We start from the raw sequence: 876,678 nt of genomic DNA, 5'->3' as shown, positions 1-876,678 counted from the left end.
GCCTTGCCGTGTCCCTCAAGAAGCTGCGTATTCTAGTGCGATCACTCATCGCGGTCAAGCTCTTTTTTGAAGTTTTTTTGATGTTTCTGTGTCAGCCTGGTGTCTCTTTAAAACACTCAATCCAACTCAGATCATCGCTTCAATCAAAAAGCCGCTCTCCTTCCGGAAACGCCGCGTCAGCAACGCTGAACAGGGGGCGTATTCTAGCGACTCTCGTTTAAAACGCAAGGGGTTTTTGCAGAAATTGGAAGGATATTTTTCAGAAGACCGATCGCATTTCTTTCACAGCATCGCTGCGTCCGATCAAATTGCCGCCCAGTTCCATGTTTTCTGTGAATTTTCCATTTAGCATCGGTGTACTATGTAAACAATGGATTTATTCGTTCAATGGACTGGAGCGTAACATGACACATCAATATTCCGGCCGTCGCGCACTGATCAAAAAACTGGTCGCCTTGGGTCTGGCTGCAAGCCCTCTTTCTAAGGTTGCCCTCGCAGCTGAGTCGGTACGGTCAAGCCAATTTAAAACGGGCGTAGTGTTGGACCCGCTCTTTCTGAAACACGACATGCCTGATCACCCGGAAGGCGCGGATCGTTTGAGAGCCATTGATCACGAACTGGAGAAACAAGGTCTATGGGATCAGTTAATTCCGGTGCAATCACGCTTTGCCACCGAAAATGAGCTGCTCTGGGCGCATGAACAAAGTTACATTGATGAAATTCGCGCCATGAGCAACAATGCCGGTGACTCTGTCGATTACTATGATCCCTACGCAGGTGATACCTACATCAATGCTCATAGTTTCAATGCCGCGCGCATGGCAGCGGGCAGCCATATCAATATGAACCTTGCCGTCTATGACCGGGAAATTGACCATGGCTTTTCCCTTCTGCGCCCCCCAGGGCATCATGCATTGAAAGACAAAGCCATGGGATTTTGTATCTTCAACTCCGACATCATTGCCGCGAAAGCCTTACAGACATACCGCGGGGTGAAGAAGGTTGCGATCATTGATTTGGATGTTCATCATGGAAATGGAACGCAAGATTTATCCGATGCTGATGAAAACATCATGAGCATCTCCATCCATCAACACCCTTTCTGGCCAATGACAGGCGGTGCAGACTTCACAGGCAAAGGACTCGCAAAAGGGACTGTTGTCAATCTGCCTTTTAATGCCGGGGCGGGTGACCGAACTTACCTGGAAGCTTATGATCAAATCATCCACCCAAAACTTGTCGCGTTTCAACCCGAGCACATCATCGTATTTGCTGGCTATGACGCACACTGGCTCGACCCTTTGGCGGAGCATCGCTTATCCGTGCATGGATTCAACCAACTGACACAAAAATGCCTGGCATCAGCCCAAGAGCTCTGTGCCGGGCGTATCAGCTTCACATTGGGCGGTGGGTATAACCTGGAACCCTTGGCTAAGTGCACAGCCGGAACACTGCATACCCTGCTCGGCAACCCAGAACAAAATGATAACCCGCTTGGGCCGCCTTCTCTGGGTGAAGAAGATTTCAGCGAACAGATCGTACAACTTAAGAAACATCACTTAGGATAACGTGTGCTCAGTCAGCAGCAAAAACAACCGTTGTTGGCTCTGTTAATCTGGGCTTTGCTCAGTAGCGGACCAACTTGGGCGGAAACAAGCCATCAACCCCCTTTGTTCGACAGTCATTCACATTATTCAAAGGCCGATGCTCAACGGTTTTCGCCTGAAGACATTGCCAGAAAATACGACCGACTGAACATCATCGGCGCCATGATTTCGAGCACACCCACAGAAAAAACAGAAATGCTGTTTAATGCCATGCCCAATCGCATAGTGCCATTTCTTAGCCTGTACCCTAGCAAAGCCCACAAGCCAGTCTGGATGCGCAGAACCTCAACTTTCAAACGTATCGAACCACACCTTGACGCCTTTCCTTATCAGGGAATTGGTGAGTTTCATATTTTTCGACCGGATGCTTACAGCCCCGTTCTGGAAAAAGTGGTCAAGATCGCTCAGGAGAGGAAGCTTCCGCTACAAATTCATGGGGATGCGACGATCATCCATCGCGTGTATCAGCTCGCACCGGATTTAACCGTCATTTGGGCACATCTGGGCACCGTCCCCGTCCCGGAATACTTAAAGCAAGTGTTGGCTCGTCACCCCAACTTATACATTGACACCTCTGTGCGCGATGCGTTGTTTGTGGATGACCAAGGCAATCTTAAGCCTAAGTGGCGTCGTTTTTTCATCCAGCACCAGGACCGTTTGCTCGCCGCCATCGACACCTACAGCACACAACGCTGGGAAAAATTAGGGGAAACAGTCGCCGTCATTCGCGGATGGCTCAATCAATTACCGGAGCCGACACGTAGCAAGCTGGCGTGGAAAAATGGGCTTGATGTATACAAAATGACGCATTTGCAATAAATCTATCATGATTGCTGGACAAAAAGGCAAGAGTTATTCCGTTATAATCACGAATTAATTTATAGATACCCAGGTATAGAATCTTATGCAGATCGCTGTTGCTGGAACAGGCTATGTTGGCCTTTCGTTAGCTGTTTTACTGGCTCAACATCACAAAGTCGTCGCTTTGGACATCGATGAAAAAAAAGTAAATTTTATTAACCAAAAAACATCGCCTATTCTGGACCAAGAAATCGAAGAGTTTTTAACTGACAAACCCCTGAACCTGACGGCCACCACCGACGCACAAACCGCTTATGCCGATGCCGACTTTGTCATCATTGCCACCCCCACAGACTATGACACCGTCACCAACACCTTCAACACCAAAACGGTGGAAAGCGTGATTGAGCAAGTGCAAGCCATCAACTCGAACGCCGTCATGGTGATTAAGTCCACAATTCCGGTTGGCTACACCCTCGACATCAAGGCCAAATTTAAAAACGAAAACATCTTGTTTTCCCCGGAATTTCTTCGTGAAGGCAAGGCATTGTGGGATAATCTTTACCCTTCTCGCATTGTCATCGGTGAGCAGTCCGAACGCGCACGGACGTTTGCAGACCTGCTGATTGAAGGCGCAGAAAAACCAGCAGAGGAAATTCCCGTTCTCTTCACCGACTCCACCGAAGCCGAGGCAATCAAACTCTTTGCCAACACCTATCTTGCGCTGCGCGTGGCCTACTTCAACGAACTTGACACCTACTGCGAAACCCATGGTTTAAGCACCAAACAAGTGATTGAAGGTGTCGGCCTTGACCCGCGCATTGGCGACCATTACAACAACCCGAGCTTTGGTTATGGCGGCTACTGCCTGCCCAAAGACACCAAGCAGCTTCTGGCCAACTATCAGGAAGTGCCACAAAACCTGATTCAGGCGATTGTGGAGGCCAACACCACCCGCAAAGATTTCATTGCCGACCAGATCATCAAACGTGCACCCAAAATCGTGGGCGTCCATCGGTTGATCATGAAGCAAGGGTCTGACAATTTCCGCGCCAGTGCCATTCAGGGCGTGATGAAGCGCATCAAAGCCAAAGGGATCGAAGTCATTGTGTACGAGCCAGTGCTTGAAGAAGACGAATTCTTTCACTCCAAGGTTTACCATGACCTGGAAGCCTTTAAAGCAGACGCCGACGTCATCCTCGCCAACCGCCTGACCGACGACATTTTTGATGTCAAAGAGAAGGTGTACACCAGGGATTTATTTGGAAAGGACTAACGAACACATGAACTCAGGGCAAAGCATCCTCGTCACAGGTAGCGCCGGTTTTATCGGCTTTTATCTGACCAAAGCACTTTTGCAACAGGGGCACCAGGTCATTGGCATTGACAACCTCAATGACTATTATGACCCGCAACTGAAAACCGACCGTCTCAACGATCTGGATCAACTGGTTGCCAGCGACACACTGCCAGCCTCGGCCAGTTATCGTTTTATCGAACTCGATCTGGCAAACCGATCTGGCATCCAACAACTGTTTGAGGCCCATTGTTTCGACATCGTGGTCAACCTGGGCGCTCAGGCAGGCGTACGCTATTCGATTGAAAACCCGCATGCCTATGTGGATGCCAATCTGGTTGGGTTTGTGAATATTCTGGAAGGCTGTCGCCATAATCAAGTCAAGCACTTGGTCTACGCCAGTTCCAGCTCGGTGTATGGCATGAATTGCAAACAGCCCTTCAGCACCGATGATCGGGTGGATTACCCCATCAGCCTCTACGCCGCGACCAAAAAATCCAATGAGTTAATGGCGCATACCTACAGCCATCTTTACAACCTGCCAACCACCGGATTACGTTTTTTCACTGTGTATGGCCCCTTTGGGCGGCCTGACATGGCTTATTTCAAATTCACCAAGGCCATTTTGGAAGGCAAACAAATCGATGTGTACAACAATGGCGAAATGAAACGCGACTTTACCTACATCGACGACATCATCGAGGGGGTCATGCGGGTGATGAGCACCCAGCCTAAACCCGTCGACTCTGACATTACCTCCGCGCAAGCACCGTATAAGATTTACAACATCGGCAATAACCAGCCGGTCACTCTGCGCCGTTTCATCACCGCGATTGAGACCGCCTGCGGACAAAAAGCCAACGAAAATTTACTGCCGATGCAGCCCGGAGACGTGCCCATCACTTACGCAGATGTGGACGACCTAATGGCCGACACTGGCTTTAAACCTTCGACCAGCATTGAAGACGGCATTGCAAAGTTTGTGAAGTGGTACAAAGATTACTACGAAAAATAACAAAAAAAGTTACTCTAAACTCATTCTAACAATGCTTGCCATTTTTGATAGGCATAAGCTCCCCAAACTAATAACGCCAAACCAAAAGCAATGAAAACAGCGGCTGACCCCTGATCTTTTGCCCTGCCAGACAATTTATGATACTCATAGCCGATTCGGTCAACCACCGTTTCAATGGCTGTATTTAAGAGTTCAACCACCAGAACAAACAGCCAGACCCCCATTAAAACCGCCACATCAATGGCATTTTCCCCGAGCCAAAAAGCGACCGGAGCCAACAAAACTAGAATCAATATTTCCTGGCGAAATGCGGCTTCGTGCCTCCAGGTGGAACAAACTCCCTTCCATGAAAATTTGGCGGCGTGCAAAATCCTGTTAAAGCCAGTATGAGAGGACTTCATTTAATTTCCTATTGGATCAAATCACTATAGCAACATTATACTCGGATACCCAACACCGATGGAATTCCCTAACCTACCCTGTAGATAAAACGAACCAACTCATAAACCAGCACTCAGCAAGTTTTTTTAATGCTTGTTGGTGTAAAATGGATCGATCAACTTAATCATTCCATCGTTAATGCATAAGCACCTCATCAAGCAAAAAATCGCACCTTGGCTCGAACACCACAGCAGTCTTGCTGTATGGGTTCTAGGGTTTCCATTAATCATCTTACTGCTGATGGCTCAGGACTTCAGGGAGTCAGAGCTATATTCCCGAATCGGATGGTTTCTGGTCTTGGTGAGCTTTGCTTACCTCGTCCGCAGCAAAAGAATTTATTTCGTTCTATTATTGCCCTTTTTGCTAACGGGATTATTCGGAATGGTGTACACGTTGACATTCGAGCGGACATTCACTTCCGGTTTATTTACCGTTGTAGCCGAAACGAACCCAGAAGAAAGCATCGAGTTTTTAAAAAGCTACTATAGCTTGACAACATTGCTGCTTGTTGTGCTTTATGGATTAGGTATTTTATGGCTGTACCGAAAAATTACATTTTTTCCTCCAACCAGTTTTCGTGCAAAAACCACCGTTTTCATCGGGGCGACAATGCTTGTTGTCGCGGCACAACAACTAACTTATCACGAACGCTACAGAGATGTTTTACCCGGAACAATGGGGCAACTCGCCGACGGCTGGAGCAAATATTTGCAGGTACAAAACGAGTTGGCCAACCGTCCTAAAAAATTAAAAGAATGGAAAGGTTCAGTAACAAAAGAGAACTTCCCCGAGCCTCAAACCTATGTGGTTGTGATTGGCGAGTCAGCCGTTCGTGGGCACCATTCTATTTATGGCTATCAGCGACAAACCAATCCCGAGCTTGAAAAAATCAAAGATGAACTGATCATTTTTAACAACATGACATCACCTTATGCCGTCACATATCTTGCATTGGCAGAAGCTCTCACCAATTCAACCCTGCAGAACCCTATCCCTTTCACTGAAACCGTGGACGTGGTCGGCCTTTCAACACTAGCAGCTTTTGATACTTGGTGGCTTTCCACCCAGCCCAAAAATGAAGGGACAACACTATCCGCGTCTTCATTCGCCAACCATCGAATATACAAAACAGGTTTTGATGAAGTGCTCTTGTCCGAATTCGATAAGGCTTTAGCGAAGGGCAAAAAAGACAAAGTGATCTTTATTCATATCCGTGGTAGTCATCTTAGCTACCATAAACGCTATCCCAATGATTTTAATTACTTCACAACAAGAAAAAATATTCGTATCCATACCAAAGAACCCTCTCAAGACCAAATAAATGTGGTGAATGCCTATGACAACTCTATACGTTATACAGACTGGTTTCTAACACAATTGATTGAAAAACTAAGAAGCGTTGAGGGAATCAACGGTTTAATGTATTTCTCAGATCACGGAGAAGAAGTCTATGATTATGAAGATTTTGTTGGGCATGAACTCAAACGCACCACGCCCGTTATGTTTGAAGTGCCTTTTTTCATCTGGGTGAATGACCGCTATCAACAAAAAAAGTCAAACATCTATCAACAACTGAAAAGAGCAAGCCTCGAACAAAATAGTACTGATCAATTTTTTAACCTTTTCAAACAACTCACTTTAATGTCATCACAGCAGCCTCAAAACTCGAGATAAACAGTATGCAGCCTAAAAATTCAATGGACTTCATTCGTTCAGCCAGAAACACTGTTTTATAATAAGCCGCTAAACTTTTAAAGAAGCACGTCCAAACCTCAAAATCAAAGAAGCAAATAATGATTCACGTGGTCTGCCTCAAATGGGGCAATAAATACAGCCAAGAGGATGTCCATCGATTACATCATATGGTCAATGCAAATATGTCTTTGCCTCATGCTTTTTATTGCATTACCGATGACCCCGATGGGCTTGATGAAGCCATCCACCCTCTCCCCATCTTTGATACCGATCTTGAGGGCTGGTGGCACAAGCTCTCCTTATTTCGAAAAGATTTTTACGGCTTGCAAGGCACTGTGCTATTCCTTGACCTTGATGTTGTCATTACTGGCAGCCTTGACGGCATCATCAATTATCAGCCGGAAAAAGTAATAGCCTGTCAGGATTACGGAAAGTGCAAATGGAGCCAACTCAATAGTTCGGTATTACGCTTTGAGGTTGGGCAAATTGATTTTGTCTGGCAGAGTTTTTTATTCAATAAGCGCTGGATTCTTGAATACATGCACGGCGACCAAGACTGGCTGGGGCATGTGGCACCTCAGATTGAAACTTTTCCTCGTGAGTGGGTGGTTTCTTTTAAACGTCACTGTGATGCTGAAGCTAAAAACACCCTTGGCATGGGACATCGCTGGATTGAAAGGGGCTGGATCAAGCCCAAAGGCGAAGCCAAACTACCCAAGGAAACAAAAATCGTGCTTTTCCATGGCAAACCCGACCCAATCGATGTTGTAAATGGCCCCTACAAACGTTGGCGAAAAGCCCCTTGGATTTTAAATTACTGGCCATAAGCTCTGTGCGCACATCAGTAAAGGCCCCCAACATTGACAAGTTCAGACAATAAAAACATGATCCCAACTACCATTCAACAACTTGCGTCTATCCCCAAGCCTGAGCTGCTCGCACATGGGTTAATTTTTCTGGCCTTCTACACTCTGTTTTTCAACGATCTTTTCGGGTTTGAAGGCGCTCTGGCTGGCTTATTACTTTATGCAATCACCCTCAAATTCACCCACTATAAACACTCTCGCATTGAGTTTAGGCCACATGAAAAAGCCGTAATGGGTGCGATTGGCTTTTACCTTGTTATGTTGATTGCTTCAAATCTGATTAATGCAAATGATCCAGAGCGTATTTATGAGCTTGCAAACAAATATTCCAAAGTCCTGTACTTCATAGGCCTTGTATTCATATTAAAGCTAATTCGCTTTGATTTGCCAAAGTTTGAAGCTTTCATCCAAGTGATGGCCTATGCAATTTTAATCACACTCGCCATCGAAGTTGCTTTACACGGCTTGAGCTCTCATTTAGGAAGCATTTTTTCTAACAAAGGAACGGGGGCTTGGTTTTTTAGTTCTGTCATGTTTGCAACCATCTTTTTGGGGATAGAGAAACACACCCAAAATAGTTCACACGCATTACATTATGCAGTGCTGAGTCTTCTCTTGTTACTGGTGATTATTTTAACTTCAACGCGCAGCATCTGGCTTTCCTCGTTTATAACTTTGATTATTTTGATGCCACTCGCGATCAAGCATTACTCACTTCTCAATTTTTTGACCCCAAAAAAATTGTTCTTTGTTTTTACAATGGTAATTATTGTTCTAACTCTAACCCACAATAAGCTGTGGCCCCGCTTTGAGCAAGCTGCTTCGGATATTGAAAAAATGGCAGAAGGCGAATACTACTCCAGTCTTGGTTTAAGGGTAGTTATGTACAAAATTTCATTAGAAGGATTTACTCAAAACTCTATTTCTGGCATTGGTGAAGCGAATTATCCACAAGCCATGCAAAATATTTATCAATCTAAAAGAGAAGAGCCCAATGCGCATGTTTATCGAAAAATTGCACAATTCAAACAACCCCACAATCAATTTTTAATGGAAGCCTGGACCAAAGGTATTTTAGGCCTGCTGGCCATTGTCTTAATGTTTTTGGTGCCGCTAAAACTCTTTGCGCATATGCTCAAGGACCCCAGAATAAAAGTTATTGCATTGACAGGCATCGCATTTTTGATCAACAGCTTTGTCTTTTTCCTGTTTGGTGCCGTCCTGACATACTCTCACGGTATTGTCTTCTTCATGCTCTGGCTGATCCTGCTCATTTTTACAGCCAATAATACTCAGCCAGCAAGCAAGCATTAATCCCAAGGACAAAAACCTTTTTAAGCATTTATGAGCGGTAATGCCGGGCGAAGAAAGCGCGCCCATTGTTTATCAAAATTGGATGGATTGAGACGCAAACACACAGCTAGGACATAGCAGACGGCCAACCATCTTCTCTCTTGCTGAGACCAGTTCAGCGCCTGAGCCATAGGCTCCATAAAATGGCCCAGGGGCTTTTTCTGCTTGGACAGGAAAAATGCCAAATCCCATAAGCGCAGACCATATTCAAAGTACTGACAATCGATCAATTTAGGCTGGTACTGAGCATCAAACAATATATTGGCGGGCTTGAAATCGCCGTGGATCAGGCCAAACGCCGATGCATCCAAAGGCGGCGCAGACTGCAAAAAGGCCAACAGCTTTGCCTGCACTTCATCAATCGAAGCAATGTTTTCAGGACATCGCTGCTTGAGCCGCTCAAAAAATCCTTGCAAAAAAACTCGCCCCGGCCCTGACTGGGGTTGTTTCACCCAATGTACAATCATATCCCGAATCGGCGTACCGCCCTTCAAAGGCGGGTAATCGCCTTGAGATAATATGCCGTCCTGATTAAAAACGCCGCCTCCAAGATCGCCCATTTTCTGATATAGCCGCATGGCATCGTCCAGCGTCACCTTTGCAGGCAGCAGTCGTTCGGTCGTTAACTGGGCCAGAACTCCCTCTACCAATGCGCCATCACTAACCAACTTCGGCACCCAATCGGAACCAGCTACTTGCTGGCCCAGCCGATCAAGAAAAAATCGCTCGCGATTCAGCGCCTCAGGTGGCGCTAACTTGGTCAACCAATCCAGTTGTCCATTCAAACCAGCATGATGCCATACAAACCCGGCATTGTTGGCACCACCCAGCTCACAGTAAACGGACGTCATCGTTTCCATTTCAGGCGAAGATTGCTGGATTTGTGAACGCAAAGACGATAAGACAGCCGACAAAGGCTTTTCGGTGTAGCCAGTTCTGGCAAAGCGACACGCCGCCTTGTCCCTCTGAGACGGACGACTCAGCCAAGCGACGCGCAATGAATCGAGCCACCTGCGCATGACAGAACTCACAAAGTCCCCATGGCCTTTGTCTTGGCCAGCAATGTTTCAACCATGGCGGCGTTCTCATCACGGGCCTGGTTTAGAAACCGATCCATTGCCATTGCCTCCTCCTCGGAGAAAGTGGACCAGTCGCGAGGATCAAGCGTCAACAAGGATTCGGCTGGCATCACTCGATCCGTATGACCAAACACCTCGGTCAGCAAAAAAGAGATTTTGGGGGTATTCGATTCCAACGCCACAAAAGGTATTTTGTTTTTCAGACACATGGTCACCGTGTGGTAACGACCTGTAACCACCAGTTCACAGCCCGATAAAAACGCTTCAAATTCTGTTGGATTCAAAGTTTTATTTCGGTCCCGAAAAAACCACTTACACGTTTCCACAATGGTTTTTCGAGGGCGCTTCCAGAAGTTGTAATTATCAGGTCGTGCGACCACCATGGATCGGTATGGACACTGCCAGTGTTTTTTGAATTTCTTCAGCCACGGCACATCCGTCTGCATGACCGAATCAACCACACAAATGCGGCCTGACTCAGGCTGATAAGGCACAGACGGTTCAAAGGCAAAGGTCAAATCCATGACCAAGCGCGCCGCAATACCTTGCTGAGTCAGTGTTTCAAAACTTGCCCTGTCACGCACATAAATCTCATCAAAATCGTTCAAATGCGCAACACAGCTGTCTTCATTGGCATAAAGCGTCGCATTGATCAAATAACAGGGGCGTTTTAACGTCTGATGCGAAAAGGCGGCAAATTCCAACAGGGCCTGTGCTTGCCACCGGCGTGGGGCATGATGAATCGTCCCTTCCCCGTTGACCAGAATCATGTCCACCTCAGGCATGGCTTCGATTTTGTCTTTGTGTTTGCGCCAATCCTGGCTGACAGGCCAGGTCCAGATCACTTCGGCCCCGTGCTTCTGAAGCAGTCTTTCCAAATTGCTCATCACCATCAGGCAGCCATAGTGGCGCGTGGGGCGAGTGTCGTTAATAATGGCGACCTTCATGATGCCTCGCTCTGCCGGGTCGGCACAATAGTGAGCTGCTCTCTGGGCAACGCCGCCTTGATAAACGCCGCCTCCTGATCACCATCATGCGGATGCGGCTTTTGCAGTCCCAACCAAAGCCGCAATCGTTCTAACAACGAATAGCGTTTGTGCCAACTGTCACTCTGAAAAAAATCGAACCCATAAAGCGTCAAATGCCCTTCTCCGATGACGCGACGAACCATATCCACCGCCATACAACCGGTGGACGGACGTGCGCCAAGTGTTTCATACAATGACTGCCACCACTCAGTCGGGTAAAAATACAACTTTTGGCGGGTTGCGTCCGTAAGCAGATCACGGCTTTTAGGCGACATATACATCACTCTGGGAAGGGTTGCGACCATGTCATTGATTTCTTTTTTCGCACCCGACACACAGAGCAAATCGGTTCGAGTCCCCACCGCCTCCTGCATCGCTTGCGGCAGTTGCCAGGCAAAATTCATGCGAATCACAACATCATGGTCATCCACGGGGAATGACTGCCCCAATACCTTTCGGGAATTCCCAACCAGGGCGATGTTTTTATTGGCCAAAAATTCAGCCATCTGATCAAAGGGTTGGGGCATGTTTATCCTCTTCGGGTTCTTTGATTTCAATACCGACGGCTTGGCACAGACGCTTCATCCGTTCTGCGTTGTCGTCAAAGCTTGATGCCATCCAGCGTACAGGCTTGTTGGTCAGGTACTGGGCCAGCAAAATGGTCGTGGAAAAGTCCCCCACCACCTCACACTCGCCTAAAAACGGCAGCAGCACTTCAAAACTTAAGTTCGAGGGCACCACCTCAAACCCGGCCTTTTTCAAGCCAAGTAAATCCTGATTTCCGGCCGCTGGGTGGTATTTTACCGCGATCCGTTTGCCCTGTTGCACTTGGCGGTTCAACTCGGCCAGCAAATTCGTCCGATACCCCTCAATGTGCTTAAAAATCCGGTGATTGGGCAACGTGAACAAACCATCCAGGCGCTCAAGTCTGGCCGCCTCCCAGTCATGCTCGGCCAAAACCGCCTCTGCCATCGGCTCAAATGCACGCAACCCAGCCTCTTTTTGAAGCTGATCTGTCATTAATGGCAAACAGCGCTTGGATGACAAATTGCCCTGCCCCTCCTTCGGAAACATCAACCAGGCTTCATCCACCCAGCGGCTGGCGCCCACCGTTTGCGGCGTGTCATACCAGCGACCAAACATCAGTTTTTTGATCGCATTGTCAACCCACCTTTCCGACCAACTCTTTGAAGCGGCTCGCCCCAGATAACTGAAAACCCCATCGTCAAGAAACACACCTGTGCAGCGGGTGCCCTGTTGTTCAGCCATCTGCTTGGCCGTTTTCAGCACAAACTGGCCCAAAACACTGCGATCATTGCCAATCAGCACGCTCGCTGGCCGGTGTTCAGCGCACCAAGCCTCTGTCATGGCAAAACGTTCTTTGCGTTGTCGCCACTTGACCCAGCCTTTTGCTTCACGACCGGCCAACAACTGCCATTGGACAAACGGCATGCTGACCCGATCAAGCAAAGTCGTGAACGCCATAGGTTTATCAGTGTATTGGTCAATCAACCAAAGGTGTGCGTCCCGTGCCTCTTTGTGCCGGTCGGCCAGCAGCCAGGCCCAGAAAAAGTGCAGTGGTGACGAGACCAAATACAGATCAATCGGCTTGTTTGAACGATTTTGCATTATAAATCCTGAATGCTGCCAACGGTGGTGATGCCCATGGCTTGCATCAACGGGATAAACCGACGCGAGAACGCATCGGCTTCGTTCAGCAACGCATACGAACGCAAATCCGGTCTTAGCCATTTGGCGGTCAAAAGCGCTGTCCCCACATCCCCGATGATGCGAGCCGTCTCAGGCAGGGCAGGCAAAAGCATCTCAAACGCCAGATCCGAGGGCAGCACACTCACCTTGGCATCCATCGCCAGCTCCAGCGCATCGTATGCCTGCTCTCGCGGATGATACTTCACCGCAACATGCTGTCCTTGGTCGAGCAGACGCTTAACCAGCGCCTGAACTTGCCGGGCATAACCATGAATTTTGGTCTGGTTATTGGGGTGCGGAATCAACACCAGCGTCTGCACCGACTCGATGGCACTGGGCACCACACCCTGTTTTTCCATCAAAGTCCCACAAAACGCCTGTACAGGTGAGGCCCGAAACCAGTCCTCGCTCAATGCATGCACAGTTTTTTGCTGCAATGGCTTGACTGCCGCCTTCGGGCGAAACAACCAGGCCTGGTCAATCCAGCTGGAGGCTCCCACCGTTTGTGGTTCCTGCCACCAAAACCCGTACACCAGCTTTTTCAGCAGAGCGTTCACTCCGTCTTTGAGCCAGTGATGGGGCCGACCGGCATACGAATAAAGTCCATCATCCAGATACCAGCCTGTTGGACGAGCGCCCAGCTGACTGAGGCGATGCATCACATACTGAAACTCCACCCGTCGATCACTGCCCGTGGCCACAACATTCGGCAGCCCATTTTGGGCCTGAAACTGTGACAGCCATTGATCAATCTGTTGAAAGTTCCGTCGTCGCTCAGCAAGCTTGCCACGTCCAATCCCGTTTTTCACCAGGCCTGGTAAGATTTGCACCGAATCAAAAGGGGAATCCTCCCAGACAAGCACGCTTTCGTAATAAAGATTGGCGCGAGTATTGGACTGATCAATCAGCCAAAGCACCGAACGCGCCTCGGGCATGGATTGGCGCTGATGCACCGCCAGCGCCACACTGACCAGCACATTCAAAGGGGTGGAGGGAAGATACAGCGTCATGATTTCAGCCCCTGAGACAGGGAATCGGATGAAGATGCTGACATCATGGCCAGTGATTTCAAGACGGAGTCCACATCAAGCCCTTCCAAGGATCGCTCAGCCTGACCGGGTGAAAACTGTTTGAGATATTGCGGCCCCAATGGCGACACCAATCGCGTGACGTTTGGCCCCAACGCTCCGACCAGTTTCGGATCGGTCACGCGATAAAGAACCACCATCGGCACATCGAGTGCGGCGGCCACATGCGAAAGCCCGGTGTCGACGGACACCACAAACTCGGAAAACTTGAGCAATCGGGCCATGTCGGTCAACGCCAAACGCTCTTGCGGCACCCAGGCCTGGTCAAAAACCAGGTTGGCTTTTTCCAACAATCGTTGGGCGCGGGCCTTCTCTTCTTCATTGCCCCAGGGCAACACCACTTTCAAACCCTTATCGGCCTGATGACGGATCAATTCAACCCAGTAACGCTCTGGCCAAAGTTTGGTGTCCCAAGTGGTGCCGTGCAACCCGACCCAGTAAGGAGCATCGTCCAGTTCGGTGTGCAAAAAGTCCGGTTTTGACCAGGCCTGGTGATCCAGACCATATTCAATATGGTTTTCATTCATATCAGGCAGGTCATAGCCGCACGCTCCGGCCATCAGTTGACGCAAACGAGTAATGGCATGTTGCTCTTTAGCCACCGCCACTTTGCGGTCATAAAACCAGCTGACCAAAGGTTCACGCGCAGAGTGCCAATCGAACCCGACCTTTTCGCCCTCTACTTTTCGCACAACCCAAGCACTTTTCAGCAAGCCTTGCGCGTCCACAACCAGGTCATAATGCTTGTGTTTAAGCTGACTGAAAAAGGTTTTGCGTTCATGACGGTTTGCAGGCTCAAACCAACCTTTGCGCCAGCGCCGCAACCCGATCCGGTACACATTTTGAACCGCCGGATGCCAGGCAGGGATTTCAGCAAAGCCCTCTTCCACCACCCAGTCAAACTGCAAATCCGGGATGGCGCATTTCGCATCGGTCAAAGCCGGAAATAAATGAAACACATCGCCCATGGACGACATCTTGACGACCAAGACTTTCACGATTATTCCACCGTCACCGATTTAGCAAGGTTTCGGGGTTGGTCCACATCCGTCCCCTTGATCAAGGCAACGTGATAACTTAATAATTGCAAAGGAATATTGAACGTAATCGGCGCCGTAATGCGACCGACGTTAGTCGTGGCTTTGACCACTTCAAACTCACCATGTGCGTCCACACCTGATTTTTCATCTTCAAACACAATCATGTGACCGCCACGCGCTTTTACTTCCTGAAGATTGCTCTTAAGCTTTTCCAGCAGATCGTCATTCGGTGCAATCGCCACGACCGGTATCTGTTCATCCACCAAAGCTAAAGGTCCGTGCTTTAATTCACCAGCTGGATAGGCTTCAGCGTGTATGTAACTGATCTCTTTGAGTTTTAAAGCTCCCTCAAGCGCGATCGGAAACATGGTCCCACGCCCCAAAAACAGAGCGGAGGTTTTGTCTGCAAAGCCGTTGGCGATTTTCGCAATCAACCCCTCATTCTCTAAGGTGTTTTTAACCAGGCCTGGTAATTTTTGCAACCCTTGAACAATCTTTTGTTCTTGCTCAGCCGACATACGCTGTTGCGTTTTGCCTACTGCCATGATCAATAACGCCAGCGCCACCAACTGAGTCGTAAACGCTTTGGTCGAAGCCACCCCAATTTCGGGTCCCGCATGGGTCAGAAAGGTCAAATCGGATTCACGCGTCAGGCTCGATTCCGGGACATTACAAATCGTCAGGGTTGGCAGGTTTTTTGCCGGTTTCAGCTGTTTGATTTGTTGCAAAGCCGCTAAGGTATCAGCGGTTTCGCCCGACTGACTCAACGTGATAACTAGGGTGTTATCACGCACCACTGGGTTTCGATACCGGTACTCACTGGCCACCTCGACCCGACAGGGCAAATCAATAATATCTTCAAACCAATACTGAGCCACCAGTCCAGCATGGTAGCTGGTCCCACAAGCGATGATTTGAACCTGCTCAATGGTTTTGAACAGCGACTCCGCTTCGTTGCCAAACGCATTAACCAATACTGATTCCTTAGTAATACGTCCTTCGAGAGTATCGGTCACCGCCTGAGGCTGTTCAAAAATTTCTTTGCGCATGTAATGGCGATGCTCACCCAGTTCAACAGAGCTGGCACTGAGCGAGGACTGTTTGACTGCACGTTCAACCGGGTTGCCCTGTGCATCAAATATGGTCACGGACTCACGGGTAATCTCAGCGATATCGCCTTCTTCCAGAAAAATAAACTGTTGTGTCACCGGCAACAAGGCCGACACATCGGAAGCAATAAAATGCTCACCAATCCCCACACCAATCACTAATGGGCTGCCTTTTCGCGCTGCAATCAGTGTACCCGGGTCTTCCACAGAAACCACGCCCAGAGCATAGGCGCCTTCAAATGATTGCACCGAGGCTTGAACAGCTTCCAACAATGATGCGGTATTTTGACGATTACGATGAATGCAATGCGCCACCACTTCGGTATCCGTCTGAGACGTAAACCGATAACCCAACTCAGTCTGACGCGTTTTCAGAGTTTGGTAATTCTCAATAATGCCGTTATGCACAACGGCAATGGTTTGGTTGCAAACATGCGGGTGCGCATTGTTTTCGGCCGGAGCGCCATGTGTGGCCCACCGTGTATGGGCAATGCCAACTTGCCCTTTTAATTCGCCTCCATCAGAGCCTCTGATTTTTGTTTCCAACGATGCGACCTTGCCCATTGATCGAACACGGCGAATCGAGACAGAATGATTTTCCTGTTTGGCACTCAAGACCGCCATACCAGAAGAATCATAACCACGATACTCCAATCGCTTCAGCCCTTCTAAAAGAATCGGTACAAGATTCCGTTCAGCGACCCCGCCAACAATGCCACACATAGACCAACCCAGAACTTATCCTTAAAAGGAAGATTTTAACAAAAACGGCCTTCTCTAAGTCACGAAAGTCCAAGATCAAGGTTGGTCAATCTGATGGATACACGGGTTTAAACGTCAGGCTTGGCTTTAAACAAAGTAAGCAAGTCAGGTGGAATATCTTTGAGCAAGTCAGCACTCGGGCGCGCCAATAGGAAGCCTTGCGCATAATCAATTCCCAGTTCCTGTACAAGTTTGAGCGTTTCCTCGTTTTCGATGAACTCGGCAATGGTCTGAATGCCCAGTGTTTTGGCCATGGACACTGCGCTCTCGACAAACGCCAGATCGATTTTGTTTTTGGTCATGTTATTGATGAATTCGCCTTCAATTTTGATGAAGTCGACCGGGAACCGCTTCAAGTACTGGAAAGACGAAAACCCGGAACCAAAATCATCAATGGCAAAACGGAAACCTTCCGCACGAAGCTCGCCCACAAATTTTTCAAGCAAGGCCAAATTGTGCACGGTCTCACGCTCGGTAATCTCAAACACAATTCGGTCATGCTCAAGTTGATACTTTTCGGTAAGCGCCAAAATTTTTTGAATGAACTCACCGGCCACAATCGCTTTGGGTGACAGATTGATAAACAGACATCCGTCATAGCCTTTGGCATTCATTTCAGCCAAAGCTTTGTCAATCAGAATCAAGTCCATCTGATTGACCAATCCCATGTGCTCAGCGGTTTCGATAAAGCGACCGGCGCTGACAAGCTCGGATTTCTGACGCAATCGCATCAGTAATTCGTGCACAGCCACCGATCCATCTTGCATGTTCACAATTGGCTGATAATGGGCCTCGATCGGCTCCCCCGTCTCGATCGCATCCATGATAAACAGACTCTGATCATTCGATTCCTTATAGACCTCCACCAGGTCATCATCTTCCGGAAACGACAGAGCATTCTTGCCATTGTCTTTGACACGGTAGAGCATGTTGTCAGCCACCATAAACAGGTCTTCTTTGTTGTCAGCGTGGTGTGGATAGATCCCAACCCCGATCGAACAAGTAATCGCCACAGCTCTGCCTTGCGGCGACATCAAGCGAACCTCCGCTGCATGCTCCAATACGGAACGGGCCACTCGAATCGCCTCTTCCTGGCCAGTTTCAGGCAAAATCACACAGAATTCGTCCCCCCCGTAACGGGCAAAGATGTCCCCTTCCCGCAGGGCTTTGCCAACGGTTTTGGCAAAGGCGATCAACATTTCATCGCCAAAACTGTGACCATACTGATCATTGATCAACTTGAAATTATCAAAATCGATCACCAGCAGCGCAAACTCATACGCATGGTTATGTGCACGCGCCACTTCATAGCCAAGCATTTCGTGAAATACACGCTGATTGAACAAATGCGTCAGAGGGTCACGCGTGGCATAATATTCCAATTCCTTCGTAAATTTATTAATGGCTTTGATCGACCCGATGACATTCACCAGGGTGGTCAAGATACTTTCCACCACCACCGAACGAGAGGAATCTTTGGGCGGTAGCGTTTCCACGCCCAACCCGACAACGCCGCCAATTTTAGGCTGATCGAGCACCAGACTTTTGCTCTGGGTTTTGATCGCGTGTTTCACTTTCAGGGGCTGGCGATCCGCATAAGTATGATTGACCTTGAACACCGAACTGGCATCAAAGATGGAGATCTGAGCCAGCGTGTCTTTGGCGTTTTGTTCAACCTCTGCCTTGACCGTTTCCGAGGGGTGCCCCAACCAGAAAATTTCAATCACGTATTGCTCGGAATCATCGGTACGAAACACCACAAAAAGCGTGTACAAAGGCAGAATCTTGTTGATCTCTTCCATCAGCACACAGATATGATGCTTCCAGTCCTTAATGATCTCGGAAGACAAAACCAGTCGATCCAACAACTGAATTTCAAAGTCCAGGATGTCACGATCGATGGCAATGTTTTTGATTTTGTCACCAAGCTGGTTCAGGCTCAGGTTCATCTGATTGAACTCTGCGTACTCAAACACGGCTTTGCCATGGGAAAGATTCTGCAGATCATCGACCTGCTGTATCGACACCACCCGGTCATTGAGCTCTTCCATGCTTCGAATCACGCTATTAGAAAAACGGCGCCCCACCCACCAGGCCAACAGGATTGGAATCGGCAACAGCAACAGCATCCAGACCACAAATTCGACCCGAGCCGGATGCAAAACTGCACCAATGTCTTGCTCGATCGCCATCACACCCAACACATCACCCACTTCGGCATTGGCATGACACTGCAGACAGTCCTGTTCTGCCTGCAAAGGATGGAGAATTCGAATCCAGTCCTCCTCCTCAATGACTGTCTTCTGGGGGTTAGCAAGCACCTGATCCATATAAGGCTGGATGGTTGGGGACAACATGGAGTCAAGCTTACCGAACTGTTCATTCACCAGTTCGGTTCGATAAATCGAATAGGACAGGCCTTGCTGATCATAGGTTTCCCAGATTTCCTGGCGAAAGTCCAGAAGCTGCGAACGGCTCCACCCCTGGCTCATGATCTGATACATATTATCGAATGAAAGACGACTTAAGGCCTGGGCATTATCAGCGCTTTGGTTATAGAACGTTTTAGAGACGATTTGAGAGGCGGCCAGCAAGGTCAGGCCAAAAATGGTGATTGCCGTGACCATCGCGCCCACTAACAGCGTCCGACTAAGTTTCTTTTTAGGCTTGATAAAGGAAAGGGGCGTTGGCATTAAGGCTCCGAGCTGAGATCGCATCACGTTTTGAAACAAAACAGCAACATTCTAACGACCCCACGCCAATATTGCATTGGCCCGTACTTTGAAAACCTTTTATTTTGATTTAGATCAATCCAAGTCACACACTTTGCAATGAATGAAGCCAACTTGGCCACAACGCATGCAACTGACACTGCAAACGACCGGGGGTCTGGCTCATAGCCTCCTGCAGTGACTCATTTTGGGGGGCATTCGCATTGATGGTATGTACCCCCTTAAAATACTGCCCCAGGATTTCAGCGTCTTCCAGGCGGCCACACAGAGCAAACGTCGGCACATTTTGCTGAGCCGCAAGCTTTGCCATCGCCACTGGCAATTTTCCCTTCAAACTCTGAGCGTCCAACTGCCCTTCCCCGGTAATCACCCCCTTAATCGGGTGCGACATCAAACTGTCGGCCAATCCCAAACGATCCGCCAGCAAGTCAAACCCTGGAATCAATCGCGCAGACAAAACCCCGACCAATCCGGCCGCCATTCCCCCTGCAGCGCCCCCTCCAGCCAGACTTTCAACCTCAACGCCCCATTGAAGGGTCAACACTTGTGCCAGTCGTGCCAGCCCGCTTTCAAGCACAGGATGCGACTGCGCTGTTACACCTTTCTGGGGGCCAAAAACGACCGTTGCCCCCTCTGCCCCCAACAATCGATTTTCCACATCACACGCCACCAACCAGTCCAATGACTGCAAACGTTCAACCGATGACACCAGGCCTGGTAAAAACGTCACCTTCTCCAGCTCGAACAGTCCGTCTGGGGTCTTTATGGCCTCATCTGACCCGTTTTGGAATTCAAACCCCAGTGCCCTTAACGCGCCCATCCCCCCATCATTGGTCGCACTCCCACCCAGACCGAGCACAATCGATTGAGCCCCCTGATGGATGGCATGGGCCAACACCTGCCCCGTCCCATAGCTGGTGGCTTGCAGCGGGTTGCGCTCTGCCTGCGTCAACCGAGGCAATCCACTGGCCTGAGCCATTTCAACAAAGGCGGTTTTCGTCGCGGGCTGCCAGCCATAAGCCACATCCACCCAGCGTCCCAACGGATCATGGGCTTTAAGCGTGACCTTTTCTGCCAGGCCTGCATGCACAAACGCTTCGACAAACCCTTCCCCGCCGTCGGACATGGGGCGTTCGATCAAATCAACTGGCAACTTCAACCGATCACGCACCGCGCGAACCTGCCGGCAGAACTCGACTGCGCTGAGCGACCCCTTGAACGAATCAGGCGCTATGAGCCAGGTTTGTCTGGGTTCAGGACCGCTCATTCAATCTGTCTCCGGTGCCCACAAAGCGGACACGTCATCCACCGTTTCCGGCATCAGCCAGACCGACTGATACGGCTGCATGACATATTTCGTCTCTGTGGCCGCGACACCGCCGTTATCCAGCAAATTAACCCAGTAATTGGCCTGATCCATGTCTTCGATCTGAGACAGGTCCAGAAATTTGATGTCCGACGTCAGGTTGTGAATGGCCAACAGCGGAAACCGCAGTGCCTGATCACCTTCGCCATTCCGCCAGAGCGCAAAGAAATCCGACCCCAGGTCCAAAACGGTTTGCGGGGTATCCGGGTGAAACGCCTTGTGTTTTTTTCGTCGCTGCAGAATATTGGTCAAACGCTTGAGCACCTCGGCGTTGGACGTCCGCCCACTTTCGATCAGCGCTTCAAGCGTATCCAGTGGCCAGCGCCGGCGGTTGATTGAGCGGGTGCGCCCGGTGCGTTCCACCCCTTCTTTGTCATTGGGGGTCGCCACCATGGAGTGGATGTAAAACGCTGGAATGCCCTGCAACGTCATCATAATATTCTGCGAACAGATGAAACGATCCACCTGCCACTGATCCGGCCCATCGGAATGCGCCGTTTCCCGAAACGCGGAAAACAAAGCAATATTGATTTCATAAGGACTCTGAGAGCCATCTGGGTTGGATTTATTGGTCACAAAGCCACCCAGTCGCTTCATATTGGTAATCAGGTCGTCCACTTCCCGTTGCGGCAGAATCCCCTCCACCGGGCGCAACCCAATGCCATCATGCGAAGCGGTAAAATTCAAAAAAGTACAGCCTTCCGGCGGCGGCGCCAGGTTTTGCGCCCAGTCAGTGAGGTATTGCCCATCCCCGCGGTGCAAGGCATGCAACACCAACGGTGCCAAGGCAAACTGATACACCATGTGCGCTTCATCCTGCTCACCAAAATAAGACAGATTTTCGGCATGCGGCACATTGGTTTCGGTGAGCAACAGGCTGTGCGGCGCCACCAATGTCATGACATCCCGAATCAGCTTGACGGCCTCATGCGTTTGCGGCAGATGAATGCAGTGGGTGCCTAGCTCTTTCCACAAAAACGCGATCGCATCCAGCCGAATGGTCCGCGCCCCCTTGTCGATGTACAACAAGAGCACTTCCAGCATGCGGACCAGCACTTCGGGGTTTTGAAAATTCAGATCAATCTGATCCTGACTGAAGGTGGCCCAAACCATCTTGCGACCTCGATGCGTATAGGCCGGCACCAACAGTGGCGTATTGCGAGGTCTGGTCACCATCGATACATCTTCATCCCCCTGCATCTCAATAAAAAACCGATCATAAGGCGCACGATTGGCTTTGTAATCGGTAAACCAAAGGCTTTCGCGCGAAATGTGATTAATGACCAAATCAAACATCAGGTCATAGGCCTTTTCCAGTTGCTCAATGTGGTGCCAGTCACCCAGGTCAGGATTCACCTGCGTATAGTCAATGACAGAGAAACCATCGTCCGAACTGTAGGGAAAGAAAGGCAGAATATGGACTTGGCTGATGCTCTGACGAATGTGCTTTTGAAGGAAATCCTGCAGTGTTTGCAGAGGCGCTTCGGCCAGAGCGCCAGATTCGTCTTCACGATAGAAGGTGTCGCCATACGTAATCAGAAACACATCTTTGTGCGACCATTTTGGGTGGTGTGCCTCATACGTTTCCTTCGCCGAGTGCACTCGTTTTTCCAACAACGGCTTAAGTTGCTCAAACGCGGCCTGCCCCCCTTTTTCAAGATAAAGCCGTTTCAGACGCGCCTTAATTTGCGCCATCAATGTGGACACAATGGTGTCGCCTTGATGTTTTTCTGTTGACTCATTCATGATTTGAATCCTTCAACCGATCAGTCAGCATTATCGGCCTCCACAGCCGCATGAATTTCAGCCAGAATACCGGGTTCGGCACTGATGACCCGATTCCAGTTAGGCATAAAAGGAATTTCACCGGGAGACGCCATAAAATCCTTGCCCGCCGACAGGATGTTCTCGGCAAAGAGTTCAATTACCTTTTCTTCCGAGTGCAGATCCACGCGCAATCCATTCATTTCGGCATCAAACGCATACGACTCCAACTGATCCAGAGCCGTGCGATAATATTTGGCACGCAGGGTCCGCAAGGTCGCCTGAGAAAACGTATGCCCCCGAACCGCCAGTTTGCGAAACAACGACTTGGCAATGTCCTGACTCATACGAGACAAGCCTGCCTGTTTGTCTTCAAACGACACCGTCTGGTGTTTGTGGTCGTACACATCCGCGATATCGACCTGGCACACCCGTCGGGTTGAATAGTTTTGACGCACTTCCGACAATACGCCGATTTCCAGCCCCCAATCGGAAGGGATTCGCAACTCTTTCAGGCACTGAAAATCCATGGCAAACTCACCTGCGAGGGGATAACGAAAGCTGTCCAGATAGGTGAGCAGTTCGTCCTGACCCACCACCCCTTTCAACGCCCGCAACAGAGGGGTGACCAGCAAACGTGACACACGCCCGTTCAATTTACCCTCGGCGTATCGAGGGTAATAGCCTTTTGAAAACACAAAGTTAAAGGTTGGGTGGGCCACCGGATACAGCAGACGAGCCAACAGACGACGGTCATAAGTCAGCACATCGCAGTCATGCAGCGCCACCACCTGTGCTTTTTTTGATGCCAACAGATAGCCAAAGCAATTCCAGACATTGCTGCCCTTTCCTCGTTCTTTGGGCGCCAGTTCTTCATGTTTCAAACGCTGTGTGATCGCCTGCATCCGGGGCCCGTCGTTCCAGACAATACGCGCTTTATCGCCCAAGTCGGCAAAATAGCGTTTGGCATGCTCAAACTGGGTTTCATTCGCCTGGTCAAGGCCGATCACGATTTGATTCAGATAAGGCACTTTCGTCAATTCTGCCACGATGTGCTTCAGTGCCGGTCCCTCCAGTTCACTGTATAGAGAAGGCAGAATCAATCCCAGTGGTTTCTGCTCACCAAAGCGGCACAGATCCGATTCCAGCGCCTCGACTGGACGATCGGTAATATTGTGGAAGGTGGTCACCGTTCCATTCTGAAAAAAATCACTCATACCCTTCTCCTTTGAAGTTCGCCATAACGGTGTTCACCCCTTCCACCCAGCCCTGAGGGGCCGGCTGTGTGGTAATCATTGCCTTTTCGACGTCCACAAGCGGCTGGGATCGGCTGGGATTGGCCACCACGACCGGGTAATCTGCATAGCGCAACATCGACAGATCATTTTCGCCATCCCCAAGCGCCACCACCTGGCAGGATTGCCCATTGGAATAATACGCCCGATTCAACCAGAAGTGCATGGCATCTGCTTTGTCGTGGCGTCCCATCACGTGATAAAAACGTCCGCCTTTTTGAAGCTGCAACCCTTCTCGGTTCAGGGCCGCTTCAAACGCCTCAAGCGCCGCTGGCGAATCCTGCCAGAGGATGGGTTCACTCACAGCGCGCTCCATGGACAACACCGCTTCCCCTTCTGATAGGTGGGTATGATTCATCACCTCGGACACCGACCAATCACCGAACCCCTCAAACTGCCAACCGTGTTTGCTACGCCAAAATTCCAACAGGCTGCGAATGGCGGCATAAGGCTCTCCAATCAAAAGCGGCTGACTCATGTCCGGCGGCAGGATGACCCCACCATTTTCACCAATGACAGGGCCTTCAAGCTTCAGTCGTTGTTGCCATTGCTTCAATTCAGCCAGGGTTTTACTGGAATTGAGCACCACAGGAATCTGTGCTTGCCGCAACCGCTCCAACATAGGCAGAATGGGTTCATAAGCATAATCGTCATGCCCTAACAGCGTACCGTCCAAATCGGTAAAGATGATCCACTTTGACACATCTTTCTCCTTTATTACTTAAACGCCCGTCATTCTGTTTTTTTATGGGCAACCGGCTGCGCTGTATTCCATTTGGCATAAAACGCCAGGGCCAGAATAATCAAAGCGATCCCGATGATTAAATACAAGGCGTACAGCATCTGGGCCGGGTCATTCAGCGCAATCTTGAACACCACCATCAATGCCTCAATGGACAATGCAATAATGATGGCAATCAAAAATTTAGACAACAGACGGGACTCATCCTTTTTATCGGCATACGCTTTAAAAAAGACTTCCCGTTCCATCAGTGTCTTGGCCAAATCAAAAATCGCCAGCCCCATGGTCAACGCCACAATGGGTTTGAACACGCTCTCCAAATCATAACTGCCTTCAATCAGCCACTGCCAGAAATAGTCATAAAAGGCATAACCGATTGACATCAAAGAGAAAAACATCAATGACAAGCCGATCCCAAAATAAAAGCTTTTGGTGATCTTGTTAAACAATGGATGCAATTCCACCAATCCCAACCGACGCAGTACCTCAACCACTGAAAAATCAAAAAAGTAGGTGGTCTCACCTTCCGAAATCATCATGGTTACACAGGATTTCCCTGTGGCTGAGCTGATATAAGGGGCGGTCAGCGACACCTCCTGGTCCTTGGTGTGAACGCGGGTCATCAAATACTGACGGTTTTTGCCCATTGCGTCCTGACCGATGGAATTGGCATAAATATTAGGCGAATTCTGAATATACTGCTCATCCGTGGTATAAACCAACTCCAGTGAGGGAAAGACACTGTAAAATTGTTTGAGTGTGTCAATGCCCGGGCTCATCAGGTGGCAGTTGTTTCGCAGGGTTTCAATCAGAAACTTCTCAATTTCAGATTGGTGGGCGTTGTAAAGACGGATAAACTCTTGCATTCAATTTGCTCCTTTATGAAACATGAAGCAATAAAAAAACCATCTTTTTATTTTATCGATTAAACAGTAAGTTAACGCAAATCCCTTACCGACAGCTCTTTAAATAAACAAAAACCTGCACCATAATAGACATTGACGCTCAAAATTGGCCAGATGAGTTGTTTAGCAGCTTTTGCGCAAACACGACCAGCTTCTGCCCTTCGTTCATCGCTTGACGGCGCATCCAGTGATAGGCCTCATTCTCACTCAAATTTTTCATCTGCATCAGGCGCCCTTTGGCCTGTTCGATCAGAGCACGTTGCTGAAGTTTTTCCCGAAGCTGGGTGTTTTCCTGCACCAGTCGCTTCAACTTTTTGTGAACCGTTTCTGCCTCCAGTAAGACACCTTCCACATCTTCCACATCGGAACAGAAGAAGACCCCTTTGTCCCGCAACGTTTCTTTCAGCGTCACCAGACCATGCGAGCGTTTTTCAGTCGCATACAGACAGACCACCGGCATGGCCAAGTGATCGCTCAATGATTCGTGTGCGGTGTCAAGACACGGCCAGGTACGAATGGTATTTTCCAGGCGCACGGCCTCATCCAGGTCCAGCAGCGATAGCGTCCACAAAACCGGATGGTCCGATTGCATCGTTTCAGGGGGGATGGATTGCGGTTGCCAGCCTTGGCGCTTGAGCATCGGGTACCAGGCCTGGTCAATTTGATCCTTGTCAGCGTAACACCAGAGAGGTTTCACTGTTTGCTCCTTTGCCTTGATCACACCTCAGCAAAACAGAATGCATACCAGCTGGCTCAAAAAATGTGAAAACAACCACTTACCGCAATCATGGATCAGACAAGACCGATCGAATGCACCAAAGATAACCAGTTCTCACCAAATTGAGCAAAACCAAACGGAAATCAAGCGCTTGCCCGAAGGCCATCGCAGGAGAAAAGAGTGGAACACCTGTGGCTCAGTGCGCTTCCAGCGCCTGGCGGAGTTGTTTCAAGGCCTGATCGAGCGTTTCGGTCGGCACGGCAAGATTCATCCGGGCAAATCCTCTGCCAGGCTCGCCGAAACTGAGTCCGTCGTTAAGACCCAGTCGTGCTTTGTCCACCAAAAAACGTTGAATGGCCTCGTGCGAGGCGAAGACTTGGGAGAAATCCAGCCAGACCAGGAATGAGGCCTGGGGGCGCATGACCCGAACCCGAGGCCAATACAGCCCAAAAAACGCTTCCAGACGATCCAGATTGACCGTCAGATGCGCCTGCAAGCGCGCCATATAATCACGTCCGGCTTGAGAATAAGCCGCTTCCAAAGCCACCAGGGCAAACAGATTGAGATCATGAATGGCGTTGCGCTTCAGAACCCGCTTGAAAACTTGGCGCAAACGAGGGTTGGCCACCAGGGCATAACCAATTTGCAGACCGCCCAGATTAAATGTCTTCCCTGGGGAGCTGAGGGTCACGGTTTGTTGTGCCACTTCGTTCGACAAACTGGCCATGGGCAGGTGTTGATGCGGTTCGAACACCAGATCGGAATGAATTTCGTCACTGATGATCCAAACCCGATGACGCAAACAGATGTCTGCCAAGGTCTCCAGTTCAGGGCGCGTCCAGACCCGACCGGATGGGTTTTGTGGATGGCAGAATAAAAAGGCTGCCACTTTGTGCTCCACCACCAGCTGCTCAAACCGTTCAAAGTCAATGTAATAACGCCCCTTGTCCAGTGTAAGCGGCGCCTCCACCAGACGACGGTCATTCAACTCGGGCGCCTGACGAAAAGGCGGGTACACGGGTGTCTGAACCAAGACCGCCTCACCCGGCTCGGTCAAAGCCTGCACAGCCAGCATAAAACCATTGGCCACATTATGCGTCCAAAGAATCTCGTCGGCTTCAATCTCAAGGCCTTTTTGCCTGTGCCAGTCGATCACCGCCTGATAAGCCGTTTTCGGTGTTTCCACATAACCTAGAATCGGATGTTGCAAACGCTTTTGCATCGCTTCGATCACGAAGTCGGGGGTGGGCAGATCCTGATCCGCCACCCACATTGGCAACACATCCAAGCGCCCAAACAAGCGTTCGCGCAGGTCGTATTTCTCCGAAGCCGTGCCTTCGCGATCAAGCCGATGTGTAAATTCTGGCGCGCTCATATCACTCGCCTCTAGCGCTTTTTCCAGAAGGTGATTTCTGACAAGGTATGCTGAAAGCGACGACCCGTTTCACGGATCACAAACGGCAGATCCCGAGGCGTGCCAACTGGCTCAAACTCAGACGCCAACAAGGCATGCAAGCCTTCCAGCGTGGTGACATTTTCGCCGGATTCAGGGTCTTTGTACCCGCCCAGCCAGTGCATTTTTTCGGTAAAGGTTTCCTGCCAGGTGTACGGGGAGCCGATCATCAAAAGACCGCCAGCATTCATACGTGAGCCGATCTCGGTCAGGAACTTGGCCGGTTCGTACATCCGATCAATCAGATTCATCGCCACCACCAGATCGTAACCGGTAAAAATCGGCTTCAAATTGGCCGCGTCCTGTTGCAGAAACTCACAGCGCTTTGCCGTGGACTCAAGCCCGAAGTCTTCCAACACCTGCTCTTTGAACTCGACAATCTCACCTTCCTTGGGAAGCGTGTAAAGCAAATGCCCACGCGTCTGCATTTCAATGGCTTTCTGGATAAACCGCGCGGAAAAATCCAGTCCGGTCACGTCTGCAAAGACCTGAGCCAGCTCAAAGCTGCCCCGTCCAACCGAACAGCCGACCTCCAGCACTTTCAGATCCGTGCGCCCACCGAAATCGGGGTCACGACGCACCGCATCAATCGCCATCGCAGCATAGGCTTTGGGGAAGTTTTCCACATCAAAATAACGATCGCCATAATGGAATTCACAATATTGCGACACCTGTGCATCGGTCTCATAGGTGGAAAACTCGGTTTGCACCGGCGCATCGGATTCAATGTAGCGGAACCCGGCATGCTGGAAAAAATGACGGCGAAACGCGTAACGCGAGTGGCCGTTGATTTCATTGCCCGTGGAAATCCAGCAGCCGCCTTTAAACAGGTTGTGCTCGTTATCAAACGTTGGCGTGGTGAAGTCATCATACAATGGATGCACATCAAACCCTTCGTACGGATACATCGGGGTTACGGTCCACTGCCAGACATTACCGACCACGTCATAGAACCCGCCACACTCAAACCGGTCCACCGGCGTGGAGGAGGCATACTGTTGCAAATTGATATTGGCCTGGTCTTGGCGTGCCAGAGCCTGAGTCTGATCACGCAAGCGCAGATACTCATCCTCACTGGGCAGACGGATCGAGCGCCCGGTTTCAGCCGCTTTCCAGTTACAAAACGCTTCGGCTTCATGAAAATTCACTTCCACCGGCCAGTTCCACGGCATGGGGATTTCAGTGGTCATGCAACGCAAATGCCAGCCATCGGCCTTGTTCACCCAAAAAGTCGGGTGTTTGTCCGGCGTAAAGTCACGCCAGCGGTTCCCCTCTTGCGACCAATGATCACTGTTTTCATAGCCCCCGGCCTCTACAAACGCCAGAAATTCCTGATTGGAAACCAGAAAGCGACTGGCCTCAAACCCTTCCACATTGGCTTCGTGAAATCCGTATTCATTATCCCAGCCATAGGTTTCAGCGGGATCGTGATGATCCACTTTCACCAGGCCTGGTGAAACCGGTAACAGCGTGTTCTCTGGCGCGGGGCCGGCATCGGGACAGACCGGGAACAAGGGGTGATCTTTCACTGACGACAACGGCAACTGACGAATCAGCACCGAGGAAGTTTCCAAATGGATGCGTTCGTGCTCAATGCCCATCATCACCGGCCACATCGGGCTTTCCCAATCAATCGGCAATGAAAAATCCACCCGGTCGATCAGATCATTCACCGCGCGTTTGACTTGGTCCCGGTAGGCACGCACCGCGTCCACCGACGGCCAGTCATAGTGAGAATCGTCCAGGTCGTCCCAGGACATTTCGTCCACACCGATGGCACACATGGATTCAATTTTCGCATTGATGCGCTTTGGCAACAGACCGGCCAGCACCAGCTTATTGGTAAAGAACGTGGCTGTGTGACCGAAATAAAAAATAAGCGGATGACGCAGTGAACAGGGTCGCTCGTAAAACACCTCATCAGACACGAGGGTTTCAAACAGGGTCTCATAGGCGTCCCAGGTTTCATTGAAATAGGTTTTGATTTCACGCCGCTTGGCCTCAACCGAGCCTTCTGTCAGAATCACAGGTTTGGAGATTAACTGTTCTGGCGATAACATGCTTGGCACTCCTCATTCTTTTGCGCCAATTGTACAATAAATGTATAGATATTATAAAAGAGTTTCATCCCAGCGACTTTAAAGCCCCAGCAGAACCCCCGGCTTGTCCAGATCGCGTTCCTTTGGCTGACAAAGCGTTAGCTGACTCGCAGCCAGCCCCCCTTCCTGCATCAAAAACATTTCAACTTTTTGCTGCCGTGTCTGCGCCAATTGCAGAAGTTTTTGTGACAAGACCTCTCCGGTCAATTTTTTATGTTGCCAATACTGCCGATCAGAGGGCGTAAAGTAACCACAAAGGTTTAATAATAATTCCGGCTGTTTTTGGACGACCTTTGCCACTTTGAGCAGATACTGCTGCATCGGCTGAGTCAGATCGGGTTTTCCGGGCGCAAATACCACTGGCTCAAAGGTCATGGCCGTAGCCTTGTTGAACGCATATTCAGCCGCGAGATAAATGGCGCCATAGGGCTGCAAGGCCAAGGCCAACATGGTTTTGGTGCCGCCACGGATGGCCTTGAACAAGGCCGTTTGAATCACATCATCCAGTTGAAATTCGGGGCTGTCAATACGCCCCTGAATGGGAACGTCCAGTTCAATTCGATCATTCTTGTCGCGCAATAAGTTCAAACCGACCTGAATGCCACTCAGACCGGCTTCACCCTGCCCATCAACCAATTGAAACCCATTTAAAAACAGCCGGTTATTGGACTGAAGTTCACCTTCCTCAATCTGTCCGTCTGTGTTCAAAGACAAACGACCGCGCTCTACCGCCAAATCAAGAGCCGTTTCAATCAAAGAGGAATAAGGGTAAAGATCAAGATGGCTCAGGGTCACGTCAAACGTTGTGTTTTGATAGGGTTGCAACCAGGTGCCCTGCAACGAGGCATCAAGCTCGGCTCGCTCATTGATTTGTGCTTTCAGTTCAATCGGCGTGGTTTGATCCGGTTGAGTTGAATCCAGGCGTCCCATTTCCAATGACGACAGCGTGAAAAGCGTCTGGATAAAACGCGCCTGGGCTGCCAGCTCAAGATGAAGCGCCAGATCATTGACTTGCAAACCAGCCAGACCCCAGCTCACAGACTCTGATGCTGGCTCAGCAGGCGCATCGGTTTCGGTCCGAGGCTTCTGTGCGGCAGCGTCCGTCCCCATAAGCGGGCGCAACCTTTCCCACTGGCGTAATCGCTGATTGGCATCAAGCGTGGCGTGAATGTCGCCTCCCTCAATCGTCACCAAACCGGCCGACAGGCGAGGCGTCTCACCTTCCTGAAACGTCACGTCCGGTACGGTCAGGGTTTCCAGCGACACCCAGTTCTCGATGGTTTCCGCACCGGTTTTTTGGTTGGCCTCGCCCAAAGCGCCGACGCTCAATGCGTTCACCGCCACCTGATTCAAGGAGACCGTCAGCCCTGTATGGTTTGCTTGCGGCTGACGCGTGACTTGGTAATCACTGTGCAAACGCTTAATGTGAGCCCATTCTTTGGGCGCATCGCTGGAAGCCAGAAGCGTTGCCATGCTCATTTGAGTCAGCGTAAGCTGACCATGCGAGCGCAATGACATGGCGTTGGGTTGCACGCCCTGACCGGACACGCTTCCTTGCCACGCCAGACGTTCCAACTCAGGGCGGTAATGGGCAACCTGCCCTGCAACCCCCGTCATCGACAACGTGCCTTGCGTCTGCCAGGCCAGTGGAAGGCTTGCATGATCTTGACTGGGAATGGCGGCCTCGGCTGTTCCTTGCCATTGCAGCCCTCGCCATGTCAGCGCCTGCGCATCGGTGCGGAGCCTGCCCCCCTTCAAATCAAGGCGTCCGTCTGCACTCAGCTGGTTGGTTTTGGCATCAAGACGTGCGTTGACTTGCCCGGACCAGTCAAAGCCATCGGCCTGAATGAGGGACTGAGGCGCCACGGAAACCGAGGGGTCAACCAGTGCCAAAGCCCCATCCCATTGAAAACGACGTTTCCCATGGTGCCACTCAAAGTCGCCATTCATGGCGAACTGCCCGCTTATCTGGCTGTCTGATGCCGGTAACAGTGTTTGCCAGTCAGACAATGCCAGCGCATTCAGTCCTAGGGTACCAGCATAGACCGGCGCTTGAGCAAAAGGCGTGGCCGCCAGTTTCAGATTCAATCGAGCATCGGCGCGAGAAGGCTGCACCAAAAGCGCCTCCATGACCAGTTCGGCCGAGCGCTCCGGTTGCCAGCTTTGTAAACCGTTAAGCTGCACTTGTTTTAATTGAAATGTATGCTGGGTATGGGGGCGTTGCACAATCACCTGAAGCTGATCGATGCGCAGCGCATCAATGCCGATTCCCCAGCGTTGTGCTTTGCCCGCTTCCACATCCGAAGGTGAGGGAGCTGCGCCATCCGGCAGACGCCATCCGGCAATGCGAAGCGGTCGGGCCGAATCATCCAGTTCCACCGTGACCTGTGCCTGACTCAGGTGTAATTGCTGTACCAACCAGTTGCGTTGCCACAGAGCGCCCCAACTAAGATCCAAAAGTAAGCGATCGAATGCCAGTGCCGAGGTTTGTTTGGCTTCAATGCGTAACCCGGAAACGGTGACCCGACCGGCCCACCATCCCAACGTCACCTGGTCAACTTTGACCTGCGCCTGAGTTTGCTTTTCCAGTCCCCAGATCAAAAGATGTTTGGCAGCACTGGGGGCCAGGGCCCACAAGGCCACAAAAACCCCCAATGCAAGCCATGTGCGACGGTACTTTGTCAAACGACGCCAAAATCGGTTCATCTTAATCACCAGGCCTGGTAAAAACTAAAGGACCACGAATCAAGCCAGAGCGGTTGTCGGGCTCGCTGATCACCCCTCCCGTCAGGGCGTGTAGTAAAACGGGTAATCTGCCGCTTGCTCGGACTCATCCGGCCAGGATTTAAGCAATGTGCGTGCCTTCAAGGGTTGAACCGGGCGCGCATTGTTGCCCAGATATTCTTGCAGACGAGTGAGCTGACTCACCGAAGCCTCAAGCGGCTGATCAAACACCATCCAGTAAACGCTTTCGGTGCAAGGCGGGTGCGCCAGCGACCCATGGTATTTGTAAAATTTGCGCGAAGGCGGAATAAAATCCGTTGCCGGCAATTTAACGCCCTCGTTCACCCGCTCCTGGTTCATTTCACCGGGCAAATTCGACAGCACCGTCTCGAGCGCTTCATTGGCCTGACCTTCTCGAAACAGCACGGCCACATTCACATAATTGCCCTCTCCGTCTTTGTGCACCCATTGCAGTTCTGCCGGATAGGCAAACCCATCTTTCTGATGTTCCGAAGGGGTGTGAAACTCGTAGTGGATCAGTTCATAGCGTCGATTCTGCAATCGCACGTAACTGCCGACCGGCACATTGACCTTGAGCCGCTTGCCATCAAATTCGGTTTTAAGCACCGTTTCGCGGTAATGCACATCAAAACCGGGCAAACCGGTGGTGCCAACCGCGCCTTGACGCTTGAGATTGATAGGGGATTGAGACTGTCCCTCCCCGCACAGAGCATAACGTGGTGAAAGCTCTGCCCAGTGACGCGGGGCCAGCTCATCATGATAGCCCCATTCCGGCGGTTTCTGCTTGTCCGCCTGATCCTCAGCATTCGCCTGCTTTTCTTTTTGTGTCATCCCGCCCTTATCCACCTCCGGCTCATCCGATGGCAGGTTACTTTCCCGGTTGGGTTGCATCGGCGCACTCCCTTGCGCTTCGGCGCCCAGATTCAACAACGGCTCCTCGGCGTGAACCGGCCATGCCAGACCCAACGTCACGGCAATGACAAAAGGTCGCCATGGCACAACACGGAAAGAGAAAGACAGGTGGTCATCCATCATAGACACGTCCTTTTATGATGAGGAGGGTAATTCAGGGTAAATTCCCGGTGCTTTTCGGGCCTGCAAAACCGCATCAAACGCCTCCAGTTCCGACTTTTGCAGGGCAAACACTCCTTCGCCTCCCTGCTCAAACTCAAACCAATAAAACGGCAATTCCGGATACGCCTGCACCAAATAGTGCTGGCTGACTCCGACTTCCACAATCAGCGTGCCGTCTTCGGTCAGATGATCGCTGGCCTCAGCTAGGATACGCCGGACCAGGTCCAGTCCGTCATCCCCCGCCGCCAGGCCCAAAGCCGGTTCGCGTTGAAATTCCGGCGGCAGATGCGCCATTTCAATGGCATCCACATAAGGCGGGTTGGAGACAATCAAGTCGTATTGCTGCCCGGACAGAGCCGAGAACAAATCCGATTTCACCACCGACACGGCCTCCTCCAGCTGATAGCGGGCAACATTGCGCTTTGCCACCGCCAGTGCTTTCGGCGAAATGTCTGCCAGATCAACCTGCGCATTGGGGCAGGCCTGCAAACTGGCAATCCCGATGCAACCACTGCCGGTACACAGATCCAGAATGCGCGTGACCGCATCCGGATCGACCCAGGGCTGGTAGCGTTCGGCGATCAACTCAGCAATGGGAGAGCGCGGTACCAACACCGAGGCGTTCACGTAAAAACGCAACCCCGCAAACTGTGCCTCGCCCACCAGATAGGCCGCCGGTTCCCGACTTTCGATGCGGTGACGGAATAAGTCTGTGATCTGTTGTTTTTCCTGCTGAGTCAGGCGACAGCGGTAGATGTCTTCCGGCACATCCCAGGGCAATGCCAGAGGGTGAAAAACCAACAGCTTGGCTTCGGCAAAGGCATTGTCCGTGCCATGACCGAAACACAAATCCGCGCGACTGAACAGAGTAGCACCCCAGCGAATGAAATCGTTGATGGTTTCCAGCGTGTCCGATTGATATAAAAAATTGGTCATGGCCGGATCAGTCACCCCTGAGCCGGTTTCTTGGCGTGTTTGGGACGAAAGGCTTTGCAAACCGACTCATCGGTTTCCAGGTAGGCACCTTCTATCAGGTCAATGCAATAAGGCACCGCCGGAAAAACCGCTTCCAGACACTCTGCAATCGCACTGGGCTTGCCGGGCAGGTTGATAATCAACGAATGCCCACGTGTCCCGGCAATCTGTCGTGACAGAATTGCCGTGGGCACATACTGGAGCGACACCGCGCGCATTTGTTCAGCAAAGCCGTCCAGAATTTTGTCACACACCGCTGAGGTGGCTTCCGGCGTCACATCACGTTTGGCAGGGCCCGTGCCACCGGTGGTCAGAATCAAGTCACAGCCGATTTTGTCCGACAGTTTTTTTAACGTCGTTTCAATCAAGGCCTGATCATCGGCAATCACATGCGAATACGCCTCCCAGGGTGACGTCAATGCGGACTGAATCCATTCTTTCATCGCCGGACCGCCCAAATCTTCGTACTCACCCTGACTGGCACGATCTGAAACGGTCACAAACCCTATTTTTGCGGCGCGGGCTTCACTCATATTACCTCCATCTTTTTACTCATCATTGTAACGAGCACGCGCCCTGTTTGCTCGGTTTTTTGCGCTGTCTCAGCGACCGGGGTTGAAAGCCGGAAAATGCGCCCCATAAAATGCACATCGAAAACCAAACCAATACAAAATGGAACTATGGCGGATCACGACTCCAACCAACCAAACCCAGACGATGAACCAACCTTTGATCGTTCGGATGAACGCAACGGGGCAAGCGAAACCAGTCAGGAATCGGACCCCGTCGACATCGAATTCACCGAATTCTATGACGGCATCTCTGAGGCCATCCCCGAACTGGCGAACGAAGACGAGGCATCGCTTGAGAATGAGGCCGATGCAGAACCCCCACTGCAGGGAGAACACATCGTCCATGATTCGGACGCCGATGACGCCGACACCTCCGACGAGCCAGCCTATGATCAGGGCTCGCTGCAGGAAGCCGCCAAAGCCATCACCAGCCTGGTGGCAGCCAACCGTTCCCGTCCGGGACGATTGTTTCTGCTGCCCATTAAAGACCGCCCCTTTTTTCCGGGCCAGACCCTGCCCATCGTCCTTGATCGAGAGGCGTGGGAAGAAACCTTAAACCAGGTAATGGACGCAGGCCAGCACTACATCGGTGTGATCTATGTCGACACCGACGACCATCATCGTGCTTTGGCAGACGATTTTGCCCAGACCGGCACACTGGTTCGAATCCATGATCCCAAAATGCGGGACGATTACATCCAGCTGGTCGCCGAAGGCATCTGCCGTTTTCAGGTTGATGAATGGATTCAGGACAAAGCACCTTATCAGGCCTACGTTACCTATCCCAAAGACGTTCGCAGCGGCAGCAACAAAGAATACAAAGCCTATGGCCTCGCCATTATGAATGCTTTCAAGGAGCTGTTGCCGCTGAATCCCCTTTACAGCGAAGAATTGAAGTATTTTCTCAACCGCTACAGCGCTTCCGATTCGGAACACCTGGCCGACTTTGCCGCCAGCCTGACCGCGGCCAGCAATGATAAGCTCCAAAACCTGTTGGATACGCTCGACCTGAGCGAACGGCTTGACAAGGTACTGGCCCTATTCAAACACGAAATCGAAGTCACCAAGCTGCAGTTCAACATTCGTGAGCGTGTGGAAGAAAAACTGACGCAACAGCAACGTGAATTCTTTCTGCATCAGCAACTCAAAGAAATTCAGAACGAGCTGGGCATGGTCAAAGACGACCGGACTGCGGACGCCGACCTGTTTCAGGATCGCATGAAAAAACTGGTCCTGAGTGATGAGGCAAAAACCAAGGCGGATGAAGAACTCGACAAAATCCGCCTCCTTGATCCGCAATCACCCGAATACGGCGTGGCACGAAACTGGCTCGATTGGGTCACACAACTGCCCTGGGGTCAATACAGCAAGGACAAACTCAACCTCAAACGTGCCCAGAAAATCCTGGACCGAGGCCATGACGGTCTGGACGATGTCAAAGATCGGATTCTGGAATTTCTGGCTGTGGGCGCCCTGAAAGGAGAGATTTCCGGTTCCATTATCTGTCTTGTGGGCCCGCCAGGGGTGGGCAAGACCTCCATCGGCAAATCGATCGCCGAAACCCTGGGGCGGACCTTTTACCGATTCTCGGTCGGTGGCATGCGTGACGAGGCGGAAATCAAAGGACACCGACGCACCTACATCGGTGCCATGCCAGGCAAATTCGTTCAGGCCCTCAAAGACACTGGCAGCGCCAACCCGGTGATCATGTTGGATGAAATCGACAAAATCGGCGCGTCCTTTCAGGGGGATCCGGCCTCGGCATTATTGGAAGTTCTGGACCCGGAACAGAACCATGATTTCATGGATCACTTTCTGGACGTGCGCTTTGACTTGTCCAAAGCCCTGTTTGTCTGTACTGCCAACACGCTGGACACCATTCCCGGTCCCTTGCTGGATCGCATGGAAGTGATTCGCCTATCCGGCTACATCACCGAAGAAAAAATTCAAATCGCCAAACATCACCTCTGGCCCCAGCTGCTGGACGAAGCGGGCTTAAGCAAAAAAGAATTGTCAATCACCCCGGCCACTTTGCGACACGTGGTGGAGGGTTATGCGCGTGAAGCGGGTGTGCGTAATTTGAAAAAACAACTGGCTAAGCTGATTCGAAAGCTGGCGATTCGTTTTGTCAAAAAAGAACTGACACAGTACACCATTCACGTGAATGATCTGGAAGCGCTTTTAGGACAACCCCGGTTCACTCCGGAAAAAACGCAACAGAGCATCGGCACCGTGACCGGACTGGCATGGACCTCAATGGGCGGTGCAACACTGACCATTGAAGCGTCGCGTGTCCACACCCAAAATCGTGGATTCAAACTGTCGGGACAATTGGGCGATGTGATGCAAGAATCAGCCGGCATCGCATTCAGTTACGTTGCCTCCAACCTGGAAACCTTCAAAGCCGATCCGGAATTTTTTGACAAAGCATTCGTGCACCTGCATGTGCCCGATGGCGCAACGCCAAAAGATGGTCCCAGTGCGGGGGTCACCATGGCCACGGCGTTGCTTTCTCTGGCACGCAATGAACCCATCAAAACACCTCTGGCCATGACAGGCGAACTCAGCCTGACCGGACAGGTCCTACCGGTGGGTGGCATTCGTGAAAAAGTGATCGCTGCACGGCGCATTGGCATCAAAACCGTGATTCTTCCGGATGAAAACCAGAAGGATTATCACGAACTGCCGGATTACTTAAAAGAAGGCATGACGGTTCACTTTGCCAAGCAATTCGAAGACGTCGCGCGTCTGACGTTTGCCATCCGCAGCAAATCCAATGCCCTCAAACAGTATGAACAAAGACTGCTGGACCAGGCCGAACATCACAACGACACAACCCCCTGACCTTTTAACCAGGCCTGGTCATTATCACAACTGACACGGGGCTGACCGGTTAAAACTCAGGGATGTGCCCATAAAAAAAGCCGCTAAAAAGCGGCTTTTTTCATATCAGGGTCAGCGAACGTGACCCTTTGCGATGGACCGGCTTAGGCCAGTTCACCATCGTAGTCAGCCAGACCTGGGTTGTCTTTAACACCCACCAGCTTCGGATGGTTCACTTTGGTCAACTTGGCCTTGCCTTCATTGCGGCGCAGATAGTCCGCCACGATGTCCCAAATTGGGCGGCCCGGACCGGTGGTATCCACCTGAGCCCAACCAGCAACGGTGTAGCTCTCTTCCGGCTTCACCGGCGTGCCATCATCCAAACGAATATCTGAAATACGGTTACCAAACTCAGCATTTGGTGTACAGGTGTAATCCATACCACCGATACGAACCATGTCACCACCGGATTGCAGGTAAGGGTCTTTCTGGAAGATGTTTTCACACACGCCTTCCATCATGTCCTTTATTTGCGCCCCAGTCATTTCGGTGCTGTAGGTTTCACCGTAAGTCATGGAGGTTTCGTCCATCACACGTGCCATGGTAATGGTTTCACCCGCCAGGATGGATGTGCCCCAGCGAACCCCGGCAGACAGAGCAATTTGAGTACCATACTCTTCACGCAAAGCGTTCACGATGATCTGGTCCCAAGTCCCCATGAAGTTACCGCGGCGGTACAGAACGTCTTCAGCCGTGCCAAGCTCTTCGCTCAGGATTTCGCCATAGGTTTTACCCAAACGGTCTTTGTTGACCGCAAACTCAGGGTTGCGTGATTCAACAATGTTTTCGTCGTAAACAGTGTTGTCCAGATCATCAATAAATTTCTGCATTTCTGGATCAGCTGGCAGAGCGTTGGAGAAGATCGGCAGCAGGTTGTAGTTCACACCTTGCAGTTTGCCGTTTTGAATATCCAGATCCATTACCCCGATGAACTTGGCATTGGAACCGGCATTGGTCACATAACAAACACCGCCGTCAGGGCGCTTCACGTCAACGGTTGAAGGCATGCCGTCATGCGTGTGGCCGCCGAAGATCGCATCAATACCAGCCACCTGACCGGCCATTTTGATGTCTACGTCCATACCGTTGTGAGACAGCATCACGATGGCCGCCACATTTTCATTGTCCTGGATATTCTTGACCGTTTCCTGCAGATCCTTCACACGCAGACCAAATGACCAGTCCGGGAAGTTTTCCTGAGGGTTGGCGTTGGCGGTACGCGGGAACGCCTGACCAACGATGGCCACGCGCTCACCGTTGATTTCTTTGACGGTATAAGGCTTGAACGGACGCAACTCGTCTTCGTTGTACATGCCCAGCCCATTGTGCTTGTCAACCAGGTTGTAGTAATCATCCGAGAACAAAGACATGTCTTTGATGCGGACGTTCTGTCCCAGGAATTCGCCATTGAAACGACCGACGTTGGTCAAAACTTCGTCTTGATTGTATGTGAACTCCCAGTGACCGACCATGACGTCAACGCCCATGATGTTTGACGCGTCAACCATGCTCTTGCCACGGGTCCACAGAGCCGTCGCGGAACCATGCCACAAGTCGCCACCGTCCATCATCACAGTGTTCTGACGACCACCGGCGGCTTCACGCAAACGCTCGACCGCAGTTTTCAGGTGCGCAAACCCACCTACTTTACCGTATTGCTCGGCCGCTTCCTGGAAGTTCAGGTAAGTGAAGGCATGTGCTTCAGGCGTATTAGGTTTGATGTCGAGCTTTTCCAGCAGGTTCTCGCCCACAACGTGAGGCAGTTTGCCGAAAGCAGGACCGATGCCCAAGTTTACGTTTGGCTCACGGAAGTAAATTGGCTTCAACTGCGCATGGCTGTCAGTCATGTGCAACAGGCGAACATTGCCTTTCATCGGCAGTTTGTACATATCATCCGACAATTCGCTGCCGGGCTTACCGGACATGGCTTTGGCCGCGCCTGGCAGCATTCCTGCTGCAGCCGCCATCGACATTACATGAAGAAATTCACGACGATTTAGAGACATAGTGTCCTGCTCCGTTCAAGTTTAATAAAGAGATTTAATTTCGATTCGGTGTCACCGGTGGCAATGCGCCGCCGACAAAGTTGATATACATTAAGTTTCGCGGCGCCAAAAGTCAAATAAAGCACAGTTATCTTGCACCAAGTTTCCTTTATTAGCTTCGGCCCCGGCGATCAAAAATTTTAATCCTCTGACTGAGCTGCCACCCAGAGGCGCGCATTGCGGAACAATTGCATCCAAGGGCCATCTTCTCCCCATTCATCCGGACACCAGGAGTGCTGCACACTGCGGAAAACTCGCTCCGGGTGCGGCATCATAATGGTGACCCGCCCATCTTTCGTGGTCAGGCCGGTCAACCCGGCACTGGAACCGTTTGGATTGTATGGATAGGCCTCGGTTGGCTGCCCCAATGGATCAATGTAGCGCACACTGCCGATTGCCAAATCGGCGTGCCCGGCCTCAAAAGCCATGCGACCCTCGCCATGCGCCACGGCCACCGGCATTTTCGAACCGGCCATGCCCTTAAGAAGAATCGAAGGCGATTCCATGATTTCAACCTGGGAGAGTCGGGCTTCAAACTGCTCCGAACGATTTCGAACGAAACGCGGCCAGTGCTCGGCCCCCGGAATGATTTCCTTTAGGTTGGACAACATCTGACAGCCATTACAGACCCCCAGAGTAAAGGTGTCGGAGCGTGCAAAGAAATGCTCAAACGCGGCCCGTGCCACCGGGTTGAACAAAATCGAATTCGCCCAGCCACGACCGGCCCCGAGAACATCCCCATAAGAGAAACCGCCACAGGCCACCAACCCGCTGAACTCACCAAGGTCGACCCGCCCCTCAAGGACATCGGTCATGTGCACGTCCATGGCATCGAATCCGGCGCGATCAAACGCGGCCGCCATTTCCTGCTGACCGTTCACACCCTGCTCACGCAGGATGGCCACTTTGGGACGGCCCGTTAGCGAAACGGTCGCATCCTCTTGCGGATCAAAGGTCAAATCGGCGGACACCGTCGGCGCCACCTGTGCCAAAGTGTTTTCATATTCCTCGCGGGCGCAGTCGGCATTGTCGCGCAATGCCTGCATGCGATAACTGGTCTCCGCCCACCAGGCCTGGTAAGTTTTACGTTCACCCGACAGACAGACCTGACCATGCGAAAGGATTTCAATTCGATCGTCTTCGTTAGGCACCCCAATCCAATGGGCCAGATCCGTCAGTCCGAGTGCATTCAACAGCGCATCCACGGCAGAGACGTCGCTCTCCCTAATCTGTAAAACGACACCCGGCTCTTCAGCACACAGTGCCGACACAGGCTCATCACCCAGGGCACTGATGTCCACCGACAACCCACAATGGCCGGCAAACGCCATTTCCATCAGGGTCACCAGCAAACCGCCATCGGAACGGTCATGGTAAGCCACCAATTGATCCCGATTCTGCAAGGTTTGCACCAGCTCAAACAGACCGACCAGGTCTTTGGCGTCGTCCAGATCGGCGGGCGTCTCTCCAACCTGATTGTATACCTGAGCCAGACAGCTGGCGCCAATCCGGTTCTGTCCCCGCCCCAGATCAAGCAGCAACAGGCGTGATGCCCCGACATCGGTGCGAATTTGCGGGGTCACGGTCTTGCGCACATCCGCCACCGGCGCAAACGCCGTGATATTCAGTGACACCGGAGAGGTGACGGATTTGTCTTCGCCCTCATCCTGCCAGACGGTTTTCATCGACATGGAATCCTTGCCCACCGGCACCGCAATGCCCAATGCCGGACAAAGCTCCATGCCCACGGCTTCCACGGCGTCATAGAGCGCTGCGTCTTCACCCGGGTGACCGGCTGCCGCCATCCAGTTAGCCGAGAGCTTGATGTCAGAAATGGCTTGAATGTTGGCGCTGGCAATATTGGTAATGGCTTCACAAATCGCCAGACGCGCTGAGGCTTTCGAATTGACCAGTGCCACGGGCGGGCGCTCTCCCGATGCCATCGCTTCCCCGGTCACGCCCTGATAATCCGAGCAGGTCACCGCTGCGTCCGCGACGGGTACCTGCCAGGGACCGACCATCTGATCGCGCGTGACCATACCGGTGATGGTACGATCACCAATGGTGATCAAAAACTGCTTGCTCGCAATGGTCGGCAATTTCAACAACCGTTCTGTCACGTCTTCCAGCGGCAGAACAGACGGATCAAACCCGGGTTGAGGCATGCTGCGCGACACCACATCCCGGTGCATTTTAGGCGGCTTGCCCAGCAAGACATTCAATGGCATGTCCACCGGGTTCGCTTCAAATTCCGTGTCGTTGACTTTCAGCGTCTGTGCCTCAGTCGCTTCCCCTACCACGGCATACAAACAGCGTTCCCGCTGACAAATGGCTTCAAATTCATGTAATTTTTCAGCATGGATCGCAATGACATAACGTTCCTGCGACTCGTTGCACCAGATTTCCATGGGCGACATTCCCGGTTCATCATTGGGAATGTCACGCAACTGGAAGGCGCCGCCTCGACCGGCATCATTCACCAGCTCGGGGAAAGCATTGGACAACCCGCCGGCGCCCACATCGTGAATCGAGGCAATGGGCGTGTCTGCCCCGAGGTAAGTACAGCGGTCAATCACCTCCTGCGCACGGCGCTCCATCTCCGGGTTTTCACGCTGCACTGAGGCAAAATCCAGATCTTCGGAACCTGTGCCGCTGTCAACAGACGATGCCGCGCCACCACCGAGGCCGATCAACATCGCCGGGCCGCCCAGTACGACCAACTTGGCACCCACCGGAATATCGCCTTTCTCTATGTGCTGCTCACGAATGTTTCCAAGGCCGCCCGCCAGCATGATGGGCTTGTGATAACCCCGCAGCTCGGTGCCCTCGTGTGTAATCAACGGGGTTTCATAGGTGCGAAAATAACCATTGATCGCCGGTCGACCGAACTCGTTATTGAATCCGGCGGCGCCAAGCGGCCCATCCAGCATAATCGACAAAGGTGAGGCCATGCGATTGGGGCGACCATAAGGCGTCTCCCAAGGCTGCTCGAACCCGGGGATCTGCAAATCGGAAACCGTAAACCCGGTCAACCCTGCTTTGGGCTTGGAGCCTCGGCCGGTCGCCCCTTCGTCTCGAATCTCGCCCCCCGCACCGGTGGCGGCACCGGGCCAGGGAGAAATGGCGGTCGGGTGATTATGAGTTTCCACCTTGATCTGAAACGGCACCGATTCTTCGACGGTCTGGTAGCGACCGCTTTGAGGCTCCGGAAAGAAGCGGCTGGCCTGAGCCCCCGCCAGAACCGCGGCGTTATCGCTGTAGGCCGATAAAACGCCTTGCGGGTTTTTCTGATAGGTATTGCGAATCATGCCAAAGAGCGATTTGTCTTTGATCTTGCCGTCAATGGTCCAATCGGCATTGAAAATTTTGTGGCGGCAATGCTCCGAATTGGCTTGCGCAAACATCATTAGTTCGGCATCAGACGGATTGCGCGACAAGGTTTCAAACGCGTCAACCAGATAATCAATTTCATCATCCGACAGGGCCAGCCCCATTGACTGATTGGCCTCAACCAGTGCCTTGCGACCTGCCCCGAGCACATCGATGGACACAAACGGCTTGGGCGTCTGATGCGAAAACAGCCCGCTCATCTGTTCTGGTTCCGGCAAAACCTGCTCAATCATCCGGTCATGAAGCAACGGCGCCATGGCAGCGCGCGTGGCCGCTTCCGTGCCCACCAGTCGATACACGATGCCTCGTTCAATGCGTGACACTTGCGTCAGCCCACAGGTATGCGTAATGTCTGTGGCCTTGGAAGACCAGGGCGAAATCGTACCCAGACGCGGGGTGACCAGAACGGATTCCTCCGACCAGACCGAGGCAGGCACCTGGTCGGTATCGTTCAACAATTGGCTCAGGCGCTTGCGCTGATCTTCATTCAGTGCGGCCTGATCGTCCTGAAGTTCGTAAGCATACACAAAACAGGCTTCAACAGCGTCAATCTCACCGGCTGACTTCAACGTTTCCAACAGCTGATCCAAACGATACGCGGACAGCGCGGCTTTGCCCCACATTAACTGCATAATTTCTTCCTTCAAAACGAAAAAAGCCCTGTTTGAAACAGGCCTGGTCAAAAACCAGGTCGTGTTTCAAAAAAGGGCGTGTTCATAGCGTCACACATTCGAGCGCGGGTGATTATTCTGTCACCAGCCCCAAACTCTTAAAAATATACTCACGATTATCAGCGTTCAATGGCGTCGCATCTTCCAGTGCTTCCACACTGACTTGGCTGAGGGTCTGGTCGTCTTCATTGGCCATCACCCGGAAACGCACCTGCTTGGGAATGATCTTTTCATTGCTTGATTTCCAGAACGCCAGACTTTCAAAGAAGCCCTGATCTTCTCGCGCTTTTTCCGGCACCTGAACGGTGACAATGCGTAAGGCATCGGAAATTTCTTCGGTAAACCAGCCTGCCCGGTAGAGCATGGCTTTAAGATGATTCCAGGTCTCGTCGGGTCCGGCCTTGAACGCCAGTCCGTCAAACTCTTCCCCCCCGACGATTTCCACCGTGGTTTCGGTCGCTTCGATCTGGGTCAACGCCTGGGCCTGATTGGCGCCAAAGAACACCATGGCCTGGTAAAGTGCTTCGGCTTCAAACAACGGATCATAGGGCTGAATCTGCCAACCGGAACTGACCACACCACCATCGTCTGTCGCCAATGAGGGATCATAAACCTGGAAATGGCGGAAGTACACACGGGTCAGATTCTGCTCCGGATCATACTCTACCTGGGCGACCATACGATCGTACGCCCCTTCGGCGATCTCCGGACGCCAGCTGTTCAGCAAGCGTGTGAGCGGCCCCTGATCATCCAGCGGCACCACTTCCTGTCGCGGCACGAATTCGGTTTTGATCACACCGATGTCTTTGCGTGCCTCTTTAACCGGCATGCCCAACGTCTGCAAAAACGCTTCCACGCCCGCAAACACTTTTTGGCTGTCCATGTCTTTGACTGCCATCCAGCGCTGAGAGAGATTGCGTTCAATCGAGAGGTTTTTAGCCTCATACGTCGGCACCGTGGATTTGGCCTGGGTTGCCCCTTCTGTTTCAGCCAACACCTTTTTCAGGTCACGCTGCTGACGCCCTGCCATCAATAAGTTAGGGGGCATTTCCAGACGCTCGGCCAGCTTGTCGTCATTGTCCCGATAGCTGGTATCGGCGTCATAATCAAGAACGCTGCTGACGTTTTCCTGGGTTGAGGTACAGCCGGTAATCCCGACTGCCAGAGCAATCAGGCCAATACGTGGCAAGGTCATCATCGCTTGTTTCATGAATCAGAGTACTCCAGCAGATTCCAGGGCCTGACGGACCGTGGCGTGGTATTTTTCGGAAAGCGGCGTCATGGGCAGGCGAATGGCACCATCCATCATGCCCATTTCGGCCATGGCCCACTTGACCGGAATGGGGTTGGTTTCCAGAAACAAAGCCTGATGCAGCGGCATCAGGTACTGGTCTTTCAGGCGAGCTTCGTCGCCCTGACCGGCCAGCGCCAAATCATAGACTTCGGACACCAGCTGAGGCGCGACGTTGGCTGTGACGGAAATGCCACCGTGGCCGCCGGCCAGCAAAAACTCCACGGCATTGGCGTCTTCACCCGTGTAGAGAGCAAAATTTTCATCGGTCAGGGATTGGATCTGTGCCACCCGAGACACATCCCCGGTGGCCTCTTTGATGCCAACAATGTTATTGATCGAAGCAAGGCGCCCCACCGTTTCCGGCAGCAGGTCGCACGCCGTGCGTCCGGGGACATTGTATAAAATCTGGTCGATCTCAACGGTTTCGGCGATTTTTTTATAATGCTGATAAAGGCCTTCCTGAGTCGGCTTATTATAATAAGGGGTAACCAGCAAGCACGCATCCGCCCCTGCCTTGTGGGCGTACTCGGTCAGCATAATCGCCTCAGAGGTTGAGTTACCGCCCGTCCCGGCGATCACCGGGATCCGGCCGGCCGCTTTTTCAATAATGAACTTGAGAACCTGCTCATGCTCATCAAAGTCCAGCGTGGCCGACTCACCGGTTGTCCCGGTCGCGACAATGGCTTTGGTATTCGCTTGGATATGAAATTCAACCAGACGCCCCAGCGCGTCAAAATCCAGCGATTCATCCGCCTTCATCGGCGTGACCAAAGCAACCATACTTCCTTTCAACACTCTGACACCTCGTTGCTTGCGTTGCCTGACGCCCGGTTGTGGTTGATTCACAAGGCAAATTTGCCCCGCTACCAAACCGTCAAACGGGCCTCTGAGATCCATGCAGGCCAGTCGCCTACAATAAAGGGCTAATATTAACGGCTAACCCGCTATTGTTCAAGCGATTATTCCGCCGCGCAAGCAAGCCAATCACGGATCTGAAATGGCTGACTGTGTTCACGGAAAACCCGATCCTTTTGCGCTTTTTTTCAATTGCAACCCACCCCGAAAAACGTCATACTCAACCTAAAAAGGAGGTCAAATGGATCAAAACGTTTCGTCACTCACCGAACAAATCCCAGCGGAACATGGCATCGAATGGACACGCTCATCCGCCTTTCACTTGGATACGCTTTTCAACCACTGGACCGTTCTCTACTTCTACCCTCGCGACAACACCCCCGGATGCACCACCGAAGGCCTGGATTTTGCGCAGCGCCACGAACAATTCAAATCGCTCGACGCGCAGATTCTGGGCGTTTCCAAAGACTCTTTGCGCAAACACCGAAACTTTATCGAAAAACAGGGGTTTCCGTTTGATCTGATCTCTGACCCGGAAGAACACCTTTGCCGGGCGTTTGATGTGATCAAGCTCAAAAAGAACTACGGCCGAGAATATTATGGCATTGAGCGCAGCACCTTTCTGATTGATCCCCAAGGGTGCATCCGCCAGGCCTGGCGAAAAGTTAAGGTCAAGGAACATGCTGAAACCGTATTGCAGGCTCTCAAACACGAGCAATCCGCCTAGCCCCAGACACTCTCAAAACAATAGCACAAAGGACTCAGACCTATGAGCGACCCAACCAAGCGCCTGTTCATTCTCGACACCAACGTTCTCATGCACGACCCCATGGCGCTGTTCAATTTTGAAGAGCACGACATCTTCATTTCCATGACCGTCCTTGAAGAACTGGACGCTGGCAAAAAAGGCATGTCAGAAGTGTCCCGCAACGTGCGCGAAACCAACCGACTGATTGACCAGATCATCAGCAACGCCACGTTTGATCAGATTCGCGCCGGCCTGGATCTGGAGCGCATCCATCCCAGCCGGGAAGAAAAATCACTGCGCCTTGGCAAACTGTTCTTTGAAACCGAGCCGATGAAAGCCGAACTGCCAGCACTGCTGCCCAGCCACAAAGCGGACAATCACATCCTGCAAACCGGCCTGGCTCTGCAAAACCTCTACCCAGAGCGCGGCATCACTCTGGTCACCAAAGACATCAACATGCGGATCAAATCCTCTGCAGTGGGGCTGCATTCCGAAGATTACTACAACGACCGGGTGCTCGAAGACGCCGACTTACTCTACACTGGCTGGGAAAAACTGCCCGAACATTTCTTTGAAGAAAATTTCAGCCAGATGAAATCCTGGCAGGAAGAAGACAAAACGTTTTATCAGATTCAGATCCCCGAAGGGGTTCACTGGTACCCCAACCAATGCCTGGTCAGTATGAACGAATCCGGCTTTAGCGCCATTGTCAGAAAAATCGAACACGGCATGGCGACGCTGGAATACATGCACGACTTTGAGCAAAGCCGCCACAGCGTGTGGGGCATCACCGCGCGCAATCATGAACAGAACATGGCCATGAACTTCCTTATGGACCCGGAGATTGACTTTGTCAGCCTGCTCGGGGCCGCCGGGACCGGCAAGACACTTCTGGCTCTGGCCTCGGCCCTCGAACAGACACTTGACCACAATCTTTACAATGAAATCATCATGACTCGGGCCACCATCCCCATCGGCGATGACATCGGCTTTCTTCCCGGCACCGAGGAAGAAAAGATGACCCCCTGGATGGGTGCCCTGATGGACAACCTAGAAGTTCTGACCGAATCCGACGGCCACACTTCCGAATGGGAAAAACAAAGCACCCAGGAACTGCTCAACAAGCGCATCAAGATCAAGTCGCTGAACTTTATGCGCGGGCGCACCTTCCAGAAAAAATTCATCATCCTGGACGAGGCGCAAAACCTGACGCCGAAACAGATGAAAACCCTCATCACCCGATCTGGCGAAGGCACCAAAATTGTCTGCCTGGGCAACATCGGCCAGATCGATTCACCCTATCTCACCGAAACCACAACCGGGCTGACCTACATTGTTGACCGGTTTAAAAGCTGGGAACACAGTGCGCACATCACCCTCAGTCAGGGCGAACGCTCACGCTTGGCCGAATACGCCTCGGATAATTTATAACCCCAAACTCACCAGGCCTGGTGGTTTTGGGAATATCTTGACACAAAAAAGCCGCACCCAAGAAAGGGCGCGGCTTTTTTGTTGGCACTTCATTAATGCTAGCGAATACGACCGTCGTTAATCGTTTGAGGCCGTGCTTTTGCGAGAGGTATACTTTTTCATATCTTCTTCAGAAGGCAACTGAAACCCTTGTTCCACCGCTTTTTCCTTGCAGTAATCCACCGCAAACTCCAGCAACTCGCCCACAGCACGATGACGGAATTTATGCTTCTGGCGCACATGCGAGAAAGGACGCTGCAATGGCGGATCAAGCGTAATCGCTTTAATGGAGCCAAGCTTGAGCTCTTTGACCGTTGTGGTACGCGACACGATCGCAATGCCCACATCGGCCTCAACAGCCATTTTCACCGCTTCAGGACTGCCCATTTCCATGACCACATTCAGGTCGGAATAACTCAATCCCTGCTCGCGGATGTAATGATCAATCACCGAACGAGAACCAGAGCCCTCCTCACGGGAAATGTATGGGTACTTGCGAATCTCTTCCACACTGACCTTGTCGCGGTTGGCCAGCGGATGTTTTTCCGGGACGATCAACACCATTTCATCGAGTCGACAGACTTCCACTTCCAGGTTTTTGTTGTAGACCGGCGCTTCCACCACCCCAAGGTCAATCATGTTGTTTTCAACCATGGCCACGATGGCATCGGTATTACCGACCTGCAAACGAATATTAACGTCTTCAAACTGTTTTTTGAACGCCCCAAGCAGACTCGGCAGCATGTACTCGGCGATGGTGGTACTGGCGCCAATCAACAGACTGCCTGTGACCTCCCCGGTCAACTCACGCACCTCACTGTTCATTTTTTCATAATGATCCAGGATTTTTTCAGCGTAGGCGTACACCACTTTTCCGGCATCGGTTAAGGTGATTTTGTTGTGGGTCCGGTCAAACAGTCGCGTATTAAAAAACTCTTCCAGTTGTTTGACCTGAAACGTGACCGCAGGCTGGGTCATGTGGAGGGTTTCAGCCGCTTTGGTAAAGCTGAGCACTTTGGCAACGGTATAAAATACTTGAAGGCGTCTATCAGCCATAGTTCGAAAGCCTTTGTCATCCGTTAAGTCATGCCCATGTCCCGGCCTTCCGGCCTGCGTTGATGCATGGCATAACCTTTCATATTTTTGTCATCATTGACCACGGATGACTATAGTGACATCGTCAAAAAATGTCAAAATTTAATTTATGCAGACCAACAATTTTACTTATGCTATGAATGGCCTGCCTGGCATGCCTTCGGCAGCCGCCCACGGCCATGTAGCGCTTGCTGCATCAACCATTGTTTGACGAAATCCAAACGATCGGCTTGAGGCAACACCTGCGTACGCAGCGGTTTCGCCAGACCGCCTTGTTGCGTGTATAGCCAGTCAACCCCCTCCATTGCACGCTGAACCAACTGATTATCGCCACGACGCCAGCGTTCATATCGGCGCAACACATGACGACGACACCAGGTTTCCGGCTCTGCCTGTCTGGCTTCCACTAGCACCTCCGCCAGCGCTGCCGCATCCAACAAACCAAGATTTACTCCTTGACCGGCCTGAGGATGAATGGTGTGTGCCGCATCGCCCACCAACACCAAATGCGGTCTCACATACGTCTGCGCATGGCGTCTGACCAGTGGAAAAGCGGCACGCTCTCCCACCTCCATCACGTCACCCAAAAAGCCGTTGGAGGCCTGACTGACTGCCTGAGCAAAATCGCGATCGTTCAGGGACAGAGCCCAGTCCTTTTGTTCGAGCGGCAGATACCAGGCAATGGAACTCAAATACGATCCCAGCGTCAGAAACGCAAACGGCCCGGTATGCTGATAGCGCTGCCAGCAAGCATCCTGATTCGGTTTCTCGGTTTTCACACAGCCGACCACTGCGGCCTGAGCATAATCATGCGTATCCAACCCGATACCGGCTAACTGACGCACTGAGGAAAAGGCACCATCTGCGCCAACAACCAGGGAGGCGTGCAGGCGCTTGCCCGAACTCAACCGGACCTCCCTGCCCGTCTTCGTCGCCTCCATTGCCGATACACTATCGGACAAAACGCGCACTGGCGACGCCATCAACGGCTCCCACAGAGCCGCCTGCACCACCGAGTTTTCAACCACATGCCCTAGGTTGGCCTCACCCAGCGCATCCGCCGTCAAATCAATACGATTGGGCGCGTCTTCCGCCCAGACATGCATGGCAGTAAAAGCCTGTGAGCGCCGCTTTTCAATCCCCTGCCAGGCTCCCAGCGACTTGAGAAAATACTCCGATGCCCGTGTGAGCGCACTGACACGTGGCTGATAGGCACGCTCTGCAGACCAACTCAAATCCGGCGGCTGCTTCTCCAAAAGCGTCACCTCAAACCCTGCCTGGCTCAGCGCCAAGGCGGTGGCGGCACCCACCATACCCCCACCGACAACCAGCACTTCTGTTCGCATCATATCCGCCTTCCCATTGCCAACGAGGCCAGTCGCCGGCGCAATGGACCCACCGCCTCCATCGCCATCAGCCCCAGGCCTCTTGCATGCCCCAATACGGACGAGGGGCGTTGAAACCAGTCAATCAGACTGTCTGTCAGCCCCATAATACGCTGATAACGCTGTTTTCGACCGCTTGCATAAAGCGCCAGTGCCTCACCTTGCCCCCAGTCAGAACTCGATAACGTTTGAACGATGTCCCGCCAGGCCTGAACGTCATCAATGCCAAGATTCAACCCCTGCGCCGCCACCGGGTGTTGCGTGTGCGCGGCGTTGCCCATCAACACCATACGCTGAGCCGTCAACGCCGGGCAGAGGGTTTCGGCCAAGGGGTAGGCCAAGCGCTGAGACGTCGCTGTGTAACGGCCAAACCGCTCGCCCATTCTCTCTGCAAACGCCGTCAGATAAACCGCATCGGAGGCCTTCTGCATGCGCGCCCACTGCTCGGGCGGCATGACCCAGACGGCTTTGGCACTGTGCCCCTGATCCCCCTCCATGGGCAAAAGCGCCATGGGACCGGTGGACGTAAAACGCTCATAGGCCCAGCCTTGATGCGGCTGATCAAAATACAATTGCGTGATCACCGCCATGGCGTCATACGTCTTGCGCTCAATCGGCAAGTCGTACAAGCGACGGACTTTGGATTCGGTGCCATCGGCACCAATCAACAACCGGGTTTTCAGTGACATTCCGTCTTTCAACTCACAGACGACTTCATGCTCGCCTGGCTGGACCGCTTGTAATTCGTTAGGGCAACACACCTCAATCGATGCCGACTGCGTGACCGCTTCCCAAAGAACCTGACCAAGATCGCGCCCTTGAATGCTGTATCCCAGTGCAGGCACCCTCATTTCCTCTGCCGTCATACGGGTCAGTCCCAGATATCCCTTTTGCGAGACATGCACCCCTTTGATCGCCGTCAGATAAGGCTCCAGAGATTCCTTTAAGCCCACTGTGGCCAAAAACTCAACACTGGCATGGGTCAATGCCAGAACCCGTCCATCAAACCCATTACCTTTCGCCTCTTTGATCGGCGTGCGCTCCACCAGCGCCACCCGTCCTAAGTCGGCCAGTGCCAAAGCCACAATCAAACCAACCGGACCGCCGCCGATGATCACGGCATCGTAGATGTTTGCATCAGTTTTCGCCATGGGCCTGCATCCATTGTTCAATTTCCGCCACCGTACGCGGTAAACCAAGCGTCAAAACCTCATGCCCGGTGTCCGTCACCGCGACGTCATCTTCAATGCGTATGCCCAGGCCTCGAAAATCTGAGGGCGCTTTTTCATCTTCGCTGGAAATGTAGAGTCCGGGTTCCACCGTCATTACCATACCGGGTTCGAGCAAACGCCATTGTCCGTCTTGTTTGTAAGCGCCCACATCATGCACATCCATGCCCAGCCAATGTCCGGTGCCATGCATGAAATATGGCTTATAGGCCTCCGCTTCGATCAGCGCGTCCACCTCACCATGCAAAATGCCGCAATCAACCAGGCCCTCGACCAAAACACGTCGCGCTGTCTCGTGCACCTGAAAGTACGATACCCCCGGCGCAATCACATCCACCGCCGCTCGCTGAGCTTTGAGCACCCAGTTGTAAAGCTGTGCCTGCGCTTGATTAAAACGACCACTGGCGGGAAATGTGGTGGTAATGTCACCGGCATAGCCTTCGAATTCAGCCCCCGCATCCACCAAGACCAAATCGTTGGCGCCGATCGGTGCACGGTTTTCCGTGTAATGCAACACGCAGGCATTTTCACCAGCGGCCACAATGGTGGCAAACGCTTCACGCTTGGCGCCATGACGCTTAAAAGTGGCCTCCAGATCCGCCTGCAACTGATACTCAAAACGCTGAGCCACCACCGACTGCATCGCTGCCAGATGCCCCTGCACACTGACCTGAGCCGCTTTGCGCAGCTTGGCCAGCTCCGCCTCGCTTTTAATCAGACGGTGCTCGTGCAGCAGATGATCCAAGTCTTCCAGACGTGAAGGCGCAGTCACGCCTTTTCGCCCCTGGGCTTTGAGAGATTCAATCATCGGTTGCAATCGAGGCAACCAGTGACCAAGCTGATCAAAACTGAACCAGAGCGTTTCCATACCCGCCATGTGCGTCGGCATGACCGACTCAAATTGATCATTTGACCAGGCCTGGTCAATTTTCAACCGGTTTGGCGCCATGTCCACGCCCAGGCGCTTGCCTTCCCAGGTTTCTTTTTCCGGATCTTTAGAACGCAGAAACAAACCGGTCATCGTCTTGGTCTGACCTGCCTCATCGCATCGCTTGGTCATCACCAGACACGCCTCCGGCTCTTCAAACCCAGTCAGATAAAAGAAATCCGACTGGGGGCGAAAATGATATTCCACATCACGGTTTCGGATCACCTCCGCTCCGGAAGTCACCACAACCATGCCATTTTCCGGCATGGCTTCAAAAAGACGCTGACGGTGCTGTCGGGCCAACTCAATCACAAACGATCCTTTGTCTTATCAATCCAGAATTCAAGCTTAATGCAGTGTATCAGTGGGCGGCTGATCCATGGGGATCGGCTTACGCTCTGCGGGATTGAGTGTTTCATGAATGGTCAACACGCCGACTTTGACAAACTCAACCAGCTCTGTGAAATCCGCTTCGTCTTCGTCCGAGGCTTCAGCCAGGCCAGACGTATCCATCTGAGCGATCTGAGAGAAATCTTCCAATAGTTCCGCCGGGTCGCCTTTCAACGGGTTCGACGCCTGGGACGTCAAGCCCATCCCATACAAAAACCCCTCACAAAAGTGCGAAAGCATGCGTGCGCGCCAATCCAGGCCGACCTGGTCGTCGGGCAAACACAGGTTGAAATCGAAATCAGCACCCTGCAACCCTTCCTGCGTTGCCCCGTGCAAGGCGTGCAAGGCGACCAGAAAGCTTTCTTTGACTGATTTGGTATCGGCTTCCTCCAGAAGTTGTTTGATCCAGTCCGTCTCGGAAGTATCGCCATTGCCGCAGACCATTCCGGCCAACAGCCCTTGAATAAACGCAGGCGATTCCAGTTCCGGATGGGCTTTTAGCATGGAATCCAACGTTTCGAAATTTACCACCACAAATCGTTTCCTTTGTTCCTCAAGTTTCAGTGCTGTTTATGATACCACGCAGACGCACCGCCCCCAATCATGACGACGAAGAGTGACAAGCAAAGCGACTTCTCTTAAGATACTTCTCAAAACACTTGTCAATGCAACGACCGGGACCGATCATGAACACACATCTCAAACTGACCCTGATGAACCATAGCTTTGAAGTACCTTGCAAGCCGGAAGACAAAGACCAGCTGATTGAGGCGGCAACGTTACTGGAAGACAAGCTTGACCAGGTCACCCGCCTCAAAGGCGAAAGCAAGGTACTGATGGTGGCCTTGAATCTGTGCTACGACTATCTGAGCCTAAAACAGGACACCGAACAGTACTGTCTGCGACTGGAAGACCAGGTAGACGAAACCCTGCAACACCTCAACAAAAGTGAGCCCAGTGATCCAAACGGACCCAATCAAAAATGACAAGATAAAGGGTTTGACTGACCTGCAATGGTTGATACAATTGATTCATACGGGCCAGGCTTCATGTCCCCTGCCGATACGATCTACCTAGGGGCCAGAAGCGTTAGTGGTGAGGATCCCGCTTTTGTCCGGGAACCCTAAGCTTTCGTGGAGGCTGCCACCTGAACTAAACGGTTCAGGGATAACAGTCTGGCTCGTATCATTCTTTCCAAGACAACCATGACACAAGACACACAAACTCTTCGTCAAATCTGCCGTCAACGTCGACGCGCCTTGACGCTGCAACAGCAATCTGAGCATGCCCAGTCCGCAAGCCGTCTCGCGCTTCGCAGTCGCTGGTTGCAACGCCCCAAACGCATCGGCTTCTTCCTATCGCAGGATGGCGAGCTTGACACTTTGCCTTTAATCAAAGCACTGCTTCAACGCCAACACCAGTTGTATTTACCTGTTCTGAAAACCTTGCGTGGTCGCCCAATGGCGTTTGCCCCTTATTCAGAAGAGAGTTGCCTGCACCCCAACCGATTTAACATTCATGAACCGGTCACACCGCACGACGATCACATCAACGCACATCAATTGGATGTGCTGTTTGCACCGTTAACCTGTTTTGACGCTCAGGGACATCGACTGGGAATGGGGGGTGGGTTTTATGATCGAAGCTTGGCGTTCAAACGCTGGTTTCCGCATGCCCGCCCCATCGTGATTGGCTGGGCGCACGAATGTCAGCGCCAGCCGGAGATCCCGGCGGAACCCTGGGATCAGCCGCTGGACGCTCTGATTACAGAACAACAACTCTACCGCTTCAAATAAACCTTTTCCTTTTCAGGTCAAAGTGGCTTGAGAAACAATTCATAACCAATGTTGTTCTGCTCTGATTCAAACGGGTAACCCAGTTGGTTAAGGTACGCTTCAAACTGAGACTGTTGGTCCGAAGGCACCTGAATCCCCACCAGCACCCGGCCGTAAGCGGCACCATGGTTGCGATAGTGAAACAGACTGATATTCCATTCTTCACTCATCTGCGACAAAAATTGCAACAGCGCGCCAGGGCGCTCGGGAAACTGAAAACGATAGAGGCACTCATTGGTCACCCCTTTGGCATGCCCTCCGACCAGGTGGCGCAAATGTAATTTGGCCATCTCATTGTCGGACATATCATGAACGGTGTAGTCTTCGGCCTTCAACTGGGCGATCAACTGATCTTTTTCCGTCACCCCCGCTTCCGTGCGCACACCGACAAACACCACAGCTTTCTGGTCATCGGCGTAGCGGTAATTAAATTCGGTAATGGCGCGCTTGGCGCCCAGCAACTCACAAAACCGTTTGAAACTGCCGGGGCGCTCATCAATCACGACCGCAAAAATGCCTTCACGTCGCTCGCCAATTTCCGTGCGCTCGGAGATGTAGCGCAAACTGTCGAAATTGATATTGGCACCACTGACAATCACCCCCATGGACTGGCCGGTCACAGCGTTTTTTTCTATGTACTTTTTCATCCCCGCCAAGCCCAGGGCACCTGCCGGTTCGGACACGGCCCGCGTGTCTTCAAAGATGTCCTTGACCGCGGCACAGATTTCATCGGTGGTCACGGTGATCATTTCATCGATGCACTGGCGGGCAATCCGAAAAGGGGATTCGCCGACCTGCGCCACCGCGACACCATCGGCAAAGATGCCAACGGAATCAAGCTTCACCCGCTCACCGGCTTCCAGTGCGGCGGTCATACTCGCCGCATCTTCCGGCTCAACCCCCACAATACGGGTTTCCGGAGACACTTGTTTCATCACCGCCGATACGCCGGCAATCAGCCCACCGCCGCCCACACAGACAAACATCACATCCAGCGGTTTGTGCTGACGCAGGATCTCCAGGGCAATGGTGCCCTGCCCCGCAATCACCGCTTCATCATCATAAGGGGGAATAAAGGTGTAACCGTCCTGTTCGCACAGGGCGCGTGCGTGCTCAGCGGCCTGATCAAAGGCATCGCCATGCAAGACCACCTCCCCCCCAAGGTTGCGCACTGCATTCACCTTGATCAGCGGCGTGGTCCGAGGCATCACAATCAATGCCTTAATGCCCATCTTACTGGCTGAAAGCGCCACACCCTGAGCGTGATTACCCGCCGAGGCCGCCACCACACCTTTGGCTTTTTCTGCTTCAGAAAGCTGGACCATGCGGTTATAGGCTCCCCGCAGTTTGAACGAAAACACCGGCTGCAAGTCTTCACGCTTTAGCCAGACATCGTTATCAACCCGCTTGGAAATCAAAGGGGCCCGTTCAAAAGGGGTTTGAATGGCCACGTCATAAACCGGCGCTCTGAGAACCTGACGCAAAATCTGGTGGGGCATGAAATGTCCTTGATCATTCAAAAATCGCATTATAACAAAGCACAGACTTGACTGTCGGACCGCGAAACAACCCTGCCAGAAACAGGGTCATGAACCTGCAATCCTCTCTCAAGAGTCTGTTAGGAGTCCTGCCATACAGGCAGACTCTTTCAAACCTTGCGGACGAAAAGCGCTCTACAATACGCAGCATTCAGCAACTTAAATAAGGAAAAACCATGCAACCCAAGCCTTTGACCCTTGCTATATTGACCGCCCTATTACCTGCCAGCCAGGGCTGGGCAGAAGACAGCACATCACTCCCTGGCCTCACCGTTGAAGCCGAAGCCCCACGAGCGGTTCAGACCTCAACCCAACCCACAGAGGCGCTATTACAAAATGGCAACAGCGAATCGGGTGATGTGCTGCGTCAACTGAATGGCGTTTCTGCGGCGCGAAAAGGCGGCCATGGTCTGGACCCTCAAATTCGCGGCCAACAGTACTCACAACTAAATGTACTGATGGACGGCGCTAAAATCGCGGGTGGCTGCCCCAACCGCATGGATCCGCCAACCTCTTATTCAGAGATCGCCTCTTATGACGAGATTGAGGTGATTCGCGGCGTAAAAAGCCTGGCCCATGCCTCCGGTGGCACGGGCGGTACGCTGCTGCTAAAACGGTCCCGCCCCGAGTTCGACCCCAAAGCCCCGGTTCAGGGCGAATTGAGTCTGGGCAAATCCCACCTGATGAACTATGACGCCCATGGTGAACTGAGCGCCGTGGGCGAACAAGGGTACGTTGTGATTCAGGGCGCGCAAAAAGAGGCCAATAATTATCAGGATGGCAATGGCGACACAGTGGGTGCCAGTTACCGCACACGCCAAGGGCATATTGATCTGGGATGGACGCCCAACCGCCACCACCACCTGAAACTTTCCGCCGAACAGAGCCATACCGAAGACGCCCTCTATCCCGGCGCCATGATGGACGCGCCGGAAACCGAGGGCAAAACCCTGCGCCTGCAATACGAAGGGCGTGAGTTAAGCGATGCCGTGCAAGACATTGATGTCTCCATCTATCGATCTACGGTCGATCACACCATGAACAATTTTGATTTGCGCACCCCTCCTAATTACACCATGGGCCCCAATGCAGGGAACCCAATGCTGCGGGAAACGCCGACTGACACCGACACAAAAGGAGCAAAGTTTCAGCTTACCTCGACCCTAAGGGATACCGAGATTGTTTACGGCCTTCAATTTGAAAGCGTCAACAAAGACGCGACGTTATGGAATCGAGATGCCACACCGGATTCCAGTTTGAACTTCATGTGGCCCGATGTCACGAACACCACCAAAAGCGTGTTTGCCGAAACCACAACCCGCTTAAATGACCGCAGCCAGCTGATCGTCGGCTTGCGGTTCGATGATGTCTATGCCGAAGCAGACAAGGTGAATGACGCCCCCGATAGCGCCGGCAACGAGCCATCACTGGTTTACAGCAAGGCGCACACAAATTACGACGGCGAGACCCGCGCCAGTGAGTCCAACTGGAACGGTTTGCTGCGTTTCGAACAATCCTTTGCCGAGACCTATCAATGGTATCTTGGCGCCAGCCGTACCCTGCGCACCGCGGATGCCAGCGAGCGCTTTATGTCTAAATGGGGCATGAATATGGCAACCATGGAACAAGCGGCATGGGTCGGCAACCCCAACCTCAAACCCGAAGAACACAACCAGTTTGATTTGGGCATTGGCAAATCCACTCGCGATTACCAGTGGAACCTAGGGCTCTGGTATGACAAGGTCAACAACTATATTCTTAGAGACCTGGCCGTCAATCAATACGATAATGGCGTTGCCACAACCCTGAAAGAAAAGAGTGAAACCTATGTAAATGTGGACGCCAAACTTTACGGCCTGGACCTGGACGGCACCATGACATTAAATCCGAACCTAGACGTCGGCGGCCAGTTCAGCCTGACCAAAGGACGCAACACCACGGATGGCCGTGACATTGCGATGATTTCAGCGCCCACAGGCAACCTCTTTGCCAAATGGTCTCAGAATAACTGGCACCTGGGTGGTCGTTTCAATTTTGCTCTGGAACAGACTGACGTGGATGAAGATTACACCACCGCCGCCGGATTTGATGAGACGCCTGCCTGGAGCACGTTGGATGTTTATGGCGGCTATCAGATCAATCGCACCGTCAGCCTGCAAGCGGGGGTCGACAATGTGTTTGATCACGCTTATTATGACCACTTAAGCTATGACCCAGTCGCCGCGGACGTTTACAAAAACAACGAACCCGGCCGCAACGTCTGGGTAAGGGTTAATGCCACCTTTTAGACACAAATGAGAGTGCGATGAACTTACCCTTCAAACATGCCAAGTGGCTGCTGATTTTGCTCCTGATCGTGGCGGGCGCGATGGTCACCTTCTGGCCATCTCAGCCCATGCAGGTGACCACCGAGTCAGAACGTGCCGCAGCCACTTCGCTGGTCAGCGAAAAGCCACCCGGTGGGGACTTTACCTTGCAATCGACGGATGGCCCGCGCGCTTTGAGTGACTATCGGGGCAAGCTGGTACTGCTGTATTTCGGCTACACCTTCTGCCCCGACATTTGCCCGACCAATCTGAGCAGCCTGTCACAGGCCTGGCAGAACTTGACACCTGATCAACAGGAAAAGGTCAAAATTCTGTTTGTCTCAGTTGATCCGGAACGCGACACACTCAAACGTCTGCAGGATTACAGTGACTACTTCCACAGCAACATTACCGGGCTGACAGGTACGCCTGAAACACTGGCTGACATTGCAAGCCAATATGGCGTGGTGTATCAATCTCACCAGACGGGACCGGACGATCAATATTACGCCGTGGATCACTCGGCGTTTACTTACGTCATCGACCCAACAGGTGAACTGGTCACCCAGCTGCCGCATGCCACCTCGCCCCAAACCATCGTCCAAACCATTCAACAACAACTGGACGATACGACCCCATAAACTTAAGGAAACTGCCATGAGATTGAATGCCTTACACAAACTGACACTTGCCGCTGCCGTCGCTCTAAGCGCAACCACCTTGCCCGTTCAAGCCAATGATGCGGATCAGATCACCGTCGACGCGCCCTATGTCCGTGAAGTACCTCCCGGTGCCATGGCCACAGGCAGCTTTATGGTGTTTCACAACCGGAGTGACCAGACCATTTCACTGGTAAAAGCCGGCTCAGAAGTCGCCAATCGCGTGGAACTGCACACGCACATCCATGACAACGGCATCATGAAAATGCGAGAAATTGAAAAAATCGACATTCCCGCCCATGGCACCACGGAACTCAAGCCCGGCGGGCTGCATATCATGCTGATTGACATGCCCCGTATTATGCAGGCCGGGGAAGACGTGACCCTGACATTGCAATTCAGCGATGGCAGTAAAAAAACCGTGACCGCTCCGGTTCAATCCATGCGCGGCGGCCATTCCGGTCACAAAAACATGAAGCATTCCATGCACTGATCCAGTTTAACAGCCCGTTCATCCGTAACGGGCTTCACACTTTATCCACGCTTAACGCTTGAATCCTTCCTTTCAATCCTTATAGTTATGCCAAACGCATACCATCAATCACTGCGACTTGATGACGGTTCTCCATTCAGATTAAACAACTCAGGTGTATTGCATGATGCCAACATTTGCCAAATTTCGTCCCCTTTTGCTTGCCGCAAGTCTGACAGGCCTTACCATCTCAAACGCCTATGCCGTTGACGCTGACCTGAGCAAAGAGCAAACCCTCAAACTTTGCCTTGAGTACAACGGCTTGACCGACGCAAACGAAAAGAAACGTTACCTGACAGAGCTTGATCGCCGGGCGCAATTGAGTGTCACCGATCATGACAATCTCGACACCATCAACGTGGAACCGGGAGCGACCGCCTGCGGCATGTACATGGCGCTGGGAAAACCTTTGCAGGAAGAAGGTCGACAGCTGCGCCCCATGGTCTATAAAGTCGTGCACGTCTACCCGGATCACTATTATGTGACCCAATCGGGTCTGGTCATGGAAAAATTTGAACGGATCGAAGGCAAAATGCCGCCAAAACTGACGGCCGACAAGCCGCGTCGTGAAGGGCCGCCCGTTATTTTCAATGCGCCCGGCGGCACCCATCAGACACCGCACTGAATGCCCCCCAAAAACGACCAGGCCTGGTCGTTTTTGATCCCGCCTATACATTTTGCAGCCAAAAAACTAAAATAACGGCATTCTTGAGCGCATGGCAGGCCAAAACCGCCTGACCGGCACAAAGGTTTCGTCATGCGCCCCATCCAAAAACAACACTAAGAAAAGAGCTGACTATGACACAGGACGAATTAAAACAAGCCGTGGCCAAAGCCGCCGTCGAATACGTTGAAGCAGACACCTATATCGGGGTAGGCACCGGCTCGACCGCCAATTTCTTCATTGATGAACTGGCCAAGATCAAAGGCCAGATCAAGGGCGCGGTCGCCAGCTCCGAAGCCACGGCGGAACGTTTGCAGGGGCATGGCATTCCGGTTCTGGACCTCAACAGTGTCGACGAAATGTCGGTCTACATTGATGGCGCCGATGAAGCCAACCCGCATCTGCACCTGATCAAAGGCGGCGGCGGCGCCCTGACACGGGAAAAAATCGTACTGGCGGTGGCGAAAAAATTTGTCTGCATTGCCGACGACAGCAAAAAAGTCGATATTCTGGGCAAGTTCCCCTTACCGGTCGAAGTCATTCCCATGGCGCGCAGCTACGTCGCGCGTGAAATCGTCAAACGCTTTGGCGGGGAACCCGTCCTACGCGAGGGTTTCACCACCGACAACGGCAATGTGATTCTGGACATTCACGGCCTGCAGATCACCGATCCGGTTGCCATGGAAAACGAACTCAATTCGATTGTGGGTGTGGTCACCAATGGCCTTTTTGCCGCCCGTCCGGCCGATGTGTTTTTGTGCGGCACCGCCAATGGCGTGGAAACACTGACGGCACAATAACTCTTTCACTCACAACGGCAGGAAAAACGCATGCAACAGCTTGGACGCAAACTCTTTGTGATCGTGGTCTTGGCCCTGCTGGGCACGCTGATTTATTTAACGCTGTTTTCACAAGGGCTGGGCAAAGCGCCGGCGATCACGGTCAAAACCAATTCCGGTGAAGAGCTGGCACTCAACCAGCCCAAAAAACCGGTGCTGGTCAATTTCTGGGCCACCACCTGTCCGGGCTGCATTGCCGAAATGCCGCACCTCGCTGAGATCAAGCGCGATTTTGGCGATGACTTCGAGCTGATCGCCATTTCCATGGATTACGACCCAGCCGAACAAGTCCAGAAATTCATCGAAAACAACCCTTATCCCTTTTCCTATGTTATGGACTCTCAGGGTGAACTGGCCAAAGCCTTCGGCGAAATACAGCTGACGCCCACCAGTTTTCTGATTGCCCCCAATGGCAACATTGTTTACCAGAAAATTGGCGAAGTGGATTTTGATCTGGTTCGTGACAAAATCGATCGCATGACGCCCGATTTATAATTTTTGAACGTTTGCCCCCACAGAGGGCGCTACCAAACCAACAGGAAGGTCTATGAAACGCTCCCACAGTCTTTTTGAAAAAGCACAGATTCACATTCCCGGCGGGGTCAACTCTCCGGTTCGCGCCTTCAAAGGCGTCGGCGGGGATCCGGTCTTCTTCAAAAAGGCCACCGGCCCGTACTTAATTGATGAAGACGACCGTCAATACATTGATTACGTCGGTTCCTGGGGTCCGGCCATTGTCGGTCATGCCCACCCGGAAGTGATCAAAGCGGTTCAAGACCAGGCCGAAAACGGCCTGTCTTTTGGCGCTCCAACCGAAATCGAGACCACCATGGCGGACAAAATGTGCGAACTGGTGCCTTCGATGGACATGGTTCGCATGGTCAACTCCGGCACCGAGGCCACCATGACCGCCATCCGCCTGGCACGCGGCGCCACAGGACGGGACAAGATCATCAAATTCGAGGGCGATTATCATGGTCACTCTGACTCTCTGCTGGTCAAAGCGGGGTCTGGCGCGCTGACGCTGGGCGAGCCCTCTTCTCCCGGTGTGCCAGAAGCTTTGGCCAGCCAAACCATCACTCTAACCCACAACGACAGTGAGCAGGTCCGTCAGGTTTTTGCCGACATCGGTCATGAAATCGCCTGCATCATCGTCGAGCCGGTCGCCGGTAACATGAACTGCGTCCCGCCCGAAGAAGGCTTTCTGGAAACCCTGCGTGAGGTATGTGATCAATCCGGCGCGGTCTTGATTTTTGATGAAGTCATGTGCGGATTTCGGGTCGCACTGGGTGGGGCACAGGAACGCTATGGCATCACGCCGGATTTGACCACCTTCGGAAAAGTCATTGGCGGCGGCATGCCGGTTGGGGCCTTTGGTGGCAAAAAATCGGTGATGGAGCACATTTCCCCGCTGGGCCCGGTTTATCAGGCCGGAACCCTGTCGGGCAATCCGATTGCCATGGCCGCCGGACTCAAAACCCTCGAGCTGATTGCCAAACCCGGTTTCTTTGAGGATCTGGAAGCCAAATCCAACAAACTGATGAACGGGTTTGCCGCCGCGGCTCAAGAGAACGGCGTGCCACTGGCTACAAACACGGTCGGAGGCATGTTCGGTTATTTCTTTACCGAAGACGCCAACCCAATTCGCCGTTTTGCTCAAGTCAGCCAGTGTGACCTGGAGCGCTTCAAGCAGTTTTATCATGGGATGCTGGATGAAGGGGTCTATCTTGCCCCTTCCGCATTTGAAACCGGCTTTGTCTCCGCAGCGCACAGCGATGAAGATATTGAAGCCACCATTGTGGCGGCCCGTAAAGTCATGGCAAACCTGTAAATCTGTCCTGCCGGCTCGTGTTTCGAGTCGGTCCTACCTCTCTCTCTTATCTATGCCTCAGCCCATACATCGGTCCGATGATCTGATCACCCTGTTCAACCAAACCTTTTCTCAGAGCGAAAACACGCGCCTGGTTTGCTGTGAACCCGAGCCAATCTATCGACCCGCCGATGACCGTCACCCCTACCACCGCATCGTGTTTGCTCATGGTTTTTTTGCCAGCGCATTGCATGAAATTGCACACTGGTGCGTGGCAGGCAAAGCGCGTCGCCTGAAAGAAGATTTTGGTTATTGGTACCAGCCGGATGGCCGCAGCCCCGAACAACAGGCCTTGTTTGAACAGGTTGAGGTCAGACCTCAGGCATTTGAATGGATTTTTTCCCAGGCGGCCGGATTTCGCTTTCATTTCAGCGCCGATAACCTGGAAGGCGGTACCGGCCCCTCCTCCGCCTTTAAACAAAATGTCTGGGAATGCGTGCAGACACTGCTAAGCGAAGGCTTACCCTCTCGTGCCCATCGCTGGACACAGGTATTAGCCGATCATTACCGTCAGGGGTGCTTCCCGTCACGGGACCAGTTCACGTTGCCCAGAGACTCAGGCGCGGAATAAACACAACGGCAACCGACGTTTTAACCAGGCCTGGTGATTTTTGCCCAAGCGAAAGAGGCTATTTGGGAGGTTTTTTTCTGGAAGGCCGAATGGCCCAGACAATCACACCGACGATCAGAAGCAACAGACCGATTTCAATCAGCGCGAACATGCGGCTTTTTACCCTTCCGGTGAATCAATCTGCACCAGGTGCAGGTCATCGTCTTCTTTGAGCTTTTGCAGCCCGAGGTGAATTTTCTGTGCGATGGTGCGCGTCTCATCATAGACAAACACCTGAACAATCACCGCGTTCAATTCGATGTTCTTAATGGCTTCGTCTGTGCCTTTGACCAGCACTTTTTTCTTTTTGAGTGCGTCCATGATCGATTCAATGTAATCAGGCAGCTGATGGCCCGGCACACTGGCGGGTGGCAAAACGGCAATCGCGTCTTCTTCGTAGCGCATCATCTGCCAGTCTTTCAGTGTCTGCGCCTGAATCATTTTCACGACCAGGCGAATAATGCTGTCCCCAAGCAACCAGGAGTATTTGTTGTTGTAGTAACTCAACTGTTTGATGTCAAAGACCACCAGGTGACGCTTGCTCACCACGCCCGACATGGACTGATCGATCACATCCAGCATGGTTTTCTCGAAGTAATCCTTGTCCGGCAGGCCTGTCAGAAAGTCGCGCGTCAGGCTTTGCTCAATTTCAATCACTTCCTGACGGATGGTTTCCAGCTCATCCAGGTTCTGCTGCATCCAGAGCGTGGTTTCCACTGAATTATTTTCCACCGATTTCAGTTCGGCCACCGCTTCGGACAGAATGATTTCCACCGACTCGCGCGTACTGGCCAACGACAGGCTATCTCGCATGTCTCCCAGATTGATCTGATGCTGCTGAACCAGTCCGACAAAATCATGAATTTTGCTTTTTAAATCATTGGCCCGGTCGATGATGGAGGTGGTCTGGTGATCGATCCCCAGACTCTGGTTGAAATGAGCCTTGAGAACAAAGTTTTCGTAAAGTTTTTCATACGCCGATTCCGAGATCGGCTGTCCCGTTGACATCAGGGACTTCAACCGCGCATTCAGCGGATCGTTTGTGCCCGCATAATACAGATACCAGATGGTCAACGTCACGTGCGACAAGGGAATGCCTTCCTGTTCAATGGTTTCCATTGCCTTATGCACGGCTGCTGCATTATTCATTTCCGACACCGTCATTCATCCTATCGTTCTAATTCGGTTAGCAGTTTCTGGGGCAGACCACCAAATCCCCCATTACTCATTAACACCACTTGATCACCCGGCTGCAACTGGGCTTTCAAGGCAGCCAGCAACGCATCATAACTTTCGTTCACACTAACCGTAGGCCTGAATGCTTCCACGGGCAACTGCCAGCCCCAATCCGGATCAATAAAGGCAAACACTTGATCGGCCGCATCAAAGGCCTGGGGCAGCCGTTGACGATGCATGCCCAGGCGCATCGTGTTTGAACGCGGTTCAAACACGGCGATCAAGCGCCCCGATTGTTGCTCACGCTGCATGCGTGCGCGCAGGCCTTCAAGCGTGCTCTTAATCGCCGTCGGATGATGAGCAAAATCATCGTACACCCGAATGCCATTGACCTCACCCAAATTGGTCAAACGACGCTTTACGCCTTCAAAGTGGTTTAATGCTGTAACGGCCAGTTTGGCCGATACGCCACAATTTTGTGCCGCAATCACCGCGGCCACCGCATTTTGCATATTGTGGTGCCCAGTCAGCGGCCATGCCACCTCTCCCAGCCGCTCGCCGTCCAGGCTGATAGCAAAATGCCCGCCATCTTCGCGCAATGGCTGATAGGTCCACCCTGCTTCGTGGCCTGAATTCGCAACGCCCTCACCTTGAGAAAAACGCTTTAACTCGGACCAGCACCCCTGCGCCAAGACCCCATCCAGTGCGGCGTCCGCTTGAGGAGCAATCACCAGACCATTGCCGGGAACGGTTCGTACCAGGTGGTGAAACTGGGTTTGAATGGCGGCCAGGTCGGCAAAAATATCACCGTGATCAAACTCCAGATTATTCAAAACGCAGGTTCTGGGGCGATAGTGCACAAATTTGGAGCGTTTATCGAAAAACGCGGTGTCATATTCATCGGCTTCCATCACAAAAAAAGGCGAAGCACCCAGACGAGCTGAAACCCCGAAATTTTCCGGCACACCGCCGATCAGAAACCCGGGGTTCAGGCCAGCATACTCAAGAATCCAGGCAACCATGGCCGAGGTCGTGGTTTTACCGTGTGTGCCGGCAACGGCCACCACCCAACGATCCTGCAAAAGATGATCCGACAACCACTGCGGGCCCGACGTATAGCGCTGTTGCGCGTTCAACACCGTCTCGACGGCGGGATGGCCCCGGCTTAATGCATTGCCGATCACGATCTGATCCGGCGCATTTGCCAAAGGATCCTGACCATAATCGGTAACATCAATGCCCGCCTGAGCCAGTTGTGTACTCATCGGCGGATAAAGTGCCTGATCGGAACCGGTCACCACATACCCCATGGCTTTGGCCAATTGAGCCAAACCACCCATAAAGGTGCCTCCGATGCCTAAAATATGCAGATGAGAGGGATTGTCCATGGTTTTTGGCGGTCCTTCGATTCAGCTTTTTGCCCTTTTTACCAGGCCTGGTCAAGGCAGATGCCCGAAAACCGCCCAATATAAACGAAAAAACGCCCTGGCGCCAATAATATCCCTCTATAGGGTAGGGTAGAGAACCGTCAGTGCAAACGATCACATGTCTCTGCCCGTCCCAGCCGGCTCTCACTTGCCAAGCTCGCGCGGGTCGAATAAACTGCCTGCATGACCCAGCCTCTGATCACCACCCAAGCCGCGCTAACGGATTTCTGCTCAGCCCTGACCTCCTTGTCATGGATTGCCGTAGACACCGAATTTTTGCGCGTGAACACCTATTACCCTAAATTATGCTTGATCCAGATTGCCACCCCACAGGGCGAGGTTGCACTGATTGACCCCCTGACCCTGCACGACCTTTCGCCCCTTTGGCGCATTTTCACAGACCCGAGCATCGTGAAAGTCTTCCACAGCGCCCGCCAGGACATGGAAGTATTGGTGCAGCAAGGCTGCCTGCCGAGCCCGATTTTTGACACCCAGGTGGCCGCTGTGTTTCTGGGTTACGGTCACTTGGCCGGACTGGCCCGGTTGATGCAGGAAGAACTTGATTGGACATTAAGCAAGGACCAGACACGAACCGACTGGTCTCAGCGCCCCTTGCAGGCGGACCAGTTGCGCTACGCTCAGGAGGACGTCACCAGCCTCACCCAACTGTATCCGCATGTTTTAGCCAAGCTCAGCACCGCGCAGCAACAGGCCCTCAATGAAGATTTCGAACAGTTGCAGGATCCCAGCCTCTATCAGGTCACCCCGGATGAGGCCGGGCACCGCCTGAAAGCGCTCAACCGACTCAGCCCGAAAAGCCAGGCCATCGCGCTGTCACTGGCGGCCTGGCGGGAAACCTATGCCATCGAACACGACCGTCCGAGACGCTGGGTTTTGAGCGATGACACGCTGGTTGCCATTGCCAAACGCCCACCCAAAACCGTCAAAGCACTGTATAAAGTGCCCAATATCAAAGCTTCCAGCGTTCGTGAATTTGGCGAAACATGGATTGAACTGATTGACCGGGTCTTTCAATCCCCTAAGACCTGGCCCGAAAAAGCCCCGAAACCGCCCCCGGTCACTGACCGCGAGCAAATTGCCCTGAACCTGATGCTGGCCTTTCGGGACCAGGTCACCCAAACTTACGGCATTAATACAGGCAACTGGGTCGGGAAAACCGAACTGCTCGCCATCCTGCGCCATGAAGAGTCCGCCACGCTTAAAGGTTGGCGCCGCCTATTGTTGGAGGCACCGCTGCGCGATTTTTTTGCGCAAAAGGCTGACTTGCGCTGGTGCGAGGACGAGCTTGTGCTGGTTAAGCGTTCAACTTAAAAAATTTGTCATGCATCCAATGGCCAAGCTTTTTACAATACAACGCATTGTTTTTCTAGAATCATCGAGCAAAAAAGGGTTTGCATGAGTCATTCTCCTCGTAATGTGATCTATGCCCAGGCAGGCGGCGTCTCCGCCGTCATCAATGCCAGTGCGGCGGGCGTCATCGAAATGGTCCGCCGTCACCCGGAAACATTTGGCACCATCTACGCCGCCGTCAACGGTGTGGTCGGCGTCCTGGAAGAGTCATTAATCAATGTCTCCGCTCTGTCCGAAGACGTACTGGATCGTCTCAAAACCCAACCCGGCGCGGCCTTTCAGGCGTGCCGGTTTGATCTGGATGGGCTGGAAGAAAATCCTGGGCAGTATGAACGCGTGCTCGAAGTCTTCAAACACTACGACATCGGGTATTTTTTCTATAACGGTGGCAACGGGTCCATGGTCACGGCACAAAAAGTCGCTGACTATTGCTCGGCCAAGGGACACCCTGTGACCTGCATTGGTGTGGCCAAAACCATTGACAACGACCTGGCGCTGTCTCATTGCAGCCCCGGTTTCGGCAGTGCGGCAAAGTATCTGGCCACCAGTTTGCTGGAAGCGACCCTGGACTTGTTTTCCATGCATAACACCTCCACGCGCTTTTTTTGTCTGGAAGCCATGGGACGCAATGTCGGCTGGCTGGCGCTTTCCGGCGGGCTGATCAAAACCATCATCCCCGATGTGCCGCTTCTGATCCTGCCCGCTGAACGCACGTTTGACCGCGATGCCTTCCTCAAGCGCGTGCAATCCCTCATCGAAGACAAAGGGTACTGCGTCTGCGTGGCCTCGGAAGGTTTGACCGATGAAAACGGCCAATACCTTTCGATCGAAAACGTCGAACACACGCACAACCGGGACTACACACAACTGGGTGGCGTGGCAAGCACCCTGTCACATCTGGTGGCCGAACAATTACAGTGCAAAACCCACTTTGCCGTGCCCGATTATTTGCAACGCTCCGCCAGTCACATGGTCTCCCAGACCGATTGGGAGATGGCGTACCGCGCTGGAAAAGCGGCCGTACAGGCTGCTTTGGACGGTCACCACGGCGTGTTGCCGGTGATTGAAGTGATCGGTCACAACCCGCTGGTCTGGCGCTATCGCAATGTCAACCTGATGGAGGTGGCCGATCTTGAAAAAACCGTTCCCGATCACTACCTCACCGAAAATGGCATGGACATCACCCAGGAAGCCATCGATTACCTTCAGCCACTGATCAAGGGCGAGCGCCCCATTCCTTACCACCAGGGCCTGCCCGCCATCCGCCCCCTAAACTTTGAACACGAACCCAAAGCGCTCTCTGCCTACAAGGTGGTTAAATAAAACTGATAAAGGTCTGTCACGGCCGTTCCATGCAAAAACATTGCAATACGGCCTCTAAGTTACCGCCTCATAACAAAATCGTTTGCATGCCTTTTGCCGGCTCTGCTATGATTTTGGCACTTTATTCGCACTCTCCCTAACGCAAGGACCTCACCATGAACTGGAACATTGATCAACTGAACGCCGAGTCGCTCTGGAACACCGTGATACTGCCATGGGGCACCAACATTGTGTTCGCGCTGTTGATCTTTGTGGTGGGTCGCTGGGTGGTCAAAGGTCTGAGCCGTCTGCTCAACCGCGCGCTTGAGCGTAGCAAAATGGACGAAATGCTGACCCGATTCGTGGTGTCGATTGCTCGCACGGTCATGACCCTGTTTGTCATCATCGCCGCTTTGACTCAGCTGGGCATCGATACCACATCACTGGTGGCTCTGCTCGGTGCCGCCGGCCTGGCAGTCGGGCTGGCGCTGAAGGATTCACTGCAAAACTTTGCCGCCGGGGTCATGTTGCTGATCAACAAACCGTTCAAGGTGGGCGATTTTGTTGAAGCGGCGGGCACCGCTGGCATCGTCGAGCACATCAGCATTTTCAATACGGTGTTTCGTGCCACCGACAACAAAGAAATTCTGATTCCCAACGGCAACATCTATCAGGACAACATCATCAATCACTCCACCCGACCAACACGCCGGGCAGACATGGTGTTCGGCATTGCCTACGACGACGATGTGCGTGTGGCCAAACAGGTACTGGAAAAACTGGTGGCCGAAGACGAACGGATTCTCAAGGACCCTGCGCCCACGGTATTCATCACGGAACTGGGCGACTCCAGCATCAACTTTGCCGTACGCCCCTGGGTCAACACAGACGATCTCTGGCCGGTCAAATGGGACATGAACGAAAAGGTCAAACTGGCCTTTGACGAGGCGGGGCTGTCCATTCCCTTCCCACAGATGGACCTGCACGTCCACCACCTTTCCAACCCGAAAGACTGAATTCCCCATTTCTGCAAACGTCTCGGGGCGCTTTGTGACCGGGGATGTCTGCGTGCTTTCAATATTTTCAACGTTATCGACGAGAGGTTTTATGAAAAAGACATTGCTTGCTAGCAGCCTGCTCCTGGCCAACAGCTTGACAGCCGCTATGGCCGAAGAACAAGAACTTGGCCTGAGCGGTTCAGGCGAAGCCGGTTACTCTCAAACCACCGGCAACACCGAAACCGAATCCATTTATGGTGCTTTGAAGCTGAATTATCTGCAAAAAGCCTATGAACTGAAGGGGCTGGTTGAAGGTTCCAACAAATCAGAAGATGGCAACAAAACTCAGGAGCGCTATCTGGGCGATCTTCAAGCCAACCTGTTCATCTCCAGCCACCCTAAAGCCTATGGGTTTGGGCAGTTCCGTGCCGAGCAAGATCGGTTTGCGTCCATTGACCTGTCCACTTACTACCTGGCCGGTCTGGGTTACAATTTTTACAAACAAAAAAACCTGGTCTTGCAAGCCGAACTGGGTGCCGGTTATCAGAACATTGAATACACTTCTGAATCCGGTGAAGACGACACCAGTCAGATCATCGGCAAATTCTATGGCAACTTTGAATACGGACTCAACGAGCGCGTGCGCTTTCTGCAGGACCTGTCCATTTTTTCAGGGGGCGAACAAACGATTTATGAAACCCATACCGGTTTAAAAGTAAACCTCAATGGCAGTCTGAATTTGCGTCTGGCGTATAAATATCGCTACAACGATACACCCGCCGAGGGCAAGAAAAAAGAAGACACCGAAACCGTATTGACCCTGTTATACGATTTTTAAACTGTCTTCGGCCTCTTTTGGCCAACCGACTCAATCATTCTGACCCGATTTTTACCAGGCCTGGTGAAAATCGGGTTTTTTTATGCCCGCACCCTTCATAATTAAATATTTTTATCTAATGATAAGCAGCATTGAGTCCAAGCGAAAAACCTGCATAATGAATTGAACAACCAAGGAGAAGGACGTTTATGCAAATCCGTCAACTGTTTGATGCCGACACCTGGACCTATACCTATCTGATTTGGGATGAACAGACCCGCGAGGCCGCTGTGATCGATTCCGTACTGGAAAAAGTCGATCGGGATGAAACGCACATCCGTGAGTTGGGCCTGAACGTGAAATATTTACTGGAAACCCATATCCATGCCGACCACATCACCGGCGCCGGTCCTTTGCGCAAGCGTATCGGTGGCCAGCTGGTGGTGCATAAGAATTCCGAATCCGAATGCGCAGACATTCTGGCCGTTGACGGCGATGAATTCTTTCTGGGCACGCAGCGGGTTGGCGTGCTGCACACCCCCGGGCACACCAACAATGACATCACCTACCAGATCGACGGGGCCGTTTTCACTGGCGATACGTTAATGGTTCGGGACTGCGGTCGCACCGACTTTCAACTGGGATCCAACGAGGCCATGTACCATTCACTGACCGAAATCCTGTTCCAGTTACCGGAAGACACCATGGTTTTCCCTGCCCATGATTACCGCGGGTTTACCCAGTCAACCATCGGTGAAGAAAAACAATTCAACCAGCGGGCTGGTAACCAGAAATCCTATCAGGATTTTTCAACCATCATGGATGCGATGAACCTGCCTAATCCCAAGCGCATCGACATCGCCGTGCCCGGCAACCTCAAATGCGGCGACCTCGACGACTGAGCATTACACTACGAAGGGCAGCTCTGCCCTTCTGCTCAAATCAGGCCACTTCCATGATCTCGACTTTGTATTGCAACGTCTGATCCGCCAGAGGATGGTTGCCATCCAGATACACTTTATCTTCGTCAATTTCGACAATTTTGAACTGAACCACTTGCCCTTCTGGGTCCTGGGTTTCCACCACTTCGCCGATTTCCAGCGTGACGTTGTCATCAAAATTTTCCGGTGAAGCATAGACCACCAACTCTTCCTGGCGAACCCCGTAGGCTTCTTCCGGTGTTAGGGTGACTTTGGCTTCAAACCCCGGCTCTTCCCCTTCGAAGAGTTTCTCTAGGCCGGTGACAATCTCTCCTTCTCCATGCACATAGTGCACCGGGTCGCCCCCAAAGGTGCTATCGAGCAATTGGCCCTTCTCATCTCGGAGCTCGTAATGAAATGTCACTTGACTGCCTGGTTTGATTCGCATGCGTTTTCCTTCATGATTGGTTTAAAATGGTGGCATTATTTTACGCGCCCGTGAAAAGAAAGGACAGCCCATGCGACAGATTATGCTCGATACCGAGACCACCGGTTTCAACCCGGAACAAGGGGACAAGATCATTGAAATCGGGGCGGTCGAGCTGGTCAAACGCCAACTCACCCACAACAACTACCATCAGTATGTGCACCCGGAAAGAAGCGTGCCCGCCGATGCCATTGCCATCCACGGGATTACCGACGAATTTCTGAAAGACAAGCCCGTCTTTGCCGACATCGTCGACGCCTTTATGCATTTCGTCCAGGGCGCCGAACTGATTATCCACAATGCCCCCTTTGACGTCGGCTTCATCAACCATGAACTGTCTCAACTGCCCAACAACCCCTGGGGCAAAATCGAAGACCACTGCCAGATCACAGACAGCTTGAAGCTGGCGAAAAAACATTACCCGGGCCAGCGCGCCTCGCTGGATGCTTTGTGCAAACGGCTTGAGATCGACAATTCCAACCGAACGCTTCACGGCGCCTTGCTGGATTCGGAAATCCTGGCCGATGTTTATTTAAGAATGACCGGCGGACAAACCGCACTGGGACTGAGTCAGGACGACGAGGCCAGCCAGGGCACGGCTCAAACCGTACGCGTGCAACGCAAAAAACCACTCAGAGTGATTCAGGCCAGCGAAGAGGAATTGAGCGCTCACCAGTCAAAACTGAGCGAAATTGGCGAGAGCAGCGGCCAGTCCATCCAGTGGTAAAGCCTCTTAATCGGCGTGCAACAGCGCGTCCATCGCTTCATTCGCCAGCGCATCCGCCAGCTCATTCTGAGGATGGCCGGCATGCCCTTTGACCCAGTGCCAGGACACATTATGCCGCCCGACTGCTTCATCCAGGGCCTGCCATAAAGCTTTATTTTTCACTGGCTTTTTTGCCGCGGTGCGCCACTGATTGCGCTTCCAATTCGCCATCCACTGGGTAATGCCGTTTTTTACATATTGCGAATCGGTGGTCAGCACCACATCACAGGGGCGCGTCAACGCCTCCAGCCCTCTGATCGCGGCGGTCAACTCCATCTGATTGTTGGTCGTCTCCGGCGCACTGCCTTTCAAGCATTTCTGGTGACCGTCATACTCCAGGACCGCGCCCCAGCCGCCCGGACCCGGGTTGCCACGGCAACCACCATCGGTATAGAGATAAACTTTCTTCATAGGATTCTCTTGTGTTGTTGTTTTCTAACTGGCGTGAGCGGCCAGGCAAGCTCAACTCATTTCCTTCCTGGCTGGACGTCGCTCTGGCGAATCCCCCAGATCATAACGTCCGGCACCGCTCGAGTTCGCCGTTACGGTCCCTGGCCGTTTGAGACCCAACCAATCGGTCAATCGCCAGTTCAGACCAACCGGCGTTGGGGCGGATACCCGTTTTTTTGCGTGCAGGCAATAAAGATTGCCAAAACTCTGCCCCCATTGGCGTTCTCCCTGATCCAGAGAGCGCTCCCACTCGGCCAGGGATTTGGGCCGTTTGAAGCAAGTGATGGGTGAATAATTGAGCCATTCAATGTCATAGCCCAGCAGACTTAACCAATCCACCAATCGATGCGCCCGAATCATATTAGCCTGCGCAAAAACAGAGCGATGCTCGCCCAGACGATGACGCATAGTCAGACACCCCCAGGGATTGAAGCCGGTCACAATCAAGTGCCCCTCCGGGATCAGCACCTGATCAATCTGGCGCAACAGATGGTAAGGGTCTCGCACCGACTCCAGCGTGTGGGGCAGGACCATGGCATCAACCGTGTCGGCTTTGAGCGGCAAATAGTCAATATCGGCTTCGATGCCCTCTAACCCTTGAGAATGAAAAGGCTTCAACGACTGATCCATCAGAATATGATGCCGCGCACGATTACCCTTCAGCACCGAATCGGGACAGACCCGCCCAAGCTGAAGCAGATAGAGCCCAAAAACATGCGACAAAGCATGGGAAAGTAAAGCCTGTTCCTGTTGCAGGAGCGTGCGATTGTTTTTTTGCTGAAACCAGCGCAGCAAAAAGCTCTGAAAGGCCGTATTCGTCATACCCAAACGCAATTGTTTTGTTAGAATAGATTCATTATAACAACCTCATTTTTTCACGCATGCACATCCACCGACTGCCAACACTGTCCGACAACTACAGCTGGGTCATCATGCAAGCCGACCCAACCGTGTCAGCGCAAAGCCAATGTTATGTGGTTGATCCCGGGGAGGCAGCGCCCATTCTGGCTTATTGCGAAACCCATCAGCTCAACATTGCTGGCATTCTAATCACGCACCACCATTACGATCACGTCGATGGGGTACGCACCTTGAAGGGGCAGTTTCCACAAGCCGAGGTGATTGGCTTCAAACAGGGACCGTTTGGCGAACACATCACACATCCGGTCTCAGAAGGGGATGCGCTGAACGTATTAGGCGAGCGATTTGACGTCCTGGAAACCCCCGGCCATTGCGATGACCACATCTGCTTCCATCACCCGCAGGCACTGTTCAGCGGCGATCTGCTCTTTGCCGGCGGTTGCGGCAAAATCTGGGACCATGACCCGGAAAAAATGCATCGTTCTCTGATGAAAATCAAAGCCTTGCCCGGCGATTGCCTGGTCTATTGCGGTCATGAATACACGTATCCCAACCTGATGTTTGCACACATCGCCGAACCGGATAATCAGGCGATCACGGAACGTCTGGAACGCGTTCGCACTTTGCGTCGTCAAGCGCAATGCACCGTACCTTCATTGCTGTGTGAAGAAAAGGTCACCAATCCGTTTCTGCGATATCTGGATGCGCCCTTATCCCAAACACTCCAAGCCCGTTCACCTGAACTGGCACAGGCGGCACCAGCCACCTACTTTGCCCGGCTTCGGGCCTGGAAAGATGACCTGGACGCCACCGACGAATTAGACAAAGGACTGAACGATTAAATGACACGGCGCACAACTCGCTTAACAAGCTGGCTTCCCCGGTCTTTGGCCGGCGCTGGGCTGACCCTCACCCTTTCATTTATGACCGGGTGTGCTCAATTATCCACGAACTTCGCCAACCCAACCGCATCGACCTCTGAAACGACTGTGGACAGCACCACAGGCAAGCTTCCAGTGAGTGCAGCGCCCCTGTCGGCGACCTATCAGACACTGTCAATCGAAACACTGGAAACCCTCACCCTGCAAGGGCTTTACCGATTGCAGCCTCTGACCACCCAAACTGCCCAAACCACGGCACTGGACCAGTTTTATGTGTTTTCAGAACCCAAACCCATTTATGACAACCTTTGGGACACCATTGGAGACCACTTATTCCTGACGCCCGCCAACACACATAATTACCAGGACTATATTCAGTCCTACCTGAAAAAGAAATCCTACCTGCAGCGTGTCTCAAAGCGTGCCAAACCTTATCTTTACTTCATTCTGCAGGAAATTCAAAAACGGCAGATGCCCTTTGAAATGGCCCTGCTTCCCATCGTAGAAAGTGGTTTTTACCCCTATGCACGCTCTTACATGAGTGCCGCTGGCCTTTGGCAATTCATGCCCGCGACGGGCTATATGTATGGGCTCAAACGCAGCTGGTGGTACGATGGCCGTCACGACGTCTACCGCAGTACTCTGGCCGCCCTGGACTACCTGCAATCGCTCTACAAACAAAACAACTACGACTGGCTCCTGGCGCTTGCCTCTTATAACGCCGGCTATGGCAATGTTCGCAAAGCCACTCGCCGACTAAAACGAGCCCGCCCGGACGCCCCTGCTACCTTCTGGAACCTTCAGCCTTATCTGCCCCGCGAAACCCGCCATTACGTGCCGCAATTGCTGGCGATTTCGCACATCATCAGCCATAAAGACCGTTATCATATTCCGCTGGAGCCGGTGGCAAACAAACCATTCATCACCACCGTCGAAATTCAGGGACAGATTTCTCTGCAGAAAGTGGCACAAAAAACCGATATGCCATCGTCTCTGCTAAAGAACCTTAATCCGGGGTTCCTGCGCCAGGCAACCCCGCCAAACGGCCACCACAAACTGGTCTTGCCTTTGGACGTGGCCGAACACTTCAAAGTGGATTATGAGCAGGCGCCCAATCAATATGCGGTTAACTGGCGTCGGCACCAGATTCGCTCCGGAGAAAACCTGGGACTCATCGCTCAGCGATACGGTACGCGGGTCGGCCTGATCAAACAGCTCAACAACATGCGCTCTGACTTCATCCGCGCTGGCAAAACCCTGCTGATTCCCGTACCAGGCAGCCAGGCAACCAGCCAAGTGGCTTCGCGTAGCGATCGCGCGGACACTTATCGCCACACTGTTCGCCGGGGTGAAAGCCTGTGGTCGATTGCGCGCCTCTATGACACCAGCATCAATCAACTGGCGCGCTGGAACGGGCTTTCACGCAACAGCACCTTACGTCCCGGACAGACTCTGCGCGTCCAAACCAGCAGCGCCTCCCGAAAAATTTCCTACACCCTCAAAAAAGGCGAAAGCCTGTGGGTCGTGGCAAGAAAATATCAGGTCAGTACCGATGACTTGTGCAAGTGGAATGGTTTGAGCGCCAACGATGTTCTGCAACCCGGCACCGAGCTGCAAGTGTGGATCAACAGTTAAGCCGCATGACCCGAAAAATGGCTTTTTTACCAGGCCTGGTCTTTAAACGTCTGACATCGGCTTTTACCCTCTCACTGGGTCTCGTGCTGGTTGTGACATCCTCTCTCTCTCACGCTGCGGTCGACCGAAGTCAGCTCACAGAAGAGCAACGGTCATTTCTTGAAGCCTACGAGGCCATCAAGGCCAATGACCGGCCCTTAATCGCCCGATACAAGCAGACTCTCAAAGACTATTCACTCTACCCCTATCTGGTATACCTGGACTACAAACACCACCTCTCTGTGACCCCGGACCGGCTTGTGGCTTATTTTCTGGAACGCTACTCTCCCGACAGCCCCCTACCCAGGCGCCTGAAGGATCGCTGGCTGAGAAAACTGGGCAAACAGCAAAAATGGGACACCTTCCTGACGCACTATCGTCCGGGCGAATACCGCGCCAAAGATCTAAGCTGCTACTATTATCGGGCTCGACTGGACGTTTCGACTCAAGACAGCGCGTTAAACGAAGACATGCTGGCCTTCTGGCAAACCAACCTCACCTTGCCACGTCAGTGCAACCCCGTCACAGCGCATTTAAAAAAACACAACTTGATCACCGGTGCCCGCGTCTGGCAAAAAGTGATCCGGGCCATGCACAAAGGCCATACCCGTACCGCCAAGCGCCTGGCTCGCGACCTGTCAGCAACCGATCAGAAACAACTGCGTTTCTGGATTAAGGTCTATCGTCACCCCGAACGCATCGAACAGGCCTTGCCTGGATTTGTCACCCCAGTCATTCGAAAAGAGATTTTTAAGCAGGCCCTGCAACGCTTGAGCTATCAGGACCCTGAAAACGCCCTCTCCGAACTCGCAAAACGTCGCGAGCAATACGGCCTCAATCAGAAAGAACACGATGCCCTTCATACACGCCTGTCCTTACGCCTGGCTTATCGCCACCACCCCAAAGCCAAAGATTTTTTAAAGCAGGTTGACGTTGAAAACAAAGACGTGGATGCCATGCACTGGGAAATGCGCTCCACTATTCGTGAGGGCGACTGGGAGCATTACCTGTCTCTTTACGAGCGTTTACCTCAAACCGAACAACAGGATGAACGCTGGCAGTACTGGCTTGCCCGGGCGCTGGACGAACTCAACAAAGATCCGGCCGCCGTTCGTATCTGGCAGTCACTGGCCAAAACACGCAGTTACTATGGTTTTCTGTCTGCCGATCGACTGAACCTTCCCTATCGGTTCAATCCAGCCACCACCAACCCGACGCCACTCCCCGAGCTGAAACAGAAATACCCCCAGATTAACATCCTGGAAGAGCTCAAGGCGATTGGCTGGCGTTACAGTTTCAAGCGGGAGTGGTATCATCTGCTGGACCGCCTGGATGAGGCAGATTTCGAAGGCGTCGCCCAACTCATGTCCAACTGGAATCAGCATGCTCTGGCCATCCAGACCGTGTCCCGCGTCAAGAAATGGGACGATCTCTCACTGCGTTTTCCCACCCCTTACAAAGAACCCGTGCTTCAGGCCGCCGATGACAATCAGATTGATCCGGCCTGGGTCTATGGCGTCATTCGAAGAGAAAGTGCTTTTTCCGCTGACATCAGTTCCCCCGCCGGCGCCATTGGCTTGATGCAACTACTGCCCCGGACCGCCCGTTACATCGGTCGGCAAAATGGCTTTAAAAAACGCGACTATACCCGTCTGACACGGCCGGAATCCAACATCGCACTGGGCAGCGCTTACCTGCGATATCTAATCGATAAGTATCAGGGAAACCGTGTCATGGCGACCGCCGCGTACAATGCAGGCCCCAAACGAGTTGACGCCTGGCGCCCTGAACGTCGTGCCCTACCAGCGGATCGTTGGGTGGAAACCATCCCCTTTAATGAGACTCGCAAATACGTGAAAGCGGTCCTGGAATACACGACGATCTTTCAGTCCAACCTCAAAGGCCGTTATGACCGACTGCAGAATGTCATGCCGGTCATCCCACCCAAGCAACTCGACGCTGACAGACATCAAAAAAAGCAGGCAAAAAAAAGCCCCGCTCAAAGACGGGGCTGAACATTACTTCAAATTTGAAATAATCAGAGGAGGATACTCATGAAGAAACATGAATATCTTCTATCTTATTAGGAAAGCCTTATATTGTCAAACCATAATATAAATAAAATCATTGAGACAGTCTGCGCCATTGATTTTATTTATCATAGATGCGCATTTAAACACGTCGCCAGGTCGTGCCTTGCGGCCCGTCCAACAGCTCAATGCCAGCAGCCAACAACTCATCGCGAACCGCATCGGCCCGAGCAAAGTCTTTGTTCTGTCTTGCCTGAGCACGCTCCTCGATCAACGTCTCAATCCGGGCGTCATCCAGGGCACCTTCCGCGTCAGCGGACTGGGACGGCTGCCATTTGAAAAATGCCTCGGGTGACACTTGCAGCAAGCCCAAACGCCCACCCAGAGACTGCAAGCATTCATGCAACGCATGGCTCGGCGTTTTGTTGAGGGCTTTGGACAGATCAAACAACACTGCCAGCGCTTGTGGCGTATTGAAATCATCATTCATGGCGTCATCAAACGCCTGACGCCACGCATCGGTCGGTTCCGATTCACTGGTCTCGGAAGCAGGTGCCGACTCCAAAGCGGTATAAAGTCGATGCAGACTCGCTTTGGCCGCCTCCAGCGTCTCTTCGGAATAGTTCACCGGGCTTCGATAATGACTCGCCAACAGGAAGTATCGCACCACCTCAGGGTGATAGGCTTTGAGCACCTCTCGGATGGTAAAAAAATTGCCCAGCGACTTAGACATCTTCTCATCGTCAATGCGCACGAAACCACAGTGCATCCAGGTGTTGACGTACTGTTCGCCGGTCGCACATTCCGATTGCGCGATTTCATTTTCATGGTGTGGAAAACTCAGATCCAACCCGCCGCCATGAATGTCGATGTGCTGCCCCAGACACTGGGTGGCCATGGCCGAACATTCAATGTGCCATCCCGGACGCCCTTCTCCCCAGGGTGAGGACCAGGCCGGCTCTTCCGGCTTGGACGCTTTCCACAACACGAAATCCAGTGGATCTTTCTTCGCCGAATTGACTTCAACACGTGATCCGGACACCAATTCATCCAGCGTCTTGCCAGACAGACGACCATAATCCGGGTCCGACTTCACATGAAAGTACACGTCTCCATTGTCAGCGGCGTAGGCATGCCCTTTGTCAATCAGTGTCTGAATCATTTGCTCAATCTGTCCCATGAAAGCGGTGGCACGCGGTTCCTGATCCGGTCGCAGCACATTCAAAGCCGCTTCGTCTTCGTGCATGGCGTCAATAAAACGCTCGGTCAGTGCCTGCACCGGCTCCTGATTCTCAAGCGCTCGCTGAATGATTTTATCGTCAATGTCGGTGATGTTGCGCACATAGGTCACTTCATACCCCAGTGCCCGCAAATGACGCACCACCGTATCAAACACCACCATCACCCTGGCATGGCCGACATGACAATAGTCATAAACGGTGACCCCGCATACATACAGACCCACTTTGCCCGGCTCAATCGGTTGAAAGGTCGTTTTCTGCTTGGTTTCGGTGTTATAGATTTTCAATGTCATGCTTTCTGGCTCCAGGTATCGCGCAATCCGACGGTTTTGTTAAAGACGAGCGCACTCGAATCTTCGGCATTGTCACGACAGAAATAACCTTCCCGTTCGAACTGATAAGACTGCTCCGGTTGCGCCTGCGCCATCCCCGGCTCCACAAAACCATGCTTAACACTCAAGGATTGCGGATTCAAAACCGACTTGAAATCGTCCTCTCGAGCCGGTTCCGGCACCTGAAACAGACGATCGTATTCACGAAATTCCGCTGCCACCGCAGTCGAAGCCTCCACAAAATGAATCACGCCTTTGACCTTTCGTCCATCAGGCGGGTTCTGCCCCAGTGTTTCCGGGTCATAAGTGGCATACACCGTGGTCACCTCACCGTTTTCGTCGGTTTCCATGCGCTCGGCCTTGACCACATAGGCATTACGCAGGCGAACTTCTTTGCCCAGCGCCAGACGTTTCCATTTCTTGTTCGGAGCCTGCTCAATGAAATCGGCCCGATCAATATAGACCTCACGTCCGAACTGGATTGTCCGTGTTCCCATTGTTTCATTCTGGGGATGAATCGGCGCCTCCAGTGTTTCCAGCTGATCGGCTGGGTAATTTTCGATCACCAGCTTGATCGGGTCCAACACCCCCATGGTGCGCGGCGCCACCACATTGAGGTCATCACGAATCGCCGCTTCCAGAATGGCCATCTCCGTCAGCGAATCGACTTTGGAAATACCGATGCGCTCGGCAAAATCGCGAATGGCGGCCGGGGTCACACCCCGACGACGCAACCCAGACAGAGTCGGCATACGCGGATCATCCCAGCCAGACACCACGCCCTCTGTAACCAGTTGTTGCAGACGACGCTTGGACATCATGGTATAAGCCAGATTCAAGCGTGAGAACTCATATTGATGCGGACGATCCGGACGGTTGAACGCATCCAGGTGTTCCAGGATCCAATCATAAAGGCGGCGGTTATCCTGAAATTCCAACGTACAGAGGGAATGCGTCACCCCTTCAATGGCATCGGAGATACAATGCGCAAAGTCATACATCGGGTAGATACACCACTGATCCCCGGTTTGGTGGTGGTGAGCAAAGCGCACGCGGTACAGGGTGGGATCGCGCATACAGATAAAGCTGGATGCCATATCAATTTTGGCGCGCAGAACACATTCCCCTTCCGCAAAGTCACCTTTTCGCATGCGCTCAAACAAAGTGCGATTTTCTTGGGGCGAAGTATCACGATAAGGACTGTCTGTCCCCGCTTCGGTCAAGGTACCACGATAGGCGCGGGTTTGTTCGGCATCGAGAAAACAGACATAGGCCAGACCTTTGTCGATCAGTTCACAGGCACTGTCATAAAAGGTCTGAAAATAATCGGAAGAAAAACGCGGATTCCCGGCCCACTCAAAACCAAGCCAGGCCACGTCTTTTTTGATGGCGTCAATGTAATGCGCCTCTTCTTTGATTGGGTTGGTGTCGTCAAAACGCAAATGGCAATCGCCCTGATAATCTTCCGCCAGCCCAAAATTCAGACAGATCGATTTGGCGTGCCCGATGTGCAAGTAACCGTTCGGCTCTGGCGGAAAACGCGTCACCACCCGGTCATGTTTGCCTTTCGCCAAATCCTCATCAATGATATTGCGAATGAAGTTGGTGGGTTTGACCGTTTCGGTCGCGGTGTCATCCGTCACGTTCGTCATGAATGGGTCCTGTCTTTGAGCTAGTCTAGTGTCGTGCCATGAAAAGGGCGAATTATAGCATAAAGCACCGATGGCAGAAGCCACCCATGCGAATCCCGGACAGACAAATGCCACTGCCCGATCGGCTCGGATCATGCTAAAATGTCGTTCGTTTTAAAACCACCGGGAGAATCGCATGCGCCAAAGCCTTACTGCTTTTATTCTGTTTCTGTCCAGCCTGCTTGTCTGGCCAGCCCAGGCGGCTGACAAGCCGCAGGTACTGATCGAGACCAATCAGGGTAATATTGTCCTGGAACTGTACCCGGAAAAGGCGCCCAAGTCGGTGGAGAACTTTCTGCGTTATGTGAATGAAGGGTTTTACAACGGCACCATTTTTCACCGCGTGATCCCGGACTTTATGGTGCAGGGTGGCGGTTTCACCCCGGATCTGCAGAAAAAACTGACCCACGGCCCCATTCACAACGAAGCCGACAACGGCTTGCGCAACCGTGTGGGGACGGTGGCCATGGCACGCACCAACGACCCGCATTCGGCCACTTCCCAGTTTTTCATCAATGTGGCTAAAAACACCTTTCTTGATTTTCGTGAAAAAACGCCACGCGCTTATGGATATGCCGTTTTTGGGCGTGTGATCAAAGGCATGCGCACCGTTAACAAAATCCGCACCGCCCGAACCGGCTTTAAAAACGGCATGGGCGATGTGCCTCTGGAACCGATCATTATGGAAAAAGTGGTCCAGATCAAATAACCCCTTCTTTTTTACCAGGCCTGGTGTCTGTGCCGGGCACATCTGAACTTTTACAAAAACGGATATCATGATTATGTCGAGCGTTACGTTTGAAACCACTCTGGGAAACATCACCGTCGAACTGGACCATGAAAACGCGCCCATCGGGGCTGCCAACTTTCTGAAATACGCTGAGGACGGCTTTTTCAATGGCACCATTTTTCACCGCATCATTCCGGGCTTTATGGTTCAGGGCGGTGGCATGTTGCCGGGCATGGAGCAAAAACCCACAGGTGAGCCCATTCAGAATGAAGCCGACAACGGCTTGAAAAACGTACGCGGCAGTCTGTCTTATGCCCGCACCATGGATCCCCATTCGGCTACGACCCAATTCTTTATGAATCTGGTGGACAATGATTTTCTCGACCACACCGGCAAAGACATGCAAGGTTGGGGCTATGCGGTCTTTGGTCGCATTACTGACGGCCTGGACGTCATTGATGAGATGGCCAAAGTGGACACCACCAGTCGACGCGGGCATCAGGACGTGCCGGTGGATGACATCGTGATCGAAAACACGCGCGTTGAGTCCACGCAGAGCTCGTGAACGACCGCCCCCGCACTCGATTTGTCGCCGATGTGCATCTTTTGCCGGAAGTCGAGGCTGTGCCCGAGGTCAACGCCACGTTTCATCATTTCCTGGACGATTGCCTGACCCAGTCGGTGGACCAGCTTTACATTCTGGGAGACCTGTTTGAAATGTGGGTCGGCGACGACATCGGTCTTCAGGACTACGCCCAAAGCATCGCCAAATTCCGAGCCTTAACCCAAAGCGGCATTGAGGTCAACTTGATTGAAGGCAATCGTGACTTTCTGATGCGCCACGACTTTTATCACGCCACGGGCATCACCCGCCTGACCCCACCCTACCGACTCAACCTAAACGGCGAACAATGGCTTCTGTTGCATGGGGATGAACTCTGCACGTCGGACCATGGCTATCAACGCATGCGACGCATTTTGCGTCACCCTTGGGTCATGGGCGCATTCCTGCGACTGCCGGCCCAGACTCGTCAACGAATCGGACGTAAGATGCGAGACCAGTCGCAGAAATTCGGGGGCCGCAAGGCCCAAAACATCACAGATGTGAATGACTCAGCGCTGCAGGCACTGATGCAGGCCTATCCGGATACCCAGCGAATCCTTCACGGACATACGCACCGTCCCGGGGTCTATGGAAAACGTTGGGTGCTGGGTGACTGGCGCCCACAAGCCTGGTGGGTTGAAGTCACTCCAATGGGTGCCCAGTGGCATTATTGGCGTGGCAATCATTGACACGACCGAGTTGTCGGTTGGGGGAACGCTCAATCCAGCTTGAGCGGTAGCAATTCCAGATGATCTCGATCCAGACGGAAACGCATGGATTCGGTCACCGTCCCCGAACCGGTTTCGCCCGCACAATTCCAGTTTAAGGCCCATTCATACTGGTAACGCAGCTTGAATCGATCCTTGGCCAAAGCCTCTACTGATAACACTGTCATGCCGCCATCAAATTGGGCAAAGTGACTGATGTGAGACAGGTCTTGAATCAAGGATGGCGTTAATTCATCCAGGTGGGTCTGCATCACCGACAAAAGTGCCTGAGCCAGCGATGCTTCACTGTCCGACTTCTGAATCAGACCGGAAAGTTCCGGCCATTGGAAACGCGTCTGCATGGATTAAAACGCCTTGGTCGTGAGCACGTCTTTTTCCCCTTCGGAGCGGGCAATCACGACGGCACCGACCGAGTCACTGAACACATTCACCGTGGTACGCATCATGTCGAGCAGCCGATCCACCACCAGCAACAGACCAATCGCCTCCGCCGGCAACCCCACTGCCACCAGAATGATGCTGATCGCCACAAGACTTGCGGAGGGAATGCCAGCCACCCCGATTGAGGTGGTCAGCGCAATCACCACAATCAGCAACTGGGTGCTCCAATCCAACGGCACACCAAACAACTGCGCAATGAAAATGGCGGCCACACACTCATACAAGGCGGTGCCATCCATGTTAACAGTCGCCCCCAACGGCAGAACAAAACTGGACACCCGGTTGGACACCCCGGCACGCTTTTCCAGCGATGTCAACGTCACCGGCAAAGTGGAGGACGATGAACTGGTAGAAAAGGCGGTCAGCAACGCAGGCGCCATGGCCTGATAATGCAGCCACGGATTTTTGCCCCCCCCCAGAAAATACAGAATCAGAGGCATCACAATCAGTGCATGCACCAGCAGCGCTAACACCACCGTCATAAAAAACAACGCCAGATTACCAAACTGGTCAAACCCGGTGTTGGCAATGGAAGCCGCCACCAAACCAAACACCCCAATGGGGGAGAACTTCATCACCAGTTGAGTGATCAGCAGCATGACTTCGAACACACCTTCCCAGAAGCGGGTCAACGTATCGCGTAGCTCCCCTTTGAGGCGCGTCATAAAAAAGCCGAACAACAGACTGAAAAAGATCAGCCCCAGCATTTGTCCTTGGGCCGCGGCATCCACCACATTCACCGGGATCATGCGCAGAAAGACTTCCACCACATCCCCTGCCCCTTTGCCTTCCACGGCGGCCATCATTTCATGATCGGTTTCCAGCACGGGTGCCGGACCGTCTGTTACCCCCGGCTGCAATGTGTTGACAAAAAAGAGCCCAATCAACACGGCGATAAAACTGGTCAGCAAGTAATACCCCAGCGTCTTACCGCCCAAGCGTTCAAACCCGCCAGCAGAACCGACCTTGCTGATTCCGGTGATAATGGCCGATACCACCAGCGGCACCACAATCATTTTCAGGGCATTTAAAAACAGCGTTCCGATAAAGGTAAACACCGCCACCACGGAAAGGCCAAGCAGCGTGGTGTCGGTATCCACAGCCGCGCCGGCGATGGCGGCCAGAACCAGAGCAATCAGAATTTGCCAATGCAATGCCAGTTTCATAAGGTAGCCTGCTGTTGAGTCAATCAGAAAACGAAGGAATCAATCCTCACATTGATACCAGGCCTGGTAAGGCCCCATGTTGTACACCGCTTCATAGCCCATCTGATTGAGCATTTGCATGGCCATTTGCGAACGCGAGCCGGAACGACAGAACACCACCACCGGACGGTCTTTTTCCAATGCTTGTTCGGCCGTCTGCTGCAATGTCTGCAAAGGCAGGTTGATGGCACCGGGCAAGCGCTGAGCTTCAAACTCCGGCGGGGTTCGCACATCCACCAGATACGCGTTTTGATTTTTGATCAGGGCTTTACACTCGTCACAAGGTGTAAACATTTTGTAACCTCTCATTTATCCAATAATAGCAACCGCCAGCCAGATGACAATGACCGTCATCACGGCTGCCAGCACATCGTCCAGCATAATCCCTACACCACCATGAACATGGCGATCGACCCAGCGAATGGGCCAGGGTTTAACGATATCAAAAAAACGAAAGCCGACGAACGCTGCCAGCCACCAGGTCCAACTTTGTTCAGGCAATGCCATCAGCGCCAGCCAGACGCCCACGAACTCATCCCAGACAATGCCGCCATGATCGTGAACCCCTGCCCAGTCGGCGGCACGCTGACACAACCAGCTGCCCACAGCCATGCCCAGCAAAAGCACCATCAGTGCAAGTATCGGCGAAACCAGTAACAGCGGAATGAAGATCAGGGTCCCCACGAGGGTGCCCCAGGTTCCCGGCGCTTTGGGTGCCAGCCCACTGCCCAGACCAAAGGCAAGCCAGAGATCCAGACGTCGAAAAACATCTCTGGGAGCAGGCAGAACGTCAGACATGGACGTTAAAGACGCTTTTTCGCCGCAGTACGCAAACGAAGCGCATTCAGTTTGATAAAGCCTTCCGCGTCTTTGTGATCATAGGCGCCACCGTCCTCTTCGAAGGTCGCGATGGCCTCATCAAACAGGCTTTTTTCCGACCAGCGACCGACCACGGTCACATTGCCTTTGTAGAGTTTGACGCGCACGGTGCCACTGACGTCTTTCTGAGACTGATCGATCAATGCCTGAAGCATTTCACGCTCAGGACTGAACCAGAAACCGTTGTAGATCATCTCGGCGTATTTAGGCATCAGTTCGTCTTTTAAGTGGGCCGCATTGCGATCAAGCGTGATGGACTCGATGGCGCGGTGCGCCTTAAGCATAATGGTCCCACCCGGGGTTTCATAACAGCCGCGCGCTTTCATGCCCACAAAACGGTTTTCAACCAAATCATCACGCCCGATGCCATTGGCCCCGCCAACTTTGTTCAAACGCTCCATCACCGTTGCCGGCGACAGGGACTCGCCATCAATGGCGACAATGTCCCCATGGTCATAAGTCAATTCCAAATAAGTCGGCGTATCAGGGGCTGCTTCCGGGGCCACGCTCCACAACCACATGGCTTCCTCTGGTTCATTGGCCGGATCTTCAATGATGCCGCCTTCGTATGAGATATGCAGCAAATTGGCGTCCATGGAATAAGGCGATTTTTTGCCTTTTTTGTTTTCAATTGGGATGTCGTGTTTTTCGGCATACGCCATCAGCTTTTCACGCGACAGCAAATCCCATTCGCGCCAGGGCGCAATCACTTTCACATCCGGCATCAGAGCATAAGCGTTCAATTCAAAACGTACCTGATCATTGCCCTTACCGGTCGCACCATGCGCGACCGCATCCGCCCCTGTTTCTTTGGCGATTTCAACCAGACGCTTGGAAATCAATGGTCGGGCAATCGAAGACCCCAAACGGTACTCGCCCTCATAGATGGCATTGGCCCGCATCATCGGGAAGACAAAGTCGCGGGCAAACTCTTCACGCAAATCCTCAATATAGATTTCCTTGATACCCATTGCCTGGGCTTTGGCACGGGCCGGTTCCACCTCTTCGCCCTGACCGATGTCAGCGGTAAAGGTGACCACTTCGCACTCGTAAGCGTCCTGCAACCATTTTGCGATGATCGAAGTATCGAGTCCGCCGGAATACGCCAGCACCACTTTCTTGATTTGCGACATTATTCTTCCTTTGCATTCAAAGCTGTAAATTTGCGCGATTATACCTTAAAATCAACCCAATTTAGAACTACTCTGAGCACTGAGACACCGAACCATGCCCCAAAACCTGAGCGATCTGATCAAAGTTCTGCCGCAGTATCTGATCCCCAAACATTGGCTTTCAAAGGGCATGCATGCGTTTATGCGCATACGTGTGCGTTGGATCAAACTGGCGACTATGAAGACGATGATCCGGCTCTATCGTATTGACCTGAGTGAAGCCGAAGAAACTGTGCTCGACAACTACCCTCATTTTAATGCCTTGTTTACCCGTGCGCTCAAACCCGAAGCCCGCCCAGTAGACAGCACACCCGATGGCTGGTGCAGCCCGGTCGATGGCGTGGTCAGCCAGTCAGCCCGCATTCAAGGCGATACGCTGATTCAAGCTAAATGCCATGACTATCGCCTGCCTGCGCTGCTGGGCGGTGACATCGAGTACGCAAAACAATTCAAAAACGGCGATTATGCCGTGATTTACCTGGCGCCGCATGACTACCACCGCATCCACATGCCCAAAGCCGGACGCTTGGTTTCAATGACGTATGTACCGGGCGATCTGTTTTCGGTCAATCCGGCGACGGTTCGCCAGATCGAAGGCTTGTTCGCCCGAAACGAACGTGTGATTTGCCGGTTTGAAACACCAGACGGGCCTTTTTGCATGATCTGGGTCGGAGCCATTTTTGTCGGCAGCATGGAAACCGTCTGGCAAGGCAAAGTCACCCCGCCTTATGGCACAATGATCCAGCACTGGGATTACAGTGACCGGAGTCTGAACTTTGAAAAAGGGGAAGAACTTGGTCGGTTCAACATGGGCTCCACAGTGATTTTGCTTTCACCGGAAGGCCAATGCCCGGACTTGGGTCAACAAACACCGCAGCGACGGGTAAACATGGGCGAAGCCCTGACACAGGCGTCCAGCCCGACCGAAACCATGCCTCGGCCGAGCGTTGATGCGTCGGACGAGGGTGAAACCGACCACAGTCCCAAAATCACCTTGTGACACCAACGAAAACGAACACAGAACGAATCAACCATTAAAAAGGATCGACACTATGAAAATGATCACGGCAATCATCAAGCCCTTTAAGCTGGACGACGTTCGAGAAGCCTTGCACGACATTGGCGTACACGGCATGACCGTGATCGACGTGAAAGGTTATGGCCGCCAGAAAGGGCACACCGAAATGTACCGCGGCGCCGAGTACGTTGTAGACTTCCTACCGAAGCTTAAGCTTGAAATTGCTGTCAGCGAAGAGCAGGTAGACCAGGTGGTTGAAGCGGTGGTCGATGCCTCACAAACCGGTAAGATCGGCGATGGCAAAATCTTTGTGACCAACATCGAACAAACCATCCGCATCCGCACCGGCGAAACAGGCCCGGAAGCACTCTAACAGACTTTCAAGAGGGGCAGTGCCCCCTCTCCTGCAAACGTCACACCTTTCAGACTCGGGCACCTACCAGATCGAACGCCCAACTTTGTGGGTTCGTTCATGACCGGGAGCCTGGGTCGACTCTCCTCTGGGAATGACCTGCCATAGCCAAGTGGTGTCAGGTGCTGGGAGCCTGACACCCCAGGCGGGGTCCAGTTCATCAATGCATTGGCCTTGCGCATCGTATTCAGCGACCCAACGATCGCATATCAGGCACCGCACCGCGTCAAATTTGGACAGGTATTCAAGATGCGCCTGAATCAGCGCTTGCCCCATTTTTTCGAGTTCGGCTTCTTCAAGATTGCGGTGCAATCCCGGTCTAATGGCTGTTAAGGGAAGCTGGGTGAGCACGTTCAAAGACACCACACAATCGATCGGTTCATCCAGAAAGCGTTGCGGCGAAACGATGTCTGTCCTGCCTGAAAAAAGACCCGTCAATGATTCGGTCAGGTCACATTCAATCAGGCGCACATTGGGCAGATCCCGAACAAGGCGACGGGCCGAGCGCAAAAAAACCATGTCCACCAACCACACCTGCTCAAACGCTTCACTGGCCTGGTGCAACGGAATGTCTTGCAACAATCCAGCGCCCATGACCATAAGAATGCGCTTTCGCTTTGATTGTGCCATGGCTTCTCGAATGGCTTGCTGGCAGCGCTGATAATGGGGTTGCCAGGCCGCTTCACAACGTTTGCAACGAGCCTGCATGGCAATGGCTTCTTTGAGCAATCCAGAACGTCGCGCCAAGGGTGTCGCTGGTGTGGTGAGCCATTGCCAGGCCTCCAGAATCATGGTGCGTCTTTGTCCAGCCCCAATGCCTGGGTTTTACGGGTCAGGGTGTTTCGTCCCCAGCCCAGCAACGCGGCCGCCTTCTGACGATGATTAAGGCTGTAACGCAACGCTTCTTCAATCAGCACTTTTTCAAACAGCGGCTCTGCCTGCGTATGCAACCCTTTTTGCCCGGATTGTAGAAATTCAGCGGCCCACTGACGCAACGGCGCTTGCCACCCCCCTCCTTGCGCAGAGAGCTCATCGGACTGACCGGTCTGCACCATCGCCTCCAGCATCATAGAGTTTTCCTTGCCCTGTTGCAGTTCCAATGGCAAATCATCCATTTGCACCGTCTTGTCAGGCGCCATAATGGTCAGCCAGGTGCACAGACTTCGAATCTGGCGCACATTCCCCGGCCAGGGCTGATGAACCAGGTATTTTTCCACTTCTCGGCTCAGGCGCTTTTCTTCCAGATCATACTGTTTGGCTTCCTCACTCAGATAGTAACGAACGATCGGCAAAATATCTTCCCGGCGCTCTCTCAGTGGCGGTACCTTGATACGAATTACATTCAGTCGATACAACAAATCTTCACGGAAACGTCCCTGGCGCACCAGTTCTGCCATATTCTGGTGGGTCGCGGCCACTATCCGAACATTGGTTTTGATCGGGGTTTTGCCGCCCACCCGGTAAAAGGTGCCATCATTCAGAACGCGTAACAGGCGGGTTTGCAGATCAACCGGCATATCACCGATTTCATCCAGAAACAAGGTTCCCCCATCGGCTTCTTCAAACCGACCGATTCGCTGGGTGTGCGCCCCGGTAAACGCGCCTTTTTCGTGGCCGAATAATTCCGACTCCAGCAAATCTCTGGGAATGGCCGCCGTATTGATCGCCACAAACGGACCGCTGGCACGCGTACTGAGTTCATATAGGGCGCGCGCAACCAATTCCTTCCCCGTCCCGGTTTCGCCCGTAATTAGAACAGTGACGTCCAGCTGTGAGACTCGGCCCAGGATACGAAACACCTCCTGCATCGCAGGAGCAGAACCAATGATGTTCAACGGTTGTTTACTCTGACGGGGTTTTCGGCTGCGTTTGCCCCCGGACAAGTGACGCTTCACCGCCCGATCGATCAACGACAGAGCGTCGTCAATTTCAAACGGCTTAGGCAGGTACTCAAATGCCCGACTCTGAAAGGATTTGACCGCGGTATCCAAATCCGCATGGGCCGTCATAATAATCACGGGGATCTGCGGATCGACCTCATGAATCGCCTCCATGAACTCCAATCCATCCATTTCCGGCATGCGCACATCAGAAATCACCACAGAGGGCTTGACCGTTTTGAGCTCACGCAAGGCTTCCAGCGGGGAACCAAAGTCTTCAACGTCATAGGGGCGCTCATCCAGAGACTCACGGATGACCCAGCGTATGGACGCGTCATCGTCCACGATCCAGATTAAAGGCACATCCTGTGCATTGCTATGTTCACTCATTATGTTCGTTCCTATCGTTTGTAGCGTTTGCGCTGAGACGTCTGTCGGTTGTGGTCAAACGGCAAATAAATATTAAAAACGGTGTTGCCAGGCTCACTTTCGGCCACGATCAGCCCACCGTGCTGGCGCACAATGTTTTGCGAAACGGGTAACCCAAGCCCGGTTCCGGATTCTTTGCTGGTCACCATCGGATAAAAAATAGAGTCAAACACATCGGGGGGAATGCCCTCACCTTCATCGATCACACTGATCACCGCGACCAGTGGGTATGTTTTGGTGCCAAGGGTAAACTTGGATTCCACGCGGGTTTTGATGGTGAGCAGACCGCCATGCTGAGCCATCGCTTCCATGGCATTTTTAACCAGGTTCAGCAACGCCTGCACCATGGCTTCAAAATCCATGGAAATTTCCGGAATACTGGGGTCATAATCCAACTTGATAAACACATGATCGGGCTTTTCACCGCGAACAATGTCCAAGACATAAGCGATCAAGGCATGAATATTAAAAGGCGATTTCTCCTCGCCGCCTTTGGGCCCCAGCATTCGATCCACCAGGTTTTGCAGCCGCTTGACCTCTTTTGAAATGACAGACAGATAACGCCCAGCTTTATCATTGTCCTGATAGCGTTTCTGTAGAAGCTGGGTCGAGCCATAAATCCCCGCCAACGGGTTTTTGATCTCATGGGCCAACGTGCGCACCAGCAAATTGCCGGCTTCGTACTGATGCCAGCGTTCGTCCTCTTCCACAATCCGGTGGTGACGCTCAGTGTCATACAGTTCGATCAGCCAGCCATCTGCCTCATCCAACTCATAGTAGGAAATGGTGCAGGTAACATGCAGCCGTTGCGTATCCGGCAGACGAATGCTGTATTCGTGAATGGTCAGACGTCCGGTGCCACAGGCCCGGATATCATCCAGCAACCGCGGCAATATGTACCGCCAATTGACACCAATGACTCTCTGGGCGCTCAACTGCAACAACTCCGCGGCCGACAGATTGATGTAACCGATGTTTTCGTTACAGTCAATCCAGACCACCGCTGTCGTCAACCCATCCAGAATTTCTTTCTCGCTGACCGCCACGGGCGGCCCGACTTTACGACTCATTGCCTTGCCTCGTTTCATTCACCGCTCAGGTGTTCATCATTGACCGAACCACTTCGGGATCGGGAAACGCAAACACATAAAGAATGGCAAACGCCAATAAAAATGCCCCGCGTGTCAGCCCTTTAAACGGCAACACCGGATGACAGAGAATCGCAAACGCAAACCCACTGACCATCGCTCCCCAGGCTGACAGGGTCGCCGCCATCAGTCCCAGCAGGACGCCCAGGGCCATCGCGTAATAATGCCAGCTCATTTTGGTTCGTTTTTCGGCCATAATGATTCATCCATCCTTTTTGAGGGAGCTATACGGTGACTTCTTGCACTATTTTAATGCATTGTTGGCCGTTTGTTGCAGTCTTCTGCCTGCGAGCTTTGATACAATAAACCAACGATAAAAAACCAAAGGAAAGGCTATGCAAAACCCAATCATTGTGATCGGCATGGGCGAACTCGGCAGCGTGTTTGCACGAGGTTGCTTGAAACTGGGCTATCCGGTTCAGGGCGTTCGCCGCGAGGACTCTCTCCAACAGATGGCACAAGCCATCCCCAACCCGCAAGCGGTGATTGTGGCCGTCGGCGAAGCCGACATTCACAGCGTCATGCAAAACTTTCCTGCAGCCTGGGCCCATGACGTCGTATTGATTCAGAACGAACTCTTGCCCCGAGACTGGCAGGCCTCACAAATACCACGTCCGACTGTCATCAGTGTCTGGTTTGAAAAAAAGCCGGGTATGGACACCAAGGTTGTGGTGCCCTCCCCGGTTTACGGCAAACACAGCAAGCTTATTTTTGATGCCATGGCCACACTCGACATCCCCGTGGTTCAATTGGGCTCATCCGAAGAGTTGTTGTATGAACTGGTGAGAAAAAATCTGTATATTCTTACCACCAACATCGCAGGCCTGGAAGTTGGCGGAGACGTCCAAACCCTGGCCCAATCCCACCCGGCACTGATGAAAAGCGTGGCCAGTGATGTTTTAGACATTCAGGATTGGTTGACCGACCACACCAACGATCGAGATCAGCTTATGGAAGGCATGCTGACTGCCTTTGACGGCGACCCGGCGCACAAATGCATGGGGCGCTCAGCGCCAGCCCGTCTCAAACGGGCGCTTAGTTTTGCCGACGAGGCGGGCCTGATGGTGCCTCAATTGCGAAAGATCGCTCAGGCGCATCTGTAGACGCCTGGCCAAGCCAGTCTAATCAGGCTGGCAACCGCCTTTTTTACCAGGCCTGGTAAAAATCGTGGGGCACAGACACAGACACAGACACAGACACAGACACAGACACAATGATATTGTGCGTTAAGACGGGGTGAAAAAACAGAAAGAAACTTGGAAAAATGGTGGGTCGTGCGCGATTCGAACGCGCGACCAATTGGTTAAAAGCCAACTGCTCTACCAGCTGAGCTAACGACCCATAATCGAGTTGTAACAGGAAAGACATCCAAAATGGTGGGTCGTGCGCGATTCGAACGCGCGACCAATTGGTTAAAAGCCAACTGCTCTACCAGCTGAGCTAACGACCCCGTTTGGAATGGGGCGTATTATACAAGTTGTAGCCGTTTACGCAAGTCGTTTTTGGTTTTGTTTTTGGATTTTTAGGCAGGGGGAGATTGATAGACAGTCGGGTCGCTGACCCCGGCCTGTTTAAACCCAGCTTTGCGCAAACGGCAGGCATCGCACTCACCGCAGGCCTCTCCTTGCGGACCTGCCTGGTAGCAGGAAACCGTTTTCGAATAATCGACCCCCAGTTGATGCCCTGTCCGGATAATTTGGGCCTTACTCATTGTCAGCAGCGGCGTTTGAATGCGCATCGATTGCCCTTCCACGGCGCGCTTGGTCGCCAGATTAGCCATCGCTTCATACGCCTTGATGTATTCAGGGCGGCAATCCGGGTAGCCGGAGTAATCCACCGCATTCACACCGATAAAAATATCATCGGCTTCAACCACTTCCGCCAGCGCCAGCGCATACGACAAAAATACCGTATTGCGAGCCGGTACATACGTGACTGGAATTTCACCTTCCTCACCGGCCTGAGTGGGCACGTCGATGGCCGCATCGGTCAAAGCCGAACCGCCAATGGCCTGCATGTTCATCTGCATCACTCGATGACTGCTAACATGGCGCGCCTGCGCCAACCGTTGGGCGGCCTGCAGTTCGGCCTTGTGGCGCTGACCGTAATCAAAGCTAATGGTATGACACTCAAATCCTTTGGATTGGGCAATGGCCAGCACTGTGGCCGAATCCAAGCCACCAGAGAGCAGCACCACCGCTTTGTGCTGAGAAGATCCTGCCATTACGATGCCTGCTGCAGAGCTTGAAGGCGCCCTCTGGCTTTTTCCGCCGCGCGGGTTTCGGGATGCGCATCAATCAGCGCCTGATAACGGGCTTTGGCGGCTTGGCCCTGCCCCAAATTATCCAAGGTATCGCCCGAACGCAGCATCGCATCCGGCGCTTTGCTTGCATTCGGAAAGGTTTCAAAACTGTGTTCAAACGCGGCCAGCGCTTTTTCTTTCTGCCCCAGAACCGAATGCGCCTCACCTTGCCAGTACGCCGCGTTGGCGGCCAGAGGATGGGACGCGTAATCCTGCACAAACGCCCGCAATGCTTCCACGGCGGCCTCATACTTCGAAGCCTTCAGCAGAGCAAAAGCGGCATCGTAGGCCTTCTTCGCCTCGGCATCGGGTTGCTCGGAAGAAGACGTCTCAACTGATTCAGACGGTTTGTTGTCTGCGGCGGTATTCGATGTGTCCCCAGCGGTTTCCCGGGGTTCTTCCGACAACGTCGATGAGGCCGAATCCAAATCCGCTGTATCGGTGAGTGATTGCGCTTGCGACGTCAGGCGTTTAATCTGCGCTTCCAGCTGACTGATGCGCTCTTCATTACCCTGATAACGCTGGGTCTGAGTCTGGTTCAACTCCTCGACCCGATGCTTGATCAAGTCCAATTGATTGAGGATTTCCTGGATCTGCTGCTGTTGCTGACCCAGCTTGCGGCTCATCTGCACCAGAATTGGGTTGTCGGCTTTGCGTTCCAATCGCTCGACCCGCTCTTCAAGTGATTGCGCACCGCTCGCAACCATCGGCAGCGCTAACGCGATTGCCAGCAGCCCCTTAGCACAGACAGTGCGATGGGCCGATTTAAAACCTGACATATTAATCATTGCTCGATTCATTGTTCGATTCAATCTCAACGCGTCGATTGAGGGCCCAGGCTTTTTCAGTCTGACCTTCCGCAGCGGGTTCGGTTTCCCCCATGGAAATGATCTCCATTCGCTCATCACTGACCCCATACAGCATAAAAGCTTCTGCGACGGCTTGCGCCCGACGTTCGCCTAGGGCCAGATTGTATTCCTGCGAACCACGCTCATCGGTGTGGCCAATCAGCTTGATGCGCTCATTGGGATTGTCCACCAGGATATTGGCAAAATGCTGAACGGTTGCCAGAGAAGCTTCATCCAGTTGCGACTGGTCATAACCAAAATAAATCACTGGATCATAGGTTTCGCCCATCGCTTGTTCAAACGGTGTCAACTCCCCCTTATTGAGCGACTCGCCCTGGGTCAAATCCTCTTCTGCCAGCTCGGTGGCTGATTCTTCAGCCACCACTTCCACCGACTCGTCCTCCGCCTGAGACGCTCTGACCAGGTCGTCCACATCACGATAGTCGCCCTCTCCCTGAGGAATCCGCTGATCTTCCGGCACCGTCGGCGGACTGCTGCAACCGCCCAAGACTCCGATCATCAGCGCCAATCCAATCCAATTCTGCTTTATCACAATTTCGCTCCTGTGTGGCAATAGGGTTGATTCAATCCAGATAAGGGCCCCAGGAAGGCGAGCGCACTTCGCCTTCTTTGACACTCAGCACCTGGGTCACATTGTTATCCACCGACACCACGGCCAGCTTACCGCGCCCCCCCTGATTCATGGCATAGAGAATCATTTCACCGTTCGGAGAAAAGGTGGGGGACTCATCCAACCGAGTTTTGGTTTTGATGCTCAGCTCATCTTTGTACATATCTTTGATGGCGATGTGAAAGCCCCGTTTGACATGGACCATCGCCAGATAACGCCCGTCCGGTGAAATCGCCGGATTGGAGTTATAGCGTCCTTCAAAGGATATCCGACGGGTTTCCCCTGTGTCCAGAAAGAGTTGAAAAATCTGTGGCTGCCCACGGCGGTCGGAGTTGAAATACAGTGACCGACCATTGGGCGCCCAAACTGCCTCGGTCTCGATCGCCCAATGGCGGGTCAGACGTTCGACTTTTCCAGTGGCCATGTGCATCCGGTACAAATCCGCCGACCCTTCTCTGGAGTTGGTAAACACCAGAGACTGCCCGTCCGGCGACCAGGCTGGCGCCCCGTTGATCCCTTTGAAACTGGCAATGATGTCACGGCGCGAACCGTCCAGGTATTGCAGAGCGATTTCTGACCGACCATTTTCAAAGGTCACATACGCCAGCTTTTTCCCATCCGGCGACCAGGCCGGGGACATAATCGGATCGGTGGATTTTAGAATCGATTGGGCACCATACCCATCCGAATCAGACACCTCAAGGCTGAACAGCCTTTTTCCACCCTGGCGCCGTTCCGTGACATAGGCAATGCGCGTGTTAAAAGCCCCCTTTTTGCCCGTCAGTTCCTGATAAATCAAGTCACTCATTTTATGGGCCACTCGCCGCAGAGCCGTCTCACTGACTTTGCGCCAGCGCTTGCCAATGACCTGTTCCTGACGGAGCAAATCCACAAATCGCATTTCCACGGTATAGGTGCCGTCTTCTTCCTGATCAATGCGCCCCATCATCAGGTTATCGACGCCTTCGGCCAGCCACTGACCATAGTCGATCTCTTCAATCGATTGCGGACGTGCCGGGAGTTGGCGCTCAGGCAGCGCTTGGAACTTCCCGCTTCGAAACAGATTCGCGGCAATGATCTCAGACGGTCGGTGCGATGGCACAACCCCTTCATCATGCGCCAATGGCAAAATCGCCACCGGAATCGCCATGTCCGAACTCTGATCGATCTCAATGGTCAGATCTGCCGAGGCAGGCGTGATGATGGCAGACAACATCAACGCAAACCAGAAAGATAAAAGGGACGGGCAGTACCTGAATGTTGGTTTCATGAAAATCCTTCTCATTGATGCTTACGGCTTGAAGATGAATTCAATGTTGCGTTCAAACAACTCTTCCACGGGCGGTTGCGGCAAAGGTTGCGCACGAAGAACGGCCCGTTCGGCATCTTTTTTGAATTGTTCATCCGCCGCACTGTTACACCCTTTGACCGTGACTTTGGAAACCATGCCTTTGGGTGTCTGAGTGATCGCAATCACACACTGCGCTTCATCAGAAACTCGGGCCGCCGTGCGCCAATTGTCTTTGACCGCCGCGGTGATGGAAGAAATGTAAGTCTCTCGTAAATTCTGCATTTCACGGGCTTTGGCGGCGGCTCTTTTCTGGGATTCGGCCTCGGCCAACTGCTTGGCCAGTTCCGCTTCGGCCTGTTCCTGCTCACGCTGCAAGCGGGCTTGCAACGCTTCTGCCTCAATACGGCGTTTTTCCGCCTCGCGCTGCTGAATTTCTGCCTGCAACGCCAGACGTTCGGCCTCTTCTTCTTCTTTTGCCTGTTTCGCCTGTTCCAGAAGTTGCTGGGCCTGGGCCTGTTGCGCTCTGGCTTGTTCGGCGGCTTGCTTGGCTTCTTGAGCGGCCTGACGGGCCTGCTCGATTTTTTGACGTTCGGCTTCGGCTTTTTCAGACGCAACCTGAGCCAGCTGACGGGCTTCTTCGGCTTTTTTACGCTGCGCCGCCGCCTGACGTTTTGCCTGCTCGGTCAGAACCAGCGCCTCTTTCTGTTCGGCCTTAAGCTGCTGCAGCCGCTGCTTTTCTGCCTCAGCCTGTTGCTTGAGACGTTCGGCTTCGCGCTTTTTCTGCGCTTCTTCTTGTTTTATTTTTTCCAGCTGAGCTCGCACAGCGGACGCATCCACCGCAAACGTGCGCATGGGAGGTGACTGGGCTGGCACCACCGAAGGCGATGGTTCACTTTCGGTCTGGCTTGTCGGCTCGGCCACATTGACCGGCGTCAGACGCTCAAAATCACTGAATCGATTGGTGGCCATCCACCACAAAAGAATGATATGCAACGCCAAAGCAATCAAGAAGGCCACAGGATGTCGTGCAATAAAGCGAATCATGCCGCCTCCCCTGAAAAGCCGCCACGGGCTTCCGGTTCGGTCATCAGCGACACGCGGGAGACACCGTTATTCTTAAACAGGGTAAACAGGTGCACCACTTTGCCATAAGCCGCCTGACGATCGCCTTGAATGTAAAATTCCTGATTCGGGTGAAGCTGTGAGCGGGCCACCACTTCGGCCACCAACGTGGCCAGATCCTTCTGCGACAAAACCCGGTCAGGGGCAGCAGAGGTTTTATAAAAGCCGTCCCGGGTCACGGTCACCACAAACGGCGGCGGTCCATCGGCAATGGTCTGGTCCGCCTCTTCCACCACCTCAGGGGTTTGAGGCAGATCAACGGTCACCGCCTGCTGAACAATGGGGGCCGTAATCATAAAAATGATCAACAGAATCAAGGTCACATCGATGTAAGGCACCACATTGATTTCGGCCATTAATTTTTTACGGCCCTGAGGGCGAAAGTTACTTTGCATCATATCAGAGCACTCTCAGTGCGACAGCTGCGACTCTTCCACCGAATGCGCCTGACGCTGGATGATCGACAGAAAGCCTTCGGCAAAATTTTCATACTCAATGGTGACCTGCTCCAGCTTGACCGTCAAACGGTTGTAGGCAATCACCGCCGGAATCGCGGCAAAAAGACCGATTGCGGTCGCAATCAATGCTTCGGAAATCCCAGGCGCCACCGCTGCCAGTGTCGCATTTTTCACATCACCCAGCGATGTAAAGGCATGCATCACCCCCCAGACGGTGCCAAACAGGCCGATGTAAGGCGCAGAGGATCCCACTGTGGCCAATAAAGCGACGTGATTCTCCAGACGACCGACTTGACGCGTAAATGCCACTTTCATCGCGCGTTGCGTACCGGCAATCAGATCGGAGGCCGCATCAACGCCTTGCTTTTTCAACCGCACAAACTCACTGAAACCGGCATCGAAGATCGCCTGGTTACCATGGATGGGCTGAGGCTGTTGGCTGACTTCGTGATAAAGCGACGTCAACTCACTGGATTGCCAGAATTTCTGGTCAAACGCCTGCGCTGCCTGTTTGGCACGACGAATTTGAACGCTTTTGGCAATGGTCACCGTCCACGCCATCACCGACATAATCAGCAAAAGGATCATCACTGCCTGCACGACCGCACTGGCCGAGAGCACCAATTGCATTAATGATTCGTTTTCCATTCGTCTTCCTTCTCGTTAATCGTCTGTCATCGGCTCTGTCTGATCAGTGCCGGTTTGATTCATTATCTGTTTTGACCAGGCCTGGTAACCCCAGGTGCTGGTAAGCCATGTCGGTGACAACCCGCCCCCTGGGCGTGCGCACCAAAAACCCTTCCTGCACCAGAAACGGCTCGATCACATCCTCGATCGTGCCGCGTTCTTCGCCCAGGGCCGTGGCAATGCTGTCGATGCCCACGGGACGATTCTCAAATTTATGAATCAGCAATTCCAGCAGGCGGCGATCCATTTTATCCAGCCCGGAAGGATCCACTTCCAGCATATTCAGCGCTGCATCGGCGATGTCAGGGGAAATAATACCATCGCCACGTACCTGCGCATAGTCGCGCACTCGACGCAACAATCGATTGGCAATACGCGGCGTCCCACGAGAGCGCCGCGCAATTTCCCGCGCACCACTGGGTTCAGCCGACAGCCCCAGGATCTGTGCGGAGCGAATCACAATCTCTGTCAGTTCATCAATGGAATAAAATTCCAGGCGCTGCACAATGCCAAAACGATCTCGCAGCGGAGAGGTCAATAAGCCGGCCCGCGTGGTGGCCCCGACCAAAGTAAAGGGAGGAATATCGATTTTAACCGTCTGAGCCGCTGGCCCCTCTCCAATGACAATATCAATCTGAAAATCCTCCATTGCCGGATAAAGCACCTCTTCGACCACCGGACTCAACCGATGGATCTCATCCACAAACAGCACATCATGGGGTTCCAACCGCGACAGAATCGCGGCGAGATCCCCGGGCTTTTCAATGACCGGCCCCGACGTCTGACGCAGGGTGACGCCCATTTCCTGAGCAATGATATTGGAAAGCGTGGTTTTCCCCAGCCCCGGCGGACCATAGAGGAGAACATGGTCCAGGTGCTCCTGACGCTGGCGGGCAGCATGAATGGACAGTTCCAACTGTTCACGCACCGCCTGCTGACCGATGTAATCCCGCATCATCCCGGGACGGACCGAGGGCATGACCGTCATATCCTCCTCGGTCTCAATGCCTCCAACAATGCGGTCGGTTTCGATCATGGGGTCCGGCTTCTCCTGACAAACAGCATTACGAACTGATTATGTGATTATAGTGGTCTGAAAACGGGGTGCAAGCGCAAAAGCTGAACAGAAACTGACCCCGTCGTAACCCCTTAGAGTTTGACTGATTTCAAGGCGGTTCGGATCATTTCTTCCAGCGTCAGATCCGCGGCCACGGGGGCAAGCATCTTTTCAGCCTGAGCCGGTTTATAGCCCAGTGATTCCAATGCGGCCCGCGCCTGACCCTTATTCGACATCGAAGCGGTCGCCAGCGGTTCAGACACGTTCGGTGACGCGGCGCCCTCGCTGTCCCAGCTTTTTAGGCGGTCGCGCATTTCAATCATCAAACGCTCGGCGGTTTTCTTACCCACACCCGGTATGCGGGTCAGTGAGGTCGCGTCCTCCTGCTCAACGCAACGGACAAACTCTTGTGCCGACATGCTCGACAAAATGCCGATGGCCATGCGCGCGCCGATGCCATTGACCTTGATCAAGGTCCGAAACAAATCCTTTTCCACCTGGGTGGCAAAGCCAAACAGCAGCATGGCGTCTTCGCGGACGTGCAAATAAGTCAACAGGGTCACCGTTTCCCCCGGCCCGCCCAGTTTGTAAAAGGTGGACATCGGCGCTTCCAGTTCGTAGCCCACCCCCTGAACATCCAACTGAATCATGGGGGGCTGCTTGGCATGCAAACGCCCGGTCAGAAAACCGATCATAGCGATTCCTTTTCGTTAACATCCCCAGAGGGAATCATTAAAAACGCGTGCCCTTGGCCATGGCTTCTGGGTCCAAACCCAGGGAGCTGTAGCGGTCATGACACAAGGCCGCCGCCAACGCATCCGCAGCATCCTCCTGAGGGGACTCCGTCAGCTTCAAAAGATTCTGAACCATGTATTGAATCTGGTCTTTGTTGGCATGCCCCTGTCCGACAATCGTGCTTTTGATCTGGGTGGGGGTATATTCCATCACAGGAATATCGCGCAAGGCAGCGGCACAAATAATGACCCCTCGAGCCTGCCCCAGTTTGATCGCTGAATTCGGGTTTTTGTAGACAAACACCTTCTCAATCGCCATGATCGAGGGCTGATACTGGTCCAATAGCTGACACACCGATTCAAAAATGGTTTTCAGTCGCTGGGAACCACTCAGCTTCTCCACCCGAATCACACCACTGGCCACGTAGGCGGGGTGATAACGGCCTGATTCGATCAGGCCGAATCCTGCTTTGCGCGAGCCTGGATCAATCCCGAGAATACGCTGTTTACTGACCATAATGAAGGGGTTCCGTCTGCATGGGACAGGCAAGCTGTCTTTTTAACCAGGCCTGGTTAAAAAGACACCGGCTCAAGCCTGCGCTGACTTGATCAATCCCTGCTGGCGTGAAAAATCAAGCATGCGCTGCACGGACGCCAGCGCCTTGGTTCGAGTCGACTCATCCAGCTTAATTTCACCACTGAGATCACGCAGACACTGCGCCAGATTCTCGAGGCCATTCATCGCCATCCAGGGACAGTGCGCACAGCTAATACAGCCCTGCTGACCCGCACGACTGGAGGTCGGCGCCACAATCAATTCCTTATTAGGCGCCGCTTGCTGCATTTTGTAAAAAATCCCGTAATCGGTGGCCACAATAAACTGCTGATCCGGTAGCGTCTGAACCGCATCGATCATGACCCGGGTGGACCCCACCACATCGGCCAACGCCACCACCTCCGCCGGAGATTCAGGGTGCACCAGCACTTTGGCTTCAGGGTGCTCGTCAATCAACTGTTTCAGGCCGTAGCTCTGAAACTCATCGTGCACAATGCAGTGACCCTGCCAGCGCAACATCTCAATGCCGGTTTCCTGTTCAATCCAGTGTCCCAGATGCCGATCCGGGGCCCAAATGATTTTTTCGCCCTGTGCTTTCAGATGACGCACGATTTCCAACGCATTGCCCGAGGTCACAACCCAGTCAGCAATGGCTTTCACTTCGGCTGAGGTGTTGGCATACACCACCACCGTGTGATCCGGGTGTTGCGCGCAAAACTCAGCGAATTCCTTGGGTGGACAACTTTCATCCAGTGAACAGGTCGCCCCAAGATCCGGCATCACAACCGTCTTCTCCGGGCTGAGCATTTTGGCGGTTTCGCCCATAAACCGGACGCCGCACACCACCAGCACATCGGCTTCACTCTGCGCACCGAAATTGGCCATTTCCAGTGAATCAGCGACCTTGCCACCCGTCTCTTCGGCCAAAGCCTGGATATCAGCATCCACGTAATAATGGGCGATGATCTGCGCATTACGCTGCTTGAGCAAGGCTTTGATTTCATTGATCAAAGCTTGTTTTTGCTCCGGATTCAGAGACCGTGCCGGTGGCGCGTTCTCTGCCAGGCGATCAATACGCCCCATCAGCTCAACTGGAATCGTCTGCTCCAAGGTCTGACTCATACAAAATCCTTCTGTTGACCGGGAATCAGACCGACTCGTCAGAGGCGTTGCCTAGCGGCTTGCGGAAACGCAGATCCAACTCTTTCAGCTGTGCGTTATCCACATCTCCGGGCGCATCGGTCAGCATACAGGCAGCCGACTGAGTTTTGGGGAAGGCAATCACATCGCGGATCGAATCACGTTCAGCCATCAGCATCACCAGGCGATCCAGACCGAACGCCATACCGGCATGCGGCGGGCAGCCATACTTCAATGCGTTCAACAGGAAGCCGAATTTTTCTTCGGCCTCTTCCTGACCGATGCCCAGCAATTTGAGCACTGCCGATTGCATCTCGGTGTCGTGAATCCGCACCGAACCGCCGCCCACTTCAATCCCGTTGATCACCAGGTCGTAGGCGCAAGACAACATCTGATGCGGCGCGTCATGATTGAGAATTTCTTCGGTGGTCGCTTTGGGCTGGGTAAAGGGATGGTGTATCGCGGTCATGCGCGCGGTTTCTTCATCCATTTCAAACATGGGGAAGTCCACCACCCAGACGGGCGCCCAGTCTTTTTCAATCATGCCCAGGTCTTCGCCCAGCTTGCAGCGCAAGGCGCCAAGCGCCTCATTGACCACTTTGGCTTTGTCAGCACCGAAAAACACAATGTCACCGTCTTCGGCACCCACCCGCTGCATAATCTCCATGGCCTGATCCGGGAAAAACTTCACAATCGGTGACTGCAAACCGTCCAGCCCGGCGGACAGGTCATTGACTTTGATGTAAGCCAAGCCTTTGGCGCCATAAATGCCCACAAACTTGGTGTATTCATCAATTTCCTTACGGGTGAGCTTGCCGCCGCCCGGTACCCGCAGCGCGGCAACGCGCCCCATCGGGTCTTTGGCTGGCCCGGCGAACACTTTAAAATCAATCGACTGCAGCAGATCCGCAACATCCACCAATTCCAATGGAATTCGTAGATCGGGGCGATCAATGCCGTATTTTTCGATCGCCTCGGCATACGTCATACGCGGAAAATCGCCATCAAAATGCACATCCACACCTTCTCGGAAGATGGTTTTGGTCAGCCCTTCCATGGTTTGCATGACTTCCTCTTCCTCCATAAAAGAGGTCTCGATGTCCAGCTGGGTGAACTCCGGCTGACGGTCGGCACGCAGATCCTCGTCACGGAAGCAGCGAGTGATCTGATAATAACGGTCAAACCCGGACATCATCAGCAATTGCTTGAACAGCTGAGGCGACTGAGGCAACGCAAAAAAACGATTCGGATGGGTGCGGCTGGGCACCAGATAATCCCGCGCGCCCTCGGGCGTGGACTTGGTCAAAATGGGGGTCTCAATGTCCATAAAGCCATTGTCATCCAGAAAACGACGCATGGAGCGCGTCACCTTGTAACGCGTGCGCATGGCCTGCTGCATCGGCTCACGGCGCAAATCAAGATAACGGTAGGTCAGGCGCACCTCTTCAGACACATGTGGATCATCCAACTGAAATGGAATCGGCTCACAGCGGCTCAGAACCTCCAGCTGTGTGGCCACCACCTCAATCTTGCCAGTGGTCATTTTGGGGTTGATGGTTTCCGCTGTCCGCAAAGTCACACGCCCGGTGATTTTGAGCACAAACTCAGCCCGCACACGTTCGGCCACTTCAAACATGGCCGCGTCGGTGGGGTTGACCACCACTTGCACCAAGCCTTCACGGTCGCGCAAATCAATAAAAATGACTCCACCATGGTCTCGACGGCGGTGAACCCAGCCGGATACGGTCACGGTTTGCGCTTCCAGCGCCTCGGTTACTTCTCCGCAATAATGTGTGCGCATCATCGATCGCTTTCCTTTTTTGTTTCGTTGTCCGGTTCAGTCCCGGGCGCATCGGAACGGCCTGATGGCCCCATATGTTCCTGACTCAGGGACTGACCGATTTGTTCAAACTGCTGTTGCATGTGTTCACGTGTTTCGTTTTCCGGGTGGATAGGCTGCTGCAGACCACCTTCCGGCCAGGGAGGTACCACCACCCCGCCTGAAATCACCATTTTTAAGGCTTCATCAATGGTCATGTCCAGCTCGTGCACTTCCTGGCGATCCACAATCAAAAAAAAGCCGGAAGTCGGGTTGGGCGTGGTGGGCACAAACACGTTCACCACCTCACCAAATCCGGTTTTAATCTGGGCTTCGCCCACGGTTTTACTGGTTTGAAACCCAATGGTCCAGAGCCCCTTGCGGGGGTACTCAATCAAGTACGCTTTCTGAAAGGTTTGCGCCCCTTCCCCAAACAGCGCCTCGGAAATCTGCTTGACCGCGGTATAAATGGACCGGACCAGTGGGATTCGCGAGAGCAATTTTTCCCACCAGCCAAACAAGTACCGGCCAAAAAAATTCGCCACCAGCATGCCGGTAAAGAAAATCAGAACCAGCGACAGGATAATCCCCAAACCGGGGATGTCCACGCCTAACCATTGTTCCGGACGCAGTGAGGCCGGCAGCAACAGCAAACTGCGATCAAACAGGTTAATCAGAAAGATCAGGGCGGCGACGGTTACCCCAAGAGGCAACCAAACCAGCAACCCGGCGATCATATAGCGTTTGACAAACCCCATTTCGCCCCTTTGGCTCATTCTTACCACAGACCAGGCTCACCCGTCTGGTTCAAACGCGACATTATATCGAATTACGCCCGATTTGTGGCGGCTTTGTTGCTTCCTCAAGGACGGCTTTTTCTGCTCGAACCAGGCCTTCTTCCTTATGAACTATCGGCCACACACGAGCTTGATTTTGCTAAAATTGCATGCACTTTGTGACCGCATTGATTTAACAGAGCCAAACCTTTCAACGCAAGGACGCGCATGAACGCCCGCACTCAAACGATTTTAATCACCGGCTGCTCGAGCGGCATCGGTTATCACGCCGCAACCTCGCTTGCCCAAAAAGGACACAAAGTGATTGCCGTTTGCCGTCGCTACCAGGATGTCCAACACCTGGAAGCACAGGGCCTTCGCAGCGTACTGATGGACCTCTCCTCAACGGTTTCCATTCATAACGGCTTTGCCAAAATCCGCGCCATCAGCCAGGGCCGCATTGACGTTTTGTTTAACAATGCCGCGTTTGCCATTCCCGGCGCGGTGGAAGACCTGAGCCGTGATGCTCTGGGCTTTCAGTTTGATACCAATGTGTTTGGCACCCAGGAACTGACGAACCTGGTGATCCCGCTGATGCGTCAACAGGGCGGCGGAAAGATTGTTTACAACAGCTCAGTCCTCGGCTTTGCCGCCATGGCCTATCGCGGGGCATACAATGCCAGCAAATTTGCGATTGAGGGATTGGCTGATACGTTACGTCTGGAACTCAAGCCGGCCAATATCCACGTCAGCCTGATTGAACCGGGCCCGATCCGTTCGCGCTTTCGTGCCAATGCCTATGAGCAGTACCAGCGCTGGATCAAGGACCGCCCCAGCGCACACCGACAAAACTACCAGGCCATGGAAGCGCGCCTGGAAAAAGAAGGCGATGCGGCGCCCTTTACACTGGGCCCGGAGGCCGTCACCGATGCCCTGGTCAAAATAATCGATCACCGTCAGCCCAGGGCCCGCTACCGAGTCACTTTCCCCACCAAGTTGTTTGCCGTGCTCAAACGTTTACTGCCAACTTTCTGGCTCGACCGCATTCTACTCAAGGCCGGTGGCAATGGTCGCCGTTGATCGACGGATCTGGCTGGCTGGGCTCGCCTGGTTCCTTGCCTCGCCGACCTGGGCAGCATCCGGCGCCTGGGATCTGGACTGTCTGATTCAGCAACTCGACCAAAGCAAACCGGGCACCACGGTTGAAACCCTACGCCAGCGCTGTCACACACAACCCCCCCAGGCCACGTCTTCGCCCACAGAGACCGATCACTCTCGAAAGCAGCCGCCAAGCACCGACACCAAGCTGGCAAAGCGACTCGCCGAAGAAGAGCAACAAAAACAGGATCGTTTTTCCCTGCAATCCCACCACCCCAACTACTTGATGGTCGCCGGCTACAACCATGCGGGCACCTCCAACACAGCGGGACTGACCGAAGGGTCTGAATCGCTGGACGATGTGGAAGTGGAAATCCAGTTAAGCGTGAAAATTCCTTTAGGCGACAACCTGTTGGGACTCAACGACCACCTCTATGTCGGCTACACCAACCGCTCCTTCTGGCAAGCCTACAACCAAAGCTTGTCGTCTCCGTTTCGCGAAACCAACCACGAACCGGAGATCTGGATCGGTTTTGAAAACCGATGGGACCTGCTGGGCTGGCGCAATCGCATGATTGACCTGGGGTTATCCCACCAATCCAACGGCCGTTCCGAACCCTATTCCCGCTCCTGGAATCGCGTTTATCTGCGCGCGGTGTTTGAAAAAGGCAACTCCGCCATGACGATTAAGCCCTGGCTTCGTCTGCCCGACAGCCGCAATCAGGACGACAACCCTGACATCACCACCTATATGGGGCATGGCGAGGTTCGCTTCATGACCAACCAGGACAATCACCAGCTCAGCTTGATGGGGCGCAACAATCTGCGACTGAGTGGCGAAAACAAAGGGGCGATTGAACTGGGCTACAGCTACCCAATCCATCGCAATCTAAACGGCTATGTAAAGTGGTTTTACGGGTACGGGGAGAGTTTGATCGACTACAACGTCAAAAGCAATCGATTGAGTTTTGGCGTGCAACTGGGCGGCTGGTTATAGGCAGCCCAACTACCTCAATCAAAGAAAAGCCCGTAGGGACGCTCAATCGCGGCAAGCACCTCCCCCACACTGAATGTTCGCACCGCCTCAAACGTCTTTTGCCCTTCAAAATAGACCGCCACCACAGGCAGGCTCATCACGCCCGACTGCGCGCACAGAGCGGTATGGACCTCACAATCAACATAAAGCTGCGCCAGCTTAGGAAAGTGCTCACTCAAAGATTGCGACAACTTAGGTTTGAGTACCTGACAGACCTGACAGTGCGCCCCACCATACAAAACCACCAGGCCTGGTGAATTTTCCAGCTGCTGCGACCACTGATCCGCTGATTTCAGTGCTTCCATCCTCATTCCTCCACTACAACCATGCCGCCCCGCGTACACCGCTGGCATCACCCCATTTCGGTGGACGCAATCGCGTTACCACCTGATCCGAAAACACATATCGGTCCCATAACTCAGGGACCCGCTGATACAAAAACGCCATCTGTGACAAGCCGCCACCCAGCACAATTGAGTCCGGGTCCAACACATTGATCACGCAAGCCAGCGCGCGAGCCAAACGATCCGCATAAAGTTCCAGGCAAAACGCGGCCTGTTCATCGCCCCCGTCTGCCAGCTCGACCAGCAACGGCGGCGTCACTGATTGGTTCATGCGAGCCGATGCCCAGCGTGAAAAGCCGGGGCCGCTTAAATAAGTTTCAATGCAGTGGGCCTGAGCGCAATAACAGGGGCCTGCATCCACCTGGTCGGCCTGTGTCAGCCAGGGCATCGGATTATGACCCCACTCTCCGGCGATGGCATTGGCGCCTGTGACCACCTGACCGTTGATCACCAGGCCGCCGCCACATCCCGTGCCAAGAATCACGCCAAAAACCGATGCGGCATTCGCCGCCGTCCCATCCGAGGCCTCCGACAAAGCAAAGCAGTTCGCATCATTGGCAAGCCGAACCGGCATGCCGATTTGAGCTTCAACGTCGGCAGCAAGATCCTGACCGATCAAACAGGTGGAATTGGCATTTTTGATTCGTCCAGTCATGGCTGAAACCGCACCGGGAATGCCAATACCCACGTGCGAAATCGACCCTCTGGCATGGCCGACGCCTTCTTTCACCAGCGCAGCCATGGTCGCCACCGTTGCACCATATTGGCCTTGAGGCGTGGAAACACGTCTCTGCCAGATCACTTCGCCGGTGTGCGAAAGCAAAATCGCTTCAATTTTGGTCCCGCCCAGATCAATGCCCAGCTGCCAAGGTTCCATCATATCTCAGGCACCATTCGGCACTCGCTGTGCCGCGGCCTGCTCATCCACTTGACGTAACCAGGCAATTTCTTCATCACTGAAGCCGGCTTCTTTGCGTGCATCAAAATTAAACGGGCCGCGCAAATCCCCATGAAAATATTCCCCAATCAGGTCGGTAAACGTGGTGAACGGATTCAACCCTCGTTGCTCGCACAGATAACGGTACCAGCGAGTGCCGACCTCGACATGGCCGATTTCATCCCGCAACAGAATCTTCAGGATCTCCACCCCGCGCTTATCGCCCATGGAGCGTAATTTACGCATCATTGGCGGCGTGACATCGAGCCCCCGAGCTTCCAGCGTGCGAGGCACCATCGCCATGCGCACCAGTGGATCATGGTCGGTCTCGAAAGTGGTCACCCAAAGACCATTATGGGCCGGAAAATCCCCGTACTCATAGCCCAGATGGGCCAGGTGCTCGCGCACGATCTGAAAATGATAGGCTTCTTCACCGGCCACGCCCAGCCAGTCCTGATAATAGGCATAAGGCATGTCCTGAAAGCGATAAACAGCATCCAACGCCAGATTAACGGCATTGAATTCAATGTGGGCAATCGAGTGCATCAACGCGGCATGCCCCTCGCGTGAACCCAATCGGCGCTTGGGCAGCGATTTGGGCGGCACCAACTCAGGGCGGGCGGGGCGCCCGGCATCCGGCACTTTTTCAATCGTCGCCGTAGGCTCAAACGTAAAGCGTTTTTCGCTCCAGTCTACCTGCAATTGCGCTAATTGTGACACCTTTTCTGAAAGGTCCGGTTCCATCAGGCACTGATAAGCGGCGTCAAACAAATTCATACAAATCCCTGGGTAGCGGGCCAGCACACGCATAGCATGCAAGGCCTTTCTCATAAACAATCATGAACCATCGCTCACGAATTTCAGACACAAAAAAACCGGCCTGAGCCGGTTTTCTTGCAAATCAAACGCGCATCGGCTTATTTGCTTTTGTCACCGAAATAGTAACTTGCCATCAAATAAGGCGTACCACGATACTGCTTGGCATCGATCGCATCAAACAGGGTGGCCCATTTTTTACGATCCGCCGCATCCATGACAGAATAAGGGTTGACACCTTTGGTTGCGTCCCCATATTTGGCTTCGATGCTTTTTAGCTCAGCATAACAATCTTTCAAAGACGTCTTTTGCTCATAATCACGGCCAGCTGTTGTGCCTTTTTCCTTGGTCAACTCAACGATGGTGTTGCCATCGGCCACACACTGATCATAAACCGAATCAGCGGCCTGAACATTCAGTGCCAGCGTCATTGCGGCACCGGCAAAAAGAGTTTTTAGTGTTAACTGCTTCATTCCATCTACTCCAAATATTAGGACTTGATTATTTACCCGAGTTATTCTCTTTCTTTTCCCCCAAAAATGCAACCCAAAAAACCGGTTGCCGGGGCTAGAAATCATTGCGGCACAATAAATTTTATTTATCGACTAAACGCTTGTTGTTGTCGGACGGCTCTGCCGACTTAAACGCATCAATGAGAGGCCCCACCAGGCAACCGCCCCCCAACTGACCAGATACAGAAATTGCGAGACGCCATGCCAGAAAGAAAAATTCATGCCCCAGTAAAGCATGGTTTCGGGCTGCTTCAGTGTGGTCATCAGAGGCGACACCCACATGGCATTCAACGTCAAGGCAACAAAGGCCACCAGCAACCAGAAAGGCGAACGATGGCGCCGAATCTCACGGGCACGCCAACCCAGCGCCCATAACGCGATCAAGCCCACAAAGGCACCAAAATAGGCTGCTTGCAATAAATGCGCCATGAGCTGGCCCGCCACACCTGATGGCAAAAGACCAAACAGTACACCGCCCGTCACGTATCCCAGGGCCCAGTGCCAGACCACGTAAGCGCTGACCAGCCACTGACCCCAGATTAAAGCGGCGGAGGGTGAAGCGGTTGAATGAGTGACGCTGCCAGTCATTTAAATGTACTGAATTTCGACAATTTCATAATCGATGTTACCACTTGGCGCCTTCACAATGATTTCATCACCGTCTTCCTTGCCAATCAGGGCCCGCGCAATGGGCGAGTTCACCGAAATTTTATTTTTTTCAATATCGGCTTCCTCTTCGCCAACGATTTTGTAAGTCACTTCTTCATCGTTGTCCACATTCAAGACCGTCACCGTTGAACCAAACACCACCTTGCCATTGGGCGTTAACTTGGTCACATCGATGATCTGCACACTGCCCAGAATGGATTCAATCTGCTTGATGCGCGCTTCAATCAATCCTTGCTGCTCACGCGCGGCATGGTATTCCGCATTTTCCTTCAGATCCCCATGCTCTCGTGCCTCTGCAATCGCATTGGTCACGGCAGGGCGATCTTCTTTTTTCAGCTTCTCCAGCTCTTTTTTCAGCTGATCGGCGCCATCTTTGGTCATCGGATGTCTTTGCATAGATTCCCCTTATTTCTGTTAAACCGCAAAGGCCGGCCCGGTCTCAGACCGATGCCGCGTGCGTGGTCTGCAGACAGGTCACTTTTGTATTGTCCTGATAGGCCATCGCCGACACCATCGCCAGCGCACCCGCCATGGTCGTGGTGTAACACACCTTGTGCATCAGGGCTTCGCGGCGAATACTGGATGAGTCCTTGATGCTCACCGAACCGTCGGAGGTGTTCACAATGAGGTCCACCTCTTCATTGACAATGGCGTCCACAATGTTCGGGCGCCCTTCGGTCACTTTATTGACCACTTCACACTCGATGTCATGTTCTTCCAGGGTTTTGGCCGTGCCTCGCGTCGCAAGGATGGTAAACCCTTTCTCAACCAGATCTCTGGCCAGTCCCACCACTTTTTCACGATCCGCCTGACGCACACTGAGGAACGCTTTGCCGGAAGTAGGCAGAATCGTACCCGAGCCCAGTTGTGACTTGTGGTAGGCTTCAGCAAACGTATCGCCGACACCCATGACTTCACCGGTCGACTTCATCTCAGGCCCGAGAATCGGATCCACACCCAGGAATTTAATGAATGGGAACACCGCTTCCTTCACCGAATAATGCTTGGGCCGAACTTCGGTGGTAAAACGCTGGTCCGCCAACTTCTGCCCCACCATGCATCGCGCAGCAATCTTGGCCAGCGGGTGGCCGATGGCCTTGGACACAAACGGCACGGTCCGTGAAGCGCGTGGGTTCACTTCCAGCACATAGATTTCTTCGCCTTTCACCGCAAACTGGGTGTTCATTAAGCCGACCACACCCAGCGCTTTGGCCATTTTTTCGACCTGCAGGCGAATCTCATCTTGAATATGCATGGCAATGCTGTAAGGCGGCAGAGAACAGGCTGAGTCACCGGAGTGAATCCCCGCCTGCTCTATGTGCTCCATGACCCCGCCGATGACCACGGTTTCGCCGTCACTGACCGCATCCACATCCAACTCCACCGCGTCGTCCAAGAAGCGATCCAACAGGACCGGTGAATCATTGGACACTTTGACCGCCTCGGTCATATAACGATGCAGGTCCGTGTCATTATAGACAATCTCCATGGCGCGCCCGCCCAACACATACGAAGGACGCACCACCAGCGGATAACCGATCTCATTGGCCAGTGCCAAGGCCTGATCTTCACTGCGCGCGGTTCGATTCGGCGGCTGCTTCAGCCCCAGGTCGGCCAGCATTTTCTGGAAGTGCTCACGGTCTTCGGCCAGATCAATGGATTCCGGCGACGTACCGATAATCGGCACACCGGCTTCTTCCAGATCACGTGCCAATTTCAAGGGTGTCTGCCCGCCATACTGAACAATCACCCCACTGGGTTTTTCCAGTTCAACGATTTCGAGCACATCTTCGAGCGTCAGGGGTTCAAAGTAAAGACGATCCGAGGTATCGTAATCCGTGGACACGGTTTCGGGATTACAGTTCACCATGATGGTTTCATAGCCATCATCGCTCAATGCCAGCGCCGCATGCACACAACAGTAATCAAACTCAATGCCCTGGCCGATCCGGTTGGGGCCGCCGCCCAGCACCATGATTTTTTCCTTGTCCGTGGGCTCGGCTTCACACACTTCTTCGTAAGTGGAATACATGTAAGCGGTGGATGTTTCAAATTCAGCCGCACAGGTGTCCACGCGCTTGTAGACCGGGCGCACATTCAACGTATGGCGGAACTTACGGATGAACGCCGCATCCGTATCCAGAAGCTTGGCCAGCCGATTGTCAGAAAACCCTTTGCGCTTTAACTGACGCAACATCCTCTCATCCAGCGCATCCAATCCTCGCTGTTTCAAATCGTCTTCACAGTCGACCAATTCTTGAATTTGAGACAAAAACCACGGATCGATCCGTGAAATGTCATGCACCGTCTCCAAGTCCCAGCCAGCACGGAATGCATCGGCCACATACCACAAACGCTCAGGCCCGGGGGCACGCAGCTCATGACGCAAGGTGTCTTTGACTTCTTTGTCATCCATCTGCGCCAACGGCATGATTTCATCCAGACCGTCCTTGTCCGTTTCCAAGCCACGCAAGGCTTTTTGCAGGGACTCCTGGAAATTTCGACCCATGGCCATGACTTCGCCCACCGACTTCATTTGAGTGGACAAACGCGTGTCCGCCTGCGCAAATTTTTCAAAAGTAAAACGCGGCAACTTGGTGACCACATAGTCGATGGTCGGTTCAAACGACGCCGGCGTTGCTCCATCCGTGATGTCATTGTTCAACTCGTCCAAGGTGTAGCCCACCGCCAGCTTGGCTGCGATTTTGGCGATCGGAAACCCAGTCGCCTTGGAAGCCAGTGCTGACGAACGCGACACCCGCGGGTTCATCTCGATGATGATCATGCGCCCGGTTTCGGGGTTGATCGAAAACTGCACATTGGAGCCGCCGGTTTCCACACCGATTTCACGCAACACCGCCAGTGAGGCGTTACGCATGATCTGATATTCCTTATCCGTCAGCGTCTGCGCCGGGGCCACGGTAATCGAATCCCCCGTATGCACGCCCATCGGATCCAGGTTCTCAATCGAACAAATAATGATGCTGTTGTCGTTTTTGTCGCGCACCACCTCCATCTCGTATTCTTTCCAACCGAGAATGGATTCTTCAATCAACAGTTCATTGGTCGGCGACAATTCCAGACCGAATTTGCAAATCTGCTCGAACTCTTCCTTGTTGTAGGCAATGCCCCCACCGGAGCCGCCCAGCGTAAACGAGGGCCGAATAATGGTGGGAAAACCGACGCGCTGCTGAATCTCCCAGGCCTCGTCCATATTGTGTGCCACGGCGGACACAGGCATGTCCAGGCCGATTTTCTCCATCGCGGCACGAAAACGTTCCCGGTTTTCCGCCTTATCGATGGCGTCGGCATTGGCTCCGATCAATTCTACACCCAACTCATCCAGCACACCGTGGTTATACAGGTCCAACGCGCAGTTCAGCGCGGTCTGACCGCCCATGGTCGGCAGAATGGCATCCGGCTTTTCTTTTTCCAGAATGCTTTTGACACTGCCCCACTCGATCGGCTCGATGTAGGTCGCATCTGCCATCTCAGGGTCGGTCATAATCGTGGCCGGGTTGGAGTTGACCAGCACCACGCGATACCCTTCCTCCTTCAAGGCCTTACACGCTTGCACGCCGGAGTAGTCAAACTCGCAGGCCTGACCGATGATAATGGGACCGGCGCCAATAATCAGTATGCTTTGAATGTCCGTTCGTTTTGGCATCTTGCGTTTCGTCCTTTTAAGCGTTTTGGTGCTGGGTCATGTCGTTGATAAAAGCATCGAACAGGGGGGCCACGTCATGTGGGCCGGGGCTGGCTTCCGGGTGCCCCTGAAAGCTGAAAGCCGGCTGATCTTTGAAGCGGATGCCCTGAAGCGACCCGTCAAACAAGGAAACATGGGTGGCCGTGACATGATCCGGGAGGGAATCGGCCTCTACGGCAAACCCATGGTTTTGCGAGGTGATCATGACTTTCTTATCGGCCAGGTTTTGAACCGGATGGTTGGCGCCATGGTGACCGAATTTCATTTTGACACTCTTTGCGCCCCCGGCCAGTGCCAACAACTGGTGTCCCAGACAAATGCCAAACAGCGGGATACGTTTTTCCAGCAACACCTGAATCGCTTCAATGGCGTAATCGCAAGGTTCCGGATCACCGGGTCCGTTAGACAGAAAAACCCCATCCGGGTTCAAGGCCAAGACATCTTCCACCCGCGTTTTGGCCGGTACGACCGTCAGCTTGCAGCCACGGTCGGCCAGCATACGCAGAATATTGTGCTTGATACCATAGTCATAGGCGACCACGTGAAAGCGCTGCTGATCCGAGCGATCGGCGTGCCCGCCTCCCAAAGACCAGGTGCCCTGAGTCCATTCGTAGACACGGTCGGTGGTCACGGCCTGGGCCAAATCCAGCCCTTTTAAACCGCTGAACTCCTGTGCCAGTGCCACCGCACGCTGCTCATCGTCTTCGGTCAGGTCTTTCCCAGCCAGAATCGCCCCCGACTGCGCGCCCTTGTCCCGAAGAATCCGTGTCAACGCCCGGGTATCAATGTCCGCGATCGCCACCACCTTCTGCTCGGCCAGGTAATCAGGCAGCGACTGCTGCGCCCGAAAATTGCTCATCCGGGCGGGGCAGTCTTTCACAATCAGGCCCTGTGCCATGATCGACTCGGACTCTCGATCCTCGTCATTGACCCCCACATTCCCGATATGCGGATAGGTCAGTGTCACAATTTGCTTGTAATAAGAAGGATCGGTCAGAATTTCCTGGTACCCGGTCAGAGAGGTATTAAATACCACCTCTCCCACGGTTTCCCCCGACACGCCCAGTGACGTGCCCCGAAAAACGGTGCCGTCTGCCAATGCGAGTATTGCTGTGTCTGTCATGTATGTGCCCTGCTTGCCCAATGTCGCCCAGTCAGATTGGGGTGCCGTGTTACCGATTTGTGCCGTCCGCATATAAAAAAACGGAGCCAATTCCCTCTCAGGAACTCACTCCGTTTCTTTACAAATCTTCAGCACTCTTACAGGCATTTCATCGAACCCCAATCAGCGAAAAGCCATAATCGAATTATTGCGCGGATTGTAATGCATCCACCCGGATAAGTCCACCGAAAAAGTCCGAGAAAGCACTGGCTTGCAGGCAACTTGCTCCAACCCGACAAAAACGTTACTATTTAGTAACATTTACAGCACGAATCGAGGCCCCTTTCATGTTTTCAAAAAGGCTCCATCGACCGGTCCAGTCATTTCTGATGTCGTTATTTATGACAATTTTGATGACGTTTATCATCACCTGGGTCAACACCGGCATGAATGACGGCTTCACTGGACGCTGGTGGCACGCATTTCTGATTGCCTGGCCCATTGCTTTCGTCGTGATTCTGTTGATTGCCAAACCCGTCATGAAATTAACCACCCAACTTTGCAGCCGCGAACCCTAAACATTGGCTTTTTAACCAGGCCTGGTCAAATGTGATCCGTTTTAATGGGCTGATACCCTTTGGCCCAAAATAGAAACGCCAGGCCACTTAGCAATATCATCGCCCAAAGCCCAACAAAGGTGGTCGTCAGCTGACCGTCATGCAAACGCCCCATCAACAAGCCAAGACTGCCGCCAAAGGCAAACATGGTGGTGCCCATCAATGCACTGGCACTGCCGGACACGTCGGGGAAAAAGCGCATAAAGCTGGCCTGCATATTTGGCGTGACCGCCCCCAGCACCCCAATGACAAAAAACAAAAACACAAGAATCACCAACAGTTCAGGCGTACCAAGTGCCACATACCCCCAAAGCGTTCCGGCCAGCGCCGCTTGTACAGCTAATACCCGTATCAGGATCTGACGAGGCGAATAAAATCGCAGAAAAAACAAATTGGCCCGGTTAAACAGCATCACGCCCAGCACCACCAGACCGAAATAAAGCGGGAATCGCTGAGCCGATAACCCATAGACCTCCATCAGCACAAACGGGGATTGAGTGATGTACACAAACAATGAGCCACTGGCAAACCCCTGAGCCACCAAAAAGCCCACTGCCCGGCGATGCGTCAGAATCCGACCGTAACTTTTCAGTGCTTGGCCTACCAGCCAGTCACCGTTGGCTTTTGCCTTGTTTCGAACCTCCACCGGTCGGGTTTCAGGCAGCTTCTGCCACAGCATCCAGACCAAAAACAAGGCATACGCCGACAGAAAGCCAAAAATCAAGGGCCACTGCCCGACCATCAGCCACAGCGCGCCCACACCGGGCGCAATCAGAGGTGCGACCAACATCACCAAGGCAATCATGGAAAACACCCGGGCGCTTTCGCGCCCACTGAAGAGATCTCGCACCATCGCCGCCGACACCACCGTGGCAAACCCGCCCCCCAATGCCTGAACCAGGCGCCAGGCATAAAACACCTCCAGCGTCTGTGTCTGTGCCAACATCAAAGAGGCGAGCATAAACGTCCCCAACCCCACAAAAGCCACCGGTTTGCGCCCGAACTGATCCGACAAGGGGCCGCCGAGCAACTGGCCCAGACCAAACCCGAGCAGAAAAAGCGGCACCGTGAGGCTGATCTGGTTGACGCTCGCCGACAGTGATTCGGCGATGGCAGGCACAGACGGCAAATAGGTGTCTACCGCAAACGGCGTCAAGGCAATCAACGCCCCCAGCCAGATTGCAAGCTCTCGCGGTGAAAGACGCGGCTGTCGAGACAAAGATGCGCTCAAAAGACCTCCGAACATTGTGATAAAACCGTCAAACTGATACAAAACAGACGATTAAAATGAATGACCCGCCCCGATGACACATAACAGTCGTCAAAAGCGGCGGATGAAAACAAAAACACCATCCCGGATCAACGGTTGAGCGCCTTACGACAAACAGGCGACCATGCCCGGGGCACGACAGTCATTAACATAGCACACTTGGCTTTCATCCAAAGGACACATTACATGCCGATCGACAACCTGATGCTTCTGGCCCTGATCATTGGACTGGTCAGTGCCGTTTCATTACCACTCGGTGCCTTGACCACTCTCATCTGGACACCCCAGGACCGTGCCATCGCCTGGCTGATGGCATTCGGTGCTGGCGCCCTGCTTTCGGCCGTGACCATTGATTTGTTCGCCCCGAGCCTGAGCAATGGCCTGTTCCTCGAAACCGCAACCGGCGCGTTTCTGGGCAGTGCTTTTTATCTGTCTTTGAATACACTGCTCAACCAGCAAGGCGGCTTTTTGCGCAAAACCGCCACCACCATTCAGTATTTACGAGGCAAGCAGACCGAACAGCGCATGCAGTTTCAGGCCTCACTCAATCGCCTTCCTTTTTTCAACCGCCTGCCGGACGACGACAAAGAACTGTTTCTTCAGCAGGCCGTTCGCCGGCGTGTCAAACAAGGGGAGATGGTTTTCCACCACAGTGACGCGCAAAACCGGTTTTTCATCATTCAGCAGGGCACAATCAAGTTACGGGACCCGTCGCTGGAACTGAAAACCTTCATGGAGCTCAATGCCGGAGATACCTTTGGTCGCATGGCGTTTTTCACCAACCGCAACAACGCCACCCTGGCCCAGGCCGCCACCGATGCAGTGCTTTGGGAAATCAACAAAGACCAACTCAACCGGCTGCTGAAAAGCCGACCCGCCCTGCGCGAAAGCCTGTGTCGCTATTATGACGAAGACACTGAGTTGCGCCACTATCTGCAAACCCGCCACCAAATGACCGAAGCCGAAAGCCGGGCGCATCTGGCAGAACTACGCTCGACGCTTCAGAGCCAACAGACTCTGCCACTGCATCCGCCCCCCCCCAAAGACCTGGCCCGCTCTCAGCGATGCCTGCAAAAGGCAAGACGCTTTTCCGTACTCGCCAATCTGCCCGAGGAAATTCAGGGGCTGGTCGCCTCACGCATGACCGAACACACCTTGCCCGCGGGTCAGGCCATTTTCAAAAACAAAAGTCCGGCCGAACGTCTCTATTTACTCGAAGCCGGTGAAGTGGAACTGGTGGACCCAAAGAAAAAGCGCCAGGACTTTGAACGGCTGAAGCCGGGCGATTTCTTTGGGGTCATGGCCTTTGTGGTGGGCGGGGAACATGCCACCACAGCGATCACACGCACCGACTGCCGCTTCTGGGTCATCGAAAAAGACACCTTCATTCAATTGCTGAACCAGATCGACCTGCTCAACGCCCGGGTGCGTGACTTTCTAAGAACCGATGACCTCAGCCAATATCTGACGCAGGAGCAGCAACTGAAACAACTCCAGGCCCAAAAATGGGTCAACCATTCCATCAAACACCTGCTCCCGGGGCAACTGCCGACGCTGGCCGAGGCCTTTCCTTCGGCTCGTCACACCATGCCAAAGGCCGCCTATTTCGCCATCTGGCTGGGGATTTTACTGGATGGCATCCCCGAATCCATGATGATTGGTGCCCACCTGAGCCAGGGCGAGATGATTTCCATGAGCCTGATTGCTGGGCTGTTTCTTTCCAACTACCCCGAAGCCCTGTCCAGTTCCGCCAGCATGCGTGATCAGGGCATAGCGTTTCACCGTGTGTTGGCGGCCTGGACATTGCTCATGCTGCTGACCGGGTTGGGCGCAGCCTTGGGCCAGGTCTTACTGACCGGCACCGCCCCTGCTGTCGCCGCATTGATCAGTGGCATTGCCGCGGGGGCCATGCTGACGGTCATCGCCGAAACCATGCTGCCCGAAGCCTATAGCAAAGGCGGCTCGATCATTGGCATGGTCACGCTCTTGGGGTTTATTGCCGCCATGAGCTTCAAACTGTTTGATTAACCGCCTGCCCCAAACAAAAACGCCCGATGAAGCATCGGGCGCTGACTAAAAGGCGACAGGGACGCTTACGACGAATGACCGTTGTTGCCCGCCATCTCATCCTCCATCTGGTTCAGAGTGTCCACCACACTGTTACTGAGTCGTTCCAGCTCATCCAATTGCGCTTCCGCACCTTTGGTGTCTCCCAGGTTTTTCAACTCAATGATTTTGCCCACATGCGCGTGCATGGCCGCATGGGTCTGTTCCAATTTCTGGAATTTCGGGTTGCTCTGATACTGCTGGCCACTGCCATAAATCCAGGCGCCCAGTTCACAGGCTTTGGGATCCACCGCTTTTTCCGGCACCACGCCCACATCAAACCCGTGAATGAACGCACGGGCTTTGGCTCGCCACTGACGGTGCGCCATACGAATGCGCACGAAGTTGACGTCGGAATCCAATGCAGACGAATGATTGCGCGGCAGGATTTTGAAACTGTCGGCGTTTTTGGTCATGGCCGCGGTCAGCATTTCCAGTTGTTCAGCCGACTGATTCGTGTCCTCGGCCATGGCGGCATTTTTTTGCACGCCCTCATCGATCGAGGCTACGGCTTCGTTAATCTGCGCCAACCCCTTGCTTTGCTCCTGACTGGAACGCGAAATCTCTTCGATCACCGACAGCGTCTCTTCGATCGCCGTCTGAATTTCGTTCAATGCCTCGCCGGAATCATTCACATAAGTAGTGCCCTGCCCGACTTTTTCGATGGTGTCTTCAATCAAAGCGCGAATCTCTTTGGAGGCATCCGATGACTTACCGGCCAAAGAGCGCACCTCACCAGCGACCACCGCAAATCCACGCCCATGCTCACCGGCCCGTGCGGCTTCCACCGCGGCATTGAGCGCCAACAGATTGGTCTGAAAGGCAATGGAATCGATCAGACTGATGATGTCGCCGATTTTCTGACTGGCGGTATTGATCGAATCCATGGATTCAATCGCCTGTTGCATCACGGTCACTCCCCGCTTTGCTCGGTCCACAGCGGATTGGGCTTTTTGCGAGGCCTGTACGGCATTGTCCGAGCTACTTTCGACCGCGCTGGTAATCTGCTCCATCGACGCCGAGGTTTCCTCCAGCGAGGCAGCCTGATTCTGAGCGCTTTCACTCAGGTTCGAACTGGCTGTATGAACCCGACGCGAGTCCTGATCAATAAACCCGGAGACTTCCTGCACGCCCGCCAGAATATCGGAAATGTTTTCCATACTGACCGTCAGCGCCTCTTTGACCACGCCAAAATACCCCGGCGCGTGGGCATCGATCTTCTGGTTGAACTGACCCACTGACATATTAATCGCCACGTTTGCGGCCATATCAATTGATTTCACAATCGCATCCAGCGTCATATTCAACGCTTCCGCCACCGGGCGAATCGTGTCCGAGGCCAACTCCAGGTTCACCCGATAATCAAGATTCCCCTCAACAATGCCTTCATGGATGTGTCTCACCTCTTTGAGCAGTTCCTGCTCCGAAGTTTTATCCGCCCATTCCACCACAGTGCCGATGCGCATGCCCATGCGGTTAGTCACCGGCACAAACTTTAATTTAAAATACAGACCGCCAAGCTCAATGTCACTGAAGTGCGTTTGGTCTTCGGGTTCGAAAAACGGAGCATTGCCTTCGTGATCAAACATTTCAATGTTCTGCCCGACCACATGATTGGGCTGAAAATGGGGCAGAACTTGTTTGAACTGTGGCTCACGTGCTTTAAAAAAGCGCTCCAGCTGCTGATTTACATAAACAATGGTGTGGTCCTTGTCCATCATCATCATATTGGTCCAGGCTTGATCCACGGCAAAATGCAAGCGATTGCCCCGGTCGCGTTCGCTTTCAGTGTCTTCTCTGTAAGCGCCAATGGCCAGCGCCGCGGATTGAATCGCTGCGCGCAAACGCCCCATATAGGTTATGCGAATGCTCATGTCCAGCTTGGGCTTGCCCCCCGAAAGCTGGCGCAAATAACGGATGGCCTGAGAAATCCGATTCTGTAGAAAGGAACCAATCCAAAACGCCACGCCCAACATCAGCGCAGACAAGGCCAGCAATCCCCACAGCGGCATCTCGTCGACCAGGGTGTGAGTCAGAATCAGCGGCAACACCCCCACCAGAAAGGCCAGACCTACCATCTGACTTTGGGGGCCCATTTTGGAGGTGACAAAATTCCGACGCAGACCGGAATAAACCTCCCCATGATAAATTTTTAACTTGCCCTGTTTGATCTGTTCATAGGCACGCGTCGCTTCCTGCTTGGCAGAATTTGACACCGCTTCACGCACAGAAAGATAGCCGGTGATCTGGCCTTGATCGTCATACACGGGTGTGGCATTGGCCTGCACCCAATAGTATCCCCCGTCTTTGCGGCGGTTTTTCACCACCTGCGTCCAGGGCAACCCTTCTTTCAAAGTGGCCCACATGTCGGCAAACACCGCCTCAGGCACATCCGGGTGACGGACAATATTGTGATTGGCGCCCAGTAACTCGTTGCGAGAAAACCCACTGATCGCTTCAAACGCATCGTTGCATTGCGTGATGGTGCCCTTCAGATCGGTGGAGGAAACCAGTCGTAACCCTTCTGGAACGGGGGTTTCTACCTGTGTTACCGGCTGGTTATTTCTCATAATCGTGCCTCGCTTGTCATGATTGTGTCGGTTTCAGAGTGTTTCAGTATTTTTAAGTGCATAAGCAGAAATAATGCCATCATTACCAGGCCTGGTTAAAAAGCAACCCGCACACCTCATCTTTGAACATTGTTTGCATATTACGGGCAATAAAAAAGGCGCCGAAGCGCCTTTAAAATGGGTTTATGGGGAGTTCACAACCCCAAAACATCCTGCATGTCGTACAAGCCGGGTGGTCGATCCAGCAGCCAGCGGCAGGCGCGTGCCGCCCCCTTGGCAAAGGTCATGCGACTGGATGCCTTGTGCGTGATTTCAACACGCTCACCTTCGGTGGCAAACATCACCGTATGCTCACCGACGATGTCTCCGGCGCGCACGGTGGCAAACCCAATGGTATCGCGCTCACGCTCGCCAGTAATGCCTTCCCGACCATAAACCGCGCATTGACTCAAATCACGCCCCAATGAATCGGCCACCACTTCGCCCATGCGCAAAGCGGTGCCGGAGGGCGCATCCACTTTATGACGGTGATGTCCTTCAATGATTTCGACGTCGTAGTCATCGCCGAGCACATCGGCGGTTTGCTGCAACAGTCGCAAAGCCAGATTGACGCCCACACTGTAGTTGGCGGCAAATACCACCGGAATGCGCTGTGCCGCCTCATCAATCAGTTTCTGCTGTTCAGAAGTAAAACCGGTGGTCCCGATCACAATCGACTTGCCATGCGCCAGACACACTTTCAGGTTATGCAAAGTGGTGTCGGGCGTCGTAAAATCGATCAACACATCAAAATCGCTGACCACTTGGTCCACCTGGTCCACCACGGCCACGTCGCGGGCACCGATGCCCGCCATTTCACCCGCATCCACACCGATCATCGACGAGCCGGGACGATCAATCGCCGCACTCAAGGTCAGGTTTTCCGCCTCGTCCACGGCTTTAATCAGGTTTTTACCCATACGCCCACAGGCGCCAATAATGCCGACTTTCATTGTTTCATCCTGTTTGTTGCTGCGTTCGCGCTTATCCCCGACTACTTCCAGGGCTCGTCTTGGCTGTTGCCTTCGGCGTCGTCATCGCCTTTGAAAAAGGCTTTGACGGCATCCAGAAAACTCTGAGACTTTGGGCTGTGCTTGTGATGCTTGCCGGCAAAGCTCTCCTCGAGTTGTTCCAGCAGCGCCTTCTGGTCGGAATTAAGCTTCACCGGCGTCTCAATGTGAACCTGCACAATCATATCACCGATGCGGTTGGAGCGCACCGACTTAACCCCTTTGCCCGCCAGCTTGAAGCGCTGACCGGACTGAGTGCCGGCTGGAATTTTCAAATTGGCTTTGCCTTCCAGTGTCGGCACCTCAATCGTGCCGCCCAGTGCGGCGGTGGTAAACGCTAACGGCAACTCGCATAACAAGTTATTACCATCTCGAGTGAATATCTTGTGGGGTTTCACATGAATGCGCACATACAAATCCCCGTGCGGCGCGCCGGGCTCTCCGGCTTCGCCCTCACCCTGCAGGCGAATGCGATCGCCATTGTCAACACCGGCCGGGATTTTAACGGACAGCGTCTTGTGACTGCGCTTATAGCCTTCGCCCCGGCACGCTTTACAAGGCGTCTTCACAATCTTGCCGGTGCCATGACAGGTTGGACAGGTACGCTCCACCGCAAAGAAGCCCTGTTGCATGCGCACTTTGCCCATGCCTTCACAGGTCGGACAGGTTTGCACATCGGAGCCGGGTTCTGCCCCGGAGCCGTCACACTTGTCACAGACTTCTTTGGTTGGGATACGAATATCCACTTCCGTGCCACTGACCGCGTCTTCGAGTGAGACGTCCAGTTCATACTGCAGGTCATTGCCCGGTTGCGGGCCTCGACGACCGCCAAAGCCACCGCCGAAAATGTCGCCAAAGATATCACCGAAGTCGAAACCGCCACCGCCGAAGCCGCCGCCCTGAGCCTGGCCGTCGACGCCCGCGTGACCGAACTGGTCATAGGCCTGACGCTTTTGCGGGTCAGAGAGCACCTCATAGGCCTCAGAAGCCTCTTTGAATTTGACCTCGGCATCCGGGTTGTCTGGATTGCGGTCAGGGTGGTAGCGCATCGCCATTTTGCGATACGCTTTTTTGATCTCGCCTTCGGTTGCGGTTTTAGAAACGTCTAAAACCTCATAATAATCTCGTTTGCTCATAGTTGACCACTTAACAGTTTCGGACAAACCCAAACATTCTTGGCAATACACAAAACATTTGGGTTTGCCCGGTATTCAAAGACCGGACAAAAGAAAAGCACGAGAGCGCTTTCGCGCTTCGTGCTCAAAAGAGACGCCGACACGTTTATTTCTTGTCTTTGTCGTCATTGACCTCTTCAAACTCGGCGTCGACCACATCGTCGTCCGCGTTGTTGTCAGAGCCTTGCTGCTGGCCACCTTCGGCGCCCGCATCACCTGGCTGCTGCTGGCTGTAGGCCTTCTCCGCCAGTTTCTGGCTAGCTGTGGCAAGTGCCTGCGATTTTTCATCAATCGCTTCCTTGCTGTCGCCTTTGATGGCTTCTTCCAGCTCAGTGATGGCTTTTTCAATCGCTTCTTTTTCAGACGCTTCCACTAAATCGGCTTGCTCATCCAGCATTTTACGCGTGCCGTGTACCATGGCATCGGCCTGGTTGCGCGCTTCCACCAGCTCTTTGAGCTTGGCGTCTTCTTCGGCATGCGCTTCAGCATCCTTGACCATCTTCTCGATTTCGTCTTCGCTCAAGCCGGAAGAGGCCTGGATGGTGATGTGCTGTTCCTTGTTTGTCGCCTTGTCTTTGGCAGACACATTCAGAATACCATTGGCGTCAATGTCAAACGTCACCTCAATCTGAGGTGTGCCGCGTGGCGCCGGTGGAATTTCGTCCAGGTTGAACTGACCCAGCGACTTGTTGCCCGACACCATCTCGCGCTCACCTTGGAGAACGTGGATGGTCACGGCCGCCTGATTGTCTTCCGCGGTTGAGAACACCTGCGACTTACGCGTCGGGATGGTGGTGTTTTTCTCAATCAACTTGGTCATCACGCCACCCATGGTTTCGATCCCAAGCGACAGAGGCGTGACATCCAGCAACAAGACGTCGTTGACGTCACCGGCCAGAACACCGCCTTGGATCGCCGCACCCATGGCCACCGCTTCATCCGGGTTCACATCCTTACGCGGCTCTTTACCAAAGAACTCTTTCACTTTGGCCTGAACCATCGGCACACGCGTCGAGCCACCCACCAGAATGACGTCATCAATTTCAGACGCGCTCACGCCAGCGTCTTTCAAAGCCGTTTTACACGGTTCAATTGAACGGGTTACCAGGTCTTCAATCAATGATTCAAACTTGGCGCGCGTGATTTTCATGTTCAGGTGCTTCGGCCCGGAGGCATCCGCCGTGACGTACGGCAAGTTGATGTCTGTCTGTTCACGCGAAGACAGCTCAATCTTGGCTTTTTCAGCGGCCTCACGCACACGCTGCAGTGCCAGCTTGTCCGCTTTCAGGTCCACGCCCTGCTCTTTATTGAACTCTGCGGTGATGTAATCAACGATGACATTATCAAAGTCTTCACCCCCCAGGAAGGTGTCCCCATTGGTGGCCAGTACTTCCACCTGTTTTTCACCGTCCAGATCAGCCACTTCAATGATGGAAATATCAAAGGTCCCACCGCCCAGGTCATAGACCGCGACTTTTTTGTCGTTCTGGACCTTGTCCATACCATACGCCAGCGCGGCTGCCGTCGGCTCGTTGATGATACGCTTGACTTCGAGGCCCGCGATTTTACCGGCATCCTTGGTGGCCTGACGCTGAGAGTCATTGAAGTAAGCCGGAACCGTGATCACCGCTTCGGTCACTTCGTGACCCAGATACTCTTCGGCGGTTTTCTTCATCTTCATCAGCGTGCGGGCAGACACTTCCTGAGGCGACAGTTTCTTACCGTCCACTTCCACCCAAGCGTCACCGTTTTCAGCCGGGATGATTTTGTAGGACACCATGTCCTGATCTTTGGTCACAACCGGATCGTCGGCACGACGACCAATCAGACGCTTGATCGCAAACAACGTGTTTTCCGGGTTAGTGACTGCCTGGCGCTTGGCCGAGTCCCCGACCAGCACTTCACCGTCGTTGGCATAGGCCACAATCGATGGCGTGGTGCGTGCGCCTTCGGCGTTTGGAATGACTTTGACTTCTTTGCCTTCGTTAATGGCCACACATGAGTTGGTGGTCCCAAGGTCAATCCCGATAATTTTTCCCATAACTCTTTCTCCAAATAGGTTGCGTCGTTTTAATCGACTGTTCAGCAAGTAAATAAAAACGTTTCAATCGTTAGGTGTTAACTGGGGGGAAGCCTCATACTTTTCAACCCCCCTCAACCTGATTTTTTACCAGGCCTGGTCATTTTTATTGCGCGACCACCACACGCGCTGCCCGAACCAAGCGGTCATTCAGACGATAGCCTTTTTGAACGACCTCGACCACGGTATTGGAATCATGCGCCTCGGAAGGCATCATGGTCATGGCTTCGTGCAACTGCGGGTCAAAGACCTCCCCTTTCGGGTCCACGCGCTCGACGTTGAATTTATCAAGCACATCCAGCATTTGCTTAAAGGTCATCTCCATGCCTTCAACCAATGGACTGACCCCCTCTCCTTGTTCCTGCTCTGCTTTCTTTGCAGCCTCAAGCCCCATTTCCATAGAATCGAGAACACTTAATAGCTCGGTGACAAATTTTTCCAGCCCGAACTTGTGAGCGTCTTCTACATCTTTGCGCGTGCGCCGCTTGAGGTTTTCCATGTCGGCAAGCGTGCGAACGGCCAGATCTTTTTGCGATTCGGCTTCTTTGCGAGCCTCATCCAGCATTTCTTGAAGATCTCTATTAACGGCGTCTTCGGCCTGGTGGGTTTCCTCCGACATTTCATCATCGCCAAGCTGGGCGACTTCAGGCTCTGCGGCCTCGTTCGCCGCTTCCGCGGCTTTTTTTGCGGTTTGTGCGTGCTCGGCGGCTTCCTGCGCTTGCTTTTCTACGTCCTGTTTCGACATGCGTCACTCCATTGATTTGAATGCAAACACTCACTCAATAATGTCGCTGCAATTTATTTCAAGAGGTTGTTCAAAAAAATCTGATCGCTCGCAACACTGGCTACTAATTTTTTTGGTGCACAAATCAATCCAATTTGGTGCATACGGTTTAAAAAAAATGAAATAAAAAAACCAAAAAAACTGTAACCTGCTGTTTCTTAATACATTTAGTTTTTTTGGCACGCATCATTCTATGTACCCGACGAACTTGATTCAAACCATAACGACACGGAGCGTAAAATGAAAAAGACCTTTCCTTTAAAATCACTATTGGTTTCTATGGCTGTTGCCTCCTCTGCAGCATTTTCTGTTGCCCCTGCGACAGCGCAAGCCGAAGTGACCGGTAACATCAGCGCAACATCGAACTACATGTGGCGTGGTCTTACACAGTCTGACAACCAAGCAGCCATCCAAGGCGGAATTGATTACGCAAATGATTCAGGCTTTTACCTGGGAACTTGGTCATCCACGGTCACCTTCGGCGGTACTTCAACTTATGAGCTGGATGGCTACCTTGGTTTTAGCGGTGAAACAAGTGGAGTCGAATATGACCTGGGATACGTTTATTACGCCTACCCACTTGACGACAACGCCAACTTCTCAGAAGTATATGGCAGCATCGGCATGTCAGGATTCACATTAGGCGGTGCCGTTTCAGCTTCAGAAGACTGGGACGACAGCGAAACTGGTGATGTCTACGCATACGGGTCTTACGGATTCGATATTTCTGAAAACGCAAGTATGAGCATTCTTGTTGGCAATCAGTCTTATGCAGAAGATGGTGCAGACTCGTTTACACATGGTCAAATCAGCCTCTCAATGGAAGACTTTACTTTTGCAGTAGATCAAATCTTTGATGATGAAATCGATCAAAACGAGGGCGACCCGGTTGTTTCGGTAATGTATTCAAAGTCTTTCGGATTGTAACCCTCTAAAACAGTCGTTTCCTCAAATCGTTAGTTGTGATTGCCGACCCAGGCTCCTTGGGTCGGCTTTTTTATTTTTAGCACGCCAGCACCACACCGCCTTACATCCGATCACTTAACACCCAACCAGATTCGGCTAAACCATCCAAACTGGTTCATAAACTGATTCACTCTGGTGCACAAACGCATATCTTCCGCTAAAAAATAATCATAAATTAACAATATTCCTTATATTTCAATAATTTATGTTTTTGGCTTTTATATTGCTTTATTGTTATTACCTTTTTACTTTTTTGTAATACCAAGGAGAAGAGCATGAACTTAAAGCAACTCTGGAAAACGGTCTCACTGACCGCTTGTTTATCCCTCTGGGCTTTGCCCTGGACCGCTCATGCGGATCAGCCGCTCAAAATCGGCTACAGCGACTGGCCTGGCTGGGTGGCATGGGAAGTCGCATTGGAAAAAGACTGGTTTGAAGAAGAAGGCGTCAGTGTCCAGTTTGAATGGTTTGACTACGTGGCCTCAATGGATGCGTATGCTGCCGGGCAGCTCGATGCCGTGCACATGACCAACGGCGATGCGCTGGTTACTGGCTCGACTGGTGCGCCGAGTGTCATGATTCTGGTGAACGATTACTCCAATGGTAACGACATGGTGGTGGCAAAACCAGGCATTGAATCGGTAAAGGACCTGAAAGGAAAGAAAATCGGTGTGGAGGTCGGTTTCGTCGCCCACCTGATGTTACTGACTGCCTTGGAAGAAAACGGCATGTCCGAGTCTGATGTGGAATTGGTGAATGTTCCTACCAATGAAACCCCTCAGGTACTGGCCTCTGGTAACGTTGATGCCATCGTCGCCTGGCAGCCCAGCTCCGGTCAAGCCTTGAAAATGGTGCCCGGTGCAAACGCCGTCTACACCTCTGCTGACAAACCGGGCATTATCTATGATGGTTTGTCCGTCAATCCTGCCAGTCTGGCTCAGCGCCGTGATGACTGGGAAAAGGTATTGAAAGTCTGGTACAAAACCGTGGCCTTCATTAACGATCCGGCCACGCATGACGAAGCGCTTGAAATCATGGCCTCTCGCGCCGGCCTCTCAGCCGAAGAGTACGCACCTTTCTTGAAAGGCACTAAGCTTCTGACACTGGAAGAGGCAAAAAAAGTCTATGAAAAAGGCGATGGCCTGACGTCCATTTACGGGTCATCCAAAGTCTCCGATGACTTTAACGTTGCCAATAAAGTATATGACACCCCTCAAGACATTGATGCTTATTTCGATCCCAGCCTGACTCAAGGCCTATAACATCAAACCCAGCGGCCTCTTATGGAGGTCGCGCACCCCGTTTGAGTGAGGAAAGCAAAATGCCCCAAAATCATTCACTGTTCAGACACAACGATGCCCCGCTTCCAACCTTTCTGGCTTCAAGCTATGTGCTGATTGGCTATCTAACCGGTGGTTATTGGATGCTGACACAGCATCCGCTGTTGAATGTGATCGGGGTTTTTTGGTTTGCCCATTCCATGGTCATTGCGGCCTATCTGCTCCATGAGGCGGCGCACTTGAGCATCTTCAAAAACAAACGCCACAACCGCTGGTTTGGCGAATGGCTGCTCTGGATCACCGGTTGCAGTTACTCGCATTTTGACGATGTTTCCCACAAACATGCCCGCCACCACTCCGATCGCGCTGACATTGTCAGTTTTGATTTTCGCCCGATCTTGGCCCAACATCCCATTGTTTTAAAAATCATTCATGCGCTCGAATGGGCCTATATTCCAGCACTGGAAATTCTGATGCATCTTCTGGTCATCATTCTCCCATTTGTTAAACCCAACCGTCGTAAACGTCGTGCGAGGGTTTTAACCACACTCCTGGTTCGCACCGCCTTATTTGTCTACCTTGCATCGATCTCGGTCCACTTTCTCTGGTTGTACGCCCTGTCTTACCTTCTGTTTTTGACGTTCATGCGCTTTATGGATGTGCACCAACACACCTACGAAGTGTTTGAAACGCTGGACCAGAAACGCGGCCCGGAAGCCCGCCTGCGTGACAGAACCTTTGAAGAGCACAACACCTACTCCAACCTGTTTTCGGTCAAACATCCCTGGGTCAACCTGATTGCGCTGAACTTTTCGTATCACAATGTGCACCACCGCCAACAGATGCAACCCTGGTATCGACTGCCCAAGCTGCACCAGGAAATTTATGGCGACCAGGACCAGCAGGTGCTCACCTTTGGCCACCTGATCAAAAGTTTTCACAAATACCGCATTCCAAGGGTCCTCAACGGCGACCCGGTCAATTTACCGGTCAAAAAGGATGAAGGCGAAACCTTCATTGGCGTGGATGGCGTTTCCTTTCTAACCGCGCATTAAAACGGAGAAATGACAGTGTCTCAGGTCAATAAGTTTTGGTGCATCCTGACAGGCGAACACGCCTATGAAAAAACGCTGTCCACCCATAACCGGGGACACGGCGAAATCATTAAAGCGCCTATCCTGGCTTATCTGATTGAGACCTCGCATGGGCGCATCCTGTTTGATGTCGGTTGTGACTATGCCAAGATCAACACGCCTGAACTCAAACAACAATACTACGAGAACGAAGCCTTCCCGTTTGGTCCCCCTACCATGCAGCCCGAGCAGCGGCTGCCCAACCGTCTTAAACAAATCGGGCTTGAGCCCGAAGACATTGACGTGGTGTTTTGCAGCCACCTGCATTTTGATCATGCAGGTGGGCTGTGTGAATTTTGCGGGGCGGAGGTGCATGTCCACGAGCGGGAACTGAATGCGGCCCAGTCTCGGGCGGATGACGCCTATTTTCAGTCGGATTTCGACCTCTCTTTAAACTGGCGGATCCAAAGCGGTGAATACGAGCTGACGCCCGGCGTACAAGCGATCGAAACCCCAGGCCACACCGCCGGGCACATGTCCATGCTGATTGAGCTTCCCAAAGGGCCGCCGATTTTATTAGCCGGGGATGCCGCTGACCTGCAGGAAAACATTGATCAGGAAATTGCGCCAGGCCTGTGCTGGCAAGACAACCGACAGATGGCCATCGACAGCATTCGAAAACTCAAAACATTGCAGAAAAACGAACAGGCCAACCTCTGGCCCAATCACGACTGGGCGTTTTATCAACGGCACAACCGCTTTCCAAAACCCTTTGAATAAGCCACACAAGCCGAGCCAAATCCAATGAAACTCAAAACCTTTAAACCCCTCTGGGGGAATACGGATCCGATTGAGATGGCCTGCCAACAGGCACAGGAAGCTAGTTTCAATGGGATTGAAGGGCGCCCCCCGGCAGCATCGGACCAAGCGAGGTGGCAGGACGCGCTGGATCAGCACCAGTGCGCCTACATCGCAGAAATTGTCTCAGGCGGCGATTATGTACCCAAGCGCCATTGGTCGGTCACTCAGCATTTGGATGACATTCGGCGACAAGTTGATCGAGCATTGCCATTAACGCCCCTGTTTGCCACCTGCATTGTCGGCTGCGATGCCTGGCCAGAAAAAGACACGCTGCGTTTTTTTGAAAAAGCCATGGCGCTGCAAGACGAGCTGGGACTGACTTTGAGCTTTGAAACCCACCGCAGTCGCTGCCTGTTTACGCCCTGGGTCACCGACCAAGTGGTCAAACAGCTGCCGGAAATCAAACTGACGCTCGACATCAGCCACTGGTGTGTCGTCGCTGAACGTCAGATGGACACGGAAATGACATTAATCCAACGCATCGCGCCCAATGTGTTTCACATCCACGGACGGGTGGGCTATGACCAGGGGCCGCAGGTGCCTCATCCCGCAGCCCCTGAGTATGAGTATGCATTGATGGCGCATGAACAAATCTGGCAATGGATCTGGCGGACGCAAAAAGAGGCGGGCTGGCAGGCTTCGACTTTCACCCCCGAATTTGGGCCAGACGGCTATTGTCACTTGCTGCCATTTACCGAAGCACCCGTGGCCGACATCTGGGCAATCAACCAATGGATGAACGAACGCGAACGCCACGCTTTTGAACAATTCTTCAAACCTTACCAACCAAGAGACTGACACAGTGACACTCACTCAGGTTCGACAACATCCCGGCTTTCCAGCGTTTATTCTGATTTTTGCGTCCATTTTCTGGGGCATGAGCTGGCTGCCACTCAAAACCCTTAACCAAATGGGGTTTGATGGACCGTTTTTGATCATGGCCGCCTATGCCCTTCTGGCCCTGGCGTTTTTACCCTCTCTAGTACGGCAGCGCCATTTTTTAACCTCACATCTGAAAGCCTGGCTGGTCATATTTGCGTTAGGCGGCGGGGCAAATCTGGCGTTTAACTATGCCTTGATCTATGGCGATGTCATTCGAGTGATGGTGTTGTTTTATCTGTTGCCTTTGTGGGGCGTTCTGGGTGGAAAGCTGATTTTAGGGGAACACATCGATCTTAAAGGATGGCTTGCAGCAGGCCTGGCAGTTTTTGGTGCCTTTTTGATTGTCGGGGGCTACCAGATCTTTGACCAGCCGCCCGCTCTGATTGATTTGGTCGCCCTGCTTTCCGGCTTTCTATTTGCCATGAATAACATTGCCTTTCGTGCCTACCAGACCTTACCGGTCAACATCAAACTCAGTGCCCTGTTTATGGGCACAGCGGTATTGGCCGGGATATTATTTCTGGTCCAGGCCGACCCCATACCACCCGTGGACGCGGCGAGTGCCTGGTGGTTTCTGGCTTTTTATGGTCTGGTCTGGCTGCTAATCGCCAATTACGGCTCCCAGTGGGCCGTCACTCACATGCCTGCCAATCGCGCAGCCATTCTCATGATCACAGAGTTATTGGCTGCGGTCCTCTCGGCAGTATTGATTGCCAACGAAACCCTGACATTACTCGAAGCCATGGGCGGGTTATTGATCGTCACTGCAGCCATCTTGGAAGCCCTCAGAACGCATGAGCCGGAAGTGCTCTACGCAGCAACCCATCACCAAAGTCAGTGATGACGCAAAAAAAGGCCGGTGAGCGTTACCACTCACCGGCCTTGATGGCTTATTGGCCTGACAATCAATTTCTTTTTAGCATTAGGACGTTTCGTCTTTACTCGCTCTTTGCGCCATCCAATTGCGCCAACCACCGGTTTCGGTGATGTCGAGGGCGCCTTCAATGCCGTAAGGCTCGCAGACAAACCCGACCACTTCACGCCCGTCAATGAGCTCGACTTTTCCCAGGCCCAGCGGTGAGGGAATCAGAGCTAAAAAAGAGCCCAAATGCTCTCTGGGCATGGCCCAGATTTCCAGTTCAATCGAGGCCCCACCTTCAGATTGCTTGACCAGACCGGGTTTTAGAAGAGGACGTTCATTGAGTTCATAAAATCGATATTTGGCGGCGGTTTGCATGGTTTCAATCCTCTTTGCACCGCGCTCAATCAACTGCTGATTGAGCGGAAAACCGGACAGATGCGCCCCCACCACCGCCAGAGAAATCCAACGATCCTGTACAAACCGGGACGGGGCCATAGGCGGCACCGGGACTTTCATCGCTCCAGCCGTCGAGGTAAACGCCCCCTGCAATCGATCGGTCAGTTGCAACAAGGGGGTATCGGCGCCAGCTGGCGCAAAGAAGGTCACGCCGGCTGGCAAACCATCGTCTCGAAAACCGGACGGCATCGCCACCGCCGCGTAATCAAGCAGATTCATAAAATTGGTATAGGTGCCCAGTCGACTGTTCAGCTCAATCGGCTGCGCCTCAACCGCTTCGATCGAATAGATGGTGGGGGTGGTCGGCGTCATCATGCAATCGATCCCGGCTTTCTGCCAGAGTTCGCGGGTCACACGCTGCGCTTTCTGCAACTGATAACCACCCCGATAGGCATCCGCGGCGCTCAGATCCCTGGCACCGCGGACAATCGCTGCCACACTCGGGTCCATTTTCGTCTCATTGGCGTCAAAAAAAGCCTCAATCGCCACGTAACGTTCTGCCACCCAGGCACCACCGTATAACAATTTAGCGGTATCCAGCCAAGGCTTGAATGGCACCTCCACCACCTCATAGCCCAACCGCTCAAGCCGTTCGATGGCGGCAAGAAAATTGGCTTTTGCCTGCGCATCGTCATCGAAATAAAGACTTTCGGCATCCGGAATGCCAATAACCGGCTTTGCGTTCCAGACTGGCGGCAAAAGCGCCTCCGCCGAGCGGCTGTACTCATCCGCGGGATCATACTGCCCCGCGACCTCAAGCACAGCCTGAGCATCCTGAGCATTGAACGCAAACACACTGACCACATCCTGGGATCGCACCGCAGGCACTACGCCTTGCATGCTGAGCCGACCTTTGGAAGGTTTCAGACCGACCAGATTGTTAAACGCCGCCGGCACCCGGCCGGAACCGGCCGTATCGGTGCCCAATGAAAAGGTGCACAAGCTCTTGGCCACCGCCACGGCAGACCCTGAACTGGAACCGCCGGAAATCATGTCGAAATCAAACGCATTGTGACAGGCGCCATACGGTGAGCGTGTGCCAACCAAGCCGGTTGCAAACTGGTCCATATTGGTTTTACCGATTGGAATCGCACCTGCGTCAATCAACAAGGACACCACCGTTGCCGACTGTTCCGGCACGTAAGCATAGTCCGGACAACCTGCGGTGGTCGCAACACCGGCCAGGTCAATGTTGTCCTTAATCACAAACGGAATGCCCCACAAAGGGCGACTGTCAAAATCCACGTCGCCCAGTCGGGTCAGATACGGTTCAATTTGATCCATCTCAAGCAGCGTAATGAACACGTTATGATCATCAAAGCAGCGTGCCTTTTCCAGCAACTCAGGCACCAATGTATGCGGGGTAAGCTGGCCGGATTCATACGCGTTTCTCAACGCACCGATGCTTAAATCTGTCATCGCGCTCATGCCTCTACCTCCATCACCATTAATGCCTGGCCGGTTTGAATCAAATCGCCTTCATTCACCAGAATTTCAGCCACGGTACCCGAAAAATCGGCATTCACCGGAATTTCAATCTTCATGGTTTCAAGAATCGCAATGGTCTGATCCTCTTCTACCTTCTCCCCCGGTTTGACCTGAAGTTTCCACACACTGCCCGTAATCGGAGAAACAGCCGCTTCAAACCCTTCCGGCACTTCCAGCGGCGCATCCGACTGCAACGACTCCTGTGCCGTATCGGCTTCAAAATTTGCCAGGCCTGATTCTTCCCAATACAAACGCTCTGCCTCAAACGCTTCGGATTGCGTCTTTTTAAACGCATCGATGCTGTCCTGGTTTTCGGCAATAAACGTCTGATAGGCATTGAGGGAGAGTTCGGTTTCTTCAATCTCCACGTCAAAGCGCCCTAATGGAAAATCCTGACGCGCCTGTTTCAGTTCATCTTCCGAAACCGGATAAAACTGAATCTGGTCAAAGAAATCAAGCAGCCACGGCTTGGCTTCGGTAAAAACGTCGGTACGGTGATAGGCGTTCCACATTTGCACTGTGCGCCCGACGAACTGATAACCACCGGGGCCTTCCATGCCATACACACACATGTAAGCCCCGCCGATGCCCACGGCATTTTCCGGGGTCCAGGTCCGCGCTGGATTGTACTTGGTGGTCACCAGACGATGACGCGGGTCCATGGGCGTGGCCACTGGCGCACTCAGATACACATCGCCCAACCCCATCACCAGATAACTGGCATCAAACACAATGCGTTTCACCTCTTCTTCGCTCTCCAGGCCATTGATTCGACGTATGAATTCAATATTGCTCGGACACCAGGGGGCATTGGGGCGCACCGTGGTCTGATATTTTTCAATGGCCAGACGGGTGCTGGGGTCATCCCAGGACAGCGGCAACTTCACAATCCGGCTTTTCACGGTCAGGTCCTGGCCGGAAGACAGTTCATCTTCCAGAGCGACCAACCGATCGATCAGATCGTTCTGATGAATGGCTTTGGGGTCATAATGAATTTGAAGCGAGCGAATACCCGGCGTCAGCTCCCGAATGAACGACCATTGTCCGGTTTCCTGGTATTCTTTCAGGCGCTCGAGCAACACTTGAATACGAAAACGAAGGGCCAGATCCAGCTCCATTTGTCCGTATTCGACCAGGACACGGCAATCCCCGGAGCGACGATACTTCACACCAAATTCGTGCTCAGCACTGCTAATTTCATGCGCCAGGCAGGGCTGCGCGATGGGTGATAAAAGCTCCGGAAAACGCATCACGGGCGAAGCCGACAAAGAGGCAATGGCTTGCTCCTGCTCAACCAGCGCCGCTTCGGCGTCTTCTATAGCCACGGCCTGAAAGCGTACGGTGTCGCCCGGGCGTAACTGGCCCATCTTCCATTGTTCGGACTCGATAATGGTGGCCGGGCACACAAATCCGCCCAGACTTGGGCCATCCTGAGCCAGAATCACCGGCATATCGCCGGTAAAGTCAATGGCCCCAATGCCATAGGCATTGTCATGAATGTTTGAGGGGTGCAACCCAGCCTCACCCCCATCCTGACGAGCCCATTCGGGCTTGGGGCCGACCAGGCGGATGCCGGTGCGACTTGAGTTGTAATGCACCTCCCAGTCAACACCAAAGAAACGCTCAATGTCCTCTGGGGTGAAAAAGTCAGGCGCCCCTTGCGGCCCATAAATCACAGCAATCTCATAATGATTGCTTAAGGTCGGAATGGACTGCTCTGGCAAAGCCGGCAGCGGTTCTGGACGTTTGTCGGTGGTCAGGCGAAGCACATCCCCGGCACGCAGCAAGCGTCCACCATGACCGCCGAATCCGCCCAGTGAAAACGTGGTCTTACTGCCCATGTAGTCGGGCACATCAAACCCACCCAACACCGCAAGGTAGGACCGCTGGCCAATGTCCTTGATCACTTTGGATTTAAACTGTTGCCCTGCTTTCACTTTCACCGCCTGCCACATGGGAATCGGCGATTTATCCAACGTAGGTTGAATGTCCGCCCCCGTCACACAAATCACGGTGTCCACATCAAAGGTCAAACCAATGCCGGAGACCGTCATTTCAATGGTTGCGGCATCAACGTCATTATTCAGGCAGCGATTGGCCAAACGGTGCGACAGCGCATCCATTGGCCCGGAAGGTGGCACGCCAATGTCCCAGTAGCCGACTCGCCCGGGATAACTGACGATCATTGAGTGCGTCCCCGGTTGGGTCACTTCCACCGTATTCGGCGTGTGAATAAAGCCATTTAGAAAGTGCGTATAAAGCCCTTTCGCCTGCGTAAACGCGCGATCGCGGCTTAAGGCACCTAAGTACGCCGCATTGGTTTCAAACCCATCGATTCGGGTTTCCGCCAATCCCGCTTGCAATGCGCTCACCGCGGCCTCACGATCCTCCCCCGTCACGATGACTTTGGCCAGCATCGGGTCATAAAACGAACTGACTTCAATGCCGCGCTCACACCAGGTATCGACACGGGCATGGGTCGGCATCTGCCAACCGGTGATTTTGCCGGTGCTGGGCTGAAAATTCTTAAAGGGGTCCTCGGCATAGATGCGCACTTCGATCGCATGGCCTTGGGGCGCCGGCACCGTTGATGGATCCACGGGCAGCGTCTGGTCATAAGCGACACGCAACATCCACTCAACCAAATCGACGCCGCGTACGGCTTCCGTGATGCCGTGTTCCACCTGTAAACGCGTGTTCACTTCCAGAAAATAATAAGCGTGAGCGTCTGCATCATAGACATATTCCACCGTGCCAGCTGACTCATAATCAACCACCTCGCCCAGCCTCACCGCATGCGCTTCCATTTGGGCAACCTGCTCACGCGAGATGCCCACCGCCGGGGTTTCTTCCACCACTTTCTGATTTCGCCGCTGCAACGAACAGTCGCGCTCGCCAAGAGAGACCACTGTGCCTCGGCCGTCGCCAAAGATCTGAATCTCTATGTGACGCGCATTGACCACAAATTTTTCCAAAAACAGACCGGCTTGCCCGAAGGCATTCTGGCTAACCCGTGCCACCTGCTCAAACGCCGCTGACAGATCATCGGGACCGTCGCACTTTTGCATGCCAATCCCCCCGCCACCGGCGGTACTTTTTAACATCACCGGGTAGCCGATGCGCTCAGCCTCTATCAGAGCCTGATCCAGGCTTTCCAAGAGCCCGGATCCGGGCAAAAGCGGCACCCCTGCCTGGGTCGCCAGATCTCTGGCGGTATGCTTCAGGCCAAAATCACGGATATGCTCATTGCGCGGGCCGATAAACCGTATGCCCGCGGCTTCGCAATCGTCGGCAAAGGCGGTGTTTTCACTCAAAAACCCATACCCTGGGTGGACCGCGTCCACACCTCGCTTGACCGCCTCAGCCAGCAGCAGCGGTACATTCAGGTAAGTCTCACTGGCGGCATTGCCGGGCAGAAAAATCACTTCATCGGCTTGCTGCACATGCAAGGAAGCTCGGTCGGCGTCGGAGGCCAGGACCACCGATGCAATATTCATCTGCTTAAGCGTGCGAATGATCCGGGTCGCGATCGCACCCCGGTTGGCGATCAATACTTTTTTAAACATGATTATTCCTTTAGTCGAGTCCTGTACACAAGTTCAGATGACGGTTAAAAATGGCCAAAATTCCGCAGTTCTGCGTTGAAAAACTTGACCATGGCCTGCGTTCTCCGCCTTGAACCGCAAAATTTTTTCTCATTTTTACCTCGCCCCTGCCTCGTGCAAAGGACTCTATTCAGGTCGTTCTGAACCCTTGTATTCGTGGGGTCGTTTTCAGACCCAAAACGTTCCAATGAACCAGGCCTGGTCAAACTTGTACCTGCGCGGATCAGAGCTAAGCCACCCGAGCCATTTGGCCATCTTTAAGCGGCACGGCCCTACTCCCACACAATCATTTCAACCGGCGTCGGGTTGTAACCGTTACAGGGGTTATTGAGTTGAGGGCAGTTGGACACCAGCACCAACACATCCATGTCGGCTTTCATCTCCACATAGCGCCCCGGGGCGGAAATGCCATCATCAAAGTCCAGATGCCCATCCGGGGACACCGGCACATTCATAAAAAAGTTGATGTTGCTCGACAGGTCTTCCTTGGTCATGGTTTTGCCGTGATTGCATTCACACTGGCCCAACGCCATCAGAAACGAATCCCGACAGGAATGCATGTGGCGCTTTTCAATCGCATAGCGCACCGTATTACTCTCGGCGGAACAAGCGCCCCCGATGGTGTCATGGCGCCCACAGGTATCGTCCACGATGGTCAGCATTTTATTGCCATGATTGGAAAGCAGCTCGCTGCCCGTGGTCAGGTAAATGTTGCCCTGTTCGCGAATGGTGTCGGTCGCCGAATAACGTTCGCTTTGATCCTGCGCGCTGTAAAAAAGCGTGTCCACGGCTTCATTGCCTTCGAGGTCGACAATGCGAAAATACTGCCCAGCTTTGACCTCATGCATCCAAGGATCACCGGCTTTGACGACTTCACGATACACAATGCGGCTTTCATCGAATTCACTCATTGGGGTTTTCTCCATAAAAAACTTTGGTGTTGTAATAGGCGCGTTCGTTTTCACCACGGTGGCGGCGCGAAGGGTCGTCCTGGGCGACGGGCAACGCTTTAAACACACTCATCTCGATCGGTTTGGGTGCATAGACAGGGTTAGGGTCCATCGGGTGTTGAGCCGTGGACAGGCTCACAATGCAATCCATCTCAAAACGCAAATCAACGTAATCACCTGCTTGGGCATTGTTTTCAACAAAGGTCATACAACCATCGTCTTCAACCCGAACCTTACTGAACCAGTTCAGGTTAGGCACGATGTGGCTTTCGTTCAGCCCCCACTTTTCCAACTCATTAAGCAGGCTGTCATACGCATTTTTGTAATAATCATTGTGCGCTTCCTGATAACCCTTCTCGCCGTATTTACGCTTGACCATCGCCGCATTGGACAGCCCGCCAATGGTGTCGTGCCAGCCGCATGAATCGGCAATCACCGAACACATCACACGCCCCATGTCGCTGAAACACATATTGGGCACGGTCAGAAACGCCGTCTTTTGCGCTTTTAACGTATCGGGCATGTTGTAGCGTTCGTTTTTCACTTCCAGATTATTGATCAGCATGGACACATTGGTCCCGCCTTCCAGATCCGTCAGCCTAAGCACCGTGCCTCGACGAATCACGCCAGACCAGTGGCCACCGCCTGGAAGCGTTTCTTTCCATATAAAACCATTGTATGAAGACGCGTCAGCCATGCGTTTGCTCCTGTTCGAGTTGATTGTTCTGTGTGGTAAAAATAGGCGGCAGTGCCGAGTGGGTGAGATACAGATTGCTGTTTTTGATGCCGCGATTGGCCTGCATTTCATCACTGATGCGTTTGAGTTCCTGCGCCGGCCCCTGCATCAGATTCACTTCGAGTGTGTGTTGGTCCATGAGCTGAATTTGTGTGCTAGAAATAATCTCCGCCACATGCCGGTGTTTGAGCTGATTGAGCTTTTGCTGCAATCCAGGCACCGAGTGGTCGTAGACCAGCGTAAAGGTCCCCGCCATAATCTCATTGGTAAAGTCCTGATAGAACGCCGCCGCTTCCTTGTGAATCAAGTCGGCGAGTATGGCCGAGCGATTGTTAAAGCCGCGCTTTTTGGTCAGCCATTCCAGCTCCTCCACCACCTTGGCGGGCAAGGACGCACTGGTGCGAATCAACGATTGTGTGTTCTTTTCAGTTTGCATCATTAAAAAATATCCGGAACTTCCGAATCGACCGGAACCATACGGACCATGCTCAGTTTGTCTTCCATGTCGATTTGTTTTTCTTCTACGGGGTGAACCAGGCTTTCCAAATACGCTTTGGTTGCTAGAAACGGTTCGCTCAACAGGGTGTCGTCGGCTCTGGGTCGAGGCAACGGCACTGAGACCACTTCCTTCACCCGACCGGGGTTGGCCTCCAGCACTAAAATTCGGTCCGATAGATAAATCGCCTCTTCCAGGTCATGGGTAATAAAGAAAATAGTAATGTCGATGTTTTGCCAGATTTCGAGCAGGTATTGCTGCATCTTCAAACGGTTTTTGGGGTCGAGTGCGGCAAACGGCTCATCCATGAGCAGGACTTTGGGCTGATTGGCCAAAGCCCGGATGATGGCGACCCGTTGCTTCATGCCGCCTGAGAGCTGATGCGGATAAGATTCGGCGAACTTATCCAGCCCCACCAGATCGATCCACTGCAAGGCTTCAATTTCAGCCTGGTTTTTTGACATACCGCCTTCGACCAGCCCGAACATCACGTTCTTTTTCACCGTCATCCAGGGAAAGAGTGAATAACTCTGAAACACCATGCCGCGATCCGGCCCCGGTCCTTTGGTCTCAGCCCCATCCATCAGAATCGCGCCACCATCAATGGTTTCCAGTCCGGCAATCAAGCGAGCCAGGGTAGACTTACCGCATCCCGAGGGCCCCACCACACAGACAAATTCTCGCTTATAGGCGGTAAAGTCGATGTCTTCCAACACTTTGACCGCCCGTCCTTTGTGATAAAACGACTTATCCAGGCCTTGAATGTTCAATGCTTTCGGCCGCTTGAGAATGCGCTCGTTTCGGTCCTGAATCTCAGGCGTTGTCCATTTTTTGAGAGAAGAAGGGGTTGCCATAAAAAACCTTTAAAGTGTTTTATTTACCGGTGTGCCAGGGAAACAGACGCTTGCCAAGGCGTGCCAGAATCATGTCAGTGATCAGACCAATCAAACCGATGATTAAAATCGCAGCAAACACGTTATCGAAATTCTTGTACCGGGCCTGCTGGGTAATGAACCAGGTGATGCCGGAACTGGTACCGATCAACTCGGCCACAATCAAATACGTCCAGGCCCAGCCCAGCAGGATGCGCATGTCCCGATACAAGTCGGGGAGAATGCCTGGCAAAATCACACGGCGAATCATGCGCGCGCCCTTGCACCCCAGGGTCAGAGAGGCCTCCACCAGCGCAATGTTGAGCTTTCGCGTCGTGGCCGCCACAATCAACACCATCTGAAAAAACGTACCGATGAAAATAATCGCAATTTTGGGCGCGTCATAAATACCCAGAATGGCCACTGCCAAGGCCCCAAACGCAGGCGCGGGCAGGTATCGGAAAAACTCGGTAAACGGTTCGATCAATTGAGAAGCCGCGGCATAGGTCCCTGCCATCACCCCCAGCGGAATGCCGAAGAACATGGCCCAGAAAAACCCCCAGGCGATGATTTGAATCGAGTGCCAGAGACTTTCATGCAACCAGGGCTCGTTACTGCGTTTTGGAGGCGTGGTGAAAGCGGTGTAAAACGCGGTGACCACCTCATGCGGTGCGGGCAGATAGACAGGGTTGGCAGGTACCCCTTGAGGCAACGTCTCCGCTGGCGCGTCCGGATCGGCTTTAAGTTTCTTTTCAAGCTCAATTTCAAACACGGCCCGATCGACCAGCGTTCCTTCCCGAAAATAACTCACCCCACCCGGATCGGTAATTTCCACCTTGGGATGCCAAATGTGAGGCACATAACTGACCAGGCACCAAACCAGGATGGGCAGTGCGAAACTGGCAAACGTCAGTAAGCGGACGGATGTTTTATCGAGCGCAACGCGGGGTGTGGTCCAGCGTTGTAGCATGCCTTGAGCCATGAGAAACCTGCTTCGTATTACTTTTTCTTAAAATCGTAATAAGCAACAGACATGCCACAATCTAAGTAGTTGTTTTATATAGACTTTATATTTAGTTACTCACGCAAAAGAGATTTAAAAGAGAATTTTGCACTTTAGATGTGCATCATTGAACCAGAAAAAGACAATCAATGTTTTCGCAAACGATGTACCCCAGAAGACAGAGTCAAACGCTGACCATTGACGTCTAATTGCGCCTGTCCCAAATCATTGACGCCCAAGTAGATGGCTTCTTTGAGACCGGACGGCTCCACGAGCCGCACGGTTTCATGGCGCTCAAACCAATCATTCGAAGCCCAATACTGCTGTTCCGACCACTCCCAAGGCGCGGTCAGCGAAAAACCGCTCAATTCGGCGACTAAGGCCTCGATCAAAAGCGGTACGGAAAAGTTCGGCAAGGCACTGGCTTCATACATCGCTTCCTGGTCATGGACGGAAACCTCGACTCGATTAATGCCGACCCCCAGTATCAGGCAGCGACCGTCCGGCGTTTTGGCCTGCTCAATCAACAAACCGGCGACCTTACCCTGCGCATCGTACAGATCATTGGGCCATTTCAAATACAAAGGTCCATCCACCTGTTCAAGCAGGCATTGATGAAGCACACTGGCCAAACGCAAACTGACATGCCCGGGCAAAATGGGACGATGCCCCAGAGGCCATGCAATCGAGAACGTGGCCGATTGGGCATTGCTCTGCCAGCGTCGGTTTTGCTGCCCATAGCCCGCGGTCTGCTCATGCGCCCAACAGACCAATGGCCGAGCTGTATCCTTGTCAGCCAGCCACCGTTTTAAATATTGGCTGGTAGAGTCCACGGTTTCCAGCTCAATCAAGTCATGGTTTTTATAATGTGTCAGCATGGTTGAATGGTCTTTATGAAAGATAATTTGATTGAATAATCATTTTGTATGAGCAGTTTTTGAGGGCAAAACATACAAGCGATGAAATCAAACAATACATTTTTGCGTACTTATACTATTTTTGGTAGCCTAGAGCAAAACACAACTGCGTAGGTTTTTTTATTAGCTTTCAATCCCAGAAACCCAATCAGAATCTTTCCATACAAGGCCAAAGAGGATATGGACTCCTCATTTTGGTTGCCCTTATTTTCTTAGTCGGGCTCAGCACTATCGGCTTTACAACTCTCACTCCAAGCGCCAACTCACTCAAATTAAGAGCAACACTCAAAAACCAGCAAGCACTGAAAGAAGCAAGTCGTCAACTGGAGGTGTTTACACGTAGCATCCCTGAGATTTATGCAACCGACTCAAACGAAAATTTTTATGCACCTGACCGTATTCCCGGCCCTGGCTATTTGCCCTGCCCTGATACCAACCAAAACCAGCGATCCAATGCTCCCTGCGGACAGGGACGTACCTTTGTCTGGGGGCGCTTACCCGTCCGCATCGCTTCCAGGCATATCCAGTTCATTCCCAGGCCTGCTTCCACACCGGTTATCTGGTATGCCGTCGACAGTCGTTACGTCATTCAAAACGCTGACTTTAACAACCCTCCTACCAAACGCTTCAGTCCGTTAAACACCGATCACCCTGGCGATGCTCGGCTCGAACTGGAAAGTCAGACAGATATCGTTGCATTGCTGTTTATCACACACAAAGCCATGCCTATCAACGCCACTGATCTGACTCAGCATACAAACTCCCACCTAGCCAGCAACTCATCGCCAATCTTTCAAAAAAACCAAGGGCAATTCTGGGTCCTCACACATCAACGCTGGCAGGAATTGATCAAAAGCCGCGCAGAACAAGCTACAGAACTTTGTACTCAATCTCAAGAAGAACCCGGATGGTTTAACCCTTGCACGAACTCACAAGACCCAACCTCAAACTGTCCAGCCCCATCGGGCACTCAGCCGACATCAAACCCAGTCGGCAGTAATTGGCGAGCATTGTTATGCTAAATCAAACAAACAAGGGATTTACCCTATTAGAACTGATGATCGTTTTAACTTTGGTGTCCATTATTATGATGCCTGTCGTTGGCATCAAACAGGGCTTTTTTTACCACGAAAAATCAGTTGAAAACCGGGAACGACTGGTCAACATCCAACAATCCATGAAAACATTTATTCAAATAAACGGCTATTTACCCTGCCCAGATACAAATGGCGATGGCCAACAAGACCGCATCAGCAACCTTCGCTGCCGGGATGATCAGGGTCAGTTGCCCTATCTGGATTTACAGGTAAAGGCAAATGACGTTTATGGCAACCCAATCTTATATGCCGTGAACACAAATGCTGACAACACAGATATTTTAGAGGCCTGCACCTCGGCCAGCCTTTTTGGGCACAGTGGTCAGGTCACGAACACATGGCAAAAGTGTGATACAACAGACAAACGTTTTTGCAAACTCACTCAGTGTCAAAATGCTTGCGATGGTACATGCAAACATAATGAGGTCGTTCGCCAACAGCCGCCATACCTGCACACATTGACGCCCCCTCGAGGTATGACCTCGGCCTTAAACGGTGCTCTCAGAGTATGCGGCCACCAAGCTGATACGTGCAAAAACAAAACCCCTCTCAGCAAAGTTGACGCAAACGTCGTCCCTGTTGTGATCGTGAGTTTCGGCCCAAACGGACAGAGTACATGGCAAGACTGTGACAATGCTTACCCAGAAGAGCAACTCAACTGCAACGGCAAACGTTATTTTAATCAGAAACCGTTGAGCGACCACTTCCGTCATCAGTTAACCTGGCTGAGCACACCAGAGATCAAAACGCTCATCAATAGCCATTGGTAAATCACCAGGCTTGGTCAAACCACTTCTTCGTGCTTATAAAATGATTAATTCAACCGCTCAATATCAAACTCGTAAAAATAACTGTCCGGGGTGGACCAGGTACGAAAACCGGTAAACAACTTTCGATCACTGTCGAATTCATCTTTCGGATCCAATGTATGTGTCTGGGTAAAATCAAACCGCGGGCGCCAATTACCATAATAATCGACCATATCATACACCGTGACCGTCACCTGACGCTGTAGCATGGACTCGGCGTCACTATCATCCTCCGTTGGCGTCACGCCTGTTACCTTAATTGTCATTTTGTGAATGTCCTGCCACCAGGCATCGTCCGTTTGATTTGAAGGGCAACCATTCGTTTGAGCCGCTTTGCAAGGAATGCCTTCATCCGATGACCTGCCCTCACTATTAGGACGATCGTTATAACGGAAATAAGCACCGTCATAAGGCCCATCATCGCTTTCCTGGTTTTCACCCTCTTGCCAGTCCCGCAAAAGCATCGAGCTCTCATTCTCAGCGGCACCGCTGTAGCCCCGGTTAAACTGAACCACATAGCCCCGATCAACCACAGCTTGCGAAGCCGTGTCATTTTGAAGCAAGGTATCAAAGAAAATACCGTAACCGCCCTCATCACCGCTACCCAATTCAACAATGCTGTGCAAAATGTATTCGTCTGTTCCTTCCGGTATTTCGATAAACAGCGCTCGCTCTTCGTCCTGTGTCTGAGTGAGGACGGTCACCTCTTCGGTGTCGCCGTCACCGTTGACGGTAATGGTTCGAGGATCAGACGCTTCCTCCCAACCACTTTGGCCACCTGTCCTATCTAAGCCCCCTGTAGACGTTGAATTCAAAAATTCTTCGATACCTTCAGAGGTCTGAAAATTATTTTCCGAGACCATATTGGGTGCTTGCGTCCGTTTGCCCATGCCCAGAAGCTTTTTCACTTCATAGGCCGAAATCCAGATCAGAGCATCATCAAACCCGTCTTTGGTTTGCTGGGCATTGTGCAAGAGCTGATGATCAGCGCCATTAATGGAATAGGTTGCATTGTCACAATTGAGCTGTTCTGCACCTGTCAATTCCGCAGGACAATTCGGAACACCGCCAGACGGATAACTGGACCCGGTTCCTTTCCAGGTTTTATCACTGTTGGCACCAAACGACACCACCGCAGAGATCGTGGACGAAACTTCAAACTGTGAACTGCCACTACAGTTGCCTTCAGCGACCCCCTTACCGCAAACAAAGATCAAACCTTCTCCACCGTCTTGGGCAGAGGGAGGCGTTTTCAGCTGAAAATAAGGCGCGGCATCGTCCATATCCGCCGGGGTTGTGGGAGTGTGACCATAGTAGCTGGCGGATGAATCACTATTGCGAACCGCATCCTGACTGGCACTGGCATCAACCGTCGTCACATAATAAAAAGGCTCCCCAAAAGCATTGCGCGCATGGGTTTTTAGGGTTTGATGAGGCAAAAAACCTTCATTCGCATCACAATGCTGTTCCGACACATCTTCCGTGCCATCATTATCCGCATCTGGACATGGCAAAGTACGGTTGCGTGCGACATAAGCCATAATCGACGCTTTTACATCAGCAAGCTTCTGCTGGTCTTCCACATATTTTGCGCTAGATCGAGGGCCGTCAAACATGCGAAGCAGTCCAGTTGTCACAAAGCCGATAATGACCAGAACCAGGGCGATTTCGACCAAGGTAAAACCGCTATGGTTCCTTTTAAAGGGCATAGCATTAACCATCAGGGCAGTCCATATCTGGATCACTACAATAAACAACCTGATCAAAGCCACTAATTTTAGAAGTTGGTATTGGATTTTTATTTATATAAAGAACTCCACCACTACCTGAAATACTTCCATTATTATGAAAGTTTCCATTTATATATACCGTATTATTTCCCGAACCAAATGAAATACTTCCAGCCAAAGTTTCTTCAATATAAATCAGATTATTTCCATCCTGCAAAGTAATAGTACCATTATTATGTAAATCTTCTTCAATCCTAATTGAATTATTTCCCCCGCCATTTTCACAAAGGCTGGATTCATATATCTGCCCTGCTAAAGTCTCATCAATTTGTATAGCGTTGTCACCACAATTTAATTCAATCTCTCCATTGTTATGTAACTCTTCCGTCCTAACAATATTATTTCCCGATAAAAAAAGACCACCCGCTATTCGGCCAATATTAACATTACCATCTGTTAGTGACTCGTTATCATTATTATGAATTCCATCACCTTGCTCGAGATTCTCATCCTGCAACCCAGCATCAATTAAATTTTGATTAGGAACATAGCCACTACCGCCACCGGCAGGATCATCAGGAGGGTCATCATTCCCTCCACCACCTGAACCATCAGGCAAAACATTGGGAGTAAAGCGCTTAATTTCTAAAGCTGTCAACCAAATCAGTGTATCATCAAAAAAATCATTATCTTGGCGGCTTTGTTGACCTTTATATAGGGTTTGGCTGGTTCCGTTTTTCGCATCACAATTATTCTGCTCTTCGTCTGCCACACCAGGACAACCGTTCGAACCGAGTGATAGAACGACGAGCGGGGTATCAGAAACAAGGTTATCTGCATCACCATTCATGACTTTAACATCATAGTTTCCAACCCCTTCCAAAGCATCTGAAGAAGTGTCGTTGGCACTTCTTGAAGCCACAGGATAAGTACCTAACTCAAAACAAGGTGGCGTAGTTTTGCCAGCATCACTGACTGTACAGTTTGGATCGCTATAAAAATAAGAAGCACTGGCAAACGAGGATGCGGGAACTGAATCGGCTCCCTGATTAACAAGGTAATAATAGGGATTTCCCCAAGGATTCTTTGAATGCGTCCCCAAGTCTGCAAAAGGAAGCTCATCATTTGATGACGTACAAGTATTGTCACCCTCTCGATTTTCCTTACCATCACCATCCGTATCAGGACAAGGCAAATACCCATTCACCGCCACAAAACTCAGCAATGCCTCTTTAATATCCTTCAGTTGCCGCTCGTCCTGCTTAAAATCGGCACTGTCTCGAAACGCGCCTATCCCGCCAACAATGCTTGCGCTTAAAAACCCTAGAATCGCCAAGACGATGGCGATTTCTACCAGCGTAAAGCCGTTTTGGTTCTTTTTTGCTAACAATCGAATCATTGTTTTCATGGCGCGACATTCCTTTTAACCAGGCCTGGTGGTTTTAACAACCAAGCTCGTCTCGATAGAGATAAACGACCGGGGTCGAAGCATTGATAACAGGCAGACCAGCTGAATCACCCTGCCAGCTGATTTCTAAAAGCAGATTTTGATCGGTCGCAACGTCACAGGCTTTCTCAACGCCCGGCGAAGGAGTGGTCACATCACTACAACTACCCACCACATAATTATTGGCGTTAGCGGGATCGTTGTCATTGTCAATAAGAGGCTGAATGTGTATTTGATTTTCGTACGGTTTAAAAGCTTGAAACTCTACCTCAGTATAGCCAGCCGCATCCGGCACCATCAAATAACCGGCATCCGATTCATTATCAGCCCCCGCACAAAAAAGTTCTGGGTATTTTGAAAAAAGAATGATCAGATCCTTCAGGTCTTCAAGACGCTGCTGGATTTTTTGGTCTTGATCACGCTGCATTTCATTGGCCGTCTGCATCGCTGCCTGATAAAAAAAAGGGGTTACCACCAAAATCAACAACATCATGGCCATCAGCAGAACATAACCCTTTTGGCTGGCATGGTTTTGGGGTCTAATTTTCCGGATTATCGGTTCTGTCATCACAGTTGCCTATCACATTAACCACAATGGCCTTCAATTATCCTACTCCGAACCGCTGATGCTGTCATCCGCCCTAACCAATCCGCCCAGCTTTATTTGCCCCAAGACAATGTCAAATCATAAGATTTTTGAGGGTTTTTGATTAAAACCGATTGCGTTCAGGCCAATTCTTAATAGAATGTAATGAAAAACTAGCAACGGCTAGGTTTTGCAAAAAACAAGGAGACAGTATGCACTCAAACACATCAACAAAAAAACAAAATCAAAAAGGCTTCACCCTCGTCGAAATTGCGATTGTACTCGTTATTATCGGCTTATTGCTTGGTGGCGTTTTAAAAGGGCAAGAACTTATTGAGAACGCTAAACTTCGGAATACTACTAGCAACTTACAAAACTTCCAAGCAGCTTATTACTCATACCAAGACAGAATTGGAACCGTGCCAGGCCTAAATGGCGGCACTACTGGCCAGATTGATGGCTCACTGGCAAACACGGACTCTGGTTCTTTTTTTGACGACATTTTCACTCAAGGCTTTACTAAAACCAATGACCCACAAACAGACTTTGGCACGTATTCAGCAGGTTACGAAACAGGAATAACTGGTCGAACAGACAGTGGTCCAACTGCTGGGAACTTTGTTTGCATTGACGGCATAACAGATGATGGCATTCCTCAAGGAATTGATACTAAACTTGATGATGGAAACGGACAAACAGGCATAGTTTTATATTTAGACAACTCTGGAACTAATCCAGCAGCTAGTGCCTATGCTAATGATGGGACAAACTCTTATGATCTTTGCCTAGATTTATAGCCTCAAACTGATGTTAAAGCCAGCTAAAGGGTTCACCCTGATCGAAATCTCACTGGTCCTGGTCATCATCGGCTTGTTATTAGGCGGTGTTCTTAAGGGCAGTGAGATGATTGAGAATGCCAAAATTAATCGGGTGATGTCAGACCAGGAAGAAATTCGGGCGATTCTGTATGCATTTCAGGATCGGCACAATGCGCTACCCGGTGACTTTGCCAATGCCGATGAAGTGTTGGAGCTCAATGGCGCCAATGGCAATGGTGACAACGTGATAGATGGTGCCTGGAACAGCACCGACAATGGCGTTGAAAGCCGCCAAATGTGGTTGCATTTGCGCGCCTCCGGTTTCATTTCCGGCAACACCACCACATCCACCCAGCCGCAAAACAGCTTTGATGGCATCATGGGTGTCGAAACCGATGGGTTTGGCATGCTAGGCCATGTGATATGCATGTCTAACATCCCCCGCGACGTGGCCATTGGCCTGGACAGCAAGCACGACAATGGCCGGACGCAGGATGGTCGCATCCGCGCCGGAAACGTCGATACCGGTAGCAACGCAATCACCGCACTTGACAGCGAACGTGTGTTTGTCTGTTTCGCCGAATAACTACGCATTTCTATTTAAATATTCGTCATTTTCTGTACACTAAGGGTCCGCTCATCAAATTTGAGAGGGCCTATGCACTCTGCGCTAAATCCTCGTCATCCTCGAGGCTTTACACTGGTTGAAATCGCCATCACCTTAGTGATCATCTCACTGCTTCTAGGCGGCACATTAAAAGCTCAGGAGTTGATCACATCAACGCAGATCAACCAAACCATACAGGAATTTCGAAACTTTCAGGCGGCCTACTACAGTTATCAAGACCGGATGGGCCACCTTCCCGGCGAATCAGCCACGGCGGGTGAATTATTGATTGCCCACACCAATAACACCGCGCATGACGAGGAAGACCGTTTCTTTTATGATTTGGCCGATCAGGGGTTCATCAAACAATCACAACCCTCACCGCCCTCTGCCATCGCTGATTTTTACACCGCCGGTTTTGGCAGCAGCCAAAACGTCAACACGCACGAGACTGTGACCATCGAAGATGCCAACCAACTTTGTGCTCGATCTTTGAATGACAATGCGTTTGCTCGCGCGCTGGACAACAAACTAGACGACGGCAAACCAAAAGACGGTGATGTCCGGGCGGATGAAGAAGATTACTCATCTGAAGACTTGTCCGTGGTCTGCATGCGGCTGGACTAGTGAACGCGGCGCTTTGACAAGAAGTTGTCACAAAAGACGGCTTTACCTTAATCTTGCATTTGTTACGATAAATTCGTCCGGTTAACACAAGACTGAGGTCAAAGATGAAAGTCGCCTGCTTTAGCACCACCAAAACTGACAAGCGCCAGTTTGAAAAAATGCTCACGCCTGAGATGGGCATCGACATGGACTATTTTGATGTGCACCTGTCACTCAAAACCGTGCCGCTGGCACATGGCTTTGATGCGATCTGTGCGTTTGTCAACGACCACGCCGATGCCGACGTAATGGCCAAACTCTCGGAATACGGGGTCAACGCCATCGTTCTGCGTTGTGCCGGGTTCAACAATGTGGACGCTAAGGCCGCGGAAAAATACAACATTCAAATTCTACGCGTGCCCGCCTACTCGCCACAAGCCGTGGCCGAACACGCTCTGGCATTAATCATGACGCTCAACCGCAAAACCCACAAATCCTTCAACCGGGTGCGTGATGGCAATTTCACGCTGGAAGGCTTGCTGGGCTTTGATCTGTTTGAAAAAACCGCGGGCGTGATCGGCACTGGGCGCATCGGCCAGGAAGCAGTGCGAATTCTGCGAGGACTGGGGCTGAACGTTCTGGCTTACGATCCCTATCCGAATGACCGTGTCACGGAACTGGGCGCCAAATACGTTGGTTTGGATGAAATTTATGCGCAAAGTGACATCATCACGCTGCATGTGCCTTTGTTGCCTCAAACCGAGCACATGATCAATCGCGAGGCGATTGCCAAAATGAAACCCGGCGTGATGCTGATCAACACCAGTCGTGGTGGCCTGATGGAAGCCAAAGACTTGATCCATGGCCTAAAAAGCGGACAAATCGGCTACCTGGGAATCGACGTCTACGAACAGGAAGACAACCTGTTTTTTGAGGACCACTCCGAAGAGATCATCCATGATGATGTGTTTGAACGCCTTATCACCTTCCCGAATGTGTTGATTACCGCTCATCAGGCCTTTTTCACTCAGGAAGCGCTCGACAACATCACCGCCACCACCCTCGACAACCTAAAGGATGTCAAAGGCGGCTCACTAAAACCCGAACGTTGCGTGCGTTGTGAGGGCTAAACCTCAGACACACCCACCCTTCAAGTCGCATTGCTGAGTCATGACGCGGTCCCAGATTTGTGCGACCGCTTCGCGCTCTTGGGCATAGTCGTCGGCAGGCACGCGCGCCTTTTTGTTTTGCAGTGCCAGACGGTGATAACGCGCCCGGTAATGCCGATAGGCGTCGATCAACGCCTGCGATTCCGACTCGGGGAGCAGTTGCTTTTGTGCAATGGTTTCAAGCAGGCGAATGTTGTCCGACCACTGCATCAGCGCATCGATTTCACCGGCATAGCCGAGCACAAAATACTGCACCATAAACTCGATGTCGACAATCCCGCCACGGCCTTGCTTCAGGTCAAAGACCTCGGCGTTGGTTTTGTCCAGTGAGCGGCGCATTTTGTCACGCATCTCCACCACCGCCTGTTTGAGTTCGGCCTTGTCACGTGGCTTGGCCAGCATTTGTTTGCGAAAGGCGTCAAAATGCTCAATCACACTCGTGGCACCGGCCAGAGCACGCGTGCGCACCAGCGCCTGATGCTCCCAGGTCCAAGCTTTGTTTTGCTGATAGGCCTCAAACGCGGCCATGTCGGTGACAATCATCCCGCTCTCGCCATTGGGGCGCAATCGTGTATCGACTTCATACAGGGTGCCGGTGGGCATAAAGGTGGTGAGCATGGAAATGATTTTTTGCGCCAAGCGCATGAAGTATAAGTGGTTTTCCAACGGCTTGTCGCCTTGGCTTTTCAAAGACGAATCGGCGTCGTACACAAACACGATGTCGAGATCCGAGCCATACCCCAACTCGATGCCACCCAGCTTGCCGTAGCCGATCACGGTCAGAGGGCAGGCATCCGGGTCGTCACAACCGCCCGGCAGACCGGAACGCGACTGCATAAAATACCAGGCGTAGTCGGTCGCCACTTTTACCACGGCTTCGGCGATCCAGGTCAGGTAGTCGCTGACCTTCATGATCGGCAGGTGCCCGGTGATGTCGGCGGCGGCCACACGAAACACCTGGGCGTGTTTCCATTGGCGCAACTCATTCATAAAGGCTTCGTCATCGCCCTGATGACGCTGGCGAATTTCCACTGCTTCGGCCAGCAGCTCATCGGCCAACAGCGGCTCATATAAAATGCGCTCATCCAGTAGCTGGTCCAGCAAAGACGGGTATTTGACCAACATGTCAGCCATCCAGCTGCTGAGCTCACACAATTGCAGCAAATGCTTGACCGCTTGCGCGTTTTCTTTGAGCAACACCAGATAGACACTGCGCCCCATAATGGTGGTCAAGACTTTCAATACGCGCTCCAGCGCCAGTGCCGGGTGTTCGGTGTGCTTCAGCTGACGCAACAACAACGGCATCACCCCATCAAAGCGGTTCAATGCCTCGGAACTGGCATGCGTATAGGGTCGCTGCGCATAAAAATGATTCAGCAACCGGCTCAACGCCTCGGCATCCGGCAACCCCAGCGCTTCCAGCGACGCCGTTTCCACCTGGTCAGTCATACAGGCCTGGTCAAAGCCATCGTCGACCGGACCTTCATCCTCTTTTTGTGCAAACACGGCGTCAAACTCCTGCTGCACATAGGCCCGCTTGGCCTCCAACGCTTCATGAAACGCCACGTAATCGGCATAGCCCATGGATTCCGCCAGCGCCTGACGCGGTTCGGCCTCAGTCGGCAAATCGTGGGTTTGCTGGTCATTCCAGATCTGAAGGCGGTTTTCCGCGCGACGCAGAAACACATAAGCGGCCCTAAGGTTGTCCGCGGTCTCGGCATCAATAAACTGGCGTTCGACCAACGTGTCCAGCATCGGCATCAATGCACGCCCCTGCAGAGCCGGTTCGCGCCCGCCATGCACCAGCTGAAACGCCTGCACGATGAATTCAATCTCACGAATGCCGCCGGGCCCGAGCTTGATATTGTGGAAACGATCTTTTTTCTGCACCTCGACATTGATCATCTGTTTGAGTTCGCGCAGCGATTCAATCGCGGTAAAATCCACGTACTTGCGATACACAAATGGCCGCAGAATCTCAAACAGCTCTTTGCCCTGTGCCTCATCGCCTGCCATGATGCGCCCTTTAACCAGCGCATAGCGCTCCCAGGCCCGTCCGTGCACCTGGTAATAATTTTCCATCTCGGAAAAACTGACCGCCAGCGGCCCGCTCTGTCCGAAGGGACGTAACCGCATATCCACACGGTACACCGTCCCCTGTGGCGTGAATTCGGTGAGGGATTTGTTCAATGCCTGCCCCAGGCGGATAAAGAACTGATCGTTGGGCAAAGGCCGTTTGCCTCCCTCGGTCTGCCCCTTTTCCGGATAGACAAAAATCAAATCGATGTCTGAGGAAAAGTTCAGTTCCTGCCCACCGAGCTTGCCCATACCGATGACCAGCATTTTCTGAACCTCGCCCGAGTGCTCACCAATCGGCGTGCCGTGGCGCTCGGTCAAAGCGTTGGTATGCCAATCCAACGCGCCTCCGACCAACGCATCCGCCAGGTCAGAGAGGTCACGCATGGACTCATTCAAATCCGCCAGCCCGCTCAAATCGCGCAAGGCAATGCGCATCATCTCGACCCGGCGGTAATGGCGCAGGGCCTGATTCAAGGCCGCCACCGTTTCACAATTGGCCAACGTCTCTTTGATGGTACGAATCATCTGACCGTCCGGATAAGGATCGGCCCAGACCGATGGCTCAAGCGCCTCGGGTGCCCGTCGGCCTTCATTCACCAGAAAACGACTCCAGCGCTGGAGCTGCTCAACATCGGTCACAAGGAACGGGATGGCGTTTGACATGGACACTCTTCCTTACGTTTTAAGCGGTTTTCACCAGGCCTGGTGAAAAACCTCATTCATCCGACCGATGTCGGTCGGGGTAATACACAAACAACTGGGTCTGGCGTCGGTCACTTAAGGTCAGCACTTCATCCGGCGCCACATCCGGCACCGCAAAACTGTTGGACACAAACACACTCTGCTCGGGCATCTCCTGCACCACCTTAAGCCACAAGCCGGGCATAGGCTCGGGAGACAGGAACGCATAGACCACATTGTAGCGGCTCAAATCCAGGTGCCACAGATTGCGGGCAAATACCTGCCCGCCCTGAATGCGGCTGCGCGCCCATGACACCGCAAACGGAATCGGGGCCGTTTCCACGCCCTGCGACTCGATCACATTGTGCTCGCGGCTCATGGCCACCACATTCGCGCCAAACCCACAGCCCAAATCCATAAAACGCACCGACGGGATCGGACGCACCAAATCGACCAGTGCCCGGCGCGTCAGGGAATTGGTTAAATATAGCGGCACTCGCTCGGTCAGGGCGTTGGCAAAAAACAGATAAATCAAGGCAAAGGCGCCCAGTGCCCACCATGGGCTCAATGACCAATTTGCACCAAAATAAAGCCCCACTGGCAAAAGCAGCTGAATGGGGCCCCACCACCTGGGCAAACCGAAAAGACGGGTCACGCCCCAGGCCAGAGCACCCTGAATCCAAATCAACACCGACCATTCATAAGGCGGGTCAATCAAGGCGGGCGCGAACCAGACGCCTCCGGCCAACAGCAAAAGGGCAAGCAGCTGGGCAATCAGCGCATGCAGCAGACGGCGCCAGGGCAGCCATTGTCGGGACACCGCGGAGTCAGCCATGCACCAAAACTAAAACTTTGTCACCAAAATAAAACATATGCCGCAAACTACTGACCCAAAATTAAGGTTAAATGGTTGTTTTTTCGTTGTTTTATAAATCTGGCACATTCCAGGCTTGAAGGCGGGTGAAATCTTTTTTTCACTCACCAAAACAGGGGTTAGTATGAAACTAGTCGTCGCAATTATCAAACCTTTTAAGCTTGATGATGTGCGCGAATCTCTGCATGAAATCGACGTGCATGGGATGACCGTCACGGAAGCCAAAGGGTTCGGTCGCCAGAAAGGCCACACCGAAATCTATCGAGGGGCGGAATACGCCATCGAGTTTCTGCCTAAAGTTCGCATCGAAATCGCCGTGGCCGATGAAAAGGTCGAAAGCGTGATCGAAGCCATCGGACAAGCCGCTCGCACCGGCAAAATCGGGGATGGCAAAATCTTTGTCAGCTCGATCGAACAAGCAGTGCGCATTCGAACCGAAGAACAAGGAGACGTTGCTCTGTAACCGGAACCAAACACTTTTCGGATTAAGGCTAAAGGATTGATATTATGGAACAAATACTTGAACTCAGTTACGCGTTAGATACGTTTTACTTTTTAATGTCCGGGGCGCTGGTCATGTGGATGGCTGCGGGCTTTACCATGCTCGAAGCTGGCCTGGTGCGCACCAAAAACACCACCGAGATTCTGGCCAAGAACGTCGGCCTTTTCTCGATTGCCTGTTTGATGTACATGTTGGTGGGTTACAACATCATGTATGGTGATTCAGTCAACTCCGTGATTCCAGGTATCAGCTTCCTGCTGGGCGGCGATAACGCGACTGCGGCGGTTGTTGCAGGCGGTGACGATGCACCTTACTACTCAACTATGTCTGACTTCTTCTTCCAGGTGGTCTTTGTGGCAACGGCCATGTCAGTGGTCTCCGGTGCGGTGGCCGAGCGCATGAAGCTGATGTCATTCCTGGTGTTTGCGGTCGTTCTGACTGGTTTCATCTACCCGGTACAAGGTTTTTGGACCTGGGGCGGCGGTTTCGTCAGCCAGCTTGGCTTCTCTGACTTTGCCGGTTCCGGTATCGTTCACATGACCGGTGCGGCAGCAGCCCTGGCAGGTGTCCTGGTTCTGGGCGCTCGTAAAGGCAAATACGGTCCAAACGGTGAATCCCGTGCGATTCCCGGTGCGAACCTTCCTTTGGCAACCCTGGGTACCTTCATCCTGTGGTTGGGCTGGTTCGGTTTCAACGGCGGTTCTGAGCTGAAAATCTCAAACGTTGAAGAAGCCAATGCGGTGGCCATGATCTTTGTGAACACACTGCTTGCGGCAGCTGCTGGTGTGGTGGGTGCGCTGATTGTGTCAAAAATCAAGTTTGGTAAAGCGGATTTGACCATGATGCTGAACGGTGCTCTGGCCGGTCTGGTTGCGATTACTGCAGAACCTCTGGCGCCAAGCCCACTGCTGGCTTCATTCATCGGTCTGCTGGGTGGTGTGATTGTGGTCTTCTCAATCCTGATCCTGGATACCAAGTTCAAGATTGACGATCCAGTGGGTGCGATCTCTGTCCACGGTGTGGTCGGTGTCTTCGGTCTGATTGCGGTGACTTTCTCCAACGGCGATGCTACTTTGGGTGCTCAGCTGCTGGGCGCACTGGCGATCTTTGCCTGGGTCTTCCTGGCCAGCTTGATTGTCTGGTTGATCCTAAAAGCCATCATGGGTGTGCGCATCTCGGAAGAAGATGAGTTCGCCGGCGCAGACCAATCAGAATGTGGCATGGAAGCTTATCCGGAATTTACCAAGTAAGCGCATCCAACCCCATTCACTCTGAAACAAAACCCGGCTTAGGCCGGGTTTTTTCGTTTGAGCGGGCTATAAATTGCGCAGCCAGTACAAAAACCCAAGCCAGCGCATTTTCAGGCTGGGTTTGGGGGTAATCGGGTGATTGAACACCAGAATCACCGGCTGTGTGTCCGGGTTGTGCAACGGGTGTTGTGGCCAGTTGCGCAATTCGTCTTCTTCCATTCCGGTATCCATCGCCACCAATTGCCAGGGCACCGATGCCCCCTCTTTTTGTCCGTCATCGGTCAGAACCAATTGCCCATTGCGCTCATTCAGAGGCCACTTGTGCTCCAACACCACACTTTTGGTTTTACCGGCCTCGGTCCAGATGCGTACAACCTCCCCCTCAGCGAGCAAGGTGCCATAAGGCAGAAACAGGTAACGGGCCTCCAGACTGGCCACGGGCGCATCGGTCAGGGGCGGGCCTGGCGGAAATTCAAACTGGCAATACTGCTTGCCGCAACAACTCATACTCTCCTCCGACCGAATGGCTGAATACAGCCTCTGTGCATCTCAATGCTTTCACGGTTTTGTTTTTGTGAAAAACCCGTAAAATAAGAGATAAGTCACTCAAAAGCAATGCTTTTTATCTGCCGAGCAGGGAGGTTCCCATGGCCATTGATTCCATCAACACTAACCCCACCTACACCGGATACAACCGTCAAGTCGATTCGGCCACCGAGTCTTTAACGTCCGGCAAACGCATCAACAACAGCGCTGATGATGCAGCGGGGCAGGCGATTGTCACCGCCATGACCTCCCAGATTAATGCGCAGGATCAAGGGGTACGCAATGCCAACGATGGCATCAACCTGATGCAGACCGCAGGCGGAGCCACGCAAAATATTCAGTCTCAGCTGCAAACGCTGAGCACTCTGTCGATTCAGGCCATGAACGGCACCTACACCGATGCCCAGCGCCAGATGATGAACGAGCAGTTCAACCAGACCTTGCAGGGCATTGACCAGATTGCTCAAAACACCCAGTTTAATGGCATGAATCTGCTCAATGGCGACACCAACAATGTCAATATTGCGCTGGGTGAAAGCAGTTCCGAACTGACCATGGCGAATCTGACCAATGCCAACACCGGCCTGAACGGCCTGAACATCAACACCGCCGCCGATGCCGAAGCGGCTTATGATCAGATCTCACAGACCATGGGCACGTTGGAAGACACCCTGGCCAGTTTCGGCGCGCAGCAAAACGCCTTGACCAGTGCGGCGGACAACCTGATGAATCAAAACGTCAACACTCAGGCCAGCCGCAGCCAGATCAACGACACCGATTTTGCCCGAGCCGTGACCGAACAGTCACGTCAGCAGATCCTGCAGCAAACCCAAATTGCCATGCAGGCACAGGGCAACCGCACCCAAAGTGATGTGCTGGCTCTGCTGGCGTAAATTTCAGCGCCACTCATCCCCCTGTTTTTTGCCCGGCACTGGCTCAAACCGCCGGGCTTTGGTTTCTTGACCGCCTTGGCGAAAGCCCTCTGACCGCGGCCCAGTTTCTGCTATAATTGTTGCAATTTCTTCTGGGTCTTCAGCGCCGGGCACCCTTTTGAGACACGCAACCGATTTTTCTGTCCCTGACAGACATGGTTTCGTCGTGCCAAACGTGGAATCGAATGCCTTGCCCGTTGGCTGACCCGCAACCCCAATCACAACGTAAGACGCATACATGGACAAACATTTCGACCCGCAATCGATCGAGAAAAAGTGGTATCAGACCTGGGAAAACGCAGGCTACTTCAAACCCGCCCCCAGCCGCACGGGGGATCATTTCAGCATTATGATCCCGCCGCCGAATGTGACCGGCAGCCTGCACATGGGCCACGCGTTCCAGGACACCATCATGGATGCGCTGACCCGTTACCACCGCATGCGCGGCGACGAAACCCTGTGGCAGCCCGGCACCGACCACGCGGGCATCGCCACCCAAATGGTGGTGGAACGTCAGCTCGCGGCCAAGGGTTTGAGCAAACACGATCTGGGGCGTGAAACCTTCATCGACAAAGTCTGGGAATGGAAGCAGACCTCAGGCGGGCAAATCACCCAACAATTGCGCCGTCTGGGCATGTCACCCGACTGGAGCCGCGAACGCTTCACCATGGACGACGGGCTCTCCAACGCGGTGCGCGAAGTGTTTGTACAGCTGTATGAAGAAGGACTGATTTACCGCGGCAAGCGTTTGGTGAATTGGGACCCGGTGCTGCACACCGCCGTGTCCGACCTGGAAGTGGAATCCCAGGAAGAAATGGGCAGTCTCTGGCACATGCGCTACCCGCTCACCGATGGCAGCGGTCATCTGGTGGTCGCCACCACGCGCCCAGAAACCCTGTTTGGTGACCAGGCCGTTGCGGTGCACCCGGATGACGAACGCTACCAGTCACTGATTGGCAAAACCGTCACCTTGCCACTGGTTGGGCGTGAAATCCCCATCATCGCGGATGACTATGTGGAAAAAGACTTCGGCAGCGGCTGCGTCAAAATCACCCCGGCGCATGACTTTAATGACTATGAAATGGGCAAACGCCATGACCTGCCGATGCTCAATGTCATGACCATTGATGCGGCCATGAACGACGAGGTACCGGAAAAATACCGTGGCATGGATCGTTTCCAAGCACGCGAAACCGCAGTCAAGGACCTGGACGCGCAGGGGCTTCTGGAAAAAATCGAGCCGCACAAACTGATGGTTCCGCGCGGCGACCGTTCGCATGCCGTCATCGAGCCCTTTTTGACCGACCAGTGGTATGTGGCGGTCGAAAAACTGGCCAAACCAGCGATTGACGCGGTCAAAAACGGTGACATTGAGTTCGTACCCAAAAACTGGGAAAACACCTATTTCGAATGGATGAACAACCTGCAGGACTGGTGTATTTCGCGCCAGATCTGGTGGGGGCATCGCATCCCGGCCTGGTATGACGACGCCGGCAACGTCTATGTCGGGCGCAGTGAAGACGCGGTGCGAAGTGCACACCATTTGGCGGCGGACACTGCACTGCATCAGGACGAAGACGTGCTGGATACCTGGTTCAGCTCCGCGCTTTGGACCTTCTCCACCCTGGGCTGGCCCGAAAAAACACCGGAACTGGAAAAATTCCATCCCAGCTCGGTGCTGGTGACCGGTTTTGACATCATCTTTTTCTGGGTCGCGCGCATGATTATGATGACCTTGAAGTTCACGGGCGAAGTGCCCTTCAAACAGGTCTATGTCCACGGCCTGGTGCGTGATGCCGAAGGCCAGAAGATGTCCAAATCCAAAGGCAATGTGCTTGACCCGATTGACCTGATTGATGGCATCGATCTGGAAAGCCTGGTCGACAAACGCACCACCGGCATGATGCAGCCGGAAAAGGCCGCTAAAATCGAGAAGGCCACGCGCAAACAGTTTCCCGATGGTATTGAACCCTATGGCACCGATGCCCTGCGTTTTACATTCGCCTCTCTGGCCTCCACCGGGCGCGACATTCAGTTTGATCTGAACCGTTGCGAAGGCTATCGCAATTTCTGTAACAAACTGTGGAATGCCACCCGCTATGTGTTGATGAACACCGAAGGCGAAGACACGGGGCGCGATGACACACTGCCGACCACCCTGTCATTGGCCGACACCTGGATCACGTCTCGCTTGCAGAGTGTCACCGCACAGGTACACAAACACTTTGAGCACTACCGTTTTGATCTGGCGGCCAACGCCCTGTACGAGTTCACCTGGAACGAATATTGTGACTGGTACCTGGAGCTCTCCAAGCCGATTCTGCAGTCGGACACGGCAACCGAGGCCGAAAAACGCGGCACACGTCGCACCCTGGTCCGTGTACTGGAAAGTCTATTACGCTTGCTGCACCCCATCACCCCGTTTATCACCGAAGAAGCCTGGCAGTCGGTCGCCCCGCTCACGGGTGTGAACTTATCAGACACCCCGACCATCATGACCCAGCCTTATCCCGAGGCAAATCAGGCGCTGATGGATGAACAGGCCGAAGCCGAGCTGGAATGGGTCAAGCAGGTGATTATGGGCATCCGCCGCATCCGCTCTGAAATGAACATCGCGCCAAGCAAGCCTTTGCCGGTGCTGATGACACAAATGAGCGACAACGACCAGGCCTGGTTAAAAAACAATGACGTGTTTCTAAAAAAACTGGCGCGACTGGAACGCATTGAAACCATCGCGTCCGACGAACAGGCACCTGAGTCCGCCGTGGCACTGGTGGGCGAGATGAAAGTCCTGATCCCCATGGCAGGTTTGATTGACAAAGACGCCGAGCTTTCGCGCCTGGACAAAGGCATTCAAAAACTGAGCAAAGAGCTTGACCGCTTAAACGGCAAGCTCAACAATGAAAACTTTGTCAGCAAAGCGCCTGCCGCGGTGGTGGACAAAGAAAAGCTGAAACGTGATGACGCTGAATCCGCTTTGAAAAATTTAAAGGATCAATATGCCAAAATTGAGCAAATGTAAACCGTTTTCCCTGGCTTTGAGCCTGACCTTCATATTAGGCTGGATGCCGTCGGCCAACGCCGAGCCGTCGGATGGCTACACCCATTATGTCACCGATTCGATCGACATCCCATTTCGGACCAACCCCGGCTATAAATACAAAATTAAACGCATGCTGCCTTCGGGGACTCGTGTCAAAGTCCTGGAAATCCAGGACGATGGTTGGGCACGCTTGCTTTATAACCACAAAGGCACGGAAATCGAGGGCTGGATGCCATCGAGCGTGATCCAGAGTCAGCCCATCGCCGCGATTCGTCTGAAAAACCAGGAAAAACGCCTGTCCAACCTGGAAAAAGAACTTAACCAGCTCAAGGTGGAAAAAGACACCTTAAACGAGCGCCTGGAAGCCAGTCAGTCTGAACTGAAAGCGGTCAAAAAAGAAAACTTCCAGCTCAACAAGCAACTCGAAGAGATCAAAAGCATCTCAGGCGATGCGATCAAACTCAACGAAGAAAACCAGCAACTGGCTCAGGAAGTGGAAGCATTGCGCAATGACAACGCCATCATGAAAGAACAGATTGACCAGTCCGATGACGTGATTCAGCGCCAGTGGTTCCTGACAGGCGCCGGCGTTCTGCTGCTGGGTCTGCTGTTGGGTCGCTTCTTCCGTCTGCCCAGTCGCAAAAACCGTTGGGACACGTTAAACTAAACGTAACCGAATCTGACTCAGCGACGACACAGGAGGGCTTCATGGACACAGGTGAGCACACACTGAAGGCTTTGTTTGCCCAGCTTGGACTGGACAATGATGAGGCGGCTATGGACCGTTTTCTGGAAGCGCACAGCCCGTTGCCAGCGGGTTGCTTACTACAGGATGCCGATTTCTGGTCGGAGGGTCAGCGACAGTTTCTGATTGAAGCGATTGATGACGACGCGCAATGGGTCGATGCTGTCAACCACTTGGATACGTTGCTGCGCAAACCCTAACACGCCGTGATCTGTCTTTGAAACGACTCAGTGTGCTGGGGTTTTAATTCGATCGTCAACGACTGGGAATGGGATACCAAGGGGATTGCCGGGCTTTTTCCATCAAGGTTCGAAAGTCCGCCTTGAATCGAGCTTCCATCCCATCGGCTCGGGCTTTCTGACAGCCACCCAGCTCAAAGATACGCTGATTGATGCGCGCCTGAATCTCTGATTCCAGCTGGCGTGCATCCATCGGCATCATTTCCCGAACAAAATTGTTCAGGGTCATGCGGTATTTTTCCACGAACAGGCGATTGACCTGTGATTCCTGAGTCGACGCCGACACCCCGCGACAGCGCTGATTAAACACATCAAACGCCATCGCCGTTCGCACCAGTTGCTCGTGCAAAGGCTGCCCTTCCAAGGTTGTCAGATCTGTCTCCGCAGCCATGACCGTCGCCTGCAGACTCACGATCAACAACAGCCCTCGCAATACACCGCGAACAATCAAGCGCCCATCAACCATAGTGGTTCCTTTTATCGGTTTCAAGGTTTCATTCTAGCACGCCAAACCAACGGTTCTGCCCGGGTTGGTCAAAACAGCCGATTACACTTCGGTGAACAATTCGGTCTCAGACAGACGGGATTTGGGAAGCTTGGCATTAAAATCATCCGGGTGACGATAACCGAAGGCGATCAACGCCACGGCCGTATAACCTTGTTCAATCAGCCCGAACTCCTGATTCAAGGCGTTTGGATCAATCCCCTCGATCGGCACCGCATCGATGCCCAAAGCACCGGCGCCCAACAGCACATTGCCCATGTTCAGATAGAGCTGTTTTTCCATCCAGTGCGGTGTGTCTTTGAGTTGGGTACGATGAATGTTCAGATAAAATGCCCGAACCTGGTTAGCCATGTCTTTGCCCGCCGGATCCGGAAAACGGCCATCCTGTGCCTCGACGTCTGTAATACTCTCAAGATACGCCTCATCCATATCGAGTTTTGCACAGAATAGCACCACATGCGAGGCATCAAGAACTTTGGGTTCATTGGCGCTGAAAGGTCCCTGCGTGCCCTTGGCGATGCGCTTGCGCCCGTCTTCCGTGCTGGCAATCACGAAATGCCAGGGCTGGGAGTTGACGCTGGAAGGACTCCAGCGCAACAAATCCTTGATGGAATCAAAGTCACGCTCATTGATTGAACGTTCAGGATCGAATTTTTTGGTGGCATAGCGCCATTGAGCCGCCTCAACAATATCCATGTAAACACTCCTTTGAGTCCTTTGAATCAGATCTCAGAGCATACACGTTTTGCATCAACCGCTCAATGCAGGCGTTGAAACCGATTTAATCCGGCCAGACGCGCTGTCCCGTTGTGGTGGATGATGGGGTTTGTGCCGCCTTTTGTGATGAAGCCGCTTTGGTGGTCGGCAGTTTTTCGGCATTGGCCTTCACTGGGTTGTCAGACGACCCAACTGGCGCGGTTTTTTTCACGGGCGCCTTTTTAGGCGTCGCAGTTTTTGTCGCGGTTTTTGCAGTCGTGGCCGCGGTTTTTTTCTCCGCTTGGGTGGTTTTGGCCCGACGCACACTGCTGGCCAGTTTGTTGCGGGTGTTATTGCTTTTGTTTTCCGTTGTCATAGGACCTCCTCGATGACGGCTTGAATTTCTTCCACGGCGGGTTGGCCGCGTTTGCCCATTTCAAAAACACTGCGCCCTTCCATGGCGGCATTGCGATAGATTGCCCGGCGTCTGAGTCCGGCCTGCAAAGCCGGGATATCAAATTCTTCCAGCGCTTCCTGCATCGCACTCGACAAAGCACTGCGCGGCTCAAGCTGATTGATCACAATTCGGGCGTTGAGTTGACGGTTACGCAGCTTTGCATGATCAATGGCCTCGGCAATCCGGATGCTGGCCCACAGATCAACCGGGGACGGCAAAACAGGAATCAACACCGTGTCCGTCACCTGCATCGCCGACTGCATCACCCCGGTTTCCAGGGTCGGCGGACAGTCAATCACCACGTAATCAAAATCACGCCCGAACGTTTCCACCTCACGAGCCAGATGGCCGCCCACACTGATGACCGACACCGGAAAAGGCTTGTCCGCCGGTGCCAGCCGACTCCATTGCGTGGCCGATCCCTGTGGATCGGCATCAATCAGCAAGGTGCGCCCTTTCTGGGCCAGCCCCGCCGCAAAATTCATACTCAGGGTGGTTTTTCCGGTCCCCCCTTTTTGGTTACTGATCGCAAACACCTTCGCCGACATAGCTCTCCCAACTACCTTCACCAAGGATGGCATAAGCCAAAAACACTGTTTCCACCAGGCCTGGTAAAAACGTCTGATTCATGACAGACAGTATTACAGATTCTCAAACCGGTTCGAAAGAAAAAACAAGGCAATATTCTATTTATAAACAGGTTTCCATTCGTTAGAGCCTATTAATAAAACCAACATCCTGCGGAACCCTGCCACCTTTATTCGACCAGAAATTCGTCAATCAAATGGATAACGAATGCGGCATCGAATTCATCGTGATTGACGTCAGCCAGATGCACCGGCTGCAACTTACTCAGTTCATCCGGTTCATACAGCGCATACCCCACTTTGTATTCCTCCCCGAATCGGGCCAGGATAAACACCGCTTTTTTTCGATTGTCGCTATTTGCCAGCGCACAGGCGCCTTCCGGCATGTCATCCGGAACATCAAAGGCAATCGATGCCTCGGTGTGTTCCTTGCTGTATTCGGACTGGGCCTGCTGCACGATGGCGTGCAGGTCTTGATAACTTCGCACCATGTTATTTTCCTTTTAAACTTGGGACCATACAATGCCCCTAATCTTTGCCCCATCAAAAAACCCGCGATGGGTCGCGGGTTCAAAAATTAGAAGAACTAACCAGTCGGTTCATTTCTTCTTTTTCGGTGGAATCAGGTCGGTGATGGTGCCTTCGGCCATTTCCGCCGCAAAACAGAGCGTCTCTGACAGGGTCGGATGCGGATGAATGGTCAGGCCAATGTCCTGCATGTCCGCCCCCATTTCAATGGCAAGCATCGCCTCGGCGACCAACTCACCGGCATTGGGCCCGACAATGCCACAGCCAAGCAAGCGATGGGTTTTGGCACAGAACAGAGCCTTGGTCAGGCCATCATCGCGCCCCAGACTCAGGCTACGACCGGAGGCCGCCCAGGGGAAGGCGCCTTTTTCATAGTCCACGCCTTCGGCTTTGAGCTCCTCTTCGGTTTTACCGGCCCAGGCCACTTCCGGGTCGGTGTACGCCACCGACGGAATGCCCATTGGGGTAAAGGCGGAAGGCAGGCCTGCAATCACTTCGGCGGCCACTTTGCCTTCGTGCACGGCTTTGTGCGCCAGCATAGGCTGCCCCACAATGTCGCCGATGGCATAAATGTGATCGACATTGGTTTTCTGACGTTCATCCACGTCGATAAAGCCACGCTCGTCCACGGCCACACCGGCGTTTTCGGCACCGATCATCAGGCCATTGGGCTGGCGACCCACGGCGACCAGAATGCGATCGAAAGTGTCTTTTTCCGGGCAGTTTTTGCCCTCAAAGGTCACTTCCAAACCGTCGTCTTTGGCTTCAACGTTGGTCACTTTGCTGGACAGATAAATGTTTTCGTAGCGTTTTTTGATGCGCTTGAGCAATGGCTTGCTGATGTCTTTGTCCGCACCGGGGATGATGGTGTCGCCCAGTTCCACCACCGTGATATTGGCCCCGAGTGAATCATACACCTGCGCCATTTCCAAGCCGATGATGCCGCCACCAATGATCAACATGCGTTTTGGAATCTCTTCCAGTTCCAGCGCATCGGTCGAATCCATCACGCGGGGATCGTCATGAGGGATAAACGGCAAACGCACCACGCGTGAGCCGGCGGCGATAATGGCTTGGTCGAATGACACGGTTTTTGTGCCGCCATCACTCAGATCCACAGTGACCGTGTTGGCTCCGCTGAATTTGCCATAGCCCTGAACCACGTCAACGCCACGCGCCTTGGCCAGACCCGACAACCCGCCAGTGAGTTTGTTGATGACGTTGTTTTTGTGGTCGCGCATCTTGCCGATGTCGATTTTGGGCTCACCGAAGGAAATCCCGTGGTCAGCCATTTCCTTGGTCTCATTGAGAATTTCAGACATATGCAACAAGGCTTTCGAGGGGATGCACCCCACATTCAGACAGACGCCACCGATGCGCTCATAGCGCTCGATCATCACCACTTTTTTGCCCAGGTCAGCGGCACGGAATGCAGCCGTATAGCCGCCGGGGCCGGAGCCCAGCACCAGTACATCACAGTGTGAATCAGCGCTGGGATCAGCGGCTGCCTGAGGAGCCGTGCTGGTTGCGTCGGCTTTGGCGTCGGTCGCGGACACGGACGTTTCCACATTGGACGACACGCTCTGTTCGTCGGCAATTTCAATTTTGCCAACGTATGAGCCTTCCTGAACCTTGTCACCAACCGACAGATTGATCTCGGTGATACGCCCGGCATAGGGGGCAGGGATTTCCATGGTGGCCTTGTCCGACTCCAGTGTCAGCAGGGAATCGTCCTGAATGACTTCGTCACCGGGCCCGACCAGCACCTCGATCACATCGACTTCTGCAAAGTCACCAATGTCCGGAATGCGGATCTCTACTTCTTTACTCATGGCGCCTCCTTACAGAATCAGTTGTCTCAGATCAGACAGGTACTGACCCACGGTGGTGGTAAATCGAACGCCTTCGGCGCCATCAATGGCTCGATGGTCGTAGGAGACGCTGAACGGCATCATCAGACGCGGCTCGAATTCAGACCCGTTCCAAACCGGCTGCATCTTGGCTTTCGACAAGCCCATGATCGCAACTTCAGGCGCATTGACGATCGGGGTAAACTGCGTGCCGCCGATGCCGCCCAGGCTGGAAATGCTGAAACAACCGCCGGACATATCTTTGGGCGAGAGCTTACCGTCACGTGCTTTTGCGGACAGGGTCATCAACTCTTCAGACAACTCAAAAATGCCTTTTTGATCGACATCGCGGACCACGGGGACCACCAGACCATTGGGTGTGTCCACCGCAACGCCGATGTGGTAGTAATGCTTCTTGATAATGGACTGACCATCCGGCGACAGCGAAGCATTGAAGTTTGGAAAATCCTGCAGGGCTTTGACCACCGCTTTCATCACAAACACCAGCGGCGTGAGTTTAACGCCGGCTTTTTCCGCCTGGGGTTTCATATCCTTGCGGAACGCATCCATATCAGTGATGTCGGTTTCGTCAAACTGCGTCACATGCGGCACGTTCAACCAGCTTGTCTGCAGGAACTTGCCGGAAATCTTTTTGATGCGTCCAAGCTCTTCGGTGGTGGTTTCCCCAAACTGAGAGAAATCGACTTCTGGAACCGAAGGAATGCCGGCACCCGTGGCACCCGCACCCTGCCCTTGCATGGCTGATTTGATAAAGCCTTCCACATCGGTCTGCTGTACACGCCCTTTGGGGCCTGTGCCTGTGACCTGTCCCAGATCCACGCCCAGTTTGCGAGCAAACGCACGCACAGAGGGAGAGGCATGCGATTTGGCGCCCATCGACTGTGCATTCACAGGTTTTCGTGCGACTTGTGCAGCCTGATCAACCGAGGTGGTCGGCGGCGTGGCGGGTGGCTCTGAGGCCTGAGAGGCCGGTGCAGACGCACGCGTCTCAGCTGCCTCTTCTGCTGGCTTCGAGCTTGACGCAGCGCTCTGTGGCGCATCATCTGATGCAGAGGCACTGGCCTCGGTCGATGGCGCCGAGTCGTCAGCCGTCATCTGACCGATCACATCGCCTTCGGCGACTTTGTCACCGACTTTGACCGTCACTGATTCAATTTTTCCCGCGGACGGGGCGGGGATTTCCATGGTGGCCTTGTCCGATTCCAGCGTAATCAGCGAATCGTCAACCGCCACCTCATCGCCCTCACTGATGAGGACTTCAATGACTTCAACCGAGTCAAAGTCACCAATATCCGGAATGGTAATATCCTGCGTTGCCATAATCCTTATCCTTAATGTCTGTCAGTGATCGCAATCACTGAAAGGTGAATTCTGTCATGTCACCGGTCGGAACCATTGCTAGCTCCGGACCCGTGAGGTCGTTATGCATGGGTGGGATACACCGCACCGGCATCAATCTTGTAAGTTTCAATTGCTTTTTGGACCACTTCCGGCTTGATATCGCCTTGGTCCGCCAGCGCTTTAAGCGCCGCTACCACAACGTGATAACGGTCAACTTCAAAGAACTTACGCAGTTGTTCACGTGTGTCAGAGCGACCAAACCCGTCGGTGCCCAGCACATAGAATTCACCCGGCACAAACGCCCGGATTTTATTGGGGTATTCCCGAATGTAATCCGTCGCGGCCACAAACGGCCCTTTGGCCTTGGACAAGGTGGTTTCACAGTAGGATTTTTTCGGTTTTTCAGTCGGGTGCAGACGATTGTAACGCTCGGTTTCATCGCCATCACGCGCCAAAAGGTTAAAGCTTGGCGCCGCCCAGATGTCGGCGGCCACATCCCATTCCTGTTCCAGCATCTCGGCCGCCGCAATCACCTCGCGGAAGATGGTGCCGGAGCCCATCAGCTGAACGCGTTTTTTGTGCTTGGCTTTGGAAGTATGGAAACTGTACAGGCCTTTGAGGATGCCTTCTTCACAGCCTTCCGGCATGGCCGGGTGGCTGTAATTTTCATTCATACAAGTGATGTAGTAGTACACATCTTCCTTGTCATGCATCATGCGTTTGATGCCGTCACGAATGATGACCGCCATTTCATAGGCAAAGGTCGGATCATAGCTCAAGCAGTTAGGCACATGACTGAACTGAATCAGGTTGTGACCGTCGCTGTGCTGCAGGCCTTCGCCTTCGAGCGTGGTACGCCCGGCGGTGCCGCCCATCAGGAAGCCTCGGGCACGGGAATCCCCCGCTGCCCAGGCCAGGTCGCCAATGCGCTGATAACCGAACATGGAATAATAAATATAGAACGGAATCATGCTGGTGCCGTAGTTGGCATACGCCGTGGCCGCCGCAATCCAGTTGGCCATGGCCCCGGCCTCGTTGATGCCTTCCTGGAACACCTGCCCGTTGGCCGATTCCTTGTACCACATCAACTGATCGCTATCCATCGGTTCGTAAAGTTGTCCGGCCGGGTCATAAATGCCCACCTGACGGAACAGACCTTCCATGCCGAAGGTGCGCGCTTCATCCGGGATGATCGGGACGCAGCGTGGCCCCAGTTTTTTGTCACGCAACAGAATCGAAATAATGCGCACAAACGCCATGGTGGTGGACATTTCGCGATCGCCCGTGCCGTCGGTCAGCATTTTAAACGCTGAAAGCTCAGGCACCGGCAAAGGCTCGGCTTTGTCCTGACGAACCGGCAGCGAACCACCCAGCGCGTCACGACGCTCTTTGAGGTATTTGATGATGTCAGAATCTTCGGCAGGACGGTAGAACGGAATGTCTTTGTTCAGCTCTTCATCCGAAATCGGCACCGAGAAGCGATCACGGAAATACTTCAACCCTTCGATGTCGAGTTTTTTCTGCTGGTGGGCGGTGTTGGCTGCTTCACCGTATTGGCCCATGCCATAACCCTTGACGGTTTTGGCCAGGATCACCGTAGGTTGACCTTTGGTTTCACTGGCACGTTTGTAGGCATTGTAAATTTTGCGCGGCGAGTGACCGCCTCGAGTCAGGCGGAAGATTTCATCATCGGTCATGTCTTTGACCAGTTCCGCCGTCTCCGGGTATTTACCGAAGAAGTGCTCACGCACAAACGCGCCATCTTTGGCTTTATAGCCCTGGTATTCACCATCGACCACTTCGCCCATGCGTTCAATCAGTTTACCGGTGGTGTCTTTGGCCAGCAATTCGTCCCAGCCAGAGCCCCACAACACTTTGATCACGTTCCAGCCAGCGCCTCGGAACACGCCTTCGAGTTCATTAATGATTTTGTCATTGCCTCGAACCGGGCCATCCAGACGCTGCAGGTTACAGTTGATCACATAAATCAGGTTATCCAGTTTCTCACGGCGCGCCAGTTGAATGGCCCCCCGGGATTCCGGCTCATCCATTTCGCCGTCACCCAAAAACGCCCAGACTTTACGCCCTTCGGTTTCGGCCAGACCACGCGACTGCATGTATTTCATAAAGCGGGCCTGATACAGCGCCATCAAGGGACCCAAGCCCATGGACACGGTTGGGAACTGCCAGAAATCGGGCATCAACCAGGGGTGCGGGTAGGAAGACAGGCCATTGCCATCGACTTCCTGACGATAATTTTTCAGTTGTTCGGGTTCCATGCGGCCTTCAAGAAAGGCACGGGAGTACATGCCGGGTGCCGTGTGCCCCTGAAAGAACACCATGTCGGCACCCTGTTCGTGATCAGGTCCTTTGAAAAAGTGGTTCAAGCCCACTTCATAAAGCGTACAGCTCGAGGCATAGGAAGCAATGTGACCGCCCACACCGGAATGCTTGTTAGCACGAGCCACCATGGCCATCGCGTTCCAGCGTAACAACGCGCGCAATTTGCGCTCCAGCGACATGTCACCCGGATAACGTTCCTGCTCTTCCGGTGCAATGGTGTTGATGTATGGGGTATTGGCTGAGTAGGGAATATCAATCCCGTGCAGGCGCGCTTTTTCAATCAAACTTGCGATGATGTGCTGCGCCTTGTCGGAGCCTTCGAATGAAACGACGGCTTCCAGTGCATCGATCCATTCTTGTGTTTCTTGTGGATCCTGATCAACGAACTTATCGTTCATAGATTAACCTCTTTGGTTGGTGTTGCAGGGCGTATCCCTGTGTTTCGGAGGCTGGGTTTTCCGAAAACCATTCAGCGACAGATAGGTCGTATCGTCACCGCCAACGTGAACCACACCGGATTCCAGCTACTTTGTGTGTCCGGGGTGTATTTCGGTCCTGTCACAGGCCAAAATCAAATCAGAGCCCTGCCGACCGGCGTTGATCAAATTTTAACCAGGCCTGTCTCAGGGAAAATGTTAAGCGGGGATGATAACACTTTTTAATTGGCAATGCCTAACCGCCGAGCCTCTGAGTGCCCCCAAACAATTAAGGCATTGTGGAATCAGTATAAAGGGAAAACTCAATCCGTTGGATGACAGGTTTTTAACCAAAACTGATGCAGACAATTTTCGAGTTCCGTCAGCGCCTGGTGATACACCGCTTGCTTGAACGACACGACATTTTGAACCGGCAACCAGTAGTCCACCCACTCCCAGCCTTCAAACTCCGGCTCCTCGTGGGCCGTCACATCAATGTTGGCCTCATCCCCGACCATACCAAGCATAAACCAGATCTGTTTCTGGCCGATGCACACGGGCTGACTGTTTTGACGAATCAAGTGTTTGGGCAGGTCATAATGCAACCAGTCCTGAGTACGCCCTAACACACGCACATCACTGGGTTCGAGCCCAACTTCTTCCTTGAGCTCGCGAAACACGGCCTGCTGAGGCGTTTCGTGCTCGCGCATGCCACCTTGGGGAAACTGCCAGGCGTCCTGATTGACGCGTTTGCCCCAAAACAACTGGCCCTGCTTGTTTACAATAATGATCCCGACATTGGGCCGGTATCCCGATTCATCAATCACGAAATGTCCTTTGGTCTGTGCGAAAAAACGACCCCTGCTTTTGATCCGGGTCGCCTAACGCGCGTCATTTTGCGTTCAATTATGACAACAAAAGCGGTTTTATTTCAATTTTTTATTCCTTAAAATAGCCCTTTCAAGCGCGACTTCGGGCGGTCAGGCCGCAACTTTTTCCAACCTCTGCAAGCAAAGAAAGGGGCTTTATGGCACTGGCCATTTTTGATCTCGACAACACACTCATCCACGGCGACAGCGATTTTCTCTGGGGCCAGTTTCTCATTCACAAAAATGCGGTGGACCCGGCGTTTTATGAACAGGCCAACCACCAGTTTCACCAGGATTATCTCAACGGTACCCTCGACATCATGCAGTATCAGCGTTTTTCGCTGGCGCCGTTGACCCATTATGATTTGTCCACTCTCAACGCCTGGCGGGAAGAGTTTGTACAAGACTGGATTCGCCCTATCTACCAGCGAAACGCTCAGGACGTCGTCGATGCCCACCGACAAAACGGCGACACCCTTCTTATCATTACCGCTACCAACAGCTTCATCACCGCACCCATCGGCGCGTTGTACGGCATTAATAACCTGATCGGCACCGACCCGGAAGTGGTCGATGGCCGCTTCACCGGCGAAGTCGCGGGCACGCCCTCATTCCAGGACGGCAAAATCACCCGACTGCATCAATGGCTGGCAAATCGGCCGGACCTGTCGCTGGAAGGCAGCTACTTTTACTCCGACTCTCACAATGACCTGCCTCTGCTGGCGCAGGTCAGCCACCCTTATGTGGTGGATGGAGACGAGACACTCGTAAACGAAGCAAAGAAGCGGAACTGGCCTTGCTTGAGCTTCCATGCCGAAGCCTAGCCAAAGGCAGAGCAAACGCTAAGCACGCTTAAACCCGCTTTTTAACCAGGCCTGATCAAAAACTGAGCGTTCACTCCTTAACGAGCGGTGATCAGCGCATGCCCGGCGGCATCATCCCGCCGCCGCCCATGCCGGGTGGGAGTTTGCCTCCGCCCATACCACCCATGGCGCGCATCATGTTTTTCATGCCGCCACCTTTCATTTTCTTCATCATTTTTTGCATCTGCGTAAACTGCTTCATCAGCTTGTTCACCTCCTGCACCGAGGTGCCGGAACCGCGAGCGATGCGTTTTTTGCGCGACCCTTTGATGATGGCCGGGTGGGAGCGTTCCTGCGGGGTCATGGAATAAATAATGGCTTCCAGTCGCTTGAAGTCTTTTGCCACCACGTTTTCATCCACCTTGTCCTTGAGCTGGCCCATGCCGGGCAATTTGCCCATCAGGCCGCCTACCCCGCCCATCTGGTTGATCTGCTGCAGTTGCTCCAGAAAATCCACCAGGTCGAACTGACCGGATTTTTTGATCTTCTTGGCAAATTTCTGCGCTTTTTTCTGATCGATTTTGCTTTCCGCTTCCTCGATCATGCTCAGCATGTCGCCCATGCCCAGAATGCGCCCGGCCATACGATCCGGGTGGAAGGTTTCCAGCGCGTCGGTTTTCTCGCCCGAACCAATGAATTTGATCGGTTTGCCAGTAATCTGGCGGATTGACAGGGCCGCACCACCACGTGCGTCACCATCGGTTTTGGTCAGAATCACCCCACTCAACGGCAGGGCTTCGTCAAACGCCTTGGCGGTATTGGCCGCATCCTGACCGGTCATGGCATCGACCACAAACAGGGTTTCGGCCGGTTTCACGGCCGTATTGAGACGCTTGACCTCCTCCATCATGGTCTCATCCACATGCAGACGCCCGGCGGTATCAAGAATCAGCACATCAACAAATTCACGACGCGCTTGTGCATGGGCGGCCTTGGCTATCTCCACCGGATCCTGATCGGCACTGGACGGGAAGAATGATACCTCGATCTGTTCGGCCAGCGTCTCCAGCTGTTTAATGGCCGCAGGTCGATACACATCGGCGGAGACCACCATGACTTTTTTCTTTTCTTTTTCCTGCAGCCATTTGGCCAGTTTGCCCACCGAGGTGGTTTTACCGGCCCCTTGCAGACCCGCCACCATGAAGATCGCTGGTGGCTCGACATTAAAATTAAGCGGAACCGCCGCCTCACCCATGACCTCAGTAAGCTGGTCGCGCACAATTTTGATAAACGCCTGCCCCGGGTTGAGGCTGGTCGACACTTCCTGGCCGATGGCACGATCTTTAACCTGGTCGATGAATGTTTTGACCACCGGCAGCGCCACATCCGCTTCCAGCAGTGCCCGGCGCACATCACGCAATGCATCTTTGATGTTGGACTCGGTCAGCTTCCCCTGACCGGTCAGGGTTTTGAGTGTTTTATTAAGTCGGTCGGATAAATGATCGAACATGTGGACCCCGTGTTTTGATCGATTGAATGACCGCTAAAGCGTGCCGGAAAAACCTACCTCGCTCTCCGGTCATTTCAATTGCTGAATTTTTTCGCTATTATACGGGTTTCACCGCCAAAGTGCGATGCGCATCCGGGCCGACGCCCCGGAATTCGATGGAGATTTTGCATGATGCTGACCAGTGTGCTGGCCCTGATGGCAAGCCTACTTTATCTGTATGCCACCTTGACCATCTGGCGGCGTTTTCGCGCCGACCAGAAATGCGAAGACCACTGCGAATGCCGCAACCGCTTTTTCTGGCTGGTCTGTCTGGGCCTGGTGTTTCATTTTCTCTCCTTTGCGCCGGCCCTGACCGATGGCAACTGGCTCTATTTCAATTTGAGCATCGGCCTGTCATTGATCAGCTGGGTGGCTCTGGCGATTTTGCTGGTGACCAACATCAACAAGCCTACCGAAAATCTTGGCATTTTCATTCTGCCGATAGGCGCGGTCACGGCCCTTTTGCCACTGGTTCAAACGGATACCATTCCCTTGCCGATTGAACTGGGCAGCCATGTGCTGATCTCAATCATCGCTTACAGCATTATGGGCCTGGCCACCGCTCAGGCTGTGCTCTACGCCCTGCAGGAGAAACGCTTTCAAAAACGCCAACTCAACACACTGTTTAAAAGCCTGCCCCCTCTGCAGGTGATGGAAAAAGTGTTGATGCAATTGGTATTAATCGGGTTTGTGTTTGTCAGTTTTGCCTTGCTCAGCGGCGTTTTTTTTCTTGAAGACATTTTTGCTCAGCATCTGGTTCACAAAACCTTCTTCGCATTGCTGGCCTGGGCGGCGTATCTGTTGTTGCTGATTGGTCATCACCGCATGGGCTGGCGCGGCCAAAAAGCGGCCACCTACACCATTTGGGCGTATGTGCTGCTCGTGGTCAGCTACATCGGGACCCAACTGATCCTGCAGTCCCTGGGGCTGCTGCCGGCCAGCTGAGAAGGCCAATTTCATCTCGTGCCATCGCCGCTCAATGAAATGCAAATTTCATTGGATCAGTGGCTGACACTTTCCCATGGAATCACTTATAATGCTTTTTACATTCACAACCCCGTTGCACCATTTTGAATAGTCTCCCACTGTCCGTTTTATTTGCCATCCTCGCTTTGATGCTGGTGCTCTCTGCCATGTTCTCCAGTTCTGAAACCGGCATGATGGCGCTGAACAAATACCGCCTGCGCCACAAGGCCAAACAAGGCCACAAAGGAGCGCTTAAGGCCCAGAAACTCCTGGAAACCCCGGACAAACTGCTGGGCGTCATCCTTCTGGGCAATAATTTCGTCAACATTTTTGCTTCATCCATTGCCACCATCATCGCCATGCGCCTGATTGGCGAGGCGGGCATCGCTTTGGCCGCAGGGATATTGACACTGCTGGTTCTGGTTTTTTCAGAAGTTGCGCCCAAAACCCTGGCCGCGCTTTATCCCGAAAAAATTGCCTATCCGGCCGCGTTTATACTCTCTCCGTTGCTAAAACTGTTCTCCCCCTTGGTGTGGATGGTCAACTTTTTTGCCAATGGGTTTCTGCGTCTTTTCGGGGTCAATGTCAAAAGAGAAAACAGTGATCATCATGCACTCAGCCATGAAGAATTGCAGACGCTGATTAACGAAGCCACGGGGCGCCTGCCCAAGCAGTATCGCACCATGCTGACCGGCATCATGCAGCTGGAAGACATCACGGTCGAAGACGTCATGATCCCCAAACAGGACATTTATGGCGTGGACGTCAACGAACCGATTGACGCGGTCATCAAACGCATCATCAAGTCGCCTTTCTCCCGCCTGCCGGTCTATCGCGACAACATTGATCAGGAATTGCTCGGCGTGGTCAACCTACGCAAACTGACCCCGCTTTTGCCCAAAAAAGAACTGACTCTGAAAGACATCATCAAAGCGACCCGTCCGGCGTATTTCATTCCTGAAACCACCACACTGAATGTGCAGCTGTCCAACTTCAATCAACACAAGCGTCACATGGCGATGATTGTGGATGAATATGGCAACTTGCAGGGTCTGCTGACCTTGAGCGATCTGCTTGAAGAGATTGTGGGCAAATTCAGCACCGACGTGCAAAACAAAACCTTTACTCAGGTGCACCTCAATCATGACGGGTCCATGACGCTGGATGCGTCGGAATTCATTCGCGACCTCAACAAAACTTATCATTTTACCCTGCCCACAGACGGCCCCAAAACCCTCAACGGTTTGATTCAAGAAGAACTGGAAACCATCCCTCCGGTCGGCACCTGCATCAAACTGGATCAGTATGTTCTGGAAGTGACCGATATCTCCAGCCATGCCATTGAGAAAGTGCGTCTGACGCAATACCAGCCGGAGGATTAATATGTTCCACCCGTTTGCCCTGACTCAAAACTGGAAAGCACTGAAAGACGGGGTGCGTCAGATTGCACAGGAAGAAGTCCTGACCCGTTTTAAGCAGGTGGATTTCACACGAAAGGAAGACGGCTCATTGCTGACCGAAGCCGACACCGCCATGCAAAACGCCTGCCAGGCCTTTTTGCATGACAACTGGCCAGAGTTTCGTTTTCTGGGTGAGGAATCCACCGAAGCCGAACAGATTGAAGCCCTGGGTGACAAAAGAGGCTGCTGGATTCTGGATCCGGTCGATGGTACCAGTAATTTTGCCAGCCACCTGCCGGTCTATAGCATCTCCCTGGCACTGGTGGTCAATGGCGACATTGTGCTGGGAATGGTGTATGACCCGGATCGCGACGAATTATTCGCCGCACGCAAAGAATTGGGCGCGGAACTCAATGACCGCCCACTGAACGCCCTGAGCCCGCATGATCAGCTTAATCGCTGCATCAGCCTGGTGGATTTCAAACGCCTACCGGCTCAAATGGCCACCTCGCTGGCATTAAACGCACCCTATGCCTCGCAACGCAGCATCGGCTCGGTCGCGCTGGACTGGTGCTGGATCGCCGCCGGGCGGGCGCAAGTGTATGTGCATGGCGCCCAGAACATCTGGGATTACGCCGCCGGCTGGCTGATTCTCAACGAAGCAGGCGGTCAGAGTGCGACCCTCGACCAAGAGGCGGTGATGCAGCCTCGGGTGGTCAAGCGCTCCGCCGTGGCCGCCACAACCGCTTCTCTGTTCACGCAATGGCAGGACTGGCTTCAGCGCAACGTTTAAGATTTGACCAGGCCTGGCAAAAAAACACCTTAAAGTTTGCTTAGTGCCTCCTGCAGGCTGGTCACACCTTCGATTTTCATCCCGGCAATGCCGCCTTTGGGCACATTGGCCTGAGGCACAATGGCTTGGGTAAACCCATGTTTGGCCGCTTCCAGCAATCGTTCCTGCCCACTGTTGACCGGTCGAATTTCACCCGAGAGCCCCACTTCACCAAACACAATCAACGACTGTGGCAGCACTTGGTTTTTCAGACTCGACACAATCGCCACAAGCAACGCGAGATCGGCGCTGGTTTCAGCCACCTTGACCCCACCGACCACATTGGCGTACACGTCCTGATCACTGGCCTGCACTCCAGCATGACGATGCAACACAGCCAGCAACATGGCCAACCGATTGCCATCCAGCCCCACAGTCACCCGTCGGGGCGCACCAAATGGCGATTCGTCCACCAGGGCCTGCAGCTCGACCAACAGAGGGCGAGATCCCTCCCAGATCACCATCACCACTGACCCGGCGGCCACGTCATCTCCGCGGGACAGAAAAATCGCCGACGGGTTTTTGATCTGTTTCATCCCTTTGTCGGTCATGGCAAACACGCCCAGCTCGTTAACCGCGCCGAAGCGGTTTTTCATGGCCCGCAGCGTGCGAAATCGGCTGTCTGACTGCCCTTCCAGAAACAAAACAGCATCGACAATGTGCTCCAGCACGCGTGGGCCGGCCACTTCACCCGACTTGGTGACATGCCCGACCAGAAAAATCATAATGTTGTTCTGCTTGGCAAAGCGGGTTAAAAACGCAGCGCTTTCACGCACCTGTGACACACCGCCGGCGGCGGCACTGATGTCGGCCAACTGCATGGTCTGAATCGAGTCGATCACCATCATTGCCGGCTTTTCATCGCTGGCAGACTGTGTGATCGCTTCCACATCGGTTTCAGTCAGCAATCGAAGTTTGTCATTGGGCAACTGCATGCGTTTCGCGCGCATCGCAACCTGCTGCAAAGATTCTTCCCCGGTCACATACAACACTTTCTCCCGGGCGCTGAAACCACAGGAAACCTGCAGCAAAAGCGACGATTTACCCACACCGGGATCCCCACCGACCAGCACCACCGAGCCCGGAACCATGCCACCGCCCAACACCCGGTTAAGCTCGTTAATCCCGGTGTCCATTCGGGGCACTTCACTCAGGTCCACCTGATCCATGGTCTGTACGGTCTGACTGGTCAGCCCGGTATAACCACCCGGTTTGGCGGGCGTTTTGTTGGCACCGGCTCCAAGCCTCACTTCTTTGAGCGTGTTCCACTGGCCACAGGCCGTGCACTGACCTTGCCACTGCGCAAAGTCGGCGCCGCAGTCCGTGCACACATAAGCGGTTTTCACTTTTTTCGCCATGGACGGTCTCCCAAAAACAAAAAACCCGCCGAAGCGGGTCGATAAAGACGATGGTCAGTGTTTGATATCGCGCCAATACTCTTTTTTGAGCAAATAGGTTACGACAATCAACAGCAGCAGGAACAGCATCACCTTCCAGCCCAGATCGAGGCGTTGCAACTTGGCAGGCTCGCCGGTGTACTCGAGGAAATTACTGATGTCGCGTGCGGCCTGAGCAAAGGCTTCTTCGCTGCCATGGCGCTCCATGCTTTCGAGCACATGGGGCATGGCCGTCCCTTCCAACAACCGATTATCCCAGCTCTTGGTTTCCGGGTCATATTCATACCCGCGCAGGAAGCTGTAAATGTAATCGGTGCCTTTCAAGCGAGCCATCAGAGACAAGTCCGGCACTTTGGTACCGAACACGTTCATGGCCACGCCATCGGGCATGCGAGTCATGACATGATCCACTGGACGGTCCTGCCCGTAACTCATCACCTCGACCACTTCTTCATTGGTCCAGCCCAGATCGGCCGCGATGCGGTTGTAGCGCATGTACTTGACCGAGTGGCAGGCCATACAGTGGTCGGTAAACAAGGCGGCACCCCGCTTAAGCGAGTCAAGGTCCTGAATGTCATTATTGGCCGATTCCAGTGGCAGGGACGGCCCGGCCGCCCGCAAGGACAAAGGCATCAGCAAGACGCAGATCGTCAACCATTGCAATACTTTCATCTATGTCACCCTCTCTGGAACCGGCTTGGTTTTCTCTGTCGCCGATGTAAACGGCAGTATGATAAAGAACAGGAAGTAGGTTGCGGTAAAGATACGCGCCAGTTTGGTCAACTCCGGTGACGCCGGCTGCGTGCCCAACCATCCCAGCACCACAAAGCTGATCAGGAAGATGGTCAGCAACACTTTGTACGACAGACCGCGATAACGGATTGAGCGCACTTTACAGCGGTCCAGCCATGGCATGGCAAACAGCACCGCTATGGCCGCGCCCATCGCCAGAACCCCCAGGAACTTGTCCGGAATCGCCCGCAATACCGCATAGAACGGTGTGAAATACCACACCGGTGCGATGTGATCCGGCGTTTTCAACGGGTTGGCCGGTTCAAAGTTGGGCGGCTCAATGAAGAAGCCCCCTCCCGTTGGCATGTAAAACACCACAAAAGCGAAAAAGAGCATGAACACGGCCGCACCAAAGGAATCTTTCACCGTGTAATACGGATGGAACGGAATCCCGTCTTTGGGCAGCCCCTGCGCGTCTTTCAGTTTCTTGATTTCAACGCCATCCGGGTTGTTGGAGCCGACTTTGTGCAAAGCCACAATGTGCATGAACACCAGGATCAGCAACACCAACGGCAACGCAATCACATGCAGCGCAAAAAAGCGGTTCAAGGTCGCATCGGAGATAATGAAGTCACCTCGGATCCAGGTCGCCAGATCCGGCCCCACCACAGGGATGGCACCGAACAGGGAAATGATGACCTGCGCGCCCCAGTATGACATCTGCCCCCAGGGCAGCATGTACCCCATGAAGGCTTCGGCCATCAGCACCACAAAGATCAGCATGCCCAGCAACCAGACCAGTTCACGCGGTTCTTTGTAGGACCCATACAACAAGGCCCGGGTCATGTGCAGGTAAATCACGATGAAAAAGGCCGAGGCCCCGGTCGAATGCATATAGCGGATCAACCAACCCCATTCCACATCACGCATGATGTATTCAACAGAACTGAAGGCTTCGGCCGCGCTGGGCTTGTAACTCATGGTCAGCCAGATCCCGGTGACAAACTGGTTGACCAGCACCAGCAGCGCCAAAGAACCGAAGAAATACCAGAAGTTAAAGTTTTTGGGCGCATAGTATTGCGCCACATGCTCATTCCAGGTACTGACCAGTGGATAACGGGCATCCAGCCAGGCGAGCAAGGAATTCTGTTTCGTTTGCTGCGTTGATGCCATCAGGCCACTCCTCCTTCTTCCGGGTCTTCACCAATGCGAATGACCTGCGCACTTTTGTAATGATAAGGCGGAATTTCAAGGTTGGTCGGTGCCGGCACACCCTGATACACGCGACCGGCCAAATCAAAGCTTGAGCCATGGCAAGGACAGAAGAATCCACCCTGCCAGTTTTCGGCCATGTCAGGGGAATCCACGGCGGGGCGATAAAGCGGTGCACACCCCAGATGGGTACACACCCCGACCACCACCAGGAATTCCTGTTTGATCGAACGAGTCGGGTTCTGACAATATTCGGGCTGTTCCGACACCAGTGAGTTCGGGTCGCGTAACCGATCGTCCAGATCGCCCAGACGCTCAATCATTTCAGGCGTTCGTCGCACCACCCAGACCGGCTTGCCACGCCAGGAAACCGTCACCATCTGGCCGGGTTGAATTTTACTGATGTTAAGCTCTACAGGAGCCCCTGCTGCACGGGCTTTTTCACTGGGCTGCCAGGAACTGACAAACGGCACCGCGGCAAAGGTCGCCCCTGTGGCCCCAATCACACCGGTCGCTGCAGTCAGCACCTTGCGGCGTGTCATCGAAGTCTTTGGTTGATCTTGGTTTGACGACATCGAGCTTTCCTCTTTAACCGAATCGCATCCGCAGTCGCTTGATGCATACGTTGCTATGCCACCTGAAGTCAAAAAGACACTCAGATGGCGCGAATCAAGATTTTTGATTTTAGCAGAGGCCATCAGCCCCTACATAAATATCTATTTATGCCCTAAAAAAATTTATTTATAAACAAAATTAATGTCTTTCATAAATAAAACTTAAAGCCTTAATAATGGATTGACACAGAGAGCACCGTTAGACCGGATTCGGTACATCCACAAAGGATACGTCCAATCCGAATTTATCCGCCAAATGCCGACCCAGCGCCTGAACCCCCAGGGTCTCGGTCGCATGGTGACCGGCGGCCAGATAATGAATGCCGCTTTCACGCGCCTGATGCGTGGTCTGCTCCGACACCTCGCCACTGATGTAGACATCCGCCCCCCAGTCAATCGCTTGCTGCATCATCCCCTGCGCGCCACCACTGCACCAGGCAACGGTTTCTACCTGCGCTGGCCCTCCGGGAAGATGCAAAGGCGAGCGGTTCAAACTGGTGCCCACCTGTTCGACCCACTGTTCGATCGACACCGCTTCCGGCAATCGACCCAGGCGAACCAATCCCGGTTCGGGCGTAATATCTTTTAACCCCCACAGGGTACCGAGACACGCATTATTCCCAACCTCCGGGTGCGCATCCAGCGGCAGATGATAGCCCAACAGGTTGATGTCATGTTGCAACAAACTGGCGATGCGTTGGCGTTTCATGCCGACAATCGCCTGCGGCTCGTTCTTCCAGAAATAGCCATGGTGCACCAGAATGGCATCGGCCTTGCGCTCAATCGCCGCATCCACCAATGCCTGGCAGGCGGTGACGCCTGTGACCAGCGTCTGAACCGTTTTGCGCCCTTCCACCTGAAGCCCGTTGGGGGCATAATCCTTAAACTCAGAAACAGACAGGTAATTATTTAGATAGGTTTCCAGCGCTTGAATGTCCATGGCTCCCCCTTGCGGTTGGTTCCAAATTAACCAGGCCTGGTCAAATCCAGGCCCGATGAATGCATTTATTTCAAGCGATACCGGGCCGAGCGAGCATGGGCCTGCAAGCCTTCCCCATCGGCCAGCTCAGCGGCGTACTCACCCAGTGTCTGGCTGCCTTCCGGCGAGCACATAATCAGACTGGATCGTTTCTGAAAGTCATAGACACCCAAAGGCGAGGAGAAACGCGCGGTGCGCGAGGTCGGCAAAACATGGTTGGGACCGGCACAATAGTCACCCAGTGCTTCGGCCGTGTAGCGACCCATAAAAATCGCCCCCGCATGACGAATGCTTGGCAGCATCGCCTGCGGATCGGCCACCGACAACTCCAGATGTTCCGGGGCCACATAATTGATCACCTCACAGCCTTGCGCTTCGTTCTCCACCACGATAATCGCCCCGCGCGTCTCAAGTGCTTTTCGGATAATCGCTTCTCGCGGCATCTCACCGACCAGCTTTTGAATGCTTTGCTCGACTTTCTGGGCAAAATCGGCATCCGGGGTCACCAGAATCGATTGCGCATCCTCATCGTGTTCGGCCTGAGAGAACAGATCCATGGCGATCCAGTCGGCATCCGTCTGCCCATCGCAATACACCAGAATCTCAGACGGCCCGGCAATCATATCAATGCCCACCGTGCCGAATACTTCACGCTTGGCAGTCGCCACGAAAATATTACCCGGCCCCACAATCTTATCCACCTGAGGCACAGTTTCCGTTCCATAAGCCAGAGCCGCCACGGCCTGAGCCCCACCAAGCGTGAACACCCGGTCGACCTCGCAGATCGCCGCCGCTGCCAACACCATGTCGTTGACTTCCCCATCCGGGGTCGGAACCACCATGATCAATTGCTCGACCCCGGCGACTTTCGCCGGCACGGCGTTCATCACCACCGAAGACGGGTAGGCTGCCTTGCCGCCTGGCACGTAAAGCCCGACTTTATCAAGCGGCGTGACCTGTTGGCCCAGCAAGGTGCCATTGTCTTCGGTATAAGACCAGGAGGTCCCGACCTGCCGTTCATGATACTGGCGCACGCGCTGGGCTGAAAACTCCAACGCCTCACGCTGCTTGGCCGGAATACGTGCCAGAGCGGCTTTCAGTTCACTCGCTGGGATTTCAAGCTCCGCGGCGTCCTGCAGCGACAACCGATCAAACTTTTCGGTGTATTGCAGCAGCGCCTGATCGCCTTGCTGACGAACGGCTTTGAGCACATCACGCACCACCTCATTGACCGACGCATCCGAGACGCCCTCCCAGTCCAGCAACTGGTCCAGTCTTTGATAAAAATCCGGGGCATTGGCAGAAAGGGTTTCAATCTTCAACATAATCAACTCACTAATAGGTTGTCAGGAAGCGGCCGCATCCACGGCTGACTTAAACTGTTTCACAATGGCATCAATCTGGGCAAACTTGGTCTTATAAGCATGCTCATTCACAATCAACCGGGAACTGATGTCGGCAATGTGCTCTTCCGGCTTCAGGTGATTGGCCCGCAACGTATTCCCGGTGTCGACCAGATCAACGATTTTATCTGCCAGATCAATCAGCGGCGCAATCTCCATGGAGCCATAGAGCTTGATCAGATCCACCTGCTCACCTTTCTGAGCGTAATAAGCCGTGGCCGACTGAATGTACTTGGTGGCAATTTTCAGACGGTGGCCGGTCGGTTTCGGCGTTTCCGGCCCGGCAACCATCAGCTTACAGGTCGCAATCTGAAGATCCAGCAATTCATTGATGTTGTCTGTGGGCGCCTCCATCAACACGTCCTTACCGGCCACGCCCAGATCGGCCGCCCCATGCGCCACATAGGTCGGCGCATCGGTGGCTCTGACGATCAGCAAACGAATGTGATCGTGATTGGTGGGGATAATCAGTTTTCGCGATTTGGACGGATCCTCTGCTGGCTCAATGCCTGCGGCTTTGAGTAAGGGCAAGGTATCCTTGTAGATGCGTCCTTTGGACAAAGCAATGGTTAACGGGTCTGCCATAGATCGACCTTTGTACTTGGTGTTCGTGTTTAACTGGCGCGGTAAATGTGAGCGCCCAGTTTATGAAATTTCTCTTCAATGAGTTCGTAACCGCGATCAATGTGGTAAATCCGGCTGACTTCGGTCCGGCCCTGGGCGACCAGACCGGCCAGAATCAAACTCGCCGACGCACGCAAATCGGTCGCCATGACCGGCGCCCCAACCAGTGCTTCCACGCCTTTGATGTGCGCACTGTTGCCTTCGACCGTAATGTCAGCGCCCATACGAATCAGTTCGGACACATGCATAAAGCGGTTTTCAAAGATGGTTTCTTCCACTTTGGACGATCCTTCGGCCAACGCATTCATCACCACAAACTGTGCCTGCATGTCCGTTGGAAACGCCGGATAGGGGTGGGTCACAATGTCCACCGGCAACAGTTTACGCCCACGCATGTCCAGGCGAATCCAGTCATCTCCGACGACCAACTCAGCCCCGGCAGCCCGGAATCGCTCGAGCACGGCCTCGAGATGTTCGGGCACCACATGGGTCACGGTCAGGCAACTTTGCGTCACGGCCGCCGCGGCCAGGTACGTACCCGCTTCAATTCGATCCGGAATCACACTGTAGTCCACCCCTTGCAGACGCTCGACCCCTTCTATGATCAGTGTATCCGTATCAATGCCTCGAATGCGTGCGCCCATCTTGTTAAGAAAGTGGGCCAGATCCGACACTTCCGGTTCTTTGGCCGCATTGCGCAACACGGTGGTGCCTTCGGCCAGCACCGCCGCCATCATCAGGTTTTCCGTCCCGGTCACGGTCACCGGGTCCATATGAATGTCCGCACCCTGTAAACGTCCGGCACGTGCCACAATGTAACCTTGGGTGACATCAATCTCCGCGCCCATTTTGCGCATGCCGTCGAGATGGATATTGACCGGCCGCGACCCGATGGCACAGCCGCCCGGCAAGGACACCCGCGCCTCACCATAGCGCGCCAGCAAAGGCCCCATGGCCAGAATCGAAGCGCGCATGGTTTTCACCAGCTCATAGGGCGCTTCTTTGGTCTCAATACTCGAGGCATCGATTTCAATGTCCAATGTTTCATCAAATGTAACCCCAACGCCCATGGTGGCCAGCAACTGAATGGTGGTGGTCACATCTTTCAAGTGTGGCACATTCGACAGCGTCACCGGCGACTCTGCCAGCAAACACCCCATTAGTATGGGCAGCGCCGCGTTTTTGGCGCCGGAAATTCGAACCGACCCCGACAAGCTGCAGGGGCCATCAATCAATAATTTATCCATGCGCACTCATTAGCCGGGGGTCTTGGTTTTGATCGACAGCGCATGCAGACGTCCATCGGCCAGTTCGTCTTTAAAAATATCATTCACCATGCGGTGACATTGAAGCGGTTTTTTGCCTTCAAACTGTCCGCTGGTGACCTCCACCGCAAAATTACAGTCCTCACCGCTGGTAACCACTTGCGCGTCCGGCAAAACCGCCTGAATCCGCTCACGAATTTTTTCTGGTGACATAAGGCCCCCTTGGTTGGCAAAATCAGTCGCGTATTTTAACGCCTTTGTACAATAAAATCAGATTAATCACCGTGACAATCAAAAAGAAGACCAGCGTCACAAGCAAACTCAAACCGGGGGAGACGTCCGAGGCATTAAAAAACCCATAGCGAAAACCGTCCACCATGTAGAAAAACGGATTGAAATGAGACGCAGCTTCCCAGAAACCGGGCAAGGCCTGAATCGAATAAAACACACCGCTGAGAAACGTCAGCGGAATAATGATGAAATTCTGAAACGCGGCCAGATGGTCAAACTTGTCCGACACAATCCCGGCAATCATCCCCACAGCCCCCATCACGGCGGCACTCAACACGGCAAACAGCAACACCCAGGCCGGCGACTGCCAGGTCAGATCAAACCCGATCCAGCCCACCAGCAGCACGCCAATGCCAACGGCCAAGCCGCGAATGATCGAGGCGCCCACAAACGCCAGATAAAACCCAAGTGGCGAGACCGGGCTGAGCAGCACAAACGTCAGATTGCCATGCATCTTCGATTGAATCAGGCTGGATGAGGTATTGGCAAAGGCGTTTTGCAGAATGGTCATCATCACCAGTCCCGGGATCAGAAACTGACTGTAATCCAGACCGGAAAACACCTCCATTCGCGTGTCGATCACCTGACCGAAAATCAACAGATACAGCAATGACGCCACCACGGGCGCAAACACTGTCTGCACCGCCACGGAATAAAAACGGCGAACCTCTTTCACAAACAGCGACCAGCCGCCTAACCAAGACAACGGAATCATTGCGCCTCCCCCGTCAAATCCAAAAACACCTCTTCGAGCGTGGCATCCCGACTGTTAATATCCTGCACCGATACCTGACTCTGACCCAACCAATCCAACACCTCATTGATGGCAATGTCTTTTTCCAGGCGCAACAGAAAGCCGTTGGCGTCCTGCTCTTCCAATCGCGACTGCAAGGGCGCGACCAAGGCGTCCGACGCCACCGGCGCCATGGTTTTGACGCGCAGATAGCGGTATTGATGGCGACACAACAGAGCGTCCGTGGTTTCAAGCGCTTTGAGTTCGCCGCCTTTCATAATCGCCACATCCTCACACAACGCTTCGGCCTCTTCCAGATAATGCGTCGTCAGGATAATGGTATGCCCCTGCCGATGCAGCGACTTGGTAAAATCCCAGAGCGTTTTGCGCAAATCCACATCCACGCCCGCTGTGGGCTCATCCAGCACCACAACCTGAGGCTTGTGCACCAGCGCCATGGCAATCAGAACGCGCCGCTTCATCCCCCCGGACAGCTCGTGGGTCAGGGCATCTGATTTGTCCTTGAGCGCCAGACGCTCTAACAGATAGTCAATCCAGCGATTCTGAGCGGCCCCGCGCAGGGCAAAATAGCCGCTTTGAATATCGAGCAACTCACGAATGGAGAAAAACGGATCGGCGATCAGCTCCTGCGGCACCACCCCGACCAGGCGCCGGGCTTCGCGGTAATTCTTGATCACATCCTGTCCCTGAATCGACACCTGGCCGTCGGTCGGGCGCACCAATCCTGACATGCAATTAATCAGGGTGGATTTGCCGGCCCCGTTTGGGCCCAGCAAACCAAAAAAACATCCCGGGCGCACATCAAAACTGACGCCCTTTAAGGCCGACAAGTCGCCATAGCTTTTTTGAACATTTTGAAATGACACAGCGGGAAACGGTGTGCTCATAAATCTTTTATCATCCTTGTGTTTTACTCAAACCACCAGGCCTGGCGGTTTTTGCATGCGTTTTTACGAGGCGCCCCTCAAGCGGGAGGCGCCCAGTTTAAGACGTCCTGCAGATCATACAGACTCACCAGATCCTGAGCTTGCTCAGGCAGGCCCACCACGGTCACCGGGGATGTTTGCTGCGATTGAAGATAGAGCAGTAATGACAAACAACTCGAATCCAGCGAGGTGACCTGAGACAAATCCACCTGATCAATGGGTTCCAAAGGGGTTTTGAGCATCTGTTGATAGATCTGAGTCACGGCCTCAGCTTCAATCTGACCGGACAGACGCAAACACGACTGCTCGAACACTGCCGCAGTTTCATGTGACAGATTCACCGTCTTCACGCGGCCGCCTCGCTTTGTTCCGCCAGCGCTTCCTGATTTTTTGACTCCAACTCGTTGATCACACGCGCCACCCCTTTGCTGGCAAACTCGGAGCCATAGGTTTTGCGGTAATTGAGCAGTAAACTCACGCCTTCCACCGTCATATCGTACAGCAGCCAACGCTGCTTGGTGTCACTGTAATACGCCCGGTAATCCACGCGGGAAGCATTGCCATCGGCCTGCAACACCTCACTCTGAATTGATGCACGCCCCGGGCGCTCTTCAGTGATGCGTGTCACTTTAACCGAATCAATTTCCAGCTTGAGGAGGCTCTTGGAATAGGAACGCAACAACATGGTTTTAAACGCCTCGGCAAACGCTTCCTGCTGTGTTTCGGACGCCAGTTTCCAATAGCGCCCCATCACATAGCGTGCCATGCGGAACGTATCCACATAAGGCAGAACGTATTCCTCAGCAAAGGCTTTGACGGCCTGAGGATTGCCCTCATACCGGGTGCGATTCTGGTTCAGTTCCGCCACCACTTTTTCCGACACCGACTGCACCATTGCACCCGCCTCATCCGCTTGCGTGGACGCCATGGCCTGAGACAGGCACAGCGTCCAACCAAACAAAGCAGTCGTCAAACCGGTTACCCATTTATTCATCGCCTACTCCCCACTGTCTGCAAATTTGGTCAGAAACTGGCCGATCAGATCTTCAAGCACAATCGCCGACTGCACCAGCTCAATGCGATCCCCCTCTTTCAGAAACAGATCATCGGCCCCCACGTTCAATCCGATGTACTGATCCCCCAGCAACCCCGAGGTCAGGATGGAAGCCGACGTATCAATCGGCAACTGATCAAAATCGTCGTAAATCGACATCGAGACCTTGGCAAAGTAGGTGTCCGGGTCGACTTTAATCTCATTCACCCGACCAATCACCACGCCACTGAGTTTCACCGGGGCCCGCTCTTTTAAGCCACCGATGTTATCAAACAGGGCATGGACCTGATAACTGCTGCGCTCCTGAAGCCCTTGAAAATTGCTGACTTTGAACGCCACCACGGCTAGCGCAATGATTCCCATCAGCACAAACATCCCCACCCAGATTTCAATCCATTGTTTACGCGTCATGATCCGCTTTCCTTTTGATCCAAACTCGTTCATTGTTATCGCTCACGCCATGCCAAGCGTGCCACACCAAGCGTTTGACTAAAACATCACCGCCGTCAACACAAAGTCCAGCGCCAAAATACCCAAGGACGACTGAACCACCGTCCGGGTCGTCGCCCCACTGACGCCTTCCGAGGTCGGCACCGCATCTTCCCCCTGAAACAGGGCAATCACCGCAATCAACACGCCAAACGCCACCGACTTGATGATGCCGTTGACGGCGTCTTCACGCCAATCCACCGACGCATGCATCTGCGACCAGAAAGCGCCTTCGTCCACGCCGAGCCATCCAACGGCAACCATGTAACCGCCCAGAATCCCCATGGCAATGAACATTAGTGAAAGCAATGGCATCACAATCAGCGTCGCGCTAAAGCGCGGGGCAAACACAAACTTACGCGGATCAACCGCCATCATCTCCAGTGCTGAAAGCTGTTCGGTCGACTTCATCAGGCCGATCTCAGCGGTCATGGCAGACCCTGCCCGACCGGCAAACAGCAGGGCCGCGACCACCGGCCCCAGTTCACGTAGCAACGACAAGGCCGTCATGGTTCCCACCGCCTCCTCAGAGTTGAAATCAACCAGCACGTTATAGCCCTGCAGGCTCAACACCATGCCCACAAACAAACCGGCCGTCAAAATAATGGGCAGGGACAACACACCGGTGAAGTACACCTGTTTGATCAGCAATTCCAAACGATAAACCGAATACGGCAATGCCGGCAAAAGGTGCAAAAGGAACAAGCCTGCTCGCCCCCATTGCGCCAGAATACCCAGCGTCTGGCGACCAATATGCCCCAATGCATTCAATACAGGCTGTTTCATGAGGCCTCCGTTTTCAGGTCATCACCAAATGCCGCGACCGGGTAATGATACGGCACCGGTCCATCGGGCAGGCCTTTTAAAAATTGCTGAACCTGGGGGGATTCACTTTGATACAACGACTCCGAATCCCCTTCGGCCACCACCTGACCATTGGCAATCACACAGGCAAAATCGGCAATGGAAAGGACTTCCGCCACATCGTGCGACACCACGACACTCGACAGCTTCAGACTGTCGTTGAGCTTTTTGATCAGAGAAATAAGCACGCCCATGGTAATCGGGTCCTGACCGACAAAAGGCTCATCATAGAAAATCATACTCGGGTCCATGGCAATGGCCCGGGCCAGTGCCACACGTCGCGCCATCCCGCCGGACAATTCCGAAGCCTTCAAATTTCGGGCGCCGCGCAAGCCGACCGCCTGGAGCTTCATCAACACCAAAGGGCGAATCAACACTTCAGGCAGATCGGTGTGTTCACGCAGAGGAAACGCCACATTGTCGAACACATTCAAATCGGTCAGCAAAGCACCACTTTGAAACAGCATGCCCATTTGCGAACGCAAGTCATACAGCTTGCGCCGACTCATCCGGTGCACCAATTCGCCATTGACCTTGATGGTGCCCGAGTCGGGTGAGAGCTGCCCGGCAATTAACTTGAGCAAGGTGGTCTTCCCCGTCCCGCTTGGCCCCATAATCGCGGTAATCTTGCCCGCCGGCACGTCCAGACTCAGACCGTCAAAGATCTTGCGCCCGGCGCGTGAAAAGGTCAAATCCCGAATTTCAATCAATGCCGACATGCTTTATCCTCTCGAGTATTCATGGCGTGGCGTGATGGGCATTATCTTAACCTCAACACATCCGCCATGACTTTCAACGCCCTGAGCGTCTGCGCCGAGACCTGCGCTCCGGTCACGCAAGGAACGGGAGACGCCTGCCAGCCCTCGGGCAGACTGGCGGCAAACGTCTGCAGCCAACCGGCCTGTTGTTTTGGATCATCGGGCAAGTTGGGCCAATACCCCAGCGGCGCGCCAATCAAGTGCATGCCGCTCACCGTCCAATCCCAGTCGGAACCGGCCAAAAACGCCTGCCAATGCTGCTTGGCCGTTTCAACATTTTCAGACTCGGGCACCGCCAACGTGATCGAAACCGATTTCGGCAATTGAGACAACCACTGCGCCTGCGGCGCTCGACACAACAAATGCAGCGACGAAAACCCCGGCTGCTTGGCAAGAAGCTGGATCGCCGCCATGGCCTCATCACTTGGGGTTTCAACCTCAAGCACCCAAACAAAGGCCTCATCTGCCAGACTTTCTTCAACCATGGCCAGCCAGTCCGAATCACAAGGTTCCCACGTTGACTGACTCACCAACAGACAATCAAAAAACGAACTGTAAAAATCCAGACGCCAGTCTTCAGGCATGTCCGAAGGGTAAAAATCCACCCAGCCCGAACCGGGTGATTTGCCCATGACTTGATGCCAGCCCTGTGTGCCAAATGTCAACATTTTTGGGACGTCCTCATAAACATCGTTTATTTCAATTGCGAAAAATTATATAATCGGGGTCTTTGGTGGCGGCACGATGGCAAAACGTCACGTCAACCGCCTCTTCAATCGCCAAAATCGGCAACCGAATGTAAGGCACGCCCATCCGGCTTGCACATACACTTTACAACATTGTAACAGTCTGAACGTGGCTTGGCACCCGACAGGGTTTCCAAGTACGTAAAACGCAGATTTTAACCGAGTTGCTTTATGACCACAGCACTTATTTTACCGTCCCTCCTTCTGCTCATCGGCCTGATCCTTCTGGTCTGGAGCTCGGATCAATTCATCGAAGGCGCTGCGAGCACAGCCATTCATTTGAACATTTCCCCCCTGGTGATCGGGATTGTGGTTTTGGGCTTTGGCACATCGGCCCCGGAAATTTTTGTATCGATACTCGCCTCGCTTGATGACAGTCCCGGACTGGCCATCGGCAACGTAGTCGGCTCCAACATTGCCAACATCGGCCTGGTGCTGGGTGTCACCGCGCTGGTCGCACCCATTGCCATCAAGTCTTCCTTGTTGCGCCGTGAATTTCCGATTTTGCTGATCATTTCATTGCTCGGCATCGTACTCATGCTCGATCGCGATCTGGACATGACCGATGGCATTATTCTGCTTGGGCTTTTGTTTGTTGTGCTGTTCTGGATGATCCGCGCCAACAAACAGGTCTCACCGGACGACCCACTGACGGAAGAAACTCAGCATGAACTCGACGACATCCCCAAAATGTCTTTAAAGAAGGCATTGCTGGTTTTACTGCTGGGCCTGATTGTGCTCATGACCAGCGCTAAAATGATGGTCTGGGGCGCGGTCGAGATCGCAGAGATTTTTCAGGTGCCCGACGTCGTCATCGGCCTGACCATTATCGCCATCGGCACCAGCTTGCCTGAACTCGCCGCCGCCATTTCTGCGGCTCTCAAAGGCGAGTCCGATCTGATGATCGGCAACATTCTCGGCTCCAACCTGTTCAATTTGCTGGCGGTCATGTCCATGCCGGCCTTGCTCGCGCCTTCACTGATCGAAAACAACACGCTTCTTCACGACTATCCTATTATGCTCGCCTTAACCCTGGCCATGTTGATGGTTGCCCTCCCAAGGAAAGGCAAGGCCGAGATCACCAAAATTGAAGGCGGGTTATTGCTGGCCAGTTTCATAGGCTATATGATATTTCTTTATTTCCGGACGGTTTCCGGATAAACGGGGAAACGCATGGCCAACGACATCGCAAAAAAAGCGCAATCCATTCGCCTGTTGATTCTGGACGTTGACGGTGTCCTGTCAGACAACAAACTGATTTACGGCGACGACGGACAGGAATACAAAGCCTTTTTCACGCGCGACGGGCATGGCATGGTCATGTTGCAGAAAAGCGGCATAGACATCGCCATCATTACCGGACGGCGCTCACCGCTGACCGAAAAGCGCATGCAGGACCTCAAAGTCAAACACCTCTATCAGGGCGTTCCCGACAAGCTGCCCACCTTTCTCAAACTGGTGGAAGAACTGGGCCTGACGCTGGAACAGATTGCCTACGTCGGCGATGATATTCTGGATCTACCCTTGCTTACCCGCGTCGGCCTGGCCGTCTCACCCGCCGACGCCGACCCGGAAGTGCGCTCGCGCGTGGATTACATCTCTCGTTACAACGGCGGCCAAGGGTGCGTGCGTGAAGTGTGTGAATTGCTGATGAAAGCCCAGGGGCTGTGGCAGGCGCAAATGGACTTCTACCTTCGCTGAAAACTTTGTTACCATTTAAGCCACACTCTCAATCCGCCCGATTCACCACTAACCGGAACCTGTGAATGCTGCGTCGTCTGTCTTTGACATTGTTGTTGGCTCTGCCTTTTCTGGCCTGGGTATTGTGGCAAGTGCCGGACACAGACGCACCCAGCCAAAGCGCGCCTTCGGTGGATGCCACCTATCAATGGCAAGCCTATGGCACACGCCTCTGGTACAACCAACACGACGCAAATACAACCACCCGAACCGCGCTTTACGCTCAACGCGTGACTTACCTTGATCGAGCGCAACAAAGCGACCTGACCCAACCGATTCTGCTTCGCCAGTCGGGTGAGCGCTTACTGATCAGCCAAAGCCTTTTCGGCCAAACCCAGGGCGAAGACCAACTGACCCTGACGCAGGACGTTCGCATTGCTCAGTTCCGTCCTTCAGACAATCCATCAAACCAGGCCTGGTCAAAATGGCGTCAACTCGAAACGCAAGTGTTGCACTACACCCCCGCTGACGACCACGCTCAGAGTCCGGTAACGACCCGAATGTATACGCCTCAATCTTTCACCCGGTCCCAACGATTTGAACTTGACCTGACAACCCAGCAATTGCATTTGCGTGATCAGGTACTGACCCGGCACTGGCCAAAGCTGGACCAGGTCCCTGCCTTGCACCGCCAGCGCTTTGACTCATTACCCCCGAGAGCCCCCCAATCATGACACACCGATTATTGACTGCCATCCTGCTATTCTGGTTCAGCGGGCCCTTTCTCGCCCAGGCGGAAACCGCCTTGCCGGACGAATCGCAACCGATCACAGTGGAAGCGGACGAACTGATCAGCCAGGACCAGACGGGCGAGAGCGTCTATACCGGCCATGTCACCATGGTTCAGGGCAGCACCCGGGTCAGCGGAGACCAGGCCACCGTTTTCCACCCCGAACGCGAGCTGGAAAAGACCATCGTCACCGGCCAGCCCGCGCATTTTCGACGCTTTCTGCCTGAACAGCAGGCCTGGATGGAAGGCCATGCTGACAAGATCACCTACAGTGCACGCGAACGCACGGTTTTGCTTGAGGGCAACGCTTACGTCAAGCAGGCAGAAAAAAACAGCATTGAAGGTCAGAAAATCTTTTACGATCTGAAGGCCCAGACCGTAAAAGCCTATCGATCCGAGACCGAACAGGTTCAGGTGATTTTTGATCCGGCCACAGAAGACGAATCCCCTGCGGCCGAAAAACCCACCCCCCCAACCGAGACCACACCCTGACATGGCTCACTTTTACGCCCGAAATCTCGCCAAAAGCTATAAAAAGCGTCCGGTGGTCACCTCTGTCGACCTGGATGTTCACAGCGCGGAAGTGGTCGGATTGCTCGGCCCCAATGGGGCCGGCAAGACGACCACCTTTTACATGATGACCGGATTGGTCCGCAACGACGCCGGCGAGATTTGGCTGGATGAGCGCGAACTCAGCCCTCTAAGCATTGACCAGCGTGCCCGGCTGGGCATCGGGTATTTGCCGCAGGAAGCCTCGGTCTTTCGACGCCTGAGTGTCCGCGACAACATTCTGGCCATTCTGGAAATGCGCCCCGAACTGACCAAGCAGACACGCGAATCCCTTTATCAGACACTGGTGGACGACTTGCAGATCGGTCACATCACAAGCCAGCTGGGGCAATCCCTGTCTGGCGGAGAACGTCGCCGAGTTGAAATCGCCCGTGCCCTGGCCATGGAACCGGCATTCATTCTTCTGGATGAACCCTTTGCCGGGGTGGATCCCATTTCAGTCAAAGACATCCAGGGCATCATCCGCCAACTCAAAGCACGCGACATCGGCGTGCTGATCACGGATCACAATGTGCGCGAAACACTGGGGGTTTGTGACCGCGCCTACATTCTCCACGACGGCCACATACTGGCGCATGGCAATGCCGAAGAAGTTCTGTCCAACCCCGAGGTGCGTGACGTTTATTTGGGCCATGATTTCCAGTAAACCGCCCCGCGAATAAGCGCGCGACGGATTGAATCGGCCGCCGACCGCTATGCTATAATGAAATCAAAAACGCCGGACCACGGCGTGCAACCACGACGAAAAGGAGTCATGTATGCAAATCAATCTGACCGGCCACCACGTTGAGATCACCGACGCTCTGCGCGACTATGTCACCGAAAAAATGCAGAAACTCACCCGCCATTTTGACCATGTGACCAATACGCATGTGATTTTGACGGTTGAAAAACAAAACCAGAAGGCCGAAGCCACGGTGCATGTTTCAGGCAAAGACCTGTTTGCCGAACACACCACCGATGACATGTATGCTTCCATTGATGCTTTGGTTGACAAACTGGACCGCCAGATCATCAAACACAAAGAAAAAATCAGCAGCCACCACAAAAAGACCGGTGGCGCCCGTCAGATGTCGGCCGACCAGGCGGAAGAAGCTTGATTCGATGCTGACTGCCCCCGAAAAAGCGCCGCTTGGCGCTTTTTTTATGCCCGAATAGCGGCTTGTCATGGCCTCGTCATGCCATTGAGGTAAAATAACCAAATACGTTTTCAACCGGTCCGCATCATGAGCAAAGTGCATTACCATCACGACAAGCTGGCCATCGCCGAACAACTGCAACAGGCGGTTTCGGAACAGAACCACGACTACATCGAACAGCTGTTACTGAGTCTGGTCCCCGAAGAAATCGCCGAAACGCTGGAAGCCACACCGCCCAAAGAACGCCCCGGGCTATGGCATTACCTCCCGGCTGAGATTCGCGGTCCCGTCCTGGGGCACACCAATGATGAAGTCCGTGCCAGCCTGCTCAAGCTGCTCACACGCGACGAAATCATCGCGCTGACCGAATCGCTGGAAACCGATGACATCGCTGACATCCTGCAGAGCCTGCCGGAGTCGGACAAACATGATCTGATCGATGCGCTGCCGGGACCAGCCAGAGACGCCGTCATCACTGCCCTGTCGTATCCGGAAAACACCGCGGGCGGCCTGATGTCAACCGACTACATATCGGTGCGCTCGGACGTCACGCTGGAAGTGGTTTTGCGCCTGTTGCGAAAAATTGGCACGCTACCCAACGACATGGTGGACCTGATTGTGCGCGACCGTCATGGCAAATACGAAGGCACGCTGCGACTGAACGATCTGCTGACACACGACGAGGACACTTTGGTCGCAGACCTGGTGGACAAAAGCCGGTTTGCAATCAATGCCCTCATGCCAGACAAGGAAGTCGCCAGTATTTTTGAAAAAAACGACTTGATTTCCATTGCTGTGATCGATGAACGGGATTATGTGCTCGGGCGCATTACCATCGATGACGTGGTCGACATCATTCGGGAAGAAGCCGACCGCACCACCATGGCCAGCGCCGGCCTGGACGAGGAAGAAGACCTCTTTGCCCCGCCTTTGATTTCCGCAAGACGCCGCTCTTTCTGGCTGGGCATCAATCTGCTCACCGCCATTTTTGCGTCCATTGTGATCGGTGTGTTTGAAGCCACGATTGAAGAAATTGTCGCGCTGGCCATCCTGATGCCCATTGTCGCCAGTATGGGCGGCATCGCTGGCACTCAGACGGCTACCATCGTTATCCGCGCCTTGGCAACCGGAAAATTAGGCAGTCGGAATCGACGCAGTCTGATATGGAAGGAAACATCCGTGGGTGGGTTCAATGGTTTGTTTTGGGCAACCCTGACCGGCTTGACCGCCGGGATCTGGTTTCAGGACCCGGTGCTTGGGTTGATTTTTGCCGCCGCAATGCTCATCAACCTCACTGCAGCGTCCCTGGCAGGCGCACTGATTCCACTGATTTTACAGAAAATGAAAATTGATCCAGCCCTCGCCTCCGGGCTGATGTTGACCACGGTCACGGATTCATTGGGGTTTTTCGTGTTTCTGGGACTGGCCACGGTGATCTTGATCTAACCGTCTGTCTAAAGACGGTCTAAGGAAGGGACGGTCTAAGGCGACAAAAAAGCAGGCTCGCGGGAGAGCAAGACCTGACAAGGCTCAAAGAAAAGCGGCCAGGACTGACTTAATCTGACCAAAAAAATAAAACCCCACCGCCGCAACGATCAGCAGGAGCAGAAAGAACGACTTTCCGTGCGACTTTTTCTGTGTTCGAAAAATATTGTCTCGACGTTTCAACTTCATTGGCGGCCACCCATCATTTTTACCAGGCCTGGTCAACCCAAACCTCACAAATTAATGAAGCAACCTTAACACATTAAAAAAACATTGCAAATGAGTCACTTATGATCAATGTTCACGCGTGGCCACAAAGCGCAGGTTTGGCCATCGCTCCTCGGTCAGGTTCAGGTTGACCCGCGTCGGCGCAATGTAAGCCAGTTGTCCGGCGGCATCATAGGCCACATTTTCTTTGACTTTGGCCAGGAATTGATCAATGTCTGCCTTGTCGCCCTCAATCCAGCGTGCCGTTTGCACATTGACCGGCTCAAAAAAGCAATTCACATTGTATTCATCCACCAGACGCTGAGCGACCACCTCAAACTGCAAGACCCCAACGGCCCCCAGAATAAGGTCGTTGTTTGCCACCGGCCGAAACAGCTGTGTCGCCCCTTCTTCGGACAGCTGGGTCAACCCTTTTTGTAGCGCCTTCATTTTCATCGGATCTTTGAGCTGGGCACGTCGGAAAAGCTCCGGCGCGAAATTGGGAATGCCGGTGAATTTTAAATCTTCGCCCTGGGTAAAGGTGTCCCCGATTTTAATGGTGCCATGATTGTGCAGGCCGATGATATCGCCGGGATAGGCCACTTCCGCCTGATCGCGTCGATTGGCCAAAAAGGTGATGGCTTTGGCAATTTTGACAGACTTGCCCAGACGAACATGTTTGAGGCTCATGCCCTTTTCATAACACCCGGAGACCACGCGCATAAACGCGACCCGATCTCGGTGCTTGGGGTCCATATTAGCCTGGATCTTAAAGATAAAGCCAGTGAGCTTGTCCTCGGAAGACGCCACTTGACGGGTCGCCGTTTCTCGACCTTGAGGGGCGGGCGCGTGATCATGAAAGCCGTCCAGCAACTCTTGCAATCCGAAGTTATTCACCGCCGACCCAAAATAAACCGGCGTGAGCTTGCCGCTCAAAAATGCATCCAGATCAAATTCATGGCTCGCCCCTCGGACCAGGTCCACCTCATCCCGCAACTCCTGGGCCTGGTCGCCGATGCACTCGTCCAAACGCGGGTTATCCAAACCTTCGATCAACTCACCTTCCGAGGCATTCAATCCATCGGCCACCTCAAACAGGCGGACCGTGTCATTGTAAAGATGATAAATGCCCTTAAAGCGCTTACCCATACCAATGGGCCAGGTCACGGGGGCACAGTCGATTTTCAGAACGTCTTCCACCTCGTCCAGCAACTCAATCGGCTCTTTGCCTTCGCGGTCGAGCTTGTTGATAAACGTCAGGATCGGGGTATCACGCAGACGACACACGTCCATCAGTTTAATGGTCCGATCCTCCACCCCTTTGGCCACATCGATCACCATCAACGCCGAATCCACAGCGGTTAAGGTGCGGTAAGTGTCCTCAGAAAAGTCTTCGTGCCCGGGCGTATCCAGGAGGTTGATCATCACATCCCGATAGGGAAACTGCATCACCGATGAGGCCACGGAAATGCCCCGCTCCTGCTCCATTTTCATCCAGTCAGAGGTCGCGGCACGGTCGGTTTTTCGGCTTTTGACCGACCCGGCCAGCTGAATGGCTCCCCCATAAAGCAGCAACTTTTCGGTCACGGTGGTTTTCCCCGCATCCGGGTGCGAGATAATGGCAAACGTTCGGCGCTTAGCCGTTTCCAGGGACTGAGACATAATTTATTTACACTGTGGTGAAACAGGCAAGGTCTTCTCACAACAACGTGAAAACTTGCCATAAACGAAAAGATGGGGCATTATAACTCATTGGAAGAGTCTGCCAAAACCAAGAGTTCAATCAGAAAATTCAAAAAACAGGTCGGCAGAAAAAAAGAGAGGGCCGGGCGGCCCTCCAAATTCCCCCAAGTGTGGTACCCCTGTCAAACAGGGAAGGGGGGTTTTCAGTTGCACTCTGAAACACGGTCAAAAACAGAAAATGGCTTTCCTAAATCTTACAGCAACACTCTTAGCTGTCTCGGTACGGTACTGAGTACGCCAACCTGGACGTAAGCCAAACCAAACAATGCTGTTGTAAGACTGAAAAAACTAAATGAATATGGGGAGAGGCATCACACGAGAACTTGTGATGAACCGGAGAGAGCATCAAGAACGATGTAACTTTCCAGAAAGGCAACCCGGCCATCTGCGTGAGATCCGTGGTTTTCCGCCTCCGCCTCGCGACGAATTTAGCTTTTTCTTTCCAACTTTTGATCTAAGTATATTGCGAATGCCTGAGCATTTCAACCCATTGTTACGATTTTTCTGAGATTTGTTGCACATCGCTTTCTGTCAGGCCCTCGGGCAGTTCAAACTTATACCCCACGCCATACACAGAGTGAATGATGTCGTCCTCCGTCAACGCCTCAAATAACTTATGGCGCAACTTTTTAATGTGACTGTCCACGGTGCGATCGGACACCACCCGATTGTCCGGGTAGATGGAACTGATCAACTGGGCGCGTGAAAAAATTCGCCCCGGACTCTGACTGAGCTGCTTGAGAATGGCAAATTCGACCACAGACAGATTGACATGTTGCCCCTGGTAATGCACTTGATACCGTTCTTCGTCCATTTGCCAGTCGGCCACATGGGTTTGCAGATCATACTCATAACGACGCCTTAACAAGGCTTTGACCCGAGCCACGACCTCTTTCGGGCTGAAAGGCTTGCAAAGGTAATCATCGGCCCCGGTTTCCAGCCCGATCACCCGGTCGACCTCTTCCACCTTGGCCGTCAACATCATAATCGGAATCCGTGAAAACGCACGCACGGCTTTGCACACGGCTATGCCATCTTTGCCCGGCAACATCAGATCCAATATCATCAAATCGGCCGAATTAGCTTCCAACCAGGGTTCCACCTCATCTCCACGGTTCAACTGATGTGTTTTGAACCCCTCGTTTTCGAGATAAGCCTGAACAATGTCCGCGATTTTGGCTTCGTCTTCGACAATCAGGATGCAGGGCGCATGATGGCGTTCGGTCATAAATTTTCCTTTCAATGGTCTGCCCGTCCAACCTTACAAAGGCAGGCAAACGGTCATTTTAATGCCTCCGAGCGCAGATTGCTCGGCTTCTATCTTACCACCATGAGCACTGGCAATCTGCTGGGCAATGGCCAATCCCAACCCGGCGCCGCCATGACGGCGACTGCGCGAAACATCGGTGCGATACAACCGCTCAAACAGGTGGGTCAACTCCTGATCCGTCACCCCGGGCGCGGAATCCTCAATGATGAGGCAGACCTCTGAAGGCTGCCGGGTCAAACGCACACGGATCTCCCCGCCTTTTTGCGCGTCCACATCGGTATAGGTCAGGCTGTTGACCAGTAAATTCACAAACAATTGCTGTAGACGATCCTCATCCCCCTGCAAACGGATTTTTTCCTGCGGCAAGGTCTTGTTCAATGTCAGTCCTTTCTGACGAATCGGCTCCGCCACCAAGCCAATGGCACGCTCCACCAGCGCGGCCAGATCAACCTGATTCATTTTATAATTGAGACCACCAATATCATTGAGCGTGACCTGATACAGATCCTCGACCAAGCGGTTCAGCACCATCACCTCTTCGTAGAGTTCATTGATGCGCTCACCATCCGCCTGGTGAATGCCATCGCGGATCGCCTCCAGGCGCCCTCTGAGCACCGTCAAAGGTGTTCGCAACTCATGGGAAATGTCTGCAATCCACTGATTACGGCTCTGCTGACTTTTTTCCAGACTGGCGGCCAGGTGGTTGAAGTCCTGCTGCAGCTGACCCAGTTCGTCATTACGGTTTTTAGGCAGCCGCGTGGTAAATTTGCCTTGAGACAAGCGCCGCATCCCTTGAGTAATGGTGGTGATGGGTTTGAGAAAATGATCGGCAAACGGCCAAAGCAGAATCACCGCCATCACGGAAATCACCAGTGCCCAGGCCGTAAAGACAATGGACTGGTTGGCCGCAAACTCAATGTCGTTTTTATCGGTGAGAACCTGGCGATGACTGTAGGCCAGATGCCCAGCCTCATCCCGGTCCACCCAGACACACTCCATCAGCCCACCCTGCGTCGGCTTGGGGCCGTAAATCACGTCGCCATCCCGACTGACCAAGCTGACCCGCCGTTCAAACACATCCGGGTGAATTTTCAGCAACTTGGGGTATTGGCGTTCAAGCAGAATATCCAACGGAATGTAGGTATGAGTCAAATCCACCCGATGGGAAGCAGTCAGCAAACGTTGCCAGACGTCCTGAGAAATTTCAGCGGTATCAAAAATTGCCTTTTCGTCCATGTAGACTTCCAGGTTATTTTTAAGCCGCTCCAGACGCAACTGATCCCGTTTGTCCACATATTTGATCATGGTCGAATGCAAGAGGTAATGATGGTTCCAGGTCATCACCCCCAGCATCAGTGCGCCAAACGCCACCAGAAGCAGAATGAATTTAACCCGTAGCGTCATGCCACCTAACAACTTTGCCAACACAGCCGTTCACCTGATTGATTGAATACCATTATTCTAGCCAATTCATCCCAAGACGTTTGTGAAAGGACTATGCAGTTGCCCCCTCGCATTCCAATGTCAAAGCCGATAAAATAAAGGTTTAACGATGCACCCACCGAGTTTGCCATGTTTTACACCCAGGAACGCGATAAATTACGCCAATTCTACGCTGACACTTGGCAAAAGGCCCGGTTGAATCAACCGCTGGATGCCATGGAAACGCTCATCGCCAGGGTGATCGAAAAACATCCTGAATACCACGCCATGTTGGAGAATCAGGCTCACCTGGGCAACGATTACGCGCCGGAAGACGGCGAAACCAATCCTTTCCTGCACATGGGGATGCATCTGGCACTGGAAGAGCAGGTTTCTCTTGACCGGCCCGCCGGCATCCAAACGCTTTATGAAAAGCTGACCGAAAAAACCCGTGACTTCCACACCACCGAGCACGAAATGATGGAATGTCTGGGGGAAGCACTTTGGCAGGCACAGCAGACCCAAGGCGAGCCGGATGAAACCGCCTATCTGCAATGCCTGCAACAGCGATTACTACAACTCTCTCCTAAAAGGAATCAGGCATGAGCGAACGTCCTGCCCCCCTTCGACGTGCCCTGCGCAATGCTGCCATCATCGCACTGGTAGTGGCCGTGGTCACTCAGTTCCAGGGCGAAACGATCCTGACCACCGCACTCAACAGCCTCTTCACCTTTGTCGTCATTGCCCCGGCATTGTGGCTGTCTTATCGGTTCACCCAAAGACTGGTTAAACCGTCCAAGCCCTCAGACCCGCCGCCATCCCCGCCGGAGTCGTAATGCCAACCGACGCTCCCCAGGCAGACGTCAGTCTGATTCAATCCAAAGGCACGCTGGACTGGGCCTATCCGCCCATGATCCTCGCCAGTACCGCTGCGGCCATGGACAAAGAGGTGGAAATTTTTTTCACCTTTTATGGCATTGAGTGTTTGCGCAAAGACACCACAAAACTCAAAGTCTCCCCCGTCGGCAATCCGGCCATGCCATTAAAACTGCCCTACGGCCCCAAGGCATTGCAATCGATCAACTGGCGATTTCTGCCGGATGCCATCTGGTCGCTTCCCGGCATGACATCGCTGGCCACCCGGATGTTCCACCAGACCCTTGCCCACCATAACCAGCTGCCGTTTGACCAGCTTCGTACCCTCTGCCTGGATATGGGGGTTCGTTTCACCGTCTGCCAAATGAGCATGGATCTCCTGGGCTATCAAACCGATGACCTCATTGACGGTCTGGATTTTGCCGGAGCGGCCACCTATTTTGCCCGTTCGCCGCAAGAGCAATCCTTGTTTATTTAATGCTCTGGCCTGCCAGCCCAGCCGCCTTAAACATGAATTTTTTTCATGCAGACGTGAGCCAAACTCAACCAAAACACATTTCGAACCACTAAAATAACACTCGTTTCAGGTGCCAGGTGCGGTCAAACGCCGCACCCGGTTAAACGGGAAATGGGTGAAACCCCCATGCTGCCCCCGCAACGGTGATAGAGAAGACTCAACCGGACTCCGCGTCCAGCCATTGAGCCACCCGGCTCGAGAAGGCGTTGAGAAATGGCTCTTCAGCCCGGATACCGGCCTGAAAACAACCAGGCCTGGTCATAAACCGGGTTTGACCGATTGCGGAGGGCAATGCGGCACACTTGTAAAACAAAGCTCCTGCCTCAGGCGGGTTAAGTCACCCCGTTTTGCCTTCATTTGAATTCAAATGAAGGAACTCACATGAAATCCAAGCGTTATCATCTCGCCACAGCGTTGTGTTTGTCTGCAACGCCGTGTCTGGTAGCAGCCCAGGCGCCGACCGCTTTGAACAACCTGGTGGTCACAGCCACCGACACAGATCAACAGTCGGACCAGATCACCGACACCGTCATCGTGATTGACCGACAAGAGATCGAGCGAAAACAATACCAAACGCTGAACGACGCCCTGCAGCATCAACCCGGCTTCAGTGTCAAACGTTCCGGTGGAGCAGGCCAACAAAGCAGCACCTATCTGCGTGGATTCTCTCAGGACAATCTGCTGATCCTGATCAATGGGATTGAACAAACAGACCCATCCGGTTTAAGCGGCGCCAATCTCCATCTATTGCAACTGGCAAATGTCGAGCGCATCGAAATTCTCAAAGGAGCCCAGTCCAGCGTTTGGGGCCCAAACGCCGCCGTTGGTGTCATTAACATCATTACCCGCTCCTCACCCGGCGCTCAAATTGGTCTTGAAATCGGCAGCCATGGACACAAACGGCTTCAAGCTGCTCTCAACCAAGGCAATGAACAGGTTGATTTTGGGGCCAGCCTGTCAACACTGAATGTCGATGGTTTTTCGGCGGTTCATCCATACAACGACACATCCGAAGGCTATGAGGACGATGCCCATCACCAGACTGACGTCGCTTTTAAACTCGGCGTCAACCTGACCTCAAACCATCGTCTGGAAGCACAGCTTCAATCTTCCACCGCCACCACCGACTATGATGGCAGCAGTGATCCGGACGCAGACAATCAAATTGATTATGATCAGGTCGCCCAATCGCTGCGCTACCGCTATCACCGCGGCCCGTGGCTTGCTCGATTGCAGCTGCATCACAACCGCATTGAACGCGCCTACCATACCGGCTTCGGCACCTCTACCTATGAGGGCACGCTGTCTGAGAAAAAGGGCACCTTGAAGCGCACCTATCGTAGCCATGATTTTTTTCAGATCGGCGCCAATCAGAAAACCTATGACAGTCAAAGCAGCTTTGACAATCATCAAAGCTATACCCAGAACGGGCTCAACCTGACCAATCACAACCAGTTTGGCAAAGGCTGGTCATTGACCGAATCAGTGCGTCACGACCGTTTTGATGCCTTCGAAAATGCTCTGACCGGAAAAGTCGGCCTGAGAAAACAGTGGGCCTCCGCTTACGCAATCAGCATCCACGGCGGCACCGGGTACAAAGCCCCTCTTTTGTCTCAACTCAAGGCGGATAACCCCGCGCCGCTGGACCCGGAACAGTCGCGCTCTCTGGACGTCCGTGTCGAGCTGGGCGATCTGACCGCCACCTGGTTCAAAGCCGACATTCGGGACAAAATTGAAGCCGAAGGCACCTATCCCAACTATGTTTACGTCAATGCCGACCAGGAAACCCGCTCACAAGGGATCGAACTGAACTATCAGGCTGACCTGACCGCTCTCAATCTGTCCCTGGCCGCTTCAATGACCTGGCAGCAGGTCGAAAATGAGGACGGCGAGGCAAAAGCCTACGTGCCGGAACGAACGGCACAACTGTCGCTGGACTATCGAGCGTTTGTCGATGCACTGATCGGTCTGGACGCGCATTATACCGGCACGCAATACCCGGCGGATGATCGTCAGGGCAAACAAATCGGGGAATACACCGTCCTAGACTTGCGCGCACAATACCAGCTCACACCCTCCCTTGAACTTTACGGGCGCATTGAAAACTTGACCAATGCCGATTACATTAACGCCATTGCCGATTACCCGGCGACCAATACCCCACCGCAATACATTTATGGCAATGGGGAGCGTCGAGTGTATTTGGGCGTGCGCACTCAACTGTGAGGAACACCGGATGACTGAAAGCGACGCAACTCAAAATGACCGCCATCGCGTGCGCATGCAACGCAAAAAAGCACAGGTGGACGCGGCCATTGCCCGAGCCGACCAGAAAAAGGGGCTTTTGCTGGTGTTAACCGGGCATGGCAAAGGCAAATCCACCTCTGCCTTCGGGTCTGTGGCGCGTGCGCTGGGGCATGGTCTCAACGTCGGCGTGTGTCAGTTCATCAAAGCCCGAACCGATACCGGTGAAGAAGCCTTTTTCAGTCAACACCCACACTGCGAATGGCATGTGCTGGGCGATGGGTTTACCTGGGACACCCAGGATCGACAGGCGGACATCGACACCTCGAAACGTGGCTGGGCGGTTGCCGAACGCATGCTTTCCGATCCGGGTTACGATCTGGTGGTTTTGGATGAGCTGACTTATTTACTCAGCCTTAATTATCTGGATGCCGATCGTGTTCTTGACGCCTTGAGCCAGCGCCCGAGGGATCAGCACGCGATTGTCACCGGTCGCTCGGCCATTGCCCCCTTGCGGGCGCTGGCCGACACCGTCTCAGAGATCAAAGAGGTAAAGCATGCCTTTCATGCCGGGATTCAGGCACAAATGGGACTGGACTACTAGCGTGTTGCGTCTGCGCGCTCACCCCGGTTTTTTACCAGGCCTGGTCAAAAACACCCTGCTCACCCTGAGTTTGTTCGGGTCTGGCGCAGCCTTTTCCGGTGCCGAGCGCATCATCACCCTGGCGCCGCATCTGACTGAACTGGTCTATGACGCCGGCGCTGACGAAGCGTTGGTGGCAACCGTTGCGCACAGCGACTACCCGCCTCTGGCCAAAACCCTGCACCGCATCGGCGATTATCAGGGCATTCAGGTTGAAGCCATCCTGCAACAGCGCCCTGACTTGGTACTGGCCTGGCGCAGCGGCAATCGTCCTCAACTGATCCAACGTCTGAAGCAGCTCGGGCTCAAGGTTGTCACCACCGAACCGGAATCCTTATCAGACATTCCTCAGCAGATTGAATTAATCGGTCGTCTGGCCGGCACCCTGGCCGTGGCCGAGCGTCGTGCCGACGAATTGCGCCAGCGTTTAGCTGAGTTGACACACCGTCACCGTCCATCCAGCCCGGTGACGGTTTTTTATCAACTCTGGGACAGCCCTATGATGACGCTGAACGGCCAGCATTTTATCAGTCAGGGCATTGAAAAATGTGGGGGGAAAAACGTGTTTGCACACCTGGCCCCTTTGGTGCCGCAAATCAATGTGGAAGCGGTGCTTGAAGCCAACCCGGATGTCATTCTATTGGGAGAGCGACCGCAGATCGCAGCCGAATGGCAGCAGGCATGGCAAGCTTACCCATCGCTGCAGGCAGTGAAAACGCAACGTGTCCACCCAATTTCAGCGGACGTCTATCAACGCCCCACCGCCCGATTTATTGAACACCTGCCGCAACTGTGTGACGTGATTCAAAACGGCCAGAAGAAATAAAGCATGTAAGCGCCATACATCACCACCATGACCAGGCTCAAAATGGTAATCGGGCGAATGCCTTGTTGCTTGGGAACTTCATAGCCCTGCGCCGCCATCTTTCGATGCCGGAAATGGCGACGCACCACCCAGAAGACAAAGTACAAAACAGCCAGAATGGTCAGCAGGTTCAAAAGCTTGCTCATGAATCACTCGGGCCATTTGACTCTGCGCTGCGCAAGGATTCATCCAGCAGTTTTTCCCGAACCTTCTGCAGATCGGTTTCCGTGTCCACGCCCACACCGGCTTCTTCCAGCGCATCCAGCACCAGAATCGGCTCGTTGTGCCAGAGCACGCGCAACTGCTCCAGGCATTCGACCTGTTCCAGCGCGCATTGCGGCCAGTCGACGTAGCGCTGCACAAATCCGGCGCGGTAGGCGTACAAACCAATGTGACGGCGATACGGCCAGTGGTCCGGCAGCCAGCGATGCTCGACAAACGTGTCGCGTGACCACGGAATGGGCGCACGGGAAAAACTCATCGCCAGATTCTCACCATTGCGCACCACCTTGACCGCGTGCGGGTCAAACACCGTGTCCACCTCTTCAATCGGCTCACACAGCGTGGCCATGGGAATGTGCGGATGTTCGGCCAATCCCTGCGCCACCTGATGAATCAGGCTCGGCGGCAGCATCGGTTCATCGCCCTGGACATTGACCACAATGGTCTCCGATGGCCAGTTCATGGTTTCAATCACTTCGGCAATGCGCTCCGTGCCAGACTGATGACGAGGCGAGGTCATACACACATCTGCCCCAAAGGCCTCACAGGCATTGCGCACGGCCTCGGACTCGGTGGCCACCACAACCTGATCGGCTCCGGCGGCCACCGCCCGCTGCCAGGTCCATTGCACCATGGGCTGCCCATTGATGTCCATCAGCGGTTTGCCCGGCAGACGGCTGGATTCAAATCGGGCGGGAATCACGACCACAAAACGCATCAAATCAGGCCTGACGCTTTTTTTTGAGCCATGCGTCTTTCTCTTGCGCACTCAATTCACGAGCTTCGTCTTCCAGCATCACAGGAATGCCGTCACGAATCGGATAGGCCAGATTCGCGGCGGTCGAAATCAGTTCCTGATTGGCTTTGTCATACTGCAACTCGGCTTTGGTCACAGGGCAGACGAGAATGTCCAATAATTCGGGGTTCATGCCTTCTCTCTTTCTGACGATGATGAATGTCTGATTTGAACCAGTCGTTGTTCGATCTGGTCCAGAAAAGACGTCGGGCAATGGGGTTTTACCGCCAAGGCCCACCAGTTGTCCTGGGCAAACGCCTCACATTTTACCGCATCTTTGGCGGTCATAATCAATGGTTTTTGCGGGTCCATCGCCTGAAAATCGGTCGGACGATACGCCTGATGGTCGGCAAAGGGATGTGCGTCCATTTCGCCCACCAGCGGGCGCAGGGTTTCAAAAAAACGCGCCGGGTGACCAATGCCTGCCAGCGCCGTGACCGACTCATTTGCAAAGGCATCCAACGCGCGACGCACCTCCGGTTGATTGACTCGGTAAAAATAAGCCGGCGACAAGGTCAGCTGCGCCGCACTGCCCGCCGGATGATGCGCGGTCACACCGTCTTGCGTGACCGTCCGAAAGGGCCCGTTATTCACCACCCAATCGACCGTGCGCAGACGGGATAAGGGTTCGCGTAACGGCCCGGCCGGAAGACAGCGTTGATTGCCAAAGCCTCGAACGCCATCCACGATCACCACTTCCAGATCTCGGGCCATGGCAAAATGCTGCAACCCATCGTCACTGATAATGAGGTCCAACTCGGCTCGTTCTTGCAGGCAGCGCACGGCCTCAACCCGTTTGGGTGCCACCGCCACCGGACACTGAAGTGTCTGCGCCAGCAAGAGCGGCTCGTCCCCCACCGTTTTGGGATCCGAATCGGGTGTGACCCATTGCGGCCACTGTTTGGCCTCGCCGCCATAGCCACGGCTGACCACACCGATACGCCAGCCCCGCTGTTGCAGCCCCTGCCCCAACCACTGAATAAAAGGGGTTTTGCCACTGCCCCCGACGGTGACATTGCCCACCACCAGAACCGGGCAGCTTGCCTGAGAAGCAGGCATGGACTGGCGGTAACGCTCAAAACGACGCCGCGCAATCCGACAGACCACCGCCCCCAACGGGCGAAGCAGCCAACCTAACCATGAAAAACACGACGTCTGCCAGAAGCGAGGCCAACTCATACCAACCCCATCACACAGAATGCCGGGCGCTCTGACGGCCAAATCAAGCAGAGGTTAAGGTGGGTCATAAGGCTCCATTGAGGGGTAATCGTCGCAGGCATTATGATACCACCGCTTTGACTGCTCGCGCCAACCCGGCTCCGCCCGCATCCCCTCCGGTCGCAGATGAAAACGCAGCGCGCCCTCACAGGCGGTGTTGCGCCAGTTTGCACCCGAGTCAATCACCCTTTGGCGCACCGCCTGAGCGGGAAAATGGTAACGGTTGGCAAAGCCACTGCTGAACACCACGGTCTGAGGGGACACCGCCTGCAAAAAGGCCTTGCTGGTGGACGTATCACTGCCGTGATGCCCGGCGATCAGCAATTCGCTGTCCAGCTTTTTGGGGGATTGTCGAATCAGAGCGGCTTCCATTTGTTTGCCCACGTCCCCGGTCACCAGCACCGATTGCGAGGCAGTCGCCACACGCAACACACAAGAGGCATCATTATCATTGACCGGAGCAGGCAAATCCGGTCCGGGCGCCAACACCTCAAAATGCACCCCGGAAAACCACCAGGCCTGGTCAGAATCACAGGCACTGAACGCCCCCGGCTGTTTCATACGCCGATTCAAGCGATCCGGTTGACCGGAAAACGCTCGGGCAACCGGCCACGCCTGCAACAGACGCGCCGTACCCCCCATGTGATCTTGATCGGCATGACTGACCAGGAGCAGATCAACGTTTTCCCGTTCCCGCCAACGTAAATAAGGCGCAATCGCCAGTTTGGTGCCGTCCAGACTGGGACCCCATTGTGCCCCGGTATCATACACCACCACCTCATTCGCGGTTTCAAACACCAATGCCTGCGCCTGCCCCACATCCAACACCGTCAGAGTCACCTCACCCCATGCCGGGCGCTCGAGCGACTGCGGCCAGCCAATGATTGCAACCAACCCCAGCACACTGAGACCACTCGCCCAGCGTCGTTCGCTCGCTCGCCAACGCTGATAAAACACCCAGACCGCATACACCAGCGCATACATCGCCAACGCCTGCCATAAAGACCAGCTTGCAGTTGGCAGCGTGCTCTCGCCCTGGGCCAGCCACTGCAAAAACTGCCAGAGCCGTTGCCAAAGCCCATCGCTTAGCTGCAGCAAAAGCCCGGCACCCGTTTCCCAAACCCCACTCAGCACTGTGACCAGTGCCAGCAGTGGCAGGCCCACGAGGGTCACAAACGGCACCGCGACCAGATTGGCCACAAAACTCACCGGCATCCATTGCTGGTAAAACACCGCCAGCAACGGCATCAGACCAATCGTCAACACCGCCTGAACCAGCAACAACTGTTGCCATCTGGGCGCGTCCTTTACCCCTGGGTGACGCAACAGGGCAAAAATCAGCCCGACCGCAGCAAACGAGAGCCAAAAGCCTTGCGACAGAATCGAACTGGGGGCGACCGCCACCACCAGAAACGCGGCCAGAAACAAGACCGACACCGGCTGAAATCGTCGGCGCAGAAATAAAAACAGCAATCCGGCGCCCAGCATCAGCCAGGCCCGCTGAGTCGGCAAGGCCCAACCCGCAAGCATGGCATAAAGCGCCGCCAGAATCAGCGCGCCCCAGGCCGAAAACAACGGACGGGGGACATACGCCCAAACGGCATAGGGTCGCACACGCACCATAACCGACCAAAGCCACCCCATCAGCGCATAGCCAATCGCCGCAATCAAGCCGATGTGCAACCCGGAAATCGCCATCAGGTGCACCGTACCCGTTTCACGCAGCAATGCCCAGTCAGCTTCAGTCAGACCGCTGCGATCGCCATAAATCAAACCGCGATAAATGGGTTCAAAGGCTGTCTGACTTAACACCGGGGTCAGAAACTCGGCCAGCTGGGCCCGCCAGGTCACGGTGTCATTCAGACGCTGTGGTGTCCCTTCCTTGCGCACATAGCCACGGGCTGACAAGCCCTGCTGCAACAGCCAGGCCTCGTAGTCAAACGCGCCGGGATTGCGGCTGCCCCAGGCCGGTTTCAGCTTAACCCACATCGACCAGGTTTCCCCGGATCGAGGCACCTGCTTGGGTCCATACCAGTGCACCTCCACCTCAGGCGGTGAATGCCACCAGGCCTGGTCAAAATGCACACCTGACTGATCTGGACGTTGCGCCCGGTGAATCGCCATTCGAAACGTGGCCCGCTTGAACCCGCTGTCAGCATCCAGCACACGCACCTCAGTCAGCCCGGTGATTTCTCCGGTCACCTCAATCGGTGCAAACAGCAGCTCAGACGGCAGCGGGGAGCGCACTTCGGTCAGTAAAAAAGGCCAGAAAAGCCCCAAAATAAGCCCTATAATAAGGGCATTGAGGCGCTGAACGCCCTGGTGACAGGGACGGTTATGCCGGGCTTTGCGCCGGCAGAACGCCGCACCAGCCAAGGCAGCCACCAGAAACGCGCCCAACCACTCGAACATGGTTTGCGGCAGCCATGGCAGTTGGTAGAATCCATAGACACTCGCCAGAAACCCGACGACAATTAATCGAAACATATGCCCAGAAAGTTTTTCAAAAAATACACCCCGCACCCTGAGCGAATTCGTCGGATCAAAGGCCTGGGAGTGATCGCACACCTGCTGGCCAACCCCAGCCTCTGGCACCTGCATCGACACAGTGTGGCCAAAGCCTTTGCCAATGGGCTTTTCTGGATGGCCATCCCCATCCCCTCACAAATGCTGGCGGCGGCCGTGGTCTCGATTTTCACACGAGCCAACCTGCCCTTAAGCATTGTGCTGGTCTGGATCAGCAACCCCTTTACCATGGCTCCGATTTTTTATTTCAACTACCGGATCGGCAGCTTGCTGGTCAGTCATCCACCGCGTGACGACTTGAAGTTTGAGTTGAGCTGGCACTGGATCAGTACCACTCTGGGTGACTTGTGGCTGCCCCTGTATCTGGGCAGCTTGATTGTCGGTGGCGCACTGGCGATCAGTAGCTATGTCGTGATCCACCTGTTCTGGCGCTGGCACGTCAGCCGTACATGGGAAAAGCGCATTCACATGCGCCGCCAAAGCCGGTCAGAAAACGATTAATCGTCCTCTTTTCGGTTCATCTCCGTCAACGCCTTGACCACACGCTCATTGACGCTGCCTTCACAGAACACACCCGGGGTATGCTCTTTTCCGACCGGCAAATCGGTCAGTACATCCAGCGCCTCATCAATGTGCGCCATGGTATAAAGATGGAATCGGCCATCGGCCACGGCTTCACGCACCGGTGCCGCCAGCATCAGATGCTTGGCATTGGCTTTGGGGATCAAGACCCCTTGCTGGCCCGTCAGACCGCGCGCCTGACAGATCTTGAAAAACCCTTCGACTTTTTCGTTGATGCCGCCGACCGGCTGAATGTCGCCAAACTGATTCACCGAGCCGGTCACTGCAATGTCCTGACGCAATGGAACCTGCGCCAGCGATGACAACAACGCCAGCAACTCCGGGGATGAGGCACTGTCGCCTTCAATCCCATCATAGGTCTGCTCCATCACAATCGAGGCACTGAAACCCCAGGATTTGTGGCGCATGTAGCGACCGCGTACATAACCCGATAAAATCAGCATCCCTTTGGAATGGATCGGCCCGGCCATTTCAATCTCGCGTTCAATGTCCACCACACCCTCGTCCCCGGCCGAGGCCTGAGCGGTGATGCGCACCGGCTGTCCGAACGACTGGCGACCCACGGTCAACACGGTCAGGCCATTGACCATCCCGGTATGACGCCCGGTGACATGAATCAACACCTGCTCTTCACTGATGGCCCGGTGGTAATATTCTTCCACCATGCCAGTATGAAAATCGCGTTGTGCGATGGTCTGGTCAATGATCTCACGCGTGACTTCGGTTTGGTCGTGCGCACGCGCATACGCATTGGCTTCGGCCAGCAAATCACGCAGCACGGCTTTGTTGGTGACCATGCGGTATTGCGATTCCGCCAGACGTGCGGCGTATTCCACTAGACGCGCCATGGCACAGGGTGCCACCGGCAAATCTTCCCAGTCAGCAACCTCCTCGTTCAATTGTTTGGCCAACGCTAGTTCATGCTCATCGGTGCGATCCAGTTCGGTTTCAAACTCCACCTGCACTTTAAACAACAGATCAAATTGCGAATCAATCTCCTGCAAGGCATAAAAATGCTTGGCCTCGCCGATCAGCACCAACGTCACATCCAGCGGAAAGTCCGGCAAATGATACGGCACCACACTGCTGGACGAAGGAATCTCAAACGTCAGTCGTTTGCTCATCAACGCTGCTTTCAGGTGCGACCAGATTTCCGGGTCTTTCAGCACCGAGGCAATGTTGAGCATCAAAAACCCACCGTGGGCTTTTTGCAGCAACCCGGCCTGGTGATTCATCGCCAGCGTCAAGGTGTCGATGGCATTGGCCGTGGCCGAATTGATGGTGTAGCCAAACAGTTTGGGCAAGGTCGCATTCTGCTCATAAATCACCGGGGCATGGGTCAAACCACTGTGATCCACCAGCAGGTTCACCTCAAACACAGACATGGTCGACTGTTCGGCCAACAGCTCTTCCATCGACGACTGCGCATTGTTCGTCACCTGGTCAGACGACTGATCCCAAAACAGGTGCAGCTTGGACACCACGGTTTTTTGCAGCGCATCCAGATAATCGCGAATCGCCTGGTTTTCGCCAAACTCCAGCTTAATGGTGTCAATCAAAGGCGTCAGGTGTTCATTGGCCACCTCGGTGTTGAGTTTGCGCCCGGCTTCCATGTATTCATGCTGCAAATACGGAAAGTGCGTCAACCCCTGATTGAGGGCCTCTTCTACCTGATCCAACGCCTGCATGAAATGATCGCGCAACGGCTTATCCAGCTTTTTCAGGTCCGCCATGCGCAAGCGCTCACCCTCGACCAGCGCATAGAGCACAAAATTGTTTTCGTTCTGTTGCACTTCAATGTCGAGCGAATCGGCCAGATCCAGTGCCGGGGTCAGCGCCTCTTCCTGTTTTTGTGCCAGATCGTTTTCCAGTTGCTGATTGCGCAACTGATAGGCATGGCCATCAAACACCACGGGCAGCTGACTCTTGAGCTGAGTGACCAACTCTTCGACCGCCTGCTTGAATCCCAGCCCATTGCCCGCCCGAAACGACAGGTACTGGGTTTTTTTCGATTCACTGAAATCCGACACCAACACCACATCTTCGGGCAATGGCTTGCGGTGCGCCGCTTCACGCAGCATGGCTTTGGTCATGCCGATGCGACCCACGCCAGGCTCGCCCATAATAAAAATGTGATTCTGGTTGCGTTTCAGGTGTAACCCGAAATTGAGCGATTGATACGCACGGGGATGAAAACGCTGCATAAAGCTGCGTGAATCCGACGACTCGCTCGCAAACGCTTGCTCGTCCAGCCGGGTGAAACGGTATAAATCCTCGTGGGTTAACTTTTCCATATATACTCTTAACTGCTCGCTCTTATTATGTAACCAACCGGACGCGTAAGATTAAAACTCATCGCGCGGCGGATTGGCATGGATTTTATGAATGGACAGATCCGCCCCTTCGAATTGTTCTTCGTCGCTCATGCGAATCGGCGCGAACCGGTTGATCAGCCAATACACCAGGTAGCCACCGACAAACGCCACCAGCACACCCAGGATCACACCTGCCACTTGCGACATCAGGGAAACGCCGCCCAAACCGCCCAGCGCCGTACTGCCAAAGACGCCCACGGCCAGCGCGCCCCAAACACCGCACAACCCGTGCAACGGCCAGACCCCCAGCACGTCATCGATTTTCAGGGTCTTTTGGGTCCAGGTAAACGCCTTAACAAACAGCGCCCCGGCAACCAGACCAATCACCAACGCTCCCAAGGGGCTGACCACATCCGATCCAGCACAGATCGCGACCAAGCCGGCCAAGGGACCGTTATGAATAAAGCCGGGGTCCTTGTCGCCGATGACGGTGGCTGCCAGAATGCCGCCCACCATCGCCATCAGCGAATTCATCGCCACCAGCCCTTGAATGCCCTCAATCGCCTGAGCTGACATCACATTAAACCCAAACCAGCCAACGGTCAGGATCCAGGCGCCCAACGCCAGAAACGGAATGCTGGAAGGCGGATACACATGACGCATCTTGCCGTCTTTGCCATAGCGGTTATGCCGTGCGCCCAGCACCATAATCGCCGCCAGCGCTATCCAGCCGCCGACACCATGCACCACGATCGAACCGGCAAAGTCATGAAACGGCGCGCCGAACATTTGTTCCAATCCGGCCTGAATCGCAAAATTGCCATTCCAGACAATGCCTTCAAACAATGGGTAAACCAGCGCCACGGTAAAGAACGTCGCCACCAGCACCGGATAAAAGCGGGCTCTTTCCGCAATGCCACCGGAGACAATCGCCGGGATGGCCGCGGCAAACGTCATCAGGAAAAAGAACTTAACCAGTTCATAGCCCGACTTGTCGAGCATGGCCGCGGTCAGCTCGCCCTCAAGGTTGAACCCGAGAAACACGCCATAAGCCACGCCATAACCCACAAAAAAATACGCCACGGTCGAAACGCCGAGGTCGGTCATGATTTTCACCAGCGCATTGACCTGATTTTTATGTTGCACCGTTCCCACTTCCAAAAAAGCAAATCCGGCGTGCATAAACAGCACCAGAATCGCCCCCATCAGCACGAACATGACATCCAAACTTTGTGTGAGTTGCTCCATTTTAGCCACCTTTCTCGACGTTTCCATTCCGTTCAAAGTGTTTGCGCACCTTGCCAAAGGTCCGTATTATACCGGGGTATGCAAGGCCGCGCCCAAACTCTTTTTTCTACCCCCATAACCCCGCTTCAACGACTGAGTCACCCGCTTTTTGAGGAAAAAGGCATCGACGTCTGGGTCAAGCGCGACGACCTGAACCATTCCCAGATTCAAGGCAACAAATGGCACAAACTGCGGGCCACGATTCAACAACTGCAACACCACTCACGCCCCGCTGTGCTCACGTTTGGCGGCGCCTACTCCAATCATCTCGCCGCCACGGCCGCCGCGGGGCAAGCGTATGGCTTTACCACCATCGGCGTGGTGCGCGGTGACGAACTGGCCAACGCCCCGGACAAATGGAGCCACACCTTAAAAACCGCGCAACGCCAAGGCATGCACCTGCACTTCATCAGCCGAGCTGACTACCGGCGAAAAACCGATCCGGCTTTTTTGGCAAAACTGACAGCACCGTATCGACAGGCACACCCTCAACTCACCCTCTTGCCGGAAGGCGGCACCACCTCACAAGCCCTTCAAGGCTTTGCCGCCCCCATGACACAGCTTGAAAAACAGTGCCCAAACTGGACACATCTTTACACCGCCGTGGGCACGGGCGGCACTCTGGCAGGACTGGTCCGCTGTGCGGCCAGGCAAGCGAGCGCCGCACACCCGAAACGACTGATCGGCGTCAGTCCCTTCAAACACCACCCACAACAACACCGACAAATCCAGGCGCTATGCCCCTATCCTTATCAGGCCAGTCCAGGCGCGCCTCTTTCCTGGCACCTGCATCACGGCGTCGTCTATCGAGGTTATGGACGCACGCACCCACACCTCACTTTTGACCAGGCCTGGTGGGAAAATACCTTTTCTTTGACTCTCGACCCGATATACACCAGTCGCACCTTCGCAGCCTTTCGGCAAGACTTGCAGGCAGATCGCCTGCCTCGAGGCGCCAACGTCATTCTTTATCACTCCGGGGGCCTGCAAGGTCGATCGGATGATTTTGTAACGTAAACGACAGGCAAAAAAAAGCCCCAAATCAATGGGGCTAGGCGTGACAAGCAACGACGTGCTTAGAACGTTGTAATGTATTGCGCCACCGCTTCGATTTCCGCTTGCGACAACTGCTGTGCCTGCGGGATCATCATCGCACTCATCGGACCGACTTCTTCACCCGCTTTGTATTGCTTCATTTTGGACACCAAATCTGCCTTGGCCTGACCGGCAAGTTTCGGCCCCACACCGCCTTCACCATTGGCACCGTGACACCCGACACAGGTGGAATACAACTGACCACCCGAGGCCACATCTTCCACCACAGCCTGCTCGGCTTGCTCAGTGACTTCAGCCACCTTTTCCTCAGCGGCCTGAGTGACTTCTTCGGTTTTTTCGGTCACGGTCTCCGTGGCGGTTTCCACTTCCTTGGCAGCGGTGTCAGCCACTTCCTTCGTGGTTTCCACGACTTTCTCTGCGGTTTCCTCCGCCGTTTCTTTTGCCGACTCCGTGGCTTCGCCCACCGCCTGCTTCACATCCGCCGTGCTCACTTCGCTGCCATCCGGCGCAGTCATGGACGGATCAGCCTGCGAGGACTGCTTTGCCTCTTCACCCTGATCGCCACAACCGACCAGCATGACCGACGCCAACGTCAAACTCATGCCAGCTAAAAGGGGTTTCAAACGTAAACGCATCATGCACAACTCCTTCATTCAAAACTCATTTCCCATTAAACCAGTTTTCCCTGACAAGGCAAATAGAAAACCTAAAAAAACCAATTAAATAACTTTTCTTCTGAAAAACCGACTTTAAATCGATTCCCCCCTTGCAATAAATCTGTAACGCACTATAATACGCCCCATCAAGACGCACGGCGGACTTGATAACATTTACATTGATGCGGGGTGGAGCAGTCTGGTAGCTCGTCGGGCTCATAACCCGAAGGTCGTTGGTTCAAATCCAGCCCCCGCTACCACATTCAAAAGCCAGACTTTTCAACACCTTACGAGGTTTTGAAGTCTGGCTTTTTTATTGGCTAACGGAAGCCAATGTAGCGATATTTGTAGCAGAGCCGCTCTGGGAGCGGTTTACAAAGCGTTTTAGGTGCTTATGGCTAAAATGAGCGTATCGCTTGACCATCTTATAATCCGACCAGCCACCTAATTCTTGAAGCACTGCCAAAGGCGTTCCATTCTGGACATGCCAAGTCGCCCAAGTATGCCGAAAATCATGCCAGCGAAAGTTTTCGATCCCAGCACGTTCGCACGCATTCTTGAATGACTTGGTGTTTGCCCGCCTGACAGGTCTCCCTTTATAAGTGAACACCCGCTCAGGATGATTGCCCACCTGTCGTTTGATCACGTCAATGACCACATCCGACAATGGCACCACAAACGCGGTATCCCCTTTTAGAATGTCATCCCCTTCCACATAGATGATCCGTTCTGACAAATCGACCTGATCCCAGCGTAACAAGGTCACATTCGATTCCCTCAGCCCGGTTTCCAGTGAGAAGGTCGCCATATCCGCAATATGCGATGGTAGAGCCATGATCAAGCGTTGGGCTTCCCCTTCGCTCAACCATCGGACACGCTTTTTCGGTTCCTTCAAGAGCTTAATGTAGGGAGGGTCGCATTTGACCTCCCATTCTTTGTGTGCAATGTTGAGCACCGCCCGCAGTTTCTGAAGCAATCGGTTGATGGTTGTATTGCTGACGCCTTCTTTCAGTCGTTGCTGAATGATGTCGTCAACATGCATCCGCCGAATCTCATCGACATAAAGATGGCCAAAGTAAGCATCCAAGTATTTAAAGATGCTCACTTCATTGGCCGTGTCTTTATTTTGCTTTTCGCGTATGAACCGAACCACGGCTTCTTTCCATAACATGCGCGGTTTTTCCTGTAGTGGTCAAGTAAATTTGGCAAAGTCCACACAGTTATAACGATGGCGTTGCGCCTGTTGTAGTAGGCGAGAAACTTAATTTATCGTCCGAGATTTGTTAACCACTTCAAGTTGTTTTTCTGGCCAAATCCCAGAAACATAATATCTTGCTAGATTGCTAATTGTTTGAGCAAGCCTGTGATTTGATTTTGCATTAGCTTGTTTGCTAATTCGATCATGATATTGCCTCGCTAAGACTTTTGCTTCATCTTTGTAACCCAAATGTTCCATAACTTTCACATGACCTTCAGATAAAGTAATAATAGGGTATCGATCTGAAAAGCCTCTAAGATTAGCTGTGTTGAGTCGATTTAATACATCCTCTGCTTCGTTGAAGTGTGCTAAAGCTATAGTTTCATCAGACTCAGAACAAGCTAAAATAATTCGTTGTTGAGCTAACGCATGCTCGATATGCGGAGATTCTGGGAATGCTTGATGCGCTATCCTTAACTTTTCATAAGCTTGAGTGTTTTCATCAAAAGAACGGAGAGCTAATCCATATTGCATCAAAAAGAGTCCTTCGTTTTCAAATGTCTTTTCAAACCGTTCATAAACAGACAAGACACTTTCCTTATTGTTTTTAAGTAACTTTTTTAGGGATTTTGCATTAACTAAATGCTTATAAATTGAGCCTTCATTACGAGAGATATTTTGGACAATTGGAAACTTGTATACTGAAAATGCTTGAATATACGCCTCAATTACTTGTAGCAACTCTTTATGAGGAACATAATTATTAAATAGACGTTCAACATAGACCCTATGTCGAGTTAAAACACTCCCATTGTTATATGTAACAATTCCTTCCATCTTATCTGTCAGTTGATGTACATTACAATTCAAACCAAGGTGTGATAACGCCCTAGTCAAAGTTGCCTCATTTGCAGGAACTCTTTGTGTTGTCGCCAAACCAGCAAGTAGAAGTAAAGATCTTTCTGATTCACATTCAATCGCAGAATAATCTTTTTTAATTATTTGATTGTACCCCTCACCAGAAGTCGCTTCTATTAAACCAATTAGAAGTTGATGTTTAGATTTTTTATAAAGTTCAATCTTTCTTTTTTTAGCGGACATCTGACCTAGTCTAGTCCAATTTCCATGAATTTTTAATTTCTCTAATATTTGTTCTGCGTCATTTTCTGTTATTTGAGAAATATCTATTGATGATGTTAGATATTCTCTTAGATATTCCTCAACTCTTGTTCTCCATATTTTAGGATTTTCAGAACTTATAAAAATAGCTTTTGTTGATTTTGACGATTTAATTATTTCAAGAACTTGTTGTGCTGTATCACCAATTCTTTCTATAAAAATATAATAGGGTTTTTTGTGCCTTCGATCTAACTCAAAAATAAGTTCTTGAAAGTTGTTTTTGTATTCTTCAATAAAGTAGACAGACCTAATACTTTCATCCGAGATGTTTAAGGCCATCTGCTTTAATGCAGTGCTTTTTCCGGAACCAGCCGAACCAAAAATCAGGTGTAATTCGAGAGGTTTTGCATTATCATCTTTTAATACTCGATTATAGAATTGATCTGGTTTTTCTAGTTTAGCTGGAACTCCCTCAAGCAAATCAAACCAAGTCGGTTTAAATCCTTTGTAAAAGTTTTTTATAGATGAATTGTACGTATCCTTTTTTATTAGGTATAAAGATGATCTGTTTACGGGAATTACACCTGAAAACAAACTTAAATTTTCATCACTTTCTAAAGCTAACTCAGGACGAGTCTTTAAAACTATGTCTTTTCCCGTTGGATGAGTTGAAAACTCAGCTTCTAACCATTCAACTAAATCACTTAGTTTGCCTTCTAAGTGTTCAATATTTGATGCTTCTAAACTACGTTTTTGGATAGGAGTTAAATTCGGCACCAGAATATAGCTTTTTTGTTGACTACCTCCGGTTCTTTTTTTATATTTTTCAACATGATGTAGAAATAATGGTTCTTTTAGTCGAGTACCAATAAAAAGGAAGGTATATTTCTGAAAATCACTGCCTAACTCATCATACCATTGGTGTTCACTCACTGACCCCATAGCATATTCTTGAGGCGAAAAAATAAACCCTTTCTTAGGTAAATTAACATCACCGTTTAGCTTAATATAATCTAATGTCCTATAAAATTGATCTACTTCAGAGATATTGTCATCTCTATTTTTAACATTGAATTTCTGGAGACCGGATTGATGCGCCGCTTTCTCAAAGCCGTCATCGATATTCAAGGTATAGATTCTGAAAAAGGGGTACTGTACAAGTTTTTTGTATTCATTGGACGGCTGACAGTGCTTGTAATACTTTTCAAAAAATAGGTGGATTTGGTTTCCCATGCTTTCTTTTGCGGCAGTGTAAACCTCGGATAAATCCTCATTAGAATATTCTTCCCCAATTTCCTTTGCTAGTAATTTAGCTAGCGCGTCAGCTAAAGGAGGATCTTCACCTAGAGAGTTTTTACAACCAATAGATGCTCCTGCACCTAGCATTAAGACAAGTCTTCCATTTAAAAATGCATTTTTAATGCGAGGATTCAAAACAACTCCTTCATTGATTTTTCATAAAACCGTATGTAGTTATAACACCTTAACTATAAAAAATACAGTAATGTGTTAGGCTCTCTGACAATTTAGTTATTCATTTGTGGTAGGAAAGACTATAAAATCGTTGCCAATCATGGCATAACTTTGTAATCCCCCCATTTCTAACCGGATTTAAAAGTAGAGATTTAAGCCGCATCTATTAAGTATCTTGGCGGCGCTCGACCAATGACCGAATTCGGTCTTTCTTTATTGTAGGTCCACAACCACTGTGTGGCTAAATATTGCGCTGTTCCGGTCAACAAAAATCGGACACTTTTTCCGTTAAATTATCTTCAGCGACACCGCCGATGAGTTCATACTTCACCGGGCTCATATCACCCAAGGTGGAATGCAGTCGTCGATGGTTGTAATAACGGACATATCCATCAACGTCTGACTTCATGTTTTGGTGCTCAATGTGAATCATAATGTTCAACCATTCATGCTTGAGGCTGCCGAAGAAGCGCTCGACAACGGCATTATCCCTGCGGGGGTTCTAACCCGTTATCAGGACGGTTTAACTCGAGCCTGTAAATAATTCTTTAGCGTGCGACAGTTAGTTAGTTAAGTTTTTGACATTCTGCTTGGCTACTCTATGGCCCTCATCACGCCATGCTCTTTGCACTGATACGTTTACCAGATCAGATCGTCCGGAATTTTAAACTTGGCGTAATAGGCTGCGTCTTCTTCAGAAAGATTCTCATTTTTGTCGCTTGGCACTGCCACCAAACACGATGCATCGCGCTGGGCAATTTTGTTGGCGGTCTCTTTTGAAACCAGGGCATAGCCCTGTTTGAAACGCACAATCCTTAATGATTCTTTGCCGAGCTGCTGTTGAGTTTTGGCATTGACCTGCAGGGTTTGCACTTGGCCATCGTCCACGAAGTGATAGCGAATGTCGCCTGCATAGCCTTTGATCTGACTGTTTTCAATGATTTGTTTCAACTCGGCCTGCAGGGCTTTTTGGGCTTGCTGCTGTGCTCTCTGCTGATTAAGACGCTGAGCCTGCTCGGCTTGTTTTTGCGCCGCTTCCTGAGCCAATTGTGCTGACTGACTGGTTTGCTTCTGGCCTTTTTTGGCCTTGTTGGCTTTGCTTTTTTTGTTTTGTTGGTGCTTTTCTCGTTGCACTTGTTTGGCTTTCTTTTCGTCCACCAAGCCCGAGCTTTTCAACTGATCAAACAACGATCCGGCCATAATACATCCATTTAAGTCTTGATTTTAGTGCGCTCATTCTAGACGAAGCGCCCGCCCGGTTCGAGTCTCAATTGGATGAACCACCCATTTCAGCCCTCCTTACTCAAAACATTTCCTACTCCGCACGCTACTTCAGTATTATAGAAATGGTGGGAGGGAAAACATGATGCTTAGCGTCACGGTCAATGGAAAATCGGTGGAAGTTGAAAACGGTGCCACGCTGCTGGATGCGACCAAAGCCGCCGGGGTGCATGTTCCAACGCTTTGTTATTATCCGCTTTTGCCCTGTCATGGTGTCTGCCGGATGTGCCTGGTGGACGTCAGCAGTGAAAACCGATCTCAACCTGCCTGCATTGCGCCAGCCAAGGATGGCGATCAGGTCACCACCGACACGCCTGAACTGACCGAATTTCGCAAAGCCAATCTGGAATGGTTACTGGCACGCCATCCGAACGACTGCATCCGTTGCGAAGCCAATGGCGATTGTCAGTTTCAAAATCTCGTGAGCGAATACCAACTGGAAGATGTCTGGCCCAAACTGGCACGCGGGTCACAAGTGCATCCTGAGCATCGCCTGACCGACCACACCTCGCCCAGTATCTGGCGCGATTTGTCCAAGTGCATTGAATGCGGCCTTTGTGCCGAAGCCTGTGGCGACCCGGGTCAGCAACTGCACATTATCGGTTTTGCCGAGCCGGGTTCCGGGCGCATTCCAGTCACGGTATTTGATCGGTCTCTGGCCGAAACCAACTGCATTTCCTGCGGCCAATGCACGCTGGTGTGCCCGGTTGGCGCCTTGATTGAAACACCCAACTGGCATGATGTGATCCACACACTGGACCATCACCGTCGGGTTTCAGCGGTGCAGGTCGCCCCGGCCACACGCGTGGCCATCAGTGAAGAATTTGGCATGAAACCCGGCACCATCAGCACCGGGCGGATGATCAATGCCTTGCGCCAACTGGGGTTCGATCACGTCTTCGACACTAACTTTGCTGCCGATCTGACCATTATGGAAGAAGGCACCGAACTGTTAAATCGGCTGAAAGCGCAGAAAAACCTGCCTCTGTTCACCTCATGCTGTCCCGGCTGGATCAATTGGGTGGAACTCAATCGGCCCGACCTTTTGCCCCATTTGAGCACCACCAAATCGCCTCAGCAAATGCACGGTGCACTCAGCAAGCGCGGCGCCTTTGCCCGCTCACTGGGCGATGACTTCGCCCAAGGTCAGGCCGAACCCTATGTGGTCAGCATCATGCCCTGCACCGCGAAAAAAGATGAGTCGAAACGCCCCGGTGTCTCCGGTGATGTGGATCAGGTGCTGACCACACGCGAACTGGCGCGCATGATCAAAACCCGCGGCATTGCTTTTAACGCCCTGCCCGAAGACGGTCGTTTTGACAATCCGCTGGGAGAAAGCACCGGCGCAGCGCAAATTTTCGGTGCTTCGGGCGGCGTGATGGAAGCCGTGGTGCGCACCGCCGCGCACTTGATCGGTCAGGAAGATCAAATGCCGCTGGAGTGGCACCAACTGCGCGGGGTGGCGAAAGGGATCAAAACCGCCGAGATTCCTGGCGTGGGCAAGGTGGCGATCTGCAATGGCATTGCGGCAGCACAAGAGTTACTGACCACCGACCTGTGGCGTGACGAATTTGTCGCCATCGAAGTCATGGCCTGTGTCGGAGGCTGCCTGGGCGGTGGTGGGGAACCCAAATCCATGGACCCGCAGGTTTTGGAAAAACGCATGCAGGCCATTTACAGCATTGATCAAAATGCGCCCCGTCGTCGTTCTTATGAAAACCCAGACATTCAAACACTCTATCAAACCGAGCTGACGCAGCCCGGATCGGATCAGGCCCACGCGTTACTGCACACCCACTATGCGCCCCGTCATTCCAAGCGACTGATGTTGATGCGTTTTCTTGATTGCGTCGATCGTCGTGACGGCCAGGCCGCCGCCGAACTGTTTCATCCTGATGGGCGTTGGAACACCGCCTCGCCTTTTGGTGAAGTAACGGGTCACGCACAGATTGCCGCCCTGATCGAACAGCGTTTGCCACCGCGCCAATTTGGTCCAGGGTTTCAACGCCACAAAATGGCGTCTCGTGCCGATCGCGAAGATTTGAGCGTGATCACGCCTAACGGCGAGTATTGTCACTTTGAATTGATATTGACCGAACAGAACACGAGCACTGAATCAAAGCCACTGATTCTCTCTCTGAAAAGGGTTACTTCTTGACCCATTCCCCATTTTGCTTGTGGTACACGTTTTTCACCGCGCTCCAGGCTACCTTGTGTGCCACTTCTTCCTGTGACGCATCATCGCGACGTTCTTTAGGGTCGGCGTACTCTTTCCAGGCACTGTTAAATGCCTCTTTATAGATGGTTTGCGCCTCTTTGGGCAGGTTGTCTTTGACCGAATCCGGCAGTTGTTGAATGGTTTTGTAAGGCATTTATCTCCTTTGACAAGAGATCATTTGATAGACATAGGCCTTCGTAAAGAATAACGCTCGAGCCTATAAAAATTTGAATTCAGTGTAGCAACTCAAGTCAGACGATCTAAAACTTTTTCCATTATCAAATAAACACGCGTTGCTAGCGTATTCGGCCACCTGTCTCCAGGATTTACATCGAGACTTCTTGCTCTATCTATCGCTAAGTTTGTTTTTTCCCAAAAATCATCAATTCTTAGGTTTGCTGGATTAAATCCATCCATAACATTAACAAGACGTGATTTTATAAACCTACAGTTACAGTTGTTCTCTAAAAATTGTCTCTTAAGTTCTTCAGGGACATTGTCAACATCTTCATGGTGCAATAGTAGCCAGAGTTCAAAGCATGGGTTGCTTAAGGCCAAAAGATAATCTTTTTGAAAACATTGCTGAGCAACGTCAGCAATAGCAGATGTCTCCCATGCTTGTTCATCTCGGTCAATTACTAAACAAAGTTCATCACCTCTATCTTTACCATATTGTTTCTTATAAGAGTCCATTTGATCAAGAACGTATTTTGGAGCACTATGGCTATTTTCTCGGGCAGGTAAAGGTTTAATTTTTAGTTTTGATCCAGCTTCATCAAGCTTTTCTCGTACCCCCTCAAAATATGCCAATTCGGTGACCTCACCCTCACAGGCAATAACAATCAAAGAAGGATCTTTAACTCCTGATATACGATTGAACGAGCGCCGCTGCCTAGGCATTGGTCAAATCCTTTAATAAATCTTTTATCACAGGCACTCCGCCAAACCGGCCTACCAAATAGTCTTTTCGAATGTCTTTATCAAAACGCGCTTTGAACTCTTCTAAAGAATAAAGCTTTGACTGCCCATATTTATTCTTTTGAGTAAACCAAATTTCATCTCTTCTAAGTAGATCAAGGTTTAATAAATTAGATTCATGTGTAGTAACGATTAATTGACTATCACGGTTAGCTGTAATATGTAAAAAAGTATTAACTAAAGTTGTTGTAATTTCAGTATGAAGACTACGGTCAAGTTCATCAATCACATAGACTTTGTCTTGTGACACTTCATCTTGAGAAAGTAGATCTAGAAGACCAGGTGCAATATCTAATAATCGCTGCGTTCCATCAGATTCTTGATTTAGCTCGAACTGAACCTCATCACCATCAGAATCAAGATGACTGGTCATCAACTTATGTGCAAAAGCCTGACCATCTGAATCCAAGAAAACATGATAACGAATACCTCTTGGTCCAGAAACCAAGGCAGCCTCTTTTTCTTCAAGCCTTTTATAAACCTCTTCTTTTACTTCCTCAGGTATTTCTGGGGCATCATTCTTTAAGTCAATTTTCTTTAGGCTTAAATTAGAAATACCTGTATCAAAATGATTTAATACTGTAGAAAGCAAACCGACATTAAGGTCATCAGAATGAAGATCCATTTCGAGACCAGCGTACTTGGAACTAGGGAACAAAATTGTCAACCTATCATCAAACCAAGCATATACAGTTTTTAACGAAGAAAGGTAAGAGAGGTCCTTAAAAACATTCCTCTCAAAGCACTCTCGGAGGAACAGTCTATTTTCAGGTGTCCCCCTGCCAATAAACTCAAGAAACTGCCTATCCGAATCTGTTTTTGTTTTCAACCCGTCAAATTTAAAGATAGTTTTTTGATCAATATACTCTCGCTCAAAAATCAACCTCTCTTTTTTACGATGAATTTCATATAGCCACTCCTCAACATAGCGTTTGCTATTCATTGAAAATCCATAAGCATAGTATATTTCACCGCACTTTATTTCAAACTCAAATCGCGTCGGCTTCTTAAGTGCAGTTTTGTCCAGTTTAAAAGGTGAAAAAGGAAGGTTTTTACCAGCCACCTCCCCTGCCGTCACCAATTTTTGGGCTAAATTCATCCCCTTAATTAGGTTTGATTTTCCTGAAGCATTCGCACCGTATATCACTGAAGACTTTAATAGTCGTAACCCTGTTCGTCTTTTAGGGCGAACAACATGATCAGGATGAAGTTGAACCCTACTTGCCACCATTGACAGTTCAGCAGATTCACGAAAAGACATAAAATTCTCAACGGCAAAACGAACAAGCACTTTAATCACTCCCGTGTGATATTTTCACTAGAAAAAACATATTAACCTATAGAGCTGTACAAAAACAATTCATACGTACATTATTTCGAAAATGTATTGAAAGTGTGCTTCCATTGTAGATAAGCGATGTCATAATCAATTCTTCAGGCATTGAGATTCTGTATTAGCTCTAAATTTGGGCAATAGACAGTAAGGTCAATGGCTTAATAAATGGTGCCTCCTCACAGACTTGAACTGTGGACCTACCGATTATGAGTCGGGTGCTCTAACCAACTGAGCTAAGGAGGCAGATTTCACCAGGCCTGGTGAAAAGAGAGGTTTTGGGTGCGTATTATAAAGAACCCGGTCGTTTTTGCGGGATTTTTTGATCCCACGACCGGGTGAGTGATTGGAGCCTTACTGGTCCAAAAAGCTTTTCAGGCGCTCGGCACGGCTTGGGTGACGCAGTTTGCGCAACGCTTTGGCCTCAATCTGACGAATTCGCTCGCGAGTGACATCAAACTGCTTGCCCACTTCTTCCAGCGTGTGGTCGGTGTTCATGTCCAGACCAAAACGCATGCGCAGCACTTTGGCCTCACGTGGGGTCAGCGTGCTCAGCATTTCGCGTACGGTTTCGCCCATGCCTTCCAGATCGGCCGAATCCTGTGGTGATAGGATGTTGCCGTCTTCGATGAAATCACCCAGTGATGAGTCTTCGTCGTCGCCCACCGGGGTTTCCATGGAAATCGGTTCCTTGGCGATTTTCATCACCTTGCGCACCTTGTCTTCCGGCATTTCCATTTCTTCGGCCAGCTCTTCCGGCGTGGGTTCACGCCCCATTTTTTGCAAAAGCTGACGCTGAATGCGATTGAGCTTGTTGATGGTCTCAATCATGTGCACCGGAATACGGATGGTGCGCGCCTGGTCGGCAATCGAGCGGGTAATCGCCTGACGAATCCACCAGGTGGCGTAGGTCGAGAACTTGTAGCCTCGACGGTATTCGAATTTTTCCACCGCTTTCATCAGACCGATGTTGCCTTCCTGAATCAGATCCAGGAACTGCAGACCGCGGTTGGTGTATTTTTTGGCAATGGAAATCACCAGACGCAGGTTGGCTTCGATCATTTCACGCTTGGCCAAACGCGCCGTGGTTTCGGATTTGCTCAACTGTTTGTAGGTTTCTTTGTAAACCGAAATCGGCATGCGCTCGGCTTTTTCGATCATCGCCAGACGTTTCTGAGCGCGTTTGACATCGGCGCGTCGGGCTTCCAGCTTATCGGCTTTGTCCGGATGCGCTTCCATCAATCGGTCCAGCATGCTGTAGTCGGTCTCAGAGCCGACAAACGTTTTCAGGAAACTAGGACGCGGCACTTTGATCTTGCGCATCACCACATCCACAATGCTGCGTTCCTGCTCGCGGATCGCGGCCACGCGCAATTTGATGTTTTTGATCGAACGATTGACGAACACCGGCGCCAGTTTGACCGAGGCCAGCAGTTCGACCACTTTGTCGCGTTTTTTGATCGCTTTGGGGTCGTCGTAGCCGTGTTTTTCTTCGGCGGCCAGCGCTGCATCATTGGCTTTTTGCAGGTTTTTGAGGAATTCGCTGAGTTCGTCCGGGTTAATGCCGTCTTCTTTGGGCTCGGTGTTGTCGTTATCCGGCGAGAGCTCTTCCACGGGAATGTCCACCAGATCGGACGGGCGAACAAACCCCTGAATCAGGTCGGCGATCTTGCCTTCGCCTTCTTCGATCTTGCGAAAGGATTCGAGCAGATCAATCGCCACTTTGGGATAACGCGCCATCTGGCCCAGCATATCGCGAATGCCGTATTCAATTCGCTTGGCAATCTCGACTTCGCCTTGGCGTGTCAGCAGCTCCACCGACCCCATCTCGCGCATGTACATGCGCACCGGATCGGTGGTGCGACCAAATTCGGCGTCCACTTCCGCCAAGGCCAGGATCGCCGCTTCCGCCGCGGCATCATCAAAGGTTTCCCCTTCCTGTGTGATCAGCTCTTCGGCATCGGGCGCAGACTCAAACAGCTGAATCCCAAAGTCGCGCAGAATGGTCAGGACTTGACCCAACTGATCTTCTTCGATGTCATCGGGCAGAACGTCATTGACATCGGAAAAGGTCAGATAGCCAAGGTCCTTGGCGCGTTCAATCAAGTCGATTAATTGCTGCTTTCTTTCTACTCTGGTCATGCTCGCCTCGAATATGATTTGGGGATGAAGACGGTCCTTCAAAAAACGAACCGTATATTATACGCTTATCGGCCAAAAATTTGAATGGTTAATTATTCTGTCCGGTGTTTTAAGCCATTGAGCGCCTTATAATTTCTGGGCTTTTTGCTGGGCCTGCCACGCCGCGATGTCCTCCAGGGACCAGTCATCCGCTCTTTTTGCCAGGCCTGGTTGGGTTAATTCCTGGTGCAGCTGCTGGGTCAGAAACTGAAAATCGTCCACCACCCCTTCCTTGGTGGCGGGCAGCTCAAGCTGATCCAACAGGGCTACCGCTCTCTGACGCCTGGTGTCCTGCAACCAGTCGGCAAGCGCCTGTGACAGACAATTGTGCGCCAACAGAGTTTGCATCGCCTCCACCAGAAAGCGGTGTTCCGGTTGATCGCTCTGTTGCAAGCGCTCAAACAATTCCGGCGGCACACCCTTCGTTAACATGGGGTAGGCAGAGAGGATTTTCAACAGCCGAAGCACTTTGGAGTGCACTTTTAATTTTGGCAGCGGCTCAGAGACGCCTTCGTTTTTCGGTCGATTTCGTCCGGCCACACGAATGCCCATGATCTGCCCCAGCCGCCAAACTGGCACCTGCACTTTATCCGACAATTGCTGGGTCAGCACATCCGGCAAGGCTTCGGGCGCCTGGGTAATATAAGGCTTGGCCAGCGCAATCAGTTGTTGCTGCCCCTCCGGCGTCGACAACGGCAATGTCAATCTGGCTTCCAACCCCTTAAACAGAAACGCCGACAAGGTCAGCGCCTGATCGACACGGCGGGTAAACCCTTCCACACCCTCTTCACGCACACACGAATCCGGGTCGGCGCCTTCGGGCAAAAACAGGAATTTGACCGAGCGTGTGGCCTGCATCTGAGGCAAAGCCAGTTCCAGCGCTTTCCAGGCCGCTTTCTGACCCGCCTGGTCGCCGTCAAAGCAAAACACCACTTCGTTCAATTCGCGAAACAACGTCTGCAGATGCTCAGCGGTCACCGCCGTGCCCAGGGTGGCCACGGCATTGCGAATGCCGAACTGAGCCAGTGCCACCACATCCATATAGCCCTCGACCACCAGCACCCGATCAAAGCGCTGACGCGACTGTCGCATTTCATACACGCCGTACAAGGTCTGGGTCTTGTGAAACAGCGTGGTTTCCGGCGAATTCAGATACTTGGGCTGGTCGTCATCTGAAACCACACGACCACCAAAGGCCACCACACGCCCCCGTCCGTCACGAATGGGAAACATAATGCGATGTCGAAAGCGATCATAGCGCCGGCCGCCTTCTTTTTCGATGAGCATGCCGGTGTCCACCAGCTGAGAGGGTAGCTCGGTGGATTCCCCCCAGGTCGGCGCAAAGTCGGTCAGAAGGGTTTCCCAGCCTGGTGGCGCATAGCCAATGGCGAAGGTCTTGGCAATTTCAGGCGTCAACCCCCGCTGGCGCAGGTACTGCTTGGCCTCTTCGGAGCGGGCATGCAGTTTAAGCTGCTGACGGTAAAACTTCGCCACCTGAAACATCAGGTCATAGAGGTCACGGGTTTTTTGCTGCTGCGCCTGCATCGCCGGGCTGATTTTTTCGCGCGGGACTTCCATCCCATTAAAGGAAGCCAGCGCTTCCACCGCTTCCACAAAGGTCAGGCCATCATAGTCCTGCAAAAAACGAATCGCATCGCCACTGGCCCCACATCCAAAGCAGTGATAAAACTGCTTGACGCCATTAACGTTGAAAGACGGGGTTTTTTCGTCGTGAAAGGGGCAACAGGCTTTGTAGTTGGTACCGGCTTTTTTGAGGGGCACGCGCGCATTGATCAGCTGCACCAGGTCTGTGCGGTTGAGCAGATCGTCAATAAAGGCACGGGGAATGCTGCCGCTTTGCTGAGTTTGGTTTGAGCCCACCATCCTGTCACCCTGTTTGCTGTGGCATCAAGCGTCTTGTTACGCGGGATCACTCACAGCTTATGCACACATTTATACACAGCGCCTAAAACGCAAAAACCCGCCATGGCTTTGCCATTGGCGGGTTTCGAGCTTACGCTAGCCTTCAGTACAAAAGCCAAGTCAGACGCGATCAACCATTGAGTTTGGCCTTGATCTTTTTGCTGACTTCGCCCATGTCGGCACGCCCTTGCATCTTGGGCTTCAACTGCCCCATGACTTTGCCCATGTCCTGCATGGAAGCGGCTCCGGTTTCTGCCACCGCTGCGTCAATCAACTGCGTCACTTCTTCGTCGGTCAAAGGCTGTGGCAAAAAGGATTGAATCACTTCCATTTCATACGCTTCGGTTTCCGCCAGCTCGGGACGATCGGCGTCCATATACTGCTGGTGCGAATCACGGCGCTGTTTAAGCATTTTATCTAACACTGGCAACACCTCGGCATCCGAGTCCAGTGTGACCTGCTTGTCAATTTCTACCTGCTTAATCGCGGCTTGAATCGAGCGAATCACGCCCAAACGAGGCTTATCCTTCGCTTTCATCGCCGCTTTCATTTCGTCAGACAGACGGGCTTTCAGTTCGCTTGCCATGGGATCAGAGCGCCTCAGTACTTACGGTTAACGCGACGGTTTTCGCGAGACAAACGCTTGGCCAAACGTTTTACCGCCGCCGCTTTCTGACGCTTACGAGCCCAGGTTGGCTTCTCGTAAAACTCACGCTTGCGCGACTCGGTCAAGACACCTGCTTTTTCACAGGCACGCTTGAAACGACGCAATGCGACGTCAAAGGGTTCGGTATCTCTTACTTTTACACTTGGCATAAATTACTCACCTTCTAAATTCTTTGAAAGATTTCGGTATCTCGTTGATTGAAAAGACCGTTTTTTGCTTATTCACATCTGAATAGCAGGACGCAAAACGATACAAAAATCGTAAAACGGGCATTATAAAGAGAGCAGAAACACTTTGCAATCAAAACTTTGCCGTTTTGCCTCTGGCAGGCATCCGCGCCATGACCCCGCATCCCGGATCAAAGTCTGGTAAAATCCCTTTCCATTCATTTTCAACGCAGCCGGTCGGAAAATGACCGCGATTCAACGCCATGCATGCAACCCAACCCCCTCACACCGCCGATTTTTTAACACTGGGCATCGAGAGCTCCTGTGACGAAACCGGGGTCGCGCTCTACCATGCTCAACACGGGCTGCTGGCCCATCGGCTGTACAGCCAGGTGGCGCAACATGCGCAGTTCGGTGGCGTGGTGCCGGAATTGGCTTCACGCGATCATATTCGACGCCTGATCCCATTGATCGATGAAACCCTGAGCGCGGCCGATTGTGCCGCCGAAGCGGTCAATGGCATCGCTTACACTGCCGGACCGGGGTTAATGGGCGCTTTGCTGACCGGAGCCTCCGTGGCGCGCAGTCTGGCCTTTGCCTGGCAGATCCCGGCACTGGGGATTCACCACATGGAAGGCCATCTGCTGGCGCCCATGCTCGAACCCGACCCGCCAGCCTTCCCATTTATCTGTCTGTTGATCTCCGGCGGACACACTCAAATCATTCGTGTGGATGGCATCGGCCGTTATCGGCTGCTGGGCGACACACTGGATGATGCGGTGGGCGAGGCGTTTGATAAAACCGCCAAAATGCTGGGGCTGGGCTACCCAGGCGGTCCCGAAGTCTCTCGCCTGGCGCTCAAAGGTGACAGCGAACGCTATCGGTTCCCGCGCCCCATGATTGACCGCCCCGGTCTCGACATGAGTTTCAGCGGTTTGAAAACCTTCAGCCTGAATACTTGGCAGAAAGCCAAAAATGCTGGGGACGATAACGATCAGACCCGCGCCGACATCTGTCGAGCGTTTGAGCTGGCGGTGGCCGACACCCTGCGCATCAAATGCCGCCGTGCGTTGGAACAGGAAGGGCTGAACCGCCTGGTGGTCTCAGGCGGCGTCAGCGCCAATCAGGCCATTCGCGAGCAACTAACGCAACTGATGGTCAAACAAGGGGGCCAGGCACATTATCCCCGCTTGGACTTTTGCACCGACAACGGAGCCATGATCGCCTACGCCGGTGCCCAACGCCTGATGGCAGGCCAGCACAGCGACCTCAATTTTGCCTGCCGCCCCCGCTGGGATCTGGAAAGCCTATCTCCGATTTAACCATTTTTAACCAGGCCTGGTTAAAAACGCTCTCAGCGTTTCGAGCCGATTCTCAACGCTGAATGCGGTCTTCCTCCCCGGAAATCAAACGCTGAATATTGCTGCGATGACGCCAGAACAACACCAGCGACATCACAGCGGTCATCGCGGCCAGAAGCCAGGCTTGCTCGGCACGGCCCAACCAGGTCAAACTGGCGTATACCACGAACGGCGCCAGCAACGCCGCCACCAGCGCCGACACCGATGAGACTTTGAGCACTTTGGCCACAAACAACCAAATGCCGGCGACGATCGCGCCGATCAAGCCATGCAGACCGAACATCACCCCCAAAAAGGTCGCCACGCCTTTGCCGCCGCGAAACTGAAAAAACACCGGATACAAATGCCCAAAGAAAGCCGCCAGCCCGATCACTGCCACGGCTTCGGCTGACACACCGTACCAGACCGCCACAGCGACCGGCACCAACCCTTTCAGCAGATCTCCAGCCAGGGTCAATGCCGCCGGTCGATTGCCATAAAGGCGCTTAACGTTGGTGGCACCCGGGTTGCCCGAACCGTCTTCACGCGGATCGCCCAAACCCATCAGACGACACACCACTATGGCCGAAGAAACCGACCCCAACAGATAGGCACCCAGCCCCCAAACCATTAACCACCCATTTACATCCATGAAACGCTTCCCAGATTCATACAAAAGCGTGTATTCTAACCCCATGCATAAACCGAACCCAAATGGATCCGCGCCTCTGACTGAACAGAAGAGCATTTTGCACCGGATTCAAATTCTGAAGAAAAACGGGCATCCATATTTTGGGATTGATCTAAGGTTTTTTCATGTTTAGGGGCGTGCGTTTTAAAAAAGGCGGGTTGTTCGGCGTTGTACTCGTGCTGGCTTTGAGTTGGTTGTGGCTTCTGCCGGCATTGATGTCCTGGCTTAATCCAGCCTATGGCATTCGTCTGGATAAACCGGCTCCGGCATTTACCTTGCTTTCCACACAGGGGCAACCGCACAGTCTGTCTCAGCATGAAGGCCGCTTTGTATTGCTGTATTTCGGTTACATTCATTGTGATGAGGTGTGTCATAATCAAGTCGGGGTCATGTTTAATCTCAATCATCAAAAACCAGACAATCTGCCAATCGACTTTTTGTTTGTGACCATGGACCCCAAGCGAGATACAGCGGAAACTCTGCGCCGTTATTTTGAGCAGTTCGGCGATAATTTTCATGCTTTGACCGCGCGAAGTGTCAAAGCGACCCAGGCGCTGGCCAACCGTTACCATGCGCCCTTCAGCCATGAACCGAAAGCCAGCGTCGACAACAAGGAAGATTATGAGGTGACGCACCCGGGGTTTTTGTATGTAATTGACCCGCAGGGAAAGCTGCGCTATCTCTACCCCAATCAACATTTACGTTACGACAAAATATTGCAGGACATAGCGCGTTTGCAGAGCGCGAAAGGATAACAGGATGAACCACAACGCCCAGAAAAAACGTCTGAAAACCGATAAAACCGTGCTGTATTTGCTTTTGGCCCATGTTCCATTTGTGGGCATACTCGCGCCAATGGGGTACGGCACAGAAACGTTCGCACTGATTGCCGCTCTGGGAGTGGGGGCACTGAGTTTGATCGCCTATGGCCTGTTACGCGGCACACGCTGGTTTGGGGTGGCCACGGGTGTATTGGTGATGCTCTACTCCGCTACGTTGATTCAAAGCCAGCTCGGACGGATTGAAATGCACTTCCATATCTTTGTGGGCCTGGCATTTTTGTTGATTTTTAAAGACTGGTTAGCGATTTTGGTTGCGGCCTTGGTCGGGGCGGTGCATCACATTGCTTTAACATTTTTGCAGCTAAACGAAGTCAATCTCTGGCAAATGCCGGTGATGCTGTTCAATTATGACTGCAATTGGAATATTACGTTTTTGCATGCGTTTTTTGTGGTGATCGAAGCAGCGGTATTGATTTATTACAGCTTCGAAATGAAAAAGGATGAACAGATTCTGCAGGCCACCATTGATTCGGTGGACCAGGTGATCCAGAAAGGGGATTTTGGCGCACGCATCACACAGCACGAACAAGAACCCAGTGTCCAGGCGTTCAATCAAATGTTGAAAACAGTGGGCAAGGCCATTGATGAAATTTCAGCGGTGATGTCGGATGTGTCGCAAGGCACCTTTAATCGTCGGATTCAGGGTGAATATAGGGGCGACTTGGATGAATTAAAAATGGATGTCAACCGAACGGCCGAAGCACTGGAATCGGTCATGGGGCAATTGAACCATTCGTTGGAAGCTTTTAAAGATGGCGATTTTTCACAATCCGTGCCACAAATGGCGTCCATGCAGGGTGGTTTCAAACAGGCTTTGAGCAGTGCCGAGCAAGCACGTTCCGCACTGGATTCGGCATTGACCGAGCTGGATGAAGTCGCCAACCGGATGCGCGCATCGGATTTCTCAAAACCGGTTCAGGCACAGCTATCCGGGCAGCTAGGAGCGTTGAAGACCAATTTGAATGGCGCTCTGTCGGACCTCGACAGTGGGTTTGAATCCTTTAATGAGAGTTTAAATGCCCTGATCCAGGGCGATTTGACGGTTCAGGTTCGAGGCCAGTTCGAAGGACAGCTAGCCCGATTGCAGTCCACCATCAACCAGTCAATGACCAATCTGTCGGAACAGTTTGAGGCCATCAAGCTGGCGGCAACCGAAACCCTGCAAAATGTGCAACAGGTCGCCGCCGGCAACAATGAGCTGAATGAACGGACGCAGAATCAGGCGGCGTCGATTGAGCAGACCGCAGCGTCTATGGAACAGATGACGGCCAGTGTTCAGCAGGCGCTCGAAAGTGCCAAGCAGGTCGAGCAACAGGCGAGCGAGACACAAACCGCTGCCAAAGAGGGGGCTCAAGTCATGGGACAAACACGCGAGGCGATCAGTTCCATTCATGAGTCCAGTGAAAAGATGGCTGACATCGTCGGCATGATTGATTCGATTGCATTCCAGACCAATCTTCTGGCTCTCAATGCGGCGGTGGAAGCAGCCCGAGCCGGTGAGCACGGACGTGGTTTTGCCGTTGTGGCGCAAGAAGTTCGGGCGCTGGCGCAAAAATCATCCGATGCCGCCAAAGACATCGCTCAATTAATTCATCAGACCACGGACTTAATTCAAAACGGCGCCGATCTGTCAGAAAAATCCAGTCAGCAGCTTAATGCGATTGTGCAAAGTGTCGAAGAAGTGGCTCAACGTATGTCGGAGATTCGCAACCACTCGTCGGAGCAATCCAATGGCATTGCACAAATTAATCAGGCGATTGGCTCAATGGATCAGACAACCCAACAGAATGCTGCTCTGGTCGAGCAGATGAATGCCGCCAATCTGGATATGGAAGAAAAAATGACACAGCTTGTCGAGAAGACGGGTAATCTCAAGACGAAAAAATAGCATTTCGCCTGTTTTGTTTCGAGCAGGCGTGCAAAGATCAAGACATGAGGTTATCTGACAAACAACCGGAGATAAAAATGGATTGGATTCACATTGAGGGCATTCGCGCTCAGTGCGTGATTGGCGTGCACGACTGGGAAAAACAGTCCCCACAGCCGATTGAGATTGATTTGAACTTAGGTTGCGACCTGAGCGCTGCGGGGCAAAGCGATGATCTGACCCAAACGCTGGATTACAAAGCCATCACCGATGATGTACTGGCGTGGGCCCAAGCCAGCCGATTTGAATTGATTGAAACGCTGGCAGAAACGTTGTGCCAACAATTGCTGGACCGTTATCCGCTGGCGCAATCGGTAAAAATGAAACTTATGAAACCCCACGCGGTGCCTTATGTGGGCAATGTGGGCCTGAGCATTGAGCGCCACCGAGGGGAATAGCCCCGTCGTCAGTTCAGCTCCGCCTGGCGTTTTTTCTGTTCCTGCGCCGCGCGCTTGATCAGGGGCATGATCTGTTCCATATAAAGAATGGCCTGATGCACGGTGATTTTATTCAGATCGTGGTGGTCTTCTTCATACTGCTGTGCGTTCTGGCGCGACAAGTTACGCATTACTTTCTGATACATTTCCTCACCGGCCAGACGCACCATGGTCACTGTCTGTTCGGGTGTCAATTGCGGTAACAGATTCTGCAGAATTCGATCGTCCACGCTCACCAGCTTGCGACACAAGGTCCGATAGGCTGTGAGTTTTTTGTTCAGCGCTTCAGCTTCCTGTTTGCCGCTCCGGTGCAGACGTTCATGAATCACGTCATACAACCGCTCCAGTACTGGCTCTTCCAGAGTCAGCGACACCGGCCCCATGTCGAGATTGTACTCACCGCTTTCCAGACGTTTGGCGTTGACTTCCATATCGATTCCGTTTCTCGCTAAATATACTGAGTCGTGTCGTTGTAAAATTCAATGATGCCTTGGGTTTCAAGCGCAAACATGGTTTCAATCACCCGTTTGACCGCCTCTTTCCCGGCCCGCTCGCTGACACTGTCGGCTTTGATCAGGTCCGAGCGCAACTGCTTGGCCACCATGCTCCCCAGATTTTTCAGGATGCGTTCGTTCATGTCTGTGTCCTGGGCCAGCACCATCAGCTCGAGCAGATCCTGACTTTCGACCTCACGAGTCAGTCGTTGCAGGCCTTTGTCATCCAGTTCCTTGATGCGCAGCGCCAATTGCACATAACTGTTCAGAATCGAATGGGTTTCGCCATGTTCAAGGGCTCGTACATGCTCAAGCGTGATCGCCAAGAGCTCGACCGAAAACCGATCCAGATGCATGTTGGCAAACCCGATGTGCACCAGCCACTCGTTTTCCTGAACCTTTCTAATCCCGACTTTCATGCCTTATCCATTTAATTTATCCACCATACACCCACAAGCAAGAACATGACCAGTCTGCAATGGGGCCAGGTTTTCAAGCCATTTTACTCACGTTTTGACCAATTCCCGTCACAGAGACAGGCAGACATTTTATAATATTGCCCAAATTCGATGGGCACACTCTGTTCCCACCGGCTCGACAGCTTGAGGTATTTTACCCGGTTTTCAGCCGCGTGGCCGACCGCCCTCGCAAACGCCACCTGACAGCAAGAGGCCGCATGACCCTGCAACTCAAACACACCAGCCGCCAACGGGCCCGTTTGCCTGAACCACCGGACGAGCTCAAGCAAAAGAGCGCCGATCTGGTCAAAAAAATCCGCCAGCGTTTGAAGCGACATGGCCAGTTGCCGTTCAGCGACTACATGCAAATGGCGCTTTACACGCCGGGACTGGGCTACTACACCAGCGGCTTGCCCAAAATCGGGCGCGGCGGCGACTTTGTCACCGCGCCCGAAATCAGCCCCTTATTCTCGCAATGCCTGGCCCGCCAGGTTGCGCAGGGCTTAAGCCTGCTGACCACCCCGAATGTGATCGAATTCGGCGCCGGGCGCGGCACCATGGCCAGAGACCTGTTGCTGGCGCTGGACGAAGCCGGTCAGGCCGAGCGCCTGCAACGCTATTACATCCTTGAACTGAGCGCCGACCTCAGAGACCGACAGCAAACCCTGCTCAACAGCCTCCCGGCTCACCTGGCCAACAAGGTCGAATGGCTCTCTGAGCTGCCTAAAACACCACTGGAAGCCGTGGTACTGGCCAACGAGGTGCTGGATGCCATGCCATTTGAGCGCCTGCGCCTGGAGCCCGAGCAGACCTTGCGGGCGTACGTTTATTATAACGAGGCGCATGAGGCTCTGGAATGGACCTACGAACCCATTGTCGAACCCGAGTTGCAACGCATCAGCAATCAGCTACTGCAAAGCCTGGGCTCAGTCAGCGAGCGTGGCTACGACACCGAGGTCAATCTCAATCTTTATCCATGGTTGCAGAGTTTGAGCGAGAGTCTGACACGCGGGCTGGTGCTGTTGGTCGATTACGGCTATCCGCGCCAGGAATACTATCAGCCCGCTCGTCACATGGGCACACTGCGCTGCCATTACCAGCATCTGGCGCACAGTGATCCGTTCTTTTACCCTGGCCTGCAGGACATCACCGCCCACGTTGACTTTACCGCCGTGGCCGAGAACGCCTTCAGCGCCGGTTTTAAAATCGCCGGCTACACCACGCAGGCCCACTTTTTGATGAGCAGCGGCCTGATGGACCTCGCGCATCAGCCCGACGCCGAAGTCACCGAACAGCTGAAACTGGCCCAGCAGATCAAAACCCTGACTCTGCCCGATGAAATGGGCGAAACCTTTAAAGTCATGGCACTGAGCAAAGACCTGGACCAACCGCTGGTCGGCTTTGAATTTCGCGATTTGCGCCACCAACTCTAAACCGGCTTTCTTACCAGGCCTGGTTAAAAAGGACATTGATCATGGACCCGACGCTCGACTGGCTGCAAATCACTTTTCTGGCCTTCATCCAGGGACTGACCGAATTTCTTCCCATTTCCAGTTCCGGCCACCTGATCCTGCTGCCACAATTACTGGGCTGGCCCGATCAGGGACTGGCGTTTGATGTGGCGGTGCATCTGGGCACTCTGCTGGCGGTGCTGACCTACTTTCGTCGCGACGTCGCCCTCATGACACGAGACTGGACCTGCTCCCTCATCACCCGCCAAGCCACCACCAACAGCCGCCTGGCCTGGGCCGTGATTTGGGCCACCCTTCCTGCGGTAGCACTGGGTCTGCTGATCAATCAGGGCTGGGAGGCCGCGCTGCGCAACCCCATTTTGATTGCCACCACCACCATCGGTTTCGGCGCTCTGCTTTGGTGGGCAGACGTCCGCGGACGCCAGAACCGGGATGAGCACACCCTTTCGTATCGGGACATCGCCATTCTGGGCTTTGCTCAAGCACTGGCCCTGATTCCCGGCACGTCCCGTTCCGGCATCACCATGACCGCAGGCCTGCTGATCGGCCTCACGCGAGAAGCGGCGGCACGCTTTTCCTTTTTGCTGTCGATTCCAATCATCGCCGGGGCAGGCTTGCTCAAACTGCTGGATTTGCTCGCTTATGAGGGCGCCATCCAATGGAACGCCCTGCTGGGCGGACTGGTGATTTCCGCGGTCACCGCCTGGGTGGTAATCGCCCTGTTCCTGAAATGGATTCAGCGTCTGGGTATGGCGCCTTTTGCCTGGTATCGTTTTGCACTGGGCGCCGTGCTACTATGGGTATTCTTGTAAAGATCGTTTGCGGGAGGGAACCATGGCGAAGGCTTATTATTCGGCAGAACAAAGCCGCACACTGGACCGACACCTGATCGAGCAAGGTGGGTACCCCGGCATCACCCTGATGAAACGTGCCGGCATGGCCGCCACCGAATACCTCAAACAACGCTGGCCCGCACCGCGCCGCCTGCTGATATTGTGCGGCGGCGGCAACAATGGCGGAGATGGTTTCATTCTGGCGCAATACGCCGCTCTGCAGGGCTATGACGTGCGTGTGGCGCTGTTTGCGCAAGCGGATCGCTATCAGAATGAAGCAGCCACAGCACTGCAGGAACTGACCGAACTCGGCATCGCCCCGGAACCGTTTCACCCGGATTTGCTGAATGAGGCCGATGTACTAATCGACGCGATTCTCGGCACAGGCCTCACCCAAACGGTCAAACCGGCATTGAGCGCCCTGTTTGAGCCCATCAACCAATCGAACAAACCAGTACTGGCTCTGGATTTACCCAGCGGTCTGCACGCCGACACGGGGGCCGTACTCGGCCAGGCCATCCAGGCCGATGCCACCATCACCTTCATTACCCGCAAACTGGGCCTGACCCAAAACCAGGGACCCGACACCGCCGGCGACGTCGTCTATGCTGACTTACACCTGCCTGCAGACAGCTGGGACAGTGCCACCCCTCTGGCCCACTCCCACAGCCTGGCTTACTGGTGGCAGCGCCGCCCTGAGCGCCCGCTTGCCAGTCACAAAGGCAGCGCCGGCACCGCCTGGCTGCTCGGTGGCAACACCGCCATGACCGGCGCTTTGCACATGGCGGCCACCGCCTGTCTCCACAGCGGGGCAGGCCTGGTCAAATTAATCACCCGCTCTGAACACGCGCAAACCCTGGGCGCATCGCAGCCCGAATGGATGGTGTATGACGAAAGCGCCTTGCCCCAATTAACCGCGTCGGCGAACGCACTGGGCATGGGACCGGGACTGGGCCAGGACGATTGGGGCCAACGTCTGGTTGACCAGGCCGGGTCAGTGAATGTGCCCAAAGTATTGGATGCCGATGCGCTGAACTGGCTGGCGAAGGCCCCCCGCCACCGCAACGATTGGGTGCTGACCCCGCATCCGGGCGAAGCGGCCCGATTGCTGGGCACCGACGCCGCACACATCCAGCAAGACCGACTGACGGCGGTCAAGGCGCTTCAACAGCAATACGGTGGCGTGATTGTACTCAAAGGCCCTGGAACCTTGATTTACGACGGTCATCAGTGTGAGGTCTGTACCGCGGGCAATCCGGGCATGGCCCGAGGCGGGATGGGGGATGTCCTGACTGGCTTGATCACCGGTTGGCTGGCACAAGGCATGCCAGCGTTTGAAGCGGCTTGTCTCAGTGTGTGGCTGCACGCAGCGGCAGGGGATCTGCTCTGTCAGCAACACGGCCTGCGCGGCGTACTGCCCTCCGAATTGCCCGCGCGCATCCGCACGCTTATGGCAAAAATGGCTTGAGTTCGTTCAGTGTTTGATACAGGCCGTCTTCGTCATCGGCCCAGAGATTAATGTGACCAAGCTTGCGCCCGGGGCGCTCTGACTTGTTGTAGAGGTGCAGTTTGGCATGGTCCAGCGCCAGCACTCGATCAACGGGCCCGGTCTCACCAATGATATTCACCATGGCACAGAGGGGCGCACGCGGCGTGGTCACCCCCAACGGCAATCCGGTGATGGCACGCACGTGATTCTCAAACTGGCTGGTCACCGCACCGTCCTGACTCCAGTGCCCGGAATTGTGCACGCGCGGGGCCATTTCATTGGCGACCAGCCCCTCAGCGGTTTCAAACAGCTCCAGCGTCAAAACCCCGACGTGATCCAGTTCATCCAGCAAAGCGGTCAAATACTGCTCGGCCTGCGCCTGAACCGATTGGGATACGTTGCGAGCCGGGGCAATGGTGTAACGCAGAATGCCCTCGTGATGCACGTTTTGCACCAGTGGGTAGTACACATGCTGGTTATCGCCATTGCGTACCGCCACCAATGACAACTCTCGCTGAAAATCCACAAAACCTTCCAGAATCAACGGCTGGTGCCCGAGTTCTGACCAGGCCTGGTCAATTTGGTCTTCGGTTTTCAGACGTTTTTGACCTTTGCCGTCATAACCTTCCTGCGTGGTTTTTAAAATGGCGGGCAATCCCAGCTCGGCCACGGCCTGTTTCAGATCCGCCAAACTGTTGACCAGACGATAAGGCGCGCACGGAATGCCCAGCTGTTCAAACAGGGCTTTTTCGCGCCCCCGATCCTGACTGGCATACAAGGAACGCTCGCTTGGATACACCGGCGTGGTTCGGGCGATCTCGCGCACCCATTCCACCGAGGTGTTTTCACTTTCATAGGTGATCACATCGCATTCGGTCGCAAGCGCCTGCCAGGCGTCGGGGTTTTCCTGAGCGTTATAAAACGCGCCCAACGGCGCTGACGGCTCGACCTCGGACTGACCCAAAAACGCAAACCGCTGGCCCAGCGGGTAACCCGCCAGTGCCATCATTCGCCCCAGTTGCCCGGCGCCGAGCACGCCAATGGTTTTGGATTCAAACGCGGAAGTGTCGTCAGATGCGGTCATGAAAAAAGCCTTGCTGCTGAGAATTTAGTCGGCGTCGCGCGGGTCAGGGCAGTCCAGAACGGTCTGAGTCTGGTCATCTCGAAAACGATGCAATGCCTCTCGCACCGCCGGATCGTGATTGGCAACAATCTGCGCCGCCAGCAGGCCCGCGTTTTTGGCCCCGGCCTCACCAATGGCCAGCGTGCCCACCGGAATGCCGCCAGGCATCTGGGCAATGGACAGCAGCGAATCCTGACCGCTCAGAGCGCGGGACTGAACCGGTACGCCCAACACCGGGATCAGGGTTTTGGCAGCGACCATGCCGGGCAGATGAGCCGCGCCGCCGGCACCGGCAATGATGACTTTCAGCCCGCGCACTTCGGCCTGCTCGGCGTACTCAAACATCAAGTCAGGCGTGCGGTGTGCGGACACCACTTTCACCTCATAGGGCACACCCAGATTCTCCAGCATTTCAGCCGCCTGGGTCATGGTGGGCCAATCCGATTTGGACCCCATGATCACGCCCACTTTGACCGCCGTTGAGGCAGAAGTCGTCGCTGTCATAACACGGACCTTTTCGTTAAAAAACCGTGTATTTTAACGTGCAACCCCATAAATGCAAGCAAAATCAAAACACAAGCTCGGACGACCGCTTAATCACGCCCCATTCAAGGCGTCACCGGACTCGCCTGCAGCAAACGCGAATCGGCAACAAAATACGTGTTGCCACCTTGGGCCTTGGCCCCTTTTTTGGCACGCGTGGCGCACGACGACAGTTTTTGAGTGTGGTCAAACTGACCGGGGGCCACCAGCAACACCCCGATCGACAGACTCATCATCGGGAAAAACCGCTCCTCGCCTTCCCGGCTCTGAGCGACGATACCGCCTCGCTGACGATCGGTTTCGGTGTAAAACTGTGCCACCGCTTCGGAAAAACCACTGAGAATGTTGTCACAAATGACCTGGTAATCATCGTCCTGCGTGACCACCACAAAATCGTCGCCCCCGACATGGCCGATAAACGCTTGCTTCAGCCCGACAGCGGAGTGAAGCACTTTGGCCACTTCACTGATCACCTGATCGCCCTGTTCAAAACTGTAATAGTCGTTGTAAGGTTTGAAATTATCCACGTCCACATACATGACGGTAAACGGCCGATCCTGATCCAGGTGGTCCTGAATGCAATTCTGAATCGGGACATTGCCCGGCAGGCCGGAAAGCGGGTTGGCATAACGGGCACTGGCCACCTTCAGGTCCGTCATCACCCGAAGTACCTCCATAAACGAACCACAGCCCTGATAAAACCCTTCTTCGGTGATGATAAAGTGGCCACGCTCGTTATTGCCCTGCTCGGTGATGGTGCGACTGACCTCTACCAGAGGCGTATTGGCATCAAACACCAACGGATCCGGATCCATAAACCGGGTGATTTTTTTGCGCGTGTGCAGATCATGGCCGAACGGACGGGCCATGACATCCATCAGCTCGCGTCGCCAGACGATGCCGCGCACAATGCCTTGGTCCACGATGGGCACAAACTCCAGTTGCTGATCTTTGAGCATGCGTTCGGTCATGGCCTGCACCGAAAGGGTCGGCGGCATGGGGTCGGCCTGTTTGCACACCAGCTTGACCGCCTCAGTCGGGCCGCTCTGCCCGGCAACCTGTGGGGTCAGCTCATAGTCCAGCACCATCGACGCCGAAGGCGCCGGGCGTTTGAGCAAATACCCCTGAATCAGGTCCACCCCCAGCTTCTCCAGCATGCGCAACTCTGATTCCCGTTCCACGCCCTCAGCGATGACCTTGGTGCCCAAGCTCTTGGCCAGCGTCAGGATGGTTTCCATAAAACGGTACTTGTCGGCCTGGCGATCAATGCCGGCAATAAAATGCTTGTCGACCTTCACAAAGTCCGGTTTCACCTCCGACCAGAGTTTGAGGCCGTTATAGCCCGAACCCAAATCATCAATCGCCACTTTAAAGCCCATGCGTCGATAATGACTGATGGCCTCCTGAAACAGAGACATGTCTTCCACCGGCTGAAGTTCCGTGATTTCAATCACGACCTGGCTGACGTCCAGATCAAAGGCCTGAAGGTACTGCAGGGTCAAACCGGTCTGGTGGTTGTGATTGAGCAGCGTGCTGACAGAGATGTTAAGAAACAGGTGTGGCAGATTCTGATGCAGATGCGCCTGACGGTGAAAGGTTTCTATCGCGGTGCGCCGGGCAAGCAGGTCCATTTCCAGCAGCAAATCATGCTTGATCGCGGCACTGAACAGATTGGCCGGCGAAAACAACGCGGAGTTTTCCGGTCCGCGCGTTAGGGCCTCAAACCCGATGATTCGGCTTTTACGCAGAGAGACAATCGGCTGGAAAAACGTCGTCAGGCGCGCCTGTTCCAGCACTTCCTGCAGTTCTCGCCCAAGCTGTGAACTGCGCAAGGATTCCGGCAGGGTTTCATTGATTGGTTCGATGGCGGCGGTTGGCTGGTGCATCACACCCTCCCTAAGACAACGGACTCACCATCTTACCCACCCAAGATTGCACGCAGATGACAGTCCCAGCACGCTGTCAGCATCACACCGAACAAAAGACCTTGCAATTCAGTCAGTTTTTTTTCAAAATAGGCGATGTCTTTTGCGCGGATCGGATTCGAGCAAAAGGTGAATGCGCCGATTTGAACATCAGCTTGCGGGCGCAGGACCCATTCATTGATTTGACGGGTCAACCAAATACGGCTAAAGCGAGGACTGCCGCAGCCCCGCCTTATGTACCGTATTCTCAATTTTGATTTTTCACGCATCCGCTGAGTGCACCCAAAATACATTGAGGACACAGTATGACACACGTTTTTACTTCCGAATCGGTCTCCGAGGGCCATCCGGACAAAATCGCCGACCAGATTTCCGATGCCATGTTGGACGCCATCCTGGCTCAGGACCCCAAAGCCCGCGTGGCATGTGAAACCTTTATCAAGACCGGTATGGTCATGCTCGGAGGGGAAATCACCACCACTGCCTGGGTCGATCAGGAAGAACTGGTGCGCAAGGTGGTCAATGAGATTGGCTACCACCATGCCGACCTGGGCTTTGATGGCGATACCTGTGCGGTGTTGAGCTCCATCGGCAAACAGTCACCTGAAATCGCTCAGGGCGTGGACGAATCCGATGACCACGAACAGGGCGCAGGGGACCAGGGCCTGATGTTTGGTTACGCCACCAATGAAACCGATGTGTTGATGCCCGCGCCGATCTTTTATGCGCACCGCCTGATGGAACGCCAGGCCGAATGCCGCAAAAACGGCACGCTTGACTGGTTGCGCCCGGATGCGAAAAGCCAGATTTCCCTGCGCTACGAAAACGGTCAGCCAGTCGGTATCGAAGCGGTGGTGCTGTCCACCCAACACGACCCGGACGTCAGCAACGAGACCCTGCACGAAGCGGTGATGGAAGAAATCATCCGCCCGGTTTTGCCCGCACAATGGCTGGATGACCAGACCCACTACCACATCAACCCCACCGGGCGCTTTGTCATCGGCGGCCCGGTTGGCGACGCCGGGCTCACGGGGCGTAAGATCATTGTCGACACCTATGGTGGCATGGCCCGTCATGGCGGGGGCGCTTTCTCCGGCAAAGACCCCTCCAAAGTCGATCGCTCAGCGGCCTATGCCGGGCGATATGTAGCGAAAAACATTGTTGCCGCGGGCCTGGCCGACAAATGCGAAATTCAAATTTCTTATGCCATCGGCGTGGCCGAACCGACTTCCATTAGCCTTGACACTTTCGGCACCCACAAAATTGCCCCCGAGCGCATTGTCGCGCTGGTGCGTGAGCATTTTGACCTGCGTCCCAAAGGCTTGATCGCCATGCTTGATCTTTACCGTCCCATCTACCGAAAAACGGCCAGCTATGGGCATTTCGGACGTGAGCTGCCTGAATTCACCTGGGAGCGGACGGACAAAGCCGACGCCCTCAAAGCCGACGCTGGCCTGTAAAGGAAACAACCAATGCAATCACAACGCCAATACCCGCAAAAAATCAGTCTGGAGTTTTTTCCCCCCCGCACCGACCGGGGCGTGGAAAAGCTGCAAAGCACCATCGAACAACTGGACGTGATTCACCCGGAATACATGTCAGTGACCTATGGGGCCGGCGGCACCACCCAGGCCCGCACCATGGAAACGGTCGAACACATTCAGACCCGGACCAATCATGCCGCCGCCCCGCACATTACCTGTATCGGCGCCAGTCGCGAGAGCGTCAGTGAATTACTGGCCCAGTACAAAGCCATGGGCATCAAGCGCCTGGTAGCACTGCGCGGCGATCTGCCCTCAGGCATGATGGACCCGGGCGAGTTCAAATACGCCAGCGACCTGGTGGCCTTCATTCGTGAGACCACCGGCGACGATTTCACCATTGAAGTGGCCGCCTACCCGGAAACCCACCCGCAGGCACGCAACTGCGACATCGGCATCAAATGGTTCAAGTACAAGGTCGAGCAAGGGGCCGATGCGGCCATCACCCAGTATTTTTACAACGTTGACAGCTACCGTTATTTCATCGACAACTGTGAAAAAGCCGGCATTGACCTGCCCATCGTGCCTGGGGTGATGCCCATCACCAACTACGAAAACCTGGTGCGCTTTTCACAGGGCTGCGGGGCGGAAATTCCGCGCTGGCTGAAATGCCGACTGGAAAGCTACGAAGACGACCCGGACAGCCTCAAGGCATTCGGCAAGGAGGTGGTTCAGGAACTGTCTCAGCGCCTGCTCGACATCGGCGCGCCCGGACTGCACTTCTACAGCATGAACCAGCCCCAGCCCACCATCGACATTGTGCAAAGCCTCACACTGCGTCAGGACTGATCATGCGCATTCCTCGTCTGTATGTCCCGGGCGACTACCAGCCCGATCAAACCCTGGCATTGAGCACGGAACAGGCACACTATCTGATGCGCGTGCTGCGCCTGAAGGCCGATCACCCGCTGGAAGTCTTCGACGGCCAGGGACATCAGGCCCGTGCCACGCTGGTGCCCGAATCCAAGAAACAGGCCAAGGTGGCGCTTGAGGAAATTTTTGAATTGAACCGCGAATCCCCCCTTCACACGACCCTGGTGCAATCGGTGTCCAAAGGCGACCGGATGGATTACAGTCTGCAAAAAGCGGTGGAGCTGGGGGTGTCGGAGATCCAGCCGGTCCTGACTGAACATTCCATGGTGCGCCTGACACCGGAAAAAGCGCAAAAACGTCAGCAACAGTGGCAGGCCATCGTGATTCATGCGTGCGAACAGTGTGGCCGCACAGTCGTACCACCGGTTCGCCCCTTGAAAACTTACCAGGCCTGGTTAAAAGACCAGCCGGATGAGGCCATCAACGGGCTGGTCCTGGACCCACGCGCCCAGCATGCGCTCTCGGATCTGTCACCGCCACAAAGCCCTATGGCTTTTCTGGTCGGCCCCGAAGGCGGGTTGAGTGACGCCGAAATCGATCAGGCCACGGAAAAGGGCTTGAAAGCCATTGCCCTTGGCCCTAGAGTATTAAGGACCGAAACCGCCGGCGTCACGTTACTGGCTGCCATGCAAACCCTCTGGGGTGACTTCTGAGACAAGATCCCCCTCAACCCCCGGTCATTTGTTAACAATGGAACACAACACTATGCCATCAACCAATCAGGTGCCGCATCTGGAAACCGCCTTAACCGGTCCACTGCTCGAACTCGAAGAACATTTGCTTAACCAGCAGCCCCAAATCGAAGCCTGGTTTCGCAAACAGTTTAAGCAGACCCCTGCGCCCTTCTATGCCTCGGTGGATCTGCGTAATGCGGGCTACAAGCTGGCGCCGGTGGACACCAACCTGTTCCCGGCCGGGTTCAACAATCTGCACACAGACTTGCGCCCCCTGGCCATTCAAGCGGCGCAAAATGCGGTCACCGCCGCCTGCCCCATCGCCGATGGGGTTTTGATCATCCCGGAAAACCACACACGCAACCAGTTTTATCTGGAAAACCTGGCGGTTTTGCAGGAGATCCTACTGGCAGCGGGCTATGAAGCCCGCATCGGTTCCATCAACCCGGAAATCACCGAGCCCACCGAACTGTCTCTGCCTTCGGGCAAAACTCTGACGCTGGAACCGCTGACACGCCAGGAAGACCGAGTGGGCGTGGCCGACTTTTTCCCTTGCGCCGTGCTATTAAACAATGACCTGTCCGGTGGCCGCCCGGAGATTCTGGAAAACATTGACCAGACGCTGTTGCCGCCACTGGATCTGGGCTGGGCCAATCGCTACAAAACCGAACATTTCGGACACTATCAGGACATCACACAGGAATTTGCTCAACTGATTGACATTGATCCCTGGCTGATCACCCCCTTGTCGCTGCCTTGCGGCCCGGTCAACTTTAAAGAACGCACCGGCCTGGAAACCCTGGCCGACTCGGTCAATGAAGTGCTGAAAAAGACCCAAACCTATTACGACAACCACGACATTGACTGTCAGCCGTTTGCGATCATCAAATCCGACAGCGGTACCTACGGCATGGCCATCATGTCGGTCAACAACCCCGAAGACGTTTTGAGCCTCAACCGCAAGCAGCGCAACAAAATGAGTTCGGCCAAAGAAGGCCGGGTGGCCGAGCAAATGCTGGTGCAGGAAGGCGTCTACACCTTTGAAAACATCGATGACGCCGTGGCCGAGCCGGTGGTCTATATGATTCACAACCAGGTTGTGGGCGGGTTCTACCGGGTTCACACCGGCAAAAGCGCCACCGACAACCTGAACTCACCCGGCATGCACTTTCAGTCGCTGTCGTTTCAGACCGCCTGCGCCACACCCGATCAGAACCAGGCACCGGATGCGAGCCCCAACCGCTTTTATGCCTACGGCGTGGTCGCGCGTCTGGCACTGCTGGCGGCGGCCCGTGAAATCGATCAGGCCAAACGGGGCCTGTTGTCGGAGCCATCAGCATGAGTGAGGTCGCCGCAGCACTGGACATGGCCGTGATTATGGACCCGATCGAGCAGATCAAACCCTGGAAGGACACCTCGTTTGCGATGTTGCTCGAAGGTCAGCGCCGTGGCCACACCCTCTGGTACCTGACGCCACAGGATATTTTTCTCGACGGGGGCCGCCCCTTCGCCCAGCTCACGCAACTGAAAGTTTGGGACCGACCTCAGTCGGACACCGAGTCACAATACTTTGGCTACGGCCAAACCGTCATTCGTCCTTTAGGTGAGCTGGATCTGATTTTTATCCGCCAAGACCCGCCGTTTGACAACGACTACCTCTACTGCACACAAATGCTGGAACTGGCCGAGGCCGAAGGCGCACGGGTGGTCAACCGACCTCAGGCGATCCGTGACGCCAATGAAAAACTGTTTGCCAGCTGGTTTCCTCAAGCCCTGGCCCCGTCACTGGTTGCCGCTCAGCCCGGGCTCATTCGCCAATTCATTCAAACCCACCGGGACGTTATTTTAAAGCCCCTGGATGCCATGGGCGGCAGCTCGATTTTTCGGGTCACGGACACAGACCCCAACATTTCCGTGATACTGGAAACCCTGACCGGGCACGGACAGCACCATATCATGGCGCAGGTCTATCTGCCTGAAATCAAGGACGGGGACAAACGCATTCTAATGATTGATGGCGAGCCGATTGACTATGCGCTGGCACGCATCCCGGCCGAGGGCGAAACCCGAGGCAACCTGGCCGCTGGCGGTCGAGGCGTGGGCCAACCGCTCAGTGATCGGGACCGCTGGCTGTGCCAGCAGGTCGGCCCCACTCTGAAAGCCAAAGGCCTGTATTTTGTGGGATTGGATGTGATCGGCGATTACATCACGGAAATCAATGTCACCAGCCCGACCTGCGTGAGAGAGCTGGATGCGGCGTTTGACCTCAACATCGCTGGCGACTTGCTGGATGCGCTGGCCGCCCTGCCCCCGCTGAAATCAACTTAACCCGGCTCGGGGGAGGGTTTTCCAAAGTAGAATCCCTGAAGTTCGTCAATGGCAAAACCGTTCAGACAGTCCACAATCGCCTGACTGGAAACAAACTCGGCAATGGTTTTAACGCCCAGTTTGTGGGCGAAGGCCAAAATGGTTTCGGTCATTACCTTCGAGGCCGGATTGTCGCAAATGCCCTGAATAATGGACCCGTCGATTTTCAGATAGTCCACATCCAGCTGTACCATGTAGGCAAAATTGGAATAGCCCGCACCGAAATCATCCAGGGCCACCCGCACCCCCTGAGCCTTGACCGCGCGAATGAACTCACGCACCGTGTCATAATTCTGAATGCCTTCCGACTCGACAATTTCCAGCACCAGACGCCCCGGATCCGGGCAGGTCTCCACACGCTGAATCAGCCATAGGCGCATGGTTTCATCGGCGATGTCTTCAATCGACAGATTCACCGAAAAGTGATGCGAGCTGGTTTGCATGCGCGCAAAGACCTGATCGATCATGGTCTGAGTCAAGCGATGATAAAGCCGCAGACGCTTGGCGATGCCCAAAAAGGCACCAGGCGACACATATTCATCCCCTTCCTTCAGGCGCAACAGGCACTCATACTTGACCACTTCATGCGTTTTTGCATCCACAATGGGCTGATAAAACGGCACAAAACGCTGTTCTTCCAGCCCGCGATTCAGTCGTTCGATCCAATTCAAATTCTGCTGATAGGTTTTTTCAATCTTAAGTGTGGGGTCGAATGACAAAAACGTCTTATGCTGAGCTTTGGCGCGCTTGAGAGCCATATCCGCTCCGGACAACACCTGACGCCCCTTTGAACCGGCCGTGTGCGTCGTGGCCCAACCTGCCGTTACCGACACATTGACCTGCTGACCGTCCAACTGAAAACGCTGATGGGGGAGATGTTGTAAAAAATCCTGCAACCGCCCTTCAAAATCCGGGGCGATCCGTTGGAGATCCACCAATAACGCAAATTCGTCCACGGGCAGCTTATAAAGCTGGCACACCCCGGAAATGGATCCCACGCCATCATTCAGTGCCAGCGCCAGCGAGCGTAACACTTCGTCACCGGCCTCGTGACCGAAACAGGCATTGAGTTCACTGAATCGGTCCACATTAAACAACACCAGACCCATCTGCTCCGGCGTGTCTGCGGCAATGGCCTCAAGCAGGCTCAAACGATTGGGCAGCTGAGTCAGGGGATCATTGTGCAAGCGGAATGACATGGCCTGGGTGGATTCAATCAGCGCGCTGACGTCATACCCAATGCACACATACTCATTGACCTGGTGGTGTTCGTCATAAATCGCGGCCAGCGTCGTGTCCAGATAAAACGTCTGTCCCGCCCTGGATTGGTAGCGAACCACCCCTTTCCAGCTGGGGCTTTCGGCCAGAGTGGCCGTCACTTTCGGTCGCAAGCCATGGGATTCGGCGGACCAGAGTTGGAATAACGACTGGCCGAGCAGATCGCGCAGGTCCCAGCCACAGCGCGTGAGCATCATGCCATTGGCATCGGTAATGGTCAGATCCGTGTCCAGCATCAAGGTCATGGCACTGGTGTCCATGGCCGTTTTGTACGCCTGCAAATACGCCATCTGGCGACGTAAACGTTGCGTGCGCTCGGCCACTTTCTGCGTCAGACTGTCGTTGTAAACGCGCAACTTCGCCGCATGGTCTTCCAGAGCCTGATTCAGCCGATGAATGTCGGTCAGATCACGCACACAGACCACAAACATGCTTTGCCCGTCCTCACCCTCAACCAACTGGACGTTTTTGGCAATGTGCACGCGCTGACCATTGCGATGCAAGAATTCGGTTTTCTGTTCGTTGCAGAACCCTTTTTCGACCACCTCAGTATGGCAGGCTTCGAGAATGGCGTGATCACCCAGGTAAGCATCAATCGAAGTCCCAAGCAACTCATCCGGCCCATACCCCAACAGTTCGGCGAAGGCATCATTGGCATAGGTGATCGCCAACTCCTGATTGAGGGTAAAAACCCCTTCAGGAAAGTGCGCCAGAATCTGTTCAAGATGGTCGGATTGAATGCTCATGTCAATGAAAGTTAACTGTTAAAATGAGTCTGTGCCGTCTCAATAAGGCTTGATCTGGCATCTTAGCACACTCCTTTTCAAATGGACTTGCGATGCGCATAACTTTGCATTCATCTTTTTTATCATTCCCTAAATTTTGCTTGGCAGTGCTCACCGCTTTCAGCCTGAACGCCTGCCAAGCCCCCACTCAAACCGTGCAAAGCCGCTTCCCGGTTTTTGGCACCTTTGTCACCCTGAGCGCCAGTCACGTCACACCGGATCAGGCCCGCCCGGTGTTTGCCCGGATTGAACGCACCTTTCACAGCATGCACACCCAATGGCATGCCTGGCAGCCGGAGGGCACCCTCTACCGAATCAATCAGGCCATTGCTCGGGGCGAACCGATTGAGGTGCCCCTGAGTTTCAAACGCCAGATCGAAAAAACCCAGGCCCTCACCCGCGCCAGCGATGGTCTCTTTGACCCCGCGATAGGCAGTTTGATTGCCCTCTGGGGATTTCACAGCGAGCACTGGCAAGGCCCGCCGCCCTCTCAGGCTCAACGCGAGGCCTGGCTCAAGCACCGACCCAGTATTCTTGACCTCTGGTTTGACGGGTTGACCCTGCACAGTCACAACCGGCGTGTGCAGCTGGACTTTGGGGGCAACGCCAAAGGTCTGGCACTGGACCGCGCCGCCGAACAACTGCAGGCCGCCGGCATTGACAATGCCATCATCAACATTGGCGGTGATATGCGTGTTTTGGGGGAGCGCAACCCCCAAAAACACCAGGCCTGGTCAATTGGGATTCAACACCCGGACCATCCCGGCACGACCTTGGCCGCTATCGCCGTACACGGAAACGAAAGCCTGGTGACCTCCGGGACCTATCAACGCTCATTTGAATGGCAAGGCCAGACATTCAGCCACATCCTCAATCCCAATACCGCCGCGCCCACCGATTTTTTTGTGTCGGTGACCGTCGCCCACCCCGATGCCGTGACAGCCGACACCGCCGCCACGGCCCTGATGGTCGCCGGACCCAGCGGCTGGCAGCGCATCGCTGGCCGGATGGGGATTGACCAGGCCTTTCTGGTCGCCCCCGGCGGTCAATGCTTTGCCACCACCGCCATGGCCAAGCGACTGCAAAACGTCGACTGTGATCTGCAAATCATCGACCCACCCAAATCCAGCGCCGAATCGGTATAATAAGGACCATGCAAACTCTCCAGTCACTCGAGCATCATTTTCTGATTGCCATGCCCAACCTGGCCAACAGCTGGTTTGACAAGGCACTGATCTATATCGTCGAAGACAACGAATACGGCACCATGGGGCTCGTGGTCAACTACCCGCATCAATTGGATGTCTCGCAACTGTTGGAACACTTCGACCTGCCCATACCGCCCGAGGCGGATTATCTGCATGATGTCGTAATGATGGGCGGTCCTGTGGACATGGAACATGGTTTCATCCTGCACCAACCCGAAGGCGATTGGGAAAAATCACTGCCCCTGCCCGACAACCTGGGCATGACCGTTTCCGAAGATTTTCTCAAAGCCCTGTCCGAGCAGCAGGCCCCCGATGCGTTTCTGGTGTGCCTGGGTTTTGCTGGCTGGGAGAAAGGCCAGTTGAATGACGAAATTCAGGCCAATAACTGGCTGACCATTCCCTATAACGCCAGCTTGCTGTTTGACGTCCCCGCAGAGAAAAAATGGGAAACCGCCATTCACACACTGGGCATATCACCGGAATTTCTAAGCATGGATGCCGGGCATGACTGACCCCGCTGGCATGCAGGGGCGCGTCATCGGTTTTGACTTCGGGTTGCGCCGCATTGGTGTGGCCATCGGTAACACCCTGACCGCCACCGCCAGCGCCGAATCGATTGTGCAAAGCCGAGACGGCCGCCCCGACTGGGACGCCATCAGCGCGTTATTTGACCAATGGCAACCAGTGGCCATTGTGGTGGGGTTGCCCTTGCGTCTGGACGGCACCGACCAGCCCCTGACACAACCGGCACGCAAATTCGGACAACGCCTGGGCGGACGTTATCACCGCCCGGTGTTTTACATGGAAGAACAACTCAGTTCGATTGAAGCCGAGAAACGTGCCCCCGAGGCAGAGCATCACGATGACCTGGCCGCCGAAATCATTTTATCTAACTGGCTGGAAACGCTAAAATAACGCACATTGAGTCAACCCAAGCAAAGAGAACACGCATGCGACTGTCCACTCCCAATCTGCAGCTGAACGACCAGGGCGAACTGCGACACTTTCTGACACTGGAAGGACTCAAGCCTCGCCATCTCAACCAGATTCTGGACGTCGCCGATGGGTTCATCGATGAACAGGGCCAAATCCGCAAAGTGCCCAATCTGCATGGCAAGACCATCATGAACCTGTTTTTCGAGCCGAGCACCCGCACCCTGACCACATTTGAGATCGCCGAAAAACGCCTTTCCGCCGACGTGGTCAACTTAAACATCGCCACCTCCTCCACCAAAAAAGGCGAAACCCTGCTCGACACCCTGTGGAATCTGCAAGCCATGCTGGCCGACATTTTCGTGGTGCGACACAGTGAAAGCGGTGCCGCCCATTTCATTGCCCGCCATGTGGCCCCGCATGTCCATGTGATCAACGCCGGCGACGGCCAGCACTCGCACCCGACTCAGGCGATGCTCGACATGCTGACCATCCGTCGTCACAAAGGCGATATTTACGACCTCAAGGTCGCCATCATCGGTGACATTCAGCATTCCCGCGTGGTGCGCTCACAGATTCAGGCACTGAGTCTGCTCGAAGCTCGGGAAATCCGGGTGATCGGCCCAAAAACGCTGATGCCACCTGACCCCGCGGCACTGGGCGTTCACGTTTATGACAACATCGAAGACGGACTGGACGATGTGGATGTCATCATCAACGTCCGATTGCAGAGCGAACGCATGAAAAGCGCCCTGCTGCCCAGCGAGAAAGAATTTTTCAATCTCTATGGCCTGACCAGAGACCGTTTGAGCTACGCCAAACCCGATGCCATCGTCATGCACCCGGGGCCAGTCAACCGTGGCGTGGAAATCGATTCCGAAGTGGTTGACGGCGACCAGTCAGTCATTCTGGACCAGGTGACCTATGGCATCGCCGTGCGCATGGCAGTCATGTCCATCATTACCGAAAACGCGGCGGTTCTGAAACAATCCGCCTCAGTCCAGCAGGAGGCGGACGCATGAGACTGTTGATTGAAAACGCCCGCATCATCGATCCCAGCCAGGACCTGGACAAGGTAAGCAATCTTTACATCGCACGCGGACGCATTCAGGCGATTGACGACACCGCGCCCGAAGGCTTCACTCCCGATCAGACGATCGATGCCACCGGCAAGTGGTTGTTACCAGGCCTGGTGGATTTACAAGCGCGATTGGGTGAACCCGGCAGTCATTATGAAGGCACCATCGCCTCAGAGACCAAAGCGGCGGTGGCCAGCGGCATCACCACCATCTGCTGCCCGCCCGACACCAACCCGGTCAATGACACCCAGGCGGTCACCGAATTGATTCAGCGCCGGGCCCGTCAGGCGGCCACCGCGTTTGTACTGCCGATTGGCGCGATGACGCAGAAGCTCGAAGGGGAAATGCTCAGCAACATGGCCGCGCTTAAAAACGCGGGGTGCATCGCCCTGAGTCAGGCCAATCGCCCCATCCAAAACCCGCTCACCTTACGCAACGCCATGAGCTACGCAGCCAGCAACGACATTCTGCTGATGCTGCGGTGCGAAGATCAGACCATGAAAAACGGTGGCGTGGCACACAGTGGCGCCGTCAGCAGTCGCCTGGGCCTCAACGGCATTCCTTACAGTGCCGAAACCGCGGCCCTGGCGCAAACATTGATCCTGGCCGAAGAGGCCGGAGTTCGGGTTCACATCTCTCAGATCTCCTGCGCCAAGTCGGTGGAAATGATTGCACGCGCCAAAAAAGAAGGCCTGCCGGTGACGTGTGATGTGGCCATTCATCAACTGCACCTGACCGATTACGATTTGCTCGAATTCAACAGCCTGTTTCACGTCACACCGCCCTTACGCACGCACGATGATCAGGCGGCTCTGCGCATGGGCGTCAAGACCGGTATCATTGACGCCATCGTCAGTGACCACACCCCGCTGGACCGTGACGTCAAATTACTGCCTTTTGGCGAAAGTGCCCCGGGCATCAGCGGGTTGGAGACCCTTTTGCCGCTGACCCTGCGCCTGGTGGAAGACAACACTCTGACACTGAATCAAGCCGTTGCAGCGCTCAGCCAGCGTCCCGCCGAGATCATCGGCATCCAAAACGGCAGCTTGAGTGAAGGCCTGTCCGCCGACTTTTGCCTGCTCAACCCGGAGGCCCACTGGGAATTGGACCGCTTTGATTTGATCAGTCGCGGTGACAACAGCCCGTTCCACGGCTGGGAGTTCCAAGGGCAAGTGGAAGCGACCTATTTTCAGGGGCGACCGGTGTATCGCAACAATGCGGTCTGACGCCCCCGACCGGCCATTGCCCGAGCTGATCTGGCAGCAGAGCCTGCCACAAATCGGCGCTTACTGGGTACACGAATATCGCAGTGGTACCCCCCTGCCAACCGAGCTTTGGCCAGTCAACCTGACACTGAACGACCAAACCTTTCTGCTCAGCGTCAAAGATCAGGGTCAGCGGGTGCAATTTCTCAGCCTTCAGGAAAACGCACCGGATGCCGGACACATCTCCCAACCCAAAAACCACCAGGCCTGGTGGTTTTTGCAGGACATCGTGCCCGCTCCGGCGCCGCGTAATGACTCGCAGAGCGAACCGGACCAGCCCCTTTGTCTGCTGGCAGACGGATTGCATCTGGCCACAGCCCTGCATATATGCGAACAACTCAAAGCGCATTGCGCCTTAACCGTCATTGCTCACAGTGATCAAGGGTTTCCGTTTCCGGTCAAACCGGCGCGCTTTCTGCTGCCGGGCTTTCCGCCCGAAGCCATGGGCGCGGCCACACTGCTCGAAGACTGGGGCATTCCCAATCGTCTCTGTGCCCGACAGGGGCAGCCGGGCTGCTTCGAAGGCGATTTAAGCACACTGAAAGCGCATTGGACACCGCCCGAACACTGGCGGTTATTCGACGTGACCCGCTTCTTTGCGTAACTCATGCGCCAGCGCTTCCAATGACTTGGCGGCTTTGTGCGCCATATTGGAATGCACCACTTCCACGGAAGCCAGCACCAGCGTCTCCAGCTCCGAAAACTGCTCATCCGTGATCTCGTTGAGCGCCTTGTGCGACAGAATGCTTTTAAACTCTTTGACCACTTCTTTGGCGTGCTTATCAAACTGAATAATCATAATCGGTTCCTCATCGTTATTCGGGTTGGTTAGTCTTCCTTGAATACTTCGTCGCCGGTGCTGATGATTAAAGGGTCATTTTCCAGCAGATCCGGGTCTTTGTCGTCATACGGAAAACTGTTGAGCACATAGCGCATCGCTTCCAGCCGCGCCCGTTTTTTGTCATCGGATTTGATCACCGTCCAGGGACATTCCGACGTATTGGTGTAAAAAAACATGTCTTCTTTCGCTCGGGTGTACTCGTCCCACAAATCCAATGAAGCCATGTCCATCGGACTGAGTTTCCATTGTTTGAGCGGATCGTTTTTGCGGGCATTAAACCGGCGCAACTGCTCATTGCGGCTCACCGAAAACCAGAACTTCATCAGATGAATCCCGCTGGCCGTCAGCATGCGCTCAAACTCCGGTGCCTGATGCACAAACTGATTGTATTCCTGCGGGGTACAGAACCCCATCACGCGCTCCACCCCGGCACGGTTGTACCAGGAGCGGTCAAACAGCACCATCTCCCCCTGCGTGGGCAAATGCTGCACATAGCGCTGAAAGTACCACTGCCCCTTTTCCGTTTCCGTGGGTTTGTCCAGGGCCACCACGCGCGCACCCCGCGGATTGAGATGCTCCATCATCCGCTTGATGGTGCCGCCCTTACCGGCCGCATCGCGCCCTTCAAACAGAATCACCAGACGCTCGCCATTGTCCTTGATCCAACGCTGCAATTTGAGCAACTCGATTTGCAATTGCTCTTTGGTTTTTTCATACTCTTTGCGTTTCAATTTCGTATCATACGGATAAGCGATGTTACTGGACTTGATTTTCTTCATGGCGTCTCCCGATTGTTAAAATTCCTTATCCTAATCAATTCATTCTACGCCCCGAACCCAACAAAATAAACAAGAGGCCGTACATGACTGCTCACACACTGCCCGATGCCGACACCCAGGCTACCCTGAAACAAAATCTGGCCAACGTTCAACAACGTTTGCAGGACGCCGCCTCAAGCGCCAAGCGCTCTGCAGACACCATTCAACTGCTGGCCGTGAGTAAAACCAAACCCATTGAATACGTCAATGCCATCGCCGAGCAGGGCCAGACCTGTTTTGGCGAAAACTATCTGCAGGAAGCGTTGGAGAAAATCGCTCAGCGCCCGGACCTGACCTGGCATTTTATCGGGCCGATCCAGTCCAACAAAACCAAACCCATTGCCGAACAGTTTGACTGGGTGGAAAGTGTGGACCGCCTGAAAATCGCCCGCCGCCTGTCCAGTCAACGCCCACCGGAAAAAGGCCCCTTGAACATCCTGCTGGAAGTCAACATCAGCGGTCAGGCAAGCAAAGCGGGCTTTGCACCCGAACAGATCATGCAGGTGGCCGAAGAGGTCCTTGCACTGCCCAACCTGACCCTGCGCGGCCTCATGACCATCCCTGCGCCCAGCGACACACTGGAAGCGCAAAGACAACCGCTGGCACAAATGCGCCAACTGCTTGAACAGCTGCAGACACAACACCCCGAAGCACAACTGGACACGTTATCCATGGGCATGAGTGGCGACTTGGAAGCGGCGGTGCTCGAAGGCAGCACCGAAGTACGCATCGGCACTGACCTCTTTGGTGCGCGAAACTGACCAGGCCTGGTCAAAAACACCTTTATCTGGCTTTTGCCAGGCATAAAAAAACCGGAGGCGGTCTGTGACCACATCCGGTTTTGGTTCTCTCCTTTTTGCCCTGTCCAGCGTCTTGATGCGCTCGATCAGGTTGGGCCTTTTTTGGCCTCTGTTATGAATGTTTATCGGCGGATTCGGAGGCTTCTTGAGTCGAAGTTTCTGCATTTTCACCTGTATCACCCTCTGCATCGACAGGGGTGTCAGCGTCTGTCTGGGCGTCGGCCTGTGGACGCATCAGGTCACGCAAACCGAATGCCTCGGCCAGCCGGTCATGAAACGATTGAATGCGATCCAGCCAGTTGGTGGCGTTTTCGGTCTCGCTTGTGTCTTTCGAGGAGGCCGATTCGTCGCTTGAAGCAATCTGCTCTTTCTGGCCCATGACGGCGGCCATCAACTGATCCACACGTTCACGCGCCTGGGCAAACTGCTCGTCCATGCGTTCAATCACGCTCTGCCATTCCTGTACATAGGCAGGCACCTGACTAAGGTCTCCGCCTTGTGGTTTCTCAGCGGATTCAGGAACGTCTCCTTGTTGATAGCCCTGAGTCTGCTGGTAACGCTGCGCCATGGTTTGCGTTTTTTCCAGATTCAGATCCATGCTTTTAAGCTGTCCGAAATCCACATTCAGATTCTGTGCCTGCTCAAACGCTTTTTCCACATCGCCGTTGAAAAATTCATCTGCCAGCTTGCCCACCTGATCAAACACATCAAAAATCGCATTGAGCTCTTCATCGTTCAAATCGCCCTGAACGCTGAAGCCAAAACGCTCTTCAAACGCGGTGGCCTCCATGGCTTCACGACTTTCAAAATAGCGCGCGCCTTGCGGTCCCATTTCCGCCGACTGCTCCTGCTTATAGGATTGGTACTGAGCGTAAAGCTGGCGAAAATCCACCTGAACGCTGTCCCCTTCGCGTGTCTGCAAATTCAATGTCATGGTGTGGCTGTAGGCCAGAGACTGTTCAAACGAACTGCTTTTGGCCATGGCCTGAAGACCTTGCGCGCTGGGAGAGAAACCCGCGGCCTCCCCTCTTGCGGCCTGGATGGCTTGAGCCACAGGGGAGCGGACGTCTTCGGCACGGGCCTGACCCGTGTTTTTGTCATCCTGATCGGCCCGTTTGTTTGGGGTCAATAAATTTTGCAGCGTGGACGCATTGGATTGGATGGGAGAGGCCATAATCGTTCCTTTTTCTGGTCAGGGTGCAGTGTGAGCGCTCTGTCCGCGCCCGATTGTTATTCTAATCTGGGTTATCGGCCACACAAGGCAAAACTTGACTGGTCAATCCATTTTTGAGTGGGCATAATGGGCCTTATCGCGTAAAAAACACTCTAAAACCGTTCAGGAGAACGCCATGTTCGAGATCGCAAAGCAGCGCCTCAGCGAAGTGTTCAAACACATTGAGGTCGACGAAGAGGTCATTACCCGGCTATCCGTACCCAAGCGCTCCATCAAAGCCAGCATTCCAGTTCGCATGGACGATGGGACCTTGCAGATGTTTACCGGCTACCGCGTTCAGTATGACGACACACGAGGCCCCACCAAGGGCGGGATTCGTTACCATCCCCGGGTCAATATGGACGAAGTCACCTCGCTCAGCTTCTGGATGACGGTCAAGTGTGCGGTCACCGGCCTGCCCTTCGGCGGGGCCAAAGGCGGCATTACGGTTCACCCCAAAGACCTGTCTCAACTCGAACTGGAGCGTCTGTCTCGTGGCTACATCCGCGCGTTTGCCGATGTCATTGGTGAAACGCGCGACATTCCGGCCCCCGACATGTACACCAACGCCACCATTATGGGCTGGATGGCCGACGAATATTCGGTCCTGTCACGACGCCAGACACCCGGCATCATCACCGGTAAGCCCATCCACCTCAACGGTTCTCAGGGGCGCACTCAGGCGACGGGTCAGGGCGCGCTGTTCTGCCTGGATGAATACGCACGCCGCCATGGCTGGGAACGTGGCGAAACCACACTCGCGGTGCAAGGGTTCGGCAACGCTGGCTATCATTTTGCCCGACTGGCTCAGGCAGAAGGCTATAAGGTGGTCGCGGTGTCGGATTCCGTGGGCGGCATTTACGACCCCAATGGATTACAGGTCGATCATGTCAAATACTACAAAGAAGAGACCAACACCCTGCATTCGGTTTATTGCGATGGCACCGTCTGCAACGAAGTCGCGCACGATGTACTGACCAACCAGGAACTCTTATCTTTGGATGTGGACGTGCTGGTGCTGGCGGCGATGGAAAACCAGATCACACAGGAAAACGCCGAAGAAATTCGGGCCAATACCGTGCTGGAAATCGCCAACGGTCCCATCTCCCCACAGGCGGATGAAATTCTGCAACACAACCAGTGTGCGGTGATTCCCGATGTGTTGGCCAATGCAGGCGGGGTAACGGTCAGTTATTTTGAATGGGTCCAGAATCGCGCCGGTTTTTACTGGGAAGAGGTCGAAGTTCAGCAGCGCTTGTCCAAGATCATGCGCCGCGAAGCGAACCACGTTTATGACCTGGCCGAGAAATTCGGCTGTAGCCTGCGCACCAGTGCTTACATTCACGGCATTGATCGACTGGCTGGTGCCATCGGACAGCGTGGCAACTACAAACTTTTCAGTAAATAATGCGACCAGAGGGTGCGGGGTGGTTGGGAATCGCCGATGATCGGTTTATAATGCGATTTTGAATCATTGAACCAACAGGAGCGCCCATGAGTACGACACTGGCCTTTATCGGTGCGGGCAACATGAGCCTCAGTTTGATTGGCGGCCTGATTGCCAGCGGTTACCAAGCTTCGCAACTGATTGCGACCGACCGTGATCCGGAGCGCGGCCGTCACTTATCGCAGTTGTATGGCATTGAGTGTCTGACCGACAACGCCCAGGCCGTTGAGCGCGCCGACGTCGTGGTGCTGGCGGTTAAGCCGCAGCAACTCGCAGAACTCTGTCAGTCGTTGCAATCAGCGGTTCAGGCCAAAAAGCCATTGATTGTGTCCATCGCCGCAGGCGTCCGCACCCGCGATATTGATCGCTGGCTGGGGGGCGAAACCGCCATTGTGCGCACCATGCCCAACACGCCGTCCCTGATTCAGAGCGGTGCAGCCGGACTTTATGCCAATGAACGCGTCACGGCAGACCAAAAAGACAACGCCGAACACCTGATGCGTGCCGCCGGGGTGACCGTCTGGGTTGAACATGAAAGCGAGCTTGACGTAATCACCGCCGTTTCCGGCAGTGGGCCAGCTTATTATTTCCTGATGATGGAGATCATGCAAAAGGTGGGACAGCAGATGGGGCTGTCACCCAAAACCGCGCAACTTCTGACGGTCCAGACCGCCTTTGGCGCGGCCAAGATGGCGCTGGAAAGTCACGATGATTGCCAGACCCTGCGCGAAAAAGTGACTTCGCCCAACGGCACCACAGAAAAAGCACTGAACGTATTTGCCCAGCATGACCTGGAAGCCATCGTGACCGAGGCCATGGAAGCCTCACGCGACCGGGCCAAATCCCTGGCGGATGAACTGGGCCGACAAACATAACCTGATAAGATGAACCCAAACGCCTTGTGTCATTGGAAAACGCCGCAACCACGGAGCGGTTCTCCGACCTGACCCAAGCCATTTAATAGAAAGGACGCATCATGCATTCGCCAATCGGACAAGGGGGTCTGTTTCTGATCCAGTTTATCGCAGGCCTGGTTATTTTTGCCCTGATGTTGCGCTTTTTGATGCGCGCCACCCGCGTTGACTGGCACAACCCGGTCGTGCACTTCATCGCCAAAGTCACCAACCCGCTTTGCGCCCCGGCCAACAAACTTCTGCCCCGCCCCAATCGCTGGGACTGGCCGGCCATTGTCACCGCCCTGATCATCCAGGCGCTCACAGTGGTGTTGATTGGCTATCTGGCTGGCAAAAATTTTGGCCTAAGCGTGATTGTGATCTCTTCGATCACCGAAGTGATGAACCAGTTGCTGGACATGATGTTCTGGCTGATCATCATTCAAGTCATTCTCAGTTGGGTGTCACAGGGCTACAACCCCAATACCGCCATTTTCGAGCAATTGACCCAGCCTATTCTGGCGCCCTTTCAGCGATTTGTACCGCCAATGGGCGGCTTGGACTTGTCACCGATTGTCGCCATTCTGGTGATCAAGCTTACACAAATTGTCGTGGTGGGCAGCATCGCCCAGATCGGCACGCAGTTGGCACTCTCGGCATGATTTGTTGGCCCGTATCCGTTAAGATAATCGCATGTCACAATCCATAGGTCTCGTCACGCCCCAAACCCTGTCAGTCACCACGCCACTGGAAATGGTGTGTGGTGCACGCTTGTCCCAGTATGACCTCACCTATGAAACCTATGGTCAACTCAACGCCGATGCCAGCAACGCAGTCTTGATCTGTCATGCGCTCAGCGGCAACCATCACGTCGCCGGTCATTACGAAGAAGAAAAATCCCAGGGCTGGTGGGATCAATACATTGGCCCAGGCAAACCCATCGACACCAATCAGTTTTTTGTGGTCTGTTCCAACAATCTGGGCGGTTGCCACGGCTCCACTGGCCCGACCAGCACCAACCCGGAAACCGGCCAGGTGTTTGGCCCCGATTTTCCGATCGTCACCTGCAAAGACTGGGTCAACAGTCAAAACGTGTTGCGCGAGCACCTGGGCATTGATGTGTGGGCTGCCGTGATTGGCGGGTCCATGGGCGGCATGCAGGTCATGCAGTGGGCCATGGACTATCCCGAGCGACTGCGCCACGCTGTCGTGATTGCCGCCGCACCCAAGTTATCGGCTCAAAACATTGCCTTCAATGAAGTCGCTCGTCGGGCCATCATGACGGATCCCGATTTTCATCATGGGCGTTTCATCGAAGCGGGCACCACGCCGAAACGGGGACTGGCGCTGGCACGCATGCTCGGCCACCTGACCTATTTATCCGATGACATGATGGGATCTAAATTCGGTCGGGAACTGCGAGAAGGCAAACTGAAATACAATTTCGATGTTGAGTTTCAGGTGGAAAGCTACCTGCGCTATCAGGGTGAAAAATTTGCCACCAAGCAAAATTTCGATGCCAATACCTATTTGTTAATGACCAAGGCACTGGACTACTTTGATCCGGCCGCCGATTACGACAACAGTCTGGCCAAAGCATTGGCGCAAGCCACCGCAAAATTTCTGGTGATTGCCTTCACTTCCGACTGGCGCTTTTCTCCCAAACGCTCGCAGGAAATCGTCAAAGCGCTGTTGGACAACGATGCCGATGTAACCTATGCTGAAATTGAGTCAAAGCATGGGCACGATGCCTTTCTCTTGCCCAATGAGCATTACGAAGGGGTGTTTCGTGCCTACATGCAGCGTATCGCCGCCGAACACGAAGGGGCAGCCTCATGAGCGAACTCAGCCCTGAATTTCAACTGATTGCCAACTGGATTAACCCCGGTGCCCGCGTCCTTGATCTGGGCTGTGGTGATGGCCGCTTACTGACCCATCTACAACAAACCCGTCAGACCACCGGCTATGGCATGGAGCTGGACCCCGCCAAAGTCATCGCCGCCGTTGAGCGGGGCATTAATGTGATCCAGAGCAACCTCAACAGCCATGACATCTGTCACTATTTTGACCAGGACTCGTTTGATTTTGTGATCATGACCCAGGCCCTGCAAGTGGTCAGCCGCCCGGATCGGATGCTGGACGAGATGCTCAGCGTGGGCAAACAAGGCATCATCACCTTTCCCAACTTTGCCCACTGGCGCAACCGCGCACAGTTGTTTTTCGGCGGCAAAATGCCCCAGAACACCAGCCTGCCCAACCCCTGGTACAACACGCCCAACATCCATCTTTGTACCTTCTCGGATTTTGAAAACCTCTGTGAGGAAAAAGACATTGAAGTGGTGGCCCGTACTGTCGTCAACAGCAAGCACCAACCCACGTTCGCCATGCGGTTCGCCCCCAACTGGCTGGGAGAAATTGCACTGTATCAGGTCCAACGCAAACCCGGATAATTCAAGGAGCACCTCGTGAACCGCTGGTTTCAGAAAGGCAATGCCCGACGTTTTTTTCGCATTGACATGCCCGTCAAGGTCTTTGTACAACCGGCCTCCCCCGTGAAAGACCCGGAAATCTATGCCAATGGCAGTCACTATTACCCTCCCGCCTTGCGCCAACAGCTGGACCAGGAAAAAAACGCTCTGCTCAAATGGGTTGAACACATTCAGGACAAAAAAGAACCGCTGAAAGCTATTTTTCATGAAATCATTGACGAGGTTGAGTTTTTGGGTGAAGTGGCCGACCTCATGGCCCAGGGCATCAACCCCAAACAGCACTCCAAATATTGGTTAAGACTGCAAAAACAGTGGCATGGCTTTGAGAGCCTGAATCGCCTGTTACCCGATGCGCCCAAAACCCACGCCTACTTTCAAAAAATTGAACAGAGCTTCAGCGTTTTTTATCAATCCATGCTCAACACACTTCAGCATTCCGACGCCAAACATTTTGAAGCCAATGCCCATCTGCCAGACCCGCTGCCCATGGCACGGATGCTCGAACTGTTCGCCGATGAAAAATACAGTAAAATCCCCCTGGTTCAGGCCATTTATCACCTGGGGCAGTATATGCGCTTGCATCTGGAAGCCTATCGGCAACTCAATGACGACCACATCCGTCTCAACGCCCCCGAACACTGGCCCGAAAAAACCGTAAATCTCAGTGCCAGCGGCATTGCCGTGCCCTTGCAACAAAGCTTCAAACCATTTGAAAAGGTTGACGTTTTATTGTATTTTGAGCAAAAAAGACAAAAATTGCGTTTTGATGGCTCCATTGTCAACACACGCAGCATGCCTGATAAAGGAATAGAGCGTGTTGCCATTAACTTTGACTTACCTGACGGTGAAACCCAAAATTCTCTTCAGAGTGCTATTCAAGAGTTTGAGCTGGACGAGTGCTTAGACTTAACCCTCATTTGATGTTGTACGGACTCAGTCAGTATGCCTGGACTTAACCACACCATAGAAGCCAACTTTTTGGATGCTTTATCTCAAAATTTACGCCCAGCTGCTATGGAGCTACTTCGTGACTATCGTCTTCGGCAAATGCTTGATATGCTTTTAGACGGTCCGACCTCGAGCATTGAACAGCGCTATGAACTAGACCCAACACAGTGGCAAGAACTACTGGAAGCTGTGATTTTAACAAAGGTCACTTACTTTGAAATCAATCCAGGCATGCAGCACCAGCACCTCAAAATCCTAATAGAGATCGCTAGCTACTGCTTACATCAACCTCATGCCTCAATATCACAGCTCATTGAGTTCACCAAAAAAGAAACGCCTTACATGGCCGAATGGTTACAACATGCCCAACGCATTCAGCGCCAATGGCAAAAAAGCGCCTAGTCGAGCAGCGTCCTCTTTATAAACTCCCCGATGTGGCCGATCTCCTCAGCGCAGATTTCATGTTGCATGGGATAAGTGTGCGCTTCAACGTCAAAGCCCGCTTCAGACAGACGTTGACGGGCTGCATCATACAGTGATACGGCACAAATCGGGTCCATTTGCCCGTGCGCCAAAAACACCGGCGTCCCTCTGGGCTGATTCAACGATTGAGTGCGCTCTTGCGGCCCCGCTTCAGGCCAATAGGTCGACAACCCCATGATCCCGGCAAGCGGTGTTTGCAAGCGCATGGCCGTCTCCAGTGCGATCACGCCGCCTTGTGAAAATCCAGCCAGAACAATGCGCTCAGTGCCAATGCCTTCTTGCCTCTGTGCCTCAATCAAACGCTGTATGCGTCCCACACTTTGGTCAATGCCCTGCCAGTCGACTTCGCTCATCAAGTCCATGGAACGAATGTCATACCAGGCACGCATGGAATCGCCCAGATTCACCGTCACCGGCTGCACCGGCGCATGAGGAAACACAAAGCGGACACCATGAGTCTTCGGCAACGACAGATGCGGCAACACGCCTTCAAAGTCATAGCCGTCGGCTCCCAGTCCATGCAGCCAGATCACACAGGCCCTGGGCTTGGTTTCCGGTGCCATAATCAGTGCGTTTTCGGTTTCCTGTTTTTGCATGCGCTTCCTCACAAATCTTGAATGCGAACCCGGTTCGTTTTCGATAAAATAGCCGCTTTGACTGAAACCCAAGCGGGATGGCCCATGAAAGCTTTGTCCATTGCCCTGATTCTGATGTTTAGCTTAAGTGGCTGCGGCCGAAAAGGGCCCTTACAGCCACCGCCGGATGAGCATAGCGCAAACACCGCCGCCGAGCAAACCGCTTCACAAACGCCGACAGGAGCCCCATGAGCGTTCAACCGACTGCCTTCGAAGCCTTTACCTACCAGAACCAACGTCTTCATGCCGAACAGGTGGATCTGGCCTCGCTTGCCGACCAATACGGCACCCCGCTGTACGTTTACTCCAAGCGCGCCCTCACGGAAAACTGGCAACGTTTTGACCGGGCCTTTGGCCACCAGCCGCATCTGGTTTGCTACGCGGTCAAAGCCAACTCCAACCTTGCGGTGCTCAATCTTCTGGCCCGGCTGGGTTCCGGGTTTGACATCGTCTCACAGGGTGAACTGGAACGGGTGTTGAAGGCCGGAGGCGACCCAAAGAAAACCGTGTTTTCCGGCGTGGCCAAAACCGGCGTCGAAATGGCGCGCGCGCTTGAGGTCGGCATCCGTTGCTTTAACATCGAGTCCCACAGCGAACTGGAACGCCTGCAGATGGTGGCTCGGGAAATGGATCAGATCGCGCCCGTCTCCATTCGCGTCAACCCGGATGTCGACGCCAAAACCCATCCTTACATCTCCACCGGTCTCAAGGACAACAAATTCGGCGTCGACATCAACGAAGCGCCCGCCCTTTATGCCCGCGCCGCAGAAATGTCTCACATTAACGTCACCGGCATCGACTGCCACATCGGCTCTCAATTGACCGAAATCGCGCCGTTTGTGGACGCACTGGAGCGAGTGCTGGCACTGAAAACGCATCTGGCCGATCAAGGCATTGCCATTCATCACCTGGATCTGGGCGGCGGTCTGGGCATTCATTACCACGACGAACAGCCCCCGGAAGTCAGCACCTACATTGATGCGCTGCTGCGCACCCTCAATGACCCGGAATGCGAAGTCCTGATTGAACCGGGCCGCGCCATTGCCGGCAATGCGGGCGCATTGATGACCCAGGTCACCTATCTCAAGCCCACCGAACACAAAAACTTCGCCATCATTGATGCCGCCATGAACGACCTGATTCGTCCGGCTCTCTACGAAGCCTGGCAGGCCATCTTGCCGGTGATTGAGCACCAGGATGGCCTTAAGGCAAAATGGGATCTGGTGGGCCCGGTCTGTGAAACCGGCGATTTTCTAGGCAAAGAGCGCGACTTGACTCTCAAAGCCAATGACTATCTGGCGGTGATGTCGGCCGGTGCCTATGGGTTTACCATGAGTTCCAATTACAACACGCGGCCACGCGCCGTGGAAATCATGGTCGATGGCGACCAGGCGCACGTGATTCGCCCGCGCGAGACCTACGAAGAATTGATGGGGACCGAGCGCTGCCTGCCGTAATCGGCCGTGCTCAGGCCTGAGTTGGGGATTGACCCACCAGCCAGAGATGCCATTTTGACCAGGCCTGGGCCTCGGGCAAGGCGTTGTCCAGCCCGCGCAATGTAATCAGAGCCGCTTCCGGCGCCGACAGGCGCTTGGTCGCATCCACCAGCGCGGCTTGCACCTGCCCTGATTCCGCAAACGCATAAAGTTGCACCTGTCCTTGTTCCGCGCGCGCCCAATCCACCCACCAGGCATGGCGTTGCAAACGGCTCAATCGGTCCCAATCGGCTTGCTCGGACAAAAGGCGTGGGCGCTCGCTCAGTGCCAAATCGTCCAATGTCCGATCAAATTCGGACGCTGACAGAGTCGGTAAATCGGCCCAGCGCTGATATAACTGTTCCACTTCCACGAGATAGCGACATTGCGTGACGCGCGCGCGCTCTGACTCAGGCAAATCCAGGGCATTCATCAAGTCGTTCGTATCCTGGAGCAATGCCAGCAGACTCTGACACTGCATGGGCCGACAGGGTTGCTGCGCCAGACTCACATGCAAGCGCGTCCCGATCCATTGCGGAAACCGAGCCGCCAGCGCCAGTGCCATGGAGTTCACCCGGGGCAATGCCTGCAGCGCATCCAGACGGGATTCATCCAACAAACAGGTGGCCACACTGTCGGCCAGTTCATCGTTCACGAAGCGCAAACGCAGCTTGCGCAGAAACGCCAAAGCCTCGCGCTTACCGGGCCAACCGAGCTCAGCCATCAAGTCGGTCTGTTTGCCCTGAAGCAAAGCCACCACATCGGCCTCACCCAACTCGGCACTGACCAGCTGCCAGGCCAACACCGGACTGTGATCCAGCAATTCCAACAATTGAGGATAGCGCCCCACAAAATGCAACAGGCGCAACTGATGCGTGGGAAACATGGCGCAACTTTGCCAGACCCAGTTGGGAATCGGCTTACGCCAGGCTTTGAGCGCGCCATGATCGGGCCAGGCCAACACATGCATCTGTGCCGGATAACGGGGAATCGGTTCTCTGGAAAGCATCATGGCATCCCAGCCAGGCACGGTAATCACGCCATCCACCACACCAGGCTGGTCTTTGAGCCAACCGCGCCCGTCAATCAGGAGCGTCTGCGTGGGTGCGTCCCAATAGGTCTGCCGGGCCAGATGTCGTTCCAACGGGGTGATCTGACTGGCGTTATGACCGGATGAATGCTGATAAGTGGGCGTCAGGGACATGAAAACAGCCTTTACACGGTTGCGGTCACACGGAAAAAGAAGCTTTTAAGGTAATCGGTTTCCTGAATCGCCGGATGCACCGGGTGGTCAGGACTCTGATGCCCCGGCGAGAGCAGCTGGAGCTGACGGTCGTGCTGTCGGGCCGCCTGCTGCGCCAATGTTAACAACGCCTGCGCCGACAAATGATAAGAGCAACTGGCCGACACCAGCAACCCTCCGGGTTCGACCAGACGAATCGCAAGCTCATTCAAGCGTTGATAGGCGCGTGTGCCCTCTTTTAGATCTTTTTTGCGCTTAATGAAAGCCGGCGGATCGATCACCACCACGTCGTATTTGTGCCCTTCTGCGGCCAGGGATTTTAACGCGTCGAACGCATTGCCCTCAATCCCGGTCAGACGATCTGCCACGCCATTGAGTTCACCATGACGGTCCACCCAATCCAGCGCTTTGGCCGAGGCATCGACGCAGGTCACGTCACTGGCGCCAGCCACCGCCGCCTCAATGCCCCAGGCACCGGCATAGCTGAACACATCCAGCACCCGCTTGCCCTTGGCCCATTGCTGCAGTTGGGCGCGGGCGCTGCGGTGGTCATAAAACCATCCGGTTTTCTGCCCCGCCACAATCGGCACCTCAAACGTTGCGCCATTTTCCACCATGGGCACCGTCTCCGGCTGTTCAGAACCCGGCGCCCAATCGTTTTCCAGCGACAACCCTTCCTGCTCCCGAACCGGCAAGTCGTTGCGAAACAGCATCACTCGCGGGTGATACAGGTTCTCCAATACCTGCATCACCATCGGTTTTAACGCCTCCATGCCCGCGGTGGTGATCTGCACCACCAGGGCATCGCCAAACCGATCCACCACCAGGCCTGGTAAAAAATCTGACTCGCCAAACACCAAACGGTAATACGGCTGATCATAAACCATGTCCCGCAGAGCCTGCGCTGCCTGAAAGCGTTTTTTGAAAAAGGTTTCGTTGATCACCACTTTGTTCTGACGCGTCAACAGGCGGGCGCAAATCAACTGATTCGGGTTGATGTAGGCCGTGCCCAAAGGCTTACCCTGATCGGACACAACTCTCACCAGTTGTCCGGCTTCAAACGCCTTCAACGGACTTTTCTGTGTGTCCACCTCATTGCTGTAGACCCAAAGGTGTCCCTGTTTCAGGCGTTTTTCTTCACGCTTTTTGAGCACCAGTTCCGGCAGAGTTTTGTTCGTCATTGTGTTTCCTTATTCGTGTTCGCCTCAGATCATGGCAGACGGATTCCGGTCCATAACCAAAAACGCCCCGAAGCTCGGGGCGCGACCATTCCTGTTCGAGCGCCATTCATCCGGCGCTTGTGAGCCGATCTATTGCTCAATCATACGCTCATACTCTGGCGCGTCCATCAAATCATTCATTTCTTCGGTGTCACTCGGCGCCAGCTTGAACAACCAGCCGCTGTCATACGGCTCGTCGTTGATCAATTCCGGTTCGTCTTCCAGCGCGTCGTTGACCTCGACGATTTCCCCACTCAAAGGGGCAAAAATATCGGACGCCGCTTTGACCGACTCCAGCGCCATCACATCATCGCCCTGCGCCACCTGTGCGCCGATTTCCGGCATAGAAACGTCCATCAGGTCCCCCAGAGAGCCCTGGGCAAAGTCGGTGATGCCGACCACGGCCACACCGTCCTGATCCAGGTACACCCATTCATGGGATTCAGCGTATTTCAAATGTTCGGGTAACGGACTCATGCGGCCTCCTGCATACAATAATCCGGGATGATACCAAATTCTGACCAGGCCTGGTCAAATTGTCGCCATCAGACCGGCCAGCGGCTGCGGACGCTTGAAATAAAAGCCCTGCAGATAGTCCACCCCTTGCGCGGTCAACCAGTCCGCCTGCTGTCGCGTCTCCACGCCCTCGCACACGACCTTCAACCCCAGTGCCCGCGCCATGGAAATCATGGCAATGATTAACCCATTGTCCACGCGCGAATGGCCGATGTCATCGACAAAGCTTTTGTCAATTTTAAGGATGTCGACCGGGAGCGTACGCAACATCGAAAGCGACGCATAGCCGGTGCCAAAATCATCCAGCAAGACTCGACAATGTTTCTGGCGCAACGCCACCAGCCCTTTTTCCACCAGTGACAGATTTTCCATGGCCGCGGTTTCGGTGACTTCGAAATTAAACCGGTCCAGTCGAATGCCATGACGCTGACAACGTTTTTCCAGCTGTTCGATCAAATCTTCTTCCGAGAACTGCATCACCGACAGATTCACCGTCACCCGTACCGAGTCAGGCAATGCCTGTTCCGCCAGATCGGCGCAGATGCGCTCAAAAAGTGCCAATCCCAACGGCTGAATCAGAGCGTGGTGCTCGGCCAGTTCAATAAAACTGCCCGGGTACATCAGCTCGTCGCCCTGTTTCAATCGAATCAGGGCTTCCGCCTCCTGCCACTGGCCATTTGGGTCATACAAAGGCTGGTAATGCATCTCGATGCGCTCCAGCGGCTTTTCAATCGCCTCACGCAGGATCTGCAAAGTGCCATGATTCAAGGCGGTTTTTTCTTCCAGCGCCATGTCAAACCAATGATAACGGTTGCGCCCCAGCGTTTTGGCCCCATACATGGCCGCATCGGCCCGACGCAACAAATCCTCGGCTTCGTAGCCGTGATCCGGATAGCAGGCAATGCCAATCGAGGCACTCAAAAAATGCTGGCGTGACCCGATGTTGAACGGCGCGGATAAATCCGCAATCAAACGCTGGCACAAGGACGGCACATCCACGGCTTCCAGATCGGTGATCAGCATCACAAACTCATCACCGCCGATGCGCGCCGCATAATCGTTGTCTTTGAGATTGACGGTGATGCGCTGCGTCGCTTCAATCAGAACACGATCGCCTTCACTGTGTCCGTAGGCATCGTTGACCTCTTTGAACTTGTCCAGGTCCAGAAAAAGGATGGCAAAGGGTTTTTCCGATTCCTGCTGGCGCTTGCGAAGCAGCAGGTTATCCAGATGATTTTGCAGGGAATGGCGGTTGGGCAGGTTGGTCAAACTGTCAAAGAACGCCAGTCGGTCCAGCCGCTTCTGAGTTTCCAGCCGCGGCGAAATATCGGAAAAGGTCGCCACATAGTACGTCTGGTTGGAATAACTGTCCCAGATTTTGGTGATCTGCAGCCACTCTGGAAAAATGTCCCCGCTCTTTCGCTTGTTCCAGATTTCACCGTGCCACCAGCCGTGGGCTTGCAGGTGCTGCCACATTTCATGGTAGAAATGATCGGATTGGCGCCCTGACTTTAACACCGCCGGGGTTTGACCCAACACCTCAGACGATTCGTAGCCGGTGATTTCACTGAATGCCTGATTGACACTGATGATGCGACTGCGGCTGTCGGTGATCATCACCGCTTCCCGCAACTGCTGCAACGCCAGCTGAGACAGGCGCATGCTCTGATCGGTGATTCGGGTAAAGTCCACCGGATACAACACCATAAAGACCGGCGGCTGGGTACTGGCAAATACATTATCGAGTAATTCGATCTCGATTGTGAACGACTGGCCGGTTTTGAGGGTGAACACCTGCTCCGGAGGAAAGCGGCCACCCGATTGCCACTGACGAAACGCCTTGATGAACGCGACGCTGTCCTCTTTTTGCAAATAACGACGAAAGGATTTCACCGGTTCGTTGTCGCTGGCCTGCAAAAAGTTATTGGCCGCCGGGTTGGCCACCATCATATCCATATTCGGCGTCAATAGCAGCTTTGGCACCGGAGAGATATCAAACATCTTCTGGTACAAATCCGAATTGTGAAGCGATGCCTGATGCTCTCGCTCGACCAACGCAAACTCGTTTTCCAACTCACTGACCTGTTGCCCCAACAGGCCGCGCTCACTTTCGCAGGCATTGAGCGCATCAATCAGACGCGCGTTTTCATCGCGAAAGGCTTCGATGTCGTTCAACACCCAGCGATCACGGCGCGAATCATTCATCAACGTTCTCCACCGGTTGCAGATAGCCCAGATAATGACGCTCGTTGTGCAGTCGTATCTCTTCGGTCTTGAGCTTCATCAGACGGCGTCTGCCGTCTTTCTGTTGGGCGGTCACATCCCGCCACTGGCCCATTAGGCCTTTGGAAGTTCCTTTTTGATAATCTTCGAGATAGCTGTCATGATGACTGCGATAAGGATCGGGCATCAACATTTTCACATTCTGCATGCGCATTTCGTGCCAGTCATACCCCAGATACCGCAAAACCTCATCATTGGCGTATATCATCACTCCATTCTGGTCAATCACCACCAGCCCGCAGCGCAACTGCGAGCCCAGAGAATAAATCAGTTGCTCCAACACATCGCCTTGACCAGTTACGACATTTTCCGGGCGCTCAAAGAACATCAGAATGCCTTTGGTTCCCCGCTCGGGTGACTGGTGCGGCACCAACCTTAAGTTAAAGATGTCGCCACTGATGCGCACCCGCAACTGATTGACTTGGTCGTGTTCCAACACACTCAACAGCTCCTGGCGCAGATTTGGCACATCCAACTCCAGCCCCAGCGTGGTCACCGTCTGATGCAGGTGGGACGAATCCAGCGAAAAAATTTCCCCCGCGGGTCGGGTAAAACGCAGCAGACGCAATCGGCTATCCAGCAGGAGAATGTGTTCGCTCATGTTCTCCAGCATGCTCTGCAGATCGGTGTTGACCTGTTCGAGCTCATGGGTCTTGACCTCAAGCTCCTCGTTGACGGTGGACAATTCTTCATTGGTGGACTGCAATTCCTCGTTGGCCGTCTGCAATTCTTCGTTGGACGATTGCAATTCTTCGTTGGACGATTGCAATTCTTCGTTGGTGGACTGCAACTCCTCATTGGTGGTTTCCAGGTCTTCCACCGAGGCTTGCAGGCGCTCTTTGAACAGCGCCACTTCTTTGCGCAATGTCTCCTTGGTGGCGTTTTCCTCGTTCATATTGCCCTTGCCCGGGTCCACAAAAGGCAAGGTCAACTCGGTGGGAATAAACGCCACCACGTACAGATTGTTATGCGATTCGGAAAAATGCATGCGCCGGATCGACAGGAACAACGCCATGTCCTGACCCGACTCCTTGTAAAACAGCGCCTGCGAGGTCGCCTCGCCTGCTTTTTTGGCCCGTTCCATCAGGGCGCGCAAATCCACCTTGATGTCATCCCGGGCCAGCGTCAGCATATTAGTGTCAATTCGGCCCTGCGGAAAATTCAGATAGCGGTTCACATCGCCACGGATATGCAGGATCTGGCCGGACTTGTCCACCACGATCGCCACTGGCACCATTTCTTTCAACAGTGTCTGTTCCAGTTTATGGGCAATGGATTGTTTGTCGTTGTCGTCGCCGGCCTCCAGTACCATCGAGGGACGCTCTTGGCGCTTGATGGCATTGGCACTTTGCACCCGATCTGAACGTTGAGACAGATTGGTGGCTTTGCGCTGATAAAGCTGCGCTTTTTTATCCAGCGTTTCGAACAGTTCCGGCGCGGTACTGGAAGCCGATTCGGACTTGCCCATAAACAGTAATCCGTTTGGGTTCAGCGCAAAATGAAACGTCTGCAGCACCTGACGTTGTAGCTCCGAAGAAAAATAAATCATCAGATTGCGACAGCTGATCAGATCCAGACGCGAAAACGGCGGCTCCATAATCAGATTCTGGCGAGCGAACACCACCCGATCCCGCACTTTTTTGGAGACTTGATAGGTGCGATCACGGCGGACAAAATAGTTTTCCAGAATCTCGGGATCCATATCGATCACTTGAGCCTCGGAGAACACCCCTTTGCGTGCCTGCGACAAGGCGTATTCATCAATGTCCGAGGCAAAAATCTGGTAGTCGATGTCGCGGTTGAGGCGAGTCTTGATTCGGTGCATGAGAATCGCGATGGAATAAGGCTCTTCGCCGTTGGCGCAGCCCGGCACCCAAATGCGCCAGGGCCGCTCCCCTTCCTGGTTGGCAATGGTGGTTTCCAGCAAGGTTTCCAGAGCGTCAAACGCTTCCCGGTCCCGGAAAAATGCGGTCACCGAAATCATCATGTCTTTGAAAAGATGCTGGGTTTCTTCGTCGGAGTCCAGCAACAGCGACACATACTCTTTGATTGAACTCAACTGATTCACCGCCATGCGTCGAGCCAGACGGCGACGGATGGTTTTCAGCTTGTAGCCACTGAAATCGTGACCGGTCACGTCATAGATACGCTGAAAGATTTTTTCCAGATCGGTCTGAGGTGCCGGGGTGACGGCCTGGTATTCTTTGTGGCCGGTTTCAAGAAACGCCGCAATGTCAGCCGCCAGTTCTTCGGGCGAACCGGTTTTGTCCACCGCTCCGGCTTCCACTGCGGCCATGGGCATGCCCGCATATTTGGATGACGACTCACTCTGCGCAAACACCAGCCCATTATTGGATTTGATCGCCATGGCGCCCCGGGCCCCATCGGAACCGGTTCCGGACAAAATACCGGCCACAGCACGTTCCTGCAACGCCTCCGCCGCAGAATGCAGCAGCACATCAATCGAGGGTTTGGGACCCACTTCCGCCGCGGGCGTCAATTCAATGCGTGTGCCCCGCACCTGCGCGTTGTAGCCCGGCGCGATGATGTAGATGCGTCCCGTCTGAGGTTCAACGGAATCGTCCACCATCTGAATCGGGGTTTCTGTCACTCGCTCCAGCAAATCTTTGAGAATGGTCGGATGCTTGGGGTCAAGATGTTGGGCAATGACCAGACAACAGCGGTCATAGCCGCGAAAATGCAGCAGAAACTGTTTGAGCGCTTCCAGGCCTCCGGCCGAAGCGCCCAGGAATAGCCAGTAGGGTTGTTTGTTCATAACATCCTTTCACAGACCGCAGCAAAACGGCACGATTATTTCATTTAAAAACGACGATGAGCGCGGCATCCTTGATCTTGCCAACGGACACAGCCTCATTACAACCTATTCAAGCCCTATACATCAGTTTGACACAAATACAAGGCAAGTCAAACCAAGGTTTCACAATGCCCGAAATTAGCTCTCATTCAACACATCGGTCATCACATGAATGAAGCGACGGGCGGTCAACGCATCAAAATCTTCGAAGGGTTCGCTGTGTCCGCGACGGGTTTCCACCCACTGATCGAACGAGCGCCGGGGCGAGAGGGTCGCGGCTTGTGCGTCCTCCATCACCGGTTTGTCCGGATTGCCTGCCCAGACCAGATCACGAATGACTTCACGTTTGAACCAGTAGCAACGTTGCCACTGCCCCTGTTTCCAGACTTTGACCACCAGCACGCCGGCAACCCCGTCCGTGTCGGCACCTGGCAAGTCATCACGCTTCAGGCTGTCGGTCATAAAAACATCCCGGTCCGACTGGGCCTGAAACCACTGATCCAATGCTCGCAGCGCCTTTTCCGGCGGAAGTTCCCCGGTCGCATGGCAGTGCGTGTCGTCCATCCAGGCAAAGCCCTGCGCATTGATCAGGCCCAGCACATCCATTTCGGAGTGCGCCAACAGTGCTTCCTGATCACGTGCGCGCCGCAAGCGACCCGCCAGCCGACTGAGCACGGCTTCTCGCTGATCATAATGCTGCATTTTGCGTTTGGCCAGATACCCGTGCAGTGCACGCCGGAAACGGTCAACCTGCTTGATCGCTTCCGTCTTGGTTTGAGGCGAAAGCGCTTTGGGCTGATAATGATGGCAGGCAATCAAGCCCCACAAAGATTGATGAATCACAACCGGCAATGAAAACGACGCGGCCACGCCCATGTTCTGTAGATACTGCAAATGCACGGGCGAGACACTGCGGGTGTCGGAATAGGTCAGATCAATCGGTTGCTGGGTGGCGGACAAAATCGGTACGGCTTCCATCTGCGCATCGCAAATCGTGCGCGAGGAATTTTTCACATACAAATCCCGCGCAATTTTTGGAATATCGGACGCAGGGTAACGCAAATCCAGGTAACTGCCCAACCCCTCGTTTTTGGCTTCGGCCACGACCTGCCCACTCCAGTCAGGTTGAAACTGATACAGCATCACCCGGTCATAGCCCGTCATTTGTTTGATCAGTTTGACCATGGAATCAAACAAACGTTGCGCCTGCTCTGCGCTATCCGGTGAATAGGCGAGCTGATCGCACAGTTCCGGCGACATGCGGCCCAGGTCAGATTCGGAATCAAGTCGCTGAATGTCGATCACGTAATGGTGCGCATCCTGGCTGATACGTAACCAGCAGGGAAGGCCTTGAAGGGCCACCTTACGCTCGAACACCTGGTCCTCAGGCTCAAAAGCCATTTCTTCCAGAATCAGCGCCAGCTGATTAGACAGTGTGGCCACCGGCTCACCGAACAAACTTTGCGCACGACGATTCAGAACCGTCTCGGTGTTGGCACTGGCATGCGTTATTGTGAGTGTGGTTTTGTCCACACCAATCAGGGCACCAAAAGGCTGGATCTGCCCCGACCAGGGCAGACGCTCTCGTTCACACGGATGTACGTGGATTTCTCTACTCACACACCCCTCATCAAGTTAATAAACCGATTAATTGAATGTATTATACAAAAGGGGTACGAAGTAAAAAGCACAACAAAATACGCAAAGCATAGAAATAAAAAAGCCTCTTAAGGCAAACCCATAGAGGGGCCACCCAAGAGGCTTTGTGCAAACCGAAATTTAGGATTCGGTCAGGCGCTGCTTTAGCTGGAAATGGCCGCTCGTCCGCGTTTGCGCACGATGCCATGTTTCTCCGACAGATCCCGCAAGTAATTGGACAATGCCGCGACCACAAACTTGCCATCCTTCTTCTTGAACGGTACTTTCTCCACTTCATTCAGGTATTGCGCTACCTTCTGAGTGGTGTAGCCCGCCTTCAACAACTCAACCAGTTCCGTTTCAAACTCGGTGAACCGACTTTTTCGACCGCGGCTCATGGATTTTTCTGGATTTTGTTGCATCCATTTTTCCAATGCTTTTTTCATGTGAATCCTTTTTTAAAATCGTGTCAGAAAGGCATTGTTTGCACGACAGAAAGCCTGTGTCCAATTAACACACATCAGAATGGTCTATTTTAGGCCTGTCATGCGGTTGATTCATGCCAAAAAAATGATCATTTTTAAAACGAATCAATCTTAATAACTTCAACCGTCAAAATCAATGCTTTTTAAGCATGGTACATTTTTATCACAGTTAAAATTGACATGGATGATTAGAAAACACGCGCATCTTTCAGGGCTTTTTCATAACAAATAAATTGACCAATGACATCCAGCGGTAAAGGCTTTGTCAGCACGACCCGATGTTTGCCCAGACGTTCCATATCCACCTGCTCTGGCTGGTCGGCGGTGATCACCACAATATTGGTGGTTCGGCTGCTCTCAAGCGATTGAATGGCATCAATGGCCGCGTACCCATCCATTTTAGGCATGTGCAGATCCACAAAAATCAAGTCGAACGCCCCCTGCCCCGCTTTGATCAAGCCTTCGTAGCCATCCAGTGCCTGCACAACATCCACCTCGGGAAAACGCTGATGCAGATAATCCACCAGGATCGATTGCGTGATGCGGTCATCATCCAACACCATCACGCGAACTGGCCCTTTCTCGGCCGACCGGGTCGTTTGCGTCGCCCCTTTGATTCGCTGTAAATGCGCCATCACCGATGCCCGACTTAATCGCCGGTGACCGCCCGTGGTTCGCCAGGCTTCAATTTCGCCCCGGTCAACCATGCGCTTGATAATGGTTTTGGAGACCCCCAACAGCTCACAGGCTTTTGTGGTGGTCATAAATTCTTCCACATTGGTTTCGATTGAATTGTTCATAATGGTTTGTCCAATTGGTCAAAATGCCATGGAGCATTTATTAGAATTAATTAACTGACATATAAAGCACAAAAAAGAGCCATTCAGGTTATTTAAGTGGATCAGAAAATGCTTCACTGGTTTGATTGCAACCGATTGACCAGCCTATCCGGCGTCCATAGCGGCCACCCTTCGATTTCACTGTCTGCCAGATCCGCGTCACTGGCGACCAACATCACCCAGTCGGCTTGCGGGTAACGGGCTTTCAGGGACTGAGCCTCTTCAAGCGAAACATCGGAATCCACGGCCACCCAAGCGATGTCACCGGGGTTCGCCAGCCTCTTGGCAACCGTGTTCGCCTCCGGAGCCCAGTGCACCCGGACCAAACGCTTCAATGCCGGCAGCCAGGGCTTGATTCTTTCAGGCTGTGGTGCCCACACAACCAAACCGGGTCTTTGCTCTGCCACCGACTGCGTCAGATAACGAGTCAGGGTTCGCGCCAGCACCGGAAAATCAATGGGCTTGGCCAGGTGATCATTCATACCGGCGTTTAACGCTTTATCCTTATCTTCAATCAAGGCGGCAGCGGTCAACGCAATAATCGGGACCTGAGCATCCAGCTCACGAATGCGCCGTGTGGCTTCATACCCATCCATGCCCGGCATCTGAATATCCATTAAAATCAGGTCGAACGACTGGTTGCGACACGCCGTCACTGCCTGCTCGCCGCCATCGACGGTTTCGGGCACCAAGCCAAGTGCTTTCAGCATGGCTTTGGCCACCTCCTGATTCACCGGATTGTCCTCCACCAGCAGGATGTTCCCTTCCAGCGGTGTGACCGCTGCATCCGATGCCGCCAGAGAGGAAGAATCGGCGCTTTCCTCGGCCTGATGCGTATCAGGCGGTTCCACACAGGTCTGACAAGGCAACGCAAACGAAAAACACGTGCCTTGCTCTGGCTGACTGGCAAGGTCGATGTGCTCGCCCCCCATCAATCGGACCAGCTTTTCACTGATCACCAACCCCAAACCTGTCCCGCCATATTGGCGGGTAATACCGGAGTCGGCCTGGCTGAATGCCTGAAACAAGCGGGCCTGCTGTTGCGCATTCATGCCAATGCCTGTGTCCGCCACCTCAAACAATAACCAGGCCTGGTGATCGGAGGCATCGCGCTGCGACACCGTCACGGTCACGGTCCCCTCATGCGTGAATTTCAACGCATTATTAACCAGATTGTTCAGCACCTGTTGCAGACGCAACGAGTCCAGCATGACGCAATCCGGCAAATCCTCAGCCAGTACCAGGTTCAGCGCCAGGCCTTTTTCCGCGGCCAGCGGCTCAAACATGTCAAGCAACGCCTGCATGAAGGCACGCAGATCAACAGACGTGGGCGAGACCTGCATCTTACCCGCCTCCATTTTGGCAAAATCCAGAATGTCGTTGATGATGCTTCGTAACAGTTCTCCGGAATGGTTGACTCTGCTCAAGCGCTGAGCCAGCTCTTGCGCTGACGCCGATTCGGTCGGCAGTTGACTGAGCCCCAGTATGCCATTGAGAGGGGTACGAATTTCATGGCTCATATTGGCAATGAATTCTGATTTGACCCGATTGGCCGCTTCCGCCCGCTTGCGGGCCTGTTTGAGTTTATCGGTGCGGTCATCAATCTGATGGGCCATCGTCTGCATGGCTTTGGAAAGCTGGCCGATTTCATCGTTGCCCGTCGGAAAATCGCTTTCTTTCAAGGCGTGATGATGCGTAATCTTCATCGCCGCACCGGACAGCGTTCGCAAGGAGCGTGTGATGCGCCATCCCAGCCAGAGCGCCGCAATCGTTGCCAAAACCATTTCCAACGCAAACACGCTCAATGTCCAGGTCCGGTTGCGTTGCGTGATGGCCATCACAGAAGACGCATCATACACAAAGCGCACTTCGCCCAAATGGTCCATTCCTATCGTCACTTCGGCCCGGTGACCGATCCGCCCGTCAGCGGGCAGGTTTAATGAAGCCGAAGACAGTGTCTGCCAGGAGGATTCGGCCGACTGCAGTCCAGAAATCCCTGCCCAATTGGAAACCTCGGTCAATAATGTTTGATCGCCCTTCATAGACAAAGGCTGCCCGTCTTCATCCCAGACACCGGCCGCCACAATGTTTTTCTGACTGATAAAGGTCTCGAGCGCATTATCGAGAGTGGCCAAGTCCTTGACCAGCAGCGGCACTTTGGCCGACTCGGCCATCATGGCCCCCGAAGAGGTAAGCTGGTCCGCCACCAGTTGCCGGGACGTTTCCTTCAAGGCAGAAAAATTGAGCCACACAATTGCGGTGACAAACAGCACTTCGGCCAGAATGAACGTCAATAAAAACTTATAGCGAAACGACATGCAACAACCTATTTAATTGGCGCTGTGGACAAATGACGGCGCAAGGCACGAATCGAGTCATAATTGGCGTCCCCGACCGTCAGCAATCGCTTGAACCCCAGATTTTCCATGACCGAAGAAGGCAATGTCTGCCAGGCCTGGTCAAAACGGGCTTGCAGTGAAGGTGCCAGGCGCGGGTGGTAGGCAATGGGATGACTGGGGTAAGGATCGGTTCGATAGACAATGTGCAGTTTCCCTTTGTCCGCGCCTTCATCAAAGGTGCGAAAGGTTCGTTCCACACCGCCACCGAAATCACTCACCCCTCGTGCCACGCCTTTGTACACCGAATCATGTGAGTTGACATACTTGACCAGGTTGCGATATTCCAACGACACCCCCTGCTTGGCCAACAATTCGTATTTGATTAATAACGTGGCCGCGAACGCATTCGGGGACGGAAACAGCACGGGTCGGGTGATGGGTTCCTCTGGATTGAATGCAGTGCGGGTTGACACCAGAATGCCGCGAATCTTGCCCGCACGCCGAAAACGGGCCTGATACCCCTGCTGCTCATGCGCAACCACATAATGATAAGGATTCATATAGGCCAGATCATAGCGTCCCTTCGCCAGTTGCGTTTCAAACTCGGCGATGGATTTTTCGGTTTCAAACACGACCTCACGCCCAGTCACTTCTGACAGATGCTCAGCCACCGGTTGCCAGTTCTGGTATAGCTTCAAAGGGCTCTGCTGAGGCACCACGCCAAAAATTAATTTGGGTTGCGCCCCAACGGGACCAACCGCCAGAGCAAACAAACACAAAAGTCCTGCCAATCGTCGCATCATGCCTCTCCTGAACTCATTAAATGCTGCCAAAACGCTTTCACAGCCACGGGTTCCAACGCCAGGCAATGCCACTGCGGATAGCTTTTTAACCAGGCCTGGCAGATTTGGGCCTCCTGCTCAGTACGATAAACCATCGCCACAGACTGATCTTTGAGGATGGCATCCACCTTGAACCGATCGCCGGGCTGTGCCTCTGCTTGTTCAAGTTGGGTCACATCCAGCATCACCAGTGAGGCCGGTTGGTGTCCCAACTGATCCCACAAATTAGCCAGGGTGGGCGCAATGCGTAACTGCAACGGCTCACCAACGGCTTCAGCCCATTCGGACACCGATTGCAGTGACGCAGGGTCTGCGGAGGCATAAAGGCAGCTGACCGCCGTCAACCGGGATTCTGTGCTGTCGGGGAACACCGTTTGCGTTGCCTGCATCCCCCCGAATTCTGTTTGATCTGCCTTCGGGCTTTGGCAAACCCCGGTTTGCGCGTCGTCATCCACCAGCGGCAAGCCAACCGAAAAGCGCGAGCCCTGACCCACCTCGCTTTCAACGTCAAGGGTGCCATGCATGGCCTGAACCAAATCCTGACTAATGCTCAAACCAATGCCGGTGCCTTCGATGTCCGAGTTTTCATACCCCAGGCGGTTAAACGGTTCAAACAAATGCGAAAGCTTGTCCGGGGCTATGCCCGGACCGGTATCGGCGATGGTCATCTCCCACCAGGGACGGCCCTGATGGGTCAATACCCGACAACTCAAGCGAATCTGTCCGCCTTCCCGGTTGTACTTGATGGCATTACTGATCAGATTGGTCACAACCTGTTTGAGCCGCAAGCGTTCCGCCCACACAATTTCTTCGGTTTTGACCGGCTCAAACACCAGCTCAATGCCTCGTGCTTCCCGGTCGGGCTGAGTCAGCGTTAGCACTTCTTCAATCACTGCCTTCACATTCACCCTTTCCATGTGAATGTTAAGCTGACCGCTTTCGAGTTTGGCAAAGGCGAGCACATCCTCGATCAACTGCAGCAAATGCTTGCCACTGTCATGAATAAAGCCAACCTGCTGCTTTTGTCCGCTGGTTAAGGGTTCCAGATCCAGCAATTGAGAAAAACCGATGATCGAATTCAGCGGGGTTCGCAGTTCGTGACTCATTGCAGAAAGAAAATCGGATTTTGCCTGATTGCCCTGTTCAGCGGCATCCCGTGCTTTCGCCAAGGCCGCTTGCTGTTCCCTTGAGACATCCAGCGCCTGCTGCATCCTCCGCAACACCAACGTCAGGATCAAAGTCGCCAACAGCGCCATCGACAGCATGGCTATGAATGTGATCCAGGCCGATTGATTGTTGACCGCCTGCAGGGAGGAAACCGGGCGCTGAACTTCCAGCACTCCGCGCACATCACCCAGTTGCCAGTCGGTTCGCGGCGTGCCCGGGTACTGGTTGTGACAGGCCACACAGCTTTCATCTCGAAACACATCCGCCACGGCATAACGCAACACGCGCTGCCCCTCGATCACTTCATATTGACTGTAAGTGTCATCGGGATGCGCTCGTAAATACTGCATGGCCTCCTTTTGAAAATCATCACGTGCACCGCCTTGTTCACGCCACGCAAAGGGCTGATCACTGTAGAGACGCACCTTGTATTGCGAATCACTGGACAACTGATCCCCGAAATCGATCGCAAACGTCGCCGGCAGCGGGATACTGCCATCTTCAATCGCATAATCATGCGTCACAGGCACGTCATACACTTCCAGTGCCGGGATGATCTGCTGTGCATAGAAATTGCGAAACGACACCACCGACTCGGAAAAATTGGCCGCATCTTCCAGCGCGATCCGATGCGAACGCTTTTCCAATTGCACATAATGCAACCAGAAGATCACCAATATCCCTAAAATCAGAAACACCGCCATCACGGGGGAGAGTCGCTCCACCCACTGAGGCCACTTTGCCATGGTCATTGCCCTGTCTCCTCACGCATCCATGTCGACAACGCCGCCGGGTCATCCAGGTCAAACTGACCGTCAAACTCAGGCATGTCTGTCCAGCTGTCTGTTTCATCCGCCTGCTTCAACAGACAAACGGACGCTTGATGTTTGGCCGCATGCGCCTGATCGATCAAAGGTTGAGCCGAATGGACCAGAGGATGATCCACCCAAACCCAATCCGGCTGCCAACCATCGATTTCGCTTAACGCGTTGTCAAGCGACGGCGCAATTTTGAGGTCAATCCCCGCATGAGTGGCCACCTTTTGCGCGACCTTGCCCATCACCGATGGCCGTTGAACCCAGACCAACAACTTCAAAGGGTGTTCCGGGGAAGGGTGCGAGTTGGCTGAAGGGGCGGGCTGTCTGGCCTCAGCAGAATCCGCCAGCGGCAAACACACCGTAAAGCCACTGCCTTGACCCGGTTCGCTTTCCACTTCCAGCCAACCCTGCATGTTCGTCACCAGTTCCTGACTGATGCTCAACCCAATGCCACTGCCCTGAATCACAGAATTTTCGTACCCCAAACGTTCAAACGGCTCAAACAAACGCGCAAGATGCGTTTGAGGGATGCCTTTGCCCGTATCCTGTACACGTAAACAGCCATAGAGGCGTCCTTCAAGCTCACGCGTTTGCCAGACAAACCAGACCTGACCGCCGGAGCGATTGTATTTGATGGCATTGGACACCAGATTGAGCACCACCTGCTTGACCCGTAACGGATCGGCCCAGACCGGATCGGCCTGAGACAGGTCGGGCGCCTGCACCTCAACCTGATTGCGCATGGCTTCTGACGCCACAATCGTACAAATTTCCTGGACCACGGAGTCCAACGCCACCGGGCGGCGTTCACACTCGACCTGACCGCTGTCGAGTTTGGCAAACGCCAGTACGTCATTGATCAGCTGAAGCAAATGGTCGGCACTTTGTTCGATGATGCTGATCTGTTCGGGAATCGGCGCCGGCAACGTCTGGGTCGCCAGCAACTGCGCATAGCCGATGATGGCATTCAAAGGGGTTCTCAGTTCGTGGCTCATGGCGGAGAGAAAATCGGATTTGGCTTGGTTGGCCTGTTCTGCGTGCACCTTGGCCTCGAGCAATTGGGCCTGGTCATGTCGGCGCCCCAAGGCCTGACTCAATTGCAACGCAATCTGTGACAGCAGGGTCTGCTTTTCCGATGAAAACCTCTGGTCCGAGGCGCTCTTAGCATCTTGCTCGGAAGCCTGCAAACACACTTGCAAAGTGCCTGCTTCGTCGCCGTCCCAAACAGTCACCTGCTCACACTCATCCGTTGTCACAAACCCTTCGCTGACAAAGTCTTGGGACCCAAAGGTCAGTTTGGCGCCTGTCCGATCGGGCACTGACCAGCCCAGTGGCACCTCATTGACCAGTTGCTGCAACATCGCCGCTTCATCCATCTCATCATGGGTCAGGGTCTGCATCACCCGACTAAGACAATGGCTTTCCTTGATCCGTTCATTCAATGCCCAGACCCGATCCTTCAACTCCAGCTCGATCGCTTTGACATGTGTGATGTCCGTTCGGATCGACACATACTGATAAATACGTCCCGTCTCATCCACAAAGGGCGTAATGGTGGAATAAACCCAGTATTCTTCGCCTTGCTTGCTCAGGTTACAGACTTCGCCCTGCCAGACCCTGGCCGACGAAATGGTCTGCCACAGCGATTGAAAAAACGCCGGCGGATGGCGGTCGGATTTGATCATCCGGTGGGTGCGTCCCAGCAATTCATCCCGACGATACCCACTGATCTGACAAAAACGATCATTGACCTGAGTGATCCGGCCGGCACGATCGGTCACACTGACAATGGCATGATGGTTCAAAGCCTCACTGAGCCGTTGTTGCTCATACAGGCGCTGACGAATGTTTTCAGACAAATAGCGGTATTGGCGTGCCCGGTGAGCTCGAAAACGAACCGTCTCCACGAATCGGTGCGGCTGGACCGGCTTGACCAGAAAATCATCGCCCCCTTGCTGCAACGCAACCAACTGATGCGAAAAGGCATCTTCCCCCGAGACAAACACAATTGGCAGCTCTGCCTCGGTACGCCCCTGCCGCACGGCCCAGGTAAACGCCCGACCGGACACCTGGGGCATGTACAAATCCAACACCAGCACATCGGGATCAAATGCGGACAACGCCGCGAACGCTTGATACGGATCACTGAAACTGGCTACCTCAAAACCTGCCTGTTTCAACAATGCCGTGTGAAGCTCAAGCGCCACCTTATTGTCATCCAGCAACAAAACCCGGTCCTTGTCCTGCCGCTGCATGGCCAGCCGTTCGCTGAGTTTTTCCGCCAACCATTGCACCGGCTGAGTCGGGTCCAACAACTCATCCACACCCAGCTGATGCAGTGTCAAGCGCACATCCAGTCGTTCGATGGACTCAATCCAGACACAGGGCGTGGCCTGGCGGACGGTTTCCGGCACCCGGGTCAGCCAGTCCTGCAAGGTAAAATGCGTTTCAGGGGTGGCATCAAACACCAGCATGGCGGGCTGCTCCGAAGACGAATCAGAGGACCAAAGTGCGGTCAGATCCGCCTGTCGCGCCACGGTAACCAATTGGATCTGTTTTGCCATCAACGCATGACCCAAGGCCCGTCGACGCTCTTTTTGAACCAAATCCTCCGCATGCAGAGCCGGACTGATCAAATGAATGCGTTCCCCTGACAGAGACGCACGATCCATGGAAAGGCTCGTCATAACCCCAACCTCACTGCCGTCAGGCGGGCCCGAAAATGCGTCTGATCCAAGGGCAGAAACACCAACGAATCAAACACGGACTGGTGACACAAACTGGCCGATTGCGCCGACTTGTCCAGCACACCATACAATTGCACTGATCGCCCCGCGTCTTCATACGCACGCCGCAGTTTTTCCGTCTGTTCAGGCGCTTGCGCATCACACGCATTCACCATCACAATCTGAGGCCAGCCATGACACCACTGATCCTCGGCGTTGGCCCAAGTCGGCGCAATGTTTAACGTCACATCGTCAAACGACTCGATCGCCTCCGACACCACGCTCATCCGCTGGGGGTCGGTTTCCACATAAAGAATGGACAGCGTCTGTCTCGATGCCTGAGTGGGGTCGGAGACTGCTTGATCCTCTTCGGAAAGAGGTCTCTCCGCCGGATCGATCACTGGGAACCGAACCACAAAACAACTGCCCTCGCCCGGCTGGCTCGTCACCTCAATGCGCCCCTTCATTTGTTCTATCAGATCCCGCGTAATGCTCAAACCAATGCCTGTGCCTTCGATGCCCGAGCGTTCCTGACCCAGGCGATTAAACGGTTCAAACAGGCTGGCCAACTGATCGGCATCCATGCCGATGCCCGTGTCCACAACTTTTAACTGCCACATCGGTCCCTGATCCGTCGCCACCTGACGCGACGTGACGGAAACACGCCCATGCGGCTGGTTGTACTTGATTGCATTACTCAAGAGGTTGATCATCACCTGACGCGCTCTAAGCGGGTCCACCTGAGCAAACACGGGCGCATCGCGATGTTCCACGTCCAGGCCAATGCCTTGCGCATCGGCTTCCGAGGCAATCAACTGAGTCGCTTCCTCCGTGAGCCCCACCATCTCTGTGGCTTCAAACTGCATGGGCAACTGCCCGACTTCGAGCTTGGCAAATTCGAGAATATCATTGATCAACTGCAGTAAATGCTTGCCACTGGCCTGAATGGTTTGCAGCTGCTGAGTTTGCTGTGCATCTTTCTGCGACAGTTCCAACAGCTGCGAAAAGCCAATAATGGCGTTCAACGGCGTGCGCAACTCATGACTCATGGAAGAAAGAAACTGGGATTTGGCCTGGTTCGCCTCCTGAGCCAGCGCTTTTTCTTTTCGGGCCTCTTCCGCTGCCGCCTGTAAGCTTTCTTTCAACGCAACGATGAGGGAAATGTCCTGGCGGATCGACAGGTATTCCGTCAGGTTGCCCTCGGCGTCCAGAATGGGAATAATGTGCGACATGACATGATAACTGGTCCCATCGCGGCGCTGATTCTGAATCTCGCCTGACCAGATTTCTTTGGACTGGATGGTCGCCCACAAGTCGCGAAAGGTTTCAGACGGCATGTCAGGGTGGCGAACCAAACTATGCGGTTGTCCCAGCAGTTCATCCCGGTGATAACCACTGATCTCGCAGAAACGGTCGTTGACGTCCGTGATGGTGCCATGCAAGTCTGCCCGCGACACAATCAATGTCTGATCAATGGCGATTTTCAGATACTTAAGATCAAACAGCACCCGGTTGGTTTTGTCCAGCAACTGGTTAAAGGCCTGCGACACGTCCCCGATTTCGTCATCCTGATCCACCCAGACCGATCGATCGTATCGCTGTGTGGTGACAATGTCCTGCATTGCTGCGGTCAAACGCCGCAGGGGCTTGAGCACATTGAAATGCAACAGGCCCAGCTGCATCAATCCACCCACGACCATTGCCAACAGAGCCGCCACCAGCACCCAAGCGACTTGCATGGTTTTTTGCCAGGCCTGCTCTTGCAAACGGACCTGCGGCACGGCGACCAGATGATACGCCTCGGGTGACGCCGCCAAGCCAAAATTCAACGGTTGCACGAAATAGTACCAGTGTGCTTTTTTGTGGACCTGTCCCGGCATAAGGTCCCACTGGGATAATTGCCAGGTTGCAATCGGTTGACCCGAAAAATACTCGGCTGCATCCACCTGCCAGACAGGCGAGGCCGTCTTGTCTGAACCCGGCGTTTGGCGAAACACTGCATACGGCATCTGACTCTGTTCAAACTCCAGCCGGACCTGTTTCAGCCCTTGAGAGACCGTCATAAACCCGACCAGTTCGGTGGCATCGGTCAAACTGAACACCGGCTGGATGCTGACCACCCGATAAGCCTGGCCGAAGCCGCCCTGCCCCAGACGAGTCACGGCTTGAGTCAGATCGCTCATGGCCTCGCGCATCATCGGGTGCTGGCGAACGTCCTGACCGAATGAATCCGGCGCATAGGAGCGGTACAAGGATCGCCCATCAAAAGTGATGGCATGGAACCCGTAATTTTCAAACCCGGTCCAGGTGGCAAAGGTTTCGCGTAGATGCCCCAACTCTTCATGCAGTGCCTGGCGGTCTTCAAAGGCCAGCGCACGCTGAATGGTTGAGTTCTGGGACAACGCTAACATCACGCCATGAAGGATTTTTTGTTTTTTGTCGATGCGTTCCTGCAACAAGGCTGTCTGCTTGGCGACAAAGCCCGATTTGGCTTCAGCTAGAAAGTAATGATGCGCGGCCCAAAGCGAGAGAATGCCTAAACTCAAAAGCAACAGTAAGCTAAAAGCCAGAACTTGACGATTACGGCGCAACAGCGAGGTGCGAAACATGATCAGTCCTGAAGCTCGGCGCTGATGGATCGGATGCGAGGCAAAACGGCCAAAAAGGCATCCACCAGTTGCGGGTCAAAATGCGCGCCTTTTTCCCGTTCGATCAACGCCACGGCTTTGTCACTGGGCCAGGCCTCTTTGTAGGGACGTGCTGACGTGAGAGCATCATAGACATCAGCAATGGCCACAATGCGCCCCGACAAAGGAATGTCTTCGCCTTTCAAACCGTGCGGATAACCTTTGCCGTCGTATTTTTCGTGATGGGTCAGGGCAATCTCACGGGCCATTTTCAAAAGTTCGGACTGGCCATTGGACAGAATTTCACCGCCTATTTCGACGTGCGACTGCATCCTGGCATATTCATCGTCATTAAGCTTGCCCGGTTTGAGCAAAATGGTGTCCGACACCCCGATTTTGCCCACATCGTGCATGGGGGAGGCAATGCGGATCAAATCACAATATGCCTGATCCATGCCCAATTGTTCGGCAATGGCCTGCGCAAACAAGCTCACACGGCGTACATGGTTTCCGGTTTCATTGTCGCGGTACTCCGCCGCCCGACCCAGCCGATAAATCATTTCCAGCTGCGCGGTTTCCAACGCTTCGGTGCGCTCGCGCACCTTGGCCTCGAGCGTTTGATTCTCCTGCTGCAGACGCTGGCGCAGATGCCAGTTTTCCAGATGAATCCGCACCCGTTTGAGCAACTCGGTTCGGTTAAACGGCTTGGTAATGTAATCACTGGCACCGTTTTCCAGCGCCTTGATGCGACTGGTTTCGTCCGCCTGGGCCGTCAGCATGATCACGGGAGGAAACTGGGCTTTGTCCAGCATTTGCTGCATCAGCGACAGCACCGCGAACCCATCCATCAACGGCATATTAATATCCAGCAACACCAAGTCATACGCATGCTGACCAAAATGCTGTGTCAGCTCCAATGGTTTGGTGACCGACACGATGTGGTCAAACCCCGCAGACCGCAACGTGGCGTCAATCAGTTGAATATTGGTGACATTGTCGTCCACCACTAAAATACGGGAGGCATCCACTGCCGCCGAAGTGTCTGTCATGTCAGCCTCCTTGTGATGGCAAACCACCAGAGCGATTTGCACGGGTCGGGTGGAAAATTCTATCAGAAAATAACACAATCTGATCAAAACGAATTAAAAATCCAAATGGCATACAGATCTCCCTCAGGTTTTCAACGCCTGCTCAAACAGGGGCTGCGTGGCATGAGGCCGCACCACAACCGATCCCGGTTTCTCAGGCGCCCAAGCGCAATCGCCTGTCACCCAGAACTCCCCTTCCAAATCGGACAAATCTGTTTGCAACGCCTCGCAAAAATCCGGAGACGTCACAATCATTCGGGTTGAATGGTTTTCGCCCAAAAACGTTTTCAGCGTGGGCAGATCTCGAATCACTTTGATCCGATAATCCGATTTCGCCGCTTCCATCCAGGGCCGAAAGGACTTTGGATCGGCGGCGGCAAACACAACCCAATCCGATGGCTTAGAATTTTCCGGTGCTTTCGTTGCGCTGGACGTCGATGCAGGGGCCTGGGGCAACCATTGGCTTAACACCTGACAGAGCGCCGACGATTCAATCGGTTTGCTCAAATGGTCCTTCATGCCCGCTTGCAATGCTTTTTGCCGGTCTTCCACCATGGCCGCCGCCGTCAAGGCGACAATCGGCACCTCCGGCTGAGAGGCCAAGATCCGGCGAGTGGCTTCATAGCCATCCATGCCCGGCATTTGAATATCCATGAAAACCAGATCATAGCGATCGCCGTCCTGCACCGCTTTAAGCGCCTGTTCGCCACTGTCAACAATGTTCACGCTCACGCCGCGTGAACGCAACTGCTCGGCCACCACTTCCTGATTGATCGCGTTGTCTTCCACCAACAATACCGTGCCGGCAAAACGCTCCGCATGGGCGTTCACGGTTTTGGATTGGGCTTGCCAGTCGGCGAGCGCCTGCGCATCCGCCTGAGCAAACGGCACACTGAAACAAAACGTCGAGCCCTCACCGCTGATACTTTGGAGCTCAATCTCACCGCCACCCATGGCCTGAACCAACTGCTGACTGATCACCAGCCCCAGCCCGCTGCCACCAAATTCACGACTGATGGAAGTATCGGCCTGACTGAAGGCCTGGAAAAGCCTTTGCTGTTGCACCGAATCCATGCCAATGCCGGTGTCTTCAACCTCAAAAACCAGCCAATCCGTTTCCTGTTCATGCGTGCGTCGCGCCACGGTCAAGGTGACACGCCCTTCCTGGGTAAACTTAATGGCATTGCCCAGCAAATTGGTCAGAATTTGACGCAAACGCAAACTGTCACCCCAATAAGCCTGATCCAATGGCGGGTCCATCACGACCTCAAACCGAAGTCCTTTCTCTTTGGCTGTCGGCTCGAACAGGTCTTTCAGCTGGTCCACCACCTCCGTCACCGAAAACGGATGCGATTCCAGTGTCATTTTTCCGGCTTCGATTTTGGAAAAATCCAGAATGTCATTAATGATGCCCAACAAAAGCCGTCCCGACGCATCGATTTTACGCAGTCGATCCTGAACCGCACCAAGGGTCGCGTCGCTTTGCCCCAGTTCGGCCAGCCCCAGAATCGCGTTCATGGGGGTGCGTATTTCATGACTCATATTGGCGAGAAATTCGGATTTGGCCTGGTTGGCTTTCTGCGCCTCCTGGCGTGCCGCCATTAACTTCTGGCGGTTCAGCCGCAGACGACGGTTGAGCCAGGCAAGCACAAAATACCCGATTAATACCACCACCAGCAACGTGCCCACCGCGATCAACGTCCATTTGTGCTGACGCCAGATCTCCTTAAACGTCACCGGCCGTTCCACATCAAACGGCGGCATTCGCATGTCCCGCAGCAGCGTCTCCAGCCCCAAGTAATCCTTGGCGGGCACAAACCCGGCAAACCCAAGTGCCTGCATGCCCGGATCGTCTGCATCCAACCCAAACAAAGCCACGGTGAATTTCTTGACGGTTTCGGTGTCCACATGCGCCAGCGCAAAAAACGGCCATTCCGGCACCAGCATCGAAGACACCACAAACGGATAAGCGCTCAAATCACGTGAATGGATGACTTTGAAATCGCTCATTGCATAGCCTTTTTCAGCGACCATGTATTCCAGAATGCTGGTACGCACGAAGCCCGCATCGGTCTGCCCGCTCATCACCGCTTCCACCACCGCATCATGGTGACCGACTTCTTTAAAATGCAGGTCATCCACCGCAATGCCCGCCTTAAAGAATTCATAAACCGGCACCCGAAATCCGCCTGCATGGTGCGTGGAAGGCACCGCAATCGTGGCCAAGGTCAAATCCGCCAGCGAGGTATAATTTTCACCAGGCCTGGTGAAAACGACTCCGCCCAGGCTGCTGACATTCTGCCCCTGGTGAATCCGCTCGACCGTGGCAATGGGTGAGGCAAGCGCGTTCTGATGCCGGATGATCTGGTAGAGACTGGGATTGGTAAATAATAAATCCAGCTGGTTTAATCGCACCGCTTCCAGCATTTCCGGCTCGGTCAACAGTTCGTATTCCAACCGATAGCCGGGCAACTGTTTTTCGAGGTGACGCATCAGAGGCCGGTATTTGTCTGTCAGCATCGTTTTTTCCTGATGCTGAAAAATGCCGATGCGGTAGACGCCATCGTCGGCCGACGCCTGTGGTGGCCACCACAGCGCCACCCAACCAAACATGAGCGCACACATCGCACCCACAGAACGCATGGCCTTGAGACGCCTTGCCTCCGTTTCAGTCTGGCGACGACTAAGCATCCCGGCTGGCCTCCGCCCCATGAATCACCACTCGGTTCCGACCCTGATCCTTGGCCTCATACAAGGCCTGATCCGCCTGCTTCAGCCAGGCCTGGGGGTTGGTGACCTCATCCACCCGGCCGGCAATGCCGCCCAGACTGATGGTGACATGGTCTGCGACCGGTGAATAGTCATGCGCCAGACCCGTGGCTTCGACCGCCGCGCGCAATTGTTCGCCCACTTTTCTCGCACCCGCCGCATCGGTTTCGGGCAACAGCACCACAAACTCCTCCCCGCCATAACGCGCCAGAAGGTCGCCGGGGCGTTTGAGGGCACTTTGCATCACGCTCGCGACTTTTTCCAGCGCTTCGTCGCCGCGTCCATGCCCGTAATGGTCGTTGTAAGGTTTGAAATGATCGATGTCGATCATCATCAGGCCCATACTGGCCTGATCGCGGTGCAGACGTGCCAGCTCCTTCGGCAGTGTCTCATCCAGCTGTCGTCGGTTGGGCACCTGGGTCAGCCCATCAATGTGCGACATTTCTTCCAGCATGTCGGTGCGCTGTTTGAGCTTGAGGTGATTTTTCACCCGCGCCATCACCACGGGGATTTTGAACGGTTTGGCAATAAAGTCGACAGCTCCCATCTCAAAGCCTTTGGCTTCATCGGTTTCCGAATCCAGGGCGGTCACAAAGATGACCGGAATTTCCTGCGTCTCAGGGTTATCTTTCAAGCGACGACACACTTCGTAGCCATCCATGTCCGGCATCATGATGTCGAGCAAAATCAAATCAGGCACGGGGCCCTGATGCACCACTTTGAGCGCCGCTTCGCCGGAATCGGCCACTTGGACCGCGTAGTCCGACTTCAGGGCATTGGCCAACACCTTAATATTGGCTCTGGCATCGTCCACCACCAGCACTCTTAATGGGGCCGTCGGCTGCTTCACGGTGGCCGTATCGCGTACATGCTGAACCACCGCTTGATCGGTCTGATCCCGTCCGGTGGCTTCGTTGGGCAAATCCAACCATTTGCTCACCACCTGGGTAAAGGCGTCCCACATAATCGGCTTGCTTAAATGGGCATTCATACCCGCCGCCCGCGATTTTTCACGGTCTTCGACCATGGCCGCCGCCGTCACGGCGATCACCGGCACACCGGGTTGAAACTGACGGATTTTACGAGTGGCTTCATAACCGTCCATGCCCGGCATCTGAATGTCCATCAGCACCAGATCAAATGATCGGCTGCGACTCAGCGACACCGCCTCTTCACCGTTATTGGCGGTCACATAGTCCAGCCCCATTCGTTTCACAAACGACGCCACCACTTTCTGGTTGACCGCATTGTCTTCCACGATCAAAACACGATGCTGGCCCGGCTGAGATGGTTGGCTGGCCTCTTGGATCAAACTGGCTTCCTGTGCCTTATCACAAGGGCACACCGGCAACGTGACGGTCACCTGGGTGCCATGACCTTCCTCAGACTGCAACGCAATGTCGCCGCCCATGCGTTTGATCAATTTCTGGGACATAGCCAGACCGATGCCCATGCCCGAACTCTGACGGGTATTGGACGCATCGCCCAATGCAAACTCTTCAAACAAATGTTCTTTTTGAGAGACAGGCATGCCAACGCCCGTGTCGGCCACCTCAAACACCAGATTCACGGTGTCACCAAATGCCTGATGAGACACCGTCAAGCCAATGCGTCCTTCAAAGGTAAACTTCATCGCATTGCTCAACAAATGCGCCAACACTTGCATCAGACGGTCCACATCGGTGACATAACAGGGGCTTCCCAGCCCATCCTTGATCACCTGAAAACGTAAACGACGGGCTTCAATCTGAGGCCTGAACAGGGTTTCGAGGTTTTCCAGCAACGCATTGAGGTAAAAGGGCTTTTCATAAATAGGCAAATCATCCGATTCAAGATTCACCATGTCCAGCAGGTCATCCAACTGTCGCAGCAAGAGACGGGCGGATTGGTTGATCTGGCGACTCATGGTACGAATTTCGTCCTGATCGTCTTCCAGCGGCATCAGTTCACTCAACCCAATAATGCCGTTCATGGGGGTGCGTAATTCATGACTCATATTGGCCAGAAAACGTGATTTGGCCTCGTTGGCCGCCTCGGCTTTTTCTTTGGCCTCGACCAGATTTTGCTCCATCTCCATGCGCTCGGTGATGTCCCGATTGATCCCAAACAGACCGATCACCGTCTCGCCGTCCTCGGCAAAAACCGGCCATTTGCTCGCCTGCACCCAGCGCTTTTCACCGTCCGGCTTCATGTAGGGGGCTTCTTTGTTCAACAACGGTCTTTTATGCGTCATCACCCACTGTTCATCTTTGGCATAGCGCGGCGCATAGACCTCCGGAAAGACCTCGCGGGTGGTTTTGCCGATCAGATCACGCCAGGAGTCAAACCCATTAATGTCCGCCACCGTCTGGGAACAAAACTCAAACCGGTGCTCGGTATCTTTAAAAAAGACAAAATCAGAGGTATTTTCCAGGAAAGCCACAAATTTCTTATTCAATTCATCCAGTTGGGCCTGGGCATATTTGAGCACGGTAATATCGACGCCAGTGGCCACCACACAAGCCTCTCCGTTAAGCGAGGCCTTCGTCAACTGAATCCACTCCCAGCGCTCTTCGCCGGAACGGCTGCGTGTCTTCCACTGAAACTGTTGACGACCGTGATGCATGACACGATGGATCCATGCGACCGCTTCGGCTTCTGAATAAGGCGGCTCACCGAGCGTGCAGGCTTTTAATTCCGCCTCCGAACTGCATTCATAAAATTGCCAAGTTCGTTCATTGGCTTGTAGAAGCGCGCCGGTTTCTGGGTCGTGCACTCGAATAATCGCTGGCGACTGTTCAAAGAATGTTTCCAGTAATTCCTGATTATGGCGTCGCTCACGCTTTTCCCTTCGCCACGCCACAAACTGGCCGGCAAACGCCAGGATCAAGACGGCCACCAAAGCCGAAAACCACCAGGCCTGGTCGGTTTTGCTCTGTTGCAGCTGGAGCACCTGTTCATCCACCTGTGCTTCCAGCATCGCCTGGTAACGGGCTTCGGCGTCATCCGGCATCGCTTGAGCATCCCAGGGCACAATCATTGACAGCAACAGGGAGCGTGCGTCAAATTCATAGGGTCGGGAATACACCAGTACGCGACGCGTCTCCCCCGTAGCCAGTTGATGCCGGAACACAAAAAACTGCCGTCGTGCCTGCTCGGCCGCCTGACGCTCGGCCGCCACCTGTTCAGCCGTGAACGTATTGATTTGCTGAATGCGCATGGCCGTCAGAGTGTCGTGGTCATAACCATAAAACGCCACCGCCTGCTGGTTGGCCTCGACCACAGCACCGCTGTCCGGATCAATCAGCAACATCGGCAACGGGTGACGTTCAAACACCTGTTCAAACGTCGGGGCCGCCGCTTGCGCCCCACACAAAGCCAAGCCAAGCCATAGGACCACCACGCGAACACTTTGCCAACTCAAACCATTCATATTCATTCGCCATCCTGATCAAGAAAGAGACTCAGGGCCTCAGCGGCCTGTTCAAACTCAAACGCGTCCAGACAGTCATTCAACTGCGTTTTAAGCGCGCTGACTTCCGGTCCGGGCAAACCGGCAAAATGCGCTTCCAGGTCGGATTCATCCAGAAATTCATTGTGCTGTATCTTTGACAACAACGCTTGCAGACGCGCGTGCTGCTCACCGGACAGAGCCGATGCGTTCGTCGGTTGATGCGAGACCGCTTCCCCGGCGGAAGTCGTTGCGCCAGATTTCCTCTCCGCCAGAGCAGCTCGGGTCGCCGCCAGCGCTTGAGCAAACGCCTGAATGACATCTGAGTCTGGTTTACGCAGCGCTTTCAGGGATTGATCAATGGTCTTGCTGATTTCAAACAAACGCGTCAAAGCCAGATTGCCCGCCACCCCTTTCAAGCTGTGGTTCAACGGCTGGATTGATTGCATGCCTTGCGTGTCGTCGCTCTGCAGCGCCATCAGATCTGTCGCCAAAGAGGCATAATCATCGGCCAGTTGTTGAGCCACATCCTGCAACAATTTGTCATACAGCACCTGGTTGCCATTCAATTGAACCAGCCCTTTGCTTTCATCCACTAACGGCCAGTCTTCGGGGTGAACCGAAGGCGTCAGGTCCGCCGAAGCGGGGGCTTTCGAGTTCATAGCGGGCCCCTTCAATGTTTGACCAGGGGAGGCAGACAGAAAACGGGTCAAGGCTTCATACAAAGCACTCAACCGCAGCGGTTTGCCGATGTGTTCATTCATCCCATGGCTCAAGGCCTTGTCCCGGTCTTCGACCATGGCCGCCGCGGTTAATGCGATGATGGGCAGGTCATCCTCTGTCCAACCCGATGCACGGATGCGCCGTGTGGCTTCATAGCCATCCATTTCCGGCATCTGAATGTCCATCAGCACCAAATCAAATGCCCCTTTGTCAACGGCCTCAACCGCTTCCCTTCCATTGGTAACCAGCTCATAGGTCAGCCCCAACTGGTTTAGCTGCGCCTTGGCCACCTCCTGATTGATCGGGTTGTCTTCCACCAACAGCACATGCCCTGTCAAGCGCGTCATCTCTTGGAGATCATCTGCCTGCTCCGCCTGGACCTTGTCCAGATCAGAAGGGATCAGGGGCAGGACAAAACCAAAATGGCTGCCCACGCCGAGCTGACTCTGTACTTCAATCCCGGTTCCACCCATGGCGCGCACCAGCCGTTCGCTGATCACCAGACCCAAACCGGTTCCGCCATGGGCTCGGGTGGTGGACGCATCCGCCTGCTGAAACGGCTGAAACAATAACCGCTGCTGGTTGACGCTCATGCCGATCCCGGTGTCCTCAATGCCAAAATACACCCGAACCGAATCAGAGAGGTCCGCATTGGCATGAACGCTTTGCGGCTGAACACTTAAGGTCACCTGCCCGGTTTCTGTGAATTTGATGGCATTGCCCACCAGGTTGGTCAGCACCTGCCGCAAACGCATGCTATCAGCCTCGTACACCGGACCCAGCTGATCACTGACGTTCACGCTCAACCGAATGCCTTTTTCCTTTGCCATGGGGTTAAAAAGGTTTTGCAGATTTTCCACCAGCTCGGTCAGGTAAAACGGGGCGGGGGCCACCATCAACTTGCCGGCTTCGATTTTAGAGAAATCCAGAATGTCGTTGATGATCCCCAGTAACTGACGCCCGGAATGGTGCACCTGATGCAGATAATCTTTCAGTTGCGCCGGGTCATCGGTCAGATCGCCCAATTCGCTCATGCCAATGATGCCATTCATGGGCGTGCGAATTTCATGGCTCATATTGGCCAGAAACTCGGATTTGGCCTGGTTGGCGATTTCCGCCTCACGCTTGGCATCCTCAAGCTGGGTCTGATAACGCTTGACCTCGGTGATGTCGCGAAACACCCCCAACAAGTAAACATGCCCATTGATGGTGATTTTTTCCACCGTTACATGCACATCAATGATGTCACCGTTTTTTCGGCGGTGCTTGGTTTCAAAGTCATCCCGGCCATTCATATGAATGGCCTCCGCATGCTGCCTGACTTCTTCGGGATTTTCCATCACTTCAAAGTCAAAGATACGAAGCTCGGCATATTCTTCGGCGCTGTAACCCAGCTGTTGGTGGGCCTGGTCATTGAAACGCGCTGGCTTGAGTGTCTCGGCATCAAACAGGGTGGTCGCATCCGGATACAGCTCAAATAGGGTTCGAAAATGAGCTTCGCTTTCTTCCAGCGCCTGCTGCGTTCGCTTCTGTTCATCAATGTTCGTATGCGTGCCCATCATCTTGATGGCTTGACCACCGTCATCAAACTCGGTGTAGCGCCCTCGCCCCTCAATCCAGCTATAACCACCTTCGTGATTTCGCAAGCGAAATTGCACAGCAAAACTTTCATACTTGGCAATCTGTCTTTGCACTTCCTGCATCATCCAGGGCTGATCGTCCGGGTGCAGCAGATTCGTAAAACGACCTTCGGTCAAGGCGAACGCATTGGGCGCATAACCCAACTGAGTAAACATCTCATCGGACCAGATAAGTTCGTCTGTTTTCAGATCCCAACTCCACAAACCAGTCTGAGAAGCCTCCATGGTCAGCCGGTAACGTTTTTGCGCTTCTTCCAACGCCAGCTGCTCACGCTTACGCTCGGTGACATCAAAAATATAGCCATGCCACAAAATGGAGTTGTCTTCCAGCTTTTGTGGCTCGGACTGGCCGCTAACCCAAATCGTCTGCCCAGACGGCAGCACCACACGGTACTCTTGTTGCCAGGTACAGAGCTGTTCGGCAGACGCTTGAATGCTGGCCACCACCGTTTCTCTGTCATCTGGATGGATGGCGGCAAACACTGCATCAGCAGAAACTTGCGCCGCCTCCGGCGTAACGCCGTAAATGGCCTCGAGTCCTCGCGTGGCATAAGGAAAATGGCTGCGCCCATCCGGATAAAGACGATACTGATAAAGCACACCCGGCACGTTTTCAGCCAGCTTGGATAATTTCTCTTCGGCCTTGTGGGCGTCATCCACGTCCGTATGGGTGCCCACCACGCGAAGCGGACGACCGGTTTCGTCCCGAGACATGACCCGCCCACGATCCAGCACCCAAATGTACTCACCACTTTTGGTTCGAACCCGGTGGGTGTTTTCATAAAATTCGGTTTCTCCGGCAAAGTGCCGGTTCAAGGCCGCATAGGCCGCTTCCTTATCATCGGGATGCACCCGGGAATCCCATTCAGACAAATCCGAACCGACTTCGTTTTCGTCATACCCGAGCATGGCTTTCCAACGCGGCGAGAAATAAACCCGATCGGTGGTCGCATCCCAGTCCCACACGCCCTGTTGAGTGCCTTCGAGCACGGCACGCCATCGCTCTTCGGAATCGGACAGGGCCTGCTGTGTGGCAATCAGATCGGTCTGATCAAGCAAATAGCCATAGATTTCTTTGATTTCACAGGTTTCGGTATAGGCCGGACGCGTGTAGTCGTAGAACCAACGCACCTGTCCCTGATGGTCGATCAAACGATAATGCTGTTCCCAGTAAGGGCGTTTTTCTGCCAGAAAGGTGGTTACTTCCTCCCCGACCTTGGCCAGATCATCCGGGTGAACCAATTCGGAAAAAGGCCTTTGGTCCGCCATCAGGGCGTCGGCTTCATACCCTAAAATGCTCTGCACATTGGGGGTCACAAATTTTACGGGCCACCCCTCTTCCAGCGCCCAGACAAACACCACCACCGGACCGCTGGCAAACAAATCGGCCTCGGCTTTCAGGCGCAAAGCCTCATCCTGAAAGCGCCGATGCCAGCTCTCAAACACCACACTGACCAGATCGCGCTGATGCAGCACAGCCAGGACCTGTGTCGAGTCGCTGACCACCAGATGTTTGATTCGTTGGGCCCGGGCGAAACTGAGTGCGTCACGCAAAGAGGTATCAGGCGGCAGGGTTTTCAGCGGTTGACTCATAAACTCACGCACTGGACGCGACCAATTCGCATCCTGTTCCAGCGAGCGAACGACCTCGCTCTGAGTGAGAATGCCCAGCGGTTTTTTCGACGTTCCGACCAGCGCGGCCGAATCCACATGATCCTGCAGACACTGAAACGCCTCTTGCATGCTGGCCTCCGGCGCCACAAAAACCGGTTGATGCGATTGCAAAAGCTGTTGAATCGAGCGTGTTTTCGCCACGGTTTCCGGGTCCAGGCTTGCCAGCAGATCCGAATAACTGACAATCCCCACCAGGGAACCGTCGTCATCGGTCAGACATAAATGATGATCCGGATGGTGTTTTAACACGGACAGGGCATCGTGCACGTGATCGGTGGGCGCCATGACCGGCACCGCGTTTAATGACACCTCAGCCAGGGGCGTGTCAAAGGCAATGCCCTGCAGCTTAAAATCGATCAACTCACGCGGTGTGACGATGAAGTAATGGTTCTCGGCATCGACCACAATCACATCGCGGATGTTGTGCGCCTGCATCAGTGCGACCGCGTCCTGAATGGTATTTTGAGTGCTCACGGTCACAACCGATTGGGTTGCAATGGCCTCAAGTCGGGGAAAATAGTTCATCAGCCGGATCCAAAAAAATCAAAAAAAAGCAGCGGAGAGACGGGAGGAGGCATAAAGACGGTCTGTCAGATTTGTTCATTGAATCCTAGGGCGGTCACTCACCCCTGTCAACCCGGCTCGTCAAAAAAACAATCGAATCTTGCGCTGCCTCATATTCTTCTCTCTTACCTTCATATTAATCTTTTTTTTGAACAAATCGAACAAAAAATATTAAAGTTTTTCTTATCGACCCCAAAAAAAGTTCAATCTCTGATCGCTGGGAATCAACCGAAAAGACCGCTAAGATACAGGGGAATTTGGTGGATGTAGACGCACATTCCCAAGCCCCCTCGGCAGATAAACGGGCGTCATAAAAACAGATTTGATTACGTTTTATGAACAATTTTCACGCCATCCATTCCGGCGACACATTGACCATCACCCTGCCCCGCTCATTCAACATGGCCTCTTATGAGGCCTTCAATACCGCTTACCAAGCGGGCAAGGGAACAACGGAATATTACGTCCTGGATTTCGCCCAGACTCACCATCTGGACAGTGCCGCGCTGGGCTTACTGTTGCTATTGCGTGAACACCTTGACGGTCAGGGGCAGAGGATCAAACTGATCAATCTTTCTGAATCGGTCGAACGAACGCTCCATACCGCTCAATTTCAGACTTTATTCGACATTCCCGAACTGTCAACACAGGTATAAGGTGAGTCTCTGGCCGACTTCAGACACAAAACTCACGCCATTTGCCCACCAGGGCCCAGCGTTTACTCGCCCCATGAATTCAGTTCATCAACGCCATTGGAAAGTCGCCCTGTTATTTAGCCTCTGAAACCCTTATAATAAGCGCCGCTGACCACGCGCCCATAGCTCAGCTGGATAGAGCGTTGCCCTCCGGAGGCAAAGGTCGGGGGTTCAAATCCTCCTGGGCGCGCCATTTTTATTAAAGGGTTGCATCGCCCTGCCACCGTCAACACCACTTATTACCAGGCCTGGTAAAAACGCATTCATTCTTAAGACTTTCTATTCATTCTCTTTTCTTATTGGGGTTTTTTCAGTAAGGTGACCCTGGATTTCCGGTTGCTTGACCGGTTAAACTCATCGACACCTTGCACACCGGACGTTTGCGCCATGCCCCAACGCCTTTTTATCGCATTACTGAGCTTGTTTTGTCTGATCCCCCTATCCGGGATGGCCGGTGCCGTTTCTGCGTCCACGCAATCCGCCAAAGTGGTGGCATTTTCCCAGGATGACATGACCAACGACTGGCGCTACCAGCAAGTCATGGACGTCAAAAAACATCTGGCACACCGCCAGGACATTCGCTTTATTCACCGCGACGCCGGCGGCAGCACCGCGGTGCAAATGCAACAGATCAAACGCCTGATCAATGACCAGGTGGATGTTCTGGTGGTTTCGCCTCGTGAAAGCCGAGGACTGTCTCAGGTCATCCGGGAGGCCTATCAGGCAGGCATTCCGGTTGTCTTACAAGGTCGAAAAATTGATGGGGATGCCTACACCACCTACATCGCCCCCGATAACAGTGCGATTGCCGAAGAGGCGGCTCAGTTTATCAATCAAACACTGCCAGAGGGCGGCAAACTTCTGATGCTTTCCGGCGTTGCGGGCAACTCGGTCACGCTGGCGCGGACAGAGCGTTTTCTCGCCACCCTGGCACCGGAATTTGAGGTGATTGAGCGTGGCGCCGACTTTATCCGTTCTCGGGCACTGGTTGCCACCGACCGATTGCTGGCAAACGGGCTGCGCTTTGATGCCATTTATGCCCAAAGTGACAGCATGGCCATCGGTGCCCGGCTGGCACTCAAAAAACATGGCATGGATCCGGGCGATCTGGTGATCGTCGGCATTGATTATATTCAGGCCGCCCAAAAAGCCCTGCTTGCCGGTGAGCAAAGCGTTAGCTACACTTACCCCACGGGCGGCAAGGAAGGCGCGGCCATCGTAGAGCGGATCATCGACGGTCGGCCTGTGCCAAAGCAGATCACCCTTGACCATCAGATGGTCACGCCCTCTCAGGCGAACCAAGTGGAGCCGATTTTTTGATGCCATTGCAGTCATTGCGAACTCAACTGAGCCTGTTTGTTGTGCTGGTCACCCTGTCAGCGCTTTTAGGGCTGGGCGCCCTCTTTTACCACTCGCTCAAAAGCTACCACCAGACCCAGGCTAAGGCACAGATGGACACCGGGTTTTTCACTTTTGAAGAAACCTTGTCTCAAATCAAGGCCAATTTGATGACGGCCAAAACCGGGCTTTATCAGCACCAGAGCTTTTTACCCAGTGTCCGCGTGATCCATGAATACGAAACCCCGGGTGAGGCCCATGCCTATCTGTTTGACCACGAAAAACAAGCCCTGGCTCAAAACCTCAAAGAAGGGTATCTGTTGGGACGCTATCAGCAGGCTTATCTGTTCAAACCGAAAGGCGAACTGATCGGGTTCTTTCAAAACCATCGCTCACGGTCCGTCTATGGATTCAAACCTGCCAGCGGCGAGGAAAATACACTGCAATTTGAAAGCGGATACAAACGCCCTCTTGCTCCACTGTTTCAGGAAATCCGCCAGATCTGGCAACAAGCTCAAAACACCTTGGAAAACGCTCCCTCGGCCGCCACGCAGGCATTTTTCCTGATCCGGTCCCCCAGCCATCGGACGCAATGGTTCGTGGGGCTGGTCAGTCGTATCCAAAGTCTCTCCGGTGACACCGCCGGGTTCATGATTTTGCTCAACGACCTGGACGCCCTCATCCACAACAGTGAATTTGACGACCTGAAGCTGGCGGTTTTTGATCAGAACACAGGCCAGCGCATCATCAAAACCAATGCTCAAATCCCTTTTAAGTGGGAAGACATTGCGGCTTTTCCGCATGACGGACGTCTGATCGAAACCCCGCAGGGCCTGATTCAACATTTTGAGGTGACGTTTGGTCAGCACCCGCTCGAAGCGGCCTTTCTTTATCCGGCTCATGTGTATGAGCAAGAATTGAAACAGGCTTACTCAGCCCTACTGTGGTCACTGATTGTGCTGATATTGCTGGTACTGCCATTGAATTACGCGGTGTTTCACCATGTTTTGCATCGACCGCTCTCCAGCTTAATGCGCGCGACCGAGCGCATCCAGGCGGGCAACTATCGCAAGAAAATTCAGCTCAAAGACCAAAACGAGATGGGGCAATTGGCGCGCGCCTACAACAACATGATGGATGAAATCGAAGCCCGGGAAGAAGACCTGACCATCTCAGCCAAGATTTTTGAATCCAACGTGGGCATGTTGATCACGGATCGCTTCAACACCATCATTCAGGTCAATCATGCCTACGAAACGCTGTCGGGCTGGACCGCCAAAGAACTGATCGGACAAACGCCCAGTCTGTTTAAATCTGGTCGCCATGGCGCTGCGTTTTATCAGCAGATGTGGCGAAAAATCGAACAACAAGGCACCTGGTCGGGTGAAATCTGGAATCGCCGTAAAAATGGTGAACTGTATCCGCAGTGGCTGACCATCACCGCCGTCAAAAATGACGCTGGCGACGTCACCCACTATCTGGCCACCGCCCAAGACATCGCCGAGCAAAAAGCCGCGGAAGAAAAGATCACGCAACTGGCGTTTTACGATCCCCTGACCCATCTGGCCAATCGACGCAAACTGTTTGACCAGCTCAACGCCCTGCTGGCACAACTCAAGATCGAAAACCGTCACGCCGCGGTCTTTTTCATTGATTTGGATGATTTCAAAGATTTGAATGACAGCCGCGGGCATGAGATTGGCGACCTGTTTCTGGTTAAAGTGGCCGAGCAACTGCGCACCGTGATGCCCGAAGAAGATCGTCTGCTGGCCCGCCTCGGCGGCGACGAATTTGTGGCGGTGTCACTCAAAGACTTGTCAGACAATGCCTACCAGGCACAAGGCATGGCCATCCGCCGCGCTTTGAATGCCCCGATGGAACTGGAAGGCAAAACCTATCGCTCCAGCCCCAGCATTGGCATGGTCGTGATCACCCCGGAAACCCAGGACGTGACCGAAATTCTGAAAAAAGCCGATCAGGCCATGTATTACGCCAAACGATCCGGCAAAAACCAACTGCAGGTGTACACCGACGACATTGACCTGGCGGTGCAAAAGAAAAAACAACTCCAGGCCGACATCGAGCTGGCACTGGAACAAGACCAGTTTGTGCTCTATTACCAGCCTCAAATCACAGAGGGCAACCGGGTAAAAGGCGTGGAAGCACTGATTCGTTGGGAACACCCACAACGGGGCATGGTCCCACCCTTTGAATTCATTCCGTTTGCCGAAGAGACCGGCCAGATTGTTGCCATCGGCGACTGGGTCATCCGTTGTGCCTGTCAGCAACTTCACCAATGGGCCCAACACCCTGAGACCGAGGCTTTGACACTCGCAGTCAATGTGAGCATTGATCAATTCATGCAAGATGACTTTGTCAGCAAAACGCTGGCGGCCCTTGAGCAAGCAGACGTGAATCCACAACGGCTGGAACTGGAATTGACTGAAAATGTGTTCATGACTCAGCCAACCTTAATCAGCCAGAAAATGACGGAGTTACAGGCCGTGGGCATTCGCTTTGCCCTGGATGACTTTGGCACCGGGTATTCGTCGCTGTCGTACCTCAAATCCCTGCCACTGGATCAGCTTAAAATTGATCAGACCTTTGTGCGTGATCTGCTGGAGGATGAAAACGATGAAGCCATCGTCACCACGGTCATCTCACTGGCAAAAAGTTTGAAGCTGGATGTGATCGCGGAAGGGGTGGAAACCGAGGCGCATCAGACCCGACTGGCCGAACTGGGCTGTCTGGCCTACCAGGGCTACTACTTCAGCAAGCCGGTCAAAGCCGACGCCATTCTCAAACGACAGTGGGAACGCTGAAAGACCGGCTCCCCCCAGCATCATTTTGACCAGGCCTGGTCAAATGACCATAAAAAACCCCGCCTGGGCGGGGTCAGAGATCATGGTGCGCTCGGTTAGCGTCGCAGGTTACTGGCTGATAAAGGCCTCGGTTTCAATCGCCACGTCTTCATTGACAAAGTCACGGAAGAAATGATCCGCACCGTCAATGGTCACAGTGCTGACCTGATCCTGCGCTTCGGCCACCGGAGCGATTTTTTCCGGCAAATCCGCCACCACATCATCGAGACTGCCCATGATCACCAGGGTCGGCACAGCGGGGTCTTTCAGCAGCGTCGGGGTGTCAAACTGAGGACGCTGGGTGTAATAATCCACAAACGCCTCAGCGGTGACCTCGGCGTCTTCACAATAAATGAAGTCCACCCCTTTCATCACCGTGTCACCCTTGCCTGAGTCCACCAGTTTCTGTGCCTTGTTCAACACTGTATCCAGCGCCACACCGTATTTTTTCTGGTAATCCGCCGGGGATTGCTGCTCTCCGGTCGCCGGAGCTAACAACACCAGATGCGTCAAGCTGTCGCGTGGATGTTCACTGGCATACCAGGCCGCCTGGTTGCCACCACGTGAATGACCCATCAGCGTGATTTGGTCGGCGCCTTTGGCTTCCAGCCAATCCATCCACACATCCAACTCTTTCAGGGCATCGGTGTGTTTGTGCGTGTGGGTCACCGCGCAGTCGTATTCGCCATGACGGTCATTCAGCCCCAGCGATAAATTAATCGCCAGAGAACTGATGCCGTAGGCGTTTAAATTATCCTGCAATTGCGAATAGGTCGAACGCCCCTTATGCGTCAGAGTCCCGTGCAAAAGCAACGCCACCGGCCCATTGTAGCCGTCATCGGTCAAAACCAGATTGGCATTGAGAGTCTGACCCTCAAAAGTCTGTGTCACCTCTTTGGCCTGAACGGCTTGAGCCCAGGCCGAGAAGGTTAACAGAGAGGCCAGTGAGAGCCAGCCCCAACCGCGCTTATTATTGATCGATTGCATTGTGTATCCTCCTGATGAAAACCATACTGTTTCGTTATTGGCGTGCAAACGGCTTCATCATAACGTCGGCTTTCACGCAAAACCAGCGCAAAAACCGTGCAACCGTTGTGGCACCCCCTTTTTGTCAGACTCGGTTTCTATCGGACATCCTGAACCAGCCATGCCTGATTCAGATAGCGTTCAATGCGGCCATCACGATCCCAGCGGAAACAATACAGCCATTCGTTATCGATCAACTGACGCACCACCTCATTGTCGGCCGCAACCTGAGCAATGGCGTCACGTGGCGCGTCAATGTACACACTCAAACGCAAAGGATCGTGCATCCACTGTTCACCGTTGTGCAAAGACTGCATGGGCAGACCGATGCGAAGATCGCCCCCATTGCCTTCAAACACCCCGATGCAACCGTCCACCACATTATGCAAGACCTTGTTACCACTGCCGTAAACATGGTTGTCACACACCGATGCGTAATACTGCAGGTTGATCCAGTTGGTGACCACCATGGGCGCGGTCATGATCAGCGTCAGCAAAGATAAATCCGCATCCTGCTGCCAATCGTAATCATGCAAAAAAGCACGACCTTCAAAATCCAGTCCTTTGGTGCGGGCACGCGGTGCCACGATAAACGCGGCGTTGTTGGACAGCCCCCATTCGGGACGCACTTGCGACCAATCCCGGGCACGACCTTTGATCGATTCGTGCAATGTGCGTCCGCTCAGATCGCTCAGTCCCAAACGAACGGCCCGTTCCTGGCGTGCCAGCTCGGTGGCACGCACCAACCAGTTTTCGATGGTCTCGGTTCGATCTTCCAAACCATAACAGGTGAATTCATCTGTGGTGGTATTATGCATCGCCGCCACAAAACGGGTGGATTCGGGAATCTCGATCTCTTTTTGCTTGAGCCCATCGCGCACCGCCGGGTCATTCAACAAAAACGCCAGGACCCGAACATTAATCTCACCGGTCTGACCGCCGCAGGCACCACAATCCAGCCCGGCGGCATGCGGGTTATTGCAGCTGCTGCTGCCATGCCCCACCAGCATCACCGTTTCGGCCAAATCATGGTCCAGCCCCATGCCATGCAGGATGCCAGCCGCCAAATCCACTTTCTGTTCCAGGGTGATGGCTTCCTCGTTTTGCGTCATTTCAAACGCATCCGAGGCAGGCAAATGATTAATCGGGTGGGTGCCTTCCGATGGGAACAAGCTGTTGCGCAACAACTTAAAAGCATACATCAGCCCTAATGATTCCACCATGCTGAACGCCGACGGCGGTGCGATGCCCCACTCGATCCAGCGCGCCTTTTTATTCAGCGCCTGGCGGGTTTTGGCCTTGTCACTTTCCGACAGAATCGGCGACACCTTGATGCCGGACTTAAGCAGTCCTGGCAACTGAGGGCGCGACACATCGGTGCCCACCGGTTGATATTCGATTGGCAAACCGAAGAATCCGGCAAAGCCCAGGGTTTCAATGCGCGGGTCCTGTGCCTCCAGAGCCCGGCGCATCACCTCTGAGCGCACATCGATACAGAAGGCCGCCTGCAACAGCGGTTGTTGCGTCTCGGTTTCCGATGTCTGGCTGGCATGGCTCAACTGTTGATGCAAGGTCGACTGATACGCCATTTCCAAAGCACGTTGCCAAATCCAGGATTTGGTCTGGGCTTCTTTATGGGCGGCGATCAATTGCGGCAGGATGTTCATCTGATGACGCCACAGGACTTTCAGTTCGTTGAACACCCCTTTATCACGCGCACGTTGATGACGCCACAGTACCCACTCCCAGGCCACACGTATGGCGATGAAATCAAGCATCAGTTGGTTGTCTTGCTGGTTCAAGCCATCCTGCCAACGCAGGTAAGCCACCCAGGACGCCCAACCATTCACATCCAGCAGCAAGGCATGGGCATAATCAGCCACCTGATCGTCCATCACGCCCAATCCGGTCAGTGCCTCCGCCAGCAGTCCTTCCGAGGTCTCCGGTAAATCCATGAACTGCTCGGTCAGACCGTCTTCCGCCATCAGGATTTCGATGCCTTTGTCCTGTCGGGTCGTGGCCAGCCACTCTCGGTAAAGATCCCCATAGGTGGCCGCGTAGGAACCCTGATCGGTTTTATGACGGAAAAAATCCGCACAGAACTGACTGATCTGATGGGTAATCTCATCCCGCCAAGCCATTTTGTGCTGGCGATCACGACCGCTGTCGACAAAATCACTCACATTGTGCCAATGCGTATGCTCGTCGTCTTCCAACAAAAAACGCTCCAGCGTCTCCACACTGTAGTCATGTCCCATCTCCTGGGTCGCTTGCTGAAGATGGTGCGGCTGCAATTGCTCCATCCAGACATCCTGGAAATAGGACTTGGGCATCACGCACTGAGCTTGGGTCAGGGCGCTGAGTTTGGCCGACACATCCATCATGTGCTGATCGCGCATTTCCCACCAGGGGTTGACCGCAATCAGTTCATCCAATGGCCAGGTGGGCGCAATCCGACCACACGCATCTTGCAGCGCCTGAGCTTGATTCTGATTCAATTCAGGCTTCAGTGCCTGGGCTTGACGTTCTCCCGGGGCTGGGTTTGGATTTGACATCATCGGTACAACTCCTCTTTCGGAATCTGCAACTTTTTGGGTTTAAAGCGAACGGGTAACCGGGTCGGATAAAGCCTCAGGTTCAATCGGGTCACCCATTCATCCAAATAGAAGCCGGCATAGAAAGCGCGACGGGTTTTGACCATCCAGGGCTGGTCGGCGTGATAGCGCATCAGGATATAACCGGCCATAAACAATCCCAGCAACACCGCGATCCAGAGGTCACCCGGCCACCCAACCGAGGTGGGCATTGACGGCACGATGATGCCCACGCCGTTTTTTTGCAGGGTGTAGGCAACCAGCAGCACGCCCGCCAGTGTCATCATGCCGGTGACCGACGCCACCGAGAGGCGGCCGCGACGCTCGGCAATCAACAGGGTCAACGCAATCGCCAGCAGCAACCATGGGCTGTAGGGGCCGGAAATCTCAGCCGCCCAAATCAGTGCTGCGACCAGTGACGCCGCGATCAGGCCGCCCAGCCACCAGTCGAGGCGTGTCGGGGCAACCGCCAATGACAAACGACGTTTCATACTGGCCTCCACTTCCGAACCGGAATTGAGGAACGCGTACGCTTTGTAACAGGAGTGAGCCAGCAAGTGCAGCAGGGCCAATTCAAACAGTCCCAATGCACACTCCACCAGCATCAGGCCCATCTGCGACATGGTGGACCAGGCCAGACGCACTTTGACCGAGGCCCGTGTCATCATCACCAGTGCGGCGAGCACGGTGGTAATCCCACCGACAATCAACAGCAGCCATTGCGCGGCATCGGACAAAACAATCAGCGGCGCAAAGATGATTAATAAATAGCCGCCCAGATTAATAATGCCTGCATGCAGAAGCGCCGATACGGGCGTCGGCGCTTCAACGACCTGGATGAGCCAACCGTGCAAAGGCAGTTGCGCACACTTGACCAATGCCGCCAGTGCCAGCAACACCGCCGCCCAGTGGTCAAGCGTACTCAAAGCCGTCGCCTGACTGACATTTTGGTACACCTCACTGATCAGCCAGGTGTCATGTTCAAAATGAAGGATCAAAATGGCACCCAGCAGACACAACTCGGCCACACGGGCAAAGATGTATTTTTTATGGGCGGCCAGGACCGCTCGCTGGCGCTGAGGGAAGAAAATCAATAGCCGGTGAAGGCTCAAGCTGATGGCAATCCAGGCCACCATAAACAACAACATGTGATTGCTGACCACAACCATGGAGACACTGCCCAGCGTCACCATCAGCCAACTGAGATAGCGTCTTTCCTCGTCCACGTTGCCCGCCATGTAGGCACTGGAATAGCGGATATTGATGTAGGCGATAAAGTTAACCAGCCCGAGCATCACCAAGCTGGATGCAGAGGGAATAAACCAGTGGCTGGGTTGATCCAGGTTGACCCAGCCTGCGATCGCGGCGGCCCCCATCAAAACCGTCAAGGCCAAACCAAACAAACTGAAATTCGCCGCAAGACGCCAACGTGCGATCTTTTCATTGAATAACGCGACCACAAAAAAGCCAATGGGGATGAAGACCATCACCCAGGTTTCAATCCATGCACTGGTCATGTCACACTCCTTCTCACATTCGTTGATCGTTGTGTCATGCAAAACAAGTGATTAAAAAGCAAGCACAATTCTTGACTTCAATAGTAGGAGAAGGCCGCCAAAAAGAAAAATTGGGAAATCGAATGCAACCCATAGACTCTGGCCATGGTTTGCGAGGTTAGGCATAAAAGATCGCCCTTGAAACGCGCTGTCACTCAGCCGGGGTGGCAAAGCTGTCCAGGCAACCCGTCAATTCGTCGGATAAGGTTTGAACCAGTCGATCGATCAGCGTCCAGTCTTGAGGCTCTCTCTTCAGTTGAAAACGGTGCATCAGACGGTGGGCTTGTTGACTTAACTGGGTGTTCAAATCATTCAGTTTTGCCAGAGTTTCACTGTTTTGAATGATCTCAGCCCCCTCGGCTCTCAGCCAGGGACTTAATAGAGACGAAGGGCCAAACAGAATATGATGCACACTGTCGCGCGTCTGCTCTGAAAAAGAGGCTTTTAAATTCTGGCGCCAGACATCAAGGTCATTCAACGCCTGTAAAATGGACTTCTCTGCAGGCGATATTTCTTGACACGCCCGCCACGCTTCGGGTGGCGCATAGGACTGAAAGAAATCAGGAATGGCGGACGCTTTCATGGGATTTGCCACGATAAATCCTTGAATCACATCACACCCAAGCTTAATCAGCGTCTCACCCACCCGTTGTGTTTCCACGCCTTCGGCCACCACCTGACAATGAAAAGCTTGCGCCAAACCAATGGAGGCGCGAACAATTGAAAAATCCTTATGGGCCGAATGCAATTCCGTGATAAACCCGCGGTCAATCTTGAGGGTGTCCACAGGAAAATGTTTAAAATAGCTTAACGAGGCATAACCGGTTCCGAAGTCATCGAGTGCAATCTTCACCCCCAAATGCTTGCACTGACGGATCACTTCAGCCACTTTTTCAGGGTGATTGATGGCGGATGACTCCAGAATTTCAAGCTCGATTTGCTCGGGCCTGACGGCCGGGTGCGCATGAAACAGAGACGTCAGCAATGGAAGGATATGGCTTTCTTCCATTTCATGAGCACTGACATTGAGACTGATGTCAATGTCCATGCCAGCCATATTCCACTGCGCCAGTTGCTCAAACGCTTCTTCAAACACCCAGCGGCCAAGGGTCTGAGCCAGTGTCGCGTCGTATTCAATCACAGACAAAAACGACTGAGGGGACGCCCAGGGTTCACCCGGATGGATTTTCAAACGCAACAATGCTTCCACCCCACAAAGTCGGCGTTTATGAACATCGTATTTAGGTTGATAATGCAGATAAACGGCATTGTTATCAATGACTTGAATGAGCTGATTTTTGAGTTCAGAAATCTCGGAAAAGGATTTGTTTTCCAGGGCGGAAAAAAATAAGTATTGATTTTTACCGCTTGCCTTGGCTTCATACATGGCTAGATCCGCTTGCCGAATCAGCGCATCGGCCCCCAGCTCGGTTTCTTGCGGATAGGTCGTCACGCCAATGGACGCCCCCACATGAACCGCTTCGTGCCCGTCGGCAACTTCAAGCGGCTCATTGACCGTTTCCAGCAAACGTTCCAGGATCGGCATTAACTCACGATCGTCTTGCATTTCCGACAGGCAGATGATGAACTCATCCCCGCCATGACGAGTAAGAAAATCTGCCGTACGCAAGGACGCTTCAAGCCTATGGGCGACTTGTACCAAAACCCGATCCCCGACATGATGGCCATATTGATCATTGACCGCCTTGAAGCCATCCAGGTCAAGATAAATCAACCCAACTCGGGCATGAGAACGTTTGGTGCGTTGCAACGCATTATGCAGCAGTTCATCAAATAAAAAACGGTTCGGCAGGCCGGTCAGCATGTCATGCTTGGCCGAATACTCAATGCGCTTGGTTTGCTCCAACTGCTCAGTGATATCATGATTAAACCCAATAAAACGCGTCGGATTGCCCTGCTCATCAAAAATGGCCTTGCCCTTGGCTTCGATCCAACGCCATTCCCCATTTTTATGCTTCATTCGGAAAACGCTTTTGTAGGGTTGTTTGCCTTGAGACGTGAGGTAACGTTTTACCCTGGCAAACACTTCATTAATGTCTTCGGGATGCACCAATAATGACCAGGCCTGCGAGTTATCAGGCAGTTCATTGCCGTCATACCCCAACATGCGTTCAAACTGACGCGAATGATACGCCTCATCGGTCACCAGATCCCAATCCCAAAGCCCATCACGCGTGGCTTCAACCGCCAGCTCCATGCGTTTTTTCTGTAGTTCAACTTCATCTCTGAGTTGTTTTTCATTGGTCACTTCGGTAAAGGTCACCAGGATGGCCGACAAGTGCGCCTGATCAAAAAGCGGTTCGGTGTTGACGCTTAACCAGATTGTTTTATCCGGGTAGGCCAGCCCCATCATAAACTCTGAAACCGGCTGATGGGTTTTCAGCGTCACACTGACGGGCAGCTGTTCGGATGACAGAACGCGTCCTTGATGATCCAAAGGTTTCCAAAGGGGGTCGCTCGCCTTGGTTCCCATCAGCTCTTCCTGGGACATACCCAGAATACTCAGGGCTTTGGCATTGGCAAAAATGGCAGCTTCACTATTAGCATCGTGCACGATTAAACCGACCGGCATCAGAGCGATGAGGTCCAGGTGGGGAATGCGTTCCAGTGCAAACTGATTCATTGTTTTTATTTTTTTATTGTGTCAATTTAATTGTAGGTAGCTTCCACAGAAGGGTCAAATAAAACGAAGTCACTCCTCAGGCGCTGTTTTTTGTTAAAGATGCCCGGTTTTGACCCATATCAGCGTTTCGTTTTCCACCCAGGGATCATGCAAACTTTTGTGCGGGCTTCTAAGCCAGGTTCCTTTGGGATAATGGCCATGTTCATCAATGAAGGCACCATCAAGCACCAAAATCTCCTCACCGCCCCAGTGCTGATGGGGCTGGAAGCGCTCGCCCGCCGGCCACCACACCAGCGCCGTGTGCTCGGTTTGAAAATGATGCAAGCTCATCACTTTCAGGTTCCCAATGCCTGGCTGCCACGGCGCTTCATTTGTATTGATCACAACCCGGGATCGATCGTTGCTTGCAAACTGCTCCAGCTTGACAAACAACGTACACCCTTCCTTAGAGAATGGGGCATGCCTGGAGCCCGGCGGATTGCGCAAATAAGTCCCTGCTGGGTAATCGCCCTCTTCATCGGAAAAAATGCCTTCCAGCACATAAATCTCTTCCCCATTTTCATGGCAGTGGGTGGGAAACGAAGCGCCGGGAAGAAATTGCACCAGACTGGTGGCTCGCCCTGACTCCTTATACTCCCTTTCCAGAGGTTTTCTCAGCACCCTTTCAGCCCGGCTTCCTTCCCATTTTTGAGTGGACGTTTCGATCACCACTTTCTCAGTCAAGTCCATATTGAGCGAACAAGGCGGACGCTGCGTCATACCGAGAACCTTTTTTTGTATGATAGATGGGTTAATCAAACCACAGAGCTTAATCAGAGAAAACCTGTAAAAAATCAGGTTAATCACGCTCTTACACAGAGTAGATCGCAAAGATTGCGTAAAGGCTTCCCCGTTTTGTTAATGTATTTATAATCGGTTATGTGAAGCACGTATGACTGGGCCATTGCGGGTCAAGGCCACAAGGGACCATTTAAACGGTGCCTCAATGATGAGGTGGAATGGAGGAACGGACCATGGATGACTATCTACAGCGCCTGAAGGAACGGCTGGTCGATCAGTACCAACACGTCAAGCAACATCGCTCCCAAGACCCTTTGCAGGAAAGTGCCATCAAAGGCTATATGGAAGCCGGGCTGGTTACCGGCATTGCGAATGCGGACATGCTCAAAGCGGTCATGAACCAAGCTTACAAAAAAGTGTTTGGCACCACTTACGAAGAAAGAAACAAAAGTGCGTCAAAGACCAACGACGCTTACGAAAACATGCAAAAATGGATTCAACGCAGAGTGCATTGATTCGACGATTCAGTGATCGCAACCTGGTCAGGAAATTTTAGAAAACAGCCTAAAAGACGATCCGCGATAAGGGATGAACAAGAAAAATGGGGCGAATGACGGGGATCGAACCCGCGACAACAGGAATCACAATCCTGGGCTCTACCAACTGAGCTACATCCGCCATAGATGGAAAAGGGCATACCAAAAAATGGCACGCCCAGCAGGACTCGAACCTGCAACCCTCGCCTTAGAAGGGCGATGCTCTATCCAGTTGAGCTATGGGCGCTCGTTTACGAACTTCTTATAGCCTGCTGAGACGTGCTCAACATTCTTTGAAACTGGTCGGAGTAGAGGGATTTGAACCCCCGACCACCTGTACCCAAAACAGGTGCGCTACCAGACTGCGCTATACTCCGAAATAAGATGCGGCGTATTGTATAGAGCACGGCGAACGCTGTCAATATATTCCTGTCATAATTTTCAAAGCCCGCGCCTTTGCGAACCCCGAACAAAATGCGGTATGATTGCGTTTTACCGACAAGCTCTGACAACGGCGATTCTTGCCGTCGACGGCTCGATTTTGATCACCGAGGAACCTGTTTCATGTCCGCACAAATCCTTGATGGTAAAGCCATCGCACTCGAATTGCGCGAATCCATCCGCCAAACCGTTGAACAAAAAGTGGCTCAAGGGCATCGCGCGCCTGGCCTGGCGGTGATTATGGTGGGCGAAGACCCGGCTTCGGCCGTGTACGTTCGCAACAAAAAACTGGCCTGTGAAAAAGCAGGCTTTCTGGATGTGTCCGAAGTCCTGCCCGAAACAACGACTCAGGAAGCGTTGCTTGAGCGCATTGATGAATTGAATACGCGCGAAGACGTGCATGGCATCATCGTTCAACTGCCCGTGCCCGATCACATTGACCCGGAGACCATTATCGAACGCATTGCTCCACACAAAGATGTGGATGGTTTTCACCCTTACAACATGGGACGTCTGGCCACGCGCATGCCCGTTTTGGCTCCCTGCACCCCGCATGGGGTCATGACCATGCTGGACAAAACCGGCATACCATTGCGTGGCTTGAACGCGGTTGTGGTGGGCGCATCCAACATTGTGGGCGTGCCGATGACACTGGAATTGTTGAACGCACGTGCCACCGTCACCGTTTGTCACAGCGCCACCAAAGACTTGGCCCAAAAAATCTCTGAAGCCGATCTGGTGGTTGTCGGGGTCGGGATTCCGAACATGGTCAAAGGCGAATGGATTAAGGACGGTGCCATCGTGGTGGATGTGGGCATCAACCGCATGGACGATGGGAGCTTGTGCGGCGACGTGGACTACGCTGGTGCCAAAGAAAAAGCCAGCTGGATCACACCTGTGCCCGGCGGCGTGGGGCCGATGACCATTGCGACGTTATTACAAAATACGCTTCAAGCCGCCTACCCCGACTAAACAAACCAAGCGTTTACCAGGCCTGGTAAAAAAGAAGCCGACAAGGTCCACGACCCTGCCGGCTTTTCTGTTTTGTGGCAATCAAACCAGGTGAAAGATTCACTCAGACTTTGATTCTGATTGGACGGCGTCTTCACCAATGTCAGAAGCTCCGGCTTCCGGTTGGGACGCATCCGGCTCAATCGGTGGCAAACCTAACTGCTCCCGGCGGAAGTTTTCCATGCTCTGAAACACCAGGTCCATGGTTTTCTGGAATGTTTCTGCAATGTTGCCTTCAAACACTTTTAATTCACTGAGGATGCCTTTGGCCTCGTCAAAGCCTTGTTGCAATCCACCCCCGACAACGTCCATGTATTTGTCCATCAGTGCCTCACCTTCCAGGTCCGGATTGGCACGCTGAAACGCAGGCAGGAAATTGGCAGCCCCCTGGAAAATACGGTTGGCCGTATTTTCGGCGTTCCAGAACTCCATGCCGGTTTCCTGCAAGCGTGCCTGACTGATGGCCTCTGGCCCCAAATCGGGGGCCAAAGCCTGATTGAGCTGCTCCATCGTGGCCTGAAACGTCAGTTTCATCGCCCCTTCCAAAGAGCGTTTGCCGTCACCGAACAGGTGCGAGACCAAACTTGCCTGATTTTGCTGACGCACTTCGGCGCTGTTGCCGGCCTGGCCCGCTGCCTGAGAAGCACCCGGCGCATTGGCAACCGGATTCGATGCCTGAGACGTGGTCAGATCAGAGTGCTTATTGTAAGCCGCCGCACCTGCGGGAATGTTTGTAATTGCCATAACAATATCCTCCCGGTTCGAGCCCGGTTATCTTTTTATTCCGCCACCTTTCAAAATGAACACTTCCACGTAGATGTTAACGACTGCCACAATAAAACTTTAATCTTTTTTTGCATTTTTTTGCCATTTTATCCTGACGCACTTTTTTTGCCCAAAAAAAAAGCGCCCGAAGGCGCTTTCATCAATAAACCGAGCGGTGTGACCGTCAAAGCTTACACGCCCCACCGGCACAACCGTCATCTTCGTGCCCGTCGGACGCCCCATCGCGCGTATTGTGATAATACAGCGTTTTGAGCCCCATCTTATAGGCATAAAGCAAATCCTGAAGGATCAGCTTGATCGGCACGCGCGTGTCTTCAAAACGTGCCGGGTCATAGTTGGTATTGGCCGAAATGGCCTGATCCACAAACTTCTGCATGATCCCCACCAACTGCAGATAACCTTTGTTGTCGGGAATCTGCCAGAGCAACTCATAATCATCCTTGTGCTCTTTAAAGCCAGGCACCACCTGCTTGAGAATGCCGTCTTTGGAGGCCTTGACCGACACATATCCCCGTGGCGGCTCGATCCCGTTGGTGGAATTGGTGATCTGGGAGGAGGTTTCGCACGGCATCAACGCCGTCATGGTGGAGTTGCGCAGACCATGGGTCTGAATGTCCGAGCGCAAAGCTTCCCAATCCAAATGAAGCGGCTCCTGGCACACATCATCCAGATCACTTTTGTAGGTATCGATTGGCAAAATGCCCTGCGCATACTTGGTCTGATCGAAGAACTCACAGGCCCCGTGCTCTTTGGCCAGGTTCACCGACGCTTTGAGCAGATGATACTGAATGGCCTCGAACGTTCGGTGTACCAGCCCGTTGGCCGAGCCATCGGAATATTTGGTGTGGTTTTTGGCCAGATAATACGCCAGGTTGGTCACCCCGACCCCCAGCGTCCGGCGCCCCATGCTGGCACGGCGAGCGGCTTCGACCGGGTAATCCTGATAATCAAGCAGGCTGTCCAATGCGCGAACAATCAAATCCGACAACTCTTCCAACTCGTCCAGATTGTCCAGCGCGCCCAGGTTGAAGGCAGACAGAGTGCACAGGGCAATTTCACCGTCCGGATCATCCAAGCTATCCAACGAGTGGGTCGGCAGAGTGATTTCCAGGCACAGATTGGATTGATGAATCGGTGCCTGTTTCGGATCAAACGAACTGTGCGTGTTGGAGTGATCCACATTCTGCACGTAAATGCGGCCGGTTTGCGCCCGCTCCTGCGCCACCTGAGTAAACAGATCAATGGCTTTCATTGTTTTCTTACGTATGGTGTCGTCGGCTTCATAAATTTTGTACAGCCGTTCGAATTCTTCCTGATCCTCAAAGAAAGCGTCATACAAGCCCGGCACATCCGACGGGCTGAACAAAGTGATGTTCCCACCCTCGATCATGCGCTGATACATCAGTTTGTTGATCTGGACCCCGTAATCGAGATGACGGGCACGGTTTTCCTCGACCCCACGGTTGTTTTTCAGCACCACCAGTGATTCCACTTCCAGATGCCAGATCGGGAAAAACAGGGTCGCGGCCCCGCCTCGAACACCGCCTTGCGAACAGGATTTGACCGCCGTTTGAAAATGCTTGATAAACGGAATCATACCGGTGTGATAGGCTTCACCACCGCGGATTTCAGAGCCAATTGCTCGAATACGTCCCACATTGATGCCGATCCCGGCGCGCTGTGACACATACTTCACAATCGACGATGAGGTGGCATTGATCGAATCGAGTGAATCCCCGCATTCGATCAACACACAGGAGCTGAACTGACGTGTAGGCGTGCGCACCCCGGACATAATCGGAGTCGGCAATGACAATTTGAAATTCGACACCGCATCGTAAAACCGTTTAATGGTGTCCAAACGAGTTGTGCCCGGCGCGCCCTCGTTCGGATAATGCGAAAACAGCGCCATGGGAATCAACATATAGATAAATTGCGGGCTCTCGTATATTTTCCCTGTGACCCGGTTTTGCACCAGATATTTGCCTTCGAGCTGTTTCACTGCCGCATAACTGAAGTTCATATCACGGCTGTGATCGATGTAAGCGTTCAGCTCTTCAAACTCCGCCTTGCTGTATGCCTCCAGCAATTCCGGATCATACAGACGGGAGCGCACCATTTTATTCACATGCTCAAACAGCTCCGGGGGAGAAAAGCGCCCAAACGCTTTTTTACGCAGATGAAAAATCGCCAGCCGGGCCGCGAGGTGCTGATAGTCCGGCGCCTGTTCAGAAATCAAATCCGCCGCCGATTTAATGATGGTTTCATGGATATCAGCGGTTTTCATACCGTCGTAAAACTGAATGTGGGAACGCAGCTCCACCTCGGAAACCGACACATTCTCCAACCCTTCTGCGGCCCAGGAAATCACTCGGTGAATTTTTTCAAGGTCCAGGGGTTCGGTTTTTCCGTGGCGTTTGGTGACGAGCATGTTTTCTGTAGACATAGGGGCTTCTTTTCCGATTCGTTTTCGGGTCTGCACAAACGCAAAAGAAACTTGTTGCGCAATCAGACAGTTAGAAAAATCTAGGGAGAGACCGCATTAAACCCCGACGCCAGCGAAGGGCCAGTTGTCGTGGTTTATTCGCCCATAAACACAATATATTGATGGCTGAGCGATCAGATAAACCAAATATAGTATAAAAAAAGGAAGCCTTCAAGTCCTCAGAAAAGAGTTTTTTTGTCAAAACCTTTTTTACTCGACTGGGTAGAAATACGCGGCCTTTTGACTCACAAATCCAGCGCATCCTTACGCGCCTGAACCCGCTGGTACAGCGCCTTCTTTTTTTGGGACAAGGCCTGACTGAGAATCTCGGCAATCTGTTTGACTGGCAATCCCTGTGTCAGCATGGCATCGATCAGTGCTTGCGGATCACCGCCCGTTTCGGGTTCCTCCGTCTTGCGCGTTTGCCCTTCCAGCATCAACACAAACTCACCCCGCACCGCATCGGTGTTGGCCGAAAACCATTGATGCACCTGCCCGGGCGCCCCCGACACAAACGTTTCAAAACGCTTGGTCAACTCTTTGGCCACCACCAACGTACGGTCGGGAAAGCACAGCGCAAACGCTTCCAGACTCGCCAGCAGCCGATGCGGACTTTCGTAGAAAACCAGTGTGCGGGCTTCGGACGCCAGCGCTTTCAGTGCCTGTTGCCGCTTGCCTGGCTTGGCCGGCAAAAACCCTTCGTAGGCAAACCGGTCGGTCGGCAGCCCCGCCGCACTCAACGCCGCAATCACCGCACTGGGACCCGGCACGGGCTTGACCGCAATGCCTGCTTCTCGCAAGCGACGCACCAGCGTATACCCGGGATCATTGATCAAAGGCGTGCCCGCGTCCGAAATCAACGCGCCCACCTCACCCGCCTGCAGCCGGGGCAACAACGTTTCGGTCCGCGCCGCCTCGTTATGCTCGTGCAAACTGATCAACGGCGTTTTCACACCCAGTGATTGCAGCAGGGTCTGACTGTGTCGCGTGTCCTCAGCCGCAATCCAGTCGACCTCACCCAGCAACCGGGCCGCACGCTGAGACAAATCTTCCAAATGCCCGATGGGCGTGGCAATGACATACAGACACCCCGACTCGGATGATGGGTCCGGCCTTTGTACACGGACAGACTGGGACAATGCCGAATCGGCATCCGGCGGGGTTTGAGACGCGGCGGGGGTAGCAGTCATGCAGACACCTCTGATATTGACAGCCGAAAGAAGGCAAACGTCCTTTGAAATGCCCTCGTTTTTTCAGCGAGCACGGCCTTCTCGACAATGGAATTGGTTATAATGCTGGGTATTGTAAATAATTCCAGCGATCATTATGTTTTCTTCGATTGATCTTCCAGTGGTTTCCTGGTTTCAACGCCAGCAAATAAGCGCCCGACCATGGACGCTTCTCTGCGGAGCCGCCACGCTCGGTTGCGCACTCGTATTAAGTGGTTGCAGCCCGACCCCGACTGCGCCCACTGCGCCAGGCAAACCCGCACAAATGCCTGAACCCATTACAGAAAATTTAACCCCTCTGGAAGCCTATCAACAAGCGGCACAGAGAGCCAAAACCGACCAGGCCTGGCAACTTTACCTGCAATACCAGCATAATGTCTGGCAGGCACAAACCCGTCAGGCATCGCGTCTTCAGACGGCCCTCGACACGCTGAAGACCTTCCAAGCGTTGCCGGAAACGACCCGTCAGACTTTACGGCAAGCGCATTCGCAAGATGCTTCCCTGCAGGCCTGGCTGGACCTGACCGATTTAATGCAGCGCTCGGCCAGTCTTCACCAACTTGGGTTGCAGGACTTTGCCTTGTTCTACTCAAACCATTGGTTCCACAACGAACTCTTGCCATATCTGCAGGCACAACGTCTGGCCCCGCGACACTATGCGGTATTTCTGCCTCTTTCTGGGGCCTATCAAAGCGTGGCCGAACAGATTCGAAATGGCTTGCTTAAGTATCAATTCCAGGCTGAGGCGCCCATTCATTTGCATTTTTATAACACCAGTGACGCTCAGTCACTGCCCTCACAACTCAAAGCGGCCAGTGAGCAACAGGTCGATGCGATCATCGGACCCGTTCAATCCGACCGCGTGGACGCCGTGATCCAACATTGGCAGACCTACCCGGAACAGGCGCGCCCCATACTGGCGCTGAACAGCCTGCCGGTTGAGGCTGAGTTAAGCTGGACCGCGGCACTCAACGAGAGCGATCAGAGCAACCCCGTTTGGGCAGAATCGTTTCTCTTTCCCACCGAAAATGAAGCCGAACAAGTGGCCAAACGACTGTTGCAAGCGCAGCATCAACGTATTGGCATCCTGACCAACGTCAACAACCGCTATGCCCAAAAAGCGGCCGCAATTGCCGGGGCATTTAAACGTCAGGCATCCGACCCCCTCAGCCCCCTCAAAACAAGCGCCCAACCGGAACCGCTTACCTCACCGCAAACCCGCTTAAAAAATACCGATGCGCCTTACCTGGAACTGAACCAGTCTGTTGATAACACGGCAGACTCCAATGAACTGGATGCCGTCACAGCGCCTGCCGACCAACGGAGACCCGTGCAAGCATTGCTGAAAACCTTCCCGGATAAGCGCCCCAATTTGCGTGACGCTTTGGGGCAGTTGATCAATGAAAACGAAAGTCAGGCTCGAAAAAACAACCTGCGCTGGTTGCTGAAAGAGCCGATTGAATTTACCCCCCGCCCGCGACAGGACCTCGACGCGGTGGTTCTGGTCACTCACCTGAAACAGTTGGCGGTGTTTCGTCCGCAATTTGACTTTTTTGAACTGACATTGCCCCTCTACAGCACCTCAGACGCCATGCCGAAGGCCTTCTATGCTCCCAAGGCCATGCCGGATCTGGCAGGAATTGAGTTTCCAGCGATGAATGCAGCCTTTGGCCAGCATCCAGCCAAAACACAATTTGAAGCCTTCGGCTGGGATGCCCTGGCATTGGCCCATCAACGCGACTGGCTCAAACCCGGCTTGTGCTTCCACACCACGGCAACCGGCAATCTCGGCTACGCAGACAAACAGTATCAACGTCATCTGCGCTGGGCGCGTTACACCCAGAACGGAGAGGTGGTACCCGTCAAACCGGTCGTGTCGATCGATGCCCTGCTTGAACCTTCCGCCCCCTCTCTCTGATGGGCTGGTTCAGCCAACGCACCGGCCAACACAAAGAACGCCAGGCCGCGCGCTGGCTGAAGCAACAGGGCGTGCACATCATCACACGCAATTACCGCTGCAAAGGCGGGGAAATTGATCTAATCGGACAGACCCAGGACAAAATCCTGGTGTTTTTTGAAGTCAAACACCGCCAGACCAGCGACCAGGGTCACCCCGCCGAGGCGTTGACCCCACAGAAACAACAACGACTGCTGCACGCGGCCCAACGCTTTGTGCAACAACACCCCAAGTATCAGTGCGACCCCATGCGGTTTGACCTGCTCACGTTTCTCGGCGAACAAACCACCCCCGACTGGTGGCCCGCCGCCTTTGGCGGTTGGTAGCCCGCATTAACCCCGGTTGCCCCAGATCATAAAAATAAATAATTTATCAATTATATAATTTTATGAATAATGTCCGGGAACGCATAAAAAAGGAAACACCATGAGCACATTGCAAAAAAAGACCTTTAAAGACACCTACCCCATTTACGAGTTGGTACTGGCCAAAAGCGACACCGCTTTCACCCAGGTCGATCAGATTCTGGAGCAATTGTCTCAAGCGGTGGCGGCACATCCCAAAGCCACGGAAATCGGTCGTTTTGACCACTTTTCCCATACGCAATCAGTGGAGGGGACCATTGCCGAGGACATCAAAGACGTCAAGAACCTGATCTTCTGCTTTGGGTGGGAATTGCCATCGCCCGATCCGGTGGCGGTGCGTCCGCGTGCCATTGGCATCACCGAGCGTGACAACGACTTTGTGATCAACTTCATGCACGCGCCCAACCCGGTGGCACAGGAAGCCATCGAAAATTGGGTAACGGCACTGGCAAGCTGAGCCATGGCAAACGGGCACAAAAAAACCACCCAATGGCAATCAAAGGGTGGTTTTTTAATGCCGTTCGGTCAAGGGCTAGATCTTGAAATGACTGACCTGTTCCTGTAAGGCTTCGGCCTCTTCTTTCATGCTTTCCGAGGCCGCTGAGGTCTGTTCCACCAAAGCCGCATTCTGCTGTGTCACCTCATCGATGTCGGACACCGCTTGACTGATTTGCTGGATCGACCGCGTCTGCTCGTCCGAGGCGGCACTGATTTCCGCCACGCTGTCACTGACCTGACGAATCACCTCAGTGATGCCCTGAAGCGCCTGGTCGGAGGCTTCGGCTTTCTGGGTGCCTTCGTCCACGGCACTGACGGCGTTTTCAATCAGGGCCTTGATGTCTTTGGCAGCGTCCGCTGATTTACCGGCCAGCGAACGTACCTCACCGGCCACCACCGCAAATCCGCGACCGTGTTCGCCCGCCCGCGCGGCTTCCACCGCCGCGTTCAAGGCCAACAGATTGGTCTGGAAAGCAATGCTGTCAATCAAGGTGATGATTTCCTCGATCTTGTGCGACGCATCACGAATGTCGCCCATCGAATGCACGGTGGCCCGCATCACGTCGGCCCCGCTCTCTGCCTGATTGCGGGCTGAGGTGGATTGCTGATTGGCCGATTGCGCATGTTCGGTGGTCTGAGTCACCGCATCGGTGATTTTTTTCATCATCGAGGTGGTTTCTTCCAATGACGCCGCCTGACGCTGGGTACGATCGTTCAGATCCCGGGCCCCCTGATAAATCTGTCCGACATTATTGATCAGGGTTTGCGCGGTTGAACGCGTGCGCGAGAGCAGCTGTGACAGATTTTGCGCCGATCGATCCAATAGATCCGACACCTCTCCGAACTTACCGGCGTAATCGCCTTCGACCCGTTGCGAGAGATCCCCTTCAGACATCGCTTCCACCACTTTGGCAATGTCTTCCAAGGCACTGCGTGTTTGCTGAACCCGGTTGTTCACATGCCCGGCCAATTCCTTGAAATCACCCTGAGCGGCCACCGTCACCTGCTGAGTAAAGTCGCCCTTGGCCATCTGCTCCAGCACCATGACGATATCGGCAATCACTTTCTGCATGCTTTGCATGGCCGTGTCCACATGCGTGCGGATCTGCCCCTTCACTCGGCTGTCCATGCGCAGGCTCAGATCGCCCTGCTCCAGCCCAATCACCACTTTTTCCAGTTCGGTCATGGTAAACGCCAGACTCTGGGTCGACGCATTGATGTTCTGCGTTAAGCGAGCAAAATCACCGGCAAAGCGGTCCGTCTGGATCGACTGACTGAAATCCCCCTGACTGACCGCCTGCATCACCCGGTTACTGTCATCGAACACCGCTGAGACGGCGTCCAGCATACGGTTGATCGCATCGGCCGCCTGGCCGATCTCATTCTGGCTGTTGACGGTAATGCGCGAACTCAGATCCCCTTTCTCCTGAATGACTGCCACCGTCTGCTGCATCGCTTCCAGCGGTTTAAAGGCTTTGATCAGAATCCACTTAATCACCAGAAATGCCACCAGTGCCCAGAGGATCACCGCAGCCAACCCACCATAAAACGCCAGATTCTGAGCCGCGCTCAAATCAGTGGTGTCATCCGCCGCGACCAGATACGCCACCGTCTGCCCATTGGCGGTGGTCAGCGGCAGAGAGGACAGAGTAAACATGCCCTCATCGGTTTCCAGCTGACCCAATGCACGCGCCGTGACATCAAAACCACTCTGCTGGATCTGGGTCAGCACTGACGTCTCTGAAGCAATGATCGGCTGCCCCGAAGGATCAAACAAGGCCAGAGGCGTGCCGCTCACCTTGGCAGAAGGCGCGATCAGTGCCTGATAGTCCAGCGCCATGTCGACCACTGCCAGCAATTGCCCCTTGGGCGCAATCGGCAACACAAAATGCACCTGCAGCGGCGCGTTCCCGATTTTTTCCAGTCCATACACCAGGTTCAGTTCCGTGGCGGCCTGTTCCACCAGACGCGATTGCAAACGCTTGCCCGCTTCGTTCTGGTTGCGGGTAAACAGCACCTGTCCCTTGGGCGAGAGGACCCGAATATTGGAGATGATACCGGTGGCCTCCAGAAGATTGGCCGTGGTATTGGCGCGGGAAGCGATGGCCGTCAAATCATTGTCACGGATGCCGTTCAGTAGGATGTCGTCACGGGTGAAGGAAAAAATCGCTTTTTCCATTTTTTCCTGGGCGGAAGTCACCATCATGTCCGAGACCGACGCCATTTTGCTGGAAAGCGCCTGCTGCAACTGCTTTTCCGACTGAAGATGATTGAAGTAAAACACGGTCATCAAAATGGCGATGGTGACAGCGACCACCGCAATGGTAAACAGTTCGAGCTCTTTGCGAAGCGACGGATGTTTGGCCACAGACATAGAATGAATTTCCTGTTTTAACGCCAGCCGAACGTCGACTGGAAGAAGATCGAGTAAAGATCGGGCGCTGCCCGGGGTGCTTGGGACAGGGTCCGATCCGTCAATGCAGCGTCATCAGCAAAAACCCTGCCAGTGACGCGGACTTGCGGGCAGACTCGTCAGCATGCGGAACGTTATTCGTAAGGGTAACCCGCGTTTTTCCAGGCGGGAAAGCCACCCCGAAAATAGTGCACCTGGGTGTAACCGAACGACACCAGTTTTTTGGCTGCATTGGCCGCCCGATGGCATTTTTTGGCATTGCAGTAGGTCACCACCGGTTCATCCTTGCCCACAAACTGACCGATCCGCTGCGGATTAAACTCGGGCTTTTTGATGTTGACGTGGTAAGCGCCGGGAATGCGACCGGCCTCCCAGTCCTCGTCTTTTCGGGTGTCGATGATCGCCACACCCTGACGCCAGAGTTTTTTCACCTCGGCGGCCTGAACGGTCTGGGCCCCATCAATGGTTTTGGGGGAATCCTCTTTGGCCTGAATCGGCCCGGTGACAACCGCCAGCATCAACCCAGCAGCCAGGTGATGACGTATTCGCATAAAAACAGCCCCTTATTTTGAGAGAAAACCCGACAACAGGTCAAAAACATACGCCATTATAACCAGTCCAAGCACCCGCAATGAACAAGGTTTTTTATAAGACGCAAGAAAGGTTTATATGAGTTTTGGGGTGTGTTTTTCACCAGGCCTGGTAAAAAAGAAGGGGGAAACAGCGCCAACGCCGTCCGGCGTTGAGCTTGGTTTGATCTCAGCGATAGAGCCGCTGATAGGTGCCGCCGGCTTCGACCAGGTCTTCATGACTGCCGGATTCAATGATGTGGCCGTCTTCAAACACCAGAATCCGATCGGCCTGTTTGATCGAACTGAGTCGATGGGCCACAATCAGGGTCGTACGCCCCGCCAGAAACGGCGCCAGCGCTTCATATAAATGGCGCTCAGTGGCCATATCCAACGCCGAGGTGGCTTCATCCATGATCACAACTTTGGGATCCTGCAAAATCATGCGGGCAATCGCCAGTCGTTGGCGCTGACCGCCGGACAGTTTGATGCCATTGCGACCGACCACGGTGGCCAACCCATCCGGCAGAGAAGCAATGGTGTCTTTGAGTTGCGCCATGGCCAGCGCCTCCCAAAGACGCTCATCCGACATGGACTGGCCCAGCGTCAGGTTGAAACGAACGTCCTGCTGAAACATCACCGGCTGTTGCAACACGGTCGCCACCTGTTCGCGGATGCGCGCCTGACCGATCTGCTCAATCGGCACGCCGTTGTAGCAAACCGTACCGCCATCCGGCTGATAAAAGCCTAACAGCAGTTGCACCAGCGTGGTTTTCCCCCCGCCACTGGCCCCGACAAAGGCAAGCTTCTCTCCCGCGTGAAGCTCAAACGACAGCCCGCGCAACACGGGCTTTTCATGACCAGGGTAATGAAAATCAACGTGTTGCACCTGTACGCTGACGCGATCTGCCGTGAAAGGGTTTTTCAGCGCCGGATACTGCGGCTCTTGCTCCAGATCCAGCACCTGGTTGATGCGTGATAAGGCCCCGCTGCCAGCATTGTAGGCGTACTGGATGGCCAGAATTTCCTGCACCGGCCCCATCATAAACCAGAGATAACCAAACACCGCCATCATCTGACCGATGCTCAGATCGGAAAACACCACCATCAGAAAACTGACGCCGCGAAACAGATCAAACCCGAGCAAAAAAATCAGAAAAGAAATTCGACTCGCGGCCTCGGATTTCCAACCAAAGGCCTGAGAGCGCTCTTTAATCGCCTGTGCCGAGGTACGGATCCGCTCAAAAAACGCCCGGTCCTGATTGGCGGCGCGCACCTGCTGCAAGGCATCCAGCGTCTCTCCCAGCGATTGCTGAAACGCATCCACCGCCGTGTTTTCATCTTTTTTCAGTGCCTTAACGTGGCGCCCCATGCGCAGGGTGAAATAAATCACCAACGGATTCATCAGCAGAATAAACAATGCCAGCTGCCAATGCAGCCACACCAGCACAGCCGTCACCCCAACCAGTGAAAAAACCGCCAGCACCAGCTTGCCCACGGTGGTGCCCAAAAAGGTATCCAGCGTGTCCACGTCATTCACCATGGTGGCGGTCACACTGCCGCTGCCCATGGATTCATAACGGCTCATCGCGACCCCTTGCACCCGGGCCAGCAGATCGCGGCGAATGCCAAACGTCACATCCTTGGCGATGTAGGTGAACTGCTGCACCTGCCAGACACCCAATCCGGTCCCCACCACACGCAGCAACATGGTGATGACCGTCACCGCCACAATGTAGCCCAAGGCACCCTGCCAGCTCTGCGGCATCAACGCATCAAGCAGAGCGACAATCGTGCCCGGCTGGTTCAGTAACACCTCATCCACCATCAGCGGCAGCAACAAAGGCAGTGGCACCGTTGCCAGCATGGCAAACAACGCAATCACATGCGCCTTGATCAGGGCTGGTTTGTGCTCAATCACCCGCTCAAAAATGCGACGCCAGGTGTATTCGCCCGGATGCTTGGCCAAGGGTTGCTCGGAGGGCAGCGACGTCTGGTCGGCCTGACGCATGTCGCTCACGATGCGCTCAGAGGACCGAACAGTCGCTCAAAATTGGCCGTGGTCTGGCGCGCCACCTCTTCCAGAGACAGATCGCGCAGCTGGGCAATTTCTTCGGCCACATGACGGGTGTAGGCAGGCTGGTTGGGCTTGCCACGATAAGGCACGGGGGCCAGATAGGGTGAATCGGTTTCCACCAGAATCCGGTCCATCGGCACCTGTTGCGCCACAGCTTTGACCGATTTGGCGTTTTTAAAGGTCACAATGCCGGAAAAGGAAATGTAAAAATTCAAATCCAGTGCCGCCTGGGCAATGGCCCAGTCTTCGACAAAGCAGTGCATGATCCCCCCCACCTGATCGGCGCCTTCTTCCTTGAGGATCTGCAGGCAATCAGGCGTGGAGTGGCGCGTGTGAATCACAATGGGTTTGTTGAGCTGTTTGGCAACGCGAATCATCTGCCGAAACCGGTCGGCCTGCCAGGTCATGTCTTCCTGTTCGGCATCGAAATGATGATAGTCCAGCCCGGTTTCGCCAATCGCCAGCACTTTGGGGTGGCTGGCCGCGTCAATCAATGCTTCATCACTGACGGTCACCGATTTGGGCTCGCACGGATGGATGCCAATCGCCGCATACACTTCCGGGTGCTGATCACACAGTTCGAGAATCTCGGACCAGCCGTCGGGTCCAATGGCAATGCACATCATCCGGTCCACACCGGCCTGATGGGCGTTATCGATCACCTGAGCCGGACCGCCGAAATCATCGGGCAGAATATTGAGATGGCAATGGGAATCGATCAGCGTCATAAACACTCCTGTTGAATCATTTAGGGTCTGTCAGATGGCTTGGCCACGGATCAAGCGCCCTTTGAGGGCTTCATGCGGTACATAGCCGGGGGTAAGATGCGCCAGCCATTCATGCGTGAGAGCCTCCAGCAACAGCGCCTGATTGACATTGCTATGCCAGTACTCACGGGCCTGGAGCACGGCCTTTTGAAACGCGAACCAGTTGGGATCCAGCGGCCATTTCTGCTGATAACAGGCCCCACGGATGCGCTGCAGGGTCCACAAATAAAAATAATCCAGCACGCGCTGGGGTTCCGACTGTTTCAGCCAGGCCTCCACTCGCTGGGTCACTGTCTGCTGATTTTGTTGCAAGGCTTTCAAATCCGACTGCCACTGGGCTTCAAATTCGAACCCTTTTTCGTCAATCCAGCGCTGCGCTTCCAGCGGTGCCCCCCAGTTAACCAGCAAGGCTTTTTTGAGCAAGGGATCGTCGGCCTGAGGGCAGGCCTGGCCCAACCAGTCCAGCGCCTCTTTGCGGGTGGGCATGGGCACCGTCCAGAGTCGACACCGACTGATCAACGTCGCCGGCAAACGGCTGGGCGCATGGGTCAGCAAAATCAAAATGGTGCCCGGAGGTGGTTCTTCCAGGGTTTTGAGCAAAGCATTAAACGCCGATTCACTCAGCGCTTCGGCCGGCGCAATCAATCCGACCTTGCGCCCCCCCTGATGCGAGGTGGTATAAACTTTATCACTGAATGCCCGCACCGCATCAATCGGGATCACGGTTTTGTCTTCCGGGGGCTGCAGAAACAGAGCATCCGGATGCGTCTGCTGGGCCAAGGCATGGCAGCCGGCACACTGCTCACAAGGAGCAGACCCGTCCGAGGCCTGACACAGCAGACTTTGCATCATGCGATGGGCCAGTCCGCTCAGCCCGGTGCCTGCCTGTCCGGCCAGCAAATAAGCATGCCCGACCTGCGGCAATTGGCGCTGCCAATTCTGCCAGGTTGGCTGTTGCCAGGGATGAACCGTCAACCAGTCGGGTTCGCTCATCGCTGCCACGCCTTCAAGGTTGTTTCAAGCACGGCCTGTGTTTGCGCCTGAACGGAGGCCAGTGACTGACTGGCATCAATGACCGCATACCGTTTCGGGTCAGCGGCGGCCCGGGTCAGGTACGCCTGTCGCACGGCTTCAAAAAAATCCGCCCGTTCCTGCTCAAACCGATCGGTGGCGGGGCCTCCGGCGTCAGCGCGCGCGCGCACCCGCTGCTGTCCAACCGACACCGGCACATCCATCACCAGCGTCAAGTCTGGACGAAGCGCCCCCTGAACCAGGGTTTCCAACTGGGCAATCACACTTTGATCCATGCCGCGAGCGGCGCCCTGATAGGCGTAGGTGGCATCGGTAAAGCGGTCCGAAATCACCCAGGTCCCCTCGGCCAGAGCAGGCCGTATCTTTTCTTCCAGATGCTGGTGACGGGCGGCAAACATTAACAACAGCTCGGTCAAATCGGTCATTTCCGTGTTACGCTGATCCAGCAATAGCTCACGAATCGCCTCTCCCAGTGGCGTTCCGCCGGGCTCGCGCGTGACCAGCCACGGCACCTGCTGCTCGGTCAGCCACTGTTCAATGAACGCCAGATTGGTGGACTTGCCTGCGCCTTCTGTCCCTTCCAGGGTGATGAATGGACCAGGCCTGGTAACATTTGCCATGCAATGCCTTTGAATGAGTGAATCCGTCGATCAAGCGCCGCTTAGGGCGCATTGAGAATGTATTTTCGCACCGCGCGGTTGTGCTCGGCCAGGGTTTCGGAAAAATAGTGTTGCCCGTCACCCTTGGAAACAAAGTATAACGCATCGGTGGCCTCCGGTTGCATCACCGCATCAATCGCTGCGCCACTGGGCAATGCAATCGGCGTGGGCGGCAAGCCATTGATGCGATAGGTGTTCCAGGGGGTTTTGGTGCGCAAATCCTGCTTGCGGATATTGCCGTCAAACCGTTCACCCATGCCATAAATCACCGTCGGGTCCGACTGCAAACGCATGCCCCGACGCAGACGGTTCACAAACACCCCGGCGATTTTGGCCCGTTCGGCCGCGTAGCCGGATTCTTTTTCCACAATCGAGGCCAGAATCAACGCCTCATAAGGGCTGTCATACGGCAACCCTTGCGCACGTTGCGCCCAGGCTTGGGACAGGCGCTGCTGAAGGGATTCATACGCCCGTTCAAGCAAAGCCACATCGGTTTCTCCGGCGGAATAAAAATAGGTTTCCGGCAGCAACTGCCCTTCCAGCGGCGAGGCCACGTCCAACGCCTTGGCCACGTTTTGTTCCGTCAAAGGCGTCAGGGTGTGTTCGATTTTTTCCAGTTTTTGCACCCGCTCCAGCGCCTGGGCCAGGGTTTCCCCGGCAATCAAGGTAAACGGATAGGTCACGGTTTTGCCCTGCACCAGCGCATCCATCAGCGTCGTCAGGTCCCACTGCGGTTGAATTTCCATCTCACCCGCTTTGATCTGACCGTCCAATCCTTCCCACTTCATCACCCACACGAACCAGTCCGGGTGACGCAGCAGCTTTTCACGATGAAGCTGGTTGGCGACCTCACGGGTGCTGCTGCCGGATGCGATGCTGACCACCTTGGGCTCTGAAAGCGATGAAATCGGTTGCGTCAGGAACTGACGAAATGCCCAGCCCTCAACGGACAACCAGATCACCAGGCCACTGAGCAGCAGCGTGATCGTCAATAATTTCCATTTGATCCAGTTCATGCGTGTCGCGTCTCAATCTTGAAGGGTTGAAAAATCTGACAGGGGCTGCGCCGTCTCAGACTGCCATTTTAACCAGGCCTGATGAATCGGCAAGACCGCCTGGGTGCTTTTTTTATGCCCCGAAAGCGATGCCACCGGCATCACGCCCCGCACTGCATTGGTCGCAAACACCGCATCCGCCGCATGGAGGTCGGTCAAGCTCAAATCCTGAGTCACCCATTGCCAATGTCGGGTGGACGGTTCAGACGCCAGCGCCTGTTTGAGTCCCTGCAGACAGGTCCCGGCCACCCCGCATTCATCCAGTCGGGGGGTCAGCAACTGATCGCCTCGCATCAACACCAGATTGGCCTGAGTGGTCGAAATCACCCGCGCCCGGTCATCGGTCATGATCGCATCCACCAAAAGCGGCTCCTCGGTCGAGGCCTGTGACTTGGCCAATGCCTGTTGTGCCAGAACGTTTTCCAGCCGGTTTAAATGTTTCAGCCCTGCCAGCAAAGGCTGGCGGCTCCAGTGAACCGGGCTGGCCTGAAGCGACAGCTCCCATCGCAGTGCATGCGCCTCTGGTCCGACAGGAAACGGCAACCGAATCACCCGTCGCTGAATCTTTGGCGCTTCGGGGGGGGCGTAACCCCGACCGCCGGCGCCACGGGTGATCAGGATTTTGACCACCTCGCGCGCCTGTGCGGGCGGGCCCAACGCATAGCTTTGAGCCAAATCCGCCTGCAGCGCTCCCTGGTCCAGGGGCGGAAAGCCCATACGCTGTGCGCTGGTCACCAGACGCTGCCGATGGGCCGCCCAGTTCAGTACCCGTCCCTGTGCCACCACCAGCGTGGTAAAAAACCCATCCCCATACAAGGCGCCGCGATCCAGACAATCGCACCCCGCCTGAGGCTCGGCAAACGTGGGTGACCACACAAAGGGAAGACGGTTGGCTGTCATGCATGCTCCCAGCGCAGCGCCTTGAGCAACCCTTTGGCTTTATGCCGTGTTTCGGCCAATTCCTTCTGCGGATCGGAATCGGCCACAATGCCCGCCCCGGCCCGAAAGCTCAAACGGTTGCCCTGTTGCACAAACGAGCGAATCAGAATATTCGTATCCAGACTTCCATCGCGATTGATGTAGCCCAAACTGCCGGTATACGCTTCCCGCGGCGTTTGCTCTAATTCGGCGATGATCTCCATGCACCGTATCTTTGGGCAACCGGTAATGGTGCCGCCGGGAAAGGTGGCCGCAAACACGTCCAGGGGAGAAGTCTGAGGCTTGAGCCGCCCTTGAATGTTGGACACAATGTGATGCACATACTGATAGGTTTCAATCGCCATCAATTCGTCCACCGCCACCGTTCCGGGCTGACACAGGCGCCCCAGATCATTGCGTTCCAGATCGATCAGCATAATGTGCTCGGCCACTTCTTTGGGATGCGCCTGCAGTTCACGCATCAAAGCCTGGTCTTTTTCCAGATCCTGTCCGCGTCGCCGCGTGCCCGCAATCGGACGGGTTGAGACCCGATCACCGTCCGAGGTCACCAGTCGTTCGGGCGAAGAACTGAGGATCTGCCAGTCCCCAAAATTTACATAGGCCGCAAATGGGGCCGGGTTCGCCTGACGCAAAGCGCGATACACCGCCACAGGCGATGCCTCCTTCAGTGTCACCTCCCACTGACGCGACAGATTCACCTGAAACACATCCCCGGCCAAAATGTAGTCTTTAATCCGCTCAACGCCCTGGGTAAACGCTTGCGGTGGCGCCTCGGACATGGAAGCCACCGTCACGACCGGCACGGCGCGCTCGGCGACACCGCAAGCCTGCTGCAGATCTTCATACAGCTGGGGCACGTAAGACTCAAAGCCCGGCTCGGCCACCAGAAACACACGCCCCGCAACCCGGTCAGCGATGATCGCTGCGGGGATACGAACCCATTTGGCCAGGGGCAGGTTGGCGGCTGGCAAATTCAATGAGGGTTCCCAGGCCTGGGAAAATTCATACCCCCAATACACAAACCAGCCGCCGGTAAACGGGAGGTCCGGCATCGCCGACGCGGAGGCAACGTGGCCATCGACCTGGATCATATCTTCGGCCAACGTCTGCTCAAACCCCTGCAGAAACGCCGCCCCGTCTTCAGCCTGATCGCAGCTGTCCTCAGACTGAGGGAAGGCCATCAAAATATCATACCGCCCCAGCGATTCGGCCCCGGTATCGACCGGTTGGCCGTCCAGCCCCACACCCGGTTGCTTTTCGCCGGAGGTAACGCTCTCGAGTAAAAACGGATAACGCTCAGGAAGACGCTCACACAGATTGAGTAAATCCGCGCCTGCGGCGTCAGACACTTCCTGAATCCAGAGCGGTACCGGCTCGGTAACGCATTGCGGTTCCAATCGTCGATCAGACCGAGACGTGTTCATAGACTTAACCAGCGCATCCCCATCACCCAAACGATCAGAGGCGCGCAAACGCCAAGGAAGCGTTGGTGCCCCCGAAGCCAAGCGAGTTGGACAAGGCCACCTCAATCTTGGCCTCGCGCGCGGTGTGCGGCACAAAATCCAAATCACAGCCCTCGGCGGGTTGATCCAGGTTGATGGTCGGGGGAACCACCTGCTCCTGAAGAATCTTTGCCGTGAACACGGCTTCCATCGCTCCGGCCGCGCCCAGCGCATGGCCGGTCATGGACTTGGTCGAACTGACCAGTGAGTGATACGCGGCTTCGCCCAGAGCAGTTTTGATGGCCTGCGCCTCGCACACATCCCCCGCCGGGGTGGAGGTGCCATGCGCGTTGATGTAATCGACCTGATCTGGATTCAGACCGGCGTCTTTCAGTGTCTGCTGCAAACAGCGGGCGCCGCCTGCACCGCCCTCGGCCGGTTTGGTCATGTGGTAGGCATCACCGCTCATCCCGAAACCGATCACTTCGCAATAAATGTGGGCGCCCCGTGCTTTGGCGTGCTCGTACTCTTCCAGCATCACCGCACCGGCTCCATCACTGAGAACGAACCCATCACGTTCCTGATCCCAGGGACGGGACGCGGCCTGGGGATCATCATTACGGGTGGACAAGGCTTTGGCCGCCGCAAACCCGGCCACACCCAGTGGTGTGGTGGCATGCTCTGCTCCGCCCGCGACCATGGCATCGGCATCCCCGTGCAAAATCATGCGATACGCATCGCCAATGCTGTGAGTGCCACTGGCACAGGCGGTACCGATGGCCATATTGGGGCCTTTCAACCCATGCATAATGGAAAGGTTGCCCGAAATCATATTGATGATCGAACCGGGCACAAAAAACGGCGACACCCGGCGTGGGCCTTTTTCCTGTAAGGTCTGATGCTGTGTTTCAATGGTCTGAATACCGCCGATGCCGGAGCCAATGGACACGCCGATGCGTTCGGCATTGGCCTCGATCACCTCAATCCCGGCATCACGAATGGCTTGAGAGCCGGCCACAATCCCATAATGAATAAACGGGTCCATTTTGCGCGCTTCCTTGGGGCTTAACCAGTCGGTTAAGGCCAGGTCTTTAATCTGGCCGCCGAAACGCACCGAAAAAGCGTCCGTTTCAAACCCCTGAAGCGGAGCAATCCCGGATTGTCCCGCCAAAAGCCCTTGCCAGGTTGTTGTCACATCATTGCCCAGAGAGGTCACACACCCCAGGCCCGTAATCACCACGCGTTTTCTATTCATTACCCATCCCGACCATTAAACGGTGCCCGACTGCCGGGCACCCAAAAACAAAAAAAGCCGTGAAAACACGGCTTTTTCAGCGATTCTGAAATGTCAGTAAAGACCGATTATTCCAGATTTTCTTCGACGTAAGCAGTGGCCTGTGCCAGCGTTGCGATTTTTTCCGCTTCTTCGTCCGGAATTTCACAATCGAACTCTTCTTCCAGCGCCATTACCAGCTCAACGGTGTCCAGTGAATCGGCACCCAGATCATCAATAAAAGACGCATCAGGTGTGACCTGATCTTCTTCCACACCCAATTGTTCTACCACAATTTTTTTGACGCGTTCTTCGATACTGCTCATGGAATAATCTCCAATTTCATTTACAAATAAAGGCAGGCCCGCTGACACACAGCGCAACCCAAGTCAAATCAAAATTTCGCACATTTTCGCCCTAATCGGACGAATTTTCAAGCCATTTTTACCAGGCCTGGTGATTTTTATACCATCACCATGCCGCCATTGACGTTCAAAGTCTGACCGGTAATGTACTGACCGCCTTCTGAGGCCAGGAAGGTCACCGATTTGGCAATGTCCTGAGGTGAGCCCAGACGTTTGAGCGGAATCTGATCCAGTAACGCCTCACGCTGGGCTTCGGGCAAAGCCTGCGTCATGTCGGTGTCGATAAACCCGGGGGCCACGGTGTTGACGGTCACGTTTTTGGCACCGACTTCACGCGCCAGCGATTTGGTAAACCCGATCATCCCGGCTTTGGCCGCCGCATAGTTGGTCTGACCGGCATTGCCCATCACCCCGACCACCGAGGCGATGTTAATAATGGCGCCGGACTTGGCTTTCATCATGCCGCGCAGACAGGCTTTGGAAACCCGATAAACCGAGGTCAGATTGGTATCGATGATCTCATCCCACTGCTCGTCTTTCATGCGCATCAACAGGGTGTCCCGGGTAATGCCCGCATTGTTCACCAGAATGGTTGGCGCGCCATAGGCCTCGCCGATTCGGGCGACCAGATCCGTCACCTGCTGAGCCTGAGTCACGTCCAGACACATGCCTTCGCCTTTGGCACCGGCCTCTTTCAGGTAATCGGTGATCGCCTGGGCCCCGTTTTCAGACGTGGCTGTTCCAATCACCGTGGCACCTTGAGCAGCCAAATCCAAGGCGATGGCCTGGCCAATACCACGGCTGGCGCCAGTGACCAGCGCAATTTTTCCCGCTAACATCATAACCTTCCTCAGAGTGTTTCCAACGCTTTGCTAAGTGTAGCCGAATCAAAAACGGCTTGCATCCCCATTTTGCGGTCAATGCGACGGTTGAGCCCCATCAGCACCTTGCCCGGTCCAAGCTCATACAATTGGGTGACATCATGCGCTTTCAGGTACTCAACCGTCTCGACCCACTGAACCGGTCGATAGAGTTGTTCCACAAGGGCTGATTTAATCTGTTCTGCCGAATCATAGGTCCGGACCGAGGCATTGTGCACCACCGGAATCGCCGGGGCGGTCAATGTCATATCGGCCAGTTTCTCTGCCAGGGCATCGGCGGCCGGCTTCATCAGCACACAGTGAGACGGCACACTAACCGGCAAAGGCACAACGCGCTTGGCACCGGCGGCTTCAAAAACAGGCAGCGCCTGATCCACGGCGTTTTTGTCACCGGCAATCACCACCTGCCCCGGCGCATTGAAATTGACCGCTTCCACCACACCTTCGGCCTGATCACACAAAGCGCGCACCTGATCATCGTCCAGCCCGAGCACTGCCGCCATGGCACCAGAACCGGCCGGCACCGCTTCCTGCATCAGGCGACCGCGGGCTTCAACCAGCGCCACACCCTGAGCCAGGGTCAAGGCACCGGCGGCCACCAGCGCATTGTATTCGCCCAGAGAATGCCCCGCCATATAGGCCGGATTCAGCGGCGTTTTCTCAGCCAGAGCACGATGGACCGCAATGCCTGCCGCCAACATGGCAGGCTGCGTGACTTCGGTTTGGTTCAGCTTGGTGTCCGGCCCGTTCTGCACAAGAGACCAAAGATCATAACCGAGGACCTGGGACGCTTCTTCGAATGTTTGTGCAACGACGGGTGTGGTCTCAGCCAAATCCGCCAGCATCCCAATCGACTGTGATCCTTGACCGGGAAAAACAAATGCGTAAGACATGAAAAATTCCTTTGTAACTGAGTGAGCGTTGAGATGAATGCGTTGCGGTCATCGACAGGGCAGGCGCTAATAGCGCAAAAGTGCCGCGCCCCAGGTGAAACCGCCACCAAATGCTTCCAACAAAATCAATTCATCTCTTTGAATACGGCCATCGCGCACGGCTTCGTTCAATGCCAAGGGAATGGACGCGCTGGAGGTGTTGGCGTGGCGACTGACCGTGACCACCGTTTGCTCAGGCGCCAGCTTCAATTTACGGGCCGTGGCATTAATGATGCGCAAATTCGCCTGATGCGGCACCAGCCAGTCAAGCTGATCGGGCGTCACCTGATTATCACTGAGAATGTCCGCCGCAATCTGACTCAGTGTATTGACCGCCACTTTAAACACTTCATTGCCTTTCATGTTCATGGTCCGCTCGGCCATGGCATCCGTTTCCGGCAATTTGGACGGCCCCGAGGGCACATGCAACAGCTCCTCATACTGACCGTCGGCGTGAATGCGCGTTGACAGTATCCCGGCGGTATCACTCGCCTGAAGCACCACCGCTCCGGCACCGTCACCAAACAACACACAGGTATTGCGATCTTCCCAGTTGGTAATGCGAGAGAGGGTTTCGGCCCCCACCACCAATACATTTTTTGCCATCCCGGTTTTGATGAACTGGTCGGCCACGCTCAGCGCATAGACGAAGCCGGTACAGACCGCCTGCAGATCGAATGCCGGAGCTCCATGATTACCCAGACGGGCCTGCAGCAAGGTTGCGGTGCTGGGAAAGACTTTATCCGGCGTGGTGGTAGCCACCAGAATCAGGTCCAGATCCTGGGGAGAGATGCTGGCGGCGTCCATGGCTTCTCGCGCGGCCACTTCTGCCAGGTCACACGTGGTTTCACCCTCGGCTGCGATGCGCCGCTGTTCAATGCCGGTGCGCTCTCGAATCCAGGCGTCCGAGGTCTCGACCATGGCCTCCAGCTCGACATTGGTCATGATGCGTTCGGGCAAATAACCACCCGTTCCGATGATTCGACTATAAGGAGAGTGTGTCATGAAACCTTCTTTGGTCACTGGCCGGCTTTTTGTACCGGCGAAAATCAATCACGCGTTCTGATCGGTTGCTTCCAGCAGTTGATGCACTTCTTCGGCAATCTGACCGGGGACGTTTTTCTGTACTTCAAGACGGGCTTCGGCGATCGCATGATAAAACGAAAACGCATCCGCCCCACCATGGCTTTTGATCACAATCTTGCGCAGTCCCAAAAAGGACGCACCATTGTAACGACGCGGGTCCACCTGATCTTTAAACGCTTTGAGCACCGGCCAGGCGATCAATCCGGCCAACCGTGTCAACAGATTGCGTTTAAAGGCGCGGCGCAGATAAAACGAAATCATCTTGGCCACCCCTTCGCTGGCTTTCAGCGCCACGTTGCCGTCAAACCCATCGCAGGACACCACATCGACCTCGCCCTTGTAAATTTCATCGCCTTCGACATAGCCGATGTAATTGATCTGGGTGCGTTTTAGGATTTCATTGGCATCCTTGATGCGCTGGTGGCCTTTGATTTCCTCTTCCCCAATGTTCAACAGCCCGACTTTTGGGTTCGGGTTGTTGTCAATGGCACGCGCCAGCACTGACCCCATCATGGCGAACTGGGCCAGGCTTTTGCCGTCAGCATTCACATTGGCACCGAGGTCGAGCACATGCACATGTCCGGTCATGCTGGGCATGGAAGTACAGATGGCAGGACGATCCACTCCCGGCAAGGTTTTGAGTACAAATTTCGAAACCGCCATCAGGGCGCCGGTGTTGCCCGCGCTGACACAGGCCTGCGCCTGATCCTCTTTCACCAAGTTGAGGGCAATGCGCATGGAGGATTGTTTTTTCTGGCGCAGGGCTTTGGAGGGCAGATCGTCCATGGCCACGACCTGCTCGGCATGCTGGACGTGCAGACGCTCGGCGTCGTAGTTTTCGCCTTCGAGTGCGCGCTCTATTTCGCTCTGCTGGCCAACCAGCACGATCGAGATGTCATCAAAACGTTTGAGCGCTTTCAATGCAGCCGGCACCGTCACCGTCAGACCGTGATCGCCACCCATCGCATCAATTGCTATTCGAATACTCAAATCAGTGATCCTAGTCCTTTGATCGGAATTGGGAAAAGGGGAGCTGTAACAAAAAAACGCCTGCAAAAGGGCAGGCGTCGAGGCAATGAACGGACAATTACTTGTCCTGAATCACTTTTTTACCTTTGTAATAACCGTCGGCCGTTACGTGATGACGACGGTGCAATTCACCGGTGGTTTCGTCCACAGTGATCGCCGCTGCGCGCAACGAATCATGAGCGCGACGCATACCACGACGGGAAGGGGTCTTTCTACTTTTCTGAACAGCCATAATATTTCTCCTGAATTCAGTGGTGGCAATGTTTCATGGCTCAAACGCCATACGGACAACCAGGCCTGGTCAAAAACCGGTGCCTGTGCAATTAATCATTCTGCGATTTCAAACCCTGCAAAGCCTGAAACGGATTGTCCGACTTTTCATCGTGAACATCCGATTCCGACGCCCCCCACTCCGGGACCGCCGGCTCATAGTCGGGCAGTGAAGCCGATGTGTCAACCGGTGAAAGAGGAATCTGCAACAACAATTCATCCTCAACCAGAGCGTTCAGAGCCACTTTATCCTCCGGCAGCTCAAATACCGCCATCTCTTCCGGCAGAGATTCCGCCAAGGCCATACTTTCCACAAACGCACCGGAAAGCGCCACGTCAACCGGAAAGCCAAACGGTTGCAAAGACCGCTGACATTGCAAACGCAGACAGGTCTTCACACGCAAGTCAAAACCATAGGCCTTCACACCGGGACAGGGGTAGAATTTGATGGCAACCTCCACCCAGTCATCGGCCTGAACCAACTGATCCGCCAAACGCGGAAAACGCGCTTGTTTGACTTGGCCTACATACGCCTTATGATGTTGCGCGCAGTAGACCGGATCAATCAACTCGGGTAGCTTTTCTGACATAGCGGGGCATAATAACCGTAAACCCCTAGAATGTCAAAAACAAATCCCGACGTTGGACACCAGATGAAAACCAGTGAAAACAAGAGGCTAGCATGAACCAACCCACTCTTTCCAACCGCCAGGAACTGCCTCACATCCTTCTGGCCTCCAGTTCCCCTTTTCGTCGCGCCTGCCTGCAAAAACTGCAATGCCCTTTCGAATGCAAAAACCCGGACATTGACGAACGCCCGCGTCCGAACGAACCCGTTGATCAGATGACTCTGCGGCTGGGCACCGAAAAAGCCCTGGCCGTTGCCCGGCATCATCCGCACAGCTGGGTCATCGGCTCCGACCAGAGCGCTTGCTTCAAGGGCCAGGCGCTGGGCAAACCGCTGACGCATGAAAAGGCGTTCGCACAACTGAAAGCATTCAGCGGCCAGACGGTCACGTTTTATACGTCTCTGGCACTGGTTACCCCTCATGGACGCTGGGAAGGACTGGATCAAACCGATGTGCACTTTCGGTTACTGGACGAACGCACCATCAACGCCTATTTACAGGCTGAAGCGCCTTATCACTGCGCGGGCAGCTTCAAATCGGAGGGCCTGGGCATCACCTTGTTTGAAGGCATTGACACGCATGATCCCAACGCCCTGATCGGTCTGCCCCTGATTCAACTAACGGGCTTCCTCAAAGCCGCCGGACTGGCGCTGCCCATCGAACGCAGCGATTAAGGCGAATGCGTCTGCAAGCGCCCGTCCAGCCAGGCCTGAAGCGAAGGCAGGTCATCATGATGCGCGACCGGCTCATAGGCCAATAATCGCTCCAGTTCATGCACCCCGTGCGTCATCGCCACACGGTCCATGCCCAACGCATGCGCCATCTGCATATCAAACTCCGTGTCCCCAACCATGACGGCATCCTCCGGGGTTAGAGCGTATTTATCCAGAATCTGCTCCAGCATCAGCGGGTCGGGCTTGGACGCTGATTCCACTGGCGTCCGCGTCCAATCAAAATGTCGTCCCAAACCGGTTTCCGACAACACCTGATCAAGGCCTCGTCGACTTTTCCCGGTGGCAATCACCGTTTTCGCCCCCTGAAGCCGGATGTGCCCAAGCAAAGCGTCTAGCCCTGCAAATGGCTCCATGGGGACCTCGGACTCATTGAGAAAGCACTCCGTATAGCCATGCGATATGGCTTCAATCCCGGCCTGATCGGCTTGCGGGTAAAGTGTTTTGACCGCATTGGCCAAACTCAGGCCGATGATCTGTTTGCTTTCTTCTGCAGGCAAAACTGGAAAACCAGCACGCTCCGCCGCCACCTGTATGGCATGGACGATGCGGGCTTCTGAGTTCATCAGCGTGCCGTCCCAGTCAAAAATCACACATTGATACCGCTTCAACCGTCACCTCGCATTTGCGCCAAAAGCGCTGAAAAATCCTCGTGCAGTGGCGCTTCAAACACACACCATTGATCAGTCACCGGGTGTTTGAAGCCCAAACGTCGTGCATGCAACGCCAGTCGTTTCATGCCACGCTTTCGAAACGATCGATTCACATCCCGATCGCCATACTTTTCATCCCCAACCAGCGGCGCGCCGCTTACCTGAGCATGCACACGGATCTGATGCGTACGCCCGGTCCGCAGGGTCACCTCGACCAAATCCGCCTCAGAAAAGGTTTCCAACGGGCGGAACTCACTCAACGATGGTTTGCCCTGTGCCGACACTTTGACCAGGCGCTCTCCCGACTGCAAGGTGTTTTTCTCCAGCGGCAAATCCACCTTATCCAACCCCTGCGGCCAGTGCGGCGCCACCAGTGCCCAATATTGCTTCAGCAGCGCATCCTGACGAACCTGGGCGTGCAACGCCTTCAACACCGATGCCTTTTTGGCGACCAGCAGACAGCCCGACGTATCCCGGTCCAGCCTGTGCACCAGCTCCATGCGCTTGGCGTGCGGACGCAGACGTCGCAGCACCTCAATCACGCCCCAACTCAAACCACTGCCGCCATGCACCGCCACGCCTGAGGGTTTATTCAGCACCAGCAGATCAGCGTCTTCATACACAATACTCTGCTCAATCCGGTCGAGCTGGGCCTGCGCAATCACCGCTTCACCCGGGGCATCAGGCTGTCGAATCGGCGGTACGCGCACCACCTCTCCAGCTTTGAGCTTGCGATGCGGCTTGACGCGCCCTTTGTCCACCCGCACTTCCCCTTTACGAATCACGCGATAGATCAGCGTTTTGGGAACCTTGCGGTAACAGCGCATCAGAAAATTATCCAGTCGCTGACCGGCATCGTCCTCACTGACTTCAATCCAGCGAACCTGAGTCATCGTCCCTTCGGCTGAGGAACGGGTTGAGTTATCTTTGGCATTCATGGCGCGCATTTTACTGAATTCGCTGCGCGGTGTGTGGCTCAATTCAGGAATTTCAATTGCATAGGGACCAACAGCGTGCTATATTGTCCAAGCTTTAAGAAAGAACAACTATTAAACCTTGTCGGTGATCCTGACAGGGTGGACGCATGAATTTTAACCCTGGCCTTTGACCAGTGGAAGAGAATAAACACCTCGCAGCGCAACGGCCCGAAAGGCGATGAACATAAGACGCTGGCGACGTGATACGAGAGATCACCCGGATGGGGTGAACCCAAAATAAATTAGATTGCCGCCATATGACTGACGCGAACATCTGATTGGCTAAGAGCCGGGACTGCACAAAAATGCCTGGCTCGACAAAAAACTATTACAGTCACTATCACTCGAAAGCGGTGCCAAACGACGTATTCCTGCAAAACAGGAAAGGGATTGAATCGATTTCAGTCCCAACGATGATGAATCACACGAACGCACTCAACTGTCTGACTGTCTTAAAGACGCCTTCTCGCCTTATTCTCTTCGACTGAGCCTTGGCCCCAGAAAACGAAAGAGAATCGCATGAAACGAATGCTGATTAACGCCACCCAATCTGAAGAGGTGCGCATTGCCCTGGTCGATGGGCAGAAACTATACGACCTGGATGTCGAAACCCCCCACCACCAAAAAAAGAAAGCCAACATCTACAAAGGCACGGTCACTCGGATCGAACCCAGCCTGGAAGCCGCTTTTGTTGACTATGGCTCCGAACGTCACGGCTTTCTACCTTTCAAAGAAGTGGCCGAAGAATACTACCCGGAAAAGTCGGAAGGACGCCTGTCCATCAAAGACGTTCTCAAAGAAGGCCAGGAAATCATTGTCCAGGTCCAAAAAGAAGAACGAGGCAACAAAGGCGCCGCCCTGACCACCCAAATCACGCTGGCTGGCCCTTACGTGGTGATGATGCCCAACAACCCCAAAGCGGGCGGCATCTCGCGTCGCATCGAAGGCGATGACCGCTCTGAAACCCGTTCCGCACTGCAGGATCTCGACATGCCCGAAGGCATGGGGTTGATCATTCGCACCGCGGGCGTGGGCAAATCCACCGAAGAACTGCAATGGGGCGTGAACTATCTGGTTCAACTCTGGGAAGCGATCAAATCCGCCTCCACCTCCAAGCAGGCACCGTTCCTGATCCATCAGGAATCCGACATTGTTATTCTGGCGATTCGTGATTACCTGCGCCAGGACATCGGTGAAATCATCATCGATGACATGGAAACTTTCCACAAGGCCCGGGATTTCATCCAGCACGTCATGCCGCACCAAGTGTACAAGGTGAAACCTTATCAGGACAAAGTGCCGCTGTTTACGCGCTTCCAGGTCGAATCTCAGATCGAAACCGCCTACAGTCGCGAAGTCATTCTGCCGTCTGGCGGCGCCATTGTGATCGACATCACCGAAGCCCTGACCTCGATCGACATCAACTCCAGTCGCTCCACCAAAGGCGGCGACATCGAAGAAACGGCCTACCATACCAACCTGGAAGCCGCCAACGAAATCGCCCGCCAACTGCGTCTGCGTGACATTGGCGGTCTGGTTGTGATCGATTTCATCGACATGCATTCCAACCGTCACCAGCGTGACGTGGAAAATAAGATGCGCGAAGCGGTTAAATCGGACCGGGCCCGGGTTCAGATCGGCCGCATCTCGCGCTTTGGCCTTTTGGAAATGTCGCGCCAGCGCCTGCGCCCTTCCATTGAGGAATCCACGCAAATGGTCTGTCCACGCTGCAAAGGCGTAGGCGTGATCCGCGGGGTACAGTCACTGGCCCTCTCCACATTGCGCCTGCTTGAAGAAGAAGCGATGAAAGAAAACACCCGTCGGGTCACGGTTCAACTTCCGGTGGATGTGGCCACCTTCCTGCTCAATGAAAAACGTCATCAGATCACGCACATTGAAGACCGTTACAAGCTGCATCTGATGATCATCCCCAATGAGCATCTGGACACACCGGATTTCATCATCGAGCGCAGTCGACACGGAGATGAGCTAACCACCGATTCCAGTTATAAGATCAAAGAGTTTGTCAGCAAAGACAGCCCGGAAAAACAGGCCCTTCCAAAAGTGGTCAAAGAAGAACCGGCCATTAAAAACATGCAGCAGGGTGCGCCCGCTCCGTCACCCAAAACGCCGGAGAAAGCACAGAAACCGGGGCTGTTCAAACGTCTCTGGCAAACCCTGTTTGCCGATGAGTCCGAAGACAACACGGACAAGCAAAGTCAGTCGAAAGGTTCGGAATCAGGCCGCAACAAGCCACGCAACGGCGGCCAGAAACCCCGTCGCCGTAACCAGAACGGCAACGGACGCAAACGCTCGGACAAATCCGGCAAACCCGAAGCCAAAAATGGCAAGGACACCGGGGGAGCGAAAAAACCACAGAGCAAAAAACCGACCGACAACGCGGGTAAAGAGCAAAAATCCGATTCCGGCCATAAGCCGAACAGCCGGCGCCGACGCAACCCGCGTCAAAACAATCGAGACAATGCCCCGGGCGCTCAGACGGACAAATCGTCCTCGGCCAATGAAAAACCGGCGGCAAAATCGACCCCCAGCCCTCAGGGCGCGGATCAGGACAAAGGGGACCAGGATAAGCGTCCTCGTCGTCGCAGCCGCTACAACAGCCGCAGCTACAACAGCCGTCGTCGGAAGCCTGCGGGGGCCGAAAACATGTCGATCCATGCCGTGCCGCCTCAGGACACAGCGGGCGTCACTGTGAGCTCGGAAAACAACCCGGCTGCAGCCGCGGCAGAAACCCAAAGTAAAACCGACAAACCGGCAACGCCAAGCCAGGGTAACGCAGCGGCTCAGTCAACGGCACCGGATCAGTCACCTGCTCAACCATCGCAGCCATCCGAAACAGCGTCGCCTTCCAAAACGGAAGAGACGAAATCAGACACCACACCGTCGTCTGACACCCAATCGGAGACCGCGCAGGCCAAAACCGGCAGCCGTTAATCCCACGTCATCCGGCGCATTAAAAAGCCCGAAGGGACAGACTGTCCCTTCGGGCTTTTTATTTTGAGCCCACTGTCCTATCGTAAGCTCGCCGGACTTAACCAGGCCTGGTCAACATTTACAACTTGGCCGCCAATTCCTTCAACAACCCTTCCGACGCCGCGTCCACCAACTCAAATACATGATCAAACCCTTCCGGGCCACCATAATATGGATCGGGGACTTCGGTTTCAGCGTACTCCGGGGCAAAGTCCAAAAAGCGATGAATTTTTTCCCGGTGCTCCGGTAACGCCATCTCAAGCAGATCATGGTAATTGGCATCGTCCATCGCCAGCACATAATCAAACTCAATCAAATCCCCCAGATCCACCTGTCTGGCGCGCAGGTCCGCCATCGGAATGCCTTTTTCATGCGCCACCGCGCTGGCACGCTGGTCAGCCGGTTTGCCAATGTGCCAACCACCGGTGCCAGCTGAATCAATGCGAATCTGATCTTCAAGCCCTCTTTGAGCCACTTTTTGTCGAAAAACGGCGTGTGCCGTCGGCGATCGGCAAATATTGCCCAAACAGACAAACAGAACAGAAACTTGGTGCGACATCTTTTTTCCTCAAGGTTGGTTTGCATTAGAATAAGAACACCAGATTCTAACAAATTCCTTACTCGGACAAGAAAGAGGCTCGCCATTTCCTCGACGCTGCCCCCACACCATCATTATGCGCCCGACTGGGTGTGCTATGAAGACGACTGGCTTCTGGTTGTAAGCAAGCCCAGCGGCCTCCTGTCGGTGCCCGGTCGGACGCGTCCTGCCGAGCACAGCCTGATCGGTCAGATCCAGCTTGCCTGGCCCGATGCCCGCATTGTGCATCGGCTGGACATGGACACCTCCGGCTTAATGGTATTGGCCCGCGATGCCGACACGCATCGCGCTTTGAGCCGGTCATTCGAGCGGCGCCAGATCAGCAAAACTTACCAGGCCTGGTGCTTTGGAATGCCTAGTCAGCAGCAGGGTACTTTGCAGCTGCCTCAGATTTGTGACTGGCCCAATCGACCGCGCCAGAAAATTGACATGCGACAAGGCAAAGCCACCCATACCGACTGGGCATTGCGCACAGAGACGCTTTGCCTGGATGGGCATCACCATGCATTTGAAGTAACGCTCTCCCCCACCACTGGCCGCTCGCATCAACTGCGCCTGCAGATGGCGTCACTGGGGCACCCGATCCTTGGTGACAACCTCTATGCTCCGGAACGCATACAGCGCCTCAGTTCACGATTGATGCTGCATGCCTGCCATCTGAGCTTCATGCACCCGTTGACTCAGCAACCCTTGTGCTTCGATTATCCCCTATCAGACTGGCACAAAAAATGCTTTGTTACCGACAATCAACCGACCGAACAGGAAACCGACAGGGGATTCAGTTATGACCATTGATGCTGAAAAAGACGATCAGGCCACTCAGGAAATGATGAAGATGCTGGGAGAGGAAGGCGAAAACGCGGAACAAAACGCCTCCACACCGGACGACTCAACAACCCAGGCCGATGAACTGCTGGACGCCTTGGACGAACTGGAAAACGGTGAGGACGAAACCTCGACAGAAACCGACTCTAACTCAGAGCCGGAAGAAACCGAGACCGAACAAGCCAACCCAGCTGACGACAGCGAATCCGATGATGGCAAGGAACCCGAGATGCCGACCGAGATTGAGGTTGAAGACGAGGCGTCGGACTCTGAGATGAGCGAAACAGACGCAGCGGAGACAGCGCAAAGCGCTGACGCCGAGGAAGCCGCTGAGAGCGAACCCAATGACGTGGATACGGAGGCAACCGACTCTGACACGGAAGACGACACATCAGACGCCGACACGGCCGCAGAGGAAATGCCCGCTGAGGACACCTCGGAACCGTCAGAGATGCCCGAGGACAACACTGAGGCCGCCGAGGAAGAAGATCCGGCCGCTGAAGCAGACGCTCCGGTCTCGGACGATGAAGCGCCGACCGAAGCCGTCAGCGAAGAAACTGATGCAGCGGACAGCAACGACGCGGAACCAGGCACGGAGCAAGCGACCTCCGTCGGTGACACCTCCGCCGAGACCGACGACACAGATGTGGTGTCGCTGGCGGGCGAAGCGATTGACGAAATGCAAAACGCCATTCAAACCAGTCAGGACACCGACGCCATGAATGCACAGGTTGGCGACACCGCTCGAGAAGCCACCCGTCTGGCCTTGAGCATTTCGCAAAAAGCCCAAAGTGCCACCGATGCCGCGCAAAAGGCGATCGAATCCACCTTTGAGGCCACAGAGCGTGCCTTTGCCGCGGCCAAGGAAGCGGGATACGACATCGAACCGCATGAACTCAGTGCCGCGCACGAACCGGGTGAAATGCGCGACGAGCTCAAACGTATTCGAGAAAAGAATCAGCAACTCAAGGCGGCCAATGACGCTTTGAAAGAAAAAATTGCTCAAATGAGCCAATCCACCGACGAAGCTTGAGAAACGAAGGGTCCGCTATGAGCGATAACGCAGACGATCTACTGGACGAACTGGAGCAGCTGGAACACGCTTCGGAAAAGATGGCTGACGACGTGCAGCAGGCCAAGGACAAACAGAGCGAACTGGGTGCCGCTGAAGCAGCCAGTGAGTTGGATGCGGCGGCCTTGTCACTTGAATCGTCCAAAACCGCTCAACTGGCAGCCGAACAAAGCCAGAAAGCCGCGGAAGCGGCCGTTAAGATGACGCATGAGCAAAAGGCGCAGTTGATGGAACTGGGCGACGCCAACGTCGCCTGGCGCCAGGCATTGCGCACCGCATCTCGTGACCTGAAATCGTCCAAAAATGCGGTATCGATCATGATGGGCGTGACGGTGACCGTCAGTCTCTCTGCCGCCGGTGCCATGGGGTGGATGCTTTATCACCTCACCGAAAAACAGCAGGCGTTTGAAAACGAGGTGGCCGACATTCTGACCACCGAATCCCGACTCTTTCAAAAAGACATGACCATCAAAGTGGATCAATTAGCCAGCCTGATCGAATCCTTGGTTGCGGACATTCGCCGGTTGTCACAAACTGAATCGGTGGGCGCATTGCCTGTACTTGAAGGCAACAATAATACAGACCAGGCGGACGTTAAAACGGCGGAGGCCTCCCAGCCGGAAGCCAAGTCCGAAACCGCTGAAACCATGCGCAAAGACAGCGCCAACGCGCCCCACTCTGACGAAAACACCCCGGCGACCGACCGCACCGCAGCAGCAGACTTGCCAGAAGAATCGTCGTCACAGACCTCGCCCGACCCACAGGCCAATGCAGCCGAATCGCTGGCGCCTGTGACCACTCAGGTCCAGGCGTTGAGCGATCAAAGCCAGGCGCAACAAAAAGCGTTGGCACAAATTCAGGAAAAACTGGAACGCCTGCTGACCCTGCAATCGCAGCTGGAAGCCAAAACCCTGGCGGAATTGGCTGAATTAACTCAGGGTCATCAACAAAAACCCGCCACTCCGACTGAAGCGCAAGGCGCTTCTTCCGAGGCATCGACGGCCTCCAGTTTGAGTGATGAACAGGCTGAACGCCTCAAAGCCATTGCCTGGTCGGCGTTTCAGGAACGCAAGATGCTCAAACGCATCGAAGCCAGCCTGAAGGAGCTAAGCCAGGCGCTAAGCTCAATCAAAGCACCCACCGTCAGCCAGGACACCCAGACAGGGCCAGCACTGAACAAAATCACCCAGCAGCTTGACGTGCTCGATCGCAATGTGAAGGCGTTAAAAACCCAGCAGTCACAGATTGAACAAAAAGTGGAAAAACTGGACGCACTAACCCAAAAGCTCGCGGCCAAACCCGATCCCTACCGTTATCGGGCGCCGGATAAAGCACAAGAATAACCAGGCCTGGTGAAATCCCAGGGGCTGCAACGGTGTGCGGCTCAGTCACCCAGTCCCAACAGCGGTAATAATTCGTCCGTGGGGACAAATCCCGGGAAGCGTCGGCCGTCATCCAGAATGATGGTGGGCGTCCCCTGCACCCCAAATTGCTGGGCTTGCTGCATGTGCGCACGCACTGGCGGCTCACAGCTTTCTTTTTGCGCCAGCGTGTCAATGCTTTGGTCAGACATCGCTCGATCCATCGCCTTGGCCGGGTTTTTGGCACACCAGATTTTTTCAGACTTGGCAAACGCCTCCGACTGCATGCCCTGGCGCGCATAGGCCAGGTAGCGAACCGTGACCCCGGCGTCATTCAATGCTGGAATTTCCCGGTGTAACTTACGACAATAAGGGCAATCCACATCCGTGAACACGGTGATCTCGTGTTGTGATTCCCCTTTGGCGGGGTAGACAATCATGCTCTCTGCCGACAGCTCTGACAAGGCCTCACGACGTTGCGCGTTCAGTGCTTTTTCTGTCAAGTTCTCGCGTGTACTGAGTGAAATCAGACTGCCATTAAAAAAATACTGGCCATCGGCACTCATGTAGATGATCTCCGAACCGATCAAAACCTGCCAGACCCCATCCACAGGCGTTTGGGTAATTTGCGCCTCCGGTGCATTCGGGATCAACGTATTCAACGTCTGCTCAATGCGTGCTTGAGCGGCCTCCTTGTCATTGGCCGAAGCGGCGCTTGAGGCCAAGAGTCCCAACAAAACAAAGGCCGCCATGCCAAACCGCATCCAGCCCTTTTGATTTGAAATCGTCATATATTCACTCCATGTAAAAAAGAAATCCATCAGCCGCGCGGATGATGTTGACGGTGAAGCGTCTGCAACCGTGCTTTGGCGACATGCGTATAAATTTGTGTGGTGGAAAGATCGGAATGCCCCAAGAAAGCCTGTACCGAACGAAGATCCGCGCCATGATTGATCAGATGGGTGGCAAACGCATGACGCAGGCTGTGTGGTGAAAGAGTTTCAGGCAGACCGACCTGGGCTGCCAGCGCTTTGATGCGATGCCAGAGAGTCTGCCGAGTCATGGCCCGGCCCAACCGGGAGACAAACACCGCCTCCACCTGTTTTTGTCCAACCAATTGGGGGCGCGCCCACGCCAAATAGGTTTGCAGCTGGGTTTGCGCCCACTCCCCCATGGGGACAAGACGCTCTTTCTGCCCCTTGCCCAGCACCTGCAACCAGCCCGCCTGCAGGTTGATCTGATCAAACCTCAGCGCCACCACTTCGCTCACACGCAGTCCGGTGGCATACATCAGTTCCAGAATGGCCAGATCCCGTTGCCCCAGGGCGGTTTGCGCGTCGGGCGCTTTGAGCAGTTGCGTCACCTGACGCTCCGTGAGGATCGATGGCAGCGAACGCGACGCCCCTGGCGCGATCAACGCCTGAGCGGGATTGACCGAGACCAGCTTTTCAGCGCAAGCAAATCCATAAAAACGCTTCAGGGCTGAAACCAGCCGTGCCAACGAACGAGCATTGAGAACGTCTGACAATGCCTGCACCGCGCCATCGAGGGCTTCGCTGTCCGCTTCGATCAGAGGTGTGGGCCACAATGTCTGAGCGACTTTTATCAGATCGCGTTGATAAGCCGCCAAAGTGTGTGCAGACAGACCTTCTTCAAACCGAAGACGATCTAAAAAGGTGCGCAGCGGATTCGCATCCGGCGAGTTCTCGGGCAACTGGTTGGCGGGCGTTCTCATTAAAACCCCTTAGATACAAAAAACGCCCCGGCGGGGCGTTTTTGATGACACTTACTTGACCTTTTCTTTGATTCGCGCCGATTTACCGGAACGCTCACGCAAGTAATAGAGTTTCGCTCGGCGAACATCACCGCGACGTTTCACCTGAATCGAATCCACCAGCGGGCTGTACAACTGGAAGGTACGCTCGACGCCCACACCGTGAGAGACTTTACGCACAATGAATGAGCTGTTCAGGCCACGGTTACGTTTGGCAATCACAACGCCTTCAAAGGCCTGCAACCGCTCGGAAGAGCCTTCCTTCACTCGAACCTGAACCACTACGGTATCACCGGGTCCGAATTCCGGAATGTCTTTTGTCATTTGTTCTGCTTCAATCTGCTTGATGATTTCGCTCATCGTTCAGCACTCCATCGTTTTCAGTGTTGTCACTGAAATGAATTTTACCCAACGTTCACAGACCAGCTTTAAATCTGGCTGTCAGAGGTTGAATCCGAATTGTCACGCGTTGTCAGGTCAGCCTGATAACGCGCATAAAGATCGGGACGCTTGGCTTGCGTCCGGATTAATTTCTGCTGGTGTCGCCACTGGGCAATGCGAGCATGGTCGCCGCTTTGCAGGACGGATGGCACAGTCATGCCATCGATTTCAGCCGGTCGCGTGTAATGCGGGCAGTCCAACAGCCCGTCGCTGAATGAGTCTTCCTGCGCTGACTGCGCATGACCCAGCGCCCCGGGCAACAGTCGAATCAACCCATCCATCAACATCATGGCCGGCAACTCTCCGCCACTGACCACAAAATCACCGATGGCAATTTCCTCATCGACCCAGCGAGTCATCACTCGCTCATCCACGCCTTCGTAACGTCCGCAAAGCAAGGTCAACTGTGGGCGCTCTGCCAAGGCCTGCAAACGTGACTGCGTCAACGGCCGCCCCTGAGGAGAAAGATAAACCGTGTAAGGCCGATCCATCTCTGCCTGACGCGTTTCGGCAATCGCCTCAAAAGTGGCATTGAGCGGCGGATACATCATGACCATGCCCGGCCCGCCCCCGTAAGGACGGTCATCAACGGTCCGATGCCGGTCGCTGGTATAGGTTCGCGGATTCCAGTGGCGAACCTGACACAGGCCCTGATCAAACGCCCGTCCGGAAACACCGCTGTCTGTCAGAGCCCGAAACATCTCCGGGAAAAGCGACACCACATCAAACTGCATTGTGTGGCTCGCCCTCGTCCGTCCAGTCAACCTCAATGCGCCCTGCTTCCAGGTCCACGTGTTTGACAAACGTGCCTTCCACAAAGGGAATCAAAGCCACCGTTTGTTCACTCGCATCCGCCACGCGCATCACATCGTGCGCACCGGTTTCAATCATCTCCGAAATGACGCCCAGTGTCTGACCGGCCGCGTCCGCAACCGTCGCGCCGATCAGATCACACCAGTAATAGCCCTTTTCCAACTCCGGCAACTGATGGGGGTAGACCGCAATCTCGGCCCCCATCAGTGCCCGCGCCTGATCCCGGTCATCAATGCCCTCCAAATGGGCAACAAGGGTTTTGCCGCCATTGAGCACTTTTTGTGACCGCACCGGCCAGGCACGCCACTGACCTTCGACTTGGACCAGCCAGGGCGTGTAGCGAAGGATGTTTTCACGCGGGTCCGTGTGCGAAAAAACCTTAACCCAGCCTTTGACCCCATAGATGCCGTGAATCCGGCCGATCACCAATGGCGTCGAGTCGGTCTGAGCCATAGGGATCAGGCTGACGCTTTTTCAGCGCCCTGCATCAGTTTTTTAACGCGAGGGCTCATTTGTGCGCCCTTGTTTACCCAGTGTTCAACGCGCGCCGCATCAAGACGCAAAGTTTCTTCCTGGCCACGAGCGGTTGGGTTGTAAAAGCCCAGCTGCTCAATGAAACGACCGCGAGGTGCCTGGCGCTGATCGGCCACAACAACACGGTAAAAAGGGTTCTTTTTGGCGCCCCCACGGGCAAGACGAATAACGACCATTGAACTTCTCCTTGTCTTGATCGGCGATGGCAGGCACTCCTGCCAACAAATTCTTCTACTAAGCGGTTTCCCGCTTGTTTTTGACAACAGTGTGGTTGTTCTCACAGGACACAACCGTTGAAAAAGCGGGATTATACGGCACCCCTCTTTTTTTTTCAAACACTTTCAGCGACTTGGCTGCCTTTTCAATCCGGTGCATCAATCTTGCACCATTCAGGGTTGGTTGGGGTCGTAAAAACCACTATACTGAGACGAACAACAAACACCAACCCTGCACTTTGAAGCCGATTATGACTGATGCAACCCACATTCATGTTCTCGCCGTCGACGACTCCCCCATGATCCTGAAACTGGTCAAGATGACATTGGAATCACAGGAAGGCTGGCAAGTGGACACCGCCGAATGCGCCCAAGCTGCCCAGGAAAAGTGGGAACGAGGTCAATACGACCTGTTGATCGTGGATTTCAATATGCCGGATGCCACGGGGCTGGAGATGATCGAACGGCTGGCACCCACTCCGACAGCCAAGCTACCGATCATCATGCTCAGTGCCGATAATGGCGAGGATCTCAAACAACAGGCAAGAGCCTTGCAGGTCAATGGTTGGATGCATAAGCCGTTTCAACCCGAAAGTTTGATCAAAGTCGCACAAAGCGTTCTTAAGGCCGACCATCCGGAACTGATCACCGATCAGTCGGTTCACCTAGTATAGCGCTGCCTTCCGCCTCTTCCAGCAGGTGTTCCGGCATTTCCTTGCGTGTTTTGCCGGCCAGCTCCTTCAGCATTTCCGCCTGACGCACCAGATTGCCCTGTCCCGCCATCATCTGTTTACGAGCCGTGTCATAACTGCTGTTGAGCGTATTGAGTTGCTTGCCGATTTTTTCAAAGTGTGTCACAAACCCAACAAACTTATCGTGCACGTCCGCCGCCCGCTTGATCAGTTTCATGGTATGTTCGGACTGGCGTTCATAACGCCATAACTGCTCAATGGTCTTCAACGTCGTAAACAGCGTCGTGGGCGTCACCACGGCCACTTTTTGCTCGAAGGCGGTTTCAAACAAGGTTGGGTCTTTTTCCACGGCCAACAGATAAGCCCCTTCGATGGGCACAAACATCAGCACAAAATCCGGCGGGTGCAAGCGCTCGATGTGATCATACCGTTTGTGAGACAACGCCTGAATGTGCTTTTTCAGACTGGCCAGATGCGCTTTAATTGCCTGTTCTTTTTCGGAAGCTGTCGCCGCGTTCAGGGCTTTTTCATATTCCAGCAGCGACACCTTGGCATCGATGATCACGTGTTTGCGATCTGGCAGGTTCACAATCACATCCGGTCTCAGGCGGGTCCCGTCTTCCTGGGTGAAGCTTTTTTCGGATTCGAATTCCTGACCCTCTCGCAAGCCACTGCGTTCCAACAGGCGCTTGAGGATCTGTTCGCCCCAGTTCCCCTGCAATTTCTGATCGCCTTTGAGGGCATGGGTCAGATTATGAGCCTCTTCGCTGATCTGCTGGTTGAGTGATTGCAGTTGCTCCAATTGGGTTTTCAGCGAAGCACGGCCTTCAAGATTCTCTTTGTGCACCGTTTCCATGCGGGTTTTAAACTGCTCCATGGACGCATGCATGGGCTCGAGCAAATGACGCAGACTCTTCTGGCTTTGGGCTTCTAGCTCGGATTGCTTGCGCTTGAGAATGTCATTGGACAAGGCTTCAAACGCTTCCGTCATCCGTTGCTTGGCTTCTTCGAGCAGCGCCAGCTTTTCCTCATACGCCTGCTCCTGGGCCTTAAGCTGCGTCATCAAGCTCGCCCGTTCAGTGGCTTCGGATTGATATTTTTCCTGCCAGCGCTGATGTTCAGCACGTGCTTCGGCCAGTTCCGCTTGATATTGATTCAAGGCACGCGACTGCGCCTCGTGCTCCCCCTGCAGACGGTGCCAATCGGCCAGCTGGGTTTGCAAACGGGTGTTTTCAGCCTGCAAATCCACCAGGCCTGGTGGATTTTGCAATGCCCGGGTCAATCGCTGTTGCAAACGCCAGCCCCAAATCAATGCGCCCACGGCCACGAGTCCGCTTAAGAGCAGCCAGGGCATTTCAACGCTGTTCTGCCACCATGATTCCATTAGGGCTGTCCTTTTAATTGGGTCGACTCAGCGGTCGACGTCTCATCTGATGCTTGCCCTGATTGCGATGCAACAGAGCCCGATTTCGGATCATACACATCTCCGACCCTCAGGTGGGTGGAGGGCCCGAGTTCGAAGGTCATGGGGCCGGTGAGCTTGCCCGTTTTCCCCACCAGATAATAACGCTCATTACGACGGACCCATTTACGACCGTCCGGGGTCACAATGATGGCACTGATGCGCACCGGGGTTGCGGTGTCATTCGGACGGCCATCGGTCGTTGACGGCGTTGAAGGGCTCGATGTCGCGCCGGTTCCCTGACGCGCCGCTTCAAGATTTTGCCGCTGCTCCGGCGACAGAAACAGACGCGGGGCTTGTGCCACCGCTTGTGTCACAACGACCACCATCAATCCAATGCCCATCACGGTTCGCTTCATGGCATCTGCTCCGGTTTGAGTGGCGGCACGTCTGCTTCGAACAATAACAACGTGCATTGGGCGATCAAACCGGGCCGATTGGGCTGATACGCAACCGGACGCTCCGGGGTGAGAACCGGTGCCACACGCTGTGAAATATCACAACGTTCGGTCAGGAACAAAGGGGTCAATTCACGGGCAACCTGATCCATCACGGATTTCAAATCGGACTCGGTGTGCACCCCGGCTTCCAGGTGGAGCCGGGTGACCGAAAACACCTGCTCTTTCCAGGGCAAAGGCCCGGCCATGGATTCTGACAGCGGCTGACGAGGTTCATATTGAATCACAAAGGGCGACAGGTGTTTTTGTGCTTGCTGCTGCAACAAGCGATCCGTCCAGCGCACGCGATCCTGTCGATGCACCAGCCCCTGCTGCAACAGAGACTGATAAGCCGGGCCATACCTCTCAAACAAACGCCGCTGTTCCTGCAAAAACCGAACGGATGACAGTGTTTGCGCCAACTGACGTTCTTGCGCCTGCACTGCTTGCCGGGTTTCTGCCAGCCACGACGTGGCAAGCGGCCATGCGATGCTCAACAGAACGGCCGCCCCAATCAGAAACAACCCGGGCAGCCACAGCATTTTTCTGACAAACACGCGATGAAAGTGACCGGGCAAGGCGTGCGAGGATCTCGATGGCGTCATGATGCCTCCTGATTCCGAATGGCAAACACCAGCGTCATTTCAAACGGCAAAGCGGACTGGGTTTGCAGCGCCGACTGGTTCAGATTCAAGGCCTCCTCCGGGGACGCCGACAAAGGCGGGCGATCAATGGTCACCGCCTGCAGCCCGGACAAGGCTTCCAGATCACGTGCAAAGGCCTGCACCCATTGTGTCGGCGGTTCAAACGACTGGTTAAACGGATAGACCCACCCCGTTAGCGCTAGCTCAAAATGTTGTGCTGAAATCGGTAAAGCATCCTCCCAGCTAAGGCGCTGGAGAGCAATGTGCGGATGCCGTTCAAGTACCTGTCCCACATCCTGCCAGATACGGAAAAACCCCCGCTCCGAACGCTGAGCGATGACGGCTTGAGCAAATTCGACCGTGGTCTGAATATGACGCGCGTCGTATTCAAGCGCCAACTGGGACTGCAAGGCCTGCTTCTGCTGGGTCAACAACGTCTGCTGCGCTGACATGGCCTGCGATTGCGTTTGCAGTCGCCAGCCATCGATCGCCGCTTGCACGCCCAGAAACAGGGCAGCCGTAGCCAGCAATCCCGCCAAAGCCCAGGCGCTTTTGCGACCCCACCAATACCCTCGCACCGTTTGCACATAAAGATTCTGATAAAAAGAAGGCGGTGACGCCTGATCAATAAAGTGCGACAGGGTTTCCATTGCGCTGTGGGGGGTATTTGTTCGGGTCAGCCCTTTCGTCAGCTCGCCCAGTTCGCCTCCTACGATGAACAGCTTGTCGGTCTGCCAGTTCCGTTGCACCACGCGTTCCTGATAAAGCTGTCTGATTTCGGCTTCGTCATGGTGTGCGGCGTTCACATAGACAAATCCCACTTCGCTGTTGAGTGGGATCAGCTTCTGGTTATAAACATATTTCACCGCACGCTGCGTCTCATCCATCAGCGCCTGGTTGATCGCCGTCTCATCCAGAGCAGGGTCCAAATCCACCTGACGGGCAATACGCAAATGACCATCCTGAAAAAATATCTGGCGAAACCGATGTTCGCATTCACGAAACACCAGCATAAACGGTTGTTTGCATTGTTTGCGTGAAAGGTGAAAGCGTCTGGCCAGACGCTGAAAGAAAAAGGTTTCGACCAGGAACGCAAACGAATACACCCGTGTTAAGGGCACCGCTGCCTCATGCAGACGAGTGAAAAAGTTTTCCAAAGCCGGTGATTTCAGAATGCTGGCCACCATGGTCAGTTGCTGCGTCAGTCCTTCCGGCGTTTTGCGTGTTATGGGCAGCCAGGTGAAATGCACATAAAGCCCGCCCTCGTGCCTGGCTTTTTCCGTCAGACGTTTCTGCAGACCCGGCTTTTCCCAGGGCAACAGTTTGGGCACCCACTCAAAATGCAGTGTTTCATCAATGAAATCAATAACCAGGGAAACCTGAGAGGCGCGAGCAAGGCGCGCAAAAACCTGCTCCTGGCGCTCGGTCTCATCCCAGTCCACGCCATGTTCGACAAACGCACCCCGGTCATCCGTTTCGATCACCGAGATGGCGTTGTCTCTCAGGTATAAAACCGCGTCCATGCAAACTCCTACTGAACCTGGGAAATGGTGTCGTACACCGGACCGAGCACCGCCATCATGACCCAACCGACGATCACCGCCATCACCACCGTCAAAATCGGCTCCACTGCCGGCTCGATTTTCTCAATCATCTCCCGAGCCTGGGTATCGTAATAGTCACTGACATGGTGCAGCGCATCATCCATATTGCCACTGTCTTCACCGATACGCACCATTCGAATGGCCATGGGAGGAAAAAGAGCGGTCTCCTCAAAGGCCCGATAAATCTGTTCCCCCTCTTCGATCAGGCGTATGGCATTGTGAACCGCTTCTTCAATGTAAGCATTGCTGGCCACGCTACCGGACAGCGCCAGACTGTCACGAAAATTAACCCCTGACGCATACATCACCGCCAGAGTGCCGGCCAGACGGGCGAGCTTAATCCGATACAGAACGGGGCCGGCCAGCGGCAACTTAAAAAGATGCCGGTCAAACCACAGCCGAAATTGTTGCGAGCGCCTCAGCCAGGCCCGAATCAAGGCCGTCAGCACAAACGGCAGGGCCAGCAAAATCAGAATATTGTTTTGAATGAACTCGGAGGTCGCAATCAACGACGCCGTCGCCAAGCCCAACTCGCCCCCCATCTGTTCAATAAAGGTCAAAAGCTCGGGTACCACAAACAACATCATCAGCATGACCACGGAGAGCACCACCACCCCAACAATGCTGGGGTAGATCATCACTTTCTTGGCTTTGGACGCCAGCGACTCTTCCCATTGCAATGCCGATTCAAGTTTTTCCAGGACACGCTCCAACTGCCCCGTTCGTTCCCCCACTGACACCAGACTCAAATACACCCGCCCAAAAACACTTTCGTAAGGCTTGAGCGCATTGGAGAACGTCTCCCCACCCTCCATGGCTTCGTACACCACGGTCAACATTTCACGCACTTGGTCATTTTCATAGGTGCGACGCAAATCATCGATGATCTCCATCAGTGACACCCCCGCTTTCAGAAGCTGTCGAAACTGGTTGGTCATTACAATCACGTCCCGACGGGCAATTTTTTTACGTCCAATCGACTGCCACCACCTGTTGGACTGTTTGACTTTGGCTGTCAGCAACTCTGTCTGAGTCGAGCGCAAGCGCCGTTCCAGGTCCTTCTCATTACTCGCCAGCATCTCCCCGCGAACCCGCTTGCCAAAACGGTTAATACCTTGAAATCGATAGGTTTGCATAAAGCTCTACACCAACTCCGTCAGATCCACAATTCGGCTGATTTCATCCAGCGTGGTTTCGCCCTGACGTACCCATTTAAGGGCATTGTGCAACATCGGAGAAAATCCCTGATCAACCGCTTTTTGCAGAATCTGATACTGAGAGCCACCTTCCAGCAACAAGGCGTCCATTTCATCCGTAAAACGCAAGGTTTCCAAAATGGCCAAACGCCCGCGATACCCGGTATGGTTACAAGCCTCGCAACCAACCGGGCGATATTGCGCCACACTGTCTTCTGCCTTCAATCCCAATACTTCTTTTTCAAACGGCTCCGGTTCATAAGCCTCTTTGCACTGACCACACAGACGCCGGGCCAGTCGTTGTGCCACCACACCGATCAGATTGCCTGACAGAATGGAACGGGACATGCCGATGTCAAGCAAACGGGGAATCGCGCCAATGGCGGAGTTTGTGTGCAAAGTCGCATACACCTGATGCCCTGTCATGGCCGCACGCAGCGCCATTTCCGCCGTTTCACCATCGCGAATTTCCCCGACCAGAATGATGTCGGGGTCCTGTCGCATCAGGGCACGAATGCCTGCGGCAAAGGTCATGCCGATGTCTTCATTGACCTGAGTCTGACGAATGCGCTGCATCGGGTATTCCACCGGGTCTTCCAGCGTCATGATGTTGACCCCTTCCTCGTCTTTTTCACGAAGAACAGAATACAAGGTAGTGGTTTTCCCGGAACCGGTCGGCCCTGTAACCAGCAAAATCCCAGTCGGGCGCGACATCATGATTTTGAGTTCCTGGTAACTGTCCGGATCAAGCCCCAGATCATCCAATGGAATAATGCCCCGGTGACGGTCCAGTATTCGCAACACAAAGTTTTCGCCGTGGGTGCCCGGCAAAGAGGAGACACGAAAATCGATTTGCCGACCATGCACCACCAGATCCATATGCCCATCCTGCGGCAATCGCTGATCCGTCAAATCCAGATCGGCCATGACTTTCAGGCGCACCACCATCGCGGACCAGAAACTTTTATGCAACAATCGAACCTGGTGTAAAACCCCATCCAATCGGTAGCGAATGCGAATAAAATGCGCTTCCGGCTCAAAATGGATGTCAGAGGCTTCCTTTTTGACCGCATCGGTGAGAATATTATCGATCAGTCGCACCATCGGCTGAGAATATTCATCGTCCTCTGCCAGCGAGCTTAAATCCGCCTGCCCGGTTTCCAGCTCACGGATGATTCCGTCAATCGACAACTCGTAACCGTAAAAATGGTCAATGGCGCTTTGGATTTCATTTTCCACCACCAGAACCGGTTCCAGCTGCACCGGTTCGCCCCGGATATGACGCTTGATTTTATCCAACAGAAGGATGTCGTCCGGGTTAGACATCGCGACCTGAAGACGTTGACCCGAAAGACTGACTGGCATGACCATATTGGCACGCGCAAAAGGCTCGGAAATCAGATTCAAGGCTTCGGAGTCCGGCACCACACCCTGAAGACTCATCGACGAGTAGCCGACCGCATCGCCGACTACTTCGCGAGAGTCTTCTTCGGACAGGAAGTCCAGACGCACCAGCACTTCACCCAGTTTTTTACCGGTCAGTTTCTGTTCCGTCAGTGCAATGCGAAGCTGATCGGATGTGATATAGCCTTCATTGACCAGCTTGTCACCCAATCGGACCGGTTGTGCCACTTAGGACTCCTTTGACAAGAATTGGTTCAAAATGGCTAATCGTGCACGGATTTGCTCAGACTGATTTTCAGACAAACCGGTGTTCAAAGACTGTGCCTCACGATAATAGCGACGAGCCAACGTATATTTTCCCAAACGATCCAGACTGATCGCTAGATTAAGCGCGTAGCTGGCTTTTCTTGGTGCCAGCTCATAAGCTTTAAAAAAGTGTGACTGTGCATTGGGCCAGTCCCGATTACGCGCATAAAATTGACCTAGGGCCGCTTGCAGCTGGGGCATATCAGGCCATTTCCGGACCCAATCCTTAAGCTGGCGTGCTTGCGCTGGGGACTGGGCAAGGCTTCCAACCAGAGCCGCTCGCGCCGCCATGGCTTTTTCATGCCCAGGGTGCAACCGCAATACCTTTTGGTACCACTTCATGGCGCTCGCATAATCTCCTTCCTTAATGAAGGTTGCGGCCAGCCCCATCATGGCAACGGTACTTTCAGGGTTGCTGTTAAGGGATATTTTGTACTTTTGTCGTGCAGTTTCCCACTGACCTTTATGATAAGCCGCATGTGCCTGTTTCAACGTGTTGATTCCCTGCTCAGAACGAATGCGCAATCGTTGCTCGTTTTTTTTCGCTTTTTGCACACTCTCTGCCATTTCCTGTGATGACTGTTTTGTTGATACCTTCTGGTTTACCTTGTCTGGCTTGGTTTGCGTCGTTTCCTTTTTTCCAGCGCCAGACACTTTGGGGGAAGCCGGTGTTTTTGCTGCCACACGATCGGACGAACCAATTGGTTCGTCGACAACCGGTGCTTGACCCTTATCCTCAGATCGCTCAGCAACAAAAGCACTGTTTGAAGCACCCAAGGGGTCTGCAGACTCTGGAGAAGCTTGTTCGATTCCTGATTGCGGTTTTTCAGATTTAGGCAAAGGTAACTGATAACGCTTCAACTCTTGGTCCAGTTTTATCTGCGATTCATGGAAGTAAACATAGCCATATACAAACATCGCTGTCACAATCAGAAGACTGATAAGCACACCAAGAGTCCAACGATATCGCCGCTTGGGACGACGATGCCCCGACTGCATCAGATTCAACCATCGTTTGCCTTTTTGTTGACTTGAATTGGAAGAAGCTTCTTGCCCATAGCCGGGAATCTGGGAAAGACTCCAGTCATTTTTTTCCGTCGATGTCCTGACAGGATGAAGGACTTCAGGAAGAACAGAACTTTTCTCAGCTGGGGAACCCTTTGCCTCTGAGTCAGTTTCTAGTTGAGAGGAAGAAACCGATGAATCCGAATTTGCGTCTGAAGGAAATTTTTTTTCAGGTTCCACCGTATCATTTTGTTCGAACAAAGGCTGGTTTTCTTCTTTTGCATCCGACTTGAACTTTTCCGGTTCCGGGATGTTTTGATGACTTGCCTCCATTGCTAACCGGGTGTCCAGATCAAGGTGCTCACCCCTTGAGCCGGTCAAAACATCTTGCGGTTCGCTCGGAGCAAATGCCAACGTCTTCTCTGCTTCTGGAGCCGACTCGTCTTTATGTATTGCCTCCGCAGATGCCTGCTTCTCAGATCTATCATCCGGCTCATTGGACGGCAACTCACCGGATGCTTCCGATTGCTTTTTTTTCGTTTTCAATGTCAGAGGCGGTTCCGAGCCAGTCTCAGAAGATGGCTGCTTGGGAACTTTCAATTCAGCGGATAAAGTATCGGGGGCAGGTCGCTTATCAGGCTGCGTATCCGGAGCTGTGGATGGTTTTTGGGGTTCAGAACCCATCATAGGCTCGGATAGGGGAGGATGGTCTTTACCAAGGGTCTGAGTCATGGCTTCTCGGCTGGGATTTGGCGTTTTCACCTCCCCCGTTGGCGCGGCCGCCGTTTCTGCCTCTCGCTTTTTGTCGTCGGCGGCTTTTTTTAACGCTTCCAACAACACGCTCATTGAGATCGTCCCTGGTTGAGCCGCTCAGCCACAGGGCTATCTCTCATGGAACGCGTCTGCATCATTGGTCTGAACGCTTTTAGATCACCGTGCTCAATATCTGGATTCTTAACAATGGTCGGGCGAATAAAAATGATGAGTTCGGTTTTTCTTTGTACTTTTTCCTGGTAATCAAACGCCGGACCGATGAACGGCAAATGCTTCAACCCCGGCACGCCCGAGTCAACATCGTTCAGAGAGTCCTGAATCAATCCGCCGATCACCGCTGTCTGCTGATCAAGCAATCGAAGCACGGAATCCATTTCTCTTTCCCGAATAATCGGCACTTTACTCTCAACCCCGGCATTAGCGAGCTCCGGATTGGGGTCATCCTTGAAATCAATGATACTGGTCAATGTCGGCCGGACATTCAGCGTTACGCGGTCATTATTGACAAATGGGGTGACATGCATCATGAAGCCGACCGGAACACTGTGAAGGTTCGTTTCAAACGTGGTGACTCCAGCACTGGTCGTGGTAGCGGCTTCACGATTGACCTCAAGAGTGAAATAAACCTCATTTTTCACGACTTTTAACAAAGCGGTCTGGTTATTCATTGCCATGATTTTGGGACTGGAAAGGACTTTGGCATCGCCAAACCGCTCTAGAAAGCGCACGCCCAAGTCAAAATCCCAGTTAAAACGCATGAAATTGACATTCAGATTGGGCTCAACACTGTTGTTATTGCCAACAATCGTGTTTGCTGCGCTGGAAGAGGTGTTAGCGGACTCGTTGAACACAGACCAGTCAATACCGGCTTGATACTCATCACTTAATTCAACTTCAACAACGGTTGCTTCAATCAGAACCTGACGGTTGGTCCGCTCGGTCAACTGATCTAAAAAGGCCTGAATCTGCTGGTGAGATTTTTGGGTCGCAAACGCACTGATCAACCCGCCCTCCTTATGCAGAACCACCCTTGAGCGCTCAGAGGGCTGGGGAGCAGAGTCTGATTGCGGCGAACGCTCTGCCGACGAATCATCACGATTCACAACGGTTGACAGAGGCGCACTGGAATCTTGTGCAACCATGGCTTGAAGGCTCTCTTCCAAGCTCCGCCAAAAACTTTGTTCGGAAGCGGTTTCCAAACGAAACTCGCTGTTTCCGCTTTGCTGACCAGCGGTCTCATCGACCACATTCCCCACAGACATGTTCATCACAGTCGTATCTTGGATATTTTTGACAATGTTGACATAATCGATTTCATAACTATGCCAATAGGGACTGTCAGGGCGAATGACGATGGCATTATTGTTATGGGAATAGACCGCATCTACCTGGGAAACAATTCTTTGTAAAATATTGTTGAGAGGCTGATCAATCGCATTCAGCGTCACCTCTCCTTTCACCGACTGATGAATATCAAACTCTTGGCCTGCATCCTCTGCTAACTGCAGCATCAGCTCCTGAACCGGAACATTCAGAGCAGACACACTATAAAGCTTGCTGCTATCAACCTCATCCAACCCCGGATGGATGGGATCAAAATCAGAAAGATCGGGAATAGGCGTTTCAGCAGTCTCCGGTACGGTTTTATCCTGCTGTAAATGCCCGACGGGGGTGAAACGCTCTACTTTTTCCGGGCCACTGGGTCTTTGGTCGACACTTTGACAACCAGACTGGCCAATCAGGCCCGACAGAACCAAAAGCAATAACGTGCGCTGTAACATAAATTAAAAAGACTTTTTATTGTATTGAATCAGAGTGCTTACGGCATTTTGGAATACCACCATTTTCTCGCAGGGCAAGCCATTTCAAGCAAGAACCAGACCGACTGTAAACCTCTTTTTTCATGAAAGTTTACGCTCGGTTGAGGCGCCTTCTCCATACCGTTTAGTTTTTTGCGATTATAGCACGCACTTCCTTGACAGTAAGGGTTTGCGCCAAGGAAGCATCGGTCAGCATTTTCAGTTGACGTGCTTTGGCCTTCAGCGAAGCAGGGTTCGAAGTTCTCGGGTCGTAAACCAGTCGATATTGAGCTTTTTTGTGGCTCTTATTCAAAGGCTTAATCACAGCATACACATGCTCCCGGTTCTCCCAACTCAACCGTTGCATCAAATGATCGTAAACGTCTGGAAAACTCGAAACCGAAGCAACGCCAAGGACAATCAACGGAGTTTGATCCGAAGCCTCAAGCAAATATTCACGTAAACGCTCATGCAACGTAAGCAATGTTAGCAACTTCGCCGAAGGGACCCCCAGCCGCTCGGCCCAAGCAGGATAGTTCTCACCCAGCTCCTGAGGCGTCAGCAAGTTTTCTTCGGTTTTATCAGATTCAGCCCCTGCAGAGCCCGGTTCCACTGATGCTTGCTCTAGCACTGGCTTCTTCTTTTCGGATGGCTTTGGAACGCCCTCGTTCAAGACGTCCTTCTCCCCTGAAGGCGCTCCTTTTTGAGCCCTCTCCTCGAGGGAAGAAGGCGCTTCTTCAGGGACAGGTTTTTTCAGACTTGTCTGCTCGGTTTTAGTCTGGTTTTGGACAGGATCGGGTTCATCGTCTGAGTGATTAATTACTGTTTCTTGTTGATCCGCGATTGGCTGTGATGCCTCCCCTCCATGCAACCACTCTCTAACAGGGTCCGTGTTCACAAAATACGCTGAAGCGATCAAAGCCAAGCCTGCCAACAGGCTAACGACCAAGACCTTCCCTCCAGAGAAGCTGGAAAGACCCACTTCACGAAAATGTTTGGGCTTCAAGCGTTTGTCTTCGGTAGAAAACACCGCCATCAGCAGCTTGTCAGCCATCAAGTTAATTGATCGAGGCAGCCCCCCTGTTGCCTTCTGAATTTTTCGTGCCGTTTGATCATTGAAAAAATCCGAATGTAAGTATCCTGCAATACGCATTCGATAATTCAAATATTCTTTTACTTCTTTGGGTTTCAGGGGCTGTACCGTCACATTACAGGCAATACGATCTTTCAGAGGACGCATTGATGCTGCTTCCAGTGTTTTGTCCAGTTCCGGCTGTCCAAAAAGCACCACTTGCAACAGTTTATCCCATTCCGTTTCCAGGTTACCCAGCAACCGAATTTCCTCCAGCGCGTCCAAGGTTAAGGCCTGAGCTTCATCCACCAGCATGACCACACGCTGGTCGGCCTGGTATCTTTCAATCAGCGCCTTCTGGATCAGACCGAGCAAGTCCGCTTTGTTTTCCTGCCCCGACAGAGTGATTGAAAGTTCCGCACAAATGACGCGCAAAATATCCATTGGACTTAAATTCGGCGCTGACAAATAGACAATCTGATAATCGCCAGACAATCGCTGGGTCAACAGGCGCAACAGCATGGTTTTCCCCACACCGACCGCACCGGAGACTTTCACCACCGCATCCCCCCGAGCAATCGCATACTGGAGTGCTTCCACCACGGCCTCGCGCGAGGCTTGACGGAAAAAGAACCCCAAGTCCGGCGTCAACTTAAAAGGCCATTTATGCAGCCCGAAATAAGATAAATACATGTGTATCCAGAATTCAGTTTTGTGACAATTTTTTCATTCTAACTGCTAAGCGGCGCAAACTCACCTGAAAACTTGATCTGAAACAGCTATGCTCAAGGAAAGAGAAAAACAGACTTGAATCACCAGGCCTGGTCAAAAAGACACTTTTCAGACACAAAAAAACCTGCACGAGGCAGGCTTTTTTGCTTCGAACAAACAGAAAGAAATCAGTTCTTTTCCTGATCCACAATCTTGTTGTCAGAAATCCATGGCATCATGCCACGCAATTTACGACCGACCACTTCAATCGGGTGCTCTTCGTTCAAACGACGTTGAGCCGTCATGGATGGGTAGTTGGTCTGACCTTCCAGAATAAAGCGCTTCGCGTACTCACCTGTCTGAATGTTTTTCAGCGCTTCACGCATGGCCTGACGTGACTCGTCGTTGATCACTTGCGGTCCGGTCACATACTCACCGTACTCGGCGTTGTTGGAAATGGAGTAGTTCATGTTGGCGATGCCGCCTTCGTACATCAAGTCAACGATCAGCTTCAACTCGTGCAGACACTCAAAATAAGCCATTTCCGGCTCATACCCTGCTTCCGTCAGCGTCTCGAAACCGGCTTTGACCAGCTCAACCGCGCCGCCACACAAAACGGCCTGCTCACCGAACAAATCCGTCTCACACTCGTCGCGGAAGGTGGTTTCAATGATGCCGGTGCGCCCGCCACCGATGGCTGAGGCATATGACAGGGCAATTTCCTTGGCCTGACCGGAAGCATCCTGCTCCACGGCGATCAAATCAGGGATACCCCCACCACGCACGAATTCAGTGCGCACAGTATGACCCGGCGCCTTGGGCGCAATCATGATCACATCCAAGTCTTTGCGTGGTTCAATCTGGTTGTAGATAATGGCAAAGCCATGGGCAAACGCCAAAACAGCGCCCTGCTTGATGTTGGGCTCAATGTCATTTTTGTACAAATCAGACTGAAATTCATCCGGGGTCAGGATCATCACCACATCACTGGCGGCAACCGCTTCCGCAACGGATGCGGTTTTCAGACCATAGCCTTCCGCTTTTTTGACGGAAGAAGAGCCCGGACGCAAACCAACCACGACGTCCACACCGGAATCCTGCAGGTTGGTGGCGTGAGCGTGCCCCTGGGAGCCAAATCCAATGATGGCCACTTTTTTGTTTTTAATAATGGACTGGTCACAATCCTTGTCGTAATACACTTGCATATTGATTTCCTTTACTGATGGCAATTGCCGATTCGTTTTTAAAAAAATAGCTGAACGTTCAAAGGCGCGGCTTGATCAGATGTGCAGAGATTTTTCTCCTCGCATCAGCCCAACGGCCCCTGAGCGTACAATCTCGATAATCAATCCTTTGTCCAGCGCTTCAATGAAGGCATCCAATTTCTGGCTTTCGCCGGCAAGCTGGACGGTGTAGACCTGCTGGGTCACATCCACAATCGTGCCACGGAAAATATCGCTCAAACGTTTGATTTCTTCGCGCATGGCACCGGTCGCCCGCAACTTCACCATCATCAACTCGCGCTCGATGTGATCCCCTTCTGTGATATCCACCACTTTAATCACATCAATCAAGCGATTCAGATGCTTGACGATCTGCTCGATCTGCTGGTCGTTTCCACTGGTTACCAGCGTCAGACGGGAAATACTCCCCTCATCCGTGGGCGCTACCGTCAGGGCGTGGATATTATACCCTCGGGCCGAAAAAAGACCGGACACACGGGACAGCGCACCGGACTCGTTTTCTATCAACATGGAAATAATGTGTCGCATGAGTTACCTGCTTTGTTCAGTTGATCACGGTTAGCCCAGCGGGCTTAAACCAAAATCATTTCGTCGAGACCGGCTCCGGCCGGAATCATCGGATAGACGTTTTCCTGCTGATCGGTGATCACATCAATGAACACGAATCGGTCTTTGTACTTCTCGGAAAACGCTTCTTCCAGTTGAGCCTGCATGGTTTCAGGGTCATCAATCCGAATCCCCACATGCCCATAGGCTTCGACCAGCTTGACAAAATCGGGCAGCGAATCCATGTAGGACATGGAATAGCGACGATCGTAAAAGAACTCCTGCCACTGACGCACCATGCCCAGAAAACCGTTATTCAGACACAAGACCTTGATTGGCAAGCCATACTGCAGACAGGTCGATAATTCCTGAATATTCATCTGAATCGACCCTTCGCCGGTCACACAGACCACCGTCGCATCGGGGTAAGCGGCCTGAACGCCCATGGCAGCAGGCAAGCCAAAGCCCATAGTGCCCAGACCACCGGAGTTAATCCAACGACGCGGCTTGTTGAATTTGTAATACTGCGCCGCAAACATCTGGTGCTGCCCCACATCCGAGGTCACGTAAGCCTCGCCTTCGGTGATGCGCCAGACCGCTTCCATCGCTGTCTGCGGCTTGATTTTATGCCCGATTTGCTCATAGCGCAGGCAGTTGGTTGAGCGCCAGGCTTCAATCTGCTTCCACCAGTCCGACAACGCATCCTGGTCCGGTGTCATTTTGTGCTTTTTAAGCAGTGACACCATTTTTTCCAGCACCTGCTTTACCGGCCCGACAATTGGGATATCCACCACCACGTTTTTGGAAATGGAAGCTGGATCAATGTCGACATGCACGACTTTGGCATTGGGGCAGAATTTTTCCAGGTTCCCCGTCACTCGGTCATCGAATCGTGCGCCAATCGCAATGATCAGGTCAGAGTTATGCATGCTCAAGTTGGCTTCATAAGTGCCATGCATCCCCAGCATGCCCACAAACTGTTTGTCTTCGGCCGGATAACCGCCAAGCCCCATCAGGGTATTGGTCACCGGGTAGCCCAAATGACGCGCCAGTTCGGTCAGCGCCTCTGAGGCACCGCCCAATACCACGCCACCGCCCGTGTAAATAATGGGACGCTTGGCGGACACCATCATGTCAATGGCTTTTTTGATCTGACCACTGTGCCCTTTGGTGATGGGCTCGTAGGAACGCAGACTGACTGATTTTGGATACTGATAATCGGTTTTGGCGTTTTGAATGTCTTTGGGGATATCCACCACCACCGGCCCCGGTCGCCCGGTGGTCGCGATGTAAAAGGCCTTTTTCAGCGTCATTGCCAGATCATTCACATCTTTAACCAGGAAGTTGTGCTTCACAATCGGGCGAGTGATCCCGACCGTATCGATCTCCTGAAACGCATCCAGACCGATCATGTTCGAAGCAACCTGGCCGGTGATCACCACCATCGGAATCGAATCCATGTAAGCGGTCGCAATCCCTGTCACGGTATTGGTCGCACCCGGCCCCGAGGTCACCAGCGACACACCGGGCAACCCGGTCGAACGCGCAAAGCCGTCCGCCGCGTGCACCGCCGCCTGCTCATGACGCACCAGCACATGCTTGAGCTTTTTGGCATCGGTATCCAGGGCATCGTAGATTGGCAGGGCCGCGCCGCCGGGATACCCCCAGACCAGCTCAACGCCCTCGTCTTCCAGAAAGTGGACCAGAATCTGGGCACCGGTTAATTCCACACCAACGTCCTCCGTCATCGTGTACGACCAAATCCTTGATTTGCGCCGAAAAAACAAGGGTGCCTAACCGACACCCTCAAAAAATTCTGAGTAAAAAGCGAAATTATAACCAAATTACGCCGCACTGGGAAGCCGCGGCGCGATCATAATACCTGAGTCAAATGGTAGGAAATTCAGACAGAAAACGCAAGCGCTCAAGCCATCAAAGCTTGAACAGATGGGCCCGATAATGCTTCAGCTCGGCGATGGATTCATAAATATCCTCCAGCGCCAAGTGCGCCGCTTTTTTTTCAAACGACTGGTAAACCGGCGGCACCCAGCGCTTAGCAAGCTCCTTGAGTGAGGACACATCCAGATTTCGATAATGGAAAAACGCTTCCAGTTCCGGCATTTGCTCAATCAGAAAGCGACGGTCCTGACAGATGCTGTTCCCACACATGGGCGACTTGCCTTTGGGCACCCATTCGCGCAAAAACGCCAGCGTTGCCTGCTCCGCCTCCGCCATGGTCACCTCGCTTTCAAGCACCCGCTGGGTTAATCCCGAAGCGCCGTGATGACGCGTACACCAATCGTCCATGGCATCCAACGCGGACTTCGGTGTCTGGATCGCCAGAACCGGCCCCTCGGCCAGCACGGTCAAATCGGCATCCGTGACCACGCAAGCGATTTCAATGATCCGATCGCAACGATGATCCAACCCCGTCATTTCCAGATCCAACCAAATCAGATGATTGTCGGACTTGCCTTGTGAAACCAGCGTTCGCCCCGTCATTGATTGCGCCATGCCATCCCTTTCTTAAAATTTTACCCGATAACGTTTATGGCGCTATCTTACCCCTATCCGAACGCCTGCTCAAACCGATTCCCTCGCGCCGTGACGGGTTCAATTGCGTTTCAGTCAAGGCACACGTAAAATTCAGCCTCACTGACCTTATCAACACGGACACCTTTTTCATGGCACAACCGGAACTCCACAACTGGCTGACAACCCTGTTTCTGCTGGCATTGGCCGCCCACCTGATGATCGAAGTCTGGCTCAACATCAAAAACCAGTTTCATATCGGTCGGCATCGAGAAGCGGTGCCCAGTGAATTTGCTCAAACCATTTCCCTGAGTGACCACCAGAAAGCGGCCGATTACACGCGAGCCAAACTTCAGCTCAACCGCTATGTTCTTTTCTATGACGCCGCCATTCTGGTCCTGATGACCCTGGGCGGCGGTTTCCAACAACTGTATGACGCCTGGCTGACCACCGACCTGACCGAGATCTGGCGAGAAATCGGCTTTCTGCTGTCTACCTTCTGGTTGCTGTCCGTTCTCAACCTGCCGTTCAGCTATCTGCGTACCTTCAAAATCGAAGAAGCCTTTGGCTTTAACCGCATGACAATGGGCCAATTTCTCTCCGACCTGCTCAAACAATGGGCCCTTGGACTGGCACTGGGCCTACCGGTTCTGTGGGCCATTTTGAGCGTCATGCACACCTATTTTGACCAGGCCTGGTGGTTTTACACCTGGCTGATCTGGATTGCTTTCAATCTGTTTTTACTCTGGGCCTACCCCAAATGGATCGCCCCGCTTTTCAACCGCTTCACCCCCCTGGAAGACGGGGAAATGAAACAACGGATCGAGGCATTACTGGCTCGCACCGGTTTTGAATCCAATGGCATTTATGTCATGGACGGCTCTTCGCGCAGCGGCCACGGCAATGCCTATTTCACCGGCTTTGGCAAAAACAAACGCATTGTGTTTTTCGACACGTTGCTGGACAAACTCACCCCCGAAGAAGTCGAAGCGGTTCTGGCCCATGAACTGGGGCATTACAAAGAAGGGCACATCAAAAAACGCCTCGTCTGGTCTTTCGGACTGAGCCTCGCTGGCCTGGCCCTGCTTGGCTGGCTGGCGCAAACGTCGGACTTCTACCATGGACTGGGCATGACCACCCAGACACCGGCCACCGCCCTGCTTCTGTTTGCCACAGCCATTCCGGTGCTGTTCTTTTTCCTGGGCCCGCTCAGCGCCCTCAAAAGTCGCCAGCACGAATACGAAGCCGATGCATTTGCCGCCAGACAGGTCGGGCCCAACGCTCTGATTCAGGCGCTGGTCAAACTCTATCGCGACAACGCCAGCAGCCTGACTCCCGCACCGGCCTACTCGGCCTGGCACGACAGTCACCCACCGGCCAAGCTTCGCATCGATCACCTCAAACGCTTTCAAGCGTCTGATGCCACGCCGTCATAAGGAGACTCAGACATGACCACTATCAAAAATCTGGCAGAAAGCCACTGCGAACCCATTCAACCGGATGCCAAAGGCCTGATCATCCCGACCGTCGAAAGCTATCTCTCACAAATGGACGGCTGGGAAGCGCCATTGAATTATAAAAGCCTCTACAAAACGTTTCGCTTCAAAAACTACCTGCAGACGGTGCATTTCGTCAATGCGGTCACCTGGATCGCACAACAGGAAGACCACCACCCACGTTTGTGCTTTGACTACAACACCTGCAAGGTGGAGCTGAGCACCCACGTCATCAAAGGCCTGAGCCAGAACGACTTCATCCTCGCGGCCAAAATCGACGCGCTGTTTGACTGACACATGGCGCAACGCAAACTCAGCAAACAACAAAAGCGCCGTTTGCAGAAACGGCGCCTGAAACCTGCCACAAACAACGCAGCCCAGGGTGAATCGGTCGATGGTCCCGAGCAAGCTGGGCAGGTGATCACCCACCACGGACGTAGTGTCCTGATCGAAAACCCACAGGGCGATCTGATCCAGTGCGCGATTCGCCAAAACCTGGGGAAACTGGTCGCGGGGGATCGCGTTTTCTGGCAACCCAGCACCGAGTCCGGCACAGGAGTCGTCACCGCACTCCAGCCTCGAGAAAGCCTGATGACCCGACCCGGATTTCGGGGCCAGACCCGCATGATTGCCGCCAACATCGACCGACTGGTGATCACACTGGGAGTGGAACCCGGCATCCACCCGGACGCGATTGACCGCTATCTGGTGGCGGCCTGGCAACAGAAACTGCCCTCTCTGCTTGTGATCAATAAAATGGATCTGGCCGACACCCCGGAACACCAGTCACTGATTCTGTCCCAACTGGCGCCCTATCCAGACTTGGTCAACCCGGGCAACCCACGCGCCCTGCAAGGCATTCATTTTATCTCCACGCAACAGGGCACGGGACTGGAAGAACTGCAGGCGGACCTGAACAACCACACCAGCGTCATCGTCGGCCCCTCGGGCGCAGGCAAGTCGTCTCTAATCAAAGCGTTGATTCCGGATTTGCCCATTCGGATTCAGAGCCTGTCCGACGCCACGGGCCTGGGCAAACACACCACCAGCAACAGTGTGCTTTATCACCTGCCGCAACAAGACGGCCAGCTGATTGACTCCCCGGGCGTGCGTCAGTTTGACCCGGACCCCATGCCGCTGCATGAGCTCGAACAAGCCTACCCGGATTTTTATCCGTTTCTGGGACAGTGTCGATTTGATGACTGCACGCACCAGCACGAACCCCATTGCGCCATTCGCCGGGCGGTGGAAGAGGACGCCATTGCCTACAGCCGTTACCAAAGCTTTCAGCGATTACTCAACGGCTAAAGGGGCTCAGGCGGTCACAATCAGAGAGAGCCCATACAGGAGCCCGGCGGCGGCCAGCAACGTGCCCACCCAAAACAAAAATACCCAGCCGATGTTCATCGGGCGACCCGCCAGTTTCAGCAGATACCAGCTGCCCAACGTTAACAGCATCACCAGCGCCCAAAACTTGATAATCGTCAGCATGACTTCGCTCCTCCGTTTGACCCTATTCTATCGCAGTTCGACCTGGTTTCAGTGATTCGATACGAGTCATACTTTGGTCAATCTCCCTTCAAACTTCCAGCTTGACTAAGTTGCCGCTTTGCATTGTAATATGCACAGGTTTAAACCTAAATTGTGACAAGGTGCTTAGGAGAGTACAAAATGAAAAAACTACTATTGGCTATCACAGCAACTTCTTTGATGACTCTGGGTTCCGCTCAGGCGGCAAGCGCAGAAGCTGGCAAGTCTGCTTATTCAACCTGTGTTGGCTGTCACGGTGCAGCAGGTGAAGGCGGTGTTGGTCCGGCTCTGGCGGGTCGTGACACAGCGGAAATCGCTGACCTGCTGAAAAAATACCGTGCCGGTGAACAAGTCGGTCCAATGACTTCCATGATGGCACCGATGGCAGCGAACCTGTCTGACGCCGACATCGAAAACATTGCTGCTTACGTCAACACTCTGTAAGCTACTGTTTCAAACAGGTTTCAAGCCTGTCTGAAAACCAGAAAAGCCGCCTCCGTGCGGCTTTTTTTATCTCAGCTTAAACTTGACCCGGGCGCCTGAATCAGCTTAAATATTATGCTTATCCAAAGCCTGTAACCACCCTGAGGGATCTAAGCTTATGAACGTTCGAATTGCCTCGGCCCTGGCCGGCCTGATGACCCTATTCAGTTTTTCACCTATGGCCACGGCGGCTGACAAGCCAGCCAAAGCCCAAACGTGTGTCGGCTGTCACGGCCCGAATGGCAACAGTCTGGTTCCGACTTATCCCAAGTTGGCCGGTCAGCATGCCGCTTATTTGGAAAAATCACTCAAAGACTTCCGCGACGGCCATCGCAAGAACGCCACCATGGAACCGTTTGCAAAAGGTCTGACCGATGAGGAAATCAAAGCGCTGGCTGACTATTACGCAGCCCAGACCCAATCCTGATTGGCAAAGCGCTTCAAACCTTTTGTTCGGCCGGTGCGCATCGGGACACCCGATTGCCCGGCCGTTTTCTTTCTGACAATGGCGGCAGGTTTACAACCCTGGACCAAGTAATCATTACATAGTTCCCGAGTGACACCGATGAACAATTCCCTGGCAAAAGACAAAATTAAAATCCTTCTTCTGGAAGGCCCTCACCAGCGTGCGGTCGATGTATTGAACGCCAATGGTTATCACAACATTGAGTACCACAAAGGCTCTTTGAGTGAAGCCGACCTGCTGGATAAAATTCAGGACGCGCATTTCGTGGGCATTCGTTCGCGCACGCAACTGACCGAAGAGGTTTTCGCCGCCGCCAAGAAACTGGTGGGCGTGGGCTGCTTTTGCATCGGCACCAACCAGGTTGATCTGGATGCCGCCCGACGCCGGGGGATTCCCGTTTTCAATGCGCCCTTCTCCAACACCCGCTCGGTGGCCGAACTGGTATTGGGAGAAATCCTCTTGCTGTTGCGCGACATCCCGGCCAAAAACGCCAAGGCACACCAAGGCATTTGGGACAAGTCTGCGACCGGTGCCGTGGAAGCACGCGGCAAAACACTCGGCATCGTCGGCTATGGCCACATCGGCATCCAGCTGGGCATCATGGCCGAAAACATCGGCATGACCGTCAAATACTACGACATCGAAACCAAACTGTCACTGAGCAACGCCGAACAGGTGGCCACGCTCGAAGAACTGCTGCAAACCTCCGATGTGGTTTCCCTGCATGTCCCCGAAACCGAAAGCACGCGCAACATGATGGGCGCCGAGCAGTTTGAGCTGATGCGCCCCGGCGCCATCTTCATCAATGCGGCACGCGGCACCGTGGTCGACATTGAGGCATTGGCCGCTGCCATCGAATCCGGTCATTTGTCCGGGGCAGCCATTGACGTCTTCCCGGTCGAACCCAAGACCAATGACGAAACCTTCCATTCCCCACTGCGCGGCCTGGACAATGTCATTCTGACCCCTCACATCGGCGGCAGCACACTGGAAGCACAGAAAAACATCGGTGAGGAAGTAGCCAGCAAACTGGTCAAATACTCCGACACCGGCACCACCGTGATGGCCAAAAACTTCCCGGAAGTGTCGTTGCCTGAACAGGTTGGGCGCAGTCGCCTGCTGCACATTCACCAGAACATTCCCGGCGTGATGACCCAGATCAACAATGCGTTTGCGCATCAGGGCGTCAACATTCTGGCGCAATACCTGCAGACCATGGATGACATTGGTTATGTGGTCATCGACATCGATGCCAAGGACCGTGATACCGCTTTGAAAGAACTCAAAGCCATTAAAGAAACCGTACGCGTACGCGTTTTGCACTGACCCTCTGACGTAGGCCAACACTGAGAGACCCTGGCATGATAACCACCGATGCGTCCGTTTTTGAAATCCAGCCCGCCGCATTCACCTATCCCAAAAACCAGGCTGATCTGCTCAGTCGGGTTCGTCAGGCACTGGGTGAAAAGCAGCCCATTACTCCTCGCGCTGGGGGGACCTCACTGGGTGGTCAGGCCATCGGCCCCGGACTGCTGCTGGACGTGTCCAAACACCTGACGCGCATCCTGGATTTTCGTCCCGAAGCCAAGGAAGTGGTGGTTGAGCCCGGTGTGATTCAGGATGATCTGAACGATTACGTCAAATCAGCCGGTCTGCGCTTTGCCCCGGACACGTCCACTTCCAACCGCGCCATGATCGGCGGCATGATCGGCAACAACTCCTGCGGCGCCTATTCGGTTTATTACGGCACCACACGCGACCATGTCAAAAGCGTCAACCTGATTCTGGCCGACGGCAATGAGGTCACGTTTGACGACCTGAGTGATGAACAACTTCAACACAAGCAGTCTCTGGACACACTGGAAGGACAAATTTACCGTGATGTGGTCGCATTGCTTCACGAACACGGCCCAGCCATCCTGGATGCTTACCCAGACGTCTCCATCATCCGGCGCACCACCGGTTATGCCTTGGATGTGCTCTATCGCGAGCATCGCCCGTTCAACCCTGAAGGCAAGCCGTTCAACCTCACGCCGCTGATTTGTGGCAGCGAAGGCACGCTGGGCTTCATCACTCAGGCAACGTTGCGCCTGGTTGACCTGCCCAAACACAATCAGGTTTTCTGCGCCCATTTCGATTGCATGGATACCGCCATGCGCTCCGTGCCCGACTTTTTGCCGCGCAATCCGGCTGCCATCGAACTGATCGACAAACCAACACTGGATGGCACCCGCAACAACCGCGACCAGACACGCAACCGTTTCTGGGTCGAGGGCGACCCCGAAGCCGTTCTGGTCGTGGAGTTGTTTGATGACGACGCCGAACGGCTGCAACAACGCTTAACCGAGGGCGCGCAATGGATGCAGAACCAGGGCGCCTACGCCTGCCCCATCATTGACCCGGCTGACACTGGCAAAGTTTGGAATCTGCGCAAAGCCGGCCTGGGCCTGCTCATGGGCAAACCGACCCGTAAAAAAGCCGTGGCTGTGATCGAAGACGCCGCTGTCCCGGTGGCGTCCCTGCCGGATTTTTACCGCGAAACGCAGGCCATCATGTCGGATCTGGGCATCGGTTGCGTCTATTATGGGCATGCCTCGGTGGGCTTGATTCACGTGCGCCCGGAAATTGACCTGGCGACCGACGAAGGCCGCAAGCAATTCCAGACTGTGGCCGAACGCAGTAGCCAACTGGTGAAAAAATACCGTGGCGCCATCTCGGGCGAACACGGCGATGGGCGAATCCGAGCGCCTTTTATTCGCGAACAGTTAGGCGACGACGTCTATCAGCACCTGGTCGACTTCAAAGCTATTTTTGACCCCAATTATCTGTTTAACCCGGGCGTGATCATCGGCGAAGCACCGATCACGCAAAATCTGCGTTCAGACCGCCAACCGATCGTTAATCTGACCCCCGGTTACGACTGGCAGGCGGATTTAAGCTTGATGGATGCGGTGGAAAAATGCAATGGCGCGGGTGCCTGCCGAAAATCAGCCGGTCGAGGCACCATGTGTCCGTCTTATCAGGCCACCCGGGAAGAAAATTATTCCACCCGCGGGCGCGCCAATTTATTACGCCGCGCGCTGACCGAGCCAAACCCAATTCAGGCATTAAAGGCTCCGGAACTGCGCGATGCGCTGGAGCTGTGTCTTGGATGTAAGGCCTGTCAATCGGAATGCCCAGCCAGCGTCGACATGGCCCGCCTCAAATCCGAAATGCTTTACCAGACACGCCCTTTCAGCTTCAGCCGTCTGTCCATCCGCTATTACGGCTTACTGATGCAAGCCGGTGCCTGGTTACCCGGACTCTACAACTGGGTGCAAGGGCTCTCGCCAGTGAAAAAGCTGATGGGCGTTGACACACGTCGCACCCTGCCGCAGATGCAATCCCAACCGCTGTCTCGCTGGTGGCGCCAGGCACGCGAATCATTTGATTCGGCGGCAACGCCGACCGAGCGCCCCACCATCTGGGTGCTGGTCGATCTATACAGTCATTACCAGGAACCCGCAATTGGCCAGGCCGCCCTCACGTTCTTGAAACAAGCCGGCTATGCGGTCAAGCCGATCTTTCTGAAGCACTCTCCCCGGGCGCTGTTAAGCCAGGGACTGATTTCAGAAGCCAAAAAGGCCCTGGCCGACACCCGGGACGCCCTGTCTCACGTCCGTGACAAGGATCGTATTGTGGGACTGGAACCGTCTGACACCCTGGTCTGGCGAGATGAAGCGAAGGATCTGATCACACCGGCCAGTCACCAGGCCTGGTCATTTTCACAGGTCAAACTCTTTGAGGAGCTGGTGCTGGATTTGCACCAGCAGTGGCCGTTTGACTTTCAGACCGTGCCACAAAAAGCCTGGCTGCATGTGCATTGTCATCAGAAATCCATCAGTGATGCCGGCGATGCCAGCAAGGCGCTTGCCTTGATTCCCGGTCTGGACCTGCAAGTCATTGCCTCCGGCTGCTGTGGCATGTCCGGTGAGTTCGGCTACAAGCATTATGATGTGTCCTACAAAATCGCTCAGCAGGCCATCTTACCAACGCTGAATAACGCCGACGGCGATGACTGGGTGATCGCCACCGGTACCAGCTGTCGCCACCAGGTGGCCGACTTTGCTCAGCGTCACGCTCTGCATCCGGCGCAGGTGTTTCTGCGCGCGCTGGCTGACCCAGCCTGATCGACCGGCCGGACCCGCTCCCGGCTGATACTAGGAGCCTGTCGGATTTAAGACAGATCGACTGCGCCGGATGGAAAACGGCCCATTTTTCCGATCCTTTTCGTCAAATAGCGACTGCTATTCTCATCAAACGATCGAAAAACTGTACTCGCTTTCCCTCTCGGCTCGCTACGATCGCTCAAACCCGACAGACTCCTAGGCCTGGTTCAAATACCGCCTCAACTCACCGCTTCAATACACATCGTATTGCACGCGTTTGATCTGGCGCCAGTGTTTCCAGGTTGCGGCGGCCTGATCCGGCGTTTGCCCACCGACCTGCTCCAACACACTGGTGAAACACTGCGTCACCTCAGGCGCCATCTTCGACTGATCACCGCACAGGTACACGTAAGCACCTTGATCCAACCATTGCATCAAGGTGTCACGCGCTTCCCAAATACGATCCTGAACGTAAACCTTATGAGCCTGGTCGCGGGAAAAGGCTTTGCTCACCTTTAACCCCAGTTGCTGCCAGCTTGCCAGCATGCTTTGCGGCAGCGTAGCCGCCAACAGATCAGTCTGATCGGCATGCGTCTCACCAAAAAACAACCAGGCCTGTTGGGCTGTTGAGGTCGCATGCGCCCCAAAACGACGTTGCAAAAAGCCAAGATAAGGCGCCAGCCCAGTGCCAGCGCCAATCATCACAATCGGCGTGCTTGCATCCGCTTCCGAATCCGGCTGGTCTTCCGGCAACTTGAAATGCGGGTTGAGATTCCATTCCACCTCCAACCGATCACCCGGCTCACTGCCACTGAGCACGTTACTCGCCGCGCCATAGCGTTGACGGCGCGCACGCTCATACACCACCTGTCGGTAAAGCAGATCCACCTCTGTCTCCCCGACCGCTTCAGGGGCCGACGCAATGGAATAAAACCGCGGGGCCAAAGGCGCCAGCAAAGTAACAAAGTCACGGGCCTGATCCGGCTCGGCCAACTCAGGCTGTTGTGCCAATAAATCGTCAATCAAGTCCAGGACATCGCGCCCCTGGGCATAGGCCATCATGGCCTGTCGATCGGGCCATAAAGACCAGCCAAAATGGCGTTGCAGCTTATTAAGCACGGCCGGTTGCAATTGCGTCAACTCTAGGTGCGCATGCAAGGCTTCACCTAAAGGCATGGGCTCATGCCGAGGCAGTGTCACAGAGGTGGTGTCAGACAGGTTCAATGCCTGCAAACAGGCCGTCACCAGCCCGGAAGGATTATGGGGCGTCACCATCAGCCAGTCGCCCGGCTGATAAGCCAACGCCTGGGACAGGTTTAAACGGATATGAAAAATGGCCTTATCGGCCTGGGGGGTTACGAATCGGTTAAACACCACCTCGGCGTGCATCACGGGCTCCTGTTCATCGTTTGACACTCGATTATAAGCCCGGACTCACTGCCCACCAAACGCTTCTTGGCTAGCCCGCACGCACCATGTCAATCAACACGGTCATCCAGGGCGCCGTCACCAGGATGGTGACCGCCGACATCAGCCCGGCAATCAACCCGATGCCGACCTGGGGAATCAGGTTGTTGTTTTTGATTTCAATCTCTTCGGCCTGGCGCTCCACGGAGCTGAAAATGTCCACCTGACGTTTCATCAAACCATTCAGGGTCCGGATTTGCTTGTATAACAACTGTTGTTCTTTTTCCAGTTTGGCCCGGCTGCGTTCAGTACGGTTTTCCAATTCGTGCATCTGTTTCGACAGCTGACCGATGGACGCATCCATTTGCTTGACCAGTCCCTGAATCGCTGATTTATCTTCTTTCAGCCATTCGTAATCCGGCGCAACCATATCGGACATATCATAATCGTCATAGTCAATCTCCTGACGGCCACGCTGGCGGCGCAGCGCCTGTTCCAGCAGCAAGCTTTTGGAGCCCAACGGTTCAACCTGGCGTAAATCAATGGACATAATCGGTGCCTCGCAACGTTTAAACTGTCAATTTTCTGTCATAGATAAGTCGTGTTGCCCTGCTTAACGCGAGAAGCATGCCAAATCACCCTGTATGGGTCTCTGGCCCATAAAAAAAACGAAAATGGTAAAATAACACTCTTTCAACGGAATAGATTTTGGCCCTATGACACAACACACCCTCAACAAAGACCCGCTCACCGCCGAACAGAAAAATGCCTTTATTGAACTGGTGCTTCAAACCGGCGTGCTAAAACTTGGGCAATTCACTCTGAAGTCCGGGCGCCAGAGTCCTTATTTCTTCAACGCCGGGCTCTTTAATACCGGTGGTCAACTGGCGCAACTCTCGGCGATTTACGCCCAGGCCATTGCCGAAAGCGGTCTGGCGTTTGATGTGTTGTTTGGCCCGGCCTATAAAGGCATCCCCTTGGCGGCCGCAACCAGTACGGCTCTGGCCACCCAGCATCAACTGGACACGCCTTATGCCTTTAACCGCAAGGAAGCCAAAGACCATGGCGAGGGCGGCAACATCGTCGGTCACCCGCTTGAAGGCAACGTCCTGATCATAGATGACGTGATCACAGCCGGGACGGCCATCCGCGAAGCAATTGACCTGATCCAGGCACAACATGCTCGCCCGGCCGGCGTGGTCATCGCACTGGATCGAATGGAAAAAGGTCAAACGGATCAATCCGCGATTGAAGAGGTGGAAACCCAATATGGCTTCCCTGTGATCCGATTAATCTGCCTGCAGGACCTGATCGATTATCTGACCGAACAGTCTCTGCCCTCGGAACTGGATATTGACCAGGCAGCGATTCTTGCAGCCATGAAAGCCTACCAAACCGAGTACGGGGTTTAGAACGCAAAGGAGTGCGTCATGTCGGATCCGTTTAAAGAGTTAATGCTGTTGCGCCACGCCAAATCGGATTGGAAGAACCCGGATCAACCCGATATTGACCGCCCCATCTCCGACAAAGGCAAAAAATCGGCGTGCAAAATGGCCCAATGGCTCAAACAACAGCAACTGATGCCGGATGCCGTCTGGGTCTCTCCGGCCAAACGCGCTCAACAAACCCTCAAACGACTGCAACTTCCCAAAGAGATTCCGGTCACAACAGTGGATCACTTGTATCTGGCCAATCTTGACCAACTGGAACAACTGCTCACCCGCTTTCCCGAAAGCATGCACCGCCTGCTTTGGATCGGACACAATCCGGGGTTTGAGCAATTTCTGGCTCGTTTGCTGGGCCCTGCTGTGCAAGCCCAACCCCACAACAAACCTTTTCCCACGGCCACGCTCGCGCATCTACTGCTATCAGACCAACCAAGCAATGAAGGTCGGGGCCGTTTGCTCCACTATGTTCGCCCAAAGGACCTGAAAAAAGCAGGCTCGGAGACAACGCGCTCCTAGTCGTTTCGGCACGCTTTCTGCTTAACAGCCCTCAACTTGCAAAAAGCGGCAAAAACGAACGTTTTGTTGTGACAACCGGGTCACAAAAGAGGCTACTGGCCCTTTGTCACGAAAGTTTTGTTGAAAAAAAACAGCCGCGCGGTTACATTTCAGTTAAAAAGATGTGGCCATTGCACCGAACGAACAACATCAGAAGGCAACGATTATGAATCCAAGCGACCGCCCGATCATCAATGAAGAAATCCATGTTCCCGAGCATTATCGTTTGATCTCCCGGACGGATCTGAAGGGAACCATACTCGAAGCCAATTCCGAATTCATTGAAATCAGTGGTTACGAGCACGATGAAATCATCGGCCAGCCGCACAACATTCTACGCCACCCGGATGTTCCCAAAGCGGTGTTCAAAGATTTCTGGGACACCTTGCACGCGGGCGAAGGCTGGACTCAGCTGGTCAAAAACCGCGCCAAGGACGGACGCTATTACTGGGTCATCGCCAACGCCGCGCCTGTGGTGGAAAACGGCCAGACCACCGGGTACATTTCCGTGCGCACCCCGCCGCCGGAAGCGGACAAAGTGGCCGCCGCGCAAGCCTACAAAGACATCAGCGCGGGCAAAAAAGTGATCAACCAAGGCCACATTGAGTCACCCAAACAGGCCACGCTCCATAAGTTTAACCCTTTTTACAAACTCAAAATCATGCCCAAGCTGGCTGCGATCGGGACAACTTTGGTTGTCGCCGGGATTGCCATCACAGCTTTGCTGTCTCAAATCACCTACCAGAAAGTCGAAGCACTCAATGCGGTCGAACGCCACGACCAAATAGCGGAGCGTCTGGATAGCATTATCGACAAAGCTCGCGCCGGTGATATTGGGCAGGCACTTGGTTTTGCCACTCATCCAGATGTCAGGGCAGCTTTGGAAAGCGACTACCCCTTGCTGGCCAAGCAAACCGTAGACGCCAAGATTCAGTCCATGAAACAGGCGCATGGCATCACGCCCAAAGTGCACGTGCATGACGCCAATGGGCATTCTTTCTACCGATCCTGGACCGACAAACGCGGCGATGACATTTCAGGGTTCCGTTACACCGTCAATCAGGTGCGCGAACAGAAAAAAACCGTCGGTGGGATCGAACTGGGTCGTCGTGGCATTGCCATTCGAAGCGTTGCGCCGGTTTTTAAGGACAACGGTAATCAAGTCATTGGATCGGTCGAAGTCGTGACTGGCATTGATAACCTAAAAAATCAAATGGCCAAGCGTGACATCAGCTATGCGTCCGTTTTAGTTGACGAAGCGCTCGAGATTGCACAAAAAGCACAAGATAACCCCAAAATTGGCTCTTATACCCTATCCAGTACCGATCTTTTCAATCCGGACACGGTTGAACGCCTGCAATCCATTGACATCACTCAACTGATCAAACAAGAGCACTTGCTACTGAACGATCGGTTTATGGTGGCTCTGCCGATCACTGACACCAATGGCGATTTGATCGGTTACCACATTTTGGATGAGAGCCTGAGTAAACTGAATGCGCTTAACGCCGTCAGCTTTGATGCGGCCGTCGACACCGTTGTGAAGGTCGCGCTCTCCATGATTCTATTGATTCTGGTGTTCCTGCTGATCATCCGCAGCAATATGGTCCTGCCCATCAAGCGCATTGCCAAAGTCATGGACCATGCGCGTGACACCGGCAACTTGAGCGCCCGCGCCGATGCCCGCATCCCCAATGAAATGGGATTGCTGGCCGAAGCTTATAACGGGCAGATGCAAATGACCCAGGTCGCCATGGGTGAGGCCGGTCGCATGATGAAAGACATTGCCGAAGGTCGCCTGAAAACCTCCACGGTCATTCCAATGACCGGTGACTTTGACGTATTAAAACGCAACCTCAATGCGGCATCCCAACAGTTGGAAGACACCTTCTCCGAAGTGCGCCACGTACTGCAGGAAATTCATGCTGGTAACTTCAGCTATGAAACTTCGGACAAAGCCATGGGTGAATTCAAACGTGCGCTGCATGATGCTCAGGCTGCCATGTCATTGTTGAAAGGGGTTTTCTACGAAGTCAACGAACTGATGAGCGAAGTCTCTCAAGGCTTCTTTGGCAAACGCATCACCGCCAAAGCCAGTGGTGAAATGCAGGTGCTCAAAGACAACATCAACGCAACCTTGGACGCTTTGGAAAAAATCATCGAAAACGCCACCCAGGTCATGGTTGCTCAAGGCACCGGGGACCTGAAACAGCGCATCCACATGGAAACCGACGGCACCTTGGCGGTGTTGCGTGAAGGCATCAACAACTCGGTCACCAATGTCAGCAGCCTGATGGCCCAGACCACTTACTCCGTAAACAATCTGGCCACAGGCACCATGGACATCTCCAACGATGTGATTGATCTGTCTTCGCGTACCCAGCAGCAGGCCGCTTCCCTCCAAGAAACGGCGGCGAGCATGGAACAGATCACCTCGACCATCCAGCAGACGGCCAACAATGCCAGCGATGCCAATGAGGCGGCCACGCTGTCACTGAAGGAAGCGCAGGATGCCAACCAGGTGGTGCACCGAACCATTGAATCGATCAATGAAATCAACGAAGCCAGCACCAAAATTTCCGAGATCACCTCACTGATCGACAGTATTGCCTTCCAGACCAACCTGCTCGCGCTGAACGCGGCGGTGGAAGCCGCGCGCGCCGGTGAGCACGGTCGTGGCTTTGCCGTGGTGGCAGGCGAAGTACGCTCGCTCGCCGGCAAATCCAGCGAAGCGGCCAAAGACATTCGCGACCTGATCGACAGCACGGTTGAGAAAGTGCAGGAAGGTGCCAAACTCGCGGATGAATCCGGCAAGGCACTGGAGCTGATCAATGGCTCGATTGAAAAAATCGGGAACTACGTCAAGGAAATCTCCGACACCACCGCCGAACAGGCCAAAGGGGTGGAACAGGTCAATACCGCGATCAGCAGCATCGACCAGGTGACCCAGCAGAACTCGGCCCTGGTGGAAAAAACCGCCGATCGCACCGCCGACATGAGTCGTCTGGCCGAAGAGGTGCAAAACGTGATCGGCACCTTCAAATTTGATCTGAAGCAGATCGGTTTTGAAACGGCCATGGAAACCGGCGACTTTACTTTTGCCCATGCTCGCCGTGCCCACCGCCAGTGGAAAGGCTTGGTGCTGGCCTATGTGGAAGGGATCGATGCCGAGTTCAACAAAGAAACGGCCACCGATCACACCAAGTGTGCTCTGGGGCAGTGGATGTATGGAGAAGAAGGCCAGGCTTTCTTGAGCATGCCTGAAATGCAGGAAGTCGAGAAGTGGCACAAGGAGCTTCACGCTACCATCAAACGGATTCTGGACGCGCATCAGAATGACGACTTCGAAACGGTGAAAACCGAATTTGACAAGCTGGATACGGCCAGTGAAAAAGTCATTGACGGTTTGACGCGCGCCGAGGCGGCAATTGCGCGCAAACAAAAGGACGAAGCGCGTCACAAACCCAAAGCGTCTGAGGAAACGCCCAAAACGATCGCGAAGAAGCCGTCTTCTGCTCAGTCGGGCCACCAAAGCGACGCCAAGGCATCTCAGCACAACCGGACGTCATCCAAACCTCAGGCCAGCTCGGCGCCCAAACCGTCCCCTCAGCGCAGCGAGGGGCGCAATAGCGCCACACAAACCCCACCGCCGCCACAACCGGCGCACAGCAAAGAGGAAGATGAGTGGAGCGAGTTTTAACACCGTTCCGATTCCGTCCAACAAAAAAGCCCGCGGTCGCAAGACCAGCGGGCTTTTTTATGTGCCACAGATAAGGCCGGAACTTTACCAGAGTTTGCGCCCTTCGGCCTGTTGCTGCATCACCCATTGTTGAAACGCCGGCGGACCATACGCCAGGGTCAAAGGGTTCTTTTCCAGCTCATCCACTTCCGGGTCCTGCATCTGATAAATCAGAGGACGCATCTTCTTTTCGGCCTCCTGCATCAACCAATTTAATGTTTTTTCAGGGATTTCACGCCCGACCGGCACCGCCAGATCGACCACTAGGCCTTCCCACGTCAGCACATGGTCAATGACCAGTGCCCCGCATTCATCTGGACGAAAATCGTCCGGCAAACGACTGCCCTGTTTGATCCAGGCGCACTCGAAATTTCGACAGGGGTTGACCGGCCGATTTTCATAATCGTCACAGCCCTGGCCGGTACTGTGGGGACAAGGATGCCCCGGATAGGCTTCACAGCCTTTGACGGTGATCTGTACCCAGCCATCGCAGCAGGCGGTACAAGGTTGACATTGACGAGTCATGCAAGGTCCTTCTTTGCGCGTTTTGCGCAAAGTGTAACACAACTGTCATATACACGCCCTCAACCAGGTTTTTCTAACCCGAATGTTTCATGAATTTGTGCTGAGATTGCGCAGGAACTTGTTTTCACAAGGAAATTTCCGAAGAAGCGTCGTATCCATGATTACGACCGTCTGAGGAAATATTGCTTGTGGAATCAAGGGGCAAGCAAGGTCGGTGCAAATTTGTGAAATATTCGGGCTAACCAGGCCTGGTAGAAAAACACCCGATACAAATGCGTCAGGCAATAAAAAAGCCATGACCCCCAAAAGGGCCATGGCTTAGGCGTTCACCGATCCGGTTATAAGGATCAGCTGCCTGGCTTGCTCATGCCACCTTCGGTGTATTTGACGCCACCGTGCCATTGCCAGATAAAGTACAGCAATGGAATCACCAGCAGTGTCAACACCGTGGCGGAGAAGGTACCAAAGATCAGAGAGATCGCCAGACCTCCAAAGACCGGATCGGTGATCATGATCATGGACCCGAACATGATCGCCAACGCCGTCAGCAAAATCGGCCGGAATCGAACCTTACCAGCTTCAATCACCGCTTCTTTCAGTGTCTTGCCTTCGGCCCGATACTCAAGGATGAAGTCGATCAACAGCAAAGAGTTACGCACCACGATCCCGGCCAGTGCAATCACCCCGATCATGGACGTGGCGGTAAAGGCCTGTCCCATGATCCAGTGGCCCGGAAACACCCCAATCATGGTCAACGGGATCGCCCCCATCACAATCAACGGCATCATAAACGAGCGGTAGTAACCCACCAGCACCAGATAAATGAAGATAATCGCCACAATGAAGGCGCTGCCCATATCGCGGAACACATCGAGTGTCAGGCGCATTTCACCGCCCCAGAGCAGGGAATACTCCATCACGTCTTTCGGCTCGGCTTCCACAAAGCCCAGATTGGCGGTATGGAAGGTGACGTCGGATTCCGGCAGTTTGACGCCGTCCAGCATGCCATCCAGGGTCAGAACGGCATAAACCGGGCTGGAGCGCAGCAGCTCACCCCCGACCATCACCATCTGATGCTGGTCACGTCCGATGATCGGCTTGGCCTTGGTGACTTCCTTGATGTCGGCAAAGGAGGCGACCGGCACGGACGCACCGGAACGCGATTGCACATTCAGTGACATCAACTGTTCCGGCACGGTCCGTTCAGAGCGCGGTAAACGCACCACAATATTGACCGGCTCTCGAACGTTATCAAGGTGCATGTAGCCCAGCTCATAGCCATTAATGTAATCGCGCAACATCTTGGCAACCTGAGCCGGCACCACACCCAACAGATTAGCCTGAGTGCGGTCGATATTGATCTGATAGCTGACGCTGTTAGCGGTGACACTGTTATCAATATTCGTCAGACCATAGACATCATGCATCTTATCCGTGATTTCCAGCGCCGCCTGACGGAGCTTGTCGTAATCCGGCCCGTAGAGTTCGGCCAGAATCTGCGTGGTCACCGGCGGCCCTGGCGGGGTTTCATACAGCTTGATGTTGGCCCCAGGGAAAACCTTTTTGACCGAGCTCAATCGCTCGTCGAGCATTTGTACCAGTTCGTGCGACGATAAATCCCGTTGGGTTTTATCGGTCAGGTTCACCCGAATTTGGGCAAAGTTCACGCCCTGTTTGATCAAGTCACCGCGCACCAGTGCGGCAAAGTCAATCGGTGCCGGTTTGCCCAGAAAAACACTGTAATCGGTCACATGCGGCAAATCGGCAATCACCTCATTGACACGACGGACCACAATATCGGTGCTCTCGAGCGCCGTGCCTTCCGGCATGTCCACCTGAACCAGGAAGGTGCTGGTGTTGTCATACGGCAGCATCTTCACTTCCACGCCAGCCGGGTGCAGGGGATTGTTCATGCCATCATCCCGCATAAACTGCAGCGCAGGCTGAATCATGGCCGCAAACAGTGCCATCAACACCACAAACAAAAACACATTGCGCTTGGTGCGACTTTCCAGCATGGGCACAATGGATTTTTCATACAGTTTCTGCATCCAATCCGGTTCGGTGACATGATGCGTCTCCGTGCTTTCTCGGGACTGCATCTCCTTGATGGCCTTATTCCCCAACAAACGGTACGAGAGGTAAGGCACCAGCATATAAGCGATCACCAGGGACGCAATCATGGCCACCGGCACGTTAAACGGGATCGGTGCCATAAACGGCCCCATCATCCCAGTCACAAAAATCATCGGGATAAAGGCCAGTATGACCGCAAACGTCGCGACATTAGTAGGGTTCCCGATTTCATTGGTGGCTTTAATCAATAATTCATCAAAATTCTTGGGATCAAACCCTTCGTGTATGTGTCGGTGTATGTTTTCGATCACCACAATCGCGGCATCCACCAATAACCCCAGCGACAGAATCAATGCAAACAGGGTGATCCGGTTGATGCTCTGGCCGGACACATAGCCCACAAACAGCACCACAAACAGAATCAATGGCACGGTCAATGTCACAATGCCCGCTTCACGCCAGCCCAGGAACAGGACCAGAATCACGATCACCGAGCCCACAGCAATGCCTAAGTGTTCCATCAAAATGTTGACGGCCGCATTGGCTTTTTTGCCATCGTCGCGTGTCACCACCACGTCGACGTTGGCAGGAATCACGCTCTTTTTCAGCAGATCAACCTTATCCAGTACGGCATTGGCCACGGTCACCGCATTGGTGCCGGGTTTTTTGGCCAGCGAAATGGTCACCGCAGGCTGTTCGCCGCGAATGTTTTGCCCGGCCGCCGAACCGAAACCGATTCGGGTGCTGACGTCTTCTTCCATCGGGCCGTCTTCAATGCGGGCAATGTCTTTCAGGTAAATCGGGCGACCCTGGTGAGTGCCGATAATGATCTCACCCACTTCTTCGGCATTGCCCAGATACCCGTTCAGACGCACCGGGTAGTGCTGATTCTGCTCCACCAGACTGCCCGCTGGCAGGGACACATTATTGCCCTTTAGCATGTCGCTGATGGTTTGCAGTGACATGCCCACTGAGGCAATTTTGCGGGCATCCAGCCACACATTGACCGCCCGTTTTTTGCCACCGACCACATCGGTAAAGCTGACGCCGGGCACTTTGCGGATTTCTTCCACCACCTTGAGAGAAACGTCACGCAGGTCAAAGCCGGACAGCTCCGTGGAGGTGAGCGCCAGTGTCATAATCGGCACATCGTCCACATTGATGGGTTTGACGATCGGTTCCTGAGTATCCGGTGGCATGCGGTCCATGTTCTGCATCAGCTGGTTATAGAGCTTGACCAGACTGTCTTCCTGGTTTTCGCCCACATCAAACTGAACCGTTACCACCCCGAAATCGTTGCTGGCATACCCAAAGGTGTGTTTGACGCCCGAGACCGAGTTCATAATGCTCTCAAGGGGTTTGACCACCATGTTCTGAACTTCTTCCGGGGTCGCCCCGGCTTTCGGCACCATGATGTTGGCCGCAGGGACCACAATTTGCGGATTGTATTCACGTGGCGTGACCATCAATGCCAGCACCCCAGCCAGCGTCACCGCCACCATGATCATCATGGTGATCTTCGAGTGAATAAACGCCTTGGCCAGTTTCCCGGCTGAATTAAGCTTGTCCGCGCTCATTTACGCCCCCTTGCCTTGTGCGTCGTCGGTTGCGATGCGGTCCCCATTGAGGATGCTCATATTATTGTCCACGACAATGGTGTCCCCCAGCTGAAGACCGGATTTGACCTCGACCTGATCACCAATGACTTCGCCCAGACGTACCATATGGAAACGGGCCTTGCCGTCGGAGACCACAAACACGCCTTCAATGCCCGAACGGTTCACCACGGCGGTGCGTGGCACCATCATGGCCTGACGTTCCCCATGGGTAAACCCAACGCGCGCAAAAGTCCCGCTGTTCACATTACCAATGCCTTTAGGCAGGCTGAGTTTGACTGTGTGGGTGCGCGACTTGGGATCAGCCGCACTCACCAATGTATAAACTTCCCCCTCAATGGGCGCAAGCTTGCCATCCAGTTTGATTTCGGCCTTGTCACCCAGGCGCAACACCGCAAACAAGTCTTCCGACACCTGCGTCTGAACACTCAACGATTGCAGATTTTCCAGCACCAGAATCGGATTACCCGGCGCAGCCAGGTCACCGGCAACGGCCATTTTCTCAACCACCACGCCATCAAACGGCGCCTTGACGTTGACATAGTTCAGCTGGGATTGCGCCTGATTGTAGGCAGAACGAGCCGCGGCCAGATTTTCCTGCGCGACGCGGTACTGCAGACTGATTTTGTCAAACTGCTGCTTGGACACCGAGTCTTCTGCATAGAGCTTTTTAAACCGGTCATAATCCAGTTTGGCATCTTCCAGTGCGGCTTTGGCCTGCTGGTAGCCCGACTTGGCCTGGGTAATCTGCGCACTCACATCATTGGAATCAATCGAAAACAGCAGATCCCCCGCGTCCACGCGATCACCGACTTTCACGTCCAGGTCTTTAATGTAGCCCATCAAACGCGACGCAATGCGCGCTTTCTGGTCCGGGACCACGGAACCGGGCACCACCGACTGCAAGGGAATGGATCCCAATTCAACCGATGCCACAGGCGCATCAATGGTTTGCACATTGACCGGATCGGTTTCCGGATTGGTTGACTCACCACACCCCGTCAGCCCCAGCGTCAATAAGGCAACAAGCAATGGGGTTTTCATAGAATACGCGTTGATTTTCATCCGACTCACCTGATTTGATTGGTTGAATTGATTAAAGCTGAGCCAAGCTCATTGCGCCGGTTTCCAAACGCAGCTTGGCTTTTTGAATGTTCTTTTCGTATTGAGATTTGACCAGATCGGCACGCGCCTTATCCAGCTGCGCCTGATTGGCCAGCACTTCGGTCATGGTGGCAATGCCGCCCTTGTAGCGTTTCATAATCAAACGTTGGGCCTCTTCGGCCTGGGCCACGGCCAACTCATTGGATACCACGCGTTTTTCAGCCACTTTGAGCATGCGCCAGGCTTTGCGCACGGCCAAACGGGTTTGATTGGTTTTGGATTGCAGTGCCGCCTTGGCCTCTTCGGCTTCCGCGCGCGCGCGGCTGACCCGATTGCTGGTCACGCCAAAATCGGTCAGCTTCCAAGAAACCACCCCGGCCACGGTGTAGGAGGTGCTGTCAAAACCAAGGTTTTCATCATTGGCATCCCCGCGCGCCATCAGATTAAAGCTTGGGTATTTGTCGGCTTCACTGGCGGCAATGGCCGCTCGTTTGGCTTCGGTCTGCGCGCGCAACGCTTCCAGTTGCGGATTGGCGGTCATGGCCTGCTGGCTCAATGAATCCGGTGTGTGCTCCGGCAATGTAATATCCTGACGCGCCCCAATCTCAATCTGCGCGTTTTCATCCATGGCCATCAGCATTTTCAGATTGTCCAGCGCAATCTGCTCTTCCATCAACGCCTGCTCATAATGCGTTTGCGCCTCTGATAAATGCACGTTGGCACTCAACAGCTCGGAGCGCACCACAATGCCCTGCTCGACCAAGTTTTCAGTGGTGTTCACATACGCCTGCGCCGCTTCCATCGCTTGCTTGGCGACATCAATAAAGGCCCGCGCCGTGTGCACGCCTTCATAGGCTTTGTAGACATTAAAGGTGAGGTACTGTTGCGTGGCCTCATCACCCTGGCGCGCTGCGGCGATCATGGCTTGGGCCTGATCTTCATAACTGCCGATTTTTCCGCCATTCCAAACCGGCAGCTTCACTTCCAAACGGCTATTGAAATTATTATGCGCACCAGGATGGTTTAAATCGTCAGGCTCAACACTTAGGAGATTAGGGTTAGTCGAATCAAAATCCGCAAAGCCAAAATCTGCAAATGTCGCCTGCCGCTGACCCAGTTTCATGCCAAACACATTCATCGCATCATTGGAACGGGTCCCGGTCAGGGAAGCAGTAATCTGAGGCATGCGGCTGGCTTCGGCCTCAGCCAGAGCGGACTCGGCCTGAACAATCCGTTGTTGACTGACCGTCATCTCCGGGTTTTTGCCCAGTGCGGTCTCCACGCAGGCTTCAAAATCCAACGTGACCGGATTGGCGCTGGCCATGCCCTGAGCACTGATTAACCCCACGGCCATCGCCACAGGCGACAGTCGGCGCATAAATCGATGTAAGCCGTTTACTGATTTCATACTTTCATCCTTTTTGCCTGGATGGCCTGCCCGGGCCTTATTCACCAAACATTAGTGATAAGGCCCTGAAATGACAAACACATTAGCATATAAGCATTTTCTAATAAGCGAGGATTATAAATAAGTTTTCTCTAATATGCCAGTGCTGTCCGGCTTAGTCATTGTGACATCAAGGCGAACCATAATGCCCCAACAGCAACTGTTTCATCCAGACCAACTGGCGATGAAAAAAATGACTGGCCTGCGCCCGCCAGACCAGATCCGGCACCTGCTCCCGAGCCAGGGCCCAGTCCAGCACTTCCTTGGGGTCGACCACTTCATCCTGCCCGCCCTGAATCAACAACCACTCCGCCTTGGGATGAAACCCACTCAAATCATACAGGCTTACCGGTGGTGCCACCGTACACAATTGATCCGCGTTCAAGGCATCGGCCTGTGCCACGCTGATGTAACTGCCAAATGAAAACCCGGCCAGGGTCAAGTGCGACACGGATTCGGTGGCCCGCAACCACTCGACCACGGCAGCCAGATCGTATTGTTCACCCAGCCCTTCATCATAATCGCCGGCAGATTCCTGCACCCCACGGAAATTGTAGGCCAGTGTTCCCCAACCCAACTGCTGGAACGTTCGTTCCAGCGTGGTCACGACTTTATTATCCATGGTGCCCCCGTACTGAGGATGCGGATGACTCAACACCACCCAGGCTGTGTCATGAACGGAGGGACTCGACTCTGCCAGCCGAGAGGCACCGGGCCGGGTGAGACGGGCTTGCAAGGGGCCAACTTCCCCCGGAATGACAAGACTAGTGGATGATGCAGGCATAATTTCCATGGTCAATGAGGTAATGCCGGCCATTTTACCCGAGTCCCCGCCTCGATTCGAAAGACTCTGCCAAACAGTCGCCTGAAACCCGCTCGACCGCTACAATGGTCTCATTGAAAGAGCCATGGAGCAGACAATGCAAGAACGAACACTGATCATTGATGACGCCATTCCCTTCGGCGAAGCAATGTTCTCTCACCTCGGCCAGGTCAAATTACGACCCGGCAAAGCCATCCGCCCGTCCGACGTTGCAAACGCCGACGCATTAATTGTGCGCTCCCGAACGCAGGTCAATGCTGACCTGCTACAAGACAGCGGCGTTAGCTTTGTCGGCTCCACCGTGGTCGGCCTGGACCACATTGACCAGGCCTGGTTAAAACAACAGAACATTCCCTTCTATTCTTCACAGGGCTGCAACGCCAACTCCGTCGCCGAATACGTTTTAACCAACATTATTCGCCTCGCGGCACAAAATGAGTGGAACCTGACCAGGCTAACACTCGGCATCATTGGCGTCGGGCACGTCGGCAAACGCCTGCAGACACTGGCCGAAGCCGTCGGTCTGACCTGCCTTTTAAATGACCCGCCTCGTGCCGCGCGCGAAGGCTCAGACGGCTTCTGTGAACTGGACGAAGCACTGAAAGCGGACATTATCTCGCTGCACACACCCTTATCCCATGAAGGAAAATGGCCAACGTATCATCTGCTGGCGCATTCGCATCTGGCAAGGCTCAGTCCGAACCAGGTGCTCATCAATGCCGCACGCGGTGGCATTGTGGATGAAGCGGCCTGGGTGACGGCGCCCATGAACGAAAATCTCATTGATTGCTGGGAAAATGAACCGGAAATCCGGGCTGACCTCTATCAGAAAGCCACCCTTGCCACCCCTCACATCGCGGGTCATGCCCTGGACGCTAAAATTAAGGGCAGTGAGATGGTATACGAACAGCTTTGCCAGCACTGGCAAATCCCCCCGCAGCAACATTGGCAGGCAGAATTACCCCTCCCTCCCGCACCGCTTCAAATTGAACCCGCTCCTCAATTAGCGAAGACGCTATGGCAGCTTTTGAAGCAATGTTACAACCCTTTGGACGACGATCAGGCCATACGGGCCAAAGAGATTCAGGGCACGCATAAAAAATATGAATATTACCGTCGACACTACCCGGTGCGGCGAGAGTGGTCACAACACCGAGTGGCAAAAACACCCGATAAAAATTTAAATAAGCTATTGATAGAACTAGGCTTTCAACTAATTTAGCAGACACTTATTTCAGGGTTTCGTTATCTCTTAATATTAGCAAGTCGTTATGTCCATAAAAGAAAGTTATTTTGCCGACAAAAAATTTGATTTTCGCCCCATTCGGCACCCGAGTAATCTTGGTTCTGAAAATTGACTTACATCAAAAAACACTTGCCACAGCCATCCGGTTGTGGGCAAGTGAGAACGAACGCAAACCAATGGAGAACGACTCAATGAAACTGATGACACTGTTCAAAACCGCTTTTGTGGCCGGCAGCATCGCCCTGCTTTCCGGGTGTGGCACCATCAACGCCATGGGCAACCTGAATGACGGCGCGAGCGATACTTTTTTCGAAGTCTGGGACAAATGGGTTGAAGCCGAAGGCGATATCGCCGACGCCACCATGTGGGAAATGAAAGTAGAAGAAGGCGTTGAATTCGTTGACGTGGTTGACGCCATCAATAATGCAGCCATGGGCACCGGTCTGATGAACGTCGGCGTACTGCCCCTGTCCGAAGAACTGAAAGCCCGCGGCATCGAATCCAAGCGCATTCACGTTATGTCTTTCTGTAACCCTGAAACCGCTCGTAAAATGATCGACTTTTCACCGGCGATGGGTGGTTTCCTGCCTTGTCGTATCACCATCGTTGAAGAAGAAGATGGTCTGCATCTCTACAGCATGAACATGGACATGATGGTCAAAATGGGCAAAAAACTGCCACCAGAACTGAAAGAAGAAACCATGCATGTGCGTAACACGGTTTGGAAAATGATGGAAAAAGGTGCTTCCGGCGCTTGGTAAGCTCCCTCCCGATCCTCTGATTAGAAACCCGCCTTGCGCGGGTTTTTTTGTGCACGAATGAATGTCTAAACCTCGCCCCTCTGATCTAGAGCATCGCCTTCAAACGCCCCGCTTCCCCCACTGCCCTCACCAGCATTCCTGCGAAAATAATGATCTTTCAGACCTTTCACGGGCGAAGAAAAAGCCTAAGAATGACAAAAGCCTTGGCATAAGGCCTACCGGAGACACTTTGAACCAGGACGACACTCAAACGCCAATCTGCTTGCCTTTTCACCAGGCCTGGTAATGTTTGCATTCATTGCTCACCGCTCACCGCTCACCGCTCACCAAGTACAGTATTTAATAATATTAGAAACTCTTAATAAAAAAACTCTGCTTAGTTATAAAAAAGTTTTGACTTCAATAAAGACAATTCCTTATTTCATAGAACACTTATATTAGAAAACGCTTATTATATTTAATATCAAGAACTTAAGTTATTTTTTGACTTGGATCAAATTTCGAACACATCCCCAGTCCCGTACGAATTAATCCCACTAATCAATCATAAAATTTTTTTGATTATTAAATCAGAAAACGCTTATGCATAGTGTTTTCTGAAAAGGTTGTGGCGCATGCTGCACACAACCCAGGAAAACCAACCTGATCACAACAACAAGAGAGAATGAACGCATGAAGTTAACAAGAATCGCACTCGCTGTGGCCACCACAGCCATGGTTTCAACCCCTGTTCTGGCAACCAACGGTGACAACCTGATCGGTCTGGGCGCACAGTCACGCGCACTGGGCGGCACTGGCACCGCCGCTTTCTTCGGCTCCGAAAACGCCCTGACCAACCCTTCTCTGCTCGGCAAAGGCCAAGGCACCGAGTTTGCCATTGGCGGGACTTTGTTTAAACCGGATGTGAAAGCCGAAACCAATGTCGCTTCAATGCCGGGTCAAACAGCATCACAAACCAGTGAGGCTGATACAAACATCATTCCTGAGGTCTCTCTCTCAACACGCCTTAATGACAACTGGACATTTGGCCTCGGCATCTTCGGCTCCGCAGGGATGGGGACAGACTACCGAGATAATGGCGGAGAAATGGACGGTACCGGGTTGTTCAACGGGTATAGCAATCTTCAGTTAATGAAATTCGCGCCTTCTCTCGCCTACAACAACGAGAACTGGGGGATTGGTTTTGCTCCTGTGATCCAATACGGCGCATTAGACATTAACTATCATTCCCGTAACAACAACGGCACACCTATGGACCCAACAGATGACCAAGTTTCTAATTTTGGTAACGGCATGTCTTCTGACCTGGGATATGGGTTTAACATCGGTGGTCATTTTGACATTACACCTGAATTTACCGTTGCTTTGGCTTACCAATCTGCTATTGATATGGAATATGACGATCAAATCACCGGTGCGGCGTGTGGTTTTGGCGTTGGTCCAACTGGATGCAACGCGCGCCCACAAACGAATACAATCACCTCGGACAATCTTGAGCAACCCGCGGAAATTAAAATCGGTGCCGCTTACACAATGGGCAACATGATGTTCACGGCTGACGCAAAACAGATTAAATGGAGTGACGCCAACGGATACAAGGATTTTAATTGGGATGACCAAAATGTATTCGGAGCTGGTTTCAAATACACAGCAAACAACTACTGGCTCGGTGTTGGTTACAACTATGCCGAAGACCCTATTGATGTCATGAGTGACAACAACCCGATGACCGCCTATCAAAACCAAGCAGTCAACCTTTTCAACAATCACTTTTTCCCAGCTGTGGTTGAACAACACTTTACCTTTGGTGGCGGTTATAACATTACCAAAAACCTAGCGCTTGACGCTGCCATTGTTTATGCCGCCGAGGTTAACAAAAAGGTTAACACCGGTACCATTTCTGACATGATGTCAGACGGAAGTTATGATGGAAATCCAGTAGACAGCACCGAACACGAAGTAACCCACTCTCAAATTGGGTACACGTTGTCTCTGCGCATGAACTTTTAAGTTGTACGCTTAGAACATCCTAACCAAACCGTCACCCGCGTTTGCGGCTGGCGGTTTTTTTATGCCTTTTTGACCAGGCCTGGTCAAAAACACATCTCTGCCCTCCTTAACCAATACATATACAGAAGCAATACATGTATTTTTCAAACTTTTCTTATTCTGTGCAATTTGTTTGTGATAGGATGCCAGACAAATGACCGATTAAGAGGAGCACACAGGTCTATGGCACGCATTCTGATCGCAGGTTGTGGCGACATTGGTTGCCGCTTGGGCAAGCAACTTTCCAAGCAAGGACATGACGTATTTGGCATTCGACGCTCTGCCGGCAAAGTGCCATCGGACATCCAGCCCATTGAAGCCGATCTGTTCGCGCCGTTGCCTGACTTGCCGGGTCCCTTTGATTATGTGTATTACATTGTGTCCGCCGGGGCTTTCAATGACATCGGCTATTATCGCGCTTACGTCCTCGGCCTTCGCAATGTGATCAAAGCACTGGAAACACAAGGCTTCTCCGACCAAATCAAACGCCTGTTTTTCATTTCCAGCTCCTCCGTGTTCACCCAAAACAATGGCGAAACCGTCACCGAAGACAGCCCGACCGAAGGCAAAAACTTTGCCAGTCGCCGTTTATTGGAAGCGGAAGAACTGGCTTTAAACGCCCCTTTCCCGGGAACAGTGGTGCGCTTTGGCGGCATCTATGGCCCTGGACGCACCTATCTGATCGACATGGTTTTGAAAGGGCATGCACACTGCATGGAAGACGTCTACAGCAACCGCATTCATACTGAAGACGCCGTGGGAGTTTTGGCGCACCTGCTCACCGTCGACCCGCTCGAGCCGGTTTACATTGGCGTCGACAATGAGCCCACATTGATTTGTGATGTGTATGAATGGCTGGCCGAACAGCTGTCTGCCTCGGTCGTGGAGCACAATGAGCCCACCGAAAACAGCCGGGCTCAACGTGGCAACAAACGCCTCTCCAACGCCAAAATCCGCGCCACTGGCTACACGTTTAAATACCCCAGTTTTAAAGAAGGCTACACGGCGTTACTGGAAGAAATCAACGAAGACACCGAAGCCGAGAGCGTCTAAGCCGATTATCGGTTTCGGCCACGGTCATCTTTCGAGGCGTCCGACTGATCCGACGACTCGTGTGTGACCTCACCATCAATCACACGCTCATCATGACCGGAACGCCCCTCGCTTCGTCCCAGCGTTCGGACATGGAGAATCTGATCCCCGTCCTCCGATTTCTGGGTCCACTCGGTTTCAAACACCCCGTCTCTTTGCTGCGCATATTGAGTTCGGCGCTGTTCAATCACCTTACGCGCCATCACCGCCCGCAAGGGCGGAATCAGCAGCAAAAAGCCCAGGAAGTCCGTCATCAGACCTGGAATCAGTAAAAAGAGTCCGCCCAAAAACAGCAAAACGCCTTCCATCATTTCCTGTGCGGGTGGCTGGCCTTGAGCCATACTGGCCTGTGCCCGCTGCATGGTGCTCACGCCTTGCTGACGCATCAGTGCCACCCCCACCACAGCGGTAAAAACGGTCAACAGGATCGTCGGCAGCGCTCCAATCACACCGCCGACCTCAATCAACACATAAAGCTCCGCCAGCGGCACCAAAATAAACAATAAAACAGTCAGATTAAACATACAGCCTCATTCACCCTTATACCCAAATCTACCGTGGCTTCATACCTCAATACAGACGTCAGCCTTACACAAACTTTGCACACCCTATCGTGGGGCTTTTACGTTAGAATCATTAGATCAATTCAACTAATTTGAGCGCCATCATATCAATGATGGTTGCGTTACAACAGAATTCAACGGGTAAGGACGACCTTTATGTTTCGCCGTTTTATAACTTTGACCGCTCGACGCTTCCAACACGTTTTACTTGGCATCCTGACTGTCAGCGCCTTTTCACTTGCCCCCTGGCAGGCGCACGCCAATGATTTATTGAGTGTGGATGATGCCTTTGCACTGCAACCGGTCACCGCAAAAAACGGCCAGATCCACATCACCTGGGACATTGCAGACGGCTATTACCTCTATCAAAAACGCATCAAAGTCACCTCGCCCGAGACAACACTCGGTCCGGTCAAGTTCCCCAAAGCCATCATTAAACAAGACCCTGCCTTTGGTGAATCCAAGGTTTATGAAAATGACCTCACCGTCACCGTCTCCATTCCCGAGGTGGACGCAAAGCGGTTGAAACTTGAAATCAGCTATCAGGGCTGTGCCGAAGAACAAGGCGTCTGCTACCCACCGCAAACGCGCAAAACCATGGTGGCGCTGCCTGAAGCAAGCGCTCAAGCCTCGCCGGGTGCCATTGCCAGCTTGGACAGCTTGCAGGCACTCAACGATTCGATCGTGGCAGACAGCGGCACCAACCTCTTGCCAGAAGAGGAAGCCTTTCAGTTTGACTACCAGCCCGGCACCGGCCAAAACCGGGGCATGCTGGTTCTGACCTTTGCGGTCGCCGATGGCTACCACCTGTATGAAGACAAATTCAAAGCCACGGTCAAATCCGGGCAAGCATCCCTTGGCACGCTGCAATTGCCGGAATCTACCCTGACCGATGACCCGGTGTTCGGCAAGGTCGCTGTGTTTCATGATGACTTCACCGCCCGTTTGCCGATTGGCAACGTGCTGGACACAGCCGAAATCGAACTGACGTATCAAGGCTGCTCAGTGGACGCAGGTGTCTGCTATCCGCCCACGACAAAAACACTGACGGTCTCTGAACAAAACTTTGCTCAACCGCTGAGTGAACCCGCGATGCCGTCCGCGCCTCAGACCAGCAACGACCTGTCTGAGTCTGATCGCATTACCCAAACCTTGCAAGACAGCTCTCTCTGGCTGATTATTGGGACCTTCTTCCTCTTTGGGCTGCTGCTGTCATTGACCCCTTGCGTCTTCCCAATGATCCCGATTCTGTCCAGCATCATCGTCGGTCAAGGGGACCAAATCACCACCCGACGCGCCTTCACCATGTCGCTCGTGTATGTGCTGGCGATGTCGGTGACCTACACCGTGGCCGGGGTGCTCGCCGGTGTGTTTGGCGAAAACCTTCAGGTCATGTTCCAAAACCCTTGGATCATCGGCACGTTTGCACTGGTTTTCGTGGCACTGGCCTTTTCCATGTTCGGCTTTTATGAACTGCAACTGCCCGCGTCATTACAGAACAAAATCACGCAAGTCTCCAACCAGCAAAAAAGCGGGACCTTGACCGGTGTAGCGATCATGGGCTTTTTGTCGGCCTTGATCGTCGGTCCCTGTGTGGCCCCTCCGCTGGCTGGCGCACTGATCTACATCGGCCAGACCGGGGATGCGTTGCTCGGTGGCACCGCCTTGTTTGCCATGAGTCTGGGCATGGGCGTACCATTATTGTTGCTGGGTACCTCTGCCGGTAAGCTTTTACCCCGGGCAGGCGCCTGGATGGATAACGTCAAAGCCGTCTTTGGGGTGCTCATGCTGGCGCTGGCCATCTGGATGGCGGATCGTATCATTCCAGGCTGGGCAACCTTGATGCTTTCCGGCCTGCTATTGATTGGCGTGGGTGTCTATCTGGGCGCACTGGAGCCAATTGGCGAAAAATCCGGCTGGCACAAGCTGTTTAAATCCCTGGGCGTGATTTCACTGATTTACGGGGTGATCATGTTGGTCGGACTGGCAAGCGGTTCCAACCAGTTGCTGCAACCGCTCAAGGGGCTGACTGGCACATCAAGCGGAAGCGTTCAAACGCAAGCACTTGATTTTAAAAAAATCGATTCCCTTCAGGAACTGGAAGCCGAGCTGGCCAAAGGCGAGCCCATTATGCTGGACTTTTATGCTGACTGGTGCGTGAGCTGCAAGGAAATGGAAGCGCTCACCTTTACCGACCCGGGCGTTCATCAGGCGCTGGAAGGCGTCACCCTGCTCAAAGCGGACGTGACCGACAACACGGAGGTACACAAGGCTCTCATGAAACATTTCAACATTGTGGGACCGCCAGCCATTCTGTTCTTTAAAAACGGACAGGAACAAAAAGCCCAGCGTGTCGTCGGTTTTCAGAACGCACAAACGTTTACCGACAACATTCAGCAGGCACTCAAATAGTGCCACAGCGCTTACTCACTGTCTTAGCCATTTCGCTTTGCGCTATAATGACTTAATGTTCATCCGGTATTCAAAGGGCGGTGCGTAATGCGGTGGCTTACCACAGCTCAATTCAACTTCCTCTGGCTTTTTCTGCTGCTGGTCTCCGTGTGGCTGGGCGGTATGGCGTTTCTCAACCACCAGAGCGAGCAACAAAAACAGGCCTATATCGACAAAAAACTGTCTGATCTCACCTTGGCCTGGCGTTCTGTTCAGCACCTGCAGAAAAAGAGCAAACGCGCTTTTTTAAACACCTATATCATGCAACCGGATGTGCTTTCACTGCTGCACGACGCCCAGGACCCCGACAAGCGAGATCAAGCCCGTCAGGCCCTTCAGCAAAAGATGACCCCGGTTTATGAACAGCTTAAGGCCTCTGACATTTATCAATTCCAGTTCACCCTGCCCGACAATACCAGCCTGTTGCGCATGCACCGGCCCGATTTTTACGGCGATGACTTATCCGGCTTGCGCGACTCCTTCCGTATTGCCAACGAGACCCTCAAGCCGGTCTCCGGTTTTGGTCTCGGGCGGGTTTTGCCAGGCTTTCGAAATGTTTTTCCAATCATTGATGAAGAGCAACACCTCGGGGCGGTCGAATTCAGTCATGCCTTTGAAGCACTGCGCCAGGACATGGCCTTTCTCGACCCGAATCGTGAATACAGCCTGATTTTGCATCCGCGCGTCAAACACGCTTTGTTCCAACGCTTTAAGAATTACTACATCCAAAGCCGTTTCAACTCGGACTGGATTGAAACCGATACCCGCAAAAACTTACCCAATTCACCGCCTAAGCCCTCTATTTTTTCCAAACGAAGCGGAAACGTGTTGAGTGACATGCCGGAAGTTGCAGAAAAAATGCGGCAAGGAAATGATTTTGCATTAAATTATTCAATACAGGGTCACCAATACCTGGCCAGTTTTTTGAGCATTCGGGACCTGGAAAACAAGCCTGCCGCTTACATTATCGCCTTGGCAGAAGCACCATTTCTGGGACAACTCGATCAGCGCCATACGACCAGCCTGATTTTCATCACCCTCCTAGTTGTTTTACTCGGTGGGGCCATCCATCTCATTAACCATAATCGCAAAGAGCTCAAAATCGCGGCCACGGCGTTCAATGTTCAAGAAGGCATTGTTATCACCGATCCGGACGGCCATATCCTCAAGGTGAATCATTCTTTTACCCGATTAACCGGCTACGCCCCCCATGAGGTGATTGGCAAAACCCCAGCCGTTTTAAGCTCAGGGCTTCAAAATGCCAAATTTTACGAAACCATGTGGCACCAACTAAAAAAACACGGTCGCTGGCAGGGTGAAATCTGGAACCGACGTAAAAACGGTGAGACGTATGCCGAATATTTAACCATTACCGCGGTCTACAACGATCGAGGGCGTGTCACCAATTACATTGGGGCCTTCATCGACATCACGCAACGCAAAGAAGACGAAGAGCAGATTCGAAAACTGGCCTTTTACGACCCTTTGACAGGACTGCCAAACCGCCGTCTGTTGATTGAACGTCTGGAACATGCCATTGCCATGAGTCAACGCCACCATACATACGGCGCTGTCCTGTTCATTGACTTGGATAACTTCAAGCACCTCAACGACACCCGAGGTCATGATGTGGGGGATCAGCTCTTGGTCGAAGTGGCTGAGCGCCTTAAAACCGTTTCCCGTGATACCGACACCATTGTGCGCTTGGGCGGCGACGAATTTGTATTGGTCTGTGAAGCCTTGAGCAATGATGAGCGGCTTGCCGCCAGAGATGCAGAAAAAATTGCGGAAAAAATCCGTTCCAGTCTCACAAAACCCTATCACCTCAACACCATCGAACACTACAACAGCCCCAGCATCGGCATTGCGCTTTTCCGCGACGGCCTGAACGACCTGGATGACCTGCTCAAACAAGCCGACAACGCCATGTATCAGGCCAAAAATGCCGGGCGCAACACCATTCGCCTGTTTAACCCCGCGATGCAAAGGGAACTCGAGAACCGCTTACTCCTGGAAAAGGATCTGCGCGGCGCCATGGAAAAGCAACAACTGCAACTCTACTTTCAGCCTCAGGTCGGACGCGGTGGCCAGCTCAATGGGGCTGAAGCGCTGCTACGCTGGCAGCACCCCGAGCGAGGCATGGTGCCACCGGATGAATTCATCCCTCTGGCAGAAGAAAGTCACCTGATCATCCAAATCGGTCACTGGGTCTTGCAACAGGCCTGTGAAACCCTTTGTCATTGGCAAAGCACCCCTGCACTCAGTCATCTGACTCTGTCGGTCAATGTCAGTGGTCGTCAAATTCGCCAGCAGAACTTTGTCAAAGAAGTCACTCAACTATTGGAACATTACGCCTTCCCGCCTGAGCGACTCAAACTGGAAATCACCGAATCCATTGCACTGGACAACATGCACGACACCCTGGAAAAAATGCAGGCACTGCGCGAGATCGGCGTTATCTTTTCCATGGATGACTTCGGGACTGGCTTTTCCTCGCTGTCCAGTATCAAACAATTGCCCTTCAGTCAGGTTAAAATCGACAAAAGCTTCATCACCGACCTGGAAAACGATCAAAGTGATGTGATCCTCACCCAGACCATTATTGCCATGGGCCAGGCCCTGCGACTGGAGGTACTGGCCGAAGGGGTCGAGACCCAAAACCAGCAACAAAAACTGGCGAACATGGGGTGTTTCCACTATCAGGGTTATTATTTTTCCCGCCCCCTGCCACGTGCAGAATTCAACGACTACCTGAAAAAAGCCTGTCCACCCAGCTCAACTGACTGAAACCGACTTTTCAAAACAGATCAGAACAATTCGTGCATGTTTTTGCATTCACACATATTAAAGCCTGACCAATTCAGGTATAATTCATTATTATTTTGACGCAATCGTATACCGCACAAACGAAGGCTGTACTCTATGGCAAACATCCTGGTCATCAACGGCCCCAACCTCAATATGTTGGGCAAACGCGAGCCGGAGATATACGGACGCCAAACCCTGGCGAATGTGATTGAAGACCTGGAAGCGCTGGCCGATGACTACGAAGTCCGCCTGCTGCACTACCAGAGCAACAGCGAGAGCGCGATCATTGAGCGCATCCATCAGGCCATGGACGATGTCGCCTTCATCATTATTAATCCGGCGGCCTTTACCCACACCAGTGTGGCCATTCGCGATGCACTGGCCACCGTCAAAATTCCATTCATCGAAGTGCATTTATCCAACATTCACCGCCGAGAACCATTCCGAGCTCACTCCTATTTTTCCGATCTCGCCGAGGGCGTGATTGCCGGTCTGGGAACCATGGGCTACCAGCTTGCCCTCACCGCTGCGGTTGAAAAAATCAAATAACTTTATTCAAAGGATACAACTATGGACATTCGCTCGATTCGCAAACTGATCGAAATTGTTGAACACTCCGACATTGCCGAAATTGAAATCAAAGAAGGCGAACACAACATTCGCATCACCCGCTCCAAAGAACCGGTCATGATGCAGGCACCTCAGCAAATGGCCGCGCCCGTCAACACCATGCCTGCTCAGACCTCGGAAGCCCCGGCGCAAGCCACACCAGAGCAAAGCGCTCCTCAAGCCGATGCGGAACCCAGCGGCAACAAAGTGACCTCACCAATGGTCGGGACATTCTACGAAGCCTCTTCGCCCGATGCAGCGCCCTATGTTCAAGTCGGCGACAAGGTCAATGTGGGCGACACACTGTGCATCATTGAAGCCATGAAAATCATGAACCCGATCGAAGCGGAAGTCTCCGGTACCGTCAAGAAAGTGATGGCGAAGAATGCTGAGCCGGTCGAGTTTGGTCAAACCCTGTTTATCATCGAATAAACCGCAAGTCGACCGACATTTGGCTCCCCTAACTTTTTGCTTTGTGACCCAACACGAGACAGCCCATGATTGAAAAAATTCTGATTGCCAACCGTGGCGAAATTGCGCTACGCATTTTGCGCGCCTGCCGTGAAAAAGGCATCAAAACCGTCGCCGTACACTCTCAGGCCGACGCCAACCTCAAGCACGTCCTACTCGCGGATGAATCCGTCTGTATTGGCCCGGCCTCTTCCGGTGACAGTTATCTGCACATTCCCAGCATTATCGCCGCCGCCGAAATCACGGACGCGGAAGCCATCCATCCAGGCTACGGCTTTTTATCGGAGAACGCCGATTTTGCCGAACGAGTGGAAGAAAGCGGGTTCATCTTTATGGGCCCCAAGGCGGAAACCATTCGCCTGATGGGGGATAAAGTTTCGGCCATCCGTGCCATGAAGGCCGCAGGGGTGCCGACGGTCCCCGGCTCAGGTGGCCCGCTGGGCGACAACGAAGACGAAAACAAGCGCCTTGCGCGGGAGATCGGCTATCCGATTATCATTAAAGCCTCCGGCGGCGGCGGCGGACGCGGCATGCGCGTTGTGCATACCGAATCCAATCTGATCAAGTCCATTCAGTTAACCCAATACGAAGCCGGGAACTTTTTTGGCAATTCCGAAGTCTACATGGAAAAATTCCTCGAAACCCCGCGTCACATTGAAGTCCAGGTTTTGTCCGATGGACAGGGCAATGCGGTACATTTAGGCGAGCGCGACTGTTCCATGCAACGACGCCACCAAAAAGTCATCGAAGAAGCGCCGGCGCCGGGGATCACACAAGAAGAACGCGACCGGATCGGCCAGGCCTGCGTCAATGCCTGTAAGGAAATCAATTACCGCGGGGCTGGCACCTTCGAATTTCTTTATGAGAAGGGTGAGTTCTACTTCATCGAGATGAACACCCGACTGCAGGTCGAACACCCGGTTACCGAGCAGGTCACCGGGATTGATCTGGTCGCCGCACAGATCGACATTGCCACCGGCCAGCCTTTGGCCCTGAAACAGGAAGAGATCGAGGTTCGCGGCCATGCCATTGAATGCCGCATCAATGCGGAGAACCCGTCCAAAAACTTTGTGCCGTCCCCGGGGCAAATTGATCGACTGCACTTACCGGGCGGGCCCGGTGTCCGTTGGGATTCTCACATCTACACCGGCTACACGGTTCCTCCTTATTACGATTCGATGATCGGCAAACTGATTTGCACCGGCAACACCCGTGAATCGGCCATCGCTCGCATGGAAACCGCCCTGCACGAGCTGATCATTCAGGGCATTGACACCAACATCGGCATGCAGGAAGAAATCATGAGTGACCTGGGCTTCCGTGAAGGCGGGCCCAACATTCACTATCTGGAGCACCGACTGGAACATCTGGTCTGACATGGCCTGGATTCAGATCAAAGCCACGGTCAATGAAACACTGGCCGACCCACTCTCGGATGCTTTCAGCGAGCAGGGGGCAGCCTCGGTCACCTTTGCGGATGCCGCTGACCAACCCATTTTCGAACCGGAACTGGGGACCACACCGATCTGGCAGCGCACACAGGTCATCGCACTGTTTGACGCGGCCACGGATGTGGATGCCCTGCTTACTCAAGTGCTGGCGGCCCCCACTCTGCCCGATTCACCAGGCCTGGTCAAAAGCGACTTTACCATTGAGCCGCTGGAAGACAAAGATTGGGTGCGGGCCTGGATGGATGCCTTTGAACCCATGCAGTTTGGTCAGCGCTTGTGGATCGTACCCAGCTGGCATCAGCCGCCCGATCCGCAGGCTGTCAATCTAATGCTCGATCCGGGCATGGCGTTCGGCACCGGCACTCACCCGACTACTGCCCTGTGCCTGCAATGGCTCGACGCCCACTCCCCCGTTGATCAAAGCGTTGTGGACTATGGCTGCGGCTCGGGCGTACTGGCCCTGGCTGCCACAAAACTGGGCGCGCGTTCCGTGTCGGGCACCGACATTGACCCTCAGGCCATCCGAGCGAGCCGGGACAACGCCGAACGCAATCAAGCTGACATCACCTTTGAGCTGGTGGAAGACTTCGAAGCCACTTCCCCTCAGCCAGCGGATCTGGTGATCGCCAACATCCTCGCCGGGCCACTTAAAAGCCTGCGACCCAATTTCCAGTCTTTACTGAAACCGGAGGCCACATTGGTGCTGTCAGGTTTGCTGACCACACAAGTCGATGACCTGCTGGACGACTACACCCGGCACGGCTTTCAGTGCCTCGCCCACAACACCCTTGAGGACTGGTCCCAGCTGACACTGCAAGCCCCGTCATGAGTTGGCCACTGCTCCCTGACACCCCGGTTTTGGGACTGGCGCCCATGGCGGGCATCACAGACCGGGCCATGCGAGATCTTTGCCGGGCCTTCGGAGCCGACTTCACCGTTTCGGAAATGGTCGCCTCCAAACCTGAGCTGAACGCCTCCAGAAAATCGCAAACACGCCATGCGCAGGCAGACGAAGCCGAACCTCGGATCGTTCAGCTGCTGGGCACGGAACCGGAGGAACTGGCCGCCGCCGCCCGCTTTCAGATGGCACGCGGCGCCCAAATCATTGACCTGAACATGGGCTGTCCTGCCAAAAAAGTCTGTGCCGTGGCCGCCGGCTCTGCCCTGATGGCAGACACCGGGCGTGTTACTGAGATTTTTCAGGCACTGGTTGAGGCGGTCAGCCTCCCGGTGACGGTCAAACTTCGAACCGGGCTGGACAGCGAGCAGCGCAATGCGGAATCCATTGCGCAATTGGCCGAAGCCTGTGGTTTGCAGGGCGTGGCCATTCATGGTCGAACCAGGGCCGATAAATTTCAGGGACAAGCCGAATACGAGACCATTCGGCGGGTCAAACAATCCGTGGGCATCCCGGTGATCGCCAACGGAGACATTTGCACCCCAAAAACGGCCCAAGATGTATTAAAATATACGGGTGCCGACGGTTTGCTGATCGGTCGTGCGGCGCAAGGTTATCCCTGGATTTTTCAGGAGATTCACCACTATCTGGAAACCGGCGACACGCTCCCTCCCCCCGATGGAGACACCTTTCGCCATGTAATGCGTCGTCATATTCAGGGACTGGCATCCCTCTATGGTGATCTTCAGGCCGCCCGGATCGCACGCAAACACATCGGCTGGTACAGCCGACATATACCCAATGGCGCCCAACTGAGGCAAGCCGCAAACCGCCTGGACCAAACGGACCAGCAACTGGAACTGATTGACCGTTTTTTGACATGAATAAGACTCAATTCCCACACACCTCTGACCCCATTCTGGCCGATGCCCCCACCGAGGCACCAGCGCCGTTGAATGAACATGTCACCCAGACGCTTGCGCACTACTTTCAGACCCTTGAACAGGAAACCCCCACTGACGTTTACCAGATGGTGATCAGTCAGGTGGAAAAACCCCTGTTTGAGTATGTTCTGGCCCGCACCGAATTCAACCAAAGCCGGGCCGCCGCGATTTTAGGCATCAATCGCAACACCTTGCGCAAAAAGATGCAACACTACCAAATTACCCAACCCTGATTTCTGGAGAAAAACTATGAAACCCGTTCGTCGCGCACTGATCAGTGTTTCCGATAAATCCGGCATCGTCGATTTTGCCCGTTCTCTGAACGACATGAACGTCGCGCTGCTGTCCACGGGCGGCACCTACAAAGCACTGACACAAGCCGGTTTGCCCGTAACCGAAGTGTCTGAACACACAGGCTTTCCGGAAATGATGGCCGGGCGCGTCAAAACGCTGCACCCCAAAATTCACGGTGGGCTGCTGGGCCGACGCGGCACGGACGACGATGTCATGGCCGAACATGGCATCGACCCCATTGACATGGTCGTGGTCAATCTTTATCCGTTTGAAGCCACCGTCGCCAAGCCTGACTGCACCTTAGAAGACGCCATTGAAAACATTGACATCGGCGGGCCCACCATGCTGCGTTCGGCGGCTAAGAACCACGCCGATGTGGCCGTGGTCACCGACCCCGAAGACTATGCGCGCGTCCTGTCTGAAATGCGTGACAATCAGGGCGCTTTGTCTGACGCCACCCGCTTTGATCTGTCGATCAAAACCTTTGAACAGACCGCGCGTTACGATGGCGCCATTGCCAACTATTTCGGCCAGCGTTTCAGCGAGGACGCCGAGGACACCTTCCCACGTACCTACAACACCCAATTCATCAAAAAACAAAGCATGCGCTATGGCGAAAACCCGCACCAGAAAGCGGCCTTTTACACCGAGCGCAATGCCACTGAGGCCAGCGTCGCCACGGCCAAGCAGATTCAAGGCAAGGCCCTGTCGTTCAACAACATCGCCGACACCGATGCCGCCTTGGAGCTGGTGAAAACCTTCAATGAAACCGCCTGCGTCATCGTCAAACATGCCAACCCCTGCGGCGTGGCCATGGGCACCGACCTCAAAGACGCTTACCAACGTGCGTTCGCCACCGATCCGACCTCGGCCTTCGGCGGCATCATTGCGTTTAACCGAGCGCTGGACGGCGACACCGCCCAGGCCATTGTCGACCAGCAGTTTGTCGAAGTGATCATCGCCCCCACCATCACGATGGAAGCCGAACAGGCCGTGGCCGCAAAGAAAAACGTGCGCCTGTTGGCCTGCGGCGAACTGGGAGAGCCGCAAGCAGCGTTCGACTACAAACGCGTCACAGGTGGCCTGTTGGTCCAGGACCGCGATCTGGGCACTGTCAGTGCCGCCGACCTGAGCGTGGTCACCGAACGCGCGCCCACCGACAAAGAAATGGCCGATCTGTTGTTTGCCTGGAAAGTAGGTAAATTCGTTAAATCCAACGCCATTGTCTATGTCAAAGACGGCCAGACCATCGGCGTGGGTGCCGGGCAGATGAGCCGGGTCTATTCCGCCAAAATTGCCGGCATCAAAGCCGCCGACGAAGGATTGGAAGTGCCCGGCTCGGTCATGGCCTCCGATGCCTTTTTCCCCTTCCGCGATGGCATTGATGCCGCAGCCGAAGCGGGCATCACCGCGGTGATCCATCCCGGTGGTTCCATGCGCGATCAGGAAGTGATTGACGCGGCCAATGAACATGGGATTGCGATGGTGTTCACCGGCATGCGCCATTTCCGCCATTAAAAAATAGCTTGTTTGCTCACTCTCTGCGTTGGGAAATTTGGCCATAGCGTTGCTATGGCCTGCATTCCCCCCTTGACCTTGAGCAAAACGCCTATTTTTTATCCGGCTTAACAGAAGTGATTGACTAACGAAACGAGATTGAATGGATTCGATATGAACGTATTAGTGATTGGAAGCGGCGGACGTGAACACGCACTGGCCTGGCAGTCGGCGCAGGACCCGGACGTGCAACAGGTATTTGTGGCACCGGGCAATGCCGGGACCGCGCTGGAACCGGGGCTGACCAATGTCGACATCGCGGTGGACAATTTGCCAGGCCTGGTGGAATTTGCTCGCAACGAACGAATTGACATCACCATCGTCGGGCCTGAAGCGCCGCTGGTGGCCGGGGTCGTGGATGCCTTTATCGAGGCTGGACTCAAGTGTTTCGGCCCGACCCAGGCTGCGGCACAACTGGAAGGTTCCAAAGCGTTTTCCAAAGACTTTCTGGCCAAACATCACATTCCCACCGCGGCCTATCAGGTGTTTACCGAGGTCGAACCCGCTCATGCTTATCTGGAAGAGGTCGGCGCCCCCATCGTGGTCAAAGCCGACGGTCTGGCGGCTGGCAAAGGCGTGATCCTGGCGCAAACCGTGTCTGAGGCCAAAAACGCTGTCACCGACATGCTTTCAGGCAACAAGTTTGGCCAGGCCGGTGCACGGGTCGTGATTGAAGAATTTCTCCAGGGCGAAGAAGCCAGTTTCATCGTGATGGCCGATGGCGAGCACATCCTGTCCATGGCGACGTCCCAGGACCACAAGGCCCGCGACAATGGTGACACCGGTCCCAATACCGGTGGTATGGGGGCCTACACCCCCGCCCCCGTGGTCACACGTGAGATTTATGCGCGTATCATGGAGGAGGTCATTCGCCCCACCGTTGAAGGCATGGCTGCAGACGGCCACCCATACACTGGTTTTCTGTATGCGGGCATCATGATCACCCCAGACGGAACACCGAAAGTATTGGAATACAATTGTCGCTTTGGCGACCCGGAAACCCAACCGATTATGATGCGCCTGAAATCCAGCCTGCCCAAGCTCTGCTTGGCAGCCGTGGACAAACGCCTGGACGAGATTGACGCCGAATGGGACGACCGGGCGGCACTGGGCGTGGTGATGGCCGCGGGCGGCTATCCCGGCAGCTATCCAAAAGGCGATGTGATTCACGGCATCGAACAGGCCAATTCCGCCACCACCAAGGTATTTCATGCCGGGACAGGCACCAATGACGCGGGAGAACTGGTCACAGCCGGCGGACGCGTGCTCTGCGTCACTGCACTGGGTGAAAACGTCACCGATGCCCAGGCACGTGCCTACGCGGCGGTCAAGCAGATTCAGTGGGATCAGGCGTACTATCGCACCGACATCGGTCATCGTGCGATCGCCCGGGAAAGTAACAAACCAGCATAAAAACGACCAGCCCTGGTGAAAAAGCGGTTTTTTTCTGTGTGCGAATCGGCTATATTGTCAGAATGATCACACAGGTAAGGAGCCGTTATGTCCACGCTCGAGTCGGTTCATAACTTTTATGAACGCAAGGTGTTTGACCACATCAATGAAAACTACCTGAAAAGCGGTCTGGACGAAGAACAATTGGCCGATCTGGCCTGCATGGCCCTTAACCGCATTCCACCCCGTTACATCCGTTACGACATCGACATGTCGTTTTACATGTCCGGCCAGGAACATCTCGAGGTGGATGATACGGTCGCCAAGGCAGTCAAAAAAGCCTTCAAGAAAATTCGGAAACTGGACGACGTCTAACGCCGCCTCATCCTCATTCCATACAGCTGAAACGACAGACGTTCACGCTGATATAGTCTTCGTAGGCTGAGCCTGATTGCACCCAGTTTTTGACTTTGTTCTTGATCGCCAGTGCGGGCATTTTTTCATCCAGCCGCAAGTGCAAGCCATAATCAAAACGGGGGCTGCTTGCGTCTTCGCACACCAGCTCACCACCATCGGCAAACACCACCCACTGAGCGGATTGACCCGGCATCGACACAAACGCCTCCGGGCCATAGGTCTGCACATACGCCATCAGTTGGCGGTTAAAGAACGGTTTGCTCAGTGGGTTGAATTGATAGTACTCGTCAATCAGCCCTTCAGCGCGGGACAATAGCGAAGCTTTAAGCGCCTGCGCATTCTCAAACGTCTCATCCCCCAGCTCAAACATCACAAACGCCTGATCCGGCCGGCCGATGCTCAGGCCTTCATCCTGCTCCACCACGAGACCAGCGCCTTCCATAAGCGCCTGATAGGCGTCATCATCGAGCGCGTTGAGCGCGTCTTTCAATTCAGTTGCATTCATGGGTTGTCCTTATTCAGAGTCATTGCAGCAGGCGAGCTCATGGCTCATCACGATCCGGGCAATCATAGCCAGGACTTTCAAACTCCAGCGTGGCATGCTCAATGCCCAGCTTTTGCGAAAGCGCCTCTTTCAGCGGTTGCTTGACCGCTTCCATACGGCTCAGGTCTTCGAGGACCAAATGCGCTTCCAGACCGATTTTGTGTTCATCGATCTGCCAAAGGTGCAGATGATGAACACTGACCACTTCCGGGCAATCGGTCAGCAGTGCTCGCACCTGGGAGAGACTTAAATTCACTGGAGCGCCGTCCATCAATAAATGCGCGGCTTTGGGCAGCTGCACCACCGCCTGCCACAGGATGTAACCGGCAATGGCCAGCGTGATTAAGGCATCCACCCAGACCCAGTCATAAAGCAAAATCAAGGTCCCTGACACCATGACTCCGACCGAAGCCAACGAATCGCCAAGATTATGCAAAAAGGCGGCCTTCATGTTCAAGCTGTCTTTGGCAGGCTTGTAAGTCAAAAAGACCGTAAACAAATCCACGGCCAGCGCTATGCCAGCCACGCCCACCACGATCCAGCCGGTAATCGGCTCGGGGGCATAAAACCGCTTAAACGCTTCCACCATCAGGTAGAAACCGATCATCAGCAACAAGAGCAGATTGACAAACGCCGCCAGCGTCTCCGTACGCCGGTAACCGAATGTTTTCTGCGCATCGGCCGGTCGCCGCCCCACTCGAATCGCCACCAGAGCGATCAAGAGGGAAGCCGCATCACTGAAGTTATGCAGTGCGTCCGCCATCAGGGACAGGCTGCCTGAGATCAATCCACCAATGACCTGCGCCAAGGTCAGCAACATATTGGCCGCCACCGCCCAGATCAGCCTGACCTCGCCCAGCTTGGACGGGTCGCCATGATAATGGTGGTGAGAATGTGACATATCGAGCTCCCTGCGACGGGCACTGACGCCCGCCTGTGACAAAAAACCGATCTTGAGCATAGCACACCCAAGTCGGTTTCGCAGTCTCATCCGGCCAACACCTCCGGGAAAGACTTAACTGGTCAGATTGGCAAACAGCGCGGGCAGTTTTTCCGGCAGACGCATCACATCGTCCACAATCGCATAGCGATTGTGCCCGAATATCTGTTGCACATACTTGTCAGCGAACTGATCAATGGTCAGACAGTAGGAATAAATGCCCCGCGACCCAAGTTCTTCCACCGCCTTTTTGGCGTCCTGCTTCAAGTATTGCGTGTCCTGCTCATCAATGTCCGACGGCTCGCCGTCGGTGATGGTCAACAGCAACTTCTGCTTACTCGGCTGTTGGTCCAGGTAATGACCGGCGTGGCGCATGGCCGCGCCCATCCGGGTCGACAGACCGCCCTGCATGCCCGCCAGACGGGCATGCACATCCGAGTCAAAGGGCTCGTCGAATTGTTTAAAACGGGTGTATTGCACATCATGACGCCCATCGGAGGCAAAGCCATGTACCGCAAACTGATCCCCAATGCCATTGATCGCATGTGAGACCAGAATCGCCGCCTCTCGGGTGACGTCAAGCACGGTTTTGTCTTCCCCCGGCACATACTCATTGGTGGATTCGGACAGATCCAGCAGGATCACCACCGACACTTCACGCGAGCGGATCACGTTTTTCATGGTGATGCGTGGGTCCGGCTCCTGTCCCATACGCAAGGCGGTAATGGCTTCCACGCAGGCATTCAGGTCAAGCTCATCCCCGTCCTCAATCCGACGGATACGCTGCAGACCGACGGCCTGAAGTTTGTCCACAATCTGTCTGATGCGGTGAGCAATGCCTTTGTTGCGATCCAGAATTTCATCATAGAGGTTGGGATCCCCTTTTTTGGCACGGTGCTCATACAGCGTTACCCAGTTAGGACGTGCCAGCTGCACCCGATAATCCCACTCATAATAATGGAAGGGATCGGAAACCGGCTCCACCCCCTCCATTTCGTTGTAGGTCACGCCTTCGTCTTCATACGGGTAGAGCTCTTCCCCGTAGACCCAGACTTCCTGATGGTCATCGCTTTCCAACTCGGAATCCAGCTCATTGACCAATTCCATCAGCGACACATGCTTGCGCACCGTTTCCTGAGGCGCCGCGCCCAGCCCGGCCATCTCGCCCCACTCTTCACTGGCCCAGACCAGGCGATTGTCGTCACGGTAGCCAAAACGCGTCTGACTGATGTCGGTGAGCGATTCCCATTTGCTGACGGCCTGGTTCAAGGCATTATAGAGCGTCAACCCCAAATCCCAGGACCATTTCTCGTCTTCCAGGTGCTCATTGATCTCATCGTAAAAACGCTCGTGCACCAGATTCAAGGCATCATCGCCCAAAGCGGACAGATCATATTCCGGATCCATCAAAGACAGGGCCAACTGTTCCAGGCGCCAGGCCGTGCTGCCCTGGGGCAGCTCAACCGCTTCGCGATTGGCGTCAAACACCTTCAACCACAGCGTTTTGAGCCCGGGGAATTTTTTGATTGCGTTGTACTCCACCCGTGCGTCTTCGATCAGCTCAATGAAAAACATCTGCTGTGGGTTCAACTGCTCCATCGAAATGGCCTGACGGGTGTACATCAGATGCGCGGCCTGGTGGGCCGCCATGGCTCGGTAGATTTCCAGCCCCTTGACCTCGCCCAGATCATTGAGTGCATCGGGCAGGTGCATCGCCATGTTTTCGAAATACGGCTTAAAATCTTCAAAATCCGCCGCAGCCGGGCGGATAAAGAAATCCCGCCCCCAGAAAGCTCGCAGAAAGAAATTCAGCGAGCGATGGTGATCAATGAACAGCGTGCCTTTGCGTTGCTGCTGGAACACCGCTTTGGAATCGGCCGCTTCCAGCGAAAAATACGCGATTTGGGCCTTGAAATCACGAGCGTGTGCCTGAGCGCCCCATTGGGCCCAACGACGCAACCCGGACACGGTGAGCTTGGAAAGCAGTTCGTCGATGTTTTGCAGCATCGGACGCAGGCCGCGAGGTGATTTGGAGCCGATCTGATAGATCAGGGACAAGTAGGTTCGCAACAGATCAATGTCGCCCGTGCGCTCCGCCGCCAGAGGCAGTGAATCCAGCATCAACCCCACCACCTCGCCGGAGGTGACCGAGGACAGTTTCATGGTGGTTTCCACAATGTCGGTCAGGATCTCATCTTCGACCCGTGCCACCACCTGTGGCACCGATTCCAGAAAACTGACCACCACCGACGGGCCTTTGCCCAAATAGGCAATGCCCTGGGCATTCTGAAGCCAGGTTTTGCGTGTGGCCTCATTCATGGAATGAGCGGCCTCGTGAATCAATGCATCCAGCATATCATCCAGCTGGGGCACGGATTCAATCAACGAGGCTTTGATTTCTTCGATTTCCGAACTCATAGCGACTTACCTTGCTTGCGAAGACACAGAGACGATCGGGCCTGTTTTTTACCAGGCCTGGTCAAAAACACCCCATCGCGGGATGGCGTCTGCGACCAACTTATTCGAAAAAGGTGTCGACCGTGGTCAACAAGGTATCGAGAATGTCGTCGTCGTCCGTCAACGGCGTGATCAGAGCCACGGTACAGGCTTGCTTGGCCGGCACGCCTTTATTAATCAGCTGCGCCGCATACACCAGCAGACGAGTGGAAATCCCTTCGTCCAGGCCGTGGCCTTTCAGATTACGCGAACGCTGTGCAACCTGAACCAGCTTTTCCGACGTGGCGCGATCAATGCCCGCTTCCTTGGCCACGATGTCCGCTTCGATGCCCTCTTCCGGGTAGTCAAACTTAAACCCGCCGAAACGCTGCTTGGTGGATTGCTTGAGATCCTTCATCATCGACTGATAGCCAGGGTTGTAGGAGATCACCAGCTGAAAATCCGGGTGTGCCTCCACCAATTCACCTTTTTTGTCCAGTGGCAGAACACGACGGTGGTCGGTTAGCGGGTGAATCACTACCGTGGTGTCCTGGCGGGCTTCCACCACCTCATCCAGGTAACAGATGGCACCAATGCGAGCGGCAACGGTCAAAGGGCCGTCCTGCCAGCGCGTGCCGTTGATATCGATCAGATAGCGCCCGACCAGATCCGAGGCGGTCATGTCTTCGTTACAGGCCACGGTAATCAGAGGCTTGTTCAGCTTGTGCGCCATGTATTCAACAAAACGGGACTTACCACAGCCCGTTGGCCCTTTCAGCATGATCGGCATGCGTGAATCGTAAGCGGATTCAAATACGCCCACTTCGTCGGCCACCGGCTGGTAAAAAGGGGCTTCCTTAATCAAATACTGAGATGGGTCCAACGCATTGACTTCAGACATAATCGACACTCCCTGGTTAATGGCTGCATGAGCCGTGAGATTCGCATTTTTGATTGATAAACAAGCGTGCCATTCGCCCTTGCTTATCAATCAAAAATGGATGGCCGACGCCGAAACGCCAGCCGAACCCGTCACGAAATGACGGGCGGTTTCATCCAACGCAATCGCTTAGATGTCACCACGCTTAAGCAACATGTTCGCGCCCTGAGACTGCGAATAGTTGTCATAGCCAATCAAACGAACGTGGTTGTTCGGGTTGGCCTTGATGCAAGCGTCCACTTCTTCCATCACACGGTCAACGGACGTTTCGCCAAACATTGGCAGCTTCCACATGTACCAGTAGTAGTCGAAAGCGTGCTCAGGTTCGGTGTGCTCAATCGCCGGGTTCCAACCCTGGTCGATGATGTACTGAACCTGCTGACGAACCTGCTCGTCGCTCATTTTTGGCAGGTAAGAAAACGTTTCTGCCTTACGTGACTTCGGATCCGACAGACGCGAAGGGTAATCTTGTACTTCACTCATGATTTAAACTCCTAAAACTGGTTTCGATTACTTGTGGCTGACGTCAAGCTTGTCAACGGTGTCGAATTCAAACTTGATTTCTTTCCAAGTTTCCATTGCCACTTTCAGCTCTGGGCTGTGCTTCGCCGCTTCGGTCAGTACTTCCTTACCAACTTTTTCGACTTCTTTGCCTTCGTTACGCGCTTGAACACACGCTTCCAAAGCCACACGGTTCGCGGCCGCACCGGCTGCGTTGCCCCATGGGTGGCCCAGGGTACCGCCACCGAACTGCAGAACGGAATCATCACCGAAGATGGCGACCAGTGCCGGCATGTGCCAGACGTGGATACCACCGGAAGCCACTGGCAAGACACCAGGCATTGCACCGAAGTCCTGATCAAACATGATGCCGCGTGAACGATCTTCTTCAATGAAGCTGTCACGCATCAGATCGATCCAACCCAGTGTCGCAGCGCGGTCACCTTCCAACTTACCAACAACGGTACCGGAGTGCAGGTGATCCCCCCCTGACAAACGCAGCGCTTTGGCCAGCACACGGAAGTGAATCCCGTGGTGAGGGTTACGGTCAATCACACCGTGCATCGCGCGGTGAATGTGCAGCAGAACGCCGTTTTCACGACACCAGTTCGCCAGACCTGTGTTGGCGGTAAAACCACCGGTCAGGTAATCGTGCATGATGATCGGTGAACCCAGCTCTTTGGCGAATTCCGCACGCTTATACATTTCTTCAGGCGTTGGAGCCGTCACGTTCAGATAGTGACCTTTGCGCTCACCGGTTTCCGCTTCGCCTTTTTCAATCGCTTCCTGACAGAACAGGAAACGGTCACGCCAGCGCATAAATGGCTGAGAGTTGATGTTTTCATCATCTTTGGTGAAGTCCAGACCGCCACGCAGACACTCATAGACAGCACGGCCATAGTTCTTCGCAGACAGACCCAGCTTAGGCTTGATGGTACAACCCAGCATTGGGCGACCATACTTATCCATCTTGTCGCGCTCAACCTGGATCCCGTGTGGTGGCCCACCACAGGTCATGACATACGCCAGCGGGACGCGTACGTCTTCCAGACGCAGGGAACGCAAGGCTTTAAAGCCGAACACGTTACCAACCAGAGAGGTAAAGACGTTGACCACAGACCCTTCTTCAAAGAGGTCGATTGGATACGCGATGAATGCATAGAAAGCTTCGTCATCACCCGGCACGTCTTCGATTTTGTAAGCACGGCCTTTATAGTAATCCAGATCGGTCAGCAGGTCGGTCCAAACGGTCGTCCAGGTCCCAGTGGAAGATTCGGCTGCCACCGCGGCCGCAATCTCTTCACGTGGCACGCCCGGCTGAGGAACCACTTTAAAACACGCCAAAAAGTCCGATTCTTTCGGCTGATATTCTGGCATCCAATACGTTTCGCGGTAATCTTTTACGCCCGCGCTATAAGTCTTAGCCATCTTTTACCTCTTCTTGTGGTTGGATAGTAAAAATGAGTCTGAAACGAGTGAATGCATGGCCTTTCATCTATCTATGAAAGCGATTCCTGACCGCAGCGCTCGTTTGCAGTGACGGCTATCTTATTGAAAATGAAACGTTTGAAAATGGGGTCCCTGTTATCATCTGCATAACATTCTGTTATACTGATTAGATAAATAGATAATTATCAATAGGTTGGATTTTCTGACCGGGAGAAATCGGTTTGCCTTTTCAGATCACGGCCCAGCAGATTCGCATCTTTAACGCGGTCTGCCGTCTCAAAAGTTATACCAATGCCGCGGACGAACTGGATTTGTCCCAACCCGCGGTGTCGTCTCAGGTCAAACGCCTGGAAGAAAACAACGACGTTAAACTGGTTGAATTCATTGGCAAAAAACTCTATCTGACGCCGGCTGGGGAGAAAATGTGCCAGGCCTGCGACAACCTGCTGCAACAACTTAAAGACCTCAACGAGAACATCAAATCGGAACAGGAAGTGGTCAAAGGCGAGCTGAAAATCGCCATGGTCACCCCCGCCAAATACTTCATTCCCCATGTGCTCAAGGCGTTTTTGAACCAATACCCGGAAGTCCACCCCAACATCACTGTGGTCAACCGACGACGCATACTGGGCGAGCTCAAAAATAACCAGTATCACCTGTCGATCATGGGACGGGTACCGCAGGAACTGCAAATGAACGCCTACCCTTTCTTTAAGCATGAGCTGGTGGTGGTCGCGCCGCTGACCTACAAGCCTCCCTGCAAAGGCAAAATTCCGATTACCGAACTGGCGGGTGAAAAATTCCTCACACGGGAAGCCGGTTCCGGGATTCGCATTGCCGCGGAAGAAGTGTTTTCCCAAAAAGGCATCCGTCTCCAGCCTTACATGGAGCTGGGCAGCACTGAAGCCACCAAACAGGCCGTCATGGCCGGGTTGGGCCTGGCGGTGGTGCCACGCCAGGCGGTGCGCATTGAGGCCAAGTATCACCACCTGCAGATTCTGGATGTGGAAGGTTTCCCGCTCAACCGGGACTGGTACGTGGCCACCCCCAAAGACAAAGTCATGCTACCGCCCGCGCAAGCCTTTATGGACTTTCTCAAAAGCGTGGACATCAACCGCTTGCTGGCCATGTCCGACACCCGCTAAAGAGCGCTTCCATTCAAAAAATCGCGCATCTCGCGGTGTCCGCATCGCATTCCAACCGGCGTTCAGTTTTTCATATGCCCGGATTCACGGCTTTCATTTCACACCCGTGCATCAATCCCTTAAACTACCCTCTCATAAAATTAATCAAGAACCATAAACCCTTTCTATGAACCGAACACGTTTTACCCTTGGACTGTTTTTGGGGCTGGTTGCGTTAAACCTGATGCTGTATCAATCAAACGTTTTACCAGGCCTGGTCAATTTCATCACAGGGCTATTGCTGGGCATCACCCTGCACGCCCTGCATTTCGGTTTTCGTAGCTGCTCCCATGCGCTGCTTCAAGGCGGGCAGACGTTGGGGCTGCGCACGCTGATCTGGATGCTCGCCCTGGCCAGTCTGTTGTTTTTTGTGCTGCTCGCCTGGCAACCGGGGCCTCAGCCCATGCAGGGTATGATTCAGCCCCTGGGCCTCGCGGTGGTCGCAGGGGCCTTTCTGTTCGGGATCGGCATGCAACTGGGACACGGTTGCACCTCCGGCACACTGAATAAACTGGGCCAGTTTCAGCCTTTGTCGATCTGGAGTTTTCTTGGGTTGCTGCTCGGCGGGACACTCGCCGCCTGGCAGATGGATTTCTGGCGTAGTTTACCGGCATTGGCACCGATTTCCGTGTTTCAGCCGGATCAGCTGGTGGTCAGCTTTGGCGCGCAGTTTGCCCTGCTGGCCGCCCTCTACCTGTGGGTCCGACGACTGGAACGTCGTCGCACCGGCCAGGTCCAACCCTTGATTCGGGGACGCGTTTGGCAGCTTAACCGATGGCACCCCTGGTTGCTGGCCGCCATCAGCCTGGCCCTGCTGAACGCCTGGGTGCTTTACACGACCGGGCGCCCCTGGACGCTGGCCAATGTGTTCCCCTACTGGGGACTGAATCTGGCCGAAGCCAGCGGTCTGGCGGCGACCCTGCAAATGGATTGGGCCTTCTGGAGCTATGCGATGGCCCATGGTGAGCGCCTGTCTCAACCGATTCTCACTGATACCGTCAGTCTGGTGGCACTGGGGCTGATTGCCGGGGCCATGCTGGTGACCTTTATCCATTCACCCAAAAAGCCACTGTCGGACCATCCGTTCAAATGGCGCCTGTCGTATGGGTTGGCACTGGTAGGCGGTGTGTTAATGGGGTACGGCGCGTTGATTGCCTACGGCTGCAACATTGGCGCGTTTTTCAGTGGCATCGCCTCGGGCAGTCTGCATGGGTGGTTGTGGGCATTGGCGGGGTTGGCAGGCAGCCGCATTGGGCTGAGTATACTGCGCCTAAGCGGACAGCATTAACCAAGCGATTCAAGCAATGGGCATTTTGTCGGGCAAAGGCCAGTCCACAGAAGCACTGGGACAGTGATCGCGGTACTCGCATTCGTCACACACCTTCTGCTGACAACTTTGCAAACACGCCTGATGGACCAGCGCCCGCGTGCGCGGGTCTGACGCATGAAGGTCCGCCCCGCACAAGTAACCGGCCCGCATCAGCGCCACGATTTTTTCCAGTGACAAGGTGACCGTCACGGGCGCATCCATCGGCAACGCATCACTGGCTGCCGCAGATGAATGAAACGAATCAAATGTTGACGCCATAAAATCCCTGATCTTTTCCGTAAATTTTAGATGATAATGCGTCTTATTTTATCAGCCATCTCGCATCAAGTACACAAACAAAAACACCCGCCGAAGCGGGTGTCAAAAGGCTCGTTTTAACCAGGCCTGGTCAATTCATTGATTCGGTTTGGATCAATGAAAATCGATCTCGCCATCGGTCAATCCGACGTGAATGGTGTCCCCGGCTTTGAAATCGCCCTGCAACAGTTTCTGTGCCAGCGGATTCTCCACCAGCTGTTGCACCGCGCGTTTCAAAGGACGGGCGCCATAGACCGGATCAAACCCGGCGTCACCAATTTTCTCCAGCACCGCCTCGCTGATGTCCATCGAAAGCTCATTATCAGCCAGACGCTTGCGCAGATGGTTTAGCTGGATGTCGGCAATCGCGCGAATCTGGTCCCGATCCAATGGATGGAAGACCACGATGTCATCAATCCGGTTGATGAACTCGGGGCGGAAATGCCCTCCGACCACATCCATCACGTCTTTTTTCATCTCGGCGTAATCGGCTTGCCCGGCTTTTTCCTGAATCAGTTGCGAGCCGAGGTTGGAGGTCATCACAATCACGGTGTTTTTAAAGTCCACCGTGCGCCCCTGACCGTCGGTCAAACGCCCATCGTCCAGCACTTGCAACAGAATATTGAACACTTCCGGGTGCGCCTTTTCCACCTCATCCAGCAAAATCACGGAATAAGGTTTGCGCCGCACGGCCTCGGTGAGATAACCGCCCTGCTCATAGCCCACATAGCCCGGAGGCGCCCCGATCAGACGGGCCACGGAATGTTTTTCCATAAACTCGGACATATCCAGACGCACGATGGCATCGGTGGTGTCAAACAAGAAGTCGGCCAGCGCCTTGGTCAACTCGGTTTTGCCCACCCCGGTCGGCCCCAAAAACAGGAAAGAGCCATTGGGTCGATTGGGATCAGCCAGACCCGCGCGCGAGCGGCGAATCGCATCCGACACAGCAGACACAGCCTCTTTCTGCCCGATCACCTGTTTGCCCAGCGCCTCTTCCATTCGCAGGAGTTTGTCTCGCTCGCCTTCGAGCATTTTTGCCACCGGAATCCCGGTCCAGCGCGCCACCACTTCCGCAATTTCTTCTTCGCTGACTTTGTTGCGCAGCAGATGCATGGTGCCGTCGTCTTCCCCTTCGGCCACTTCGGCCTCGGCGATTTTACGCTCCAGTTCGGGGATCACCCCATATTGCAACTCAGACATGCGCCCCAGATTGCCTTCACGGTGGGCGGCGTCCATTTCCACACGGGCCTTGTCCAGCTCTTCTTTGTACTGCTTGGCTCCCTGGAGTGCCGCCTTGTCTTTTTTCCAGATTTCTTCCAGGTCGGCGTACTCTTTTTCCATCTCATCGATGGACGCTTCCAGCGTTTCCAGACGCTTCTTAGTTGCCTCGTCTTTTTCCTTTTTCAACGCTTCGCGCTCAATCTTAAGCTGGATCAGACGCCGCTCCAGCTTATCCATTTCTTCAGGTTTGGAATCAATTTCCATACGAATGCGCGAGGCCGCCTCATCCACGAGGTCAATTGCCTTGTCCGGCAACTGACGATCGGTGATGTAGCGCTGCGACAGATGCGCCGCCGCAATAATTGCCGGATCGGAAATCGCCACCCCGTGGTGCACTTCGTAACGCTCTTTGAGACCACGTAAAATGGCAATGGTGTCTTCTTCGGACGGTTCGTCCACGATCACCTTTTGGAAACGACGCTCCAGCGCTGCATCCTTTTCGATGTTCTCACGGTATTCGTTGAGCGTGGTCGCGCCAATGCAGTGCAATTCGCCGCGGGCCAGCGCCGGTTTTAACATATTGCCTGCATCCATTGAACCTTCGGTTTTGCCCGCACCGACCATGGTGTGAATTTCATCAATAAACAGAATGACCTGACCTTCCTGCTTTTCCAGGTCTTTCAACAGGGCTTTCAGGCGTTCTTCGAACTCCCCGCGATATTTGGCCCCGGCCAGCAGTCCGGCCAAATCCAGTGAGAGCAGACGCTTGTTTTTCAGCCCTTCGGGTACTTCGCCGTTGACAATACGCTGGGCCAGTCCTTCTACGATGGCGGTTTTCCCCACACCCGGCTCACCGATCAGCACCGGGTTGTTTTTGGTGCGTCGTTGCAGCACCTGCACCGCACGACGAATTTCGTCATCCCGCCCGATCACCGGGTCCAGCTTGCCACTGCGAGCTCGCTCGGTCAGATCCAGGGTGTATTTATCCAGCGCCTCTCGATTTTCTTCGGCATTTTGATCCTGCACGGTTTCGCCTCCTCGCACCTGTTCAATCGCGGCTTCAATCGCTTTTTCTGTGGCCCCCGCTGACTTAAGCAGGTCTTTCACCGGGTCGCTGGACTGCAATGCCGCCAAATAAAACAGTTCACTGGCAATGTAGGCATCGCCGCGTTTTTGTGCCAACTGGTTCATCACGTTCAACAACCGTCCGGCGTTCTGGGACAACTGCACATCGCCTCCAGTGCCCGAAACTTTGGGCAGCGTCTCGAGCTTTTCATTCACAGCGGTTTTCAATTGCGGCACTTGCACACCGGCCAGTTGCAACAACGAGCTCTGATCGGCCAACAATGCCGCCAGAATGTGCAGCGGTTCGATAAACTGATTATCCTGACCCAGCGCAATCGATTGGGCTTCGGACAAGGCGGTTTGAAACTGAGTGGTAAATTTATCCATCATACTTAACAATCTCCCTTAACTCTGCCCGTTCAGATGCTGACAGGACAGAAATTTTCTGTTACTTCCTTTATAAGGGGTAAGCGAATTTTTTCAAGTCAAAACTTACTGAAAAGCAAACCGCGCCACTTCGGTCGACAAGCAGATCAACGAATGCTCACTTTTTACGAAAAAAACACTAGAATCCAGTCTACAGATTCGTTAATATCAATCAATTATTCTCGACCTACGCGGAATTTATGCCCCTGCCATCTGTCAACCAAGTCTTTGAAAACCTTCAGGACAGTGTCTATGTGATTGACCCGGAGTCTTCCCGTATCCTCTGGTGCAACCGGGCGGGGTATGAAGCCCTGGGCTATCAACCCGATGAGATCATCAACCAATCTGTCCTCAGCTTACAAAAAGACGTGACCGGCCTGCCCCAATGGGCAGAAATCGCCGACGTCATCCGCCAAAACCCGGATGGTTACACCTTTGTCGGACGCCACCAGCACAAAAACGGGGATGAGATGGCGGTCGAAGTGGTCACCACCGTGCTCACTGAAAACGATCAGACTTATTTTGTCTCCGTCGCGCGAAACATCAACAAACGTCTGGCCTACGAACAATCCCTGCAAACCCGGGAAGACAGTGTCTGGTTTGCTCTGAACGAAGCCTCAGATGGGTTATGGGAATGGGAGCTGACAACGGATTACGTTTTCTTTAGTCCGCAACTGAAAAAAATGCTCGGTTACGGACCGGATGAAATGGCCCCGCATGTCGAGACCTGGGTCAAAAATGTCCACCCCGAAGACATTGATTACGTCTGGGGCGTTCTGGACAGCCATTTGAAAGGGGTTCGCGGTCGTTACGAGGCGCAATACCGGTTGCGCAACCGCAATGGACACTACCTTTGGGTCCATGACCGTGGCAAGGTCTGCCAACGTGACAAAGAAGGTCGGCCGACTCGGGTGGTGGGCATGGTACAAGACATCACCGATCATAAAACCATGCAAACCCAGCTGGAACAACTGGCGCATTATGACATTCTTACCGGCGTTGCCAATCGACGCGAAGGGGCCAAGCAAATTCAGGCACAGTTACAGTCGGCCAAGTTCAAACAGGAAGGGGCCTGCCTGCTGGTCATTGATTTTGATGACTTCAAACGCATTAATGATCTGTTTGGTCATCAGACCGGCGATAAGGTACTCAAGCACGGCGCCGAACTGCTATCAGCGTCACTGACTAAAAACGACCGGATTTACCGTTGGGGCGGTGAAGAGTTTGTCATCCTGCTTTATGGTCTTTCAGAGGCGGCGGCTCTGAAAAAAGCGCAATATTTGCATGAGCGTTTTGCGCAAATCGACTGGCAGGCCGACTACGGCATTGACCCCCTGACATTGAGCATTGGTGTCAGCTGCCTTGGCCCGCATGGCTACCAACTCGACGCCTTGCTCAAACACGCCGACGCTGCAGCTTACATGGCCAAAGAACGTGGGCGCAACCAAACGGTCATAGCCCCGGTTTCCAGCAACGCTTCTCAGACTGACTGAACAGATCGCTATGGACACCAACTTTTTTACCCTCTCCAAAGTGGCCTGGTTGTTTTTGACACCGGGCAATCTGATGATCGTTCTTCTGGTGATCGCCACCTTGTTACTCTGGTTCGGGCGCCGTCGCCTGGCCGGAGGGCTGATGACGCTTCTGAGCGCGGCCGGTCTGACCCTGTTAATTTATCCGGTGGGCGATTGGCTAATCACCCCACTGGAAAAACGCTTTGAACGACCGGTCACACTGCCCAAAAACATTGACGGGATTTTAATGCTGGGGGGAGGGGAAGATTTACGCGCCAGCCTGAGCTGGCAACTGCCTCAATTGGGCAGCGGCGGCGACCGTTATACCGATGCGCGCTATCTGGCCGGGCATTACCCCGACACACCTGTGCTCTTTACGGCTCCCTGCAACTGCAGGACACGCAAGGCGAAGGGCATTTTGCACGCACGCTGCTGACCAGGATCGGTATTGCGCCTTCCCGGCTGATCATCGAATCGGATTCGCGCAACACCTACGAAAACTTTATTGCCATTCGACCCTTATTGCCGAACCCAAACGGTCGCTACCTCCTTGTCACCTCAGCGTTTCACATGCCCCGCGCCGTCGGCATTGCCCGTCAGACCGGCGTGAATGTGATCCCCTGGCCCACCGATTACAAAAGCGCGCAAGGCCCTTACCGGCAAGCCAATTTTAAATTCAGCGGCCACTTGGACATGTTAGAAACCGCCTGGCGTGAATGGCTCGGACTCACGGCCTATTATCTGACCGATCGATCTGCCAGCTGGTTCCCTGCGCCAGAAAAACGTCAAAAATAACCAGGCCTGGTTGATTTACCCCTCCGGCCACTCACTGAAATCCACATCGATGTCATCTCTGGACGATTCAGGCAGGTAACGCTCGGCGTATTGTTGATACAAGCCGGACTCAATGAAAAAACGAACCAACTTCGGATCCAGCTCCCCATCTTTGACCATAAAGCCCATGATCTTCATCGCCACCGATAACGGATTGGCTTTTTTGTAAGGACGGTCAAAGGCGGTCAGGGCTTCAAAAATGTCCGCAATCGCCAGAATGCGTGCATCAAATGAAATCTCTTCCGCCTTCAATCCCAATGGATAACCCTTGCCATTGAGTTTTTCATGGTGTGCCCCCGCCACATGCGGGATGTTTTTGTATTTTTCAGGGAACGGCAATTGCTCAAGCACGTCCAAACCAATCTGCGCATGCTCCATAATGATTTGACGCTCGGCCTCAGTCAAAGTGCCTTTTTGAACTTTCAGATAATCGGCTTCTTCCTGGGTTAAAAGCGTTTTCGGTCCCGTCTGGACGGGAAAGGGCGTCTCGGCCAGTGCCTGAATGGCGCGTGACTGCTCATCCGGCAAAAACTCCCCCCCTTCGTTACTTTTTCGAACCAGCGCCATCCCTTCATCCAGCCGGCGTAGCTCAGCGTCCCAGTCGATTTTTTCGGCCTGCGAGTCCGCACGATCATTCTTCTGGTCCAACGCCTGAACTAGACGTGCATTGTGCAGGTTGGCCCGAACGGTCTGGGCGCGCTGTTCCACCAATTCAATTCGATCAAAATGCCCATCCAGCTTGGTGGCTTTGTCCATAACGGTTTCAGGCGTAGCCAGCTTGCCAATGTCATGCATCAGCGCGGCCATCCGGATCATGTGAGCGTCTTCTTTGGAGTAGAATTTATCTGGGAAGAACGTCGCATCCTTATGAATGGCATCTGCAAACATTTCGCTTAACGCCACCATGCGATTAATGTGACCCGCCGTGTACTCGGACTTACGCCCCATCATATAAATAATGCTGCCCAAAAAAGACTCGAGCAGATTTTCAAGATCATCGATCAGGCGCGCATTGGTCAAGGCCACAGCCGCCTGAGATGCTAGAGAAAGGGTAATCTGCTCATCCTCTTTTCCAAACGCGCAGGTTTGGCCGTTGGCGTCCTGACGGTTCAGCAATTGCAACACACCGATGACGGTTTCCTCGTAGTTGCGAAGCGGGATCACCAGCATTGACTTGGAGCGATAACCCATCGCCTCGTCGAATTTTTTTGCCCCCTCAAACGAAAAACCATCTGCGTGATAGACATCTTCAATATTAATCACGCGGTTCTCCAGTGCACTGGTGGCCGCCACCATTTTTTTATTCGGCGCCCCATCCGCCAGCTTCAATGGCAGAGGTTCCCAACTGATCGGTTCACTGGTGCCGCCCATTCGAATCCCCAGCGAATCTGTCTGCGCCACGGTAAAATGCAGAGCATCGTCTTCCAATAAATACAGGGTACCGCCGTCTGCGTGCGTCAGATTTTTTGCTTCGGCCAAAATATTTTCCAGTAGAACGGCCAAATCCTTTTCCGCCGAAAGTGCCACGCCAATCTGGTTAAGCCGCGCGACCCGGTCCATTCCATCGACCGAACCATGGCTCTGTCCAGCGGAAGCTGCGGCCAACTTTTGCCCGGAGGCCAGGTCCAGCTCATCCCCTTCGGTCAAAAGATGAGACGCCGACAACCCCAAACCAGTCCATTCCTGAAAAATTTCGTCCGCAAACGCCGGTTTGATGTGCCACGCATACACAGACACATCTGAGCGCGTTAACGCTTTCATGTCTTCCACCAGAAGCGTTGGGGTCAGATGTCGGCTTTTCTCCGCCACCGAACGCAAACGATCAGGGAAAGAAACATCAATCACCACAGAATGGATCGCAGGGTCGGCATTGACCCGTTGCCACAGTGCCGGGTTCTTCCAACCATCGCCCCCAAACACCATGGCCCCGGCCGAGCTTTCAATCACATAGCCGCAACAGGCAACCGTGTGATGACTCGGGATCGGCGTCAGACAAATACCCTGATCCACGTCCACGGGCACGTCCATGCTGAGCTCGACCAGTTCAATCGCTCGATTATTCAGCCCGGGCAAGTCGATCAGCGTAAAATCCGGCCAGATGGCCTCATTGAAAAAATGCTGCCGCAATGCCGCAAGCGTATCAGGCAACCCATAAATTTTGAGCGGAAACTGCCGCCTGGCAAAAAAATGGTCAATAAAAAACGCAATGTCGAGAATGTGATCCAGGTGGGCATGGGTCAAAAAAATACGCTCAATGGACAACGCCTCTGCTTCAGTCAGTCCTCCCATAATGTGACCAGCATCAATCAGCGTTGTGGGCGTGACCTGCAAACAGGTGGTTTTCGCTGATTGCGCGCGTCCACCGTGCGCACCCAAAAATCGAATCCGACTCATGCGCGTTTCTCCTGCTGATTATTTGCTTTCAAGCGTAAAGACCCCATCAAACGACTCGGGTGGATGCTTCACATAATGTTTACATCGAGATTGATACATGTCATACAAAGGCTGAGGCCAGCGTGTCTGTAGCTGTCGAAAGCCCTCTAGCGCTTTTGAAAAGCGCCCTTCATGGTAATCCATTTGCGCTTGATCAAACAAAGTGCGTTCTTCTTGCGCCATTGTATACCAGGCCTGGTCATTTTGAGCAAAGCCCAGACACTCATAAATCGACACTGGCTCACTTTTGCCTTTGACCCGGACCTTGTCCAGAAAACGCATCTGAAACCGGTCGGGATGCGCCAAAGCCGACACGGTGAATTCAGTCAAAACAATTTTGGCGCTGTAAGGTTTGCACAAACCTTCGGCCCGAGACGCCAAATTCACCGCGTCGCCAATACAGGTATAATCTGAACGCCCCACAGATCCCATTTCGCCAACCACAACCACGCCAGTGTTTAATCCAATGCCTATGTCGATCCGAGGCAATTCGTCCTGAGCCAGTGTTTGGTTTAAATCCTCTAGCGCCAGAATCTGCTCAACCGAAGCGGTCAGCGCTTCGTCCGCATGCTGCTCAACCTCAATCGGTGCGTTCCAATAAGCCATAATGGCATCACCAATGAACTTGTCCACGGTGCCTTGACGTTTCGTTATAACCTCCACCATCGGGGTCATATAACGGTTCAGCAAAGTGATCAATGCACGCGCAGAACCCATTTTTTCAGACATGGTCGTAAAGCTTCGGATGTCGCTAAAAAAGAGGGTCACTTCCTGCTCTTTTCCTTCCAGAGACACATCATCCGCATGATTAATCAGTTCCTCCACCACCGCCGGCGATACCTTTTGCGCAAAGCGTTTGCGTATCTTGGCTTTCTGGCGGCTTTCAAAGAAGTAGTTGATCACCGTGCCCAACCCGAACAACATCACAAACGCCGCCCAAGGCACGACGGTGTTAAAAATCAGTCCTTGTGAAACCAGCAGATAGTAATGAGCTACCACCAGACCCGCAATCAAAGTCAAAGCTACCACAAAACTGAGGACCGACCCCGTGAACATCAATGCCAGCCCAATCAGCATCAACCCCACCAGCAGCGTGACCACATCCGCCCCCAGCGTCCACATCGGCTGAGCCAGAAAATCTTGATTGAGCATGTTATCAATGGCGGTCGCATGGACCTCCACCCCCGGATAAACACTGTCGAGCGGCGTCGCTCTCAAATCCATCAAACCAGAGGCTGAGGTGCCCAGCAAAACGATTTTGCCTGCCAGATCAGCAGGCACCACCTCACCCTCCAGCACGTCCACAGCCGAAACATAAGGATAGGAAAAAGCCGGACCACGAAAATTAAGCCGCATTTGACCGTTGGCATCGGTCGGGACATGCAAAGGCCCCATTGATACGGAATTGACGCCCTGGTGCTCATACTGAACCTCGATGCGCCGCTGTCCAGAGATCACTCGTAACATTTCCAAGCTCAATGCGGGGAAAAGCATTTGCTCATACTGCATCACCAAAGGCACACTGCGCACAACCCCATCCGCATCAGGCACCGAATTGAAGTAGCCGCTGGCATATGCACTTTCCTGCAGAATGGGCAAGTTCAGCACCGCTCGATACGGCTGAAAAAGATAGCTCTGAGCAGGTTTGTCTCGTTCTAGGATCATGGCTCGACTGGTCGGCAACCGTCCCGGGTCAATGCCATCTGGATTTTGTATGAAGACATAGCCTGTAATCGTTGGCGTCTCCGCAATGGCTTCGGCCAGACGCTGATCGTAATCCGGCAGCCCATCCGTTTCTCGACCTAAACGTTCAAACACACGCTTTGGTGAGCTATTGTCCGATTCGGCAAACACCATGTCCAGGCCTATCATGCCCGCGCCAAGGCCAGTCAGTTTTCGCAACAGCTCAGCCACTTGATCGCGAGGCCAGGGCCACTGGCCCCTTGCTTTCAAGCTTTTTTCATCAATGTCGACAATAACGATATTGGGGTCAACCGGTTGTACCCCCCTCAGCACCAATAGTTGGTCATTCAACTTGTTTTCAAAGGGCTGATACCAGTCTTTTTGCGTGATCAACAACAACAGGCTGAGCGCGATCAACAGTAGGGTCAGAGTGGCCTGAAGCGTTCGCCGTGACACACAAACACCTAAAACTGGAGGATATAGCGCAAGGCGGCACGATCTTTGTCATAGTGATAAAGACCCTGATTCGAATCATGGATCGCGCGAGAAACATTAAAAGAAAGCTGGGATGTTTTTGCCATCTGATAAGTGACACCTAGGTTAAAACGATTGACCCGGTCCGCCCGTTGATTTTCAAACAGTGCGCTCTTAAAGTCATAATTCGTCCATCGGCGCATAAACCCACTGTTCACTCGCCAATCCGAATCAATGACTTTCGTCACCGACGCACGCAATCTGTACTCTTGCATCGACGCTGGATCGGTGGGATGGGTCTCTCGTTGACGCCGTGACTCGCCTTTCGCCTCCAAACCTAATACCCACGGGGTCTCACCTTCTGAGATTTTTTGGGTTGATAATGAGACCAAATGCGAAAGGGCATTACGCGCTTTATTATTGGATTCGTATTCACTGACCCTTCCTGTATAACCGGCCGTCCAGAATAATTTTGATGTGACCGCACGCTCATACTCAATGCCCAAAGCAACATTCGAGACGTAAGTTTCTCCATCCAAATAGACACGATCCAGCGTCAAGGGAAACAACCAACGTCCATTTGATTGTTTTAAACCTAAGCCTGTTTCAATCGATAAGTATTGCAAATCATTTTGCGAGGTTTCTCGATGATTTTTATTCAAGCCCAGTACTTTTGTTTGCCAATGCCAACCTTTACGCTCACCAAAATCATAACCGTAGTCATATAAAAATGTTTGGCTCAGGGCATAATCCTCAACCTCCTTGCGCCCTTCCAGAACCAAGTCGTTCAACCCCGGCAACTCAAAACTCCCTGAACTTCCCAAGTCGTTGTTAACGTTACTGTCGTATTCGCCACCCAATACCAAGGTAAATGAATGCGAATGTGGGCTGTAATCCATCTCTGAATTAATCACTGCAACAAAACGTTTTGCATTTTTTTGAACATTGGGCGGCACTGCGTCAGGGTTGGCCAAAACGGCCTTGACTTCCAATAACGCCATTTCATATTGCTTCAGAGCAAAATAAACACGCGCCATTTCAAGACGTGTTCTTAAGTGATTTGGTTCTAGCATCAGCACACGATCAAAAGCAACGATGGCGTCCTCGTAGCGGGATATCTCAAAGGCTGAGCGGCCCAAGTAAAAATTAAACGTTCGGCTTTGTGGTGCCTTCTGGACCAAAGCAGTAAAAAGCGAATGTGCTTTCTCATGCTCTTTTGCTTCAAAAGCTTTTTTGGCCTGTCGGTACAAATGTTTAATCTGATCAACCTGACCCGCTTGATCCGTGGATCGATCAGATTGAACGGTTTGCGCGCTAACGGGCGCCACCGTTATGCAAACCAATAGGAAGGAAAGCAGCCGTAGTCTGATATCAATAAAAGCTTGTGCATTGAGACTTGCCATAGTTATCGTTTACCCTCGAACACACCCATTGCTTCAAGATATAACCCGGGGTGCTCGGCTTTAAAACGACCGCCCACTGCCTCGGCCTCACTTCCATAAAACAAGCCTTTTAAATCCCCGGTCGCGCCAGATGTGGCATCAACATCACCGACCAAAGAGCCTTCAAACAAAGCCTGATCACCCGATGTAACCGTTAACGTTCCTGGTGCAGAATCCAAGTTCAAACTCCAATTCTGATTATTGGAGTTGAACTCAAGTTGAGCACTGGTAAAGGCATCTCCCGAGGGCCCGAAATCAAAACCAATATTCACCGTGCCTCCTTCATCGATCGGATAAACAAGATTATCCGAGTCGGTGGTCATTCCTTTGATCGTCCCGGTATAGGTATAACTTACATCCGAGGCCAGATCATTTAAATAAGTAGCCGCCTCACTCCATTGTTTGCCCGCGACCCACAAACTCGGTTTGACCGCATCACGATTGGCTTGACCATCGGTTGCCTCTCCGCTCCCCCAATAGCCCCAGGACACGTATTCATTATCCATGATTGCCTGATCATCCAATGCCGCAATCCAAGCATCAACCGAAGCGTCAAACGTCGCCCCTAAATCGTCTTCCAAGGAAGCCTGGGTTGCGCTGAGGAATAAATCATCATGTATAAAAGCCCCCTCAGAGTAATCCCCATCATCATTCATAACATAGGTAAACACTTCGGCGCCCTGGGTATCTTTAATCACGATGTTCGTGCTCCAAACTCGACCATCGCTTTTATCCATATCAAAATGTAAAGCTCCACCCGAATCATCCGCTAAACGACTGTGCATCAACCCACTTAGCTCCAAATTTGGTGAATTATCCGTATTGGCAGCAGGACTGTATTCTGTGTCTTTAAACCCTGAAAACACATCCGTTTTATTCAACGTTTCATTTTCGCTGAGCGCAATAATGCCCTGTGCCTCACTGCCATAAACCAGCCCTGCATGCTCGCTGTCTAAATAATTCAGTTTGGTGTATTGCTCCGTTTCATAACTGAAATCTGAATAATCGAACCCTTTTTTATTCATATCAATGGGAATCAATCCTGTGGAGGAAGCATCATAAAACACCTCCCCATAGCGTAGTGACACCTGATCAAAGTCAACCAGCTCAAAATTCATCAACTGGTCATTTTCGTAATTCATATACAGATATTTTTCAGTCACAGGGTCTTGATAACGAACAATGTCGCTGGCAGGTTTATGTGCGTAAGCCAACGTCTGGCCGAACGCTTCGGAATATTGAATCGTCATGCCATCTGAATAGCTATAATCCGCTACAAAAAATTCTTGCTTTGAATCAGCATAAACAGTGATTTGAGCACCGGTTTGGGCGGTTTCGCCATCAAAAAAGTACAAATCCATACTTTCGGTGTCTTCAGACGCCCACGCTGTGTATGAAGAGGACGCCTCGTCCAGAGACAAGGACCAGTTTCTTGTGAATTCTATATTAGAGGTTGTTCCGTCGACGATACTTTCAAAAGGAATCGTCGACCCTTCTCCACTGGTTCCGTCTTTCAATGTATTAGCAACCAATTGATAGCCAAGATCTAAGTGCTTCGCAACCGTATCAAAGTCAGAGCCTTCAATGGTTTGAACCAAAACCCCTTGCATGGATTGTTCTCGCTCTGCATTAGGTTCTGGCTCTGGTTCTGGTTCTGGTTCTGGCTCTGGTTCTGGTTCTGGCTCTGGTTCTGGCTCTGGCTCAGGTTCTGGGGCAGGAGGCGGGTAAGCAAACCACTCGTATGCCCAAGCCTCTTCATTAAACTGCCATTCACCCTGGTTGAAGTTGTAACCCGATTCAGGAATTGTGGGCATATCAGGTCTCGGGTAGGCCTCCCACTCATACACCCAAGCCTCTTCATTAAACTGCCATTCACCCTGGTTGAAGTTGTAACCCGATTCAGGAATTGTGGGCATATCAGGTCTCGGGTAGGCCTGCCAAGTCCAAACATTACTTTCTTCTGAAAGCATCCATTCCCCCTGATTTTCGTTAAAGCCATCAGGAGGAGTCGTTGGCTCATCAACTTTTGGGGTCTCTTCGGTTTTGGCCTGTTGCGCCTCATCTGCCACATCAGGCTCGACCAGCTGACCAGTTAACACAGGCAAAGTCGGTACGGTCTCCTGTTCCGACGCATGCAAAGAATCATCAGGCAAAGGCGGTTCGCCTACAGAGTCACCCACGGCAGACTGACCCTCGCCTGAGGTTTCGGCTGTTTGAACAGGTGATGTCTCAGTCTGATCATTGTTGGCATTATTCGGGTCACCAGCCGACGCATCATCGCCAGGCGGAGGTGGATCTTCCGAATTGATGTCATCAAGCACCGCATCATCAAGCGGCTGTGGCGGCTGCGGGGGCAGCCCCGGCATGACTTCTACGTACTGTCCGGCCGGTATTTCTACAATACCTCCAGTCTGATTTTCTGTCACAAAGATTTGGCCATCTAACGTGGCAAACATTTCGCGATCTGGCCAAATTTTTCCTAGAAAGACCGTGCCCCGAATCCCTATCGTCGCCGTACGGGTCTTAACCTTGAAGCGTTCTGGAGAACGCTTGCCGATCTGACCGGTAATTGCTTTAAAAGCACCTTTTACAACATTAAACGTTGCTGTGTCCGAGCGATCTGTTTCTTCAAATAAAAACGATTCGATTCCAAAACGGGTCTGACCATTAAGCGTAATCACAGAATCATCATTAAACCGGATTTGCGCCCGTCCGCCTGAGTCGGTGACCACAAAATCTTTCTGCTGCAAAGACATCCCCGTCTGCGCGACCAAACTGTTTTGACCACGTTCAACCACGACATCCCCAGTCACAAGTGCAAAGGTCCCAACACTTGCCATAAGGATTTTAGGTAACAACAGCATTGCGGTCAGAAAAAATAACCGAACCACCATAATCAATTCCCTTATCTATGACTGGAAATAATACCAAACAGTTTCGAGCAAACCAATTAAAACAACAAGTTGAAAACCAACTTCTAATATTAGGAAAGTCTTATTTCTCAATGACCCCAAAAGACCAGCTTTATAAACAACAGTAATAAATAATTAACAAATTTAATTTTAAAAGCAACTCAAAAATCCGTACAAATGAAAGTAACCTTATTGGCCACTCAGAAATTAACCACTTGTTTTTCTGAATAATTCGGTCTTTTAACGCCTGAACAAGGCAAGGAGGTTACGATGGAACATGCCATTTCTCGCTCAAGCATTCACCACCATGTGACGGAGAACGGTGAGCACTTGGTATCCAAGGATCGGCAAATGCGCGACATTGGCCACTGGCTCAAACAAGGCTGGATGGACATGGCCAACGCACCATTGGCATCGCTCTTCTACGGGCTGATCATGACCCTGGCCGTGATGCTGGTGTATGGTGCCTATCAAGCCGAACCCATCATGATTTTCAAAACAGCCACCTTCTTTGTCATGCTGTCACCGTTTCTCGCAACGGGTCTGTACGCCATCTCTCAGCAAATGCAACAAGGCAAAAAGCCTGACCTGTGGCAATCCATGACCGTCTGGCGGCATAACACGGCTAATTTTGTACTCTATGCCCTGTCACTCGGTGTGATTGTGCTCGTGTCGGTCAATTTCCTGCCCATGATTACCGCCGTTGCTCAGTCTGACAATCTGATGATCGTTGAAACCGGGGAAGGCATTATGGGCTTTATAAGCTCTCAAGCTGGCTGGGCGTTTATGGCCTACTTTGCCCTGTTAGTGTTGATTGCTGCCGCGTTTGCCTTTGCCATCAGTGTGGTCACCATTCCGCTGATGCTGAAAGACCCAAAGGTCAGCGCCATTTCCGCCATGATTTTGAGCTATCAGGTGGTCATGGAAAACAAAGCCGTCATGACCGCTTGGGCCATCACCATCGGGGCAATGGTCATACTGGGATTGGTCACCGTCGGCCTGCTCATGGTGGTGATCATGCCGTTGCTGGGCTACGCCAGCTGGCACGCCTTTAATGACCTGATCGAATTTGAAGATCAGGCAGAGTAAATCACCAAACCTTCAACATACCTATTTCCTCATTCGCCCCGGTCCAAGCCCGGGGCTTTTTTTACCAGGCCTGGTGAAAAATGGAGCTGATTTTCGCTCTATTTGCTGTAGGCTTTTTGCGAGAAGTATAGGGCTAACGCGACCAGCACGATCGCCAATGAGTAGTAGAGCAGTTCCAGCGGGGTGGTGGGTTTGAGAAACAGCGCCTGCTCGAAAAACATGACGATCAAAATCAGCAGAATCACTTTGGCGAGTTTGTTTTTGAGGTCATCCAGGCTGTTGATGATCAGTATCTGACTTGCGCTTTGTTTGCCTTCGGCGGCCTGTATTTTGTTGATAAACAGCTCATACAGCCCGAGCGCAAAGATCAGCATAATGGTGCCGAGCAGAAAACCATCGACGGCAGCAACCACGTGGGCGACCGTCTGTGCCTTGAGTTCGGCTCGGTCGGCGTCTGCCAGTTCGTGGTAGTGTGAGAGATGAGCGATGGTGTAGTACACATCAATCGTGGTCAGATAAAAAATGCCAAAGGCCATGATCAGACTGGCAATCACCGCCAGTAGAACCACAAAACGGCTGTTCCACAATACGCCTTCAAAGCCTTTCTCGGTGCGGCTGCGTTCACGGTCACAGACACTCGATTCGCTGTCGGTCAACAAGGGGTTGTTTTCAGATTCTGCAGCCATGGTTTACTCCCGTGTTTCACGCTGATGACTCGCCATCCAGTACTTCGATGGTCAGATTATGGTTGGTGTAAATGCACAAATCGCCGGCAATGTTGAGGGCTTTTTCCACCACGTCTTTGGCCGACAAATCCGTGTTGTCCATCAGGGCCTGAGCGGCGGAATGGGCGTAGCTGCCGCCGGAGCCGATGGCAATAAAGTCATGCGCCGGTTCGATCACATCGCCCGTGCCGGAAATCAACAACATATTGTCGTTATCGGCCACCAGCATCATGGCTTCGAGCTTACGCAGGGCGCGGTCGGTGCGCCAGTCTTTGGCCATTTCCACGGCGGCGCGCATCAATTGGCCGTTGTGCGATTGCAATTTGCCTTCAAAGCGCTCAAACAACGTAAACGCATCCGCGGTGGCTCCGGCAAACCCCGCGAGAATTTTCCCATGGTACAAACGGCGCACTTTGCGCGCATTGCCTTTCATCACCACATGCCCGAGTGTGACCTGCCCATCGCCGCCGATGACCATTTGATTGCCTCGTTTGGCGCATAGTATCGTGGTGCCGTAAAAGGTGCTCGCGTCCGTGTGCTCGCTCATAATTGCCTCGTTTGCTGCTAGTCGTTCGGTTTTTTGCTGCGCGGATGCGTCTGATCATAGACCTGGGCCAGATGTTGCATATCCAGGTGAGTGTAGATTTGTGTGGTGCTCAAATTGGCGTGCCCCAACAGATCCTGCACCGCGCGCAAATCGCCACTGGATTCTAACACATGGGTGGCACAGGCATGGCGCAATCGATGGGGCGAGACCGACATGGGCAGCCCGGCTTTCTGCGCTCGTTGCTTGAGTTGTTGCTGGATGGCGCGAGCACTGAGCCGACGTCCCTGTCGGTTGACAAACAAGGCGGTTTCATCAGCAGCACTGTGCTCAGATCGAATCGACAACCAATCTGTGAGCGCAGCCTGGGCTTTTTCACCGACGGGCACCAAACGGTCTTTATTGCCCTTGCCCGCGATCACCTCCAGCCACCCTTCCCGCAACTTGTCCAACCCCTGACGAACATCCAGCGCGGCACACTCGGCCAGACGCAATCCAGAAGAATAGAGCAGCTCGAAAATGGCCTGATTGCGCACGTCCTGCCAGGTTTCCAGCGGTTGATCCAGCAATTGGCTGGTGCGATCCACATCCAGGCTTTTGGGCAGGGGCTTGGGTTGTTTGGGCGCTTTGACGTCGGCCGCGGGGTTGTGAGACACCTGCCCCTGTTCAAGCAAGAATCGATAAAAACTGCGCAGGGCCGACAACTGACGCGCCACGGTGCGCGCGCTGATGCCCTGACTCATGCGTTCGGCCAAAAATGCCTGCACATCGGAGGCTTGCACATCGGCCCACTTCTCAAAGGACTGCAATAACCAGGCCTGGTTGTTTTGTGATAGGGTCTTTTCAGAAGGCGCTTGCGACCGTGTCTGTCCGTGGTAGGTCAGAAAAAACCAAACGAACGCGCTCACATCGCGGGCGTAATTCTGACGCGTCAGCGCCGATTGACCTTTGCGGACACTGAGGGCTTCAAAGGCCCTCCAGAGATGGATTGCGTGATCTGTGCCCCTATCCGCCATTCGCTTCATGCATCAAACAACCTTGCCAACCGGGCAGAGATCATCTGGCCCATCACCGTCAAAAAATACGTGCCCAAATCCGGATGAAAGCGGTCGCTGCTGGCGCCCAAAGCCAAGGCGCCCCACACACGTTGCTCACCCAGCGGCATCACACACACGGTTTGCATGGCCGCCTGGGTTTGAAACAAACCGTCCTGCCAGCCCGGTTCCAGAAACCCACAACGCGGCTCCCCCGGTTCTAATGCATTCTTCAAACTTTGTGACCATTGCTGCGACAAGCCCAGCTGATGCAAGCCGGGCACCGATTCACTCGGCATTTCCCAGGTCACGAGGGTCATGGCCTCCACCTCAAACACTCTGTCCATGGTCTGATAAATCTCGGCCACCGCTGCGTCATTGGTTTGCGCCGCCAACAAACGGTAGGCCATGGCATACACCTTATGCAACAACTGGCCGTTTTCGCCTACCACGTCTTTGAGGGTATCGACTTCGGTCTGCAACTGATCACGTTGCTGTCGCAGCTGATGCACCTGGCGTTCCAAAAGGGAAATTTCTTCCCCCGTCTTTGGGTGTGGAATGCTCAGTTCACCCAACAGGCTTGGAAACACATGAAAAAACTGACGGTTGTGATTGAGGTATTCCGCCACGTCTTCGGCGTGCAAATCGTTAATCAGACTCGACATGACCGCCCTCCGCCGCTGGCTTGACTGACCTCGGGATTTCGCCGTCGAACACGGTTTCTGCCGGCCCCGTCATCCACACAGGGTCCGTTTCCTCACCCGACCATTCGATCTGCAAAGGGCCACCTTTGAGTTCGACCCTGACTTGGGCACCCACCTGCCCCCATTGCCTGAGAATCACCATGGCCGCACAGGCCCCGGTGCCACAGGCCAGCGTTTCACCCGCACCGCGCTCATACACGCGCAAACGAATGGCCTCATCACCGAGCACTTCGGCAAAGCCCACATTCACCCGTTCGGGAAACCGTCCGTGCGCCTCAATCTGCGGGCCCCAACTGGCGACAGGCGCGCTCTCAACGTCGTCCACCAGAACCAGCGCATGCGGATTACCCATGGAAACCGCCCCGATTGACACCGTTTGCTCTTCCAGCGCCAGTTCATAGTTTGGCTGGACGCCATCAGCTTTAAAGGGTAAGTCCGCGGGGGCGAAACGCGGGTGCCCCATATTGACCCGCACCCAACCGTCCTCGCGCACATAGAGCACAATCACGCCCGAGGCGGTTTCCACGGTGATTTCACGCTTGTCTGTGAGCCCCTTGTCCACCACAAACCGCGCGAAACAGCGTGCGCCATTGCCACATTGCGCCACTTCGGAGCCATCGGCATTGAAAATCCGATAACGAAAATCGACCCCAGCGGTTTGCGTGGTTTCAACCATCAACAATTGGTCAAAGCCCACACCGAAATGGCGATCGGACCAGGCCTGAATCTCTTCCGGGGTCAAATGGGGGTTGGATTCGGTGGCGTCAATCACCATAAAATCATTGCCCAGCCCCTGCATTTTTCGAAACGACAGCGACTCTCCGGCAGTGGAAAGGGTTGGCAACATGGGGCTCCTATTCATATTCTTTGACAGCAAAGTCCATTATAATAAACCAAATTCATGATTGGAAAACCTCTGAACCCGGCGAACGCGTGCCAAGCGAACACTTTCGTCGAATGGACGGACACGTCCACCGTTACCACCCCATGGTCACGGCACCTAATCAGAGGTCTTTTTCGACAAACGGCAAAAGGAACCGCATGAGCAAGTCGATAATGACGCCCAAAGAAATCGTACACGAACTCGACAACTACATCGTCGGCCAGGCTGAGGCCAAAAAATCGGTCGCCATTGCCCTGCGTAATCGCTGGCGACGTGCGCAACTGGGTGACGACCTCCGACAGGAAGTCACCCCCAAAAACATCCTGATGATCGGCCCCACCGGGGTGGGCAAAACCGAAATCGCGCGCAGACTGGCCAAACTCGCCAACGCGCCTTTCATTAAAGTTGAGGCCACCAAATACACCGAAGTCGGTTACGTGGGACGCGAAGTGGACTCGATCATCAAGGACCTGGCCGAAAACGCGATCAAAATGCACCGCGAACAGGCAATGGAATCGGTTCAGCGCCAGGCTGAAGACGCGGCCGAAGAAAAGATCTTGGACATTTTATTGCCGCCGGCTCGCGGTTACGAAGAGCAAAGCCACGACAGCATGTCGGAAACGCGCCAGAAATTTCGCAAGCGCTTGCGTGAAGGCGACCTGGACGACAAGGAAATTGAAATCGAACTCTCCGCCGCTCCGCCAAATGTGGAAATCATGGGCGCCCCGGGCATGGAGGAGATGACCAATCAGTTGCAGGACATGTTCGAAGGCCTGAGCCGCGGCAAAAAGAACAAACGCAAACTGCCAATCAAACAGGCGTTCAAACACCTGGTGGAAGAAGAAGCCCAGCGGTTGATTGATCAGGAAGATCTCAAGGCCAAAGCCATCGAAAGCGTAGAGCAAAACGGCATTGTCTTTATTGACGAGATCGACAAGGTGGCCAAGCGTCAGGATGCCGGCGGCGGAGATGTCTCCCGCGAAGGCGTGCAACGTGACCTCTTGCCGTTGATCGAAGGCTCCAGTGTGTCCACCAAGCACGGCATGATCAAAACCGATCACATCCTGTTTGTGGCGTCCGGCGCCTTTCATCTGTCCAAACCGTCGGACCTGATTCCCGAGTTGCAGGGGCGCCTGCCCATCCGCGTGGAATTGAAGTCACTGGTAGTGGACGATTTTGTGCGCATTCTAACCGAACCCAAAGCCGCACTGACCAAACAGGCCACGGCGCTGCTGGCCACCGAAGGCGTCACCCTAAGCTTTACCGACGACGGCATCAAACGCCTGGCTGAAATCGCCTTTGACGTGAACGAAGCCACCGAAAACATCGGCGCACGTCGCCTGCACACAGTGATGGAGCACCTGCTGGAAGACATTTCCTACAGCGCACCCGACCGTCACGGTGAGACGGTGACCATTGATGCCGAATTCGTCAACGACCGTCTGGGCGATCTGGCACAGGATCAGGATTTGTCGCAATACATTTTGTAAACGGTGACTGCCATGCCACAACCACAACCAACCGACATCAAATTACGCCGGAAATCGCGATTGCTGGCGATTGCCTTTGACACGGGCGAAACCTTTGAGCTGCCGTGTGAATACCTGCGGGTTTACTCCCAATCGGCCGAAGTCACCGGGCACGGGCCGGGCCAGGAAGTGTTGCAGACCGGCAAACAGCAAGTCAATATCGACGAGATCACGCCCGTCGGCAACTACGCGGTCAAGCTGCATTTTGACGACGGTCACGACACCGGCATTTACACCTGGGAGCGCCTTTATGACCTGGGCAAACATTACGATGCCTATTGGCAGGACTACCTGAATCGCCTGCTCAAAGCCGGTCACAAACATCCCGACATTCAAACCGATCCCCAACAGCTGATTTAACCAGGCCTGGTAATTTTTATGAACACAGACAACCGCACCACCGATTTTGGCTTTAACAAAGTCCCGCTGGAAGAGAAAGTCAAACGAGTCAAAGGCGTGTTCGACTCCGTCGCAACCAACTATGACAGGATGAACGATGTGATGTCGCTGGGCATTCACCGCCTGTGGAAACGCCACGCCATCGAACTTTCGGGCATCCGTCCCGGCCACAAGGTGCTGGATCTGGCCGGTGGCACCGGCGACCTGACCCGTGCCTTTGCCAAACGCGTGGGGCCAAGCGGCCAAGTGGTGCTGGCCGACATCAACGAAAACATGGTGCGCGTCGGCCGCGAGCGCCTGACGGATGCCGGAGTCGTGGGCAATGTCGACTACACTCTGGCCAATGCCGAAGCCCTGACCTTTCCCGACAACACCTTTGACCTGGTCACCATTTCGTTTGGCCTGCGCAACGTCACCAACAAGGATCAGGCGCTGGCGGAAATGGCGCGCGTGCTTAAACCCGGCGGCATGGCCATGATTCTGGAATTTTCCAAAGTCTCACAACCGCTGATGGCCAAAGCCTATGATTTTTACTCGTTCAATCTGTTGCCCAAAATGGGCAAATGGATCGCCAACGACGAAGACAGTTATCGCTACCTGGCCGAGTCCATCCGCATGCACCCGGATCAGGAAACCCTCAAGCAGATGATGCTGGACGCCGGATTTGACAAGGCTGACTATCTGAACATGTCGCAAGGCATCGTCGCCTTGCACCGTGGCTGGAAATACTGATCACCTGCATGGCAAGGAGAGCGCAATGACACCGACCGACCCTCAATTTTCACCAGGCCTAGTCAAAACAGCTTTGGCGGAGGTGCTTCAACCCCTGATCAATCAGGCCATTGCCTGGGACACCCTTCAGGGCGAAGCCTTTTTGCCCTGTGCGGAAAAAGTGGTGCAAACCTCTTTTCGTGATCTGGGCCTCTCCGTGTTCTGGACGTTTCACCCCAACCCGGATCATGTCCCCGATCAGAATCCGGCCGGAGAATTTGTGGTGCAGACGCATTTGATGGGTGAGGCCGATGCCCACATCCAGACCGACTTTTTAAGCTGGCTCAAAAAAGGCCCGGAGCAAGGGACGTCGACACAAACCCTGTTGGGTGATAAGGCACTGGCCCGGCAGTTTCTCACTGCCCTTGGCGGACTGTCGATCGACTGGGAAGAGCAACTCTCACATTTAACCGGCGATTTAATCGCGCATCAGGCGGGCGAAGCCGTGCGCGGTGCACGCGAACAGACCCGCTCCCTTCAGGAAAAGGCCTGGACCACATTGCGCGAATACCTGCAATTTGAACTCAAGCTATTACCGCTGCCGCATGAAGTGACGCAATTTGAAACAGACGTCAACGAACTGGCTCAGCGCGTCGATGCGCTCACCCATCGCGTGGAAGCGTTGATGGCCGATCAAATGCAACCCCACATTCAACCCTGAGGGCCAGTGATGGCGCCCGGAAACCGACTCACTTATTTCAACACCGGTCTTTCATGAACGCACTTAAGCAACGCCTGCATCAATTTCACCGCATGATCCGCATCAATCAGGTGCTGACCCATTACCAGATTGATCGTCTGATTCTGGCGCATACCAAGTACGCCTGGCTGCTCTGGCTTAACAAGCTCCTGCCCTGGAACTGGCGGGCGACGCATTCCGGCGGTCGTGGCGAGCGTATTCGTCTGGCGCTGGAAGCACTGGGCCCAATTTTCATCAAACTGGGCCAGGCCTTGTCCACCCGCAAAGATTTATTGCCCGATGACATCGCCACCGAATTGCGCAAACTGCAAGACGACTGCCCGCCGTTTGACGAACAGACCTCGCTGAAAATCATTGAAGACGGGCTCAACGAACCGATCGAAACCGCCTTCGCCAGCCTCAACCCCGTGCCCATGGCCTCGGCTTCCATCGCTCAGGTGCATGCGGCCACCTTGCCTGACGGGGCTGATGTGGTGGTCAAAGTGGTGCGCCCCGACATTCTGCCGGTGATTCGACAGGATGTGGCAATTATGAAAACCCTGGCCGGTCTGCTTCAGGCGGCCATCAAGGACAGTCGCCGTCTGCATCCGGTCGAAGTGGTGGAAGAGTTTGAAAAAACCATTCTGGATGAATTGGACATGATGCGCGAAGCCGCCAATGCCGCCCAGCTCAAACGCAACTTCGACGGCTCTGACCTGCTCTACGTCCCGGAAATCTACTGGTCACACACGCATGACCATATTCTAACCATGGAGCGCATTCACGGCATTCGCATCAGCGAGACCGATCAACTGGAAGCCGCCGGCATTGACCTGACCGAGCTGTCGGCCAAAGGCGTGACCATCTTTTTCACGCAGGTGTTCAAACACAACTTTTTTCATGCCGACATGCACCCGGGCAATATTTTTGTCCTGCCCGATGGCCGTTATGCCGCGATTGATTTTGGCATCATGGGCACGCTTAACCCCGAAGATCAGCGTTACCTGGCGGAAAACTTTCTGGCCTTTTTCAACCGCGATTATCTGAAAGTCTCCGAGCTGCACATCGAATCAGGCTGGGTGCCGGCCGATACCCGTGTTAATGAACTGGAATCGGCGATCCGCTCTGTGTGCGAACCCATCTGGGACCGCCCGTTGAAAGACATTTCATTCGGCTTGTTTCTGATGCGCCTCTTTCAGACGGCGCGACGTTTCGGCATGGAAGTCCAACCGCAACTGGTGTTGCTGCAAAAAACCCTGCTCAACATCGAAGGGCTGGGGCGCCAACTGGACGACGAACTGGATCTGTGGGACACCGCCAAGCCCTTTCTGGAAGACTGGATGCAGGAACGCGTGGGCCTGAAAAGCCTGGTCAAAAACAGTCGTCGCAACCTGCCTTTCTGGATTGAGCAGGCCCCAAATTTACCAGGCCTGGTGCACAGCAGTCTGCAGGCCCTGTCGCACGCCGATTTTGCCGGGCAATCCCAACGACTGGCCGATCTGGAACGCCAACTGGCGAGACAAGCCCACCAACAACGCCACCGCTGGTTCGCCAGCGCCCTGATCCTGGCCGGTTTGATCCCGATCTTATTCGGACATCAACTACAACCCAGTGCCTACACCCAAAGCGAGTGGTTGCATTGGACCCTGATCGCCGTGGGTGCGATCATCGCCTGGCGAGGCAAATAAACCAAGCGCCTTCCACCATTGATGGACAAAAAAAGGCCTGCAAAAGCAGGCCATGAACGCAAAACAAACCAACCACTTAGAAAACGGCTGTCAACTGTAATGAGATACGATCATCAATCGAGTCCAAAATTCGATTGACCGTGTCATTTGAGTTGGGGGCGTCAATACTGCGGATTTCATAGTTGGCTTTGAGGGTAGTCTTTTTATTAAAGAAGTACTGTGCGCCGAGCGTGGTGGTTTCAAACACGCGTTTCGCACCCGCTCCACCCGTGCCGTTTTTGTCCGTACCGCTGTTGAGTCGATCGTAACGCACATCCAGCTCCACATTGGACATCGGGCGATACCCCAGGCTGACGTAATAACCGTCGGCTTTTTGATCCGGCAACACGGTAAACGTCGCTCCATCGTCGGGCGTCCCGGCACCGGTCGTCCCCCCATAGATCATTCCGTCGGCCGTCATGTACTCAGCTCCCAGTCGGTAGGTACCGTCAAAATAAGTGGTCCCTACACCCCGACGTGTACGATCCTCGTCGGTGTCCGCGCCAGACGAACTGGGGGTACCGTCGTTGTAACTGCGTTGACCGGCTTGATTCCAGGCATAAAGCTTAAACCCATGTCGACGAGGCCCTTTGGAGCTGCCAAAAACTTTTTCGGTGGAGGCATAGAGATAGGTGTCACGATTTTGATCGTTATCCGTATACGCCAAACCGGCCCCGTTTCCGATCATGACCGCGTAACTGGTCTCCCATCCCCCAAGATTGAATGTATCAAAAACCTGCACCCCGGTATCCCGAAAGGCGCCGACCGGCCCGTTTCGCCCGGTATTGCCACTTTGATAATCGAACGTTCTTTCCAACAACAGGCGGTTGGTCGCATTGGAAAAGTTGTTATAGTTGGCAACAAACGCGGCCTGCAACCCTTCTTCTGACCCTGGGGTTTTGAACAGGCCAACGCGCACACGCGCACCGGGAATATGATTCAAGGTCACACTGGCGTCCGTCAATTGCCCCTGCGAAGCACCTTCACCGGTCGTGACGCCATTGTTGCCCATTTCTGCCAGCAGAAAATAATTAACCTTTTTGTCTAATGGCAGATTATTCCCCCGCACCCCGATTCGGGCACGTTTGACATTGAAACCGCTGGGCGTATCCAACTGCGGGGCCATTTGGTTAAAAGCGGCAGACTTCCCGGCATAAGGCCCGGCTTTCAGCTTGGTGTCATCGGTCTGTTGATAATCCAGTTGCACAAATCCCCATAGTTTGGCCCTTGGCGCTTGATCGGCCCGTTCAGTGCCCTGCAGCATCAACCAGTTGGTGGCCTGAGCTGGCGACGTAAAGCAAGCCGCCATGACAGCAGCGGGGAGTACTTTGGTCAAAAATTGTTTCTTCATAAGCCTCTTCTCTAATCGTTATGTTGTCTTTTTTAAATCCTGTGGCTTCCAGCCTGAGCGGTTTTAGGGTTTCAATATCTGATAGCCCGCTGCATTCAGTTGCAAAATACGTGCGGCGCCAGCGGGCACCACGCTCACCCCTTCGATCAGAGGAGGCTTGCTTCCCAGAATTTTGGTAAAATGCTTGTGCGTATTGGCACAACCACTGAAACGAACCCCGACGTCCATGAGCGATTGAATGCGAGCCGTGTTGGCATTGCCTTCCAACATCAATCGCAAACCCGGTCCGAACGCGACGATTTCCAAATCTAAATCACCTGCGTCATAGTGCTTCATCAGGTTGTTGGCCACGTTCAACACCAACGTCTGCTTGAACGGGTTAGGATCACTGATTTGCAGGACGACCTTGTGGGTTGCAAAAGTCTCCGGCAACGGGGGTTCTTGAGCGGCCGCCACGACATTGGCTGAGAACAGCAGTGTCGCGAGCCAACTCAAAATGAACAGGTTTACTTTCTGTTTGAACACGTTTTATTTCCTCCAGTTTTGATATGAGGCTATCAACAGCACTCCCCCCAACAACGCAAATCAACACGACTTTATTCCAACTTTCTTGCATGATTATTTCTATGAGTAAATAACGCCTGTTTATTTCATAAAACAATTATATTCTTATAGACAAAACAAGCACTTGTGGCGGGTTGGTCTTTCTCCTATGATGAAAAAAGGAGGGGTAAATGATTAGCCACTGGGTAAAGTTAAAAACCAACCAAGTCAAATTGAATGCTGTGCTTGAATCGCATTATGCTGACCTTTACCGTATTGCTTACGCTTGGAGTCGAGATGAGTCTTTGGCACAAGATTTGGTACAAGACACAATGGTGAAGTCATTGCAGAAAGCCGATCAACTGACCTGCTTTAACAGCGTTGACCGTTGGTTATGCAAAATCATGCATAATCTGTTTTATGATAATTGTCGGCATAATGCCCGCTGGCAACATGTGACGGTTGCCGAGGTAGCCGAACATCAGATGAAAACGGAATCATTGGAATCACAATACATTCGTAAGCAGGCTGTTGAAACCATTCACGATGCCATGGGAAACCTGCCTGTTGACCAACGGGAGGTGATCGCTCTGGTTGATCTGCAAGGCTTTTCATACCAGGAAGTCGCGGACATCATCGATGTGCCCGCCGGAACGGTCATGAGTCGACTGTCTCGCGGCCGGGAGAAACTGAAAAAACTGGTGACCAACGAGGGGTCACAGCCCAAGTATCAAGACAACGTGGTCGTTTTAAAAAAGAGTCGCACGAAATGACAGAAAAACAGAAAACGACATCGCAGGAAATTCATGCGTATTTAGATGGAGAACTCTCGTCGCATGAGCGCCAGCGTTTTGAGAAAAACATGGCGCTGGATCCCGCTCTGCGAGCAGAAGTCTGCGAGCTTCGAAAAATCAAACAGCAGATGCTGGAGCACTACCGCCAAGTGCCGGTGCCGCCGAGTGCGCGCTCAAAAAAGCCTTACAGAGTGTCTTATTGGGCAACGGCCGCTTCGGTGCTAATCGCAGTCACACTTGGAGGGGTCTGGTGGGCGAATGCACCCACATCCGGTCATGAGTTCAGCGGCTCTTCTTTGGTGAAGACTGACGCATCCAACTCTCGGATTTTGTTGCACATTGATTCCAATCAACCGGACAGAACCCAAGCCCTCTTGCAAAAAGCCAGTACACTTTTGCAAGCAAACAAAACGAACGAGGACGTGCCGCCAATACAGATTGAAATCGTTGCCAATGACAAAGGGGTGGATTTGTTCGAACAGGACAACCAGAACCGGGAAGCCATCATTGGTTTATTGGCGCAATATGACAACCTGAAACTGATTGCTTGTCAGCGCGCTTTGGAACGCCGTGCGGCCAAGGGCGAATCCATCAAACTGATTGATGGAGTGAAAGCGGATAAACCGGCGATTGATGAAATCGTCCATCAAATGCAACAAGGCTGGTCCTACTACAAGTTCTGACCACAGTTATACGGCGCAATGGACGGGCGTCAAGGCGTGCCGGGTTTTGCCACAAACTAACCAGGCCTGGTTGTTTTGATCACCACCATTCGGTCAAATGACTCTGCGAAGCACCGCATTATTAACGCCTGTTCTGGTCAACCAAAAAACCCGGCATTAGCCGGGTTTTTGGTCACAGAATTCATTGAAAGCGCTATTACTGGCGCACCCCTTCCACGTGCAACATTAAATGGACTTCGGTGGAAGCGGGTCCCAGATCTTTTGTGATGTCAAAATCCGCCAGTTTCAGGGTCGTGCTACCTTTGAAACCACTGCGATAACCACCCCAGGGATCTTTGCCTTCGCCCACTTTCTGAGCGTCAATCACAATGGCACGGGTCACGCCATTCAAAGTCAAATTGCCCTCAATGGTCATCTCTTTACCAGTTCCGCTGATCGCCGTGCTTTCAAATACAGCTTTAGGGTGATCGGCCACACTCAGAAAGTCATCACTGCGTAAGTGTTTGTCACGTTCCGCATGATTACTGTTCACACTGGCGGTGTCGATGCTCACTTCGACCCGACTGTTGGAGAGCTTATCTTTGTCGTACACATAGGTGCCTTCAAACTCATCAAACCGCCCCGTCAGCCAACTGTAACCCAGATGCTGAATCTTAAAATTGATGGAGGCATGCATGCCTTGGGTGTCGATCTGATAAGTAACCGGGTCGGCCTGGGAAACAGCGGCCACAGTCATTCCGGCGGCCAGAGCCATTGTTTGTAAACGTTTCATCATTCAACTCCTTGCTTTGGTGAAAATGGATCAATAAGGTTGAGTGTTCAACATGCGTTTCAACGTACAGTCTTTGTCCACAAAATGATGTTTCAGCGCCGCCACAGCGTGCATAACGACCAGTGCTAATAACCCATAGGCAAGCCACTGGTGCCACCAACCCGCCCAATCGGCTTGTTGCTCAAACTGCCAGGGCAGCGCGGCAATATGAAACCAATCAAACACCGACACAGGCTTGCCTTCCGCGGTCGAGATCAAATACCCCGTCAGCCCGATCAACAATACCAGCCCATACATCATAAGATGGCTGGCATGCACCGCCGCGTGCATCCATGCTGCCGGCAGATTTTCAAATCGCTTGGGCACACAGGAGATTCGGTGCCAGATCCAGCGAACAACCATCAACCCGACCAACACCACCCCCAATGATTTATGCACCCAGGGCGCTTGGTGATACCAAGTGGAATAATAATCAAGGGTCACCATCCACAGCCCCAGAAAGAAAACGCTCAACACACCCAAAGCGATCACCCAGTGCAATGCAATGGTCAACCAGCCATAATGGTGAGACGAATTTTGTAACGACATGTCAACAGACCCTCGTGACGACCTAGCCATAAGCTTAGTTCAATCGACTGGCCGCACATACCGGCCACAGTGCAATTAACCGTTGCGCAAACCAGAACAACAGGACTTAAATGAACAGAAACACAAAGAGAGAGGGAGTCTAAAAAGCGTTAGGACGGAAAATAGGCTTGGTGACCATACGACACAAAGTCATACCATTGGATGACATTGACCACAAAACCAGCCAGAAAGGTGCACTGTTGCCAAGGCAGTGAAACATTTTGAGTAACGATTCTCGTATTTCTATCTGTTGGCACCCGTCGTCTCAGCTCACACAGGGCGAGCGAGGCACGACCGATAGGACCTTTAACCGATGCGTGTCAACCAATAGTGGCTGAAACCGGGAATGATCAGATTATCACTGAACACGTCCGGCTGATGCCCACTGATCTGATCTTCAATACGCTGATAGCCATCCAACTGCCAGTGCGGCCCCACTTGACTCATGTCCAGATGCTGCGGCTCGGGATGAAAGTTAGCCACCACCAACACGCTGTGTCGGTTTTGGTCCAAGTCATAGCGTTCGAACACAAACAGATGCGGGTTGTCGGTTTCGATCAGAGAGCGGTTATTGAAATCGGCAAACACATCGATCTCTTTGCGCACCGAAATCAGATGTCTCAGCCCTTCAAAAATACGGTTTTCGACCGTACCGGTCTCAAAGCGCCGTTCCAGCTTCTGCCAGTCGATGATGGGACGATGCACCCAACGATTGTCTTCCATTTTATAAGGGTCCTGAAGATAGGCATCGTCATTCAGCGTGCCCACTTCATCGCCGTAATAAAGCAGCGGAAGCCCCCCATAAGACAGGGTCAAACCATGCAGAAGTAAAATCTGCGCAATCGCGTCCTCAATCGCCTTGGGGTCCTGCTGTTCCAGCGCATACTGCAACCCGACCAGACTGGCCAGCGACCCGGAAATTCGGGTATCACCGGTTTTGGCATTTTGCCCGAACGGCAGCCCGCGCGCATGAGAGTGGTCGAACCGGCCGGTGAAATAATCCACCAGAAAACGACGGTGTCCGCTGGGATCATATCCCACTGCAGCGATGTCACTGTCATCAAAGCCCAGGCCAATGTCATCATGACAACGCACATAGTTGAGCCAGGTGGCCCGGTCCAGCTTGGAGGGCAGACTTTTCATGCCCTGATTGAGCAGTCGCGCATTTTTGGTGGCGACTGCATCCCACATCAGTGCCATAAACGTCGCGTTGTAGGCAATTTCGCATTCTTTGGCGATCACCGCATCCTCGCCGAAATATTTTGCCACTTCACCCGGCGCGACAATGGCCTCAGCGATGAATAACACGCCTGGAGCGGTGACCTGACAACAGTCTTTCAACAGCTGCAAAATCAAATGCGCTTCACGCTCATTCTGCGACGCCGTGCCGATTTTTTTCCATAAAAACGCCACCGCATCCAGTCGCACGATGTCCGCGCCTTTATTGGCCCAGTACAGAATCACATCCAGCATTTCGATGAACACCGCCGGGTTGGCGTAATTCAAGTCCCACTGATAGTCGTTAAAGACCGTCATCACCCAGCGCTGCATGTCTTCATCCCAGGTAAAATTGCCGGGCGCGGTTTCGGGAAAAATCTCCGGCAGACTCTGCTCGAACATGTCCGGGACATTGCGGTTGGAGAAGGTGTAATAATAATCCTGATACACCGGGTCACCGGCTTTGGCTTTCTGCGCCCATTCATGCTCGTCCGAGGTGTGATTGAGCACCACATCCAGGGTCAGTAGCATGTCGTTTTGGCGCATCTCATAACTCAAATGCGCCAGGTCATCGAGCGTGCCCACGCGCGGGTCAATCTCACGAAAGTCACTGACCGCGTAGCCCCCGTCACTGCTTCCTTGCGGGCATTGCATGATCGGCATGACATGCAGCAGATTCACCCCCAGTGACTCCAGGTAGGGCAAATGCTCGCGCACGCCGTTCAGATCATCGGCAAAACCGTGTGCATAGAGCGCCATGCCCACCCACTTCTGGCTCAGGAACCAGTTATGATTGTCTTCGCGCTCGATGTCACTTTCACGCAAGGCTTCCGGGCGTTCAATGTACTGACAGGCCATGGTTTCAACCAATTTCTGTGCCTGTCCCTCAAAATCCTTGCGATGACCGTAGAGCCGATAAAACAATGAATGGATCGCATAAAAATTGGCCCCCAGACGGGTATAAAAATGGCGCAAATCTTCCTTGTAAATTTCGGGGCGAATGCGATTGAGAATGTCGTTAAGCAGTGAGTGTGCAACCGGTTCGTACATAGTGATTCCTATGTTTTAAGCCCTTTAAACAAACAAAGGGCTCGTTTTATTTGGCGTTATGGACCGACGAAAAGCATCCGTTCAATGGTTTTTTAACCAGGCCTGGTAAAAGCGCGGATCGTGACTGAGCGCGCCCTGGATTTGCACGACCTGACTGGCAAATTGTTGCGCTCGCTGCAACGTCTGCATCCAGGGCCATTCTTCCAGCAACCCAAGCAGGACCACCGAGGTAAACGCATCCCCGGCACCGATGGTGTCCTGAATTTTCTCACTCGGCAACGGCTCGGGCGTGACCCGGCTGAGCTGGCCGCTTTCATCCATGCCCAGCGCCCCATCGGCGCCCAGGGTGACAATCACGCCTTTAAGGCCAAAACGCTGTTTGAAGTCGCCCAGCGCCGTTGCCGGGTCCTGTGTGAGCCATTCGGACTCGCCGCCCAGCTCGATGAATTCCTCGTCATTGAGCTTGACCCAATCCGCATCCTTGAGCCAGCCCCGAACCAGCGCCGGATCATACCAGGGCGCGCGCAGGTTCACATCCACAAAAATATCAAAATCCCCCGCCGCTTTCAGCCGTTCCAACGCATGACGCGACGGCGCATCGCGCAACGCCAGGGTGCCATGATACAAAATGCCCGGATGCGGACTGTGCACCGCCTGGTTCAGCAGTGCGGTTACATCCACCGGCTCAATGCGGTCATAGGCCACCGGATGCATGATCTCATAGTGAGGTTGGCCCTGATCGAGGGTCACCTCCACTCGCCCGGTGGGCAAATCGTCATGGGTGGTCACCGCCGTCTGCGACAACGACCATTCATGCATGGCATGGCGAACCTGCTCCCCCATCGCGTCCTGACCGATGGCGCTGACAAAGCGTGGATGCAGCCCCAACGCCTGAGTATGCCAGGCCACATTAAAGGGCGCACCGCCCAGCAGCGTCTGTCCGTCCGGCAGACAGTCAAACAACACTTCTCCAAATATCACCAGTGCCTGGTCGTCACTGTGTGCGCTTACCATGATGCGCCCCCTTCGTTTGCATCCCGGATGACCCGGTCATCTCTGAAAAATCAGCCCCGGCCCGCTTAAGCGCGTCATGCGCCGCGGGCACAAAATGCCAGACGCCCTGCAGCACCCCATCGGCATAATACCCGCAACGGTGGTCCAGCGCGTGCGAACATTGGGACTCGGCCAGATACAGCTGCGCCTGGCGCCGGGTTCTGGCCGCCAGTCGTGCTGCCTCGGCGCGGACCGATTCCGATGCGTTGGCCACCAGCACGGATGGGATGTCGCTTTCCATCACGGCCAGATCATTGCCGGAATCCCCGGCAAACACCCGTTCCGATTGGCCGATGCCCTGACGCTCACACAAAAACAGCAATGCATCCAGCTTATTGGCTTCACGCGCGAGAATGTCCAGCAGCCAGACGTCCTTTTCATGATCAAAACTCCAGATCACGCTGACGGCCAAGCCCAAATGCGCCAAATGGTTTTTGATTTCCTGCACCAGTGGCGGCATGTCGGCGTCGGCGGCCACATAGTAGCTGTGCTTGAATGTCTTCTGGCGCGCGGCTTCCTGAGGGACCAGTCGCGTCCAGGCTTTTAAATGCTGATCAATGCGCGCAAACGCCTCCGGTGGGCAGCTTTGGGCCAAATGTGCGTGCCAGTCGGCCAAAATACGAGGCCCCGTCTTGGCATCATAAGCGTACATTTGAGCGCCCACATCGGTGATCACAAAATCCGGCAAAGGCAGATGATATTGGGCGATGGCCGCTTCCACCAATCCGATGTCACGCCCGGTCACATAAACCAATTGCACCCGTGCATCGTCACAAAACACCTGAAACCGTTCACGGGCGCCCGTCGCTTCCACGACCTGGCCGTTGGGGATCACCGTCTGGTCCATGTCGCACGCCAGCAACAGCTCCCAGATGCTCATGCCGGGTGTCCTTCGGTTGACGCTTCATCGGCTTCTTTTGGGTCCATACAGGCCCCAAAGAAATCATAATAATCCAGAGCCTCCAGAATGCCTTGCTCAAAGGCCGACTCAGCGTAGTAAATACGATCGATTTCGGCCAGATTGGACAGTTCTTCATGGTGACGGTTGGCCACTACGGCCGCAAGCGGGTTGCCGCGCATCATATCTTCATCCGCCCCGGCGCCGCCGGCAACAAAGGTTTTGGCCAGCGGCACCTGCCAACGGTCCATCACATAGCGCAGTGCCAGCCCTTTGGAGGCACGAATCGGCAGAATGTCGATGTAATGATCAAATGACAACTGCACATGCACCGACTGCTCCGCTTCGTACAAGGCTTTTTTGATCTGATCGAGCGAAATCTTGCTCAGATCAACGTAATAACTGAGTTTGAAGTGACTCTGTTCCAGTCGGGGCTGGCGCACCAGGCCTGGTAATTCTTGCATCACAGCCCGCACCCGATGCGGGGTCCACTGATAATCAATATGCGCCAGCCAGGCCTGGTCGCGCGTCAGGTTGGGGGCATAACGAATGTCGGTGCCGCCACTGCTGATCAACACATCCGGCTCACTCATGCCATAGGTTTTCATCAACTGCAGCGCCGAATCATAACGACGGCTGGTGGCCACCACATAGAGGGTACTCTGACGATGCGTTTTCAAACGCTGCATCAGTGTTTTGATCGCCTCGCGATCCCCGACCAGATTCTGATCCAGGCTGGTGACAAACGCCCGCTCGTGATAAAGGCCCTGACGTCGCACAATCGGCGGCCGTTCCAGGCGTTGATTGTTTTTGACCAGCGGCTCGATCAGCTGCATATAGCTTTCGGCGTGCGCCTGCCATGAATAATGCTCCGTCACCCCGGCCAGCCCCTGAGACACTTTGTCGGCATACAATGCCGGGTCTTTGAGCAGCTTTTCAATCGCGCGGGCAATGGTTTCCGGCGCCAACGGATTAATCAGGTAGCCGTTGTGACAGTTGTCCAAAATGTCACGCGGCCCGCCATCTTCGGTCGCGACCAGAGGCAACCCGCTGGCCGCCGCTTCAATCAACGTCAGACCAAAAGGCTCGGTCAGGGCCGGATTGACAAACACGCCGTTTGAGGCCGCGGCAATGCGATAAATTTCCGGAACCTGGTCACGCTGATGATGCTTGGGCAACGCCACCTTGCCGTAGAGGTCGTAACGATCCATGGCCAGAAACAGTTCGGTGAAGACCTGTTCGGTGGCATCGTCCATTTCTTCCAGATCGTCGCGGTTGCCCGCAATGATCACCAGATTGGCATGGGATTGAAGCCATTCGGACTGTCCATAGGCTTCGACCAATGAAACGATGTTTTTACGTCGATCCGGGCGTGACAACGCCAGAATCATCGGCCGCTCAGGTGCCACCAATGATCGGGTCAGATACGTGCGCAATTCGGCATCGATGGGATCCCCCGATCGCACCGGGTGAAAATCTTCCAGGTTTGTGCCCGGCGGCAACACCCGCATCTGATTGGGCTGGTAATAGTCATAGAGCGCGTATTGCTCTTCAATTTCCTGACGGGTGCTGGTAATCACCCGCTCAGCCACTGCCAGCGTCATTTCTTCGGCTTCAATCCGCCGGGACATGTTGTAGGTTTCTTCAATCTGTGGCGCGCTCAGACCGCTGGCGAGCAAGCGGGCCCGTTTGACGCGTCCCAGTGAATGCCCGGTATGAATCAATGGCACGCCTAATTGGCTGGACAGATGCTCGCCGACATAGCCCGCGTCGGCATAATGTGAATGGATTAAATGCGGGTAAAACGACTGCTGTTTGAGATGGGAAAAGGCATTGTCGACGAAGGCGTCCAGATGATCCCAAAGCTGTTCTTTGGGCAAGTATTCTTCCGGGCCGGCATCAATGCGCACAATATTGAATTGGTCAGAGACTCGCTCAATCGGCTGGGCGTAGTCATCGGATACGTCCGGATCCACCACCCGCCGGGTCATCAAATCCACCCGCGCCACCTCCGGGCGCTCGGACAGAGCCTGAGCCAGCTCCAGCACATACAAGGTCTGTCCGCCTGTGTCGGCATCGCGCCCCAATTCCAGATCACGTCCACGAATCAGACCGTGAACACTCATCAACACCAAATACAGTTGTTTCATGATGCCTCATTGATTGAATGACATGGAGTCCAGTGCATGCAACTCTATTTCATCCTACCACAAGCGCTTAATCCTCAAAAGACGCAGACCAAAGAGGTGACAAAGGCGGTGCCTGAGTCAGTGCCGTCTTCAGAGCCTGCTGCAAAGCGGGCAGCGCCTGATCCTGCCCGACCAGCCCGCGTCCCTGACGTTGAAAAGACCAGGTGGCCAAGGTTTGTTCTGCGGTGCGCCAATCCAGTTGCATCTGACAGGTCAGAATTTCAAACCCGTGGGCCTGGCGACGGTTCAGACTGGTTTGAATCGTCAGCCCCGCGCCCTCCGCTTGAAAGGGGGGCCAGACCGAGGTCAGCCCCAACTGAGAAAAAGCCTGTTCCAGCGCGGTTCGACCACCGGTGGTGCCGCACAAGGTGCTCGATGAAAAAATGGAGACAGAACGCTGCGTTAACAACGTTTGCGTCGCTTCGCGCCAGCCTTCTAACTGAGCCCGATCCGCGGCAAGATCGTGCGTGGGGTCAATGGCCTGAAGCCAGCGTGCGGTTTGCCACCAGTGCGACCAGTCAGCTTGTAAAGACAACCGAATCCAGACTTGTCTCAGCCAGTCGTCACGTGAATGAATGCGATCGGTCGCACGCACCGATTGCAACCAGACTTGCCGTTTGCGCTCATGTTCCGCCGACAAGGATTGATACCATTGTTCTCGGTCCACCGCCAACAACAGTGCCAAGCGACCATCGGCCAGGCGCTGGGTGGCGCGCACCTTATGACCGGTCACGGTCAGCGGCGGAGTATCCAGTGTCAGTGTCTGCTGACTGTGGTGGCGTTGCCAGTCAAAGGCACCGCGCCAGACTTCCTGATGGGATTCAAACCGCGAAGTCACGGTGACCGCGACGTTGCGAGCGATCCTTGCCAGGGCATGTTCCAGAGCTTGGGTTCGGTCCGCTTTGACGGCGGTGGCATAAAAATAACGTGGGGTGTCGTCAGGTGGTTGCGATAGCCAGTCCGGCGCATCCACTGGCAAGGAAACGGTGTCCGGGCCGGAGGCAGGTTTGAGTTCAGGCGAGTGTTGACAGGCGCTGAGCCAAATCCCAAGCGCGGCGCCCAACGCCAGTCGCCCGGACCATCGAGACACTGAATTAAGGCGTGGTCTCAGCCGAATCATCTTGCAACTGCCGCTGGGCCAGCGCCTGTTTTTCAATGGCCAGATCGATGCGGATCAGGGCCGCGTTGACAACCTCATCCGGTTCAGCCAGGCGGCCATCCGCCATTTGATACAGCGCCTGAGCCGCTTTGAGGTCGCCTTGTGCTTCATGCGCCACGCCCAGATTGTAGGCCGCCACATAAGACTGTTGATGGGTGCTTTGCAACAACGTTGTCAAAATGGTCTGGGCGCGGTCAAATCGACCCGCTTCCATAAACGCCAGGGCCCGATCCAGTTGTTCACTTTGTTTTGAGGAATAATCCATTGCCGGGTCCGACAGAAGCTCGATCGACACTGAGCGGTAATGCGGGGTCATATCCCGAACAAATCGCTGCGCCAACTCATCGGCCAACTGTTGCAAGCCTTGTCCACGAGTGGGCAGGGTATTGGCACTGTCACGACAGTGATGCCATTCGCGACGGGTCTGATAGGTTTGCGCATGCAAAATTTCGGCTTTGGCCACGTCGGTCACACGCAGGCTGGCGCTCAGACTCATATGGCGAGCCGTACACCAGACCCGAGCCAGGTAGGTCTGCTCGCATTTTTTATCCCGACAGCGAATGCGCTCTTCATAATAGCGCTCGTCATCGCTCTCGGCCTGATTGATCCGACCCGACACCAACCCGCTGGCGCCGAGCAACTCGCCCAGTTCTACCAGTTTGTCCGACGCCAGCAGACCGCTGTGCTGAAAGCGCTGCTCCGCCAAGACCTGTTCCTGATCACGCCGGTTCACCAGCGTAAAATAACGCGCCCCATCCACTCGGCTCTGCGCCAAAGCGGTTTCCAACCGCTCGGTCAGGCCGATGCGATCCTGCTCAAGCGGCATCACGGCAATCTGACGGATTTGCTCGGCCTGTGTGACCTTGGCCGGCTCCAGCACCTGAATACTGACACTGCGCCCACAGCCTGAGAGCATCGCAACCAGCCCCACAGCCCAGAACCAGGTCAATCCCCTTTTTTGACCAGGCCTGGTCAAAATAAGCGACAAAACCCCAACCAAATCATGTTGGTTCACGCAGGGTCATCCTTTTTATCGGCCGAGTAGGCAACCCGGGGGCTCAAAGCACGGGCACCGGTTCCCTGGGTGCGAAAGAAACTGACCTGTTGCTGCATGTTTTCAGCTTCATGGCGAAGCGTCTGGGCGGCTTCGGCCGCCTCTTCCACACTTTGAACATTGCGTGCCGTGGTCTGGCCCACGCCGTCGATGGTCTGATTAATTTTCTCCACACTGGCCGTCTGTTCGTTATTGGCGGTGGCAAAATCCTGAATGAACTGATGCATGTCCACAATGACGTTGCGGATCGACTCAAACGCTTCTTCCGTCTGCTTGACCAGTTTTTCACTTTGCGTCACCTGCTCCACACTGGTTTCAATCAGCTGACGGATGTCTTTGGCCGCTTCACTGGATTTGCCGGCCAAAGAGCGTACTTCGCCCGCCACCACGGCAAACCCGCGTCCGGCCTCACCCGCACGCGCGGCTTCCACCGCCGCATTCAGCGCCAATAGATTGGTCTGGAAGGCGATCGAATCAATCAAGCCCGTAATGTCGGAAATTTTATGACTGGAGTCTGCCAGTTCTTTCACCGCGCCACTGGTTTCACGCATGACCGCGGCCCCATCGTCGACCTGCTTTTTAGCCGAATCCGCCAACTGAGAGGCTTGACCGGCGGTACCGGCATTGTGACGCACGGTTTCAGTCACCTGATCCATGGATGTGACCATTTCCTGCAACGTCTCGGCCTGCGCCTGCTCCTGATGCGTCAAAGTCTGACTGCCCTGAGCAATCTGGTTGGCCGCTTCATTGACCGTATTGGACGCCAGCATCAGCTCATCAATGACCGCACTCATTTTATCCAGCGACTGATTCATGGACGACTGCATGGTGGCCAGTTTGCCTTCATAATGCCCCTGCATTCGTTGAGACAAGTCCCCTTGGGACTGCGCTACCAATACATCCACCGCCGAGTTCACCCCAGCTTCAAGCTGGCTGAGCGAGGCGTTGACATTGTCTTTCAACCCCGATAGCTCTCCTTGCAGGTCCATATCCAAACGAGTACTGAAGTCCCCCTGTGCCAGGGCCTGCATGGTTTGATTGATGCCGGTCACAGCCTGGTGCGTGCTGCGCATGGCCGCCTGAAGATCCGTCATCATCTCGCCGAAATCACCTTCAAATTTTGCATCGGAACGGAAATCATACTGCGCCGCATTGATGGCCTTGATCGCTTTCTCAATCTCCTGAATAATGCCCTGAATGCTGTCGGCCGAAGCGTTCACCTGGTGCTTGACGGTTCCCAGATCACCGCGCGCATCGGCCACGATACGGTTTTGAAGATTGCCGTGCGACATTCCATCAATCATGTCTGATACCGAAATCATCAGGTGTTGTACCGAGGTGAGGTATTTGTTGAAACTCTGACCCATGGTGCCGATTTCGTCTTCACTCACCACATCCACCCGTGCGGACATACTGCCTTCATCCGCGGCAATGGCCAGCTTGCGGGTAAAGGCGCGCAATGGCCCCAGTACAAACATGTGCGCGCGCCAGTAGACCTGTACCAGTAAAAGGAAAAAGCCGAGCGCCATCGCTCCCTGAGCCACATAAATCATAAAATAGGTGTCGCTCAAAAGCTGCTCGAGAATGTCTTTGGGCTCGGAAATCAAATGCATGCCCAACACCCGTTCACCGCTGACATCGCGAATGGGCTGAGCCGCCACAATCTGATCATCCAAATCGGCCAGCCCTGTCTTCAGAAGACGGGACAGGTCCATGCGCTGCAAGCGCTGGGACAACGGATCATTTTCAAAGCCGGGCATCACTGCGAAGCCGTCGCTGTTTTTTTGCAACACCATATAACCGTGGCTGTTGCCCGCTTCCACGTCCGCCAGTTGCGTCATGGGCAAACTCACCACCACCGCCCCGATGGTTTTCTCGCCATAAGGCACCGGCACGACCGCCTGCAGATAACTGCCTTCGCTTTGAAATTCAATCCGGGTCAGCGGGTCTTTCGGCATGGCATCCAGCGTAATGGGCACGCCACTGGCGGCGACCTGCTTGAGGTTGCCATCAAAAATGGCAATGCCAATGCCCGCCATGTTGGCACGTTCAACGTACTGCTCATAGTTCACGTTGACGATCTGCCAGAGCACGGTTTCCTGATTGTCATACAGCCCGTAAATCACCGCCGAGTTGCCGGCAATCCCCACCGCATTGGTCAGAGCAATCTGACTGCGGCTGTCGACTTCCGATTGCAGGTTTTTAACCAGCAAGTCCCGCCGATCCTGCATTGCCCCTTCATACAGGTTGTCGGCCACCGTCTGCAGATACATCTGCAGCACCACGCTCCAGACAATCGCCATCACGATCAAAGGCAGAATCATCTTGCCCATAATCGATTTCTGCGGCAAGGGACTCCATTTGGCCAGACGCATCGACCAGGGAGAACGCAAGGCCCCATTCTGAATCACCTTACGCCCGGAACGAATGTCAGCATAAGCCTTTTCCGCCGCGGCAATCTGCTCCGCACCAATCGGGTTGCGCACCGACTTAAAGCCCACGGTTTTTCCCTGATCGACCACAGGCGCCACATTGGCCTCGACCCAGTAGTGATCGCCATTGGCACAACGGTTTTTGACATACTGATGCCAAGGCTTGCCTGAGAGAATGGTTTCCCACAGGTCCTTATAAACCGCTGCTGGCACATCGGGATGGCGCACGATGTTATGCGGGGCGCCGTTCAGTTCGTCCCAGGCGTGCCCGCTGGCATCGATAAAGGCCTGATTGGCATAGGTAATGTGTCCGTTCAGGTCTGTCTCCGAAACCAGCACATCGCCGTCTGGAATCGGGTGCTGCTTCTGAGTGACAAACGATGAATCCGACATAATCTTTCCTTCGTTAATAAACGTGGTCTTAACGCCCAAACAAGCCTTTCAGTTGATCCCCGACCTTGTCTTCGATCGCCTTTTGTGCGCCTTGCTTTAACTGACCTTGCAATTGTTTTTCCAGATTGGCCTGCATGATCGATTCCACATCCTGAAAATCACCGTTCACAGCAGACTGCGAATCAAGCAAGCCACCCAATTGATCCTGCAATGGACCGAGTTGCCCCTGCATTTTTGCCTGAAGCTGTTCTTTTAACTGGCCTTTGGCTTGCGCCATTTCCTGCTGAAAGACCTGTTTAAAAGCACCCGACAGCACCCGGTCCAGATCCGACTTGGCAGACAGAGACGGCGCGAACACACTGCCTTCAATGTCCGTATCCACCGTAAAAGCCGATACCTTCTCAAACAACGGCGCGATATAGCGCGCCACTTGTTTGGACTGGGTTTGACTCAGGTCGAAATCCACCTGGTCATAGGCCAGTGAAATCGCCGCATCCAGGTCGGTCATTCCGGTCAAGCTCACCTTGCCATGCACCGTGGCCAGGGCTTTTTTCATCACCACCGGCAGGGTGTCATCTTTGGCCAGTTGCCAGTCCGACAGTTCATAACCGGGCCAATCAAACTGCGCCTGATTCACCGGTGAATCCGGGTTCACAAAGCTGCTGGTGCCGGTAATTTTCAGTGCGCTACTCTGAGAAGCGGGGGTGGCCGCCACCTCAAACGTCACCGGCAGTTTTGTGGTGGGATGATCAAATGTCACCTGCTTGACCTGCGCCACCACACGCCCCCAGTCAATATTGGCCGAGGCGGTGATACGTTTGATGATAAATTCAGGTTGTGGGTCCTTGAGAGGAAAATCCACAACACGTCCCAGCAAACGCTCAGGTTTGGCTTCGGCCGCCTGAGCTTCGCGCTCCTCCAGCATTTGAGTCAAACGCGCCAAAAACGGTTGCGCCTTCTGATACCAGTCCAGCGCTGTCTGGGTGTATTGACGGATTTGCGGCCCGAACAGCAAATAGGTCACATTCGACAGCCCCTGACCGTCCAGAGAATACTTACTCATCAAACGGTTTAAATCCTGCTGCGGCATGGCCTTGAGCTCAGCCAAGTCGGCCTTCAGCTTCGGCAAGCGTTCTCTTAGCAAATCACGTGCCTTTTTCAGGGTTTCCCGCTTACTTTCGAGTTCTTTTTTCAGGGTTTGAAACTCAGCCAGGCGTTTTTGAATGTCGGCCGGCGACGACACTTTGGCCTGAGACAATTGTTCAAACTGCGCCTGATACTGGTCAATGCCGTCGGAAGACGGCAGCTCTTTCTGCACATTTGACCAGGCCTGCTTCAAATCCTGAATGCCTTGCTCGATCTCTTTGGCTTTTTCCATGGTTTGCAGCGATTCACGCGCCAGAATGGCCTGCGGGTCCGGCAAGGCCATATCCGGCATGGCAAAGCCTTTGTCGGACGGCTCAGAAGCCGACTTGCGGATCGCCGCTTCCGTCGTAACCGGGGTGGTGTCTTCAAGTGCGCCGGAGGTCTTGCGCGGCTGATGCAGCCCTAGCTCTGTCAAGACCAGTTCTTCAATCACCGTGCGCCCTTCCACCAGATGAAACAGGTTCAAAGAGGCACTGATACGCGCCAGTTCCAGCAGGTTTTCCATGGGTTTGTCGGGGTCGGTGACCTGCAGGTCATCCAGTCCCAAACGAATCGGGGCGACGCCAATGTCCACATCCCCAATTTCCACTTTGGCCCCCCAGGCTTTGGAAGCATAGTCTTCCAGCTGATCTTTCAGCGCCCAGGTGCCGATCCAGTAAATCAAAGTAAACACCAGCGCAAAAATCAGCGCAAACCACATCAGACCCGACCAGCGGACCCAGCCTTTGGGCGCCTTGCCTTGCGGTTCGGGTGCATTGGACTGGGTTGAATCCGTTGTGTTCATCGTATTCATTTGAGCATCCCCCCTAGCACATTGGCGCCTTCGGCGCCTTGCAGCATGCGAACCAGCTTAAAGCGCTGAGCCCAGGCCATAAAACGATGGCGATATTGGCGCACCAGCCACAGGAAGGCGACAAACGCCGGCAGGCTGATCAACAATGAGAAGACCACACTGCCGATCACCACCGTGTTGTTAAACGACAACACCTGCCAGAACGTCTGGTTATAGAAATGAGTCCAAAGCGGCTGGAGACTTTCCAGCGTCAGCAACCAGTAGCCGAAGCGATCGAACAGCGGGTCAAACAGATACGCCAGGGCCGTGAAAAACGCAAACGACACCAACACGGCCGACACATTGACCCGCAGCAAAAATATCAGCAACACAATCAATAGGTTGTGCGCAAACAACAACGGGGTAAGGCCCAGTATCATCCCCAGCACAAACGACAGCGCGATTTGCCCGGGGTATTGGTTGGCATTGAGCGCCTTGAAAAATTTGATGAACAGTGGCATGTCTTGTCTCCTGAGGGTTTGGGAATCAAACCATTTCCTGCGGGTCCACATCAATTGACCAGCGCACTTTGCGCGCCAGTGGGTGGGCATAACATTGGGACTCAATCTGAGCCAGCCAGTTGTGCAGGTGACCACGGTGCGTCCCCTGAAGCAACAGCTGAAAACGCCAGCGTTTCTGTCGTCGCATCATGGGCGCCACCACCGGACCGGCCACCGTCAGAGAGGGTTGAGTCGCCTCAAACGCCGCCGCTCCTTTTTGCATTCTAGCAGAGTTCAAACCGTTTTTAACCGCCTTTAAAAACGCCTCGGCAGCCCCCGCCTCCACCGACTCGGCGCGAATCATCACTTGATACGAAAACGGTGGCAAACGCGCGGCCTCACGCTCCTGAAGCGCCGATTGCGCAAAGGCACCATAGCCTTGCTCGACCAATCGGGTCAACAACGGATGTTGCGGATGATGGGTCTGAATCAGCACCTCGCCAGCCTGTTCACCTCGCCCGGCCCGTCCGGCAACCTGAATGACCAGCTGTGCCATGCGCTCGGCCGCCCGATAATCGCAACTGAACAACCCCTGATCCAGATCAATCATGCCCACCAGAGTGACCTTGGGGAAATGATGACCTTTGGCCAGCATCTGGGTGCCAATCAGAATGTCGGCCTCACCGGACCGAGCCTGATCGGTCAGGGCCGCCATCTGCCCTTTCTGTCGAGTGGTATCGCGATCAATCCGCAGCAGACGCTTATCGGGAAAGCGTTCTCGCATCGCCCCCTCCAGTTGCTCCGTGCCCTGACCCACCGGCATGAAATGCGTGCCGCCACACTGGGGACAGACCGAGGGCGCCGCAGCCTGAGCATTGCAATGATGGCATTTGAGCATCCGACTGGCGGCGTGCCAGGTCAGATTGGCATCGCAATCGGCGCAGTGAGCCTGCCAGCCACAATCATGACACATCAACACGGGCGCATAACCGCGCCGGTTCAGAAACAGCAGCACCTGATGCCCTTGACTTAAATGCACGGCCATCGCGGTCAACAAAGCCTCACTGACGCCCGCAATCTCCGGCTGACCGCGCACATCCAGCAATTTCAATTCCGGCAGTTGCGCCCCGGCGGCGCGTTGAGTCAGATGCAAGGCCTGATAACGCCCCAGGGAGGCATTGCGCAGGCTTTCCAGCGAAGGCGTGGCCGAGCCCAGCACCACAGGCACCTGCTCAAACTGAGCGCGGCGAACCAGTGCATCGCGTGCTGAATACCGCACCCCATCCTGCTGTTTGAATGACAGGTCGTGCTCTTCGTCCAGCACGCATAACCCCAGGTTGGCAAACGGGGTAAACAGCGCCGAACGCGTGCCCAACAGCACAGACACCTCGCCCTGGCGAATAGCGGACCAGGCACAGTGTCGCTCGGTGTCATTCAGCCCCGAATGCATCACTGCCACCGGTTGACCCAGATACGCTTCAAAACGCGCCACGGTTTGCGGGGTGAGGCCGATTTCCGGTACCAGCACCAACGCCTGCTGACCTCGCTCGATCACGGTTTCAATCATGCCCAGATAGGCTTCGGTTTTGCCGCTGCCGGTGATCCCATCCAACAAAAATGCGCCGAACCCGTCACAACCGGACACGGCGTCCACCGCTGCCTGCTGCTCTGCACTCAACACCGGATTTGGGGCCTTTTGAGACGCCGACTCAGCTGAAACAGCGCGCGCTAACGCGCAGGACATCGAGTGGGCCGTGACCCAACCCTTCTCCTGAAAGCGTTTGAGCGCTGGTCGCCACTGCGTCAATTGCGCATTCAACGTCTGCTGAGGCACAGGAGTATCGCCGGCGTGCAGCAATGCCTGCCACAATGCGCGTTGTTGATGGGCGCGTTGCGGGATTTTGCTTTCTGCCGAACGCCCTGTTTCAGACAGTCGCCAGGCAGGCTCACCGGGTGCGATGGCTGGCTCGCCCTGGCGCAGACGTTTGGGCAAGGCCGTGGCCACCACCTCGCCGATGGGCTGATGGTAATAACGGCTCAACCATTGCCAGAAACGCCGGTCCAGATCCGACAAAATCGGGGCCTCATCCAACACGCTCACGACCGCTTTGCGTTTGTGCGCGGGCACATCGCTGTGCTCGGTCAGCGCCATCACCAGCCCGACCTGAGTGCGATTGCGAAACGGCACCCGCACCCGCATGCCCGGCTGCACGGCATTACTCGCCGTATCAGCAGGCCAGTCATAATCCATGGGGCTTAAAAACGGCCCGGGCACCGCCACTTTGACAATGGTAGGCATCATTTTTGACCAGGCCTGGTGAAATCCGAACACACGCGTTTCGTTTGTCGATGACGGTTGATATCCATAGCGAGCATTTTCCATTAAAATAGCGCCAATGTCATCGGCAAAAACAAGCACAGGAGCGAAGATGAGTTATTTAAAAACGTATCCCAATCAGGAAGGCTATTTCGGAGAATTTGGTGGCGCCTTTCTGCCGCCCGAGTTGGTACCGCATTTTGCCGAAATCGAAAAAGCCTACCAACGCCTGAGTCGCTCCGCTGATTTCATCAACGAACTCAAATACATTCGCAAACACTATCAGGGACGCCCCACGCCCGTGTACTACGCGCACAATCTGAGTCGAGAAGTCGGCGCGCACATCTACCTCAAGCGCGAAGACCTCAACCATTCCGGGGCGCACAAACTCAATCACTGCATGGCGGAAGCGCTGCTGGCCAAGCACATGGGCAAAACCAAACTGATTGCCGAAACCGGCGCCGGTCAGCACGGGGTTGCCCTGGCCACAGCGGCGGCTTATTTTGGCATGGATTGCGAAATCCACATGGGCGAAATCGACATCGCCAAGGAAGCCCCCAATGTCACCCGTATGAAACTGCTCGGCGCGCAGGTCGTCCCGGTCAGTTTCGGAGGCCGCAGCCTCAAAGAAGCCGTGGACTCGGCCTTTGAATCCTACCTGGGGCAGACCGAAAACGCCATCTTTGCCATCGGCTCAGTGGTGGGGCCGCATCCGTTCCCGATGATGGTGCGCAACTTCCAGTCCGTGGTCGGTTATGAAGCCCGCGAACAGTTTCTGGAAATGGTGGGCGAGCTGCCCGATCAAGTCGGTGCCTGCGTCGGTGGCGGCTCCAATGCCCTGGGCATGTTTGCCGGGTTCATGGAAGACGAGCAGGTCGGCTTGAACGGCATCGAGCCTTTGGGCAAAGGCACCGAAATCGGTCAGCATTCGGCGACCATGACCTACGGCAAACCCGGCATGATTCATGGCTTCAAATGCATGTTACTGGCCGATGACGAAGGCAACCCGGCGCCGGTGCACTCCATCGCCTCCGGCTTGGACTATCCCGGCGTCGGCCCCGAGCACTCCTATCTGAAAACCTCGGGACGCGTCAACTACGAGGGCGTCACCGACGACGAAACCCTGGCCGCTTTTTACAAACTCTCCAGCAGCGAAGGCATCATCCCGGCGCTGGAAAGTGCTCATGCGGTGGCCTGGGCCATGAAGTACGGCCAGGACCACCCCGGCAGCACCATTTTGATCAACTTGTCCGGGCGTGGCGACAAGGACATCGATTACGTCACCGAGCACTTCGGCTTTGGTGAAACCCTCGCCGATGACACCTCAGCGCCGGCCTGATCTTGGCCCGGCGCGCTGATACCCCAGAAGCCTTGGATCAAACCTGGTTGCAAACCCATTGTGACCAGGCCTGGTCATTATGGCAGTCGTTGCAAACCCAACTGGATGAGACACACCCAGGTGTACAACTGCATTGGCTCACGCCCGGACCAGACAGCCACTGCGAGGACCTGATCCTGGCGCTGACCTGCCGGAATGACCCGCTGCTAGGCGATAAACCTTTCTGGATCGACTTCACCGCCGGGCAAAAAGCGCACCGCCAGCGTTTTGGTGGCGGCAAAGGCCAACCGCTGGCCCGAGCGATTCTGGGAAAACACCCAAGCCACTTGCCCAGAGTGCTGGATGCCACCGCCGGACTGGCCAATGATGGTTACGTCATCGCACAACTCGGTTGCGAGGTCACCCTGATGGAACGGCTCCCGGTGATGGCCGCCCTGATTGACAACGGCCTCCAGCGCGTGCGCCGTCTGGAAGACGTTGCACCCGATTCGGCCGAGGTCTGCCAGCGTATCAGGGTCATTGAAGCCGATGCGGCGGCTTGGATGCACGCGCACCCGGCCGCCTTTGATGTGGTCTACCTCGATCCCATGTACCCGCACACCAACAAACGCGCCGCAGCCAAAAAAGGCATGCAAATTCTGCAGCGCCTCGCCGGACCGGATCAAGACAGCGACCAGTTGCTCAGCGCCGCCCTGCAAACGGCGACCCATCGGGTGGTGGTCAAACGCCCCAAAGGCGCCCCGCCCCTGGCGGGCCCTGCCCCGCATGCCGCCATCAAAAGCCCCAACACCCGTTACGACCTTTACAGCATCCAGGCGATGACACCCTAATGCCTTGGATCACTGACGATCAATCAATGCCATTTTGATCCCGGTATAAATCAGAAGACTGCCGGCGGCTTTGTTGATCAGCGTGACCCAACCGCCCTGAAGACGCTGATTCGCCAAATGGGCACCCAACCAGCCATACAGGCTGTAAACGATCAGGTCCGCCACAAAGACGGTCGCGCCCATCCAGAATAGCTGCAGCGCCAGAGGCTGTCCGGGGTCAATGAATTGCGGCAAAAGCGCAGTGAAATACATCAGCGCCTTGGGATTGGCCAGTTGAATCAACGCGCCCTGCTGAAACAGTTTTGAGCTGGAAGGCAAGGCCGTTCTGCTCACCGGTTGCGCGTCCAGCCGAATCGCACCGCGGGCGCTCAGCAGAGCCGACAAGCCCAGATATAACAGAAACCCGACCCCCAACCACTTAATGATGCCGAACAGCGTGGCGCTGGCGACAATCAATGAGGCGATCCCGGTGGCTGACAGCGCAAAGAACAAACCATCGGCCGACGCAATGCCCACCACCCCCAGAAACGCTCGATGCGCTTGATCATGCGGGCTATGGCGTGCGGCCTGAGCGGCTACCACCATGGCTGAGGGGCCCGGCACCATAATCAACATGAGCGTGGTGACAAAAAATAATCCATATCCATCCATACTCGAACCATTTAATAAAAACTATGCATTATTGATTTTATTTTAATAAAAATCTATGCTTTATCGTATGCCTTATCCCACACGAAACGACAATTATTCCAGATCCGGCGTCATGCTGATTGCGCTGGCCATGTCTGCCATGGCGGGACTGATCAACAGCGTCATCTTTGTGGCCTTTGGGTTACCGGTCAGCCAAATGACCGGTGTGGCCACGCACATCAGCGATTCCATTTATGCCTGGCAGGGCCTTGACCTCATTCAAGCCACAGGCATTCTGCTGGCGTTCATTTTCGGGGCGTTTGTCTCAGGCTGGCTGATTGGGCACGCGGATTATTTTGAAGACAAAAGTTATGGCTTGGCGCTATTGACCAATGCCGGCGTCTTATTCCTGGCGGCTCTGATGAGCTTTTTCGAACCCATCGCTGCGGTCTGGATCACCGCCATGGCCTGCGGCCTGCAGAATGCCATGGTGGCCAGCTACAAAGGTCTTCAGATCCGAACCACGCATGTCACCGGCATTGCCACCGACATAGGTGTGTTTTTGGCGCAACGTTTCAAACACAAACGCCGGCTCCCGTGGCAAGCGCTCCTGTTGGCAACGCTTCTGACCGGGTTTATTTTAGGCGGACTCATCGGCCTGCTACTCTGGCCGCACACCGAGCTTTACGCACTGATCCTGCCAGCCTTTCTCAACCTGGGTCTGGGACTGCATTACTTCTGGTACCTGAGCAGACGCGCTTCACAATAGGCTTCGCAATAAGCCCCACAATGTTGCAGCAATCATGGAACCGACGCGTTTGCGCGAACAATCCCTTTTCTTTGTTGCGCCTCGGGGTACAATAAATGTTACAAAGCAGTCACAACCGTGTTGGGGGAGGAAAAAACATGTGGCGTTATTATCTCAAACATCACCTACAAACGCTCTGGTTTCGCGACCCCAAAGAAGACATGGTTTTCATCAATGGCCGGGCGGTGCAAATGCGCGCCACTCTGCTGCTGATGATCCCCGTCTATATGGTGTATGTGCTCTACACCACCGTCCTGAGTCCTAGCTGGCAGGTCTGGTCGGGCCAGATTCCGCAAGAAACGTTCGAGATGACCGAAAACTTCAATGTTCTCTACGAGGTACTGGCGTACCGCACGGTTTACGACTTTACCATCCCATCGCTGGTGTTGTTCTACGGCTTGTTTGAGATGCTGGCCGGCATGTGGGTTCGCACTTCCTACCTGTCGCCCACGATTCATCTGACGGCGTTTTTGACCCGCCATGACGAACCCAAATGGGAACCGCTCAAACCCAAGCGTTTTGCCTGGGCCATCGGCACTGTCATGATCATCAGCTGCCTGCTGTTCTTCAACCCGGACAGTTTTGCCCGCTTTGTCAACGGCGTGACCGCAAGCACACTTTTGCCCACGGACGAAAACTTCATGCCCGACTGGATTCCGCTCCTGGTGTATGTGTGTCTGTTGTTTATGCTGTCGGAAGCCGCATTTGGTCTGTGCTGGGGCTGCAAATTCCACTGGCTTCTGGCCAAGCTCGGGATTTTCAGGGAAGAGTGTTACAGCTGCAACAACGTTGATTTTGGCAAACGCCAACGCCAGCAAGCGCTGAAAGATCAGGTTAAGCGTCTCGCCGAAAAAACCGACCAACCCTGACATGAAACGCTAAGAGGGGTTTTCGGCCGGCCAATCTGGCAAAGACCCGGGGCGCCCGGTCAGGTAGCCTTGGATAATATGACAGTCTTTCGCCTGCAAAAACGCCAACTGCGCTTCGGTTTCCACCCCTTCTGACACCACAGACAATCCTAATTTGGAGGCCATGGCGATGATGGTCTCAATGATGGCATTGTCATTGAGGTCCACACCAATGTCCTGAACAAACGATTTGTCGATTTTGAGCCGGTCCAGCGGCAGTTTTTTCAGGTAGGCCAAGGACGAATAGCCAGTACCGAAATCGTCGATGGCAATGTCAATGCCACGACGCTTAATCGCATGCAACACCGGCAGTTTGGTCGCGATGTTACCGATGAAAATGCCTTCGGTGATTTCAAGCTCCAGCAGCTTGGCGGTCTGAGGAAATGCATTGAGCAATCGATCCAGATCCTCCAAAAACTCATTATGGTTCAATTGCATGGTGGCCAAATTAAGCGATAAGGTCGGACGCCCCGTGAGCGGAGCCTGATACAACCACTGCTCAAACGTCATCATGGCATTGGTATACATGACGTTGGAAAATTCCACCATCCAGCCGTTTTCTTCAATTACGGGCAAAAACTGGACCGGGCTGATCCATTGCCCCCGCTCATCCTGCATGCGTGCCAGCGCTTCGTAACCGACCACTTCATGCGTGCGGGCGTCAACCTGAGGCTGAAAAACCGGGACCACCAGCCCGGCTTCGATCGCCTGTTTGATGTAGGTGCGAAACGCCAGGTAATTGATGCTGTTGTTATCAAACGATTCGTGATAATAACTCCAACGCAGGGAATCATCCGACTTCACCTGATACATGGCAATGTCGGCGGCTTTGATCAGTTCATGGATGCTGTCGCCATCACTTGGATAGAGTGCGATCCCGACGCTGGACGAGGTAAACAGTTTCTGATCTCGGATCACCACACTTTCAGACAAGGCTTTGATCAATCGGTTGGTGGTCGCATGAATTTCGTCCCGATCCGCGGAATCCAGCATCACCAGAAATTCATCGCCCCCAAACCGAGCCACAATGTCACGTGAGGACAAGCCGGCCTGCAAACGCTCGGCAATCACTTTGAGGTAGGCATCGCCGTTCTGGTGCCCCAGTGTATCGTTAATGATTTTAAAACGATCCAGATCAATGAAAAGCAACGCAAACGGGCGTTCCGGGGCTTCTTCAATGCGCTTTTCCAACAGCTGGTACAGCTTGTAGCGATTGGTCAGCCCCGTCAATAGATCACGCTCCGCCAGATAGGTCAATTCCCGATGATTAACCGCCAGCGACTCGGCCATCCGATCAATGGCCTCGGCAATCTGCCCGAACTCATTGGGTTCATTCAAACGGATGCGGTAGTCGTATTCGCCTTGGGCCAGTCGTCGCGTGCCCGTCAGGATTTTTTCAATCGAGTGTTTGATCCCCCAGTAAAGAAGGGTAAAACTCAAACTCAGCAGCAACAACACCGCCAGACCGATGTAGACCAGACTGCTCTGATGATGATAGCGCAGCTGCTGTAAATCCCCATTCAGATCAAATTCGGCATACAGATAAGCGTTTTGAAAAAGACGGGCCCTGGTCGCCTGAGACAGAGGTTCAAGAGGCAGTACCCCTATCAGCGACTGCCCATCCTCGGACACATGAACCTGTACTCGCGTGTCTGCAGCGATGTCAAACTGACGCAAAACCGATTCGATCTGAGGAAACCGCGACACGGGCATCGAGCGCATTTCCGCCCTGGATGCGTGATAAATTTCCCCGTCTGCGCCCACAATCGCCACCCGTTTAAGGTGCCGATTGGAAGTCAATCGTGACACTTCGCGCGTGACCGCATGGACATTGCCACGCCGGTTAAAATCGTTGACGGTCCCCTGCAATTCGACCAGGCGCTGCTGCGCGGTTTCCACACGCGTGTCCACCAGCAAGGCTTTTTGCCCCAGATAGCTCACCCCATAGCCCAGCGCCCCCGCCAAAAGCGCGGTGATCACCATGACCACCAAAAACGCCAGGGCCACCGGCATTTTGGCCAGATTAAGGAGTCGGTAAAAAAGCATCGTTCAAATGCCCCTTTAGCAGCGGTTTTGTCTGGGCGGCCTCATCAATCAGGTCAAGCTTGCCGAGCGCCTCTTTTAACCGAGGTTCCAACGCATGCAACGGACTGTCTGGCCCCAGCAGCGCTTGGTTACGAGCCAGGGAGGTGAAACGCAACCCCGACAGCGAATCCATATAGGTTTCCAGGGACACTTTATAGCGTGGCAAGGCAAAACCGGCCGCTTTCCTGGGGTGGCGCGATTGATAATCCAGGGCTTTAAACCAGGCCGTCACCAGGGTTTGCACCAGTTCCGGCGACTGCGCCATCACATCCCGCCGCACCACGAGCACATCCAGAATTTCATCGGGAATCTGAGTGGAATCAAAGACCGGATGCTTGCCGGCTTCAAGCAGCTGTGTGCGATAGGGATCGAACGTGACGGCCGCGTCAATCCGACCTGCCTCAAACGCCTGTTTCTGCTCCATCGCATGAGTGGTCTGTACGGTGATGTCGTCCAGCGTTAAACCGTTCAAGTCCAGCGCACGCTGCAACAGATACGCCCCCACCGCCGAACGCTCGACGGCCACGGACTTGCCTTTGAGCGCCTTCACATTGGCGATGTCCGGGTTGGCGAGGATCACATCCCCCCCGTGCGAGGTATCCAGAATCAACACCACCTGCAGGTCAACGCCATCGGCCAGCAATTGCAAGGTTTCGTCCAGGGTGAAGGCGCCGGCTTCCAAACGGTGGTTTTTAAACGCGGCGATGGCGTCGGTATTGGAAAGATAATCCAGGATACGGATGGGGGCCTCATCCAAATAGCCCAATTTTTCGGCAAGAACCAAGGGTTCGTAACCGGGCCACAGCAGAGAACTGATGCGAAGCTCCTGAGGCGGTTTGCTGCAAGCCGTCAACAACCAGGCCGACAAAGCCACGGTGATACACGCCGCGATCCAGCCTCGAACCTGACGCATCACGCCCTCCTCCCTCGATCAACGCATGGGCACCCGGCCCAACACGGCTTCGCAAACCGGGTCATGGCGTCACCGCCTTGGTCGCCCATGTCCGCAGCCCCTGGGTCATGTTTGACAGGATTGAATCGCACCCCTTGATACGGTGGCGCTGTTTGAGATAGGCCGAGGTGTTGTAAGCCAGCCAGACCTGACCGGCCGGATCCTGCCAGCTCAAGGCTTTAAGCGGCAAATCAATCGCCACGCTCGGCGCACACTGCATCAGCCGGGTGCCGACTCTGGGATTACCAAACACCAGCACCTGAGTGTCCGGGATCGACAAATCGACGCGCTCGGCCCCGGCGCGATGATCAATGCGGGCAAACACCGTGAGGCCATTGCGTTGCAGCACGCCTTCCAGCCGGTCGAGCGTCTCCGTGACGGAAAAGGCACTTTGCACCCGGGTCATCCCTTCTCCCATCGCCCAGAGCGGCAGAGACACCCCACACAACACGCTGATTAACAAAAAACGCTTCATGCTCACTCCTCAGGTCGGCGACCGCGTTCAAGCGTGGCCCCGTTCATGCTGATTGATTCGCCAACGTATTTTGACGTAACGCCAGGCAGATGAATCAAATCATACTCGTCTTGGCACCAAGATACCACTTTTGCCTGAAAGACAACGCAGGTTCGAAAAATGGGCGAATGTGAAGCCATCGTGACCAGACCTGGTCAAAAAAAAGAGAGAGGGATGCGGTCAGCGCATGCCCCCGCCTGGCGAAGGACACGCAAACCGTTCAAAGACGGGGTTATTCACGAATGGTGCCGTCGCCAAACACAATGTATTTCTGCGAGCTCAGGCCTTCGAGTCCCACCGGGCCGCGAGCGTGGAATTTGTCGGTGCTGATGCCGATTTCCGCGCCCAGACCATACTCAAAGCCATCGGCAAAGCGGGTGGAGGCATTAACCATGACCGAGCTGGAATCGACCTGCGCCAGAAAGCGGCGCGCCGTGGTCAGGTTTTCGGTGATGATGGCCTCCGTGTGCCCGGAGCTGTAGCGCGCAATGTGCGCCATGGCTGCTTGCGCGTCGGGCACCACTTTGATCGACAGGATCGGGGCCAGATATTCCGTGGCCCAATCTTCGTCGGTGGCGGCTGGCATGTCAGCGATGATTTCGCGTGTGCGCTCACAGCCGCGCAGCTCCACGCCTTTGTCGACAAATGCCTTCACCAGGCCTGGCAAAATTTCCAGCGCCCGCGAATCGGCTACCAACAACGTTTCCATGGCATTGCAGACCCCATAACGATGGGTTTTGGCATTGAGTGCGACCCGGTAGGCTTTGTCCGCGTCAGCGGCGTCATCAATGTAAACATGACAAATACCATCCAGATGTTTGATCACCGGCACTCGCGCCTCGGCACTGATGCGCTCGATCAGACCTTTACCGCCTCGCGGAATGATGACGTCCACAAACTCAGGCATCGTAATCAATGCCCCCACGGCCGCGCGGTCAGTAGTAGGCACCACCTGCACAGCCGCCTCGGGCAAATCGGCGGCTTTGAGACCGGCCTGTATGCATTGCGCCAAAGCCTGATTGGAATGACTGGCTTCCGACCCGCCACGCAGAATCGCTGCGTTGCCCGACTTCAGACACAGGGCCGCCGCATCAATGGTGACATTGGGACGTGATTCATAAATGATGCCCACCACCCCCAGGGGCACGCGCATTTTGCCCACCTCGATGCCGGAAGGCAGGGGCGCCATCTGACTGATTTCCCCAATCGGGTCCTTGAGGGCGGCAATCTGACGCAGGCCGGTGATCATGCCGTCCAACGCCTGATCGCTCAAAGTCAGACGATCCAGCATGGCCGCATCCAGGCCGTTGGCCCGACCGGCTTCCAGATCCTTGGCGTTTTCCGACTGCAGCCGTGCGCGCTGCTGTTCAATCTGCTCGGCAATGGCGACCAACGCCGCATTTTTCTGGGCCGTATCGGCCACAACCAAAGTACGGGATGCCTCACGGGCGGCCTGCCCGAGCTGTTGCATCAATGTCTCAACGGATGTGTTGTTTTGGGTCATAATGTCCTCACTCTCGTCCCGCCAACTGGGCCACCAATTGTGACAGGCCCAGCCACGGGTCCTTGGATGTTTGGCCTTTGATGCTCAAATCAATCGCCAGCGCCTGCTGCGTCATCGCCGACCAGGCCTGGTGAGAATGACGGCTCAGAGCCGCTTTGAATTCCGCCTGACGCGACGACCAGATTTTCATTTGTTTGAATGCCTGCCCCAACGACATGCTGGCCTGAAGCTGGGACAATGCGGCCAGCGAGCGCAGCTCTTTGGCCAGCAACCACAGGACGATCGGCGCTTCCAGTCCTTCCTGGCGCAGACGGTGCAGAATCTGAAGCGCGTAATCGCTTTGCCCTTTGAGGGCGGCGGTGCTGAGCGCAAACAACTGATAATGCGCCTGATCGGCCACTTTGGTTTCAATGTCGGCCACGCTCAAACGATGCCCCGGTTCAAAAAACAGGGCCAGTTTTTCCACCTCTTGATCGGCGGCAAGCAGGTTGCCTTCCACACGTTCGGCCAGCATGGCCGCCGCCTCCGGCTCCATTTCCAGCCCCGACTCTCGGGCCCGGTCGGCACACCAGCGCGTCAGAGCCTGACCTTCAATCGGTTTGGATTGGGCGGCCACGCCATGGCGCTCAATCGTCTGAAACCATTTGGCTTTCTGCTGACGCCAGTCCAGCTTTTCACAGCGCAGCAGCAAGCAGATTTCCGGGTGACCGGTCTGCGGATCCACCGGTGCCTGCTCAAACCATTTTTGCAGAAAGGCGCCGCCATCCTTTCCGGGTGACCCTTTGGGCAAGTCCAGTTCAATCAGACGCTGCTCAGAAAACAGACTGCCAGCCTGGGTTTCCATCTGCAGATCCTGCCAGCAGGCGGCGTTGGCATCCATTTCATAGCGTTCGCGTTGCAGATAGCCGAGTGAGCGCATCGTCGCCCGCCAGGCATCCTGTACCCGCCGCAGATACAAAGGCTCTTCCCCAAAAATCAGTAGCAGCGGCACTGGCTGAAACGTGCCTTGGCTAAACTGTTTCAACAGGGCCGGTGCAGTCATCATGGCGTGGTTCCGCCCTTCTTCGCTGCATCACCGATTGGCGCGAGGGTCTCAGAAGGTAATGGCTTGGGCCGTTGTGCTTCATAGGCACGTTGAACCCGATCCAGAATCTGCATGGCCAATTCGTTGGCCATTTGTGTGCGCAAGCTCTCCAGCTCCTGCGCAGCGGCCGCCAGCCCGCCGGTTTCAATCCGACGGTCGCGGTAACTGATGGCCTCGCCCTGCACCAGCGCCTGCGCCGTCATCACCTGATCGGCCGAAAACGGTTGGGTCATGGTAATCAATTCGGAACCGGTGTCCCCGCTGCCGGAAATACTGGTGCGTGTGGTTTTGTACTGCGTCGGGCCCAGTCGGATGGCCACCTCGGCATCGGCCAGACGATTGACCCGCTGGACACTGGATGCCTCAAGCATGTTGTTCAAGGCTCGTGTGACGTCAGCGCGCGCGCCATCGGCCTGCACATAAGCACTCTGAAACGTCACGGTCGCGCTGCCGACGCCTTTGAGCTGAAACCCACAGCCCGTCAGCAGCAACACCGCCAATAAAAGGGGTGCAAAACGACTCAAAACCCACCAGGCCTGGTCATTTTTGGACCGGACCATCAATGCGCCCGTGCACATGGCATGGCTACGCAAAACGACGTTCCTCACCCTGCCCATGCACATTGTCCACACAGCGCTGACACAGATCCGGGTCTTCGTTATGGGTGCCCACATCGGCGCGGTGATGCCAACAGCGCGCGCACTTAGGGTGCTGAGTCGCCACCGGCGCCACCCAAAGCCCCTCAACGTCCGTGGCCTGAGCAGGGTCCGTTTTGTCTGACAGCGGCTGCACACACGCTTCAGAGGTGATCAGCACAAAACGCAACTCATCGCCCAGCGCCGTCAGATCGCGGTACAGATCGCCGTCGGCATAAAGCGTCACTTCAGCCGTCAGTGAGTTTTTGATCTGACCGTCGTTGCGCAGGGTTTCGAGTTGTTTGGCCACGGCCGAGCGCACCTGAATCAGGCGTGCCCAGTAATCGCTGTTCATGGGTGCGGATTCATCCAACGGCTGCAAGCCGTCGTACCAGTTTTCGGTAAACACAGACGCACTGCGTTCGCCCGGGATCGACTGCCAGATTTCCTCAGCGGTGAAGCTCAGAATTGGCGCAATCCAACGGGTGAGCGCTTCAATGATGTGATACAAAGCGGTCTGTGCGGAACGGCGCGCCTGGCTGTCCGCCTGGGTGGTGTACTGACGGTCTTTGATCACGTCCAGATAAAACGCGCCCAGCTCAATCGAACAGAAATGGGTGACGGCCTGATAGATGCTGTGAAACTGATATTGGTCATAGGCCTCAATCACCGTGTTCTGCACCTGATCGGCCATGCCGACCGCCCATTGATCCAACGGCAGCATATTGTCATAAGCCAACACGTCCTTGGCCGGATCAAAGCCATTCAAATTCGCCAGTAAAAAGCGCGCCGTGTTGCGAATGCGTCGATAGGCATCGGCGGTGCGGGCAATGATTTCGTCGGACACGGTCATTTCATAACGGTAATCCGAACCGGCAATCCACAGACGCAGAATGTCCGCACCGTATTTTTTGGCGATGTCCTGCGGGGCCACCACATTGCCTTTGGACTTGGACATTTTCTTGCCGTCCTTATCCACGGTGAAGCCATGGGTCAGCACCTGCTTATAGGGCGCCTGGCCGTCGGTGGCCAGCGCCGTCAGTAGCGACGACTGGAACCAGCCACGGTGCTGATCCGAGCCTTCCAGATACAAGTCCGCCGGAAAAGTCAGCGCTTCGCGCTCTTTCAGCACTGCCTGATGGGTGACGCCGGAATCAAACCAGACATCGAGAATGTCGGTCACCGGCTCGTACTGATCCGCTTCCTCCCCCAGCACTTCTTTGAGGTCCAGCTCATACCAGGCATCGATGGAATGCTTTTCTACCCGCTGGGCAATCTGCTCCATCAACTCAAGGGTGTCCGGGTGCATCTCGCCGGTGGCAGTGTGCACAAAAATCGGAATGGGCACGCCCCAAAAACGCTGACGGGAAATACACCAGTCCGGTCGGGATTCCAGCATGCCTTCGATCCGCGCCTGCCCCCAGTCGGGCACCCACTGCACGGATGGGATGGCCTGCATCGCCTTGTCACGCAACCCGCCTTTGTCCATGGAAATGAACCATTGCGGGGTCGCACGGAAAATCAACGGAGTTTTGGTGCGCCAGCAGTGTGGGTAGCTGTGCTCAATCGCTTCGTGATGCACCAGTGCCTGATGTTGCTGCAACACCTCGATCACATGGTCATCCACCTTGAGCACGTTTTCGCCTTCGAAAATTTCAGTCCCGGGCACGTAATTGCCACGACCGTCCACCGGACAGTCCACCGGCAAGTCATACTGTTTTCCCACCTCGAAATCTTCCTGACCGTGTGCCGGTGCCGTGTGCACACAGCCAGTCCCGGCATCCGTGGTCACATGATCCCCCAGAATCAACGGCACCGTGCGCGCATAAAACGGATGGCGAAGGCGAATGAATTCAAACTGATCGCCGCGTCCATAAGCCAGCACGCGGTATTGGTCAAAGCCCCACCGATCCATCGTGTCTTTGACCAGCGCTTCGGCCACAAACAACCGCTCCGGGCCGTTTTCACCGTCCACCTGCACCATGGCGTATTCCAGTTCCGGATGGATGGCCACCGCCTGGTTGGCAGGCAGGGTCCAGGGCGTGGTGGTCCAGATCACCACCGACAAAGGGCCTTCGCCTTTGTGGTCTTCAATGTGGTGACAGCGTTTGAAAAAGGCGTCCTCGTCCTGCACCGCAAAGCGCACATCAATCGCATGCGAACGCTTCATTTCGTATTCCACCTCGGCTTCAGCCAGCGCCGAATGGCCGCCAACACTCCAGTAAACCGGCTTGGTGCCTTTTTCCAGATGCCCGTTTTCGATCATCTTGGCCAGTGCCCGGATTTCGTCGGCTTCAAACTTGAAATCCTTAGTCAGATAAGGGTTTTCCCAGTCTCCGGTCACGCCCAGACGCTGAAAATCGGCCATTTGCTTGTCGACCTGTTTCTGCGCGTAATCGCGGCAGGCCTGGCGAAATTCCCGTGCCTGAATTTTTTGACCCACCTTGCCGTGTTTCTTTTCCACATTGAGTTCAATCGGCAGACCGTGACAATCCCAGCCCGGGACATAGGGCGCATCAAACCCGCTCAAGCCTTTGGCTTTGACGATCATGTCCTTAAGCACTTTGTTGACCGCATGCCCGATATGAATGTCGCCATTGGCATACGGCGGCCCGTCATGCAACACAAACTTGGGGCAACCGGATTTGGCTTTGCGGATGCGTTCATAGAGATTTTGACTCTGCCATTGCTTAACCCGTTCGGGTTCACGGTTCGGCAGGTTGCCACGCATGGGAAAGTCGGTTTTAGGCAGGTTCAGGGTGGGTTTGTAATCTTTAGTCATGCGTCTGAGATCTCAATTGACAGTCGGTTGAGGGAAAACGGTTATTTTGACAGACCCCCCGCCGATAGTAAATACTGCGCCGAATATGGGGCCTGAAATCGGGTGGGCCTTACAACGCCAACAGGCGTCGTGCCCGCGCGACATCCTGGGTAATTTGCTGTTTGAGGGCATCCAAGGACGCAAACGCCTGTTCGGCACGGACAAACTGGTCGATTTCCACCCGCACGTGCGCGCCATAAACGTCACGATCCCAGTCAAACAGGTGCACCTCAATTGACGGGCGCTCGCCCTTGACCGTGGGCCGAATGCCAATGTTGGCAATGCCCGGTTGCGGTCCATTGCTCAACCCATGCACATAAACGGTGTAAACGCCGATCAACGGCATGCGCATGCGCTTGGGGTTCAGGTTGAGGGTACGAAAGCCCAGTTGCCGCCCCAGCTTTTTGCCGTGGATCACCCGGCCATGAAAACAAAACGCCCCGCCCAACAGCTCGCGGGCCAGCGTGAGGTTATTGTCTTCCAGCGCCTGACGCACCAGTGTGCTGCTCACGCGACGACCGTGCAACTCATAGGTGGTCATTTCCGACACCGAAAAGCCCAGCGCCCGCCCTTGAAGCGTCAGGAAATTAAAATCCCCTTTGCGCTCGGCGCCGAAACGAAAATCATCGCCCACCACCAGATGGCGCACATTCAACTGACGATGCAAAATGGTGTCGACGAACGTCTGAGCACGGAGCGCGGCAAAGGCGGCATCAAACCGAATCACCAGCACATAGTCAATGTCGGTGCGCTGAAAGGCCCGCACCTTCTCACGCAGGTTCATCAGCCGCACCGGAGCGGACTCAGGCGCAAAAAACTCCGCAGGCAATGGCTCAAATACCATCACCACGCTAGGCAGCCCGGACGATTTGGCCAGCGCCGCAACCTGATCCAGAATCGCCTGATGCCCCAGATGGATGCCATCAAAATTGCCAATGGTCACCACCGACCCATCAGCCAGAGCCTGTTGCAATTCAGGGGGCGGACAAGTCAGATTGTGGCGGCCCAAAATCAGCTGCATAAGGCTCCAGAACAAACAATAAAAAAACTGAACGCATTATAACGCAAATACCCCCTCACTCAGCAGGGGTTGTGCGCAGAAAACCGCGCCAGCGAAAGCCTGTCGCCGTCAAAACCAATGCATACACGCCCAAAACCGCCACCACCATCAGACTCAACAGACCGACACGCTCCCAACCCGACATCATCAGCCATTGATCCGAGTCCGGCGCCCAATAGAGGATCATCGCCACCCAGGTCAGGTTGGCAAGCCCCCCTTGCATCACCAGTTTTCGCCAACCTGCCAGAGGCCGGTACACTTGCCTTTGCCACAGAAACCACGCCAAGAGTCCCGCGTTGACAAACGCCGACAAACTGGTGGCCAGCGCCAGCCCCACATGCGCCAGCGGGCCGATCAACGCCAGGTTCAATACCACATTGGCCAGTAATGCGACCACCGCAATGCGCACCGGGGTCTTCATGTCTTTGCGTGCATAAAACGCCGGCGCCAGCACCTTGACCAGGATAAACCCAACCAGACCCAATGAGTAGGCCATCAGACTGGCCCCGGCCATGCTCACGTCCTGTTGCGTGAACGCACCGTAATAAAACAGCGTGGTCACCATCGGTTCGGCCAACAACAGCAAGCCCAGCATCGCAGGCACCCCAATCAAAAAGACCAGGCGCAGGGCAAAATCCAGATCTTGCTGAAAGCCGACCCAATCCGCATTGGCCGCTTTTTTCGACAAGCCGGGCAGCACCACGGTTGCCAGCGCCACCCCGAACACACCCAGCGGAAATTCCATCAACCGATCCGAGTAATACAGCCAGGACACCGAACCGGTCACCAGAAACGAGGCTAGAATGGTGTCCACCAACAAATTAATCTGTGCCACCGATACCCCAAACAGCGCCGGCAGCATCAAACGTTTGACTTCGCTCACCCCTGGATCCGACTTGGCACGTGGGCGCGGCAGCAGCCCCAGACGGATCAGAAACGGCACATGAAATAGCAGTTGCAGCACCCCGGCGGCCAGCACCCCCCAGGCCAGGGCCATCACCGGCACCTCAAGATAAGGCGACACCCAAATCGCAAACCCGATCAAGACTGCGTTCAGCCAAACCGGCGTAAACGCCGGCACCGCAAACTGGTTGTAGGTATTCATAATCGCCGAAGAAAACGCCACCAATGAAATCAGCAGCAGATAAGGAAACGTAATGGCGAGCATATCCGTGGCCAGCGCGAACTTTTCAGGGTCATCCGCAAACCCCGGCGCAAACACCAGCATCCACAGCCCGGAACCGAATACCCCGAACGCGGTCAGCAGCAACAACACCCCGCCCAAGCGCAAAAACAACGCATCCACCAACGCTTTGACCGCCGCTTTGCCCCGGTTTTCTTTGGTGTCGGCCAGCACCGGCACAAAAGCTTGAGAAAACGCCCCTTCGGCAAACAAGCGGCGAAAAAAATTGGGAATCTTAAACGCCACAAAAAACGCATCCGCCCCGGCCGTGGCGCCAAACAACCGCGCGATCACCATGTCGCGCACAAAGCCCAGCACGCGGGAAATCATGGTCATTCCCCCGACGGTGGCGGTGGCTTTAAGAATTCTGGTCACGCTCACTCCTCATTGCAATCTGTCAGACATTTTACCCGTATCACCGGTTTTTCTGACACAAAAAAACCGGGCAGTGCCCGGCTTTTGGAACGAAAACATTGATCGCTGACCGATATCAGGCCATTGCTTTGACGCGCGCGTTCAAACGGCTCTTGTCACGCGCCGCTTTGTTCTTTGGCATCAAACCTTTGTTGGAAAGGTTATCGATGCTGGACTGTGCCACTTTGAATGCCGCAGTGGCTGCGTCTTTGTCACCCGCCTGAATGGCCGCGTCCACTTTTTTGATGGTGGTACGCATTGCGGCACGCATGCTGGCGTTGTGCTGGCGGTGTTTCTCCGCCTGACGTGCACGTTTAGCGGCTTGTTTTGAATTTGCCATGTTACTACTCCAAAATTCTTTATTTTCAAAAACTTAAAATCGGTACGCACCGAACGCAAACCGAATCGAAAGGGCTAAATCTTTCATTCGGTCACGATAACTGTTTGAAAGGATTGGCGAATTATCCATTCTTTTCAGCGCAAAGTCAAACACCCTCACGCATGATTTTAAGCCCTGGGGCAATAAAAAAGGCGCCGAAGCGCCTGATTTGAACCTATATTTACCAGGCCTGGTCAAAACCGGACCGGGTAACAAAACCGCGATCAATAATTAACGCCGTACGCTTTGAAATAAACCTTGTCCGCGTCAATTTTATGCGTCCACGGCAAACCGGCATTTATCCAGCCCGCTTTCATGCGACGGCCCTTGTTTTCGCCCTCTTTCAAGCGACCGCCCTGAAAACCATCGGTCATGGTATAAACGTTTTTAAAACCATATTGGTCCAGCATCTTCGCCACTGGCGCCGCACGCGTGGCACCGGAACGACACATAATGATGTAGGTATTGTCGCCATCATAGCCTTTGTCAAAAATGATCTCCTCGAACTGAGAAATCCATTTGCTGTTTTGCACTGGCATGTAGCGTGCCTTGTTTTGCTTGGTGTCCATTTGCGAATAATCAAACATCACCGCCGGCAGCATGATGTCAGCCTCTTTGGTGTAACCCACAAACTGCCATTCTTCCGGGGTACGCACATCCACTAAAATCACGGAATCGTTCTTCTGCATCATGTCCCAGGCTTCCGTGGCGGTCACATACAGCCCTTGCGGCGTCTGGCGTGACGGATCTTGGGGTTCCGGCGCAGCGCTGGCGGTGGCCGTTAGGGTCGCCAGAGCGGCTGCGATCACGCTTTGCTTGAGTAGTGCTTTCATCGTTTTCCTCTTGAGTTTGCTTTGAATCAGAACAAGCTTACCTTTTCATATAAGGTTTTGCTAATATTAATGACTGATATGCAAACATCAAGGGATTTTATTCAGGCGTTGGCCTGATCAACCAAATGCGCCAATTGATGAGCCGCCTGCTCATAACCGTAGTGAATCATTTCCTCGGCCCGGTCGAACTCCAACATGCCACAGACATCACTGGCGATTTCCAGCTTGTCATCCGGTGGATAGGCCGCGAGTTTCTGGCGGGCAATGGTGTTCTGCATGCTGTCAAACGCCAGGTCCGCAATTTCATACGGCCCCCATTCAGGTCCTGCGGTTTGATCGCCCGCGTTAAAAAAACCCCGTACTTTGCTGTAAATCGCAGAGACCCAGTCTTCCTGCTTTTTGGGCTTGGCTGCTTCCTCCACCGGATGATGGCGTGCCTGAGATTGCGATTCACCGCTCAAACTGACCGCCACGATTCGATCACAGCTCTCACCAAAAACCGGCGCGATCGGCACTGGGTTCAACACGCCGCCATCCACCAGCGCTTTTCGATTTAATGCATAAGGGGTAAAGAAAAGAGGCAATGAAATGGAGGCGCGAATCGCCGGAGCCAGACCGCCTTTGCGCAGCCAGATCTCTTTTTGCTGTTCAATGTCAGTGGCCACCGCGGTGTAGGCAATCGGCAGATCTTCGATCTGAACATCGCCCAGCAGCTTTTTGAGGGTTTTGAGTAACTTACGCCCCTTGACCAGCCCGTTTTTCTGCCAGGAAATATCAAGCAGTTTGAGCAAGGCCAGTTTGTCCAGATCCTTGCCCCACGCTTCGAGCTGGTCCAAACGTCCGGCGGCATACGCCCCCCCGACCAACGCACCAATGGAAGCACCGGACACGGCACCGATTTCGATGTTTTGTTCTTCCAACCAGCGGATCACACCTATGTGGGCCAACCCACGCGCCCCGCCACTGCCCAACACCAGAGCAATTCGCATACAAAGCCACCCTTATCAAAAATCTTAGTATAAAGGATGATCGCGCAGATCACACCGTCTTTGCAGATAGCTCAGCCAGCAGGGCCCCGCTAAAAACGGAATTCGCGAATCAACGTTTGCAGTGCCTCGGCATGCTCGTCCACGGAGCGATTGGTCAGCTTGGTCTGATGCGCGCCGTCGGCAACGGTTTGTGCAATGTGACCGATGGCGGCCACCTGATCTTTCATGTCCGACGTTTGCTGGCTTTGGGTCTGCGCCGACTGCGCAATCTGCTGGTTACGCTGGGTAATGGTGGTGACCGCTTCGGCAATGGCATGCAGTGCCGCGCCCGCTTCTTGGGCTTGATTCACACTGTCATGGGCTTGAGCCTGCCCCTGCTCCATTACCTTGACCGCTTTCACCGAGCCCTCCTGCAATCGGGCGATCATGCCTTCAATTTCAGACGTCGAATCCTGCGTCTTGCTTGCCAAAACACGCACCTGATCCGCCACCACGGCAAAGCCGCGTCCATTTTCACCCGCCCGTGCGGCCTCAATCGCGGCGTTCAAGGCAAGCAAATTGGTTTGCTCGGCAATGTCCTTGATCACATCCAGAACGGTGCCAATGCCTTCGGTGTCTTTGTGTAATCGTTGAATGACTTTCGCGGTCGCTTCCACCTCATCCGCCAACTGAGTGATGGCGGTCACGGTGCCCTGGACCTCACGATTGCCGGATTGGGTCGCCGACTCGGCGGATTTTGCCGCCGACAGCGCCTGATCCGTATGCTCGGCCGTTTGCGCCGCCGATTGATTCAGGTCCGCAATGGCCTGCACCAGTCGATCCGACCCGCTTTGCTGTTCGGTGACCCCGCTTTCGGTTTGTTCGATCACGCCGGTCATCTGATCCGTCGCCTGATTCAGTTGCTCCGAGACCCCCGCAATACGCTTGACCATCCCGCACAAATTGGCGGTCATGTGGTTAAAACTATTGGCCATTTCACCGATGAAATCATGGCTCTCGAGCGTGCATTGCTTGGAAATGTCATTGTGACTGATGGCATTGGCCACCTCACCGATTCGATGCAAGCGCTGAAGCAACATTTTTTTAAGCAACCAGTAATTAAATACCCCGATACTGACCCCAGCCAGAATGCAGGCCACCACAAACCAGCCCAGCATACCCGGCTTCCAATTGACAAACAGATTGGCAAACAGGGGAAAAATCAGCCCCATACCCAACCCAAAGCCTAAAAAAGCCAGGAGCATGTTTCGCAAAATACTCGGTTGCTTAAAATTCCAGGAAACCATTGCGTCATCCTTTTATTGCACTGGGCAGGACAAAGCAAAAGACTTACCAGCTGACCAATAAATTCGAAAAGAAACGTTAAAAATCACCAGGCCTGGTGAATTTGACAGGGTTCAGATAATAAAAAACCCCGGAAGACCAAAGCCAACCGGGGTTCAAGTCTGTTCAACTTGCGAGCTTAAGCCCGCGGTTGATTAGAACTTGTGCAGCAGACCTACAGAGAATGCTGATTCTTCTGCGTCAGAACCGTCAGCAGCGTTGCCACCAATGTGCTCTGTTTTTGCAAATTCAGCATAAGCTGTGGTTTTCTTGCCCATAGAGTAGTTCACACCAACAGCATAGTTGGTTGAATCTTCAAAATCGTTCACACGATCAACCATGGAAACTTTAACTTTTGGCATGATTTTACCAAACTTATAGCCAACGTTTGCCATGATGTTTGAACCTTCACGAACAGTATCTTCAATGGCATCACCACCGAAATCTTGATACATAGCGTTAGCGATCAAACCACCGGTTGCGTACTGAGCTACTACGCGAGTGTGCTGAGCTTCTGTATCAGCTACACCAGTTGTGTTTTCGTTGGCACTATCCATACCAGCGGCCAAATACAAACCTTCTTTCTTAGAACCGTAAGCAACGGCAACAGAGTACAAGTCAGAAATTGAAGACTCATCACCATCAACTGATGTTTCAGAAGGGGATGTAGCAGCAATCAGCTTAACACCACCAAAAGAAGGAGAAACGTATGCCAAAACGTTATTGACACGATTTTCCATGCTGCGACCAAAGGCACCCAGCTCACCACCGATACGACGGTTATCTGACAAACGAGCATCGTTGAACAGATCTTTAGCCTGAATCATTTTGGTTGGCGTATCGTGACGACCCATCAATACAGTACCAAATCCACCGGCCAGGCCAACGTATTGGTTACGATCACCAACGCCGCCGCCATTCATGCCAAGAGAGAATTCAACCTTGTATACAGCTTTCATGCCGTTGCCAAGATCAGAAGAACCCTTTACACCCAAACGAGAAGCGCGGTTGTCAACGTATGTACCGGAAGAAGCTTCAACTTTATCACCAGCAAAATTGTCAGCAGAACGCTGCTCAAGAGCTTGGTTCACCTGACCGTATACAGTAGGCGCATCGGCCATTGCAACAGGCGCGGCGATTGCAGAAGCAACTGCTAGAGCTACGATATTCTTTTTCATGTAATCGTTCCTTTTGATTAAAAACGTTGTGTTGTGACTATACGTCCACCTGCGTGAACTTGAGAGCAACTATATTGAGTTTAAAAAACCGGCGCAAGCGTTTTTTTAAAAAAAAGCACAAAATTTTAGAGTGTTGCAAAAATACAACAAACGCCATCCGCATCAGGCTGTGATCAAGGTGCCCACGCCCTCATCGGTAAAGACTTCCAGCATGACGGCATGTTCAACGCGGCCATCGATAATGTGTGCGGCCTGTACGCCATTTTGCACCGCTTCGAGTGCACATTGGATTTTGGGCAACATGCCGCCATAGATGGTTCCGTCCTTGATCAGTTCATCGACTTTCTTGGCGTCCAGCCCGGTGAGCAATTGCTCGTTTTTATCCAGCAGCCCCGGGGTATTGGTGAGCAACATCAGTTTTTCCGCATTGAGGGCTTCGGCCACTTTGCCTGCGACCAGATCGGCGTTGATGTTATAAGACTCGCCTTTGGCGTCCACCCCGACCGGCGCGATCACCGGGATAAAGTCGTCTTCGAGCAACATGGCCAAAACCCGGGTGTTAATGCCTGCAACCTCCCCCACATGCCCCAGATCAATCAATTCGGGCGCATCCAGGTCAGAGTTCTGATCGGTCATTTCCAGTTTGCGCGCCTCAATCAGATTGCCATCCTTGCCGGTCAGGCCCACGGCATTACCGTTGTGCTGGTGGATCAGGTTGACGATTTCCTTATTGACCAGACCGCCGAGTACCATTTCCACGATGTCCATGGTTTCGGTATCCGTCACGCGCATGCCCTGAATGAATTCCGACTCTTTGCCCACCTTGTCAAGCAGTTTGCCGATCTGAGGGCCGCCCCCATGCACCACCACCGGGTTCATGCCGACCTGTTTCATCAGCACGATATCGCGGGCAAAGCCGTTTTTGAGGGATTCTTCGGTCATGGCATTGCCGCCGTATTTGACCACGATGGTTTTGCCGGCAAAACGCTGGATGTAAGGCAGGGATTCAGCCAGCACGCTGGCGATGTTCTGGGCTTGTTCTTTGTTCAGATTCATGGTGGTTTGGACTCGCATGATTCGGATTCTCGAAAATCAAAAAACGCTATTCTAGCATGCGAGCCATTTGTGAGCGCAACCACCCGCTTTTGACCAGGCCTGGTCAAAACTGGGTCAAGCCATGCCGTACGAGCATTACCCTGTGGTCATCAAGGCTTTACGCACCCGCTGGATCTGATCATCGGTAATCATCAGTTCCTGTTGACCGTCCTGCAGTTCCTGCTTCGACTCGTTCGAGAGAAAACGATCGTAGGAGACTTCGTTGACGACCACATTGCTCACTTTGATCATGGCGACCATGGCGCGAACCTCGTCATTTTTGATCTGTTCGCAGGGCATATGATGCGTCATAATGGCATTAAGCACTTCGATCGACAAGCGCCACTTCTGCCCGATCAACACGCCGATAAAGGTGTGATTGGCGCCATACTGCGCCATTTCCTGATTCAACGTCGAAATAGGATGGGTATTAAAGCGCGCAAACAGTTTGACGTATTCCGGGTCTTTACTGGCCAGCAGCAGGGAACCGGCATTGTGAAACAGTCCGACCAGATAAGCCTCATCACGCGATACCCCCTGCACCAGTTCCGACAGTTCCGCACAGCAGAAGGCCACGTCTTTGGAGTGCTCAATGATTTCATTGACTTCGGCGGTGTTAAACAAATTCTGTAGCGCACTGGCCAACACCAGGTTTTTAAGGTTGGTGTAGCCCAGAACGTCCACGGCTTCGCGAATGGTTTTGATCGGGTGAGAAGTTTTGATCACCGGCGAGTTTACGATGCGCAGGACTTCACCGGAAAGTTTGGTGTTGCTTTGAATGATTTCAGTGATGGTCTGATTATTGGGAAAGCGGCTGGAGAGCTGTTCGTCCAGCTCCAACACTTCTTTGGGCAGATTGGGAATTTTGACGCCTTTGATGGCGTTCATCGCATTTTTTAATTGTTCTTCCATTGTGCAACTTGACTTTTTTATCGTGAGTTTGTGACACAATTGTAATCATTGGACTCACTACGCACAATGCGCAAAATCAATTTTGCCCCAACGGAGGAGATTACGTTTTAAAACGGCAACATCAACGACGGGTCCACCTGCTGAATCAATCCACGAAAACGCGCCTGTATCCGGGCCAACGCCTGAGGTGTGTCGCCTTCAAAACGCAAGGTAATCAGCGGCGACGTATTAGAAGGCCGAATCAAGCCCCAGCCATCGTCAAAATCGGCCCGAATGCCATCCAGCGTGAACAGCTGCGCACCACTGAGCCAGTCGCTGCGCTCGGCGGTTTCGCGGATTTTGTCCATAAACCGATAATGCTCACCTTCGGTAAACGGCAAGTCGATTTCCGGCGTGTTGCACGCATCGGGCAAGGTAGCAAACAGAGCGGACGCCTTGAGCGGCTGCCCGGCCACGATCTCAGCCATGCGTGCGGCGGTATAGAGCCCATCGTCAAAGCCATACCAGCGCTCTTTGAAAAACATGTGACCGGACACTTCTCCGCCCAGCGCCGCACCGGTGGCTTTCATTTTTGCTTTCATGTATGAATGCCCGGTTTTCCACATCGTCGCCCGACCGCCATGGGCTTCAATGTCACGGGCCACCAGCGCCGAACACTTGATATCAAACAACACTTCCGCCCCCGGCTGGCGCGTCAATACATCCCGAGCGTACAACATTAACTGACGATCGGCGTACAGCGCCTGCCCTCGCTCATCCACCACGCCGCACCGATCCCCATCGCCATCGAAGGCCAAGCCCAAATCGGCGTTTTCAGACAGAACCCTGGCCGACAAATCTTTCAGATTGGCCGATTTGGCCGGGTCGGGATGATGATTCGGAAAATGCCCGTCCACGTCACAATACAATTCGACCACGTCACACCCAAGCGCTCGGAACAAGTCAGGCGCATAGCGTCCGGCGACGCCATTGCCTGCGTCCAGCACTACTTTCAAAGGGCGGGCCAGGGCGATGTCGTCCACAATGCGCTGACAATAGGCCGGAAAAATATCCAGCGACTGCACAGACTCCGGCGAAACACCTTTTTGACCAGGCCTGGTAAATTCCGGGTTAGCCTCGATCCGCTGGCGCAGGGCCTGAATGTGTTCGCCGTATAGGGTCACCCCTGCGGCGACCAATTTAATGCCATTATAATCGGGCGGGTTGTGCGACCCGGTGATCGCCACACAGGACTCGACATTGGGCAGGGTTTCACGCGCGAAGTACACCATGGACGTGGTCACTTCACCCAGATCAATCACCTTCAAACCCTCTGACGCCAGCCCATCGATCATCAAGCGGGCAAAGCGCGGGCCGGACAAGCGCCCGTCCCGGCCCACGACCACATGCGTTTCGCCCTTTTCAGCGAGCGAGCGCGCAAACGCTCTCGCAACCGCGGCCACAGCGGTTTCGGTCAGAGTTTTATCCACCACCCCGCGAATGTCATAGGTGCGAAAAATACTGGGATCAATCATGTGCGTCATTCATCCAGTTTAGCGCGGTTGGATGACAATGCGATGACACTTATTGTTGTCCGGTGTGACCAAAGCCACCCGTTCCGCGCTCGGTGTCTTCGCCAAATTCCGTCACCTGGGTAAAGACCGGTTGCATCACCGGCACAATCACCATCTGGGCAATGCGTTCCCCAACGTCAATGGTGTAGGCCTTGTCGGATCGGTTCCAGCAGGAGACCATCAGCGGCCCTTGATAATCGGAATCAATCAAACCGACCAGATTGCCCAGCACCAGTCCATGCTTGTGCCCTAACCCGGAGCGCGGCAGCAACATCGCCGCCAACCCGGGATCGTCCAGATGAATCGCCATGCCGGTTGGGATCAATTCCGCCTGCCCCGGTTCAATGGTCAGCGGCACATCAATACAGGCACGCAGATCCAGCCCTGCCGAGCCTTGGGTGCCATAATGCGGCAACGGAATCTCATTGCCCAGACGTTCATCCAAAATTTTGTATTCGACCTGCAAGCTCATTCATGCACTCCTTCATTCAATTTCCACGCATTTTACCGCAACCATTGCGATCGACCAGACAAAATCTGGGGATTTGGCCCGCCCTATTCGGCCCAACGAATTGCTATAATTGCTTTCAAATTCTGAAAAAAGTATAATTTCGCACCCTTTGTTTGGCGCTCAGGCAAATGATCCCGGCGCCGACATCGAAACTGGACAGACGGGTCTTGCCGAGGCTCTCTACGAATCAGGGCTCAGAACAACGGTTATCAAGCGGCCTTCCCACGTTGGCATCCCACGTGTTGCGGTCCAAAAACGCAAACAGGAATTAACCATGACTCATTCACTTTCGCGCTTAAAAGGTCTCTATTCTCCGCAATTTGAAACCGAAAACTGCGGGTTTGGCATGATCGCCCAGATGGACGACAAACCCAGCCACTGGACCGTGCAAACCGCCATTGAATCATTGGCCAACATGACCCACCGTGGCGGCGTGGCAGCCGATTGCTGCACCGGGGATGGCTGTGGTCTGCTGATCAAAAAACCGGATGGATTTTTGCGCGCCAAAGCCGAGGTTCAAGGCATCACCTTGAACGCGCGCTATGCCATTGGCATGATTTTCCTGAACCCGGATGCGTCCAAAGCCAGCGCAGCGCGCGATGCGCTGACCCGCAACCTGGAGGGTAAAGGCCTGAGCGTCGCCGGCTGGCGAGACGTCCCGGTGGATTCCAATGTGCTGGGCGAGCAGGCCGCAGGCATGGAACCCAAAATCGAACAGGTCTTTGTGCACGCACCGGATGACATGAGCGATGCGGACTTCAACCGCGCCCTGTTTGTGGCCCGCCGCCAGACCGAAATGGCGATTGAGCCCAATGATGAAGATTTCTACATTGCGTCCCTGCACACGCAGCTGCTGGCATACAAAGGCCTGGTCATGCCGCGCGAGCTGCCCATGTATTACTGTGACCTGCAGGAAGACGGATTTGAATCGTCACTGATTTCCTATCATCAGCGTTTTTCGACCAACACCCTGCCGCAGTGGCGTCTGGCCCAGCCATTCCGCTATCTGGCGCACAACGGTGAGCTTAACACCATTCAGGGCAACCGAAACTGGGCGCTGGCCCGTCAGAGCAAGTTTGACACCCCGCTGATTCCCGAGCTGTCTGACCTTAAGCCGCTGGTTGCACAGGAAGGCTCTGATTCCAACTCTCTGGATAACATGCTGGAAGTCCTGATGATGGGTGACATGCCGGTGTTCCAGGCACTGCGCCTGCTGATTCCGCCTGCCTGGCAGAACATGCCGCACATGGACCCAGATTTAAAAGCCTTCCTTGAGTACAACTCCATGCACATGGAGCCCTGGGATGGCCCCGCCGGCATGGTCATCAACACCGGTAAATATGCCATCTGCGGTGTGGACCGAAATGGTCTGCGCCCCACGCGCTACGTCATTACCAAGGACCGTCACATTACCTTTGCGTCCGAAATCGGGGTCTACCCGTATGACCCCGCCGACGTGGTGGAAAAAGGTCGCCTGAAACCCGGGCAGATTATTGCGGTGGATCTGGAAGCCGGTCAACTGCTCAAACCGGAAGACATTGATGAGCAGTTGAAATCGGCCAAACCCTATCGTCAGTGGATGGACAAAGGCTATATGCGTCTGGAAGAGCGTCTGGACGCGGAAGACGCCATTGAGCACTGGGATGCGGACAAGGCAGACACCTACCAGAAATACTTCCAGATGACCTTTGAAGAAAAAGATCAGGTCATCCGTGTGCTGGCGGAAAACGGCCAGGAAGCCACCGGCTCCATGGGCGATGATGCGCCGCTGCCGGTGTTCTCACACAAACAGCGTTCGGTGTATGACTATTTCCGCCAGATGTTTGCGCAAGTCACCAACCCACCGATTGACCCGCTGCGTGAAAACATTGTGATGTCGCTCAACACCTGTTTCGGGCGCGAGCTGAACATGTTTGACGAGAGCGAAGCGCATGCCCGCCGTCTGGAGACCCAGTCGCCGGTGTTGTCTCCATCCATGATGCAACAGTTGATTCAGATTGTGGACGAAGATTACGTCTCCAAACGTTTGAGCCTGCATTACAACCCAGAAAGCCAGGGGCTGGAAGCCGCCATCCACGATTTGTGCGATCAGGCCGTTGCCGCAACCAAAGCCGGTGTCACGCTGTTGATTCTGTCGGATCAGGACATTGAAAAAGGCCTGGTCTCCATCCCGGCACCCATGGCAACGGGCGCGGTGCACCACCGTCTGATTGCTGAAGGCCTGCGCCCGGAAGCCAACCTGATCATCGAAACCGCCACCGCGCGAGATCCGCATCATTTTGCGGTGCTGTTCGGTTATGGCGCGACGGCGGTCTATCCTTATCTGGCGTATGAAACCCTGCAGGACATGATGCGCACCAAAGAACTGGACGAAAAAGTCGGCCTGTCGCAATACATCAAAAACTATCGCAAAGGGATCAACAAAGGGTTGTTCAAAATCCTCTCCAAAATGGGGATTTCCACCATCACCTCCTACCGAGGCTCTCAATTGTTCGAAGCCGTGGGCTTGAGCCGTGAAGTGGTGGACTTGTGTTTCAAAGGCACATCAACTCGCATTGAAGGTACCCGCTTTGGTCACTTGCAAACGGATTTAATCAACGTCGCAAAAGAAGCGTTCAACCCGCGTAAATTCCTCAAACCCGGCGGATTCCTGAAGTACATCCATGGTGGCGAATACCACGCTTACAACCCGGATGTGGTCAACTATCTGCGCGACGCGGTCCAAACCGGCAACCAGGCGGCCTACGATCACTTTGCCAAACTGGTCAACGAGCGTCCCGCGATGACTGTGCGTGATCTGCTGACGTTCAAGAAGGATATTCCTTCCATCGAACTGGATGAGGTGGAGCCGGTTGAAGCCATCTACAAACGCTTTGATTCCGCTGGCATCTCACTGGGTGCGCTCTCGCCTGAGGCCCACGAAGCCCTGGCCGAAGCCATGAACCGCATCGGAGCCCGCTCCAACTCTGGCGAAGGCGCGGAAGATCCGGCCCGTTATGGCACCGAACGCATGTCCAAAATCAAACAGATCGCTTCCGGGCGCTTTGGCGTGACCGCGCACTATCTGCGCAACGCGGAGGTCATTCAGATCAAGGTGGCTCAAGGGGCCAAACCTGGGGAAGGCGGTCAGCTACCCGGCCACAAAGTCGATGCCACCATCGCCAAACTGCGCCACTCCGTGGAAGGCGTGACCTTGATTTCGCCACCGCCTCATCACGACATTTATTCGATTGAGGATTTGGCCCAGCTCATTTACGACCTGAAACAGATCAACCCTCATGCGCTGGTCTCGGTCAAGCTGGTCGCCGAGCCCGGTGTGGGCACCATCGCCGCCGGGGTGGCCAAAGCCTATGCCGATCTGATCACGATTTCCGGCTACGACGGCGGCACCGGGGCCAGTCCGCTGACCTCGGTCAAATACGCCGGCAACCCGTTTGAAATGGGATTGGCTGAAGCGCACCAGGTGTTGCGTGCCAACGACTTGCGTGGTCAGGTCATTCTTCAGGCCGACGGCGGCCTGAAAACCGGGTTGGACGTGATCAAAGCGGCCATTCTGGGCGCCGAGTCTTTCGGTTTCGGCACCGCGCCGATGGTAGCGCTGGGCTGTAAATACCTGCGAATCTGTCACCTGAATACCTGTGCCGTCGGCGTCGCCACCCAGGACGAACGTCTGCGTAAAGAGCACTTCATCGGCAAGGCCGACATGGTAATCAACTACTTCCGCTTTGTCGCCGAGGAAACCCGTCAGTGGATGGCCAAACTGGGGGTTCGTCGCCTGGAAGACCTGGTCGGTCGTACAGACTTGTTGCAGAAAATCGAACAGCCGTTAACAGAAAAGCAGCAGAACATTGATCTGTCGGCCATTCTGTCCGATGGTGGTGCCGGGGACGACAAACCTCAGACGGTTCAGGTGGACCGTAACATGCCATGGGACAAAGGCTCTCTGGCCGAAGAAATGGTGAAGAAAGTTCTACCTGCGATCGAGGGCAAGACCGGTGGTGAGTTTGATTTTCATCTGGTCAATACGGGGCGCTCCATTGGCGCACGCATTGCCGGTGAAATTGCCATGCGTTATGGCAACACCGGCATGAAAGATACCCCGATCACCTTGAACCTGACCGGCATTGCCGGGCAGTCCTTTGGGGTGTTCAACGTGGATGGCCTCAATCTCAACCTGACGGGGGATGCCAACGACTATGTGGGCAAAGGCATGGCGGGCGGCGAAATCGTGATTCGTCCACCGGAAAACTCCGCGTTTGACCCACACACCACGCCGATTGTGGGCAACACCTGTCTGTATGGGGCCACCGGGGGCACCTTGTTTGCCCACGGCACCGGCGGCGAGCGCTTCGGCGTTCGTAATTCCGGCGCTGTGGCGGTCGTAGAAGGCCTGGGTGACCACGGCTGTGAATACATGACCGGCGGGACTGTGGTCAGTCTCGGCCCGGTCGGCGTCAACTTCGGGGCCGGGATGTCTGGCGGGATGGCATTTGTCCTTGACCTGGATCGCACCTTGCCGGATCGCCTCAACACCGAGATGGTGGAAGCCATCCGCATTGACACCGAATCCACCGAGGCCTATCGCCTTTATTTGAAAGATCTGTTGCAGCGCTATGCCGACAAAACGCAGAGCGCTTATGCCCGTGAAGTACTGGCCGACTTCAGTCGTGCCATTCATAACTTCTGGCTGGTGAAATCACGTGCCATCGACGTCGAAAAGTTGCTGGACTTGTTTGCCAACAGCCGAGACGGGGAATAAGGAGCCAACCATGGGAAATGTCAGACAATTTTTGGAACTTGACCGCCAGATGCCGGAAAAAAAGCCGGCAATGGAGCGCAAGCAACACTTTGAAGAAATCTATCAGGAATTTGACCTGCAGCATGCCATGGCGCAGGCGGACCGCTGTTTGCATTGCGGCAACCCTTACTGCGAATGGGCCTGCCCGGTTCACAACTACATTCCAAACTGGCTGAAACTGGTCTCGGAAGGCAACATCATGGAAGCGGCCGAGATGTCGCACCAGACCAATTCTCTGCCAGAGATGTGTGGCCGCATCTGCCCACAGGATCGTTTGTGCGAAGAAGCTTGTACGCTCGAAGACACCAACTTTGGCGCGGTCACCATCGGCGCGGTGGAAAAATTCATTACCGATACGGCCACCGAGCAGGGCTGGACACCGAGCCTGGACAACATCGCCATGACCGACAAGAAAGTTGCCATCGTCGGGTCCGGTCCTGCCGGCTTAGGCTGTGCCGACATTTTGATTCGAAATGGGGTCAAGCCCGTCGTATTTGAAAAACAACAGGAAATCGGCGGGCTCCTGACATTCGGCATTCCGCAGTTCAAACTGGACAAAGACCTGGTCGTCAAACGCCGCAAAATCCTGGAAGGCATGGGCGTCGAATTCCGATGCAACACCGAGATTGGCAAAGATGTGGCGTTTGACAGCCTGGTTCAGGATTACGATGCGGTCTTTTTGGGCATGGGGACCTATAAACCCATGGCCGGTCGTTTCCCAGGCGAAGATCTGCCCCAGGTGCACAAGGCATTGGACTTCCTGATTGGCAACGTCAAAAACGAATTGAACATGGACCAGCCCTCAGACGCCTTTATTTCTATGAAAGGCAAACGGGTCGTGGTGCTGGGCGGTGGCGACACCACTATGGACTGTACCCGTACCTCCATTCGCCAGGGGGCGAGTGAAGTGTACTGTGTCTATCGCCGTGATGAAGAAAACATGCCTGGCTCACGCGCCGAGGTCAAGAACGCCAAAGAAGAAGGCGTTCAATTCAAATTCAACCTGTCACCGGTCGAGGTGCTGGAAGAAAACGGTCAGGTCAGTGGCATCAAGGTGATCCAGACGCGCATGGGTGAGCCGGATGAGAACGGTCGCCGTCGGGCGGAAATGATCCCCGGTTCCGAAACGGTGATCGACTGCGATGCGGTGATTGTCGCGTTCGGCTTTCAGCCCAACCCACCGGAATGGTTGCAGGACCACCAGGTATCGCTGACAGACTGGAATACCATTGTGGCGAAAGAAGACTCAGAATACCCATTCCAAACCAGTCACGAAAAAATCTTTGCCGGTGGCGACATGGTGCGTGGTTCCAGCCTGGTGGTCCACGCCATCGCCGAAGGACGAGCCGCTGCCGAGGGCATTCTGGACTATCTGGATGTCTGAGATCGGCGCATGTTTATCAGCATAAAAAACGGGCTTTATGCCCGTTTTTTTATGCTCGACCCTCATCAATCACGGTCGATTCTGCGCCTCGGAATCGTCCGACTGACTTGGATCAACTTCGCTTGCTACCTCGTTGGACTGCATCTCGGAGGCACGCTTATTCGAGGAGGCCGACTGGTCAGCTGCCTTATTTTCGTTGTGATTTTGTTCTTCGTCATCGTCCATAAAGATGGAATGGGCGGCACCGTCCAGGTCATCAAAATGACCACTTTTGGCCATCCAGATGAACACCAACACCACCAAAAAACCGAAAATCAGCATCATCGGGATCAACCCGTATACCACGTCCATGGCTCGCTCCTGTCTTAGTCCGGCTCTGGCGCCTTGATCATTGCCTCCTGCGCTTCGGCTTCCCGCTGGCGAATGGCCTTGGGGTGAAAAAACCGTCGAATGCGCGCCGCATTGAGTATCACCACCAGACTGCTCAACGGCATGGTAATCGCCGCAATCAGGGGCGTCAGTAAGGCCGCCATCGCCAACGGCACGAAGGTCACATTATAAATAATCGAACTGATGATGTTTTCTTTGATCGTCTTCAGCGTCCGCTGAGACAAAGCCAGCGCCGTGTCCACCGAAAGCAGTTCATTATTCAGCAAAATAACATCCGCACAGTCCATTGAAACATCGGTGCCGGAACCCAGTGCCATGCTCACTCTGGCGCGCGCCAGAGCCGGGGCATCGTTGACGCCATCCCCCACCATCACAACGGGTTGCGTCTGTTGCAGTCGAGCAATCACATCGTGCTTTTCATCGGGCAACACCTCGGCGATCACCTCCATGCCGCCAAGCTCCTTCGCAACCGACTCGGCGACCGCCTGACGATCCCCACTGAGCAGGGTCACTTGCTTGCCTTTCACTTTCAAGCGATCAATCAGTGCCCGTGCATCCTCTCGCAACGGGTCTTTCAAAAACAAGACCGCCTGCACCTGACCATCGCGCACCACCCAGACACTTGTTTCCCCGACGGCACCGCGCTCGGCTTCCTTTTTTACCAGGCCTGGTGGAAAGTCGACCTGATATTGACTGAGCCAAGCCCGAGTGCCAATCAGATAATGCCTTCCCTGCCAATCGGCTTCGACGCCGCGCCCTGGGTGCGCCTGAAAGCGATCCAGTGTCATGCGCTCATTTTTCAGAGCCGGGTATTGGGCTTGCAGCGCCTCGACAATCGCTTTGCCCAGGGAATGTTCGGAATGAAATTCGATGCGTACCATGGCTTCAATCAGATGAGACCGACCTGCCTCATCTGCCGGTGCCTGATCGGCCCAAATCAATTCCTGGAGCTGCATCTTACCCTGGGTGAGCGTCCCGGTTTTATCAAACACAAAATGGTTCATCTGCTGCAACACTTCCAACACCGAAGCGTTTTTAATCAATATCCCGTTTTGTGCGGATACCCCTGATGCCACCGCGGTTGCCATCGGGGTGGCCAGCCCGAACGCACAGGGGCAAGTAATGATCAGCACGGCTGTGGCCGCAATCATAGCCGTTTCCAAATCGGCATGGACAATCCAGTAGGCAAACGAGAGCACGGCCAGAGTGATCACCACACTGACAAACCAAGGCATGATTTTTTCGGCGGTGCACTGAATGGGCGCTTTGGCGCCCTGAGCGTCTTCAACCATGCTCACAATTCGGCCCAGCATGGTGCCCTGTAGAATGGCTGACACCTCGATGGTTAAAGTGCCATCCAGATTAAGAGTCCCAGCCGACACTCGCATCCCCGGTTGTTTGGCGATTTCCCGCGACTCACCGCTGAGCATGGATTCATTCACATTGCCGGTACCGGTCAGCACCACACCATCCACCGGAATCTGATCACCAGGCTTGACCATCACCCTGTCGCCGGGCTTAAGCTTTCGAACCGGTACCACCGAAACTTGATCGTTTTGACCTTCGATCTGGCGCGCCACTTTGGGTTGCAAGTCCATTAATCGACGAGTCGAATCCATGGCTTTGTTTTTGGAAATCGCTTCCAGATACCGCCCGATCAGGAGCAGGAAAATGAAATCGATCATGGTGTCGAAATAAACGTCACCAGAGTGCGTCGGATCGATGGTGACCCAGAACGAATAAAAATAAGTGGTGAGAATGCCCAGTGTAATCGACACATCCATGCCGACATTGCGCGCTTTGAGCGATTGCCAGGCGCCTCGCCAGAAGGGCTTGCCAGAATAGATCAGGGTAACGGTGGCAATGACCCATTGTACCCAGTGAAAATAATGGCGAAATTCAGGGTCTTCGTCGGCACCGGCATAGAGCGCCACGGCAAACCACATAACGTTCATCATCGCAAAGCCGGCAAAACCCAGGCGATACAACAAGTCGCGGTTGGCTTTGCGATAGGCCTCTTCACTGGCAGACGCATCATAAGGCGTCGCATCATAACCGATCCGATTCAGTGCATGGATGATGTCGGACAGTTGAATCCGCTCATTGTCCCAGCGGATTTTGATTTGTTTGTTGGTGAAATTCACCTTGGCCATAAGCACCCCATCCAACTTGGCCAGGGTGTGCTCGATCAACCAGATGCAGGCCGCGCAATGAATGGCTTCCGACATCAGGGTAATGCTGCGACGACTGTCCAGAGAGGTCACAAACTGGCTCTGGACTTCGTCGTAATCGTAGAAATCAGCGTTCGGGGTGGGCGGCGGCGGCGGCGAAAGTAATTCACCCTCGGGCGTGCGCCGATAAAACCCTTCCATGCCTGCTTCATGGATGGCTTCACACACGCCCGCGCAACCATGACAACAGAAGACCTGAGATTCACCCTGAATCGGTTGAATCACCTGGCTGGCTTTCAGCGCTGGCTGGCCGCAGTGAAAACAACTGGTTTCACTCATTCGGCTGCCGACTCACTGGCCTCTTTGACAAAGATTGTGCGACCCAGGTTGAAGGTTTTCTCTTCTTTCACCACTTCCATCACAAAGTCGTATTTACCTTTCAACGGAAGGGTTAACTGGCCTTCATACTGCCCGGTGCCCTCAGCCGGTGTCAGCGTTAACTGACCGTCGTATTCTTTATTCGATGGACGGTAGTAATACAAAATAGCCGAGTCCACATCAAACGCCTGGCCCGTACCGTCCAATACCGTCACTTCAATACTTTGCGGTTTTCCGGCAGTCAACTCCGGCATGTCGATCTGCATTTGCCAGCCCATTTTTTCCATTTCGTCACGCCGGGCGATGATTTCCCCCATATTCTTCCCTTTTTCGTAGAAGTCGGGCACCGTTAAACCGGGCGCGGTGACAATCGCCATGCTGACCATAAAGAAATTCACAGACAACACCAGCGCAAGGATCACAAACCAACCAATCACGAAGGGGTTTTTCCAGGCGACACTCCAGTCTCGTTGATCGGGCTTGTCAGGGCGCGTTTTTTTGGCAGACGGCGAGGACGATGCAGACATTGGGAACTCCATTAAAAGAACGAGACAAAAAAAGCCTTAGGCTTGCGCCGAAGGCTTATTATACTGAAAACCAGCGGTCGGAACAGTCGCGGTCATGGAGAAACTCTGACGGTTCCGCTGCTTTTATTTATGGGCTGATAAACATGCTCTCATAGGTCTCATACACCTGAGGATTGTTTAAATCCTGAACTTTAATATCAATGGGCGTATTGGTCTGCTCAATGTCCTCTTTGGGAATACGCACCAGCAGTGTCGCCGTACCGACTGTGCCAGGTACCACATTGATTTGTTCGTCCACAATGTAAACCATGGATTCAGGCCCATCCACCGTAATTTTCGCCTCCAGCAAACGGTCCGACTTGTTGACCACCTTGGCGTAATACTTATTCTGGATGGAGCCATCACTCATTTGAACAAACAACGGCGCCCGCTCATGCAACACCTTCACATCAATCGGCGACATGGTCATCAAACCCCAAATCATGGCAATGGCCGCCAAAGACATAATGCTGGAATAAACCAGAACGCGCGGACGCTTATAAAAAGGCTTAAACGGCTTGCCGGCAAACTCCGCCAAGGAGGCGTATCGGATGAGCCCTTTCGGTTTTTTGATTTTTTCCATCACCGAATCACAGGCATCGATGCACAGACCACAGGTAATGCAACCAAACTGCTGCCCTTTACGGATATCGACGCCTGTCGGACAGACAGCCACGCACAAATTACAATCGATGCAATCACCCAGTTCCGGCGCCTCTTCCCCTGGTTTGGGACGACGCATCCGCCCTCTGGGCTCCCCCCGATCCACGTCATAGGTCGGAACCACAGTTTCGGTGTCGATCATGGCCCCCTGAATACGAGCGTACGGGCAAAAACCAATGCAAACCTGCTCCCGCAGAAAGCCGGCAAAAAATACGGTCGCGGCAGACAATCCGAGAATAATCACCGTTTCGGTGGTCGTCCACTCAAAGCTGAATAAACGCGCCCATAAATCCAGGGCCGGATCAAAATAAGCCACAAAACTGAAACCGGTCATGAAACCGATCACACTCCAGGCCGCCCATTTAGGAAGTTTTTTGCGCAGCTTCTCCCAATTCCAGGGTTGCTCCTCCAGCCTTTCCCGTTTTTTCGGACTGCCTTCAAATTTTTCTTCCAGCCAGGTAAACACATCCATCCAAACCGTCTGAAAGCAGGCATAGCCGCACCATAAGCGCCCGGCAACGGCCGTAGTCGCAGCCAGTGCCAAGGCGGCAAACAACAGCATCATCGCTAACACCCAAATATCCTGCGGCAGGATGGTCAAGCCAAAGATATGGAACTGTCGATTAACCAAATCAAACAGAATGGCCTGACGACCATCCCATTGTAGATAGGGGCCAATAAAAAAGGATAACCAAAGTGCGGCCACAATCCATTTGATGGTACGGAAACGACCGCTCATGCGTTTTGCGTGAACGGTGCCGTCTGTATGAACCGACAAAAGTTCCACGCCAATGTTCTGCAGGTTTTTATTGGACGTGTCGACACCTTCAAGTTGCGACTTGTGCGTGGCATCGTAATTCGGATCTTGATTGTGATCAGACATGATCCATCCTTTTTTAGTCATTAATAGCGGTTGTCCGCGATGATGCGAGATCAACTAACCCCTAGATTCTATAAGAAAACGCGAATATGTGAACTCGATTTTTCTTATAAAGCCCGATAAAGGAAAAGAAGATAAAAAAAGAAAAGGCCCAAACAGTGTCGGGCCTTTTCATATTCGAGAATTAACGAGTCAACTCAGTTCTGAGTTGTATCGTCGTCATCTTCCATGCCTTCCATGCCACGGGTGGCTTTCCAGGCAAACGCTACCAAGGCGACGATGCTGAATACAACCGCACCAATCGATCCCCAGAGCACCCAGTCATTGTTTAATTCATTCATGATTGACTCCTTTCTGAGCAATAACTACAGAGTTTGAAACAAGCCGGGATTATTGCCCGCCACCCAGCGAGTGAACATAAACCGCCAAACGCTTCATGTTGACGTCTGCATCGGGCAGGCGCTCTGCGAACGCAGGCATAACCGCCTGACGGGTGTTTTCAATCAACTCACCGTCTTTCTTAACCATCACACCATACTTGATGGTTTTGATGACTTCATCACGCTCACCACTGAAGCGCCAGATCTGATCGGTCAGATTGGTCGCACCATTCGGCGCAAGAGGCTTGCCTTGGGGACCATGACAGGCCAAGCACATGCCTTTTTGATAAACGGCTTTACCGGCTGACACCGATGGATCATCACCATTGCCATTGGACAGTGCGATCACATAATCCGCAACCTGTTCAACTTCCTGGTCGTTCAAGTTACCCATCATACCGCGCGCTGGCATGTTACCGATACGCCCTTTTTCAATGGCCGTATAGATCTGATTAACCTTACCGCCCCACAGCCAATCGTCATCAGCCAGAACCGGGAAGTTCGGGTTACCCTGACCGCCAGCACCATGACAGGCGGCGCAATAATCACCAAACAGCACCTTGGACGTTTTGACCGCGTAAGTGCGCAATTCATCGTTTTCGATGATTTCTTTCAACGGCAGAGCAGCCAGCTGCTCTTCTTCTTGAGCAAACTTCTGATCACGCCAATCTTTCAGTACCTGGTAATCTTCTTTGTATTCTTCAACCTGAGTCCAGCCGGACATGCCTTCATAGTGCGAGTTCGTCCAGGGAATGGTCGGGTAATACAAAGCATAGAAAACAATCATCACAAAACCGGCATAAAAAGCCAGCATCCACCAAAGCGGTGGTGGGTTATCGAGTTCCCGTAGGTCTTCGTCCCAAATGTGGCCGGTGTTGCCTTCATCTGGCCAAGGGTTATGTTGTGCCATACTTGTGCTCCTCAGAAAAATTAATCGTCGTCCAATATTTTATATTTTTCTTCTTCCAGCTCTTTACGCTTACTGGGGCGCAAGGCGCGCCAGAAGGTAATGAGCATTCCGAAGAAGACCGCCACAGTAATGATCAATCCGACCCAATCCGAGGTCGTCATGGCTGACCAGTCTGTCTTGAAATACTCCAGCATATTACTCTCGGTATGACTTACTGTCGTCGAGTTTAACCATTGTGCCGAGCACCTGCATATACGCTACGATGGCATCCATTTCGGTATAGCCCTCGATGGCTGCATCTGCATTGGCGATCTCTTCATCCGTGTATGGCACACCCAATGTCCGCATAACAGTCAGACGCTTGGCCATGTCACGCTTGGTCCCGAAGAAACTTTCATTGATTGGGTTTTCAGCCAACCATGGATAAGCAGGCATGACGGATTCCGGCACCATGTCCTGTGGACGCATCAGGTGCAACACATGCCATTCATCGGAGTATTTACCACCGACACGTGCCAAGTCAGGCCCGGTACGCTTTGACCCCCACTGCATCGGGTGGTCGTACATGGACTCGGTCGCCAAAGAAAAGTGACCGTAACGCTCACGCTCATCGCGGAAAGGACGAATCATCTGTGAGTGACAGATGTAGCAGCCTTCGCGCAGATAAATGTCACGTCCAGCCAATTCCAGTGGCGTGTAAGGACGAACCCCATCACCGGCTTTCCAGTCTGCAACCACCCAGTTGCCGTTTTTGTCTTGCTCGTACAGTTTTTTGTCTGAAACCAGCTGACCGTCTTGCATGGTGAACTCACGCTCCCAGACAAGCTCCGGGAATTTTTCGTTTTTCACGTTCCCGTACTTATCGGTCTGCTCGGTGTAATCAACCGCTTCCTTGAGATAGAACAAGGGGACGATTTCGACAATCCCAGCGATCGAGACCGCCAGGGCCGTCGCCATGAACAAACCAAAAATGTTTTGTTCCAGGCGTTCCTGAAAGTTTTTGGGCTTTTGATTCTCTGACATGAGTCTAATGCTCCTCAACTCATCAATGTGATTTTGCGGCGGACCGGTCGGCCCGCCAGCTTATAGTTATTATGCGTTGGCTGCGACGCCTGCTTCCTGGCGTGCGTTCGCCGTACGGATGGTCATAATGACGTTATACAACATCACCACCGCACCGGAGAAGAACAGCAAGCCACCGACCGTACGCATCACATAATAAGGATGCATGGCAGCAACCGACTCAGCAAAGGTGTAGGCCAGTGTGCCGTACTCATCGTAAGCACGCCACATCAAACCTTGCATGATGCCGGAGACCCACATCGCAACGATGTAGAAAACGGTACCAATGGTCGCCAACCAGAAGTGGAAGTTAATCAGCTTCATGGAATACATTTCGGTGTTCCAAAGTTTCATTACCATGTGGTACAGCGCACCGATGGAAACCATGGCAACCCAGCCCAATGCACCGGAATGCACGTGACCAACGGTCCAATCTGTGTAGTGAGACAAAGCGTTGACCGTTTTGGCCGCCATAACAGGCCCTTCAAACGTCGCCATCGCGTAGAACGCCAGCGAGATAATCAGGAAGCGCAGGATATAATCCGTTCTCAAACGGTCCCAGGCGCCGGACAAGGTCAGCATGCCGTTCAAAGCACCACCCCAGGATGGAATGATCATCGCCAGAGAGATCACCGCACCAAGCGAACCGGTCCAGTCAGGCAGAGCGGTGTACTGCAAGTGGTGCGCACCCAGCCAAACATAACCGAACATCAACGCCCAGAAGTGAATCACCGACAGGCGATAGGAATAGATCGGACGCTGTGCCTGTTTGGGCACGAAATAATACATAATCCCCAAGAAACCAGCTGTCAGGAAGAAGCCAACGGCGTTATGGCCCCACCACCACTGAATCATGGCATCCTGAACACCACCAAACAGTGAGTAGGAGCGGAACAGGGAAACCGGAATCGCCAGACCGTTTACCACATACAGATAGGTGATCGCGATCATCATCCCCAGGAAGAACCAGTTAGACACGTACACATTTGGATGTGTTTCCTTGTTACGCGACGCGATCGTCATCACAAAGTTCAAGGTATATAGTGTCCAGACCAGCGCAATGGCAATCGCCAATGGCCATTCCTGCTCGTGATACTCTTTCCCCGTGGTCATCCCCAGAGAAATCGTGACCACCACCAGCAACAGGCCAATGGTAAACAGAATGGCCGTCACCCAGGCCATGCCATTACTCCAAAGCTTGACGCCGTTGGTCCGCTGTACTGTGTAGAACGCGGTGGCCATCAAGGTCATGCCGCCGAAGGCAAAGATAACGGTATTGGTGTGCATCACACGCAGACGCGCAAATGTGATCTCTGCGATGTCAAAGTTCAAAGCCGGCCAGGCAAGTTGCGCTGCGGCGAAGGTCCCCATCAGGGTCCCCAGCACCAGAAACGTAATTGCCCCAACCGCCAGGTACTTGACCACACCATCGTTGTATTGTGGTTTTACTGTCGTATCCATCGGAAGGATTCCCCCTTATAGTCAAAAATTCAACTTGCTGCAAAAGCCGCCGCCCTTGAAACAAGCCGGTTTCCTCGCCCGCCATTATAATGACTTTGGCCTTCCCCAGCCGTCTTAAAACGCTTCAAAACTTAATCCAGATCAAATTTTAAAACGCTCAAGGCCCTCAGCTTCGCGAACAAAGCTCTAATTGTGAACGCCAGTATTATCGCAAAATCAGCGTTTGCTTATCATTGCACTGACGCAAATTTTTTTTATACGCCTGATTAATTTTATCTTTTACCATACAGCCGCCCCGCCGCTGACGGGACGGCCTCATCCACCAGGCCTGGTAAAAAAGTTCACACCCCAGGCCCTGACCGCTATAATATTGTGATTTTTCAGGCCCTGCCGACAAGAAATCCTGGCGGGCACAACACCGAATTCGGGAGCTCGATTCATGACGCGTCAAGCCACCATCTCGCGCAACACTCTGGAAACCCAGATCGAGGTCAAACTCAATCTGGATGGTCAGGGCAACGGTCAATTCGATACCGGCGTGCCTTTTTTTGAACACATGCTGGACCAGATCGCCCGCCACGGCGTGATGGATTTAACCATCACCGCCAAAGGCGACACCCATATTGACGATCATCACACGGTGGAAGACATCGGCATCGCGATCGGCATGGCGCTCAAAGAAGCGGTGGGCGACAAAAAAGGCATTCAACGTTACGGTCACGCTTATGTGCCCCTGGATGAAGCGCTTTCCCGAACGGTCATTGACCTGTCCGGGCGTCCCGGGCTGGTTTTTAATGCCGACTTCACCCGCGAACAGATCGGCCAATTTGAAACGCAATTGGTGCAGGAGTTTTTCCAGGGATTTGTCAACCATGCACAGGCCACGCTTCACATTGATTGCCTGCGTGGCGACAATGCCCACCACCAGGCCGAAACCATTTTCAAATCATTCGGCCGGGCGCTGCGCATGGCACTGTCCAGCGATCCGCGCATGACAGACCAACTCCCTTCCACCAAAGGAGCCTTGTGAATGGGGACGGTTGGCACGCACCCACACACCAAACTTGTCTGCGTCATCGATTACGGGATGGGCAACTTAAACTCGGTCGCCAAAGCGGCACAAACCGTTGCCCCGGCACACACGCATGTTGAAATCACCCATAACCCCGACCGCATTGAGGCCGCCGATGCCATCATTTTTCCGGGACAAGGTGCGGCCCGTGCCTGCATGCAGGCACTGACCGATGCCGGGCTGCACCAGCCGATTCTCAAGGCCTCACACGAAAAACCCTTCCTCGGCATCTGCATGGGCCTGCAGGTTTTAATGGGCCACAGTGAAGAAAATCAAGGCGTGGACTGTCTCAACCGTCTGCCCGGTCAGACCCACCGCTTCAATTTGACGCCCTACCCGGAACTGAAGTTGCCGCACATGGGCTGGAATCGCATTCATCAGACGCTCGACCACCCAATATGGCAAGGCATCGAACAAGACGCCTGGTTTTATTTCGTCCACAGCTATTACGTTCAACCGGACGCAGCCGAAACCATTGCCGGGCAAACGTCACACGGCGAAACCTTTTGTTCGGCCATTGCTCAGGACAACATCTTCGCAATCCAGGCCCACCCGGAAAAAAGTGCGGATTCGGGATTGCGATTATTAAAAAATTTCATGCACTGGCCGGGCAAGTAACACCAAAGGATTCTTATGCTTTTAATTCCTGCAATTGATCTGAAAGATGGGCAATGCGTCCGCCTGCGCCAAGGCGACATGAACGATGCCACCGTTTTTTCCGGCGACATCGTCGCCATGGCTCAGAAATGGACCCAGCAAGGCGCCAGACGTCTGCACATGGTTGACCTGAATGGAGCCTTTGCCGGGAAGCCGGTCAATGCCGACGCCGTTTACCAGGTACGTGAAGCCTATCCCGACCTGCCCATTCAGATCGGCGGCGGCATTCGCGATTTGGCCACCATCGAAGCCTATCTCGACGCTGGCGTCAGTTATTGCATCATCGGCACCCAGGCGGTACACGACCCCGACTTCGTCCGTCAGGCCTGTGAACGTTTTCCGGGACACATCATTGTCGGCCTCGACGCCAAAGACGGCAAGGTCGCGATCAATGGCTGGGCCGAAATCACCGACCACCAAGTCGAAACCCTGGGCAAGCAATTTGAAGACGATGGTGTCAACGCCATCGTCTACACCGACATCGGACGAGACGGCATGATGCAAGGGGTGAACATCGAGGCCACACAAAAACTGGCACAGGCGCTCACCATTCCTATCATCGCTTCCGGGGGCATTACCAATCTGGACGACATTCGCGCACTCGCCCAAATCGAAAGCGATGGCGTCACCGCCGCGATCACCGGGCGCGCCATTTATGAGGGCACACTGGACTTTGCACAAGGCCAGACTCTGTCCGATCAGCTGTCACAACAGGCGGAGGTCCGCGCCAAATGACGCTAGCCAAACGCATCATTCCTTGCCTGGACGTGGACAATGGGCGCGTGGTCAAAGGCGTGCAATTTGTGGACATTCGTGACGCTGGCGACCCGGTGGAGGTCGCGAAAAAATACGACCAACAAGGGGCCGATGAGTTAACCTTTTTGGACATCACCGCCACCGCACACGATCGTGATACGATTGTGCATGTGGTCGAACAGGTCGCCAGCCAGGTTTTCATTCCGCTGACCGTCGGCGGAGGCATTCGCACAGTGGAAAATGTCCGCACCATGCTGAACGCCGGCGCCGACAAAGTCGCGATCAACTCCGCGGCAATCTTCAATCCGGGGTTTGTTCAAGAAGCCAGCGAAAAATTCGGCGCTCAGTGCATCGTCGTGGCCATCGATGCCAAAAAAGTCAGCGCCCCCGGCGACCCGGACAAGTGGGAGATATTCACCCACGGTGGACGTAAGCCCACCGGCATTGATGCGCTGGAGTGGGCGCAGAAAATGACGGACCTGGGCGCGGGTGAACTGCTGGTCACCAGCATGGACAAAGACGGCACCAAATCCGGTTTTGACCTGTCATTGACCCGCGCCATTGCCGACGCCGTACCCATTCCCGTCATTGCCTCCGGCGGGGTGGGGAACCTGGACCACCTCTGTGACGGTGTGACCGAAGGCCATGCCGAAGCCGTACTGGCGGCCAGTATTTTTCACTTTGGTGAGTACAGCATCAAGGAAGCCAAAACCCGCATGCAGGAACAAGGCATAGAGGTACGCTTATGAACCAACAGGACATCCTGACCGAGCTGGACCGCGTTCTGCAGGCACGCAAAAACGACTCTGCGGATGACTCTTATGTGGCCAGTTTGTATCATAAGGGACTGGATAAAATTCTGAAAAAGGTGGGCGAAGAAGCCACCGAAACCGTGATGGCGGCCAAGGACCTGGAACACAGCGTCAGCCAGCATCACGACCAGGCATCCCTGGTGGGAGAGGTGGCGGACCTATGGTTCCACACCCTGGTTTTGCTCCACCACCAAGACCTCAGCGCTCAAGACGTCACCCAGGAACTGGAACGGCGTTTTGGCCTGTCAGGTCACGAAGAAAAAGCCCGCCGTCAATAAAGGCAACCGGATTTGACGGCACAATGATGAGCGTTCACAAGATTCTCATACAAACAACACGGCCAAACCCAATGGCCTTTTAAACTGACAGGAACTCGCTATGACACCTGAAAAAAGCATCTTCAGCCAAATCATTGACCGGGAAATTCCGGCCGACATTGTCCATGAAGACGAAAAATGCATTGTCATTCATGACATCCATCCCAAAGCCCGCATCCACCTGCTGGTGATCCCCAAAAAACCCATCCCCACCCTGTTTGATCTGGCACCGGAGGATAAAGACCTGATGGGGCACATGATGCTGCTTCTGCCTCAACTGGCACAGGCACAGGGACTGGATGGCTTCAAGACCCAAATCCATACCGGCGAATCCGGTGGCCAGGAGGTCTTTCACGTTCACATTCACCTGCTGGGCAACTGATCACCCGGCCCTCGGCAGCGACAACGCACAAAATTGCCATGCACGACGCGTTTCTGCTAAGATTAGCCGCTATTCTTTTGACCGATCACGACGGAGACAACACTCATGGGTATTAGCATCTGGCAACTATTGATTATTCTGGCCATTGTTCTGGTTCTGTTTGGCGCCAAGCGCCTGCGCAACGTCGGCTCTGACCTGGGCGGCGCGATCAAAGGCTTCAAAAAAGCCGTCGCCGAAGAAGACAGAAAAGACGACAACGACAAGATCGAAAACAAAGACGATGCCAACGTGTTCGATGTTCAGGCCGAAGAGAAAAAAGAGGGCGACAAAGCCACCGCTCGATCCAAAACCGATGACGAGTCGGACAAAACGCCCAAAGCTTGAAATCACGCCGGTCTTTCCGGCTCATAAGGACCTGTAAGCGATGTTTGATATCGGCATGCTCGAAATCATGGTGATTCTGGTGATCGCTCTGTTGGTGATCGGCCCGGAGCGCATGCCGGAAGTCGCACGCAAGATCGGTCAATTTGTCGGCAAAACCAAACGCTTTGTGCATTCCGTTCGCGAAAGCAGTGAGCTCAATGACACGGTGCGCGAAATTCAGACCTCCATGAACCTGGACCAGGAACGCAAGGAACTGGAAGACATTTCGCGCTCCATGCACAAAGACTTTTCCGACTTCGAAAAGGATCTGGGCGAACACGAGCAGATCACCCGTCCCTTCGGCGACATCGAAGAAGTGACGCCGTCTCAGTTCAATCGGGCGCCCGCTCAGCCCAAACCGCCCCAAGCCGAGGAACCCGCTGAGTCGCAAAGCAGTCAAGCGGGGGCTCCCGCTTCAGAACAGACAACCGATTCTGGTTCCCAGCCGACACAGACGGCGTCCAGTGAACGCGCGCAAACGGAAACCGAAACCAAGCAGGCCCATTCATGAGCGACGGCGCACTGCCTCCCCAGGACAAGGAAATGTCGCTGGTCCACCACCTTCTGGACCTTCGAAACGCAGTGACCAAAGGCATTCTGGCCATACTGGTTCTGTTCATTGCTCTGTTCCCGTTCGCCAACGATCTTTACCTTTACATTTCCGAGCCACTGTCGCGCTTTCTGCCCGACGACACCAGTATGATCGCCACCGGGGTGGCCTCACCGTTCCTCACCCCGTTCAAACTGAGCTTGGTGCTGGCCATTTACCTGGCCATGCCGTACTTGCTCTATCAGATCTGGTGGTTCATTGCCCCGGCCCTGTATCAGCATGAAAAGAAACTGATCGGGCCGCTGCTGTTTTTCAGTTCCTTCCTGTTTTATGCCGGGGGCCTGTTTGCCTATTACGTGGTGTTTCCACTGGTGTTCGGCTTCCTGTCCACCGCCGCGCCGGAAGGGGTCACCGTCGCCACCGACATCGCCCTTTACCTTGATTTCGTCATTAAGATGTTCTTTGCCTTTGGCTTGGCGTTTGAGGTCCCGATTGTGGTGGTGCTACTGATCATCACCGGCATGACCACACCGGAGAAACTCTCGCATGCCCGCCCTTACATCGTGGTTGCGGCCTTTGTATTGGGCATGCTGCTGACGCCACCGGACATTATCTCTCAGACGCTCCTCGCCATCCCTGTGTGGCTGCTTTACGAAGCCGGGGTGATCGTCGGGGGCATGGTACTCAAAGCCCGTGGCAAAAATAAGGACGAAGACGAGGACGAAACCGAGGCGACGTCTGATCAGAATGAGGCCGCAAACAAGCGCACCAAGTCCAGCGAGACCACCACGGAACCGGAATTCGATGATCGCTACGCGGATCAACTGGATGAGGACTGGGATGACAGTGACTGGGACGACACCTTTGATCAAATCGAAGCCGAGTTTGATGCCTTGGAAAAAAACCAATCCAAACAGCGCAAAAACGATGCCGGCCCTTCCGATGATGACGAGCCTCCTAAAAAATAACCAGGCCTGGTTAAAAAGACACCCGGTCTGCTGCTCATTGTTTGGCTGGGCGCTGATGGCCGTCGCAATGCTGGCCCTCAAACCCGGCACCGCGCTTGCGCTGACCACCAATGCGCTCAAAGACCACCCCTCTGCTTATCTGGCCATGCACGGCGAGGATCCAGTGGACTGGCAGGTCTGGTCGCCTGACCTGTTTGATCGCGCCCAAGCACGCGACAAACTAATCCTGCTTTCCAGCGGTTATTACGCCTGTCACTGGTGTCACGTCATGCAGGCTGATAATTACCAGTCGCCCGAGATCGCCGCGTACCTCAACCAGCATTTCATTTCGGTCAAAATCGACCGCGAACTGCAACCGGCGCTGGACCAGAACATGCTCGACACGGCACGCGTCTTGGCTGGCCATGCCGGCTGGCCGCAACACCTGATCCTAACCCCGGAAGGCGATCCCTTCGTGGCATTTGTGTATCAACCACCGGACGATTTCCAGCAGACACTCCGCCGAAGCGTGCGAACCTGGCAGAATGCACCCCAGCGCATTCGTACGCTGGTGGCCAAAGCGCGTCAAACAGCCCAACCGTCTCTCGACCTGAGCCTGCCCGAACGCATGAACGCCGAGACGTTTGCCCAGCGCCTGACCCAACAGTTACGGCAAAAGATGGATGATTTCAGCGGCGGACTCGAAGGCACCAACAAGTTTCCCCAAGCCCCCCTGTTACAGACGGTGCTGAGCTTGCTGATCGAGCAAACCACGCTTGCCAATCGCGCCAGCATCAATGACTGGCTGCTAACAACGCTGGAACAGATGCAAAACCAGCATCTACAGGATCACGTTCATGGCGGTTTTTTTCGCTACACAGTGGACCCGGAATGGCAAACGCCTCATTTTGAAAAGATGCTTTATACCCAGGCGCTGCTGGCACGCCTTTATTTTGACGCCGGCACCTATTTTGATCGCCCGGATTTCACCACCACTGCCCAACGCACCCTGAACTATGTGCAAAACACGTTGTTTCAACCCGACATCGGTTTGGCGATCGGGTCTCAGTCGGCCCTGGACCACCAGGGCGTGGAAGGCGGCAATTACCTATGGAGCCGACAGGCCCTGACAACACAAATTCGTCCGCAACTGGAACAAAACGCCTGGGGTGCTCTGACTCGTGCCTGGTCACTGGATGAGACCCCGCCTTTCAAAGCGGGCTGGTTGCCCAAACCAACGCCTGCTTTGATGCCCCACTGGCCTGAAATCCGCACCCAGATCGGTTGCAGCCGAACGCAACCGCCCTTGGACAACAAAGCCGTGCTCGGCTGGAATGGCTTGCTTTTATCCGCTTACGCCGCGGCCATCCAACATGCCCCGGATGTCGCTGCGCTCGAAACAGGGAAAAAACTGGCGCAAGCGCTCTGGGATCAATGGCAGGGTGATTTTTTGCCTGCCGCCATGAGCACGGACGCCCCCTCTGAAACAATTGGACAGGCGCAACTGACCGATCAAACCCACGTTTTGAGCGGTTTGCAGGACTGGCTGAACGCCACCAAAGACGCTGGCCGCACCCGGCTCAACCCTCAGGGTAACAGCGCTGACTGGCTCGCAGAAAAACGCCAGACGCTGATCCGGCGCTATCACCGCAACCAAAGCTGGTACACCAGTGATCAGACGCGCATTGCTTTGCATGCCGCACCGCCCTTGCTGAGCGCACAAGTTTTGCCCAGCCCATCGGCTCAGTTGCCCTGCCAAGCGCTTTCGCCTGCCGAAACAAGCCAGGCCTGGGCGCGACCGCTGGAACATGCCGACACCTATCATCGTCTGCGCTGTGCCGAAATCAGAGGGGATTCGGCACTGGAGCAGCCCTAAATGGCGTGGCTGATCATCGCGCTGATCGGGTTGTTTGTACTGACCACCCTGCCCAGCCTTTATACCCGCCACATTTTAAACAAACACAGCCAGCCGCACCCAGACATACCCGGCACCGGCGGCCAGTTTGCCGAACATCTGGCCAGACAGCATCATCTGCCCATTCGGGTCGAAATCACCGAGGAAGGCGACCATTACGACCCGATTGACAAGGTCGTGCGACTGAGCCAGTTCAACTATCACAGCAACTCCCTGACCGCAATCACCACGGCGGCCCACGAGATCGGGCATGCCATTCAGGACCAACAGGGCTATGCCCCCTTTATTCAGCGGACCGTACTGGTGGAACGCTCACAGTGGATGCAGAAATTCAGCGGCATGGCGCTGATGGCCACACCGTTTCTGATTCCGCTGATGCATACGCCACTCATCGGACTGGTCACCTTCGGAGCTGGCTTCATCGCCATGGGCGTGCCGGTCATGATTCACCTTTCCACCTTACCAGTAGAATTTGACGCCAGCTATCAACGCGCCCTGCCGATTTTGCAACAGGGCGATTACCTGTCAAAATCGGACCTCAAGAAAGCTCGCCGGATTCTCTGGGCCTGTGCCATGACCTACGTGGCTGCGTCCCTGTCGAGCCTTCTGAATTTATGGAAATGGCTGCGAGCGTTAAAGCGCTGACACAACCTAATTCACATTGGCCCGGGCAAACACCCAGGCTTCCAGGCGGAGACGGGGGTTGGGCTGGCGAAGCCGCTGCCCCAATGAAAACAAGGTACTGCCGGTGGTCATCACATCATCCACCATCACCACCGTTCCCTGCTTGAGCATCGCCAAATGCTCCCTTCCCTGAGCAGTCAGTTGAAACGCCTGTTTGAGGTTGTCCTGCCGGGCTTTGGCCGACAGGCTCGCTTGCGGCGACGTGGGCTGAACACGCCGGACCCAATCAGCACACACCACCCATTGATGCGTCCCGTTCAGAGCCGCCAGACGTTTCGCCAGCTCCAGCGACTGATTAAAACCACGTTCGCGCAAACGATCCGGGTGCAACGGCACCGGGATCAGATACACCGGTTCCGCCACAGGTGCCTGCATTGCGCCCAAGCGTCGATACCAGCATTGAGCCATGACCTCGGCATAACTCATATCCGGGCCGTATTTCATCGCCTGAACCCAGTCCCTGGCCAGGTCCTGGTAACGAAACGCCGCGCGCGTGTGCTCATACGGCGGAGGCCGCTGCAAACAGGCACCACACACCTCGCTCGGTGCCGAGGGCGCAACGGGCAAGGCGCACCTTGAACAAAATCTTTGCTCTGTCTGTTTCGCCATCTCCGCCCAGAGCGGCGCCGACAGATCCAGCGACCGGGTGGGCGTGCCCGTCTGCACACAGACAGGTGGAAAGACCCATTGCGTTAAAGCTTTCAAACGGCGTGAAACCCCTGTCGCGGTGACCCGCATCAAGCGGTGGCGTCTCTTTCTGACCTCGTGCGCTTTCAATATGATGTCCCGGTGTCAATTGGTTATAATGGCACTTTACCAAAAGATCGAAGGCAGTTTTTTATGGCTCTGGGCGACATTCGAACGGATTGGACGCTGGAAGAAATCCAGACTCTGATGAATCAACCCTTTAACGATTTGATTTTTCAGGCCCAGACCGTCCATCGTCAATACTTCGACCCCAACGAAGTGCAGACCAGCACGCTGGTCAACATCAAAACCGGTGGCTGCGCCGAGGATTGCGCTTACTGTTCCCAAAGCGCACGCAATCGCACCGACGTGGAAAAAGAACACATGATGGACGTTCAGGAAGTGATTGAGCAGGCCGTCGCTGCCAAAGAAAAAGGGGCAACCCGTCTGTGCATGGGCGCCGCCTGGCGCAACCCCAGCAAAAAAGATTTCCCCAACGTTCTGGAAATGGTGCGCGTGGTCAAAAACCTGGGACTGGAAACCTGCCTCACCCTGGGCATGCTCAGTGATGATCAGGTGCGCCAACTCAAAGAGGCCGGGCTGGATTACTACAATCACAATCTGGATACTTCCGAAGCGTTTTACCCCAAAATCATCACCACCCGCAATTATCAGGACCGACTGGACACCATCGACAAGGTCCAGCAGGCAGGCATTCATGTCTGCTCCGGAGGCATCATCGGCATGGGCGAGGCCCACAAAGACCGGGCCGAACTGATCCGCACCTTTGCCACCATGCGCCACCACCCGGACTCGGTGCCCATCAACCTGCTGGTTCCGATCGAAGGCACGCCCCTGGCCCACATGAAAGGCAAAACCGACAGCTTTGAATTCATTCGCGTGATTGCCGCGTCCCGCATCACCATGCCGCAAACCTATGTGCGCCTGTCTGCGGGGCGCATGGAAATGCCGGACGAAGCGCAGGCATTGTGTTTTCTTGCTGGCGCCAACTCGATTTTTTATGGTGACAAACTGCTGACCACGGAAAACCCGGAAGCCGGCCACGATGAGCAATTGTTTGCCAAACTGGGCATTCACAAACAAACCGATGAACAGGCACAGGCCCGTGCCCAGAAACTGGCGGCTCAAGTCACCGAACTCACGGCCTGATTCTCTGTCATGAGCATCGAGGCTTCCTTATCCGATCGGCTGGAACAGAAACTGGCCAATCACCGCGCAAACGGTTTGTGGCGACAGCGCCCGCTGGTCACCCAACCCCAAAGCGTGACCACTCAAATCAACGGTCTGACCTGTCTTAACTTTGCCAGCAATGATTATCTGGGACTGGCCAATCACCCGACGATCAAACACGCGGCAAAGGTCGCCCTGTCCGATCACAGCCTGGGCAGCGGCGCCGCCCATTTAATCAGCGGCCACCATCTGAGTCATCACCTGCTTGAGGACGAACTGGCCGACTGGCTGGGTGTGGAAGCGGCGCTGCTGTTTTCTACCGGCTACATGGCCAACTTGGCTGTGCAACAGACGCTGGCTGAAAAAGGCGACGTGATCATCGCCGACAAACTCAACCACGCCTCCCTTCTGGATGGCGCCCGCTTGAGTGCGGCTGAATTGCAACGCTACCCGCATGTCGACCTGAACGCACTGGAAAAACGCTTACAACGTGCGCGACAAGCCGAACGCCAGGCATTGGTTGTCACTGACGGTGTCTTCAGCATGGATGGCGATCTCGCCCCTTTGGCTGGCATTCAAGCCTTGTGCCAAACTTACCAGGCCTGGTTGCTGGTGGACGATGCACATGGGTTTGGTGTACTGGGCCCTGAGGGACGCGGCAGCTTTGCCCATTTCGGCTTGCGGCCCGACGATAACACCATTCTGGTGGGAACACTGGGCAAAGCGTTTGGCACCGCCGGGGCCTTTGTCGCCGGCAGCAAACAACTCATCGACACCCTGATGCAGCTGGCCCGCCCCTATGTCTTTACCACCGCCAGTTCACCCATAATGGCGGAGGCGACCCGTGCGGCGCTGTCTTTGGTCCAAACCGACGAGCCTCGGCGACAACGCCTGCACGACAACATTAATGCCTTTCGCACCCTGGCAAGCCAGGCAAACCTGCCACTGATGGCCTCATCCACACCGATTCAACCCATCCTGATCGGCGACAATGCACCCACCATGGCACTGGCCGAAACGCTTAAATCCGCCGGATTCTGGGTCGGGGCCATTCGCCCCCCGACCGTACCCAAAGGGTCGGCCCGACTGCGCATCACCCTGAGCGCCGATCACAGCGCGGAACAAATTGAGCAACTGGTAAGAGCCCTGGCCAATGCCTACCAGGAACAAGGACTGTCGCATGCACGTTAATCAAACCCATTTGGGGCGAACCGATTCTGATGCCCCCACCCTTACCCTGATTCATGGCTGGGCGGCGGAAAATGCCATCTGGGAAGACTGGGCCGCCGACCATTTCGGCGAACGATTCCATGTGGTGCTGCTGGAGCTACCGGGGTTTGGCCACACCCCCGCTCTGCCCGCCTGTCCGCCCGATGCGCTGCCAAAGGCCTGGCTGGATGCCCTCTGGGAAGCATTGCCGGATCGCACCCATTTACTGGGCTGGTCGCTGGGCGGGCTGCTGGCGCAACAGCTGGCTGCCCGCGCGCAAGACCCGGCCACAAACAAACACATTGAATCCCTGATCTGTCTGGCCAGCACCCCGCGCTTTGTCCAGAACGAAGGCTGGCACAAGGCGGTCAGCCCCAAACTGATGAGTGACTTCATTCAAGCTCTGGCCATTGAAAGCGCCAGAGTGGTCAAACAATTCTGGAATCTGCAACTGCAGGGCTCCGACAATGCCCGCTCTTTAATGAAACAACTCAAAGCCCATCTGGGCAAACGCCATTTGCCCAGCTATCAGGGGCTGATGCAGGGACTGACGCTACTGCGCGACCTCGACAACCGGTCGCTACTTGCCAGCCTGTCACTGCCCACCCTTTGGCTGTTTGGCGAAAAGGACCCACTGATTCCGATCACCTTGTGCGACACCCTGCCTACGCTGCAGCCTGACGCAAAGTTCGGCGTGATTGATGGCGCTGGCCATATGCCGTTTTTCTCTCATCCCGACGCAACCGCCCAGGCCATTTCAGAATTTTTGCCGGTGTAATGTCTTATCTAAAACCCGGATTTAAAAAGCCCCCAAATTTTCCAGGTCAAGGCGCTGTTTGCAGGAAATGGCCCGCCCTTGCCAAAAACAGCAACGCTGAATTGAGGAATTTGGGCCTTCCCAGCCGGCGGGTCAAGAAAACACAAGCTGCGTCGTTACGACCCTCGTCAGGGGCTGGCCACTCACTTCGGAACGTGTCTAGTAGATGACATTTTCTTGACTCGTTTAAACCTGGTTTTAGACAAGACACTACACTAGAATACCTCCATGCTTAAATTTCGTCGCGATCACATTCAGCAGCACTTCAACCAGGCCGCCCGCACCTATGATGAAGCCGCCGTGTTGCAAAAACGCGTGGCCGAAGACATGGACCAACGATTGGATCTGGTCACCTTGACGCCCGAGCGGATTCTGGACCTGGGGGCCGGCACCGGATTTTTATCCGTCAAGCTGCAGCGGCGCTACCCCAAGGCATCCTTGCTGTCGTTGGATCTGTCTCCGCACATGCTCCAGGCCGCACGCGTTCGCCTGGGCGCCCAACGCCCGCGCTGGTGGCAAAAACCTTTTCAGCGACGCCCACTTCCAGGCTTGCTCAATGCCGACGCCCATTCACTGCCACTGGCCGATCACAGCGTGGATCTGGTCATGACCAACCTGATGCTGCAATGGTGCGATGACCCAGACCGTGTGTTTGCCGAGATTCGGCGTGTGCTTCGACCGGAGGGGCTGTTCATGTTCAGCTCCTTCGGCCCCGACACACTGAAAGAGCTGCGCCAGGCCTGGTCAAACGTAGACGATCGCGAACACGTCAATACCTTTATCGACATGCATGATCTGGGCGATGCACTGATTCGCAATGGCTTTGGCCAGCCGGTGATGGACACCACCCATTTCACCCTCACCTATGATCGGCCGATGGGCGTGCTGAAAGACCTGAAAGCCATCGGAGCGACCAACGCCACTCAGGGTCGAGCACACGGACTGACCGGAAAAAACCGCTTTCAAGCCATGCTCAAGGCCTATGAAGGGTTTCGGCAGACAACGGACGGGCAGATTCCCGCCACCTTTGAAGTGGTGCAAGGCCACGCCTGGGCCGCTGAAGAAGTGATCAAAGGCCCCCATCGCGATAAATCCGGGCACGTCGAAATCAGCCTGGACGAGTTTGCCCGGCAAACCCGGAACTGATCCTCGGCACTGCTTTTTACCAGACCTGGTCAATAGGACAGGCTAGCATCTCAAGGCTCCGAGACGATGGGCAGCGCATACTCAATGTCACGATCGCGGTCCAACGTTTCCAGCAGGCTGTCATAAGAGGCGGGGGTTCCCACATCAAACACGGCAGTAAACCGATTGGGCAACCGTGTGATCAGATTAAAGCCATAACGCGCACTGAGTTGTTCCAGATCGCGCTGACGACGCACCTTGATCACAAAACGCGACGTCACCACCGCATTGACCCCGGTACGCAGATTGAGCACCACCGGCACGCGCATCACTGACTGCCCACTCACCGACATCCTCTGGGGGGCACAAGCGTCCACGGCAAACCAGGGCGAGCGGCCCTGATAAATAAACCAGACCCCATTGCGTCCCAACAGGGTCGGCGACTGCCCTTCGGGCCAGAAGGACGGCGACTGCATCATAGCCATGCGTTTGGGTTTGACCTCATAATCCGGCCCCGATAACTGCGCGACCAATTCACACGGCTGGGTGTACGCCCAACTGTCTTGCCACACACCAAGCGTCATCAGGCCCACCGCACAGGCCGGCAGCCAGACACGCGGCAAACGCCATGCGGGCAGGCGATAAAAAAACCTGCTGGCAGATAAATAATTCTTGGCATTGTGACAGGCAACCATGCTTTCTCCCTTTCCAAAATAAGCTATACTGCTCATCAACAATAAGACGAATACTGTTTGCACAGGTCTCAGCACTCGACCTGTTTGATCCATCGTTGCGCTCTGAAACACTAATCACAGTCACCACAGATTAAGCCATATACCAGGCAACGAGGAGAACATTCATGCGAAAAATTACCATACTGATGATCGGTCTGGGCCGAATCGGCGGTAAATTTTACGAGCAGTTCAGCAACATGAACGCGGACCACATCGAAATCATTGGTGTCAGCGAACCCAATATGAACAACCCGCTGCTCAAAAATGTCGAACAGCGTGGCATCCCTAATTTTCCCGAATTTGAAGAAGCCCTCGACAAATTCGGCGAAGAAATTGACATCATTATGGACACCTCCAACCGCGCCGACCTGAAACAGGCCATTCGCAAGAAGCTGCAGGAAAGTGGTAACAAGCACACCGTGCTGGTGCCGATGGTGGTCGATTATCTGATGTGGTATCTGCTGCCGGGGTCCGAAGCGATTCCCCAATCTCATCATTCTGACATCGGCTATTAAGCAAGCACCCACAAAAAAGCCCGCCTGAAAGCGGGCTTATCGTCATGACACTGAACCAGGGCTTACCCTTTTAGCATGGCGTACAAATCATCTTTGAGCGCCAAACGCTGCTTTTTCAGGTCTTCCATGGTTTCATCCGCCACAGGCGACTCTTCTTTTTCCAGCGCCTCAATTTTGGTGGTGGCTTCGTCGTATTGCCCAAACAACTTTTGAAAGTGCGCATCGTTCATTTTCAATTCGTGGATGCGCTCTTTAAATTCTGGAAACTCGTGTGCCAGATCATGATGTTCCAATGCCATCAGCCTTTCTCCTTATCTAAATAAAACCAGCCGCAAGAGTTTACCGACAGGTCAACCTCAGCGTCAAGCAAAAACACACACCGACGAAAAGGTTGTGGTGTCAGGGATGCTTCTGTTATGGTGAAACCATTGACATGTCCAAATGCAATACCTTGGACAGCAAAATCGCCCGACTCACAGCCGCGTAACCGCCGGTCAAGGAGGTGACGATGCCAACCCACAGTACAAACGATCATGATGCTTCACACGATCATCACGATCATCACAATCATCACCATTCCATGATCCAGGATTTTCGCCAGCGATTTTGGGTTTCACTGCTGTTGACATTGCCCGTCTTGCTGCTTTCTCCCATGGTTCAGTCTTTGTTGGGCTATCACCTGACCTTCCCGCTCTCTGAATGGGTTCTGTTTGCCTTGTCCAGCGTGGTCTATCTCTACGGCGGCAAACCTTTTCTCACTGGCTTAAAAGACGAGCTGCAAAACAGACGGCCGGGCATGATGACTCTGATCGGGGTCGCCATTACGGTTGCGTTCGCCTACAGCGCCGCCACCGTTTTGGGCCTGGAGGGCAAAACTTTCTTTTGGGAGTTGGTTACCCTGATCGACATCATGCTTCTGGGCCACTGGATCGAAATGCGCTCAGTCATGAACGCCTCGCGCTCGCTGGAAAAACTCGTGGGAATGATGCCGAGCCAAGCGCACAAAATCAGCCAGACAGGGCAAACACAAGAGGTCGACATTGATTCGCTGGCGCCGGAGGATCAGGTTCGCGTCCAACCGGGCGAAAAGATCCCCGTGGATGGTGAAGTCATCGAAGGCGAAAGCTCGGTCAACGAGTCCATGGTCACGGGTGAATCCAGACCGGTGACCAAACGCCAAGGTCAAAAGGTCGTGGGGGGCACCCTCAACGGACAAGGGGCTTTAACCCTCCGCGTGGAACAGGTGGGCGAGCAAGCCTATCTGAGCAAGGTCATTGACATGGTGCAACAGGCCCAGGCGAAGAAATCCAAAACCCAACACCTGGCTGATCGCATTGCTTTTTGGTTAACACTGATTGCCTTAACCGCCGGTTTCGCCACGCTGGTCGCCTGGGTGATGCTAGGGCAGACATTGGTTTTTGCGCTCGAACGCATGGCCAGCGTCATGGTCATCACCTGCCCGCATGCCCTGGGACTGGCCGTGCCGCTGGTGGTTGCCAACTCCATTACTCTGTCCGCTCGAAACGGCCTGTTAATTCGAAACCGCACCGCTTTCGAAAACACACCACGTATCACCACCGTGGTGTTTGACAAAACCGGAACGCTCACAGAAGGCACATTTGGCGTCACCCACTATCAAAGCGTCCAGGGACGCTGGCAGGATAATGACGTGCTCAAACTGGCCGCTGCGGCGGAAGCATCATCCGAACACCCCATTGCCAACGCCATTGTGGAAAAGGCGCGTCAACAAGCTATGACACTGCCCCGGGCGACGGCGTTTTCAAGCTCGCCCGGTCACGGCGTGCGCGCAAGCGTTGACAGTCATACCGTGAGAGTCGTCGGCCCCGCCTACCTTAAGGCTCATGACATTGAATGGCCCCAGCCTTCGCAATCGGATTCTGAAGAGAACGCACAAGCCACCCGTGTATTTGTTCTGATCGATGAACAACCCGCGGGTCAGATCGAATTGGACGACGCAATCCGCGAAACGTCTTTTGCTGCGGTGAAAAGGCTTCAGGCACATGGCATTCGTGTGGTGATGATGACCGGCGACAACAAACAGGTGGCACAGAAAGTCAGTCACGCCCTTCGGCTCGATGACTTTGAAGCCGGCCTTTTACCAGACCAGAAAGTCGAAAAAATCCGCGCCCTGCAAGCCAAACATGAATTTGTGGCCATGACGGGAGACGGCGTCAACGACGCCCCCGCTCTGGCCACGGCCGATGTTGGCATTGCTGTCGGCTCCGGTACCGATGTCGCCGCCGAAACCGCTGACATTATTCTGGTCGACAGCGATCCTCAGTCGGTGGTCGATGTCATTGGATTTGGGCGCGCCACCCATCGCAAAATGATTCAGAACTTCGTCTGGGCCACGGGTTACAACGTGGTGGCCATCCCTTTGGCGGCTGGCGTTCTCTATCAACAAGGCATTTTGATCAGCCCAGCGCTTGGTGCGGTGCTGATGAGTCTCAGCACGGTCATCGTTGCCATCAACGCCCAACTGCTATCACCCCCTCGCCAAACACCGGAAGCGACCGAGGCCAAAAGTGGTTCTTAATCAATTGCTTGTTGATTTCAAGATTGCAGACGCGGCCAATTGCGGATAGAATCTAAGTTCTGTCAGTTGCACACTGAAGACACAATCCGTGACTCAATTTGCGCCAGAAAGCCAAAAAAATCAACATCGGCTCTGACGCAAACGGTCACCATCGTCCACAAGACGTCGGCATAGCGCCGACGGATGCATTTGTGTGCGATCGGTTATCCGATGACTTCGTTTGCACTGACCCTGGCCATCCTGAGCGATGGAAATCAGACAGTGCAAAGCGAAAGAGGCGCCGCCAACATGTCCCGACACCGTGATCATCTCAAGGCCACAGCGACCGGTTCAAAATGAAAAACCCTCATCCGGATTCAGACGGTTTTTCACTGCCTCATTTATCTTCACTCACCAATTGCATCATGGCATCGCAGGACATGGTGCTCGAACGCTGGGTGTATCACCCTACGGTGCGCCGCGTGCTTTCAATGCACCACATTCAGGCTGAAACCTTCCTGCATGAATACGCCACCGAAGTTTTTGACTACTTCGTTCAAGTCATCCACCACAAGCAACAAATCGGTCGCTGCCCTGCCATCACCCGCTTATTGAATTTCTGCATTGCCGAAAACATTACCGTAGCCGATGTCTACAATCTGTGCATCCATTTTCGAGAAGCGTTAATCGGCGTTCTGTTTGAAAAAGATGCGATGCACAAGGCTTTATTTGATGAACTGAGTCTCGTCTTTGATGCCAACTTAACTGGCCTTCTGCAAGCATACACCGCTACCATCGCCGAAACGCAAAAACAGGCGGAGAGTTTTCAGACGATCATTGAAAACAGTCTCAATGAAATTTACGTCTTTGACCGGGACTCCCTTCGGTTTACTTACGCCAACCGTGGGGCCGTCGAAAACAGCGGTTACAGTGCCGACGAACTGCAAACCATGCACCCCTACGACATAAAGCCATTTTTTGACGCGGCGCAATTTCGGGACATGATCACCCCATTGCTCAACGATGAGACCGAACGACTGGTCTTTGAAACCATCCATGAGCGCAAAGATGGCTCTTTATATGATGTCGATATTCGATTGCAAAGCATGCGCTTTGACCACAAAGAGCACTTAGTTGCCATCATCAACGACATCACCGAACAGAAAAAAGCGCACCGCTTGGCCGAAGACTATCTTATGAACGACGCCATCATTCACAACAGCACCGATGGCATCGTCAGCATCGACGAGCAGCAGCGCATCACCCTGTTTAATGAATCTGCCGAACAAATGTTTGGCTACACCTCACAAGAACTGATCGGAAGCTCGCTGGACACACTGATTCCGGATGAACTGAAAACCCGCCATCGCGCTTTAATTCGTGTATTTGGAGAAAGCAATCAATTCCGCACACAAATGGCCAATGGCCGCGCAGAAGTCAAAGGCAAACACAAAGACGGACACTTGATTCCACTGGAAGTCAGCATCAGCAAATCAAAAGTCGATGGAAAATGGTTTTATACCGCCCTGATTCGCGATGTCTCAGAGCGCCACGCTGCAGAAGCCGAAATGCGTCGTTTAGCCAAAACCGACTGGATGACCGGGCTGGCCAATCGTCATCATTTTGATACCGAACTCAAAGCGGCCATTTCTTACGCCCGACGCTTTCCCGATCATAAAGTAGGCCTGATCTTTCTGGATCTGGACCACTTCAAGGACGTGAACGACACCCATGGCCACGCCATCGGTGACCAACTCCTCAAACAGGTGGCCGACATGCTGCAAAAAAACGTGCGCGACTTTGATCTGATCGGTCGGCTTGGCGGCGATGAGTTTGGCATCATTGCGCGTGGCATTCAGGACCAACACGATGTCATGCGCATCGCCGAAAAACTCACCCTTCAACTGTCTCAGCCATTGCAAGTAAACCGCTGTTCGGTTCAGATCGGTGTCAGCATCGGCATCACACTTTGCCCCGAACACGGCATTGATCAGGATCGCCTGATGTTACAGGCGGATCAGGCCTTGTATGAAGCCAAAAAAGCCGGGCGCAACACCTACCGTCTATACAAAATAGAAAACACATAAACCGCCAATCATAACGATCACTGAAAGGGATAAATCTAAAAGTCGACCTGTCCCCGCCTCTCTGGCATCCCCACAATAACCAATATACGGCACTTTCTTAACATGTAAAAAGATAGGGGGACGGTACGCAACGACCTGTTGGCAAAAGACAGAAAATGGCGAGACTAATGGTCGTATGAAAAAGAGGGAGACAACCTGTTGACGATCTCTTCCAGTTGAGTGAACACCACTTCGTCTATCAAATCATATTTGATGGCCAGGGTAATTTGATCGACAAATTCGTGGAGTTTCAAATGCTTATCCTGTTTCAGGAGATAATTTTTCAGGCTGTTATCCAGTGATTCCATATCCCGGTGATGCTGGTGATCCAGCCAGTGCTCGGGCAGACAGAATGAATGCTCAATGTGACGAGCCAATTGTTCTCCGATATTGCGGGTTGGGTTTTTGCCAATGAGCCGGCTGACTTGTGTCTGCGCTCTTTGGGTACGATCGGAGAAGTCAGCCATGGTCCCGCAATAACGACATAACAATTGGGCATTAAACCGACGAATGTCATAGATACTTTTCATAATCGGTATTGTTAACGATTCCAAGCTATAAAGATATACCCAATTTGCTACAAGTAATCATAAAGATTCAAAAAATCAGGGACTTATTAATAACCTCCGACTGTACCAAACCATCATAGGGATTCAGAATGTAGTACGTAAGCATTGGTGCCTCATCGGGCGGAATTGAATCGCTCTAGCGATCACCAAAGCATCGAATGTCCAACGAGATTGCCACCCGCATTTTGGCCGACCATCTGTGGTAAAGTGAAAGCCGTCACGCAAGGGAAAGATTCAAAACAGTGAGAAGCCTGTGAATTTAATATCATTTGAGCAGATTGTGGCCGCCTTGGGCGAGGCCGACATCTCAGTGACCATTGCCGATGCGCAACAACCTGACCTGCCTTTGATTTATGTCAATCATGCGTTTGAAAAACTAACCGGCTACCAAGCAGACGAGGTTTTGGGCAAAAATTGTCGCTTCCTTCAAGGTCAATCCGATCAAACAGAAGCCCGCACCATAGTGCGTTCTGCCATCAAGACCCATCAGCCCTGTGACGTCGAGTTCACCAACCATACCAAACAAGGCACCCCCTTTCAGACCAGGCTCCAATTAATTCCAATCTTTGAAAACGGTTCACTGCGCTATTATGCCGGTTTTCAAAAAGACATCACAAAACTACGCAAGGCCGAATACAAATTAAACGAAACCAATCTGGCCTTGTTGGAAAAGGTTGAGCAGCTCAATGTCCTCTCCAAAAGTTTTGAACAGGCGCAGGAGATTGCCAAACTCGGGCATTGGATACTGGAGATGCCCAGTCAGAAATTAATCTGGTCAGACGAGGTCTTCAAGATTTTTGGCACGGCCCCTCAAAGCTTCGAGCCCACCTACGAGGCGTTCATTCATTACGTTCACCCTAACGACCGGGCAGAACTTGAACGGGAATTTCAAACCTCGATTGACCAAAAGCGTGGCTATGACTTCAAACATCGGATCATTCGAGAAGACGGTGAAGAAGGCTTCGTGCACGAGCGAGGCTTCCACTACTTCGATGAACAAGGCGAGTTGATACGCTCGGTGGGGACAGTGAACGACATCACGGAACAGCATCGCAAGGATTTTGAGATTGCAAGCTATGTCGACCTCGTCAACCATCAAGTCATCATGTCCAGAACCGACCTGACCGGCAAAATCACTGAAGTCAGCGATTTTTTCACTGAAATTTCCGGCTACCAACGAGAAGAATTAATCGGTCAAAGTCAGAACATCGTGCGCCACCCTGACATGCCCAAACGCCTGTTTACCCAACTGTGGCAGACCATCCAGTCGGAAAAAACCTGGACGGGAGACATCAAAAACCTTCGCAAAGACGGGTCGGCTTACTGGGTCAGAAGCCGCATATCGCCCGATTATGACCACCTGGGCCATTGGATCGGTTACATCTCATTACGGCTGGATATTACCGCAGAGAAAGCGCTGGAAGAGCTGGCCATCAAAGATGAAATGACCGGTCTCTACAACCGGCGTTTTTATAACCAAAACCTGCATCAAGAACTTGAACGAGCCCGTGAACAGGAACAATGGCTCTGCTTTTTAATGATCGATGCCGACAATTTCAAAAAATACAACGATACTTATGGTCACCAGGCCGGTGACGCCGTCATAAAACACATCGCAGACATCCTTAAGACGCTCGTGCCCAATGACATGGGTTATGCGTTTCGTTTGGGCGGTGAGGAATTTGCAGCCCTTTTTGAGGTGTCACATCGTGACGAAGGGTTGAAAATGGCCCAAGCCATCAATGAAGCAATGCAGGAAAAAGCCATCGAACACTCCGGCAATGCGCCCTGGATGCAAGTGACCTTATCCATCGGTGCCATGTTAATGGATCCAAGCAAAGCCTACGTTGAAGAAGAAATATACAAATACGCCGATGAAGCCCTCTATCGGGCAAAATCGAAAGGGCGAAACCGAGTCGAACGAGTCATCGAACACGACATCGAGCTCTTCTGATCAGGGAGCGAGTTGCTTAAACGCCCGGCAGAGCAACATTGGCCTTAGACAGCACAGCAAAAATTGCCAGCGATCAACGTTCCATGACAGAACTGAAGAAGTGTTGATTAAAAGAGTCGAAAAGATAGAGAGAATGGTGGCTACAGGTGGATTTGAACCACCGACCCCATCATTATGAGTGATGTGCTCTGACCAGCTGAGCTATGTAGCCTTGAAAAGATTTGGGTATTATAGATTTTATGATCCGCATGTCAAGCCCGGGCCCGGTTTTTTGTACTTTTCACCAGGCCTGGTAAGATTCGCCCTTCGAATCAGACATTAAAACGGAAGTGCATCACATCGCCGTCCTGGACGATGTATTCCTTGCCTTCCAATCGTTGCTTACCGGCGGCTTTGGCGCCCGCATCGCCTTGATGTTCGATGTAGTCATTGTAGGCGGTGACTTCGGCCCGGATAAAGCCTTTCTCGAAATCAGTATGAATCACGCCCGCCGCCTGGGGTGCCGTGGCGCCTTTTTTCACTGTCCAAGCACGTACCTCCTTGACCCCGGCGGTAAAGTAGGTTTGCAAGCCTAGCAGTTCATAGGCGGCGCGAATCAGGCGATCCAGCCCGGGTTCTTCCTGACCCATCTCGGCCAGAAATTCTGCTTTGTCTTCTTCATCCAGTTCCGCAATCTGTTCTTCGATTTCCGCACTGATCGGCACCACGATGGCGCCCTGCTCTTCGGCCAGCGCACGCACTTTGTCCAAAGCCGGATTGTTTTCAAACCCGTCTTCGTTCACATTCGCCACATACATCATGGGCTTGGTGGTCAGCAAGTGCAGGTCCTTGAGCTGTTCACGCTCGTCGTCGGTCAGATCAATCAAACGCACCAATGTGCCGTTTTCGACTTCGGCCAGGACTTTTTCATACAGGGCCTGTTTGGCCAGTGCCTGCTTGTCACCGCTTTTGGCGACTTTCTGCACTTTTTGCAACGCTTTTTCCAGTGACTCCATGTCGGCCAGCACCAGTTCCATATTGATGACTTCGATGTCATTAATCGGATCAATCTTACCGGCCACGTGCACGATGTCGTCATTCTCAAAACAACGTACCACCTGCACAATGGCATCGGTTTCACGGATATTGGCCAGGAATTTGTTGCCCAGCCCCTCGCCTTTGGACGCGCCTTCAACCAGACCCGCGATGTCCATAAAGTCCACCGTGGCGGAAATGGTTTTTTCCGGCTTGACGATCTCGGCCAGTGCCCGTTCGCGCGGATCAGGCACTGGCACCACGCCGACATTGGGTTCAATGGTGCAAAACGGGTAGTTTTCTGAATCAATGCCTGCATTGGTCAAGGCGTTGAAAAGGGTGGATTTGCCAACATTGGGCAAACCGACGATGCCACATTTGATGCCCATAAACGATTGCTCCTTGCGAAAATAACGGGGCAGTCACGCCGCCCGATCAGGTTTGTGTGTGCAGCTGTTGCATGGCGGCGTCACGCTCACCTTTGACCAAGGGTTCCAGGACTCGAACCGCTTCATCAATGGCCGTCATAATGGCTTGTTGATCCGTTTTGGAGGCCGCTTTTAATACATATTGAACCACTTGATCCCGGTGCCCGGGATGACCAATGCCCAGACGCAGGCGTTGGAAGTCCTTGGTGCTCAAGGCAGCGATGGTATCACGCAGGCCATTATGCCCTCCGTGCCCGCCACCGGTTTTGAGCCGTGCGACCCCCGGTTCGAGATCCAGTTCGTCGTGCACCACCAGGATTTCTTCGGGGTCAATTTTATAAAAGTGCGCGATGGCCTGAATGGCCTGACCGCTGCGATTCATGTAGGTGGTGGGTTTGAGCAACCAGACGTCCATGTTCGGCTGCTGAATGCGGGCGACCTGCCCCAGGAATTTGGTCTCTGGACGCCATTGCACCTGATACGTCTGTGCAACGGCGTCCACAAACCAAAAACCCGCATTATGGCGGGTTTGATCATACTGTGCCCCGGGGTTACCGAGGCCGACAATCAATTTTATCCGAGCCATAAGCGGGTCTTTGATCGCTTAACGCGCATTCAATTTATACGGCGCGTTTGATTTTGCCAATGCCGACCACGGCCTGGTCATAATCCTTGTTGCCGTGAGTCAGTGCCGTCAGGGTCACACCTTCTGGCAAGGTCAGTTCAGACAGACGGATATTCATACCGCCGTCCAGACCGGACACATCCACATCAATGGAGGTTGGCAGGTTTTTGGTCAGGCAGCGCACTTCCACTGTGGACTGCATGAACGACATGATCCCACCTTTTTTCACGCCGGGTGCATTTTCCTGACCGTTGAAGTTCAGAGGCACACGCTTGGTGATGTAAGTTGAATCGGTCGCACGCTGAAAGTCGATGTGCGAAACAAATCCAGTCGCCGGGTGACGCTGCAGATCTTTGATCACGCAGCTTTCTTTGTCGCCCGCACCGTCCAGGGTCAAGACCGTGTTATACAAATCCACGTTATCCAGTGCACGCTCAACTTCGCGGCTGGACAAAGCGATGGATTTGGCATCCTTTCCACCACCGTAGACGATGGCCGGAACTTTCTTCGCTCGACGAAGGCGGCGGCTCGCACCTTTCCCCTCTTCCGAACGAAGTTCGGCTGTCCATGTTAAATCAGTCATTGGTTTCTCCAGTTTTCATCACAGTTTTCACTGTTATCGAAGGCCAAACAGGCCCAATTACGCCTTGTCCGCGACCAGACAAGGCATTAAAGAGCGGTATTATACGGATTTCAAATCAAATGAAAAGGGCTCGTGCCCTCGGGTGGTATCAAAAACCACCAGGCCTGGTAAAAAGGTGAGGGGCAACTAAGAACGGATCGGCATAATTTCAGACACCGACTCTTCCTGATGCACGCGGCGAATGGTTTCACCCAGCACCGGTGCCACCGAAACCTGACGGATACGTTCGGAATTCAGAGCTTCTTCGGACAATGGGATGGTGTCAGTCACCACCAGTTCGGTCAGTGCGGACTGATTGATGTTTTCGACCGCCGGCCCGGACAAAACGGCATGCACCACATAGGCGGTCACGCTTTTGGCACCGTGCTCAATCAACGCATTCGCGGCTTTGCACAAGGTACCGGCTGTGTCCACCAGATCGTCCACCAGAATACAATCTCGGCCTTTGACATCGCCGATGATGTGCATGATCTGCGCCACATTAGCCTTGGGGCGACGCTTATCGATGATCGCCATTTCACAGCCCAGTGCCTTGGCCACGGCGCGTGCTCGAACCACCCCGCCCATGTCCGGCGACACCACCATCATATTATCATCCGCGATGTGCCCGGACGCGCGCATGTCGTCCACCAGTGTGGGGGACCCATAGATGTTGTCCACGGGAATGTCGAAAAAGCCCTGAATCTGGTCCGCGTGAAGATCAACCGTAATCAGACGATCGGCACCGGCGACCGTGATCATGTCGGCGGCCAGTCGTGCCGTGATCGGCACGCGCGCTGAATTGGGACGACGATCCTGACGGGCGAAACCGTAATAAGGCACCACGGCGGTGATGCGTTTGGCCGATGCGCGTTTAAGCGCATCGATCATCACCAACAGTTCCATCAGGTTGACCGCCGGTTCCGGTGTACAGGTCGGCTGCAGGACATACACATCCTTGCCACGAACGGATTCATTGATCTGAACCATGATTTCGCCGTCACTGAAACGACCGACATCGGCTTGTCCCAACGGGATATCAATGGAAGAGGAAATGCTTTCGGCGAGGCTGACATTGGCGTTACCGGCGAACAACCGGACGTTGGCGTATGCGTAGGCCATTCAGGCGCTCCTATGGCGGGAACCAGGAAACTGTTGCTTTGAGAATTCGGTAAGAAAATGGCTGGGCTAGCAGGATTCGAACCTGCGCATGACGGGATCAAAACCCGTTGCCTTACCGCTTGGCTATAGCCCAACTGTCAGTTTTTTGCTGTGTCCTTAAGACAGGTCGGTATTATCCATACTCAGAACACGAAATCAACCAAAAATTAATTTTTCCCAGGGTTTTTCCGAGAAAAATGCCTTACCGGGCGTATCGAAATCTTAACATCAAATGCGAGAGAATGCTTTCGAGCCTAAGAGGCTTTCAGGCGTCGAATCAATTTCTGCAAAGGTGCGTGATCCGGAAACGTCGCCTGATGCTTCTGCCAAAGCGCCCGCGCTTCGTCCGTGTGGCCATTTGCCCACAGCACTTCAATCAGATGCGCGAGCACTTCCGGGTCCATCTGCATGCTTAACGCCTTACGCAGATAACGCTCGGCTTCATTCAGAGCTCCTTTCTTGTAGGCCAACCAGCCACGGCTGTCCAGAATATGATACTGGCCAGGTGCCAAGGCCACCGCCCGATCCAACAGCTCGGTCGCTTTTTCCAGCTCGCGGTCCTGCTCCACATAAAAATAACCCAGCGCGTTCAACAACTCGGCGTGGTCAGGGGCTTGTGCCAAGGCCCGGGTCAACGTCTGCTCATACGCCTCAAACCGATTTAACTCAAACGCCAGCATTGCTTGCTGCAAATAAAGAGAGACATTATCCGGCGCCAGCTCGATGGCCTGCTGATAAACCGTGATCGCCTCATCCAGCTCGCCCGCCTTGCGATAAAACAGTGCCTTGGCCCGCAACACCTTGACTTGATCGTCCGTGGCCTCAGGTGACAATTCGGCCAGCGTCGCCAACGTCGCTGCAAGCCCTTTCTGCTCGAACGCCAGTTCCGCCAGATGCAGACGCGCATCCAGCTCATATTCGCTTTCCAGTACCAATTGATAATAAGTGCGTGCCTGTGCCAACTGCCCGGCCTGCTGAGCGATGCGCCCCAGATAATAACGAGCGACCGATTCAAACCCTTCGACGCCTTCCAGGGTTTTCAAAGGGTCCATGGCACCGGCGTAATCCCCCTGCTCCATTCGCAGCAATGCAAGCGCCAGACGAGTTTGATGCGATTGCGGCCGGTGATTCACCACCGCCTGATAGCGTTGCTCGGCCTGACGGTAATAGCCCGCCTTGACTTCAAGCCGAGCATAGCGTTCCTGCATCGCCCAGTCGTCCGGGTAGGTTTTGACGTAATCGGCCAGCACATCCAATCCCGATTGCGCCTGTTGCGCCCCCAGATAAGATTCGGCCAACAACAAGCGAGCCTGACGGTATATCTTCAACAGCCATGGCTGTGCAAACGCATCGTCTTGTGCTCCCTGCAACTGTTTGCGCAGAGCCGCGGGCCATCCCGGCGTCACCTCGGAAAGCATCACTTCCAGTCCACCAGCGGCCTGTTTAAAGAAACGGATGGCCTGATCGTATTGCTGATAGGCATGCAGAATCAAACCCATGCCATACTGGGCGGTGGCCCGATCCGGATGCGCCTGCAACAACCACTGCATAAAATCCAGTGCTGCCTCTCCCGGCGCCGTTTGACGCAAACGCATGGCCGCCTGCACCAGATCTTCATCCAGGCTTTGATCGGATACGGCCCGATAGCGCTGCCAATGCTCTCGCGCTCTGGTCTGATCGCCCTCACGCACCGCCATCAGGTATGACGCCTTCCAGGCCACGGACGACTCCGGCGACACATCCCGCCACAAATTCGTGGCCGCCTGAATCGCCTCCAGATCAAAGGTCGCCATAGACAATTGAAACGCCCGTTCCGCCAAGCCCGGATCGCGCGTTTGCTGCGCTAACGGGAACAAAATACTGAAGGCTTCGTTTTGCGCGCCCTTGAGAGCCAGCATTTCTCCCAGCAGCACTTCATACATAACCTGTGGGTCCAGCTCTGTGGCCGAGGGCGGCTTGGTGTTACGTGGGGGACGAGCCTGCCCCTCATCCGTTTGGCCGGAAGCCACCCCAGTGGAAGGGTCCGTCAGGGTCGGGGCCGGCGCAAATTCAGCCGAGCGCTTGAGCGCCGCTTCGCGCTCCTGCGAAGTCATGCCTGCGCAGCCACTGAGGCCACCCAACACCAAGCCCAACACCAAGCCCAACACCAACACCTGCTTTAACCGCACAAAGACCACCTTCCGCCGCTTGATATGAAACAGACAAATCATACCACCCTTGACCCTGTGTGCAAGCCAAACCCCGACCCGCCACTGCCTCAGCCACCCGCGCTCAAGCGTCTGAAAACTTGCATTTAAGCCAATAATTTAGCAAAATTAGCGGTTTGGTGGCGCCGCACGAGACGGTGCCCGGCATTGGTCAGCGCGGATTCACCAGCGTAAGGAAACAGGCAGCTTAAACCGTATGAAACTATTGGTATTAGGGGTCAATCATGAAACGGCGCCTGTCGACGTCCGTGAGACAGTCGCCTTTTCGCCTGACCAGGTACAGGAGGCACTGGCACAGTTGCGTCGTGACGGGCTGGCGAATGAAGCCATTCTGGTGTCCACCTGCAACCGCACCGAACTCTATGCCATTCTAAAACAGGCCACCCCGCCGGACCTGCGACGCTGGCTGCATCAGCGCTTTGATCTGAAAGAAAACAGCATCGACCCGTTCCTCTACGAATACGAAGAGCTGGCAGCCGTGCGACACATGATGTGTGTGGCCAGCGGCCTCAACTCCCTGGTCCTGGGCGAACCTCAGATTCTGGGGCAGATCAAAGACGCCTACCACGCAGCCAAAAAAGCCGACAGCGTGCATCAGGTTCTCAACGCGCTGATGCAGCACATTTTCAAAACCGCCAAACAGGTTCGCACCGATACCGCCATCGGCTCCAGCCCGGTGTCGGTGGCGTTTTCTGCGGTAGCCCTGTCCAAACAGTTTTTCGGCCAGCTGTCGGAACAGACCGCCCTGCTGCTGGGCGCGGGTGAAACCTCGGAGCTGGTGGCCCGCCACCTGCATGAAAGCGGCATCGGCCATTTGATTATTGCCAACCGCACCCTGGAAAAAGCGCACAATCTGGCCGAAGACCTGGGTGGGTATGCGATTAACCTGCAGGAAATCGATAACCATCTGCACGAGGCGGACATGATTATTGCCTCCACCGGTGCACCCGACTGTCTGCTCCACAAGGAACAGGTGGCGCAGGCGCTGAAAAAGCGACGCAATAAACCCATGTTCATGGTCGACATTGCCGTACCTCGTGATATTGATCCCGACATCGCGCAGTTTAACGACACCTACCTTTATACCGTGGACGATCTGCAAGCCATCATTGAAGAAAACAAACGCTCACGCCAGGATGCCGCCCAGGCGGCTGAAGAAATCATCGACCTTCAGGCGCACGCTTTTCTGACTCAGTACCAGGCCACCCAACAGGTCAACCCAATCATACAGGGCTTTCGTCAGCAGGCGCATGACCTCAAAGCACAAGCACTGGAACAGGCTTTAGTGCAGCTGGAACATGGCAATGACCCCCAACAGGTGGTCACCAAACTGGCCAATCAACTGACCAACAAAATTCTCCACGGCCCGACCACCCAGCTGCATCAGGCCGGGCTCGAAGGCGAACAGGCGCTGGTCAGCGCGGCCGAACAACTGTTGCTTGCCTCCGAGCCGTCCCAAAAGACCGAATCACCGTCATCAGCGCACGCCGAAACCACCCCGCCTCCATCCGCCCCGGCGTCCGCTCAAACCGCCTCTTGCGCACAACCTTCTGCGCCATCGGCGCGCGCTTCGCAATCCCATCGGACTTTTTTTCAGGTCAAACCTTCGGACGCTCTCTAGCCTGCGCCCTATTTAACCGCCCCTTTTACTGACGCACGGGAGTTTTATGAAGCCGTCAATTCGTACAAAATTACAACATTTGGCCGAACGCCTGGACGAAGTAGGTCATCTGATCTCCGATCCGGAGGTGATTGCCGACCAGAAAAAATTCCGCCAACTGACCAAAGAGCACTCGCAACTGACGCCGGTGATCGAAGCCTTCTCGACCTTTGAGGCCAATGAAGATGCCATTGACGAAGCCAGAGAAATGATTCGCCTCGAAAGCGGCGAACTGAAGGAAATGGCACAGGAAGAACTCAAGGAACTGACGGCTCAGCAGGAAACATTGGAAACGCAACTGCAGACCATGCTCCTGCCCAAAGACCCCAATGACGACGCCAACATTTTCCTGGAAATCCGGGCGGGGACCGGTGGGGATGAAGCCGCCATTTTTGCCGGCGACCTGTTTCGCATGTACAGCCGTTATGCCGAACTCAAACGCTGGCAGGTGGAAATCATCAGTGCCACCGAAGGCGAACACGGTGGCTACAAGGAACTGATCGCGCGCATTGTGGGCGAAGGTGCCTATTCCAATCTGAAATTTGAATCCGGCGCCCATCGGGTTCAGCGCGTGCCCGCCACCGAAACCCAGGGACGCGTGCACACCTCGGCCGCCACGGTCGTGATCATGCCCGAGGCCGATGAAGTCGAACAGGTTGATATTAACCCCGCCGATCTGCGCGTGGACACGTTTCGCGCCTCAGGCGCCGGCGGCCAACATGTCAACAAAACCGATTCCGCCATCCGCATTACCCACCTGCCCACCGGCACGGTGGTGGAATGCCAGGAAGAGCGCTCTCAGCACAAAAACCGGGCCAAAGCCATGTCTTTACTGGCCGCACGCATCATGGCCGAACGCGAAAAAGCTCAGGCTCAGGACATTGCCCAAGAGCGCAAAAACCTGGTAGGCAGTGGCGATCGCTCCGAGCGGATTCGCACCTACAACTACCCGCAGGGACGCGTCACCGACCACCGCATCAACCTGACCCTCTACAAACTGGATGACGTGATGCAGGGCCAACTGGCGCAGGTGATTGATCCGCTGATTCACGAACATCAGGCCGAACAGCTGGCCGCACTGAGTCAGGGCGACGCGTGAGCGATGTGCAGACGTATGAACAGGCGCGCCAGACCGGTCGTGCCTATCTAAGCCAGCACCAGCCCGGGGATGAAGTTGCCCTGGAGGTGGACCTGTTGCTGATGGCGGTGACCGAGCAGTCCCGCGCCGCGTTATTGACCTGGCCGGAACGCACCCTCACCCTTGAAGAGCAACAGCGTTTTGACGCGCTGCTCAAACGTCGTATGCAAGGCGAACCCATCGCATACATTTTAGGTCAACGAGCATTCTGGGGGCTCTCGCTTCGCGTGACGCCCGATACGTTGATCCCGCGCCCGGACACCGAGCTTTTGGTGGAAACCGCGATTGACCTGTATCAGACGCATGGCCAAACCCACCAGGCCTGGTCATTTTTGGATCTGGGCACCGGCAGCGGGGCCATTGCCTGCGCTCTCAAACACAGTTTGCCGCAATGCACCTGCACCGGAGTGGATCGCAGTGACGCGGCCCTGGCCGTTGCCCGCGAAAACGCGCAAGCCCATGATTTAGACATCCAGTGGCTTGCGGGCGACTGGTTCGCGCCCGTCACGGGCCAGCGTTTTGATTGCATTGTCGCCAACCCACCCTACATTGACCCCAGTGATGCGCACCTGACGCAGGGGGACCTGCGCTTTGAACCCCAAAGCGCCCTGATTGCAGCCGATCAGGGCATGGCCGATTTGCGTCACATCATCGAGCAGGCGCCGTTCCACCTCAAACCGGGCGGCTGGTTGGTGCTGGAACATGGCTACGATCAGCAGGACGCCATGCAAGCCTGTTTTCAACCGGCTCACTGGCAGTCACCGGTCACCCACAAGGATCTGGGCGGCCAGCCACGTGTCACCCTGGCGCAATACCAACCCAACCCAAAAGGTGCCTCATGAATGAATTAAGCGATGCAGAACTGATTCGCTACAGCCGTCAGATTCTATTGCCGGAAATCGGTTATGAAGGTCAAACCCAGCTGCGCAACAGCCACGCCCTGATCATTGGCTTGGGCGGGCTGGGGTCCCCCGTAGCCCTGTATCTGGCGGCGGCGGGCCTCGGCCACTTAACCCTGGTCGACTTTGATGACGTGGACACCTCCAATCTACAACGTCAGATCATCCACGATCAAGCCAGCGTGGGGCTTTCCAAAGTGGCTTCGGCCGAAGCTCGCATCGCTCGCCTCAACCCCAACACAACCGTGACCGCCCACCCCCAGAAGCTGGATGAAACCGACATGGCACGCTGCATTCACAACGCCGATGTGGTGGTGGACGCCAGTGACAATTTTGCCACCCGCTTTTTGCTCAACCGCCTTTGCCATCGGGCACACACCCCGCTGGTTTCCGGCGCCGCCATTCGCTGGGAAGGCCAGCTGAGCACCTTCGATTTTCGCCAGCACAGCACGCCCTGCTATCAGTGTCTCTATCCCGACACCAGTCAAGCCGATGCCAGTTGCGCTCAGAATGGCGTGGCCGCACCCGTCGTGGGCGCCATCGGCAGCCTCCAGGCATTGGAGACCATCAAGGTTCTGGCAGGATTGGAAACGTTGCAGGGGGTCCTGCTTCTAATGGATGGTTTGCACATGCAATGGCGGCGTTTGAACCTGACGTCCGACCCGGATTGCCCGGTTTGTCAGGCGGCCCACGCTTAATCCTTGCCGCTTGTCTGATCCTTATCGACCTGAATCACCACTCGGCGGTTCAAAGAACGCCCGTAAGCGGACTCATTGGAGGCAACCGGGTCGTTATCGCCTTTGCCCACAATCGTGACCAGATCTTTATTGACCCCCATGTAAATGAAGGTACGGGCAATGGTTGCCGCGCGTGCGGCAGACAGCTCCCAATTGGAGGGAAACTGAAGGTTGGAAATGGGCAGGCTGTCGGTGTAACCGGTCACCGTGATCGGCTGACCGCGTCCGGCCAGGGTTTCCCCCAGCTTTTCCAGTTCTTCTCGCGTTTTGTCGGTAATATTGGCTCGCCCGCTCTCAAAGAAACTGTCTGAATGCAGCGTGATTTTGGTGTATTCGTCGGTTTCTTCAATATCGATGTCTTTCGGGTTCATCCCGGACATGGAATCACTGATCTCTTCGGGTGAAACCGGAGGCTTCAGCTCTTCAATCGGCACAATCTGATCCGACGCCGAGGATGACTCGGACACACTGATCTTTTCCGAGCCGCCTTTGCCGACCAGCGAATCGACAAAACTTTGACGGTCGCTTGGATCGACGATCGAAATCAGCCACATCACCAGAAAAAAGACCATCAGAACGGTCATCAGGTCGGCCAGGGCAATCTCCCAGGCACCGCCTTCGCCGCCTTCTTCCTCATTTTTTTTGCGTCGCTTAGCCATAAAAATTCAGGGTTCCGATCAGGACTCCATCAAACAATCAATCATTCCGCGGGAGCGCAAATTCAGGCGGCACACGCTGGCGCGCCACCTCCATCGCCATACTGGGCGAGACGCCGTGTGCAAAGGCCACAAAAAACGAGGCGGTCATCTCAAACAGCGCACGATCCTGTCGAATCATAATTTCAATCGAATGCGTAAACGGCGCAAACACCGCAAACGCAAAAAAGATCCCGGTCAGGGTTCCGACCAGCGCCGCCCCGATCGAGGTCCCGATCTTGGCCACATCCATGTCACCACCCAACAGGTTCATGGTCAGAATCACCCCCATGACGGCCGCAATGATCCCGTACCCGGGCATCAGAGCGGTCAGTTTTCCGGTGGCACGTGGAACCTCCGACATGGATTCGATCAAGTCATCAATCTGGTCGTGCAGAAATTCTTCAAAATTCAGACTTTGCGGCGGGTTGAGCAGCAGATAGTTAAAGTTATCAATGATAAAACGACGCAAATCCCGATGCTTTAGCACGGTTGGGTACTTGGCAAAAATGGAACTGCTGTCGGGCTCGGCAATGTGATTCTCCAAGGCCAGCAGCCCTTCGGAACGGGCCAGTCGTGACAGATCGTCCAGAAGATCCAGCGTTTCCAGATAAAGACGTTGTTTAATCCGCCCGCCTGAAAAAAACCGACCGGTATAAACCATCGTGCGCTTCCAGACATAAACCGGCGTCGCCCCTAAAAACGTACCCAGGCCCAGCCCAAGAATCACCACGAGTTCGGCAGGATGCCATAAGGCAATCAGCTCGCCTCCGGCCATCATAAAACCACCGAACAAACTGCCCAATATCACCAAAATTGCAAAAGGTTTTGCGAACATAAATTACGTCTTTTTTAAACCACTTGTCTTGAGCCCTTTACATTGTGCAAAGAACACCTATTGCCCGTCCGACCCAGATTGGCGCATCATGATGACCATCGAAATAGGGCCAGCCTGCCATCGGCCCTAAGCAAAAAGCAAAAACAATACCAACCAGACTCGTTCAAACCGAGTCGGCCGAATGGGTCAAGACAGGCGCCTCCAGAGAAGGCCCATCACAAGGGAAACAAAGTGTCAGAATCGCCCGAAACGGGCAAACACTTTCTACAAACATCACAGGATAATAACAACCGACCGAAATCAAACGCCCTTAATCCGCCAGACGGATCTGATCGGCTTTTTTGAGGGTTCGAGGCAGACTCATGCCACGGCTGGCCCGTTGCCCCATGGCACTTTCAATCGCGGAAGGGCCAAAGACTTTGCCGTAATCCCCCGCCACAATTTCCAGTTTCTGTCCGGCTGAAAAGGCAAACACCGCACGCACGGACACGCCTTTTGGCAGTTGAATCAATTTATTGCCCTTGCCTTTGGCCAGCGTGGGCAACTGATCACGCTCAAACACCAGCAGACGGGGTTCATCCGTCACCACGGCAATCAGGTCTTCGGCTTTGACCGAGCTGGGCGTCAACAGGGTTGCGCCTTTGGGCAGCGTCATCGCCGCTTTCCCCGCCTTGGTTTTGGAAATCAGGTTGGATAACTGGGTGATAAACCCGAAGCCGGCAGACGAGGCCAAGACCACTTCCTGCGACGGATCGCCCAACAGCACTTCCTGAAACTGCGTGCCTGCAGCCGGGTTCAATCGGCCGCTTAAAGGTTCACCATGGCTGCGCGCAGAGGGCAAGGTGTGCGCCGGCACGCAATAAGCACGCCCTCGATTGTCCAGAAACACGGTCTGCTGGCGGCTCTGGCCCGATGCCTGGGAGCGGAACGCGTCCCCGGACTTGTAGGTCAGTTGCCGTCCGTCCACGTCATGACCTTTGGCGGCACGTACCCAGCCGTTTTCCGACAGGATCACCGTCACCGGCTCCGAGGGCAGCAAATCCTGCTCGCTAAGCGCTTGGGCGGGAGCGACGTCTTCGATCGGCGAACGACGCGCATCGCCATATTCCTCGGCATCGGCCCGCAGTTCTTTTTTCACCAGAGTTTTCAGGCGCGCCTGACTGCCCAGGGTTTTTTCCAGCCAGTCACGCTCTTTGGCCAACTCATCCTGTTCGGACTTGATCTTGATTTCTTCCAGCTTGGCCAACTGGCGCAATTTCAATTCCAGAATCGCCTCCGCTTGGCGTTCACTGAGATCGAAGCGTCGGATCAATTCTGCCTTGGGCTTGTCTTCCTCCCGAATGATGGCAATGACCTCATCAATGTTCAAAAACGCCAGCAACAACCCTTCGAGAATATGCAAGCGGTCCAACACCTTGTCCAGACGGTGCTGCAGGCGTCGGCGGACGGTTTCCATGCGATAGGCGAGCCACTCCGTTAACAGCCCGTGCAGTGTTTTCACCTGCGGGCGCCCGTTCAAACCGATCACATTCAGGTTGACCCGATAACTGCGTTCCAGATCGGTGGTGGCAAACAGATGGCGCAGGGTCGCCTCCACATCCACCCGGCGCGAACGCAACTCCAACACCAGACGAATCGGGTTTTCATGATCCGACTCGTCACGCAAATCCACCACCATCGGCAGTTTTTTTGCGCGCATCTGGCTGGCAATCTGCTCCAACACCTTGGCCCCGGACACCTGAAATGGCAAGGCGTCGATCACCACATTCACCTTGTCTTCAACCGTGTAATGCGCGCGCTGACGAATGGACCCATTGCCGGTTTCGTACATGCGGATGCGTTCGGCTTCGGGCGTGATCACCAGCGCGTCATTAGGATAATCCGGTGCCGGCAGATACTGGCAAAGCTCCGCCACACTCAGTTTGGGGTTGTCCAGTAATGCGACACAGGCCTCAACCACCTCGCGCAGATTATGCGGCGGAATGTCAGTGGCCATCCCCACCGCGATGCCCGAGGTGCCATTTAAGAGCACGTGCGGCACGCGTGCAGGCAAACTGGAAGGCTCCTGCAGGGTGCCATCGAAATTAGGCACCCAGTCAACCGTCCCCTGAGCCGCTTCCTGCAGCAGCAGCTGGCTGAATTTAGACAGTTTGGCTTCGGTGTAGCGCATGGCGGCAAACGATTTCGGATCATCCACCGAGCCCCAGTTCCCCTGACCGTCCACCAGCGGATAGCGAAAGGAAAAAGATTGGGCCATCAACACCATGGCTTCGTAACAGGCCGAATCCCCGTGCGGGTGAAATTTCCCCAGTACATCCCCCACGGTTCGGGCCGATTTTTTGTATTTGGCCGAGGCTTTCAGTCCCAACTCGGACATCGCGTAAATAATGCGGCGCTGCACTGGCTTGAGTCCATCGCTGATGTGCGGCAACGCCCGGTCCAGAATCACATACATGGCATAATCGAGGTATGCCTTTTCAGTAAAGGTGGCGACCGACTGGGTTTCAATGCCGTCGTAATTGATGCTTTGCTGACTCACGTTGTTCGGGCCTCTTGTCTAGTCAAGGTCTTGCCTGTAAAAGAAGGGTCATCTGAATGCGAGCGCCCTGTCTTTTTTACCAGGCCTGGTAAAAAAGACAGGCAGCACTCTTCAATCCGATTCTCTGGTGCCGGTCTTGCCAATCGCACAGGAGACAAACGATTTGGCTTTCGCGCCCAAGGCGGAAACGCCGCTGACCGTACCCGCGACCGGGTAACCCAGCCGGGCAAGTTCGGCCTGCACTGTTTCCAGATTGTCCGCCTCGACGCTCACCTGACCTGCCTCAATGTTCACCGTGACCGATGCGACCCCTTCCAACTGGCTTAATTTGCGTTCGATCTGACCGGCACAGCCGCCGCATTTAATGTTTTCGACCGTCAGGGTTTCTGTATACATCGGTGGTGACCTTTGTGGTTGAGACGCTTGCATTCATGGACTTGTTGCGTTGTTTTGCTTTATCATAAAGCTTTTCAGGACACAGTCAACGATCCTCACTATGCTTGCAACCGCCTCACCCAAAGGTGCCGAGCGCCGCCGGGCCGAACGCGTCTCCACCGAGCGTCCGGTCGAGATCCATTTCTCGCAACCATCGCCCTCGGACGACACGGATGCGCTGCGCGGTACCATGCTCGACATTTCGGTTCTCGGGGCCGGCTTTGTCTCCGACGCCCCCGTCCCTGACGGTGAAACCGTAACGTTGGATTTCCGACTGCCCAATGCCGGTGCCCAGCCCTTGCACATTCAGGCGCAAAGTCGTCACAGCGTCAAGGTCCGCAGGCAATACCTGACCGGGGTGGAATTCGTCGACCTCAATCCTTACACCCAGCATCAGATCCAGGATTTCATTCGCAGACACCATACGGTGGATCATCTGTGATGCGATTTACCATGAGACGCCTGCCATGAGCCTGTTTCACGCCCCCTCCACTCAAACCGACCGCAAAGTCATCGTCAAGGGTCAGACCGTCGAAGTCGAAGGTCGCTTGCTGGAAATTTCCACCAAGGGGCTGGCCATCGAAAGCCCCAAAAACGCGGCCATTGGCATTCGTCTTGAAACACGGTTCGAATTGCCCGCGCTTGGCGAATTCAACCAAATGAACCTGCATGGCATTGTGCGCGAACACCACGCCACTGAAAAGGGTTTTATGCTCTCATTGGAACTGGAAGAGCAGGACGCGCAGACCCTGGCCATCATTCAGGATTTTCTCGACTACAAACAGCGGTTGCATGACTTGAGCGAACAATACGGTTACAAAGCCAGCAACCCGACCTGACCTGCGCTATTTTGCCCCGGTATCAGACCGACGCTCGGCCAGACGCTTTGACAGCGTAGGTCGCCCGGATGCTTTTTTACCGTCATCGCCCGACAGCTTGCGCACGGCTTTTTGCAGCAACACGCTGTTGGGGTAGGACAACCACTGACCGTTCGTCTCTTCCAGAATCACGTGAAAAAGCGTGATTTCCACGATCCGACCCTGCACACTGGACGCCCCGTCAATCACTTCCATGCGATCACCGATGCGAATCGGAAACACAAAGAAAATCAGCACACCTGCCGTAATGTTACTGAGAATCGACCACTGAGCCACCAGTGCCACCGCCAGCATCGCCAGCACCGAGGTGGCCACCACCACCAGACCTTTGTAATCCACCCCCCAGGCCAGTAGCAGGGCCACCCCGGCCAGAATGGTCAACACGGCCCGGAAGTATTTGTAGATCTGTTGGTAGCGGCCGTCGGACACCTGTTTGAAATCACTGAGCTTTCGAATCAATGTTTTCGAGGCATGATTCAGGGCCCAAAACCCCAAAACAATCAAACCACTGGAAACCAGAACGCCTTGAGAAATCATGTCACACCACCTCGGCCAGATCGCCTTTTTCTTCCAGCCAGGCACGCCGGTCGGCCGAACGTTTTTTGGCGAGTAATTTATCCATCATCGGCTCGGTGTCTTCTTCGTCCAGCGCCAACTGAATCAGGCGCCGGGTGGCCGGTTGCATGGTGGTTTCCCGCAGCTGCACCGGGCTCATTTCCCCCAGACCTTTGAACCGAGTCACCTGAACCTTACCCGGCATTTTTTCCGCCTGAATCCGATCCAGCAACCCTTCACGTTCCGACTCGTCCAGGGCATAAAATACCTGCTTGCCGACATCGACCCGATACAAAGGGGGCATCGCCACATACACATGGCCGTTTTGAACCAGCCGCGGAAAATGCTTCACAAACAAGGCGCAGATCAAAGTGGCAATGTGCGCCCCATCCGAATCGGCATCGGCGAGAATGCAAATCTTGCCATAACGCAGACCGGACAAATCTTCCGAATCCGGATCAACCCCGATGGCAACCGAAATGTCATGAATTTCATTAGACGCCAGCACCTCGGACGAATCGACCTCCCAGGTATTGAGAATTTTGCCCCGCAACGGCATGATCGCCTGAAACGTTTTGTCTCGGGCCTGTTTGGCTGAGCCGCCAGCCGAGTCGCCCTCCACCAGAAACAGTTCGGTCATGTTCAGATCCGATTCGGTACAGTCAGCGAGCTTACCGGGCAAAGCCGGACCCGAGGTAATCTTCTTGCGCGTGACCTTTTTGGCTTTTTTATTGCGGCTTTGCGCATTGCGAATCACCAGTTCCGCAATCTGTTGCGCGGTTTCGGTATGCTGATTCAGCCATAAACTCAAACTGTCTTTCACCACCCCGGAGATAAACGGGACACACTCACGCGAGGACAGCCGCTCTTTGGTCTGGCCGGCAAATTGCGGTTCGCGCAGTTTGGCCGACAGCACAAAAGCCACATTCTGCCAGACATCTTCCGGGGTGATTTTGACGCCCCGCGGCAAGAGGTTATGAAATTCACAAAATTCTCGAAGGGCGTCTGTGGTTCCGGCGCGCAAGCCATTGACGTGCGTGCCGCCCTGAGGTGTGGGAATCAGGTTGACGTAACTTTCAAGCAGGGTTTCCGCCGGTTCCGCCAACCAGGTCATGGCCCAGTCCACGCCCTCGTGCTCTCCATGCGCTTCCCCCACAAAACCTTCATGAGGCACCCGTTCAATGCCTTCCAGCGCCTGATTCAGGTAATCACTCAGGCCCGACTGATAATACCAGGTGGTCTGCTCACCGGTCGACTCATCCAGAAACGAAATGGTCAACCCGGAGCAAAGCACCGCCTTGGCTCGCATCAGATGTTTGAGCTTGCCCAGGGCAAATTTCACGCTGTCAAAAAAACCGGCGTCCGGCCAGAAACGCAGTTTGGTGCCGGTGTTTTTCTTGCCCACCTTGCCCACGGCTTTGAGTGGTTCAACGCATTCGCCGGACGCAAACCCGATTTCATAGCGCTGACCGCCGCGTTTGATTTCAATGTCGACCTGTTTTGACAGGGCATTGACCACCGACACCCCCACGCCATGCAGGCCGCCAGCAAACTGATACGACTTACTGGAAAATTTCCCACCGGCGTGAAGCGTGCTCAAGATCACTTCAACGCCCGGTTTTTTCTGTTCGGGGTGTTCATCCACCGGCATCCCGCGGCCATTGTCAGCGACGGACATGGAGCCATCTGCATGATGCACCACCTCAATGGTGTCGGCGTATCCGGCCAGTGCCTCATCCACACTGTTGTCGATCACCTCCTGGGCCAAGTGATTGGGGCGGGACGTGTCGGTATACATGCCCGGGCGTTTTCGCACCGGGTCCAGGCCCGTCAACACTTCAATTTCGGCGGCATTATAGTCCTGGCTCACCCTGATCACTCCTTTTGATCGCTCCGCCCGCCATTGGCAAGGCATCGACAATTAGGTTAAGATACTTAGTCAAAACCCGGCACGAACACAACGTTGTGTCGACCGGCGCGAGTTATATTACCCCCTAACCTCAGTGGTTTCAAACCACGCTGCTCCGGCAACCACAGGACTTGAACCATGGCCGATCCCAACGTCTCACCTTCGGGTGATTACCACCAGCAACGCCGCGATTACCAGCGTGGTTCCCTGGAACGCAGTCAGTTGCACCTTGACCCTTTCCAACAGTTTGACGAATGGCTGACCGGCGCAATGCAGGAAGGGATCAAAGACTCGACAGCGATGAGTCTGGCGACGGTCGATGCCAGCGGCCAGCCACACAGTCGAATCGTTCTGCTCAAATCCATGGATGAAACCGGTCTGGTCTTCTACAGCCATTACAACAGTGACAAAGGACAGGAGCTGGCGCACCAGCCGCGCGCGGCGCTGCTTTTTTATTGGCCGGAACTGGAACAGCAGGTACGCATTGAAGGGCAAGTAGAACAAACCGATGCGGCCACCAACCAGGCTTATTTTAAGACACGACCACGCGACAGCCAACTGGCAGCGCTGGTGTCCGAGCAGAGCCAGCCACTGCCGGGGCGCAAAACACTGGAACAGAATATTCAGATTGCCGACAGCGAACAGGGCCCCCACATTGACTGCCCACCGCATTGGGGCGGTTATCGACTGCGCCCACATCGGTTTGAATTCTGGCAGGGACGGGAAAACCGCCTGCATGATCGGTTTCGTTATGATTGCACAGGCGGACAGGCTGGCTGTTTTAACCAGGCCTGGTCATTAACCCGATTGAGTCCCTAACCCTGCATGACCGATTTTATGAACCCTGACCGCATTCAACTCGATCCAACCTGGTTGACCCAGCTGCGCGAGGAATTTGAGCAACCCTACATGGACGAACTCAAAGCCTTTCTGTTGGCGGAAAAACAACGCAAACAGATTCTGCCCAAAGGCGCCCAATGGTTTCAGGCGTTGAATTCCACCCCGTTTGACCAGGTCAAAGTGGTGATCATCGGGCAGGACCCTTATCCGACCCCCGGTCATGCGCATGGCCTGTGTTTTTCCGTGCAGCCGCATGTCCACCCGCTGCCCAAATCTTTGAAAAACATCAATCAGGAATTAATGGATGATCTGGGCGTCGACAACCGTCACACAGGCTATCTTCAACCCTGGGCCGATCAGGGCGTGTTGCTGCTGAACGCCGTACTGACAGTGGAGGCGGGCAAACCCGGCTCACATCAGAATAAAGGGTGGGAAACCTTCACCGATCGCATCATCCAACGGCTCAATGATCAGCGGGAAGACCTGGTGTTTTTTCTCTGGGGCGGCTACGCGCAGAAAAAAGGGCGGCTGATCGATGCGCAGCGACACTGTGTGATCAAAAGCCCTCACCCATCGCCCTTGTCCGCCTACCGTGGTTTTTTCGGCAGCCGGCCTTTTTCCCAGGCCAATCAGTGGCTGCAAACACATGGACACCGCCCCATCGACTGGCAACTGCCTCACGACGGTTGACACGACCTGTTCACAAAGTTATCCACAAGGCGTACACGTTAAAATCCGTTCGCTTAACGGACACTTCTCCCTTTATTTCAATCCCTTACCTACGATTCTGACAAACTCAAACAATCATCTTTTCTTGACCAAAACAAACATAACACATTGAATTAAAAAGAATTTCACAAGAGGTTAAATTCCTGTATCAACAAGCCTTCTACAACAACGTGACAGATTTGTGAATGAACTGAGACAGAACCAAACCAAATCATCCATGAACAAAATGCATGCATGCAAAAAGTTAATCACACCCTGTGTTTTGATCAAAAATGGGGGAAAACCGGGGAGCCCGGGCGCTTTTCAAACGCTGCAGACAAGTAAATTTCCACACGACGGTTGCGCGCACGCGCTTCAGGCGAATCATTGGCGACTTGAGGTCGGTGCGAACCAAACCCGGACACCACAAAATACTCCGGTGGCAACGCCGATTGTTCTGACAGCCAGCGCATGACGGTCTGAGCGCGCATGGCGCTCAAAAACCAGTTATTGCGCATGGGGGAGGCCGGATTGACTGGCAGATCATCCGTGTGCCCAGCCACCCGGATCGACGCCTGCCAACTCAGACCGTTTTCTCGTGCCGCGTTCAAGGCACTCTCAGGCAAGGTCATCCGCTGGGGTTGAAATAAATCCAATTTTGCCAACACCTGGCCTAACTGCCGCAACTGTGTCTGTAAGGCGTCACTGGGTTCATAGCCACCACGAACAAACGCCTCACCCGGTTCAAGCGCCAGACGAATCCCTTTGCGTGTGCGTGCCACCTCAATCCAGGGCTGGGTCAACTCGCTCTGCAACTGATGATACGCCTGTGCCAGTCGTTCATCGCTCCATTTTTGCAAACGGGTGATCTCTCCCTTGTTCAACACAATCATCAAAATGAAAAAGGTGATCAACAGGGTGAGCAGATCCCCAAACGAAAACAGCCACTGGCCGCGAGCTTTGAGCGCATGCAACGTCATGGCGCACCACCCTGGCTCGGAAGGGACAGAATTTGCGGCTGCAGATACAACTCAATCCGGCGATTCTGACGATCGTCCGGGTCATTGGTGAGCGGGTGAAAGGCGCCATAACCGGCGATCGCAAACAAATGCGGCGGCAACTGGGTGTACAACGCCAACCAATCCATAAAGGCATAAGCCCGATAGGTGCTCAACTGGCGGTTATTCTGGTACAAGGCGGTCGGCGCCAGAGGGGTGGCATCCGTGTGGCCCTCCACTCTGAGCGTCACGGCAACGCGACTGCCGGGCGCCTCGTTCACGGTCTGGCTTCGTGTCCACCGCGCATAGCGTTGATGAAATTCAGGCAGTTTCAGACGCTGTATCAGGGCCACGACCTGTTCCAGATAGGGCAGAAAACGCGGGTTGAGTTTGGCCCGACCGGCCTGAAACAGAGATTGATCGTCAAACAGTTGCGGGCTGAGACTCAGACGAACGCCTTTGGCATAGGTGTTTTCCACCTGCAACCAGGGCAGGCCCATTTCGTCACGGGCTTGGACTACCTCCTGGTAAAACGCGTTGAGCAAGCGCTGATAATCACGCTCGGTGCGATTGCTCTCGATCTCAAACAAGGTGATCATCAACACAAAAAACGCGAGCAAGGCGGTAAAGAGCGTGACAAACACCAGCTGCCAGGACTGATTCTGCTTCAGTCGCTGAAGGCTCTGTGCCAGCAAAGTTTTTTGAATCGAATCCCGCGTATTCATCCCATCGACCCGGGGGCAGCATCCATTAATCGTTGCTTGTTGCGATCATTGACAAACGCCATCAGGCTTTCTTTCAGCAGCAACGGCGCCACGTTCTGTTTGATGCCCAGAATGCCATACATCAGAATGTCGTTTTTGAGCGCCTCGGCGTCGGAAAGCACTTTCAACTTGCCCGCAATCGGGGTAAAAACCATATTGGCCAGCAACACACCATAAAACGTGGTCACCAATGCCAGCCCCATGCCCTGCAACAGCCCCTGAAGCATGTCGTCGCCCGGCCCCACCGCCGCCTGCTCGGCGCCCACTTGCGTGGTCATCATCATAATCAGCCCCATCACCGTACCCATCATGCCAAACGCCGGTGCGTAAGCGGCCATGTTGTAAAACATTTCCTGACAATTGAGATGACGCAGGCGCGAAGTGTTCAGATGATTTTCCAGGCTGGCTTCCAGGTGAGAGAGTTCGCGATAAACCATCATTTCCGAGACCGCAAACTGCAAAAAGTCGTCGTCAATCAGGTCCAGTTCGTTTTCCAGCGCCAGCGTGCCTTTGCGGTGCGCTAGGTAACTGAGGGTGACGATCTGTTCAATCGCGGTTTCCGCCTGATCCGGCTCAGCGGCAAAGACTCGCTTGACGCCCTGCCACAGACAGTGCACCTGACTCAGCGGGTAGTTGATCAAGGTCGCGGCCAGGGTGCCGCCCAGCACCACAAGCAACCCCTGCCAGTTAAAAAACGCACTGAGCAACCGCCCCTGGTCAAAATCGATCATGTTCAGACCGATGATCACCAGTCCCAGCAATACGCCTATCATGGTCGCCAGTTTGCTCATAAACGTTTACTCTGTGGGCTTGCCCCCCGCCTTGTCCGTGATGGCAGAATGCGAATGCAGCCACGCCTCTGTTAGTTGGTTGATTTCGCTGACAGATTTGTCAGACACGTCCATCGGCGGACTGATGTACACATCGATCACGCCGGGACGTTTGATAAATTTTCCCTTGGGCCAGCACTGACCGGCATTATGCCCGACCAGATACACGGGTTTTTTGGCCTTGCTTGCCAACATGGCCGCACCGGGTTTGATTTTGCCAGCCTCACCGGGCGGCATGCGAGTGCCTTCCGGGAAGACCACCACCCAGATGCCGCGCTCAAGCCGATCGGTGCCTTTATCGACCACCTGCTTGATCGCCTGTCGACCCGACCCGCGATCAATGGCAATGGGTTCCAGCAAGGACAATCCCCAGCCGAAAAACGGCAATTTCAGCAATTCGCGCTTGAGCACAAAGGTCTGCTGCGGGAAAATCGTCTGAAACACATAGGTCTCCCAGGTCGATTCATGTCTAGCAAGGATCAGACCAGCCTCTTTCGGATCAATGTTCTCGAGTCCATGCACGCGATGGCGCACCCCGCAGGTCCAGCGCAACCACACCACACAAAACTTGGCCCAATTGTGAATAAAACGGTATTTGACCGATGCCGAAAACGGCTGCAACACCTGGCCCAGCACCGAAAACAGCACCATGCTCAGCACCTCACCCAGGGTGTAGAGCACCGAGCGCACAAAATAAAACCCATATTGCCATCTTGTCATCGTTTGGAACTCCTAAAATTTACCAGGCCTGGTAAAAAACACGCCATGTTGATTGCATCAATCAGTCTCTGCCAACAGCGCCTTCACCGCGCTGTCCAGATCATCATAAACCACCACACGCTCCAGAATCGGGTCCGCGGTTGCCAGAGTGCGCCGCCCTTTTCCGCTGCGCACCAGAATCGGACGCATGCCGTGGCGCTTTGCCGCATACAGATCGCTCAGCGTATCTCCGATGAAGGCCCGCCCGGCCAGGGATTGCCCCGCAGCGGCTTCAATCGCACGCAGCATGCCCGTGCCCGGCTTGCGCGCCGGACTCTGATCTTGCCCCAAATAAGGACTGAAACTGACCCAATCCACGGAGGCGCTTTGCAATTGCTCGCGCAACTGCCCCTGTAATTTCTGCTGCATGGCATAAAAGGTGGCCCGATCGTAATAGCCGCGCCGAATCCCGGACTGATTGGTGGCCACCGCCACAAAATACCCGGCTCGCTTTAATCGCGCAATGGCCTCCAGACTGCCTGGAATCGCCTGCCATTCTTCCGGGTGTTTGATGAAGGCATCGGAATCTTCATTGATCACCCCATCCCGATCCAGAACAATCAGATTACAACAGTCAGGCCTATCCCGCTTCACCAACTCGCTCTCCTTCAACAAAAAACGCCCGCGAAGGGGCGTTTGCAAATCAACTCAGGGCTCGACTTCCGCCGTTCAGTTCGACAGGCGCGAGATGTCCGCCACCTGTCCGAACAAACCATAGATCTGGCTCAGCAGCGCCAGACGGTTTTGTTTGACCGCGTCGTCTTTTGCCATCACCATCACCTCATCGAAAAAGGCGTCCACGGTTTCGCGGATGGCCGCCAGACGCATCAACGCTTCGCGGTAATTCTGACCGGCAATGGATTCGCTGACCGATTCGCGCAAGGCATCAAGCTGCTCGAACAACGCCTTTTCTTCCGGCTGCTCAAACAACGCGGTGTTCACTTCCTCAGGCAAGGTGTCAGTAACTTTTTTCAGAATGTTGGCAATGCGCTTGTTGGCCGCTGACAGCGATTGGGCTTCTTCCATGTCAGAAAAGTGACGCACCGCATCCATGCGGTGATCAAAATCCAACGGATGCGTCGGACGGCACACCCGGACCGCCTCGAACTGTTCCGGGGTGACGCCCTGGTCCAGGTAATACGCCCGCAGACGCCCGATCATGAATTCATAAATCGCCTGCGCCGTGTCCCTCGAGGCATCGACCTGCGCGTGCAAGGCCAGACTGGCTTCAATCAAAGCCATCAGATCCAAATCCAGCTGTTTTTCGATCATGATGCGCAACAACCCCAGCGCCGAGCGTCGCAACGCAAAGGGGTCCTTGTCCCCTTTCGGAATCTGACCGATGCCATAAATACCGGTAATCGTATCCAGTTTGTCGGCAATCGCCAGCGCCTGTCCAACCGGGTGATCGGGCAGAGCATCGCCGGCAAAGCGAGGCCGATACTGGCTTTCAATCGCATCGGCGACCACCGGCTCTTCTTTCTGGGCCTGTGCATAATAACGACCCATCACCCCCTGCAGATCGGGAAACTCATCCACCATTTCCGTCATCAGGTCGCACTTGCTCAAACGCGCCGCGCGTTCCAACTGGGCCGCAGACACACCCTCGCCAATCAGGGGACGACCGACTTTCACCGCCAGGGTTTCCAACCGCTCCACCTTATCAAACAGGGTGCCCAGCTTCTGCTGAAACACCACGGTTTTCAGGCGCGGCAGGAAATCATCCAAAGGCTGTTTTCGGTCCTGATCCCAGAAAAAACGGGCATCGCTCAAACGCGGACGAATCACCCGCTCATTGCCCTCTTTGACCGAGGCCGGACGACGGCTTTCAATATTGGTGATGGTGATGAATTTGGCCATCAATTGACCGTCGGTATCCAGCAAGTGGAAATATTTCTGGTGGCCTTTCATCGCCGAAATCAACGCTTCGGGCGGCACACTCAGAAAACGCGTGTCAAAGTCACCCACCACCGCACTGGGCCATTCATTCAAGGCCGTGACTTCGTCCAACAAGGCCGGATCGATCTCGGCCCGACCGCCTTCGCTCTCGGCGGCGGCCTGCACCATGGTCTCGATGCGGGCACGACGGTGGGCAAAATCCGGTTCCACATACCCCTGCTGACGCAGCGCCACTTCATAATCACGCGGACTCGGCAGCACTATGGCGCCCGGCGCGTGAAAACGATGCCCATAGGTCTGATTGCCTGCGGTTTTGCCCAGCAGACTGACCGGCAGTACCTCCTGACCCCAGAGCATCACCACCCAGTGGACCGGACGCACAAAACTGACGTCGGAATCCCCCCAGCGCATGCGCTTGGGAATGGGCAGTTTCTGCACGGCCGTCTCCACCATCTGTGGCAACAGCGACGGCGTGGGTTGACCGGTTTCGGTCAGACGCGCCACCAGCCAGACCCCTTTTGGGGTATCCATTTCTTCGAGTTGGTCCACACTCAGGCCACAACTGCGGGCAAATCCTTCGGCCGCTTTGGTCGGCTGCCCCTGATCGTCGAAGGCGGCTTTCTTGGCCGGCCCTTTGCGTTCCACCTGCTTGTCGCTCTGGCGTGCCTGACATTGGTTAATGCGCACCGCCAGACGTCTGGGACTGGCAAACACCTCGGCCGACTCATAAGCCAATTCGGCTGCCTGCAGCGCGTTTTCCAACTCGTTCCCCAGTGCCACAGAAAGGGTTTTCAGCGCATTGGGCGGCAGCTCTTCCGTGCCGATTTCCAGTAAAAAATCCTGTCGTTCTTGTGTCATCTTACGCGTCCTTGTCACTGTCGGTGGCCGTCTTCACCAAAGGGAAGCCCAGGGCTTCGCGCCCGTCATAATAAGCCTGTGCAATCTGACGGGCCATGTCACGCACCCGTCCGATAAAGCGGGCACGCTCGGTCACACTGATGGCATGACGCGCATCCAGCAGGTTGAACGCATGCGAGGCTTTGAGCACCTGTTCGTAGGCAGGCAGAGGCAACTGATCCTCGACCAGGCGGGCAAAAACCGCTTCGCACTCGTCAAACTGGCGGAACAGATGATCGGTGTCGGCTTTTTCAAAGTTATAGGTCGACATTTCAACTTCGTTCTGATGAAACACATCGCCGTAGGTCACTTTGCCGCCCGGGCCGTCCACCCAGGTCAGGTCGTAAACGCTGTTGACCTTCTGCAGGTACATGGCAATGCGTTCCAGACCATAGGTGATCTCACCAGTGACCGGTCGACATTCCAATCCACCCACCTGCTGAAAATAGGTAAACTGCGTCACTTCCATGCCGTTCATCCAAACTTCCCAACCAAGCCCCCAGGCACCGAGTGTCGGCGACTCCCAGTTGTCTTCCACAAATCGGATGTCATGTTCAAGCGGGTCAATGCCCAGCGCGCGCAGCGAATCCAGGTACAATTCCTGAATGTTTTCCGGTGACGGCTTAAGCACCACCTGAAACTGGTAATAATGCTGCAGACGGTTCGGATTATCGCCGTAACGGCCGTCGGTCGGACGTCGGCAGGGCTGCACGTAGGCCGCACGCCACGGCTCTGGCCCGATGGAACGTAAAAAGGTGGCCGGGTGAAAGGTGCCGGCGCCCATTTCATTATCGTAGGGCTGCATCACCACACAGCCATGAGAGGCCCAAAACGCCTGCAGCGTTTGAATCAACCCCTGGAATGTGGTCACATCCGTGGCAGCGGAATTGGCTTGTTCTGACACAATGACTTCCTATATTCGGTAACGGTAAGCGCTGTCCGGGCCGCTCAACAGGCCTGGTAAAAAACAGGTCCGGTTTGCCCGACGCAGAAATTGTCCGTATTATAGCAGAGACATTCGGCGCTGACACAGCCGTGGTCACCGCGCCCGGACAAACCAACCCAATCGTGAAACCTATGACGCCAACAGACAACACTGATCAAAATGCCAATCCCCTTTTTGTGGACGCGCGAGGCTTAAAGTGCCCCATGCCCGTGATCAAACTTCAGCAAGCCATCCGTCAACTGAAAAATGGTTCGGAAATTGCTTCCAAAACATCCAGAGACACCTGCCAAATCATCATGGCGTGCACCGACGCCGGTGCGCCCAAAGACATTGAAAGCTGGTGTCGGGTCAACCGTCATACCTTTTTGGGGTGCGAGCCTGCTGACGACGGTTACCAGTGCAGGATTGAGGTCACGCTTTGAGCTTGTCCGCGAACAAACCTGACGCTTTGTGCGTTTTTTACGCGCATTCACTGGCTTTGTTCTCTGAATTTGGGCTAAAATGCCTGAAAACAACGGTCAATGCCAGCTTTCAAAAGCACCAAGCGTTTCTGAGACGGGCAATGCGCCCAGGACCGACGATCGACACGAACAACCAAATCAACAAGGTGAGTGCACAACTGTGACGGCCACACGCGTTCTTCAATTTGCTCTGTTACTGACACTGATTTTTCTTTTTTTGGTGCAGTTGGCCTCGGCATCCGCTACGGACCAGCCAAGCTCACGTACGGTGAGTAACCTGCCACTGCCGCCGCCCAGCATAACGCAAGACGCCCGCACCCCGAACGATGCAAGCGCAACCGACCAGACCTGGACCCATCACACCTACACCGTTCCGGCCAATGGCTCTTTGTCTGAAGCGCTGGACTCGCTCGGTCTGTCCGCGCAAGTCAGCTGGGAGATCGGCCAGACCGAAAACAGTCAGTGGCTCACCCGCTTGCGCCAGGGCGACACCCTCCACATCTGGCTGGATGAGGCCAACCGTCTGCAGAAAATCGAACGTCACGCGAGCAAAGCGCTCACCTATCGCCTAACACGGGCTAACCAGGCATTTATGCTTGCAAAAATCGAGCGCCCGGTGGAAGTACGCCTGGCATCGGCCTCCGGCGTCATTCAGGATTCGTTTTACCTGAGCGCCCAGGCTGAAGGCCTGAGCCCCAAAACCATTATGAATCTGGCGGATGTGTTTGCCTGGGAAATTGACTTTATCCGCCAGCTGCGCACGGGTGATCCGTTCCGGGTCATTTATGAAAAGCGCTACATTGATGGTGAATACATTGGGGATGGCGACATCATTGCCGCTCAAATCAACACCGGTTCCAACGACGTTCACACCGCCTTCCTGCTGCGGGATGAGTCCGGCAAAGAAAACATCGGCTATTACGACCGGGAGGGGGCCAACCTGCGCAAAGCCTTTTTGCGCAATCCGGTGGACTATGTGCGCATTACCTCGCGCTACAAACCCAAACGCTACCACCCGGTGCTGAAAAAATGGCGCGCCCACCGTGGCGTGGACTATGGCGGGCCCATTGGCACACCGATCCGTGCCACCGGCGACGGTCAGATCGTTAAGCGCAAATGGAGCCGCAGTTATGGCCGGGTGATTTACATCAAACACGCCAACCGTTTCACCACGGTCTACGCGCACATGTCCCGTTTTGGCAAGTACAAACAGGGCAGCTGGGTCAAACAGGGAGACGTCATCGGTTACATCGGCCAATCGGGTCTGGCAACCGGGCCGCACCTGCACTATGAATTCCGCAAAAACGGTCGCCACGTGGACCCGCTTCGGGTCAAGCTGCCCGATGCCAACCCGGTCCCCGAACAGCACCGTCGGCGCTTTGAACAGAAAGCCGGCCTGATGATGGCTCAACTCGAGCGCCTCAGCCCACATACCCAACTGGCTCAACGCTTCGACTGAACGGATGAGGCCAACTGAGCTCTACATTGGCCTGATGACCGGTACCAGTCTGGATGCGACCGATGCCGTATTGATGGATTTCAGTGCGACTGCATCGCGTCACCTGGCCCAAGTCAGTGAACCGATCGCGCCTCGCCTGCGTCAGCGGCTGGTTGACCTCAACCACACGCCCCAAATCCCCCTGAAAGAACTGGCCGACTTAACCCGCACACTGGGCGAACAACTGGCCGCGGCCGCCAATCAGCTGCTACGTGAACAGTCTCTGTCGGCGAATGAGATCACCGCCATCGGCAGTCACGGTCAAACCCTCTACCACGCGCCGGACCTTGGCATGAGCCTGCAAATCGGGCATCCCGCGGTCATCGCCAAACACACCGGTATTCAAACCGTGGCCGATTTTCGGATTGACGACATGGCACTGGGCGGACAGGGCGCCCCCCTCGCCCCGGCGTTTCACCAAACGTTGCTGCCCGAACCGTTAAAAACACAGACCTGCGCGTTGATTAATATCGGTGGCATTGCCAACATCAGCCTGTTCCGCCCTGACCAGCCGGTCCTTGGCTGGGACACTGGCCCGGGCAACGCTTTGATGGATGAGGTCTGTCAGCAGCATTTTGAATGTGCCTATGATGCAGGCGGGGCTTTGGCGGCACGCACCGAACCGGATGCGGCCCTGCTGGCGCATTTTCTGAGTGACGGCTATTTTGCGCAATCGCCGCCGAAAAGCACCGGACGTGATGCCTTTCATCAAAACTGGGTCACCACCTACCTGGACAGCTATCAAGGCCCAGCGCCTTCCCCCGACACCCTTTTGAGCACGCTCAACCAGCTCACGGCGCAAAGCCTGGCGGACGCATTAAAACACGTATGTGGGGAAAACCTGCCCGAGCAGGTCTTTGTGATGGGCGGCGGCGGTTTCAATCAGACTCTGATGCAACGACTGCAGGATGCGCTGGGCAGCCGTACTCAGGTACGGACCTCACACGCACTGGGCCTGCCGCCTGAGGCAGTGGAAGCCGCGATGATGGCCTGGCTGGCGAGAGAACGATTGGCGAAGCGCCCGATTAAACTGGCCTCGGTCACCGGGGCACAGCGCGATGCCATTCTGGGCGGGGTCTGGCAACCTTAATTCGTCCCAGTCCCACTGACAGACACTTTCTGTGGTTAGCGCTGCTCCATGGGCACGTAACACGCCGCACCGGCGCCGGTATAGATTTGGGTGGGACGGAAGATTTTGTTGTTCTGCAACTGTTCACGCCAGTGCGCCATCCAGCCAGCCGAACGGGCCACCGCAAAGATCGGGGTAAAGAGTCCCGCATCAAAGCCCATCTCTTTGTAAAGAATGCCGGAATAAAAATCGACATTCGGATACACCCCTTTGTGACCCAGCAAGTCTTCGCACACACGTTCCACTTCCATGGCCGTGGCAAAAGAGTGACTCAGTGAGCCTTCATCACTTTTCTTTTCCAGCAACTCAGACGACAGCTTTTGCAGAATCGTGGCACGCGGGTCTTTGGTTTTGTATTCGCGGTGGCCCATGCCCCAAATCACTTTTTTCTCGCTCAAGCGCTTTTCAATGTAGGCGCGGGCATTTTTCGGCTCCCCGATCTCATCCAGCATCTCAATCACTTTCTGGTTGGCCCCGCCGTGCAAAGGACCGGAAAGAGAGGCAATGGCGGAGGAAATCACCGAACAGGGGTTGGCCAATGTGGAGCCGGTCACCATGGTGGTAAAGGTGGAGGCATTAATGGTGTGCTCCGCGTGCAGAATCAAACAGGCATCCAGCAGGCGCGCCCAATCCTTGTCCGGTTCCTCGCCGGTGACCATATACAGAAAGTTCTCGGCATAGGTCAGATCCGTACGCGGTTCGACCGGATCAAAGCCGTTGCGCATATGCTCCCACATGGCCACCAACGTCCCCATGTGGGAGATGATGTTCACCGTCACCTGGTTGATGTAATCCTGGTTTTCGGTGCCGCCTTTCATGTATTCGGTACTGGGATAAAAGCTGGCCAGACTTGCCACTGCAACTTGCAGCATGTGCATCGGGTGGGTTGTAGGCGGCAGGTTTTTCATGATTTCGCGCAGGTTGTATTTCACCCGTCTGGCTTTGCGCAACTTCACATCAAAATCATACAGTTCCTGATAGCTCGGCAGCTTGCCAAACAACAACAGCAACGTGGTTTCCTCAAACGACGAGTGTTCGGCCAGTTCCATAATGTCGTAACCACGGTAGGTCAAAAGGCCTTTTTCGCCGTCAATGTATGATATTTCTGATTCAGTGGCCGGTACACCAGCCAATCCTGGAATGTAATCCATAAAGGGTTCCTAACGCGAAAATAAAAACACGGAATCAGGCATGCCGCGCTGTCCGTGTTGATGGGAAATAGAGTGTTTTGCCCGATGAACGGGCCGATTGGTCACACGCCGAAGGACGACCCGCAACCACAGGTGGTGGTCGCATTGGGGTTTTCAATCACAAAACGTGCGCCCTGGAGATCTTCCAGATAATCAATGCGCGCGCCCATCAGGTACTGAAAACTCATCGGGTCAATCATCAGCTTGACCCCTTCTTTTTCCACGACGGTGTCGTCGTCCGCCTGACTTTCATCAAAGGTGAACCCATACTGAAAGCCGGAGCAACCACCACCGGTGATGTACACCCGCAACTTCAACTCCGGATTGCCCTCGTCGGCAATCAGACCGCTTACTTTCTGGGCCGCCGCTTCGGTAAAATTAACTGGTTCCGGCATCGCAGACATATCTGCCTCCTTTGTCATGCTCTCAATTATGAGCTGAGATAAATTTATTGTAACAAAACCCTGCGAAAGGGTCACTTTTAACCAGGCCTGGTAAAAGTGACCCAATTGACCGCCCCAACTTTAAGGCATCAGGCCGATTTGCTGCAGGCCTTTGGTTTCCGGCCAGCCAAAGAGCAGGTTCATGTTCTGAATGGCCTGACCGGCCGCGCCCTTGACCAGATTATCAATCACCGAGGTGACCACCAGCACATCACCGTTTTGCGGACGTGACAAGCTCAAGCGGCACAGGTTGGACCCGCGCACACTGCGGGTTTCCGGCAGCGAATTGGGCGGCATGACATCCACAAACGGTTCCTCGGCATAAGTCGATGCCAACAGGGATTGCAACGCCTCCACGTCCGACTGCGACGAATCAGGATCGGTCAGCGGCAGATACAGCGTCGCCTCCATGCCCCGCACCATCGGCACCAGATGCGGCACAAACGTCATCGACACAGACTGGTCGGACACCTGAGAGGCCTTTTCCAGAATTTCCGGCAAATGACGGTGACCGTTGATGCCGTAGGCTTTAAAACTTTCGCTCATTTCGGCGCCCAGCATGGGCACTTTGGCGCCCCGACCGGCGCCACTGACGCCGGATTTGCCATCGGCGACAATCCCTTCCGGCTTGACCAGCCCGGCCTTGAGAAACGGCAACGCACCCAACAGAATGGCCGTGGGGTAACAGCCCGGATTGGCCACGACGCGCGCCTGCGCGATGGCTGAGCGATACCATTCCGGCAACCCATAGGCCACACGCGACATCAAAATTTCGGCGCTGTGGTCCATGCCGTACCATTGCGACCAGACGCCCAGATCTTCCAGACGGAAATCCGCCCCCAGATCGATCACTTTCACCCCGGCCTCCACCAGGGCCGGGGCCATTTCCATGGCCACGCCGTGCGGGGTGGCAAAAAACACCAGATCACACTGGCTCAGGGTGGCCAGTTTGGGCTCACTGAACACCAGATCGGTCACACCGCGCAGATTGGGAAACATCTCCGCCACCGGCATCCCCGCTTCCGAACGCGCGGTAATCACCTCAACCTGCACCTGATCATGTGTGCTCAGCATGCGCAAAAGCTCGACCCCGGTAAACCCGGTGCCGCCGACAATCCCGATTTTGATATTTGCCTGTGTCATCCCATTATCCAATCTGTCGTCTCAAAACCCGCATTTTAGCACGAGCCCGCCCGGCCACAAACGTCTGCAGGCCAACCGGGGTTGCAAAAATAAAAAACCCGCGCCAACCGAAGTCGACGCGGGTTTCTGTCTGCTTAAGACGTTGGGAAAGCGGGGGCTTACATCATGCCGCCCATGCCTCCCATTCCGCCCATGCCACCGGCTGCAGCTGCCGCGTCGGCACCGTCGTTATCAGACGGCAGATCGGCAATGGCCGCACCTGTGGTCAGAACCAGACCGGCGACCGAAGCCGCATTCTGCAGTGCAGAACGGGTAACTTTAGCCGGGTCGATAATGCCCTGCTTGATCATGTCCACATAGGTTTCAGAGTTGGCATCAAACCCGATTTCAGGGCTGGCTTCTTTCACCTTGTTGACGATCACAGACCCTTCCAGACCACAGTTGGACGCGATCTGACGCATGGGTTCTTCCATGGCACGCAGTGCGATTTCGACCCCAACCTGCTGGTCGTCGTTGTCGCCTTTGACCGAAACATTGGCACGAGCACGCACCAGCGCGGTCCCACCACCGGCGACGATGCCTTCCTGCACCGCTGCACGGGTTGCGTGCAAGGCGTCGTCGACACGGTCTTTCTTCTCTTTCATTTCCATTTCGGTGGCCGCACCCAGCTTAATCACAGCCACACCACCGGCCAGCTTGGCCAGACGCTCTTGCAGTTTTTCCTGATCGTACTCAGACGTGGTGTTTTCCATCTGAGACTTGATCTGGTTGCAACGCGCTTCGATGTCTTCCTTGGCACCGGCGCCGTCGATCAGCTTGGTGCTGTCTTTGCCGATCACCGCTGACTTGGTTTCGCCCAGCATGTCCAGCTCGACGTTTTCCAGGGTCAGACCCACTTCTTCCGAAATCACCGTACCACCGGTCAGAACCGCCATATCCTGCAGCATCGCTTTACGACGCTCACCGAAACCAGGCGCTTTCACTGCGGCCACTTTCATCACGCCACGCATGTTGTTGATTACCAGTGTCGCCAGGGCTTCACCGTCCACGTCTTCGGCCACGATCAGCAATGGGCGACCGGACTTGGACACTGCTTCCAGGGTTGGCAGCAATTCACGGATGTTGGAGATTTTCTTATCAAACAACAGAATGTAAGGGTTTTCCAACTCGGCGACCATTTTTTCCTGATCGGTCACAAAGTAAGGCGACAGGTAACCACGGTCGAACTCCATGCCTTCAACCACGACCAACTCGTCCTGCAGAGAAGAGCCTTCTTCCACGGTGATCACGCCTTCGGTGGAGACTTTTTCCATGGCGTCGGCAATCATTTTGCCCACAGCGGAATCAGAGTTGGCGGAAATGGTCCCAACCTGTGCAATCGAATCATACGAATCACACGGCACAGACATTTTCTTGATTTCTTCCACCACCGCGTCCACGGCTTTGTGGATACCACGGTTCAGGTCCATCGGGTTCATGCCCGCGGCCACGGCTTTCATACCTTCGCGCACAACAGACTGCGCCAGTACGGTCGCAGTGGTGGTCCCGTCACCGGCCACATCATTGGTTTTGGAAGAGACTTCCTTCACCATCTGTGCGCCCATGTTCATGAACTTGTCTTCCAGTTCGATTTCACGGGCAACGGTCACACCATCCTTGGTCACCGTCGGCGCACCGAAAGATTTTTCCAGTACCACGTTGCGGCCTTTTGGCCCCAGGGTCACTTTTACTGCGTCGGCCAGGACATTGATCCCTTCGACCATTTTCTCACGCGAATCCAATCCAAAACGTACGTCTTTCGCCATCTTATTCGTCCTCTCTAAAACTGATTACTCGATGATTGCAATGATGTCGTCTTCACGCATCACTTTCAGGGGTTCCCCTTCGCCGTCTTTGACTTCCTGACCGGAAAACTGGCCAAACAGCACCTGATCGCCGACCTTCACGGTCATTTCCATGCGCGAACCGTTGTCGGCCATTTTGCCTGGCCCCACAGCGACCACTTCGCCCATGTTTTCTTTTTCCTGAGCGGAACCGGGCAGCAGAATCCCGCCGGCCGACTCTTTTTCTTCCTCTTTCTGGCGTACAACCACACGATCATGTAATGGCTTGATTTTCATCGATGGATCTCCTGATTTATCAAGTAAGGTCAAGTGCCTGACGTTTGTCAGAATCACCGCAGCCACCGTTTAAAGCTGGGCTGCGGCATCAAAAATTAGCACTCTAATACTGAGAGTGCTAACAATTTTATAAATTGCGCCAAAGCTGTCAAGCTTTATGGAGACAGGGGGATTTTTTTCAAGAGAGAAAGGTGTTTTTTTACCAGGCCTGGTCAAAAACACCCCGACAGAACGCCGGGGCGGAAGGTTGGTTAAGATCGATTAAAATTCCAAAGCGGCGTTCATGCGAACATTACGCCCGGGGTTGAGTGAGTAGCCTTTGTAGGTGTTGAGGAAGTCCACATAGGCGGTGTCAAACAGGTTTTCCACCTTAGCACTCAAACGCAGTGTGCGTTTGTCCCATTTGACCTGTGCGGTATAGCCCAGATCCCAGACACTGTAAGCATCGGTCGAGGCGGTGCCGGTCGGGATGTTGTCAAACTGGGAAAAGGGTTCATACTGCCCGGCCGCATCTTTGGCCGCCACCAGTTTCACGCCGAGCGAGAGTGCCTGATTTTTCAGCACATCGCCATCGGTCGGGTGAAACTGCCCGCCCAGACGCAGGTTATTGGCGGGAATCAAAGGCAGGTCACGGCTGTTGTCGGTATCACGCCCCTGAATGATTTCAAGCGCGGCATCCGCAGACCAGTGTTGAGTGAATTGCTGCTGATAGGCCAGTTCCAGACCTCGAATCTGAGCCTTGGTCTGCTGCGCCTGCATTTCATCCAGACTGTTGCCCGATTCACCCGTGACCGTGTTGCCTGTGCGTTCCAGATAAATGTAATTATCCACCCAGTTCTGATACACCGTAGCACTGGCTTGCGCCTGATCGGTTTGCCAGCGCAGCGACAGGTCGGCATTGATGGAGGTTTCTTCCTTCAAGTCCGGGTTGCCGATCTGAAACGCCTGAACTCCGCCATGTTCACCGCCTGCATAAAGTTCAAAAATGCTCGGTGCACGATAGCCGCGTGCCAGCGACCCGGCCAGCGCCCAGTTATCCGCCAACCGATACGTGGCGCCCAGCGAGCCGGTCACCACATCAAAGGTGCGCTCATTGTTGCTGTCGTCAAAAAAACCGTCTTCGATAAAATGGTGGTTGGCTTCATTAATCGGTGCTTTGACCTCATGGCGATCATAGCGGGCACCAAACTGCACCAGCCAGCGATCGTAATCGGCTTCTTCAAACAGATACACCGCCTGTTGGCTCACATCCGCGCTGGGTGCCAGATGACCGGATTTTAAGGTCTGTTCTTTTTCGGTCAGACTCACGCCGATTTCGCCTTCAAAATCGCCCATTTTCGGGTGCGCCAGCGCGAGGGTGACATCATCCCGTTTTACTTCCAGGTCCAGATAATGATCCGTGCCCTTGTCGGCGGCCATGGTTTCATATGGCAGATCGTGCGCGGCTTCGCGCTGGTTGAAAGTGTGGCTCCAATCCGCTTTCAGGGTCCAATCGCCCAAATACAGACCGGCCTTCAATTGAGTTTCGTCGTTTTGCAGGCGCTGTCCGGCGGGCACCGCTTCGAACCCACCGCCATCGTTTTCAATGCCCACAAAATTCTGTTTGGCAATCCACTGGGTGTGACGCAACTCGACATAGCCCCAATGGTCGTCATACCCCAGGCCAATATGGGTCGAACGGTTGTCGTAATTGGTGTAAGGCACTTCTCCGGTCAACAGCGCGCGGTCTTTTTCATCCGGCACGGTCATGTTGTCGGCTTTGCGCTGCACATACCCAGCGGTCAGACCGAAATTTTCGCCGCCCGCACCCAGTTTGGCACCGACCACTTTTTCACTGTTCTGCGAGCTGTACTCGCCCATTACTTCGCCGTGGGTGTCACGCCCGTACGGAATCGCTGGCGACAGCACATTCACCACCCCACCTAGGGCTTCAGAACCATAGAGCACACTCTGCGGGCCGCGCACCACCTCCAAACGCTCCGCCAGAAAGGGATCGATGTTGGCGGGATGACGCACGCCATAGGTTTGAAAATCGGTGGCCTGACCGTTGGACAACACTTTGACTCGATTGCCTGACATGCCGCGGATCACAGGTTTGCCAGCCTGAGCACCGGTACCCAGGTTGTTGACCCCGGCAATGCCATCCAGCGTGTCGCCCAGCGAGCCGCTCTGCGCCGCGCGCTTTTCCTCGCCATCAAGGCCGTTGATTTGCGAAGGCACATCAAACGCCTGATGTTGGTGAATGGGCGAAGCGGAGATGGTCACAGGGGCCAGTTTCGTCTGACTGGACGCAACCGGCTCGCTTTGCTCGGCCAGCACTGCGTTGCTCGCGGCGGCCTGAATCATGGCCACAGCAATGGCCTTAGACAATAGGGTTTTTCTTGATACGCTCATACGTTTTCCTGAACTGAATAATGAATATAAATCAATCGATAAGTTCTTCGCACGCAGCGAAGCACTCAAATCAAAGACAAAAACCACCAGGCCTGGTCAAAACCCGCCCGGCAGCCATGACAAAACACTTACAAAAGAGACACGTTCAGGAGAACGGGGGCGCCCGGCCATAGAAAACAGGCGACTCGGAAACCCGTCGGGAAACAACAAGCGAAGCAGAAACGATTTGCGCCGGAAACAGGTTGGACAGAGGAGCCTGACCGACCCCATCACCGCTGAGCGGCTGCGACAGCGCCTGATACGCATCACATTCCACGGTGTGCTCATGAAATGGATGCTCGGTTTCGTGCACCAATGCCCCGGTCTGACCGAACCAGAACGCGGCCAGCAGCCCCCAGACCAGGCAGGATGCAATCAAGCCGGAACGGCGAGCAGAATGTAAGCGAGGCAAAGGGTTCATAAAAACAAGACGACAGCCTGACAGTTTGGGTGACTGAAACGGAAACCTGAGTGTTACACTATAACATAACTCGTTCTGAAAACCGTTATTTCATCGACTTGTCACGGGCTTTGCCCCAACCGCATTTAAAATTCCCTTCAGAATCCGCTAAGATGAAATCAACGCATTCATAAAACAAGGACATCGACCTATGGCGCACTCTGAACTGGCGGGCAAACCGGCCCCACACGCTTTGCTGGAAAACATTCCCAAGCTGGTCAGCGATTACTACACCCTGACCCCGGACGTCAGCCATCCCGATCAGGCGGTCAGTTTCGGCACCTCCGGCCATCGCGGCTGCGCCAGCCAGAGCGCGTTCAATGAAAACCACATCGCCGCCATCGCCCAGGCGATTGTCGAATACCGCGACCAGCAGGGCATCACCGGCCCCATCTACATCGGCATGGACACTCATGCGCTCTCGGAAGCGGCGCATGCCACCGCGATCGAAGTGTTTGTCGGCAACGGGCTGGACGTGATCATTCAGGGCAACGGTCGCTACACACCCACGCCGGTGATTTCACACGCCATCCTGACCTACAATCATCAACGCGAACACGACCTGGCCGATGGGGTGATCATCACGCCATCGCATAACCCGCCGCAGGATGGCGGCTTCAAATACAACCCGCCCAATGGTGGCCCGGCCGACACCGACGCCACCGATGTGATTCAGGCACGCGCCAACGCCATTCTGAGCGAAGATATGAGCGCCATCCAGCGTCTGCCACTGGCCGAAGCCATGACCTCGCCGCACCTGACCCAAGCAGATCTGATCATGCCCTACGTCAAAGATCTGGAAAGCGTCGTCGACATGGCCGCCATCCGCGAGGCCAATCTCAAAATCGGTGTGGACCCGATGGGGGGCGCTGCCGTGGATTTCTGGCAGCCGATTGCCGAGCATTACGGCCTCAACATTGAGGTGGTCAATGACCGCGTCGATCCCACGTTTGGCTTTATGCACGTCGACAAGGACGGCAAAATCCGCATGGACTGTTCATCACCGTACGCCATGGCCGGTTTGATTGACCTCAAAGACCGTTATGACATCGCTTTTGGCAATGACCCGGACGTGGACCGACACGGCATCGTCACCCCCTCCAGCGGTCTGATGAACCCCAATCACTATCTGGCGGTCGCAATCCAATACCTGCTGACCCACCGCCCGAACTGGGCGGCCGATGTCAAAATCGGCAAAACACTGGTCTCCAGCTCCATGATCGATCGCGTGGTCGCCAGCCTGGGCAAAGTGCTGGCCGAAGTGCCGGTCGGTTTCAAATGGTTTGTTGACGGACTGGTCTCAGGCGAATTCGGATTCGGTGGTGAAGAGTCCGCCGGGGCGTCGTTTTTGCGCCGGGACGGCACCGTCTGGAGCACAGATAAGGACGGCATTATCCTGAACCTGCTCGCCGCCGAAATCACCGCCGTCACGGGCAAGGACCCGGGCCAGCTTTATCAGGCCCTGACCGAACAATTTGGCGACCCGGTCTACACGCGCATTGACGCGCCCGCCAACCGCGAGCAGAAAGCCATCCTCAAAAACCTGTCGCCCGATAAGGTCAAAGCCGATTCGCTGGCGGGCGAACCGATTGTGGACAAACTCACCCATGCGCCCGGCAATGGCGCAGCCATCGGCGGCCTGAAAATCACCACCAAAAACGGCTGGTTCGCCGCCCGCCCGTCAGGCACCGAAGACATCTACAAAATCTACGCCGAAAGCTTCAAAGGACAGGCGCACCTGGACGAAATCATCAAAGAAGCCCAGGCCATCGTCAGCGCCGCATTATCGGGTTAAAAAAATAGCAAACGCCAGCCTTGGCTTGCTATACTTTGTATAGCAGTTTATCTTCATTACTGAAAAGGGAGCCCCTTATGCTTGCCATTCGCCTGCCTGAAGACATCGAATCACGGTTGGAGACCATGGCCAAACTGACCGGGCGCACCAAAACCTTTTATGCCCGTGAAGCGCTGGTGGCGCACCTCGATGAACTTGAGGCACGCTATCTGCCCAAAAGCGACGATCTGGATGACGACCTGAAAGACGCTTTGCTATCCTGGAAAGCGTTTGAAGAAACCGGTGAGCAGTTTGACTGGGACAACCAGATCAAACCTTGGGTGGAATCCTGGTTCACCGAAGATGAAAAATCGGCCCCAGAATTGAATTCGTAAATGGCTCGGATTGTTTTAACAGCCCATGCCCGTGAGGACCTGATACGCTTGCGAGAGTTTTTGGCAGAAGAAAGTGACATTGCTGCCAACAACGCCATCCGAGCCCTGACAACCTCCATTGATCACCTGGCGTCCTTCCCGGAAATGGGCAAAGAAACGGCAGCGCTCAAAGGCATGCGAATTTTACACAAGCCTTACGGCCAAGCCGGTTACCGGATTTACTACCGCTGGTTGCCCCGGTCTGAAAAAATTCTGATTTTAAAAATCCAACACCATAAAGAAGCATAGCTCGCGGCTCACGACGAACAACTGAGCACCATGCTTTTCTGAGCCGGTTTGGGTGGTTGCTGGTAATCGGCCAACTCCACGTGATCGTCAAACGGGTGTTGAAGCGCTTGCGTCCATTGCATCAAAGGCACCTCATCGCCCTTTTCAGCGGCGTCAATGATTTCCTGAGCAATGTAACTGCGCAGTACAATCGACGGATTAGCGGCTCGAATCCGTGCCTGCCAATCATGCTGCGACAATCCCGCATCGGTGACCCGTTGTTGCAGGGCCGCAAACCAATCGGCAAAGGCGTCCGGCTCGGCCAGCAGCGCCATCAGTTCGGGTTCACGCTCGGTGCCCAGCCACGCCAATCGCCGGAAGAACAGGCTGTGATCCACCCGCTGCTGATCCATCAGAATAAACACATCCGCCACCAGCGCCCGGTCGCCCTTTTGAACCTCGGCATCCGGTCGGTTGCGATCTTGGGGCGTGGGGGCCAACCCCAGTTTCACCAGCATCTGCGCCAGTGCAACCCGGTTGTATTCGTTCACATAATCGTCCAGTGCTTTTTTCTGGTCTTCCTCACTCAAATACGCGCCCAGCGCATCCGCCAGCAACGCACAGTTAAAATGCCCGATGCTCGGCTGTTCGTTGTAGGCATAGCGCCCTTCCGTGTCGGAGTGGTTGCACACATATCCCATTTGAAAATCATCAAAAAAGGCATAAGGCCCAAAATCAAAGGTCTCGCCCAGAATCGACATATTGTCCGAATTCATCACCCCGTGATTGAAGCCAACGGCTTGCCAGTGTGCGATCAGGCGCGCGGTGCGTTCGCACACCTGTTGCAAAAGATACCAGGCCTGGTGCTTTAACGACTTGCCTTGCGCCTGAGGAAAGTAATGGTCGACCACAAACCCGAGCAGCGCATCCCGTGCCGTGGCGTTTTTCCGGGCCGCCCATTCAAAGTGACCAAAACGAACGTGACTGGGCGTGACCCGCAGCAGGGTCGCGCGCGGTTCCAGGATTTCGCGCTGCACCGCCTCGTCACTGCTCGCAATCGCCAGCGCCCGGGTTGTGGGCACGCCCAGTCCATGCAGCGCTTCGGAGGCGAGATATTCGCGAATGCTGGAGCGCAACACCGCTCGCCCGTCGCCATTGCGGGAAAAGGGCGTGCGACCAGCCCCCTTGAGATGCAGGTCCCAAACCTGTCCGTCCGGTGCCAGCCATTCGCCCAGCAATAACCCCCGACCATCGCCCAGATGTGGGTTGTAGTAACCGAACTGATGCCCGGTGTATTTCTGTGCCAACGGTCGAAGTCCTGCCTCAGCCAACTCGGGATGCGTCAATTGGCCTGACGCCAGCGCCAGCAACCCTTCGTCCGACAGCGTCAAACCCAGTTGCTCACGCAGAGCGGCGTTCACCCCCACCAGGCGCCCATTCTGCATCGGCTCCGGCGCATTGAACTGATAAAAATCGGATGGCAATTGGGTAAAACGGGATTGAAACGACATATAGGGCCCTGATAATTCCTGAGCAAAACACTCAGGAATTAGTTTACCTTGCCGAGTGCATGAGTCAACCCTGGCCATCGCCATCCGCTCAAGGAATCCTCCATACTGCCTTAAGCAGTCTTCAATAAAGCCCCCTCCGATCCAGACTAAAATTCCCTCAAAATTTAAAAGGGGATTAATGATGCAACGAAAACCACTGGCCACGGCCATTCTGGCTCTCGCCTTTTTCCACGCACCGCAGTTCGTTTGGGCGCAGACCGAACCCGCCTATACACTGGACAATATCAGTATTACCGCCACCCGAATTGAACGCGAGAGCAAAAGCGTCCCTCAAAGTGTGGCCGTGGTGAACGAAGCCAGCATTGAGCGTGAAAACGCCATGAACATCAATGACGTGATTGACGCCATTCCCGGGGTTCAGGCCATTTCGGAAAACAATGGGTACGATTCGCGCCTGATCATTCGCGGGGCCGGACTCAAAGCCCCCTACGGCGTGCGCGAAATCATGGTAATTCGCGACGGCGTACCCATGACCGACCCCGACAGTTTTACCCGTTTTGATCTGATTGACATCGACGACATGGAAGGCGTCGAAATCTACAAAGGCCCCGGCTCGATTTATGCCAGCAACGCCAGTGGCGGCGTGGTCTTTATCAAATCCAAATCCGTATTTGACCCGCAGCAGGATCGAATCAAATTCGGCCTGGGCTCATTCGGCAGCCGACAGTTCAATGCCAAAAAGCAATTCGATGCCGGTGACAACGACAGCTTTGCTTTCAATATTTCCCGTCGTCAGTCCGACAACGACTGGCGTGATTGGAACCAGTTCGACTCGACGCAATTCAGTGTCAAACATGGGCATTTCTTTGACGATAATTCGGTGGTCGAAACCGAAATTGCCTACACCGAAGCCAACCTGCAATTGCCCCAATCCTTAAGCGCCGCCGAATTCGACGCCTACAAAGACACCGGCAAAACCACCAACACCAATGGCGCCTGGCGCAAAAACGGGCGTTATTCCAAAATGCTGTTCATCAACAGCCGTTATGAAACCACCATGGGGGACTACACCTTCAAGCCTCAGGTCTATTTCACCCACTGGGAACATTTCCACCCGGTCACCGGCATGATCAACGACGCCCCCGACAACAAGGTGTTTGGCACCGATCTCACCTGGCATCGCAGCCATGATCTGTTTGGTAACCCGGCGGAATTGTTGTTTGGCGTCACCGCACGCGCCGACATTCGCGAAAACGGCAAGAAATACACCTATGAAGACACCTCGACCGGTTTTGGCGGACGCATTTCCGAAGTGTTGACCGATGATAAAGGAGAACTGGCTCAGGTTGAAGACAGTCAGAACACCATTTTCGGTGCCTACATTCAGGACAGTTTTTCCCCCTCCCGGTCGCTGCTGGTGGACGTGGGCCTGCGTTATGATCGGGTCAATCTCTCGATCGACGGCAATGAAATCCTTGACTATGACTGGGGCTCGGGCACCTATCAGAGCGGGGCGGGCGATTACCGCTACGACGAGACCTACCACCTGATTTCGCCCAAGCTTGGATTAACCTATGCCTTGACCGACCAAACCAATCTGTATGGCATTATCGCTTCCGCCAATCAGGCCCCCACCGAAAGTGAAATGCAGGCCACGCGAGACAATGCGCCGAACAATACGGATCTGGACGCCTCCACCTCGACCAACTACGAAATCGGCCTCAAGCACCGCAGTCGCAAATGGTCGGCTGATCTTGCCTTATATTTCAATAAACTCAACGACGAAATCGTCAAAGTGGAAAACGGCAGTGCCGATTACTATGAAAATGCCGGCGAAACCGACAAAAAAGGCGTGGAGCTGACCGCCGCGTATCAACTGACCCCGAACTGGGGGCTGGGTGCCAGCGGCGCCAAAACCGAATACCGATACGTGGATTACGTCAGCGACGGCAATGATTACTCCGGCAATCTGCTGCGCTTTTCTCCCGAATATCAGTACAGCCTGTTTGTCGACTGGCGACAAGGCCCCTATTCCGCACGCGTCGAAACGGCGGGCGTGGGCGCTTACTATATGGACGATGCCAACAGCGAGGAATACAGCGGCTTTACCGGGTTGACCCACCTGACCATGGGCTATGAGCGCCAGGCCCATCAGGTCGCGTTCAGTGTGCACAACCTGACCGACAAACGCTACGCAACCGAAGTGTCCAAAACCTCCGGCTTTGGCGGCCCAAGCTACGATTACACCCCCGGCGCCCCCCGAACCGTCAAACTGAGTTATCAATACAACTACTAGGAGCCAGGCCATGAATCAGGTGAATCGCACCCGTCGCAAAAACGATCTGTTGGGCTGGCCGGTCATCGGCTGGTTTTTTACAAACAGCAAAATCATGCTGGGCGTGCGCCTGATCGTACTCGCCCTGCTCGGCTCGGCCATCTATTTTGGTTTGGTCTATCCGACTCAGGAGACCAACCCATACACCGGCGCGCTCTTCTGGTCGCTGTTCTGGCCGTTTTTTCTGATCGTGAGCATGGCCACACTGGGCACCGTCTTTTGCGGCATCTGCCCCCACAGCTTTGTGGGCAAATACCTTAACCGTCTCGGCCCCCAGAAGCCACTGCCGGGCTGGCTGAAAAATCGCTGGCTCGGGTTCGGGTTGCTCCTGATGGCTTACTGGGTGCCGCTTTATGCCTTTCCAGACGTCCTCAAAACCCCGTGGGTCAGCGCCGTTTTTTTTCTGGTGTTGACGACCTTTGCCTGGGTCATGTTTTATCGCTATCGCAACATGGCTTACTGCAGCAGCCTGTGCCCGATCGGCACCGTTACCAGCGCGTTCAGCAAAGTGGGCTTTGCCCAACTCAAAACCGATCAGACCCACTGCGAAACCTGTCGCAGCTTTGATTGCACCAAGGCCTGCGAATGGAACCTGCGTCCCTACTTTTTTGAAAAGAAAAATTCGATGGGCGACTGCACCCTCTGCATGGATTGTGCCCAGGCCTGCAACGCGGTGGAACTGACTCTGACCCGACCATCAAAACAACTGTCGCAGCCAAGCACCGCCAAAGAGCCGATGAACGTGTGGGTCTATGTGTGGTTGTTGGCGGTCATTTCGATCACCATGCGTTTTCACCATTCGCTGGGCCACTCGGCCATCAAGGAAGATTTGCCCTGGGTGCAGGCCGGTCAGTGGCTGGAAGCGATGATGCCCGTACCTATGCTGGATTGGGTCGGCGTCGTCGCCCTGACCATGGCGGTGACCCTCACTTTTGCCATCGTCTGGGGAACGTTTGCCATCAGCGCCAGACTGATCCAAATGCCGGTCAAAACGTATTTCCAATCGGTCGGTCAATTCATGGCCCCTCTGATGCTGATTGGCGCGCTCAGTCACATTGGCAGCTTTTTCTTTCTGCACTATGCCTCAGATTTGATGAATGCCGGTTACTGGCTGGTCGGCAGTGCCGCCACCGCCGAGCCGCTGGCCACCTTTCGCGATGGCTGGGTTCACCTGTTTGGTCTGTTTAATTACGTCGCGGTCATCTGGGCGCTCTGGGTGCTGCACAAACGTCTTGGATACTTAGCGGTGTCCGGTTTCCAGCGCGCCACACTCTGGCTGATCAGTGGCGGCATCATCTGGTTTTATCTGTTTTTGGTCGTGTTTCGGGCCCTGATTCCTTCCGGCCACTGAGGCAACCTTTGTTTCGCTCAGGCGAAAGCCCTCTTACGGGTTTTTGACCAGGCACTCGACCACCAGCCGATCGCGTGTGTCAAACAATCGCTTCTGCGCCAGCCACAGAGCGATCATCACCCCCGTGGCGGTGGACGTGGCCACCAGAAACATGATCATGATCTGGTATTTGACCGCTTCGATCGGGTCCACGCCCGCCAGAATCTGGCCGGTCATCATCCCGGGCAGAGACACCACGCCCGCGGCGGCCAGCATGTTGACCACCGGGATCAACGCCGTGTGCAGACTCTGGCGCTTTAAAAACGCCATCGACTCCCGGGCCGACTTGCCCAGCGCCAGCTGCGCCTCGATCACGTCTTTTTGCTGCACCGCGTTTTGCGTCAGCGTATTCAACCCCAGCCCGATGGCGGTCATGCTGTTGCCCAGAATCATCCCCAACAAAGGGATCGCATACTGCGGTTGAAACCAGGGCTCCGGCTCAATGATCAAGATCAAGGTGCCGAGTGTCAGCACAAGCGCCGTCATCGACAGCGACATCAGCCCCACCCAGAAAGAACCCAGTTTGGGAAAGCGGTAAGTCTGGCGCTTGAGAATCTCGTAACCGGCAAAGGTCATCATAATCACGGACACCAGCCCCACCAGCAACAGACTGTCGGAATAAAACACCCAACTCAGCCACACGCCCATCAGCAACAGCTGCACCACCATCCGCACCGAGGCCACCGCCAACTGACGTGTGTGCTCAAACCCATTCAAAAACAACAGGCCACCGGCGAACACCGTGATCAGCGACAAGCCAGCCAAATCCCAATAGGTGAGGGTAATCATTTCCATGCCACGGCATCCTTTTGCTTGGTCATTGTATGTGTGCGCTCGACCGGTTTCATAAAACCCTCACTCAACCGTCATCAGACGGTCACTTTACTGATTCATACTCACCCAATTGATGAATTTCTACCAGGCCTGGTTATTTTTATGCTCGACATCGAAGCCACCATTCTCGACAAATACCCCGACTTCAAACAAAAGCCCGGTTCCGGCGCGCTGCTGAGTTTTCTCAAAAAACTGACGCACGAAGATCAGATCAACGCCTTCATCGAACACAACCGGCATTTGCGCGGGTTTGCGTTTTTGGACAAAAGTTTAGAGCATTTTAACTTTTCCTACCAGGTCAACCACCGCCAGCTCGACAACATCCCGGCGCATGGGCGAGTCGTGATCGTCGCCAATCACCCCATCGGCTCCCTGGACGGTCTGGCTTTGCTCAAGCTGGTGCGCAGCGTGCGCCCGGACGTGCGCATCGTCGCCAACGAACTGCTGTCCAAGGTTGAGCCGTTTGAATCGCTGTTTCTGTCGGTGGACAACCTTTCGGCCAAAGCCAGCTACAAACAACAGTTCAAAGCCATGGTTCAGGCGCTGGACAATGACGAAGCCGTGATCATCTTCCCCGCCGGCGAAGTCTCGCGCATCCGCCCCAGTGGCGTGCGCGACGGCGAATGGAAAAGTGGCTTTCTGAAACTGGCGAAAAAAACCAATGCTCCCATCCTGCCCATCAATATCGATGCCCGTAACTCGGCCCTTTTCTATGGGCTTTCTTCGGTTTACAAACCGCTCGGCACCCTGATGCTGGTGCAGGAGATGTTCAATAAAAACGACCAGCAGATCGCGTTTCACATCGGTCGCCTGATACCGTTCAAAGCCGTGGCCGAACTGGATTTGCCTGACAAGAAAATCGCCAAGCTGATGCGCAAACACGTCTATCGGCTGGCCACCCCCAAAAAAGCGGCACGCAAATGCCCGTTTGACACCGAAAACACCCTGGCGCATCCGGTGGATCGCAGCGCGCTGAAAAAAGACCTGCGCCACGGCGAGCTGCTGGGCGAAACCGCCGACGGCAAAAAAATCGTCCTGTTCGACTACGAAGCCGACTCCCCCGTGATGCGCGAAATCGGCCGCCTGCGCGAACTGACCTTTCGCACCGTCGAGGAAGGCACCGGCGAATCCTATGATCTGGATGCGTATGATGCCGAATTTCGGCATCTGGTGTTGTGGGACGATCAGGAACTGGAAATCGTGGGCGCTTACCGCATCGGCGAATGCGCGCAAATTCTGGAACGCTCAGGGATGGATGGGCTCTATACCCCCAGCCTGTTTGACTTCAACCCGGCATTGATCGAGCGCCTGCCGCAGTCACTGGAAATGGGGCGCAGCTTTGTGCAACCGCGCTACTGGGGCAAACGCAGTCTGGATTATCTGTGGTATGGCATCGGCGCCTACATCAAACGCCACCCCGAGATTCGTTACTTTTACGGGCCGGTCACCCTGTCCGATGCCTACCCGCAAGTGGCCAAAGAACTGATCGTCGCTTTTTTCAGCGAACAGTTTGGCGACGACGCCAACATGGCCGTGGGCAAACGCCCGTTTCGCGCCTCCGACGAGGTCAAACAACTGGCCAAAGAAAGCTTTCGGGGCGACTACAAAGACGCCTACAAAAAACTTAACCGCCTGCTCGATCAATATCAAGTCAAGGTGCCTACCCTGTTCAAACAATACGCCGAGCTGTGCGAACCCGGCGGCATGCGCTTCATCGACTTCAGTGTCGACCCAGACTTCGGCGACTGCATCGACGCCCTGATCCTGGTCGACATCCAACAGATCAAACCCAAAAAATTCCAGCGCTATATCGGTGAACTGTCAGCCTGATCCACTTTTAACCAGGCCTGGTTACAAGAGCTCTTTTTAGTAAAAATTTAAGCCTCAGCACTATGGGCTGTGGGTGATCGTAAAAAAGGACACCCATATTTTTTCATTCATGACTGACTAAAAGCCGCCTTGTGTATAATCTGTGGTAGATTGGATCACTCACTTGCAAAAGGAGCGTGCCATGCAGACGATACCAACGCAAGAATGGCAAAGCTTGCCAGAACATGCGCAGCAGGAGATCATTGATTTCTTTTTGTTTTTAAAACAGAAATACGCAAATAACGGCGATGCCATTGAAACCCAGGCGTTTTCCAATCACAGCGCTCAACAAGTTGAAGACTGGCTTGGGTCAGAGGAAGATGACGTATGGAAGTAAAGCAAGGCGAGGTTGTGTTGTGCCAGTTTTATTTCAGCGATGCAAAACAGGCCAAAAACCGCCCTGTTATGGTCTACAAGGATAACTTGCCATTTGATGATTTCATTGGCATCCCGATCAGCTCCAAAAGCATTCAACATAGCGATGAGCTGCCCATCAACAACCGTGAATTTTTATTGGGGTCATTGCCAAAGCCCTCAAAACTCATTATTCGCAAAACGTTCGTCATTTCAAAGCAGGTCGTTCTCAAGCGTTACGGACAAGTCAATCCGCAAAAAATGGATGAGATTTTCCACGCCTTTTGCAACTATTTTGAATGCCGACAATAATAAAGAAAAATGGACACCCATTTTTCTTCTGTCACGCATTGTGAAAATCGGTCACGCCTCTGCCAGCCCATTTTTATCTTTAAGCATGGCCATATCCGCATGCTTGATCAGGGCGTCCACATCCGTCGCGTTATCCGGGTACGTTGCCGACCCGATGCTGGTTTGCAAGGTTTGTTTGAAAGCGCCCTCTTCCAGCGGATGTTCGCTCAAAAGATCATGAACCTGTTTTTTAATGTTGGGAACATTCGTTTGATCCGTATTGTTTAAAACCAGCAGAAATTCATCGCCTCCCATCCGAAAGAGCTGACCACGTTCGCTGAAATGCGTTTTCAAAAGGGTGGCAAAGTGAACCAGAGCAGCATCGCCCACATCGTGTCCGTATTGGTCATTAATGGGTTTGAATTGATTCAAATCCATTAAAAAAATCGTAAACGGCGACCCGCTTTCTCTTGCCTGCTTGAGTTCTTCGACCAATTCATCCAGCATTTTTCTGCGATTGCCAACGCCGGTCAAGGCATCAAAGTGAGCCGCCTGGACGGTCTTGCCATAGGAATCACTGAGCGCCTTGCCCAACCGGTTAAAGGCATGTCTGATTCGCTCAATTTCATAGATGTTTGTCCGCTTGGAAAGGTAATCCAGTTCATCATGCGAATTAATCTGATCAATAAAATGGCTCAGGTCCTTCAGAGGCGAAATCACCCAGAACCGAAGGTAGAGAAAGGTCAGCGCAAACATAATCAGAAATGAAATCAATGTAAACGTCACCAACAGCACCATCACATCGGTCAAGGAAAACACCACCTTCGACAGTGGAAATTGATGCGTGATCAACGCTTTTTGACTGCCAACCGTCTCCTCGGTATGGCATGCGATGCATTGCTTTTCCACCTTCACCGGGTAATGCACTGTCATGTTTTGTTCCGACCGAACCACTTCCACAGAATCCAGTTTCTTGAAATCGGTGGTGGCCAGCTGAATGTCCATTTGCGAAAAGCTTTGATTCATTTCACGCACCAGCTTTTGCAGCTCTTCCGAGTCGGCCCCTTTTTTCATCAGCGCTTGCAGGCCGACCATCATGGCTTTGGAGTTGGACACCGACGCATCGGTGACATGGTTGGTTAAGACCTTCTGCCCCCAAAAAAACAAAAACACCCCTAGAAAAATCAATGACAGAACCGCTGACAACGACATGGCGTGCAAGGCAATGTTTTGAACGGATCTTGGTTTTTGGTTCAAAGGAAGCTCCCCGTGCGTCTGCTAGAGCTTGTATTCTATCGTTTCAGGACGGTGGCGTCCTCCCTGAGTAACGACATTCTTTTTTTCCGCACCCATTTCACCAATCACACTACCTGACTAGGCAGGCCTGGTAAAAACACCTTGAGCACAAATGGTTTTTGGCCCGCCCTTTGCTTTGGTCACAAAAACACCACAAAACTGTGGTTTTTATGACAATTCCGCGACGTGGCAGGACATACCATGAGCCAAGACAAACAGACCAACGAACACGAATACAAACTGGGCGAGCACAAGGCCATCATCACCCGCACGGACAAGGTGGGCACCATCAATCGGGTGAACCCGGACTTTGAAGCGGCGTCTGGCTATGAATCCGAGGAGTTGCTGGGCAATCCACATAACATGGTGCGCCACCCGTTTATGCCCAAAGAGGCCTTTCGTGATTTCTGGACAACGTTGAAGGCCGGTAAATTCTGGCGCGGCCTGGTTAAAAACCGTCGCAAAAACGGTGATTATTACTGGGTCAAAGCCACCGCGGTTCCCATCCAAAACGGTTATCTGTCGTTTCGCGTGCAACCGTCGGAGGCAGAAATTCGTGCCGCCGAACGTCTGTATGCACGCATGAACCGAGAGGATGATGTCACCCTGGACCAGGGGCGTGTGGTGCCTCAGGGACTAAAAGGGGTGTTCTGGCGTTGGGGCCAAAAACTGTCCGCATTGCCACTGAAAACCAAAATCTTTTTGCCGCTGATGACCATCTGGCTGTTGGTGATCGCCTTGCTGTGGCAACAGGGCTCGGCATTGCGTGACCGTGTGATCATGGAGGCGGGCAAGGCCGCGGCGACTTCGAGCATCCAAAACGCGCAGAATGCCCGTCAGTTTTATTCCGAACACGTGATTCCGGTGGGTCAGAAAGCGGGCATCGGCATCAGCCATGAGCAAGACAGCCTGAGCCTGCCGCTGCCAGCCAGTTTCATGCGGGCGCTCAGCAATATGAGCGACGACGGCGGCAAACTTCGCCTGTTCAGTCAGGACCCGTTCAAATTCCGAACCCAAGACGAAACCCGTCTGGATGCGTTTGAAACCACGGCGCTGGCCCAGCTTAAAGCCAACCCCGACCAGCCGTTTTATCAGATCGAAGAACGCGACGGTGCCCCGGTGTTTCGCTATGCGGTCGCCGACATCATGACCGATGAATCCTGTGTGGCCTGTCACAACAGCCACCCGGATTCACCCAAAACTGACTGGCAGCTGGGCGATGTGCGCGGCGCACTGGAAGTGTCGGTGCCTCTGGCCCAGGTCGAAGCCACGATCACCCACCATTTCTGGGTGGTGCAGGGCGCGTTGATCATTCTGATCGCGGCATCCTTGGTGGCGGTCTGGTTCCTGGCCAGCGGTCTGTCACGCCGACTGGAGCGTTCCGTCTCTGTAGCCGAGCGCATTGCCGAGGGTGATCTGAATTTTGAAACGCCGGTGATGGCACAGGACGAATCTGGGCGCATGATGAATGCCCTGACCAAGCTGCAAACCCGTTTGCGTGAGCTGATTTATGATTTGGGCTACGACGCCCAGCATCTGAGCGACGCGGCGCAAAATCTGGATCAGCAGAGCGACAAGGTTACCCAAACTGCGATCAACCAGAAAGAAGCCACCGAAAATGTGGCCGTTGCCGTGGAAGAACTGACCCGTGCGATGGAGCAGATTTCGGATCATTCCGATCGCGTGCATCATCTGGCGGAAGATTCGCGCAATGCGGCCATCGAAAGCTCACGCACTGTGCACGAGTCGGCCGACAGCCTGAGCGAAATGGCCCAGCGCGTGTCCACCGCCACCGAGAACTTCGAAGCGCTCAAACACATGTCGCAGGACGTGGGCGGCATCGTCAACACCATCGAAGACATCGCCGAACAGACCAACCTGCTGGCATTGAACGCCGCGATCGAAGCCGCCCGCGCAGGCGAACACGGACGCGGCTTTGCGGTGGTGGCCGACGAAGTACGCGGCCTGTCCCAGCGCACCTCGCAATCCACCGAGGAGATTTCCAAGGTCATCGGTCACATTCAGACCATGATCGGCAAAGTCGGCGATGACATGCAAAACAGCATTGAACAGATGCAACAGGGCGTGGATCTGGCGCACACCGCGGGCGATGCCGTCGCAGGTCTGGAAAGCAAATCCAACGATGTGACCCAGGCGATTGAGCAGATTCAGAACTTCCTCAAAGAGCACGAACAGGCCGTGGCCATGATCGGCGACAAGGTCGAACTGATCACCCATGAATCAGACGAAGTGGTCAAAGGCAATGAGTCGGTCAACCAATCGGGCGAGCGCCTCAGTCAGATGTCCAAAGACGTGGAAAGTTATTCGCGCCAATTCAAGGTCATCTGATCACTTTGCGCCGTTCGCATTCCAACGGACGGCCAAAACCGTTAGCATAACCGACACGAACATTAAATTGATTGAGTTGGTATGCAGCCCCTTTCCCAATTTCTGCAGGAAGCCGTGGGCCTGATCTGGGGCCCACCCATGATTATTCTGCTGGTCGGCGGCGGTCTTTGGCTGACGCTTCAGGGCCGGTTTTATCCGTTTCGTCATTTAAGCCATTCTCTGGCCATCCTGACCGGCCGTTATGACCGTGCCAACGCCGCCGGTGACATTTCGCACCGTCAGGCTTTGTCGGCGGCTCTGGCCGGCACCCTGGGATTGGGCAATCTGGCCGGGGTCGCGCTGGCGCTGTCAGCCGGCGGGCCAGGCGCGATTTTCTGGATGTGGCTGTCTGCGCTGGTGGGCATTTCCACCAAGTTTTTTACCGGCTCGCTGGCCGTGATGTACCGCGGCCACGACACCAACGGTCAGCTTCAGGGCGGCCCCATGTATGTGATCGAGCAGGGACTGGGCCGACAGTGGAAACCGCTGGCGGTGTTTTTTGCCATCGCCGGGTTGCTGGGCACCCTGCCCGCCTTTCAGATCAATCAGCTCACCGAAGTCATCACCACCCAGTTACCGGCTGAGGCGATGGCCTTGCCGGAATGGGTCTGGTTGAGTCTGCTTGGGGCATTGCTGATGGCGTTGGTGGCGAGCGTGATCTGGGGCGGGTTGCAGCGACTGGCCATGGTCGCGGTCACACTGGTGCCAAGCATGGTGATCCTCTATCTGATCATGACCGTCAGTGTGCTGGCTCAGCATGCGAGCGATCTGCCGGGCATACTGGCCACCATTTTTTACCAGGCCTGGTCACCGGATGCGATTTATGGCGGGCTTTTGGGCGTGATGATCATTGGCATCAGTCGCGGCGCTTTTTCCAACGAAGCCGGGATCGGCACCGAAGTGATGGCGCATGGCGCCGCCAAAACCGACGAGCCCATTCGGGAAGGACTGGTCGCCAGTCTGGGCCCCATCATTGACACCCTGATCGTGTGCACAGCCACCGCGCTGGTGATTCTGGCCACCGGCGTGCTCACGCCCGACACCGAATTGAGCGGCATTGACCTGACCTTGCAGGCGTTTGGCGAGGGCATCGGGTTGTTTGGCACACTGGGCGTCTCGGTCATGGTGCTGGTGCTCAGCCTCACCACCGTGATCACCTTCTGGTATTACGGCCACAAATGCTTTGGCTATCTGTTCGGCGCCGACAAGGCTGCCGTCTTTAAATATCTTTATCTGCTCACGGTATTTCTGGGCGCGGTGCTGTCGATTGAAGTGGTGTTTTATTTTCTGATCGGCTTTTACGGCTTGATGGCCATCCCCACCATGACCGCGACCCTGCTGCTGGCGCCGCACGTCAAGGCGCAGGCCAGACGTTACTTTCAGATGCGTTCCGATACGCCGCCCTGATGGCCTCGAGCATGGGCTGCCATTCGTCGGGCGCGGTGTCGGGTCGCAGGCACCACTGCATCAAATCCTGATCATTGACCTGCAGCAGGCGCTCAAACTGCGTGAGCCGCGTCTCATTCAAGCCCGATTCTTCGGCCATGGCAAACAGGTTCTGCCAATAGGCCATCAGCAGTGATTCGGTTTCGCTGTTACCGCGACGACAGGCCAGACGGAGCATTTTCAAGCGTTCGATCTGCGACAGCGCCATGTCAGTCGACTTGCTTTTTCAGCATCAGGGATTTGAGTTCGTTGATGGCCTGACTGGGGTTGAGGCCTTTGGGGCAACTGGCGGTGCAGTTCTGGATGTTGCGGCATCGGAAGGTTTTGTAAACGTCGTCGAGTTTTTCCAACCGGTCGCGTGTGGTGATGTCACGACTGTCGATGACAAAGCGCCGCGCGGCCAGTAACGCCGCCGGGCCGTGAAACTGGTCCGGGTTCCACCAGAAAGACGGGCAACTGGTGGCACAACAGCCACACAAGATACATTCATAACTGCCGTCCAAACGTTCACGTTCTTGCGGGCTTTGCAGCAACTCGTGGTCCAGGTCGATGGTCTGATTGGGTTGCGTCGGCTGCAAATACGGATCGACCGACTCATAATGCCGGTAAAACAAATCCATGTCGATCACCAGATCACGAATCACCGGCAACCCCGGCATAGGCCGGATCACCACCGGTGCGGGCAGGGACTTGACCTGGGTGATGCAACTGAGCACATTCTGCCCGTTGACGTTCATGCCATCGGAGCCACACACCCCTTCTTTACAGGAGCTGCGAAAGGTCAGCGTCGGGTCCTGCTCGCGCAGCATTTCCAGTGCGCCCAACAGCATGGTGTCGTCATTGATCCGATCATCGGCCAGCTCGAACGACTGCATGTAAGGTTCGTCGTGCGATTCCGGCTGATAGCGATAAATGGAAAATTGCATCACATGACCTCCACTAATAAACGCGGGCTTTGGGCTCAAACCCGTCCACTGTCAGTGGTGTCAGGTTGACTGGTTTGTAGGTCAGGCGGTGGTCCTGCAGAAAATACAGACTGTGTTTTAACCAGGCCTGGTCATCCCGATCCGGATAATCCATGCGCGAATGCGCGCCGCGGCTTTCCTTGCGAGCCAGCGCCGAATACGCCGTGGCGGTGGCCAGCGTCATCAGGTTTTCCAGCTCCATCGCTTCCAGTCGTTCCAGATTAAACGCCGCGCTGGCATCCTGCAACGAGACCTTCTTCAGGCGTGCCTGCAAAGCCGCCAGCGACGCACATAATTGCGTCAGCGTTTCTTCGGTGCGAAACACCCCGCAATCCTGTTGCATCGCTGCCTGCAGATCGCGCCGGATGGCGGCGACACTGTCCTCGGATCGGGCCTCGTCTGACACCGCCTGTTGCCAGTGAGCCAAACGCTGCTGAATCGGCGCCAGATCCAACGGCGAATCAGCCTGCGTCCGCGTATTGGGCCCGGCCAACGCCGCTTGCAGATGGCGCGCGGCGGCCCGACCGAACACCACAATATCGAGCAATGAATTGCCACCCAGACGGTTGGCGCCATGCACCGACACGCAGGCACATTCGCCGATGGCGTACAGGCCGGCGACGGGCGTGGCCTCACCCTGAACCGATTGCGTCAGCACGCGACCGTGAAAATCCGTGGGGATGCCGCCCATCATATAGTGTGCGGTGGGGTAAACCGGCACCGGGCTGTCGCACATATCCAGCCCCAAAAACGTCAGCGCAATGTCCCGAATACCGGGCAACCGTTGTTTGATCACCTCGGCATCCAGATGAGTCAGATCGAGCAGCACATGATCTTTGTTCGGTCCACACCCCCGCCCCTCTTTGACTTCAACCGCAATGGCGCGCGCCACCACATCGCGCGACGCGAGGTCTTTGACGTTGGGGGCATAATCGACCATAAACGCCCGGCCTTCGGCGTTGCGCAAAACCCCGCCTTCGCCCCGCGCCGCCTCGGACAACAGCATACCCTTGCCCGCCACACCGGTGGGGTGAAACTGCCAGAACTCCATGTCCTGCAGCGGCAGGCCAGCCCGCAACACCATTGCCAGCCCGTCGCCGGTATTGATTTTGGCATTGGTGTTGGTTTCAAACAGCTGACAGGCACCGCCCGTGGCCAGCACCACCGAGCGGGCACGCAACAGTTGTACCTTGCCCCGGGCAATGTCCAGAATCACCAGGCCTGCCACCTCGCCCTGCGCGTCTTTGACCAGATCCACGGCAAAGGCTTCGTTAAAAAAGGTCGTGCCCGCCTTCAGATTCTGTTGATACAGGGTATGCAATATCGCATGGCCGGTCCGATCGGCCGCGGCACAGGTTCGTGTGGCTTGAGATTTGCCAAAGCGCTGACTCTGTCCGCCGAAAGGTCGCTGGTAAATGGTACCGGCGTCGGTGCGCGAAAACGGCACACCAAAATGCTCCAGCTCACGCACAATTTCTGCCGCTTCCCGGCACATGAACTCAATCGCGTCCTGGTCCCCCAGGTAATCACTGCCCTTGATGGTGTCATACATGTGCCAGTGCCAGTTGTCCTCGCTGAGGTTCCCCAGCGCGGCATTAATGCCGCCTTGTGCCGCCACCGTGTGCGAACGGGTCGGAAACACCTTGGACACCACCGCCACGTTCTGGTCGCTCTGAGCCAGTTGCAGCGCCGAGCGCAACCCCGCGCCACCGGCTCCCACAATCACCGCATCAAAATGGTAAATGTCCCATTGCGCCGGATTATCCAGCTCCGCCAAACTCATAACAGGCCACCCTCATTGGCTTCGACCAGAATCCGCCAGGCCGCATACAACGCAAACCCAACCCAAAACGCCAGCATCGTGGCCAGCGCCATCAACCATAACCCGACACGTGGGCGGGGAGCATAGTCAAGAATCGCATCGCGCACACCGACCCAGGCATGCACCGCCAGCAGACCGATGGTCAGTACACTGGCCACCCAAAAAAGCGGCTGGCTGAGCACCCCCATCAGCGCCGCATGCGACGAGACTGGCTGAAACGCCAGATAAGCCACGGCCAGTGGCACATACACCAATAGCCAAACAGCGCTCACGCGCTGCCACAGGTGAGCCCGAAACCCTGTCAATAATCGAGTCACTGCCACACCCCCAGCACAATCAATACCGCACCGAACACAAACACACCAATCAGAACCAAAGCAGAGCGGTGATTGGCCTGTCGCGTTGCCTGAGCTTTGGACGGGTGATCAAAACCTTGATGCTCAACGATCAGATGTCGCAACCCGGTCAGCCAATGCCACCAGAAGCTCAGTGCCAGCAGCGTCCAGCCGATTTTGGCCCAGGGGCTCGCAGCCCAACGCATCAACGCCTCAAAGGACTCAGGCACCGTCACCAGCCAGACACCCCAGACAAACGCCAGACCACCCAGCAGAACCATCGCCAGCCCCGACAGCCGATGCATAATCGACAGCAAAGCATTCAGCGGGTAGCGAAACGCAAACGGGTTGCGCAGCACCGGGCGTTTATCGGGGAACTGATACATGATGATCCACCTGACTCCTGGTCATTTATCCATCCAAACCGTTCTTTCAAGTGCCCGAGCGCACTTGAGACGACCACCTTCTTGCCCATAGCTGGGTTGAACTTAACCATTAGCCTGAGACACCATTTAATCTTACGCGAAAAACCGGTCTCTTGTCATGATCTTAAGGTTTTTAAACGGATTGTTTGACAGGTTCCAAGACACCTCATCAGAAACACAACGCTTGAACCAGGCAAACCTGATTGTCCTCTGGGACAGAAAATCGTTTATGATAATATTGAAAATGGATTCGATGCCGAAGCCAAGGCGGAGCCCGACTATTGAAGCCGTCTGCAGCCCTTGGCCTTAACACAACACCCTGTGATCCATCGGTCCGGTTCAGCTTAGGTGTCGCGCAACTCAATCCAAAAACATCAACCAACGATTGAAAGGAGCGGATCAAGCGCTTTACCAGGCAGAAAAAGCAGGCGCAACGAAGTGTGCCAAAACAGATCAACCGCTGTGCTACATTGAGGTGAAGCGATGTCTCACTCAAACGATTCTTCTGACCGATTGTCCCACCTGCTTGACGAAATCACGCTCAATCTGGAAAGGCACCTGGTGCAGCACCCGGCACTCAAGCACAACGTCAAAACGTCCGAGAATCTGATTCAATTGATGCGCAGCGAACGTGACTGGCTGCAGAAAGTCTGTCTGTCCACGCTCGACCAGGCCGATTTAGAGTGGCTTGACGCACAAGGCCAGAGGTTGATTACCGACTTTCATGTAGCGATTCACGACGTCTTCGAATTGTTGGACGAGGCCCAACATTTCATGATTTCCAACTTACCGAAGCTGGAATCCCTGGTCGACCCGGCCACGCTAAGCACCAACCTCAAAAAAGCCAGAGAGGCCATCGCCAAAGGTTTTTTCTATGCCTCCGTCGCTCAGTGGCGAAAACACATTCTGACACGACGCCGCTTTGCCCATCCCATGATGGAACAGCACAAGCAATGGCTGTTCGAGTTGTGTGACTTTTTGCTTGGCGCGCTTAACACATCGCCCCAAATGGATGACGCCCTGTGCCCCTTTGCTGACTGGCTAAATTCCCTCGAAGCAAGAATGGTTATTTTTGAAGCCAACAGTGACCGCGAAGAGCTGGCCCATAAAATATTGCTTACGCACAAACAGATTCATAACGAAGCGCACATCACCTACGTTCACTGGAAACTGAAAGAGTATTACCGGGCACAGGTTCACTTTGAACAGGTTATGCAGAGCTTTTTGATGTTGGACACCTATTTGAATGATTGTCTGGCCGAGTACCAACAGAATGCCTATGAAAACTTTTTGCGCTTTCTTGTCAGCCAACGCGAACTGATCGAACCATTGCATTACTATCTGGTCATTCACGAAGGACTCGTCAGCAGCCCCGGCGTGTTTTCACATCACAAAAAGGCCTTATTGGAACGCTTCAAACGCACCTTACTCCATCAGCTTGAAGCGCTTCGCATTGACTACATCAGCGAGACGTTTCAAAACAGCCTGCATGTGCTGATTGGCAACCGTGACGAAAAATTGAATCAAACACAGTTAATGCAAGCCGTTGTGAGCGAGATCGAACAAGAAACGGAACTGCCTCTTGACAAAGAACTGCGCATTCACTGGTTTGAGCTGGCCCACCTGGAAACCTTCATCACCGTGGATCAGTTTCGCATTTTGTTCAGCTACTTGGCAACGGATGACTCACTCACCAGCCTGTCGCCCATCACTCATTCTCAGCTCAACCACTACGCCAAAAAAATCACACAGGACCAGAAATTGTTACACCGTCTGCAACGTGCCCTGGAAAAGGGCGCATTCGAGCTGCATTTTCAACCCATCGTTACCGCTGACAATCGTTGCAAACTGGTTGAATGCTTGGTTCGGTTGCCCGCTGGGAACGGCAAGCTGGTTGAAGCCGGACGTTTCATCCACCTGGTGGAAGAATACCAACTCACCCAGCAACTGGATTTAATCGTCTTGACTTTATTGCTTGACGCCCTGCCGCATTTGAGCGGTATCACGCCTGAAATCAGCGTCAACTTATACCCTTCGAGCTTTGGCAACCCAGCTGCCCTGGAGCGGATCAACACCCTTTTCCATTGCTGCCAGCAAAACGGGCTGTCGCTCATTCTTGAAATCACTGAGCATGAAGCGATCAAACATGAAGCCACCCTGCAAAAGTTACACAAAACCGGCGTGAAATTTGCCATTGATGACTTCGGCAGTGGTTATTCCAACTTTTCCTCCTTGCTTGATTTAGCCAGCCAAAACACTGTGGAAGTGGTCAAACTTGACGGCACCATGCTGGATCGCATCGAATCTCAACAGAAACGCCGTCAAATGATCTCATTCATCACCGACATGGCACGTAAGCTTGATTTACAGCCCGTGATCTGCGAATTTGTTGACAGCCAAACAAAGCTCGATATTCTGAGAGCCATGCCCAGCGAGCTGCTGTTTCAAGGACATTTTTTCAGTCGCGCTTTAAGCCTTTCGCAACTGAAAGAAGATTACGGCTGATTCCACTCACCTTAAAACAGGAACGTTTATGCCCATGCCACATCCCACTCAAAAAGCATCCGATCTGTTCGTTCAAGCGCTGGAAGCCGAAGGCGTGGAATACATTTTTGCCATCCCGGGCGAAGAAAATCTGGACTTGCTCAACTCGTTAAAAAACTCATCGATCAAACTGGTGCTGACCCGGCATGAACAGGCCGCCGGGTTCATGGCCGCCACCTACGGACGTCTGACCGGCATGGCTGGGGTGTGTCTGTCCACGCTGGGGCCCGGCGCCACCAATCTGGTCACCGCCGCCGCCTACGCTCAGCTCGGTGGCATGCCGATGGTCATGATCACGGGCCAAAAACCGATCAAAACCAGCAAGCAGGGCCAGTTTCAGATCATTGACGTGGTCGACATGATGCACCCGATCACCAAATACAGTTGCCAGATTCACAGCGGCTACAACATTCCCTCCCGGGTCCGCGAGGCGTTTCGTTCGGCCATGACCGAACGCCCGGGCGCGACCCATCTGGAACTGCCGGAAGACATTGCCAGCGAAACCACTGATTCGCAGGTGATTGAAAAAGGCATGCACCGTCGCCCTCTGGCGGAAGAAAAAGCCGTACGCACCGCAGTGAGTCTGATCGAACAGGCCAAACGCCCGTTGATCCTGATCGGCGCGGGCGCCAACCGCAAGACCGCGGGCAAAATGCTGCGTCAGTTCATCGACAAAACCGGGATTCCCTTTTTCACCACGCAAATGGGCAAGGGCGTCGTGGACGAGCGCCATCACCTATACCTGGGATGCGCGGCTCTGTCCGACCACGACTTTGTGCATTGCGCCCTGCATGACACAGACCTGATCATCAATGTCGGTCACGACGTGATCGAAAAGCCGCCGTTTTTTATGAAGCACGACGGTTTCAAGGTGATTCATATCAACTTCACCAACGCCGAAATCGACCCGGTTTATTTCCCTCAGGCCGAGGTCGTCGGCGACATCGGCAATGGCATTTATCAGATCAAAGAGCGGGTTGAACGTCAGATCCACTGGGATTTTGACTGCTTCATGCAGGCCAAACGCCTGATCGACAAAGACATCCTCAAACATGCCACCGACGACCGCTTCCCCATGTTGCCCCAGCGCGTGGTGGCCGACATACGCCGTTACATGCCCGACACCGGCATGATCGCGCTCGACAATGGCATCTACAAAATCTGGTTTGCGCGCAATTATCTGGCCTATCACCACAACACGGTGTTGCTCGACAACGCCCTCGCTTCCATGGGGGCCGGTCTTCCCTCGGCGATTGCCGCCAAACTGGTCTACCCGGAGCGTCATGTCATGGCCGTGTGCGGGGATGGCGGCTTTATGATGAACTCGCAGGAAATGGAAACCGCCGTGCGCCTCAACCTGGATCTGGTGGTGGTCATCCTCAATGACAACGCCTTTGGCATGATCAAATGGAAACAGGCCAACATGGGCTTTGATGATTTTGGGCTGGATGTGGGCAATGCCAATTTTGTGGAGTACGCGCAAAGCTATGGCGCCCACGGCCATCGCATCCAGTCACCCGATGACTTTCTGCCACGGATTGAAGCCTGTTTCGAAGCGGGCGGCGTCCACCTGATTGAGGTGCCGGTGGATTACAGCCAGAATGATCGCATTCTCAACCACGAAATCAAAGAACAAAGCCAGGCCGCCTGGCAGGCCATGCAAAACACCGACTGAACCGCTCTCTTTTTACGCAACCAACCTGCCGTTTTTGACTGATCGTCATCTCCCTGGCGATCCTCATCTCCTCCTATCCATTTTTCACCAGGCCTGCTGGCTCGATGGCTTTTGCATCTTTTTTGCATTTTTTAAATAAACAGTATTGAAAACGAGAACGGTTAGCATTACACTTCGCTCAAACATAACGTAATACGAATCGTTATTAATATTAAAACAAAAACAAACGTTCGGAGTTCTGTATGCAACACCTGCCCCTGAAAACCGCCCTCTTTTCTGCGCTGTTTGCCACGGCCCCGCTGTCGCAGGCACAGAGCGTCACTCTACCCGAAATCTCATTTGGCGGCCTGCTGGAAACCTCGATCCAACATGAAGACGCCAACGGCGTGGAAAAAGGCGAAAACACGCAATTCGTGCTCGACACCGTCGAAATCGCCCTGGGCGCTCACATCAACGACCAGATCTTTGGTGAAGTGGTTTTATTGCAAGAAGACATCGGGACCGATGACAAAACCGATTTTGAAGTCGACACCGCTCTGATCGGACTGGCAACCGGTTATGGCACTCTCACCGCCGGTAAAATGATTGTGCCGTTCACCACCGGCGAGACGCAGATGATTTCCGATTCTCTGACCCTGGTCGAGCCCAACGGCAACGGGATCGGGTTTGATACTCAGTTGGGACCGCTGGAAGTCAGCGCCTACGTGGTGGACCCGGACAATGGTTACATCAATGACGATTATTATGGCAACACCAACCTGGATCAGAGCGAACTGGGCTGGGGCGATCTGAGCGGTGTGAACGCTTACTGGCCGGTCAACGACTATCTGGCCTTTAACGGCAGCTACGCCAAAATTGACGACGACAATGCTTACTCCGGCGCGGCGTTTCTAAGCGTCAACCAGTTTGGCCTGATTGCCGAAGGCACCGATCTGGACGTCGAGGACCACACCCGCTATAACATCGAAGCCTTCTATGAATCGAATGTCGGGACTTTTTCCGTGGCCGGTCAACGTGATGGCGAAAATCAGGATTACATCCTTGTCGGCTACAATAAAGAAATCTACACCAACACCCATTTCCTGCTGGAGTACAACCAGAACACCGACACCGACGACAAACTGTATCAGGCCATGCTCGCGGTCGAATTTTAATCGCCTCATCTGATTGATTGAAAACTGAAAGGATTGTTATGAAACTCAAAGCACTGACTCTGGCTGTTGCCACCTCCGTTACCTTGATGGGGTGCGCACAAACCCAAACCCACTCAAACGCGTCCGAACTGGCTCAGATTCAGAAGGTTCTGCAAACCAATGCTGACATGGCCTATGCCGCTTATTCGGACTCCTTGGCCACTGCACTGGAACTGAAAGCGGCCATTGCTGACCTGCGCATGAACCCGTCTGATGACACCCTGGCGGCGGCAAAAAAAGCTTGGCTGACCGCGCGTGAACCTTATGGACAGACCGAAGTGTACCGTTTTCGTCTGAGCCCGATTGATTCCACCAATTATCAGGACGAAGACGGCCCGGAAGGGGACATCAATGCTTGGCCATTGGGCGAAGCACTGATTGACTACACCGTGGCCGGTAACGATTTCGGCAATGATCAACTGGGCGTCACCGAACACCAGACCCCGGTTAATGACGGTCAGCCGATCACCGTGGATGACCTCAACCACACCATCATCGGCAACCCGGACATTGCCATCAACCGTGATCTGCTGGCGAAAACCGCCACCGCAGAAGACGAGCATGATGTCTTGGCCGGGTACCATGCGATTGAATTTCTGCTATGGGGTCAGGACCTGAACCGGAACGCCAGCCCCGACACCCAGGGCGAGCGTGAAAAAGCGGTCAAAACCTGGCAGGCACCCAATCTGGCTCAAGGCGGACAGCGCCCCGTCAGTGACTTCATTTCCAACGCTGACAACGATGCGGCCGATCGCCGCCTGACCTATCTGGCGGTCGCCGTCGACAAGCTCATTGATGATCTGCGCCAGGTCAAAAATGGCTGGGCCCCGGGACAAAGCGACAACTACCGCGCCCAGTTTACCCAGGTGACAACCCTGGCCGAGGGTCGTGAAAAAATGGCGGAAATTCTCACTGGCATGGGCACCCTGTCGGAAGGCGAACTGGCCGGCGAACGCATGCAAATCGCCCTGTCGGCGGACTCTCAGGAGGACGAACATTCCTGCTTTTCTGACAACACCCATCGCGACATTGTGCTCAATGCGCTGGGCATTCAGAACAGTTATTACGGTGACTACCAGGGCTATGACAGCGACTTTGACGGCAAACCGGATGCCGGCACCGTGGTGACAGGCTATGGCTTTGATGATTATCTGGCCGATCTGGGCCAAACACAGCTTGGCACCAAACTGGAAGCGCAGTTTGCCAACACCGAGCAGGGCTATCAGGCCATTGACCGACTGGCCCGCGAAGGCACACCCGTCGATGTCGTGATCATGAACCCCATGTCGGAGGACGCCAAACCCATGCGCGATACCATTCTCTCGCTCAACAAACAGTCAGCGGAAATCGCCAAGCTGGCCAAAGCGCTGGGCGTGGAGAAAAATGTGGTCGATCCCGACGCTTCGGCTTGCGACACCAGCAATCCGACCGCACAATGTGACTAACCGTTAAACGTGTTGTGATCAACCTGTCCTTGACCGGCCGAGTCCGATTGAGGCAGGCCTGGTAAAACGTCTAGGCCAGACGTTTTACCAGGCCTGTCGTATTTTTTGCCAGGGTTTATGGGGTTGCTTAACCTTGGTCCTTCAGCAGGCCCGGAGGTGTTCATTTTTTACGTGTGTAAAAAACGAACATCTTCAGGATCGCACAGCCATCAATGTGCCCACAGCACATAAAACTTGCTCAAATCAACAAACCACCAGGCCTGGTAAAAAAGCAAGCTTCGTCTTTGATATGGAGAAGGCTAAAATCGAATGATCCAACGTGCTTTTGTTTTATCCAGTGCGCTCATCGCCGGGTTCCCCATCTGGCTGTCTGCCAACCCGGCCCTGCCCGGCGGCGAGGCCACCACGGCCATCACCCCTTTTGCTTCCTCGATCCAACCCGCGCCCAATCTTCCTGAAGACCTCAAAAAAACGTTTTATGCAGGCAAGGCCCTGGCACATCAACCCTGGGTCAAAGCGCCCAGTTCCACCACCGCCCGGGATGGCCTGGGCCCCATCTACAACGCTCGCACCTGTCTGGCCTGCCACATCAATGGCGGCAAAGGGCGTTTACCCAACAATCATAAGGAACGCCTGCATCAGGGGATCGTGCGTTTGAGTCTGCCTGGCGAGATCGACCCGCAACTGGGCGTACGCCCGGTACCGCATTATGGCGACCAGATTCAATCTCAGTCGATTGCGCTGGCACACCAGCTCGGCGAAGAGATCGTCGCCTTTCAGGCCAACGATGTGCGACCTGAGGCCAATATCACACTCAAATGGCAAACCAAACCAGTCACCTACCCGGACGGCACCACCCTAACCCTGCGTTACCCGCGCCCGGTGCTCAGCAACCTGCATTATGGGCCTTTGCCGGATGGCACGCGCTTGTCTTTACGCAATGCCCCTGCTTTGCACGGTGTGGGACTGTTGAGCCTGATTCCCGCCTCAGAGCTGCGCGCCAATGCCAAAGCGCAATCGGCCCACCCGCGCATTTCCGGGCGATTGAACCAGGTCTGGGACCCGGTCACGCAACGCCTGCAAATCGGCCGCTTTGGTTGGAAGGCCAACCAGCCCTCGGTCGAAGCGCAGACGGCCACGGCCTTTCGCAATGACGTCGGCATCACCAACCCGATTTTTCCCGAACCGCCCTGCGAGACGACGCAATCGCAATGTCTTAAAGGCCCCCATGGCAATGATCGCGAAGGAGTGGAGCTGCCCCGGAAACTGCTGGACAAGGTCGTGGACTTCACTCACCAGATCGGTGTTCCGGCCGCTCGAGCGCAAACATCCAATCAGGTCAAAACCGGGCAGAGACTGTTTGCCCGACTTGAGTGCGTTGTCTGTCATCGCCCGAGCTACCAAACGCAGCCATCCGACCGCTATCCGAATCTGGCCCACCAGACCATCTGGCCCTACACCGACGGCCTGTTGCATGACATGGGCGAAGCGCTGGCCGATGGTCGCCCGGATTTTGAGGCCACGGGCCGGGAGTGGAAAACCCCGCCTTTGTGGGGCGTGGGCTTGAGCAAACAGATCAATGGCAGCGGCCAACTGCTGCATGACGGGCGAGCTCGAACCATAGAAGAAGCGATTTTATGGCATGGCGGCGAAGCCCAGGCCAGTCGCGACGCCTTTATGGCTTTGCCCAAATCCGAGCGCAAGGCGCTGATAAAATTTATTGAAACCCTTTAAACCAGCGCGCCTTTATAATCGGACCTTTGTTTCACGCACAACAAGAGAGACACCTATGACCTCTTTCATTCGACGATCCGGCTTACTCGTAGGGTTGGGCCTGCTGAGTCTGCTACAAGGATGCACGACGCCTCAGCACCAATCCACGCCGCCTGCCCCTGCCATCACCCTGAATGATGCCGGCCGCCATGATCTGGCCGTCCATGCCTTAAAAACGGTGACCCTGCCCACATTAGAGCGGTGGCAGGCCGCCACCCAGGCCCTGACCGACGCCAGCCGGCAGCAATGCCAGCGTCCGACTCCAGATGTGAGCACGCTGCAAGCCGCCTTCGAAGTCCTTTATCCGGCCTGGTATCGTGCCATGCTCTATGACTTCGGGCCTTTGCGTGACAACCTTTTCTTTCCCCGCATTCATTTCGTTGATTCGATGCGCCAGCGTGGCAAGGATTATCACGACACCATTGTGACCACGTTCGAAACCGCTCTCAACGGCAGCATGCCTCTGAACGAGGCCTATTTTGATCAGCTCAAATTCACACAAGTCGGACTGCCGGCCATTGAAGTCATGCTCTATGAGCCCCGGTTTGTCAGCGCTTTGGCAACACAGCCGCGTGCCTGTCAACTGCTCGTTGGTCTGACACAGCACCAACGCCGCCTGGCCGATTCGATTCTGACACAGTGGCAAAGCAGTGAGGGGAACGCCTCTCAATCGAACTATCTGCAACAACTGGTCGAGAACCAATTGCCCGACGGAGAAACCGCCGTCGGCAAGCTACTGTTTTCGTTGCAGGATTATTTGCGTTATCTGAACCAACGCCAGATCAACGGTCATCTGGACGCCACTTTGTCCGATCTGACCCGCGCCAACCTGCTCGCGGGTTTGAATGAGGTCGAGACGCTTCTGACTGCCGGTGACAGCGGCGCGGGCTTGATCGACTACGCCCGCAAAGCTGGCCACACCGAGTTGGCCCAGACCCTCATGCAAACGCTGGATCAGGCACGCCAAGCCACAGAGGCTCTGGATCGCGAGGCCATGCGCTCGAGCTACTACACATTGATGAAACAACTGGAGCGTCCCTTACCGGAAGCCATGGGCGTCAACCTCGGCATGAACTTTACCGATGGAGATTAAACCATGAATGATCTGACCCGTCGCCACTTGCTGCGGACCCTGATCGCGGGCAGTGTCCTCGCCACCTCGCCCAAACTGTTTGCCCAGACGCTGTCGCAATCCGACAGCCCCATTCATGACCCTTTGCAAGGGTGGTTCTCACCCCAGGGGGCAAAGGCCGACACGTTTGGGTTTGGCGCGGAACTGAACCTGAGCCAGGGACCAGTCTTGACAACCGGCCTCAGCGGCTTTCGCGGCCATGGTGGGGCCGAGCACCCCACGAAGCCCGATACGGTCCTGATGTTTGCCCGCCGCCCCGGGCGTGAATCCATTGAAGTCAATCTGCGCAGCGGGGCCATCACCCAACGATTTCAGACACCGGAAAACCGCCATTTTTTCGGGCACGGTGCCTTCAGCGCCGACGGAAAAACCCTGTTTACCACCGAGGCGGATCTGGATCGCAATGTCGGTGTGATTGGCATTCGCGACGCCCACACCTACCGGTGGTTGGGCGAGTTCGAGTCCGGTGGCGTCGGACCGCACGAACTCAAACGCGTCGATGACCGTCATCTGGTCATCGCCAACGGCGGCATTCTGACCCGACCGGAACAGGGCCGTAAAAAACTCAATCTGGCCACCATGGCCCCCAATCTGACCTATCTGAACTACCACACGGGGGAAATCGTCGAGCAAATCCAGCCGCCTGAGAGCAAAGCGAGCATTCGCCATCTGGACGTGGCCGCCGACGGCACCGTCGCCTTCGGCATGCAACTGCAGCGTCAGGCTTGCCACCATGACCGGCTGTTCCCCCTGACGGCGCTGCACACACTCGGGCAATCCCCCCGTTTTCTCAGCCAGCCGGATTTCGTGGTGCGCCAGCTGCACGATTATGTGGGCAGTGTCACCCTCTCAGATCAGAGTCGTCTGGTTGGGTTCACCAGCCCCAAAGGCGATCTGGCGGCCTTCTGGCACCTCGACAGCGGTGATTTTGCGGGGCATCATGCCATGAAAGACGTCTGCGGACTGGCCCTGAACGGGGCCAAGGATGGCTTCGTGCTGACCAATTCATTCGGCGCCGTGCACGAAGTGGATGCGCATACCCTGCAGGAACGGGTGGACCGACGCCAACACTTACCCAAAGTGGCCTGGGACAATCACATGTTGACCATCGGCTGACGCCTTCCCGTTCAGTCGGGGTCGGCACACTGGATGCCGTTTTCCTCAATCAGGTGCTCGTAACGCTGGTCAGTCAGGGTTCTCAGAAAACACACCAACTGTTCCACCTGAATGGGCTTGAGTTTACGCCCGTCTTTCAGTTCGGTCTCCGCCAGGGTCTGCGGCACGGCCGGTTTTGACCAGGCCTGGTGAGTTTCGGGGTTCTGGGTGTGCTGGGACCCCATCAGGAAATGATCGTAAAACTCGATCACTGTGCGCAGGTCTTTGAAGACGCCATTGTGCATATAAGGGCCGGTGACGGCGACATTGCGCAACGTCGGCACTTTAAACTTGCCGCGATGCGCCGGATCATCCACCGCCGGGTTGGCGAGCAACCCTGGATCAGGCGCCTCCAACGTCAACGCCGGATTGGGCGGAACCCCGATGTTATGGTATTCAAAATTGGTGAAGGTCTCGCGTACATGCCCGTTGGGTCTGGCCTGATGACAGGTGGCGCAATTGGTAAACTGCTGGGAAAAAAACAGGGCTTTGCCCGAACGCTCCTTAAAGCTGAACTCGGCTTCGCCTCGCAGCACCCGGTCGTATTTGGAATCAAAAGGGGAAACCTCGGGCGTTTTCTCAAAGGCTTCAATCGCTCGGGTCATGGCAGTAAACGCCTGCGCCGGTTGCTCGAAAATATCGGTGCCGTAAAAACGCTGAAACGCCTGAACGTACAAAGGGTTTTCCTGCAGGCGCTCGACCACAAAACCTTTGCCCGGCATCTGCATTTCCACCGGGTTCAACGGCGGGCCACCCGCCTGCTCGGCCAGATCTTTGGCCCGCCCATCATGAAACTGACCGCCCACATACCCTTCGTAGTCCGGTTGCTGAGAATTGAACCGGGCATGCCTGCCCCAGTGAAAATCGGGCGCAAAAGCGGCATAGGTGACGGTGGGCGCATTGCGCGTGCCCAGTGAGTGTTCATCCGTGCCCAGTGAGACCGGTCGAATCTCGCCGTTTTCATCCCGACGTGTGTCCACAAAGCCCTCAGCCGGATTGTGACAGGTCGCGCAAGACTGTTTTCGATTGTGCGACAGGTTGGCATCAAAAAACAGCAAGCGCCCCAGTTCCGCTTCGGTCAAATCGGAGCCATGATCGGCACTCGGGGTGTTCTGGCAGCCGGCCAACACCGCCACCATCAGCGAAAGACCGACGAGACTAATCCTGTTGCGTAACATCCTGCACCACTTCGTTTTCGAAATTGCGCTGATGATGAAACACCACCGCGTGATCCATTTCCAGACGAATCCCGATCTTGGTCCCAATCGGGTGATCGTGGTGGGACTGACTCATACACAACACCAGCTCATCACTGGGCAGTTTGAGCGTGTACAGAAAGTGAGACCCACGAAAGGCCCGGTTGACCACTTCCAGCTGCCAGTCACTGGCATCATCATGCAAAATATCATCCGGACGCACCAGGACCGAGACCGCCTCTCCCGGTTGCGACCCCAGCGGCAAATGGGCTTTGAGCAGCCCCAGCTCGGTGTGCACCAGATGGCAATCACAGACCGAGCCGGTAATCAGCACCCCCTGGCCGATGAAGTCGGCAATGAACGCATGATGGGGTTCGTGATAAAGGTTGTAAGGCGTGTCCCACTGCAGAAGACGACCCTCCTGCATCACGCCGACCCGGTCGGCCATGGCAAAGGCTTCGTTCTGGTTGTGCGTCACCATCAAGGCGGTCATGCCTTCGCTTTTCAAAATATGGCGTACCTCACGTGCCAGCGATTCCCGCAGTTCCACATCCAGGCCGGAAAACGGCTCATCCAGCAACAAGACGGCAGGCTTGGGCGCCAACGCACGCGCCAGGGCCACCCGCTGCTGCTGACCGCCGGATAACTGATGCGGGTACCGCTTGCCATTATCAGGCAGCCCCACCAGTGACAGCAGTGCCTGAACCCGGGCCTCACGCTCTGACGCCTTCAGGTTTCTCAAGCCATAGCCAACATTTTGCGCCACGGTTAAATGCGGGAACAAAGCAAAATCCTGAAACACCATGCCAATGTGGCGCTTCTCAGGCGGCACCTGAAACCCGGGACGGGTCAGCTCCGTGCCTTCCAGCGCAACCGACCCGCTTTGCACCGCCTGCAAACCGGCAATGCTGCGCAACAAGGTGGTTTTGCCACAGCCACTGGGACCGAGCAGACAGCCGATCTGTCCCGGGTCAATGCGCAGGTTCACATCTTTGAGCACCTTGTCGGCACCGTGGGCCACCGACAGTTGAGAAATCATTAATTCATGCATGCGATTTTCCAATCAAACGACTGAGGTAGATCACCGGAAGGATGCCGGTGAGCACAATCAGCAACGCGGGCAGTCCGGCATCGGCCAGACGCTCATCTGCGGCCATCTCATAGGCACGCACCGCCAGTGTATTAAAGTCGAACGGGCGCAAAATCAAGGTCATGGGCAGCTCTTTGAGCACTTCCACAAACACCAGGATAAAGGCGGTGAGCAGACTGGTGCGCAGCAACGGCAAATGAATGCGCCCCAGTATTTCCGTGGCATTGGCGCCCAGCATCCGGGCCGACTCATCCATGCTGGGTTTGATCCGTTGCAGCCCCGCGTCCACGGTTTGCAACGCCACCGACAGAAAGCGGAACGCATAGGCAAACACCAGCGCAAACAGGGTCCCCGACAACAACAGACCGACGGAGACCCCAAAATGCGTTTGCACCCAGGCATTGATCTGCTGATCCACCCAGGCAAACGGAATCATCACCGCAACGGCGAGCACGGTGCCGGGCACGGCATAACCGAGCATCGCCACCCGTGTGGTACCCCGTACCATCGGATGCGGAAACAGCCGCTTGGCATACGCCATCCACACCGCCAGTGCGACCACCACCAGGCCGGCAATCAGCGCCAGATAGAAACTGTTCCAGACCAGCAACGCAAACTCAGCGTTCAGCCCGGTCTCTGCGGTCGCCACCGCCCAGTACAACAACTGACCGCCCGGCACCAGGAACCCAAACACCACAGGCAGACTGCACCAGAAAACGGCAAGCCATGCGCCCCGGCCTCTAAGACGCGGCAAATGGGCCGCCGGCCGGGGCGCAGACAAGGCAAAATAACGCGCCTGACGGCGTGACCAAAGTTCCACCGCCATCAACGTCAACACAAACGCCAGCAGCAGCAAAGACAAATGGGCGGTGGTGACCGTATCCCCAAACCCGGTCCAGGTACGGTAAATGCCGGTAGTAAAGGCCGCCACGCCAAAATGCTCCACCGTGCCGAAATCAGCCAGCGTTTCCATCAACGCTAACGTCAGCCCGGCAATGATCGCCGGACGCGCCATGGGCAACGCCACCTGAAAAAAGCTGCGTACCGGTCCGGCCCCGAGCAGACGACTGGCATCCATCGCCTGCTGGCTGTGGTTGGCAAAGGCCGCGCGACTGAGCAAGTAAACATAAGGGTATAACACCAGTGAAAACATCACAATGGCGCCGCCGAGCGAGCGGATTTCCGGGAAAAAGGCCCGCATCATCGTCAACGGCACCACCTCGCGTAGCGCCGATTGCACCGGCCCTTCAAACACCAGCAGACCGGTATACGTGTACGCGATGATGTAGGCCGGCATCGCCATGGGCAACAGCAAGGCCCACTGAAAGAGTTGCCGCCCCCGAAATTCGTACTGACTGACAAACCAGGCCGTCGGCACCCCAAGCAGCAGCGTGCCCACGCCGACGCCCAGCATCAGCCAGATCGAGTTGGCCACATATTGTGGCAACAGCGTCTCTGACAAATGCGACCAGGTCGCATTTGTGGGCTCAAACACAAAACTGAAAAGCACCCACAAGGGGGTGCTCATCAGAATAATCAGTGCCAAGGTCAACCAACCCCAGCCTGGTAAGCCGCGCAGAAAGCGCATATCAGACCTGTCTCATTCGTTTAACGCCATCCGGCTCGGTCCATGATGCGCAAGGCCTGGGTGTTCAACTCACCCAAACGGCTCAGGTTCAGGGCATCCGACTCGAACTGACCCCAGTCTTTGAGCGTGTCACTCCAGGCCACACCTTCGACCACTGGGTATTCGTGATTGACTTCGGCGTACCATTTCTGAGCGTTCTTGGAGAGCATAAACTCAATCAGCTTCAAGGCATTGTCTTTGTTGTCGGCCGCTTTGGTGACCGCAATGCCGCTGACATTCACGTGGGTGCCCCGGTCCGACTGATTCGGCCAGAAGATCGCCACCTGATCCGCCGCATCCTGTTGGGCGGCATCCGGGCTATGAATCATTTTGCCAAGATAATAGGTGTTGACCACAGCCACATCACACTGACCGGCTGCCACGGCTTTGATCTGATCCCGATCACCGCCCGCAGGTTTGCGCGCCATGTTTTTAACCAGACCTTTGGCCCATTCTTCCGTTGCGTCAGCACCGCGATGCGCAATCATCGAGGCGACCAGTGACTGGTTATAAATATTATTGGACGAACGGATACAAATGCGGTTGCGCCACTTGTCATCCGCCAGGGCTTCATATGTACTCAGTTCCGCCGGATTCACCCGATCTTTGGCATACACAATCACGCGCGCTCGAGTGGTCAGTCCCACCCAGTAGTTGTCTTTGTCCTGAAGGTTCACAGGCAATTTTGACTGCAGTGCCTCCGTCATGGCAGGCTGCAATACGCCCGCTTCCTTGGCACGGTGCAGACGACCCGCATCCGTGGTGACCAGGACATCCGCCGGAGAACTTTCGCCTTCCGTCTCCAGACGCTTGAGTAGGGCATCCGCTTTGGAGGTGATCAGATTCACTTCAATACCGGTTTCACGACTGAATTCATCCAGCAAGGGTTTGATCAACTGCTCTTTTCGAGCCGAATAAACATTCACTTCTTCGGCCGACGCCGTGGCCACATTCAAAGGCAATGCCAGGGCGACAGCCAGACAACCGGTGATCATACGCGAAAATTTCATACCCCTCTCCTTTTTGAGTTCACTTCACACCCAAATGCGGGCGTTTTGCAATGAGGTTGGAACCATGTGCGTTCGTCAAATCGAACAATGAAACACATTGTAAATGCTAATTATTGTTATTTACAAGTCTTTTTTTAACCAGGCCTGGTTATTTTTACAAGGTGCTAACCCGAATGTTTCATGAATTTGTGCTGAGATTGCGCAGGATCTTGTTTTTACAAGGAAATTTCCGAAGAAGCGTCGTATCCATGATTACGACCGATTGAGAAAATATTGCTTGTGGAATCAAGGGGCAAGCAAGGTCGGTGCAAATTTGTGAAATATTCGGGCTAAGCACGGAGGGGTTTGGGCAGCCGGTGACGGGGGTCCTGCCGATAGAAATGCTGCAACTGAGCGTAGAGATCAGGGTGATGCTGGTGAAGGGCATGCGGCTGACAAAAGAAATATTCACTGACCACCGCGAAAAATTCCGCGGGCTCCGTGGCCGCATACGCATCCAGAAAATGATGTCCAACGCCCTGCTCAACCTGTTCATGCAGGTGTTCATAATGACGGGAAAAGATACGGGTCCAGTCCGGGCGCGATTGCTCTGGATGCAAAGGTGGCATGCCATTGGCACGCCCATTGCCCATGTCCAGTTTGTGGGCGATTTCATGCACAATCACCGATCGGTGGGGGTGAGTCGTGCTCGTCTCCTGTTCGATGGTCCGCCAGTCCAGGACCAAAGGCCCATCCAACCAGGCTTCGCCTTCCAGCCATCCAGGCTGATCGGTGACAACTCCGGCTTCATCCACCTGTTCGTGCTCGGCCCAGAAAGGCGCCGGGTACACAATCACGTCATGCCAGCCGCGCAGACGACGCTCATCCAAATGCAGCACCGGCAGACAGGCTTGCGCCGCAATCAATGCTTGGTGCCAGAGCGTCAGCGGTTGCGCTTCTTTGGCCTGCCAGTGTTTTTTATACACAAACACACTGGCCAGCTCACGCAAACGGGCCCGTTCCACCGCGCTCAACCCGGCAAACAAGGGTCTGCGCATGTGCTCGGCCCAAAGTGCGTGTTCAATGCCATGACGCTGTAAAAAACGCTGACGCCGCCAGTGACGCCAGCGCCGCAAAAAGTTCAGCAAAGACGCATCTCCAACGGCTTCAGCTGGACTGCAGCCAGGCCAGCGCCGCGGCTTCGTCTTCGAAGTACTCGACGTCCCCAGCGACAAACCAGTTGCCCACCTTTGCCGCATACGCCTGCCATTTTTTATGCCCCAGGATGGCAATTTTTTCAAACGCTTGACGATGCTTCATGCCCAGACGAAAATCATCCCAGGCCGCGTGCAGATCCCAGCCCTCCATCTCGGTCAGATCGGCCAGCACATTCATTTTGGCCTCTTTGACCCCGTCCAGCGCGGACTCAATCATGGGCGTGATCATTTCATAATCTTCGTGGGTCAACTGCCCCACGGCGGCCAGGCGCAGAAAAAATTGTGAGCCGGTGCGCTGGATGCCCAGCGACACCCCATGTTTTTCAATCGGCATTGCTTGCCTCCTCCGTCATCACGAATGCCTCAGGATTTCAGCTGTTTGATCAGGTTTTCCATCATGTCCAGCGGAAACACAATGGTGTTGGAGCGGTCATTGGCAATCTCGGTCAAGGTCTGCAGGTAACGCAACTGCAGCGCCTGAGGCTGGTGCGACAGAATTTCGGCGGCTTCCTGCAGTTTTTGCGAGGCCTGCATTTCGCCTTCGGCATGAATCACCTTGGCCCGACGCGAACGTTCTGCTTCCGCCTGCTTGGCAATCGCCCGGATCATGCTCTCATCCAGATCGACGTGCTTGATTTCCACATTGCTGACCTTAATGCCCCAGGCATCGGTCTGCTGATCCAGCGAATCCTGAATGTCGGCATTCAGGCGCTCGCGCTCCGACAGCATTTCGTCCAGCTCATGCTGGCCCAGCACCGAACGCAAGGTGGTCTGGGCCAACTGACTCACGGCATCGTGGAAATATTCGACCTGAATGATCGCTTTTTCCGGGTCAATCACCCGAAAATACACCACGGCATTCACATGCACGGAGACGTTGTCGCGCGAAATCACGTCCTGGCTGGGCACATCCATCACCACGGTGCGCAGGTCCACTTTTTCCATCTGCTGAATGATCGGGACCACCAGAATCAACCCTGGCCCTTTCACTTTGTAAAAACGCCCGAGCATGAAAATCACCCCACGCTCGTATTCACGCAAAATGCGAATGGCGCTGAACAAAAACAGCAGCACCAGAACAATCAATACAATCCATCCGTAACCGAACATCATTGGGCCTCCTTGCTCTCCTTGACTGTGTTGTCGCTCGCCTCATCAGCGGGGCGAACCTGTAACACCAATCCGTCCAGTCCAACCACCGTCAGGCGGCTGCCCTGCTTGATCGGCACCTGGGTCTGCGCCTGCCAGTGCTCTCCCTGGGCCAACACCGGCCCTTTCCGATCAAAGTCCGCCAGAGCCGTGACAACCTCCCCCACCAGGCCTTCACGACCAGCAACCTGGTGCCGATGCATCGCTTTCATGGCCAGCCAGGCCACGCCCACCACCAGCACCAGAGACACCAGCGTCATCACGACAATCAGTGATGGATCAATGCCATAACCGGGGGCCTGAATGTCGAGCAACAGCACCGAACCCGTGGCCAGAGCAGCAACGCCGCCCAACCCCAAGAGTCCGAAACTGGGCTGATACGCTTCGGCCACCATAAACGCCAAGCCCAGTCCGATCAACAGCAGACCGGCCCAGTTCACCGGCAACCAGTGCAAGCCATACAAGGCCAGCACCAGCGCCACCGCCCCGATGACACCGGAAAACACAATACCGGGATTGAGAAATTCCAGCACCAGCCCATAGAAACCGATCAGCAGTAACAGATAGACCAGGTTGGGCTGCGTGATCACGGCAAGAAACCGTTCCTGCCAGTCCGGCGGTCGCTCGACCGATTGCACCGAATCCGTGCTCAGCGCGACGGTTTTACCTTGAAAGGCCAGTGTCACCCCGTCAAGCGCTTGCAGTAATTCGTTGCGTGACCCCGCCATCTGTTCGATCACACCCTGATCCAACGCTTGCTGAGCGGTCAGGCTGACTCCCTCGGCGACCGCCTTTTGAAACCAGTCGGCATTGCGCCCGCGCTGTTCGGCCAGCCCTTTGATCAGGGCGGCGGCGTCTTCAATCGCTTTGGTCTGTTTGGCACTGGGCGTTTCCCCTTCGCCCAGAGACACCGGCGTGGCCGAACCCAGATGCGTGCCCGGCGCCATCACCGCTCGATGACTGGCCGCCACCAGAAAGGTGCCTGCGCTGGTCGCTCGAGCGCCACTGGGTCCGACCCAAACCACCACCGGCACGGGCGCATTGGCAATTTGCTGGACCATTTCTCGCATGGACGAGCCCAACCCACCCGGCGTGTTGAGCCTCAGCACGGTCAGATCAACGCCCTCTGTTTTGGCCTGAGACAGCGCTTTTGTAAGATAAGCCTCCGTGCCCGGGTTCACCGGGCCCTCCAGGGTCAGCCATTGCACCCGCGTGGTGTCGGCGAGTGCGGACGCGCTGGCAAACCAAAGCATTGCCAACAGGCCGAGTCGATGAATCACTCGTTTCATGCGCGACCCTCCTTGCTCAAACATTCAAAACGACAAGCGCTTACTTTGTCCCATTGCCGCCAGGCCTTGATTGACCATTTTCTGAATACGATGCGGGACATACACGTAGGCACCGGCGGTTTCCATACGCTCACTGATCTCTTCGCCGCTTGGATCCAGCGTGATCAGGGTCGGGTATTTGGTAATGTTGTACCAGTCGGCCAGGGTCTGCTTCGACACGGGCTCGCCGTAAAAATCAATCACCTCCCCGCCCGAATTCAGGGTCACTTCCAGCATCACCGCGTAGCCGTCCAGCAAGCCGTTTTCCACCACCGGCAGAATCGCTTCTTCTTTCAGGGTAGCGGCGCCCCCGCCTCGCAGCCGGGTAAAAAGCAGCATCACCGGATGACCTTTTTCCGCGGCCTGCTCGCCGATTGCCGCCAGATCGCGGGCCTCCTCAAGTTGCCAGGCGTTTAAGGTCTGGGCTTGCGTCGGCCCGGCCCAGACGTAAAGCAGAAACAGTCCGAGCACTGCTATCCATGCGTTTTTTTTGCTATAGTGGCGGTTTTGCAACCTCGCGCATTTAAAGCATTGAAACCTGGCAACCCTGAGTACCATGACCGACGTCTCCCAACCATGCGATAACGATGTATCTTTTCATGGTACGCCTTTTCAACAATGGCGCCAATCCCTTTTTGCCCATTTGCAGCGGCACCGTCATCGCACCCTGATCCGACTCCAGGGAGAGCCACGCTGGCGTCATGCACTGATCAAAGCCCTGCTTGAACCCTGGCAAGAGGCACATAAAACAGGGCTCTGGATCACGGAAAGCGAGGCCCGAGCACCCGAGGCCTTACCAAAAGGGTGTACGGCCATGCCGCGTGCACGGCTCAAACAGGCACTGGGGCAGGAAATCGATCTGGCCGTGCTGGATCTGGCCGACGGCATCGAAGCGGACGCACTGGCCCTGGTCGGCGGCATGATTCGCGGCGGCGGCGTTTGCGTTCTCGGACTGCCGGCTCCCTTGCGCAACGAGCCCAACCCGGCCCTGACGGCGTTTCTCGGTCACGGCCAAAGCGACCCGGGCGACGGATTTACTCAATGGCTGCAACAGGGAGCGGCGCTGACCCTTCGTCAGGGAAGCGGCACCGACTGTTTGCGCGAACTGCCTGACTGGCCCGCTCAAACAACACCGTCCAATCCCGAACCGACGCCCCAAGCCTTTCGACCGACCTCGGAACAGGAACAGGCCTGGTCAAAAATTGAAACCGTCGCACTGGGGCATCGCAAACGTCCGCTGATCATTGACGCACCGAGGGGACGCGGTAAATCCACATTATTGGGGCTTGCCATCTGGCGACTCTGGCAAACAGGCAAGACCCGGTTAACGCTGACGGCGGCACGACCCTCGCAAATTCACCAGGCCTGGTCGTTTTTGCAGCGCCAGCCCGACTGCGAGCTTTTGTCTGACACGCGCCTGCAATGGACCAACCCGCAAAACGGTCAGCGCCATTTTCTCGACTACCGCCCACCGGATGACCTGGTGCACAACCGCCAGCCGTCGCCGGAAGTTCTGTTGATTGATGAAGCCGCGCACCTGTCACAGGCTCTGCTCGAAACGCTGCTCGACACCTATCCGCGCGTGGTGATGGCCACGACCACCGACGGCTACGAAGGGTCCGGGCAGGGCTTTGCGCTCAAATTGCTGCCTCGGCTGCGCGAGCGCTTTGACCGAGTGTTTCACCACACCCTAAGCACGCCCATCCGCTGGGCACCGAACGACCCGCTGGAACGGCAACTGAATGAACGGCTGTATCTGTCTTCCTCCCCCTTCTCGGAGCAAACCCGACGTTCAGGCGATGCGCCCAGCGTCCGCACCTGGCAAACGGCAGAATTGCTGACCCAACCCAACACCGTCAACCAGATCATGGCACTGCTCAGTCAGTCTCACTACCAGCATCGGCCCAATGACCTGATGCGTCTGCTCTCACTGCCCGAGCAGTCACTGTGGACACTGCAACAGGGGCAACAGATTGTGGGCGTGCTCTGGGCTCTGCCGGAGGGCGGACTGCCCTCATTCAAACCGGGGCGTCGCTTTCGAGGGCACCTGGTGGCACAAAAACTGGCCCAACTGAACTGGGACAACACCTGGCAAAGCCTGCACGGCTGGCGCATTCAACGCCTCGCCATCGCCCCCGACTGTCAGCACCAGCAACTGGGCACCCACCTGCTCAGCACGTTTCTGCAAAGCGATGCTGCCCAGAAAAAAGACTATGTCAGCACCAGTTTCGGTGCCACCGCACAACTGATTCGTTTCTGGCAGCGCCAGAACTTCATGCCGATGCACCTTGGATTCAAACGCGACCACGCCAGCGCCCTGCATTCGGTTATGATGGTCCATGCCCAGTCGGACCCGGCAAAAAAAATCACCACCCAGGGCTGGCACCGCTTTTATGACGAATGGTCGTGGCAACTGGCCGGGCCCTTTGCTGAACTGCCTGCCGACCTCTTAACCTCGCTCTGGTCTCTGGCGCCCCCCAGCAATGAGGCTGAGGCCGGTTGCGCGCTGCCGGATTACCTTGCCGGGCGCGACTTTGACAGTCTGGCGCTGGCGTTGCGCCACTGGACCCTGAGCCAGCTTTGTCAGCCGACCTGGCCCCTCGATGCGCTCGGGCAGGCCTGGTTAAAAAAGGTGGTGCAAAATCAGCCCTGGTCCAAGGCACTGGCAGACACCGACTGCGCCAGTCGAAAACAATTGGAGCAGGCCTGGCGGTCATGGCTGGCCCGGCATTTTACAAACCAAGCAAACAGAAACGGCTTGAAACACAATTAACATTGATTACAATAATCATTCTTAACAACAGGCATACCGATTATGGAACTCCTTAAAACCTATCTTGACCCAGTGGTGTTTTCTTTATTGGGATTGATGGCTTTTGTGGCCACCTGGTTTACGATTGAACGCGTCCTGTTTTATCGCCACCTGGTCTTGGATGACTTTACCCACCCGGCCCTTCTGAACGTGGCGCTGACCAAAAACCTGACCCTGATCTCGACCGTCGGCGCCAATGCCCCATATGTGGGCTTGCTGGGGACAGTGCTGGGCATTCTGGTGACGTTTTATGATCTGGGCATGAACCAGAGCATCGACACCGGCCAGATCATGGTCGGACTGGCACTGGCGCTGAAAGCCACCGCCGGCGGCATCGCCGTGGCCATCCCCAGCATCATGGCGTACAACCTCTTGATGCGCCAGGTGGACGTCAAAATGAGCCGCTTCCAAGCCATGGCATCGCAACGGGGGCCTCATGAAACGCTTTGACGACATCAACGTCATCCCCCTGATTGATGTAATGCTGGTTCTACTGGCGGTGGTGCTGACCACGGCCAGTTTCATTGTGACCGACTCGCTCGACATCCAATTGCCTGAAACCCAAAACACACAAAGCTATGTGCCGCCTGACACCGATCCGCTGCATTTGGCGATTGATGCCCAGGGACAATTATTTCTGGAAGCCCAAGCCATTGACCTGCCCACACTGGGCGCACGCTTCAAGCCCCTCGACAAACAGACGCCGATCGTGATCAAAGTCGACACAAAAGCCGAATTCGGGCACTTTATCGGTCTGGTCGACCTGCTCAAAACCCACCAGCTGACCAATCTGACGTTTTTGACCGAAAAAGGCGCCTAAACGGTATGAAGCACCGAACGTTCAAAGCCTTTGTTGTCACCGTCGGCGTTTATCTGCTCGCCGGCATGGCTCTGGCAGGCTGGTGGTTAAGCGAATCCCGGACGATGCCATCCAATGAACGGGCATTGCCGATTGAACTCAGCATGTTCCAAACGCAACCCGAGCCGGAACCCAAGCCGGAACCTAAGCCGGAACCTAAGCCGGAACCTAAGCCGGAAGCCAAGCCGGAAGCCAAGCCGGAACCCAAGCCGGAACCCAAGCCGGAACCCAAGCCGGAACCCAAGCCGGAACCCAAGCCGGAACCCAAGCCGGAACCCAAGCCGGAACCTAAGCCGGAACCTAAGCCGGAACCTAAGCCGGAACCTAAGCCGGAACCCAAGCCGGAACCCAAACTAGAACCGAAACCTAAGCCGGACCCTGCGCCTCAGCCCGTGCCCAAAACACCAGAACCGAAACCGCCCACCCTCTCCCAGGCTGAGATTGACGCCGCCGAACAGCGCTACCTCAACCAGCTTAACCAGACCCTGGCACAACTGGCACAGGACGTCTACCCGCGCCGGGCCCAGCGCCGCCGCATGGAAGGCGAGGTCCGGCTCGCCTTTACCATTCACCGGGACGGGCGCATCACCGACCTGCAGATTCTGCAAAGCAGTGGCCATCCTTTGCTGGATGAGGCATCTCGGGAAATTCTGCAAGAGCGCCTGAAAATGCGTTTCAAACCCTTTTTTGACGGCATCCAGCGCCCGCACTGGCGTCTGAGCGTGCCCATCCATTTCCAGCTACGCTGAACCTCGGTTTGAAATACGAACACCTTGCAGCCCGCCATGCAGGTTGTTAGGGTAAAAGGAAATCAGGAGGTCAACCATGAACCGAGACGAGGCACAGAGACAGAAATTTCAGGCACAACTGGATGAGTGGAAAGCGCAAATCGATCAGCTCAAAGCCAAGGCAGAACAGGCACAAGCCGATGCAAAACTGGCTTATCAGGATGAAGTGGATCGGTTAACGCACATGCAGGCCGACGCCCAGCAGAAACTTGATGCACTCAAGCAACCCGGCTCTCAAGCCTGGGAAGATCTGACGCAAGGCGCGGATGAGGCACTGACGAGCCTTAAGCAAGCCATTCAGAAGGCCCGCGCCCGATTTGACTAAACCGGGAAAACGGCGTCAGGCAAATACCACGGTTTTGTTGCCGTGGATCAGCACACGGTCCTCCAGGTGATAGCGTAGCCCGCGTGAAAGCACGGTTTTTTCCACATCCCGACCTTGACGGCGCATGTCATCGATGGTGTGTGAGTGCGACACACGAATCACATCCTGTTCGATGATCGGCCCGGCGTCCAATTCTTCGGTCACATAATGACAGGTCGCGCCGATCAGCTTCACGCCACGCTCATACGCCTGATGGTAGGGTTTGGCACCCACAAATGAGGGCAGGAAGCTGTGATGGATGTTGATCACCCGCCCGGCGTAATCGGCACACATCTGCGGCGGCAGAATCTGCATGTAGCGCGCCAGCACAATCACATCCACGTCGTACTCGGCCACCAGCGCCTCGGCCCGAGCAAACGCCTCGGGCTTGGTATCGGGTGTGACCGGCACATGATGAAAGGGCACGTCATACCACTGCGCCATCTGTTGCAGATCCGGGTGATTGGCGATCACACAGGCAATGTCGCCGGGCAGGTTTTCGTCGTGCCAGCGGTACAACAAGTCCGCCAGACAATGCGATTCTTTTGACGCAAACAGAGCAATCTTTTTGGGTTTCGCCGAGTCGGTGATCTGCCATTGCATGTCAAAATCCCGGGCAATGGTTTCAAACCCCAGCTTGAAGCTTTCCAGGTCATTGTTCAGCGATTCGGCCAGAATTTCATGGCGCATAAAAAACCACTGGTTGACCGAATCGGTATGGTGATTGGCTTCCACAATCGATCCGCCCTGCTCGGCAATGTAACTGGCCACTTTGGCCACAATCCCGACCTGGTCGGGGCAGGAAATAATCAAACGAAACACACGACTCATGGCAATTCCTTCTTCTACGATTGGGGCATTTTAGCACTGTGACACCCGACCGTCATGTGCCTGACGGCTGGCATGGCCTCTGGTATAATCATTTTTTATTTAACCAAGTCATTTCCTTATGAAAATTGTTTCTTTCAACGTCAACAGCGTGCGCATGCGCCTGCATCAGCTGGATGCGCTCAAATCCGAATTGCATCCGGCCATCGTCGGCCTGCAGGAAACCAAAGTGCAGGACCACGAATTTCCGGTCAAAGACCTGGAAAAACTGGGATACCAGTCTGTTTTTATGGGCCAGAAAACGCATTACGGCGTGGCCCTGATGTTTGACCCGGATCAGGTCACACTCACCGACTGTCAATACGGCTGGGACCACGACACGGAGGAAGCGCAAAAACGCATGATCATCGGCACTTTCACAACCCCGGGCGGCGAAACGCTGAAAGTCCTGAACGGCTATTTTCCTCAGGGTGAAAACCGCAGCCACCCCACCAAATTTCCAGCCAAGGAAAAGTTTTATCAGGACTTGATGGATTACCTCAACACGCAATGTTCGCCGGATGAAAACCTGATCGTCATGGGCGATTTCAACATCTCGCCCGAAGATCGAGACATCGGCATTGGCGAACCAAACCGCAAACGCTGGTTGCGCGATGGCAAAACCAGCTTCCTGCCCGAAGAGCGCGAATGGTGGCAGACTCTGATCGGCTGGGGGCTGAAGGATTCGTTCCGTCAGATCCACCCGGACGAAGACCGCACCTTCAGCTGGTTTGATTACCGCTCCCGCGGGTTTCAGGCCGAGCCCAAACGCGGCCTGCGCATCGACACCCTGCTGGCCACACCAGGCCTGGTTAAAAAAGCCATCGACAGCGGCGTCTGTTATGACATTCGCGGCATGGAAAAGCCGTCCGACCACGCACCGGTCTGGACCGATTTCGCACTGAACTAAAAGGATTTCCCTCATATGGCCACAAGCACGCCCCACCTGCAAGACATGACGCTGGTCGACCGTCAGCTTCTGACCGACGACACCTGCAAACTGTTCCTGCAGCCGTCTGAACCGTTTGCGTACAGCGGGGGCCAGTATGTGATGCTGGGCTTCAACGACACCGAACTCAAGCCCTTTTCCATCGCGGCGGCGCATCATCGCGACGGGTTGATCGAGTTGCACATTCGCGACCACGATCACACCGACTGGATGACCCAGTTGTTTCAACTGGAAACGGGCGCGACTCTGCGCGTGAAAGGCCCCAATGATCAATACCATTTGGACGCTGAAACGGTCAAAGCGGAAACCTACAACCCCATCATACTCATCGCCGGCGGCACCGGGTTTGCGCCCATGAAAGCGGTATTGGACGAGCTGCTGGCTCTGGAAACCCACCCGCCGATCGAATTTTACTGGGGCGCCCGCACACGCCAGGATCTTTACGATCACGACGTCATGACCGAACTGGCCGACAAGCACGCACTGCTGCGCTACACGCCGGTGCTCTCAGAGGTGCAGGAAGACGGAATGTATTTTGGGCTGGTGCATGAACAGGTGTTGGCCGATCGCCCGGACCTGAGCGGTGCCCGGGTGCTGGTGTGCGGCCCCTGGCCCATGCAGGAAGCGGCCAAAGCCGACTTCATCGATGCCGGGCTGGATGAGGCCCAGTTTAACTGAGGCAGAAAGCGCTGAAACACTCAGCGTGATGCTTACTCGTTTTGAGCCAGCGTCTTCAACTGAGCGACCTGCTCATCGTCGAGCCCCATCTCTCGGGCCTGTTCCGGGTCCTTGAGCACGCTGAGCGCCAGGCCTTCCTCAGGCAGGAAGGGCAGCGTATATTCGGTGCAGCGGGGCACATCGTGCTGATACAAATAAACCCCTTCCCGCGTGCTCACCTCAGCCAGCTCATGCAATTGGGCAAACACGTCCTCGGCGTCATCAGCACGCACCACCAGACGCAATAGGTCCATCTCCTCCCAGTTTTCGCCCGCCATGGTGGACTGAGCGTTGCGGATGGAGACGTACTCCGATGCCATGATTTTCCCCGGCGGCAAGGCCTCCAGGACGCGTTTGGATTCGCCGCGTGCGATCACCCCACCAATCAGCTTGGCATGCAACAGCGTAGGCGTTTTTTTCTGGGTATCCGTTTCGGTCTCGCTCATAGAATTTCCTGACGGTTGGTTTTTCTGGCAACCCGGTCTTTTTCAATGCGTTCCAGCACATGCGGCGGGATATACGCCGCGGCTTTTTCCAGCGGGGTGACAAACATAATGCCCATGCCCGGCGTATCGAGCTGTCCCGCTTCAAACATTTCCGCAAACACCTCTTCTTCCTGCTGCTTGGACACCATGATCTGAATCACTTCTTTTTCTGCTTCCACGGTAATGCTGAGCAGCCCCAGACGTTCACGCACACCGGCCCCGCGCCCGAAATGAATGGAGGCACCCTGAGCGCCGGCCGAACGGGCGGCCGCAACCACGGCTTCGCCCTTGCCTTTTTGCACCATGCAGGTGATCAGGGACACACCGGTGAGAATGGTCATTTCCTTTTGTGCACTCATGCGTTCACACTCCCTTTTTGATAGGTTGGATCCAGGGCCGCTTCTTCTTTAAGGCGACGGCGCTCCTGCCAGTACAAGCGCAGTCGGATTGCCAAGCCTGTCAACTGCACTGAGATAATCGGACCGATCGAAGCCATTGCCAGAATGCCGAAGCCTTCGATTGCGCCCACGGCCAGACCCAGACCCAGACCCATCGCCAACACCAACGGCACCGTGACCGGCCCGGTGGTCACGCCGGCGCTGTCCCAGGCCACGTTGACGTATTCTTCCGTCGAAAGCAGCGTCAAGACCAGCGCAAACAGATAGGTCGGGATCAATAGCCACGCCAGAGACCAGTCGAAAATAATCTTCGCCACGCCGGTGGCGATCCCGATCCCCACGCCCACCGCGACGGCCGTCATCAGGGTTTTCTTTTTGAATGCCCCGTTGGTCAGGGTCTCCACCGTCATGCCCAGCGCGTTCAGAGCCGGCTCCGCCACCGTCGCCCCGAACCCGAGCAGAAACGCAAACAACAAGGTGATGGCAATCCCGAGACTGAACCAATAAAACGGCGACTCATCCACGCCATCCATCTGAATGAACGCGGCCGGAATCATGGAACCGGCCTGCCCGCCCAGCTTGGCAAGACCGTAGGTCAGGCCCAGGTTAAACACGATCATGCCCACAATGGCAAAGCCCAGCCCCAGCATCACCACTTTGCTGTCGCGCATTTTTTCGCGCAACAGAAAGACCAGCACCAGCCCCAGAAACAGGATCAACGGCACAATCGCACGCAAGCCACCGATGATTTCCGCCATAGGCGTCACCTGATACCAGGTCGGATCGGCGGCGTGAATCGATTTGGCCTGCGCCAGAATTTCAGGCACCGTCATCGCCGACTGCACATACAGCCCCAACAGCAACACGGCCATAATCGGAAACAGTGAGGCCAGCGTCACAATTCCAAACCCGCTCAACGACTGATTGCCGCTTCCGGCTGCGGAGGCGATGCCAATGCCCAGCGCCAGCACCAGTGGCACCGTCACCGGCCCAGTGGTCACCGCCCCACTGTCCCACGCCAGCCCAATGACCGGGCTCAGCTGCGGGTCCAGTGCCACATAAACCGTCAGTGCCAGCACCGGCAGCACCGTGGCAAAAATCATGGGTTTGAGGCTCCAGTTATACAAAAAACGCAAGGTCCCCAACAGTGCGGCCAGTCCCACACCAATGCCCACCACCAGCACCAGTCGCTCGGCATAAAAATTCAACATCGCATACAGATAAGGCGCGTCCTCGGGAATCACATTGGAGCCGGCTTCTTTCAGCGCCCCGATCGCGGGTTCGGCGAACGTCACTCCGATCCCGAGAATGAAGGCGATGCCGAGCACTACCGGCAGCGTGGATTTCTGCGGCAATTTATTACCGATGGTCTCCCCAAAGGGCATCAGCCCCAGACGCAGTCCTTCCATAAACAGCATCAACCCGATAATCACCGCCATTAACCCGGCGGTGATCACGCCGGCATCCATAACGTGCTGACGCAAAATAATCATCTGAAACAGCGCCAGGTACAAAGCCAGGGGCAAAACCGCGCGCAACTGGTCGCCAATGCGGTCGTTAAAGTAGGGTTTCAGCAGCCGGTAAGCATCCATCGGGGTGATGCGAAACTTGCTGTAGGCCGCTTCCGGTGAACGCGTCAGCTCACCATAATCGATCACACGCGTATCAAAGCGCTCGCGCTGCACCACCTCGTGGTAGGGAATTTCCTGTTTTTCCATGAAAATCAAACCGTGTTAAACGTTGTAAGAGCCCGGATGAAAGGTTAAAACTGTAGCATCAAAGCGTGAATGGCTTGAGCACGATGACTGAGCCGGTTTTTATCGGCTTTGGGCAACGCCGCCGCGGTGCACTGTTGCTCAGGCAACCAGATCAGCGGGTCGTAACCAAACCCGCCCTCGCCTTGCGGGGCTTCCAGAACCTGGCCGCACCATTGGCCCAATCCGATCCGCGGCACCGGATCACGGGCGTGACGTACCCAGACCATGGCACAGTAATAGCAGGCCTGGCGGTTTTCGGCGGGAACGCCCTGCAGCGCATCCACTAATTTTGCATTATTGACCGCATCACTGGCCGCCTGACCCTGAAAGCCTTCACCGTAACGCGCCGAAAAAATCCCCGGTTCCCCGTCCAGCGCCGCCACCTCCAACCCGGAGTCATCGGCCATCGCGGGCAGGCCGGTTTTTTCCGACGCAAAACGCGCCTTGATCAGCGCGTTTTCAACAAAGCTCAGGCCATTTTCCTCGGCCGCCTCCGTAAAAAAGTCGCTTTGCGGACGCAAATCAATACCAAGCGGGGCCAGCAGTGACTGCATTTCAGCCAGTTTGCCCGGATTGCCCGTGGCCAGCACCCATTGCTCTTTTCTGTGTTCCGCCATAAAGCCGTCCCTGCTTATTACCTCTCGGATGCGCAGCGCTGGCTGAGACCAACGCCTACATTTACATCGCATCATCGAAACGGCACAATTATAGCAAACCCAACGCGCCAAAGGTTTCAAGCCCATGAAAAGTATGACCGCTTACACCCACCGAACCTTTCAGGATAGCTGGGGCGAGATTGTCTGGACCCTGCGCAGCGTCAATCATCGCTACCTTGAAACCCAGTACCAGCTCCCCCCGGAAACCGCATTTTGCGAACCTGCGCTGCGCGACCTGCTCAAGCAATTCATCGCACGCGGCCGGGTCACGCTCAGCCTGACTCTGCAACCGGCCAGCCGCCAGGACAGCCTGCAGCTGGACCGTGGACTGCTGTCGCAACTGAGCCACAATCTGGAACAGATTCAGCACACCCTGCGCGAGGCCGGGCCCATCGATCCGGTCGAAGTGCTGAAATGGCCAGGCCTGGTCAAAGAGTCTGCCTTCGGTGACCTCAAACCTGAACAGTTCAAGCGACGCCTGCTCGATACATTGAAAGAGGCGCTGAATGAACACGTGCAAACCCGAACGCGCGAAGGCATTGCTCTGAAAAACGGCCTGATGCAACGACTGGACAAAGCCCGGGCCGAAGTCAAACAAGCTCAGGCGAAAATGCCGCAGATCCGCACCCAGACCCAACAAAAACTCAAACAGAAATTTGAGCGTACCGACTTGGACGTCAGCGCCGAACGCCTGGCGCAGGAAGCCGCGTTATTGATTCAGAAAATGGACATTGACGAAGAAATCGACCGTCTCAATGCCCACCTGACCGAAGTCAAACGGGTGATGGACAGCACCGGTCCGGTAGGACGACGCCTGGACTTTCTGATGCAGGAACTCAATCGCGAAGCCAACACCATTGCCGCCAAATCCCCGGCCACTGACATCAGCCAGATCAGCATCGAACTCAAAGTCCTGATCGAACAGATGCGCGAGCAAATTCAGAACATCGAATAAAACCGGCGCAACGGGACACCCGTTTGCGCTCAAAGCGCGCCGGTTTATTGATCCGGATCAAGTTTCCTAATTGAATTTTGCGCCAAAGCTGAGTATAGTTTTGACGTGTTGTTATCGATCACAACAAAGTCTGAGGAAAGCACATGAATAATTTTATTAAATTGCTAGGGGTTCTGGTGGTCACCGTTGTGATCCCATTGGCGGTTCTGTTGGGTATCTGGGCAAACATTCTGCCTCAGTCCCTGCAGGTTTACATCGCAGCAGCAGCCGTGATCGCGTCGATCGTGTTCATTGTTGGCGGCAACCTGTACCTTATGTGGGACGACATTCGCAGCGGTCGCTATTCCAAGCGCTCCTAATTCGCCCCCATTGCTTCAAACGAAACCCGGCCTCGCTGCCGGGTTTTTTCTCTCCGCCCAATCTGGGATTCCCGCGCCAGATTGCATATAATAGCGTCTTTGTCCTCACAGAACGACTGGCCGCTGCCCCATGAGTCACTCCGACACCCAACGTGATCCGAAAATCAATCTCGACGAATTAGCGTCAACGCCCGACGACCCGACGAAGGCCTCTCCCGATGCGTCGGAAAATGAGCCCGAATCGTCCTCCCCGCAACCGGACCCGTCCAAACGCCGCCGCAAGCGCCGTCGCCTGATCTGGGGCGGTCTGTTTCTGTTCTTTGTGTTGCCGGCCCTGCTGGTCGGCGGTTACGTCTGGACCCTGTTGCCCAACCTGCCTGACCCGCGGGAATTGAAAGATGTCACCTACAAAGTCCCCTTGCGCATCGAAACCCAGGACGGGCAGCTGATCACCGAAATCGGCACCCAAAAGCGACTGCCGCTTGATTACAACGAAATTCCCCCGCTGATGACCCAGGCCATCATCTCTGCCGAGGACGAAAACTTTTTTGAACACGGCGGCGTGGACTATATGGGGATCGCGCGGGCGGTGTTCGAACTGGTCACCACCGGCAGCAAACAATCCGGCGGTTCCACCATCACCATGCAGGTGGCGCGTAATTTTTTCCTGTCGCGTGAGCGCACCTTTTTGCGCAAATTCAACGAGATCGTCCTTTCCTACAAAATCGAACATTATTTGAGCAAACAGGAAATCCTGGCACTTTACCTGAACAAAATTTTTCTGGGCTATCGCTCATACGGCGTGGCCGCCGCGGCACAGACCTATTACGGCAAACCCATTGATGAACTGGCTTTAAACGAATACGCGATGATCGCCGGTTTGCCCAAGGCGCCATCCCGCTACAATCCGATCTACGACCCGGAAAGAGCGATGATCCGGCGCAATTATGTACTGCGCCAGATGCACAAAAACAATTACATCACCGACGAGCAGTTTGAAACCGCCAAGGCCACGCCAGTGCATGCGAAGCTCACGGGCGCCCGCATTGACATCGAAGCCGACTACATCGCTGAAATGGCCCGTCGTTTTGCCTTGGAACAGTTTGGGGAAGACGCGCTGGAAAACGGCCTGACGCTGATCACGACCATTAACAGCGAGCTGCAGGCCGTGGCCAACCAGGCGGTCCGCCAGGGGCTGCAGGCCTATGAACGTCGCCATGGTTATCGCGGCCCCAGCGGCCATTTATCGCCCAGCCAGATGACCGATGAGGATGCCCTGTTGAAACGGCTGGATGAGATGCCGGTTTATGGCGATCTGGTCGCGGCGGTGGTCACGACGGTTCAGGCCAAGCAGGCCGACCTTCTTCTGGAAAACGGGCAAACCGCCTCCCTGCCATTGGCCGATCTGGCCTGGGCGCGTCCTTATCTCAGTGTCAACAAAACGGGCCCCAAACCGGAAGCCGTGACCGATGTGCTTGAGCAGGGGGACCTTATTTACGTGCATCAACGTGAGGATCGTTGGCAACTGGCTCAAAACCCGAACGTTGAGGGCGCATTGATTTCGGTCAATGCCCGCACTGGGGCCATTCAAGCGCTGGTGGGCGGCTATGACTATTTCAAAAGCAAATACAACCGCGTGACTCAGGCCAAGCGTCAGGTCGGTTCCAACATCAAGCCGTTCCTTTACTCCAGTGCGCTGGAACAGGGCATGACCGTGGCCACCGTGATCAATGACGCGCCAGTGGTGTTTGAAGACCGTAACCTCGAAGACACCTGGAAACCGGAAAACTACTCGGGGCGTTTTTACGGCCCCACCCGCTTGCGCAAAGCGCTGGCTTATTCGCGCAATCTGGTTTCCATTCGTCTTCTACAGCGGGTCGGCGTGGGCTACGCGGCCGACTATTTTCGTCGTTTCGGCTTTCCTGATGACGCGCTCAATGCCAGTCGCAACCTGTCGCTGGCGCTGGGCACCGTCCAGCTGACCCCGCAACAGGTGGTACGCGGCTACGCGACCTTTGCCAATGGCGGCTATCGCATTGACCCTTACCTGATTGATCGGGTGCGTGACTTCAATGGCGACGTCATCTATCAGGCCGAGCCCAAAACCGCCTGCCAGTTCCAGTGCGAAGACAATGACCCGGCTTATGCGCCGCGTACCATCACCCCGCAGAACGCTTATCTGGTCACCTCGATGATGCAGGACGTGATCGCTTACGGTTCGGGGCGCAAAGCCAAACAACTGGGGCGCAACGACATCGCTGGCAAAACCGGTACCACCAACAACCAGGTCGATGCCTGGTTCTCCGGTTTCAACCCGCACATTGCCACCACCGTCTGGGTCGGGTTCGATACGCCCTCCACGCTGGGACGCTCTGAGGTCGGCGGCCGCGCGGCACTGCCTATCTGGATCGATTACATGGAAGCGGCGCTGGCCCCTTATGCCAATACGCCGATCCCGACCCCGTCCGGGCTGGTGAACATTCCCATCAATCCCGACACCGGACAAGCGGTTCCCGCCGACAACCCAAACGCGGTGTTTGAAATTTTCCGCGAAGACAATGCCCCGGAAATCCCGAGCGTGGAAGCCACCGAGATGGAAAAAATCACCCAGGAACTGTTTCAATAGACCCCTGGCAACCGGCAACTAGGAGATTTTATGGACTGGCAGACGTTAAACGCCCCCCTGTCTGAAGCATTGGGACAGGCGACACACATCACCTCGGCCTCCGCTGTCTCCGGCGGTGACATCCATCAGGCGGCGCATCTGCATACCTCGGCGGGCGATTTTTTCGTCAAATTCAATCACGCTGACCAGTTGGCGCTGTTTGAAACCGAAGCCGAAAGTTTGAATCGCCTTCAGGCCACCGGCAGCATCCAGACCCCCAAAGTCATTGCCGTGGGGAGCCAAAATCACCAGGCCTGGTTGATTTTGAACTGGCTGCCCATGCGCGCTCAGGGCGACGACTATCAGCGCGGCAAAGACCTGGCACTGCTCCACCACCAGGTCAACCCCAGCGGCGATTTTGGCTGGCATCAGGACAACTACATCGGCCACACGCTGCAGCCCAACGGCTGGGACACCGATTGGGTACGATTTTATGGCCAGAAACGCTTACGCCACCAGATTGAACTGGCAGTGGACGCGGGCGCCGGGGCTCAACTGGATCAGCTTGGACAAACCCTGATCGACCAGCTGGACGGCTTTTTCACCGATTATCAGCCTGAAGCCTCGCCCCTGCATGGCGACCTCTGGGCGGGCAACAGTGCTTTCGACAGCGACGGCGACCCGGTCTTTTTCGACCCGGCCAGCTATTATGGCGACCGCGAAGCCGACATTGCCATGACCGAACTTTTCGGCGGCTACAGTGCTGACTTCTACCGGGGGTACAACGAAGTCTTTCCGCTGGACGCTGGCTACCAGCAGCGCAAAGCATTGTATAACCTCTACCATGTGCTCAATCACTTCAACCTGTTCGGTGGGCACTATCAACGCCAGGCCATTGCCATGATTCAGGGACTGCTCGACAGCCTGGAGCGCTCCTGAGAGACGGGCATGGGGCCATGAATTTTGTTAAAATGCCCGCAAACGACGTCAACAAGGAAAAACCATGAAACTGATTTTATTAGGTGCCCCGGGGGCCGGCAAAGGCACCCAGGCTCAATTTCTGACCGAAACCTTTGATATCCCGCAGATTTCCACCGGTGACATGCTGCGTGCCGCAATCAAGGCCGGCACGGAACTGGGTAAAAAGGCCAAAGCCTTTATGGACGAAGGCAAGCTGGTCACCGACGAGATCATCATCGGTCTGGTCAAAGACCGCATTGCCGAACCCGACTGCAAAAACGGCTTTCTGCTCGACGGCTTTCCCCGCACCGTGCCCCAGGCCGATGCGTTGAAAGCCGCCGGCGTCGCCATTGATGCCGTGGTCGAAATCGATGTGCCGGACGACACCATCGTCGAGCGCATGGCTGGCCGCCGTGTGCACCCGAACTCCGGGCGCACCTATCACTTGACGTACAACCCACCCAAAACCGACGGCAAGGATGACGAGACCGGCGAACCGCTGATCCAGCGCGACGACGACAAACCCGAAGTGGTCAAGGATCGACTGAGCGTCTATCACGAACAAACCGCGCCGCTGGTGGATTACTATCAGAGCGAATCCCGCTCCAATGCCGACATGGTCTATGTGCGTGTGGATGGCACTCAGGACATCGACCAGGTTCAAAAAAACATTCTGGACGGCCTCAAGTAAAGCCGTCACCCATTCGACTGTTGCCATTCCGGCAACAGTCTTTTTCTACCTGCCCTCTCGGATTCCCAACCTCGTTTCGCTAAACTGACGGCATTCCATCAACGCAATGCAAGAGGCAAGAGGTCGCGATGAAACTGCTACAAATTGATGCCAGTGCCCTGACACAAGGCTCGCACTCCAAAAACCTGACTCATTATTTTCACCAGGCCTGGTCAAATGCCGGCCACGAGACCCTGGCGCAACTCGATTTTGCGCAGAACCCACCGCCACACATGACCGAAGCCATGATTGGTGCCTACTTCACCCGGCCCGAGGAACGCAGCGAGGCACAAAAAGACGTCCTGACGCGATCCGACCAATACCTGAATCAGCTCAAAGACGCGGATGTGCTCTTAATTGGCACGGCCATGTACAACTTCACCATCCCGTCCACACTCAAAGCCTGGATCGACCACGTTCTGCGCGTGGGTGAGACCTTCGTTTACACCGAAAACGGACCGCAAGGGTTGCTGGCAAACAAACGGGCCGTGATCCTGGCCGCGTCCGGTGGCGACTACACGCAACCGCCCATGGACGCCATGAATTTTGTCGGCCCCTATCTTAAAACCGCCTTGAATTTCATCGGCATTGATGACGTCACCGTGATCAACCTTCCCGGCATGGCTGGCGACGAAGCCAGTCAGGAAAAAGGGGAGGTCCAGGCGCGTCAGAGCGTCGATGCCTGGCTGGCTCAACTGACCGATTGATCCTTCATAGGACGGTTTGACCTCACAGCGACTCGCGAAAGCGGGTCGCTGCGTTACGATTGCTTTTCCTGCCGGTCAACGCCCTTTCTCGTGCTAAATCTCCTTGGCCGCATCCTTTCCATTGAAAATTATCTATGGGTCCAACCTTAATTTTCAATTGTTCTTTTTCGCCCGTGTCTACGACACTACTCTGATCTACTTATATTTGTTTGCTCTGCAAGAGACCCTGCTGGCCGTCAAAAAGCGCGACACAAGTTGGGTCTGAGCTAATGGGCATCTGCTAAAAGGTGAAAACCATGTCACAATCCGAGACCAGCCAGGAAGCCACCACACCCACCACCGATCCAGGCTCCGCCGCGTTTCGCAAAGAATACGCCGTCAGAGACGTTCAGGCCGGGGTCATCACCGCGACCATGGCGATCCCGCTGTCCATCGGCATCGCCCTGATGTCGGACTATCCGATCCAGGTGGGCCTGGCCACGGTGGCCTTCGCTTCGTTCATCGGGTTTCTGTTTGCCTGGTTCCGTCCGGGTAATTTCATCGGCGCCCCCGGCATCGCCGCCGGGCTGGCCCCGATTCTGGCCATGGGCGTCGCCACCTTCGGCCTGGAAAACATGGCGTTTATTATCTTCCTTACCGCCTCTTTTCAGGCCCTGATCTGGAAGTTTAACTGGCAGCGCTACCTGTTGATGGCGGTGCCGGGGTATCTGGTGGAAGGGTTGCTCGCCGGGATCGGACTCAAAATCGCGCTCAAATTTCTGCCGTTTCTTTGGATGTTGCCGGTCGGCCTCAGTGCCGGCGAAGAATTCTGGACCGAACCCAGAATTCAGGTGATCATCCTGTCATTGCTCGGCGTGGTCATCTTTTTGGGCCTGTTTCGTAAATACAAAGACACCAAACCCGCCCTGCCGTATTTTGTGCTGATTCTGTTTGGCATCGTCGCGGCCTGGTTCTTTGACGTCAAAATGCTCAAAGTCGAAGACGTGGATTTCGAGCTGGGGCTGCCGATTCCCGATTTTGACAGCGCCTGGATGTGGGTGTATGCGGTCTTTTTTGCCATGATGCTGGCCGTGGTGGATGTGATCGAACAGGTCATGAGCAACGCGGCGATTGAGAAAATCGACCCTTTGAAACGCCCCTGTAACTCCAACCACTCCCTTCTGGCCATCTGGGTGGCCAACATGGGCGCCTCCTTCTTCAACGGCATGACCAACCTCGACGGTCTGGCGAAATCCTCCACCAACCGTCTGGCCGGGGCCTACACCAAACTGTCGGTGCTGATCATCGGCCTGCTGATCACCTTTTTCGTGTTCAACAGCCACCATCTGGACCACCTGCCGTACTTTGCCCTGGCGATCATCATGACCTTCGTCGGGATCAAAATGGTACTGGGTCTGCTGCACATCGCCAAACACGGCCCTTACGCCCTGCTGCTGGCAACGCTCTGCGGCATTCTGGTGTTCAAGGTGGGCATTTTCGAAGGGTTGATCATCACACTGGTGATTCATGCCACCATCTATTATGTGATTTTCAAAAACATTGAAAGCCGCCCCACCACGGCCATCGTGCGGGACTATTTCAATAAGTTCAAAAGCGACGAACAGGAAATCAACTGAAGGCGCGCCCGCCCCTTGTTTTTGACCAGGCCTGGTTAAAAATAAGGGGCATTCGGTGTTAAACCGACAGGATCAACAGGGTCGCCAGGCCCAGGAACGACATGAACCCGACCACATCGGTGACGGTGGTGAGAATCACCGCGCCGGACAATGCCGGATCAATGCCCATGCGTTTGAGCAGCAGGGGAATGGAAATCCCCGCCACATTGGCCACGGTCATGTTGATCAAAATCGCCAGCGCAATCACCAGCGTGATCATCGCGTTTTCAAACCAGATCTGAGCCACCACGGCCACCACCGCACCCCAGACCGCACCCCCGATCATGCCGACCCAGAGTTCCTTGTTCATCAGCCACCAGCGGTTGTTGCCCCCGATCTGCCCCATGGCCATACCTCGGATCACCACGGTCAGCGTCTGACTGCCGGCGATGCCACCCATGCTGGCGACCACCGGCATCAACACCGCCAATGCCACCACTTGCGACAGGACGGCTTCAAACTGCCCGATCACCCAGGCGGCCAGAAACGCCGTGGCCAGGTTGATGCCCAGCCACACGCCTCGGCTTTTGGCACTGGAACGAATGGGCGCAAACAACTCGTCTTCCTCTTTGACCCCGGACATGCCCAATAATGTCGCATCGGCATCGTCACGCGTCAGCGCCATGATTTCGGAGCTGTTGAGCTGCCCCACCAGAATGCCGGCTTCGTTCACCACCGGCACAAAACTCAGTTCCTTGGAGCGCAGAATCGTCGCCGCTTCATGTGTGTCCATGGTATCGACCAGATAGGTGGGCATGTGCATGTATTCATCCACCAGCGCTTCCTGATTCTGCTTGACCAGATCCACCAGACTCAACGCACCGACGAGGTAGTTGTCTTTGTCCGTGACCATCAGTTCCTGCGATTCAGCGTCCAGTAGCTGATTGATGCGCACATAGCGCTGCACCGTTTCCAGGCTGACCCCTTGCTTGACGTTGGCGGTGTCCGGGTCCATAAACCGTCCCACCTGGTTTTCGCCATAGCCCTGCAGGGTCTCCACGTAATCACGCACCGGGGTGTCGAGGGTTTCGATCACCGCTTCCTTGATCTCAGGATTGACCGTGCCCAGCAGTTCGGTGACGTCTTCCGGCGGCAGGTTTTGAGTCAGATTGGTCACCGCTTCGACCGGCATGTCCGCCATAATACCGGAACGCACCTCCTCGCCAATCTCGGCCAATACTTCCCCTTGCAGGGACTGGGGCACACACTGCCAGATGCGCTCGCGCTCCGTGGATGGGAACGATTCGAGCAACAGCGCGATTTCAGTGTCATTGAGGCCGTCGAGAAAGGCACAGACCTCTCCTTGAGCTTCCGGGTCGGCCAGCAATTTCTGCAACGACAGCAAAAGCGTCTGCGTATCGGACGGGCTGTCGGTTAAATAGGTTTGATCGGTCACGTCGGTCTCGGCCATGGTCACTCCTTTTTGGCACTATTTTACCGTTTTCCAGGGGCGCCGTTTCAGTCGATTCCCGTCCTTTTTCCGCGCTTCAAACCGCTATGAGCTCCGTTTTTTCATTGTTTAAATTCACATGCAGGCAAACCGGAATTGTCTTACTATGGAAGCAAAAATCGGGAGATCATCGTTTTATGAACATCGCCATTCTGTCTCGCAATGCCAAGCTCTATTCCACCCGTCGCCTGATTGAAGCCGCCGAAGAACGCGGGCATACGGTAAAGGTGATTGATGCGTTGCGCTGTTACATGAACATCACCGCCAACAACCCCAAAGTGCACTACAAAGGCGAGGTACTGGACGGATTCGACGCCATCATTCCGCGCATCGGTGCCTCCATCACCTTTTATGGCACCGCCGTGCTGCGCCAGTTTGAAATGATGGGCGTCTACCCCTTGAACGAATCGGTGGCGATCTCTCGCTCCCGCGACAAGCTGCGCAGTCTGCAACTGCTCTCGCGCCGCGGCGTGGGCCTGCCGGTGACCGGGTTTGCGCACTCCCCCGATGACGTCAACGATCTACTGCAAAGCGTCGGCGGTGCGCCCGTCGTGATCAAACTGCTGGAAGGCACTCAGGGCAAAGGCGTGGTGTTGGCCGAAACCCACTCAGCGGCGGAATCGGTGATCGAAGCCTTTCAGGGTCTCAAGGCCAATATTCTGGTGCAGGAGTTCATCCAGGAAGCCAAAGGCGCGGATTTACGCTGTTTTGTGATTGGCGGCAAAGTGGTGGCCAGCATGAAACGTCAGGCCAAAGAAGGCGAATTTCGCTCCAATCTGCATCAGGGCGGTTCCGCCACACTGACCCGCATCACCCCGGAAGAACGGGCCACGGCGGTGCGAGCCGCCAAAATCATGGGGCTCAATGTCTGCGGCGTGGATCTGTTACGCTCCAACCATGGCCCCGTGGTGATGGAGGTCAACTCCTCCCCCGGTATTGAGGGCATTGAAACCGCGACCAACAAAGACATCGCCGGACAGATCATCGCCTTCATCGAAAAAAACGCCCGCCCGCATAACACCCGCACCAAAGGCAAAGGCTGAGTCATGCCGAGCACCAAAAACCGCCCTTTTTCCATCGGCGGCGTCAGCATCGCGCCGGGCGAACGTCAGACGGTCGATCTGGAAATGGGCAAACTCTATACCCACACCGAACTGAACATGCCGGTTCAGGTGATCCATGGCCGCCAGAAAGGCCCAGTGTTGCTGGTGAGCGCCGCCATTCACGGTGATGAGCTCAATGGGGTGGAAATCATCCGCCGTCTGTTGCAGGTCAAGTCACTCAAACGCCTCAAAGGCACGCTGGTGGCCGTGCCCATCGTCAACCTGTATGGGTTCATTCATCAAAGCCGTTACCTGCCGGATCGACGGGACCTGAACCGCAGCTTTCCGGGTTCGCCTAAAGGGTCATTGGCCGGACGCATGGCGCATTTTTTTCTGCAGGAAGTGGCCTCACTCTGCACGCACGGCATTGATCTGCACACTGGCGCGATCAACCGCTCCAATCTGCCACAGATCCGAGCCAATCTCGATGACCCCGCCACCCTGGCCATGGCCGAAGCCTTCGGCGCCCCGGTGATGATGAACATGCCCTTACGGGATGGGTCCCTTCGCGCCGCGGCGGTTGAAAACAATATGCCCGTCTTGCTCTATGAAGCCGGGGAAGCGCTACGCTTTGACGAAATGTCAATTCGTGCTGGCGTGCGGGGCATTCTCAACGTGATGAAATCACTGGGCATGATCACGGATCAGCGCCGCAAAAAGCCTACCCAGACGCCCGTCATCGCCCGTAACACCAGCTGGGTGCGTGCGTCTCAAAGCGGCATCTTCCGCTCGCTGGTCCAGGACGGCGACCGCGTACAGAAAGGCCAGACCCTCATGGGCGTGGTCTCAGACCCCTTCGGTGAAGACCAGGCCGAAATCATCGCCCCCTTCAATGGCCTGATCATCGGTCAGATGAAAAGCCCACTGGTGCACGAAGGCGAAGCGCTGTTTCATCTGGCCCGCTTTGCCCGCACCGATCTGGCCGAAGCCCGCGTGGGCGATTTTGCCGATGCCATTCAAACCGACGAACAACTGCCTTACGACCAGGACAGCATTCCCGATTTTCCTTGATTCCACCCCCGTACGGGGAAGCACGCATTGCCAAGCCAGGTCAATTGTGGCTATAATCTAAAAAGCGTTTCACAACGCCCAAGCCGAGGGGTGGTCGTTACGGCCTGAGATCCATCACAGATGGGAACCCTTTAAACCTGATCCAGTTAATACTGGCGTAGGAACAGGCTGCAGCCCATCTTTGTCTTAGCGGACCCGTTTTCCGCTCGTCCAGACGCAGAACTCTGCAATTTCCTGTTCCTTTTTTGTCACAAGCCTGAAATCACCAGGCCTGGTAAAAAGGAATACACAATGACCACAACGCATTTCAAACTCAAACCCTTAACCGCCGTTCTGATCGGCCTGGTGCCCACTGGCGTGGCACTGGCTCAAAGCACTTCGTCCACGGACCAAACTCAATTGGCACCGGTGACAATCCAGGCAGACCTGCGCGAGAGTCAGGCCAGTGACATGGCCACCAGCCTGACGGTGTACGACAGTGCGGACCTGAAGGACCAGGGCGCGACCCACACCGATGACATCCTGCTGACCACGCCCAATGTGAACGTTTCCAACCAGAACGCACGTGTCCGTCACATCCAAATTCGCGGCATTGGCGCGCGCGACGACTACACTGGTGCCCCCAACAGCAGCGTGGGACTGGCCATTGATGGCATGGATTTCAGTGGCCTGGGCGGCATCGGCAACCTGTTTGACGTTCAACAGGTGGAAGTGCTGCGTGGCCCGCAAAATACCCGTTATGGCCAGGCCGCCATCGGCGGACTGATCAATATCCAGACCAACGACCCCACGCCCTACCGGGAAAGCATGGTGGAAACCAGTCTGGGCGAATACGGTCATACCGAAGTCGGTCTGATGACCTCTGGTCCAGTCAGCGATGCCCCGGATGCGACGCAATACCGCATCGCCGTGTTCAAGCACAAAAGCGACGGGTTTTATGAAAACGACACACTCAATCGCAACGACACCAACCAGAAAGACGAGCTGACTTTACGCGGCAAACTGCGCGTCTTTGCCACCGAGGACACCACCGTAGATTTGAGCCTCCTGCACGCCAATTTTGACAATGGCTATGACGCCTGGGCCAAGGACAACACCTTTACCACGCTGTCCAATCAGCCGGGTGACGACAATCAGCGCTCCAATGCTGGCTCGGTCAAAGTCACCCACACAGGCGCCGAAGCGTTTGACCTGATTGCCACCACCGGCCTGACCAATTCCGACATCAAATACAGCTACGATTACGACTGGGACACCGATGACTATTATTTTGACAATCGCAAGCATCATCGACAGTGGACGCAGGATCTGCGCCTGGTTTCCAGCCAACCGGTTAAAATCGGCGAGCAATCCTTTGACTGGCTGGTGGGGGCCTACGCCTCTGGCATGACGGAAAGCAATGACACCCTGAGCGTTTATTACGGGGAAGAACGTGGGCAGTCGGATTACGACCACCGCAAACTGGCGGCCTATACTCAGATTGATCAGGCCTTGACCACGCGTGACACCCTATCTTATACCCTGCGGGTGGAAACCAGCCGTCAGGATTTTACGCTGGACAAGGTCTCTTATGGCACACAGGTGGACAATGATTTTGACACCTCTGAGACCTTATGGGGCGGATCACTGGCCTACACACGTGACCTGAGCGATAGCCTGACCGGTTATGCCTCGATCACACGCGGTTTTAAAGCCGGCGGCTTCAATACAGGCAGCAACAGCACCGACCCGGATCAACTCTGGTTTGACGCTGAAACCTTATGGAATTACGAAACCGGCTTCCAGGCCGAGTGGCTCAACCAGACCCTGAACACTGACGTGACCGCCTTTTACATGGATCGCAACAACCCTCAGATGGATGGCTACACCTACGTCGGCGCCGAATACATTTTCTACAAAGAAAATCTCGACTCGGCCAAAAACTACGGACTGGAAACCAGTTTTGACTGGCAGATGAGCCCGCAATGGCAAACCTTTGGCTCGCTTGGCTTGCTTTACACGGATGTCACCGGCACGCCCTTGAACAGCTCACTGGAAGTGTCCGACCGTGATCAGGCGCACGCGCCCAATTATCAATTCCAATTGGGTGCTCAGTACCGACATGCCAGCGGCTTTTTCGCCCGAGCCGATATGCGCAGAATGGACAGCTTTTACTTTGACAACGTCCACAATGCCCGTTCCGACTCGTATCAGTTGTACAATGCCCGAATCGGCTATGAAGGCAAAGACTGGGAAGCCTATGCCTGGGGCAAAAACCTGACCGACGAGCGCTATGCAACCCGCGGTTTTTATAATGCCTTTTTGCAGAATCAGACCTATCTGCGCCTGGGTGACCCACGTCAATTTGGCCTGACCGCTCGCGTTTACTTCTAAGGAGACCGTCTATGCCCAATACCCAAAAAAACCAGGGGTTTGACCAATACGCTGAACTGTACGATCAGTGGTTTGATGACAACCCGCGCCTGCACCAGGCGGAAATCAACGCGATTGAAACGCTGATGCCGACCGACGACACCGGTCGGCGTCTGGAAATCGGTTCCGGCAGCGGACAATTCATGGGGCCGCTGAAAATTGACCTGGGCGTAGAGCCATCCAAAGGCATGCGCCAGCGCGCCGAGCAGAAGGGGTTTCAGGTCAAGGCCGGCACCGCCGAAGCGCTTCCGTTAGACGATGCAAGCTTTGACTGGGCGCTGTTTGTCACCTCTCTGTGCTTTGTTGAAGACCCGATGAAAGCCTTAACCGAAGCGCACCGGGTGCTGAGTGACGACGGGCAGATCGTGATTGCCTTTCTGGAAAAAAACAGCGAACTGGGCCGTCAGTATGAGGCCCACAAAGAGCAAAGCCCCTTTTACAAGGATGCGACGTTTATGAGCGCGGACGAGGTGATGGGGATGCTGGGCCAACTCGGTTTCCACCATTTTGATTCGGTGCAGACACTGACCGCCGAGCAACTGAAAGCCGTGAAAGACGAGGCCATTACGCTCAGTGTAATGAACGGCCATGACCAAGGCGCGTTTGTGGTGATTAAGGCACAGAAATAACCAGGCCTGGTGATTTGTTGATGATTCAGCCAAGTTGATTTTTGTGCTCACGCTTTTTTACAGCGCAGGAGCATATATCTCCCTTTTTTTGCTTGTGCAAAAAAAGAGACGAAAAAAAGCACACCCAGCGGTTGAGTGCCGATTTTTTAAGTTGATATTGGGTCTTGTCATCACAAATGAGATCGGAGGCAACCGTCTTTTTGACCAGGCCTGGTTGTTTTCAACCTGAACAGGCAAAACGGTTCATAACAAGTGGTGCAGTGAGCAATGCTTGGGATAGTCGTCCCCATCACAAAGATTTCGTTGTGCTTCTTGGTTTTGACACAGGAAATGCCCCTTGCGCCTGTTTGAGCGAAGCGAGTTCGCAAGGGCCCTGTGGCAAAGCCTAGAATGCACAGAAAGCGTGTGCTGGGTGTGCTTTTTTGGTTCGTTTTTTACACACGTAAAAAATGAACACCTCCAAAATCGCACAGCAATCAAGAAAAAGCACAACGCAAAACCGGATCAAACCGCTCACTGAAAAAAAAGGAAATACAAATGGCTCTGCAAGTTTCAATCGACATCAGCATGTACCCACTCAGCGACGATTATCTGCGTCCCATTCAGGCGTTCATTGATCGTTTGCACGAACTGGATGGGGTGCAGGTGGCCTGCAACACCCTGAGCACACAAGTGTTTGGGGACTACCATACAGTCATGAGCGCCATGACGGACGAACTGGAAGCCGTGTTTTCGAAAAATCCGCACACGGTGTTCGTAATGAAACTGGTCGGCACCAACCGTTGCGGGTTTGATCCCGAATGATGGAGGCGCTGGACCAGGCCTGGCAACAACTGCACACCTTTTCCGGGTGGGAAGCGTTGGCCACGTTGCTCGGGCTGGCGTACATTGTCTTTGCCATTCGTGAATCGCTTTGGGCCTGGCCCTGTGCCTTTTTCAGCACGCTGATTTATACCTGGCTGTTCTGGGATGGCCAGTTGCCCATGCAGGCATTGCTCAATGCCTACTATCTGATCATGGCAATCTATGGCTTCTGGCTCTGGTCCACGCACCCGCCTTCGCCCACCCCGGCACGCCATGCAACCCCATTAAAGGTTCATCGCCTGAAAACCTGGCAGCACGGCGTGTTCCTGACTCTGGGCAGTCTGCTCACCATCGTAGTGGTGCAAGCCATGCAAAGTTTTGAGTTGTCCCGTGCACCCTGGCTGGATGCGGGCGTCACCGTTTTTTCCATGCTCAACACCTATCTCATGGCGCGCAAAGTCCTGGAAAACTGGCTCTACTGGCTGGTGATCAATTCCGCCGCCATGTGGTTGTACTGGGACAATGGGTTCTATTTCACGGTGCTGATGTTCGCGGTGTATTTTGTGATGGCGGTCATTGGCTTTTTTCAATGGCGTCAAAGTGCGCGGGACGCTGCAGCCAAGCATTCAGGGAATCTTCACCCAGCACATTCAGGCTAAACAGCAGCAACCGATACACCCACCGGACCCGAGGCAGACTGCCCTCCAGTTTGTTCAAGCTCTGGGCGCCACCGGCTTCACGATACGCTCGGGCCAGTGTCTGCGCCTCGGGCGCATCGCACAAATATTCCAACAACACCCAGTCCAGCACGATGGGGGCGGGCGTCAACGCGTCCCAATCCACCAAGGTCAAAGCGCTGTCGGCTGCCTGATCTGACGGAGCCGACGAGCCCGAGGCAGGCGGGCACAAAAACTGATCCGGGCGTAAGTCCGGCAGACTCCAGCCCCACTCAGTCTCTTCCGACTGCAAGGCCCTTTCTGCCTCGGTTAAAATCGATGTCAGGCTGGCGCCCAGGCCCGCGGTCTGTGCCCATTGGATCAATGCCCGGCACTGCGCTGCCTGCTCGGGGGCCTCAAAAAACGCCCGCAGCCAAAGGCCGACTTGCTGCGGCCAGTGCTCACGCGCAAGCTGATCTATGGGCGCCTGATCCATGGGCGCCTGATGCATGGCCGACAGATGCTGCGCCAACGGTGGCATGGCTCGTGTCCAATCCTTTGTGTCAGGCTCCATGCCATGGACAAATCGGGTCAGCGAAACCGTAAAACCATCCTGCGTGGACCAGGCCTGACTGAGCGTAGGCACCGCCAGCGGTGTCAGAGTGCGAGCACGTTGGTAAAGACCGGGCAAATCACGCGTCTGCTGAGCAAAGGTGGCGCCGAAAAGCGCTTCGAATCCCTGCCAGAATTGAGCCTGGGCCACCCCGTCCGGGTTCGGAATCTTGAGCATATACCCGGGCGGACCCGACAGTCTGCGCGCCCCTTCAAACACCCGATACAATTGGTGCGAACTGTCCGAAAAAGCCAGGGGTTGCGCCTCCAGCGCCACGGCCTCGCCCAGTGACTCGCTCACAAAACGTTGCCAATGCGCCAACGACGCATTTGTTTTCGGTGCGGGATCAGCCCTCAAGACGGCATCGCTCCATTATTGAATGAAGGGCCCGGCCGCGCCTAGAATAAACGCGATCACCCCCAGGGTCAGATTCACCGCAATCACCGGGCGAATTCGGCTGTTCAAGGTTTTGCCCGCCTCGGCAAAGTCTTCGGCGTCCACCTGACGTGAAAAGCGTTTGTAAAACACAAAATACAACCAGGCAAACAACCCCAGCATCAGCCAGCCGATGCCGATCATGGTTAACAAGTAATGCGGGCCATTGCCGCCGAACCGACCGAAGAAATCGCCATAGCCGCTGACAAACAAAAACAGAATGCTCAACCAGACGTAAAAGAAAAAACGACGAAACACCTGCTGCCACAAGCGCAGGCGCTCAGGTGGTTCCAGACTGACCACCGCCGAGGGGCGCAACACCCGATAGGCGAAAAACATGCCGCCGACCCAGATCAGGGCCGCGATCACATGCAAACTCAACCAAAACGCACTGATCATAGTACTGTCCTTTTTAACGTGAAAAAAACCGACTATCTACCTGGCCCGATAGGGAGCTGCTTCATCAGGTTCTCTGTCGCGCTTACAACTTTGATTCCTCTGCGATCTCGAATGCATTCATTTTTTGCTTGTGCAAAAAACGAACCAAAAAAGCACACCCAGCAGAAAATTTCTGTATCACTAGGGCTTGTCGCTGGCCGCTTGCGAACTCGCTTTCGCTCGGACAGCGCAAGCGGTGCCCCAGCGCCTTCACCCAGTGTCACCACGAAATTTTCTGATGGGATCCTGACAACCCCAGCGGTTGAGCACCGATGTTTCCAGTTGGTATTGGATCTTGTCATGACAACCGGGCACAATAGCAATCGTCTTTTTGACCAGGCCTGGTGTTTTTTTCACGAATAACAAGCCAATCGTGCCACAAGGAATGCTTGGCGAAGTCCCCATCACAAAGATTTCGTCGTGCTTCTTAGCTCTGTCACAGGAAATGTCCCTTGCGCCTGTTTGAGCGAAGCGAGTTCGCAAGGGCCCTGTGGCAGGGCTTAGAAACGCACAGAAAGCGTGTGCTGGGTGTGCTTTTTTGGTTCGTTTTTTACACAAGTAAAAAATGAACGCATGCAGGATCGCACAGCCATCCAGATTAAAGCACAACATAAAACCTGACCAAAGCAATCATCAAAAATCACCAGGCCTGGTCATTTTTAACCCCGTCCAACCAGTTCAAACGGGATTCAGAGCGGCTGAATCACCAGCGCGTCTTTTTTAAACAACGGGATCAACAAACGATTGCGCTTGGTGTCCCACCCCAGATCCGCTGGCGAGGTTAACCCGCCGAACAGCTCCGTCACCGTGCCTTGACCGGCATCGATTTCATAGATCGCTTCACCCGTCCAGCTGGAGACAATAAAACGACCTTCGCCCATGTTCAGCAGCCCATCGATGCGATTATGCGGAGGCTTGGGAAGCTCAGTCCGGTTTCCGCTGGCGTCCAGACGAAACGCTTCGCCGGAGAAGATGGTGACCACGACCAAACCGCCGCCGTCAGACACCACGCCATTGGGCACGCCCATTTCGCTGTCCTGATAAATCGGCGTGATCTTGCCGTCAAAGGTCACATGATAAATGGCATCCGTGCCCGCCGGTTTGAATCCCGGCGCGACCCCGCTGTCGGTCACATACAAACCGCCTTCATCCGCCAGCGCCAGACCGTTAAGGAAATTCACCCCGGAAAAAATCATGCTGGCGATCTGCTCACCGGTTTTGATGTCAAACTGATGCACCCGGTCAATGTCGGCGACAAACAGAAATTCATCGGTCGCGACCATGCCCTTGGGCGCATTCAGATGAATCTGGTTACTGGCCCCATCGATCCATTTGAGTTCCATGACCTGACCGTCAGGACTGACTTTGGAAATAAAGCCATTGTCGTCTTTGGCAAACGGGCTGCCATGGATATTGGCCACCAGATACACATCCTGGCTGGCCACATACTCCATCGATTCGGGCGTGGCGAACCCGGCGTTTTCGACATGTATGGCCTCACCGCCAGCCCACGTCGTGCTACTGACAAACATTGCAGCCCCAGCCAACCATTGCATCCATTGTTTCATCCGACCTCCTCGTTCATACTGGTCTGTTGATTCAACCCACATTTGGTCCATCATGTTTATCTGATTATACGATCTTCAAACGTCTTATTTGGGCAATCCCCCCAAAAATCTTGCAAAAATTGAGTAAGATAAAGTGATATAAAGAATTGCACTCAAATCTCTTCTAGCCAGGAAAGTCAAAACGATGCCGGCCAACGTCCACCCCAAAACCAAAGCACTGAAGCTTTCGCTGCTCTATGCGGCCGTGGCCGGGGTCTGGATTCTGGTCTCGGACCAACTGATTTCAGCGCAGATTCTGCAGACCGTGTTTGGCGCCCATGGCCAGACCGCCAAAGGCCTTGCGTTTGTGCTGGTCACCGCCGGCCTGCTGTTTCTGCTGCTGACCTATTGGCTGCCACCGCCAAAACTGGATGAATCCAACATCAAACCGCTCAACCGAGGCCTGATCTTTACGCTGACAGGTCTGCTTGCTCTGGTCCCGATCATTGCCGCCATGATCGTTTTCCTGCAAACCCCCGTACTGGAGCGGCAAACCCAGGACCAGTTAAAAATACTGGCGCAAAACAAAACCCATCAGCTTCACCGCTGGTACCAGGAACGCCAGGCCGATGCGCAGATCATCCAGAACGATCGGCTGCTTGACCAACGTCTGCAAAGCTTCCTGTCGAATGAGTCGGCCCAGACTCCGGGAGAGGACAGCATCATTCGTCAACGCCTGAAAGACCTGCACCGCTTTTACCAATACGAAGGGGTAGAGTTGTTGGATGCCAACTATGAAACCCGCCTCCAATTTGGCCGCTCATTTCAAGACACAGTTGCACAGTTGCCGGTACTCAAACGAACCCTGGCCAAAGCGGCGGCGTCCGGACAGGTACAAACCACCTCGTTTTATCGCAACGTGGATGACACCCATACCCACCTGGACTGGGTCATTCCCATTCAAACGTATCAGGGCCCGCTTTCCACCCAAACACTGGGCTACATTGTGGTTCACGCCGGACCGGAAATGTTCATTCGCAAACTGCTGGCCCCATTGACTGAAACAGGGAAAACCCTGCAGTTGGCACTCATGCACCGGCAGGACGATGCGCCCTATCAACCCCTGTTTGCCCAAGAGGGCAACCAGGACAACTTTTTAAAAAAAAGCTGTTTTCTGGAAACCTTTCAACCCCAGCTTCAGGCCATGACCGCCAGCACGCACACCACCACCTTTTGCGATCACCAGCAAGCCTTGGTCGCGGTCACGCCGTTTGAAACCGTCGATTGGCTGGTGGTGGCGGCCATGGACCGCAAATACTTACTGCAGGAGCTTTACGTTATTTTGCTTTGGGTGGTCTTGATCAGCCTGATCATCATGAGCGCCCTGGGTTACGCCATCTGGTTGCTTTGGCGCCAGCAGGAACGCCTCTACCAGATGCAGTTGACGGTTTCCAACAACCGTTTGCAACATTTTCTCAGCGTCAGCCCCAACGTGCTTTATGTGCTTCGAGGGACCGAGGAAGCCGTGCAAGTTGACTATGTCAGCCCCAACATCAAAGCCCTGTCCGGTTTCTCGGCCAAGGAGGCCAGCCAGCCAGACTGGTGGCGTGACCATTTGCATCAAGCCGATCAGACCGAAGCCGAGCGTTTCCATCAAAACGCCCAGCGTTCGTCAGACAGCGGCAAAACTTTTGCCCATGAATTTCGCTTCTATGACAAACATGGCAAGGTCCGCATCATTCGGGATGAATTTCGGGTGTTCCGGTTGAGCAGCCAGGAAGTGGAAGTGGTTGGCACCTGGCAGGACCGCACCAATGAAAAAGCCCAACAGGAGCAACTAAAACAGGCGCAAGTCGTGTATGACGCGACTCAGGAAGGCATCATCATCACCGATGCCGAGCAGCACATTCTCAACGTCAATGCGGCCTTTGAGCGCATCACCGGCTATCGCCTGAGCGAAGTGCGCGGACAGACCCCGGCCTTTCTCAAATCAAACCGACATGATCGCGATTTTTACCGGCACATCTGGCGCAAAATCAAACAGGACGGCACCTGGCAGGGTGAAATCTGGAACCGACGCAAAAACGGCGAAACCTACCCTGAATTGCTCAGCATCACTCAGGTCGATGATGAACGGGGACAGGTGCGCTACTACATCGGTGTTTTCAGCGACATCTCCAAACTGAAAGACTCGCAAGCGGCCTTGAATTACCTTTCCAGCCACGATGCGCTTACGGGGCTGCCCAACCGCGATCAACTGATCGAGTATCTCAATCAGCTGCTGGCCCCAAAAAAACCCCAACCGTTTGCGGTGCTCATGCTGGATCTGGATCGGTTCAAATACGTCAATGAAAGCCTGGGGCATGAAATTGGTGACGCCCTGCTTAAGGCCGTCGGCAAGCGCTTGCGTCAGAACCTTCATGCCAATCAGATGCTGGCCCGATTCGGCGGCGACGAGTTTGTGGTGGTGATGCCCCAGCTGCCTCACCAGGAAGATGCGGCAAGACAGGCAGAAACCCTGATCAAAAGTCTCAACCAAAGCTTCCAACTGAATGAACACACAATCCTCAATGCCGACGTCAGCATCGGCATCAGCCTGTACCCGTATCATGGGACCGATGCGACCACATTGATCCAGAACGCTGATGCAGCCCTGCATAAAATCAAAAGCAGCGCCAACAATGAACTCTATGCCTATTACACCTCGGAACTGACCGAGCTGGCACACCGTCGTATTGATATGGAAGCCCGCCTGAAACAGGGGCTGATCAACAACGAATTAGAAATGCTGTATCAACCTCAGGTTGATCTGCACACAGGTGAAGTGATTGGCGCCGAAGCTTTGATTCGCTGGCAGGACCCTGAGAGAGGCTTGATTTCACCGGATCAATTCATCGACCTGGCCGAAGAAACGGGCCTGATCATCGACATTGGTGACTGGGTCCTCAAAACCGTGTGTCATCAGGGACGCACCTGGTTGGACCAGGGACTCAATCCGGGCCGACTGGCCATTAATCTCTCCAGCCGCCAGTTCCAGGATGTCAACGTCATTAAGTCCATTGAAACCAACCTGGCCACCACACAATTGCCACCGCATTATCTGGAAGTTGAGATCACAGAAAGTTCTCTGATGCACTCTCAGGAACGCGCCGCGCGGCGTTTCACCCAATTACAGGCCATGGGCATTGCCATCGCCATGGACGATTTCGGCACCGGTTACAGCTCGCTGGCGTATCTGCGCAACCTGCCCATTGATGTGCTCAAAATCGATAAAATGTTCATCGACGGCATCGGCCAGGACCCGCAAACCGAGGAAATCCTCAAAGCCACCATTACCATGGGGCATTCGCTGGAGATGAAAGTGCTCGCAGAAGGCGTCGAGACCCGTGAACAGAAAGACTTTCTGACACAGCATGACGCGGACTATTATCAGGGCTATTATTGTGCCAGACCTTTATCCGCCGACGATTACGCAAAACTGATCGCCCCGGACCAGACGTGACATTTGCAATACCACAATCAGTAACTTTTATTGTCAAAATGACCCCAAAAACGTTACGCTAAATTCAACTCAATCATCCATATAACATGGGTGCAGGCAGGATCATGACACTACATCGTTTCTTCAATCGCAATTGTGCCTTTACGCGCAACTTCCCGCGAATCAAGCCATACTTGCAGTGGACGCTCCTGTTTTGCTGGTTGTTGGGCATGTTCTGGCTGTATGAAGATGCCAAACGCACCACGCACCAGCAGATTTATTCAGAGCTCAGTGAAAAAACCACCCTGATCCAACGCCAAATCGGCTTGAGTTACATGCTGGCCTACAGCATGGCCGAGCAAATGCAGAAAAACATTGAACTGGCGAAAATGGGGCATTTACAAACTTACTGCTCGGACCGGTTCATGCAATACGAGCAGACTTGGGGTCTGTCACCCTATGATCTGACCGATCGAGACCATTGCCTAGAGGCCAACATATCGGGCCTTGGAAACTACGCGGACATCAGCGAACAAGTGCGTCAGGAAGTGGATGCGGCCCTGGCGCTGGACATCGACATTAAGACCGATCCCATCAATCACATTGAATTTGCCTGGTCCTACTACACCTCCAGACATGACTTTATTCTGTTTGCCCCGGCGGTGGAACCCAGCCAGTTTCAATTCAGCCGAGATTTATATAACAAGCCGTTTTGGACCATTGCCACCCCGGAAAACAACCCTCAGCGCCAGTTTCGTATCTCGCCCATTTATCAGGACGCGGCGGGCAAAGGCTTTATGATTTCGCTGTCCTTACCGGTTTATGTGGACGATGTCTTTTACGGCGTGGTGTCACTGGACCATACGCTGGCGTCCATACGCAAAACATTGGAAAACCGTCTGGATGGCGCGACACTTCTGGTGAACGGCCAGAATCAGATCATTTCCGCCCCCTATGACTTTGAGCCAGGCACCCAAGTTGCCCTGGACGCACCCTTGTACGAGTTGGCACAGCGGCACGAGCCGGGGTTGAGCCCGGAAAAAATGGTAATGCCCGTGATCACCGACCAGTTGTATCTGGTGCACTACCTCTACCCGAACGGGCACACTCAGGTCGTATTGCGCTCCATGACGTTGCAGGGCTTATTTTTTACCTCACTGATTCTGGTCCTGATGCTGCTCATCTGGCTGTTTGAAGTCTTTCTGAAAATCAACCGCATTGCCATCCATGATGAATTGACCGAACTGCTGAACCGTCGAGGGGTGGAGCAAAAAGCAGAATGGCTGTTTGAACTGGCAGACCGCAATGACCAGCCGGTCAGTGTACTGTCCATGGATCTGGACCATTTCAAACGCATCAATGATAACTACGGCCACAACTATGGTGATAAAGTGATTGCCGCATTCGGGCATCATTTGATTGAACACGCGCGTAAATCCGATCTGGCCGGACGCATGGGTGGGGAGGAATTTATTATGCTACTGCCCAATACCGATCGCGATCAGGCATCGGTATTGGCCAAACGACTGCTTGACACCCTGCATGCCAAACGCATTTCCGATCAGGACATTCAAATCACCACCAGCATCGGCTGCATTGAACGTCACAAGGGCGAATCACTGAACACGGTGCTCAAACGGGCGGACTTGGCTTTGTACGCGGCCAAGGACCAGGGGCGTGATCGCATCAGTTTTGAACCGGAATCCGAAAACGACTTCCCGACTCAAAACAGTGAACAGACGACATAAAAAAACCCCGATGATCGTTGGATCACCGGGGCGTTTCGTATGGTGCGGATGGGGAGACTTGAACTCCCACGGGTTTTACCCCACAGAGACCTGAACCCTGCGCGTCTACCAATTCCGCCACATCCGCTTGAACTGGATGCCGCGGATTATCCGCGAACTCCCCTGACTTGTCAAGCAAAAATTCCAACGCTCTCCTGCCAAAAACGCATCCAAAACCACAAGGACTGGTGGTTTTTTGATTTGTGTCTAAGATTATTTTTGTGCTCACGCTTTTTTACAGCGCAAGAGCATATATGTCCCTTTTTTTCTCGGCTTACCCCTGCGGGCGCCGAGTTCTTCGTTTGCTTGTGCAAAAAAGAGACGAAAAAAAGCACACCCAGCAGAAAATTTCTGTGTCACTAGGGCTTGTCGCTGGCCGCTTGCGAACTCGCTTACGCTCGAACAGCGCAAGCGGTGACCCAGCGCCCTCACCCAGCGTCACGACGAAATTTTCTGATGGGACCCTGACACCCCCCGGCGGTTGAGTGCCGTTTGTTTAAGTTGGTATTGGGTCTTGTCATACCAATCGAAACCGGATGGCAGCCGTCTTTTTGACCAGGCCCGGTTGGTTTCAAACTGAACAGGCAAAACGGTTCATAACAAGTGGTGCAATGAGCAATGCTTGGGAAAGTCCCCATCACAAAGATTTCGTTGTGCTTCTTGGTTTTGTCACAGGAAATGGCCTTGCGCTGTCCGAGCGTAAGCGAGTTCGCAAGAGCCCTGTGGCAAAGCCTAGAACGCACAGAAAGCGTGTGCTGGGTGTGCTTTTTTGGTTCGTTTTTTACACACGTAAAAAATGAACACCTCAAGTATCGCACAAGCATAAAATTTAAAGCGCGATAAAAAACCTGATCAAAGCACAAATCACCAGGCCTGGTGAAAAACCCACCCAAACAACCTGGCTATATCGGTTTCAGCCCCTCGCAATCAGCTTTGCACGGGCCCGACCCAGACCTGCTGCACGTTGACAAACTCGCGTATGCCGTGCGGCCCCAGTTCGCGACCATAGCCCGAACGCTTGATTCCGCCACTGGGCAGACGCGGATCGGTTTTAACAATGCCATTGATCGACACCTGTCCCGCTTCAATCTCACGGCTCATGGCCTCGGCTTTAGCCGTGTCCGCAGTCCAGATAGACGCCGCCAGACCATATTCCGTGTCATTGGCCATGGCCAATGCCTGCTCCGCGCTGTCGGCTTTCATCACCACCGCAATCGGGCCAAACGTTTCTTCACAGGACGCCTGCATGCCGGGTGTGACATCCGCCAACAAAGTCACGGGATAGAAAAACCCCGGGCCGGACGGCATCTCTCCGCCCAACAGGCATCGAGCCCCTTGACGGATGGTTTCGGTCACCTGACGGTGCAGCCCCTGACGCAAATCGTCGCGTGCAATCGGCCCCACTTGTGTGGTTTCCTCCGCCGGATCGCCCATCTTGAGGGCCGCCAAATGCTCGGTTAACTTGTCCACAAACCGGTCATACACCGGCGCTTCCACAATCAGTCGCTTGGCCGCAATGCAGGACTGTCCGGCATTAATGATGCGAGACAAAGCCAAAACTTCCGCCGCCTTATCCACATCGGCGTCGGCCAGCACGAGACTGGGATCGGAGCCACCCAGCTCCAGCACCGCGGGTTTGATGTGCTTGGCCGCCAGTGAAGCCACCTGTGACCCGGCAAAGCTGGACCCGGTCAAGGACACTGCCTGCACAGCCGGATGTTCAATGATGCGAGCTACCTGGTCGTTGTGCACGCGCATGTTTTGAAAGAGGCCACGTGGGGCACCGACCTTTTCAAACAATTCGGCAATGGCTTCGGCGCAGGCGGGCACATGCGAATCATGCTTCATCAGGCAGGTGTTGCCCGCCATCAATGCCGGCGCGCCAAACCGGAACGCCAGCCAGAAGGGCGCGTTCCAAGGCAAAATCCCCAGTAGCGGCCCGAGGGGCAAGTGCTGAACATAACTGTGCGACGCATCCGATTGCAGCGTCTGTGGCGCCAGATAGTCGGCGGCATGCTCGGCATAATGCCGGGCACACCAAGCGGCTTTTTGCACCTCACCGCGAGCCTCTTTGATGGGTTTGCCCATTTCCACGGTCATCAACCGAGCCAGACGTTCCTCGTCACTCGCCATCAGATCAGCGACCTGATTCAACAAATCCGCACGCTCATCAAACGAGGTGGTTCGCCACTGTTTAAAAGCCTGCTGGCTCAATTCAATGGCCGAATCAATCTGAGCCGCATCCATGGCCGGAAAGCCTTCCATGGCTTCGCCCGTGGTCGGGTTGGTGGCGACAAACATAGGCGTCTCCTTATTTCGATTTTTTGTGTTTTTTCTTGGCGTTTTTACCGGGTGACTTGGGGGGATTGCTGTCCAGATTCAACGCACTTGGCGGCAGGACCGGACGAGGCTGGTTGAGCTTTTCCCGATCCAGCATGGTGTTGGTTTTGACACTGAAATCCTGCGGTACGTCTTCAAAAAACGACCCGCAGCCGTCTTCGGTGATGTAGAAAGTGTCCGAAATCCCGCAGGATTTGTCCCCATCCACGCCCCACATCCAGGGAATCACGTGAAACGTCATGCCCGGCTCCAGTACCGCACTGTGCCCCTGATACAAACTTAAAATGTAACCTTCGTCCCAGCTGGGCGGAAAGGCAATGCCGATCGAATACCCGGAACGCGTAATCAGCTTGGCGCCCAGCTCGTTGTCGGCGATGATGTTGCGCAGCATGTTGTCGGCATCCGACACCGTCATGCCCGGACGCAATTCTTTGCGCGCATGGGCCAGCGCGGTTTTCATCGTCTCCTGTGCCTTGTAAAAACTGTCGGTAAGCTCGCCGCAGACCACCGTGCGCATCATCGCCGTGTGGTAACGACGATAGGACCCAGCGATCTCCAGAAACACATGCTCGCCCGGCTGAACTTCGCGCCCTTCCCAGGACGCATGACCGATCATGGTACGCGGTCCCGAGGTCACATAAGGCATCACCGCCGGAATCTCGCCACCGGCGGCAAACATAGCACGGCTGATCTCGGCCCCAATTTCATTTTCAGTCACCCCTGGCTGACAGGCATCGATACCAGCCTGCATGCCTGCCTTGGTGGCAATGGCCGCTTTCTGCATCACCTCCAGCTCACAGGCGGATTTGCAGACCCGCCCTTCTTCCACAATCCCAAAACAGTCCATCAGGCGACTTTTGGTAAAGCTGGTGTGGAAAGTGTCCTGATGATAGGCCGGGAAGAAGTAAGAATTGCGCTCGTAGCCGATGGATTTGCCCACCAGATTGAACTCCAGCAAAGAGGAAATCAACATCTGGATGGCGTCACCGGTATCCGGGTAAGGCCGGGTGATCTCCACCCAGGTCCGTGCGTGGACGTTGGATTCTTCCAGTTTGCGCGTGATCATAAAGGGTTCGTCTTCCAGCGGCACCACCAGCGCCTGAAAAAATGAATAACCGGTGGTCTGATAATCGGTCAGATACATCAGGTTTTCCGGGTCGGAAATGATCACCGCATCCAGCAATCGCTTGGCCATGCGCTCCCGCAGGCCCTGGATTCGTCGTTCGTACTCCTCATACGGGAACGTCATGTCATCGCGTTTTTTCATGGTCTACCCCTTTACACACGCAGCCAAGGCATCGGACAAAATTTCCAGGCCTTCAATCAATTCGTTTTCAGGAATGGTCAGCGGCGGGATCAACTTGATCACCGAGCCACCCACACCACAAGGCCCAAACAGCATGCCGCGATCAAAACAGGCCCGCGCCACCGCTTTGGCCAGGGCACCGTCTCCGACATCCAACGCCTGCATCATGCCTTTGCCGCGCACACTGAAGCCCTTGTCCGGGTAGGTCTGCGCCATCTGCTGCAGGGCGCCGGCCATAATTTCCCCTTTGTCGCGTACCTCGGACATCAGGCCATCGTCTTCGAAATAACGCAGGGCTTCACGCCCGGCGACAAATGAAAGGTTTTGCCCGCGGAAGGTGCCGGTGTGCTCGCCCGGCTGCCAGTGCTGGTCGTGTTTGGGCTTGACCAGGTTCATCGCCATTGGCGTGCCCAGCCCGCCAATGCCTTTGGCCAGGGTCACGATGTCCGGGTCGATTCCGGCCTGCTCAAAACTGAAATACTGCCCGGTGCGGCCGCAACCGGCCTGAATGTCATCCAGAATCAACAAGGCCCCGAGATCGCGCGCCAGTTTCTCCAGGCCCTGCAACCACTCGGCCGAGGCCACATTGACCCCGCCTTCGGCCTGAATCGCCTCCACCAAAATTGCTGCGGGTTTTTCCGCGCCGCCGGAGGTGTTTTCATAGAGAGCACGCAAGGTATCGAGCATGGCCATGCCACCGCCCGTATTGGTTTCAAACGGACAGTGAGACACATGCGTCAAAGGCACCCCTGCGGCCTGGCGAAAATAGCCATTGGCCGTACAGGCCAGCGCCCCCAATGTCATCCCGTGAAAGCCCTGAGCAAACGCAATCACATTTTCACGCCCGGTAACTTTGCGCGCCAGCTTGAGCGCGGCTTCCACCGCATTGGTCCCGGTCGGTCCCATAAACTGGAGTTTGTAGTCCATCTTGCGCGGCTTAAGAATGGTCTGTACAAACCCCTCAATAAAGTCCCGCTTGGCGCCGGTCATCATGTCCAGACTGTGCAAGACCCCGTCCCCGGCCAGATAATCCATCATGGCCTGTTTCAGCTTGGGGTTGTTGTGCCCGAAATTCAGTACGCCCGCGCCGGCGTAAAAATCGATGTATTCCTTGCCGTCTTCGTCCCATTGCTTGGCGTTCTGACCTTTGACAAACACCGCCGGGTAAGCACGGCTGTAAGCACGAATTTCAGATTCATAGTCTTCAAACCAATCCATTCTTTTCTCCTTTGACACGACGTTTCAAACCACCGGCACCCCGGCCAGGCGACAAAACACACGCATGACCGAATCCAATACCCGGTCATTAAACTGATAATTGGGGCTGTGGCAGGGCTCGCCATACCAGGCCTGGTTATTTTTGCCAGACGACTCGGCCATGCCCACCAGTGCAAACGCACCCGGAATCTGATTGAGGTAATAACTGAAATCTTCCGACGCCATCAGCGGCAGGCGCAAATCCACCTGATCCGACTCTGAACCCAGCTCGGCCTGCAACGCTTCGCGATAAAGGGCCGACGGCTTGGCATGGTTCAAGGTCGGGCCATAGCGGGGACGAATTTCAACCTGCGCGGTCACGCCATAGGTTTGAGCGGTGCCGTGTGCAATCGCATCAATCGCCTCATTAATCGGGGTTTGAAAAGCCGGGTCGGCAAAACGGATGCTGCCTTCAAGCCGAACGCGGTCACCAATCACCGTCAACGCATTTTGGGCGTCAAGGCTGGTCACACTGACCACCGCCGCCACCTGAGGCGGCAACCGGCGACTGACAATCTGCTGCAGGTTGAGTGTGAGGGCACTGGCGGCGAGCAATGCATCGGACGTGGATTCGGGTTGCGAGGCATGACCGCCTCGCCCTTTGAGGGTGATGTGAAAGGTACCATTACCCGACATGACCGGGCCTTCAGGGCAGACCGCGGTGCCCAGCGGCAGTGCAGGCCAGTTGTGCCAGCCGTAAATGGCGTCCACCCCATCCAGCGCCCCGTCGTCAATCATGGCTTTGGCCCCATGCCCGCCTTCTTCAGCCGGTTGAAAGACCAGAGACACCGGACCGGGAAGCGCCGCCTCATGGGTCTTGAGCCACTTGGCCGCCCCCAAGAGGGCTGCCATGTGCCCATCGTGACCGCAGGCATGCATGATCCCCTCTGTCTTAGAGGCAAAATCCAACCCGGTGGCTTCCGTAATCGGCAGCGCATCCATGTCGGTACGCAGGGCGATGTGCTGGCCTTTGGCGGAGGGCGCCAGCGTGGCCACGCACCCATGCTCGGCGCAAGGGCGCCAACGAATGCCCAGCTCATCCAGTCTGGCCCGGACATAACGGGCGGTGCCCGCTTCCTGCCAGGTCAGTTCCGGATGCTGATGCAACCAGTGTCGCGTCGCTTGCGTTTCTGTCAGGTGCGCCTGCCAATCCAGCGTCATACGCCCTCCGTTGGGAGTTTCACTTCATCTTCACACAGTTTCTTCGCAAAGAAAACACGCCCTTGAAAAATCGACCATTGATTTTTTTTATTGTGGTCTCAAACGCCCTATGCGAAGCCTGTTCCCAACTGAAAAAAAGCTAATAAAACAAAAGGATAAGGTAAAAAACCACCAGGCCTGGTAAAAAAGACAGCGAGAGGCAGCACCAAAAGAGCGCAGTGTCGCCACATTTTGGGCGCGACGGCCGATTCAATTAAGTCGCGCGGGGCAGGCAAATACCGAAGCAGCTGCCTTGCGGCGTGTTAGGGCGGTAGATCAAATCGCCCCCCTGAAGGGTCATCAGTTCTTTCGAGATGGCCAGCCCGACACCGGTGCCTTCGGTCACGCCACCTTCGCGCCCCAGACGATTGAAGGGTTCAAACAGCTGAGACACTTTGTCGGGGTCTATGCCGTAACCGGTGTCGCACACCCAGAGCGTCATCGCCGGAGAAACACCCTGGGAGGTCGATTCGTCCAACGCCAGCGAGACCTCTCCACCCGAGCGATTGTATTTGATGGCATTGGACAAAAGGTTCAGCAAGGTCTGTTTGAAGCGTACCCGGTCGGCCTGAACTTCAATCTCCGGTAAGTCCGGCGATATAAGGGCCACGTCAGCCGACTCGGCCAGCGATCGGACCAGCGAGAGGCTTTCATCCACCACAGAGGACAAAGACACCGGGTCACAGTTGAGCTGCACTTTACCGGCTTCGATCTTGGACAGGTCCAGCACCACATTGATCAGATCCAGCAGATGCTCGCCGGCCTGAACGATTTCACGCACGTTTTCCAGTTGCTCGTCGCTCAGCGGATCCATGTCGAGCAACTGAGCGTAGCCCAGAATCGAATTCAACGGCGTGCGCAACTCGTGGCTCATGCTGGAGAGGAATTCCGATTTGGCCCGACTGGCTTTTTCCGCATGGTTGCGCTCATTGACGATTTCTTCGTGCATGCGTTCCTGCACCGACAGCATTCGGCGTACATAAATGAGCGCCCCGTAATTTTGGGTAAAGGGCTGTAACAATTCCACCAGCGAGTCGTCATAGCCCTCTGGCCGATTCGCCAACCCGACCATGCCCACCAGCTGATTGGCGTAGAACACAGGGATGCCCAGAAACGCATTCAGGGCCGGGTGGCCTTCGGGCAGTCCGCGGGCACGCGGATCAGTGTCCGGGTCATTGCTGATGACCACGTATTCGCTCGTGAGTACCTCACCAAACAAGGTGTCCAGATTGGTGAACTCAAGCCCTTCGTCTTTGGCTTCATAACTGGCATAAAGCGCACGGGTTTCCTCATTCCAGGCGATGTCGGTCAATGCCAGCGTCTTAAGATAGGGTTGGCCTTCGTCGTCATAATGCACCTCGCCGATGAAGCCATACTCGCTCTGCGTCACCGCAATCACTTTGTCCAGCAGAAAGTCAGCCACCTTGCGCAGGTTTCGTGTGACCATGAACTCATTGGTGGCCTGCCAAAGCACTTCGAGAATGTCTTTTTGCTGCATCAAGGCCCGCTCGATTTCAACGGTGCGGCTGACATCGCGAATCAGGACGGTAAAGCCACGCTGATCGCTTTGTTTGATTTCACCGATGGCCGCTTCCACCGGGAACACCCGGCCATTTTTGTGACGCCCTTCCACGCGCCCTTTGCGCCCCATCATATTAGTCACCTTCAGACGCGAAGCATCGAACTGACGCACATGCTCTTCATGCGCTCGCCGGGCCTGAATGGGCATCAGCACTTTGACATTCTGCCCCAGCAGTTCTTGCGGGGCATAACCGAACAGCGTCTGCACCGCCGGGTTGACATCGACGATGTTGGCGTGGCAATCGGTTTTGATGATCGCATCCGGTGCCGAGTCCACAATGGCTTCCTGTTCGGCCAGTGCCCGCTGCAATTCTGCCCGGGCCAGCTCCAGTTCGTGGGTACGCGTCGCAACCTGATCGCTCAGCTCCTGGGCGTGACGCCGCCCTCGGCGGCGAGCCTGGATCACTAACCAGAACACCAGAACACTCACGGTCAGCACCCAAACCACCACCCAGAAAATCCACTCGGTCATCTCTCGACTTTTCGTCTGTTGATAGTCGATCAGATCGCTTTTGACTTGATTGAACGAGTCGAGCACGCGGCCATTGTATTCGGTCAACAACATGTCGGCGCGATTCTGGATGGGCAAAATCCGGTTATAAAGCACGCGTTGAGCCGCTTGAATGGCGTCAAAATCATTGACCAACGACTGAAAATACAGCTGTTCGGCCAACCCCTCATTCAACACCGCCAGCTGGCGCTGCAAAATACCGGCCCGCTCGGGATCGGTTTCCAACGCGCGCAGCTGCTGGCCTTTTTCCACAATGCTTTTACGGGTGATGTTGAGATGACGCTGCAACGCTTCGCGTCGATGGGGCTCGGTCTGTTGAGTCAGGGCTTCCAGCTGCACTTTGAGCTGATTGCGCAACCCGTACATTTTGGAAATGATTTCGAGCTTGCTTTGTTCGAGGGCAAAGGTATTAAAGCGCTCGTTTTCGCTTGCCTCGTAATCACGGTGCACCTGATAAAGAGAAAACACCGAGCCCATAATAAAAATAAACCCGGCGGCCAGCAACCACTCATACCAACCTTTCTGATACAGCTTATTGATCATCCAGCCAGCCCGGTTCGTCATTTTGTTCAAAACGGCAGGTGACCGTCCGCCCGCCATTGCTGTAGGTCAACTTGGCTTCTCCCAGGGCACTGGCCATCATAATCCCGCGCCCATGGGTATCCATCATTCGCTCAGCCGTAAACGTCATAAAGGGCTGATGGTCAAAGCCATCCCCCATATCGGTGATTTCCACAATGATCTCTGCGCCCCGCCGAACCACACTGACGGTGACAAAACGATCGGCGTATTCGGGTGATTGCAGGCGTGAATGAATTTCCGATTTCAGCGTGCCCGCTTCAATCAGTTCGCTTTTTTCGTCATATTGAATGCCCAGATTGCCATGTTCGACCGCATTGACCATCAGTTCATACAAGGCGATCACACTTGACTTGGGCTGGCGGGTAAAACGTGACACCACTGCGGCAAGCTGAGTGGCTTCGTCGAGGGTCCGATACTGAAAACGGGCTTCGCTCAGCAGCGACAGTGTGTCTTCAAGCCGTGTCAGCCTCTCCAGGAGGGCCTGATGCGTCTGGAAGTCCGCCACCGCCGAGGCGATCACCTGCTCCACCACTTTGAGGTTGAGCGGCTTGTTCAGGTAATAAAAGGCACCGGCTTCAATGCCTTCCTGGATCGACTGCTCATCCGTAAGCGCGGTTTGCAAAATTACGGGCAAATGCTCACAACCGGGCAACTGGTGAATGGCTTTGAGCAGTGCCATGCCATCCATATTCGGCATCATCCGATCCGTCACCACCGCACTGAAGTACCCCGGTGGTTGACTGGCAATCAGTTGGTAAGCTTTCTGCCCATCCACCGCGGTGTCATAGGGATAACCCAGTTTTTCCGCCAGGCGACTCAACAGTTTCAACGCCTGAGGGTGATCGTCGACCAGCAGTAATCGTTGGAACGCTCGCTCCGACATCTTATGCTTCCTTATCTTGACTCTGTAAGTGCTGCGCCGCAAAGGTCTCGGCGGCCACCGGGCGACTCAGGAAAAAGCCCTGCCCTTCATCGCACCCCAGTTGACGCAACTGATCGAGCTGGCTTTGGGTTTCAATGCCCTCGGCCAACACTCGCAGCCCCAAACTGTGTCCCATTGTAATAATCGCGCCCACTATGGAACGTGACTCTGGGTTCTGATCCAGATCTTCCACAAAACGCTTGTCGATTTTAATACGATCGATGTTGAGGTGTTTGATGTAAGCCAGTGACGAATACCCGGTGCCGAAATCGTCAATGGAAATCTCCACCCCGGCACTCTGCAACTGTTGGAGACTTGTGGTTTCGTTATCAAAACTATGGTGTTCAATGTTGCGCATCATCACCGACTCGGTCACCTCAATGTCCAACTGAGCGGGTTGCAACCGATGATGCGCCAACACCGCCATCACCTGCTCATGAAAGTTAGGCGAGAGCAATTGCGAGCAGGAGGTGTTGATCGCCATTTTGGGCAGCGCCAAGGGTGTTTTTTGCCAGGCCTGTAACTGGGTGGACGCCGCTTCGAGCACAAACTCGCCAATGCGATCAATCAGGCCGAATTTCTCCGCCATGGGAATGAATTCCGCTGGCGACACCATGCCTTCCTCGCTTGGCCAGCGTATCAAGGCCTCGGCCCCCGACAGGCTCAAATCAGACAGCTTAAACTGAGCCTGGTAGTGCAGTGTGAACGCCTGTGATTTGACCGCGTCATGCAGATTGACCTCCAACTCGCTCTGGTGTTGCAGGGCCGCTTCCATCGACTCATCAAACACCGCGCAATGCCGGGCATCGTCCGAAGACTTGGCAAAATACATTGCATAATCGGCTTTCTTCAACAACGCTTCGGGGGTTTGTCCGTGCTCTGGAAAATGGCTGACCCCAATGCTGCACCCGACATCATGACCGGTGTTCTGCTCCAGATTAATGGCCGCAATCGTCGCCAGAAACTGTTCGGCCAATTGACACAGGCGATCCTTGCTCAAAGAGCCGGGCACAATCACCGCGAATTCATCCCCGCCGATGCGGGCAATGAACGCCTCGCCCGACAAGTGCCTTTTGAACGCCTGACCGACCGCTTGCAAAAAGGCATCGCCTGCCGCATGACCCAGATGATCATTGACCCATTTGAAATCATTCAGGTCCAGATAGAACAAATGAAAAGGTTCATCCGGCGATTCATGAATCCGGTGCTCAATCTGATGATTGAAATGATGCCGGTTGGGCAGCTGGGTGATGGCATCGTACTTCGCCGTCAGGGTCAACTGATTCTGAATCTGTTTGAGCTCGGTGATCTCGGTCAAAATCAACGAAAAATACGGCTGCGGCAAACTGGGATCATCCAGTTGCGCCATGTCGATCATGTAGTAGCCTTGCGCACCAGTGCTGAGCGCGGCTTCCCCGCGCCATTTGTGATGCATCCGCAACGCCTCTTGTACCTGGGCCACATCCAAGCCGCCAAACCCTTTTTTCAGCATTTCCCACACGGACTGCAGGTCTTGCAACGGCAACGACTGACGAATGCGTGTCAGGGGCTTATTACTGATTTGAAGGTGACCGGCCTGATCAAAAATCCCGATCGCCTCGTTCAGGTTCTGCATCAGGTTGCGGTCCAGCATCAGTTCATGGGTGCGCGCCTCAACACGCTGTTCCAGTGTGGCCAGCAATTCTTCCCGCGCCTGGGCGTATCGACGAATTCGCACCACACTCAAGCCCCCGACCAGAATCAGTACGACCAGCGTCGGCAAAGCCGTCAGCAACGACATCTGCCGAAAGGCACTCACCTGATCGGAAAAGTCGGTTTGTGCCGCCAGCGCCTGCCGCGCAAAAATTTGTTTGAGCTCGGTCACGCGTGAATAAACCTGATCCTGAGCAGGCAACACTTTTTCGACCAAGGTATCAAACGCCTGCTCGCGGCTGCCTTGCATTAACTGCTGAAATACCGATTCCTGAACAGAACGGGTTTGCGTCATCACCTCCGCAACCTGATTGAGTTTTTGCGCGGTGGATTGCTTATGAAGCTCTGAACGCAACGCCATCAAACTTTTAATAATGCGCTGCTCTTGCTCGAGCATTTTCATGTGCAGCTCATCCACCCGAAAAATGTCTTTGGCATGGACCATCTTGGTCATCAGCACGCTGCGCTGGGTTGCGCCCGACATCAGTGTTTCGATGTGGTTCTGATTGGTTGTGCTGACAATGTAGGCATCAAACGCAGTTTGGATCTTTTTTTCGAAATAGAAAAACAAACCGAAGGCACCCGCCACCAACAACATAATAATGAGGTAACTGGCAATCAAGAAGCGAATGAACACGCGAGGTTGAAGGTTAAAAATCATGGCATCATTTTATCGACTCTCTTCCCTGACCACAGAGATTTCTGCCATCGGTTCAATTAAAACCTTTTTGGGCAGACTTAAGAGAATGAATCCACTCGCCCTTTCATGCCATATAGGCTTGCACAGTTATTACGCATTTTTTCTGCACTTTTCAAAACTGGCTTCGCTAAAATGAAATTCAAACGTTGATGGCTAAGGAGAAAGAAAAATGAAAGGACTTTACAACAATGACAGCGCCTACGGGTTGGTCACACGTGCCAACCACTGGCTGAGCGCCATTCTTGTCATCGGCTTGATCGGCCTGGGCATTTACATGACAGGCTTGCCCGATTCACCCGACAAATTTGAGCTGTATGACGTGCACAAGGCCCTGGGCATCGGCGTACTGGGACTGATCATCCTGCGGCTGATCTGGCTTAAACTCTCGCCCAACCCACCCATTTTACCTGCCAAACGCTGGGAAGAAGTGCTGGCCCACAGTGTACGCGGGCTGCTGTACCTGTCTTTATTGATTATGCCTTTCTCCGGCTGGGCCATGTCCAGTGCCGGTGGCCACGAAGTCAGTTTTTTTGGGCTGTTTACCCTGCCAGCTCTGGTCCCCGAGAGCGAAGCCATTGGTGACGTTGCCAAAACCGTGCACGCCTTTGTCGGCAACATTCTATTCCCGGCTTTGATCCTGCTTCACATCGCCGGTGCGCTGAAACACCATTTCATTTACAAAGACAACACCCTCAAGCGCATGCTGGGGCGAGATTGAACAGGCTCGCTGATCTGGATTATCAGGCCCTGCTTCAGCCAGCGCTGAAAGAAGCCGAAATCGGCTTTAATGAGGGCGGCGTGCCGGTGGGCGCAGCGCTGTTCGACGCAGAGGGTTCATTACTGGGCCGCGGACGCAACCGGCGGGTGCAGGATAATGATCCCAGCGTGCATGGCGAGACCGATGCCTTTCGCAAAGCCGGACGCCAGCGCTGCTACCGGGATAAAATACTGGTCACCACTCTCGCACCCTGCTGGTACTGCTCTGGCCTGATTCGACAATTTAATATCGGCACGCTGGTCGTGGGGGAAAACGACACCTTTGAAGGGCATCTGGACTGGCTGCGTGACGCAGGCGTCAAAGTCGTGGTGCTCAACAACGACCGCTGCAAAAACCTGATGCAACAATTCATCCAACAATCCCCGGACATCTGGAATGAAGACATCGGTGAGTGCTAAACCTATGTCGTCTTCCTGTCTTTTTCACCAGGCCTGGTGAAAACAGGAGGTCCAAAAACCTACAAAGCCCCTTCCATCTGACGAAACTCTTCCAACGCGGCTTCGAGCTGCTCCACCACTTCCGCGGCTAAAATCTCCGGTGCCGGCAGGTTTTCAGAGTCTTCCAGCGACTGGTCTCTCAGCCAGAAAATATCCAGGTTGGTTTTATCCCGCGCCATCAGTTCATCGTAACGGTAAGCACGCCAACGCCCTTCCGGGGTTTCCTCGCTCCAGGTGGCTTTGCGCTGACTGATGTCTTCGGGGTGATAGAGTTCAATAAACTCGTCAAAATCCGATTTTTTCAACGGATTCTGCTTCAGGGTTTTATGCACATTGGTGCGGTAGTCATAAACCCATAGCTCCTGCGTCCAAGGCTCTTTGCTTGCCGGTTTGGCGTCAAAAAACAGCACATTCGCCTTGACCCCATTGGCATAAAATATCCCCGTCGGCAATCGCAACAAGGTATGCAGATGCGTGCGTTCCAACAGGTTCTTGCGGATCGTCTCACCTGCGCCGCCTTCAAACAGCACATTGTCCGGCAACACCACCGCCGCTTTGCCGTTGACCTTGAGCATATTGGCAATGTGCTGCACAAAATTAAGCTGTTTATTGGAGGTGGTCGCCCAGAAATCTTCTCGCTCGTAGGTCAGCTTTTCCGCCTCTGCCTTGCCGGTTTTTTCGTTCATGACCGTAATCGAGCTTTTCTTGCCGAAAGGCGGATTGGCCAGCACCATGTCCACCTTGTGCGCACCCACCTCTTTCGCCAGGGCATCCTGAGTCACAATCGGACAAGTGTCACCGCCAATGCCATGCAAATAAAGGTTCATGGCACACAAACGCACCACCGAGTCCACAATGTCATTGCCGCGCAGAGCGTCATTCTTGAGGTGTTTTTTCTCTTTTTTGGACTGCGCATTGGGCGCCATGTGTTCATAGGCCGACAATAAGAAACCGCCTGTGCCACACGCCGGATCGGCGACCGTGTCGGTCGGCTTGGGCTGCATGACTTCCACCATGGCATCGATCAGCGCACGCGGGGTAAAATATTGCCCCGCACCGCCTTTGACATCCTGCGCGTTGCGTTCCAGCAGGCCTTCGTAGATGTCGCCTTTTACATCCGACGGCAAAGTGGACCAGGACTCCTTGTCGATCATCTTAATCAAGCGTTCCAACTTGGCCGGGTCCTGGATTTTATTTTGCGCCTTGCGGAAAATCGTGCCCAACATGCCACCGGTTTTGCCCAGGTTTTCCAAGGTGTGGCGATACTGGTTTTCCAGCGCATCGCCGTCCAGTTTCACCAGATGCGACCAATCGTATTGAGAGGGCACACCGCCATCGTCCAAACCGGCCTCGGCCCGCTCAAACGCCATTTTCAGAAAGATCAGATACGTGATCTGCTCCACATAATCGCCATAGCCCACGCCGTCGTCGCGCAAAACGTGTGCGTAGTTCCAAACCCGGCTGACGATTTCTTGGCTCGTCGCCAAGTTCTGTGTTTCTTGGCTGGTCGCCAGGTTCTTCGTCTTCGAAACCGTTACATTCGACATAGGATCCCTTATTTACTTGCAATGGATTCGAGGTATCGCATACCGACCTCTGTTTTCTTGATTAAACCGTCAAAAATCGGCTGTGCAATTTGGTTCGGGAACCCCTCCGGCAATGTCCGCTGAACAGACTCAACCACCTTATGAGCCTTCCCCAACATCTCTTCTAAGTGCTCAACAGCCAATGTTTCGGAATACCCCACTGCCTTAGCTGTGGTCACAAAATGCCTCGGCATCATGCCATCCCATTTAAAGTGACGCTGCTTCCCATACAACCCCATCGCCATTTTTATCTTCTGTTTTTGCAGCCCCGCTCCACCGATTAACGGGTATGCTGACAACACATCATACAAAGGCGTTAGACGATAGCCGTTATTGGGTTCAATAAACAAGCTGAAATTCTTGCCATGTCCGTCGGGAGCTGCCAATAACCAAAACAGAATTTGCGCTTTAAAGAAGATCGCCCGGTCGGCTTGTGCATTTTTCGAACCCCTCAAAACCTGCATGATCGATTTAATCCCCGGACCACCATCGCTTTCATATTTCAACGCAGGGGCCACTCCTAAAGCCTGGCACATATCTTCCTGTGGCAGGCGGATGCAGCGCTTGCCATCCAGCCACTTTCGATCAAATCGCTCGACCGACAACACCTTTTGGTCTTCAAACGTCAGTACCTCTGTTTGAGCCACTGGCAACCCGAACCCCTTTGCGATTTGCATACAGAGCCATTCATTTTCACAGCTTTGGGACAAATCCAAATTGTGATGCGCCAGTACCCCAATCGGCAATTTGAGGATATGCGTGGTGGGCGTCGAACCTTGCGGCAAATACCAGTTACCGTCCATTTTTAGCAGCGCCGTTTTCTCCTGTGCCCCGGCAATGGAAATTCGAAAATCCGCTTCGGCCTCCTGCATTCCCAAAGGGCTGCTGGCGTAGCCTTTTAACAATTCTGCGACTTGCCTTTCGTTTAAAGGCTTTGCTTTAAGTTCAGCCAGACCCGGTTCAAACTCGGACGACAATTGGATGGCCCCGACGCAGTCCTGGCCTACGGCTGCTAACAAATCAAACGGCTGAGTGGTGGAAGTATGAAAGCGCACCTGCATTTTGGCGCGGATGGCTTCATTATCCGGAAGCAGGTTATCCAGAAAGTTATAAACCACATCCCCTTCATAGGGGCGGCGAGCCAACGGCAGAGAAAGCGACAATGAACGGGCAAACTGGGAATTCAACCACTCTTCAGCGTAAACAAAACGCAAGGCTCCGTTTTTGAGTTTTGATAACGTGCCGACCAGCAAGCCGTTCATCGAGACACACAAATGATTCAGGTTCTGAGATTGCACAGCTCAATCACCAATCCAACTCAAGCGATCGATCAGCCTCGCCTTTGGGACCCACCTCCAGCTCCAAATCCAAAGCCGATAATAATTTGAACAGCGTTTCCAGCTTGGCCGACTCCGGCCTGGATTCAAAAGCGGACACTGTCGCCTGACGAACGCTGGCCAAATCCGCCGCTTTCTCTTGTGAAACATTCTTTAACACACGCCGATCCTGAAGATAGACGGCCAACTCTTTCGGCGAATTCACTCTCATCAACAATTCCTCTTATACGCTATACCGTATAAAAACATAATTATACGCTATACCGTATAAAAATCAATCTATACGCTATACCGTATAATATTCAGAATTAGGTAAAACAGTCTCTTTAGTTAAGGTGACTGGATTGCATTTCGCCCAGTTTGTTTTCAAAAGCATCCCTCACTTTGAGATAACCCAACCCCGTATCCATCAAGCCTTTCTTTTCTTCAGCCAGCCATAGATTCAACGCGGCTGCTTTTCCAAAACCATCTTCATCAATCCCATCAAGAAAAATTTCAGGCTTTAAAGCCATCTCTTCCGGGCACCACGGAGCACCATTCAAAGGCAGCGCAGTATTGATCGAATATTCAAGAAGGGTCCTTCCATCTTGGTACTGATCGATTACCGACTGATCGACATACCTTCCCATTAAACAGACCTTCTTTTTCCAAGCAATCGCTACACAAGCCGACAAATACGTTCTCGACTTCCAATAACTGAACACCCAGTTATGACAGAGGTGATAACGACAAACTGATTTATCACCGATCAAGCCAACCGGTTCCTCTAAAATGATTAAAGCGCTACCTGTCCTATTGGCATGCCTTGTAGCCAGGACAACGCCCGATACTTCATAGGCAGCTTTATCAACCAATAAACCATCCAGAAACTCAGAAAACTGCTCTGGCCATTTATAAAAATCATGCAATGGATAAATTTGGTCATCCGCACCGTCCAACCATTCACGACGAACAGCAAACAGTTCACAGACATCATTCAAAATCGCATCATTTAAGCGCGGGAACAAAGCTTCTTCAGTTTGAACATCTGCGATGGTCAAACCATGACCGATTAAAGACGGGATTTGATTTTGATGAACACCGTGAGATTCAAAAAGCAGAAAAAAGCGGGTCGCTATATTTTCAGGCGGTTGTTTTTTCAACGGCCAGAATTTTTTAGACCATTTGGTAAGAAACTCAACAATCGATAGACCAGAAGATATTTCGCCAAGCATTCAACCGTCCATTAGCCTATAAACCCGTCAAAGTAATCGGAATCGAGGGTTTTGACTTGGTAGGTCTCTTTGATGTTCACGCCCAGGTTGTGCTCGATCATGAGTTCGGCGAGTTGCTGTCCATCCACCAGCACCACCGACAAATTCAGACCATTCTTAACCGAGGCCAGTGCGCCGTCGGAAAAGCCGGAGGTGGTGATAAACACGCCCTTGCTCGCGCCCTGACGGGTTAAGGAGCCGATAAACTTGTCGATCTCCGGGCGATGCACGGTGTTTTCCCAGCGCTTGGCTTGCAGGTAAATCGAATCCAGCCCCAACTTGTCTTCATTGATGATGCCATCTATGCCGTCATCGCCGGTGAGCTGGGTTGCCTGCCCCGCCTCCATGCGCGCGCCGCCATAGCCCATCGCCAACATCAAATCCACCACCAGCTGTTCAAACGCCTGTGGGGAGACCTGCTTGACGCTTTCCAACAACTCTTCCGCCAGACTGGCGTTTAAAGACTGATAGGCCTGCTGAAGCTGTTCATCCGGGGTTTCCGGCAGGTCATCGGTTTGGGCTGACTCGCTGGTGGCCTTTTGCGCGGGTTTGGCCGTATGAAACTGACGGAAACTCTCATATTGCTTCAGAAAGCGCACATTGATCTTTTCCGGATGTTGCGCCAATACCTGCCGACCCAAATCCGTAACCTGAATATGCGCCCGTTTGGGTGAACTGACCAGACCGGCCTTTTTCAAATAGGTCATCGCCCAGCCAATGCGGTTTTTAATCACCGTCTGCTTACCGGACGGCAACAATTCCGCCCGCTGCTCAGGCGACAACCTAAACGCCTCGCTTACCTGCTCCACCACATCGTTTTTGTTCATGACCTCGCCGCTGGAAACAACTTTTAGAACCGGGAGCATCACGCTTTGGAAATCAGGAATAGTCATTATTTGTTCTTTATTAAATCTCTAATTGTAAAATTTAATCTATCTAAACTATCTTTCACTAATCCCAAAGCATCAATTTTTGGTACTTCTGAATTACCAGAAGAAAATAACCTTTCGTATATATCTTTATTGGACTGTATATCAAAATACTCATTGTCAGACAAAGAATTTACCAAGCTAAATTCTTTAATATCTATCTCCAATTGAGATATTCTCTTTATGTGGAACCTTAGCAACCCCATCAATGAAACCATACCCAGCACAAAACCTGAAATTGCAGCGTAAACAAAATAATTTTCATTTATCAGCGTCACAAGATCTGGCATTTCACTATTTGCCAAATTACTTTGACACGAAGAACAGGTTTGTAAATAGAATTGTACATCCACAACACCTTTTAGCACTTCCAAAACATAACCAGCATTTAGCAAAACAATAATAAAAATTATGAATGCAACGAACCATAACAACAGAAAGTGATTTCTAGCTTTTCTTTTATGATAAGAAAGTTGTTCATACAAAAATTCTACAGTTCTATCAAGCATGTAATTTCCTAAAACTAAAAGCCGTATTTTTGTTCACGCTTTTCGAAGGCGGATTGTCCGCCTTCAAGTATTTCGCAAATATCATTTCTAATTTCGGTACACTCAATAGCTCCAGATTTATAAGACAATACTTCATCATCATTTTCAGCAACAATCACTTGCTCGGCATCTGCGTTGACGACAAGGTTTGCGTTATGCGTTGCAATAATAACTTGTCGGTATTTTTTGATCTTTCTAAAAATTGGAACCAATTGATTCATAATGAATTTATTATCTAAATCATCCTCTGGCTGATCAAAAATAAAAGGACTTCCAAACGCATCCGTGGCAAGTTTCATACAAACGTAAAACGTTCCTCGTTGACCCACAGATAATTTTTCAGGTGACTTTCCAAGGTATTCAATAACTGGTTTGACATATAGATATTTAGACCGATGCTCATGTAAGAAAATATACTCAAATATATTAAAACCATTTCTAACAAAGTAATCTGATAAAGTTGAAAAAGTCTCTAAATTAATATCTTCCAGATCACCAAGGTCAATAATTTTTTCATTCCTAGCTAAATTCAAAAAATCATCAAAATTGTTTACATTAAATGTTTGCTGTATCTTCTCTTCTTTTGATACCGAATCACTGCTTCTGAATTTTGAGCCATGCAGTAATTGCTTGAGCCCTTGATAGAAAACTTTCACATCAAAATATATTTTCCCTTCAATGTTTATCTCATTCAGTAAATCAGTAATCAATGACTGTTGATCTTCGTTTAACTCACCATTGGTAGCCGTTAAACCTTCAAAAGTAGTCGTAATTGATCTCGATTGCTCTTCCAAGTCGACTTTGATTCTTTCTACTAACGCAGACCTTTCGTCTATAAAACTAACTAGTGTTTTTTCTTTTACTTTAAATTCATCAATTCTAAATTTTGCACTATCTATTTCTTTTTTATAGAAGTCGACTTTTTTCAACAAGGTACTGACATCCTGATCGACGCCCTGTTGCCTCAAATCATTACGTATGTCGTCATTTTGAACTTCAATATCTGCAATTTCGGTAAAGTACTTCCGTTCTAAGCTATTAATTTCTTGATATGAGTGATTGAAGGAAACTTTTGTCAACTTTGGATCAGACAATTGACTTTCATTAATTAAATCAATTTCGTTATTTGTATCTTTCTCAAAAAACTCTAATTTTGCTTTTAAGTCCGAAAGTTTTCTTAAGTAAGATTTTAGTTGATTAGCCTTTTCGGAACTTTGTTGAAATTTCTCAATATTTTTCTTATTACCATCTGTAGTAATCGTTTCAATCAAGTTTTTATTCTGTTGAATGATCTGTTTATTTCTGGAAACATCGTTAAGCTTTTTACCTTCTGAATCAACTTCGTCAAACCAGAATTTGGTTTTGTGAATCTTTTCTAGAATCAAACGAAAATCGGTGTCATATTGAGGCACATCATTTTCACCGTAAATACCAAGTAGTTTTTTCAAAGCATCACTCAAACTTTCCGAGGTTTCCGCAACACGTTTGATTTCTCCTTGCCTCACATGTAGATAATCCAGATTCGCAACTTCTCCATATTCATAAGATTCTTTGGTTCCATCAGGCTTAAGATACGAAACCTCGAAATCATCAGGTGAGATTGCCTGAATCCTTTTTTCTTTTAATTCGTTTGTTTGATCAAAGGTTTTGTAAACACAGTCAAATAGTATGCTTTTCCCTGTACCTCGGCCACCAATCAATGCGACTAAATTAGCATTCAGAGGAATTTCACTTGATGAAAAACTAGGAGAGCCTCCATCAATAACAGAACCTAAAAATTTTAAGGATGAGAAATATGGTTTTGCATAATCTAAGGAAGGGTTGTCTTGTTGAATCCTAACTCTTTCTTCGGGTTCAAAGAGTGTTTGAACTAAGCCTTCAAAATTTGGATTAGCTTTAATCCATGTAAAGCCTTGACCGACTTCACTTATTTTATGTGCATCTGAGCAATGATAAACAGGTTTCTTAATGCTTCCGTCAAACCTTGATCCTTCTGGTTGCAAAAAGAACTCTCTATCGTCTTGATTTCCAAACAACGCGCCAAGCTTTTTATCAATCTCAATTGCATAATTATTACCCCGACCGTCCCCTCTTGCTGGCCTATACGAACCATAACCATTTGGGCAGCCAATAACTAAAACATCACTACCTATATGAAAATGCTGATCAACACAGTCAAGCAAACTGCTTAGCTCAACAAGGATGGTGTCAATGCTAACTCCCGAACTTTCAAGATCTTCCTCAATACAATAGATAGGTTTTCCATCTGATGTGGTATTTGTAATTGGAAGTCGATTAAAGGCTCTATTTATTTTGTCAGTTGAAATACTTTCAGAAAACAATAAGTGAATATTTATAAAATCGTCATCTTTATTTTGCTGATTAAGTCGAAATTCGAGATTTGGAAGAACTACGCCCTCAAAGCCCCCGCCTTCCAACTTCGATCTTGTGTTTTCAATTTCATTATCCGAAAAACAAAAATAATTTGTAGCCCCAATAACTGAAAGCTCTTGATCTATTATTGCTCGAACATAAGCTTCCCAGTCATTAGAAAACTGATTGTTCAACTTTGTAAATGGCGTATGAATATGTAAATCCCATTTTTGCCATTCTGAGCCTTTCGGGAACTGTTTCATAATGTTTACCTCAATAATCTTCCTGAAAACGCTGAAGCGAGGATGGTTTGTTTTTGTTGCTGGGCTTGGGTGAGTTTGGTGTCGATTTCGGCCATTAGGCGGTCAGCGGCGGTGATTTTTTCTTCGACAATTCGGACTATTTCTTTTTGTTCATCTATTGGTGGAATAGGAACAAGCAATGCTTTTAATTTTGTTCCATTCACATTCGCCTGACCGACATTCTGACTGACACAGCTTTTTATCCAATTCCTACCGATTACTGAATTAATGAAATAGGCTACAAACTTAGAGTAGATCCCATCAAGAACTCTAACCCTGATCAGATATGAAGCAAGTGATACTGGTTTACCTATATCAACAAATACTGCAGTTTTACCGACAAGTTCAGCGCTGTTAGTACGATTAAATAATAAATCTCCACCCTTCAAGAGAAGTTCAGGAAATTCGTTATGATCGGTGGGCAAATACTTTAGGTTTGAATAATCTAACTCACCCTCAACAATATTTCCCATACGAATAACAGGAACACCAGATGCATCATCGTTTGTTTTGGAACTACTACCATAACGAACATCAGATGCTATCGCATCAACAGTAGCAGTTGCCCAGCTCGCAGGAATAGAGTCAAAAAAAGCGCCACCTTCTAGGCTTGGCTCTTTGTATTTCTCTTTCCATTTGTCGTTTTTGGGTGGTTTGCCTTTGGCTTTGAGTTGTTCTAGTTGCTGTTGTTCCCAGCGTTGGCGGCGTTCTTTTAGGATGCGTTGCAGCAGTTGGTCGGCGGGTTCGATTTGGTCGGCGTTTTGTTCTCGCCACTCTTTGGTGAGTTCGCCGGTGACGGCGGCTTTGAGAACGGATTGGCGGTATTGTTTGAGTTTGTCTTTGGCGATTTTCAGGTTTTCAATGCCCGCATCAATATGCGAAAACAGCTCTTCGATTTTGGCGACCATATGCCGTTGTGCTTGCTCTTTTTCAGGAATCCAGACCTTTGTTTTTTCAAACTTTGTCTTTGTTATATGAACCATTCCCGAGCCATGAGCTTGTCGATACAAGTCAGAAAGAATATGCTGAATCAAGTAATAGTGAATTTTTTTGTCAACGTAGGAGCGCACTTTAAAAATGTGCTGATTTAATGCGGCCTTAGGACCTGTCCACAAATATGCACCTAATGTTGCCGACCAAGAGATTAATAAATCTCCCTTTTCCACTATATGTCGCTCATCTAACTCACCATTAAAGTAGTGCCAATCCTTGTTTGAGCCGGTGAGATTCTGAATCCGAATGATCGGAAGCCCGGTATCAGACCATTCAGTTTTCCTGAAACCTCTTCCATTTATATACTCGCCTATTTCACCAAGTGTGGTTTGTTTCCACCCTTCTGGAAGTTCGTTCCCTTGTGTTTTTATTGTCGTTTCTTGTACGTCCATAGTCTCTTTTTTACCAGGCCTGGTGGTTTCAGGCGATTAAGTAGCCGTTGAGTTCTTGAATGACTTTATTGAGGTCTTGGCCGAAAAGCTGTCTGGCTTTGATGAGCCCGCCGTTTTCATTAAAGGGCGTGTATTCAAAGTCTTCGAGCGTCATTTCGGCGTTTTGGGCGATCTGGTCTTTGATCTGTTCCAGCCACTGGGTTTGCTCGTCGCTGAATTGGGCGCCGGTTTCTCGGGTCTGTTTTAACCAGGCCTGGTAGTTTTTGTTGACGGTTTGGTCAAAGGGTTCCAGTTGGTTAACGTTTTGGGTGGCAAAACGGATCAGGCTGACCAGATGGGTGAGCAAATCCTTGGCGGGCACGCATTTGACCTTGGCTTTTTCCAACTGTTCGTAGGCTTTCCAGACTTCGAGCGGGGCGATGTTATAGGGCGGCTGTTTGATCTCGTCGGCCAATTGTTCAATCAGGTCGTAACTGAGGTGGCGTTGCTGGTAGGGCTTTTGATAGATCAGGGTAATGGCGTCCAGCTCGTTTTGATGGTCCTGAATAAACTGTTGCCAACTTTCAATCAGGTGCTCGGCTTTTTCCACGTCATAGCCGGTGCCGTCAATCAGTTCGTCGGCGGTATCGTCGACAATCTGTTCGGTGTCGCGGCGCAGGTCTTCGAGCAGTTCGCGCAGATCAGGGTTGTGAAAGGGTTTAACCAGCGCATCGGCCTGCGGCTCAAACACATGCTGAATGTCGTCGTCGGTCAAGTCGTCTTCGATTTTGCCGGTGGTCTGGCAGGCGTTTTCAACCAATGACTCGTCATTAGTGGCGTGAATCAACTTCCCGGCGATCAGGGCCAGCGGCTGTTCGGCGACTTTGGTGACTTGCGCCCGTTGCGCGTCGGAGAGTTTCATGTCCAGACGCATAAGCCGATTGCCCAATGAGCGCAGGCTGTCGGAATGACGGTCGCCGCGAGCGATCTGTTCCATGAGATTTTTGGTGGAGATGGACGGTTTGCGTTCCAGCGACTTGGATTCGGTTTTGTCGGTTTCGGTGACGCCAACGGCATCAACCAGCACAAAGCGGGTTTTGGCGACGGCGTCGGGCGTGACTTTGCGCAAGTCGTCCACGTCAATCACGCGGGTGCCGCGCCCTTTCATCTGTTCGTAGTAGGCCTGGCTTTTGACGTCGCGCATAAAGAGCACGCATTCGAGCGGTTTGATGTCGGTGCCGGTGGCGATCATGTCCACGGTGACGGCGACGCGAAAACGCGGGTTGGTGCGAAAGTCGGCAATGGTTTCGTCAGCAGTCTTTTTGCCGACCCGGTAGGTGACTTTTTTGCAGAAGTCGTTACCTTCGTTAAACACTTCGCGCACGGCGGTCACTATGCGGTCGGCATGGTCGTCGTCCTTGGCAAAGATCAGGGTTTTGGGCACCCATTCCATGCGGCGATCCGCCTCTTCGCCGACCCAGTGCCGCTCCGGAAAACACTCGGGCAAACAGCGGTCTTTAAAGCCTTTGATGATCGTTTTGATCTGGTTGGGCGCAATCACACTGCGGTCGATCTGACTGGCGAGATAGGTTTCGTCTTCGTCCAGTTTTTGCAGGCGTTGGGCTTTGGTGAGTTTGTCGCGTACCGAGACGGTGGTGCCCGCTTCAAGGGTATTGCCCTCTTCGGAAAGCTGGGTTTTGATGCGGTAGATGTCGTAACCGACGTTGACTTCATCGACGATGGCGTCTTCGTGGGTGTATTCCGAGACCAGATTCTGACCGAAAAAGCCGATGGTTTTTTTGGTGGGCGTGGCGGTCAGACCGATCAGAAAGGCGTCAAAATAATCCAGCACCTGCCGCCAGAGGTTGTAGATGGAGCGGTGGCATTCGTCGATGATGATCAGGTCAAACTGCTCAATGGGAATGTCGGGGTTGTAACGCACCTCTTTAGGTTTTTGATCGCCGGAGGCTTCGATTTCGTAGGTGGAGTGCTCTTCGGTTTCGTCGTCCAGCTCTTTGCCGCTTAACTGCGAATACAGCCGCTGAATGGTGGAAATGGTGACCTTGATGTCATCGCCAATGCCCGCGCCGCCCAGTTGGGTGACGTTATAAAGACTGGTGAATTTTCGCCCGTCTCCGGGCACGGTGTAGTTCTGGAACTCTTTGAGGGCCTGCCGCCCCAGATTGCCGCGATCCACCAGAAAGAGGATGCTTTTGGCCTGAGCGAATTTTGCCAGCCGGTAAACCTGCGTGACGGCGGTAAAGGTTTTGCCTGCGCCGGTCGCCATTTGCAGTAACGCACGCGGCTTATTGTGTTTTAGGCTGGCTTCGATGCCGGTAATGGCGTCCACCTGACAGTCGCGCAAGCCTTCGATATCCAGGTCGGGTAAATTTTGCAATCGATACCGAAAGGTATCGCTTTGCTGCACCCAGTCATGCAAGGTCTCGGGGCGGTGAAAGTGAAACACGCGGCGCGAACGCGGCTTGGGATCGCGCTCGTCGCGGAAAAAGACTTCCTGATTGGTGGCTTCGTACAAAAACGGCAACGGCTCGCCGGGGTTGGCCCAGCGTTTGATGTGCGCGGTGCTAGACGCGGCATAGCGACCGGACTGCTCCGCCACGCCGCCCAACGCAGTGCCTTCACGTTTGGCTTCGATGATGCCGCAGGCCTTTCCGGCCACAAACAGCATGTAATCCGCCGGGCCGGTGTCCGTGTCCATTTCGCGCACGGCGACGCCAAGACTTTCGTGCAGGTTCAGACGGTTTTTATCCTGCACCACCCAACCGGCAAGCGTCAGTTTTTGATCGATGCATTGACGTGTTGACGCTTCATCCATAAGCCGAAAAACGTATTACCAAATAAAAACAGTATAACGCGCCAGATGGCAAAATACACGGGTTGAAGACGGTTAAATCGAGGGAGAAAATCTGAACTGAATGGTGCGGAAGGAGAGACTTGAACTCTCACGCCTTGCGGCACCAGAACCTAAATCTGGCGTGTCTACCAATTCCACCACTTCCGCAAACAAGGAAAATTGAAGCGAGTCGCTTCGAAAAGAAAATGGTGGCCTGACGCGGAATCGAACCACGGACACAGGGATTTTCAATCCCTTGCTCTACCAACTGAGCTATCAGGCCAAAATGTGAATGCGCGTATTATAGAGAGGAGACTTCACACTGTCAAACCGTTTTTGGCCGTTTTTATCCCGTGCAAAGAAATACGTCAAGGTGTAAGGTTGGCAGTGTTGGTCTAGTAAACATATAAAATACCGGGGCACACAGCCAGGCAGTCGCAATGGAGTCATCGTTTATGGAAAAAAACTCTGTGAATACAATCAAATTAATCGGTATTACCTTAATGGTGATCGGTGCCGGACTTGGCATATGGGGTTACCAGTTATCAGACTCCATTGGCTCCCAAATCACCGAAGCCGTAACAGGTGCAGCAACAGACAGGGTGATGCTGCATTACATTATGGGGGCGGCCAGTTTTGTGGTCGGCCTTTATCTTTTCGCCAAAAAATAAGTTTGGAGGCTACATGAACATCTTAGACTTAGTCATATTTCTAGCTGTGGGGGCCATCGCAGGCTGGCTTGCCGGTCAAATCATGAAAGGCCGGGGATTTGGTGTGATGGGTAATATTGTTGTCGGCATTGTCGGGGCAATACTGGGCGGTTTCCTGTTCGGCCTGCTGGGCATCACAACCGGTGGTTTACTGGGCGCGATGGTCATGGCCACGGTTGGTGCGGTGATTTTGTTGTTCCTGATCAATCGAATCAACAAAACTTAATTCGCTTACAAAATTCACTAATTCGACACAGCCAAGCCCGTTCTAGCGCCATTTGCGCTAGAATAAGCATAAAGTTGAGCAAACGGAATTAGACATGACACAACGCGCCTCCCAGTCTCTGGATCAATACATCGGCAAAGTCATTCACGAAACCCGAAAAAAACAATCCCTGACCATTGCTGACGTCTCGGACCAAACGGGGATCAGTCGCGGCATGCTCAGCAAAATTGAAAACGCTCAAGTATCCTCCAGCCTGGAATCCCTTTTAAAAATTGCCAATGCGCTGGGCGTGCCCATTTCGTCATTCTTTAAAGCGTTTGATTCCGAAGAAGGCGGCGCACAACTGGTCAAAACCGACGAACGGCTGGAAGTGGTCCGCCGCGGCACAAAGGTCGGGCACCGCTACCACCTGCTGGCGTATGACACCGGCCCACAGAAAACCCTGGAACCGTTTCTGATTTCATTGGACAACAAAAGCGAGGTCTTTCCCGCCTTCAGTCACGAAGGCAAGGTCTTTATGTACATGCTTGAAGGCGAGATGGTGTATCGCCATGGCCGACAGACCTATCACCTCAAACCCGGGGACGCCTTGTCCTATGACGCGCGCATTTCTCACGGCCCGGAAGAGTTGATCGAAGTGCCGATCCGCTTTCTGAACATCGTTTACTATGATGCACCCAATGCATAACTCGCACCACAAAAACTCAACATTGCACTAAAAAAACACAAAACTCATTTCATTTAACCAACCTCTGATCGCTTCTTACCCTATCTATCGCCAATAAAAGAAACTTTTTTTATTGGCACGAAACTTTCTAAGCATTTGCCGGTATTTGTTCCATACCACGAAGCCCTATTGTCTGGCGACAGGTGGCAGGGCTTCACTTTATATATATTTTTGGAGGTCGCTTATGAAACTGGTGAAAGCGGTCATTGCCCCTCACAAACTTTCAGATGTACGCGAATGCCTGGCTGACCTGGGCTCCTACGGACTGACATCTTACGAAGTGAAAGGCTATGGTCGTCAAAAAGGGCAAACCGAAATCTATCGGGGCGCTGAATACGAAATCGCGTTTATTCCCAAAGTCATGATTGAACTCGTGGTCAAAGACGAAGCACTGGACGATGTCATTCAATGCATTGTTCGGGAAACTCAGACGGGCAAAATCGGCGATGGAAAAATTTTCGTGCTGCCGGTCGAAAATGCCATCCGGGTTCGAACCAACGAACAAGGGGACGAGGCGCTGTAGTCAGAGCAATAACCTGAAAAGATTGGCGCTCGCATGGCCGAATCTTATTAGGTTGTTTCTTTTGAACATGGCCTGAAACTTTTTTAGATAACATTCTGGAGTCATATCAATGGACGGAAATTTATTACAACTATCCTACGCACTGGATACGTTCTACTTTTTGGTCAGTGCGGTCTTTGTGATGTGGATGGCCGCTGGCTTTGCCATGTTGGAAGCCGGTCTGGTCCGAAGCAAAAACACGGTGGAAATTCTCACCAAAAACGCACTGCTTTACAGTGTGGCCTGTACCGCTTACTTGATTGTAGGCTACAACGTCATGTACCCGGGCGATCCGATCAGCGCTTACCTGCCTAATCTGTCGTTCATGCTGGGTGCCGATAACACAGCTGAAGCCGTGATGGCCGGTGGTGACGGCGCGCCTTATTACTCAGCGATGTCAGACTTTATCTTCCAGGCGGTGTTTGCGGCAGCGACCATGTCGATCGTATCCGGGGCCATTGCCGAGCGCATGAAGCTGTGGCCGTTTTTGATTTTTGCGGTGTTCATGGCCGGTTTCATCTATCCGATGGAAGGCTTCTGGAAATGGGGCGGCGGCTGGCTGGACCAGCTTGGGTTCCAGGATTTTGCCGGGTCCGTTGTGGTTCACATGGCCGGTGCCGCCGCTGCCTTGGCTGCCGTCATCCTAGTCGGTCCCCGTATGGGACGCTATGGCCCGAACGGTGAAGTCCGTGCGATCCCTGGTGCCAACCTGCCAATGGCCACTTTGGGTATGTTTATCCTGTGGATGGGCTGGTTCGGCTTTAACGGTGGTTCGGAACTGAAAGTTGCGAACGTGGATGAAGCCAATGCGGTTGCCACTATTTTCGTTAACACCAATGCCGCCGCGGCAGCCGGTATGATCGCCGCAGCCCTGTTGAGCAAATTCAAGTTCGGCAAGACCGATTTGACCATGGTAATTAACGGTGCGTTGGCCGGTCTGGTCTCGATTACCGCTGAACCTTTGGCCCCTACACCAGGCCTGGCCATTATCATTGGCGCCGTAGGTGGTCTGATTGTTGTGATGTCCGTCATCTTTATGGACAAAATGCGACTGGACGACCCAGTGGGTGCGATCTCTGTACACGGGACCGCCGGTATCTGGGGGATCTTTGCCGTTCTGTTCAGTAACTCTGCCGCGACCTTCATGGGTCAGTTGATCGGTACCGTCGCAACCTTCGCCTGGATGTTCATCGCCTCTTTGGTTGTGTTGTTCATCATCGACAAGCTGATCGGACTGCGCCCAACCGAAGAGGAAGAGCTCGAAGGCCTCGACCAGAAAGAATGTGGGATGGAAGCCTATCCTGAGTTCGATCAGAAATAATCTCGGCGCAAGCCAACCTTTTAAGGCCGCCCCGTGCGGCCTTTTTTATATCCGTAATTCAGAGGGCATTTTTATGACGTATCGACACGCAACCCTGGACGATGTGAACGAAATGATTGCGTTGCTGCAAAGGCTGTTTTCGATTGAAGCGGCCTTTACCTTTGACCCAGCCCGCCACAGAGTGGCCTTGCAAGCGATCATCGACGCCCCCAATGCCTGCGCGATGGTGGCCACCAAAGCCGGTCGTGTGGTGGGCATGGGGACAGCTCAGTGGGTGTATTCAACCGCCAGTGGTGCCAAATCGGCCTGGCTGGAAGACATTGTCGTGACACCGGACTGCCAACGCCAAGGCATCGCAACAGGCCTGGTTAAAACCCTAACGGATTGGTGCAAACAAGCGGGATGCAATCGCATGCAGCTGGTTTACGACCCGGACAATCTGCCCGCGATTCACTTTTATCCAGCACAGGGGTTCCACCCTGCAAAACTGGGCGTTTATTCCAAGAATATCTGATCCATCAGGCTGATGAATCTGTGCAAAAGCAAGGAAAGAAAAAGCGTTTGCAACCAAAAGAAAACGACCGCATCATTCTGGCCTGGTTAGGCGCCGATGCGGTCAGGTCGATGAAACAACAGGAAGGTTAAGTGCGTGCTTCACACGCCTGGAGGGTGTTCGAAAGCAGCGTGGCAATTGTCATGGGGCCGACGCCGCCGGGCACCGGGGACACATAACGGGCCACGTCCGCAGCCTCGGGAGCCACGTCACCGGCCAGTGTGCCGTCTTCCAGTCGGTTGATGCCAACGTCCAGCACCACCGCGTCAGGCTTGATCCAGTCTGCGGGAATAAACCCCGGTTTGCCCACCGCCGTTACCAGAATATCGGCCATGCCCACCAGGGTCTGTAAGTTTTGCGTGAAACGGTGACAGACCGTGGTGGTGGCCCCCGCCAGCAACAGTTCCAGCGACATGGGGCGCCCCACAATATTGGACGCCCCGACAATCACAGCATGTTTGCCTTTCACCGTCACGCCATAATTTTCCAGCAGCGTCATGCAGCCATAAGGCGTGCAGGGACGCAGCGTGGGCATTCGCACAGTCAGACGACCGATGTTATAGGGATGAAATCCGTCCACATCCTTGTCGGGGTCAATCGCTTCGATCACCGTTTCCGGGTCAATGTGTTGGGGCAAAGGCAGTTGTACCAGAATGCCATCAATGGCGACATCCTGATTCAAGGTCTGAATCAAAGCCAGCAGATCCGTCTCAGAGGTGTCAGCGGGCAGATGATGGGATTTGGAGACAAAGCCAACGGCTTCACACGCCTTTTTTTTGTTGTTGACGTACACACTGGAAGCGGGGTCATCGCCCACGAGCACCACAGCCAGGCCTGGTAATTTCAGGCCTTTTTCACGCCGCTGATCGACGCCTTGCTTGATGCGCTGGCGGATGGTTTGCGCAACCTGTTTGCCGTCCAGTCGGGTTGCGGTCATGAGGAAGCGCTCTCCCGACCGGGGATCCAGCTGGTGCCAGCCAGAGGCACACCTGCCATGGCGGCGGCCTCGACATTGAGGGCAACCAGATCTTCCGGCTCCAGATTGTGCAGGTGCGACTTACCACAGGCGCGGGCCAGGGTTTGTGCCTCCAACGTCAAAACGTTCAGATAATTCGCCAAGCGCCGTCCGCCATCTTCCGGGTCAAGACGGGCGGCCAGACCCTCATCCTGAGTCGAAATCCCCGCCGGGCATTTGCCTTCGTGGTAGTCGTCATAAAACCCGGCGGCCGAACCAATCTTCTGGTAATCGGCGTCCCATTTGGGATGATTACAACCGAGCGCAACCAGTGCCGCGGTGCCAATCGCCACCGCATCCGCGCCCAGCGCCATGCATTTGGCGACATCGGCGCCGCTGCGAATCCCGCCGGACACAATCAATTGCACTTTGCGGTGCATGTCCATTTCCTGAAGTGCTTTCACCGCCTGAGGAATCGCGGCCATGGTGGGAATACCCACATGCTCGATGAACACGTCCTGAGTTGCGGCGGTGCCGCCCTGCATGCCATCGACCACAATCACGTCCGCCCCCGCTTTGACCGCCAGCTTGACATCATAATAGGTGCGAGTGGCCCCGACCTTGATGTAGATCGGTACCTGCCAGTCGGTGATTTCGCGCAGTTCTTCGATTTTGATGGCCAGATCATCCGGCCCGGTCCAGTCAGGATGACGACAGGCACTGCGCTGGTCAATGCCTTTGGGCAGGGTGCGCATCTGCGCCACGCGGTCGGTGATTTTCTGACCCAAAAGCATCCCGCCCCCGCCGGGTTTGGCACCCTGGCCCAACACCACTTCGATCGCATCGGCTTTGCGCAGGTCATCCGGGTTCATGCCATAGCGCGATGGCAGATACTGATACACCAGGGTTTTGGAGGTTTTGCGTTCTTCCGGCGTCATGCCGCCATCGCCAGTGGTGGTCGAGGTGCCGGCAATGTTAGCGCCGCGCCCCAACGCTTCTTTGGCATTGGCCGACAAGGCACCAAAACTCATACCGGCAATGGTCACCACTGTGTCCAGTTTGATGGGGTTTTTGGCGAAGCGTGTGCCCAGCGTCACGTCGGTGCCGCATTTTTCGCGGTAGCCTTCCAACGGATACCGCGACATGCTCGCCCCCAAAAACAGCAAATCATCAAAGTGAGGCACATGGCGCTTGGCACCAAAGCCCCGGATGTCGTAAATGCCGGTGTCGGCGGCTCTTTGAATCTCGTGGATCACATCCCGGTTAAACGTGGCCGATTCAATCATGCCTGGATTTTTCATGGTCATAATAGACTCCTTAAATTCGGGTTCGCGCTCAGTAAGCGCCGACGTTATCAACCTTGAAGTTATAGAGCTCACGCGCCGAACCATAGCGTTTGAAATCGGCGGGATCCTCATCACTGCCTGCCGCTTCCAACAGGCGAGTCAATTCTTCCAGGTGTTCGGCACGCATCGATTTTTCAACGCAATCCGCGCCGAGCGAGGCCACCGAACCTTTGACATAAATATGAGCTTCATACAGCGAATCGCCCAGCGCATCGCCAGCATCGCCGCACACGACCAGCGCCCCGGCCTGCCCCATGAATGCACTCATATGGCCCACCGAGCCTTTGACCACAATATCGACGCCTTTCATGGAGATCCCGCAGCGTGCCGCGGCGTCGCCCTCAATCACGAGCAGGCCGCCATGTGCGGTGGCACCCGCCGACTGACTGGCATTGCCAAACACATGCACCTTGCCCGACATCATATTTTCCGCGACCCCCTGGCCCACATTGCCGTGGACGGTGACCTCGGCCTGCTGGTTCATGCCCGCACAGTAATACCCGGCGTGACCATTCAGCGTCACTTTGTGCGGCCGGTTCAGGCCCACCGCCAGATTGTGGTCCCCACTGATGTGATCCACGCTGACATCGGCGGGCTGCGCCAAGTCGTGCAACGCCTGGTTGACCGCTCGGACACTGTCTTTTTTCAAATCAAATTTCATGGCAACCTCTCTTACTCATCGCCTGTCTAAACGGTTAATCCCGACCCCAGAAATACACTTTGCCCGGATCCGGCTCCCAGAGCCGGGCATGCTCAATCCCGGGCAGAGACGCCAACGCATGGTATTCAGAGGCCATCGCCACATAATCGTCGGTTTCGGCCATCACCGCTGGCTTACACGCAATGGGATCACGGACCACCGCAAACCCATCTTTGGTGCCCACGGTAAACGTAAAGAACCCATCCAAAGCATCCAATGCGTTTTCCAGCGCTTGCTGCAGACTGTCGCCTGCTCGCAGGCGCCAGGTCAGGTAACCGGCGGCGACTTCGGAGTCATTCTCGGTCTCAAACACGATGCCTTCTTTTTTCAGCGCCTCACGCAGTCGGTTATGGTTGGACAAAGAGCCGTTATGCACCAGGCACAAATCCAAACCGGTCGAGAAAGGATGCGAGCCTTCCATACTGACCCCACTTTCAGTCGCCATGCGTGTGTGCCCGACGATGTGTGAGCCTTTCATGCCGGACAGAGTGAATTTGTCGGCAATGGTCTGCGGCAGACCCACCGACTTGAGGATTTCGATCGAACGGCCCACACTCATCACCCGAACGGTTGGGTCAAATGCAGTGATCACCGCTCTGACCGCGTCTTCCTGCGCTTCAAGCTTGAGCACCGCGGCATTGGCGTTGTGCAGTACCGACACATCGGTTTCCAGAGCCTGTTCCAGTTCGTTGGCCAGGTCATGCCAGGGATAGTGCTCATTGGCATGTTGCAAGGTCACTTTGATCATGCCTTCTGGCACTTCGTCACCATAAATGGCAAACCCGGCACTGTCCGGCCCACGTCCGGTCATCGACACCAGCATGGGCTCGAACAACTGACCCAGTTGCCCTTCCAGCGCTTTGTTTTTCAGGTATAACCCGACGATCCCACACATATTAAGGCTCCTTTAAAAATATTCCGCGTAACGATCCAGCTCCCAGTCCGAGACGTGGCGCTGGTATTCGACCCATTCCATTCGCTTGATGTCGATGAATTCTTTCAGAAAACGTTGTCCAAACTGTTGCTCAAACAGCGGATCGGCTTCGAGTTCATCCAGCGCTTCGGACAAGGATTGAGGTAAGGTCTCAATCTTTTTTTCCTTGAGCGCTTCAAACGACAGGTTGTAATGATTGATGTTGTGCGGTTCGCCCGGATCCAGCCGTTTTTCCACACCGTCGAGTCCGGCCGCAATGATGGCGGCGGTCACCAGATACGGATTGCTGCCGGTATCGGGCAAACGAAACTCCAAACGGCCATAAGGCACGCGAACCATGGCTGAACGGTTGTTGTCGCCGTAGCTTATAAACGCTGGCGCCCAGGTGGCCCCTGACAGAGACCGCCCCACCACCAGACGTTTGTAGGAATTGACCGTGGGTGCGGCAAAGGCACACAAGGCTTTGGCGTGATGAATCAAGCCGCCCAGAAAGTGATACGCCAGTTCCGATAACCCCATCCCATTCTTGTCTGAGTCATCTTTAAACAGGTTGTTGCCGGCCTCATCGGTGATCGACAGATGAAAGTGAAAGCCATTGCCAGTCCGATTGGCATTGGGTTTGGGCATAAACGAGCAGATCATGCCCATTTCGTTGGCGATTTCACTGCCCGCCATGCGCACAAAGGTAATGCGATCGGCCGACGTTTTGGCATCCGAATAGGTGTAGTTGATTTCAAACTGGCCGTTGGCGTCCTCGTGATCAATCTGATAAACATCAAACCCGACCTGCTGCAACGAATCGACGAATTTTTCCAGAAAGGCACGCGAACGCGACAACCCTTTGTAGTCATAACAGGGCTTGTCCAGGGTATCGGTGTCGTCATACGGTACCAGATGCCCGCTTTCGCTGCGCTTAAGCAAACTAAATTCCGGCTCAATCCCGGTATTGAGCGTCCAGCCTTTTTGGCTCAAACGCTCAATCTGCTTGAGCATGATGTGACGCGTGTCCATTTCATACGGTTCGTCATTCACATGACCCGTACAGGCCACGCGGGCATAACCGGGCTGCCAGGGAATCAACGTCAACGTACTTAAATCGGCTTTGGCCATGTAGTCTGCATTGTGCGGTTCCATGCCCAGCCCCCAGACGGCAAAGCCGGCAAAACCAGCGCCTTCGTCCGCAATCGAACTCAGGCAACTGGCCGGCACCGATTTGGTTTTGGCGACGCCGTGAATGTCCACAAACTGGGCTAAAATGTATTTCACCTGGTGCGTTTCCAGAAAAGTTTGAGCTTCTTCCAGTGTCATCCTTACACTCCTTGTTTGCTGGTAAGGGATCGGGTATGTCGCTCAAGCACCGAATGCAGATACACCTCATAGGTTGGATCGCATCCAAGCCAAAGGGGCGCCTGCGCATCCGGAATCAATAGCCATACATTGACCCCTGCCGCGGTTGTCATCAGAAAATCACCAGGCCTGGTCTGTCGGAAATCGTGAATACAGATCTCCGCCAACAGTGCCCGCCAATCTCCAGACAGTTCAAACACCGCATCCCCCCTTTGGAATGCACGAATCGAATCATTTGATATCAGTGGTTCAGCCTGTGGCCCCCAGGCCAGAAATTCATCTCTGCCAAGACGTGCGACCAGCGACTCATCCGCCAGAATCTGATAAGTAAACAGAGCCAGCGAATCGGGCAATGCCTTCGCCATGACCGCTTCGACCTCGGGGTCTTTAAGGTGCCACATCGTGAATTTGGGTAGGGGCTGCATCGTCAGGGCGCTCATTGGTTCGCCTCCTGTGGTTCGTCCAAAGACAATGGCTGGTTCTGGCGCTCGCCCTGCGCATCATAAAACGGCAAGCTGACCCGTTTGGCTTCAACCGACGGACCGTGACTCAACCGGATCGGCAAAAGGGTTGCGTTTTGCAACCAGTCGACATCCACCATGGCCAGGCCCACAATTTTATTCAGCGTTCGGCTGCGCCCGACACTGGTCACGCGGCCTCGAATCTGCCCGCCTGCAATCACCAGGTTGGACACCTCCGGCAATGGCTGATGCAAAGGCAGCTCGAAGCCGACCAGTTGGCGCTGCGTTCGCGCTTTGTGCCGCTGCAAGGCCGAACGACCGATAAAATACGGTTTCTTGAAATGCACCGCCCACTTCAGGCTGGCCTCAAACGGATGGGTCAAGCCGTCAGTGTCCTGCCCGACAATGATGTGTCCTTTTTCCAGGCGCAATTGTCTTTGCGCTTCCACACCGAAAGGACGCAACCCATAACGCTCGCCTTTTGCAAACAGGCCTTGCCAGATCGTCAGGGCATCGGCCTGCTGGCAGTGAATTTCATACCCCAGCTCGCCCACAAACCCGACCCGAACCAACGTCACCGCACAACCGCAGACCTCGGTTTCACGCGCCGCCAGATAAGGAAAGCCTGTCAATGACAGATCAAAATCCGGCTGGGTGACCACCTCCTGCAACAGTGCCTGACTGAAAGGACCCGCCAGATTCATCGCCGCCAGCTGTCCGGTCCGGTTCAGAACGATGACGTCCAGGCCCCATTCGATCACTTTGCGCGTCAAAAGCTGATACGCCTGATCCGAGCCGGTTGAGGTGGTGGTCACATAAAAAGTTTCCTCATCAAAGCGCACCACGACGCCGTCATCAATCACCACGCCGCTGTCATCCACCATCAATCCATAGCGGGTGGTGCCCACTTTCATGTTGGCCATGCGCATGGTGTAGGCCCGGTCCATGAACTCCGCCGCATCCGGGCCGAAAATCGTCAGCTTGCCAAGCGTGGACACATCGATCAGGCCAACCTTGCGGCGAACCGCGTCGATTTCCGCGTCAATCGAGGCGGTCGCATCCGATTCGGTGGCATAGTATTCGGGCCGATACCAGGGGCCGGTTTCCATCCACTGAGCCTGATGCGTCGCATGCCAGTCATGCATCGGCGTCTGTCGGCGCGGGCGAAAACGCTGCCCCGCCAAATCCGCCACAGGCACCGGATGAAACATTGGTCGTGCGGTGGTCGATCCTGCCTGAACGATTGTTTTCTGAGTCAGCCGCGCCAGAATGCGAATGCCGTTCATATTGCTGTGTTTGCCCTGGCTGGGGCCCATGCCCAAGGTGGAATAGCGTTTGAGCAATTCCACGTTATCAAACCCCTGAGCAATGGCGGCTTTCAAGTCTTTGAGCTGAATGTCTTCATCCATGTCCACAAAGTTTTTGCCTTTGGGGTGGGACCAGATCGGATAAGGATGGGAGTGCGCTTGTTTTGCCCGAAAGCCCGCCTCGTCAATGCCTGGGTCCAACGGCTGGCCTTTGGCAAAAAGGGCGGCCTGGCGCCCGGCACGGGCGCCATCCTGTGCTTTGTCTTGCAAATCAAAGACGCCATTGATCCGGCCGCAGGCAAACACACCTTCAGGCAAGGTCACCGGCAATAACTGAGCCAGGGACTCACTGTATGAAAAGCGTGCACCAGCCTGATACAGTAAAGCACCGGCCGGGGCCCAGCCAAAGCTCATCATCAGCCCGTCGCATTCGAGCTGATGGGTCTGTGAACCGGCCTCAAATTGCACGCCCTGCAAGGTTTGTTTACCCAGGGCTTCGGGGGATTCAACCCCTTCGTACACATGCACGCCAACTTCGGTCAGGCTGGCACGCACATCAGCGCTCAATCGCCCGGTGTGCAGCAGCGCCTTGACGGTCACGCCTGCCCGAATCATATTCAAGGCGGCTTGCACGCCCTCGGGGTTAGCGCTCAGTACCACGCCCACGCGACAAGGTGCCACGCCATATCGGGCCACCAATCGCTCGGCGCCGCTGGCATTCATCACACCCGGCAAATCGTTGTTTCGAAACACCCCCGGCTGCTCAAACACGCCGGTGGCAACCACCACGGATTTGGCAGAAACTTTGACCAGGCCTGATGGGGTTTTAACCCCCAGCCAGTGATCGCCGTAATAGCCCACAGCGTAACTGCGGGTCATAACCGTCAAGTTCGGCGAGGCTTCAAGCGCCTGAACGCTTTCGCGCAACCCATCGGCGTGTTCATCAAATGGATAATGGGTGTCCAGCGATCCGCCGATGTGTGGATTTTCATCCACCAACAGCACGTCCAGCCCTGCATTCATCGCTTCTTTGGCGGCACTCAAGCCCGCGACTCCGGCACCAATGATGGCGACATCAGTATGGTGATAGCGTTTCACGCTGCGTTCAGCTGGCCAATCCGTATTGACTTGGCCCAACCCCGCCATGCGCCGGATGATCTTTTCCCAAAATGGAAACAGCGCCTTGGGTTTATGAAATGTCTGATAATAAAACCCGACCGGCAGAAAGCGGCTCACAGTCTGCAGCCAGGCCCCCTTGTCCTTTGCCAGGGTGCCAAAGGTGTTGACCGGTGCCAGCGACATCCCCGCTTCAATGGGCGTGACGTCGCCACGCACATTGGGTCGTTCCGGTGTGTCGTACATGGCATTGATGTCATGATCGGCCATTGACAGCAGGCCACGGGGACGGTGATATTTGAAACTGCGCCCTAGAACGCTCTGGCCGTTTGCCCACAAGGCAGAGCTGATCACATCGCCGTCAAACCCTTTAAACGTCTGCCCTTCCAGCGTAAAAGACACAGGTCGCGTGCGATCAATCCATTCATGAGGCTGGGGCGGAAGTCGTCGATTCATTGGGCGGCTCCTTTGGTTGCCGGATAGACACGCTCGATCCGGTCGGTTGCGGTGTCGCGTTCAAAGTAGAACCAGATGCCCGTCGGCCGGTGCTGCCACAATTCGGTCTGCACCGCGGGCTGATTCCAGTGGTAGTACAGAAACTCAGACAAATCCGCGTCCGAGACCGTTTCGTTTCGAGGCTCTTTTCGGACCGGTCCGGCATAGACAAATTCACTCAAAGCACGGCGACCGATGGGCGCGCATTCCACAAATTTCATAGCTTCTCCTTGCCCTTAATGTCCGACCGACGCCGCACCCTTTTCACCCACCAGATTAAACCGCTCAAACCGATCGAGAGAAAATGGTTGAATTAAATGATGCGTCTCGTCAGTCGCCACCGTATGCGCCATGGTTTTGCCACTGACCGGTGTGGCTTTGAACCCCCAGGTGCCCCAGCCACCGTCCAGATAAAACCCTTTGATCGGGGTTTTGCCCATAATCGGCGCAAAATCGGGGGTCAAGTCACTCATGCCCGCCCACTGGCGCATGATCTTGAGACGACTGGTGAACGGAAACAGGTCCACCATCTGATCGGTTAACCCTTCCACAAAATCCAGCGTCGACCGGGTCGAATGCAGCTGCGCCGGGTCCACCGAGGCCCCCATGACCAACTCGCCGCGTGACGACTGACTGACGTACACATGCAAGCTGCCGGAGACCACAATGGTGTCCATAAACGGTTTCACCGGCTCAGTGACACAGGCCTGCAACGGAAAAATTTCGATGGGGGTTTTCAGCCCGACCATGGCGGCAACCGTCGGAGTGGACCCCGCGACCATGGAAATCACGCGAGGCGTTTCAATGAAACCACGATCGGTCTGAACCCCTGTGACCCGATCACCGACGGTACGGATGTCGGTTACGGCGGTTTTTTGATGGATTTCCACCCCATAAGATTGGGCGCCGCGAGCATAGCCCCAGGCTACGGCATCATGACGGGCCACCGACCCCGGCGCGTGATAAAGCGCCCCCATCACCGGCAAATGCCCCCCGCAGTTTGTGTCCATATAAGGCACATGTTTTTTGACGTGTGCGGCATCCACCACTTCGCTATCAATGCCATGGAATTTATTCACCTCAGCCCGCCAGCGCATGGTGTGCAGGGCCGAATCGGAATGCGCCAAGGTGTAATGACCACGCGTGGAATAAAAAATATTTAAGTCAAATTCGTCACTCAGGTCTTCAAACAGTTTCAGGCTTTCATCATAAAAGGCGACCCCTTCCGAGGTCAGATAATTCGAGCGCACGATGGTGGTATTGCGCCCGGTGTTGCCACCGCCGATGTAGCCCTTTTCCAACACGGCCACATTGGTCAGACCATGTTCTTTGGCCAAATAATAGGCACAGGCCATGCCGTGGCCGCCGCCACCGATGATGACGGCGTCATAGTGTTTTTTCAGCGGCGTTTCATCGGGAAAAAACCGCGGCATCGACTCCGGGCTTTTCCAGGCATACTTCAATAATCCCAGTGGCATGGCTTTCTCCCTTTACGCAAACACGACGGTTTTGTTGCCATAAATGATCACCCGATCTTCCAGGTGGTACTTCAACCCACGCGCCAACACCGCTTTCTCAACGTCTTTGCCAATTACCACCATCTCCGGCGCCGACTCACTGTGGCTGATGCGCGCCACATCCTGCTCGATAATGGGCCCGGCATCCAATTCCTGAGTCACATAATGACAGGTGGCCCCGATCAGCTTGACGCCACGCTCATACGCCTGGTGATAAGGCTTGGCTCCGATAAAAGAAGGAAGAAAACTGTGATGAATATTAATGATGCGCCCCGGGTAACGTTCACACAGTTCCGGCGGGATAATCTGCATGTAGCGCGCCAACACAATGGTGTCGGCCTGGTAATGCTCAATCCAATTGACCATCTCTTCAAAAGCCTGAGGCTTATTGTCCGGCGACACCGGAATATGAACAAAAGGAATGTCATGCCAGGCCACCAGCGATGACTGGTCGGTATGATTGGAGATCACCGCCACCAGTTCAAAGGGCAATTCCCCGCTGCTCCAGCGGTATAGCAAGTCCGCCAGACAGTGCCCCTGCTTGCTGACCATAATAATGACTTTCTTTTTGTCCTGTTTCGGCCTAAGCGTCCAGGTCATGTCAAACCGGTCGGCAAGGGCCTGAAATCCTGCTTTGAAAGCGGCCAGATCCCCATCCAGATCGGCAATTTCATTGCGCATGAAAAACTGACCCTGGACTTGATCGGCATGATGATTGGCCTCGGTAATCAAACAACCGGATTCAGCCAGATAGCTCGACACCGCCGCCACAATCCCCACCCGATCGGGACACCGAATGGTCAACACAAACGCTTTTTGAGCCCCCATTTTTTTCCTCCTGAGAAACTTTTATTCATATACTAACCACTTTTATTTTCTTTTCAAGAACTTTTTTTTCTTTTTGGTAAAAGAGCGTGAACAGCAACGAGCAGGAAACATAAAAAGAACCGACCAGAGAATGAGTCATGATGGAGAAGATGAAAGCAATGATTCATCATCAGTACATTCATTTTGTGACTGACCAAAGAGAGGGTTATGCGCAAAGAAGTTAAGACCGTTTCAGGAGAGCCCTGCTCAAGCCGGGAACAGAGAGCACATACAGTATGCACCTAACATATAAGAAAATAATTATTTAATAATATTAGAAAACTAGATAGTTGCATATAAATAAACATTGCACAAAGCTGAAAGTAATATGAAAGTTAGTGGTTTAATAAAGTACGAGGTTAATAAGTAAAGTCACTCAATCAAGGAAGTTATCCATGTTATTGAAAAAGCATCTTTTATTAATTCTGGGCATGACAATGTCCATGCTTTTTTCGCTTAATGCATTGGCAGCAGCAGAACCGCCCATTCCAGAAACGTTTGCTACCCATAAAGTGGTGTTGCAAATCAGTGATCCAGATCCATTCAAGCAAACACTGGTTCTCAATGTCGCCAATAACTTAATGAAGCACTACGATGCTGGAGATCTGGATCTTGAAATCGTGGCTTTTGGCCCCGGCATGAGATTAATGCTGGAAGGAAACGCCAACACCTCTCGGATCCAATCCCTGATGGCATCCGGCGTCCGTTTTAGTGGCTGTGCCAACACCTTGAAAAAATTTACAAAAATTCTCTGACAAAAACCCAACCTGACTCAAGGCGTATCACTTGTGCCTGCGGGTGCTGCGCGCATTCTTCAGTTAAACCTTGCTGGCTATCAAATTTTAAAGCCCTAATTTCGTCCAATCACGGCAAAAATTTCATCCGCCGAATGAAAAACGCACTCTTAACAATGGAGATGAGAGTTATGAAAAAAAAGCGACTCATGAAAGTTCTACCCTTCGCTATGATGGCGACTTTTGCATCCACATCCGTTCACGCCACCAACTGGCTGATGCTTCAGGGAACTGAACGCGCAGATCAAGCCCCCAGAGCGAAGGTATGGGGCTTTGTGCAATTGGATTACCACCATACCGCAGACACCAAACTCAAAGCCGGGCCCTATGCCGGAAAGCCCGCAGCGTTCAACCAAATGGCCCCTCAACTGGATACGGCCAGCGGATTTAACATCAAACGCGCGCGCCTGGGGGTTCGTGGCAACAACCTGCCATTGGATAAAAATGTCAATTACTTTATTCTGGCAGAGGTCGGTAATAACGGGATCACCACTGGAGAAAACGCATCTCAGGGCCAGCTTACCGATGCAAGTGTGACCTTGAACCACATTCCGGGAGCACGCATCCGAGTCGGTCTGCTTAAAACACCCGGTTCAGAAGAGGCTTTACAAGCCGCTTTCGTTGCCAACTACAACGTTTTTACCAATGCAACCAACCGCCTTTTGCTGGAAAGAACATACGACTATCAAAGTGGGAACACGGGACGTAACGGCCCGGTCGGCGCTTTCCGTGATATGGGGGTACAAGTGTTTGACACCTTTAATCTGAAAGGGTGGGACACAAGCTACGCGGTAATGGTTGGCAACGGCAGTGGGTTAGCGATGACGGATAAGGATTCGAGTCGTGACACCTATTTTTATGCCTCCACTGAAAAAGTGTTTGGCAAATCAAAAGGCCCGAGACGCAAGGGCATGAAATTTTACGCATGGCATCATAACGGCGAACGGAGCTACAACGACGGCACACCCAGTGCACCTGGAAAAGAGACCGATCAAGATCGAACCCGTACTGGCGTGGGGGCGACATTTTTTAATGGAAAATACCGTCTGGCAGGTGAATACATGACTGCTGACGGAATGATTTTCGGGGGAACACGTGGGGCTGGAACACCTGACGATGGCGCGACCTTCTCTGTTCTGCCTGACCAAAAAGCCGATGGCTATTACTTAAGTGTTGGCTATCGCCCGATGAAAAATGTCGAACTGGGGGTGCGCTATGATCGTCTCAACAGTGCAACAGACGCCAAAGGAACAGGTGGGGCAGCGGCCGAACGCACTTTTGAAACCACCGCTCTGGGAGCTCAATATTTCTTCAACAAAAAAACCTCATTAAAAGCCAACTATGAAATTCGAAGCATTGATGCCCCGAACGCCAATGCCACCGTTAATAAAATTGTTGACTCGATTGATGACCGGATTACGTTACAACTGACGGCCGTTTTCTAACCGCCCCCTGACTGATCCTGACCGTTTGCATTGAGGCGCTATCTGTGCCTCGTTGCAAACAAGTTTTTGCAAACATTAAACTCAGCATACAAGGGCTACTTTTAGCCCCCTTCGGATTAACTGAACTTCCCACCCCACTCTTTATCATCTACCCAACACTCATCCAGCATTAGGCTTCAATGACACACTTCTGGAAGCTCTTCATAAGCCAGATTAAGACGATCACTTTTAACAACACAGGCACAAATGCATAAAACCCCCAGAGGGCTATCGTTGCAATGGCTGCTTGACTACCAATACCCAAAAAATCCAACAAGGGTAAAGCTAGCCCCACCGCCAACGCCAGTGCCAGTTTGGTCAAAAACCCCCAAAGGCCAAACAGGCGGCTGGCCACATCCTGACCCTGCTCGCGCAGACGCTGAACCACATCGGCCTGAAGCGAGGCCGGCAGCGCCATGTCAGCGCCCAGGCTCAAGCCAGTGACCACACACACCAGCAGGTAGGTCTCAAAATCACCCGATTCCACCCAGTAAAGGCCGAAAAACCCAATAACCGCGAGCAGAATGGAGCTGCGCCAGGCCGCCAGCTTGCCCACACGCTTAGACAACCACAACCAGAAAGGCAGGGCCAACAGGCCAGAGGCAAAATACACCAACAGCAGCAGACCGGCCTGCGAGGACAGAGCCAGTGCGTCATTCACAAACAATAAGAAAAGCGTCGCCGGAAACGCATTGGCAAGATTATTCAAAAAATAAGGGCCCATTAAGCGATAAGCGCCAGGAGAGCCATGCCACAGGTGGCGGTAATCGGAGAGTGACGACACAAAGCCAGAATGGGCCACCGTCGAGGAAACATTGGCTGCCGGCAGGCGCAGACGGCTCAGAGCGAGCAAAGAGACGATTAATGCCAACCCCACTGTCCAGAAAGTCCATTCAAACACCACCTGAGCGGTGGGCGCCTCCGAGAGCAGCGTCGGCAGGGCCAGCACAAACACCACCCCCACAATGCCGAATCCCTCACGCGAAAGCGTCAATTGCGTTTTGGCAGACGACTCCATGGTCGCATCATTGACCAGCGCCTGATACGGCACCGACATCAGGGTCCATCCAAGAAACGTCACACTACCGACGCCCCACAGATACCAGAATGGCTGGGCCTGCAACCAGGCGTCCACCGGAAAAAACAAGCCATACAGGCCCGGCAATAACACCCCGGCCCCCAATAACATTTGCCCGCGCCGACTCAGGCGCCGTTGCCGTTGATCGGACCAGGCGCCGACCAGCGGATCGGTGAGCATGTCAAGCAAGCGTGTCGCCAGCAAAGCCACGCCGATCACCCCCAGTCCGACCTCCCAATGTTCGTGGAGGTAATTGGGCAGGTAGACATACAAAGGCACGCCCAGCAGAGTGAGGACAAATCCGGGCAGCCCATACCAAAGCGCCTGTCGGCGCAAGTAGCCCTCAGCGCTTCGGGGCATGCGGGGTTAATTTTGAATTAATCCAACGGATCAAGCGCCCCAGAAGCGGTACTTTCTGATACACATAGCGCCCGGTATCCCAGTAATCAACGTGGGACAGCACTTGCCCTTTTTGATCAAACGCGACCTTGGATGTGCCCACAATCCGGTGCATTTTGAGCGACTGGTCATAAAAACTCATTTCCCAGCGCAGAAACGCAATCTGACCGTTCAAGGCATAATTCATCACCACGAAACGGGGCGTGATGGTCTGCTCAAACATATGCTCGAAAATTTCGCTGATCGCCGCTCGCCCCACGACCTGATTAAACGGATCCTCAAAATAGGCATTGCTCGCAAACAACGGCATCAGTTCATCGAACAAACTGGCTGCGGTCAGGTTCTCAAAGGCATGCACATAAGCCAACATGGCACGGCAGTAAAGGTTGTCCGCATCCAAAAAAGAAGGGGGCGGGGCGGCGTTCATAGGTTCCATTGTGGATTCCATGGTGGGTTCAGACGTCACAAGGATGGCATCAGTCATGGGCTATCATCTTTTTGGTTAAGGCCAGTTGCCAGGCGTATGGCAGATGGCGAAGCAGTTTCAACACCCAAGTCAAACGCTTGGGAAAGTGGGTTTCAAAGCGACCCGGTCGATCAAAGGGCCGGTCAATCAATGCATACAGATGATCGGCCGCCTGCTCGGGACGCATCAGCGCCGGCATCTGAAATGGGTTTTTCGCGGTCAGGCGGGTTTTGACAAAGCCGTGGTTCACCACCTGCAGACGAACGTTCAGCGCATACAACTCTGGCGCCAGTGCTTCGGCGAGATTCAACAACGCGGCTTTTGGGGCACTGTAGCCACCGCCATAAGGCAAACCGATCTGATTGGCAATGCTCAGATTCCAAATCCAGCGCACAGGGCCTTCGCCAGCCAGAACATGCGGGCGCAACGCATGCATCAGCGCCACACACCCCAAATAATTGGCTGCGTTCATCCGAGCATAATCCTCAAAACGGCTGTTTTGAAACGATACCCGCTCATAGACCCCAACGTTGTAAAACCACACGTCCAGCCCCTGGAATTTTGACCAGGCCTGGTCAACGGCTGACGCCAGCGTATCAGGCTGTGTCACATCCAGATCCACGCACGCCAACTGTCCGGGGTAGATCGCATCCAGTTCCTGCAGCGCCCGATTGTCCGTGGCCTGTCGTGAGGAAGCCACCACGGCAAAGCCGCCCGCCAGCAACCGAGCGGTCAGTGCCAACCCGATGCCGGTACTCGCGCCCACCACCCAGACCCGCCTGGCCGATGCACGGCCAGTCTTAGCCGCGTCAGCGGGTTCAACATTCGGTTGCGTCATGCCGCCTCCCGTTGGTTGATTGAAAAAAGATTGCATTGATGTACAACTTATGTATAAATGTTATCAAAGAATGTCGATCAGGCAAAGGAGAATTTGATGCAAAGCAATACAACCAAGATGCCAGGGATGCCCAACACCTTCCCCACGCCCCCGAAAACGCAGAAAGATCGCCAGAACATTGCCGTGATCGGCAGTGGTATCAGTGGGTTAGCCAGTGCCTGGTTTTTAAGCCAGCAGCATGAGGTGACCTTGTTTGAAAAAAATGACTACACCGGCGGACATACGCATACCGTGCACATGGATCATCCTCAATTTGGTCAGCATGCGGTCGACACCGGATTCATTGTGTACAACGAACCCAATTATCCTCATCTGACGGCGATGCTCAGACACCTTAATGTCGCCACGCAGGCCACCACCATGAGTTTTTCGGTCTCGATCAACCAGGGACAGATCGAATACTCGGGGGATAATCTCAACACCCTGTTCGCCCAACGTCGCAATCTGTTGTCGCCCGGTCACTGGAGCATGCTCACCGAGATTGTGCGCTTCAATCGCATTGCCAAACGCGACTTAAGCCTCAATCGTCAGCAACTGGCGCAATGGACGCTAGGCGAGTATCTGGACCACCATCGTTTTTCTCTGAAAATGCGCAATCATTATTTACTGCCCATGGCCGCGGCGATCTGGTCCTGCCCGACCGCGACCATGCTTGATTTCCCGGCCAGCAGTTTTCTTCAGTTTTTTGACAACCACGGTCTGCTCAACATCAACGATCGACCTCAATGGCAGACGGTCTGCGGTGGCAGTTGCCGCTATGTGGAAAAAATCCTGGCAAAACAGGCGTTCACCCACCGGCTCAACACGCCCATCGCTCGTGTTCACCCCAAGCCTGAGTCGCATCAGGTGGCCGTCACCCGCCTCAGTGGCGAAACCGAATACTTTGACCAGGTGGTTCTGGCCTCGCACGCCGACCAGTCTCTGACCATGTTGGACCCGGCATGGCGGCCTGATTTCGGCCTGTTGAAAGCGTTTGAATACCAGAAAAATCAAGCCTACCTGCACACGGATACGGCGCTGATGCCGCAACGCAAAAAAACCTGGGCGGCGTGGAATTATCTGCGTCAGGATGGCGCCCGCGAGGACCGGGTGGCGGTCACCTATTGGATGAACCGTCTGCAAGGCATTGAAAGCCAACACCCATTGCTGGTCACCCTCAACCCAACGCAAGCGCCCGATCCGGCCAAAGTCATTCAAACCATTGAATACGATCATCCGGTTTTCAGCCAGGTTGCCATGGCCGCTCAAAAACGTTTGGGCGAAATTCAGGGACTGCACGGCCTCTGGTTTGCCGGTGCCTGGACCGGTTACGGCTTTCATGAAGACGGTTTGCGCAGCGCGGTCGACATCGCCACGCATTTTGGCATAGGGCTTCCCTGGGAAGAGGGTGAACCCGGTGAAAAGGCACACTGGCAGGCACACCCCACGACCACCACAGAGCCTGCCCGCCGACTTGACTGGCAGGAACCCACCGCCGCCATGGTCGAGCCGCAAGGACTCAAACCATGAGCAGCCAGGCGTATTTCAGCGAGATCATGCACGAGCGAAAGCGCCCCTTTACTTACCGCTTTCGCTACCCGGCGTTTCACCTGAAAGTCGACATTGATCGCATTGACGCCGAGGCGCTGCCTTTGAAGGGGCTCAGCATCAATCGCTTTGACTGGATCAGTCTTTATACCCGTGATTTTGGGGCCCGCAACCCAGACGTTGGCTGGCGGGAATGGATTGATGCCTTTTTAAAAGAATACGGGCACTCGACGCCGCCCGCGCGCGTGGAACTGGTTTGTGCGCCGCGGATGCTGGGCATTGTGTTCAATCCACTGGCAGTTTGGTACGCCTATGACGCCCAGGACCGATTGATCGCCATCATTGGCGAGGTGAGCAACACCTTTGGCCAATACCACCACTATGTGCTGTCAGACAAAGGCCGCCCACTCTTGTCTGAATCCCGTCGCAGCCTGCAGGCCGAAGCGGACAAGGTGTTTCATGTGTCGCCGTTTCTGGGCATGGACTGTCGCTATCGTTTTCGTTTTTCCCCACCGGGCGACGTCTACAAACTCGGCATTTACCAATCGGAGAACGGTCAACCGACATTGGTCGCCACCCAGGCCAGCAAGGCACAACCTTTGAGTAACGCCACCTTGCGTCAGGTCCGCCGACGTTTTCCTTTGGACTCGCTGCGCACTCTCTGGCGCATCCATTGGTGGGCCCTCAAAATCTGGTTCAAAGGCGGCCGTTTTCATAAAACGCCCAAGGCCCTGATTCACATTGTTTACAGCCATTCCCCCATGACGCCACGCAACGCTGTGGCCAATGCGCATTCGCAAGGAGACGCTTATGCTTTTGAAACACCTCACCACGCCCATTGAATGGTTGCTGCCTGCCCGTTTGCTTCGCAAAGGGCTGGCGCAACTGCCCTTTCACCGGATCACTCACGGCACCTTATCGATGTCTTACATGGGGCAGACGCACCGCTTTAGCGGTGAGCAGTCCGGGCACCATGCCGACCTCACCATTCATCGCATGTTGCGCTTTGCCTGGCTGGTCAAAACCCAGGGCGAACTGGGATTCGCGCAAGCGTACATGGAACAGAGCATTGACACACCGTCTTTGTATCATCTGATGCATTTCGCTCACCAGAACCGCGAAGCATTGAGCAACCTTCTGGACAACGACAAGCCCGTGGGGCGCTGGCACAAATGGCGTCACCGCCGTCGTCATAACAGCCTGCGCAATGCCCGGCGCAACATTGCGGCGCACTACGATCTGGGCAATGACTTTTATCAGCTTTGGCTCGATGAAACCATGAGTTATTCCAGTGCATTATTCGACCAAAGCTCGGATCTGGCCGAAGCCCAAAACGCCAAATACGAGCGTCTGCTGACCCAGCTTGATGCGCAGCCGGGGGATGAGATTCTGGAAATCGGTTGCGGTTGGGGCGGGTTCGCGGACATCGCTGCGCAGAGAGGCCATCAGGTCAAAGGCCTGACCCTGTCACAGCAGCAGAAACGCTGGGCCGACCAACGTCTGCAACAGGCAGGCCTGGCAGAAAACACACAAATCGCCCTGCAGGACTACCGCCACGAAACCGGACAATACGACCACATTGTTAGCATTGAAATGTTCGAAGCCGTGGGCAAGGAATACTGGCAAACCTACTTTGCCCAGTTGCAGAAAAATCTGAAACCGCATGGCAAAGCGGCCCTGCAGATCATCACCATTGATGACGATCAGGCCGAAAGCTATCAGAACCAGGTGGATTTCATCCAGGCCTATATTTTCCCGGGCGGGCTTTTGCCTAGTCTGAGTCAGCTGCACCACCTGGCCATGGATCACGGATTTGAGGTGGTTGACCAGTTTGCCTTCGGCCAGGATTACGCGCACACCCTGCAGAAATGGCTCATGCGCTTTAACCAGCAAAGCCGCACCCTGGAAAGTCTGGGGTATGACGCCGCGTTCCAGCGCCTGTGGCGTTATTATCTGGACTATTGTCGAGTCGGCTTTGAGACCGAACACATTAATGTGTATCAAATCACACTGGAAAAACGTTTGTAACGGAGGCCCTTTATGCGACTGACACGACTCACAGCACTGATGCTGTTTCCCTGGCTGTTGCTCAGCTGTTCGGCCGTTCCGGTCGATCACTATGCCGGCCAGACGCCCAAACTGGACATCATGGCGTATTTTAAAGGCGACACTCAGGCCTGGGGACAGTTCCAGGACCGAAGCGGTAAGGTGATTCGTCGCTTTCAAGTGGCCATCACCGGCAGCGTGTCCCAGCAGGATGGACAGCGCCAACTCACCCTGGACGAACGCTTTGTGTATGACGACGGTGAAAAACAGACCCGCGTCTGGAAAATCACGGAGACCGCGCCGTTTGTCTACACCGGCACCGCAGGCGATGTCATCGGCCAGGCACATGGCAAAGCGGCCGGTCCGGCACTGAACTGGGCCTACACACTGGACCTGCCCTACAAAGACGGTAGCATTCATGTGCAGTTTGACGACTGGATGTTCCTGCAGGATGCGCATACCTTGATCAACCGCGCCACGGTCACCAAATGGGGCTTCAAGGTAGGAGAGGTCACTTTGTTCTTCCGCAAGTCGAATCACGCAAAGGCCGATAGCGCATGAGACGTCGGGCGCTTCTCGTACGCTGGGTTTTTGGCCTGCTTTTTTTACCAGGCCTGGTCTGGGGGCAAACGCTGTGGCAGCCAATGGGTCAGAGCACGGCCAAATGGCTGGGGTGGATCGATCTCTATGACGCCCGCCTCTGGGTGGGTCCACAAACCATCGCCCAAACTTTGTTGAGCGATCCGACGCCCGTTAAACTGGAGTTGTGCTATCACCGTGAACTGACCCCGGCGGATTTTATCCGCGCCGCCGAATCCGGGCTGCCCAAGCACCTCCCGCCCGAGCAGCGTCTGGCGGTGGAACGCCTGCATGCGGCTTACCAGACGGTCAACGCCGGAGACTGCTACGAACTGATTCACCAACCCGAAGCGGGCTTGCAACTGCGCCTCAATGGCCGTACGGTTTTTCATGACCGCACCCCAGGGTTCAAAGCCACCTATTTAAGTCTGTGGCTGGGAGACAATGCCTTGTCCACCGATGTCAAAGCCGAGCTGCTGGCCCCTTTGGACGGATCTTGAGCTGATTTCAGGAGAAAACGATGACCACCCTTGTTTGGCTGCAACGCGAACTGCGCACTCGGCATCACCCCGCCTTGGCCGCCGCGCTGGATCGTGCCCGGCGACACAACAGCCGGGTCATTGTGGCGTATTTTCACGACCCGGAACAGACCATCGGCGCCGCCAATAACGCCTGGCTGGCCCAGGCATTGCCCCGGCTTCAAGCAGACCTTCAGAACTTGGGCGCTGACCTCTGGATGCTTGAAGGCCCTTTTCAATCGCAATTGAACCAGTTGATTGAACGCCACGCCATCAACGATGTGTTTTACACCTTCCAACCGGGGACGCCGTTTTGTCACCTGCAACGCCAGGCCGAAGCCGTTTGCCGTCGTACCCATACCGCACTGACCCCATTTGAAACCGAAAACTGGCTGCCCTACGCGCGCCTGACCAACCAAAGCGGTAAGCCCTACAAAGTCTATACCCCTTTTTTTAAATCCCTGCAGGGGCGCTTTGATGAGCTTGAACCGGTGCCTTCTCCAGACCCCAGCGCTTTCAAGCATTGTCTGCCCGCCCCCGAAGCGGCGCGGGCACTGCCTGAGTCGCTGCAACAGCTTCTGACGCACCCATGGGCTTTGAAGATACTCAAACACTGGGACATTGGCGAAACGGCGGCCTGGCAACAATGGCAGCGTTTTCGAGCGCAGACACTTTCCGATTACAAAGACCAGCGCGATTTTCCCGCCCTCGATGGCACCAGCCGACTGTCTGCGGCGCTGCATTTCGGGCACCTTCACCCCCGGGCACTGCTATTTGACCTCATCGCTGATCAGGCGGTTAACACCTTGCCTTCATCCTCTCATACCTGGATGAGCCAGCTTGCCTGGCGCGAATTTGCCCGCAGCATTTTATGGCACTTCCCGCAAAGCGAACACCACGCCTTCCAACCAAAATTTGAACGCTTTTATCCCCCCTGGGACAGTTTGTCGGAAGCGGACCGGGAAAATTACCAGGCCTGGTGCCAAGGCAAGACCGGTGTGCCCATCATTGATGCCGGCATGCGCCAACTCTGGGAAACCGGGTGGATGCATAATCGGGTGCGCATGCTCACCGCCTCCTGGCTCACCAAAAATGCTCACATCCACTGGCTGGATGGCGCGGCCTGGTTTGCCGACACTTTGGTTGATGCCGATCCCGCCAACAACACCATGGGGTGGCAATGGGTCGCAGGCTCTGGCGTCGACGCCTCGCCCTACTACCGGCTGTTCAATCCAGTGCGCCAAAGCGAACGTTTCGACGCCGAGGGGGAATACATTGCACGCTGGGTCCCGGAACTGGCGGCATTACCCGGCCCACAACGACGCCTGCCTATGGACACGAAACCGGATTTATTAAGCGGCGAGGTACCCTACCCGCCCTCGCGCATTGACCTAACCCGCTCCCGCGAACAGCATCTGGCAAGGGTCGAACAAATGAAACAGCGGCCTCAATCATGATTGGTTTCCATGCCCCAGCGATCGGGCTATACAAACACTTGTCCAACCCTCTACAGATTTCATTGACCCTGCCAGGGTTATTGACTAAGATAGCGCCATGAGTAGCCAACCGATTGATGACAATGCCCTTTTTCCGATTCGTGAAGTCTCTCGACTGACCGGTGTGAACGCCATCACCCTGCGTGCATGGGAACGGCGTTACGGTCTGATTGAACCGATTCGAACCGAATCCGGTCACCGCCTTTACACCCAGGAAAACATTGATACGCTGCAGGAAGTGGTGCGCCTCACCCAGCAGGGCATTCCCATCGGTCGGGTGAAAAGCCTGCTGCAATCCCGGCGCCCCGAAACCACCACCCCCAAAACCCCGTCGGAAATGGGCCGGCGATTACTGGCGCTCTGCGCCGAACAGGACGTGGTGGGGCTGTCACAATTAATTGACCGACTGCTTGCCGATTATCCGGAATCGGTCTGGCAAAACACCCTGGCGGAAACCACGCATCAAATCAGTCTGAGCGAGGGAAGCACAGCGGATTCGGATCAGTCCATTTTCTGGGAAACGGCGTTGTTGCCGCGACTTTACAGCCGTCTCTACCTGACCTTGCGCGAAACAACAGCTCAGCCATCCCGTCCGATTTTACTGGGCCTTCAGGCAGACACCTCCCCCGTGTACGCATTGATCAGCGCACTCAAACTGGTACTCAAAGGGTATTATCCTATTGTTCGACACCAACCTGTGACGCCCGATGGGGCATTGGTGACCTTGCTGCAATCGTTGCAATGCATGGGGGTGGGCATTGTCGACGCCAGCGGCCGCTGTGACTTTGACCCCTGGCACAACTGGCATCAGAAACACGGCAGCTTTGAACTGTATTTCTTCACCGACCAGTCTCCCGGCTCAGCCAGCCAGGCCCTTCTGGCCCACCACTTTCCGCTGATACCGGCCTAACTCATACCAATCAGCGCAGACAACACGTTTTCTGAACGTTCCTGTTCAGAGTTACGACGCGCTTAACTGCCCTTCCAGCTCTGCGATGCGCGCCTGGGCTTCAGCCAGCTCATCCTGCAAACGGACCAGATCTGTCACGTCTTTCTGAATGCCGATGTAATAGGTCAACTGATCGACTTCATCATAAAACGGGGTCACACTCAACTCGTTCCAGAAGGGCGTGCCGTCTTTACGATAGTTTTTCAAAATCGTGCGCACCGGTTCACTGCTGTCAATGGCCGAGCGCAATACGCGAACCGCATCCTTTTCCGTGTCGTCGCCTTGCAGAAAACGACAGTCCTGATACAAAATTTCATCCGATGAATATCCCGTCAGTTTTTCAAATGCGGGGTTCACATAAATCAAAATCGTGTCGTGATCTTCTTTTTCTGCCACAACAATGCCATCCTGCGCCTTTTCAACCAACTGCAACAAGGTGGCATAGCGTAATTTTGTATCTTTCATGACTGCCTTAAATGCTTACATAAGAGTAGGACCATTCTACCCAACTGCGCTGTCAAAAAAAAACCTTATTCATCGCTTCTTGCCGGTTTACGCCCACTGGAGACAAAAAAGCCCAGCCTGACAAGCAGGCCGGGCACAGAGCAAATCACCGTTTTTTCAGATCAATCGCTTATTCGACCGTGATTTTTTTAGTGTCGGTGTCGGGCTGTTTTTTGGGTAAGATCACCTCCAGCACCCCGTCCTCACAGCGTGCGCTCACGTTCTCTTCATCCACATTATCGGGCAACGCAAAGCTGCGCTCAAACCGGCCGTAACGGCTTTCCATGCGATAATAATCGTCTTCGGCGACTTCCTCTTTGGCTTTACGTTCGCCTGAAATGGCCACTCGCCCATCTTTAACTTCGACCTGGATGTCGTCTTTTTTCACACCTGGCAGATCCGCCTCAATGTGATAAGCGTACTCGCCTTCGCGTGTGTTTACACTGGGAACGAACCCCGCCACATTGGCATTTTCCGCCGTTTCTGCCGGAAACGCTTGCTGAAGACGAGACTGCATATCACGAATTTCCTTGAAAGGATCAAACGTTGTCATAAATCGAGCCATGTTGCACCTCCTTTTTTTACTAGGACTTTTGGATCATTGGCATTTCACTATTTTTTAAATAGGGTGAAGAGTTAAAAATTTCAACCTCGTAAGAGAAGTCCAACCGATGTGCATATGACCCGAAGCAGAAAAGTCGTTCGTTTTTCTTTATAATCGTGGGAGACTGTCCAAGCCCTAACCAACAATCAAACGGATAACCGCTTGCTTTTTCTTAACCGTACCCTGCTGTTACCTTTCGCACTGATCGACCTACTCACCCCTCTTTTGGTTATTTGGGGGCTTACAGTCCTGTTTCTGCCATCATTGAATGAGCCTTTCGTGGCGTATGGCTCAATTGCGGGCATAGCTGGCTTGACCATTCTGATTAAGGTGCACCTACAAAAAGGGTATCAGCGTTTTACTCAAATGACGCTGACTCAAAAATTGAGCGTGACTTTCAACAGCTGGTTTATCAGTGCCATGTTGGCCTTGCTCATTATTTTCTTAGTTCAAGATACGTACGATATCTCCAGGTCCTTATTCGTCGCCTGGGCACTGGTTACGCCTTTTATCATTTTAGGACTAAAGCTCACTGCTATTCATACCCTCAAGGCAATCAAACGCCCCAAAACTAGAATCCTTTTTTTAGGAAGACATTACCAGTTCAACAAACATGAGCGCCACTACCTTCGAAAGCACCGTGTCTATATCCGTTTCACCAACGAGGCCGACCTAGCACAGAACATTGAAGACTTTGCACCCGAGTTCATCGTTTTAAACTTAAAAAACCAAGTGCCATCGGCGCTGGTTCAATACCTGACTAGGCTTGAAATCAATGGTATGAATTTCCTATCCATTAATGATTTCATGGAAAACTTCCTTCGAAAATGCTTTATCCCTGCTGACCACACAAATCTAAATTACCTAAATGATATTCGGCCCTTTTCGCGCGCCCAAAATACTTGGAAAAAAATCATAGACTTGGGTGGATCGCTAGCTTTACTGCTTTTGACCTGGCCAGTTTTTTTGGTGGCCATCATCAAGATTCAAAGCCAGTCGCCTGGCTCGGTTTTTTTCCGCCAAGAACGCACAGGCTGTGGAGGGCGTCCATTTTTGGTTGTCAAATTTCGGACCATGCACCCACATGATAGCGTTTCGCACTATACCAGACCCGATGATGACCGCATTTTCCCTTTTGGGATGTTCATGCGTAAAACCAGACTGGATGAACTACCGCAGCTGTGGAATATTCTAAAGGGCGACATGCATTTAATTGGACCGAGAGCTGAATGGACATTACTCGTCAAAGACTATGAAAAAAACATCGCTTATTACCATGAAAGACACCTTATCAAGCCTGGCATCTCTGGATGGGCTCAAGTTATGTACCCTTATGGTCAAAACAGTGAGGATGCGCGTCAGAAACTGATGTATGACCTGTATTACATTAAAAACTGGTCTTTATGGCTTGAGATTGAGACGGCTGTCAAAACACTACGCATCATCTTCGCGCAAAAAGGGATGTAACGAAGCCACAAATTTGTCGTTATACACCAGTTTCTCCTGCAGTCTTGCCCTACGGCTAAGCTTTCAGGAAAAAAGCTTGCGTATTAAAAAAAATATGCAAAATGTCGTACAAAAAGGAAAAGCTGATGTATACACTAAAAGCCTATGGAAGCGAAGATGTCTTCAACATGGAGTTTGACAGCCTTGAGGCTGCCAACGCATCCATCAACCAAATCAAGGCCTTGCCAGTCAACTCATACTCGGATACAGGATTCGTCGCTCAAGCCTCGGCCGAGCAAGGAGGGACTGCTTTTCACTTTACGGGCTATTTCGTAAGCTTTTCCACACCCAGCCAGCTATCAGATGTCTCAGGTACCATCCAAACCATCAAAAAATATGATGCCAGTAGCACCTTAGTATTTGAAGAAACCTGGTCTCAGGGCATCAGCTTGGAAAACTTTTTACAATCTGAAAATGAGAACCTATACGACGGCAACGACCGGTTTATTGGGTCTTTTGACCAGCCCGTCCAAGATGAGGTGCGCGGTTTTGAGGGAAATGACCGTTTTCAGGGCAATGGTGGTGAAGGCGAAGAAATGGACCATTTTTATGGTGGCAATGGCATCGATACAGCCATTTACCGCGGCAACTTCAGCGAATATACCATTGAAACGGCCAGTTTCACCGATGAGAGGCTAGACAATGGCACTCTGGTTTCAGGCACTGTGGTTCGTGACAACCATGAACAGCGTGATGGAAGTGATGCACTTCTTAATGTCGAGCGTTTGGAGTTTGCCGATAAAAAAGTGGCCCTGGACATCGACAACGGACACGCTGGTCAGACTGCCAAAATTTTAGGCGCTGTATTCGGAGCGGACGCAGTCACCAACCAAGAGTATGCAGGCATTGGTCTGCACTATCTCGATAACGGCTGGCCGTATGAACAGCTTATGGGCACCGCGCTTGAAACGGCGCTGGGACAAAACGCTTCCAATGAGGACGTAGTCACTCTTCTTTATGAAAATTTAACCCAAACCAGCATCTAGCAAAGCGATTTAAATTATTACGTTGACCTGATCGAACAGGGTCAGTTCACCCAAGACAGCCTTGGTGTCTTCGCTGCAAACCAATCCATCAACACAGACAATATCGGACTGGCAGGCATTGCCACCAACGGTCTGATATATGATGAATTCGGTTAACTTCAATCCATCGGTAGCTCACTCTAAAAAAGACAGTGGCACTGATCAAACTCACCGTGATAAAGGCATCCCCCTTTCATGACGGTGAGATAATCAGGCGCCTTGAAGCTCTATTTATGAAAACTGAAAAAAGCAACTGCCTACTTGAAATATACGCGGCAGCATAATTGCCTGGGCACTGCCCTACCCTCCTGGTGCTTAGTTGGCTATAATGCGTCCAACAGCATTAGCTTGAGATTTTCACATCCAAGTAAAAAACCGCTGTTACCCTGTATACATCAAAATACGCCAAAATTTTTAATAACCTAAATAGCTGGCGCTCATGGGCTTTAGATGCACGCAGGTCAACCCTGCATCATGACCGTCGCCGAAACTCAGAATTTTCATGAACTCAAAAACCTTTTTGATTACAGGCGGGGCAGGTTTTATTGGCTCAGCCCTTGTCCGACACATAATCAAGCATACCCCTCACACAGTGATTAACGTTGATAAAATCACTTACGCTGGAAATTTGCAGTCCCTTTCTCCCATTGAGAAGAGTGAACGCTATCATTTTGCCCAAGTCGATATTTGTGATTCCAAAGCTGTCGCGGATTTATTTCAACACTTTTGCCCCGATGTGGTCATGCACCTGGCAGCAGAATCCCATGTTGACCGCTCCATAGAGGGGCCTAGCGCCTTTATTGAGACCAACATTGTTGGCACCTATACGCTCCTCGAACAAGCGCGCACTTATTGGGAAAGCCTTGGAGAACCAAAGCGATCTTGTTTCCGCTTTCATCATGTGTCCACGGATGAGGTGTTTGGAGACCTACCTCATCCAGACCAAGTTTCATCAGACCATGCGTTGCCCAAATTCCTGGAAACGACACCTTATGCACCGAGCTCGCCCTACTCAGCAAGCAAAGCAAGCTCCGACCACCTGGTTCGCGCTTGGCATCGTACCTATGGCTTACCAGTCGTTGTGACCAACTGTTCAAACAACTATGGCCCTTACCAATACCCGGAAAAACTCATCCCACTGATGATCTTAAACGCCCTTAAAGGCGAGCCATTACCAGTCTATGGCCAGGGCAATCAAATACGTGATTGGCTTTATGTCACCGACCATGCCGAAGCCCTTTTAAGGGTAGCACTCGAAGGGAGGATCGGTGACACCTACAACATTGGCGGTCATAACGAAAAAAAGAACATCGATGTGGTCTATCTGTTATGCGACCTACTGGACGAATTGGCGCCGCCATCAAGTCAAAAAACGAAACACCTTAAACAGTCCTCCCTTCACTCATACCGTGACCTTATCACCTTTGTTACCGACCGGCCCGGCCATGATATGCGCTATGCCATCGATGCTTCCAAAATTCAGCGCGAACTTAACTGGGAGCCTAAAGAAACTTTTGAATCCGGTCTCAGAAAAACGGTTCAATGGTATCTAGATAACCAGGCATGGTGTCAAAACGCAGTGAGCACATAAACATATAAAACAACCCAATAATCAAGGTTTACTATGAAAGGTATTATTTTAGCTGGCGGTTCAGGTACTCGACTTTACCCAATTACCAAAGGGGTATCAAAACAACTGGTTCCCATTTATGACAAGCCAATGATTTATTACCCCATCTCCGTTTTGATGCTCGCAGGCATTACCGAGATTCTGATCATCACCACCCCTCAAGACCAAGAAAGCTTTAAAGCTCTGCTTGGCAGTGGGCAGGATTTGGGGATTCATTTTGAATACGCCATTCAACCCTCTCCGGACGGTCTGGCCCAAGCGTTTATGATAGGCGAAGATTTCATCGGCAAAGACGATGTCTGCCTGGTACTGGGCGATAATATATTTTTCGGTCATGATTTCACCCCATTACTGAGTCAGGCAGTTCAAAACGCTCAGAAAAAAGAGGCAGCAACAGTGTTTGGGTATCATGTGCAGGACCCGCAACGTTATGGCGTTGCAGAGTTCGATGACGATGGCAATGTTTTAAGTCTTGAGGAAAAGCCCAAGGCTCCCAAATCCAATTACGCCATCACCGGCCTTTACTTCTATCCCAACGATGTGATCACCAAGGCCAAACAAGTGACGCCATCGGAGAGAGGTGAACTCGAAATCACCACCGTCAATCAACTGTTTCTGGCAGAAGAACGCTTAAAGGTCGAACTGATGGGCCGAGGCTATGCCTGGCTTGATACCGGCACACATGAAACCCTGCTTGAGGCTTCAGCTTTCATTGAAACCATAGAAAAACGTCAGGGATTAAAAGTGGCCTGCCTTGAAGAAATTGCCTTTGAAATGGGCTACATCACAAAAAACCAACTTCTGGATTTGGCAAAGCCCTTGGCAAAAAACCAATACGGCCAGTATTTACTCCAACGGGCTGGCGAAGGAAAACTCTCATGAAGTTCACAGACCTAGAGCTGCCAGGGATCTTCACGATTGAACCTAAGGTTTTCGGTGACGCACGCGGTTATTTCAGCGAAACCTTTCGTCTTGACCTTCTTGAACAAAAGCTAGGGCATTCAATCAGCTTCGTTCAAGATAATGAATCCTTCTCCCAACGAGGTGTATTACGCGGGCTGCATTACCAGGCGCCGCCTTTTGCTCAAACCAAACTCGTAAGGGTCCTTCAGGGCAGGGTGCTTGATGTGGCCGTTGACCTTCGTCAAAACAGCCCAACTTTCGGCCAATCGGTCGGCGTTGAGCTCTCGGGTGAAAACAAAAAACAACTATTTATCCCACAAGGCTTCGCGCATGGTTTTGTTGTCCTCAGTCAACAGGCCCGGTTCAGCTATAAGGTCGATAATTACTATGCACCAAACCATGATAAGGGGTTGGCGTGGGATGATCCCGACCTGTGCATCGATTGGCAACTGCCCGTAGATGACATTCAATTGTCTCAAAAAGACACCCAACACCCGAGACTTAGAGACATTCAAACCGAATTCGATCAAAACTGGCCTGTACTATGACATCAACCATAAAACAGTTCTTAGTACTTGGAAAAAACGGTCAACTTGGCCAGTCTCTTCAAAAAGTACTTACTGATCAAAAAATCTCTGGCGTAAGTTTTGCGTTTTACGGGCGAGAAGCCATTGACCTTTCTGAACCTGAAACAGTGCTATCTTTTTTGCAATCCAGGCAGGTGGACGGCATCATCAACTGCGCTGCTTATACACACGTGGACCAAGCCGAGCAAGATGCTGAATTGGCTGATCGAATCAACCACCAATCCGTTCATGAACTGGCTCAATTCTGTCAATCACAAGACATTCCACTTGTGCACATCAGTACCGACTATGTTTTTGATGGCAACCAAATTGGCGCTTACCGTGAGCATGACCTTCCAAACCCTATTAACCAATACGGTACAAGCAAGCTCAAAGGTGAACAAGCGATTCATGCCCTGTCGCCTCCGGGCTGCATCATCCGTACCAGCTGGGTCCACTCCGAGTACGGCCGCAACTTCATCAAAACCATGCAAAAAATAGGTCTCAGCAAGCCTCAACTGGATGTTGTTTTTGATCAGGTCGGGAGCCCTACTTACGCAACGCATCTGGCCAAAGCCATTTTGCATATGCTCCAACACCCCGCGTTTTCGTCTTGCCAAAGCGAATTATTTCACTTTAGCAATGAAGGGGTCACTAGCTGGTATGACCTAGCGTTCCAAATCTTTAAACAACCCAAAAGCCCCAACGTGTTTTTGTCCCCTATTTCCACCGATCAATATCCAACACCGGCCCAACGCCCACTATACACCGTTCTTGATAGCCGAAAATTTTGTCACTGGTTTGACTACGCCATTCCAAACTGGCTAGAAGGCGTTGAAGAATGTCTGAACCACTTAAAACCGGTGACATCATTGAGCACCACACCCTCTTCTCAAGATCAATAAGCATTCCCGATGACGTCAACCAATCACTCAAAACGTCTGCTCATCACAGGGATAAGAGGAATTCCCGCAGCTCATGGCGGTTTTGAGACGTTTGCCCAGGCGCTTGCACAACACCTTGTTTCCCAAGGGTGGCACGTCAGCGTTTATTGCCAAGTTACCCCTCATGAGTCTGGATCTTTTATGAGGAATTGGCGAGGGATTCATCGCATCCCCATCGAGGTCCCTAAAGACAGCGCCTGGAACACGCTTCGTTTTGATTATCGCTGCATCAAGGATGCGCTTGACCGAGAGGGGCTGGTGCTAACGCTCGGATATGGCGGTGCAGTCTTTAATATTTGGCTAAACGTTAACAAGCGCCCTTATCTCGTTAACATGGACGGATTTGAATGGAAAAGGCAGAAATGGCCCTGGTATGCCAAAGCCTGGTTAAAACTCAATGAGCAACTGGCCATGCGCACAGCCACACATTTAATTGCCGACCACCCAGGGATTGAAAATTATTTGAAGCGATTCGTGTCGCCAGACAAGGTCAGCATGATTGCCTATGGCGCCGAGGCTCCCAAAAAGCAACCGTCTCTGGCTCATTTGAAATCTTTTGGGCTTGAGCCCAACCGCTATTTTTTAATCATTGCCAGAGCCGAACCTGAAAACAACTTGCACACACTTTTGAACGCCTACTGTCAAACCGACCAGTCTGTGCCTTTGGTCGTGGTCGGCGATTACACAAAAAGTGAGTACGCCATTCGTTTACGTGCTAATGCCTGCAAAAGCATTATCTTCACCGGTGGTATCTACGACTCAGAGACCATTCAGGCATTGCGCTATCATGCGTTGGCTTATCTCCATGGACATAGCGTGGGTGGAACCAACCCTTCATTGATCGAATCGATGGCCTGCGCCAATTTAATACTTGCTCATAAGAATCAGTTTAACCAAGGCGTTCTGGAGCAATCAGGGCTTTATTTTCATGATGAGCCTTCCTGCCGCCGACAACTTGTTGCCATCCAAGAACAATCAAAATCGTCTAAACTTTCCGCGTTGAAACAACACGCATTCGAAAGATTTCAGGCACACTACCAATGGCCCGTTATTCTTGACGCCTACAAGCAGCTTCTAGAACACACCGTCTAACTAGATGGGCTCACCCTCAAAGAACTACTGACTTAAATCTTCCAGGCATTCAGGCCGGCGAATGATCAACCGACGCCGATCTTTTTCAATGACTTTCTCTTTCACCAGTTGGTTGATGATTCTAGAGACGGTCTCACGACTGGTATTGGCCAGGTGAGCTACGATGGATTGCGAGGGCAGGTTTTCAATCACCGTCATACCATTTGCATAACGAGAAGCCATCTGCAACAAGACGGCCTCCACCCGTTCACGAGCATCGGGCAAGGACAAGACTGCCAAGCGGCGATTGTTATGATGAATCATATTGGCCATCTGCTGCATTACTCGCCAAGCGATGGTTGGCTGATTGAGAATCAAATCAACCGCTTCTTTCCTGTAAAGAAACCCGACGTGCGCATCGGTTTTGGCCACCAAGTGTGCGGCCCGAGCCGACCCAGTTATCAGGCCCATTTCGCCCGAAGTCATCCCTGCCTTGAGCGTTGCCAGCCAGATGTCTTGGCCGGCCTGCGTCTCATCAATGACATCGACCTCACCTTGCATTATAAAAACGATGCTATTACTCTCATCCCCTTTAAGAAGAACAAAATCCTTTTTCTTAAATTTGGTATATTTAATTTTTGTTTTCAGTTGCTCTATGAGGTCTTGAGAGACGTCTTCGAGCAGCTCAAAATCTTTGAGATCGTAATGTGATTTCATCTTTTCAGAGATTCATTAAAACTGTTCAATGCCCAATTTACCCTTTGATGACACGCCCTTGCTTAAAAAGTCTTTGCTCACATTGATCTTTGTGTTCATTTGGGTGGGGGCGTTTTCCCCATCTATCTTACAGTATCCAAACAACTCGATAAACGACGCACTATTAAACCTCAGCACATCGGATCAAACGCCTGCTGAAATTACCATCATTGACATTGATGAAAACAGTCTTCAGGCAATCGGCCCTTGGCCGTGGTCTCGGGAAGTCATCGCCAAACTTATCAATCGGCTCTTTGAACGCCACACTCCCAAGGTCCTGGGGCTGGACCTGGTTTTCCCTGAGCCGAGAAACCGCCACGGTGACCAAGCCCTGGCCCAAGCCATCAAACAACACCCCATCTGCCTTGCCAGCGCCTTTGATCTCAATGATAGCAACCAAATTCGACAAATCGGCAAGCTCACACAAGGTTTGCCGCTGACACCACAGTCCCTGCGCGCCAAAGGCTATGTCACTAATCACCAGTCCCTCTCAGAGGCGGCCCAATGCGTTGGACACATCACCCCCCTCATCGACTCAGACGGGGTCATTCGAAAATTGCCCAAATACATTGCCTGGGACAAGAAAGTCTGGCCATCACTGGCACATGCGATGGTGTTGCACACGGGGGGGGCACTCCATCAGCGACACCTCGAATCAAACCCCGCGTACTTTTCCATTCCCTATCGCACTGAACCCAAAGCTTGGCGAAGTGTGTCGGCTTATGACTTACTGATGGACAATGTGGAAAAAGGCCAGTTTAATGGCCAATTTATTCTCCTTGGTTCCAGTGCGCTGGGTCTATCAGACCAGGTCAACACACCCATTGGCTCCTGGCTTCCTGGCGTGATCATTCATGCCGAACTGCTTCATTCACTGCTAAGTCAATCTCCCCCCATAAAAGCCGGTTACGCACACAGCATCACGGCGCTTTATGCCACATCAAGCCTGCTACTCCTTTTGTGGGCGCTAAGACGCTACAAACCACACGTCTCGCTCTTAACTGGTGCCGGGTTGATTGGAGGCTGGTTTCTGATCTCCGCTTGGCTGGTTCACCAGCACCCCAACCTATCAAGCAGCCTGCCATTGGTTGCGATAGTCCTGTTTTTAAGCACCTACATGCTATGGGAATGGTGGTCGGTGGACAAACAAAACCAGCGAATCACACGACTGTTCAAAGGCTATCTTGCAGAAAGTGTGGCCCACCAACTGCTCGACTCGCAAGAGGATGTCTTAAAAACACAAAAACGTGAGATTACGGTTTTATTTGCCGACATTGAACGTTTCACAGCCTTGGCCGCGGACATGCCACCGGAAACACTCGGTGAGCTGACCACAAAGGTGCTTGACCTAATGACCCGGGCGATTCATGAAACAGAAGGAACCTTAGACAAATACATTGGTGATGCGGCCATGGCATTTTGGAACGCGCCTTTAGACCAAACGGACCACGCGGAGCGTGCCTTTCAAAGTGCACAAATCCTGCTTAAAGAACTTGAAGCCTTTAACCGAAATCACCCAGACTGGCCCGATATCAGGGTACGCATTGGCATCCACACAGGACAGGCTCTAGTGGGTGATTTTGGGACATCGTTGCGCCACACCTACACGGCCATTGGAGAGACAGTCAACTGGGCTCATGCACTGCATGACCTCACTAAACGCTATCAAACGGATGTGTTGATTTCGCAAACTACCTGCATGCGCATTCCAAATCAACGCTTAAAGCAGGCTTCGCACTGGGATGCCTGCCCTTTGGAAGCTCGACAGTTTTTTGCAAACCCTCCATTGTTTGAGGAATCTGAACAGGCCAAATAACATCTTTATTCATCTTGCATTTTTCTCAAAAATTAGGAATCCACATGTACAAACATACAGGTTCAATCATTCTTTTTGTTATGTCATTTGCCGCCAACGCCTCTGATACAACATTGATCGCCCCAATGTTCGAAGGACTAAGAGGTTGCCAAAGTGCATACTCGGACCAGTCAGTAAAGAATTTACAAGAAGCAAATTCAATTTGCCTTAAACGAAACGAGAGTGCAGGCAGTGTGGTTGACGAAAAGCTCAGAAAAATTGGGCATAAGAAAAGCAGTGACGGGCGCTTTGAACTGGGTTATACGTTTGGAATGCCACTGCTTTCATACATCAAATTCACAGGTGGAAAACCTTCAGTCAAGCGAGACCTCATCATACGGGACCTCAAAATCATCTCAGATTCAGACAGGGCAATGGTTCTTTATTTATTTTCGAACCATTTTTCAGGCAAAGACCAGGAACCAGCTGTCGAAAAGATTAGCCAAGATTCAACGAACCTCATGCGATTAGCAGATAATAGCATCCCGATCGACAAATACTTCTCCGCAACGACATACCCATGGGTACTGAACGATAAGACCTCGCTTATAGATCAAACTCGCCGCCTGGCGATGAACGCAATCCTTAAAGAAGTGTGTAAACTGCCTGAAACAGACCAGAAGAAAATAAGGGCTGTTACAACCCTTGGTGAAGTACATCATTTTTTCCCAAATTTTGCGGGTGGGATGGGGTACGCAGGAGATTACCAAATCACTGACTACGGAGAAAAATCAAAAGAAGGGTTTAAGAAATGGCTGAAATCTAAATTTGGCCAAATCGAACGTTTAAATGCCTTTATGTCTTCGAACTTCGAAAAATTTGAACAAGTCACCCCTCCTTCCAAAAACATTACCAAAGAGGAGTTAAGCACGTTTTTTGACCACCTTGATGCCCATGCCCATGGAGTCATACCGTTTTTTGGTTGGGCGTATGATAAGGAAGGGGTGGCATTCGATATCAACGTTTACCTCAACGGCCTGTTTGTGGGACAAGCTAAGACTGGCTTGACAAGGTTGGATGTGGCACAAGCGATTCCAGAACTTAATGAATCAGACGTCGGGTATCGCTATGACCTTGATTTTTCGTCGTTGCCACCGGGCAAACACCACGTACAACTAAGACTTCTTAGCCGAGGAAAAACCAGTGTTTTAGGCGATTACGCCCTGAACGTAATGGACAGACAACAGCGCTCCCCTAAAACCATCCCCCAGTTTACCCTTCGGGAAGCGGCTACTGATATTCCAGAAGAATTTAACTATTGGCTCGACTACCCAAAACAGGATGCTGCTGTTTTTTATAACCCTTTGGCAAAACTATGGAATCAATACAGGGAAATGCAAGTCACTCGAGAAATCGAGACTTATGCAAAAATCATAACCAACAGCTGTATTCCCAAAGAAAAAGTTTTTTCACATCAAATTGGATCGGATTTTAATGCGTCCTGGAATTCAAAGCTGTTTGCCGCAGAGGAGTCGCTTGAAGCAAACCCTTTTTATACATTGGGCGTTAATTTATATGGTGGAATCATATACAGCGATTATTTTTTCAACTGGTTGGAAGAAAATGGTCATACTCGATATGGCGTGCCTGAAATGCATCCAATGAGCCCAGTTGGGGTGAAAAAAATTGCCAACGCGATGGTTCGTCATAACAAAAATGGAGCTGTTTTCATTTCTCCTTACTTTATGTCAGCTCAACCTGAACGGTTTGGTGCATCCAAAGAACATGACAAGTTCAAAATTGTACCTACAAACTCTTTTTATGGTTCCTCACAGTTTTTCAATGCAATAAAGAAAGTGATGAAATAATCTTGGAATGACTAAACTTTACATTAACAAATATAGTCACCGTCAAATAAATCTGACAACACTGCCTTTGCATAAATTTAATGGGGCGCCCCTTGGCCAGGGGCTGCGATTTTTTAGAGACATTCTAAAGTAGGTGCGCTCTAGCGCACAAAGGCGTTTGCCAACTCGACAACTGATGTCGCCACAAGGATTTAACCAGTAAAGGACGAGTTTTCAACCCGAATTTTTGCTAAAATTCTTGCCTTCATAATCCGTGAGTAACGTAAAGTCAACGTGGGGTAAATTTTGTCTGATTCATGGCCGCTAATCCAAGTGCTTGTAAGAAGCATGGACAGGGACTCGCTTGATGCCTGTCTGAAATCGGTCGCTGCTCAGACCTACACGAATGTAGCGGTTATGGTTCTTAATGCCTCGGGTCAACCACATCGCCCCCTGGCATCCTTGCCTGAAAATGACACACTGGATGTGACTCTGTTAAATGCCTCAGGCGAACAGTCGTATGGCCGTGCTCAAGCCGCCAATCAATTGCTCAAAAGCATTATTGCACCTTATGCCCTGTTCTTGGACGATGATGACGAACTCTATGGTGAACATCTGAGCAAGCTTTACGAGGCGTTAACGAACACACCTGATGCCGTGGCCGCCTATAGCGATGTTTTGCAAACCCACAGTGAGTCTAAACAGACAGTGCTGGATGCGCCCTGGGAGCCGGCCCGATTGTTTGCGGTGAACTTTTTACCCATTCATGCCGTCCTCTTTCGAACCCAGCCGGTCCTGGAAGGCCCGCTCTCTTTTGATACGGGATTGGCACTGATGGAAGACTGGGATTTTTGGATTCAGCTCTCCCAAAAGGGCGCGTTTGTTCACTCACCCGGTGTCAGTGCCCAATACAATGTCTTTCAAGGCCAATCGACTCTGTCTGCCAACAGAGAGGCTGAAACAGCCGCCCAAGCACACACCCAGATTTTAAAAAAATGGTTAAACGTTCCCAGCACACAGTACAAGCTCAGTGAAGGGATTTTATGGTTTGATGGCAACCACTTGCTGATGCGGGAAAAAATCCATCAACTTGAACACGAACTCACAAAACAAGACGCATTGCTTAAAACAGCCACAGAAGACGTTCGGCACTATCAAAGCGAAAATGACCGTCTTCGCTATCACAAAAAGATTCTCGACTGGTATCTCGAACATCTGCCCGAATCGTGCTCACCGAAGCAAGCACTCACCTCAAACAAAGAGCGCGCGCGCGCTCAAGTGCTCCCCCCTCTTTTCAGTTTAAAAGACACCGCCACCATGATTGACATTATTATCCCTGTATACAAAGGCCTGGAAGAAACCCAGGAGTGCATCAGCAGTGTGCTCAAAGCCACCAATGAAACTGCGCACCGAATCATCCTAATCAATGATGCCTCTCCAGAACCGGCATTGACCACCTGGTTGAGAGACATTGCCAAACATCCGTTGATAAAGCTGATTGAAAACCCGGAAAACCTGGGGTTTACAGCCACGGTGAACAAAGGCATGCAGTTGTCGAACGAGCATGATGTCATTCTTTTAAACAGCGACACAGAGGTGGCACATGACTGGCTGGACCGTTTGCACACGCTCGCTTATCAGGATTCAAAAATCGGCACGGTGACGCCCTTTTCCAACAATGCCACCATATGCAGCTACCCAAAATTTTGTGAGGACAACGAGCTGCCTGCCGGGTTGGGCTTTGCACAACTCGATCAATTATTTCGCGATACCTTAAAACCCAAAACCCTCGACATTCCATCGGCCGTTGGGTTTTGCATGTACATCAAACGCGACTGCCTAAAGCAGGTTGGCCTGTTTAATGTTGAGGTCTTTGGAAAAGGGTATGGGGAAGAAAACGACTTTTCGCAACGGGCGTTCAAAAAAGGATGGAAGAACGTGCTCGGTGCGAATATTTTTGTCTGGCACAAAGGCAATGTGAGTTTCGGCGACTCGCATAACGAGCGCAAAGAAAACGCCATGAAAGCGCTTTTATCCTTGCACCCGGACTACAACACCCTGGTACATCGCCACATTCAACAGGACCCGGCTCTAAAATGGCGCTGGTCGGTGGATTGGGCGCGCTGGCGCCAGGTACCCAAAAACCATGTGCTCTTTATCAGTCATAACCGTGGAGGCGGCACCGAAAAACACTGCCGTGAACTGGCCGATGCACTTGGCCCAACCCACCGCTTTTTTATGTTGCGCCCGGACCAGGGAGGCCAGGTCTTATTTGAAGCCTTTGACCGGGGCGAAGCCTTTCGTCTCTGGTTTGACCCCGATGCGGATCAAACCGCTCTGCTGGATTTAATCAAAGCACTCGACATCCAACTGTTACACTTTCACCATTTGATCGATATAAACGACGGGTTGCTTGAGACACTTCTTGACATAAATTTACCCAAGATTTTTACCGCACACGACTACTACACCTTTTGCCCCCAAATCACCCTCACCCTGCCTAATCATAAATATTGCGGAGAAAAGGGCCCCGAGCAATGCAAGCAGTGTCTCGGGCAAACCCCTGGTTTTAAAGGCGTTGACATTCACCACTGGCGTGACCGACATCAGACGTTTTTAAACAAAATGAGTCTTATCACTTGCCCAAACGCAAGCGTAAAAAGGCGCCTGCAGCACTACTTTCCAGACATCTCTATTTCAGTGCACACGCACCCGGATCTTGGCATGACAGCCGCCAATGTTGTGCGCATGCCAGCGCTCAAAGCATCCGAACCACTTCGTGTGGCCATTGTCGGCGCCATCTCTCCGCCAAAAGGCGCCGAGATCTTGCTCGATACGGTCAAAGCGGCGCAAAATCATCCCACACGCATTCACTTCAAACTGTTCGGGTTTGTGCACAAACCAATTGAAGACACACCGGTGTTCACACACACCGGCCCTTACCAGAATGAAGCGCTCGGCCAGATGCTAAAAGACTGGGACCCTCATCTTGTTTGGTATCCCAGCCAGTTCCCTGAAACGCACTGCTACACTCTCAGCCAGGTGCTGGCTGGTGGCCACCCGGTCGTCACCACCGATGTGGGAGCCGTCGCGCAACGCATCCAAGACCGACCTTTTTCATGGCAGCTGCCTGTGGACCTCTCACCGAAGGATTGGTGTGAGTGGTTTTTGACCATTGGTGACCGTCTGCCGACGGAAGCACAGCACGAAGAATGGACACCGGAGTCAATGCCGACCCTTTTGTCCTCCCCTTATTACGAAAACCTTGGTGAAGCCGCGATGCCTAAGCTCGATGGCGTCGAACCATGGATACCGTACGCTCAAAAAAGGGTCACCTACAAAGACAAACTCAAAGAGCTCATGCTGCGCATCGCTTATCGAGCCCGAAGCGCAAAACTTACCGGCCGTGTTATCGCACTCATTCCAAACAGCACGCAACGACGCATCAAATCCTGGTTAATGGGGCACACAAAATAAAAGAGGGGAAAGGAGCTTGTACTCGCTGCTAAAAGCGCGGGCACATAATGTTTTTAAGCAGGCCTGGTCAATACAGCAGTGGGTTGAAGCGAACACCTAGGTTGTCACCGAAAATCGGTATCTCCGCCTGTCAACCACAAATGACCATCAATCTTAGAGGTGAGTTGGTCTTCAATCGAGGCGTGCGGCAGTGCAATGTGACCAAAAATAGTTGAGCAAGTCGCTCCCCAATCGGGGAGCGACTCAAGCACGGCCTGCGTTGCAAGCCCCATGACCTTGTCCTTGTTCAGCTTGCGCGCCCAGAGTCCTGCCCACCTCATGAGCCTGGCCACCGCCTTGGAAGAGGGCGCCAGAAAATCCATGACTTCAAGCGCATGCGCGTGTTCGCGCACCACCATCGCCGCATACGACCGCCCAAATCGACGCACCACCAATAGACGATAAGCGTGCTGAGGGTGAGCCCAAAAACGCCAATGCCAGTACGACGCATGACGCACCAGCACAAAACAATCTTCCGATTCGCGCGGCAAAGCATGCGCATGCTTTGCCAGCTCTTCCACGGCACCTCGAGCGGGGTCTTCCATCTCCCCCCGCCCAGAAAAGAAGCGCTGAGGTTTGGGGATCTTGTCGGCGTCCATTGACCATTCGTAAAACGGTTGCGACTGACGATACAGCTCAAGTCGTCGTCCCAATGTCAGCGCTCTAGGTGTTGGAAACCCAAACGCTGTGGCGAAAGGTTTGTTTTCCCCCACGCAACGATGAAGGAAGTAACAACTGGTTTTTACAAACGGACCGGATTGTCGGGTGCCATAACGATAGGGCTGAGCGACCATGACGTCGGCCTGCTGGCTAACATCATAGAAACGTCCCTGCCACATCGCCTGGCGAGACAGGCTACCGTAAAAGGCAATCACCTCATCGTCCTGCGTCATCGACACCGCCCCTTTAATGTCGCGACCGCCATATTTCCAGTTCCACCAACTATCTGGCACCTGAGCCTCAAAAGTTTCAGAAAACAAAGCCGTCACCGCTTTGGCGTGAGCGTCACAGGCCATCAGTGTGGTAAATGTAGGGAAATGTTCAGGCATTGCTTCCAAATGTTTTGTCAGGTTGTTTGCTGTTTTTTATTTATGTGTTTGTGGCGGGCAGGCGCCAACCGCTGGCCGCCTAAAGGAGGGAATAGTGATATGCCCCCAGAGAACCAAGACCCATCGCAACCGACGCCCACCAGAGAGCATTTTTTTCAATTTTGCTTGGCCCCGTACCGGGAAAGCCGACAAAGTAATCGGTGCCACAAAGGCTGGACATAGCGCTGCGATTGAACCGCCTCTGACCGATAAGCCTCAGCATAATGCCCAGCCCGGGCCATCGATTGAGTAAACAGGCTACGGTAGGTCGCCAGCCCCTCCATAGCACGCACATAATCACCACACTCGAGTGCAGTGACATGACAAGAAAGTGCTTGTTTTTTGGTCGACCAGTGTTCGCTTACCTCAAGAATACGATTGGCCACCAACGGCGTCCAGATTTCATAATACAGCACCTGTTCAACCGAGGTAAAGGCCAGACTTTGTTCGAGCCCCCAGGCAATGGCCGCATGGTCTGGATGCAAATCTTCTCGCCAAGGACAGACAACGGTCTTTGCTGTGCAATGAGCAAGCAACCGCTCAAGACGCGGCAAAAGCTCAGGCGAATTCTCCAGTTGCCCGTCAGGCAATCGCCAAAACACCAATTTTGCATCGGGGTGCAATAATGCCATGGCACGGCGAAATTCTTTTTCGCGCTTGTGGTCGGTCCCTTCAGGCAGTGTTCCCCCGCCGCTGCCATCGCTGACCAACACCACTGTGGTTGGGATGGTTTGCTCATAAAGTTGACGCAACAACCCGCCGCACCCGATGCTCTCATCATCCGGGTGAGGCACCAATACCAGCGCCTCACCCAAACTGCTTACATCCAATGGACAAGGAAAAGGGGCTCTCTCAACTTTAGAGCTTTTGCAAAAACGCTTCATAATCTTTGATCACTTCCTGCCAAGTCGGCCAGGTTTGCGCTTCACGCCAAGCCGCATGCGCCCAAAACGCATACAAATCAGGTTGAGTTAACAACTGCGCCCAGGCCCAGGCAAGCTTCTCTGGCGTGGGCGTCACCAGCCATGCCCCAAGCCCCAGCACCTCGCAAGCGGCGCCACCGGCGGCGACCACGCTTGGACATCCAAACGCCACCGCTTCCCGATTAGCCAACCCATGAGACTCCACCGCGCACGCACTGGTATAAATGCTTGCCCGCTCATAGACCGGTAGCATGTCAGGCTCCGGGCCAATTTCAAGTTGCTCGGACACATCGAGACGGGCCGCCTGCTCTTGCAATGGTACAACTGCACCATCCCCGGCGATTTTCAATGTCGCCGTCAATCCATGCTTGTTCTTTAAAATCGCCAAAGCATCAACCAGAACATCAAAACGCTTCACCGGTGCAACGCGTCCGACTGCAAGAATCACCGGGGACTCATCATTTTGCCAAGCTTTCGGTTGTGCTTTTTGGGCCAAACCGGGACATCCATAAGGATAAGCCCGCCATGACAAGGGCCGGTTTGGCATTTGTAGATCTCGGCATAAAGCTCCCATGGCAGCGTTTGAAGGAGTCCATACCCAGTGTGCCTTGGCAAGCACGCGCTTTTCCAGCGCAAGCATGCGCCGATAATTTCTGACAGACATGTCCAACCCATCTTGAGCCACCGCCCAGGTAAAACTGCCCAAACCATGCTCAGATACACCCCAGCGAAGCATCGTCTCATCAAAAAAAAACGATTTCCAGTGATAAACACGCAGGCCCCAGCGAAACCCCGGTATCAGCCAAGGGTCTTGAAGCCAGACATGCGTCGCCCCGACACGCTTCGCCTGCCGGGCCGCCTGCCACCCCTGAAGCCATCGCTCAGCCAGCGCAGGTGCCACGCCACCTCGAAAAGCAAACAGCCGTTGCCAGAAAGATTGCCAGCGTCGGTGAACCGCCTCACATTCAACTTTTGAAAAATAAGCAACTTCATGGCCGCGGGCCTCAAAGGCCTTCGCCCAAGCATTGAGTGCTTTGCCCAACCCGTACATGCGGTCACTGGCCGACTCACGCGTGACAATTAACAGCCTCATTCGCTGTTCCAATTTCTAGGAAGATGCACTAGGCCTTGCTCCAGCGCAAAATCAGGCTGGGTCATCCTAAAACGCGCGGCCGGCACACGCTGGTCATAAAACAACACACCGTTTTCACACAACAAATATACCTCAACCCAGTACTCCCCTTTAAGAAGCGCCAAATCATCAAAACTCAGAGTCACTTGCCCCGCCCCTTGCCTGCATGGCAATTCAACCTGGTCAATGTGCGTGCCAGCACTGGCCACCATTCGCCCATCCAAGGCATGGAGGGTCACCGCAAAGGACGGCGGAGGCAAATCGCCCACACAACGCCAATGAGCATGGACCTTAAGCACACTTTGACCGGTTTGCCCCTCTGGCACCTCTGTCAGGGTCGACGCCATTTGATCAAGCTCTACCTGAACATGCGTGAATTTTGGATGCACACCTTGACCGGGTAGCAGTGCTTCATCCGATGTGTCGGGAGAACGATGGTCAATGCGCTGCGTATCTTGGCCGGCTTCGACTTCAAACAAATGCGCTTCGTAGCGTTTGATGACCTCCCCCGGCGGACCGAAGGCCTCAATCCTTCCCTGGTTGAGCCACATCACCTCCGTACAGATGGCCTCCACCTGGTAAAGATTATGAGAGCAAAACAAAATGCTTGTACCCTGCTCTTTTAACGCCATGATGCGGTCAAATGATTTGCGGGCAAACGCCCCATCGCCCACAGACAGTGCCTCATCAATGATCAAGATATCAGGTTCCACGCTCGTGGCTACGGCAAACGCCAGTCGCACCATCATCCCACTCGAATAAGTCTTTACCGGCTGGTTAATAAAGTCACCAATGCCGGAAAACGCAACAATCTCATCAAACCGTTGTGAAATTTCAGCCTGACTCAACCCAAGAATACTACCATTAAGATAGACATTTTCACGCCCTGTAAAATCAGGGTTAAACCCAGAACCCAGCTCCAACAAAGCCGCCACACGCCCGTGCACCGATACGTGGCCCTTTGAGGGCAACAAGGTACCACACACCAATTGCAACAAGGTACTTTTACCGGCACCGTTATCACCCACCACTCCAAGCACCTGACCGCGTTTGAGCTCAAAACTAACCGGTTTTAGCGCGTCGAACCCTTTATAATAGGTTTTGCGCTGTCCCCAAAGCGCCTGCTTTAACCGGTCGGCAGGATGATCAAACTGACGATAGGATTTGGCGAGGTCCTTGGCAACAATGACCGGTTCAGCGGTAGACACATCATAAGACATCGGCAAACCCTCGGCGCAATTTGTCAAACACCCAAACTCCTGACATGAGCACAAGCAGGCTGACCAAAGCGGTCAAGCCAAAGGCCTTCAATGACAGCATCTCACCATAGACCACCAAATCACGCAGCATTTCCATGTGCTGGGCAAGCGGGTTGAGCATGTAAACGTCCTGCCAACGCTCGGGGACCGCGCTGACCGGATAGAACACCGGAGAGAGGAACATAAATAAGCTAGCCACCAATGCATTGGCCTGCTTTAAATCACGCAAATAAACCCCGAGCGCTGAAAACCAGAAAACCAGCCCCAAGACCAGCATCACCAGCGACCCCACAACCAGCGGGGTCAACAACCAGGTCAGATGCACTTGGTGAATCAGACCGGCAAACAAAAACAAAATGGCCATCATAACCATCAGAGTAAATCCGGATGCCAGCACACTGGTTAGCGGAATGACTTTCAAGGGAAACACCACTTTAGTGACCAGGTTGCTTTGATTGAGAATCAAGCTCGGAGACTTGGTTATCAAATCTGAAAAAAAACTAAAGACAATGAACCCGATGTACACATGCAAAGCAAAGCCCAGAGTGCCCAACGACTCCCCGCCCGGCCAACGCAAGCGAAAAAAACCGTTGAACACCAGTGTATAGACACCAAGCATCAGGAGCGGGCCAATCATCACCCAACCAAGCCCTAGTACAGAGCCTTTGAACTGACTCTGGATGTCTCGAACCACCATCTGTTTGATCAAAAAACGCGAACGTATCGCGGCTTGGGCAAGCTGAAACACACCAATCCCCGTAAAAAAATCGCTATACTATCAGAAATTACGTTTAAAATTGAACTAGGCTTAAAATTTGTGACAGCCAAGTTTCTAAAAACTAATATGGCGCCTGATATCCAGCGAGAAGGCTTACAAGATGACCCCTATCATGCAACCAATGCAATTTGAACACGGCATCAGCAACATAAAGTGCCCTGGGCGGACACATGTTATGCTTTGGTTCATGGCGCTTAGTGTGCTGGTATTCATGCTGGCGTTTTCATCTGCCCATGCACAAGACAAAACCCCCATAGATCAGTCTGTTGGCACCGTTCAGTTCAAGCTTGGCAAAGATTCAATTTTGGTGCGCAATAATGACACATCTCCCATCAAGGATGATTTAAAGCTTTATGAAGGCGACGTCATTCAGACTGGCCCAACAGGCCATGTACACATTAAATTCAACGACCAGGCCCTGGTCTCAATTCGCCCAAACAGCCAATTAGAGATTGAGTGCTACAAAACCCAGGGACCATCCGCTGATTGGTGCATGCGCCTTAACTTACACCGGGGCACCATCCGCAAGGTATCTGGCCAAGCAGGACAGCAACACAAAGATAAATTCCGTCTCAACACCCCAATTGCAGCCATTGGCATTCGCGGCACGGATTTTGTCACACAAGCCAATGCAAAAACCTCGCTCGTACGAGTCATTGAAGGCGCCGTTGCCATCGCACCATTTGATGAACATTGCTTGCCCAATAAACTTGGCGAATGTCAAACACACCTGACGAAAGCCTTGCGTGCCTCTGACCCGTTTATGTTGAAAGTTTCCGAAGGCCTGATGCCGACGGAGGTTCCCATTGATGATAACGTACTCGTGGCGAATAACACTCCACAAGCAGCTGAGAAGGGCCACAAAAATGGCAACACACCAAAAACTCAGGCACACCAGGTCGCCAGTATACTGGCCGACCATCCAGGTCTAGTCAAACAGTTTTTAGCGCTCAATGAAGAAAAGTTGTCACAAGATTCGTTTGACCGCGAACCCGCTCAGTCGCTCGACATGCTCTATGGCTCATGGTCGCAGCAAGGGTCTTTGACCATTTACCCTTATGAACTTGCTAAGCTCGACAAAGAAATCACCGTCGGGAACAATAAATTTGCGCTTTGGCGCAAAACAGGGGAGTACCACCCTACACCAGGCGTTGGGCAATTTAGTCTGGCGCAAGCTCAAATTAGCACTTCAGACGGCTACATGAGCGACAATCTCAACATCAGTAAAAGCCGCTTAGCAGTGAACTTTGATACCAATGAGCTTGAGACGCACCTTCAAATAGACCGGTCTTTAGGTGATTCAGTTTTACTCAATGCTTACCATAAAATGACGCGTGACGACGGCATTTTTGCCTTTACGACGACAGAGGGCAATAAAATCGCCGGTGCCTTGAGCAACGATGGTCAACATGCCGGGTACATTTTTGACCACTTTGATCAACAGGGGCATTTAAATGTGCGCACTCTCTGGGAAAACGCCCCCTAAAAACAGGAGTGACTGCTCGCTACAATGCTCAACACTGTCCTTTTAACTTTATTTGGATTCATACTGTGCTTTGTTTCCTCTCACTCCCAAGCCAGTAACTGCCACACAACTCTTCAAACTCTTGAAAAGCGCCTACTCCAAGAACCGTCCAATACTTATTTGCGACAAGCCTATGCCTTAACTTTAACTCAGTGTCGGGGCGGTCAAAAGCAAGAAGCTTCAAACGCACAGGGCAAGCTTGAACAATCTATTTCTGTCGAAATCGGTCATGAAACCAACCCAACTCGAACCTCTTATATTGAACAGTTTCAACTAACTCTCCCACAGGGGGTTCTAACGGTTGATAACAATGCTCCCACCATGTCGTCAGATTTTTTAAAAAGCGAGTACAGCCTTCAATATCAGCGCAACCGCCATCAATGGCAAGTTGACGCCTTCATTCAAGATTTCAAGCACCCGCACGTTAACACGACAAAACACCTGAACATGCGTTATCGTTATGCCATTACTGATAAGATCTTGCTCTCTGTTGACGGACAAACTCATCATTATCATGCCAATCACTATAATCAGGGAGAGCTCGGAGTCATATTTGCCGTGTCACCGGACCTCTTAACACAAGCATCTTTTGCCAGGCGCTTATACCCAGATTCAAACCATTTTGATAGCAACATGGTTAATGTCAGCGCATTTGGTCGAGTGAGCGGTACATCTTGGCAATATGGACTTGGAGCCACATTGGACAAAGGAGCCCCCACCCGAACGGGAGGGGATCAAAAAAGACTATTTGGCTATCTTAACCATGACGTACAAATCGATACATTTGCCCTCAGTTCAAGCGTTTTTTGGCAAGAGCAGAGGGATGAAGAGCCTTACAGTTTTTTACTAAAAAATGGAAAAGCCAGACATTTGCAAACTTTTGGTTTACAGTTGCAATTAGAGTTGGCAGAATATGAATCACTTTCGCCCTATGTCCAGCTTGGACATTGGAGGCAGCGAAGCAACTTAGCGATTTTCAAGTGGAAATCAAACCGCTTAAACTTGGGCCTCAAAGCAAACTGGTAATCAGCAAAAACATTTTATTTTGTGACGAATGTCACAAAAATGACTTGTTTTGACTGTATAATCGAGTTAATCCTATTGGACATAGGACTTTTAAGTACTATCGATATTGCTTAATCATCAAAGGAGAAAAGAATGGCGATTACAGCAGAACAACAAACTCAAATCATCAAGCTCGCATCGACGATGTTTGATGCTGCTCCAGGTGGATACCTGCAAGAGCTCAAAGACATTTTCGAAAGTGTTGGGCAAGATTTGAACGCATTCGCTTCTGTCTTGGAAGGTACACCAGCATTTCAAGGTGAAGATTTTTATCCTAGCTCTATGACCAATGAAGATGCGGCCACCAAAATGGCAGCTACTTACGGCTTGGACACTTCAACAGCAGCTGGTGAAGAAGCATACAACTTTTTCTTGAGTGGCTTAAACGCGGGCACATCGAAAGGTGCTTTGTTTGTTGAAGCAAATGACTACCTTGCTAACGTTGGCGAAGACAGCGATTTTGCTAATGTTGCTAAAACATTGGACAACAAAGTAGCTGTCGCCGAATATTATTCCGTAGAAATTGATGCTGATAACACAGATCTGACTCAACTTTCTAAGGTTACCAATAATATTGATGCCGATACCGATGTTTCTACCAACGAAGCCATTTCTACTTTGGTTGACGACAACCTGAATGAAATTATCGTAGACGGTGAAACTTTCACGTTGACTACAGGTACAGATGACGTACTGAACGGTACAGCTCAATCTGACTTGTTTGACGCTTCTACTCAGAACACTCTCCAGTCTGGTGACATCATCCTTGATAACTATTCCGATGATTCCGACGTACTGAATGCTTCTGTTACAACAGCGACTGTTGATGCCCGTCTTCAGAACGTTGAGAACGTAAACATCACTGGCAAGTATGTAACCACTGGTTATGACCTGACGAATACCACTGGTACAAACACTTTGACTCTGGACACAGAGCTGGGTAGCGGTACTGCAACGGTCACTAATGCCAACTCTCTAAACGCCACAAACATTGTCGCAGATTCCAACATTGCTACATTGAATGTGACTTCCTTGGCTTCCGGTACTCGTGACACCGTTTACGTCGATTCTGGTGATGCATCTGCAACCAACATTACTGGTCAAGCCGCAGGTGTTGATAAGTACGACATCACCATTGCTGCCTCCAACACTTTGGACCTTAACACTCTGGCAAGTGCTGGCGACACAGTTGGTATCACAACTGCTGGTAACTTCAACCTGGATGACGATGGAGCCAACACTGAAGCAGCAGTTACCATCACTGCAAACACTGCTGACACAACCGTTACACTGGATACAGCTACTCAGATCGCCAAGTCACTGACTTTGGCCGGTTCTAAGGACATCACCGTCCACGTGGCTGCCGCAGCCGGTAACGACTCAGCAGCATTGAACGGTGTAGCTGCTACTTCCAGCACTTCTGGAACGTCAACATTCAAATTTGACACAATTACCGATGCTGATGACTATGCTGAAGCAGCGGTTGATGTCGTAGAAGTAGCCGCAGACTTGGGTGGTGCGGTTTCGTTCACTGTTAATGAAAACACAACCGTTGACTTCACTGCCGATGCAACTAACACTGGTGCGGTAACCGTTGATATCGACAATGCTGACGGTGACTTAACTACTGGAACTTTGCTGGCTAACATCTCTGACGACCTTGGAACGAATGCTCTGACTACAGGAGCAAAAGTTGACACACTGCTGCTGGAAGCAACACCTGATGAAGCGAGCGATACAGACTCAGATGATAATGGCACAGCAGAAACTCAAATCACAATCACTGATTTGACACTGAATGCTGCAACCAACACCGTTGTTGTACAAGGTTCCGAGGACTTGGAAATCACAACCTTGACCAACGCTGCAGACGATGTACTGACTGCTTCTACAATGACTGGTAACCTGACGATTGGTGAAATTACCGAGGCGTCAACTGCTGTTGGTGGTAAAGGCAACGACTCTATCACTGCTGCAACCGCTGGTAAAGCATATAAAATTTACGGCGGCGACGGCAACGACACCATTGATCTGAGCGGAGCTGACACAGCTTCTAAAATCTATGGTGAAGCTGGTAATGACACACTGAAAGCAAGTTCCGCAGGCGATACCATTGAAGGTGGTGCCGGTGACGACACCATCGTAGGTGGAGCTGGTGCAGACACTGTTAAAATGGGCGCTGGTGCAGACAGCTTTGAAATGGGCGCAGGTGAAGATGGTGATACCGTTTCTGACTTTGTTTCAGGCACTGACACCATCATCCTGACAGGTGCTGCAACAGGCGATCTTGACCTGACAAGCCAGACAGTCACAAGCGGCGCTTACGATTTTGATGGTGCTGGTAACTTTGACATCACTCTGACTGGTTCAACTGCAACTGACCTGAGCGGTGATGTTCAGCTGGGTACAGCCTCTGCCAACTTTACTGCTCACACTGGCACCACCGTTGCTGGCTCAAAAGATGATGTGATCGCTGTGAACGGCGCTAGCACCATTACAACCGGTTCTGGTAACGATGCGATTATCGTAGCAACATCAGAAACGACTGCGACCGTTTCAGACTTCACTTCTGGAAGCGACGTAGTTATTCTGACCGGTGCAGCAGCAGCAGACGAAGGTGCAGATCTGTCAAGTGTCACTCCAACCTCCGGTAAATATGACATCACCACAAACCATCAGATCACTTTGGAAAATGGTGGTTCGGCTCTGACTGGAACTGATCTTTCCGAAATGGTCCAGCTTGGTGCAGATGGTGCAGCATTTACAGTTGCTGCCGCTACTGGTGCGGTAACAGTAACAGGTGGAGCCTTTAATGACTTCATCACTGTTACAGATGATACAAGTAACGCTACAATCAACTTTATTGATAACGGCGGTACAGATACTGTTGAAATCGCTCAGGGTGGCAATGCAGCAAGTCTCCTAAGCTTTGATGGCATGACTGGCATTACTGACACAACAGGTACCGACATTGCCGCTGACGCAGCGAAAACTGCTGATGCGCAGGACGGTTCTGTATATGTATTTGCTGACAGCTCCGATGGTGCTGGGTCTTCTAAGATCTCAACTTTCACCGAAGATGCAGCGAATGGTATTACATCTGCCACTATCCTTGATGATGTTGCTGCCTTCTTGGAAGCAAACCTTGGTGAAGCAGATGGAGAAAACTACGTTGCCATCATCAACGATGCTGGCACGGCAGGTGACGCATATGCGTTCTTGGTTAATGCAGATGCCGATGGTATCCAAGCAGACAACATCACATTGATTGGTAACCTGACAACTACAGATAATGCTGTAATTGACGCAACCAACGTCGCCTAATCCCTACCCCAAGGTAAGGATGCCTATCTCCGGATAGGTTAAAGCACTTAACCCCGCATGGTTCGCCCAGCGGGGTTTTTCTGTAAGGGGACTTTGAAATTGGTCTGAGTCTTTTTACAGAAAATCTTGATTGCTGAAATTAACAATTCAATAAAAATGGATGCACACAAGGCTTGTCAGAGGACGATCATTAATTCGCCATTGCCCTTTCCCTTCTATTTAGGACTTCTCGTTGTGTGAGGCGTTTGGTTGACTGATTGGTGAGATTGTTTTTTTTCCTGGCCAGGGAAACTGTGATGGTCAAAAAGTAATTAATACCAGCTTAATACGTATTTCTTATTACATTAAATCTTGCTAAATTAAAAATATTGTCTTTAAAAAACGTAAAATCTGATCCGCCTTTCTTTTGATTTGCCGAATTGGTGAAAATAAAGGAATAACTGTAAATTCAGGATACAAAGAATTCTCGGCTGCGGCACCGAAAGCCCAACTGATCTGGTTTTTGTAGGCCTTATTAGGACGTCCAGCGATAGCTAGAGTGCAAGCCACCTAGCCATTTTTTACGAACCAGTTTTCTGGGGTTTTGAAAATAGTCTGGGTCATTTACAGCAGGTAAATCATCAATAACCTTCTCAACCGGCGCTTCGCCCTCGTTGCTCATATGAGGCCGAGCCGTGTTGTAATACTGGCGATATTCTGTGAGAAGCCGATTTAAATGCCGATCACTGAATGGCTGGACATATCTGAGCAGCTCTTCAACTAGAGTTCGATGAAACCGTTCGACAACCGCATTTTGCCAAGGGCTCTTGTAACCGATGCGGATGGGTTTGATGCCCATATTTGGAAGTGTTTCTTTGACTATGGGCTGAAAAGTGCTGTCTCGGTCCATGACAATCGCTTCTGGCAAAGTATCAAGGTCCATAAAAGCATTACGCAATTGCTGTGCGACCCAGCCTGATGTGGGGTTATAAGTGGCTCGTGACCAGTACAATACACGACGGCCATGGTCGATCAAGTTAAAGATAAATAACTGGTTTCCTCGCATGTCATAAGCACATTTGAAGTCAATGGCCATGATAAACTGATTATGCAACGCCTCAATCCAGCCCTGCTCTTTTTCTCTGGGTGGACGTTTCCCTTTTGGTCTTGGTTTAAACCCGTGTTGTTTTAAAATTTTTGCCACGGTGTTTTTGCTAATTTGATATTTCAACTCACCACCAGAAATCATTCGAGCGATGTGACCCGCGGTGTATCTTAGATTTTGACGTTTGATCGCTAAAATTGCATCAATGACATAAGTCGGTGTCGATGGTCGTCCGTTTTTTGTGCCCTCTTCGACTTTTTTTGCATGGGCACGACGTGCTTTTGTCTGAAGCCAGTTTATGAATGTTTCAGGGGTAAATCGATTGTAATGTGTGATCCAAGGCCATCGCTGTCTGAGCTTTGCGATGAGTAATTTTTGATAGCCTTTCAAGGTGGGTCGTTTTTTGGTGAGCTTTCGTTTGGACGGTGGCACGCGGCGACTATCCTGGCAAACGACCTTTTCTCGCAATTCCTTGAGTTCCATTGACAAGGCTTTTAATTGAAGCCGCCTCATAACAACCAATTGCCGATCTTGTCGATAATACTTGACTGATAACTTGCCGACAATGACGCCTGCTAGAAAGGCCAGCAAGCTCAATACAACTGCCATATCGTCTCTCCAAAACTTAAATGAAGAGAGGATATTCTCAGGAGTGGTTAGTTTTTGCAAAAAAACTTAAATTCCCCACCCGATTAGCCACAAACCCGACTCTTGATCAAGATTAAAGCCTTGATGGGTGCTCATTACATGACTCGATAAACGGGTTCCACTGCTCCCGTGCCTCAAAAGCAGTCAGCCGCCGGGTAAGCCATGCGCCCTGCGGCTTTTTTTACGCCTGTCTCATATCACTTGCTCTGGCCACTTGGGCACACCGGCCCAGATGGTTTCATGTCGGTGCATGAAGCCCTCTAACGCCTCCAGATCCCACGCATAATCACCATAGCCGATATGGCGGAATACCAACAGTATTTCTTACCTAGATTCCTGTCACGTTTCTTTCACATGAGCTGATGAGCCTGCCGCCCAGAACTAAAATCAAGATTTACTGTGTTAAAATCCTCAAATTAATTGAATAAGATTGAGAGTGCACATGCCCACCTGGCAACCCATACAGAAATCCGCCCACCAAAACGCAAAATGGCAAGCTTACAGAGACTATGGCTTCGCCAACTATGACACCACCGCCCCGCTGTTGATGGCTGAAATGGCCAATGCCTTGCCTTTTTACCCAATCGGTTTTGTCAAAGACGCCTCCGACACGTTTCAGCTAGTGACCATTCAAAGTTTGCAGCCTGGTTTGAATCTGTTTGTGAATGCACAGGGCAAATGGCGAGTGCCGTATGTGCCCTCCATTTATCGGGGCTACCCTTTCAAGATGGTCAAAACTGAAACCGGTGATTCGGTCTTGTGTGTGGACACTGAGTCTGGTTTGTTTATGGCTGAACCCGAAAACGCTCAAGGACAAGCGCTTTTTTCGGAGGAAGGGGAGCTGTCAGAACCGATGAAAAAGGTCGTGGAATTTTTGCAGCAATGTGATCAAAACCGTCAGGCAACACAGAATGCGGTCAATGAACTGGTAAAGGCTGATTTGATCGTTCCCTGGTCCATTCAAGCTAAAACATCGGATGCGTCTGAGAAACCCGTGAAAGGCCTGTTTAAGATTGATGAAGCCAAACTCAAATCCCTCCCCGGTGAAACGCTTACCCTGCTATCTGAGACCAATGCACTGGCGTTGGCTTATTCTCAGTTGCTGTCCCTGCCAAGATTAAAAGGACTGAGCCAGCTTTATAAACTGCATGAGGCCGAACAGAAAAAAACCAAGCCAGAAGAGGTGGATCTGGACCAGTTGTTTGGGGACGATGACGAAGACAGTTTGAAATTTTAAGTCGCCATACCTTGAAACGAATAAATAAGCAACCAAGAAAAGGTTTCAACTTTTTTAACTAAGTAAAATAGGAGCTGAAATGGCCGAACAGAACATTACCATTGATGGAAAAGAGTATAACCTGGACAAGTTGTCTGATGAGGCGAAAAACCAACTGACCAGTCTGCGTGTGACTGATCAGGAAATTTCACGCCTGCAAACACAGATTGCCATTGCACAAACAGCCCGTAATGCCTATGCCAAGGCCTTGAGTGAGCTGTTGCCGAAAGATGCCTGACTCTCAGGCCTGACATCCCAAAAAACGCCCTCAAGGCGTTTGGGATGATCATTGAGAGCTCTGACGTCCTTTAGTTTTCGAATACACTAGACGAATAAAATGCATTTTATTGTCGTGGGGTATTGGCAGAACTCAACCTGGTATCGTCATCAATGCTCTGAAGTCATTTGAGCAACTCAGAATGCGTTCCCGCCCGAGTAAAAATGATGGTCTCATACTTTGACCTTTCGTGTAATTTGTAGATCAGTAGACAGTCACCGCCGACATGGCATTCACGAAACCCCTGCCAGTTGCCAACAAGCTCATGGTTTCTCCATTCAGGACCAAGGGGCCTCTTCATTTTCAATCAGCCACATCATGACCTTTTTCAGGTCAAACTGGCCGGATCGGGTCAGGCGCTGCCAGTCTTTTTGGAACTGCTTTGTGTAGACTGCTTTGTGTAGTCAGAGGACCGGGGAAGATGAGTGCGTTTGTTTTTAGCCTTGCTCAAGAGCGTCCAATACCTCTTTCGAGTTTGAAAAACGAGCCTCTTTTGCCTGTAAGATGTCATCGGCCTCAGCCATGGCGTCAAGCGTTTCCTGATTGGGGCTTTTGACCTCAAATGGGATTTTTTTCTGTGCCACAACCTGTGTCAGAAACACACACACTGCCTCAGAAACCGTCAACCCCATGGATGCCAGAGTTTCAAGACGCCTCGTTTTTAATCTCTTCATCCAGCCGAATATGTACAACTTTGGAGCTCATATTAGAAACCTCCTGATAAGTCCCTCTGTTGTATACACATTGTGATACAAGCGCAATATTTCCAACCCAACCACCAAAGCACTTTACACAACGTCCGTTCAGTTCAATGCTTCGGTGGAATAGGACTTGCCAGTTTCCATCTCACGCTTCTTGATGGCTTGTTTTTTACAGGAACAATAAATCAATACGCTAGACTTAAGTCATGAAGCAGCACCTACTCGAAACCATAGAACAACTAAACAACCAATACGACCTGAAAAAGATGGAAGGTCAGCCTCCAATCGAGGTTTATCTGCTGGGCAAATCAAGCATGCTCATCCATCAGTCTAAAATAGACTTCACTGAAATTGACGCTTGGTTCAGGCACCCAGTTTTTTCGCCACCTGCTGCCTCCTGACACTGAAATCAAACGCTATACCGAGCAACAATTGATTCCGCCCCCCCCCGATGCGCTCAAAGACGCGCAGACAGTCAATTCCTTTTCCAACATTACTCTGTATGCCTTTGCCCTCATTGACTTGGCAGTTATTGAGTTGTCGGAATGCTTCAATGCGCAAAACAAATCCGCATTAAAAAACTTTTTGTCTCACGCAAAACTGGATCTATCAGAAATTAAGACGCGTTTTAGTGAGGCAATGAAACAGTATGATCTGCTAAATGCGGCGTTCACAGAAGAAAGATGCCAGTGGTTATCTAATTTTGATTTACAAGCCTAAGCAGGTCGTGCATTTCGAGAATACTCACGGAACCTGTCAAATTAGTGGTATCCATCCAGACTTGATTGCCAAAGATGACTGGTTCCGGCACTGGGGTGTGAGCATGAACCACCACTTCAAGGCTATCTATCAAGCGCTCAGGCGGGCAGTAACAACCCGACTTTCAAACAACTGAAATTGGGAAGTAACATCACCATGTATGACACAAAATTTGTGGGAAGTAACGCTTTTGTTTCTAAACAACAAGCATGCAGAGATTAGGCGCAAAAAATACCAATTTAACACTTCACTTTAAGACTCCAAAGCGTTCTCAAGCACGACATGCCACCTTCTTTCCTCAGCTTGATGGCCAAAATCAAGTCCCGATGTTTTTCAACCATACAAACACGGTATTCAAAACCAGAACGTGTAAGTGTTCCGATAAAACATTTCAGGCGCTGCGATTGATTTCAAATCATGGTTGGGACTGCCTCCCCCTGATGCAGAAGTGCTGCTACCGCATTAAAAAACACTTCCTTTCAAGATGGTCGGTACCAGCTTGCGTACCAGCTTGCACACCACCGCATTAATTTTTTCACCCGATGCATCCCAAGCTCATGGTTGCCTTTTGCTCATCGTCGCCGAAAGCCCCTTTCCAAACGGCAACTGACACCGCCCCATTTTTTAGAAAAATGCCTTTTTAAACCAAGTACTGTATTTGCAAACGTTTTTTGCTAAAACTAAAGAAAAGTCAATCTCAAGACGCTGTTTTTATTGACCTTTAAATATTTTTAAAAGCCATCATAAAAAGGAGATCACATCATGATGTCTACGCAAAATTTAACCCGCAATCCACAACGAATTGTTGACTACCTAAGAAACGAAAAGCATGGAAAATCGGGCGACTTTGCCAACAACCAGTCTGCAAATGCGTTCTGGCTCGGAAAAGGCGCCCAAGAACTAGGCTTAACCGGTGACGTCAGCAACAAAGACCTTTTGTGGGTCTTGAGAGCCGAAGACAAGCAATGTTTTAATCGTCGCAATCAAGCCAATACTCGTTATGGCAAAGACATCACCTTCAGCGCGCCCAAATCGGTTTCCATACTGACCTTGTGCAAAAACGGCGACCCGCGCTTGATGAAAAGCCACACCCAGGCAATTCGGGTCGCTATGGGCATCCTAGAAAAAAATATGATGTATGCCCGTCGGCGCATCAACGGGGAGCAAAAAGAAAAAGCCCCCTACTTAATCGCAGCCGTGTTCACCCACCATGACAGTCGCCCCGTCGATATGGAACTTGAAAATGGACAAATCACGGCCTTCATCAGCCCCCAACTTCATTCCCATTGCCTGATTGCCAACCTGGCCAAAAACTCTCGGGGACTCTGGCAAAGCTTGGAGCTGGATTTTGGTACTCACCAGGAAAAGCAGCATTTACTAAGTCAAGTTTACAAGAGCACCCTTCGCTATGAAGTGCACAAACTCGGGTATGAGACGTACAGCACAAAAGACGGGTTTGAGATTTCTGGCATCACACCGGAGAACATCCATCTTTTCAGTGCCCGAAGCCGACAGATTGAAGAGGCCCTGGCAAAAATGAACAAATCACGTCACACCGCCTCCTCTTATGACAAAGCACTGGCCGTCCAAGCCACACGCCAACACAAAACCAACGAGCAAAGTGACGACTTACCTGAATTCTGGTACCACTTGATGAGCGCCCATGATGTGCCCATTGATCAACTGGTCTTTGAGGCCAAACGCCGACAAAAAGAAGCAAAATCCATAGACCAAAGTACACAAATCAAAGAAGTGCAAAAAACCGCCGTTGGAAAAGCTTTAAAGACGCTTTCACCCCAAAAAGACGCCTATTCTCATGCAAAATTATTTGAGACGCTTCTTTACTGCTCAGCAGGAAAGTTATCACTTCAACAGGCTGGCAAAGCGATTGAAGAGGACTCACGAATCATACGCTTGCCAAGCGAAAGATACACCAGTAAAAACCAAGTTCGCCTTCAGGGAGAAGTGGCTGGTTTTATGCTGTTGACGCAAAGAAATGGGCAACGTCTTTGCTCAAATGAAGAAATTGAAATGGCGATCAACTGCAATGAAGCCCTAACAGACATGACATTAACGGACCGCCAGCGCCAAGCGATTCATCAGGTATTGGCCAGTACCGACCAGGTCAGCGTACTGCTTGATGACCAGGGCTCTGAAACCTTGGCCGCTCTTGAAGTTTTAAGCCAACCATTTGAAAGTCATGGGTTTGAACTCATCCATTTATCCACCGTTGATTCAAAGCTTAAAACATTGCTTGACGCATGGCCTGACACAACCGTCCAAACCCTTGATGACTTTCTTTTGAAGGGAACTGCAATGTCTAAGCATTTGACACGGGAATTACTCGAGCATCAATCGCCTTCTGCATTAAAGCTGGTCGTCTGCCATCAGGCAGAGACCTTGCGCTTTTCACAAATAAAGGGGCTGTTTGACCGCTTAAATCCAGGCGACCGACTGTTGCTGGTCGGCAACCCTCAAAAATTGAAAGAGCTGTCTAAAACAGACTCCCCCTCAAAGCTGCTGATCCATCAAGGAATCGAGCACACTCACCTCAATGAGCCGACAAAACGCCCCTCAACCAAAAACCCAGCCCACAAGGCCATCCTGCAAAATCTTGACAAAGGGATCGAACACAAAGTGCTTGATGGCCTAAAGCAGTTCACCATTGAATGCGTTGAGCAAGCTTTCGCGTGCAAAACACGCCTTGAAAACTTTAAAACGCGCTCAAGGTTGGTCGAGCAGACCTTATCCAACTATTGGTCGCTGAATGACCCTGAGCGGGAAAAAGCTCTACTGATCTGTGGACGCTCTGATACCAGACAGGTAATAAATCAAACCTTAGCAGCGCAATCAACAAATCACAACCAAGCTCGCTCCACGTACGCCACAATACAAACTCTGTCTCCATTAAAATTGACTATTTCGGCCAAACAGGATTTACCCCACTTCAGCCCTGGCTTGTGGGTCAGGTCAAATAGCGGCAAACACCGGCCTCTTTTGAAGATCAATTCGATCGACCCAAAATCCAAGAAAATCGTTCTCAGTAATGGCCACAAACTCTCGACCAGTCAACTGAAAAATTTACAGTTTTTTAAGTCAAGACAACAAACCTTTAGTCTCAACCAGAAGGTGTTGTTTAAAGGAACAGTCAGCGCCCCACTTAAAAAGCCCGTGCACGGGGAAATTATTAGCATGAAAGGGTCAGACTTACAATTGTCATCTGGGCACACGATTGACACTAGAGAGCCCCTCATACTGCAAACAGGCTACTGTCTATCAGAAACCGATGCCATGGACTTTCTCGAACACACTGAGGTGGCGCATGCACTGATTGTGGCGGAACGTGCGACACTTTCCACCGCCAAGACGACGCAAAAGGCTTTAAAGCAGGCCCAAACCATCAGGGTGCTCACAGACAACCAAGAAAGACTGGAAAAAGCCTGGCGTAAGTGGTTTTACAAAACCTCGGCCTCAGTCAACGCAAGTCTGACCCACTCTGCATCCACTGCTCAAAAAAATCAAAATCCGCGCAAAGACAGATTAATAAAGCACTATTTGCCGCCGTTTATTGCTGGCTTAGAAAAACAATTGCGACAGCAAAGTCTGCTTGATTCCAGAAATAAAAAAGACGTGGAGACTTTAATTCGCCATGCCTGCAATCGAATGCTAGGGCAACCACTGGAACAAAAGCTTTCGCTCCCTCCAACTATGACCAAAACCAGGCCGACCCCTAAGAAAAACAAACAGCACCAATCAAAACATAGCAGCAAACCAGCCAGAAACACGGACGAAACACCTCAGCAAACTAAACCATTGCCCCGCGTTACTCGCTGGCTTGCAAAGACTTTGGGTAGGTAGCGACCAGTCAAAAGCCATGTCAGCAGGGATCAACAAGGGGTTAAATTTGCCCCCTTTTGCCCTCCTGGGACCTCTAAAAATTAGACGTCCCTACGATAACTGGGAGGTGTTCACTGTTGGTTGAACGCTTTGTATTTCAACAATTCGCTTATCTCAAAAAAACGGATACTGTCTTGAGCGTAGGCAATGTCAATCCAAACCTGATTGCCGCAAACAACCGGTGCCGGTACCGGCGTGTGCCCATGTACGAGTAGATCAATGCCTGCCACCCAGCGCGGTGCATCTGTAAATTCGCTTTCCCAAAAGCGATCCTCAGCCACATGATAAACGCTTTCAATGGCAAGCCGGTTCCACAGAGACTGTTCTCGAACATCAGGCCTCTCTTTGACAGCCAAGATAAACTCATACCAACTGGAAAACTGCTCCGGGACTTCTGCATGCACCAGACCAACTCGATGGGCGCCATACTCGATCTCGATGGCAAGAGGAAGTTTTGATAGTTTCTGATAGAGCTGTGTTTGCAGATCCTCATCTAAGGCATCAAACCAAGCGCCACCGTTTTTTCGATGAGATTGACAAGCTTCTTCCTGAGTCTGCAATTGCGGCATACTGGGTGGTTTATAAATCAGTGCATCAAACCGGTCCAGCAGCATTTGCTCATGATTGCCACGCACCGAAAAGAACCAGTCGTTTTCCAACTTTTCAATCAAAGCGCGCGACTGCTCTGCCCCATCGATCAAATCACCCAACGCAAACAGCCGGTCTTTGCTTTGGTCAAAGGCAACTTTTTCCATCGCCAATAACAGGCCGTCCAGATTGCCATGCAGGTCACCGGTGACAAAATCACGGCCGTTTGGATTTTGTGGAAAGATTGAGATCATCGTAATAGCTCTTTTATGCCAACCACACCACCTTACGGGCACATAATGCCTCTTTTCGGATGTGCGTCCGTAAAATCTGATTGGAACCCGTCAAGTCGCTTCGCTCCTCGCAAGAAGAAAGGAATACAGTCAATGACTGCTATACCGCTGAAACACAGATGCATACAGCCGTTCGATCTGCTCAACTTCTTCGAACGTCAATTTGGAAAATTCTTTTTCCAATGCGCGCTTTGACAAACGACCTGCGTTTTGTTGTAAGAATTTAAGCAATAGATTTAACCGCACATCCGGTAACTCAAGCATGGCTTTAAGCTGGGTGACAAAACGATCATATCGAGTTAGATAATCCACTTCCTGCGGGAGACTAACTTGGATAGTCTGTTCAACACATTCATACAAAAATTCGGCTTGTTGAGTGGCATCAAAATAGCGATACAAATCCATTGTGTCATTGGTGACTTCAATATTATTTTTGAGCGTAGGTTTCCACTCAATATGCGCCAACCTAGGTTTTGAGAAGGCTTCCAGCACGGCTTTGTATTGCGTTATCCGTTCAAGAATCACCGCTGAGACAGGAAAAACAACGCCCGGCTTTACAAACCCACTGGCCGCCAAAAAATGATGCAATAAATAACGATGCAATCGGCCGTTACCGTCTTCAAACGGATGAATAAACACAAAACCGAACCCCAAAGCGGCGGCCAACAAAACTGGTGGATAGTCGCTGTGAATGAGCTGTTGATAGGCCTGCAGAAAGCCTTGCATTAATCCGCCCAGATCTTGCGCCTTAGCGGAGATGTGTTCTGGCAATGGCAGACCTGTGACTCGATCATGATGCCCGACAAAGCCACCTTCAAGCCGAAAACCCGGCATCACAAATCGATAGTCAGCGATGACTTCATCCTGCAAACGTTCGAGTTCTTCCAATGTTAAAGGGGCTTGGCCCGCTTGTGCGATGACACGTCCCCAACGCTGGATGCGATTCGGCGAAGGCTGCTCGCCCTCAATCATGTAAGATGCTTTGGAGTCGGCCAACAACAAAAAAGCCGCGGCACGACTTAAAACATCCGGATGACATGCCCCCATTTTTTGCGCCGCGATTTCGCTTAAGTTCTTTGCAACAAAGGTTTCGAGCTTTTCGGTGCGGCGCACCAGCGGACAAAAATTAACATTTCCCGGAAGGTTGTTATCAACCCGTTGACGTTTGACTTTGGTTATTGGTCCCGCATATTGCAACTTGGTGTTCACAATCGGCGTGTAATTGCCCTGCTCGGCATCGGCTAAATGAAGCCGTGTGCCCAATAACCATTCATACAAAAACCAAATCTTTCGGGCATAGATGCTGGTCGGCTCTTTCAACACAAGCCGCTCTATATCACCCGGGTCCATCTTTTGAAATAAAGCTTTGAGCACCCATAAGTGCAAGCCTTCGTATTTGAAGGCAAAGGTCAAATGGCCAAAATCGCTTTCACCGGGATGATGGCGAGGTGTTAATATCTCCCAATTGCCAAGTGTTTTTTTGCGATGCGTTGTGCCGATGGCAAATAAACGATCCGGCAAAGGCAGATTCAAATCGTATCGCTCAACCAGGGCGCTATAGCCCGCCAAAAACAAATCGGTAGTCGGAAGCCTTAATTTCATGAAAAACCCTTACAAGTCATGAAAAAAGATTATTAAATCACACTTTTTATGAAAAATGATTATACCAAAATCATTGGAAAGTCATAGGCCGTGGCGATTTTGGCCTGGCGCACCAGGTCGAGTGATTCTTTAATATTTTGTTTGAGGGCGTTCAGAATTCTGTGTCAGCAGCATAAAATCATAGGTCTAGAACATGGTCCAACCTGCCCTCGAAGTGAATCGCCAGTTGCGATAAGGCCAAGTTCCAATTCGGGATAGGCTTGGTCCATTTCTTCGATGCGTTGAGTATGCCAGCGTAAAGCAGCTTGAGCAAACTGTTCTCATTGGAAAACCACCCTTGGTCTTGGTCAGCTTTCGGAATTGACGATGAACCGCTTCCACCGCATTGATGGTATACATGATCCGCCGGATGTAGCGCTCAGGCGCTCCCATTTGCGCCGCCAGGAATCGAACACCAGCGGGTACTGCTTACCCCATTTGGCATCGAGATCATCCAGCGCCGTTTCTGCCGCTGACTTGTTAGCCGCACGCTAAACAGGCTTGAGGTCCCGCATGAACTCTTTCTGGTGTTTTTAGGCGATATAACGGTCACTGTTGCGAATCTGATGGATGATGCATTATTGCACTTCGGTTTTGGAGTAGATGGTATTGATGGCTTCGACAAAGCCCTTGAGTCCATCCACACTGGCGGCCAGGATGTCTTCTACGCCTCGGTTGTGCAAGTCATTCAGCACGGACAGCCAGTAATTGGCGCCTTCGCTTTCGGAAAGATAGAGGCCCAGTAATTCCTTGTGACCTTCAACGTTGAGGCCAAGCACGGTGTAGACGACCTTGGTGATGTAACGTCCGTCTTCTTTCACCTTGTAATGCACAGCATCGAGCCAGACAAACGGATAGACCGACTCCAACGTGCGGTTCTGCCAAGCCTTCAGCTCTGGGATCAATTGGTCGGTAACGGCGGTAATGGCAGCCTCTGACAGCTCAATACCGGGAGGTCTTTGATATGGCCTCGTATGTCCCGGTAGCTGTTGCCCTGTGCAAACTGGCTGAGCACTTTCTGATCGATTTCATCACTGAGCTTGGTCTAGTTCTTTTTTACCAGTTTAGGTTCAAACGAACCGTCACGATCTCGAGGGGTATTTAGCTCAAAGGCTCCAGCGGCGCTTTTGACCGTCTTACGGGTTCTGCCGTTTTTGCGGTTGGGTTTGTCAGCGTCTTTGAGATGCGCATCCAGTTCCGCATTGAGAGCGGCCTCGGTGAGCTGTTTAATCAGAGGGGTAAGAACACCGTCTTGTCCGGTAAGGTTTTGGCCTGAACGAAGTTGATCCAAGGCCTGATCAAAATCAAACTTTTCTGCCATGTGTCATTCCCGAACGTTGTGAAGATATTAACGGAATGACACAGGTTTCTAAACACTACCTTTTGTTTTAAAGGTTTGAGTTTACTTTGGTTATCATAATGCTACTTCAAATACTGGCATATTTTTTCAAACTCCTCATAACTTCCATCACTGATTAATCGATTGGCTCGGTAGGAAATCCATACCACATTGTCGGGGGTATAACCCAAAGCATTGTTGAGTCGATGGATGGATGCGTAATGGTCTTGAGGCACATTGTCCGATTTCATAAACATTTTGATCGAAAGAACCGGACATAATTTTACGTTTGAATGTTGCGCAACTGAAGGTAGACGGTACCAATCTTCTTCAAGCGCCTTTACAAGCTCTTTTTCAGAGCAATATGGTCGGTCAATTCTTTTTTTATTTCGGTAGAAATTTTTTACTTTGTGCCCTAGCATTTGCGAGACGCTCATTGAGGTTGAACGTTTTTGCATTGTAAGACGGTTACCTTCTTTTTTCCGCTCAAGAACAGCCGCTTCACAAAAATGCATATAGGCATAATTTCGAAAATACTTATCAGGTCTAGAGCAACAATACTGGTTAAAATAAAGATCTGTATTTGATCCAGCATCACCATAATTTGAATACCGAGTGTTAAAAGGACATTTATTGCCCCTTTCAAAAGGCTTACCAGTTTTTGGATTATTCATTTTTGGATAAGACATCATTACCTCCATTAAAATTAAAAATTCGTAACTGCAAAAATAAAAGTACACTCATTTACCATGGTTGTAAACTAAATTTTAATATTTCTTTTATTTATATATCTATTGATATAGGTTAGCTACTTTAATAAGTTTTTATGCTTACTTTTTTATACACTGAGGCTTGATCAAACCACTGAACAAGCATCACCCGAAACAGTGATTCTTTCACCATCAAATACTTGAGAATGGAAATGCAATAAAGCCAAATCACTTATCTGGTTGAATTTAAAAGGTTTATCTCGCTTTTCTTCAAAAGAACCAAAAATAGGGTAAATGCAATTTAATCAACAAGTTAACAGCGCCTTTCTAATAATTTTTTCATCGAATGACTATGACTTTTTTCTCATATCAATTGAACCGTTATGTTCTTTGAACAGCCAACGTTGACCCCTTAAGCAGCGCGAAGCAAGCAAACGCTCGTACAGGCATTTAACGTCAAGATTCTTTTCATGTGCAGCTTGTTTCGTCTGGACTTAACACACCTTGTGTTATACTTAATTACCCTATAAATCTTTTATGTTAGTTTTTGTTAACTTGGATAACTCAGTTCATGCAGCCTGACGCAAAGATTCTTATGTCCATCGGTCTTCACCTGGAGCAGGCTCGTTTGGCAAGGCGCTTGAAACAGTCTGAACTGGCCGAACGCGCCGGAGTGACTCGCCAGACCATTGGTAAAATTGAATCCGGCCAATCCGTGAACAGCGAAAACCTGATGAAAATCATTTGGGCACTGGGACTGGATGAGGTCCTTTGCCAGGCGCTATCACCCGAAAACGATACTTTGGCCAGAAGTCTGGCATTTGGTTCTTTGCCGAAAAGAATCCGCAGCAATAAAAATCAAGCGGATGAGAAAGGAGAATTCTGATGGGACTACAAAAGCTGTATGTGTTCGGATCAGATACCAAGCTGCTGGGCAGGCTTGAAAAACGTTTAGATGGATACGAGTTCAAGTACGCCAAAAGCTACCTTGATAACGATACGGCCTTGGCTTTAAACCCAGTTCACCTTCCGCTGGTTGAGAAAACGTTTTTTGCAAAATTCACTAGCCTAGAAGAGGGTTTTACGGGGATTTTAAGCGTTTTTGGTGATGCGTTACCCGGAGCTTGGGGCAAGGTTGTTTTAAACGCTCAAGCCAATCGAAAACTAACGCCCTTTGAACAGTTATTGGAAAATCAGCAGGACCGGATTGGCCAACTTGTCTTCAGCAAGGAAATGACCTTCCCAGTTCTGGCCGATTCACGTATTTTGCCCCCTTTTCAGTGGGAAGACATTCTGGATGCCAAGGAAGAATTTGAACGACGCAAACAATTCCCACCGGCTTTTTCAGCACTTTTCAAGCAGGGAGCCAGCCAGGGTGGTGCTCGCCCAAAACTAAGCGTGATCAAAAACAATCAGCCCTATTTGGCCAAACTGCCGACCATTCAGGATTATGAGAACAAAGCACAAATTGAACACGGTACCCTTGCACTTGCGAAGGAGGTGGGCATTCAAACGGCAGAGTCCATGATGGTCAAGGTGCGCCCGGCTCAAGGCATTTTTCTGACCAAACGTTTTGATTACGTTGGCCAGTACAAACGGCCCTTTTTAAGCATGAAAGCTTTATTGGCGGCAGACCATTGCGCCGATGTTTCTTATGGCGATTTTGCATTGGCCCTACAACGCATCAATGGAGGCAAAGACTCACACGAAATTTTCAAGCGGATGCTGTTCAACGCCATGGTCAGCAACCATGACGATCACTATTTGAACCACGGTGTTCTTTGGGTGGATGGCCAGTGGCGTTTGAGCCCTGCTTTTGATGTGGTCGCCGGCGAAGGTCATCGCAAAGACTTGGCTATCAGGGCCGGGAAGTTTGGTGCCGCACCGACGGAAGAGAACCTGCTATCAGAGCACGACAAGTTTTCACTCACCCAAAGAGACGCCAAAGACATTTTTGATCATATGAAAGCGACCATTTCGAAGAAATGGAAGACCGTTTTTTCACAGCACGGCATTGATGACGACGTCATCCAATCCATTTCCTGGGCCATTTTGAATGACTTTGATCCACTGCACAGGTCGCCCCCTTCTTAAGGGGGCCTCCCCATTTACCAGCATCACTGTCAGAACTGATCCATTGAACTGTTCCGCGAACAATCAGGTTCAAAACATTGCAGAGGCAATCGGGATTTTAATGGGCAGAAACGATGAATGGAGGAGGATACAAGCGAGAATTTTTTAGTCGGCTCGGGTGATGATGCACTAAACTTTTTTATCCGCCTGAATAAATCAAAACGATTCGAAAATCGCTATTCAAGCATCTGAAAGCACCGCAAAGCAACCCTAGCAAAATTGCGATATCTTAACTGTTTCCAAGCATGGACTTAGCAGCGCATCAGACAAGCCGGGATTGTTTGGCCGTCCGGTTGGTAAAACCGACCAGCAAAGCGGCCATAAGAAGCCATGAAGTAAAAAAGTCGCCATTTTTAACAGTCTAACGTTGGTTCCGTTAACCAGCGTGAGCCTTCATTGTCTTGTCAGTAAAAATTTAATCTTCGTTAAACGCTCGCTTAAACATGTCTGAAACGGGCTTAATCAGGTAGCCAAAGAATGTTCGCTCCCCCGTTTTGATCATTGTTTCTGCCGGCATACCAGGTAACATGAAAATGCCATCTTCCTCCATACGCTTAACCCCCTCGGGCGTAATACGAACTCGAGCTTCAAAATATTTCTCGCCACTTTGTTCATCTACAAAACTGTCTGCAGATAATTTTGTGACTTCACCGGTGATAACATGCGTTGTTTGTGTATTGAACGCACTGAACATGACATCGGCTTTCAAACCGACACGAACTTTATCAATGTCCTGAGGCTTGACTCTGGCCATGACAATAAACTTCTGGGTTTTTGGCACAATTTCCATCAGTGGGTCACCAGAACGCACCACCGATCCGATGGTATGTACTTTCAACCCATTAACCTTGCCGCTGGCCGGGGAGCGAATTTCTACCCGTTTCAATCGATCAAGTAACGCCGTTTTACGCGCTTGCAGCTCAAATTTTCGGGTTTGAACATCTTTCAGTTCAGCAACTGCCTCTTGCAAAAATTGCTGCTGACGCAAAACTCTTTGAGATTCTGTTTCAGCAATTTTTACTTTCAAACGGGCCATTTCTGATTGATGACTCGAGCGCTCGCCTTTAAGACGTGCTAATTCACGTTTCATTTCCTGTAAACGGACCTTATCAGCAAACCGCTCTTCATAGAGGGCCTGCCAGTCGGCTACCTCCTCTTCATAGGAAGATATTCGGTCATTTAAACTGCTCACTTGATCCCGCAAACCTGAAATTTGCTCATCAAGTGCTGATATCTGTTGTCCGTAAATCTTAAGCTCTTGATTTAAGCCTTTGCGCCTGGCTTCAAACAACGCTTTCTGACCCTCAATCAAATCTTGCACGTCGTTGTTATTGCTGGCTTGTTTTTTCAAAGAGTGAGGGAAGGTAATTGTCGAGTCACCATTTCGTTCTGCAATTAAGCGTGCCTCAAGGGCTAGAATACTGTTCAATTGGGACTGAACTGTATTAAGTTCAGAGGCTGCTTGCGTAGGCGAAAGGCGCAGCAACAATTGCCCTTTTTCAACAATTTCACCCTCTTCAATCAAGATTTCAGAAACTATACCGCCCTCGTAATGCTCAACTGTTCGGTTGCTGTCTTCGACCTGAACTTCGCCGGGTGCCACAGCAGAACTATTAAGAGGAGCAAAAGAGGCCCAGGTTCCAAAAACAAAAAAGACTAAAAAGACTACCAACCAACCAAAACGATAATAGGTATGGTCATTCGTTTTAACCCCCGGAAGGTCGGGCTGTTGTTTTACGCTTAAACTGTCGTAATCATGACTTTGCGGGCGTGATTGAGCCTCTCCCTCATACACATCAGGCACTTCACGGCGAGTCTCAGTGCTTAAGTCCACATTTTCTTTAAGGTCGTTTGTCTTTTGTGTCATCGTGTGTCCATTGATTGTGCCCCCTTAAAGGAGGCCTTGCTCTGTGATGAAAAAGAATTGATGCTCTGATACGTTTTAGCGCTACGTCCTTACCTTTGGTTGCTCAAGGATAATTGACCGTTTTGTAACGCTGTCAAAACCTCATCTCGAGCACCAAAGGCTTTCGGCTGCCCGTCAACCACGAGCAATAATTTATCAACCAATTTTAAAATGGGCTTTTTGTGGGAAATAATCACCACCGTAACCCCTTGCTCTTTAAGCGCTTTCAGGGCATCGGCCAATGCCTGCTCACCCTGGTCATCCAGGTTTGAATTTGGCTCGTCAAGAACGACTAGTTTTGGCTTGCCATACAATGCACGCGCCAGACCAATCCGCTGACGCTGCCCACCTGACAAGCCACTGGTACCGCTGGCTAATTCTGTGTCGTACCCTTGAGGCAGCCGCAGTATCAGCTCATGCACACCGGCCATTTTGGCAGATGCCACAACCCTGTCAGGGTCCAACTCACCAAAACGGCTAATGTTTTCTGCAATGGTTCCAGCAAACAGCTCAATGTCTTGAGGCAAATAACCGACATGACGTCCCAAATGAAGCTTATCCCAACTGTGGATGTCCGCGCCATCTAAGCGCACTTTGCCAGCCAGCAATGGCCAAACACCAAGTACGGCTCTAACAATCGAAGATTTGCCAGCTGCACTCGGTCCGATAATGGCGAGCATTTCACCTTTTTCAAGCTCAAACGATACGCCTCGAACCACCGGTGCCCGCCCGCCTGGGGGCGTGACCATAATATTTTCGCAACTCAAACGTCCTTCAGGGTCAGGCAAGGGCATGCTGTCGTCTTGCGATGGGTATTTCGCAAACATCTCATTGAGACGTCTGTAAGCCGTTCGTGCTGAACTAAAACCCTTCCATGAGCCAATCAACAAGTCGAGCGGTGCCAACGCTCGTCCAAGAATAATAGACCCTGCAATCATCATCCCCGGAGTAATTTCATTGTAAATGGCAAGCCAAGCCCCTAGTCCTAGAATCAGAGACTGGAACATCAAGCGTAGATTTTTTGACAGATTTGTCAGAATACTGGCTCGGTCACTGGCCTGACTTTGTTTACTCAAAAAGCTCAAATGCTTTTCAAACCATTTATTTTTCAGATTGTCTTCCATGCCCATCGCAGCGACCACTTCTGCATTTTTTACGCTGGCACTGGCATAGTTTGTTGACTGCATGTTTTCTTGGTTAGCCTCTTCCAATAATTTTTTGGACGTGCGTTCATTCAGATACGCCAAGGTGAACAACACAATAGCTGCAAAAATACCGAAAAAGCCAAAATAGGGATGAAATAAAAACAATATCAGGATGTATATTGGCAACCAAGGAGAGTCAAAAAAAGCAAACAGACCATTACCCGTCATAAACTGACGAAGTGAGGTCATGTCGTTTAACGGCTGAGCATTCACCTGCCCAGGTTCATTCACCGACCGTTTAAACATGGAAGAGAACAGATCTTCGTTCAAAGAGTTGTCGAGTTTATTACCAATACGGATTAACATCCGAGAACGGACAAATTCAAGCAACCCCATAGTAATGAATAACCAGACCACAATCAGGGTTAACATCAGCAAGGTTTCTTCACTGCGACTGGTCAACACTCGGTCATAAATTTGGAGCATATAGATAGGGGGCACCAACATCAAAATGTTGATAAAAAAGCTGAATACGCCCACATTTATGAAAGAACGTTTTACTTGCTGTAAGGCCCTTTGAATTTCAGTCAGGTCGTCATTTTTGGTTTGCATATTTCTCTCTATAACTCGATAAACTATGAAGCGTTGCAGGCAAAAGTGCTAAGAGGCCGCGTCAAAGATGCCTTTGGGGAGCTGCTGGCGCTGGATCAATTCAGCAATATCACCGGGTGCGAAATGCCCTGTTAAAAATAAAAGCTCTAACTGTGCTTTTAAATTTTCATGCTGCTCAGCGACCAGCTTTTTTTCGATATTATAAAGCCGAGATTTAGCTTCCAGAACTTCATACACGCTCCTTAAGCCGTACGAAAGTCCCCTTTCTGCAGCGCTTAGGTATGCATTAGCTGATTCAACCGAGCGGCGATAAGCCTGGATGTTCTCATAAGACCCACGAATCTTTGACAAAGCCTCCTCAGCTTGAACGGATACTTTGTGCCGTTCATCTGACAGAAAAAATGAATCTCTATCTATTTGATTCTGAGCCTGACGAACAGCTGAATTCGTTCGCCCACCTTCATAAAGAGGAATGGACATTTCGATGACCGCGCGGGACTCATTCTCCATCCCTGTTTCATAGGAGTCGGTTTTGCGATATTCAACCCTTGCATTGATTTCTGGCCAATATTCTGCCTGACTCAGTTCCTTGTTTTCTTGGGACTCTCTCAGGGCAGATTGGGCGACCTGTACCTGCAAAGAGGTCTTTTCTATGCGCTCAACCCAACCTTTGTGCGCCAAAATCGTTTTAGACATCCGCCACAATTCATCATTAATGGGCACAATGCTTAAATGACGCTGACCGACATACTGCTCAAGCCTTTTGAGCATCACTTTATGAGTGTTGGTATCAGCAATTTCTTGAGCTTTAAGTTCATCGTACTTTGATTGTGTTTCTAGACGGTCTACCTCCGTTGCCAGACCACGCTCAAGCATAGCTTCCACACGCTTCATCCGAACTTTATGATCCTCGATCTCCGCTCGACTCAATGCCAATAATTTTTCAGCTTTAGCGGCATCTATATACGCATGCAAAGTTTCAAGGCCGGTCTGGAAACGTTTCAAATCGAAGTCTTTGACAAAACGTAGATAACCTGCTTTGGCAGCGCTAATACCTTCAAAACGTTTCATGGAGAAAAGTGGCTGAACCAGGGAGATGCCAGAGCGAGTAAAATCAGCCGGCTCATCTTCTACAAAACTTGTCGTATATTCCGCTTTACCGCGACGAAGATAAGCAGAGACATTTGGCAGCACCTGCGACCAAGCCTGTTGCACTTTTTCAGACTCGGCTGCCAAGTTTGCCTGATGTGCTTGCAGTGATTTGTTTTGCTCCAAAGCTAACTGGTAGGCTTGCGTCAAATCAATTGATTCAGCCCACAAATTTGACGACGAGCTCATTGTGACACCAAAAGCGGCCAGCAAACATAGTCCAATTTGCCGCATCTGATATCTCTTTTGCATTGTTGATCTTACTAACATGAAAATCGAACTCATTTATTTCTAAGGTTTAGTCTGCATTTATAGCCAGACCTGAGAGGCACCGCGGTGCTTTGGCAAAATTAACGGCAGATAATAACATACTTTACTCTTCAGTCACTTAACAGAAGAGTTTTAGCCGATTGCAAAGGGCTGAACGAATCATAAATGGCATTCTGCTGATGAATGAGAAGGGGCGGCATAAAAACCTGTCGGCTAAGTCCGTTTCAAAAAATGAAGCGCATGACACATGCTTGAAACATTTAACTGTTATGGTCGTCGTCTCTCATTTAGGCTCAGTTATAACTCAGGGTCAAAGAGCATCTATCATAATTAAGTAATTTAATGTTGGAGTACGAATGGCTGACAGAACCATCACCATCGACGGCAAAAAATATAAGCAATCTGACCTTTCACAACAGACACTTGATTCACTCAATTCAATGAACGTCATGAACCAAAAGATTCAAACGCTGGAAGCAGACATTGCATCAACCAAAACAGCACGGACTGTCTACGGTGCTGCATTGTCAAAAATCCTTCCAAAACCCACTAGTTCTCAAGAAAACGTGTTGGTTATTGACGGAGCGAGTTATTCAATCGATGACTTCTCTGAAGAAGCCAAAAATCAAGCAGGCTCTATACAACGCTGTGACCAGTTTCTGGAACAGTATGAAGCAGAATTAGCCATTGCCAAGACAGCAAGAAGCGCATACAGCCGATCTGTACGTGAAAATTTACCAGATTGACCTGCCTTTAAAATGCCCCCACTCCTCAGAGAGATGGGGAGCTTATGTTTTTTCAAGCTCGACTGCACCTTTCTCGACCTACTCGCTGAAATCTTTCATGCCCATTTAATAATAGCTATATTGACTCTACCTTTATCCAACTTTCCTTCTATTCAACCTTTTATGATATGATGAAAATCAAATAATTAAGCACTTCTGAAATCATACGCGGTGTTTTCATGGTCATGCCATCTTATGCCGCAAATGACTTCATCTATGACGAAGGAGAAGCTTCTCATGAAACAAAACATACAACTGCCTTTCCAAGCAAATGCCGCTAGTCAGAATGCTTCAAATAATGCTGCCCCAGAAATCCCTCCAGGCCAAGTCATCCGAGACTTCATTATGAGCAACCTGGATAAACCAGAATCAATCTTTGATTACGCCATGTCGCTCACGCTAACCAATGCGCTTCTTGCTCAAGCTTTGGAGAACGTGACTACGGAACAGGTTGAGAACTTTTGGGAAACCAACGGTTTTAACAGCTCAGAACTGGATGATGATTCTGGGGACGACGATGACTCAGATGATGATTTCGAGGACGACGACGATTCAGATGATGATTCCGAAGACGACGACAATTCAGATGATGATTCCGAGGACGACGACGATTCAGATGATGATTCCGAGGACGACGACGATTCAGATGATGATTCCGAGGACGACGACGATTCAGATGATGATTCCGAGAATCTCGCTGATGGACAGCCTGGCAACGGACCTGTAAATGGCTTCATCAATTCCCCGCTTAACCTTGATGAAGATACTGCAAACTTCCTCAGCGACATTGGGCTATCACCTGGTAACATCATCAGTTTCATTGCTCAAAACCTTGGCTCCCCCGCGACCATTTTCGAAGCCAGTCGTGAAAACGGTCTATCTGATTCGATGCTGGCCGACATCTTGGACGATGATGATATGTTCGAAGGGATCACTGAAGAGACAATTTCTAGTTTTTGGCAAGAAAATGGCCTAGAAAAAACTGAATCTACTTCAGAAGAAATAGAGATTGTCGGAGTTCAAAACGACGACACTTCTTCAAATTCACTGGATGGTATTTAACCCAAAATCTTTGGCCCCTTTTTTGGGGGCCGATGTTTTTTTTGCTACCTAAGCCCATTTCATTTCACTTCTAAGACTCTTCCCACTAGAAGCATGTCGCCCTATATGATTGGTTGCTCAAAATATTTTTGAAATAATAAAACCCTACATATTTACGAAATACCCAATGCTTGATCCGCTGCTGATGGCACAGATAGGAGACGTAATCCCTAGGGAAAAGTGACGGTTCATTCAGACCAAGGAAGCTAATATACCAATCATGATTGAGCCCCTCCTCAGATTCCACAATTTAAAAGCATGTATAAACCAAAGAGGTCACTGTCACGACAACGCTGACGCAGAAGGCTTTTTCTATGCTTTTGAAGGGGTTTACCCCGTTATCACTGAGCTGTCATCTTTAATTTTTCAATAAAGTGTTACTATTGATAAAAATTCGAAAAGGACGCTTTAATGGTCGCTACCACTAAGACCTTTAACAATGATCTATACGACGCTAACAACTACCCTTTCACAACAGGCGTTGTTGAAATCTCCACTGACACAGGTTACCGAGGAACTGGAGCTTTGCTTTATGATGGACGTTCCATTCTTACGGCTGCTCACATTTTTGGTAATTCGACAGAAGTGAGCGTAACATTTGAGCAGAGCAACGGCACACGAACTCAAAGAGACGCTTCAAAGATCACAAAACACCCCAATTACGACTTCATCAATGACAATCAGGATTTGGCAATTGTCCACCTTACTGAACAGGCGCCAGCGTTTGCCAAGCGTTACGACCTATACCGACAAGATGATGCCATTGGAAAAATCTTTACATTTAGTGGTTATGGCACGCCTGGAACCGGTATTGATGGGACAAGTACCAATGTATTTTTTGATAAAAAGCTGATCGCTCAGAACCGTTTCGATACAGATGCTGGCGTATTAAAAAATGAGCTGGGAGAACTCCTGGCCTGGCGGCCACAACCTGACTCAATTTTGGTAGCTGATTTCGATAACGGACAGCGCTCACAGGATGCACTTGGACAATTTTTAGGCATAGACGATCTCGGTGTGGGGCAATTTGAAGGGTTGATGACACCCGGAGACAGCGGTGGTCCCGCATTCATCAACGGGCAAATAGCCGGTATTGCCAGCTATACGTCCAGCCTTGAATCATATCAATCTGCACCAGATGTTGATGTTTATGACAACAGCTCTTTTGGAGAACAAGGTTATTGGCAAAAGACAGCCTATAGCGAGCATCAAAGTTGGATTGATCAAACCATCCGGCAACACTACCAAAAACCACCTCAGACACCAGAAAAGATAGAAACTAATATCAACGAACCAGCCTGGGGAGAAACCATCATTAACTATTTTTTAGTGGAATTTCATGGCGTGCGCAATGATGAACATTGGATCAGCGTGGACTATCAGACCATTGATGGCACAGCGAGAGCCGGTGAAGATTATTTACCCGTCCAGGGACGTTTGGTACTTTACCCCGACACAGACTTTGCCGTTATTCCTATTGAAATACTTGGTGACTCTATAATCGAAAATCCAGAGACGTTTTCGCTTGAAATCAGTAACCCTGTAGGAGGAGAATTTGCTGGTGGCTCAGACACCCTTTCGGCTTCTCGAACTATATATGACTACGACACTCTGATTGCATAGCCATCAAGCTATCTCACCACTTTTTTCCTTGAAAACAAATTAGCACTCTTTGCGCTGAAAACGAGATGCAAATTAACAAGCGCCATTAAGAACGCCCAAACCACCCTGTTAGCACTTCCTAAGAAACATAACTGGCTTCAATCAATGGCAAAGTCATAACGCAAAGCCTCAACTGGCGGCAGTTATTTGAAGCTCAGAAAGCAGGCCTTCATCGTGAGCGCCTGGCTTCATGTACTAACCGTTTAGAAAGCCTCATAATTTCCTGTCATCACCACGCGCTAATTCAAATCTTATTCATCGCATTTTGGTCACTTAAATTAAAACTGTCATGACTCTGTAACAGTAATGGAACAAAAGATTAACAATTGTGGCGCTCTCGATATGAACAATGGATGACTTTCAAATCATTTGAATCAGGAATAATCATGTTTCAAAAAAAACGTTTGCTGGCGCTCTTTTTTGCAGGGGTTTTGCCCGCTTTCTCTGCGCATGCTGAAGAGGAAAAAATCGAGAATTTAACGCAAAAGCTTATTGAACTTCGTGCTCAAGTTGAACAATTGAACAATGAAATCAACTTTACTAAAGACGAACACAAGCAAGAAATGAATTATTTATGGTCACAGAAAAATGATGCAAAAGCCGAACTTGAGCGCAATGAAAAAGCAATCTTGAAACTTCAAACCAAGCTTGAAAAAAAGATAGAAGAAAATCAAAAACTTGGGCAGAACTCAGAGGCGTTAAAGCCAATCTTCATGGCTCAGGCTGACCGAGTAATTGATTACGTAGAAAACTCGATTCCTTTCAAGCGTGCGCAACGTTTAGCTGACATCAAAGAGGTGAAATCTCAAGTCAATGAAGAATTAATTTCAACGCAGCGTGGTTTTAACAAACTTTGGGCACTGGTCGAAGACGAAATTCGACTCACTGAAGAGAATGGTCTTTATCAACAATCCATCCTTATTGAAGGGCAACAACATAAAAAGCTCGTTGATGTAGCGCGTCTTGGCATGATGAATATTTATTTTGAAACACCTGAAGGCCAATACGGGCAACTCAAAGACAACCGATTCGTCCTTGTAGAAAACGACAATCAAAGTGAACAAATAGAAAACCTGTTTGAGTCACTCAACAAGCAAGTTAGAACCGGACTATTCACTCTCCCATTGAGCCAGAACTGAGGAAATTTTCATGCACCGTTCCAACGTTAATCTATTGAGTCGCTTTATTACCGTGACAAGCTTTTTTGCTTTTGTCTTCTTGGGGAGTATGGCTCATGCTCAGGAAGAACACGAGCTAGAGAAGGCTTTCTACAAAGAATATACGTTCCTACAAAAAGAAAAAAAGGCTCTCGAAAACCGCCTGAAAACGCTACAGGCTGAAAACAAAAAAGCCAAAAGAGACCTGAAAGAGGAGCTAGAGCAATACCAACAATCGGCCTTTGAGGCCGAAATGGAGATCGAGCACTTAAACGAAAAAATTGTGACCATTGATAAAGAGGCGTTGGCGAAGGAATCAAGCCAAACGGTTTTTGAGGCCACATTGGACCAAGCAAACGCGACCCTGCACCCAGATGGAAGTGACAAGGCAGACTCCATCGAACAAGTCATTCAAGAAAGCCTTGCCTTGCTTAATAAAAATGCAAGCATCACTTCAGCTGAGGGCAGCTTCTACTTACAAGATGGCACTCAAGTTTCTGGTGAGATTGTTCACCTGGGGGGCATTGCACGCTTTGGTCTGACTGACAGCATTATCGGTCCGCTTGCTCCAGCTGGCGGTGGTGAGTTCATGCTTTGGAAAGAGGCTAAAGCACCATCAAACATTAAAGATTTGGCAAGTGGCCAAATGCCTGAAACACTCGAACTGTTTATCTTCGACTCCCCCACTAAAGAAGTCCAAGTCGTTGAAGAAAAGGACATTTACACCACCATTGACAGTGGTGGCATCATCGCTTGGATCATCGTTACGCTGGGTGTGATTGCAACACTATTGGCCATTTTCCGCGGCATGTTCCTGTTTAACTTAGGCAAGGTCAGTTCGGAGACTGTCTCTGAAATCTCCAATAATATTCAAGCTGGCAAGCTGGAGGATGCGAAGACATTGGCCGAAGGGTGCAACGGGTCAGTCAAGCGAGTGCTTACCTCAACACTTAACAACATAAAGCGAGACCGTGAGCATGTGGAAGACGCCATATCTGAGGCGATTTTACATGAGCACACAGCGCTTGATCGCTTCCATTCTCTGATTATGGTCATCGCAGCCATTTCCCCACTGCTGGGTCTGCTCGGCACAGTAACAGGGATGATTGAAACCTTTGATGTCATCACTGAATTTGGCACCGGGGATCCTAAACTCTTATCAGGCGGCATCTCCATTGCCCTGGTCACAACGGAGCTTGGGTTGATTGTCGCCATACCTGTTTTGGTTGTCGGCACCATTCTGGGATCTTGGTCAAATAAGATAAAAGATACCCTTGAGAAATCAGCATTGCATATTGTAAACCAGTATCAAAACACGCAAGGCCGATAAGAGGGCAGCAACATGTGGAATCCATCCACCATCATTGAGGAGTTTGTGTCATTCATGGATATGGGGGGGTATGTCATGCCCCCACTTCTGGCAATTACCTTATTCCTGTGGTATGCCCTGACTTACCGATTCTCCATTGTCAAAAAAAACACCCACAACCCAAGGCAGTTAATTGACAATGCCATCGAAAATCGGGGCCGCCCAAGCCGCTCGATTATTGGAGATGCGATCGCGCTTGGCCTTGAGATGGCGAAAAACCATCCAAACGCCATCAGGGCTAATCTGGATGTCGCATTTTGGGATTACAGGCTCGAGATGAACCGCTATAAGCGCGCCATAACTGTGCTTATCATCATCGCCCCCCTGCTTGGATTGCTAGGGACAGTGGCAGGGATGATTGAAACGTTTGACTCCCTTCAAAGCATGACATTTATGAGTCAGGATGGAGGTATTGCGGCCGGGATTTCACAGGCACTTATCACCACTCAGTTTGGCTTAAGTATTTCCATTCCCGGATTGCTCATTCACAGTGTTATTAATCGGCGTCAGCTGCTCATTGAACAAGAGCTCGAGCAAGTCGTCGATATTCTCAGCAGCAACCCTGAACTCATCAACCAATACACTCAAGCGCAACTGCGTCAAAGTCAGTCATAAGGACTTCAGATGATTCGTTATCGCAAACGTACCCAGGAAGACAATAATATCGATATTTCACCACTGATTGACATGGTGTTTATCCTGTTGATTTTTTTCATGGTCAGCGCAACTTTTGTCAAAGACATGGACCTTGAAATCAATCGACCCAAGGCTTCATCTAGCACGCCTTCCTCTACTCAGGCATTGAGAGTCTATATTGATCAATCAGGCGACACTTATTTAGATGAAAAGCCGATTCGCGTCTGGATGATTCAGTCAAAACTGCGCGACATGCTCAGAACATCAACCGATTCAACAGTTTTGGTCGTGACCGATGAGAGTGTCCCTTCTCGAAAACTGATTGAGGTCGTCGACCAGTGCCGTTTGGCAGGGGCAGAAGACGTGGGCGTAGTCACTGAAGCCGAGGGGGGATAGCAGTGGGCATGCCATTCGTTGAAAACACTTGGCGCTTTAAAGTTCGAGGCATGGTTGGCATGTTGGTCGGTAGTGCAGCGATTTTATCAGCCATGCTCTATTTGAACAGCCTGACACCTGAAAAGCCGGAGGAAAAGAAAAAACGGGCTTTATCTTTTGAGGTGGTCAAAAATGTCAAAACCCCCGAAAAGCCGAAACCCAAGCCGAAACCCAAGCCGAAACCTCAACAAACGGATGTGCCCCCGCCCGCCCCCATAATGAGCAGCCTTGGGGCCGGACTTTCTGGCATTGATTTCGGCATGGGGGGGCAGTACGACATGGATGCGAGTGCTGATGTGGATGAAGAGTTACTCGGTGACACCTCCAATGCCGTCATGACAGGGGAAACTGTTGACCAAAAGCCAAGACCTATCAGCCGACCGCCTCTGGAATACCCTGCCAGGGCTATGGCCAAACGCATCGAGGGCTTTGTCATGCTTAGCATTTTGATTGACAAAGAAGGAAATGTCGCCGATGTAAAGGTCATCGAGTCTGACCCTCAAGGCACCTTTGACAGTGCCGCTATCCAGAACGTGAGAAAGTGGAAGTTTTCTCCGGCACGTTATGACGGCAAACCTGTCAGCATCTGGATGAATCAACCCATCAGCTTTGAAGTAGGTTAAGTTTTTCACATGTCACAGCACTCAACTCACCTTTTTCGCTCATTCACTGTTTTGTGTCTGACGTTGATCTTTATCTCCTTTGGTATGCTTGGCACAGTAGAAGCCAAAGAAAAAATTAAAGATGACCCCTTATCGTTAGCGGCTTTAATGATTAAAGACAAACACTTTTTTCGGGCGCAAGGCATTTTGGAAAAGATTGATCTTGCCAAAGCCAAAGAAAAAGACGATGACTTTAATGAAACTCGTTACCACACACTCAGTGGCATCACTTACCTCAAAATTCAACAATACAAAAAAGCCATTCCCCATTTTGAGATCTTAATCAAGGGTGAACAAACTAAACCTGTTTTTTACAAATACCTCGCTCAGGCCTATTACCAGAACGGGGATTTCCAAAAGGCAATCGATCAAGTCAATACAGCCATCGATGAAGGAGTAGAAAACGCGGCGTTAATTTTTATGAAAGTAGATGCTTATCAAAAGCTTGGAAAACCCTATCGTGCTTGGGATGCGTTAAATCAAGGGGAAGAGTTTTACCCGTATGACGAACGTTTTCCAAAGCAAAAAATCTTTTCTTTGATTGAATACGGTTTTTATCAAAAAGCGGCCGACTTGGGTCTGAACTATGTTGAGTCTTTCAAACCTGACCCAAGGGATTACATTGCAATTGGTACCGCTTTGGGCAAAGCAGGCAAGTTTGACCTAGCCGGACAGTTTTTGGAGCAGGTAAAGTTACTATACCCAAACGACATCAAAGCGAATAAAGCGCTTGCCAATTATTACGCGCAAAAACGTCAGTATCTCAATGCGGCACGTTTAATGGAGCCTGTGGCAATGGTGGAAAACCCCTTAATGACCGAGGCGGCTGAATTGAACAAAATGGCAAAACACTACACGCGTGCCTTATTTTTAAATGCCCGCTCTGTCGATCAGGATGACAAGCTCAAACAACGCCTTTCCATTTACTTGGAGCTTGGTCAATTTGAACAAGCCGCAGCCATGGAAAGAGACCTCAAAAGAAGTGGTATTCTGACTGATGACAATGTCAAGTATGCATTGGCTTATGCGCAGTTCAAAGCAGGCGATTTTGACAACACCGAGCGCCTTCTACAGCAAATCAAGAATCCAAGAATCTTTAAAAAAGCCAACGCGATTCGAAGTGCCATGTCAGGCTGCCAAGAGAACAAATGGAGATGCATGTAATGAGCCCTCGACAAACATCCATGACTCACAAATCAGGCCGATTGAAACCTAAACTCCTTCTGACAGCCATTCTATCCGTCATAGCGGCTTCAACGACGCACGCGCCTTCGGTTTATGCAACCCCAGAGCAGCCGGTTAATCATCAGGTCCAAAAGAGCTTAGTGTCTCTTTTTACCTTTCAAAACGGTCTCCCCAAAGCTCATGTAGAGGTTTTTCTAGGCGATAAAAAGCTCGGTCAAACCAATGCTGAAGGTGCATTTGAATTCCGTCTTCCTGTAGGGCAACAGACCCTCACCCTTAAAGCAGAGGAAAACCCATTAACCACGATCAAAGTCAACGTGGTTGAAGGCGATGACATTGAATTAATCATCCCCATTACCGAACAGGCAAAAGCTGGCAAGGTTCTAGCACAAAGCGCCAAAAGTGATGACGTTCTAAAAATTGATGACGCAACCGAATCAGCGACTGACACGAACAAAGCCGGCGCCGAAGAAGAAAAACTGGCAACGGGCGTTGTTGAGGGCAACATTTACTCATTCATGACCGGTGCGGTGGTGTCAGATGTCAATGTATATCTCACCGGGATTCAACAGGAAATCAAAACAAACGAAGACGGTTACTTTAAGGTAGAAGTCCCCATCGGTCATTATTCATTGTCTGTGATTCACCCTGAATATTCATCCATGACAGTTCAGGGCCTTGAAGTGAAAAAAGACCAAACCCTGTTTCAAGAACTTGAAATGACACCCGCTGCTGCCGAACTCGAAGAGTTCATTGTCACCGCTCCTGCCATTGAAGGGGGCATTTTGGCTCTGATGGATGAAAAACAAAACACTTCAGGGGTCGCTGAAGTCATTTCTTCCGAGGAGTTTTCAAAATCGGGCGACTCATCCGCCGCCTCGGCATTATCCCGCGTCACGGGGCTGACACTGGTGGGAGGAAAATATATTTATGTTCGCGGTATGGGAGATCGCTACTCTGCCACTCGGCTCAATCGTGCTGGCCTGCCTTCACCAGAGCCTGCCAAGCGTGTCATACCTCTAGACATGTTCCCTACCGGTATGATTGGATCGATTGTCGTGCAAAAAACTTATTCGCCTGATTTGCCCGGTGCGTTTGGTGGAGGCACCGTTTTGATGCGTACCAAAGCCATCCCACTTGGCAAAAAACGCAAAGTCTCCATCTCAACTGGCGGCAATTCACAGTCCACCTTTCAAAGCGGCTTTGATTACGAGGGCGGCTCACTTGACTGGTTAGGCAAAGACGATGGTACCCGGACCATCCCCTCCCAAGCGCCAGATTTCATCGCCAACCCGCCCAAACGCTTTGACCCAAATCGAGATGCAGACGAAGAACTCTATGACATAGCGCAAAACCTGCCTAATATTTATAACGTCAAAAACAAATCATTACGCCCTGATTTAGGGTTCAAAATCAACCTTGGTGACCGTTATGAAGCCTACGGTGGGAATTCAGGCTGGGGCTATAACTTCGCCCTCAATTACAGCCGAAAAGGACGTTATCGTGAAGAAGAGCGCGAAGACGTCGCGGTGCCCTCAGAATTATTTACACCGGAAAAAGAACGAAAATACATCACAAAGTACACCCGCAATCTTGGCATGATGGGATCTTTGATTTATGAGAAAGGCGAAAATCATAAATTTGATGCCACTACGATTTTATCAAGATCAACGAGTGACACCATAATTCATGACACCTCTTACAGCTCTGATAACTCCAACAACTTTGAGCAATACAGCATGCAGTGGGAAGACCGTCAATTGCTAAGTCAGCAATTTCATGGCACTCACGTCTTCCCAAGCGCGAATGATTTAGAAGTCGAATGGCAGACGACCCTTTCACAAGCCAAACGCAACAGTCCTGATACGCGAGTTTACACCTATCAACAGTCTGCCAATCATGATGAACAAACTGGCGAGCTGTCCCCTTACACCTTCCAGTATCGAGGCGATGGGAATATTCGCATGTGGGAAGAACTCGAAGATTTTGCCACCTCAACAACCTTGGATTTTAAGTACCCGCTCTATGATTTTTATGGCATGGCGGGAATGGTCAAATCCGGTTTCATGCTTGAGACCAAATCAAGGGCATCAGACACATATAAATTCAGCTGGGACGCTTCGGGCTTTCGTTCCAACCCAGACAGTGATGAAGTTTTACAAAGTGATAACCCCGAAGATATTTTTGCTAAAGAAAATCTCGGCACTGACTTTGACCAAATCAACCTAAAAAATACCACACAACCATCCGATTCTTATGAAGCGACACAAAGCATAAAAGGCGCTTACTTGATGTCGGATATTGAAGTGACCGATTATCTTAGAATTATGGCCGGCGGTCGCTTTGAAAGCTCGACCCAAGAGGTTGAAGTTTTCACCTCAGCAGACCGAAAAGACTCTGAAACCGATAAGTTAGAAGAAAGTTACATTCTTCCTGCATTGAGTCTGACCATTCCATACCGTGAGGGTGAACAAGTTCGTTTTGCTTTTTCCAAAACGCTTAATCGGCCAGACCTTAAAGAGTTGTCTCAAAGCACATATATTGATCCAGACACACGTGACTATTACACCGGTAACCCTGATTTGGAAATTGCCACCATTAAAAATATGGATTTACGCTGGGAAAAATACCTCAATAAGTTTGAAAATATTTCGGTGGCGATTTTTAGAAAGCAGTTTGATTTACCCATTGAGGTCATTGCCACCCCGAATGCGACCGAGGGTCTGGATACCTACACGTATTCAAATGTCAGCGAGGCCACAAACCAGGGCATTGAATTTCAGACCCGTTTTTGGCTTCGTCGTATATTTGGACGAGGTATCCCAGCATTTTACATCGACACAAATTTCACCAAAATTGACTCCAGCATTGATTTGTCCAATGTTGAAAACAACCTGTCCACAAATACAGAACGTCCGCTGCAGGGTCAAGCACCTTGGGTATTCAACTTGAATTTAGGTTATGAAAACCTTGTCAAAGAAATCAATGCCAACTTAGTCCTGAACATGAAGGGGGACTCCATTTATGCGGCTGGGACAAAACTAAGTCCGCAAGATGATTATGGGGTCGAAGACACTTATTTGGTCACGCCCCCGACGCTCGATTTTGTCTATAACCAACGAGTTTACTGGGGCGCTGAAGATAAGTTGAAATTAAAACTCAAACTCAAAAACCTGTTGGATGGAAGCTACCAGTTAAGAATCAATGATGACATACAGCGTGAGTACCAAAAAGGCATCAGCGCGAGTCTATCACTGTCTTACACTTGGAAATAAAGTGTTCACAATTGGCAAGCGAAACAAAACTGTAATATATGTAAAAAAACCATAACCGAACCGTAACAAAACCCATTTCCGCAAACAGTAACATTTCAAATGCATTTTGTGGTCGTTCATAAATTATGGAGTAACTATGAGCTTTAAACTGAAAGTAATTGCAGCCGCGATCAGCGGTGCAATGATTGCACCTGTTCATGCAGCCACCGATCAAAACATCATCGACTTGTTTGATTGGGCAGAACAACAGTTCTCTGAATTCCCTGACAGCGATGCGGCTTTGCAAGAAGCCAGTGGATACAAATATCGCTATTACCCTTCAGTAGACGCGTATTTGGGCTACAACCCAACCACCAACCAAGTCGCAACCCTAGGACTATACGGTGACACCATCACGGATCATGGCGATGCCGATCAATATTTTGCTCAAGCGGGCATCACCGTCGACAATGCGGGTGACATCACTCTTGACGGCAACGGTAAGCTTCTGACAGTCGGTGCTCAGCGCAACATCACAACCGGTGCCTTCACCGAGTCGATGATCAACTCTGACAACACTTTGAGCAGTAGTGCTTGGACCTATGGATGGACTGTGAACATTCATGGTAATGCGGATATCTGGACGACCGATGCGGCCGCTGACGACAGCTGTCCAACAGGCACCACCGATACAGGTACTGACTTGAAAGGTTTGGATGCTTGTGAACTGCCAAGCACGATTTCAGATGACCTGACTTTGACCAAAGATAATGTTTATGTCCTTGCCAATGGTGGTACAAAAGTTGGCGACGGTAATGCTGAAGACGGTGGAACCATTTCGGGCAAAACATTGACTATTGAACCAGGTACTTTGATCGTTGGTTCTGAAACTGATTACCTGTTGATTACACGTGGTAACAAAATTGACGCACAAGGTACAGCGACTTCTCCTATTGTTTTCCGTTCAACCGGATGGGCTGAAACCGGAGAAGAATACCGTCAATCTTGGGGTGGTGTCGTACTTCAGGGCAACGCCTATGACTTCAAAGGGACACAAGTCCTGGGTGAAGGTGGCGTTGGATATTATGGTGGTACCAACAATGAAGACAACTCGGGTGTGATGAAATATGTTGTCATCACAGGTGCCGGTTATGACATTGATGGTAACGGTAACGAGTTGAATGCTCTGACCTTGCAAGGTGTGGGCTCAGCGACAGATATCAGCTACATCCAGATCGATGAATCACACGATGATGGCATCGAATTCTTCGGTGGGACAGCAAGCGTTGATCACTTGGCTTTGACCGACATCGGTGATGACGCCTTTGACGTTGACCAAGGCTGGAAAGGTTCTGCTGAAAACATCTTTATCTCTATGTCCAAAACCTATTCTGCTGGTGGGCCAGGTGAAAGCCGTGGTATCGAAGCTGACGGGCACGATCCGAAAGATGCTGATGGCAACAAATACATCAATGCCGATACTTCCGCAGAAGAAGCGACCGTTATGACTCTGAGCAATTTCACCATTGTCGGTTCTGATAAATCAGATTCAGGCCTGGTATTGCGTCGTGGCGTTTCCGGTACGTTTAATAACTTCAACGTCTCTGGTTTCGTTGCCGATTCCGGCATGGAAATCCGTGACCGCGGTACTATCGAAGATGGTGTCATCACGAATGCCGATACCGGTGAAACAACCTGGTCTGGCACTTACGAGCGATTGACATTTACTGACTCTGAATTTGCCAACAACGGTGGTTCAGTCAAGTTGTCCATGAACAAAGACGAGGTAGAGCACCCTGCCAACATCCTGAGTGATGCTGAGGCGGACACGGCTTTGTCTACCTGGATGACAGATCAAGAAGCGAACAATGTTGATTTTGGTGAATAATTCCAAACAAAAACGTTGTTAGTCGTTTTAACCCCGCGTCGCGGGGTTTTTTTGTTTTACCCTTCGAAAAGAAGAAACACAAACGGGAGTTTTTATGCGTTATACACACAGTGCCTTTGTTGCCATCTTAACAGCGACTATGGCTACAAATGTTACGGCAAAAAGTCTGGACGCCAACGTTGACCCAACCATTGAAGAATACGAAGTCGTTTCCGGCGTATCAGGAAAAATCGTCTCGGTAGGTTCCGACACCCTAGCCAACTTGATGAGCTTGTGGTCAGAAGAGTTTAAACGCTTGTACCCAAGCGTCAGTGTTGAAATCCAGGCGGCTGGTTCCTCTACGGCTCCACCGGCGTTGACAGAAGGCACATCCAATATTGGGCCTATGTCACGTTTTATGAAGCCAACCGAAACGGCCATGTTTGAGCGCAGAAACGGTTACAAACCCACGCGAATCGCCGTCGCCATCGATGCCTTGGTCGTCTACGTCAACAAGGATAACCCCATAAAAGGTTTAACTATTCCTCAAGTCGATGCAATTTTTTCTTCAACTCGAAAATGCGGCGCACGTGATGACGTTGAAACCTGGGGAGATCTTGGCCTCAAGGGCGGGTGGAAAGATAAGTCCATTCAATTGTATGGACGTAATTCTGTGTCCGGTACCTATGGCTTTTTCAAAACGAACGCACTATGTCGAGGGGATTTTAAGTCCAGTGTGAATGAACAACCTGGTTCGGCCTCGGTCGTTCAAGCGGTCTCTAAATCACTTAATGGGGTCGGTTATTCCGGGATTGGTTATCGCACGGCAAGCGTGAAAGCCGTTCCTCTGAGCAAACGCTCAAAACGTCGTTTCATTCCTCCCACAGTGCGCAATGCTTTGACCGGTCGTTACCCTTTGACTCGTAACCTTTATGTGTACATCAATAAGATGCCAAATAAACCGGTTGACCCTTTGGTTGAAGAGTTCTTGAAAATGGTACTTTCAAAGCAAGGCCAGGAAATCGTCGTCAAAGATGGTTACATCCCGATGCCTAAACGCTTAATTGAGAAGCAACTTAAGCGCCTTGAACCGTAAACTCTCATATTTTCCATAAAAACACGCCACCTGAAAAAGAGGTGGCGCACGCCTGCCTCTCACCAAGATGTAAATTAGTTTCAGTGTCTCACTGAGCAAACACCTACACTTCGCAAAGTACTCCCCTTAAAATGAACCCGAAGCATTCAATTTGTAATGACCTGGCTTCTCTGGTGATAAATTAAAGAAAACGCTCACCAGTTCCGGAATTTCTTTGCCCTGCGCTTGCCAGCGAGTCTGCCAGCGATGATTTTTATCTAAAATGAAATCCCCCTTTAGCGACCATGAATGTGATAGAGGGCTTTTTTCAGACAAAGAAGCAAAACTTAGTCGAGCAATCTGGTTTGCCTCAGGTGCCTGGGCCTGTAAACTGATTGACGGGAAGGTGGTTTCAAAGGCATTAAAGCCTAGCACCTTCCCATGTAAATGACTGACTTGAGCGCCTGTCACTTGTGACCGGATCGGTAGATTCAACGTCAAAGAATCTATGAGCAGCGTACCTTTGGACACATTGAAAGTTCCCAGCCATGGCCACACCTCTCGTGCCACCCGTAGTGCCTCAGGGATAGACACCTTAACGTCTGATGCCACCAATTTAACTTGAGCTGCCAGAGACTGGTAGATGAACGCCCCCTGACCATTACCTAATGCACCAGCCCATTGATAATTCACTTTAGGGCTCAGCCGCAAAAGCGAAGACCAAGATAGGCGCCACTGTAAATCAGCGCTGAACAACGTTCTAAGTTCTCTGTAACGAATTTGAGCAGATGCGTTGTGCCAAGGACCACTTGCCTTTAATGAGAAAGGGCCATTAACGACCGTTGAATCAGACTGAATCAACCAGTTTGCTGGGAAGTGCCAAAGAAGAGAAAAAAAGACCACCAGCAAGAGCACCAACAGACGCCGAAGAAACGTACGATTAACCATCTGTGTTACCCATCAAAGTCGATAGTCCAATGTTACGTTTACTTGACCCGGCTCATTGCCCTTTGTGATAACCAATTGCGCCGGACTCAGATTTCTAGATTCCAAATTAGCCATCAACTGATATAAGGCTTGGCTTGACACCGAACTAAAGCGAAGCCTGACACCTTTTTTTAAACCAGTCTTCTCAGTTAGCGGTATCTGTTGGTCCAACGACTCAGACAGTCCTTGTTGATCGACTGCTTTTTGGAGCAAGGTTAACAAATCGGTTTGAGACGTCAGCGTCACTTGATTAGGGGCCGAGGACGGACGTTGCCGATCAATACTGGCCACCTCACCTGAAAGCCAGTAATAAAGCTCACGCTCATAAGAAAGTCGATCCAGAGCGTTCTCACGTTCGGCTTTTAGAGGCAGCCACAAGGCCCAATAAAAAAAGGCCAAAAGCACGACCATTAGCATTAGTCCTACCAACCGGCGCTCTCTGTGTTCAAGCTGTTGCCATTGAGCATCAAGCCGGTGCTTGACGTCTTTAATCGATTGCCACATAAATTTCTCCTGAGGCAAAATCCTGATCCATGCCTTTCAATTTTAATTCGGCCGTTAATGAACGATTGGGCAGTGCGAGCTGATTCAACTGTTCAATCGCTTTTTCAAAAGCTTGAGGATCTTGTGAACGAATTTTAAACGTCCATTTTCCTGGCTTCCACTCGAGCGACTCAACATGAACCGACAAGTCAATCAGAATGGATTGTATCCGGCCAAGCTGCCAAACCGGTCGTGGACGGTCTTTTTCCAACGTCAGTTGTTTTATACGTGATTTAGCTTGTGCCCGAATGTTTACAACGCGTTTGATTTCGGGAAAAGCCTGTTGAAACAACGTTTGGGTCAAATTTTCATAGGCGTTTGCACGCTTAACTTTCTGATGCGTTTCAAACTGATACTGTAAAGCCCACAAAAAGACTAAGGCACCGACCAACATGAGAGGCATACGCCAAATTTTGAACCATTGCCGACCAGGTTGCCCCCTTGCCGCGTAAGGTCCTTGCAGGAGGTTGGTCTTTCGAACCGTGTCTTCAGCCAGCGTAAGGTGCCGACAAGTTCGTGAAAAATCATCCAGCGCATTGATAGGCTTATGGCATTGCAAGGAGGCAGAAACCACAGGCCAGACCGAAGCATAACAGGCCCTACCAGAATAAGTTCCAGTGCGGACCAAATAGCGTTTAGAGCCATCCCTTTCTTCCACGCTGGCACAATGATCTTCTTGCTCAGACGGCTCGGGCAGCGCAATAAAGTCTGGACACAAAAACACCCCCGAGATTAGTAAATCAGCAGCTTCAAGCTCTTTATGCCAATGATCAAGAATCGATTGAGACACCACCATAACCAATGTCTGACCAGCTTTTTCGCCCTTGGAATGGCGAGTTAGAACATGAATGTAAACTTCATCAAGCGGTTCGGCCAGCTGCTCTTCAAGAGCATAGGGTAACGCTGAGCGCCATAATTTCTCTCGTTTGCCGGGGATGGTTACCTCAATGATGCGAACAGCCTCACTGGGCAGCAGAATCACACCCTGCTGAAACGGTTTCGACTCAAACCGTTCCAAACCACCTGCAGGATCAAAGCGCCCAAGTACCTGTATGTTTGATCGGGCCTTGAGAGGCTTTTTTTTCAATATCAATTTCATAGTCTCAATTATCTTTACATGGTCGATGCATTGTATGCACTATGCCAAACTTGGATTACGCTGATCTCTTGCTGATTTGGGGTTGAGGCACGTTCAAATAAAGCAAACAACTCTGTTTCTAAATCCGAGTGCTGAATTTGAGCGTTCATCAAAAAAAAACGGGTTTTAACACTGATTAATTCGTCCGACAGGCGTTTTTGTATCATTTCAAGCTCGTACCCACCGGCATTGGCCAAGAACTGTCGAAAAGATTCCGTATCTTTTGCCGGCGCTGATTTACGCCACTCAATCCATTCCTGAGCAACCTGAGGCGTAATCATCGGGGATAACCAAACTAACACTCGCTCAGATGCCGTATTGATATTGACCGCCGTTCTCTCAGGAAGTGCCACCACCCAGTTTTGAACACGACGATAATCCGCCCAACTGACCCCTTCAAGGAGGGTCAACTCTTGAGACGACACCATAGGACGGTCTGCTGTGCGATAAGGTGTCGATTTCAATCGATACACATCAGACTCGGCACCAGAGGGCTGTGCTTCATTATCAGCATCTACCCAGTCTTGCAACAGCGTATCGATGTTGTGCGGCAAGTTTTCATCCTTCGCAACTCTCTGCCAGACTGAGCGCCATGCTTTTGAAATAGGTTCTTCTTGACTTAATCCAAGGCTATTCAAATTTAAAAAGGCTTGTGCGTCCAGTAATTGACCCGATACCTCTGCGCCGGCAAACGCTGTGCTAACCATCGGTTGTGCCCAAGTCTGGTTCAGATGATGGGATTTCAATTGATTCACACCTTTAAGTGATTGCCTTAGCCATTGTACGATGCCCATTTGGAGCGCTTGGCGTTGCACTTGATGTATTTGCAACGAAGAGGTTTTAAATGAAACGCTCTGACGCGTCATAATCTGTTGCGCAATTAAAGCGACAATAGCCACGATGAGTAGGACCGAAATCAGAACAATGCCCTTTTGATGGGATAAGGGATATTTCATCAATACGCTCCCGGACCCAACCATATACGCTCAACTCGACCGAGCTTTTCAATCTCTAGTATCATGGATACCGCTAACGGCAAGGCATTGGCACCTAAATCCCCCACAGGCCAGCGGGTCTGCCACTGCCCCGATGCATCCAAAAAACGCCATTGCCATTGGCGCACGCCTTCAAGCAAAAGCATTTCAACGGGCTCAACCCCTGGGGCCTGGTCAAGAACGGGCCAAATTCGACGCTTTAGCTTTCCCTGATTCAAGCGGTAATCCACCCTCACTATCCCGCCTGTTTCAAAAAGAGACGGGCCTTGGGCAAAACGACTCAGAGAAAGCCCGATGTCTTCTCTATATTGAAAGGCAGGAAAGGTTCCGCCAAGGGCATCTTTAATTGATCGGGGGGCCATTTGCCCCAGATCCTGCTCAAACCAGGTGATTGCTTTTTCAATACCTTGTTGGGTTTGCTGATGCTGATGCAAACGGCTCTCAACCAAGACCGTCTCATTGAGAGTCTGATAAGCGAGCAAGAGCACCACCGACGAGATGGTCATGGCAATCAACAACTCAATTAAAGTAAACCCTTGATCCAAACGCACCTCAGGAACCACCCACCAGCGATGAAGACACAATGGTTCGAATGTTGATTGATCTCTGTGGTGTGGGTTGTTTCGAGGGTTCATCAGAAGCAATCTGTTTGGCCCGTACTTCAATTTGTGTAACGCCCGGAAGCGGTGTGCCAATCTGAACGATCTCTGTTTGCCATCTCTGCCCAAGCATCGACTGTGATTGAACCTGAGATGAAACAGCTTTATTCAGATACAGACGGGCTAAACGATTTTGTGCGACCCATGACCCAACCACACGTTGATTAAGCTTTTGCTCCTGACTCACTGCATGCCCGAGCCCATAACTTAGCGCACCAAGTGAAACAGCAACCACAAGCAACGCCACCATCACTTCAATCAGGGTAAACCCCGATTGGCAAGACGATTGAAGCACTGCACCGTTATGCTCTTTAATCAAAGGTAGCATAAGATTATGACGAGGCATTAGGTTCAAAAAAATTTCCCTGTACATCCCATTCAAGGACTTGTGTTCTGCCTTGAGCACGAAATGTCACAGCCCCTTGGTCGACCAATCCCTGTGGCCAGCATCGCCAGCCGGGCTGTTCGAATGTAAAAGGCCCATCAAGCGGCTGAGTGCTTTGAATGTTATCCGGCTTAAAAAGCCATGCCACAAACGAGTTTTCAACCGGTCGCCATTCAAACCTCGTTGGTCCCGCCCGATTGTCAGAACCTTCTGTCTTTGGTCTACTCATGGGTGCAAAAGTCAGTACTCTCATACCGCCCTCTTCGGCAGCAATCCCATATAAACGGTTCTGAAATAGTGCGGTTTGACAGGTTTCCTGCATCAGGCTTTTAAATACGCTAAGTTGACTTGCCAGCCTGCGTTGATCATTATTGTTTAAACTCATGGTGGCAAATTTTAGAATCACGGCCAGCACCACGAGTACCACCATTAATTCAATCAACGTAAACCCCTTCTCATTGGGCCTGTTCATCTGACCAGTTTCCAATGGTAGCATTCATCCCCTCACCGCCTTCGCGCCCATCAGCCCCAAGCGTATACAGGTCAAAATCTTTATGCTCGCCAGGACTCAAGTATAAATATGGACGTCCCCATGGATCGTCAGGTAGATTTTCCATGTAAGCCTGCCAGTTTTTTGGCTCCGGTTCCGTTTGAGGTTTTTCCACCAGCGCCTGCAATCCTTGATCGGTCGTTGGGTACTGATAGTTATCAAGCTTATAGAGTTTTAATGCAGAGCTGATAGCACTGATATCTTGTTTGGCTTTCACAATACGAGCTTCATCTGGACGGTCCATCAATCTTGGTACCGCAATCGCAGCCAAAACCGCCAAAATGACAACCACCACCATCAGCTCAATTAAAGTGAACCCTCTCTGACGGCCCTGCTTTTGATTCGTTGCTTCCAAGTTAACCTCCCACCATTTGGTTCATTTCAAAAATTGGCAGCATAATTGCCAGAACAATTGTTAAGACCACGCCTCCCATGATTAATATCATCACAGGCTCAACCAAACTGACCAGTACCGTAGCAGAAGTGGTCACTTCGTTCTCATAATGGTCCGCACCTTTGCCTAGCATTCTAGGCAACTGACCGCTGTCCTCACCAGTTTGCACTAAATTTTTTAACAGCCCGGGAAAAAAGCCCGCCTCATTCATCGCCTTATTAAGGGCCTGCCCTTCTTTGACATTAATTTGCATCTTGTGTGCTTTGAGGGCCAATGGTTTTAATGTAACGACCTTCGCCGCAATTGTGAGTGCGTCGGTCATCGTCACACCACTGTTTAGGAGCACCCCGAGTGTCCTCGACCATCTCGCAACAGATGTGGTAATTAAAAACTTCTTCAAAAACGGCATGCGAAGCAAAAATGCATCCTTTCGGTACACCCATCTGTCATTACGCATCAAAAAACGATAAAGCGCGAATAAGGCCAAAAATAAAACTGCGCCAATTTCCCAATACTGCTGCGTCCACTGACTGAGTAACAATAAACCCTGGGTCAGGCCGGGCAATTCCTGGCCGGTTCCATCAAAAACAGTCACTACCTTGGGAACCACGTACACCATTAAAAAAAACACAATAGCAATGGACATGATCACCATGATGGACGGGTAAATCATAGCCGTTTGTATTTTTTTTTGAAGTTTCTCTTGCTCAAGAATTGCCTCGGATAAACGCCCGAGGACTTGTGCAAGATGACCGCTCTCCTCGCCTGCCCTTATGGTGGCAATCAAAGTTGGATCCATAACGAATCCACTTTTTTCAAAGCTCATTGCCAGGGGGTAGCCTTCCATCACGCTGTGAAGTACCTGGGCGACAAAACGCTGTGTGTGTCGTTTTTCTACCTGTTCAACAATTGATTTTAAAGCTGGGGCAAGTGCCATGCCGGCATCAAGCAAGGTGTGCAGTTGACCAATGACCATGGCCTGCTCATTAATGTTAAGCTTTGACTTTAAGACAGAGTTAGCACTTAACCATTTTTGTTTGCCCGACAAAGGCCGAACCTCAATGGGGATGAGACCTTTTTCACGAAGCTGCTGTCGAAGCTGTCGTTCGGAGTCGGCCTCTGCCTGACCTTTTGTCTGCTCTCCATCAGAATTGAGAGCGCGATAATGGTATTGCAACATGATTAATTTTCAGCCGTCAGCGTCACGCGAAGGACCTCTTCAATCGAGGTCAAACCATCCATCACAAGCCTGATACCGTGTTGATTAATTGAGGGCATCGACTGATGCACATAATCTGACATCGCCTTTTCCGACTCATCCGAATGAATCAATTGCTGTAAGTGGGAGTCAACCACCACTAATTCGTACAAACCAATGCGCCCCTGGTAGCCGGTATGGTGGCAGTCATCGCACCCTATGGCACGATAGAGCATTGGTGGTGCCTCAGTGGAGGCGCCCAGTAAATCGCATTCAGCCTCATCTGCCTGGTGAGGCTGCTTGCAACTAGGACATAACTTTCTGACAAGCCTTTGAGCCATCACCCCGGACAAGCTAGAAGCCAATAAAAAAGGTTCGATCCCCATGTCGCGTAGCCGAGTAATGGCGCCAATGGCCGTGTTGGTATGTAACGTCGATAACACCAAATGGCCGGTCAGCGAGGATTGTATCGCAATATTGGCCGTTTCCTTGTCTCGAATTTCACCAATCATGACCACATCAGGATCTTGGCGCAGGATCGCTCTCAACCCTTTTGCGAAGGTCATGTCTGCTTTATTATTGACTTGTGTTTGATTAATGCCATCTAAATTGTACTCAACGGGATCTTCAACCGTCATAATGTTCCGAGACTGGTCATTTATCTCACTTAACCCGGCATAAAGCGTGGTTGTTTTGCCCGAACCGGTTGGGCCTGTGACCAAAATAATGCCATGGGGACGAACCAATAATTTTTGGAGAGACTGGAGATTTTGTTCACCGAGTCCAAGCTGTTCCAATCTCAGTCGGCCCGCATTCTTATCGAGCAAACGCATGACGACACGTTCGCCGTAACTTGATGGAATGGTCGATATTCGTAAGTCAACCGCACGACCACCTAGCTTTGTGGCCATTCGCCCATCCTGTGGCAGCCGCTTTTCAGCAATATCAAGCTTGGTCATGACTTTAACGCGGGAAACCAGCATTTCAGCCAGGTTCTTTTTAAGTGTAAGCATCGTCTGCAAATGCCCGTCCAAGCGAAAGCGCACGCGCAGCTGTGTTTCAAACGGTTCAATATGAATATCAGAGGCTTGGCTTCGGATCGCTTCGGCCAAAATCGCGTTTAGTAAGCGGATAATAGGCGCGTCATCATTCGAATCGAGCAGGTCTTCAGAATCACCTGCCTGCGCCGCTACGGTTTCAAGATCGGTGTCAAGGTCAATTTGCTCAGCCTCGGCCATTTGGTCACTTTGGGCATTAGCGTAATGCTGCTCAAGGGCAGACGCCAGACGCTCATCAGATAAACACTCAAAGAAAAGCTGCTCCACTCGGTGCGACACGGCTAAACGCTGTATTTCAAAAACAGCATCGAGCGGCGTTTTATTGGAGTGAGAAACCGTCCAACCACCATCCGCAGACAGCGTTAACAAAACACGATAATGTCTCGCATACGCAAAGCTCAATTCAGGCAGTTGATCCATTTCACAAGCCAAGCTGTTCATATTCACTCTCATACTCTATCGAATCTGCTTGATCTTTTATTGCTCTGGGTACGCTTTCATTTGCATCAGGAGCTGTTGGTTTTGTCGCCTCTTCCCATTTTTTTAGCTCTGGCATACGTGGCCGGTGTCCCTGACCTTTCAACAAACCTGGGTTTTGCTCAAGCATATTGGTTTGCTCCTGACGGATGCCGTAATATTTTTGGCGACTGTAATAGTCACTTTCAGTTCCATCCTTAATAATGACAGCTCTTAAAAAGATCATTAAATTCACTTTTTCACGCTGGTTTTGGTCAGAGCGGAACAATTGCCCTAACCCTGGTATGTCACCAAACAAGGGCACTTTATTGGCCACTTGTGTTTCACGTTCATCCAGCAATCCACCGAGGACAACCATGTTTTGATCCCCCACGATGATGTTCGTCTTGATACGTCGCTTGGAAGTTTGCAAATCAACCGCTCCGTCAGCCGGTAACACACTCGACACTTCCTGATCGATTTCCAAAAAGACTTCAGAGCCTTCATTGATTTGGGGTTTGATTTTCAATTTAAGCCCGACCTCTTGGCGCTCGACCGTTGTAAAAGGGTTGGTCGCACCGGCATTATCGGTTGCATAACTGCCTGTTTGAAACGGCACCTCTTTGCCCACAATAATCTCGGCTTCCTCATTATCCAATGTTAACAACGTAGGCGTAGACAAGACATTAGAACCGGTATCACTGTTAAGCGCGCGTATCAAAGCACCCCACCCCCTTGAATCGGTACTAATCTGCCCAACAGCACTGGTTACGCCACTTCCTTGCCCCAGTGCACTGGCCACTTGCGACGCATTACCTGTGACGGCACCACTTAGGATGGCGGGTAAAGTGCCAGAGAAATCAATCAAGCCCACACCATTGGAGCCATTTGCCACCCATTCCACGCCAAGCTCCGCCTGCTTTGACTCACTGATTTCAACCAAGATGGCTTCAATTAAAACCTGAGCTCGGCGAATGTCTAACTCTTTGATCACTTTTTTCAGGCTTTTTAAAATCTGTGGGGGCGCACTGATGACAAGTGCATTGGTGCGGCTGTCAGGTTCAATGTTGATACGCTCTTTTAGCATTTGCTTGTCAAGCGTGTTTAACTGCTGTGCTCCAGCTCCGGTCTCCGAGTCTGTTTTTTGTCCCGGTGACTTTTCTCCAGATTGCTCACTTAATAGGGAACGATTCATCGCAATTTTTTGTAAAACCGGCGCAAGGTTTTCTGCCTTCGCATAACGAAGATACACAACATCCACGCTTCCCTTCGAGGAAGTCGGCGTATCAAGGTCCGCAATCAAAGCACGAAGCTTGAAGCGTTGAGCCTCTGCTCCCGCCATGATGATTCGATTTGTTCGTTGATCAAACTGTAATTTAACCCCCTGGCCCACGTTGTCAGAGGTTAACTTTTGCAGAGTTCTGACAAGCTCTTCCGCCGAAGCGTGAGTTAAATGCACCACCTCGTAATCGCCCTGTGCGGGCACATCCAGTCGCTGAATCAAACGTTGAATGCGGTCTAAATTGGCTTTAGTGTCGGTTGCAACCAAGCGGTTACTCTCCGGTAAAGCCACTAAGTGTCCTTCTCTTGCAACCAAAGGGCGCAGAACCGCCACTAATTTTGCTGCAGGCACGTTTTCAACCTGCAAAACCTGGGTAATCCAGTCTTGCTTATATTGTGAATTCTCCGCTTTGTTGAGTTGATCTCTGGCAACGTCAGCGGGGATAATGCGTGTTGCATTGTCTGATTCAATGGCCACATAACCATGGACGCGCAACAACGTCAGCAAAGTTTCATGTAAATCCTCAACCGGCATCGAATTGGGAGCAATCAGTGTCACTTTCCCCTTCACGCGGGGGTCAATGATGAAATTTTTTCCTGTTACTTGTGCCACCGCTTCAATCACTTTTTCTATGTCAGCGTTTTTAAACGACTGCTCAAGGCGCCCCGATTCATCACGGGCAACCGACATTGCCGAATATAAGAGCAGGATCAAAAAACTAATGACGATCCAGAACACACGACGGTTGTGCGCCATATATAAAGTAATAAAAGAACGGTATTGATTAGGTTTCATAAAGTTAATAGCTTGTTTTGGAAATTTTAAGACAGGTTAAACGTGACTTGGTGTGTTCGCCCGGTTCGGCGTAAAGTAAGGTCGAATCGGTTATGGTTTAAGAGTTTGGCCCATTTTTGAGGCGCTTGAAACAGCTCTGAAACCGACAGGCCATTAACAGCAATTACTTCATCCGCTGCACGTAATCCAAGTGCTTGAAAAAGAGCTGCCTTCTCCCTAGGCCAAATTTTAACCCCCGTTACCAGACCATTATTATACGTAGGCTTAAAACGTAGGAACCGATTGAGCGTCATAGGATCTTTTTTAATTTTATGACCCATTTTGGATAATTCATCATGATGAGCAGGCGTATTTTTTTCAAACAAAGGCGGCACTTCTCTGCTCGACGGCTTAACACGCTGTGTTGTTTCAAAGGGTAAGGACAGTTTGCGTTTTTGCCCTTTTTCATCAAGAACCACAAACTGCCCATGCACTGCAATTAACTCAACATTTGGTGCGATCTCTTCTCCAGGCACATAGGTTTCCACCTGACCGCTTTGCGCAATCAAGGCCACCGGTCGAACTGGGTGAGAAATCAGCCCTACCAACGTCAAAGACAGGTTTGACTCCTCTAGCGATGCATAGTCATGACCTGCACCTTGCTCAACCTCATCTTGATTTTTGGCCTCTCCAAAAAGAGTAAACACTGGGTAACTCTGACTCCTGTCAGACTGTGAATTCGCCGAAGCCTCTGCCTCTGATGAACTTTTAACCGAAGACGGCAAAACAGGCTCATTGGATAACACGCCAACAACAAAACCGGTTGTCCACCACGCCAATAGTAATAACAAAAGCCATGATGTCCCATTAGACAGGACAACATGACTGATATTATGTTTACTTAAAGATGTTAGAAAAGATAGCGTCATTTAGTTCCTGATGATTGGTTCATCTACACCCGTTGTTTCATCTAGTGGTACGACTTCCCACACGGTTTCAATCGGTTTTACGTGTGGGTCACGCCCATAAATGTAACTTTGCTCTTCAACAATTACTTTGTAGGCTTTATTCAACTCCAGTGCACGCTCAACACTTGGGATCAATAGATGACTAATATCCTGATGCAGTTTGTCTACTTCAACTTGTTTGAGTTCACCTTGGTCATTGAAAAATTTATTAACGACTTCGTCATTATTACGAAATTCATTGGCGGATTGGTTATTGATCAAATACTCCGTGTACTGATAAGTACCATCCTCATACTTTGGCTCTTTAATCCCTTCAAGCCCTTTTTGAGTCCAGTGGTACCAGCCATTTTGAAATGTCTCTCCACCGAGTCTTCGCTGAAATGAGTAGCCGGAATCAACCGTGACCCCCACACCGGAATGACAACCAATGCAGGTCATGCTCTCCTCAAAGTTTTGTGGTCTCAACTGTCCTTGGGCGTCTTCAATAAATCCCTGATAGACCCAACCCAGTCCATTGGCAACGCCCTCTTCAGCATTACCTGTTATAGTTCGCAAACGATCTGGGAACTGCGCCACTTCAAGCTCCTCCCCCATTGCAGCATTGTACAGTTGCGCATAGTTATTCCAGGATTCTTTTTTGGCATATCGTAATTCTTTTACCCGATCACTGAGACCAATTTCATCATTTTCATCCACATCTAGATAACGGACCGTGTGTAAAAACTCAGTTCCTTTTGGATACAGACCACCGGCCAGTTTGAGTTCACCCTGTTCCTGCAAAGTCTTTGCCAAGCCCACATAGCTCATAAAACGGCCTTCATTAGGCGCCCAATCGTACACAACTTCTTGAGCTTGATCGACCAGACCGTTGCGGTTTAGATCGACACCATAGAGACTTTCATCCACAGTCGGTATGGACACACTTTCGCGCTTAACCATGGCTTCCACAATGGCCAAGTTAATCTGGTAGACTTCTCTGGAATATTGGCCCTGCTGCGTCTGGCGCATGGATTCGGGAAGGCGAATAATGACATCATCCGTGCTGCCATTTGTAGGCCAGAATGTGCCGAGAAAAGGCGAATACGCAAAAGCACGCCAACCAGTATCATGGTTGTTAGGATCGACATCAAACCCTTGTTCATCGAAATTGAAATAACAATCAGGCTTATAACCATCCCAGTTACCATTTTGGTTGTAATCCCAGTTAGAGGGCACATTTTCTAGGGTTTGTGCAAGTGTGATGTTACCTTGTTCGTCGAAATAATTAGACGTTTTCACATAGTCCAAAATGGCTTGATCTGAAATCGCATCTACTTGCTCTGTTCGATCTCTGAATAGATTCCTCCAGCGGTTTGTCCGGCTGTACTCACGAAAATCATACTCCATCTGAAACGCTGAATCATCAATATAATTAGGCGTCACACCCTGTGTGTGACAACTAAAACAAGGATTATGCACTTGCCCCATCTCACCTCGAGTCTTAGTGTAGCATTGAGAGGGAATGTAGGCGGCATCATTGTTGACAATATGGTTGGTCATCAGACTAACATTCACCGGTGACTGAGCCGATATTTGCTCAAGCGCCTGACCGGCTTCGGACTCCTTGACATCATCAACCGCTTGCTCCACTTCTTCCACTGCATTCTCAACGTCTGTAACCGCATCAGAGGTCGAATCATTACACCCTGATAGCCATAGCGGCGCTATGAAACACGTGCCAAGCATTAAAAACCTTTGCATTGCCTACCCCTTTATAAAATGGTTTTATCACTAATACTTTCGAAGCTCTGCTTTCATTACGACAAAAAACAATTAATGGCTTGAGATTATTTTGTGTCGTAATAAAAACAGGGGCTCAAAGCGAGCCCCTGAAAAAGCCGGATCAATACCGACTAGCATTTATATTATTTAGTAAATTTGAATGGTCCGACCACTCCCACTTCAGACTGTTTCTGTGACTCAGTCGCAGAATCCTGATCTTCCATTGGGTGCTGAGTAACCGCTGTCATGTAACCATGACCGTTGACATCCTTATACCAAAAAGGGGAAGTCGTCTCGGCATCCAGAGGTGTGGTGAAAATACGATCCAGAGACCCTTTTTTGATGTCGTAGGCCCAAATCATATTATTCTCATGATTACCTGTGTCCTCACCAATAATCAAAGTATCTGAACCGTCCAGATAAGTGATGTTATCCGGATTGGCAATCTTATTAACATCACAGCTGTTTGCAGACAGAGCTGGATCACCCGAATAATCCTTTTCTTCACCTGCCACCAGGCCTTTCATGTTGTATGCAACGTAATCAGAACCGATGTTTTTATTGGTTGCCACATCCATTTCATACACACCACCACAGTCGTTAAATGGTAGGCGAATGTCGTTGGGGCCACCAATGTCATACTTATCATTGGCTTCACCGCCACGCTGGTAGCTTTCCATGCCTCTCGCAATTTGTGACATGGCAACATACAGCTTGTTATCACGCTGGTTAAAGGTAATGCCTTCTTCTTTACGGAACTCAGTGGTTGCACCTTGCATTGCTGCATAACGACGAGTTTCCAGACGAGAAGCCAAAGCACCGTCTGCCGCGTTAACCGCGCCGTCTTTATTTATGTCTTTCAACTTCAAACATTCATGACCAGCCGTTGTGTTCACTGATGTAAAGCCAGTGGTCGGGCAGGTGCCGTTAGCAGTCGGCGCTTCCACCTCAAAAACATCTGAGAAATTAACGCCATCGTTGGTTGTAACGTCACCATCCGGATCTAGCAGATTACGGACTTCTTCGTTGTTGGCATGACCCAAATCAATCCAGGAGATATTGGCTTCACCCAACCCCTGATCAGAAACCTGATTCCATTTAGCGGCATAAAGCTTACCGGATGACAGGTCTTTTGGTTCATCTGCCACAAACATGAACAGGCCAACGTTTGTACCGTCATCAGACATATAAACAGTCTTTTCATCGGGCATCACGTAAGACAGTTCATGAGAGAAACGCCCCATGGCATAGTGTTTAGCGTAGTCATAATCACCCGCATCAGTGATTTTAACTTCCGGTGTCCATCCATAGTAATAAGGGTTGATTTTAGAAGCATCACCATCCCAGAACTTGATGGTCTCATCAAAGTATTTATTGCCCGTCAAGCCAGTAACAGGATCCGCTTCCTCTTCAACAGAGCGCGCATCGGGCTCATACTCTTCTGAACCAAGGTGCGACTGCCAAGGAGTTGCCTGCCCCGCGCAATGTACAAACCCACCAAATTCATCCGATTGGTCGATAAATTTAAGTGAACCAGGCTTTACGGACAGTGCACCTGTCTCAGCGTCCTGCTCTACTTCATTCATATACATAGCGCCAACTTGACATTCAAACTGCGAAACCATGTACAACCGGTCATTACGCTCAAGAATGGAAACATAATCCAGTCCAGAACCTACGCCAGCATTGGTACCGTTACAAATATATGCTGAGGCATCTTCAAACAAGATTGGGTTGCCCAAGTAATCTTTGACTGCGCCATACGTTTCACCATTGTCTTGCTCGCCAGTGGCCAACAATTTTTGATAACCAATCTCTTGATCTTCACCATTCACAGTCACTTTCTTGGAAACCTGGATGGCAGCTTTGTCATTCCCTGCAGGCACATCAATTGGTTCAAACGCCATTTCCACTGGCTGGCTGGCAACAGAAGTGTCGTTGCTGTCACTGTCACAGCCGGTCATTACAACAGCACCAGCAGACAGGGCCGCAATCAATGCCAAGTTAAGAGGTTTAAGCTTCATAAATTTCTCCAAAAACAAAAAGTAGTTTTTTAAGTTGCCCGTGAATTTTAGATACATGACCTAAGAGAAATGGTTAAGGACTTTTGTAGTTTTTATGAAAGATATATGAACGCCCGAGTGACTCCCAGATTAAAAATTAACTTTGAGTCCAGCGCTGCACCAAAAAGAAAAGGAAAAGAGTTACGATGCCGTATGACTGTATTTAGCATTTAAAAGCGCCAGCACTTTAGGACTGACTAAATGCATTTCAGCTAGCAGAGTTTGAAAGGAACAAGCCACACCCCATACCATACTGGGGCAGGCAATGCAGTTCACGAATTAGACGTTGTAAATTAGGAGTCAGGATTTAAGAATTATGAGTTAACTGAAATTGTCACTCGAAAAGCCTAATAGAGATAAGTTATTGATGCCAACAAGCTCAGCAGCATGAGTGATTTCATCCGACGTCACGGACGAAGGTGTCAATTGGTTTGTCACGTACCAAACGCTCGCATCACCAACTATATCCGCCGTCAACAAAACCAATTTGCCACTGCTTGTGGGATCAGCAAGAGCTTGACCAGTACCAAAAAGCCCGGATATTGAGGACGCCGTGTTTAATCCATACCCTGACACAACCAACACATCACCGTTTTGCCAAGCTTGCTCGCCAGTACTTTGTGAGTCAATCGCGGTCGTTGCAGCGGTTGCATTCACGACATCCAAGAAGCTGGAAAAATCCAATTGATCTCCGCCCGTTCCACGCTCAAAATTTTGGATGACATCAAGGTCATTGGCACCAATCGAAACGGGGAATTCAATAACATCTTGACCGGCGTTCAATTCAACGAAATCCTCGCCAGAGCTTAACGCAATGCGACCGCCCTGGTCAGGCAGCATAATTTGGTTGTCAGTGTCATTACCCTTCACATCAAACGCTTGAATGGGCGCAAGCTCTAAATCAATGTCTACAACATTGGTTAAATCGCCTTCAATCAACCCGGCTGTTGCATCATCAATTGTGATAAGCTGCTTTGACAAATCAATTTCTACTGAAGCGAGTTCCTCGTCACCCGAATAGGACAAGACGCCGTCTTTTTCCAAAAAACCTTGTGTGTCAGCTGCATCTGGAACCTCGCTCTTTTCTTTTTCTACCAACAATTCACTAATAGCAAGTCGTGTATCGCTCGAATAACCCTCCAAAGCCAAGGAGCTTGTTCCATCAGGGTAAATGGCCTGTTCCAAAAGACCTAAGGTGACCAGGTGGTCATCAGCGTATTTTGATAATTCCAATAAAAGCTGTGCCTCTGTGATCGAACCTGAATAATACAGTTGCAGGCCCGTTTGCAACAAAGCTGGATCAATGGCTTGGCCGGTTAATTCCTGATAACGGGTTTGCAAAAAAACTTCGATGGAGCGACCCGCATTTGCAAATTCTGTTGCGAAACGTTCTGAATTAAGAAAGCTTGATGCCATTTGTTCAAGAGAAACGCCATTTCTATAGGCTTCTCCCCAGACAAGCATTTGCTCATCAGGCATTGCCCCCCCAAACGCTGCTTGATAAAGCTTCCCAATTTGTAAATTAATGTCAAACTGAGGCTGCTGAAAACCTAAAAAGGCCAGAGCAGGTTTTGAAATAAGGTCGTTGCTTAACTCATCAGTCCATTTGCTTGTTTCATCCTGATTTGGTAGGCGAAATTGGGACGCTTTGAAAAACGCATTCACATAAAATTCATTGGTTAGTTCTGGCATGAGTTAAATTCCAAACGATTGGCTTGTAAAACCTCAGGTTTTACTTTTAAAGTAAAATTGTAAAGAAAAAATCTTCCCACTAACTGGCAAGTTCTTTGCATTGGATTTTTTAACAAACAAACATAAAGCATAAACCATTCCAAACTCATCCAAAGCTTGTTTACAACCAACCCACAACCGATAAACCTTTTTGAATATAAAAAAAGCGTAACGTATGCCTATTAAAATTTTTCCGGTGGTTCTGATCCTTCTCCTGCATGGCTGCTCTGACGAATCTTCAGAACCTATTAGCTTGGGTTCAGCACAGGATATCCATTTTAAATCACCGCCGGACTTCCTAAGCTTTAGAGCTGGTATCCAGCGCAAAAATGGATTTTTTAATTATTTTGTACCACTGATTCATGAAGCGAATCGTAACATTCTGCTTGAGCGACAACGATTAACCACGCTGATGCATCAGGATCGTTTAGGCCCTTCGGACCAGACCTGGCTGACAAGCTTAGCCGAGCGCTATGATTTGGCTGACTTCAACCCCGGTCAGCCATCGGACCAGGTAGCCCTGCTCAAGCGCATCGATATCATTCCAACGTCTCTTGCATTGGCGCAGGCCGCTAACGAAAGCGCCTGGGGTACATCACGATTTGCACGTCAGGCCAACAACTATTTCGGTCAATGGTGTTACACACCCGGTTGCGGACTGGTACCGAAACAACGTAATGCCGGGGCCTCTCACGAAGTGCGCGCGTTTGACCACCCCTTTGACTCCGTCAAAAGTTATCTGCACAATTTAAACAGTCACAGGGCTTATTCCGAGCTGAGAAGCATTCGGGCTCAACAGCGCCAGGCCGGACAACCCATTACCGGCCTAGCGTTGGCAGAAGGGTTGAAGCGCTATTCCGAGCGAGGCGAACACTATGTGGAAGAACTTCAGGCAATGATTCGTTACAATGAACTGTTCAGATTTAATCAATACAACCAGACCGCGAACCGAGACTGACCAACCTCAAGCAGCAAAAGGATAAAACATATGCCATTACTTGACAGCTTTACCGTCGATCACACCATTATGAAAGCGCCCGCCGTGCGTGTGGCCAAGACGATGAAGACCCCCGGGGGTGACACGATTACCGTGTTTGACTTGCGCTTTACGCGTCCCAACATCGACATTCTCGGCGAAAAAGGCATTCACACCATGGAGCACTTGTTTGCCGGTTTTATCCGCGAACACCTCAATCGTGAAGGGGTCGAAATCATTGATGTCTCGCCCATGGGCTGTCGCACCGGTTTTTACATGAGCACCATCGGCACGCCCGATGAAAAAGAAGTGGCCAAAGCCTGGGAAGCGGCCATGCAGGACGTACTGAATGTTCAGAAAATGGAAGACATTCCCGAGCTGAACAAATACCAGTGCGGCACCTACACCATGCACTCACTGGACGAGGCCCAGAGTATTGCACGCCATATCATTGATCAGGGCATTGGCGTCAACAAAAATGCCGACCTGGCCATGGATGAAGCCACCCTCAAGTCGCTGGGCAACGCGGTTTAACTTCCTTTTTTACCAGGCCTGGTTTTTACCGGGCCTTTCTTTTGCCTCTTTTTAGGACCCGATACGCTATGCGACTCGCCATCATCGGCGCGATGGAGGAAGAAGTCTCTCTGTTGCGCCAACAGCTCCAAGACCTGAAAACGGAGACCCGAGCCGGTTTTGAATATTACCTCGGCCGGATTCACAAAACCGATGTGATTTTGCTGCGCTCCGGCATCGGCAAAGTAAACGCCGCCATCAGTACCGCGCTACTGCTTGAAAAATATCAACCGGATGCCGTGATCAATACCGGTTCCGCCGGCGGCTTTCACCCCGATCAGGAAGTGGGTGACATCGTGATCAGCCAATCGGTCCTGCATCATGACGTGGACGTCTCGGTCTTTGGCTATGAAAACGGTCAGGTCCCCGGCAGCCCGCACCACTTCACACCCGATCCCAAACTGGTCGAAATCACTCAAAAAGCCATTGAATCCCTGGGCGAAGTGGCTCACATGCATGGACAGATTGCGACAGGGGACCGTTTTATGCATCACCCGGAAGATGTGGCGGCGACGCGGGCGAAGTTTCCTGACATGATTGCGTGCGAAATGGAGGCGGCGGCCATCGCCCAGACCTGTCATCGTTTTGACACGCCGTTTGTGATCATTCGCTCCTTATCGGACATCGCTGGCAAAGAAAACGCGCAAACCTTTACCCAATATCTTGATCAGGCCGCGACGCATTCCGCCAAATTGATTCTGGAAATCATCCACAAAGCCGACGATTTAGATTAAGGCGACCCTCCAAGCCGCAATGCACGACGGTCCAAGCGGCCCAAGCGGTTTCACATGAAACGTCCGACCGCTGTGGGCTGACCCCAATAAGGGCCCTGTGCCATATCACAGCCCATTTGACGCAAACGTTCGGCCCGAGCGGCATCATCAACCCCAGTGGCGACCACCGACGCATCCAGTGTGTGCGCCATATCAATCACTGCACGCACGCAGCGCGTTCCTTCCACGGTTTTCAACTGCTGCTCGAGCCAGGTCTCATTCAAGCGCATCTCCGACAGCGACACCTGCCCCAGACGAGTCAAGTCCAGTGCCAAACGACCGACATCACTCAACGTAATCTGAAAACCTGCCTGCGAAAACGCGTTCAGGCTCGCTAGATGCGAGTCGTCGTTCAGTCCGTCCACGCCGACATTGAGATGAACCTGCTCGGGAGAAATGCCATGCGACTGTAATCGTTTAACCAGAAAATCCACACTGGCTGGCGATGCCAGCCGACTGGCAAGCCCGGGGAGGCTCACCGTCCAATCCGGCGCCTGACGCTGCCAGCGCGAAAGATAATAGCAAACCGAGTCCCACAGCCACGCATTCACCCGCGTCGCATCGGGATGATTCCCCAGCAAGCCGTCCAAATCCGAAAGAGCTTGCACATCGGGCGCATCTGGCCAGTTCAGTGTCAGAGACACCCCCACAAATTGATCGCGCTTAATGTCGACCTGATGTTGCGCCAACAGTTGAAAATCACCCTGTTCAACGGCTTGTGTGATGCAGGCCTGCAACGGCTTTTCAGCTTGGCATCGCAACTGAGGCAAGCCACTGAAAAACGCATAGGTTTTCTTGCCTTGTTCTTTCGCGTAATACAGCGCCTGGTCGGCCCGGTCAATCAATTCCGAGGCCAATTTGCCATCCTGACCATAGGTTGCCACACCCAGGCTGGGCGAGGTATTGACCGCCTGGTTTTCAATCCAATAGGGGCGAGACACTTCCCGAATCAGACGTTCACACACAGCGGCAAGAGTTGCCTTTTTTGCCACCCCCGGCAACACCAGAACAAACTCATCTCCGCCCAGACGGGCCACCATATCCGTGTCTTTGACCGCGTTTAATACCCGGGCACTAACCAGCCGCAACAGCTCATCCCCGGCATGATGTCCCAGCGAATCATTCACCAATTTAAAACCGTCCAAATCCATAAACACCAGACTGAAAGGTGATTGACTGCGCTGAGCATGCATCACGCATTCATTCAAATACTCATATAAGCGCGCACGGTTCGGCAAATGCGTCAAAAAATCAAAGTGTGCTTGCTTGTATAAATGATGCGTGCGCGCCTGAACCTCTGACTCAATCCGAAGGGCCATGTCTGGCGGGTAAGCAAACTTACTCTGCAAACGCGACAGTATCTGGCCCAACCCGCCAGACGAGCGATACTCGTCGTTTTCAGACGGTTGGATTCGGTCTTGATTGGCTGCCATCAGATCCCGCGACCAAGACGTCGCCGGGGCCTGAACATTATTAATGTGTGGATGAACCAATTCCAGCATTGTTTTCCCCTGTGAGAAGGCTTTAAGCCAGCCATTTCATCGATGGTGTGTGCCTTTGCCCGTATCAAGCAAACCCAGTGCCATCTTTTTGCATTCCCCGAGTAGGCGCCAGTCAACCACCACCGTTCACATTGATATAACATCTTGGCACGGCTTCTGCTTATCGACCGTTAACGATAACCTTGAGTGGTTTCGGAACGAAATAATAAGGCTAAACACAAGGAGCTTTACCATGACCATGAACCCAACACTGAATCAAACACCGGTCGAAAATGACGCTGCCCCATTGCTGCAGGATTATCACCGCAACCCGCAAACCGAAGAAAACCTGGCCGATGATCCGGCCAAAACGGTGATGCTGCTGTTGCAAGGCGTGGTGGACAAAGGCAATCTGGCCAAACTTTGCCATACGTCTGAAGCGTATGTGGAAAAAGGGTTCCACCTGGGTCGTATGACCACCATCCTGGATGCACTGCGCGATCGTCTGGCCCTGACAAAGGAAACCCCGCTGGCCTATGATCTGGACGAGCTGTATCGCTATGCGGACAAAGCCATCCAGGAAGCGGTCTACGAAAAAGAGAGCTTCTACTTGGACAGCGCACTGGAAATTCTGACCGAAATCCGCGACGCTTGGCTGGAAATGATGCATTCATCTGGACAAATGGACGATAACGACTGAGCCGTGTTGACCCAACCCGGGTGACAGCTCAGAACCAACCCGCCCGGCTGCGCCGGGCGGGTTTTTTTATGCCTGAGACATTTCCAACAAACCACCTTAACTAATCCCCCTAAGCAATTGATAAAAAAGAGGTCTATCCCGTGATTATTTTTCTAGCAGTCGCTTGACATGAGTGCTAATTCTTGTATAGTAATGGTATTCAAACCAATTTAGATATGAGGTGATCGGTATGTCTAAGCAACTGATGGCATTCCAACAAAACCTGGTCCCCGGTCAGAATCTGGAAACCTACCTGCGTACCGTGCAGACGTTTCCGCAGCTGAGCGCGGAAGAAGAGCGTGAGCTGGCCGAACGCCTGTATTACCACCAGGACCTGGAGGCGGCACGCCACCTGATCCTGTCTTCGCTGCGTTACGTGGTACCGATTGCACGCTCTTACAATGGGTACGGCCTGCAGCTGAGTGATTTGATTCAAGAGGGTAACATCGGCCTGATGAAGGCGGTCAAACGCTTTAATCCGGGCGAAAAAGTCCGTCTGATGACGTTTGCCGTCCACTGGGTTCGCGCTGAAATCAACGAATTTGTGATCAAAAACTGGCGCATCGTCAAAACCGCCACCACCAAAGCGCAGCGCAAACTGTTCTTTAAGTTGCGTGGCGCCAAAAAATCCCTGGCCTGGCTCGGCAATGATGATGCGGACAAGGTGGCAGAAAAACTGGGCGTGACACGCAAAGACGTTCTGGAAATGGAGTCCCGGCTTTATGGTCAGGACATGCCCGTCGACATGTCAGCGGACGAAGAAGAAGACAACAAACACTATCCGGTTCTGGTCAGCCAGGAGATGGACCCGGAAGCACAACTGGTGGCAGAGTCTCAAAACGCCTTCGATCTCGGTCACATGAAAGCGGCCATGAAACAGCTGGATGAACGCAGCCTGGATATTCTTCAACAGCGCTGGCTGGCAGAGAAGAAAACGGGCCTGAAGGCTCTGTCAGAAAAATATGGCGTGTCCATGGAGCGGATTCGACAGATTGAACAGCAGGCGATCAAAAAATTGCGCCAGGCCATGGCCGAAGCGGCTTGAGCCGTCAAGCTGGACAACGCCAACTGAAATTAGCTGTTTGTCAGACGCGCTTCGGCGCGTTTTTTTATGCCCGGTTCAAACGCCCTGTTCAAGCCAACGGCTTAGCGCGCAAGTGCAGCCGGAAGGCATGCGAGGCTTGCGGTGCCACCACAATGGACTGGTCGAGCACATTGCCGGCTTCAACGCACAGCATTTTTGACCAGGCCTGGTTGTCCATGTCATCAAAGCCCCCGATCAACTCAGCGCCGGGGTTCCAGACCACCGTCGCCGTCGCGCCGGTTTTCTCAATTTCAATATTGCGTTTTTTGCCTGGGTCATGCAGTTGGACTTGGCCCGGCTGATTCAGATACACACGATCCAGGGGCGGCACAATCGACAAAACGTCTTCGGCACGATAGGGTGGCAAGTCTGTCAACTTATCATGGCAAACACTGTCCCCCAGCCCCGTCACAAACACCTCATTGGCATCGGACACCGAAAAATAACTGTGCATCGCTTCCGTGATCACAAACGGCTTGGTATCCAGATTACGGGAGGTCAGTGTCAGGGTCAGTTCCGCACCAACCAGGACTTCCAGGCTCAGCTCAAAATGCCACGGCCACAGAGCGCGGGACTGGGGTGTGTCGTGAATGCGAAACGTCAATCGGGTGCGCCCCTGCTCATCACTGTCCGAGGACACCAGCTGCCAGGTCATGTTGCGCACAAACCCATGCGCGGGCAAGCCTGGCTCCGCAGACACCCCAAACCAGGGCCAGCAGATAGGAATCCCACCGCGTACTGGCTTTTCACCACTGTAATGGGCCCGCTCGGACACCCACAATAAATCCGGCTGCAATTCGCCTGTATCCAGCCTTGGGGCAAAACTTAGCACACTGGCGCCATGGGTGGTCATGACCAGACGCGCAAAGTCATTGTTGACCTCAATCAGCGTCAAGGCACCCTGACGGTACAAGTGCATGCCCTGTGGGAATCGTTCGGCCCGTTTCAACGATACGCCTCCAGTGTCCGGGTTAACAGGGCATCATCATAATCCCCCGTCACATAAGCCTGCCCGATCGATTTCAGCAACACCAGACGAATCCGCCCGGCCTGAACCTTTTTGTCCCCCGCCATTAGACGCAGAAACTCGGCCACGGACAAGTCCGCCGGCGGCTTCACCGGCAAACCGGCCGACTCAATGACCCGGCTGATCCGCGCCTGATCGGCTTCGGTCAGATCTCCGAGCAGACGTGACAGATAGACGGCCTGCATCATCCCGGCCGCCACCGCCTCGCCATGCAGCCAGACCCCATAGCCCATGCCCGCTTCAATCGCATGACCAAACGTATGACCGAGATTAAACAGTGCCCGCAATCCGGCCTCTTTTTCATCCTTGGCGACGATGGCGGCCTTGTTGGCGCAGGAACGGCGGATCGCCTCCGTAATGGCCTCGGGCTCACGCGCACGCAATTGCGGCATGCGCGCCTCCAGCCAATCAAAAAACGGCGCATCCACAATCAGCCCGTATTTGATGACTTCGGCCAACCCGGCCGACAACTCGCGATCCGGCAATGTATCCAAGGTGGTCACATCAATGATCACGGCTTCGGGCTGGTGAAAAGCGCCGATCATGTTTTTGCCTTTCGGGTGGTTCACCCCGGTTTTTCCGCCCACCGAGGAATCGACCTGGGACAGGAGCGTGGTCGGCATTTGAATGAACCGCACGCCCCGCTGATAACTGGCTGCGGCAAATCCGGTCATATCACCGATCACGCCACCGCCCAGTGCCACAAAAGTACAGTGACGATCAAAGTGATGCTCGATGGCCACATCAAAAATCCGATTGAGAACGTCCAGATTCTTGTACTGCTCCCCATCGGGCAAAATCACGGTTTGCACTTCATACTCGGCAAACGCCGCCCGGGCCCGTTCCAGATAAAGCGGGGCGACCGTGGTATTGGTGACGATCAAGACTTGCGTTCCCTGAACATAAGGACGCACTTGCTCAACCTGCCCCAAAAGCCCCTGTCCAATGACAATCGGGTAGCTGCGTTCTGCCAGCTCCACACCGAGGGTTACCGGCGCCATCACAGATGAATCCGATCTCAATTGTGTTTGCGTCACTCTGTCTCCTTTCACGCTTTCACAGCCACCGTGTCCCATCCCTTTTCCGCAAATGAAACACGGCTTTTAAATCACCGCCTGCTCGGTCAACTGATCCATGATCTGACGAACCACTTTGTGCACCGACGCCTGTTCGGTCTGGATGACCAGATCGGCCACTTCGCGATAAAGCGGATCGCGCTCAGTCATGACGTTTTTTAACACCGCTTCGGGGTCGTCTGTCTGAAGCAGAGGGCGGTTGCGATCATGGCGGGTTCGGGCAAGCAACGCCTCCAAAGACGAGCGCAGGTACACCACAAACCCGCGTGAACGCAGATGCTTGCGATTCTGGGGCTTTAGCACCGCCCCACCACCGGTGGCCAGGACAATGCCCGGCTTCTGGGTCAACTGATCAATCAGACGGCATTCGCGCTTGCGAAAGCCCGCTTCGCCCTCAATATCAAAAATCATGGGAATCGACACACCGGTTTTGGCTTCGATTTCATGATCGCTGTCAAGAAAACGGTAATGAAGCTTATCCGCCAGGATGCGTCCGACCGTTGACTTTCCGGCCCCCATCGGCCCCACCAAAAAAATACTTTGTTTCTGCATGCGCTCTATTGTAGCCCAACTCCTCCCCGGCAAGAAGCCAAGGCAGGATTTTGTTTGCCACATGGCCCAACCAAGTCTGATAAAATGTGGTATTTATTTGTCACTGATGCCACCCAAACCAGAAGGAAACCTGACATGACGGGCTCTCTGTTTATCATTTCCGCCCCTTCCGGAGCGGGCAAAACCTCCCTGGTCAACAAGCTGACAGACAAAGATCCGCTGATTGATGTGTCCGTGTCCACCACCACCCGGGCTCAGCGTCCGGGTGAAGAAGACGGCATCAACTATCACTTTGTCGATGTGGCCACTTTTGAACAGCAAGTGACTCAGGGCGACTTTCTCGAGCACGCCCAAGTCTTCGACCATTATTATGGCACCTCAAAATCCGCGGTTGAGTCACAACTGGCCAATGGGAAAGACGTGATTCTGGAAATTGACTGGCAGGGTGCCCGACAGGTGCGCGATTTGATGCCGGATGCCATCAGTATTTTTATACTGCCGCCCAGCCTGCCGGAGCTGGAAAAGCGTCTGAAAAACCGACAGACCGACAGCGATGACATCATCGCCCGCCGCATGCAGGATGCCGTCAATGAAATGCGTCACTATGACGAGTTTGACTACCTGGTCATCAATAACAACTTTGACATCGCACTGGGCGAATTACATCACATCTTTCTGGCCAATCGCCAGCGGCGCGCGCATCAATTTGAACAACACCGCGCCTTGATACAAGCACTGACCAAATAACAGGAGCATACATGCCAGGTTTTGAACTGTTTGACCACCAGGAAAAACAACAGGTCGCTGAAGTCATGGACCAGGGGTTCACCTTTCGCTATAACTTTGATGGCCTGCGAAATAACGTCTGGAAAGCCCGTGAGCTGGAAGCACAGATTTGCGACACCCTTTCGGTCAAACACGCCCATCTGGTCTCGAGCGGTACCGCCGCGCTGTCAACGGCCCTGGCTGCCGCCGGCATCGGCGCGGGGGATGAAGTCATTGTGCCACCGTTCACGTTTGTCGCCTCGGTGGAAGCCATCGTGCTCGCCGGCGCCATTCCGGTCTTTGCCGAAATCGATGACACCCTGACCCTCTCGGCCGAAGGCATTGAAGCGGTCGTCACCCCCCGCACACGGGCAGTCAACTTTGTGCACATGTGCGGCACCGGCGGCGACATGGACGCGGTGAAAGCCGTGTGTGATCGCCACGACCTGATCCTCCTTGAAGATGCCTGCCAGGCCACTGGCGCTACCTACAAAGGCCAGGCGCTGGGCACCATCGGCCAGGTCGGAACCTTTTCATTTGACTCGGTCAAGACCATCTCCTGCGGCGAAGGCGGTGCGGTATTAACCAATGACGAACGCATCTATCAACATGCGCATCAATATTCCGATCATGGGCACGACCACATCGGCAATGACCGCGGCGCGGAAGATCATCCGATTATGGGCACCAATTACCGCATTTCTGAGATGAATGCCGCCGTCGGCGTGGCTCAGTGGCAAAAACTGGATCGGATTCTAAGCATTCAGCGCCAGAACAAACGCCGCCTGAAAGAGGCGTTAAGCCAATACGACGAAGTCAGCTTTCGACGCCTGACCGATGCCGATGGTGACAACGCCGGTTTCCTGAGCATCTTCCTGCCCACGGCCGAGCGGGCACAGGATGTGACCCGACAATTGAGTGAAGCAGGCATTGGCGGGGTGTTTTACTGGTATGCCAACAACTGGCACTACCTCAAAAACTGGTCGCACATTCATCGCATGCACAGCTCGGCGCGCCTGCCGATTGAGCTGGTGGATCAGCGCCCGGACTACACACAGGTCTCCGTCCCCCAGTCGGACGAGATCATGAGCCGGACCGTCTCTTTCCTGATTCAGCTGTCCTGGGATGAAGCCGAAATTCATAAACGCACTCAAGCGTTTCACAACATTTTTAACCCATAACGTTTCACCAGGCCTGGTAAAAAGGTCACACTGAAAACCGCAAAGGAATTGGATGAAATACCGCAATTTTAAAACCGTACCACGTATGATTTTCGGACGTGGCAGCTTTGACCAACTGGACGATGTTCTGTCTGAACAACGCCGGAACGAGCAGGATTTTGCCGTATTCCTGGTGGATGAAGTGCATCAGGGAAAGCCACTGGCTGAACGTTTACCGCTCGCCGACCCGGATCAGCTGATCTGGCTGGACGTCACCGACGAACCCAAAACCACCTACATTGACCAGTTGGTGGAAAAAATCCAGGCGTTTGCCGACGGTCAACGTCCGATCAGTGTGATCGGTCTGGGCGGCGGTTCGTCTCTGGACATTGCCAAAGCGGTCTCTCTGATGCTGACCAACCCGGGCAGTGCGGCCGACTACCAGGGCTGGGATCTGATCAAACACCCCGCCATCCATCATGTCGGCATCCCCACCATTTCCGGCACCGGAGCCGAAGCTTCCCGCACCACGGTTCTCACCGGACCGGAGAAAAAACTGGGCATCAACTCCGACCACACCGTGTTCGACCAGATCATTATGGATCCGGACCTGGTGGAGGGTGTCCCCAAAAACCAGTGGTTTTACACCGGCATGGACTGCTTCATCCACAATGTCGAAGCCCTCAATGGCACCTACATCAACGAATTCGCCCGTGCTTTTGGCGAAAAGTCGCAATCCCTGTGTCATGAGGTGTTTCTGGACGATCACCCCGATGCCGATGAAAAACTGATGATGGCGTCCTACTTTGGCGGCCAGTCCATTGCGTACAGTCAGGTTGGGGCCTGCCATGCCCTGTCGTACGGTCTGTCTTATGTACTGGGATACCATCACGGCATTGGTAACTGCATTGTGTTCAATGTGCTTGATGACTTTTATCCCGAAGGCGTTGCCACCTTCCGCAAAATGATGGCCAAACACAACATCACCCTGCCCGAGAACGTCTGCGCCGATCTGAGTGACGCGGAAATGGACAAAATGATTCAAGTGGCCTCGGGGTTGGCGCCCTTGTGGGACAATGTGTATGGGCCGGATTGGCAGAACAACGTCACCCCCGAATTGCTGCGTGGCCTCTATGAAAAAATGTGAGGCGGCCTGATGCGAACCATTGCACTGATTCCCGCGCGTTACGACTCTTCGCGCCTGCCGGGCAAACCGCTCAAGGACATCGGCGGAAAACCCATGATCCAACAGGTGTTCGAGCGGGTGCAGCAAGCCAGAGGATTGAATGCGGTCTATGTGGCCACCGACGATGACCGCATTCGCGAAGCGGTCGAAGCCTTCGGCGGCCAAGTGGTCATGACCCCCGCCGAGGCCGAATCGGGCACCGATCGCATTGCCGCCGCCGCGCAAGCGCTCAACCTGGCGGACGAGGATTTGATCGTTAATGTTCAGGGCGACCAACCCCTGATCCACCCCGAATCGATTGAAGCCGTGCTCACGCCGTTTCAGACCCCCGATGCCTCAGACTTTGATATGACCACGCTGTCTTTCAAAATCGTCAATGAAGCGGAAATCACCAGCCCGAAAGATGTCAAGGTGGTGTGTGATTATTACGGCAACGCGCTGTATTTTTCGCGTGCAACCATTCCCCACGGCCGGGATTACTGGGATCACGACTCGTTTAAACATCTCGGCGTCTACGCCTATACCAAGGCGTTTGTGGATCGGTTTAATCAGCTGCCTTCCAGCCGACTGGAAAACATCGAAAAACTGGAGCAACTCCGAGCGCTTGAATACGGCTATCGGATCAAAGTCATCGAAAGCCAGTGGGATTCCCCGGAAGTGGACGTGCCCGGCGACATCGAACTGATGAACCACCTGATTCAAGCCAGCCCTTAACGCCGTGCCCCGCGCCAACGATCCACGTCACAGCCCAAACGCTAACCAGGCCTGGTTATTTTACCGTTGGCTGTTGCGTCTGTTCAGCCCTGTTCTGGGACTGCTTACCCTTTACGAAGCCATAAACCGCCGGGGCGGCTGGCGTTATGTGCGCCAGAGGCTGGGCATTTACTCAAAAGCAGTGGCGTGGTCCGACCCGCTCTTGTGGATCCATTGTGCTTCGGTGGGCGAGGTACGCACCGTCACCGCTCTGGCCGACACCGCCCTGAAACAAGGCGAAACCCTTCTGATGACCACCCATACGCCATCGGGGCGGGAGGCTCTGTTGAGCTGGCGCAACTCGCACCCTCTGGCAGATAAGATCACACACGCCTACCTGCCTTTGGATTACCCCTCTTGCGTTCGCCGCTTTCTCCACCATTTTCACCCCAAACAGGCCTGGGTGGTTGAGTCAGAAATCTGGCCTCACTTGTTTTGCGCCATGGCTGAGCGCGGACCGATCCACTTAATCAATGCCAGACTGTCTCAACGCACCTACCACAAATTAACGACTGAAATCGTCCCCCGCCCAAACTGGTTCTGGCAACGTGTCCGCCAACTTTATCGCGAAACCTTTCAGTGCCTGACTCAGGTATTGGCCAAAAATCCCACGGAAGCCAGTCGATTTGTGACGCTGGGCGTGGATTCAAAAAACGTGCAGGTACCTGGCAATCTAAAGTTGGCCAATGTCCAGACCCACCCCGTCTATGCTAGGCTGACCCAACGCCCATACGTTTTATTGGCATCCAGCCATGACGACGAAGAATACCAGGTGGCCCGTCGCTGGTTGCAGCAGAACCCCTCACAACTGCTGGTGATTGTGCCACGCCATCCCGAGCGGCGCCGCGCCCTCCTCAAGCAGCTGCGTTCCTTGACAAACAAACTGACTCAAGCCAGTCGCAACGAGACCCCCACGCCCGACACCCGCCTTCATCTGGCCGACACTTTTGGCCAGCTGATGCCCTGGTTTGCGCACGCTCAAGTGGTCATCATGGGCGGGAGCTTTGCCCCTAAAGGCGGCCACAACCTGCTGGAACCGGCCTCGCTCGGCGCCTGCCTGATCACAGGGCCGGACATGCGTGACTTTGAACCCGAAACCCGAGCTTTGCTTGACGCCGACGGACTCAAACAATGCCAGGATTACGATCAGCTGATGACCACACTGTCGGCCTTGATGGCCAATCCTGACACCCGTCGAAAGATGGGACAAAACGCCAAAAAATGGTTAGAAGCCAATCAAACCGTGCTTGAACGTTACATCGCTCACCTGTTTCCGCTTAACACTCGACGTCGCGGCAGGTGGGGTCAATCAAGTAAATAGTTGAACCCCAAAGTAAAATACAGGTAAAATATCGGGTTCACTCCATAACTTACAGGAAATTGCGACTATGGCACGAGTCACCGTTGAAGACTGTCTGGACCAGGTTGAAAACCGCTTTGAACTGGTCATCTTAAGCGCGAAACGAGCACGCCAACTTTCTTATGGCGCCGAGCCCACTCTGGAATGGGACAACGACAAGCCATCGGTCATGGCCTTGCGCGAGCTGGCCGACAACACCATCGACAAAGACGTGGTGATGTCTGACCCTGACACCCCGCCTTTCTTCGGGTAATTCCCAGGCATGCCCACTCCGACCAGCCTTGACCCATTATTGGAACAGGCCGGCACCTACCTGAAAAAAAAACAACTGCGCCAGCTCAAGGCGGCGTTTGAATTTGGTGCCGAAGCACATAAAGGCCAGACCCGTAAGACGGGTGGCGATTACATCTGGCACCCGGTCGCGGTGGCGCAAATTCTGGCCAACATTCATCTCGACCATGAAAGCCTGATCGCCGCGCTTTTGCACGACGTGGTGGAAGACACGCCCTACAGCAAGCAAGACATCATTGACCGCTTTGGCAAAAACGTCGCCGAAATGGTGGACGGCGTCACCAAACTGGGCAAGCTGGAGTTTGACAACCCCAAGGAAGCCCAGGCCGAAAACTTCCGAAAAATGGTGCTTGCCATGGCACGCGATATTCGCGTGATTCTGATCAAACTGGCCGACCGCCTTCACAATATGCGCACGCTGGGCGTCATGCGTCCCGACAAACAACGCCGCATCGCATTGGAAACCCTGGAAATCTACGCGCCCATTGCCGCCCGTCTGGGCATCAATGCCATACGCATCGAACTGGAGGACCTCGGGTTCAAAGCCATGCACCCATTTCGGGCCGCCGTGCTGGAAAAAGCGGTGAAAAAAGCACGGGGCAATCGCGATGAAATCGTTGAACAGATCAACGAAGGCATCAGCAAACGGCTGGAGGATGACCATATTCCGGCTCAGGTCGTCGGGCGTGAAAAGCACCTCTACAGTTTGTACAAAAAGATGAAGTACAAGCACCTGAGCTTTGACGAAATTCTGGACATTTTTGCGTTTCGAGTGGTCGTCAACAGTGCCGATGAGTGTTATCGGGTGCTGGGCTCCGTGCATTCACTCTATAAGCCTTTTCCCGGGCGTTTTAAAGATTACATCGCCATTCCCAAAGCCAATGGCTATCAATCTCTGCACACGGTGTTATTCGGACCTTATGGCGCCTACATTGAAGTCCAGATCCGCACCAACGAAATGCATGAGGTCTCAGAGCATGGCATTGCCGCCCACTGGGTTTACAAGCAGACGTCTGACGGCGAACCCAGTCCTCAGCGTAATCACGCTCTTTCAGCCGTCGAGGTTCGCGCCCAGGAATGGGTCAAAAACCTGCTGGAAATCCAGCAGGGCGCTGGCAACTCGCTCGACTTTCTGGAAAACGTCAAGATCGACCTTTTCCCCAATGTGATTTATGTGTTTACGCCCAAAGGCGATATCATCACACTCCCGTCTGGCGCCACTGCCGTCGACTTTGCTTACGCCGTGCACACCAATATCGGCCATGCCACCGTCGGCTGCCGGGTTGATAAAAAACTGATCCCTCTGCGCACACGCCTCGAGAGCGGCCAGACGGTCGAAGTCATTCGCTCCAAGGACCTGCAACCCAATCCGTCCTGGCTGCATTTTGTTACCACCGCCAAAGCACGCTCTCAGATCCGTGCCTTTTTGAAAAACCAGCAATCCGAGTCCGCTTCCATCCTGGGCCAGCGCCTCCTAGAAAAAGCTCTACGCGGATTCCAACTCCACTACGAACAGCTCACCGATGCCATTCGCGAAGGCCTTGTGGTGGAACTCAAGCTGCAAAGCTGGGAGCAACTGCTGGAAGAAATCGGGCTGGGACGGCGCCTGTCGAAACTGGTGGCCAAACAAATTCATGACAGCCTGCTGGGCTCGGATGACGAAGTCCCACTCAATGAAGAAATCGGTGCCATGTCACACCCACTGGTGATCTCCGGGACCGAGGGGATGGTGGTGAACTTTGCCGGGTGCTGTCACCCCATTCCCGGGGATGACATCATCGGCTTTATCAGTGCCGAGAAAGGACTGGTCATCCACCGTCAGGAATGCGCCAACGTGCGCCACTTCAAAAATCATCCGGAAAAATGGCTGGACGTAAAGTGGGAAGAGCAAATCACTCAGACCTTTGATGTCGAGTTATTGCTAGAAGTGCGCAATACACGCGGGGCTCTGGCGACCATTGCCAGCAAAATCGCAGAAATGAAAACCGACATCGACCGGGTCCGCTCGGAAGACAAAGACGACTCTTACAGCCTCATGCACATTGTCATCAGCGTGCATTCCCGCAAACATCTGGCCGATGTAATGCGCAAACTCAAACGCCTAGCCATTGTGGAAAAAATTCACCGGGTCTGAAGGCCGACCCGTCTGGCAAGCGAAGTCTGCCCTCGGCCGCACGATAAGCATCGCATTTTTGCACAAAAACCCTTATCATTATTAAAAAGAAAGCACAGCCACTTTCGCTGATAAGATTCCAACTTTAAACACATAGAATGCACTTATGAAACAGATTATTCAGACCGAGAAAGCCCCCCAGGCAATCGGCCCCTATTCCCAGGCAGTCAAAATTGACAACACCGTCTATCTATCGGGCCAAATCGCGCTGCAACCGGACACCATGACCCTCAAAGAAGGCGAGATCAGTGAACGGATTCACCAGGTGTTTCGCAACCTTTCTGCCGTGTGTGAAGCCGCTGGCGGCAGCCTGCAGGACATCGTCAAGCTCAATATCTTTTTGACCGACATGGACCATTTTGCCACCGTCAACAGCATTATGGCGGAGTATTTCCAGGAACCCTATCCCGCCAGAGCGGCGGTAGCGGTCAAAACCCTGCCTAAAAACACAGACGTGGAAATGGACGCCGTCATGGTCTTGTCTTCTTATTGAGGTTGAACCAGGCCTGGTCAAATTGACCAAACGGCACATATCCTGCTAAGACACGAACATCCAATCAACACTCACTGACACGTAAAATGGGGCATCCTTATGCCATTGTGGTTTGAGAAAGGCGAATCCAGACGGTTTCAGCGCATCGACCTTCCGCTGAAACTTTACATCACCCCCAAAAACCCTATCAGACACATGGACATCATGGCGCTCGGCATTGATTATTTTCCGCCCATTGTCAAAAAACAACTCAATCAATACCAACGGGATGTAGAAAAATGGTTGCCTCAGGTACAGGAACACCAGGCCGACATGCAAACGGTGTTCAAACAACTGATGCAATCAGCCGACTTTTTTGCCCGCTGGACTGATGAACTGGCCAAAGGCCGAGCCCCCAATCGTGACAAAGACAGCTGGCTACGCCTGCACGCATATGCGAAAGGGGTTGCACATCTGCTCACACCGCTCAAAGCCACCCCAAAAACCTGTCAGTACCTCACGATGATTGATGACAAGTTGATGCAGTATTATCAGCACTTCAAGCAAATTATTGAGCACAGCACCCATGCTCAATTTCATTGCGACCGATTGCTGACTCAGCAAAACTTTGACATTGATACGGTCATGGCCGCGTTTGAATCCGACAAATACGCCCGCTCGCCACTGGTCCAGTCGCTATTGCATCTATACCGCTACATTGAAACGGTGCTTAATGCCTACGATGAGCTCAACCTGGACATGCATTCGCGTCAAAACCCAAAAGTCTGGGCCACGCAAACCGCCAACATTAGCGCCGGGGGCGTGGCGGTGTTTCGACCCAAGCGCTTTGCGCAAGGGGAAAAACACTTGGCCAATCTTTATTTTGCCGAGCAGAAAAAGCTGGTGCAACTGCCGGCTTACCTGGCCCGCTCTTTTTCGATACAACAGAAACACACCGAGTGCAATGCCTTCAACTTTGACTTCCCAAGCGGCCAGGACCAACACCTGATTCAACATGAAATCGAACGATTCGAGATTCTCGACAGCATGAATGTGGCACTGACATAGGACTGATCCCATGCCTCAATTAACACAGACCATTGAGCCCAAATACATGAACGAGTTGTCATTTACTTTGCGTAATGCCGCCTCAGAACTGCTTCGGGACGTGCCCCTGCGCCAGTTGCTGGAAATCAGCTTTGCCCAAATACCCGAATCACTTAACAAGCATTACAACTTATCCACCAGCCAATGGCACCAGACCAGCATTGCGGTGATTCTGACCAAACTTTCCATGTTCACGCTGGGCTCACACCTGCCCCCAAAAGCCCTGAATCACCTGCAGGCGGTTGCCGCTTACGCACTGGGACTGGAAAATACCAGCGCCGCCGACCTGGCCGAGCAAATCCGAAAAGACGCCCCCATTCTCGCCGAACGCTTGGACCAGTTACAGAAACTGCAAACCCGGCACAAGGTCAGCGCTTAACCGGCCTCACTGGTTCAGTGTGGAAACGGAAAAAGTAGCGATCAAATCAAACATCGGTTCACCTTCTTCCATCCCCATCGGCGCCAACACTGCCATATCGCCCGGCTCAAGCCGATGGTAAATCAGTTCGCCAATATTGGGTCGGTGCGTGACCATTACCAAATTGCCCGGCCCCGAAAAAGAGGCAATCCGTTCCCGTGTTTGCGCCAAGCGTGCCTTGGCCTGAGATTCGGGCAACGCACGAATCACGCGTAGCATCGGCGCGACTTCATAGCCACCAAACGCAATTTCAGCGGTGTCTCGAGTACGGCAGTGCGGACTGGCCAAAACCGCACGGACCTCTATCTGCCGTTGGCGAAACGCCTGACCGATCCATTGCGCTTGCTCACGCCCAACCGCATTCAGATTGCGTTCCGTAAAACAACTATCGTCCAGGGTGAGTGGATCACCAAATTCGCGATCAATGGCGGCATGTCGCACCAACACCACCTTTCCGCCTTCCTGTAACGCCTGCCAAAACGTCGCCTCATCATCGGCTTTCAGTGGTGTACTCATGACAACCAGCAGCCAGCCCAACACACCATAGAGCCCATATTTTTGCCATACTCGCATTTTCATCTCCCCCTGATCTCAACGATCTCAACCTGATTTCACCTAATTTTATGCCAGCGGCTGAAACCAATCGTGATGAAATTTCACAAGAGATCATAGACACCTGAAAACGAAGATGACAAGCGATCACAAATGTTATAACATCACAAAAAATGCACTGGACCCATTATGACGGCTCAAATCGACGAACGACTGCAACAAGCCAAACGAGTATGTCAGCAGAACGGCCAACGCCTGACCCCGATCCGGGCAGGGGTTTTACAATTATTACTTGAATCCGAGCAGCCGTTGAGCGCTTATGAGCTGCTCGCGCATTATCAGACCAAACACGTCAGCGGCGCCCAGCCCATGACCATTTATCGGGCGTTGCATTTTTTACAACAACAATCTTTAATTCATCACTTGAGCAGTCGTCGCCAGTATGTGGCCTGTGATCACCCGCATACGCACGCAGCGCACCGTTTGACGCAGCTGTTGCTTTGCGACGAATGCGGACACACTCAGGAGGTGCCCTTGGAACCGCACCTTTCTGAAGCCATGCAAAACCATGCCCAAGCGCATGCCTTTCGTTTAAAGCAAACCGAACTGGAATTACACGGCCTCTGCGCCCATTGCCAACAATCCGAAAAGGAACCTTCCCATGTTTAAGCGTTTATTGACCGGTTTGAGCCTTTGTGGATTTTTCGGCCTGGGGTGGTTGTCCTCGCCGGTTCTGGCGCAAGCATCGCACCATCATGGCGAGCATGACCCCGCACACCATCACAAAACAACGTCACACGCCCCCCATGTTCACGGACGGGCTGCCATGCAGATTCTGGTCGATGCCGACAATGTCCTGGTGGAAACCCAACTCCCGGCCGACACACTGTTCGGATTTGCTCATGCGCCGAGGACACCCGAGCAACATGACCTGATCCAGAAACGGCATAAAGCCCTGAAAACCAGCGGCATCCGCTTTACGAACACAGCCAAGTGTCGCATTACACACGCGCAGTGGAAAAATCCCCTGACAAGTCAGGCAGACAGCCATCAAACCAATCATGCCGACATTCAGATATCCTGGCACTATCACTGTCAGGCACCGACTCAATTGAAAGACGCCGATTTTTCTCCTTTGTTCCAAGCCTGGGCCAGACTGGAACAGATCGAACTGGAATGGCTCATGCCGAATAAACCAGCCAATGCCAAGCGCATCACACCTGAACACCCACATATTAAACTGACGCCCTGAACGTATGAGTTTTGCTTTCGAGTTGAATGATTTGCGCTTCGGATGGCAGAAAGGCCGGCCCGATGTGTTGCACATTGATCGCCTTGCCTTACCCAAAGGCGAACACCTTTTCATACAGGGTGCCAGCGGCAGCGGAAAAAGCACGCTGCTCAATCTCTTGAGCGGTGTCTTACTGCCCTCCAGTGGAAAAATTTATGTGCTTGATCAGGACATGCAGGGGCTGTCCGCAACCCAACGGGATCGCTTTCGGGCCGACCGGCTGGGCATTATTTTTCAGCAGTTTAATTTGCTGCCTTTTTTAAGCCCGATTCAGAACGCCCAGTTGCCCTTAACCTTTTCGCCAAAGCGCAAAAAAAACTGCGCTCACCCTGACACCAGGATTGCGTCGCTGTTACAACAACTCAATCTGCCCAAACCGCTCTGGCATCAGCCAGCCAGTCAACTGAGCCTTGGCCAGCAACAACGCATTGCCATTGCGCGTGCTTTGATCGGTGATCCTGACCTGATCATCGCTGACGAACCCACCTCAGCGTTGGATGCCGGCCACCGAGACCGGTTTATGCAATGCCTGTTTGACACCGCTCAAAATGGACATACCAGCATTGTGTTTGTCAGCCACGACCCAACGCTTGCGCATTATTTTCAGCATCAGTTTCGCTTGCCAGACCCGGCAGAGACGGCCACAGGAGATGACACATGACGTTTCTGACACTGGCCCTGAAAAGTGCCTGGCATCGCAAAACCCCCATGCTGCTGGCCGCCATTTCCGTTGCCATCAGTGTCGCGCTCTTGTTTGGCGTGGACACTCTTCGTAAACAGGCCAAAGAGAACTTTCTCAATACCGTCGCCCAAACCGATCTGATCGCCGGGCCGCGTACCGGTCCGGTCAACCTTTTGCTCTACAGCGTGTTTCATCTGGGCCAACCTACAAACAACATGGGCTATGACAGTTATCAATACATTAAAAGCCATCCTCAGGTGGACTGGGCCATCCCTCTGTCATTGGGCGATTCACACCGGGGGTATCGGGTGATCGGCACGGAAGCCGTGTTTTTTGAGCATTATCGCTACGCAGAGGCGCATCGCCTCACATTTGAAAGCGGTCAGGCATTTCATGATCTGTATGAGGTCGTATTGGGCGCCGAAGTGGCACGTGCGCTGGGTTATGAGCTGGGTGACCGCATAATCCTCTCGCATGGCGTGCCAACGCATGCACAGACCCATCTGCCTGCTCACGACAACAAACCCTTTCGCGTCGCCGGCATCCTCAAACCCACCGGCACGCCGCTTGATCGTACCCTGCAAACCTCACTGCGCGCCCTGGAAGCGATTCATCTGGATTGGCAAAGCGGGCGCCCGTCGCCTTTGCAGCTGTCCTCCGAGCTGACTCGAAAACTGGCCCCCGAGCCCAAAGAAGTGACCGCTGTCATGATTGGCCTGACCAGCAAGGTTCAGACGTTTCGAATGCAACGCCAAATCAACGCCTACCGCGCCGAACCGCTGATGGCGATTCTACCGGGGGCAACACTGGCTCGCTTCTGGCAGAGTTTGCGTCACATTGAACAGGCCTTTATGCTATTGTCTTGGGGGGTGTTTGTCGCGGCGCTGACCGGCATCCTGATCAGTCTGCTCAACAACTTACAGCAGCGGCGCCACGAAATCGCTTTGTTACGGGCCATTGGTATGCACCCGCGCGGGATTTTGGGTCTTTTTTGGCTGGACACCGTCTTAATCATGCTGGCCGGACTGGGGTTGGGATTGTTTCTGCTGCAGGCCGCTCTGACGCTGTCCGCACCCTGGTTGCTGGATCACTACGGTCTCCATGTCCAGTTTCAATGGCCAGACATGGCACAGCTGCGCATGGCAGGAATCGCCATCGCGGTTGCCTTACTGGCCAGCACGCTGCCGGGCTGGCTGGCGGCCCGCCAGAATTTACAGAAAGGGCTTCAACCTTAATGCGTCATCCGCTCAGACATCGTGTCCTTGCGTTTTTAGTTAGCCTTCCATCCATGGTCACTCGCCTGAGCCTGATCGGTACTCTGTCGGTTTCTGGGCTGATGCCCGTTCAGGCGGGAGAAACCGCTCAGACCATTTACTGGCAGGATCTGATCCCGGCCAGCCACCATCCGGACAAAGTGCTGGCCAAATACGAAGAAGAAATCGAGTACCTCAATACCCTGCCCGATGGCAGCGAGGAAGGACTTAAAATTGTGCAGACCATCCAGGAAGAGCTCGACAATCTTCCTGTCAATCCTGCATTGGATGGGAAAACTATTTCCCTGGCTGGCTACATCGCCCCCCTCGATATCCGCAACGGACTGGTTCACAGCTTTTTGCTGGTCCCCTATTTCGGCGCCTGCATTCATGTGCCCGCGCCCCCGCCCAACCAAACCGTCTATGTGACCACCGCCAAAGGCCAGGCCCTGCGGCTGGACCAAATTGACTACGCCTTCAAAATGACCGGTCAAATGACGCTGGAGGATAAAAACACCGAACTGGGCGATTCCGGCTATCATTTGCGCAACGCCCACGGCGAAGTCTTCAAAGACGACGTCTGGCTGGAACCCGAACCGGATTCAACCCCATCGCCCTGAGCCGGGTACAGATCTGACCAGGCCTGGTCATTTTTCCTCATCAACCCGCCTCGCTTTTGCATCAGCTTTGCTAAAATAGCTGGATTAAAAGCCAGAGAGGAACGCCGATGCAATTGGCGCGTCAACGCCTGACTTCGCTCAAAGGGGTCGGTGAAAAACAAGCGGAAAAACTGGCACGCCTTGGCCTGCATGTCGTTCAGGATTTGCTGTTTCATCTGCCTTTACGCTACCAGGACAAAACAAGACTCCAGCCGGTCTGTGAATTAGTGCCGGGCCAGGAAACCCAGATTGAAGGCGAAATCGTCTCCCAGCACCTGACCCAAAGCCGCAACAGCAGTCTTCTGGTCAGCGTGATCGGCGCCGACGGCGGGCGTCTGACGCTGCGTTTTTTTCATTTTGGCTTTCGACAGGCTCAGCAATTCAAACGTGGCAGCCACATCCGCGCCTTTGGGGAAGTCCGAGGCGGCCCCAAAGGGCTGGAAATGGTCCACCCTGCCTACCGACTTTTTGCGCCAGACAACCGGCCACCGCTGGAAACCACACTGACCCCGGTTTACCCTTCCACCGAAGGGCTGGGACAGGCAACGCTGCTCAAACTGATCAAGCAGGCCATGGCGCTGCTGCAGCAATACCCGTTAGACGAAGGGCTGCCAAAGAGCTTGCTCAGCCAATGGCAGCTCCCCCCCATCAACCAGGCGCTGACCACTTTGCATCAGCCGCAACCACATGACGACCTGGCCGCCCTGAAAGCCTTCACTCACCCGGCTCAAGCGCGTTTGATTTTTGAAGAACTCCTGACCCATCAGCTCAGTATGCAATGGTTACGTCAGCAGGAGCAAACCCGTTTTGCCCCGCCAATCGGTGCCAGTCAGCGAGTGAATCAGCTGCTCGCCTCGCTTCCATTCGAGCTGACCGGGGCGCAACAACGCGTCTGGGCCGCCATTGCCGAAGATCTGAAACGTCCGCACCCAATGCAACGACTGGTTCAGGGGGATGTCGGCTCCGGCAAAACCATCGTCGCTGCCATGGCCGCCATTCAAGCCGCCGAGGCCGGGTTTCAGGTGGCGGTCATGGCCCCAACTGAGATCCTCGCCGAGCAGCACCGCAACCACTTTGCTGAATGGCTGGAACCGCTGAAATTGGAACTGGCATGGCTCAATGGCCGGTTGAAATCGGCTGAAAAACGTCATCAATTGGCGCGGATCGAACAGGGTGATGCCAAAATTGTGGTCGGCACCCATGCCCTTTTCCAGAAGGAAGTGAGGTTTGACCGGCTGGGACTGGTCATCATTGACGAACAGCATCGGTTTGGGGTGCATCAGCGTCTGGCCTTGCATGACAAAGGGCTGGACGGCGAAACGCATCCGCATCAATTGATCATGACCGCCACGCCCATCCCACGTACACTGGCGATGAGTGCCTACGGCGACCTGGACTTATCCGTCATTGACCAGTTGCCTCCCGGACGCCAGCCCGTGGACACAGCGGTGCTCAATCAAAGCAAACGCGAAGACGTCATGGCGCACCTGGTCACTCAGTGTGAGCAGGGCGTTCAGGCTTACTGGGTCTGCCCTCTGATCGAAGAATCCGATCAATTGGACGCACAGGCCGCCGAAGTCACCGCCGAACAGTTTCAACAGCACTGGCCAGATTTACGTCTGGGACTGATTCATGGCCGTATGAAAGGCGAAGAAAAGGCGCAGGTCATGGCGGCATTTCAAGCCCATCAACTGGACCTGCTGGTGGCCACCACCGTCATTGAAGTCGGCGTCAATGTACCCAATGCGAGCCTGATGATCATCGAGAATGCGGAACGACTGGGACTGGCGCAATTGCATCAACTACGCGGACGGGTGGGACGAGGCGCCAAAAAAAGCCACTGTGTGCTTTTATACAAACCGCCCCTGTCAGAGACCGGTAAGGCTCGCCTCAACATCATGCGCGAAACCAATGATGGCTTTGTGATCGCCGAAGAGGACTTAAAACTGCGAGGTCCGGGCGAGATTCTCGGCACCCGACAAACCGGCGGCCTGCAGTTTCGCATTGCCGACCTGGAACGGGACCAGGCCTGGTTAAATCAGGCCCGCGAAGCAGCCATGACACTCCTCAACCAAATGCCTGACGAAGCAGACTGTTTACACCAACGCTGGCTGGGTGAAAAAATGGGATACCAGCATGCCTGACTTGACCGTACAATCCCTGCGTCAGACGCTGGCACAGGCAAGCTGGCAACCCGAGCGTCTGATCCAGCGAGTCGCCCCGCCTGATTCCCTGCGCCCCTGGCTGATCGACCGCGGCTCACTGACGCAGAATTTGCGTCGCCTTTGTCCAAACCTGAGCGTGGCCGTGATGGACGAAGGGGAACAACGTCCGACCCGACAGGAAGCAAGGGCACTGCAACGGGCTCCGATGCGTCGTTGCTGGGTGCGCACCGTGCGGTTGCACTGCCACGGTCAAACCTGGGTTTATGCTCGCACAGTCATTCCCGACTTAGGGCCCGGCAATCCCTGGTATTCACTGAAACAACTGGGCAACCAACCCCTGGGTGAGGTGCTGTTCAACACCCCGAATCTGATCCGTTCCGATTTTCAATTGGCACGGGTTCACTCCAACGCTTTTGCACGTCAGTCCTTATTTTCCAATGCAGGTACGCCCTTGCTGTTAACCGAAGTGCTGACCGACACCCTTGCGGCGCGCCTGTGACTCACGGCCTCGATTCCGGCGCGTAAAAACGAGCCTCCAACTCAATGAGAATACCTTTTTCTGCCGCCTGCCAGGACTCGCCTGGATGCGGGCGGGCAAACACACCGGTTTCCAAAAACAGCCAATCGCGATAGACCCTCTGACGCCAACGGACATCGGGCCCGTAAGCGCGCAGCCCCCAGCCATCCTGGCGATTGTCCCACTGTGCGGAGAATCGATACGAAAACCCCTGAGTGGAACTGACCTGATCGTAAAGTGTCCAGGCGTGTGAAACGTCACGCCCCCCGTCATCCCGCCAGGCTTCCATCCCGGTTTCCGAACGGACAAAGCGCTGCTCAGTCCAGTAATAAGACACCAGTTGCGTCAGCCGGGCGCCGGCACCGTCCTGGCCCGACCAGAAAACGGCCGGTCGGGTGCGCGCCTCCCACACCCCCAGATCCCAGACATACTGAGATTCAATCTGCGCACTGAGTGAGGGCAGGTAATCCTCATCCATTCCGATCCCCACATCGATTAGGGAGATCAGATTTTCATTGGACTCAAAAAAGGTCTGAAGGCCTAGCGAACTCTGGCGCTCTTCGGTGGGTTGGGCAACCTGAACCCTTGCCGAGTCGGATGATGATCCGGCATTCGCATTGTTTCCAGCTTGTTCGGAAAAGGGGTCTCGGGCCGACTTCAGCCATAGATGCCAGCGTTGCTCTGTACGCGGCAAGGCGATCCGGGCATCCAGATCCACCGCGGAACTCAGACCATCCGTTGACTGATAAGAAAAAGGCAGGGTCACATCCAATCGACTGCCGCCTGCCTGTTCAAATTCATCGGCCGCACCAAAGAAACCATCCAAGGTTCGTCCGACACCGTCCACCGACGAGCCGATCCATGCATGCACGGTGTCCATGGGCGTCTGGGTATCCGGCTGAATGATCGCCTCCGACACCTCGGCCTCTCGCGAAGAAGGCTCCTGGCTTTTCAAGGCGTCGTCACAGATCCCCGGCAGCCCCCAAAGACACCCCAAAGTCAGTATAATGGCGTTTTGTTTGATTAAGCGATGCTTCACATGTCCGACCACATTCAACAGCTTCAGGCTCAATATAACGCGATTGAGGATCGGATTCTGCTTAAATTGCATACACAGTCCGGCTTTGAGGCCAGTGCCTGGATTACCCGGCGCTTTCTGGCCTTATTGTTGCCCGCACTGCACGGCGAACATCCGCAAACGGGCGAGCCCATTCTTTCCCCTCAGCAAATGAAACAATGGGCCGCGAACAGCACCGACGACGCAGGTGAAAACGCCGGGGACCTGCCGGAAGAAGCCTTTGAGCAGGCTTATGAGGCCCCGCAAGAAGCAAAAGACCTGATTGGCCCGGACCCAATCCTTCTGAGCAAAATTACTTTCCGCGGGCTGGACAGCGACCAGCCGAAAATTGCTCTGGAGCCGGAAAAAGGAGCCGGACTGGAACTGGGCTATGACCCCAAAGTCGTGCAAGTGCTTCTGCATTTATTGGAAAAAGCCATTGAAAAGAGTGACTGGTCACAGGATCTTCACGCCACGGATCCGTCTCTTTATCACTGAGCATGGAAGCTCGATCCGGACAAGCGCCGGCTACAGATACGCCACCACCAACCCAAGCCAAATCACCGCACCGATCCAATGGTTGTGCAAAAACGCCTGAAACGCCGAAGAGGCTTGCCCTTTGCCCAACAGGATTTGATGATACCCCATCAGGCCGGCGGCGATGACGACCGATATGGCGTAAGCCCAACCCAGCTCAAACACCCATCCGATTGCGACCAACCCGGCCAGCATCAGCAACTGAAACATAAAAATCGCCGGGCGCACGTAATCCCCAAATAAAACCGCCGTGGATTTGATGCCGACTTTCAGATCATCCGGTTTGTCGTAAATGGCATAAGCGGTGTCATAGATCAGTGCCCATACCAGAGTGGTGGCGTACACCCACCAGGCCACAACCGGTACCTGAGCCTGAACGGCGGAAAATGACATCGGAATTGCCCAGGCAAAGGCTGCCCCCAGAAACAATTGCGGCCAGTGAGTGTGGCGCTTCATAAACGGATAAAGCGCGGACAGGCCAAGCCCCACCAACGACAAGGCAATGGTCAGACCGTTCAAGGTCAATACCAAGGCAAACGCCAGTACTCCGAGCAAAACAAACAGCCCCAACGCCTGTTTTTCGCTCACCCGACCGGTCGCCAGCGGCCGATCACAGGTGCGTGCCACATGACCATCAAAATGTCGATCGGCATAATCATTGATCACACAACCGGCCGAGCGCATCAGCACCGTCCCCAGTACAAAAACGATCAGCACCCAAATCGGCGGCACCCCTTCTGCCGCCAGCCACAACCCCCAAAGTGTCGGCCACAATACCAGATAAATCCCGACCGGGCGGTTCAGACGCGTTAAATCCACTGCATCGCGCCACGACATCATCATTGCGTCAGACCATCCACAATCGCCATCACGTCGGCTTTTGCTGACGGAGTCATTTCCAACCAGGCTGTCTGCTCGCCCATGTTGTCTTCAAAATTCAATTTAACTTCCGCCGGGGGCTGATCCTCAGCGGCTTTCTGCCAGTGGATAATATAAGCCCAGCCAATAAAATTGGACTGGCCGCCGTCTTTGACCACCAGCGTCCAGCCAGCCTGATCCATCGCCTTTTCAAACGGTTCGGCTTGCTTGGCATCCAAGGTGTGATACAACATATGTGCTCCTTGTGGTCCCAGGTGGGTCGGTTTTGACCAGGCCTGGTTAGGTTTGCGGATCAATGTCCTTCTTTTGTGGACCTTGCCAGCTTTTCAGACTGGTCTGTCGGCTACGCGAAAGCGTCAGGGTGTCACCCGGTACATCTTTGGTAATGGTCGATCCCGCACCGATGGTCGCCCCTGACCCCACTTTGACCGGCGCCACCAGCTGTGTCGCTGAGCCCACAAACACCTCATCACCGATGTCGGTGCGATGCTTGTTCACCCCATCGTAATTACAGGTAATGGTGCCCGCACCGATGTTCACATGAGCGCCCATCGTCGTGTCGCCGATATAAGACAGATGATTGATCTTGGACCCATCACCAATCCGGGCGTTTTTGGTTTCCACAAAATTGCCGATCTTTGCGCCCTGTTGCAACACTGTTCCGGGACGCAATCGCGCATAAGGGCCAACCGTACAGTCCGGCCCCACGCTGGCGCCCTCGATATGACTGAATGCGGCAATGCGCGTGCCCGCTTCAATCCGGCAATCTTTGAGCACACAATGGGGCTCCACCACCACCTCATCACCCAAATGAACCGCGCCTTCGATGACGACATTGGCATCCAGTGACACATCCTGCCCCACCTCAAGTTGGCCCCGGATGTCCAGGCGTGACGCGTCCGACAACGTCACACCTTGTGCCATCAAACGCTCGGCCTGCTCACGCTGATAAAGCCGCTCCAATGTTTGCAGTTGGGACTTATTATTCACGCCCAACACCTCACTTAAACGCTCCGGTTCGGTGGTTGCGATCTCAAACCCATCGGCCACGGCCATGCTCACAATGTCGGTCAAATAATATTCGCCCTGTGCATTGTCCGCATCCAGTGCCCCTAGCCATTTTTTAAGTTCTGCGCCTCTGGCGGCCAACATACCGGTATTGATTTCCCGAATCGCCAGTTGCTCTGTCGATGCATCTTTTTGCTCAACAATGGCTTCCACCTGATGATGCGCATTGCGGACAATGCGACCGTAACCATCGGGTTCTTCCAGGGTCATGCTGAGCAAGGCCAAAGGATGGGCCGAACCGACCAGTGAAATCAAATCCTTAAGCGTTTCGGGCGCCGTCAAAGGGACATCTCCGTAAAGCACCAGCACTGTATCGGCATCATCCAGGTGATCCACCGCTTGTTGGACCGCGTGACCGGTACCGAGCTGCTCTGATTGCTCACAGAATCTCACCCCCGCGGTTTCAAATGTCTGACGGACCTGATCGCTACCATGGCCAATCACCGTCACGATTTCGTCGGCATGGATCGCGTGCGCCCGATCCACCACATGCGCCAGCAACGGTCGACCCGCCAGCGATTGCAGCACCTTGGGCAGCCGCGAGCGCATGCGCGTCCCCTTGCCAGCGGCTAAAATAATGACTTTTAATGCCATAGCATCCTTCCTGAATCAAACGCCTTTCAAAATAAAAAGTAAAAATAATAAACAGATTATAAAGCATGTGAAGACCGCCTGCGCTGAGCACGCGACAGACAAAAAAAAAGCACCCGAAGGTGCTTTTCTTATGGAAGCGTCGACTGACTTAAGACATGCCCGTCTTCTGCAAACGATCACGCAATTTGGTAATCGTCTGAATCTGGGCAACGGCCTCGGCCAGTTCAACCTGAGCACGGGCAATGTCCGTATCCGATTTGGCCTGATCCATTGCTTCTTCAGCGCGACGCTTGGCTTCAAGCGCCTGAGACTCGTCCAAATCTTCCGCTCGGATGGCCGTGTCAGCCAGAATGGTCACGACGTCCGGTTGAACTTCGAGAACCCCGCTGTTGATAAAGAAGCTGTCTTCTTCATCCCCACTGACCACACGAACCTGTCCGGGTTTCAGGTTGGACAGCAACTGTGTGTGCTTGGGCAGGATACCGACTTCACCATCGGCAGCCTGTGCAAAGACCCTGTCCGCTTTACCAGAGAACATTGACCCTTCAGCACTGACAATATCGACTTGCATTGAGACTGCCATGATTCATCAACCTTTGTATTTTTTGGCTTTTTCCAGCACTTCGTCGATGTCACCGGCAAACATGAAGGCCTGCTCAGGCACATCATCCAGCTCACCACTGATGATCATCTTGAAGCCGCGGATGGTTTCTTTCAACGGAACATAACGCCCGTCTTCACCCGTGAACACTTTGGCCACAAAGTAAGGCTGAGAGAAGAAACGCTGCATCTTACGAGCACGTGCCACAATCGCACGGTCTTCTTCAGACAGCTCATCCATGCCCAGAATGGCAATGATGTCTTTCAGCTCTTTGTAACGCTGCATGGTTTCCTGAACACCACGCGCGGTTTCATAGTGTTCTTTACCAACCACCTGTGGGTCCAACTGACGAGAGGTGGAATCCAGTGGGTCGATCGCTGGGTAAATCCCCATCTCAGCGATGGAACGGTTCAGTACAACCGTCGCATCCAAGTGAGCAAACGTGGTCGCAGGCGCCGGATCGGTCAAGTCATCCGCCGGAACGTAAACCGCCTGGATCGAAGTTATCGAGCCAGTCTTGGTCGAGGTGATACGCTCTTGAATCATCCCCATTTCATAACCCAGAGTTGGCTGATAACCCACCGCTGAAGGCATACGACCCAACAGAGCAGACACTTCGGTCCCGGCCAGGGTATAACGGTAGATGTTATCCACAAAGAACAATACATCACGACCTTCGTCACGGAAATATTCAGCCATGGTCAAACCAGTCAGGGCCACACGCAGACGGTTCCCCGGTGGCTCGTTCATTTGACCGTAAACCAGCGCAACCTTATCCAGTACGTTGGACTCTTCCATTTCATAATAGAAATCGTTCCCTTCACGGGTACGCTCACCCACACCGGCAAAAACGGAATAACCGGAGTGCTCGATGGCGATGTTACGAATCAATTCCATCATGTTAACGGTTTTACCAACCCCGGCACCACCGAACAGACCAACCTTACCACCTTTGGCGAATGGGCAGATCAGATCGATGACTTTTACACCGGTTTCCAGCAATTCCTGAGACGCTGCCAGCTCGTCAAATGCCGGAGCCGGACGGTGAATGGTGTTGCGCTCATCGGTTTCTACCGGACCGTTGTGGTCAATGGTTTCACCCAGAACGTTGAAAATACGACCCAAAGTCGCTTTACCCACCGGAACCGAAATCGCTTCACCGGTGTTGTTCACATTCATGCCGCGCTTAAGACCGTCTGAAGAGCCCATTGCAATCGCACGGACCTGATCGTCGCCGATCTGCTGCTGAACTTCCAGAGTCAGTCCAACTTCATCAACGGTTAACGCGTCATAGATTTTTGGTAAATCAGCACCTTTGAATTCGACGTCAATGACCGCGCCGATTACCTGTACTATTTTTCCACTCATAATCTTTAACCTTTTATTGAAACACTACAAACTTAAACAGCCGATGAACCAGCCACAATCTCCGACAATTCAGCCGTGATTGCTGCCTGACGAGCTTTGTTGTAAGACAGTTTGAGATCGTTGATCATTTCGCCTGCATTGTCCGTCGCATTCTTCATGGCAATCATACGCGCGCCCTGTTCACAGGCAGCGTTTTCAACCACGGCACCGTAAACAGTGCTTTCGACGTAGCGGCGCATCAACAGATCAAGCGCTGTCTTCGCGTCTGGTTCATAAAGATAATCCCAGTGTGTTTCATCTGTAGATTCTTCAGAATCAGATTCAAGCGGAACAAGTTGTTTGATAGTAGGCTGCTGAGTCATGGTATTGATGAACTCATTCGAGGCCAAATGGACTTCGTCCACATCACCGGCTTCGAATTTATCCAGAACCACCTTAATGGTTCCAACCAAGTCCTCAATGTGAGGCGCGTCACCCAAATCGGTCACAGACGCCACCACATTGCCCCCATAGCTGCGGAAAAAAGCTTGCGCTTTGTTCCCGATGAGGGCCAGCTCCACTTCAACATTTTGTTCCTGCCAAGCTTTCAGCATAGGCAATGCTTTGCGGAATAAGTTTGAGTTCAAACCACCACACAAGCCACGATCAGAAGAGACCATGATCAACGCGACACGTTTAACAGAATCGCGCGTCTGAGTATAAGGATGCTTATATTCAGGGTGCGCGGCTGAGACGTGGTTAATCACTCGCTTCACTTTTTCGACATAGGGACGGGTCGCTTCCATGCGCTGTTGAGCTTTGCGCATTTTGGAAGCCGCCACCATTTCCATGGCTTTGGTGATTTTCTTCGTATTTGTTACGGAGCTAATCTTAGCTTTAATCTCTTTACTACCGCCTGCCATGGCTCACCTCTTCTTTAAAATACGCCGTTCGCTTTAAAGGCATCGACCATTGCTTTGACTTCAGAAATGATTTCATCATTCCAGTCGCCTTTTTCATTGATCTTATCTGCCAGCGCTTTGTATTCAGAATTCAAGTAAGCATGCAAAGCGGATTCGAAGTCCAGTACCTTCTCAACTTCGATGTCGTCCAGGTAACCTTCGTTTGCGGCATACAGGGACACAGCCATTTCAGCCGTTGACAAAGGTGAATACTGAGGTTGCTTCATCAGCTCGGTGACACGCTTACCACGTTCCAACTGAGCTTTGGTTGCTGGATCCAGGTCCGAAGCGAACTGAGCAAATGCCGCCAGCTCACGATACTGAGCCAAGTCAAGACGAATACCACCGCCCATTTTCTTGATCGCTTTGGTTTGAGCGGAACCACCCACACGTGATACGGACAGACCCGCGTTCACAGCAGGACGGATCCCTTGGGTAAACAGGCCGGTTTCCAGGAAGATCTGACCGTCAGTGATCGAAATCACGTTGGTGGGTACGAACGCGGAAACATCACCCGCCTGGGTTTCGATGATTGGCAGTGCCGTCAAAGAACCGGTTTTGCCTTTCACTTCACCGTTGGTGAACTCTTCAACATAGTCCGCGTTCACACGCGCCGCACGTTCCAGCAGACGAGAATGCAGATAGAAGATGTCACCTGGGAAAGCTTCACGCCCTGGTGGACGACGCAGCAACAATGAAATTTGACGATAGGCCTGAGCCTGCTTGGTCAGATCATCATAAATAATCAGCGCGTCTTCACCACGGTCACGATAGTATTCACCCATCGCACAACCGGCGTAAGCAGCCATATACTGCAGAGCAGCCGGATCAGAGGCATTCGCTGCAACGATGACCGTGTTGTCCATGGCGCCGTACTCTTCCAGTTTGCGAGCCACGTTGTTCACCGTGGACGCTTTTTGGCCCATGGCCACATAGATACACTTCACACCCGTGTTTTTCTGGGAAATGATTGCGTCAATAGCGATGGCTGTTTTACCCGTCTGACGGTCACCGATGATCAGCTCACGCTGACCACGGCCCACAGGAATCATGGAATCGATTGATTTGATACCGGTTTTCATTGGCTGATCCACCGCTTGACGCTCGATAACGCCAGGCGCAATGCGCTCGATGGGGGAAGTCACTTTGGTGTCCACCGCGCCTTTGCCATCAATCGGACGACCCAGGCCATCGACGATGCGACCATTCAGTTCAGGACCAACCGGTACTTCCAGGATTCGACCGGTACAGGTGACTTTGTCACCTTCTGAGATGTGTTCGTATTCACCCAGGACCACGACACCCACGGAGTCACGCTCCAGGTTCAGGGCCATACCAAAGGTGTTTTCATCGAACTGAACCATCTCACCATACATTACGTCTGACACGCCGTGAAGCAACGCGATGCCGTCGGCAATACTGACGACCGTGCCTTCACTGCCAGACTCTGCAGCACTATCAAACCCTTTGATTCGGTCTTTGATAAGGTTGCTGATCTCAGAGGCATTCAATTGCATGTTTGTTCCTCTCCATTATTGGGCGATTGCTGCGCCGAGTTTGTTTAACTGCGATTGTGCGGAGCCATCTACGACCCAGTCACCGACCTTGATTTTGATACCTGCCAGCAAAGAAGGGTCTTCTTCGTAGGTGATTTCAACGTCCGCATCAAATTTCGCATTGAGCGCAGCACTTAATTTTGATTGTTGCTCAGCCGTTGTCGCCTGGGCAGAGATCACGGTCGCACGGATGCGTTTCTCATCTTCTGCCTGCAGCTGCTGAAACAGATCAGCGACGTCGGCCAGGGCCGATAGTCGCTTGTTTTCTGCCATAATTTTCAGCATGTTGTGCACTGGGTTCATCAAATCAGAGCCCATTGCACCGACAATCACGTCTAACACTTTATCGGTCGTTGCTTCGGACGATTTTTCAAATGCCAAAAGGCTTTCGTCTTGAGCAATCATGGCCAGCTTTTCGAGCTGACCAGACCAGTCTGCGACTGAATTGTCTTCCTTGGCCGCCGCAAAAGCGGCTTCGGCGTAAGGTCGAGCAATAGTAATAAGTTCTGCCATGATAGCTGTCCCTTAGATTGATTTGACTAGGGATTCAAGCATGTCATTGTGGGTCGCCGCATTGACTTCTTTTTTCAAAATCTTCTCTGCGCCGTCCACGACCAGAGCCGAGACTTCTTTACGAAGTTCTTCTCTGGCTCGGCTGACTTCCTGTTCGATCTCGGCCTGTGCGGACGCTTTAATGCGCTCTGCTTCCTCGGCTGCCTTGATTTTGGCATCCTCGACAATTTCAGAGCCGCGCTTTTCCGCTTGGCTGAGCACCGTCTGTGCTTGAGACTTCGCATCTTTCAGAACTTCTTTGGCACGTTTTTCGGCCAGTTCCAATTCATGCTTCCCTTTCTCAGCCGCTGAAAGGCCGTCAGCAATTTTCTTCTGACGGTCTTCCATTAGCTTCGACAGCGGCCCCCACAGCACCTTGTTCACAAACCAAATCAACAGCACAAATGCAATGATCTGGATGAGAAGCGTTGCGTTAATACTCACAGTGGTTACCTCGCCATTCGTTGATTAATGATTAGCCGTTTGATTCAGCTGGGTTTAAGCACCCATTGCCGCTTGCATGGCACCAACGAACGGGTTAGCAAACAGGAACCACATGGCGAAAGCCAGGATAATGAATGGGAAGGATTCCATCAGACCCGCAAAGATAAACATGTTGGTCATCAGAGCCGGACGCATTTCTGGCTGACGTGCAATGCCTTCCAGAGTCTTGGAACAAATCAGACCCCAACCGATGGCAGAACCCAGACCGGCGGCTGCCAGAATCACACCTACACCAATTGCTGTCGCAGCATAAATGTCCGCAATAAATTGAGCTTCCATTTAGTTTACTCCTTAAAGTTACAGTTAAAGTTAAAAAAGCTTTTTACCCCGTTCGTCTCAGTCGAGATGAAACCCAGGCAAGGTGCGCTTAAACCTTTCGGGATGCAAGACACCCCGCATTCTTCAGTTTGCTACCGGATCGGCGTGGATCAGTGATCCTCGTGCGCCATCCCCAGGTAAACAATCGTCAGCACCATGAAAATGAAGGCCTGAAGCGTGATCACCAGGATGTGGAAAATCGCCCATCCCAGATCAAGCAAAGCCTGCAAAGGTGCCCAGAATAAGGCAGCGGCACCCACTGCCAACGTTCCACCGATCAAAGCGATCAGCAGGAATACCAGCTCACCCGCAAACATGTTACCGAACAAACGCAATGCCAGAGAAATCGGCTTGGCGATCTCTTCAATGAAGGTCATCACAATGTTGACCGGCACCAGAAACTTGCCGAACGGGTGGAATAAAAACATTTTAATAAAACCGGTCACGCCTTTGACTTTGATGTTGTAGTACAGAATCAAAGCGAACACGGTAAAGGCCATGGCCAGAGTTGTATTCAAATCGGTCGTCGGCACGATCTTAAGGTAAGCGTGCGAATCCCCAACAATCATCTGGAACAGGTAAGGGAACAGATCCACCGGAATCAGATCCATAAAGTTCATCAACCACACCCACAGGAAAATGGTCAGCGCCAGCGGGGCGATCAAAGGATTATGACCGGGGAACGCATCGCGCACATTGGTCGCGACAAAATCCAGAATGCTTTCGACAAAATTCTGAAAGCCACCCGGGGTTCCTGATTCCAGCTGCTTGCCAAGACGCGCCGCCACTAAAACAATCAGCGCGCCCAGCAAGGCACTGACCACGATGGTATCCACGTTAAACGTCCAGAATCCTTCGCCCACTGTGTTGTTGGTCAAGTGGTGCTGGATGTACTCGACGGTTCCCATTTTTTCAGCACTCAAGGGTCTTCTCCTTAGTCAGTCAAACGCTGCTTGCCTTTGAGATTGACCATCTGCCCGATCTGCATGACCACAAAGGTCAACACCACCGGCATCGGGTTCAGTTCAAAGACTTGCAGCCCCAAAACAAATAACACAGCCAACAGCACAAAGCGTATGACTGCACTCAAATATAAAATCTGTATCCCGCTTTTCGGGTTTTGCGCCGCGCGCGCATTGGCTTTTTGAAACGTCCAGCTCAGCATGGCCACATTCAGCAGCCCGATCAGCAGCCCGTAAAGCGCGTCCTGCGCCATGGACCAGAATGCAAACACCAACACTGCCAGCAGCCCCAGTACCAGCTGAGCTTTCCATGCCCGGCGGGCGCTGATGTTTGTCATCGGCTGCGACGTTGTCATTGCTTTGTCTCGTTTTCCGGGTTGTTTCGCGCCTGATTGACTGCATCGGCCGGCTTCTGTGGATCAAGCAGCGACATTTTCCCCAGCAGCTTGTTCACTTTCAAGATGCCGCCGATGAACCCCAGCAACCCGCAGAGCATCAAAAAAACCGGGAGCGTGTCAAACAACTCGTCCAGGATGTATCCGACAATAAATCCGGCAATCACCATGCTGGTAAACATGGAACCGGCGCCCATCAATAAAAAATTCAAAGCGGGCTTGTTCTTTTTTTCCGAATCGTTCTGGGCGTTGTGATCGTTCTCGTGCATGGGCATCCAATAAAACGTTCGGATTGTCGGGCGCTGACCATTTCGGTCCAGCCTAAACGCACGGAATCATATCGGTTTTATGCCACAAAATCCAGTCATGGCCCGATTAAATTTTTTAGACTACAAGATATTGGTTTCTGTGAAGATCAACCACTATATTTATGACCAGGCCTGGTCATTTTTGCCACTCGACTATGTCAGCCGACGCAACAGCGCTTCCAACTCTTTTTCGTTCTTGAATCGAATTTCAATGCGCCCACTGCCTTTTTGGGTTTGGGCGATATTGACCGCCGTACCGGCCTTCTGTTCCAGGGAGCGCTGGTAGTTCTGCAAGGGCTCGCTCAAAACCGCTGGCTCGGCCTTACGCCCCTTTTTGGCCGGTACCAGAAGTTTTTGCACGGCCTGCTCCATTTCGCGCACACTCCAGCCTTTTTGCACGGCTTTTTCCGCCAGCGTGAACTGCACGTCCTGCGGCAAGGTAATGATGGCGCGCGCATGCCCCATACTGAGCTGACCATGATGCAACCGTTCCTGCACTTTCTCCGGCAGCTTCAGCAGACGCAGTAAATTGGTGACCGCAGTGCGCGAACGCCCGACCGCGTCAGCCACAGCCTGTTGGGTTAATTCAAATTCATGCATCAGCCGCTTCAGGCCGTAGGCGGTTTCAATCGGATTCAGATCCTGGCGCTGCATGTTCTCAATCAATGCCATGGCCAAGGTGGTCTGATTATCCGCCTGGCGTACCACGACGGGCACTTTTTCCAGACCGGCCATTTTGGCCGCACGCCAACGGCGCTCACCAGCGATGATCTCGTAGCGACCGTCTTCAAGCGGCTTGACCACAATCGGCTGCACAATGCCCTGAATCCGAATGGAATCGGCCAGCTCCTGCATTGCGTCCGCGTCAAACTGGTGACGCGGCTGATAGGCCCCCGGGATCAGATCATCAATGTCGAGCTTATCAATGCGCAAGTCATGCAGACTGCTCTGCGCCTTCTGACGCCCACCAATCAGGGCGTTCACCCCTCGTTTTCCCATCCCGGTACGTTTCTTCGCCATGGACTTATCCTAAATTTACAATCGGGTTTTACGCTTGAGTTCATTGGCCAGCGCCAGATAGGCCACGGCCCCGTTGGAGCCGGCATCGTAATCCAGAATCGATTCGCCGTGACTGGGCGCTTCGGCCAAGCGGACATTGCGCGGCACAATGGTCTGCAACACCTGCATACCAAAGTGTGCCACCAGTTCGCTGGACACGTCATTGGCCAGATTGTTGCGCCGATCGTACATGGTTCGCAACAATCCATCCAAATACAAATCGGGGTTCAGGTCGCTTTGCACCGCTTCAATGGTATCGATCAGTGCGGACAACCCTTCCAGAGCAAAGTACTCGCATTGCACCGGTACCAAAATGCCATCGGCCGCCACCAGACCGTTCAGTGTCAGCATGTTCAGCGTCGGCGGGCAGTCCGCGATGATCACGTCATAGTCATCACGAATCTTTTTCAATCCTTTGCGCAAGCGCTTCGGGCCTTTGGACTCTTCGATCAGCGCCACTTCCGCCGCCGTTAAATCTCCGTTGGCACCGATGAGATCGAGGTTTTCGACCTCGGTGGCCAAAATGACCGAACGCGCCTTGGCATCACCCACCAGCAAATCGTACGCGGAGGCCTCCAACTCATCCTTTTCCACCCCGATGGCCACGGTAGCGTTGCCCTGCGGATCCAGATCGATCAGCAACACACGCTTGCCCAGTCGCGCGAACGCAGCGGCCAGATTCACTGCGGTGGTGGTTTTGCCGACACCGCCTTTCTGGTTGGCAATGGCGAACATTCGGCTCATGCCTGCTCCTTCTCATTGGAATGGATCGGTGCCAGCTGAATCACACGGCGTTGCGCTGACAATTGCGGGACCTGCAAAGGGTGGCACCGGATCAACCGCGCAAAGGCCGGCAGTTGCGCCAGCTCGGCTTCGGCCTGCTGGGCTTTCATCGCCCACCAGTAACCGTCTTCACTGAGCAGATGCCGGGTCAACGTCAAAAAATCCGACAGGGAGGCAAAGGCGCGTGAGACGATCGCATCGTAAGGCACAGCCGGACGATGGGCTTCCACCCGCTCGTGCACCACCTCAACATTCGTCAGTTGCAGCGCATGAACGGCTTGCATCAAAAAACGGGTTTTTTTGCTGTTGCTGTCAATCAGAGCCACGGATTTTTCCGGCGCCAAAATGGCCAGCACCAGCCCCGGAAAACCGGCGCCCGTTCCCACATCCAGCAAGCGATTCCAAGTCATCACCGGCGCCACGCTCAAGCTATCAAACAGGTGTTTGATCAACATCTCATGCGGGTCCCGAATGGCGGTAAGATTAATCGCTTGGTTCCACTTTTGCAACAATTGCCAATACTGAACCAGTTTTGACCAGGCCTGGTGATTTTCAGCCAGCCCCAGTTCTGCGAACGCCGCCTGCAAAGCGGACTGAGCCTGCGTCTCAGTCATCAGCTTGCCTGCCTCACAGACGACTGGCGCCACTTCTTGATCGCGACCAGCAACAATGAAATCGCCGCCGGCGTCACCCCGGCAATGCGGCTGGCCATGCCCAGGGTTTCGGGTCGATGCTCCCGCAGCTTCTGCTTCACTTCGTTCGACAGTCCCGAAACCGCATCCAAATCCAAATCCGGCGGAATCACCACGGCATCCGAGCGCTTCATCTTATCGATGTCTTCCTGCTGACGCTTGATATAGCCGGCGTATTTGGCTTCAATTTCAACCTGTTCTACCACCTGCGGGTCCGTCAACGGCGTGCCGAACGCAGAAAGTTGCGCCAAGGCCCGATACCCGACCTTGGGGCGCTTGAGCAGGTCAAAAAGCGTCTGCTCCTTGCTCAATGGCAACCCCATCAGGGCTTCCGCTTCCCTGGCCTCAGGGTGCTGCGGGTACAGCCAGGCCTGCTTGAGGCGCGCCAATTCCGATTCCAACGCCTCCAGCTTCGTCTCAAATGCCAGCCAACGCTCGTCGGACACCAACCCCAGCTCACGGCCGATTGGCGTCAGTCGCTGGTCGGCATTGTCTTCGCGCAACATCAGACGGTACTCGGCGCGCGAGGTAAACATTCGATAGGGCTCAGAGGTGCCGAGCGTAATCAGATCATCCACCATCACGCCGATGTAGGCTTCATCTCGTCGCGGATACCACGGGGTTTGCTGTCGCGACCGTCGTGCCGCGTTCAAACCGGCGAGCAGACCTTGCGCGCCGGCTTCCTCATAGCCGGTGGTGCCGTTGATCTGCCCGGCGAGAAACAGGCCGGACAGGTGTTGCGATTCCAGCGACGGCTTGAGCCCGCGCGGATCAAAATAGTCGTATTCAATCGCATAGCCCGGGCGCATGATCCGGGCATTCTCCATTCCTTTAATCGTGTGAATCAGGTCCACCTGCGCTTCAAACGGCAAGCTGGTGGAAATCCCGTTGGGATAGAGTTCGGTCGAATTCAACCCTTCCGGCTCGATAAAAATCTGATGACGGTCGCGTTCGGCAAAACGCATGACCTTGTCTTCAATCGACGGGCAGTAGCGCGGGCCGACGCTGTCAATTTCGCCGTCATCACTGTACATCGGGGACTGATTGAGAGCCCCGCGGATCACCTCATGCGTCGCCTCGTTGGTGTAGGTAATGTAACAGGGGATCTGACGCGGATGTTGTTCGGCCCGCCCCATAAAGGAGAACACGGGCAAAGGGTCATCGCCGGGTTGAGGCTGCATGGCTTCAAAATCCACACTGCGCGCATCAATGCGGGGTGGCGTCCCGGTTTTCAGGCGACCGACCGGCAACCCCAGCTCACGCATGCGACTGGCCAGGCGATTGGCCGGGGCATCGCCCGCACGCCCGCCTTCATAATTCTGCAAGCCGATGTGAATGCGCCCGGCCAAAAAAGTGCCTGCGGTCAGCACCACCTGCCGGGCATGGAAATGCAGCCCCATCTGCGTCACCACGCCGATGACCTCATCCGCTTCGATCAGAACGTCGTCCACGGACTGCTGAAACAACGTGAGGTTCACCTGATTCTCAAGGCGTGTGCGAATGGCCTGACGATACAGACTGCGATCGGCCTGAGCGCGGGTGGCCCGCACAGCCGGACCCTTGGAGGCATTGAGCGTGCGAAACTGAATACCAGCCTCATCAATGGCCTCAGCCATGGCACCGCCCAGCGCATCGATCTCTTTCACCAGGTGACCTTTGCCAATGCCACCAATGGCCGGATTGCAGGACATCTGCCCCAGGGTGTCAATGTTCTGGGTCAGCAACAGCGTCTTGGCACCGGTGCGCGCCGAAGCCAGCGCGGCCTCGGTTCCGGCGTGCCCGCCGCCGACCACAATCACATCATAATTGGTCATGGCTGAATCCATGCATCTCCCTCACTGCCCGACTTTGTTCAATGGCGTGTGCAGCGCCGGAACCTGTGAGATTCAGGTGCTGTCAAAAAACGGTAGAATAACGTATAGTAAAATACTATATTATAACACAGTGGTTACGTCGCACGAGGAGGGACCGTGCCAGCATCATTGCGCGCCATCATCGCCAGCGGATTCATGCTTGGACTGTGGGTTAGCCTCGGTGGCTGTACGCACCTGTCCGCCGCCCACTCACTGGATATTCAGCCAGGAGATCGTCTCGTCATCAACCAGCCGATCTCGTTTGCCCCCGGCACCACACGCACTTTCATCCAGTACGGCCGGTTCACCACCCGCCAGCATTTTGAACGTTACGACCCCCACTGTCGTTTGGAAAAAAAACACCTCAGCGAACGCGTTACCATACTGGCCCCTGACCGCTTTAAAATCGCGCGTCTTGGCATCGACCAGGAAGAAGTTGCCCAACTCAACCCTCCGCTGCTACTGGCCAGTCTGGGCAAGGTTCGACTTGCAATGGGCGGCGATGATTTCCCACCGCCCACCATGGATCTGATTCACCTTTACCTGAAAGGGGAACAAACCGATCCAGCTCTTTTGCGCCTGACCTGTGCCGGTGCCTTAAGCGATGGCAGCCCGGCTGACTACCCACGCAATCTTCGTCCGGACCGGGCCAAAATCAATCGCATTCTCGGCCAGATTGGTCAGATTGTTTCCGCTTCATCGCCTAACCACTGAGTTGTTTATGGACTACCAAACCCACATTCTCGTCGTCGATGACGTCACCGATAACATTGAAGTGGTGATGAACCTGCTCAAAGAAGAAGGCTACGATTTCTCGTTCGCCACCGATGGCCAGCAAGCGCTCTCACTGGTTCAGAGCAACCCTTTTGATTTGATTCTGCTTGACATCATGATGCCGGGCCTAAGCGGGTTTGAGGTCTGCGAGCAACTCAAGCAAGACCCGCAAACGCAGGACATCCCGGTGATCTTTCTGACCGCCAAGGTCGACATTGATGCCATTTCCAGAGGGTTTGAGCTGGGCGCCGTGGATTACGTCACCAAACCCTTCAACGGCGAGGAATTGATCGCCCGCGTACGCAATCACCTGGAACTATCACACGCCAAAAAGCTGCTCAAACAGAACAACCTAACCCTCAAACAACACCTGACCCATCGGACACAACGGTTTGCCACCGAACTGGAAGAAAACCAAAAAGAAATGATCTTTCTGCTGGCCGAACTCATGGAAACCACCTCGGACGAAACCGGCCAGCACATTCGCCGGGTGGCCGAATTTTCCCGCCTGCTGGCCAGCTACGACCCGAGCATGTCGGAAGAAGACGAAGACACCTTGTTTCATGCCGCCCCCATGCACGACATCGGCAAAATCAAAATCCCGACCGAGATTCTCAACAAACCGGGCAAACTGACCGAAGCCGAATTCACCACGGTCAAACACCACACCACACTGGCCTATGAAATGATGAGCTTTTCCGATCGATCCTTGATGAAAGCTTCGGCCATCATTGCCCTACAACACCATGAACGCTGGGATGGGCGGGGTTACCCCAATCAACTCAAAGGGGAGACCATCCACCCTTATGCCCGCATCGTGGCCCTGGCCGATGTGTTTGATGCCTTGGCCAACCGTCGCCATTACAAACCAGCCTGGCCGATGGAGGAGGTGGTGACCTACATCAACGAACAACGCGGCAGACAGTTTGAACCCAAACTGGTCGACATTTTCAACCAGCATCAGGATGAATTCTCTGCCATTCTAGAGCGCTACAAACAGCCGCCCGGTCCGCATGAACTTTACGAACGCGAAGGGTGAAACACCTGATGCGCTGGACGTCTTTTCTGGCAGGTCTCTGGCTTGCGCTCCATCTGATTCCGGCTCAGGCTCTGGACCTGACGGATCAGGAACAGGCCTGGTTAAAACAACACCCCACGATCACATTGGGCGCCGATCACAACTGGCCCCCATACGAATTTGAAGATGCCGAAGGCAAACACCAAGGCATGGCCGCGGATCTGCTGGCACTCATTGCCGAACAGACCGGGCTGCGCATTCAGGTCAAGCCCGATGTCTGGCAAACCACCCTGAACGAAGCCCGAAAAGGCAAATCGGGCCGTCTGCATGGTCTCTCCAGCGTGGTGCCAACCCCACAGCGCCAAGCGGATTTTTTCTTTACCGCCCCCTACGCATCCATGCCGCTGGCCATTTTCATGGCAGACAACCCAAACCAGGTAAACACCCTGGAGGACTTTACCACCGAGACCGTGGCCATCAACACCGGCTCTTACCTGCACGAATGGCTGGTCGAGACGCACCCCGATCTGAAATTGCATTTGACCGATTCCAACCAGCAAGCACTCGAAGCCGTCTCGTTTGGCCAGGCCGATGCCTACATCGGCAATCTGGCTGTGGCCAGTTACCTAATTGAACGCCATTTTCTGACGAACCTTCGGATCATCAACAAGCTTGAGGGACGACGCACGGAAACGGCGATTGCCATCCACAAAGATTTTCCCGAACTGTTTTCCATTGTGCAAAAAGCACTGGCCGGCATTCCGACAGAGCGAATGCAACAACTGCGACAAAAATGGTTTGATCGTTCTCGCAGCACTCAGACCGTAACACTGAGCCCGGCACAGGAACACTGGCGCCAGCAACATCCGGTGATTCGTGTCGCCGCCGATCAGGACTGGGCTCCATTTGACTACCTGGATGAAGACGGTCAACCCGAAGGCTTTTCCAAAGACCTACTACAAACGCTGGGTCGCAAGCTCGGTCTGCGCTTTGAGTTTTCGTCCATGCCGTGGCACCAGGCCATCCAAAAACTGAAGGACAAACAGGTGGATGTCCTCTCTTCGGCTGCGCCCTCAGAGCAAAGAAAAACATTTGCCCGCTTCACCCAGCCCTATCACCGAACACTCACCTATTTTTTCAAACCCCATTCCCTGGCCATCGATGACCTCAAACAAAGTCAAAACCTGAGGCTGGCGATTCCGCGCGACTATGTGCATTTGCCTTTTCTCAGATCCGAATACCCCAACCTCAAACTGGTGCTGACGGCCACACTGGACGAGGCCATTGACCGAGTGCTGGAAAACAAAGCCGAACTGTTATTTGCCAACTACACGGTTCTGAATTTCAAGCTGTCACAACTGGGCATTCAACGCATTGAACCGTTTGATGCCAGTCGCAAAGGCAGCCAGCCTCTGCACTTTATGGTCCGCAAAGACGCGCCAGAGCTGGTGGCGCTTTTGAATCAGGGGCTTGAAGCCCTGACCCCCCAGGAAAAGCAGGCTTTGACGCAAAAATGGCTGGGCCGTAATCGGTTCGCCGAAGCACAGAGTTTATTAGACCGACTCTCCCTGTCCGCGCCGGATAAAGAGTGGCTGCAAAACACACCTTTATTGTCTCTGAAAACCTTACGTGATCATTTACCTGTTGAGGCCATGGCTTCTCATGGGTATCAAGGCATCGTCGCCGAATACATTACCCTGCTGCAAGACGCCCTCAATCTGACGATCGACGTCAACCCATCCGCTAACACTCCCGCTTTGATCAGTGCCGAACAACCCTGCAGCACCGTCAGTCCAGCCTACCGCCCTCTGCCCCCACTTTTGCAAACGCCACTGGTGGTGGTCACCGACAATGAGTCCGCGTTCATCAGTGATCTGCAAAACCTCAGTGGTCAGCGCATTGCATTGATGCAACCGTTGCACAGTACCCAGCGCTTCAAAAAACGCTATCCGACCCTGGCATTTGAAGGCTTTCCGACCACCCAAGCGGCTCTGCAGGCCTTGGCCACCAATCAGGTGGATGCGGCTGTGGTGCCTTTGGCGCAGGCCAGCTACTGGATCGAACGCCAACAGCTAACCACCCTCAACATCGTGGGCAAAACCGACCAGTCTTACCAACACGGTCTATATGTGCATCAGGCTTACCCCGAGCTGTATCGTATACTGAGCCAGGCATTGCCTTTACTCAAACAACAGCACCGCCAGGCAATTCATGACCAGTGGACCCAAGTCAATTATCTGCAGCAGTTTGATTACTGGACCCTACTTAAACTCTCCCTTGGTTTTGTGCTGCTACTGCTCCTCATTGTGTTCTGGAACCGCAAGATGGCCAGCGAAATCCGTCGGCGCAAAGCCGCTCAGGAGCAATTGCATCAAAGTGAAACGCAACTGCAAGACATGATCGACGCCATGCCATTGCTGGTGCTGGTCACGGACCAGAACGGCACGATTCTCCACGCCAACTGCCACGCCCAAACCCACTACAACCTTCACGCGTCAGACCATCGGCGCATGAACCTGACCCGGTTTTTCGAACGACAGGACCAATTCGACAATTTGAAAGCCGAGCTTGCCCGTGAAGGACAGGTCAATCAGGTCGAAGTGCCATTCAGGTCCCTTGAGACCAAAGACTCAACGCCTCGCCACATGCTGACGTCCATGATGAACCTTCAGTACAATCAGCAACCGGCGATTCTGACCATCCTGCTCGACATCAGCGAACGGGTACAGATGGAGCAGGCGCTCAACCAGGCCAAACAAGATGCCATGGACGCGAATCAGGCCAAATCACAGTTTCTCGCCAATATGAGTCATGAAATCCGCACCCCGATGAACGCCATCCTCGGCTTCACCGAATTACTGGAAGCCCAAGTCACCACCCCACGCTTGAAACGATTTGTGCACACCATCCAGAATGCCGGCAACACCCTGCTAATGCTGATCAATGACATTTTGGACCTGTCCAAAATCGAGGCAGGGAAAATGGCCCTGCAGCGCAAACCAGTCAACCCGACCCAGTTGTTTCAAGACATTGGTGAAATGTTTCGCCTCAACATTGAGAAGAAAGGATTGGCGTTTGAAGTCACTCTGGCGCCCGAATTGCCAACCAGCTTATTGCTGGATGAAGTGCGCATCCGCCAGATTCTGTTTAACCTGCTCGGCAATGCGCTCAAGTTTACCGAGCAGGGCTCGATTACGCTCAAAGTCATGTCTAACCATGCGCCCACGAGCAGCCAGGTCACCCTGCGCATCGAGGTCACAGACACCGGCATGGGCATTGCCCCCGATCAGAAAGAAAAGATTTTTGACGTCTTCACCCAGCAAAGCGGACAGGACACGCAAACCTATGGCGGCACCGGACTGGGACTGTCCATTACCCAGCGTCTGGTCAGCATGATGGGGGGACACATCGACGTGGAGAGCGAGCCGGGCCGGGGCAGCCGTTTTATCATCGAATTACCGCAGGTTGATATTCCCGCCGTCAGCGGCCCGGCCCCCCCGTCGCCGAGCGGCAATCAGCCCCCTGAAAACGGTGAGGCCTTTGCACCGGCGACGCTGCTGGTGGTGGATGACATTGCCAACAACCGCGACTTAATCGTGCAAAACTTCTATCACACGCCCATCACCGTGTTGGAAGCCGCCAACGGCCAGGAGGCAGTGGATCAGGTGGCCTCGGCACATCCTGACCTCATACTGATGGACATCGCCATGCCGGTGATGAATGGCTATGAAGCCGCCAAGCAAATCAAACAGAAGCATCCCGAACTGCCCATCATTGCCCTGACCGCCTCGGTGCTCAATAACCAGCTGGATGAAACCCAGCGCGAGTATTTCGATGATGCGCTGCGCAAGCCTGTGATGCGACGCGACCTGATGCAAACCCTGGCCGAGTACTTGCCTTTTGCCGCCGCCCAAACGGACGATCAGCCCGATCATGAAAAGGCTTCGACGGAGACCATTGATCTGGATCCGGCCAAGCAGGCAGAACTGGCCCAGGCCCTGGAGCAGCTTGAACCGAAATTTCTGCGCGTCCGGGACAGCCAGAGCATTGATCACATGAAACGCTTTGCTCAAGCCCTGAGCAAGGTGGGGCAAACCCATCGCGTCATGGCCATTGAAACCTTTGCCCGCGAATTATCCGAACAGATCGACGGATTTGACATTCAGGGCATGCAGAACTCGATCAGGCAGTACCCGGAGCGCAAAGCACAATGGACTAAGACGACGCCTTAACCTGATTTTTTCCCGCCTGTTTGGCGGCATAAACGGCCTGATCTGCCCGCTTGAAGAGACTTTCCGGGTCGTCGCCCACCTGCGTCTGCGCCACCCCAAAACTCATGGTCAGATTAATGTCCGGCAACGCATCCAGTTTGAGCTCAGCAATGCGGTCCTTCAACAACTGTGCCACAAACTCAGTGCTGCTCAGATCTGAGTCAATCAACACACAGAACTCTTCGCCCCCCCAGCGAATCACCACATCATCTTTACGCAGGGAGCGGCGAAACACCTCTGCCACCTGTTTCAGAACCTCGTCCCCGACATCATGCCCGTAGGAATCATTCAACACTTTAAAATCATCCAGATCCCCCAGAATCAGACTGAACTGATGCCCCTCGTCTTCGAAGTGACGCAGTTTGGCCACCATCAGTTCATCAAACTTGGAGCGGTTAAACAGCCCGGTCAGGGCATCGTGATAAGCTTTGTATTCCAGATGATGGGTTTTTTCGATCACCTCGGACGAGTCCTTGGAAATGGCGAGAAAATACATCGGATGATTGTATTCATCCACAATCGGGGTGATCGTCTTCTGCTCAAAAAACGCATGGCCGTCTTTGTGGCGGTTCAGAAAAATGCCTTTGAACGACTGATTTTTCAGCAGAGCCTCCCACATATCGCGGTAAAACGACTCCGGCATTTTACCGGACTTGAACATTCGGGTATTACGGCCCTTGATTTCGTCCAGCGAATAACCGGTCAAACGCGTAAAGGCATGGTTGGCATACATGATCTGACCCTTCAGATCCGTGATCAACGCTGCATCCGCGGTCTGATTAATGGCTTCGGCCAGAAAAAAGGCCTGCTCCTGATCTTCCAGCCGTTCATTCACCTCCATCTGACAGGAAATGTACCCCACCACCGCCTGCTGATCGTCCAGAATCGGGTTGATGCTCCAGCGCACGATGTATTCCGAGCCGTCTTTGCGATAATTGATGGTCTGACCGATAAAGGTTTCCTGACGCCGAACCTTCTGATCCAGCTCCGCCAGCACTTCCGGGCTGGTTTTCGGACCTTGAAGCAGTTTGGGGCTTTGCCCCTTCAGTTCGGCCTCACTGTACCCTGTCTGCTCTTTGAAGCGCTGATTGACATACAAAAAGGGATAGGGCACCGGCTCGTCTTCGGTTCCGGTGACCACAAAGGTCATCATCGAGTACTCAAACGCCTGCAGAAAACTGCGGATCGAAGGGTGTTCAAACAAGGGGTGGTCAGCAACGATCATTGAAAGTCCGTTTTCCAGAAACAAGCCTTCACTTTACTCAAAACCCTCTGCATTTACGAGTCCTTTCTGCGCGCCCGTGTTGCGCCGGATGCATGCGTCAGTTCATATTGCGCCAGGACTTCAGCATAGGTCCGATGCACCCGCCGTGCGTAGGGATCAATGTCAAAGTCTCGCGCAAACGCCTGAGCGGCTTTGCGCATGGCATGGCGTCGTTTGGGGTTTTCCAGGAGACTTTGCACTGCTTTTGACCAGGCCTGGTAGTTTTCAGGGGTTTTGATCCCTGTCTGATTCTGTTCAATCACATCGTCAATGCCACTGGCACGCACCGCCACCACCGGCAAACCACCGGCCATGGCTTCCAGAATCACCATGCCCTGTGTTTCCGAACGCGAAGCAAACACAAACAGATCCCCCAGCTGATAAAGCGCGGGCATTTCTTCGGGCGCAATCTTTCCGACCAACTGCACAGTCTGACTTAACCCGAGCGCGTCGATCTGCGTCTCAAGGGTCGGGCGCGATGGGCCATCTCCCACAATCAGACAGCGAAACCGCTGCTGCGTTCGCTTTTTCAGCGCCGCCAGGGCCTGCAGCATGAACTCAAAATTCTTCTCCGGGCTCAAGCGAGCCACCGAGACCAGAACGGTTTCGTCCGCCGCCAGCCCCCAGCGCTGGCGCAATGCCTCCACTCCGGCACTGTCCTCTGCTTGAAACGCGTCATACTCAATGCCGGTCGGATGCACATAAATAGGGCGGCGCACGCCAATCAAACGCAAATACTCTTCGGCCGAAGCGGTGGGCACAATCACCGCATCACAGCGGTTGGCAAAACGGCGAATCGCACCGTGCACAATCACATTGCGAAACAACGGACCGGGCAAAGGCACGAAATGCGCGTAATGTTCCAGGCGGGTGTGATAGGTCAACACCACCGGCACACCCAGACGTCGCCCCCAAAAAAGCCCCATGCGCCCCAGCCAGAAGGGGTGATGCACATGCACCAGGTCGGGCGAAAACCGTTTGAGTGCGTGTTTCAGACGTTTTGAAAACGGATTGGCCAGGCGAAACGGTCGCTCTGCGCTGGTCTTCAACCAGGCAGGCAGACGAACCACCGACAACCCCTCGGGCAGTGCCTTATCCTGACGGGCCTGCGCCTCAGTCGCGTAGTCCGGCGCGAGCACCTCGACCTGATGCGACTGATGCACCAGCCCCCGAGCCAGCCGGGCAATCGAAATCGGCACCCCGCCCACAAACGGCAGGTAATTGTTGGTGACCATGCTCACCCGCAATGAGCGATCCAGAAATGGACTCGGATCCAGGTCGTAATTGGGGTAATAGTTTTTGCCTTCAAACACGGCACCGTAAAGCTTGATCGCAATCATAATCAGCACCGCCATGATCAGCAGAAAATTCAGGTGCCCCACATAAAACAACGAATGCACAAAAAACCACAGGCTCTCCAGATGCTTCATCACCGGGTGTTGACCGATGTCGAGCCGTTGCTCCCGGACGTGAATCTGCTCGCCCTGGACGGACACAGTGACGTAATGGTAATAACTGGTTTCGTCATTGATCACCAGTCCACCGGCGCCGCCGGTGGTGACGTAACGCACGCCATTGTGAGTACGCTGATCGAACAAATGCAGATTCGACGAAAACACCGCATCCACCTCATAACGTTCAAACAAGGCAATCAGACGCTGGCGGAATGCGTTGGACGCCGGATCACGCGCCAGATACTGATCGTCGAAATCAACAGGTGGCTCCTCGCCCACATCCCAGATGGGGCGACTGACAAACACAAAGCGATTCGCCGCCTCAGTCTTTTTCAGCCGCTTTTCCAGCCACTGCAACTGAAAGTCATAGGTTTCCTCACTGGTCGCGTCCAGAAACGCAAAAAACTGATTGCCCTGAGACAGGGTGTAAAAGAAAGGCCCGAAATGACGGTAAAAATGCACCGCGCCCAATGCCTCGGTCTCATGCGGTCCCACCGTCAGCAAGTAAGGTTTGTTTAAATGCGCCAGCGACCGATACAGTGCCCGGTATTTGTCCTCACCGCCGCTGCTCACCGCATTACCCGCCGAGACCACAAATGCGGCCACATCAGCGTTGAGCCGAGGGATCATCTTTCGCTCAAACAGGCCAACTGAATTATTGATGTTGCCCACCACGGCAAACTGATAGGCCGACTGATCTTTCAGTTGCGCCTCAATCGCCTGCAACTGGCCCCCATGCACCGATTGGAAATCGGTTTCAAAAAACACCAGATACAGTCGGTACCCTAAAATAATCGCAATGATTGCAATCAACAGCACAAACAGTCGTTTTCGGCTCAATCGGTGCATCTCAGGTTTGCTCCTTGGGCTCAGTCATGGGCGCTTTCAGCCAATGCACCGTCACCCCTAGTCCCACCAACATTCCCAGATAAATGGTCAGCGCACGCCAGACCACCACGGCCAACACCAGATGTGCAGTGAGCAGATCCGGGGCGAAAAACCGCCCGAACACCCCCTCGGCAATGCCCGAACCGCCCGGCGTGGGTGAAAAATACATAATAAAGGTGGTGACCACCATTTTGGCCAGACTGAACCAGTAAGACAGATCATAGCCCAACGCCCAAAATATCAGCGCGGGAAACGAAAACAACGCCAATAAAAAGACCGCTGTGCTCACAATGGAGGCGGTGACCCACAACCAGCCCCCGGCAAAATAATGCCGGAACCCGCGACTGAAACGGCGCATTTCACGAATCCAGTGGCGCTTTAAGTACCCAAAACGCGCCCTCGACAACAAACGCACCCGACACAACCCGGCCAACAGTGCCAGCAGCGCCCGGATCAGCCAGTCGGTTTTCAACAGCACCAGCGCAAAGCCCAGCGCATACACCGCAATCGTCAGCCAAAGCCCGGTTTGAATCAGGTTCCGCGCCGAGCCGCCCAGTTCCGGCAACAGGCTCCACAGAATGGGCGCAGCGGTAAAGATCATCAGAATGGCGAGCACCGTACGAATGGTGGTTGCGGTCAGAGCTTTGCCGACGGGGACCTGATGCCGACGCAGAAACCAGACCTGCGCGACCCCGCCACCGGTCGCCAACGGCGTAATGTTGGAAACAAAAATATTGAGAAACACCAACTGAGTCATATCACGTGCCCGAATGGGATAACCCAGTGCTTTGAGGGTGCACCACAAACGAAGGCCATCGGCGGTAAAATAAACCATCAACAACAACAATGCCGATACCAGAAAACCCGGCGCCAGCAACGCATTGTCCCATTGCCAGCGAACCCCTTCCACCTGCCAGTACACCGACAGCACCCCCAAAGCAGTCAGGCTGACAAACAAAGCCGCCATGCCCAGCCATTGGCGAACACTGAACCGGAACGGGGATTGGGATGTGGAAACTGGCTCGGATACGCGCAAACGGTGCCCCTGAAAAGCGATAAAAGGGCATCTTATCACAGCCGCTTGACCCTGTCCGCGGGGGTTTCTATACTGAACTGGTTAGCCGTATTCTTAACTGTATCAGGAGGTTCCATGATTCAAGCAAATATTGCCCAACTGCTCAACGATCAGGTCAATGCTGAATTCTATGCGTCCAATGTGTACCTGCAACTGAGCGCCTGGAGCGAACGCCAGGGGTTGGAAGGCGCGGCCAAGTTTTTCCGTGAACACAGCATGGAAGAGCGCACTCACATGGATAAGATTTTTGATTACATGGCCGAGTGCAGTGTCCCCATCACCATCGATCAGATCCCCAAAGCACCGGCTGACTTTGACAATCTGATGGAGGCGATCAAAGCCGCCCATGACCACGAGCTGAAAGTGACGGCCATGATCAAAAACATCGCCAAGCAATCCTTCGAAGCCGAAGACTACACCACCTTCAACTTCATCGAATGGTTCATTGCCGAGCAACACGAGGAAGAAGTCCTATTCGACAAGATCCTCGACAAAGCCAACGTCCTCGGCTTCAACGGCGAACCCGGCCAGGCGCTTTACATCATGGACAACTACCTGGCCAACGTACAACACTAAGCCATTTGTCACCACTGACCCGTTTCAATCCGGGTCAGTGTCTTCTGTGCCCACCGGTTTGTCTTTGCCTTGTCGGTGGTGCGTCCTGGCTAACCGGTACAACGCCATAAACTCGGCTTCATTCATTTCAAAATAATGCCGCAAGCGTGACTGCGCGTAGACCAGATCTTCATGGGTCAACTCCTGTTGAGCCCACGCTTTATCTCTGTCCGACAGCCTGTCCGAGTCACAGGGACGCGTTTGCGCCTCAAGGGCTTTTTGCCCCCAAATCAACGGATAGCGCCGCCACCGAAACGGCGCATTATAAAGCACGCCCAGCAACGCCAACACCACCAGGCCTGGTAATAAATACCCCCAAATCAACGCCCAGTCCAAGCTTTGTACCACTGGTGCGCCGGAGGCAAAATACATCGCTGTGGCCCCGCCCGGAGCATGACGACATTGAAAAATCAACATCGCCAGAATCGCACCGGTTACTCCCACGGGAACGGCCCAGACAGGATCCTGAAACCAGTGCCAGCTGGCCAATCCGCTGAGACCGGACAATAACTGTCCCATGATCAGGGACCACGGCTGAGCCATAGGAGCATGTGGCGAAGCAAACACGATGATGCTGCTGGCCCCCAAAGATGCGATCAGCAACCAGGGCCAGTCATTTGGATACCAGACTGACATACCCCACGAAAGCACGCTGACTGCCAACGCCACGCCCAGGACACTGATCAGCGCTTCCGTCCACTGCGGCGCTGAAAGTCCCAGGGTTTGCTGCCAGTGACGTAATAATTTCCCTGTCTCCGTTGACTGGGTCATAGACGTCCCCTTTGATTGGTTGGTTCCAACTCTGTTCAATCGATTTGGATGGAATCACCGGGAATGCATGACAAGTGCCGGGCATCCCCGTAGAATCTGAGAAAAAGTGTAACCGAGCTGAAACAGGTTGCAACCATACCCTTTTTGAGGAAAATCAACGAGTTCACCATGCCCTACCGTCTGCTTTCTGTCATCAGCCCGCGCCATTTCTTTTGGGAACGGGCTTTTCGCCCGTTTTTTATGGGTGCAATGCTGGTGAGCATCCTGGCCATGGCCGCCTGGCTTGTGGCCATGAACGGGGAAACCCAACATGGTTTGAACAACGCTCTGGCCCATGGGCATGAAATGGTCTTTGGCTATGCACTGGCCACCGTCGCTGGATTTCTGCTCACGGCGGTGCTTAACTGGTCGCGCATGACCACCGCCAGCGGCGGGGCTTTGGCATTTGTATTTCTGCTGTGGGCACTGGCGCGTATTGGCTGGGTCAGCGGCGCGCCATTGATTTGGTTAGTGGGGTTTGACCTGGCGTTCAACCTGGGGTTGGTTGCGTTGTTTGTCTGGCCAATCTGGCGCAAAAAACTGACCGCACAGGCTGGGCTGGCCAGCAAATTTGTCTTGCTGGCGGGCGTCCAAGCCGGCTTTTATTGGGCCGAATGCTCGCCCTCAAAAGAAGTCTGGGGACTGACCGCACATGACTGGCTGCTGGCCGGGCTTTTTCTGGTGCTGGCGATCAATCTGACCATGCTGCGCCGATTATTGCCGTTTTTCACCGAACGCAGTCTTCATTTAGCGCCTTTTGCCGAACGGCGTGGGCTGGACCGTGGTGCCTTAGTCAGCTTTTTGGGCCTCTGGCCCAGCCTCACCTTCTGGCCTGACCACTGGGTGACCAGTGTGATTGCGCTCAGTGCCTTTATCGTATTTCTGAAGCGGGGCTTACACTGGTTTCATCCAGGGATCATCTCGCAACCACTGCTCTGGCCGCTGCACCTGGCCTACGCGTTCATCACTCTGGGCCTTGGCCTCTATGCGTTCACACCCTGTCAACCCGCGCTGACTTCACTGGCGCTGCACAGCATGACGGTTGGGGGCATCGGCCTGTTGTGCACGGCCATCATCGCCCGCATCAGCCTGGGTCATACCCAGCGCAATGTATTCGAACCGCCCAGGTTTTTAAGCGCCGTGTTTGTTTTCATTGCCTTCGCCGCGCTGGTACGTGTTGGTTTGCCCGGGCTCTGGCCACAACACACTTTGATTTGGTGGACGCTCAGCGCCGCCTTGTGGATTCTAGCCTTTGCCTGGTTGCTCCGACTCTATTGGTCCATTCTGACACGACCCAACCTGCCTGCGCCAAACCAACTCCGCTAAGTCGGTCGTCAATCTTTCAGTCGACGATAAAAGTTTTCATGAACACCCAGCAAAAGCAACGTTCGAGAATCCTCATCCCATTCATACGCCAGTAAATACTGTTGATTGACGCAGTCAAATTTGTAGACGTAAACGCCTGTTAGATCGCCTTTTTTCTCAGCCCCCAACTCTGGGGACTCGACCACCATCTGAATCGCTTTATTAACCGCCTTCAACTGATTGCGATGCAATTTTTTATAAACACGCTTAAACGCCGGTTTCTGGAAGACCTGGACCTTTGTCGGGCCCGTCATACCCCCTCTCTGAATTCAAAGGGCTCAGCCTCCTGGTGTCTGGCCACCAAAAGGGCCTGAATGGCTTCAATGGATAATTCCGGGTTTTCCAAAGCGATCTTTCCAATTCGAGCCCAGTACTCGACTTGATTTGGAATCGATCTGAGTTCGGCTTTGGCCTGAGACTTCGCTTCCTGATAAAACGCATCATCAATGCGAATCGATACACTCATGACAAATCCTCTGCTTCAAACCATAAAAATACAATTGTATGCAAATTGCCACATTTTAACAACCATGCATTCAACCGATAGGGCCGACCTTTGTTCTATCCGTGACTAACGCACCCCAATGACCGTATACCCCTGTTTGTCGTAACCCATGTTAGAGATATACGTATTGCCAACCACCTGCACCCCTTCGCGCATGGCCTCACGGTCCGCGCCAAACAAACGGATCGCTATGGCGCAGGCTTCTACCCGCACCCCCTCAAGCGCTATGAGTTGACTCAGGTTGTCATTAAACGTTTCCACCTGAGCCAGGTCTTCCAGCGGTACCGTATCCAGATGTCGGGTCAGGAAATGCACATTGCGGCCATGAAACGCCAACACCATTTTTGGGGTCAGACCATTGGCCTCCAGATCTCGATACGTCTCTCGGATCACATTCATCTGCGCCGACAGCATAGCCGGATCCGACAGGGTAATATCGAACAGAACCGTCGCCTGATCGACCCCGGCCAAAGCCCGATCATTGTTCTGGGGTTCGGCCTGAACCATCGTCGTGAAGGCAGTCCCCAAAAAGAACGCCAGGGAGAGAAAGAGTGAAACCAAACGGGACATCGCGAGCTCCTTTGCTATGAAACCCTTTCATCATACGCGTTTTGAGCAGGTTTATGAAAAAGGCAAGCGGCTCAAGGTGAAGGCGCTTCCGGTTGCATGGTATCCGCCGCCCGTTCGATGAAATCGATCACAAAAGGCTGGTCAGCCTGATCGGCTGCCACCCCGGCATACAATTTGGACCAGAGCCCAGTCGCGGACAAAGGTCGCAAAACCAGATGCGAGAAGGCCGTCTGTTCTGCCAGCAACCAGCGCGGCAACACACAGACCCCTCGCCCGGCATCGACCTGTTGCAACATCATCAGCGTCAGCTCACTGTAACGCACCGAGGACGGCTGGACTTTGGCCGGCAACAGAAAACGGCTGAACACATCCAGCTTCCAGGTCGGGGCCGGATACGTAATCAACGTGGTTTGCGCCAGAGCCTGCGGCGTCAGCCAGTCATGCCCGGCCAAAGGGTGGTCCGGTGATAAACAGACCACCAGCTCATATTCAAAGAGAGGCACAAACCGAAGCGCACGGGACGACCCGGCGTTTTCAGAACAATTGACCGGATCCGAGGTGATCAACAAATCCACCTGACGATTCAACAACGCCTGAATCGGCGCATCGCCCAGGGCCGAACGTACATCCAGATCCACACTGGGCCAGCGCGTCTGATAATCGCTCAAAAGCGGCAACAGCCAATCAAAACACGTGTGGCAATCCACCCCGATGTACAAACGTCCGGCTTCACCTGTGTGCAAGGCCGCCAGGGTCTGTTCCGCTTTGGCCACACGCGGTAGGACTTCCTCGGCCAATTGCAACAGCGTCTGTCCGGCCCGGGTCCAGACCAATGGCTGGGTCTTACGCTCAAACAGGCGCTGTCCCAAATGGTCTTCCAGCGTTTTCAGCTGATGCGACAGCGCCGACTGGGTCATCGACAATTCAGCGGCACTGAGTTTGACCGAGTGCGTTCTGGCCAAACTCACCAAGGTTTTCAAATGGCGCAGCTCGATCATGCTTGGGCCACCGCGGCTTCAGGTTGATAAAAACAAAACGTATTTCCGCCTGCCGTTTTGGCACGATACATTGCCTGGTCCGCCATCCGCATCAAATCCGTCAATTTTTGCGCGTCATCAGGGTAAAAAGCGATGCCCAGGCTGGCGCCGATGTCCATCACGTGCTCACCCACCTGGTAAGGCGGCACAATGGTCTGCAAAAGGTGGTGGGCCACGGTTTCAACCGAGGCTTGCGTCTGATGCCCGTGCAGAATCACGGTAAACTCGTCGCCGCCCATCCGAGCCACCAGGTCGGCCTGACGCAGGCTTGCGGACAAACGTTGTGCGACCTGCGAAAGCAACTGATCCCCCACATCATGCCCCAATGAATCATTAACCTGTTTGAAACGATCCAGATCAATAAACAACAGTGCCAGCCGGTGGCCTTCGCGTCTGGCTTCGACCAGCGCATTGTCCAGAAACTGCAGAAACAGCGTACGGTTTGGTAACTTTGTCAGAGAATCGTAATAGGCCAGTGATTGCAGTTCTCTGGCCTGGAAGCGCGTCTTTTCCGCCAGCCGATGAAACCAGACAAGAAAATACCCCAATAACAGACTGAGGGCCAGAAACCGAAGGATATGCCACAACCACCAGGTGGAATCCCAGAGCACCGAATATTCAAACAGAACCGCCGACGCCGAAAACAACAATGTCATAATCGCCATCATCAGATAAGCTGGCGAGCGCTGACGACACCCTGCCAGATAAACCGTGGCCATAAAAAAGCCCAGTGCACCCAGCGAGTTCATCAACATGGCAGCCTCACTGAAGCGCCCCTCCACCGCCAACATGGAAGGATAAAGATGCCCTGCCAGCAAAAGGCTGGCACTGATCAACCAGCCCAGCAGAAATCCAAACCAGGGCAGGTGTTTTAACCAGGCCTGCTGATGAAACGCCGCAGGCCATGCCATGATGCTGAACAAAAAGCCCCCGACCAGCACCCCGACACTGTGCAGTCCCACAAAGGTGTTTCCCGGCATCACACTGCCGTGAAAGCCGCCAATGACCGCCATCGCCAGAAACCCGGAGGCGGGCCACAAAAAACGTCTTTCCAGCTGCTGCGCCTTGACCAGAGAGGCCAGATAAACGCCCAGAGAGACATTGATCAGCGCCCCCGCGCCTTCCAGTAAAGCGTGCAGGGGCAAATTGGGCCAGGCCTGCTGACCAAACAACTGAAACCCAATCAGCGCCAGCAAAAGGGGCAGTACCAACCCTGCCAGCAGCACAACCCAGGGCATTGGTTTATATGACCGTTTCAAAGCCACCTCATTCATTCTTAACCCAGTTTCCATTATAGCGCGAAGCGCCGGCCTACGTGTTTGGGTTCCTATTTCACTCCAGTCTCTCAGGCGACGGCATGGGCGTTCACAGAAAAAGCCCGTGAATGACTCAGTTGCAAACCGCAAGACCTTCCAAGCCCGCGAGCGCTCGATCACCGTCTCTGACGCACTGTCATGAAAATGTCATGCGCCACTGAGGGATTTTTTTGATAATGCCCAAAAAAACACACAACAGGCCTGCCATGTCAAATAATAAGCCCCATCCGTCTCAGTTTTTTTCCACCTTGAGTTGCGATGAATTCGACGAGTACATTCGTCCCGCTCCCGCCGAAGTCGAATTTGAAACCATCATGGCGAAAGCGGTCACGCGACGAGATTTTTTCAAAGGGTCTGCCATGTTACTGGGAACGGGTCTGTTTGCTCGTTCGGCACTGGCCGAGTCAGCGCCCGAAGGAAAGCCATCTCAAGCGAACACCAGACAGGCGTTTGAATTTGAGCCAGTGGCCGCCAATACGGAGGACACCATTACGCTTCCCCACGGTTATCAGTGGAAAACGCTTTTAAGCTGGGGCGACCCGCTGTGGTCACAAGGAGAGCGCTTTGACCCGGACCGGTTAACGTCTGCACACTCTCAGGCCTTTGCGTTTGGTGACAATAATGATGGCATGGAATCGTTTGTTCATCAGGGCAGGCAACTGCTCGCCATCAACAATGAATACATTAACTTTGCTTCCTTTTATCGCAATCGCCCCAATCACCTGCCGATGGATCAAGACGATGTGATCAAGGCGCAAAAAGCGGTCGGTGTCAGCATCGTTGAAATTGAAGCGAGCGAACAGGGGTGGCAACGGGTCGTGGATTCACCCTTTAATCGTAAAATCACCGCACACACCCCCATCGAAATCACGGGCCCCGCGAGAGGGCACCCGTTAATGAAAACCCAACAGGACCCCAAAGGCATTGAAGCTTATGGCACCTGGGCCAACTGTGGCAGTGGTCGCACGCCCTGGGGCACCTACCTGACCTGCGAAGAAAATTTTAATGGGTTTTATTCCGCCAGCGATCCGCACTGGGTCGTGCCCGATGCCTTGAAACGCTACGGGCTTTCCCACCAGGATCGAGGCTATGCCTGGGGACATTTCGATGAACGGTTTGATCTGGCAAAAAACCCCAATGAACCCAATCGATCCGGCTACGTGGTCGAGATTGATCCCACCCAACCCGATGCAAAGCCCAAAAAACGCACGGCACTGGGCCGATTCAAACACGAAAATGCCGAAGTGACATTGGCCCAAAACGGCCAGATCGTCATCTATTTGGGAGATGATGAAAGGGGAGAGTTCTTGTACCGGTATGTCTCTGACAATGCCTACGAACCCGGTGCGGATACGGATGACCTGATGAACAACGGCACACTGTATGCCGCAAAATTCCATGAAGATGGTTCAGGTGAATGGCGTGCGTTGACCCCCGCGACAACCGGAATGAGTCAGGCGGAAATTTGTATCCATACCCGACAGGCGGCCTCAAGCGTCCATGCGACCACCATGGATCGCCCTGAATGGGTGGCTGTTCACCCGCATCAGCCTCAAGCTTACTGTGCCTTGACCAACAATAAAAACCGAGGGGTAAAGCCCAACCAAGGCGGCGACCCTCAGCCTGTCGGCGGACCCAATCCCCGTGCGGCCAACCAATACGGCCAAATCATCCGCTGGCTGCCTGCCGACCAGGATCATGGCTCAAATCGATTTCACTGGAACCTGTTCGTGATGGCAGGCAACCCAGATGTCTACGAGAAGGGCTTAAACACAGGCTCGCCCAACATTCATTCGGGCAACCTTTTTAACGCCCCGGATGGGTTGCAGTTCGACACCCAGGGCCAACTTTGGATTCAGACCGATGGCAAAACCAGTAATCAGGGAGATTTTGCCGGCATGGGCAACAACCAGATGCTGGTGGCCGACCCCAAAACGGGTGACATCCGTCGTTTTATGGTGGGACCCAAAGGCTGTGAAATCACGGGCCTGACCTGGAGCCATGATAAAAAAACGCTCTTTGTCGGCATTCAACACCCGGGCGAAAAAGGGGGGTCCACCTTTCCGGATGGCCGGCTGGCGCGCTCCAGCGTCGTCGCCCTCTGGCGAACCGACAACCAGCCACTAGGATAAGACTAGGATAAGACTGGGATAAGGTCGCCACTCACCCACGGGTCTTGCAAAAAACAGCCACGTCCTGACATGGGAAATGCTCACCCGTCTGCCAACGCTGGGCCAGCCATTGAAAACTGTTTTCGGCGAAAAAGGTAATGTGCGTGGGGTCATTCGGGTAATGCCACTGGACAAACCGGGCATCGTCCAACACGCGCTTGGTCTGGATCACCAAAAGCCCATCGGGCCGAAGCAACGACCACAGCCGATCCAAAATGGGCAAGGGATGGGCGAGGTGCTCCACCACCTCGGTGCAGGTAATAAAATCATAGGCGTGTTGCCAAACGGTTTCATCGGGTGCATAAAACTTGTCGTAAGCCTGCATGACATACCCCTGCTCCTCGGCCATTTTCACCAACGCTGGGCCAGGGCCGCAACCAAAATCCAGCCCCATGGCCGGGGGCATCACCCGTTTTGTCACTTGCGCCAAACTGCGCGATAAAAAGCGGCGATAACCTGGGTCGTCGGGGTCATTGCAGTGGCGGTCGTATTCGGCTTTTTCCTCGCGCTCCGACAGGCAATGGACGCGAGGCAGGTGAACCATCTGGCAGTGACGGCAACGAAGATATGTCTGAGACCGCCAACGCAAGGGATAAAGATCACGATGCTGACACAAAGGGCAGACCGCTGACAACACCGGGTCATTCATCGCCACGGACCCGTTGTCTTTGTGCTTTTTTCTGACTTTGGTGGCGTTTGTTAGCGAGTCGGCGTCGTTTGGCGCTGCGTTTGGGGCGGGTGGGCACACGCTTTTTGGGACGGACCCATGCCTCGGCCAGCAGGGCCTGTAATCGATCCAATGCCTGCTGGCGGTTGGCCGATTGGGTTCGTTGGCTTTGCGCTTTGATCACCCAGATCCCGTCTTTGGTCAGACGGTGATCGCGCTGGGACAACAATCGGTGCTGAACCCATTCGGGCAGTCCGGAACGTCGGATATCAAAACGCAGTTGCACCGCCGTGGCCACTTTGTTGACATGTTGCCCACCCGGTCCCTGCGCACGAATGGCCTGCCATTCAAGCGATTGTTGGTGAACGTGCAGCCCATTTGAAAACACAAATTCAGACATGGCATGGATCAGTCGCCGACAAAAGGGTCATGCAGACGGTTTGGTTTCGGTGTTGCGGGCGTCAAAGGTGCGCCACCAGTCCGGAAACTCAGCAGGCGGCATGGGCCGGGCAAAACCATAGCCCTGCCCCAGATCACATCCCTGATTCTGCAGGTAATCCGCCTGCGTGGACGTTTCCACCCCCTCGGCAATCACTTCAACGCCCACGGCTTTGCCCACCGCGACCACGGCGTCCACAATGGCCCGATCTTCATTGTTTTCCGGCAGAGATCGTACAAACGACTGGTCAATTTTGAGCTGGTCCAACGGCAGTTTTTTCAGATAACTCAACGAGGAAAAGCCCGTGCCAAAGTCATCCATCGACAACAACACACCCAGTTGTTTAAGTTCATTGAGCACGCGAATCCCTTCCTGTTCGTTCTGCAGCAGGAAGCTCTCGGTCACTTCCAGTTCCAGCACTTCGGGTGGAATCCCCGTCTCGGCCAGCACTTGCGCCACCGAATCCACAAATGCCTGATGCACCAGCTGCACTTTGGACACATTCACCGAAATGCGCGACAGGCGCAACCCCATTTTTGACCAGGCCTGCCACTGCTCACAGGCCTGTTTCAGTATCTGGCGCCCGAGCGGAATGATCAGACCGGTGGATTCACTGATGCCGATGAATTTATTGGGCGCGACCACCCCCATATCCGGGTGTAGCCAGCGTACCAGCGCTTCGGCCCCCATGACCTGATTGGTCTGCAGACAGATTTGCGGCTGAAAGTAGGCCTGCAACTCCTGTTGCTCGATGCCTCGGCGCAATTCTTTTTCGTAGAAAAACAATTCCGACGTCGCTGTGGTCAGCTCCGACGAATGGAAGACATAACCACTGTGTGGCAGCTTTTTGGCCTCAAACAATGCTTCATCAGCCGACTTCATCAAATCGGCGCCCTTTTGACTCTCTTCTTCATTGAGGGCGATCCCGATTTTGATGTCGATGACATGCGCCTGGCCGTCCACTTCAAACGGGGTTTCAAACCCCTTGATCAGTTTTTTGGCCAGCGCGGCGGCCTGATCAGCTTCCTGAATTGGTTCGATCAGCACCAGAAAATTATCCGCGCCCATTCGTGCCACCGCATCTTCGGTGCCGAGCAGGGTTTCCAGGCGTTGCGCGATTTGCACCAGCAAACGATCCCCGTGCTCATAACCCAGGGCATCATTGATCATTTTAAACCGGGCAATGTCGATGATCAGCAGCGCCATTTTGTCCTGCGTGCGCCGGTTTTTTGCCATCACCTGATTCAGACGGTTCTTGAACAGCGTCACATTGGGCAAACCGGTCAGAATGTCGTAGAAAGACAGTCGATTGATTTCTTCTTCGGTCTCTTTCTGTTTGCTTAGATCATTCATTAAACCGACATAGTGCAGGACCTCACCCTCTTTGTCGCGCACAGCATTGATGGTCAGCCATTCCGGGTAGATGGTGCCGTCTTTTTTGCGGTTCCAGATTTCCCCTTCCCAACTGTCGGTATCCTGAAGCGATTGCCACATCTGCGCGTAAAAGCTGCCCGTCTGTTTGCCGGAACTGAGAATCACCGGGTCCAGTCCCAGCACTTCCTCCGACGTGTAACCGGTGATCTGCTCAAACGTCCGGTTGACCAGAACAAAACGGTTATCTTTGTCGGTGACCAGAATTCCCTCCCCGGCGTTATCGAACACCGAGCGCGTCAACTTCTGGAAACGTTCGGACTCCTCCTGCAGAGTCAAATCCGTGATCACGAGCAAGTGTGCCGGTTCGGCATGATAGGTAATGGGTTTATGGTTGAGTTCCACATTGATCGAGGCGCCGGAAGCGGTACACAGGCAGGCAACGGTCACTTCGGGTTTGTGGTGATCAAACGCCGCCAGCCGGGCTCGAAATTCAGCCCGGTCGCTTTGTGGCAACAAGGACAGAAAATCCTTGCCGATCAGGGCCGCCTCATCCATGTCCAGCATTCGACAGGCTTCGTCATTGGCAAAGGTGATCACGTTGTCCTGATAAATCACCACGCCATCATTGGACAGGCTCAGCAAGTCACGATACAGCGTTTCCGCTTCCAGAATACGCTGCTCTTTTTCTTTGATGCTGCGACTGGTCTGATAATAAAAATTCTCTTCGATCTGATGCAATAACTCTGAAAAGCTTATCAGATCGACGAGATTGCCGTTTTCATCTTCCACCCCAATGTGATGAAAATTGTGCGATACCATATACTGGCGCACATAACTCAGACTCTGGGTATGCAGAACCGATTGCAGGGGAAACGAAGCGATGTCACGGGCGTAAACGCCTTCAAACGTCTCGCGTTCGGCAAAGCACCGCAACAGATCCCGCATGGAGACAATGCCGTAGTCGCCCTGATCGGCCACCACCAGCGCGTCCACATCCCAGTTGGCCATGGCTTTTTGTACCCGGCACAAATCGGCGCCGCCTTCAATGTAATGCAAATGACCGTTCAGCAATTCACGAATGGAAATCGCATCCAGAAATCCATCACTGAACTTGGCATTCACCAGATCCGATTCCGACACCACCCCGACGGGGTATTCGGCATGGTCCACCACCAGCAGATGATGAATGTGCTTTTTGTGAAACAGATAGGTGGCCGAGGACACCAGTTCGTCCTGATGAATGCGACACACCGGCGAATTCATCACGGTGCGAATGGGCTCAGACAGAATTTCTGGGTGGGTGATGTCGAGTTTGAGCAGATCGGTGCGGGTCCAGATGCCCACCACATCCTCGTCGTCCGAGACCAGAATCGAGCCGATGTTTTTGCGACTGAGATAGCGTATGACCTGTTTGATTGGGGTGTCCGGCGCACAGGTTTCAATCCCGGCGTGCATAAAGTGCGACACCACCAGGTTGGCATCGGCTGGCGCACTTTGCCCCTCGGCCGCAGAGGCCGCTTGCGAAGACAGGTCGGACGAAGCATTCAGTTCACTCATAAAATGCCATTCTAACGCAGTCAATCCGGCTTGACGACAAAAACCCCAGGGTTTTCGTGCATATCAGAAAACACTGAAACTGCCCTTATTGCCGCACCCAGCGGCGCAAATCAAACTCGGTTTGCCAGTCAGAGCGATAAGGGTTGATGTCGAGCCCGCCGCGGCGCACGTAACGCGCATACACCGTCAGCTTTTCCGGCTGGCAGTGGCGCTTGAGATCGGTAAAGACCCGTTCCACGCACTGCTCATGAAATTCGTTGTGCTCACGAAACGACACCAGATACTTCAACAGCGCGGCACGATCGATTTTGGGGCCCGTGTAGTCGATCACCACACTGCCCCAATCCGGCTGACCGGTCACCAGACAGTTGGATTTCAACAGATGGCTGTAAAGGGTCTCACCCACCCGAGTCGAATCATCGGCCTTGAGCAAATCCGGCGTCACCTGATAACGCTCGATCGTCACCGATTCGTCATCCAGACAAATGCCCTCTGGTCCGCCAATCAGCGTCTGCGGTTCGGACACCGATTGAACGTTGATCCCCACCGGAGCACCGGCGGCGTCCGATAAATCCTGCTGCCACAGCGATGTGACGGCCTGCTCCGATTCAAAGCGGGTGCCATTGAACGAATTCAGATAGAGTTTGAACGACTTGGATTCAATCAGATTGGGCGACGACGCCGGAATCTCGAAACGCACCAGACGAACCTGCGGCTTACCCTGCGCATCCAACCAGGACACCTCAAACGCCTGCCAGACATCCACACCGGAAAATGGCAATGCCTCGGCCTGAATGCCGAGTTCATCCCGCTTTTCCGAACGGGGAATCGGAAACAGCAAAGACGGGTCATACTGGTTACAATAACGGGTCGTGCGACCCAACTGACTGTGTTCGGCCCTTGTCATACGGGTGTCATCTCACACGGGTACAAAAGATGCATTATAACATTCGGAGGCCTTAACCATGTTAAGCATACTGATCGGCGGCATGATCGTGACCGCCCTGGCGCTGGCGTTGCTCTGGGGTGGGTTCTGGGTGCTGCGACAATGGCCGGCCTTTGAAGCGCTCAATTCGCGCCAGGCCAACAAACGCATGCTGCAACTGACCCTGATTCTGTATTTTACCGGTGTCATCGGCACGGTTTACCTGATGGCCTGATTGGCCAGGCCCGGTTGCCATCAGCTAGAATAAAGTTTTGAGACCTTGCGGAGACTTGTTATGACTCGATTGCTTCACCCCCTGCTGTTTTCACTGGGACTGATGTTGGTTCATCCTGCCTGGTCACAAAACCCACTGCCAGCTTCAAACGCTGGAAATCAAGGCAACCCGCCGCAGAGTCAGCAGCATGGCGACTGGCTGGAAGTCTGTGTGCAGCAAAACGGACAGACTCGTTGCCAGGCGCAACAGACGCTGCAGCGCAAAACACAACAGGGCGCCATGCGCATGCTGCAAGTGACCGTCAGTCAGGACGCCCAGGGCAATCTGGGACTGCAACTGATCACGCCTCTCGGGGTCAACGTCGCCAGCGGCTTGCTGCTCAAGGTCGATGAAGGCAAGGAATATCAGATTCCTTTTTTAACCTGTCTGCAGGACGGCTGTCTGGGCATTCACAAACTCGATGCCGCCTTGCTTGGCGCCATGAAAGCAGGCAACACCGCCAAAGTCGCCTTTCGCCCCTTCAACCAGAAAAAGCCATTGGTGATCAATGTCTCACTAAAAGGGTTTACTGCCGCCATTCAGAAGGTGGAATGACCCTCAATCAGACGGGCAACCATTGCATCAGCCCCCAGGCCACCGCGCCGACGGCGGTGGCATAAAACAGCATCGGCCCCAGGGTGTAGCGGATAATCTGCCCCTCTTTTCCAGCAAGATTCACCACGGAAGCGGCGGCCACCACATTGACCACGCAAATCATGTTCCCCGCATTGGCCCCAAGCATCTGCAGCGCCAGAATCCAGTGACTGGGCATCGACAGCGCCTCGGCGGTCGAGGCCTGAAGCTGGGAGAACATCATATTGGAAAAGGTGGCCGAACCGGCAACAAAACTGCCCAGTGCGCCCACAAAAGGAGCCGCCAAAGGCCATTGCCCGGCAAACGTCTCCGCCGCCAACTGCGCCAGTGCCAGCGGCATGCTCGCCAGCTCGGCGGCATTCTCGCCCGAATTCAAAAAGATGCGCACCATCGGCACCGACGCGGCCAATGCGATCACCGTCGGCACCAGCACCCTGAACGAACGTCCCCAGGCCAAACCGATCTGTCGGGCCGGCACCCGGTGCAGCGCCCAGGTCAGCAACGCAATCACCACAAACACGCTGCCGGGCAGATACAAAGGCGCCAGACTGGCGGAAATTTCCGTGCCCAACAAGCGAGGAAATTGCCATTCCACCCCCTGTAGCCAGTCTTTGAGCGGCAAGACCTCCAGACGCGTCAGCACCAACACCGCCGCCACCAGCACATACGGCATCCAAGCCTGCCACAAAGGCAGGCAATGGTGACGTACCGGCTCCACCGCCAGGCACGACAGCGCCGGGGTTTTCTCACACCCTTGAATTTTGACCAGGCCTGGTGTGGGTTTGTGAAGGCTTTGCGCCGTCTGTGGGGTATCGGAGGCAAAGCCCCACACCGTTTTTGGCGTCAGAAAATGATGGCGGGCGGCGGTCACCGTGATGACCAGCCCGATCAGACCGCCCAGAATCGCCGGAAACTCTGGCCCCAGCAACCAGGCAACCCCGAGGGCAGGCAAGGTAAAGGAAAAGCCGCCCAGCAACGCAAATTTCCACGCGCCCAGCCCTTCACGCCAGCTTCTGTTTTCGCCGAAAAAGCGCGTCAGCAACATCACCATCAGCAACGGCAAGAAACTCGCCACCATCACATCAATCAGACTGGCCGTGACGGCGACCTCCATCATTTGTTGGTAGGTGATGCCCTCGACCCCTTCACCGATGCCAACGATCACCGGCGTGCCCACGGCGCCATAAGACACGGCCGCGCTGTCTGCGATCAGCGCCAGCGTCACCGCCGCCAGCGCCGGAAACCCGAGCGCCATCAACAATGGCGCGACAATGGCGGCCGGGGTCCCGAAACCACTGGCCCCTTCCAGAAAGGCGACAAACAGCCAGCCCACAATCACCGTCTGCACCCGGCGATCGGGCGAAATACCGCTGAACCCCTGACGAATGGTGTCCACGGCCCCGCTGACTTTGAGCGTGTTGAGCAACACAATCGCGCCAAAGACAATGATCAGAATCGCCGCGCCGATGACCCAGCCTTCCAGCACCGAGGCGGCAATGTAATCGACCGGCATGCCCCAGACCTGCCAGGCCAGTGCCGCCACCAGCAGCAGACTCAACGGCATGGCGCGGCTGGCCGGCAAGCGCAACATCACCAGAAACACGAGCACCGCCAGCACCGGCATGGCCGCAGTCAATCCTTGCATCAGTGTCATGCGTGCCTCCTGTATTTCCTCAGGGCCGTAAACGTCCGCTTTATCTTAGCATTGACGCGCCGTGATCAGAGTGACGCTTGCATGACACCCTTCTGATCGATTAATTCGTTGTACTTGTGGCGCTGTCATCACGCGGGTCGTCCGTCGTCTCGGCCACGATCCAAGGTTCGGCCGGCGCGGTGGTGCGCTCACCGGCACGAGCCGAGTAGCGCTCTTCATCCAGTGCCTTGACCAGCCCCACAATCATCATCACCACGATGATGGAAAACGGCACCGCAGCGGCGATGACCGCCGACTGAAGCGTCTGCAGCCCGCCCAACACCAGCAGGGTCGCGGTCAAGCCGCCGAGAAAAATGCCCCAAATGATACGGTGTAGAGTTGGCGGGTTACTGTCCCCGCCTGAGAGGATGGTGTTGACCACCAGTGTCCCGGCATTGGCCGAGGTAATCAGAAAGGTGCCGATCAGGACAATCAGCAGCCCGGACACCACCGTCCCGAGCAGGCCGAGATCCAGCCGGTCGATGGTGACATACAAAGCGGTGGACACATTGTTCTCCACGGCCGCGACCACGCCCCCGCCGCCAAACAGCTCATGAAACAGGGCGGTGCCACCAAACAGTCCGATCCAGACAATCGTGATCAAGGTCGGCACCAGCAACACCCCCATGACAAATTCACGAAAGGTGCGCCCGCGCGAAATCCGCGCGATAAACATGCCCACAAACGGCGACCAGGCCAGCCACCAGCCCCAGAAAAACACCGTCCAGTCCGCCTGCCATTCGGTCTGATGGGTCACATTGGTATGAAAGGTCATGCGCAGTAGATTTTGGATGTAGTCCCCCGTGGCTTCAATGGTCAGGCCGATCAGGTATTGGGTCGGACCCAGCGTCAGAATAAACACCACCGCGGCAATGCTGAGCCAGAAGTTCATTTCCGAAAGCAGGCGCACGCCTTTTGACACCCCCGAGACAATCGACACCGTGGCAATGGTCATGATCACACCGATCACAATCAGCTGCAACTGGGTGGTGGTGGGCCAACCAAAGACCGATTCCAGCCCGGCGTTCATCTGCTGCACCCCCAGCCCCAGCGTGGTGGCAATCCCAAAAATGGTGGCAAACACCGCGAGCAGATCCACCAGATCGCCCCAGCGACCGTGCACCCGCTCTTTCAAAATCGGATACAAAACCGAGCGGACGGTCAGCGGCAGGTCATGCCGAAACGCAAAATACCCCATCGCCAGCGCCACAAACGAGAAAATCGCCCAGCCATTGATCCCCCAGTGAAAAAACGTCAGACGCAAGGCCACCACCGCCGCATCCGCATCCGTGGCCGCCACATCGATGAACGGGTTGTCCCGAAACTGCAGAATCGGTTGCGCCACCGACCAGAACAGAATGCCCACCCCGGTCCCAGCGGCAAACAGCATGCTGACCCAGGAAAAAAAGGTGAACTCCGGCTTCTCAAAATCACGCCCGAGGCGCACATTTTTAAAACGGCCAATGCCCAGCCAGACCATAAAAAACAGCAGAAACGCCACCAGCACCACGTAATACCATTCGAGCAGCGGGTTGAGCCACTGACGCAACGCCGAAATCAACAGCGCCGATTCATCGGTATAGACACTGCCGGCCATCACCGACAGCACCACCAGTGTCAAAGCACTGAGGGTCAGTAATGGGTTCATGCCTTTGAAAAAACCGGACGTTGCCTGATTGTACATGCCTGCTCCTTGCATCCTTATCATCTAATTCAATTGTCTTCGTTCAAACACACCAGGCCTGGTGGTTTTTAGGCCTCCTGCGGGCGCTTCCAGCTTTCAATACTGGCCTGAGCCTCGAGCATGGCCTGGAATTCAGGCCACTGGGCTTCGGGCCAGTAAAGGGTCACACAGACTTTTTGCCCGTAATCGACCGCGGCTACCTCGGCATCAAACAGCGCAGCCTGGTGACGCAGCCACTGCTCACAGGCAAAATCTCCGGTCACCTGCACCGCCAGCCGCGCAATCTTTTCGATCACCGGCAAGGTTTCCATCACCGCCTGCGCCGATTGGGCGTAGGCGCGAGTTAACCCCCCGGCGCCCAATTTCACGCCGCCAAAATAACGCACCACCACCACCAGCACATCGCCCACGTCCTTGTGACTGAGCACATTCAAAATCGGCTTGCCCGCCGTGCCGGAGGGTTCGCCGTCGTCGTCCATGCCCGCATTGTAAGGACAGGCCGGGTCACCCAGCTGATAGGCCCAGCAATGATGACGCGCATCCGGGTAAGCTGCCTTATAGTCGGCCACAATCGCCATGGCTTGCTCACGTGATTCAACCGGATGCGCAAACGCCAGAAACCGGCTCTTTTTGACCTCAATCTCGGCCTCATGGGGCCGCGCTGGCACCGCATACCCCATCTACGCCACCCTGACCCGAAACCAGAGCGCATACAGCGCCGGCAAAAACACGAGGGTCAGCACGGTGCCCACGCCGATCCCACCGATCAGGACATAGGCCATCGGCCCCCAGAAAGTGGACGTGGTCAAAGGGATAAACGCCAGCATGGCCGCCAGCGCCGTCAGAATCACTGGCCGGGCCCGACGAACCGTGGCATCCACCAGGGCTTCGCTCAACGCCATGCCCTGACGGCGATTGTCGTCAATCTGTCCGGTCAAAATCAAGGTGTTACGCATCAAAATGCCCCCCAACCCGATCAGCCCCAGATTGGCGACAAAGCCAAACGGCTGATCAAACAGCAGCATCGCCGCCACCGCGCCGATCAGGCCCAGCGGCGCCGTGACCAACACCATAAACAACGTACTGATCGACTTGACCAGCAGCATGATTAACAAGGAGATCACCAGCAGCATCAACGGCATCATCACCTGGATCGAGCTTTGTGCCTTGGACGACTCCTCCACCGACCCGGCCACTTCGACCCGGACATTGTGAGGCAGGTCACTGAGGACCGGCGCAAACGCCTGCATCAACGTCTCTGTGGCCACCGGCGGCTGCATGCCGGCAACGATCTGGGCATTGACCTGCAACACCGGTTCGCGATTGCGCCGCTCCATCCAGGGCAGTCCATGCGCCCAGCGCAGTTCGGCCAAATGCGACAGCGGCACCGTTGGCGTTGCGGCCGTGTCTGATGCTGGCAGACGAATGGGCAAATCCGCCAGGCGTGAAGGATCGGTGCGTGCAGACTCATCGGCACGCACCTTGATCGCCAGCGTGCGCCGATCGCGTTTGATTTCAGTCGCCACCGCCCCCTGCAGAGCCGCCGCCAATTGCGCCTTGACGGCCTGCTGCGTCAATCCCAGACGCGCCAGACGATCAGCGTTGAAGTCCAGCTCAAGCACCGGGGCCTGTTCGCCCCACTGGATGTGCGGGTCACGGGTAAACGCCTGTTCGGCCATAATCGTGCGCAAACGCTGCGCCACCGGGCGCAACTGATCCAGCTCCGGCCCCATCACACGAAAACTCACAGGCCACTGCACCGGCGGACCAAACAATAACGGATGCACGCGGACTCTGGCCTCACTGAATTCGCCGGCATCAATCCGAGCCTGCAGCTTGTCACGCAAGGCCACGCGGGCTTCTTTGTCGTGCGTCACCGCAATGATCTTGGCAAACGCCGGATTGGGCAACTCCGGATTCAGAGCCAGAAAGAAGCGCGGCGCGCCCTGCCCCACATAGGCCGACAGGGATTCGACCTCATCGTAGTCTTTGATCACCGTTTCCAGCTCGCGGACCACCGCATCGGTGGCCCGGATCGACGAGCCTTTGGGCAGATACACATCCACCATCAGCTCCGGTCGATCCGAGCTGGGGAAAAACTGTTTTTCCACCTGGGTGGCCATGCCCACCACCGAAAGCCCAAACACGCCGATGGTGGTCGCCACCACGGTTTTTCGACGACGCACACAACCTTTGATCAGTGAGCGCAAGCGTTGGTAAAACCGGGTCTGATAAGGGTCATCACCCGAGCCGGTGGCATGCGCAGGCGTCACCTTGAGCAGCTTTACCCCCAGATAGGGGATGAAATACACCGCCACCAGCCAGGACGCAATCAAAGTGGTGCCCAGCACCCAGAAAATGCCACCGGCGTAATCACCCACGCGCGATTGCGCCAGCCCGATGGGCAGAAACCCCACCACCGTCACTAGGGTGCCCACCAGCATCGGGGCCGCGGTCACCTGCCAGGCAAACGCCGCGGCTCTGGCTTTGTCGAGCCCCTCTTTCATTTTGACCAGCATCATTTCAATCGCAATGATGGCATCGTCCACCAGCAACCCCAGCGAAATGATCAGCGCACCCAATGTGATCCGATCCAGATTAAAGCCTTCGACCACCATGAACACAAACGTCAGCGCCAACGTCAACGGCACCGCCAATGCCACCACCACTCCGGCGCGCAGCCCCAGTGTGGCCAGGCTCACCAGCCACACCACCAGCAGCGCGGTCATGAATTTGAGTTCAAACGTCGAGACCGCGCGTTTGATCGCATCGGCCTGATTCGTCACTTTGTCCAGTTGCATCCCCACCGGCAAATCCTGATGCAGCGTGGTTTCAAATGCTTTCAGACGCTCTTCCAGCGTCAGGCCATTGGTCTGATCCTGCATGACCACGCCCAGCATCAGGGCCCGCTCACCCTGGTTGCGCACCAGAAAGGTCGGGGGATCCTGCACCCCGGCGTACACCTCGGCCACGTCACCCAGTCGCAGGCTCTGTTCACCGATTTGCAATGGCAGTTTCGCCAGGCCCCGGGCGTCGGGTTCGGTGCCTTGGCCGTTTAAACGCGAACGCAGATACAGCCGCGGCCCCTGAGTGTCACTGAAACCGCCGGCGGTCACCGAAAACTGGGCCTGCAGGGCCTGTCGAATTTGAGCCGGGCTAAGCTGACGCTGACTGAGCGCGGTTAAATCCAGATCCACCCAGAGTCGCGAGGCCTGTTCACCGATCAGATCCACTTTTTTAACGCCTTGAATCCGACTGAGTTGGACCTGCAGATGATCGGCGGTGTCGAGCATCGCCGATTGCGACAGGCCGGGGGCGGTCAGCGCATACAGACTGAAGTAGACGTCCTCAAAATCATCATTAAACACCGGCCCCTGCACGCCCTGCGGTAACGCTGGGGCCACATCGGTCAGTCGTTTTCGTACCTGATAATACAGATCCTGAGTCAACCCGCCGGGCGTGTGGTCGGCAAAGGTAATGAGGAGATTGACGGCACCGGGCTGGGCTTTGGTTTCCACCCGGTCCATATAACGGATTTTCATCAATTCGCGGGTCAGCGGGTCCGCCACCTGGCCCTGCATCTGCTCGGCGCTGGCACCGGGCCAGCTGGCACTGACCACCATGGTATTGACATCAAAACTGGGGTCTTCGGCACGGCCCATGTTCATAAACGCCCACAAACCGGCCAGCGCCACCACCACCAGAAAATACAGGCTTAACGCCGGGTGTGTCACCGCATAGGCAGACAGGTTGAAACGCTGCTTGGAACTCAAGGCGCCAGCCTCCGTACCGTTTGTCCGGCATGGAGTCGATGCGCCCCGAACGCCACCAACTCATCCCCCGCCATCAGATCAGCATCAGAGGGCGTCTCAATCCAGGCCCATTGATGATTGATTGACACCACTGTGACGGGTAACGCCACCAAACGATACCCGGTATCAACGGTCTCATCGGCGAGCAGGCGCCACACTGTGGCACCCGACCCGCGTCGCAACACCGCACTCACGGGCACGCGCCAAGCGCTGGGCGTGTCCGCTTCTGACAAGGTCACCGTCTCGCCCCAATGGGCCTGTTTTAACCAGGCCTGGTGATTTTGGTGATCGGCCAGACCATACCAGGCGGGCCAGGTCCGGCTCTGAGCGTCGGCTTGATCGCCCATACGTTTCAGGGAAAGCGAAAACGAGGCTGACGCCAAAGAGAGCGCCAGTTGCGCGGGGGGGTTGGCTCGCATAGACCGAGGCAGTGCCACCTTGACCTCGGTGGGCTGCACACTGGCCAGACGCAGCACCGGTTGGCCGGCACGAACGACCTCGCCTTTTTCCGCCAAAAGACTCGTGATCTCAACCGGCCCCGCCAAGGCCTCGGGCACACGTAAAGAAGTGTAATCAATCTGATGCTGGGTTTGAGCCGCCTGGCGCTGTTGCGCTTTCAAGCGGGCGTTGAGGACATTGAGGTGATTTTTTGCCTGATCCAGCGATTGCTCCGAAGTCAGATTCTTTTGAAAGAGGCGCTGCAGACGGGCCAGTTCGGCACGGGCATTGACGATTTCAGAACGGGTCGCCTGCATGTCCGCCTGCAAGGTATCCCGTGTCAGCTGATAGTCAGTGGGGTCAAGCCGCATCAGCACCGCCCCCGGCTCACGTCGGTCCCCCACGTCCACCCCGCGCTCGATCAGCTTACCGCCGACGCGAAAACTCAGTGCACTGGCAAAGCGCGGCTCAATCGTGCCCTGCAGGGTTCGGCCCGGCAGGGGAGCCCGCTCAAGTGCAAACGCCTGCACCACCGGCGGCGGCTCGGCTTGTGAGGCCGCATCCGAATCCGCAGGCGTACAGCCGCTCAGGCCACCCATCAACCCAGCCAAAAGCCAGCCCATCAGATGCACCGGGCGCCAACGGATTGGCCTCATCGCTGCTTCCTGTCGTTGATGATCCATTGTGACTCCTTTGTTCCGAGCGCGAGCCGATCTGACAAGAACGCTAGGCCAGCCACTCGCTTTGCTGGGTAAACACCACATCCAGTGAAAAATAATCCAATTCCCGGGCCAACGCCTGATACACCCGGGCGCGGGCCGCATCCTGCTGACTCAGCGTCACGTCGGTCTGCGCGGGCAGCAACACATACGCCTGCACATACACCATGCGCCCCATCTGCAGATAACGCATTTTCACGTCTTGTGGCGTCACCGGTTGCCCCGCCTGATCGGCCAGCCCGCTCAGTGCGCTGACAATGCGCTGCTTCAGCAGGCGCCCTTTCTCACTGTTGCCGCTGCGACGCACAATCTGCAAGCCGTTATCCTTGAGGATTTTCAATGGCATCGGCAGAATGACCAGAATCAGAATCACCACCACCACCGGATCCGTGTAGGGCAGCCAACTGTACCAACCCAACTGCTCCAGCCAGATCGCCAGCGCAAACGACAGTCCCACCGCAATCGACAGCCAGCCCCCAATCAGCCAGCCCTTCAGGTCCACATCAATCAGTGATGACTGAGCGTGGCGATTCAAACGGTGCAGATACCAGGCCAGACCGAAATTAATCAGGGAGGCCAACACCGAATAAAACACCGCCGTGTGCGCATCGATCATTCGCCCGCCGGTAAACAGAGCCTTAACCGACATATAAAAGGCAACCAGAATCACCCCCAAAATCAGGATGCCCTTGATGAAGTTGAGCACCGGCTCAAACACGGCATAGCCCATGAGGTGATGACTCGAATCCGGCTGGCGCGTCTGGCGGGCAAACAGCGACACCACCCGCAAGGTCAACAGCGCCGCCACCAGATCAATGAACGGATAGACCGCGTCCATCAGAATGGCATGGGAATAGGTGGCATAAAAGAACACAAACCCGAGAATCGCCATCAGGGCATCCCCGATCATCACCAGTTTGATCCCGGTTTTTTCCAGCTTCAGGCGGTCTGGCACGCTCAACTCGGACGGTTTGGCCTGTTTCAATGCTCTGCTCCCGTATGTGCCCGTTTTTGCAAACGATAGCGAGGCGAATGGGCGTGCACGTCTTCCCAGCCCTCATCCGAAATCGGGTCCGACTCATCCTCCACTGGCCGCGGACGCGAATCAAGCACCCATTCATAGCCGAACCAGCCAACAATCCAATTCATGATCCGTAACATTGCTATTTCCCGATACAGAAGGATGAAAAAATCCGACCCAGCAGATCGTCGGAGGTGAATTCGCCGGTGATCGACGACAGTGCCTGTTGGGCCTGACGCAGATCTTCCGCCAGCAGCTCACCGGCGGCAAACTCATGCAACTGCACCGCTCCCGACGCCACGAATTGCTGCGCCACTTCCAGCGCCTGAATGTGGCGTTCGCGGGCCATGACCACGCCTTCCCCGGTTTGCACCAATCCCATGCGCTCTTTCAGATGCCGGGTCAGCAGGCCCAGCCCGGCGCCGTGTTTGGCCGACAGCCAAATCTGGGTTTCCACCCCGCTTTTTGCCTGCTCCGCGGCGTCATTTTTGACCAGGCCTGGTGTTTTTTCAATCAGATCGATTTTATTGTGAATCAGGGTCACAGGAATACCCTCCGGCAGGCGGTCAAGGATGCGGCGGTCAGATTCGTCCATGCTCTCCCCCGCCTGCACCATCACCAACACGTGATCGGCTTGATCCAGCGCGGCCCAGGCACGCTCGATGCCGATTTTTTCCACCGCATCAGTGGCCTCGCGCAAACCGGCGGTATCCAGCACATGCAAGGGCAATCCATCGATGACAATTTCTTCTTTCACAATGTCGCGGGTGGTTCCGGCAATGTCGGTCACAATCGCCGATTCGCGGCCTGACAGGGCATTGAGCAAACTGGATTTGCCCGCATTGGGCCGCCCCAGAATCACCACAGACAAACCGTCGCGCAGCATGGCCCCCTGGCGCGAACGGGCCAGCACGCTGTCGAGCTGCTGGGCAATCGCGTCCAAGTCAGCCGCCACCTTACCGTCGCTGAGAAAGTCGATTTCCTCATCGGGAAAGTCAATCGCCGCTTCCACATAAATCCGCAGAGCGATCAGCGCTTCCACCAGGGCATGGATTTCGTCGGAGAAGGCCCCCTGAAGCGAACGCAGTGCTGAACGCGCAGCCTGGTCGGAGCTGGCTTCAATCAAATCGGCAATGGCTTCGGCCTGAGCCAGATCCAACTTGTCATTGAGAAACGCCTGTTGAGAAAATTCACCCGGCTCAGCCAGTCGCGCGCCCAGCGCCACGGCACGGTTGAGCAACCACTGCATCACCACCGGGCCACCGTGGCCCTGAAATTCGACCACGTCTTCGCCAGTGAACGAATGCGGCCCCTTGAAAAACAGGGCAATGCCTTCATCCAGCACTGCCCCGTCTTCGCCGTAAAAAGGGCCGTAATGCGCATAACGTGGGGCCGGACAGGTGCCCAGCATGGCCTCGGCGATGGCCCGGCTCTTGGGGCCTGACACACGCACAATCCCAACGCCGCCCCGACCCGGTGGCGTGGCCAGCGCAACGATGGTTTCGCTGTGCGCGGACAACAACGGATCAGTCATGACAACCGCCCATGACGGCGATCATAGAGACAAAAAACGCCCGTAATGGGCGTTGAGAAAACAGGCGCCGGCGCACAACCACTACTCGGCCAGCACTTGATAGGTTTTAACGGCCAGATCCGAGACAAATGGCCGCTCGCTCAAAGCCGTACGGGCTTTGTCCAGCTTCTTTTTCGAGGTGAAGGTCATTTCTTCTGCCTCGTCATTGATTTTGAACGACAAGACGAACAGATCACGGGTGGCCACCGAAGCCGAGGAGGACGCGTCGGATGTCGTCTGCGCAGCCGGCTGAGCACCGGTTTCCAGCGGCAGGTACTGCTCGCCGACTTTGTAGCACAGCGGGGTGGTGCCATCGGCGACAATGAAGTCAACCCGTCCGAACATCGGATGGTCTTTTCCAGGTTTTTCGTAGGTCAGCTGCATCACAGATCCTTTATTTTTCTTCACCGGCTTCGATTTTGCGGGTGATGTACCACTGCTGGGCCACCGACAGAATGTTGTTCACCAGCCAGTATAGAACCAGACCGGCCGGGAAGAACATAAAGAAGACGGTAAAGATGAACGGCAGTGCTTTCATCACTTTCTGCTGCATCTCATCCATCATCGCCGACGGGTTAAGCTTTTGCTGCACCCACATGGAAATCCCCATCAGAACCGGCAGGATGAAATAAGGGTCTTTGGTGGACAGGTCATCGATCCACAGAATCCAAGGCGCCTGACGCATTTCCGCGGAATACAGCAACACCCAGTAAAGCGCAATGAACACCGGCATCTGCACCAGAATCGGCAGGCACCCGCCCAGCGGATTGATCTTCTCTTCCTTGTAGAGCTTCATCATCTTCTGCTGGAACAGCGCTTTGTCATCGCCATAGTTTTCTTTCAATTGCTTGAGCTTAGGCTGAAATTTCTTCAGCTTGGCCATGGAACGATAGGACGTCTCCGACAGCTTGTAGAACAGCAATTTGATCAGAATGGTCAAAATAATGATGGCCCAGCCCCAGTTACCGACCAACGAATGAATCTTGTCCAACACCCAGAAAATCGGCTCGGAAATCAGGGTAAAGATGCCGTAATCCACGGTCATCTCCAGGCCGGGTGCGATGTCTTCCAGACGGTTCTGAATGATCGGTCCCATATAGAGTTCGGTTTTGAGCGTTGCGCTCTCACCCGGTGCCAGCTTGGACATGGGTTCGACCACACCGGCCGCGTATTCACCATTGCCCACCGGCTTGGCATAAAAACGGTTCTGTGCTTCCTGATCCGGAATCACCGCTGAAATGAAGTAATGCTGGATCATGGCCGCCCAACCGCCGTTGACCTGTTTGCCTTCGATCCGTGAGGTCTCCAGGTCATCAAAGGAGTGCTTGACGAACTTGTCTTCCGCATTGCCGTCATACAACGCCGGGCCGGTGTAGGTATACATCAGCGCACTGTGTTCCGGGTCGTATTTGTTGCGTTTGAGCTGTGAGTACAGGCTTCCGGCCCATTCCTGCTCAGACTGGTTCTCAATGCGATAACTGACGCCGACCACATACTCCCCGCGGGTAAAGTGGTAGGTTTTGGTGACTTTGATCCCATCCTGCTGCCACGTCATGGGCACATCCAGCGTGTCGCCCTGCAGTTCATAACGGGTCTGCTGCGCCTGATAAACCGAACGGTGCGTCGGCGCAGGCAGGTTGGCACCGGACTGGGTGGCCAAACCGTTTTGGGCAATGTACATCATCTGCCCACTGTCGCCCATCAGCTGGAACGGCTGACTGCGATCATCGGCCGCGGCATACTCCTGGAGAAAGACTTCACGAATGTCGCCGCCCTGCGTATCGAGGGTCAAATCCAGCACATCGGTTTTGACATGAATGCGCTGAGCCTTGGCAATGTCGGCCTGCGCAGAGGGCACATCCTGGGGCTGATCCGTCACCTGATCATTGGCGGTGGGCACATCCCCGGCCGGGACCGAGTCCGGCACATCCTTCGTTCCCGAGGCTGACTGGGTTTGCGCGGGCCGATCACTGGCAGTGGGCAGTGACTGCTTGTGCTGAAATTTGGCCCACTCCATCCAGACCCAAAGCAGGGTAAAAGCCAGAGCCAGCCACCAAAACGTTCTCATATTCATGCGGTAATTTCCTGGTTGATTGCGTCCATTCGATTCACGAATCGGATGCGGAAGCGTCCTTCAGGCCACTGCGCCGAATTTTCCGCACCAGATGTTCAAAACTTTTGATCAGGGTCGCGTTATCATGCTCAGTCATGCCGCGTCGCCCCAAAACCACAATATCATACCCGCTCAGGCTCGATTTTTGTTGACGAAATACTTCTCGGGCCAATCTTTTTACCCGATTGCGACAGACAGCCTTGGGCAACTGCTTTTTGGATATCGCCAGACCCAAACGGGGGAGTGAGTGATGATTAACCCGAACAATGAAGGTCCAGTGACGATTGGCAAACTTGGAGGCATCGGCAAAGACCGCCTGGTAATCGGCCGGCGTGGTCAGACGAACGGATTTGGGGAAGGCATGAGAGGATGCCTCCAATGGCTCAGGCCGAGCGGCGCTGGCTGGTCCATCGGAGGCATTGGCGCGGGTACGCATGGCATTGCTTGAAACAGCCAATGACGTCAAACCGGCCAGAAAAACTTAAGGGGTCAGGCGCTTGCGGCCCTTGGCACGACGTGCAGCGATGATTTTACGACCGTTCTTGGTCGCCATACGGGCACGGAAACCATGAGTGCGAGCACGCTTGAGTACGCTGGGTTGAAAAGTACGTTTCATGATTGAATTCCTTGTTGCTGTCTACCGTTGGATGCACAGAAAATCGGTCCGCTGCCACAGCGATCGACATCGATTCTCTAGAATTTTGTAAAGAACGCGGCATTATAAGGAATAAGACACGCGAAAACAAGGTCTTATCGCATTGGATTTTTGCAGGCGCTCGGCCCGTGAGCCTACACGGCCCGGTTCGGTTCACCAGGCCTGGTAAAAACATTGTTCGAGATCCACCCGATCCGGTGTCTCGAACACGATGCCCTCCGCTGCCAGCAACGCTCGCTTTTGCGCCACACCCCAGGCATAGCCGCCCAAAGCACCGTCCGTTTTGACCACGCGGTGACAGGGCACAGTGTCCGGCGTCGGATTTCGGTGCAAAGCCTGTCCGACCGCTTGGTAGGCTTGACAACCAAGCGCCTCCGCCAACGCTTTATACGTGGTCACCTTGCCTTGCGGCACTTGGCGAACCAATGCGTAAACCCGCTGTGCCCAGTCCATCTGCTTTCTCCTGTCCAATCCCAGGCCGAAACAGGCATTATAACGCGTTCCACGCCCGTCTTTTCCTGTTATCTCGAAATCATTTTTTCAACCCGAATGTTTACCTTCGGTTTCTTCGATTCATGAATTTGTGCTGAGATTGCACAGTGCCTTGGTTTCTCGACTTACCCCTTCGGGCGTCGAGTTCTTCGTTTCACAAGGAAATTTTCGAAGAAGCGTCGTATTTATGATTACGACCGACTGAGAAAATATTTCTTGTGGGATCAAGGAACAAGCAAGGTCGGTGCAAATTTGTGAAATATTCGAGTCAACAACAAGGTCCGTTACAATGCACAGAACAGACGAAATAGCAGGTGTGTCATGGAGTGGTTGATTGAGCTAAGTGTGTATGTGCTCACTGGAGTGGTGGCTGGTTTTTTTGCCGGCTTGCTGGGCATTGGCGGCGGTTTAATCATCGTGCCGATTCTCACCTCCGCTTTTGTCTGGTTCCTCGACACCCCTTATGTGGTTCATCTGGCCATCGGCACCTCTTTGGCCACCATTTTCATCACCTCTGCCGCATCGGTGCGCAAACATCAACAGCACGAAGCGGTCCGCTGGGACCTGTTTCGCACGCTGGCGCCCGGCATTTTCCTGGGCGGCCTGCTCGGCGGCTGGCTGGCGCATTTTATGAATGCCTCCCTGCTGGCGAAGGTGTTTGCCCTGATCGAAGTCGCCATTGCCTTGAAGTTATTGCTCGACCTGCAACCCGACCCGCACCGTGACATGCCAGGGGCCGTGGGTCGCTTCAGTGCGGGCACGGTCATTGGCAGCCTCTCGTCCCTGGTCGGCATTGGCGGCGGCGCATTGAATACGCCTTATATGATGTGGCACAACGTGCGCATGCCCCAGGCCATTGCCACGTCCTCCGCTTTGAGCTTGCCCATTGCCGCAGCGGGTACTTTGGGATTCATGTTCAGCGGCTTTCAAACCACCGGCTTACCCGACGGGTCGACCGGTTATATTTACTGGCCGGCGTTTTTGGGTATCGTGGCAGCCAGCTTTTTTACCGCGCCGGTCGGGGCCACGCTGACACATCGCCTGCCGGTAAAGACCCTCAAACGGGTGTTTGCGTTGCTGCTGATTGTGCTTGCCATCAAAATGTTTTGGCTGTGATGGCCGCGGCGAAGCGAATTGACGGATCAGCTACCTGATCCTGGCCTCGGTCCTGGTCCTACAAGCGCCTGCGCAAATCAGACAAAGGCCCCCATGAACTTTTTTTATGAAAGAATTTTAATTTGTGTAAAGAACCTCATCAATTCAAACAGTTACTTCCAACCTAACCAACCTTATCCACAGACTTTGTCCCCAACTTATCCACAACCCCCCTCTAGGCGGACACCGGCTTCAGTCGTATAATTCCTTTTCGCCAGCGACCCATCAGGCCTGTCACGGGCAATGGCCATGCAAAATGTGCCCAGAAAATGCAATCGGACCGGCCTCTGGCGAAGTTGATCCACCCCTTACTGATATGAACCGAGGTGACCTTTTGAGCACGGTTTTGTGGCCCCAAGCACTGAAACATCTGGAATCCGGATTAAGCAATGTCCAGTTTTTGACCTGGATACGTCCGCTGGAAGCCATTGAATCCGACCAGACGCTGCGACTGATTGCGCCCTCAGGGTTCATCTATGACTGGGTCAATGACAAACTCATCGATCAAATCGAGCAAGCCGTGCAACAGGTGGCACCGGCCAATACGCCAAGGGTCTCTCTGGAAATTGGCGATTACGCCATTGACCGGATTGAGGAGGTCGACCCCACGCGTCCGCATGCCCAGCAGGCAACCGGCCCTCTGGCGGATTTTTCACACCGACCGGCTGATTCAGACACCTCAGCAACCTCCTCTCAACAGGCCACCTATCAGGAACGGTCCAATCCCGACGAAGCCAGCCAGGAACCGTCCGGGATCAAGCACAATCTCAACACACACTTTACGTTTGAAACCTTTGTCGAAGGCAAGGCCAACCAGCTTGCCGCCGCGGCCGCACACCAGGTGGCGGACAACCCGGGTGGCGGTTACAACCCGTTTTTCATTTATGGCGGCTCCGGTCTGGGGAAAACCCACTTGATGCATGCCATCGGCAACCTCTTAATGAAACGCAACCCTCAGGCTCGGGTGGTGTACCTTCACTCGGAACGTTTCGTGGCGGACATGGTCAATGCCCTGCGCCATAAAAAAATCGAGTCATTCAAACGTTTTTACCGCTCTTTGGACGCCTTATTGATCGATGACATTCAATTTTTTGCCAACAAAGAACAATCGCAGGAAGAGTTCTTTCATACCTTTAACACCCTGCTCGAAGGCAACAAGCAGGTCATTTTGACCAGTGACCGTTTTCCCAAAGAAGTCGAAGGGCTGGAAGACCGCTTGAAATCGCGTTTCGGCTGGGGCCTGACGGTGGCGGTTGAACCGCCGGAATTTGAAATGCGTGTGGCCATTCTGCTGAAAAAAGCCCACGAATTTGGCTTTCTGCTGTCCGACGATGTGGCGTTTTTCATCGCCAAACGCTTGCGTGGCAATGTCCGTGACCTGGAAGGGGCACTGAAACGGGTGGGCGCCTTTGCCCAGTTTACCCAGCAGGCCATCACCGTCAGCCTGGCGAAAGAGGCCCTCAAGGATCTGCTGGCACTACAACAGAAAATGGTCACACTGGAAAACATTCAAAAAACCGTGGCCGACTATTACAAAATCCGGGTGGCGGACATTTTATCCAAGCGCCGCACGCGCAACATCGCCCGGCCCCGCCAGATGGCGATGGCCATTGCCAAAGAACTGACCCAGCACAGCTTGCCGGAAATCGGCGATGCCTTCGGCGGACGTGATCACACCACGGTTCTGCATGCGATCAAAAAGATCAAAGAATTGACCGAAACCGACCATCAGCTGGGCGAAGACTGGCAGACATTGATCCGAATCATCACCAACTAAGCGTCAATCAGCGGTCGTTAAAAATTCACAAAAGGTCTGTAGAAGCCATTCCGAATTCTTGGCATAATGGCGAATAACATTGTGACCCAAACTGCACAAAGGTATTGCTCATGAAATTCTCCCTGTCCCGCGAAAATTTACTTTCAGCGTTGCAAACCGTCGGCGGCGTGGTCGAAAAACGCCAGACAATGCCGGTGCTGGCCAACCTTCTGTTCCAGATCACCCAGAACACACTCACCGTCACCGCGTCTGACCTGGAAATCGAAACCCGTGCCACCACCGAGATCGAAACCAGTGATGGCGATTTCCAGACCACACTGCCGGCGATGAAACTGATCAGCATTGTGCGCTCTCTGCCCGATGGCGTGCTGGTCACCCTTGACTTCGAACAAACCCGTTGCCAGCTTTCGGCCGGACGCTCGCGCTTTAAACTCTCCACGCTGCCGGCCGAGGATTTCCCGACGATTGATCTGACCCAGACCGAACTGTCGTTTTCTCTGCAACAGCACCAGCTCAAACAACTGATCGCCCACACCGCTTTTGCCATGGCGCATCAGGACGTTCGTTTCTATCTGAACGGCATGCTGTTCGACATCAGTGATCAGACGCTGCGTGTGGTCGCCACCGACGGACATCGACTGTCCACCTGCTCCACTCAGCTGGAAACCGAAGGCCTGACAGCGACTCAGGCCATCCTGCCGCGTAAAGGGGTCATGGAACTGCAAAAACTCATTGGCGACGACGAAACCCTGGTGGCGTTTGCGCTGGCCAAAAACTACCTGACCGTGCAGATGGAAGACACGGTCTTTACCTGCAAACTGGTCGATGGTCGTTTCCCCGATTACAAACGCGTTCTGCCGCAACACAACGATCAGTTGGCCACCGCCCAGCGTGAACTGCTGCGCAGCCTGTTACAGCGGGCCGCGATCTTGTCCAATGATAAATTTAAAGGCATTCGTCTGGCACTCAAAGCCAACTTGATCGCCGTGCACGCCCAGAACTCGGAGCAGGATGAATCGCACGAAGACATGACCCTTGATTATCAGGGGCCGGAGATGGAAATCGGTTTCAACGTCAATTATCTGCTGGATGTCATCAATGCCATGCACCAGGAACAGGTGACCCTGCATATGAAAGACGCCAACAGCAGTTGCATGATCGAAATGGAAACCGACGGCTGCCATTGTCAGCATGTGATCATGCCGATGCGTCTTTAGTTCGGCCCACTGAGGCACACGCTTGTCACGACTGGTCAATCTCCAGCTGCAGCACTTTCGTAACATCGATCAGGCCCATCTGAGCTTTGGCGCCGGCATCAATGTGATCGCCGGTGACAACGCAGCGGGCAAGACCGCGGTGATCGAAGCCCTGTGGACCCTGGCGTCAGGCCGCTCGTTCCGTACGGCCCAACCGCGCCAACTGATTCAGCACCAGCAACCAGGCCTGGTGATTTTCTGTGAAGTCGAACAGGGCACCCAGCGCCACCGTCTGGGCCTGAGTCGCCAGCAGGACGGACAGGTGCGAGTGCGCATCAACGGCGACACCATTCGCACGCAGGCCGAAATGGCCGCCACCCTGCCCATTCAGTTGCTCACGCCGGAAAGCCACCGCCTACTGGAAGAAGGCCCCAAAGCACGCCGTCATTATCTGGACTGGGGCTGCTTTCATGCTCAGACCGATTTCATGCAACACTGGCGTCTTTACCAGCGCGCACTGAAACAACGCAACCGCGCCCTGCGTCAACAACTGCCCGCCGACCAGGTCCAGTTATGGGACGCACAACTGCTGGCGGCCAATGATCGCCTGCACAGTCTGCGACATGACTACATCCACGCCCTGACGCCCTTTCTGGAAACCTATTGCCAAGCCCTTATGCCGGAACTGTCCGCGCCGCCGCAAGTCAGCTTCCGCCCCGGTTGGCCTCAGGCCCAACCCGATTTTGGCCAGGCGCTGCAAAGCCATCTGGAAAAAGATCGAAAACAAGGCTTTACCCAATATGGTGCCCATCGTGCCGACATGCGGTTTCGCTTTGATAAAATGGACGCCCAGATGGCCTTATCCCGCGGTCAGCAAAAGCTGTTTGTCTGCGCGTTGCTGCTGGCCCAGGCCGCCCTTTACGAAAAACTGAGCGGCCAGACGGTGATCATGTTGATCGACGACCTTCCGGCCGAACTGGATGCGCATCATCGCCAGACCCTGCTGACTCTGCTCCAGGAGCTGGGCATTCAATCTCTGCTGACCACCACCAGCCTCAATCTGATCCCCGAGACCGCTCGCGACCAAACCGACTATCAGGCCTGGTGCATTGAAAACGGTCAACTGCACCCCCTATCCGAATCGTCTGCGTCCTAGAGCCGCCAACACCGGGGCCAGGCACGTCACCAGCCAGATCAAAGGCCAGAGATTTCCCTGCTCAAACGTCATCGCCGCCCAAGCATCCTCCTCGATCCGACCCTGCCAATGGATCATCGCCCCTTCAAACAGCCCGGTCAGAAGGCCCCACAATGCGCCGATCCATCCATAGTGCGCAAAACTTGTCACCGCCAGCCAGGGAAGGGAATAATACGCCACCCCCAAAATCAGCCCCGCAAGCATCAATCCGCTGATCAGATTGGCCGCCACCTCACCCAGCATGGGTGCCCATACCCCCTCACGAAGCGCGCCATTGAGGATCGCGATCCCAAGCAGTCCCAGCCAAATGATTAATGCTTTCCCAATCACCCTCGTCACCCTCGTATGAAGCATCAGTGCAACTCTTTTTACCAGATAACGCACTGAAACGCAGCCATGAAGCCGCCTTGTGACAACAAAGTCACATCCGAATCTGGTCTCTTCCCGCAAACTGCCCTACAATGAGGTTGATTGTCTGATCTTGGGAGAGACCATGCGCCGCAACCTATCCGATCGCCTCATGCGCCTTGTCCATTTTTTACCAGGCCTGGTCCTTTTTACCCTGACATGGGCCGCCGGGCCCGCGGCCAGCGCGAACGAACCGAGCGATGGTCAAACCACGGCGGTCACGGTAATGACCGTTCAAACCGCTTCGCCCACCCAGACGCATCGTTTACTGGGGCGAGTGGAACCGATCGAGAGCGTCGCCCTGCGCGCACGCATTGAAGGGTTTCTAAAGGCCCGCCTGTTTGACGAAGGGGAAAAAGTGGTCCAGGGTCAGACGCTGTTTCAGATTGAACGCGCGCCCTATCAGACCGCTCTGGAACAGGCGCAAGCACAGCGTTTGCAAGCCCAAGCCCAACGCCAGAATGCGCTGGCGGATTACCGGCGAAAGCAGGACATGCAGCAAAAAAACCTGATTTCACAAGCCGAATTGGACCAGGCGGAAGCCGCCAGCATTTCCGCCAAAGCGCAGGTCCAACTGGCGCAGGCGGCGGTGGACAATGCCCAACGCGAACTGGGCTACACCGCCATTGAAAGCCCGATCGACGGTGTCATCGGTCTCAGTCACTATACGCGTGGCAATCTGGTCAATCCCGCCAGCGGGGCTTTGGCACAGGTGCATCAACTCGATCCGATTTATGTCAGCCTGGAAATCAGCGAACGGGCACTGCTGCCTTTCCGTCGTGACTTAAAGCTGGGCGAACGCACCTTGCAAGCGGCACTGGCCGATACCCCACACCCCCGTCTGGTTCTGTCCGATGGCAGCCAATACGCCCACACTGGGCAGTTTACGTTTCTGGGCAACGAAGTGAATCCGGCCACCGACAGCATCAAAATCCGCGCCCGCTTTGACAACCCGAACCATCAGCTGTTGCCGGGGCAATTTGTCACGCTGGTCATTGAGCAGACCCGCGATCAACCAGCCCTGATGGTGCCACAAAAAGCCCTGCAGAAAGACCGAAAAGGCACGTTTGTGCTGGTGGTCAACGCGCAGAACCAGGTCGAGGAGCGGCGCATTCAACTGGGGGAGACCTATGATCACCAGATCGAGGTCACCTCGGGGCTTCAAGCTGGCGAGCGCGTGATCACTCAGGGGTTGCAGAAAGTCCGGCCGGGGCAAACGGTGTCGCCGATGCCAGCGGAGGCAGATTGATGTTTTCCGCGTTTTTCATCCGACGCCCCAAGTTTGCATTTGTGATGGCCATTGTGCTGGTCCTTGCCGGCAGCATTGCGCTCAAGGCTCTGCCCATCAACGAATACCCCAATATTGCGCCGCCGCAGGTTCAGGTGTCCACCACCTACCCCGGGGCCGATGCCGAAACCTTGGCCGAAAGCGTTGCCATCCCCATCGAAGAACAGGTCAACGGGGTCGACAACATGCTCTATATGTCGTCCCAGAGCAGCCAGAACGGCCATTACCAGCTGACCATCACCTTTGAGGTCGGCACCGATCCCGACATCGCCGCCGTTCAGGTTCAGAACCGAGTGGCGCTGGCGCAACCCAAGTTGCCCCAGGCCGTGATTCGACAGGGCATCACCACCGAAAAACAAAGTGGCAACATGCTGATGGTGATCAACGTGTTTTCACCCAACGAGCGCTATGATGCCCTGTTTCTCAATAACTATACCGCTCGCAATCTGGAACAGCCGCTGGCGCGCCTGCCCGGCGTCGGCAACGCCCAGCAACTGAGCCAGAACGACTACGCCATGCGCATCTGGCTGGATCCGCTCAAGCTGGAAGCTTATCAGCTCAGTACGCAGGATGTACTCAGTGCCATCCGCAGCCAGAATATTCAGGCCAGCGCCGGCACCATCGGCGGACCGCCTTTTGTGCACGACCAGGCCGATGCCCCGCGTCCCCCGGCATTTCAATACACGCTCAAAGCCGACGGTCGTTTGCAGAGCGTCAAGGCCTTTGAGCAGATTCTGCTGCGTGCCAACGCACAGGGGGGCACGGTTCGGCTCAAGGACGTGGCCGAGGTGGGGCTGGGTTCCAAATCCTATCTGGCCAACGCGCGCCTGAACAACCAGGCCGCGGCCACACTGGCCATTTTCCAGACACCGGGCGCCAATGCCCTGGAAGTCGCCGATGCGGTCTATGCGGAAATGGAGCGTCTGGGACAGCGTATGCCCGAAGGGCTGGCCTACGACATTCTCTATGACACCACCGAATCGGTTCGGGCCTCGGTGGAAGAGGTCTTCAAGACGTTGTTGATCACCTTCACACTCGTGGTATTGGTCACCTGGCTGTTTCTGGGGGACTGGCGCGCCACCTTGATCCCGGCCGTCGCCATTCCGATTGCATTGATCGGCGTGATGAGCGTCTTGTTTGCCTTTGGCCTCAACCTGAACATGATTACCCTGTTTGCCCTGATTCTGGCGATCGGCATTGTGGTGGACGACGCCATCATTGTGGTGGAAAACACCCAGCGCCTGATCGATCAGGCCGATGCGCGCAGCCTTGATCGCAAGCAACTCGCCATTGACAGCATGCGCCAGATGACCACGCCGGTGATTGCCACCACGCTGGTGCTGTTGGCTGTGTTTGTGCCCATTACCTTTATGCCTGGCATTACCGGGGAACTCTACCGGCAGTTTGCCATAACCCTGTCGTTTGCCGTGGTCCTGTCTTCCCTCACCGCTTTGACTCTGTCACCGGCCATGTGCGCGCTGTTATTGCGCCCAAGCGCCCAGGCCTTGCAATCGCCACTGAGCCGTTTTTCCCCGGCACGCCCTTTCGGCAAAGGCCTGGAAAGCATTCGCGGCGCTTACGTCGGCAGCATCGCGCACCTGCTGCGTTTCCCCAAAACCGTTTTGGGCGTTTTCATTCTGTTTGCGCTGTCCACCGTGTGGCTCTTTCAATCGGTGCCCGGCGGCTTCATCCCGCCGGAAGACCGGGGCGCCCTGATGATCAACGTCCAATTACCCGATGGCGCCTCGCTGGCACGCACCGAAGCTGTGACCCGCGAAATCACCGATCAACTGCGCCCGATTGAGGGCATCAGTGACATCATCGGGGTGTCCGGCTACAGCCTTTTTTCGGGACTGGCCGCCAACAGCGCGTTTATGATCGCCATTTTGGATGATTGGTCCGACCGAACCCGTGACGAAACCCAGTGGTATCGGATTTTGGGACGCATCAATCAGTCTCTGCAAGCCATGCCGCAAGCCAATGCCTTTGCGTTTCCGCCCCCGGCGATCAACGGATTGGGCCGCAGTGGGGATATGAGCGCGCAATTACAGGACTTAAGCGGCGACTCGGTTCAAGCTTTGGCGCAAACCCTGCGCGGGCTGATCTATCAAGCCAATCAGCGCAATGAAATCGAACGGGCCAAAACCACGTTCAGCGCGACCACCCCGCAGTATCAGGTCAGCGTTTTCCGCGACAAGGCACAAATGTTGGGCGTTTCACCCGAGCGCATTTACCAGACGCTGTCCACCCATCTGGGCAGTGCCTATGTCAATGACTTCACGCTCAAAGGGCGCAATTACCAGGTACAGGTTCAGGCCAGCGCCGACAATCGAGATCAACTCGATGACCTCAAACGCCTGAAGATTCGATCCGACCAGGGTGAACTGATTCCTGCCAGTGCGCTGCTCGAGGTGGTGCCGCAGGTGGGTCCCTCGAGCATTAATCGATACAACCTGGTGCGCACGGCCGATCTGCAAATCACACCGGCGACCGGCACCAGCGACATCGAAGCGGTCGCCCTGATGGATCAATTGGCACACAACACCCTGCCGGATGGGTATTTCATTGAATGGACCGGCAATACCCTGCAAGCGCTCAAGGCCAACGAACTGGTGCTGATGATTTTTGCGCTGGCGACGTTGTTTGCTTATTTGTTTCTGGTAGCACAATACGAAAGCTGGAGTCTGCCCATCGCCATCATTGCCACCGTGGTCATCGCGTTCTGGGGGGCCTTGCTTGCGCTCAAACTCATGCCCGGTCTGACCAACAACCTCTATACCCAAATCGGCATGGTGCTGTTGATTGGCATTGCCAGTAAAAATGCGATTCTGATGGTGGAGTTTGCCGCCAAAGAACGCAGCGGGACACAGGGAAGGCACGCTCGGAGCATCGCCGACGCCGCACTCAGTGCCGCACGCCTACGGTTTCGCCCGGTGATGATGACGTCCCTGTCCTTCGTTTTGGGCGTCTTACCGTTGCTGTTTGCCAGTGGCGCCGGGGCCACCAGCCGATTTTATGTCGGCCTGACCATCATCGGCGGCATGTTGGCACTGGTACTGATCGCGCTGTTCTTCATTCCGGTGTTTTTCCAGATCGTGCAGCAACTGCGCGAAGCCTGGCACCGGCGATTTCAAGCGTGAATCACCTTTTTGACCAGGCCTGGTCAAAAACACCCCGGCTCAGGGACGGACGGTGGTCAGCCCCAATGACTGCCAGGCCTGCATCCCACCCCGATACCAGAACAGTTTGTGCGCGGGATACCCGAGGTTAAGCAAGGCTCTGAGGTTGGTCGGCGACTGGCCGCACCAGGGTCCATTACAGAACAGGACCAGCGTTTTGGCCTGGGAAAAGTTCCAAATGCCATCCTCAATCGTTACATCGAAGCGATCGGTGAGAAGGCTTTCCACTTCAAGCGGCCGATAGCTGTCCGATTCCGGATACAACTTGGTCCAGGGCAGGTTGATGGCACCGGGAATGGTGCCTTTGGCCACCCAGTCCGGCGTGCGAGAGTCAATCACCACAATGTCTTCATCGTCTTTGGACTGACGTTGCAGAAAATCCAGCAACTCACGTTCCCCGATGGTGGTCACACCCGGCGCAATCTGCATCGGTTGGACACAAAATGGCGGACAGGCTCTTGAGGTCAACGCGTAATCGTCCTCAATTGTGTTGCTCTGATCCTGTTCACGCTGAATGGTGACCGATTCCCCCTGATGCAACACCGTCACCTGACTCAACTCTGGTGTGATCGCGACATCCAGTGGTTCCGCCATCGCGGCCTGACTGGCCCAAAGCAACAGAAACGCTGCGCTGAGCGACTGCATTCGATTCCACATCACTCCGCCCTCCTTTTCATTGGGAAGAAACGGATGTTTATCAACACCCTTTCCTGAAATTAACAGAACCGCCGTGGGTTTGCAAAGCCCATGCGTTGGGGTAGGATTTTTTTCAGGTTGAATTCAGATTGATGCGTTAAGATCCTTAATTATCTGGGAAATGGAATCCATCCATGGCAAAGCTGCTTTTGTGCGAAGACGAACCCACGCTGGTGACTCAACTGACCGATCTGCTGGGAGCGGAACACATCACCGATCATACCGGCGACGGTCAGGAAGCGCTCTATCTGGCATTGGAATTTGATTATGATCTGATTGTTCTGGATCTGGGGCTGCCCGGCATGGACGGACTGGAAGTGCTGACTAATCTTCGTCGCAGCAAAGCCACGCCAGTGCTGGTCCTGACTGCCCGCAATGCCTGGCAGGAACGGGTTCAGGGCTTAAAAGCCGGGGCCGATGACTATCTGGGCAAGCCATTTCATTTTGAAGAATTACAAGCCCGCATCGAGGCATTGCTCAAGCGCCCACCTCAGCAATTGTCGCCCTGCCTCCATTATCGTACCTTTGAGCTCTGTGACAGCGAACGTACGCTGATTCAGCGCAACGCCGACGTCAGTGAACGGCGTTGGTCCCTGAGCCGCAATGAGTTCATTTTGCTGCATGCCTTTTTTCAGGCGCCCGGCCGCGTGTTTTCCAAAGCGCAATTGATGCAGAAACTGGGCGACCAGCACTATGATCGCGATGACAACCTGATCGAAGTGTATGTCCGAAAATTACGTCAATACCTTGGAAAAACCGCCATTGAAACACTGCGCGGCCAGGGGTACCGTCTGGTGGCCACATGAAATCGATTGAGAAACAACTGAACCTGTCACTGGGGTTGAGCTTACTGATTGTGTTTGGCCTTTTGTGGTGGCTCGCAATCTGGACCCTTCACCACTTGGCGGAAGATTACATTCTGGAACGCCTTCATCTTGACGCCGATTCCATCACTCAGCATTTATTTGTGCAAAACCAACAATTGGCCCTGTCCGAACCCAGCCTCAATCCGGCGTATTCGGTGCCGGATTCCGGGCACTACTTCATTGTCAAAAACCAGCACGATACCCTCACGTCTTCTTCCCTGAATGCCTTCCCGATGTATCTGAAACCGGCCGCGCCCATGGGTCAGTCGCAGCACTACGAGACCCTCGGGCCCAATGACAACCACCTTCTGGTGTATCAGACCAGCCGTGATTTTCAGGGGCAACCGCTTGCCATCTATGTGGCCGAAGATCACTCAGACATGGAGCAGGCGCTGTGGCTATTCGATGGCATTGTGGCGGTGTTCGTTGTGCTGAGTCTGGGCGTGATCTATGCCCTTCAGCAACGGCTGCTTCGGCGCAGTTTTAAACAGCTGGATCCGATCTACCAGGCTCTGGACGGCCTGCAAAAAGGCCATCCGTTTTACGTGAACGCCGATGACTATCCGCAAGAAGTGCAGCCGCTGATCACCAAACTGAATGAAGCGCTCCAAAGCGCACAAAGCCAGCTGCAACGCTCACGACAAGCCAGCAGCAACCTGGCGCACAGCTTAAAAACGCCGCTGAACATTTTATTTCAATTGCGCCAGCATCCGGTGGTCGCGGAACACCCCGAACTGAAAGCCACCCTGCAAGCGCAAACCGACACCATTCATCAGCGCCTTGAAACCGAATTACAAGCCGCCAGCATTGCCTCCCAATCTGCGCGCCTCGAGCGTTTTTCCCCTCAGGCCGATCTACCGGACCTGTTGAGTTCGATGCAACAGCTGTATCCGGACAAAGCATGGCACACCCATCCGCCTCTGACCCAGTGGCCCGCGCAACTGCCTCTGGAAAAAAACGACGGTTTTGAGCTATTGGGCAATCTGCTGGACAACGCGGCCAAATTCAGCCGACACGATTACCACCTCACGTATGACACAGACCGAATGATGATCGATGACGACGGCCCGGGGGTGCCCGAAGCGCAACGCCAGCACATTCTCAAACGCGGCGTCCGCCTGGATGAAACCAAACCCGGGCATGGCGTCGGTCTTGCCATTGCCAGCCAGATCGCAGAGGCGTATGACCTGACCTTTGAATTCGATACATCGCCCTATGGCGGCTTACGCGTGCAAATAACGTGGCTCAAAGAGGAGACAGACGCATGAACCCAGACGTCTTAAATAATCGAACCGCCCTGCATGGCTATCTGGCCTGGCGACTCGGCCTGATTGCGATCATCTTTGGTGCGCTGACCTCCATGGCGCTTTGGTTTTACGGCATCGAACAACTGGAACACGATGCGGTGGAACAAGCCCAGGAAGTCGCCCAATCCCTGATTAAAGACCACCAAAGTACCCTGAAAATGCTGGACCAAGACCAGTCCCTGAGCGAGCAATCGCGACAGACACTGCTACGATGGAGCAACCAGCAAATCAACCCCACGTTCACATTCATCGAAGTCTACAACGCAGACGGTGAAGAAATCGTGGTCGCCCAATCCAGTGATCCGTTTGCCCGACATTTGGCGGAATCCCGAGATCATCTCAACCCGAAAGTGGAATCCCAGTACAAACCCTATTTTGAAAAAACACCCTCTTTGTTCAGACGTTTACCCCGCTGAAACTGGGGCATGATGATCGCATCATCGGGTACCTGGAAATGATGTACACCTACCCGCCCCAACTGCTCAAACGTCAACGTGAGTACCTGTTGGAAGCCGTGATTGCGGTGATCATCGGTATTTTGTTGACCGCGCTGGTTCTCTACCCGCTGCTGGTCAAACTGTTACAAGTGGTCAACCAGCAGAAACGCACCATCCTCAAAGGCAACCTGGAAATGATGACGCTTCTGGGGTCGGCCATTTCCAAACGGGATTCCGACACCGATGCGCATAATTTTCGCGTCACCCTCTACGCCATTGCTCTGGCTGAAGCGCATGAACTGCCTTTAAGCCAGCGTCGCGCCCTACTGAAAGGCGCGTTCGTTCATGACATTGGCAAGATCGCGATTTCCGACACAGTATTGCTCAAACCCGGCCGTTTAACCGCCGATGAATTTGCCATCATGAAAAAATGGATGGCAGTGGCTACCCCAATGGCCTGGCCGGAGACCACATTCCGATCAATGCTCGTGTTTTCGCGCTGGCCGATGTCTTCGATGCCCTCACATCCAAACGCCCCTACAAAGACCCCATGCCGCTGGACAAAGCCCTCTCGATTTTGCGAGCAGAACGCGGCCACCATTTCGACCCAATCCTGACCGACCAGTTCCTGCAGCTGGCCCCCTCTCTATACCAGCATTATTATGGCCTTCAGCGCCATGAACTTGAGGCAGAATTGAACCGAATCATTGAAGCGTATTTTTTATGAAACCGTTCAACCTGTTCAATTCAAACGACCGATATGGCCTGATCAGCATTTATCTACACTGGATCACGGCCCTCCTTTTTTTGCTGGCGCTGCTGCTTGGCTGGTGGATGGAAGACTGGGACTTGCTGGCGGATTTTTTGACGCAGACACACTACCTGATCGGTTTGAGCGTCCTGTTTTTGGGAAGTCTTCGAATCGGCACGTTTGCCTTACAAACCCAACCGGCGGCCCTGGGCCATCCACCCCTCTGGCAAGAGACGCTGAAAGACTGGGTCCAAAAAGCATTGATCGCGCTACTGGTGCTGATCCCTCTGACCGGCCTCCTTACCCTTTTTTGGGGCGAGAGCCCGACAACGCTTTACGGCTGGTCTCTACCTTATGACGAGTCACGCCCGTTTTTGACGGATCTGTTCGAAGAAGTGCATGAAATCGCAAGCAACCTCGCCCTGTTTCTGATCGCATTGCACGCACTGGCGGCCTTGAAACATCACTGGTTTGACCTGGACAACACGCTGAAACGAATGCTGGGACGTTAGCCGTCCGATTTTCAGGTTGCGTTCAGGTTGCGCTGCTAAACTGCTTGACAGTCAATCGAGATAAAGGAATGCCCCATGGCCTCACTTCATCGCTTTTCTGCTTATGCGTTAGCGACCTGCCTGACCGGACTGCCCTGGTTCGGGATGCAGGCAAATGCCCAGACGCCTCCCACACTCAGCCATCT

At 53.4% G+C, this 876,678-nt stretch carries 770 protein-coding genes, 13 tRNA genes, 3 pseudogenes and 3 riboswitches (1 of these 789 cut by a window edge); of the genes and pseudogenes, 326 read left to right on the top strand and 460 right to left on the bottom strand.

Annotation, left to right across the window (positions count from 1 at the left end; translation table 11 throughout):
* Window positions 1-323: 323 nt before the first annotated feature.
* From AVO41_RS04425 to AVO41_RS04410, 4 genes are all read left to right on the top strand, one after another.
* On the top strand, window positions 324-1,568 hold the full coding sequence (locus AVO41_RS04425; protein ID WP_235584658.1) for a histone deacetylase: 1,245 nt from the start codon (window positions 324-326) through the stop codon (window positions 1,566-1,568).
* Window positions 1,569-1,571: 3 nt separating this feature from the next.
* Complete coding sequence (locus tag AVO41_RS04420) at window positions 1,572-2,426, top strand: amidohydrolase family protein (RefSeq protein WP_235584657.1); 855 nt, start codon at window positions 1,572-1,574, stop codon at window positions 2,424-2,426.
* Between the two features lie 85 nt (window positions 2,427-2,511).
* Window positions 2,512-3,684: a nucleotide sugar dehydrogenase gene (locus AVO41_RS04415; protein ID WP_068583098.1), complete on the top strand. Its 1,173-nt coding sequence runs from the start codon at window positions 2,512-2,514 to the stop codon at window positions 3,682-3,684.
* 7 nt (window positions 3,685-3,691) lie between these two features.
* Window positions 3,692-4,720 (top strand): NAD-dependent epimerase, encoded by a 1,029-nt coding sequence (locus AVO41_RS04410; protein ID WP_068583095.1) that lies wholly within the window; start codon window positions 3,692-3,694, stop codon window positions 4,718-4,720.
* Window positions 4,721-4,740: 20 nt separating this feature from the next.
* Here the strand turns inward: AVO41_RS04410 and AVO41_RS04405 are convergent, their stop codons facing one another.
* Window positions 4,741-5,121, bottom strand: coding sequence for a diacylglycerol kinase (locus AVO41_RS04405; RefSeq protein ID WP_068583092.1), 381 nt, complete (start codon window positions 5,119-5,121; stop codon window positions 4,741-4,743).
* 178 nt (window positions 5,122-5,299) lie between these two features.
* Here AVO41_RS04405 and AVO41_RS04400 point away from each other — a divergent pair, with 178 nt between their 5' ends.
* The 3 genes from AVO41_RS04400 to AVO41_RS04390 all read left to right on the top strand — a co-directional run bounded on the left by AVO41_RS04400 (window position 5,300) and on the right by AVO41_RS04390 (window position 9,036).
* The gene (locus tag AVO41_RS04400; RefSeq protein ID WP_068583089.1) at window positions 5,300-6,835 is read left to right on the top strand and encodes a phosphoethanolamine transferase; all 1,536 of its coding nucleotides are present in this window, start codon (window positions 5,300-5,302) and stop codon (window positions 6,833-6,835) included.
* Between the two features lie 119 nt (window positions 6,836-6,954).
* Entirely contained in the window at window positions 6,955-7,683 is a 729-nt protein-coding gene (locus AVO41_RS04395) for a hypothetical protein (protein WP_068583086.1), read from the top strand.
* A gap of 33 nt (window positions 7,684-7,716) precedes the next feature.
* The gene (locus tag AVO41_RS04390; protein WP_153003472.1) at window positions 7,717-9,036 is read left to right on the top strand and encodes an O-antigen ligase; all 1,320 of its coding nucleotides are present in this window, start codon (window positions 7,717-7,719) and stop codon (window positions 9,034-9,036) included.
* A 20-nt stretch (window positions 9,037-9,056) separates the two neighbouring features.
* On the opposite strand, the gene AVO41_RS04385 is transcribed toward AVO41_RS04390, so the two are convergent.
* From AVO41_RS04385 to mog, 20 genes are all read right to left on the bottom strand, one after another.
* Window positions 9,057-9,860: a phosphotransferase family protein gene (locus tag AVO41_RS04385; RefSeq protein ID WP_160326781.1), complete on the bottom strand. Its 804-nt coding sequence runs from the start codon at window positions 9,858-9,860 to the stop codon at window positions 9,057-9,059.
* A 242-nt stretch (window positions 9,861-10,102) separates the two neighbouring features.
* Entirely contained in the window at window positions 10,103-11,101 is a 999-nt protein-coding gene (locus AVO41_RS04380; RefSeq protein ID WP_068583078.1) for a polysaccharide pyruvyl transferase family protein, read from the bottom strand.
* Window positions 11,098-11,709: a glycosyltransferase family 29 protein gene (locus AVO41_RS04375; RefSeq protein WP_068583075.1), complete on the bottom strand. Its 612-nt coding sequence runs from the start codon at window positions 11,707-11,709 to the stop codon at window positions 11,098-11,100. The genes AVO41_RS04380 and AVO41_RS04375 overlap by 4 nt, the downstream gene beginning before the upstream one ends.
* Window positions 11,693-12,811, bottom strand: coding sequence for a hypothetical protein (locus AVO41_RS04370; RefSeq protein ID WP_068583071.1), 1,119 nt, complete (start codon window positions 12,809-12,811; stop codon window positions 11,693-11,695). The genes AVO41_RS04375 and AVO41_RS04370 overlap by 17 nt, the downstream gene beginning before the upstream one ends.
* Window positions 12,811-13,902 carry a polysialyltransferase family glycosyltransferase gene (locus AVO41_RS04365; RefSeq protein ID WP_068583068.1) on the bottom strand — a complete coding sequence of 364 codons (1,092 nt, stop codon included), beginning with the start codon at window positions 13,900-13,902 and terminating at the stop codon, window positions 12,811-12,813. Before AVO41_RS04365 ends, AVO41_RS04370 begins: the two co-directional genes overlap by 1 nt.
* A complete protein-coding gene (gene waaC / locus AVO41_RS04360; protein WP_068583065.1) occupies window positions 13,899-14,978 on the bottom strand; it encodes a lipopolysaccharide heptosyltransferase I in 1,080 nt (359 codons plus the stop codon). The genes AVO41_RS04365 and waaC overlap by 4 nt, the downstream gene beginning before the upstream one ends.
* A gap of 2 nt (window positions 14,979-14,980) precedes the next feature.
* Window positions 14,981-16,852 (bottom strand): glutamine--fructose-6-phosphate transaminase (isomerizing), encoded by a 1,872-nt coding sequence (gene glmS / locus AVO41_RS04355; RefSeq protein WP_068583062.1) that lies wholly within the window; start codon window positions 16,850-16,852, stop codon window positions 14,981-14,983.
* A gap of 107 nt (window positions 16,853-16,959) precedes the next feature.
* Window positions 16,960-19,584, bottom strand: a complete 2,625-nt coding sequence (locus tag AVO41_RS04350) for a bifunctional diguanylate cyclase/phosphodiesterase (protein WP_235584656.1) — start codon at window positions 19,582-19,584, stop codon at window positions 16,960-16,962.
* A gap of 124 nt (window positions 19,585-19,708) precedes the next feature.
* Window positions 19,709-20,890, bottom strand: coding sequence for a glycerate kinase (locus tag AVO41_RS04345; protein ID WP_068583055.1), 1,182 nt, complete (start codon window positions 20,888-20,890; stop codon window positions 19,709-19,711).
* Entirely contained in the window at window positions 20,891-22,735 is a 1,845-nt protein-coding gene (locus AVO41_RS04340) for a sugar phosphorylase (protein ID WP_068583053.1), read from the bottom strand.
* 20 nt (window positions 22,736-22,755) lie between these two features.
* Window positions 22,756-23,970: a glycosyl transferase gene (locus AVO41_RS04335; protein ID WP_068583050.1), complete on the bottom strand. Its 1,215-nt coding sequence runs from the start codon at window positions 23,968-23,970 to the stop codon at window positions 22,756-22,758.
* On the bottom strand, window positions 23,963-24,751 hold the full coding sequence (locus tag AVO41_RS04330; RefSeq protein WP_068583045.1) for a mannosyl-3-phosphoglycerate phosphatase: 789 nt from the start codon (window positions 24,749-24,751) through the stop codon (window positions 23,963-23,965). The genes AVO41_RS04335 and AVO41_RS04330 overlap by 8 nt, the downstream gene beginning before the upstream one ends.
* A 29-nt stretch (window positions 24,752-24,780) precedes the next feature.
* Entirely contained in the window at window positions 24,781-25,656 is an 876-nt protein-coding gene (locus AVO41_RS04325; protein ID WP_068583043.1) for a hypothetical protein, read from the bottom strand.
* Between the two features lie 139 nt (window positions 25,657-25,795).
* Complete coding sequence (locus AVO41_RS04320; RefSeq protein ID WP_068583039.1) at window positions 25,796-26,392, bottom strand: ANTAR domain-containing response regulator; 597 nt, start codon at window positions 26,390-26,392, stop codon at window positions 25,796-25,798.
* 217 nt (window positions 26,393-26,609) lie between these two features.
* Window positions 26,610-27,788: a MalY/PatB family protein gene (locus tag AVO41_RS04315; protein WP_068583037.1), complete on the bottom strand. Its 1,179-nt coding sequence runs from the start codon at window positions 27,786-27,788 to the stop codon at window positions 26,610-26,612.
* 11 nt (window positions 27,789-27,799) lie between these two features.
* Window positions 27,800-29,926, bottom strand: a complete 2,127-nt coding sequence (gene ovoA / locus AVO41_RS04310) for a 5-histidylcysteine sulfoxide synthase (RefSeq protein WP_068583033.1) — start codon at window positions 29,924-29,926, stop codon at window positions 27,800-27,802.
* A 78-nt stretch (window positions 29,927-30,004) separates the two neighbouring features.
* Window positions 30,005-32,671 (bottom strand): DUF748 domain-containing protein, encoded by a 2,667-nt coding sequence (locus AVO41_RS04305; RefSeq protein ID WP_068583029.1) that lies wholly within the window; start codon window positions 32,669-32,671, stop codon window positions 30,005-30,007.
* A gap of 81 nt (window positions 32,672-32,752) precedes the next feature.
* Complete coding sequence (locus AVO41_RS04300; RefSeq protein WP_235584655.1) at window positions 32,753-33,745, bottom strand: carbonic anhydrase; 993 nt, start codon at window positions 33,743-33,745, stop codon at window positions 32,753-32,755.
* Between the two features lie 12 nt (window positions 33,746-33,757).
* Window positions 33,758-34,720 carry a 50S ribosomal protein L3 N(5)-glutamine methyltransferase gene (gene prmB / locus AVO41_RS04295; RefSeq protein ID WP_068583351.1) on the bottom strand — a complete coding sequence of 321 codons (963 nt, stop codon included), beginning with the start codon at window positions 34,718-34,720 and terminating at the stop codon, window positions 33,758-33,760.
* An 11-nt stretch (window positions 34,721-34,731) separates the two neighbouring features.
* Entirely contained in the window at window positions 34,732-35,292 is a 561-nt protein-coding gene (gene mog, locus AVO41_RS04290; protein ID WP_068583021.1) for a molybdopterin adenylyltransferase, read from the bottom strand.
* 147 nt (window positions 35,293-35,439) lie between these two features.
* Between mog and lon the strand changes: the two genes are divergently transcribed.
* Window positions 35,440-38,175 carry an endopeptidase La gene (gene lon / locus AVO41_RS04285; RefSeq protein WP_068583018.1) on the top strand — a complete coding sequence of 912 codons (2,736 nt, stop codon included), beginning with the start codon at window positions 35,440-35,442 and terminating at the stop codon, window positions 38,173-38,175.
* Window positions 38,176-38,318: 143 nt separating this feature from the next.
* Here lon and AVO41_RS04280 read toward each other — a convergent pair whose 3' ends face one another.
* The 4 genes from AVO41_RS04280 to dapA form a co-directional block, all read right to left on the bottom strand.
* Window positions 38,319-40,220 (bottom strand): 5'-nucleotidase C-terminal domain-containing protein, encoded by a 1,902-nt coding sequence (locus AVO41_RS04280; protein ID WP_068583015.1) that lies wholly within the window; start codon window positions 40,218-40,220, stop codon window positions 38,319-38,321.
* A gap of 179 nt (window positions 40,221-40,399) precedes the next feature.
* Window positions 40,400-44,281, bottom strand: a complete 3,882-nt coding sequence (gene purL / locus AVO41_RS04275; RefSeq protein WP_068583012.1) for a phosphoribosylformylglycinamidine synthase — start codon at window positions 44,279-44,281, stop codon at window positions 40,400-40,402.
* 112 nt (window positions 44,282-44,393) lie between these two features.
* Complete coding sequence (gene bamC / locus AVO41_RS04270; RefSeq protein WP_068583009.1) at window positions 44,394-45,530, bottom strand: outer membrane protein assembly factor BamC; 1,137 nt, start codon at window positions 45,528-45,530, stop codon at window positions 44,394-44,396.
* Between the two features lie 3 nt (window positions 45,531-45,533).
* A complete protein-coding gene (gene dapA / locus AVO41_RS04265) occupies window positions 45,534-46,409 on the bottom strand; it encodes a 4-hydroxy-tetrahydrodipicolinate synthase (protein ID WP_068583006.1) in 876 nt (291 codons plus the stop codon).
* A gap of 301 nt (window positions 46,410-46,710) precedes the next feature.
* Here dapA and AVO41_RS04260 point away from each other — a divergent pair, with 301 nt between their 5' ends.
* Together AVO41_RS04260 and AVO41_RS04255 are read left to right on the top strand one after the other, a co-directional pair.
* Complete coding sequence (locus AVO41_RS04260; RefSeq protein WP_068583003.1) at window positions 46,711-47,196, top strand: peroxiredoxin; 486 nt, start codon at window positions 46,711-46,713, stop codon at window positions 47,194-47,196.
* A gap of 42 nt (window positions 47,197-47,238) precedes the next feature.
* Window positions 47,239-48,648, top strand: a complete 1,410-nt coding sequence (locus AVO41_RS04255; RefSeq protein WP_068583000.1) for a PhoH family protein — start codon at window positions 47,239-47,241, stop codon at window positions 48,646-48,648.
* A gap of 117 nt (window positions 48,649-48,765) precedes the next feature.
* Here AVO41_RS04255 and AVO41_RS04250 read toward each other — a convergent pair whose 3' ends face one another.
* From AVO41_RS04250 to AVO41_RS04230, 5 genes are all read right to left on the bottom strand, one after another.
* Window positions 48,766-49,743, bottom strand: coding sequence for a LysR family transcriptional regulator (locus tag AVO41_RS04250; protein ID WP_068582997.1), 978 nt, complete (start codon window positions 49,741-49,743; stop codon window positions 48,766-48,768).
* A gap of 173 nt (window positions 49,744-49,916) precedes the next feature.
* The gene (locus AVO41_RS04245; RefSeq protein WP_068582994.1) at window positions 49,917-51,131 is read right to left on the bottom strand and encodes an FAD-dependent oxidoreductase; all 1,215 of its coding nucleotides are present in this window, start codon (window positions 51,129-51,131) and stop codon (window positions 49,917-49,919) included.
* Window positions 51,128-52,318 carry an FAD-dependent monooxygenase gene (locus AVO41_RS04240; RefSeq protein WP_068582990.1) on the bottom strand — a complete coding sequence of 397 codons (1,191 nt, stop codon included), beginning with the start codon at window positions 52,316-52,318 and terminating at the stop codon, window positions 51,128-51,130. Before AVO41_RS04240 ends, AVO41_RS04245 begins: the two co-directional genes overlap by 4 nt.
* Window positions 52,305-53,636, bottom strand: coding sequence for an aminopeptidase P N-terminal domain-containing protein (locus tag AVO41_RS04235; protein ID WP_235584654.1), 1,332 nt, complete (start codon window positions 53,634-53,636; stop codon window positions 52,305-52,307). The genes AVO41_RS04240 and AVO41_RS04235 overlap by 14 nt, the downstream gene beginning before the upstream one ends.
* A 36-nt stretch (window positions 53,637-53,672) precedes the next feature.
* Window positions 53,673-54,248, bottom strand: coding sequence for a UPF0149 family protein (locus AVO41_RS04230; RefSeq protein WP_235584653.1), 576 nt, complete (start codon window positions 54,246-54,248; stop codon window positions 53,673-53,675).
* A gap of 152 nt (window positions 54,249-54,400) precedes the next feature.
* Between AVO41_RS04230 and AVO41_RS04225 the strand changes: the two genes are divergently transcribed.
* Both AVO41_RS04225 and AVO41_RS04220 read left to right on the top strand, forming a co-directional pair.
* Window positions 54,401-54,700 carry a cell division protein ZapA gene (locus tag AVO41_RS04225; protein WP_068583342.1) on the top strand — a complete coding sequence of 100 codons (300 nt, stop codon included), beginning with the start codon at window positions 54,401-54,403 and terminating at the stop codon, window positions 54,698-54,700.
* Between the two features lie 219 nt (window positions 54,701-54,919).
* A complete protein-coding gene (locus tag AVO41_RS04220) occupies window positions 54,920-55,510 on the top strand; it encodes a 5-formyltetrahydrofolate cyclo-ligase (RefSeq protein WP_068582986.1) in 591 nt (196 codons plus the stop codon).
* A gap of 17 nt (window positions 55,511-55,527) precedes the next feature.
* Here AVO41_RS04220 and ilvA read toward each other — a convergent pair whose 3' ends face one another.
* Complete coding sequence (gene ilvA, locus AVO41_RS04215; RefSeq protein ID WP_068582983.1) at window positions 55,528-57,048, bottom strand: threonine ammonia-lyase, biosynthetic; 1,521 nt, start codon at window positions 57,046-57,048, stop codon at window positions 55,528-55,530.
* Window positions 57,049-57,263: 215 nt separating this feature from the next.
* On the opposite strand from ilvA, the gene AVO41_RS04210 reads away from it, so the two are divergent.
* The 8 genes from AVO41_RS04210 to AVO41_RS04175 all read left to right on the top strand — a co-directional run bounded on the left by AVO41_RS04210 (window position 57,264) and on the right by AVO41_RS04175 (window position 64,528).
* Window positions 57,264-59,375: a TonB-dependent receptor domain-containing protein gene (locus AVO41_RS04210; RefSeq protein ID WP_068582981.1), complete on the top strand. Its 2,112-nt coding sequence runs from the start codon at window positions 57,264-57,266 to the stop codon at window positions 59,373-59,375.
* 17 nt (window positions 59,376-59,392) lie between these two features.
* Complete coding sequence (locus AVO41_RS04205) at window positions 59,393-60,034, top strand: SCO family protein (protein ID WP_068582978.1); 642 nt, start codon at window positions 59,393-59,395, stop codon at window positions 60,032-60,034.
* 16 nt (window positions 60,035-60,050) lie between these two features.
* Entirely contained in the window at window positions 60,051-60,545 is a 495-nt protein-coding gene (locus tag AVO41_RS04200) for a copper chaperone PCu(A)C (protein WP_068582974.1), read from the top strand.
* Between the two features lie 163 nt (window positions 60,546-60,708).
* On the top strand, window positions 60,709-61,209 hold the full coding sequence (locus tag AVO41_RS04195) for a hypothetical protein (protein WP_068582971.1): 501 nt from the start codon (window positions 60,709-60,711) through the stop codon (window positions 61,207-61,209).
* 173 nt (window positions 61,210-61,382) lie between these two features.
* Window positions 61,383-62,048 carry a ribose-5-phosphate isomerase RpiA gene (gene rpiA / locus AVO41_RS04190; RefSeq protein ID WP_068582968.1) on the top strand — a complete coding sequence of 222 codons (666 nt, stop codon included), beginning with the start codon at window positions 61,383-61,385 and terminating at the stop codon, window positions 62,046-62,048.
* A 30-nt stretch (window positions 62,049-62,078) separates the two neighbouring features.
* Window positions 62,079-62,582 (top strand): TlpA disulfide reductase family protein, encoded by a 504-nt coding sequence (locus tag AVO41_RS04185; RefSeq protein WP_068582964.1) that lies wholly within the window; start codon window positions 62,079-62,081, stop codon window positions 62,580-62,582.
* A 52-nt stretch (window positions 62,583-62,634) separates the two neighbouring features.
* Window positions 62,635-63,918: a glutamate-1-semialdehyde 2,1-aminomutase gene (hemL, locus tag AVO41_RS04180; protein WP_068582961.1), complete on the top strand. Its 1,284-nt coding sequence runs from the start codon at window positions 62,635-62,637 to the stop codon at window positions 63,916-63,918.
* Between the two features lie 52 nt (window positions 63,919-63,970).
* Window positions 63,971-64,528 (top strand): elongation factor P hydroxylase, encoded by a 558-nt coding sequence (locus AVO41_RS04175; RefSeq protein WP_068582957.1) that lies wholly within the window; start codon window positions 63,971-63,973, stop codon window positions 64,526-64,528.
* Between the two features lie 159 nt (window positions 64,529-64,687).
* Here AVO41_RS04175 and AVO41_RS04170 read toward each other — a convergent pair whose 3' ends face one another.
* Window positions 64,688-65,716: a GGDEF domain-containing protein gene (locus AVO41_RS04170; protein ID WP_068583339.1), complete on the bottom strand. Its 1,029-nt coding sequence runs from the start codon at window positions 65,714-65,716 to the stop codon at window positions 64,688-64,690.
* Between the two features lie 20 nt (window positions 65,717-65,736).
* The gene (mpl, locus tag AVO41_RS04165) at window positions 65,737-67,131 is read right to left on the bottom strand and encodes a UDP-N-acetylmuramate:L-alanyl-gamma-D-glutamyl-meso-diaminopimelate ligase (RefSeq protein ID WP_068582954.1); all 1,395 of its coding nucleotides are present in this window, start codon (window positions 67,129-67,131) and stop codon (window positions 65,737-65,739) included.
* Window positions 67,132-67,353: 222 nt separating this feature from the next.
* Here mpl and rnd point away from each other — a divergent pair, with 222 nt between their 5' ends.
* The 5 genes from rnd (at window position 67,354) to AVO41_RS04140 (ending at window position 72,560) form a co-directional block, all read left to right on the top strand.
* The gene (gene rnd / locus AVO41_RS04160) at window positions 67,354-68,502 is read left to right on the top strand and encodes a ribonuclease D (protein WP_068582951.1); all 1,149 of its coding nucleotides are present in this window, start codon (window positions 67,354-67,356) and stop codon (window positions 68,500-68,502) included.
* Window positions 68,503-68,586: 84 nt separating this feature from the next.
* Window positions 68,587-69,864 carry a 6-phosphofructokinase gene (locus AVO41_RS04155; RefSeq protein WP_068582949.1) on the top strand — a complete coding sequence of 426 codons (1,278 nt, stop codon included), beginning with the start codon at window positions 68,587-68,589 and terminating at the stop codon, window positions 69,862-69,864.
* 155 nt (window positions 69,865-70,019) lie between these two features.
* Window positions 70,020-70,859 carry a mechanosensitive ion channel family protein gene (locus AVO41_RS04150; protein ID WP_068582946.1) on the top strand — a complete coding sequence of 280 codons (840 nt, stop codon included), beginning with the start codon at window positions 70,020-70,022 and terminating at the stop codon, window positions 70,857-70,859.
* 91 nt (window positions 70,860-70,950) lie between these two features.
* A complete protein-coding gene (locus tag AVO41_RS04145; RefSeq protein WP_068582943.1) occupies window positions 70,951-71,679 on the top strand; it encodes a YdiY family protein in 729 nt (242 codons plus the stop codon).
* 188 nt (window positions 71,680-71,867) lie between these two features.
* On the top strand, window positions 71,868-72,560 hold the full coding sequence (locus tag AVO41_RS04140) for an MBL fold metallo-hydrolase (protein WP_068582941.1): 693 nt from the start codon (window positions 71,868-71,870) through the stop codon (window positions 72,558-72,560).
* A 40-nt stretch (window positions 72,561-72,600) separates the two neighbouring features.
* Here the strand turns inward: AVO41_RS04140 and AVO41_RS04135 are convergent, their stop codons facing one another.
* A complete protein-coding gene (locus tag AVO41_RS04135) occupies window positions 72,601-73,026 on the bottom strand; it encodes a peptidylprolyl isomerase (RefSeq protein WP_068582939.1) in 426 nt (141 codons plus the stop codon).
* Window positions 73,027-73,096: 70 nt separating this feature from the next.
* Between AVO41_RS04135 and dnaQ the strand changes: the two genes are divergently transcribed.
* Complete coding sequence (gene dnaQ / locus AVO41_RS04130) at window positions 73,097-73,792, top strand: DNA polymerase III subunit epsilon (protein ID WP_068582937.1); 696 nt, start codon at window positions 73,097-73,099, stop codon at window positions 73,790-73,792.
* Window positions 73,793-73,798: 6 nt separating this feature from the next.
* Here the strand turns inward: dnaQ and rnhA are convergent, their stop codons facing one another.
* Window positions 73,799-74,242 (bottom strand): ribonuclease HI, encoded by a 444-nt coding sequence (gene rnhA / locus AVO41_RS04125; RefSeq protein ID WP_068582934.1) that lies wholly within the window; start codon window positions 74,240-74,242, stop codon window positions 73,799-73,801.
* A gap of 51 nt (window positions 74,243-74,293) precedes the next feature.
* The gene (locus AVO41_RS04120; RefSeq protein ID WP_068582932.1) at window positions 74,294-75,103 is read right to left on the bottom strand and encodes a methyltransferase domain-containing protein; all 810 of its coding nucleotides are present in this window, start codon (window positions 75,101-75,103) and stop codon (window positions 74,294-74,296) included.
* A gap of 59 nt (window positions 75,104-75,162) precedes the next feature.
* On the opposite strand from AVO41_RS04120, the gene gloB reads away from it, so the two are divergent.
* From gloB to AVO41_RS04105, 3 genes are all read left to right on the top strand, one after another.
* The gene (gene gloB, locus AVO41_RS04115) at window positions 75,163-75,984 is read left to right on the top strand and encodes a hydroxyacylglutathione hydrolase (protein ID WP_068582929.1); all 822 of its coding nucleotides are present in this window, start codon (window positions 75,163-75,165) and stop codon (window positions 75,982-75,984) included.
* A 174-nt stretch (window positions 75,985-76,158) separates the two neighbouring features.
* Window positions 76,159-77,658 carry a LysM peptidoglycan-binding domain-containing protein gene (locus AVO41_RS04110; protein WP_235584652.1) on the top strand — a complete coding sequence of 500 codons (1,500 nt, stop codon included), beginning with the start codon at window positions 76,159-76,161 and terminating at the stop codon, window positions 77,656-77,658.
* The gene (locus AVO41_RS04105) at window positions 77,643-79,712 is read left to right on the top strand and encodes a lytic transglycosylase domain-containing protein (protein ID WP_235584651.1); all 2,070 of its coding nucleotides are present in this window, start codon (window positions 77,643-77,645) and stop codon (window positions 79,710-79,712) included. The genes AVO41_RS04110 and AVO41_RS04105 overlap by 16 nt, the downstream gene beginning before the upstream one ends.
* Window positions 79,713-79,869: 157 nt before the next feature.
* Here AVO41_RS04105 and cysS read toward each other — a convergent pair whose 3' ends face one another.
* A complete protein-coding gene (gene cysS, locus AVO41_RS04100; RefSeq protein WP_068582920.1) occupies window positions 79,870-81,261 on the bottom strand; it encodes a cysteine--tRNA ligase in 1,392 nt (463 codons plus the stop codon).
* Complete coding sequence (locus AVO41_RS04095; RefSeq protein ID WP_068582916.1) at window positions 81,258-82,952, bottom strand: glutamine--tRNA ligase/YqeY domain fusion protein; 1,695 nt, start codon at window positions 82,950-82,952, stop codon at window positions 81,258-81,260. Before AVO41_RS04095 ends, cysS begins: the two co-directional genes overlap by 4 nt.
* A gap of 175 nt (window positions 82,953-83,127) precedes the next feature.
* Here AVO41_RS04095 and AVO41_RS04090 point away from each other — a divergent pair, with 175 nt between their 5' ends.
* The 3 genes from AVO41_RS04090 (at window position 83,128) to AVO41_RS04080 (ending at window position 85,014) form a co-directional block, all read left to right on the top strand.
* Window positions 83,128-83,700: a peptidylprolyl isomerase gene (locus tag AVO41_RS04090; RefSeq protein ID WP_068582913.1), complete on the top strand. Its 573-nt coding sequence runs from the start codon at window positions 83,128-83,130 to the stop codon at window positions 83,698-83,700.
* A 73-nt stretch (window positions 83,701-83,773) separates the two neighbouring features.
* A complete protein-coding gene (locus tag AVO41_RS04085) occupies window positions 83,774-84,286 on the top strand; it encodes a peptidylprolyl isomerase (protein ID WP_201022835.1) in 513 nt (170 codons plus the stop codon).
* Window positions 84,283-85,014 (top strand): UDP-2,3-diacylglucosamine diphosphatase, encoded by a 732-nt coding sequence (locus AVO41_RS04080; RefSeq protein ID WP_068582909.1) that lies wholly within the window; start codon window positions 84,283-84,285, stop codon window positions 85,012-85,014. Before AVO41_RS04085 ends, AVO41_RS04080 begins: the two co-directional genes overlap by 4 nt.
* Before the next feature lie 29 nt (window positions 85,015-85,043).
* On the opposite strand, the gene AVO41_RS04075 is transcribed toward AVO41_RS04080, so the two are convergent.
* From AVO41_RS04075 to AVO41_RS04055, 5 genes are read right to left on the bottom strand one after another with little or no spacing between them, the layout of a single operon-like run.
* On the bottom strand, window positions 85,044-85,394 hold the full coding sequence (locus AVO41_RS04075; protein ID WP_068582906.1) for a hypothetical protein: 351 nt from the start codon (window positions 85,392-85,394) through the stop codon (window positions 85,044-85,046).
* A 3-nt stretch (window positions 85,395-85,397) separates the two neighbouring features.
* Window positions 85,398-86,660, bottom strand: a complete 1,263-nt coding sequence (locus AVO41_RS04070; protein ID WP_201022834.1) for a dicarboxylate/amino acid:cation symporter — start codon at window positions 86,658-86,660, stop codon at window positions 85,398-85,400.
* Between the two features lie 39 nt (window positions 86,661-86,699).
* Window positions 86,700-86,993, bottom strand: coding sequence for a rhodanese-like domain-containing protein (locus tag AVO41_RS04065; RefSeq protein WP_068582902.1), 294 nt, complete (start codon window positions 86,991-86,993; stop codon window positions 86,700-86,702).
* Between the two features lie 15 nt (window positions 86,994-87,008).
* On the bottom strand, window positions 87,009-87,497 hold the full coding sequence (locus tag AVO41_RS04060) for a phosphatidylglycerophosphatase A (protein WP_068582900.1): 489 nt from the start codon (window positions 87,495-87,497) through the stop codon (window positions 87,009-87,011).
* Window positions 87,498-87,502: 5 nt separating this feature from the next.
* Window positions 87,503-88,711: an argininosuccinate synthase gene (locus AVO41_RS04055; RefSeq protein WP_068582897.1), complete on the bottom strand. Its 1,209-nt coding sequence runs from the start codon at window positions 88,709-88,711 to the stop codon at window positions 87,503-87,505.
* A gap of 94 nt (window positions 88,712-88,805) precedes the next feature.
* Here AVO41_RS04055 and asd point away from each other — a divergent pair, with 94 nt between their 5' ends.
* Window positions 88,806-89,750 carry an archaetidylserine decarboxylase gene (gene asd, locus AVO41_RS04050; protein ID WP_068582894.1) on the top strand — a complete coding sequence of 315 codons (945 nt, stop codon included), beginning with the start codon at window positions 88,806-88,808 and terminating at the stop codon, window positions 89,748-89,750.
* A 52-nt stretch (window positions 89,751-89,802) separates the two neighbouring features.
* A complete protein-coding gene (locus AVO41_RS04045) occupies window positions 89,803-90,141 on the top strand; it encodes a P-II family nitrogen regulator (protein WP_019894085.1) in 339 nt (112 codons plus the stop codon).
* Window positions 90,142-90,204: 63 nt separating this feature from the next.
* On the opposite strand, the gene AVO41_RS04040 is transcribed toward AVO41_RS04045, so the two are convergent.
* Genes AVO41_RS04040 through AVO41_RS04025 form a run of 4 tightly spaced genes read right to left on the bottom strand, consistent with a single transcriptional unit; the run spans window position 90,205 to window position 93,833 of the window.
* Window positions 90,205-90,972 carry a hypothetical protein gene (locus AVO41_RS04040; RefSeq protein WP_068582890.1) on the bottom strand — a complete coding sequence of 256 codons (768 nt, stop codon included), beginning with the start codon at window positions 90,970-90,972 and terminating at the stop codon, window positions 90,205-90,207.
* Entirely contained in the window at window positions 90,969-92,450 is a 1,482-nt protein-coding gene (gene ntrC / locus AVO41_RS04035) for a nitrogen regulation protein NR(I) (protein WP_068582888.1), read from the bottom strand. Before ntrC ends, AVO41_RS04040 begins: the two co-directional genes overlap by 4 nt.
* Window positions 92,451-92,461: 11 nt before the next feature.
* Window positions 92,462-93,559 (bottom strand): nitrogen regulation protein NR(II), encoded by a 1,098-nt coding sequence (glnL, locus tag AVO41_RS04030; protein WP_068582885.1) that lies wholly within the window; start codon window positions 93,557-93,559, stop codon window positions 92,462-92,464.
* A gap of 25 nt (window positions 93,560-93,584) precedes the next feature.
* Window positions 93,585-93,833 (bottom strand): hypothetical protein, encoded by a 249-nt coding sequence (locus AVO41_RS04025; protein ID WP_068582880.1) that lies wholly within the window; start codon window positions 93,831-93,833, stop codon window positions 93,585-93,587.
* A gap of 139 nt (window positions 93,834-93,972) precedes the next feature.
* On the opposite strand from AVO41_RS04025, the gene AVO41_RS04020 reads away from it, so the two are divergent.
* A complete protein-coding gene (locus AVO41_RS04020; protein ID WP_068582877.1) occupies window positions 93,973-94,740 on the top strand; it encodes a hypothetical protein in 768 nt (255 codons plus the stop codon).
* Between the two features lie 162 nt (window positions 94,741-94,902).
* Here AVO41_RS04020 and AVO41_RS04015 read toward each other — a convergent pair.
* The 15 genes from AVO41_RS04015 to AVO41_RS03945 form a co-directional block, all read right to left on the bottom strand.
* Window positions 94,903-94,978, bottom strand: a tRNA-Lys gene (locus tag AVO41_RS04015).
* A 33-nt stretch (window positions 94,979-95,011) separates the two neighbouring features.
* Window positions 95,012-95,087 (bottom strand) — tRNA-Lys (locus AVO41_RS04010).
* A 72-nt stretch (window positions 95,088-95,159) separates the two neighbouring features.
* Window positions 95,160-95,861, bottom strand: coding sequence for a 7-cyano-7-deazaguanine synthase QueC (queC, locus tag AVO41_RS04005; protein ID WP_068582875.1), 702 nt, complete (start codon window positions 95,859-95,861; stop codon window positions 95,160-95,162).
* Entirely contained in the window at window positions 95,861-96,718 is an 858-nt protein-coding gene (ybgF, locus tag AVO41_RS04000) for a tol-pal system protein YbgF (protein WP_160326780.1), read from the bottom strand. Before ybgF ends, queC begins: the two co-directional genes overlap by 1 nt.
* A gap of 1 nt (window position 96,719) precedes the next feature.
* Window positions 96,720-97,340, bottom strand: a complete 621-nt coding sequence (locus tag AVO41_RS10860; RefSeq protein WP_235584650.1) for an OmpA family protein — start codon at window positions 97,338-97,340, stop codon at window positions 96,720-96,722.
* A gap of 31 nt (window positions 97,341-97,371) precedes the next feature.
* Window positions 97,372-98,688: a Tol-Pal system beta propeller repeat protein TolB gene (gene tolB / locus AVO41_RS03990; RefSeq protein ID WP_082676498.1), complete on the bottom strand. Its 1,317-nt coding sequence runs from the start codon at window positions 98,686-98,688 to the stop codon at window positions 97,372-97,374.
* 21 nt (window positions 98,689-98,709) lie between these two features.
* Window positions 98,710-99,753: a cell envelope integrity protein TolA gene (gene tolA, locus AVO41_RS03985; RefSeq protein WP_068582865.1), complete on the bottom strand. Its 1,044-nt coding sequence runs from the start codon at window positions 99,751-99,753 to the stop codon at window positions 98,710-98,712.
* Window positions 99,750-100,229, bottom strand: a complete 480-nt coding sequence (locus AVO41_RS03980) for an ExbD/TolR family protein (protein WP_201022833.1) — start codon at window positions 100,227-100,229, stop codon at window positions 99,750-99,752. Before AVO41_RS03980 ends, tolA begins: the two co-directional genes overlap by 4 nt.
* A 12-nt stretch (window positions 100,230-100,241) precedes the next feature.
* A complete protein-coding gene (gene tolQ, locus AVO41_RS03975) occupies window positions 100,242-100,937 on the bottom strand; it encodes a protein TolQ (RefSeq protein WP_068582861.1) in 696 nt (231 codons plus the stop codon).
* Window positions 100,938-100,980: 43 nt separating this feature from the next.
* The gene (gene ruvB / locus AVO41_RS03970) at window positions 100,981-102,012 is read right to left on the bottom strand and encodes a Holliday junction branch migration DNA helicase RuvB (protein ID WP_068582858.1); all 1,032 of its coding nucleotides are present in this window, start codon (window positions 102,010-102,012) and stop codon (window positions 100,981-100,983) included.
* A gap of 113 nt (window positions 102,013-102,125) precedes the next feature.
* Window positions 102,126-102,728, bottom strand: coding sequence for a Holliday junction branch migration protein RuvA (gene ruvA, locus AVO41_RS03965; RefSeq protein WP_068582856.1), 603 nt, complete (start codon window positions 102,726-102,728; stop codon window positions 102,126-102,128).
* Between the two features lie 37 nt (window positions 102,729-102,765).
* Window positions 102,766-103,284 carry a crossover junction endodeoxyribonuclease RuvC gene (gene ruvC / locus AVO41_RS03960; RefSeq protein ID WP_068582853.1) on the bottom strand — a complete coding sequence of 173 codons (519 nt, stop codon included), beginning with the start codon at window positions 103,282-103,284 and terminating at the stop codon, window positions 102,766-102,768.
* A gap of 72 nt (window positions 103,285-103,356) precedes the next feature.
* Complete coding sequence (nadA, locus tag AVO41_RS03955; RefSeq protein ID WP_068582850.1) at window positions 103,357-104,445, bottom strand: quinolinate synthase NadA; 1,089 nt, start codon at window positions 104,443-104,445, stop codon at window positions 103,357-103,359.
* A gap of 25 nt (window positions 104,446-104,470) precedes the next feature.
* Window positions 104,471-106,264: an aspartate--tRNA ligase gene (aspS, locus tag AVO41_RS03950; RefSeq protein WP_068583320.1), complete on the bottom strand. Its 1,794-nt coding sequence runs from the start codon at window positions 106,262-106,264 to the stop codon at window positions 104,471-104,473.
* Window positions 106,264-107,040, bottom strand: coding sequence for a DUF502 domain-containing protein (locus AVO41_RS03945; protein WP_082676494.1), 777 nt, complete (start codon window positions 107,038-107,040; stop codon window positions 106,264-106,266). Before AVO41_RS03945 ends, aspS begins: the two co-directional genes overlap by 1 nt.
* Before the next feature lie 246 nt (window positions 107,041-107,286).
* On the opposite strand from AVO41_RS03945, the gene AVO41_RS03940 reads away from it, so the two are divergent.
* Both AVO41_RS03940 and AVO41_RS03935 read left to right on the top strand, forming a co-directional pair.
* Window positions 107,287-108,138, top strand: a complete 852-nt coding sequence (locus AVO41_RS03940; RefSeq protein ID WP_068582848.1) for an SDR family NAD(P)-dependent oxidoreductase — start codon at window positions 107,287-107,289, stop codon at window positions 108,136-108,138.
* Window positions 108,125-109,153, top strand: coding sequence for a phospholipase A (locus AVO41_RS03935; RefSeq protein WP_082676492.1), 1,029 nt, complete (start codon window positions 108,125-108,127; stop codon window positions 109,151-109,153). The genes AVO41_RS03940 and AVO41_RS03935 overlap by 14 nt, the downstream gene beginning before the upstream one ends.
* 14 nt (window positions 109,154-109,167) lie before the next feature.
* On the opposite strand, the gene AVO41_RS03930 is transcribed toward AVO41_RS03935, so the two are convergent.
* From AVO41_RS03930 to carA, 8 genes are all read right to left on the bottom strand, one after another.
* Window positions 109,168-109,497, bottom strand: a complete 330-nt coding sequence (locus AVO41_RS03930) for a thioredoxin family protein (RefSeq protein WP_068582845.1) — start codon at window positions 109,495-109,497, stop codon at window positions 109,168-109,170.
* Window positions 109,498-109,510: 13 nt separating this feature from the next.
* Window positions 109,511-110,416, bottom strand: coding sequence for an ROK family protein (locus tag AVO41_RS03925; RefSeq protein ID WP_068582842.1), 906 nt, complete (start codon window positions 110,414-110,416; stop codon window positions 109,511-109,513).
* Window positions 110,417-110,419: 3 nt separating this feature from the next.
* Window positions 110,420-111,250 carry a ferritin-like domain-containing protein gene (locus AVO41_RS03920; protein WP_068582839.1) on the bottom strand — a complete coding sequence of 277 codons (831 nt, stop codon included), beginning with the start codon at window positions 111,248-111,250 and terminating at the stop codon, window positions 110,420-110,422.
* A gap of 140 nt (window positions 111,251-111,390) precedes the next feature.
* Window positions 111,391-111,867 (bottom strand): hypothetical protein, encoded by a 477-nt coding sequence (locus AVO41_RS03915; RefSeq protein ID WP_235584649.1) that lies wholly within the window; start codon window positions 111,865-111,867, stop codon window positions 111,391-111,393.
* Window positions 111,868-111,894: 27 nt separating this feature from the next.
* Window positions 111,895-112,389 (bottom strand): DUF4149 domain-containing protein, encoded by a 495-nt coding sequence (locus AVO41_RS03910; protein ID WP_068582833.1) that lies wholly within the window; start codon window positions 112,387-112,389, stop codon window positions 111,895-111,897.
* Window positions 112,390-112,866, bottom strand: a complete 477-nt coding sequence (gene greA, locus AVO41_RS03905) for a transcription elongation factor GreA (protein ID WP_068582830.1) — start codon at window positions 112,864-112,866, stop codon at window positions 112,390-112,392.
* A 43-nt stretch (window positions 112,867-112,909) separates the two neighbouring features.
* Window positions 112,910-116,137, bottom strand: a complete 3,228-nt coding sequence (gene carB / locus AVO41_RS03900) for a carbamoyl-phosphate synthase large subunit (RefSeq protein ID WP_068582827.1) — start codon at window positions 116,135-116,137, stop codon at window positions 112,910-112,912.
* A 16-nt stretch (window positions 116,138-116,153) separates the two neighbouring features.
* Complete coding sequence (carA, locus tag AVO41_RS03895) at window positions 116,154-117,299, bottom strand: glutamine-hydrolyzing carbamoyl-phosphate synthase small subunit (RefSeq protein ID WP_068582824.1); 1,146 nt, start codon at window positions 117,297-117,299, stop codon at window positions 116,154-116,156.
* 326 nt (window positions 117,300-117,625) lie between these two features.
* Here carA and AVO41_RS03890 point away from each other — a divergent pair, with 326 nt between their 5' ends.
* Window positions 117,626-117,856: a DUF2798 domain-containing protein gene (locus AVO41_RS03890; RefSeq protein ID WP_068582820.1), complete on the top strand. Its 231-nt coding sequence runs from the start codon at window positions 117,626-117,628 to the stop codon at window positions 117,854-117,856.
* Window positions 117,857-117,881: 25 nt separating this feature from the next.
* Here AVO41_RS03890 and AVO41_RS03885 read toward each other — a convergent pair whose 3' ends face one another.
* Window positions 117,882-119,126 (bottom strand): multidrug effflux MFS transporter, encoded by a 1,245-nt coding sequence (locus AVO41_RS03885; RefSeq protein ID WP_235584647.1) that lies wholly within the window; start codon window positions 119,124-119,126, stop codon window positions 117,882-117,884.
* 225 nt (window positions 119,127-119,351) lie between these two features.
* Here AVO41_RS03885 and AVO41_RS03880 point away from each other — a divergent pair, with 225 nt between their 5' ends.
* Entirely contained in the window at window positions 119,352-121,193 is a 1,842-nt protein-coding gene (locus tag AVO41_RS03880) for a cyclic nucleotide-binding domain-containing protein (RefSeq protein ID WP_068582818.1), read from the top strand.
* Window positions 121,194-121,258: 65 nt separating this feature from the next.
* Here AVO41_RS03880 and AVO41_RS03875 read toward each other — a convergent pair whose 3' ends face one another.
* The 5 genes from AVO41_RS03875 to grpE all read right to left on the bottom strand — a co-directional run bounded on the left by AVO41_RS03875 (window position 121,259) and on the right by grpE (window position 128,890).
* Window positions 121,259-123,841 (bottom strand): methyl-accepting chemotaxis protein, encoded by a 2,583-nt coding sequence (locus AVO41_RS03875; protein WP_068582815.1) that lies wholly within the window; start codon window positions 123,839-123,841, stop codon window positions 121,259-121,261.
* 194 nt (window positions 123,842-124,035) lie between these two features.
* Complete coding sequence (gene dapB, locus AVO41_RS03870) at window positions 124,036-124,833, bottom strand: 4-hydroxy-tetrahydrodipicolinate reductase (RefSeq protein WP_068582812.1); 798 nt, start codon at window positions 124,831-124,833, stop codon at window positions 124,036-124,038.
* Between the two features lie 41 nt (window positions 124,834-124,874).
* Entirely contained in the window at window positions 124,875-126,026 is a 1,152-nt protein-coding gene (gene dnaJ, locus AVO41_RS03865) for a molecular chaperone DnaJ (protein ID WP_068582810.1), read from the bottom strand.
* Between the two features lie 145 nt (window positions 126,027-126,171).
* Window positions 126,172-128,106 carry a molecular chaperone DnaK gene (gene dnaK, locus AVO41_RS03860; protein ID WP_068582806.1) on the bottom strand — a complete coding sequence of 645 codons (1,935 nt, stop codon included), beginning with the start codon at window positions 128,104-128,106 and terminating at the stop codon, window positions 126,172-126,174.
* A gap of 145 nt (window positions 128,107-128,251) precedes the next feature.
* Window positions 128,252-128,890, bottom strand: a complete 639-nt coding sequence (gene grpE, locus AVO41_RS03855) for a nucleotide exchange factor GrpE (RefSeq protein ID WP_068582804.1) — start codon at window positions 128,888-128,890, stop codon at window positions 128,252-128,254.
* Between the two features lie 279 nt (window positions 128,891-129,169).
* Here grpE and AVO41_RS03850 point away from each other — a divergent pair, with 279 nt between their 5' ends.
* From AVO41_RS03850 to AVO41_RS03825, 6 genes are all read left to right on the top strand, one after another.
* The gene (locus AVO41_RS03850) at window positions 129,170-129,856 is read left to right on the top strand and encodes a TorF family putative porin (protein WP_082676490.1); all 687 of its coding nucleotides are present in this window, start codon (window positions 129,170-129,172) and stop codon (window positions 129,854-129,856) included.
* 314 nt (window positions 129,857-130,170) lie between these two features.
* On the top strand, window positions 130,171-131,157 hold the full coding sequence (locus AVO41_RS03845; protein ID WP_068582798.1) for an ABC transporter substrate-binding protein: 987 nt from the start codon (window positions 130,171-130,173) through the stop codon (window positions 131,155-131,157).
* Window positions 131,158-131,216: 59 nt separating this feature from the next.
* A complete protein-coding gene (locus AVO41_RS03840) occupies window positions 131,217-132,230 on the top strand; it encodes a fatty acid desaturase (RefSeq protein ID WP_068582795.1) in 1,014 nt (337 codons plus the stop codon).
* A gap of 15 nt (window positions 132,231-132,245) precedes the next feature.
* Window positions 132,246-133,028: an N-acyl homoserine lactonase family protein gene (locus AVO41_RS03835; protein WP_068583309.1), complete on the top strand. Its 783-nt coding sequence runs from the start codon at window positions 132,246-132,248 to the stop codon at window positions 133,026-133,028.
* A 24-nt stretch (window positions 133,029-133,052) separates the two neighbouring features.
* Window positions 133,053-133,907, top strand: coding sequence for a sugar phosphate isomerase/epimerase (locus tag AVO41_RS03830; RefSeq protein ID WP_068582792.1), 855 nt, complete (start codon window positions 133,053-133,055; stop codon window positions 133,905-133,907).
* Between the two features lie 4 nt (window positions 133,908-133,911).
* Complete coding sequence (locus tag AVO41_RS03825) at window positions 133,912-134,832, top strand: DMT family transporter (protein WP_235584646.1); 921 nt, start codon at window positions 133,912-133,914, stop codon at window positions 134,830-134,832.
* Window positions 134,833-134,913: 81 nt separating this feature from the next.
* Here the strand turns inward: AVO41_RS03825 and atzF are convergent, their stop codons facing one another.
* From atzF to AVO41_RS03785, 8 genes are all read right to left on the bottom strand, one after another.
* Entirely contained in the window at window positions 134,914-136,737 is a 1,824-nt protein-coding gene (gene atzF / locus AVO41_RS03820) for an allophanate hydrolase (protein ID WP_068582789.1), read from the bottom strand.
* On the bottom strand, window positions 136,734-140,363 hold the full coding sequence (gene uca / locus AVO41_RS03815; RefSeq protein ID WP_068582785.1) for an urea carboxylase: 3,630 nt from the start codon (window positions 140,361-140,363) through the stop codon (window positions 136,734-136,736). Before uca ends, atzF begins: the two co-directional genes overlap by 4 nt.
* Before the next feature lie 311 nt (window positions 140,364-140,674).
* Window positions 140,675-141,313, bottom strand: a complete 639-nt coding sequence (locus AVO41_RS03810) for an urea amidolyase associated protein UAAP2 (RefSeq protein ID WP_201022831.1) — start codon at window positions 141,311-141,313, stop codon at window positions 140,675-140,677.
* Window positions 141,306-142,049 (bottom strand): urea amidolyase associated protein UAAP1, encoded by a 744-nt coding sequence (locus AVO41_RS03805; RefSeq protein WP_068582781.1) that lies wholly within the window; start codon window positions 142,047-142,049, stop codon window positions 141,306-141,308. Before AVO41_RS03805 ends, AVO41_RS03810 begins: the two co-directional genes overlap by 8 nt.
* Complete coding sequence (locus tag AVO41_RS03800; RefSeq protein ID WP_068582778.1) at window positions 142,042-142,527, bottom strand: CopG family ribbon-helix-helix protein; 486 nt, start codon at window positions 142,525-142,527, stop codon at window positions 142,042-142,044. The genes AVO41_RS03805 and AVO41_RS03800 overlap by 8 nt, the downstream gene beginning before the upstream one ends.
* The gene (locus tag AVO41_RS03795; protein WP_068582775.1) at window positions 142,527-143,438 is read right to left on the bottom strand and encodes an ABC transporter ATP-binding protein; all 912 of its coding nucleotides are present in this window, start codon (window positions 143,436-143,438) and stop codon (window positions 142,527-142,529) included. Before AVO41_RS03795 ends, AVO41_RS03800 begins: the two co-directional genes overlap by 1 nt.
* Window positions 143,439-143,457: 19 nt before the next feature.
* On the bottom strand, window positions 143,458-144,438 hold the full coding sequence (locus tag AVO41_RS03790; RefSeq protein WP_235584645.1) for an ABC transporter permease: 981 nt from the start codon (window positions 144,436-144,438) through the stop codon (window positions 143,458-143,460).
* Window positions 144,439-144,605: 167 nt separating this feature from the next.
* Complete coding sequence (locus AVO41_RS03785; RefSeq protein ID WP_068582773.1) at window positions 144,606-145,337, bottom strand: biotin--[acetyl-CoA-carboxylase] ligase; 732 nt, start codon at window positions 145,335-145,337, stop codon at window positions 144,606-144,608.
* A 233-nt stretch (window positions 145,338-145,570) separates the two neighbouring features.
* Here AVO41_RS03785 and AVO41_RS10695 point away from each other — a divergent pair, with 233 nt between their 5' ends.
* Both AVO41_RS10695 and AVO41_RS03780 read left to right on the top strand, forming a co-directional pair.
* Window positions 145,571-146,398: a hypothetical protein gene (locus AVO41_RS10695; protein WP_153003468.1), complete on the top strand. Its 828-nt coding sequence runs from the start codon at window positions 145,571-145,573 to the stop codon at window positions 146,396-146,398.
* On the top strand, window positions 146,392-147,243 hold the full coding sequence (locus AVO41_RS03780) for a type II secretion system protein (protein WP_082676488.1): 852 nt from the start codon (window positions 146,392-146,394) through the stop codon (window positions 147,241-147,243). Before AVO41_RS10695 ends, AVO41_RS03780 begins: the two co-directional genes overlap by 7 nt.
* A gap of 44 nt (window positions 147,244-147,287) precedes the next feature.
* On the opposite strand, the gene AVO41_RS03775 is transcribed toward AVO41_RS03780, so the two are convergent.
* From AVO41_RS03775 to AVO41_RS03765, 3 genes are read right to left on the bottom strand one after another with little or no spacing between them, the layout of a single operon-like run.
* Window positions 147,288-149,003 (bottom strand): type II secretion system protein, encoded by a 1,716-nt coding sequence (locus AVO41_RS03775; RefSeq protein ID WP_082676486.1) that lies wholly within the window; start codon window positions 149,001-149,003, stop codon window positions 147,288-147,290.
* Window positions 148,996-150,420, bottom strand: coding sequence for a type II secretion system protein (locus tag AVO41_RS03770; RefSeq protein WP_068582763.1), 1,425 nt, complete (start codon window positions 150,418-150,420; stop codon window positions 148,996-148,998). The genes AVO41_RS03775 and AVO41_RS03770 overlap by 8 nt, the downstream gene beginning before the upstream one ends.
* 34 nt (window positions 150,421-150,454) lie before the next feature.
* Window positions 150,455-151,027 carry a hypothetical protein gene (locus AVO41_RS03765; RefSeq protein ID WP_153003467.1) on the bottom strand — a complete coding sequence of 191 codons (573 nt, stop codon included), beginning with the start codon at window positions 151,025-151,027 and terminating at the stop codon, window positions 150,455-150,457.
* A gap of 230 nt (window positions 151,028-151,257) precedes the next feature.
* Here AVO41_RS03765 and AVO41_RS03760 point away from each other — a divergent pair, with 230 nt between their 5' ends.
* From AVO41_RS03760 to AVO41_RS03745, 4 genes are all read left to right on the top strand, one after another.
* Entirely contained in the window at window positions 151,258-151,842 is a 585-nt protein-coding gene (locus AVO41_RS03760) for a prepilin-type N-terminal cleavage/methylation domain-containing protein (RefSeq protein ID WP_068582757.1), read from the top strand.
* A gap of 10 nt (window positions 151,843-151,852) precedes the next feature.
* Window positions 151,853-152,449 (top strand): prepilin-type N-terminal cleavage/methylation domain-containing protein, encoded by a 597-nt coding sequence (locus AVO41_RS03755; protein WP_068582754.1) that lies wholly within the window; start codon window positions 151,853-151,855, stop codon window positions 152,447-152,449.
* Between the two features lie 72 nt (window positions 152,450-152,521).
* Window positions 152,522-153,097: a type II secretion system protein gene (locus AVO41_RS03750; RefSeq protein WP_068582751.1), complete on the top strand. Its 576-nt coding sequence runs from the start codon at window positions 152,522-152,524 to the stop codon at window positions 153,095-153,097.
* A 104-nt stretch (window positions 153,098-153,201) separates the two neighbouring features.
* Window positions 153,202-154,206: a 2-hydroxyacid dehydrogenase gene (locus AVO41_RS03745; RefSeq protein WP_068582748.1), complete on the top strand. Its 1,005-nt coding sequence runs from the start codon at window positions 153,202-153,204 to the stop codon at window positions 154,204-154,206.
* Window positions 154,207-154,209: 3 nt separating this feature from the next.
* Here the strand turns inward: AVO41_RS03745 and glnE are convergent, their stop codons facing one another.
* On the bottom strand, window positions 154,210-156,987 hold the full coding sequence (gene glnE, locus AVO41_RS03740; RefSeq protein ID WP_068582745.1) for a bifunctional [glutamate--ammonia ligase]-adenylyl-L-tyrosine phosphorylase/[glutamate--ammonia-ligase] adenylyltransferase: 2,778 nt from the start codon (window positions 156,985-156,987) through the stop codon (window positions 154,210-154,212).
* A gap of 52 nt (window positions 156,988-157,039) precedes the next feature.
* On the bottom strand, window positions 157,040-157,840 hold the full coding sequence (locus tag AVO41_RS03735; protein ID WP_068582742.1) for a hypothetical protein: 801 nt from the start codon (window positions 157,838-157,840) through the stop codon (window positions 157,040-157,042).
* A gap of 163 nt (window positions 157,841-158,003) precedes the next feature.
* On the opposite strand from AVO41_RS03735, the gene AVO41_RS03730 reads away from it, so the two are divergent.
* Both AVO41_RS03730 and AVO41_RS03725 read left to right on the top strand, forming a co-directional pair.
* A complete protein-coding gene (locus tag AVO41_RS03730) occupies window positions 158,004-158,342 on the top strand; it encodes a P-II family nitrogen regulator (protein WP_068582739.1) in 339 nt (112 codons plus the stop codon).
* Between the two features lie 44 nt (window positions 158,343-158,386).
* The gene (locus AVO41_RS03725) at window positions 158,387-159,631 is read left to right on the top strand and encodes an ammonium transporter (protein WP_068582736.1); all 1,245 of its coding nucleotides are present in this window, start codon (window positions 158,387-158,389) and stop codon (window positions 159,629-159,631) included.
* Between the two features lie 66 nt (window positions 159,632-159,697).
* On the opposite strand, the gene AVO41_RS03720 is transcribed toward AVO41_RS03725, so the two are convergent.
* The gene (locus AVO41_RS03720) at window positions 159,698-160,138 is read right to left on the bottom strand and encodes a hypothetical protein (protein WP_068582732.1); all 441 of its coding nucleotides are present in this window, start codon (window positions 160,136-160,138) and stop codon (window positions 159,698-159,700) included.
* 140 nt (window positions 160,139-160,278) lie between these two features.
* On the opposite strand from AVO41_RS03720, the gene AVO41_RS03715 reads away from it, so the two are divergent.
* The 4 genes from AVO41_RS03715 to AVO41_RS03695 all read left to right on the top strand — a co-directional run bounded on the left by AVO41_RS03715 (window position 160,279) and on the right by AVO41_RS03695 (window position 165,097).
* Window positions 160,279-161,070 (top strand): flagellin, encoded by a 792-nt coding sequence (locus tag AVO41_RS03715; RefSeq protein WP_068582730.1) that lies wholly within the window; start codon window positions 160,279-160,281, stop codon window positions 161,068-161,070.
* Between the two features lie 277 nt (window positions 161,071-161,347).
* Window positions 161,348-164,131, top strand: coding sequence for a valine--tRNA ligase (locus AVO41_RS03705; RefSeq protein ID WP_068582725.1), 2,784 nt, complete (start codon window positions 161,348-161,350; stop codon window positions 164,129-164,131).
* The gene (locus AVO41_RS03700) at window positions 164,109-164,819 is read left to right on the top strand and encodes a TIGR04211 family SH3 domain-containing protein (protein ID WP_068582722.1); all 711 of its coding nucleotides are present in this window, start codon (window positions 164,109-164,111) and stop codon (window positions 164,817-164,819) included. The genes AVO41_RS03705 and AVO41_RS03700 overlap by 23 nt, the downstream gene beginning before the upstream one ends.
* A gap of 41 nt (window positions 164,820-164,860) precedes the next feature.
* Entirely contained in the window at window positions 164,861-165,097 is a 237-nt protein-coding gene (locus tag AVO41_RS03695; protein ID WP_068582719.1) for a DUF2789 domain-containing protein, read from the top strand.
* A gap of 55 nt (window positions 165,098-165,152) precedes the next feature.
* Here the strand turns inward: AVO41_RS03695 and AVO41_RS03690 are convergent, their stop codons facing one another.
* From AVO41_RS03690 to AVO41_RS03650, 9 genes are all read right to left on the bottom strand, one after another.
* Window positions 165,153-165,602 (bottom strand): hypothetical protein, encoded by a 450-nt coding sequence (locus AVO41_RS03690; protein ID WP_068582716.1) that lies wholly within the window; start codon window positions 165,600-165,602, stop codon window positions 165,153-165,155.
* An 81-nt stretch (window positions 165,603-165,683) separates the two neighbouring features.
* Window positions 165,684-166,337, bottom strand: a complete 654-nt coding sequence (nfsB, locus tag AVO41_RS03685) for an oxygen-insensitive NAD(P)H nitroreductase (protein ID WP_068582713.1) — start codon at window positions 166,335-166,337, stop codon at window positions 165,684-165,686.
* Window positions 166,338-166,422: 85 nt separating this feature from the next.
* Window positions 166,423-166,713 carry a hypothetical protein gene (locus AVO41_RS03680; RefSeq protein ID WP_068582711.1) on the bottom strand — a complete coding sequence of 97 codons (291 nt, stop codon included), beginning with the start codon at window positions 166,711-166,713 and terminating at the stop codon, window positions 166,423-166,425.
* The gene (gene parA / locus AVO41_RS03675) at window positions 166,710-167,342 is read right to left on the bottom strand and encodes a ParA family partition ATPase (RefSeq protein WP_068582707.1); all 633 of its coding nucleotides are present in this window, start codon (window positions 167,340-167,342) and stop codon (window positions 166,710-166,712) included. Before parA ends, AVO41_RS03680 begins: the two co-directional genes overlap by 4 nt.
* A gap of 209 nt (window positions 167,343-167,551) precedes the next feature.
* Window positions 167,552-167,872, bottom strand: coding sequence for a hypothetical protein (locus tag AVO41_RS03670; protein WP_068582704.1), 321 nt, complete (start codon window positions 167,870-167,872; stop codon window positions 167,552-167,554).
* Between the two features lie 108 nt (window positions 167,873-167,980).
* Complete coding sequence (lpdA, locus tag AVO41_RS03665) at window positions 167,981-169,741, bottom strand: dihydrolipoyl dehydrogenase (RefSeq protein ID WP_068582701.1); 1,761 nt, start codon at window positions 169,739-169,741, stop codon at window positions 167,981-167,983.
* Window positions 169,742-169,750: 9 nt separating this feature from the next.
* Complete coding sequence (gene aceF, locus AVO41_RS03660; RefSeq protein ID WP_068582698.1) at window positions 169,751-171,100, bottom strand: dihydrolipoyllysine-residue acetyltransferase; 1,350 nt, start codon at window positions 171,098-171,100, stop codon at window positions 169,751-169,753.
* Between the two features lie 101 nt (window positions 171,101-171,201).
* Window positions 171,202-173,862 carry a pyruvate dehydrogenase (acetyl-transferring), homodimeric type gene (gene aceE, locus AVO41_RS03655; protein WP_068582695.1) on the bottom strand — a complete coding sequence of 887 codons (2,661 nt, stop codon included), beginning with the start codon at window positions 173,860-173,862 and terminating at the stop codon, window positions 171,202-171,204.
* Window positions 173,863-174,203: 341 nt separating this feature from the next.
* Window positions 174,204-174,707: an RNA pyrophosphohydrolase gene (locus AVO41_RS03650; RefSeq protein ID WP_068582693.1), complete on the bottom strand. Its 504-nt coding sequence runs from the start codon at window positions 174,705-174,707 to the stop codon at window positions 174,204-174,206.
* 200 nt (window positions 174,708-174,907) lie between these two features.
* On the opposite strand from AVO41_RS03650, the gene AVO41_RS03645 reads away from it, so the two are divergent.
* Window positions 174,908-175,573, top strand: coding sequence for an HAD family phosphatase (locus AVO41_RS03645; protein WP_068582690.1), 666 nt, complete (start codon window positions 174,908-174,910; stop codon window positions 175,571-175,573).
* A gap of 91 nt (window positions 175,574-175,664) precedes the next feature.
* On the opposite strand, the gene ffh is transcribed toward AVO41_RS03645, so the two are convergent.
* Window positions 175,665-177,062, bottom strand: a complete 1,398-nt coding sequence (gene ffh, locus AVO41_RS03640; RefSeq protein WP_068582686.1) for a signal recognition particle protein — start codon at window positions 177,060-177,062, stop codon at window positions 175,665-175,667.
* A gap of 168 nt (window positions 177,063-177,230) precedes the next feature.
* Between ffh and AVO41_RS03635 the strand changes: the two genes are divergently transcribed.
* The 3 genes from AVO41_RS03635 (at window position 177,231) to AVO41_RS03625 (ending at window position 180,260) form a co-directional block, all read left to right on the top strand.
* Window positions 177,231-178,046, top strand: a complete 816-nt coding sequence (locus tag AVO41_RS03635; protein ID WP_068582685.1) for an inner membrane protein YpjD — start codon at window positions 177,231-177,233, stop codon at window positions 178,044-178,046.
* 125 nt (window positions 178,047-178,171) lie between these two features.
* Window positions 178,172-179,449 carry an HlyC/CorC family transporter gene (locus tag AVO41_RS03630; protein ID WP_162838986.1) on the top strand — a complete coding sequence of 426 codons (1,278 nt, stop codon included), beginning with the start codon at window positions 178,172-178,174 and terminating at the stop codon, window positions 179,447-179,449.
* A gap of 1 nt (window position 179,450) precedes the next feature.
* On the top strand, window positions 179,451-180,260 hold the full coding sequence (locus AVO41_RS03625) for an inositol monophosphatase (protein WP_068582680.1): 810 nt from the start codon (window positions 179,451-179,453) through the stop codon (window positions 180,258-180,260).
* A gap of 29 nt (window positions 180,261-180,289) precedes the next feature.
* Here AVO41_RS03625 and radA read toward each other — a convergent pair whose 3' ends face one another.
* From radA to AVO41_RS03540, 17 genes are all read right to left on the bottom strand, one after another.
* Entirely contained in the window at window positions 180,290-181,657 is a 1,368-nt protein-coding gene (gene radA, locus AVO41_RS03620; protein WP_068582677.1) for a DNA repair protein RadA, read from the bottom strand.
* A 54-nt stretch (window positions 181,658-181,711) separates the two neighbouring features.
* Entirely contained in the window at window positions 181,712-182,368 is a 657-nt protein-coding gene (locus AVO41_RS03615; protein WP_068582672.1) for a cytochrome c1, read from the bottom strand.
* Window positions 182,369-183,601, bottom strand: coding sequence for a cytochrome bc complex cytochrome b subunit (locus AVO41_RS03610; RefSeq protein ID WP_068582669.1), 1,233 nt, complete (start codon window positions 183,599-183,601; stop codon window positions 182,369-182,371).
* On the bottom strand, window positions 183,601-184,182 hold the full coding sequence (petA, locus tag AVO41_RS03605; RefSeq protein ID WP_235584644.1) for a ubiquinol-cytochrome c reductase iron-sulfur subunit: 582 nt from the start codon (window positions 184,180-184,182) through the stop codon (window positions 183,601-183,603). Before petA ends, AVO41_RS03610 begins: the two co-directional genes overlap by 1 nt.
* Before the next feature lie 271 nt (window positions 184,183-184,453).
* Complete coding sequence (locus AVO41_RS03600) at window positions 184,454-185,194, bottom strand: Nif3-like dinuclear metal center hexameric protein (protein WP_068582663.1); 741 nt, start codon at window positions 185,192-185,194, stop codon at window positions 184,454-184,456.
* Window positions 185,195-185,259: 65 nt separating this feature from the next.
* The gene (gene hisD / locus AVO41_RS03595) at window positions 185,260-186,558 is read right to left on the bottom strand and encodes a histidinol dehydrogenase (RefSeq protein ID WP_068582660.1); all 1,299 of its coding nucleotides are present in this window, start codon (window positions 186,556-186,558) and stop codon (window positions 185,260-185,262) included.
* A 21-nt stretch (window positions 186,559-186,579) separates the two neighbouring features.
* Window positions 186,580-187,221, bottom strand: coding sequence for an ATP phosphoribosyltransferase (hisG, locus tag AVO41_RS03590; RefSeq protein WP_068582657.1), 642 nt, complete (start codon window positions 187,219-187,221; stop codon window positions 186,580-186,582).
* A gap of 29 nt (window positions 187,222-187,250) precedes the next feature.
* A complete protein-coding gene (murA, locus tag AVO41_RS03585) occupies window positions 187,251-188,507 on the bottom strand; it encodes a UDP-N-acetylglucosamine 1-carboxyvinyltransferase (RefSeq protein ID WP_068582653.1) in 1,257 nt (418 codons plus the stop codon).
* A gap of 9 nt (window positions 188,508-188,516) precedes the next feature.
* On the bottom strand, window positions 188,517-188,738 hold the full coding sequence (locus AVO41_RS03580; RefSeq protein WP_068582650.1) for a BolA family protein: 222 nt from the start codon (window positions 188,736-188,738) through the stop codon (window positions 188,517-188,519).
* 22 nt (window positions 188,739-188,760) lie between these two features.
* A complete protein-coding gene (locus AVO41_RS03575) occupies window positions 188,761-189,531 on the bottom strand; it encodes an ABC transporter permease (protein WP_201022830.1) in 771 nt (256 codons plus the stop codon).
* On the bottom strand, window positions 189,528-190,457 hold the full coding sequence (locus AVO41_RS03570; protein ID WP_068582646.1) for an ABC transporter ATP-binding protein: 930 nt from the start codon (window positions 190,455-190,457) through the stop codon (window positions 189,528-189,530). The genes AVO41_RS03575 and AVO41_RS03570 overlap by 4 nt, the downstream gene beginning before the upstream one ends.
* Window positions 190,458-190,534: 77 nt before the next feature.
* The gene (locus AVO41_RS03565) at window positions 190,535-190,846 is read right to left on the bottom strand and encodes an STAS domain-containing protein (RefSeq protein WP_068582643.1); all 312 of its coding nucleotides are present in this window, start codon (window positions 190,844-190,846) and stop codon (window positions 190,535-190,537) included.
* Window positions 190,843-191,490 (bottom strand): phospholipid-binding protein MlaC, encoded by a 648-nt coding sequence (locus tag AVO41_RS03560; protein WP_068582639.1) that lies wholly within the window; start codon window positions 191,488-191,490, stop codon window positions 190,843-190,845. The genes AVO41_RS03565 and AVO41_RS03560 overlap by 4 nt, the downstream gene beginning before the upstream one ends.
* A 3-nt stretch (window positions 191,491-191,493) precedes the next feature.
* On the bottom strand, window positions 191,494-191,961 hold the full coding sequence (mlaD, locus tag AVO41_RS03555) for an outer membrane lipid asymmetry maintenance protein MlaD (protein WP_068582636.1): 468 nt from the start codon (window positions 191,959-191,961) through the stop codon (window positions 191,494-191,496).
* 78 nt (window positions 191,962-192,039) lie between these two features.
* A complete protein-coding gene (gene mlaE, locus AVO41_RS03550) occupies window positions 192,040-192,825 on the bottom strand; it encodes a lipid asymmetry maintenance ABC transporter permease subunit MlaE (RefSeq protein ID WP_068582632.1) in 786 nt (261 codons plus the stop codon).
* The gene (locus tag AVO41_RS03545; protein WP_068582629.1) at window positions 192,822-193,622 is read right to left on the bottom strand and encodes an ATP-binding cassette domain-containing protein; all 801 of its coding nucleotides are present in this window, start codon (window positions 193,620-193,622) and stop codon (window positions 192,822-192,824) included. Before AVO41_RS03545 ends, mlaE begins: the two co-directional genes overlap by 4 nt.
* Before the next feature lie 41 nt (window positions 193,623-193,663).
* Window positions 193,664-194,329, bottom strand: coding sequence for a hypothetical protein (locus AVO41_RS03540; RefSeq protein WP_068582626.1), 666 nt, complete (start codon window positions 194,327-194,329; stop codon window positions 193,664-193,666).
* Between the two features lie 249 nt (window positions 194,330-194,578).
* Between AVO41_RS03540 and AVO41_RS03535 the strand changes: the two genes are divergently transcribed.
* The 7 genes from AVO41_RS03535 (at window position 194,579) to mgtE (ending at window position 200,032) form a co-directional block, all read left to right on the top strand.
* Window positions 194,579-195,568 (top strand): calcium/sodium antiporter, encoded by a 990-nt coding sequence (locus AVO41_RS03535; RefSeq protein ID WP_068582623.1) that lies wholly within the window; start codon window positions 194,579-194,581, stop codon window positions 195,566-195,568.
* Window positions 195,569-195,580: 12 nt separating this feature from the next.
* Window positions 195,581-196,108, top strand: a complete 528-nt coding sequence (gene kdsC / locus AVO41_RS03530; protein ID WP_068582620.1) for a 3-deoxy-manno-octulosonate-8-phosphatase KdsC — start codon at window positions 195,581-195,583, stop codon at window positions 196,106-196,108.
* Between the two features lie 65 nt (window positions 196,109-196,173).
* Window positions 196,174-196,821: an LPS export ABC transporter periplasmic protein LptC gene (gene lptC, locus AVO41_RS03525; protein ID WP_068582617.1), complete on the top strand. Its 648-nt coding sequence runs from the start codon at window positions 196,174-196,176 to the stop codon at window positions 196,819-196,821.
* Window positions 196,818-197,369, top strand: a complete 552-nt coding sequence (gene lptA / locus AVO41_RS03520) for a lipopolysaccharide transport periplasmic protein LptA (RefSeq protein ID WP_068582614.1) — start codon at window positions 196,818-196,820, stop codon at window positions 197,367-197,369. The genes lptC and lptA overlap by 4 nt, the downstream gene beginning before the upstream one ends.
* Before the next feature lies 1 nt (window position 197,370).
* Window positions 197,371-198,093: an LPS export ABC transporter ATP-binding protein gene (lptB, locus tag AVO41_RS03515; protein WP_068582611.1), complete on the top strand. Its 723-nt coding sequence runs from the start codon at window positions 197,371-197,373 to the stop codon at window positions 198,091-198,093.
* A gap of 112 nt (window positions 198,094-198,205) precedes the next feature.
* Complete coding sequence (gene hpf, locus AVO41_RS03510; RefSeq protein ID WP_068582608.1) at window positions 198,206-198,547, top strand: ribosome hibernation-promoting factor, HPF/YfiA family; 342 nt, start codon at window positions 198,206-198,208, stop codon at window positions 198,545-198,547.
* A gap of 126 nt (window positions 198,548-198,673) precedes the next feature.
* Window positions 198,674-200,032 carry a magnesium transporter gene (gene mgtE, locus AVO41_RS03505; protein WP_068582605.1) on the top strand — a complete coding sequence of 453 codons (1,359 nt, stop codon included), beginning with the start codon at window positions 198,674-198,676 and terminating at the stop codon, window positions 200,030-200,032.
* 333 nt (window positions 200,033-200,365) lie between these two features.
* Here mgtE and AVO41_RS03500 read toward each other — a convergent pair whose 3' ends face one another.
* The 3 genes from AVO41_RS03500 to AVO41_RS03490 form a co-directional block, all read right to left on the bottom strand.
* Window positions 200,366-201,940: a peptide chain release factor 3 gene (locus AVO41_RS03500; RefSeq protein ID WP_068582602.1), complete on the bottom strand. Its 1,575-nt coding sequence runs from the start codon at window positions 201,938-201,940 to the stop codon at window positions 200,366-200,368.
* 449 nt (window positions 201,941-202,389) lie between these two features.
* Window positions 202,390-202,464, bottom strand: a riboswitch (cyclic di-GMP riboswitch).
* A gap of 50 nt (window positions 202,465-202,514) precedes the next feature.
* Window positions 202,515-203,249: a response regulator gene (locus tag AVO41_RS03495; protein ID WP_068582599.1), complete on the bottom strand. Its 735-nt coding sequence runs from the start codon at window positions 203,247-203,249 to the stop codon at window positions 202,515-202,517.
* Window positions 203,250-203,282: 33 nt separating this feature from the next.
* On the bottom strand, window positions 203,283-204,719 hold the full coding sequence (locus tag AVO41_RS03490) for an ATP-binding protein (protein ID WP_235584643.1): 1,437 nt from the start codon (window positions 204,717-204,719) through the stop codon (window positions 203,283-203,285).
* A 144-nt stretch (window positions 204,720-204,863) separates the two neighbouring features.
* Here AVO41_RS03490 and AVO41_RS03485 point away from each other — a divergent pair, with 144 nt between their 5' ends.
* The 6 genes from AVO41_RS03485 (at window position 204,864) to AVO41_RS03460 (ending at window position 209,819) form a co-directional block, all read left to right on the top strand.
* The gene (locus tag AVO41_RS03485) at window positions 204,864-205,319 is read left to right on the top strand and encodes a DUF1841 family protein (protein ID WP_068582593.1); all 456 of its coding nucleotides are present in this window, start codon (window positions 204,864-204,866) and stop codon (window positions 205,317-205,319) included.
* On the top strand, window positions 205,316-205,549 hold the full coding sequence (locus tag AVO41_RS03480) for a hypothetical protein (RefSeq protein ID WP_068582590.1): 234 nt from the start codon (window positions 205,316-205,318) through the stop codon (window positions 205,547-205,549). The genes AVO41_RS03485 and AVO41_RS03480 overlap by 4 nt, the downstream gene beginning before the upstream one ends.
* A complete protein-coding gene (locus tag AVO41_RS03475) occupies window positions 205,549-206,067 on the top strand; it encodes a DsrE/DsrF/DrsH-like family protein (RefSeq protein ID WP_068582587.1) in 519 nt (172 codons plus the stop codon). The genes AVO41_RS03480 and AVO41_RS03475 overlap by 1 nt, the downstream gene beginning before the upstream one ends.
* 90 nt (window positions 206,068-206,157) lie before the next feature.
* Window positions 206,158-206,363: riboswitch (cobalamin riboswitch) on the top strand.
* Window positions 206,364-206,487: 124 nt separating this feature from the next.
* On the top strand, window positions 206,488-208,332 hold the full coding sequence (locus tag AVO41_RS03470) for a TonB-dependent siderophore receptor (protein ID WP_068582584.1): 1,845 nt from the start codon (window positions 206,488-206,490) through the stop codon (window positions 208,330-208,332).
* A gap of 10 nt (window positions 208,333-208,342) precedes the next feature.
* On the top strand, window positions 208,343-208,954 hold the full coding sequence (gene cobO, locus AVO41_RS03465; RefSeq protein WP_068582581.1) for a cob(I)yrinic acid a,c-diamide adenosyltransferase: 612 nt from the start codon (window positions 208,343-208,345) through the stop codon (window positions 208,952-208,954).
* Window position 208,955: 1 nt separating this feature from the next.
* Complete coding sequence (locus AVO41_RS03460; protein ID WP_068582579.1) at window positions 208,956-209,819, top strand: cobalamin-binding protein; 864 nt, start codon at window positions 208,956-208,958, stop codon at window positions 209,817-209,819.
* Here the strand turns inward: AVO41_RS03460 and AVO41_RS03455 are convergent.
* Genes AVO41_RS03455 through AVO41_RS03435 form a run of 5 tightly spaced genes read right to left on the bottom strand, consistent with a single transcriptional unit; the run spans window position 209,798 to window position 214,581 of the window.
* Window positions 209,798-210,004: a hypothetical protein gene (locus tag AVO41_RS03455; protein WP_068582576.1), complete on the bottom strand. Its 207-nt coding sequence runs from the start codon at window positions 210,002-210,004 to the stop codon at window positions 209,798-209,800. The two genes, AVO41_RS03460 and AVO41_RS03455, sit on opposite strands and share 22 nt — an antisense overlap.
* Window positions 210,001-210,798: a 3-deoxy-manno-octulosonate cytidylyltransferase gene (kdsB, locus tag AVO41_RS03450; protein ID WP_068582573.1), complete on the bottom strand. Its 798-nt coding sequence runs from the start codon at window positions 210,796-210,798 to the stop codon at window positions 210,001-210,003. Before kdsB (AVO41_RS03450) ends, AVO41_RS03455 begins: the two co-directional genes overlap by 4 nt.
* Window positions 210,799-210,802: 4 nt before the next feature.
* Window positions 210,803-211,009 carry a Trm112 family protein gene (locus tag AVO41_RS03445; RefSeq protein ID WP_068582570.1) on the bottom strand — a complete coding sequence of 69 codons (207 nt, stop codon included), beginning with the start codon at window positions 211,007-211,009 and terminating at the stop codon, window positions 210,803-210,805.
* On the bottom strand, window positions 211,006-212,055 hold the full coding sequence (gene lpxK, locus AVO41_RS03440; protein ID WP_068582567.1) for a tetraacyldisaccharide 4'-kinase: 1,050 nt from the start codon (window positions 212,053-212,055) through the stop codon (window positions 211,006-211,008). The genes AVO41_RS03445 and lpxK overlap by 4 nt, the downstream gene beginning before the upstream one ends.
* A gap of 54 nt (window positions 212,056-212,109) precedes the next feature.
* Window positions 212,110-214,581 carry a DNA internalization-related competence protein ComEC/Rec2 gene (locus tag AVO41_RS03435; protein WP_068582564.1) on the bottom strand — a complete coding sequence of 824 codons (2,472 nt, stop codon included), beginning with the start codon at window positions 214,579-214,581 and terminating at the stop codon, window positions 212,110-212,112.
* On the opposite strand from AVO41_RS03435, the gene AVO41_RS03430 reads away from it, so the two are divergent.
* Entirely contained in the window at window positions 214,582-215,121 is a 540-nt protein-coding gene (locus AVO41_RS03430) for a DUF2062 domain-containing protein (RefSeq protein ID WP_068582560.1), read from the top strand. It abuts the gene before it with no gap.
* On the opposite strand, the gene AVO41_RS03425 is transcribed toward AVO41_RS03430, so the two are convergent.
* Together AVO41_RS03425 and AVO41_RS03420 are read right to left on the bottom strand one after the other, a co-directional pair.
* A complete protein-coding gene (locus tag AVO41_RS03425) occupies window positions 215,118-217,496 on the bottom strand; it encodes a Lon protease family protein (protein WP_068582557.1) in 2,379 nt (792 codons plus the stop codon). The genes AVO41_RS03430 and AVO41_RS03425 overlap by 4 nt on opposite strands.
* 51 nt (window positions 217,497-217,547) lie before the next feature.
* On the bottom strand, window positions 217,548-218,765 hold the full coding sequence (locus AVO41_RS03420; RefSeq protein WP_153003464.1) for an ammonium transporter: 1,218 nt from the start codon (window positions 218,763-218,765) through the stop codon (window positions 217,548-217,550).
* A 78-nt stretch (window positions 218,766-218,843) separates the two neighbouring features.
* Between AVO41_RS03420 and AVO41_RS03415 the strand changes: the two genes are divergently transcribed.
* A complete protein-coding gene (locus AVO41_RS03415) occupies window positions 218,844-219,821 on the top strand; it encodes a 1-aminocyclopropane-1-carboxylate deaminase/D-cysteine desulfhydrase (RefSeq protein ID WP_068582551.1) in 978 nt (325 codons plus the stop codon).
* Window positions 219,822-219,880: 59 nt separating this feature from the next.
* On the opposite strand, the gene AVO41_RS10615 is transcribed toward AVO41_RS03415, so the two are convergent.
* Window positions 219,881-220,498, bottom strand: coding sequence for a c-type cytochrome (locus AVO41_RS10615; RefSeq protein WP_235584642.1), 618 nt, complete (start codon window positions 220,496-220,498; stop codon window positions 219,881-219,883).
* A 201-nt stretch (window positions 220,499-220,699) separates the two neighbouring features.
* Here AVO41_RS10615 and AVO41_RS03405 point away from each other — a divergent pair.
* Window positions 220,700-220,776 (top strand) — tRNA-Met (locus AVO41_RS03405).
* A 53-nt stretch (window positions 220,777-220,829) separates the two neighbouring features.
* Here the strand turns inward: AVO41_RS03405 and AVO41_RS03400 are convergent.
* From AVO41_RS03400 to AVO41_RS03390, 4 genes and pseudogenes are all read right to left on the bottom strand, one after another.
* Window positions 220,830-221,687, bottom strand: coding sequence for a site-specific integrase (locus tag AVO41_RS03400; RefSeq protein ID WP_082676480.1), 858 nt, complete (start codon window positions 221,685-221,687; stop codon window positions 220,830-220,832).
* Between the two features lie 90 nt (window positions 221,688-221,777).
* A complete protein-coding gene (locus AVO41_RS03395) occupies window positions 221,778-224,267 on the bottom strand; it encodes an SIR2 family protein (protein WP_068582548.1) in 2,490 nt (829 codons plus the stop codon).
* A gap of 301 nt (window positions 224,268-224,568) precedes the next feature.
* A pseudogene (locus AVO41_RS10605) lies at window positions 224,569-224,793 on the bottom strand (IS3 family transposase); the annotation flags it as partial.
* A 152-nt stretch (window positions 224,794-224,945) separates the two neighbouring features.
* Window positions 224,946-225,506 (bottom strand): DUF2058 family protein, encoded by a 561-nt coding sequence (locus AVO41_RS03390; RefSeq protein ID WP_068582546.1) that lies wholly within the window; start codon window positions 225,504-225,506, stop codon window positions 224,946-224,948.
* A gap of 163 nt (window positions 225,507-225,669) precedes the next feature.
* Here AVO41_RS03390 and AVO41_RS03385 point away from each other — a divergent pair, with 163 nt between their 5' ends.
* The gene (locus AVO41_RS03385; protein WP_235584641.1) at window positions 225,670-227,745 is read left to right on the top strand and encodes a [FeFe] hydrogenase, group A; all 2,076 of its coding nucleotides are present in this window, start codon (window positions 225,670-225,672) and stop codon (window positions 227,743-227,745) included.
* On the opposite strand, the gene AVO41_RS03380 is transcribed toward AVO41_RS03385, so the two are convergent.
* The 8 genes from AVO41_RS03380 to rpsU form a co-directional block, all read right to left on the bottom strand.
* Window positions 227,735-227,959 carry a ChaB family protein gene (locus tag AVO41_RS03380; protein ID WP_068582540.1) on the bottom strand — a complete coding sequence of 75 codons (225 nt, stop codon included), beginning with the start codon at window positions 227,957-227,959 and terminating at the stop codon, window positions 227,735-227,737. The two genes, AVO41_RS03385 and AVO41_RS03380, sit on opposite strands and share 11 nt — an antisense overlap.
* A gap of 92 nt (window positions 227,960-228,051) precedes the next feature.
* Window positions 228,052-228,705, bottom strand: coding sequence for an RloB family protein (locus AVO41_RS03375; protein WP_068582537.1), 654 nt, complete (start codon window positions 228,703-228,705; stop codon window positions 228,052-228,054).
* Entirely contained in the window at window positions 228,698-230,074 is a 1,377-nt protein-coding gene (locus tag AVO41_RS03370; RefSeq protein ID WP_068583295.1) for an ATP/GTP-binding protein, read from the bottom strand. The genes AVO41_RS03375 and AVO41_RS03370 overlap by 8 nt, the downstream gene beginning before the upstream one ends.
* Before the next feature lie 211 nt (window positions 230,075-230,285).
* A tRNA-Ile gene (locus tag AVO41_RS03365) sits at window positions 230,286-230,362 on the bottom strand.
* Window positions 230,363-230,470: 108 nt separating this feature from the next.
* A complete protein-coding gene (rpoD, locus tag AVO41_RS03360; RefSeq protein ID WP_068582534.1) occupies window positions 230,471-232,258 on the bottom strand; it encodes an RNA polymerase sigma factor RpoD in 1,788 nt (595 codons plus the stop codon).
* Window positions 232,259-232,384: 126 nt separating this feature from the next.
* A complete protein-coding gene (gene dnaG / locus AVO41_RS03355) occupies window positions 232,385-234,181 on the bottom strand; it encodes a DNA primase (RefSeq protein WP_068582530.1) in 1,797 nt (598 codons plus the stop codon).
* A gap of 169 nt (window positions 234,182-234,350) precedes the next feature.
* Window positions 234,351-234,806 carry a GatB/YqeY domain-containing protein gene (locus tag AVO41_RS03350; RefSeq protein ID WP_068582528.1) on the bottom strand — a complete coding sequence of 152 codons (456 nt, stop codon included), beginning with the start codon at window positions 234,804-234,806 and terminating at the stop codon, window positions 234,351-234,353.
* Window positions 234,807-234,820: 14 nt separating this feature from the next.
* Entirely contained in the window at window positions 234,821-235,036 is a 216-nt protein-coding gene (rpsU, locus tag AVO41_RS03345) for a 30S ribosomal protein S21 (RefSeq protein ID WP_019895826.1), read from the bottom strand.
* 281 nt (window positions 235,037-235,317) lie between these two features.
* Between rpsU and tsaD the strand changes: the two genes are divergently transcribed.
* Window positions 235,318-236,376 (top strand): tRNA (adenosine(37)-N6)-threonylcarbamoyltransferase complex transferase subunit TsaD, encoded by a 1,059-nt coding sequence (gene tsaD / locus AVO41_RS03340; RefSeq protein WP_068582525.1) that lies wholly within the window; start codon window positions 235,318-235,320, stop codon window positions 236,374-236,376.
* Window positions 236,377-236,428: 52 nt separating this feature from the next.
* On the opposite strand, the gene plsY is transcribed toward tsaD, so the two are convergent.
* Window positions 236,429-237,046, bottom strand: coding sequence for a glycerol-3-phosphate 1-O-acyltransferase PlsY (gene plsY / locus AVO41_RS03335; protein WP_082676474.1), 618 nt, complete (start codon window positions 237,044-237,046; stop codon window positions 236,429-236,431).
* 164 nt (window positions 237,047-237,210) lie between these two features.
* Between plsY and AVO41_RS03330 the strand changes: the two genes are divergently transcribed.
* The 3 genes from AVO41_RS03330 to folB all read left to right on the top strand — a co-directional run bounded on the left by AVO41_RS03330 (window position 237,211) and on the right by folB (window position 240,252).
* The gene (locus tag AVO41_RS03330; protein WP_068582520.1) at window positions 237,211-237,840 is read left to right on the top strand and encodes an SCO family protein; all 630 of its coding nucleotides are present in this window, start codon (window positions 237,211-237,213) and stop codon (window positions 237,838-237,840) included.
* A gap of 4 nt (window positions 237,841-237,844) precedes the next feature.
* The gene (locus AVO41_RS03325) at window positions 237,845-239,815 is read left to right on the top strand and encodes a methyl-accepting chemotaxis protein (RefSeq protein WP_068582516.1); all 1,971 of its coding nucleotides are present in this window, start codon (window positions 237,845-237,847) and stop codon (window positions 239,813-239,815) included.
* Between the two features lie 77 nt (window positions 239,816-239,892).
* The gene (gene folB / locus AVO41_RS03320; RefSeq protein WP_068582513.1) at window positions 239,893-240,252 is read left to right on the top strand and encodes a dihydroneopterin aldolase; all 360 of its coding nucleotides are present in this window, start codon (window positions 239,893-239,895) and stop codon (window positions 240,250-240,252) included.
* An 8-nt stretch (window positions 240,253-240,260) separates the two neighbouring features.
* Here folB and AVO41_RS03315 read toward each other — a convergent pair whose 3' ends face one another.
* Both AVO41_RS03315 and AVO41_RS03310 read right to left on the bottom strand, forming a co-directional pair.
* Window positions 240,261-240,722 (bottom strand): FliG C-terminal domain-containing protein, encoded by a 462-nt coding sequence (locus tag AVO41_RS03315; protein ID WP_068582511.1) that lies wholly within the window; start codon window positions 240,720-240,722, stop codon window positions 240,261-240,263.
* 17 nt (window positions 240,723-240,739) lie between these two features.
* On the bottom strand, window positions 240,740-241,204 hold the full coding sequence (locus AVO41_RS03310) for a FliG C-terminal domain-containing protein (RefSeq protein ID WP_068582509.1): 465 nt from the start codon (window positions 241,202-241,204) through the stop codon (window positions 240,740-240,742).
* 257 nt (window positions 241,205-241,461) lie between these two features.
* On the opposite strand from AVO41_RS03310, the gene AVO41_RS03305 reads away from it, so the two are divergent.
* The 3 genes from AVO41_RS03305 to AVO41_RS03295 are packed head-to-tail and all read left to right on the top strand — an operon-like array spanning window position 241,462 to window position 245,016.
* A complete protein-coding gene (locus AVO41_RS03305) occupies window positions 241,462-242,676 on the top strand; it encodes a class I SAM-dependent methyltransferase (protein ID WP_068582506.1) in 1,215 nt (404 codons plus the stop codon).
* Window positions 242,677-242,717: 41 nt separating this feature from the next.
* The gene (locus AVO41_RS03300; protein ID WP_068582503.1) at window positions 242,718-243,527 is read left to right on the top strand and encodes an undecaprenyl-diphosphate phosphatase; all 810 of its coding nucleotides are present in this window, start codon (window positions 242,718-242,720) and stop codon (window positions 243,525-243,527) included.
* 22 nt (window positions 243,528-243,549) lie between these two features.
* A complete protein-coding gene (locus tag AVO41_RS03295; RefSeq protein ID WP_068582500.1) occupies window positions 243,550-245,016 on the top strand; it encodes a bifunctional ADP-dependent NAD(P)H-hydrate dehydratase/NAD(P)H-hydrate epimerase in 1,467 nt (488 codons plus the stop codon).
* Here AVO41_RS03295 and AVO41_RS03290 read toward each other — a convergent pair.
* The 4 genes from AVO41_RS03290 to AVO41_RS03275 form a co-directional block, all read right to left on the bottom strand.
* The gene (locus AVO41_RS03290; protein WP_068582497.1) at window positions 244,997-246,121 is read right to left on the bottom strand and encodes a 5-(carboxyamino)imidazole ribonucleotide synthase; all 1,125 of its coding nucleotides are present in this window, start codon (window positions 246,119-246,121) and stop codon (window positions 244,997-244,999) included. The genes AVO41_RS03295 and AVO41_RS03290 overlap by 20 nt on opposite strands.
* A 24-nt stretch (window positions 246,122-246,145) precedes the next feature.
* Window positions 246,146-246,664 carry a 5-(carboxyamino)imidazole ribonucleotide mutase gene (gene purE / locus AVO41_RS03285; protein WP_201022829.1) on the bottom strand — a complete coding sequence of 173 codons (519 nt, stop codon included), beginning with the start codon at window positions 246,662-246,664 and terminating at the stop codon, window positions 246,146-246,148.
* 104 nt (window positions 246,665-246,768) lie between these two features.
* Window positions 246,769-248,589, bottom strand: a complete 1,821-nt coding sequence (locus AVO41_RS03280) for a GGDEF domain-containing protein (protein ID WP_068582494.1) — start codon at window positions 248,587-248,589, stop codon at window positions 246,769-246,771.
* 32 nt (window positions 248,590-248,621) lie between these two features.
* Entirely contained in the window at window positions 248,622-248,897 is a 276-nt protein-coding gene (locus tag AVO41_RS03275; RefSeq protein WP_153003461.1) for a hypothetical protein, read from the bottom strand.
* Window positions 248,898-248,933: 36 nt separating this feature from the next.
* On the opposite strand from AVO41_RS03275, the gene metK reads away from it, so the two are divergent.
* Genes metK through gshB form a run of 5 tightly spaced genes read left to right on the top strand, consistent with a single transcriptional unit; the run spans window position 248,934 to window position 254,044 of the window.
* The gene (gene metK, locus AVO41_RS03270; RefSeq protein ID WP_068582486.1) at window positions 248,934-250,088 is read left to right on the top strand and encodes a methionine adenosyltransferase; all 1,155 of its coding nucleotides are present in this window, start codon (window positions 248,934-248,936) and stop codon (window positions 250,086-250,088) included.
* Between the two features lie 12 nt (window positions 250,089-250,100).
* Window positions 250,101-250,958 (top strand): methylenetetrahydrofolate reductase [NAD(P)H], encoded by an 858-nt coding sequence (metF, locus tag AVO41_RS03265; protein WP_068582483.1) that lies wholly within the window; start codon window positions 250,101-250,103, stop codon window positions 250,956-250,958.
* A 2-nt stretch (window positions 250,959-250,960) separates the two neighbouring features.
* Window positions 250,961-251,695 (top strand): 16S rRNA (uracil(1498)-N(3))-methyltransferase, encoded by a 735-nt coding sequence (locus AVO41_RS03260; protein WP_068582481.1) that lies wholly within the window; start codon window positions 250,961-250,963, stop codon window positions 251,693-251,695.
* Window positions 251,696-251,747: 52 nt separating this feature from the next.
* Entirely contained in the window at window positions 251,748-253,058 is a 1,311-nt protein-coding gene (gene gshA, locus AVO41_RS03255; protein ID WP_068582478.1) for a glutamate--cysteine ligase, read from the top strand.
* Window positions 253,055-254,044, top strand: coding sequence for a glutathione synthase (gene gshB, locus AVO41_RS03250; protein WP_068582474.1), 990 nt, complete (start codon window positions 253,055-253,057; stop codon window positions 254,042-254,044). The genes gshA and gshB overlap by 4 nt, the downstream gene beginning before the upstream one ends.
* Here gshB and AVO41_RS03245 read toward each other — a convergent pair.
* Window positions 254,041-256,107: an EAL domain-containing protein gene (locus tag AVO41_RS03245; protein WP_068582471.1), complete on the bottom strand. Its 2,067-nt coding sequence runs from the start codon at window positions 256,105-256,107 to the stop codon at window positions 254,041-254,043. The genes gshB and AVO41_RS03245 overlap by 4 nt on opposite strands.
* Window positions 256,108-256,253: 146 nt before the next feature.
* Between AVO41_RS03245 and AVO41_RS03240 the strand changes: the two genes are divergently transcribed.
* From AVO41_RS03240 to AVO41_RS03215, 6 genes are read left to right on the top strand one after another with little or no spacing between them, the layout of a single operon-like run.
* Entirely contained in the window at window positions 256,254-257,291 is a 1,038-nt protein-coding gene (locus AVO41_RS03240; RefSeq protein WP_235584667.1) for an FAD:protein FMN transferase, read from the top strand.
* Between the two features lie 8 nt (window positions 257,292-257,299).
* Entirely contained in the window at window positions 257,300-257,866 is a 567-nt protein-coding gene (locus tag AVO41_RS03235; RefSeq protein ID WP_068582465.1) for a YqgE/AlgH family protein, read from the top strand.
* Window positions 257,859-258,269, top strand: a complete 411-nt coding sequence (gene ruvX / locus AVO41_RS03230) for a Holliday junction resolvase RuvX (RefSeq protein ID WP_068582461.1) — start codon at window positions 257,859-257,861, stop codon at window positions 258,267-258,269. The genes AVO41_RS03235 and ruvX overlap by 8 nt, the downstream gene beginning before the upstream one ends.
* 35 nt (window positions 258,270-258,304) lie before the next feature.
* Window positions 258,305-259,309 carry an aspartate carbamoyltransferase catalytic subunit gene (locus tag AVO41_RS03225; protein ID WP_068582459.1) on the top strand — a complete coding sequence of 335 codons (1,005 nt, stop codon included), beginning with the start codon at window positions 258,305-258,307 and terminating at the stop codon, window positions 259,307-259,309.
* On the top strand, window positions 259,306-260,592 hold the full coding sequence (locus tag AVO41_RS03220) for a dihydroorotase (protein ID WP_068582456.1): 1,287 nt from the start codon (window positions 259,306-259,308) through the stop codon (window positions 260,590-260,592). The genes AVO41_RS03225 and AVO41_RS03220 overlap by 4 nt, the downstream gene beginning before the upstream one ends.
* Window positions 260,582-261,235 carry a hypothetical protein gene (locus AVO41_RS03215; RefSeq protein ID WP_068582453.1) on the top strand — a complete coding sequence of 218 codons (654 nt, stop codon included), beginning with the start codon at window positions 260,582-260,584 and terminating at the stop codon, window positions 261,233-261,235. Before AVO41_RS03220 ends, AVO41_RS03215 begins: the two co-directional genes overlap by 11 nt.
* Here the strand turns inward: AVO41_RS03215 and AVO41_RS03210 are convergent.
* The gene (locus AVO41_RS03210) at window positions 261,206-261,430 is read right to left on the bottom strand and encodes a hypothetical protein (protein WP_068582450.1); all 225 of its coding nucleotides are present in this window, start codon (window positions 261,428-261,430) and stop codon (window positions 261,206-261,208) included. The two genes, AVO41_RS03215 and AVO41_RS03210, sit on opposite strands and share 30 nt — an antisense overlap.
* Window positions 261,431-261,459: 29 nt before the next feature.
* Entirely contained in the window at window positions 261,460-262,251 is a 792-nt protein-coding gene (gene ppk2, locus AVO41_RS03205) for a polyphosphate kinase 2 (RefSeq protein ID WP_068582445.1), read from the bottom strand.
* Between the two features lie 83 nt (window positions 262,252-262,334).
* Between ppk2 and AVO41_RS03200 the strand changes: the two genes are divergently transcribed.
* On the top strand, window positions 262,335-263,051 hold the full coding sequence (locus AVO41_RS03200; protein WP_068582441.1) for a YggS family pyridoxal phosphate-dependent enzyme: 717 nt from the start codon (window positions 262,335-262,337) through the stop codon (window positions 263,049-263,051).
* Window positions 263,052-263,202: 151 nt separating this feature from the next.
* On the opposite strand, the gene AVO41_RS03195 is transcribed toward AVO41_RS03200, so the two are convergent.
* Entirely contained in the window at window positions 263,203-264,264 is a 1,062-nt protein-coding gene (locus AVO41_RS03195; protein ID WP_068582438.1) for a hypothetical protein, read from the bottom strand.
* A gap of 175 nt (window positions 264,265-264,439) precedes the next feature.
* Between AVO41_RS03195 and AVO41_RS03190 the strand changes: the two genes are divergently transcribed.
* The 7 genes from AVO41_RS03190 (at window position 264,440) to AVO41_RS03160 (ending at window position 270,482) form a co-directional block, all read left to right on the top strand.
* Window positions 264,440-265,711, top strand: coding sequence for a Glu/Leu/Phe/Val dehydrogenase (locus tag AVO41_RS03190; protein WP_068582435.1), 1,272 nt, complete (start codon window positions 264,440-264,442; stop codon window positions 265,709-265,711).
* An 86-nt stretch (window positions 265,712-265,797) separates the two neighbouring features.
* Window positions 265,798-266,625, top strand: a complete 828-nt coding sequence (proC, locus tag AVO41_RS03185) for a pyrroline-5-carboxylate reductase (protein WP_068582433.1) — start codon at window positions 265,798-265,800, stop codon at window positions 266,623-266,625.
* 101 nt (window positions 266,626-266,726) lie between these two features.
* Complete coding sequence (locus AVO41_RS03180) at window positions 266,727-267,305, top strand: YggT family protein (RefSeq protein WP_068582429.1); 579 nt, start codon at window positions 266,727-266,729, stop codon at window positions 267,303-267,305.
* Between the two features lie 31 nt (window positions 267,306-267,336).
* Window positions 267,337-268,482 carry a homoserine O-acetyltransferase gene (locus AVO41_RS03175; RefSeq protein WP_068582427.1) on the top strand — a complete coding sequence of 382 codons (1,146 nt, stop codon included), beginning with the start codon at window positions 267,337-267,339 and terminating at the stop codon, window positions 268,480-268,482.
* Complete coding sequence (metW, locus tag AVO41_RS03170; protein WP_068582424.1) at window positions 268,479-269,093, top strand: methionine biosynthesis protein MetW; 615 nt, start codon at window positions 268,479-268,481, stop codon at window positions 269,091-269,093. The genes AVO41_RS03175 and metW overlap by 4 nt, the downstream gene beginning before the upstream one ends.
* A gap of 15 nt (window positions 269,094-269,108) precedes the next feature.
* Window positions 269,109-270,053: a PilZ domain-containing protein gene (locus AVO41_RS03165; RefSeq protein ID WP_068582421.1), complete on the top strand. Its 945-nt coding sequence runs from the start codon at window positions 269,109-269,111 to the stop codon at window positions 270,051-270,053.
* Between the two features lie 21 nt (window positions 270,054-270,074).
* On the top strand, window positions 270,075-270,482 hold the full coding sequence (locus AVO41_RS03160) for a hypothetical protein (RefSeq protein WP_068582417.1): 408 nt from the start codon (window positions 270,075-270,077) through the stop codon (window positions 270,480-270,482).
* Here AVO41_RS03160 and AVO41_RS03155 read toward each other — a convergent pair.
* Window positions 270,479-271,159: an alpha/beta hydrolase gene (locus AVO41_RS03155; RefSeq protein WP_068582414.1), complete on the bottom strand. Its 681-nt coding sequence runs from the start codon at window positions 271,157-271,159 to the stop codon at window positions 270,479-270,481. The two genes, AVO41_RS03160 and AVO41_RS03155, sit on opposite strands and share 4 nt — an antisense overlap.
* A gap of 21 nt (window positions 271,160-271,180) precedes the next feature.
* On the opposite strand from AVO41_RS03155, the gene AVO41_RS10945 reads away from it, so the two are divergent.
* Both AVO41_RS10945 and lysA read left to right on the top strand, forming a co-directional pair.
* Complete coding sequence (locus AVO41_RS10945) at window positions 271,181-271,390, top strand: lipoprotein (RefSeq protein WP_082676471.1); 210 nt, start codon at window positions 271,181-271,183, stop codon at window positions 271,388-271,390.
* Complete coding sequence (lysA, locus tag AVO41_RS03150; RefSeq protein WP_068582410.1) at window positions 271,387-272,655, top strand: diaminopimelate decarboxylase; 1,269 nt, start codon at window positions 271,387-271,389, stop codon at window positions 272,653-272,655. The genes AVO41_RS10945 and lysA overlap by 4 nt, the downstream gene beginning before the upstream one ends.
* A 10-nt stretch (window positions 272,656-272,665) precedes the next feature.
* Here lysA and AVO41_RS03145 read toward each other — a convergent pair whose 3' ends face one another.
* The 17 genes from AVO41_RS03145 to AVO41_RS03065 all read right to left on the bottom strand — a co-directional run bounded on the left by AVO41_RS03145 (window position 272,666) and on the right by AVO41_RS03065 (window position 306,080).
* Window positions 272,666-273,877: a hypothetical protein gene (locus AVO41_RS03145; RefSeq protein WP_068582408.1), complete on the bottom strand. Its 1,212-nt coding sequence runs from the start codon at window positions 273,875-273,877 to the stop codon at window positions 272,666-272,668.
* Between the two features lie 11 nt (window positions 273,878-273,888).
* Complete coding sequence (locus tag AVO41_RS03140) at window positions 273,889-275,097, bottom strand: class I SAM-dependent rRNA methyltransferase (RefSeq protein WP_068582405.1); 1,209 nt, start codon at window positions 275,095-275,097, stop codon at window positions 273,889-273,891.
* A gap of 129 nt (window positions 275,098-275,226) precedes the next feature.
* Window positions 275,227-275,613 carry a glycine cleavage system protein GcvH gene (gene gcvH, locus AVO41_RS03135; protein ID WP_068582403.1) on the bottom strand — a complete coding sequence of 129 codons (387 nt, stop codon included), beginning with the start codon at window positions 275,611-275,613 and terminating at the stop codon, window positions 275,227-275,229.
* Between the two features lie 54 nt (window positions 275,614-275,667).
* Window positions 275,668-277,857, bottom strand: coding sequence for a bifunctional diguanylate cyclase/phosphodiesterase (locus AVO41_RS03130; protein ID WP_068582401.1), 2,190 nt, complete (start codon window positions 277,855-277,857; stop codon window positions 275,668-275,670).
* The gene (locus tag AVO41_RS03125) at window positions 277,850-280,711 is read right to left on the bottom strand and encodes a CheR family methyltransferase (RefSeq protein ID WP_068582398.1); all 2,862 of its coding nucleotides are present in this window, start codon (window positions 280,709-280,711) and stop codon (window positions 277,850-277,852) included. Before AVO41_RS03125 ends, AVO41_RS03130 begins: the two co-directional genes overlap by 8 nt.
* 177 nt (window positions 280,712-280,888) lie before the next feature.
* Window positions 280,889-282,370, bottom strand: coding sequence for a GAF domain-containing protein (locus tag AVO41_RS03120; RefSeq protein ID WP_068582394.1), 1,482 nt, complete (start codon window positions 282,368-282,370; stop codon window positions 280,889-280,891).
* A gap of 182 nt (window positions 282,371-282,552) precedes the next feature.
* Window positions 282,553-282,834: a hypothetical protein gene (locus AVO41_RS03115; protein ID WP_068582391.1), complete on the bottom strand. Its 282-nt coding sequence runs from the start codon at window positions 282,832-282,834 to the stop codon at window positions 282,553-282,555.
* Between the two features lie 227 nt (window positions 282,835-283,061).
* A complete protein-coding gene (locus AVO41_RS03110) occupies window positions 283,062-283,673 on the bottom strand; it encodes an excisionase family DNA-binding protein (RefSeq protein WP_068582388.1) in 612 nt (203 codons plus the stop codon).
* Window positions 283,674-283,786: 113 nt separating this feature from the next.
* Window positions 283,787-286,030: a hybrid sensor histidine kinase/response regulator gene (locus tag AVO41_RS03105; RefSeq protein ID WP_068582385.1), complete on the bottom strand. Its 2,244-nt coding sequence runs from the start codon at window positions 286,028-286,030 to the stop codon at window positions 283,787-283,789.
* 8 nt (window positions 286,031-286,038) lie between these two features.
* The gene (locus tag AVO41_RS03100) at window positions 286,039-286,854 is read right to left on the bottom strand and encodes a phosphate/phosphite/phosphonate ABC transporter substrate-binding protein (protein WP_068582382.1); all 816 of its coding nucleotides are present in this window, start codon (window positions 286,852-286,854) and stop codon (window positions 286,039-286,041) included.
* Window positions 286,851-288,812 carry an ATP-binding protein gene (locus tag AVO41_RS03095; RefSeq protein WP_068582379.1) on the bottom strand — a complete coding sequence of 654 codons (1,962 nt, stop codon included), beginning with the start codon at window positions 288,810-288,812 and terminating at the stop codon, window positions 286,851-286,853. The genes AVO41_RS03100 and AVO41_RS03095 overlap by 4 nt, the downstream gene beginning before the upstream one ends.
* Window positions 288,809-291,565, bottom strand: coding sequence for an ATP-binding protein (locus AVO41_RS03090; protein ID WP_082676469.1), 2,757 nt, complete (start codon window positions 291,563-291,565; stop codon window positions 288,809-288,811). Before AVO41_RS03090 ends, AVO41_RS03095 begins: the two co-directional genes overlap by 4 nt.
* Window positions 291,562-294,213, bottom strand: a complete 2,652-nt coding sequence (locus tag AVO41_RS03085) for a HAMP domain-containing histidine kinase (protein WP_068582372.1) — start codon at window positions 294,211-294,213, stop codon at window positions 291,562-291,564. Before AVO41_RS03085 ends, AVO41_RS03090 begins: the two co-directional genes overlap by 4 nt.
* A gap of 2 nt (window positions 294,214-294,215) precedes the next feature.
* The gene (locus tag AVO41_RS03080; RefSeq protein ID WP_068582371.1) at window positions 294,216-295,280 is read right to left on the bottom strand and encodes an HD domain-containing phosphohydrolase; all 1,065 of its coding nucleotides are present in this window, start codon (window positions 295,278-295,280) and stop codon (window positions 294,216-294,218) included.
* 123 nt (window positions 295,281-295,403) lie between these two features.
* A complete protein-coding gene (locus tag AVO41_RS03075) occupies window positions 295,404-298,010 on the bottom strand; it encodes a PhnD/SsuA/transferrin family substrate-binding protein (protein ID WP_160326779.1) in 2,607 nt (868 codons plus the stop codon).
* Window positions 298,003-301,506, bottom strand: a complete 3,504-nt coding sequence (locus AVO41_RS10595) for a response regulator (RefSeq protein ID WP_082676465.1) — start codon at window positions 301,504-301,506, stop codon at window positions 298,003-298,005. The genes AVO41_RS03075 and AVO41_RS10595 overlap by 8 nt, the downstream gene beginning before the upstream one ends.
* A complete protein-coding gene (locus AVO41_RS03065; protein ID WP_068582365.1) occupies window positions 301,503-306,080 on the bottom strand; it encodes a PAS domain-containing protein in 4,578 nt (1,525 codons plus the stop codon). The genes AVO41_RS10595 and AVO41_RS03065 overlap by 4 nt, the downstream gene beginning before the upstream one ends.
* A 374-nt stretch (window positions 306,081-306,454) precedes the next feature.
* Here AVO41_RS03065 and AVO41_RS03060 point away from each other — a divergent pair, with 374 nt between their 5' ends.
* From AVO41_RS03060 to AVO41_RS03045, 4 genes are all read left to right on the top strand, one after another.
* On the top strand, window positions 306,455-306,775 hold the full coding sequence (locus AVO41_RS03060) for an STAS domain-containing protein (protein ID WP_068582363.1): 321 nt from the start codon (window positions 306,455-306,457) through the stop codon (window positions 306,773-306,775).
* Between the two features lie 155 nt (window positions 306,776-306,930).
* Window positions 306,931-307,007: transfer RNA gene (locus AVO41_RS03055), tRNA-Arg, on the top strand.
* Window positions 307,008-307,201: 194 nt separating this feature from the next.
* The gene (locus AVO41_RS03050; RefSeq protein ID WP_068582360.1) at window positions 307,202-308,134 is read left to right on the top strand and encodes a substrate-binding domain-containing protein; all 933 of its coding nucleotides are present in this window, start codon (window positions 307,202-307,204) and stop codon (window positions 308,132-308,134) included.
* A complete protein-coding gene (locus AVO41_RS03045; RefSeq protein ID WP_068582356.1) occupies window positions 308,134-310,974 on the top strand; it encodes a bifunctional diguanylate cyclase/phosphodiesterase in 2,841 nt (946 codons plus the stop codon). The genes AVO41_RS03050 and AVO41_RS03045 overlap by 1 nt, the downstream gene beginning before the upstream one ends.
* 108 nt (window positions 310,975-311,082) lie before the next feature.
* On the opposite strand, the gene AVO41_RS03040 is transcribed toward AVO41_RS03045, so the two are convergent.
* The 5 genes from AVO41_RS03040 to AVO41_RS03020 form a co-directional block, all read right to left on the bottom strand.
* Complete coding sequence (locus tag AVO41_RS03040; RefSeq protein ID WP_068582352.1) at window positions 311,083-312,000, bottom strand: alpha/beta hydrolase; 918 nt, start codon at window positions 311,998-312,000, stop codon at window positions 311,083-311,085.
* A gap of 137 nt (window positions 312,001-312,137) precedes the next feature.
* On the bottom strand, window positions 312,138-314,597 hold the full coding sequence (locus AVO41_RS03035; RefSeq protein ID WP_068582349.1) for a YbcC family protein: 2,460 nt from the start codon (window positions 314,595-314,597) through the stop codon (window positions 312,138-312,140).
* Window positions 314,594-316,150 carry an NADH-quinone oxidoreductase subunit L gene (locus AVO41_RS03030; RefSeq protein WP_068582346.1) on the bottom strand — a complete coding sequence of 519 codons (1,557 nt, stop codon included), beginning with the start codon at window positions 316,148-316,150 and terminating at the stop codon, window positions 314,594-314,596. Before AVO41_RS03030 ends, AVO41_RS03035 begins: the two co-directional genes overlap by 4 nt.
* 190 nt (window positions 316,151-316,340) lie before the next feature.
* Complete coding sequence (locus tag AVO41_RS03025) at window positions 316,341-318,833, bottom strand: GGDEF and EAL domain-containing protein (RefSeq protein ID WP_068582343.1); 2,493 nt, start codon at window positions 318,831-318,833, stop codon at window positions 316,341-316,343.
* Window positions 318,834-318,926: 93 nt separating this feature from the next.
* Window positions 318,927-319,592: a cupin domain-containing protein gene (locus AVO41_RS03020; RefSeq protein ID WP_068582341.1), complete on the bottom strand. Its 666-nt coding sequence runs from the start codon at window positions 319,590-319,592 to the stop codon at window positions 318,927-318,929.
* 254 nt (window positions 319,593-319,846) lie between these two features.
* Between AVO41_RS03020 and AVO41_RS03015 the strand changes: the two genes are divergently transcribed.
* Window positions 319,847-320,128 (top strand): hypothetical protein, encoded by a 282-nt coding sequence (locus tag AVO41_RS03015; protein ID WP_153003458.1) that lies wholly within the window; start codon window positions 319,847-319,849, stop codon window positions 320,126-320,128.
* 87 nt (window positions 320,129-320,215) lie between these two features.
* Here the strand turns inward: AVO41_RS03015 and AVO41_RS03010 are convergent.
* From AVO41_RS03010 to AVO41_RS03000, 3 genes are all read right to left on the bottom strand, one after another.
* Window positions 320,216-320,291, bottom strand: a tRNA-His gene (locus tag AVO41_RS03010).
* Between the two features lie 28 nt (window positions 320,292-320,319).
* A tRNA-Arg gene (locus tag AVO41_RS03005) sits at window positions 320,320-320,396 on the bottom strand.
* Between the two features lie 53 nt (window positions 320,397-320,449).
* Window positions 320,450-320,526, bottom strand: a tRNA-Pro gene (locus tag AVO41_RS03000).
* 187 nt (window positions 320,527-320,713) lie between these two features.
* Here AVO41_RS03000 and folD (AVO41_RS02995) point away from each other — a divergent pair.
* Window positions 320,714-321,562, top strand: coding sequence for a bifunctional methylenetetrahydrofolate dehydrogenase/methenyltetrahydrofolate cyclohydrolase FolD (gene folD / locus AVO41_RS02995; RefSeq protein ID WP_068582336.1), 849 nt, complete (start codon window positions 320,714-320,716; stop codon window positions 321,560-321,562).
* Window positions 321,563-321,661: 99 nt separating this feature from the next.
* Here folD (AVO41_RS02995) and AVO41_RS02990 read toward each other — a convergent pair whose 3' ends face one another.
* The 3 genes from AVO41_RS02990 to rsmI form a co-directional block, all read right to left on the bottom strand.
* Window positions 321,662-322,345, bottom strand: coding sequence for a DUF5610 domain-containing protein (locus AVO41_RS02990; RefSeq protein ID WP_068582334.1), 684 nt, complete (start codon window positions 322,343-322,345; stop codon window positions 321,662-321,664).
* 205 nt (window positions 322,346-322,550) lie between these two features.
* Window positions 322,551-324,833, bottom strand: coding sequence for a class 1a ribonucleoside-diphosphate reductase subunit alpha (gene nrdA / locus AVO41_RS02985; protein ID WP_068582331.1), 2,283 nt, complete (start codon window positions 324,831-324,833; stop codon window positions 322,551-322,553).
* A gap of 284 nt (window positions 324,834-325,117) precedes the next feature.
* Window positions 325,118-326,062: a 16S rRNA (cytidine(1402)-2'-O)-methyltransferase gene (gene rsmI / locus AVO41_RS02980; RefSeq protein ID WP_082676463.1), complete on the bottom strand. Its 945-nt coding sequence runs from the start codon at window positions 326,060-326,062 to the stop codon at window positions 325,118-325,120.
* Between the two features lie 304 nt (window positions 326,063-326,366).
* Here rsmI and AVO41_RS02975 point away from each other — a divergent pair, with 304 nt between their 5' ends.
* From AVO41_RS02975 to AVO41_RS02965, 3 genes are all read left to right on the top strand, one after another.
* Entirely contained in the window at window positions 326,367-328,019 is a 1,653-nt protein-coding gene (locus AVO41_RS02975) for a penicillin-binding protein activator (protein ID WP_068582327.1), read from the top strand.
* Window positions 328,019-328,384, top strand: coding sequence for a YraN family protein (locus AVO41_RS02970; protein ID WP_068582324.1), 366 nt, complete (start codon window positions 328,019-328,021; stop codon window positions 328,382-328,384). The genes AVO41_RS02975 and AVO41_RS02970 overlap by 1 nt, the downstream gene beginning before the upstream one ends.
* A gap of 100 nt (window positions 328,385-328,484) precedes the next feature.
* Window positions 328,485-328,880: a DUF6858 family protein gene (locus AVO41_RS02965; protein WP_068582323.1), complete on the top strand. Its 396-nt coding sequence runs from the start codon at window positions 328,485-328,487 to the stop codon at window positions 328,878-328,880.
* Between the two features lie 75 nt (window positions 328,881-328,955).
* Here AVO41_RS02965 and AVO41_RS02960 read toward each other — a convergent pair whose 3' ends face one another.
* The 17 genes from AVO41_RS02960 to AVO41_RS02880 form a co-directional block, all read right to left on the bottom strand.
* Window positions 328,956-331,295: a methyl-accepting chemotaxis protein gene (locus AVO41_RS02960; protein WP_068582319.1), complete on the bottom strand. Its 2,340-nt coding sequence runs from the start codon at window positions 331,293-331,295 to the stop codon at window positions 328,956-328,958.
* Between the two features lie 173 nt (window positions 331,296-331,468).
* Complete coding sequence (locus tag AVO41_RS02955) at window positions 331,469-331,885, bottom strand: rhodanese-like domain-containing protein (protein WP_068582318.1); 417 nt, start codon at window positions 331,883-331,885, stop codon at window positions 331,469-331,471.
* Window positions 331,886-332,093: 208 nt separating this feature from the next.
* A complete protein-coding gene (locus AVO41_RS02950; RefSeq protein ID WP_068582315.1) occupies window positions 332,094-333,914 on the bottom strand; it encodes an ABC transporter ATP-binding protein in 1,821 nt (606 codons plus the stop codon).
* Between the two features lie 5 nt (window positions 333,915-333,919).
* Window positions 333,920-334,708 (bottom strand): TatD family hydrolase, encoded by a 789-nt coding sequence (locus tag AVO41_RS02945; protein WP_068582312.1) that lies wholly within the window; start codon window positions 334,706-334,708, stop codon window positions 333,920-333,922.
* A gap of 30 nt (window positions 334,709-334,738) precedes the next feature.
* Window positions 334,739-335,740, bottom strand: coding sequence for a DNA-directed DNA polymerase (locus AVO41_RS02940; RefSeq protein WP_068582308.1), 1,002 nt, complete (start codon window positions 335,738-335,740; stop codon window positions 334,739-334,741).
* Entirely contained in the window at window positions 335,737-336,399 is a 663-nt protein-coding gene (gene tmk, locus AVO41_RS02935) for a dTMP kinase (protein ID WP_068582305.1), read from the bottom strand. Before tmk ends, AVO41_RS02940 begins: the two co-directional genes overlap by 4 nt.
* Before the next feature lie 41 nt (window positions 336,400-336,440).
* On the bottom strand, window positions 336,441-337,454 hold the full coding sequence (gene mltG / locus AVO41_RS02930) for an endolytic transglycosylase MltG (RefSeq protein WP_068582302.1): 1,014 nt from the start codon (window positions 337,452-337,454) through the stop codon (window positions 336,441-336,443).
* Between the two features lie 12 nt (window positions 337,455-337,466).
* Window positions 337,467-338,393, bottom strand: coding sequence for an aminodeoxychorismate lyase (gene pabC, locus AVO41_RS02925; RefSeq protein WP_068582299.1), 927 nt, complete (start codon window positions 338,391-338,393; stop codon window positions 337,467-337,469).
* The gene (locus AVO41_RS02920; RefSeq protein ID WP_082676459.1) at window positions 338,390-339,856 is read right to left on the bottom strand and encodes an aminodeoxychorismate synthase component I; all 1,467 of its coding nucleotides are present in this window, start codon (window positions 339,854-339,856) and stop codon (window positions 338,390-338,392) included. Before AVO41_RS02920 ends, pabC begins: the two co-directional genes overlap by 4 nt.
* A gap of 34 nt (window positions 339,857-339,890) precedes the next feature.
* Entirely contained in the window at window positions 339,891-341,129 is a 1,239-nt protein-coding gene (gene fabF / locus AVO41_RS02915) for a beta-ketoacyl-ACP synthase II (RefSeq protein WP_068582296.1), read from the bottom strand.
* Between the two features lie 107 nt (window positions 341,130-341,236).
* A complete protein-coding gene (gene acpP / locus AVO41_RS02910; protein ID WP_068582294.1) occupies window positions 341,237-341,473 on the bottom strand; it encodes an acyl carrier protein in 237 nt (78 codons plus the stop codon).
* 137 nt (window positions 341,474-341,610) lie between these two features.
* Window positions 341,611-342,354 (bottom strand): 3-oxoacyl-ACP reductase FabG, encoded by a 744-nt coding sequence (gene fabG / locus AVO41_RS02905; protein WP_201022828.1) that lies wholly within the window; start codon window positions 342,352-342,354, stop codon window positions 341,611-341,613.
* 8 nt (window positions 342,355-342,362) lie between these two features.
* A complete protein-coding gene (gene fabD, locus AVO41_RS02900; protein ID WP_068582289.1) occupies window positions 342,363-343,286 on the bottom strand; it encodes an ACP S-malonyltransferase in 924 nt (307 codons plus the stop codon).
* A 66-nt stretch (window positions 343,287-343,352) separates the two neighbouring features.
* Window positions 343,353-344,330, bottom strand: a complete 978-nt coding sequence (locus tag AVO41_RS02895) for a beta-ketoacyl-ACP synthase III (RefSeq protein ID WP_068583277.1) — start codon at window positions 344,328-344,330, stop codon at window positions 343,353-343,355.
* Between the two features lie 48 nt (window positions 344,331-344,378).
* The gene (gene plsX / locus AVO41_RS02890) at window positions 344,379-345,401 is read right to left on the bottom strand and encodes a phosphate acyltransferase PlsX (RefSeq protein ID WP_082676458.1); all 1,023 of its coding nucleotides are present in this window, start codon (window positions 345,399-345,401) and stop codon (window positions 344,379-344,381) included.
* A gap of 97 nt (window positions 345,402-345,498) precedes the next feature.
* A complete protein-coding gene (rpmF, locus tag AVO41_RS02885) occupies window positions 345,499-345,672 on the bottom strand; it encodes a 50S ribosomal protein L32 (RefSeq protein WP_068582285.1) in 174 nt (57 codons plus the stop codon).
* Window positions 345,673-345,763: 91 nt separating this feature from the next.
* Window positions 345,764-346,300, bottom strand: coding sequence for a DUF177 domain-containing protein (locus AVO41_RS02880; RefSeq protein ID WP_082676456.1), 537 nt, complete (start codon window positions 346,298-346,300; stop codon window positions 345,764-345,766).
* Window positions 346,301-346,392: 92 nt separating this feature from the next.
* Between AVO41_RS02880 and AVO41_RS02875 the strand changes: the two genes are divergently transcribed.
* Window positions 346,393-347,013 carry a nucleoside triphosphate pyrophosphatase gene (locus tag AVO41_RS02875; protein WP_068582280.1) on the top strand — a complete coding sequence of 207 codons (621 nt, stop codon included), beginning with the start codon at window positions 346,393-346,395 and terminating at the stop codon, window positions 347,011-347,013.
* Here AVO41_RS02875 and AVO41_RS02870 read toward each other — a convergent pair.
* Window positions 347,010-347,663, bottom strand: coding sequence for an HAD family hydrolase (locus AVO41_RS02870; RefSeq protein WP_255357696.1), 654 nt, complete (start codon window positions 347,661-347,663; stop codon window positions 347,010-347,012). The genes AVO41_RS02875 and AVO41_RS02870 overlap by 4 nt on opposite strands.
* 14 nt (window positions 347,664-347,677) lie before the next feature.
* On the bottom strand, window positions 347,678-348,661 hold the full coding sequence (rluC, locus tag AVO41_RS02865; RefSeq protein WP_082676536.1) for a 23S rRNA pseudouridine(955/2504/2580) synthase RluC: 984 nt from the start codon (window positions 348,659-348,661) through the stop codon (window positions 347,678-347,680).
* Window positions 348,662-349,219: 558 nt separating this feature from the next.
* Here rluC and AVO41_RS02860 point away from each other — a divergent pair.
* Window positions 349,220-351,655 carry an Rne/Rng family ribonuclease gene (locus AVO41_RS02860; RefSeq protein WP_068582277.1) on the top strand — a complete coding sequence of 812 codons (2,436 nt, stop codon included), beginning with the start codon at window positions 349,220-349,222 and terminating at the stop codon, window positions 351,653-351,655.
* 118 nt (window positions 351,656-351,773) lie between these two features.
* Here the strand turns inward: AVO41_RS02860 and AVO41_RS02855 are convergent, their stop codons facing one another.
* The gene (locus AVO41_RS02855; RefSeq protein WP_068582274.1) at window positions 351,774-352,253 is read right to left on the bottom strand and encodes a low molecular weight protein-tyrosine-phosphatase; all 480 of its coding nucleotides are present in this window, start codon (window positions 352,251-352,253) and stop codon (window positions 351,774-351,776) included.
* A 129-nt stretch (window positions 352,254-352,382) separates the two neighbouring features.
* On the opposite strand from AVO41_RS02855, the gene AVO41_RS02850 reads away from it, so the two are divergent.
* Genes AVO41_RS02850 through AVO41_RS02840 form a run of 3 tightly spaced genes read left to right on the top strand, consistent with a single transcriptional unit; the run spans window position 352,383 to window position 355,532 of the window.
* Complete coding sequence (locus AVO41_RS02850) at window positions 352,383-353,087, top strand: RluA family pseudouridine synthase (protein WP_235584640.1); 705 nt, start codon at window positions 352,383-352,385, stop codon at window positions 353,085-353,087.
* Entirely contained in the window at window positions 353,077-354,150 is a 1,074-nt protein-coding gene (locus AVO41_RS02845; RefSeq protein WP_068582270.1) for a hypothetical protein, read from the top strand. The genes AVO41_RS02850 and AVO41_RS02845 overlap by 11 nt, the downstream gene beginning before the upstream one ends.
* A 17-nt stretch (window positions 354,151-354,167) precedes the next feature.
* Window positions 354,168-355,532, top strand: coding sequence for a hypothetical protein (locus AVO41_RS02840; RefSeq protein WP_068582267.1), 1,365 nt, complete (start codon window positions 354,168-354,170; stop codon window positions 355,530-355,532).
* A gap of 41 nt (window positions 355,533-355,573) precedes the next feature.
* Here the strand turns inward: AVO41_RS02840 and AVO41_RS02835 are convergent, their stop codons facing one another.
* The 6 genes from AVO41_RS02835 to rpsP form a co-directional block, all read right to left on the bottom strand.
* A complete protein-coding gene (locus AVO41_RS02835; RefSeq protein WP_153003457.1) occupies window positions 355,574-356,341 on the bottom strand; it encodes a DsbC family protein in 768 nt (255 codons plus the stop codon).
* A 29-nt stretch (window positions 356,342-356,370) separates the two neighbouring features.
* On the bottom strand, window positions 356,371-357,285 hold the full coding sequence (gene xerD, locus AVO41_RS02830; RefSeq protein ID WP_082676452.1) for a site-specific tyrosine recombinase XerD: 915 nt from the start codon (window positions 357,283-357,285) through the stop codon (window positions 356,371-356,373).
* 51 nt (window positions 357,286-357,336) lie between these two features.
* Window positions 357,337-357,684, bottom strand: coding sequence for a 50S ribosomal protein L19 (gene rplS, locus AVO41_RS02825; RefSeq protein WP_068582264.1), 348 nt, complete (start codon window positions 357,682-357,684; stop codon window positions 357,337-357,339).
* 68 nt (window positions 357,685-357,752) lie between these two features.
* On the bottom strand, window positions 357,753-358,499 hold the full coding sequence (gene trmD / locus AVO41_RS02820) for a tRNA (guanosine(37)-N1)-methyltransferase TrmD (RefSeq protein WP_068582260.1): 747 nt from the start codon (window positions 358,497-358,499) through the stop codon (window positions 357,753-357,755).
* The gene (gene rimM / locus AVO41_RS02815; RefSeq protein ID WP_068582258.1) at window positions 358,489-359,031 is read right to left on the bottom strand and encodes a ribosome maturation factor RimM; all 543 of its coding nucleotides are present in this window, start codon (window positions 359,029-359,031) and stop codon (window positions 358,489-358,491) included. Before rimM ends, trmD begins: the two co-directional genes overlap by 11 nt.
* A 5-nt stretch (window positions 359,032-359,036) precedes the next feature.
* Window positions 359,037-359,288, bottom strand: a complete 252-nt coding sequence (rpsP, locus tag AVO41_RS02810) for a 30S ribosomal protein S16 (protein ID WP_068582255.1) — start codon at window positions 359,286-359,288, stop codon at window positions 359,037-359,039.
* Window positions 359,289-359,578: 290 nt separating this feature from the next.
* Between rpsP and AVO41_RS02805 the strand changes: the two genes are divergently transcribed.
* A complete protein-coding gene (locus AVO41_RS02805) occupies window positions 359,579-360,001 on the top strand; it encodes a response regulator (protein ID WP_068582252.1) in 423 nt (140 codons plus the stop codon).
* Here AVO41_RS02805 and rmuC read toward each other — a convergent pair.
* The 13 genes from rmuC to orn all read right to left on the bottom strand — a co-directional run bounded on the left by rmuC (window position 359,973) and on the right by orn (window position 376,737).
* On the bottom strand, window positions 359,973-361,403 hold the full coding sequence (rmuC, locus tag AVO41_RS02800) for a DNA recombination protein RmuC (protein ID WP_068582248.1): 1,431 nt from the start codon (window positions 361,401-361,403) through the stop codon (window positions 359,973-359,975). The two genes, AVO41_RS02805 and rmuC, sit on opposite strands and share 29 nt — an antisense overlap.
* Window positions 361,403-361,840, bottom strand: a complete 438-nt coding sequence (locus AVO41_RS02795) for a hypothetical protein (RefSeq protein WP_068582244.1) — start codon at window positions 361,838-361,840, stop codon at window positions 361,403-361,405. The genes rmuC and AVO41_RS02795 overlap by 1 nt, the downstream gene beginning before the upstream one ends.
* The gene (locus AVO41_RS02790) at window positions 361,837-362,523 is read right to left on the bottom strand and encodes a hypothetical protein (protein ID WP_068582241.1); all 687 of its coding nucleotides are present in this window, start codon (window positions 362,521-362,523) and stop codon (window positions 361,837-361,839) included. Before AVO41_RS02790 ends, AVO41_RS02795 begins: the two co-directional genes overlap by 4 nt.
* On the bottom strand, window positions 362,520-364,085 hold the full coding sequence (locus tag AVO41_RS02785) for a hypothetical protein (RefSeq protein ID WP_068582238.1): 1,566 nt from the start codon (window positions 364,083-364,085) through the stop codon (window positions 362,520-362,522). Before AVO41_RS02785 ends, AVO41_RS02790 begins: the two co-directional genes overlap by 4 nt.
* Window positions 364,086-364,093: 8 nt before the next feature.
* Window positions 364,094-365,302 carry a type II secretion system F family protein gene (locus AVO41_RS02780; protein WP_068582236.1) on the bottom strand — a complete coding sequence of 403 codons (1,209 nt, stop codon included), beginning with the start codon at window positions 365,300-365,302 and terminating at the stop codon, window positions 364,094-364,096.
* A 6-nt stretch (window positions 365,303-365,308) separates the two neighbouring features.
* Window positions 365,309-366,994: a GspE/PulE family protein gene (locus AVO41_RS02775; protein WP_068582233.1), complete on the bottom strand. Its 1,686-nt coding sequence runs from the start codon at window positions 366,992-366,994 to the stop codon at window positions 365,309-365,311.
* Window positions 366,995-368,923 carry a tetratricopeptide repeat protein gene (locus tag AVO41_RS02770; RefSeq protein ID WP_068582232.1) on the bottom strand — a complete coding sequence of 643 codons (1,929 nt, stop codon included), beginning with the start codon at window positions 368,921-368,923 and terminating at the stop codon, window positions 366,995-366,997.
* Window positions 368,920-370,632 (bottom strand): type II secretion system protein GspD, encoded by a 1,713-nt coding sequence (locus AVO41_RS02765; protein WP_068582231.1) that lies wholly within the window; start codon window positions 370,630-370,632, stop codon window positions 368,920-368,922. The genes AVO41_RS02770 and AVO41_RS02765 overlap by 4 nt, the downstream gene beginning before the upstream one ends.
* A 163-nt stretch (window positions 370,633-370,795) precedes the next feature.
* Window positions 370,796-372,415, bottom strand: coding sequence for an ExeA family protein (locus tag AVO41_RS02760; protein WP_068582229.1), 1,620 nt, complete (start codon window positions 372,413-372,415; stop codon window positions 370,796-370,798).
* Window positions 372,416-372,621: 206 nt separating this feature from the next.
* A complete protein-coding gene (gene ilvC / locus AVO41_RS02755; protein WP_369793273.1) occupies window positions 372,622-373,686 on the bottom strand; it encodes a ketol-acid reductoisomerase in 1,065 nt (354 codons plus the stop codon).
* A 27-nt stretch (window positions 373,687-373,713) separates the two neighbouring features.
* Window positions 373,714-374,205, bottom strand: coding sequence for an acetolactate synthase small subunit (ilvN, locus tag AVO41_RS02750; RefSeq protein ID WP_068582225.1), 492 nt, complete (start codon window positions 374,203-374,205; stop codon window positions 373,714-373,716).
* 44 nt (window positions 374,206-374,249) lie between these two features.
* A complete protein-coding gene (locus tag AVO41_RS02745; protein WP_201022844.1) occupies window positions 374,250-375,953 on the bottom strand; it encodes an acetolactate synthase 3 large subunit in 1,704 nt (567 codons plus the stop codon).
* Window positions 375,954-376,155: 202 nt separating this feature from the next.
* A complete protein-coding gene (gene orn / locus AVO41_RS02740) occupies window positions 376,156-376,737 on the bottom strand; it encodes an oligoribonuclease (RefSeq protein ID WP_082676450.1) in 582 nt (193 codons plus the stop codon).
* 170 nt (window positions 376,738-376,907) lie between these two features.
* On the opposite strand from orn, the gene AVO41_RS02735 reads away from it, so the two are divergent.
* Genes AVO41_RS02735 through rsgA form a run of 3 tightly spaced genes read left to right on the top strand, consistent with a single transcriptional unit; the run spans window position 376,908 to window position 379,559 of the window.
* Window positions 376,908-378,191, top strand: coding sequence for a M48 family metallopeptidase (locus AVO41_RS02735; protein WP_068582219.1), 1,284 nt, complete (start codon window positions 376,908-376,910; stop codon window positions 378,189-378,191).
* A gap of 12 nt (window positions 378,192-378,203) precedes the next feature.
* Window positions 378,204-378,545: a 4a-hydroxytetrahydrobiopterin dehydratase gene (locus AVO41_RS02730; protein WP_068582216.1), complete on the top strand. Its 342-nt coding sequence runs from the start codon at window positions 378,204-378,206 to the stop codon at window positions 378,543-378,545.
* 3 nt (window positions 378,546-378,548) lie between these two features.
* Window positions 378,549-379,559: a ribosome small subunit-dependent GTPase A gene (gene rsgA, locus AVO41_RS02725; protein WP_068582214.1), complete on the top strand. Its 1,011-nt coding sequence runs from the start codon at window positions 378,549-378,551 to the stop codon at window positions 379,557-379,559.
* A 6-nt stretch (window positions 379,560-379,565) separates the two neighbouring features.
* Here rsgA and AVO41_RS10745 read toward each other — a convergent pair whose 3' ends face one another.
* Complete coding sequence (locus AVO41_RS10745) at window positions 379,566-379,742, bottom strand: hypothetical protein (protein ID WP_160326778.1); 177 nt, start codon at window positions 379,740-379,742, stop codon at window positions 379,566-379,568.
* Between the two features lie 180 nt (window positions 379,743-379,922).
* Here AVO41_RS10745 and AVO41_RS02720 point away from each other — a divergent pair, with 180 nt between their 5' ends.
* From AVO41_RS02720 to AVO41_RS02705, 4 genes are all read left to right on the top strand, one after another.
* Entirely contained in the window at window positions 379,923-380,225 is a 303-nt protein-coding gene (locus tag AVO41_RS02720; RefSeq protein ID WP_068582212.1) for a c-type cytochrome, read from the top strand.
* Between the two features lie 157 nt (window positions 380,226-380,382).
* Window positions 380,383-380,691 (top strand): cytochrome c, encoded by a 309-nt coding sequence (locus AVO41_RS02715; protein WP_068582210.1) that lies wholly within the window; start codon window positions 380,383-380,385, stop codon window positions 380,689-380,691.
* A 138-nt stretch (window positions 380,692-380,829) separates the two neighbouring features.
* Window positions 380,830-382,056: a phosphoglycerate dehydrogenase gene (gene serA, locus AVO41_RS02710; protein WP_068582200.1), complete on the top strand. Its 1,227-nt coding sequence runs from the start codon at window positions 380,830-380,832 to the stop codon at window positions 382,054-382,056.
* Window positions 382,057-382,091: 35 nt separating this feature from the next.
* A complete protein-coding gene (locus AVO41_RS02705) occupies window positions 382,092-384,899 on the top strand; it encodes an FAD-binding and (Fe-S)-binding domain-containing protein (RefSeq protein WP_068582195.1) in 2,808 nt (935 codons plus the stop codon).
* 231 nt (window positions 384,900-385,130) lie between these two features.
* Here AVO41_RS02705 and AVO41_RS02700 read toward each other — a convergent pair whose 3' ends face one another.
* The gene (locus AVO41_RS02700; protein ID WP_255357686.1) at window positions 385,131-386,294 is read right to left on the bottom strand and encodes a hypothetical protein; all 1,164 of its coding nucleotides are present in this window, start codon (window positions 386,292-386,294) and stop codon (window positions 385,131-385,133) included.
* 43 nt (window positions 386,295-386,337) lie between these two features.
* Window positions 386,338-386,835: a hypothetical protein gene (locus AVO41_RS02695; RefSeq protein ID WP_068582189.1), complete on the bottom strand. Its 498-nt coding sequence runs from the start codon at window positions 386,833-386,835 to the stop codon at window positions 386,338-386,340.
* 166 nt (window positions 386,836-387,001) lie between these two features.
* Between AVO41_RS02695 and pyrE the strand changes: the two genes are divergently transcribed.
* From pyrE to AVO41_RS02680, 3 genes are all read left to right on the top strand, one after another.
* Entirely contained in the window at window positions 387,002-387,697 is a 696-nt protein-coding gene (gene pyrE, locus AVO41_RS02690) for an orotate phosphoribosyltransferase (RefSeq protein ID WP_068582186.1), read from the top strand.
* An 18-nt stretch (window positions 387,698-387,715) separates the two neighbouring features.
* A complete protein-coding gene (locus tag AVO41_RS02685) occupies window positions 387,716-388,249 on the top strand; it encodes a histidine phosphatase family protein (RefSeq protein ID WP_068582183.1) in 534 nt (177 codons plus the stop codon).
* A 205-nt stretch (window positions 388,250-388,454) separates the two neighbouring features.
* Window positions 388,455-391,988, top strand: coding sequence for a methyl-accepting chemotaxis protein (locus tag AVO41_RS02680; protein WP_068582180.1), 3,534 nt, complete (start codon window positions 388,455-388,457; stop codon window positions 391,986-391,988).
* 84 nt (window positions 391,989-392,072) lie between these two features.
* Here the strand turns inward: AVO41_RS02680 and AVO41_RS02675 are convergent, their stop codons facing one another.
* The 5 genes from AVO41_RS02675 to AVO41_RS02655 all read right to left on the bottom strand — a co-directional run bounded on the left by AVO41_RS02675 (window position 392,073) and on the right by AVO41_RS02655 (window position 399,612).
* A complete protein-coding gene (locus AVO41_RS02675; RefSeq protein WP_068582177.1) occupies window positions 392,073-392,552 on the bottom strand; it encodes a hypothetical protein in 480 nt (159 codons plus the stop codon).
* 347 nt (window positions 392,553-392,899) lie between these two features.
* A complete protein-coding gene (locus AVO41_RS02670) occupies window positions 392,900-396,205 on the bottom strand; it encodes an efflux RND transporter permease subunit (protein WP_068582174.1) in 3,306 nt (1,101 codons plus the stop codon).
* Window positions 396,206-397,288 (bottom strand): efflux RND transporter periplasmic adaptor subunit, encoded by a 1,083-nt coding sequence (locus AVO41_RS02665; RefSeq protein WP_235584639.1) that lies wholly within the window; start codon window positions 397,286-397,288, stop codon window positions 396,206-396,208.
* A gap of 52 nt (window positions 397,289-397,340) precedes the next feature.
* Window positions 397,341-398,756: a TolC family protein gene (locus tag AVO41_RS02660; RefSeq protein WP_235584638.1), complete on the bottom strand. Its 1,416-nt coding sequence runs from the start codon at window positions 398,754-398,756 to the stop codon at window positions 397,341-397,343.
* Between the two features lie 169 nt (window positions 398,757-398,925).
* Window positions 398,926-399,612: an alpha/beta hydrolase gene (locus tag AVO41_RS02655; protein WP_235584637.1), complete on the bottom strand. Its 687-nt coding sequence runs from the start codon at window positions 399,610-399,612 to the stop codon at window positions 398,926-398,928.
* Between the two features lie 103 nt (window positions 399,613-399,715).
* On the opposite strand from AVO41_RS02655, the gene AVO41_RS02650 reads away from it, so the two are divergent.
* From AVO41_RS02650 to AVO41_RS02635, 4 genes are all read left to right on the top strand, one after another.
* On the top strand, window positions 399,716-400,840 hold the full coding sequence (locus AVO41_RS02650; RefSeq protein WP_068582165.1) for a 4-phosphoerythronate dehydrogenase: 1,125 nt from the start codon (window positions 399,716-399,718) through the stop codon (window positions 400,838-400,840).
* A gap of 215 nt (window positions 400,841-401,055) precedes the next feature.
* The gene (locus AVO41_RS02645) at window positions 401,056-401,625 is read left to right on the top strand and encodes a DUF302 domain-containing protein (RefSeq protein ID WP_068583256.1); all 570 of its coding nucleotides are present in this window, start codon (window positions 401,056-401,058) and stop codon (window positions 401,623-401,625) included.
* 672 nt (window positions 401,626-402,297) lie between these two features.
* Entirely contained in the window at window positions 402,298-403,635 is a 1,338-nt protein-coding gene (locus AVO41_RS02640) for an OmpP1/FadL family transporter (RefSeq protein ID WP_068582162.1), read from the top strand.
* Between the two features lie 222 nt (window positions 403,636-403,857).
* Window positions 403,858-404,727 (top strand): SDR family oxidoreductase, encoded by an 870-nt coding sequence (locus AVO41_RS02635; RefSeq protein WP_068582159.1) that lies wholly within the window; start codon window positions 403,858-403,860, stop codon window positions 404,725-404,727.
* 5 nt (window positions 404,728-404,732) lie between these two features.
* Here AVO41_RS02635 and AVO41_RS02630 read toward each other — a convergent pair whose 3' ends face one another.
* Window positions 404,733-405,290, bottom strand: coding sequence for an FxsA family protein (locus tag AVO41_RS02630; RefSeq protein WP_068582156.1), 558 nt, complete (start codon window positions 405,288-405,290; stop codon window positions 404,733-404,735).
* 195 nt (window positions 405,291-405,485) lie between these two features.
* Here AVO41_RS02630 and dsbD point away from each other — a divergent pair, with 195 nt between their 5' ends.
* From dsbD to AVO41_RS02575, 11 genes are all read left to right on the top strand, one after another.
* The gene (gene dsbD, locus AVO41_RS02625) at window positions 405,486-407,741 is read left to right on the top strand and encodes a protein-disulfide reductase DsbD (RefSeq protein WP_068582153.1); all 2,256 of its coding nucleotides are present in this window, start codon (window positions 405,486-405,488) and stop codon (window positions 407,739-407,741) included.
* A gap of 87 nt (window positions 407,742-407,828) precedes the next feature.
* Window positions 407,829-410,567 carry an EAL domain-containing protein gene (locus tag AVO41_RS02620; protein WP_068582145.1) on the top strand — a complete coding sequence of 913 codons (2,739 nt, stop codon included), beginning with the start codon at window positions 407,829-407,831 and terminating at the stop codon, window positions 410,565-410,567.
* Between the two features lie 135 nt (window positions 410,568-410,702).
* On the top strand, window positions 410,703-411,137 hold the full coding sequence (aroQ, locus tag AVO41_RS02615; RefSeq protein ID WP_068582135.1) for a type II 3-dehydroquinate dehydratase: 435 nt from the start codon (window positions 410,703-410,705) through the stop codon (window positions 411,135-411,137).
* A gap of 21 nt (window positions 411,138-411,158) precedes the next feature.
* Window positions 411,159-411,629, top strand: coding sequence for an acetyl-CoA carboxylase biotin carboxyl carrier protein (gene accB / locus AVO41_RS02610; protein WP_068582133.1), 471 nt, complete (start codon window positions 411,159-411,161; stop codon window positions 411,627-411,629).
* A 65-nt stretch (window positions 411,630-411,694) separates the two neighbouring features.
* Window positions 411,695-413,044 (top strand): acetyl-CoA carboxylase biotin carboxylase subunit, encoded by a 1,350-nt coding sequence (gene accC, locus AVO41_RS02605; RefSeq protein WP_068582131.1) that lies wholly within the window; start codon window positions 411,695-411,697, stop codon window positions 413,042-413,044.
* Window position 413,045: 1 nt separating this feature from the next.
* Window positions 413,046-413,948 (top strand): 50S ribosomal protein L11 methyltransferase, encoded by a 903-nt coding sequence (gene prmA, locus AVO41_RS02600; protein WP_068582129.1) that lies wholly within the window; start codon window positions 413,046-413,048, stop codon window positions 413,946-413,948.
* Window positions 413,945-414,901 (top strand): tRNA dihydrouridine synthase DusB, encoded by a 957-nt coding sequence (dusB, locus tag AVO41_RS02595; RefSeq protein WP_068582127.1) that lies wholly within the window; start codon window positions 413,945-413,947, stop codon window positions 414,899-414,901. Before prmA ends, dusB begins: the two co-directional genes overlap by 4 nt.
* A complete protein-coding gene (locus AVO41_RS02590) occupies window positions 414,898-415,194 on the top strand; it encodes a helix-turn-helix domain-containing protein (RefSeq protein ID WP_082676448.1) in 297 nt (98 codons plus the stop codon). Before dusB ends, AVO41_RS02590 begins: the two co-directional genes overlap by 4 nt.
* A gap of 16 nt (window positions 415,195-415,210) precedes the next feature.
* Window positions 415,211-416,773 carry a bifunctional phosphoribosylaminoimidazolecarboxamide formyltransferase/IMP cyclohydrolase gene (gene purH / locus AVO41_RS02585; RefSeq protein WP_068582125.1) on the top strand — a complete coding sequence of 521 codons (1,563 nt, stop codon included), beginning with the start codon at window positions 415,211-415,213 and terminating at the stop codon, window positions 416,771-416,773.
* A 153-nt stretch (window positions 416,774-416,926) separates the two neighbouring features.
* The gene (gene purD / locus AVO41_RS02580) at window positions 416,927-418,225 is read left to right on the top strand and encodes a phosphoribosylamine--glycine ligase (RefSeq protein WP_068582123.1); all 1,299 of its coding nucleotides are present in this window, start codon (window positions 416,927-416,929) and stop codon (window positions 418,223-418,225) included.
* An 87-nt stretch (window positions 418,226-418,312) separates the two neighbouring features.
* Window positions 418,313-418,579: a late competence development ComFB family protein gene (locus AVO41_RS02575; RefSeq protein WP_068582121.1), complete on the top strand. Its 267-nt coding sequence runs from the start codon at window positions 418,313-418,315 to the stop codon at window positions 418,577-418,579.
* A 13-nt stretch (window positions 418,580-418,592) separates the two neighbouring features.
* Here AVO41_RS02575 and AVO41_RS02570 read toward each other — a convergent pair whose 3' ends face one another.
* From AVO41_RS02570 to AVO41_RS02545, 6 genes are all read right to left on the bottom strand, one after another.
* Window positions 418,593-419,126, bottom strand: coding sequence for a hypothetical protein (locus AVO41_RS02570; protein WP_068582112.1), 534 nt, complete (start codon window positions 419,124-419,126; stop codon window positions 418,593-418,595).
* A 37-nt stretch (window positions 419,127-419,163) separates the two neighbouring features.
* Window positions 419,164-420,066: a cation diffusion facilitator family transporter gene (locus AVO41_RS02565; RefSeq protein ID WP_068583250.1), complete on the bottom strand. Its 903-nt coding sequence runs from the start codon at window positions 420,064-420,066 to the stop codon at window positions 419,164-419,166.
* A 114-nt stretch (window positions 420,067-420,180) separates the two neighbouring features.
* Complete coding sequence (locus tag AVO41_RS02560) at window positions 420,181-422,523, bottom strand: nitric oxide reductase activation protein NorD (protein WP_068582109.1); 2,343 nt, start codon at window positions 422,521-422,523, stop codon at window positions 420,181-420,183.
* A gap of 100 nt (window positions 422,524-422,623) precedes the next feature.
* Complete coding sequence (locus AVO41_RS02555; RefSeq protein ID WP_068582097.1) at window positions 422,624-423,442, bottom strand: CbbQ/NirQ/NorQ/GpvN family protein; 819 nt, start codon at window positions 423,440-423,442, stop codon at window positions 422,624-422,626.
* Between the two features lie 168 nt (window positions 423,443-423,610).
* The gene (locus AVO41_RS02550) at window positions 423,611-423,964 is read right to left on the bottom strand and encodes a ribulose bisphosphate carboxylase small subunit (protein ID WP_068582094.1); all 354 of its coding nucleotides are present in this window, start codon (window positions 423,962-423,964) and stop codon (window positions 423,611-423,613) included.
* 27 nt (window positions 423,965-423,991) lie between these two features.
* Window positions 423,992-425,410, bottom strand: coding sequence for a form I ribulose bisphosphate carboxylase large subunit (locus AVO41_RS02545; RefSeq protein ID WP_068582088.1), 1,419 nt, complete (start codon window positions 425,408-425,410; stop codon window positions 423,992-423,994).
* 242 nt (window positions 425,411-425,652) lie between these two features.
* Here AVO41_RS02545 and AVO41_RS02540 point away from each other — a divergent pair, with 242 nt between their 5' ends.
* Window positions 425,653-426,576: a LysR family transcriptional regulator gene (locus AVO41_RS02540; RefSeq protein WP_068582085.1), complete on the top strand. Its 924-nt coding sequence runs from the start codon at window positions 425,653-425,655 to the stop codon at window positions 426,574-426,576.
* Between the two features lie 166 nt (window positions 426,577-426,742).
* Complete coding sequence (locus AVO41_RS02535) at window positions 426,743-427,903, top strand: YeeE/YedE thiosulfate transporter family protein (RefSeq protein WP_068582082.1); 1,161 nt, start codon at window positions 426,743-426,745, stop codon at window positions 427,901-427,903.
* A 9-nt stretch (window positions 427,904-427,912) separates the two neighbouring features.
* Here AVO41_RS02535 and AVO41_RS02530 read toward each other — a convergent pair whose 3' ends face one another.
* A complete protein-coding gene (locus AVO41_RS02530) occupies window positions 427,913-428,203 on the bottom strand; it encodes a hypothetical protein (protein WP_068582080.1) in 291 nt (96 codons plus the stop codon).
* A 153-nt stretch (window positions 428,204-428,356) separates the two neighbouring features.
* Window positions 428,357-430,921 carry an ATP-dependent chaperone ClpB gene (gene clpB, locus AVO41_RS02525; RefSeq protein WP_068582069.1) on the bottom strand — a complete coding sequence of 855 codons (2,565 nt, stop codon included), beginning with the start codon at window positions 430,919-430,921 and terminating at the stop codon, window positions 428,357-428,359.
* A 236-nt stretch (window positions 430,922-431,157) separates the two neighbouring features.
* On the opposite strand from clpB, the gene AVO41_RS02520 reads away from it, so the two are divergent.
* The 3 genes from AVO41_RS02520 to AVO41_RS10850 are packed head-to-tail and all read left to right on the top strand — an operon-like array spanning window position 431,158 to window position 433,266.
* A complete protein-coding gene (locus AVO41_RS02520; RefSeq protein WP_068582067.1) occupies window positions 431,158-432,450 on the top strand; it encodes a diguanylate cyclase in 1,293 nt (430 codons plus the stop codon).
* Window positions 432,451-432,460: 10 nt separating this feature from the next.
* Window positions 432,461-432,907 (top strand): hypothetical protein, encoded by a 447-nt coding sequence (locus AVO41_RS10855; protein ID WP_235584636.1) that lies wholly within the window; start codon window positions 432,461-432,463, stop codon window positions 432,905-432,907.
* Window positions 432,856-433,266, top strand: a complete 411-nt coding sequence (locus tag AVO41_RS10850; protein WP_369793272.1) for a YdcF family protein — start codon at window positions 432,856-432,858, stop codon at window positions 433,264-433,266. The genes AVO41_RS10855 and AVO41_RS10850 overlap by 52 nt, the downstream gene beginning before the upstream one ends.
* 15 nt (window positions 433,267-433,281) lie before the next feature.
* Here the strand turns inward: AVO41_RS10850 and AVO41_RS02510 are convergent, their stop codons facing one another.
* From AVO41_RS02510 to AVO41_RS10780, 4 genes are read right to left on the bottom strand one after another with little or no spacing between them, the layout of a single operon-like run.
* Window positions 433,282-435,699 (bottom strand): HD domain-containing phosphohydrolase, encoded by a 2,418-nt coding sequence (locus tag AVO41_RS02510; protein WP_068582064.1) that lies wholly within the window; start codon window positions 435,697-435,699, stop codon window positions 433,282-433,284.
* An 18-nt stretch (window positions 435,700-435,717) separates the two neighbouring features.
* Window positions 435,718-437,877: a CHASE2 domain-containing protein gene (locus AVO41_RS02505; RefSeq protein WP_235584635.1), complete on the bottom strand. Its 2,160-nt coding sequence runs from the start codon at window positions 437,875-437,877 to the stop codon at window positions 435,718-435,720.
* Between the two features lie 8 nt (window positions 437,878-437,885).
* Window positions 437,886-439,298 (bottom strand): M48 family metallopeptidase, encoded by a 1,413-nt coding sequence (locus tag AVO41_RS02500; RefSeq protein ID WP_068582062.1) that lies wholly within the window; start codon window positions 439,296-439,298, stop codon window positions 437,886-437,888.
* Window positions 439,299-439,300: 2 nt separating this feature from the next.
* The gene (locus AVO41_RS10780; RefSeq protein ID WP_068582060.1) at window positions 439,301-442,231 is read right to left on the bottom strand and encodes a FecR domain-containing protein; all 2,931 of its coding nucleotides are present in this window, start codon (window positions 442,229-442,231) and stop codon (window positions 439,301-439,303) included.
* 288 nt (window positions 442,232-442,519) lie between these two features.
* On the opposite strand from AVO41_RS10780, the gene AVO41_RS02490 reads away from it, so the two are divergent.
* Window positions 442,520-443,338, top strand: coding sequence for a DUF2189 domain-containing protein (locus tag AVO41_RS02490; protein WP_068582058.1), 819 nt, complete (start codon window positions 442,520-442,522; stop codon window positions 443,336-443,338).
* A gap of 98 nt (window positions 443,339-443,436) precedes the next feature.
* Here AVO41_RS02490 and AVO41_RS02485 read toward each other — a convergent pair whose 3' ends face one another.
* From AVO41_RS02485 to dapF, 5 genes are read right to left on the bottom strand one after another with little or no spacing between them, the layout of a single operon-like run.
* The gene (locus AVO41_RS02485) at window positions 443,437-444,024 is read right to left on the bottom strand and encodes a YqhA family protein (protein ID WP_201022826.1); all 588 of its coding nucleotides are present in this window, start codon (window positions 444,022-444,024) and stop codon (window positions 443,437-443,439) included.
* Between the two features lie 16 nt (window positions 444,025-444,040).
* Entirely contained in the window at window positions 444,041-444,610 is a 570-nt protein-coding gene (gene hslV, locus AVO41_RS02480; protein ID WP_068582055.1) for an ATP-dependent protease subunit HslV, read from the bottom strand.
* A 17-nt stretch (window positions 444,611-444,627) separates the two neighbouring features.
* Entirely contained in the window at window positions 444,628-445,632 is a 1,005-nt protein-coding gene (locus tag AVO41_RS02475; RefSeq protein ID WP_235584634.1) for a tyrosine recombinase XerC, read from the bottom strand.
* Complete coding sequence (locus AVO41_RS02470) at window positions 445,629-446,306, bottom strand: DUF484 family protein (protein WP_068583238.1); 678 nt, start codon at window positions 446,304-446,306, stop codon at window positions 445,629-445,631. The genes AVO41_RS02475 and AVO41_RS02470 overlap by 4 nt, the downstream gene beginning before the upstream one ends.
* Window positions 446,290-447,192: a diaminopimelate epimerase gene (gene dapF / locus AVO41_RS02465; protein WP_068582054.1), complete on the bottom strand. Its 903-nt coding sequence runs from the start codon at window positions 447,190-447,192 to the stop codon at window positions 446,290-446,292. The genes AVO41_RS02470 and dapF overlap by 17 nt, the downstream gene beginning before the upstream one ends.
* Window positions 447,193-447,386: 194 nt before the next feature.
* Here dapF and hslU point away from each other — a divergent pair, with 194 nt between their 5' ends.
* From hslU to ubiB, 5 genes are read left to right on the top strand one after another with little or no spacing between them, the layout of a single operon-like run.
* Window positions 447,387-448,718 (top strand): ATP-dependent protease ATPase subunit HslU, encoded by a 1,332-nt coding sequence (hslU, locus tag AVO41_RS02460; protein WP_068582051.1) that lies wholly within the window; start codon window positions 447,387-447,389, stop codon window positions 448,716-448,718.
* 12 nt (window positions 448,719-448,730) lie between these two features.
* Window positions 448,731-449,117, top strand: coding sequence for a gamma-butyrobetaine hydroxylase-like domain-containing protein (locus AVO41_RS02455; RefSeq protein WP_068582049.1), 387 nt, complete (start codon window positions 448,731-448,733; stop codon window positions 449,115-449,117).
* An 18-nt stretch (window positions 449,118-449,135) separates the two neighbouring features.
* A complete protein-coding gene (ubiE, locus tag AVO41_RS02450; protein WP_068582046.1) occupies window positions 449,136-449,888 on the top strand; it encodes a bifunctional demethylmenaquinone methyltransferase/2-methoxy-6-polyprenyl-1,4-benzoquinol methylase UbiE in 753 nt (250 codons plus the stop codon).
* Window positions 449,889-449,913: 25 nt separating this feature from the next.
* Window positions 449,914-450,588, top strand: coding sequence for an SCP2 domain-containing protein (locus tag AVO41_RS02445; RefSeq protein ID WP_068582038.1), 675 nt, complete (start codon window positions 449,914-449,916; stop codon window positions 450,586-450,588).
* Between the two features lie 53 nt (window positions 450,589-450,641).
* Entirely contained in the window at window positions 450,642-452,294 is a 1,653-nt protein-coding gene (gene ubiB / locus AVO41_RS02440) for a ubiquinone biosynthesis regulatory protein kinase UbiB (RefSeq protein ID WP_068582036.1), read from the top strand.
* A gap of 76 nt (window positions 452,295-452,370) precedes the next feature.
* Here the strand turns inward: ubiB and AVO41_RS02435 are convergent, their stop codons facing one another.
* Together AVO41_RS02435 and AVO41_RS02430 are read right to left on the bottom strand one after the other, a co-directional pair.
* Window positions 452,371-453,684, bottom strand: coding sequence for a porin (locus AVO41_RS02435; protein WP_068582033.1), 1,314 nt, complete (start codon window positions 453,682-453,684; stop codon window positions 452,371-452,373).
* Window positions 453,685-453,747: 63 nt separating this feature from the next.
* Window positions 453,748-454,209: a DsrE family protein gene (locus tag AVO41_RS02430; RefSeq protein WP_068582029.1), complete on the bottom strand. Its 462-nt coding sequence runs from the start codon at window positions 454,207-454,209 to the stop codon at window positions 453,748-453,750.
* A gap of 209 nt (window positions 454,210-454,418) precedes the next feature.
* On the opposite strand from AVO41_RS02430, the gene AVO41_RS02425 reads away from it, so the two are divergent.
* A complete protein-coding gene (locus AVO41_RS02425; protein WP_068582027.1) occupies window positions 454,419-455,000 on the top strand; it encodes an RNA polymerase sigma factor in 582 nt (193 codons plus the stop codon).
* The gene (locus AVO41_RS02420) at window positions 454,997-455,704 is read left to right on the top strand and encodes a DsrE family protein (RefSeq protein WP_068582024.1); all 708 of its coding nucleotides are present in this window, start codon (window positions 454,997-454,999) and stop codon (window positions 455,702-455,704) included. Before AVO41_RS02425 ends, AVO41_RS02420 begins: the two co-directional genes overlap by 4 nt.
* Window positions 455,705-455,900: 196 nt before the next feature.
* Here the strand turns inward: AVO41_RS02420 and AVO41_RS02415 are convergent, their stop codons facing one another.
* The 12 genes from AVO41_RS02415 to AVO41_RS02360 all read right to left on the bottom strand — a co-directional run bounded on the left by AVO41_RS02415 (window position 455,901) and on the right by AVO41_RS02360 (window position 473,299).
* Complete coding sequence (locus AVO41_RS02415) at window positions 455,901-456,479, bottom strand: YceI family protein (protein ID WP_068582021.1); 579 nt, start codon at window positions 456,477-456,479, stop codon at window positions 455,901-455,903.
* A gap of 27 nt (window positions 456,480-456,506) precedes the next feature.
* Window positions 456,507-457,064, bottom strand: coding sequence for a cytochrome b (locus tag AVO41_RS02410; RefSeq protein WP_068582018.1), 558 nt, complete (start codon window positions 457,062-457,064; stop codon window positions 456,507-456,509).
* A 345-nt stretch (window positions 457,065-457,409) separates the two neighbouring features.
* Entirely contained in the window at window positions 457,410-459,371 is a 1,962-nt protein-coding gene (locus AVO41_RS02405; protein WP_068582015.1) for an amylosucrase, read from the bottom strand.
* Window positions 459,372-459,452: 81 nt separating this feature from the next.
* Entirely contained in the window at window positions 459,453-460,385 is a 933-nt protein-coding gene (locus tag AVO41_RS02400; protein ID WP_068582011.1) for a carbohydrate kinase, read from the bottom strand.
* Window positions 460,366-461,304, bottom strand: coding sequence for an HAD family hydrolase (locus AVO41_RS02395; RefSeq protein ID WP_068582009.1), 939 nt, complete (start codon window positions 461,302-461,304; stop codon window positions 460,366-460,368). The genes AVO41_RS02400 and AVO41_RS02395 overlap by 20 nt, the downstream gene beginning before the upstream one ends.
* Window positions 461,301-463,472 (bottom strand): HAD family hydrolase, encoded by a 2,172-nt coding sequence (locus AVO41_RS02390; RefSeq protein ID WP_068582008.1) that lies wholly within the window; start codon window positions 463,470-463,472, stop codon window positions 461,301-461,303. Before AVO41_RS02390 ends, AVO41_RS02395 begins: the two co-directional genes overlap by 4 nt.
* A gap of 67 nt (window positions 463,473-463,539) precedes the next feature.
* Window positions 463,540-464,601: a hypothetical protein gene (locus AVO41_RS02385; RefSeq protein ID WP_153003456.1), complete on the bottom strand. Its 1,062-nt coding sequence runs from the start codon at window positions 464,599-464,601 to the stop codon at window positions 463,540-463,542.
* Window positions 464,602-464,605: 4 nt separating this feature from the next.
* Entirely contained in the window at window positions 464,606-465,685 is a 1,080-nt protein-coding gene (locus tag AVO41_RS02380) for a DUF6340 family protein (protein WP_068582001.1), read from the bottom strand.
* Window positions 465,682-468,549 (bottom strand): methyl-accepting chemotaxis protein, encoded by a 2,868-nt coding sequence (locus AVO41_RS02375; RefSeq protein ID WP_068581997.1) that lies wholly within the window; start codon window positions 468,547-468,549, stop codon window positions 465,682-465,684. The genes AVO41_RS02380 and AVO41_RS02375 overlap by 4 nt, the downstream gene beginning before the upstream one ends.
* 28 nt (window positions 468,550-468,577) lie before the next feature.
* Window positions 468,578-470,488 carry a TIGR03545 family protein gene (locus AVO41_RS02370; protein WP_082676443.1) on the bottom strand — a complete coding sequence of 637 codons (1,911 nt, stop codon included), beginning with the start codon at window positions 470,486-470,488 and terminating at the stop codon, window positions 468,578-468,580.
* Complete coding sequence (locus tag AVO41_RS02365; RefSeq protein ID WP_068581994.1) at window positions 470,485-470,988, bottom strand: TIGR03546 family protein; 504 nt, start codon at window positions 470,986-470,988, stop codon at window positions 470,485-470,487. Before AVO41_RS02365 ends, AVO41_RS02370 begins: the two co-directional genes overlap by 4 nt.
* 25 nt (window positions 470,989-471,013) lie before the next feature.
* Complete coding sequence (locus AVO41_RS02360) at window positions 471,014-473,299, bottom strand: primosomal protein N' (RefSeq protein WP_235584633.1); 2,286 nt, start codon at window positions 473,297-473,299, stop codon at window positions 471,014-471,016.
* 97 nt (window positions 473,300-473,396) lie between these two features.
* Between AVO41_RS02360 and trpB the strand changes: the two genes are divergently transcribed.
* Entirely contained in the window at window positions 473,397-474,623 is a 1,227-nt protein-coding gene (gene trpB / locus AVO41_RS02355; RefSeq protein WP_068581992.1) for a tryptophan synthase subunit beta, read from the top strand.
* Between the two features lie 2 nt (window positions 474,624-474,625).
* Complete coding sequence (locus AVO41_RS02350; RefSeq protein WP_068581990.1) at window positions 474,626-475,453, top strand: class I SAM-dependent methyltransferase; 828 nt, start codon at window positions 474,626-474,628, stop codon at window positions 475,451-475,453.
* A gap of 9 nt (window positions 475,454-475,462) precedes the next feature.
* Here AVO41_RS02350 and AVO41_RS02345 read toward each other — a convergent pair whose 3' ends face one another.
* Window positions 475,463-476,104: a LysE family translocator gene (locus tag AVO41_RS02345; protein WP_068581987.1), complete on the bottom strand. Its 642-nt coding sequence runs from the start codon at window positions 476,102-476,104 to the stop codon at window positions 475,463-475,465.
* A gap of 55 nt (window positions 476,105-476,159) precedes the next feature.
* Between AVO41_RS02345 and AVO41_RS02340 the strand changes: the two genes are divergently transcribed.
* A complete protein-coding gene (locus tag AVO41_RS02340) occupies window positions 476,160-476,852 on the top strand; it encodes a YoaK family protein (RefSeq protein WP_235584632.1) in 693 nt (230 codons plus the stop codon).
* Between the two features lie 137 nt (window positions 476,853-476,989).
* A complete protein-coding gene (locus AVO41_RS02335; RefSeq protein ID WP_068581984.1) occupies window positions 476,990-477,760 on the top strand; it encodes a DUF4395 family protein in 771 nt (256 codons plus the stop codon).
* A gap of 9 nt (window positions 477,761-477,769) precedes the next feature.
* On the opposite strand, the gene AVO41_RS02330 is transcribed toward AVO41_RS02335, so the two are convergent.
* The 18 genes from AVO41_RS02330 to dut form a co-directional block, all read right to left on the bottom strand.
* Window positions 477,770-479,845: a bifunctional diguanylate cyclase/phosphodiesterase gene (locus AVO41_RS02330; RefSeq protein ID WP_068581978.1), complete on the bottom strand. Its 2,076-nt coding sequence runs from the start codon at window positions 479,843-479,845 to the stop codon at window positions 477,770-477,772.
* Window positions 479,823-480,797: an ABC transporter substrate-binding protein gene (locus tag AVO41_RS02325; RefSeq protein ID WP_068581977.1), complete on the bottom strand. Its 975-nt coding sequence runs from the start codon at window positions 480,795-480,797 to the stop codon at window positions 479,823-479,825. Before AVO41_RS02325 ends, AVO41_RS02330 begins: the two co-directional genes overlap by 23 nt.
* 61 nt (window positions 480,798-480,858) lie before the next feature.
* Complete coding sequence (locus tag AVO41_RS02320) at window positions 480,859-481,311, bottom strand: DUF302 domain-containing protein (protein WP_068581975.1); 453 nt, start codon at window positions 481,309-481,311, stop codon at window positions 480,859-480,861.
* A gap of 271 nt (window positions 481,312-481,582) precedes the next feature.
* On the bottom strand, window positions 481,583-482,854 hold the full coding sequence (locus AVO41_RS02315; RefSeq protein ID WP_068581967.1) for a glutamate-5-semialdehyde dehydrogenase: 1,272 nt from the start codon (window positions 482,852-482,854) through the stop codon (window positions 481,583-481,585).
* A 7-nt stretch (window positions 482,855-482,861) separates the two neighbouring features.
* Entirely contained in the window at window positions 482,862-483,899 is a 1,038-nt protein-coding gene (gene holA, locus AVO41_RS02310; RefSeq protein ID WP_068581965.1) for a DNA polymerase III subunit delta, read from the bottom strand.
* Window positions 483,896-484,498, bottom strand: coding sequence for a hypothetical protein (locus AVO41_RS02305; protein ID WP_160326777.1), 603 nt, complete (start codon window positions 484,496-484,498; stop codon window positions 483,896-483,898). The genes holA and AVO41_RS02305 overlap by 4 nt, the downstream gene beginning before the upstream one ends.
* Window positions 484,499-484,523: 25 nt before the next feature.
* Window positions 484,524-487,355: an isoleucine--tRNA ligase gene (gene ileS, locus AVO41_RS02300; RefSeq protein WP_068581961.1), complete on the bottom strand. Its 2,832-nt coding sequence runs from the start codon at window positions 487,353-487,355 to the stop codon at window positions 484,524-484,526.
* A 109-nt stretch (window positions 487,356-487,464) separates the two neighbouring features.
* Window positions 487,465-488,415, bottom strand: coding sequence for a bifunctional riboflavin kinase/FAD synthetase (ribF, locus tag AVO41_RS02295; RefSeq protein WP_068581959.1), 951 nt, complete (start codon window positions 488,413-488,415; stop codon window positions 487,465-487,467).
* Between the two features lie 55 nt (window positions 488,416-488,470).
* Entirely contained in the window at window positions 488,471-490,012 is a 1,542-nt protein-coding gene (gene murJ / locus AVO41_RS02290; protein WP_082676439.1) for a murein biosynthesis integral membrane protein MurJ, read from the bottom strand.
* 115 nt (window positions 490,013-490,127) lie between these two features.
* The gene (gene rpsT / locus AVO41_RS02285; protein ID WP_068581953.1) at window positions 490,128-490,391 is read right to left on the bottom strand and encodes a 30S ribosomal protein S20; all 264 of its coding nucleotides are present in this window, start codon (window positions 490,389-490,391) and stop codon (window positions 490,128-490,130) included.
* A 263-nt stretch (window positions 490,392-490,654) separates the two neighbouring features.
* Complete coding sequence (locus AVO41_RS02280; protein ID WP_068581952.1) at window positions 490,655-491,263, bottom strand: rhodanese-like domain-containing protein; 609 nt, start codon at window positions 491,261-491,263, stop codon at window positions 490,655-490,657.
* Between the two features lie 101 nt (window positions 491,264-491,364).
* On the bottom strand, window positions 491,365-492,252 hold the full coding sequence (locus AVO41_RS02275) for a patatin-like phospholipase family protein (RefSeq protein WP_068581951.1): 888 nt from the start codon (window positions 492,250-492,252) through the stop codon (window positions 491,365-491,367).
* Window positions 492,253-492,341: 89 nt separating this feature from the next.
* Window positions 492,342-493,463 (bottom strand): methyl-accepting chemotaxis protein, encoded by a 1,122-nt coding sequence (locus tag AVO41_RS02270; RefSeq protein WP_235584631.1) that lies wholly within the window; start codon window positions 493,461-493,463, stop codon window positions 492,342-492,344.
* A 267-nt stretch (window positions 493,464-493,730) separates the two neighbouring features.
* On the bottom strand, window positions 493,731-494,753 hold the full coding sequence (locus AVO41_RS02265; RefSeq protein WP_068581947.1) for a porin: 1,023 nt from the start codon (window positions 494,751-494,753) through the stop codon (window positions 493,731-493,733).
* Window positions 494,754-494,915: 162 nt separating this feature from the next.
* Complete coding sequence (argB, locus tag AVO41_RS02260; RefSeq protein WP_201022841.1) at window positions 494,916-495,809, bottom strand: acetylglutamate kinase; 894 nt, start codon at window positions 495,807-495,809, stop codon at window positions 494,916-494,918.
* A 135-nt stretch (window positions 495,810-495,944) separates the two neighbouring features.
* A complete protein-coding gene (locus AVO41_RS02255; protein ID WP_068581940.1) occupies window positions 495,945-496,760 on the bottom strand; it encodes an HDOD domain-containing protein in 816 nt (271 codons plus the stop codon).
* A gap of 107 nt (window positions 496,761-496,867) precedes the next feature.
* Window positions 496,868-498,274, bottom strand: a complete 1,407-nt coding sequence (locus AVO41_RS02250) for a phosphomannomutase/phosphoglucomutase (RefSeq protein ID WP_235584630.1) — start codon at window positions 498,272-498,274, stop codon at window positions 496,868-496,870.
* A gap of 49 nt (window positions 498,275-498,323) precedes the next feature.
* A complete protein-coding gene (gene dut, locus AVO41_RS02245) occupies window positions 498,324-498,785 on the bottom strand; it encodes a dUTP diphosphatase (protein WP_201022824.1) in 462 nt (153 codons plus the stop codon).
* Between the two features lie 313 nt (window positions 498,786-499,098).
* Here dut and gltB point away from each other — a divergent pair, with 313 nt between their 5' ends.
* A complete protein-coding gene (gltB, locus tag AVO41_RS02240) occupies window positions 499,099-503,583 on the top strand; it encodes a glutamate synthase large subunit (protein WP_068583226.1) in 4,485 nt (1,494 codons plus the stop codon).
* A gap of 10 nt (window positions 503,584-503,593) precedes the next feature.
* Window positions 503,594-505,006 (top strand): FAD-dependent oxidoreductase, encoded by a 1,413-nt coding sequence (locus AVO41_RS02235; RefSeq protein ID WP_068581934.1) that lies wholly within the window; start codon window positions 503,594-503,596, stop codon window positions 505,004-505,006.
* A 69-nt stretch (window positions 505,007-505,075) separates the two neighbouring features.
* Here the strand turns inward: AVO41_RS02235 and ccoS are convergent, their stop codons facing one another.
* The 9 genes from ccoS to ccoN all read right to left on the bottom strand — a co-directional run bounded on the left by ccoS (window position 505,076) and on the right by ccoN (window position 513,867).
* Window positions 505,076-505,357, bottom strand: a complete 282-nt coding sequence (gene ccoS / locus AVO41_RS10845; RefSeq protein ID WP_068581933.1) for a cbb3-type cytochrome oxidase assembly protein CcoS — start codon at window positions 505,355-505,357, stop codon at window positions 505,076-505,078.
* 14 nt (window positions 505,358-505,371) lie between these two features.
* Window positions 505,372-507,906 carry a heavy metal translocating P-type ATPase gene (locus AVO41_RS02225; protein WP_068581930.1) on the bottom strand — a complete coding sequence of 845 codons (2,535 nt, stop codon included), beginning with the start codon at window positions 507,904-507,906 and terminating at the stop codon, window positions 505,372-505,374.
* Window positions 507,903-508,472, bottom strand: coding sequence for a FixH family protein (locus AVO41_RS02220; protein ID WP_068581927.1), 570 nt, complete (start codon window positions 508,470-508,472; stop codon window positions 507,903-507,905). The genes AVO41_RS02225 and AVO41_RS02220 overlap by 4 nt, the downstream gene beginning before the upstream one ends.
* 127 nt (window positions 508,473-508,599) lie before the next feature.
* Window positions 508,600-510,057 carry a cytochrome c oxidase accessory protein CcoG gene (gene ccoG, locus AVO41_RS02215; protein ID WP_068581925.1) on the bottom strand — a complete coding sequence of 486 codons (1,458 nt, stop codon included), beginning with the start codon at window positions 510,055-510,057 and terminating at the stop codon, window positions 508,600-508,602.
* Window positions 510,058-510,251: 194 nt separating this feature from the next.
* Window positions 510,252-510,395 (bottom strand): hypothetical protein, encoded by a 144-nt coding sequence (locus AVO41_RS10760; RefSeq protein WP_162838985.1) that lies wholly within the window; start codon window positions 510,393-510,395, stop codon window positions 510,252-510,254.
* 49 nt (window positions 510,396-510,444) lie between these two features.
* A complete protein-coding gene (gene ccoP, locus AVO41_RS02210; protein WP_068581922.1) occupies window positions 510,445-511,344 on the bottom strand; it encodes a cytochrome-c oxidase, cbb3-type subunit III in 900 nt (299 codons plus the stop codon).
* A 20-nt stretch (window positions 511,345-511,364) separates the two neighbouring features.
* Window positions 511,365-511,538 (bottom strand): cbb3-type cytochrome c oxidase subunit 3, encoded by a 174-nt coding sequence (locus AVO41_RS10735; RefSeq protein ID WP_235584629.1) that lies wholly within the window; start codon window positions 511,536-511,538, stop codon window positions 511,365-511,367.
* 1 nt (window position 511,539) lies between these two features.
* Window positions 511,540-512,301, bottom strand: coding sequence for a cytochrome-c oxidase, cbb3-type subunit II (ccoO, locus tag AVO41_RS02205; RefSeq protein ID WP_369793271.1), 762 nt, complete (start codon window positions 512,299-512,301; stop codon window positions 511,540-511,542).
* Between the two features lie 135 nt (window positions 512,302-512,436).
* Window positions 512,437-513,867, bottom strand: coding sequence for a cytochrome-c oxidase, cbb3-type subunit I (gene ccoN / locus AVO41_RS02200; RefSeq protein ID WP_068581915.1), 1,431 nt, complete (start codon window positions 513,865-513,867; stop codon window positions 512,437-512,439).
* A 439-nt stretch (window positions 513,868-514,306) separates the two neighbouring features.
* On the opposite strand from ccoN, the gene hisB reads away from it, so the two are divergent.
* The 11 genes from hisB (at window position 514,307) to AVO41_RS02145 (ending at window position 522,343) form a co-directional block, all read left to right on the top strand.
* A complete protein-coding gene (gene hisB / locus AVO41_RS02195; RefSeq protein WP_068581911.1) occupies window positions 514,307-514,897 on the top strand; it encodes an imidazoleglycerol-phosphate dehydratase HisB in 591 nt (196 codons plus the stop codon).
* Entirely contained in the window at window positions 514,898-515,557 is a 660-nt protein-coding gene (gene hisH / locus AVO41_RS02190; protein WP_068581908.1) for an imidazole glycerol phosphate synthase subunit HisH, read from the top strand.
* Window positions 515,558-515,572: 15 nt separating this feature from the next.
* A complete protein-coding gene (gene hisA, locus AVO41_RS02185; protein WP_068581905.1) occupies window positions 515,573-516,331 on the top strand; it encodes a 1-(5-phosphoribosyl)-5-[(5-phosphoribosylamino)methylideneamino]imidazole-4-carboxamide isomerase in 759 nt (252 codons plus the stop codon).
* Window positions 516,328-517,101, top strand: coding sequence for an imidazole glycerol phosphate synthase subunit HisF (gene hisF / locus AVO41_RS02180; RefSeq protein ID WP_068581903.1), 774 nt, complete (start codon window positions 516,328-516,330; stop codon window positions 517,099-517,101). Before hisA ends, hisF begins: the two co-directional genes overlap by 4 nt.
* Window positions 517,098-517,442: a phosphoribosyl-ATP diphosphatase gene (locus tag AVO41_RS02175; RefSeq protein WP_068581901.1), complete on the top strand. Its 345-nt coding sequence runs from the start codon at window positions 517,098-517,100 to the stop codon at window positions 517,440-517,442. Before hisF ends, AVO41_RS02175 begins: the two co-directional genes overlap by 4 nt.
* 100 nt (window positions 517,443-517,542) lie before the next feature.
* On the top strand, window positions 517,543-517,863 hold the full coding sequence (locus tag AVO41_RS02170; RefSeq protein WP_068581898.1) for a histidine triad nucleotide-binding protein: 321 nt from the start codon (window positions 517,543-517,545) through the stop codon (window positions 517,861-517,863).
* Window positions 517,864-517,968: 105 nt separating this feature from the next.
* Window positions 517,969-518,247: a Sec-independent protein translocase subunit TatA gene (locus AVO41_RS02165; protein ID WP_068581896.1), complete on the top strand. Its 279-nt coding sequence runs from the start codon at window positions 517,969-517,971 to the stop codon at window positions 518,245-518,247.
* A 40-nt stretch (window positions 518,248-518,287) separates the two neighbouring features.
* The gene (tatB, locus tag AVO41_RS02160) at window positions 518,288-518,797 is read left to right on the top strand and encodes a Sec-independent protein translocase protein TatB (protein WP_068581894.1); all 510 of its coding nucleotides are present in this window, start codon (window positions 518,288-518,290) and stop codon (window positions 518,795-518,797) included.
* A complete protein-coding gene (gene tatC / locus AVO41_RS02155) occupies window positions 518,794-519,804 on the top strand; it encodes a twin-arginine translocase subunit TatC (RefSeq protein WP_068581892.1) in 1,011 nt (336 codons plus the stop codon). Before tatB ends, tatC begins: the two co-directional genes overlap by 4 nt.
* A gap of 55 nt (window positions 519,805-519,859) precedes the next feature.
* Window positions 519,860-521,659, top strand: a complete 1,800-nt coding sequence (locus AVO41_RS02150) for a thioredoxin domain-containing protein (protein WP_160326776.1) — start codon at window positions 519,860-519,862, stop codon at window positions 521,657-521,659.
* Complete coding sequence (locus tag AVO41_RS02145) at window positions 521,660-522,343, top strand: zinc metallopeptidase (protein WP_068581888.1); 684 nt, start codon at window positions 521,660-521,662, stop codon at window positions 522,341-522,343.
* A 6-nt stretch (window positions 522,344-522,349) separates the two neighbouring features.
* Here AVO41_RS02145 and AVO41_RS02140 read toward each other — a convergent pair whose 3' ends face one another.
* On the bottom strand, window positions 522,350-523,123 hold the full coding sequence (locus AVO41_RS02140; RefSeq protein WP_160326775.1) for a ComF family protein: 774 nt from the start codon (window positions 523,121-523,123) through the stop codon (window positions 522,350-522,352).
* Between the two features lie 99 nt (window positions 523,124-523,222).
* Here AVO41_RS02140 and bioB point away from each other — a divergent pair, with 99 nt between their 5' ends.
* The 4 genes from bioB (at window position 523,223) to bioC (ending at window position 527,432) form a co-directional block, all read left to right on the top strand.
* Window positions 523,223-524,239 carry a biotin synthase BioB gene (gene bioB / locus AVO41_RS02135; RefSeq protein WP_068581883.1) on the top strand — a complete coding sequence of 339 codons (1,017 nt, stop codon included), beginning with the start codon at window positions 523,223-523,225 and terminating at the stop codon, window positions 524,237-524,239.
* A 9-nt stretch (window positions 524,240-524,248) separates the two neighbouring features.
* The gene (bioF, locus tag AVO41_RS02130) at window positions 524,249-525,451 is read left to right on the top strand and encodes an 8-amino-7-oxononanoate synthase (protein ID WP_068581881.1); all 1,203 of its coding nucleotides are present in this window, start codon (window positions 524,249-524,251) and stop codon (window positions 525,449-525,451) included.
* Window positions 525,441-526,247, top strand: a complete 807-nt coding sequence (locus AVO41_RS02125) for an alpha/beta fold hydrolase (protein WP_068581879.1) — start codon at window positions 525,441-525,443, stop codon at window positions 526,245-526,247. The genes bioF and AVO41_RS02125 overlap by 11 nt, the downstream gene beginning before the upstream one ends.
* A 267-nt stretch (window positions 526,248-526,514) precedes the next feature.
* Window positions 526,515-527,432: a malonyl-ACP O-methyltransferase BioC gene (bioC, locus tag AVO41_RS02120; RefSeq protein WP_068581877.1), complete on the top strand. Its 918-nt coding sequence runs from the start codon at window positions 526,515-526,517 to the stop codon at window positions 527,430-527,432.
* 50 nt (window positions 527,433-527,482) lie between these two features.
* On the opposite strand, the gene AVO41_RS02115 is transcribed toward bioC, so the two are convergent.
* On the bottom strand, window positions 527,483-528,106 hold the full coding sequence (locus tag AVO41_RS02115) for a hypothetical protein (RefSeq protein WP_068581875.1): 624 nt from the start codon (window positions 528,104-528,106) through the stop codon (window positions 527,483-527,485).
* A 164-nt stretch (window positions 528,107-528,270) separates the two neighbouring features.
* On the opposite strand from AVO41_RS02115, the gene AVO41_RS02110 reads away from it, so the two are divergent.
* Window positions 528,271-528,660, top strand: coding sequence for a homoserine dehydrogenase (locus AVO41_RS02110; protein WP_068581873.1), 390 nt, complete (start codon window positions 528,271-528,273; stop codon window positions 528,658-528,660).
* Window positions 528,661-528,722: 62 nt separating this feature from the next.
* On the opposite strand, the gene AVO41_RS02105 is transcribed toward AVO41_RS02110, so the two are convergent.
* Window positions 528,723-528,959, bottom strand: coding sequence for a YdcH family protein (locus tag AVO41_RS02105; RefSeq protein WP_068581870.1), 237 nt, complete (start codon window positions 528,957-528,959; stop codon window positions 528,723-528,725).
* 209 nt (window positions 528,960-529,168) lie between these two features.
* On the opposite strand from AVO41_RS02105, the gene AVO41_RS02100 reads away from it, so the two are divergent.
* Together AVO41_RS02100 and AVO41_RS02095 are read left to right on the top strand one after the other, a co-directional pair.
* Window positions 529,169-531,217: a heavy metal translocating P-type ATPase gene (locus AVO41_RS02100; RefSeq protein WP_068581868.1), complete on the top strand. Its 2,049-nt coding sequence runs from the start codon at window positions 529,169-529,171 to the stop codon at window positions 531,215-531,217.
* Window positions 531,218-531,621: 404 nt separating this feature from the next.
* Window positions 531,622-533,283, top strand: coding sequence for a GGDEF domain-containing protein (locus AVO41_RS02095; protein WP_160326774.1), 1,662 nt, complete (start codon window positions 531,622-531,624; stop codon window positions 533,281-533,283).
* A 164-nt stretch (window positions 533,284-533,447) separates the two neighbouring features.
* Here the strand turns inward: AVO41_RS02095 and AVO41_RS02090 are convergent, their stop codons facing one another.
* The gene (locus AVO41_RS02090; protein ID WP_068581863.1) at window positions 533,448-533,852 is read right to left on the bottom strand and encodes a hypothetical protein; all 405 of its coding nucleotides are present in this window, start codon (window positions 533,850-533,852) and stop codon (window positions 533,448-533,450) included.
* Window positions 533,853-534,144: 292 nt separating this feature from the next.
* Between AVO41_RS02090 and AVO41_RS02085 the strand changes: the two genes are divergently transcribed.
* On the top strand, window positions 534,145-535,845 hold the full coding sequence (locus AVO41_RS02085; RefSeq protein ID WP_068581861.1) for a sensor domain-containing diguanylate cyclase: 1,701 nt from the start codon (window positions 534,145-534,147) through the stop codon (window positions 535,843-535,845).
* A 134-nt stretch (window positions 535,846-535,979) separates the two neighbouring features.
* Here AVO41_RS02085 and AVO41_RS02080 read toward each other — a convergent pair.
* The 7 genes from AVO41_RS02080 to AVO41_RS02050 form a co-directional block, all read right to left on the bottom strand.
* Window positions 535,980-536,056 (bottom strand) — tRNA-Met (locus AVO41_RS02080).
* A 100-nt stretch (window positions 536,057-536,156) separates the two neighbouring features.
* Window positions 536,157-537,248 (bottom strand): redox-regulated ATPase YchF, encoded by a 1,092-nt coding sequence (gene ychF / locus AVO41_RS02075; RefSeq protein ID WP_068581859.1) that lies wholly within the window; start codon window positions 537,246-537,248, stop codon window positions 536,157-536,159.
* A gap of 46 nt (window positions 537,249-537,294) precedes the next feature.
* The gene (gene pth, locus AVO41_RS02070; protein ID WP_068581858.1) at window positions 537,295-537,873 is read right to left on the bottom strand and encodes an aminoacyl-tRNA hydrolase; all 579 of its coding nucleotides are present in this window, start codon (window positions 537,871-537,873) and stop codon (window positions 537,295-537,297) included.
* 34 nt (window positions 537,874-537,907) lie between these two features.
* A complete protein-coding gene (locus AVO41_RS02065) occupies window positions 537,908-538,495 on the bottom strand; it encodes a 50S ribosomal protein L25/general stress protein Ctc (protein WP_068581855.1) in 588 nt (195 codons plus the stop codon).
* 186 nt (window positions 538,496-538,681) lie between these two features.
* Window positions 538,682-539,656 carry a ribose-phosphate pyrophosphokinase gene (locus tag AVO41_RS02060; protein WP_068581853.1) on the bottom strand — a complete coding sequence of 325 codons (975 nt, stop codon included), beginning with the start codon at window positions 539,654-539,656 and terminating at the stop codon, window positions 538,682-538,684.
* 58 nt (window positions 539,657-539,714) lie between these two features.
* A tRNA-Gln gene (locus AVO41_RS02055) sits at window positions 539,715-539,789 on the bottom strand.
* Window positions 539,790-539,949: 160 nt separating this feature from the next.
* Window positions 539,950-541,863, bottom strand: coding sequence for a tetratricopeptide repeat protein (locus AVO41_RS02050; RefSeq protein ID WP_160326773.1), 1,914 nt, complete (start codon window positions 541,861-541,863; stop codon window positions 539,950-539,952).
* 235 nt (window positions 541,864-542,098) lie between these two features.
* Between AVO41_RS02050 and hemA the strand changes: the two genes are divergently transcribed.
* Genes hemA through AVO41_RS02030 form a run of 4 tightly spaced genes read left to right on the top strand, consistent with a single transcriptional unit; the run spans window position 542,099 to window position 546,297 of the window.
* Window positions 542,099-543,523, top strand: a complete 1,425-nt coding sequence (gene hemA, locus AVO41_RS02045) for a glutamyl-tRNA reductase (RefSeq protein ID WP_068581846.1) — start codon at window positions 542,099-542,101, stop codon at window positions 543,521-543,523.
* Between the two features lie 46 nt (window positions 543,524-543,569).
* Window positions 543,570-544,661 carry a peptide chain release factor 1 gene (gene prfA, locus AVO41_RS02040; RefSeq protein WP_068581844.1) on the top strand — a complete coding sequence of 364 codons (1,092 nt, stop codon included), beginning with the start codon at window positions 543,570-543,572 and terminating at the stop codon, window positions 544,659-544,661.
* Entirely contained in the window at window positions 544,658-545,542 is an 885-nt protein-coding gene (gene prmC, locus AVO41_RS02035) for a peptide chain release factor N(5)-glutamine methyltransferase (RefSeq protein ID WP_082676435.1), read from the top strand. Before prfA ends, prmC begins: the two co-directional genes overlap by 4 nt.
* Entirely contained in the window at window positions 545,539-546,297 is a 759-nt protein-coding gene (locus AVO41_RS02030) for a molybdopterin-synthase adenylyltransferase MoeB (RefSeq protein ID WP_068581841.1), read from the top strand. Before prmC ends, AVO41_RS02030 begins: the two co-directional genes overlap by 4 nt.
* On the opposite strand, the gene AVO41_RS02025 is transcribed toward AVO41_RS02030, so the two are convergent.
* The 4 genes from AVO41_RS02025 to AVO41_RS02010 form a co-directional block, all read right to left on the bottom strand.
* Complete coding sequence (locus AVO41_RS02025; protein WP_068581837.1) at window positions 546,294-546,995, bottom strand: flagellar motor protein MotB; 702 nt, start codon at window positions 546,993-546,995, stop codon at window positions 546,294-546,296. The genes AVO41_RS02030 and AVO41_RS02025 overlap by 4 nt on opposite strands.
* A gap of 37 nt (window positions 546,996-547,032) precedes the next feature.
* Window positions 547,033-547,869: a motility-associated protein gene (locus tag AVO41_RS02020; RefSeq protein WP_068581834.1), complete on the bottom strand. Its 837-nt coding sequence runs from the start codon at window positions 547,867-547,869 to the stop codon at window positions 547,033-547,035.
* 310 nt (window positions 547,870-548,179) lie between these two features.
* A complete protein-coding gene (parC, locus tag AVO41_RS02015; RefSeq protein ID WP_068581831.1) occupies window positions 548,180-550,408 on the bottom strand; it encodes a DNA topoisomerase IV subunit A in 2,229 nt (742 codons plus the stop codon).
* Between the two features lie 111 nt (window positions 550,409-550,519).
* The gene (locus AVO41_RS02010; RefSeq protein ID WP_068581828.1) at window positions 550,520-550,804 is read right to left on the bottom strand and encodes a heavy-metal-associated domain-containing protein; all 285 of its coding nucleotides are present in this window, start codon (window positions 550,802-550,804) and stop codon (window positions 550,520-550,522) included.
* A 100-nt stretch (window positions 550,805-550,904) separates the two neighbouring features.
* Between AVO41_RS02010 and AVO41_RS02005 the strand changes: the two genes are divergently transcribed.
* Both AVO41_RS02005 and AVO41_RS02000 read left to right on the top strand, forming a co-directional pair.
* Window positions 550,905-551,285 carry a PilZ domain-containing protein gene (locus tag AVO41_RS02005; protein ID WP_068581825.1) on the top strand — a complete coding sequence of 127 codons (381 nt, stop codon included), beginning with the start codon at window positions 550,905-550,907 and terminating at the stop codon, window positions 551,283-551,285.
* Window positions 551,286-551,310: 25 nt separating this feature from the next.
* On the top strand, window positions 551,311-551,682 hold the full coding sequence (locus AVO41_RS02000) for a PilZ domain-containing protein (RefSeq protein ID WP_068581822.1): 372 nt from the start codon (window positions 551,311-551,313) through the stop codon (window positions 551,680-551,682).
* A gap of 6 nt (window positions 551,683-551,688) precedes the next feature.
* Here AVO41_RS02000 and AVO41_RS01995 read toward each other — a convergent pair whose 3' ends face one another.
* Together AVO41_RS01995 and parE are read right to left on the bottom strand one after the other, a co-directional pair.
* Complete coding sequence (locus tag AVO41_RS01995; RefSeq protein WP_068581819.1) at window positions 551,689-552,258, bottom strand: mechanosensitive ion channel domain-containing protein; 570 nt, start codon at window positions 552,256-552,258, stop codon at window positions 551,689-551,691.
* A gap of 1 nt (window position 552,259) precedes the next feature.
* On the bottom strand, window positions 552,260-554,191 hold the full coding sequence (parE, locus tag AVO41_RS01990) for a DNA topoisomerase IV subunit B (RefSeq protein WP_068581816.1): 1,932 nt from the start codon (window positions 554,189-554,191) through the stop codon (window positions 552,260-552,262).
* Between the two features lie 132 nt (window positions 554,192-554,323).
* On the opposite strand from parE, the gene pdxH reads away from it, so the two are divergent.
* On the top strand, window positions 554,324-555,004 hold the full coding sequence (pdxH, locus tag AVO41_RS01985) for a pyridoxamine 5'-phosphate oxidase (RefSeq protein ID WP_068581814.1): 681 nt from the start codon (window positions 554,324-554,326) through the stop codon (window positions 555,002-555,004).
* A gap of 18 nt (window positions 555,005-555,022) precedes the next feature.
* Window positions 555,023-555,715, top strand: coding sequence for a uracil-DNA glycosylase (gene ung / locus AVO41_RS01980; protein ID WP_068581810.1), 693 nt, complete (start codon window positions 555,023-555,025; stop codon window positions 555,713-555,715).
* A gap of 305 nt (window positions 555,716-556,020) precedes the next feature.
* Here ung and AVO41_RS01975 read toward each other — a convergent pair whose 3' ends face one another.
* The 7 genes from AVO41_RS01975 to glyQ all read right to left on the bottom strand — a co-directional run bounded on the left by AVO41_RS01975 (window position 556,021) and on the right by glyQ (window position 562,784).
* Complete coding sequence (locus AVO41_RS01975) at window positions 556,021-556,713, bottom strand: OmpA family protein (protein WP_068581804.1); 693 nt, start codon at window positions 556,711-556,713, stop codon at window positions 556,021-556,023.
* Window positions 556,710-557,456: an OmpA family protein gene (locus tag AVO41_RS01970; RefSeq protein ID WP_068581801.1), complete on the bottom strand. Its 747-nt coding sequence runs from the start codon at window positions 557,454-557,456 to the stop codon at window positions 556,710-556,712. Before AVO41_RS01970 ends, AVO41_RS01975 begins: the two co-directional genes overlap by 4 nt.
* The gene (locus AVO41_RS01965; RefSeq protein WP_068581798.1) at window positions 557,453-558,286 is read right to left on the bottom strand and encodes a motility protein A; all 834 of its coding nucleotides are present in this window, start codon (window positions 558,284-558,286) and stop codon (window positions 557,453-557,455) included. Before AVO41_RS01965 ends, AVO41_RS01970 begins: the two co-directional genes overlap by 4 nt.
* Before the next feature lie 6 nt (window positions 558,287-558,292).
* The gene (locus tag AVO41_RS01960; RefSeq protein ID WP_068581795.1) at window positions 558,293-559,045 is read right to left on the bottom strand and encodes a 1-acyl-sn-glycerol-3-phosphate acyltransferase; all 753 of its coding nucleotides are present in this window, start codon (window positions 559,043-559,045) and stop codon (window positions 558,293-558,295) included.
* A gap of 57 nt (window positions 559,046-559,102) precedes the next feature.
* Window positions 559,103-559,678 (bottom strand): HAD-IIIA family hydrolase, encoded by a 576-nt coding sequence (locus tag AVO41_RS01955; RefSeq protein WP_235584628.1) that lies wholly within the window; start codon window positions 559,676-559,678, stop codon window positions 559,103-559,105.
* 75 nt (window positions 559,679-559,753) lie between these two features.
* Entirely contained in the window at window positions 559,754-561,841 is a 2,088-nt protein-coding gene (gene glyS / locus AVO41_RS01950) for a glycine--tRNA ligase subunit beta (protein ID WP_068581792.1), read from the bottom strand.
* A gap of 1 nt (window position 561,842) precedes the next feature.
* Window positions 561,843-562,784, bottom strand: a complete 942-nt coding sequence (gene glyQ, locus AVO41_RS01945; protein WP_068581790.1) for a glycine--tRNA ligase subunit alpha — start codon at window positions 562,782-562,784, stop codon at window positions 561,843-561,845.
* A 173-nt stretch (window positions 562,785-562,957) separates the two neighbouring features.
* Here glyQ and AVO41_RS01940 point away from each other — a divergent pair, with 173 nt between their 5' ends.
* The 3 genes from AVO41_RS01940 (at window position 562,958) to AVO41_RS01930 (ending at window position 565,875) form a co-directional block, all read left to right on the top strand.
* Window positions 562,958-563,248, top strand: a complete 291-nt coding sequence (locus tag AVO41_RS01940) for a sulfurtransferase TusA family protein (RefSeq protein ID WP_068581788.1) — start codon at window positions 562,958-562,960, stop codon at window positions 563,246-563,248.
* 307 nt (window positions 563,249-563,555) lie between these two features.
* Window positions 563,556-564,746, top strand: a complete 1,191-nt coding sequence (locus AVO41_RS01935) for a peptidoglycan DD-metalloendopeptidase family protein (protein ID WP_235584626.1) — start codon at window positions 563,556-563,558, stop codon at window positions 564,744-564,746.
* Between the two features lie 4 nt (window positions 564,747-564,750).
* A complete protein-coding gene (locus AVO41_RS01930) occupies window positions 564,751-565,875 on the top strand; it encodes an anhydro-N-acetylmuramic acid kinase (RefSeq protein WP_082676433.1) in 1,125 nt (374 codons plus the stop codon).
* 35 nt (window positions 565,876-565,910) lie between these two features.
* Here AVO41_RS01930 and AVO41_RS01925 read toward each other — a convergent pair whose 3' ends face one another.
* The 7 genes from AVO41_RS01925 to AVO41_RS01895 all read right to left on the bottom strand — a co-directional run bounded on the left by AVO41_RS01925 (window position 565,911) and on the right by AVO41_RS01895 (window position 573,655).
* Window positions 565,911-567,065, bottom strand: coding sequence for a citrate synthase (locus AVO41_RS01925; RefSeq protein ID WP_068581782.1), 1,155 nt, complete (start codon window positions 567,063-567,065; stop codon window positions 565,911-565,913).
* Between the two features lie 101 nt (window positions 567,066-567,166).
* Window positions 567,167-567,508 carry an iron-sulfur cluster insertion protein ErpA gene (gene erpA, locus AVO41_RS01920; RefSeq protein ID WP_201022822.1) on the bottom strand — a complete coding sequence of 114 codons (342 nt, stop codon included), beginning with the start codon at window positions 567,506-567,508 and terminating at the stop codon, window positions 567,167-567,169.
* Window positions 567,509-567,628: 120 nt separating this feature from the next.
* Window positions 567,629-568,690 carry an N-acetyl-gamma-glutamyl-phosphate reductase gene (gene argC, locus AVO41_RS01915; protein ID WP_068581777.1) on the bottom strand — a complete coding sequence of 354 codons (1,062 nt, stop codon included), beginning with the start codon at window positions 568,688-568,690 and terminating at the stop codon, window positions 567,629-567,631.
* A gap of 158 nt (window positions 568,691-568,848) precedes the next feature.
* A complete protein-coding gene (gene groL / locus AVO41_RS01910; RefSeq protein ID WP_068581774.1) occupies window positions 568,849-570,495 on the bottom strand; it encodes a chaperonin GroEL in 1,647 nt (548 codons plus the stop codon).
* 24 nt (window positions 570,496-570,519) lie between these two features.
* Window positions 570,520-570,810: a co-chaperone GroES gene (locus tag AVO41_RS01905; protein ID WP_068581771.1), complete on the bottom strand. Its 291-nt coding sequence runs from the start codon at window positions 570,808-570,810 to the stop codon at window positions 570,520-570,522.
* Window positions 570,811-571,071: 261 nt separating this feature from the next.
* Window positions 571,072-573,204, bottom strand: a complete 2,133-nt coding sequence (locus AVO41_RS01900) for a TonB-dependent receptor (protein WP_235584625.1) — start codon at window positions 573,202-573,204, stop codon at window positions 571,072-571,074.
* 145 nt (window positions 573,205-573,349) lie between these two features.
* Window positions 573,350-573,655 carry a hypothetical protein gene (locus AVO41_RS01895; RefSeq protein WP_153003454.1) on the bottom strand — a complete coding sequence of 102 codons (306 nt, stop codon included), beginning with the start codon at window positions 573,653-573,655 and terminating at the stop codon, window positions 573,350-573,352.
* A 199-nt stretch (window positions 573,656-573,854) separates the two neighbouring features.
* Between AVO41_RS01895 and pgm the strand changes: the two genes are divergently transcribed.
* The 3 genes from pgm to AVO41_RS01880 all read left to right on the top strand — a co-directional run bounded on the left by pgm (window position 573,855) and on the right by AVO41_RS01880 (window position 576,160).
* Entirely contained in the window at window positions 573,855-575,498 is a 1,644-nt protein-coding gene (pgm, locus tag AVO41_RS01890) for a phosphoglucomutase (alpha-D-glucose-1,6-bisphosphate-dependent) (protein ID WP_068581765.1), read from the top strand.
* Between the two features lie 77 nt (window positions 575,499-575,575).
* A complete protein-coding gene (locus tag AVO41_RS10590; protein ID WP_082676431.1) occupies window positions 575,576-575,872 on the top strand; it encodes a TraY domain-containing protein in 297 nt (98 codons plus the stop codon).
* Window positions 575,873-576,160, top strand: coding sequence for a type II toxin-antitoxin system RelE/ParE family toxin (locus tag AVO41_RS01880; RefSeq protein ID WP_068581762.1), 288 nt, complete (start codon window positions 575,873-575,875; stop codon window positions 576,158-576,160).
* An 8-nt stretch (window positions 576,161-576,168) separates the two neighbouring features.
* Here the strand turns inward: AVO41_RS01880 and AVO41_RS01875 are convergent, their stop codons facing one another.
* On the bottom strand, window positions 576,169-577,650 hold the full coding sequence (locus AVO41_RS01875) for a YdiU family protein (RefSeq protein ID WP_068581759.1): 1,482 nt from the start codon (window positions 577,648-577,650) through the stop codon (window positions 576,169-576,171).
* 178 nt (window positions 577,651-577,828) lie between these two features.
* On the opposite strand from AVO41_RS01875, the gene AVO41_RS01870 reads away from it, so the two are divergent.
* Both AVO41_RS01870 and AVO41_RS01865 read left to right on the top strand, forming a co-directional pair.
* On the top strand, window positions 577,829-579,946 hold the full coding sequence (locus AVO41_RS01870; protein ID WP_082676429.1) for a TonB-dependent receptor: 2,118 nt from the start codon (window positions 577,829-577,831) through the stop codon (window positions 579,944-579,946).
* 10 nt (window positions 579,947-579,956) lie between these two features.
* Entirely contained in the window at window positions 579,957-581,336 is a 1,380-nt protein-coding gene (locus tag AVO41_RS01865; RefSeq protein ID WP_068581755.1) for a 4Fe-4S binding protein, read from the top strand.
* 33 nt (window positions 581,337-581,369) lie between these two features.
* On the opposite strand, the gene fetB is transcribed toward AVO41_RS01865, so the two are convergent.
* Window positions 581,370-582,170 carry an iron export ABC transporter permease subunit FetB gene (gene fetB / locus AVO41_RS01860; protein WP_068581752.1) on the bottom strand — a complete coding sequence of 267 codons (801 nt, stop codon included), beginning with the start codon at window positions 582,168-582,170 and terminating at the stop codon, window positions 581,370-581,372.
* A gap of 141 nt (window positions 582,171-582,311) precedes the next feature.
* On the opposite strand from fetB, the gene AVO41_RS01855 reads away from it, so the two are divergent.
* From AVO41_RS01855 to AVO41_RS01845, 3 genes are all read left to right on the top strand, one after another.
* Entirely contained in the window at window positions 582,312-584,039 is a 1,728-nt protein-coding gene (locus AVO41_RS01855; protein ID WP_068581749.1) for a GNAT family N-acyltransferase, read from the top strand.
* 163 nt (window positions 584,040-584,202) lie between these two features.
* Window positions 584,203-584,415, top strand: coding sequence for a DUF2281 domain-containing protein (locus AVO41_RS01850; protein ID WP_153003453.1), 213 nt, complete (start codon window positions 584,203-584,205; stop codon window positions 584,413-584,415).
* A complete protein-coding gene (locus tag AVO41_RS01845; RefSeq protein ID WP_068581744.1) occupies window positions 584,406-584,744 on the top strand; it encodes a type II toxin-antitoxin system PemK/MazF family toxin in 339 nt (112 codons plus the stop codon). The genes AVO41_RS01850 and AVO41_RS01845 overlap by 10 nt, the downstream gene beginning before the upstream one ends.
* A 51-nt stretch (window positions 584,745-584,795) precedes the next feature.
* On the opposite strand, the gene AVO41_RS01840 is transcribed toward AVO41_RS01845, so the two are convergent.
* The gene (locus AVO41_RS01840; protein ID WP_153003452.1) at window positions 584,796-585,980 is read right to left on the bottom strand and encodes a GGDEF domain-containing protein; all 1,185 of its coding nucleotides are present in this window, start codon (window positions 585,978-585,980) and stop codon (window positions 584,796-584,798) included.
* A gap of 240 nt (window positions 585,981-586,220) precedes the next feature.
* On the opposite strand from AVO41_RS01840, the gene AVO41_RS10920 reads away from it, so the two are divergent.
* Both AVO41_RS10920 and AVO41_RS01830 read left to right on the top strand, forming a co-directional pair.
* Complete coding sequence (locus tag AVO41_RS10920) at window positions 586,221-588,368, top strand: methyl-accepting chemotaxis protein (protein ID WP_068581738.1); 2,148 nt, start codon at window positions 586,221-586,223, stop codon at window positions 588,366-588,368.
* Between the two features lie 81 nt (window positions 588,369-588,449).
* On the top strand, window positions 588,450-589,814 hold the full coding sequence (locus AVO41_RS01830) for a sodium:alanine symporter family protein (protein WP_068581736.1): 1,365 nt from the start codon (window positions 588,450-588,452) through the stop codon (window positions 589,812-589,814).
* Here AVO41_RS01830 and AVO41_RS01825 read toward each other — a convergent pair.
* The 5 genes from AVO41_RS01825 to sdhC are packed head-to-tail and all read right to left on the bottom strand — an operon-like array spanning window position 589,762 to window position 593,361.
* On the bottom strand, window positions 589,762-590,061 hold the full coding sequence (locus AVO41_RS01825) for a succinate dehydrogenase assembly factor 2 (RefSeq protein ID WP_068581734.1): 300 nt from the start codon (window positions 590,059-590,061) through the stop codon (window positions 589,762-589,764). The two genes, AVO41_RS01830 and AVO41_RS01825, sit on opposite strands and share 53 nt — an antisense overlap.
* Window position 590,062: 1 nt before the next feature.
* Window positions 590,063-590,779, bottom strand: coding sequence for a succinate dehydrogenase iron-sulfur subunit (locus tag AVO41_RS01820; protein ID WP_068581731.1), 717 nt, complete (start codon window positions 590,777-590,779; stop codon window positions 590,063-590,065).
* A gap of 13 nt (window positions 590,780-590,792) precedes the next feature.
* Entirely contained in the window at window positions 590,793-592,601 is a 1,809-nt protein-coding gene (gene sdhA / locus AVO41_RS01815; protein ID WP_068581729.1) for a succinate dehydrogenase flavoprotein subunit, read from the bottom strand.
* A complete protein-coding gene (gene sdhD / locus AVO41_RS01810; RefSeq protein WP_160326772.1) occupies window positions 592,598-592,957 on the bottom strand; it encodes a succinate dehydrogenase, hydrophobic membrane anchor protein in 360 nt (119 codons plus the stop codon). Before sdhD ends, sdhA begins: the two co-directional genes overlap by 4 nt.
* Window positions 592,954-593,361, bottom strand: coding sequence for a succinate dehydrogenase, cytochrome b556 subunit (gene sdhC / locus AVO41_RS01805; protein ID WP_068581722.1), 408 nt, complete (start codon window positions 593,359-593,361; stop codon window positions 592,954-592,956). Before sdhC ends, sdhD begins: the two co-directional genes overlap by 4 nt.
* 522 nt (window positions 593,362-593,883) lie before the next feature.
* On the opposite strand from sdhC, the gene AVO41_RS01800 reads away from it, so the two are divergent.
* From AVO41_RS01800 to AVO41_RS01770, 7 genes are all read left to right on the top strand, one after another.
* Window positions 593,884-595,905 (top strand): EAL domain-containing protein, encoded by a 2,022-nt coding sequence (locus AVO41_RS01800; protein ID WP_068581719.1) that lies wholly within the window; start codon window positions 593,884-593,886, stop codon window positions 595,903-595,905.
* Between the two features lie 28 nt (window positions 595,906-595,933).
* Window positions 595,934-597,619: an acetolactate synthase large subunit gene (locus AVO41_RS01795; RefSeq protein ID WP_082676425.1), complete on the top strand. Its 1,686-nt coding sequence runs from the start codon at window positions 595,934-595,936 to the stop codon at window positions 597,617-597,619.
* Window positions 597,620-597,861: 242 nt separating this feature from the next.
* Complete coding sequence (locus AVO41_RS01790; RefSeq protein WP_068581716.1) at window positions 597,862-598,773, top strand: hypothetical protein; 912 nt, start codon at window positions 597,862-597,864, stop codon at window positions 598,771-598,773.
* A gap of 38 nt (window positions 598,774-598,811) precedes the next feature.
* On the top strand, window positions 598,812-600,257 hold the full coding sequence (locus AVO41_RS01785; protein ID WP_068581714.1) for an imelysin family protein: 1,446 nt from the start codon (window positions 598,812-598,814) through the stop codon (window positions 600,255-600,257).
* 309 nt (window positions 600,258-600,566) lie between these two features.
* The gene (locus AVO41_RS01780) at window positions 600,567-601,991 is read left to right on the top strand and encodes a di-heme oxidoredictase family protein (protein ID WP_082676423.1); all 1,425 of its coding nucleotides are present in this window, start codon (window positions 600,567-600,569) and stop codon (window positions 601,989-601,991) included.
* Between the two features lie 55 nt (window positions 601,992-602,046).
* Window positions 602,047-603,123, top strand: coding sequence for an imelysin family protein (locus tag AVO41_RS01775; RefSeq protein WP_068581713.1), 1,077 nt, complete (start codon window positions 602,047-602,049; stop codon window positions 603,121-603,123).
* Between the two features lie 3 nt (window positions 603,124-603,126).
* Window positions 603,127-604,278 carry a DUF1513 domain-containing protein gene (locus tag AVO41_RS01770; protein WP_068581710.1) on the top strand — a complete coding sequence of 384 codons (1,152 nt, stop codon included), beginning with the start codon at window positions 603,127-603,129 and terminating at the stop codon, window positions 604,276-604,278.
* Between the two features lie 11 nt (window positions 604,279-604,289).
* Here the strand turns inward: AVO41_RS01770 and AVO41_RS01765 are convergent, their stop codons facing one another.
* The 9 genes from AVO41_RS01765 to AVO41_RS01725 form a co-directional block, all read right to left on the bottom strand.
* Complete coding sequence (locus tag AVO41_RS01765; RefSeq protein WP_082676421.1) at window positions 604,290-605,495, bottom strand: cytochrome-c peroxidase; 1,206 nt, start codon at window positions 605,493-605,495, stop codon at window positions 604,290-604,292.
* Complete coding sequence (locus tag AVO41_RS01760; protein WP_068581707.1) at window positions 605,476-606,564, bottom strand: ABC transporter ATP-binding protein; 1,089 nt, start codon at window positions 606,562-606,564, stop codon at window positions 605,476-605,478. Before AVO41_RS01760 ends, AVO41_RS01765 begins: the two co-directional genes overlap by 20 nt.
* The gene (locus AVO41_RS01755; RefSeq protein WP_068581704.1) at window positions 606,557-608,191 is read right to left on the bottom strand and encodes an iron ABC transporter permease; all 1,635 of its coding nucleotides are present in this window, start codon (window positions 608,189-608,191) and stop codon (window positions 606,557-606,559) included. The genes AVO41_RS01760 and AVO41_RS01755 overlap by 8 nt, the downstream gene beginning before the upstream one ends.
* A gap of 20 nt (window positions 608,192-608,211) precedes the next feature.
* Window positions 608,212-609,240, bottom strand: coding sequence for a Fe(3+) ABC transporter substrate-binding protein (locus AVO41_RS01750; protein ID WP_068581701.1), 1,029 nt, complete (start codon window positions 609,238-609,240; stop codon window positions 608,212-608,214).
* Between the two features lie 329 nt (window positions 609,241-609,569).
* Window positions 609,570-610,367: a zinc-dependent peptidase gene (locus tag AVO41_RS01745; RefSeq protein WP_068581698.1), complete on the bottom strand. Its 798-nt coding sequence runs from the start codon at window positions 610,365-610,367 to the stop codon at window positions 609,570-609,572.
* A 19-nt stretch (window positions 610,368-610,386) separates the two neighbouring features.
* On the bottom strand, window positions 610,387-610,770 hold the full coding sequence (locus AVO41_RS01740; protein ID WP_068581693.1) for an STAS/SEC14 domain-containing protein: 384 nt from the start codon (window positions 610,768-610,770) through the stop codon (window positions 610,387-610,389).
* A 29-nt stretch (window positions 610,771-610,799) separates the two neighbouring features.
* The gene (locus AVO41_RS01735; RefSeq protein ID WP_068583203.1) at window positions 610,800-611,546 is read right to left on the bottom strand and encodes a slipin family protein; all 747 of its coding nucleotides are present in this window, start codon (window positions 611,544-611,546) and stop codon (window positions 610,800-610,802) included.
* Window positions 611,546-612,874: a nodulation protein NfeD gene (locus AVO41_RS01730; RefSeq protein ID WP_068581690.1), complete on the bottom strand. Its 1,329-nt coding sequence runs from the start codon at window positions 612,872-612,874 to the stop codon at window positions 611,546-611,548. Before AVO41_RS01730 ends, AVO41_RS01735 begins: the two co-directional genes overlap by 1 nt.
* A 24-nt stretch (window positions 612,875-612,898) precedes the next feature.
* On the bottom strand, window positions 612,899-613,384 hold the full coding sequence (locus tag AVO41_RS01725) for a hypothetical protein (protein WP_068581687.1): 486 nt from the start codon (window positions 613,382-613,384) through the stop codon (window positions 612,899-612,901).
* A gap of 85 nt (window positions 613,385-613,469) precedes the next feature.
* Here AVO41_RS01725 and AVO41_RS01720 point away from each other — a divergent pair, with 85 nt between their 5' ends.
* The 5 genes from AVO41_RS01720 to AVO41_RS01700 all read left to right on the top strand — a co-directional run bounded on the left by AVO41_RS01720 (window position 613,470) and on the right by AVO41_RS01700 (window position 617,697).
* The gene (locus AVO41_RS01720; protein ID WP_068581684.1) at window positions 613,470-615,686 is read left to right on the top strand and encodes a GNAT family N-acetyltransferase; all 2,217 of its coding nucleotides are present in this window, start codon (window positions 613,470-613,472) and stop codon (window positions 615,684-615,686) included.
* A 42-nt stretch (window positions 615,687-615,728) separates the two neighbouring features.
* Window positions 615,729-616,175: a TonB-system energizer ExbB gene (exbB, locus tag AVO41_RS01715; RefSeq protein ID WP_068581683.1), complete on the top strand. Its 447-nt coding sequence runs from the start codon at window positions 615,729-615,731 to the stop codon at window positions 616,173-616,175.
* Window positions 616,162-616,545, top strand: coding sequence for a biopolymer transporter ExbD (locus AVO41_RS01710; RefSeq protein WP_068581680.1), 384 nt, complete (start codon window positions 616,162-616,164; stop codon window positions 616,543-616,545). The genes exbB and AVO41_RS01710 overlap by 14 nt, the downstream gene beginning before the upstream one ends.
* Window positions 616,546-616,550: 5 nt before the next feature.
* The gene (locus AVO41_RS01705; protein ID WP_068581678.1) at window positions 616,551-617,333 is read left to right on the top strand and encodes an energy transducer TonB; all 783 of its coding nucleotides are present in this window, start codon (window positions 616,551-616,553) and stop codon (window positions 617,331-617,333) included.
* 76 nt (window positions 617,334-617,409) lie between these two features.
* Window positions 617,410-617,697 carry a coiled coil domain-containing protein gene (locus AVO41_RS01700; RefSeq protein ID WP_068581675.1) on the top strand — a complete coding sequence of 96 codons (288 nt, stop codon included), beginning with the start codon at window positions 617,410-617,412 and terminating at the stop codon, window positions 617,695-617,697.
* 15 nt (window positions 617,698-617,712) lie between these two features.
* Here AVO41_RS01700 and purU (AVO41_RS01695) read toward each other — a convergent pair whose 3' ends face one another.
* Complete coding sequence (purU, locus tag AVO41_RS01695; protein WP_068581672.1) at window positions 617,713-618,567, bottom strand: formyltetrahydrofolate deformylase; 855 nt, start codon at window positions 618,565-618,567, stop codon at window positions 617,713-617,715.
* A 118-nt stretch (window positions 618,568-618,685) separates the two neighbouring features.
* Here purU (AVO41_RS01695) and xthA point away from each other — a divergent pair, with 118 nt between their 5' ends.
* Both xthA and AVO41_RS01685 read left to right on the top strand, forming a co-directional pair.
* Window positions 618,686-619,513 (top strand): exodeoxyribonuclease III, encoded by an 828-nt coding sequence (xthA, locus tag AVO41_RS01690; RefSeq protein WP_068581669.1) that lies wholly within the window; start codon window positions 618,686-618,688, stop codon window positions 619,511-619,513.
* A gap of 15 nt (window positions 619,514-619,528) precedes the next feature.
* Window positions 619,529-620,230 carry an FAD-binding oxidoreductase gene (locus AVO41_RS01685; RefSeq protein ID WP_068581666.1) on the top strand — a complete coding sequence of 234 codons (702 nt, stop codon included), beginning with the start codon at window positions 619,529-619,531 and terminating at the stop codon, window positions 620,228-620,230.
* A 32-nt stretch (window positions 620,231-620,262) separates the two neighbouring features.
* Here the strand turns inward: AVO41_RS01685 and AVO41_RS01680 are convergent, their stop codons facing one another.
* From AVO41_RS01680 to rdgB, 4 genes are read right to left on the bottom strand one after another with little or no spacing between them, the layout of a single operon-like run.
* Complete coding sequence (locus AVO41_RS01680; protein ID WP_068581663.1) at window positions 620,263-620,715, bottom strand: hypothetical protein; 453 nt, start codon at window positions 620,713-620,715, stop codon at window positions 620,263-620,265.
* The gene (locus tag AVO41_RS01675; RefSeq protein ID WP_068581659.1) at window positions 620,712-621,113 is read right to left on the bottom strand and encodes a P-II family nitrogen regulator; all 402 of its coding nucleotides are present in this window, start codon (window positions 621,111-621,113) and stop codon (window positions 620,712-620,714) included. Before AVO41_RS01675 ends, AVO41_RS01680 begins: the two co-directional genes overlap by 4 nt.
* Window positions 621,110-622,870: a DUF1538 domain-containing protein gene (locus tag AVO41_RS01670; protein ID WP_068581656.1), complete on the bottom strand. Its 1,761-nt coding sequence runs from the start codon at window positions 622,868-622,870 to the stop codon at window positions 621,110-621,112. The genes AVO41_RS01675 and AVO41_RS01670 overlap by 4 nt, the downstream gene beginning before the upstream one ends.
* Before the next feature lie 44 nt (window positions 622,871-622,914).
* Entirely contained in the window at window positions 622,915-623,526 is a 612-nt protein-coding gene (gene rdgB / locus AVO41_RS01665) for an RdgB/HAM1 family non-canonical purine NTP pyrophosphatase (protein ID WP_068581653.1), read from the bottom strand.
* Between the two features lie 124 nt (window positions 623,527-623,650).
* Here rdgB and AVO41_RS01660 point away from each other — a divergent pair, with 124 nt between their 5' ends.
* From AVO41_RS01660 to AVO41_RS01630, 7 genes are all read left to right on the top strand, one after another.
* Window positions 623,651-624,520 (top strand): YicC/YloC family endoribonuclease, encoded by an 870-nt coding sequence (locus AVO41_RS01660; RefSeq protein ID WP_082676415.1) that lies wholly within the window; start codon window positions 623,651-623,653, stop codon window positions 624,518-624,520.
* A 143-nt stretch (window positions 624,521-624,663) separates the two neighbouring features.
* Window positions 624,664-624,879 carry a hypothetical protein gene (locus AVO41_RS01655; protein WP_068581648.1) on the top strand — a complete coding sequence of 72 codons (216 nt, stop codon included), beginning with the start codon at window positions 624,664-624,666 and terminating at the stop codon, window positions 624,877-624,879.
* A gap of 130 nt (window positions 624,880-625,009) precedes the next feature.
* A complete protein-coding gene (locus tag AVO41_RS01650; protein ID WP_068581645.1) occupies window positions 625,010-627,505 on the top strand; it encodes a penicillin-binding protein 1A in 2,496 nt (831 codons plus the stop codon).
* Window positions 627,506-627,535: 30 nt separating this feature from the next.
* Window positions 627,536-628,423, top strand: a complete 888-nt coding sequence (locus tag AVO41_RS01645) for a fructosamine kinase family protein (protein WP_068581642.1) — start codon at window positions 627,536-627,538, stop codon at window positions 628,421-628,423.
* A gap of 64 nt (window positions 628,424-628,487) precedes the next feature.
* Window positions 628,488-629,135 (top strand): adenylate kinase, encoded by a 648-nt coding sequence (gene adk / locus AVO41_RS01640; RefSeq protein ID WP_068581638.1) that lies wholly within the window; start codon window positions 628,488-628,490, stop codon window positions 629,133-629,135.
* 128 nt (window positions 629,136-629,263) lie between these two features.
* The gene (locus AVO41_RS01635; protein WP_068581636.1) at window positions 629,264-629,881 is read left to right on the top strand and encodes an FMN-dependent NADH-azoreductase; all 618 of its coding nucleotides are present in this window, start codon (window positions 629,264-629,266) and stop codon (window positions 629,879-629,881) included.
* A gap of 296 nt (window positions 629,882-630,177) precedes the next feature.
* Complete coding sequence (locus tag AVO41_RS01630) at window positions 630,178-631,497, top strand: SulP family inorganic anion transporter (RefSeq protein WP_068583200.1); 1,320 nt, start codon at window positions 630,178-630,180, stop codon at window positions 631,495-631,497.
* 58 nt (window positions 631,498-631,555) lie between these two features.
* On the opposite strand, the gene AVO41_RS01625 is transcribed toward AVO41_RS01630, so the two are convergent.
* Complete coding sequence (locus AVO41_RS01625; protein ID WP_068581632.1) at window positions 631,556-632,947, bottom strand: magnesium transporter; 1,392 nt, start codon at window positions 632,945-632,947, stop codon at window positions 631,556-631,558.
* 176 nt (window positions 632,948-633,123) lie between these two features.
* On the opposite strand from AVO41_RS01625, the gene rimK reads away from it, so the two are divergent.
* From rimK to pnuC, 6 genes are all read left to right on the top strand, one after another.
* The gene (gene rimK / locus AVO41_RS01620; RefSeq protein WP_068581629.1) at window positions 633,124-634,029 is read left to right on the top strand and encodes a 30S ribosomal protein S6--L-glutamate ligase; all 906 of its coding nucleotides are present in this window, start codon (window positions 633,124-633,126) and stop codon (window positions 634,027-634,029) included.
* Between the two features lie 3 nt (window positions 634,030-634,032).
* Window positions 634,033-635,100 carry a succinylglutamate desuccinylase/aspartoacylase family protein gene (locus tag AVO41_RS01615; protein ID WP_068581625.1) on the top strand — a complete coding sequence of 356 codons (1,068 nt, stop codon included), beginning with the start codon at window positions 634,033-634,035 and terminating at the stop codon, window positions 635,098-635,100.
* A 76-nt stretch (window positions 635,101-635,176) separates the two neighbouring features.
* A riboswitch (TPP riboswitch) is annotated at window positions 635,177-635,282 on the top strand.
* A gap of 109 nt (window positions 635,283-635,391) precedes the next feature.
* Entirely contained in the window at window positions 635,392-637,473 is a 2,082-nt protein-coding gene (locus AVO41_RS01610) for a TonB-dependent receptor (RefSeq protein ID WP_068581622.1), read from the top strand.
* A gap of 11 nt (window positions 637,474-637,484) precedes the next feature.
* The gene (locus AVO41_RS01605; protein ID WP_068581619.1) at window positions 637,485-638,141 is read left to right on the top strand and encodes a class I SAM-dependent methyltransferase; all 657 of its coding nucleotides are present in this window, start codon (window positions 637,485-637,487) and stop codon (window positions 638,139-638,141) included.
* Window positions 638,142-638,678: 537 nt separating this feature from the next.
* On the top strand, window positions 638,679-638,945 hold the full coding sequence (locus AVO41_RS01600; RefSeq protein ID WP_369793263.1) for a YkoF family thiamine/hydroxymethylpyrimidine-binding protein: 267 nt from the start codon (window positions 638,679-638,681) through the stop codon (window positions 638,943-638,945).
* On the top strand, window positions 638,942-639,604 hold the full coding sequence (gene pnuC / locus AVO41_RS01595) for a nicotinamide riboside transporter PnuC (RefSeq protein WP_068581616.1): 663 nt from the start codon (window positions 638,942-638,944) through the stop codon (window positions 639,602-639,604). Before AVO41_RS01600 ends, pnuC begins: the two co-directional genes overlap by 4 nt.
* Here the strand turns inward: pnuC and AVO41_RS01590 are convergent.
* The 3 genes from AVO41_RS01590 to AVO41_RS01575 form a co-directional block, all read right to left on the bottom strand.
* Window positions 639,519-640,514, bottom strand: coding sequence for a hypothetical protein (locus AVO41_RS01590; RefSeq protein WP_153003451.1), 996 nt, complete (start codon window positions 640,512-640,514; stop codon window positions 639,519-639,521). The two genes, pnuC and AVO41_RS01590, sit on opposite strands and share 86 nt — an antisense overlap.
* 72 nt (window positions 640,515-640,586) lie before the next feature.
* Window positions 640,587-641,048, bottom strand: coding sequence for a CopD family protein (locus AVO41_RS01585; RefSeq protein ID WP_068581609.1), 462 nt, complete (start codon window positions 641,046-641,048; stop codon window positions 640,587-640,589).
* Window positions 641,049-641,776: 728 nt separating this feature from the next.
* Window positions 641,777-642,655 carry an SMP-30/gluconolactonase/LRE family protein gene (locus AVO41_RS01575; RefSeq protein ID WP_068581602.1) on the bottom strand — a complete coding sequence of 293 codons (879 nt, stop codon included), beginning with the start codon at window positions 642,653-642,655 and terminating at the stop codon, window positions 641,777-641,779.
* Window positions 642,656-642,839: 184 nt separating this feature from the next.
* Here AVO41_RS01575 and AVO41_RS01570 point away from each other — a divergent pair, with 184 nt between their 5' ends.
* Together AVO41_RS01570 and AVO41_RS01565 are read left to right on the top strand one after the other, a co-directional pair.
* Window positions 642,840-646,136, top strand: a complete 3,297-nt coding sequence (locus tag AVO41_RS01570) for a GGDEF domain-containing phosphodiesterase (protein ID WP_068581597.1) — start codon at window positions 642,840-642,842, stop codon at window positions 646,134-646,136.
* Window positions 646,137-646,240: 104 nt separating this feature from the next.
* Window positions 646,241-647,863, top strand: coding sequence for a sensor domain-containing diguanylate cyclase (locus tag AVO41_RS01565; protein WP_160326771.1), 1,623 nt, complete (start codon window positions 646,241-646,243; stop codon window positions 647,861-647,863).
* A 40-nt stretch (window positions 647,864-647,903) separates the two neighbouring features.
* Here the strand turns inward: AVO41_RS01565 and AVO41_RS01560 are convergent.
* From AVO41_RS01560 to AVO41_RS01520, 8 genes are all read right to left on the bottom strand, one after another.
* Window positions 647,904-647,990: transfer RNA gene (locus tag AVO41_RS01560), tRNA-Leu, on the bottom strand.
* An 839-nt stretch (window positions 647,991-648,829) separates the two neighbouring features.
* Window positions 648,830-650,203 carry an NAD-dependent succinate-semialdehyde dehydrogenase gene (locus AVO41_RS01550; RefSeq protein WP_068581587.1) on the bottom strand — a complete coding sequence of 458 codons (1,374 nt, stop codon included), beginning with the start codon at window positions 650,201-650,203 and terminating at the stop codon, window positions 648,830-648,832.
* 10 nt (window positions 650,204-650,213) lie between these two features.
* Complete coding sequence (doeA, locus tag AVO41_RS01545) at window positions 650,214-651,509, bottom strand: ectoine hydrolase (RefSeq protein ID WP_068581584.1); 1,296 nt, start codon at window positions 651,507-651,509, stop codon at window positions 650,214-650,216.
* Between the two features lie 3 nt (window positions 651,510-651,512).
* On the bottom strand, window positions 651,513-652,766 hold the full coding sequence (ectB, locus tag AVO41_RS01540) for a diaminobutyrate--2-oxoglutarate transaminase (RefSeq protein ID WP_068581581.1): 1,254 nt from the start codon (window positions 652,764-652,766) through the stop codon (window positions 651,513-651,515).
* Window positions 652,767-652,790: 24 nt separating this feature from the next.
* Entirely contained in the window at window positions 652,791-653,966 is a 1,176-nt protein-coding gene (gene doeB2, locus AVO41_RS01535) for a N(2)-acetyl-L-2,4-diaminobutanoate deacetylase DoeB2 (RefSeq protein WP_068581578.1), read from the bottom strand.
* A gap of 253 nt (window positions 653,967-654,219) precedes the next feature.
* Window positions 654,220-656,661: a PAS domain S-box protein gene (locus AVO41_RS01530; protein WP_160326770.1), complete on the bottom strand. Its 2,442-nt coding sequence runs from the start codon at window positions 656,659-656,661 to the stop codon at window positions 654,220-654,222.
* Complete coding sequence (locus AVO41_RS01525; RefSeq protein ID WP_068581572.1) at window positions 656,630-657,562, bottom strand: response regulator; 933 nt, start codon at window positions 657,560-657,562, stop codon at window positions 656,630-656,632. The genes AVO41_RS01530 and AVO41_RS01525 overlap by 32 nt, the downstream gene beginning before the upstream one ends.
* Window position 657,563: 1 nt before the next feature.
* On the bottom strand, window positions 657,564-659,954 hold the full coding sequence (locus AVO41_RS01520; protein ID WP_068581569.1) for a bifunctional diguanylate cyclase/phosphodiesterase: 2,391 nt from the start codon (window positions 659,952-659,954) through the stop codon (window positions 657,564-657,566).
* Between the two features lie 208 nt (window positions 659,955-660,162).
* Between AVO41_RS01520 and AVO41_RS01515 the strand changes: the two genes are divergently transcribed.
* Complete coding sequence (locus AVO41_RS01515) at window positions 660,163-660,711, top strand: cytochrome b (protein WP_068581565.1); 549 nt, start codon at window positions 660,163-660,165, stop codon at window positions 660,709-660,711.
* Window positions 660,708-661,169 carry a nucleoside deaminase gene (locus AVO41_RS01510; RefSeq protein ID WP_235584624.1) on the top strand — a complete coding sequence of 154 codons (462 nt, stop codon included), beginning with the start codon at window positions 660,708-660,710 and terminating at the stop codon, window positions 661,167-661,169. The genes AVO41_RS01515 and AVO41_RS01510 overlap by 4 nt, the downstream gene beginning before the upstream one ends.
* A 59-nt stretch (window positions 661,170-661,228) precedes the next feature.
* Here AVO41_RS01510 and AVO41_RS01505 read toward each other — a convergent pair whose 3' ends face one another.
* The 11 genes from AVO41_RS01505 to AVO41_RS01455 all read right to left on the bottom strand — a co-directional run bounded on the left by AVO41_RS01505 (window position 661,229) and on the right by AVO41_RS01455 (window position 674,037).
* Complete coding sequence (locus AVO41_RS01505) at window positions 661,229-662,695, bottom strand: class I SAM-dependent DNA methyltransferase (RefSeq protein WP_068583192.1); 1,467 nt, start codon at window positions 662,693-662,695, stop codon at window positions 661,229-661,231.
* Between the two features lie 68 nt (window positions 662,696-662,763).
* Entirely contained in the window at window positions 662,764-664,056 is a 1,293-nt protein-coding gene (locus tag AVO41_RS01500) for a type II toxin-antitoxin system HipA family toxin (protein ID WP_201022821.1), read from the bottom strand.
* Between the two features lie 43 nt (window positions 664,057-664,099).
* A complete protein-coding gene (locus AVO41_RS01495) occupies window positions 664,100-664,342 on the bottom strand; it encodes a helix-turn-helix domain-containing protein (protein ID WP_068581562.1) in 243 nt (80 codons plus the stop codon).
* 115 nt (window positions 664,343-664,457) lie between these two features.
* Entirely contained in the window at window positions 664,458-665,345 is an 888-nt protein-coding gene (locus AVO41_RS01490) for a hypothetical protein (protein WP_068581558.1), read from the bottom strand.
* An 11-nt stretch (window positions 665,346-665,356) separates the two neighbouring features.
* Complete coding sequence (locus AVO41_RS01485) at window positions 665,357-666,277, bottom strand: restriction endonuclease (protein WP_068581556.1); 921 nt, start codon at window positions 666,275-666,277, stop codon at window positions 665,357-665,359.
* Window positions 666,277-666,822: a hypothetical protein gene (locus tag AVO41_RS01480; RefSeq protein ID WP_068581553.1), complete on the bottom strand. Its 546-nt coding sequence runs from the start codon at window positions 666,820-666,822 to the stop codon at window positions 666,277-666,279. The genes AVO41_RS01485 and AVO41_RS01480 overlap by 1 nt, the downstream gene beginning before the upstream one ends.
* A gap of 14 nt (window positions 666,823-666,836) precedes the next feature.
* Window positions 666,837-669,497: a TrlF family AAA-like ATPase gene (locus AVO41_RS01475; RefSeq protein ID WP_068581548.1), complete on the bottom strand. Its 2,661-nt coding sequence runs from the start codon at window positions 669,495-669,497 to the stop codon at window positions 666,837-666,839.
* Between the two features lie 5 nt (window positions 669,498-669,502).
* Complete coding sequence (locus AVO41_RS01470; protein WP_068581545.1) at window positions 669,503-670,921, bottom strand: restriction endonuclease subunit S; 1,419 nt, start codon at window positions 670,919-670,921, stop codon at window positions 669,503-669,505.
* A 28-nt stretch (window positions 670,922-670,949) separates the two neighbouring features.
* On the bottom strand, window positions 670,950-673,736 hold the full coding sequence (locus tag AVO41_RS01465; protein ID WP_068581541.1) for a type I restriction-modification enzyme R subunit C-terminal domain-containing protein: 2,787 nt from the start codon (window positions 673,734-673,736) through the stop codon (window positions 670,950-670,952).
* A gap of 101 nt (window positions 673,737-673,837) precedes the next feature.
* Window positions 673,838-673,922, bottom strand: a tRNA-Leu gene (locus AVO41_RS01460).
* 39 nt (window positions 673,923-673,961) lie between these two features.
* Window positions 673,962-674,037: transfer RNA gene (locus AVO41_RS01455), tRNA-Phe, on the bottom strand.
* 172 nt (window positions 674,038-674,209) lie between these two features.
* On the opposite strand from AVO41_RS01455, the gene AVO41_RS01450 reads away from it, so the two are divergent.
* The 6 genes from AVO41_RS01450 to AVO41_RS01425 all read left to right on the top strand — a co-directional run bounded on the left by AVO41_RS01450 (window position 674,210) and on the right by AVO41_RS01425 (window position 677,814).
* Window positions 674,210-674,425, top strand: coding sequence for a DUF3185 family protein (locus tag AVO41_RS01450; RefSeq protein ID WP_068581537.1), 216 nt, complete (start codon window positions 674,210-674,212; stop codon window positions 674,423-674,425).
* 13 nt (window positions 674,426-674,438) lie between these two features.
* The gene (locus AVO41_RS01445) at window positions 674,439-674,690 is read left to right on the top strand and encodes a GlsB/YeaQ/YmgE family stress response membrane protein (protein ID WP_068581534.1); all 252 of its coding nucleotides are present in this window, start codon (window positions 674,439-674,441) and stop codon (window positions 674,688-674,690) included.
* A 94-nt stretch (window positions 674,691-674,784) separates the two neighbouring features.
* A complete protein-coding gene (locus AVO41_RS01440; protein ID WP_068581531.1) occupies window positions 674,785-675,378 on the top strand; it encodes a helix-turn-helix domain-containing protein in 594 nt (197 codons plus the stop codon).
* Between the two features lie 223 nt (window positions 675,379-675,601).
* Window positions 675,602-675,940, top strand: coding sequence for a P-II family nitrogen regulator (locus tag AVO41_RS01435; protein ID WP_068581528.1), 339 nt, complete (start codon window positions 675,602-675,604; stop codon window positions 675,938-675,940).
* Between the two features lie 109 nt (window positions 675,941-676,049).
* Window positions 676,050-677,300, top strand: coding sequence for an ammonium transporter (locus AVO41_RS01430; RefSeq protein WP_068581524.1), 1,251 nt, complete (start codon window positions 676,050-676,052; stop codon window positions 677,298-677,300).
* 73 nt (window positions 677,301-677,373) lie between these two features.
* A complete protein-coding gene (locus tag AVO41_RS01425; protein WP_068581521.1) occupies window positions 677,374-677,814 on the top strand; it encodes a GNAT family N-acetyltransferase in 441 nt (146 codons plus the stop codon).
* Window positions 677,815-677,941: 127 nt separating this feature from the next.
* Here the strand turns inward: AVO41_RS01425 and folD (AVO41_RS01420) are convergent, their stop codons facing one another.
* From folD (AVO41_RS01420) to purU (AVO41_RS01375), 10 genes are read right to left on the bottom strand one after another with little or no spacing between them, the layout of a single operon-like run.
* Complete coding sequence (gene folD / locus AVO41_RS01420; RefSeq protein ID WP_068581517.1) at window positions 677,942-678,790, bottom strand: bifunctional methylenetetrahydrofolate dehydrogenase/methenyltetrahydrofolate cyclohydrolase FolD; 849 nt, start codon at window positions 678,788-678,790, stop codon at window positions 677,942-677,944.
* The gene (locus AVO41_RS01415) at window positions 678,787-680,115 is read right to left on the bottom strand and encodes an FMN-binding glutamate synthase family protein (RefSeq protein WP_068581513.1); all 1,329 of its coding nucleotides are present in this window, start codon (window positions 680,113-680,115) and stop codon (window positions 678,787-678,789) included. Before AVO41_RS01415 ends, folD (AVO41_RS01420) begins: the two co-directional genes overlap by 4 nt.
* A 28-nt stretch (window positions 680,116-680,143) precedes the next feature.
* A complete protein-coding gene (locus AVO41_RS01410; protein WP_068581510.1) occupies window positions 680,144-680,815 on the bottom strand; it encodes a protein glxC in 672 nt (223 codons plus the stop codon).
* A gap of 34 nt (window positions 680,816-680,849) precedes the next feature.
* Window positions 680,850-681,749, bottom strand: coding sequence for a glutamine amidotransferase family protein (locus AVO41_RS01405; protein ID WP_068581507.1), 900 nt, complete (start codon window positions 681,747-681,749; stop codon window positions 680,850-680,852).
* A 12-nt stretch (window positions 681,750-681,761) separates the two neighbouring features.
* On the bottom strand, window positions 681,762-683,096 hold the full coding sequence (gene glnT, locus AVO41_RS01400) for a type III glutamate--ammonia ligase (protein WP_068581504.1): 1,335 nt from the start codon (window positions 683,094-683,096) through the stop codon (window positions 681,762-681,764).
* A gap of 2 nt (window positions 683,097-683,098) precedes the next feature.
* Window positions 683,099-683,575 carry a hypothetical protein gene (locus tag AVO41_RS01395; protein WP_068581502.1) on the bottom strand — a complete coding sequence of 159 codons (477 nt, stop codon included), beginning with the start codon at window positions 683,573-683,575 and terminating at the stop codon, window positions 683,099-683,101.
* Complete coding sequence (locus AVO41_RS01390) at window positions 683,572-686,475, bottom strand: FAD-dependent oxidoreductase (protein WP_068581500.1); 2,904 nt, start codon at window positions 686,473-686,475, stop codon at window positions 683,572-683,574. The genes AVO41_RS01395 and AVO41_RS01390 overlap by 4 nt, the downstream gene beginning before the upstream one ends.
* Window positions 686,472-686,735, bottom strand: a complete 264-nt coding sequence (locus tag AVO41_RS01385; protein ID WP_068581494.1) for a sarcosine oxidase subunit delta — start codon at window positions 686,733-686,735, stop codon at window positions 686,472-686,474. The genes AVO41_RS01390 and AVO41_RS01385 overlap by 4 nt, the downstream gene beginning before the upstream one ends.
* Window positions 686,736-686,750: 15 nt before the next feature.
* Window positions 686,751-687,992 (bottom strand): FAD-dependent oxidoreductase, encoded by a 1,242-nt coding sequence (locus AVO41_RS01380; protein WP_068581492.1) that lies wholly within the window; start codon window positions 687,990-687,992, stop codon window positions 686,751-686,753.
* 12 nt (window positions 687,993-688,004) lie between these two features.
* Complete coding sequence (gene purU, locus AVO41_RS01375) at window positions 688,005-688,859, bottom strand: formyltetrahydrofolate deformylase (RefSeq protein WP_068581488.1); 855 nt, start codon at window positions 688,857-688,859, stop codon at window positions 688,005-688,007.
* 434 nt (window positions 688,860-689,293) lie between these two features.
* Here purU (AVO41_RS01375) and AVO41_RS01370 point away from each other — a divergent pair, with 434 nt between their 5' ends.
* Complete coding sequence (locus AVO41_RS01370; protein WP_235584623.1) at window positions 689,294-689,653, top strand: hypothetical protein; 360 nt, start codon at window positions 689,294-689,296, stop codon at window positions 689,651-689,653.
* Between the two features lie 170 nt (window positions 689,654-689,823).
* Window positions 689,824-691,137: a porin gene (locus tag AVO41_RS01365; RefSeq protein WP_068581486.1), complete on the top strand. Its 1,314-nt coding sequence runs from the start codon at window positions 689,824-689,826 to the stop codon at window positions 691,135-691,137.
* 169 nt (window positions 691,138-691,306) lie between these two features.
* On the opposite strand, the gene AVO41_RS01360 is transcribed toward AVO41_RS01365, so the two are convergent.
* Genes AVO41_RS01360 through AVO41_RS01350 form a run of 3 tightly spaced genes read right to left on the bottom strand, consistent with a single transcriptional unit; the run spans window position 691,307 to window position 693,957 of the window.
* A complete protein-coding gene (locus AVO41_RS01360) occupies window positions 691,307-692,614 on the bottom strand; it encodes an MFS transporter (RefSeq protein WP_068581483.1) in 1,308 nt (435 codons plus the stop codon).
* The gene (locus AVO41_RS01355) at window positions 692,598-693,137 is read right to left on the bottom strand and encodes a nuclear transport factor 2 family protein (protein ID WP_068581480.1); all 540 of its coding nucleotides are present in this window, start codon (window positions 693,135-693,137) and stop codon (window positions 692,598-692,600) included. The genes AVO41_RS01360 and AVO41_RS01355 overlap by 17 nt, the downstream gene beginning before the upstream one ends.
* Window positions 693,130-693,957 (bottom strand): SDR family oxidoreductase, encoded by an 828-nt coding sequence (locus AVO41_RS01350; RefSeq protein ID WP_068581478.1) that lies wholly within the window; start codon window positions 693,955-693,957, stop codon window positions 693,130-693,132. Before AVO41_RS01350 ends, AVO41_RS01355 begins: the two co-directional genes overlap by 8 nt.
* A 96-nt stretch (window positions 693,958-694,053) precedes the next feature.
* Here AVO41_RS01350 and AVO41_RS01345 point away from each other — a divergent pair, with 96 nt between their 5' ends.
* From AVO41_RS01345 to AVO41_RS01315, 7 genes are all read left to right on the top strand, one after another.
* Window positions 694,054-695,526, top strand: coding sequence for an NAD(P)/FAD-dependent oxidoreductase (locus AVO41_RS01345; RefSeq protein ID WP_082676408.1), 1,473 nt, complete (start codon window positions 694,054-694,056; stop codon window positions 695,524-695,526).
* A complete protein-coding gene (locus tag AVO41_RS01340) occupies window positions 695,523-696,386 on the top strand; it encodes a DUF1365 domain-containing protein (protein WP_068581475.1) in 864 nt (287 codons plus the stop codon). The genes AVO41_RS01345 and AVO41_RS01340 overlap by 4 nt, the downstream gene beginning before the upstream one ends.
* Entirely contained in the window at window positions 696,355-697,572 is a 1,218-nt protein-coding gene (locus AVO41_RS01335) for a cyclopropane-fatty-acyl-phospholipid synthase family protein (RefSeq protein ID WP_068581470.1), read from the top strand. The genes AVO41_RS01340 and AVO41_RS01335 overlap by 32 nt, the downstream gene beginning before the upstream one ends.
* Window positions 697,573-697,584: 12 nt before the next feature.
* A complete protein-coding gene (locus AVO41_RS01330; RefSeq protein WP_068581467.1) occupies window positions 697,585-698,151 on the top strand; it encodes a DUF3833 domain-containing protein in 567 nt (188 codons plus the stop codon).
* Window positions 698,148-698,669: a chalcone isomerase family protein gene (locus AVO41_RS01325; protein WP_068581463.1), complete on the top strand. Its 522-nt coding sequence runs from the start codon at window positions 698,148-698,150 to the stop codon at window positions 698,667-698,669. Before AVO41_RS01330 ends, AVO41_RS01325 begins: the two co-directional genes overlap by 4 nt.
* Before the next feature lie 20 nt (window positions 698,670-698,689).
* Window positions 698,690-700,144 carry a deoxyribodipyrimidine photo-lyase gene (locus tag AVO41_RS01320; protein ID WP_068581460.1) on the top strand — a complete coding sequence of 485 codons (1,455 nt, stop codon included), beginning with the start codon at window positions 698,690-698,692 and terminating at the stop codon, window positions 700,142-700,144.
* Between the two features lie 97 nt (window positions 700,145-700,241).
* Window positions 700,242-701,093, top strand: coding sequence for a MerR family transcriptional regulator (locus AVO41_RS01315; RefSeq protein WP_068581457.1), 852 nt, complete (start codon window positions 700,242-700,244; stop codon window positions 701,091-701,093).
* A 51-nt stretch (window positions 701,094-701,144) separates the two neighbouring features.
* On the opposite strand, the gene AVO41_RS01310 is transcribed toward AVO41_RS01315, so the two are convergent.
* Together AVO41_RS01310 and AVO41_RS01305 are read right to left on the bottom strand one after the other, a co-directional pair.
* The gene (locus tag AVO41_RS01310; protein ID WP_068581455.1) at window positions 701,145-701,597 is read right to left on the bottom strand and encodes a PAS domain-containing protein; all 453 of its coding nucleotides are present in this window, start codon (window positions 701,595-701,597) and stop codon (window positions 701,145-701,147) included.
* A gap of 169 nt (window positions 701,598-701,766) precedes the next feature.
* Window positions 701,767-702,201, bottom strand: coding sequence for an Hsp20/alpha crystallin family protein (locus AVO41_RS01305; RefSeq protein ID WP_068581452.1), 435 nt, complete (start codon window positions 702,199-702,201; stop codon window positions 701,767-701,769).
* A gap of 201 nt (window positions 702,202-702,402) precedes the next feature.
* Here AVO41_RS01305 and AVO41_RS01300 point away from each other — a divergent pair, with 201 nt between their 5' ends.
* The 7 genes from AVO41_RS01300 to AVO41_RS01270 all read left to right on the top strand — a co-directional run bounded on the left by AVO41_RS01300 (window position 702,403) and on the right by AVO41_RS01270 (window position 709,906).
* Window positions 702,403-703,707: an exopolysaccharide biosynthesis polyprenyl glycosylphosphotransferase gene (locus AVO41_RS01300; RefSeq protein ID WP_068581450.1), complete on the top strand. Its 1,305-nt coding sequence runs from the start codon at window positions 702,403-702,405 to the stop codon at window positions 703,705-703,707.
* Window positions 703,708-703,832: 125 nt separating this feature from the next.
* Window positions 703,833-704,732 (top strand): hypothetical protein, encoded by a 900-nt coding sequence (locus AVO41_RS01295; protein ID WP_153003450.1) that lies wholly within the window; start codon window positions 703,833-703,835, stop codon window positions 704,730-704,732.
* 541 nt (window positions 704,733-705,273) lie between these two features.
* Window positions 705,274-706,362, top strand: coding sequence for a dTDP-glucose 4,6-dehydratase (gene rfbB, locus AVO41_RS01290; protein WP_068581443.1), 1,089 nt, complete (start codon window positions 705,274-705,276; stop codon window positions 706,360-706,362).
* A 33-nt stretch (window positions 706,363-706,395) separates the two neighbouring features.
* Complete coding sequence (rfbA, locus tag AVO41_RS01285; protein ID WP_068581440.1) at window positions 706,396-707,283, top strand: glucose-1-phosphate thymidylyltransferase RfbA; 888 nt, start codon at window positions 706,396-706,398, stop codon at window positions 707,281-707,283.
* Entirely contained in the window at window positions 707,280-707,852 is a 573-nt protein-coding gene (rfbC, locus tag AVO41_RS01280) for a dTDP-4-dehydrorhamnose 3,5-epimerase (protein WP_068581438.1), read from the top strand. Before rfbA ends, rfbC begins: the two co-directional genes overlap by 4 nt.
* Window positions 707,849-708,775 (top strand): dTDP-4-dehydrorhamnose reductase, encoded by a 927-nt coding sequence (rfbD, locus tag AVO41_RS01275; protein ID WP_068581435.1) that lies wholly within the window; start codon window positions 707,849-707,851, stop codon window positions 708,773-708,775. Before rfbC ends, rfbD begins: the two co-directional genes overlap by 4 nt.
* A gap of 9 nt (window positions 708,776-708,784) precedes the next feature.
* Window positions 708,785-709,906 (top strand): DUF1972 domain-containing protein, encoded by a 1,122-nt coding sequence (locus tag AVO41_RS01270; protein ID WP_082676407.1) that lies wholly within the window; start codon window positions 708,785-708,787, stop codon window positions 709,904-709,906.
* A gap of 24 nt (window positions 709,907-709,930) precedes the next feature.
* Here AVO41_RS01270 and AVO41_RS01265 read toward each other — a convergent pair whose 3' ends face one another.
* Window positions 709,931-710,602 (bottom strand): Crp/Fnr family transcriptional regulator, encoded by a 672-nt coding sequence (locus AVO41_RS01265; protein ID WP_068581430.1) that lies wholly within the window; start codon window positions 710,600-710,602, stop codon window positions 709,931-709,933.
* A 28-nt stretch (window positions 710,603-710,630) separates the two neighbouring features.
* Here AVO41_RS01265 and AVO41_RS01260 point away from each other — a divergent pair, with 28 nt between their 5' ends.
* From AVO41_RS01260 to AVO41_RS01250, 3 genes are all read left to right on the top strand, one after another.
* Complete coding sequence (locus tag AVO41_RS01260) at window positions 710,631-712,457, top strand: CHASE2 domain-containing protein (RefSeq protein ID WP_068581427.1); 1,827 nt, start codon at window positions 710,631-710,633, stop codon at window positions 712,455-712,457.
* A gap of 44 nt (window positions 712,458-712,501) precedes the next feature.
* A complete protein-coding gene (locus AVO41_RS01255) occupies window positions 712,502-714,304 on the top strand; it encodes a beta-galactosidase (protein ID WP_068581424.1) in 1,803 nt (600 codons plus the stop codon).
* Window positions 714,305-714,631: 327 nt separating this feature from the next.
* On the top strand, window positions 714,632-717,760 hold the full coding sequence (locus AVO41_RS01250) for a glycosyltransferase (RefSeq protein WP_082676405.1): 3,129 nt from the start codon (window positions 714,632-714,634) through the stop codon (window positions 717,758-717,760).
* A 104-nt stretch (window positions 717,761-717,864) separates the two neighbouring features.
* Here the strand turns inward: AVO41_RS01250 and AVO41_RS01245 are convergent, their stop codons facing one another.
* The 5 genes from AVO41_RS01245 to AVO41_RS01225 form a co-directional block, all read right to left on the bottom strand.
* A complete protein-coding gene (locus AVO41_RS01245) occupies window positions 717,865-718,848 on the bottom strand; it encodes a hypothetical protein (RefSeq protein ID WP_153003449.1) in 984 nt (327 codons plus the stop codon).
* 155 nt (window positions 718,849-719,003) lie between these two features.
* Window positions 719,004-719,702 (bottom strand): PIG-L deacetylase family protein, encoded by a 699-nt coding sequence (locus AVO41_RS01240; RefSeq protein WP_068581413.1) that lies wholly within the window; start codon window positions 719,700-719,702, stop codon window positions 719,004-719,006.
* A gap of 43 nt (window positions 719,703-719,745) precedes the next feature.
* Complete coding sequence (locus AVO41_RS01235; RefSeq protein WP_068581410.1) at window positions 719,746-720,903, bottom strand: glycosyltransferase family 4 protein; 1,158 nt, start codon at window positions 720,901-720,903, stop codon at window positions 719,746-719,748.
* Complete coding sequence (locus AVO41_RS01230) at window positions 720,900-722,189, bottom strand: ABC transporter ATP-binding protein (protein ID WP_235584622.1); 1,290 nt, start codon at window positions 722,187-722,189, stop codon at window positions 720,900-720,902. The genes AVO41_RS01235 and AVO41_RS01230 overlap by 4 nt, the downstream gene beginning before the upstream one ends.
* The gene (locus AVO41_RS01225; RefSeq protein ID WP_068581404.1) at window positions 722,152-722,949 is read right to left on the bottom strand and encodes an ABC transporter permease; all 798 of its coding nucleotides are present in this window, start codon (window positions 722,947-722,949) and stop codon (window positions 722,152-722,154) included. The genes AVO41_RS01230 and AVO41_RS01225 overlap by 38 nt, the downstream gene beginning before the upstream one ends.
* A 142-nt stretch (window positions 722,950-723,091) precedes the next feature.
* On the opposite strand from AVO41_RS01225, the gene AVO41_RS01220 reads away from it, so the two are divergent.
* The 3 genes from AVO41_RS01220 to AVO41_RS01210 all read left to right on the top strand — a co-directional run bounded on the left by AVO41_RS01220 (window position 723,092) and on the right by AVO41_RS01210 (window position 728,893).
* Entirely contained in the window at window positions 723,092-724,465 is a 1,374-nt protein-coding gene (locus AVO41_RS01220; protein WP_160326769.1) for a FecR domain-containing protein, read from the top strand.
* A gap of 24 nt (window positions 724,466-724,489) precedes the next feature.
* Window positions 724,490-725,530, top strand: coding sequence for a hypothetical protein (locus tag AVO41_RS01215; protein WP_068581396.1), 1,041 nt, complete (start codon window positions 724,490-724,492; stop codon window positions 725,528-725,530).
* A 132-nt stretch (window positions 725,531-725,662) separates the two neighbouring features.
* Entirely contained in the window at window positions 725,663-728,893 is a 3,231-nt protein-coding gene (locus tag AVO41_RS01210; RefSeq protein WP_068581393.1) for a calcium-binding protein, read from the top strand.
* A gap of 514 nt (window positions 728,894-729,407) precedes the next feature.
* Here AVO41_RS01210 and AVO41_RS01205 read toward each other — a convergent pair.
* A complete protein-coding gene (locus AVO41_RS01205; RefSeq protein WP_068581389.1) occupies window positions 729,408-730,586 on the bottom strand; it encodes an integrase core domain-containing protein in 1,179 nt (392 codons plus the stop codon).
* A gap of 481 nt (window positions 730,587-731,067) precedes the next feature.
* Between AVO41_RS01205 and AVO41_RS01200 the strand changes: the two genes are divergently transcribed.
* Both AVO41_RS01200 and AVO41_RS01195 read left to right on the top strand, forming a co-directional pair.
* On the top strand, window positions 731,068-731,862 hold the full coding sequence (locus AVO41_RS01200; RefSeq protein WP_068581386.1) for a SapC family protein: 795 nt from the start codon (window positions 731,068-731,070) through the stop codon (window positions 731,860-731,862).
* Between the two features lie 79 nt (window positions 731,863-731,941).
* A complete protein-coding gene (locus tag AVO41_RS01195) occupies window positions 731,942-732,139 on the top strand; it encodes a DUF6447 family protein (protein WP_068581383.1) in 198 nt (65 codons plus the stop codon).
* A gap of 163 nt (window positions 732,140-732,302) precedes the next feature.
* Here AVO41_RS01195 and AVO41_RS10940 read toward each other — a convergent pair whose 3' ends face one another.
* Together AVO41_RS10940 and AVO41_RS01190 are read right to left on the bottom strand one after the other, a co-directional pair.
* A complete protein-coding gene (locus tag AVO41_RS10940) occupies window positions 732,303-732,479 on the bottom strand; it encodes a type II toxin-antitoxin system YafQ family toxin (protein WP_201022820.1) in 177 nt (58 codons plus the stop codon).
* Window positions 732,480-732,615: 136 nt separating this feature from the next.
* The gene (locus AVO41_RS01190) at window positions 732,616-732,852 is read right to left on the bottom strand and encodes a type II toxin-antitoxin system RelB/DinJ family antitoxin (protein ID WP_255357680.1); all 237 of its coding nucleotides are present in this window, start codon (window positions 732,850-732,852) and stop codon (window positions 732,616-732,618) included.
* A 378-nt stretch (window positions 732,853-733,230) separates the two neighbouring features.
* On the opposite strand from AVO41_RS01190, the gene AVO41_RS01185 reads away from it, so the two are divergent.
* Together AVO41_RS01185 and mobF are read left to right on the top strand one after the other, a co-directional pair.
* Window positions 733,231-733,599 carry a hypothetical protein gene (locus AVO41_RS01185; RefSeq protein WP_068581381.1) on the top strand — a complete coding sequence of 123 codons (369 nt, stop codon included), beginning with the start codon at window positions 733,231-733,233 and terminating at the stop codon, window positions 733,597-733,599.
* 801 nt (window positions 733,600-734,400) lie between these two features.
* Window positions 734,401-737,496, top strand: coding sequence for a MobF family relaxase (gene mobF / locus AVO41_RS01180; protein ID WP_068581377.1), 3,096 nt, complete (start codon window positions 734,401-734,403; stop codon window positions 737,494-737,496).
* A gap of 110 nt (window positions 737,497-737,606) precedes the next feature.
* Here the strand turns inward: mobF and AVO41_RS01175 are convergent, their stop codons facing one another.
* The 4 genes and pseudogenes from AVO41_RS01175 to AVO41_RS10685 form a co-directional block, all read right to left on the bottom strand.
* Window positions 737,607-738,377 (bottom strand): metallophosphoesterase, encoded by a 771-nt coding sequence (locus AVO41_RS01175; RefSeq protein ID WP_068581375.1) that lies wholly within the window; start codon window positions 738,375-738,377, stop codon window positions 737,607-737,609.
* 129 nt (window positions 738,378-738,506) lie between these two features.
* A complete protein-coding gene (locus AVO41_RS01170; RefSeq protein ID WP_160326768.1) occupies window positions 738,507-739,736 on the bottom strand; it encodes a Fic family protein in 1,230 nt (409 codons plus the stop codon).
* A gap of 460 nt (window positions 739,737-740,196) precedes the next feature.
* Window positions 740,197-741,378: pseudogene (locus tag AVO41_RS01165) on the bottom strand (IS256 family transposase).
* Between the two features lie 101 nt (window positions 741,379-741,479).
* Window positions 741,480-742,088 (bottom strand): hypothetical protein, encoded by a 609-nt coding sequence (locus AVO41_RS10685; RefSeq protein WP_153003448.1) that lies wholly within the window; start codon window positions 742,086-742,088, stop codon window positions 741,480-741,482.
* A 613-nt stretch (window positions 742,089-742,701) separates the two neighbouring features.
* On the opposite strand from AVO41_RS10685, the gene AVO41_RS01155 reads away from it, so the two are divergent.
* Together AVO41_RS01155 and AVO41_RS01150 are read left to right on the top strand one after the other, a co-directional pair.
* Window positions 742,702-742,992, top strand: a complete 291-nt coding sequence (locus AVO41_RS01155; RefSeq protein WP_068581365.1) for a helix-turn-helix domain-containing protein — start codon at window positions 742,702-742,704, stop codon at window positions 742,990-742,992.
* Window positions 742,992-744,200 carry a type II toxin-antitoxin system HipA family toxin gene (locus AVO41_RS01150; protein WP_068581363.1) on the top strand — a complete coding sequence of 403 codons (1,209 nt, stop codon included), beginning with the start codon at window positions 742,992-742,994 and terminating at the stop codon, window positions 744,198-744,200. Before AVO41_RS01155 ends, AVO41_RS01150 begins: the two co-directional genes overlap by 1 nt.
* 454 nt (window positions 744,201-744,654) lie before the next feature.
* Here the strand turns inward: AVO41_RS01150 and AVO41_RS01145 are convergent, their stop codons facing one another.
* From AVO41_RS01145 to AVO41_RS01135, 3 genes are all read right to left on the bottom strand, one after another.
* Window positions 744,655-746,106, bottom strand: coding sequence for an HlyD family type I secretion periplasmic adaptor subunit (locus AVO41_RS01145; RefSeq protein WP_068581362.1), 1,452 nt, complete (start codon window positions 746,104-746,106; stop codon window positions 744,655-744,657).
* An 89-nt stretch (window positions 746,107-746,195) separates the two neighbouring features.
* Window positions 746,196-747,902 (bottom strand): type I secretion system permease/ATPase, encoded by a 1,707-nt coding sequence (locus tag AVO41_RS01140; RefSeq protein ID WP_068581359.1) that lies wholly within the window; start codon window positions 747,900-747,902, stop codon window positions 746,196-746,198.
* A 48-nt stretch (window positions 747,903-747,950) separates the two neighbouring features.
* Window positions 747,951-749,285, bottom strand: coding sequence for a TolC family protein (locus AVO41_RS01135; RefSeq protein WP_160326766.1), 1,335 nt, complete (start codon window positions 749,283-749,285; stop codon window positions 747,951-747,953).
* Between the two features lie 392 nt (window positions 749,286-749,677).
* Here AVO41_RS01135 and AVO41_RS10580 point away from each other — a divergent pair, with 392 nt between their 5' ends.
* From AVO41_RS10580 to AVO41_RS01075, 12 genes are all read left to right on the top strand, one after another.
* Window positions 749,678-750,067 carry a DUF6447 family protein gene (locus AVO41_RS10580; RefSeq protein ID WP_082676395.1) on the top strand — a complete coding sequence of 130 codons (390 nt, stop codon included), beginning with the start codon at window positions 749,678-749,680 and terminating at the stop codon, window positions 750,065-750,067.
* A 276-nt stretch (window positions 750,068-750,343) separates the two neighbouring features.
* A complete protein-coding gene (locus AVO41_RS10730) occupies window positions 750,344-751,168 on the top strand; it encodes a hypothetical protein (RefSeq protein ID WP_160326765.1) in 825 nt (274 codons plus the stop codon).
* A 450-nt stretch (window positions 751,169-751,618) separates the two neighbouring features.
* Window positions 751,619-752,830 carry a trypsin-like serine protease gene (locus AVO41_RS01120; protein WP_068581352.1) on the top strand — a complete coding sequence of 404 codons (1,212 nt, stop codon included), beginning with the start codon at window positions 751,619-751,621 and terminating at the stop codon, window positions 752,828-752,830.
* 425 nt (window positions 752,831-753,255) lie between these two features.
* Entirely contained in the window at window positions 753,256-754,008 is a 753-nt protein-coding gene (locus tag AVO41_RS01115; protein WP_068581349.1) for a DUF3450 family protein, read from the top strand.
* 10 nt (window positions 754,009-754,018) lie between these two features.
* The gene (locus AVO41_RS01110) at window positions 754,019-755,356 is read left to right on the top strand and encodes a MotA/TolQ/ExbB proton channel family protein (RefSeq protein ID WP_068581346.1); all 1,338 of its coding nucleotides are present in this window, start codon (window positions 754,019-754,021) and stop codon (window positions 755,354-755,356) included.
* 12 nt (window positions 755,357-755,368) lie between these two features.
* Window positions 755,369-756,010, top strand: a complete 642-nt coding sequence (locus AVO41_RS01105) for a MotA/TolQ/ExbB proton channel family protein (RefSeq protein WP_201022818.1) — start codon at window positions 755,369-755,371, stop codon at window positions 756,008-756,010.
* Window positions 756,011-756,019: 9 nt separating this feature from the next.
* Entirely contained in the window at window positions 756,020-756,427 is a 408-nt protein-coding gene (locus AVO41_RS01100; RefSeq protein WP_201022817.1) for a biopolymer transporter ExbD, read from the top strand.
* Window positions 756,428-756,435: 8 nt separating this feature from the next.
* Entirely contained in the window at window positions 756,436-757,089 is a 654-nt protein-coding gene (locus AVO41_RS01095) for an energy transducer TonB (protein ID WP_153003447.1), read from the top strand.
* Between the two features lie 9 nt (window positions 757,090-757,098).
* Window positions 757,099-758,292, top strand: a complete 1,194-nt coding sequence (locus AVO41_RS01090) for a lipopolysaccharide assembly protein LapB (RefSeq protein WP_068581338.1) — start codon at window positions 757,099-757,101, stop codon at window positions 758,290-758,292.
* Entirely contained in the window at window positions 758,292-761,588 is a 3,297-nt protein-coding gene (locus AVO41_RS01085; protein WP_160326764.1) for a TonB-dependent receptor domain-containing protein, read from the top strand. Before AVO41_RS01090 ends, AVO41_RS01085 begins: the two co-directional genes overlap by 1 nt.
* Before the next feature lie 136 nt (window positions 761,589-761,724).
* Entirely contained in the window at window positions 761,725-763,455 is a 1,731-nt protein-coding gene (locus AVO41_RS01080) for a hypothetical protein (RefSeq protein ID WP_068581332.1), read from the top strand.
* 94 nt (window positions 763,456-763,549) lie between these two features.
* Window positions 763,550-764,530, top strand: coding sequence for a PstS family phosphate ABC transporter substrate-binding protein (locus AVO41_RS01075; protein WP_068581329.1), 981 nt, complete (start codon window positions 763,550-763,552; stop codon window positions 764,528-764,530).
* Between the two features lie 126 nt (window positions 764,531-764,656).
* On the opposite strand, the gene AVO41_RS01070 is transcribed toward AVO41_RS01075, so the two are convergent.
* The 15 genes from AVO41_RS01070 to AVO41_RS01000 form a co-directional block, all read right to left on the bottom strand.
* The gene (locus AVO41_RS01070; RefSeq protein WP_068581325.1) at window positions 764,657-765,457 is read right to left on the bottom strand and encodes a hypothetical protein; all 801 of its coding nucleotides are present in this window, start codon (window positions 765,455-765,457) and stop codon (window positions 764,657-764,659) included.
* A gap of 12 nt (window positions 765,458-765,469) precedes the next feature.
* Window positions 765,470-766,000, bottom strand: a complete 531-nt coding sequence (gene gspM / locus AVO41_RS01065; RefSeq protein ID WP_068581323.1) for a type II secretion system protein GspM — start codon at window positions 765,998-766,000, stop codon at window positions 765,470-765,472.
* The gene (gspL, locus tag AVO41_RS01060) at window positions 765,984-767,138 is read right to left on the bottom strand and encodes a type II secretion system protein GspL (RefSeq protein WP_068581320.1); all 1,155 of its coding nucleotides are present in this window, start codon (window positions 767,136-767,138) and stop codon (window positions 765,984-765,986) included. Before gspL ends, gspM begins: the two co-directional genes overlap by 17 nt.
* 14 nt (window positions 767,139-767,152) lie before the next feature.
* Window positions 767,153-768,133, bottom strand: coding sequence for a type II secretion system minor pseudopilin GspK (gene gspK, locus AVO41_RS01055; protein ID WP_068581316.1), 981 nt, complete (start codon window positions 768,131-768,133; stop codon window positions 767,153-767,155).
* Entirely contained in the window at window positions 768,133-768,723 is a 591-nt protein-coding gene (gene gspJ / locus AVO41_RS01050; protein ID WP_160326763.1) for a type II secretion system minor pseudopilin GspJ, read from the bottom strand. Before gspJ ends, gspK begins: the two co-directional genes overlap by 1 nt.
* Before the next feature lies 1 nt (window position 768,724).
* Window positions 768,725-769,177 carry a type II secretion system protein GspI gene (locus AVO41_RS01045; RefSeq protein ID WP_235584661.1) on the bottom strand — a complete coding sequence of 151 codons (453 nt, stop codon included), beginning with the start codon at window positions 769,175-769,177 and terminating at the stop codon, window positions 768,725-768,727.
* Window positions 769,164-769,688: a prepilin-type N-terminal cleavage/methylation domain-containing protein gene (locus AVO41_RS01040; protein WP_068581308.1), complete on the bottom strand. Its 525-nt coding sequence runs from the start codon at window positions 769,686-769,688 to the stop codon at window positions 769,164-769,166. Before AVO41_RS01040 ends, AVO41_RS01045 begins: the two co-directional genes overlap by 14 nt.
* The gene (gene gspG, locus AVO41_RS01035) at window positions 769,672-770,121 is read right to left on the bottom strand and encodes a type II secretion system major pseudopilin GspG (RefSeq protein ID WP_082676384.1); all 450 of its coding nucleotides are present in this window, start codon (window positions 770,119-770,121) and stop codon (window positions 769,672-769,674) included. Before gspG ends, AVO41_RS01040 begins: the two co-directional genes overlap by 17 nt.
* Window position 770,122: 1 nt before the next feature.
* Window positions 770,123-771,340 (bottom strand): type II secretion system F family protein, encoded by a 1,218-nt coding sequence (locus AVO41_RS01030; protein ID WP_068581304.1) that lies wholly within the window; start codon window positions 771,338-771,340, stop codon window positions 770,123-770,125.
* Window positions 771,341-771,342: 2 nt separating this feature from the next.
* Window positions 771,343-772,857: a type II secretion system ATPase GspE gene (gene gspE / locus AVO41_RS01025; RefSeq protein ID WP_068581302.1), complete on the bottom strand. Its 1,515-nt coding sequence runs from the start codon at window positions 772,855-772,857 to the stop codon at window positions 771,343-771,345.
* Window positions 772,838-774,949 (bottom strand): type II secretion system secretin GspD, encoded by a 2,112-nt coding sequence (gene gspD / locus AVO41_RS01020; protein ID WP_082676382.1) that lies wholly within the window; start codon window positions 774,947-774,949, stop codon window positions 772,838-772,840. Before gspD ends, gspE begins: the two co-directional genes overlap by 20 nt.
* A 26-nt stretch (window positions 774,950-774,975) precedes the next feature.
* Complete coding sequence (gene gspC / locus AVO41_RS01015) at window positions 774,976-775,857, bottom strand: type II secretion system protein GspC (RefSeq protein WP_082676380.1); 882 nt, start codon at window positions 775,855-775,857, stop codon at window positions 774,976-774,978.
* Complete coding sequence (locus AVO41_RS01010; RefSeq protein ID WP_068581293.1) at window positions 775,858-777,636, bottom strand: hypothetical protein; 1,779 nt, start codon at window positions 777,634-777,636, stop codon at window positions 775,858-775,860.
* Between the two features lie 164 nt (window positions 777,637-777,800).
* Window positions 777,801-779,681, bottom strand: coding sequence for a PhoX family phosphatase (locus AVO41_RS01005; protein ID WP_068583172.1), 1,881 nt, complete (start codon window positions 779,679-779,681; stop codon window positions 777,801-777,803).
* A 360-nt stretch (window positions 779,682-780,041) separates the two neighbouring features.
* Window positions 780,042-781,412: a hypothetical protein gene (locus tag AVO41_RS01000; RefSeq protein WP_068581290.1), complete on the bottom strand. Its 1,371-nt coding sequence runs from the start codon at window positions 781,410-781,412 to the stop codon at window positions 780,042-780,044.
* A gap of 214 nt (window positions 781,413-781,626) precedes the next feature.
* On the opposite strand from AVO41_RS01000, the gene AVO41_RS00995 reads away from it, so the two are divergent.
* From AVO41_RS00995 to mtnN, 3 genes are all read left to right on the top strand, one after another.
* Window positions 781,627-782,409: a glucosaminidase domain-containing protein gene (locus AVO41_RS00995; RefSeq protein WP_068581286.1), complete on the top strand. Its 783-nt coding sequence runs from the start codon at window positions 781,627-781,629 to the stop codon at window positions 782,407-782,409.
* A 30-nt stretch (window positions 782,410-782,439) separates the two neighbouring features.
* Window positions 782,440-782,961 carry an S-ribosylhomocysteine lyase gene (gene luxS / locus AVO41_RS00990; RefSeq protein ID WP_068581283.1) on the top strand — a complete coding sequence of 174 codons (522 nt, stop codon included), beginning with the start codon at window positions 782,440-782,442 and terminating at the stop codon, window positions 782,959-782,961.
* Window positions 782,962-783,029: 68 nt separating this feature from the next.
* Window positions 783,030-783,734: a 5'-methylthioadenosine/S-adenosylhomocysteine nucleosidase gene (gene mtnN, locus AVO41_RS00985; RefSeq protein WP_068581280.1), complete on the top strand. Its 705-nt coding sequence runs from the start codon at window positions 783,030-783,032 to the stop codon at window positions 783,732-783,734.
* Between the two features lie 50 nt (window positions 783,735-783,784).
* Here mtnN and AVO41_RS00980 read toward each other — a convergent pair whose 3' ends face one another.
* Window positions 783,785-785,275 carry a bifunctional diguanylate cyclase/phosphodiesterase gene (locus tag AVO41_RS00980; RefSeq protein ID WP_068581277.1) on the bottom strand — a complete coding sequence of 497 codons (1,491 nt, stop codon included), beginning with the start codon at window positions 785,273-785,275 and terminating at the stop codon, window positions 783,785-783,787.
* A gap of 232 nt (window positions 785,276-785,507) precedes the next feature.
* Between AVO41_RS00980 and AVO41_RS00975 the strand changes: the two genes are divergently transcribed.
* Complete coding sequence (locus AVO41_RS00975; RefSeq protein WP_068581274.1) at window positions 785,508-785,954, top strand: flagellar protein FliS; 447 nt, start codon at window positions 785,508-785,510, stop codon at window positions 785,952-785,954.
* Between the two features lie 229 nt (window positions 785,955-786,183).
* On the top strand, window positions 786,184-787,038 hold the full coding sequence (gene rpoH / locus AVO41_RS00970; RefSeq protein ID WP_068581270.1) for an RNA polymerase sigma factor RpoH: 855 nt from the start codon (window positions 786,184-786,186) through the stop codon (window positions 787,036-787,038).
* Window positions 787,039-787,126: 88 nt separating this feature from the next.
* Here the strand turns inward: rpoH and AVO41_RS00965 are convergent, their stop codons facing one another.
* From AVO41_RS00965 to aroK, 3 genes are all read right to left on the bottom strand, one after another.
* Entirely contained in the window at window positions 787,127-788,026 is a 900-nt protein-coding gene (locus AVO41_RS00965) for a D-hexose-6-phosphate mutarotase (RefSeq protein ID WP_235584621.1), read from the bottom strand.
* Complete coding sequence (aroB, locus tag AVO41_RS00960) at window positions 788,023-789,105, bottom strand: 3-dehydroquinate synthase (protein ID WP_068583168.1); 1,083 nt, start codon at window positions 789,103-789,105, stop codon at window positions 788,023-788,025. Before aroB ends, AVO41_RS00965 begins: the two co-directional genes overlap by 4 nt.
* Before the next feature lie 102 nt (window positions 789,106-789,207).
* Window positions 789,208-789,732: a shikimate kinase AroK gene (aroK, locus tag AVO41_RS00955; protein ID WP_068581266.1), complete on the bottom strand. Its 525-nt coding sequence runs from the start codon at window positions 789,730-789,732 to the stop codon at window positions 789,208-789,210.
* Between the two features lie 135 nt (window positions 789,733-789,867).
* Between aroK and gmk the strand changes: the two genes are divergently transcribed.
* The 10 genes from gmk (at window position 789,868) to AVO41_RS00905 (ending at window position 799,378) form a co-directional block, all read left to right on the top strand.
* Entirely contained in the window at window positions 789,868-790,479 is a 612-nt protein-coding gene (gene gmk / locus AVO41_RS00950) for a guanylate kinase (RefSeq protein ID WP_068581263.1), read from the top strand.
* A gap of 11 nt (window positions 790,480-790,490) precedes the next feature.
* Window positions 790,491-791,678, top strand: a complete 1,188-nt coding sequence (locus AVO41_RS00945) for a DegT/DnrJ/EryC1/StrS aminotransferase family protein (RefSeq protein ID WP_068581258.1) — start codon at window positions 790,491-790,493, stop codon at window positions 791,676-791,678.
* 52 nt (window positions 791,679-791,730) lie between these two features.
* The gene (locus AVO41_RS00940; RefSeq protein ID WP_068581254.1) at window positions 791,731-792,804 is read left to right on the top strand and encodes an iron-containing alcohol dehydrogenase family protein; all 1,074 of its coding nucleotides are present in this window, start codon (window positions 791,731-791,733) and stop codon (window positions 792,802-792,804) included.
* A 9-nt stretch (window positions 792,805-792,813) separates the two neighbouring features.
* The gene (gene kdsB, locus AVO41_RS00935) at window positions 792,814-793,557 is read left to right on the top strand and encodes a 3-deoxy-manno-octulosonate cytidylyltransferase (RefSeq protein ID WP_068581251.1); all 744 of its coding nucleotides are present in this window, start codon (window positions 792,814-792,816) and stop codon (window positions 793,555-793,557) included.
* A 4-nt stretch (window positions 793,558-793,561) separates the two neighbouring features.
* Entirely contained in the window at window positions 793,562-794,917 is a 1,356-nt protein-coding gene (locus AVO41_RS00930) for a 3-deoxy-D-manno-octulosonic acid transferase (protein ID WP_068581248.1), read from the top strand.
* Between the two features lie 67 nt (window positions 794,918-794,984).
* The gene (gene rpoZ / locus AVO41_RS00925) at window positions 794,985-795,209 is read left to right on the top strand and encodes a DNA-directed RNA polymerase subunit omega (RefSeq protein WP_068581245.1); all 225 of its coding nucleotides are present in this window, start codon (window positions 794,985-794,987) and stop codon (window positions 795,207-795,209) included.
* A gap of 9 nt (window positions 795,210-795,218) precedes the next feature.
* The gene (locus AVO41_RS00920; protein ID WP_068581242.1) at window positions 795,219-797,381 is read left to right on the top strand and encodes a bifunctional (p)ppGpp synthetase/guanosine-3',5'-bis(diphosphate) 3'-pyrophosphohydrolase; all 2,163 of its coding nucleotides are present in this window, start codon (window positions 795,219-795,221) and stop codon (window positions 797,379-797,381) included.
* Between the two features lie 145 nt (window positions 797,382-797,526).
* Entirely contained in the window at window positions 797,527-797,913 is a 387-nt protein-coding gene (locus AVO41_RS00915; RefSeq protein WP_068581240.1) for a RidA family protein, read from the top strand.
* 99 nt (window positions 797,914-798,012) lie between these two features.
* Window positions 798,013-798,960: a hypothetical protein gene (locus AVO41_RS00910; RefSeq protein ID WP_068581236.1), complete on the top strand. Its 948-nt coding sequence runs from the start codon at window positions 798,013-798,015 to the stop codon at window positions 798,958-798,960.
* Between the two features lie 10 nt (window positions 798,961-798,970).
* Complete coding sequence (locus AVO41_RS00905) at window positions 798,971-799,378, top strand: hypothetical protein (RefSeq protein ID WP_068581233.1); 408 nt, start codon at window positions 798,971-798,973, stop codon at window positions 799,376-799,378.
* 6 nt (window positions 799,379-799,384) lie between these two features.
* On the opposite strand, the gene AVO41_RS00900 is transcribed toward AVO41_RS00905, so the two are convergent.
* On the bottom strand, window positions 799,385-799,990 hold the full coding sequence (locus AVO41_RS00900) for a histidine phosphatase family protein (RefSeq protein ID WP_160326760.1): 606 nt from the start codon (window positions 799,988-799,990) through the stop codon (window positions 799,385-799,387).
* A gap of 168 nt (window positions 799,991-800,158) precedes the next feature.
* Between AVO41_RS00900 and AVO41_RS00895 the strand changes: the two genes are divergently transcribed.
* The 7 genes from AVO41_RS00895 (at window position 800,159) to AVO41_RS00865 (ending at window position 806,518) form a co-directional block, all read left to right on the top strand.
* Window positions 800,159-800,638: a Fur family transcriptional regulator gene (locus tag AVO41_RS00895; protein ID WP_068581227.1), complete on the top strand. Its 480-nt coding sequence runs from the start codon at window positions 800,159-800,161 to the stop codon at window positions 800,636-800,638.
* Window positions 800,631-801,221, top strand: a complete 591-nt coding sequence (locus AVO41_RS00890; protein ID WP_068581224.1) for a DUF2796 domain-containing protein — start codon at window positions 800,631-800,633, stop codon at window positions 801,219-801,221. Before AVO41_RS00895 ends, AVO41_RS00890 begins: the two co-directional genes overlap by 8 nt.
* Before the next feature lie 4 nt (window positions 801,222-801,225).
* Window positions 801,226-801,921 (top strand): ATP-binding cassette domain-containing protein, encoded by a 696-nt coding sequence (locus AVO41_RS00885; RefSeq protein ID WP_068581221.1) that lies wholly within the window; start codon window positions 801,226-801,228, stop codon window positions 801,919-801,921.
* A complete protein-coding gene (locus AVO41_RS00880) occupies window positions 801,918-803,177 on the top strand; it encodes an FtsX-like permease family protein (RefSeq protein WP_068581218.1) in 1,260 nt (419 codons plus the stop codon). Before AVO41_RS00885 ends, AVO41_RS00880 begins: the two co-directional genes overlap by 4 nt.
* A 53-nt stretch (window positions 803,178-803,230) precedes the next feature.
* Complete coding sequence (locus AVO41_RS00875; RefSeq protein WP_068581215.1) at window positions 803,231-803,815, top strand: DUF3299 domain-containing protein; 585 nt, start codon at window positions 803,231-803,233, stop codon at window positions 803,813-803,815.
* Window positions 803,816-803,922: 107 nt separating this feature from the next.
* Window positions 803,923-805,998 (top strand): ATP-dependent DNA helicase RecG, encoded by a 2,076-nt coding sequence (gene recG, locus AVO41_RS00870; RefSeq protein WP_068581211.1) that lies wholly within the window; start codon window positions 803,923-803,925, stop codon window positions 805,996-805,998.
* On the top strand, window positions 805,991-806,518 hold the full coding sequence (locus tag AVO41_RS00865) for a chorismate lyase (RefSeq protein ID WP_068581208.1): 528 nt from the start codon (window positions 805,991-805,993) through the stop codon (window positions 806,516-806,518). Before recG ends, AVO41_RS00865 begins: the two co-directional genes overlap by 8 nt.
* A 1-nt stretch (window position 806,519) precedes the next feature.
* On the opposite strand, the gene AVO41_RS00860 is transcribed toward AVO41_RS00865, so the two are convergent.
* Window positions 806,520-807,575, bottom strand: a complete 1,056-nt coding sequence (locus AVO41_RS00860; RefSeq protein ID WP_153003446.1) for a hypothetical protein — start codon at window positions 807,573-807,575, stop codon at window positions 806,520-806,522.
* On the opposite strand from AVO41_RS00860, the gene AVO41_RS00855 reads away from it, so the two are divergent.
* Window positions 807,576-808,091, top strand: a complete 516-nt coding sequence (locus AVO41_RS00855; protein ID WP_068581202.1) for a hypothetical protein — start codon at window positions 807,576-807,578, stop codon at window positions 808,089-808,091. It begins immediately after the preceding gene.
* A gap of 30 nt (window positions 808,092-808,121) precedes the next feature.
* Here AVO41_RS00855 and ubiA read toward each other — a convergent pair whose 3' ends face one another.
* From ubiA to mnmG, 17 genes are all read right to left on the bottom strand, one after another.
* A complete protein-coding gene (gene ubiA, locus AVO41_RS00850) occupies window positions 808,122-808,967 on the bottom strand; it encodes a 4-hydroxybenzoate octaprenyltransferase (protein WP_082676518.1) in 846 nt (281 codons plus the stop codon).
* Window positions 808,968-808,969: 2 nt separating this feature from the next.
* Window positions 808,970-809,242: a hypothetical protein gene (locus tag AVO41_RS00845; protein ID WP_068581197.1), complete on the bottom strand. Its 273-nt coding sequence runs from the start codon at window positions 809,240-809,242 to the stop codon at window positions 808,970-808,972.
* 46 nt (window positions 809,243-809,288) lie between these two features.
* Window positions 809,289-810,671 (bottom strand): bifunctional UDP-N-acetylglucosamine diphosphorylase/glucosamine-1-phosphate N-acetyltransferase GlmU, encoded by a 1,383-nt coding sequence (glmU, locus tag AVO41_RS00840; RefSeq protein WP_068581194.1) that lies wholly within the window; start codon window positions 810,669-810,671, stop codon window positions 809,289-809,291.
* 148 nt (window positions 810,672-810,819) lie between these two features.
* Entirely contained in the window at window positions 810,820-811,254 is a 435-nt protein-coding gene (locus AVO41_RS00835) for a F0F1 ATP synthase subunit epsilon (protein ID WP_068581190.1), read from the bottom strand.
* A gap of 6 nt (window positions 811,255-811,260) precedes the next feature.
* Window positions 811,261-812,643: a F0F1 ATP synthase subunit beta gene (gene atpD / locus AVO41_RS00830; RefSeq protein WP_201022837.1), complete on the bottom strand. Its 1,383-nt coding sequence runs from the start codon at window positions 812,641-812,643 to the stop codon at window positions 811,261-811,263.
* A 29-nt stretch (window positions 812,644-812,672) separates the two neighbouring features.
* On the bottom strand, window positions 812,673-813,542 hold the full coding sequence (gene atpG, locus AVO41_RS00825) for a F0F1 ATP synthase subunit gamma (RefSeq protein WP_068581184.1): 870 nt from the start codon (window positions 813,540-813,542) through the stop codon (window positions 812,673-812,675).
* Window positions 813,543-813,556: 14 nt separating this feature from the next.
* The gene (gene atpA / locus AVO41_RS00820) at window positions 813,557-815,098 is read right to left on the bottom strand and encodes a F0F1 ATP synthase subunit alpha (protein WP_068581181.1); all 1,542 of its coding nucleotides are present in this window, start codon (window positions 815,096-815,098) and stop codon (window positions 813,557-813,559) included.
* 15 nt (window positions 815,099-815,113) lie between these two features.
* Window positions 815,114-815,650, bottom strand: a complete 537-nt coding sequence (locus AVO41_RS00815) for a F0F1 ATP synthase subunit delta (protein WP_068581178.1) — start codon at window positions 815,648-815,650, stop codon at window positions 815,114-815,116.
* A 12-nt stretch (window positions 815,651-815,662) separates the two neighbouring features.
* Window positions 815,663-816,133: a F0F1 ATP synthase subunit B gene (locus AVO41_RS00810; RefSeq protein WP_068581176.1), complete on the bottom strand. Its 471-nt coding sequence runs from the start codon at window positions 816,131-816,133 to the stop codon at window positions 815,663-815,665.
* 54 nt (window positions 816,134-816,187) lie between these two features.
* Window positions 816,188-816,472 (bottom strand): F0F1 ATP synthase subunit C, encoded by a 285-nt coding sequence (gene atpE / locus AVO41_RS00805; protein ID WP_068581171.1) that lies wholly within the window; start codon window positions 816,470-816,472, stop codon window positions 816,188-816,190.
* Between the two features lie 149 nt (window positions 816,473-816,621).
* A complete protein-coding gene (gene atpB / locus AVO41_RS00800) occupies window positions 816,622-817,434 on the bottom strand; it encodes a F0F1 ATP synthase subunit A (RefSeq protein WP_068581168.1) in 813 nt (270 codons plus the stop codon).
* An 11-nt stretch (window positions 817,435-817,445) separates the two neighbouring features.
* Complete coding sequence (locus AVO41_RS00795; protein WP_068581165.1) at window positions 817,446-817,829, bottom strand: ATP synthase subunit I; 384 nt, start codon at window positions 817,827-817,829, stop codon at window positions 817,446-817,448.
* Complete coding sequence (locus tag AVO41_RS00790; RefSeq protein ID WP_068583165.1) at window positions 817,826-818,137, bottom strand: AtpZ/AtpI family protein; 312 nt, start codon at window positions 818,135-818,137, stop codon at window positions 817,826-817,828. The genes AVO41_RS00795 and AVO41_RS00790 overlap by 4 nt, the downstream gene beginning before the upstream one ends.
* Window positions 818,138-818,329: 192 nt before the next feature.
* Window positions 818,330-819,196 carry a ParB/RepB/Spo0J family partition protein gene (locus AVO41_RS00785; RefSeq protein WP_068581163.1) on the bottom strand — a complete coding sequence of 289 codons (867 nt, stop codon included), beginning with the start codon at window positions 819,194-819,196 and terminating at the stop codon, window positions 818,330-818,332.
* 15 nt (window positions 819,197-819,211) lie between these two features.
* Entirely contained in the window at window positions 819,212-819,979 is a 768-nt protein-coding gene (locus AVO41_RS00780; RefSeq protein ID WP_068581160.1) for a ParA family protein, read from the bottom strand.
* A complete protein-coding gene (rsmG, locus tag AVO41_RS00775; protein WP_068581157.1) occupies window positions 819,976-820,632 on the bottom strand; it encodes a 16S rRNA (guanine(527)-N(7))-methyltransferase RsmG in 657 nt (218 codons plus the stop codon). Before rsmG ends, AVO41_RS00780 begins: the two co-directional genes overlap by 4 nt.
* A complete protein-coding gene (gene mnmG, locus AVO41_RS00770) occupies window positions 820,632-822,536 on the bottom strand; it encodes a tRNA uridine-5-carboxymethylaminomethyl(34) synthesis enzyme MnmG (protein ID WP_153003445.1) in 1,905 nt (634 codons plus the stop codon). The genes rsmG and mnmG overlap by 1 nt, the downstream gene beginning before the upstream one ends.
* Window positions 822,537-822,680: 144 nt before the next feature.
* Here mnmG and AVO41_RS00765 point away from each other — a divergent pair, with 144 nt between their 5' ends.
* From AVO41_RS00765 to AVO41_RS00755, 3 genes are read left to right on the top strand one after another with little or no spacing between them, the layout of a single operon-like run.
* Window positions 822,681-823,277 carry a hypothetical protein gene (locus tag AVO41_RS00765; RefSeq protein ID WP_068581154.1) on the top strand — a complete coding sequence of 199 codons (597 nt, stop codon included), beginning with the start codon at window positions 822,681-822,683 and terminating at the stop codon, window positions 823,275-823,277.
* Window positions 823,278-823,284: 7 nt separating this feature from the next.
* Window positions 823,285-824,376, top strand: a complete 1,092-nt coding sequence (locus AVO41_RS00760; protein WP_068581151.1) for a two-component system response regulator — start codon at window positions 823,285-823,287, stop codon at window positions 824,374-824,376.
* An 8-nt stretch (window positions 824,377-824,384) separates the two neighbouring features.
* Complete coding sequence (locus AVO41_RS00755) at window positions 824,385-828,587, top strand: transporter substrate-binding domain-containing protein (protein ID WP_153003444.1); 4,203 nt, start codon at window positions 824,385-824,387, stop codon at window positions 828,585-828,587.
* On the opposite strand, the gene AVO41_RS00750 is transcribed toward AVO41_RS00755, so the two are convergent.
* Genes AVO41_RS00750 through AVO41_RS00740 form a run of 3 tightly spaced genes read right to left on the bottom strand, consistent with a single transcriptional unit; the run spans window position 828,571 to window position 833,268 of the window.
* On the bottom strand, window positions 828,571-829,851 hold the full coding sequence (locus AVO41_RS00750) for a diguanylate cyclase (protein WP_068581145.1): 1,281 nt from the start codon (window positions 829,849-829,851) through the stop codon (window positions 828,571-828,573). The genes AVO41_RS00755 and AVO41_RS00750 overlap by 17 nt on opposite strands.
* 53 nt (window positions 829,852-829,904) lie before the next feature.
* The gene (locus AVO41_RS00745; RefSeq protein WP_068581142.1) at window positions 829,905-832,193 is read right to left on the bottom strand and encodes a glycosyltransferase; all 2,289 of its coding nucleotides are present in this window, start codon (window positions 832,191-832,193) and stop codon (window positions 829,905-829,907) included.
* Window position 832,194: 1 nt separating this feature from the next.
* Window positions 832,195-833,268, bottom strand: a complete 1,074-nt coding sequence (locus tag AVO41_RS00740) for a flippase-like domain-containing protein (protein ID WP_201022816.1) — start codon at window positions 833,266-833,268, stop codon at window positions 832,195-832,197.
* Between the two features lie 114 nt (window positions 833,269-833,382).
* Here AVO41_RS00740 and AVO41_RS00735 point away from each other — a divergent pair, with 114 nt between their 5' ends.
* Window positions 833,383-833,883, top strand: coding sequence for a ferritin (locus tag AVO41_RS00735; protein ID WP_068581137.1), 501 nt, complete (start codon window positions 833,383-833,385; stop codon window positions 833,881-833,883).
* A gap of 24 nt (window positions 833,884-833,907) precedes the next feature.
* Here the strand turns inward: AVO41_RS00735 and AVO41_RS00730 are convergent, their stop codons facing one another.
* Window positions 833,908-834,693 (bottom strand): HPP family protein, encoded by a 786-nt coding sequence (locus AVO41_RS00730; protein WP_068581134.1) that lies wholly within the window; start codon window positions 834,691-834,693, stop codon window positions 833,908-833,910.
* Window positions 834,694-834,861: 168 nt separating this feature from the next.
* Here AVO41_RS00730 and AVO41_RS00725 point away from each other — a divergent pair, with 168 nt between their 5' ends.
* Window positions 834,862-836,058 (top strand): NnrS family protein, encoded by a 1,197-nt coding sequence (locus tag AVO41_RS00725; protein WP_068581131.1) that lies wholly within the window; start codon window positions 834,862-834,864, stop codon window positions 836,056-836,058.
* Between the two features lie 8 nt (window positions 836,059-836,066).
* On the opposite strand, the gene AVO41_RS00720 is transcribed toward AVO41_RS00725, so the two are convergent.
* The 5 genes from AVO41_RS00720 to AVO41_RS00700 form a co-directional block, all read right to left on the bottom strand.
* The gene (locus AVO41_RS00720; protein WP_068581129.1) at window positions 836,067-836,351 is read right to left on the bottom strand and encodes a type II toxin-antitoxin system RelE/ParE family toxin; all 285 of its coding nucleotides are present in this window, start codon (window positions 836,349-836,351) and stop codon (window positions 836,067-836,069) included.
* Complete coding sequence (locus AVO41_RS00715) at window positions 836,348-836,563, bottom strand: hypothetical protein (protein ID WP_068581126.1); 216 nt, start codon at window positions 836,561-836,563, stop codon at window positions 836,348-836,350. The genes AVO41_RS00720 and AVO41_RS00715 overlap by 4 nt, the downstream gene beginning before the upstream one ends.
* A 105-nt stretch (window positions 836,564-836,668) precedes the next feature.
* Entirely contained in the window at window positions 836,669-837,172 is a 504-nt protein-coding gene (locus tag AVO41_RS00710; protein ID WP_068581124.1) for a DsrE family protein, read from the bottom strand.
* 71 nt (window positions 837,173-837,243) lie between these two features.
* Window positions 837,244-838,170 (bottom strand): LysR family transcriptional regulator, encoded by a 927-nt coding sequence (locus AVO41_RS00705; protein WP_068581121.1) that lies wholly within the window; start codon window positions 838,168-838,170, stop codon window positions 837,244-837,246.
* Window positions 838,167-839,468: a GGDEF domain-containing protein gene (locus tag AVO41_RS00700; protein ID WP_235584620.1), complete on the bottom strand. Its 1,302-nt coding sequence runs from the start codon at window positions 839,466-839,468 to the stop codon at window positions 838,167-838,169. The genes AVO41_RS00705 and AVO41_RS00700 overlap by 4 nt, the downstream gene beginning before the upstream one ends.
* Before the next feature lie 263 nt (window positions 839,469-839,731).
* Between AVO41_RS00700 and AVO41_RS00695 the strand changes: the two genes are divergently transcribed.
* Window positions 839,732-841,657 carry a PhoX family phosphatase gene (locus tag AVO41_RS00695; RefSeq protein ID WP_068583160.1) on the top strand — a complete coding sequence of 642 codons (1,926 nt, stop codon included), beginning with the start codon at window positions 839,732-839,734 and terminating at the stop codon, window positions 841,655-841,657.
* A 31-nt stretch (window positions 841,658-841,688) separates the two neighbouring features.
* Here AVO41_RS00695 and AVO41_RS00690 read toward each other — a convergent pair whose 3' ends face one another.
* From AVO41_RS00690 to queF, 4 genes are all read right to left on the bottom strand, one after another.
* Window positions 841,689-842,345 (bottom strand): class I SAM-dependent methyltransferase, encoded by a 657-nt coding sequence (locus AVO41_RS00690; RefSeq protein WP_068581116.1) that lies wholly within the window; start codon window positions 842,343-842,345, stop codon window positions 841,689-841,691.
* Window positions 842,338-842,763, bottom strand: coding sequence for an alternative ribosome rescue aminoacyl-tRNA hydrolase ArfB (arfB, locus tag AVO41_RS00685; protein WP_068581113.1), 426 nt, complete (start codon window positions 842,761-842,763; stop codon window positions 842,338-842,340). Before arfB ends, AVO41_RS00690 begins: the two co-directional genes overlap by 8 nt.
* A 27-nt stretch (window positions 842,764-842,790) precedes the next feature.
* Complete coding sequence (locus AVO41_RS00680) at window positions 842,791-845,733, bottom strand: EAL domain-containing protein (protein WP_068581111.1); 2,943 nt, start codon at window positions 845,731-845,733, stop codon at window positions 842,791-842,793.
* An 85-nt stretch (window positions 845,734-845,818) separates the two neighbouring features.
* Window positions 845,819-846,640, bottom strand: a complete 822-nt coding sequence (gene queF, locus AVO41_RS00675; RefSeq protein ID WP_068581108.1) for an NADPH-dependent 7-cyano-7-deazaguanine reductase QueF — start codon at window positions 846,638-846,640, stop codon at window positions 845,819-845,821.
* Window positions 846,641-846,698: 58 nt separating this feature from the next.
* Here queF and AVO41_RS00670 point away from each other — a divergent pair, with 58 nt between their 5' ends.
* The gene (locus tag AVO41_RS00670) at window positions 846,699-846,893 is read left to right on the top strand and encodes a hypothetical protein (protein WP_068581105.1); all 195 of its coding nucleotides are present in this window, start codon (window positions 846,699-846,701) and stop codon (window positions 846,891-846,893) included.
* Between the two features lie 60 nt (window positions 846,894-846,953).
* A complete protein-coding gene (locus AVO41_RS00665) occupies window positions 846,954-847,487 on the top strand; it encodes an invasion associated locus B family protein (RefSeq protein ID WP_068581102.1) in 534 nt (177 codons plus the stop codon).
* Between the two features lie 7 nt (window positions 847,488-847,494).
* Here AVO41_RS00665 and AVO41_RS00660 read toward each other — a convergent pair whose 3' ends face one another.
* The 13 genes from AVO41_RS00660 to AVO41_RS00600 form a co-directional block, all read right to left on the bottom strand.
* Complete coding sequence (locus AVO41_RS00660; RefSeq protein ID WP_068581100.1) at window positions 847,495-849,180, bottom strand: L-lactate permease; 1,686 nt, start codon at window positions 849,178-849,180, stop codon at window positions 847,495-847,497.
* Between the two features lie 100 nt (window positions 849,181-849,280).
* Window positions 849,281-850,903, bottom strand: a complete 1,623-nt coding sequence (locus tag AVO41_RS00655; protein WP_068581097.1) for a BCCT family transporter — start codon at window positions 850,901-850,903, stop codon at window positions 849,281-849,283.
* A gap of 68 nt (window positions 850,904-850,971) precedes the next feature.
* The gene (locus tag AVO41_RS00650) at window positions 850,972-851,583 is read right to left on the bottom strand and encodes a YigZ family protein (RefSeq protein WP_068581094.1); all 612 of its coding nucleotides are present in this window, start codon (window positions 851,581-851,583) and stop codon (window positions 850,972-850,974) included.
* Window positions 851,584-854,676, bottom strand: coding sequence for an efflux RND transporter permease subunit (locus tag AVO41_RS00645; protein ID WP_068581090.1), 3,093 nt, complete (start codon window positions 854,674-854,676; stop codon window positions 851,584-851,586). It lies immediately after the preceding gene.
* Complete coding sequence (locus AVO41_RS00640) at window positions 854,673-855,836, bottom strand: efflux RND transporter periplasmic adaptor subunit (RefSeq protein ID WP_068581082.1); 1,164 nt, start codon at window positions 855,834-855,836, stop codon at window positions 854,673-854,675. Before AVO41_RS00640 ends, AVO41_RS00645 begins: the two co-directional genes overlap by 4 nt.
* A gap of 43 nt (window positions 855,837-855,879) precedes the next feature.
* On the bottom strand, window positions 855,880-856,857 hold the full coding sequence (locus AVO41_RS00635) for a cation diffusion facilitator family transporter (RefSeq protein ID WP_235584619.1): 978 nt from the start codon (window positions 856,855-856,857) through the stop codon (window positions 855,880-855,882).
* Entirely contained in the window at window positions 856,854-857,021 is a 168-nt protein-coding gene (locus AVO41_RS10725; RefSeq protein WP_160326759.1) for a hypothetical protein, read from the bottom strand. The genes AVO41_RS00635 and AVO41_RS10725 overlap by 4 nt, the downstream gene beginning before the upstream one ends.
* A 14-nt stretch (window positions 857,022-857,035) precedes the next feature.
* The gene (gene mnmE, locus AVO41_RS00625; RefSeq protein ID WP_304437698.1) at window positions 857,036-858,412 is read right to left on the bottom strand and encodes a tRNA uridine-5-carboxymethylaminomethyl(34) synthesis GTPase MnmE; all 1,377 of its coding nucleotides are present in this window, start codon (window positions 858,410-858,412) and stop codon (window positions 857,036-857,038) included.
* Window positions 858,413-858,508: 96 nt separating this feature from the next.
* Window positions 858,509-858,850: a hypothetical protein gene (locus tag AVO41_RS00620; RefSeq protein ID WP_068581073.1), complete on the bottom strand. Its 342-nt coding sequence runs from the start codon at window positions 858,848-858,850 to the stop codon at window positions 858,509-858,511.
* Between the two features lie 10 nt (window positions 858,851-858,860).
* Window positions 858,861-860,540: a membrane protein insertase YidC gene (yidC, locus tag AVO41_RS00615; protein ID WP_068581070.1), complete on the bottom strand. Its 1,680-nt coding sequence runs from the start codon at window positions 860,538-860,540 to the stop codon at window positions 858,861-858,863.
* A gap of 34 nt (window positions 860,541-860,574) precedes the next feature.
* Entirely contained in the window at window positions 860,575-861,015 is a 441-nt protein-coding gene (rnpA, locus tag AVO41_RS00610; protein ID WP_068581067.1) for a ribonuclease P protein component, read from the bottom strand.
* A gap of 45 nt (window positions 861,016-861,060) precedes the next feature.
* Entirely contained in the window at window positions 861,061-861,195 is a 135-nt protein-coding gene (rpmH, locus tag AVO41_RS00605) for a 50S ribosomal protein L34 (RefSeq protein WP_068581062.1), read from the bottom strand.
* A 192-nt stretch (window positions 861,196-861,387) separates the two neighbouring features.
* A complete protein-coding gene (locus tag AVO41_RS00600; protein WP_068581060.1) occupies window positions 861,388-861,687 on the bottom strand; it encodes an MGMT family protein in 300 nt (99 codons plus the stop codon).
* 360 nt (window positions 861,688-862,047) lie between these two features.
* Between AVO41_RS00600 and AVO41_RS00595 the strand changes: the two genes are divergently transcribed.
* From AVO41_RS00595 to recF, 4 genes are all read left to right on the top strand, one after another.
* Entirely contained in the window at window positions 862,048-862,842 is a 795-nt protein-coding gene (locus tag AVO41_RS00595) for a sulfite exporter TauE/SafE family protein (protein WP_068581056.1), read from the top strand.
* Window positions 862,843-863,215: 373 nt separating this feature from the next.
* Complete coding sequence (gene dnaA, locus AVO41_RS00590) at window positions 863,216-864,658, top strand: chromosomal replication initiator protein DnaA (RefSeq protein WP_068583153.1); 1,443 nt, start codon at window positions 863,216-863,218, stop codon at window positions 864,656-864,658.
* A 110-nt stretch (window positions 864,659-864,768) separates the two neighbouring features.
* Window positions 864,769-865,875 carry a DNA polymerase III subunit beta gene (dnaN, locus tag AVO41_RS00585; RefSeq protein WP_068581053.1) on the top strand — a complete coding sequence of 369 codons (1,107 nt, stop codon included), beginning with the start codon at window positions 864,769-864,771 and terminating at the stop codon, window positions 865,873-865,875.
* Between the two features lie 22 nt (window positions 865,876-865,897).
* Window positions 865,898-867,010: a DNA replication/repair protein RecF gene (gene recF / locus AVO41_RS00580; RefSeq protein ID WP_068581051.1), complete on the top strand. Its 1,113-nt coding sequence runs from the start codon at window positions 865,898-865,900 to the stop codon at window positions 867,008-867,010.
* Here the strand turns inward: recF and AVO41_RS00575 are convergent.
* Window positions 866,987-867,403: a hypothetical protein gene (locus tag AVO41_RS00575; RefSeq protein WP_153003441.1), complete on the bottom strand. Its 417-nt coding sequence runs from the start codon at window positions 867,401-867,403 to the stop codon at window positions 866,987-866,989. The two genes, recF and AVO41_RS00575, sit on opposite strands and share 24 nt — an antisense overlap.
* A gap of 55 nt (window positions 867,404-867,458) precedes the next feature.
* Here AVO41_RS00575 and AVO41_RS00570 point away from each other — a divergent pair, with 55 nt between their 5' ends.
* Complete coding sequence (locus tag AVO41_RS00570; RefSeq protein WP_153003440.1) at window positions 867,459-868,706, top strand: efflux RND transporter periplasmic adaptor subunit; 1,248 nt, start codon at window positions 867,459-867,461, stop codon at window positions 868,704-868,706.
* Window positions 868,706-871,885, top strand: coding sequence for an efflux RND transporter permease subunit (locus AVO41_RS00565; protein WP_068581041.1), 3,180 nt, complete (start codon window positions 868,706-868,708; stop codon window positions 871,883-871,885). The genes AVO41_RS00570 and AVO41_RS00565 overlap by 1 nt, the downstream gene beginning before the upstream one ends.
* Window positions 871,886-871,924: 39 nt before the next feature.
* Here the strand turns inward: AVO41_RS00565 and AVO41_RS00560 are convergent, their stop codons facing one another.
* Entirely contained in the window at window positions 871,925-872,581 is a 657-nt protein-coding gene (locus tag AVO41_RS00560) for a rhodanese-like domain-containing protein (protein ID WP_068581038.1), read from the bottom strand.
* A gap of 173 nt (window positions 872,582-872,754) precedes the next feature.
* On the opposite strand from AVO41_RS00560, the gene AVO41_RS00555 reads away from it, so the two are divergent.
* The 7 genes and pseudogenes from AVO41_RS00555 to AVO41_RS00530 all read left to right on the top strand — a co-directional run.
* Entirely contained in the window at window positions 872,755-873,426 is a 672-nt protein-coding gene (locus AVO41_RS00555; RefSeq protein ID WP_068581036.1) for a response regulator transcription factor, read from the top strand.
* Window positions 873,423-874,754 (top strand): sensor histidine kinase, encoded by a 1,332-nt coding sequence (locus AVO41_RS00550; RefSeq protein ID WP_068581033.1) that lies wholly within the window; start codon window positions 873,423-873,425, stop codon window positions 874,752-874,754. Before AVO41_RS00555 ends, AVO41_RS00550 begins: the two co-directional genes overlap by 4 nt.
* Entirely contained in the window at window positions 874,751-875,209 is a 459-nt protein-coding gene (locus tag AVO41_RS00545) for a hypothetical protein (protein WP_068581030.1), read from the top strand. Before AVO41_RS00550 ends, AVO41_RS00545 begins: the two co-directional genes overlap by 4 nt.
* A 38-nt stretch (window positions 875,210-875,247) precedes the next feature.
* Window positions 875,248-875,616: pseudogene (locus AVO41_RS10935) on the top strand (hypothetical protein); the annotation flags it as partial.
* 44 nt (window positions 875,617-875,660) lie between these two features.
* Window positions 875,661-875,957 carry an HD domain-containing phosphohydrolase gene (locus AVO41_RS10930; protein WP_082676374.1) on the top strand — a complete coding sequence of 99 codons (297 nt, stop codon included), beginning with the start codon at window positions 875,661-875,663 and terminating at the stop codon, window positions 875,955-875,957.
* On the top strand, window positions 875,954-876,493 hold the full coding sequence (locus tag AVO41_RS00535; RefSeq protein WP_068581024.1) for a cytochrome b: 540 nt from the start codon (window positions 875,954-875,956) through the stop codon (window positions 876,491-876,493). Before AVO41_RS10930 ends, AVO41_RS00535 begins: the two co-directional genes overlap by 4 nt.
* Window positions 876,494-876,568: 75 nt before the next feature.
* A protein-coding gene (locus AVO41_RS00530) for a TolC family protein (protein ID WP_068581022.1) crosses the window boundary here: on the top strand, window positions 876,569-876,678 show its beginning. It continues 1,123 nt past the right edge of the window; only the first 110 of its 1,233 coding nucleotides appear in the window; the start codon lies at window positions 876,569-876,571; its stop codon lies off the right edge, out of view.

Source organism: Thiomicrospira sp. WB1, from assembly GCF_001507535.1.
Classification (GTDB): Bacteria; Pseudomonadota; Gammaproteobacteria; order Thiomicrospirales; family Thiomicrospiraceae; genus Hydrogenovibrio.
The sequence above is the reverse complement of the archived record's forward strand: the minus strand, read 5'-3'. Positions and strand labels throughout refer to the sequence as shown.

Coding starts and splice junctions, on each gene's coding strand:
- AVO41_RS04425 (WP_235584658.1), top strand. CDS start 324: ATGTTTTCTGTGAATTTTCCATTTAGCATCGGTGTACTATGTAAACAA.
- AVO41_RS04415 (WP_068583098.1), top strand. CDS start 2,512: ATGCAGATCGCTGTTGCTGGAACAGGCTATGTTGGCCTTTCGTTAGCT.
- AVO41_RS04410 (WP_068583095.1), top strand. CDS start 3,692: ATGAACTCAGGGCAAAGCATCCTCGTCACAGGTAGCGCCGGTTTTATC.
- AVO41_RS04405 (WP_068583092.1), bottom strand. CDS start 5,121: ATGAAGTCCTCTCATACTGGCTTTAACAGGATTTTGCACGCCGCCAAA.
- AVO41_RS04400 (WP_068583089.1), top strand. CDS start 5,300: ATGCATAAGCACCTCATCAAGCAAAAAATCGCACCTTGGCTCGAACAC.
- AVO41_RS04395 (WP_068583086.1), top strand. CDS start 6,955: ATGATTCACGTGGTCTGCCTCAAATGGGGCAATAAATACAGCCAAGAG.
- AVO41_RS04380 (WP_068583078.1), bottom strand. CDS start 11,101: ATGAAGGTCGCCATTATTAACGACACTCGCCCCACGCGCCACTATGGC.
- AVO41_RS04375 (WP_068583075.1), bottom strand. CDS start 11,709: ATGCCCCAACCCTTTGATCAGATGGCTGAATTTTTGGCCAATAAAAAC.
- AVO41_RS04370 (WP_068583071.1), bottom strand. CDS start 12,811: ATGCAAAATCGTTCAAACAAGCCGATTGATCTGTATTTGGTCTCGTCA.
- AVO41_RS04365 (WP_068583068.1), bottom strand. CDS start 13,902: ATGACGCTGTATCTTCCCTCCACCCCTTTGAATGTGCTGGTCAGTGTG.
- glmS (WP_068583062.1), bottom strand. CDS start 16,852: ATGTGTGGCATTGTTGGCGGGGTCGCTGAACGGAATCTTGTACCGATT.
- AVO41_RS04350 (WP_235584656.1), bottom strand. CDS start 19,584: ATGCCAACGCCCCTTTCCTTTATCAAGCCTAAAAAGAAACTTAGTCGG.
- AVO41_RS04345 (WP_068583055.1), bottom strand. CDS start 20,890: ATGAGCGGTCCTGAACCCAGACAAACCTGGCTCATAGCGCCTGATTCG.
- AVO41_RS04340 (WP_068583053.1), bottom strand. CDS start 22,735: ATGAATGAGTCAACAGAAAAACATCAAGGCGACACCATTGTGTCCACA.
- AVO41_RS04335 (WP_068583050.1), bottom strand. CDS start 23,970: ATGAGTGATTTTTTTCAGAATGGAACGGTGACCACCTTCCACAATATT.
- AVO41_RS04325 (WP_068583043.1), bottom strand. CDS start 25,656: ATGCAAGAGTTTATCCGTCTTTACAACGCCCACCAATCTGAAATTGAG.
- AVO41_RS04315 (WP_068583037.1), bottom strand. CDS start 27,788: ATGAGCGCGCCAGAATTTACACATCGGCTTGATCGCGAAGGCACGGCT.
- ovoA (WP_068583033.1), bottom strand. CDS start 29,926: ATGTTATCGCCAGAACAGTTAATCTCCAAACCTGTGATTCTGACAGAA.
- AVO41_RS04305 (WP_068583029.1), bottom strand. CDS start 32,671: ATGAACCGATTTTGGCGTCGTTTGACAAAGTACCGTCGCACATGGCTT.
- AVO41_RS04300 (WP_235584655.1), bottom strand. CDS start 33,745: ATGATGGATGACCACCTGTCTTTCTCTTTCCGTGTTGTGCCATGGCGA.
- prmB (WP_068583351.1), bottom strand. CDS start 34,720: ATGACCAATTTTTTATATCAATCGGACACGCTGGAAACCATCAACGAT.
- mog (WP_068583021.1), bottom strand. CDS start 35,292: ATGAGTGAAGCCCGCGCCGCAAAAATAGGGTTTGTGACCGTTTCAGAT.
- lon (WP_068583018.1), top strand. CDS start 35,440: ATGGCGGATCACGACTCCAACCAACCAAACCCAGACGATGAACCAACC.
- AVO41_RS04280 (WP_068583015.1), bottom strand. CDS start 40,220: ATGTCTCTAAATCGTCGTGAATTTCTTCATGTAATGTCGATGGCGGCT.
- purL (WP_068583012.1), bottom strand. CDS start 44,281: ATGCAGTTAATGTGGGGCAAAGCCGCGCTGTCCGCGTATCGTTTGGAT.
- bamC (WP_068583009.1), bottom strand. CDS start 45,530: ATGAAACAAGCGATGATGACCTTGCCACGTATTGGCCTGATTGCTCTG.
- AVO41_RS04260 (WP_068583003.1), top strand. CDS start 46,711: ATGGATCAAAACGTTTCGTCACTCACCGAACAAATCCCAGCGGAACAT.
- AVO41_RS04255 (WP_068583000.1), top strand. CDS start 47,239: ATGAGCGACCCAACCAAGCGCCTGTTCATTCTCGACACCAACGTTCTC.
- AVO41_RS04250 (WP_068582997.1), bottom strand. CDS start 49,743: ATGGCTGATAGACGCCTTCAAGTATTTTATACCGTTGCCAAAGTGCTC.
- AVO41_RS04245 (WP_068582994.1), bottom strand. CDS start 51,131: ATGATGCGAACAGAAGTGCTGGTTGTCGGTGGGGGTATGGTGGGTGCC.
- AVO41_RS04240 (WP_068582990.1), bottom strand. CDS start 52,318: ATGGCGAAAACTGATGCAAACATCTACGATGCCGTGATCATCGGCGGC.
- AVO41_RS04225 (WP_068583342.1), top strand. CDS start 54,401: ATGAACACACATCTCAAACTGACCCTGATGAACCATAGCTTTGAAGTA.
- AVO41_RS04220 (WP_068582986.1), top strand. CDS start 54,920: ATGACACAAGACACACAAACTCTTCGTCAAATCTGCCGTCAACGTCGA.
- ilvA (WP_068582983.1), bottom strand. CDS start 57,048: ATGCCCCACCAGATTTTGCGTCAGGTTCTCAGAGCGCCGGTTTATGAC.
- AVO41_RS04210 (WP_068582981.1), top strand. CDS start 57,264: ATGCAACCCAAGCCTTTGACCCTTGCTATATTGACCGCCCTATTACCT.
- AVO41_RS04205 (WP_068582978.1), top strand. CDS start 59,393: ATGAACTTACCCTTCAAACATGCCAAGTGGCTGCTGATTTTGCTCCTG.
- AVO41_RS04200 (WP_068582974.1), top strand. CDS start 60,051: ATGAGATTGAATGCCTTACACAAACTGACACTTGCCGCTGCCGTCGCT.
- AVO41_RS04195 (WP_068582971.1), top strand. CDS start 60,709: ATGATGCCAACATTTGCCAAATTTCGTCCCCTTTTGCTTGCCGCAAGT.
- rpiA (WP_068582968.1), top strand. CDS start 61,383: ATGACACAGGACGAATTAAAACAAGCCGTGGCCAAAGCCGCCGTCGAA.
- AVO41_RS04185 (WP_068582964.1), top strand. CDS start 62,079: ATGCAACAGCTTGGACGCAAACTCTTTGTGATCGTGGTCTTGGCCCTG.
- hemL (WP_068582961.1), top strand. CDS start 62,635: ATGAAACGCTCCCACAGTCTTTTTGAAAAAGCACAGATTCACATTCCC.
- AVO41_RS04175 (WP_068582957.1), top strand. CDS start 63,971: ATGCCTCAGCCCATACATCGGTCCGATGATCTGATCACCCTGTTCAAC.
- AVO41_RS04170 (WP_068583339.1), bottom strand. CDS start 65,716: ATGAATAATGCAGCAGCCGTGCATAAGGCAATGGAAACCATTGAACAG.
- mpl (WP_068582954.1), bottom strand. CDS start 67,131: ATGGACAATCCCTCTCATCTGCATATTTTAGGCATCGGAGGCACCTTT.
- rnd (WP_068582951.1), top strand. CDS start 67,354: ATGACCCAGCCTCTGATCACCACCCAAGCCGCGCTAACGGATTTCTGC.
- AVO41_RS04155 (WP_068582949.1), top strand. CDS start 68,587: ATGAGTCATTCTCCTCGTAATGTGATCTATGCCCAGGCAGGCGGCGTC.
- AVO41_RS04150 (WP_068582946.1), top strand. CDS start 70,020: ATGAACTGGAACATTGATCAACTGAACGCCGAGTCGCTCTGGAACACC.
- AVO41_RS04145 (WP_068582943.1), top strand. CDS start 70,951: ATGAAAAAGACATTGCTTGCTAGCAGCCTGCTCCTGGCCAACAGCTTG.
- AVO41_RS04140 (WP_068582941.1), top strand. CDS start 71,868: ATGCAAATCCGTCAACTGTTTGATGCCGACACCTGGACCTATACCTAT.
- AVO41_RS04135 (WP_068582939.1), bottom strand. CDS start 73,026: ATGCGAATCAAACCAGGCAGTCAAGTGACATTTCATTACGAGCTCCGA.
- dnaQ (WP_068582937.1), top strand. CDS start 73,097: ATGCGACAGATTATGCTCGATACCGAGACCACCGGTTTCAACCCGGAA.
- rnhA (WP_068582934.1), bottom strand. CDS start 74,242: ATGAAGAAAGTTTATCTCTATACCGATGGTGGTTGCCGTGGCAACCCG.
- AVO41_RS04120 (WP_068582932.1), bottom strand. CDS start 75,103: ATGACGAATACGGCCTTTCAGAGCTTTTTGCTGCGCTGGTTTCAGCAA.
- gloB (WP_068582929.1), top strand. CDS start 75,163: ATGCACATCCACCGACTGCCAACACTGTCCGACAACTACAGCTGGGTC.
- cysS (WP_068582920.1), bottom strand. CDS start 81,261: ATGACATTGAAAATCTATAACACCGAAACCAAGCAGAAAACGACCTTT.
- AVO41_RS04095 (WP_068582916.1), bottom strand. CDS start 82,952: ATGACGAACGTGACGGATGACACCGCGACCGAAACGGTCAAACCCACC.
- AVO41_RS04090 (WP_068582913.1), top strand. CDS start 83,128: ATGCGCCAAAGCCTTACTGCTTTTATTCTGTTTCTGTCCAGCCTGCTT.
- AVO41_RS04085 (WP_201022835.1), top strand. CDS start 83,774: ATGTCGAGCGTTACGTTTGAAACCACTCTGGGAAACATCACCGTCGAA.
- AVO41_RS04075 (WP_068582906.1), bottom strand. CDS start 85,394: ATGCAGACGCGTTTCCAATGGCCGGAACTTTCCGGTCTGATTCAGAAG.
- AVO41_RS04070 (WP_201022834.1), bottom strand. CDS start 86,660: ATGAAACTGGCATTGCATTGGCAAATTCTGATTGCTCTGGTTCTGGCC.
- AVO41_RS04065 (WP_068582902.1), bottom strand. CDS start 86,993: ATGTTTACACCTTGTGACGAGTGTAAAGCCCTGATCAAAAATCAAAAC.
- AVO41_RS04060 (WP_068582900.1), bottom strand. CDS start 87,497: ATGTCTGACGTTCTGCCTGCTCCCAGAGATGTTTTTCGACGTCTGGAT.
- AVO41_RS04055 (WP_068582897.1), bottom strand. CDS start 88,711: ATGTCGCAAATCAAGAAAGTGGTGCTGGCGTATTCCGGCGGACTCGAT.
- asd (WP_068582894.1), top strand. CDS start 88,806: ATGCCCCAAAACCTGAGCGATCTGATCAAAGTTCTGCCGCAGTATCTG.
- AVO41_RS04045 (WP_019894085.1), top strand. CDS start 89,803: ATGAAAATGATCACGGCAATCATCAAGCCCTTTAAGCTGGACGACGTT.
- AVO41_RS04040 (WP_068582890.1), bottom strand. CDS start 90,972: ATGATTCTGGAGGCCTGGCAATGGCTCACCACACCAGCGACACCCTTG.
- ntrC (WP_068582888.1), bottom strand. CDS start 92,450: ATGAGTGAACATAGCAATGCACAGGATGTGCCTTTAATCTGGATCGTG.
- glnL (WP_068582885.1), bottom strand. CDS start 93,559: ATGAGTCGTAAAGTCGGGCCGCCCGTGGCGGTCAGCGAGAAAGAAATT.
- AVO41_RS04025 (WP_068582880.1), bottom strand. CDS start 93,833: ATGGCCGAAAAACGAACCAAAATGAGCTGGCATTATTACGCGATGGCC.
- AVO41_RS04020 (WP_068582877.1), top strand. CDS start 93,973: ATGCAAAACCCAATCATTGTGATCGGCATGGGCGAACTCGGCAGCGTG.
- queC (WP_068582875.1), bottom strand. CDS start 95,861: ATGGCAGGATCTTCTCAGCACAAAGCGGTGGTGCTGCTCTCTGGTGGC.
- ybgF (WP_160326780.1), bottom strand. CDS start 96,718: ATGTCAGGTTTTAAATCGGCCCATCGCACTGTCTGTGCTAAGGGGCTG.
- tolB (WP_082676498.1), bottom strand. CDS start 98,688: ATGAAACCAACATTCAGGTACTGCCCGTCCCTTTTATCTTTCTGGTTT.
- tolA (WP_068582865.1), bottom strand. CDS start 99,753: ATGATTCGCTTTATTGCACGACATCCTGTGGCCTTCTTGATTGCTTTG.
- AVO41_RS03980 (WP_201022833.1), bottom strand. CDS start 100,229: ATGATGCAAAGTAACTTTCGCCCTCAGGGCCGTAAAAAATTAATGGCC.
- tolQ (WP_068582861.1), bottom strand. CDS start 100,937: ATGGAAAACGAATCATTAATGCAATTGGTGCTCTCGGCCAGTGCGGTC.
- ruvB (WP_068582858.1), bottom strand. CDS start 102,012: ATGATCGAAACCGACCGCATTGTTGGAGGCATTGAGACCGAGGAGGAT.
- ruvA (WP_068582856.1), bottom strand. CDS start 102,728: ATGATCGGTTTTCTGACCGGGCGTTTGCATGCCAAGCAGCCCCCCATG.
- ruvC (WP_068582853.1), bottom strand. CDS start 103,284: ATGGTCAGTAAACAGCGTATTCTCGGGATTGATCCAGGCTCGCGCAAA.
- nadA (WP_068582850.1), bottom strand. CDS start 104,445: ATGAGTCAGACCTTGGAGCAGACGATTCCAGTTGAGCTGATGGGGCGT.
- aspS (WP_068583320.1), bottom strand. CDS start 106,264: ATGCGCACACATTATTGCGGAGAAGTAACCGAGGCGCTGGAAGCGCAA.
- AVO41_RS03945 (WP_082676494.1), bottom strand. CDS start 107,040: ATGGGGTTTGTCAAACGCTATATGATCGCCGGGTTGCTGGTTTGGTTG.
- AVO41_RS03940 (WP_068582848.1), top strand. CDS start 107,287: ATGAACGCCCGCACTCAAACGATTTTAATCACCGGCTGCTCGAGCGGC.
- AVO41_RS03935 (WP_082676492.1), top strand. CDS start 108,125: ATGGTCGCCGTTGATCGACGGATCTGGCTGGCTGGGCTCGCCTGGTTC.
- AVO41_RS03930 (WP_068582845.1), bottom strand. CDS start 109,497: ATGGAAGCACTGAAATCAGCGGATCAGTGGTCGCAGCAGCTGGAAAAT.
- AVO41_RS03925 (WP_068582842.1), bottom strand. CDS start 110,416: ATGATGGAACCTTGGCAGCTGGGCATTGATCTGGGCGGGACCAAAATT.
- AVO41_RS03920 (WP_068582839.1), bottom strand. CDS start 111,250: ATGAATTTGTTTGACGCCGCTTATCAGTGCCTGATGGAACCGGACCTT.
- AVO41_RS03915 (WP_235584649.1), bottom strand. CDS start 111,867: ATGATTTCTAGCCCCGGCAACCGGTTTTTTGGGTTGCATTTTTGGGGG.
- AVO41_RS03910 (WP_068582833.1), bottom strand. CDS start 112,389: ATGACTGGCAGCGTCACTCATTCAACCGCTTCACCCTCCGCCGCTTTA.
- greA (WP_068582830.1), bottom strand. CDS start 112,866: ATGCAAAGACATCCGATGACCAAAGATGGCGCCGATCAGCTGAAAAAA.
- carB (WP_068582827.1), bottom strand. CDS start 116,137: ATGCCAAAACGAACGGACATTCAAAGCATACTGATTATTGGCGCCGGT.
- carA (WP_068582824.1), bottom strand. CDS start 117,299: ATGACAGACACAGCAATACTCGCATTGGCAGACGGCACCGTTTTTCGG.
- AVO41_RS03890 (WP_068582820.1), top strand. CDS start 117,626: ATGTTTTCAAAAAGGCTCCATCGACCGGTCCAGTCATTTCTGATGTCG.
- AVO41_RS03880 (WP_068582818.1), top strand. CDS start 119,352: ATGCCGATCGACAACCTGATGCTTCTGGCCCTGATCATTGGACTGGTC.
- AVO41_RS03875 (WP_068582815.1), bottom strand. CDS start 123,841: ATGAGAAATAACCAGCCGGTAACACAGGTAGAAACCCCCGTTCCAGAA.
- dapB (WP_068582812.1), bottom strand. CDS start 124,833: ATGAAAGTCGGCATTATTGGCGCCTGTGGGCGTATGGGTAAAAACCTG.
- dnaJ (WP_068582810.1), bottom strand. CDS start 126,026: ATGAGCAAACGAGATTATTATGAGGTTTTAGACGTTTCTAAAACCGCA.
- dnaK (WP_068582806.1), bottom strand. CDS start 128,106: ATGGGAAAAATTATCGGGATTGACCTTGGGACCACCAACTCATGTGTG.
- grpE (WP_068582804.1), bottom strand. CDS start 128,890: ATGTCGAAACAGGACGTAGAAAAGCAAGCGCAGGAAGCCGCCGAGCAC.
- AVO41_RS03850 (WP_082676490.1), top strand. CDS start 129,170: ATGAAAAAGACCTTTCCTTTAAAATCACTATTGGTTTCTATGGCTGTT.
- AVO41_RS03845 (WP_068582798.1), top strand. CDS start 130,171: ATGAACTTAAAGCAACTCTGGAAAACGGTCTCACTGACCGCTTGTTTA.
- AVO41_RS03840 (WP_068582795.1), top strand. CDS start 131,217: ATGCCCCAAAATCATTCACTGTTCAGACACAACGATGCCCCGCTTCCA.
- AVO41_RS03830 (WP_068582792.1), top strand. CDS start 133,053: ATGAAACTCAAAACCTTTAAACCCCTCTGGGGGAATACGGATCCGATT.
- atzF (WP_068582789.1), bottom strand. CDS start 136,737: ATGAGCGCGATGACAGATTTAAGCATCGGTGCGTTGAGAAACGCGTAT.
- uca (WP_068582785.1), bottom strand. CDS start 140,363: ATGTTTAAAAAAGTATTGATCGCCAACCGGGGTGCGATCGCGACCCGG.
- AVO41_RS03810 (WP_201022831.1), bottom strand. CDS start 141,313: ATGAGTGAATTCGATGAAAGCCGCATTGTGTATCGTGAAGTCGTCAAA.
- AVO41_RS03805 (WP_068582781.1), bottom strand. CDS start 142,049: ATGGCTGACGCGTCTTCATACAATGGTTTTATATGGAAAGAAACGCTT.
- AVO41_RS03800 (WP_068582778.1), bottom strand. CDS start 142,527: ATGATGCAAACTGAAAAGAACACACAATCGTTGATTCGCACCAGTGCG.
- AVO41_RS03795 (WP_068582775.1), bottom strand. CDS start 143,438: ATGGCAACCCCTTCTTCTCTCAAAAAATGGACAACGCCTGAGATTCAG.
- AVO41_RS03790 (WP_235584645.1), bottom strand. CDS start 144,438: ATGGCTCAAGGCATGCTACAACGCTGGACCACACCCCGCGTTGCGCTC.
- AVO41_RS03785 (WP_068582773.1), bottom strand. CDS start 145,337: ATGCTGACACATTATAAAAACCATGACTTGATTGAGCTGGAAACCGTG.
- AVO41_RS03780 (WP_082676488.1), top strand. CDS start 146,392: ATGCTAAATCAAACAAACAAGGGATTTACCCTATTAGAACTGATGATC.
- AVO41_RS03775 (WP_082676486.1), bottom strand. CDS start 149,003: ATGGTTAATGCTATGCCCTTTAAAAGGAACCATAGCGGTTTTACCTTG.
- AVO41_RS03770 (WP_068582763.1), bottom strand. CDS start 150,420: ATGAAAACAATGATTCGATTGTTAGCAAAAAAGAACCAAAACGGCTTT.
- AVO41_RS03765 (WP_153003467.1), bottom strand. CDS start 151,027: ATGACAGAACCGATAATCCGGAAAATTAGACCCCAAAACCATGCCAGC.
- AVO41_RS03760 (WP_068582757.1), top strand. CDS start 151,258: ATGCACTCAAACACATCAACAAAAAAACAAAATCAAAAAGGCTTCACC.
- AVO41_RS03755 (WP_068582754.1), top strand. CDS start 151,853: ATGTTAAAGCCAGCTAAAGGGTTCACCCTGATCGAAATCTCACTGGTC.
- AVO41_RS03750 (WP_068582751.1), top strand. CDS start 152,522: ATGCACTCTGCGCTAAATCCTCGTCATCCTCGAGGCTTTACACTGGTT.
- AVO41_RS03745 (WP_068582748.1), top strand. CDS start 153,202: ATGAAAGTCGCCTGCTTTAGCACCACCAAAACTGACAAGCGCCAGTTT.
- glnE (WP_068582745.1), bottom strand. CDS start 156,987: ATGTCAAACGCCATCCCGTTCCTTGTGACCGATGTTGAGCAGCTCCAG.
- AVO41_RS03735 (WP_068582742.1), bottom strand. CDS start 157,840: ATGGCTGACTCCGCGGTGTCCCGACAATGGCTGCCCTGGCGCCGTCTG.
- AVO41_RS03730 (WP_068582739.1), top strand. CDS start 158,004: ATGAAACTAGTCGTCGCAATTATCAAACCTTTTAAGCTTGATGATGTG.
- AVO41_RS03725 (WP_068582736.1), top strand. CDS start 158,387: ATGGAACAAATACTTGAACTCAGTTACGCGTTAGATACGTTTTACTTT.
- AVO41_RS03720 (WP_068582732.1), bottom strand. CDS start 160,138: ATGAGTTGTTGCGGCAAGCAGTATTGCCAGTTTGAATTTCCGCCAGGC.
- AVO41_RS03715 (WP_068582730.1), top strand. CDS start 160,279: ATGGCCATTGATTCCATCAACACTAACCCCACCTACACCGGATACAAC.
- AVO41_RS03705 (WP_068582725.1), top strand. CDS start 161,348: ATGGACAAACATTTCGACCCGCAATCGATCGAGAAAAAGTGGTATCAG.
- AVO41_RS03700 (WP_068582722.1), top strand. CDS start 164,109: ATGCCAAAATTGAGCAAATGTAAACCGTTTTCCCTGGCTTTGAGCCTG.
- AVO41_RS03695 (WP_068582719.1), top strand. CDS start 164,861: ATGGACACAGGTGAGCACACACTGAAGGCTTTGTTTGCCCAGCTTGGA.
- AVO41_RS03690 (WP_068582716.1), bottom strand. CDS start 165,602: ATGGTTGATGGGCGCTTGATTGTTCGCGGTGTATTGCGAGGGCTGTTG.
- nfsB (WP_068582713.1), bottom strand. CDS start 166,337: ATGGATATTGTTGAGGCGGCTCAATGGCGCTATGCCACCAAAAAATTC.
- AVO41_RS03680 (WP_068582711.1), bottom strand. CDS start 166,713: ATGACAACGGAAAACAAAAGCAATAACACCCGCAACAAACTGGCCAGC.
- parA (WP_068582707.1), bottom strand. CDS start 167,342: ATGTCGGCGAAGGTGTTTGCGATCAGTAACCAAAAAGGGGGGACCGGA.
- AVO41_RS03670 (WP_068582704.1), bottom strand. CDS start 167,872: ATGGTGCGAAGTTATCAAGACCTGCACGCCATCGTGCAGCAGGCCCAG.
- lpdA (WP_068582701.1), bottom strand. CDS start 169,741: ATGAGTAAAGAAGTAGAGATCCGCATTCCGGACATTGGTGACTTTGCA.
- aceF (WP_068582698.1), bottom strand. CDS start 171,100: ATGGCAACGCAGGATATTACCATTCCGGATATTGGTGACTTTGACTCG.
- aceE (WP_068582695.1), bottom strand. CDS start 173,862: ATGAACGATAAGTTCGTTGATCAGGATCCACAAGAAACACAAGAATGG.
- AVO41_RS03645 (WP_068582690.1), top strand. CDS start 174,908: ATGGCACTGGCCATTTTTGATCTCGACAACACACTCATCCACGGCGAC.
- ffh (WP_068582686.1), bottom strand. CDS start 177,062: ATGTTCGATCATTTATCCGACCGACTTAATAAAACACTCAAAACCCTG.
- AVO41_RS03635 (WP_068582685.1), top strand. CDS start 177,231: ATGATGCTGACCAGTGTGCTGGCCCTGATGGCAAGCCTACTTTATCTG.
- AVO41_RS03625 (WP_068582680.1), top strand. CDS start 179,451: ATGTTCCACCCGTTTGCCCTGACTCAAAACTGGAAAGCACTGAAAGAC.
- radA (WP_068582677.1), bottom strand. CDS start 181,657: ATGGCGAAAAAAGTGAAAACCGCTTATGTGTGCACGGACTGCGGCGCC.
- AVO41_RS03615 (WP_068582672.1), bottom strand. CDS start 182,368: ATGAAAGTATTGCAATGGTTGACGATCTGCGTCTTGCTGATGCCTTTG.
- AVO41_RS03610 (WP_068582669.1), bottom strand. CDS start 183,601: ATGGCATCAACGCAGCAAACGAAACAGAATTCCTTGCTCGCCTGGCTG.
- petA (WP_235584644.1), bottom strand. CDS start 184,182: ATGACACGCCGCAAGGTGCTGACTGCAGCGACCGGTGTGATTGGGGCC.
- AVO41_RS03600 (WP_068582663.1), bottom strand. CDS start 185,194: ATGGACATTCAAGCGCTGGAAACCTATCTAAATAATTACCTGTCTGTT.
- hisD (WP_068582660.1), bottom strand. CDS start 186,558: ATGTTGAAGATTGAAACCCTTTCTGCCAATGCCCCGGATTTTTATCAA.
- hisG (WP_068582657.1), bottom strand. CDS start 187,221: ATGGCAGACCCGTTAACCATTGCTTTGTCCAAAGGACGCATCTACAAG.
- murA (WP_068582653.1), bottom strand. CDS start 188,507: ATGGATAAATTATTGATTGATGGCCCCTGCAGCTTGTCGGGGTCGGTT.
- AVO41_RS03580 (WP_068582650.1), bottom strand. CDS start 188,738: ATGTCACCAGAAAAAATTCGTGAGCGGATTCAGGCGGTTTTGCCGGAC.
- AVO41_RS03575 (WP_201022830.1), bottom strand. CDS start 189,531: ATGATTCCGTTGTCTTGGTTAGGCGGCTGGTCGCTGTTTGTGAAAGAG.
- AVO41_RS03570 (WP_068582646.1), bottom strand. CDS start 190,457: ATGAGCACACCGTTTCCCGCTGTGTCATTTCAAAATGTTCAAAAAAGC.
- AVO41_RS03560 (WP_068582639.1), bottom strand. CDS start 191,490: ATGAATAAATGGGTAACCGGTTTGACGACTGCTTTGTTTGGTTGGACG.
- mlaD (WP_068582636.1), bottom strand. CDS start 191,961: ATGACGCGTAAACAATGGATTGAAATCTGGGTGGGGATGTTTGTGCTG.
- mlaE (WP_068582632.1), bottom strand. CDS start 192,825: ATGAAACAGCCTGTATTGAATGCATTGGGGCATATTGGTCGCCAGACG.
- AVO41_RS03545 (WP_068582629.1), bottom strand. CDS start 193,622: ATGTCGGCATTGATTGAAATTCGGGATTTGACCTTTTCACGCGCCGGG.
- AVO41_RS03540 (WP_068582626.1), bottom strand. CDS start 194,329: ATGTTGACATTTGGCACACAGGGCTGGCATCAAGTCATGGGCAAATCA.
- AVO41_RS03535 (WP_068582623.1), top strand. CDS start 194,579: ATGACCACAGCACTTATTTTACCGTCCCTCCTTCTGCTCATCGGCCTG.
- kdsC (WP_068582620.1), top strand. CDS start 195,581: ATGGCCAACGACATCGCAAAAAAAGCGCAATCCATTCGCCTGTTGATT.
- lptC (WP_068582617.1), top strand. CDS start 196,174: ATGCTGCGTCGTCTGTCTTTGACATTGTTGTTGGCTCTGCCTTTTCTG.
- lptA (WP_068582614.1), top strand. CDS start 196,818: ATGACACACCGATTATTGACTGCCATCCTGCTATTCTGGTTCAGCGGG.
- lptB (WP_068582611.1), top strand. CDS start 197,371: ATGGCTCACTTTTACGCCCGAAATCTCGCCAAAAGCTATAAAAAGCGT.
- hpf (WP_068582608.1), top strand. CDS start 198,206: ATGCAAATCAATCTGACCGGCCACCACGTTGAGATCACCGACGCTCTG.
- mgtE (WP_068582605.1), top strand. CDS start 198,674: ATGAGCAAAGTGCATTACCATCACGACAAGCTGGCCATCGCCGAACAA.
- AVO41_RS03500 (WP_068582602.1), bottom strand. CDS start 201,940: ATGTCTCAGTCCCTGGAAACGGCTAAGCGCCGAACGTTTGCCATTATC.
- AVO41_RS03495 (WP_068582599.1), bottom strand. CDS start 203,249: ATGACCGAACGCCATCATGCGCCCTGCATCCTGATTGTCGAAGACGAA.
- AVO41_RS03485 (WP_068582593.1), top strand. CDS start 204,864: ATGTTTTACACCCAGGAACGCGATAAATTACGCCAATTCTACGCTGAC.
- AVO41_RS03480 (WP_068582590.1), top strand. CDS start 205,316: ATGAGCGAACGTCCTGCCCCCCTTCGACGTGCCCTGCGCAATGCTGCC.
- AVO41_RS03475 (WP_068582587.1), top strand. CDS start 205,549: ATGCCAACCGACGCTCCCCAGGCAGACGTCAGTCTGATTCAATCCAAA.
- AVO41_RS03470 (WP_068582584.1), top strand. CDS start 206,488: ATGAAATCCAAGCGTTATCATCTCGCCACAGCGTTGTGTTTGTCTGCA.
- cobO (WP_068582581.1), top strand. CDS start 208,343: ATGACTGAAAGCGACGCAACTCAAAATGACCGCCATCGCGTGCGCATG.
- AVO41_RS03455 (WP_068582576.1), bottom strand. CDS start 210,004: ATGAGCAAGCTTTTGAACCTGCTGACCATTCTGGCTGTTTTGTACTTT.
- kdsB (WP_068582573.1), bottom strand. CDS start 210,798: ATGCGTTTTGTGGTCGTGATTCCCGCCCGATTTGAATCCAGCCGTCTG.
- AVO41_RS03445 (WP_068582570.1), bottom strand. CDS start 211,009: ATGAACCCCGAATTATTGGACATTCTCGTCTGCCCTGTGACCAAAGCC.
- lpxK (WP_068582567.1), bottom strand. CDS start 212,055: ATGAGTTGGCCTCGCTTCTGGCAGACGTCGTGTTTTTCATGGTTAGGT.
- AVO41_RS03435 (WP_068582564.1), bottom strand. CDS start 214,581: ATGTTTCGATTAATTGTCGTCGGGTTTCTGGCGAGTGTCTATGGATTC.
- AVO41_RS03430 (WP_068582560.1), top strand. CDS start 214,582: ATGCCCAGAAAGTTTTTCAAAAAATACACCCCGCACCCTGAGCGAATT.
- AVO41_RS03425 (WP_068582557.1), bottom strand. CDS start 217,496: ATGGAAAAGTTAACCCACGAGGATTTATACCGTTTCACCCGGCTGGAC.
- AVO41_RS03420 (WP_153003464.1), bottom strand. CDS start 218,765: ATGGAGCAACTCACACAAAGTTTGGATGTCATGTTCGTGCTGATGGGG.
- AVO41_RS03415 (WP_068582551.1), top strand. CDS start 218,844: ATGCAAGGCCGCGCCCAAACTCTTTTTTCTACCCCCATAACCCCGCTT.
- AVO41_RS10615 (WP_235584642.1), bottom strand. CDS start 220,498: ATGATGCGTTTACGTTTGAAACCCCTTTTAGCTGGCATGAGTTTGACG.
- AVO41_RS03400 (WP_082676480.1), bottom strand. CDS start 221,687: ATGTTATGGAAAGAAGCCGTGGTTCGGTTCATACGCGAAAAGCAAAAT.
- AVO41_RS03390 (WP_068582546.1), bottom strand. CDS start 225,506: ATGGCCGGATCGTTGTTTGATCAGTTGAAAAGCTCGGGCTTGGTGGAC.
- AVO41_RS03385 (WP_235584641.1), top strand. CDS start 225,670: ATGATGCTTAGCGTCACGGTCAATGGAAAATCGGTGGAAGTTGAAAAC.
- AVO41_RS03380 (WP_068582540.1), bottom strand. CDS start 227,959: ATGCCTTACAAAACCATTCAACAACTGCCGGATTCGGTCAAAGACAAC.
- AVO41_RS03375 (WP_068582537.1), bottom strand. CDS start 228,705: ATGCCTAGGCAGCGGCGCTCGTTCAATCGTATATCAGGAGTTAAAGAT.
- rpoD (WP_068582534.1), bottom strand. CDS start 232,258: ATGACCAGAGTAGAAAGAAAGCAGCAATTAATCGACTTGATTGAACGC.
- dnaG (WP_068582530.1), bottom strand. CDS start 234,181: ATGGTGGGCTCAAACCAAACTCAGCAAAGCGGCAGCATTCCCCGTGCC.
- AVO41_RS03350 (WP_068582528.1), bottom strand. CDS start 234,806: ATGGCAAGCGAACTGAAAGCCCGTCTGTCTGACGAAATGAAAGCGGCG.
- rpsU (WP_019895826.1), bottom strand. CDS start 235,036: ATGCCAAGTGTAAAAGTAAGAGATACCGAACCCTTTGACGTCGCATTG.
- tsaD (WP_068582525.1), top strand. CDS start 235,318: ATGCATGCAACCCAACCCCCTCACACCGCCGATTTTTTAACACTGGGC.
- plsY (WP_082676474.1), bottom strand. CDS start 237,046: ATGGATGTAAATGGGTGGTTAATGGTTTGGGGGCTGGGTGCCTATCTG.
- AVO41_RS03330 (WP_068582520.1), top strand. CDS start 237,211: ATGTTTAGGGGCGTGCGTTTTAAAAAAGGCGGGTTGTTCGGCGTTGTA.
- AVO41_RS03325 (WP_068582516.1), top strand. CDS start 237,845: ATGAACCACAACGCCCAGAAAAAACGTCTGAAAACCGATAAAACCGTG.
- folB (WP_068582513.1), top strand. CDS start 239,893: ATGGATTGGATTCACATTGAGGGCATTCGCGCTCAGTGCGTGATTGGC.
- AVO41_RS03315 (WP_068582511.1), bottom strand. CDS start 240,722: ATGGAAGTCAACGCCAAACGTCTGGAAAGCGGTGAGTACAATCTCGAC.
- AVO41_RS03310 (WP_068582509.1), bottom strand. CDS start 241,204: ATGAAAGTCGGGATTAGAAAGGTTCAGGAAAACGAGTGGCTGGTGCAC.
- AVO41_RS03305 (WP_068582506.1), top strand. CDS start 241,462: ATGACCCTGCAACTCAAACACACCAGCCGCCAACGGGCCCGTTTGCCT.
- AVO41_RS03300 (WP_068582503.1), top strand. CDS start 242,718: ATGGACCCGACGCTCGACTGGCTGCAAATCACTTTTCTGGCCTTCATC.
- AVO41_RS03295 (WP_068582500.1), top strand. CDS start 243,550: ATGGCGAAGGCTTATTATTCGGCAGAACAAAGCCGCACACTGGACCGA.
- AVO41_RS03290 (WP_068582497.1), bottom strand. CDS start 246,121: ATGACCGCATCTGACGACACTTCCGCGTTTGAATCCAAAACCATTGGC.
- purE (WP_201022829.1), bottom strand. CDS start 246,664: ATGACAGCGACGACTTCTGCCTCAACGGCGGTCAAAGTGGGCGTGATC.
- AVO41_RS03280 (WP_068582494.1), bottom strand. CDS start 248,589: ATGCACCAGCCAACCGCCGCCATCGAACCAATCAATGAAACCCTGCCG.
- AVO41_RS03275 (WP_153003461.1), bottom strand. CDS start 248,897: ATGCGTGAAAAATCAAAATTGAGAATACGGTACATAAGGCGGGGCTGC.
- metK (WP_068582486.1), top strand. CDS start 248,934: ATGACACACGTTTTTACTTCCGAATCGGTCTCCGAGGGCCATCCGGAC.
- metF (WP_068582483.1), top strand. CDS start 250,101: ATGCAATCACAACGCCAATACCCGCAAAAAATCAGTCTGGAGTTTTTT.
- AVO41_RS03260 (WP_068582481.1), top strand. CDS start 250,961: ATGCGCATTCCTCGTCTGTATGTCCCGGGCGACTACCAGCCCGATCAA.
- gshA (WP_068582478.1), top strand. CDS start 251,748: ATGCCATCAACCAATCAGGTGCCGCATCTGGAAACCGCCTTAACCGGT.
- gshB (WP_068582474.1), top strand. CDS start 253,055: ATGAGTGAGGTCGCCGCAGCACTGGACATGGCCGTGATTATGGACCCG.
- AVO41_RS03245 (WP_068582471.1), bottom strand. CDS start 256,107: ATGAGCATTCAATCCGACCATCTTGAACAGATTCTGGCGCACTTTCCT.
- AVO41_RS03235 (WP_068582465.1), top strand. CDS start 257,300: ATGCAAACTCTCCAGTCACTCGAGCATCATTTTCTGATTGCCATGCCC.
- ruvX (WP_068582461.1), top strand. CDS start 257,859: ATGACTGACCCCGCTGGCATGCAGGGGCGCGTCATCGGTTTTGACTTC.
- AVO41_RS03225 (WP_068582459.1), top strand. CDS start 258,305: ATGCGACTGTCCACTCCCAATCTGCAGCTGAACGACCAGGGCGAACTG.
- AVO41_RS03220 (WP_068582456.1), top strand. CDS start 259,306: ATGAGACTGTTGATTGAAAACGCCCGCATCATCGATCCCAGCCAGGAC.
- AVO41_RS03215 (WP_068582453.1), top strand. CDS start 260,582: ATGCGGTCTGACGCCCCCGACCGGCCATTGCCCGAGCTGATCTGGCAG.
- AVO41_RS03210 (WP_068582450.1), bottom strand. CDS start 261,430: ATGATTATTCAGTTTGATAAGCACGCCAAAGAAGTGGTCAAAGAGTTT.
- ppk2 (WP_068582445.1), bottom strand. CDS start 262,251: ATGAAGAAAATCAAGTCCAGTAACATCGCTTATCCGTATGATACGAAA.
- AVO41_RS03200 (WP_068582441.1), top strand. CDS start 262,335: ATGACTGCTCACACACTGCCCGATGCCGACACCCAGGCTACCCTGAAA.
- AVO41_RS03195 (WP_068582438.1), bottom strand. CDS start 264,264: ATGGCCTCTCCCATCCAATCCAATGCGTCCACGCTGCAAAATTTATTG.
- AVO41_RS03190 (WP_068582435.1), top strand. CDS start 264,440: ATGTTCGAGATCGCAAAGCAGCGCCTCAGCGAAGTGTTCAAACACATT.
- proC (WP_068582433.1), top strand. CDS start 265,798: ATGAGTACGACACTGGCCTTTATCGGTGCGGGCAACATGAGCCTCAGT.
- AVO41_RS03180 (WP_068582429.1), top strand. CDS start 266,727: ATGCATTCGCCAATCGGACAAGGGGGTCTGTTTCTGATCCAGTTTATC.
- AVO41_RS03175 (WP_068582427.1), top strand. CDS start 267,337: ATGTCACAATCCATAGGTCTCGTCACGCCCCAAACCCTGTCAGTCACC.
- metW (WP_068582424.1), top strand. CDS start 268,479: ATGAGCGAACTCAGCCCTGAATTTCAACTGATTGCCAACTGGATTAAC.
- AVO41_RS03160 (WP_068582417.1), top strand. CDS start 270,075: ATGCCTGGACTTAACCACACCATAGAAGCCAACTTTTTGGATGCTTTA.
- AVO41_RS03155 (WP_068582414.1), bottom strand. CDS start 271,159: ATGCAAAAACAGGAAACCGAAAACGCACTGATTATGGCACCGGAAACC.
- AVO41_RS10945 (WP_082676471.1), top strand. CDS start 271,181: ATGCGAACCCGGTTCGTTTTCGATAAAATAGCCGCTTTGACTGAAACC.
- lysA (WP_068582410.1), top strand. CDS start 271,387: ATGAGCGTTCAACCGACTGCCTTCGAAGCCTTTACCTACCAGAACCAA.
- AVO41_RS03145 (WP_068582408.1), bottom strand. CDS start 273,877: ATGTCCCTGACGCCCACTTATCAGCATTCATCCGGTCATAACGCCAGT.
- AVO41_RS03140 (WP_068582405.1), bottom strand. CDS start 275,097: ATGACGAACAAAACTCTGCCGGAACTGGTGCTCAAAAAGCGTGAAGAA.
- gcvH (WP_068582403.1), bottom strand. CDS start 275,613: ATGAGTCCGTTACCCGAACATTTGAAATACGCTGAATCCCATGAATGG.
- AVO41_RS03130 (WP_068582401.1), bottom strand. CDS start 277,857: ATGAATGATTCGCGCCGTGATCGCTGGGTGTTGAACGACATCGAAGCC.
- AVO41_RS03125 (WP_068582398.1), bottom strand. CDS start 280,711: ATGAACAAACAACCCTACTGGCTATTCCTGGGCGCTTCGGCCGGAGGC.
- AVO41_RS03115 (WP_068582391.1), bottom strand. CDS start 282,834: ATGAAAAAAGCATTGGAAAAATGGATGCAACAAAATCCAGAAAAATCC.
- AVO41_RS03110 (WP_068582388.1), bottom strand. CDS start 283,673: ATGAACAATTCAATCGAAACCAATGTGGAAGAATTTATGACCACCACA.
- AVO41_RS03105 (WP_068582385.1), bottom strand. CDS start 286,030: ATGTCGTTTCGCTATAAGTTTTTATTGACGTTCATTCTGGCCGAAGTG.
- AVO41_RS03100 (WP_068582382.1), bottom strand. CDS start 286,854: ATGATGCGACGATTGGCAGGACTTTTGTGTTTGTTTGCTCTGGCGGTT.
- AVO41_RS03095 (WP_068582379.1), bottom strand. CDS start 288,812: ATGACCATGGCAAAGTGGCCTCAGTGGGTGGAGCGACTCTCCCCCGTG.
- AVO41_RS03090 (WP_082676469.1), bottom strand. CDS start 291,565: ATGACGAGCCTTTCCATGGATCGTGCGTCTCTGTCAGGGGAACGCATT.
- AVO41_RS03085 (WP_068582372.1), bottom strand. CDS start 294,213: ATGTTTCGCACCTCGCTGTTGCGCCGTAATCGTCAAGTTCTGGCTTTT.
- AVO41_RS03080 (WP_068582371.1), bottom strand. CDS start 295,280: ATGACAGACACTTCGGCGGCAGTGGATGCCTCCCGTATTTTAGTGGTG.
- AVO41_RS03075 (WP_160326779.1), bottom strand. CDS start 298,010: ATGCTTAGTCGTCGCCAGACTGAAACGGAGGCAAGGCGTCTCAAGGCC.
- AVO41_RS10595 (WP_082676465.1), bottom strand. CDS start 301,506: ATGAATATGAATGGTTTGAGTTGGCAAAGTGTTCGCGTGGTGGTCCTA.
- AVO41_RS03065 (WP_068582365.1), bottom strand. CDS start 306,080: ATGAACTATTTTCCCCGACTTGAGGCCATTGCAACCCAATCGGTTGTG.
- AVO41_RS03060 (WP_068582363.1), top strand. CDS start 306,455: ATGAACAATTTTCACGCCATCCATTCCGGCGACACATTGACCATCACC.
- AVO41_RS03050 (WP_068582360.1), top strand. CDS start 307,202: ATGCCCCAACGCCTTTTTATCGCATTACTGAGCTTGTTTTGTCTGATC.
- AVO41_RS03045 (WP_068582356.1), top strand. CDS start 308,134: ATGCCATTGCAGTCATTGCGAACTCAACTGAGCCTGTTTGTTGTGCTG.
- AVO41_RS03040 (WP_068582352.1), bottom strand. CDS start 312,000: ATGCAATCGATCAATAATAAGCGCGGTTGGGGCTGGCTCTCACTGGCC.
- AVO41_RS03035 (WP_068582349.1), bottom strand. CDS start 314,597: ATGATGTCAAATCCAAACCCAGCCCCGGGAGAACGTCAAGCCCAGGCA.
- AVO41_RS03030 (WP_068582346.1), bottom strand. CDS start 316,150: ATGACCAGTGCATGGATTGAAACCTGGGTGATGGTCTTCATCCCCATT.
- AVO41_RS03025 (WP_068582343.1), bottom strand. CDS start 318,833: ATGAATCAGTTTGCACTGGAACGCATTCCCCACCTGGACCTCATCGCT.
- AVO41_RS03020 (WP_068582341.1), bottom strand. CDS start 319,592: ATGACGCAGCGTCCGCCTTGTTCGCTCAATATGGACTTGACTGAGAAA.
- AVO41_RS03015 (WP_153003458.1), top strand. CDS start 319,847: ATGGATGACTATCTACAGCGCCTGAAGGAACGGCTGGTCGATCAGTAC.
- folD (WP_068582336.1), top strand. CDS start 320,714: ATGTCCGCACAAATCCTTGATGGTAAAGCCATCGCACTCGAATTGCGC.
- AVO41_RS02990 (WP_068582334.1), bottom strand. CDS start 322,345: ATGGCAATTACAAACATTCCCGCAGGTGCGGCGGCTTACAATAAGCAC.
- nrdA (WP_068582331.1), bottom strand. CDS start 324,833: ATGTCTACAGAAAACATGCTCGTCACCAAACGCCACGGAAAAACCGAA.
- rsmI (WP_082676463.1), bottom strand. CDS start 326,062: ATGACTGCTACCCCCGCCGCGTCTCAAACCCCGCCGGATGCCGATTCG.
- AVO41_RS02975 (WP_068582327.1), top strand. CDS start 326,367: ATGCCTGAACCCATTACAGAAAATTTAACCCCTCTGGAAGCCTATCAA.
- AVO41_RS02970 (WP_068582324.1), top strand. CDS start 328,019: ATGGGCTGGTTCAGCCAACGCACCGGCCAACACAAAGAACGCCAGGCC.
- AVO41_RS02965 (WP_068582323.1), top strand. CDS start 328,485: ATGAGCACATTGCAAAAAAAGACCTTTAAAGACACCTACCCCATTTAC.
- AVO41_RS02960 (WP_068582319.1), bottom strand. CDS start 331,295: ATGTCTGTGGCCAAACATCCGTCGCTTCGCAAAGAGCTCGAACTGTTT.
- AVO41_RS02955 (WP_068582318.1), bottom strand. CDS start 331,885: ATGCGAATACGTCATCACCTGGCTGCTGGGTTGATGCTGGCGGTTGTC.
- AVO41_RS02950 (WP_068582315.1), bottom strand. CDS start 333,914: ATGCGTCAGGCCGACCAGACGTCGCTGCCCTCCGAGCAACCCTTGGCC.
- AVO41_RS02945 (WP_068582312.1), bottom strand. CDS start 334,708: ATGACGCTGATCGATTCCCATTGCCATCTCAATATTCTGCCCGATGAT.
- AVO41_RS02940 (WP_068582308.1), bottom strand. CDS start 335,740: ATGAGCGAACCCGACTGGTTGACGGTTCATCCCTGGCAACAGCCAACC.
- tmk (WP_068582305.1), bottom strand. CDS start 336,399: ATGGCAAATGTTACCAGGCCTGGTCCATTCATCACCCTGGAAGGGACA.
- mltG (WP_068582302.1), bottom strand. CDS start 337,454: ATGAACTGGATCAAATGGAAATTATTGACGATCACGCTGCTGCTCAGT.
- pabC (WP_068582299.1), bottom strand. CDS start 338,393: ATGACAGCCAACCGTCTTCCCTTTGTGTGGTCACCCACGTTTGCCGAG.
- AVO41_RS02920 (WP_082676459.1), bottom strand. CDS start 339,856: ATGAACACGTCTCGGTCTGATCGACGATTGGAACCGCAATGCGTTACC.
- fabF (WP_068582296.1), bottom strand. CDS start 341,129: ATGAATAGAAAACGCGTGGTGATTACGGGCCTGGGGTGTGTGACCTCT.
- acpP (WP_068582294.1), bottom strand. CDS start 341,473: ATGAGCAGTATCGAAGAACGCGTCAAAAAAATTGTGGTAGAACAATTG.
- fabG (WP_201022828.1), bottom strand. CDS start 342,354: ATGATGTTAGCGGGAAAAATTGCGCTGGTCACTGGCGCCAGCCGTGGT.
- fabD (WP_068582289.1), bottom strand. CDS start 343,286: ATGTCTTACGCATTTGTTTTTCCCGGTCAAGGATCACAGTCGATTGGG.
- AVO41_RS02895 (WP_068583277.1), bottom strand. CDS start 344,330: ATGACACACTCTCCTTATAGTCGAATCATCGGAACGGGTGGTTATTTG.
- rpmF (WP_068582285.1), bottom strand. CDS start 345,672: ATGGCTGTTCAGAAAAGTAGAAAGACCCCTTCCCGTCGTGGTATGCGT.
- AVO41_RS02880 (WP_082676456.1), bottom strand. CDS start 346,300: ATGTCAGAAAAGCTACCCGAGTTGATTGATCCGGTCTACTGCGCGCAA.
- AVO41_RS02875 (WP_068582280.1), top strand. CDS start 346,393: ATGAACCAACCCACTCTTTCCAACCGCCAGGAACTGCCTCACATCCTT.
- rluC (WP_082676536.1), bottom strand. CDS start 348,661: ATGAATGCCAAAGATAACTCAACCCGTTCCTCAGCCGAAGGGACGATG.
- AVO41_RS02860 (WP_068582277.1), top strand. CDS start 349,220: ATGAAACGAATGCTGATTAACGCCACCCAATCTGAAGAGGTGCGCATT.
- AVO41_RS02855 (WP_068582274.1), bottom strand. CDS start 352,253: ATGTCGCACCAAGTTTCTGTTCTGTTTGTCTGTTTGGGCAATATTTGC.
- AVO41_RS02845 (WP_068582270.1), top strand. CDS start 353,077: ATGACCATTGATGCTGAAAAAGACGATCAGGCCACTCAGGAAATGATG.
- AVO41_RS02840 (WP_068582267.1), top strand. CDS start 354,168: ATGAGCGATAACGCAGACGATCTACTGGACGAACTGGAGCAGCTGGAA.
- AVO41_RS02835 (WP_153003457.1), bottom strand. CDS start 356,341: ATGACGATTTCAAATCAAAAGGGCTGGATGCGGTTTGGCATGGCGGCC.
- xerD (WP_082676452.1), bottom strand. CDS start 357,285: ATGAGAACGCCCGCCAACCAGTTGCCCGAGAACTCGCCGGATGCGAAT.
- rplS (WP_068582264.1), bottom strand. CDS start 357,684: ATGAGCGAAATCATCAAGCAGATTGAAGCAGAACAAATGACAAAAGAC.
- trmD (WP_068582260.1), bottom strand. CDS start 358,499: ATGCAGTTTGATGTGGTGTCGCTTTTCCCGGAGATGTTTCGGGCTCTG.
- rimM (WP_068582258.1), bottom strand. CDS start 359,031: ATGGCTCAGACCGACTCGACGCCATTGGTGATCGGCCGGATTCACGGC.
- rpsP (WP_068582255.1), bottom strand. CDS start 359,288: ATGGTCGTTATTCGTCTTGCCCGTGGGGGCGCCAAAAAGAACCCTTTT.
- AVO41_RS02805 (WP_068582252.1), top strand. CDS start 359,579: ATGACTGATGCAACCCACATTCATGTTCTCGCCGTCGACGACTCCCCC.
- rmuC (WP_068582248.1), bottom strand. CDS start 361,403: ATGGAATCATGGTGGCAGAACAGCGTTGAAATGCCCTGGCTGCTCTTA.
- AVO41_RS02795 (WP_068582244.1), bottom strand. CDS start 361,840: ATGAAGCGAACCGTGATGGGCATTGGATTGATGGTGGTCGTTGTGACA.
- AVO41_RS02790 (WP_068582241.1), bottom strand. CDS start 362,523: ATGACGCCATCGAGATCCTCGCACGCCTTGCCCGGTCACTTTCATCGC.
- AVO41_RS02785 (WP_068582238.1), bottom strand. CDS start 364,085: ATGGACGCGGTTTTATACCTGAGAGACAACGCCATCTCGGTGATCGAA.
- AVO41_RS02780 (WP_068582236.1), bottom strand. CDS start 365,302: ATGCAAACCTATCGATTTCAAGGTATTAACCGTTTTGGCAAGCGGGTT.
- AVO41_RS02770 (WP_068582232.1), bottom strand. CDS start 368,923: ATGAGCGTGTTGTTGGAAGCGTTAAAAAAAGCCGCCGACGACAAAAAG.
- AVO41_RS02765 (WP_068582231.1), bottom strand. CDS start 370,632: ATGTTACAGCGCACGTTATTGCTTTTGGTTCTGTCGGGCCTGATTGGC.
- AVO41_RS02760 (WP_068582229.1), bottom strand. CDS start 372,415: ATGTATTTATCTTATTTCGGGCTGCATAAATGGCCTTTTAAGTTGACG.
- ilvN (WP_068582225.1), bottom strand. CDS start 374,205: ATGCGACACATTATTTCCATGTTGATAGAAAACGAGTCCGGTGCGCTG.
- orn (WP_082676450.1), bottom strand. CDS start 376,737: ATGGCGCAATCAATGACGGGGCGAACGCTGGTTTCACAAGGCAAGTCC.
- AVO41_RS02735 (WP_068582219.1), top strand. CDS start 376,908: ATGGCACAACCGGAACTCCACAACTGGCTGACAACCCTGTTTCTGCTG.
- AVO41_RS02730 (WP_068582216.1), top strand. CDS start 378,204: ATGACCACTATCAAAAATCTGGCAGAAAGCCACTGCGAACCCATTCAA.
- rsgA (WP_068582214.1), top strand. CDS start 378,549: ATGGCGCAACGCAAACTCAGCAAACAACAAAAGCGCCGTTTGCAGAAA.
- AVO41_RS10745 (WP_160326778.1), bottom strand. CDS start 379,742: ATGCTGACGATTATCAAGTTTTGGGCGCTGGTGATGCTGTTAACGTTG.
- AVO41_RS02720 (WP_068582212.1), top strand. CDS start 379,923: ATGAAAAAACTACTATTGGCTATCACAGCAACTTCTTTGATGACTCTG.
- AVO41_RS02715 (WP_068582210.1), top strand. CDS start 380,383: ATGAACGTTCGAATTGCCTCGGCCCTGGCCGGCCTGATGACCCTATTC.
- serA (WP_068582200.1), top strand. CDS start 380,830: ATGAACAATTCCCTGGCAAAAGACAAAATTAAAATCCTTCTTCTGGAA.
- AVO41_RS02705 (WP_068582195.1), top strand. CDS start 382,092: ATGATAACCACCGATGCGTCCGTTTTTGAAATCCAGCCCGCCGCATTC.
- AVO41_RS02695 (WP_068582189.1), bottom strand. CDS start 386,835: ATGTCCATTGATTTACGCCAGGTTGAACCGTTGGGCTCCAAAAGCTTG.
- pyrE (WP_068582186.1), top strand. CDS start 387,002: ATGACACAACACACCCTCAACAAAGACCCGCTCACCGCCGAACAGAAA.
- AVO41_RS02685 (WP_068582183.1), top strand. CDS start 387,716: ATGTCGGATCCGTTTAAAGAGTTAATGCTGTTGCGCCACGCCAAATCG.
- AVO41_RS02680 (WP_068582180.1), top strand. CDS start 388,455: ATGAATCCAAGCGACCGCCCGATCATCAATGAAGAAATCCATGTTCCC.
- AVO41_RS02675 (WP_068582177.1), bottom strand. CDS start 392,552: ATGACTCGTCAATGTCAACCTTGTACCGCCTGCTGCGATGGCTGGGTA.
- AVO41_RS02670 (WP_068582174.1), bottom strand. CDS start 396,205: ATGAGCGCGGACAAGCTTAATTCAGCCGGGAAACTGGCCAAGGCGTTT.
- AVO41_RS02665 (WP_235584639.1), bottom strand. CDS start 397,288: ATGAAAACCCCATTGCTTGTTGCCTTATTGACGCTGGGGCTGACGGGG.
- AVO41_RS02660 (WP_235584638.1), bottom strand. CDS start 398,756: ATGAAATCAGTAAACGGCTTACATCGATTTATGCGCCGACTGTCGCCT.
- AVO41_RS02655 (WP_235584637.1), bottom strand. CDS start 399,612: ATGGCCGGCATTACCTCATTGACCATGGAAATTATGCCTGCATCATCC.
- AVO41_RS02650 (WP_068582165.1), top strand. CDS start 399,716: ATGCAAGAACGAACACTGATCATTGATGACGCCATTCCCTTCGGCGAA.
- AVO41_RS02645 (WP_068583256.1), top strand. CDS start 401,056: ATGAAACTGATGACACTGTTCAAAACCGCTTTTGTGGCCGGCAGCATC.
- AVO41_RS02640 (WP_068582162.1), top strand. CDS start 402,298: ATGAAGTTAACAAGAATCGCACTCGCTGTGGCCACCACAGCCATGGTT.
- AVO41_RS02635 (WP_068582159.1), top strand. CDS start 403,858: ATGGCACGCATTCTGATCGCAGGTTGTGGCGACATTGGTTGCCGCTTG.
- AVO41_RS02630 (WP_068582156.1), bottom strand. CDS start 405,290: ATGTTTAATCTGACTGTTTTATTGTTTATTTTGGTGCCGCTGGCGGAG.
- dsbD (WP_068582153.1), top strand. CDS start 405,486: ATGTTTCGCCGTTTTATAACTTTGACCGCTCGACGCTTCCAACACGTT.
- AVO41_RS02620 (WP_068582145.1), top strand. CDS start 407,829: ATGCGGTGGCTTACCACAGCTCAATTCAACTTCCTCTGGCTTTTTCTG.
- aroQ (WP_068582135.1), top strand. CDS start 410,703: ATGGCAAACATCCTGGTCATCAACGGCCCCAACCTCAATATGTTGGGC.
- accB (WP_068582133.1), top strand. CDS start 411,159: ATGGACATTCGCTCGATTCGCAAACTGATCGAAATTGTTGAACACTCC.
- accC (WP_068582131.1), top strand. CDS start 411,695: ATGATTGAAAAAATTCTGATTGCCAACCGTGGCGAAATTGCGCTACGC.
- prmA (WP_068582129.1), top strand. CDS start 413,046: ATGGCCTGGATTCAGATCAAAGCCACGGTCAATGAAACACTGGCCGAC.
- dusB (WP_068582127.1), top strand. CDS start 413,945: ATGAGTTGGCCACTGCTCCCTGACACCCCGGTTTTGGGACTGGCGCCC.
- AVO41_RS02590 (WP_082676448.1), top strand. CDS start 414,898: ATGAATAAGACTCAATTCCCACACACCTCTGACCCCATTCTGGCCGAT.
- purH (WP_068582125.1), top strand. CDS start 415,211: ATGAAACCCGTTCGTCGCGCACTGATCAGTGTTTCCGATAAATCCGGC.
- purD (WP_068582123.1), top strand. CDS start 416,927: ATGAACGTATTAGTGATTGGAAGCGGCGGACGTGAACACGCACTGGCC.
- AVO41_RS02575 (WP_068582121.1), top strand. CDS start 418,313: ATGTCCACGCTCGAGTCGGTTCATAACTTTTATGAACGCAAGGTGTTT.
- AVO41_RS02570 (WP_068582112.1), bottom strand. CDS start 419,126: ATGAATGCAACTGAATTGAAAGACGCGCTCAACGCGCTCGATGATGAC.
- AVO41_RS02565 (WP_068583250.1), bottom strand. CDS start 420,066: ATGTCACATTCTCACCACCATTATCATGGCGACCCGTCCAAGCTGGGC.
- AVO41_RS02560 (WP_068582109.1), bottom strand. CDS start 422,523: ATGAGTTCGGAAATCGAAGAAATCAAAGCCTCGTTGATTGAATCCGTG.
- AVO41_RS02555 (WP_068582097.1), bottom strand. CDS start 423,442: ATGTCTGAAGTCAATGCGTTGGACCCATCTCAGTATTTGATTAAGGAA.
- AVO41_RS02550 (WP_068582094.1), bottom strand. CDS start 423,964: ATGAGTGAAGTACAAGATTACCCTTCGCGTCTGTCGGATCCGAAGTCA.
- AVO41_RS02545 (WP_068582088.1), bottom strand. CDS start 425,410: ATGGCTAAGACTTATAGCGCGGGCGTAAAAGATTACCGCGAAACGTAT.
- AVO41_RS02535 (WP_068582082.1), top strand. CDS start 426,743: ATGAACCGAACACGTTTTACCCTTGGACTGTTTTTGGGGCTGGTTGCG.
- AVO41_RS02530 (WP_068582080.1), bottom strand. CDS start 428,203: ATGGCGTCAACATTTGATTCGTTTCATTCATCTGCGGCAGCCAGTGAT.
- clpB (WP_068582069.1), bottom strand. CDS start 430,921: ATGATGGATAAATTTACCACTCAGTTTCAAACCGCCTTGTCCGAAGCC.
- AVO41_RS02520 (WP_068582067.1), top strand. CDS start 431,158: ATGCCCCTGCCATCTGTCAACCAAGTCTTTGAAAACCTTCAGGACAGT.
- AVO41_RS10855 (WP_235584636.1), top strand. CDS start 432,461: ATGGACACCAACTTTTTTACCCTCTCCAAAGTGGCCTGGTTGTTTTTG.
- AVO41_RS02510 (WP_068582064.1), bottom strand. CDS start 435,699: ATGAGTCGGATTCGATTTTTGGGTGCGCACGGTGGACGCGCGCAATCA.
- AVO41_RS02500 (WP_068582062.1), bottom strand. CDS start 439,298: ATGGCAAGTCTCAATGCACAAGCTTTTATTGATATCAGACTACGGCTG.
- AVO41_RS10780 (WP_068582060.1), bottom strand. CDS start 442,231: ATGGTGGTTCGGTTATTTTTTCTGACCGCAATGCTGTTGTTACCTAAA.
- AVO41_RS02490 (WP_068582058.1), top strand. CDS start 442,520: ATGGAACATGCCATTTCTCGCTCAAGCATTCACCACCATGTGACGGAG.
- AVO41_RS02485 (WP_201022826.1), bottom strand. CDS start 444,024: ATGGCTGCAGAATCTGAAAACAACCCCTTGTTGACCGACAGCGAATCG.
- hslV (WP_068582055.1), bottom strand. CDS start 444,610: ATGAGCGAGCACACGGACGCGAGCACCTTTTACGGCACCACGATACTA.
- AVO41_RS02475 (WP_235584634.1), bottom strand. CDS start 445,632: ATGAAGCGAATGGCGGATAGGGGCACAGATCACGCAATCCATCTCTGG.
- AVO41_RS02470 (WP_068583238.1), bottom strand. CDS start 446,306: ATGTCGAGTCTGATTAACGATTTGCACGCCGAAGACGTGGCGGAATAC.
- dapF (WP_068582054.1), bottom strand. CDS start 447,192: ATGTTGCCAACCCTTTCCACTGCCGGAGAGTCGCTGTCGTTTCGAAAA.
- hslU (WP_068582051.1), top strand. CDS start 447,387: ATGAGCAAGTCGATAATGACGCCCAAAGAAATCGTACACGAACTCGAC.
- AVO41_RS02455 (WP_068582049.1), top strand. CDS start 448,731: ATGCCACAACCACAACCAACCGACATCAAATTACGCCGGAAATCGCGA.
- ubiE (WP_068582046.1), top strand. CDS start 449,136: ATGAACACAGACAACCGCACCACCGATTTTGGCTTTAACAAAGTCCCG.
- AVO41_RS02445 (WP_068582038.1), top strand. CDS start 449,914: ATGACACCGACCGACCCTCAATTTTCACCAGGCCTAGTCAAAACAGCT.
- ubiB (WP_068582036.1), top strand. CDS start 450,642: ATGAACGCACTTAAGCAACGCCTGCATCAATTTCACCGCATGATCCGC.
- AVO41_RS02435 (WP_068582033.1), bottom strand. CDS start 453,684: ATGAAGAAACAATTTTTGACCAAAGTACTCCCCGCTGCTGTCATGGCG.
- AVO41_RS02425 (WP_068582027.1), top strand. CDS start 454,419: ATGATTAGCCACTGGGTAAAGTTAAAAACCAACCAAGTCAAATTGAAT.
- AVO41_RS02420 (WP_068582024.1), top strand. CDS start 454,997: ATGACAGAAAAACAGAAAACGACATCGCAGGAAATTCATGCGTATTTA.
- AVO41_RS02415 (WP_068582021.1), bottom strand. CDS start 456,479: ATGATGAAACGTTTACAAACAATGGCTCTGGCCGCCGGAATGACTGTG.
- AVO41_RS02410 (WP_068582018.1), bottom strand. CDS start 457,064: ATGTCGTTACAAAATTCGTCTCACCATTATGGCTGGTTGACCATTGCA.
- AVO41_RS02405 (WP_068582015.1), bottom strand. CDS start 459,371: ATGTACGAACCGGTTGCACACTCACTGCTTAACGACATTCTCAATCGC.
- AVO41_RS02400 (WP_068582011.1), bottom strand. CDS start 460,385: ATGGTAAGCGCACACAGTGACGACCAGGCACTGGTGATATTTGGAGAA.
- AVO41_RS02395 (WP_068582009.1), bottom strand. CDS start 461,304: ATGAGCATCTGGGAGCTGTTGCTGGCGTGCGACATGGACCAGACGGTG.
- AVO41_RS02390 (WP_068582008.1), bottom strand. CDS start 463,472: ATGAAACAACTGTATTTGGTGTTGATGAGTGTTCACGGTCTGATTCGT.
- AVO41_RS02375 (WP_068581997.1), bottom strand. CDS start 468,549: ATGTCGGATTCATCGTTTGTCACTCAGAAGCAGCACCCGATTCCAGAC.
- AVO41_RS02370 (WP_082676443.1), bottom strand. CDS start 470,488: ATGAATACGATGAACACAACGGATTCAACCCAGTCCAATGCACCCGAA.
- AVO41_RS02365 (WP_068581994.1), bottom strand. CDS start 470,988: ATGCCACTGTTCATCAAATTTTTCAAGGCGCTCAATGCCAACCAATAC.
- trpB (WP_068581992.1), top strand. CDS start 473,397: ATGAGTTATTTAAAAACGTATCCCAATCAGGAAGGCTATTTCGGAGAA.
- AVO41_RS02345 (WP_068581987.1), bottom strand. CDS start 476,104: ATGGATGGATATGGATTATTTTTTGTCACCACGCTCATGTTGATTATG.
- AVO41_RS02340 (WP_235584632.1), top strand. CDS start 476,160: ATGCTTTATCGTATGCCTTATCCCACACGAAACGACAATTATTCCAGA.
- AVO41_RS02335 (WP_068581984.1), top strand. CDS start 476,990: ATGTGGCGTTATTATCTCAAACATCACCTACAAACGCTCTGGTTTCGC.
- AVO41_RS02330 (WP_068581978.1), bottom strand. CDS start 479,845: ATGCTTTTTTACCGACTCCTTAATCTGGCCAAAATGCCGGTGGCCCTG.
- AVO41_RS02325 (WP_068581977.1), bottom strand. CDS start 480,797: ATGCGTCAGGTTCGAGGCTGGATCGCGGCGTGTATCACCGTGGCTTTG.
- AVO41_RS02320 (WP_068581975.1), bottom strand. CDS start 481,311: ATGAAGCGTTTTTTGTTAATCAGCGTGTTGTGTGGGGTGTCTCTGCCG.
- AVO41_RS02315 (WP_068581967.1), bottom strand. CDS start 482,854: ATGACCCAAAACAACACATCCGTTGAGACATTGATGCAACAGCTCGGG.
- holA (WP_068581965.1), bottom strand. CDS start 483,899: ATGATGACTGCACCGGCCCTGTTGAAACAGTTTAGCCAAGGCACGTTT.
- AVO41_RS02305 (WP_160326777.1), bottom strand. CDS start 484,498: ATGGTCCGGTCCAAAAATGACCAGGCCTGGTGGGTTTTGAGTCGTTTT.
- ileS (WP_068581961.1), bottom strand. CDS start 487,355: ATGACTAAAGATTACAAACCCACCCTGAACCTGCCTAAAACCGACTTT.
- ribF (WP_068581959.1), bottom strand. CDS start 488,415: ATGCAGCTGATTTTGGGCCGCCACAATCTGACTTGTCCGCCCCCTGAA.
- rpsT (WP_068581953.1), bottom strand. CDS start 490,391: ATGGCAAATTCAAAACAAGCCGCTAAACGTGCACGTCAGGCGGAGAAA.
- AVO41_RS02280 (WP_068581952.1), bottom strand. CDS start 491,263: ATGAAAGCACTACTCAAGCAAAGCGTGATCGCAGCCGCTCTGGCGACC.
- AVO41_RS02275 (WP_068581951.1), bottom strand. CDS start 492,252: ATGCGAATTGCTCTGGTGTTGGGCAGTGGCGGGGCGCGTGGGTTGGCC.
- AVO41_RS02270 (WP_235584631.1), bottom strand. CDS start 493,463: ATGGGGCTGATTTTTCCCCTGTTTGCCAATCTGTTTGTCAATTGGAAG.
- AVO41_RS02265 (WP_068581947.1), bottom strand. CDS start 494,753: ATGAAAAAGAATATCGTAGCTCTAGCAGTTGCTTCTGCAATCGCCGCG.
- argB (WP_201022841.1), bottom strand. CDS start 495,809: ATGAATCTGAACAAAGAACAAGCCCAGAACATCGCCAGCGTGCTGGCT.
- AVO41_RS02255 (WP_068581940.1), bottom strand. CDS start 496,760: ATGGAAGAACAATTAAAAAATGCGATGAACGCCATCAAAGGCGTCAAA.
- AVO41_RS02250 (WP_235584630.1), bottom strand. CDS start 498,274: ATGATTGATCCCAGTATTTTTCGCACCTATGACATTCGCGGGGTGGTG.
- dut (WP_201022824.1), bottom strand. CDS start 498,785: ATGAGCTTGCAGGTCGAATACAAAATTTTGGATGAACGTCTGGGCAAT.
- gltB (WP_068583226.1), top strand. CDS start 499,099: ATGACTCATTCACTTTCGCGCTTAAAAGGTCTCTATTCTCCGCAATTT.
- AVO41_RS02235 (WP_068581934.1), top strand. CDS start 503,594: ATGGGAAATGTCAGACAATTTTTGGAACTTGACCGCCAGATGCCGGAA.
- ccoS (WP_068581933.1), bottom strand. CDS start 505,357: ATGGACGTGGTATACGGGTTGATCCCGATGATGCTGATTTTCGGTTTT.
- AVO41_RS02225 (WP_068581930.1), bottom strand. CDS start 507,906: ATGAGTGAAACCAGTTGTTTTCACTGCGGCCAGCCAGCGCTGAAAGCC.
- AVO41_RS02220 (WP_068581927.1), bottom strand. CDS start 508,472: ATGTCTGCATCGTCCTCGCCGTCTGCCAAAAAAACGCGCCCTGACAAG.
- ccoG (WP_068581925.1), bottom strand. CDS start 510,057: ATGTCTGATCACAATCAAGATCCGAATTACGATGCCACGCACAAGTCG.
- AVO41_RS10760 (WP_162838985.1), bottom strand. CDS start 510,395: ATGAATGAATTAAACAATGACTGGGTGCTCTGGGGATCGATTGGTGCG.
- ccoP (WP_068581922.1), bottom strand. CDS start 511,344: ATGGCACAACATAACCCTTGGCCAGATGAAGGCAACACCGGCCACATT.
- AVO41_RS10735 (WP_235584629.1), bottom strand. CDS start 511,538: ATGCTGGAGTATTTCAAGACAGACTGGTCAGCCATGACGACCTCGGAT.
- ccoO (WP_369793271.1), bottom strand. CDS start 512,301: ATGGCGACGGCCCTGGCGGTCTCGATCGCTGGGATTGTCGAAATCGTC.
- ccoN (WP_068581915.1), bottom strand. CDS start 513,867: ATGGATACGACAGTAAAACCACAATACAACGATGGTGTGGTCAAGTAC.
- hisB (WP_068581911.1), top strand. CDS start 514,307: ATGACGCGTCAAGCCACCATCTCGCGCAACACTCTGGAAACCCAGATC.
- hisH (WP_068581908.1), top strand. CDS start 514,898: ATGGGGACGGTTGGCACGCACCCACACACCAAACTTGTCTGCGTCATC.
- hisA (WP_068581905.1), top strand. CDS start 515,573: ATGCTTTTAATTCCTGCAATTGATCTGAAAGATGGGCAATGCGTCCGC.
- hisF (WP_068581903.1), top strand. CDS start 516,328: ATGACGCTAGCCAAACGCATCATTCCTTGCCTGGACGTGGACAATGGG.
- AVO41_RS02175 (WP_068581901.1), top strand. CDS start 517,098: ATGAACCAACAGGACATCCTGACCGAGCTGGACCGCGTTCTGCAGGCA.
- AVO41_RS02170 (WP_068581898.1), top strand. CDS start 517,543: ATGACACCTGAAAAAAGCATCTTCAGCCAAATCATTGACCGGGAAATT.
- AVO41_RS02165 (WP_068581896.1), top strand. CDS start 517,969: ATGGGTATTAGCATCTGGCAACTATTGATTATTCTGGCCATTGTTCTG.
- tatB (WP_068581894.1), top strand. CDS start 518,288: ATGTTTGATATCGGCATGCTCGAAATCATGGTGATTCTGGTGATCGCT.
- tatC (WP_068581892.1), top strand. CDS start 518,794: ATGAGCGACGGCGCACTGCCTCCCCAGGACAAGGAAATGTCGCTGGTC.
- AVO41_RS02150 (WP_160326776.1), top strand. CDS start 519,860: ATGGCCGTCGCAATGCTGGCCCTCAAACCCGGCACCGCGCTTGCGCTG.
- AVO41_RS02145 (WP_068581888.1), top strand. CDS start 521,660: ATGGCGTGGCTGATCATCGCGCTGATCGGGTTGTTTGTACTGACCACC.
- bioB (WP_068581883.1), top strand. CDS start 523,223: ATGGCTCTGGGCGACATTCGAACGGATTGGACGCTGGAAGAAATCCAG.
- bioF (WP_068581881.1), top strand. CDS start 524,249: ATGAGCATCGAGGCTTCCTTATCCGATCGGCTGGAACAGAAACTGGCC.
- AVO41_RS02125 (WP_068581879.1), top strand. CDS start 525,441: ATGCACGTTAATCAAACCCATTTGGGGCGAACCGATTCTGATGCCCCC.
- bioC (WP_068581877.1), top strand. CDS start 526,515: ATGCTTAAATTTCGTCGCGATCACATTCAGCAGCACTTCAACCAGGCC.
- AVO41_RS02115 (WP_068581875.1), bottom strand. CDS start 528,106: ATGGTTGCCTGTCACAATGCCAAGAATTATTTATCTGCCAGCAGGTTT.
- AVO41_RS02110 (WP_068581873.1), top strand. CDS start 528,271: ATGCGAAAAATTACCATACTGATGATCGGTCTGGGCCGAATCGGCGGT.
- AVO41_RS02105 (WP_068581870.1), bottom strand. CDS start 528,959: ATGGCATTGGAACATCATGATCTGGCACACGAGTTTCCAGAATTTAAA.
- AVO41_RS02100 (WP_068581868.1), top strand. CDS start 529,169: ATGCCAACCCACAGTACAAACGATCATGATGCTTCACACGATCATCAC.
- AVO41_RS02095 (WP_160326774.1), top strand. CDS start 531,622: ATGGCATCGCAGGACATGGTGCTCGAACGCTGGGTGTATCACCCTACG.
- AVO41_RS02090 (WP_068581863.1), bottom strand. CDS start 533,852: ATGAAAAGTATCTATGACATTCGTCGGTTTAATGCCCAATTGTTATGT.
- ychF (WP_068581859.1), bottom strand. CDS start 537,248: ATGGGCATCAAATGTGGCATCGTCGGTTTGCCCAATGTTGGCAAATCC.
- pth (WP_068581858.1), bottom strand. CDS start 537,873: ATGGCTCGGATAAAATTGATTGTCGGCCTCGGTAACCCCGGGGCACAG.
- AVO41_RS02065 (WP_068581855.1), bottom strand. CDS start 538,495: ATGACTGATTTAACATGGACAGCCGAACTTCGTTCGGAAGAGGGGAAA.
- AVO41_RS02060 (WP_068581853.1), bottom strand. CDS start 539,656: ATGGCCTACGCATACGCCAACGTCCGGTTGTTCGCCGGTAACGCCAAT.
- hemA (WP_068581846.1), top strand. CDS start 542,099: ATGAAACTATTGGTATTAGGGGTCAATCATGAAACGGCGCCTGTCGAC.
- prfA (WP_068581844.1), top strand. CDS start 543,570: ATGAAGCCGTCAATTCGTACAAAATTACAACATTTGGCCGAACGCCTG.
- AVO41_RS02030 (WP_068581841.1), top strand. CDS start 545,539: ATGAATGAATTAAGCGATGCAGAACTGATTCGCTACAGCCGTCAGATT.
- AVO41_RS02025 (WP_068581837.1), bottom strand. CDS start 546,995: ATGGCTAAGCGACGCAAAAAAAATGAGGAAGAAGGCGGCGAAGGCGGT.
- AVO41_RS02020 (WP_068581834.1), bottom strand. CDS start 547,869: ATGTTCGCAAAACCTTTTGCAATTTTGGTGATATTGGGCAGTTTGTTC.
- AVO41_RS02010 (WP_068581828.1), bottom strand. CDS start 550,804: ATGTATACAGAAACCCTGACGGTCGAAAACATTAAATGCGGCGGCTGT.
- AVO41_RS02005 (WP_068581825.1), top strand. CDS start 550,905: ATGCTTGCAACCGCCTCACCCAAAGGTGCCGAGCGCCGCCGGGCCGAA.
- AVO41_RS02000 (WP_068581822.1), top strand. CDS start 551,311: ATGAGCCTGTTTCACGCCCCCTCCACTCAAACCGACCGCAAAGTCATC.
- AVO41_RS01995 (WP_068581819.1), bottom strand. CDS start 552,258: ATGATTTCTCAAGGCGTTCTGGTTTCCAGTGGTTTGATTGTTTTGGGG.
- parE (WP_068581816.1), bottom strand. CDS start 554,191: ATGCCTTGCCAATGGCGGGCGGAGCGATCAAAAGGAGTGATCAGGGTG.
- pdxH (WP_068581814.1), top strand. CDS start 554,324: ATGGCCGATCCCAACGTCTCACCTTCGGGTGATTACCACCAGCAACGC.
- ung (WP_068581810.1), top strand. CDS start 555,023: ATGAACCCTGACCGCATTCAACTCGATCCAACCTGGTTGACCCAGCTG.
- AVO41_RS01975 (WP_068581804.1), bottom strand. CDS start 556,713: ATGACGTTGCATGCGCTCAAAGCTCGCGGCCAGTGGCTGTTTTCGTTT.
- AVO41_RS01970 (WP_068581801.1), bottom strand. CDS start 557,456: ATGAATACGCGGGATTCGATTCAAAAAACTTTGCTGGCACAGAGCCTT.
- AVO41_RS01965 (WP_068581798.1), bottom strand. CDS start 558,286: ATGAGCAAACTGGCGACCATGATAGGCGTATTGCTGGGACTGGTGATC.
- AVO41_RS01960 (WP_068581795.1), bottom strand. CDS start 559,045: ATGACAAGATGGCAATATGGGTTTTATTTTGTGCGCTCGGTGCTCTAC.
- glyS (WP_068581792.1), bottom strand. CDS start 561,841: ATGACACAAGAACGACAGGATTTTTTACTGGAAATCGGCACGGAAGAG.
- AVO41_RS01940 (WP_068581788.1), top strand. CDS start 562,958: ATGACGCCAACAGACAACACTGATCAAAATGCCAATCCCCTTTTTGTG.
- AVO41_RS01930 (WP_082676433.1), top strand. CDS start 564,751: ATGAGGCCAACTGAGCTCTACATTGGCCTGATGACCGGTACCAGTCTG.
- AVO41_RS01925 (WP_068581782.1), bottom strand. CDS start 567,065: ATGGATTACATTCCAGGATTGGCTGGTGTACCGGCCACTGAATCAGAA.
- erpA (WP_201022822.1), bottom strand. CDS start 567,508: ATGTCTGCGATGCCGGAACCAGTTAATTTTACCGAAGCGGCGGCCCAG.
- argC (WP_068581777.1), bottom strand. CDS start 568,690: ATGACACAGGCAAATATCAAAATCGGGATTGTCGGCGGCACCGGGTTT.
- groL (WP_068581774.1), bottom strand. CDS start 570,495: ATGGCGAAAGACGTACGTTTTGGATTGGATTCGCGTGAGAAAATGGTC.
- AVO41_RS01905 (WP_068581771.1), bottom strand. CDS start 570,810: ATGAAAATCAAGCCATTACATGATCGTGTGGTTGTACGCCAGAAAGAG.
- AVO41_RS01900 (WP_235584625.1), bottom strand. CDS start 573,204: ATGAGCGTATCAAGAAAAACCCTATTGTCTAAGGCCATTGCTGTGGCC.
- pgm (WP_068581765.1), top strand. CDS start 573,855: ATGGCGCACTCTGAACTGGCGGGCAAACCGGCCCCACACGCTTTGCTG.
- AVO41_RS10590 (WP_082676431.1), top strand. CDS start 575,576: ATGCTTGCCATTCGCCTGCCTGAAGACATCGAATCACGGTTGGAGACC.
- AVO41_RS01880 (WP_068581762.1), top strand. CDS start 575,873: ATGGCTCGGATTGTTTTAACAGCCCATGCCCGTGAGGACCTGATACGC.
- AVO41_RS01875 (WP_068581759.1), bottom strand. CDS start 577,650: ATGTCGTTTCAATCCCGTTTTACCCAATTGCCATCCGATTTTTATCAG.
- AVO41_RS01870 (WP_082676429.1), top strand. CDS start 577,829: ATGATGCAACGAAAACCACTGGCCACGGCCATTCTGGCTCTCGCCTTT.
- AVO41_RS01865 (WP_068581755.1), top strand. CDS start 579,957: ATGAATCAGGTGAATCGCACCCGTCGCAAAAACGATCTGTTGGGCTGG.
- fetB (WP_068581752.1), bottom strand. CDS start 582,170: ATGGAAATGATTACCCTCACCTATTGGGATTTGGCTGGCTTGTCGCTG.
- AVO41_RS01855 (WP_068581749.1), top strand. CDS start 582,312: ATGCTCGACATCGAAGCCACCATTCTCGACAAATACCCCGACTTCAAA.
- AVO41_RS01845 (WP_068581744.1), top strand. CDS start 584,406: ATGGAAGTAAAGCAAGGCGAGGTTGTGTTGTGCCAGTTTTATTTCAGC.
- AVO41_RS10920 (WP_068581738.1), top strand. CDS start 586,221: ATGAGCCAAGACAAACAGACCAACGAACACGAATACAAACTGGGCGAG.
- AVO41_RS01830 (WP_068581736.1), top strand. CDS start 588,450: ATGCAGCCCCTTTCCCAATTTCTGCAGGAAGCCGTGGGCCTGATCTGG.
- AVO41_RS01825 (WP_068581734.1), bottom strand. CDS start 590,061: ATGGCGCTGTCGCAGATCGAACGCTTGAAAATGCTCCGTCTGGCCTGT.
- AVO41_RS01820 (WP_068581731.1), bottom strand. CDS start 590,779: ATGCAATTTTCCATTTATCGCTATCAGCCGGAATCGCACGACGAACCT.
- sdhA (WP_068581729.1), bottom strand. CDS start 592,601: ATGAGTTTGGCGGAGCTGGATAATCCGGCGCAATGGGACATTTACCAT.
- sdhC (WP_068581722.1), bottom strand. CDS start 593,361: ATGTATCAGTTCCCCGATAAACGCCCGGTGCTGCGCAACCCGTTTGCG.
- AVO41_RS01800 (WP_068581719.1), top strand. CDS start 593,884: ATGTCTCACTCAAACGATTCTTCTGACCGATTGTCCCACCTGCTTGAC.
- AVO41_RS01795 (WP_082676425.1), top strand. CDS start 595,934: ATGCCCATGCCACATCCCACTCAAAAAGCATCCGATCTGTTCGTTCAA.
- AVO41_RS01790 (WP_068581716.1), top strand. CDS start 597,862: ATGCAACACCTGCCCCTGAAAACCGCCCTCTTTTCTGCGCTGTTTGCC.
- AVO41_RS01785 (WP_068581714.1), top strand. CDS start 598,812: ATGAAACTCAAAGCACTGACTCTGGCTGTTGCCACCTCCGTTACCTTG.
- AVO41_RS01780 (WP_082676423.1), top strand. CDS start 600,567: ATGATCCAACGTGCTTTTGTTTTATCCAGTGCGCTCATCGCCGGGTTC.
- AVO41_RS01775 (WP_068581713.1), top strand. CDS start 602,047: ATGACCTCTTTCATTCGACGATCCGGCTTACTCGTAGGGTTGGGCCTG.
- AVO41_RS01770 (WP_068581710.1), top strand. CDS start 603,127: ATGAATGATCTGACCCGTCGCCACTTGCTGCGGACCCTGATCGCGGGC.
- AVO41_RS01765 (WP_082676421.1), bottom strand. CDS start 605,495: ATGTTACGCAACAGGATTAGTCTCGTCGGTCTTTCGCTGATGGTGGCG.
- AVO41_RS01760 (WP_068581707.1), bottom strand. CDS start 606,564: ATGCATGAATTAATGATTTCTCAACTGTCGGTGGCCCACGGTGCCGAC.
- AVO41_RS01755 (WP_068581704.1), bottom strand. CDS start 608,191: ATGCGCTTTCTGCGCGGCTTACCAGGCTGGGGTTGGTTGACCTTGGCA.
- AVO41_RS01750 (WP_068581701.1), bottom strand. CDS start 609,240: ATGAAATTTTCGCGTATGATCACCGGTTGTCTGGCTGTCGCCCTGGCA.
- AVO41_RS01740 (WP_068581693.1), bottom strand. CDS start 610,770: ATGCCGATTGAAAAACATGGGGTGTCGCTGGGCATCCAGCGCACCGGC.
- AVO41_RS01735 (WP_068583203.1), bottom strand. CDS start 611,546: ATGTTCGGTTACGGATGGATTGTATTGATTGTTCTGGTGCTGCTGTTT.
- AVO41_RS01730 (WP_068581690.1), bottom strand. CDS start 612,874: ATGAAACGAGTGATTCATCGACTCGGCCTGTTGGCAATGCTTTGGTTT.
- AVO41_RS01720 (WP_068581684.1), top strand. CDS start 613,470: ATGACCGACGTCTCCCAACCATGCGATAACGATGTATCTTTTCATGGT.
- exbB (WP_068581683.1), top strand. CDS start 615,729: ATGGAACTCCTTAAAACCTATCTTGACCCAGTGGTGTTTTCTTTATTG.
- AVO41_RS01710 (WP_068581680.1), top strand. CDS start 616,162: ATGAAACGCTTTGACGACATCAACGTCATCCCCCTGATTGATGTAATG.
- AVO41_RS01705 (WP_068581678.1), top strand. CDS start 616,551: ATGAAGCACCGAACGTTCAAAGCCTTTGTTGTCACCGTCGGCGTTTAT.
- AVO41_RS01700 (WP_068581675.1), top strand. CDS start 617,410: ATGAACCGAGACGAGGCACAGAGACAGAAATTTCAGGCACAACTGGAT.
- purU (WP_068581672.1), bottom strand. CDS start 618,567: ATGAGTCGTGTGTTTCGTTTGATTATTTCCTGCCCCGACCAGGTCGGG.
- xthA (WP_068581669.1), top strand. CDS start 618,686: ATGAAAATTGTTTCTTTCAACGTCAACAGCGTGCGCATGCGCCTGCAT.
- AVO41_RS01685 (WP_068581666.1), top strand. CDS start 619,529: ATGGCCACAAGCACGCCCCACCTGCAAGACATGACGCTGGTCGACCGT.
- AVO41_RS01680 (WP_068581663.1), bottom strand. CDS start 620,715: ATGAGCGAGACCGAAACGGATACCCAGAAAAAAACGCCTACGCTGTTG.
- AVO41_RS01675 (WP_068581659.1), bottom strand. CDS start 621,113: ATGAGTGCACAAAAGGAAATGACCATTCTCACCGGTGTGTCCCTGATC.
- AVO41_RS01670 (WP_068581656.1), bottom strand. CDS start 622,870: ATGGAAAAACAGGAAATTCCCTACCACGAGGTGGTGCAGCGCGAGCGC.
- rdgB (WP_068581653.1), bottom strand. CDS start 623,526: ATGGCGGAACACAGAAAAGAGCAATGGGTGCTGGCCACGGGCAATCCG.
- AVO41_RS01660 (WP_082676415.1), top strand. CDS start 623,651: ATGAAAAGTATGACCGCTTACACCCACCGAACCTTTCAGGATAGCTGG.
- AVO41_RS01655 (WP_068581648.1), top strand. CDS start 624,664: ATGAATAATTTTATTAAATTGCTAGGGGTTCTGGTGGTCACCGTTGTG.
- AVO41_RS01650 (WP_068581645.1), top strand. CDS start 625,010: ATGAGTCACTCCGACACCCAACGTGATCCGAAAATCAATCTCGACGAA.
- AVO41_RS01645 (WP_068581642.1), top strand. CDS start 627,536: ATGGACTGGCAGACGTTAAACGCCCCCCTGTCTGAAGCATTGGGACAG.
- adk (WP_068581638.1), top strand. CDS start 628,488: ATGAAACTGATTTTATTAGGTGCCCCGGGGGCCGGCAAAGGCACCCAG.
- AVO41_RS01635 (WP_068581636.1), top strand. CDS start 629,264: ATGAAACTGCTACAAATTGATGCCAGTGCCCTGACACAAGGCTCGCAC.
- AVO41_RS01630 (WP_068583200.1), top strand. CDS start 630,178: ATGTCACAATCCGAGACCAGCCAGGAAGCCACCACACCCACCACCGAT.
- AVO41_RS01625 (WP_068581632.1), bottom strand. CDS start 632,947: ATGGCCGAGACCGACGTGACCGATCAAACCTATTTAACCGACAGCCCG.
- rimK (WP_068581629.1), top strand. CDS start 633,124: ATGAACATCGCCATTCTGTCTCGCAATGCCAAGCTCTATTCCACCCGT.
- AVO41_RS01615 (WP_068581625.1), top strand. CDS start 634,033: ATGCCGAGCACCAAAAACCGCCCTTTTTCCATCGGCGGCGTCAGCATC.
- AVO41_RS01610 (WP_068581622.1), top strand. CDS start 635,392: ATGACCACAACGCATTTCAAACTCAAACCCTTAACCGCCGTTCTGATC.
- AVO41_RS01605 (WP_068581619.1), top strand. CDS start 637,485: ATGCCCAATACCCAAAAAAACCAGGGGTTTGACCAATACGCTGAACTG.
- AVO41_RS01600 (WP_369793263.1), top strand. CDS start 638,679: ATGGCTCTGCAAGTTTCAATCGACATCAGCATGTACCCACTCAGCGAC.
- pnuC (WP_068581616.1), top strand. CDS start 638,942: ATGATGGAGGCGCTGGACCAGGCCTGGCAACAACTGCACACCTTTTCC.
- AVO41_RS01585 (WP_068581609.1), bottom strand. CDS start 641,048: ATGATCAGTGCGTTTTGGTTGAGTTTGCATGTGATCGCGGCCCTGATC.
- AVO41_RS01575 (WP_068581602.1), bottom strand. CDS start 642,655: ATGAAACAATGGATGCAATGGTTGGCTGGGGCTGCAATGTTTGTCAGT.
- AVO41_RS01570 (WP_068581597.1), top strand. CDS start 642,840: ATGCCGGCCAACGTCCACCCCAAAACCAAAGCACTGAAGCTTTCGCTG.
- AVO41_RS01565 (WP_160326771.1), top strand. CDS start 646,241: ATGACACTACATCGTTTCTTCAATCGCAATTGTGCCTTTACGCGCAAC.
- AVO41_RS01550 (WP_068581587.1), bottom strand. CDS start 650,203: ATGTTTGTCGCCACCAACCCGACCACGGGCGAAGCCATGGAAGGCTTT.
- doeA (WP_068581584.1), bottom strand. CDS start 651,509: ATGAAAAAACGCGATGACATGACGTTCCCGTATGAGGAGTACGAACGA.
- ectB (WP_068581581.1), bottom strand. CDS start 652,766: ATGGATTGGTTTGAAGACTATGAATCTGAAATTCGTGCTTACAGCCGT.
- doeB2 (WP_068581578.1), bottom strand. CDS start 653,966: ATGACGCTGGATTGGCAGGCGCACCTGACAGAAACGCAAGCGACGCGA.
- AVO41_RS01530 (WP_160326770.1), bottom strand. CDS start 656,661: ATGACGAACCGGGCTGGCTGGATGATCAATAAGCTGTATCAGAAAGGT.
- AVO41_RS01525 (WP_068581572.1), bottom strand. CDS start 657,562: ATGTCGGAGCGAGCGTTCCAACGATTACTGCTGGTCGACGATCACCCT.
- AVO41_RS01520 (WP_068581569.1), bottom strand. CDS start 659,954: ATGATTTTTAACCTTCAACCTCGCGTGTTCATTCGCTTCTTGATTGCC.
- AVO41_RS01515 (WP_068581565.1), top strand. CDS start 660,163: ATGAAAGGACTTTACAACAATGACAGCGCCTACGGGTTGGTCACACGT.
- AVO41_RS01500 (WP_201022821.1), bottom strand. CDS start 664,056: ATGAACGGCTTGCTGGTCGGCACGTTATCAAAACTCAAAAACGGAGCC.
- AVO41_RS01495 (WP_068581562.1), bottom strand. CDS start 664,342: ATGAGAGTGAATTCGCCGAAAGAGTTGGCCGTCTATCTTCAGGATCGG.
- AVO41_RS01490 (WP_068581558.1), bottom strand. CDS start 665,345: ATGCTTGGCGAAATATCTTCTGGTCTATCGATTGTTGAGTTTCTTACC.
- AVO41_RS01485 (WP_068581556.1), bottom strand. CDS start 666,277: ATGACTATTCCTGATTTCCAAAGCGTGATGCTCCCGGTTCTAAAAGTT.
- AVO41_RS01480 (WP_068581553.1), bottom strand. CDS start 666,822: ATGCTTGATAGAACTGTAGAATTTTTGTATGAACAACTTTCTTATCAT.
- AVO41_RS01475 (WP_068581548.1), bottom strand. CDS start 669,497: ATGAAACAGTTCCCGAAAGGCTCAGAATGGCAAAAATGGGATTTACAT.
- AVO41_RS01470 (WP_068581545.1), bottom strand. CDS start 670,921: ATGGACGTACAAGAAACGACAATAAAAACACAAGGGAACGAACTTCCA.
- AVO41_RS01465 (WP_068581541.1), bottom strand. CDS start 673,736: ATGGATGAAGCGTCAACACGTCAATGCATCGATCAAAAACTGACGCTT.
- AVO41_RS01450 (WP_068581537.1), top strand. CDS start 674,210: ATGGAAAAAAACTCTGTGAATACAATCAAATTAATCGGTATTACCTTA.
- AVO41_RS01445 (WP_068581534.1), top strand. CDS start 674,439: ATGAACATCTTAGACTTAGTCATATTTCTAGCTGTGGGGGCCATCGCA.
- AVO41_RS01440 (WP_068581531.1), top strand. CDS start 674,785: ATGACACAACGCGCCTCCCAGTCTCTGGATCAATACATCGGCAAAGTC.
- AVO41_RS01435 (WP_068581528.1), top strand. CDS start 675,602: ATGAAACTGGTGAAAGCGGTCATTGCCCCTCACAAACTTTCAGATGTA.
- AVO41_RS01430 (WP_068581524.1), top strand. CDS start 676,050: ATGGACGGAAATTTATTACAACTATCCTACGCACTGGATACGTTCTAC.
- AVO41_RS01425 (WP_068581521.1), top strand. CDS start 677,374: ATGACGTATCGACACGCAACCCTGGACGATGTGAACGAAATGATTGCG.
- folD (WP_068581517.1), bottom strand. CDS start 678,790: ATGACCGCAACCCGACTGGACGGCAAACAGGTTGCGCAAACCATCCGC.
- AVO41_RS01415 (WP_068581513.1), bottom strand. CDS start 680,115: ATGACCATGAAAAATCCAGGCATGATTGAATCGGCCACGTTTAACCGG.
- AVO41_RS01410 (WP_068581510.1), bottom strand. CDS start 680,815: ATGAAATTTGATTTGAAAAAAGACAGTGTCCGAGCGGTCAACCAGGCG.
- AVO41_RS01405 (WP_068581507.1), bottom strand. CDS start 681,749: ATGTGTGGGATCGTCGGGTTATACCTGAAAAACAAAGCGCTGGAAGGG.
- glnT (WP_068581504.1), bottom strand. CDS start 683,096: ATGACACTGGAAGAAGCTCAAACTTTTCTGGAAACGCACCAGGTGAAA.
- AVO41_RS01395 (WP_068581502.1), bottom strand. CDS start 683,575: ATGAGCGCCCTGACGATGCAGCCCCTACCCAAATTCACGATGTGGCAC.
- AVO41_RS01390 (WP_068581500.1), bottom strand. CDS start 686,475: ATGAATCGACGACTTCCGCCCCAGCCTCATGAATGGATTGATCGCACG.
- AVO41_RS01385 (WP_068581494.1), bottom strand. CDS start 686,735: ATGAAATTTGTGGAATGCGCGCCCATCGGTCGCCGTGCTTTGAGTGAA.
- AVO41_RS01380 (WP_068581492.1), bottom strand. CDS start 687,992: ATGCCACTGGGATTATTGAAGTATGCCTGGAAAAGCCCGGAGTCGATG.
- purU (WP_068581488.1), bottom strand. CDS start 688,859: ATGGGGGCTCAAAAAGCGTTTGTGTTGACCATTCGGTGTCCCGATCGG.
- AVO41_RS01370 (WP_235584623.1), top strand. CDS start 689,294: ATGTTATTGAAAAAGCATCTTTTATTAATTCTGGGCATGACAATGTCC.
- AVO41_RS01365 (WP_068581486.1), top strand. CDS start 689,824: ATGAAAAAAAAGCGACTCATGAAAGTTCTACCCTTCGCTATGATGGCG.
- AVO41_RS01360 (WP_068581483.1), bottom strand. CDS start 692,614: ATGCCCCGAAGCGCTGAGGGCTACTTGCGCCGACAGGCGCTTTGGTAT.
- AVO41_RS01355 (WP_068581480.1), bottom strand. CDS start 693,137: ATGACTGATGCCATCCTTGTGACGTCTGAACCCACCATGGAATCCACA.
- AVO41_RS01350 (WP_068581478.1), bottom strand. CDS start 693,957: ATGACGCAACCGAATGTTGAACCCGCTGACGCGGCTAAGACTGGCCGT.
- AVO41_RS01345 (WP_082676408.1), top strand. CDS start 694,054: ATGCAAAGCAATACAACCAAGATGCCAGGGATGCCCAACACCTTCCCC.
- AVO41_RS01340 (WP_068581475.1), top strand. CDS start 695,523: ATGAGCAGCCAGGCGTATTTCAGCGAGATCATGCACGAGCGAAAGCGC.
- AVO41_RS01335 (WP_068581470.1), top strand. CDS start 696,355: ATGCTTTTGAAACACCTCACCACGCCCATTGAATGGTTGCTGCCTGCC.
- AVO41_RS01330 (WP_068581467.1), top strand. CDS start 697,585: ATGCGACTGACACGACTCACAGCACTGATGCTGTTTCCCTGGCTGTTG.
- AVO41_RS01325 (WP_068581463.1), top strand. CDS start 698,148: ATGAGACGTCGGGCGCTTCTCGTACGCTGGGTTTTTGGCCTGCTTTTT.
- AVO41_RS01320 (WP_068581460.1), top strand. CDS start 698,690: ATGACCACCCTTGTTTGGCTGCAACGCGAACTGCGCACTCGGCATCAC.
- AVO41_RS01315 (WP_068581457.1), top strand. CDS start 700,242: ATGAGTAGCCAACCGATTGATGACAATGCCCTTTTTCCGATTCGTGAA.
- AVO41_RS01310 (WP_068581455.1), bottom strand. CDS start 701,597: ATGAAAGATACAAAATTACGCTATGCCACCTTGTTGCAGTTGGTTGAA.
- AVO41_RS01305 (WP_068581452.1), bottom strand. CDS start 702,201: ATGGCTCGATTTATGACAACGTTTGATCCTTTCAAGGAAATTCGTGAT.
- AVO41_RS01295 (WP_153003450.1), top strand. CDS start 703,833: ATGTATACACTAAAAGCCTATGGAAGCGAAGATGTCTTCAACATGGAG.
- rfbB (WP_068581443.1), top strand. CDS start 705,274: ATGAACTCAAAAACCTTTTTGATTACAGGCGGGGCAGGTTTTATTGGC.
- rfbA (WP_068581440.1), top strand. CDS start 706,396: ATGAAAGGTATTATTTTAGCTGGCGGTTCAGGTACTCGACTTTACCCA.
- rfbC (WP_068581438.1), top strand. CDS start 707,280: ATGAAGTTCACAGACCTAGAGCTGCCAGGGATCTTCACGATTGAACCT.
- rfbD (WP_068581435.1), top strand. CDS start 707,849: ATGACATCAACCATAAAACAGTTCTTAGTACTTGGAAAAAACGGTCAA.
- AVO41_RS01270 (WP_082676407.1), top strand. CDS start 708,785: ATGACGTCAACCAATCACTCAAAACGTCTGCTCATCACAGGGATAAGA.
- AVO41_RS01265 (WP_068581430.1), bottom strand. CDS start 710,602: ATGAAATCACATTACGATCTCAAAGATTTTGAGCTGCTCGAAGACGTC.
- AVO41_RS01260 (WP_068581427.1), top strand. CDS start 710,631: ATGCCCAATTTACCCTTTGATGACACGCCCTTGCTTAAAAAGTCTTTG.
- AVO41_RS01255 (WP_068581424.1), top strand. CDS start 712,502: ATGTACAAACATACAGGTTCAATCATTCTTTTTGTTATGTCATTTGCC.
- AVO41_RS01250 (WP_082676405.1), top strand. CDS start 714,632: ATGGACAGGGACTCGCTTGATGCCTGTCTGAAATCGGTCGCTGCTCAG.
- AVO41_RS01245 (WP_153003449.1), bottom strand. CDS start 718,848: ATGCCTGAACATTTCCCTACATTTACCACACTGATGGCCTGTGACGCT.
- AVO41_RS01235 (WP_068581410.1), bottom strand. CDS start 720,903: ATGAGGCTGTTAATTGTCACGCGTGAGTCGGCCAGTGACCGCATGTAC.
- AVO41_RS01220 (WP_160326769.1), top strand. CDS start 723,092: ATGCAACCAATGCAATTTGAACACGGCATCAGCAACATAAAGTGCCCT.
- AVO41_RS01215 (WP_068581396.1), top strand. CDS start 724,490: ATGCTCAACACTGTCCTTTTAACTTTATTTGGATTCATACTGTGCTTT.
- AVO41_RS01210 (WP_068581393.1), top strand. CDS start 725,663: ATGGCGATTACAGCAGAACAACAAACTCAAATCATCAAGCTCGCATCG.
- AVO41_RS01205 (WP_068581389.1), bottom strand. CDS start 730,586: ATGGCAGTTGTATTGAGCTTGCTGGCCTTTCTAGCAGGCGTCATTGTC.
- AVO41_RS01200 (WP_068581386.1), top strand. CDS start 731,068: ATGCCCACCTGGCAACCCATACAGAAATCCGCCCACCAAAACGCAAAA.
- AVO41_RS01195 (WP_068581383.1), top strand. CDS start 731,942: ATGGCCGAACAGAACATTACCATTGATGGAAAAGAGTATAACCTGGAC.
- AVO41_RS10940 (WP_201022820.1), bottom strand. CDS start 732,479: ATGAAGAGGCCCCTTGGTCCTGAATGGAGAAACCATGAGCTTGTTGGC.
- AVO41_RS01190 (WP_255357680.1), bottom strand. CDS start 732,852: ATGAAGAGATTAAAAACGAGGCGTCTTGAAACTCTGGCATCCATGGGG.
- mobF (WP_068581377.1), top strand. CDS start 734,401: ATGATGTCTACGCAAAATTTAACCCGCAATCCACAACGAATTGTTGAC.
- AVO41_RS01175 (WP_068581375.1), bottom strand. CDS start 738,377: ATGATCTCAATCTTTCCACAAAATCCAAACGGCCGTGATTTTGTCACC.
- AVO41_RS10685 (WP_153003448.1), bottom strand. CDS start 742,088: ATGATGTCTTATCCAAAAATGAATAATCCAAAAACTGGTAAGCCTTTT.
- AVO41_RS01155 (WP_068581365.1), top strand. CDS start 742,702: ATGTCCATCGGTCTTCACCTGGAGCAGGCTCGTTTGGCAAGGCGCTTG.
- AVO41_RS01150 (WP_068581363.1), top strand. CDS start 742,992: ATGGGACTACAAAAGCTGTATGTGTTCGGATCAGATACCAAGCTGCTG.
- AVO41_RS01145 (WP_068581362.1), bottom strand. CDS start 746,106: ATGACACAAAAGACAAACGACCTTAAAGAAAATGTGGACTTAAGCACT.
- AVO41_RS01140 (WP_068581359.1), bottom strand. CDS start 747,902: ATGCAAACCAAAAATGACGACCTGACTGAAATTCAAAGGGCCTTACAG.
- AVO41_RS01135 (WP_160326766.1), bottom strand. CDS start 749,285: ATGCGGCAAATTGGACTATGTTTGCTGGCCGCTTTTGGTGTCACAATG.
- AVO41_RS10580 (WP_082676395.1), top strand. CDS start 749,678: ATGGCTGACAGAACCATCACCATCGACGGCAAAAAATATAAGCAATCT.
- AVO41_RS10730 (WP_160326765.1), top strand. CDS start 750,344: ATGAAACAAAACATACAACTGCCTTTCCAAGCAAATGCCGCTAGTCAG.
- AVO41_RS01120 (WP_068581352.1), top strand. CDS start 751,619: ATGGTCGCTACCACTAAGACCTTTAACAATGATCTATACGACGCTAAC.
- AVO41_RS01115 (WP_068581349.1), top strand. CDS start 753,256: ATGTTTCAAAAAAAACGTTTGCTGGCGCTCTTTTTTGCAGGGGTTTTG.
- AVO41_RS01110 (WP_068581346.1), top strand. CDS start 754,019: ATGCACCGTTCCAACGTTAATCTATTGAGTCGCTTTATTACCGTGACA.
- AVO41_RS01105 (WP_201022818.1), top strand. CDS start 755,369: ATGTGGAATCCATCCACCATCATTGAGGAGTTTGTGTCATTCATGGAT.
- AVO41_RS01100 (WP_201022817.1), top strand. CDS start 756,020: ATGATTCGTTATCGCAAACGTACCCAGGAAGACAATAATATCGATATT.
- AVO41_RS01095 (WP_153003447.1), top strand. CDS start 756,436: ATGCCATTCGTTGAAAACACTTGGCGCTTTAAAGTTCGAGGCATGGTT.
- AVO41_RS01090 (WP_068581338.1), top strand. CDS start 757,099: ATGTCACAGCACTCAACTCACCTTTTTCGCTCATTCACTGTTTTGTGT.
- AVO41_RS01085 (WP_160326764.1), top strand. CDS start 758,292: ATGAGCCCTCGACAAACATCCATGACTCACAAATCAGGCCGATTGAAA.
- AVO41_RS01080 (WP_068581332.1), top strand. CDS start 761,725: ATGAGCTTTAAACTGAAAGTAATTGCAGCCGCGATCAGCGGTGCAATG.
- AVO41_RS01075 (WP_068581329.1), top strand. CDS start 763,550: ATGCGTTATACACACAGTGCCTTTGTTGCCATCTTAACAGCGACTATG.
- AVO41_RS01070 (WP_068581325.1), bottom strand. CDS start 765,457: ATGGTTAATCGTACGTTTCTTCGGCGTCTGTTGGTGCTCTTGCTGGTG.
- gspM (WP_068581323.1), bottom strand. CDS start 766,000: ATGTGGCAATCGATTAAAGACGTCAAGCACCGGCTTGATGCTCAATGG.
- gspL (WP_068581320.1), bottom strand. CDS start 767,138: ATGAAATTGATATTGAAAAAAAAGCCTCTCAAGGCCCGATCAAACATA.
- gspK (WP_068581316.1), bottom strand. CDS start 768,133: ATGAAATATCCCTTATCCCATCAAAAGGGCATTGTTCTGATTTCGGTC.
- AVO41_RS01045 (WP_235584661.1), bottom strand. CDS start 769,177: ATGCCTCGTCATAATCTTATGCTACCTTTGATTAAAGAGCATAACGGT.
- AVO41_RS01040 (WP_068581308.1), bottom strand. CDS start 769,688: ATGAACAGGCCCAATGAGAAGGGGTTTACGTTGATTGAATTAATGGTG.
- AVO41_RS01030 (WP_068581304.1), bottom strand. CDS start 771,340: ATGTTGCAATACCATTATCGCGCTCTCAATTCTGATGGAGAGCAGACA.
- gspE (WP_068581302.1), bottom strand. CDS start 772,857: ATGAACAGCTTGGCTTGTGAAATGGATCAACTGCCTGAATTGAGCTTT.
- gspD (WP_082676382.1), bottom strand. CDS start 774,949: ATGAAACCTAATCAATACCGTTCTTTTATTACTTTATATATGGCGCAC.
- gspC (WP_082676380.1), bottom strand. CDS start 775,857: ATGACGCTATCTTTTCTAACATCTTTAAGTAAACATAATATCAGTCAT.
- AVO41_RS01010 (WP_068581293.1), bottom strand. CDS start 777,636: ATGCAAAGGTTTTTAATGCTTGGCACGTGTTTCATAGCGCCGCTATGG.
- AVO41_RS01005 (WP_068583172.1), bottom strand. CDS start 779,681: ATGAAGCTTAAACCTCTTAACTTGGCATTGATTGCGGCCCTGTCTGCT.
- AVO41_RS01000 (WP_068581290.1), bottom strand. CDS start 781,412: ATGCCAGAACTAACCAATGAATTTTATGTGAATGCGTTTTTCAAAGCG.
- AVO41_RS00995 (WP_068581286.1), top strand. CDS start 781,627: ATGCCTATTAAAATTTTTCCGGTGGTTCTGATCCTTCTCCTGCATGGC.
- luxS (WP_068581283.1), top strand. CDS start 782,440: ATGCCATTACTTGACAGCTTTACCGTCGATCACACCATTATGAAAGCG.
- mtnN (WP_068581280.1), top strand. CDS start 783,030: ATGCGACTCGCCATCATCGGCGCGATGGAGGAAGAAGTCTCTCTGTTG.
- AVO41_RS00980 (WP_068581277.1), bottom strand. CDS start 785,275: ATGCTGGAATTGGTTCATCCACACATTAATAATGTTCAGGCCCCGGCG.
- AVO41_RS00975 (WP_068581274.1), top strand. CDS start 785,508: ATGACCATGAACCCAACACTGAATCAAACACCGGTCGAAAATGACGCT.
- rpoH (WP_068581270.1), top strand. CDS start 786,184: ATGTCTAAGCAACTGATGGCATTCCAACAAAACCTGGTCCCCGGTCAG.
- aroB (WP_068583168.1), bottom strand. CDS start 789,105: ATGGCGCCGGTAACCCTCGGTGTGGAGCTGGCAGAACGCAGCTACCCG.
- aroK (WP_068581266.1), bottom strand. CDS start 789,732: ATGCAGAAACAAAGTATTTTTTTGGTGGGGCCGATGGGGGCCGGAAAG.
- gmk (WP_068581263.1), top strand. CDS start 789,868: ATGACGGGCTCTCTGTTTATCATTTCCGCCCCTTCCGGAGCGGGCAAA.
- AVO41_RS00945 (WP_068581258.1), top strand. CDS start 790,491: ATGCCAGGTTTTGAACTGTTTGACCACCAGGAAAAACAACAGGTCGCT.
- AVO41_RS00940 (WP_068581254.1), top strand. CDS start 791,731: ATGAAATACCGCAATTTTAAAACCGTACCACGTATGATTTTCGGACGT.
- kdsB (WP_068581251.1), top strand. CDS start 792,814: ATGCGAACCATTGCACTGATTCCCGCGCGTTACGACTCTTCGCGCCTG.
- rpoZ (WP_068581245.1), top strand. CDS start 794,985: ATGGCACGAGTCACCGTTGAAGACTGTCTGGACCAGGTTGAAAACCGC.
- AVO41_RS00920 (WP_068581242.1), top strand. CDS start 795,219: ATGCCCACTCCGACCAGCCTTGACCCATTATTGGAACAGGCCGGCACC.
- AVO41_RS00915 (WP_068581240.1), top strand. CDS start 797,527: ATGAAACAGATTATTCAGACCGAGAAAGCCCCCCAGGCAATCGGCCCC.
- AVO41_RS00910 (WP_068581236.1), top strand. CDS start 798,013: ATGCCATTGTGGTTTGAGAAAGGCGAATCCAGACGGTTTCAGCGCATC.
- AVO41_RS00905 (WP_068581233.1), top strand. CDS start 798,971: ATGCCTCAATTAACACAGACCATTGAGCCCAAATACATGAACGAGTTG.
- AVO41_RS00900 (WP_160326760.1), bottom strand. CDS start 799,990: ATGCGAGTATGGCAAAAATATGGGCTCTATGGTGTGTTGGGCTGGCTG.
- AVO41_RS00895 (WP_068581227.1), top strand. CDS start 800,159: ATGACGGCTCAAATCGACGAACGACTGCAACAAGCCAAACGAGTATGT.
- AVO41_RS00890 (WP_068581224.1), top strand. CDS start 800,631: ATGTTTAAGCGTTTATTGACCGGTTTGAGCCTTTGTGGATTTTTCGGC.
- AVO41_RS00885 (WP_068581221.1), top strand. CDS start 801,226: ATGAGTTTTGCTTTCGAGTTGAATGATTTGCGCTTCGGATGGCAGAAA.
- AVO41_RS00880 (WP_068581218.1), top strand. CDS start 801,918: ATGACGTTTCTGACACTGGCCCTGAAAAGTGCCTGGCATCGCAAAACC.
- AVO41_RS00875 (WP_068581215.1), top strand. CDS start 803,231: ATGGTCACTCGCCTGAGCCTGATCGGTACTCTGTCGGTTTCTGGGCTG.
- recG (WP_068581211.1), top strand. CDS start 803,923: ATGCAATTGGCGCGTCAACGCCTGACTTCGCTCAAAGGGGTCGGTGAA.
- AVO41_RS00865 (WP_068581208.1), top strand. CDS start 805,991: ATGCCTGACTTGACCGTACAATCCCTGCGTCAGACGCTGGCACAGGCA.
- AVO41_RS00855 (WP_068581202.1), top strand. CDS start 807,576: ATGTCCGACCACATTCAACAGCTTCAGGCTCAATATAACGCGATTGAG.
- ubiA (WP_082676518.1), bottom strand. CDS start 808,967: ATGTCGTGGCGCGATGCAGTGGATTTAACGCGTCTGAACCGCCCGGTC.
- AVO41_RS00845 (WP_068581197.1), bottom strand. CDS start 809,242: ATGTTGTATCACACCTTGGATGCCAAGCAAGCCGAACCGTTTGAAAAG.
- glmU (WP_068581194.1), bottom strand. CDS start 810,671: ATGGCATTAAAAGTCATTATTTTAGCCGCTGGCAAGGGGACGCGCATG.
- AVO41_RS00835 (WP_068581190.1), bottom strand. CDS start 811,254: ATGGCAGTCTCAATGCAAGTCGATATTGTCAGTGCTGAAGGGTCAATG.
- atpG (WP_068581184.1), bottom strand. CDS start 813,542: ATGGCAGGCGGTAGTAAAGAGATTAAAGCTAAGATTAGCTCCGTAACA.
- atpA (WP_068581181.1), bottom strand. CDS start 815,098: ATGCAATTGAATGCCTCTGAGATCAGCAACCTTATCAAAGACCGAATC.
- AVO41_RS00815 (WP_068581178.1), bottom strand. CDS start 815,650: ATGGCAGAACTTATTACTATTGCTCGACCTTACGCCGAAGCCGCTTTT.
- atpE (WP_068581171.1), bottom strand. CDS start 816,472: ATGGAAGCTCAATTTATTGCGGACATTTATGCTGCGACAGCAATTGGT.
- AVO41_RS00795 (WP_068581165.1), bottom strand. CDS start 817,829: ATGACAACGTCGCAGCCGATGACAAACATCAGCGCCCGCCGGGCATGG.
- AVO41_RS00790 (WP_068583165.1), bottom strand. CDS start 818,137: ATGCACGAGAACGATCACAACGCCCAGAACGATTCGGAAAAAAAGAAC.
- AVO41_RS00785 (WP_068581163.1), bottom strand. CDS start 819,196: ATGGCGAAGAAACGTACCGGGATGGGAAAACGAGGGGTGAACGCCCTG.
- AVO41_RS00780 (WP_068581160.1), bottom strand. CDS start 819,979: ATGAGCCGAATGTTCGCCATTGCCAACCAGAAAGGCGGTGTCGGCAAA.
- rsmG (WP_068581157.1), bottom strand. CDS start 820,632: ATGACTGAGACGCAGGCTCAGTCCGCTTTGCAGGCGGCGTTCGCAGAA.
- mnmG (WP_153003445.1), bottom strand. CDS start 822,536: ATGGATTCAGCCATGACCAATTATGATGTGATTGTGGTCGGCGGCGGG.
- AVO41_RS00760 (WP_068581151.1), top strand. CDS start 823,285: ATGGACTACCAAACCCACATTCTCGTCGTCGATGACGTCACCGATAAC.
- AVO41_RS00755 (WP_153003444.1), top strand. CDS start 824,385: ATGCGCTGGACGTCTTTTCTGGCAGGTCTCTGGCTTGCGCTCCATCTG.
- AVO41_RS00750 (WP_068581145.1), bottom strand. CDS start 829,851: ATGATCGTTGCTGACCACCCCTTGTTTGAACACCCTTCGATCCGCAGT.
- AVO41_RS00745 (WP_068581142.1), bottom strand. CDS start 832,193: ATGCACCGATTGAGCCGAAAACGACTGTTTGTGCTGTTGATTGCAATC.
- AVO41_RS00735 (WP_068581137.1), top strand. CDS start 833,383: ATGATTCAAGCAAATATTGCCCAACTGCTCAACGATCAGGTCAATGCT.
- AVO41_RS00730 (WP_068581134.1), bottom strand. CDS start 834,693: ATGACCCAGTCAACGGAGACAGGGAAATTATTACGTCACTGGCAGCAA.
- AVO41_RS00725 (WP_068581131.1), top strand. CDS start 834,862: ATGCCCTACCGTCTGCTTTCTGTCATCAGCCCGCGCCATTTCTTTTGG.
- AVO41_RS00720 (WP_068581129.1), bottom strand. CDS start 836,351: ATGACGGGCCCGACAAAGGTCCAGGTCTTCCAGAAACCGGCGTTTAAG.
- AVO41_RS00715 (WP_068581126.1), bottom strand. CDS start 836,563: ATGAGTGTATCGATTCGCATTGATGATGCGTTTTATCAGGAAGCGAAG.
- AVO41_RS00710 (WP_068581124.1), bottom strand. CDS start 837,172: ATGTCCCGTTTGGTTTCACTCTTTCTCTCCCTGGCGTTCTTTTTGGGG.
- AVO41_RS00705 (WP_068581121.1), bottom strand. CDS start 838,170: ATGATCGAGCTGCGCCATTTGAAAACCTTGGTGAGTTTGGCCAGAACG.
- AVO41_RS00695 (WP_068583160.1), top strand. CDS start 839,732: ATGTCAAATAATAAGCCCCATCCGTCTCAGTTTTTTTCCACCTTGAGT.
- AVO41_RS00690 (WP_068581116.1), bottom strand. CDS start 842,345: ATGAATGACCCGGTGTTGTCAGCGGTCTGCCCTTTGTGTCAGCATCGT.
- arfB (WP_068581113.1), bottom strand. CDS start 842,763: ATGTCTGAATTTGTGTTTTCAAATGGGCTGCACGTTCACCAACAATCG.
- AVO41_RS00680 (WP_068581111.1), bottom strand. CDS start 845,733: ATGAGTGAACTGAATGCTTCGTCCGACCTGTCTTCGCAAGCGGCCTCT.
- queF (WP_068581108.1), bottom strand. CDS start 846,640: ATGACAAGGGCCGAACACAGTCAGTTGGGTCGCACGACCCGTTATTGT.
- AVO41_RS00670 (WP_068581105.1), top strand. CDS start 846,699: ATGTTAAGCATACTGATCGGCGGCATGATCGTGACCGCCCTGGCGCTG.
- AVO41_RS00665 (WP_068581102.1), top strand. CDS start 846,954: ATGACTCGATTGCTTCACCCCCTGCTGTTTTCACTGGGACTGATGTTG.
- AVO41_RS00660 (WP_068581100.1), bottom strand. CDS start 849,180: ATGACACTGATGCAAGGATTGACTGCGGCCATGCCGGTGCTGGCGGTG.
- AVO41_RS00655 (WP_068581097.1), bottom strand. CDS start 850,903: ATGTACAATCAGGCAACGTCCGGTTTTTTCAAAGGCATGAACCCATTA.
- AVO41_RS00650 (WP_068581094.1), bottom strand. CDS start 851,583: ATGGGGTATGCGGTGCCAGCGCGGCCCCATGAGGCCGAGATTGAGGTC.
- AVO41_RS00640 (WP_068581082.1), bottom strand. CDS start 855,836: ATGGATCATCAACGACAGGAAGCAGCGATGAGGCCAATCCGTTGGCGC.
- AVO41_RS10725 (WP_160326759.1), bottom strand. CDS start 857,021: ATGAATTGGATTGTTGGCTGGTTCGGCTATGAATGGGTGCTTGATTCG.
- AVO41_RS00620 (WP_068581073.1), bottom strand. CDS start 858,850: ATGCAGCTGACCTACGAAAAACCTGGAAAAGACCATCCGATGTTCGGA.
- yidC (WP_068581070.1), bottom strand. CDS start 860,540: ATGAATATGAGAACGTTTTGGTGGCTGGCTCTGGCTTTTACCCTGCTT.
- rnpA (WP_068581067.1), bottom strand. CDS start 861,015: ATGCGTACCCGCGCCAATGCCTCCGATGGACCAGCCAGCGCCGCTCGG.
- rpmH (WP_068581062.1), bottom strand. CDS start 861,195: ATGAAACGTACTTTTCAACCCAGCGTACTCAAGCGTGCTCGCACTCAT.
- AVO41_RS00600 (WP_068581060.1), bottom strand. CDS start 861,687: ATGGACTGGGCACAGCGGGTTTACGCATTGGTTCGCCAAGTGCCGCAA.
- AVO41_RS00595 (WP_068581056.1), top strand. CDS start 862,048: ATGGAGTGGTTGATTGAGCTAAGTGTGTATGTGCTCACTGGAGTGGTG.
- dnaN (WP_068581053.1), top strand. CDS start 864,769: ATGAAATTCTCCCTGTCCCGCGAAAATTTACTTTCAGCGTTGCAAACC.
- AVO41_RS00575 (WP_153003441.1), bottom strand. CDS start 867,403: ATGCTTCATACGAGGGTGACGAGGGTGATTGGGAAAGCATTAATCATT.
- AVO41_RS00565 (WP_068581041.1), top strand. CDS start 868,706: ATGTTTTCCGCGTTTTTCATCCGACGCCCCAAGTTTGCATTTGTGATG.
- AVO41_RS00560 (WP_068581038.1), bottom strand. CDS start 872,581: ATGTGGAATCGAATGCAGTCGCTCAGCGCAGCGTTTCTGTTGCTTTGG.
- AVO41_RS00555 (WP_068581036.1), top strand. CDS start 872,755: ATGGCAAAGCTGCTTTTGTGCGAAGACGAACCCACGCTGGTGACTCAA.
- AVO41_RS00550 (WP_068581033.1), top strand. CDS start 873,423: ATGAAATCGATTGAGAAACAACTGAACCTGTCACTGGGGTTGAGCTTA.
- AVO41_RS00545 (WP_068581030.1), top strand. CDS start 874,751: ATGAACCCAGACGTCTTAAATAATCGAACCGCCCTGCATGGCTATCTG.
- AVO41_RS10930 (WP_082676374.1), top strand. CDS start 875,661: ATGGATGGCAGTGGCTACCCCAATGGCCTGGCCGGAGACCACATTCCG.
- AVO41_RS00535 (WP_068581024.1), top strand. CDS start 875,954: ATGAAACCGTTCAACCTGTTCAATTCAAACGACCGATATGGCCTGATC.